This is a genomic window from Thermoanaerobacter ethanolicus JW 200 (genome assembly GCF_003722315.1).
Classification (GTDB): domain Bacteria; phylum Bacillota; class Thermoanaerobacteria; order Thermoanaerobacterales; family Thermoanaerobacteraceae; genus Thermoanaerobacter; species Thermoanaerobacter ethanolicus.
The window spans coordinates 1,244,729-2,007,500 of record NZ_CP033580.1 but is presented as its reverse complement, the minus strand read 5'-3'; the positions used below and the strand labels follow the sequence as shown (position 1 = coordinate 2,007,500).

Here is a 762,772-nt window from a genome sequence, read left to right as displayed (position 1 = left end):
ACTCCCAAGTGACCGATAGCGGATAGTACCGTGAGGGAAAGGTGAAAAGAACCCCGGGAGGGGAGTGAAAGAGAACCTGAAACCATATGCCTACAAGCAGTCAGAGTCCGGCACTCAACCTAGTGTTTACTGGGTGAATAGAGTAAGAGGGATAGAAAGAGGTAGAAGTAATTAAGAGAAGAGTAAGCACTAAGTTGAGTGCCGGATGATGGCGTACTTTTTGTAGAACGGGCCGGCGAGTTACGGTAGCAAGCGAGGTTAAGCGTAAAGCGGAGCCGAAGCGAAAGCGAGTCCGAAGAGGGCGGGAGTTTGCTGCCGTAGACCCGAAACCGTGCGACCTACCCATGGCCAGGGTGAAGCCGGAGTAAGATCTGGTGGAGGCCCGAACCACGTTGGCGTTGAAAAGCCATGGGATGAGCTGTGGGTAGAGGTGAAATGCCAATCGAGCACGGAGATAGCTGGTTCTCCCCGAAATAGCTTTAGGGCTAGCCTCAGGGTAGAACCTATGGAGGTAGAGCACTGAATGGGCTAGGGGCCAAGTAGGTTACCGAACCCTATCAAACTCCGAATGCCATAGGAAGGAACCTGGGAGTCAGACTACGAGTGATAAGATCCGTAGTCGAGAGGGGAACAGCCCAGACCTCCAGCTAAGGTCCCAAAGGGCATGTTAAGTGGTAAAGGAAGTGGGACTTCGAAGACAACCAGGATGTTGGCTTAGAAGCAGCCATACATTTAAAGAGTGCGTAACAGCTCACTGGTCGAGAGGTCCTGCGCCGAAAATGAACGGGGCTCAAACATGCCACCGAAGCTGGGGCTACCGCGGAAGCGGTGGGGTAGGGGAGCGTACTGTACGGGTAGAAGGCAAAGCGTAAGCTAAGCTGGACTGTACAGTAGAGAGAATGCCGGCATGAGTAACGAGAGTAAGGTGAGAAACCTTACCGCCGGAAGCCTGAGGTTTCCTGGGGAAGGGTAATCCACCCAGGGTAAGTCGGGGCCTAAGCCGAGGCGAAAGCGTAGGCGATGGGGAACCGGTAGAGAATCCGGTACCACCGAGGGCCGCAAAGAGAAGTGGGGACGCAGCGAGATAGGTGGAGCGTGCGGTTGGTAGGGCACGTCCAATCAGGCACCGAAGGGTACGTAGGCAAATCCGCGTACTGGCAGGGGCCTGAGAAGGGGAGCCGGAAGGCGAAGCCACCGAAGCAGCTGCCGAGAAAAGCCGCTATCGAGGTCCAAGGTGCCCGTACTGCAAACCGACACAGGTAGGCGAGGAGAGTATCCACAGGCGAGCGGGAGAACCCTCATTAAGGAACTCGGCAAAATGACTCCGTAACTTCGGGAGAAGGAGTGCCGAAAGGCCGCAGAGAAGAGGCCCAAGCGACTGTTTACCAAAAACACAGGTCTCTGCTAAGTCGGAAGACGAAGTATAGGGGCTGACGCCTGCCCGGTGCTGGAAGGTTAAGGGGAAGTGTGAGAGCACTGAACCGAAGCCCCAGTGAACGGCGGCCGTAACTATAACGGTCCTAAGGTAGCGAAATTCCTTGTCGGGTAAGTTCCGACCCGCACGAAAGGCGTAACGACTTGGGCGCTGTCTTGATGAGGGGCCCGGTGAAATTGTAGTACTCGTGAAGATGCGAGTTACCCGCGATTGGACAGAAAGACCCCGTGGAGCTTTACTGTAGCCTGTCACTGGATTTTGGTAATTCTTGTACAGGATAGGTGGGAGACGGAGAAGGTAGGGCGCCAGCCTTACTGGAGTCGGCGTTGGGATACCACCCTGGGATTACCGGAATTCTAACCTATAGCCGTGGAACCGGCGTAGGGACAATGGCAGGTGGGCAGTTTGACTGGGGCGGTCGCCTCCTAAAGGGTAACGGAGGCGCCCAAAGGTTACCTCAGCGCGGACGGGAATCGCGCGAGAGAGTGCAAAGGCAGAAGGTAGCCTGACTGCGAGAGAGACATCTCGAGCAGGGACGAAAGTCGGGCTTAGTGATCCGGCGGCAGTGAGTGGGAACGCCGTCGCTCAACGGATAAAAGCTACCCCGGGGATAACAGGCTGATCTCCCCCAAGAGTCCACATCGACGGGGAGGTTTGGCACCTCGATGTCGGCTCATCGCATCCTGGGGCTGAAGTAGGTCCCAAGGGTTGGGCTGTTCGCCCATTAAAGCGGTACGCGAGCTGGGTTCAGAACGTCGTGAGACAGTTCGGTCCCTATCCGTCGCGGGCGAAGGAAACTTGAGAGGCACTGCCCCTAGTACGAGAGGACCGGGGTGGACGAACCGATGGTGTACCAGTTGCACCGCCAGGTGCACAGCTGGGTAGCCAAGTTCGGAGGGGATAAACGCTGAAAGCATCTAAGCGTGAAGCCCGCCTCAAGATTAGGTTTCCCACCCGGCACTCAACTATACTTACTGGAGGAAGGCAAGATGTATTATGTGTATGTCCTGACAAATGAAAAAGGAAAGATATATATAGGCTATACGTCTAATATAAAGGAAAGGTATTTAGCGCATCAACGAAAAGAAGTAAAGAGTACAAGAGAAGGAAAATGGAGATTAGTATACTATGAAGCATATAGAGATAAAAAAGATGCGTTAATAAGGGAGAAACATTTAAAAAAGTCAGGACAAGGGCGTAGATGGCTAAAAGAGAGGATAAAGAATAGTCTTTCCACTAGTGAGTAGAGTTGAGTGCCGGGGTAAGACACCTCGAAGACCACGAGGTAGATAGGCCGGGGGTGTAAGAGTGGAAACACTCTTAGCTGACCGGTACTAATCAGTCGAGGACTTGACCGAGAAGGCTTTGTGCAGTTTTGAGGGTCTAGATTTCCGGTGGCGATAGCGGAGGGGAAACACCCGTTCCCATTCCGAACACGGAAGTTAAGCCCTCCAGCGCCGATGGTACTGCTTTCGCGGGAGAGTAGGTCGCTGCCGGTAAAATTTTATACATATTTAAAAGAGGTAGTCTGTTTTTAAAATGGACTACCTCTTTTCTAGTTTTTGTTTTCTATGTGGTGGAATTAGTAACTGCAATTAGTTTAACTAAAGGAGTTCAAGTAGCATTTCTTCTGCAGGGTCAATAATATGCATATTTAATTTTTCTGCAAGCTTTTCTTTCAAATAAGGTAAGTGGGTGCAACCTAGTACTATACCATCTGCATTAAAATTTTTAGGTACTAAATCAGCGAGACTAAATTTCTCGATGATAACTTCTGGAATTTCAAAATTTTCAATTGCCCTTATTATAGGAAGCATAGTTATTCCGATAATTTGAACTAACGGGTTATTTTCATAAAATATCTTTTCTATGGCCTCTAAGGATTGACTATTAGCAGCCCAAATTACCAGCCGATTGTACTTTGAAGCTACACTATGGTATACTTGAAGAGGTGTTACAATATTAGTATCTGGGTATTTTTGTTTTACGAGTTCAAGGTCTATTGCAGCTGAAAGAGAATTGCAGTAAATCATTATCTTCTTTATGTTTTCTTTTTTAAAATCCCCGATGATAGAGATTACTTTTTGTGTGAGGACATCAGGTTTTAAAAATTGGAGGATGTTTTGTTCATCCGGGGTTGAAGCCGTGGAAATTCCCAATGCTTCAATCCCGTTTTTTTTCACAAAATCAACTCCCATTTGAGTATCTACTGGAGTACCAGCGATAACCCCAATAATTTTATGAGATTGTGACAATAAGATCGCCTCCTGTTTAGAAAGCAGGTACTACGGCACCTTTATAATTGTCCTCGATAAATTTTTTAACTTCTGGAGAATTTAAGGCTTCGGCTAACTTCTTAAGTTCAGGCCTTGATTCATCACCTTTGCGAACTACCAGTACATTGACATAAGGGGAATTTGCTGATTCGATAAAGAGAGCATCCTTAGTGGGTACAAGTCCAGCTTCCAACGCATAGTTGGTATTTATTACTGCTGCATCTACATCTGATAATACTCTTGGCAGAGTAGCTGCTTCCAACTCGGAAATCTTAATTTTTTTAGGATTTTCGACAATGTCATTTACTGTTGCTTTAATACCTGCATCTGGTTTTAATTTTATTATTCCAGCTGATTGCAGCAGTAGCAAAGCTCTTCCGCCATTGGTAGCATCATTTGGTATGGCAATAGTAGCACCTTCTTTTAATTCACTGAGATTTTTAATTTTTTGTGAGTATATTCCCATAGGTTCGATATGAACTTTAGCAATGTATGTTAAATTGAGATTATGTTCCTTTGAAAAGTCTTCAAGATAAGGAATATGCTGAAAGTAATTAGCATCTAATTCTTTTTCAGCAAGTTTTAGATTAGGTTGCACATAATCTGTAAACTCTACAATTTCTAAATTAATTCCCTCTTTCGCAAGTATAGGTTTTACGACGTTTAAAATTTGGGCGTGGGGCACTGGAGTAGCTCCTACTTTGATGGTTATCTTTGATGTGTCCTGTGTTTGGGATTGGGATGTTTGTTTTGCTCCACATCCTGAGATAAAAAGTGTTATAAGACTAAATAGTAAAACTACGGTTAAAATTTTTTTCACTTTAATTTCCTCCTCGTATAATTAATTTTAAAGACAATAAATTTGTCTCACTTCTTAAAAATTTAATAAAGCGCATTCATAACTGGAAATCTTTAATATTCTCATCTTGTCTAAAATCTTATCTATTGCCATGAATCCGTAATATTGCGCAATATGCAGGATTCATGGCGCGGCCGTCTCATCTTTTTTCGGCCTTATTATTTACTTTTGAGATAACTTGTAGCATTATTATACTGTAAAGTTAATGTGGGACAGGCTTTCGTCCTCCATGCGGCTTGACCGCTCTTTAAAGTGTGGTCCCTACACCAGATTTGCCTTTTCTTACGCGAAATCTGCTTTGTCATATATAAGCCCCTGGCAGCAGAGGATTCAGGCTTATATATTAAGAGCTAATTGCGAGGTTGCTACATAATCTGGTTGCTAGGGTTATCTCAAATTAACTTTTACTTACTTTATCAATTTTGAAAGGAGGTGTAACAATCTTGAATAAGCTTTTTGTTGGTATGGATGTAAGCCTGAATGATGTCAAGGTTCATATTCTCGACCAGGAGGGTAATGATGCTTCCTCTCGTTTTTCTGTAGAAAATAACCCTCATGGTTGTGATGTTATAGTTTCCCGTATCTTGGAGTGTTGTAATAAATACAATATCCAAAAGGTCTTTATTGGTTTGGAATCTACTTCAGTCTATGGCTGGCACCTCCAGTATTATTTGGCTGATCATTCTGCTCTTAAGCCTTATCAACCTTCTATTACTACTTTTAATGCTAATATTATTAATGCTTTTAAAAAGTCTCTCGGCAATTTACCTAAAAATGACTGGATTGATGCCTTTGCTATTGCTGAAAAACTGAGATTCGGTAGACTCCCCAAATCTTGTTCTGTAGATTTTAGATATCTTGCTCTCCAGAGGCTTACTCGCCATCGCTTTCACATTGTTAATAGTATTGTTAGAGAAAAAAATTATTTCCTCAGCAATTTGTTCCTTAAGTTTAGCGGTTTGTGCCAAAATAAAGTCTTTAGTAATAATTTTGGAGCAACTGCTACTGAAATATTTAATGAGTTTTTCACCCTTGATGATATTGCGGCTCGACCGCTTGATGAGCTTGCCGGCTTTTTGGTTGACAAGAGTAAAGATCGCTTTGATGATCCAGAAGCTACAGCTAAATTGCTTCAAGAGGCTGTTCACAAGTCTTATAGAATTAATGCTACTGTAGATGATTCTTTAAACTTTGTTATCAAGTCTTGCTTTGATAATCTACAGTCCCTTGAAAAACAGAAGAAAGCTGTAGAAAAAGCCATTATTAATGAGGTAAAAGGATTTAACAATGAATTCCTTTGTCTTACATCAGTAAAAGGTATTGGCCCAACCATCGCAGCCGGCTTAATATCTGAGATAGGCGGAATTTCAAGGTTTGATAATGATAATGCCCTTGCAAAGTTTTCCGGCCTTTATTGGTCAGAGTACCAGTCTGCTGATTTTAAAGCGGAGGACACATATCTCAAGCGTACTGGTAATGAGTATCTCAGATATTATTTTATTCAAGCAGCTGACCAGCTCAGGAAGTATTTACCTGAGTTCTCACAATACTATGCCCGCAAATTTAAAGAAAGCAAAACTCACAAGCATAAACGTGCTCTTGTATTGACTGCACGTAAAACTGTAAGGTTAGTCTTCGCTCTGCTGCGCGAAGAAAAACTTTATAAATCCCCAATAATGAAAGGAGATGATTGTATAAGTTAACATATTATCCCATAACCATATTTTACATTAATTTCCATCAGCTTATTGCGTGATGGTTAGCTTTGCTATGCCCTTTTTTAGGTTATTTTATTAAATTTTTTTTTGAATTTTTTTTATCACCCTCTTGACATATTACCGAAATACTTTTTAAATATAATTTACCGGTTCCTTGACAGATGTTTTACTAATATATCTCCTAGAAATTGAATTAGTTGTACCATAGCTACCAAAATTGCTACGGTATAAAGCATAATGTCGAGCATAAATCGCTGATATCCATATCTTACTGCTAAATCTCCTAGCCCACCACCTCCTATAACACCTGCCATTGCAGAATATCCTACTAAATTTATAGTAGTTATAGTAACCCCTGCTGCTATGGAAGGTAGAGCCTCAGGGATTAACACCTTAGTTATAATTTGAAAAGGCGAAGCTCCCATAGACTGGGCTGCTTCAATGACACCGCGGTCTACCTCTCTCAATGCTGTTTCGGTAAGCCTTCCCATAAAAGGGATAGCTGCTACAGAAAGTGGAACAATAGCAGCAGTGGTTCCTATAGCTTTTCCTACAAGCAACCGGGTGAAAGGTATAAGTACAATTAAAAGTATTACAAAGGGTACAGAACGGAAAATATTTACAATAGTACCTAGTATTTTGTTTAAAGGTTCGTTATGCAGTATCTGATCTTTGTCAGTTACCATTAACAGCACACCAAGTGGTACACCAAAAATTGTTGCTATGAGCGTTGATACCACTACCATGTATATAGTTTGCCACGTTCCGACCAGCAATAAGTTTATAGTTTCAGACATTTTCAATCACCTCCACGTCGAGTCCCAAATCTTTTAGATATTTTAAAGCAGCGTCTGTTTCACCGTTTTTGCCTCTTAGCTCAACTATAAGAGTACCGTAGGGCATACCCTGGATGTGGTCAATGTTTCCATAGAGAATATTGGTGTCAACATCAAATTTTCTTATAATGCTTGATATGACAGGTTCTGTTGTAATTTCGCCGAAAAAGGCAATTTTAATAATTTTGCCTTCCAAGTGTTCGTGGGACAAGTTTTCAATCCTATCTTTTAATTCCTTAGGTATTTCTGATAAAGTTACAGATTTTAAAAAATTTCGTGCGGTTTCTGTTTGAGGTTTTTTAAATACTTCAATAAGAGGTCCCTGTTCTACCACACGACTTTTTTCAATAACTGCTACTTTATTGCAAATTTGTTTAATGACATTCATTTCATGAGTTATGAGAACTATGGTGATTCCCAGCTCCCTATTTATATCTTTTAAAAGATTTAAAATAGAAAGAGTTGTTTCTGGATCCAGCGCTGAAGTAGGTTCGTCACAAAGAAGAACTTTCGGATCATTAGCCAGGGCTCGTGCTATGCCTACCCGCTGTTTTTGACCGCCTGAAAGCTGAGAAGGATAGTTGTCGGCCTTGTCGGAAAGCCCCACGAGCTCTAAAAGATTTTCTACTTTTTTATCGATTGTCCTTTTGTCCAGCCCGGCAATCTCCAAAGGAAAAGCCACATTGCCTCTGACAGTTCTGGATGATAACAGATTAAAATGCTGGAATATCATGCCTATTTTTTTTCGCATTTCTTTTAATTCAGAGGGAGAAAGCCGAGTCATTTCAACACCATCTATCTCAATTGAACCGGAAGTTGGCTTTTCGAGCATATTTATGCAGCGCAGGAGAGTACTCTTTCCAGCACCGCTCAGACCTATAATTCCAAAAATATCGCCTTTTTCTATGTTGAGGTTGACGTCTTCCAAAGCCCTAACATTTCCTGAAGCTGAATGATAAACTTTTGTAAGATTTCTAATATAGATCAAAGAAAAGCCTCCTTTCCCAAAATAAAAATAAAAAATCCTCTTCTGACAGTACGAAGAGGTTTTTTAAATCCTCTTATCTGCCAGAACTCAACGTTCTGCAGGAATTAGCACCGTGCAGCCGCATGTTTAAAACTTTCGGCCACCGGTTGCCGGGTTTCATCGGGCCAGTCCCTCCACCTGCTCTCGATAAGAGTTTTTATTTTATTATTCACTTCAGCAATTTAATTAGATAATAACATCAACATAAACTTTTGTCAATAGGTTAAAAAGCAATTTGTCAATAGCCAGCGAAAATGTCATTGTTATCGCAATAATTAATCCAAAAGTGTCTACAATAATATACTAACACCAGTTATGCAAGCCTATGAAATGTTAAATAAACTTAGTGAAAAGCACACTGAACTTTTTAAAAAGGATCACTTTTCTTCTGATTTTTGTGCTATAATAAATTAAAAATTTCTTTGGAGGGTTTTGGTCATGTTAAAAAGTAATAGAATTGAACTTGTTCCATTTGAGAGCAAATATTTTGAAAAATTTGTAGAGTTTCGGAATAGTGATGATAGTAGAAATTTAACGATGCCGGGTATACCATATCCTGTTACAGTAGAAACTGTTGCAGAAAGGTGGAAAACAAAAAAAGATCCAAAAGAAAATGGAGAATTCGCTATAATACTTAGGAGCACAGGTGAATATATAGGAAATGTTTCATATAATAATGTCGACTGGAAAAATAGAAACTGTGAGATTGCAATAATGATTGGGGAAGAAAAACACAGAAATAAAGGCTATGGTACGGAAGCTTTAAATTTACTACTGGATTTTATTTTTAATGAATTAAATTTACATCGAGTAGAGTTAAGGGTTTATGATTTTAATGAAAGGGCAATAAAGAGTTATGAAAAATGTGGTTTTAAAAAAGAAGGGCTATTGAGAGAAGTAGTATATAAGCACGGTAAGTACATAAATGAATATGTAATGGGAATTTTAAAAGAGGAGTTTATTAATAGAAACAATTATTACCAGGAAAATAATAACAATAATAAGTGAACAAGGAGGATAATTATGAGAGCTTTTATTGGAATTGATATAGGCGAAAAAGCTATAGAGCAGATAGTGAGATTTCAGGAAACATTGAAAAATTATACTGTAAAAGGGAGATGGACTTATAAAGATAATTTCCACATCACATTAAAATTCTTAGGAGAAATAGAAGTAGAGGCTATTTCTAAAATAGAAGAAGCGGCAAAAGTTGCAGTAAAAGGCATCAGCCCTTTTTACATACGACTTTCAGAAGTAGGATTTTTTAAAGGTGATAAGGAGATGAGAGTTTTGTGGATAGGAACAGAAGAAAGTGAATTTCTAAATAAATTGCATCACAATATAGATAAAGAATTATATAAAATAGGATTTGCAAAAGATGAAAGAAAATTTACTTCCCACATTACTATTGCCAGAGACATACGTTTAAGCATTGACATAGAAGAAGTAAATAATCTTTTTGAAAAACAAGAGAAAGAGGCTATTTTAGTAGATACAATTTTTTTGTATGAGAGCGTTATACAAGAAAATAGAAGAAAATATATTCCTATATTTAGTGTGCCTTTAAAATAAGAAGTAAGATGCCTAAAAAGCATCTTACTCTGGATTTACATAAAGGGTCTTTTGGTTTGTATATATTACAAAACCTGGTTTTGCGCCAGAAGGTTTTTTTACGTATTTTTTTAAGGTATAATCAACAGGTACATTTGAAGAATTTTTCGCTTTGCTATATTTGGCGGCTAATTTTGCAGCTTCAATAAGAGTTGTTTCAGGCACAGATTTGTTATTTGTCTTTATTATGACGTGGGACCCTGGTATGTCTTTTGTGTGAAGCCATATATCGTTAGGATTTGCGAATTTTAACGTTAGATAATCGTTTTGAGTGTTGTTTTTCCCTATATATATGTCGAAACCGTCTGAAGATACTACATGCAATGGTTGAGAAAGAGTTTGCCGTGATATTTTTTTCTTTTGCTGCTTATGTATATACCCTTGTTCAGACAGTTCATTTTTTATTTCCTCTATTTCTGATGGTAATGTACAATTTTCCAAGTTCACTAGTTGACCTTCTAAATAAGTTATTTCCTCAAGAGTATCGGATATTTGTTTTTCTATTATTTTATTGGCATTTTTTAACTTGCTGTATTTTTTAAAGTATCTTTGGGCATTTTCTGAAGGGGAATATTTTTTGTCAATGGGTATTTCAATTTCTTCGCCAGTGTAATAGTTCATGGTTTTGAAGCTTTCCATTCCTTTTTTTAGAAGGTGCATATTTGCTGTTATAAGTTCGCCGTAAAGTCTAAAAGTGTCAGCATTTTTTGCTTCGTTTAATTCTTGTTGAAGTTTATCTAATTTGTTATAAAGTTTTTCTAAATTGTTGTTGATGATTTTTCTTAAATCCGAGGACCTTGCTTGCAAATTTACTATATTTGCTTTTTCACTGAAAAATTTACAAGCAGCTTGGTTCACTGTAGGGAAAAAAGTTTTTGTAATATATTGAGATAAATCAATACAAGAAAAGTCAATTACTTCATTTTCCTGAAAAGCAATGCAAGGTTTTAAATTTAAGCTTAAAACATCTTCATATATTTTTTTTATGTTTTGATATAGATTTTCAATTTGCTCATCTTCTATTGATTCTACAAATCTGTCAGATACATTACATCTAAAAGCAACTTCTCTTGCTAAAGTGGGGCTAAATCCTTGTAGAATATCTATTAAGGCTTTTTCAATTTTTTTTGATTTGTAGTTGTTAACAGCTTCTTTAAAAGAAGGTAACGAAAGATTATTTATATTTAACTTTTCTTGCAGTGGTGGGCAGACATATTGCCTCCCAGGTAGTACTTCTCTTACTTTACTCATATCGGAATATACTCTTTTTATGCTATCTATTATCGTTTGAGTAGCTTTGTCAATTAATATGATATTGCTGTGTTTTCCCATTATTTCAATAATTAGAGTTTTAATTGTTTGATTTTCTAATTCATCTTTTGTTTCTATATCGATTTTTACTATTCTGTCAAATTCTACTTGTTTTATATCTATTATCCTGCCGCTTTGAAGAAATTTTCTCAAAAGCATGCAAAACATTGGAGGCTCAGCAGGATTTTCTTTATTTTCTTCTGTAAGATATATTCTTGGATAATTTGCATTAGCAGACAATAGCAGTTTATAGTTTTTACCTTTATTTCGTATTATAAAGATTAATTCTTCTTTTACAGGTTGATATATTTTATCAATTCTTCCACCAATAATTTCTTCTTTTAATTCTTTTGTTATTGCATGTAAAGTTATACCGTCCAAAGCCATAGTTATAACCTCCAGATTTTATTGTATATAAAAAGTATACCATGAAATCGAAGGGTTTAATAGTGAAAAATTGATTGTGTTGATTTTAGTTGTAACATTTGTTACAATAAAACAAGATGTAAAAATAGGAATTAAAGTTTAATTGCCATAAGTAGAAAATTGAAAAGCAAGAGAAAGAAAGATAGAGGAGGTCAAAACAGTTGAAATTAATAGTAAAAAATGATGTAATTTCAATTAGGTGATGACAAATGTTATTAACTATAAAAAAGTTAAAGAGCTATATGATATAAGCAGAATTACATTAATAAACTGGGAAAAAGAAGGATTAATAACCCCAGTTAGAACACCAAAAGGAAGAAGAAGGTACAAAAAAGAAGATATAGAGAAGTTATTAGGCATGCTGGAAGAAAAACCAAAACCCAAAGTAGTTTTGTATGCAAGAGTGTCCACAAAGAAACAAGAAGAATATCTTAAGAATCAAATTAGAAGGCTTGAAGAGTATGCTAATTCTCAAGGATGGCAGTATGAAGTTATATCCGAAATAGCAAGTGGAGTAAATGAAAACAGGAGAGGATTGTTAAAGCTTTTGAACAAGATAAAAAGAGGAGAGGTTGAAAAAGTTGTAATAGAATATCCTGATAGACTTGCAAGATTTGGCTTTGAATATCTCAAATTTTTCATGGAAAGCTTTGGGGTAGAACTAACAATTTTAAATGATAAAGAAAATGAAGAATACGCAAATAAAGAGTTGGCAGAAGACTTAATAGCAATAGTCCTCATTTGCAGCAAGAATTTATGGACAAAGGAGCAAAGAGCATGATAGTAATACAGGCTAAACTCATTTTTTTAAATCAACAAGACAAACAAATAGTATTAGACTTAATGAGAAGATGGTCGTCCTGCATGAGATTTGCATACAAAAGGCTTCTAGAAGGTTATGATAGAAAAACATTAAAAAGGGACCTTCCGAAAACTTTCAATTTAAACTCAAGGTATGTAGATGATGCAATAATGAAAGCAAGAAGCACATTAGAATCTGCTAGAGAATTAGGCGAAAATCCAAAGAAAGTCATTTTTGGAGGAAGAGACTTGTTTGGAAAACTTCAAAAGCGCCATATAAATGGGGAAGAATATCAAAAGCTAAAAACAAAGTGGCAAGAAAGAAGAAAAGGGAATCTCTATTCAAGAGGAGATAAAAGCAAAAAAGGAAATCTCAACACAAGAATAGAAATAAAAGAAAATGGCACTTTCTTAAGGATAAATGTAGGGGAAAGAAAATACTTATACGCCAGAATAGAAGCAGGCTACAAAAAGAATAAGAGCAGAGGAGAACTTCTACAGGAAATTGCCCAATCAAACATACCCTACTCTGTAGAATTAAAACTTAAAAACGGCAGTATATACGCCTATTTTGCTATTGAAGAAGAATATCCAAAAATAAAAATAACAAAAGGAAAAGGAGTCATAGGAATAGATTTAAATGCATATCCAGACAACATATCATGGGCAGAGACAGATGAAAAAGGTAATCTAATAAGCTATGGCAGTATACCAATGCCAGAGCTTGCAAGTGGCAGTAAGGACAAAAGAGAATATTTCAGATGGCAATATGCTCATGAGATAGTAAAAATAGCAAAAGAGAAAGGAAAAGCAATAATAATTGAAGAATTAGAAATAAAAGAAAAAGGTAAAAGAGGAGATTTTTCAGGGAGAAAATCAAGAAGGATAAGACATAACTTTAGCTACAAATCACTTCTTTCAAAAATAAAAACACTAGCAAAAAGAGAAGGGATAGAAGTAATAGAGGTAGACCCTTCTTACACATCAATAATAGGAATGTTAAAATATGCACCGCAATACATGATAACGAAAGATATAGCAGCAGCCTATGTAATAGCAAGAAGAGGGTTGGGACTGCAAGAAAAGATACCAGATAATTATATAAAGTTTCTCAACGCATTGACTGTAGATGAATTAGAAGAATTAAAAGAGCATGTAAAGAAAACAGTTAGAAACAAGCATTTAAAGAAAAAACATTTAAGAGAAATAAACAAAGTAATAAAATTTATACAAAGCCTTGAGAGTGAGTCAGGAAAGGTACTAAAACCTCTGGATGGAACAAGTTTTAGTACCTATAATTTCTGGCAAGTTCTCAAGGTAGCGGTGGTAACGCCACTCTCCCCTGAGAAAGTGCCAAGAGACTTCTCTACCCTGAAGGAATTACTAATTCAGGGCAAGTGGAGAGACCCGTAAGGGCGCGAGTTCCTGCTTCTTGGGGCAGGGGCTATGGTTTTCCCAAATACCGCCTGCTGGGGCAGGGAAAGTCTGAAGGGCGGACTATAAATACCCCAGCTATCTGAACTGTCCAGTTTTGTACAGTTTGGGTAACCAGGTGGAAAGTTGAAGTGGTTACTTTTTGTGTATAAGGTCCCAAGTGATTCTTCTACAGCTAGAGTTACTATATGGAGAAGAATAAAAAAAATTGGCGCTTTGTATTTACAACAGTCTGTATGTATTGTGCCTTACATGGAAAGGCTTGTAAAAGAAATAGAAAAGTTAAAGGATGAAATTAAAGGCTTTGGAGGAGATTTTAAAGCCTTTGAAGTAGTGGCCCTTGATGAAGAAATAGAGAAGGATGTGATAGAACAATTTAATCATCAAAGGAGGGAAGAATATAGTGAAATAAAGGAACAATGTGAAGAGTTTTTTAAAGAGATTGAAAAAGAGATAGCAAGAAAAAATTTTACTTTTGCAGAATTAGAGGAAAATGAAGATGAGTTGAATAAGTTATATAAGTGGTTTGAAAAAGTAGCCCAAAGAGATGTGTTTGAGTGTGAAATGAAAAAAGAGGTTAAGGAATTATTAGAAAAAGCCAGTCGAGACTTTGAATATTTTGCTTCATTGGTTTATGAAAATAGGGATGTGCAAAATTAATTAAAATAATCATAATCAAAAACCAAAATATGTATTACATACAATATATAGTAATCAACACTGACAATCAAACATAAAGGAAGTGGTAAGGGAAAAGAAAAGACAAAAAGAGGAGCTAAAAAAGGGCATAAATATCCTGTAGAAGTCAAATGTTAAAAAATGGCATGAAATAGATTCAATAAAAATTAGGCCGATTGCATCAAAGCAACAAGAGATCTAAACTCATCATATTTGCCCAATTTAATAGCTACAATAGCGACAGTAAGCAAAGTAATATGGCCAAAAGTATTAAGGTTGCTCACAGAATTAATATTTCTAACATAAGCCTTTTCAAAATCCAGAGCTTTAAAGCGGGAATTATATCTTTCTGATTCAATTCTCAATTTGTAGACGGCCTTAAAATATAGGGAGTCTCTATTAATAGAGGACCTATAATCAGAAGATATAATAGCATACTTAGTACAGCCTCTATGCTTTTTGCCATTAAAATATTTAGGATGATTTATAGGGCAGGCAGAATCATCCTTAGAATTACAGAACTTGCAAACAAATTTTTGCTTAATAAAACCATCAAAATATTGCTTGCCATCTTTAAGCATTTTAATACCCGCTTCACAGACCATATAACCATCATCAGTCAGAGGGGGATTTTTAGAATTACGCTTGTTAAGAGGAATAAAGCAATGACCGTGGAGAATATTTCTAACATAATTATAAAGTTTCTTAACATCATAGCCTTTATCAGCAATAAAATTAACATACTTAAGGTTAAACCACTTATTAGTCTTCTCAAGCAAAGATAAAGCGGCTTCAAAATCAGGGGCATCAGCGGGGGTAGTAGTTTCAGCGATGGGTAAACCAGAGATAGCATCAACAATAATGTGATTTTTATAGCCCCAATAAAACTTATAGCGTTTATTAGAAGAATCGTTAGAAGCAGAATAAACGCCTAATTTACAATCCTTATCTGACTTAGGCTGATTATCTTTAGAGAATTTATTTTTAGAAAAAGACTTAGGGTTATTTAACTTAGTGTTAGCTTTAATAGGGGTAGAATCCATGGAAATAAACTCACCGGAGATAATACCCATATTTTTGAGGATATTGACCTGATTTTGAAAAATAGAGGTCAAATAATCATGAGAGAAGTCATTAATAAAACGGCGAAAAGTCCAATAAGAAGGAAGAGGTTTAGAAATGTCGAAGCCACAAAGATGAGCAATGATAAGATTATTGCGGAGATAATCTAAAAGGTCAGAAATTGTGCCGAATCTTTCAGCTTTCATGACAATAAAAGCTCTAAAAAGTGCATGGTGAGAATAACCCTTACGGCCAGGACTAGAGGAAGGGAATTCAGGTATTGAAGACAGGTCAAGATTTTCAAACATAGAAGAATAGAAATCAATTTTAGACTGAGAGGTAAAGAGTTCAGGTATATTTAAAAGCAATTGAAGCTGGTACATGTAGGATTTCCTCCTTCTTAAAAAATTTTTTATAGTGTATATATAATAATTCGACAAATGGGAGGGTAAATCCTACATAAAAGATAAAAAATTCAAGAGTGATAGGAAAAAAGTATGTCTGTAGAATGGCTTAAATTAAGGCTTCTGAATTTTGCACAAGTCTATTATGAAAATAATAAAGAGTGAAGGGAGGCATTTTAATTGTTAAATGTAATTATTTTGGGGTTGACAAGTCTTCTTACAGATATATCTACTGAAATGGTATATCCTTTGATTCCACTTTTTCTCACTTCTCGACTTGGGGCAAGCCCGGCAATAGTAGGGATTATTGAAGGGTTTGCGGAAAGTCTAGCTAGTATACTTAAGGTTTTTTCAGGGTACATATCTGATAAAGTAGGTAAAAGAAAACCTTTAGCTATAGCTGGATATTCTTTTTCTACTATAGGAAAAATGTTTTTGTATTTTGCTACTTCATGGGGATGGGTTTTTTGGGGTAGAACTGCTGACAGGTTTGGAAAAGGAATACGAACAGCTCCAAGAGATGCTTTGATTGCTGAAGCTGTAGATAAAGAAAACATTGGGAGAGCATATGGACTTCATAGAGCATTGGATACTTTAGGCGCAACGATTGGAATTGCTTTAGCGTATTATTTTTTGACTTCTTATAAAGGAGATTATAAAGCAGTTTTTATGTATTCTCTAATACCAGCTTTTTTAGGAGTTATTGTGCTGTTTTTTGCTAAGGAAAGCACAGTAAAACATGAACTTTCAAAAAAACTTTCATTTTCTTGGAAAAGTCTTGATAGACGTCTTCAAATGTTTTTAATAGTTATTTTAATTTTTGCCTTAGGTAATTCTTCTAATCAGTTTTTACTTTTGAGAGCAAAAAGTGTGGGCTTTAGTGATTCGGATGTTATACTTTTGTACTTGGTGTATAATATTGTTTACATGATATTTTCATATCCAATGGGAAGATTATCTGATAAGATAGGGAGAAAAAAGCTTCTCATTATGGGTTATTTCTTTTATGGAATAGTGTATTTAGGATTTGCTGTTTTTGGCTTTAAAAGTGCTATGTGGATATTATTTTCTGTTTATGGTTTGTACATCGCTTTGACTGAGGGTGTTGAAAAAGCTTTAGTAGCGGAAATTTCTCCACCTCATTTAAAAGGTACAGTTATAGGGCTTCATGCTACTTTTACAGGCATTGGCCTTTTACCGGCTTCTTTTATAGCAGGAGTACTTTGGGATACATTGGGAGTAACTGCACCTTTTTATTTTGGCGGAATTATGGGAGTTTTGGCTGCTATTGGCCTTATGATCGTTTTATGATTGTTTTCCTCACATTTTCTTAAAATATCTAACCAAATTAGCCTTTTTTGTGTTATAATATCCTTGAAGATTATAGGGATGTGCAAAATTAATTAAAATAATCATAATCAAAAACCAAAATATGTATTACATACAATATATAGTAATCAACACTGACAATCAAACATAAAGGAAGTGGTAAGGGAAAAGAAAAGACAAAAAGAGGAGCTAAAAAAGGGCATAAATATCCTGTAGAAGTCAAATGTTAAAAAATGGCATGAAATAGATTCAATAAAAATTAGGCCGATTGCATCAAAGCAACAAGAGATCTAAACTCATCATATTTGCCCAATTTAATAGCTACAATAGCGACAGTAAGCAAAGTAATATGGCCAAAAGTATTAAGGTTGCTGACAGAATTAATATTTCTAACATAAGCCTTTTCAAAATCCAGAGCTTTAAAGCGGGAATTATATCTTTCTGATTCAATTCTCAATTTGTAGACGGCCTTAAAATATAGGGAGTCTCTATTAATAGAGGACCTATAATCAGAAGATATAATAGCATACTTAGTACAGCCTCTATGCTTTTTGCCATTAAAATATTTAGGATGATTTATAGGGCAGGCAGAATCATCCTTAGAATTACAGAACTTGCAAACAAATTTTTGCTTAATAAAACCATCAAAATATTGCTTGCCATCTTTAAGCATTTTAATACCCGCTTCACAGACCATATAACCATCATCAGTCAGAGGGGGATTTTTAGAATTACGCTTGTTAAGAGGAATAAAGCAATGACCGTGGAGAATATTTCTAACATAATTATAAAGTTTCTTAACATCATAGCCTTTATCAGCAATAAAATTAACATACTTAAGGTTAAACCACTTATTAGTCTTCTCAAGCAAAGATAAAGCGGCTTCAAAATCAGGGGCATCAGCGGGGGTAGTAGTTTCAGCGATGGGTAAACCAGAGATAGCATCAACAATAATGTGATTTTTATAGCCCCAATAAAACTTATAGCGTTTATTAGAAGAATCGTTAGAAGCAGAATAAACGCCTAATTTACAATCCTTATCTGACTTAGGCTGATTATCTTTAGAGAATTTATTTTTAGAAAAAGACTTAGGGTTATTTAACTTAGTGTTAGCTTTAATAGGGGTAGAATCCATGGAAATAAACTCACCGGAGATAATACCCATATTTTTGAGGATATTGACCTGATTTTGAAAAATAGAGGTCAAATAATCATGAGAGAAGTCATTAATAAAACGGCGAAAAGTCCAATAAGAAGGAAGAGGTTTAGAAATGTCGAAGCCACAAAGATGAGCAATGATAAGATTATTGCGGAGATAATCTAAAAGGTCAGAAATTGTGCCGAATCTTTCAGCTTTCATGACAATAAAAGCTCTAAAAAGTGCATGGTGAGAATAACCCTTACGGCCAGGACTAGAGGAAGGGAATTCAGGTATTGAAGACAGGTCAAGATTTTCAAACATAGAAGAATAGAAATCAATTTTAGACTGAGAGGTAAAGAGTTCAGGTATATTTAAAAGCAATTGAAGCTGGTACATGTAGGATTTCCTCCTTCTTAAAAAATTTTTTATAGTGTATATATAATAATTCGACAAATGGGAGGGGAAATCCTACATAAAAGATAAAAAATTCAAGAGTGATAGGAAAAAAGTATGTCTGTAGAATGGCTTAAATTAAGGCTTCTGAATTTTGCACAAGTCTATGAAGATTAGAAAATGGAGTGATATAGGTGAAATTTACTAAAATGCATGGATTGGGAAATGACTTTATAGTAATTGAGGCTCTAGAAAATGTAGATTATAGTGAATTAGCTATTAAACTTTGTGATAGGCATTTTGGTATAGGGGCGGATGGTCTTTTAGTTGTTGAGCCTTCAGGAATTGCGGATATTAGGATGAGGATTTTTAATGCAGATGGTAGCGAAGCAGAAATGTGCGGTAATGGTTCTAGATGTTTTGCAAAATATGTTTATGAAAGAGGGATAGTAAAAAAAGAGAAAATGGCAGTGGAAACCTTAGCGGGAGTGATTATGCCAGAAGTTTTTGTAGAAAATGGGAAAGTAGAAAGTGTAAAGGTTTATATGGGCAATCCCATTTTTGAAGCTAGCAAAATACCTATAAAAAGTGACAAGCAAAAATTTATAAATGAGCCAGTAAAAATAGATGGGAAAGTTTATAAATTAACTTCTCTAAGGGTAGGAGTGCCTCATACTATTGTTTTTGTAGAATCCTTAGATGAAAATATGATTAAAGAATTAGGTCCTAAAATTGAAAAATCTTCCCTTTTCCCTCAAGGCACAAATGTAGATTTTGTAAAAGTAGAAGATAAAGAAAATATTTCTGTAAGGACTTGGGAAAGAGGTGTGGGGCTTACTCTTGCTTGTGGAAGTGGTGCCTGTGCGTCTGCAGTAGCTTCAGCAGTTTTAGGTAAGACGGAGCGAAATGTCAATGTCCATTTTAAAGCTGGAAAACTTTTAGTAGAATGGCTGGAGGACAATAGTATTTATTTATCAGGAAGTGTGGAAGAAGTCTTTAGAGGCGAGATAGAGCTTTAGTTTAATACAGAGAGAATTTGACTATAATAAGAAAAAGGTGATATGATGATAAAAAGCATGACCGGTTATGGAAGAGGTGAGATTAAGGAAAAAGGCTATTATATAACTGTGGAAATTAAATCTTTAAACCACAGATTTTTAGACATAAATTGCAGAATGAATAAGCTTTTAAGTGGACTTGAAGAAAAAGTAAGAGAATTTGTTTCGCAGCATGTTGTGAGAGGGAGAATAGAATTAAATATTGGCTTTGAAGTGTATGAAAGAAGTATTAATGTTATAGAAATTGATGAGAATCTTTTGTCAGAATATCTTAGAGTTTTTACTGATGTAAAGTCTAAATTTGAATTAGAAGGATTTATAAAGGTAAGTGATTTGGTGTATTTGCCGGAGGTTATCAAAGTAAAGAATGATGATCTGGATTTGGAAGAAATATGGGAGGTATTAAAACTGCCATTGAGTGAAGCTATTAATAACCTCATTGACATGAGAAACAAAGAAGGTATAAAATTATACGATGATGTAGTTAATAGGATAGACAAAATTTCAGATATAGTAAAAGAGATTGAAGATTTGAGTTTTGTAATGGTAGAAGATTATAGAAAAAGATTGGAACAGCGTATAAAAGAATTGGGGGTAGATATAGACCCTAATAGGATGGCAATGGAAATAGCAATTATTGCTGACAAGTCATGTATTGCTGAAGAAATAACAAGGCTTAAAAGCCATATTATTCAATTTAAAGATTCTTTAGAAGAAGAAGGGTCTGTAGGTAAAAAATTAGATTTTATAGTTCAGGAGATGAATCGTGAAGCTAATACGATTGCTTCAAAGTCAATAGACTATAGAATTTCTAGTAAAGTCATTGACTTGAAAAATGAGATTGAAAAAATTAGAGAACAAGTTCAAAATATTGAGTAGGGAGGAAAAAGTATGTCGATTAAATTAATAAATATTGGTTTTGGCAATATAATTTCGGCAAATAGATTGGTGGCAATAGTCAGTCCAGAATCAGCACCTATAAAAAGAATAATTCAAGAGGCAAAAAATAGAGGTATGCTTATTGATGCTACATATGGTAGAAGAACAAGAGCAGTTATAATAACTGATAGTGACCACATAATACTTTCTGCTGTTCAACCAGAGACCGTAGCTAATCGTCTCAATTCAAATAAAGAGATATTAGAGGACACTTTAGAAGAAGACGAAGAAGAAGAGGAAGAGTAGGGGGAATTTGTGTTGTCGAAAAAGAAAAAAGGGTTACTTATTGTGCTTTCTGGGCCTTCAGGGGCAGGAAAAGGAACAATATGCAAAGCCTTGATGGAAAAAGAGAAAAATTTAAAATTGAGTATATCTGCCACCACCCGTCAGCCAAGAAGCGGGGAAATAGAAGGGAAAAACTATTTTTTTAAATCGGAAGAGGAATTTGAGAAAATGATAGAAAATGATTCTTTTTTAGAATGGGCAAAGGTATATGGCCACTACTACGGTACACCAAAGGATTTCGTGTTAAAAAATTTAGAAGAAGGAAATGATGTAGTTTTAGAGATAGATATTCAAGGAGCTTTAAAAATAAAAGAGAAGTTTCCAGAAGGAGTGTTTATTTTCATATTGCCTCCTTCAATGGAAGAATTAAAAAATAGGATTAAAAAACGGGGGACAGAGACAGAAGAGGAGATAATAAAAAGATTTAAAAGTGCTTATGAGGAATTAAACTATGTTTCCAGGTACAATTATGTAGTTATAAATGATAGTGTAGAAGAAGCGGTTGAAAAAATTAGAGCTATAATTATTGCAGAGAAATGCAGAGTTGATAGAAATAAGGATTTGTACTTAGAAATCAAGGAGGAGTTGGTATGATTTTATATCCATCAATTGTAGATTTAATGGAAAAAGTGGATAGCAAATATACTTTGTGTTCTTTAATTGCAAAAAGAGCAAGACAGCTTATTGCTGGTGACACTAAATTAGTAGACATAGATTCTGATAAACCTGTAACAATTGCTACAGAAGAAGTAAATAAAGGACTTATTACTTATGAAAGACCGCAAAAATATGGAATAAAATAGAGGGTGTTGAAATGAATACAAGCAAAAAAAATGTAGTATTAGGGGTTACAGGAGGTATAGCAGCTTATAAAGCTGCAGACCTTACATCTCGACTAGTAAAAAAAGACATAAATGTGGATGTCATAATGACAAAGGAAGCTACAAATTTTATAAGCCCTCTCACTTTTGAGGCTTTAACTAACAATAAAGTAGTTGTTGACATGTTTACAGACAGGAAATATTGGGAAATTGAGCATATTTCTTTAGCAAAAAAAGCAGATGTATTTGCAATAGTTCCAGCAACTGCAAATATTATTGCTAAAATTGCTCATGGGATTGCAGACGATATGTTAACTACTACTATTCTTGCTACAAAGAGTCCTGTATTAATTGCTCCCGCCATGAATACAAACATGTATACCAATCCTGTAACTCAAAAGAATATTAAAATTTTAAAAGAATATGGCTTTTTATTTGTGGAGCCAGCTGCCGGAAGGCTTGCTTGTGGGACTTATGGCGCAGGAAGATTGGCTGATGTAGAGGAGATTGAAAAAGCTATTTTAGAGTTATTGGACAATGAGAAAAAAAGAGACTTTGAAGGGAAAAAGGTATTAGTAACAGCAGGGCCTACTCGAGAGCCTCTTGACCCTGTAAGATACATTACAAATCGCTCTTCGGGTAAAATGGGCTATGAGATTGCAAAAGCTTTAGTAGAAAGAGGGGCACAAGTGATTTTAGTTTCTGGTCCTACTTATATAGAGGTACCTAAAGACGTGACTTTTATTCCTGTAGAAACAGCGGTAGATATGTACAATGCTGTCATGATGCACCTTAATGAAGTAGACATTGTCATAGGGGCTGCAGCTGTTTCTGACTACAGACCTAAAGAGATGAAAAAAGAAAAGATAAAAAAAGATGATGAGAAATTAACTATTGAGTTGGTTAAAAATCCAGACATAATGTATGAAGTAGGACAGAAAAAAGGAAACAAGATTTTGATAGGCTTTGCTGCTGAAACTACTAATTTAGTAGAATATGCAAAAAGAAAGTTAAAGGAGAAAAATATGGATTTAATAGTTGCAAATGATGTATCTCAAGAAGGAGCAGGTTTTGAAGTAGACACTAATATAATAAAAGTCATAGACAGAGATTTAAACGTAAAGGAGTATCCTTTGATGACAAAGATAGAAGCTTCTCATGTGATATTAGATGAAATAGCTAAATTGTTGTAAGGCCTTTCGGCTTTTTTTATTTGGTAAATATTTAATAGGCGGAGGTTGCCATGTTTGCCGAGGTCGTTGTAGATATTAAATCTTCTAATACTGACAGGGTATATACTTATCGTATTCCTGAAGGAATGAATGTAAAAATTGGGATGAGGGTATCTGTTCCTTTTAATAATAGATTTATAGAGGGTTATGTAATAAGTATTACTGACAAGGCGTCTTATTCAGTGGATAAAATAAAGGATATCCATAGGATTTTAGACAGCTATAGCATATTTGATGAAAAAATGATTGAACTGGCTAAGTGGATGAAGGAATATTATAAATGTTATTTTTCTGAAGCTCTCCAGACTATAATGCCTGTAGGGATAAAGCAAGGGGAAAAGAAAGTAAAGGTTGTGAAAATAAATATTGATGAGATACCTTTTCAACTTTCTAAAAGAGCCCCTAAGCAATACGAAATATTACAATATTTAAAAAATAGAAGTCCTATTAGGCTTTCTGAGCTTGTCAAGGTGCTCAATATAGACTATGGAGTTATAAGAAGTTTACAAAAGAAAGGGTATATAGAAATTTATGAGGAAGAAGTATTGAGATTTAGTGTAAAAGATATTGAAAGAACCAAGCCTCTATTATTGACAGAAGAACAACAAAGAGCTGTAGAAGAGGTTAAAAGTTCTATCTTGACAGGCACTTTTGATAAATATTTGCTTTTTGGTGTAACAGGAAGTGGCAAAACTGAAGTTTATCTTCAATTAATAGATGAAGCTATAAAAATAGGCAAAAGCGCTATAGTTTTAGTACCAGAAATCTCATTGACGCCTCAGACTATTGAAAGGTTTGTGAGTCGATTTGGCAATAGAGTGGCTGTAATTCACAGTGGCCTTTCACCGGGAGAACGCTTTGATGAATGGCGAAAAGTAAAAAATGGTTTAGTGGACGTAGTAGTTGGTGTGAGAAATGCAGTTTTTGCCCCTTTTAATAATATTGGCCTTATTATAATTGACGAGGAACATGAGACTACCTACAAACAATCAGACTTAAGACCTAAATATAATGCTAAAGAAGTGGCAGAAAAGCGGTGTGAAATAGAAAAAGCAGTTCTGGTTATGGCCAGTGCTACTCCTTCTTTAGAGACATATTATAAAGCGAATAAAGGAGAATATAAACTTATAAGACTTACAAAAAGGATTAATGTTTCTATGCCGCAGATAGAAGTTGTCAATATGAGTGAGGAATTGGCAAGCGGAAATACTTCAATATTCAGTCGTAAATTATTTTCCTATATAAAAGAAAATCTTAAAAGGAAAGAGCAAACTATTCTTTTTTTAAACAGAAGAGGATACTCTTCATTTGTTTCCTGCAGAGATTGCGGTTATGTGCCTAAATGTCCTAATTGTGATATTTCTTTAACTTATCATTTTGAAGATAAAAAATTGGTTTGCCATTATTGTGGTTATGAGGAGACTATGAAAGAAACATGCCCTAAATGTGGAAGTAAAAGGATTAGGTATTTAGGCATAGGGACCGAAAGGGTAGAAAACGACATAAAAAAGTTTTTTCCTAATGCAAGAGTTTTGAGGATGGATGTAGATACCACAAGAAAAAAAGGGTCTCATGAGAAAATTTTTTATGACTTTAGAAATGGTAAGGCAGACATTCTAATCGGTACGCAAATGATATCTAAAGGCTTTGACATTCCAAATGTTACGTTGGTGGGAGTAATACTTGCGGATATAACTTTAAATCTTCCTGATTTTAGGTCCAGTGAGAGGACTTTTCAGCTGCTTACTCAGGTAGCTGGAAGGGCAGGAAGAGGTGAAAAGCCTGGAAGAGTAGTAATACAGACCTATGAAGATGACCACTACAGTATAGTTACCGCAAAACAGCAAAATTATGTGAAGTTTTACAACGAAGAGATAAAATACAGAGAAATTTTTAGATATCCTCCCTTTTCACATCTAATGAATATAGTGATATCAGGAGAAGAGGAAGAAGAAGTTAAAAACACTGCTGCAAACACTTATTTAACTTGTCAAAAGCTTATTAACAAACTTCAAAATAAGAGTTATAATAAAATACTAGGACCTGCTCCAGCTCCTATAAGTAAAATAAACAACCGATATAGATGGCAGGTCATTTTAAAAAGTGAAGATAGAAATATCTTGACAGAGATAGCAGAAGAAATTCAAAAGATGAAATATTCTAAAGATATAAGGATAGCTGTAGACATTGACCCTTTGAATATCATGTAAATTTAAGGAGGTATTTATTTTGGCAATAAGGTATATTAGAAAAAATGGAGATGAGGTCTTAAGGAAAAAAGCAAAACCTGTTACAGAGATAAATCCTCATATTCTCACTATATTAGAGGATATGGCACAAACTATGTATCTCAATGATGGAGTTGGATTAGCTGCTAATCAAATAGGAGTTTTGAGAAGGTTAGTTGTCATAGATGTGGGGGAAGGACTTTTAGAGCTTATAAACCCTGAGATTGTGTATGAAGAAGGAGAACAGGTAGGGGCCGAAGGCTGTTTAAGTATTCCTGGAGTAGTAGGAGAAGTTAAAAGGCCTAAAAAAGTAAAAGTAAAATATTTGGATAGAGAAGGTAAAGAGAGGGAAATTGAAGGAGAGGATTTACTGGCAAGAGCTTTATGCCATGAAATAGACCATTTAAACGGGGTTCTGTTTATAGATAAGGCTATAAGATTTTTAGATGAAGAAGAAAAAGAAAATGTCAAGGAGGTATGATTGTTGAAAATTGTCTTTATGGGGACGCCTGACTTTGCCGTCCCCTCTTTGCAAAAACTTTTTGAAGAAGGGTATGATGTAGCTGCAGTGGTTACGCAGCCAGATAAACAGAAAGGAAGAGGAATGAAACTTAGCTTTTCTCCTGTCAAAGAAGTGGCATTGCAAAAAGGAGTAGAAATTTTACAGCCGGAGAAAATAAAAAACAATCCAGAGTTTTTAAACAGATTAAAAGAGATAAATCCCGATGTCATAGTTGTTGCAGCTTATGGAAAGATTTTGCCTGAAGAGGTTTTGACACTGCCCAAATACGGCTGCATAAATGTCCATGCTTCTCTTTTGCCAAAATACAGAGGAGCTGCTCCGATTAATTGGGCTATAATCAATGGTGAAAAAGAAACGGGTATTACTACAATGCTTATGGATAAGGGATTGGATACAGGAGATATGCTTATCAAAAAATCTATTCCTATTTTAGATAAAGATGATGCGGAAACACTTCATGATAAGCTTTCTCGATTAGGAGCAGAGGTTTTGATAGAAACCTTAAAGGCGTTAGAACAAGGTACTTTGATTCCTGTGAAACAGCGGGAAGAGGAGGCTTCTTATTCACCAATACTTACTAAAGAAATGGGACATATAGATTGGAATAAAACGGCAGAAGAAATACGAAATTTGATAAGGGGAATGAAGCCTTGGCCTGGTTGTTATACTTTTTATGGAGATAAAATGCTAAAAATTTGGAAAGGCGAGATAGTTGAATACAATGGGAATGAAGAAAATGGAACAGTTTTAAAGTCAAAAGGGGACTTAATCGTGAAATGCGGTAAAGATGCCCTAAAGATAGTAGAAATTCAACAAGAAGGTTCTAAAAAAATGGGTATTAGGGAATATTTAATAGGTCACAATATACCTGAAGGGACAATCTTTAGATAATTTAAAAAGGAGAATTACTTTTGAAGGGGAAAAAAAGAGTTTTTTTGGGGATATTGGCAGTTACCTTTTTGGTTTTGACTTTAATTGTTTTGGGAATTTTATACGTAATAAATAGAGGTAGAATTGAACTTTATAAATATCTACTTATGACGTTAATGATTTTTGTTCTCTTTTTGATGGCTTTAATTGTAGCTGTTATTGGAGCAACTTTTTATGTGGTGGTCAGTAAAAAATCTAACAAATTTTTAAGCTCTTTCATAGCAAATTTTTTAGACCTTTTTTATCCCCTAGTGGTGTTTGTAGCAAGAGTTTTGGATTTAAAGATTGAAAAGGTAGAGCAGTCTTACATTGAAATAAAGAATTTTTTGTTTAATAAAAATATAAAGAGATATGCTCCACAAGACATATTGATATTGGCACCTCATTGCATACAATACAGCGGATGTAAATTTAAAGTGACTTATGATATAGATAATTGTAGACGATGTGGAAAGTGCCAAATCAATGATTTGGTAAACTTTAAAGAAAAATATGGTGTAAATGTGGCAGTTGCTACAGGAGGTACTCTTGCAAGAAAAGTAGTAAAGGACACAAAGCCAAAGGTAATAATAGCAATTGCTTGTGAAAGAGATTTGACAAGTGGCATGCAAGACGTGAAGCAAATCCCTGTTTATGGTATAATAAATGAGAGACCTAATGGTCCTTGCTTTAACACTCGGGTAGATGTGCAAAAAATTGAAGAGACTATAAAAAAATTGTTAAATGGAGGGTGAATAATATGTTTTGGGATACTACAATAATACTTTTAATACCTGCTTTAATATTTGCTATGTATGCACAAGCTAAGGTGCAGAGCACTTTTAGCAAGTATGCTCGCGTCAGAAATAGATATGGATATACCGCAGAGGAAGTAGCGAGAAAGATATTGGATAGTATGGGGCTTTATGATGTTAGAATTGAAAGGATACCGGGCAATTTGACTGACCATTATGATCCAAGAGCAAAAGTTTTAAGACTTTCTGAATCTGTTTATGGGAGTGAATCTATAGCTGCAATAGGAGTAGCTGCCCATGAAGCAGGGCATGCGATACAACACGCAAAAGGCTATGTGCCTTTGACTGTAAGAAACAGTCTTGTTCCTGTAGCTAATTTAGGGGCTAATTTAGCTTGGCCTTTAGTAATTTTGGGATTTTTCATGGGTGCTCCTGGATTACATTTGATAAATATAGGTATACTTCTTTTTAGTGCAGCAGTGCTTTTTCAGGTTATTACTTTGCCTGTAGAATTTGATGCAAGCAATAGAGCAATAGCGCTTCTTCAATCAAATGCGCTTTTTACAAGAGAATATATTGAACCCGCTCGGAAGGTTTTACAAGCTGCTGCTTTGACTTATGTAGCTGCAGCATTAGTTTCTATTATGCAGCTTTTAAGATTGATTATTATAAGAAATAGCAGAGAGTAAAGGAGAAAAATACAATAAATGAAACCAAGAGAAATAGCGTATAAAATACTTCAAGAAGTGTTGTCAAAAGAAGCTTATGCGAATATTTCCTTTAATAAGCATTTAAGAAGTCAAGAATTAAAAGAAATAGATAGAGGTTTTACTAAAGAGTTGGTATTTGGTGTTATTGAAAGAAAGTACACATTAGATTTTATACTTTCTTTTTTTGTAAAGAAGGCTCCGGATTTAAAAACCATGATTTTTCTTGAAATGGGATTATACCAGCTTTTGTACATGGACAAAGTTCCTTCTTATGCAGCTATAAATGAGACAGTTAATATAGCTAAAAAAGTATTAGGGATAAAGAGAGCAAATTTTATAAATGCAGTTTTAAGAAACTATGAGAGAGAAAAAGAAAAAGTAATTTTCCCTGATAAAGAGAGGGATTTAAAGCAATATTTGAAGGTAACATATTCTTATCCTGATTGGATTGTGGAAAGATTGCTAAATAATTATGATGAAGAGAAGGCAGAGGCGCTTTTAAAAAGTTTAAATGAAAGGCCTGAAATTTGCTACAGGGTTAATACTCTAAAGATTGATATTGAAGATTTGAAAAGGCTATTAGATTCTGACGGTATTGTTTATAAAAAAGGTTATTATCTAGAAGAAGCACTGTATATAGATATTAAAAACCCTGAAAGGCATCAATTGTACAAAGAAGGGCTTATTTACATTCAGGATGAGGCTTCTATGTTGGTTTCTAAAACTTTAAATCCTAAAGAAGGAGACACAGTATTAGATGTGTGTGCTGCTCCTGGTGGTAAAACGACTCATATAGCACAATTGATGAAAAATAGTGGTGAAGTTATCGCTTTTGATTTGCATCCTCATAGATTAGAGTTGATAAAAGAAAACTGTAAAAGATTAGGAATTACAAACGTAAAAACTGAAGTCTTTGACTCTACTTTTGTCAATGAAAAGTATTTGGAAAAGGCTGATAAAGTCTTAGCAGATGTTCCTTGTACAGGTATCGGTATAATCAGAAAAAAACCCGATATTAAGTTAAAGAATTATACGAGAAAAGAAATTTCAGAATTAATTGAAGCTCAATATAAAATATTAGACTCCAGTTCAAAATATGTAAAAAAAGGTGGATTTTTGGTGTATAGTACCTGCACTATAGGAAAGGAAGAAAATCAAAATGTAATAATGAAATTTTTAAAAGAACACCCTGATTTTAAATTGGTTGATATAAAAGCTGAGATGCCAAGTGGATTAAGCATTGAAACTGATTCTTTAGGATATGTACAAACTACACCTTTAGAACATGAAATTGATGGCTTTTTTATAAGTAAGTTGAAAAGAATAAAATAGTGGAGGTATTTTAAGTTGTACAATTTAAAGGATATGACCTTGGAAGAAATGGAAGAATTTTTTGTAAATATTGGAGAGAGTAGATATAGAGCTAAGCAGATTTACAAGTGGATTTACGACAAAAAAATTACAGATTTTGACGAAATGACAGATATCTCTAAGAATTTGCGCTCAAAATTAAAAGAAATTGCTTATATTTCACAACTGAAAATTGAAGCGAGAAGGGTTTCTGAAGTAGATGATACGGTGAAATACCTTTTTTTGCTGGAAGACAACAATATTATTGAAGGAGTTGCTATAAAATACAGGTTTGGAAATACTGCCTGTATTTCTACTCAAGTAGGGTGCAATATGAGATGTAGCTTTTGTGCTTCTGCTATTGGAGGTAAAGTTAGAGATTTGAAAGCTTCAGAGATGGTAGACCAAGTTATTGCTATAGACGGCGACTATGGCAAGATTTCTAATATTGTTTTGATGGGAAGTGGGGAACCTTTTGACAATTATGATGAAGTGATGAAATTTATAAAAATAGTGAATAACCCCCACGGTTTAGGAATAGGCAGCAGGCATATAACCATATCTACTTGTGGAATAGTTCCTAAAATTTATCAATTTGCAGATGAAAAACTACAGGTTAATTTATCTATTTCATTACATGCTCCTAATGATGAATTGAGAACTCAACTAATGCCAATAAATAAGGCTTATCCATTAGAGGAATTGATGAAAGCTTGTAAGTATTATGTAGAAAAAACAAGGCGCAGGATAACTTTTGAGTATTCTTTAATTGAAGGAGTAAATGATAAAAAAGAACATGCGTATCAATTGGTTGATTTATTAAAAGGGATGTTGTGCCATGTCAATTTGATACCTATTAATTATGTAAAAGAAATAGGCTTTAAAAAGGCAAACAATGAAAAAGTTATGATGTTTAAAAAAATTATTGAAGATGCAGGGATATCTTGTACGGTGAGAAGGGAATTGGGAAGCGATATTGAAGCTGCCTGTGGACAGCTGAGGAGAAAGTATTTAAAGGAAAGGTAGGGTTTTTATGATTGTAGCTGCCCTAACTGATATTGGCAATGTGAGAGAAAAAAATGAAGATTATTATTATGCCTCAGAGGAAAAAGATTTGCCACTGTTTATTGTAGCAGATGGAATGGGAGGCCATAATGGGGGTGAAGTTGCAAGTAAGTCTGCAGTTGAAGCCATTGTTGATTATTTTAAAAAGAATTATTTTAAACTACATGATAAAGAAATTTTCTCTATAGAAAGTTTTATAGAGAAATCAATTAAATATGCTAATAAAGTTGTTTATTCTCAAGCCTGTTCAGAATGTGAATTAACTGGGATGGGTACTACTCTTACTTTGTTATTTTTTGCAAAAAACCGTTTTTTTGTAGGACATATTGGAGACAGTAGGGCTTATTTAATAAGAGATAACCACATAAAACAAATTACAGAAGACCATTCATTTGTAGAAGAACTTGTAAAAATGGGTAAAATAACTCATGAAGAAGCCCGAGTTCATCCTCAAAAAAATATAATAACCAGGGCTTTGGGAGTTGATGAGGATGTAAAAGTAGATATATTTCATGACACTGTTATGCCAGAAGATATTTTGCTTTTATGCACAGATGGGCTTACTAATTTGGTGACAGACCAACAAATTTTAGATGAATTTACTAAGAATGAAGATATAAATACCTCTTGTGTTAATTTGGTAAATCTTGCAAAGGCTAACGGTGGATATGATAACATAACTCTTATTGCTGTTAAGGAGGTGACATCATGATTGGACGTATATTAGGTAACCGCTATGAAATATTAGAGAAAATTGGCGAAGGCGGAATGGCTAAAGTTTACAAAGCAAAGTGTCATCTCCTTAACAGAATAGTGGCAATCAAGATTTTGAGGCCTGAATTTGCAGCAGATGAGGATTTTGTAAAAAAATTTAGAAGAGAATCTCAGGCAGCAGCAAGTCTTTCTCACCCTAATATAGTGAGTATATACGATGTTGGGCAAGAAGGGGATATTTACTACATTGTGATGGAATATGTAAAGGGACGTACTTTAAAAAAGCTTATAAGTGAAAATGGTGGGCCATTAGAGGTAGGTAGAGCGATAGAAATAGCACGACAAGTTTGCAAGGCATTGGACCATGCCCATAGGAATCGCATTATTCACAGAGATATAAAACCTCAAAATATTCTTGTTACTGATGACGATGTGGTGAAAGTTACTGATTTTGGAATTGCACGAGCTGCTAATGGTTCTACTATAACTTACACTGGAGATGTAGTAGGGACTGCTTATTATTTTTCGCCTGAACAGGCAAGGGGTGGAATAGTAGATGAAAGGACGGATATTTACTCTTTAGGAATCGTCCTTTATGAAATGTTAACGGGAAAAGTGCCTTTTGAGGGCGATAGTCCTATTTCTGTTGCTTTAAAACACATTCAAGAAGATATAATCCCCCCTTCAAAGCTAAATGACAAAGTGCCGAAAGAATTAGATCAAATAGTTTTAAAAGCTACTCAAAAGGATGTAAATTTAAGGTATCAAACTGCAGCAGATTTTCTTAAGGACTTAGACACTTTTTTGCGAAACCCTAAAGAACTAAATTTCAAAGAAGAAGAAGAAATCACAAAAACACGAGTGATTCCTTCTAAAGATGTAGAGGAGTTAAAGAGAGCGGCACAAAGGAAGGAAAAAGAAAAGAAAAGGAGAAATGTCATAAAAAGAATAGCAACTGTTTTATTAATTCTCTTGCTACTGGCTTCTTTAGCTTATGGTACGATGTATGTCCTCAATAACTTTTTCAAAGTAAGCGATGTGGTAGTTCCAAATGTGGTGGGTTCGTCATTAAATCAGGCAAGTAAAATTTTGTCAGACCATAATTTAAAAATGGAGATAAGTGAAGAGCGGTATAGCGATAAACCTGAAAATACTATTTTATCTCAAGACCCTCCACAAGGGAGCGTAGTAAAAGCTGGAAGTACGGTCTACGTGGTGATTAGTAAAGGTAAGCAAGTTGTTGTGGTGCCTAATGTGATAAATAAAGATTATTTAGAGGCTAAAAATATTCTTGAGAATATGGGCCTCAAAGCAAATATTATAGAACAATATAATGACCAGTTTCCTAAAGAGTATGTTTTTGACCAAAATCCAAGACAGGGAGTACAGGTAGAATATAACACAGTGATTGATCTGTATGTTAGCAAAGGTCCACAGCCTGCAATAATGCCTAACGTAGTTAATATGACATTGGAGGAAGCGACAACTGCCTTAGAAAATGCTGGTTTAAAATTAGGTAAAGTCATTTATAAAGAGACAACTGATGTACCAGAAAACATTGTGTTAGAGCAAAGTGTTCCTCCAAATAGTGAGGTTCAAAAGGGAAGTCCGATAGATTTAATTGTTAGCAAGATGCCTCAAGATTCTTTACAACAACAAACTAAAAATGTTATTATTAAATTGCCTGACAAACCGGGTACTATGAAAGTGGATGTGTATGTAATACAAAACGGACAAAAGAATCTAGTATATTCTGCCGAGCACACTTATCAAGACAGTCCACTTACAGTGCCTGTTACGGCATATAAAGGTAAAGCTACGCTTGAGGTGGATATAGATGGACAGGTATATAGTACAGTGGAGGCGAGATTTTAATTGACAAGGATTGAAGGAAGAATTGTACGAGGGATAGCTGGATTTTATTACGTAGCTACAGAGCACGGCATTGTAGAATGCCGTGCTCGTGGAAAGTTTAGAAAAGATAATATTACTCCCTTAGTAGGTGACATTGTAGAAATTCAAATGATAAACGATAGTGAGGGGTATATTCTAAACATTTTACCACGAAAAAATGAACTTACAAGGCCTCCAGTAGCTAATGTAGACCAAGCGATAATAGTATTTGCTATTGTCAGGCCAGAGCTTAATCGAGTTTTGCTAGATAAAATGATTGTTTTAGCAGAGAGCAATGATATTGAACCTGTAATTTGTATCAATAAGGTGGATTTAAAAGAGGATAGAAAGACTTTTGATTTGGTGACTATTTATCAGAAAATAGGATATAAAGCAGTGGCTACTTCTACAGTTACAAAAGAAGGAATTGAGGAATTAAAATCTTATTTAAAGGACAAGGTTTCATTTTTTGCAGGCCCTTCTGGAGTTGGGAAATCCTCTTTGATTAATTCTATTCAGTCAAATATAAAATTAAAGACAGGGGAAGTCAGTGAAAAGCTTTTAAGAGGCAGACACACTACAAGAAGTGTAGAACTTTTATCTCTTGATTTTGGAGGGTATGTTTTAGATACGCCAGGTTTTACTGCTTTGACGTTGGATATTGCTAAGGAAGACTTACGGTATTATTTTAAAGAATTTTTAGAGCTTCAAAAGGGATGCAAGTTTTCTTCTTGTCTTCATGTAAATGAGCCAGATTGTAATGTTATAAAGGCTGTGGAAGAGGGATTAATAGATAAAAACAGATATTTGAGTTATCTTTCTCTGCTAAAAGAATTAAAGGAAAAAGAGAAGAGGAGGTACTAAAAATTGAAAATAGCTCCTTCAATATTATCTGCAAATTTTGCGAATTTATTAGAAGATGTAAAAAAAATAGAAAAAGATGCTGACCTTTTACATATTGATGTAATGGATGGCCATTTTGTTCCAAATATCACCATTGGACCAGTAGTTGTAAAGTCTCTTAGAAAATTTTTTTCTCTTCCTTTTGATGTCCATTTGATGATTGAAAATCCGGATTTGTACATAGAGGAGTTTGCAAATTCAGGAGCGGATATTATAACTGTCCACCAAGAGGCTTGTATACACTTACATAGGACAATACAAAAAATAAAAGGCTACGGCAAAAAAGCTGGGGTTTCTTTAAATCCAGCCACACCTTTAGAAACTTTAAAATATATATTACAGGATGTTGACATGATTTTGATTATGACAGTAAATCCTGGATTTGGAGGACAAAAGTTTATAGATTCAATGCTTAAAAAGATTGAAGAATTAAAGAAAATGAGAGAAGATTTAGGCTTAAACTTTGAAATTGAGGTAGACGGTGGAATTAACCTTTATAATGTAAAGGAAGTGGTTGAGGCAGGAGCTGATATAATTGTAGCTGGTTCTGCAATTTTTGATTCTTCAAATCCTGCCCAAACTATAAAAGAATTTAGAGAGGCAATAGAAAAATGAAAGTTTTAATTATTTCTAATGGAGATATAAAAGATTATAATTTTTATGAAAAGCTATTAAAGGATGTAGATATGGTAATATGTGCAGATGGTGGAGCGAATCATGCTTACCAAATGAAGATAAAACCAGACCTTATAATAGGAGATTTTGATTCAATAAAAGAAGAAATTTTAGAGTTTTATGAGAATGAAGGGGTAAGAATAGAAAAGTTTCCTCCTATGAAGGATGAGACAGATACGCAACTGGCAATGTTAAAAGCTATAGAATTGGGGGCAACAGACGTTACTTTTATAGGGGTGATTGGAGAAAGATTTGACCATTCTTATGCAAGTCTTTCACTTTTACTCTATCTACTAAATCGCAATATTAAGGGTAAAATTGTAAATGAAAAGAATGAAATATATTTGATAAATAAATTTATAGAGGTTGAAGGTAAAAAAGGAGAACTTTTATCTTTACTGCCTTATTCAAAGGAAGTAAAGGGAATATACACTAAAGGCTTGTTTTATGGTCTTTCAGGTCAAAGTATGGATTTAGAGATGCCTTACGGTATAAGCAATGTTTTTACAGAGGATAAAGCCACTATAGAAATAGAAGAAGGACTTTTATTAGTGATAAAGCCAAGAGAATAGTTTCAAAATCCCCTTCCAATGAATAGTATATAGTAACTAAAGAGGGAAGGGGTGTTTTTATGGATAAATTTTTTTATAAGCTGAAGCGATTAAATAGGCAATTGAATTATTCGCTGGGATATATATTGATGGCTTTGGGTGTATTGATATTTGTTATGTATATTCCTGCCTGGTTGTGGATGATTTTTCTAGGAATTTTTCTTGTAATAGCCGGTTATTATGTAAACATATATTTTAAGTGAAAAAATAAAATAAAAAAGCGTGCAAAAATGCACGTCTTTCTTTATAATGCTCTTTGTACTTTTCCTGCTTTTAAGCATTTTGTACATACATGGAGTCTAACAGGAGTACCATCTACTATAGCTCTTACTTTTTTTATGTTAGGTTTCCACTTTCTTATAGATTTTCTGTGGGAGTGGCTATATTGATAGCCTGCTAAAGGCCCTTTTCCACAAATATCGCACTTAAGCATAGTTGCACCTCCTTTGAAAGACAATAATATTTTATCAAAAAATAATTACCTACACAATAGAGAAATTAACACAACGATATTATTTTATCATCATCTTTTGTAAATGTAAATACCTTTACAATAAAGCAGGTGTAAAATTTTAATAGGTGAGTAATATAGCAGACATTTTGCTTAAGCTTCTCCGGTGACATCGCAGGCTAGTTGATGTTATTGAAATATTCAGGTAAAATATAAATTAAGATTGATTTGGAGGGATATTAATGATTCAAATAAAAAACAAATATGGAGTAATAAATATCTCAAATGATGCAATTGCTGCTATAACCAGTAGAGCAGTAGCGGAGTGTTATGGGATAGTAGGCTTGGGGAGGAGAGGAGCAAATGGATTAATAGAAATATTTAAAACAGAAAATTCAGGGAGAGGAGTCAAAGTTTTAGCTACAGAAGATGGTGTAACACTGGAAGTTTATATAGTTGTCCTATACGGTGTAAATATAAAAACTGTTTCAGCGAATGCTATTGAAAAAGTGAAATATGCTGTCGAGAAATTTGTAGGAGTAAAAGTGGAAAATGTAATAATAAATGTTCAGGGAATTAAAGTTGATAATTGAGGAGGAAGTTATGTTGAAGTACTTAGATGGAAAAACTTTAAAGAACATGATGACTGCAAGCTCTAATTATCTTTTTAACAATAAAGTAGAAGTTGATAAACTTAATGTTTTTCCTGTTCCAGATGGTGATACTGGCTCTAATATGGCGTATACAATGCAATACGCTGCCAAAGAGTTAGAAAAATCACAAGATACGATAAAAGACGTTTTAGATGCTATTTCTAAAGGCACCTTGATGGGGGCAAAAGGTAATTCTGGAGTTATTTTGTCCCAGATTTTTAGAGGCTTTTCTAAACGACTTAGAGATACAAAAAAGATAACTCCTTGCGATTTTGCAGAAGGCTTGAAAGCTGGTGTAGAGGTAGCTTATAAAGCAGTTATGAGACCTGTAGAAGGTACTATTCTCACAGTATGTAGGGAAACTGCAGAAGAGGCTGAAAAAATATGTAAACAAGTTGAAAATTTTGAAGAATTCTTCCCGAAGATTATTGAAGCTGCAGAAAAGTCCTTAGAAAACACCCCCAATCTCTTACCAGTTTTAAAAGAGGCTGGAGTAGTTGATTCTGGTGGAATGGGATTTGTGTATGTATTAAAAGGGATGTTTGAAGGGTTTAAAGGAAACAAAATTGAGCCGATAGAAGTTTTAGAAGGGATAGTAACAAATAAGCAAGTTGTGGAGGATTTAAGATTTTTATATTGTACAGAAATATTAGTCAAAACAAAAAAGACTTATGCAGAAGCTATTTTAAAAGAGAAATTTGGCAAATTTGGAGATAGTTTGGTGTTAGTTTCAGATGATGACATTTTAAAAGTCCATGTGCATACCAACAATCCTGGATTAGTATTAGAAGAAGGACTTAAAATAGGTGAACTTATAAAAGTAAAAATTGACAATATGAAAATACAACATGAAAGTTTGGTAAGTGAAGAGCGAAAGCCTGAAAAAAAATATGGGGTTTTGGTTGTAGTTAACGGAGAAGGAATTAAAAATCTTTTTTCAGAACTGGGTTGTGATGTTATTATAAATGGTGGACAAACGATGAATCCCAGTACAAATGACATTTTAGAGGGTATAAAAAAGATAAATGCGGAAAATATTTTAGTTTTTCCTAATAATAAAAATATAATAATGGCTTGCGAACAAGCAAAAGCCTTATCAAATAAGAAAGTAGAAATAATCCCAACAAATAATTTTAATGAAGCTATAACTGCCATTGTAAATATTGATACTGAAAAAAGTTTAGAGGAAAATGTAACTAGAATAAAAGAAATATTAAGTAATATAAAGACAATTGAAGTGACTTATTCAATAAGAGACACGCAAATAAACGGTTTTGAAATCAAAAAAGGAGATGTGTTAGGTTTTATAAATGACAGTCTGGAATCAGTAGGAAAAGATTATAATAAAGTAGCACAAGAATTGATTTATAAAGCTTTAGATGAGGATTCTTCATTAGTTAGCATATATTATGGGGAAGAAGTTACAAAAGAAAAAGCGGAGGAATTGAAAAATTCTCTTTCCGTAGAGGCAGATGTGGAAATTTATTTTGGAGGTCAGCCGCTTTACTATTATGTTATATCAATAGAGTAAAGGTGAAATGAAATGCCTTTAAATCTGGATATTCAGTACGTAAAAGGAGTTGGACCTAAAAGGGCAAAACTTCTTAAAAAATTGGGAATAAACACAGTAGAGGACTTATTATTCTATTTTCCCAAAGATTATGAGAATAGAAGCGATATTTTAAAGATTGAGGACCTAAAAGTTGGGGAAAAACAAACTTTTAGAGGTTATATTGCAGGTAGTCCCCGAGAAATAAAGACTTCAAAAGTTATCATAACTAAAGTGCCTGTAAAAGATGGAACAGGTGCAGTAGAATTAGTTTGGTATAATCAACCCTATATAAAGAATAATTTTAAAATTGGTGAAGAATATATAATAAACGGCAAATTGCAATTTAAATATGGGCAGTTAATAGTAGAAAATCCTGTTTTAGAAAAAAGTGAAGATTTTAAATTAAACACTGGAAGGATAGTTCCTATTTATGGGCTTACAGAAGGGTTGACGCAAAATGCTATCAGGAAGATAATGTTTAATGCGCTTCATGATTATGTACAGGAAGTGGAAGAGTTTTTTGATGAAGAATTTTTATCTGAAAAAGGATTAATGGATATAAAGAACGCACTAATTAATATAAATTTCCCCCAAAATGAGGCATATTTAGAACAAGCAAAATACAGATTTAAATATCAAGAACTTTTTTTGCTGCAAATGGCCTTATTTTTAATGAAAAGGTCTGTTAAAGGGAAAAAGGGGATAAAATTTGAAAGAGTAGAGTTAAAGCCTTTTCTCATGGGATTACCCTTTAAATTGACTTCGGCGCAGATAAAAGTTTTAAAAGAAATAATTGCAGATATGAATTCTCACAAAGTGATGAATCGCTTAGTGCAGGGAGATGTGGGCTCTGGTAAAACAGTTGTTGCAGCTTGCAGCATGTACATTGCTGTCAAGAATGGCTATCAAGTGGCAATGATGGCTCCAACGGAGATATTGGCAAAACAGCATTATCATACATTAAAAGAGCTTTTTAGAAATACTGATATAAAAATTGGGCTTTTATCTGGCAGCATTTCACCTTCTAATAAAAAAGAAGTACTAGAAAAAATTAAAAATGGAGATTATGATATTGTAGTAGGGACACATGCACTAATAGAGGATAATGTTATTTTTAACAATTTAGGACTTTGTATAACTGATGAGCAACACCGATTTGGTGTGAGACAAAGGGCGCTTTTGACACAAAAAGGTGAAAATCCCGATGTTTTGGTTATGACAGCTACACCAATTCCTCGTACATTAGCTCTCATTCTTTATGGAGATTTAGATATATCAATAATTGACCAATTACCTCCTGGAAGAAAAAAAGTTAAAACCTACGTTATTTCTTCTTCTGTGAGAAAAAAAGCCTACGAGTTTGCAATGAAGGAAGTAAAAAAGGGAAGGCAAGTTTATGTAGTTTGTCCACTAATTGAAGAATCGGATAAAATAAATGCGATGTCTGCCGAAATAGTATATAGAGAAATTTATGAAGATGCTTTTAAGGAAGCTAAAGTAGGACTTTTACACGGTAAAATGACTGACAGCGATAAAGAGAAGGTTATGGAAGAGTTTGTAAATGGCAAAATCGATATTTTAGTTTCTACTACAGTAATAGAGGTGGGAGTAAATGTACCTAATGCAACAGTGATGATTGTAGAAAATGCAGAAAGGTTTGGACTTGCACAGCTTCATCAACTTAGAGGTAGAGTTGGCAGGTCAGAATTTCAGTCTTATTGTATTTTGATTAGTTATTCTAATTCTGACATAGCTAAAAAAAGACTGGGAGTTTTAGCTCAAACTTCTGATGGATTTAAAATTGCAGAAAAAGATTTAGAAATAAGAGGACCAGGTGAATTTTTAGGATTAAGACAGCATGGTCTTCCTGAATTTAAAATTGCTAACATTTTTGAAGACATAGATATTTTAAAGACAGTGCAAAAAGATGTAGAAGAGTTACTGGAAAAAGATCCTAAACTTGAAAACCATCCAAAGCTAAAAAGTATTTTACTTAATCAATTTTATCAAAAATTAGAAGGAATAATATTAAATTAGAGAAGGAGAATAGTAGTATGGAAAAGATAGCGATTGTCACAGATAGCTTGTCTGACATACCTGAGGATTTAGTAAAAACTTATGGAATATTTGTAGTTCCTCTGACTATCAATATTGATGGTGTAAGTTATAAAGATGGTGTAGATATAACAAAAGAAGAATTTTATAGGCTTTTAAGAGAAGGGAAAATGCCTACAACTACTCAAGTTTCACCAGTAGAATTCATGGAGGTTTTTAAGGATTTATTAAAGAGCTATGACTACATCATTGCCATCATTTTGACTTCTAAATTTAGCGGCACTTATCAATCTGCTGTGATTGCCAAGGATATGGTAGACCCAAAACGGATTGAAGTTATTGATTCAAGACATTTTACATTAGGAAATGGTATGTTAGTTCTTCAAGCTGCTAAAATGGCAGTTGCAGGGGCTTCTAAGGAGGAAATTGTTGAAAAGGTGTATGATTTAATTCCTAAAATTAGGTATATAATGGCTTTTGATTCTTTAGACTATCTGTACAGAGGAGGACGTCTACCTAAATCACAGGCTTTTATAGGAAATATTTTAAATATAAAGCCTATTTTAATGAATGATGACGGGGAATTAAAAATAGTAGATAAGGTTAGAGGTCAAAAAAAGGTTATTCGCTGGATGATTGATTATATGAAAAATACAGGAGTAGATTTTACAGATAGAGAAGTGGGATTAATTCATACAGATAAAGAAGAATTTTTAAATGAAATAGAAGCCGCTTTAAGAAGTGAGTTAGGAATAACTAAGTTTTTAAGGTCAAGAGCTGGCTGCGGAATAGGTACCCATGCAGGGCCTGATGCGGCAGGAGTGTTTTTTGAGGAAAAATAAATTTTTATTATTTGCCATTTCAATCACTTTTATACATTTTTGAAAACAAATTTATAGTTTATAAAAAAGCAATTTGGTTAAATTAATAATACAAACACAAATGGAGGTGATTGAAATGGCAGCAGGATCAGAAACCAAAAATCCTCTTGTGGTAAAAGAGGCAAAACAGGTTATGAGCCAATGGAAATATGAAATAGCAAGAGAATTAGGAATAACTCCTCCAGCTGATGGCTACTGGGGCAACCTCACATCTCGCGATTGCGGTGCTGTAGGTGGCCACATGGTAAGGAAGATGATACAAATGGCAGAAAGCCAAATGGCTAGCAAAGGAACTTGGAAATAAATCATATTATTAATATAAAAAAAGGATATCCCTTTGGGATATCCTTTTTAATATCAAAAGGTATATATAGCAATTGTTTACAGGTATATAACCTAAATAGCGGGTTAAATTAATAATGGAACATGATTTAGGAGGTGATTAAAATGGCTGTAGGATCAGAAACTAAGAATCCTCTTGTGGTAAGAGAAGCAAAACAGGTTATGAGCCAATGGAAGTATGAGATAGCTAATGAATTAGGAATAACTCCTCCAGCTGATGGCTACTGGGGCAATCTCACATCAAGAGATTGCGGTGCTGTAGGTGGCCATATGGTAAGAAAAATGATACAAATGGCAGAAAGCCAGATGGCCAGCAAAGGAACTTGGAAATAAAATAATTTATAATAAAAAAGGGCAGTCCTTGCGATTGCCCTTTTAAAATTTTAATCCAGGTAGTTGCCTACCTGGACTGGGAGAGGAGAAATTGAAGGAAGAATTTTGGGGAAATTTCTGTTCCCATAAATATTATTTGCCATTTTGAAAAAATTTTATACATATTTTTTGCGATATTTTTAAAAAATATGCTAAAATAATTGTTGAAGTGGGGGTAATGTCTTTGAGAGTGATAGCAGGTAAGTTAAAGGGAAGAAAGGTAAAATCTTTAGAAGGCGATGAAGTGCGGCCAACTGCTGATAGAGTTAAAGAATCGCTGTTTAATATATTGATGAACAAAATAGAAGGAAGTATTTTTTTGGATTTATTTGCGGGTACAGGTAATATAGGCATCGAAGCATTAAGCAGAGGGGCCCAGTTTTGCTATTTTGTAGATAAAAGCTTAAAAAGCATAAAATGCATAAGGGAGAATGTAGCTGAATTAAATTTAATACCTTTTGCTAAAATACTTCACCGAGATGTGTTGAAAGTTATTGAAATATTAGACAAAAATAACACAAAGTTTGATATAATATTTTTAGATCCCCCTTATTATCAAAACCTTGCCGAAAAAACTCTTATAAAGCTTGGAGAGGCTAAAGTTTTAAAGGAAGACGGCATTATCATAGCAGAACACCATAAAAATGATAAAATAAGAGAAAGGTATGGAAATTTAGTAAAGATAAGAGAAAATAAATATGGGGAGACGATATTATCATTTTATAAGGAGGAAATATGAAAACTGCAATTTATCCAGGGAGTTTTGATCCAGTTACCTATGGACACATTGATATTATAAAAAGAGGAGCAAATCTGTTTGATAAGCTTATTGTAGCTGTGCTTTTAAATCCGTCGAAAAAGCCTTTATTTACAGTGGAAGAAAGGGTAGAGCTTTTAAAAGCGGTAACTTATGATATTCCTAATGTAGAGATTGATTATTTTGATGGTTTATTGGTAGATTATGCTAAAAAAGTCAATGCTAATGCTATAATAAAAGGCTTAAGAATGGTATCTGATTTTGAATATGAGTTCCAAATGGCGCTAATCAATAAAAAATTAAACCCTTCTGTTGAAACTATTTTTTTAATGACTAATGCAAAGTATGGATATTTAAGTTCCAGTGTAGTAAAAGAAATTGCACAATTTGGCGGTTGTCTTTCTGAGTTTGTGCCTGATATTGTGGCTCAAAAATTAATAGAAAAATTTTCAAGATAATTAAAGGGGGTTTTATTTTTGTCAAATTTTGATGGTTTAGAAGTTCTTAATCTTTTAGAAGAATTAGAAGACATTATAGAAAACAGTTCTTCTATTCCTCTTTCTAACAAAGTTTTGATAAACAAAGAAGAAGTTTTGGACTTAATAAGACAAATCCGAATAAAATTGCCAGATGAATTTAAAAGGGCGGAATGGATCAAACAAGAAAGGCAAAGAATTCTTTTAGAGGCACAACAGGAAGCAGAAATGATAATAAAAGAAGCCGAACAAAAGATTAAGGAAATGGTGAGTGAAAGTGAGATAGTTAAAAAGGCGGAAAAGACGGCAGCAGAAATAATCTCTACTGCCCAAGCTAATGCAAAGGAAATAAGGTTAGGAAGTAGAGAATATGCTGATGAATTGCTCGCTAAAATTGAGTCACAGGTGTCTGAAATATTAGAAACTATTAAGAGAAATAGAGAAGAATTAAAAGGCAACAAATAGTTAATGTTGTTGTAGATATTGTTTTATAGCTATTGCAAAAAGTAGGATAGTCAAAGTGACAATTATAAAAATTACTAAAGAAAATTGAAATAGGTCCCAGGAATTTTTGTAAGTATATAGGTTGAAAACGTGGGAAATTGCATTTTCTTCTTGAATTCTTATTACAGAGAGTAACCAATAGGAGTATAAAGCGGCAAGAAAAAATTGGATTGTTTTTGCAATGAAATAAGGAAGATATTTTATTTTTGTTTTTGCTATTACTCCTAACACTTGTCCATGTATCGATATTCCGCCCCATGCTATTATAGCGCTTACTAATACTACTTTTTGTTCTAAAGATGCAGAAACTTGGCTTATTAAGTTTGAACCTACTGTTATTTCTAAGAGGCCACTTAAGAAAGCAGGTATTAGACTTTTGTCAAAACCTAATAATATGAATATAGGAGATATGAAGTAAGAAAGAAAATCCAAAATTTTATACAGTTTTAAAAATTCTATTACCACTGAAAAAAGTATAACATAACCTCCTATCATGATAATAGTATTTGTTGATTTAAAGACAGCTTCTGACAGGATAGTACTTAAGCTTTTTTTGTTCTGCTCTCTTGTATAATACATTTTTTTGATGGCAGCATTTAAAAGGTTTTTTGTTGAAGTGGGCTTTTTATAAGAATTTTTCTTGTAGAGACGAAAGAGAAGTCCAGTGGTTATAGCTGCTAAGTAATTAGAAGCCATGATTATGTATCCGGCTTTTGGACTACCGAACATGCCAATTGCTACGGCCCCTAACATAAAAAGGGGGCCTGAATTATTGCAAAAGGACATGAGTCTTTCTGCTTCTTCTGTTGTGCATAAATTTTCTTCCCAAAGTCTTGATATCACTTGAGCCCCCACGGGATAACCGGAAGTGTATCCTATTGCCATTGCAAAAGAGCCACTTCCTGGCACGTTAAATAAAGGTCTCATTATAGGTTCTAAAAAAGTGCCTAAAAAATGCACTACTCCTAATTGTAAAAGAAGCTCTGAACCTATGAAAAAAGGAAGTAGAGAAGGAGTAATAGTAAAAAGCCAAAGGTTTATACCGCCTCTGGCGGCTTCTAATGCTTCTTTAGGGAAAAATATTAAAGATAGTACCATTAAAATTAAAAAAGAAATAAAAATATTTAAAAAAGTGTTTTTCAAGATTTATCCCCACCTTGTTTTGGTATCATTACTATATTATTTAGAAAGTCCTTTAAAAATGAATGGTGGGGAATTTAAAGTTTTATTAAAGGATGTATAAAGTCTAAACCGGCGATAGAGGAGTTTTTATAAGCCAAAGTATAGACATCAGTAGCAAATAAATCTTTTTCAAACATTTTAGTATTAGATAGTTTGATTTTATATTGTGATACTTTTGTGATTATAGGAAGGGGAGATTTTTTCTTTATTTCTCTTAGCATTTCTTTGCCCTTTTCATTAAAACCCAAAACCCTTATATAATTAGGGCCATCAAATTCTTTAAAAATTTGTTTATCTATATTAAGTAATCGATGAATGAGTATATGTCTTATTCTGCTTTCTGTGTATCGCTTTGATTTTATAAGTTTTATAAGTTCTTCAACATTATTAGTTTTATAAGAAGCTTTGTAAATTTTATTTTCTAAGCCTTCAGAGACATCAAATATGTGATTGAGAGGAATGTGATTTCTCAACAGATAAATTAAAATATTAGAAAATTCCTCTAAAGATATGGGACCTTGTTTTTTTTCAAAAGAACTTTGCAAAATTTCTTTTGTAAAGTCCGGTATATATTTTTCTAAACCTTCTAGTCCCTTTTCAAAAATATGCTTTCTTATAGAAGAGGCACTGGCAAATTCTCCTTTTAGTTCTAACGAAGTATACAAAGAGCCTCTTCGCTTTATAGTAAAAGGTGCAATAGAACTACCTATTTTCTTTAAAGATTTAAGGTATTCTATTGCCAATATGTTATTGGATGTTTGTAAAATCTTTTCTATTTCATTATTATTTATAACTTTTTGTAATGCTAATTCCCGTGCTTTTGCAAAGGTTATGCCGCTTTTTAAATATTCTTTTAATGCTTTTCTATAATAAATTGGCTCTTCTAAAAGTATTTCAGCAATTTTTGTGAGTTCGCTTAAATCGCCTTTTTCACTCCCAAAGGAAATACAATCTACTATTTTTAAAGAATCTAATAGTTTCACCGCTCCATAAGCGAAATTTTCAGCTGTAGAGGTAGCGTATACTACTGGTAACTCGATTACCAAATCTATACCGGCTTTTAATGCCATTTGAGTTCGTTTCCATTTGTCTACAATAGCTGGCTCTCCTCTTTGTACAAAATTTCCACTCATTACTGCTATAGTATAATCGCAATTAGTTAATTTTTTTGAAATTTGCAGATGATAAAGGTGGCCATTGTGAAAAGGATTATATTCGACAATAATTCCTAAAATTCCCATATAACTTCTTACCCTTTCAAAAAAATTTTTAAGATATACTTATTATTTTACATAAAATATGATAAAATGTAAAAGGGAGATCGTGTATACAATATTATAGTGATAAAATTAAAAAAGGAAGGGAGATTTTAAATGGCAGTAATGGATAGTATCATACAAAAGGCTAAAGCTAATAAAAAAAGGATTGTGCTTCCTGAGGGAAGTGAAGCGCGGACTTTAAAAGCTGCCGAAAGAGTTATTAAAGAAGGTATCGCTGATGTGGTTTTATTAGGGAAGGAAGAAGAGATAAAAGAAAAAGCAAAAGGATTGGATATCTCGAAAGCAGAAATTATAGACCCTGAAAAGTCGCCTCTTTTACAAAAATATGCTGAAGAATATTATAATTTGAGAAAAAACAAAGGAGTTACAGAAGAACAGGCATATCAAATTATGAAAGACCCTATGTACTATGGGTGCATGATGGTCAAATTAGACGATGTTGATGGTATGGTATCTGGGGCGATTCACGCTACTGCTGATGTTTTCAGACCGGCTTTTCAAATTGTAAAAACTGCTGCAGGTGTCAAAGTAGTATCCAGCGCCTTTATAATGGAAGTACCTAATTGTACTTATGGAAGCGATGGAGTATTTATTTTTGCTGATTGTGCAATAAATCCTAATCCTAATGAAGAGGAATTAGCAGCAATTGCTATTGCTTCTGCTCATACTGCAAAAGTCCTTGCTGGAATTGAGCCTAGAATCGCTATGCTATCATTTTCTACCAAAGGAAGTGCAAACCATGAATTAGTAGATAAGGTGAAAAATGCGACTAAAATCGCAAAAGAATTGGCGCCTGATTTGCTAATTGATGGTGAGCTTCAATTAGATGCAGCGATTGTCAAAGAAGTAGGAGAGTTAAAGGCTCCAGGAAGTCCTGTAGCAGGAAATGCAAATGTGCTTATTTTCCCAGATTTGCAAGCGGGAAACATTGGATATAAGCTAGTGCAAAGACTTGCTAAAGCTAATGCTATCGGACCAATTTCTCAAGGTCTTGCAAAACCTATCAATGACTTGTCAAGAGGTTGTAGTGTAGAAGATATTGTTAATGTTATAGCAATAACTTGTGTACAAGCTCAAGGGGTGCAAAAATAACTTTGAGGAGGCAGCTAGTATGAAGATTTTAGTCATGAACTGTGGAAGTTCGTCATTAAAGTATCAATTGTTAGATATGGATAATGGGAAAGTGCTAGCGAAAGGATTGGCGGAAAGAATAGGTATCAATGATTCTCTTTTAACTCATCAAGTAGAGGGCAAAGATAAAATAAAAATACAAAAAGATATGAAAAATCATAAAGAAGCTATACAAATTGTTTTAGAGGCTTTAGTAGATAAAGAAATCGGAATATTAAAAGATATGAAAGAAATAGATGCAGTAGGACATAGAGTTGTGCACGGGGGAGAGTTTTTTACTGATTCCGTATTGATTGACGATGAGGTAATCAAAAAATTAGAAGCATGTATTGACCTTGCGCCTTTGCACAATCCTGCTAATATTGAGGGGATAAAAGCTTGTCAGCAGATAATGCCAGGAGTGCCGATGGCAGCAGTTTTTGATACGGCTTTTCATCAAACAATGCCAGATTATGCGTATATTTATCCCATTCCTTATGAATACTACGAAAAATACAGAATAAGAAGATATGGATTCCATGGGACTTCTCATAGATATGTATCTTTAAGAGCTGCTGAAATATTAAATAGGCCTATTGAAGAGTTGAGAATCATTACTTGCCATTTAGGAAATGGTTCTAGTATTGCTGCGGTTAAAGGCGGTAAGTCGATAGATACAAGTATGGGATTTACACCATTAGAAGGGCTGGCTATGGGTACAAGGTCCGGAAATGTTGATCCTTCAATTATAACTTTCTTAATGGAAAAAGAAGGATTGACTGCAGAACAGGTTATAGATATACTCAATAAGAAATCAGGTGTATACGGAATTTCAGGAATAAGTAATGACTTTAGAGATATAGAAAATGCAGCTTTTAAAGAAGGGCATAAAAGGGCTATGTTGGCATTAAAAGTTTTCGCTTATAGGGTGAAAAAGACAATAGGTTCTTATGTAGCTGCTATGGGTGGTGTTGATGTAATTGTATTTACTGCTGGAGTTGGAGAGAATGGACCAGAAATGAGAGAGTTTATTTTAGAGGATCTAGAGTTTTTAGGCTTTAAACTGGACAAAGAGAAAAATAATGTGAGAGGAAAAGAGGAAATTATATCTACAGAAGATTCAAAAGTTAAAGTTATGGTTATTCCTACAAATGAAGAATATATGATAGCTAAAGATACTGAAAAATTGGTAAGGGGTTTAAAGTAGATAATCTTGACAACGGGTTGTGGGGTTAGTATAATAGGTGATGTCAATTATTTTAAGGTGTGTGAAGAAAAATGAAAATCGATCTATTAAAAATCAAAGGACAGCTTGGCCGCAGCATAAATATAGACTATGTAGAGGACATAGAGAGCATTGAATTTAAAGGGGAAGAATACAAAATTGTAACTCCTCTACATGTAAAAGGTACTATTACCGTGCAAAAAGAAGGGCTTTTGGCAGAACTTGATATTACAGGTAGTATAAATGCCGTCTGCGACAGATGTTTGGATGAGTTTATTTATAATTTAGACCTTAAATTACGGGAATATGTAGAGGAGTCAGTAGACGAAGAAGTAGATGATAGCTTTTATGAAAATTTTGATTTAACTACTTTTGTAGTTCATTTTGTGATATTGTCGTTGCCAATGAAATTTTTGTGCAAAGAAGATTGCAAAGGCTTGTGTCCTGTTTGCGGTACTAATTTAAACCACCAAACCTGTAGCTGCAAGCGGGAAGATATTGATCCGCGGCTTACCGTCCTTTCTAAACTACTGCAATAGATGTAGGAGGTGTTAAGATGCCAGTTCCAAAGAGGAGGACATCAAAGGCGAGAAGAGATACTAGAAGGAATAATAGTTATAAAATAGCTGCACCGGCTTACGTTTTGTGTCCAAGATGTCATGAGCCTAAACTACCTCATAGAGTATGTCCAAACTGCGGCTATTACAAAGATAGAGAGGTAATAAAAGTAGAAGAGTAAGACTAAAATAAGACTAAAAAAAGTAGTAATAGGAAAAGACCTATTACTACTTTTTTTAGTTGATTTTACAAAAAAAATAATTTATAATTTTGGGTAGGTCATAAAAACAACTAATATCTGGAGCTGGTAATATGGCTGTGCGAATGAGTAAAGTAGAAAGGCAAAGACTTTTAAAAGAAAAAATAAATACTAACCCCTTTTACACTGATGACGAGTTAGCAGAAATGTTTGGAGTAAGTGTACAAACTATAAGACTTGACAGGATGGAATTGGGAATCCCTGAAGTTAGAGAGCGTATAAAAAGTGTTGCAGAAGAAAATTATCAAAAAGTGAGAACTATTACAGGCACTGAAGTAGTTGGAGAATTAATAGACTTAGAATTAGGTAAAAGGGGTATTTCGATTTTTGAGCCTACAGAGGATATGGTTTTTGTCAAGACAAAAATTGTGAAAGGGCAATACATTTATTCTCAGGCTGAGTCTTTAGCTATGTCTGTTATTGATGCCTCTGCTGCTTTAATTGGAGTTGCAAACATAAAGTACAAGTTTCCTGTTAAAGTAGGAGATAGACTTGTCGCGAAAGCCGAAGTGATACGTCAAAGAGGAAACAAATATTTTGTTTGGGTTAAGATAAAAGTTAAGGATAAGGAAGTATTCAGAGGAAAGTTCATTTTAGTGGCCATTGATGAGGATTTTCTAAAAAAAAGGAGTGACACCGTTGAGGTTAGCAATTGATGCTATGGGTGGTGACCATGCTCCAGAGGAGATAATTAAAGGCAGCTTAGAGGCACTAAAGCATTTTCAAGATATAGAAATTGTCCTTATTGGGAAAGAAGAAGTTTTACGCGGCCTCCAAGGAAAGGAGAAAAGGCTTAAGCTTGTTTATGCTTCAGAAGTTATTGAAAATGATGAAGCACCTGTTACGGCTGTTAGAAAGAAAAAAGATTCTTCAATGATAGTAGGTTTAGAACTTCTTAAAAAGGAAGAAGTGGATGCTTTTTTGTCAGCTGGCAATACAGGAGCTCTCATGGCAGGAGCATTGCTTACTTTAGGGCGCATTAAGGGAATTGACAGACCAGCTTTGGCTCCAATACTTCCTACTTTAAATGGGGCTACCGTGTTATTAGATGCAGGTTCTAATACTAATTGTGATGCTCAAAATTTGGTGCAATTTGCTGTCATGGGACATGTCTATGCTCAAAAAATGTTTGAGATAGAAAGACCAAGAGTAGGGCTTTTTAATATAGGAGCAGAAGAGGAAAAAGGAAATGAAGTAGTAAAAAAGGCTTTTGAAGAACTTAAAAAATCAAAACTAAATTTTATTGGGAATGTGGAAGGAAGAGATATCCCTTACGGTGTCTGTGAAGTTGTAGTCTGCGATGGATTTGTGGGAAATGCGATACTAAAGTCTATGGAAGGAATTGCTTCTGTGATTTCTCAACTTTTAAAGGAAGAGTTGACCCGAAATATTTTTACTAAACTGGGTGCTCTTTTGATAATGGGTGGATTAAAAAGAATAACTAAAAAAATGGATTACACTGAATACGGAGGAGCCCCTCTTTTAGGAATTAAAAAGCCAGTCATAAAAGCCCATGGCAACTCAAAAGCAAAAGCTATTTTTAATGCGATAAAACAAGCTAAAAATTTTGTAGATAATGATGTCTTAAATCACATAAAAGAAGAAATTGAGTCAATGGGAGATGAGTTAAGTGTGTGAAAAGATTGCTGCAGGAATTTTAGGTACAGGAAGTTATGTTCCCGAAAAAGTTCTTACTAATTTTGATTTAGAAAAAATGGTGGATACTTCTGATGAATGGATTACTACAAGGACAGGAATTAAAGAAAGGCGCATTGCAGATCCTTCACAAGCTACTTCTGACTTGGCTACTGAAGCCGCAAAGAAGGCTTTGGAAGATGCTAAAGTTGACCCTTCAGAAATTGACATGATCATTGTCGCAACTGTTACACCTGATATGAATTTCCCATCTACTGCTTGCATAGTTCAAGCTAATTTAGGTGCAGCCAACGCTGCTGCTTTTGATATCTCCGTCGGATGTTCAGGCTTTATATATGGACTTGCTATCGCTCAGCAATTTGTAGAGACTGGTATGTATAACAAAATATTGGTTATTGGAGCAGAAACTTTGTCTAAAATAATAAACTGGAAGGATAGAAACACTTGTGTTCTCTTTGGAGATGGAGCAGGGGCAGTAGTTGTGGGAAGAGTTGAAAGCGGATATGGAATATTGAGTTCTTATTTAGGAGCTGATGGCACTGGCGGGAAACACTTGTACATGCCAGCAGGTGGTTCTAGAATGCCGGCCAGCGAAGAGACTGTAAAAAAGAATTTACATACTATTTTTATGGAAGGGCAAGAAGTATTTAAGTTTGCAGTAAAAGTAATGGATAGTGCTACTATTGAGGCTTTAAACAGATGTGGTTTAAAACCAGAAGACATAGATATGCTTATACCTCACCAAGCAAACACAAGAATAATTGAAGCGGCGAGGAAGAGGTTAAAACTTAGCAATGATAAAGTTTATATAAATCTTGATAAATACGGTAATACCTCTGCTGCCTCTGTTGCTATAGCCTTAGATGAAGCCTATAGAAAAGGACTGATAAAAAAAGGCGATGTCATACTAACTGTCGCTTTTGGTGCAGGTTTGACTTGGGCATCAAGTGTTATAAGATGGAGCAAGTAAGGGGTGAAAAATATGTTTAAAACTAAAATAGTAGAAATGCTCAATATAAAATATCCAATATTTCAGGGTGGAATGGCATGGGTCGCAACTGCAGAACTAGCTGCTGCCGTGTCAAATGCAGGAGGTTTAGGAATAATAGGAGCAGGTAATGCACCAGCTAGTTTTGTAAGGGAACAGATACGGAAGGCAAGAGAACTTACTGATAAACCTTTTGGCGTCAATGTAATGCTTTTGTCTCCTTTTGTTGATGAAGTTATGGAGGTTATTTTAGAAGAAAAAGTAGATGTCATAACCACTGGAGCAGGGAATCCAGGTAAGTACATACAAAGACTTAAAGAACGGGGTATTAAAGTTATTCCTGTTGTGCCTTCAGTAGCATTAGCAAAAAGAATGGAGGACATTGGTGTGGATGCTGTTATTGCTGAAGGAACAGAATCGGGAGGTCATATTGGAGAACTAACGACTTTGGCATTAGTACCTCAAGTAGTAGATGCTGTTAAAATTCCAGTCATCGCTGCAGGAGGAATTGCTGATGGACGTGGTTTTGCAGCTGCATTTTGCTTAGGAGCTTCAGGTATTCAAATGGGAACTCGGTTTGTATGCTCTACTGAATGTACTGCTCATCCTCGTTACAAAGAATATATTTTAAAGGCAAAAGACAGAGATGCCGTTGTTACAGGAAGAAGCACAGGTCATCCAGTCAGGTCATTAAAAAACAAACTGACAAGAGAATTTGAAAAGTTAGAGCAAATGGGTGCTCCTAAGGAACAATTAGAAAAATTAGGGGAAGGAAAATTAAGAGCAGCGGTAGTAGACGGTGATGTAGAATATGGTTCTGTGATGGCAGGTCAAATTGCAGGACTTATAAATGATATTAAACCTGTAAAAGAGATAATAGAGGACATAATGAAACAAGCGGAGGAAGTAATTGACAATTTGAATAAAATGAGGTGAAAAAATGAAAGTAGCTTTTATTTACCCCGGGCAAGGTGCCCAATATGCTGGAATGGGCAAAGAAATATACCAAAAATACCAAGAGGCAAGAGAAATTTTTGAAAGAGCAGATGAAGCTTTAGGGTTTAGCATATCTGAACTTTGTTTTGAGGGACCAGAAGAAGAACTTATGAAAACAGAAAATACCCAGCCGGCCATTTTAACGGTTTCTGTTGCTTTAACAAAGGTTTTGCAAAAGAGAGGAATAAATGCTGAGGTTACTGCAGGATTGAGCTTAGGAGAGTATTCCTCTTTAGTATTGGCTGAAGCTTTAGATTTTGAAGATGCGGTTCGTTTAGTGAAAAACAGAGGAAAGTATATGCAGGAAGTAGTACCCCAAGGAGTGGGTACTATGGCAGCAATACTGGGACTTGAAAATGAAGTAGTAGAAGAGATTTGCCGTACTGTATCACAAGTTGGAAAAGTAGAACCTGCTAATTACAACTGTCCTGGACAATTAGTCATATCTGGAGAAGTAAAAGCTGTGGAAAAAGCTGTCGAGCTAGCCAAAGAAAAAGGTGCAAAAAGAGCAGTAGTATTAGCAGTCAGCGCACCTTTCCACTGCAGCATGTTAAAAAAAGCAGGAGAACTCCTAGAGAGGGACTTAGAAAAAATAGAAATAAAAGATTTAAAAATTCCAGTAGTATCAAATGTAACAGCTGATTATGCGTCTAAAGACCAAGTGAAGGACCTGCTCATAAAACAGGTGAGTCATCCTGTGCTATGGGAACAATCTGTAAAAAGAATGATTGAAGATGGTGTAGATACTTTTGTTGAGATAGGACCAGGAAAGACTCTTACAGGTTTTGTTAAAAAGATTGACAAAACCAAAAATGCTTATAATTTTGAAGATGAGGAGTCCCTTTTAAAGACTCTCTCTGCTTTGGGGGTATAAGTATGGAAACTGAAAGAAAAACTGCTTTTATAACAGGTGGGTCAAGAGGAATAGGACGTGCTATTGCTTTACGCTTGGCAAAGGATGGATTTAATATTGTCGTCAACTATTCGAAAAGTGATAAAAGTGCTGAAGAGGTTGTAAAAGAAGCAAAAGAGTATGGAGTAGAGGCAATGGCTGTCAAATGTGACGTCTCTAAATACGATGAGGTTGAAAAAGCGATAGATAAAATTGTAGAAGAATTTGGTAGTATAGATGTTGTAGTAAATAATGCGGGAATTACAAAGGACAATTTAATTTTGAAGATGGATGAAAGCGAGTGGGACCAAGTAATAGATGTAAATTTAAAAGGTACATTTAATGTAATAAAATTTGCATCAAAGTATATGATAAAAAAGAGAAAAGGGAAAATAATAAATATTACATCAGTTGTGGGAATAATGGGAAATGCAGGTCAAGCTAACTATGCTGCTTCTAAAGCAGGAGTGATAGGACTTACTAAATCTGTTGCAAAAGAGTTAGCAAATCGGGGAATAACAGTAAATGCTGTAGCTCCCGGCTTCATTGAAACGGATATGACAAGTGTGTTAAAAGATGAAATAAAAGAAAATATGTTAAAGAGCATTCCTTTGAAAAGAGCTGGAAAACCGGAGGATGTAGCTGAATTAGTTGCTTTTTTGGCGAGTCCCGCTTCAGATTACATTACCGGGCAAGTAATAAATGTTGACGGAGGAATGGTTATGTAATATTATCATAATGTATAATTTTTGAGAGGAGGTGAAGAAGGTATGATTTTTGAAAAAGTAAGGGACATAATAGCCGAACAACTCGGCATTGATCCAGAGGAAATAACGATGGAGTCATCTTTTATAGATGATTTAGGAGCAGACTCTTTGGACATAGTAGAGCTCATAATGGCTCTGGAAGAAGAGTTTGATATTGAAATTCCTGATGAAGATGCTGAAAAGATTAAAACAGTAGGTGATGTAGTAGAATACTTAAGCAATCTTGAATAATTGAGGTCCCGCGTTGCGGGACTTTATGCAATATAAAATTTTACTCTATTTTGGAGGTTTTAACTCATGAACAGAGTAGTTGTAACAGGAGTAGGAGTCATTACACCTTTAGGTAATACTGTAGAAAAATTTTGGAATTCTTTAATAAATGGTGAGTCTGGAATAGACACTGTTACCAAATTTGACGTGTCGGAGTTTCCTACTAAGGTAGCAGCAGAAGTAAAAGATTTTGAACCCACTTTATACATAGATAAAAAAGAAGCAAGAAGAATGGATAGGTTCATCCAGTTTGCTGTTGCCAGCGCGAAGTTGGCGTTAGAGGATTCACAAATTGACCTTTCTAAAGTTGATTTAAACAGGTTTGGTGTTATTTACGGTACAGGCATAGGAGGAATTGAAACTTTTGAAAATCAGATGAAAATTATGTATGAAAAAGGTCCCGGAAAAGTAAGTCCCTTCTTCATACCTATGATGATAGCAAATATGGCAGCAGGTCAAATTGCAATAACTTTTGGGCTAAAAGGGATAAACGAGACTATAGTAAATGCCTGTGCTTCTAGTACTAATGCTATAGGAGAAGCTTTTAAAGCCATTCAGCGGGGAGATGCAGACCTTATAGTCACAGGTGGTACTGAAGCAGCTATAACTCCCATGTCTTTTGCAGGCTTTTGTGCAATGAAAGCTATGTCCACAAATGAGGACCCTAAAAAAGCCTCCCGTCCTTTTGATTTGAATAGAGATGGTTTTGTAATGGGAGAAGGGTCTGCAAGCTTAATTTTAGAATCTTTAGAACATGCGCAAAAAAGAGGAGCTAAAATTTATGCAGAGATAATAGGTTATGGTGCTACAGATGATGCTTACCACATAACTGCTCCTGCGCCAGAAGGAGAAGGAGCTGCTCGTGCAATGGAAGCAGCTTTAAAGGACGGAAAAGTAAGTTTTGACATGATAGATTATATCAATGCTCATGGAACTTCCACTGAATATAACGACAAATTTGAAACAATGGCTATAAAGAAAGTCTTTAAAGACCATGCGTATAAACTCTATGTAAGCTCTATCAAGTCTATGCTAGGCCATTTGTTAGGAGCAGCAGGGGCTGTTGAAGCTGTTGCTACTGTTTTGACTATAAAAAATGGCATTATACCTCCTACTATTAATTACGAAACTCCTGATCCAGAGTGCGATTTGAATTATGTGCCTAACGAGGCTATAGAAAAAGAAGTAAATTATGCGATTTCTAATTCCTTAGGCTTTGGAGGACATAATGGGACATTACTTTTTAAAAAATTTTAAAAGAGGTATGGAAGTGAAAAGAGAAAATTTGTCTGAATTAGAAAAGAGAATAAACTATAGTTTTAAAGATAAAAATTTGCTTATAGAGGCTTTAACTCACAGTTCATGGGCTCACGAAGGTAAAAATAGCAAGATTAGCAATGAAAGATTGGAGTTTTTAGGAGATTCTGTCCTAAGCCTTGTAATAAGCGAGTATTTGTACAAGAATAGAAAAGATTTAGAAGAAGGTTCTCTTTCTAAATATAGAGCTGAAATAGTTTGTGAGCCATCTCTTGCCAGATGTGCAAGAGAAATAGAATTAGGCAACTTTTTGCGCATTGGCAAAGGAGAAGAACTGACTGGAGGAAGAGAAAGAGATTCTATTCTTGCAGATGCTATGGAAGCGATACTGGCTGCTGTATATCTGGATGGAGGATTAGAAGTCGTTCGCAATGTAATTTTAGAATTGTTCAAAAATATCATTGAAGAAGTTTTGGAAGGGCTTATTTATCGCGACTATAAAACAAAACTGCAAGAAGTTGTTCAAAGCATGGAAATAGGGAAAATTATCTATGAGCTAATAGAGGAAATGGGTCCTGACCATAATAAAACTTTTGTAACTCAAGTGCGGATTGGTGATGTAATATTAGGAAAGGGTTATGGTAAAAGTAAAAAAGAAGCTGAGCAAGCTGCGGCTATGGAAGCATTGATTAAATTGGGGATATTAAAATGAAAAAAAAGATGTATATAATACCACTTTTTATACCCCATTTAGGTTGTCCTTTTAAGTGTGTTTTTTGCAATCAAAATTCAATAACAGGCCAACAGCAGGAGATAACAGAAGAATATGTAAGACAAACTATAGAAACCCATTTAAAAACTCTTCCAAGGGATGCAGAAATAGAGGTATCTTTTTTTGGTGGCAGTTTTACGGGAATACCACAGGATATGCAAAATCTCTACTTGGGAATTGCGAAAGAATATTTGGACAATGGCAAAATAGATGCTATTCGTTTGTCTACTCGTCCTGATTATATAGACACCGAGATTTTACAAAATCTTAAGAGATACAAAGTTTCAATAATAGAACTTGGAGTACAGTCAATGGATGAAGAAGTGCTTTTAAAAAGTAGAAGAGGTCATACAAGTGAGGATGTCGTAAAAGCTGTGAATCTAATTCGGCAATATGACTTTAAATTAGGATTGCAAATAATGATAGGACTACCTGGAGATAACTTAGAGAAATCTTTAAATACCGCTTATAAGATTGTGGAGTTGAAACCTGATTTTGTGAGGATTTATCCTACTTTGGTGATTAAAAATACTTATCTTGAAAGAATGTATAAAGAAGGAAGATTCTTTCCTCTAACCTTGCAAGAGGCTGTTGAAATTTCAAAGAAAATGTATATAATTTTTATTAAGAATAATATTGATGTCATTCGGATTGGACTTCAAACGACAGAAAATATTAATTACAATAAAGATGTAGTAGCAGGTCCTTTTCATCCTGCGATGGGACAATTAGTTGAGTCAAGTGTTATTCTTGACATTTTCATAAGGGTATTTGAGGATAAAAATATAAGGAACACAAAGGTTACGATTTTTTCTAATGAAAAGCGGATTTCCACAATTATAGGGCAAAAAAAATTCAACAAGTTGTTTTTAGAAAAAAAATACAACGTAAAGACGGAATTTAAAATATTAAACAGTCTGACTAATGACAAAATAGTTGTTTGTAGTGATAAAAAGATCATGCGTATTTCTATAACCGATTTTATAAAAAATAATTTTTAAAAAAATTTTATAAAAAAGAAGGAAATATTGGTTTTTTATCGAATATATAATATATATCAAATGTATTCATTTTCACAATAATGTATGAAGGAGGTTATTTTACAGTGGAGGTTCTAAAAGTATCAGCTAAATCTAAACCTAAGTCTGTAGCAGGTGCATTAGCAGCCGTTTTAAGAGAAAAATCTTCAGCAGAAATTCAGGCGGTTGGGGCAGGTGCAGTAAATCAAGCGGTTAAGGCTATTGCAATAGCAAGGGGGTTTGTGGCGCCAAATGGCATAGACTTAATTGCGATTCCTGCCTTTTCAGAGATTGAGATAGACGGCGAAATGAGGACAGCGATAAAATTTATTGTAGAACCAAGATAATCTAAACCTGCTTTTTTAGCAGGTTTTATTTTTATATAGAGGTGATTTTGATGGAAGGCTTCGTTAAAATTTTAGTGTTAGAAAATGAAATAGAAGCTAAACTGTTAGAAGGCATTTTAAAAGAAAAGGGGATACCACATTTTATAAGAAGTTATCATGATACGGCTTATGATGGATTGTTTCAAATGGTAACAGGATGGGGAGAAATATTAGCACCTTCTTCTTATAAGGAAGAAATAGAGGAGATTGTAGAAGAAATACGAAAAAATGAAGATGAAATTTAAATGTAGATGTGGTAAAATGGAAGGTGCATAAGGAGTGGTGGTATGTACCTTAAGAAACTTGAACTTCAAGGCTTTAAGTCTTTTGCAGACAAAGTAACTCTTAATTTTGAAAAAGGTGTAACAGCAATTGTAGGTCCAAATGGAAGTGGCAAAAGTAATATTTCTGACGCTATTAGATTAGTTCTGGGAGAACAAAGTATCAAAAGTTTAAGAGGTTCTAAGTTAGAGGATGTAATTTTTGCAGGTAGCGAGAATAGAAAACCTTTAGGTTTTTGTGAAATAAATCTCACCCTTGATAATTCCGATGGTTATCTTCCTTTTGATTATACAGAGGTAGTTATTACCAGAAAAATTTTTAGATCTGGCGAAAGTGAGTTTTTTATAAATAAAACTCCTTGCCGTCTTAAGGACATATACGAGCTTTTTTTAGATACAGGAGTAGGAAAAGAAGGCTATTCAATAATAGGACAAGGGAGAATAGACGAGATCCTATCTGCAAGACCAGAAGATAGAAGACAAATTTTTGAGGAAGCAATAGGTATTTCAAAGTACAGATATAAAAAAGAAGAAGCAGAAAGGAAACTCACAGCAGCTAATGATAATCTACTTCGTTTAAACGATATAGTTGTAGAATTAGAGAAGCAGCTTACTACTTTGGAAACGCAAAAAAGCAAGGCAGAAGAGTTTTTAAAACTCCACAAGGAAAAAAGGAAAGCAGATATAAGTTTATATATTCAATTAGCAAAGAGGTCTATGAATCAGTACGATGCTTTAAAAGGAAAATATGAGAACTTAAAAAATCAATTAGATGTAAAAAAAATACATAAAATCAATCAAGAGGAGAATTTGTTATATAAAGAAAAAGAAATTCATGACTTAAAACAGCAATTGGGCAGTAAAAAAGAGGAATATCACAATAAGTTAAGAGAGATAGAGATAGTCTCAGGAAAAAGGGAATTAATAATAGAGAAGCTTAGAAATTTGGAAGAAACCACAGAGCTTTACAGAGAGGAGTTAGAAAAAGCTGCAAAACGGGAAAGAGTTTTAAAGGAAGAACTTAAAAGGATAGAGTCTAATGTAGCCCTTTTACATGCAAACAAGGAAGAATTGGAAGAAAAGTTAAGACAATTTCAAGAAGAATATGTAAGTTTGCAAAAGAAACAAAAGAATGAGATAGAAGAAGTTGAAAAAGCTAAGGAAGATATAATTGAAATTTTAAATAGCATAGCAGATGTGAAAGGAAAATTGTCTTTGAACAATTCTCTAAAGGAAGAGGCAATAAGTAGGCAGCAAAATTTAAAAAAGCATATAGAGGAAATTCAAAATCGAATAGAAATTTTGGATAAAGAAAAAAATAAAATTGTTGAAGAATTACAAATTTTACAAAAAGAACTGGATAAAAAGAATCAGCAAAGGGTTACTAAACAGCAAGCTTTACAAAAAATTGATAGTGAGCTGATTTTGAGAGAAGATACTTTAAAAGTTATTAAAGAAGAAATTGAAAGAAAAAGGTCACGACTTTCTATTTTAGAGGAGATGGATAAAAATTACGAAGGCTATAGTGGAACTGTGCGGAACTTGTTAAAACTCTCTGAAAATATTCCTTCTTTTAAGGAAAATATAATAGGAGTAGTGGGGGAACTTTTAGAGGTTGAAAATACTTATAGCACAGCAATTGAGGTAGCATTGGGCTCAAGTATACAGAATATAGTTATAAAATCTTCTGAGGGAGTAGCGGAAATTATTGAAAGGTTAAAACAAAAAGATTTAGGAAGAGCTACTTTTTTGCCTCTTGATTTAATCCGTGGGAGGGGTCTTTCTCAACAGGAAAGCAATATTTTGACTGAGAAAGGCGTAATTGGAGTTGCTTCTAAGCTAATAAAGTATAACGATAATTTAGAAGAAATTTTTAATTTTTTGTTAGGTCGTGTTATTATAGTAGATACCATTGAAAATGCAGTGAGGTTATCTAAAAAATATAATCAAGCTTATAAAATTGTAACATTAGAAGGAGAAGTTATAAATCCAGGGGGTGCAATAACCGGTGGCAGTTTAAAACCTAAACTTCAAAGCATCTTTAAGAGAAAAGAAGAGATAACTAAACTGAAAAAAGAAATTGATAGTTTAAAAAATCAACAAGAAATATTGGTGGAAGAAATTGGGCAAAAAATAAATGATAAAATTCATGAAGAGGAGCAAATAGAATTATTCAACAAAGAAATTTCTGATATTAGCTACAATATAACTTCTAATGAGCAAAGGAGGATTTCATTAGAAAAAGAAATAGGAAATTTATTAAATCAACTAGAAAATTATACTTTAGAAATTGATGAATTAAAGGAAAATGTTAGAAATTATCAACAAGAAATTGACCGGTTTTTAAAAGAGTTAGAAAGCTTAGAAAAAGAAAAAGAACGATTGGATGCTTTGATCAATGGTTTTAAAGAAAAAAACAATAAAGGAGAGGAAAATTTAGCAATTTTAGACAAAGAAATCACTGCTTTGAAGATTGAAATCGCTAAAATCGAACAAAAGCTCCAGAATGAACTTCATAACTTAAAAGATAAACGACAAGAATTTGATAGAGAAAAAAACAATATAGTAGAGAAGGAAAAGAATATTAAAGAAATAGAAAGCTTAAAGGTCAATTTGAGTTTAGATAGGGAAAAGTTGCAAGGAGAAATATATAAATTACAACAAGAAGTAGAAAAAATTCAAAAAGATATTTCTTCTTTAGAAGATAATATTTTCCAAGAAGAAGAAGATTTACAAAAGCGTAAAGAAAAATTTTCGATTTTACAACAAGAATTTACTAATATTAATGAAGAATTTCATAAGGTAGAAATGGAAATGCAAAGATTCCAGATAGAGATTGACAATATCAAAAATAGGCTTTGGGAAGAATATGAATTGACCTTAGACAGAGCTTTTGAAGAAGCTGAAGAAGGCGAGATTTCAAAATTAAGACAAAGAGCAGATCATTTGGCAAAGGCTATAAAAGGATTAGGTAATGTGAATATAGATGCTATTGAAGAATATAAAGAGGTAAAGGAAAGGTATGATTTTTTAAAATCTCAGATGGAAGATATTATAAAGGCAAAGGAATCTTTAATTTCTGTAATCGAAGAAGCAAATAAAATTATCAAAACAAAATTTAAAGATGGTTTTGAAATCCTACAGATTCAATTTAAGGAGACGTTTAGGCGACTTTTTGGAGGGGGTAATGCAGAGTTAATACTTACTGATGAAGACAATCTTTTAGAAACAGGTATAGAAATTAAAGCACAGCCCCCAGGAAAGAAATTGCAAACCCTTTCTCTTCTTTCAGGAGGAGAAAAGGCATTAGTTGCTATTTCCCTTTTATTTGCAATGCTAATTATAAAACCTACTCCTTTTTGTATATTGGATGAGATAGATGCAGCATTAGATGATGCAAATGTGGAGAGATTTGCTGAGTTTCTGAAAGAATTGTCAAGAGATACTCAGTTTATAGTTGTAAGCCACAGAAAAGGGACAATGATGGTGGCAGATGCGATATACGGTGTAACAATGCAAGAAAAAGGAGTTTCCAAATTGTTATCCCTTAAACTAAATACTGACGACAAAATAGGAGGCTTGGTAAAACATGCTTAATTTTTTTGACAAATCTAAAAAAGAATCCGAAACTGCTGAAAAAAAAGGTTTTTTTCAAAAGATTAAAGAAGGACTTTTAAAAACAAGAGAAAATTTGACTTCTAAAATAGATAGTATTGTTACAATAGGTAGAAAAATTGACGAAGAACTTTTGGAAGAATTAGAAGAGATTTTAATTTTAGCTGATATAGGTATTAGTACTACTTCTAAGATTATAGAAGGAATACGTCAAAAGGCAAAAGAAAGAAAGATTTATGATGCGTCTCAAATAAAAGAACTTTTAGCTGAAGAAGTTTATGAAATTTTGCAAAAGGATGTAGAACCTTTTACCTTGACTTCTCCTATGGTGATATTGAACGTTGGGGTAAATGGAGTAGGAAAGACTACTACAATTGGAAAATTAGCTTATTTGTACAAAAAAGAAGGCAAAAAAGTTATGCTAGCAGCAGGTGATACTTTTAGAGCTGCAGCTATTGACCAGTTAGAAATATGGGCAGAGAGAGTTAACTGTCCAATTATCAAACACCAAGAAGGCTCAGATCCAGCTTCTGTTATTTTTGATGGCATTCAAGCCTCAAAAGCAAGGGAAATAGATATACTTATTTGTGATACTGCAGGTAGACTGCATAATAAAAAGAATCTGATGGAGGAATTGAGGAAAATACGCAAAGTTATAGATAGGGAATATCCTGAAGCGAGAGTAGAAACCTTTTTAGTTTTAGATGCTACAACTGGTCAAAATGCTCTTCAACAGGCGAAAATATTTAAAGAAGTTTCTGATATAACCGGTATTGTACTTACCAAATTAGATGGAACGGCAAAAGGTGGAATTGTGGTAGCTATAAAATCAGAATTAAATGTACCTATAAGATATATAGGAATTGGGGAAGGAATAGAGGATTTGCAAGCTTTTGATGCAAAATCTTTCGTTTCTGCTATTTTTCAGTAAATTAAATCGTAAAAAAATGAAAAAACACAGCTTGACAAAAAGCAGCCCTTCATATAAAATCTTAATGTAAAGGTTAGGACCTTAACGGGTGGGATTTTTGTGGATGATGATTTTTTATTTATGACTCTTTTGTATGATTTTTATGGTGCTTTGCTTACAGATAAGCAAAGAGAAATTTTTGAGATGTACTATTTAAATGATTATTCTCTTGGAGAAATTTCCGAACTTTTGGATATCTCGCGGCAAGGGGTTTATGATACCTTAAAAAGAGCAGAAAGCTCGTTAGAGTTTTTTGAGGAAAAATTAGGATTGGTAAAAAGACATCAAGAAATAATGAATAAACTGGATAAGATAGAAAAGGGCATTAAAATAATACGGCAAAGAGAAAGAGACCCAGAAATTTTAAAAATTATTGAGGAGATAGCTCGTGAAATAGAGGAGCTAAATCCGTAGGAGGTAAATTTTAATGGCTTTTGAAAGCCTATCTGAAAGGCTGCAGGAAATCTTTAAAAAGTTAAGAGGAAAAGGAAAACTCACAGAAAAAGATATAAAAGAAGCTATGAGGGAAGTAAAAGTTGCCCTCTTAGAAGCGGATGTCAACTTTAAGGTAGTAAAAGACTTTATAAACTCTGTTACAGAAAAAGCTTTAGGGCAAGAAGTGATGGAAAGCCTGACCCCGGGGCAACAGGTGATAAAGATAGTCAATGATGAGCTTATAGCCCTTATGGGGTCTACTCAAAGCCGGTTAAATATAGGGAATAAAGTTCCTGCAGTTATAATGATGGTTGGACTTCAAGGTTCTGGAAAGACCACTGCTTGTGGGAAATTGGCAAACTTGTTAAAGAAGCAGGGAAAAAATCCCCTACTAGTAGCCTGTGACGTCGTCAGACCGGCTGCCATAAAGCAGTTACAGGTTGTGGGAGCTAATGTAAATGTACCAGTTTTTACAATGGGGGACAAAGTAAATCCTGTTGATATTGCAAAAGCTTCTATTGATTATGCAAGGTCTCATAACTCTGACGTAATTATCATAGATACTGCGGGTAGGCTTCACATAGATGAAGAATTAATGGAGGAACTTGTAAATATAAAAAAAGCAGTACAACCAGATGAAATTTTGTTAGTAGTAGATGCGATGACAGGTCAAGACGCAGTGAATGTAGCGTCTTCCTTTAATGAAAGGCTAGATATAACAGGAGTTATATTGACAAAATTGGATGGAGATACGAGGGGTGGAGCAGCTCTTTCTATTAAGGCTGTTACACAAAAACCCATAAAATATGTGGGTACAGGCGAAAAGTTGACAGATTTAGAGCCTTTTTATCCTGATAGAATGGCCTCTCGTATTTTGGGAATGGGAGATGTTTTGACTTTAATTGAAAAGGCCCAAGCAGCAATTGATGAGAAAAAGGCACAAGAGTTAGGTCAAAAGCTTTTAACAAAACAGTTTACATTGGAAGATTTCTTGGAACAATTGCAGAGTCTTAAAAATATGGGGCCTTTAGACCAACTTCTCAGTATGATCCCTGGAATGAACAAAAACATGCTTAAAAATGTAGACATTTCTGAAAAAGACTTAAAGAGGATAGAAGCCATTATTCAATCTATGACTAAAGAAGAAAGGCAAAACCCTTCTATTATAAATGGCAGTAGAAAGAAAAGAATAGCCAAAGGCAGCGGTACCACCATCCAACAGGTAAATAGCCTCTTAAAACAGTTTGAAGAAACTAAAAAGATGATGAAGAAATTTGCTGATATTGACAAAGACCTAAAGAAAGGTAAAATGAGGCTGCCTTTCTTTAGATGATATCGGAAGGTGGGCAACTTTTGAAGGAGGTGAGAAAGTGGCAGTCAGAATAAGATTAAAAAGGTTTGGGGCTAAGAAAAGACCTTTTTACAGGATAGTAGTAGCAGATTCAAGGTCACCAAGAGATGGAAGGTTTATTGATGAGATAGGATATTACAATCCTATAGCCCAGCCTGCTGAAATAAAAATAGATGTTGAAAAGGCTAAAAAGTGGCTTAGTGTTGGTGCCCAACCTTCAGATACTGTAAAGTCACTGTTTAAAAAAGAAGGTATAATTGGCAATAGTGCATCTCAATAATCCTCTCTTGTGAGGAGGTGTAATAATGGGAGAATTGGTTAAAACTATAGCCAAAGCGTTAGTTGACAATCCTGATGCTGTAGAAGTCAATGAAATAGAAGGACAGCAATCTGTTATCATAGAGCTTAAAGTTGCTCCCGAAGATATGGGAAAGGTAATTGGGAAACAGGGAAGGATTGCTCAAGCAATTCGCACATTGGTTAAAGCTGCTGCCTTAAAAGAAAAGAAACGTGTGATTGTTGAGATAATCTAGGTGGTGGTATGGCTGATTATTATAATGTAGGAAAAGTTACTTCTGCCCATGGCATTAAGGGCGAAGTTAAAGTATATCCTCTTACCAATGTTCCCGAAAGGTTTTATGACCTTGAGTATGTATGGATTTTTGATGACCAACAAAGGCCCCACAAATATGACATTGAATATGTCAAGATTATATCTAAAGGAGTTTGTGTAAAATTAAAAGGAATTGATACTAGAGGCGATGCAGAAAAATTAAAAGGGGCCTTTTTAAAAGTTGACTCTCAAAATGCTTTGGAGTTAGAAGAAAATGAATATTTCATCAAAGATTTAGTCGGGATGAAGGTGTATACAGAAGAAGGAAGTTTTCTGGGTACATTGGTAGAGGTACTTAAGACAGGTGCAAATGATGTGTATGTAATAAAAACTGAGGAGAGGGAAATACTAATTCCTGCTATAAAAGAAGTGGTCAAAAAAGTTGATGTTGACAATAAAGTAATGGTGGTCCACCTTCTGGAGGGGCTATGATGATTTTTGACGTTTTAACCCTATTTCCTGAAATGTTTGATAGTGTTTTATCCTATAGTATATTGAAAAGGGCTATTGAAAAAGGAAAAATAAAAGTTAATTTGATAAATATAAGAGATTTTTCAAAGGATAAACACAAAAGAGTAGATGATTATCCTTATGGAGGCGGGCCAGGAATGGTGATGATGCCTCAGCCTCTCTTTGATGCAATTGAATTTGTAAAAAGTCAAGGAAATATCCCTGTATATTACCTTGGTCCTAAAGGTAAAATTTTTAATCAGGAAATGGCGGTTAAGATGTCTAAATTAGAAAGAATAGCCCTTTTGTGTGGACACTATGAAGGAATAGATGAAAGAGTCTATTCTGTTATTGATGAAGAAATTTCTTTAGGAGATTTTATATTGACAGGCGGAGAGATAGCCGCCATGGCTATCATTGACGCTGTAACAAGACTTATTGAAGGAGTACTTTCACACCCTCAAAGCGCTATAGAAGAATCCTTTGCTAATAATTTATTGGAATATCCACAGTATACAAGGCCAGAAGTTTTTAGAGGTATGAAGGTGCCAGAAATTTTACTAAGTGGTAATCATGCCGAAATAGCTAAATGGCGAAGGCAAAAGTCTTTAGAGATAACTCTTTTAAAACGGCCTGATTTGCTTAAAAAGGCTGTTTTGACTGAAGAAGATAAAAAGTTTTTAAGAGAAAAAGGATTTGACATTTAGAAGGTGGAAGGAGGGAAAAATAATGGACTTAATAAAAGCAGTTGAAAGTCAGCAGATGAGAAAAGACTTAACTCCTTTTAATGTAGGAGATACTATAAGGGTACATTATAAGGTTATTGAAGGAGATAGGGAAAGAATTCAGCCTTTTGAAGGGATAGTAATTAAAAAGAGTGGATCAGGTTTAAGAGAGACTTTCACTGTAAGACGTGTATCTTATGGCGTTGGAGTTGAAAGGACTTTTCCACTTCACTCTCCAAGAATTGAAAAGATAGAGGTTATAAGGAGAGGTAAAGTCAGAAGAGCAAAATTGTATTATTTGAGAAAGAGAGTAGGAAAAGCTGCTACAAAGATAAAGGAATTAATGTAAAAAGGGGTTAAAACCCCTTTTTTAAATATGTGGAGGAATTAGACATGATACAGTGGTATCCTGGACATATGGCAAAATCTAAAAAGGAGATAGTTTCTAACCTTAAGTTAGTAGATGTAGTATACGAAATAGTAGATGCGAGAATACCTAAAAGCAGTAGAAACCCAGATATTGATGATATTGTAAAAAATAAAAAAAGGATCATTCTTCTCAATAAAGCTGATTTGGCTGATGATGTAATTACGGATTTATGGATAGAATATTTTAAAGAAAAGGGAATAGAAGCGGTAAAAGTTAATTCAATTACAGGATTTGGCCTTAAAGAGATAAATGAAGCAACTCAGAGAGTTTGTCAAGATATTTTGGATAAAAAAAAGCAAAAAGGAATGATTCCAAGGCTGAGAGGAATGATTGTAGGTGTTCCAAATGTCGGTAAATCTACTTTTATTAATAAATTAATTGGCAGTAAAAGGGCAAAGACTGGCGATAAGCCGGGGGTTACAAGGGCTTTGCATTGGATAAAAACTCCTTATTTCGACCTTTTGGACACTCCTGGCATACTCTGGCCAAAATTTGACGATAAAAAAGTAGGAATTATGTTAGCAATTACTGGAGCTATAAAAGATGAAATATTGGACATAGAAGAAATAGCATTAAACTTAGTAGCAATCTTAAAAAAGTATTATCCCAATTATTTGATGTCCCGCTATAAAATTGATAAAATAGTAGATGAAGATTTTGAACTTTTAAAAGAAATAGGTAGAAAAAGAGGTTGTTTAATTGCAGGTGGAGAAGTAGATACATTAAAAACTTCTCATATTTTGCTGGAGGATTTTCGCAAGGGAAAACTGGGGAAGATTTCTCTGGAAAGACCATAAGGGGGATTTTTATGCTTTCTAAAGTAAAAAGTATGGCAGTCTTAGGGATAAATGCCTATGTGGTAGAGGTGGAGGTAGATTTATCTACAGGAATTCCTTCTTTTGATATTGTGGGCTTGGGCGATACAGAAGTTAAGGAAGCAAGAGACAGAGTAAGGTCTGCTATCAAAAACAGTGGCTTTGAATTTCCCCTCAAAAAAATTACTGTAAATTTAGCACCAGCGGATACTAAAAAAGAAGGTACTGCTTTTGATTTGCCTTTGGCAATAGGAATTTTAAAATGCACAGAGGAGATAAAAGAGGAAAAGGAAGATATAGCCTTTGTAGGTGAACTTTCTTTGGACGGAAGTCTAAGAGGCGTAAATGGTATACTGCCAATGGTAATCGGGGCAAAGGAAAAAGGTATATCCTCTATTGTTGTTCCTTATGAAAATGCTTATGAAGCGGCAGTTGTTGAGGGGATAAAAGTATATCCTATGAAAAATTTAAAAGAAGTGGTTGAATTTTTAAATGGAGATAGGGAAATAGAATCTTTTACTTTAGATATTAATAGTTTTTTTGATAATGTAGAATACGACGTAGATTTTGCTGAAGTAAAAGGACAAGAAAATGCAAAAAGGGTACTTGAGATTGCCGCTGCCGGAGGCCACAATGTGCTAATGATTGGCCCTCCTGGAGCGGGTAAAACTATGTTGGCAAGGCGTTTTCCTACTATTCTTCCTCAGTTAAGTTTTGAAGAGGCTTTAGAAGTTACCAAGATATACAGTATAGCAGGATTGCTTCCAAAAGGTACACCTCTTATCACTACTCGACCTTTTAGAGCTCCTCATCATACTATCTCTACAGTTGCTTTAGTTGGGGGAGGAAAATATCCTAAGCCTGGGGAAGTATCCCTTGCCCACTATGGAGTGTTATTTTTAGATGAGATTCCTGAATTTAAAAAAGATGCAATAGAAGTTTTAAGGCAGCCGTTAGAAGATGAAGTGGTTACAATTACTCGTGTAAATGGTAGCTTTAGTTATCCAAGTAAATTTATTTTAATTTTAGCTATGAATCCTTGTCCTTGTGGCTATTATGGCGATGATACTCACGAATGCCATTGTAGTGTAAATGAAATAAGAAGATACCAAAATAAAATTTCAGGACCTTTGTTAGATAGAATTGATTTACATGTGGAGGTAAAACCTCTTAAAAAAGATAAATATTTCGAAGAAGAAACGCCATCGGAAAGTTCCAAGGAAGTTCGCGAACGAGTTATAAAAGCACGAGAAATGCAACTTAAAAGGTATAAAGGTACTGGTATATACTTTAATTCTCAATTAAAAGGAAATATGTTAAAAAAATATTGCAAACTTGATGAAGATACTAAAAAATTTTTAAATGAGGCTTTCGAGAAGTTTTATTTAAGTGCAAGAGGATATAATAAAATTTTAAAAGTTGCTCGTACAATTGCTGATTTGGAAGGTGCAGAAAATATTAAGTTTGAGCATGTAGCAGAAGCATTACAGTATAGAATTGTTGATAGCAAATATTGGTATAAATAAAAATTACAATAAAAATTTTATGTAAAGTAATTAATTCTCAAATGTGATAAGAAGGTGTTAGCTTTGGAGATAACAAGTTTTTTTAATAGGGAAAGTATAAAAAATATTTTCTTTATTCTTATAGGGACTTTAATGTCTGCTATTGGTATTAACATGTTTATTGTTCATGCTAAACTTTTAAGTGGAGGAGTCTCTGGTATTGCACTTATTATACAGTATTTAACCAAGTTTCCTGCAGGATACACTATATTTTTGCTAAACATCCCACTTTTAATTTTGAGCTATAAAAAAGTAAATTTAAGGTTTACAATTTTTACTATTATAGGTACTGTATCACTTTCTTTGTTTTTGGTGCTTACTTATTCAATAAAAAATATATTACATATAAATGATCCATTACTTTTAAGTTTATACGGCGGAGTGTTAAATGGTTTAGGTATGGGAATAGTTTTTAGTAATCACGGGTCAACTGGCGGTTTAGATATAATTTCTGTAATTGTAAAAAAGAAATATGATAATTTTGAAATTGGGCATATTTCTTTTATTGTTAACTTTTTTATCGTAGCCATTGGAGCTATATTTTTTGGTTTGACCAGTGCTCTTTACACTCTTGTCTCAATGTACATTACTTCCTACATGGTGGATAAAACTATAAAAGGTTTTAATAGACAAAAAATGGTGCTGGTGGTTACTGATAAAGTAGAAGAAGTGAGCAAAGAAATAATGACTACATTAAAAAGAGGGGTTACTTTGCTTCATGGAGAGGGTGCTTATACCAAAGAGAACAAAAAGGTTTTATATTCCATTGTGTCTTTAACACAGCTTCCACAGCTTAAACTTATTGTACACCAAATAGATGAAAATGCTTTTATCTCTATATTAGATGTAGCCGAAGTTCATGGAAAAGGATTTATGAGGGAATTATTTTAAATTTCATTGCAAATTTTGAAATTTTCTCTTATAATTTTTTCTAAACGACATAAAATACTCAATTGAAAAGGAGTTGATAGCTTGAAAAGAGTTTTTTCAGGAGTACAACCAACGGGAGACATTCACATAGGTAATTATTTGGGAGCAATGAGGCAATTTGTTGCGCTACAAGATGATTATGAATGCTTTTTTTGTGCCGTTGATTTACATGCTTTAACAGTTCCTCAAGACCCTAAAGTTTTAAAGGAAAAAACTATTGAATTGGCAGCACTTTACCTTGCAATAGGTTTAGATCCTAAAAAAGTTACCATTTTTATTCAGTCTCACGTTCCTGCCCATGCAGAATTGGCATGGTTGCTACAATGTATAACCTATTTTGGTGAATTGAGCAGGATGACACAATTTAAGGATAAAAGCAAAGGAAAGGAATCTGTTTCAGTTGGACTTTTTACATATCCGGACTTGATGGCAGCAGATATACTTTTATACAATACCCATTATGTTCCTGTAGGAGAAGACCAAAAGCAGCACTTAGAACTGACAAGAGACATTGCGCAGCGTTTTAACAACAGATTTGGTGAAACTTTTGTAGTTCCTGAGCCTATGATTTTAAAACTTGGTGCGAGAATAATGAGTCTTACTGACCCTACTAAAAAGATGAGTAAAAGTGACAGTGATCCAAATAACAGAATCAATCTTTTGGATGAGCCTTCTGTAATCAAAAAGAAAATAATGAGAGCAGTGACTGATTCTGAGACTGAAATAAGGATTGATTGGGAAAACAAACCGGGTGTTAGCAATCTTTTGACTATTTATAGTTTATTTACAGGTATGGAAATAGAAGAAGTTGTAAATAAATTTAAAGGACAGGGTTATGGCACTTTAAAGAAAGAATTAGCAGAGGTTGTAATAGATAAATTGACTGTTATACAAAAAAATTATAAAGACCTCAGTAGAGATTATGTTTTGAAGGTTTTAAAGGAAGGGGCGGAAAGAGCTCAAGCTGTTGCAGAAAAAACTTTGAAAGAAGTAAAAGAAAAGATGGGATTGATATTAAAAGATTAAAAAGGCGTTTGGGAAATGACTTAGTTTTTCAAAGGCTAATGTATCAGGATTTAAATAAACCTCAATCACGTCAAAACGAGGCTGAAAATTTCGAAATTTTTCTGTTGAAGCCAAGTACAACTGGGCAATTTTCAATATTCTTTGTTGTTTATGAAAATTTACAGCTTCACTTCCAGTTCCAAAAGAGATAGAGGTTCTTGTTTTTACCTCTACAAAAACTATTTCTTTTTTGAATAGAGCTATTATATCTATTTCCCCAATTTTGCATTTAAAATTTTTCTCTAAAATTTTATAACCTGATTTTAATAGATATTGGGCAGCTATTTTTTCTCCTAAGCTGCCTATTGTTTTTTTGTTCAATGTTTTTCATCCTTTCAGAATTTTTTCAATAAAAGTCTTTCTGTGGATAGGACAGGGACCGTATTTTTTTAAAGCTTCAATATGTTCTTTTGTACCATAACCTTTGTTTTTTTCAAAATTATACTGAGGATAGATTTTGTGGTATTCTTTCATTATTTTATCTCTTTCAACCTTTGCCAGTATAGAGGCAGCAGCTATAGAAATACTTTTTGAATCTCCTTTTACTATCGCTTTTTGATTTATCTCTATTTGAGGAATGGTAATAGCATCTACTAAAAGGTAATCAATTTTTTGTTGTATTTTTGAAATAGCAATCTGCATGGCTTTGTAGGTAGCATTTAATATATTTATTTTATCAATTTCTTCGCAATCAACTATTCCAATGGCATACGAGATAGCTACTTTTTTTATTACCTCTGACAATACTTCTCTTTTTTCTTCAGATAATTTTTTGGAATCGTTTATTTCCGGGATAAAAACTTCTTTTGGCAATATCACACAAGCAGCAACAATTGGCCCTACTAAGGGTCCTCTTCCTGCTTCGTCTACTCCAGCAATGAAATTTAAATTTAATTGATATAATTGATTTTCATAGTATTTTAGATTATTTATTCTTTCTGTTTCTTTTTCAAGCCACTTTTTAGCCGCTTCATTTAAGCTGAGAGATTGAAAGTCACAAAAGGGATTTTGGTATAAATAGTTTTTGAGTTGGCGTAGGTTATATAAGTTTGACATTGTATCACCTTTCTTTTTTCTTTATTTTATCACAGGTTATGTATTATAATAAAGATAATTAGGGAAAACGATGTTAAAGGGGAGCAATTATGGAAAGGGAAAAGATTTTTAAAATATGGTTAAGTACTGTCAAAGGAATAGGGTATAAAAGTTTTGTTCAATTGATGGAATTTTTCAAAACTGCGGAAGGTGTCTATAAAGCAAAAGAAATTGATATTTTTAAAGCAATAGGAAATAGAAAATTAGTACAAAATATAATAGAAGCTCAGAAGTTGAACCCTTTTGATTATATAGAAAGATTGCAAAATTTAAAAATAAGTGTATATACATTAGAAGAGGAGGAATATCCGAAAGAATTAAAAAATATTTATGATCCACCTCCTGTTTTATATTTGAAGGGGAATATAAATTTAAAAGATAATTTGTGCATTGCCATGGTGGGCTCAAGAAATGCTACTTTTTATGGAAAACAAGTGGCACAAAAATTGGCATATGAGCTGTCAGAAAGAGGTATAACAGTTGTAAGTGGTATGGCAAGAGGAATTGATAGTTTTTCTCATATAGGAGCGTTGAAGGAAAGAGGAAAAACTATTGCTGTTTTGGGAAATGGCATAAACATAGTTTATCCAAGAGAAAATAAAAAGCTGATGGAGCAAATTAGTGAGGAGGGATTGCTGGTTTCAGAGTTTCCTCTTGATGCTCCTCCGCTGCCACAAAATTTTCCTCTGAGGAATAGAATCATAAGCGGGTTATCTCTTGGGGTAGTTGTGATAGAAGCAGGAATAAAAAGTGGATCTTTATTGACGGCTCAATTTGCCTTAGAACAAGGAAGAGAGGTTTTTGCAGTACCTGGGAATATAACGAGTGCTTATAGCAGAGGAACAAATGAGCTCATAAAACAAGGTGCGAAAATTGTAATTGGTGTTGAGGATATTTTAGAAGAATTTAATTTAAGAGAGGATGTACAACAAAAGATTGAGGAAAATCTTATGTCTTCTCTGACGGAGGAAGAGAAAGAAGTGTACGATTTTATTTGTGAAGCTCCAAGAGATATAGAAGAAATAGCAGGCTATGTGAAAATAAAAATCTCAAAAGTTAATGCAATTTTATCTTCTTTAATGTTAAAAGGTATGATTGAAAAACTTCCTGGCAATAAATATGAGAAAAAAATATTTTGATAATTGTCAAAAACTTTGATATAATTATAAATTGTTTTGGAGGTGTCGAAATGGCAAAATCTCTAGTTATTGTGGAATCTCCAGCTAAAGCTAAGACTATATCTAAATTTTTAGGCAAAAATTTTAAAGTAGCAGCCTCCATGGGACATGTTAGGGATTTGCCTAAAAGTCAATTAGGTATCGATATTGAAAACAATTTTGCTCCTAGGTACATAACTATTCGGGGAAAAGGGGCTATTATAGAGAATTTAAAAAAAGAAGCAAAGGATGCAGATAAAATTTTTTTGGCCACTGACCCTGACAGAGAAGGAGAAGCAATTTCCTGGCATATTGCCCAATTGTTAAATTTGAATATTGAGGAGCCTTGTCGCATAGAATTTCACGAGATCACAAAAAATGCAGTGCAAACTGCTCTTAAAAGCCCTCGCTCTATAGATTTAAATTTGGTAGATGCGCAACAAGCCAGGAGAATTCTTGATAGATTAGTAGGATATAAAATAAGTCCCCTTCTTTGGAAAAAAATAAAGAGGGGATTAAGTGCAGGCAGAGTTCAATCAGTAGCAGCTAGGCTTATCTGCGACAGAGAAAGAGAAATAGAAGCCTTTGTGCCAGAAGAATATTGGAGTATTACCGTGATTCTCTCTGATAAGAAAAACTCTGGCAAGTTTGAAGCAAAATTCTACGGTACCAAAGAGGATAAAGTTGAGTTAAAGACAAAAGAAGATGTAGACAAAATATTAGCAGCATTGTCTGAAGAATACATTATAGATAAAGTAAAAACAGGTGTCAAAAAGAGAAATCCTTCTCCACCTTTTATCACTAGTACTTTACAACAAGAAGCTTCGAGAAAATTGGGATTTACTGCAAAAAAAACTATGTTAATTGCACAACAATTATATGAGGGGGTAGAAATCAAAGGAGAAGGCAGTGTAGGTCTTATTACTTATATAAGGACTGATTCTACAAGGGTCGCAAATGAAGCTAAGGCAGAGGTATATAAATATATAGTTGAAAAGTTTGGAAAAGAGTATGCCAATCCTGAAGCAAATTATGCTTCTAAAAGAGCCAATGTGCAGGATGCTCACGAGGCTATAAGACCTACTTCTATTTATAGGGATCCGGAAAGTATAAAAGATTCCCTAACACCAGACCAATATAAATTGTACAAACTAGTTTGGAGTAGATTCATAGCAAGTCAAATGGCACCTGCAATTTACGATACTGTTTCTATGGACATAGTAAATAATGGATATGTTTTTAAAGCCTCAGGGTCTAGCATTAAATTTTTAGGTTTTATGACAGTGTATGTAGAAGGAACAGATATGCAAGAAGAGGAAGAAAAAACTGTACCTGTACTTCAAAAAGGGACCAAATTGTTTTTAGAGGAATTAAAGCCAATGCAACATTTTACCCAGCCTCCGCCTCGATATACAGAAGCTTCTTTGATTAAAGAATTGGAGGAAAAAGGAATAGGTCGTCCCAGCACTTATGCTCCTACTATCTCTACTTTGTTAGAAAGAGGATATGTGGTAAAAGATAAAAAGAATTTAAAACCTACAGAATTAGGTTTTATTGTAACAGACGCATTAAAGGAGTTCTTTTCAAAAATTGTAGATGTAAAATTTACTGCTGAGATGGAAGAGCAGCTAGATAAGATTGAAGAAGGTCAAGTGAAATGGTATGAAGTAGTGGAAGAGTTTTATAAAGACTTTTACAAAACTTTGAAGATTGCAGAAGAACAAATGGAAGAGATAGAGGTAAAGGAAGAAGTAGAAGTAACAGACATTAAATGTGAACTTTGTGGAAGAAATATGGTTGTAAAGAAAGGCAGGTATGGAAAATTTCTTGCTTGTTCTGGTTTTCCTGAATGCAAAAATACAAAACCTTTATACGAAAAGGTTGGTGTTAAATGCCCTAAATGTGGTGGAGAAATTGTAAAGAAAAAGAGCAAAAAAGGCCGAACTTATTACGCTTGCGAAAATGCACCTGATTGCGATTTTATATTGTGGGACAAACCTGTTGAGGAAAAATGTCCTGTTTGTGGTAGCATGTTAATAGAAAAAAATACAAAAAATGTACATATACTAAAATGTTCTAATCCAGGATGTGATTATCAAAAAGAAGTTAAATGAATTTAACAAAAATTTTGAATTAATTCTTGAAGCATTGTGAAAAATGTGTTAATATTAAACTATCTAAAGGGGTGTAAACATGTTTAAGGGTACTACCATAATTGCTGTGAGAAAAGGCGATAAAGTATCAGTGGCTGGTGATGGACAGATTACCTTTGGAGAAAATACAATTTTAAAACATGGAGCGAAAAAAATTAGAAGATTGTATAATGGAGAAGTAATAGTAGGATTTGCTGGTTCGGTAGCTGATGCTTTGACTCTTTCGCAAAAATTTGAAGAAAAACTTGAGCAGTATGGAGGTAATTTAAAAAGAGCAGCAGTAGAATTGGCACAGGAATGGAGAAAAGACAAGATTTTAAGAAAGTTAGAAGCTCTTTTGATTGCGGTAGATAAAAAGGATACTTTACTTATTTCTGGCACTGGTGAAGTTATTGAGCCAGATGAGGATGTGATTGGGATAGGATCTGGAGGAAATTATGCTATGGCTGCAGCCTTGGCGCTACGGTATAATACTGATTTAGATACAGAAGATATAGCAAAAAAAGCTTTAGAGATAGCTTCAAAGATTTGTGTTTACACTAATAACAACATAACAGTTGAGACTTTATAGGGGGTGCTCTAAGTGAAGAATTATACTCCCAAGGAGATTGTAGAGGAATTAGATAAGTATATTGTAGGACAAAAGGAAGCTAAAAAGTCAGTAGCAGTGGCTTTAAGAAATAGATATAGGAGAAATCTTTTACCTGACGATTTTAAAGAAGAAGTGACCCCCAAAAATATAATTATGGTAGGCCCTACTGGAGTAGGAAAGACAGAAATTGCTCGAAGAATTGCGAAATTAGTAGAAGCTCCTTTTGTAAAAGTGGAGGCTACTAAGTTTACTGAGGTAGGATACGTAGGACGAGATGTAGATTCCATGGTGAGAGACCTTGTAGAGGCTGCTGTAAGAATGGTAAAAGAGGAAAAATTAAAAAAAGTTACTGAAAAAGCGAAGAAAATTGCAGAAGATAGGCTAATTGATTACATAATTGGAAAAAGAAAAAAACAAACTAAAAATCCTTTTGAAGTATTGTTTAATTATCCTTCTGCCGAGAAAAGTGAAGAGACAGAAGAAGAAAGTATGCAATACAAAAGAGAAGAAATAAGGCAAAAGTTAAGAAATGGCGAGCTAGATAATTATGTAGTGGAAATAGAAGTAACAGATACATCTACACCAATGCTTGAGATGTATACTAATTTAGGGTCCGAAGAAATGAACATAAATTTGCAAGATATATTTGCTGACATTTTACCTAAAAAGAAAAAAATTAAAAAAGTTCCTGTGTATGAAGCAAAAAGAATTCTAGAGTCTGAAGAAGCTCAAAACCTTATAGATATGGATGAAGTAATTGAAGAGGCTATTAAAAGAGCAGAAAACGATGGAATAATTTTCATAGATGAAATTGACAAAATTGCCAGCAGCGGTTATACAGCAGGACCAGATGTATCAAGGGAAGGAGTTCAAAGGGATATTCTTCCTATAATTGAAGGTTGTACAGTAATGACAAAATACGGTCCTGTTAAGACAGACCATATATTGTTTATAGCAGCTGGTGCTTTTAACGTTGCAAAAGTGTCTGATTTAATCCCTGAGCTACAAGGAAGATTTCCTGTAAGAGTTAATTTAAAACCTCTCACAAAAGAGGACTTTATAAGAATATTAAAGGAGCCTAAAAATGCTCTTACAAAACAGTATCAAGAGCTTTTAAGAACAGAAGGAATAGAAGTTAAATACACTGATGAAGCAATTGAGGCTATTGCAGAAGTAGCATATCTTATAAATCAACAATCGGAGGACATTGGCGCAAGAAGATTGCACACTGTCATGGAGAAGTTGTTTGAAGAATTATCTTTTAATGCGCCAGAATTGGGGGGGCAGCAAATAGTGATAACTGAAGAGTATGTAAAAGAGCAATTAAAAGATAGTCTAAATAAATACGAAGTTAGTAAATACATTTTATGATAATAAAAAATAAAAACATAGGAGGATTAGAAATATGAGCACACTATTAGAAAAAACTAGAAAAGTAAATCGAATTTTGCAAAAAACAGGAATTCAACCAGTTGATTTTAATGAAATGGCCAATATTTTAAAAGATGTCATTGAGGCCAACGTATATATTTTGAGTAGAAAGGGTAAAGTATTGGGTTATAGTATATTAAAAGATTATGGAAATGACATTTTTGCTCAAAGTAAAATAATACCTGAAGAATATAATGACAAACTTTTGCGAGTGACGGAGACGCTGGCTAATGATAAAGGTAATCTTTTTAAAGAGGATAAAGTTTTATCAGATTTAATTTTGACTATAGTACCTGTCAATGGCGGTGGAGACAGGTTAGGAACTTTAGCCTTATCAAGAGGGGTAAAAGAATTTACTGACGATGACTTGATATTAGCAGAATACGGTGCTACAGTAGTTGGCCTTGAAATTTTAAGGTCAAAAAATGAAGAAATAGAGGATGAAGCGAGAAAAAGAGCAGTTGTTCAAATGGCACTAGGAACACTTTCTTACTCCGAATTAGAAGCTATAAAAAATATTTTTGAAGAGCTAAATGGAAAAGAAGGATTATTAGTTGCAAGTAAAATAGCAGATAAAGTAGGTATTACAAGGTCTGTAATTGTAAATGCCCTTAGAAAGTTTGAAAGTGCTGGCATAATTGAGTCAAGGTCTTTAGGAATGAAAGGTACCCATATAAGGGTACTAAACGATAAATTATTAGAAGAGTTAGAGAAAATGAAAAGATAAATTTAAACCCTTATTGAAAAATATAAGTCTCCGCTTTTATGCATGGGGTTGTACTTTAGCATGAAAGCAGGAGACTTAATTTTATGTAAAAGAGTCTATAAAAATAGGACTTTTTTCTTATGGTGTAAACTATTACGGCATGATATAATATTATTCGATAAAAATTGATATTATTTTACAAAAAAGGCAGTGTTAGAACAAAGTTAAATATTTATTTTTTGGCTTATTTTAGCAGGATTTTTGGTTTGTTTGTCGAATTAAGTATAGTGTGGTCGAATAAGAGGAGGCGAGAAAATGCTGGATTTAGGAATTGAAAATATAGATTTATTACAAAAGGGATTGTACGCAGCCACTGTAAGAAACAATGTGATTGCCAATAACATCGCTAATGTGGATACTCCTAATTTCAAAAGGTCTGAAGTCAAATTTGAGGATATTTTAAAAGATGCTATAAATGGTACAAAGTTAAGAGGTTATGTTACAAACCCTAAGCACATTCCTATTGGCCCACCTGCTATTGATTCCATACAACCGGAAATTATTCAAGTAAATGACACTTCCATGAGGTTAGATGGAAATAATGTAGACATAGATGCCGAAATGGCAAATTTAGCTAAGAATCAGTTGTATTACTATGCCCTTGTGCAAAGGGTAAGTGGAGAGCTTAATTCTATCATGACTGCTGTAAAAGATGGGAGGTAATTTACAATGAACTTATTTAGTTCTATGGATATAAGTGCTTCGGGTTTGACGGCGGAAAGACTTAGAATGGACATAATTGCCCAAAATATAGCTAATGTAAATACTACAAGAACAGTTCAAGGAGGGCCTTATAGGAGAAAATTAGTGGTTTTAAAAGAAATACAACCTGACAGTTTCGAAAGCATTCTAGATAAAGTTAAAGGTAAATACAGTGGCAAAGGAGTAGAAGTTGTACAAATAGCTGAGGATGACCAAACTCCTCTTAGAGAAGTTTATGACCCTGGACATCCTGATGCTGACCAAAATGGATATGTAGAGTACCCAAATGTAAACATTGTTTCTGAAATGGTAGATATGATTTCTGCTACTCGTGCTTATGAAGCCAATGTAACAGCCTTTAATGCTTCAAAAGCTATGTTTCAAAAGTCTTTAGAAATCGGTAGGGGGTAGACATAAATGGTTAATCAAATAACACCGGTTAATCCAGTAACTTTGGATAGCACTTTAGAAGCAACACAGAATGGCAGTAAAATAGATACTTTTAGCGACTTTTTAAAAGAAGCCTTTAACAAGGTAAATGATTTACAGTTAACGGCAATGAAAAATGACCAAAAACTTGTAACTGGTGAAATTGACGATATAAATCAAGTGATGATAGATGCTGCGAAGGCTGACATTGCACTGCAGCTTACAATTCAAATAAAAAATAAAGTGCTGGAGGCCTATCAGGAAATAATGAGAATGCCATTGTAATGTCTTTAATTGAAATGAGGTGAATTAATGCCAGACTTCATTGCCAATTTTAGAGAACAACTGACAAACTTTTGGAATAAGTTTGATAAGAAACAAAAGATACAGTTAGGAATTATTGCTATTTTACTTTTTATAGGCATTTCTTTATTAGTTTACATAGTTAATAGGCCTAATTATGTAGTTTTATATTCAGATCTAAGTATAAAAGATGCAGGAGCGGTAGTTGAAAAATTAAAAACCGAATTCAAGATTCCATATAAAATATCGAACGATGGGACGACAATTTTAGTTCCTGCACAATACAAAGATGAGGTGAGGATGAAACTTGCTACAGAAGGAATCCCACAAGGGGGATTTAGCTTTCAAGACGCTATGAATAACTCCCTTGCTACAACAGACCAAGAGAGAAGACAAAAGTATTTGTATTTTCTACAAAATGAAATACAAAATTCTCTAAAAACTATAGATGGAGTGCAAGATGCTATTGTCAATATCGTAGTACCTGATCAAAATGCCTTTGTACTTTCAAATACTACTAATCAAGCTACAGCGGCTGTGATGCTAACTTTAAAGCCAGGTGTGACTTTATCCTCTTCGCAAGTCAAGGGAATCATAGATTTTGTATCTAAGAGCGTAGAAGGTTTAAAACCTGAAAATGTTACTGTAATTGATAATAATGGTAAAATTCTAACTGCAGAAAGTGATACTACTGCTGAAAATGCTAATACTCAATTTGCTCTTCAAAAAAAAGTTCAAGAAGACTTACAAAACAGCCTTCAAACATTGTTAGAACAAATGTTTGGACCAGGTAATGTAGTTGTAAGAGCAAATGTTACTTTAAATTTTGATAAAAAGACGCAGGATACTATAGAGTATTTGCCTGTTCAAGGGAATGACAATAAAGGAATTGTAAGGAGTATACAAGAGCTTAAAGAAAAAGCCACAGGTACACAAGGTGGAAGCTCACCAGGTACTGCGTCAAATAATCCTCCTGTAGCTTCAACGACTGGTAATGGTACTTCTGATTACAGTAGAACAGAAACTACTATAAATTATGAAATAAATCAAATTAAGACAAGTCTTGTTCAAGCTCAAGGGAAAATTGAAAGTATTTCTGTTGCGGTTGTTGTAAATCAAAATCTTAATAATTCTATGAAACAGCAAATTGCTGACTTGGTTACAAAAGCTGCAGGAGGGGATTCTCTTGTAAAAGTATCGGTTCAAGGAATACAATTTAACCAAGACCTGTTAAAGACAATGCAGCAGCAGGCAAAAGTTTCAAAGGGAGTACCAGTGTATGTATGGGCTATATTAGCAGCTTTAGTGTTAGGAGGCGGACTATTCCTTATTATGATGAGAAGGAAGAAAAAAGAAACCTCTTTAACTACAGCTGAACAGGAGGTCTTAGCTACTGTAGAACCTATAGAACCTATCGAAGAAATAGATTTCTCTGAGAAGGACGAAAAGAAAAAACAGATAGAAAGACTTATAAAAGAAAAGCCAGAACTTGTTGTGCAGGTAATTAGGACATGGCTTAATGAAGAGTAGGTGGTGGTATTGTGGCGAGAGGTGCACTTACAGGTAGGGAAAAAAGCGCAATGCTTTTGATTGCATTAGGCCCTGACCTTTCAGCTCAAATATATAAGCATTTAAGGGAAGATGAAATTGAACAATTAACTTTGGAAATAGCTAGTATACGAAATCTTACTCCTGAAGAGAAGCAAAAAGTTATAGATGAATTTTATAACATGTGCGTAGCGCAAGAGTACATAATAGAAGGTGGAATAGAATATGCAAAAGCAGTTTTAGAAAAAGCTTTAGGTGCTCAAGAAGCTTTTGAAGTTATCAATAAATTGACTTCTTCTTTAAAAGTAAGGCCTTTTGATTTTATAAGAAGAGCGGATCCATCTCAAGTTTTAAATTTTATACAAAACGAACATCCTCAGACTATTGCGATGATTTTGTCCTATTTAAAACCTCAACAAGCAGGAGCAATTTTATCATCACTACCTGAAAACTTACAGGCAGAAGTGGCTATGAGAATAGCGACAATGGAGAGCACTTCTCCTGAAGTAGTAAAAGAAGTTGAGAGGATTTTAGAAAGAAAACTATCTTCTTTGGTTACACAAGATTATACTTCTTCAGGCGGTATTCAGACAATTGTAGATATACTAAATTCTGTAGATAGGAGTACAGAGAAAAATATCTTGGATACTCTTGAGACTATAAATGTTGAGTTAGTAGAAGAAATTAAGAAGAGGATGTTTGTATTTGAAGATATTGTTACATTGGATTCCAGATCTATACAGAGAGTATTGAGAGAAGTAGACAATCACGATATTGCTCTTGCACTTAAAGGTTCCAGTGAGGAAGTTCAAAGAGTTATTTATAGTAATATGTCTAAGAGACTTGCTGATATGATAAAAGAAGACATACAATATATGGGACCTGTAAGATTAAAAGATGTAGAAGAAGCACAGCAAAGAATTGTAAATATCATAAGAAAATTAGAAGATGCAGGAGAGATTGTAATATCACGAGGAGGAGGGGACGAAATTATTGTATAGGATATATAAGCAACGGGAAATAAATCTTTCCTCTCCCGTGGTTTTAAGAATTGTGGAAAATGGCAATTACAAAGAAAAAGTGGAGAAAGTAATTGAATTGAGAGAACAAAGAGAGGATATAAAAAAAGAAAGTGCGGATTTAGCAAAGAAAATAATAGAAAGGGCGAGACAAGTTCAGCAAGAGATACTTAGGAAGACTAAGGAAGATGTAGAAAAAATCTTAATAGAAGTAGAGAAAAAAGCTAAGAAGATTGAAGAAGAGTATAAAGAAAAGGGCTATCAAGCTGGATATACTGCAGGATATCAAGAAGGATACAAAAAAGGAGAAGAAGAGGCTAAAGCTATAATAGAAGAAGCAAAGACTATTAAAGAAGAGATTATTAAAGAAAAACAACGAATGTATAAAGAAGCAGAAAATGATATTGTAAATGTAATTTTGCATGCGGTAGAAAAAATTGTAGGTAAATATGTGGAAGAGGACAAAGACATAATATTGAACCTCATCAAAAAAGGAATGGAAAACTACAATGCTTTTGACAAAGTCACGGTAAGGGTTAGTGAAGAGGATTATGAACACTGTATTAAAAACAAAGACAAAATTCTTAAAGACATAGAGTTTTTAGATGATGTAAATATCTTAAAAGATTTATCATTAAAAAAAGGAGATTGTGTAATTGAAACAAATTCTGGAGTGATAAACTCTGGTGTTAGTACACAACTTAAAGCTTTAAAAAACTTATTTGTGGGTGTGCTAAATGAGTAATATGTTAGATAAATATAAAAAAGTTCTTCAAGAAAAAAGGCTAATTCAATATTATGGAAAAGTTTCTCAAGTAATAGGATTAACAATCGAAAGTACAGGGCCTCTTTCCAACATAGGAGAAATATGTAATATCAAGACTATTAACGGAAATACAATTTTGGCAGAAGTTGTAGGTTTTAAAGAAGAAAAAGTGTATCTCATGCCTTTAGGGAATATGGAGGGAATAGGAGCAGGCAGCAAAGTGATAGCTACAGGTCAAACACTTAGAATTAACGTAGGAAATGAACTTCTTGGAAGGGTATTAGACGGTTTGGGCAATCCTATAGATGGCAAAGGACCGATAAAATTTGAAAAATCTATTCCTATTAATAATGTGCCGCCTGATCCTTTAGAAAGGAAGCGAATTAGAGAAGTCATTCCTCTTGGTATAAAAGCGATAGATGGACTACTTACTTGCGGCAAAGGGCAGAGAATTGGTATTTTTGCAGGAAGTGGTGTAGGAAAAAGTACGTTATTAGGTATGATGGCAAGAAATGCTAAAGCTGATTTAAATGTAATAGCTCTTATAGGAGAAAGAGGAAGAGAGGTAAATGAATTTTTAGAAAAAGATTTAGGGGAAGAAGGTTTAAAAAAATCTGTAGTTGTAGTAGCTACTTCTGATACTCCAGCTCTTATAAGAGTAAAAGGCGCTATGACTGCAACTGCTATAGCTGAATATTTTAGAGACCAGGGGTTAGATGTTCTTTTGATGATGGATTCAGTAACTCGTTTTGCCATGGCTCAAAGAGAAGTAGGGCTTTCTATAGGGGAAGCTCCTGTTTCACGAGGTTATACTCCTTCTGTCTTTTCAGTTTTACCTAAGCTTTTAGAGCGATCTGGATGTTCTAAAAAAGGCTCTATTACAGCTCTTTACACTGTGCTAGTAGATGGGGATGATTTGAATGAGCCAATTGCTGACGCAGTAAGGGGTATACTCGATGGGCACATAGTTTTGTCAAGGAAACTGGCTAATAAAAACCATTATCCTGCTATTGATGTATTAGCAAGTGTTAGCAGGGTGATAAATGACATAATTACAGAAGAACATAAAGAACTAATAGCGAGGTTTAAAGATATTTTGGCGACTTACACAGAAGCGGAGGATTTAATAAATATAGGAGCATATAATTTTGGCAGTAATCCTAAAATTGATGAAGCTATTGAGCTAAATGAAAAAATGAATAGTTTCTTAAGGCAGAGAATAGACGAATCTTATGACTTTGAAACTACAAAACAACTTTTATACGAATCTATTAAAAGGTGATAAACATGAAAAAATTTGAATTTAATTTGCAGCCGGTATTAAATTTAAAAGAACAGTCAGAGAAGATAGAAAAAGAGAGATTGTCTAAAATTATGGCAGAAATAAATTTACAAAAAGAAAAATTACATAATCTGACTAAGCATCTCAATGAGGTTTTAGAAGAGAGAAAAGATGAAATAAGTAAAGGGACTACAGCTCTTAAAATAGCCGAGTCTGATGCTTATGTAAGAAAAATACAACAGATGATTGAAGACAAGAGAAATCTTATAAAAAAATTAGAAAAAGATGCTGACTTAGTAAGAGAAAATCTTTTAAAGATTTCTAAAGAAAAAAAGGCATTGGAGAATTTAAGAGAAAAGCAATTCACTGAATATCAATATCTATTGAACTTAGAGCAAAATAAGGTGATAGATGAGCAGATAAGTTTTAGAGTAGCTAAATCCTATTAGGAGGATAACCATATGCAAAATGAAGAAACACAAGTGAAAAAGCGGCCAAAAACGAGGCTAATATTTTTAATACTTTTGCTGGTGATTATAGGGGGCATGGCTGCGATAATTTACTTTAATATAGGGGGAAGTCAAACCTATCTAACAAAACAGTTATCAAAAGTTCCGATTTTAAAAGGCTTGATTTCTCAGCCATCAGTCCAGGACAAAAATGCAGAAATAGCAAAACTTACTAATGAATTAAAAGCAAAGGAACAACAAATTGCTGACTATGAGGCTAAGTTAAAAGAAAAAGATGACCAGATTAATGCTTTAAAAGCAGAATTAGAGAAAATACAGAATGAAAGTAGTACTTTAAAACAACAGTTAGAAAATAAGCAAGCTAGTTTAAAAGATATAGCTACTTATTATCAAAACATGGACCCTCAAAATGCAGCTCAAATTCTTAACAACATGTCAGATGAAGATGTAATAAAAATATTAAGTTACATGAATAAAGACAGTGCATCAAAAATATTAGAGTCATTAAAAGCAGATAAAGCAGCTAAAATAACTAATATTCTTTTAAAAAATGCTACAATGATTCCTTAGAAAGGAGGTGAGAGGGATTGAGTGGAATACTACTTGATACTGAATTGTTGCCATTTGCAGTAGTGAATGTAAAACCTGATGGAATCAAAGCAGCTACAAATTCACAAAAAAACTTAGCTACCAAAGGAGATAGTCCTCCTAAATTTTCAAAAGTGTTAAATCAACAATTGCAGTTAGCTGTTAAAGAAAATGGTGAAACTCTGTCCTCCAAAATCGAGAAAGATAAAAACATCGAAGAAGGTCAAGATGCAAAATTTGCTGATATAGAAGATACGCTGATTAAAGATGTTTTTAATTGGCTGCAATACTTAATAAATACTTTAAACGTAACAGGACAAATGAGGGAGGGCGAACAACAGTCAGTTGGCTCTCAGGAATTGGTTAGAGTTTTTCAAAAAGAAGTGGGACAACTGCTGCAGAATTTTTTTCAAGGCAAAAATTTGGATATTGACAAAATCTCTCAAAAAATTAGCCAACTTTTAGAGAAAAACTTCGGCATCAAATTGCAATCAGATACAATAGCTAACGCTATTAAAACCGGCAATTTTGAAGAAATTTTAAGTCTCTATAAAAATAAAAATCCTGATGGGGAAATTGCGAAAGTACAAGAATCAGATATGTACGTTTCTCGTTTACAATCCTCTAATGCTAAAGAAGGAAAAAATAATTTGACACAAGTTAAAGAAGAAGATGAGAATTTGACTCAATTAAATTCACAGCGTCTTTTGAGTACAGTCAGTAAGGATAACAGTACAAAATCAAAAAATTTACCATCAAATTCAAATAACGAATTCTTTGCAATTAAGAAAGACGGAGATTTTGAGCAAAATCAGTCGTTTCAACAAAATGACTTTGCATTTTTAAAACACGACACAAAAATCTTTGATAATCAATTAATACAACAAAACTCTAAATTCCATCAAAAACCTGAAATTCAAATTTTTGACCAAATAATAAACAACGTAATTCTTTCAAAAAATGAAGTTTCTTCGACTATTAGTATACAATTAAAACCAGAATTTTTAGGGAAACTTCAAATTAACCTTAAATCTATAGATGGTAACATCATCGCTACCATAATAACAGACAGCGAGAAGTTAAAACATCAGATTGAATCTAATTTAGCAATTTTAAATAGTCAGTTAGATTTAAAAGGAATTAAAATAGATAGTTTTAATGTGACAGTAGACAAAAATATGCAATTTACTTCTCAATACAATGGCCAGCAAGGTTTTAACGATGCATCAAAGCAGCAAAATATGCAAAAAGGATATGTCAATTACTTAGTTTATGAACTTCCACAAACAGAAGAGATAGATCTGCCACAACAAAATTATCAGATTTCACAAGACCATATTGACGTAAAAGCGTAGAAAGGAGGGAATATTGTGGATATAAATACCAATTACAATATTACAACTGTTTACACTAACAGAGTAACAACATCAAAAGACCAATTGGGAAAGGATGATTTTTTAAAACTTTTAGTCACCCAGCTAAAAAATCAAGATCCTTTAAATCCAATGGATGATAGAGAATTTATTGCACAATTGGCACAGTTTTCAACGTTAGAACAAATGCAAAACATGAATAGTAGCTTTAATGCGGTAAGAGCTATAAATTTGATAGGCAAAAATATATATGCTACCATTACTGACAATAATGGGAATTCTCAAACTGTGACAGGAAAAGTAGATGTTGTTTATAAGCAAAATGGAGAATACTTTTTACAAGTGAACGGCATAGATGTGCCAGTGGATGCTGTGACAGCTGTTTCAGAATGAGGTGATAAAATGTCTGAGATAGTGAAAATCCCTCAAAACCTAAATGTCAATTACTTAGCCCAGAGAGTAGCAGGTAACAATGGGACTTCTACAGCCTTCAAAGAAGTTTTAAATGAAAAAATTGATGAACTAAAATTTTCAAAGCATTCACTTATGAGGATGGAAATGAGAAATGTTAAAATTACGCAGAAAGAATATCAAAAGCTTTTGGAGGCAGTAAACAAAGCTAACCAAAAAGGAATAAAGGATTCTCTAATCATAATAGATAACAAAGCCTTTGTAGTAAATTTAAAGTCTAAGACGGTTATAACGGCAATGGATGGAGAAATGTTAAAAGATAGTGTTTTTACAAATATAGACGGTGCTGTAATAATTTAAGCCGGACCTTAACGAGGGGGCTTATCGCTTTTGACTGACAGAGAAAGCGAGCAGCACCGAAAATAAAGGGAGGAGAAAAAATGTTAAGGTCAATGTATTCTGCAGTTTCAGGGTTGAAAGCTCATCAAGCAAGGATGGATGTAATAGGAAATAACATAGCAAATGTCAACACTGTTGGATATAAAGCCAGCAGAATGACTTTTAAAGAAATATTTAGTCAGACGATAAAAGGGGCTTCTGCGCCTCAAGGAAATGGCGGTGGAACTAATCCTCAACAGATTGGTCTGGGAGTAGCTATAGCTTCAATTGATACGTTGTTTACAAGAGGCGGTGCTCAAAGAACAGATAATCCTACAGACCTTTCAATTGATGGAAATGGATTTTTCATTGTCTCCAATGGAGGAGCAAATTTGTACACAAGGGCAGGAAACTTTAGCTTTGACTCTAATGGAGATTTAGTGACACCTGATGGATATAAAGTTTTGGGTTGGATGTCAACAGATGGGAAAACAGTAAACACTGATACAGGAAATTTAGTGCCAATAAGCCTTAAAAATTGGTCAAGCATAGACCCGGTAGCGACTACACAATTAGAAATAGGAGGAAATCTAAATGCTTCAACAGCAATAGATGCAGATATAAGCTATAATATCGTTGTATATGATTCTCAAGGAGGAAGTCATGTAGCTACAATTACTTTTACTAGAAAAGGGGCAAATTCATGGGATTGGAAAGTATCCTCTTCTGATCCAGCAATTTCATCTATCGATGGTACAGGTACTCTTACTTTTGATTCTGAGGGGAAAATTGCGCCAGATCAAAGTGGAAATAGAATTGCAACTGGTACCCTGACTTTTAATATGGATAGTAATATGACAAACGCAACTATTGGTCCTGTTTCACTTGACCTTTCAAAACTTACTATGTTCTCAAGTGAGACCGATTTGAGAGAACTTAGTAAAAATGGAAATGAAGCGGGTTCTTTGGAGAGCATTAACATAGACAAATATGGAGTTGTATCAGGTATATATTCCAATGGTCGCCGACAGATAATTGGGCAAATTGCTATTGCAGATTTTCAAAACCCCATGGGATTAGAGAAGATAGGAAATACCATGTTTATTAATACAGTAAACTCAGGAGAACCAATGATAGGAGCAGCTGGTACAGGTACAAGGGGCTCTATAAATCCTGGAACCTTAGAGATGTCTAATGTAGATTTGTCTAATGAATTTGCAGATATGATTGTAACTCAAAGAGGTTTTCAAGCTAATGCGAAAGTTATAACTGTCTCTGATGAAATATTGCAAGACCTTGTTAATATGAAGAGATAATTATAGTCTGCTGGGCTTTGTGCCCAGCAGATGTAATGGAGGAAAATTATGATTTATGTTACCCGTCTTAATAATGAAGAATTCATTGTCAACGCTGAGTTAATTGAATTCATAGAGAGAACACCAGATACGGTCATAAGCCTTACCACTGGTAAAAAAATAGTTGTAAAAGAAACGCCAGAGGAAATTATACAAAGAGTCATAGAATATAAGCAAAAAATTTTCACTAAAGAGGTGTTAGAATGAATACAAAGACGATTCTTATAGCAGTAGTTGCGGCAGTTTTATCGTTTGGTATTGCTTTCGTATATTTTAATAATTTTGCATTTACTAACAAACCTAAAGAAATCACCTATTATAATTACTCTCCTGGCGGAGAATTTATAACTAATTTAAAGGGAGACGGAAAATTTGTCAAGGCAACAATAGAGTTGCAAGTTGCAGATAAAAATATTTTAAAAACCTTAGAAGAGAGGAATCCCCAGATTAGAGATTTGATAATCCAAATTTTAAGAGGAAAAACAGAACAAGATGTGGAAGGGCCTGAAGGACAGGAGAAGTTAAAAAACGATATAAAAAATGAGATAAATAAAATAATAGGTGAAGGAAAAATTGTAAATGTATATTTTGATGAATTTATTGTTCAATAGGGAGGAGGGGGGCTTTTGGCTGAAATATTATCGCAGAGCGAGATAGATGAACTATTAAAAGCTTTTAGTTCAGGTGGGTTAGATGTCCAAGAAATTGAAAAAGCAGAAGAAACTAAAAGTAAAAAGATAAGAAATTATGATTTTAGAAGGCCTAATAAATTTTCAAAAGAACAACTGCGAACTCTTCAAATGATTTTTGAAAATTTGTCAAGGTCTCTAACTTCCTTTTTGTCAGGATATTTGAGAACAATAGTAAATGTTACAGTGGTCTCTGTTGACCAGCTGACTTATTATGAGTTTAGTAATTCTTTAAACAATCCAGTTTTCATTGCTATTATTGATGCAGCTCCTTTAGAAGGCCCTTTTCTCTTGGAATTTAATAATAATACTACTTATGCAATACTTGATAGAATTTTGGGGGGAATGGGAAAAGGCGAGCTTTTGGATAGGGATTACACTGAGATCGAGATTAGCCTTTTGACTAAAATTGTAAAACAAATACTTCCACTTTTCAAGGAACCGTGGAGTAATATATTAGATATTAATCCCTCTTTAATAAGAGTGGAAACTAATTCGCAGTTTGCTCAAATAATATCTCCTAATGAGACTGTAGCTTTGTGTACTTTATCTATAAAAATCAATGAAACAGAAGGAATAATGAATTTTTGTATGCCTCATTTGACATTAGAACCTATTGTACCCAAATTAACGACGAAATTTTGGTTTTCTAGCATGAAAAAAGAAGATAAGGTAAATCCGGAACTTATAAAGAGTAAAATAAGCAAAACTTATATACCCCTTACTGCTCAACTTGGTTCTACAACCATTACTGTAAAAGAATTTTTGGAGCTTGAAATAGGAGATATAATTATGTTAGATAAACATTTCAAAGAGCCCGTAGACATAATAATCGATAAAAAAGTCAAATTCAGAGGTATACCTGGCATCAAAAATAACAAATACAGTGTAAGAATAACAGAAGTTATTTACAAAGGAGATGAAGAAAGTGAATGACTTTTTATCACAAGAAGAAATAAATGCACTATTAAAGGGATTAACGGAGGAATCTACTGAAAACCAAGTTGCAAATTTAAAAGAATTAACAGAAGAAGAAAAAGATATATTAGGTGAAATTGGAAATATAAGTTTTGGCACTTCAGCCACTACTTTATATACTTTATTGAGAAATAAAGTTACTATTACTACTCCAAAAGTTTCAGTATTATCTTGGGAAGAGTTGAAAAAGGAATTTAATATTCCTTACGTGGGTGTTGAAGTAGAGTACACGGAAGGACTAAAAGGTCATAACCTTCTTATTTTAAAAAAAGAAGATGTACTTAAAATGACAGATTTGATGATGGGGGGAGAAGGAAAAGTAGAAGATGGAGAAATTACTGATCTGCATTTAAGTGCAATAGGAGAAGCCATGAACCAAATGATAGGTTCTGCTGCTACTTCCCTTTCTACCCTTCTCAATAAAACTATAAATATTTCACCGCCTAAAGCTTTTGTTGTTGATTTTACTGCCTCTTTGCCAACAGATATTTCATTTCCGGAAGGCGATGTAGTAAAAATTGCCTTTAAAATGGAAGTAGGAGAAATAATCGATAGTGAAATTATGCAGCTTTTGCCTCTTGATTTTGCTAAGGAACTAGTGCAAAGTGTTTTGTCGAAAAATGAAGAAAAACCATCAGAAGTGACTTTCCAAGAAGAGAGTTCTAATGTTATAATAGAAAATGATGAAAAGATTGTCGAAACAGCTAATAATATATCACCAGGGGGGAAAGTTACCAAGAAAGAACAGAAAGTCAATGTAAGTCCTGTAGTTTTTCAAAGCTTTGACGAAGATTCTTCTTCTAAAGGTAAAAAAGATAAAGAAAATTTAGATTTAATTTTAGATGTTCCTCTTACTATTACTGTCGAATTAGGCAAGACTAAAAAACTTATAAAAGATATTTTAGAATTAAGTGAAGGTTCTATTATTGAATTGGATAAATTGGCAGGTGAGCCAGTAGATATTTTGGCAAATGGAAAGTACATAGCTAAAGGGGAAGTAGTGGTAATTGATGAGAATTTTGGGGTTAGAATTATAGATATTGTTCATCAAAGCAAAAGAATTAGCAATATAGAATAAAGATGAGGAGGAATCATTTGTGAGCAAAATAATGATAGTTGACGATGCTGCTTTTATGAGGATGATGATTAAAGATATTATTTCAAAAAACAATTTAGGGAGTGTAGTAGAAGCCGAAAATGGTGCTGTAGCAGTAGAAAAATATTTTCAAGAAAATCCAGATCTGGTTATTATGGATATTACTATGCCGGAAATGGATGGAATACAAGCAGTAAAGGCAATCCGTGCAAAGGATCCCAATGCAAAAATAATAATGTGCTCTGCTATGGGGCAACAAGCTATGGTTATCGAGGCAATTCAAGCAGGAGCAAAAGATTTTATCGTAAAGCCTTTCCAACCTGATAGAGTAGTGGAAGCTATTAAAAAATTGTTGAAGTGAGGCGCTTAAAGTGTCTAATGGCACAGAATATGTTTTTCAATTGATATGGTATTTAATTGCTTTCCTTTTAGTAATTGGAGCGGCTTTCTATATAACCCGATTTATAGGACAAAGTACTTTAAGATATACTCGCTCTACTAATTTACAGGTGATAGACTATATTATTTTAGGTAGAGATAAAGGTTTATATATAGTGAAGGTAGGAGACAAATTTTTTCTTATAGGTGTGAGTAACAACAATATAACTTATCTTACAGAGATAAATAAAGAAAATATAAAAGTTCTAACTAATGATAAAGATTTTGTGACAAATTTGAATATTTCAATAGAGAGATTAAAACTGCTAAAAAACAGATATTTGTCTAAAAAAGATGGTGAGCAAAAATGAATTTAGGAGATTGGGTTTCATCGGTAACAGCTCCTTCAAATATAGCTACAAGCCTACAAATAGTTCTTCTGCTGACAGTTTTGACTTTGGCACCTTCTATTTTGATAATGATGACTTCATTTACTCGCATAGTAGTTGTGCTGTCTTTTTTGAGAAACGCGTTAGGACTTCAACAAATGCCTCCTAATCAAGTGCTAATTGGTTTGGCGCTGTTTCTCACTCTGTATATAATGGCTCCTGTGGGGCAAGATATCAACAATAATGCTATTAAACCTTATACTGAAGGAAAAATAACTCAAGAGGAAGCGTATCAAAATGCTATCAAACCATTGAAAAATTTTATGTTGAAGCAAACAAGGCAAAGTGATTTAAATCTTTTTGTAAGTTTAGCTAAAATTAAAGTAAATAATGCAGAAGACCTTCCCATGAGAGTGGTCATTCCTTCTTTTATCATCAGTGAATTAAAAACTGCTTTTGAAATTGGCTTTATAATTTACATTCCCTTTTTGATAATTGATATAGTAGTCGCCAGTGTTTTAATGTCAATGGGTATGTTTATGTTGCCACCTGTTTTGATATCTCTTCCTTTTAAAGTATTACTTTTTATTTTGGTGGATGGATGGAACCTGGTTGTAAAATCTTTGATTTTAGGTTTTAGATAGGAGATGAAACAAGTTGAATACGGGAATGGTTATAGATATAGGAAGAGAAGCTTTAACTATTGCCTTAACAGTTGCTACTCCTTTATTAGCAGTAGCATTAGGGGTAGGACTTTTAATTAGCATTTTTCAAGCTACTACACAAATTCAGGAACAAACTTTATCTTTTGTTCCTAAAATTGTCGCTATACTTATAAGTCTAATTCTATTTGGGCCATGGATGCTTACTACTTTGGTCAACTACACTCAAAGGTTGTTTTTAAATATTAATAATTTTATAAAGTGATGTAAAATGGATATAATTCAGTATTTACTTCAAAATGTTCAAGTTTTTATATTACTTTTCGTCAGAATGCTTGGCATTTTTATACTTACACCTTTTTTTGGTACAAAAAATGTTCCTACTACTTTTAAAATAGGTTTAGGTTTTTTTGCTGCAGTAATTGTTTTTGATACCATGGGACCAGTGGATTTGCAAATAAATAATGTTTTAGATTACTTTATTGTTGTCATATCTGAGTTCATTGTTGGACTCGTGATAGGGCTGGCATCTATGATATCCTTCAGTGCTATACATTTAGCCGGTCAGCTAATTGATTATCAGTTGGGTTTTGGACTAGTAAACATTTTAGACATTCATAGTGAAACCCAAGTTCCTTTAATGGGAAATTTCATATATATTTTGACAATCCTTATCTTCATGCTTATGAATGGCCATTATACCTTATTTACAATGTTGGCTAAAAGCGTTGATATAATTCCTGTTGGGAAAGTTGTCTTTAATTTACCTGATATGTCTCAAGTCTTAACAAAAATGGTCTCTGATATGTTTATATTAGGTTTTAGAATAAGTGCTCCTATAATTTTAACAACTCTTTTGACAGATTTAACTCTGGGAATAATCTCCCGTACTATACCTCAGCTTAACGTCTTTATGATAGGAATGCCAGCGAAGATTTTTGTTGGAATCTTTACTTTGCTTATTATGTTGCCGATGTACCTGACAATTATAGATTTTATGTTTAATGGAATGAATGCTGACATTTTTAGATTGATGAAATTTATGACAAGGTGATAGTTTTGAGTAAAATAAATTTACAATTGTTTGCTGAAGAAAAAACTGAACCAGCTACTCCTAAAAGGCGACAAGATGCAAGAAAAAAAGGGCAAGTCTTCCAAAGTAGGGAAATAACTTCTGCTTTAGTAATTGTAGCAGGTTTTTTGGCAGTAAATATACTTGCAATGCCTTCTTTAGGAAAAATGATGGCTTTAATAAAATATTTGCTTTATACTTATTCTGGAGCTAATGACGATGTTTTTAACGTAGTAGGTATACGAAATCTGTTTACATACGTCTTGCAGCAAGCAATATCAATAATTATGCCTATAATCTTATTGATTTTTGTCGTTTCTCTTGCATCAACTTATCTTCAAGTAGGCTTTGTATTTACAACCGAGCCCCTTGCCTTTAAATTCGAAAGATTAAATCCTGTGGAGGGCTTTAAGAGAATTTTTTCAAAAAGAGCATTAGTAGAATTAGCTAAATCTATTGCTAAAGTGGCAGTTCTTTTCTATATAATGTACTCTTTTTTAGCTTCTCAATATAAAGGTATACCAATGCTTCTTGATATGTCAGTTCAGGATATATTAAAATACGCTTTAAACATACTTTTGGGAATTACTATTAGAATAGGAATTGTACTTATTGTTCTTGGAGCGTTAGATTATTTCTTCCAGTGGAGAGAATATGAAACAAGTCTTAAAATGAGTAAAGAGGACATAAAGGAAGAGTTTAAAGAGACAGAAGGAAACCCACAGATAAAAGCAGAGATAAGAAGAAAGCAGCGACAAGTTTCTATGAAAAGAATGATGCAAGACTTAAAAAAGGCAGATGTCGTAATAACAAACCCAACTCATCTTGCTGTAGCTCTTATGTATGACAGCAATGTCAATGATGCACCTGTAGTGATAGCTAAAGGACAGGATATGATCGCCCTCAGAATAAAAGAAGAAGCTAAGAAGTTAAATATCCCTATAGTAGAGAATAAGCCATTGGCTCAAGCACTGTATAGGTCTACTGAAATAGGAGATATGATTCCACCAGAGCTTTATCAAGCTGTAGCTGAAGTTTTGGCTTATGTCTACAGCTTAAAGGGAGAATAGGAGGGATAATTTGAAAGCCTCTGAGTTTACTGTGGTTCTTTTTGTAGTAGGAATAGTCTTGCTCATAATAATTCCTGTACCACCTGTTATCATGGACTTTTTATTAATATTTAACATAACTTTGTCTATAATAATACTTTTAACTACTATGTATGTAAAAGATGCTTTAGATTTTTCTATATTTCCTTCTATATTATTAATAACTACTCTTCTGAGACTGGCTCTTAACATTTCGAGTACGAGACTTATTTTAAGCAATGCCTATGCAGGTGGCGTAATACAGGCCTTTGGAAGTTTTGTAATAGGTGGAAATCCAGTTGTCGGATTTATTATTTTCTTGATAATTGCAATTGTACAATTTATCGTCATAACCAGAGGAGCAGAGAGAGTATCTGAAGTGTCAGCAAGATTTACTTTGGATGCAATGCCGGGAAAGCAAATGGCAATAGATGCTGATTTAAACGCAGGTCTTATAACAGAAAAAGAAGCTCGTGAGAGGAGAAAAGAAATACAGCAAGAGGCAAAATTTTATGGGGCAATGGATGGTGCTAGTAAATTTGTCAAAGGCGATGCAATTGTTTCTATAATTGTTATAATTATAAATATTGTTGCAGGTCTCATTATTGGAATGGTAATGAAGGGGATGGATATAAATAGGGCTTTAAATACTTATACTGTTTTAACAGTAGGCGAGGGTTTGGTAAATCAAATACCAGCACTTTTAATATCAACTGCTACTGGAATGATTGTCACTCGTTCAGCTTCTGAATCAAATTTAGGAGGGGATGTAATAAAGCAGCTTTTCAATCAGCCTCGAATTCTGAAAATAGCAGCTGGGTTGCTCTTCGCATTGGTATTAGTACCTCTTTTACCTAAACTCCCACTTATCTTAATGGGTTCATTGTTTGCATATCTTGGATTTGCAGGGACTCAAAAAGTAACAGTAAAAGAAGAAGAACAAGAAGAAAACATAAAAGAGTTAGAGAATATAAGAGATCCTAAGAAAGTATATGAATTATTGCAAGTTGACCCTATTGAACTGGAATTTGGTTATGAATTGATTCCTCTTGCAAGTGGAGAATTGTTAGATAGAATTGTCATGATAAGAAGACAAATTGCTCTTGATTTGGGTATTGTGGTCCCAATGATTCGTTTAAGAGATAATATTCAATTAAAACCAAATGAATACGTCATAAAGATTAGAGGAAATGAAATTGCCAGAGGCAAGGTATACGTTGATAGGTATATGGCTATGACTGCCGGAGAAATAGATGAAGATATTTCTGGAATTCGAGAAAGAGAACCAGCTTTTGGATTGCCTGCAATTTGGGTAGATGAAAACGAAAGGTCAAAGGTTGAGGCAAGAGGATATACCGTAGTAGATGTTCCTTCTGTCATTGCTACTCACCTTACTCATATTATAAGACAGCATGCCCATGAACTTTTAGGAAGGCAAGAAGTGCAGAGTTTAATTGACAATGTAAAAACTACAAATCCTGCCTTAATAGAAGAATTAGTTCCTAAGCTTTTAACAATAGGTGAAATAGAGAAAGTACTTTCTAACCTTTTAAGAGAGGGGCTATCTATTAGAGATTTAGTCACCATATTAGAGACTTTAGCAGATTATGCCCCTATTATACGAGATACAGATGTTTTAACAGAGTATGTAAGACAGGCTTTAGCTCGTACTATTTCCAATAAATATGCTGCAGGTGGTAAAATTGAAGTTATAACGTTAGATCCGAGTGTTGAACAGTTAATATCCTCTAGTATAACTCAGACAGAACATGGTTCTTATTTAGCATTGGAGCCTTCTTCGGCACAAAGGATTTTAAAGAGTATCCATGAATTAGTAAAAAAGGTAACTTTAAAGGGTGGACAACCTGTAATTCTGACAGCGCCTGTAACTCGATTTTATCTCAGAAAGTTAGTAGAACAAATTTCTCCCGATATTGCTGTTTTGTCATATAATGAACTTTTACCAAATATTGAAGTTACATCGGTGGGGACGGTGAGGTTAAATGAAAGTTAAAAAATATATTGCTAACGATTATCAAGAAGCTTTAAGAATGATAAAAGCGGAAATGGGAAGTAACGCTGTAATACTTCATCAAAACAAAATTAAAGAAAGAGGGATTATAGGACTTTTTAAGAAGAGTAAAGTGGAAGTAGTAGCAGCGGTAGAAGATTACCCACCGGTAATACCTAAAGAAAGTATTACAAAAAATGATATAAATGAACTTAAAAATTTGATAAAAACTATAGCAGTCAATAAAAATGAAGCGGTTACAGAAACTAAGGAAAAAACTTTAGTTTCTAGATTAATGGATTATGGGATAGAAAGGGAAGTATCACACTTGTTAGGAGAGGGAATTGATGAACTTGATAATAAAGGAATAAAAATTTTAAAAGAACGAATAGAGGCTTTTATGGGACCTCCTCAAAAATTGAATACTGAAAAAAGCAAAAAAATTTTGTTCATTGGACCTACTGGAGTGGGGAAAACTACTACAATTGCAAAAATTGCTTCTAATTTGATATTGAATGAAGGTAAAAATATAATGCTCGTTACAGCAGACATTTTCAGAATAGCGGCGGTAGACCAGCTGAAAACTTATGGGGAAATTTTAGGAGTGCCAGTAAAAGTAGTAAATAATATTTTTGACCTTCATAAACTTCAGCCAGAGCTTGAAAAGTACGATGCTGTTTTGATAGATACAGCGGGAAGAAGCCATAAAGATGAAAAGCGAATAAATGAATTGAAAACCTTCATTAAATATGCAAACTGTGATGAAACTTATTTATGCTTGAGTGCTACGACTAAATCGGAAGATTTAAAGGAAGTGATAAAAAGATATGAATTTGCAGGAGATTATAAATTAATTTTTACAAAATTAGATGAAACCGATAATTATAGTTCCATTTTAAATGCTGTTTATTATTCAGGGCGGCCAATTTCTTATTTTACAAATGGACAAATAGTTCCTGATGATATAACTTTAGCAGGAAGTGAAATTATCGCCTCAAGTATAGTAAAGGGGAATTAGTATATGATGGACCAGGCTGAAAGTTTAAGAAAATTGGTTTCCCAAAAAAATAAAATAAAAAGAAGCAGGGTTATTACAATTACAGGCGGAAAAGGCGGCATTGGCAAAACATGTATCTCAGTAAATCTTTCTTTGGGGCTTAAAAAATTGGGCTATAATGTTACGATTATTGATGCAGATTTGGGATTTTCAAATGTCGAAATTGAATTAGGAGTTACTTCTAAGTATACTTTATTAGATGTTTTATACAACAACAAAATGATAACAGAAGTCATAAGCGAAGGACCTTTAGGCATAAAATACATATCTTCTGGTGGAGATTTCAACCTTATCAATGAAGGAGTAGATTTAAGCCTTTTTCTAAACAACATTAAAATTTTAGACTATTATTCCGATTTTATTATTATAGATACGGGTGCAGGGCTCAATAACGTAATTAGCAATTTTTTAAAAGCGGCCGATGAAGTTTTACTCATAGTAACTCCTGAACCCACGTCTATTATGGATGCATATACTCTTATTAAGTATTCACTGGTAGGTGAAGATAAAAAGATTAATGTGCTGATAAATAAGGTAAAAAATTTTAATGAATACAAAAAAATTTATGAGAGGTTTGAAGCAGTAGTTAAAAACTATTTGGGCGTTCCTTTGATTGATTTGGGTTATTTGGAAAATGACGAAAAGATGATGGAATGTATAATTGAGCAACATCCCATTGTCCTTAAATATGAAAATAGTAAAACCTCAAAAAGGATATTGCAAATTGCAGCTCAAATAGCTAATCAACCTCCTCCTATAGAAAACAAGGGGTTGTGGGGTATTTTTTCTAGACTTATAAATAGAGGAGGATTTAGATGAATCAGATAAATTTACAACCAGGGCAGAAATTAAGATTAGGGTTAAACAATGGTCAAAATATGTACTCATCTCAAGTACAGGATATTTCTAAAAATGGAACTATATTAATTGATACTCCAGTATACAGTGGACATTTAGTTCCTGTGAGAATAGGTTCAATAGTTCAAATAATTTATTTTACAAAACAAGGCTTATTTACCTTTTATGCCAAGGTTTTAAATAGATTTTCTGGAAAACTTGCTCTTTTAGAAATAATGCCTATAAGCAGTGTAGAAAGATTGCAAAGGAGACAGTATTTTAGATTAGAAAAAGTGATTCCCTTTACTTATACTATTAGTGGTGGAGAAGAAGATAAGGTTTATAAAGGCCTTATTCAAGATATAAGCGGTGGAGGATTAAGATGTAAGGTAGATAAAAAATTAGAGGTAGGGACTATCATAAATTGTGTTTTTACATTAGACCAAGAGATAACAGTAAGCGGAAAAGTAGTGAGATATGAAGAATTATTAGAAAAAGGATATGAAATTGGTCTCTGTTATGTGGACATTGATGAAAAAGTAAGAGAAAAAATTATAAGCTATATCTTTGAAGAACAGAGAAAAAGTAGACAAAAAGGGATTGAATGATTTATGAAAAATGATTGTCTTGTTATAATTGGGGCTTCTACTGGGGGGCCTAAAGCACTGCAATATATATTGACAAATTTACCAAAGGACCTTTTTGCTTCAGTAATTGTAGTACAACATATGCCAGAAAAGTTTACTAAAATGATGGCAGAAAGATTAGACCAAAGTTGTAATCTCAAAGTAAAAGAAGCAGTAGATGGAGAGGAAATTTTGAAAAATGTAGCTTATATCGCACCTGGCGATAAAAATTTATTATTAATTGAAGAGAATGATAAAGTAAAAATTAAACTTTCTACTGATTTTGAATCTGTTTATAAACCTTCCATTGATGCTACTTTCATAAGTGCTTCCCAAATAAATGCTTGCATAATAGCTGTTATTTTGACAGGTATGGGAAGTGATGGTTCGAAAGGACTTAAGTTTTTAAAAGAGAGAGGAAGTTTTATTATATGTCAGGATATCAATTCTTCTTTAGCGAAAGGAATGCCTTATAACGCTATAAAAACAGGATTTGTTGATAAAGTTCTTCCTTTGGATAAAATTCCAGTAGAAATAATTGAGAAGGTGAGGGAATTTTATGGAAAATAATCAATACATCGATATATTTATTGAAGAATCACAAGAGCATATAGAAAATTTAAATAGCAATTTATTGCTTTTGGAAAATGACCCTGAAAATAGGCAAGTAATCGATGAGATTTTTAGGTCTGCCCATACTTTAAAAGGCATGGCTGCTACTATGGGCTTTGAAAACATGAATAAATTAGCTCATAAAATGGAGGATGTATTACAAGAGGTAAAAAATGGTCAATTGCATATTTCTCATGCAATCATGGATATTCTTTTTAAGTGTGTAGATACTTTAAGTGAAATGCTGGATTCAATATCACAAACAGGAGAAGATAATGTACCTATTGATGAGTTGATATTTTTACTTTCAGGTGTTAGTTCTAAATCTGGAAACAAAGAAAATATTGTACAAAAGGAAAATGATGCTTCTGGGAGCGATACTCTACTAAATGTATACGAAGAAGATATAATAAGAGAGGCAGCAAAAGATAATTACAAAGCCTATAAAATAACAGTACATATTGACAAAGGGTGTGTTATGAAATCAGCTCGTGCTTTTATAATCTTTAATAGTTTAGATGAAATAGGAGACATAATAAATTCTTCTCCCTCTGTAGAAGACATTGAAGATGAAAAATTTGAGGATAGTTTCACTGTTCACATCATTACAAAAGAGGATAAAGAAAGTATTGAAAAAAGATTATTGTCTATTGCTGAGGTCAACAACGTGGAAGTGGAACTAATAAACATTGATTTAAATAAAGAAGGGGAAAGATTTGTCAAAGAGGTATCTTCTTCACAATCTCAAAGTTTTGAGAACATAAAAAAATCTCAAAGCAATAATAAAACTTCAAAAAGTGTAAGAGTAGATATAGACAGATTGGATAATTTAATGAATTTAGTAAGTGAGCTTATAATCATAAAAACCCGCCTTGAAGGGTTAGAGGCAGATAATAAAAACTCTGAAACTGTAAGTGCTATTGAATATTTAGAAAGAATAACTACTAATTTACATGACGCGGTTATGAAGGTAAGAATGGTACCGGTTGAAAGAGTATTCAATAGGTTCCCAAGAATGGTAAGGGATTTATCTTACGAGTTAGGCAAAAAAATTATTCTCAATATGTATGGACAAGATACAGAAGTAGATAGAACTGTTATAGATGAAATCGGTGACCCTTTAGTTCACCTCATAAGAAATTCTATTGATCATGGTATCGAAATGCCGCAAGAAAGGTGGCAAAAAGGGAAACCAGAACAAGGTACCATTAATTTGAGAGCTTATCATGAAGGTAATAATGTCATAATAGAAGTTAGTGATGATGGAAGAGGAATTGATATAGAAAAAGTCAAAGCAAAAGCAGTAGAGAAAGGCATTTACACTGCTGAGCAAGTAAATGACCTTTCTAAAGATAAAATTTTAGACCTTTTATTTAGGCCAGGTTTTAGCACTGCTGACAAAGTTACAGATATTTCTGGCAGAGGCGTAGGATTAGATGTAGTAAAAAATAAAATCGAATCCTTAAACGGCTCAATTGAAATATTATCAGAAATAAATAAGGGAACAAAATTTATAATTAAACTTCCTCTTACTTTAGCAATTATACAAGCTTTATTAGTAAAAGTAGGAGATGAAAAATTTGCAATTCCCCTTAATTCAATTTCAGAAATAGTTCATAAAAAAGAGGAAGAAATACACAATGTTCAAGGAAAGGAAGTAGTTCTTTTTAGAGGAAAGGTAATTCCAATAATAAGATTAAATGAAGTATTAGAAACCAAAAAGATTTCTAATAATGGAAATTTGGTGTGTGTAATTATCAAAAAAGGCGAAAATTTAGCATGCTGTACTGTAGATGAATTAATTGGTCAGCAAGAGATAGTCATAAAACCATTAGGGAAGTATCTTTCTAATGTCAAAGTTATTGCAGGAGCTACAATATTGGGAGATGGCCAAGTGGCCTTGATTGTCGATGCCAACAATTTGTTTTAACAGGGAGGGAGAATTTTGAGCCTATATGTTATCGCCAAAATTGATGAGGAAGAATATGCAATAAACATAGAAAAAGTGCAGACTATAGAAAAAGTAATGCCTATAACAAGAGTTCCTCAGACTGAAAGTCATGTAAAAGGCGTTATAAATTTAAGAGGAGAAATAATTCCTGTGATTTCTTTAAGAGTAAAATTGGGTTTAGTTGAAAAAGAGTATGATGAAGATACAAGAATTGTGGTTTTAAAGGCTTACGATATGTTAGTAGGCATGATTGTAGATAATGCTAATGAAGTGGTTGATATTGCAGAAGAAGATATTGATAACTTGGTTTTTAATGAGGCTTCTGACGAATTTGGAAAATTCGTCAGCAAAGTAGGAAAAATTAAAGATAAGGTATTTCTCATTTTAGATTTAAAAAAATTATTAGATGTCAGGGTGTGAGAAATGTGGATATTAACCGATTAAATGAAATGTACTTAGACATTTTAAAAGAATTAGGAAATATTGGAGCAGGAAATGCTATAACTGCTCTTTCAACAATGATTGGCAAAAAAGTGGACATGCAAGTGCCAAAGGTAAAAATTCTAGATTTTCAAGAAGTATCAGATATATTTGGCTCTGCTGATACGATCATTGTTGGTATTTATTTCGATCTAGATGGAGATGTAAAGGGTAATATTCTTTTTGCACTTGATATAAAAAGCGCTGCTTCTCTTATTTGGAGCCTCATGGGATTGGAAGTAAAAGAAGAATTTGATGAGTTAGAAAAATCCGCTTTAGAAGAAATAGGAAATATTATGGCGGGTAGCTATGTAGCCTCATTATCTACTCTTACTTCTTTAAATATGAAAATTTCACCTCCCGCAATAAGTATAGATATGGCAGGAGCAATTTTGAGTGTTCCGGCTATTAAATATGGAGAAATTTCTGATAAAATTTTGTTTATTGAGACCCAATTTATAGAGGGAGAAAAACTTATAAAAGGTGATTTCTTCTTAATACCAGATATTAACTCTTTTGATTTAATACTAAAAGCGCTTGGAGTTGAAGTGAATGGAAAATAAGATTTACAGGGTTGGAATGGCAGATGCAAAGGTCACACAAAGCCCAGGAATTCTTACAACTATTGGGCTGGGGTCTTGTGTCGGAATTGTTCTTTATGACCCAATTACAAAAATATCAGGTCTAGTACATATTATGTTACCTTATAGTAACAAAATATCTGATAATTCTAATAAACTTAAGTTTGCCGATACCGGTATCCAAGTTTTGATTGAAGAGATGGTAAAATTGGGTGCTAATCCCAAAAGGTTAATTAGCAAAATTGCTGGAGGAGCGCAAATGTTTTCTTCTAAGATAAATTCTGACATTATGAACATAGGAGAAAGAAACGCAGTTGCTACTAAAGAAGTACTAGGAAAACTTGGTATACCGATCGTTGCGGAAGATATAGGTGGAAATTATGGAAGAACTATTGAGTTTTATTCTGAGGATGGAAGACTATTAGTTAAAACTATTGGTTATGGAATAAAATATATTTAAAAATTGGGGGAATTTTGTATGTCATTAGCGGAGGAGGATATATGGAAAACTTATAATTCTAATAAAGACCCAAATTTACGAAATGAAATAATAATCAAGTATATGCCACTTGTCAAACATATTGTTAAAAAACTCATTATTTCTGATATTACTCAATCTGAATATGAAGACTTAATAAATCAAGGAGTAATTGGCCTTATCGATGCAATTGAAAAATATCAGCCTAGTAAAGGTGTAAAATTTGAAACTTACGCTACTTTAAGAATAAGAGGAGAAATAATAGACTATTTGCGAAGAAAAGATTGGATGCCTCGAAGCCTCAAAAAGAAGTACAAAAAAATAGAAGAAACCGTAGAAACACTTCAACAAAAATATAATAGAGAACCTACAGTTGAAGAAATAACAGAAGCTTGCGGCTTAAATGAAATAGACGTTTTAAAAACTTTAAGTTATATCAATGTTTCTAATGTTAATTCTTTAGAGGAAGCTATTGAAAATAATTTTAAATTACATGCTATTTCAAATGTAGAATTAAAAAATCCAGAAGAAGAAGTATTGTACAAAGAACTAAAAAGAAAGCTAGCAAGTGCTATTGAGAGTTTACCAGATAAGGAAAGATTAGTTATAACATTGTATTATTATGAAGATTTAAACTACAAAGACATAAGCAAAATTTTGAATTTAACAGAGTCTAGAATATCACAAATTCATACAAAAGCTATTAAAAGGATAAGGGAAATGTTAGGCGAATACTTTTAAAATGGGGGCTTTAAAATGGATGAAAAAAAGTATAAAGTACTTGTTGACGTATCAAGAGATAAACAACAAGCTTATTTGACTTTAATTGAAGACCCCAATGGCATTAGTATTAATAAAGAAGTTTTATTACAAGAAATAGCAAAACATAATATAGTATATGGAATAAAATTCGATGTTATAGATAATATTTGTAAAGATTTGAAAAAGGTAAAAGGTGTATTAATTGCAGAAGGTAAAAAGCCTATAAATGGAGAAGATGGAAAGATAATTTTTGAGATAGACGTAGAAAGTGCTGCAACCCCAAAAATTTTGGAGGACGGAAGTGTAGACTATAAAAATTTGGACTTGTTTAAAAACGTTAAAAAGGGCCAAATAATAGCTCGAAAAATAAATCCTACTGAAGGACAACCAGGAATTAATGTTTTTGGACAAAAAGTTGATGCTCTAGGCGGCAAAGATGTAAGACTTCCTCTTGGAAAAAATACTTATATTGATGAGGATAAGCTTGTAGCTGCTGTAGATGGCCATATTGTGGTTTTAAACAACAAAATAGAAGTACATACTCTTTTGGAAGTAAAAGAAGTCGACACTTCTGTAGGAAACATAAAAACGGTAGCAAGTGTAAAAATTACTGGAAATGTTAAATCAGGTTTTACTGTTGAAAGTGAAGGTAATATAGAAATTTTTGGAGTAGTGGAAGCAGCCACTATAATAGCAAAAGGGAATATCAGTATTCATAAAGGAGTACAGGGCGCTGGAAGGGCAAAAATTATCGCAGAAGGAAATATTACAGCAAAGTATTTACAAAACTGCAGTGTAGAAGCCGGAGAAGATATATACAGTGAAGCGATAATTTATTGCGATGTAAAAGCAGGAGGAAGTGTAAAACTTTTAGGAAATAAAAGCCAAATTATTGGCAGTAAAATTGTAGCTGCAAGAGAAATTTCAGCGGCAAATATTGGTTCAAAAATGGGAACGTATACAGAATTACAAGTAGGTATACTGCCTCAAAAGAGACTGAAAATAGCGGAATTAACTTGTCAAATAGAACAAAACAATGCCCAATTAGAAAAAATAGGAAAAATTCTTAAGTACATAGAAAAAATCGAAAACTTACCTCCTGATAAAGAAGAGATTTATCATAAAGCTAAAAAATCTTTCCAAGATTTAATTTCTCTAAATCATCGTCTAAGTGAGGAATTAAATTCTTTAAAGGAGGAAATAAAAAGTTCTAGTATTGGAATTATAAAAGTTTTTGATACAATATTTCCAGGAACTAAACTCGTCATTGATGACGTGACTTTAAAAATACAAGAACCTATTAAATATGCTATGTTTATAAAAAATGAGGAAGAAATAAAATTTTTTCCTCTAAAATAAGGAGATGAATTTTATGTCCTCCAATGTCCCTATTGATTTAAAATCTATTCTACCCCGTACTGTAGAGGTAGGAAATTTGAAACAAATTGACCTTCAAAAGCCTATCATTTATTCTCAGCAAATAACAACCCTTTCTAATAGAGAAAATGAAATAAAGAAGACAAAGCCTAATGAACTCGAGAAAACAGAAAAAACTCTTATAAAAGATCGTCGAAACTCTGAACAAAAAAATAAGCAGGAAAAAGATAAGGATAAAAAACGTAAAAAAAACATAGGCCATTTAGACATAAAAGTGTGATAATATATTGACATTTAGCAAAATATATAATATAGTATTCATTGTCAGTCAATAACACACGCCTAATGATTGCAAAAAGGGTGCCTGAAAAGGTCTTTTTGCAAGAGGATTTAGGCGGAGGAATAACCATAGGAGGTGTAATGTATGTCGGTAATTTCAATGAAGCAGTTATTAGAGGCAGGGGTACATTTTGGTCATCAAACAAGAAGATGGAACCCTAAAATGGCTCCTTATATTTTTACAGAAAGAAATGGAATTTACATCATTGATTTACAACAAACGGTAGAAAAACTGGAACAAGCTTATGAATTTGTCAAAAAGTTGGCCATGGAAGGAGGCACTATTCTTTTTGTTGGGACCAAGAAACAGGCTCAGGATTCTATTAAGGAAGAAGCAGAAAGATGTGGTATGTTTTATGTAAATCAAAGGTGGTTAGGTGGAACCCTAACTAATTTTAAAACAATTAGAGGAAGGATTCAACGATTAAAAGAACTTAAAAAAATGGAGGAAGATGGAACTTTTGATGTTCTTCCTAAAAAAGAGGTAATAAAACTTAGAAAAGAAAAGGAAAGATTGCAGAAATTTTTGGGCGGAATAGAGAATATGCAGTCTCTGCCTTCCGCTTTATTCATAGTTGACCCCAAAAAAGAAGCTATCGCTGTGGCAGAAGCTCGAAGCTTGGAAATACCAATTGTAGCTATTGTAGATACCAATTGCGATCCTGAGCTAATCGATTATCCTATTCCAGGAAATGATGATGCTATAAGAGCTGTCAAGCTTATTACTTCAAAGATTGCAGATGCAGTGATTGAAGGCAATCAAGGCGAACAATTTGCTGCTTCAGAAGAGTGAAAATTTTGGTCTAGTGGTAAGGAAAAAGGCAAAGCTCCTTACCACTATTGTATATCATTTATCATTATCTAAGGAGGTTTTTCTAATGATATCAGCACAAGCTGTTAAAGAATTAAGAGAACGAACTGGCGCTGGAATGATGGATTGTAAAAAAGCTTTAATGGAAGCAAATGGAGATATGGAAAAGGCCATAGATATTTTAAGAGAGAAGGGATTGGCTGCTGCTGCTAAAAAAGCAGGTAGAGTTGCTAATGAAGGCTTAGTTGATGCCTACATACACAGTGGTGGAAGAATAGGGGTTTTAGTAGAAGTAAATTGTGAGACAGATTTTGTTGCAAATACTGATGAATTTAAAAATTTTGTTAAAGAAATATGCATGCAAATTGCTGCCGCAAATCCAAAGTATATTTCTCGTGAAGATGTGCCACAAGCTGTTTTGGAAAAAGAAAGAGAAATTTTAAAAGCACAGGCGTTAAATGAAGGGAAACCCCAAAATGTCGTAGATAGAATAGTTGAAGGACGTATTGAAAAATTTTACAAAGAGAATTGCTTGTTAGAACAAGAATACATTAGAGACCCAGAAAAAACAGTGAAAGATTTGTTAAATGAGACGATTGCAAAATTAGGAGAAAACATTGTAATAAGAAGATTTGTCAGATTTGAAAGAGGAGAAGGTATTGAAACTTCCTCAAATGAGTAATAAAATTAAATAGGCAACCACATAGGGACACGGTTGTGTCCCATTTTTATAAATTACTTAAAAGATTAAGAAGGATTTTCAAAATTTTTATAGAACTTATAAGAATGGGGTGTTATTGTGTCGTCAGTTGTTTACAAGCGAGTAGTTCTGAAAATCTCAGGAGAAGCTTTGGCAGGAAATAAGGGATTTGGAATCGATTTTGACACCGTTAATCGAATAGCAGACGAGATAAAAGAAGTGAAAGAAATGGGAGTTCAAATTGGTCTTGTAGTTGGCGGAGGAAATATATGGCGGGGAAGAGAAGGTATTGGGATGGACAGAACTACTGCAGACCACATGGGAATGCTTGCGACTGTAATTAATGCTCTTGCACTGCAAGATGCTTTAGAGCAACGGGGAGTTCCCACAAGAGTTCAGACTGCTATTGAGATGAGAGCAATTGCAGAACCCTATATACGCAGAAGAGCAATAAGACACTTAGAAAAAGGACGAGTTGTTATATTTGCTGCTGGGACAGGGAATCCCTTCTTTTCAACTGATACTGCTGCTTCATTAAGAGCAGCAGAAATAGATGCGGAGGTCATACTATTAGCTAAAAAAGTAGATGGAGTCTATGACAAAGACCCAAATAAATACAAAGACGCTGTAAAATTTAAAGAATTATCTTATTTAGATGTTTTAAACAAAGGTTTAGGAGTAATGGATTCAACAGCAACTTCTTTATGCATGGACAATAAAATACCAATCATAGTTTTTGACCTTACTACCTACGGAAATATAAAGAAAGTAGTAACAGGAAAAGATATTGGTACAATAGTGAAGGAGGTTTAAGTATGAGTGATTATTTAAAAGCTAGCGAAGAAAAAATGCAAAAATCTTTGAGCGTTTTAAAAAACGAATTAGCTGCTATAAGAGCAGGTAGAGCAAATCCTGCACTACTTGACCGAATTATGGTAGATTATTATGGTACTCCAACTCCTCTTAACAGATTAGCCACCATTACAGCTCCGGAGCCAAGAGTACTAGTTGTACAACCGTGGGATGTTTCAAAAATAAGCGATATTGAAAAAGCAATACAGAAATCAGATTTAGGAATTAATCCAGTTTCTGACGGTAAAGTGTTAAGATTAGTTTTTCCTGAATTGACTGAAGAAAGAAGAAAAGAATTGGTAAAGTTAGTTCATAAAAAAGCAGAAGAGGCAAAAGTAGCAGTAAGGCAAATAAGAAGAGATGCTAATGATGCTGTAAAAAAGATGGAAAAAAACGGCGAAATTTCGGAAGATGAAAGAAAAAAGAGAGAAGAAGAAATTCAAAAATTAACTGACAAATATATTAAAGAGATAGACAAAGCGGTGGAAGCTAAAGAAAAGGAGATAATGGAAATTTGACAGATTATTATAATAATTTTATAGGAATGGATTTACATAAAATAATAGAAAAATTACCTAAGGACTTAAAATTTAACGTTGTAGAGACAAAATCTATTTTTAAATATGAGGGTTCTCGTTTAAAAGTTGCCAGGATAAAAGAACAAAATAACATTCTTGAAATTACTGTTATTAGAATTTAATCCCCCTCTGACGAGGGGGTGCCCTTATAAAATGAGGAGGAAAATAAATGGTGTTTTTTAGACAAAAAAATAGAGACTTGAGTGACAAGATTGATAAAAATAAATTGCCTATTCACATAGGTATTATCATGGATGGAAATGGAAGATGGGCTCAAAAAAGAGGGATGATGAGATTTTATGGCCATAAAGCTGGTGTTAATGCTGTAAGAGAGGTTGTAAAAGCCTCTAGAGAATTAGGGATAAAATATTTAACTTTATACGCTTTTTCAACTGAAAACTGGAAAAGACCTAAAGAAGAAGTAAATTTTTTAATGGATTTACTCGTTGAATATCTCTCTAAAGAAGTAGATGAATTGAATAAAAATAATGTATTGATTAACTTCATAGGGGATATTTCTGTTTTACCAGAGAAGTGTAAAATTGAAATAGATCGGGCGCAAAATGTAACAAAAAACAACTCTGGCCTTGTACTTAATATAGCGTTAAATTATGGCGGAAGAGATGAAATAGTAAAGGCTGTGAAAAAAATTTGCACAAAGATTTTAAATAAAGAATTGTCCATTGAGGAAATTACAGAACAAACTATAAGTGAAAATTTGTATACTAAAAACCAGCCAGATCCAGATCTTATAATAAGAACAAGTGGAGAAAAAAGATTGAGCAATTTCTTATTATGGCAATCTGCTTATTCTGAGCTTTGGTTTACAGAGGTACTGTGGCCGGATTTTGGCAAAGAACATCTTATTGAAGCAATATTGTATTACCAAACTCGCCAAAGAAGATTTGGGGGAGTATAGTAAGGAGTGGTAAATAAATATGCTAAAAACAAGAGTTATAAGTGCGATAGTAGGCTTGCCAATTTTATTTTTCATTTTAATAAAAGGGGGAAATATGCTTAAAATTGCATTAGTTTTAGTAAGCATATTAGGACTTAATGAATTTTATAATGCTACAAAAAATATTGGGGTACGGCCTGTAAAAATTTTTGGATACTTGTCAGCAATCCTTTTATATTTTTTAGAAAGTAAAATCGCAAAAGTAGATGTATTAGTTATAATCACAATGATGCTTTTTTTGCTGTTTTTGACTAATAAAAAATATAATCTCAAAGATTACGCTCTAACTTTAATGGGAATCATTTATATACCTCTTTTCTTTTTATACATACAAAAACTTAGAGAAATGCCTGAAGGAATGTACATAGTATGGTTTGTTTTTATAGTCTCTTGGATGACAGATACTTTTGCCTATTTTACCGGTAGATTTTTTGGAAAGCACAAACTTGCTCCTACAATCAGTCCCAAAAAGACGATAGAAGGAGCGATTGGAGGAATCATAGGCTCTACCATAAGCTGTGCTGTATTTGTTTGGTTATTTCCTCAATCGAATGTCAGTATATATCTTTCTGTAATTATAGGTTTATTTGGCAGTTTGATTGCTCAATGTGGAGATTTAATTGCTTCCTTTATAAAAAGAAATTGTTACATTAAAGATTTTGGAAATACAATTCCTGGCCATGGAGGAATTTTAGATAGATTTGATAGTATTTTATTTGTTTCTCCTTTCATATACTTTATTTTTCAGTACTTAATTTAGAAAGGGATGTACTTCATGAAAAAGGTAATAATTCTCGGCTCAACTGGTTCTATCGGTACGCAAACATTAGACGTAATAAAAAATTTTAGAGAAAATTTTGAAATAGTAGGACTTACAGCTTATAACAATGTAGAACTTTTATCGAAACAAATTAGAGAATTTAATCCTAAAGTTGTAGCAGTAAAAGATGAAGATAAAGCTAACCAATTAAGAGAGAATCTAAAGAAAAATGTCGAAATTCTAACTGGCAGCAAAGGGCTTCAAGAAATTGTGAAGTACGATGCCGATTTAGTGGTGGTAGCCGTAGAAGGGATTGCTGGCCTTATTCCAACAGTTACAGCTATCCAGAGGGGAAAAGATATCGCTTTAGCGAATAAAGAAGTACTTGTAACAGCTGGACAAATTGTGATGGGTTTGGTAAAAAAGAAGGATATAACTCTTTTACCTGTAGATAGTGAACACTCTGCTATACTCCAATGTTTAAGAGGAAATGACAAAAAAGAAGTATCTCGATTGATTTTAACAGCCTCTGGAGGTCCTTTTAGGGGGAAGAAAAAAGAAGATTTGAGAAAAGTAACTGTAAATGAGGCTCTAAATCATCCTAATTGGAAAATGGGGAAAAAAATCACGATAGATTCTGCCACTTTGATGAATAAAGGGTTTGAAGTAATAGAAGCAAAATGGCTCTTTGACATTTCTGAAGATAAAATTGATGTGATTGTGCATCCCCAGAGTATAATTCACTCAATGGTAGAATATATAGATGGTAGTGTAATTGCACAATTGGCTACTGCCGATATGAGGATACCTATTCAGTATGCATTAAATTATCCTACTCGCAATTACATAAATGGAATAAATTTTTTAGATTTTTCTCTTACAACTCAGCTAACTTTTGAAAAACCCGATTTAGAAACTTTTAGATGTTTGTCGTTGGCATATGAGGCTTTAAAAATTGGCGGCACGATGACTACAGTGTTAAATGCGGCTGATGAAATAGCTGTGTCACTGTTTTTAAATAAAAAAATAGAATTTTTGCAAATAGCTGAAATCATAGAGGAAAGCATGAAAGAACATAATAATATACAAAATCCAACTTTAGATGATATAATAAATGTGGATAAAGAGGTTAAGGAAAAAATAGCAAAAAAATATATGAGGTGATACATTTTGACAATATTGATAAGTATAATTGTTTTAAGCGTTTTAGTAATGTTTCACGAATTTGGACATTTTATCGTTGCAAAACTTTCTGGAGCTAGAGTAAATGAATTTTCTATTGGCTTTGGTCCACGACTTTTTAAAAAGAAATACGGAGAAACAGAGTATTCTTTTAGAGCATTGCTATTCGGTGGTTATGTTGCTTTAGAAGGTGAAGATGAAAAATCTAATGACCCGCGGGCTATAGTAAATAAGCCTTGGCCTGTAAGGTTAGCTGTCTTTGCTGCAGGTCCTTTAATGAATATATTATTAGCTTTTTTATTGCTTTTTATTGTATTTTTTAATATAGGAAGTCCGATACCACAGGTAAAATCCGTAATGGAAGGCTATCCCGCTGAAAAAGCAGGAATTTTGCCGGGGGACAAAATTGTAATGGTAAATAATACAAAGATAAATACATGGGAGGAGTTAGAGAAAGCCATAAGTTCTAATGGAGAGCGAGTATTGACAATTGAAATTCAAAGGGGAAATCAAATTTTACAAAAACAAGTAAAACCAATTTTTGATAAAAACGCTTCAAAGGTAATGATAGGAATTGTTCCAGACTATGAGCGTTCTATCTCTCTTGCCTTTAAAACTGCCATCAATCAGACAATATATTTTTCGAAACTTATTATTTTGTCTCTTGTAATGTTAGTAACCGGAAAAGTCTCTGTCAATGATATTATGGGACCTGTGGGAATTGTTCAAGCTGTTGGAACAGTCGCTAAAACAGGTGTTATAAATTTACTAGCTTTTTCCGCTCTTATAAGCGTAAATTTAGGCCTTTTTAATCTATTGCCACTACCGGCTTTAGACGGTGGAAGGATTTTGTTTGTGTTAGCAGAGGCAGTAAGAGGTAAACCATTGCCACCTGAAAAAGAAGGCTATATTCATTATTTAGGTTTTTTACTGTTGATTGCTTTGTTGATTTTTGCAACCTATAGGGATATTCTACGCATTTTTTAAAAGGTGATAAAAATGAGAAAAATTACTCGCGAAGTCAAAATAGGCAATAAAAAAATTGGAGGAAATAATCCAATTTTAGTTCAGTCTATGACTAACACGGATACCCACGATATTGAAAAAACAATAGAGCAGATAAAAAGACTAGAAGCTGAAGGCTGTGATATTATAAGAGTTGCTGTTCCAGATATGGAAGCAGCTGAAGCAATAAAAGAAATAAAGAAAAATATAAATATTCCTTTGGTAGCAGATATTCATTTTGATTATCGATTAGCTATAAAATCAATTGAAAATGGAGCAGACAAGATAAGAATTAATCCTGGAAACATAGGAAGAGAAGAAAATATCAAAAAAGTGGTAGAAATAGCAAAAGAAAAAGGTATTCCTATTAGAATAGGTGTAAATTCTGGTTCTTTAGAAAAAGAAATATTACATAAATACAAGGGAGTAACTGCCGAAGCAGTTGTGGAAAGCGCTTTAAAAAATGTTTTAATTTTAGAAAAGTTAGGCTTTTATGATATAGTTATTTCGCTTAAAACTACAAATGTACCTCTTACTATAGAGGCTTATAAGCTCGCTTCTTCAAAAGTAGACTATCCATTGCACGTAGGCATAACAGAGGCAGGTACCATTGAAGCTGGCACTATAAAATCTGCTATAGGAATAGGAACATTGCTTTATTTAGGAATAGGAGACACAATACGAGTTTCTCTAACAGGTGACCCAGTCCATGAGGTAAGAGTAGGAAAACAAATTTTACGCTCTTTAGGCTTTCTAAAAGAAGGAGTAGAAATTATTTCCTGCCCTACCTGCGGCAGAACAAAAATTGACTTGATAAGGTTAGCAGAAGAAGTAGAAAAAAGGACGAGGCATATTAAAAAGCCTTTAAAAGTTGCTGTTATGGGATGTGTTGTAAATGGACCAGGGGAAGCAAAAGAAGCGGATATAGGAATAGCAGGAGGAGATGGAGAAGGAGTTATTTTTAAAAAAGGAAAAGTTTATAAAAAAGTTAAGGAAGAAGAGTTAGTAGAAGAATTGATGAAAGAAATTGAAAAATTACTTGAGGAGGATTCTTAATGATTTCTGTTGTAATCCCAGCTTTTAATGAAGGAAAAAATATTGGGAGAGTTTTGTCAGTCTTAGAAACAATAGACCTGATTGATGAAATCATAGTTGTAAATGATGGTTCTACAGATGATACAAAAGAACAAGCTCTAAAATACAATGTAAAACTTGTTGATTTAGAAAAAAATCAAGGAAAAGGAAAAGCGTTAAAAGCAGGAATAGATAATTCTAAAGGTGATATTATTGTTATGTTAGATGCCGATTTGATTGGACTTACTGAAAAACATTTTGTAAATCTCGTATCTCCTGTATTAAAAAATGAAGCAGATATGACAATTGGAATTTTTTCTGGTGGAAGAAAATCTACAGATTTTGCACAAAAAATAGCACCCTTTTTGTCAGGCCAAAGGGCAATAAAAAGGCAGTTTTTAGAAAACATTGAAGAGATGGAAATCAGTAGATTCGGAGTAGAAATTGCTTTAAATAGACATGCTGAAAAGAATAAGTTAAGGGTGGTAAATGTGCCTCTTGAGAATATGAGTCATGTCATGAAAGAAGAAAAGCTGGGATTAGTTAAAGGCTTTTATGCGCGATTAAAAATGTATTTTGATATTTTAAAAATGTGGATTTAGAAAGAGGGATTTGATGATTCCAGCATCTTTTCCGCAGGAATTTGAAATAAAAAAAGTAAAATTGTTAAAAAAAGAGAGAAAATTAATTGTAAGCGTATCTTCCAATAATAACATAAATTCTCAAATAAGAAAATTCCAGGATTTTTTGCTTAATAAATTTCCTTTAATTAAAGAAGTAGAAGTCGTAGTAGAACAGGAGAAAAAATTTAATAGTCTTCAGGACATATTAGACAATTTTGAGGAAATAATTTTAAAAATAAGCGAAGAATACCCTGCTTCTCTTAGTTTTTTAAAAACCTGTGATGTAGTAACAGAGAATCAAAAGATAATAATTAAAGCTCCCAACGAAGTAGTCTATCAATTTATAAAAAGCAATAAAATTGATTTTGTTCTTAAGAAATTTCTAAAGGATAAATATGGGTTTAAAACAGAAATAGATGTAGTCCTTTTAGAAGAGTTTGAAGATACAATGGAAAGAATGATAATGGAGGAAGATATAAAAGTTATTGAAGAAATCACTAAAAGCGGGCAGAAGCAAGAAACCGGCAAAACAACAGAAAAAATGGAGGATAAAGAAGATTCCCAAGTACTTTTAGGAAAAGAAATAAAGGCTGAAGCGATATCTATCAAAGATATTACTGCAGAAACAGAAGAAGCGGTAATTGAAGGTGAAATCTTTTCTCTCGAGTTTAAGGAATTAAAGTCCAAAATTTTAATGACTTTTGATATAACTGATTATACTTCATCGATACTTGTAAAAGCCTTTTTAACTGAGGAAAAGTATAATTATTTAAAAGAGAATATCCAAGGAGGCAGTTTTGTAAAATTAAGAGGGAAAGTTTTCTACGACAAATATGAAGGAGACTTAGTAATAAGTCTAAAAGACCTGCAGTTGATATCTCCGAAAGAAAGAAAAGATTTAAGTGAGGAAAAAAGAGTGGAACTTCACTTACACACTCAAATGAGCAGTATGGATGCAGTAGCCTCTGCAACAGAAGTGATTAAAAGAGCAGCAAAATGGGGACATAAAGCCATTGCTATAACAGACCATGCAGTTGTACAGGCATTTCCTGAAGCGATGGAAGCATCTTCTAAATACGGTGTAAAAGTCATATACGGTGTAGAAGGTTATTTAGTGGATGATGGTGTACCTATTGTAACAGGAGATACAGAAGCCACTTTAGAAGATGAATTTACTGTTTTTGATATAGAGACGACGGGTCTTTCCAATATAAATGATGAAATAATTGAAATTGGTGCAGTAAAAATAAAAGAAGGCAAAATAATAGATACTTTTGAAACCTTTGTTAATCCCAAAATTCCTATTTCTTCTTTTATAACAAAACTTACTGGAATTGACGAATCTATGGTTAAAGATGCTCCTTCTATAGAAGAAATATTACCTAAATTCTTGGAGTTTGCTTCTAACAGTGTTTTAGTAGCTCATAATGCAAATTTTGATGTGTCTTTTATAAAATCTAAAGCTAAAAAATTTAATTTAAATGTAAACAATGCAGTTTTAGATACCTTAGAACTAAGTAGACATTTATATAAGGACTTGAAAAATTACAAGCTAGACACACTGGCTGACCATTTGCAAGTAAAATTGGAACACCACCACAGAGCAGTAGACGATGCTATGGCTACAGCTGAAATATTTATAAAAACTATTGATAGGTTAAAAGAATTAGGAGTAGAAAAGGTAAAAGATATAAATGCTATATTAAAAGAAAGTGAAGTTGACATACGGAAACTTCCTGTCTATCATGTCACGATTTTGGTAAAAGACCAAAAAGGATTGAGAAATTTATACGAAATAATCTCTAAATCCAATTTGGAATATTTTCATAGAACACCTCGTATTCCCAAAAGTTTACTTATTAGTATGAGAGAAGGTCTTATCATTGGTTCTGCTTGCGAACAAGGGGAAGTTTTTAGGGCGATTGTATCTAACTTAGAAGAAAAGAAACTAGAGAATATTATTTCTTTTTACGATTACTTAGAAGTACAACCTGTTGGTAATAATGAGTTTTTAATTGAAAAAGGAGAAGTAAAAAGCGTAGAAGAATTAAGAGAAATTAATCAAAAAATTTATCTTTTGGGTAAAAAATACAACAAATTAGTAGTGGCAACAGGAGATGTGCACTTTTTAGATCCATGGGATGATATATACAGAAAAATTTTAATGGCAGGAAAAGGATATAAGGATGCAGATAGGCAGCCGCCTCTTTATTTTAAAACAACTGATGAGATGCTAAAAGAATTCGAATATTTAGGAGAAGAAGTAGCGAAAGAGATTGTAATTGATAATCCTAATAAAATTGCTGACCTTGTAGAAGAAGTAAAACCTATACCAGATGGAACATTCCCTCCTGTGATAGAGGGAGCTGAAGAAGAATTAAGAAGGCTTACTTTAGATAAAGCCCATGAAATATACGGTGACCCTTTGCCGGAAATAGTACAAAATCGCTTAGATAGAGAATTAAATTCTATAATTAACAATGGATATGCAGTTATGTATATTATAGCTCAAAAATTAGTGTCTAAGTCTTTAAAAGATGGGTATTTGGTTGGTTCTAGAGGTTCTGTAGGCTCTTCTTTAGTAGCCACTATGAGCGGAATAACAGAAGTTAACCCGCTGCCGCCTCATTATGTTTGTCCAAATTGTAAGTATTCCGAGTTTATAACTGATGGAAGCTATGGTTGTGGTGTGGACATGCCGGATAAGACTTGTCCTCACTGTGGAACTTTGATGAGGAAAGATGGTTTTGATATACCCTTTGAAGTGTTTTTAGGTTTTGAAGGGGATAAAGAACCAGATATAGACCTTAATTTTTCTGGGGAATACCAACCTATTGCTCATAAGTATACAGAAGAACTTTTCGGAAAAGGCCATGTTTTTAGAGCAGGTACTATTGGAACTTTAGCAGATAAAACTGCTTATGGATATGTCAAAAAATATTTTGAAGAACGCAATTTAATAGTTCATAAATCAGAAATCAAAAGACTTACTGTTGGTTGTACAGGAGTGAAAAGAACCACAGGGCAACATCCAGGTGGAATAATGGTAGTGCCAAAGGACAAGAGTATTTATGACTTTACTCCAATACAGCATCCTGCTGATGCAGAAGACACCGATGTTATAACAACTCATTTTGACTACCATTCAATAAGCGGAAGGCTTTTAAAACTGGATATTTTAGGGCATGATGACCCTACAGTTATAAGAATGCTGGAGGATTTAACCGGCATTAATGCAAGAGAAATTCCTTTAGATGATAAAAAAACTATGAGTTTATTTACCAGTGTAGAAGCATTGGGAATAGACCCTGAAGAGCTAAATACTCCTGTGGGTACTTTAGGATTACCTGAGTTTGGTACGAAGTTTGTAAGACAAATGCTTATTGACACTCGTCCTACTACTTTTGCAGAACTAGTACGCATAAGTGGACTTTCTCACGGCACTGATGTATGGCTTAACAATGCTCAGGATATAATAAGAGAAGGAATAGCTACATTAAAAGAAGTAATATCTACAAGAGATGACATAATGCTTTATTTGATAAGCAAAGGTATGGACAAAAAATTGTCTTTTAAAATAATGGAAAATGTGAGGAAAGGCAAAGGTGTAACACAAGAAGAAATAGAAGAAATGAGAAAACACGGTGTTCCAAATTGGTTTATTGAGTCTTGCCAAAAAATAAAATATATGTTTCCTAAGGCCCATGCTGTGGCATACGTAATAATGGCATTTCGAATTGCTTATTTTAAAGTTCATTATCCAGAAGCCTTTTATGCTACTTACTTTACCGTTAGAGCAGATGACTTTAATTTGGATATTGTATTAAAAGGGAAAGACAGCATAAAAAATGCTATAAAAGAGATAGAAGCGAAAGGAAATAATGCTAGTCCTAAAGAAAAAAGCCTTTTAACAGTATTAGAAGTAGCTTTAGAGATGTACCTAAGAGGATTTAAGTTTATAAATGTAGACTTATATAAATCTGATGCAGTCAAATTTTTGATTACTGAAGAAGGATTGCTACCACCTCTTAATTCTTTAGAGGGAGTAGGAATACAAGCAGCCAAAACAATTGCACAAGAAAGAGAAAATGGCAAATTTCTATCTGTTGAAGATTTTAGAAACAGAACAAAGGTCAGTAAAACAGTTATAGAAATATTAAAACAGTATGGCTGTTTAACCGATTTGCCAGAATCTAATCAATTAAGTTTATTTTAGTGTTGCGTTGGTAAAAGGTGTATGCTATAATTGTTATGTCAACATAGATTTTTTGCACAAAGAGTGGGTTTTCCCACTCTTTAGTTTATATAATGAAAAATAAAAAGTTTTAGGAGGAGAAGGATATGTCCAAAATAGAACAGATTGCAAAGGATTTAGTAATGCCTGTTTTAGAAAAAAATAATTTTGAACTGGTAGATGTAGAATACAAAAAGGAAGGAAGCCACTGGTATTTGAGAGTCTATATAGATAAAGAAGGAGGTATTACTTTAGATGATTGTCAATTGGTTAGCGAGTATTTAAGCGATAGATTAGATGAAGTAGACCCAATAGAACACAGTTATATTTTAGAAGTATCTTCTCCCGGTCTCGATAGACCTCTTAAGAAGCCTCGAGATTTTGAAAGAAATATCGGAAAAGAAATAGAAATCTCCCTATATGCCCCTATTGATAAGAGAAAAAAGTTTGAAGGTGAACTTATAGAGTTTACTGGTGATAAAATAATTATTCTCTATAATGGAGAAAGAAAGGAATTTGATATGAAGAATGTAAGTCTTGTTAAACCAGTAATAAAGTTTTAAAATTAAGGAGGGAGAATAATAATGAACGCAGAATTCATAGAAGCTTTAAATTCTATCTGTGAGGAAAAAGGTATCCCAAAAGATACAATGTTTGAAGCAATAGAAGCTGCTTTAGTTTCTGCTTACAAGAAAAATTATGGAACTTCTCAAAATGTTAAAATTGTCATGGATAGAGAAACAGGAGATGTTAAAGTTTATGCACAAAAAACGGTAGTAGAAGAGGTCTACAATGACCTACTAGAAATAAGTTTAGAAGAAGCGAGAAAAATAAATAAAAAATACCAGATAGGAGATATAGTTGATATAGAAGTAACTCCTAAAAACTTTGGCAGAATTGCAGCACAAAACGCAAAACAAGTTGTGATTCAAAGGATTAGAGAAGCTGAAAGAAATGTAATTTATGAAGAGTTTTTAGCCAAAGAAACAGAAGTAGTAACAGGTATTGTAACTAGGGTTGACAAAAAAAATGTGTTAATTAATTTAGGAAGAGTAGAGGCTATATTAGGCCCATCAGAACAAATCCCGGGGGAAACTTTTGCACCGGGAGACAGAGTTAAGGTGTATATTGTGGAAGTAAAAAAGACTACTAAAGGACCTCAGATTTTAATTTCTCGTTCTCATCCAGGACTTGTAAAAAGATTGTTTGAATTGGAATCCCCAGAAATTCAACAAGGGATAGTGGAAATACGGAGCATTGCTCGAGAAGCTGGTTCACGGACAAAAATGGCGGTTTTTAGCAGGGATGAAAATGTGGACCCTGTAGGGGCTTGTGTTGGATATAAAGGTGCGAGGGTACAAGCTGTTGTCAATGAACTAAAAGGAGAAAAAATAGATATAGTCAAGTGGAGTTCAAAACCTCAAGAATTTATAATGAACGCTTTAAGTCCAGCAAAGGCTTTGAGTATAGAAATTTTAGATGAAAAAGAAAAAGTAGCAAGAGTAATTGTACCTGATTATCAATTGTCTTTAGCAATTGGAAAAGAAGGACAAAATGCGAGGCTGGCGGCAAAGCTCACCGGTTGGAAAATAGACATAAAAAGCGAATCAATGGTAAAAAGTTAAGTGAGGTGAAAAGATGAAGACCAAAAAGGTTCCAATGAGAATGTGCTTAGGCTGTCAGCAGATGAAACCAAAAAAGGAATTAATACGCATTGTAAGACGAGCGAAAGATTCAGTTGTACAGGTGGATTTAACAGGTAAAGTGCCGGGAAGAGGTTGTTATATTTGCAAAGATATAAATTGTCTTGAAAAAGCTTTTAAAAACAAAAGGTTAGAAAAAGCGTTAGAAGTACCGATCTCTGATGAAATTTACGAACAATTAAAGAGGGAGATAGAGGATGAAGAATGACAGATTTCATTCTATGCTCGGAATAAGTAAAAAAGCGGGTAAACTTGTCTCTGGTAATTATAGTGTGGATAAATACCTTAAACTTAAGAAAGTTTTTTTAGTTGTATTGGCTACCGACGTGTCAAAGAATACTTTTAAAAAGTTTGCTACAATGTGTGAACGAAATAAAGTCCCCTACATTGTATATTCCACAAAAGAGTTATTGGCAAAAGCTATAGGAAGAGAAATGGTCGGGGTAATTGGTATTACAGATGAAGGATTAGCAAATGTATTATTAGATGCTGCAAAGGAGGAAAATTATGGAGGTGAATAATATGTCTAAAACAAGAGTTTATGAATTAGCAAAAGAATTAAATTTATCTAGTAAGGACCTTATATCCAAATTAAACGATTTGGATATAAAAGTTAAAAATCATATGAGCACATTGGAAGATGAAGAAGTAGAGCTGATACTGGATTTATTAAGAGACAAACCACAACAAATAGAAGAAGTCAATCAAAAAGAGGAAGAAGATATATTTGAGGACAATTTAGAGGACATAGGAGAAGAAAGAGTTTATAAAAAGAGCTTTAAAAAAGGTAGCAAAAAAAATAAGAAGAATAACAAAAAAGCGGTTTTAACAGAAGAAAAAGAAGAGGACGAAATTAAAATAATCACTATTCCTGAGTTTTTGACTGTAAAAGAATTAGCAGAAAAAATGAAAGTTAATCCTACAGAGATAATTAAAAAGTTAATTGCAAAAGGAATAATGGTTACAGTAAATCAACAAATTGACTTTGAAAATGCAGCTAAAATTGCTGAAGAATATGGATTTTTAGTAGATAAAGAGGAAGTAAAAGATGAATTAGAAATGTTATTAGAAGAAACGCCCGATGATGAAAAAGATTTGCAACCTCGTCCTCCTATTGTCACTGTAATGGGACATGTGGACCACGGTAAAACTTCTTTATTGGATGCCATCAGAAATACAAATGTCACTATGAAGGAAATGGGAGGAATTACACAGCACATAGGAGCTTCTGTAGTTGAGATAAATGATAAAAAAATTGTCTTTTTAGATACACCCGGCCACGAAGCTTTTACTGCTATGAGAGCAAGGGGAGCCAGCATCACAGATATTGTCGTGCTAGTAGTAGCCGCAGATGACGGTGTTATGCCTCAAACAGTAGAAGCAATAAACCACGTGAAAGCCGCCAATGTACCTATGATTGTAGCCATAAACAAAATAGATTTGCCGACTGCAAATCCAGATAGGGTAAAGACAGAGCTAAGTGAGTTAGGTTTAGTGCCAGAAGAATGGGGAGGAAATACAATTTGTGTACCTGTTTCTGCTAAGAAAAATATAGGTATAGATAATCTTTTAGAAATGATTTTGCTGGTTGCTGAAATGGAAGATTTAAAAGCTAATCCAAATAAGCCAGCAAGAGGCACTATAATAGAAGCAAAGTTAGAAAAAGGAAAGGGTCCTGTTGCAACTGTCATTGTGCAAAATGGAACTTTGCAAATAGGAGATGCTATTTTAGCAGGTACTGTTTATGGAAAAGTAAGGGCAATGTTTGACGATAGAGGCAGAAGAATTAAAAAAGCAGGACCTTCTATGCCAGTGGAGGTTTTGGGCTTTTCTGAAGTACCAGAAGCCGGAGATAAGCTCATAGTAGTAGAGGACGAGAAAAAAGCAAGAGAATTAGCAGAAAGACGTAAAGAACTTCAAAAAGAAATGGAACTTAAACGCAAGCAAAAAGTTTCATTAGAGGACTTATTTAGTCAAATACAGGAAGGTAGTGTAAAAGAGTTAAATATTATCATAAAAGCGGATGTTCAAGGTTCAGTAGAAGCACTAAAAAAATCCATTGAAGACTTAAGCAACGAAGAAGTTAGAATAAAGGTAATACACGGAGCAGTAGGCGCAATAACTGAAACGGATGTTATGCTTGCATCAGCTTCTAATGCCATAATAATAGGTTTCAATGTAAGACCAGAGACTAACGCTAAAAATCTCGCAGAAAAAGAAAAGGTAGATATAAAGCTTTATCGAATTATATATGAGGCTATTGAAGATATCAAAGCTGCTATGAAAGGTCTGTTGGAGCCAAAATATAAAGAAGTAGAGCTAGGAAGAGCAGAAGTTAGAGCTGTTTTCAGAGTACCTGGTGTAGGAAATGTAGCTGGATGCTATGTGTTAAGTGGTAAGATTTTAAGGAATTCTGATATACGTGTAGTAAGGGATGGTATTGTAGTTTATGAAGGTAAAATTGCTTCTTTAAAGAGGTTTAAAGACGACGTAAGAGAAGTACAACAAGGATTTGAATGTGGTATAGGTATAGATAGGTTCAATGACATTAAAGAGGGGGATATAATAGAAGCTTACCAAATGGAAGAAATTCCTCGTTGAAAGGATGAGTATAATGCAGTCCAGGAATAGTCGACTTTCAGAAGAAATGAAAAGAGAAATAAGTAAAATGATTTTAGAAGAAATTAAAGACCCAAGAATTAAAGCAATGGTTAGTATAACTGACATAGAAGTTACTAAAGATTTGAGATATGCTAAAGTTTATGTAAGTATTTATGGAAGTGAAGAAGATAAACAAGAAACTTTTGAAGGGCTAAAAAGTGCAGCTGGCTACATCAGACACGAAATTGGAAGAAGAATAAAAATGAGATATACTCCTGAAATTATCTTTGAATTGGATCGATCAATAGAATACGGAGCTCACATTTCTGAAATATTAAAAGAACTAAACAAGCAAGAGGGTGATGGTAATTGATATTAATTGATGCAATAAATCACATAAAAGATGCTAAAAGTGTAATTGTAGTATCTCACATTGCACCCGATGGAGATGCTATAGGCACTGTTACAGGAATGTATAAAGTATTAAAAAAAATGGGAAAAGAAGTAGATGTATTCATAGATGACGAAATCCCTGAAATGTACTACTTTGTTCCTAATGTAGAGAAAATATCAAGACCATTTTATAAAGAGGCAGACGTGGTTTTGATTTTTGACTGTGCTGATGAAGAAAGATTGGGCAGTACCAAAGAACTTTTAAAAACTTCTGCTGTAACTATTAATATTGACCATCACATTTCAAATACTTTGTATGCCAAATTGAATTATGTAGATACTAACGCAGCAGCGACAGCAGAAATAGCCTATCAAATTGTTAAATTGTTAGGAGTAGAATTTGATGAAGAAATAGCTACAAGTTTCTATACAGCGATTTTGACAGATAGTGGTGGATTTATGTACGAATCAACTACTTCTATAACTCATCAAATAGCTGGAGACTTAATAAACAATGGCGCTAAATTTAAAGAAATAGGAGATAAAGTTTTTAATACTCTCAAATTCAACAAAGCAAAACTTTTAGGAAGAGCCTTAAATAGCCTTACATTATATAAAGATGGAAGAGTTGCTTATATGGAAATTTTAAAAAAAGACTTCCAAGAAACAAACACAAACCTTTCACATATAGAAAATATTATCACTTATGCTAGAAATATTGAAGGAGTAGAAGTAGCGGTACTTTTAGTTGAAAAAGAAGGAGAGATAAAAATTAGTTTAAGGTCAAAAGAAAAAATAGATGTAAATAAAATTGCAAATATTTTTGACGGTGGAGGCCATGTAAGAGCTGCTGGATGTAGCATCAAAGGAAATATTGGAGAAGCCAAAGAAAAAATTTTACAGGCAATATTCAAAGAATTAGAGGGATAAAAATTGGAGGGAATGCTCAATATTTTAAAACCCCCTGGTATGACTTCTCACGATGTTGTAGATTTTATTAGGAAAATCTATAATATACGAAAAGTAGGGCATACAGGAACTTTAGACCCAGATGCAGCAGGAATACTGCCTGTTTGTGTAGGGAATGCCACTAAATTTGTCTCTTATCTTCTTGAGCAGGATAAAAGATATAGATTTGAAATAACTTTTGGCTTTACTACAGACACTTTGGATAAAAGCGGCAAAATTGTAAAAGGCGGACCTGTAAGGATTCTGAGGGAAGAAGAATTAAGGCAAGTCTTAAATGAATTTAAAGGGAAAATAAAACAAATTCCTCCAATGTATTCTGCAAAGAAAATAAAAGGAAAAAAGTTATACGAATATGCAAGAGAAGGAAAGACAATTGATATTCCACCTATTGAGGTTACCATATATGATATTGAATTAGTTGAATATGAACCACCTTATCGGGTATTAATAGATGTGAAATGTTCTAAAGGCACCTATGTGAGAGCTTTAGTAAGAGATATATGCGAAAAATTAAACATGCCGGGATATATGTCTATGTTGATAAGAACAGAGGTTGGTGCTTTTAAAATAGAAGATGCTTATACTCTTGAAGAAATAAGGGAAAAGAAAGTATTATTGCAGCCAATAGATAAGTTTATTGAATTACCTTCTGTACAATTAAACAAAATGGAAGCTGAAAAAATTTTAAAAGGCCAATTTATTCAAAATAGATATCCTATTGAAACTTCACTTTTGAAGTTATATGATAATAATGGTAAATTTCTCGGCATTGGGATTTTAGAGCGAAATAAAATCCGTCCAAAAAGACTTCTTTGAGGGGGAAATGATAATTTGCAGATTGTTTATGAAAGCAATGCATCAAAATACAAAGAGGCCAAAGTAATAGCTTTAGGCAATTTTGATGGAGTTCATATAGGTCACCAGGAATTAATTAAGCAAGCAATAGCTCTTTCTAAAGAGAATAACTTAGCGAGCGCTGTTTTCACTTTTAAACAGCATACTTCAAAAATTTTAACCCCTGACAAGCAACCAGAGCTTATAACTACTTATCAAAAAAAGGTAGAAATTTTAAAGCAATTTAACCTTGATTACGGAATATTTTTTGACTTTACTGAAAGTTTTTCTAAATTAACTGCTGAAGAATTTATAAAAAAAATTTTAGTAGAGCTATTAAACATTAAAATAGCAGTGGTGGGACATAATTATAGATTTGGCTACAAAGCTTTAGGGAATGTAGATACATTAAAAAAATATTCCAAAGTATATTCATATAAAGTTTATGTTGTCCCACCAGTTATAAGGGAGGGTATTGTAGTAAGCAGCAGCTATATCAGGGAATTAATAAAATCAGGTAAAGTTGAAGAGGCAAATAGTTTATTAGGACGTTTTTTTCCCTTGCAAGGAAAAGTGATTCATGGACAAGAAATTGGGCGAAAATTAGGTTTTCCTACTGCTAATCTACAAATATCAGAAGATTTGGTTTTGCCAAAAGCAGGAGTATATGTGACGCGAGTAAAAATAGAAGACAAATTTTATATAGCTGTCACAAATGTTGGCTCGAAGCCTACTTTTGGTGGCAAAAGCATTTCTGTCGAATCTTACATTTTAGATTACAATGAAAATTTATATGATAAATATTTAGAAGTTGAATTTATAACAAGAATAAGAGATGAAATTAAATTTCAAAATTTAGAAGCCTTAAAAGAACAAGTTTTTAAAGATATTAATTATGCTAAAAACTTTAAAAATATTTTACAACAGAAACATTATGTGATAAAATAAAATAGCGATTTACCTTATGCTTTGATACCCGTATCTCCGGCGGTATTCTATGCATAAGGCGTATTCTAAAAGATGGAGGTGAAAAAAGTGCTGGACAAAGAAAAAAAGGCAGAAATAATCAATAAGTTCAAGCTCCACGATACTGACACAGGTTCTCCAGAAGTTCAAATTGCCCTTTTAACTGAGAGAATAAATAACTTAAATGCTCATTTGCAAGTTCATAAAAAAGACCATCATTCAAGAAGAGGTCTTCTTAAAATGGTTGGGCAAAGAAGGGCACTGTTAAATTATTTAATGAAAACAGATATGGAGAGGTATCGTGCCATTATCGAAAAATTAGATTTAAGAAAATAGAGCGAGATACCTCGCTCTATTTTCTATAAAATTTTACGAAAGGAGGATAACATGGAAGAACGAACTTTTGAAATGGAACTAGCCGGGAGAAAGTTGTTAGTCCAGATAGGAAAAGTAGCTCAACAAGCAAATGGAGCAGCTTGGGTAAAATACGGAGACACTGTCGTTCTAGTTACTGCCTGTGCTTCCAAAGAACCCCGAGAAGGAATTGACTTTTTTCCTTTAACTGTTGAGTACGAAGAAAGATTGTACTCTGTCGGTAAAATTCCTGGTGGTTTCATAAAAAGAGAAGGGAAACCTAGTGAAAAGGCAATTCTCTCTGCTCGGTTAATTGACAGACCAATTAGGCCTTTATTTCCCCATGGTTATAGAAATGATGTACAAGTTATAGCTACAGTTTTATCTGTTGACCCTGACGTACAACCAGAAATAGTCGCAATGATTGGTTCGTCTGTTGCTCTTTCAATTTCTGATATTCCTTTTAATGGTCCTACAGGAGCGGTAGCAGTAGGATTAGTCGATGGGCAATTTATAATTAATCCTAACCATGAGCAAAGAGAAAAAAGCTTAATGCATTTAGTGGTTTCAGGAACGAAAGATGCTATTGTAATGGTGGAAGCAGGGGCAAAAGAGATTCCTGAAGAAACTATGCTAGATGCTATAATGTATGCTCACGAATATATCAAACAGATTGTAGAGTTTATAGAAGGAATAGTTAAAGAAGTAGGTGTTCCGAAAAGCGAAGTAATTTTACATGAAATAGACAAAGACCTAGAAGAAAAAGTAAGAGCCTATGCAACAGAAAAAATATACAATGCGTTAAGAACAGCAGAAAAGAAAGAGAGAAACGACAACTTAGATAAAGTTGAACAAGAAGTTTTAGAGCACTTTAAAGAAGAATATCCTGATAATCTTGCTGATATAGATGAAGTACTTTACAATATAATGAAAGAACAAATGCGAAAAATGATAACAGAGGAAAGAATAAGAGTAGATGGCAGGGGCCTTGACGACATAAGACCAATATGGTGCGAAGTAGGAGTGCTACCCAGAACTCACGGTTCTGCGATTTTCACAAGAGGACAAACTCAAGTGCTTACAGTAGCAACATTAGGTGCATTAGGAGATATTCAGATTTTAGATGGCATAGGAGATGAAGAAGCAAAAAGATATATGCATCATTACAATTTTCCACCCTACAGTGTTGGAGAAGTAAGGCCTCTAAGAGGTCCTGGTAGAAGGGAAATTGGTCATGGAGCTTTAGCAGAAAGGGCTTTAGAACCGGTGATTCCTTCTGAAGAGGAATTTCCCTATACTATAAGATTAGTGTCAGAAGTTTTAAGTTCCAATGGTTCTACTTCTCAAGCTAGTGTTTGTGGCAGTACTTTAGCTTTAATGGATGCAGGAGTTCCAATAAAAGCTCCAGTTGCAGGAGTTGCTATGGGGCTTATCAAAGAAGGAGATGTAGTTTCTGTACTCACTGATATACAAGGAATTGAAGACTTTTTAGGGGATATGGACTTCAAAGTAGCAGGCACAGAAAAAGGAATCACAGCGATACAAATGGATATAAAAATTCCTGGAATTGACAAAGAAATTTTGAAAATGGCTTTAGAAAAGGCCCGAAGGGGCAGACTATACATTCTCAACAAAATGTTAGAAGTTATAAAAGAACCGAGAAAACAGTTATCAGTATACGCACCTCGTGTTATAAGGATGGTAGTTGACCCTGAAAAAATTAGAGAAATAATCGGACCTGGTGGCAAAACCATAAGTAAAATTATTGCAGAAACGGGAGTAAAAATTGATATTGAAGAAGATGGCAGGTTATACATTACTGCTTCTGATTTGAGATCTGGCGAAAGAGCTAAGCAAATGATTGAGGCTATAACAAAAGATATAGCAGTAGGAGAAATTTATTTAGGAAAAGTGCTTAGAATAACACCCTTTGGAGCTTTTGTAGAAATTGCTCCTGGTAAAGAAGGACTTGTCCACATCTCTAAGCTATCAAAAAAACGGGTACAAAAAGTAGAAGATGTAGTAAAAGTTGGCGATGACATATTGGTAAAAGTCACAGATATAGACAAACTCGGAAGAATAAGCCTTTCAAGAAAAGACGCATTGCCTGATGAAGAGGAAGAAGAAAGAAACTAAAGGCATAAACCGACCCACGGTTTATGTTTTTTATTTTTTAGTAATATATTCGCCGCCTGTTTGAATAAAATTAAAGTGAGAATATCAACGGGTGGTGTTATAATGAAAATATTTTATATAAAATATCCTAAAAAAAGCTTTTGGATTATTTTTTCCTTAGCAATATTACTGCTCATCTTTTTAATTTACATAATTACACGCAGCGTTTCTGTTTTTAACAGCAATGAACCTATTTATAAAGGAGATACAAAGGAAAAAAAGATTGCCTTTGCTTGCAACGTCGCATGGGGAGATGAGTACATACCAAAAATGTTAGATATTTTTAAAGATAACAATATCCATATTACATTTTTTTTTGAAGGAAAATGGGCAGAAAAAAATCCTGATGTTGTAAAAGATATTTATCAAAAAGGCCATGAAATCGGAAGTCATGGATACACACATGTAAAATATACAAATTTAAGTCGGCAACAATATGAAGAAGATATTAAAAAAAGCGGTGAAATTTTAGAAAAAATTACAGGAACAAAACCTACCCTTTTTGCACCACCGTATGGTGATTTCAATGATGAAGTAGTAAAAGTAGCAGAACAATTAGGATATAAAGTTATTCTATGGAGTTTGGACACCATAGATTGGAATAATCCAAGTCCTCAAACAATTGTAGATAGAGTTATGACTAAATATCACAACGGTGCTATTGTGTTAATGCACCCTACTCAAAATACTGTGGAAGCATTGCCACAGATAATAAAACAACTTAAAGAAAAAGGTTATAAAATAACTAAAGTATCGGAAGTAATTGTAGATAACAATTAAATTTGCTATAATAATAATTAAATTTGCAAAGGAGGATAAAATGTACGAACAAAAGATTATTGAAGGAGTAAAAGTTGTAACTTGTAAAATTCCTCACGCATATTCTGTATACATAGGGATATGGATTAAAGCAGGTTCTATGTACGAACATAAAGCTATAAACGGAATATCTCATTTTATAGAACACATGGTTTTTAAAGGTTCTAAGCTAAGAAGTGCAAAGCAAATTGCGGAAGAAATGGATAGTATTGGTGGACAGTTAAACGGCTTTACTGAAAAAGAAAGTACCTGTTTTTATATAAAAGTCTTAAATACTCACGTAAAACAAGGTCTTGATATACTTTTTGATATGGTATTTAACCCTGCCTTTAAAGAAGAAGACATAGAAAAGGAAAAGCAAGTCATCTTTGAAGAAATATTGACAGAATTAGATTCTCCTGAAGACGTAGCTTATAATCTTTTAGCAAAAACAATATGGAAAGGACATCCCTTGTCTTTCCCTGTACTTGGTACTTTTTCTACTATTAAAAAGCTAAACAAAGAACAAATTGTAAATTATTATAATGCCCATTATAACAAAGATAACATAGTCATTTCTATAGCAGGAAATTTTGGCGATGATATCTATGAAATACTGCAAAAATATTTATCAAAAATTCAAAAAACTAATGTTATTTCTCAATTAACTTCTCCAATTTGGCATAAAAACAAAGCTTTTTATGAAAAAGATTTTGAACAGGTAAATTTATGTATTGGTTTACCTGGGATAACTTATGACTTAAGGAAAGTATATGCATTAGCCGTCATTAATAATGCTTTTGGTGGAGGAATGAGTTCAAGACTATTTCAAAAAATAAGAGAAGATAAGGGATTGGTTTACTCGATTTATTCTTATCCTTCTACCTATCACCATGCTGGGGTTTTTTCTATTTTTGCTAGTATGAACGCTAATAATTTTAGAAAGGTATATGACTTAATTTTGCAAGAAATAGAAGAGGTGTATTCAAAAGGTTTAGCAAAAGAAGAGATTGATAAATTTAAAGAGCAACTTCGCATAAATGTATTAATGGATTTAGACAGTATAAGCAGTAGAATGAGCACAATAGGAAAATCCATGCTTTTATTTAATAAAGTGCATACTGTAGAGGAAATACTTCAAACAATAGATAACTTAACTTACGAGGAAATAAATGACTTAGCTAAAAAAATTATAAATCCTGATGACATGAGCATAGCCGTGGTTGGAAAACTAAACAAAAGAGATAAAGGGTGGTTAGAAAATGTCCATAATACTTAAGATTAAAAAAACTGATGATGCTAAAGACTTACCTTTGCCTGCTTATATGAGTGAAGGAGCCGCTGGCATGGATTTATATGCTAATGTTAAAGAGGAAGTCATATTACAACCTGGCGAAATAAAACTAATTCCAACAGGTATACAAATTGAACTTCCTCCAAATTTTGAGGCCCAAATAAGGCCAAGAAGCGGCCTAGCTTTAAACTACGGAATAACTCTTTTAAATACTCCTGGTACAATTGATTCCGATTACAGAGGAGAAATAAAATTGATAGTCATCAATTTAGGAAAAGAAGCAGTCAAAATCGCAAGGGGACAAAGAATTGCTCAAATGGTAATCAATCAAATAGTAAGACCAACAATAGTAGAGGCAGAAATCCTTTCAGAAACTAAAAGAGATGAAGGAGGATTTGGCCATACCGGTATATAAGGAGGGGTTCTATGCGGTTAAGCGAATTTGGAAATAAAGAAATTGTAAATTTAACGGATGGAAGAAGATGGGGATTAGTAGAAGATTCAGATTTAGTTATTGATGAAGAAACAGGAAGGATTCATTCAATAATAGTATATGAATCAAAAGGTTTATTTAGAGGAAAGACAAACTATATTGAAATAAGTTGGGACTCTATAAGAAAAATTGGTGACGATATGCTTATTGTGGAATTCGAAGAAAAGAAAAGACGGTTTTATTAAAAATATTACTTTTCTTTATCACTTTAATGAAGTATAATAATATAAAATGTCTCAACTTAGATACCTTCAAAAGGAAAGGATGAGAACGTGAAAATATTGGTACAAAAATTTGGTGGAACTTCTGTATCAACACCTGAGAGAAGAGAAATGGCTACATCAAAAGTAATTGAGGCAGTTAAAAACGGTTTTAGCGTGGTAGTAGTAGTTTCTGCAATGGGAAGAAATGGAGATCCTTATGCCACAGACACTCTAATAAACATGGTTAAATCAATAGATAGCAATATTTCAAAACGAGAATTAGATTTATTGATGAATTGTGGTGAAATAATCTCCAGTGTGACTTTTGCTGCAACCCTATCAAAGAAGGGTTATAAAGCAAAAGTATTTACCGGAGGACAAGCAGGCATTATAACAGATGATAATTTTGGCAATGCGGAAATTATAAAAGTAGAACCAACAAGACTTTTAGAAAGTTTAAAAGAGGGAATTATTCCTGTAGTAGCAGGTTTTCAAGGTATCACAGAAGAAGGAGATTTAACTACGTTAGGGCGAGGAGGCAGTGATACAACTGCTGCTCTTTTAGGTGAAGCTCTAAAAGCTTCCGCGGTAGAAATATATACAGATGTAGATGGAATAATGACAGCAGATCCTCGCATTGTTTCAAAAGCTCATATTTTGAAAAAAATAAGTTATAATGAAGTATTCCAATTTGCAGAACAAGGAGCAAAGGTAGTACATCCTAGAGCGGTAGAAATAGCAATGAGAGGTAATATACCCCTTGTTATAAAAAATACCATGTCAGACAGTCCAGGTACCATTATAACTCAATATAATGAGGCTTACGATAATATTTACGATATAGACAAATTAGTCACTGGAATTGCCAATATGGACCATAGAGTTCAAATCGTGCTAGAAAACAGTGAAAATACAGAAAGTATATTCGAAAAAATTGCAGAAGAAAAAATAAGCATTGACCTTATTAATATTTTTCCTGAAAAACAAGTTTTTACAATATCAGAGATGGATTTTAAAAAGTTACAAAAACTTCTTGAAGAAAACAATATAAAATATTCCTACAGAACTAATTGCTCAAAAGTCTCTATAATTGGTAATAGAATAAGAGGCGTTCCAGGAGTAATGGCAAGAGTAATAAAGGCATTATCAAGGCATAATATAGAAATTTATCAAACAGCTGACTCTCATAATACTATTTCTTGCCTTGTAAGTCAAGATAAAGCTGAAGAAGCAGTTAGAGTTCTACATGACGAATTTAATCTTTAAAAGGGGAGCGCATACTATTGCGCTTTTTTTTTATACTAATTATTAGGAGCGTGATAAAGATGAGCAATTTTTTAAAAAATGAAGAAACAGAACAACCTCAGACTTTACCACATGTTCAGGAGAATTTAAAAAATTTAGGCCAGACAAACGTACCTAATTTTGAAAGCAATATTCATTGTCTTACTATAATAGGGCAAATTGAAGGCCACATGATACTGCCTCCACAAAACAAAACCACAAAATATGAACACATAATACCACAATTGGTAGCAATAGAAGAAAACCCTAATATAAAAGGAGTTTTGATTTTATTAAATACTGTAGGAGGAGATGTGGAAGCAGGTCTTGCTATTGCAGAAATGATAGCAAGCCTTTCTAAGCCTACTGTATCTATAGTATTAGGTGGAGGTCACAGTATCGGGGTGCCTTTAGCAGTTTCAGCAAATTATTCTTACATAGTGCCAAGTGCTACCATGACAATACACCCTATCAGAATGACAGGATTAATAGTAGGAGTTCCCCAAACTTTTGATTATTTCAACAAAATGCAAGATAGAATAGTAGAGTTTATTGTGCGAAATTCAAAAATAAAAAGAGATACTTTTATGAAGCTTATGCTTAAAACTGGAGAATTAGCCAACGACATAGGAACAATCTTAGTTGGAAAAGAAGCAGTAGATTACGGTTTGATTGACGAAATAGGGGGTATCAAAGAAGCTTTAAAGAGGTTACACAATATGATAGAAGAAAGAGAAAAAAAGAAAGGTGAAGAATAATGTTATATACAATAATTCCCTATGAATTAATTTTTGAAAAAAGAGAAGATATACCCACCAATTATATAGAACTAAAGATGGGGAATAAACAGTTAGTAGTAGAAAAACTCTCAAATGGAAATTATATAATTCAAAGAATGTATTCTACTAATCCTTTTGATTACCTAGACGCAAAATATACTCCAGGAAGCATGATAAGTATTTATTAGAAAAATTTTTGTGTTATAATAGATGTGTTTAAAAAATTAGCACATCTATTTTTTTGTTGCTATTTTACATAATTAATACTAAAATTTTTATAGAAGAAATTATAAACAGGTGGTATATATGATTGATAAAAAACAAAAGTCTCTCAAAAACGAAATCATTGGAATTATATTTTTGGCTTTTACACTTATTTCTTTTTTAAGCCTTTATACAGATACAACTGGTGCTATAGGTAAAAACATAGGAATTTTTTTAAAGGGTTCTTTTGGGATAGGTTCTTATGTTGTATCTGCTTTACTTTTAGTATTTGCGTTGATGTTTCTTTTTAATAATCGAGATTTTATAAAATTACATAAAGCTGCAGCACTTTTTGGACTTTTTCTAACCCTCATAAGTTTAGATCATTTGTATTATTTCCCTTCTAATGAAGGATTAAAAAATTATATTTTAGCTGCTTACACTAATGGTATAAACAATATGGGTGGAGGAGTTGTTGCTGCCTTACTGGTATATTTTCTAGTAAAACTTTTGGGTATCACAGGAAGCTATATATTATTGTTTTCTTCTTTGGCAATTTTTATAGTGCTTATTACAAATGTATCTATCGTAAACCTGATGGAATCTTCCTATCAGAAGTTTAAACAACGTAAAAAAAAGATAAAAAAAACAGACCATGAGAAGGAAGTAATTTCTACCTCTACTTCTCAGGAGGATTTCACACCTTTAATTGAAGAAAATATAACAGAAAAAAATAGAACAATCGATATAATTGAACAAGTAGAAGAAGAAAGAAAAATCTATGAAAAAGGTACAAAAGATAAAGAAGAGGTTATAGAAAGCGAGTATCTTCCTCCTCCTATAACCCTTTTAAAAGAGGCAATTCCCCCACCAAAAATAAAAAATGAAGTGTTAATAGAGAAAGTAAAAAAAATAGAAGACACCCTTAAAAACTTCGGAGTTGATGCAAAAGTTATCCAAGTGACAAAGGGGCCTGCAATTACTCGTTTTGAATTGCAACCTAGTGCAGGAGTCAAAGTTAGCAGAATTGTGAGTCTAACAGATGACATTGCTTTAAGTCTAGCTGCGCCTTCTGTGAGAATAGAAGCGCCGATTCCTGGTAAATCTGCTATTGGAATAGAAGTCCCAAATGATAAAATAGCTCCAGTATATTTGAGAGAAGTAATAGATAGCAAAAAGTTTAGAAATTTTAAATCAGGCTTAGCAATTGGTTTAGGAAAGGATATCGCTGGTAATATTGTCATAGCAGATTTATCTAAAATGCCTCATTTGCTCATTGCAGGTGCGACAGGTTCTGGTAAAAGTGTTTGCATAAATTCTCTTATAGTGAGTTTGTTATACAAAGCCCCTCCACAACAGGTGAAAATGATATTGATAGATCCAAAAGTAGTAGAACTTAATATTTACAACGGCATTCCTCATCTCTTAACTCCGGTTGTCACAGACCCTAAAAAGGCAGCCGGTGTCTTAAATTGGGCAGTACAAGAAATGACTAAGCGTTATAATTTATTTGCCCAATATGGAGTTAGAGATATAGACAGCTATAACGAAAAATACAAAGAAAACAGCTTATATAAAATTGTAATCATAATTGATGAGCTTTCTGACTTAATGATGGTCTCTCCTGCAGAAGTAGAAGAATATATATTTAGGTTAGCTCAAATGGCAAGAGCTGCTGGCATTCATTTGGTCATTGCTACCCAAAGACCCTCTGTTGATGTAATAACGGGAGTTATTAAAGCCAACATCCCTTCAAGGATTTCTTTTGCTGTATCTTCTCAAATTGACTCAAGAACAATCTTGGATATGACAGGTGCAGAAAAACTTTTAGGAAAAGGCGATATGCTTTTTAACCCTATAGGAGCAGCAAAACCTATGCGAATTCAAGGAGCTTTTATCTCTGAAGAAGAAGTAGAAGCTGTAGTAAATTTCTTAAAAAATCATTCTAAGCCTCAGTACGAAGAAATAGAAATTGAGGAAAAGACAAATGGAAAAATTTTTGAACAACAAGAGGATGAGTTATTAGAAGATGCTATTTCTGTAATTTTAGAAACAGGGCAAGCTTCTATTTCAATGTTACAAAGAAGATTAAGAATTGGGTACGCGAGAGCTGCCCGAATTATAGATCAATTAGAGCAAAAAGGTATTATAAGCGGTTATGATGGTTCTAAGCCAAGGCAAATTCTTCTATCAAAAGAAGAAATAAAAAAAATATTAGAAGAATCTTAAAATAGAAAGGAAATGCAGATGAAAAATGTAGGAATTATATCCCTTGGATGTCCCAAAAACACAGTTGATTCGGAAAAAATGTTAGCAATTTTAAAAGAAAAAGGTTATAACATAGTAAATGATAAAAATAAAGCTGACATACTCATTATAAATACTTGTGGCTTTATAGAAGATGCAAAAAGAGAGTCGATAGAGTACATCATTGAGATGGGAAAACTCAAAAACCGCAGGCTAAAATACCTTATTGCAACTGGTTGCTTGTCTGAAAGATATAATAAAGAATTATTAAAAGAACTTCCCGAATTAGATGCAGTAATTGGCACTGGAGATTTCCCCAAAATTGCAGAAGTAATAGAAGAAATAGAAAAAGGAAAAACTGTTTTAGAATATGGACACGCTAATTTACTAAATGATGAAGGAATACAGCGCATTTTAACTACGCCAAATTATTACGCCTATTTAAAAATTGCAGAAGGTTGCAGCAATGCTTGTTCTTTTTGCATAATTCCAAAGATTAGAGGAAGATACAGAAGTCGCAAAATGGAGGACATACTTAGAGAAGCCGAGGAACTCGTCAAAAAAGGTGCAAAAGAACTTATACTCATTGCTCAAGACACTACAAAATATGGAGTAGACGTTTATAAAAAATTTATGCTGCCCCAACTTTTAAAAGAAATTTCTAAGATTGATGGTTTAAAGTGGATTAGGTTACTTTATGCATATCCTGATAGTGTAACAGAAGAACTTGTTGAAGAGATAAAAAACAATGAAAAAATAGTAAAATATATTGATATTCCGCTACAACATTCTCATGATGAAGTCCTAAAAAGAATGAATAGAAATACTAATAGACAAAAAATAGAAGAGGTTATAAGTAGATTGCGTAGCATTCCAAACATGGTAATACGCACTACTTTTATGGTAGGCTTCCCTGGAGAGACAGAAGAAGAATTTGAGGATTTAAAACAGTTCATAAAAGAAAAAAGATTTGAGAGAGTAGGAGTTTTCACATATTCTCGAGAAGAGGGAACTAAATCGTATTATATGAAGCCTCAAATTAAAAAGAGTGTCAAAATTAAAAGACAACAAGAGTTGATGGAGATACAAAAAGAAATTTCTTATCAGCATAATCTTTCAAAAGTGGGGAAGCAGTTAGAGGTACTAATTGAAGGCTTTGAAGATGGAATATATTATGGCAGAAGTTATATGGATGCCCCTGAGATTGATGGTGTTGTTTATGTAAAAAGCAACAAAAAACTCAAAGCTGGAGATTTTGTGGTAGCAACTATAACAGATGCCTATGAGTACGATTTGGTGGGGGAATATTAATGAATTTAGCAAACAAACTTACAATGTTAAGACTTTTTTTAATACCTATTTTTATGTTTTTTATGCTTGTCAGAGGTCCCTACAACGATTTTATAGCTGCAGGAATATTTTTACTTGCAGCATTGACCGACAAATTTGATGGATATGTGGCAAGAAAGTTTAATCAAATAACTAATTTTGGGAAATTTATGGACCCACTGGTAGACAAAATAATGGTTTCTTCTGCTCTAATAGCCTTAGTGCAAATGGGACGCATTCAAAGTTGGATTGTAGTAGTTATATTAGCAAGGGAATTTTTAATAACAGGTATTAGGACAGTTGCTGCTGATAAGGGAATTGTCATTGCTGCCAGCAATTACGGTAAATACAAAACTACTTTTCAAATGATAGCAGTAATTGCACTGATGCTTAATAATTACCCTTTTAGCCTTATAAATTTTCCTTTCGACACTATAATGGTGTATATAGCTTTAATTTTGACAATTTATTCGGGTGTAGATTATATTATAAAATCTAAAAATTTATTCAAAGATTAAAGAGGTGTTTTAATTGAGAGGAGAAATTATTTCTGTTGGCACAGAGCTTTTATTAGGACAAATTTTAAATACTAACGCCAAATATTTATCTGAAAAATTGGCTCTTTTAGGTATAGATATATATTTCCATACTAACGTTGGAGATAACGAAGAAAGATTAAAAGAATGTTTAAATATCGCTTTTAACCGCTCTGACCTTATAATAACAACAGGTGGATTAGGCCCTACTGTTGATGACATTACAAAAGAGACAGTGGCTTCTTTTTTAGGTCTTCCTCTTGTAGAAAACATAGAAGCAAAAGAAGAGATAATAAGATTTTTTGAAAAAATAGGACAAACACCTACCATGAACAACTTCAAACAAGCCTTTTTCCCAGAAGGTGCAAAAATCTTGCCAAATAAAAATGGAACAGCTCCTGGCTGTATAATAGAAAAAGATAACAAAATCATCATAATTTTGCCTGGTCCACCTTCTGAGCTAATTCCGATGTTTGAGGAATCTGTATATCCTTATCTTAAAAGCAAAACTAATGAAACTATAAAGTCTCGAGTAATCAAAATATTTGGCTTAGGTGAATCAAAAGTAGAGGAAATGGTAAAACCTCTTTTGTTTAATTCTAATCCTACTGTTGCTCCTTTAGTAGGTGATGGATACGTAACTTTGAGAATAACTGCAAAAGGACATGATGACAAAGAAATTTTAGAAATGATTGAGGATATGGAATCAAGGATTAGAGGTATCATAGGTGACTATATATACGCTGTAGATGAGGAAGAAATGGAAGAAGTCGTGATAAAATTACTACAGAAAAACAAATTAACTCTTGCTGTCTCTGAATCTTGTACAGGTGGTTTATTGGCAAAAAAGATAACAGATGTATCAGGGGCTTCAAAAGTCTTTAATTTAGGTGTTGTTTCTTACAGCAATGAAGCTAAAGAAAATATCTTAGGGGTTAGAAAATCTACTTTAGAGTCTTATGGAGCAGTAAGCCATGAGACAGCAAAAGAAATGGCAGAAAATATAAGAAAATTGGCCAATGCTGATTTTGGTTTGTCTACTACTGGAATTGCAGGACCTACAGGTGGAACACCTGAAAAGCCCGTAGGATTAGTGTATGTGGGTTTTGCTACCAATGAAAAAGTCTATGTAAAAAAACTAATGTTAAGTGGTGATAGAAGTAAAATAAGGACAAGGACAGTACTACATGCTTTAGACATTGTAAGAAGATATCTTCTGGGAATAAAAATTGACTAGTTATGTCCATTAATATATAATTAATTTAATACAATACCTTGTATTCTTGGGAGGTAAATAATAAATGATAGAAAAACAAAAGGCTTTAGAAATGGCTATAAGTCAGATAGAGAGGCAGTTTGGCAAGGGCTCTATCATGAGATTGGGAGATACTGCAAAATTGAATGTAGAAGTAATACCTACAGGTTCTCTTGAATTAGACATTGCTTTAGGTGTCGGAGGTGTCCCCAGAGGGAGGATCATAGAAATTTTTGGCCCTGAGTCTTCAGGAAAAACTACCTTAGCGCTACATATGATAGCAGAAGCACAAAAAATGGGAGGAACGGGTGCTTTTATAGATGCAGAACATGCTCTTGATCCTGTATATGCAAAAAATCTTGGGGTCAATATTGAGGATTTATTGGTGGCGCAGCCTGATACGGGCGAACAAGCCTTAGAAATTGCAGAAGCCCTTGTTAGAAGTGGTGCTGTTGACATAATTGTGATAGACTCTGTTGCTGCTTTAGTACCTAAGGCGGAGATTGATGGTGAAATGGGAGATAGCCATGTAGGGCTTCAAGCGAGACTGATGTCTCAAGCTTTGAGAAAATTAGCAGGGGTTACTAGTAAGTCTAAAACTATTGTGGTCTTTATAAACCAGCTTAGAGAAAAAGTAGGTGTTATGTTTGGAAATCCTGAAACAACCCCTGGAGGAAGAGCACTGAAATTTTATGCCACAATAAGACTAGATGTGAGAAAAGTAGATGCAATAAAGCAGGGAAATGAGATAATCGGCAATAGAACGCGTGTAAAAGTTGTAAAAAATAAAATTGCTCCGCCTTTTAAACAAGCAGAATTCGATATAATGTATGGAGAAGGTATTTCAAGAGAAGGAAGCATTTTGGATATTGGCACAAGTATAGACATAATTGAAAAAAGTGGTGCTTGGTATTCCTATGGAGATATACGATTAGGGCAAGGAAGAGAAAACGCTAAGCAATTTTTAAAAGAAAACAAAGAAATCGCAGATGAAATTGAAAGAAAAATTAGAGAAAATTTCAATCTAGCTTATAATAAAATAAAATCCTCCCCTGATGCAATAGTAGAATGACCCCTTATTGTGGGGTTATTTTATTACAAAAGGAGAAATAAGCATGATAATAACTACTATAGAAAAGCAGAAAAAAAATAAAAAATATAATGTTTACATAGATGGAGAATATGCCTTTAGTTGCAATTTAGAAGATTTGATCTATTTAGGCATAGAGGAAGGAAAAGAACTAGATAGTGAACAGTATAATTATTATGTAAACTATACTGCAACAAGACAAGCGAGTGACTACGCATTTAAACTTTTATCAAGAAAAATGTTAACAGAAAAAGAACTTTCTCAAAAGCTTGAAATAAAAGGTTTTGAAGAGAATATTATAAAAAGTGTTATTGAAAAGCTGAAAAGCTATAACTATATCAATGACGAAGTTTATACCAAATTATTTATAGAACAAAAAATAAACCAATTGTATAGCAGGCGAAAAATTTATTACGAACTTGTAAAAAAAGGAATTAATAAAGAATTGATCCAAGAAAGTTTAAACAATTTTTATCCTGAAGAAAAAGAAGTTGAAATAATAAAAAAAATAATTGAAAAAAAATTAAAATCCCAAGAAGAAACTAAAAAGTTAAAAAACTATCTTTACAACAATGGTTTTCAAATTGAAAACATTAGCGATGCCTTGAAAGAAAAGGATTTATAACTTGACATAATTTTGAAAAGGGTCTAAAATAAAATATGAATAACTACTAAGGAGGTGTAAGAGTATTAGCCATGTTGAATTGATAATCACAGCACTTATTGCAATAGCAGTCGGCTTTCTAATTGGTTATTTTGCAAGAAAGATTATTGCAGAATCTAAAATAAAAAGCGCAGAAAATTTAGCGCGTACCATATTAGAAAGTGCAAAAAGAGACGCTGAAAATAAAAAAAGAGAGCTCTTATTAGAAGCTAAAGAAGAGATTCACCGCATGCGAACTGATTTAGAAAAAGAGATAAGGGATCGCAGAGGTGAATTACAGCGTTTAGAAAAAAGACTCCTTCAAAAAGAAGAAACCCTGGATAAAAGAGCCGAAACTTTAGAACAAAAAGAAAATCTTCTAGAAGAAAAACAAAAAGAAATTCAACAATTGGAAGAACAAATTTCTTTACTCCATCAAAAAGAAATAGAAGAATTAGAAAGAATTTCGGGACTAAGCCGTGAAGAAGCAAAAGCCATTTTATTAGAAAGTGTTCAAAAAGATATACAACATGAAATGGCTGTAATGATTAAAGAAATGGAAAACAAAGCTAAAGAAGAAGCAGAAATGAAAGCAAGGGAAATAATTAGCAATGCCATTCAACGTTGTGCGGCTGACCATGCTGCAGAAACAACTGTGTCTGTTGTTACCCTTCCTAATGATGAAATGAAAGGTCGCATAATAGGTAGGGAAGGTAGAAATATAAGGACAATAGAGACATTGACGGGAATTGACCTTATAATAGATGATACTCCTGAGGCTGTTGTTATTTCAGGCTTTGACCCTATACGAAGAGAAGTTGCGCGGATTGCGCTGGAAAAATTAATTGAAGATGGGCGAATACATCCCGCAAGAATAGAGGAAATGGTAGAAAAGGCTAAAAAAGAAGTAGACAACATGATAATCAAAGCAGGAGAAGAAGCGGCTTTTGAAGTAGGAATTCACGGTTTGCATCCCGAGCTGATTAAGTTACTAGGAAGACTTAAATTTAGAACTAGCTACGGGCAAAATGTCTTAAAGCATTCAATCGAAGTAGCTCATTTGGCAGGACTTATGGCTTATGAATTAGGTGCAGATGCCCTAGTTGCCAAAAGAGCAGGACTTTTACACGATATAGGTAAGGCCGTAGACCATGAGGTGGAAGGCCCTCATGTAATGATAGGTGCAGAACTAGCTAAAAGATATCATGAGTCTGATGCTGTCATTCATGCCATAATGGCTCATCATAATGATGTAGAGCCTCAGACTGTTGAGGCAGTATTAGTACAAGCGGCAGATGCTATCTCTGCTGCAAGGCCAGGTGCAAGGCGGGAAGCTTTAGAAGCCTATATTAAGCGTTTAGATAAGTTAGAACAAATTGCTAATTCTTTTGAAGGTGTAGAAAAGTCTTATGCTATACAAGCAGGAAGAGAAATCAGAATAATGGTAAAACCTGAAATTGTCAATGATGATGATATTGTCATTTTGGCGCGAAATATAAGCAAAAAAATTGAGGAAGAAGTTGAATATCCAGGTCAAATCAAAGTGACTGTCATAAGAGAGACAGTAGCTGTAGATTATGCAAAATAAAGGATTGAAAAAAAGCGTGCGATGAGCACGCTTTAAAAGTTTCATCATAAATTTTTATTAGCTATTGTTTTAATAGCCAGGTTTGTGTAATAATAAGTTTAAGAAAATTATTTTTTGGAGGTTAAGAATGAAGATACTTATCATCGGCGATATAGTTGGAAGACCAGGTAGAAACATATTAAAAGAGCACTTACAAGAATTAATATCAGAATATAATATTGACATAGTTATAGCGAATGGAGAAAATGCTGCCGGAGGAAATGGACTGACTCGCAAAGTTGCTGATGAACTTTTTGAAATGGGAATTTCTGCATTAACAATGGGAAATCACGTGTGGGATCAAAAAGAAATATTAAAATTTATTGATGAAGAAATTCGAATTGTAAGACCTGCCAATTATTTAGAGGAAACACCTGGCAGAGGATCTATAGCACTTAATTTTAAAAATACAAAAATTGGTATTATAAATTTGCAGGGAACTACCTTTATGCCTTGCAATAGAAATCCTTTCTTTGTCGCCTTAGAAGAAATAGAAAAGTTAAAAAAAGAGACGAATATAATCCTCGTAGATTTTCATGCAGAAGCTACTTCTGAAAAAATAGCAATGGGATATTTTTTAGACGGAAAAGTAAGTTGTGTTTTTGGCACTCATACTCATGTACAAACGGCAGATGAGAAAATATTACAAAATGGGACAGCTTACATAACTGATGTTGGCATGACAGGTCCTAGTGATTCTATATTGGGAATAGATAAAGAATTAATAATTAAAAAATTTACATCTTCTGTACCTGTACGCTTTGAAGTTGCAAAAGGTCCTGCCCAAATAAATGCCATTGTAATTTCTGTTAATGAAATAACAGGAAAATGCTATAGCATAGAACGGATTAATAAAATTTATGCATAAAAAGGAGGATTTTTAAAACAAATGTAGAATATTAACAAAGAGAAAATCATTTGTTTTTAAGGGGGAAAAACAATGGAAGTGTTAAAAGTTTCAGCAAAATCTAATCCAAACGCTGTAGCAGGAGCGTTGGCAGGGGTGTTAAGGGAGCGTGGAGGTGCAGAAGTACAAGCAATAGGTGCAGGTGCAATAAATCAAGCTGTAAAAGCTGTTGCAATTGCGAGGGGTTTTGTAGCACCAAGCGGGATTGACTTAATTTGCATTCCTGCTTTTACAGACATTGAAATAGACGGTGAAGAAAGGACAGCAATAAAGTTAATTGTAGAGCCACGATAAAAAATAACCTGCATTTTGCAGGTTATTTTAAATTGTAAAGGTAAAATTTAGAAGAAAGGTTGGGATATAATGTTTGCAGACCTTCACATGCATTCAAAAGCTTCTGATGGAACTAATTCACCTTCTGAAGTAGTTCGATTGGCAAAAGAACACGGACTTAGTTGTATTTCTCTGACAGATCATGATACGATTGATGGATTAGAGGAAGCCATAGGAGCTTCTTCGAGATATGAAATAGAAGTTATCCCTGGAATTGAATTTAATTGTTATTATCAAGATCAAGAAATTCACATTTTAGGTTATTTTATAAATTATCACGATAAAAATTTTACTGAAAAATTAGAAGAGATGAAAAAGCTGAGAAATGGCAGAGCTAAAGCGATTTTAAAAAAATTAAATGAATTAGGAATTGATATTTCTATAGAAGACGTATTGGAATTCACAAGTGAAAAATTCATAGGAAGACCTCATATTGCAAGAGCCATGGTAAAAAAGAATTATGTAGAAAGTGTAAAAGAAGCCTTTGAAAAATACATAGGAGTGGGTGCTCCTGCTTATGTAGAAAGATACAGAATCACTCCTTTTGAAGCAATAAACCTTATTTTAGAAAATGGAGGTGTTCCTGTTTTAGCTCATCCCGGGTTACTTCAAGATGATAGTATTATTGAGGAATTAGCCCCAAAAGGTTTAATCGGAATAGAAGTTTACCATTCAAAACACACTACTGAAGATGTAGAAAAGTATTTAAACAAAGCTAAAAAATACAAGTTAATCATAACTGGAGGCTCAGATTTTCACGGTATAGAAGTAGATGGCAGAGACCTTTTAGGAACCATAAAGTTAGACTATGAATATGTAAAAATATTGAAAAGTAAAGCTAAAAATTTTGTAGAAATATCAAAATAATTAAGTTAAAATAATATTGTGATTCATATAGCAAAACCCTCTGGAGGTGTAAAAATTGGATTTATCCCAAAATGCCTTACAAATTACCCCTTCTATGACATTAGAAATAACTGCAAAGGCAAAACAGCTAAAAGCTCAAGGCATAGACGTTATAGACTTCGGAGTAGGAGAGCCAGATTTTGATACACCTGATTACATAAAAGAAGCTGCAATTGACGCTATAAAAAAAGGCTACACCAAATACACCCCTTCTTCAGGCATTTCTGAATTAAAAAAAGCAGTATGCGACAAGCTTTTAAAAGATAATGGCCTTAAATACCAACCAGACCAAATTGTCATATCAAATGGTGCTAAACACTCTATATATAACGCTCTTTGTGCAATTTTAAATCCTGGCGACGAAGTTATAATTCCTGTACCTTATTGGTTAAGCTATCCTGAGATGGTAAGGCTGGCTTATGGAAAGCCTGTCTTTGTAAAAACAAAAGCAGAAAATGACTTTAAAATTACATCCGAAGAATTAAAAAATGCTATTACCTCTAAGACAAAAGCTTTAATTTTAAATACCCCCAACAATCCAACTGGCTCAGTGTATACTAAAGAAGAGTTAGAAGAACTTGCAAAAATTATTGAAGAAGCAAATATTTTTGTCATTTCAGATGAAATATACGAAAAATTAATTTACGAAGGCAGTCACATCAGTATCGCCTCTTTAAATGAAAAAATTAAAGAACTGACAATTTTGGTAAACGGTATGTCTAAAGCTTATGCTATGACAGGATGGAGAATTGGATATACTGCTTCTTCTTTAGAAATTGCAAAGGTTATGTCAAACATTCAAAGTCACACCACCTCAAATCCCAATTCAATTGCTCAATATGCCAGTGTAGCCGCTTTATCAGGAGATGAAACTGTTATTAAAAGAATGGCAGAAGAATTCAATAAAAGAAGAATTTATATGGTGGAAAAGATAAATAAAATAAAGGGATTGAAATCAAATAAACCTCAAGGGGCTTTTTATGTAATGGTAAATATAGACGAATACATTGGGAAAGAAATAAAAGGAAAAATTATTAGAGGTTCCATAGATTTTGCAAATGCTTTAATTGAAGGAGCAAATGTAGCAGTTGTTCCTGCTTTGCCCTTCGGAATGGACAATTACATTAGGATTTCTTATGCTACTTCCATTGAAAATATTGAAAAAGGCTTAAATAGAATCGAAGAATTTTTAAATAAAGCATAATGAGGAGGTAAATATGCGAGATACTTATCAGAATCCGTTAATAACAAGATATGCTAGCAAAGAAATGGCCCAAATCTTCTCTGACGACGAAAAATTTAAAACTTGGCGAAGATTATGGGTAGCTTTGGCAAAAAGCGAAAAAGAATTAGGGCTCAATATTACAGATGAGCAGATTAAAGAAATGGAAGAAAATATAGACAACATAAACTATGAAGATGCGGAAAAATTCGAAAGAGAATTTCGACATGATGTTATGGCTCACATACATGCCTATGGTCTTTTGTGCCCCAAAGCAAAACCTATAATCCATTTAGGAGCTACCTCTGCTTTTGTAGATGACAATACAGACATTATTTTGATGGATAAGGCTTTTAAGCTAATTGAAAAGAAGCTTCTTAAAGTAATAAAAGTTCTATCCGAATTTGCTTTAAAATATAAAGATTTACCTACTTTAGGTTATACTCACTTTCAACCAGCTCAACTTACTACGGTTGGTAAAAGAGCATGCCTTTGGATACAAGATTTAATTCTCGATTTACAAGATTTAAAATATAGAAGAGAAAACATAATGTTAAGAGGAGTAAAAGGCACCACTGGTACACAAGCAAGTTTTATGGAACTTTTTGGTGGTGATGAAGAAAAAGTAAAAGAGCTAGACAGATTAGTAGTAGAAAAAATGGGATATAAAAAGTCCTTCCCTGTGACAGGACAAACTTATACGAGAAAATATGACTTTATGCTTTTGTCTGTTTTAAGCGGTATTGCTCAAAGTGCTCACAAATTCAGCAATGACCTAAGGCTTTTACAACATTTGAGAGAAATTGAAGAACCTTTTGAAGAAAAACAAATAGGTTCCTCTGCGATGGCTTATAAAAGAAATCCTATGAGAAGCGAGAGAATGGCAGCTTTAAGTAGGTATGTTATTGTCACACTTTTAAATGCATCTATTACTTCTTCTGCTCAATGGTTTGAAAGAACTTTAGATGATTCAGCTAACAGACGAATTGTAATACCCGAAATGTTCCTTGCCACAGATGCTATATTAAATCTTTATATAAACATTGCGTCTGGTTTAAAAGTAAACAAAAAAGTAATTGAAAAAAATGTGATGACGGAATTGCCTTTTATGGCTACAGAAAAGATTTTAATGGAAGCTGTACTTAAAGGTGGGGACAGACAAGAGTTACATGAAGCTATAAGAGTATACTCCTTAAAAGCGGCAGAAGAAGTTAAAAATGGAGAAGAAAATAGGTTGCTTGATTATATACAAAATGACCAAAGATTTAAACTTTCCCAAGAAGAAATTAAAGAATTAGTTGACCCTATAAAATTTACCGGAAGAGCTGTAAGCCAGACTGAAGAATACATTAAGGAAATTGTAAACCCTATTTTAGCAGATTTTAAAGAAGATGTAGAAGCAAAAGTAGAAGTGTAAAATTCGTTCACTTTCCACATCCCAATATCATAGAATAACAATAAAAATGGTATTGGGATGTGGTGGTAGATGGGAATATGGCCAGTTTTCTTTGAAGGATATAAATTTGAAGGATATAAAATAGAAAAAAAGTCAGAAGATAAACCTAAAGAAGTCACAACAACTGTAGATGATAAAAAATTACAAGAAGAAGCTTTAAAAGAGCTAAATTCTTTGATAGGCCTTAATAAAGTGAAAGAAATTATACAAGAAATTTACGCTTTCTCGCAACTGCAAATAAAGCGTAAAAAGGAAGGATTAGCCACTGAACCTATAGTATTACATATGATATTTAAAGGTAATCCAGGAACAGGCAAAACTACTGTAGCAAGGATATTAGGAAAACTTTTAAAAAGTATAGGAGTTTTAGAAAAAGGCCATGTAGTTGAAGTAGAGAGAGCTGATCTAGTAGGAGAATACATAGGACATACTGCTCACAGAGTCCGTGAAAATGTAAAAAAAGCTTTGGGAGGAATTTTGTTTGTAGATGAAGCTTATTCTTTGGCAAGGGGTGGAGAAAAAGACTTTGGCAAAGAAGCTATTGATACTCTTGTCAAAGAAATGGAAGACAATAGGAATAAATTTATACTTATATTAGCAGGTTACAAACACGAAATGGAATATTTTTTAAATACCAATCCCGGACTTCGCTCCAGGTTTCCAATCCAGATAGATTTTCCTGATTATACTATAGATGAACTTCTTCAGATTGCGGAAGTCATGGTAAAAAACAGGCAATATAAGCTTACAGAAAGTGCAAAGAGAAAATTAATGAAAATATTGATTCGTGACGACAATTCAAGAGAAATAGGAAACGCGCGCCTTGTAAGGAATATCATAGAAAGAGCAATTAGAAAACAGGCTGTAAGAGTTTTAAACAAAATAAATATAACCAAAGAAGATTTAATAACAATAGACAGTATAGACATTAGAGAGGACTGAGAAAATGGACACAAAAAAATTTTTGCAGAACAATTTCCATATAAACTCAAAAATAATCGAAGTTATAGAAAAAGCAGAAAAAGATTGTTATCCTGTATTTAGAAAGATTGATAAGACTGTAGAGTACAATCAGTATAAGGTCATATATCATTTCCAAAAGAACAAATTAAGCGATATCCATTTTAATGGCACAACTGGCTATGGATATGGTGACATCGGGCGAGAGACAATCGAAAAAATATATGCAGGAATATTTGCCGCAGAAGACGCTTTAGTAAGGCCTCAAATCGTATCTGGAACTCATGCTATAGCATTATGTCTATTTGGCAATTTAAAACCAAATGAAGAGCTAATTTCGGCTTGTGGGAGGCCTTATGATACGTTAGAAGAAGTAATAGGGATAAAAGGGGAGGGGAGGGGAAGTTTAAAAGAATACGGAGTTATATATAAAGAAATTCCCCTCCTTAATGATGGAAAAATAGATATAGAAAGTGTAAAAAAAGCAATAACCTCAAAAACTAAAATGGTGATGATTCAACGATCAAAAGGGTATGACTATAGAAAGTCTTTGAAGATAGAAGATATAGAAAAGGCAATTAGTGAAATTAAAAAGGTAAAAGAAGATGTAATTATATTTGTAGATAATTGCTATGGAGAATTTACTGAGATAAAAGAACCAACAGAAGTAGGAGCCGACATTATAGCAGGTTCTCTTATAAAAAACATAGGTGGGGGAATTGCCCCTACAGGTGGATATGTAGTAGGAAAAAAGGAATTAGTTGAAAATGCTTCTTATAGGCTATATGCCCCTGGCATAGGAAAAGAGGTAGGTCCTTCTTTAGATTTAAATAGATTGATTTTACAAGGGTTATTTTTTGCACCTCAAGTGGTAGGACAAGCTTTAAAAGGAGCTGCTCTTTTAGCGAAAATTATGTCAGACTTAGGCTATGAAGTTACTCCAAAATATGACGAAGAAAGAACTGACATAGTTCAAGCTATCAAATTTAAAACTGCTAAAGAGTTGATATCTTTCATCCAGGGAATACAAATGGGGTCCCCAGTAGACTCTCATGTAATTCCTGAGCCGTGGGACATGCCAGGATATCAGGATAAAGTCATAATGGCAGCAGGAGGATTTATACAAGGATCTTCTATAGAGTTAAGTGCAGATGCACCTATAAGAGAACCTTATATCGCATACGTGCAAGGTGGTCTTACTTATCCTCAAGTAAAATTGGCAATAGCTATTGCTTTAAATAATATTTACAAAGAAGAATAAGCTACGAAATAAAATTCAAGAGGAAAATCTTTCCTCTTGAATTTTATTTTCAATCTTCCTTTTGTGATAAAGGGTTTTTATTTACAGCTTCTTTTAATTGCGAATCATCTACATGGGTATAAATTTGCGTCGTAGACACGTTAGAATGCCCTAGGAGCTTTTGTAAAGTCCTTATATCTACATTACCATATCTGTACATCAAAGTCGCGGCTGTATGGCGCAATTTATGGGCAGAATATTTTTTTCCTTCTAAATTAGCATTTTTTAAATGTTTTTTTACGGTATATTGTACAGTTTTAACACTTATGCGTTTAAGCCTTTTGCTCAAAAACAAAGCCTTTTTATCTTTGACTCCTTCTTTTGGCCTTACTTCTAAATATGTATTTATTGCATCAATACACGCATCATTTAAATAAACTGTTCTTTGTTTATTTCCTTTTCCTATAACAGTTAGTTTATCATCTTTTATGTCGTCTAGATTTATATTCACCAGTTCAGAAACTCTGAGCCCACAGTTTAAAAACAAAGTGATAATAGCGTAATCTCTTTCTTTAAAAGGCCCATCTATAGAATTTAAAAGCTTCTTGCTTTCATCAAGGGTGAGGTAAATAGGCTGTCTTACAGAAAGTTTTGGCGACTCTAATTCTTGAGTAGGATTTTTGCTTAGCACTTTAGCTTTTTTGTAAAGATAATTATAAAAAGACCTTAAACTTGCTACTTTTCGAGCACGAGCAGGGGGAGTATTAGACCTTTCGTTAGCTACAAAGTTAAGGTAGGCGTATAAGTCGTTTAAATCAACAGATTCTATCAAATCAACATCTACATCAGAAATATCTATTTCATCAAATTCTACATTAGGACTAACTTTTCCGCGTCTTTGCTTTAAAAAGCGCAAAAACAAAACTAAATCATAAGCATAAGCTTTTACAGTATTATAAGAACGGGCTTTTACAGTTGAGAAGTAGTTTAAAAATTCTTCAAGCAGAGGGGGATATTTAATAGAACCATTATTGGAAGTATTATTAGAAATTTCATTAGACATTCTCAAAACTCCTTTCTACAATTCTAATTATACGAAATAGTTATTTCGTATAATTACTTGTATATATAATACCATACATATAATGCTTAAATCAAGCTACTTTAGAGACTGCGTTCAAAATTATTAAAAAGCTCAAGGAACCTTACTAAACTAAGATTCCTTGAGCTTAAAACTCTTATAACTTTTTAGTATTTCTTTTTATTTGCTCTGTAGCCAGTCTATCACATAAATTATTGTATTCACTATCTGCATGACCTTTTACTTTAATCCAATTGATTTGATGTCTTTTTGAAACCTTTAAAAGCTCCTTCCATAACTCTTGATTTTCTACTGGAGTTTTATCTGATTTTAGCCAATTGTTTTTCTGCCACTTTTCAAGCCAGCCTTCTTTAAAGGCATTTATTACATAACTACTGTCACTATATAAATTAACTTTACAAGGCCTTTTTAAGGCTTTCAAAGCTTCTATTACTGCTTTTAATTCCATTCTATTGTTTGTAGTATTTTCTTCAAATCCTGATATTTCTTTTTTTGTTCCTTTGTACAGTAAAACTGCTGCCCAGCCACCTGGACCAGGATTACCGCTACAAGCTCCATCTGTGTATATTTCAACAACATCGATATTATTTGACATTTTTACTTCAATCCCTTTGTTTTTTGATATGCTGCAGCCACTGCTTCAATCACTGCACTTCTCATTGCATTTTTTTCTAAAATCCTTATACCTTCAATAGTTGTACCACCTGGAGATGTTACCATGTCTTTTAATTGGCCAGGATGAAAACCTGTTTTTAATACCATGTTACCTGCACCAGCTACAGCCTTTGAAGCTAATTTATACGCAACATCTCTTGGTAATCCCAATAGTACACCACCATCTGCCAATGCTTCAATAAACATGTACACAAATGCTGGACTACAACTAGAGACAGCCATTGCAGCATCAATTAACTTTTCTTCTACTTCTACAATTTCCCCACAGGTTTTAAAAATCTTCTCCACAATCTCTTTATCCTCTCGCTGTATCTCTTGTGAATAACTTATAGCAGTAATACCTTCTCCTATTAAAGCAGGAGTATTAGGTATTGTTCTCACTATCTTTCCCGTTTTTAAAATATCTTTGACATGACTTATAGTTATACCCGGAGCTATAGTAATTATTATTTTTTTATCAGTTACTTTTACTTTTATTTCTTCTAATACAGCATCGTAAATATTAGGTTTTACTGCTAAAATGATAATATCTGACTTTTCAGTTAGGTCAATATTGTCTTTTGCAACAATAACACCAAATTCTTTTTCTAACCCCGCTGTTTTTTCTTTCACCGGATCATAAAGAATTAAATCCTCAGCGTCTATAAAATCCGACTTTAATATGCCCTTTATAAGAGCAAGTCCCATATTGCCGACTCCTATAAAACCAATCTTCATCTTGAAAAACTCCCCTACTTTGTTATTTCAAAAAAACAGTATTAGTTACCCTAATACTGTTTTTTTGTTTTTACTCTTCTTTCTTCTCATCCTTATCAGAAGCAGAGAAGATTACAGGCTTTTGGGGTGTAATTGTCGAAATAGCATGCTTGTAGATAAGAAGTTGCTGTTTGTTCTCTGACTCCAACACCACCGTAAAATTATCAAATCCTTTCACTAAACCCTTTAATTGGAATCCATTGATTAAGTAGACAGTTACTGGTACATGCTCTTTTCTCACTTGATTTAAAAAGATATCCTGTAAATTAATAGCTGCTTTTGAACTTGCCATCTTTATCCCCCTTCTTTAATATGTATCATTAGTTATATTCTATCAAAAATTTAATTTTCCTGCTAAATATTTAATAATATTTTTTTTGAGTTCTTCATAATTTTTATAGTCATCTACAAAAAACCATTTGATAAAGTTATAACCCTTAAACCAGGTGATCTGTCTTTTTGCATACCTCCTTGTCCCTTTTTTAATCTTTTCAACAGCTTCTTCTAAAGAACTCTCTCCTTTTAAATATTCGACAATTTCTTTATATCCTAAAGCCTGCATAGCAGTACTGTCTTTATTATACCCGATTTTTAGCAAGTTTACCACTTCTTCAACCAAATTATTTTTTATCATTTCATCTACTCTTTGATTAATTCTATCGTATAAAATTTGTCTGTCTCTGAAATTAAGCCCTATCATTATAGGCTGATACTTTAGATTTAAACGCATACCACTCATTTTTTGATAGTAAGAAATAGGTTTGCCTGTAAATTCATAAACTTCTAAAGCTCTGATGATTCTTCTAATATCATTTGAATGTATTTTTTTTGCTGCCTCTGGGTCCACACTTTTTAACTTCTCATAAAGATATTGACTGCCATAAGTATTTGCTAATTCTTTCATTTTCTCTCTAAATTCTTTGCTTCCTTCAAAATCAGAAAAGTGCATGATGTAAATTATTGAATTGATATATAAACCAGTTCCCCCTACAATTATAGGAAGTTTCCCTCTTTTGTAAATATCCTTTATAATCTCTTTCGCTCTTTTTTCATATTCTGCTACACTAAACTCTTGATTTGGCTCTACAATATCTATCAAATAATGAGGGATGCCTTGCATTTCTTCCTTTGTAATTTTTGCTGTACCAACATCCATGTACTTATAAACTTGCATAGAATCAGCAGAAATGATTTCTCCATTAAATTCTTTTGCCACGTCTACTGCTAATTTAGACTTGCCAGAGGCTGTGGGCCCAACAATAAGCACAATTTGTATAGCCATCCCATCACCCTTATATTACATAATTCTTTTAAACATCTTTTCTAACTGAGTTTTTGTTATAGCGATTATAACAGGTCTTCCGTGAGGACAGGTGTAAGGATTTTCTGTAATCTTCAAATCCTCAAAGAGTTTATAAATCTCTCTTTCAGATAAATTATCCATAGCTTTTACTGCAGCTTTACAAGCCATCATTATAATATTTTCTTCTTTTAAGGATATTTTATTGATAAGTTCCTTATCTTTAAGTTTTTCCACTATATCTATAAATAACTGCCTTGCTTCTGGCTGTCCTAAAATTACAGGCACTTCTCTTAATATTATAGAATTGTTCCCAAATTCCTCAAATGCATAACCTAATTTATTTAAAAGCTCTTTTTCTTGATTAACAAGTTCTAAATCTCCTGGTTGTAACTCTACTACAATAGGAAATGTTACCTGCCTTGTTTGAATTTTTTCATATTGGGAAGTAAATTTTTCATATAAAATCCTTTCATGGGCAGCATGTTGGTCAATTATATAGAATACATCTTCCTTTTCTACGATTATATAAGTAGAAAATAATGTGCCCACTATTCTTATATCACTTATTTTTTTAGCAAGGTCATTTTTATTTACTTCTTCTTTTTCATATTCATATTCATATTCCTCATAAACAGCCAAATGGTTATCTAAACTACTATTTTTACTATTTTCTTTTAATACATTATCTTTTAAAAAAACATTCTTACCTTTTAATTCATTGTCAAATTTCTTTTTTTCCTCTTCTAATTCTTTATCAGAAGAAGTCAAGTATAATTTTGTCTGCTCAGCTGAAATAGTTGGAGTTTCAATTTCAAAGATATTTTTCTTTTCTTCAATTTTTACTTCTGGTATCAAGTTGTATTTATGAAGGCTATCCTTTATAGTTTTATAAACAGCTTCAAAAATTCTTCTTTCATCTGAAAATTTTATCTCTAATTTTGAAGGATGTATATTCACATCAATCTGCCTTGGGTCTATTTCCATGTACAAAAAAACAGCAGGATATCGGTTTACAGGTATATAAGTCTTAAAAGCTTCATCGATAGCAGCTGTAAGGGTCTTATTTTTTACGTATCTTCCATTTACATAGAAAAATTGCATATTCCTATTTGAATAATTTAAAGAATTTTTACCTGCTAAAATCTTTAATTTCAAATCTTCACTTTCAAAAGAAGCTGACATAAGAGAAGAGTAGACTTCATTTCCAAAAAGCCTTAATATTACATCTTCTATATTTCCATTGCCTGATGTTATAAACTGTAGTTTCCTGTCTTTTACATATTTAAAAGAAACTTCAGGATGGGAAAGGCACAATTTAGTTACAACATCGGTTATATACATAGCTTCTGTTGAAGGACGTTTCAAAAACTTCCTTCGTGCCGGCGTATTAAAAAACACATCTCTTACTTCAATACTACATCCTTTTGCACAACCACAAGTAGTTTTTTCTATTACCTTCCCACCTTCCACAACAACTTTAGTACCAAATAAAGCTCCTTCTTCTTTAGTTTGTAAAGTTACATGGGAAACTGCCGCAATACTAGCTAAGGCCTCTCCTCTAAAACCTAATGTCCCTATACTATAAAGGTCATTGTCAGATTTTATCTTGCTGGTGGCGTGCCTTTCAAAAGCTAAAATAGCGTCTATTTCATTCATTCCACAACCGTCGTCAGATACCTTTATATAAGGAATGCCACCTTCTAAAATTTCCACTGTAATATTTTTGCTTCCAGCGTCAATAGAATTTTCAATTAATTCTTTCACTATAGAGGCAGGTCTTTCAACAACTTCTCCTGCAGAAATTTTATTTATTGTCTTTTCATCTAAAAGATGAATTTTATTCATAATACTCCGCTCCTCAAGGAGATTGCCTTCTCCTTTAATTCATATAAATAATTTAGAGCTTGAATAGGAGTCATGTTGTCCACATCGCAACTGGCTATATCATCAATTAGCGAATCCTTTGCCGTAGAAAAAATATCTATTTGAGTAAAGGCAAGTTGCTGTGATGCATTTTCTAATTCGGACTTTATGACCTTATCACTTTCCAAACTGTTCAATATCTCTTTTGCTCTTTCAACAATGCTATAAGGTAGTCCTGCTAATTTTGAAACTTGTATTCCATAGCTTTTATCAGCGCCACCAGGTACTATTTTTCGTAAAAATATTATGTCATCTTCTCTTTCTTCTACTGAAACATTATAATTCCTGACTCCCCTCATCTTGCCTTCAAGTTTTGTCAATTCATGATAGTGAGTAGCGAACAAAGTTTTAGCCTTTATCTTTTCATGAATATATTCAATAACTGCATGAGCTATACTCATACCATCATAAGTGCTTGTACCTCTTCCTACCTCATCTAGTATTATCAAACTTTTACTAGTGGCAGATTTTAATATATTTGCCACTTCAGACATTTCCACCATAAAAGTACTCTGTCCTGCAAAGATGTCATCGGATGCTCCTACTCTTGTAAAGATCTTATCTACAATTCCAATTTTAGCGTAAGAAGCAGGGACAAAGGAGCCTATCTGCGCCATCAGTACAATTAAAGCAACCTGTCTCATGTAAGTAGATTTACCAGCCATATTAGGTCCCGTTATTATCATGATAGGATTTTCAGGACCAATATCTATATCATTTGCTACAAAAGATTCATCAGAAATAGTCTCTATTACTGGATGTCTCCCTTCCTTGATGACTATTCTGTCACTATAATCTACTATCGGTTTTATATATCTATTTGTTTCCGCAACTTCTGCAAAGGAAATGAGTACATCTATTGTGGCTATATATTTTGCTGTGTTTTGTATTCTTACAATTTGTAGTTCTACTTTTTCTCTTATTTCGTTAAAAAGCTGATATTCAAGCTCAATTAATTTTTCTTCTGCTCCTAATATAGTCTCTTCTATTTCTTTAAGCTCAGGTGTCACATACCTTTCTGCATTTGCCAAAGTTTGTTTTCGTATGTATCTTTCAGGAACCTGTGGTATATTAGATTTTGTAACTTCAATATAATAGCCAAAAACTTTGTTGTAACCTATTCTCAAGTTCTTAATGCCTGTTTTTTCTCTTTCTTCAGCCTCAAGATTTGCGATCCAATTTTTACCTTCTGTTGAAGCCTTTCTTAGCTTATCTACTGTTTCATTATACCCGTCTTTTATGATATTTCCTTCTTTTAATTGAGTAGAAGGGTCATCTTTTATCGACTTATCTATTAATTCGTATATATCTTGTAAAGTATCAAATTTCTCGCATATCTCTTTTAAAAGCCTTGAATTGAACTTTTCTAATATTTCTTTGATGTAAGGCAAATTTTGCAGAGATAGCTTTATAGAAATAAAATCTTTTGGATTAATACTCTGGTAGACAATTTTGCTAGCCAATCTTTCTAAATCGTATATTTTGTTTAAAAATTGTTTTAAATCTTGGCGATTTTTATAATCATTAAAAAGTTCTTCAACTGCCTCCAGTCGAGCATCAATGTGCTCTTTGTTAAGCAAAGGCTCTTCCAGCCATTTTTTCAAAAGCCTTCCTCCCATAGGAGTTACAGTTTTATCTAAAACTCCTAATAAAGAGCCTTTTTTTGACTTGTTTCTATTAGACTCTAATATTTCTAAATTTTTTATTGCATTGCTGTCTAATCCCATATAGGAGTTATCTTCATATATAAGCAATTTGTTTATATGCTTTAAAGCAGTTTTTTGTAATTCTTGTAAATAGCTAAAAAGAGCCGCTAACGAATTAGCCATATAAGGCTTATCTTTTATACCTAATTCTTCGGATTTTTTATTAAATTGAGTTTCTATTAATTTAATTTTTTCTTCATAGTCAAGCTGCTTTTCATAGATATTTACAGCACAGTTATTATTCTTGAAAATTTTTATGTATTTATTATTTTTTAAAAAATCTTCATTAGCGATTATTTCTGAAGGAGCATACTTTGTTATTTCATCATAAACTCTTTTAATGTCTTTACAATTTTTAAGTTCTGTAGCGTATAAATCTCCCGTTGTTACATCAACAGCACAAATTCCATAATTGTCCCTTCCTTTAAAAACAGACACAAGGTAGTTATTTGTTTTTTCATCCATTGATTCAGGATTTATTATTGTCCCCGGAGTATATATTCTTACTACATCTCTTTTTACCAATCCTTTTGCTTTTGCAGGGTCTTCTAATTGCTCACAAATAGCAACTTTATATCCTTTCTTTATCAACTTGTCTATATAAAAGTCTGCTGCATGGTAAGGAACACCAGCCATTGGGGCTCTTTCTTCCGTTCCTGCGTCTCTCCCTGTCAAAGCTATTTCAAGCTCTTTAGCAGCAATTTCCGCATCTTCGTAAAACATCTCATAAAAATCTCCTAGGCGGAAAAAGAGTATTGCATCTTTATATTTTTCTTTTATTTTAAGGTATTGTTCCATCATTGGAGTGACGGCCATTTTTTTGCACCTCCGACTCCTCTTTATTATATCATAAAAATTAGCGCCCATATAGGCGCAGTTTTATCTTATAACTTCTACTAATTCTCCCTGCATTGTCCAAGCCTTTGTTTCAGTTATTTTAACATTAGCAAGTTTGCCGATAAGGCTTTCATCTCCCACAAAGTGGACTACTTTATTGGTTCGAGTTCGAGAGGTCAATTTATTACTGTCTCTTTTACTAATTCCTTCTATCAATACTTCCACAATTTTTCCTCTCAATTCTGCACTTTTTTCTAAGCTGATTTTGTTTTGCAACTCTATAAGTCTTTCTAAACGCTCATGTTTTACAGCATCATCTACTTGGTCTGGCATATTTGCCGCAACAGTGCCTGCTCTTTTAGAGTAAATAAAAGTATAAGCGGCATCAAATCGCACTCTTTCTACTAAATCCAACGTCTCCAAAAAATCTTCTTCTGTTTCACCTGGAAAACCTACGATTATATCTGTTGTTATCGCAATATCTGGAATGTTACTTCTTACTTTGTCAATAATTTCTAAATAGTGTTCTTTGGTGTATTTTCTATTCATCTTTTTTAAAATCTTGTTGCTACCAGCTTGTACAGGTAAATGCAAATGTTCACAAACTTTATCTAAATCCCTAATGGCATATATTAATTCATCGGAAATATCTTTAGGATGAGAGGTCATAAACCTTATTCTCTCAATTCCTTCAATATCATTTAGCTTGTAAAGTAGTTTTGCAAAAGTTATATCTTCATCAAGGTCTTTTCCGTAAGAATTTACATTTTGCCCTAATAAAGTGATTTCCTTATACCCTTTTTGGGCTAATTCTTTTACTTCTGCTATTATATCTTCTGGCTTTCTGCTCTTTTCTCTGCCTCTTGTATAGGGTACTATGCAATAGGTGCAAAAATTATTGCAACCATAAATAATATTAACCCATGCCTTTAAATTGCTGTCCCTTTTGACAGGTAACTCTTCAATTACATTTTTTGTATCTTCTATAATATCTATAACTATATCTTGAGAGTTCAAAGCCTCCCATAAAAGCTGTGGAAATTTATATATATTATGAGTGCCAAAAACAATGTCTATATAGGAATATTTTTCTTTAATAGCTTCTACTACATTTTTTTCTTGCATCATACAGCCAGATACACCAATAATTAAATTAGGATTTCTAGCCTTCAATTCTTTCATTTGTGATACTCTTCCCAATACTCTTATTTCAGCATGTTCTCTTACAGCACAAGTGTTAAAAAGTAAAACATCAGCTTGTTCCAGATTTTCAGTATATTTATATCCCATCTTTTCTAGCATACCTGCCAATTTCTCCGAATCATGGACATTCATTTGGCAGCCGTAAGTTTCAATGTGATAATAAAGGTTTTTACCCTTATTTTCTTCTGCAATTTCTTTCATTATTTTTTCTTGTTTTTTTAATTCTTCTTCAGTCACATAAATATTGGTAGGCATTATTATTAACACCTCTTTTATCCCTGTGGAATAATTTTTTTGTAGAAAAAAGTTTTAATTGGTTCAAAATTGTATCTACATGGCAATATTATCTGCTCTGTGCTACCCACAAAAAATATACCGTTATCATTTAAAGACTCATAAAATTTTTTATATATTTTATCTTTAGCTGTATCATTAAAATATATTAACACATTTCTACAAATTAATAAATCTATATTTTTAGGATATTCATCATTTAACAAGTCATGCTTTTCAAATTGTACGCTTTTTCTAATATCTTCACTTATCTGATAACTTTTGTCATCAATTTTTCTAAAGAATTTTTTTAAATATTCTTGAGGTACTTTTTTTACACTCTCAGCCGAATATATACCTTTTTTAGCTTTTTCCAATACTCTTCCATCTATGTCTGTAGCAATAATTGTCACATCTTTTAAATCTATAAACTTTGTTAAAAGCATGGCTACAGAATAAGGTTCTTCTCCAGTAGAACAAGCTGCACTCCAGACTCTAAAACTTTTTTTTATAATGTCAGGTAAAAGGTCTTTCTCTAAGATTTCCCACTGTGAAGGGTTCCTAAAAAATTCTGTCACATTAATAGTAATATAATTTAGAAACTCTTCATATAATGTCTTATTAACAGAGAGTTCATTAAAATATTCCTCATAAGAGCTAAATTTGTGACTAGTGATTAAAGATTCTAATCTTCTTTTCATCTGCTTTTCTTTGTATAAAGATAAATCTATTCCAGTCAATTTATGTATTTTTTTAACAAAGTCCTCATAACCTACCATAAATATGTTCACCCCTAATTATAGAAAAAAGTGGCTTTAAAAGCCACAAACAAACCAGATCCTTCATATTTTGAAGTTTAATCAGTAATTAACCACCTTCACTGGTTTTTCAAAGACTCCACGTTTGACCTCTGTTGCAGTCATGTTTTGTGCTCTTAACATTTTCGCTATATAGTTACAGGCATCCCACGGATTGACATCATCACCACAAGTAAATACGTCAACCGCGGCATAACCCAGTTCTGGCCAAGTATGGATAGTTATATGAGATTCTGATATGACCACTACTCCGCTTACGCCCTGGGGATTAAATTTATGGAAAGCAACTTCCCGTATCTCTGCACCTGTCACTATTGCAGACTGAACCATTATGTCTTCGATTAATTCCAAGTTGTCTAAAATATTGCTATCGCACCCATAAATTTCTGCCAAAATGTGGCGACCCAAAGCATTCATTTTGTATCGTGCCTCCTTTACTAAAATAATGTATACATTCAATGATTTTAATTTTAGCAGATTTTTTTCTTTTGTCAAGGTTTTTTACATGACAGTTTAAAAATTTTTATTAAATATTTCTCCCAAGGTGATTCTAAGCTCTTGATGCTCTATTTCTGGAATATCTCCTTCTTCAAGAGGCACTTCTTTAAGATTTATTTTTTTATCTTGTTGGTTTATATTCAATATTTCTACTTTTATAGTATCATTTATTTTGTATGTTTTGATACTATTTTCTAAATTATTTTTATGAATCAATCCTTCTATCCCTGGTTCTAGCTGTACAAATACTCCAAAAGGCGTAATATTAGTAACAGTTCCCTTTAGCACGTCTCCTTCGTGATATTTTGTTTCTGCATTCTCCCACGGATCTGGCAATACTTTTCTCAGGCTCAAAGTAATTTTTTCTTTTTTTTCATCCACATTTAATATATAAACCGAGACTTTATCTCCAATTCCCAATACTTCTCGCGGATTTTTAATTCTTTCCCAGCTAATTTCACTTAGAGGGATAAAACCATCAAAACCTCCTATGTCTACAAAAGCTCCCTTATCTATTATGTTTTTTACTTTTCCTTCTACTATGTCTCCTTCTTTCAAATTAGATAAAAGCGCTTTTTTAACTTTTTCTCTTTCTAGTTTCAGTACTTCTTTTTGAGATCCAACAATCTTCTTGCCGGGAATATACTCAATTATTCGAAGCCGCAAAGTTTTACCTAAATATTCATTTAATTTATCGACATAATGTAATTCCAGTTGAGAAGCAGGAATAAAAACCTTAGCTCCTAATGAGTAGGCAATCACTCCGCCTTTTACAACCTCAATAATTTCTCCTTCAATTATCTCTTTATTTTTATAGGCTTTTTCAATTTTTTCTCTGCTCAGCTTATCATCAGCCATAACTTTAGAGGCTAATACATTTCCTTCATCATTTTCCACACTTATTATATATAAATCTAACTCATCCTCAACATTGAAGGTCTTTTTTACATCAAAATTAGGATTTAAAGAAAGTTCATTTTTAGGCACAAAAGCATCTGATTTATAGCCAATATTTGCAATAATCCCCTCATCAGAAACTTTTATCACTTCTCCCTTGACAATGTCTCCAGGTCGCAACGTCTTAAAAGTATAACCTTCTAAAAAATCACTCATCCCCATCTTCCCCTTTTAAAAATCTAATTTTCTCTATCACGTCTTCTATCACATAATCGGGGGTTGAAGCTCCTGCTGTTACTCCTATAATCTCATGGTCTTTTACCATCTCAAGAGTCAATTCCTCTGCATCTTCTATATGAAAAGTGTTTTTACAATTTTTTTCACATATCTTTTTTAGTTTTTGAGTATTAGAACTATGTTTCCCCCCAATTACAAACATTACATCTACCTTTTTTGAAAGCTCATCAGCAGCATCTTGTCTTTTTTGTGTAGCATCGCATATAGTATTAAAAAAAATAAGGTCTTTAACTTTTAGCTTTATTACTTCTAAAATATCTTTCCAATGCTTTTCAATGAGAGTAGTTTGAGCAACTGCACATGCCTTTTCTAATTGAGGTAATTCATAAGCTTCTTCAATTGAATTTACCACATAAGCGGTGTCATCACACCATCCGTTTACTCCTATTACTTCTGGATGATTTCTATCTCCTACAATGATAATAGAGTAGCCCTTGTGGTAGTACTCATAAACTATATTTTGGATCTTTTTTACAAATGGGCAGGTAACATCTATGACTTCAACTCCTTTTTTAGCGAGAAAGTCGTATAATTTTTTAGACACCCCATGACTTCGGATAATTAATTTATCGCCCTCAGTCAATTTATCCAGCTCTTCTTCTTCAATAACATTAACCCCTTTTTTCGATAAGTCCGATATAACTTGTGGATTATGAATAATTTCACCTAAAGTATATATTTTCTTTCCATCACCTTTTTCAATTTCCTGATATGCAGTTTCAATAGCTCTTTTTACTCCAAAGCAAAAACCTGCATACTCAGCAATCAATATTTTCATTCTTTACCTCCTACAGCAATTTTGCAATTTCTTGCATTATTTCCTCTCCAATAGCAGAAAGTCTCTCAGAGGAAAGTTTAGAATTAGCATATTTTTCAAAAGTTATTGGTTTACCGATATTTATAATAATCTTAGAAAAAAGGCGATATTTCCCTTTAATTCCTATAGGTACTACAGGAGCATTCCCTTTAATTGCTAATAAGGCAACCCCTGGTTCAGCCTTTTGAAGTTTTCCGGTTTTACTTCTTGTACCTTCAGGGAAAATTCCAATTGCTCTTCCTTTTTTTAAGTAAGTTAAAGCAGTTTTAATAGCTGATAAATCAGCAGTACCTCTTTTAACGGGAAAAGCTCCTAAGCCTGTCCCTAAAAGAAGCTTTAAAAAAGGATTTTTAAAAAGCTCTTCTTTTGCCATAAAGTATATTCGCCTGTTTAAAAGTGCTCCTATGACAGGAGGATCTAGAAGACTTATATGGTTAGGGCATATGATTACTGGGCCTTTTTTAGGAATATTTTCAAGTCCTCTTACTTCTATTCTAAACATCATTTTTATAATTGCTAATACTATAACTTTGGCAATATAATAAAACATACTTAAATTTCCCCTTTTAATCCTTCCTTTATAATATTGTACAGTTTTTCTAAAACTTCCTCTTCTGAAAGATATGTAGTATCAATGACAATAGAATCTTCAGCAATTTTTAGAGGAGATGTATCTCTCTGTGAATCTATGGTGTCACGATTTTCTATTTCTTTTAACACCTCGTAATAACTTACATTTACATTTTTAGTTTTAAGTTCTCTATAACGCCGTTTTGCCCTTTCTTCTAAAGAAGCAGTTAAAAAAAATTTAAACTGTGCATCAGGCAGCACAACTGTTCCTATGTCTCTTCCATCCATTACTACATTTTTGCCTTCAGCAATTTTCCTTTGTTTTTGCACTAAAATTTCTCTCACTTTAGGTATTTTAGATACCAAAGATACTTTTTCAGAAACCTCCGGTTTTCTTATTTCTTCAGAAATGTCTTTTCCATCTAAAAAAATTTTTTCTTCTTCTAAGATGATATCAGCACTTTGCACAATATCAGCTATTTTGTTTTCTTCAATAAGATTTACCCCCTGTTGGATGGCCTTATATGTAATGGCTCTATACATAGCACCTGTATCGATATAGGTATAATTTAAAAGTTTAGCTAATTTTTTTGCAACAGTGCTCTTGCCAGCTCCAGCCGGCCCATCTATTGCTATTTTTACAGTCAATACTATCACCTCAAACTAAGTCTGGACGCAGTTTTTTTGCTTCTTTCAAATAAACGTGTTTAACCTCTTTATCTTCACTTAAATTTGTAAAAATTGCAACTCTTATGCAATGGCTGAGACTGCCTTTTACCTCCATTTCTTGTAGGCACATCATAGGTATTGAGGTCATACCCATATTCCTAACTGCTTCGGCAGGGTAAACCGCATCTAAATCTTTAGTAGCACTAAAAAAAATAGAAATTATGTTTTTCTCTTCTAATTCATTTGCTTTAATAATTTCTTCAATGAGAATAGTAGTATCCTTTAAAATATCTTCTTTTGTATTTTTGGAAGTTATAGCACCTCTTATGACTTTTATAGGGCATTCTCCTCTCCTATCATCTTTTGTCTTTTTTATATTATAGCATAATTACCCTTTACAAATAAATCATTTCAGCCTAATCATACATATTTTTTGTATATTCTTATCTACTTTAACTACAGTGGTATTTTGCGGCTCAATTACATTTTCACTAATTGCTACTACTTTAAAATGAAGAGGTTCCTTTTCTCTGGTGCCATCTATTTCCAAAATTTGATTGGGCCTTACTGTAATAGTAATAGACTTGGTAGAAAAATTTGCAACTGGCTCTCCGTCTAGCAATACAAAGGAATTTAATGCTTTATCCTTTTCTACAACCTCAATTGTCACTTTACCTTCTTGCGAAAGATTAGAATTTAAATTAATCCCCTCTAATCTTTGTGTAGAACTTAAAAAAACTTTTATATCGTCATTTGTCATCAAAAGTTGAGTTATAGCTATACTTAAAAGCCCTAACATTATCAATACTACAAGAATACTTTCACTGTCAATATATCTGTATTTTTTCCTTTTGACTCTTTTTCCCATATTTATCCTCCTTTTCTTATTATATCTTATGCAAAATAAATAAAAAAATGCGGTTTCCCGCATTTCGCATTCACGCATTGATTCCTGCCACATATCCCGTAGAAAAGGCGATTTGCAAGTTGAATCCACCGGTAAATCCATCCACATCTATAATTTCACCTGAAAAAAATAAGCCTTTTATTATTTTAGACTCCATTGTAGAGGGATTTATTTCTTTTATACTTACTCCACCACCTGTAACAATAGCTTCTCTTATAGGCCTTAGGCCTTTTACCTTAAAAGTAAGATTTTTTAAGCTATTGACCAATTTTTTTCTTTCATTTTTGGTTATTTCCCTAACTTTTTTATCAGGGTCTATATTCGCCCTTTTTATAACATATAGGATTAATGAATGAGGCAATAAATCTTCCAAGGCATTTTTCAGATTTTTATTTTGGTACTTATTAAAATCTCTTAATACTCTTTCCTCCAGCTTTTCAACATTAAGTCCCGGCTTTAAGTCAATTTTTATTACCACTTCTCCCTTACCTAAGTAGTCATGTAAAAACCTGCTTAAGGTGAGTATTGCAGGGCCTGACAACCCAAAATGGGTAAAAAGCATTTCTCCAAACTCTTCTCTTATTAATTTCTCTCCAAAAAAAGCAGAAACTTTGACATTTTTAAGAGTGAGTCCCATCAATTCTCTTACATTTTCATATGTAACAATCGGCACTAAGGAAGGAAATGGCTCTATAATTGTGTGCCCCAATTTCTTAGCAATTTCATACCCATCACCAGTAGAGCCAGTCGTAGGATATGACACTCCTCCTGTTGCTAATATTACACTATCGCAGTTTAAAACACTCTCATCAACACTTATGCCCTTTACGTGTTTATTTTCCACTATCACATCACTTACTCTGCAGTTATAATTTATCTTTACTCCATATTTTTTAAGGATATTCACAAAAAAATCTCTCACTTCTATTGATTTATCTGAAACCGGAAAAACCCTTAAGCCTCTTTCTACTTTAGTTTTAAGCCCATTTTTATTTAAAAACTCTATTAAATCCTTATTAGAAAACTTGCTAAAAGCGCTATATAAAAATTTACTATTGCCTGGAATATTCTCGAAAAATTCTTCTTTGTCAGCAAAATTCGTAATATTACACCTTCCATTACCTGTAACTAATAATTTTTTACCTAAAATGTTATTCCTCTCAAATATACTTACTTCTTTTCCCATCATAGCTGCTGATAAAGCTGCCATTGTCATTTCTCAAATTAATTTAGCCCAAAACCGATAAAATTTTTCAGATTAAATAATCTTGTGATAAAATTAATGCTAAAGGAATTTAAAAAAATTTTTTCAGATTCCTTTAGCATTAATTTTAATTGGAGAGGTTACTTATGCAAATAATTTTCCATGTTGATAACATTGAAGAATATTTACATAAAGGTAAAGATTACAATTTTCCTGACCCACCAGATAGATGTCCTTATCCCGATTGCAAGTGTAGAGTAAAACTAAAAAAGCACGGGTTTTATTACCGTTACTATTTAGATGGACCTAACTGTATAAAAATAGCCATAAGAAGATATATATGTCCTGTGTGCAAAAGAACTCTTTCCTACCTTCCTGATTTCTGTCTCCCCCATTTTCAGTATTCTTTCAATATGATTGTAAAGTCTTTAAAAGAGACACTTACAAGAGAAAAAACTCTCAGTTCTTTCATAAGTGACTTAAAAAGAAACTTTCCCACCATACTATTTTCAAGACAGCATATATATTTTTACACCAAAAGGATAATGAATAATTTAAGTTTTATCATATACGGATTAAGGCAAATAGACCCTTACATAAAGTTATCTGAGACTGACTCACAAAGAGAGAGGGCCAGAGAGATTTTGGACATAATAAGCATTGTACCACTCTTCTCCCAACGGTTTTATGCTCATTGCCAAAAATCATTTCTGGCCTCTCTCACATAATTTTAGCATTAAACCTGAAAAATTTAAATAAAAATTTTGATTTTTTCTTAGCAACATAACTTTTTCCTTTAATGTCCCCCAGGTATGAGCTAAAATTACGATTAAGAAATCAAAAAAGTGAAGGGGGAACATATAAATGCTTGATGAAAAAGCGAGAGAAGCTATAGCATTAAAGAGATTTTCACTGATAAGTCCGGTGCTAAACGGACAGGTAAAAAATCAGAAAGAATATTTTGATGCTCTTTCCGATAAACCTATTGAGATACCTTATCTTGGAATGAGAAGATATACTCCCAAGACACTTAGAGGGTGGCTATATCAGTATTTAAGAGGTGGTATAGAAGCGTTAAAGCCGGGTTATCGAAGCGACAGAGGCAAATACAGAAAGATAGACTTTGAACTTTCAGAGAAAATAAAGCAAAAGAAGCTTGAACATCCTGAAATGCCAAACAAACTTCTTTATGAGACATTGATAGGAGAAGGAATAATATCACCGGATAAAGTATCCCTTTCGACATTCTATAGGTTTTTAAAAAACATTCCTGTAAAATCTTTAGATAAAGAAAAAGAGGGTAAAACAAAGAGATTTTCCCATGAATTCATCAATGAACTGTGGCAGACTGATGTCATGTATGGGCCATATATTAAAGAAGGTAAAACAAAGAGACAAACGTACCTTATTGCATATATAGATGATGCTTCAAGGCTGTGTACCTATGCTCGCTTTTACTATACCCAGAATTTTTTAGCTTTAAGAGACTCATTTAAAGAAGCAGTGCTAAGAAGGGGAATACCCAAAATGCTCTACACTGACAATGGAAAGATATATAGAAGCACTCAATTTGAATATATATGTGCATCACTAGGTACATCTCTTATTCATGCTGAGCCCTTTTCACCTCATTCAAAAGGGAAAATAGAAAGATTCTTTCATACGGTGAGAATGAGATTTTTAAGCACAATAGATCCTACATCCATAAAGAGTATAGATGAGCTCAATATGATGTTTTTTAAATGGCTGGAGAATGATTACAACCGAAAAGAACATAGCAGTATTGGCATGAGTCCTTTAGATTTTTTCATGTCTCAAATATCAAGGGTAAATATGTGTGGTGACATAGATATGTTGAATGAATGTTTTCTCATAAGAGTAAATCGTAAAGTAAACAAAGATGCTACACTTAAAGTGGAAAATATACTTTATGAAACAGAAGAAAAGTTTAAAGGTATGCGCTTAGAAGTCAGATATGACCCGCAGTGGCTTAAGGATAATACACCCCTTCTACTTTTTCATGAAGGCAAAAAAGTGGGGGAAGCGTATAAGGTAAATTTTCATGAGAATGCTAAAATTCCTGTAGAATATATCGAAGACAGAAATGTTGTAAGCGAAAATGAAGATACTGTGGATTTTGCTGCAAAACCTAATCCCCCAGTAATATCCTTTAATGATATCATTGATTAAAAAAAGAGGTGTTTACAATGTTTACCCAATATTTTGGAATGAAATTTAATCCATTTTCTAAAGAGATAAGTGTAAACGACCTTTACATAAGTGAAGACATTGCTGAATTAAATGCCAGGCTAAAATATTTACAAGAAACAAGGGGTATAGGACTTATCGTTGGGGAGGCCGGTTCAGGCAAATCTACCGCATTAAGAAAATATGCTGAAAGCCTCAACCGTTCTACATTTAAACCATGTTACTTTGCCCTTTCTACACTCACAGTGAGAGAATTCTATCAAGCATTGGCTATGATTTTAGGCGAAACCCCCTCATACAAAAAAGTAACGCTCTTTCACCAGATACAAAGAGCGATAACAGAACTTTACTATAGCCAGAAGATAACTCCTGTCATAATATTAGATGAAATACAACTGGTTTCTAATGATGTTCTTGAAGACTTGAGAATAATATTTAACTTTAATATGGATTCTCAAAACCCGTATATATTGATACTTTCAGGACAACCACACATAAGAAACAAATTAGCTCTTAATGTAAACAGTGCACTAAGGCAAAGAATTTCTATAAAGTATGTAATGCAAGGGCTAAAAAAAGAAGAAATTCAAGATTATATAAAAACAAGAATGAAAATAGCCGGAATGGTAGATGACATATTTACACCATCAGCATATGAAGCAATATATTCTCTAACAAAAGGGCTCCCAAGGATAATAAATAACCTGGTAACAGCTTCTTTACTCTATGCGTATTCTAAAAGGCTAAGAGAAATAGATGAAGAAGTAATATACCAGGCACAAAATGAAATCAGTTTATGAGAGTAGTAGCTTTCGCTACTCTCATTTTTTATTATACTTCAATTAATTCAAATTGCCAATAACAGATATTAACATATTTTGGCGGTAATGCTCTTAAAAAGTGGAAAAAATTTTTAATCAGGCTGTAATAATTTGAGAAAAAATACTTTTATACACTTAAAAAATGCCATTATAATTTGAAAATCTTTGGAGATTTAATTTGAGAATTGACACTGCCATCATTCCTGCTGGACCGCCGCCTACTACAAATATTTTTTTCATATTATTTTTTCATCTCTCCTCAAATGACAAGTATCGTTAAATAGCACTAAAACAGTTTTTCCATCTTCTTTAACATCTATTATATTAAGAGAAGTATTATCAACTCTAAATCTAGGATAAAAACTTAAGTCAATTCCTAAAAGCCCTAAAATCAGTGCTTTTATAGAAGTCCCATGAGAAACAATCAATATATTTTTTCCTTTATTCTCTTCAACTATCTTCAAAGTATTTTTTACCATTCTCTTTTGAACTTCTTCTAAAGTTTCTCCTTTTTCTATATTAGCTTTAACAGGATTTGTTTTCCATAATGTATATATTTCTTTATACAATTCATTAATTTCTTCCGATGTAAGCCCTTCCCATATACCAAAGGACATTTCTCTAAACTCAGGAATTTTCTGAACTTCTAATCCCAACTCTTTTGCAATTATTTGTGCAGTTACATAAGCTCTTTTTAAATCACTTGAATATATACAATCTATTTTCTCATTTTTTAATCGACTCGCCAGTAGTTCAGCCTGTTTTAAACCTGTAGGTGTCAAATCAATATCCTGCACACCTTGCATTTTATTGTGTAAATTCCACTCTGATTGCCCGTGACGTGCTATATATAGTCGTGTAGTCATACAATTCCTCCTTAAGTTTTATGCGAAATTAAGGTAAAAGATTTGATCTGCGTAAGAAAGCTTTGACACCTCCCATTTTCTCTCTTTTAATGGAATTTTCTTAAAAGGCAAGCCTAACTCATTTATAAATTTTTCAAATCGCTCATCCAGCCAAGGAGGTGTCCAAATACCCGACCTACAAATGTGTATAACCCCTATCAAATTCTCTTTTGGTAATTCTTCTACAGATTTATAATACTGTATATTGTAAAGATTGTTAAAGTCCTCAAAATCTGAAGGCTTTTCAAAGGTGTAAGGGCTATATACAATGTTGGCTCTTTTTACTATACCTTCTTTTAAAAGTTTACCTAGCCAATTAGCACAATTTAATTCAAAATCCAGTGAAGGTAGTCCACCATATCCTAAATCAGAATGGGCATCAAAAGAAATTACTTCAGAACACTCAAAATTTTTTGCCAAATAATAGGCAACTTTATGGGATTCAGAGACAAAAATTTTAATATTTTTATCAAACTCAAACTGTGTCTTTATTTTATCCCAGAAGCCTTTTATGACTTTACCTACTTTTATAGTCTTTTCCAAATCTTCTCCCTCTAATTTCCCTTTTATATATCTCTTATACCACAGTTGAGTCAAATTTTTATCATTTTCTATATAAGAGAAAAACCACTCTTTTTTAGAAGGTATAAAATAATCCCAATCTACAGTTAGAAGACTCCTTACCATAAAGAAGCCTCCTCTGATAAGCTTTTTATAATATTTTACCATATAAAAAAAAGACCTTCAATTGAAGGCCTTTATAACCAACCTCTAATTTTCATAGCTTCATAGACTCGTTTAATCGATATCATGTAAGCTGCTGTCCTCATATCAACTTTGTACTGTTGTGCTAATTCATATATAGCGTTAAAAGCATTTACCATCATAATTTCCTGTCTTTCTTCTACTTCTTTTTCTGTCCAATAATAATTCATGAGATTTTGTACCCATTCAAAATATGAGACTATTACTCCTCCTGAATTAGCTAAAATATCTGGAACTACAAACACGCCTTTTTCTGCTAAAATTTTATCTGCTTCAGGGGTGGTAGGACCATTTGCTCCCTCGCAAATTATTTTCGCCTTTACATCTGGCGCATTTGCAGAAGTTATCTGGTTTTCTAAAGCTGCTAAAGCTAAAATATCTACATCCATTGTTAAAAGCTCTTCATTTGTTATACTGGTTGTTCCCTCAAAATTGCAAACTGTTCCTGTCTTATTTACATGCTCTACTAATTTTTCGACATCAATTCCATCTTTATTGTATATACCTCCATACACATCACTTACTGCCACAATTTTAGCTCCTAATCTATGAAGATTTAAAGCTGTGTAACTTCCAACATTTCCAAAGCCCTGTACAGCTGATGTACAATTTTTGGAATCCATCTGTAAACGTTTTACAGCCTCCCGTGCCATCAATGCAACTCCATATCCAGTTGCAGCAGTTCTTCCCTTAGAACCACCATATATCAAAGGTTTTCCTGTAATGACCGCAGGGCTATTGTAGCCTACAATTTTGTTATACTCATCTACCATCCAAGCCATAATTTGCATGTTAGTATTTACATCTGGAGCTGGTATATCTTTATTAGGACCAATTATACTGACTATTGCTCTTATATAGCCCCTGCTTAACCTCTGCAACTCATCGTTAGATAATTCTTTTGGATTTACCACTACTCCGCCTTTTGCTCCCCCGTATGGCAGCCCAACTACCCCACATTTAAATGTCATCCACATGGATAAGGCTTTTACTTCATCTAATGTAACATCAGGATGAAATCTTATTCCACCTTTTGTGGGCCCTAATGCGTCATTGTGTTGGGACCTATAACCTTTAAAGACTTTTACTGTACCATCATCCATCTGCACAGGAATGGAAACTTCTAATACTCGCATAGGTTCCTTTAAAAGTTCGTAAACAGATTCTTCTAACCCCAGCAAATCACAAGCATTTTTAATCTGTTTTTGCGCAATAATCAAAGGATTTAATGACTCTTTTGACATTTTATTATCCTCCTAATTTTAAAATTTTGAAGCAAATAAATCGATTTCTAAATTATATATTCTACAAATTTTTTAATAATCCTTCAAAAATTTTATTATTAATTTGGCTTTGAGAAATATACTCCATATTCATCCCAAATACTTTCCAATTTTTCAAAAGTATCCGTTATTTTCTCTTTTTCTTTGAGACCCACAGCTACAACAAGAGCATTGACAAGACTTAGCGGTGCCACTAATGAATCCACAAAAGAAGCCATGTTGCTTTTCGCAATTAATATCTCATCAGCAACAGAGGTAAGAGGAGAAATTAAACTGTCTGTTATTGTAACGATTTTTGCATTCTGAGATTTTGCATATTTCAGCACATCTAATGTTCTTTTTGAGTATCTCGGAAAACCAATTCCTATCACTAAATCATTTTCACTAACTCTGAGAATTTGCTCGAAAACATCTGATACGCCGGCTTTAACGACTGACACATTTTCCCGTATTAAATTTAAATAAAATCCCAAATATTCTGCAATGACAATAGAACTTCTGGAACCTATTATATAAATTTTTGTAGCATTGATGATATCTGAAACGACTCTTCTAAAGTCATCCTTATTTATTTCATTTATGGTCTCTTTTATGTTTTCTATGTCGGCTTTTAGTACATTATTCAATATAGCAATTTCATCTGTCTCTTCTGTCATTTCTAACCTTTGCACTGTTGTAAGTTTATTTTTTATAAGCTCTTGCAGTGCATTTTGAAGTTCTGGATATCCATTATAGCCTAAAGTATTAGCAAATCTTACAACAGTTGATTCACTTACATTTATGCTGGCTCCCAATTTTGCAGCTGTCATAAAAGCTGCCTTATCATAATGATTTATAATATACTCTGCTATTATCTTTTGGCTTTTGCTTAATTTTGTATAATTATCTTGTATCCTTTTTATCAAATCATCTGTTTTTGCCATATTTCACTACCCCTCATTTTTTCAAGATTATAGCCCTCTGTCAATGCTCTTTTGTTAATCTCTTCTGTGCCTGGAGGTACTCTATTTAAAACAGCTCTTTCCAAAGATTCTTTTGTTACTACATTAGTTAACTCTGCTATTACACCTAAAGATATTATATTCGCCACAAAAGCTCTTCCAATAACCTCTTGTGCAGTTTTTATTATGGGAAGTCGGATAACTTTTTGGGCATCTTCATCATTAGGAATTATTGATTCATCTATTATAATTATTCCATTTTCTTTCATGTCATTTTTATACCATAAATAGGCAGAAGGCGCAAGAGTAAGTAGTATGTCTGGCTTTAATACCTTAGGATACGTTATATATTCATCACTTATTATTATTTCTGCTTTGCTGGACCCCCCTCTTGCCTCAGGACCATAGGACTGACTTTGAACACTATTTTTACCATCCAATATTGCAGCTTCCGCCAAAATTATTCCTGCAAGGATTAAACCTTGCCCTCCTGAACCACTTAATCTTATCTCTATTGAACTCATTTGTAATTCACCTTCAAATTATTTAACATTTTTTGATATTCTTCTACAAATTCAGGCTCATCAATATTTAAAAGCTCTCCAATAATAAATTTGTCATGAAACTCTTCAGGGTCCATTTTACTACCTTGTTTTATGTCTACTGCATGGTCTTTTAACCACTTTAGCATATCTGCAGGTGTTCCTTTTTTATTTTTTCTTCCATAGTAAGTAGGACATATACTTAAAGCTTCAATGAAGGAAAAACCTTTATGAGAAATTCCTCTTTCAATTAGTTTTGTCAATTGATGAACATGGTAAGCAGTACCCCTAGCTACATAAGTAGCACCTGCTCCAATGGCCAATTTGCAAATATCAAAATACCTATCAATATTTCCGTAAGGTGCAGTAGTAGCTCTGTCAAATCGTGGAGTCGTTGGAGAATACTGTCCTCCTGTCATTCCATAAATATGGTTGTTGTACATTACTACAGTTAAGTCTATATTTCTTCTGCAAGCATGAATAAAGTGATTACCTCCAATAGCCGCATTATCTCCATCTCCAGTAATAACTATTACTGTAAGCTCAGGATTAGCAAATTTAATACCTGTTGCAAAAGCAATAGCTCTTCCATGGGTAGTATGCAAAGTATTAAAATCCAAGTATCCTGATGCCCTTGCAGAACAACCAATTCCAGATACAATACATACCTTGTTTTGATCAAGTCCTAAGTTGTCAATTGCTCTTACAATAGCTGCCGTTACTATTCCATTGCTGCAACCTGGACACCAAATATTTGGTAACGTTTCTTTTCTAAAATACCTTTCTACTAACTCAGAAGCCATTTTAAAAACTCTCCTTTATCTTCTCTACAATATCAAAAGGAGTAAGAAACTCTCCATTAAATTTGTTAATTTTTCCTACATAGGTATTCCCTTTGATAATTCTATCTACTTCATAGTAAAGTTGCCCTGTATTCATTTCAACTACAAACACTTTCTTAAATCTAGGATATATTTCCCTCAATTTTTCATCAGGGAAAGGCCATATGGTTATAGGTTTAAAAAGTCCAACTTTTATTCCTTCTTTTTTAAGTTCTTGCATCGCCGCTTCACAAGCTCTGGCAGAAGAACCAAAGGAGATAAGAAGTATATCTCCACCTTCAGTATCTTTTTCTTCAAACATTATTATGTCTTTTTTATTGTTTTCAATTTTTCCTATCAATCTTTTTATCAATTTTTCTGTTACTTTAGGGTCATTTGTAGGCAATCCTTTTTCATTGTGGGCAAGTCCTGTTACGTGAAATCTAAAACCTTTACCAAAGGGTGCTAAAGGTGCAACTCCATTTTCTATATACTGGTAAGGTAAGTAGTTCTCTTTGTCTTGGGGCATGGGTCGTTCAAAAATTTCTACATCTTTATATTCATCCAAATTAACTGCTTCTCGTAGATGACCTATAACTTCATCCATAAGTAAAATTACAGGTGTCCTGTATTTTTCAGAAAGATTAAAAGCTTGAATAGTAATATAGTAAGCTTCCTTTACAGAAGATGGTGATAAAACGATTATAGGATGGTCTCCATGAGTTCCCCATCTGGATTGCATTACATCTCCTTGTGCAGGGGAAGTAGGCATTCCTGTGCTCGGACCCATTCGTTGAACATCTACTATAACACATGGAATTTCTGCCATAGCGGCGAAGCCTATGTTTTCTTGTTTTAAAGAAAACCCAGGACCCGATGTAGCAGTCATTGCTTTTAATCCAGTAAGGGAGGCTCCTATAACTGCTGCCATGCTGGCGATTTCATCTTCCATTTGAATAAATTTCCCACCTACAAAAGGAAGTTTTTCGGCACAAAGTTCAGCAATCTCAGTAGAGGGAGTTATTGGATATCCTGCATAAAATTTTAGTCCAGCATCTATAGCTCCTTCCACTACCGCTTCATTTCCTTGCATCAATACCGTAGGCATCATTCTTTCACCTCTAAATATATGGCAAAATCAGGACACCGAAGCTCGCAAAGGCCGCATTTAGTGCATTTATCCGCATCTATTAGTCTAACTTTACCATTTTTTAGTTCCAATACTTTAACAGGACAAAATTCTACACAAATGCCGCAGCCTTTGCACCATTCTTCTATTATTACGAGCTCTTTATTTTTTACCAATTTATCACCCTCATTAAATTTTGTTTGCAATATATAATATTCTATACAAAAATAAAAAATCCTCCATAAAATGAATAATAAATTTCATGAATATTTTTGATACAATTCTTGCATCATATAGAATATTAGAAATATTTATTCTATTTTTATATCCCAGGAGTTTAAAATATTTATCATGTTGTACTCTGTTAAATCAAAATGAATTGGAGTAATAGAAATATAACCTTCTTTCACAGAAACAATGTCTGTCCTTTCATCCTTTTCTATTTCCGAAATTTTCCCTGCCATCCAATAGTACTCTTTCCCTCTTGGGTCATAATTTTTTTGAAAAGTCTCAATATAGATTCTCTTGCCGAGTATTGTAGCTTTTACGCCCTTTATTCCCTTCTTAAAATCGGGTATATTTACATTCAATAATGTGTTTTTAGGTAATCCTTTTTCTAAAACTTTTTCTATTAAATTCTCCAAAAATTTATATATACGCCTATCTTCAATATCAGCGGTTTCTGCAAGGGAAACTGCAATAGCAGGAATACCGTAAATTGCAGCTTCTATAGCCGCAGAAACAGTACCAGAATAAAGTATATCTGTCCCTAAATTTAGACCTTCATTAATGCCAGAAATTATAATATCAGGTTTTTCTTCCAGCACCACTTCAATTCCTAATTTGACACAATCGGAGGGCGTACCATTTACCGCATATATTTTCAAACCATCCTCTTCCTTCACTTTTTTAAGCCTTAAAGGTTTATGTAAAGTTATAGCATGGCTTATAGCACTTCTTTCTTTTTCAGGAGCTACTACCGTTACCTTATACTTATCTTTAAGATATTCTGCTAATTTTAACATCCCTAATCCTTGTACTCCATCGTCATTAGTAAGAAGTATTTTCATTTTCTACCTCCTCTAATTAATAACGTATAATTACTTTGATTTTATTACAAAATTTATATATAGGCAAGGAGTGATACAGTGATACAAATAGACGACGCGGGAAGTGGAAGTTTAGTAGGTGGAACGTGTATTGGGGCTATGAGAGTAGAAACCGGAGAATTTTTCTGTGATATAATTCCCATAGAATATTATAACGAAGAAAACTTTAAAAATAAATTGTATTTAAAAAAAGCCTGTGAAATCGGGAAAAAACTTTTAGAAAAGCTTAAAGTAAGCAAAACTGAAAAAATACAAGTTTGTAGAGGTTACATGTTTGATACTTTTAGAAAATGGTTAGAACAAGAAGAGTATAATTGGGAAAGTACCCAAATATTAAATCCTCTTCAGGATATAATAGAAAATTCTTTTGAAAATTACGCTTTATCTTTAGGATTGCCAGAAAAGTTTTTAAGATACACAAAATATCCTTTTCATTTTCATCGATTGCTAAGATGGGTATATGCCGATTATGAAAACAGAGCCAAATTGTGCAAAACTGGGTGGAATAGCTGGAAAGAATATGGAAAATTAGAGGTAGAAATAAGCTACACTTATTTGCAAGAAAACAAAAATTACCTATGCTTAAAATGTGGAAAAAATATTCAACCAGGGACTGTAAAAGTTATAAAATATACAAGCAATTATCCTAATACTATATATCTTCACATTAATTGTTAAGGCACCTTAAAAGGTGCCTTAACAATTAAATATTTAGGCAGAAGGTATACATATTTGTTGTCCTGGGTATATCAAATTGGGATCTGGTATTTGTGGATTTGCTCTTATCAATGCATCAAGACTTACGCCAAACATATTAGCTATAGACCACATACTGTCTCCCGGTTTTACTGTGTATATTGTCTTGCAGGCCTCTGGAGACACTGGTGGACAGTAGAAAGGTATGCAAATTTGTTGTCCTGGATATATCAAATTAGGATCCGATATCTGAGGATTAGCTCTTATTAAGCAGTCAAGACTTATTCCAAACATATTCGCTATAGACCACATACTGTCTCCCGGTTTTACTGTGTATATTGTTTTGCAGGTTTCTGGAGATACTGGTGGACAATAGAAAGGTATGCAAATTTGTTGCCCTGGATATATCAAATTAGGATCCGATATCTGAGGATTAGCTCTTATTAAGCAGTCAAGACTTATTCCAAACATATTCGCTATAGACCACATAGTATCTCCTGGCTGCACTGTATAAAAAGTCTTACAATGTCCCGGATGAGGATGATGTGGATAATAGGGATGATGGTAAGGATACTTAGGATAGTTGGGATTGTAATAAGATCCATCTATTGTCATCTTATTTCCCTCCTTTTAAACTTAAACTTTCTACTACATGTTATGAAGGATAAAAATATATGTTACAGGAGGGATTTTTAAATATAAAAAACAGGGAAGATTATTTCCCTGTCAGACTGGATATGTCATATATTCCATATTAAGAAGAGTTGCATCTATTTGATATTTTTTTGCTCTTCTGTATTCAAAAAATTTCTTTGCTACTTGTGGGAAAAGAGCATAAGATAAAACATCTTCTTCTTGTTCATAATACTCTTTAATCTCTTCTTTAATCGCTTCAAATTGCGGTTTTAAAAGATCTGCTGGTCTAACATCTATTACCTCTTCATCTCCTATTATTTTCTTCTTTATTTCTTCTGAAATTGGCGCTGGTGGTCTACCATACAGTCCTTTCACATAATCTTTTACTTCTTTTGGTACCATTTTATACCTTTCTCCAGTTATTACATTCAAGACGGCTTGAGTCCCTACCATCTGACTCATAGGAGTAACAAGAGGTGGGTATCCTAATTCTTCTCTAACTTTAGGAATTTCTTTTAAAACCTCCGGGTACTTATCTAAAGCATTTTGTTGTTTCAATTGGGAAATCAAATTTGATAGCATTCCTCCTGGAACTTGATAAATTAATACATCTGTATCTACACCCATAACCATAGATAAATCTATTTCTTTATTGTGATTTTGTTTTACTTCTTTAAAGTATGAAGCAATCTCTGATAATAACTCCATATCCAAACCAGTGTCATATTGAGTGCCTTTTAAAGCTGCCACCATTGTTTCTGTAGCAGGTTGAGAAGTTCCTAATGCCAAAGGTGAAATAGCAGTGTCTATTATATCTACTCCAGCCTCTATTGCTTTAAGATAAGTCATGGCCGCCATTCCACTCGTATAATGGCTGTGCAACTGTATAGGAACATTTACTGTATCTTTAAGGCTTTTTACTAACTCATAAGCAACATAAGGAGTTAATATTCCTGACATATCCTTTATGCATATGGAATCTACTCCTAATTCTGTCAGCTCTTTTGCTACTTTAATATAATGGTCAATGTTGTGAACAGGACTTATAGTATAAACAAGGGTACCTTGAGCGTGAGCTCCCGCCTTTTTAGTAGCTTTTATAGCAACTTCAAGATTTCGTACATCATTTAAAGCATCAAAAATTCTTATTATATCTATTCCATTGTAAACAGCCTTCTCAATAAATCTTTCTACTATATCATCAGGATAATGCCTATATCCTAATAGATTTTGTCCTCTCAAAAGCATTTGAAGAGGCGTATTTTTTATCCTTTTCTTTAATCTTCTTAATCTTTCCCAAGGGTCTTCGTCAAGAAATCTCATACAAGCATCAAAGGTAGCTCCTCCCCACGCTTCAATAGAATAATATCCTACTGCATCCAATTTTTCTGCAATTGGGAGCATTTCTTCCGTCGACATTCGAGTAGCCAAGAGTGACTGATGGGCATCTCTTAATACAGTTTCTGTAATTTTAATTTTATTGCTCATATTAATACCTCCTCATAATATATTATACTATTTTTTCAAAAGAAACAAAATAAAAAAAGAGCCAAAAGGCTCAAAATTTTAGAAGAAGGAAAGGATAGATTCCCTTATAAGTTTAGCTGCTAAAATAGAGGTTATACCAGCTATATCGTGAGAAGGCGAGACTTCCACCAAATCCATCCCAACGACATTTAAATCTTTTAAAATATGAATAGCCTCTAATGCCTCTTTTGTGGTTATTCCCCCTGGTTCTGGTGTACCAGTGCCTGGTGCAAAAGCAGGGTCTACAACATCTATATCCCAGCTAATATAAATTGGATAATCTTTTATATCATCAATTACACCTTTCAAAGGTTCAACTACTTCGTACAAAAACATATGGGTATTTTTTTCTGCAAACTCAAATTCTTCTTTTTCACCTGACCTTATCCCAAAATTATACATTTTAATACCCTTAGCAATATCCCATACTTTTCTCATCACTGTAGCGTGAGAATATGCTTCACCAAAAAATTCTTCTCTTAAATCAGTATGGGCATCAAAATGAAGGATTACAAGGTTATCCTCATATTTTTTTAAGTACTCTTTTAAAATTCCATAAGTCACTAAATGTTCTCCACCCAAGAACAATCCTTTTTTTCCACTTTTCAAAATGTCTTCTGTAGCTTTTGAGATTAAATCTAAACTCTTTTCCACATTCCCATAAGGAAGTACTAAATCTCCTAAATCATAAAATTTCTTATCTTCCAGCCTCCTATCTAAATACACACTATAATATTCTAAACCATAAGAGGCTTGCCTTATGGCAGCAGGTCCAAAGCGGCTTCCTGCTTTGAAACTCACTGTGTAATCCATAGGCAAACCTACTATAACTACCTCTGCCTTTTCATAATCTTCAGTAGCCCCTAAAAACTTTCCCGGATCAACAAAATATTTTCCTTCTATCATATTAACCCACATCCTTTCGCTTTGCTCAAGCACAAATTGTAATGAAAGTGTGTTATTGAGCGATATTTTTGATATAATTTCTTTAAAATATATAGATATACTACAAAGCACGGAGGAGGGAGTGGAATTATTTCTACCACTCATTGGACTCAAGTCCGCATATTAACATGTGTAGAATATCTTCTCAAGCACAAATAAGTGTGACTTTGATCACGTACACTAATCATTGTATAAGCAATTCCTTAGTGTTCATGTGCTGGATATTCAGTCAATGTCTATATATTTTAATTTTTATCTCTTTTGGAGGGTTGTTTATGTTAAAAATTGTTCACCCTATCTGCTGCGGCATAGATGTCCACAAAAAATTCCTAGTTGCTGCTATTGCTATTACTGATTCTAATAATGTTACTACTTACGTTAAAAGACGCTTTTCTACCTTTAACTCTGACCTTATTAAGTTAAGGGATTGGCTTCTTAGTTACAATTGTTTCGAAGTCTGCATGGAATCCACTGGTAAGTATTGGATTCCAATCTTTAATGTCCTTGAAAAATCCTGTCATGTTGTTATTGCTAATCCTAAGTATCTCCGTGCCATTAAAGGACAAAAAACCGATGATAAGGATGCTACCTGGATTGCCGATTTATTTAAATTCGATATCGTCCCTTCTAGTTTCGTCCCTCCTAAGGATATCCGCATGTTACGTGAACTTGTTCGCTATCGTTCTAAACTTATTGGACATCGTTCCAGTGAAAAAAACAGGCTTCAAAATGCCCCCACCGTATCCAACATCGCTTTAGCCTCCGTCGTGAGTGATTCTTTCGGTAAATCTGCTTCTTCTATCATTGAATATATTTTAACTTGCGATACTTTTGACCCTGAATACTGCAAGTCACTTTTACACAAAAGTCTTTATAAAAAGGCTGACGAAGTCATTCAGTCGATTATTGGATACGAATTGAGGGTTGATCAATCAGTCAAGATGAAGGTTTGCAGAAAACACTATGACTTTATCAATCTTTGTGTTTCTGAGTTGGATAAAGCCATTTCTCAATTGGCCAAACCTTATCAAGACTTGATTGATATCTCTGTTACCCTTCCTGGCATAACCGAAAAATCGGCAACTTATATCATCGCTGAAATTGGCACGGATATGACAGTTTTTAAATCTGACAAGCACCTTTGCTCTTGGGCTGGTCTTACTCCTCAAAACAACGAAAGTGCAGGTAAGAAAAAATCTGTCCATGTCTCAAGAGCAGGTGTTTATTTAAAACCTCTCTTAATACAGTGTGCCAATGCAGCAATTAGGGATAAAAAGAATCCTTATTTTAGGCTTAAATATGAACGTATTAAAAAGCGCCGCGGTCATAAACGGGCAATTGTTGCTATTGCTCGTATGATCCTCACTTGTCTCTATCATATGCTTTTGAAAAGGGAACCTTTTAATCCTTCTGACGCCGATTATACTAATATGCCAGAAAAACTTTATCAAAAGCATAAGCAACAATATATTAAGAAAGCTATTAAACTTTTAGAAAAAGAAGGTTGTACTATTATCCCTCCAAAAATTACTTAACATTATATATTACCATTATTTGGCTTTGGGCAGCTTTATTTGGTGCCCTTTTTGTCATGCCCAAATTTAACTATTTTACTTTCACACTACACCTCATCAAAAATATCCTTCACAAATTTAGGCAATACAAAGGCCGCTTTGTGAATTTCAGGTGTATAGTATTTAGTATCTATTCTTGGAATAGAATTTATGTCCACTTCTTCAGGGTCATATTTTTTTGAACCCATGGTAAAAGTCCACAAACTTCCTGGATAAGTCGGTATTGTTGCTATATATGCTTTTGTAATAGGATATATTTCTTTGAACATTTTGCTGAGTTTGTTTATCAATTTTCCATAAATAAAAGGTGATTCTGTCTGAGCCACAATAATACCATCTTCTTTCAAGCATTCATATACGGCTTTATAAAAATCAGAAGTAAAAAGCCCTACAGCTGGCCCAATTGGGTCAGTAGAATCCACTATTACCACATCAAATTCATTTTTGTGTTCATTAACATATTTAATTCCATCTCCAATCATTATTTCTACTCTTGGGTCATCTAATGCCTGGCTTATTGTAGGAAGATATTTTTTAGAATTTCTCACTACTGCCTCGTCAATTTCTGCCAAAACTACTCTTTCTACAGAAGGGTGCTTTAAGACCTCTCTTACTGAGCCTCCATCTCCGCCTCCAACAATTAACACGCTTTTTGGATTTTTATGAATAAAGAGGGGTACATGTACTATCATCTCATGATATACAAATTCATCTTTTTCAGTGGTTTGAAGTATACCATCTAAAGTTAATACTCTTCCAAATTGATATGTATCGAGTATTGCTAAATGTTGATAAGGAGTTTTTTCTACCACCAATGTTTCTTTAACTTTCAAAGAAAATCTCAAATTTTCATCCTGATTTTCTGTAAACCATAATTCCATTGAAAACACCTCCAAGATTTTTAATAATATATTTAAAAAAATATCTCACTCTCCAAAAAACTCTTTTAATTTAACTATCTGAAAATCGCCTTTTTCTTTAAAACCTAATTTACAAAAAAAATCTTTATAAAAAGGTATATTGACACAAGCATTTTCTAACCCCATATCTAGGGCATGATTAAGTACTACTCTTACCATTAAATTTTCAAACCCCTTATCCCTGTAGGAAGGCAAAATTGCCAAATTAGTTATTATAGCATTATTATTTTCTACTTTCATAGAAATAAAGCCAAAAGGCTTGTCTTCTCTTGCAATCATGAAAATCTCTTCTAAAAAATTTAAAGTTCCCTTCAAATTACACTCATTAGCAATTTTTTTAATAATTTCGAAATCCTCTGCTTTAGCAAAGTTAACTGAAAACATACTTCACCTCAAGCTTTTTAAATAATCTATTTCCTTTTGTGTCAAATACCTCCACTCTCCTGGTTTTAACCCTTCTAAAGATAACTCACCAATTTTAGTTCTTGTAAGAGAAATAACAGGATGTCCAATAGCCTCACACATTCTTCTAACTTGTCTATTTTTCCCTTCATGAATTTTTATTTCTACAACACTTGTCCCATTTTTAACTGCTAAAATCTCTATTTCTGCTTTCGAAGTCAAATAATCTCCTATCAAAAGTCCATTTCTAAACCTTTCCAACTCTTCTTGTGTTGGAATTCCTTTGATTTTTGCAATATACGTCTTCACAATTTCATGTCGAGGATGCATTAAGATATTGGCTATCTCCCCATCATTTGTGAGTAACAGAAGCCCTGATGTATCATAATCTAAGCGGCCAACAGGATATATTCTTTCCTTAACTTTAACTAAGTCCATCACTGTAGGCCTGCCAAACTGGTCTTTTACGGAAGTAATATATCCTGTTGGCTTATTTAACATAATATAAACTTTTTTCTTTTCTCTTCTCACAATTTTATCATCAAATTCAATTATGTCAACATCAGGATTGATTTTTACTCCCAACTCTTTTACTACTTTTCCATTTACTTTTACACGGCCTTGTAAAATATACTCTTCGCACTTTCTTCGTGAGGCTATTCCACATTCTGCTAAGTATTTTTGCAACCTTTCCATATGTGTTCACCCATTTTTTCGTTTATACAAGTTTTTCGTCATAAATTTTTAATAAATTATTTCTCATGATCCTTTCTTTTATCAAGTTGGTATCAGTAGTATAAAGGCCTAATTGTTTCATCCTCTCAAAATATTCTGCCCCTGCAAAAGTATACCTCTTTTTCAAGCCTTCTTTCGTCTTTATGCTTTCATTAGCATATGCTATCAAATCACCAGAAGCTAAATTCCTTGGTAACTCCAAAAGAGGCATGCCAAGAGCTAATCTTACGCTGTTATGTCCAGCAAGACATCCTGTCACCATTGCCTCAGTATGCCCAGTAAACAAGCCAGACTTCTCCCCTGCACATAATAAATTCTCTAAACCTATAACTTTCATTGTATTATCTCGCGGTGCCATTGACAAATATCTTACAGAATTAGCTTTTCCTCCAGAATAGGGGTCATCATAACGTGCTCTTTCTAAGCCAGGAATTTTTCTAAGTTTTTCTAATGGATAAAAAGGAGTCATGAGCTTTACATAACCAGTATCTAATAGTATAACATTTTCTGCGTATTCTGGCAATGCATATTGTTGACACACCTTCAAATTCAATTTTTCCATGTTAATATCTTCTTTAGGCACAGGCAATACTACTACTCCATCTCTTTCCAGCTTTTCTCTTATCTCTTTGCTTAAAGATTCTTTATTTAATTTACATGAACCACTAAAAGCACCATAAACTTCATCTGCCCTCATTCCTAAAAGGTCTTCTACCCCTGCCCTATAACTTATGCTAATTCGAGGACCAAAAGAAGGGCACCTTAAAATACACATAGCACATCCGTTTCCATATCTTAGGCAATTGCCCATAGGTCCTGTAGAACCAGTAGTTTCTATAAAAACATCTCCATACTCTATAGTATCATCTGCTAAAACTATTCCTTTTATTCTTTTTTTGCTTTCCATCACAACATCTGTAGCTCTTGTCATCAGCTTAATAGTAACCCCTTTTTCAAGTAACATTTTTCTAATCATTGGTTCTACCATTGTCACATCATACAGATTTGCATGAGCATGGCCAGGAAAGTTGATATTTACATGTCTTGCTGCCTTATCTGTTATTTCAATAAGTTCATTTCCACCCAAATATATAAGTTCTTCTGCAGCAGTATATCTCCCGTTATTTCTCATTATACCTCCTACAAGTCCGCATCCCAAAAGCATATCAGTCTTTTCTAAAAGCACTACTTCCGCCCCTGCTTTTCGAGCCGTTAAAGCAGCTGCACAACCAGCCCAACCTCCACCTATTACAACAACTTTAACCATGTAACATCTTCCTTTCCAAAGCTTTTCTAATATCCACTTGAACCTTACAGGTTCTTACTTTTTGGTATCCTATCTGAACTTCACAACTACCACATATCCCTTCACCACAGCATATAGTATTATTGTTTGAAACCGCTAAATAGGCTTCTTGATTATATAAGTCCAAATAATTTAAAATATTTACATGCTGTTCATCAGAGCCTCCACTATATACAACCGTTATTTTTTTATCTTTAATTAACTCCTTTAAAATTCTTTCTCCTTCTTCGCTTAAAAGGTCTGTTTCAATTATCATTATATTAAACTCTTTCAAATAGTCATTTATAAAATTTACTCCTACTTTTCCTTTGTCTACGATAGCAATAACTTTGTTTTTGTTGTTTATTAGTTTTGAAATAACAATTACCCCCGGAGCTTGTGCAATTCCTCTCAAAACAACTAAAGCCTTAGAATTGTGAATTCCTTTAATATACCTATGACCTAAAAGCCCATTCCAATAAGGCCCTCTTAAATAAACCTCTTCTCCTTCCTCAGCTTTTTGAATCAATTTTGTTTTTGGACCACTTACTTGTATAGCTATCTTGATTATTCCTTCAAGCTCGTCTGCATACATTACTGACATAGGAGTATCAAAAAAAGGTGGGCTTGAAATTCCTCTTAAAAAAACAAAAGAACCTGGTTCATTCAAATCTCGTGCCATCTTATTTGGTACTTTAAGAGTCAAAATTATAACTTCTTCGTTAATTTCTTCCCTTTTTAACACTTTAGAAAAAATTGTGCTGCGGGTAGCTTTAGCCTTGTATCCTGCCCAAACAAATTCCTGAAAGATACAAACTCCTCGCCAATTACAATCGCAAAAATTTTTCCCCTGAAGTTGTGAACATACTATGCACTCATTTAATTCAGCCAAATAGCAAGGACAATAATCAGTACCAGCGTCAATGCATTCTAATCTATTTGCCAATTTATCTCACCTCCAATTTCACACTAATAAAATATTCTTCAAACTTAAAAACTATTACAAAACAAATAACCCTCTTGAGTCATATTCAAGAGGGATTCAACACCTTTAACCAATTTTTTATTATCTTTTGAAAATTGTAACCAAAATCTTCTTGTTCTACTTTCTTTAAGGCTACACAACTGACATCACAAACTTTTTCTTCTCCTATCTTTACTGTCACATAACCTATTTTTTCGCCTTTTTCAACAGGAGCTTTGACACTTTTGGGAAGATAAAATTCTAAATTCACATTCTGCTTCTCCTCTTCTAATGCTGGAATAACACATGCTTTCTCACTTACAACTGATACAGTATTTTCTTTCCCACCTTCTACTTTTACCTTCTTAATTAACTCCCCTTTTTCTAAAACTTTATAGGGTTTGTACTTTGAAAAAGCATAATCTAATATTTTCATGGAATCTTCCCACATAGGAGGACTATTTAAAACAACTGCAATAAATCTCCTTCCCTCTCTTGTAGCAGAAGATACAAGACACCTACCTGCTTTATTAGTAAATCCAGTTTTTACTCCATCTGCTCCTTCGTATATCCATAAGAGCTTATTTTTATTCCTCAAATATCTATCCCATTCTTTCCCTTCCCAAGGAATTGTCTTTTCTTTTGTTGATACAATCTCTGCAAATTTAGGATATCTAAAAGCATACCTTGTTATTAAAGCTAAATCATAAGCAGTAGTATAATGGTCATCAATGCCAATGTCTAAACCAGAAGGTGTTACAAAATGGGTGTTATATGCCCCTATTTCTTTTGCTTTTTGGTTCATAATTTCGACAAAACTTTCTACACTACCACCTATATGTTCCGCAATAGCTGTGGCGGCATCGTTCCCTGAGTTTAACATAAGTCCAAAAAGTAAGCTTTCCATATCAATTTTTTCTCCTGGCGAAAGCCAAATAGATGAACCTCCAACGCTTGCAGCCCTTTTGCTGACAGTTACAATATCATTTAAATTACCTTTTTCTAAAGCCACCAACAAAGTCATTATTTTTGTAGTGCTTGCCATTGGCAGCTTTTCATGAGAATTTTTTTCATATAACACTCTCCCTGTCTCTTGGTCCATTACAATTGCTGCTTTAGCAGAGATAGAAGGATAGCTCTCAGCATACACTTTTACAGAAGACATAAAATACAACAAAATAAAAAGATAAAGTATAAATTTTTTCATTTTATGCCTCCTTTATATACAAAAAAGTGGGATTCCCCACTTTTTAAATATCAGCATTGTTATTTATTGTTGGATTTTGTACCTTTTTTGTCGACTTACCTTTATTGAACAAGTTTTGTATTTCTTCTATCAATTTAGGCGTCAAATCTATTATTCTCTCTAGCATAGCACTTTGAGTAACTGGCAAGAGTCTGATTTGCCCTTGGCCAACCACCATAAAGGCAACGGGTTGTACAGAAACCCCTGCGCCACTGCCACCGGCAAAGGGCATGTTTTGAGATGAATCTTGTTCTGTACCTTTTTTATCATTCTTTGGCAAGTTAATTTCACCGCCTCCAGCAGCAAAGCCAAAGGTCACACGAGAGATAGGGATTATTATCGTTCCATCAGGAGTTTCTACAGCATCTCCTACTATTGTATTGACATCTATCATGTCTTTTAAGCTTTCCATGGTCGTTTTCATCAAAGCATCGATTGGGTGGTCACTCATTTATTTTCACCTCCCATTTAAACTACCCAAAAACTTTATTCCATTAATAATAATATTACCACAGGTTATTTTAAATATGCAAATTAAATTTCCTTCTAACTTATTCTGACCATAGTAAGGTGTGATATAAACCTCCGGTGCATTAGTAAAAGTAGCATTATTATATATCGGCATAAGAGCTGTATATATTATTCCCCATAAAGAGCCGTTCAAGATAGCAGTCCAAGCTGCATCTTCTAAGCCAATTTTTAAATTTAAATAAAATTTATAAACAATAGTATCTTTTAGCACATCTTTTAAAAATTCTATAATCTTAAAAAAATCTTTATATCCTATATCTAAAGTCGAAAATTTTCTCTCTTTTTTAGTTCTTTCTAATTTTTTTGTTCCTGCACTTTTAAGTATCTGGATGCCAAAAATTTTAAAATACAATTCCTCTTTTTCAGGCTCTTTCTGTAATTTAAAGGTCAAAAAATTTACAAAAAATATATTAGCTGCTATTTCCAGGGAAATATTTTTCTCCTCTTTATTCGCTTTTACTTTAATTTTAAGAGGCAAAAAATACAGTAAAATCAAAAAAATAAGGATTATAAAAAAAACAGACAAATATTTCATCATTTCACCTCATATCACGCTGTTTATAAGCCTTTTCTAAGCAAGATTTAGGTCTTTATTATAGTTTTGGTAAAAAAATTGATAGTTATTAAAAAACTGCCTATATTGTATTTTTATCCATATAAAGGAAATATAGTATCTTGATATATGATAACCTCTTTTTGAAAAAATAGCAAGTACAATTGTAGAAAACTTCTATGTAAAATTGTACTTATAATAATATAAATATAGCAGGTTAACTCTTTATAAAAGAGCACCTGCTTTTTTACCTTCATTCTCCTTTTCATTTGCAAAGGCAAAAGTGGTTGAAAGAAATGTAAAAGCAAGCCCTATTAAAAGTAGAGACGCAATATTTCGTTTCATATATAATCCTCCCTTAAGGTGTGATTTCAATTTGCGGTAACTCTTTTAAAGATTTAATTCCAAAATACTTTAAAAAATCTTCTGTAGTAGTATACAGTATTGGCCTACCAGGAGATAAAGCCCTTCCGCTTTCTTTGATCAAATTATACTCCAGCAAAGTATTTATAGCTTTATCGCTTTTTACACCCCTTATTCTTTCAATTTCTGCCCTTGTAATAGGTTGATTATAAGCTATTATAGCCAAAACCTCTAATGCTGCTTGAGAAAGTCCTTGTTTTATTTCTAATCCCAAAGCTTGTCTAACTATTTCTCCATAATTATCATTTGTACACATTTGAACTTTATCTTCAAAAAATATAATATCTAAACCGCGATTTTCTCGGTCGTAATATTCTTTTAATTTGTTTGCAACATCTACTATTTCCTCTTGAGAAAGTCCTACTACTTCGGATAAGGTTTTTAATTTTACTGGTCCCCCTGCTGCGAACAATATAGCTTCTATTTTTCCTTCATTGCTCATTTTTTTCTCCTTTCCTAAAGGATTTAATAAGTATATCCCCATAAGTAGTCTTTTGTTCCGCTATAATTCTATTTAATCTCACTAACTCTAAAACAGCGATAAAAGAAACAATAATTTCTCCTTTTGCTCGACTTTTCTTAATAAGTTCACTAAACCAAAGGAAAGGCTTTTTTACTAATTTCACTAATAACTCTTTAATCTTATTCTCTACAGTATATTCATCTTTTTTTATTTCTATTTCATTTTCTCTGGCGTTATTTTTTGAAATAACTTTAAGATACGCTTTATATATATCTTCACTAGAGTAGTTTAAAGCAATTTTTTTATCTATATATTTTACTTCAGACTCTTCTCTAAAAAAACGAGAACCAATTTTGCACATTTCTTTAAAAGTCTGGGCAATAATTTTATATTTCTTGTACTCAATCAATTTAGTTACTAATTCTTCTCTTGGGTCTACTTCTTCCATTTCTAATTGTTGTCCCTCAAACTGCTGTTTGGGAAGCAACATTTTAGATTTAATTTCTAATAAAGTAGCTGCCATTACAATAAATTCTGATGCCACATTTAAATCCATTTCCTGCAAAGTTTTAATATATTCCATATATTGATCTAAAATAACTGAAATCGGGATATCCATCAAATCAATTTCATTTTTTTCTATAAGGTGAAAAAGCAAATCAAAAGGTCCTTCAAACACTTCTAATTTTACGTTGTACATCTTCACACCCCAAAAGGCTTTAAAATAAGAGTTATAAAAGAGTCCAAAGCATTCATAAGAGGCCCCATGATTTGTCCTATAACCCCAGTGAAAACAAGAAGGAGCAAAATAACCTGTCCATACATTTCATATTGAGAAATCATATAAGCTTCTCTTGGGGGTAACAAACTCCACAGTACTTTTGAACCATCCAAAGGCGGCACCGGTATTATATTGAAAACAGCAAAAATTAAATTGTAAATGTACAATAGATATAAAAGTGGATACAGTATTGGAACATCTTTAAATGCTATCATCAATATTCGAGAAACGATAGCCAACAAGACGTTGGAAAGAGGGCCTGCTAAGGATACAAGCAATACACCTTTTTTTCTATCTCTAAAATATAAAGGATTAATAGGAACAGGTTTCGCCCACCCAAACCTTAAAAGCCAAAGCATTAAAAGACCAAGGGGGTCAATATGAGCTAACGGATTTAATGTAAGCCTACCACTTTGCCTTGGAGTAGGGTCCCCCAATTTATCTGCCACATAACCATGGCTAAATTCGTGGAAACTCATCGCAATAAGAAGTGCAGGTATTCTATATAAAAAATCTATAAAATCTATCAAATTTATTCTCCTTTCTTTAATTTTTCTATCAGTTTTTTCAAAAATGCAATTTCTTCATCTCTTGTAGCAATAATTCCATTAATTTTCGCCTCAAACACATTATCCATTAATTCCCCATATAAAGAACCGGGAGGAAGTCCTAAATTTTCTATGTCTTTTCCCTTTACAGTCAATTTCCCCTTTATAATTTTTTCGGCTTTTTCTCCTTCCATTACTTCAATAGCTTTTAAAACTTCTTCTTTTGTTTCTTCTATAGTTTCTCTTATTTTTCTGATATTTTTATTTTGGCAATTGAGTTGCTCTCTCAAAAAAACCAAGTCTTTTAAAGCCTTGAGATAAATTTTATTTATTCGCAACCTCTTTTCAATTTCATTAATATCTTTTTCTTTTAGATAGTAAAAAAGCACTAAAAATCTGTATAATTCAATTTCTAAATTTACATATACTGTATCGAGATGTTGAGTATTAAGTGTAATTCCATCAAAAATAACTTTATCAATACTGTAATAAATAAGCTTATCAATCATCTCTTTGGCTTTACTTTCTTTTAAAATTAAAAAGATTTCATTCCTTATTCTATCAGCAGACAAAAGTCTGATATTTTCTATCGATTCCTTCATCAAATTATGCGTCTTTTCTTCGATCTCAAAAGAATATCTAGTAGCATATCTTATAGCTCTAAATATTCTGGTAGGGTCATCAATAAAACTTTTAGGATGAAGGACTCTAATTAAACCCTTTTTTAAGTCCTCTAATCCATTAAAATAATCCAAAATCTTCTCTTCTATTACATCATAAGCCAAAGTGTTTATAGTAAAATCTCTTCTTGCCATGTCATCGTATATATTTGAAAATTCGATTGTTGGCAGTGCAGCAGGACGTTCATAATACTCTTTACGAGCAGATATAACATCAATAGAAATACCGTCATAACTTAAGGTAGCAGTCCTAAAAGCTTCATACACTACAATATCACCTTTTAAATAAGAAAGCAATATATAAGCAAACTCAATACCGTCTCCTTCCACTACTACATCAATATCAAGGTTTTTAACCCCTAATAAAAAGTCTCTTACAACTCCACCTACAATATAAGATTTAATTTTTGTTTTTAAAGAAATTTCTTTCAGCAGTTTAATTAAATCTATTTCATTAACCTCTATACGCAAAAAATCACCCTTTTACCAACAAAATAATTCCTTGCTTTTTATATTATACCATAGGAAAAGATAAAAAAATAAGTATAAGTTAAAATTCATTAACCTATACTTATTTCTTAGTCTTTGAATTAAAAATTAAAGAAAAAATGTATCCAAAAAATACTGCAGCAGAAATTCCTCCGGCAGTGGCTGTCAATCCTCCTGTAAAAACTCCAATCAATCCATCTTTCTCAACAGCTTTTATTACACCTTGGGCAAGGGAATTTCCAAAGCCCAAAAGGGGTATTGTAGCTCCTGCACCACCTATATCTATCAATTTTTTATAAACTCCAAGGCCTCCAAGTATTGCTCCTAATGTCACATATGTTACTAATATTCTTGCAGGAGTCAATTTAGTCTTATCAATCAAAATTTGTGCAATAGCACAAATCAAACCTCCCATTAAAAACGCTTTTATATAATCCATATTGACCTCCTTATAATGTTGTCGATATTGTAATAGCATGGGCAATCCCAGGAATAGATTCCCCTTGCTGGCTGCTGGTAGGAGATAAAAGAGCTCCCGTCGCCATAAATAAAACTTTTTTATAGACTCCATTTTGTATTTGAGATAACAGCCATCCATTCAAAACCACTGCAGAACAAGCCGCACCGCTGCCACCAGAGTGAACGTCTTGTGATTCATCAAAAATTTCTATTCCACAATCTTTATACTTACTCTCTATATCATAGCCCTCTTTATATAATAACTCTAAAAGTATGTCTCTCCCTACTCTTCCCATGTCTCCCGTCATAATAAGGTCATAGTCTTCTATTGTAAAACCTGTATCTTTAAAATGAGTGATAATTGTATCTGCTGCAGCAGGTGCCATTGCCGCTCCCATGTTATTGGCATCCTTCATCCCCAAATCTACAACTTTGCCAGTAGTAGCATGGGTAATATAAGGGCCTTCTCCTGTGGAGGCTAAAATTGTAGCTCCTGCACCTGTCACCGTCCACTGTGAAGTAAAAGGCCTTTGAATGCCTTGTTCTAAAGGATATCTAAACTGTCTTTCTGCAGTAGAAAAATGGCTGGAAGTTGCCGCTATTATATAGTCAGCATAGCCTCCATCAATAAGCATAGCCCCTAAAGTCAATCCCTCTGTCATAGTAGAACAAGCACCATACAATCCGAAATGTGGCACATTCAGTTGTCGCGCAGCAAAATTTGCACTTATAATTTGATTTAACAAATCACCACCTAATAGGTAATCAATTTCTGAAATCTTGAGATTGGCCTTTTTTAATGCTAAATTTACAGCATCTTGAAACATTTTTGACTCTGCTTTTTCCCAACTTTTTTCTCCATAAGTATCGTCTACTAAAATCATATCAAAATAATCTCTTAAAGGTCCTTCTCCTTCTTTAGGTCCTACAATAGTGCCTCCAGCTATTATAGAAGGAGGATTTTTAAACTTAACAGTTTGTGTGCCTAATTTTTTTTTTGCCATATCTAACTTCCCCTTTTACTTTAAAAAATAATATATCAAACCTATAATAATTGAAGTACTGACCCCATATACAATAACAGGTCCTGCAATTGTAAACATCTTTGCTGCCGCCCCAAAAACAAAACCTTCCCTTTTAAACTCCATTGCCGGTGACACAATAGAATTTGCAAAACCTGTTATTGGCACTATAGAACCTGCCCCTGCAAACTTCCCTATATCGTCATAGACCCCAATTCCAGTTAAAAAAGCCCCAAGAAATACCATAGTAATTGATACAAGAGTATTGGCATCTTGCATAGAATAACCTCTTGATAGGTAAAAATTTAAAAAGAACTGCCCTATGTCGCTTATCAATCCTCCTACTACAAAAGCCATTACTACGTTTTTAAGCAAAGCAGGTTTAGGCTCATATTTCTGTGCTATGTTTTTATATTCTTGCTCTTTTTTTACATCTCTTTCCATTAATTTCACCCTTCCTTATGACAAGAGCACCATAGACGGTGCTCCTTTATTTTCAACCTAATTCTTTATCTGCTCTATAAGCTATTTGTATATTAGCTTTATATTCTACTATTTTACCGTTTTTTACATTTGCTGTTTGATTGACAACTTCAATTCCTGATATATTGTCAATAGACTTAGCTGCCTCTTCTACAGCTTTGTGTATTGCATCTTCCCAGCTCACTGTTGAATCCCCTACAACATTTAATACTTTCACAACTGCCATACAATTTCCTCCTCCCTTATATACCAAATCAGCACTGTCAGGTATTTTTTTATTGGTTTTATGCATATAAAAATAGCTAACAGCAAAAATTAGCAATATTGCCACGATTATAATTAACATCTTTTTCATTTTCATTTCACCAGCCATTATTAGTATGTGAAGATAAGCAAAATTAATTCAAAAAAAGTGTAGTATTTGTGTTAAAATACTACACTTCTTCCAATTCTTTTCTTAGTTTTTGTAAAACTTTTTTCTCAATTCTAGATACTTGCACTTGGGAAATTCCTAAAACACTTGCCACCTCCATCTGCGTCATATCCTTGAAATATCTCAAAAATATTATTTGTTTTTCTCGTGGTTTAAGTTTATTTATAACCATCTGTAAAGCTAATTTATCGTCTATATCAACTTCTTTTTCCTCTTCACTCACCATTTCAATTAAAAGCCTGTCATCTTCGTCATGAGTTGCGTTGTCATATAATGACTCAGCAGTAGCAGCCGATTCAAAAGCCATAGCAATTTCTTCAGGACTTACATTTAATCTTTCAGCAATTTCATTAATAGTTGGCTCTCTATTTAATTCATTGCTTAAAATCTCTTTAACATAAAAAGCTTTTGTAGAAAGCTCCTTTAAAGAACGACTCACTTTTATTAATCCATCATCTCTTAGAAATCTCTTAATTTCTCCCATTATTATAGGTACTGCATAGGTTGACAATTTTACATTGTAAGATTCATCAAATTTTTGAATTGCCTTTACAAAACCTATACAACCTATTTGATACAAATCCTCCAATTCATACCCTCTATTAGAAAACTTTTTAACAATACTCCAAATAAGGCCACTATTTTCTAAAATTAATTTTTCCAAGCTTTCTTTATCATTTTTTTGTGCCGCTCTTATCAATTCCAAATTCTCATCACTTTTTTCAAAATTCCCTTCTTTCATAAAGTCACCTCATTTATCAGACCTTATATACTTTGTCATTCGGACAAGAGTTCCCTTTCCTGGAGTTGATTCAACTTCTAATTCATCCATAAAGGTCTGCATGACAGTAAAACCCATTCCTGCTCGCTCTTCTTCTAAGCGAGTAGTAAAAAGAGGTTGCATAGCTTTCTCAATATCGTCAATCCCTTTTCCCTCATCTATGACTTCAATTGTTATTTTGTTACCTGAAATAAAAGCTTTAATAGTAATGATGCCGATTTTATTCTCATATCCGTGAATTATGCAGTTAGTAACTGCTTCTGAAACAGCAGTTTTTATATCTGCAATTTCCTCAATTGTCGGATCTAGTTGAGCAGCAAAAGCTGCAACAACAGTCCTTGCAAAAGACTCATTTTGCGACTTACTTAAAAATTTTAACTCCATCATGTTTGTGTATTCCATGATAATCCCCCTTCTATATTTCCTTTAAGGCTTCTTCAATGTCATTATAATATTTAATTATACGCAACAATCCAGAAACTTCAATAATTTTATGTAATTGCTTATTGGCATTTACTATAGCTACCTTACCATTATTCTCTTTGATTTTTTTATATCTTCCTATTATAACGCCAATTCCTGAACTATCCATAAAATTTACATTTTTAAAATCAAAAATTAAATTTTTACACGACTTTTTTTCATACTCGTCATCAATAACACTTTTTATGCTCTCCGCCACATGATGGTCTAACTCACCTTCAATTTTTACTATCAAGGTATCCTCTTTTTTTGCAAATTTTACTCTCATTTTATCAACCTCCCCCTATTATATTCGATGTAAATTTTAAAATTCCTCCTTTTTTGTGATATTTTTCTAAAAAATCGAGTAGGAGCTGAATAATTATTTTATTCAGCGTCCTCTCACACCACCGTACGTACCGTTCGGTATACGGCGGTTCATTAGGAATTGTGTACAATTAGATATCTTTGGGATAAACTCTTATAACCTATGCTTTCAAAGTATTTATTTGTAAGAGTCTTATTTAGGATTGGGCTATTGGATATTCTCCAGTAGCCTTTCCTTGTATTGGCGTATTCCCAGGCTTTTTGTTCTTCTACTCCTAGTTTTACTAAGTTATCATGCTTCGTTTTTATCTTCTTCCATTGTTTCCATATACATGCCCTTAGTCTTCGCCTTATCCATTCGTCAAGGGTTTTCATTATGCTTTTCGCGTCTGCTAATCCAAAATAGTTGACCCATCCTGTTGTTATTTGATTTAGTCTTTTTATTCTGTTTTCCATGCTTATTCCCTTGTTCCGATTGGTTATTTCTCTTACTTTTTCCTTAAACCTTTTGATGGATTTTTCATGGATTCTTATTCTTACTTCGTTTTCTTTTGTATAGAATGAAAATCCAAGAAATTTTCTTCTCCATGGTCTATCTACAGCACTTTTTGCTTCGTTGACTTTTAGTTTTAATTTGCTTTCTATGAACTTCTTTATGCTCTTCATTACTCTGTTTCCTGCAGACCTGCTTTTTACATATATGTTGCAGTCATCTGCATATCGGCAGAATTTATGCCCTCGTTTCTCAAGTTCTTTGTCTAGTTCGTCCAACATTATGTTTGCTAATAGGGGACTTAATGGCCCTCCTTGGGGTGTCCCTTCTTCTGTTGATACTTTGATTCCGTTTATCATTACTCCTGATTCTAGGTATCTTCGTATTAACTTTAGTACCCTTTTATCTCCTATCCGCTTTTCTAGTTTGGACATTATTATGTCGTGGTTTACTCTGTCAAAGAACTTTTCTAAGTCCATATCTACAACCCACGTGTATCCTTCATTTATGTATGCTTCTGCGGCTTTTATTGCGTCTTTTGCACTGCGTCCTGGTCTGAATCCATAACTGCTATCTGAAAATGTATGGTTGTAGACTTTATTTAGTATTTGGGCTATTGCTTGTTGTATTAGTCTGTCTAGTACTGTAGGTATTCCTAGTAGTCTTACTCCTCCATCTGGTTTGGGAATTTCTACTCTTCGCACTGGTTGTGGTTTGTATTTCCCCTCCAGCAGTTGTTGTTTTATGGTTGCCCAGTTTTCTTTGAGATACGGTAGAAGTTCATCTACTTCCATCCCATCGACTCCATGGCTTCCTTTATTTGCAACAACGCGCTTGTATGCTGCTTCCATGTTCCTTCGTTCTACTATCATTTCAAGCATCTTGCTGGTATATCTTTGTACTTCGTTTCTTCCATCTTCCGACGCCGATGATATACTATGCACTTCCGTTGTCTTTTGAAATTCCATTTCTCTATTCAACGGATAGCCTCTTTGTTGAGTTGTCTGCAGTCTCTGCATATCTTTCGAGTCCATAAGATTTCCAAAACCTCCTAACGTTCGGTCCTTCCTTATCTATTCATGTCTAGATAAGTACTATGACCTCTGCTGACTTCTCAAGGTTCAGCCATACATCACTGCATGGGTTGTCACTTCAGATTTTACTTCCATGACTTATCCTTGAGACCTCCCCGGGTAAGAACGATAACTTTCATCTCATATATCTGCCAGATTTACTGTATGGGATTCGGGTAGTGTTGGACTTCGTTTTGTTACGCAAACTCATCCACCCCAATTCAGCCTCTTATCTGGTTCTTGTTCATCAGACCGAGATTTTGCCTTAAGCTTCCTTCAGATTCCACCTCACGATGGACACCCTTGCTCTTGGCTAGTGGTTCCCACTACCAAGCCCACAGCGGACTTTCACCGCCTAGCTATCGCCCATGCCGGGCGCACATATAAAAAGCACTAAACAACTGTTTAGTGCTTAAGTAAACTACTGATATCTTAGCCATCCAATAAAAACTTTATTGAGATTTTCAAAAAAGTTCGCTTTTTCTACTACTTCCTGAGGATATATGTTAAATGTCTTTATAATCTTGCCATCCTGTGTTATTTTTACAGTGCCTATTGGGACCTCTTTGGCCAGAGGAGCTAATACAGCATTCTTTAGCTCCACCTCTGTTTTTATATTTTTACCTTCTCCTTTTTTAATCAGTATATACTCATCATCGCGGCACACAACACTAACAGCCTGCTTTTTTCCTTTAAAAACTTTGACATTGCCAAAACTTTGCCCCTTTGAAGCTACTTTTACACTTTCATAATTAGCAAATCCGTAATCTAATAACTTAGCCGCTTCACTAAACCTCGTCTCAGAATCAGGTGCTCCAAATACCACCGCTATTAGCCTTGTATCTCCCCTTTTAGCTGTTGCTGCCATACAATAAAGTGCTTCCGAAGTAGATCCTGTTTTAATACCATCTGCTCCTTTATAGCGCCATAATAATTTATTAGTATTTATGAGACTAAATTTCCCATTTCTTAAAGAATCTAATTTATTGGTTAGATATTTAAATATGCTCTCGTGCTTTACTAATTCCCTTGAAATCATTGCAATATCATATACGCTTGTCAAGTGCCCTTCCTCAGGTAGTCCAGTTGCATTTTTAAAAGTAGTATTTTTTGCTCCCAATTCCTTAGCCCTTTTATTCATCATTTCAACAAAATTTTCCTCTGTACCCGCAATATACTCAGCTAAAGCAACAGAAGCATCATTTGCCGAATTCATCGCTATAGCCTTCATTAAATCATCTACTGTCATTTCCTCTCCTACTTCTAAATATATTTGTGTACCTCCCATATCAAAGGCATGTTTACTTGTGACAACTTTATCTGTTATTTTAATTTTACCAGAATCTATTGCTTCAATCGCCAGTAAAAGAGTCATTACTTTGGTAACACTGGCAGGCGGCAAGGGCTTATGGCTATCTTTTTCATAAAGAATTTGTCCAGTATTAGCCTCTATCAAAATAGCAGATTTTGACTTTAAATTTAAAGTATCAGCATATACTGTGCCATTTAAGACAAAAGAAATAGCTAGTATCACACTCACTAATAATGTTAAAAGCCTTTTAAACATAAAATCACCCTCCTCATCACTATTTATTTTGCGCTGGAGGGTGAATATTATACTTTTTATATTTTTAAGCACGAGGGTGAAATTTATTATAAACTTCTTTTATTTTTGATTTTGAAATTAAAGAAAGTAAATTTGTATTTAAATCTGTTTGATAACCTAACATTTCTTGAACAGCTCGAATATCTGCACCATTTTGAAGCATATGCTGCGCAAAAGATTGTCTTAGCGTATTTGGAGTAACAGGAAAGCCAGGATTAATTTTATCAGTGTATTCTCTTATTATTTTCCAACATCCTTGTCTTGTAAGTTTTTGCCCTCGCAAATTTAAAAAAAGAGTATTTTCTCCATTTTTTGCTTTTCTTCCTTTTTCAATGTAATTTTTTAAGGCCTCAATTGCATGAGAGCCTATTGGAATAACTCTTTCTTTATTAGAGCGAATAACTACATAGCCATAAGAGAGATTCACATCTTCTAATTTTAAAGAAATAACTTCGGAGACTTTAAGTCCTGTAGCATAAAGTAATTCAATAAGAGCTTTATCTCTAAGTCCTTTTTCATCATCACCAAAATCTAGTGAAAGTAACATATCTACCTGTTCAACTGTTAAAGTAGTAGGCGGCTTTTTTTCTACTTTCGGGGTATTAATCATGTACGTTGGGTCTTCTTCTATTTTCTTTTTCATAAATAAATAATGATAAAAGGCTTTAAGAGAAGAAAGATTTCGAGAAACAGTTGCTTGTGATTTGCCTTTTTTCTTCAAATAGTAAAGATAATTTAATATTGTCGATTTTTTGACATTATAACAGTTTATTCCGATTTCTTCGAGATAATTTAAAAACTGGTTTATGTCTCTGTTATAAGATTCAAGAGTGTTTTTTGACAGTTTTTTGTTCTTTGTTAAAAAATCCAAAAACTCCCCAACCACATTATTTAACATATTCTTTACCCCTACAATTCTTGAATTTTTATAATAAATCCATTAATTATAAATATTCAACATAAATCGTCATTTTCCTTCTTTTATGGTGAAAAAATCGGTAAAAGTAATATATAAGGTGAAAGATAAGATTCTATCAAGCAGCCTATTAATATAACTAAAAACCCTGCATATACCATAAAAGTATAAGATACGAATTGTGATACTAATTCTTCTAAATAAAATTTGCGATTTTTCAAAAGATATAAAGAAAAATTAATAGCCGTTACAGATATAAACAAGATTCCTAATAAGATAAAAATATTTTGAGGCAAAATTCCCATCAATACGAGTAGTATCCCTTTTGTTTCAAATTCTTTTATCAAAACTCCAATAGAAAATCCTAAAATAAAACCTCTTATCCCCACAAGCAAAAATATAAAAGGAATCCCTATAATTGTAGCCCCTAAAATCCATAAAACAAAAACAGTGACAAAATTATTTAGAAGGGATTGTTTAAAAATTTGGGCAGAATTCAAGTCTACAGATTTTGCAATTTGATAAAATTTCGAAATATATCCTATTATTTGCTCCATCTGTATGTCAGTGAGGTTATTAACAGTAAAAGATCCTGCTGCTATTCCTATCATTAAAGACATTACAGCCAACACATACAATAAAAAATTATTTTTAATATGCAAATAAAGATTTCCTTTTAAAAACTTCAAGAATATTGCCCCCTATTTTTTATAAAGCTAATTTAAATTTATGATTCAAAAGGGGACAATATTCCTTTTAAGTTATAGTAACTTTGCCGTATATTCCTCCTCCTCCCGCTGAAACATCCAATTTCCCTTCTCTTCCTCTCAAAATATTTAATGCCTTTGAAGTTCCTATCACTTTCTCTAATTCTTCATAAGGTACATGATGCAAAGCATACAATTCACTTCCAAAGTAATTCACCAATTTTTCGATAGTCTTACCTCCAATATTAGGAATAAATTCTAAGGGAATTTGATAGACATATAAAGGTCTAAAAGGAGGATGTTTTGTATCATAATCTTTAATTTCCTCTATTCTGTCCTTTACACCTAAAACTATATTTGAACTTCCACATTTTAAGCATTTTTTTACAGGAGGTCCTTCCTTCGCAATATAGCCACAATCCAAGCAAAAAGTTCTGTGGTATTTCCCTAATTTAGGATTTAAGCCATAATTTTTTACAATTTCTCTTCCCTTTTCTCTTTTTATAGCCAACAAAATCTCCTCAAAATTTGCCTCTTTTATATCAAAAACATTAAACTCTCTGCCTATTTTTTCTAAAGAATGGGCATCTGAATTGGAAAGAAAAGTTTTATTTTGTAACTCCTCAATCTGATCAGCCATATCAGAGTCCGCGCTAAGGCCTAACTCTACTCCATAAATATATTGATAAAAATCTTTAAAGACATATTTAAGCCTATCAGTAGAACTGCCATAATAACTTTTAAAGGGAGTAAAAACATGGGCGGGAATCACAACCCCGCTGTATTTTTCTGCGATTTCAACAACTTGCACACTTGTAAGATTTACTCGTTGAGAGCTTAGATTTATATTTTTAATGTATTTAGAAATTTCTTGAGAAAACAAAGAAATACTCTCAATATCTCTAAAATAACAAGTTAAATGAGGAGAACCCTTTTCCTCTTTGCCAATTTCTATTTCACTGCCTAAAATCAAAGTAACTTTATTTTTATACCTAAGCCCTCCTTCTTCAAGGGAGAATAATATTCCTTCTTGTATATATTCTTTTAGCTCCTCCAAAATAAGCGGAGAAGCGCCATCTACAATGCCAACTATATCAATTCCCTTTAATATACTTTTTTCTAATATATTTAAAACAGTTAAATTTTTTGAGGCCGCAATTTTTACAGGAGCTCCTTTTATACTCCTTGCAACATGAACATGCAAATCTCCGTAAAATCTCATAAGCTACTCCTCATTTTTAAATAATATAAAATTCCAATTATCGTTTTAGAATCTTTTATTTGATTTTGTAAAATCATTTCCCACAATTCCTCTGGAGTATATTCATATAATTCTAAAAATTCGTCCTCATCAGGTTGAGCAGTGTATTTTTTTAAATCTTTTGCAAAATACAAATACATTTTTTCATTAGAAAAACCGGGAGTAGTATAAAAAGTAATCAAATGCTTTATAAAACTTGCTTCATAACCTGTCTCTTCTAATAACTCTCTTTTAGCACAAATCAAAGGGTCTTCACCCTTTTCTAATTTTCCTGCCGGTATTTCTAATAAAGACTCCTCTGCAGGTTTTCTATACTGTTTGACTAATAAAATCTTTCCTTCTTCATTAACTGCTACTATGGATACACCGCCAGGATGCTCAACTATTTCTCGCGTAGTAACTTTTCCATTAGGCAGTTTTACCTCATCTACTCTTAAATTTATTATTTTCCCTTCAAAAATCTTGTTGGTGTTAACTGTAACTTCTTTTTGTTCCAAAATTCATCTTCCTTTCTATGTATAATTTTAGCAATAAATACATACTATAGAAATGAGGTGAGAAATATGATTATAGTGGGAAACACTCTTTATTATGCTGGAAAATTTTCCACCCTATTATTTTTATTAAAGGAACTAAATAAAAAATACAAAACTTTAGGAGAAGTAATCAAATCAGTTTCGCACTAATTTAAAAGACACATAAAGGGCTGCAGCTCCACAAGCATTAAAAAAGTCTGGCTCACTTTCATAATTTCTTCCCATTGTTGTCAATTTAAGCCCAGATTCTTCTATATATCTTTTAGTAATGGAAGACTCCACAAATTCTATTGTAAATCGCGAAAATACTGGATTCGAAATTATTTGTTCTTTTATTATCTTCTCTTTTTCTCTTTCCATTGTAGGAAAAGTCAAAACACAGGAACTGTTACACAGCTCTAAAACAGTTATAGTATGGTGACTAATCCCTTGATGTCTCTGCCTTTTATCATTAAACCCTATTCTTGGGATAAGTACAGGCTTACCTCCTAATTTACTTGTAGCATCTATTATATGGGCTTGTTCTACCCCTGAAAACCCATATTTGGTTCCTGTGCCTACTATTCCCGGTCCCATCGTTACTATAACAACATCTGCTTTTAACACTTCCTTTGCACCTATCAAAGCAGTATAAATATTTACACATTCATAATCTCCTCCAAAAGCATGTCCAATTGTAACTGTTTTATCTATTATTCCCCTCTTTTTAAGCTCAAAAACTGTATTGCTGAAACTAATAGGCAGACATCCTCCATCTGTCATCACATATGTAATTTTAAGGTTAGGATTTGTACTTTTTAGCACTAAGGCTACAGGCGCTACCATACTGTGAAGTTCTCCAACTATTACAGGTAAATCTTCTAAACTTTCAAACTCTTCAAAAGCAGTATGATAAGGACTGTTTTGCTCCTCCATAGTCAACACATTTATCTGAAAAGGCGTATATCTCAATTTCATAATATGCCCATTTCCCACAGCATCGTATTCAGAGTATTTGAGATTTACAACTATAAAGTCATAGCCACCTGTCCCAAGATTTAAAAGGCGAGCAGTTCGGTTTACATAAACTTTATCTCCTACTTCTATTTTACCAGTTATATCGTCATAATTTAAAGCTAACGCCTTTTCTCCCTCTGACTCAACTTCCACAACAGTTATACCTTCTCTTTGTGCAACAATTTTACTTACTTTAGCTAAATAAACGCTAATCACATTATCTTTCTCCTTTTCTTCCTAACATATCGAGGTAATTTAAGACTTTATTTTTTTCGATTAAAGCAGTTAAAGAATATTTTTCTGTAAAAATATGTAATAAAATTAGCAACGCCAATATTATCAACCTGCCATATAAATCAAAAATAAGAATACTGCTTATTCCCAAAGACATTCCTAAAACATTTGATCCAGTGTCCCCCATCATCACATTTGCTTTTAAATCTTCTGGAAAATACACTAAAAGAATCATAGTCAGCAAGACTAAGAAATGGGGATGGGTTTTCCCGATTATTAGAAAAATTAAAGAAATAACCAAAAAAGTTTTTCCGCATCTTCCAGGTCGCAAGTCTACAAGGTTTAAAAAATTCGTAAAAAGTGCAATTATCAAGGTATTTATTATCAATTCCTCTATATTATTTTTTCCAACATTAAAACTCACATAAAAAGCAATTAAAATTCCTGATAAAGCCTTTAAACTGCCTGTAGTAGGCTTTCCTTTTAAAAGCATAGTTATATGACCCTTTAGCCCTCTTACACTTCTGTCTCCTAATACATCATCTATAAAACCGACAAAAGAAATCAGTGATAAGCTCAATAAAATTACCTCTTGATATTCTATTCTAACTCCAAATAAATTGAGAAGTACAATTGACACAAATAAAGCAGGAACAAATACAATACCACCACAAACAGGTATCATAACTTTTTTATAGTTTTCCTTCAAACACAAAGGCTTGTTAATAATGCTATAAAAAAGCTTTTTTGTTATAACTGTCATTATTAAAGGAATTAATATTTTAGTCCAAAACACTATCTCACCTGCTATTCTTTAATATTCTTTGAAAACAACTTATACACTAATACTTTTAGTATATCCCAAAACTGCTTACCTCTGTGCAGGAAGCCTTTCAAGTTTCTCCCTGTAACAGAGTGCGTCATATTCACTTCTACTTCTTTTATTTTATACCCTTTCTTTAATATATCTATTGTCATACCAACTTCTATTCCAAAACCTTTATAAAAAGTTTTTAAACTCTCTAAAACCTCTTTTTTAAAAGCCCTTTGACCTGACAAGACAGATTCAATTTCATATCCTGTAAAGTATTTTACTCCTTTTCTGGCTAAAGTTTTAACAAAGCCAAATCCAGCTTTTACATTTGTCTTTGGAAATTTAGCAATTGTAACATCTGCTTCTCCCTCAAGAACAGGCAATATAAGTTTTTTGACTTCTCGTGACGAAAGACCTACATCTGCATCTAAAAAAACTATCACATCATTTTTTGCATATTTCAAGCCTTCTTTTAAAGCTGTCCCTTTGCCAACATTTCTCTTCATATTGACTATTTTAGCTCCTGCTTTTCTTGCCTTTTCAGCAGTACTATCAGTTGAGCCATCATTTATTACGATGACTTCATCAACTTCTTCAACATCTTTTAATCCCTTTATGGTATCAATTATTCTTTCTTCTTCATTGTAAGCAGGTATCAATACACTAACTTTTTTATTCATCTATCTACCCTCACTTTTTAGAATTAGCAGAGGAATTATGTGTAGAATTGTCAGTATTCATAAAAGAATCTGGCATTAAGCTCATTGCACTTTGCTTAATTCCATAATTTCCTTCTTTACCCTCCATTACCATTATAAGCGACGTCTGCCCTATTATATCCTCCACATTATCTATTGTGGAAATATGCTGTTTTTTATACGCATCAATATAGGAATATTTAGTATCACTTTGTTCAACACCTACAATAGGAACATTAAGTAGCTTCACTTGTTTTATAATGGGAATATCTATAGAAGCTACATTATTATCTTTATTATTACTTCCTCCAGCTATAATTACAAAATCTGTATTACCTGGAATCCCTGTAAAATCTATATAACCATTTGTCTTTAAATAATTAATAAGGTCCACATCCTGACCTGTTACAATTGCATTAGCTAATTTTGAAACTACAAATTCATTCAAATGCTTTTCGTCTACTGTAACTCCATATTTATTAGAAAGGAAGTTTATTAAATTTTGCACTTCCAATTCATCGCCAGTATCAAAACTGTCTTTTATAACAGTAATCGACTCAATAGTAGCTCCTGCCTTTAAAAGAGCATTTCTCATGCCAGAATATATAAACTCATTTGTAGTTTCAATAATCGCTACTTTCACTCCCGTTAATCTATCAGCTACTAACTCAGGAAAAATAATTTGATGATATTGATTGTAATACCCTATCTGTTTATTTAACTCTTGAACAGTGTTTTTTAAATTATTATTTTCTGTTTGTAAATCCTTAAACTTTTGTTCTAACTCGTTTATAATTGCAGTTTGTTGCTCTGAAAAAACTTTTTGGCCATCTAACATAAAACCTATAAAAATTCCAATTCCTAAAGCAATAAAAATAGAAGCAATTGTCAAAACATAGTATTTAATATTTATATTCATAGAAAATCCTCCTCAAAATCCGATTAAAAGGCGAATTCTAAGTTGTAATAGCTTCAATAGCTGCTGCATAGGTGGTGAAAAATACGCTATTACTCCAAGAGGAATCAATGCTGCCAGTATAATGCTAAATATATAAGAAATTTTAAAAGTTTCTCTGTACAGCTTATTTACTCCTTTGGCATCGATTAATTTTTCTCCTACTTTTAATCGCACTAAAAAAGTGCTGGACATTCCTTTTCTCCCTTTTTCCAGAAAATCAATCATGCTGGAATGGGTCCCTACAGCCACAATTAAGTCAGCACCTTTTTCAAAAGCCAAAAGCATAGCTATATCTTCACTTGTACCTGGAGCCTTAAAAATTTCCGCTTTAAGGCCTAATGCCGTTACTCTTTCCAAGCCCGGCGCTCTTCCGTCGGGATAGGCATGAACAATAATTTCCTTAGCCTTTTTTAAAGCCTCATCGCTTACACTGTCCATATCTCCAATGACTATGTCAGGAACAAGGCCAAACTCTAAAAGAGCATCTGCCCCTCCATCTACCCCTATTAAAATCGGTTTTACATCGTTAATATACTGTTTTATTGTAAACAAATCTTCTTTGTAATCCTTTCCTCTAACAACCACAAGAGCATGTCTATTTTTAAAACGAGTTTTAGTATTAGGTAATTCAACACCACCCAAAATAAAATATTTTTCTTTTTTTGCATACTCCAATGTATTTTCAATAAACTTATCTAATTCAACACCTATGTTTTCGCGACTTTCCTGCAATTTATAGTTTATAACGTCCTTTGTAAGAAGTTTCCCGCTTTTTATAAACACACCATCTTTATATATTTCATTATCTATTATAGTGATTTTGTCATTTTCTTTCAACAAATCAAAAATATCCTTCCCAACATCGTCAATAATTGGAATTCCAGCCTCACATAAAATAGAAGGCCCCATGTTAGGATATCTGCCACTTATAGACTTATCAGCATTTATGACTGCCAAAACTTTTTTTTCAACTAAGGATTCAGCAGCCACTTCATCTATATCTCTATGGTCAATTATAGCTATTTCTCCAGAATTTAGTCTTTTTACTAAATTTTTAGTTCTTTTATCCATTTTAATTGTACCTGTTATTTGCATACAAGCTTCCTCCATAAAGTAACATCCCATTGTTTATTATTATAGCATAAAAAATTTTTACATGAAATAAAAAGTCAACATGTCAATCACATAAAATATGCCCTCTATTTGTTTTTTTAACAAACAGAGGACATAACTTATTTGTCGCCGTGAAAATTCAATATTTATCGCCCTATTTTATGTTTGTTGCCCTTTTGAAATGGGAGGTTAAAAAAGAGAAAGCAGGTATCTGCCCCTTTTACCCCGCTTTCATCCCCAACCTCAATTTATCAGCAATAAGCGCGATGAATTCTGAGTTTGTCGGCTTACCTTTTTCGTCATTTATAGTATATCCAAAAAGTTCATTTAAGACTTCTGTTTTGCCCCTGCTCCAAGCAACTTCTATTGCATGCCTTATAGCTCTTTCTACTCTGCTAGGAGTAGTATTGTACTTTTCAGCAATTTTAGGATATAACATTTTAGTTACAGAATTTAAATACTCCATATTGCTAATAACAAGAGAAATAGCATCTCTTAGATACATATAGCCTTTTATATGAGCTGGTACTCCTACCTCATGAATAATTTCTGTAATCATTGCTTCAAGGTCATAATTTTTCTTCGCTTTTACCACAGGAAATACAGTCTTTGATACTACATCTAATTCAGGCTCCATAAGCTCAGAAATCCTTTTTGACAACATAGCTAAATCAAAAGGTTTTAAAATATAATAATCTGCCCCTAATGCAATAGCCCGTTGAGTTATTTTTTCTTGGCCTACTGCAGATAAGACTAAAATTTTAGGCTTTTTTAATTGTTCTTCATTTATCTTTTCCAAAACACCAATGCCATCTAAATATGGCATTATAATATCTAAAATTAACAAATCTGGCGGTTGATTTTTAATGAGTTCAATCGCTTGGTTGCCGTCATTGGCAACACCAACCACTTCAATATTTTCTTGAGTAGATAAATACTCAGCTAAAATAGTAGCAAATTCTTTGTTATCATCTGCTATCCCTACTCTAATCTTCTTAACCAATTATTTAACCTCCCATTGCTAATATTAGTATATAATATTTATTCTACATAATAATTGAATTTCCTTCTTTTTCCCAAAAAATTTTAATTATTTGTAAAGACTTGTTTATTATTAAGTAGATTATTCATTTCATTAATCATCCATTCTGCATAAACAGCATATCCTTTTGTAGGGTCATTCACAAAAACGTGAGTAACTGCTCCTACCAGTTTTCCATCTTGTATAATAGGACTACCACTCATACCCTGTATTATGCCTCCAGTCTTTTTTAATAAATTCTTGTCAACAATTTTAATTATCATACTTTTAGGGCTAGGAGTTTCTTGATACGCTTTTTTGATAATTTCAATATCAAATTGCTGTATACCTGTATTATCAATGGTAGCCAATATTTTAGCTGGCCCTTCTTTTATTTGGCTTTGATATGCTATAGGAATCTCGCCATACAAATCGTTCTTAAAGTCTTCATACATATTCCCGTAAATTCCAAATTCAGTGTTTTTTAATATATTCCCTATTGTATCAACTTCTTCTAAAAAAATCCCTTTTAATTCCCCAGGTTTACTTCTTCTTCCTTGGTCAATAGAAGTAATTCGAGAATTCATAATCTCTCCATTTTCTACTGATAACATGTGACCAGTATCTATATCAGTTATAGCATGACCTAAAGCTCCATACATCTTGCTAGTAGGATAATAAAAGGTTAAAGTACCTATACCAGCAGTGTGGTCTCTCACCCAAAGACCTATTCTGTATTGTCTATCCTCTTTTGACTTTATAGGATAAATGGTAGTATAAAAAATATGATTTTTTCTATTTATTTTTAATTTTAAAGCTTTCCCACGTAATTCATTTGCAATGTTAGTAATATCTTCTGCTTGTTTTATTTCCCTGCCGTTGACTTCTAATATTATATCTCCTATCTGTATTTTCCCTTGCTTATAAGGACTATAAATTTTACCGTCCTCCCCCATTATATCTGAATAGCCTACTACTAATACTCCCTTTGTATTTAACTTGACCCCTATCGCTTGGCCGCCCGGTACTACTTTTATTGTCGGAACGATGTCAACACTGATATGCTTTATAGGAAATATTCCAAAGAGCTTAAAATCCAAATTTACTGTGCCAGTGTTTACCGCTTCTATAGTAATAGGTTCTTTCAAATTTAAAACATTTTTATCTTCTGTCTCATTAATTTTTAAAAAACCTTTTTTATCAGCTTGAAAACTTACTTTTATTGGTATATTAAAGTTATAATTAACTTTTTCACCTTGAAAAAATTTAAAACTTGAGGGAGTTTTCGCTATATCTTGTATAGGAGTAAAATAATTTGCAAATACTAAAAAAAAGCTTAAGGATATAAAAAGTAGCAATTTTACTGTATTTTTTGTCATTCTCTCACTTCCTTTTTTGCAGCTTATTTTAATCTAAAATTAACTTAACCTTTTTTAAAGCTTTATATACTGTCAATATATTATCCGATAGTAAAAGGAAGTGAGATTAAACTAAAATATTAAATTTTGCTTTTAAATTGAGATGCAATATCTAATAATTCTTTTGAATGTTCTAAAGTAGTCTGAGTAACATGTGATCCTCCCATAATACGAGCTAATTCATTTATTTTACCTTGATAGTCAAGTTTTTCCACATTTATATAAGTTCTTTCATTTTTTGTAATTTTGGAGATTCGATAATGTGTATCTGCCATAGAAGCGATTTGAGGTAAATGAGTCACACAAATCAATTGATGTTTTTTAGAAAGATACGCCATTTTTTCAGCTACTAATTGGGCAGTTTTCCCGCTTATTCCTGTATCAACTTCGTCGAAAATCAAAGTGGAAATTCCATCTGCGGAAGCGAGAATAGTTTTTAATGCCAGCATAATTCTCGAAAGCTCGCCACCAGAAGCAATTTTAGACAAAGGTTTTAAAGGCTCTCCTATATTTGTAGAAATTAAAAATTCAATTTTATCAAATCCTGTTTCAGTAGGTTCTTCCATTTTTTCTATATTCACTTTAAAATAAGCATTTGGCATATTAAGTTCAACTAAAATTTGATTTATATTTTTTTCTATGTTATCTGCTATTTGCTTCCTTTTGAGATGTAATGCTTCACCAACTTCTAAAATTTTTTTCCATAACTTTTGCTGCTTAAGCTTCAATTCTTCTTGCTTTTCTTCAAAATTTAATATATTCTCTAATTCTCTTTTTTTATTTTCTTTAAATTCTAAAATATGCTGTATTGTAGGTCCATATTTTCTTTTCAAGGAATTTATTTGATCTAATCGTATTTCTATTTCCTCTAAACTTTGCTGGTTAAAATCTAAGCCATTCAAGTAATCCCGTACCTGTAAAGCACAATCCTCTAATTCATAGAGAATATTCTCCAGCTTATCTTTTAAACCTTTAAGCTTTTCCTCTATAGAAAAGGCTGTTTCTAAATTTTTTATTACAACATGTAAATTATCTAAAACAGAAAAGCTCCCACTACCTTCGTACAAAATTTTGTAACTAGAATTCATAGCAGTAAATAATTTTTCGAAATTCATAAGCAAATTTCTTTTTTCTAACAACTGTGTTTCCTCTTCTACGCTCAAATTCGCCTTTTCAATCTCTTCAATTTGATACTTCAAAAGATCAATTGTTTCATTCTTTTCTTTTTCATCTTTAAAAAAACTTGAAATCTCATTTTGTATCTTTCTATCTTCTTCTAACAGCTCTTTAAATTTTTCTTTTAAACTTTTAAACTTTTGGTCACCAAAATTATCTAAAATAGAAAGATGTTTTGTATTGTCTAAAAGAAACTGATGCTCATGTTGACCTAAAATATCTACCAAGAAAGCACCTATTTTACTCAAAAAAGAAAGAGGCACTATTCTGCCATTTATCCTACAATAACTTCTTCCACTGCTTGTAATTTCTCTATTTATTATCAAAGTATCATCCTCTTCTAAGCTCAAACCTACTTCTTCTAAAATTTCTACAATTTTATCCTTGTTAGAATCCACAAAAAATATTCCTTCTACGATAGCTTTTTCTTCACCAGTACGTATTATATCTCTACTGGCTCGACTACCTAAAAGCAGCAAAACCGAGTCTATAACTATAGATTTCCCTGCTCCTGTTTCTCCAGTTAATACATTGAATCCTTCTTCAAATTGTATTTCTGCCTTGTCAATAAGTGCAACGTTTTGGATGCTAAGTGCTAAAAGCATAACAAAACCCCCAAAAATCACTTAACTAACTTTCTGAATTTCTCCAATAGCTCTTGAACAGCTTCTTCATTTCTCACTAAAACAAAAATGGTATTGTCACCTGCTAAAGTTCCAACTATATCTTTCCAATTTAATGTATCAATCGCCTCTGCTGCTGCGGGAGCTGTGCCTGATAACGTTTTTATAGCTATGATATTTCCAGCATAATCCACGCTCACTATAGACTCAGATAATAAAGTCATTAGTCTATCTGTAATATGGCTATCTACTTTTCCCATCGGGGCGTATTTATATCTTTTTCCATCCTCTGTTAAAACTTTTATCAGTCTCAATTCTTTTATATCTCTTGACACAGTCGCTTGAGTCACATCAATACCTTGTTTTTGAAGTTCAGCTGCTAACTCTTCCTGTGTTTCAATTTCTTTTTCAGAGATTATTTCAAGAATTTTTGCGTGTCGAGCTATTTTCATCATAGTAATCTTCACCTCTTTTACTTTTTATCTTTCTAGACTTGTGCAAAATTCAGAAGCCTTAATTTAAGCCATTCTACAGACATACTTTTTTCCTATCACTCTTGAATTTTTTATCTTTTATGTAGGATTTCCCCTCCCATTTGTCGAATTATTATATATACCGCATGAAAATATTTTTTAAGGAGGGGGAAATCCTACATGTACCAGCTTCAATTGCTTTTAAATATACCTGAACTCTTTACTTCTCTGTCTAAAATTGATTTCTATTCTTCTATGTTTAAAAATCTAGACTTGTCTTCAATACCTGAATTCCCTTCCTCTAGTCCTGGCCGTAAGGGTTATTCTCATCATGCAATGTTTAGAGCTTTTATTGTTATGAAAGCTGAAAGATTCGGTACAATTTCTGACCTTTTAGATTATCTCCGCAATAATCTTATCATTGCTCATCTTTGTGGCTTTAACATCCTTAAACCTCTTCCTTCTTATTGGACTTTCCGCCGTTTTATTAATGAGTTCTCTCATGATTATTTGACCTCTATCTTTCAAAATCAAGTCAATATCCTCAAAAATATGGGCATTATCTCTGGTGAGTTTATTTCCATGGACTCTACCCCTATTAAAGCTAACACTAAGTTAAATAACCCTAAGTCTTTTTCTAAAAATAAATTCTCTAAAGATAATCAGCCTAAGTCTGATAAGGATTGTAAATTAGGCGTTTATTCTGCTTCTAATGATTCTTCTAATAAACGTTATAAGTTTTATTGGGGCTATAAAAATCATATTATTGTTGATGCTATCTCTGGATTACCTATCGCTGAAACTACTACTCCCGCTGATGTCCCCGATTTTGAAGTTGCTTTGTCTTTACTTGAAAAGACTAATAAGTGGTTTAACCTTAAGTATGTTAATTTTATTGCCGATAAGGGGTATGATGTTAAGAGAGTTTATAATTTTGTTAGAGATACTCTCCATGGTCATTGTTTTATTCCTCTTAACAAGCGTAATTCTAAAAGTCCCCCACTGACTGATGATGGTTATATGGTTTGTGAAGCAGGTATTAAAATGCTCAAAGACGGCAAGCAGTATTTTGATGGTTTTATTAAGCAAAAATTTGTTTGCAAGTTCTGTAATTCTAAAGATGACTCTGCCTGCCCTATAAAGCATCCTAAATATTTTAATGGCAAAAAGCATAGAGGCTGTACTAAGTATGCTATTATATCTTCTGATTATAGGTCTTCTATTAATAGAGACTCCCTATATTTTAAGGCTGTCTATAGACTAAGAGTAGAATCAGAAAGATATAATTCTCGATTTAAAGCTCTAGATTTTGAAAAGGCTTATGTTAGAAATATTAATTCTGTCAGCAACCTTAATACTTTTGGCCATATTACTTTGCTTACTGTCGCTATTGTAGCTATTAAACTGGGTAAATTTGATGAGTTTAAGTCTCTTAGTGCTCTGATGCAATCGGCTTAACTTTTGCTGAATTTAGTTCATGCCATTTTTTAACATTTGACTTCTACAGGATATTTATGCCCTTTTTTAGCTCCTCTTTTTGCCTTTTCTTTTCCCTTACCACTTCCTTTATGTTTGATTGTCAGTGTTGATTACTATATATTGTATGTCATACATATTTTGGTTTTTGTTCGTGATTATTTTAATTAATTTTGCACATCCCTATTTTATCTTTCTGTAAGTTTGTCCCTCAATAAGTCAAAAAAATTGGTATTTTTTACTTTTATAAGATTGGTATATTCATTGCTTTTTTTAATGTAAATTATATCTCTATAATCAAGTTTATATCCCTGTTGTCCGTCGGTTGTTATCATTAAATCTTGATTCTCTTCGCTTATTTCCAACCTGAGGACATCCTCTCGTGAAACTATTATAGACCTTGAATATAAAGTATGGGGACATATAGGTGTTATTATTATAACTTCTACTGTAGGATATACAATAGGACCTCCTGCTGAAAGTGAATAAGCAGTTGAACCAGTAGGAGTTGCAATTATTACTCCATCTGCTAAATAAGTATCTACATAGTTATTATTGACATAGGTATTTATACGAGCCATTCTTGAAAAAGCTCCTCTTGTAATGACAATATCATTCAAAGCTCTAAAATTAATAATCTCCATATCATTTTTAACTACATTTGCCTCTAGCATCATCCTTTTTTCTACTGTATATTCTCCTTTATATATTTTATCTAAAGAAACAAACACCTCATTTACATCTACTTCCGTAAGAAATCCAAGATGACCTAAATTCACGGCAAAAATAGGCGTGTCAAAAGGCGCACAAAGCCTTGCAACATTTAAAATAGTACCATCTCCACCTAAAGCAATTATAAAATCGCATTTACTATATATATCTGTAGATTTTCTACCGTATTCATCATAACCCATTTTAGACGCAACTATTTCGTTAAGATATGGTTCAGAACCATGCTCCAATAGCCATTTTACTACAGATTTTGTCACTTCTAAGTCTTTATCTTTATTAATATTTGGAATTACACCGACTTTTTTCATTATAATATCACCACATTTATCATATTCTACAAAAAAACAAATTTTCCTGCTACAAATTTTTAAATGCCTCTTTTACAATTTTCGTAATGTCAAAATTGTGTTGCTTTTCAATTCCCTTTTTGCCGTAAATTAAATATTCTATATTGCCTTCTGCCCCTTTTATAGGAGAATAGGTAATATCTATTATACCGTAGTTAAACTTTTGAAACAAAGTCACAATTTTTTCAATCACTTCCCTATGAACAGCCGGGTCTCTCACGACGCCTTTTTTACCTACTTTTTCTCTCCCTGCTTCAAATTGAGGTTTTATTAAAGCTATCAAATCTCCCTCTGGTTTTAAAAATTTATCTGCAGAAGGTATAACAAGTTCAAGGGAGATAAAAGAAACGTCTATTGTGATCATGTCCACTATTTCAGGCAATGTCTCTAAAAATCTTATATTAGTCTTTTCCATGTTTATGACCCGAGGGTCATTTCTTAAACTCCAATCCAATTGCCCGTATCCTACATCTACAGCATATACTTTCAAAGCACCGTGTTTTAAAAGGCAGTCAGTAAAACCTCCTGTGGAAGCTCCAATGTCTAAGGCAATCTTGCCAGTCACATTAATATTAAACGTTTCTATCGCTTTTTGTAACTTTAGCCCACCTCTACTTACATAAGGTAAAGAATTAGTTTTTACTTCAATTGAAGAATCTATGTTGACAAACTCTCCAGCTTTTTCAATTCTCTTGCCATCAACATATACTTCTCCTGCCATAATAGAAGCTTTTGCTTTTTCTCTTGAGGAGAAAAAACCTTTTTGAACAAGCAAAACATCCAATCTTTCTTTTTTTGAAGCCATATTTACCTCATTTCCTTATATTTTTGTAGTATAGTATTTGCGATAGACTCGGCATCTAAATTGTATTTTTTAAACAAGTTTTCCACATCTCCGTGTTCAATAAATTTATCAGGAAACCCCAAACGCAAAACTGGCTTATATATTCCATTAGAATTTAAAAGCTCGAGTATAGCGCTTCCAACACCACCAGCTATGACATTGTCTTCCACTGTAACAATAAATTTAACTTTGTTTGAGATATCAAAAATCAGCTCTTCATCTACAGGTTTGACAAATCTCAAATTGACAATAAAGGGTTGCAAATCAGAAGCTTTTAAAATTTCTTTTGCTTCTAACACCTTTCCTACCATTCTTCCTAATGCAAAAATTGCTATTTCTGTTCCTTCAGAAATTAACTCTGCCTTTCCAAACTCTATACTGCATTCTCTTGTAATATCGAATTCTCCCGCTTTTCCCCTTGGATACCTTATGGCAACAGGGAAGTCAAGATTTCTTGATAATTTAACCATTTCAACTAATTCATTGGCATCTTTAGGAGACATAATCGCTATATTAGGTATAGGCCTCAAATATGATAGGTCAAAAACTCCTTGATGGGTTTCTCCATCCTCTCCTACAATTCCCGCTCTATCAATTGCAAAAACAACAGGTAATTTTTGTATACATACATCGTGTATAAGCTGGTCATAAGCTCTTTGTAAAAAGGTAGAATACACTGCAAAATAAGGTTTATATCCTTGCACTGCCATTCCTGCTGCAAAGGTAGTAGCATGCTGCTCTGCTATTCCTACATCAAAAAATCTTTCAGGAATCAATTTTGCAAAATGAATAAGCCCTGTTCCCTCTGGCATGGCAGCAGTTATTGCAATAATTTTGTCATCTTTTAATGCCATTTCCGTAAGAGTCTTCCCAAATACATCAGAATAAGTTGCCTGCCCCTCATTTACAAACTTACCTGTTTGTATGTCAAAAGGAGCTGCAGAATGAAATTTATCAGGAAATTTTTCTGCAAATTTATAGCCTTTGCCTTTTTTTGTGATAACATGTACTAAAATAGGTCCTTTTATTTTCTTTGCTCTTTCTAAAACCTCTATTAGGCTATCAACGTCATGTCCGTCAATAGGTCCTAAATATGTAAAGCCCATCTCTTCAAAAAACATTCCTGGCACTACTAACTGTTTTACAGAATCCTTAATTCTTTCAATGTATTTATGAAGGCTTTTTCCTATTGGAGGTACAATATTGAGTAAATTATCAACCTCTTGTTTTAATTTGTTGTAAGTAGGGTCAGTTCTAAGTTTACTTAAATACAAAGATAAACTACCTACGTTTTCCGAAATAGACATCTCATTGTGATTTAGCACGACAATCAAATCTGTTTTAGACCTTCCTGCATTATTTAATGCTTCAAAAGCCATGCCACCTGTCAAAGCTCCATCACCGATTACCGCTACAACAGAATATTTTTCACCCTTTAAATCTCTTGCCTTGGCAATACCCAATGCTGCAGATATAGAGGTGCTACTGTGACCTGCTCCAAATATATCATGCACACTTTCCGTTCTTTTAGTATAACCAGAAAGGCCATTGAATTTCCTTAAAGTATCAAACTGGTCTTTCCTACCTGTAATTATTTTATGTACATAACATTGATGCCCAACATCCCAAATTATTTTGTCAACAGGTGAATTAAAAACATAGTGAAGTGCAACTGTAAGTTCAACAATTCCAAGGTTTGAAGCTAAATGCCCACCTGTTTTAGACACCTTTTCTATTAAAAACTGGCGTATTTCTTCACAAAGCAGTGGAAAGTCCTTTTTGTCAATTTTTTTTAAATCATAAGGGCTGTTAATTTGTTCTAACATTTAAAACCCTCACTTTCTTTTTTTCCTTTTATTATTTTTATAATCGGGCAAAATCTTTATACCCGTGTTTTTTTCTATCCAAGCAAAAATTACAGCAACTGTATAAACAATAGACTGGCTTTTAGCTATACCTATATTTTTACCAATAGCTTTTCCTCCAATTGTAATGGCAGATAATAAACCTCCTAAAATCGCAGTATAAATAGAACCTTTGGGTCCCTCAAAAGCTAATTTTACAATTATTGCCATCAGAGCAGCACCAGAAACAATTCCAGAAATATCTCCTACTACGTCATTGCAAAAATTAGCCACAATATTAGCATTTCTAAGAAGTTTTATGGCTTCCTTTGCTCCAAATACTTTTTTAGCCGCCATTGTATGAAAAGGTTCTTCTCTGCCTGAAATTACTGCTGTACCTATTATATCAAAAATTATACCAATTAACACTATAAAACCAAGAATACAAAAGGCTACAAGGAGATTGCTCTCTTTTAATGCAACATCAGAAAAAAAATTTAATATAGTGGCAAGAAAAAAGGTTATAATAGTTATATGTAAAATCCACTTATAATTCGTATTTATGTTTTTATTTTTCATAATAAAAAAAAGACCTCCTACATGTATAAAGGCAAAGTGGTAGCATATTGGGTAAACTTTGCGGCTTAGGTCCAGTAGGATTTCCCAAGCGTGCACTGAACGTCGCCGTTCAGCGGTTCCCCTTTAAGCCCGCTTTTACCTTGTCGCCAAAGGTAAGACTGGACTACCACTTAGTCCGCACCGTAATCCCCAATATGCCGCCCGGCAAGGCGCAGCCTAGGAGTTTTCCTCAACAGAGGGACTAACCCCTATCCTCTTTTGCAATTCGGGTTTCATCAGCAATAGCCAGTAATTCAAGAGCTCTTTGAATTATGGCTTACAACTGATATCCACCCGAATCACTCAAGGCAGGCTACACTGTCCGCAGCTTTATGGCCGCGAGACAGGTTCATCCTACCCCGTAGCCTGTAAAAGCCACGCAAGTAGGTCTCCGCGGAGGAAGGGTCAACGCCCACATGCCATTGTGGATCGCCCCCCCTCCTTAACTCCCAGCACCAGCCCCCAACTGGGCGTTGAAAGCCAGCACCAGGAACTTCATCGATGTGCCCTTGACGGATTTTTAGGCCCGTCTTCGGGATTAGCGCCTCTGACTAGGATACTGCACCACTTTGCCTTTCTTTTCAAGGTATATTAATTATAACATAATAAAAATGACAATATCAAACCTCTACAAAGTCTGTAGAAGGTTGCTACAGTCATTTAACTGTCAAAAAACTCATTTCTTTCAAAAAGCATTGTCAATACTCCCTTAAGCTTTAGTTTACTCTTTCAATCAAATAATTGGAAAGCTCTTTTAAAAACTCTGCTTTTTCTCCAAACCTATCTAAAATCTTTATAGCATTCTGTGTAAGCTCTACAACCATCTCTTGAGATTTTTCTAATCCAAAAATATTAACAAAAGTAAACTTGCCTTTTTCTTTATCACTACCTACTTTTTTACCCAATTTTTCCTCTTCTCCTATTACATCCAATATATCATCTTTTATTTGAAAAGCAAAACCTATTAAGCGTGCATATTCCCTTAAGGCATGAATCTCTTCTTCTGTAGCACCAGCGATGTAAGCTCCTGCGCAAACAGAGGCTTCTATCAAAGCTCCTGTCTTGTGTTCATGCATAAATTTTAATTCTTCATAAGTAAGCTCCGTATTCTGAGATAGTATATCTACAACTTGCCCACCAATAATTCCTTTACATCCTGAGGCTGTCGCAATTTCATTGGTAGCTTTCAATATTCTTTCATAATCTTCAGGATGTTCTAAAGCATGTCTTACTAACACTTCATACCCTAAATTTAAAAGCCCATCGCCAGCTAAAATTGCTATAGCTTCCCCATAAACTTTGTGATTCGTGGGCTTTCCTCTTCTTAAATCATCATTATCCATGGCTGGAAGGTCATCGTGAATCAGAGAATAAGTATGAATAAGTTCAATCGCACAAGCTACAGGAAGAGCTTTTTTTATATCTCCTCCTAAAAGCTCACAAGAAGAAAGGCATAAAACTGGTCTTAACCTTTTCCCTCCCGCAAACACACTATATCTCATTGCTTCATAAATTATCTCTGGTTTTTCATCTATATCAAGTATTCTGTGTAGTTCTTTCTCAACAAGCTGTTGTTTTTCTCTTAACTTTTCTTTAAACATCCTTTTCCTCCTCTTTAAAATCAATTTCTTCATTTTCGTTGATGAGAAGGGTTATCTTTCCTTCAACCTCACTTAACCTTTTTTCTAATCTCTTAGAAATTTCAACACCTTCTTTAAACAAGTTAAAAGACTCTTCCAACCTTAAATTTCCTTTTTCTAGTGTATTTACAATTTCTTCTAATCTCATCATTTCTTCTTCAAAAGTCAATTCCTCATTCATTCTCTTTCACCTCTTGTACAATCGCTTTAGCTTTGCCATCTTTAAATAAAATTTTTATTTCATCATAAGGTTTTATATCTTTCACAGAAGAAATAACTTTTTCTTGCTTATCTAAAACAATTGTATAACCTCTTGTAAGTACTTTTAAAGGACTTAAAGAATTCAACTTTTCTGCTAAAATTAAAAAATCATTTCTTTTATGTTGGTATATAGAAAGCATTTCATTGTATAAAGAGGCTGTTAAATTTTCAACTTTATGCCTTAAAATTTCACTTTTCTTAGTGGGGCTATTAAGATACAAAGCCCTTTTAAGCCCTTCAAATTCTTTTTTCTTGCGATTTAATTCAGCAGTCATCAATGTTAATAATTTCGTTTTTAATAAAAACAATTCCCTTTGGTAAACTTTTATGTCTGGTACTACAATTTCAGCAGCTGCAGAAGGGGTAGGAGCTCTCAAATCTGCCACAAAATCAGAAATAGTAAAGTCTGTCTCATGGCCTACAGCAGAAACAACTGGTATGCGAGATGCATAAATACATCTTGCCACTTTTTCTTCATTGAAAGGCCAAATTTCTTCTAATGAACCTCCACCCCTTGCTAAAATAATTACATCAATGTCTTCCCTTTTGTTCAAAATTCGAAGAGCATTACATATTTCATCGGCGGCTGAGCTTCCTTGCACCAAAACAGGAACCACTAAAATGTCTACTGTTGGATTTCTCCTTCTCGAAATTGTTATTATATCTCGTATTACAGCCCCTGTTGGAGAAGTCACCACAGCAATTTTTTTAGGATGTTTAGGGATAGGTTCCTTTTTATCAGAATCAAAAAGTCCTTCTTTTTCCAGTTTCTCTTTAAGCTTATTAAAAGCAAGGTATAAAGCCCCAATACCCTCCGATTGAATAGACTGCACATAAAGCTGATAAGTACCGCTTTTTTCATAAACTGTTATTCTACCTGTAGCAATCACCGACATACCGTCCTGCAAAGTAAAATTTAAAAGTCTACTATATTCATTAAACATCACACACTTTAAAGAAGCTACTTCATCCTTTAAAGTAAAATATATTCCAGTGCTGTGATATTTTAAATTAGAGATTTCTCCTCTTACTCGGACATTTCTCAAAATTATATCATTGTCCATCATTCTCTTGATATAGTCCGTTATCTCACTGACGTTAAGTGCTTTTAATTGCATATTTAAAAGCCTCCAGGGTGTTTTTAAGTATCATAGCTGTCGTCACAGGCCCAACTCCTCCTGGAACTGGTGTTACATAAGAACACAAGTCTTTTACAGATTCAAAATCCGCGTCTCCATATATATTTCCATCGTAAACGTTTATACCTGCATCTATAAGAATTGTCCCTTCTTTAATCATATCTCCCTTTACCAAATTCATTTTTCCGGCTGCCAACACCAAAATGTCTGCTTGTTTAGTATAATAAGCCAAATCTTTTGTCTTTGAATGGCATACCGTAACTGTACAATTTTTATCCAATAAAAGCTTAGCTACAGGTTTTCCTAAAATATTGCTTCTGCCTATTACAACTGCGTGTTTTCCCTCAAATTGAGTATCAATACTTTCTAGAATATGTAAAATTGCTTTGGGAGTACAAGGAACAAAAAGAGGTTTTCCAGCAAAAAGCCTTCCCATATTATAATTAGATATGCAATCAACGTCTTTATAAGGATTTAGCGTATCGTATACCAATTCAGCATTAAAGTTTTTAGGAAGAGGCATTTCTATCATTATGCCGTGGGTATTTTTATCTTCATTTAAAAACTTTAAGGTGTCAAAAAACTTCGACTCTTCACTTTCTGAAAAATAATAGATTTCAGCTTCAATCCCCACATTTTCACAAGCTTTAACTTTAGAGTTTGCATAAACTTTTGAAGACTCATCATTTCCAGCCATCAAAATCGCTAATCTGGGCTTGTAACCAAACTCCCTTATCTCTCTTTTTACCTCTTCTCTTATCTTTTTAGAAATCTCCTTACCATCAATTATCATTTGATTTACCTTCCTCCAATCCTTTATCCCTTACAAACGCTCCCAACAAACCGTTTATAAACACATGAGAATCTTCTGTACTGTATTTTTTAGCTATTTCTACTGCTTCGTTTATAGAAATATTTACAGGAATATTCCCGTATTGCATCTCATAAATGCTGCACCTTAAAATAGCCAAATCTATTTTTGGCATGCGGTTAAGAGCCCAATTTTGAGAGTATCTTTCTATTTCCTTATCAATTTCCTCTAAATGTTCAATAGCCCCTATTACGGTATTTTCTATGTACTCTTTTTGCTCGCCTGGGTCGTTTTCCTTATAAAAATTCTCAAATATTTTGCTTATAGGTAGCCTTGAAACGTCGTATTGATAAAGCATTTTTACAATCCATTCCCTGGCTTCTGTTCTGTTCATTGTCCCAACTCCTTGAATTTTACTTCTTACATATATTGTACCATAACTCTACTTAAACTAACCCTCTGTCTAGCAGAGGGTTAGTTTAAGTAGATATTTTAATTTTCCTCCTCTTTAACTTGCTGTTGTTTTTTATTTTCCTTATCCATATTTACCCCTTGAACGTGAATATTGACTTCAACAACTTTTAATCCTGTCATATTTTCCACAGCATTTTTAACATTTTCTTGTACATTCCAAGCTACTTCAGGAATTCTAACACCATAATCTACAATTAAGTACAAATCTATTGATACTTCTTTTTCTCCCACCTCTACTTTTACACCTTTGCCTAGATTCTTTCTTCCTAACATTTCAGAAAGTCCGTTTACGACTCCCCCGCTCATTCCAGCCACTCCAGGTACTTCCGTTGCCGCCAAGCCTGCAATTACACTAACTACTTCTTCAGAGATTTTAATAGTTCCTAACTCTTGATTTTCATTTGCATTTACATTTTCTTCCATAAATTTCACCCCCTTAAAAAGCAAAAATTTTTAGAGAAAATAAATATTTGTCAAATAAATTATATCATAATTGTAGTTACAAAAACAATTAAGTTTTCTTATTCCAGTCTCGTCATAATTTTTATATTATCTAATGAGACTCCTGTCTGCCTTGAGACAATTTCTACAATTTGTGCCACTTCCTCTTCTGACAGTTTATCTGCCTGTACAATTACATTTACTATGCCATTATCTATCATCACAACTGCATCTTGAAACCCCTTAGCTTTTATCAAATTTTCTATTATCATCTCTTGATTTGTTATTTCTGTAAGTTTTATTATTTGCCTTTGAGCTTCGTCTCTTGTCGCTTCACTGGTATTTTTATTTTCTACTATTTCTTTTAAAGCATCAATACTTCTACTCCTATTTATTTCTCTTTCTTCTCTATAAGTAGTAAATATTCCAGTGAAAAGTTTATCTTTTTCTGTACTAGTTTCTTTTGCAGAAGAAGTACTTGTTTGAATAACTTGCGAATTCTGACTGTACTCATTTTTAGCAGCTTCTTCTTTTTTATTGGTATACCCATAGTTTAAAACAAAAGCAATAGCAATTAGCAAGACAAGGGATATAATCGCTATAAGCTTTTTTCTCATATAGACCATAAAAACTCCTCCCCACTCTTATTTTGAAGATATTACCTTTACTTTATAGGCAGGAATCCCTAAAGCAGTTTGAACTGCCGAAGAAAGTTCGTATCTTAATCTTGGATCTTTTGCTCCATCAGCAACTACAATCACTCCCCTTATTTCTGGCATTATTCTTTTTAATACAATAGGAGCATTTTGCCCAGAGGTATCTTGAGAGGTAACTACTCTGTTGTTTGATTCTGTTTGAATGGTTTCTCGTATTCCTCCACTACTATCTTTTTCATTTGTAGTAGTACTGGATTCTACTACATCCATTGCCGCTACTACCTCTTCATCTGAATTTAGTGTTATGAGGACCTCAACATTTCCCACCCCTTCAATTTTTGACAATATATTTTTTAAATCCTTTTCTAATTTTTGAGCATAATCTTCACTACTACTTTCTTTTTGAGCTAATACCAATTCTTTGTTATCGTTGTTATTTGAAGGGCGAGGTTTTGAAAGAGCACTCGCACCTATTAACAAAATTAAACCTATTAAAAAGATAACAGTCAAATTCTCAACCAACTTTTTATTATCTTTTAAAAGCTTATCTTTAAGTTTATCAAAATCCACTCAAGTACCTCCCTTCAATTTATTCCTCTTTTATAGTTATATTCTTTAATGGTACATTATAGAATGCACTTATTGTTTTTTTAATCTCTTCATAGTTAAATTTTTTATCTTCTGTCGGTTTTGCTATTTTTTCTGAATCTTGAGAAACCCTTCTAGCATTTCTAAAAGATAAAGTTATTTCTTTAATTTTTCCAAACTCTTTGTCATTTAGGTCTTCTATAAAAGAAACATCTACTCCCACTCCCTCAATTTCATACAGATTTAAAAGCTTTTCCTTAATCTGTTCAATCAGCCTTTTTTTATATTCTGCCACAATTAGATTATTCCTCTGTTTTTCCGCTTCTTTTGAGATTTGCTCAATATTTATGTTTTTTAAAAAATAATCATTTTTAAATACGTAGGCTTCTATATTTGCTCCTCCTTTTAAAAAATTTATCAAAGGATTTAAGATAGTAATCATGATTACAAACCCTATCGCAACTTTAGCATATTTTTTTAAACTGGAGGAAGGAACTAAAAGTTCTAAAACTATCAAAAGGATTGCAATATAAATTATCTGTGTTATCCAGTCTTTTAAAAACTCCATTGTTTCACCTACCTCAGCATAGTGGTAATATTAGCTGTTCCTATAATAGCTGTTATTGTAAAGAACATCATCACAGTAACAGAAGCCAATACCCCAAAAACATAAGTTAAAGAAGTTGCCACATCTGAAAGGCAATTTACTATCCTTTTATCGGAGATTGGTTCAATCACTGCTGCTGCAAAGCGATAAATGATTATGAGAGAAAAAAGCTTTATTAAAGGTACTGCAGAAATTATCACAATTGCTATAAGCCCATAAGTGCCTACTGCTCCTTTTATCAATAATGATGCCCCTATAACTGCATCGACACTATCAGATAAAAGCCCTCCTACTACTGGTAAAAAAGCACCAACTGTATACTTCGCCGTTCTCGATATGATACCATCTGCCATTGAAGAAGATAAACCTTGTATAGTTACTACTCCTAAAAAAATACTCAATAAAATTGAAATAGAAGCTGTAGACAAAGTCTTAAAAAAATCCCCCATTTTATTCAAGCTAAACTTTTCAGAAATATTTCCTACAATTTTTACAGCTGTCATGAGCAAAATAATAGGCAACACAAAATCCCTCATCAGATGGGCTATAAACTCAACTGTCACAATGACAACAGGGTGAAAAAACGCTGCAGAGGTAAAAGCACCTACTGAAACAAGTAAAGTTATAAGTACAGGTAGCATCGATTGCATAAAATCAACCATGCTGTCAATTGCTTCTTTGCCAATTCCTAAAGCTTCTGTGAAGCTTTTAACCGCTATTACAATAAAAACTATATAAACCGCTAAAAAAGCAATCTCACTTATATTTTCATTTTCAAAGGAACCGTGTAAATTCATTAATATGCCGCCAATTACAGCCAAAATTAAAAGTTGTGTTAAAAGTCTTACAGAAGAATATAATTCTTTGAAAAACAATTTTAATAAATTTTCAAAGAGTTCCTTTATATTAAAAGGTTGTTTTCCTGATATCACATCTTGTATATAAGTCTTTATATCAACATAGGGAAGTATATTGCCATTTTTTTGATTAGCTTCTTTTACAAAGCGGTCAATCTGATAAGTGTCAATACCTTTCAATTGGCTTTCTATATCTTGTTGTCCCGTATCCGCTCTGGCAGTTGTTAATAAAATCATAATCATTAAAATTACAAAAAGTACCTTTTTCAATCTTTTACACCTCACGGCATTATTGAAAGAATTGTTTCCATCAATGCAACAATTATAGGTATTGATAAAAAAATTATGATTATCTTTCCTGCTATCTCTATTTTAGAAGCCAAATTTTTCTCATTTGCGTCGAGACATAGCTGAACTCCAAATTCTGTTATATAAGCTATACCAATGATTTTTAAAGTTGTCATAAAATAAATATTGTCAAGTCCACTTTTTCTAGCAAGAGTATTCAATACTTCTACAATTGCGCTGAGTTTTGGAAGAATCATCATAAAGATGATGACTCCGGCTACCAAACTTAAAATTATTGCCATTTCAGGATTTGTTTCTCTTAGAACTGTCAAAATAATCAAAACCACTATTCCTAAAATAACAATTTGAAATATTTCCATTCTATCACCTAATAAAGTTGAAATATTGTTTTTACTGCATTAAACAAATTGTTTATCATATATATCACCATCATCAAAACCACTACTATTCCTGCCAGTGTCACCATCATTGCTTGTTCTTCTCGCCCTGAACGGATTAATACTTGATTTAATACTGTTACCAGAATGCCAATTGCCGCAATTTTAAAAATTATATCTATGTTCATTATAATCCTCCTCTATAAAAACAATATGATTATCGCCAGTCCTGCCAAAACTCCAATATTTTTGTACAGCTTTTCGTTCTTTTTACTCTCTTCTTCTGCGTTACTAAGTTGCCTTTTTAAAAGCTCAATGGCTAAATCAAAATTTTTTTCTTGATTGTATACGTCAGAATTGCCAAGTCCATACCCAAAAGACCTCAAAATTTCTACATCTTCTTTTTTAAGATAGCCATTGTCCCATTCATTTAAAGCTATCTCCCAAGCTTCTCCTGCAGTATAACCCTCATTTTGTGATAATATCATTCCTGTCTTAGAAAAAACAAATTTTATACTTTTATCTGAAGAGCGAGAAATTGCCATGAGTATTTCTCCTAAAGGAGCTTTTGAATATGTGATTTCTATTTTAAAAAGATTTAATGAAGATATCATGCTTTTAAGTATCCAACGCCTCATTTTATATTTCAAAGCAAACAAATACCCTAAACTACTGGTAGAAAAAATAACTAAAACTATTCCAAGTAATTTCATTTTTCAGTCCTTCCTCTCCTATAGGGCCCTTTAAACAAAGTATTAAAATTCTCATCTAATATTTTTTCTACTGTACCTGCCCCTAAACGATTGCTTAAAATTACATAACGTTCAAAATATCTTAAAGAAATAACGTCTTTTAAAACAGGTTTTTTCATAAGGTCTTCAATGTCATTTGCATGAACTGTAGTTATAATCTTAACACCAGTATTCAGCACTTCATGAATCGCTTCTATATCCTCTTTTTTACCTATCTCATCTGTCACTACTACTTCTGGAGACATAGACCTTATAAGCATTATCATGCCATAAGCCTTAGGACATCCATCTAACACATCAGTCCTAATTCCCACATCCATTTGAGGTATACCATTGTAACAGCCGGCAATTTCTGACCTCTCATCTACTGCGCCTACTTTTTTACCTTTAAATCCCAAAAAATCTATTCCATTACTTATCCATCTTGTAATATCTCTTAAGAGAGTTGTTTTGCCACATTGAGGAGGTGATATTATTAAAATGTTATATACGTCTTTAGAAGGAGTAATTAAATATTTTAATATTTCCTCTGCCACTCCTATTATCTCTTTTGATATTCGATAATTGTATCCAGAAATATTCTTTAAAGTCTTTATATAACCATTTTCTAACACACATTTTCCAACTATACCTACTCTGTAACCACCTTTTAAAGTAATATATCCATTTCTTATTTCTTCTTCAAAAGCATAAAGAGAAGATTTAGATATTAATTGAAGAGCTTTTTCACAATCTTCAGAAGTAACAATATAGGCCAAAGAAGGTGAAAAAGAAATAGTCCCTCCTTTTGACACAAACTTTTCTTCATTTTTTAAATAAACTGTGAGAGGTCTATTTACTCTAAGACGTATTTCTTCTACTTCTTGCAACAGGTCATCAGGAATTTTTGTAATTACCTCTCTTACTGACGGAGGAAGAGCATAAAGTACTTCCTCAAAATTTTTTCTTGTGTTCATATACCTGTCCCTCCCCTTGTAAAATTATATTTATAAGGCTAAATATTTATGAATAAAAAAATGCCCACTAACTTTTAGTTAGTGGGCATTTTTTTATTAATCTTCATCATCATCTACAATTTTCAAATTTTTTACTTTTAGGGTTTCATTGCAATGAGGACATACCAACTCAGCATCTTCATCTTCTAGAAGCTCTTCTTCCACACTCATCAACATATGGCAATTAGGACATTCTACCTCTACATACTCTTCATAATCCTCGTCTTCATCCTCATATTCCTCATCATCGTCATAATCATAGTCATAGTCGTCATCCTCATCCTCATAGTCCTCATCGCCATATATGTGGTTTTCAATTTCAGAAAGGTCTTCATCTATTTCTCCCACATAATCATCTAATTCGGAATGGGAAGCTTCCAGCTCATTTATAGCATCTGCGAAATCCTCTAAAGTATCTAAAATTGCCAAAATTATTTTACCTTCTTTTGTGCTGTCATCTATCCCTAAGCCGTCTGCTAACCCTCTTAAGTAGGAAACCCTTTCATTTAAGTATTCCATATTCCACATACCCTCCTTTACAAAATAGTATTTGACAAATTGCTGCGTTTATACCCTCTCTAAATATTCTCCGGTTCGAGTGTCAATTCTTATTTTGTCTCCAACGTTTATAAACAATGGGACTTGGATGACAGCACCAGTTTCTACAGTTGCCGACTTAGAACCCCCTGTTGCAGTATCTCCTCTAAATCCAGGCTCCGTTTCTACAACTTCCAGTTCAACAAAAGTAGGGGGCTCAACGGAAAAGGCTTCGCCTTTATAGAACTTTACTGTAACAATCATATTTTCTTTTATGTATTTAATTGCGTCCTCAACTTTATCATAATTTAAAGGAATTTGCTCATAAGTTTCTGTGTCCATAAAATAATAAAGTTCTCCATCATTGTACAAATACTGCATTTCTCTTCTTTCTATAACTGCTTCTTCAAACTTTTCTGTTGGGCTGAAAGTTTTCTCTATTACAGCTCCTGTCATGACATTTTTAAGTTTTGTCCTCACGAAAGCTGCACCTTTTCCTGGTTTAACATGCATAAAATCCACAACTGTAAAAACCTGTCCGTCAACCTCAATAGTTACTCCTTTTCTGAAATCACCCGCTGCTATCAAAAAAATCCCTCCATCGCTTTAGTTTAATTCAATTAAATATTTCGGTGATTTAGTTAAATTTATAACACCATCTTCTTTTAATAATACCATATCTTCGATTCTTACGCCACCAAAATCGGGAATATATATACCTGGTTCTACTGTAACAATTGCCCCTTCTTTTAAAATTTCTTCTTTTTTGAAAGACAAGCTCGGCGCCTCATGAACTTCAAGTCCTACTCCATGTCCTAAAGAGTGACTAAAATACTGTCCATAACCTTTTTCTTCAATAACAGACCTTGCTAACAAATCCGCCTCTTTAGAAGTGATACCTGCTCTTATATTATCTATCGCTTTTTGCTGGGCTTCTAAAACTATGTTATATATCTCTTTTTGCTTTTCACTGGCTTTCCCCATCACTATTGTTCTTGTCATATCAGAACAATAGCCACCTACTTTACATCCAAAATCTATTGTGACAAAATCACCTTTTTCTATCACTTTTTCAGAAGCTTTTCCATGAGGAAGAGAAGACCTTTTTCCAGAAGCTACAATCGTATCAAAAGATAGGTCTTCTGCTCCTTGTTTCTTCATAAAATACTCTAATTCTAATGCTACTTCTTTTTCTGTCATTCCTACTTTAATGAATTTTAACAGATGCTCAAAAGCCCTATCAGTAATATTTTGTGCTTTTTTTATGTTTTCTATTTCTTCCTCATCTTTTACCATTCTCAAAGTCTCTACCAAATTAGCCTGTGGTATTAGCTCAATCTCTAAGAGCTCTTTTAATTCCCTATACTGTCCATAAGAAATATTTTCTTCAAAGGCTAGTTTCTTTATCTCCAATGTTTTAATGTATTCTTTTAAAACTTCTTTTATGCCAGTTTTGTGCTCGATAACTTCAAAATCTTTAACTTCTTTTTGTGCTTGCTCAGTATATCTTCCATCTGTAATAAAAATAGCTTTATCGTGGGTCACAAGAGCTACGCTGTCATCTCCAGTAAAGCCAGTAATATATGTAACATTGACAAATTTATAAATAACAAACGCTTCTATGTCTTTTTCTTTCATCAATTCTCTCAAATTTTGTAACCTTTTATTCATGATTTTACCCCCCAATTGAATCCTCTAAAAACTTAACTGCATTGAGGGCAAGGACATAACTATAAGGTCCAAACCCCGTTATCACACCTTTACACTTAGATGCAGTAACAGAGGTCTTTCTGTAATCCTCCCTTCCAAAAATATTTGAAATATGAACTTCTATTACTGGAACTGACACAGCTGCAATAGCATCCATAATAGCTAAACTGTAATGAGTGTAAGCTGCCGGATTTATAATTATAGCATCGAAATTGTTTTCTGCAGAATGGATAAGGTTAATTATTTCTCCTTCACTATTAGATTGCTGAATCTTGACAGCTATATCTAATTTTGCAGCCTCTCTTTTTATCAGATTATTTATTTCTTCGTAATTTATATCTCCATATACCTCTTTTTCTCTTTTACCTGTCAGATTTACATTAGGGCCATGAATTATCAAAACTCTTTTCATAATCTCACCTCACTTTACTATAATACACCTTATTTCCTTATTTGTCCACTACCTAAAATTACATATTTGTAGGTGGTAAGTTCTTCAAGTCCCATTGGCCCTCTCGCATGCATTTTTTGTGTACTTATTCCTATCTCTGCCCCAAAACCAAATTCTCCTCCATCTGTAAAGCGAGTAGAAGCATTTACATATACAGCAGCCGAATCTACTGATTTTAAAAACATCATGGCATTTTCATAATTTTCTGTAATAATGCTTTCCGAATGGCCTGTCGAATACTTTGAAATATGATCTAAGGCTTCTTCTATGCTATCTACAACTTTTACAGCCAGTATAAGGTCTAAATATTCCGTTTCCCAATCCTTATCTGTAGCATCTTTAACTTGAGGACATATTTTTTTTGTAATTTGACACCCTCTTATTTCTACTCCCAAAGAAGTCAATTCTTCTACCATTAAAGGCAAAAATTCTTTTGCAATAGATTTGTGAACCAAAACTGTCTCTACTGCATTACATACCCCTGGCCTTTGTACTTTTGCATTCACAATGATGTCTTTTGCCATATTAAACTTGGCAGTCTCATCTACAAAAATATGGCAATTGCCTACTCCTGTCTCTATTACAGGCACTGTAGAATTTTCAATGACATTTTTTATAAGACTTGCTCCCCCTCGAGGAATAATGAGGTCAATTAGACCATTTAACTTCATCATACGGTTTACTTCTTCTCTATCGGTATTTTCTATAAGCTGTATTGCCCCTTCAGGAATACCAGCCTCATAGGCAGCTTCAGCAAGAATAGAAGAAATTGCTATATTGGAATTGATCGCATCACTTCCTCCCCTTAAAATCACCGCATTCCCCGACTTTAAACATAGGCCTGCCGCATCAGCTGTCACATTCGGGCGAGATTCATAAATTATACTTATTACTCCAATTGGCACTCTCATTTTGCCAATTTGAAGTCCATTTGGCCTCTTCCACATCTTTTCTATACTTCCTACAGGGTCAGGAAGAGCAGAAATCTCTCTTAATCCTTTTGCCATAGCTTCGACTCTTTTTTCATCAAGTTTTAGTCTATCTATGAGAGAAGCTTTTATATTCCTTTTTTCAGCCTCCACAACATCCTTTTTATTAGCCTCAAGTATTTTTCCAATATCTTTTATTAAAGCATCTGCCATGTGATTCAAAGCTAAATTCTTTGTATTTTCATCCAACACAGCCATTCTTCTTGCCGCAGCTTTTGCCTGTTTCGCCTTTACTTCAACTTCCATACTTCTCACCTCTTTCAAGTATTACAAGATTATCCCTATGAATCACTTCATCATAATACTTATAACCCAGTATTTTTTCTATATTATGAGTTTTACAACCTTTTATCTTTTCAACTTCTTCTGAAGAATAATTAATAAGTCCTCTGGCAATCTCTTTTTCTTGATGGTCAACCACTGCAACACAGTCTCCTACATCATAATCCCCTTCAGTTTTTACAACTCCACTTGGTAATAGACTTTTCCCATGCTTTATAATAGCTTTCGCTGCTCCTTCATCAATAAAAAGAAATCCGTTCACTTTCGCATTAAAAGCAATCCAAATTTTCCTGCTATTTATCGGGTTTTTCATAGGCAAAAATGTAGTGCCAATTTTTTCGCCATTTGCTATCCTATTTAATACATTGTCAATTTTCCCATTCGCTATAATCATCTTAACTCCTGAATTCCAGCATATCTTTGCTGCCTGAATCTTTGTATACATTCCCCCAGTTCCTCTTTTTGTCCCAGCACTACCCGCAATTTTAAACAATTCATCTGAAAACTCTTCTACGATTTCTATAATTTTTGCCTCTTTATAAATTCGAGGGTCTTTATCATAAAGTCCATCAATGTCAGTCAAAATTATCAAAAGGTCAGCCTCAACTAAACTAGCAAGCAGCGCCGCTAAAGTGTCATTGTCTCCAATTTTAATTTCATCAACAGTTACTGTATCATTCTCATTTATTATTGGCACAACGCCCCATTTGAGCAGATTTGACAAGGTATAACTGACATTTAAATACCTTCTTCTATCGCTAAAATCTTCCTTTGTCAAAAGAACTTGCGCAGTAATTTTGCCATATTCATTAAAAAACTTTTCATAAATCTCAATTAAAAGCCCTTGCCCTATAGCCGCTAGGGATTGCTTTTCTGGGATGGTTTTAGGTTTTTCCTTTAAATTTAATTTTCCCATTCCAGCTCCAATTGCTCCAGAGGTTACTAATACTACTTCTTCTCCTCTGTTTAATAAATTAGCAATTTGCCTTACTAACTTCTCCATTATTTCTAAGTTCAATTTACCATTTTCATATGTCAAAGTGCTTGTACCAACTTTTACCACAATTCTCATACTTTCGACATCCTTTTTGCAATATTTAGATATATCTCTTTTAGTTTTAAAGCATCTTCTGCCATAGTTCCCCTTGATTCACATATGACAATAGGCTCCATCTTTCTTTCATAGAAAAGCTGTGCCAAAGGCTCAAATTCTGGCCCGTATTGAGTGTCATTTAACGTCCAATGCCTTTTTTCTCCCTGCTCTGTGTATTCAATTCTGCTAAAATGGACGTGTATCTTTTTCGCCCTTTCTTTTCCCAAATACCTTTCAATAATATCCAAAACCTCTGCATAATCTTCTATAGACTTAAACCTTCCATTATCTCTTGCATGTAAATGGGCAAAGTCTATAGTGGGAATAATTCTCTTATCCACATTGCACAGCTCCAATACTTCTTCTAAAGTACCCAATTGGTTTTTCTTTCCCATTGTCTCTGGACATATGGTTACGTCAGTAAGTCCTTTGTCCTCCATCTCTTTTAAAATTTCATTTAAAACTTTTTTTGCTCTCTCTAAAGCCTCTTTTCTCGTCCCTTCAGTCGCAGAGCCGGGATGAAAAGTTACCCTTTTTGCCCCCATCCATTTTCCCGCAATTAAACTATCTATTAAGTATCTTTTAGAATTCTCCATTTTGGTTTTATCAGTAGTAGCTAAGTTTATGTAATAAGGAGCATGAACAGTAATAGTTATGTTGAATTTTTGTGCGTTTTCCTTAACCTCTTTCGCCATCTTTTCGCTAATTTTTATTCCCCTTGAAAAAGAATATTCATACGCATCAAGCCCCATGTTATAAAGCCATTCAGGCATCTCTAGAGAAGACTTATGCCCTTCTTTGTAAAAACTGTCGGAATTCCCAGAAGGTCCAAATTTTATCGTCAATCCCCTCATCCTTTCTTAAGTCTAATGTAAGCCTTTATAACTTCCTCTGCTACTTCATCTATTGTCATATCGGATACATCAATAGTGTAGTCAGCAAACCTATAAAAAGGCTCTCTTTCTCTTAGAAGCTGTCTTATTTTTTCTTCTGGATTATCCACCATAAGAAGAGGCCTGTCTTTATTCTTTCCTATATTCCTCAATATAATTTCTGGCCTCGCTGTAAAGCAAATTACAACTCCATTTTTTCTTAATTGTACAATATTTGAAGGATTTAATACAACACCCCCTCCTGTAGCAATCACAAAATTTTTTAATCGAGCTGCTTTTATAACCGCTGCTTTTTCCAATCTCCTAAAATAGTCTTCTCCATATTTTTCAAAAATATCTGAAACAGTCATATTTGCCATTTTTTCAATCATTTTATCCGTATCTATAAAACCGAAGGACATAGTGGTAGCTACTTTTTTGCCAACAGTAGTTTTCCCGGTAGCCATAAAACCCGTTAAAACGATGTTTTTCATGAATATTTCCTCCCTAAGGCAATGAAGGTATTTTCTCTTTTAAAACTTTTTCTATAGTATCAGTTATTACCTTATTCACATCTATGTTTTGAGGAGATTGAGAAGCAGAAGGCTGTTCTACATTATTTGATTGTTCACTTCTGGTATCATCATACAGAGACTTGAAAGGGTCACTTTTACCTTTTAAAAAATCTGTCGGTATTGAAGTACCACCACTGTCTTTCATTGAATAAATAAAGATCTGTAGAGTCAAAAGAAGGTTGTGCTGATTTTGGTCTTTTTCAATAGAGAAACTTTGAATGTTACAAAGTCTCTTAGAATTTTGTATTTCATTTAGAAAAGCTATAATCTCATCGTAATTACCTGAAACAGTAATATTTACGGGTATTGTCACAAAATCTTCTTTTTTCACATTACTAGTTTCTTTTTGACTTTGATCTTGGTTTTCAAAAGTTAAGCTTTTTGTCTTTACACCTGTATCATTGACCATTTGTTGTAAATTAAAAAGAAAAATTTCTATATCCCTTTCTTCTGGTAAAATCATGCTTAATTCCTTTAGTTGAGTTTGTTGCTTGTCTAAACCTTCTCTTAAATTTTTATTGTTTAAAGCAGTTACTTGTTCTAAAATTTGTCTTTTATTTTTTAATTCAATAGATAAATTTCGTATTTCTAAAATTTTGGGAGTTAAATAATATTGATAATAAAGTGCAAAAAATCCGAGTATGACAGCAAAGTAAATTAATACTCTTTCTCTTCTTGTAAGCTTCATCTATGATACCACCTTGATTTTTACTTGTAAAACATATTTTAGAAGGCCTTTATCTGTCAAATCCACCGATATCACTTTCACATCTTCTACATAACTTATACTTCTTAGGTTAAGCATAAAAGCTGCTATATCAGATTCTGAAAGTGCTTGTCCATCTATTTCCAAAATATTTTTCTCATATTTCAAAGAATCAATAGATACTTTTTCAGGTATATTTGAGGCTAAATTTTGCAATATACCTACTGCATCCACTTTTTGCTTTTTCAATTTTTCTATTAAGCTTTTCTTCTTTTCTATATAAGCGGATAAATCTTTTACATTTTGCTGCAACTGAGAAATGTCTTTAAATTTACCTAATTCATTATCTGCGTATTTTAAGTCTTGATACAATTTATTGATATATACCAGTGGAAAAGCTATTAAGGCAAAAATAACGGTGATTAAAACAAACACAAAAAAAAGACGGGATATTTGTTTTTTTCTTCGCATTTTTTGTTCCTTTAGTTCAGCTGGTATGAGGTTTATATCCTTCAACCTATTCCCCCCTTAAAAGGCATCCATAAACAGGTAAAAAGTATAAATAATCTTCTGTTTCTATCACAAAAGTAGGTATCCTAAAATAATCTTCCACGTATTCTCTCAATCCTAAAAGTTTAGAAGTACCACCTAACATGATAATTTTTTGTATATTTTTATGATATGTGGCATAATAAAAATCAAATATTCTGCTTAGCTGTTGAAACACTTCCGAAAAGGATAAAAGTATAGTATCTTCTATATCCTTATAGTTTTCTTCTCCAATAAATTTTTTTGCCCTTTTATATTCTTCTGCTGCTTGAAAATCTATATTAAAGGCATTCGCAATTATTTGTGTAATTTTATTTCCACCAAACTCTATGCTCCTACTAAAAATGTAATTTCCGTTATCAATCACCGTCACATTGGTAACAACTGCCCCTATATCTACAACTGACACTATTCCTTCAGCTAAATTCACCTTTTTACAAGCTTTATAAATTGAATTGCTATAAATATCAATGGCTTCTAATTTTAATTTTAACATCTCTGCTAATTTAACATATTTTTCTATTATATCCTTAGGAGAAGAGGCAATCAGTACTCTAATCATTTTATCTTTCTCCGCAATATTAGGTAAATATCTATAATCTATTACATAATTTTCATAATCAGGAATGTATTGCTCAATCTCATAGTATAAGGCCTTTTCGACTTCCTCTTCTTTCATTAGTGGCAATTCTAAATCCCTTATTATATTATTTGAGCTGGAAATAGTAAAACACACTTGTTTTTCTTTGATATTGTTCCTTTTCAAAGTCTCATTAATTACATCTGCCAATGAATTTATATCAATAATTTTACCATTAGTTATCACATTAGAAGGCGTATTTATCATTAACCTTTTACCAAAGAATTTATTCTTTTTTTCTCCAATTAATAATTTTGTATTAAAATTTCCTATTTCAATTCCAAGCATTTTTTACCTCCTAATGGCGCTTATTGTTATTCACTTTAATAGCAGCCATTGTTATAGCTTTTATTATGTCTACCTCAAATTGCCTGACTAACTCATTTGTCTTTACATATAGTTCTCCTTCTTCTGATACAACATATTTTGGAGGTAAATTGTTAAGTGCTAAAGCTTTTATGTCCATTCTACATCTGTCGCATTTACAAACGTCTAAATCTTTCAAAACCTTATCCATCATTTGGTCAACAGCGTCTTCCATGTAATTTTTAAGATGCATAAAAACCCTCTCCTTATTTTTATTGTGTTTGTGGAATTGAATCAATTGTCCATTTATCTACTATAGGTGGAGACTGTGATGTATTACCACTAAGAACCACCTTATAATTCGCACTCTTATCAGAACCCATCTTCGTAATATTTACATTAATATTAAATGTAATCTCCGCATAACCGTAACGTACGATTTTGTTCATCCTACCTTCCGTCCATGCACGTACTTTATAGTTTAAAACTTGAGTTCCTTCATTTTCAAAAGCTTTAATTGAAGGAGGAACCATTTCTATACTGTCAATTTTATACTCTTGTCCTGAATCACCCAGTGAAATCCACTCCCCTACTGGGATGTCAAGTCCAAATGACTCCTTTAATAAATTTTTGGCATCTTGTTTATACTGAATTTTAGTTGTATTTTTATTTTCAACTACATTTATCCAAAATTCACCTTTCCCTTTTCCTTTCCCTTTTCCTTGATAAGCATCTAACAAAGCTATGTTAAATTCATTTTTTACTCGTTCAAGGCCAGCTTCTGCTGCATAAGTAGCTGAGATAGAGTTTGCATAAGCATGAGAAATTTTGTAATTGGTAACAGTTACTTCTAAAATTGCTACAGCTAAAACTGTGAGAATCAAAATTACCATTAAAGTAAAAATTAAAGCAGAACCTCTCTCATTGAACATTTATACCACTCTTTCTTAAAAAAACGTCTGTAGAAAGAGAAAATCTGTTTGAGCCGTTATCATCACTTTGTCCAATTATTTCAATATTTATCATGTTGCCATTTTTTTGAATTATATTAAATCCGTAAATCTTTACAGCTAATTCGTGACCTACATTGTCATTAATATACAAAGCATGTTTTTTGTTGTCTAGCTTTATTGTAATCTCATCACGATTATTCACATCTTTCATCAATAAGCCATGGCCATTATCAATAATAATGACTTCAGAAGGGCCTTTTTCTAATAAAGATATGATATAATTCATAGCAAACCTGACATTTTGCTCTACATCTACACTGTTTTCAGTGCTTATGAAGGATTTAAAGCCCGAATAATATAAAGAAGAGTAAACTCCTATTACCACTCCGAGTATTGCCAATGTTACGATAAGTTCGATGAGGGTAAATCCTTCTTCTTTTCTCACCACCATTTTAACCACCATGGAACCTTAACGCCAGTAATTTCTGAAGCTTTTGTCCCTATTGCTTTTAAACTAGTAACTCCCTGTATTATCATGTTAACAATAGTGTCTGCTATAGTGAAAATTTTTGTTTTGGTAACCTCATTCCAGCCCAATGTGATTACCACAAAAACTAAAAATAAAGCAGTCCATGTAGCAATTATCACTATTGTTATCAGGTCCACTACATGCTTTATTACATCATTACTACTGCTGCTACCGCCTCCACTTGGGTCTTCCTCAGAAGGTATTTCTACAGGAACATAAGAAGTAATTTCCGTTGCAGGCGCCATAACATAAAGGGTATACATAGGAGTGTTTGAACCAATTTTTCCTACTTTTATTTGATACTGAGAAACTTCCCCTGTAGAGGTTTGCTGTTCTACATAGGCTATAAAGCCTTCTTTTTCAAAGTCAGTTACTACTTTGGCAAGGTCTGCCTTGTCTTTTACAATTCCCGCCTTTATGTTTTCTGCAATTGTCTGCGCAATTGTAGCTTCTTTTGTCTTTATCTTAGAGTTAGCAGAAGTTATAGCAGATTGACTAAAAATACCCAAAAGAGGTATTGCCACTATTGCAAATATAGCTATTGAGACAAGTACCTCTATTAAAGTCATGCCTTTATTATCCTTTAAAATCTTCATAAAATCACTCCTAATAATTCCCCTTTATCATAATACGCCCTGTAGCAGGAAGCACAGTTATATAAATTTCTTTTTTGTTATTTTTTAAAGTTATTGTACAACCTCCAGTAGATGGAACCCCCATCTGATTAAACCTTATTTCTTTTTGTATATTTTTCTCTATTATAATTCCTTTAGGCAAATCCTTTGTCTTAATATTTTTATCGTCCTCATATCTATTTATGTAATAACCAGTCTTATCGGGTTTGATTTCAAAATATAAATTTTCTCTTTCGAAAATACTTTTGTGCTGAATATATCTTAAATCCTTCACAACTTCATGAGCTATAAGAGTAAGTCTTACATTTGACCTTGTCGCATCAAAAAAGTCAGTCGAAGGAATAACTATAAGAACTATAACTGTGAAAATTGCCAAAACCGTTACAAGCTCTATTAAAGTTAATCCTTCCTCTCTTTTCATAAGCTTAACCTCTTATGAATTTTATATAATAGTTAAGAATCTCATACCCATACAAAATTGAAATAAACCATGCAATGGAAATGTAGGGTGCAAAAGGAATGTAATCTTTTCTCCCTTTAATTTTCAAAGCTACTAATATAGCTCCTCCCAATGCTCCAATGATTACAGAAAGGAAAAGCACTAAAATTGTAAGCTTCCATCCTATAAAAAATCCAATTAACGCCATAAGTTTTATGTCTCCTCCTCCCATCTCTCCTCCAGAAATTAAAGAGATGAGAAGGAGAATTCCTCCACCTAAAATTAAGCCCAATACATAATCCAAAAATCCATAATTGTACATTAACAATCGAAAGATTATAGCACCTACAAATCCTGCAATAATTATTTTATTTGGCACTATTTTGTGTTCCATATCAATAAAACTTATTGAAATCAATATAGAAGCTAAAAACATGTAAGAAAAAGCTTTAAAATCTAAACCAAATTTATAGTAAATTATCAAAAACACAATTCCAGTCAATACTTCAACAACAGGATACCTTGCTGAAATCTTTTCTCCACAATACCTACATCTTCCTTTAAGTAGAATATAACTCAATATAGGTATTAAATCAATAGTTTTTAATTCATGTCCACATTTAGGGCAATGAGAAGGAGGATAGACTATTGACTCTTTTCTTGGCACTCTGTGTATGACCACATTTAAAAAACTTCCTATAATTGTGCCGAATAAAAATATCAGTATGTAAAGTAGTATCTTCATAATGACCTCCTAAAAAAATATTAAGGAGGGCACAAAAATGTGCCCAAAATGTATTATTTAGCAAAAACTATTTTACTTCTGGATAAAGCTGTTTACCATTAGAATCTTTAACTATTGCTTTACCATCAGATGTCATTTCAAGAGTAAATGGATTTTTATATTGATCTTGTGGTTCTTTATTCAAATACCCTGCATCGACTAGATCTTGTATCTTATTGGTTGTCTTACCTGTTTCTATGTAGTATCTTTCAGCCGCTTGCCCAATAATTTGTGCATTTGCTATATCGGCATTAGTCTTAGCATTTGACAATGAAGTTGTCACTCTTGGCACTGCAATGGCTGCCAGTATCCCTAAAATTGCAATGACAACAATCAATTCAATTAGTGTAAAACCTCTCTCATCCTTGTTTAATGCTTTTACAAACCATTCCATCCTTTTTCACCCCCTTTCCTAATATCACTGACCTATGAAATTGTATAATTGGAACAGCGGCATGACAATTGAAATAACTATAAATCCTACCACTGTCGCCAGCATAACAATTATTAATGGCTCTAGAAGAGTTGTCATTTGTGACACGGCTGTATCCACTTCTCCGTCATAAAAATCCGCAGTTTTATTTAATATGCTGTCCAATGAACCTGAACTTTCACCAATACTTATCATCTGAATTACCATTGGCGGGAAAATGCCAATTCTTTTTAAAGGTTCTGAAAGGGGTAAGCCTTTTTTTATATCCTCTTGAGCTTTCCCAAGTCCCTCTGCTACTACTGTATTACCCACAACTTTTTCTACTACTTCCATTGCCTTCATAAGCGGTACACCAGCACTTATCAATGTTCCTAAAGTCCTTGTAAACCTGGAAATTAAAATCTTTTTGTTTAGAGGGCCAAAGATTGGCATGTTTAAAAGCATTCTGTCATAAATGCGCCTTCCTTCAGGTGTCTTCAAAAAACTCGAAATCGAATAAGAAATCACCAAAATTACTCCTGTGTAAAAGTACCAATATTGAGATATAGAACTGCTTATAGCAATAAGTATTCGAGTGGGAAGAGGCAACTGAACTCCAGCATTTTTAAACATACCTACAAAAATAGGTAAAACATTTGTCAAAAGAAAAATAACAACTAATACAGCTACAACAGATACAATAAGAGGATAAGTCAAAGCAGACTTTACTTTTTGATTTAATTCATTTTCCTTCTCATAGTGGTCCGCCATTTCATTCATTACTTTATCAAGAGTTCCACTCACTTCCCCTACTTCCACCATGTTATAAAGAAGCATAGGAAAAACATCTCCGTATTTTTTCATTGCATCAGACAAAGTCCTTCCCTTTTGAACTTCCTCATAAACTTCGCTTATAGCTCTTTTTAGCCTTTTATTCTCCACTTGCTCCTTAATAGTGGCCAAAGCCGTCACGATGGGTATACCTGCATTTATTAAAGTAGCAAATTGTCTACAAAAAACAGCAATATCTTTTATCTTTACCTTTTTAAAAGAGCCAAAATCTAATATGTCCTGTTTTACAACTTCTTCTTTGATGTCAATTATATAATAATTTTTTTGCTTTAAAACATCAATGCACTGAGCCTTTGAATCAACTTCCAAAGTCCCTGTAACGAGATTTCCTCCCATATCCCTTGCCCTATATGCATACAACGGCATATAATCACCTCTATATCATGCGAGAAAAATTCTCCTGGTCCACACAATAGGTCAATGCATCCTCCAAAGAAATAACTCCTCTTTTTAACAGATGTAAAATAGACATATCCATTGTCATCATTCCAAACTTGCTACCTGTTTGAACTGCCGACTGTATCTGGAAAGTCTTCCCTTCTCTTATGAGATTTCTTATAGCAGGAGTAGCAATCATCACTTCTGTCGCAACTACTCTGCCGCTGTTGTCCTTTTTAGGTATAAGCTGTTGAGAAATAATTCCCTCTAAAACATTTGAAAGCTGAATTTTTATCTGCTGCTGCTGATGGGGAGGAAAAACATCAATAATCCTATCGATCGTCTTAACGGCTCCTATTGTGTGAAGAGTGGACAAAACAAGATGGCCTGTCTCAGCAGCAGTTATAGCAATTTGGATGGTTTCTAAATCCCTCATCTCTCCCACTAATATAACATCCGGGTCCTCCCTTAAAGCAGCCCTTAAAGCTGAAGCGTAAGATGCCGCATCATGCCCAATCTCTCTTTGATTTACTATGCTTTTGTTGTGTTTATGTAAATATTCTATAGGGTCTTCCAATGTGAGAATATGACAAGTCCTTTTAGAGTTTATCCAATCCACCATCGCAGCCAGTGTAGTAGATTTACCACTGCCAGTAGGTCCTGTTACCAATATAAGCCCTCTTGCCTTTAAAGCTAAGTCTTTAAGCATTGGAGGAAGTCCCAATTCCTCTATTGTAGGTATTCTCAAAGCTACAGACCTTATTGCAAGGCTATAACTTCCCCTTTGTTTGTATACATTTATTCTAAACCTTCCTAATCCTGTAACTGAATAGGACAAATCAATATCTCCATTTTGTTCTAACTTTTTCAATTGCTCACTTGTCAATAAATCCTTAACTATTTCTTCAGTCTGCCCAGGGGTAAAAGGCTCCCCTTCTAATTTTTCTAAATAGCCATTAATTCTAAGAACTGGAGGTACTCCAACCGTTATATGCAAGTCTGAAGCTTTTCTTTCAACTACTAATTTTAAAAGTTCCTTTGTATCCATATCCCTCATTCCTCGTAAGTTAGTCTTATCATTTCATCAATTGTAGTTTTTCCTTGTAATACAAGTCTTTTAGCACTTTCTCGTAAAGTTTTCATGCCATTTTTTACAGCCTGAGCTCCAATAACATCAGAGGAAACCTTAGCATTTATAAGCTCTCTAATATCAGAAGTAACAGTCATTATCTCATATATAGGAATTCTTCCCCTATAGCCTGTTTTATTACAAACAGGGCACCCTCTCCCCTTGTATAAAGTAATGTCTTCATTTTCTGAAATTCCCAATAGCTCTTTTTCGCCTTTGGAAGCTTTATAAGAAATTCTACAGTTATCACATATTTTTCTCGCCAATCTCTGAGCAATAACCCCTACTACAGAAGAAGACACAAGATAAGGCTCTATACCCATATCTATAAGCCTAGTCACCGCTCCCGCCGCATCATTTGTATGCAAAGTGGAAAGGACTAAGTGCCCTGTTATGGCAGAGCGAATAGCTATCTCAGCAGTTTCAGTATCTCTAATTTCTCCAATCATAATTATATCAGGGTCTTGCCTCAAAATTGACCTAAGAGCAGTCGCAAAGGTAAGGCCTGCCTTTTCATTAACTTGTACCTGGTTTATTCCCTCAAGGGAATACTCAACAGGGTCCTCAACAGTTATTATATTAACATTGGGTTTGTTAAGCTCTCTCAGCATTGCATAAAGAGTGGTGGTTTTCCCACTACCTGTAGGACCAGTCAAAAGCACAATGCCATTAGGCCTTTTGATAAGTTTATCAAAGAGCACCAGATCCTCTTCTTCAAAACCTAATTGCTCCTTTGTCATTATAAAATTTTCCTTGTCTAAAAGCCTCAATACCAATTTCTCTCCAAAAACAGTGGGCAACGAAGAAACTCTTATGTCAATATTTTTACCACCTGTAGTAAAATCAAATCTGCCATCTTGAGGAAGTCTTCTTTCAGCGATGTTCATATTAGCCATAATTTTTACTCTTGTCACAACAGGGGCATGGGTACTTTTTATAGTCCTCATAGCTTCTGTTAATTGTCCATCTATCCTAAATCGAATTCTAAGGTCTTTTTCAGTAGGTTCAATGTGAATATCTGAAGCCTTATTTTTTATTGCCTGCTCAATTATAGAATTTACAAAGCGTACAGCAGGCGCGTTTTGTACTTCTTCAAGAATCTCATCTGGCAGCTCTTCTTGACTTTCACTTTGAAACTCCTTTTTAAAATCCTGTACTGCTTTTTCTGCCTGTTCTCTTCCGTAAATTCTATCTATGGCTTTTAAGATGCTTCCTTCAGAAGCAATTAAAGGCTTTACATTTTGTTTCGTAATGATTCTCACATCATCTAGTGCAAAAATATTCAGAGGGTCTGCCATTGCTACCAATATACCATCTTCATCTTTTTTTATAGGAATAATAGTATGTCTTTTAGCAACAGCTTCGGGAATTAATTTTGCCACATCTGGGTCAATATAGTATTTTTGCAAATCTACATGTGGAATACCTAATTGAAATTCTAAAGCCTCTAGTATTTGGCTTTCTGTAACATACCCCAATTTAATGAGAACTTTTCCTAACTTTTCTCCTGTTTTGCTCTGAACTTCTATTGCGTGCTTTAGTTGTTCTTCTGTTATAAGCCCTACCTCAACTAAAAGCTCTCCTAGCTTTTTTTTGGCCATAAAATATACCTCCAAAAATAATAAAGCCGACATAAGCCGGTTGCACTACTGTATCCGTGAGGCATAAAGTGCCCACATATAGCCTCACTTCATCTACTCTTTATAAAATATTCTACAAATTATGCGTAATTCCTTCTTTTAAATACATGTATACCAAATTTTTGTCGAAAAATTCCCCTGTCCACAACTTGAAAGAATAATTAGCTTGATTAAGTAGCATAAAAAGTCCATTAGAATACTTTATTCCATTCTTTTTCGCATGTTTTAAAAAAGTAGTTTCAAAAGGGTTGTAAATAAGGTCATATACAAATTTAGCTTTTGAAACCACTCTTTCGCTAACAGGTGAATCTTCCACATTTGGATACATTCCCATGCTTGTAGTATTAACAAGCATGGCTATTTCTGGTATTTCTTCTACTTCATTTATACTACAGTAATCGCACTGAACCTTAAATTCCCTTTTAATATATTCTGACAAATCTTTTGCTCTTTCAACACTTCTATTGGCAATTATTATCGAATCTATCCCTTTTAGAGCAAGAGCGACACAAACTGCCTTAGAAGCCCCACCAGCTCCTAAAACAACAGCTTTCCTCCCTTCAATTTTTTCTCCTACTTCTGTTAATGAGTCTATAAAGCCATAGACATCCGTATTATATCCTTTTAATATTCCTCCTTCATTGACTACAGTATTGACTGCGCCAATTTTTAATGCTTCTTCTGAGACCACATCTAGGTATTTAATTATTTTCTCTTTATGAGGTACAGTCACATTAAATCCTTTTATTCCTAAAGCTTTGGCTCCTTTTACTGCATCTTCAAGTTTTTCTGGCAAAACGTCAAAAGCAGTGTAGACACAATTTAAATTTAAAGACTTAAAAGCGTAGTTATGTATTAAAGGGGATAAACTATGTTCTACAGGATGACCTATAAGACCATACAATTTAGTACTTGAATTAATCTCCATATCTCTCAATCCTTTTAAGTACATGTCTTTCCGCCCTTCTCATAAGCTTAGTCCATCCTAATTCCTCTTTCGATAAAGGCTTTACTAAAATAGTATATAAGCCTGCTCTTTTTCCCCCAAAAATATCAGTAAATATTTGGTCTCCTATCAAAGCAGTCTCATTAGGCTTAGCATCTAAAATCTTTAAAGCCTTTTTAAAAGCTCCTTTTCTCGGTTTAATAGCCCAAGCTATTCCAGGTACACCAACTTTTTCTTTAAATTCATTCACTCGCCTTTTAGTGTTATTTGAAATAAGGCAAATTTTAAATCCTTCTTCTTTCATTTTTTCCAACCATTCGATAGTTTGTTTATCAGGAAATTTTGATTTTTGAGGTACCAATGTGTTGTCAATATCTAAGACAAGACTAGTAATTCCTTTTTCTTTTAAAAAATCCAAATCAATTTGATAAATATTTTCCACTATCATATCAGGAATCAACTTTTCATACATATGTTCACCTCATTTTGTTAAAATTATATAATAAAAAAAAATAAACTGTCAATACAAACAGTTTTACATGGAAAGCTCTTTAAAAAGCTTATTTAAAGCCTTCTTTTCAATCCTTGAGACATAGGAACGAGATATACCAAGCATCTTTGCTATTTCTCTTTGAGTCCTCACTTTCCCATTGTACAGACCATACCTCATTTCTATAATTAACCGTTCTCTATTTTTTAAAACGCTGTTCATTTTACTGTACAACTTTTTAATTTGAAGTTTTTTCTCCACTTGCTCTGATATTTCATCTTCCTCTGTGCCAAGTACATCCATCAAAGATATCTCATTGCCCTCTTTATCAACACCAATAGGATCCTGTAAAAAAATCTCTCCTTTCATCTTTTTTTCCGCTCGTATAGACATAAGTATTTCATTTTCTATACATCTAGCTGCATATGTGGCAAGATGTGTACCTTTAGAGGAATCAAAAGTAGAAATTGCTTTTATAAGCCCTATTGTTCCAATAGATATCAAGTCGTCTATATCTTTACCAGTTCCACTGTATTTTTTTACTACATGGGCTACCAATCTCAAGTTCCTCTCTATTAAAATATTCCTCGCTTCCTCATCACCGTTTCTATAAGCTTCTAAATATTTTTTTTCCTCTTCTGGAGTAAGTGGATTGGGAAAAGAGTTGGTGTTTGTCAAGTAACCAAGATTTAAGATTTCCTTTACAATTGATGCCAAAATTGCAACAACAACTTCCCACATTGCCGCCACCCCTTTTTTCAACATTACACATCTATTATATGAGGTTTATACAAAATGGTGCACGTACATCAATATTTCATTATTTCCTCCGCTATTTCTTTAAAAAGAGGGGCAGCTTTAGTTCCTCCAGTATCTCCATTTTTTACAAAAATCGAAATTGCATATTTAGGCTTATCAAAAGGAACAAAACCTGTAAACCAAGCATGATATATATTTAGCTCCTTGCTAACTTCAGCAGAACCTGTTTTACCAGCACTGCCATAGGTAGTCTCAGCCCTTTTTCCTGTCCCTTCTTGGTCAATAACCACTTCTCTCATCATTCCTTTTAAAATTTTGGCTGTTTTTTCGCTTATCACTCTGTAAGACTTTTTCTGAGACAATTTTTCAATTTCTTTCCCTTCTTCATCAACTATTGCAGTCACTAAACGTGGAACATTCCTAACACCGTTATTAGCTATTGTCGCTGCGATATCAGCTGCTTGAAGAGGCGTCATCAGCACATCTCCTTGCCCTATTGACAAATTCCCAATACCTGCTCCATAAGTATCAGACAATTTAGGCAATCTCCCTATTTGCTCAGGTATTGGCAGACCATCATCACTTTCTATTCCAAATTTTCTCGCCATCTCCAAAATATTTTTGGCCCCTGTTATTTGCCCAATCTTTATAAAAGTAGTATTGCAGGAAACTGCAAAACCTTTTACCATGTTTATTACTCCATGACTTTCTCCTTTGTAATCGTGAAATACTATTCCATTTATATCATAACTACCACTGCAATAAAAAGTATCCTGTAAATTCACTTTATTATATTCTAACGCTGCAGCAGCTATTACAATTTTAAAAATAGAGCCAGGTGGATACATTGAGACAGCTTTGTTTATAAATTCTTCGTTAGAGCTATTTAAATAAGCTTGAATATTATTTTGGTCAAAATTAGGCCTACTTGCCATTGCAAGTATATCACCTGTTTTTATATCTAATACCACTGCTGCTCCATCTACCATATTCTTGTCAAGAGCATCTTCTACTGACTTTTGTATGTGATAATCAAGAGTAGTTTTTACCCCCAAAACTTCTTTTCCAGAAGTTTTTAACCTTACTCCTAACCCTTTTATATAATCAGTATTATTCCCATCAGTAAACACTGCAATGCTATCTTCCCTTTTGCTATTTAAAATTTCATTAAAAGTATCTTCTAAACCCATCTTTTTCTCTCCTACATACCCTATTACATGTCTTGCTAAAGAATTTTGCGAATACCTTTGAGGCAAAGCTAACTTAAAAATGCCTATAGGTAATTTGTTGTTTGAGTTAAATTTAACTTCATATTCCACATAATCTTTTGCACTTTTTAAGGATTTTAACACATCCTCACAGTTTACTGCGGCAATTTCACTTATAACCTTAGCGGCTTTTTCTTTGTCAGTTAACATTTTAGGTATCGCAAATATATATTCTTTATATTCTCTATCAGTAAAAGGAATCATATTCCTGTCGTATATTTCTCCTCTTCTCTCCAAAATTTTAAAGCTTCTAATTTTTTGTTCCACTGCTTTTTGAGAATAAAAATCTCCTTTGATTACCTGAATGTAAAAAAGCCTAAAAATCAATGTTAACGTTAAAATTGACAAAACTACCCTCAAAAAAACAATCCTATAATTTCTATTTTCCATAAAACTTTGCTCCTTTCAGGAAAAAGTATTCCCAAAAGGAGCAAGTTTTAACCTAATTTTTAATTTCTCGACGCAGTATAAAAAATTCTTCTACAGGATACTTTACAGGAATTTTCACTATCATTTGAGGATGGGGAGCTACTTCAATCTCATTTCCTTCTTCATCCCACATTTTTTCAATTTGCTGCTCAAACTCTACTTTAGGACCCATAATCTCAATTTTATCTCCCACAAACATCCTATTTCTTTGCTCTACAACAGCAATTCCTGTATTTGGGTCATAATCTTTAACAATTCCTACAAAATCATGAGTCCGTATATATTTTGAAGACTCATAATTTTGAGCATCAGGACCTGGTTTGCCAAAATAAAACCCTGTGGTAAATCCTCTGTGACTTGCTTTAGAAACCTCTTCAAGAAGTTTTTTGTCAAAAACATAATCTTTTCCTTTTTCAAGGTAATCGTCAATCGCCTTTCTGTAAGCCCGTGTCACTACAGCAACATAGTAGGCACTTTTGTTTCTTCCCTCAATTTTAAAACTTGTAACTCCAGCCTCAACAAGTTCTGGAATGTACTCTATCATGCATAGGTCTTTAGAATTCATAATATATGTGCCCCTTTCATCTTCGAAAATGGGCATATACTCTCCTGGCCTTTTTTCTTCTACAAGATAATATTTCCACCGGCAAGGTTGTGCACATTCACCTTTATTAGAATCTCTTCCTGTAAGGTAATTGCTTAAAAGGCACCTTCCTGAGTAAGAAATGCACATAGCCCCGTGGACAAATGCCTCTAATTCTAAAGTTTTTGGTGTCTTCTCTCTTATCTCTTTTATCTCTTTTAAAGATAGTTCCCTTGCCAAAATTATTCTTTTTGCACCTAAATTATGCCAAAACAGAGCACTTTTATAATTCACATTATTTGCTTGCGTACTTATATGAACATCTACTTCAGGAGCTACTTCTTTTACAATAGAAAAAATCCCTGGGTCAGAAAGAATAATAGCATCTATGCCAAGGTCAACAACTGATTTAATGTATTCAGGCAATCCTTCCAAATCCTCATTGTGGGGAAAGATATTTATAGTAATATATGCTTTTTTTCCACTTTTCCTCACATATTTTATTGCTTCTTTTATCTCTTCAAGAGTCAAACCAACAGAAGCCCTTAAACTATAATGTTTCCCTCCAAAATATACCGCATCTGCTCCGTAATTTATAGCTATTTTTAATCTTTCCAAATCTCCAACTGGTGCCAAAAGCTCTAACATGATTATTCCTCCTTAAAGCTTACCGCTAATCCGTCTCCTAAAGGCAAAATTACCGTGTACAAAGTTTTATCTTGATATAATATTTCTATAAATTCTCGCATTCTGTACACAATAGTTCTTCTCTTATGTTTTACATTTTTCTCATTTACAACATATCCCTTATACAAAATATTGTCCCACAAGATTACGCCCTCTTTGCTTAAAAGTCTTTTCAGTTCTTTGTAAAATTCTATATATTGCCCTTTCGCCGCATCTACAAAAATCAAATCGTACATCTTAGTTAAATTTGGAAGAACTTGCTGTGCTTCTCCACAAATAAGCTCGATTCTATCTTCTACTTTTGCTTTCTTAAAATTTTCTTTAGCTATTTCAGCCAAATTTATATCCCTTTCAATAGTGACTACACTAACTTCTGAATAAGCTTTTGCCATTATTATAGTAGAATAGCCAATAGCAGTACCTATCTCTAATATATTGTTAGGCTTTTTTAGCTTCACAATAAAGCTTAAAAAATCAGCGACCTCCGGTTTTGCAATAGGGATATAATTTTCGTAGGCATATTTCTCCATCTCATCTAAAGGATATCCAAATTTATGAGCTATCCATCTTATAAATTTTATATCATTTGGAGTTATTTCCATAACTCAACCCTTTCATTTAGTATTATTATTTTCATTTGCTTCAATTTCTTTCTGAGCTTTTAAATGGTCTTCATAAGTTATACTGAAAATATGAGACCCATCTTTCTTTGCAACATAATAGTAAAAGTCATGCTTAGCTGGAAAAAGAGCTGCTTTAATAGATTTAAGTCCAGGATTACAAATGGGACCTATAGGAAGTCCATAGTGTTGGTAGGTATTGTAAGGGGAATCTACCTCCAAATCTTTGTACAAAAGCTTATCCTTGTGTTCCCCTAATGCGTATTGTACAGTAGCATCTATTTGTAGTTTCATATGTTTTTTCAAACGGTTGTATATAACACCTGCAATTAGAGGTCTGTCCTTATCTACCACAGCCTCTTTTTCTATCAGAGAAGCTATTATCACAATTTGATCAGGTGTCATTCCTACATATTTTGCATTATCCTTTATAGTACTATTATAAACTTGTTGAAACCTTTTAAGCATAATATTTATTATTTCTTTTTCGCCAGCCTCTATAGGTATTTGATAAGTATCGGGAAAAAGATACCCTTCTAATCTACTTGGTCTATCTTTAGGTATGTCTTTTAAAAAATCGTAGTTAAAAGTATCTTTTTGTGCAACTTCTAAAAATTTATCTTTATTTACTAAGCCTAATTGCGATAACTTATTGGCTATATCTTTAACAGAATAACCTTCCGGAATTGTCACTTTTATTGTATCCTTTTGTGCTTTACCTGCAAATATTTTTTCTATTATTTGATCAGTAGTCATGTTAGGGCTTAAAAGATATTTTCCTGCTTGTAATTTTCCATCAGCACCTAAAACTTTTGCTCTCCATATAAAAAACCACTCATTCTTAATTAAATTATTCTCCTTTAACACCTTAGCTATTTGCACGGTAGAATACCCTTTTGGAATATTTATAATCTTTTGAGGCGCATCACTTTTTGTAGTTACTGGTTGAAAAAAGCTTTGATAGTATACAAAAGCAGAGAAAAACAAAAAAATTATAGTCGTTATTACCACAGCAAATCTACTTTTTCTTTTGTATTCGACATTATTCATTACATTTCTCTCCCTTGGGTAGGTATACCTAAATTATATAATTAATTAAAAATAAAAACAAGTAAGCCTTCCGCTTACCTGTTTTTATAAAGAATACTTATCTTTTAATCTTTTGTATACTGCAATCACTACATACCCAAATACACCTGTCACAATAGCTTCACTTAAAGCGATATACAAAGCTACAAGATAATAGGGCATTTTCGTGAAATAACTTACCCATATTGAAACAATAAGAGCATTTAGTATTATAGGAGGCAATATGCCTTTGTAAAAAGTTTTAGTTTTTGATGTAAGGTACGCAGCAAGTAATGTCACTAAACTTCCACCTAAAATATCGAGAAGTCCAAAAGGACTTCCTATATTGGCTAATAAACATCCTATAAAAACCCCCCATATTGCTGCCGGCTCTACCATGGGTAATACAACTAAAGATTCAGATATTCTAAATTGAATAGGGCCATAAGAAACACTGCCCAAAAGAATAGTAACAACAAAGTAAATAGCTGCAATGGCTCCTGCTTTTACAATGTACTTAGTATCTATTCTTTTCATCTACTTCATCTCCATCGGTTCCATGATTATTTTTAGTATATCATCCATTATCTTGCCAAGAGTGTATTCTAAAGACAAGTACGAACTTAACTCTGGATTAAGATTTAATATCTCCCATAGCTTTTCTAACACTTCTTTTTCTTTAGGATCCACTTTTTCACCTGACAACTCTTTAGCTTGAATCTCTAATTGCTTTTTTCTAAAATCCTCTAACATTTTCTTATTTTGCTCATTTTCATTTATTTTTTGATACGCCTCTTTAAAAGCTTTGTATTCTGGCAACTGTCTTATGGCATTAGCCAGTTCATAAGCTTTGTCGTAGACGTTCATATTTAAGAGCCTCCTGGTTAAATTTCCATTATGATTGGCAATATCATAGGATTTCTCTTAGTTTTTTCATATAAGAAGCTGCTTAAATTGTCTTTTATCATTGATTTTATAGTAGCCCATTCGCTAACTTCCTCTTTCTCACACTTTGATAACACATCTCTGACAATATTTTTGGATTCCTCCATTAAATCCTCTGATTCTCTCACATATACAAATCCTCTGGAAATTATGTCGGGACCCGCTATAATTCCTCCAGTCTCTTTAGAAATAGTAACCACCACTACTAACAAGCCATCTTGAGCCAAATGTTTTCTATCTCTTAAAACGATATTCCCTACATCTCCAACTCCCAAGCCATCTACCAACACTTTCCCTGCTGTTACTGTTCCTGCAATCCTTCCAGAATTTTTTGTAAACTCTAATACTGTCCCATTATCTACTACAAAGATATTTGGGGGAGGCATTCCTAAAGTCTCTGCAAGCTTAGCATGCTGAACTAAATGTCTGTATTCTCCATGAACAGGAATAAAAAATTTAGGTTTTATTAATGTATGAAGTAGCTTAATCTCTTCTTGACAGGCGTGACCCGATACGTGAATATCTGCCAATGCTTCATAAATTACATTGGCACCTTTTTTAAATAATTGGTTGATGACGCGAGAAATAAGTTTTTCATTTCCCGGAATAGCAGAAGCAGAAATTATCACTGTATCTCCCGGTACAATCTCTACTTTTTTATGCTCAGAAGAAGCCATTCTGGTAAGAGCTGACATAGGTTCCCCTTGGCTGCCTGTCGTTATAATGACAACTTTATCATGAGGCAATTTATTGGCTTCATCAATATCAATCAAAAGGCCATCAGGAACAATTAAATAGCCTAATTCCATCGCTACATTAACTACATTTAACATGCTTCTGCCTGAAATAGCAACCTTTCTTCCATACTTGTGCGCAGAATCTATAATTTGTTGAACTCTGTGGATGTTAGAAGCAAAAGTTGCCACTATGATTCGTTGTTCTGCTTTTCTAAATATACTGTCAAAAGTCTCTCCCACTGTCCTTTCTGACATGGTATAACCCGGTCTTTCAATATTGGTACTATCACATAGCATTACTAGTACACCTTTTTCCCCTAACTGGGCAAAGCGGTGTAAGTCTGGTATTTCTCCCCCTATAGGGGTAAAGTCTACTTTGAAATCCCCCGAGTGGAAAACCGTCCCAACAGGAGTATGAATAGCTAAAGCCGCAGAATCTGCAATGCTATGAGAGGTTCTTATAAACTCCACTTTAAACTGACCAATTTCGACAATCTCTCTTGGCTTCACCGTTATCAATTTACTATCTTTTAAAATACCATGCTCTTTTAACTTATATTCTACTAAACCTATAGTCAGACGAGTCCCATATACAGGAACATTAAGTTGCTTTAAGACATATGGTAAAGCTCCAATATGGTCTTCATGACCATGTGTTAAAACAATTGCCTTAACCTTTTCCCTATTTTTCAATAAATAAGTAATGTCGGGAATGACCAAATCTATTCCCAACATTTCATCATCTGGAAAAGCGAGACCGCAATCCACAACTATAATGTCGTTTCCGAATTCAAAAACAGTCATGTTTTTGCCGATCTCATTTAACCCGCCCAAAGGAATGATTTTAAGTTTTGCCTTGTGTGCCAAATACTTATCTCCTTTCATTAGATATTTTTAGCTTTAATTTTATTTTCCCCCAAAAACCCAAAAAAACTTACCCGTACCTTACACCAGTTAATATTAATTATACTTTATTTGAAAAAATACTTCAACCCTATTAATGTAAATTATTTCTTAAACAAAATCCAAAATCTCACTATAAGTTTAATTATACCTGCTCCTACATTTGCTACAATAACCAAAAAATTTCACATTATGATCTATTATTTCAAAATCTTTAGTCTCTTCTATTGCCTCTTCTAAATTCTCCAAAAGGTCTCCTTCCATTTCTATAACTGCTCCGCATTTTAAACAAATCAAATGATGATGCTGATGGTTTTCATTATGATATAGCTCGTATCTATTTCGACCATCGTCAAAATTTAATTTATAGACAATACCTAATTCCTCAAATAACTGAAGGGTCCTATAAACTGTAGCAAGCCCTATTTCAGGATATTTTAGCCTTACAAGGTCATATATTTCCTCAGAGGAAAGATGTTTATCCCTATTTTCCATAATGACGTCCAATATCACACGCCTTTGAGTTGTCAACTTATATCCCTTATCTTTTAATTTTTCTTTAAATTTTTCAATTTCATTCATCTAAATCACCGCCAAATAATATCAACTAATATTAGTTTATGATATTCATTTTCAATTGTCAAATATTTTTTTCGATTTTTTAGTAAATATCAAATTTTATAGTGGACAGAGATATTTCAATTGAGAATCCAATTTCCCTTTTACATAGAAATTAAATTTTGTGGGTATATAAAATTAAGATATACCAAAACGGTATATCTTAATTAATTTCATTCTAATTTTAATTTACTCTTCATCGTCAAAATCTTCATCATCATAATATTCTTCATACTCTTCCATCAGCTCATTGTATGCTTCGACAGCATCATTGAACTCATCTTCGTCTTCAATCCCTACAAAAATATCATTGCCATTTTCATCTTGTTCCACTCTCAGGATGTAAGCATCTTCTCCATCACCATCGACAGGGACCACAACTGCATACCTGGTATCGTCAAGGTCAAATGATGCTACAAGTTCGAAGTCTACTTCATGGCCGTGCTCGTCGATTAGCTGAATGATTTCTGGTTCCATACTATTTCACCTCAATTCTACTTCAAGATAATGTAATTGTATAACATACCAAAAAGACTGTCAAGTTTTTAATAAAAATTTATTTATTTTTTTGTGAATCTAAGTAGTTCTGAAGTATAAGAACTGCAGCCAGCTTATCAATTACTTCTTTTCTCTTTGCCCTACTTATATCAGCTTTTTCTATTAAAACCCTCTCCGCTTCTACTGTAGTAAGCCTTTCATCCCACAATATTATTGGTATATTAATAGCTTCCTTCAAGTGTTCAACAAATCTCACAACTTTTTGTCCTTGTGGCCCCAAAGTGCCATTCATATTCTTAGGTAATCCTACAATTATCATTCCCACTTCATATTCATTTATTATTTGTTTTATTCTCTCAAAATCTTTTTTGTTACTACTTCTTTTAATAGTAGTAAGTCCCTGTGCAATTGTGCCTGATAAGTCACTGATAGCTACCCCGATTGTTTTATCACCCACATCTAAACCCATAATCCTCAAAGAAACCTCTCCATTCTAAAATTGCCTCACACAAAGTGAGGCAATTTCATTTTTCTTATTTTTGGGAAGACAAATACTCTCTCAAAAGTTCTTCTACTAATTCATCTCTTTCAATTTTTCTTATCAAATTTCTCGCATTTTTATGGCTGGTTATATAAGTAGGATCCCCAGACAATATATAACCTACTATTTGATTAATTGGATTATAACCTTTTTCAGAAAGTGCTTCATACACTGCTGTCAATATCTCTTTAACAGTTTTTCTATCAGTTGTAACGTGATACCTCAGAGTCTGTTCGTTTTTATCTACCATAATATATCACCTCTAGATACATTTAACTACCATCAACTTTATAATAACCTATATTTACTTGGCTAGTCAAGCTTTTCTCAATTTTTTAACTGTTCTTTTACAATATCTATCGCTTTGTTTAACGCTTCATCTACCTTAGATAGATTTTTGCCTGTTCCTTGAGCCATGTCTGGTCTTCCACCGCCATTTCCTTCAGATACTTTGCACACCTCTTTAATAATAGCTCCCATGTCTATCCCTTTTTGAACAACATCTTTAGTAGCCATACCGACAAATATAGCTTTTTCTGGGGTAGAAGATGCTAATACTACTGCAGCAATTTTTAATTTATCTTTTAAAATATCTCCTAATGCCTTCAAAGCCTCACTATCATAATCTTCAACCTTTGAAACCACTACTTTTATACCATCTAATGAAATAGCAGAATTGATTAAACTATCAGCCAAAATAGAAGCCATTTTTATTTTTAATTGTTCTATCTCTTTATCTTTTGTCTTTAAAACTTGCTGCAAACTCTCAATTTTTGAAATTATCTCTTTATCTTGGACTTTTAATAAATCAGAAGCCTCTTTTAATATTTCTTCTTTCTCTCCTAAATATTTTATTGCAGCAAGTCCTGTTAAAGCTTCAATTCTTCTTAAACCTGCACCAACTGCACTTTCAGATACAATCTTAAAAATCCCTATTTCGTTAGTATTTTTAACATGAGTTCCACCGCAAAGTTCCATGCTGTAATCATCAATTTTTACAACCCTTACTTTATCACCATACTTTTCTGTAAATAACGCAACAGCCCCTTCTTTCACTGCCTCATCATAAGTTTTTTCTTCAATATGAACATTTAAACTTTGGTATATCTTTTCATTAACCCTATTTTCTATTTGCTTTAGCTCTTCTTTAGTCACCGCTTGATAATGTGAAAAATCAAATCTTAATCGATCATCAGCCACAAGAGAACCAGCTTGATGAACATGGTCGCCTAAAATCTCCTTTAGGGCTTTATGAAGAAGATGAGTTGCAGTGTGGTTTCTTGCAGCATTCCTTCGACTTACCACATCAATTTGAGCTTTTACTTCATCTCCTACTGAAATTAAACCTCTTTCAATTGTTCCAGTGTGTATAAACTTATCTCCTATTTTTTTACAGTCATTTACTTTTATCAAAGCATTTTCATTCTCTAGAACTCCCTTGTCTCCTATCTGCCCACCACTTTCAGCATAGAAAGGAGTAACATCTAATATGATACTCACATCATCTCCAGCTTCTGCTTCCTCAACAAGCTCTTCATCTTTTACAATAGCTAAAACTTTTGAATCGCTTTCATAAGTATCATATCCCACAAATTTTGTTTTAATATCTCCTAAAGTAGAATATATGTCTTGTTCCCACAAACTATTATCTTCTTTTCTGCTGCTTCTCGCTCTTATCCTTTGTTTCTCCAACTCCTTTGTATATCCTTCTTCATCAACAGTAATGCCAGCTTCTTGCAAAATTTCTTTTGTTAAATCCAATGGGAACCCATAGGTATCGTATAGTTTAAAAGCTTTAGAACCTTCTAATACGGTTTTTCCTTGTACTTTTAGTTCGCTTATATAATCTTGTAAAATTGTAAGTCCTTGGTCTATTGTCTCCTTAAATCTTTCTTCTTCCAGTTTGATTATTCGCTTTATATAGTCCTTTCTCTCAATTATTTCAGGATATGCCTCTCCATAATTTTCTATGACTGAATCAACCACTTTATACAAGAAGGTATCGTTTATCCCCAGCAATTTACCGTGCCTTGCAGCCCTTCTTAAAAGCCTTCTCAAAACATAGCCTCTTCCTTCATTAGAAGGCAGAATTCCATCTGATATCATGAAAGTTATCCCTCTTATATGGTCAGTGATAACTCTCAAAGACACATCTTTTTCTGCATCTTTTCCATATTCTACTTCCGCAATCTTAGACACAAAATTAGTAATGCCTCTTATTACGTCTACATCAAATATGCTGTCGACTCCCTGCATTATTGTGGCTATCCTCTCAAGTCCCATGCCTGTATCAATATTTGGATTTGGCAACCTGTGATAATTTCCTCGTTCGTCTTTATTAAACTGGGTAAAAACTAAATTCCAGAATTCAATAAACCTATCGCAATCACAGCCAACTCCACAAGTAGGCTTCCCACAGCCTTTTTCTTCACCTCTGTCAAAATAAATCTCTGAAGAGGGGCCACAAGGTCCTGTGCCAATCTCCCAGAAATTATCTTCTTTCCCCATCCTCACAATTCTTTCAGGAGGTAACCCAACTATTTTATTCCAAATCTCAAATGCTTCATCGTCTTCCTCATAAATTGATACCCATAACCTGTCAACTGGCAACTTCAAAATTTCTGTTACAAATTCCCAGGCCCACGGAATAGCTTCTTTTTTGAAATAATCACCAAAAGAAAAGTTACCCAACATTTCAAAAAAAGTACCGTGACGTGCTGTTTTACCCACTCTTTCAATATCCGGTGTCCTTATACATCTTTGGCAAGTAGTTACTCGTTTGCTGGGGGGAGTTTCTTTTCCTGTAAAATAGGGTTTTAAAGGAGCCATTCCAGAATTAATTAATAATAAACTTTTATCATTTTTAGGAATTAGAGAAAAACTTGGTAGTCTCAGGTGCCCTTTGCTTTCAAAAAAGCTTAAAAATTTTTCTCTAATTTCGTTCATCCCGAGTTTTTCCATAAAAATCCTCCTTTTTGATACAATCGAGTAGGAGCTGAATAATTATTTTATTCAGCGTCCTCTCACACCACCGTACGTACCGTTCGGTATACGGCGGTTCATTAGGAATTGTGTACAATTAGATATCTTTGGGATAAACTCTTATAACCTATGCTTTCAAAGTATTTATTTGTAAGAGTCTTATTTAGGATTGGGCTATTGGATATTCTCCAGTAGCCTTTCCTTGTATTGGCGTATTCCCAGGCTTTTTGTTCTTCTACTCCTAGTTTTACTAAGTTATCATGCTTCGTTTTTATCTTCTTCCATTGTTTCCATATACATGCCCTTAGTCTTCGCCTTATCCATTCGTCAAGGGTTTTCATTATGCTTTTCGCGTCTGCTAATCCAAAATAGTTGACCCATCCTGTTGTTATTTGATTTAGTCTTTTTATTCTGTTTTCCATGCTTATTCCCTTGTTCCGATTGGTTATTTCTCTTACTTTTTCCTTAAACCTTTTGATGGATTTTTCATGGATTCTTATTCTTACTTCGTTTTCTTTTGTATAGAATGAAAATCCAAGAAATTTTCTTCTCCATGGTCTATCTACAGCACTTTTGCTTCGTTGACTTTTAGTTTTAATTTGCTTTCTATGAATTTCTTTATGCTCTTCATTACTCTGTTTCCTGCAGACCTGCTTTTTACATATATGTTGCAGTCATCTGCATATCGGCAGAATTTATGCCCTCGTTTCTCAAGTTCTTTGTCTAGTTCGTCCAACATTATGTTTGCTAATAGGGGACTTAATGGCCCTCCTTGGGGTGTCCCTTCTTCTGTTGATACTTTGATTCCGTTTATCATTACTCCTGATTCTAGGTATCTTCGTATTAACTTTAGTACCCTTTTATCTCCTATCCGCTTTTCTAGTTTGGACATTATTATGTCGTGGTTTACTCTGTCAAAGAACTTTTCTAAGTCCATATCTACAACCCATGTGTATCCTTCATTTATGTATGCTTCTGCGGCTTTTATTGCGTCTTTTGCACTGCGTCCTGGTCTGAATCCATAACTGCTATCTGAAAATGTATGGTTGTAGACTTTATTTAGTATTTGGGCTATTGCTTGTTGTATTAGTCTGTCTAGTACTGTAGGTATTCCTAGTAGTCTTACTCCTCCATCTGGTTTGGGAATTTCTACTCTTCGCACTGGTTGTGGTTTGTATTTCCCCTCCAGCAGTTGTTGTTTTATGGTTGCCCAGTTTTCTTTGAGATACGGTAGAAGTTCATCTACTTCCATCCCATCGACTCCATGGCTTCCTTTATTTGCAACAACGCGCTTGTATGCTGCTTCCATGTTCCTTCGTTCTACTATCATTTCAAGCATCTTGCTGGTATATCTTTGTACTTCGTTTCTTCCATCTTCCGACGCCGATGATATACTATGCACTTCCGTTGTCTTTTGAAATTCCATTTCTCTATTCAACGGATAGCCTCTTGGTTGAGTTGTCTGCAGTCTCTGCATATCTTTCGAGTCCATAAGATTTCCAAAACCTCCTAACGTTCGGTCCTTCCTTATCTATTCATGTCTAGATAAGTACTATGACCTCTGCTGACTTCTCAAGGTTCAGCCATACATCACTGCATGGGTTGTCACTTCAGATTTTACTTCCATGACTTATCCTTGAGACCTCCCCGGGTAAGAACGATAACTTTCATCTCATATATCTGCCAGATTTACTGTATGGGATTCGGGTAGTGTTGGACTTCGTTTTGTTACGCAAACTCATCCACCCCAATTCAGCCTCTTATCTGGTTCTTGTTCATCAGACCGAGATTTTGCCTTAAGCTTCCTTCAGATTCCACCTCACGATGGACACCCTTGCTCTTGGCTAGTGGTTCCCACTACCAAGCCCACAGCGGACTTTCACCGCCTAGTTATCGCCCATGCCGGGCGCACATAAAAACCGTCCCAAATTGGGGACGGGCTTTTACCCGCTCTTTTTTGAGTATATTATACAAGATTGAATATAACAAGTCAATAACTGGTTTATTTCTCAATAAAAATTTCTGTTACAATAACTTTCCCTATTGCTACAACAGGCACAGATAATAAAAGCCCCCAGACGCCAAAAAGTTCCTCTCCTGCAATCAATGAAAAAATCACTGTAATAGGATGAAGCCCTACACTGTCGCTAATTATTTTAGGTGTTATAAAGGCATTTTCTATCTGTTGCACTAAAAGACACACAAGTAAAGCCCAAAAGCCTTTAGATAAAGAATCAAGGAGCCCTATTAAAACAGCAGGAATAATTGATAAGATAGGCCCTATGTAGGGAATTATATTTAATATTCCTGCCAATATTCCTATTAAAAAAGCATATTTAACTTTAATTAGAGAAAGGCCTATACTTGTAAAAATAGCAACAAAGATAGAAAGATATATTTGTGCTCTTATGTATTTACTTAAAATTTTGTCTATTTTTTTTAAAAGAGCAAAAAAACTATCATGATATTTGGAGGGAATCATTCTTTCAATTTCTTTTTCAAATACATTTTTATCTTTTAAAAGATAAAAAGTAATAATCGGTACAATTATCACGTCTATAATATCTTTTAATATTGCAACAGTAGATTTAAAAACCAAATCGACACGAGAGGCAAAAAGATTATTTAGGGCATTCAAATTTTTATCTAAAACTTTTTCAAATTGAGGTGGCAAATAAGAAAAATAGTTAAATTTTAGTTGAATCAAAATTTTTTGTAGTTCTTTAGTATAGAAAGGTATCATTTTCACAAAAATAACTATTTCATTTATCAACAAAGGGAGAATGTAAAAAGAAAAAAATAGTATTACCAAAGCAACAATTAAAAACACTAGAAGAATAGACAAAAAAGTAGAAAAGCCCTTTGAATTAAAAAATTTTACCATTGGATTTAATAAATAGGCTATTAAAGCGGAAACAAAAAAAGGGGAAAGTATATTTTTAATACTCACCCAATTCTTTATAAAAAAATACAATAAGCCTATGGCACCAATGATTAAAAAAAGTAGATACACTTTTTTAACTTGCATTTTATCACCTGAAAAATCTATCTAATTTTTATTTTGTTCATTGTACGCCATATTTTTGTCATATTTTTTTCTATCATATCTTTATAACGTCTATATTTTCTCATATCTATTTTGGGAATTATATATGCAGCAGCTACTATTCCTGCCAAAAATCCCTTTATATATTTGTCTCTATTCATAAAAGCCCTCCTTTGAAATCTAAAAAAGTTTCTGCTTTTTATAGATTTCCCTCTTTAAAATAAAAAATGCACACTTTTTGTGTGCACTATCTCACCTTTTTTTCAATTATTCCTCCTCCTACTACTACATCTTTATCGTAAAAGACAACTGATTGTCCTGGAGTTATAGCTCTTTGAGGTTTTAAAAATTTTACTAATACTTTATCTTCTTCATATGGCTTTATTATAGCCTCTTCTTCTTTAGCTGTATAGCGTATTTTTGCAGTTACCTTCATTTCCCTTTTAAGTTTTTCAATGGAAATAAAATTGTTATTTGAGGATATTAGCTCCTCTCCCCAAACATCTTCTTGATGTCCAACAACAACCACATTGTTTTTCACATCTATATCCACGACGTATAAAGGTCTATCAGAAGATAAACCCAATCCTCTTCTCTGACCAATTGTATAGTGTATTATTCCTTTATGATACCCTAAAAATTTACCGTGAACATCTCTAAATTCTCCTGGCTTTATTTCATCTTTAACTTGCCTTTTTATAAATCCGCTGTAATCATTATCTGGGATAAAACAAATTTCTTGACTCTCTGGCTTTTTAGCAACAGGTAGCTTTAACTCCTCTGCCAAAGCTCTTATTTCTTCTTTTTTGTAATTTCCTAAAGGGAAAAGAGCATGTTCTAACTGCTTCTGTGTCAAACGATATAAGACATAGCTTTGATCCTTAGAAGAATCTATACCTTTTTTTAATAAATATCTTTTTGTTTTTTCATCATAGTCTTTTCTGACATAATGGCCTGTAGCAATGTAATAAGCTCCCAACTCAAATGCTTTCTCTAGAAGCTCTCCAAATTTTATTTGCCTATTACACAATACACAAGGATTAGGAGTCCTTCCTTTTAAATATTCATTGATAAAATAATTTACTATTTTATCATAAAAGACTTCACTAAAATCAACTGTGTAATGAGGTACTCCCAACATCTCTGCAACTTTTTTTGCATCTTGTGTAGCTCTTAAAGAACAACAGCTCTTATCGCTATCAAAAGCTTTAGCTTCATGGTCTACCCATACTTTCATTGTAAGGCCTATAACATCAAATCCTTCTTTTTTTAAAAGATATGCAGCTACAGAGCTATCTACTCCTCCACTCATTCCAATTGCTACTCTATTGTTTATCTCCATATTATATATAAAATCCTCCCTTAAAAGTCCTAAAATTATTATTTCCCTAAATGTAATACATAAAAGCACTTTTTTGATTTAATCGCCTGTAATCATCCACCATATCCTGTAAAGTAATAGAGTCTATCACTTTATTTATACTGTCTCTTATTCTTTCCATCACCAACTTCGTCGGACAACCTCCTGCTCTGCTGCACTCAAAAGGAGTATCTTCCAAAACGCAATCTGCAGGAGCCAGTGATCCTTCCAATGTTCTTATCACATCTCCAACGGTTATCTTATCAGGAGGAGCTGCTAGCATATATCCTCCCTGTGCTCCTCTGACACTTTTCACAAGGTCAGCTTTTCTAAGAATTGCTATAAGCTGTTCTAAATAATGCTCAGAAAGTCCCTCATTTTCTGCTATAGTTTTTAAAGAAATCGGGCCCTCCCCGTAGTAAAGAGCTAATTCAAACATAGCTTGTATCCCATATCGACCTTTTGTAGATAGTTTCACGATTATCCACCCCTGAATTCCTACTATTTTACCAGGATTTCAACAAAAAGAATACCACTTAAAAAAGTGGTTGTCAACACTTAATTTTCTATAATTCTTTTGCTTTATCTTGCAAAGAACCCGGCATTATTTGCATTAGTTCTATTCTATTTCCATCAGGGTCTTCTATCCAATATTGATAATTTCCATCTGCCCCCATCATAGGCTGCCCCTTTATTTCCAAGCCTCTCTTTCTTAGTTCTTCTAATGTAGCAAAAATATCATCTACATGTAGACACAAATGTTTAAACCCTATCCTTTCATCTTCATCTTTTCCCTTGTCTATCCCTCTGGGGAAAAGTTCAATGAATTGTCCTTCCACCACTTTTAAGTACACAAGCATTAATTCTCCATTTTCATGGTTAAGCCTAAAAGCTTCTTTTAGTCCCAATTTGCCACAGTAAAATTCTAAACTTTCATCAAGGTCTTTAACTTTGTAGGCTACATGTCCTAACCCTATTATCACACTAAAACCTCCCAAAAATATTATTCCTTTTTATTTTTATTATAACAGTAAATTAATGTTTTTCATAATACAAAAAGAGGCTTATTTTTTACGCCTCTTTAGACTGTAGACAAACTTTCGTAAAGGAGATATTTTGCATAAGGAGCGACTTGTTACAAAGCGGTAACAAAACTTAGCAAGACCGAGGGTGGAGGCAGGGCCGAAGCCAAGGAGGGCGGAGGCGGGCACCTTAAGGCATGGATGCCGATTGTGCCCGGTACCCTGCCGGAACCCGAAGGTCGAGCTTTAGTTTTGTCGTTTTGGAACATCGGAGCGACGATGCAAAATATCTCCTTTGAATATTTTTTAACTTTGTCAACAAACTGAAGAGGCGTATTTTTTACGCCTCTTCAATGACTTTTTCTACATATTCAGATGTAGAGCAGGATAAAATCCCTCCATATCTCAGCTTGAACTTTATTATATCTCCTACCTTATACGGATATTGGGAATTTGTAACATTAACAATTAAATGGTCACTGCTTGAACCTATTAATTCAATAGAACTGTCCATAGGAATTAGGTCATTCATATTGACATCCTGTTTTCCTACAGCCAAAATTGCCCTTTTCATTATCCCTCTATCCACATATACTTGTCTTTCTCCAAAAGCGTCCATTCCTAATATACCTCGTGGATAAGAAGGTTTTTCTTTTAATTCGACTATCTGTGCTTCTAAAGTAAATACATCGTCATAAGTATGGGGAATTCTGTCTCCAAAAGCCGTTTCCCTACCTAAGACAATAGCTTCTCCTATTCTAAGTTGCGTTATTCCTCTTGGTATGAGACCATTTTGAACTAAGTACAGACTGCTTGAGTTTCCTCCTGAGACTATATCTAAATTCAAGTTGAATTTTTTGTTGATAGAATTTTTTATTTCCACAAGCTCTTCTAATATATCTGGCGTAGGAATAACCGAACCATAACAAGTTAAATTAGTACCTATTCCCCTTAATCTTATACCTTCTAGTTTTACTATTTGTTCTACTATTGGAATAACATCCTCTTTCAATACGCCCTCTCTCAAATCCCCTAAGTCTACCATTAGGATTATTTCATGAATTTTCCTTTGTTTTTTTGCCTCTTCTGACAGACTTTTTATTGTATCTATTTCTGAGTTTAGGCTTATATCTGCATATTTTATAACTTCTTCCACTTCACTTTTCATGGGAATTCGAAGAAGCATTTTAGGTACCGGTATGTGTTGTAATTTTTTTAAATTTTTAATTCGAGAATCTCCTAAAATTTCTACTCCACCTTTTACCATCGTCTGTGCTACTTCTGGAATAGCACAAAAAACTTTTGTAACACCTACTACCTTTATATTTCTCTTTTCACACAAATTAACGATAGTTTGCGTATTTTCTCGAAGTTTTTCTAAGTTTATTCTCAACAAGGGATACACTTAATCTCCCCCATTTCTAAATGCCAAAGCTATTTTTGATTAATTTCAAAGCTTCGTCAGGATATTTCTTAGACAAAACACCACAAGCCGCCATGATATAATCTCTGTCAATTAAAACTTTTGCCGATGAAGGAGGATAAAGCTCTTTTCCACTTCCTCCATCATTTATATTTTCTAATAATTTTTCTCCTCCTTCAAGTCTTGAAAATATTCCACCGGTACCTATTATCCATTTAACATTTGTCAAATCTCTTCCTTCCGCATAAAAGGTTCTTCCTGTAAGTCCAAAATAACTGCTTAATTTACCTGCGTGACGCTTTACTGCCACTTCTAATGCCTTGCTTGCAAGATACAACACAAATTCTTTTTCTTCTTCTTTTTGGGGTATTGGCTTTATATTGTTTATTAGTTCATCTGCATTACTGAATTTTTTATATATATCCTCTCCGCACAAATCAAATAAATTTCTTGAATTAACAAAAACCCCTAAATCCCCCTCTACTGTGCGTTTAGCCAAAGGCTCTGGATTTACAGTTATTTTTTGTATTTCATCGCTTCCTTCAGTAACAGAATGAACATCTGTAGTAGCTCCACCTATATCGACTGCCATCAAATCACCTATGTCATTATAAAGAAGCATAGCACATTCCATGACAGCACCTGGCGTTGGGATTATATTTCCTGTCACCAATTCTTTTACTTTACTCATACCTGGCGCTGTTACAATATGCTTTTCAAAAACTTTCTGAATCATTTTTCTTGTCGGTTCTACATTTAAATTGTCAATTGATGGATAAACATTGTCTACAATGTATACTTCCTGACCGGCTTCTTGAAAAATGTAGGAAATTTCTTCTCTATTTTCTATGTTGCCTGCATAAATTACTGGCACATTCAACTTTAATTCCGCCAATTTTTCTCCATTATAAAGAGCAGTTTCTCTATCTCCGTAATCCACTCCACCTGCTAAAAGTATTATGTTTGGTTTTATTTGTTTTATTTTTTCTAAATCCGTTCTTCTCAGTTTTCCTGCTGTTATAAGTTTTATATTGGCTCCTGCCCCAAGGGCAGCCTCTTTAGCTGCCCTTACAGTCATGTCGTAGACTAAGCCATGTACAGTCATTTTGAGGCCACCAGCAGCACTGCTACAAGCAAGCATCTCACTATATACAAAATCTCCAATTTTATCTTTTAAATTCTCAATAGCCCCCACAAGACCAATATTCACATCCCCATCTAAGACTGTGGTAGGAGCCATCCCCTGACCTATAAAAACAGGATCACTGCCCAGAACAAAAGCATTTACAGTTGTCGTAGTACTTCCAATCTCGGCTACAAGTATGTCAATTGTTTTCCTCATTTTCCTTTTCCCTTCTTTTTTTAACTAAAAAACTTGCCACTTGATTTCCTTTTGTACCTCTTCCAAATCCTGCATCAAAGCCAACACTTTTAGCAAGGTCGTTTGTAATTTGCGTACCTCCACCTACTAAAATTACTTTATCCCTTATTCCCTTTTCTACACAGAGGTCGTGAATTTTTTTCATATTCTTTATATGGACATCATCATGGGTTATTATAGTGCTAACTAAAATAGCATCAGCATTTTCCTCTATAGCTGCATCAACTAACTTTTCTACAGGACAAGAAGTACCAAGGTAAGTAAATTTTATGCCGTATTTTTCAATTCCACCGTGTTTTATGTCCAAAATCTCTCTTAAGCCCACAGAATGTTCATCATTTCCTACAGTTGCAGCAACCACCTTCATAGGCTTTCTCTTAATATCTTCTTCTATTTCCTCATCTGAAAGTATTTCCTCTTCCGGCGGTATTTCTAATTCATTTTTGTCAATAGAAAATTGAACACGCCCTCTTACTTCCACGTACGTTCCCTCTGCAGGATGCATTGGAAGTTTACCTAAAACGACTACATCAGTAAGCCCCAGCTTTTCTGCGTATTTAATAGCCGCGTATTCAGCAGTCCTTTCATTTACAGGCAAAAATAGGTTCATGCTTATTATGCCGTCTCCTGCCCATTCAACTTCTGGCTTTATTTTATCTCCTTTTCTGTACTCAACAGTTTCTTTCAATCTATTTTCTACATTGTCATTCTCATCTAATTCGTCTATATAATGGATTTTCTCATGCTTGCAAAGAGTACATCCATCTATTAAATCGCAAGGTTTATTAAGCCCTTCTGGCAAATTGTTATATCCAAAGTGAGAGCATACTGGTGCAATATAGTCTTTATCTCTTTTGTAAACAGTACCGGCGCCAATACCGCCATTTATAGTTCTTACAATGCCATCTCCATTTCTCTCTGGATAATAGCCTGAATCCACAAAGAAGCCTTCTTCTACTGCCTTAAAGTATCCTCCAACTTCTAAAATTTCCTCCATAAAGAGAATAGCTCTCATTTTTAATTCTCTGACTTTTTTCCCTAACTCCCCATCAAAATTGAGTTTTACCATCTCTTTTAGACCGTCCATGCCGATAAGGGCTTGTTTAGCAGTGTTTATTGCGTTGATATTGTTGTAATGCCATGGGACATTTCTTCCCTCATCAGGAGTAATAGTACTTTGTATATCTGCTGAGGTCAATCGAGATATTAAAAGGTTAAGCACATGTGTTACAGTTGCTTCTCTCATATCGTGTTCGATATACTTTGTGTTCATTTGCGCTCTCATTTTATAATCTTTAAAAAGCTGCCTCAAAGCTACTGCATACGGCAAATCCAAACGTATGGAAGGAGTTGGTGGAGCATTTGGTGGCACTGTAGATAAGGCTATGTTTTCTGGTTTCATTCCTACTTTTCTCGAATAAAGTGTATTTATAGCGTGCTGAACTAAAAGTTCAGGCATAACTTTCCATCCATATTTTGCTGTTGCATTGGCATTGTGAGCACCATCAATTTGAAGTATATTAGCATCTGCCATTATTTTCTTAGCAACTGCTGCATCTACAAAAGACCTTACCATGTTTATATTTCTATAAAGGACATTGTACTGAGGGTCTTGATGGGCACCATTTACCCCTTCTTCAGCGAACATAACAGCTACTTCAGGACCGGCTATCCCACTTACATAAGAGTGAAAGTTTATAGGCCTACCGACCTCATCTTCAATTAAATCCAATGCTTTTCTCGTCGCTCTTATTTGTTTTCTCGAAATAGGAACTCCTCCTACACCTTCAGGTGTTCCTTCAATGAGTCCATCAAAATGGCTTTGTCCTAACGTTCTAATAACCATTATGTGGTCTGCTCCATGCCATGCTGCCATTCTCATGCGCCTTATATCATCTTCAAACCTTCCTGAAGCTATTTCTGTGGTTATCACACAATCTGGCTGAGGGTCAATGTTTCCAAAGTGTTTTGCAGCAGGTAAAGGAATACTGTTTTTAAGTGGTTTTGAAACCTGATAATACTCAAAATCGCCAATTTTGTGTTTACCTACATCCTCTCTCCAGTGCCATCCTCTTCTCCTAGGCACATATTTGTCCAAATCCTTTAAAATTTCTTCAATATCTATTTTTTTATCCTTTTCAAGCTTCATTTTTACTAGCCTCCCTTGCTATATCATCAAGCACCTCCAAGTACTCTCCATTAGCTATGGATTTTCCGGCAGTGAGGTAATCCTTTTTAACCCTTTCTGCAACTTTCAACACAATATTTCCTGCTCCTTTTGGCAAAAGCCCTCTTTCCTCAATTCTGTTTACAATCTCCTTTGCCTCAATACTAGAAAAACCCATTCGTAAAAGCACAGAACGCTCAATAGATGGAGATGTGTGATAATATGCCAACTCTATCAAAGGATCTACAATTTTTTCTGCCAATTTCCAGAAATATGCGTCTAATTCTTCATCTGTCATGTGCTTTAAGTGTTTGCTTCTTGTTTCAAAATCATCTTCTCGTCTCATACTAACCCTCCATTCTGTAATTCTGAAATTACTTCTTTCACAAATTCTTCACTGGACTTAGTATCTTCTGCTAAAAACTTGATGTCCTCCTCTTTAGGCATTATTCCAAAATGTTGGACACAGTTTTTAATATAGGATTTTTTCAAATTTGAAAGATTGACTTCTCTTGCCTTTATCATAGAAGGATGTTCAGGCAAAATTATATTTTGTCCTGGTATCTCATCATCAGGATTTCCTATTAGAATTTTTATGCCGTTTTGCATAGCAAAAGTAAGCTGAGCCGTTGGATTTTTACCTGCCCCTGTATATTCTGTCTCCTGCACCACTATTATCTGGTCATTTTCCATTTGCTGTGCCAAACTGAAAGCTGCCGCTAAAGAGGTATTTCCCGCTGGTCCTCTTTCTAAACCTTCTAATTGAGCTAAAAGCTCTGTCATGTAAAAGACTTCCCCTTGCTTGACAAGGTAATACCCATCCATGTACCTTAAAGGCCTTGCAGCATTTCGAGGCACATCTGCTCTATCCGGCCAAGTCGCAAAAGGAATTCCAAATCCTGTATGTCCCGTCGTAAAAGACTTTCTATTAAAATCTTTATCTGAGGCCATGTGAAGCCCTGTCAAATCAACACTTGCTCCGTACACCTTTGTATGAGTAGCTCCTGCTTTTATAAGTCCTCTCGCAGTACCTGTCAAATTGCCTCCACCGGCATGGGTGGCCACAACAACATCAGGAAATTTGCCAGTCCTCTCTTTTACTTGCTGAGCTATTTCATATCCCAATGTTTCAATACCAGCAACTCCAAAAGGAGTGTACAAAGAAGCATTAAAATATCCCGTCTCTTCTAATAGCATCAAGTTTACATAAAATAATTCCGGTCCAACAGTTAATTGTATCACTTCTGCACCAAATGTTTCACATTTTCTTCCTTTTTCCAATATTTCTGGCTGCCCTATGCCTCTGCTATCATAAGCTTCTTGGACGACAATGCATTTTAAACCTATCATGGCAGCTTGTGAAGCCACTGCTGCTCCGTAATTACCACTAGTAGCAGCTATGACTCCCTTATATCCCTTTTGTTTTGCGTGATATATAGAAACACTAGCCCGCCTTTCTTTAAAGCTTCCTGAAGGGTTACAAGCTTCATCTTTTATAAAAATTCTGGCAGCTTTTCCTGTTGGTGAAACTTTTCTCGCTAATTCTGTTAAATTTTTAAGCTCTATAAGTGGAGTATCCCCTACATTTGCTTCTCTTTGTATTTTAATAATCTCTTCTAATGTATAGCCTGTTTCCTTCATCATTCTTTCATAGTCAAAAGCAATTCCACCTGATTCAAATCTCTCATAATCTATTCCTAAAGATTTTTTCATTATTTCGTTTTTCCTTGCCATTACTTCCTTATACCTACTCATTCTCTTCACCGCCATACAATATCTCTCTTGCTTTTATACCTGCTTTTATAAGCTCAGGAATTGGATTGCCAAAATCGTGAATATACCGGGGATTTACGTCTATTAAAACTCCTTCCACTATTCGGCCTGTAAAAGTCTTAATTTTGACTGTGTCGCCAATCTCTCCATCTTGTAAAAGTAAACCTTTAACCCACATTGTCAAGGGAGTCTCTTTTGTATCTTGAGGTATATTTTCAGCTCTTTCCTCTGGTTCTAAAATTACCTGTTTAATTTTTACCCAATCGCCTTTTTGAGCCATTTTATCTCCTCCTGATCATATCTCTTGCATCACCCATAATAGCTCTAGGTACCGGCAAATCTAACATTGTAACAAGACCCGGCTCTGCGTTTATGACATGAGGTATCATATTGACACAAAGAGCAATAGTACCTAGACCTCCAGGTATCTCAGGCTTTATAGACAACTTTATATTTGGAGTTCCTTTAATCTCAATATAGTCTCCAGTCTCTACTCCTTCTTTTTGAGGTAATATCTGTTGCGGATGTTCCAATTCTATTTTTACCTCTCCATCTACCTTTCCATACCCTATTTGGCGACATCCAGCAACGTAACCCGGCTCAACTCTTGCATAAGGGGTCTCTCTATAAGTTTTAGAAACTATAGGCTCTCTTGTCTGCTCAATACCTGAAAGTTTCCACCCTAAAGCATCACAAATCATCGAAATAGACTCAGGAAATCCTATATGCCCTGCAACAGTCCCGTTTTTTACGCCTTCTTCAAATTCCTCAGGAGTGAGGCCCACCCCTTGTTCTTCCATAACAGCTTTTCCAAAAGGAGATAAGTCATTAATTCTTGCTGCTTTAATGGAATCAACATCTACGCAAACTCCCGTCAGTGCAATGATTAAATAGTCTAATACAAATCCCGGATTTATTCCTGTACCTAAGACAGATACGCCATTTTCTCTTGCAAGTCTGTCAATTTCTTTGGCTAATTCTAGATGTTGTGCAGAAGGATACGCCATCTCCTCAGCAGTTGTAATGACATTGATGCCATTTTCTACCGCCAATTTAATGAGTGGGAAAACCTTTTCTACATAGGAGGATGTAGCAATAACCGCTATATCAGCACTTCCTTTTTTTATAATATCTTGAGGTTCAGAAGTAATGTAAACAGGTTTAGAATTTGTCCCTAAAATTTCATTCAAATCCTTTCCTCTTTTATTTGGATCTGTATCAATTGCTCCAACTATTTCCATTCCTTTTTTAAAAAGTATCATCTTAGCAATACCACTTCCCATTGCACCAAGTCCCCATACAACCACTTTTATGTTTTCCATTCTATCACCTCTAAGAATTTTCTCTATATCTATATTGTATACATTTACTTAAGCTAAATAAAAGCTTTCCCATTCCTTAAAAACCGAAGAAAACCCAATATTAAATTGGGTTTTCTTCGGTTTGCGAGAGTATGCCTTAGTATGTTTCGATTTTCTTAATTTTTTGGAAAATTAAACAATTCTTTTCATATTTATTCAAGGAATAAAATTAAAAATCCTGCATAATGCAGGATTTTTAATTGTTTAAATGCTTTTCTATAAACTTTACAAAGTCTGCTTTAGGTCTTGCTCCTATTATTTTATCTACCATCTTGCCATTTTTGAAAAGTCCTATTGTAGGTATGCTCATTATTCTAAATTGCATTGCCAGCTCATTTTCTTCGTCTACATTAACTTTTCCTACTTTAATCTTTCCTTTATACTCTTTTGCTAGTTCATCTATTATGGGAGCAACTAATCTACAAGGTGCACACCATTCAGCCCAAAAGTCTATCAATACTGGTACATCAGAGTTTACAACTTCTTCTTCGAAATTATCGTATGTAATTTCTACCTCGTCAGATTCTTCTGATTGTGTAGCACCACCATTGAGATGTTTTTCTATAAACTTTACAAAGTCTGCTTTAGGTCTTGCTCCTATTATCTTATCTACCATTTTACCATTTTTGAAAAGCCCAATTGTTGGTATACTCATTATTCTAAATTTCATCGCCAATTCATTTTCTTCATCAACATTAATTTTACCTACTTTGATTTTTCCTTCATATTCTTTCGCCAATTCGTCAATTATTGGAGCCACCATTCTACAAGGCATACACCACTCAGCCCAAAAGTCTATTAAGACTGGTACATCTGAATTTACAACTTCTTGTTCAAAATTTTCAAGTGTAATAACTAATTCTGCCATAAAACCACTCCTATACTTTTATTTCAATTTTATTTTTATACAAAGCAATTGCTTTATACATTTATTATAAAACAAATTGCTCACAAAACCTAACTTTTAAAATCACTTCATAAATTTTATAAATGTCTCAACTAGTTCATCTATCATGTCATCTTGCTTTTCAGTACACATTGCTCCCTTTACACAGCTAGTAGTATAGCTTTTAAGAAGAATTTTGCCAACGCTGTTTATTGCAGACCTAACAGCAGCCACTTGTACCAGTACATCTACACAATAGGCGTCATTTTCAATCATTTTTTGTATGCCTTTTACTTGTCCTTCAATTTTTCTTAATCTTCTCAACAAATCCTCTTTGCTATCTTGGTACATATTATACCTCCCAACCCCATTGGGGTATCCAATGAATAGTATAAAAGTTTTTCACAGATATGTCAATAGCTTTTTGTTATTTTTTTAATAAATCCTTTACTACCTCTGCCGCTAAAATTAAGCCTGCTACAGAGGGAACAAAAGAAATACTGCCGGGTACCGATTTTGAATAAGTTACAGTTTCCTCGCTTTGATAGAAATTTTTTAAAGGCTCTTCTTTAGAGTATACCACTTTTAAAGATTTAATACCTCTTTTTTTAAGTTCTCTTCTAACTATTTTTGCCAGAGGGCATACACTTGTCTTATATATATCCGTTACTTCAAATTTTGTAGGGTCTAATTTATTTCCTGCCCCCATACTGCTTACTATAGGAATATTTAACGAAATGCATTTTTCTATCAAATCTATTTTAGAAGGTACTCTGTCAATTGCATCAATCACATAGTCATACTCTTTAGACAAAAGCCTATCGCTATTTTCGCTAGAGTAAAACTCTTTAAAAATAATAACCTGGGCTTGAGGATTTATTTCCAATATCCTATCTTTCATCACTTCTACCTTTGGCTTGCCTATTGTATGAGTAGTAGCATGTATCTGTCTATTTATATTTGTGACACACACGTTGTCCCCGTCTATCAAAACCAATTTACCAACTCCTGCTCTTACTAAACCTTCAACAGCAAAAGAGCCTACTCCTCCTATTCCAAAAACAGCAACAGTACTGTTTTTAAGTTTTAAAAGCCCTTCTTTCCCTATTAAAAGCTCTGTTCGTGAAAAAATGTCCACACTCTTCCCTCCATAAAAAAACCCCATAGTGCCGTGCTTCCCGGTAGTTTTTGAACCCGGACTCACAAAGTGGGTGCCCTCTTGGCAGCTTCATATTTCCGTTCGAAGACGGCCTATATTCCACTGCCAAAGCCCAGGCTCCCTTATTATTGGTGTTGGCTCAAACTTTCACCGGACCTCACGTACACCACAGGGCTTTTCAGCTTTATTCATCTTTCTATATAAATAATATCACAAAAGCCTCTATTTTTCAACTGGTAAACGTTTATAGGTCTACCTTTATGTGCAATTCCTTTAACTGCTCTTCTGAAACCTCAGAAGGAGCATCTGTCATCAAGCACACTGCATTTTGAGTCTTTGGAAATGCAATTACATCCCTTATGGTGTCGCTTCCCGTTATAATCATTGCAAGCCTATCCAACCCATAAGCTATACCTCCATGGGGAGGAGCACCGTATTTGAAAGCCTCCATCAAAAATCCAAATCTTTCCCACGCTTTTTCTTCGCTAAATCCCAAAACTTTAAACATTCTTTTTTGAAGCTCAGTATCGTGTATCCTTATACTTCCTCCACCAATCTCTGTACCATTTAAAACTATGTCATAAGCCTTTGCCCTGACTTTTAAAGGTTCCTTTTCCAGTAGCTCTATATCTTCATCTTTAGGAGCAGTAAAAGGATGGTGCTTTGCTACATACCTTTTTTCTCCTTCGTCGTACTCTAAAAGTGGAAAATCTACTATCCAAACAAACTCATATTTATTCTCATCAATTAAATTAAATCTCTTGCCAAGCTCTAGCCTCAAATGAGCTAAAGTATCAAAAACTATTTCATCTTTGTCTGCCACAATTAGTAGCAAATCTCCGGCTTCTGCCTCAAGTCTTTCGAGTATTTTCTTCATTTCTTCTTCACTTAAAAATTTAGTAGCAGGAGATTTCACTTCCTTTTCAAAAACTTGTATCCACAAAAGTCCTTTAGCGCCATAAGTTTTTGCAAACTCTACCAGTTCGTCCAACTGTCTTCTTGGCATAGAAGCAGCACCTTTTACATTTATACCTCTGACAGACCCGTTGTTTTTTAAAGCATTCTTAAACACATTAAATTCTGATTGTGCCACTATATCAGATAAATCCTTAAGTTCCATTCCAAACCTCAAGTCTGGTTTATCTGTCCCAAATCTTTCCATAGATTCTTGATAAGATAATCTTTTAAAAGGAATTGGTACATCAATGCCTAAAGTCTCTTTAAATATCTCTGCAATCATTTTTTCGTTAATTTTCAAAACATCTTCTACTTCTACAAAAGACATTTCTATATCTATTTGTGTAAACTCTGGTTGCCTATCTGCTCTTAAATCCTCATCTCTTAAACATTTGGCTATTTGGTAATACTTATCAAATCCAGAAATCATAAGAAGTTGTTTGAATATTTGAGGAGATTGAGGCAAAGCATAAAATTTTCCTGGATAAATTCTACTCGGTACAAGATAGTCCCTTGCCCCTTCTGGAGTACTTTTAATTAAAAGAGGAGTTTCTATTTCTATAAAACCATTTCTGTTTAAAAAATCGCGGACAACTTTAGTTATTTTAAACCGAGTCATCAAATTTTGTTGCATTGAAGGCCTTCTCAAATCTAAGTATCTGTATTTCAACCTTATAGCTTCTGATACATTGCTCCTATCCTCTATTGGAAAAGGCGGAGTCTCTGATTTGCTTAAAATTTTTAAAGTATTAGCATATATTTCAATTTCTCCTGTAGAAATTTTAGGATTTACATTTTCCGGAGCCCTTTTTACCACTTTTCCCTCTATTGCCAGTACATATTCACTTCTTACGCTTTGCACTTTTTCAAAGGCTTCAGAAGAAACCTCATTGCTAAAAACCACCTGCACAATGCCTGTTCTATCTCTTAAATCTATAAATACTAATCCTCCATGGTCTCTTCTCCTTTGCACCCATCCCATTACTACAACTGACTTATCTACGTCTTCAACTGTCAATTCTCCACACATGTGAGTTCTTTTAAGGCCATTTAATTGTTCTCCCATTTAACTCCCTCCGTTTATATATTTTTTATCCTTTGTTCTATCTCATCAATGGATATTTCTACTTCGCTTCCAACTCTCATATCCTTTAATTTAACTTTGTTTTCCTTCATCTCTTCTTCTCCTATTACAATAGCAAATTTCGCATTAAGCTTATTTGCGTACTTCATTTGTGCTTTTAAACTTCTATCCATGTTATCTCTTTCTACTTTTAATCCATTAAATCGCAGTTTATTAGCAAGGGCAAAAGTAAATAATTTTGCTTCTTCCCCAACATAAGCTATAAACAAGTCTACACCTTCAGGTTTAGGAATCTCAATGCCATTTTGCTCTAATGTAATAAGGAGCCTCTCTAACCCCATTCCAAAACCTACTCCCGGCATAGAAGGCCCTCCGCATTCTTCTATAAGGCCATCATACCTTCCTCCACCGCATACAGTCCCCTGAGCTCCGATGTCTTTTGAAATTATTTCAAAAGCAGTTTTGGTATAATAATCAAGTCCTCTCACAATTCTGGGGTCAATTATATAATCATAGCCCATTATATCTAAATACTTTTGTAGCTCTTCAAAATGACTTTTGCAATCATCACACAAATAATCTGTAATGAGAGGGGCATCTTTGGTTATCCTCTGACAACTTTCTACTTTGCAATCCAACACCCTCAAAGGATTTATCTCATATCTGACTTTACAGTCATCACACAAATACTCCAAATTGTCCCTTAAAAAATCCTTAAGTACTTTATTATAATTTTTTCTACAAACAGGACATCCTATACTGTTTATTCTAAGCTCCAAATTATTAAGCCCTAATTTTTTTAATAAAGTCATAGCAACACTTATAACTTCTGCATCTGCAGAAGCGCTTTTAGCACCAAAAATTTCTACTCCAAATTGGTGATGTTCTCTTAACCTTCCTGATTGAGGCCTTTCATATCTGTAAACAGGAGTTATATAGTACAATTTGGTAGGCTGTGTTTCTGCGTACAAATTGTGCTCTATAAAAGCTCTTACAGCTGGAGAAGTACCTTCAGCCTTTAAAGTAATGCTTCTCCCACCTTTATCAGTAAAAGTGTACATCTCTTTTCTCACAATGTCGGTTGATTCCCCTACTCCCCTTAAAAACAACTCAGTATGTTCAAAGCCAGGCGTTCTTATCTCTTTAAAACCGTAAACATCACATATCTCCCTTATGAGTCCTTCTATATATTGCCATTTATATGATTCTGAAGGGAGAATGTCCTTTGTCCCTCTTGGCGCTTTTGTAAGCATTTTACCAACTCCTTTTACATTTTGTAAAAACTTTATACATTTAAAAACCCCTCGTCTGCAACAATTTGCAGGGACGAGAGGTTAAATCCCGTGGTGCCACCCTGATTTGGACTCATTCCCTTAACGCAGGTTCACGGAGCCAGCCTACATTATCGACTGGTCTGCTCACAGGTGTCATTCACAATAGCATAAGTATAAAGATACTCTCAGTCGCGGTATCTTCTCCCTGTATACCTGCTATTGCTACTCTCCTGGTCATCGCATTTATCCCTCATTTTATTTGATATTATACATTATACTATTATTAGCTGTCAATCACAATTATCTTTTTATATTTTTATCGCTAATTGGGCATTGTTCTACAATGTCTTTTTTATACTTTTATAATATCTCACCCAGCTATTGACAAAAAAATTTTAGTGAGTTAATATTTTTATATACAAAATATTTTATATTGAAAATAGGGATGTGCAAAATTAATTAAAATAATCATAATCAAAAACCAAAATATGTATTACATACAATATATAGTAATCAACACTGACAATCAAACATAAAGGAAGTGGTAAGGGAAAAGAAAAGACAAAAAGAGGAGCTAAAAAAGGGCATAAATATCCTGTAGAAGTCAAATGTTAAAAAATGGCATGAAATAGATTCAATAAAAATTAGGCCGATTGCATCAAAGCAACAAGAGATCTAAACTCATCATATTTGCCCAATTTAATAGCTACAATAGCGACAGTAAGCAAAGTAATATGGCCAAAAGTATTAAGGTTGCTCACAGAATTAATATTTCTAACATAAGCCTTTTCAAAATCCAGAGCTTTAAAGCGGGAATTATATCTTTCTGATTCAATTCTCAATTTGTAGACGGCCTTAAAATATAGGGAGTCTCTATTAATAGAGGACCTATAATCAGAAGATATAATAGCATACTTAGTACAGCCTCTATGCTTTTTGCCATTAAAATATTTAGGATGATTTATAGGGCAGGCAGAATCATCCTTAGAATTACAGAACTTGCAAACAAATTTTTGCTTAATAAAACCATCAAAATATTGCTTGCCATCTTTAAGCATTTTAATACCCGCTTCACAGACCATATAACCATCATCAGTCAGAGGGGGATTTTTAGAATTACGCTTGTTAAGAGGAATAAAGCAATGACCGTGGAGAATATTTCTAACATAATTATAAAGTTTCTTAACATCATAGCCTTTATCAGCAATAAAATTAACATACTTAAGGTTAAACCACTTATTAGTCTTCTCAAGCAAAGATAAAGCGGCTTCAAAATCAGGGGCATCAGCGGGGGTAGTAGTTTCAGCGATGGGTAAACCAGAGATAGCATCAACAATAATGTGATTTTTATAGCCCCAATAAAACTTATAGCGTTTATTAGAAGAATCGTTAGAAGCAGAATAAACGCCTAATTTACAATCCTTATCTGACTTAGGCTGATTATCTTTAGAGAATTTATTTTTAGAAAAAGACTTAGGGTTATTTAACTTAGTGTTAGCTTTAATAGGGGTAGAATCCATGGAAATAAACTCACCGGAGATAATACCCATATTTTTGAGGATATTGACCTGATTTTGAAAAATAGAGGTCAAATAATCATGAGAGAAGTCATTAATAAAACGGCGAAAAGTCCAATAAGAAGGAAGAGGTTTAGAAATGTCGAAGCCACAAAGATGAGCAATGATAAGATTATTGCGGAGATAATCTAAAAGGTCAGAAATTGTGCCGAATCTTTCAGCTTTCATGACAATAAAAGCTCTAAAAAGTGCATGGTGAGAATAACCCTTACGGCCAGGACTAGAGGAAGGGAATTCAGGTATTGAAGACAGGTCAAGATTTTCAAACATAGAAGAATAGAAATCAATTTTAGACTGAGAGGTAAAGAGTTCAGGTATATTTAAAAGCAATTGAAGCTGGTACATGTAGAATTTCCTCCTTCTTAAAAAATTTTTTATAGTGTATATATAATAATTCGACAAATGGGAGGGGAAATCCTACATAAAAGATAAAAAATTCAAGAGTGATAGGAAAAAAGTATGTCTGTAGAATGGCTTAAATTAAGGCTTCTGAATTTTGCACAAGTCTATATATTGAAAATTTTTGGGGTGAAACTTTATGAACAAGGATTGCGATAGTAAGCTTTTATATGATTTGTTGCGTACAATTAGACAAAAACTCAACAACCAATTGAGAGCAAACAACCTCTCTGAATTTCAAAAAGACCTCACAATTGGAGAACAACAAGTAATAATGGTTTTAAGTGAGAATAAAAATACTCCAATATACATGAAAGATATTGCCTCAGAACTAGATATTTCTCCCAGTACCCTTACAAGTATAGTAGATAAACTTGTAGAAAAAGGTTTAGTTCAAAGGGACTTTGATTTAGAAGATAGAAGAAAAATACAAATTTCTTTAACAAAAAAAGGAGAAGATATATATAAACATTTAGTAGACTTTAGAATGAAAGTTTTACAGCCAATTTTTGAAAAACTCTCTCCCCAAGAAATAGAAACATTAAAAAGCATATTGCAAAAAATTAAAGAAGAACTATAATTTTGAAGGTGGTGCTTTATGAAAAACAGTGTAAAAACGTTTTTAATAGTCTTAGTCATATTAGCAATTGTGGCTTCTACCGTTTATGCAATCTCTATAAAAAACAAAAACTCTGCTTCCACTGTAGAGGTAAATGCTGCTAAAGTTGAAAAAGGTGATATAGTTTCTTTATTCTCTACCACAGGAGTAGTAGAATCAAAGTCCAAACAAGAATATTACATATTATCTCCCACTAAAGTTTTAAAAGTCTATGTATCCGTTGGAGATAATGTAAAAAAAGGAGATAAACTTCTAGAATTAGAAACACAAGATTTATCTATACAATATCAAATTGCACAAAAACAACTGGAAATGGCGCAAATGCAACTGGATGCATTAAAAAAATTAAAAGAAAAACAGTCACAACAATCCCAAGTCGCAGCTCAAATTCCAAATACCTCTTTGCCACAACAACTCCCTTCGGGAGAAAGTACAGTACAACAACCCTCCACTTCTCAGATACAAACTTCTTCTCTTAGCCTTGACGACCAAATAAAACTCCAACAAAAACAAGTAGAAATTGCAGAATTAAATCTCAAAAATATAAAGCAAAATATGTATAAACAGCAAAAATATGTTATTGCTGAATTTGATGGGACAGTAACCATAGTAAATGCCAAAGATAATAGCTATTTTACCTCCTCTCAATTTCCTGCAATTGCAGTAGAAGACTTAAACAACTTGCAAATTGCACTTGATGTAAACCCTTATGATGCGGTAAATTTAAAAGAAGGGCAAAAAGCCTACATACATTTTGCAGATAAAACTTTTGAAGGAGTAGTCAGCAAAGTGAGTCCTACTGCAACAAAAGTAATTACTCAAACAGGAGGAGATAATGTAGTAAAAGTCTATGTGGACCTTTTAAACAATGATGGCACAATAAAGCCCGGTTTTAACGTGGATGTTGATATAAAAATTGGCGAAAAGAAAGATACAATAAAAGTTCCATCAGAAGCAATCGTAAGCGATAAAAATGGCAATGAATTTGTGTATGTAGTAGAAAATGGCATAGCTAAACAAAAGAAAGTAAAAACCGGTCTCGCTTCTGATCTAGAGACAGAAATCATAAGTGGAGTAAATGTTGGTGAAAAAGTCATACTAAACCCCACCAGTTCTATCGAAGATGGCACAAAAGTTAGCGTAAAGGGCGGGAAGGACTGATGATTGAGCTAAGCAATGTAAAAAAGGTGTACAATCTTGGAAAGATACAAGTTGATGCATTAAAAGGCGTATCTTTAAAAATAGATAAAGGTGAATATGTAGCAATTGTCGGTCCTTCTGGCTCTGGCAAATCCACTTTAATGAACATTATAGGCCTTTTAGATAAACCTACATCTGGAAGTTATAAACTCAATGGAACTGAAGTATCAACCCTAAGCGATGACCAGTTAGCTTATTTGAGAAATCGTCAGATAGGATTTGTCTTTCAATCTTTTAACCTTTTGAGCAAATTGAACGCACTGGCAAATGTAGAACTGCCAATGTTGTACGCCAAAATACCATCAAAAGAACGAAGGCAAAGAGCCCTAAGAGCTTTAGAAATAGTGGGATTAAGTGAAAGAATACACCACAAACCTAATGAGCTATCAGGAGGGCAGCAGCAAAGAGTTGCTATTGCCCGTGCTATTGTGATGAATCCTTCTTTTTTGCTAGCAGACGAACCAACAGGAAATCTTGACACAGCTTCTAGCATTGAAATAATGAAAATCTTTTATCAACTCAATGAATCGGGTACTACAATAGTAATGGTTACACATGAGCAAGATATTGCAAATCATGCAAAAAGGATAGTCCGCTTAAGAGATGGAAATATTATAGAAGATACGCTTGTTCCAAACAGAATAACTTATTAGCAGGTGATAAATATGTATATTTGGGAAGCAGTAAAAGTGGCAATTGACAGCATATTGAGTAACAAATTGAGAGCTTTTTTAACGATGTTGGGAATTATAATAGGCATTGCTTCAGTTATAACAATTGTCTCTTTAGGAGCAGGTGGCCAAAAGGCTATATTAGGTGAATTTGAAAAAATCGGTGTAAATGTGTTTTCTATTAAAACAAGAAATGACGTAGAAATTAGAGATAGCGATAGATTAGCTATTAGAGATGTAGAAATGATTAGAAAAAGATTGTCTTCTGTAAAATACGCTGCGCCAATTGCAGAAAAAATGGGACTTGCCAAAACAGACAAAGTTACTAAAAGAGCCCTTTTTATAGCTACAGATTTTGATTATGGAAATGTTTCTAACTTAAAAGTAATCTATGGACGATTTTTAAATGAAAAAGATATTCTTTTAGGAAGAAACGTAATACTTATCGATAAAGACTCAGCAAAAGAACTTTTTGGCTATGAAGATTGCGTAGGAAAAAGCATCAAAATAGGCAGCTATTCCTCCTTTGACACAGCAAAGATAATTGGCGTCATTGACAGTGGAAATTTAAAAAGCTTAGGCGGGTCAATAGCTGATCAAATACCTGTAATAGCTGCAATTCCAATAACTTACGCACAAAAAATTTTTCCAGACGTTAATATCTCGCAAATTTACGTAATGACCTATAACCAAAACCAATTAGATGAAACATCCTCCCAAGCCGTGCGTTTGATAGAATCATTACATCACAACAAAAACAAATACAAGACAGAAAACTTCATAAGTTTTTTGGAAGAATTTAATAGAATATTAGGAATATTTACAGCTGTCATAGGTGCCATTGCGGGTATTTCTCTTTTAGTCGGTGGAATAGGGATTATGAATATAATGCTTGTATCTGTAACGGAGCGCACAAGAGAAATAGGAATAAGAAAAGCAATAGGAGCAAGACAAAAGGACATATTGACACAGTTTTTGATTGAAGCAGTTACAATTTCTCTTATAGGTGGAGCAATAGGTATTTTCTTAGGGTATATTTTAGCAAATATAGTCGGGCCCTTTATTGATATAACTCCAGTCTTTTCAATAAATACAATATTAATCGCTTTTCTCTTCTCAACAGCAGTAGGGATATTCTTTGGAATCTATCCCGCACAAAAAGCCGCCAAATTAGACCCAATTGTAGCATTACGATATGAATAAAGCAAGAGGAATAACCTCCTCTTGCTTTTTCACTCCATCAAATCCCTTAAAAACATATTAAGTCTCTTTTCCTTGCCAATAGTTGAAGAGTCCCCATGACCGGGGTATATTGTAACATCATTTCCTAAAACTAAAAGTTTATTTTTTATAGAGTCCATTAAAGTAGAAAAATCTCCTCCTGGAAAATCGTATCTTCCTATAGAGCCTTTAAATAGGATATCGCCGGTAAAACATACATTATTAATTTTAAAACACACTCCTCCTTTTGTGTGCCCTGGGGTGTATATAACTTCTACGCTGTATTTTCCAAAAGTTAAAGTATCACCGTCACTTAATAAAATATCTGCAGGATTGCATAGTATTTTTTTATAGACCATTTCAGATAAGTTTAAACTAGGGTCTAAAAGCATAGGAGCGTCTTCTTTTGAAATGGCAACTCTTGCTTGAGTTAGTTTTTTTAGCTCTTCTACTCCACCTATGTGATCAAAATGCCCATGTGTGAGTAAAATATATTTTACATTTAAATTGTTAGTAATAATATAATCTTGTATTTCAGATGAATATTCCCCTGGGTCTATTACAATTGCTTCCCTCTCTTCTTCGTCAGAAACAATATAGCAATTGGCTCCATAAAGTCCTACCATATACCTTTGTATTTTCATAAACTCACTCCTAAAATATTTTTTTAGAATCAATAAGTATAGTAACAGGCCCGTCATTTTCAATTAATACTTTCATCATGGCCTGAAATTTACCTGTTTTGACACTCACACCTCTTTTTTCAATCTCATTTACTAATAAATTAAAATACTTCAAAGCCTCTTCCGGCTTTTGAGCCATCATGAAATTAGGCCTTCTCCCTTTTCTCACATCCCCCAACAAAGTAAATTGAGAAACGAGGAGTATTTCCCCTCCTACATCCAAAAGAGATAAATTCATTTTTCCCTCTTCATCTTCAAAAACACGCAAATTTACTATTTTATCCGCCATATAGGCTACGTCTTCTTCTGTATCATCAACAGAAATACCTACTAAAACAACAAATCCTTTCCCTATTGAACCTATCACTTGGCCATCTACACTAACTTCTCCCCGAGTCACCCGTTGAACAACTGCTCTCAACAAAATCACCTCTATGCACTTAATCGGTAAACATCCATTACTCCCTCTAAAGCTTTTAATTTATTCATAACTTTTTCTAGTTGCTCTTTTGAAGTAATCTCTAAAGTTAAGTTTATAATTGCAATATTGTCTCTCGTTGTTCTCGCATTGACAGCTTTTACAGCAATTTTTACATCTGCAAGAACACTTGTAACTTCTGTTAAAAGCCCAAATCTATCATTGGCCATAATCTGTATATCAGCTTGATAAGCGATGTTCTTACCTTGATCCCACTCTACTTCTACAATCTTGTTCCTATCAAAAAGGTATTCTTTTATATTGGGACAATCTTTTCTGTGAATAGAAATACCCCTTCCTTTAGTCACATAACCTATTATTTCATCACCCGGAACAGGAGAACAACATTTTGCAAACCTCACCATTACATTGTCTACACCTTTTACAATGACCCCCGTTCCGCCTGTTTTCTCTTTTTTCTTTCCAGCCTTATCAATTGGAACGGACTTTAAACCTATTTCTTTCTGAGATTTTTTGATTTCTTCTTTAATTCTCGGTATTACCTGATTTAAAGTTAACCCTCCATAACCAATTGTTGCATATAAATCCTCTATTGTGTGAATGTTGAGTTTTTTAAGCACTTCCTCCCATATCTCACTTTTTATCATAGCAGGTTGTATTCCATGACGCCTGAGGTCTCTTTCTAACATTTCCTCGCCGCGAGCGATATTTTCTTCTCTTTTTTCTTTTTTAAACCACTGTCTGATTTTGTTTCTCGCTTGAGAACTTTTGACAATCTGGAGCCAGTCTCTACTTGGACCTCTGTCTTTATTTGGACTTACTAATATCTCAACAATATCACCGTTTTTTAATTGATAATTTATAGGGACTATTTTACCGTTTACTTTAGCACCATTTAATCGATGACCTATTTCAGTGTGTATGCTGTACGCAAAGTCAATAGGAGTAGACCCCGCTGGAAGATTTATGACATCCCCTTTAGGAGTAAAGACAAAAACCTCATCTGTAAAAAGATCAATTTTTAATGTTTCCATAAACTCTTTTGCATCTTTTAACTCTTTCTGCCATTCTAAAAGCTGCCTAAGCCAAGAAAGCTTTTGGTCAAATTCGTCCTCTGTAGTCTTACCCTCTTTATATTTCCAATGGGCTGCAATACCGTATTCTGCCGTTTTGTGCATCTCCCATGTTCTTATTTGTATTTCAAAAGGTTCTCCTTTAGGACCTATTACTGTAGTATGAAGGGATTGATACATATTAGGTTTTGGCATAGCGATATAATCTTTAAATCTTCCAGGAATTGGCTTCCATAAAGTATGCACAATTCCTAATACGCCGTAACAGTCTTTTACGGTGTTAACAATTATCCTCACTGCTAACAAATCGTAAATTTGCTCGAAAGTTTTATTTTGCGTTTTCATCTTTTTATAGATACTGTAAAAATGTTTAGGTCGCCCATCTACTTCTGCTTGTATTCCCATTTCTTTTAATTTCTCTTTAATTGTAGTTATGATATTTTGTATAAACTCTTCTCTTTCTTTTCTTTTGGCAGCAACCTTTTCTACGAGGTCATAATACTCCTCCGGATGCAAATATCTCAAACACAAGTCTTCTAATTCCCATTTTATCTTAGATATTCCTAAGCGATGAGCAATAGGGGCATAAATCTCTAAAGTCTCTTCCGCTTTTTCTTTTTGTTTGTCAAGAGGTAAATATTTGAGAGTTCTCATGTTGTGAAGCCTGTCAGCCAGTTTTATGAGTATCACTCTAATGTCTTTTGCCATTGCTATAAGCATTTTTCTCATATTTTCTGCCTGTTGCTCTACTTTGCTCTTGTATTCTATTTTACCAAGTTTTGTAACTCCATCAACCAAATCAGCAATTTCTTTTCCAAAATTTTCCATTAATTGGTCATAAGTTACATCTGTGTCTTCTATTACATCATGTAAAAGGCCTGCTGCAATAGTGGTAATATCTAATTCCAGGTCAGCCAAAATATATGCAACTTCTATGGGATGAACAATATATGGCTCTCCTGAGTTTCTCATTTGGCCCTCATGGGCATTTACAGCAAAGTCATAAGCTTTGTATATTAACTCTAAATTTGCATCATCACCCATGTATTTTTTTATCCTATTTATCACTTTGTCCAACATAGTTATCACACCTTATAATTAAAGTGGCTCAAAGCCACTTTTGATTAAAACTTTATTAATGAAATTATATCATATCCGTCAAGCTTTTTTCTACCATCTAAAAAAGTTAATTCAGTCAAGAAAATAATAGAATCTACAATTCCCCCTAAGCTTTCCACCAATTTTGCAGAAGCGTAAATTGTGCCTCCTGTCGCCAACAAATCGTCGACTATCACTACTCTTTGTCCCTCTAAAACAGCATCTTTGTGTATTTCAAGAGAATCTGTTCCATATTCCAGTTCATATTCATAGCTTAAAGTCTCTGCCGGCAATTTACCCGGTTTTCTTACAGGAACAAATCCTACTCCTAATCTGTAAGCCAGTGGCGCTCCAAACAAAAAGCCTCTTGCTTCCGGAGCAGCAATGAGATCAAATTTTCTCCCTTCCAATGCCTTAGCCAGCATTTCTATAGAATAATTAAAAGCTTTCGCATCTTTTAAAACAGGTGTAATATCTTTAAATTTTATTCCTTTTTTAGGAAAATCAGGTATTTCTCTAATCATCATTTTAATTTCTTCCAGCGTCATTACAAAAACCTCCTTAAATTTTCTGGCTGACAATGAACTTGGCAAATTCAATAAACTCTTTTTTAGCTGAAAATATCTGTTGCATTATTTGAGTTTGTTCAATATTAACCTTTTGTGACACAGAATTATTACTTAACATAAAAATATTATCACGTTCTTTTACATTTATCAATCCTATTTCTTTCATTGCTTTTATGCAAAATGAAAATTTTATTGGATTTAAATTCAGTTGTGGATGCAAATGATCTTTAAATAAAATGTTGTTTCCTTCTTCTATAAATTTGTAAAGTTTAATAAAGTCCTTTCTTTGAGGAAAAATTTCGTCAAAGGATTTTAAGTTATAATATATATCTGCTTCTTTAAAAACTAAATGAATCCTCTTTCCTTGTGAATGAGAAAGGATGCGGTAAAAGATTTCTTTTTTAAATGGTATATCGTAAATAATTATATCATCATAGTACTTCAATGGTTTTAAAGAATTTGGGAAAAATAGTATACCATTTTCCTTTTCACAATCTCCATTACATAATGAAAAATCCAAAAACTTTTCTTTTCTGAGATATCTAAGTAATGACTTAAGTTCTACAACTGTATTTACTATGACAACCGTTTTGCCTTCTCTTTTAAAAAGTTTTAGCACATATTCCCACTTGTTATTAATTCCTCTTTGGTCAATTATATAATCAACTTTTTTGTCTATCTCTTTTTTCTCGGGATGATACTCTACCATGATTTTGCTCAAGTTTTTATAATAGGAAAACAAAGGTAACTTAATTCTTAAATCTTTTACATTTATCATTACTGACTCTATACCATTCCAGCTGTTTATTTCAATGCTTCCCACAACATCTATTATATCTCCTATTTTTACATCGTTTCCCTGGTCTGATACATCAAATAACATAAGCTCATACCCAAACTTGTCTTTTTGTGCGATGATTTTTTTGTATTTTCCACCATTTAAGTCAAATACTTTTGTAACTGTCAAACCCTCAAATAAAAAATTAGGCCGAGGATTATTGCTGCCAAAAGGTTTAAACCTTTGAACTTGTTTAGCTATTTCTATATCTATCTTTTCATTTTTAACCTTTGCATCTATTCTTAAACTTGGAATTAAATCAAGATCACTAAGCACCGTAGCAGCGTATTCATTTATCTTAGTTTTAAAAATCTCCAAATTGTTTTTTTCAATATTTATTCCAGCAGCCATTTCATGACCGCCATATTTTATCAAATAATCTTTACAGTATTCTAATGCTTTATACAAATTAAAGCCTTCTATGCTTCGCCCTGAACCTTTTCCTTCCCCTTCTCCTAAACTTATAAGTATAGAAGGTCTATGAAACCTTTCTGTTATCCGGGATGCCACAATTCCAATAACACCTGGATGCCAATTTTTATCCCACAGTACAATTACTTTTTCCTTATTTAAATCAACCGTCTCTTTTATTTTTTTGATTGCTTCCTGAAGTATTTGATTTTCTATTTGTTGCCTATTTAAATTTTCTTGATTTAAATATTCTGCTATCTCTTTTACTTCTTTTTCATCTTGGCTTATCAATAACCTCACAGCCGCTTCTGCACTTCTTAATCGCCCTGCAGCATTGAGGCGAGGAGCTAATATAAATCCCACATGATATTCATCAATCTCAATATTTTGCAATCCAGAAGCTTTTATGAGGGCTTTTAAACCTATATTTCGTGTTTCATTTAGTCTTTTTAGTCCTTCTTTTACAATTATTCTATTTTCTCCTAATAAAGGGACAATATCTGCAATAGTTCCTATTGAAACAATATCCAAAAGTTCATAAGCTTCTTCTCCAATAAGAGCTTGTGACAGTTTAAAAGCAACCCCTACCCCTGCCAGGTCACAAAAAGGATATTCAATATCAGGCAAATGGGGATTTATCACCACATCTGCTTGTGGTATCTCCTTAGGGATACTGTGGTGGTCAGTTATTATCACGTCTATTCCTAAAAATTGGGCTTTTTCCACTTCCTTAACAGAGGTTATACCGCAATCTACACTAATTATAAGTTTTGTTCCTCTTTGTGCAATTTTATCTATTGCTTCTTCATTTATACCATATCCTTCAACTAATCTTTCCGGTATATAATAATCCACTTTTGCTCCTAATTTTTTTAAGGTTAAATATAAAACAGAGGTGGCAGTAATTCCATCTACATCGTAATCACCGTAAATGGTGATTAGATCCTTCAAGGCGATATGTTGTTGTATCAATTCTTTTGCCTCTTTTATACCCCTCAGGAGATAAGGAGAATACAAATCTTTTAAATCAGGATTTAAAAAATTCTTAACTTCTTGGGCATTTAATTTTGATGAAAGTATATCAGCAATTATTTTGTGTAACCCGTATTCTCTTTGTATTTCTTGAGTAAGTTGAAGATTTGGATTTTCCTTCAAAATCCACCTGTAAATTTTGGACATCAAATCACCCACAAATTCTCCTATTTTTTTCTCCTCTCAACTATAAAGATTCGGTAGAAGACCCACAAACATAGAAATAAAGCAACTACATAACCAAAAAGCCCCAATGCATTGTAGCCGAAAACTTTATATCCCCCTTGAAATGTCAAAACCAATGAAGAAGCTACAATCAATGCTGATGCTATGATACTTACAATAACTTTATTTACCATAATATTTAAATCGTAACGCAAGCTTTCACTTTCATCAATGTTTATTCTCACTTTTATATCGTCTTTTATAAGCTTTGTCATTATACTTTGGATTTTAGAAGGAAGTTTTCTCAATACTATTATTGCTTTATGTAAATCTTTGGAGTTTTCTTTTAATATTTTAGTTAAACTAATATTTCTCAAATATACCTGCTTTATAAAATCTTTTGCTACACTAGAAATGCTAAAATCGGGATCTAAGCTTCTGCCCACACCTTCTACTGTAGCTAAAGACTTGAGGAGTAAAGTAAACTCTGGAGGCAAGATCAGCTTGTGCTTATAAACAGTTGACATTATTTTCCTCATTGAATCGTTCACACTGATATTTTTTAGTGGAGTGTTGTAAAAATAATTTATTATATGGCTCAAATCAGACTTAAGAGTTCTAAGGTTAGTATCAGGCCTTATGGCCCCTACATCCGATAAAACTTCTATTACTTCCTCAATATCATTCTCAGCAAAAGCTTTAAAAAGGTCAATTATCATTTCCCTTGAGGATTTATCAAGGTAGCCTACAATTCCAAAATCAATATAAGAAATTTTGCCATCATTTGTGATTAATATATTGCCAGGATGAGGATCTCCATGGAAAAGGCCAAATTCATAAACTTGTAAAAATATAGCCCATGCTCCCTCTCTTGCAATTTTCTTTAAATCAAAGCCTTTTTTAACAAGTAAATCTCTATTTTTTACACTTATACCTTCTACGTACTCCATTGTAAGAACGCGCTTTGTAGTGTATTCCCAATATACTTTAGGTATGTAGATATAACTTTCCTTTTCAAAATTTTCTCTAAAGCGTTCGGCATTATTCCCTTCTTGTGTGTAATCCAATTCATTGAGAAGAGATTCGGCTAATTCATCAACAATTTCTACAAAATCCAAAGGAGCATCAACTATACGCTCATTCAAAATTTTAGCAATATTCTTTAGAATTATTATATCAGCATTTATCTTTTGGGATACTTCTGGACGCTGTACTTTAACAACGACATCTTTCCCTTCTTTAATTTTTGCCCTATAAACTTGTCCAATAGAAGCTGAAGCAATAGGAGTTTCATCAAAATAAATGAAAAAATCTGATATTTTGCCTTTTAATTCACTTTCTAAAATATTCTTTATAGCTACAAAGTCTTCTGGTTCTACATCATCTTGAAGTTTAGCAAGTTCCAACAAAATATTATGAGGAATAAGGTCTCCTCTTGTACTTAAAAGCTGTCCCATTTTTATAAAAGTAGGACCTAATTCCTCCAATGTTTTCCTAATCCTCTCTCCAACTTCCATGTAATCATGACTTTTCAGTATATGAAAAGGTATATGTCCACCTTTTAACAAAATATCAGAAATAAAACCAAAGCCATTTTTTGTTAAAACCTTCAATATTTCTCTATACCTTTTGGCAATTTTTTTGTTTCTAAAAATAAAAGGCAAATTCATCGTTTCACCTCAATAAAAATATAGTAGCATTATCTCTCAGAAAAGAGATATTATGCCACTATATTTTTTATATTACTTAAACTTAAGCTTTTGCAGGTTTATTAGAGGTTTTTCTTCTCTTTTCCCTATTTTTAATTAATACCCAAAGAGGAGTAGAGATAAATATCGAAGAATATGCTCCCCAAGTTATACCAATAAGTAAAGGCAATGCGAAATCTTTCAATGCCTTAGGTCCTAAGAAATACATTAAAACTAGCATAATTAATACTGTCAAAACTACGTTTATCGACCGTGTAAGAGTCTGGTTTATGCTCACATTCGCAATTTCTGCATAATCAGATCTTCTCATACTTTTTAAATTATCTCTTATTCTGTCAAAAATTACAATAGTATCGTGAAGAGAATAGCTAAATACTGTCAAAAGAGCCGCTATAAAAGGCGAGTCTACTGTTATTTTGAAAATAGCGTAAATTGAAATTAATATTATCACATTATGCAATAATCCAACAACTGCTGCCAAGCTCATTTCAAAATTAAATCTAAAGCCTAAATAGGTAAGCATCACTGCAGAAGCTACTAAAAGCGCTAGTATCATTCCAAATTTTATCTCAGCTCCTAAAGAAGGCCCAACTTGCTGTGACATTATTAAGTCATTTTCTGTTAAGTTGTATTTTTTTTCGATATCTTTTATTATTGAAAGCCGCGTTTCATTGGAAATAGGACTTGTCTTTATTGAAACATGATCACCTTTTGTCCCTATTTTTTGTATTTGATAGTCTTTAACTTTATATTCGTTTAAAATTTTAATTATATCCTTCGTATCAAAAGATTTGCCAATTTTAAACTCCATTATTGTTCCGCCAGTAAAATCTATTCCCCAATTAAATCCATTTACAAGCATAGCTATTACGCCAATTAAAATCATAATCCCTGATATCGCAAACCAAATTTTCGTTTTGCCAATGACATCTATATGAAATCTATGTTGGTTCACTCAATTCCCCTCCTATGCTCCATAAAGTTTTATATTCTTTGTCAAGTCCATATCAAGAAGCGCATGCAACAAAAATCTCGTTACAGTTATAGCTGTGAATAAGCTGGATGTCACACCTATTAGAAGTGTTAAAGCAAATCCTTTAACATTTCCTGAACCCAAGTAGAAAAGGATAATAGCTCCAATTATAGTGGTTATATTAGCATCAAATACTGCCCTAAAAGCTTTCGCGAAGCCGGCATCTAAAGCAGGTCTTATGCTTTTACCTGCCCACAATTCCTCTTTAAATCTTTCAAAAATTAAAATATTAGTATCGACAGCCATACCTATTGACAATAAGAAACCTGCAATACCTGGCAAATCTAATGTTATATTAAATAACGCATAAACGATGAAGTTTATTAATATATATATTAATAAGGCTAAGTCTGCTACAAAACCAGGTAATCTATAAAAAGCTATCATAAACAACATAACCAGTAAAGTACCGTATATACCAGCTTTTAAGCTAGCATTCAAAGCACTCGGACCTAACGTTGCACCTACAGAACTATAAGCTATGGGTTTTAATGTGACAGGCAAAGAACCAGCTCTTATAAGTGTAGCTAATTCAGATGCTTCTTGGAAGTCCTTCAAACCAGTAATCACCGCATTTCCATTTGTGATAACACTTTGCACTGTCGGAGCTGATATTACCTTATCATCTAAAACTATTGCAATAGGTTGATTTAAAAATTTTTGAGTGGCTTCTGCAAATTTTTTTGTTCCTTCAGCATCAAGTACTAACGTAACTTCTGGTTGCTGGATTCCTGTTTGAGTTTGAGCATATACTGCTTTTGAATCTTTTACATTAGCACCTGTTAAAATAACCTGACCATCTGGACCAACAAACTTCAATTGAGCAGTTTTACCTATTATCTCTATTGCCCTATCAGGGTCATTCATGCCAGGCAACTCTACACGAATTCTATTTGACCCCTGTTGACTTATTACAGGCTGTGTCACGCCAAGAGCATCTACCCTGTTCCTTATGACTGCAATAGCTTTATTTATCGCATCTTGTGTAACATTACCTTGTGCTTCTTCTAATACATAAACGCCTCCTCTTAAGTCTAGCCCCAATCTCATGTGATCCTGTACTGGGCTTATAGAATAATTGCCTGCCTTTATTCCAAAAAAGGCTATATATGCAACTATTGCTGCAACAATGATTACAGAAAAAAATTTGATAAAACCTCTACTTCTCATTCGAATCCTCCTTCGTAGTTTAACTATTTTCTATTATATTACTTTTATTGTAAACGGTCAATTGCCCAAAGTTAGAAAAATGCAATTTTGCTAATTCTACATAATGTTCATAGGAGCGATGAATATTTTCAATTTCCTCTTGAGTAAGTTTCCTTATAACTTTTGCAGGATTCCCAAAAGCAAGACTGCCCTCAGGAATCTTTTTACCTCCTGTCACTAGTGATCCTGCTCCTATTATACAATTATCTCCTATTTCTGCATCATCTAATATAATTGCTCCCATACCTATTAGCACACTATTTCCTATCTTGCAAGCATGGACTATCGCCCCATGTCCTATTGTGCAGTAATTTCCTATATAACAGGGATGTCCCTCTGTAACATGTACAACACAATTATCTTGTATATTAGTTCCTTCTCCAACAACTATTTTATCTATATCTCCTCTTAGCACAGCCCCATACCATATATTTGCATCTTTTTTTATTTCTACATCTCCAATAACCTCTGCTGTTTCCGCTATATACGCCTCATCATCTATTTTGGGTTTCATACCCTTATATTCCTTTATAATCATTTTCCTCACCCTTTAGCATTTGATATGCTTTTATGGCAATCGCATTTTCAAAACGCCTTTTTTGCATTTCACAAGCCAGCTCATAAGGTTTATTAATATCTCCATTTATGTTGTAGTTATTTGCAAAGCAACCTCCACTACAATAGAACCTTGCCCAACATTTTGTACATTCTTCTCTTTTGTAAATATCGCTTTCCATAAATTTTTGCTGTAATTTTTTATTAGTTATACCTTCTTCAAGATTTCCTAATTTAAATTCCTCAATACCCACAAATTGATGGCAAGGATAAATATCCCCATCGGGAGTCACCGCTATATACTCGAAGCCAGCACCACAGCCTTGAAGCCTTTTTTTAACGCAAGGCCCTCCTTCTAAATCTATTTTAAAATGATAAAAAGAAAAAGGCCTTCCTTCTTCGTATCTCTCTATATATTCTTCTGCTAATCTGTCATATTCATTTAAAATTCTCTCTAAATGCTCTTCCTTTAAGGTATATTCTTTATCTTCTTTTTCAACTACCGGCTCTACAGATATTTCATAAACTCCTAAATCAGCAATGTGCAACACATCATTGGCAAAATCCAAATTTTTTGCAGTAAAAGTCCCTCTAACATAGTATTCCTTTTTCCCTCTTGACTCAACAAACTTTTTTATTTTGGGAACTATTGTATCATAAGTTCCACTGCCGTCTACGCGTATTCTCATGTTGTCATTTACTTCTTTTCTTCCATCTAAACTAAGTACCACATTAGAAAAGTTTTCATTAAAATATTTTATTTTTTCGTCATCCAAGAGTACTGCGTTAGTTGTTATAGTAAATTTGATAGTCTTTTTGTTTTCTTTTGCCTTCTGTTTTCCATATTCTACTAATTGCTTGACTACTTCAAAATTTAAAAGGGGTTCACCGCCAAAAAAATCGACTTCAATGTTTTGCCTTTTCCCAGAACTTTTTATTAAAAAATCGATTGCTTTTTTGCCCGTCTCAAAATCCATCAACTTGCGACTACCTTTAAAATCCCCAGTAGAAGCAAAACAATATTTGCACCTTAAATTGCAATCGTGAGCAACATTTAAACACATCGCTTTTATAACAGAATCATTTCTCGACACTGCAATATCTTTATATATATCTTCTGAAAATAATAGCCCTTTTTCTTTTAATTCGTCAATTTCTGCAATAGCTTCCAGTATATCTTCTTTTTTATATTTATGTTGAAGTAAATTTACAATTTCTTCTTTTGAGTGATTTTCGTAAAAGTCCAAAATATCATAAATAATATCGTCTACCACATGGATAGAGCCACTTACCGGATCTACTACAATATTCATTCCCAGTCTTTTAAATTTATGCATTAACTCTGACATTTTTTAACCTCCATTGCAAGTTTAAATGGCAGTAACTATTTTACTGCCATTTTGAGTATTATGTATTAGTATTGACATTCTTGGTTTGCTACAGTGCAAGATGTTTTACAAGCTGATTGACAAGATGCCTGGCATTCGCCACAGCCTGGCTTTTTTAAGCTATTTTTTAACGTTGGCCTGTTAATTGTTATAACATGCTTCATTTTTCTTCCCTCCTCTTCCTGATTTATTATAACACATAAAGAGAAGGAATTGAAGCTATAAATTGATGCCTATCATACCACCTAAAGCTCCTAAAACAGCTCCCCAAGCGTATTTTACTGCCCAAGAAGAAGTAGGCCCTAATTCTTTTACAAAAAATGCTCCTAAAACTAACATAATGGTTACATATAAAATACCAGCAATTCCTCCATTTAGCCAACCCTTGTTGGTGGTATGCCTTGCAGATAAGGCACCTGATAAAACTATACCTATTATGGTTATTAATAAAGTAAGGGTAGGTAAAGTTAATTCAGATACAGCTGTAAAGGTCAAAAGCAAAGCGTAAATTATGAAAAAACTAAGAGTGATAATGTAAGCTATTAAAACTCCTGTAAAAATTCCAGTAATATTTATGCCAGTTCCCTTTTCCATGCCAAACCTTCCCTTCAAAGTCTCACCCCCACAGTTTTCTTACTAATATGTATGCTTTTTATTTTAAACATAGTACATAAAAAAAGACGCGGCAAACCGCATCTTATCACTTTTCTTCTTTTTCGTTTTTGTCACTGGCTGAGCTTATAACTCCTCCAACTGCCCATTTTGCAATCTTTAGTCTCACCTTATCTGCTCCCATTTCTAAAGTTATCACATCGTCTTTGATGTTTAAGATCTTACCATAAAAGCCGCTTTTTGTAATAATCTCATCGCCAGGTTTTAAAGAATCAAGCATTTCTCTCTCTTTCTTTTGGCGCCTTTGTTGGGGCAAAATCAACAAAAAGTAAAAGATTGCAATAAAAATAAGCATTTCAACAATTACATAAGTCGTTTGTGGATCCATCAATACTCCTCCTTATTCCTATAATATTTTTTAAAAAACTCTTTTTTAAATTCAAGCAGCCGGTCTTGCCTTATAGCTTCTCTTATTTTTCCCATCAACTTAATTAGAAAATAAAGATTATGTAAAGTAGCAAGCCTTGCTGCTAAAATTTCATTAGCCTTAAATAAATGTCTTATATAGGCTCTTGAATAATTTCTACAAGTATAACAATCACATTCTTCGTCTAAAGGAGAAAAGTCCTCCGCATAAGGAGCATCTCTTACTATTAATTTGCCCTTGCTGGTAAAAACTGTCCCATTTCTAGCAATTCTCGTCGGAAGCACGCAGTCAAACATATCAACTCCTCGTATTACTCCCTCTATAAGGTCATCAGGACTTCCCACCCCCATAAGATATCTCGGTTTGTCTTCAGGTAAATATTCTGTAGTTAAATCTACAATGTCGTACATTACATTCTTTGGTTCTCCTACGCTTAATCCACCTATAGAGTATCCAGGAAAATCCATATCTACTAATCTTTGAGCGCACTCTTTTCTTAAATCTTCATAGGTCCCTCCTTGGACAATTCCAAAAAGAGCTTGTTTTTCAGTATTTTTGTGGGCTCTTTTTCCCCTTTCAGCCCATTTAATAGTAAGTTCCATAGATTTTTTTACATAATCGTAATCTGCAGGATAAGGTGCACACTCGTCAAAAGACATCATTATATCCGAACCTAAAGCATTTTGTATTTCTATTACTTTTTCGGGAGTAAAAAAATGCCTAGAGCCATCTATATGAGACCTAAATTCTACACCGTCTTCTGTAATTTTTCTTAAAGAATTCAAGCTAAAAACTTGAAATCCTCCACTGTCTGTTAAAATTGCTCTATCCCAATTCATAAATTTATGAAGGCCACCAGCTTTTTCTATAATCTTATGCCCCGGCCTTAGATAAAGATGATAAGTGTTGCTTAAAATAATCGTCGCTCCAATTTCCTTTAATTCTTCAGGAGTCATAGATTTCACAGTTGCTTGTGTTCCTACTGGCATAAATACAGGCGTTTCTATAATTCCATGGGGAGTCTCTAATATTCCTAATCTCGCCTTAGTCTTACTGTCTTTTTTTATGAGATGATACTTAATTGCTGCCATTATATCCTCCTATTCTACCTTTTGATTCGTAATCAACTGCTCAAATTATAAGCATTGCATCTCCAAAGCTAAAAAATCTATATCTCTCTTCAATGGCTATTTTATAAGCCCTCATTATGTTTTCTTTACCTGCAAAAGCTGACACCATCATAATTAAAGTGGACTCAGGTAAGTGAAAATTTGTTATCATGCCGTCAATAGCTTTAAATTTATAACCGGGATATATAAAAATATCAGTCCAACCACTTTTTTCTCTTATATAGCCATTTTCATCAGCTACAGTTTCGAGAGTACGAGTAGAAGTAGTTCCAACAGCTATTACTCTACCACCTTTTTCTCTTGTAGCATTTATTTCTTCAGCTGCTTCTTTTGTAACAATGTAAAACTCTTCATGCATTTTATGATTTTCTATTATTTCTTCCTTTACTGGTCTGAAAGTACCCAACCCTACGTGAAGGGTAATAAAAACAGTTTTTACTCCCATTTGCCTTATTTTTTCTAATAACTCTTCTGTGAAATGAAGCCCTGCAGTAGGAGCAGCTGCAGAACCTTCATATTTTGCATAGACAGTTTGATATCTCTCTTTGTCTTTTAGTTTCTTTTTGATATAAGGTGGCACAGGCATTTCTCCTAATTTATCTAATACTTCTTCAAATAAACCTTCATAATAAAATCTTACTACTCTTCCTCCAACTTCTGTATTGTCCAAAATTTCCGCAACCAATTCTCCATTTCCAAAAACAACTCTTGTCCCTACTTTAGCTCTTCTGCCAGGCTTTACTAACGTTTCCCACTCATTTACTGATAATCTTTTCAAAAGAACAAATTCTATCTTTCCTCCTGAGTCTTGTCTTCGTCCTATAAGGCGCGCAGGAATAACTTTTGTATCATTTAAAACAAGACAATCTCCCGCTTTTAAATATTTTGTTATATTTTTAAAAATATCGTGTTGAACCTCACCAGTTTTTCTATTTAAAACCATTAAACGAGAACTAGACCTATCTTCTAAAGGTTCTTGTGCAATTAATTCTTCTGGTAATTCAAAGTAAAACTCGCTGCGTTTCATTTTTTTGCGCCATCCTTTTACAGAGTTTTATTGTTTATAGTATCGTATACCTCAATACCTTTGTAATAGTATTTTAAAATATAAATGTAATTATACCCATGGTCCGCCAGTCCTCTTGCCCCATACTGGCTTAACCCTACCCCATGTCCATAACCACTGCCTTTTATAGTATAAACTTCACTGGGCTTGTCTGTCTTTTTTAATTCTTTAATACCATTTGCTCCTACAACATAAAGGGTATCTTTAGAAACCCTCGTTATACCTTCATTATTTTGAATATTTATCTCATTTAAAGAAACTTTTTGCGAATCACTGTAAGAAGAAGTCACGTACACTTCAAATTCACTGCTGCCATCGCCCTTTATATCAATCATAGTGCTTTTTAGTCCAAAAAAAGATCGTATATCTCCTTTTTTCAATGCGAAAGTCCCTTTTGTACCATAAATAGTGACAGTAATCGCTCTTCCAGTCCAGCTTTTCTCAGTAACCTTTACATCTACTATATCTCCTATATCCTGTCCTTTACTTAACAGCAGGTTTTTTATCTGGTCTTTTGTGTAAGTGACTGTCCAACTGTCATTAGCACTGCTATAGCCAAAAACGTATTTATCTTCCACACCTTTTAAGTAAGGAACATCAGCAGAAAAATAATTATTATTGTCTTCGGTATATCCCCCACTGTGGGAATGATAAAGGGCATCTATAAGACTTCCTTGATATATAGCGACTACACCTTTTGTTTCATCTACCGCTTTGTTTGTAGAAGAAGATTCTCCATCATACCCTTTGTAAACTTGTGTTTTATCATCATCTGTCAAATCAAATCCATATTTTCCATATCTCCCTATATTTTTCGCTGCATAAGTTCGCGCTGCAACTGCCTGGGCTTTTAGAGCTTCTATATTCCACCATGCCGGCATCTCAGCCGGCACAACACCATATAAATATTCTTCCAATGGCACAACATTTATAGCAGTCATGTCACTGTCTTGTTGCCTTCTAAATTCAAACATGCCTCTGTAACGTTTTGATTCTATCGCAAGGGGCATGCCATCAGGATTAAGTTTACTTACATATAAATCATCCTTCATATTAAATAAAAACAGGTTTTTTGTCCCATTGCTTATTAAAATATTTTTATCCGGCAACACTTTGGATATATTGGTATAATTTTTGGAAAAAATTTCATAGGCAGATTGCAAATCCGGAAGCGCCAAATAAGGTCCTATGTATACATGATATTTGCCATCAAATCCTATAAAAGCATTCGGAATTTGGTTTGCTATTTTAGCGTAATCAGCATTCACCATGTCCAGATTATCATAGCTTCCCACCATTAAATAGAAATTATCATCTTTTGCAACTTGTATGTTTTGCATGCTGGTGCTAAAAATATTAATCAAATTTCCTGTATTGTCTTGATAAGCAAAATTAAAACCTCCGGGAGAAGAAAGCTGGTAAGAAGATTTCGCAGTTTGTCCATAAAAAAGCCCTACTTTTATAACCTTCGGAATGCTGATATCAGCATTCACGGTAGGATAAGGTGAGAGAGTTAAAATCATGACACTAATTATACTCCCTATTATAAATTTTTTCAACCTCACAAAATACAACCCCTTTTCATATGTTATCTTCTAAAAAGCCAAAAAATTAATGTTAAAAACAGGCTCAATAAAAGGCTTGTCATAATAGGAAAATAAAAAGTGAAATTTCCTTTTTGATAAACTATATCTCCCGGCAAACGTCCTAAACCAATTTTTGAACCTACAGAAAAAAGCACCCCTATTAAAATTAATATAGCTCCCATAAATATCAACATTTTACCAAAATTATCAAACACCTTCTATCCTCCCCTGTTCTATATAAGGATATTTAAGGTAATCATAAGCTAATTTTGTAACAACTCTTCCTCGCGGAGTCCTGTTTAAAAAACCTATTTGTAAAAGATAAGGTTCATAAACATCCTCTATTGTATCCCCATCTTCTCCTATTGATGCAGCAATAGCATCGATTCCTACAGGACCACCGCCAAACTTTTCTATAATAGAAACCAAAATCTTTCTATCAATGTATTCTAATCCCATCTCATCTACACCTAATACGTCCAGCGCTTCTTTGGAAGTTTTAAAATCAATGTATCCATTTCCTCTTACTTGTGCGAAATCTCTCACCCGTTTTAGAAGTCTATTGGCAATTCTCGGAGTCCCCCGTGACCTTTTAGCAATCTCCAAAGCTGCATCTTCATCAATTCCAATGTTTAAAATATTCGCTGACCTTTTAATTATTTCTTTTAATTCCTCCACTGAATAGTAATCCAAGCGGTTTATAACCCCAAATCTGTCTCTCAAAGGAGAAGTCATAAGAGCAGCCCTTGTCGTAGCCCCAATTAAAGTAAAGCGCGGAAGACTAAGCCTTATAGACCTGGCACTTGGGCCTTTTCCTATTACTATATCCAATTCAAAGTCTTCCATTGCAGGATATAGAATCTCTTCTACACTTCTATTAAGCCTGTGAATCTCATCTATAAAAAGTATGTCATTTTCCTGTAAATTAGTTAAGATGGCTGCCAAATCTCTCGACTTTTCTATAGCAGGACCTGAGGTTATTTTTATTCCTACTCCCATTTCATTAGAAATTACTGTGGCTAAAGTCGTTTTTCCAAGGCCAGGAGGACCATATAGTAGGACATGGTCAAGGGGCTCTTTTCTCATCTTAGCGGCTTCTATGTAAATTTTTAATTCCTCTTTTATCTTTTGCTGACCTATATACTCAGAAAGCCACCTAGGACGCAAACTGTATTCAGAGGCATCTTCCTGTGTAAAACTTTGAGTTAGTATTCTCTCCTCCATTCAATTCACCCTATTTCATTAATTTTTTCAAAGCTTGCTTTACAGCTTCTTCTACGCTATCACAGGTGATATCTGCCAAAGCATAAATAGCTTCACTTTTGGTATAACCCAAAGCTAATAAAGCTTCTAAAGCCTCATTTGAAAAATTATTATCACCTTCAAAAACTATTTCTTTTGGAAGCTTATCTTTTAATTCCAAAATAATTCTCTCAGCAGTCTTCTTGCCTATTCCCGGAGCTATCGTAAGAGCTTTATAATCGCCTACGTTAACTGCTTTTACAAAATTATCAATAGAAACCACGGACAAAATAGACAAAGCTCCTTTAGGCCCTACACCACTAACAGACAATAATTTCTCAAATAAATCTAACTCTTCTTTTGTTTTAAAGCCAAAAATTTGGAAACCATCTTCTCTCATATGTAAATATGTATAAAGCTTGGTTATATTTCCTTTAGAAGGTAAAACTTTCAAAGTAGAAAATGGGACAAAAACCTTTATACCTATACCCATAAAGTCAATCACTACATAATCTTGTCCAATATCTTCAATCATCCCTCTAATATACTCAATCATCTTGAATACCCCAGCTTTTCAATCATATTGTTACTGTGACAATGGCATATAGCAACTGCCAATGCATCAGCTACATCGTCAGGTTTAGGAATTTCCTCAAGATTTAATAAAACCTTCACCATTTGTTGGACTTGATATTTATCTGCTCTTCCGTACCCTACCACTGCTTGTTTAACTTGCAAAGGAGTATATTCAAAAACCTTTATTCCCGAATTGACAGCAGCTAAAATAGAAACTCCTCTGGACTCCCCAATAGTTATGACAGTCTTTGCGTTTTTATTATAAAAAAGCTCTTCTATAGCTACTACATCAGGACTGTAAGATTTTATAAGTGATATAATTCCATTATATATATCGTGTAGGCGCAAAGCCTTATCAATACCAGCTTTTGTAGTAACTGCACCGTAGTCTATAACAGTAAACTTATTGGATTTGTAATCTATTATACCATAGCCCATTATGGCAATTCCAGGATCTATCCCTAATACCCTCATTATATCTCCTCTCCTTTTATTTATTTTAACATCAATGGACTTTATAAACAAGAAAAAGTTCTCCTAAACGCATAGGAGAACTTAAGAGCTCAAATTTGCTAATATTTGGTATGCTTCATCTTTGTCTTTTGTAATTATATTTTTCATCACCCTTTCTCTGTCAAAAGGTGTTAAACTGTCCAAAGGTATGTCTGTTTTCTCTACAATTTCTTTATTGCCATTTCCGTCACTTTTTAATAAAACCACATATCCATTCATACTAGTAATTATATAATAATCTGGAGGTAATCCTTCTTTTTCCCTATAGAGAACTATTTCGTCTTCATCAAAACTTTTAACTTCCCAATCACTATATATCCTCGCAATTTCTTCCTTGCTTTTCCCATAAAGAGAAGGGGTTAAATTTTGAACTTCACGCACTATTTCTCCATTTTCAAGATATTTAGTTTCAAATATGAGTTTACTTCGGGAAATTAATTTTTTAGCAAGAGCTTCTTGTTGAGAAGAAATCCTCTGTTCATAAGTTATATTTTTTTCTGTTCTTTGCTTTTCATTGTCTTTAACATTAATTAAATATCCAATCATCACTCCTATAAATATAGCTAACAAATATATGGCAACCATTTTATAGGAAATTAGCTTTTTCATAACATCTCCTCCTGTTTTATGTAATTATAACCAATTTTAAAAAATTTATTCTCTTTGCAGGATTTTGTCAAAAAATATCGAATAATATCTATAAGGGAGGAGATGGTAAAGTGGCAAATCAAATTGTAGTTTTTAAATTAAACAATGAAGACTTTTGCGTAGACATTAATCAGGTAATAGAAATTATACGGCTTCAAACGATTATTAAAGTACCTGATGCCCCCTCTTTTGTAGAAGGCATAACTAACCTAAGAGGAACAGTTATTCCTATTGTAGATTTAAAAAAGCGCTTCAATTTGCCTTTATCAGAAAAAAATGACAATAATCGGATTATCGTAGTAAATGTCACTAACAGACCAGTAGGTTTTATCGTAGACTCAGTAACAGAAGTTTTACATGTAGACGATAGTTCCATACAAGAAGCTCCAGACATAATAAAAGGAATTGGGAAAGAGTACATAACATCTATTATCAATTTAAACGACAGATTAATCATCAACTTAGACTTACATAAAGTTTTAACAGAAAAAGAAAAGAAAGAGATAGAAGAAATTTAGCCTCTTCTATCTCTTTCTTTTATTCCTCATCTTCGTCTTCTATTTCCACATTGTGATAAACGTTTTGTACATCGTCATTTTCTTCTAATTTGTCAATTAACTTTTCAAATTTTTCGTAGTCTTCAGGACTTAGTTGTATAGTATTTTTAGGAAGCATAGTAACTTCTGCTTCAGAAATTTTATAGCCTGCTTTTTCAATCGCTTCTTTTACTTCTTGAAAATTTGAAGGTTCAGTAATTATTTCGAATTCTTCATCTTCTGCAGAAAAGTCTTGCGCACCTGCATCTATTGCAACCATCGCTAATTCGTCTTCATCAATAGAATCATTTTTTTCAACAATTATAATTCCGACTTTGTCAAACATCCATGTAACAGAACCAGCTGCTCCTAAACTACCACCATGCCTATCAAAAATATGCCTTATTTCACCAGCAGTTCTGTTTTTATTGTCAGTCAAAGCTTCAACAATTATGGCAGTACCCGCAGGACCGTATCCTTCATATATTACTTCTTCTAAATTAGCTCCTCCTAATTCACCGGTACCTTTTTTAATAGCCCTTTGTATATTTTCATTTGGCAAATTATTAGCTTTTGCCTTTTCTATAGCATCTCTTAATTTACTGTTAGTGTTAGGGTCTCCACCGCCTTCTTTAGCCGCTTTTATAATATCTTTGGTAAGCTTTGTAAAAATTCTTCCCTTTTTAGCGTCCATTTTCTCTTTTTTGTGTTTTATATTAGCCCATTTTGAATGCCCTGACATAAAAAAACCTCCTTTACTGTGTCTAAAATATTTTAACACAATAATTTATGGCTTGTAAATCTAATCTTCTCTAAAAAGTTGTGTACTTAAATACCTCTCTCCACTGTCAGGAGCTATTGCTAAAACCTTTTTACCTTTGCCTAACTTCTTAGCAACTTCAATTGCTGCCCATAAGGAAGCACCTGTAGAAATTCCTCCAAGTATGCCTTCTTTTTTTGCCAAAAGGCGAGTCACCTCAAAGGCATCTTCATCTTTTACAGCAATTACTTCATCTATGACATTTCTATCTAACACCTTAGGGATGAAGCCTGCGCCAATCCCTTGAATCTTATGAGGTCCAGGCTCTTTACCAGAAAGCACTGCTGCTGAATAAGGTTCTACCGCAATAATCTTTATATTAGAAAATTTATTTTTTAATATTTTTCCTACTCCTGTAATAGTTCCCCCCGTACCTACACCTGAAACAAAAGCATCAAGACCCTCGTTAAAATCTTCAATTATCTCTTTAGCAGTAGTCTCTTCATGGATTAAAGGATTTGCAAAATTTTCAAACTGTTGTGGCATAAAATAGTTTTTATTCTGCCTTACTAATTCTTCTGCTTTTTTTATAGCGCCTTCCATCCCCAATTTGCCACGGGTAAGAACTACTTCTGCCCCATACGCCGCTAAAAGCATTCTTCTTTCCATGCTCATAGTATCAGGCATAACTATTATTACTTTATACCCTTTTGCTGCCCCTACCATCGCCAACCCTATACCTGTATTTCCGCTGGTAGGTTCAATAATTACACTTCCTTTTTTTAATTTTCCTTCTTTTTCTGCCTTTTCTATCATGGAAAAAGCTACCCTATCTTTAACGCTGCCTCCAGGATTAAAAAATTCTAATTTTAAATAAATTTCCGCCCATTCTTTCTCCACAATTTTATTTAACTTAACTACTGGCGTTTTTCCAATCAGCTCAAAAACATTGTTGGCAATCATAAAATTTACCTCCATTTGTACATTACTATAAAAATTTTAAACTTTCTACGCTAGACATGTCAAATGGAAATTAGAATATCAAAAGATTTTAGAGAAAAAATAATAATATCAAGCTACAAAAGGTGATAAAAATGACTGATAAACTAAAACTTTTCTCTATAGGCTTTATAACTGGTATCGTAAACGGTCTTTTAGGGGCAGGAGGAGGCACTTTAATAGTTCCAGCATTGGTATTTTTACTTGGTATAGAAGACCATAAGGCTCATGCTACGGCAATTTCAATTATACTTCCTATCACTCTAGTCAGTAGTTTAGTGTATTTGCAAAATAAAATAATCGACATTCCTTTAACTATTAACATAGCTCTAGGAAGTACGATGGGAGGAATTATTGGTGCATATTTTCTTAATAAAATTTCCATTCCTTTATTACGAAAAATTTTTGGAATAATAATGCTTATAGCTTCCGTCAGGATGTGGATATCATGAAACTATTTCTAATAGGACTTTTTTCAGGAATTGTAGGAGGAATGGGAATTGGAGGAGGGACAATTCTCATCCCTGCCTTGACAATCTTTACTGGAACCGAGCAACACATTGCTCAAAGCGTTAATCTTTTTTCTTTTATTCCTACAGCAATTATTGCATTAATATACCATTTTAAAAGTAAAAACATAAAGTATAAAATCATATTGCTTATAATAATAGGTGGAATGATAGGAAGTTTTGTTGGAGCTATTATAGCAGCAATTACAAAAGCCTTTATATTAAAAAAAATATTCGCTGTTTTTTTATTCTGTATGGGAATATACGAATTTTCCTCAAAACCTCGCAAATAGTCAAATAAGAGGAGATGGCTCTCCTCTTATTTTCTCTTATCTGTTTCCAACATTACACAGGTATTATAAATAACTTTTAGCCCAAGGTTTTTAGCTTTTTCCACCAGCTCCTCACTTTCTGCCCCTGGCTGAAACCAAATAAATTCCACACCTAATTTTGCTGCTTCTTCTACGTACTGTTCACCTCTGTTAGGAGGAACTACCATATCTACAACTTCTGGTATTACAGGTAAGCTGGATAAAGAGTCATAGCAAGGATCTCCATCTACTTCTCGAAATTTTGGATTAACAGGATAAGCTGTATACCCGTTCAATTTAAGAGTTCGGTAAATTTGATAGCCATATTTACTCTCTCGAGGGAGTGCTCCTACTACAGCCCACACTTTTCTTTTCATAGCTTCTTCCACATAATCTATGTAGGAATAATCCCACTCCATTCTTTTTTACCTCCTAATTCAATAGGGGCTTAAATTAATGTACCCCTATTTACTTTTCTCTCACCATTTTATAAGAGATAAAGTTTATGTTCCATAATATTCATCGCCTTTTTTTAAAAGGTACACATCTTCTTCAATTTTTATATCACACTTTTTACCTGTCAAATCGTTTATAAAAGTTTGAAATTCTAATAGATGGTTTTCTTCAATATGTAATACTATAGAAACTTTATCTGAATATATAGTATCCTTAATGTAATAACCTTTTTTTAAAAGCTCATTTTGAATCTTTCCCAGGAAAGTATAATCAAAAGTGAGTATAACTCTTTTCGCAGGTATTTTTTCTATTATTCCAGCAGCATCAATACCAACTTTTGCCCCTTTTGTATAAGCTCTCACTAATCCTCCTGCTCCTAACAATATTCCGCCAAAATACCTTGTAATTACAACAGCAACGTTTTTTAATCCTTCTTTTTTTATTACATTTAATACAGGTATGCCTGCTGTACCAGAAGGCTCTCCATCATCACTAAAACGCTGAATTTCATCATTTTCTCCAATAACATAAGCATAAACGTTATGGGTTGCCATTCTGTGACTTGCCCTAATTTCCTCTATAAATTTTATCGCCTCTTCCTCTGAAGAAACTGGTTTAGCATGTCCGATAAATCTGGAACGCTTTATTTCGATTTCAGCAACTCCGTAAGAGTATAGTGTTTTATAACTTTTAGCCAAAATAGCACCCCTTTTGTCATTATACCAAATTATAATCAAAAAATAAAGCCGTTGCCGGCTTTATAAGGCTTTATTAAAGCTTTTTCGCTTTACGCCAGAGCCTTCGTCAACGTCTTATATTTAAAATAAGAAACGTTTACAAGTGATTTGTCTTGACTATAGGTAATCATCTCCAAAGCCTTGTCTATAGGATAAAATCCTCCATCAACAAAACCATCTTCTTTGCTAATATTAAATTCCTCATCGGCGGTAATCATGAGATACCAAGTGATTTTATTAAAGACAGGACGTTGACGGGTGACAGAATAGAATTCGTAGCTGGTTTCACCAGCAGTAGAAAGGACTTCAACAGATTTAAGACCTGTTTCAGCACAGACTCTCCTTATAGCCACATCAATAGGCAATTCATTATTTCTAATAACCCCTTTGGGTAACACCCACTCTCCCTTATCATTTTTGAGGATAAATACACTGTCTCCTTTGAATACAACTCCTCCAGCGCAATCTCTTATTAACATTTCCAAGCCCCCTAAAATTTTTATTTTTTCTCCTAATATAATATTCTTTAAAAACTCTTAAATTCCTTCTTAAATTTTTAATTTTATTTTTATTTTTTCGCACATCTCCACAATTATACATCAAAATTTAATTTTTCCACAAGAAAATTAATTTACCAGTATAAAAATCTTTAAATTATAAAAAATATCTAATGTACAAAGCAAGGAAGGAGAGTTTTAAATGCATATAATTTATCACTGTTATGGTGGGACCCATACTTCTGTAATAGCAGCTTATATACATACTGTAAAACTGCCAATGGACAGAATTCCTTCTAAAGAAGAATTAGAAAGTATACCTTTATTTGATAAACTAAATGGCCAAAATGACCCGGGACACATCGTTCCTATTGGCACTGATGAATATGGCAACAACGTGTATTCTATGGGAGTAAAAAATGCTAAAAAGTTAATTGAGCCAGCTCTTAAAGATTTATACTATCATATATTCAATACAAACGAAGGACTGCTTTTGATTGACACGACTGGTGCTACAAACTGGATTATGAAAATTGGAGGATTTACTTCTATTGCTTTAAAATTTCCTGTTATAGGAAGACCTTTAGTCATTTATGGTACGCAAAAAGCTTATAAAAAAATTGTTCAAATAGTTAAAAACGTAAAGGCTCAAGAAAAAGCAGAGTACAACGCTATTAAACGATGATAAAATCTTTAAGTCTTTCCTTTATTTCTTTTTGAACTTCGGCTTTTATCATTATCCCTTTCTCACTATAATTTTCTCCAATTATTTTTGTTTTTTCTTTTAAATAATTGTATTCTTTAGTCTTATCATAAGGCAATAGAAAATTCACTACTTCCACATCTTTAAAAATTTCTCTTTCTATTGCTTGCAATAACTTATCAAATCCAATTTTATTTTTTGCAGAAATATAAACTTCTCTTTCATTTCCTTTAGGTACAACTTCCAAAAGGTCAATTTTATTAAAAACATTTATCTTAGGGGTATTAATAGCCCCTAAATCTGAAAGAACCTTTTCTACAACCTTTATCTTTTCCTCCATATCTGGTGAAGTCACATCAATTACATGAAGCAATAAATCTGCATATTTAACCTCTTCTAGCGTAGATTTAAAAGCCTCTACGAGGTCGTGAGGCAACTTTCTAATAAAACCTACAGTATCAATCAAAATTACTTCTCTCCCTGAAGGCAAAACAAGTCTCCGCGCAGTAGGATCAAGTGTTGCAAATAATTTATTTTCAACGTATACTTCTGCATTAGTTAAAGCATTAAGCAGCGTGGATTTTCCTGCATTTGTATACCCTACTATAGCTATCACAGGAATACGGTTTTTCTTACGCCTTTCCCTTTGTAAACTTCTGTGCCTTTCTATTTCTTCTAACTTCTTTTCTATCGCTTTTATTCTATTCTTTATATGCCTTCTATCTGTCTCTAATTTTGTCTCACCAGGACCCCTTGTACCTATTCCTCCACCTAATCTTGAAAGTTGTCCACCAAGACCTGCAAGACGTGGCAGTCGATACTTCAATTGAGCTAATTCTACTTGTAACATTCCTTCTTTTGACTTTGCTCTTTTTGCAAATATATCAAGAATAAGATTTGTTCTATCAATAACTTTTACATTTAAAAAGTCTTCCATATTTTTAATTTGTGTACCAGTAAGTTCATCATTGACAATGACAAGGTCAACTTCTTGATTTTCAGCAAAGAATTTTAATTCTTCCAGCTTTCCTTTACCAATATAGTGAGCTTTGTCAATTGTATTGCGCTTTTGTGTCATTACTCCTACTACTTCAGCTCCAGCTGTTAAAGCAAGTTCTTTTAATTCTTCCATGCTTTCTTCATCTTCAGGTGTAGAAATAATTCCTACTAAAATAGCTCGTTCTATTTTCTTATTTCTGTTTAACTCTTCCATAACATCACCAACCTTGAAAAATGTGCTGTAAATATAAATATATCACAAATAAAGGAATTTATAAATAATGAAATAGGTAAATTAATAGCACTTTTTATAAAAAGGGTATTGAAATTTTCATTAACCTGTGATAATATATGAAATGTAGTAACTCGCCGAAGTGGTGGAATTGGCAGACGCGCTGGACTCAAAATCCAGTGGGGCTCACACCCCGTGTGGGTTCGACTCCCACCTTCGGCACCAGAAAAATCAAGAAATGTAGCCGTTAGCACTTTGCTAACGGCTTTTGGTTTTTTATATCACTTTGCAAACATTTTGCAAACATAAAAAATAGGCTCTTTGTCAATAGTTGGGGTGGATATTTTTCTGAATGCCCACCTATAAATCTTATCACATAATATGGTAATATTTGTAAATTATTAGTTATGATAAGAGATATAGCTAGAAGTATGGGTAGATATTTATATATGCCTTTTCATCAAAGCTCTATAATATCCTTGAATATCCTTTATCACTAAAAATAGTATTAAGTTAGAACATTAAGCATTACAATATAATATTCTCTTTCTAAATCGATGAAAATTTCTATAGCCATATGCAAGCCTTTTTAGCACCTTAATTTTATTATTGTAACCTTCTGTTGCAGAATTAGTATATGGTATATCAAAGGCATTTGTTATTTCTTCAAACCAACGGTTAAATACTTGCACACATCTTTTAAATTCATCAATTTTGCTTTCTTTAGCTAACTGTATCCATCTTTTTAATTCTATTTTTGCTTCCTTTGAATTTTTGCATTTTAATACTTTATCATTAAATTCTTCTTTTAAAAGGTATGCTATTCTTAAGTCATCACTGTACCAGAACATTACTTCCAATTCTTCTTTTTGTTCTGTTGTTAAAGTATCATATTTTGCAAGAAAAAGCTTACTGTCAATTCTCAAATTAAATCTCCAAAGATTTTCAAATTATAATGGCATTTTTTAAGTGCATAAAAGTATTTTTTCTCAAATTATCACAGCCTGATTAAAAATTTTTTTCACTTTTTAAGAGCATTACCGCTAAAATATGTTAATATCTGTTATTGGCAATTTGGGTTAATTGATGTATAATAAAAAATGAGAGTAGCGAAAGCTACTACTCTCACAAACTGATTTCATTTTGTGCCTGGTATATTACTTCTTCATCTATTTCTCTTAGCCTTTTAGAATACGCATAGAGAAGAGAAGCTGTTACCAGGTTATTTATTATCCTTGGGAGCCCTTTTGTTAGAGAATATATTGCTTCATATGCTGATGGTGTAAATATATCATTCACCACTCCGGCTATTTTTATTCTTGTTTTTATATAATCTTGAATTTCTTCTTTTTTTAGCCCTTGCATCACATACTTTATAGAAATTCTTTGCCTTAGTGCACTGTTTACATTCAAGGCTAGTTTGTTTCTTATGTGTGGTTGTCCTGAAAGTATCAATATATACGGGTTTTGAGAATCCATATTAAAGTTAAATATTATTCTCAAATCTTCAAGAACATCATTAGAAACCAGTCGTATTTCATCTAATATTATGACAGGAGTTATCTTCTGGCTATAGTAAAGTTCTGTTATCGCTCTTTGTATCTGGTGAAAGAGCGTTACTTTTTTGTATGAGGGTGTTTCGCCTAAAATCATAGCCAATGCTTGATAGAATTCTCTCACTGTGAGTGTAGAAAGGGCAAAGTAACATGGCTTAAATGTAGAACGGTTGAGGCTTTCAGCATATCTTTTTAATGCGGTAGATTTGCCTGAACCGGCCTCCCCAACGATAAGTCCTATACCCCTTGTTTCTTGTACATACAGGGCATATATATCTTCTTTTGGCTATTTTTACACAGTTAAGTCCAACTAAATAGTAACGGTAATAAAACCCGTGCTTTTTTAATTTTACTTTACACTTGCAATCGGGATGAGGACATCTATCTGGCGGGGCAGGGAAATTGTAATCTTTACCTTTATGTAAATATTCTTCAATGTTATCAACATGGAAAACTATTTGCATAAGTAACCTCTCCAATTAAAATTAATGCTAAAGGAATCTGAAAAAATTTATCAAATTCCTTTAGCATTAATTTTATCACAAGATTATTTAATCTGAAAAATTTTATCGGTTTTGGGCTAAATTAATTTGAGAAATGACAACATTTTTCTGGATTTGATTTGTACTCTCTATATCCTTCTCTATTGGTTGTAACATATGTTAATATTTCATTTTGTAGGCATATGTAACAGTCATAATATTCATCGTATACGTACTGCTGCTTTTTCATGAAACCATCTTTTGTCATTGGTCTTGTATACGGCACTGCTGGTATTATTTCTTTATCAAATATTGTCTTTAATATGTACGGATTTTTATAGCCTGCGTCTACTGCTATTGCTTTCGGTTTTCCTACTCTCTTTTCAACTTCTTCTAATACTTCTTGAAACATTACACTGTCGTGGACATTTGCAGCTGTTACTTTTACTCCTAATACAAATCCATTTTTATCGCAGGCTGTATGAAAAGAATATGCAAAACATTTTTCTTTTCCGTTTTTGTTTAACATTCCGCTATCTGGGTCTGTTTTGCTTACTTTCACTTCTTTCGTCTTTATTTTCTTGATTTTCTTTAATGGCTTTTTGCCATGAGCTTCTCTATCTTTGTTTATTTCTTCTTCTAGTTTTTCTTGATAAGTCCTGGCTTCTTGTTCTACTATTTCTTTGGTGTATTTCTTCTTGTTGGCACTTGCTTTTACATGGGTTGAATCTATGAATACTTCCTCCGCATTTACTAGCCCATGCCTTATTGCTTCTTCTAAAATCTTCGTAAATATTTTCTCAAATATGTCTGTCCCTTTGAATCTTCTTATGTAGTTCTGGCTAAATGTTGAAAAATGAGGTATTTCTTCTGTTAGCCCATACCCTAAAAACCACCTATATGCAACGTTTGTTTTTATCTCTGATATTGTCCTCCTTATTGAGGGTATGCCAAAAAGATACTGAATAAACAGGATTTTTACTAATACTACTGGATCTATGCTTGGTCTGCCGTGATCTTCGGAATATTTCTCTTTTACTAAATCATATATGAAACTGAAGTCTATGACTCTTTCTATCTTCCTTAAAAGGTGATCTTTTGGAACTAACTGATCTATGCTTACAAATTCTATTTGATGTCTGGCATCCTGTTTCTTTGATAACATCTTGTTTCTCCTTTCCTCTTTTGCTTCATACTACTAAAAAAACAAGGAACCCTTTTCATCATAACGGGTTCCCGATATTTTATCAACAGTCTGAGCAGGCTTTGAGCCTGCTAGCTTCTATAAAAATTTGAAAATTTTTGAGAAGTTATGAGATCTCTTTTTGACTACTCTATGTTATAACGTCGTCTTCAACTAATTTCTATGTAAGTAATTTTTTTAAAGTTTTATTTTTTAATGTAGAATTGTTTGGGGTATTGTTTGATGAATTTTGTTCATTATCTAGCGAAAAGCCTTTTTTTACTGTTCTCATTTCAGGAACATTTCCAGTTGTTAAAAGTTTAACCCAATTAGGTACAGTTAGTTCATTTTGTATGTTTTGATTAGTAGATTAATTTGTTTGATTATTAGTAAATTGATTTGTTTTTAAGCTATTTTTATTTTTTATGGACACTTAAATTCCTCCTTAATTAATTGCTAATTAGGTCTTTGCAGAATCCCAAAATCCTTATGGATTAAAGGATTCTGCTGTATATTTTCAAAGGAATTCCTCCACTTTCGTCGAATTTATATAGAGAACCAAATCCCAAAAAGAAATGGAGGAAATCCTATGAAAATCAAAGCTAAACAACTTTCTCTCTCAGATATTTACGATGATGTTCAATCCTTCTTTGAAGAAGATAAGCCCAAATTTATCAAACTCTTTGAATCTTTTGTTGATTTATCTGAACTTATTCCATCTTCTTTTTATGCCCACTATTATTCCCACTTTGGACGTCATAGAGATTTTTCTCTTGAGTCTATGCTCACTGCTTTGATTATCCAAAAAATTCTCTCTATCCCTACTGTTCAACTCCTTGTCCATGTTCTTAAGCTCTCTAAAGAATTAAGAGAGCTTTGTGGCTTTAAAAGAGTCCCTCATCCTTCTCAATTCTCTAGATTTAAATCCATTTTCCTCAAAGATTTGGAGAATTTCTTCAATAATCTTGTTAATTTAACTGAGCCTATTTGTCAGGCTATTAATCCTTCACTTTCTAATATCCTCATCGCTGATACTACTGGCTTTCAACCTTATGTCAGAGAAAATAATCCTAAGTTCTTTGATTCCCTTTATAGAAATATTAAAAAGTTCTCTAAATCTAATCCTGATTTTGATGCCCACTCTTATGCTTGTTCTAAAATGCCTAAGTTCGCTCACTCTAATCCTGATGCTAAATTCTCTTATATTAATGGCCATTATTGTTACTCTATCAAAGCTACCATCCTCACTAATGGCTTAGGCATTATTCAGCATATTAGTTTCTATGACGATGATTCTTTAAATGTCAATACTGCTAAATCTGCTGCCGAGTCTAAAGATTTGTACGATTCTAAAACTTTAATCCCTTCTCTTAAGGAATTCTTTAATTTACATCCTAATTTCTCTTATAGATACTTCTTAGGTGACGCTGGGTTTGATTCTTTTGATAATTACAAATACTTGTTCTCAGAGCATGGCATAATCCCTATTATCCCTATTAACCCTCGAAATTCTAAAAACTTACCTCAGCCTACTTTTAACTCTGATGGTATCCCTACCTGCCCCCGTGACCCTTCTCTTAAAATGTCCTATGATGGCATCGTCCGGGAAAAAGGTAGAACTACCAGAATTAAATGGCTTTGCCCTATGTCCAAAAAAGTTAGACTAAACGGTAAAACTACTTATATCCTTCAATGTGATAACCCCTGTACCTCTTCTAAATGCGGCAGAATATTCTATACTACCCTTGATATTGATTTTAGAAAAAACACTGTTGTCCCTCGTAACTCTAAAAAGTGGTCCAAACTTTATGAAAAACGCCCTATTATTGAAAAATCTATTTCTCTTTTAAAAAGTTCTATCGCTGTTGATAGCTTTAAACTCATAAATACCAGGTCAATCAAAGCTGATGTTTTTCTTGGGGCTATCACTCAACATATTGGTTTAATTATTACTGCAAAACTTGGTACTTTTGAACATCCTTTATCTTTGAAAAAACTTTTGGCTTGATGACTTGTTCTTATGTTTTGATTCGTTTGTCACCTTTTTACATTAAAAAGGTGTGTTAAGTATTGTCTTTTTTGAATTTGTATCTTTCTTCCATTTCTCTTTTTCCGTCTTGAGCATGACTTTAAAATGTAATTTCTTTATTTTGTTCCTGATAATGTAACTTTTTTACTTTAATATTTATCTCATTTTGCAATCACCTAAATTCATTTTTTGGTTTTTGTAGAACCCTTATTTTATAAATAAGGAATTCTATTACATATTTTTAAACGAATTCCCCTAATCCTGTAAAATTTATATCGTAGCCGAATTCAAAAAATAAAATAAAGGAATTCCCAGGAAAATCAAATCCTAATTATCACTTTATGCTTGCTTTTTCAATTGTACAAAAAATTCTCTATTCAACTATTTATTCGTATCCTTTAAGAGAACTTATAGCTTCTCAAGGATTTCCTATTTTTTTAATCTGTGAATCTTTTAATTTTTTAATTACTTGCTAAACTTTGGCATTAGATTTCACCATTTTTTCAATTTTAAAAGTACCGATTATACCTGTCCAATTTAACTCCGAATTTACGTGTATTCAAAGTACAATATTGTTATTTTGTTTATTTAAAAAGTTGTCCTACCTTAGGATAAACAAAATCCTCTTCTTCTACCAAAAAACTCCCCTAATTACGGTAAATTATTTCTAAATGTCTCCAATATCAATACTGACGAAGCTGCACCTGGATCAAGGTGCCCTATTGCCCTTTCTCCGAGTCTCATTGCTCTACCTTTTTTTGCTACCAATGGAATAGTAGAATCTGCACCCTTCTTAGCTGCTTCTACAAATATTTCAAACGCTTTTTTGGGCTCTATATTTTCTTCTATAGCCTTTGTAAAAGCATACAACCCAGGCCTTAAAGCGTCAACCATCGTTTTTTCTCCTATTACAGCTTTACCCCTCATTTCAACCGATTCTATTGCCACTTTAAACATATTGTAAAAAACTTCAAAATCAACTTCTTCTTTATTTTCCGCCGGTTCTCCAAATTTCATAAAAAAGCTCCCATACAATGGTCCTGCAGCACCACCAACTTTAGATAATAAAGCCATCCCTACTTTTTTAAAGAAAAATAGACTTGTGCAAAATTCAGAAGCCTTAATTTAAGCCATTCTACAGACATACTTTTTTCCTATCACTCTTGAATTTTTTATCTTTTATGTAGGATTTCCCCTCCCATTTGTCGAATTATTATATATACACTATAAAAAATTTTTTTAGGTGATTGCAAAATGAGATAAATATTAGAGTAAAAAAGTTACATTACAAGGAACAAAATAAAGAAATTACATTTTAAAGGCACGCTCAAGAGGGGAAAAGAGAAATGGAAGAAAGATACAAATTCAAAAAAGACAATACCTAACACACCTTTTTAATGTAAAAAGGTGACAAACGAATCAAACCATAAGAACAAGTTATCAAGCCAAAAGTTTTTTCAAAGATAAAGGATGTTCAAAAGTACCAAGTTTTGCAGTAATAATTAAACCAATATGTTGAGTGATAGCCCCAAGAAAAACATCAGCTTTGATTGACCTGGTATTTATGAGTTTAAAGCTATCAACAGCGATAGAACTTTTTAAAAGAGAAATAGATTTTTCAATAATAGGGCGTTTTTCATAAAGTTTGGACCACTTTTTAGAGTTACGAGGGACAACAGTGTTTTTTCTAAAATCAATATCAAGGGTAGTATAGAATATTCTGCCGCATTTAGAAGAGGTACAGGGGTTATCACATTGAAGGATATAAGTAGTTTTACCGTTTAGTCTAACTTTTTTGGACATAGGGCAAAGCCATTTAATTCTGGTAGTTCTACCTTTTTCCCGGACGATGCCATCATAGGACATTTTAAGAGAAGGGTCACGGGGGCAGGTAGGGATACCATCAGAGTTAAAAGTAGGCTGAGGTAAGTTTTTAGAATTTCGAGGGTTAATAGGGATAATAGGGATTATGCCATGCTCTGAGAACAAGTATTTGTAATTATCAAAAGAATCAAACCCAGCGTCACCTAAGAAGTATCTATAAGAGAAATTAGGATGTAAATTAAAGAATTCCTTAAGAGAAGGGATTAAAGTTTTAGAATCGTACAAATCTTTAGACTCGGCAGCAGATTTAGCAGTATTGACATTTAAAGAATCATCGTCATAGAAACTAATATGCTGAATAATGCCTAAGCCATTAGTGAGGATGGTAGCTTTGATAGAGTAACAATAATGGCCATTAATATAAGAGAATTTAGCATCAGGATTAGAGTGAGCGAACTTAGGCATTTTAGAACAAGCATAAGAGTGGGCATCAAAATCAGGATTAGATTTAGAGAACTTTTTAATATTTCTATAAAGGGAATCAAAGAACTTAGGATTATTTTCTCTGACATAAGGTTGAAAGCCAGTAGTATCAGCGATGAGGATATTAGAAAGTGAAGGATTAATAGCCTGACAAATAGGCTCAGTTAAATTAACAAGATTATTGAAGAAATTCTCCAAATCTTTGAGGAAAATGGATTTAAATCTAGAGAATTGAGAAGGATGAGGGACTCTTTTAAAGCCACAAAGCTCTCTTAATTCTTTAGAGAGCTTAAGAACATGGACAAGGAGTTGAACAGTAGGGATAGAGAGAATTTTTTGGATAATCAAAGAAGTGAGCATAGATTCAAGAGAAAAATCCCTATGACGCCCGAAGTGAGAATAATAATGGGCGTAAAAAGAAGGTGGAATAAGTTCAGATAAATCAATAAAGGAATCAAAGAGTTTAATAAACTTGGGTTTATCTTCTTCAAAGAAGGATTGAACATCATCGTAAATATCGGAGAGAGAAAGTTGTTTAGCTTTGATTTTCATAGGATTTCCTCCATTTCTTTTTGGGATTTGGTTCTCTATATAAATTCGACGAAAGTGGAGGAATTCCTTTGAAAATATATAGCAGAATCCCTTAATCCATAAGGATTTTGGGATTCTGCAAAGACCTAAAAAATTTTTTAAGAAGGAGGAAATTCTACATGTACCAGCTTCAATTGCTTTTAAATATACCTGAACTCTTTACCTCTCAGTCTAAAATTGATTTCTATTCTTCTATGTTTGAAAATCTTGACCTGTCTTCAATACCTGAATTCCCTTCCTCTAGTCCTGGCCGTAAGGGTTATTCTCACCATGCACTTTTTAGAGCTTTTATTGTCATGAAAGCTGAAAGATTCGGCACAATTTCTGACCTTTTAGATTATCTCCGCAATAATCTTATCATTGCTCATCTTTGTGGCTTCGACATTTCTAAACCTCTTCCTTCTTATTGGACTTTTCGCCGTTTTATTAATGACTTCTCTCATGATTATTTGACCTCTATTTTTCAAAATCAGGTCAATATCCTCAAAAATATGGGTATTATCTCCGGTGAGTTTATTTCCATGGATTCTACCCCTATTAAAGCTAACACTAAGTTAAATAACCCTAAGTCTTTTTCTAAAAATGATTCTAGTGTAGAAACTCAATTTTAGAATCTGCTTTTCTGTACTTTGACAAATTTATTTAGGTAAATTGTGGTAATTTGCACCTATGATAACAAAAATCCAGTTTAAAGTCCGCCAAGAAAAGCTTATATTTTACCTTTATAATACGTTATTACCATTTATTGGGCCAATATGGGCACACTTCCCCCTCGGACCTTTGGAATAGCTTTTTTAGCTCGCTCCAACATGTATCTTGCAAAACGCTTAAAGTTCTGGGCCAATACCTTTAAGCCTACGTTTACTCTACATTTTACAAGTCCCCTTACTCGAAGCTTCGAAAGACCATGACCCCTCTTCAAGGCTGAATTGGTACCTTCTATTGCAGCTCTTTTGCTCTTGTCTTCCTCACACCTACATTCTATCTTTTCCCGTTGTTTGGCTGCTTCTATCGATTTTAGATTTATCCTCACCACGTAATCTTTTTTCTGTTCTTTGCAGTAACATTGATTTTTCAATTCACACATTGCACAGGCTTCTTTTGGAAAATGGGCCACCGTCTGCCCCTTCTTAACACCGGCATGGATGGGTATTATTCCCCTTGGGCACTTCGTTATCACTTTCGTTTCTTCATCTATTTCATATTCGGTCACTGATATCCTAGAAATAGGCTTCCTGCCGCTTAAGTCGGTAAAGTGGAGTTCCACACCGTTTTCTTTTGCAATTTGCACTACTTCTTCGGAGTAATAACCACCGTCTACATAGACTTCTTGGCATTCAGTATTTTGTTTTACAATAGGTAGTCTTTCTTTTAAAAGTTCTACATCGCTTTTTATGTTCTTTTCTACCGTATAGTCTGTTATGAGCTGGAAGGGATTTTCTTTTGAACAGGTTTCGCTGAGGTTTAAAACGTATCCGCTTTCAGCTTTGTTCCCCTTCTTGCGATAAGTAGCATCCTCATCGTATGCTGACTGAAGGGAATCGCTGGGTATGCTTTTGCTGTCTTTGGCCTTGAGCCTCTTGGTTTTTTCGTCGTAGTACGCCTGTTCTGACAGGAATCTTGCGAGGATTTTATATGCATCGGATTTTTCAAGTCCGGGAATGTTTTCGATTGTTTCCTTTGCTTCTTGGCACAGATTCAAGAGTATTTCGAGCCTGCTTTCGCTTTCTGAAGGCTTGGTTTTATGTATCACTTCTGTCTTGAATTTAGGGTTGAGGACTTCTTTCAGGTTCTCTGAAAGTCTATCTTCAGGGATGGATTTTACTGCCCTGTAAAGTACATCAAAGGCAAGGGCGATTCTTCCTGCTTTTTTGATGTTTGACATGAACATGGTGGAGTCCATGCGCTGTTCTTTCATGGATATGCCTGCTTCTTTGGCAAAAATACTGGTAAGATTTAGAAATTGCCCGAATATCAAGTCCTCTTGTTCAGGATGTTTTATGAGGTATTGGTATATCCTTGATCTAAAGTCATACAAGGTTTTCTCTGAAAGGTTCATGCCTCCTAATGTCCTTATTCCTACAGCGTAATTTATCAGGTAATTGAAGTTAAAGTTTTCAATAAGTTCATCATCAGAGTAGTTTTTAAGGTGTTTTATGTATTCCAGGGAAAGGAGTATGTTAACCGGGAAGTTAGGCCTTCCTGTATCACTGTATAAGACTGAAAAGGGTTTTTCATCGATGTTGCAGAACACGTATTTATAGAATATGGGTGCCCATGATTTTTCTAGTTTAGCCTTTATCCTTGAATCCATGAAGTTAACACTTTCAAATAAAGATTGTTGAAAATGGTCGCTGTTTTCTCTAAACAAGTGCAACACCCCATTTGTTGTAATTTTTGCTTCTTTGATTCTAACATAATTCTATGAAAATTTGTACTACCTATATTTTTATGTTTATTTATTCAATCTATTTTATATTTATACTTCTTCATAAAGAAAAGAGGCTTTTTACACTAGAATCAAATTTTCGATAAAAAAATTTAAACAAATAGGCATATAATGCCATTTGCACTGCTATGTATATGTGATTTGTAAGCCCTAAAGGAAATCCAGAAGTAATTGCTGTAAGCATATGCCCTAAACTTATCACAAGGGCTCCATACCAACCTCCAAGGTATAATGCGGCAAAGTATCCTGGCATTGAATCGAAAGCAACTGTGTTAAAAACTTTTATGAGAGCACCTACTGCACTTAAGGCTATAAGCATAGCAACAAGAGTAAGAGTTTTAACATTTTTTAATGCATTTGCTTTTTCTTTCACATCAATCTCCTCCCTATATAAAACACCACAATACCTAAAAATGAAGTCATATACATTATTTTTATGCTGTCTTTTATGTGCTGTGGAGTAATTTTTTCTTTTCCATCCCCAAGAGTTGGCTTAAGCTCAGGCTTTCCAAAGTAATAATTGAGCCCTCCAAGTTGTATATTTAAAGCACCGGCAACTGCTGCTTCTCCGTGAGCACTGTTTGGACTTTGATGTTTCAACCTATCTCTTAAAAAAATCCTCCAACTATTTTTATAATCATAGCCTAAGAGAAAAGCAGCTATAACAATCAAAAAACCTGTTATGCGAGCAGGGATAAAATTTAATATGTCGTCAAGTTTTGCAGAAGCAAATCCTAAATCGAGGTACTTTTCATTTCTATAGCCTACCATAGAATCAAGAGTGCTTGCTGCCTTATAAAAGATAGCCAGCGGCGCACCTCCTATAAACGCGTAAAACATAGGGGCTATTATACCGTCTGATATATTCTCTGCAACTGTTTCTATCGCTCCTCTGGATATATTCTCAACATCAAGCCTATCTGTATCCCTACTGACTATATAAGATAATCTTCTTCTTGCTTCAACTATATCACCCTTTGCCAACGCTTCGTATACTCTTCCAGCAGCTTTACCAAGGTCTTTTGTAGCAAGGCAGGTATATATAATTAAAACATCTAAAGCATACTTTAAATATGGATGTATAAGTCCTGCAATATAAAGTAGTACATATGTTGCTGCAAATGCCAAAGTTACTGTAAGTCCACACAGTATAAAACCTGCTATTTTTAAAGCTCTGTCACTTTTAGCATATTTTCTAAGTATACTCTCTAAATGTGATACCACTCTCCCTATAATTCTTACAGGATGAGGATATCCTTCAGGGTCTCCTATCAACAAATCTAATAAGTAGGCTAATACCACTTCCATTAATCTTTATACCTCTCCATAATTTCATAGACTTCTTTCATGTCGATACTTTTTCTCACAATATCTGCAAGCTTATCATATTCTCTTTCTTTAAATTCTTTGTAATCAATAATTTCCTCTATAGGAGAAAGTCCTTTTGATTTTCTCACAATATTTATAAATTCCCTGACAAACTCTCTGTTTTCAAAAATTCCGTGTATGTAAGTTCCAAACACTTTTCCATCATCGCTTATACAACCGTCATAGACTTCGATTTTTTCTCCATTTCTATGAGTTATTACTGAAAAAGGCTGACAATCTCCCAAAATTCGACTTTGCCCCATGTGTATTTCATATCCCTCTACAGCAATATTTCTAAGAGGTGATAATATTGATGGTAAATTATTGCGAATAACCGCCTTAATTTGGGTTGTTGTCTTTTCATTTTCAATTACAGTCTCTATATCCAAAAGTCCCAGTCCCTCAATTTCTGAAGTTGTACTTTCAATTCTTCCCGGGTCTTTAATGACTTTTCCCAGCATTTGGTATCCTCCACAAATGCCGACTATAAATTTACCTTTTTTTCTCATTTCAAAAATTTCCTTATCAATCCTATATTCTTTTAATGCTTGCAAATCTCCAATTGTGTTTTTTGTTCCCGGAATTATAACAACATCACAATCTCCAATCCTTTCCCCTTTATTCACATAGCGAAGCTTTATTCCGGGAACTTTAGCAAGAGGTTCAAAATCCGTAAAATTCGATATGTGGGGAAGATTTATAACTGCAATCTCTATATCTCCTTCTGTATTCCTACGATAAAATCTCTCCGTCGCCCCATCCTCTTCATCAATGTGCACATCCATATAAGGGACAACACCTAAAACCTTTTTGTGTACAATGTTTTCTAACATCTCCAAACCCGGCTTTAATATTTCAATGTCTCCTCTAAACTTGTTTATAAGTACACCTTCAATGCGATTTCTCTCATTTTCTTTTAAAAGGAGCAAAGTGCCAGCTATTGAAGCAAATACACCGCCTTTATCAATATCTCCTACAAGAAGTACTGGTGCATTTACCATCTCTGCCATACCCATGTTTACGACATCTCTATCCCTTAAATTTATTTCTGCAGGACTTCCAGCTCCTTCTATTACAACAATGTCATTTTGACTTGCAAGAAAATCAAAGTCCTCTTTAATAAACTTTAAAAGCTGTGGCTTAAATTGGTGGTATTCGGCTGCAGACATGTTTTTATAAACTTTGCCTCTTAAAACAACTTGGCTTTTTTTATCAGAACTGGGCTTTAGAAGTATTGGATTCATGTGATAAGAAGGCTTAACTCCTGCCGCTTCCGCCTGCATAGCTTGTGCTCTTCCTATTTCTAGTCCTTCATCGGTTATATAGGAATTCAAAGCCATATTTTGAGACTTAAAAGGGGCTACTCTGTAACCATCCTGCTTGAAAATTCTGCAAAAAGCGGCAACCAACAAGCTTTTGCCAACAGACGATGCGGTCCCTTGTATCATCAATTTAAGTGCCATATTAATCCTCCTGAAAAGCATTTGAGTTTCGGTATTGAACACATTTGTCAACAAACCTCTTGACAGCCTCTTTATATGTGTATAAATTTATGTGAACATACGTCGCCAGGCAATTTTTATGCACAAATCCACATTCCCAAGCGTTTTCTTTTCCCGGTTTATGCACAACGTATGAGGCTTTCTGTGAAAAACCTTTTATTATTGAGTGGTGAAACTCATGCCCTTTTATTTTATCCCCTTTTCTAAAAAGGACGTCATCTTCAATAACTTCTGCCTCAACATAGCCAAATCTCTGAAGCCTTTTTGTCATGACAGTTTCAAAATCGTAAATTCCTGCCATTTCAAAAGTATTTCCTTGTAAATCTGTTATGCTTTTTGTGAGATACATAAAGCCGCCACACTCTGCATATGCAGGCATACCTGAATCTATTGCATCTTTAACCGATTTCAACATTTTTTTGTTTTTATTAAGCCTCTCCGCGAAAACCTCTGGAAATCCTCCCCCTATGTACAAACCCGATATTTCATCTGGTAATTTATAATCTTTAAGAGGACTAAAGGGTACAAGCTCTGCTCCCATTTCTTCAAAAAATTCCAAACTCTCTTTGTAATAAAAATTAAAAGCCTCATCAAACGCATACCCTATTTTTACCCTTTTTAAATCATGGCCCTCACCAATCGTGTTTCTAAATGTATTTGAACAGTCAATTACACTTACATTAAGAATTTTTTCTATATCAATGTATTTTTCAATATAATCATATAAGGTATCAAACTTGTGTTTAATTTCTGGCATCTCATATATCGGTACAAGGCCTAAGTGTCTTTCTGGCAAATCTAATTTTGGATCCTTTGGAAGATAGCCAAAAACCTCAATACCTAAATCTCTTGTTATGCATTCTTTCAAAAGGGCATAGTGTTTTTCACTTCCAACTTTATTTAATATCACCCCTTTAATTTTTACTTCCCTGTCATAGTGCATATAACCCATTATTAAAGCTGATACACTTGTCGCCATAGAAGAAGCATCTACAACTAAAATCACAGGAATATCTAAAATTTTCGCAATGTCAGCACTGCTCCCCTTTTTTGTAGTATCAATCCCATCGTACATTCCCATAACACCTTCAATTATAGAAATGTCAGCATTGCAGGCATTTTTGTAAAAAAGCGATTTAAGGTTTTGTTCCCCCAACATGTACAAGTCGAGATTGCAGGAAAAATTCCCTGTGACATATCGCTGATAAGCAGCATCTATATAATCTGGACCTACTTTAAAAGGCTGAACTTTATACCTTTTTGACAGCACTCCCATAAGCCCAAGGCTTACAGTAGTTTTACCGGCCCCTGAATGGGTGCCTGCAATCATTACAGCTTTACACAACTTTGAGTTGCTCCTTTCCATTTAGCGATGGAATGACGTAAGGAGTATGGGTGATGGGATTTTCAAACACTTCCACATCTATTGAAAAGGCTGATTTTATGTTGTTCAATGTTAAAACATTTCCGGGAGACCCAGATGCTATTATTTTGCCTTCTTTCATTATGAAAATCTCATCACAAAACTGTGAAGCGAGGTTAATATCGTGAAGCACAATAATTACAAGTATCCCTTTTAAGGATAAATCTTTTACAAGAGACAGTATTTCAACTTGGTATTTTATATCAAGGTGAGAAACTGGCTCATCCATGAGTAAAATTCGAGCTTTTTGTGCTAATGCCCTCGCTATATACACTCTTTGCCTTTCACCGCCGCTTAACTCTTTTATGCTTTTGTCTTTAAACTGCCATGTATTTGTAATTTCCATGCACTCTCTTACAATATCTCTGTCCTCTTTTTTCTCCGACTGAAACCTTTTAAGATAAGGAATTCTTCCCATCATTACTACGTCATAACAGCTAAATTCAAAGTCGTAAACTATATCTTGAGGCACATAACCTATATATTTTGCCTTTTCTTTTATAGTAAAGTCTTTGATATTTTTCCCTAACACAAAGACATTACCATAAGTTGACGTCAAATACCCTGATATATTTTTTAAAAGAGTAGTCTTGCCACTTCCATTTGCACCAATTATCCCTATCACCATATTTTTATTTATGGTGAAATCTATCCCTCTTAAAACTTCCCTTTCTCCATAAGAAAAATGTAATTTATCTACCTGTAAAATGGCCATATCATCACATTCCTTCACTTTTTTGTTTGCTCTTTATTAACAGATATAAAAAGAATGGTCCTCCAAATGCTGCTGTAATTATCCCAATTGGAATTTCCATTGGCTTTAAAATAATTCGTGCTAATAAGTCTGCAAAAGTTAAAAATATCGCTCCTGATATAGCACTAAAAGGTACAAGAATTCTATTGTCAGGTCCTACAATAAGCCTTGATATATGAGGCACAATAAGTCCCACAAAACCTATAATTCCACCAACTGACACAGCAGTTGCAGTCACCAAAGACCCTGTAATAAGAATTATTTTCTTGACTAGTTCTGTGTTGACACCTAAATGTTCGGCAACTTCTTCTCCTGTCAATATCGCATTTACATCCCTTGAAAATACATACATCACAAAAGAGCCAATTACTATTATAGGAGTAGTAAAGACCACACTATTCCAATTTATGAGGCTAAATCCTCCCATAGTCCAAAAAACAATTCGAGAAAACTCATCATGGTTTAAAAGCATCATGAGAGATATAATTGCAGACATAAAAGCACTTATAGCTATACCTGCCAATAACATTGTGGTCATGGATACTCTTGTGCCAGTTCTAGAGATAGTGTACACAAAAAACACAGTCATTAAAGAAGTAATAAATGCCATAAAACTCAGTCCAAATATTCCAAACCCTAATATTATCGCAATAGTAGCTCCAAAAGCCGCTCCTGATGATACACCCAATACATAAGGGTCTGCCATTGGATTTCTCAAAAGTCCTTGAAAAAATGTCCCAACAACAGAAAGTCCCATACCTACAATCGCAGATTCAATAGCTCTTGGAAGTCTTAAATTAAGGATTATTGTCCTAGAGGTTTCACTGCCACCGCCCAAAAAAACATTTAAAATCTCCTGCAGGGGTATTTTTACCGCCCCTGCAGAAATTGATAAAATCATGGTAAAGACAAGCAGTGAAAAGGCTGTACCAAAATATATCCCTTTTTTTACTCCCACTTTACTTAAATGCCTCCGGATGTAAGAATTTTGCGATTTCTTCAAGTCCTAAAACAATTCTATTAGAAGCTCTTGATATTATGTCGTCATTGCTTATCACAAATACTTTGTCATTTTTAACAGCGTTTGTATCTTTGTATCCTGCCATATTTTTGATGTCTTTTACATCCCCTGCATGAGGAGATGTTATTATCACATCAGGATTTTTCTTGACTAATTCTTCTACGCTGTACTGCGCCCAACCATTTACATCCTCTGCAACATTTTTGCCACCTGCAAGGTTTATGAGCTCATCAATAAAAGTCCCTTTTCCAGATGTCCAGTTTCCGTCAAGAGAGACAAGATAAAATACGCTGACTTTCGGAAGGTTTTTGACTTTGTCGTTTATTTCTTTTATTTTGTCCTGCATTTCTTTGATTATTTCTTCACCTTTTTTCTCAGTACCTGTTATTTGGCCTATTATTTTTATAGATTGGTATATCTGGTCAATGTCTTTAGCCTCTAGCATCACGACGGGTATACCCATTTTTTCTAAAGATTCCATTTGCTCTTTACCGGAAAGAGTGGAAGCAAATATTATATCAGGCTTTTGAGCAGTAATCGCTTCTACATTTGGCCCTTTAAACCCCCCCACTTTGGGTACATCCTTGACCTCAGGTGGATAATTGTCAAAGTCTGTAACACCCACTACTTTATTTCCTGCTCCTAAAGCATATATAAGCTCTGTTGTAGAAGGCGCAAGAGAAACTATCCTTTGGGGTTCTTTCTCTATAGTTACTTCTCTTCCTAAAAAGTCTGTAACTTTTAAAGGAAACTGTCTTTTTACAATTTCAGTTGCTGTTTGAGATGTATCTTGTGGCTTTGTAGCATTGTTTGTTGAACAAGCAGCCAGTGAAAACATTAAAGCAAAGACTACCAATAAAGCAAGTAAACCTTTAAATTTTCTCATAAGTACCCTCCTAATTTAAATTTTTCAAATCGAGTAGGAGCTGAATAATTATTTTATTCAGCGTCCTCTCACACCACCGTACGTACCGTTCGGTATACGGCGGTTCATTAGGAATTGTGTACAATTAGATATCTTTGGGATAAACTCTTATAACCTATGCTTTCAAAGTATTTATTTGTAAGAGTCTTATTTAGGATTGGGCTATTGGATATTCTCCAGTAGCCTTTCCTTGTATTGGCGTATTCCCAGGCTTTTTGTTCTTCTACTCCTAGTTTTACTAAGTTATCATGCTTCGTTTTTATCTTCTTCCATTGTTTCCATATACATGCCCTTAGTCTTCGCCTTATCCATTCGTCAAGGGTTTTCATTATGCTTTTCGCGTCTGCTAATCCAAAATAGTTGACCCATCCTGTTGTTATTTGATTTAGTCTTTTTATTCTGTTTTCCATGCTTATTCCCTTGTTCCGATTGGTTATTTCTCTTACTTTTCCCTTAAACCTTTTGATGGATTTTTCATGGATTCTTATTCTTACTTCGTTTTCTTTTGTATAGAATGAAAATCCAAGAAATTTTCTTCTCCATGGTCTATCTACAGCACTTTTGCTTCGTTGACTTTTAGTTTTAATTTGCTTTCTATGAATTTCTTTATGCTCTTCATTACTCTGTTTCCTGCAGACCTGCTTTTTACATATATGTTGCAGTCATCTGCATATCGGCAGAATTTATGCCCTCGTTTCTCAAGTTCTTTGTCTAGTTCGTCCAACATTATGTTTGCTAATAGGGGACTTAATGGCCCTCCTTGGGGTGTCCCTTCTTCTGTTGATACTTTGATTCCGTTTATCATTACTCCTGATTCTAGGTATCTTCGTATTAACTTTAGTACCCTTTTATCTCCTATCCGCTTTTCTAGTTTGGACATTATTATGTCGTGGTTTACTCTGTCAAAGAACTTTTCTAAGTCCATATCTACAACCCATGTGTATCCTTCATTTATGTATGCTTCTGCGGCTTTTATTGCGTCTTTTGCACTGCGTCCTGGTCTGAATCCATAACTGCTATCTGAAAATGTATGGTTGTAGACTTTATTTAGTATTTGGGCTATTGCTTGTTGTATTAGTCTGTCTAGTACTGTAGGTATTCCTAGTAGTCTTACTCCTCCATCTGGTTTGGGAATTTCTACTCTTCGCACTGGTTGTGGTTTGTATTTCCCCTCCAGCAGTTGTTGTTTTATGGTTGCCCAGTTTTCTTTGAGATACGGTAGAAGTTCATCTACTTCCATCCCATCGACTCCATGGCTTCCTTTATTTGCAACAACGCGCTTGTATGCTGCTTCCATGTTCCTTCGTTCTACTATCATTTCAAGCATCTTGCTGGTATATCTTTGTACTTCGTTTCTTCCATCTTCCGACGCCGATGATATACTATGCACTTCCGTTGTCTTTTGAAATTCCATTTCTCTATTCAACGGATAGCCTCTTGGTTGAGTTGTCTGCAGTCTCTGCATATCTTTCGAGTCCATAAGATTTCCAAAACCTCCTAACGTTCGGTCCTTCCTTATCTATTCATGTCTAGATAAGTACTATGACCTCTGCTGACTTCTCAAGGTTCAGCCATACATCACTGCATGGGTTGTCACTTCAGATTTTACTTCCATGACTTATCCTTGAGACCTCCCCGGGTAAGAACGATAACTTTCATCTCATATATCTGCCAGATTTACTGTATGGGATTCGGGTAGTGTTGGACTTCGTTTTGTTACGCAAACTCATCCACCCCAATTCAGCCTCTTATCTGGTTCTTGTTCATCAGACCGAGATTTTGCCTTAAGCTTCCTTCAGATTCCACCTCACGATGGACACCCTTGCTCTTGGCTAGTGGTTCCCACTACCAAGCCCACAGCGGACTTTCACCGCCTAGCTATCGCCCATGCCGGGCGCACGTATCAAAAAAAGGTCTACCCCACGGAGGTAGACCTTTTTTGCCAAAATTAAGCATAAAAATTCCATTCCACCTTCCCTCCGAAGGCGAACTTCCGAAATCTTATGGCAGGTCTCCTGGCTCGCGATTCATCTTCCACCCTGCCTTCCCACCCGGCACATCTCTTGAACGCCAAGCAGTGGCTTATTAGGGCTTCATCCTCGCTCACAGTAGCGGGGGCTGCGCGGGATTTTCACCGCTTTCCCTTTTAACTTCTCAAGACCATAAGATTTTTTGTATTCACTTGTACTCCTATATATTTAATTACTCATTATTTATAAATCTATTTATAACTCTATGCGTTGTGGCATTTAGAAGCAAGGTAAAATTTAATTAACTTATTCCCGCTAAAAATTTTATGCTAGTTTTTACATTGCAGACTTGAAAATATTAATAATATCTTCTAATGTTGCCTTTTTAGGATTTGTAAAACCACATACATCTTTTAATGCATTTTGCGATAACTCTTTAATGTCTTCTTCTTTTACCCCCAGTTCTTTTAACCTCGATGGTATACCAATCTCTTGAGAGAGCTGGTTTATGCTTTCAATAATTTTGCCTCCTATTTCTTTTGTTGTTAATTTATCTACATCTATACCCATCGCTTTCGCTATATATATAAGTTTATTTTGAACTGCCTCAAGATTATATTCCAAAACATGAGGTAATAATACGGCATTACATACACCATGAGGAAGATCGTAAAATCCTCCTAATTGATGAGCCATAGCATGGACATAACCTAAACCTGCGTTATTAAAAGCAATCCCCGCCAAGAACTCTGCATATGCCATCTTTTCTCTTGCTTCAATATCATTTCCATTTTCTACCGCTCTTTTAAGGTAGTTGAATATAATTTCAATAGCTTTCAAAGCAAGTGCATCTGTAAATGGATTTGCATCAATCGAAATGTAAGCTTCAATAGCGTGAGTTAGTGCATCCATGCCACTTGCAGCTGTTAGAGATTTTGGCATACCTATCATCAAGAGAGGATCATTTACTGCTATTAGAGGTGTAATGCGCCAATCCACAATTGGCATTTTAATACGTTTTTCTTCATCTGTAATTATAGCAAATTTAGTAACTTCACTACCTGTTCCAGCCGTGGTATTTATAGCAACTAGGGGCAGTAATAATGCACTATTCCAACCACTACACTTTACTTTGTCTAGACGCTCTACCTCATCAATGAAATTCTTCTCTTTAGCAATGAGGCCTATCCCTTTTGCGCAGTCATGAGCTGATCCTCCGCCGCACGAAATAATAAAATCACACTTATTCTCTATCAAAAGCTTAAGTCCATTTGTTACATTTTTAATTGTAGGGTTGGGTTTTGTTTCATCAAAGACAACATATTCTATTCCTTCTTCTTCTAAAACACTAATTACATTATTCACAAGCCCAGCTCTGACAAGTACTTTATCTGTAACAATAATTCCTTTTTTAAAACCTAATTTTTTGATCTCCCTTCCCACATCTTTTAAACATCCCACACCTATTAAATTTATAGGGGGCATATGGAATTTAAATATTTTCACATTTATCACCTCATATCAAAAACTTTTTTAAAGTTTATAGAAAATACAATCCTTCCTCAATCAATAAATAAGAATACTCTCCTAGTTTATAACTGTAATTTTTGTAAACAAGTCAGTCAACATACTTAGTTTAAAGATGACTATGTTCTCAAAAATGCTAATAAGCCGGTATGCAAAGTTTTTACTTTTGGTCTTTGACTTTTTGTATTTTTAATTTCTTGTGTTGTTTTTTTGGTTTTACAATCCACTAAATCCACTATAAATACAGGAAGAACAAAGATTATTTGTTATCAAAAAAGCTAATTACTTCCGCAGTTTCCTTAGCAATCATGAGTTCTTCATTTGTAGGAATTACAAGCACCTTAATTTTCGAATTTGGTTTTGTTATTTCTACAATTTGATCGCATTTTTTATGGCTATAATTCTTTTCTTTATCATATTCTATACCAATCCATTCTAACCCAATTATAGTTCTTTCTCTTACTTCTGGGCTATTTTCTCCAATTCCTCCCGTAAAGACAATAGCATTCACTCCATCTAGAGTTGTCATGTATCCACCAATATATTTTCTTACTCTATAGCAAAACATTTCTATAGCAATTTGAGCTCGTTGATTTCCGTTGTTTGCTGCCTTCAATATATCTTTTAGATCATTGCTTACCCCTGAAATCCCCAACAACCCAGACTTTTTATTTAAAATCTCATTCACCTTTTCAACACTCATATTTCCCTTTTGCATAAGATATATAATAATTGCAGGATCAATTGAGCCGCTCCGTGTTCCCATCATTAAACCTTCTAAAGGTGTAAAACCCATACTCGTATCTGAAGACTTCACTTTTTTTATAGCACAGATACTTGCTCCATTTCCTAAATGACAGGTTATCAAATTCAACTCTTCTACTCTTTTATTCATAGACTTGTGCAAAATTCAGAAGCCTTAATTTAAGCCATTCTACAGACATACTTTTTTCCTATCACTCTTGAATTTTTTATCTTTTATGTAGGATTTCCCCTCCCATTTGTCGAATTATTATATATACCGCATGAAAATATTTTTTAAGGAGGGGGAAATCCTACATGTACCAGCTTCAATTGCTTTTAAATATACCTGAACTCTTTACTTCTCTGTCTAAAATTGATTTCTATTCTTCTATGTTTAAAAATCTAGACTTGTCTTCAATACCTGAATTCCCTTCCTCTAGTCCTGGCCGTAAGGGTTATTCTCATCATGCAATGTTTAGAGCTTTTATTGTTATGAAAGCTGAAAGATTCGGTACAATTTCTGACCTTTTAGATTATCTCCGCAATAATCTTATCATTGCTCATCTTTGTGGCTTTAACATCCTTAAACCTCTTCCTTCTTATTGGACTTTCCGCCGTTTTATTAATGAGTTCTCTCATGATTATTTGACCTCTATCTTTCAAAATCAAGTCAATATCCTCAAAAATATGGGCATTATCTCTGGTGAGTTTATTTCCATGGACTCTACCCCTATTAAAGCTAACACTAAGTTAAATAACCCTAAGTCTTTTTCTAAAAATAAATTCTCTAAAGATAATCAGCCTAAGTCTGATAAGGATTGTAAATTAGGCGTTTATTCTGCTTCTAATGATTCTTCTAATAAACGTTATAAGTTTTATTGGGGCTATAAAAATCATATTATTGTTGATGCTATCTCTGGATTACCTATCGCTGAAACTACTACTCCCGCTGATGTCCCCGATTTTGAAGTTGCTTTGTCTTTACTTGAAAAGACTAATAAGTGGTTTAACCTTAAGTATGTTAATTTTATTGCCGATAAGGGGTATGATGTTAAGAGAGTTTATAATTTTGTTAGAGATACTCTCCATGGTCATTGTTTTATTCCTCTTAACAAGCGTAATTCTAAAAGTCCCCCACTGACTGATGATGGTTATATGGTTTGTGAAGCAGGTATTAAAATGCTCAAAGACGGCAAGCAGTATTTTGATGGTTTTATTAAGCAAAAATTTGTTTGCAAGTTCTGTAATTCTAAAGATGACTCTGCCTGCCCTATAAAGCATCCTAAATATTTTAATGGCAAAAAGCATAGAGGCTGTACTAAGTATGCTATTATATCTTCTGATTATAGGTCTTCTATTAATAGAGACTCCCTATATTTTAAGGCTGTCTATAGACTAAGAGTAGAATCAGAAAGATATAATTCTCGATTTAAAGCTCTAGATTTTGAAAAGGCTTATGTTAGAAATATTAATTCTGTCAGCAACCTTAATACTTTTGGCCATATTACTTTGCTTACTGTCGCTATTGTAGCTATTAAACTGGGTAAATTTGATGAGTTTAAGTCTCTTAGTGCTCTGATGCAATCGGCTTAACTTTTGCTGAATTTAGTTCATGCCATTTTTTAACATTTGACTTCTACAGGATATTTATGCCCTTTTTTAGCTCCTCTTTTTGCCTTTTCTTTTCCCTTACCACTTCCTTTATGTTTGATTGTCAGTGTTGATTACTATATATTGTATGTCATACATATTTTGGTTTTTGTTCGTGATTATTTTAATTAATTTTGCACATCCCTACTTTTATTCAAGTATTCTGCAGCTTTTAATGCTACATACTTATGCGAAGTTCCATGAAATCCATATCTTCTTATCTTGTGTTTTTCATACAGTTCATACGGTAAAGGGTATAAATATGCATATTCTGGGATAGTTTGATGAAATGCGGTATCAAAAACTCCTATATTGGGTTTGCCAGGTATCTTGTGTTCACAGGCTTCTATCCCCCTTATATTAGCAGGGTTATGCAATGGGGCTAAATCTATGCACTTTTTAAGTAATCTTTTCGATGTTTCATCAATAAGGGTGGGTTTTGTAAAGTATTCTCCTCCATGAGCAATGCGATGGCCAATAGCATCAATTTCATCCAAGCTGCCTAATACTCCTATTGATTGATCTGTAATAAGTTGCAAAACTTTTTGAATCGCTTCTTCATGATTTTGGATCTGCTCAGTAGTTGCACATTCTCCATTTAATGAACTATATTTTACCGTTGAGTCATTCAAACCTATTCTATCAATAATTCCTTTTGCTAATGCCAACTCATTATCTGTTTCAATTAGTTGGTATTTTACAGATGAACTTCCACAGTTAAGGACCAATATCTTCATCAAAGCTTCCTCCATTCATTCCTTCAATATTTTGTTAATTGTTTCTTCCAGTTTCTTCATCCCTTCACCCGTTATTGCTGAAACGAAAATAATATTTTCCATTTTAACTCCGCTTTCAAGTAATAGCTTTTTTCCCTTTAAAGGATTAGCTCCTTTTATATCTATTTTATTTACTACTCCAAAGATTTTTTTGCCTTCAAATGTACTGCAAAAACCAGGTGGTACTGCCATTTTACTGCTTGTCGCATCCTGAACAATAACCACTGCTTTGGCACTTAAGATTTCATTTATAACTGCATAATTGAATTTTCGTATCTCTATATATTCACCGGGAATATCTACAAATTCTCCCATATAAGTTATAGTTTGTGTCTTTAAAACATGATTTTCGCTTTTTCTAAGATTTGCTATCAATGTAGATTTGCCTGCACCTACTGGTCCTACAAATACTATTTTCTTACTCATTACTCTCTACCTTTAACTTTTTGTTATAGGGCACGGAGAAAAGTTCAAAACTCTCACAAGAGTATTCATTATTCGATGAATTGCTTCATCCACTGCTGAAATATTACCTATAATTACCAAAGAACCACTAAAACGGTCTAAAAAACCTATCTTTACTGTGGAAGTTTTCAGAGCAATATCGGCTGCAATTATTGCACCTTCCGCTGGAGTAATTGTCATAATTCCAATCGCTTCTTTTTTCTCTATTCCTAGTTTTTCGCACAACTCTATTTGAGGGCTTGCAATTATATGAGCAAGTGTAATCTGTTTGCCAGGAACATACTCCTGAATGATTCTCTGTTTTTCTTCCATCATTTATTTACACCCACATTTCTAATAACTTTTCGTTAATATTAGCAACAACAGTTGAGGAAACCAATTTTCCCTTTTGCACAGCACTTATTCCTGCATCTATTGCTACTTTAACTGCACTTATTTCACCACCTAAAACAACTATAGCTTTTCCTCCTAAAAATCTTGCTATTTTAATATCAATTATCTCAACGTTTGCTCCTTTTGCTGCCTTATCTGCAGCTTTTATAGCCGAAGAAACTGACAATGTTTCAATAATTCCTATTGAATTATAGTTCAACTTTTTTGATTGCTTTTTTCGTGGGAATACCGTACTTAAAGACGGATGAGGATTTGTTAAAACAACTTCTTCTATTACTCCTTCACTAAACACTTCTTTACCTCTAGATATTGCATTTTTTACCGCGCTTACCTCTCCCTCAATCAACACAATCAGCTTTCCAGGACATATATTATCAATTAATAGTAATTCTACAGGAGTAGCTTTTAGCATCACGTCAGCTGCGTATACTCCTCTCGTTATTTCTTTAAACTCTAACAATCCAATCGCCCGCATAAAAAATCCTCCTTTTAAAACGGTCTCATCTTCCATCAAATGTAAATTTGGGTTTTTTCTAATTTACACTTTCTTTTTCCGCTAATTCTTCTCTTTTCTTCGGCAGATTTGGAGCTATGCAGTAATCATAAATAATTGCTCCCAATACACCACCTACTAATGGTCCTATTATTGGAACAAGTAGCCAATAAGCTCCAGAAAATGCTGCCTTGTCTCCTATTAATGCTGCAAATACTCTTGGACCAAAATCACGGGCTGGATTAATCGCATAACCAGTTGGCCCACCTAAACATAATCCTATCATCAGTATTATAAAGCCTACTCCTACTGGCCAAAGGTTTGCTGCCATACCTATATTATACTGTACATCAGTTACTGCATATATTCCTAATACCAGGACTGCAGTAGCTATCATCTCGACTAAGAACGAATTAGCAAGTGTATAGCTGTCGTTAGCAGCTCCTGTATAGAATATATTCATATATCCATCTTTTATAAAATTGCCTCTATATATTACATATGCTAAACCAGCACCGCAGAATGCTCCTGCTACTTGAACTATCATATATGCTATCGCTTTTCCTAGCGGAAAGCCCCTCCTTACTACTGCTGCTAATGTTACTGCTGGATTAAGATGTGCACCAGTTACGCCTCCTGCTACGTATACTGCTATCGTCACTGCCATTGCCCACCCAAAAGCTATCACATTCCAATCGTAACCTGCACCTGTTTTGAAAATTCCAAAACCATTTAGCCGTGGTGCAAAAAGAACATTAGCCACAACTCCACAACCTAGCATAATCAACAACAAGGTTCCTAAAAATTCTGATAAAACCTCCCCTTTTAAATTTTCTCTTTTCATAAATTATTTCTCCCTCCCTACGATAATTTATTTTTTGTTGTTTTTAGAATTAAATAATCATTTTTACAATCTTATCTGCAAGTTTCTTAACCAGTTGGAAGATGAGACCGTTTTTCTCCCCCCTCTCAATTTTTCGCCTATACTTTAAACTATCCTAAAAGCATCAACTAACACACATCTTCTTTGTCTGGTAAATGTTCTTGCTGAAGTCAAACCCTCACCCGTAGGTCCTGCAATGGTAAATGTTGTATATCCTTCTCCTCCAAACCCTATCCCCGCATATGAAGGAGCATTTTTAACAAAGATGGTAGTTTGGATAGCTCTTGCAAATGCAGTCATGTTTTCTACATTCTTTGAATGCATCATTGCAGTATGTCTATTACCACCTTCTGCTTTTACAGCAAGATTTATAGCTTCTTCTACAGTAGGTACTGTTACAAAAGGGATTACTGGCATGAGCTGTTCGTGGTATACAAGGGGATGTGAAACATCAACTGGCATTACTACTAATCTTATGTCCTTACCTGTTTCGATACCTATCTGCGATAGGATAAAATGAGCATCTCTTCCTATTAAATCTTTATTTATAGCCCCTCCTTGGAATATTAGTTCTGTCATTCTGTCAATATCTTTACCGTGTAATACATATGCACCTTCTCTTTTCATTCTTTCAAGCAACGTATCAGCGATTCTCTCAACAGCGATTATCTCCTTTTCCGCAATACATGGTAAATTGTTGTCAAAGCTTGCACCACATGCAATATCATGTGCTGCCTTTACTATATCTGCAGTTTCATCAACTACTACTGGTGGATTACCTGCTCCCGCGCCAATCACCTTTTTACCACATCGCAAAGCTGTCTGAACGACTGCTTTTCCTCCTGTTACAACTACCATATTTACTTCAGGATGCTCCATTAATTTTTGTGCCGTCTGTATTGTGGGGTTATTTATACTGCAAACTAATCCGTTTGGTGCCCCTACTTTTAAAATTGCTTCATTTATTATTTCCACTGCCTTGTTTGAAGTCTTTTTAGCACTTGGATGAGGATTGAACACAACTGCATTCCCAGCTGCAAGCATACTAATTGTATTGTTAATAATGGTAGCTGTTGGATTAGTCACTGGAGTTATAGATGCTATAACTCCTACTGGCGCCATTTCAACTAAGGTTAGCCCTCTATCCCCCGTCCATGCTGTTGGTTTTAAGTCTTCTGTACCAGGCGTTTTCTTAGCAGCTAATATATTCTTCGCTACCTTATCTTCTACTCTACCTCTCCCAGTTTCACTACATGCTATCTCAGCTAATAGTCGGGCATTGTTTACACACGCTTCTCTTATTGCCGCTATTATTTCTTCCCTTTTTTCCAAGTCCATAAGTGCAAATTTCTTCTGTGCTTCTTTTGCACATTCTACTGCTTCGTTAACATCATTAAAAATCCCAAGATCCGGATTATCCTTTTCCTTTTTTTCTTCTGCTTCTTTTAAATTTATTTCATTTAATATTTTTTTTGTAATAGTAACTACCAAATTTTCATCAATCATTTTGCAAGACCTCCTCACTTATATAAAATTTCTAAAATGTGCTCCATTTCTTTTACACAAGAAGTTGCTACAGCAATATCTTCCTCCACACTTCCTCCACTAACTCCTATCCCGCCTATTAACCGTCCTCCCCACCTTAATGGTATCCCGCCACCAAATGTTACAAAATTTAAACTACTAGCATTATTTATCCCATATAATTCACCACTTGGTTGAGCTAATTCATGCAGCTCAGAAGTTTCCATCTTTAACAAAACTGCTGTTTTTGCCTTGTTAATAGCAAGTTCAATACTTCCTAGCAGGGCACCTTCCATACGCTCAAATGCTATTAAATAACCATATTCATCTACTACTGCAATACACATAGGTTTTCTTATTTCTTCTGCTTTTTCCTGAGCTTTCTGAATAATGTCTTTCACAATCTTAAATAGAATCTTTTCCTCTTTCATTTCATTGCTCACCTTTTCTTTTACACTTTTTGAAATTTCAGTTACTGCCTGTTTAATAATTTCTTCTGTTTCTTCAAATAAGGCACAACAGTATAGAAAATCAGATAATCTGTTGAGATACATTAAAATTTCTTCTCTTATATTTTGGCTCCTCTTAAGTTTTACAGCTTCCCTTTCTGCCCTTCTTACAACTGTTCTCGCAAGATGTAAAGACGAGGAAGACAAATAAGGTCCAGGTAAAATAAAATCCCTAGGCAATTTAATATTTTCAGTAATTTCATCTATTTTCTTTTCCACCCATTTAACTTCTTCTTGAGTAAGCCGTACTTCTAGTTTTTCAGGCTCTAATGTTGCCAGTTCACTGTTAAGAATAAACAAGTCTTCTTCTATTTTTTGCAAATAGCCCCTTACTTGTTCGCTTTTTACACACGACCTTGCCAGCGAGATTGCACTTATAGCCTCATCAACTGTCCCATAGGTTTCAACTCGTTGGTCACACTTTTCTACCTTCCTGCCTCCAATTAGAGATGTTTCTCCCTTATCCCCCACTCTGGTATATATCCTCATTTCAAGCTCGCCTCTTCTATTTCAATATTATCTACAATTCCCACTATAGCCGCATCTATAGGAACACTTTCATTCGCTGCAACTCTCGTTGCAGTACTTCCTCTTACAATCAAAACTGTCTCCCCAATTCCAGCACCTACTGTATCTACTGCTACTAATAGTTCACCATTTTTACTTTCTTCTTTTTCATCTGCTTTGTTAATAAACTTCATAGGCTGTACTATTAATAATTTTGTCCCTATTAAAAAGTCATTCTTTTTTGTTGCAACTACATTTCCTACTACCTTTGCTAATTGCACTTTACCCACACCGCCTTACTTTTTACTTACTTTTTAGATTATGTTTTTATAACTTTTAATTGGTTGTCACGGATAAAGTCCATTGCCAACGGTGTTATTATTGAGTCTTTTGCTATCTCAATTGTATCTATCTTCCCTTTTAACCCTATTATATCTTCTCGAGTTATTATTTTCTTTTCTAATCTGATATTTTTCGCTCCATTATAGTAAGAATTTTCCCTTTTGCTTTTTTCTTCTTTATTTATTTTTTCTGCAATTGAAAAGCTATTACTATTAAGATAACCTAGTACTTTTTTTGCCAGCTCAAATGAATTACAAAGTTCTATCCCATAGCTTTCAATGTCTTTGAAAATCTTGTCGTAAGAATTTTTTAAAGCAGGTGGGAAATTCGAAAAACCTAACTCTCTCCACGTCTCTACGTTTAGATCTGCAGCATCCCTTACTGCCACTATTGGAACGTCTGATAATACACAATTAATTGCAATTTGAGTTGGAAGGGTATCTAAAATAAGATGGGATATTTTTGAAGCAGTATTTCTTGTCAAGGTTGCAAAAATGACCATGTTATGTTTTTGAACACATTCTCTTGCGTTTATAGCTTCACCTTCTTCAATAACCTCCACACTCTCAAGCTGGTCAGAGATCATTTTTTTGTTAAAAATTTGCGACGCTGCCCTAGAAAATACAAGAGTATATTCTACCATACTGTTTTCTTTTATTTTTTTCAGCTCGTCTAGCGATATATCAAAATTTACTTTTCCACCAGTAAAAACTACAAGAATTTTTTTTGAAAGAAACTTTTTTACAACTTCCTCTACTATTCTTTTTATCATTTCAATTGAAATATCACTCATTTAAATTCACCCCTTTTCACAGGAAAGAGCTATGCCTAATGGAGTTATAAAAATAGGATACTGAGGGACTATCACTTTTTTCCTTGTCGTATTTTCTACTACTTCTTTCAAACCATGCAATGCACTTGCTCCTCCTACTAGATAAATAGTATCTATATTGTCAAAAGAAAAAGTATGCCTTTTTATAATTTCAGCTACTTTCTCCATGCATGGTTTTAAAATAGGAGTCAGCAATTTCTGCCTTTGGACATCTAGTTTTATTTTCTCTGCCTCTTCAAAACTGATGTTGAAATGTCCCGCAAGTACAAGTGTAAAATGCGTACCTCCCGTAGGCTCATCTGCAACATATACGACCTTCCCATCCTTCAATACAGAAATTCCTGTTGTGCCTCCTCCTATATCCACCACTATACCATCCATAATTTCTAGCAGTTTTGCAGCTGCGGTTGGTTCATCTACCACCTTTATTACTTCTAAACCAGCTTCTTCTACGACATATTTTGTTGCTTTTGACACTCCTTCCCCTGTCCCAGGAGGAATAGCACATGCCGCAACTCTAAGTTTCCCTTCTAACTCTTCATTCAGGAAATCTACCATTCTCTTCACTATCTCTTTTGCCCCCACAAAATCTACTACTACACCATCTTTTACAACCTGGGCACTCTTCATTGCCCCTGCAACTGGTTCATTATTCTCATTTAGCACTGCTACAACTACATTTGCTGTTCCTAAATCAACCCCTATCTTGTATTCTTTACCTTTTTTTTGAGGCTTTTTGTTTATAATATTTGCAAATTTCTCACATATCTTTTCAGATATTTTAGGTACAACTTTTGTATCCATCTCTTTAATGCTCCCTTTTAAATCAGTTTTCCTCCTTATAGTAAGATATACCCTTTTGCTTGGTTCTTAATTCCTGCTGCGTTTGCTTCATCAGTATCTACGTGCATTTCTAATACGAATTTTTCTGAAACTCGTGCAAGGACGTTTTCAAATATCAATTTCCTTTCCTCACCTACTTCTACCTTTAACAAGTTTTTATCTTTTATTCCTATCTTTTCTGCTAAATTTTTTGGCATATGAACATGTCTCATGGCAACAATTACACCTTCTTCAAGTTTAACCGCACCCATTGGCCCTACAATGATACATCCAGGAGTACCTTCATGATTCCCTGAATCTCGCACCTGAGCTTCTATTCCCAATGTATAACAATCTGTTTTGGAAACTTCAACCTGTGTTCTCTTCCGTGCTGGCCCTAAAATTCTCACGCTTGGCAAAATACCCTTAGGTCCTACTATTATAACCGTTTCTTTTGCAGCAAATTCACCAGGCTGCATTAAGTCTCTTATGGGAGTAAGAGTATAACCCTTGCCAAATAAAGCTTCCATGTGTTCTTCGCTTAAATGAACATGTCTTGCTGATACATTTATTGGTACTTCTATTTTCCTTCTACTTTTAACTCCTTCTTTTTCTTCATAATCCCTAATTTCTTTTATTATAATCCGGGTAAGTTCTTCAATATTGAGGCAGTCCATCATATCACCTCATTTTTAGCTCGTTGTAATGAATGCACAGTGTACGTGGTTCACCTTTTTTACGTGGACATGCAGGATCTTTGCAGAGATTGCACGTATATGCCATTCCTTCCTTATCATCTTCTTCCTCTACTTCTCCAGTTTCTTCTTTAGCCTCACTTTTATCCTCTTTCTCAAATTTCTGTTCTATTTCTCTTTTCTCTATTGTCTCTCCTTCTGTTACTTTTATCTTTGGCTCAGAATCGTTTTTCTCTTTTTCCTCTTTCTCGATAACTGGCATCAATAAAGTAAGGTTTTTTTCTTCTCCCACAATAAATCCTACCTGCTTATCAGGCCGAGGTATTATATGAACTGCATAAACTTTGCCTACCCTTAAAGCCGCTGCTTTGCCAGCTTCTACTGCTGCTTTCACAGCTCCGACATCTCCTTTTATCTTTACTGTTGTAAGACCACTACCTCTAGCTAATTCGTAACCTATTAGTTTTACATTGGCTGCTTTAACTGCTGCATCAGCGGCTTCAATTGCTGCAACAAGCCCTACTGTTTCTATTAATCCTATGGCTTCACTCATACCACCTCTCCACCTCACTTTCTTACGCAAAAACTAATGGTAAATTTTTGGCTAACCTAGCTGCATTTATACCAATATTTCTATACAAATTGGGATCGTACTTTTCTCCTCTCAGCGTCTGAATAGGCAAGTTGGGTGGTAAACGTCTCTGCAGCAATGCACAATCTCCATTTTTCAAAACCCCAATCCCAATTCCTAAGTTAGAATTTCTTGAAGCGTTTTGTGCTAAAACCTCTACAGAATCTTCAACCTTTTCTACTTGTTGGATTTGAAAGGGTACGCCTTCTTCTTCTAAACCTTCGCAAATTTTCTTTAAATATATGTTTGTTCCTTCTATTGTATCACAATATATAAGTACTACAGGTTTTTTTATTTCATCCTTACTCATTTCCTTTTACACCTCGACAAAACCAATCCTGTTGCTACCGCATTTCGTGGTCCTTCTACATTTCTTATATTACCCCTTCCCGCTACAATACCATAGCCTGCTAATGTATCAGAAATCATTTCTGGGATTTCAAAATCTAATGCTGATCCTCCCACCATTACCACAAAGTCTATTAGTCGAATATTACCTGCAGGAGCTACTTTTGAAAGAGCACGTAATGCGTTAGTAACAAAAACTTTTCTTTTTGCATTTCGTCGGACATTTATTACCTTTTCCATGTTCAACTCTGGTGGTAATGGTAAAAGCCCATCTTCTCTTAATAAGCACACTCTTGCAAATGTTCTTGGATCTAATGGTTCTTTGAAAAATCTTACTGTTCCATCTTCTAAACGAATGGAAAACAAGCTTTCTACTCTACATACCGGATATTTCTTTATATCTTCTACCAAATATTTATCTTCTATCCCTAGTTCTGTTTTTATTAACATATTAACCATTTCTCCTGCGCCTGCCATATGAACGCTTTTCACTTCCCCGTTTTTAGTCATTAAAGCCGCATCAGTAGAACCTCCTCCTAAATCAAGTATTGCTAATGGCAACTCTGTACCCGGTGTAGTAAGTGCACCTATGATGGCCATATTTGCTTCAATTCCTGCTATTTCAACAGCAATGCCAATTTCCTGTTCTATTTTTTGAGCAACCTTTTCCATTGGTAATTTTGAACTTTTTACCATTGCAGCAAGTGCCACTGCATTTTCAGATGAAAATTCCTCTGCAATTCCGCCTTTTACTTTTTGCCGCACTAAGGTATCTACTGCAAGCACATCTTGAATTTGAATATTAGAACTGTCTTGCCCTGTCACATCTGCCATGGTTTCTTTTATCCTTGCAATTAAGCCTCCAACGTTAGTACCCGGAGTCCCTTCCGCATCTACAAGTGGCCATGTGCTTTCTACTGCACTCATGATTGCCTCTGCACCTTCTTCAATGTCTACAGTAAAGGTTCTGTTGTTTCCCTTTATAATTAGGGTTCCTGCCGGTATTTTCCTTTCCTGAACTTCTCCTTTTGGAGTCCTTATAACTACTGCTGATCGGTTACCTATCAAAGCTCTTGCTACCGGTACAATATTTTTGGTTTCCTCTGCCGTCAAATTAAAAACCGATGCTATTCCATAGGGATTTGAAAGAGTTTTAATTGTGTATCCAGGTTCCGCCACTTCCACACATGCTAACATTCCTATTGGAACTTTCTCTATTTGTTTTACTTCATCAACAATTGGAATCCTTCTTTGAAGTCTAGTGGCAATTAAAACTCCGTCATCCTTTTGTGCAATTGCTCCTTTTACTTCTACTCCTTTGGAAAAAGCATTATTTATAATCTTTGCAGCATCTTCATAATCAACATTTTTAGGGATCACTACAATTACTTCTTCCCCGTGTTTACATTTTTCTAATTCAAAGATGGGGATAGTAATACCTATCCCCAGCCCCACCCCTCCCGGAGTTGTGGGATTGTGACCTATCATTGTAGATTCTGTGATTATTGTTTCAGTAATAGCTTCCATCGCAATATCTGAAATAACGGGTGTAGCTTCATTTATTCTCAGCAAATCTATATCTTTAATAGTTAAATTGGCCTTTCTTACAGCATCTTCTAAAGCATGTCGAACACCTTCAACATTTTGAGGCGTTCCTTTAATACCCGTCGTGTTTGAAATACCACTCGCTAAAAACCTTATTTCGTCCCCGTTCACTTTTGCTAACGCTACCTCAGTAGTGCTATTCCCTATGTCTACACCTGCAATGATCATATTTGTCTCCTCCACCCATGTTATTCCATACCTTTTAACCTACCACGTCTCTCATACACCTCCGCAGCTTCTCTTACAAAGGCTGCACACACCTTCGCCCCATATGCATTATCAAGTTCATCAGCTATCGCTAACAATTCTTCTTTAGTAGAACGATAAGGCCTCAGCGCATTGTAAATTTCAAGAATTCTTTTGTCAGGCACTTTTGTAAGCTCGGCTGCACGTCTAAAGTTATTTGCTAGTTGCTTTCTCCCTGCTGCTTCAGCTATTTCTGCTTGAGCTAACAAGGTTTCTGGTGAAATCTTAAGATCATCTGGTAATACTTTGCCTTCTCTTACAGCTTGAAGTGTTATTTCATTTATTGTCTTGCCTGTTATACTTTTCGCTAATTCAGGTTTATTTTTCGCAAGTGGATAATCTCTCTTAGGATCTAACTTTGGCAAAGAAGAGCTTGCCGTTTTTTGCTGATTTTGTGTTCCTTTATCACTTGTCAAGTTGGTTAATACTTCTCGTACTATTATTTCAAGGGTCTTTTCATCTATCACTCTTATTCCCCCCTTTTCTAGCAAAAGACACCTTTAACTCTACTGGTTTAGCACCAGTTTGCACATATTTGGTTTCAAAATTATGCATTACTGCAGCTATTGCCTGGTATTTAGGCCTTGCCATTTGATCGTTTTGTACAGGAACTGGTGTAGGAGATTCGCCTTTGGCATACAGTGCAGCATTTCTTCCAATTGCTCTATACGTTTCTAGAGTCAAAACTGGACATTGTGGGAAAAGTTCTAGGTTGTTCAAAGGTTGTAAGTCTTTCTGATGAATAACAACCGTACCTCGTGATTGAATACCAATTCCAATTCCCGACCCCGAAAGTTTTGCAGCTGTGTGGGCAATGAACCCAACATCAGCTGTGTGTTTCACTCTTACTATTCGTGCTTTTAATCCTTGTTCTGTAATTCCTGATATTATTTCGCGAAGGATATTACCCAGTGGTATACCAATGATATTTTTCTTAAATTTTATATAAAAGCCAGGAGAAACCCCTATTACAACCTCATCCACATTTACACCTTGTTTTGCTTCCCCTATCTCCTCAATTATCATTTCCCATTCTTGATTTGCATCATCTGATGATTGTGTCGCTGGAGCTGCAATTTCAACATTTTCCAACTTTTTCAAAACTTCCTTTACAATTTGCTCAACCAATGATTCTGTTTTAACCATTCTTACACTATCCCCCTTTATTTATCAAACTCTTCAGGCTAGATCTTCTGGCTTAAGCGCTTGTGGTACATTCTTGATTCGCTCCCATCTCTCTTTTGAAAGCCTGAAGCCTGTACCAGGGCCTTTATAGTCATTTGGATTATTTACAGCCGAATCTATGTTAAAGTCTTTATCCAAAACAGCTGACGTCTGCAAATAATCACCTGCTATCCTCTGTTTGAGCATGTTCAACACATTTTCTGCTACATCTGTAAATCCACTTTCCGCTAATGCCTTTACAACGTCAAGACCTGTTAGCCCTTTCTCCATGAGTTCTGTTGCAGCTTTGAGATCTGCATTGACATCTCTTGGAGGCATATCTTTTGAACCATGCGCATATGTTGCTGCTTCCACTTCTTCATCTGTAATAGGCGGCAGATTCAACTTCTTGAATACCGATTGTAAAGCTCTTGCTGCCTTGTTCCTTACAGCAATAACCTCATCTTCTGTCACAGGACTTACTCCACCTTCTACCATCAGATCTCTCTGCAACATGAGATAATCGTCAAAGTCCTCTGCATCAAAATTAGAACCTGCAAACATATTATCATAGTTTGGTACAGCACTATATCCTGAGAAGATAAGGTCGGTACCTGGCAACATTAGCAATAATGTTCTTGCCGTTCTTCTGATATCAGAATGAGAGAATGTCTGGTCATTACCAGATGCAACTTCTAAATCCTCCATCATTGTGATAAGGTTCTCAGCAGCAACAGCTCTAATGCCCCCTGGTACGGCACCTGGAACACCAATGCAACTTATAGAACCATTTTGTAATCCTTGAACTCCTGCACCTTTTGCTATCATCACACAGCGTGCTTCAAGGTAAAGCATTGATTTCCCTTCTGCGAATCCCATTTGACACTCAGAACCTGTTCCTGAAGTGAATCTCATCTTCAACCCTCTTGAAGCATATGCAGAAGCAAGAAATGCTTTTGACCATGGAGTATCATCGCCATCTACGAATACTTGCTCTGTGCCATACACAGAAATGGTTTCCGCATAGGAAGTAAAGCCTCTCATACCAATCGTTAACTCAAATGATTCCTCTAACGCATCTTGTGTAAGCACTCCACCACGTCCTGTTTGAGAACCAACTAGTAGTGCTAAGGCGTTGAAAGGTGCATATCTTGTTATTCCTACTGTCGTTTCTAGCTCATCAAATCCACGTAATGCTGCTTCTGCTGCATCTGCTGCAATAAGCACTGGATTATCGCGTAAATTTGTAACATGTGCCTGGTTACCTGGTCTCTTTCTTGCTCTCATCTTTTGTATAGCCATCATAATCTCAACAACATTCAAGTGGTTGACAACTTCCACTACTTTTGCAGGTGTTAAGCCTGATACAATCTTTACTATTTCTTCTCTTGGAACGTTTATATCTACCAACATCCTTGCAATTTCTAGGCTATCCATCCCCATAGCCTTTTCAGCCATTTCTATGTTGATTGCGTAATCTGCGATAAACTGCTCAATCATATCAAATTCTTCGCGTTTTTTACCATCCATTTCAACAATTTTACCATTTTCTATTTTAATGCTTGGTTTAGGATCATTAGGGCTGTTTACAGCAATCAAGCCTACTTCTGGCCATTCTGCTATAATACCGTCTTGATTCACAGGTCTTTTAGCTAATACTTCAAATCGCTTAGACCTCATTCTCACTCCCTCTTTTCTTTCAAATTTGTTTCGCTATCGTGCGAAGTTAGATATATGGATGAGTTAAATATAAGGTTCACCACTCAGAGATTTTGGTGCCTCTCCAAGTGTACTTAGAAGCTTCAATCCCACTTCTCTTGCAGCAATAATAGCTTGTCTCACTGCTCCAGAATCTCCTGAAATAAATAATATCGCCTCATTTGTCATACTGGTACCTTTTGCTGGACTAGCATAGCCAATAACTTCTACTTCTGCTGCCTTTACAGCAGTATCACAGCATAATACTCCAATTGCAGCTGGTGCTCCCACAATCAATCCAAATGCCTTTCCTAACGGAGCTCCAAATGCTTTTTGCAATGCATAGCTTGCTCTTGCAGTATACTGGAATTCTAAATGTCCAGCTTCGTTTACATATACATCGCCAAAGGTGCGTCTCAGCTCTTTCAATGCAACCTCTACTGCTCTTCTTGCATCCGAGACTTCTTCTGCACCGAAGATGATAAGGTTCCCATGTCCAGCGCCACCTTTCGTATCCCTTGGCAATTCAATAGCAACTACTTCTGTGTTTGTAGCTTTTACTGCTTCATCCGCAGCCATTATTTGTGGTCCTGCTCCTGTACGACCACCAATTATTCCTATAGAACGATACTTTGGGTCAATTCCCATTTTCTCATGCAAAGAAGCATCCACATTTGCAATTACCAATCCAATTGTGTCACCTAGTGCAGTACCTACAAATTCAGTCAAGCCTGGATTTGTAATTACTGGCTCTCCTCTATTTGCTTTATTTTCTTCTTTTTGCTCTATTCCTACTTTTTTCAATACATCTTCGACTACTTTTTTGATTACTTGTTCATCCATATTATCCTAGTACCTCCTTTCTTTCACATAAAATTTTTACTCTTCAGCTTTAGGAAGAATCTTCTCAACATCTGCGTGAGGTCTTGGAATTACATGGACAGATACAACCTCACCAACTTTTCTTGCTGCTGCTGCCCCTGCGTCAGTAGCAGCCTTAGTCGCCCCTACATCTCCTCTTACCATTACAGTTACTAATCCTGACCCTATTTTTTCATAACCAACTAGTTTTACGTTTGCTGCCTTTACCATCGCATCTGCAGCTTCAATTGCTGGTACTAATCCTCTTGTTTCTACCATTCCTAATGCTTCACCTGTCATTAAAAGACACCTCCATAATAGTTTGTTTTTTAATATTTTATTTTTCTTTATTTATAATTCGCTTTAATAACAAAATTACCTCTTAATAAAAATGACATATCCACTGTAATAAATAGATGAATTAATTTTATAGAAAAAATTACTAATTAAGTATTATAACTGTAATAGAATTTTTTTGACTTCTAGATGTTCTTTTTTGACATCCCACCAGAATGAGTTCTAATCTTTTGCATAGAAATTTAACATCGCGTTAACAGAAATTATACATAAAATTATATATTTATTAAAAACTAGAAACTTTATAACTGGTATCTAATAGATCTCTTTGACTATTAATTGGCGTCCTCGCATTATTTTAATGAAAAAATATATATATTAAATATCGAGTAGGAGCTGAATAATTATTTTATTCAGCGTCCTCTCACACCACCGTACGTACCGTTCGGTATACGGCGGTTCATTAGGAATTGTGTACAATTAGATATCTTTGGGATAAACTCTTATAACCTATGCTTTCAAAGTATTTATTTGTAAGAGTCTTATTTAGGATTGGGCTATTGGATATTCTCCAGTAGCCTTTCCTTGTATTGGCGTATTCCCAGGCTTTTTGTTCTTCTACTCCTAGTTTTACTAAGTTATCATGCTTCGTTTTTATCTTCTTCCATTGTTTCCATATACATGCCCTTAGTCTTCGCCTTATCCATTCGTCAAGGGTTTTCATTATGCTTTTCGCGTCTGCTAATCCAAAATAGTTGACCCATCCTGTTGTTATTTGATTTAGTCTTTTTATTCTGTTTTCCATGCTTATTCCCTTGTTCCGATTGGTTATTTCTCTTACTTTTTCCTTAAACCTTTTGATGGATTTTTCATGGATTCTTATTCTTACTTCGTTTTCTTTTGTATAGAATGAAAATCCAAGAAATTTTCTTCTCCATGGTCTATCTACAGCACTTTTTGCTTCGTTGACTTTTAGTTTTAATTTGCTTTCTATGAATTTCTTTATGCTCTTCATTACTCTGTTTCCTGCAGACCTGCTTTTTACATATATGTTGCAGTCATCTGCATATCGGCAGAATTTATGCCCTCGTTTCTCAAGTTCTTTGTCTAGTTCGTCCAACATTATGTTTGCTAATAGGGGACTTAATGGCCCTCCTTGGGGTGTCCCTTCTTCTGTTGATACTTTGATTCCGTTTATCATTACTCCTGATTCTAGGTATCTTCGTATTAACTTTAGTACCCTTTTATCTCCTATCCGCTTTTCTAGTTTGGACATTATTATGTCGTGGTTTACTCTGTCAAAGAACTTTTCTAAGTCCATATCTACAACCCATGTGTATCCTTCATTTATGTATGCTTCTGCGGCTTTTATTGCGTCTTTTGCACTGCGTCCTGGTCTGAATCCATAACTGCTATCTGAAAATGTATGGTTGTAGACTTTATTTAGTATTTGGGCTATTGCTTGTTGTATTAGTCTGTCTAGTACTGTAGGTATTCCTAGGAGTCTTACTCCTCCATCTGGTTTGGGAATTTCTACTCTTCGCACTGGTTGTGGTTTGTATTTCCCCTCCAGCAGTTGTTGTTTTATGGTTGGCCAGTTTTCTTTGAGATACGGTAGAAGTTCATCTACTTCCATCCCATCGACTCCATGGCTTCCTTTATTTGCAACAACGCGCTTGTATGCTGCTCTCATGTTCCCTCGTTCTACTATCATTTCAAGCATCTTGCCGGTATATCTTTGTACCTCGTTTCTTCCATCTTCCGACGCCGATGATATACTATGCACTTCCGTTGTCTTTTGAAATTCCATTTCTCTATTCAACGGATAGCCTCTTTGTTGAGTTGTCTGCAGTCTCTGCATATCTTTCGAGTCCATAAGATTTCCAAAACCTCCTAACGTTCGGTCCTTCCTTATCTATTCATGTCTAGATAAGTACTATGACCTCTGCTGACTTCTCAAGGTTCAGCCATACATCACTGCATGGGTTGTCACTTCAGATTTTACTTCCATGACTTATCCTTGAGACCTCCCCGGGTAAGAACGATAACTTTCATCTCATATATCTGCCAGATTTACTGTATGGGATTCGGGTAGTGTTGGACTTCGTTTTGTTACGCAAACTCATCCACCCCAATTCAGCCTCTTATCTGGTTCTTGTTCATCAGACCGAGATTTTGCCTTAAGCTTCCTTCAGATTCCACCTCACGATGGACACCCTTGCTCTTGGCTAGTGGTTCCCACTACCAAGCCCACAGCGGACTTTCACCGCCTAGCTATCGCCCATGCCGGGCGCACGTAAAAAAATCCCTTTGTAATAAGGGACATAAGAAAAAAGCACTAAAAAACATCTTATTTCATTTATTAAAAAATTATTAATATTAATGGAATAACGTTAATTTAATATGGTCAATTAAAACAAAGTACTAATTGCTATAAATAGTAAAATAATACCACTTATCAGTGTTCCAAACTGACTAAGTGTAAAAGAACCTATCCGTATTTCCGCAACTCTTTTTCCTAATTTTACACCTACCCAAACAGAAATAAAGCTTCCAATTGATGTAGTTAATGATATAGTAAAAGGAGAAAAGCTTAAAATGCCTGCACCCAAACCGTTGGTAAGAGCATTTGCTGAAAGGGCTATTCCTAAAAGAATTGCTTCAATCAAACTGATTTCTCCTGATTTATCCAAATCTACAATTTCGGGACTTTCTAAAATGTCTTTTATAGAATTATATTTTGACTGTCTTACCTTTTTGTTAACTGACTTGCGAGGTACGGCTAGTAAAATAATTCTAAGTCCGATTATAAACAGCAAAAAAGCCCCTACAAAAATAGAAAGTGACCCAGGCAGTACTGAATTTAACCATTTGCCAAAGATAATCCCAGATATACTGAACAAAAAAGCTATTATTGCGATAATAGCATTAGAGAAAAAACTTATTCGTATATTTCGTATGCCATAAGAAAGGCCTACACCAAAGTTGTCTATGCTTGCTGATATTGCAAAGCCTAAAATAATTAGCCATTTCATATTTTATACATTCCTTTCTATCGAATTAATTTAAAAAATGGCACTGTTGATTAACATTAAAAATGGTTATTTTTAAGATACTCCTGGTTTTTATCTTGATAAAATTATAAATTTTGGAAATAATTTATTTTAATATGAAATTTTTCATTTTCATCTTTTAAAAGCTTTCTATTTTTTCTCTGAAACTTTTAACAAAATTATATTCCACTTTTTGTACAAAAATATATTGACTTTTTCATTAAGAGAATTGCATATGGTTATAGAAACTTCCATCGATTCAGAAAAAGAATATTATATTGTAATGCTTGATATTCAAATTTAATGCTATTTTTAGTGATAAAAGGCATAAATATTTTTGTAAACAAAAGATATTTCAATCATTATGAAGCCTGAATGGAAAAGCATGGATAAATACCCACTCATACTTCTAACTCTCTCTCTCTTATTATAACTAATAACTAACAATCATTACCATATTATGTGATAAAATTTAAAGGTTGGCATTCAGAAAAAATACCCACCCCAACTATTGACAAAGAGCCAATTTTCTAAACTCACTAGGAGAAATTCCAACAACTTTTTTAAATACTTTACTGAAATAATTAGCATCTTGATAGCCAACCTTTCTTGCAATTTCAGAAATTGTTAACGAAGGATTAGCTAGATATTTTTTCGCTGCCTCAATTCTTATTCGTGTAAGATATTCAGCATAGGTGCATCCAACCTCTTTCTTAAAAAGTCTACTAAAATATTCAGGATTAAGATATATTGTTTGAGAAAGTTCTTTTAACCTTATTTCTTTTTCAAAATTCTCATTTATATACTTTACTACTCGTTCGACTATATTATTCTCATTCCTTTTGGCACCAGCAAAAAGATCGCTAATTTCTTCTAAAAATGATGTAGCCCACAAGGTAATACCTCTATAATTTTGAGTCCTCATAAGTTTTTGCAAATGACTAAAGCAAAATTGAAATACTCTGCCTTCTTCACCAGTTAGCATTCCTACTTCACTTATTGTTTTGACTATTCTCATCATTATCTCTATAAGATTTATTTGGCATTCCAATAAATTGTTTTTAGTTGTTGTTAGAATTTCCCCTACAACCTCCTTTAGAAGTTGGAGCGCTTTTTGACTATCCCCTAATTGTAAAAATTCTATCATTTCTTCTTGCTTCCTTTTGGTATTTAAAGAAACAAAGTGAGGCTTTAGAAATACTTCTATATCTTCCTTCTTTATTATATTTCCTTCTCCTAGAAAAAATTTTCCTAATTTCACCATTTCATCTGTTTCTTCAAATAACTTTTTTAAATTATTAAATTCTCCTATATCACTTATTCCAATTGTAGTAATAATTCCTGTCTTTGTTTCCACTTCTTCTTTCAATTTAATTGCTAGCTCATATCTATCGTATTTACTACCATTAAATCCAATAACTATTTTTTCTCCTAAAGCAAGTACAAAAATGTCTGAATGTTTTCTTGTAATTTTTTCAATTGTATGGTACACAGCATATTTATTGTGTATTATTTTTTTGCTTTGAGTTTCAATTTCTGGAACAATTATTAATACGGAGTTGGGGAGTGATTGTATTCCTAAATATTTCATTTCTATATCAGATACTTCTTCTTCAAAAAAGCACCCCAGAATTTTTGCCGCTAATATTCCTGTTTTTATAATTTTACTCATATCTTGTATAATCTTCCTTGTTTCTTCTTCTCTTTTTTCATTTAACCTTTCATTCTCAAAGATTTCTATTACTTTTCGGGCAACCGTCTCAACCTCTTCTGGAGTTACAGGTTTTAAAAGATATTCAATAACACCCAATTTTAAAGCTTCTTTGAGATATTCAAATTCATCATAAGCAGTTATTATTATTAACTTCACGTTGGGAAGAAAAGTTATTATCTCCTTTGCAGCAGTTATTCCGTCAATTCCTGGCATTTTAACATCCATAAAGATTATATCAGGTTGAAATTCTTTAGCTTTATTAATTGCATCATTTCCATTTTTGGCATCGCATATTACTTCAATTGGCAAACCTGTTTTATCAACAATCATAGAAAGTACTTCTCTTTCTAAAGGCTCATCATCACAAATCATTGCTTTGTATTTCATTATATTTTCCCACCTCTTTCTTAATTATCGGTATTTTTAAAACAACTAAAGTGCCATTTCCTTTTTCGCTCCTTATTTCTAACCCATATTCTTTTCCAAAGTACATTTTTATTCGTCTATCAACATTTTGTAGGCCTAGTGCCGTTGTATGTCCTTTACCTTTTTCGATATCATTCTTAATTACTTCAAGCATTTTCTTATCTATTCCCACTCCATTGTCCTTTACTTCAATGAATATTGTTTCATCCTTTTGATAAGCTTTTATATTAATTACTCCCCCTTCTTCTTTTTCTTCCAGACCGTGAATTATAGCATTTTCTACTATGGGTTGTAGACTCATGACCGGAAGAAGTACGTTTTCGATTTCAGTTGGAACATCAATTTGCGATTTTATATGGTCTTTATATCTTATTTCTTGGATATGAAGGTAGTGTTTTAAGTACGATATCTCTTCTTTTAAGGCAACAAGTTGGTCTAGATTTCGAAGTGAATACCTAAGAAGACTAGCAAGAGAATAGATAATTTCCGCTGTTCGTGGCGCATTTTCTAAATAGGCTAATCGAGCAGCCGTATTGAGGGTATTGAATAAAAAATGAGGATTTACTTGAGACTGAAGAGTTTTTAGCTCTAAAGTTTTAATAATATTTTCATATTCGGACCTCCGTTTAGTTTCCTCAAGAAGTTTTTCTTGCATAAGTTTATTAAGGCCAAGTTCTATTAAGTAACTAGCAATAATCTGGAGCATATTCCCAGCTGCTATAATGTAATCTTGGGGCACTACTTTTATCTTTAAAAATTTTTCAAGATATACTTCAGGAGCTATGCCGAAATTCTTTGCCCGATCTATTGCTCTTTTAACCATTTCTTCTGTAGGAGGAGATAAAAATACTTGTCCACATAATACATATCCCCAACATTTCCCATCTACCAGTAATGGAGCTGCCAAGTCAATTATCTCACAATGGCAAAGTGAAATAGCTACCCCCCCTTTTTGTAAAGAAAGCCTACCTAATTCTGCATCAGATCTAAAACATCCTTTTTTTCCATGCAAAGTATCTCTTACGAGTAAACAATGTTCTGTAAAATTACTAGGTTTTGTAATACTTTCTCCATCTGGTGTTGCGATAATGGCACCAAGTCCTGTAACATCCGAGAAATTTTGTAATATTTCTTCTACTTTTTTTACGTCAATTACATCTCTTAACTTAACTTCTCCCATTTTTCTCACCTTCTCGCCTCAAAATAGGTATTATCTAAATTGCAAACACCACAAAATTCATCAGTGTTCTCTTCCCTTCTGCTAAGATAAATAATTATACATTCTTATTTTACACCTATATTCCAAGAAAGAAAGGATACAGCTTTTTTGATGTAATGAAAACCAATTAAAATTTTTAGCTTTTGATAACTTTATTTAATGTCTAAATTTTAACAATCTTCCTCTGCAATAGCTACTGTTTTATACTTTTAAATTTTTAATTTCTACACATATTCTCAAATTCCTTCTCTATTTACATCAAAATCTTTATAAAAAACAAGGTTCTATTTAGTCAAGTCCAAATTTTTGTGTAAAATTCCTCTGGTTAGAATCTGATTTCTCTCTATCACCACCGTTCGGCTTATTATACCACCTCCAGCCCTTTTGGCATCAAGGATAAACTATCACCGGGCTTTTACCCGTTCTTGACACCAAGGGCCTTCGGCAGTCACTAAAAGTATTGCATGAGCTCAGCCCATGATAGTGGGAACCCCTTGGCGTTGAAACTCTTCAGCAATTTCATAAGCTCTTGGCGCATGAGGAGTTTCAGCAGTGAGCCCGACGAGGTTAACAGGATCATGGTAAGGTATATCTTCTATTTGATCATCAACAATCTTGACTTCTGCATCGGGGTAGGGACATAGCGCAGCAAGCGCGGCAGAGTAAGAGCAAAATTTAGTGTGGAAAATTGAAGTATTCTTCGCTTCATTTGCCGAAGTGCACACCCTGCTAGTAATGAGAAGTAGTCGCATATACTTTGCTTCTATTATTCTTCTTTCTCTTCTCATCTACACAGTCAGATCTTTTTAGTTTATAGTGCTTAATTCTCTATTAATAGGGAGATTCCTGCAAAAAATTTTAATTATGGTTTATAAATTATAAAAATAACGGTTCTATATAAATGTTGACGTGGCTAGGGATTACATCAACATTTATTATAGAACCAAATTAAAGAAGTCTTAAGTGCCATTGACTTAATAGTAATTGGAATAAGCACAATTATAGGTACAGGTATATTTGTAATTACTGGTGTTGCTACAACTGAAAAATTTTGTCTTGCAGTTGTGTTCTCATATATTCTGGCAAGATTAGCTTGTGCTTTTGCGGCAATTTCTATGCAGAATTGGCATACATATTTCCAATTATAGGTTCTACCTATAACTACACCTATATGCTAATGAAAAAACTTATTGCTTGGACAATAGGATAGGACTTAATACTTGATTACGTATTTGCTCTTCTGGCAATCTCTTTGGGCTGGTTTGGTTATTATTTCACTAACCTAAATATTAGTGCTGCTTTTAAAGCATTTGTACTTCTCTTTTTTGTCTTAGTCGATAAACCACATGTAAAACCAGCTAATTGGTAATATTTTTATCTTATGATATAATTTATCTTTTACGCATGTAAAAGGAAAGTTTACCTGGCCATTATAAGCAAAAGTTTTTTACTATTTTCCCCACCAAGTATATGGTTTTGCAGGAGGAGTCATGTAAGTCAACCGGCTATGCTTCAATCCCATGCGTATATAAGTTTTAACCATTCTTACCGCAGCAAAGGCCGGGTCTATTACTGGAACATCATAACCAGCTTCTTTTAACCTGTTCATTAGATTATTAGCCACTCCCATCATGCCAGTACAACCTAATACAATAACATGAACATTTTCTTTTTGAATTGCATCTAAGCTTTCCTTGAATAAGGCATCTTCTAATTTTTTCTTATCGCCCAAATCTAATACTGGAATGTTAACATATCGTAGTGCTTTTATTCGCTTTTCTATTCCCATCTTGGCAACTAAATCGTGTAACATTGGAATAACATTGGGCAAAACTGTAACAACACCAATGTTTTGACCAAGTCCTAAAGCAATTTGCATAGAAGGTTCAAAACCACCGCAAACGGGTATATCAACAAGTTCCCGTGCAGCATGTACCCCCGGATCCCCAAAACAATCAATAACTATACCCTCAAATCCTTCTTCTTGAGCTTTCTTTACCTTATTTAAGATATCTGGTACAGCCATAGCTTCATCATATTCGCATTCAATGGATGCTGGACCATAATCCAAATTTTCAACATCAACATAATCATCAGGATCTACATAGTGCTTGATTTCCCTTTTAACTTCTTCATTAAATGCCTCCGAGGTAATCGGTACAATAATTTTTAGTTTCATAAGTAACCCTCCTTGTTTTTTAAAATTAAATGAATTGCCTTCCATCTATATTAGGCAGTGGCTCCCTGCTTCATAGAATGCTATCGCATCCTCCACAGACACTAGTTCATGTCGTGCTCACCTACTACTCGTAAGGTAAATGCCTCCCCAGATTTGGTTTCCATTTATACTCTAATTCATCTCCATTTTATAGAAGATGGAAGTAAATTACTAAAGTCTGTTAAATTAAATTTCCTGCTGCTTTAACTCTAATTCTAACTGCATTTCCGGGAAGATAAGCTAAAGGTATATCTTCAACATAAACGACATCCACTGATTCAGGATTAGCCCCTGCTTTTATTGCTTCATTTATTGCCCGTTGCTTTGCATCGTTTAATGCTGCCTCTCTGCTCATATCACTCAAAGAATAAATGCGATCTATTTCACCACTAACCTGAGCTATAGCAGCACCTAAAGCATTGGCTACTCCAAAATTTTTCGGCCTTACTATTTCATTTACACCGTGTACTTCATCGGCAACAATAATACTTCCTCCGCCAACCAATACAAGAGGTTGTGGTTCTTTACTGGTTTTCATTTTGTCAATGGCTTCATTAATCATTTCTTGCATTTTGGCATGTGCTCGCTTAGCAAATTCTAAAGGTATATCTTTTACTTTTTCCTTAGAACCTACTTCTGCCAATCCTAAACGAACTGCAATGTCAGTAGCAGTTATGGTTTTCCCTCCAAATACCAAAGCCTCTTCGGTAATTCTATACCCTACACTTTCAGGACCTACTTTAATTTCGCCGTTCTCTTCACGAATAATTGTACCACCGCCAAGTGCGAGTGAAATTAAGTCAGGCATTCTAAAGTTTGTCCGCACCCCGCCAATTTCTACTGCAATGGAAGATTCTCTAGGAAATCCCTGAGAAATAACTCCAATGTCACTTGTAGTTCCACCAACGTCAAGCACTAATGCATTTTCTAGCTTACTAAGAAAAGCTGCTCCACGAATACTGTTTGTAGGACCACAAGCAATTGTTAAGATAGGATAACGCATCGCATAATCAATCGACATTAAAGTTCCATCGTTTTGACAAAGATATACGGTAGCCTCTGTAAGACCTTCTCGTTTCAAAGCATCTTTAAAACTATTAGCAGTTGTCCGAGCAACTTCAACTAAAGCGGCGTTTAAAACAGTAGCATTTTCCCTCTCAAGTAGGCCAAGGGAACCAATTTCATGAGATAGAGATATTGGTATTTCCCCAAGAACTTCTTGCAATATTTCTTTTGCTCTTAATTCATGTTTATTGCTAACCGGAGAAAATACAGATATTACCGCAACACTTTCTACTTTGCCTTTAATTTCCTTGGCGATTTTACGAAGCTCATCTTCATCTAGTGGACTTATTTCTCTGCCATCAAATTCATTTCCACCGGCAATTAGGTAATAATGATTCCCTATCGCCTCAACCAAATCCTTAGGCCAACCAACTAGCGGAGCAATTGCTTCGGTTGCGGGTTTACCAATTCGAATAATTGCAGTCTTACAAAGCCTTTTGCGCTCAGCAATGGCATTTGTAGCATGGGTTGTTCCTAACATTGCATATTTTATCTTTTTGCGATCTATGTTACTTTTATCTAATACCTTATTCAATGCTTCAAATATACCGCTTGAAACATCTTTAGTAGTCGGTACTTTAACACTCTCTATTAGTTCCATATTTTCATTTACTAAGACTGCGTCAGTATTGGTCCCACCAACATCAATTCCAATACGATATTCCATCTTTTTCTACCTCCTTTTAACCTCTATTGAGTTCTTCTAAAGGTATATAATCAACATCATATCCAAAGTAACGCGGACCAACAGTTTCAATGCCTTTTTCAGTTCTCCACTTCTTATCACACGGAATTCCTATAATAAATACTCTCTGTCCATAACGTAATCCTTCGGTGGTTATAGGTAAAGCTGTATGGGCGTCAACGGTACAAATCAAGTCAGGTACGGTAGCTACAACTTTTCCATTGCGGCGAGCTATTAAATTTTCATTTTGGAAATTAATAGTCATGGCTTCCCCTTTATATTGGTCAATTCCATCAATATGAGCTTCCCCGCGGACAAATCCACCAGTAGTACGCCTTTGCACATCAGAAATTTTGCCTTTGAAAAGCATGTATCCACCTGTCACTTCTAAAAGTGCCTCTATAGGATCTTCACCTTTCTTGTGGGCTTCGCGTATCGCTCTTCCAATTTGAGCCGAATAAGAAATAACATTTCTTATTCCTGCTCGTTTTAAATCTTTTCCAGTCATCGGATAAATTGCTATCATAACTGATCCACCCATAACTACCGTAGCATTTCTAGCAAGACTTTCCGTCCAGAAATTACTGATTGTGTGTAAAAGTATAGAATTACCTTTTTCATCTGCTAAAACCATAGGTGTTGCAGAAACTCCATAAAGGTGATATGTCACCATTTGCAGCTCCGGGAAAGCCCTTCCCATGCCATCTACGTCTACCAGTGGTAGTTTCTTCTCAGCTGCAACCATAATAGGTATCATTGAATTAACTCCACCAGCTTCAATAGGAAGAACCGCATATACTTCCTTCCCAAGGAAACTTTGGAGACTATCAAAAGCCTTGAAAATCTCTTTTCCTGAGGGTACTTTTTCTACTAATACTGTCGGCGCTCCCATCATTGCTACAGGAACAACTAATGCATCATCGGGGATATCGTCAACATCAATAAGTTCTACTGGACCATTTTTTTGTAGAGCTTGAATAGCCATGAGTTTGCCTACATAAGGGTCTCCTCCTCCCCCAGTTCCGAGAAGAGCAGCTCCAACCGCAATGTCTTCGACTACTTGCACATCGATTTTCTTAATTTTTTCTATATCCTTTTTCATTTTTTGTTGTACCTCCTTCTAAACATTTTTAATAGATTTTTTGTAAATTTTCCTAAAAAAGTTATATTTTACTACCATCCTTTTCATGCATTCTCACCTTTTACAAAACGAATCATTTTACAGCCTGTGGTTATAGCCCACATTTTCGATATTAACCAGTGTGCTAAACCAGCAGCCACTAAAGAATTTAATGCTGGAATACCCCACTGAACATAATAACCTATTAAAGCTCCAATTAACCAAGCTAATAATGCAATAGGATTGATATGCTCCACAATCTCCGGTAATTTGCCCTCTGCACGACTTTCCTCAAGTTCTTTTTTGAAACGCCTTAAGATAAAATAATCAACAACCATGATTCCTGCAATAGGTGGTATTGCAATTCCTAATATCATCAAAAAACTTGTAAATTTCTCTAATATTCCCATCATAGAAAGTGCTGTTCCTATTATTCCAATAATCAATGTAACTATTCCCCGGTTAACTTTTACATTAAAGGCAGCATCTAAAAAATTAGTAACACCCAATGAAGCAGCATAAAGATTTAAATCATTAATTTTTATAGTTGAAAAAATAACCAACAATGCAGCAAACCAACCACCTAGATTATACATTATCTTAACAACATCGCTTGTACTTGCTGCATGTGCCATCGTGGCTCCTATAAAGTTTAGTAATATTTCTCCTAAAAGTAGACTTAGTAAAGTCATCCAAAAAACATCTTTGGCGTTTCTGTTAAACCTACTCAGATCAGGCGTTATAACCGAACCTACCATAAAGCCACCCGCTATCATAGTTGCAGCAACACCAATAGTAAGATGCGGACCCGGAGGGGGAGATGAAAGAATTTCGCTCATATTGTAGTTACCTAACATTTTAAATGTAGCCCACAATACTCCGGCTATAAAAGCAGGAACAGCAATATTTGCTGTATAGCTAAGCATTTTATAACCATAAACTACAATTAATGTAATTGCAATACCACTTATAAGCATTAATAACTGAATATTAACCTTACCCCTAAAAGCACTATAAAGTCCCTCAGCAAAAACAGAATTTTGAATACCAAACCAACCCGTAGCCGTAATTGAAATTACAAGTCCAATAAGACTCGAACCTAGTTGACCAAAGCCTGCCCAGCGAGAAAGAAAACTAGTAGACATTCCTTCTAAAGCTCCAGCTACTCCAGTTAAAAAACTGACAATTTCCATAATTGTAACACCCAATAAAGTAGCAATAATTACATCTTTCATTGTCATGCCATAGCCTATAGTGGCACCAGTCATAAGTAAAGGCAAACAAACCACACTGCCAAAACGAATCATGAAAACCTCCCACATAGGACGTCGTGCATTTAATGGAACACGACTTAAAGAATAGTCATCAGCAGTCTTAAAAGCCATTTTGGCTCCTCCTCTTTAAAAAGTTAATTTTTTAAAGTTTAAAAAGTTAATTCTGTGAAGCAATAGTTTAGCAAAAATCATGCCAATTTCTTCGCCAAACTTTTATGATTTTAACTAAGGATGTGTAAAGTTATACGATGGGAAAGTTCTTGATAATAAGTAGAATTCCATTTTGAAAGGTAAAAAAAAAAAAAGTGAGATGTGTTAAAAAAATTTTCTTAATCTTAAAATGCCAATTGTAAGCAAAATTAAAACGTTTAAAAATTTTATAGCTAAGAAAAAACTATTGACGCAGAATTTCTTTTGAATTAAAATATAATAAAAATTAACTTATATTTTTTATATTTTATTTTATTTTCTCATTTATTCTCAAAATTTCTCATTTTTTATCATGTTTTCTCATGGCTATTAAAATTTCTCATTTTAAGTGGTGATAAAATTTATGAGAAAAGCTTTTATTGATTCTTTTATTGATTCTCTTAAAGAAACTTTTGGCGTTATGACCAATCTTCCGGAAAAATGTTTCTCATTTATTTCACTTCCGAAAACAGGCTATCGTGTTTGGGCACCACCCTGTACGCCCACTTGCCCGGAAGGCACTGCTTGCCCTTATGAGCTAATACTTTCCTTTAAACTAGAAGAAGATATTTTTGTGGTTGCATTGCCTAAAAACATTGATAGAGATTTAAAGCTAACACCCGCATTCCTTGTTAAATTTCTTTTGACTGTATTGGAAATGTTATATATTCCTGAACAAAAATCCGATAATTTGTTAATCGCGGAAGCATTGCAATTTTTGGCAAATCAATTTAATATAGAGTTTTTCCTTTTTGACAATAAAGGACAACTAATTTTAAGTCAAACTCATTCGCCTATCCAACTTTCTACCTTTACCCTTTGGGAAAAGGTAAGTCAGACAGGTGAGCCAGAAGGTTTTATAAAAACCAGATGGGGAAACTTTTATTATCGTATTTTTACAAAAGATGGAATAACAACGGGTTCGATAGTCTGGAAAACAGAACCAACCAAGCAGGAAGAAAACAAATTCCTTTTTCACGACGATTCTTTTTTTACTATTCCAGGTAAAAACCCTCGTTTTTTAGAAATAAAAGACCTTGTACGACAAATCGCAGTAACCGACAGCACAGTACTACTTCAAGGTGAAAGTGGCACTGGTAAAGAACTCTTTGCCCGCTATATTCACTACTTAAGTCCTCGGAAAAACCATCCTTTTATTGCAATAAACTGTGCTGCAATTCCCGATAACCTTCTTGAAAGCGAACTTTTCGGCTACGAAGACGGCTCATTTACAGGTGCTCGTCGTGGCGGCAAGCCTGGTAAATTTGAACTTGCTAATGGTGGAACAATTTTTCTTGATGAAATTGGTGACATGCCCATCCAATTACAAGCAAAACTTTTACGGGTTTTGGAGAACCGACAAGTAGAAAGAATTGGAGCTACTGTTTCCCGTCCAATTGATGTAAGAATTATTGCGGCAACTAATAAAGATTTAAAAGAATTAATTGATGCTAAACTCTTCAGAGAAGACCTATTCTTCCGCTTAAATGTTTTTCCAGTTTTCATACCACCACTACGTGAGCGTCGAGATGATATACCTCTGCTTTTGGATTTTTATTTAAAAAATGTTTGTCTTGAACAAGATAAGCCATTTAAAGTCTTTAGCCCCGAAGCTATTCAAATACTTCAGAATTATAATTGGCCAGGAAATATACGAGAATTAAAAAACGTAGTTACTTACGCCGTCTCTATTTGTAAAGGTGATAAAATTACTCCGCATTATCTACCAAAGTACTTACAAAACGGTTTTTCCTCTAGTAAATCCCAGTTTGGTGAAGTTAAAACCACCCATCCAATTATCCAGGTCGATCAATTAAAAGATCAGTTAGAAATTCTATTAGCTAAATACGGTAATTCTACCCAGTCCAAAAAGTTAATTGCTCAAGAGTTAGGCATTAGTCTGGCAACTCTCTATCGTTGGCTTAGAAAATACCATCTAAGGTAGGTGTAACTATGCAAGAAATTACCATTGATTGGATTGAACCACTTTGGTATGGCAGTATCTTCCTCGGTTCGGGTGGTGGCGGGAAAAGCTATCTTTTAGCATCTGAGCTTCATAAAGTTTTACAAAACCGTGCTATTCCATTACTAACCCTTGATGAATTGCCAGAAAACAATTTTTTTTGCGGCGTAGGTCTTCTAGGCTCACCGGAATTAAGTGAAGAAAGCCTACCTTCGGGAATGGAAGCACGTATTATTATTGAGGAGTTAGAAAAATATACTGGTGCTAAGTTTAAGGGGATCTCAATCGTTGAAGGAGCAGGGGTTAATATTTTTTACCCACTCTTAACTGCGCTTCAAACAGGCTTACCAGTTACTGATGGCGATGCTATGGGGCGAGCTTTTCCCGAATTGCAAATGACCACCTATCATCTTGAAAATTTAACTGCTACTCCTTTAGTGTTAATTGACAGCAACTATAATTTGCATTCGTTTCTTGATAAGCAAGATACCTTCCTTTTAGAATTGAATACTCGCCAGATTATTTCCCAGCAGGGAGGAGTAGGTTATTTTGCTGGTTTTCCTTATCCTGGTTCTGTGCTAAAAAGAGTTCTTCTTCCAGGCACGTTAACTTTTGCTCGAGAAATAGGTGAATGCTTTCTACAAGCTGATAATTATCGTGAATTGTTTAGCTTGCTTTTAGAAGTAACTTCTAACTCTTTCTACGGGCCAGTAGTGGAAATTTTCCAAGGTACCGTAACAAGCATCTCCACATATGAAATTACTAAATGGAAAGCTGCAACATTAATTTCGCCAAAAGGTGAAAAATTACAACTTCTTTTTCAATATGAAAACCTGCTCGCTTTTAAAAACGGTAATATGGTTGCTAGCGTGCCTGATTTAATTTCTGCAATTGATTTAAATAAACTTAAACCAGTAAACAACAACGAAATTTATGAAGGACAACAGCTGGCACTTCTGGGCCTTCCAGCACCGCTTCGACTCAGAATCAGCAAAGCTCTAGATGTCGTTGGCCCTCAATGTTTTGGCTACCGAACTACTTACGTGCCACTGGAAAAGCTATATTGGGACTACTACCATAAAAAGGAGGTATTTTCTTGAAACTTGCACTTGGAATTTTTTTGAATGGTCAATCTGGAACTCTTATCGCTGGCTCAGGTAAGTACCTTCTTTATGAAGGAAAATTTTCTTGGCAGACTTTTTTAGATGAATTAGAGCACTGCCTTTCCATACTAGGTTTATCTAGAAAAGATGTAATTAAAGTCTATTTTACTCCACCTCTTTCTTCTTCAGCAAAAAGTGATATTAAGCCAATCTTTCATCTTCGCCTAGTACCAGAGCAATTTAGTGCTTTTTTTACCAAATCCCAAAATTTACAAAAACTAGTAACAATCTTTCAAGTAACCCCAGAAAAACTTTTACAAAAATTAGAAGAAAATAAAGAGCGGATTAAAAAAGCCAATGTAATCTCCATCATTGCGCCTTTTGGTCTAGTCTACCCTGAAAAAGAAGACAAAGCTATTCGTATACTTAAAAAACTTACTTCGGCAACAATCTTAAAATCTCAGGATTATCCCCAGCTTGGCTTTTATGAACGAGAAAAAGCTTTGCTAATAGCTAATAATTTTATGGTTACAGTATATCCTTATATTAAGCAACTTAGAGATTTTTTTGCTCCTTACTCCCCAGGAATATATTGGGTTGAAAACGAAGCCGTCTGCTTAACCGAAGATTTTTTACCACAAACTTGCGGTAAAATTTACGAATTTGCTCCTTTGTTACAAATAGCCCGAGGTGCTGCCGTTTTATTTGGTTACCGTTATTCTTTAGCTCTTTTTAAAGTCGGTTCTACATTTAAACTTTTTCAAGTGAAAAATTCTTTAGAAGTCAGCGAATTATCTCCACCTTTTAGTTTCATTAGCGCCTCGTCAGTGCAACCTTTACTTGCCAGCCTTAAATACCACCTTCCTGAAAATGTGCATGGCATAATTCCTATTTTTAATTTTTCCAGTTACTATTTTTCTGATTCTTATCCATACCGATTTTATCAGCTTGCTTTTTCAAAATTACTCCGTTATATCGGTTTTCTTACAGCTCCAGCGGTTTTAACATCTCTTACCATCTGCAAACAAGAAGAACTATATGAAAACAAAAAAAATTTATTAAAAAATTTACACCTTATTAATAAAAAGCATAATTTTCTGGAAAAGCCTGTAGTTTTTTATCAAGAAACTCCTATTCGTTATTTAACTTTTAATCATACAATCTTAAAAGTGGGTCTAAAAGAGTCAAGTTCATTGCAATTATAATTATTACATTAGCGGCTTCTCTATGTTGTGACCTGGTTTTTCCCTATATTCCTAATGCCTTAAGGATATTCACCTTTTTGCCGCACTATTATGCTTTAATAAAGTAGTGTGGACGAAATTGAAATAAAGTAACTAAGGCAATACAAGTTTTAGAAGAGGGGTTTAAAGATGCGATAGCGGTCTTAGAACTTCCTGAACCTTATCGGAGAAGGCTTCGTACTACTAATATGTTAGAACGGTTAAATGAAGAAATTCGTTGATGTGAAAGAGTAATAAGGATATTTCCCAGTCGAGAATCTTCTATTTGCCTAATTGGAGCCTCATTAATGGAACAAGATGAAAAATGGGCCTCAGGAAGAGAGTATTTGGACACGACTGAGTATTTTGAGTAGCAAAAAAAGTTTCAACAAAATCGAAGGACAAGGTTATTCCAATAAAATGACCTTTATCACCACCAGCAGTTTTTAGTAACTGCTGTAGACCCTTGGTGTCAAGGATACGCTATCGCCAGGCTTTCGTCCGTCCTTGACACCAAGGGTCGGAGGGGGTACGATGAATTGAACGATGGTGATAAAGAAAAGAAGGAACAAATTCTAACTAGAGGGATTTTATACAAAAATTTGAACTTGACCTATTGCAATTTATATCTAATAACTTTTTAAAAATTTCCCTCACATTATTGATGTAAGTAGTTGCATTTTGTAGTATAATATCTTCAAACTTAATTTTTTTCACAAGAGACACCCCTTTCATGTTTTTTGGTTTTCCACAATCTATTTTATCACAGGGGTTGTCTCTTATTTTTTATCATCTAAAAATCCTACGATAATTTTGCACTATGATTAGTCTTAGGATAAAACAATTTGAGAAATTGCATTTATCTACTTTTTTGTTTTAGTTGTTATGCTATAAAAGTAAAGAACCCTTCTGCTGTAAAGGGTTCCTTAGATTTTATCAAAAGCAATATTTTCTCTCTGCGTTGCAATCCATCTTTCTGCTACTGGTGTTTTTTATTATCTTAACTTACTTACATTCTTTTATTAGCACTATATTCTGATTCCCATTTGGGCTGTGGTCCTCTTAGATAGGATATAAAAGCTGCAACCAAGCTTATTGCAAAAGATATCCCAAAAGTAGACCTTAAGCCCTTAATAAATTGAGCAACTGCTATCCCTTTTGCCCCAACTTGGGTTCCTACAAAAAGTGCTTGCATTGCTTGCGGATCTATGCTTGAAGAAATTATTCCCATAGCCAAAGCTATACTTATTACTGTTCCGGCATTGTTCATCATTGTCCTTACTCCTGCCGCTATTCCTCTTTTGTCGACCGGAACATTACTCATTATAGCATTGGTATTAGGAGATATAAATAGTCCGGAGCCAAAACCCATTATAGCCATCCACAGTATTAACTTTGTAATTGACGTTGTAGCATTTATTCCCATAAAACCTACAAGTCCTACTGCAGATATAAGTAGCCCTATACTACTTAACTCTCGTGACCCATACCTATCAGATAGCCAACCGCTAATTGGAGAAACTACCATCATTGCAAGAGCAAATGGTGTCAATAAAATACCTGCAGTCAATGGATCCATTGCTTTAATACCCTGCAAATAAAAAATCAAAAGAAAAGTAACGGCTCCTCTTGCTATTCCGTTTAGAAGATTACTCGTATAGGCAAAAGCTAATATTCTCGTTTTAAAAAGATTTAAATCAAGCATTGGCTGGTCTACGGTATTTTCAATATAAACGAATAAAACAAACAAGGCTATTGAGACAACAAAGAGAGTAATAATGTGTGGATTCCCCCATCCTGCAAATCCTCCAAAAGACAGGGCAATTAAAAGTATTATCATAGCAACGGTAAATACTAAAGTACCAGCATAATCAAATTTTTGATGCTCAGGAAGAGCCTCTACTTCCCTAAGTTGTAGTGCTGCCCACAGCGTGCCAATAATCCCAAATGGCACATTGATGTAGAAGATGCTTCTCCAGCCAAATTTAAGCAAAAATCCTCCTAAAATAGGTCCTATGACATTTGCAATGCTTATAACCATGCTGTTTATACCTAAAGCTTTCCCTAATTCGTTTTTAGGAAAAGCGTCTGTTACAATCACTGTACTATTAGCCATCATTAAGGCGCCACCAATAGATTGAATAATTCTAAACAAAAGCAATTGAATACCCGAATTTGACATTCCAGATAGTAAAGAACTGAGAGTAAATATCGCAAAACCTGTAACATATAATTTCTTTCTTCCAATCATATCTGCAATTCTCCCTATTGTCGGTACAAGTATTGTAATAGAAAGCATGTAACTCATGACAACCCACATGATTATAGTCATATCAGCATGTAAAGCTTTCATAATATCAGGCAAAGCAATTAAAAGCATACTTCCATTAAGAACAGAAAAAAGAGCACCTATTGTAGTGCATGAAAGTGCAATCCATTTGTATTCCAATTTTTTCACAGTATGCATCTCCTTTCATACAACGATTCTTGGATATAATAATGCGGCACACAATTGCAAAATAACAGTTATGAATATTATTATTAGCCAATCCAAGCCTGCATTTGGTATAGGACTATTTAATAAATATCCTCTTAAAAGTTCTACAATATAACTCAGAGGATTTATGTATTAATGCCTGGCCGATTTCCAGTTTCCTAACCATACCACCAGAGTACTCTTTGACAATCCTGTTTGCTGCTTCACTTAAATTTAATATGTCAAGAATATGATTAATCCTTTCTTCTCTCTCTTTTTTAGGTAAGCGCAATAATTTTGCAACAATTAGAAGATTTTCATACCCTGTTAAAGTTGAATCGGCTGATAAGGCTTGCGGTACATATCCTATTAAATTTCGAATATAACCTCCATTTTTTATAACATTTATTCCCTCTATTTTGATTTCGCCTGATGTCGGAGGCAAAAGCGTAGTTATCATACGAATTGTAGTTGTTTTTCCTGCTCCATTAGGTCCCAATAAACCAAAAACTTCTCCTTCGTTTATGGTAAAACTTATACCTGCAACTGCTTCATACTTTCCAAAAAGCTTCCTTAGATTTTTAACTTCAACAGAAAAAGGCATATAAACACCTGCTTCCAAATTAAAATTTAGCAAGTCTCACATTCTTTCAATTGATTCCAAATTAACCTCAAATCCCTGTTTAGACGTTCTACGTCAAGTCCATCAATTTTTTTCAAAATATTTGCGAGTATTGATGTACGATATTGTAAGATCTCTTTTAATAGTTTATCACCTGCTTGGGTTAATTTAAGATAAACAAGCCTTCTGTCAGTTTCATCTCGCCATCTTTCAACGAGCCCATCACTTACAAGATTGTCAACAAGCCCTGTCAGAGTGCCAGGAGCCAGCAGCAACCTTCTTTGCAATTCTTTCATGGTTATTGGGTTGTCAGCCGACAACTTATTCATAACCCAAAACCTCGCCATTGTTATATTTTTTTCGTTGAGATAGCTTCGAGTATATAAATTTAATATGTGGTTTATCTCTCGTAAAAACATTTCTAAATTGTCTATATACCCTAGTTTCATCAATTTGCCTCCCTAATATTTTGGTTTCCAAATTATATTATAACATTATTTTTACAAAGTCAATAGGGTGTAAACATTTTATTATAAAAATGATAGATAAAGACATAAATAAATGCGTGAACAATGAGATAAGTATCCTTAAAAATAATAGACAAGAAGAAAACAGTGTGGTAATCTATAAAAAGAAAGTAAAAATCAATTTGGAGGGCGTTAAATGAGTAAAATTTTTGATATTGATAGAAATGATGAATGCATTTGTGGAAGTGGAAAAAAATATAAAAAATGCTGTCTTCCTAACATAGAAAAAATTGAGAAAACCCTCTTAAAAGAAATAGAAAAAGATGACGTATTTTTACCTTATGATTATGAATTTATACGAATATTAAGTGTAATGTATGGAATTAAGCTGGATAGTAAAAATGAAGCTGTAAATGTGGAAAAATTAAAAGTATTACTAATAGAATCATTGAGAGAAAGAAAACAACAACTAGAAGAACTTAATGAAGAAAATGAAGATGAAATAACCGAAGAATTATTTAGAAAAATTGTAAATATATTCAGAAAAAATGAAGGGTTGAAAGACTTAAGGATCCCGGTTACTTTTATAATGAATGTAGATCTTGATAATGAGGAAGAAATGGAAAGAGTTTTAGATGAAATATCTAATACATCTTTTTTAGAAAACTATTTATTGAATTTAGCCTATTCTCTACGTACAGAAAAATTTACCGAAGAAGAAATGAAAAATATCTTTATCTGGCTTTCAATAGCAGTTATAGATAAAACTTATAAGATATTTACAACACCTATCTTAGAAGCAACGGAATTTGACCTTGTGGATGGAGAAGATGAATTAGAAAAAGTTATAAATGATGCAGAAAAATTACCTCATGACTTAGTGAAGGAGAAAGTGATGGAAATATTCTATAAATATCCTATATTTGCCGAATATTTAAGTGCCAATATGCTTATGGAAATGGAAGATGAATTAAATTATATTTTAGACCCTGAAATGGAAATTGAAATACCATTTTATGTATTTTATATATTTTATTTAAAGTTCCTTACAAAAGCTGCTGAATTCTTTAAAAAGAAAAACACAGAACAACAAGAACTTTTTGATTCTATATTTGATGAAGTGATAGATGAAATTTTTGATGAAGATATAGTTGCAGAAAAAGTGTATTTTTCTATATTAGACAAAATAGTAAAAATAGAAAAAACTACAAAAGATAATGACCTCAAAGAAAAGCTTCAAAACATATTAGAATTTTTAACTATACCAACAACATTCCAGATTAGTTTAATAAAGATAAGATTTGTTATATCCCTATCTAACTATGTTAATACTTTACCTCAAAGAATAGATGATAGCAATATGATTTTAGAAAATCTAGAACAGCTATTATCAAGAAAATTTTTTAATGAATATATAGCCTATTTAGAGTCAAAGGATTTTGAAGAAGTGCAATACTTAAAACAGCTTTACAATAAAATTGAAGAACAAAAAGCAATTATATATGATAATATGAATGCGATTGTAAATGCATTAAAAGGTTTTTGATTTTTGTTGTGTAGAAATGTTATGAATTTATAAATAAATCAAAAAGAATCAATATAAAGCTACTTTAAAGGCTTTTTAAAGTTTTAAGGTAGCTTATTTTTGTTAACATTTTAAATTTTATTATTCGATGAGATAATGGCTGACTGTGGCAAAACTTTTAAGCTTTTTCTTTTTAATTAAAAAGTTAACACGAAAATAGACTATCTAAAAGGAGAATTTTGAACATTGACAACTGCATAGGCTTAAACATCCAGCCAGAAAAAAGGTAATAAATATTAAACCAATGCTTTAAAAGCATCAGCTGGGAATTTTTGTAAAGTTATCTAATTATACTACTTAAATTTGGGACACTGTTACTTCTAAACCCAACTTGCGAGCTTCGTTAATAATCCGTTTAACGCGAATTATTTCCTGTTTCTTTCGCACTTCATCGAAAATTCTTTCATCATAGTCAGTGTTATTTTTAAGCATAGTATAAATGATAACTAATATTTTCCTGGCAAGTGCTACTACCGCTTTTTTTGTACCACGGCGCTGCTTTACTTTCCAATACCATGTGGCAAGATATGAATCCCTTATGCGGGTTATACTCCATGCTACTTCACACAGTATCCTCTTTATATAAGTGTTTCCTTTTGTTACTCGAGTGGACTTTTTTTTCCCGCACTTTCATTATTACCGGGACTTAATCCTGCCCATGAGCAAATGTGCTCTGCAGTCTTGAATTTATCCATATCTGTACCTATTTCAGCAATTATTGCAGCAGCTGCCGTTACATCTATGCCAGGTATTCCATCTAGCTGTTCAATCTGTCTCTTGTATTTTTCAATCTCAGCATTAATACTCTCTTCTATCTCATAAAGATGTTTATACGTTTCATCTAAATGATTGAGTAAAAGCTTTAAAAATTCTCTTTGATGCTTATTCATTCTACCATTAATTGATAGCTTTATGTCTTCTATTTTACTGCGTGCTCTCCCTCTTACATAATTTTCAACTTCTTTAGCTGTTATACTTCCATGCTCTGCTATATGGTCTATTATCGCTCTACCTGATACGCCAAATATATCTGTCAAAAAATTTGAAAGCTTAAATCCACAGCTTTGTAAATGCTTCTCTATACGATTTTTTTGAGAAGATATCTCTTCAATTATGCTTTTGCGATATCTCGTAAGGTTGCGTAATTCTCGAATTTCTTGCGGAGGAATAAAGCTTCCACTTAAAAGACCAGCTCTTAATAAAGTAGCAATCCATTCTGCATCTTTCATATCAGTTTTTTTACCGGGTACATTCTTCATATGTTTTGCATTAGCTACTATGATTGATATGTTACCATCAAAAGCACTTTCGAGTACGTTATATACGGGTTGCCAGTATATCCCTGTACTCTCCATGGCAACATGATGACAGTTTTCTGTTTCAAGCCATGTTTTTAATTCTTCAAGGTCTTTTAATAAAGTGGAAAATGTTCTTATCGTTTTTTCCGGCTTTTCATCATTGACAGAACCTTTAAGCAAACAAGCCACTATTGTTTCTTTGTGAACATCTAGTCCACAGCAAACTTCTAGTAAATCCTGCATTTTCTTCACTCCTGTTAAATTTATTACAGGGTTGATTACCTGAGAAAAATAAGAAACTTAACACCCGTGCTGTTCCCATATTGCCTTAATATGGGGCGACAATTGGTTGTGCTCAAAGGTAATCAAGTTAGGTTAATTCACGAGGTATTAATCCATCAGCATTAAATCAACCTTTGACCCTGTTAATTTTAGTTTACCAAAAAACTAGTTTCTTGCAACTTGAAAATTTATTTTCATCTATGGTTGTGCTTTGTTAAGCATGGAGGGTTAATTAAAAAAGAGCAATTAACCACTGCCCTGGCATTGCTCTTTCCAAGATAACACATTAATTTTTCTTATATTAAAATCTGTAAATACTTGATAATCACAAAAATCTAATCTTTCTCTAACACATTCCACAAAGATTGCTTTTTATTCTTCAAAACAATTTCATCATCTTTTAGTTGAAGGGGCATAACAGACACAACAATGTGCTTTTCTTTTAACAGCTCTTTTTCAATAAACAACCATGTATGATTGTGCAATAGCTTTTGCCACCACTTTGGTGCAGTAAATTTTGGTATAATTACAGTTATTATATCTCCCTTTTGATAGTTATACTCTTCTGACTTTATATATTCTAAAAGTGGTTCGATGATTTTTCTGTAAGGTGAGTATCTGATAACTAAAGGAATAGAACAATTTAACATTTTATATCTTTCTTGCAATTTCTTTGCTTGCTCCTCGCTTATAGAAACATTGAATGCAATTACATTATCAGATATAGTCCTTGCAAACCTTAATGCTCTTACACTTGCTTTGTTTAAACTTTCTATTGGAACAATTACTCTATTTCTATAGATATTGTGTTCAATATCTAACAATTCTTTATCAGCAGGTGTTATTCTGAGCTGGTCAGCAACAGCAATATAATGAAGTTTTACTTTTACCATTGCAAGAACAAGTACAGGTATTAAAAGAACAACAATCCAAGCGCCTTCTTTGAATTTGGTTATTGCAATTATAATGACAACAACAAAGGTAGTAAGAGCTCCAAACCCGTTTATAAAAGCTTTTATGTGCCAGCTATTACCTTTATGTTTGAGCCATCTTACAAACATGCCACTTTGAGACAATGTAAATGATATAAATACACCAATAGCATAAAGACCAATTAAGGCCGAAACATTGCCTTTAAAAATGACAATTAATAAAGCAGATATTAATGAAAGAATTATTATTCCATTTGAATAGCTCAATCTGTCTCCTTTCATACTTAGTTGTCTTGGAACAAATTCTTCCTTTGCCATGACAGCTACAAGCATTGGAAAACCTGCAAAAGCTGTATTTGCAGCAAATATAAGAATTATAAATGTTGTTGCAGCAACGAAATAATACATAAAAGTTTTGCCAAAAACTTCTTGAGCCATTAAAACAAGCATTGCACCTTTTTCAGGATTTACTCGATAGTAAGTCGCCAGTAAAGATGTCCCACCAAATAATATAAAAATTATCAAAGATAAAAGCATAAGAACCATTTTTGCATGTTTTGTAGCAGGCTCTTTAAAGTTGGGAACAGCATTAGCAACTGCCTCAACACCTGTTAAGGCAGTACATCCACTTCCAAATGCTTTCAAAAGCAAAATCATTGTAACAGGGTGTATTGGATAATTTATTTTTGGTTCAGGCGGTATATAACCAGTTTTGAGCTTGAAAAATCCCGCGATTATTAGTGAAACTATCGCCAACATAAAAGCATAAGCCGGAATACCAAATATACGTGAAGATTCTCTTATTCCCCTTAAGTTTCCTATCATCAATAATAAGACTAAAAGCAAGCATATCTCCAATTTATATGGTCTTAACACACTGATAGCAGTTACAATTTGATCAACACCAGATGATATAGAAACAGCAACAGTAAGTATATAATCAACTGATAAAGCAGCACCAGCAATGATTCCTGCTAAAACTCCAAGATTGTCCTTGGCAACAATAAAGGCTCCACCACCGTTTGGATAGTTATCGATGGTTTGACTGTATGAAATCATAAGAATAAAAAGTAATACAATTATAGCTAGTGAAAGAATAGGGATTTTTTCAAACGCTAAAATTCCTACAGCAGGAAGTAATGCATATAGCATTTCTTGCCCTGCATATCCAACGGATGATATAGCATCGCTTGACAAAATCGGCAAACCCCATAAAACACCGTATTTTTCTGATTTTTCAACTTCATTTGGCAATGGTTGTCCAATTAAAACCCTTTTAATTTTTTCGAGCAAGGAAATCCTCTCCTTTGCCGATAATTTGAAGTATTAAATGGTTTTACAGTCAACTATATTATTATATTACCTTATTGCAACAAATTCAATTACTAACGTAGTTCATCCGTGTCAAGATTTTGTAGTGTAAATTGCAATATTAAACGCAACATTTATTTACATTAAATGCTATTATTTCATAACCATGTATGATACTTATATGTACTTCCCCTATAGGGGAAGTACAGTTCCATAATTTTACATATTAACTAAATCTGCAATAACTTCTGTTTTAAATTTTTTGCTCCCATTTGTTATTCTAGTTAATAGCTTGAGCTATCTCTTGCAAAAAGAATTCTTCTGGTGTCTTATATCTTAAAATTCTTCTTAGAAGTCTATTACACCAATCTTGTACTCGCTCTACGGTCCTTCCAGTAAGTCAGCTATTATGCAACCTCTAGGTATAAATCTCCTCACTAATCCATTGTGACGTTCATTTGTGCCTCTCTCAAATGCAGAATATGGATGAGTAAAGTATGCTTTACTGCCATATTCTTTTAGCATCTCATCTAGCTCTGCAAATTCTGAGCCATTATCTGCCGTTATGCTCTTGAATATCTTTGGAAAGTTCTCTTTATATTGTTCTTTAAGTCTATCAAATACCTTTTAATTGATAAACAGTCCTTTTTATCTATCACAAACATATATTCATACCTTGTAAGGCGCTCCGTTATTGTTAATAAAACTTTATCATTTGTTCGTTTCCCCATTACAGTGTCTATCTTCCAATGCCTAAAAACTTCTCTTCTGTTTATTTCCTCTGGCCTCTGTGGTATACTTTCTCCCATTGCAAATAACCTACTACTGCATCTGGCGACCATTTGTCTTTTAATATTTTTTCCTCTATAAATCTTAGAAATTTTTCTACTTTGGCTATTTTGAACTTTGCTTCGCAATTTTTTTATTCTTCTTATATACTTCATACCCAATTTTTGGAAAATATTACAACCTTTTAATTTATTACAGGAGTGCTAAATTTTGATATGAACTTTAAAATCATTGCCCTTGTATAATTTACTAAATAACTGTAAATTTCTTTTTTATCCTTTATATTTACTTTTTCTAAAAATATGGGTTCCCCAATGCAAATTTTAACTTTTGCCCTTTTTGGAATCCATTTTCCTGGAGGAAGCACTCTTTCCGTCCCTATTATCGCTATAGGAAGGATAGGTGCATTTGTTTTAACCGAAAGGAAACCAAAACCAGGTTTAAATTCTTTAACATTTCCATTTACGCTCACCCCGCCTTCCGGAAAAACGCCGACTATATTGCCGTTTTTTAGCAAATCTATTGCTCGTTTTAATGTCCTTAAATCTTGCTTTTTTTCTTTTACAGGAAGCACACCCACAAGCTTTAAAATTATATTTAAAAAGGGTATTTTAAATAGGTATGAAGCAGCAAGAAAAGTTATATAATAAGGTAATATAACCATTAGTATTAATGGATCCAATATGCTTTTATGATTTGATGCGATTATAAGAGGCCCTTTTTCAGGAAGGTTTTTCTTTCCTTCAACTTCAATTTTGATAAATATTTTAAATAAAAAATAAAATATCCACTTTCCTAAAAAGTAAAAAAATTTTCCTATAATCTTCATAGATCTTCACCCGATAAACTTATGTGTTGTTATATAAGTCCATCTTTTGAATTTCACTTTATATTATAATACTTTTTAAATTTTCCCAATAAAAATGTTTTGTAAATAAAGGGGTAAATAAAATAGGTCAAGAAAAGCCTTGGCCCGCCTATCTTCAGAGTATTTAATTTAGCAGCTTTTTTTTACATTTCCTTTGCAATAGCAATTTTATTATTTTTTTGTCTAAAAATATAATACCAAAAAATTACTGTCTGTATAACTCCTATATTTCTTTTCTTTCTGCCGTCTCTTGTTTTAAATTCGATATTTCTTTCATTAAGCTTTCTTTTGCAAAATTAATTAGCTCCTCTTCATCTTTGCCGTTATCGGGATATGTACTTATACCAAAATACCATTTACCCGGCAGTTTACCTTTAACTTTTTTTATTACAACCACTGCGCCATTAGCTCCTGTAACAGGAAGAACTAAAGCCAAAGTATTTTTATCAATCTCAAATACTGTATCTATGTCTCGAAGTCTGTTCTTTACCTGTTTTGCTATTTTTGAAATTTCTACTCTGATTTTTCCTTCGCATTGTGCCAGAACTAAAGAAAGATTTACATTGCTTCTCTTGGCCCGGTTTATTTCTTTTTTTAGCAGCTCTTTAAGTTCCGGATAGTGATCTTCTTCTTTAATGTATCCTATTAGTTTTACTACACGTTTTACAAGCTCAGCTGCTTTAAAGGGCTTAATGAGATATTCTACTGCACCAACTTCTACTGCCTCTTTAATTGAAACTGGTGTAGCATCTCCACTTAATATCATCACCGGAATGTTTTTGTATTCCGCCTGCGATTTTAGTTTCTGTATAAATTCAAAACCATTCTGATTCGGCAGATTAATGTCTACAATTACTAAATCAAATAATTTCTCTCTATTTTTTACTTTAAATATTGCTTCTTCAGCAGTAGCTGCAGTTTCAACGTCATATCCTTCTGCCTCTAATATATTTTTAGCCATAAGCCGTATTAATACAGAATCATCTACTACTAGAATATTCTTTTTATTTTCCCTTTCCTCCATAGTTCTTTTAGTGAGGCTCTATTACAAGCCTCTCTTTTTATCCTCCTCCCACTTTATATTTTATTTCCATTTTTTTATTCGCTCTTTACACAATTTCTTCCTTCACCCTTTGCTTCATAAAGCATGTTGTCTACCCGAATAAGAACTGTGTCAATAGTATCGGTGTCACTGTATTCAGTTACTCCAAAGCTTGCTGTTATCTTGTCTATTCCTTCTAATTCCATCATACTTATCTGTTTTCTAAGCTCTTCAGCCAGAGCAACTGCATCGTCTAGAGAAGTTTCTGGCAGCAGGATTATAAATTCTTCTCCTCCCCAGCGCGCAAAATAATCTGTTTTTCGTATCCTTCCCTTTACTGTATCGGCAACACTTCTAAGAACAATATCTCCCGCTGCATGACCGAAACGGTCATTTATGTTTTTGAAGTGATCTAAGTCAAACATAACAAGTGAAAAGGGCTTTTTATTCCTTTTTGTTCGCTCTATTTCCTGCTCCAGCATCTGCATGAAAAAACGCCTGTTGTAGATATTTGTAAGAGGATCGGTAATGGACTGGCGGTAAAGGAGTTCCTCAAATCTCTTGCGCTCGCTTATGTCGCGAATTATGCCTATTGCATGCCATGCATCTTTAATTTTTACAGCAGAAAGTGAAAGTTCTACATCAATTTCATAGCCGTTTTTGTGCCTTGTCTTCATCTCAACAGTCTTGCCTACAACACTTCCTTTTCCGGTTGAACGGAATCTTTTAAATGCTTCTCTATATGCTTCGTACAGCCGCATATCTTGTATCATAAACATGTGCAAATCTTTACCTATTATTTCTTCTTCTGAATAACCAAGTATGCGTTCTGCTGCAGGATTCCAGAAGGTTACTTTCCCTTTGTCATCAAGCATAATAATAGCATCTCCTGCCGATTCCATTATGGTGCTTAAAATCTCATTCCTCTCCTTCAGTTCTTTTTCTATTTTTCTGCGCTCCGTTATATCAATCACAAGTGCTGTATACACTTTTTCTTTATCAAATTCCATAAGTTCTAAATGGATTTCTGCTGGATATAAAGAACCGTCTTTTCTGCGGTGCATTGTGTCAAAGATGAGCTGCTTCTGTTGACCTCTTAAAAGGGGCTCAAGAAGTTCTTTAAAGCTTTGCAGGGTAAAATCTGGTGTTAAATCAAGTAGTGTCTTTTCTTTGAGCTCCTCCTGACTATATCCCAAATTTTCCCTTGCTCCACGGTTTACTGCAATGAACTTCAGCGTCTGCGGATGGAATATGTAAATTTCATTAAGTGAGTCTTCAAAAAGATTTTTATAAAATTCAAGCTCTCTCTTTGCTTTCCATTGTTCAGTAATGTCAAAAATAATCAGATGCATCAATGTTATTCCTTGATAATCTATAGGGGATGAATATACTTCTACTAATCTCTCTTCTCCGTTAGCTAACCGCTGGAAGCAAAGGCAGGGATTACAACCCTTCTTTAAAGCTTCCGAACACTTTTGACCGGCTTGTGGATCAATAAGTATCATTGCTACGTCATGATTTTCAAACATATTGCGGAACAAAGCCTCATTTTGCGTTAATTTCATTTTAGCCTCATAGAGCTTAAAAGCCATTTCTATTTGAGATATGAGTACATACTCATCTACACCCTTAGGAACATACCCGTAAGCTGAAACTGACTTTATTTTTTCCATTATTTCTTTGCTGGCATTGGCAGTTAGAAATAAAATTGGGATATCTTTATGCTGCTGAATTATTCTTGCTGCATCTATCCCATCGATTGCTCCTTTAAGTTCTATGTCCATAAGAATTAAGTCCGGGCTTTTGATGTTATTTAGTGCTTTTTCAACAGCCTCTTCACCTGATGTGACTATCTCTGTTTCATATCCATGCCTGGTCAGAATATCCGCTGTTATCTGCGCATTGAGTCTGCTATCTTCTACAATGAGGACCTTCTTCAGGTAAAAAGCGTTCATCATCTGGTACCTCCAACCTTTTTGCAAGTACCTTTGAAAAATTATTTATGATTTTTATTTTCCAAAGTACTATTGTACTCTTATCACTTGAAAAGTGCAATAAAATTTTCCTGTCATAGTGTTTATTTTCTCCCGGTTAAAAAGTCTGCCACCTTTTTATATGTCCCACTTTCATCCTCGAATATCCGGTTTCTCCATTTTAAGTCTTTTTGGACTCTTCCACTTGCCAGCCCCAGCTAAACTTCCAAAAAGTCCTTTTGGAGCCGTCCACACTACAGTAAGGGCACCAAATGCAAAGAGAAACACAAAATACCAGGGAACCCAGAAAAGTGTTTTCCATAAGTTTCTGTCGTAGTCATAATTCAAAAAGGCAGCAACTGACATCTGCACCACCCCTGCAACGGAAAGAAGTGCCCCATACCAGGCTGGAATTGGACTAATTCCCAGAGGATAATGGAAAAATATACTGCTTATAGCCCACAAAAGTGTGCCAAAGACAAAACAAAATGCCCATAAGTATCCCAGTACAAAGTCAAAATAGACAGGATAAAGATAGCGCCAGTGCCAGCTTTTAAAAATATCTTTATGAGTTCGCAATAAATGCCAGCCTCCAAGTGCCCAACGCTTGCGCTGTTTCCAGTATTCCCTCAGTGTCGTTGGAGACTGTATTAATGCCACTGCTTGAGGCACAAGCCAAACTTCGTAAAAGTTCTTTTGAATCTTCCAGGTTATATCAATATCTTCAGTCGCAGTATATGGTGAAAAACCGCCAACTTCCTTCAAAACTTCTGTTCGAAATGCTACAACACATCCTGATACAGTTAACACCCTTCCCAGCACTCTCTGAGATCTTTTTATAAGTCCAATAATAGAGGAAAATTCAGCTGCCTGCAGCTTTTCAATAAGATTTTTCCTGTTGACAGATATAGGATTGCCAGTGACTGTTCCCAGTCTTGGCTGTTTTAAAAAGGGATAAACCAGGTACTTCAGTGTATCTGGTAAAAGAATTGTATCAGCATCTATTACCACGGTAATAGATGTTGTTACCGCAACCGACAGGGCAATATTTAAAGCACTGGCCTTTCCCTGATTTTCAGAAAGTCGCAGGAGATGAAAATTGGGATTTAAGTCAACAAATCTTCTAATAATATTCGCTGTGTTATCGCTGGATGCATCATCTATAAATACTACTCTGTAATCCGGGTAGTTTAAAAATTGTAAAGCCGTGCATGTTGCTGCAATACTTACCTCTTCATTATGGCAGGGCACAAGAACAGTGACTGACGGCCAATTTTCCGGCCATTGACTGGGTTTTCTTGAATAACTTTTCTCACTCCTCCACCAGAAATATATCCCTGCAGATGTCCAGATTATGCTCATTGCAAGAGGATAAGTAAATACATACCATCCTATGACTTTCCATACTGTCATTTGCTTTCCTCCTCTTTAGGTATGTATTCAGAAATTTCATGAATAAAGTCCCAGTACAGGCCTTCCTCTGCTATTCTTTTTATAACTTCTGGTGTAATTTCTTCACCTTCAGAAATAACAACATCTCCACTTGGAGTGCAAAAATTCTTTTTCATAATCAACGGAGGAAAGGAGGTTAAATAATCCTTTCCTTTTACAGAAGCAAAACTTCTAAACAGGCTTTCATTGGTCTCCCGATGTATGCACTTTTCTTCAATGATCTTTTCTATATCTGTAGATTCTAAAGAAAGTTCTTTCCATGCTAATATCGGCGCTTCAAAAACCGGCATTTTTAATTTTCTTTTGTTTTTCCTGTAATGCCTGTAATAATGATATTGTGCCCATACAAACATAATTGTCCAAATAATAACAGCCCACCCAAGAGACAAAACAAAAGCAAATGCTGTAGAATACACAGCCTGCGGTATAAAAAGATTTTTTCTCCAGACATATGCAATCAAAAACCAGCCGAATGCACCTAAAATCCAGATAAAAGCTCCTATAATCCACGACCATACACCTAAAGTGAAAATTATCAGTCCTATGCTTTTAAAAAAGCCTATCAAACCTTTAAAATTGCCTTTTGTTCTACTTTCAAAATTATTATTCCCCATAAACTCTTCTTCTTTCTTTCCAACACCGTCGGTTTGAGTATAGCATATCGTTTTTCAGAAATCAATAACTCCCACAAATAGATAATAATTATTCTTTGCTTACAAATAAGGATTTTCGTCAAGAGTTTGAATGGGTATTTTTTCGAACATATGCTTCATTTAGAATAAGTCAAGTCTTATTTGTCTAAAAAAGAGGTTAAAAGACTCCCCATCTTCTAGTTAAAATAAGAATAGAAGCAAGGCAGAGATCTAACTGGAGGAATGAGGAATTGTTCTAAAATTCCATCTAATTTATCTTCTTTTTTTGTATTTCATCATTTATTCTGTGTTCTGGGGTTCTTCAGGGCTTATCCACCATGCAACTAGATGTACTATAAGTCCTGTTCCCCAAAAAAGTGTTGCGAATGCCCAAATTAATCTTACCAATGTGGGCTATATTTTCCTATACCTCCACATACCCCACCAAACATTTTCCCTTTTTTCATTCAGTATAATTTTTTCTCCTTCTTTACTTTTTTGAAATCCGCTTCATCAGTTCTTATTTACCACCCCTCAGGTATCTGTAGTAGAAGTCCCTCGCCTTCCCATGAAGTCTCAAAAGGAACCATTTCTTCTATCATTATGATTTTTTCTGCACCACGTTTATTTAACTCTTCCAAAGCTTCCTCCATTGTTTTGTTCACAATTTCTATGGTTGTTGCTGGATTAAACCAAAAAACTGTGCTTGAAATATGCTTATCTCCTGCATAGACAACTGCTCCAATTGCATCTGGAACAGGTGCAGTGTATGGGAAGTGACTTAAAAAAGATAAACACGCTTTTATTTCTTCTTTCCCGGTAATTACACTGCTTGGGCCGGTTAATATTTGTTCTTCTATTAAGAAATCAGACATAGGCTCAAATATTGGAGCAGCAATTATCCATGAATCCAGCTGAAAAGGATCAAGATTTTCTTTCTTAAAAAATTCTTCTGCCTGATCAACATTGCCAAGTGTTAATTTAAAGGGAATGTTATTCTTCTTTAAAAAAAGCAGTGTCGTTTTTAAACCGCGCAAATACTTTGCGTATTCATCTACTTTTATATTTTTTCCAATTACAGCAAATTCCTGTGGACTCTCTGATATTTCTTCTAGTTCATCCCAGTATTTCTGCATTTCTGCTTGTATGTCTGGGCGCTTAAAATACTCTTTAAATGTGTAGAAAGGTACAGCTATTTCATTAAAAGGTAATAAATTAAAGGACTCTTTAAGCTTTTTTGCACTTTCCCATATTACTGGATCTGGCCACCAGCATATTAACCTGTCCGAATTTAGTACCTCTTTTTCTAAATTCTCCTGCTGCTTTGCTGTAAAGAACTTTTCTCCGTATTTTTCACTTAAGCAGGCTGCTATTATTAAATTCCCTTCTTCCCATAAGTTTACAACGGGAGGCAGCAGTTTTTTTCGTTCTTTTCTCGAATATATGTGCCATGTTAAATCCGCAAGATCTTTTGCTGCTTCTTCTTCATCGGCTGTTGTCTCTTCTTTATCGATGAATGCCTTCAGAGGATTCCATTCTCCTGAATCGCTCTCTTCAGCAACTAATACAACATCAATTTCGGTATCATTTATGTAAGGAAAAACCAGATTAAAACTGCGCTGTTTTCCGCCCTTGGATTGAGAATAGTTAATTATAATCTTGTCTTTTCTGTTTACTATTTTTCTCATTATTAGCTCCCTGCCTCTTTTGACTCTTTTTAATTACATTTTAAATTTTTTTGTGTACAGTATCAACCGTTTTAAGGTACATTAAGCAATAGCTTTCACTTATCAAATTTTTCAATCAAAAAAACATTGCTATTGTTCTTTGCAAAATTTATCACATCATCTGTAAAACCGCTTTTTGAAAATAATATATAATACTTATTTTGATAATTAAACAAAGCACTTTTTTCTATCAAACTGTTCAAAACACTTATATCCACTTTCTTGTTTTGCCATTTGCATTCCCCAAATATTATGTTATTTTTGTCAAGGGCCACTATGTCAATTTCTTCTTCACGCCTTTTATAAGGATTATTTCCCCACCACTTACCTATCTTTTCGAAAATGAAAGGTAATTTCTTCTTTTTGTTTAAAATCTTAAGATAGTCCATGCATATTTCCTCATAAACTTCCCCTATAAACTCATTTATGAAGGGTTTAATCTTGTTTTCCAGAACTTCGTCAATCAAACCTTGCTCAATTAAAGCTTTGTTAGTGAAGACAAATCTATACCAGAACCTGAAAAAATTATCTTTAATTTTATAAATACTTTTTCTGCTTTTATCTTTCAATTCAACAGGAGTAATTTTTTCAAGAATTTTTAAGTCTATTAGCGTAGAAATATACTTCGAGCATTTATCAGTATCAACTCCTACCTTTGTAGATATTTCGTTTAATTTACTGCTTCCACTTGCTATTGCTTCTATTATTGAGTTATATAATGAAGGTTCTCTTACCTCCTGTCTTAATAGTAATTTAGGCTCTTCGTAAAGATAAGATGCTTTGTCCAGTATCTTTGTTTTAATATTTTCGTATACGTCTTTTGTACTGTCAAAGTTATTTAAATATTGAGGAATCCCTCCTAAAACTCCATAGGCTATAACTTGGTTTTCAAAATCATAGTTAGGAAAAAACTTTCTGCTTTCAAAAAAATTGAAAGGTTCCACTATTAACTGAGCAGTTCTTCTCCCATATAAAGGGCTTTTATAACTTAAAATCTCTTTTTCAATAAAACTTACAGAAGAACCACAGATAATCAAAAAAAGTTTAGTGTCTTTTAAATGATGATCTATTAAATTTTGTAAAAGTGATGGAATACTTTTGTTTGAATTGACTATATATGGGAATTCATCAATTACAACAACTAATCGTTTATCTTTCGCCTGCTGTGCTAAAAAGAGAAACGCTTTTTCCCATGATTCAAACCTACTTACTAATCCACCCAGTCCAAAATATGATAGTATTTTATCTGAAAAAGACTCAAGAGCAATTTTATCATTGTATTCTTCGGCAACAAAAAATATTGACGGTTTATCTTTGCAAAATTCGGTCAATAATGTAGTCTTTCCCACACGTCTTCTCCAATACATTACTATAAAATGAAATTTGTCTTCATTATAAAGTTTGTTTAATGTTTCAAGTTCATACTCTCTACCAATGAACATTAAATTCACCTCATTAACTTAAAAGTTACTAACTCTAAAGTTACTAACTTTAGAGTTAGTAATATTATACCACAGTGCTGTATTTTCTTCCAGAGCATCGCTAAATCTGGTTGTTTATATCTCAATACTATTACACCGATAGAAGTGAGTATGAAAGCCAACATAGTTCCTATATTTACAAGTTCTGCAATTATGTTAATTGGTAAAAATCCTGCTACTAACATAGTTGCAATTCCTATAAAATATATAGCCAGAGAAGGTGTTCTAAATTTTGGATGAACTTTTGAGAAAACAGTGGAGTTGATTTGGTAGTTTCCGATCATCATAGCAATTAGGATTAATATGTATATAATTATCAAAGGCATTATAAAATAATGCAAATTCAAAAAAAAACCTATAAACTCCAATGCTCCCGCTAAGAACATAATTAAAATACTAATAAGCCCTAAAGAGTTAATCACAATAATACATGACCATAAATAACTCTTAATAAAAGTTAGATATTCTAACTGTAAGTTCCGAGGCATTGGAAGCGGTCAGTATGTAGTTGTATAATACCAGATATCTGCTGGACCGTCTTCTTCTGGGAAGTTCGGTGTCTTTGTACCACTGTTCGTTCAGTATTTTCCCGTTAGGCAGTATATTGATATAGTGCCCGTTTTTTATACCTATCCCCCGCAAACTCTATCAGGATTTTTAAACGGTAAAAACAGCGGAGTACAACTTGCCCCGCTGTTTTCCTTTGTTTTTAATTCTCGTATCCCATTTCTCTTCTGCACTCTCCACATAAACCTGTTTCATCAACATCATCTTTCCCTTCACAACAGTAATAACAGAACTTAAGTTTTGCTCCAATTTCTTCTAAAATTTCCCCAGCGTTTGTATCGTAGGTAAAATATGTGTAATTGCAAACCCATTTTAAAAAATCAACCGTCTTTTCTCTGCCAAGAAACTCAAACACGTTAAGTTCATCCAATTTCTTAAGAACATCATTTAACATATAGCTTCCGCTGTGATTTGACATATACCACACTCCTTTTGATAGACTGTTTATAAAAGTATTAAAAAGATTTTTAAACCCATATAGTGCTTTTAGACTCCGACAACAAAGAAATAATTGTATATAAAGAAGTAGACAATTTGTTAGTCTATGTAGTGTCTTTAAAACTTCAAACTTTTGATTAATCGTAGTGGTAGAAAAATCCCTATTTAAAATGTTTTCTTTTTCTTCTACTCTGTTGCTCGAACTGTAAGGTCTAAACAATTATAGACTTTATACCTAACTTATTCATTAGTCTTTGAACTCTTTTGAGACTTATATTATATCCTTTATTTACAAGCATTTTGTGAATTTTGGGAGCTCCATAACGCTTTTTGCTTCCTTCATATATCTTCATTATTTCTTCCTCATACATCCTGTTTTCTCTACTTCTCTTGCTTTCTGTTTTATGAAGATACTTATAATAGGAGCTCCTTGAAACCTTTAAAACCTCACACATTAATTTAACATTATGATATTTTTTATTTTCCTCAATAAAGTCAAATATAGAGCTTACTCCTTTGCGAATATGGCCATGGCTTTTTTTAATATTTCATTCTCCTCTTCAAGCCTTGCCATCTTCTTTAACATAGCCTGATATTCTGCTACTGTAATTGTTGTGTCTTTGTTGTCTATATTTATTGGTTTTGCTTTTTTTAACCAACCTGATATTGTGGATTTTGAAATGCCATATTCGCTTGAAAGTTCTGCTAGACTTTTACCATGGTTATACAACTCTACTATAGTACTCTTGAATTCATCATTATATTTTCTTTGTCCTCTTGGCATTTTGTAGACACTTCCTCTCTTTATATTTCTATTTTATCCTGTTCGAGTTAAAGTGTCTACAATAATATACTAACACCACATTTAATAATAGAACTAAATACGAGCATTCCTCTAATAAACTAAAATGGCATTTGAAAAAATAAGTACTTTAAAAAACAGGGGATATCTCTATGAAAGACTTTCTTTACACTGTTTGTCTGTATCAACCCATATAGTAATCTAAAAACTTAATCATCTCAAAAATTCTCTATATCCCTACTGTTGTATGTCAACCCATATAGTAGTCCAAAAAACAAAAAATATTTTGCATATTCCCATCACACAGTCTGGTATGTTAACCCATATGGTAATTTAAAAAAACTTATCATGCAATGTTTAAAGCCTTTATCATCATGCATATGTCAACCCATATAGTAAATTAAAGGCTCGTTGCAGTATACAAAAAACTCATCATTTTAAATTATGATTGTTTTTACTACCAATACTTTTAATAAAGCATTATCCTATATTCTACATGCCGTATAAGGCATTATTGCCTATGGCTTATCTCACATTTTTCGTAACAGGTATAGCTTATTACACTTACTTCATGGGACTTATGTATATGGATGCAGGAGTGGGGTCCATGATATTTCTTATAAAACCTGTACTAGCCAGTTTGCTCGCATGGATTCTTCTCTCAGAAAAAATATCCATGCAATTAGTTATTGGAACACTAGTAATCTTAGTAGGCATTGTGATTGTTCAACACGCAGATAAAAAACAATGCAACGTCATCACTGATGATATAAAAAACAGATAATCAAAGCAATTAAGCTTTAATAAGCTGCCATACCGTACATATGGTATAGAAAATTTCAATGTTATAAAAATATGGGAGTTAAAAAACTAAAGATATTAATTTACCTTTTTGGTGGTCTAAACCCTGCTGCTTGTGCTTCTGCTTCTTTTTAAACCATACTTCCGCTTTTGTTTTGTTGTACCATGGATCTCCAGGAATATGGTATATCTTTTCTCCTTTGCTGTTGATATTACCCTTAATTAATCCCCTACTGCTGCTGTGTACATACACTTTACTCGGTTCTCCATAATAGCCGTATGGTAGACTTTGAAAAGTCTTTGATAAAGGTGTACTTGATGTACTGCTGTTTCCACTACTGCCGGCTGTGTAATCTCCCGGTTTAACATTGAATGAAATTGTCTTGCTATCGCTTACTGCTACCACAGTACCGCATTCATCTGTTCTGTATACCGTTATTCCCAGCGATTTCAGCTTTTCCATTGTCTCTTTATGTGGATGGCCATAGTCATTGCCTTTACCACAGGATATTACTGCATACTTGGGATTTACCGCCTTTAAAAATGACAAAGTTGATGCTGAAGAGTTTCCGTGGTGTCCTACTTTTAAGACATCTGCTTTTAGGTTATATCCTTTATCAAGCATTTCCTGTTCCGATTATTTTTCTGCATCTCCTGTGAACAAAAAGCAGTGTTTCTATAAGTTATTTTTATAACCGCGCTGTAATTGTTTAAATTATCGTAATGACTGCTGTTTGGTGCCAGTATTTCAGCTTTTACTTCATTTCCTAAATCCAGTACAACCCCTGCTCTTGCGACGTTTATTGATAGTCCTTTTGATTTTACTGCTCTTAAGACATTTTCAAATGTTTTTGTGATTGTTGTTACTTTAGGCATATAAAATTTGCCTGTTTGAAAGTTTTTTATTACTGCCGGTATTTCTCCAATGTGGTCATTGTGAGGGTGAGTTGCGACAATTATGTCTATTTTGTTAATTCCACGGCTTTTTATGTAGTCCACTACTTTGCTTCCCATTTCGGGTATTCCTGCGTCTATCAGCATTGTTTTGCCCGAAGGTGCTTGAATGAATATGCTGTCTCCCTGCCCTACGTCTATGAAATTGACTATAAGTTTACTTAATGACGCATTTGTATTTTATTAGATTGTTGTTGATACGTCTTTATTTGTTGTGTTTGAACTCCTTTTGACTGGTGCTGTGAAAATACATTATAGTAATGATGAACGGAAAAAGAAATATGTCCTATTTGGGACCAAATCTATCGACTTGAACAGAAATATTCCAATGCATTGGAATTTTAGCCGGTAAGCGTTCAAAAACAGCAAACGTGAAAATCCATATCAATATGATAATCCCAATTAATCACCAATCTTTTTTCATTTCATGTTTCACATTGTAGTTCTCATCCATACTACATTAACACTCCCCTCACCTGTATGACAAATCTATTCCTCTGCAAACAAATCTATTGCAAGGTCTTCAATAGCTTTTCTGCGCTTTTCTGTTTTTTCTTTGTCTATTCTGATGTCAAACTTAAGTACATCTCCTTCTTTTGCTTCTTTAGGAAGGAGTTCCTTTGGAAAATTGAAGGTTTTGTCTCCATATTCTATCACTGCACATTCGCCTTCGAAGCGGTCTATGATGCAGAGCTCACACTTTTTGTTAGGCATTGTTTACATCCCCACCTTATTAATATTGAACAAATTAGACTTATTTTTCTATTTTTACAGATATGTTGGATGGGAAATAGGTAGATACGACTAATTTCTATTTTAATTGTTATAGATTTGGGTACATTAACTACAATGTACAGTTCTATAACTGTTACTATAACAGTTTTGTGAACTTATTTCAATAAAAATTTTATATATATATCCATATCAGAATTCTGCAGGTAAAAATTTTGGTTCTATAATAAATGTTGAGGTGGATAAAAATATTCAACAAAAAAATAGTGCATTTATTCTGACTGCTATAATAGAAAGTGGTTAAAACAATCTAACAAAAGAAAACCACACAATAAGTATGCTATTCTTTTAGAAATGTCTTTTATTTACACCAACATTTATTATAGAACCTAAAATTTAAAGGTAAGCATTCAGAAAAAATACCCATCCCAACTCCTTTATTTTATTCAGCATAAAATTTTACTAAGCCGTTAAATATAGCTTGTGCAACTTTATTTCTGTAATCTAAATCTCTCAAATGCGCATCATCAAGTCTTATATTTTCCATTGCAGGTACTACACCAATAGGTATTACATTCTCTTTATAATTATAGGACTTGGGGTAAATACCAAGATTGTCAAGTTGAAGTTTACGGGACATAGACTCGTTTATGTATTTTGCAAGTTTTAAAGATTTTTCATTTCTATCTGAATAATATACCTTAAATCCACTTTCTTTTTTTAAAGAAGTTTCTGTAAATATATCTATAAGTATTCCTTCTTCAAATTTTTCCAAATCTTTTTCTTGAGGGGATTTTTCCCATGAAAGTCTACTTAGTGCCCCACATGTGGTAAGCAAAAAATGGAACTTTTTTGCTATTGCCATCATTGGTATATGTTGAAGAAGCCCGGTGGGACTTGTAGTTTTTTCTTTAAATCCTGGATTAATCAATATTTTTTTATCTTTCAATATCTCTGATAGGGGTTTTCTACTTATATAGAGCTTAAATTTTGCTGGGATACCTTCAATAATTTCAATTTCGAAATCTGTTTGAAAGTCAAGTGATATTTCTGCAACTGTTTGTTGTTCTATGGCTTTTATTTCTACATGAGAGATTATTCCATCTAAAACATTATATTTCCCTTTTGGCATGTTTAAAGGGGTAGCTTCAAAAATGATTTGTAGTGAGGTGTTTTGCTGTTTTACATGATATGTTGGCACTTTTAGTGAAAATTCAAATACAATAAGACTTTTAAGATTTTTTATTGATTCATTGCTAGAAGTAGAATCAATTTTTAAATTTGTCAATTTGTTTAACATTTTTATCCTCCCAATTGTTAAAATTACATTAAAAAACATAAGTTGTGAAATAATTGTGATGAATTTGTGATATAATTGTGATGAAAGACAAATATATTTTACCACAACAAGAAAAAAATAAAAGATATTTACTAAAAATTTTATTATTACAATTTTTAGGATATTTGGAGGCAAAATTTATGCACGGAAAAATACCAATAAAAACCCATATTATAACTGAAAAGGATGATATAATAGAAGTTGTGTACTATTACACAAAAGATATAGCAGAGCCAGGAGATTTAATATCAATTGCAGAAAGCGTTGTAGCTATAACACAAGGTAGAGCATATCTTCCCGAAGATATAAAGCCAGGGATTCTTGCAAAGATACTGTGTAAGTTTACCGACAGGAATGGAAGTCTTACTTCTCCTCAAGCAATGCAATGTGCTATCAACGAAGTGGGACGTTTTAGGATTTTAATTGCTTCTATTATAGGAGGGCTAGGTAAGCTATTGGGTAGAAAAGGGTGGTTTTTTATTATAGCTGGGAGAAAAGTCGCTTTAATCGACGACATTGCAGGAACAATGCCACCTTATCATAGATACATAGTGTTGGGACCTAAAGACCCTGATGCAGTTTGCGAGAGGATAAAAGAAAAAACAGGAGTTGATGCAGTTATAATCGATGCAAATGATTTGCTGCGTGCTGATTGCATTGGTGCCTCCAAAGGGGTTGATAAAAAATTCATAGAAAGCTTGTTTATCGATAACCCATCAGGTAATGCTGAACAACAAACTCCTATTGTAGTTATAAAAAATTACAAGGAATTCAAATAATTGATGCATTTTTTATTTTTAGCCAATATGTGTTATAATAATTGTAAAAAATAGGGAATTTAAATATATAATAAGGCTTAAAGAAATAACAGAATGGTTTAATAAGTATTTAAAGTGAGAAATACCCTACTGTGAAAGTAGGGTATTTCAGTTTGTTGACAAAGCAAATTTGTCATATCTTTCGTAGCCAAGTTCTGTTGAAAGTTCTGCTTCAAGCATTTCTTGAATAGTATCTTTAAAAAGGTTTTTTAATGATGTATAAAGGTCTGGAATAGATTGAATGTTGTTTTCACTGATGAAATTTCTTAATTGTTCTTTTGTCAATAGTGACATTTTTAAAACCTCCTTCTTTGTTTTGTATATATTCTAATTCTTACCAAAGAAAAGGTTTTTAATCAGTTTACGCAAAATTTTTTTACAGTCTCTCTGAATCGATGAAAATTCCTATAACCATATGCAATTCTCTTAAGGACCTTGATCTTATTGTTGTAGCCTTATGTTACAGAATTCGTATATGGTATATCAAATGCATTAGTTATTTCTTCAAACCATCGATTGAATACTTTTACACACCTTCTAAATTCCTTGATTCCACTTTCTTTGGCCTGTTGTATCCATTTTTTAACTCTCTTTTTGCATTTGGATGAGCCACATTTCTATCAGGGTCCTTTTTTGCAATTTTTTCAATTGTCTTTTCTATAATTTTGCTCTGTTTTTGCTCTTGCCTTGCTCTTTTTTCTTCTGACCAGCCTTTTGTTTTCTCTGCAAAGTACCCATTATACTTAATGCCTTTTTGTGCAGCAAAATCTCTTACTGATTCATAATCGCCTAAAATAAATTCTTTTTTAAAATTTCCCAATTGTACCTCGCCACATCGCCTCACAACCTCAAATATGCATGAAAAAAGAGCCCTTCTGACCTCCAATTTGTAACTATGCTCGTTATAATATCTTTTCATTCTATGCACTTATTTTTTTACTTAACATATAATATTATTGTTCAAAAAAATTTATTATTGGAGGTTGAATTATATGGAATTATCAATCGAGGAAATTAAAAATTATTTTGATTTCAGTAATAAAAAAGATGAAGGTCAAACTCATAACCATGAGTTTTTAGGTAGTACCAAATTAGCTGCAGAAGACAAAAAACGAAAACAAGAAGAAAAAGAAGAACACAATCACCGTTTTGCAGGTGTCACCAGCCAAGTTATACCAGATGGTGATAGTCATGTTCATGCAATATTGGTCAGCACTGACTTCTATGAGGATCATCATCATGAGATAGGCGTAATAACTGGCCCCGCTATTGATGTTGGTGATAATAAGCATGTACACTTTGTCGAAGGAAAAACTACTGTTGATGAGGATCACTACCATGAATTCGTTTTTGCTACCTTAATTCAGGATCCTATTTCTGATTTTAAACACTATTAATTTCTATACCATATCTAAGATGAGTATACTAAAAGCCCGGTTCTCGTGCCGGGCTTAAAATATATTGTAAACTGTCTACTATTCTATTGTGTATTATAGCACATATTTCCCCTAAAAAAGTCACAGACTTTTAAGAAACTTTTTCTATGTCTATGAGCTGATACTTTTGTGCTAATAGTGCCATATATAAAACTATTTCATTTCTCCACCTGAAATATGTTGCCCTGTCTATATGTAACTTACTTTTGTGTTAGTATATTATTGTAGACATAACTCGAACAGGTTAAAATAAAAATATAAAGAGAGAAAGTGTCTACAAAATGCCAAGAGGTCAAAGAAAATATAGTGAAGAGTTCAAAAACACTATAGTAGAGTTGTATAATTCTGGTAAAAATCTGTCAGAACTTTCGAGTAAATATGGCATATCAAACTCCACAATATCAAGCTGGTTAAAAAAGGCAAAGCCAATAAATATAGACAACAAAGGAACAACGATTACAGTAGCTGAATATCAGGCTATGTTAAAGAAAATGGCAAGGCTAGAGTAGGAAAACAAAGTATTAAAAAAAAAACCATGGCCATATTCGCAAAGGAATAAGCTCTACATTTGAGTTTATTGAAGAAAACAAAAAAGATCATGATGCTAAATTAATGTGCAAAGTTTTAAAGGTCTCAAGGAGCTCTTATTACAAGTATCTCCATAAAACAGATAGTATGAGAAATAAAGTATTTTAGCGGATTAACCTCCTCAAACGAGTCCGGTGTTGCTGAGGAGGTTATTTTTATTTTACAGTAAAGCTTCGCAATCTATTTAATGCAGCAGCTATTTCCTGAAGCCTCGGCAAAGCTAAATTACCAGGATGCTTACCATAAAAAGGCGATACGATATCAAGTCCTTTCTTATTTATATCATTATATACTTTTTCTAATATTTCCCTTATAGTACTTTTTTCATCTACATATCTGTCAGCAATATATCGTATTATTTCCCCAATAGCATTTGTTTGACTTTTGTCTACTAATTGTTCTACATAATCCAATTCAATCTCTTGGTATCCAAATTTAATAGTATCCTCATCTTTTGACTTTATCTTTTTGCCTTTTACCTCAAGCCCTTTTTTAAGAGGAATTCTTGGTTTTATAACTATAGGTTTATCATCTCCTTCAACTTCCCTATTTGTTTTAAATTCTTTGACAATTTTCTTTGCCTCTTGCGTAACATCGTATGGTCTGTAGTTGTGCATTTTAATTACGCAATTTGCAACATCAAAATAATCTCCACTGCCACCCATAACTAAAATCGTAGAAATACCATTATCTTTATATAGCTGTTTTACTCTATCAATAAAAGGAATTATAGGTTCTTCTTTTTTTGCAATCAGTTTTTGCATCCTCGCATCCCTTATCATAAAATTAGTAGCTGAAGTATCTTCGTCCAAAAGCAGTAAGCTAGTGCCTATTTCTATCGCCTCAATAATATTTGCTGCTTGAGAAGTACTGCCACTGGCATTTTCGGTAGTAAACCTTGTGGTATCTACGTTATTTGGCAAATTATTTATAAAAGGACTTATGTCTACTTTTTCTATCCTTCTGCCATCCTCTGCTCTTATTTTTACTGCATCAGCTACAGTTATAACAAACTCTCTGCCATCACCTGGTATGTGATTGTATACCCCTTTTTGAATAGCTTGTAACAAGGTAGACTTGCCGTGATAACCGCCGCCCACAATAAGCGTAACTCCTTCGGGTATTCCCATCCCCGTTATCTCTCCTCGATTTGGAAGTTGAAACTTAATCCTCAAACTATCCGGCGACTCAAAAGGTACTACATTACCGCCTTTTAAAGGTCTATCACTTATGCCGCTTTCTCTAGGAAGAATCGCACCATCAGCCACAAAAGCCACAAGCCCTCTCTCTTTTAGTTGACTTCTAAGGTAATCTTGGTCTTCCACTGTCTCAACCCATAGCCATATATCTTGTACGTTGAGGCTCTTTTTTAAAAGACTTTTTTCTACAATTTGAGGTAAAAATTCAAGAAATATTCTTTGGGCACCACTGCCATTTATTCGTCTACCAAAAGCAGGAAGTCCTATGCTCAATCTTGCTTCTACATAATCTTTGTTAACTACCATTGCACTTCTTTTAATTATTTGTTGACCACCTTTGTCTATGTAAATATCCCCACTATGTCCTGTACCTTTTAAAGAAGGCAACCTTTTTATAACTTCAAAAACTGACCTTGTCAAAAAATCTTCTAAAGCAACTTGCCTTGAGGGATTGTTATACATGGAAAACTCAAAATCAGCTATATTTTGAGGCACTTTAACCCTTATCCTTGAAGGAGGTGCAAAAGGGTCTCCCTGAACATGGTCAATATACAGTATAAATTTTTCAAACTCATATTCTCCTTCAAGGTCTTTGTAAGCTTTATACCCCTTTCCATCTATTTTATCAAGCTTTTTCTTAAGGTCTTCTTTTGTCATCTACAAACACTCCTTTGTTATAATTTCCAATTTTTTATTCTAATTTCCACTTTTATTAAAAATACATTCCTTTTACAAATTCATTTTGAAAATCTTCATGAGTTGATAGTTCTATATAGCTTATTTTACTTTGTAGATGTATAGCTCTTTCCAATTCTTTATCAGAAAGCAATGCCATTATCGCACCAACTCCAGCACTATTGCCTACTTGAAGGATTTTGCCTTGAAGTTCCTTTGGTAAAAGCCCAATTGCTATTGCACTCGCAGGAAGAATATAATTTCCAAATCCTCCTGCCAAAAAAACTTTTTTTATTTTATTTACATCAATGCCCATTTCTTTTATCATGATGTTAATGCCAGCAAGTATGGCACTTTTTGCCAGTTGTATTTGCCTTATATCTTTTTGTGTCACATATATTCCATTTTCTATTAAAAATGCCGGTTCATCTTTGTAAAGAGTTATCCTTTCGGCAATATCAACAGGTACATTTTTAACTTCTTCTTTAGACAAAAATCTGCCAGTAATATCAACAATGCCGTACTTCAAAAGTTCAGAAATAATATCTACAATACCGGAGCCACATATTCCTTTAGCTTTTTTATTTCCTATTGTAGTATAAAAAGGTCTTTTACTAAAATCTACATGGTCTATAGCTCCTTCTGCGCCATTTAGTCCAAAAGTTATTCCTGCTCCTTCAAAAGCAGGGCCTGCTGCTGCCGAAGAAGCAATAAGGTTATCTTTATTCCCCAATACCATTTCGCCGTTGGTTCCTATGTCTACAAGCAAACATAGTTCCTGAGATTGGTCAATTTTGTTTGCCAAAACCGCTGCCACAGTATCTGCTCCTACATAAGAAGATATAAGCGGTAATGTTATTACGTATCCTTCCTTGTTTATGTTTATGCCAATTTCTTTTGCTTTTATTTCTATCTTTGACGTAAAAGTCGGCACATACGGAGATATTGCTATATTCTTGGAAGATACATTTAAAAGAAAATGTATCATTGTAGGATTACCTACTGCCACAATTTCATGTATATCGCTTTTGTCTATAGAATTTTTTACACAAAACTCTTCTACAATCTCATTTATTTTATTTATTAGAGCTGAATGCAACTGATATAATCCTTGAGAATTAGAAATACTATAAGTTATTCTCGTTATAACATCAGCTCCAAAAGTTCTCTGTGGATTTAAACATGAATACACATCTACTTCTTTACCTTCATCTAAGTCATACAAATAAGCAGCAATAGTAGTAGTTCCTATATCTAATGCTATACCATAGTTGTATTGTTTTGAAGCAGCTTTTTTAATAGAAATTATTTCATTTTTTCTAATAGTAATATTTACCTTATAATCATTTTCTTCTAAAACTTCAGGAAGATTACTTAAAAGCCCTAAAGGAATTTCTATTTCTCCACTCACAGCCTCTTTAATTCTAATTCTTTTAACATAGTCTCCTTGGTCGTTTAAAGTTGGTCTTCTAATATCTACTGTAGAAGTTTTTATGCGAGGGTGTGACTCAATACTTAACAAATTATTTTCTTTCGTCAATATTTTTGCTTTTTGCTCTTCAGAAAGTACTTTGACCTCTAAATCCCTATCTATCTCAACAAAACACGCAAGCCGAACATTGTTTTTTATTTCTTTATCTGTCAAAAAGTATTTTTCATCATCAGAGATATCAAGTTCCTCATTTAATATAACTTTACATTGACCACAAATCCGACTACCACCACAAAAATTGTTAAGTCTTATTCCATTTCTTACAAGAATGTGAAACAAATTTTCTCCTTCACTTGCTTCAATAACTTTTGTATTACTACTAAAACGTACAGTCACTTTATATTTAGATTCACCAGGAACATTTCTATAAATACAATCTTTGGCTTCACAATCGTCACAGACTGATTCTTTTACAGGTCTTTTGACATTTTCCCCTACTCCACATACAAAAGACACTGTTTTTTGGGGTGTTATGATAAAACTGTGATTAATATTTACACCGATTTTTGAACTGTCCACAAGTGTACAAATCACAGCCTGATTTTTTATGTCCCACTTATTTCCTGGGTAAAAAATATCTGTAACTTCTTTGCCATACTTTTGCGCGTTTTCTCTTACCTCTTCCCAAAAATTATTCGTCAATATTTCAAGGAACACGCCTGCAATAACATCTAAAATCATTCCTTTTGTGTAATTACTTTCTGAAAAATAATCATTTACCCTTTTATCTATTCTATCTCCCAGTGTAATGATTGCTAAAATTATATATTCCGCTTCTTTTAAATTTTTTACTATATAATCCCCAAACAAATAATCTCCAGTTTTAAAGATTATTTTATTTTCTCTCTCATCAATATGAAAATTATCACATACTTGGTGAATCATTTTGTAATCTATTAAACTCTGTACTTCGCCAGTTGCTTCCTCAATTAAATATTGATCCACATCAAAATTCATGTTTTTTAATTTTTCTAATGACAAGTCTTTTACTTTCTGCACAACATCTTTACTAAACATTTCCACACCTCATTAAATCCCATATTGTCATATCGTTTTGTTTATTATTATAAATTTCTATAGTAAAAATCGCAAATAAAAATTTATATCGAAAACCTCTACTCATCACAAAATGCATTTGACATTTCAGGGTTTTTCTCATACTATATAGTAGTGTAATTAAGAATAGATTAGCAGTTTAAAATTTCTCTAAAAAATTTTGGTTAGTTGTATAATTAAATGCAACAGATAAAAAAATAGAAACCATAGTGAAAATCGTGTATGATATAGGTGTCAACTAAACATCATACAAGGAGGATTTTCACTATGGTTCATAATAATGATACCACAAAAAAGCGTTCTTTTAAACACTTAAGTAGCTATGAACGAGGAGAGATCTATGCATTACTCAAAGAAGGAAGAAGTATTCGGTATATTGCTAAAAAACTTAATCGATCTCCAAGCACTATAAGCCGTGAAATTAAACGTGGAACTACTACACAACTTAGAAGTGATTTATCTTCTTATACAAGCTATTTTCCTGAAACCGGTCAAGCTATCTACGAAAAAAATCGTTCAAATTGCGGAGCTAAATTTAAAGTAGCTAGAGCAGAAGATTTCTTGAAATATGCTGAAAATAAAATATTAAATGAAAAATGGTCACCAGATGCAGTTGTAGGCTATTGTAAAAAAGACCCAAGCTGGAATAATAAAACCATTGTTTGTACTAAAACACTGTACAACTATATAGATAGAGGATTATTAAAAGTTAAAAACATTGATTTACCTTTAAAACTACGTTTAAAACCAAGGAAGAAACAAAATCGTAAAAATAAACGTATTATGGGCAAAAGTATTGATTTTAGGCCTAAAGAAGTTGAAAGCCGTGAAGTTTTTGGGCATTGGGAAATAGATACGTTAATTGGCAAGAAATCTAATGACAAGGTCCTTTTAACATTAATAGAGCGTAAGACTCGCCATGAAATAATATTCTTATTAGATGCAAAAGACAATAAATCTGTTAAAGATGCATTATCAAAATTAAAAGATATGTTTGGTGACAATTTAAACAAAGTATTTAAAACAATAACATCTGATAATGGTACAGAGTTTAGTGATTTAGAAAGTGCTCTTTTAGAATATGGCGTAGAAGTATATTATACACATCCATATTCATCTTGGGAAAGAGCTACAAATGAACGACATAACGGTCTTATACGACGTTTCATCCCTAAAGGTAAAAGTATTAAAGATTTATCTATAGATACGATAAAGAGAGTAGAAAACTGGCTTAATAACCTTCCACGAAAATTGTTAAATTACAAAACGCCTAAGGAATACTTTTATGAAGAGCTGGCAAAAATCTGTTAAGCCCATCCCTTATAAAGTTTAGAGCTCGTTCGTGATTTGTCAAGGGGCAGGCTTCGCCTGACTTTAACCCTTGACAAATCACGACCTTCGCTCAATTTGTTAACTAAGATGGGCTTAAGGTTATATATGATTTGTTCCAAATCCTATATCTACATGATTTTCATTAGGTGTTGCATTTAATATTGCAATTTATATCTAAAAAATTTTTTAAATTAAAGCAAACTTATTATTGAAATTTACAACAATATGTCTTATAATGAATTGAAATTATTTTTAATGAAAGCAAAGCTCTGCAAAGCCTATGCCTTTGAATTACCTATATCAAGGTTTTAGGCTTTTATTCTGAGCCAAAACTTATGAAAGAAGGTGTTATATGCGTTGAAAAAGTTAGATCAAACCCAAACTCCTTTATTTGATGCCTTAATGGAATATGTAAATAACAATACTATCCCTTTTCACGTGCCAGGCCATAAAAAAGGTGTGGGAATGGCAAAAAAATTCTTAGATTTTGTGGGCAAAAATGTATTATCAATGGATGTAACAGTGTTTCAGCAAGTAGATAGCTTGCACAAACCTACTGGGCCAATTAAGTATGCCCAAGAATTAGCAGCAGAAGCGTTTGGTGCTGACGCTACCTTTTTTTCTATTCACGGAACATCTGGTGCAATTCAAGCAATGATTTTAAGCGTAATGGGAGAAGACGAAAAAATTATCGTTCCTCGAAATATTCATAAATCTGTAACGTCAGGAATTATATTAAGTGGTGCTATACCTGTTTATATGCAACCAGAAATTGATAAAAATATCGGTGTTGCATTAAATGTCACCCCAGAAACAGTAGAAAGAGCGTTAAGAGAACATCCCGATGCAAAAGCTGTTTTAATAATAAACCCGACTTATTACGGAGTTTCTACGGATATAGTAAAAATTGCTGAAATTGTTCATGATTATGGCGCTATACTCATGGTGGATGAAGCTCACGGACCACACCTTAAATTTAACGAAAAATTGCCTATTTCAGCGATGGAAGCAGGAGCCGATATCTGTGCACAGAGCACCCATAAGATTATTGGCTCAATGACGCAGAGCTCGATGCTTCACGTTAAAGGCGATAGAATTGATATTAATAGAGTAAAACAAGTAATGAGTTTACTCCAGACAACAAGTCCTTCATATATATTGTTGGCTTCCTTAGATGTTGCAAGAATGCAAATGGCTACAGAAGGAAGAGAATTATTAGATAAAACAATAGAATTAGCAGAGTACGCTCGAAAAGAGATAAACAATATAAAAGGACTCTACTGTTTTGGTGAAGAAATTGTTGGCCGAGATGGTGCCTATGACTTTGACCCCACAAAAGTTACAATAACAGCTAAAGGCCTTGGAATAAGCGGCCATCAGTTAGAGAGAATATTGGCAGAAAGATATTATATACAACCTGAACTATCAGATATGTATAATGTTTTATGTGTATTCTCTATTGGTGATACAAAGGAAAAAGTCGATTATCTCTTAAGGGCTTTAAGAGAAATAAGCGATGAATTATACAATGAAAATATTGAAATAGCGAAACCTATAGATATACCAGAAATACCAGAACAAGTAGTATCACCAAGATATGCTTTTGGCTCCTCCACTGTTGCACTACCTCTAAGAGAAAGTGTAGGGCAAATAAGTGCCGAGTTTTTGATGGCTTATCCTCCAGGTATTCCAGTGCTTTGCCCGGGGGAAAGAATAACATTAGAAATTATAGAATATGTAGATAAAATGAAAGAAGCTAACTTAAGCATACAAGGCACCGAAGACCCGGAAGTAAATTATATAAAAGTAGTAAATGACCGGCAAGTTTTAAATGTGATAGCATAAATTAAAAAAGAGTATCTCCTTAAATTTTTAATGAGATACTCTTTTTTATTATTACCTATTTTAAATATTTTGACAGCTTTTCAACTAAATGCTCTTTAGGCATAAAACCTATAACTTTGTCTACCATTTTTCCATTTACAAAAACCCCCATTGTAGGTATGCTCATAATTCTATATTTAGAAGCAATTACAGGATTTTCATCCACATCCAGTTTTGCCACTTTTATCTTATCAGCGTATTCTTCCGCAAACTCCTCTAACACTGGTGCCATCATTAAACAGGGTCTACACCATTTAGCCCAAAAATCTACTAAAACAGGTTTATCAGAATTGTATACTTCCTCTGCAAAAGTCTCATCTGTGACATTTACTGGTTTCATTAGTGTATATCCTCCTTCTACTTGCTTTTGTACATTTTCATTTATTGAGAAATTGATTTATAATACTCTTCAATTTCGTCATATGTCATAGCCCCATTGCTAATCGCCCTTATGACCCCGTTTTTATCTATAAAATAAGACATAGGTATAAATTGAACCTGATAATCGTAAATAGTACTTAAGTCAGTATCCAGTAGCACAGTAAATTCATATCCTTTCCCTTCTAAATACTGCTTTACTTTTGATGGGCTTTCACCCAAGTCTATCGCAAGTAAAACCGTATCATCTTTATGGCCTTTTATAAACTGATTTAAAGCTGGCATTTCAATTTTGCAATAAGGACAAGTTGTTGCCCAAAAGTTTAGTATAACTTTTTTTCCTCTTAAGCTCGACAAGGTCACAGTATTGCCATCTAAATCTTTTAGCGTAAAATCTGGTGCTACATCTCCTACTTGATTCCCTATCTTAGGCTCACTTTGCTCAGTTTTATTTGCATTTGCATTTGAACTTGTATTTTGATCTTCATTATTGCTAGGAGTATTATTTTCTGCCACTTGAGAAGGGGAAGGTTGAGCACTTTTTGTGTAATTATTTAAGACGAAAATAAGTGCCCCTATAACTATCACAGCAATTATAGTAAAAATTAGACTTTTATTTTTCACACTAACCACCTCTTAATAAAAATATCCACTTATCTTGATTAGCATGTTAAAATATAAAAGAACTCCAAATATTATGAGAATAACCCCACTTATTACCTCAATATAAGGCAATATTTTGTTAATCCTTTTATACATACTTTTAAACTTGTCAATCAATAAGGCTGTAACTATAAAAGGTATGCCAAGCCCCATAGAATATGCAAAAAGCAATATCACGCCTACACTTAAAGTACTGACCGCCCCAGCATACAACAATATCGAAGCGAGAATTGGACCTACACAAGGTGTCCATCCTGCTGCAAAAGTTATACCCAATACTAATGACCCTATATAACCGGTCTGTACCTTTTCCATATTTATTAATTTGCCTTCTTTATTTAAAAATAGCGGTCTAAAAATCCCAGTCATTTGAAGTCCAAAAAGCACAATTATTATCCCACTTACTTTCCTAAAAATGTCTTTATAGGCTAAAAAAAGCTTTCCTAGTTGGCTTGCAGTCGCCCCCATTAAAACAAACACTATGCTAAATCCCAAAACAAAGAGAAACAAATTTATTAAATTATTCTTTTTATTTCCGAAAATATATGACACATAAGCGGGAATTAAAGGCAAAACACAGGGTGATAAAAAAGAAACAATTCCTGCTAAAAATGCTGTGTAAATTGGCACGTCTACACCTCCCTCCCCTATAGGGTGTGACTAATACTATATTACCACATTTTCTGATACAGTACAACTATGTTCAAACAAGAAAGAAAAGAGAATTCACTTTAAGAAAAATCAAAAACCCTTGATGGCTATTTTGCCATTGAGGATTTTATTTTTGACATTTTGTGACTAATGAGTCATAATAATCTTGAGGTGATGTTGATGCCAAAGGCTACCTTTTTGAATCTTGCACAGGAAAAAAAAGATCTTATCACAGATGCACTTATAAAACATTTTGCAACAAAACCCTATCATCTTGTGGATATATCGGACGTTGCCAAAGAATGCAGAGTTGCAAAGGGAAGCATGTATCAGTATTTTGAGAACAAAAAAGATATGTATTTTTACACAATTGAAGTTGCGTATGAAAGATTTTTGCAGCTTCTTACTAAGATGGACATGGTTCACGTGAACATATTGGACTACTACGAAAACTCCCTTGAGAGTGTATGGAATGCAATGAAAGATTTGAGGTATGAGTATATGTTGCTTGAGATGGCATTTTTTTCTCATGACTCACCTTTTAAGGATGAGATAAATGAAAAATTCCTAAAGCAGTCAAGAGATTTTTTGGTTGAGATAATCAAATACAACCAGAAGCAGGGCTTTATAAGAGACGACATAGACCCACTTTTAATAGGAATATTTTTGGAAGGTGCAAGTTTTTACATGAAAAAGTTTATCATCGAAAAGGCTTTGAATGAAAACAACACAACCACTTTTGAGCTTGACATTGACTATTTTAAAGATGCTATTTCACAGTTTATAAAGCTTTTGAAAGAAGGGATTGCAAAAAAATAAATTTTTAATATGACTTGACAGTCATATGACTAATGAGTCATAATATAATATATCATTAAAGAATGCAGGCTGAAGGAGAGGATATACTGTGTTTGTCAAAGCAGAAAAGCTTTCCAAAATCTACAGGATTGGCAAAAATGAAATCAGAGCGCTAAATGAGGTGAGCTTTGAGCTTGAAAGAGGTAAAATCTACACTGTGATTGGTCCATCTGGTTCTGGCAAAACTACTCTTTTTAACATTCTTGGTGGGCTTGACAGGGCAGAAGAGGGCAGAATCTTTGTTGATGGAAAAGAGATAACTGCAATGGACCAGAAAAAGCTTTCTGACTACAGACGCGACTATGTTGGGTTTGTTTTTCAATTTTACAACCTGATAAACGGTCTTACTGTGTACGAAAATGTGTTATCCAGCGCGGCTTTAAGCAAAAATCCTTTAGATGTTGACATGGTGCTTGAGATGATGGATGTGTATTCAGAAAAGAATAAATTTCCTTTTGAACTATCTGGCGGTCAGCAGCAGAGGGTTGCAATTGCAAGGGCAGTTGTCAAAAATCCTGCAATGATTCTGTGCGATGAGCCAACAGGTGCGCTTGACTATGAAAGCAGCAAGCTTGTTCTAAAGCTTTTGGAGGATGTAAACAAGAGGTTTGGCACAACCATTTTGATAATAACACACAACCTTGCCATCTCTAAAATGGCAGATGCGACCTTGAGGCTCAGGTCCGGAAGGCTTGTTGAATTTTCAGAGAATCCTCAAAAGATTTCAGCTCAGGAGGTAAGCTGGTAATGTTAATCAAAAAAATCCCTTTGAGGGTTATGAAAAGAGAATTTTTACAGTTCTTTTCTATCATAATGCTTGTTGCAATTGCTTCAATGACATATACCCTTTTTGCTGTGTCAATGGAAGACATAGACGTCAACTATAAGATGTTCATAAAAGACTATGTGCAAGAGGATGGGTATTTTATTACCTCTCAGAATATTGATGAAAAACTCTTGAAAGAAAAATTTGGTGTTGAGCTTGAGGAGAGGCTTTTTTATGAGGTTCAAGAGAATGGAATCACACTTAGAATATTTTCAATTTCAGATAGAATAAACAAGCCCTATATAGAAGCTGGAAAAAAGCCACAAGACGGTGAAGTTTTGCTTGACCCAAGTTTTTTCAAAGCTCACCAGTATCACACAAACGATAGTATAACAATTTTGAATAAAAAGTTTACAGTAAGTGGAATTGGCTATCTTCCTGATTACATTTACATTATAAAAAACGACCAGGACATTCTTCCAGACCCAAAACACTTTGGCGTTGTGCTGATGACAGAAAATGACATGAAAAAGCTGTTTCCTGCTCTTCCTGTTCACTACTACAGCTATAAAGGAAGACTCAACAATATCGAAGATTTCAAGAGTTTTATAAATTCTAACTGGCATCTTTTAAAATTCGTTGAGAAAAGTGAAAATCCAAGAATAATTTACACAGAGATGAAGCTTGAAAATGCAAAGAGGATGACATTGCCTCTTAGTCTTTTTATAATTCTTGTATCATCGTTTATACTCTTTATCGTCATGCGAAGGATAATAAACACCATGCACGCAGAAATTGGCACACTCTATTCCATGGGTTATACCCAGAAAGATGTGTTTAGAGTTTTCATGAGATTTCCACTTTATATTTGGTTGACAGGTTCAATTTTGGGTATTCTGCTTGGGTATTTTGAAGCGTATCCGCTTTCAGAATTTTACAGGTCATATTTTACCCTGCCAAAGCTGAAAAATGTTTTGCCATGGCAGCACATATTTGTTGCACTGGCGCTGCCAGCAGTATTTATATTCATCTCAGGGTACCTTGCGCTCAAAAACTTTTTCAAGCTCACGATTGTTCAGATGCTTCATGGTGTTGACGAGATAAAGTTTGGCAAACTTCCTGACATAAAGTTTTTCGACAGGTTTGAATTTCAGACAAAGATTATGTTAAAGTACGGCTACAGACATTTTGCAAGAGAGCTTGTTTTAGCAGTTGGTATAATCTTTTCCACAATACTTATGATGTACGGCATGACAGCAAAGGATTCAATTGTTGTTGCCATTGAAAGGACGTATGAAAAAAACTTCAAATATGAATATCTTTACCTCTTAAACTCAGTTTCCACACATCCTGAAATAAAGCTGACAAACCAAGCAGAGCCATACAATGTGATGTCTTTTGATATTGAAGGAAGAAAATTGAGTATTATGATATACGGTATTAAAAAAGATTCACAGATGATAAAGCTCTATGATAATAAAGGCAATGAAATACCAATTTCGAATAAGCTTGTTATATCAAGACCTTTGGCAAACAAGCTTGGTCTTAAAGAGGGAGATAAAATTCACATAAAGAGCAAGTTCACAGATAAAAAGTACACCTTAAAAGTTTACAAGATAGCTGATCTTCCAGTAGGCAACAGTGGATATATGGACCTTGAGAGTTTCAACAAGATATTTGGTTACAGCAGGGAAGAGTATATTGGCATATTTTCAAAAGAAAAACTAAGCCTTAGCAATAACTTGATTTTTGAAAGCTACTCAAAATCTGAGCTTGTAAATACAATAAAAGCTTCGGCTGGTGACCTTTCAAAGACAATTGAAGTTATGGCACTTGTTGCAGCAATCCTTGCCCTCTTGATCGTGTATGTTTTGTCTACCCTCACTGTCAATGAGAACAAGAAAAACATAGGGATATTAAAAATGCTGGGATATAGAGAAGGCAGTATCTTTAAAATGATGCTTGGCTTTAACAACTTTTCATTTTTAGCAGGATTTATAATAGGCGTTCCTCTCTCAAAGATAACAATGGATAGTCTGATGAATGCGGCAACAAAAGACATAGACTTTGCCATGATGCTTGATGTAAGTACAAAAAGCATCTTCTCAACATTTGCTGTGTTGTTTTTTGTCTTTGTAGTCTCAAGATTTCTGGTCAGAAGAAAGATGGCAAAGGTCATGCCGGTTGAGATTTTAAGAGAACAAGTAGACTAAAAAACAAAAGCTGCTTTCCTTTTTAAAATAGCCACCACCCCTCCATTTTTATTATAGAGCTAAAATTTTAAAAAAGGCAGCAAAGGATTAAAAGCTTTGCTGCCTAACTCTTCTTTACTTTTATTTAAATACTATAGATGAGAAAATTCACTAACATAAATTACCATAACAAACTTATATGAAAAAATTTAATAAAAATAGAGACAAATGCTCGCTTCTATGGTATTAATATGTTGTTACCCTATAACAATATTAATCATAGGAGTGGAGCAAATGTCTCATAATAAAAGAATAACAGAAAATTCATCAATAATCCAGTACTTAATGAAATTAAATTTTGCATTATATTTTACTAAACCTGTTATTCGTCATATTTTAGAATTTATAATTGCTGCCACTCAAAAAGGTTATAGTGGTACTGTTACAGATATAGTTAATTTAAGCCTTGCTAATTGCCATAGAACCACGTTTGGCAAATTCTTAAGCCAAGGTGTTTGGAATATAGAGTATGCATGGAGAGCTATAAGGCGAGAAGTTATTCGCATTATATTTGAATTATCCCAAACTAGCAACAAGCCGATATTTGTGATTTTTGATGATACTATTGCTGAGAAGACAAAGCCTTCGTTACAGGCTAAACATACTATCCAGGCAACAGGATTCCATCAATCACATTTAAAAGGGAAGCAAGTTTGGGGACATCAACTTCTTACCATGATGCTATCTTGCGGCAATGTGGTATTACCTTACTGCATTGAGCGCTATGAAAAAGGTGGCAAAAGCAAAATCGAAAGAATATGTGAAATGGTATCTATGCTTCCAATACCTAAAGGACCAGCATATGGACTATGTGATTCATGGTACATAAACAAAAAAGTAATAGAAGCACATTTCGAAAGAGGATACCATCTCATAGGAGCATTAAAAACTAACAGGATTATCTATCCACAAGGCATCAGAATTCAGATAAAAGATTTTGCCCAATATATCGAAAAGAACGAAGTTTGCCTCGTTACAGTAAACGGTTCTAATTACTGGGTATATCGCTATGAAGGAGCCTTAAATGGCATAGATAATGCTGTAGTAGTATTGTGCTGGCCTGAGAAAGCTTTTAAAAATGAAAATGCTCTACATGCATTTATCTGTACTGATACTGAATTAGATACCGAGACTATTCTAAATTACTACAGTCAAAGATGGCCTATAGAAATATTCTTTAGGCAGACAAAGAATAATCTTGGACTAAATACATATCAAGTACGATCAACAAAATCAATAGATAGATTATTATGGCTTATATCATTGACATACCTGTATTGTACGACTTCAGGCGACGAATATTGCAAATTTGGGCAAGGAATAAAAATGGTACGCAAAGAAGTACAAAAGCAGCGTGTTCAATGGCTGTATGAGCGAGCTAATAATAAAGTACCTATTGATGAAATTTTAGCAGAACTACAGTTAGCATAGGTGTAGTGCATCTATTTTATGGTAATATTTGTTATCAATTTTTCTCATCTATAGTTAAATAATAATTTTTCATTTTTATAATCAAAATCTTACTGGTAATTTCTTTATATTTATCGTTTAATTCTTTCACAAATTTGTCAACTGTACAAAAGTATAAATTTTCAGTAAAGCATTATAGTTTTTTGCACTTTCGTACAAAAATGAGTATCATTTTCTTAAAACTATACCAATCGCGCAATACTTTCATTCTTGTTTTATAGCATTTATGACCATTTTTACCTTTCCAGTTATCTTATCAATCTGAAGCGTGTCTGTAAAATGTACCTCGTATTTTACATTTCTAAGCTTCTTTTTACTCAAAAACTGGTCAAGTTGTCTCTTGATTTCTTCTTCAACATCTTCACCGGCATTAGGTAGTTTGACACAGTTCAATATAAGGCTTTCATCACTTGTCTGGACAAACTGGTATTCTTTTATTCCTTCAACATCAAGGTCATCAATAAAAAGAGGATGAAGAAAGTCCTTATCACCATTTTCGTTTTTAAACCACATTATCTCTTCTTCTCTTCCTATCACTCTTTTAATATAAGTATAATAGACTTGTGCAAAATTCAGAAGCCTTAATTTAAGCCATTCTACAGACATACTTTTTTCCTATCACTCTTGAATTTTTTATCTTTTATGTAGGATTTCCCCTCCCATTTGTCGAATTATTATATATACACTATAAAAAATTTTTTAAGAAGGAGGAAATTCTACATGTACCAGCTTCAATTGCTTTTAAATATACCTGAACTCTTTACCTCTCAGTCTAAAATTGATTTCTATTCTTCTATGTTTGAAAATCTTGACCTGTCTTCAATACCTGAATTCCCTTCCTCTAGTCCTGGCCGTAAGGGTTATTCTCACCATGCACTTTTTAGAGCTTTTATTGTCATGAAAGCTGAAAGATTCGGCACAATTTCTGACCTTTTAGATTATCTCCGCAATAATCTTATCATTGCTCATCTTTGTGGCTTCGACATTTCTAAACCTCTTCCTTCTTATTTGACTTTTCGCCGTTTTATTAATGACTTCTCTCATGATTATTTGACCTCTATTTTTCAAAATCAGGTCAATATCCTCAAAAATATGGGTATTATCTCCGGTGAGTTTATTTCCATGGATTCTACCCCTATTAAAGCTAACACTAAGTTAAATAACCCTAAGTCTTTTTCTAAAAATAAATTCTCTAAAGATAATCAGCCTAAGTCAGATAAGGATTGTAAATTAGGCGTTTATTCTGCTTCTAACGATTCTTCTAATAAACGCTATAAGTTTTATTGGGGCTATAAAAATCACATTATTGTTGATGCTATCTCTGGTTTACCCATCGCTGAAACTACTACCCCCGCTGATGCCCCTGATTTTGAAGCCGCTTTATCTTTGCTTGAGAAGACTAATAAGTGGTTTAACCTTAAGTATGTTAATTTTATTGCCGATAAGGGGTATGATGTTAAGAGAGTTTATAATTTTGTTAGAGATACTCTCCATGGTCATTGTTTTATTCCTCTTAACAAGCGTAATTCTAAAAATCCCCCACTGACTGATGATGGTTATATGGTTTGTGAAGCAGGTATTAAAATGCTCAAAGATGGCAAGCAATATTTTGATGGTTTTATTAAGCAAAAATTTGTTTGCAAGTTCTGTAATTCTAAAGATGACTCTGCCTGCCCTATTCAGCATCCTAAATATTTTAATGGCAAAAAGCATAGAGGCTGTACTAAGTATGCTATTATATCTTCTGATTATAGGTCCTCTATTAATAGAGACTCCCTATATTTTAAGGCTGTCTATAAATTGAGGATTGAATCAGAAAGATATAATTCCCGCTTTAAAGCTCTAGATTTTGAAAAAGCTTATGTTAGAAATATTAATTCTGTCAGCAACCTTAATACTTTTGGCCATATTACTTTGCTTACTGTCGCTATTGTAGCTATTAAACTGGGTAAATTTGATGAGTTTAGATCTCTTGTTGCTTTGATGCAATCGGCCTAATTTTTATTGAATCTATTTCATGCCATTTTTTAACATTTGACTTCTACAGGATATTTATGCCCTTTTTTAGCTCCTCTTTTTGTCTTTTCTTTTCCCTTACCACTTCCTTTATGTTTGATTGTCAGTGTTGATTACTATATATTGTATGTAATACATATTTTGGTTTTTGATTATGATTATTTTAATTAATTTTGCACATCCCTAATAAGTATAAGGTAAAGGACCTTTATATTCTCTATCAAATCCTTTTACCACATCATTCAGTCGATAACGGATAAGAGGAAAAATTTTGTTATACAATGGAGTTATGATTAACCTGCCAAACTCATCAACTTCCACATAATTCATATCATCCATGAGATACATACCTTCATACCAGCTAGTTCCCATACCTAAAAATATTGATTCTGTACAACCATAATAATCTATTACGTCAGCATCAAAAACAGAGCTTAAATAATTGGAAATTTCTTTACTTAAAGGCTCTCCTCCTGTAATTATTTTCTTAGGCTTTATATTTATTTCGCCTCTTTGTTGCATATCAGCCAATATTTTTATGCAGGAAGGATAACCAGCCAAATAATTAGGATTGAAATTTTTAATTTTATCTTTCCAAGTATCAATAGGGTCTGCAGCATTTAATACCATACTTTTAGCTCGATATTTTTTAATTCCATTCATAGCAAGTACAGTAGAAGCATAACCGCTGCCTACAGAAGCTACGTACAATACCTTTATAGGGAAATCACTCCATCCAATTTCCTTTTTCCCGCCTATGCTTATCCGAACCATATTGGCTTCTATCATATCCAAAGCATCTATATCATACAGAAAATTACAAGGCTTGCCTGTGCTGCCGGAAGTATGAACAAGGATATATTTTCCTATCCTCACCATTAATTCACTATTTTTCATTGCCATTTCTATCTCTTTGGAAGAGATAGAATCAGTAACTATATCAAAAAAATTATTTCTAATCATTTCTTTATCTATCACAGGCAATTCTTCAATAGGAACAGCGTCCAAATCTTTATATTCTATTCCTGCTCTTTTATAGAGAGTTTTATAAAAATTGCTGGAAGTATAGGCGTGTTTTATCATTTCTCTCATACGCTTACTGCTATATTCCATTATTTTTTCACGAGGCCATTTATTATGGTTATATAATTTAAATCCTTCCATCATCACCTTTATCATAGCTTATCTCTCCTTTAAAGTAGCACCTTTTGTAACCTATTTTTCCCTGACAATTATATTATATCTCAATTGCAAAATCTTGCTAAATCGAGTAGGAGCTGAATAATTATTTTATTCAGCGTCCTCTCACACCACCGTACGTACCGTTCGGTATACGGCGGTTCATTAGGAATTGTGTACAATTAGATATCTTTGGGATAAACTCTTATAACCTATGCTTTCAAAGTATTTATTTGTAAGAGTCTTATTTAGGATTGGGCTATTTGATATTCTCCAGTAGCCTTTCCTTGTATTGGCGTATTCCCAGGCTTTTTGTTCTTCTACTCCTAGTTTTACTAAGTTATCATGCTTCGTTTTTATCTTCTTCCATTGTTTCCATATACATGCCCTTAGTCTTCGCCTTATCCATTCGTCAAGGGTTTTCATTATGCTTTTCGCGTCTGCTAATCCAAAATAGTTGACCCATCCTGTTGTTATTTGATTTAGTCTTTTTATTCTGTTTTCCATGCTTATTCCCTTGTTCCGATTGGTTATTTCTCTTACTTTTTCCTTAAACCTTTTGATGGATTTTTCATGGATTCTTATTCTTACTTCGTTTTCTTTTGTATAGAATGAAAATCCAAGAAATTTTCTTCTCCATGGTCTATCTACAGCACTTTTTGCTTCGTTGACTTTTAGTTTTAATTTGCTTTCTATGAACTTCTTTATGCTCTTCATTACTCTGTTTCCTGCAGACCTGCTTTTTACATATATGTTGCAGTCATCTGCATATCGGCAGAATTTATGCCCTCGTTTCTCAAGTTCTTTGTCTAGTTCGTCCAACATTATGTTTGCTAATAGGGGACTTAATGGCCCTCCTTGGGGTGTCCCTTCTTCTGTTGATACTTTGATTCCGTTTATCATTACTCCTGATTCTAGGTATCTTCGTATTAACTTTAGTACCCTTTTATCTCCTATCCGCTTTTCTAGTTTGGACATTATTATGTCGTGGTTTACTCTGTCAAAGAACTTTTCTAAGTCCATATCTACAACCCACGTGTATCCTTCATTTATGTATGCTTCTGCGGCTTTTATTGCGTCTTTTGCACTGCGTCCTGGTCTGAATCCATAACTGCTATCTGAAAATGTATGGTTGTAGACTTTATTTAGTATTTGGGCTATTGCTTGTTGTATTAGTCTGTCTAGTACTGTAGGTATTCCTAGTAGTCTTACTCCTCCATCTGGTTTGGGAATTTCTACTCTTCGCACTGGTTGTGGTTTGTATTTCCCCTCCAGCAGTTGTTGTTTTATGGTTGCCCAGTTTTCTTTGAGATACGGTAGAAGTTCATCTACTTCCATCCCATCGACTCCATGGCTTCCTTTATTTGCAACAACGCGCTTGTATGCTGCTTCCATGTTCCTTCGTTCTACTATCATTTCAAGCATCTTGCTGGTATATCTTTGTACTTCGTTTCTTCCATCTTCCGACGCCGATGATATACTATGCACTTCCGTTGTCTTTTGAAATTCCATTTCTCTATTCAACGGATAGCCTCTTTGTTGAGTTGTCTGCAGTCTCTGCATATCTTTCGAGTCCATAAGATTTCCAAAACCTCCTAACGTTCGGTCCTTCCTTATCTATTCATGTCTAGATAAGTACTATGACCTCTGCTGACTTCTCAAGGTTCAGCCATACATCACTGCATGGGTTGTCACTTCAGATTTTACTTCCATGACTTATCCTTGAGACCTCCCCGGGTAAGAACGATAACTTTCATCTCATATATCTGCCAGATTTACTGTATGGGATTCGGGTAGTGTTGGACTTCGTTTTGTTACGCAAACTCATCCACCCCAATTCAGCCTCTTATCTGGTTCTTGTTCATCAGACCGAGATTTTGCCTTAAGCTTCCTTCAGATTCCACCTCACGATGGACACCCTTGCTCTTGGCTAGTGGTTCCCACTACCAAGCCCACAGCGGACTTTCACCGCCTAGCTATCGCCCATGCCGGGCGCACATAAAAAAATAGGCTTTCGCCTATTAAACAATTACTTCTATTTCTTTTAAATCTTCATCGGGTATAAGTGAAGCAGCCTCCTTATCAATTATTATAATTACATCGGGATGTAAAGCTAAAACAGTAGCAGGCACTTTAGTAGTCAATTGTCCTTTTATAGTTTCTTTTATTGCCTCTGCTTTATTTTTTCCAGAAGCCAAAAGGACAATTTTCTTTGCTTTCATGATACTTCCAAGTCCCATAGTAATCGCCTTTCTTGGTACTTCCTCTGCGCTTTTAAAAAATCTCTTATTAGCATTTATTGTATCTTCTGTCAAAGTAACTACATGAGTTTTAGTCTCTATGCTCTCCTCCGGCTCATTAAATCCTATATGTCCATTGACACCAATACCTAATATTTGCAAGTCAATCCCACCTGCTTTTTCAATTTCTTCTTCATATTTTCTACACTCTTCTTCTAAATCCTCGGCTATGCCATTTGGAATATGAACATTTTCTTTTTTAATGTTAATATGATTGAAAAAATTGTGGAACATAAAATAATGATAGCTTTGAGGATGGTCTGGAGATAAACCAATGTATTCGTCTAAATTAAAAGTAATGACATTAGAAAAATCTATTTCCCCTCTTTTATACATCTCAATTAAATGTTTATACATCCCCAGAGGCGTAGAACCTGTAGCAAGCCCTAAAACCGTATTATGTTTTTCTTTGATTTGCTTTTTCACAATTTCTGCTGCCTTTTTACTCATTTCGTCATAATTTACAGTTATAATTACTTTCATCTTATGGCCTCCTTATAGTAAAATTAAATTATTTGTATTTAAAAGCACATCGGCTACCGCCCCAATAGCAGAAGCATCTTCACCAAGTTGAGCTACTTTAATGTCAAAATCAAAAGGCACAATCCTTTTCACTTTCTCCTTTAACTCCTGGCGTATATCAATTTCATAGTTTAGGATGTCTCCTCCAATTATTATTGCTTCTGGGTTTAAAATACTTACAATATTGGCAATACCCATGCTTAAATTTTTAATAAATTGAGATACAGCTTGTACACAAGCAGGATTTTGTTTTTTATATTCTTTTACTACACCCTCAATAGTTTTTACATAAGACAAACTTTTAGAAACTGATTCAACTAAAGAAGACAAAGAAGCCTTTCTTTCAAAATAACCATAATCCTCGTAAGAATAAACTCTTTCAAAAGCATCCTCTCCTATGGCCATGTACCCTACTTCCCCTGCAGCGTAACTATTGCCTCGTAATAAAGTACCATTTACATATATTCCCGAGCCTATACCATTTCCTATGTTTATAAGCACAAAATTCTCTATTTCACAGCAACAACCAATCCATCTCTCTCCTAATGCGGCATAATTTACACTATTGTCTAGGTAGATATTATAATTAAAAATTTCACTCAACCTTTTCTTTAAATCAAAATTACTCCATTTCAATCCTGGTGCATCAACAATTCCTTTTTGTATATCTGTGATTCCTGGAAGACCAATACCAATTCCTATTATATTTTTATCTTCCTCAGCAAGTTCTTTTATCCCTTTCACAATTCCATTAAAAGCCTGTTCTTTAATGCCAGTTTCCCATTTTATCTTTTTTAAAATTTTCCCCTCTAAATTAGTCAGAATTCCTATCGAATTTGTAGATTCAACACTTATCCCTATAACAAATCTAGCATCAGGATTAAAAGAAAGCTGTATAGGCTTTCTCCCTACTGTACCTTTTTCTCCGTAACCATTTTCTATTACCAAACCTTCTTCAATCAACTCATCTACAATGGCAGAAATAGTAGATTTGCTCATTTTTAAAACTTTAGAAACCTCTATTCTCGATATGGGTTGCATCTTTTTAATAACATCTAAAACATTGGCTTTATTGATATTTTTAATTAACCCTGAAGTGCCTTTAGTATAGTCTTTCAATATCTCGCCTCCATTAGTTCATTATCTGAACTAATTATCTAAAAAAATTAGTTCGATATCCGAACATTTTCCTGTAATTATTATACCATAATAATTTGAAAAATGTAAATAATAAATTTTGAGACTACAAATATACAAGGAAGGTGTCTTATAATGAATAAAAAAATGAAATACATTGCAATAATTATTTTAATACTTTTTGTAGCCTTTGCTGGATTAGAATTAAAAACTTATAATTATGAAAGCAAAACTCCTGTTAAAAAACTTTATCCAACTCCTCAAATTTATCAAAGAGTATTAGTCTTTGCACCTCACCCTGACGATGAAACATTGGCTTCAGCTGGCCTTATTCAAGACACTATGAGATATGGTGGTGAGGTAAAAGTCGTAATAATAACTAATGGAGATTCCTTTAAAAGGGCAGTTATTGAAAATTATGACATTCCTTTTCCAACCCCTCATGATTTTTTGCGTCTTGGATACGATAGACAGAAAGAGACTCTTTCTGCTTTAAAATACTTAGGAGTAAAAGGGAAAAACATTATTTTTTTAGGATATCCTGATAAAGGTTTAGCTCCTCTTTGGTGGAAATATTGGAATGTACCTTATAAAAGCTTTGGTACTAAGACAGCAATAAGCCCCTATGATAATTCATACACTCTGAAAGTAGAATACAAAGGAGAAAACATAATAAAAGATTTAACAAAAATTATAAAAGAATATGACCCTACGCTTATTGTATATCCTCATCCAAATGAGCTTCATCCCGACCATTGGGCAACAAATAGTTTTGTAAAATATACCTTATATCTTCTTAAAAAAGAAAATCTCCCTCAATTTCTTTACATAGTTCATCGCACAGACTGGCCACTGCCTTTTGGAAAACACCCTCAATTAAATCTAAATCCTCCTCAAAATCTTTTGAAGACAGGAACAGAGTGGCATCTATACCCTCTTGCAAAAACCGATATTGACAAAAAGGGAGAAGCAATAATGATGTATAAAACTCAGATAAAAGTGATGAAAGACTTTTTATTGGCCTTTGACAGAAAAACAGAGCTGTATGGGTTTTATGAAGACGGTATATTGAAAAAATACAATAAAAACCGTAAATTTGATGATTATAAAGTGATAATAGATCCAGAATATGATAATTTTAGAGATTATGAAAATGGAAGTGTTGATATAACAGGAGTATATGCATACATGCAAAACAATAATTTACACGTAGCTATAAAGTGTAGACAACCTGCAAAGCCACTTTATGAATACAACTTATATGGTATACTATTTAAAGGTCATAAAGAAATTACAAGAATAAATGTAAAAGTTACAAATGGAAAATTAGTCAATAGAAAAGGAGATGTCAATATAAAAAATAGAATAGTTCATATCACTATTCCTATAAATATAGACTTTGATGCAATATATTTATCTGCTACCACTACTTCTAATAAATATCTTATTGACAAAACAGCGTGGAGACTTTTGAAAAAAGAAAAATAATCAATATCCTATTAACTTGTAGCCATTTACTAAAATTTTATTTGCAGAACTCATTTTGTAAATTACATCAATTTTTTCTTTTGAAATTGGTTTCACCAATAAAGCTACATTGCCTTCATTTAAAATATTTCCAGACTCCACCATCATATTGTCATTTATTTTTACATTCTCCAATATAGCGTTTATTCCAATGTAACAATTATCACCAATGTAAGAGTTAAATATTATAGTTTTTATATTGATATTACAGCAATTCCCAATATAGCATTCTCCCTTTATTATTGCTCCATTGGAAATAATAGCATTTTTCCCTATTTCAATTTTTGAAGCCCCTATTGTATTTATATTGACTCCATCATAAATACTTGCACCATCATTAATAACAATTTTACCCACTTTGTAATTTTCATCAACTTCATCTGCTCTAATAACAACATTAGGTCCTATGTAGACATTTTCTCCTACTACAATATTGCCAATTAAAATCGCTGTGTTATCTATGTAAGCTGTATGAGCAATTTGAGGAGAATTCCCAAATATATCTTCCCTAATCATAATTTCCACCTCATATAACCTAACATTTATATCAGGTTATAATACTTGTTTACATTATATCGCAAAAAAAGTAAATACACAACGAAAAAATGAAATTAAAAGTTTAGAAAATTTTATAAAATAAAAATGCCCTAAAAGCTTCATTTAAAAGCTTTTAAGGCTTGTTGTAAAAGATACAATCATGTCTTTTCCCCTTATTCCTCTACAAAATACCTTCCTTCACGGATATCCAAGATTATCTTTATAATCTTTTCTGTCAATAATTCAAAAATTTTTTCACCTTTTTCTTTTGTTGCAAGAGTAGCGTCTCCAGACATGGCATTTTCATAAAATACTTTTCCTCTGTCTTTAAAGTAAACCCTATAAAGAGGCTTTTTTAAATTTTTTGTCGCTTTATCCATTTGAACAAGTTTCTCGTTGTAATACAAAATAGCTGAGGTTTCATCTTCTCCTGCATGGCCTTGACCTTGTGTAATAGTAAGTATTTCCTTTGTAAAGTCCAGCCACCAATTTATTGTTAAAACTACCATTCCAAGCTGGACTAGCTTTTCACTGGCAAGATTGAGAGCATTTATGTTTCCCCCATGTCCGTTTAAAAAAATAAGTTTTTTAAGTCCATTTTCATATAAGCTTTTACCCACTGCATACACGTACTCCGCTAATACTTCTGAAGGCACATGAATTGTGCCAGGGTAGACAGATAAGTCGTAACTTTGCCCATATGGTATTTCAGGTGCAATCCACACATAATCGCCAATTTTTCTTTCAATCATCTCACAAAAAAGTCTAGGCGAAAAAATATCAGTTCCCAAAGGAAGGTGATGTCCATGAGCCTCAACAGAGCCTACAGGAATTATAACTATATCTGATTTTTGCAAGTTTTTTTGAAAGTCATCAGAAGCATAGTTTATTAAATACATGTAACTTCTCTCCCTATTTTGATTATTACAAATTAAGGATATCATAATTCAAATCAAATTTAAATATACCTACATACTACAATTATTTTTCTTCAAGTCGTTTTTTTCTTTCAAGATATTCCTCTTCGCTTATTTCCCCTCTTGCATATCTTTCTTTTAAAATTTCTATCGCATCCCTCTCTTTGTTTCTATTTTTTGTGCCTCGAAATAATGATATAATAAAGTATATTGCAGCAACTATTAAACCTATCTCTATTGCCATCCAGACAATGCTCCAAATAAATCCACCTATGCCATATCCCCAACCCCAGCCATACATCATTCTCATCATAATATTTTCCCTCCTTTCTTCCTTTCAAAAATAATTATACACCGCCATTATGAAAAACTTATGAACCAGTTTTTATAGGGGAATTTTAACAGTAAACTTACTCCCTTTATTTATCTCGCTTTCAACGTTTATTTTGCCTCCATGGGCTAGTACTATGGCTTTTGCAATCGAAAGCCCTATTCCACTTCCACCTGTTTCACGATTTCTTGATTTTTCTCCTCTGTAAAACCTTTCAAAAATAAAAGGAATATCATCTTTTGATATACCCATTCCATTATCTTCTACAATAAATACTGCATAATCGCCATCTTTATAAAAGTCTATTTTTATTTTGCCACCTACAAGAGTATATTTATTTGAATTTGATATTAGGTTAACGAAGACCTGTGCTATTCTGTCCTTATCACCAAACAACATAATGTTATCTTCTATGTTCTTTACAACTTCTTGTTCTTTTTCAGCAAAAGATGCTTCAAAATTTGTTAAAATGTTCTTTACTAATTCGCTTACGTCAAATTTGATTTTATTAAGCTTTAACATGTCAGATTCAAATTTATTCAATGTTTCAAGGTCTTTTACAATGTTTATAAGTCTTAAGACTTCTTCATTTAAACTTTTCAGTCTTTCATGCGTCGGCTCCCAAACCCCATCAAGCATTGCTTCAATATGACTCTGCAATGTTGTCAATGGTGTTCTAAGCTCATGTGCAATGTCAGAGGTCATTTGTTTTCTTAGTATTTCTTGATTTTTTAAAGATTCTCCAAGGTGGTTTATTGCCGCTGTGAGCTTAAATAGCTCTTCTTCTTTAGGTATATCATATACCTTTGCAGTAAAATCACCTTTTTCAAGCTTTTTAGCAACTTCCGTAATATTAACTAACGGTCTTGTAATATAATTTGACACATAAATACTTATAATCAATGCTATAAAAATAGCTATCACCGTTGCTATAACATTATATCTGCTAATGTCATATAAAAACTTAAAATCCAAGTCACTCATCATCATCGGCCCATAATAAATTATATCCACATATCCCACTGTTTTTTCATCCACAATGATGGGAAGAGTTTTTTTAGAAATATTTTTCTTATTCCATTTTCCCATCATATTCATCATATATGACATTGAAGAAAAATCCCATATAATCTTACCATCTTTATCTCTAAGTCTTAATCCATACCCTTCCATCATAGCTGCATGGCCAATTTCACGCCCTGTTGTACTTTTCCAACCTCCCTCAGATTTATACACTGCAGCAAGAGTGTTAGCTATATTGCTAAATTCTTTATCTGTTGACTTTGTAACATAATTTCCAAAGCTATTTATTATTAAGATGTTTGTTGTAATACTTACAATAACAATCGATATAAGAGCTATTGAAATAAATACAATAGCCGTCCTTGTTCTTAAATTATTTCTAAACATTTCCATCACCAAATTTATATCCAACACCATACACCGTTTTAATATACACTGGATTTTTCGTATCGTCTTCAATTTTTTGTCTTAAATTTTTAATATGTGCATCAATCGTCCTGTCATAGCCTTCATAGTCAAATCCCATAACTTTTTCAATTAATTCTTCTCTTGTAAAGACTCTGTTAGGATTGCGAATTAAAAACTTTAAAATTTTAAATTCGTTTGGAGTGAGATTTACAACTACTCCTTTTTTCTTCACCGTGTGTGCTTTAAAATCGACCACAAGGTCATCATTATTAAAAGACATTACTTCAGCAAGAGGTACATCATCACTTGTCCTCCTTAATATTGCCTTTACTCTCATAACCAATTCACGTGGGCTGAATGGTTTTGTAAGATAGTCATCAGCACCTATGGAAAATCCATTAATTTTATCACTTTCTTGAACTTTTGCTGTAAGCATCAATATCGGAACATTGGAAAACTGCCGTATTCTCTTGCACAGTTCCTCTCCTGAAATACCTGGCAACATAAGATCAAGTATAACAAGATCCGGTTTTTCTTTTTTTAATGTATTTAAAACGTTATTGCCATTGGTTTCGGTAATAACGCTAAATCCCTCATGCTCAAGATATGACTTTACAACTTCCAGTATTTTTATTTCGTCATCAACCACAAATATTTTCTTATTCATCTTCCATCCACCCTTTATTATTTTGCAGCAAAATTATGAATAACTTATGAAGATAGCTTGATAAACTTCTTTTAATATATTATACATCACAGTTTGCAAAAATCTAATCGCCTACTTTTGGAAATTATTTTAATTAAACTGTATTTATTTTCTCTTCATATTTTCTTCAAAAGTAAGTTTTAAAATAAAGGTGAAAGCAAGTTAACAATTTTTCGATAAATAGGGATGTGCAAAATTAATAAAAATAATCACGAACAAAAGCCAAAATATGTATGACATACAATATATAGTAATTAGGACTGACAATCGAACATAAAGAAAGTGGTAAAGGAAAAGAAAAGACAAAAAGAGGAGCTAAAAAAGGGCATAAATATCCTGTAGAAGTCAAATGTTAAAAAATGGCATGAACCAAATTCAGCAAAAGTTAAGCCGATTGCATCAGACCAACAAGGGACTTAAACTCATCAAATTTACCCAGTTTAATAGCTACAATAGCGACAGTAAGCAAAGTAATATGGCCAAAAGTATTAAGGTTGCTGACAGAATTAATATTTCTGACATAAGCTTTTTCAAAATCTAGAGCTTTAAAGCGGGAATTATATCTTTCTGATTCAATCCTCAATTTATAGACAGCCTTAAAATATAGGGAGTCTCTATTAATAGAGGACCTATAATCAGAAGATATAATAGCATACTTAGTACAGCCTCTATGCTTTTTGCCATTAAAATATTTAGGATGCTGAATAGGGCAAGCAGAGTCATCTTTAGAATTGCAGAACTTGCAAACAAATTTTTGCTTAATAAAACCATCAAAATATTGCTTGCCGTCTTTGAGCATTTTAATACCTGCTTCACAAACCATATAACCATCATCAGTCAGAGGGGGATTTTTAGAATTACGCTTGTTAAGAGGAATAAAACAATGACCATGGAGAGTATCTCTAACATAATTATAGAGTTTCTTAACGTCATAACCTTTATCAGCGATAAAATTAGTACCAGTCAGTTTAAACCAATTATTAGTATCAGCAAGTAAAGACAAAGCGACATCAAAATCAGGGACATCAGCAGGAGTAGTAGTTTCAGCGATGGGTAATCCAGAGATAGCATCAACAATAATATGATTTTTATAGCCCCAATAAAACTTATAACGTTTATTAGAAGAATCATTAGAAGCAGAATAAACGCCTAATTTACAATCCTTATCAGACTTAGGCTGATTATCTTTAGAGAATTTATTTTTAGAAAAAGACTTAGGGTTATTTAACTTAGTGTTAGCTTTAATAGGGGTAGAGTCCATGGAAATAAACTCACCAGAGATAATACCCATATTTTTGAGGATATTGACTTGATTTTGAAAGATAGAGGTCAAATAATCATGAGAGAACTCATTAATAAAACGGCGGAAAGTCCAATAAGAAGGAAGAGGTTTAAGGATGTTAAAGCCACAAAGATGAGCAATGATAAGATTATTGCGGAGATAATCTAAAAGGTCAGAAATTGTACCGAATCTTTCAGCTTTCATAACAATAAAAGCTCTAAACATTGCATGATGAGAGTAACCCTTACGGCCAGGACTAGAGGAAGGGAATTCAGGTATTGAAGACAGATCAAGATTTTTAAACATAGAAGAATAAAAGTCTATTTTAGACTGGGAAGTAAAGAGTTCAGGTATATTTAAAAGTAATTGAAGCTGGTACATGTAGGATTTCCTCCTCCTTAAGAAATATTTTCATGCTGTATATATAATAATTCGACAAATGGGAGGTGAAATCCTACATAAAAGATAAAAAATTCAAGAGTGATAGAAAAAAAGTATGTCTTCAGAATCGCTTAAATGAAGGCTTTTGAATTTTGCACAAGCCTATTCGATAAATAGAAAGGAGTTGAAAAGTATGGGTCTTATATTAATCTTGGCAATTGGCTTTTATTTGTACAAAACAGGTGACCTGCAAAGAATGATTAATAATTTACATGAAAACAAAAATTACCAAACAAACGAAGCAAAAAGAATACTTGATATACGCTTGGCTAAAGGTGAAATTACAGAAGAAGAGTATAACAAATTAAAAAGTATTTTGTAAAATTTAAATATTTAGAGAGGAGAAGAAAATAATGTTTGGAGGATATATGATGGGTGGTTTAGGTCGTTGGTTTGGAGGATATTATCCTTGTGGCTATGGAACTTGGTTCGGCGGTGGACTTACCAATATATTGTTCTTAATTTTAATAGGTGTAGTAATTTACTTGCTAGTAAAACAGATTAGAAATGTTAACTTTTTTAAAAAACACGATACAGATCCTAATAATGAAGCATTAGAAATTGCCAAGTTAAGATACGTTCGAGGTGAAATTACTTCAGACGAATATACAGAAATAGTTAAAATGTTAAAAAAATAAGCTAAATAATTTGACATTATTGTTGTTTACATTGCTCCTATTGACATTTTATGATAAATTTTTTACAATATATTGAGTAAAGGGGAGTAGTTCGCATAGCTTATATGTGGTAAAGTCAACATATCGGGAAACCCTGGCTTTACCTTAAAGAACGAGACCTTTACATAATATGTTTTACATATTATGTAAAGGTCCTAATTTATTTATAGAGCAAATATAATAGTTGGGGAGGCAATAAAATGGAGGCACTTGTCACATCATTTGTCCTTATCTTTACTTCTGAGATGGGAGATAAGTCACAGCTCATGTCAATGGCCTTTGCTACTCTTTTTAAAGTAAGGACTGTTCTTATAAGTATATTTATCGCAGCCTTAATAAACAATGGTATTGCTGTGATATTTGGTTCGTATATCACCGAATACATTCCCATTTTTTATATAAAATTTTCAGCTGCTTTATTATTTTTGTTTTTTGGAATTTCAACTTTAATAGAGGAAGAAACAAAACAGGAAAAAATAAAAAATTCAAAATACGGTCCTGTTGCAACTATTATAAGTACATATGTACTATCAGAATTTGGAGACAAAACGCAATTGGCTGCTATAGCTTTGACTGCATCATACAACAGTCCTCTGTACATATTAATAGGCACTACTCTTGGAATATTTTTAGCAGATGTATTAGGGATAATTGTAGGCATTTATTTTAATAAAAGAATCCCTTCAAAATATTTAAAATATCTATCTTCTTTCATATTCATCGCCTTTGGTCTTTCTACTTTGTATAAATTGTTTTTCTAAGTCAAAAACGGGTACTTAAATTGTACCCGTTTTTGACCCTCTCATCGGAAGTTTTACCTGCCGTAACAGAAAACCATATTACCTATTCTTGCCGCTATAGGAAGTGACCACAACCACGCATTAGTAGAACTTTGGTCAAAATAATACAAGGCTCCGTTTGTTGGGTCAACACCACTTAACGCATCTCTTGCTGCACTTATAGCGTCAGCTGAGGCAGGTCTATTTATCCACCCATTTAACACAGGAGTAAATTGGTAATTTCCGTATGCATCGACTTGATATATCACGTCTTTTATAGTATTAGGGAAAATACCACTTTTAACTCTGTTTATTACTACGGCCGCAACTGCTACTTTAGCCTGGTATGGTTCTCCATCTGCTTCCGCGGTAACAAGTCGCGCAAGGAGGTCAAATTCATCTTTTGTGTAGGGTATTACACCCCTTTCAATAGAACCTCTGCTGACATCCTGATATGTCCTATTAGAAGAAGTATCCCGGGGTATAATAAAGACTTGTCCAGGATATATTATGTCGCTTTTGTATCCGTTTGCAGATTTGAGCATATCAACAGTAATACCGTATTTTAAAGCAATTAAGTACAAGCTGTCACCTTTTTGGACAACATATGTGTTATCACTGCCCGGCACTTGTAAAACTTGCCCTGGATATATTATTGTATTTTGAAGGCCGTTTAAAGACATCAGCTTAGTATAGGTAGTCCCGTATTTTTGACTTATACCCCATAAGGTATCGCCGGGTTTAACTGTGTAAGTTGCGGCAAATACTGATTGGGAAATAAACAATCCGGCTATAACTGATGCGATGAGAGGTTTGACCTTGATGCGAATATTAAACATGTTGTTCCCCCTTTTGCCTCCGAGGTTAGTTGACGGGTTCGGGTTAGGGACACCCTACCACAAAAGTGGATTCACCCCAATTTAGTTCCCCCGTACCCCTTATCGGGGATTCGGCATATTTTTAACTAAATTATAGCCGGATATTTAACTTGTGTCCATATTAAACTGGTGGAAAGATAGGTACTTACTGGCACTCACTGTAACCACAGAAAGGACAGAAAACACAACCTCCCTCATGAACCAATTTAGCACCGCAATCCGGACATGTAAACACATTTACATTATTTTGATCAGCTTTATTTTCTTTTAGCTGTTTTTTATCCTCTGCCACTTGGTTTTTCATTTTAATCACCTCTATATATTGTTGTATTATTATAATACCACACAATATATAGAATTTCAAGAGCAAAGTTCGATAAAAAAATAACATCACCTTAAAGGCAATGTTATGGTAAATTCACTACCTTTCCCTACTTCACTTTTTACAGTGACACTTCCTTTGTGTTCCTCAATAATCCACTTAGCAATAGCTAATCCCAATCCTGCCCCACCTGTCTCCTTGGCTCTCGCTTTGTCTACTCTGTAAAACCTATCAAAAATATGTGGAATATCTTCTTGTGGTATACCTATGCCATCATCTTTAATTTTTATATAGGCTTTTGAATTATCTTTCCCCACATCAATTTCTATATTGCCATCTGAAGAAGTGTATTTTGCTGCATTGTCTAAAAATATCCTTATAAGCTCTTTAATGAGTTTTTTGTCAGCCGTTATATTTATGTCATTTTGCCCTTTTACAACTATATTTTTGCTTTCATTTAACATTTTTATTTCCTCTGCAACTTCTTTTATTACATCCTTTAAATTAAATTGTTCCTTATTTAACTTTATTGACTTATTATCTCCTTTTGCCAACAAAAGGAGTCTTTCAATGAGATGCTCCATGTCTAACGTTTCTCTTTTAATCGCCTCTATAGCCTCTTGCAATACGGCTTTGTCCTCTTTTCCCCATCTATCCAACATGTCAATATACCCTTTTATTACAGAAATTGGGGTTCTAAGTTCGTGAGAAGCATCAGAGACAAACATGTTCTGCCTTTTAAAAGAATCTTCCAACCTATCCAGCATGTCATTAAAGGTTTTTGCCAATCTTGTAAGTTCATCGTCTTCTCCATATATTTTAAGTCTTTTATTTAACCCATGGGCATCTATCTCTCTTACTTCTTTTGCCATATAATCCACAGGTCTTAAAGCCCTCTTTGTAACGAAATATCCTGCAATAAAGGACACAAAAATTCCTGCCGCATCCGCAAAAAACATCAAAATAAAAAGTAGCTTCAAAAACAAATATTCATTTTCCATGTCTTTTATCACTTGAATATAGAACACTTTATCATCGCTTTTAAAAATGGTATTGAGGTAAGTAAAATCCTTATCATATTTGTCAATTTTAACAGGAATATCTATGTTTACATCATGAGGAATATTAATTCTTTCTAATCTTTTAGAAGAATAGATGACATTCCCTTTTTCATCAAATATTTTTGTATAAATATTTTCATTTGGTATGCTTGAAAAAATCAAATCTTTTTCAGATAAATTGACGTCCTCTTTTATTTCCCCCAGTTTACTTTTTATAGCCTCTGCCTGGCTTGTTACTTGGTCCATTGCTTGGTATATTAAATAATATTTTAAGCCGTAAAGCACAGAAGCATTAAGCGCAACCAATATTACTGAAAAAACTACAGAATAAAGAAGAGCTATCCTTAAAGTTATGCGGCGGGGCCACAGTTTAATCTTCATCCTTATCCTCCTTCAAAGTGTACCCCACTCCTCTTATGGTGTGGATTAACTTCCGGTCAAAGGGGTCGTCAATCTTGCTCCTTAAATACCTTATATATACATCCACTATGTTAGTATCTCCATAATAATCATAACCCCACACACACTCAAGGATTTTTTCCCTTGTCAAAGCTATATTCGCATTTTTAATTAAAAACTCTAAAAGGTCAAATTCTTTTTTTGTAAGTTCAATTTTTATACCCGCTCTTCTTACTTCATGAGTTGTCAAATCCATAGTGATGTCGCTATATCTTAACACATCTTTTTTAAGATGCGGCTTTTTCTTTCTCAAAGCAGCCCTCACTCTTGCAAAAAGCTCTTCTATAGAAAAGGGTTTTGTCACATAGTCATCAGCTCCAATGTCAAGTCCTTCCACTTTGTCTTTTACTTCGTACTTGGCAGTAAGCATTATAACAGGTATGTCAGAATGTTCTCTTATTTTTTTTAAAACTTCAAATCCATCAATTCCCGGAAGCATTATGTCCAAAAGCACAAGGTCATAATCTCCTTCTAATGCCTCCTTTAAGCCAGAAAGTCCATCGTAAGTCACAGTGACAGTATATCCTTCATGTTCAAACTCCAATTGTAAAAAACGGGCTATGTGCTTTTCATCCTCTATGATAAGTATCTTTTCTTTCATCATTCATCACCAATGATATTATAGCATATCAAAGGTTTTATAAAAATCTGGATATGAAATATTTACACATTCAGCATTTTTTATCTTAGTTTCTCCTTCTGCTATAAGTCCAGCAACCCATAAAGACATGGCAATCCTGTGGTCGTTGTAACTTTCCACTGTATTTCCTCTTAAAAAACCCGTCCCTTCTATAATCATCCCATCTTCTGTTTCAAAAATTTTTGCTCCCATTTTCTTTAATTCTGAAGTGATTGTATTTATTCTATTGCTTTCTTTTACTTTTAACTCCTCGGCATCTTTTATCACTGTTTTCCCTTCTGCGAAGACTGCTGCAACTGCTATTACTGGAATTTCATCAATAAGCCTTGGAATAAGACTTCCTCCAATTTCAATTCCTTTTAGCCTTGAAGTCTTAACTGTTATATCCGCTACTTTTTCATTGTTTATAGTTCTTTCATTTGTTAAGACAATGTCTCCTCCCATCTCTTTTATCACATCGATAATACCAGTCCTTGTAAGATTTACATTTACATTTTTTATAGTAACCTCCGAATTTGGAACGAGAGTTGCAGCAACAATAAAATATGCTGCTGACGATATATCCCCTGGTACAATAACTCTCTGCCCTTGTAATTTGTAACCAGGGTAACAAGTTATTTTTGTGCCATTTACATCCACTTTAGCACCAAAAGAGCTAAACATGAGTTCCGTGTGATTTCTTGAAGGGTAAGGCTCTTCAACAGTCGTTTTATCATCAGCGTAAAGGCTTGCCAACATTATGCTGGACTTAACCTGTGCACTGGCAATTGGCATTTTGTAATATATGCCTTTAAGTTTGTTTCCAAAAACCGTAAGAGGTGCAAAATTTCCTTCTCTTGCTTCTATTTTCGCTCCCATCATACTAAGAGGAGTTATCACTCTTCCCATAGGGCGTCTCTTTATAGAATCATCACCTGTAAGCGTTGTCTCAAACTTTTGACCAGCGAGAATACCCATCAAAAGCCGAATGGTAGTACCTGAATTTCCTACATCAAGGATTTTTTCGCTTTTATTTAAATAAAGCCCTTTTCCATGAACTTTAACATTTGTCCCTTTTAATTCAATGTCAACTCCTAAATTCTTCATACAATTAATAGTAGATATACAATCTTCTCCTAAAAGAAAATTTTCAATTTCTGTAATCCCTTCTGCAATTGACCCAATCATTACAGCTCTATGGGATATTGACTTGTCTCCAGGGACTGAGATAATACCTTTTAAAAATCTTTTCTTTTTAACTTCAATATCCATAACAACACCTCAAGTTATAGTGTTTCGATATTTTCTTGCATCTTCAAGAAACTTTTGTATGGTGTCAATATCGTCATTTTCTAAATAACAAATAAAGTCACTTAGGACTTCCCTGTAATTTTTTAGTAACTCCAAAATAACTTCTTTGTTTGTACAAATTATGTCTTTCCATATTTCAGTCTGAGACAAGGCAATTCGCGTAGTATCTTTAAACCCACCAGCTGCGTATTTAAATGCTTCACTGCATTTATCATGAGCAAAATTCGTAAGGGTAGCAGAAAGAATATGAGGTACATGACTTATTATTCCGACAATGGCATCGTGTTTATTATAATCCATTATTACCGGTTTTGCACCTATTTTTATTATTACTTCATTTATAAATAAATCTAAAACATCTTCCTTTACATTATCAAAAGGTGTCAACAAATAATTAGAGTTGACAAATAAATCTGCATCAGCGTTATCATAACCTGCCTTCTCTGTGCCAGCCATAGGATGGCCCCCGATGAAAAAAATTTCATCGGGTAAAAATTTTTGCACTTCTTCCATTATAACTTTTTTTGTACTTCCAACGTCAGTTACAATACAACCTTTTTTTAAATAAGGAAGTATATTTTTAGCCTTTTCAGCAACTTTTCCAACAGGCGTGCATATAAAAACTACATCAGCATCTACTTGAAAATCAAGGTCTGTCACGCCGTAAGAAATTACTCCTTCTTCTAATGCTTTTTGTAAACTGTCTCTATTTATATCAACACCAATAATGTCTATATCTGTGTATTTTTTTAATGCTTTTGCCATTGATCCCCCTATAAGACCCAATCCTACAATAACCGCATTTTTTATCATACAAAATCACGCCCTACTGCTTTAGCGATAACCTTTATGTCCTCACACAAAGTCTCAAAATTTTCAGGAGTAAGGGATTGAGCCCCATCGGATAATGCATTTTTAGGGTCTGGATGTACCTCAATAATGAGGCCATCGGCTCCTGCTGCTATAGCAGCTTTAGCCATAGGAGCTACAAGGTGCCATTTCCCAGTCCCGTGACTGGGATCAACAACTATAGGCAAATGGCTCAACTTTTTTATGGCTGGGACTGCACTTAAATCCAAAGTATTTCGTGTATAAGTTTCAAACGTCCTTATTCCTCTTTCACATAGGATGACGTCTTTATTACCCTCGCTTAGGATATACTCCGCAGCACTTAACCACTCTTCTAATGTTGCCGCAAGTCCTCTCTTTAATAAAACAGGCTTGTTGATTCTACCTACTGCTTTAAGTAATGGAAAATTTTGCATATTTCTTGTACCTATTTGTATAACATCAGCGTATTCCGCCACTAGTTCAACTGAATGGACATCCATAACTTCTGTAACAATCTTAAGTCCAGTAAGTTCTTTAGCTTCTTTTAGCATCTTTAAGCCCTCTTCTTCAAGGCCTTGGAAGGAGTAAGGTGATGTTCTCGGTTTAAATGCTCCTCCTCTTAAAAATTGAGCTCCCGCTTTTTTAACAGCCATAGCACTTTCAAAGAGTTGTTCTCTGCTTTCTACCGCACAAGGGCCCGCCATTATAACTATGTTGCTTCCACCAATTTCGATGTCTTCTACTTTTACCACAGTTGGCTCTGGTTTAAATATCTTACTAGCAAGTTTGTAAGGCTCCACAATAGGAATGACTTTTTCTACTCCCTCCATCATTTCTACAGCCTTACCTTCTAATTTTTTCTTATCACCTATAACACCTATGACTATTTTTTCTTCACCTTTTGAAATGTGGTAACCTAAACCAAGAGATGTTAAAAGATTTGTAATATCAGAGATTTGCTTATCAGTGGCATCAATATTCATAACAATTACCATTTTCAATTCCTCCATTCTACCGTTCTACTTAAATTTAGGATATGAACCTAATACTTTTAAAAAATCCGTTCTACCTTTTAACTCCTCTAAGGCACTCTTTACTATTTCATCTTCTCTATGCCCCTCAATGTCCACCCAAAAAACATATTCCCCAAGTTTTTTCCTTGAAGGTCGAGATTCTATTTTTGTCATATTGATTTTTTTGTTGGCCAAAACCCCTAAAGCGTTATATAAACTGCCTGGAACATTTGGGACAGAAAAGACTATTGATGTCTTGTCTTTCCCTGTGACAACCCCGTCCTTTTGAGAAAGGACCAAAAACCTTGTATAATTTTCTTTTACATCTTGTATGTCCCTATCAATTATTCTCATACCGTAAATAACAGCTGCTCTTTCAGGACCTATCGCCACTACTCCAGGTTTAGATTTGACACCTAAGACTGCTTGGGCAGTACTGTCTGTAGCTTTTATTTCCGCATTGGGAAATTTTTTAGATATATATTCCCTGCACTGAGCAATTGCCTGCTGATGAGAAAGTATACAATGTACATCTTTAAATTCAACTGGAGCATCCGAAATCAAGCAATGGGAAATAGGTATTATCACTTCTCCTTTTATCATTATCCCATTTGCGTCGTTTATCAGCATATCTACGGCAATATTTACAGAACCTTCGATAGAGTTTTCAATAGGAATTACTGCCTCTTCGCATAAGCTATTGCTTATACAATTTATGACTTCCGGAATGGTGTTAAACTCTACAACTTCACAGTTTTCAACACCTTGTGTGTATTTTATAACAGCTTCTTCAGAAAATGTTCCTTTAGGCCCTAAATAACCAATTTTCATCCAACACCCCCTTGCAATTTATAATATTGGTGATATTTTAATACTTTGCATAAGTAAAGTCAAGTAAATTTTTCATAAAGTCTAAAAAAGATAAAGAAAAAAGCGGTTACCCGCTTATTTTAAAACTTTTAAGATTTCTTTCTCTTTAACAGTCGTAACTTCAGCTTTTCCTAAACCACGAAGAAGAACAAAATTTATTTTGGCTTCTCTACTCTTTTTATCAAGTTTTATAGCCTCTACGATGTCTTCTTTGTGCAAATCCTCATAATCTGTAGGTAATCCTGTCCTTTGTATTAAAGAAAAAATTCTTTCAAAATATTTTTCATCAATATACCCTAAATTTAATGCAAGTTTACAAGCGTATACCATACCTATAGCAACAGCTTCACCGTGAATATACCTCTCATAACCTGTTAAAGCTTCAATGGCATGTCCTATTGTATGGCCAAAATTTAATATTGAACGCAGGTTTTCTTCTTTTTCATCAAGAGATACGATTTTCCCTTTTATTTCGCAAGATTTTTTGATTATATACCTTAATTTATCTTCTTTTAAATCTAAAATTTCATAAATGTTGCTTTCAATATACTCAAATAAACTAAAATCCCATATAATACCATATTTGATTATTTCAGCTAATCCACCAAGTATTTCTCTTTTATCTAACGTGTTTAAAACGGCGGTGTCTATATATACCATTTTAGGTTGATGAAAAGCTCCTATTATGTTTTTGCCTTTTTTTAGATTGACTGCTACTTTGCCCCCTACACTGCTATCAACCTGCGCCAACAAAGTCGTAGGAATTTGCACAAAGTCTATTCCCCTCATGTAAGTTGCTGCGACAAATCCAGCTATGTCTCCTACAACGCCTCCTCCAAGAGCTATAACTGAACTGTCTCTTAAAAGTCCATAGTCATAAGCTTTTTCAAGAAGCCTTTGTGCCATTTCCATTGTTTTACTTGTTTCCCCTGCAGGAATAACTTCATATGACACATCAAAACGACTTTTTTTAAGACTTTCATTGAGTTTTTCAAAATACAAAGGATAAACATTAGAATCAGTTATTACAAATGTTTTACTGCTTCTCACATGTTTCTTTATCACTTCTCCTACTTTATCCAAATAATCATAGGCAAAATAAATAGGATAAGACCTTTCTTTTAAATCAACTGTTATAAAATCCAAAGTTCACACCTCACACTTTTTTATTTTAATATTATACATCACAGACAAAGGGGACAGTTCCTTTTATCTGAACTTTAAGTTGAAATCGGACGGAAGGAACCGTCCCCAGTGTTTGAACTTTTGTTTGGAAAAATTGTTTACTTTATTATTATACAACATTAAATAGATAAAAGTAAGCAGTTTTTAAACCTCCTCTGGCTCTTTATCAAAATAATAGAGGTACATGTCTTCAAATTCTGGTTCTACTGATTATTAAAAAACAAAAAAGGACAGTCTCTTTTACTGCCCTCTTGATTCATTATAGCATTTTTTCAAACTCATCAAGCAATTTTTCAAAAACATCCAAAGCTTCATTTACTGGTTTTGGAGTAGTTAAATCCACTCCTGCCTTCTTTAAAAGGTTTAAGGGATAATCAGAGCTCCCGCTCTTTAAAAACTCCTTATACCTTTCTACAGCTTTTTCCCCCTCATTTAATATCATCTGAGAAATAGCTATTGCCGCAGAAAATCCAGTAGCATATTTATAAACATAGAAATTTCTATAAAAATGTGGGATTCTCGCCCACTCATAGCTTATTCCTTCATCTACCACTATGTCATCTCCATAGTAGAGCTTATTTAATTCATAATATTTTTTGTTTAACACTTCCGCTGTAAGAGGTTCTCCTCTCTCTGCCATTTCGTGTATGAGTTTTTCAAACTCAGCAAACATAACTTGCCGATAGACTGTCCCTCTAAATTCCTCAAAGAAGTGGTTCAAAAGATAAAGTTTTTCTTTTTCATCTTTAGAATTTTTTAAAAGATAATTCATAAGTATAGCTTCATTGCAAGTAGAAGCTACTTCTGCCACAAAAATCTTATAACCTGCATACACATAGGGCTGGGTCGCATTTGAGTAATAGGTATGCAAAGAATGTCCCATTTCATGGGCAATTGTAAATACATCATTTAATTTGCCCTGATAGTTTAAAAGTACATAAGGGTGAGTGCCATAAGTTCCCCATGAATAAGCTCCAGAAGTTTTTCCTCGATTTTCATATACGTCCACCCAACGAGAATTAAATCCTTTCCTTAGTAAATTTATGTATTCATCTCCTAACGGTTGTAGTCCTTCTAGCACGAGGTTAATTGCTTCTTCATATGTAAATTTCTTATCATATTCCTGTATCAAGGGCACATACAAGTCATACATGTGAAGCTCATCTAAACCTAAAAGCTTCTTTTTAAGCCTCACATATCTATGTAATACATCAAGTCTACTATGTACTGTCTCTATAAGATTGTTGTAAACTTCTACACTAACATTGTCTTCAAAAAGTGAAGCTTCCAAAGAAGAATTGTATTTCCGTGTTTTAGCGTAGAAAATATCTTTCTTTACATTCCCCGCCATTGTAGAAGCAAAAGTATTTATAAATTTTTTGTATGTGTCATACATGGCGTTAAATGCGGCTTTTCTGACGTTTCTGTCTTTACTCTGCATGAAGCGTACAAAATTGCCATGAGTCACTTCTACTTCTTTGCCTTCTTCATCTTTAATAGTGGGGAATCTCATGTCAGCATTATTCAACATAGTATATACATTTGAAACAGATTCTGCCAATGTTTCTGCTTCTGCTAATATTTTTTCTTCTTCCGATGAAAGTACATGAGGTTTAAACCTGATTAAATCTTCAAGATATTGCTTATAAATCTTTAATTCTTCTAATTCTTCTATCATTTCCATTAATTTTTGTGTATCAATGGATAAAATCTCTGGAGCTATAAAAGAAGTAGCACTCATAACTTCAACATTGAGTCTCATGGCCTTGTCAGTCAAAGCTTGATATTTGGGATTAGTATTATCTTCGTCTCTTCTCATACGGGCATAGGCAAAAATTTTGCTGGCTGTCATCCCAATTTGGTCATTAAGTTTTAGTACCTCTAATAAATTTCTTGAAGTGTTAATTTTGCCTTTAAACTTTACAATCTCTTTTAAAAGCTCTTTAGTCTTGTTATAGTCTTCTTCCCACAAATTCTCATTTTCATATATATCTTCAAGTCGCCATTTATACTTATCTTCAATTTCGCTTCTATCTTTTAAAACCTCCACTTTAATCCCCCCGTTCAACTTTTTCAAATATCTCTTTCTTAAGCCTTATCCCTGTAGGAGTCTTTGCAAGTCCCCCTTCTGCAGTTTCCCTTAAAGCGTAAGGTATAGCTTTCCCTACTTTATACATAGCTTCTACCACTTCGTCAAAGGGTATGACACTGTCCATTCCTGCTATTGCAAAATCAGCGCATATCATAGCATTAAGCGCCCCAAGGGCATTTCTCTTTTCACAAGGGATTTCTACCAACCCTGCAACTGGGTCGCATACAAGCCCTAGCAAATTCATTATAGCAAAAGAAGCTGCCGTCAAACACTGTTCTGGTGTTCCCCCCATAAGTTCTACTAAAGCTGCTGCAGCCATCGCTGAAGCAGAACCTACTTCTGCTTGACATCCCCCCTCAGCTCCAGATAAAGTAGCATTTTTAGCTATTATAATACCTATGCCGGTAGCAGTGAAAAGAGCTCTTGTCATATCATCATCACTTTTGCCAAATTTTCTCGCCACTGTAATAAGAGCTCCCGGAATAACTCCACTGGAACCTGCAGTAGGAGCAGCAACAATTTTACCCATAGAAGCATTTACTTCTGTCACTGCAAGAGCAGAAGCAGCAGCTTTTGCCATTGTTTCACAAGAAAGAGTATTGCCAATGATTATTCTTTCATATAGTTTTTTTGCATCTCCACCTGATAAACCACTTACTGATTTTAAATCTTCATTTAAACCTTTATTAATAGCTTCTTTCATTACTTTGAGGTTATTTCTCATCTTTTGAAAAATTGTATCAAGGCCTTCTCCTGTCTTTTCTTGCTCCGCTAGCACCACAATTTGCGATATTGGTAAGTTAAATTTTTTTGTAAGTTCTAATAGTTCATAACCATGATTAAATTGATACATTTTATACCTCCATTACATAGGATTTATTATTATGGCATTTAAAATTCCATCAATGTTTTTTATGGTTTCTTTTGCAGCATCAGGTATTTTTTGGTCTGATTCTATGACCATAATAGCTTTGTCACCTTTTGAATGCCTGTACACTCTCATAAAAGCTATATTTATTTTGTAATCTGCAAAAATTTTAGTGACATTTGCCACTATCCCTGGTCTATCTATGTGATTTGTAATCAACGTTTCATATTCACCAGTAAACTCTACCTCTATGCCATTTATCTCTTTTAAAAGCACATTTCCTCCACCAATAGAACATCCTAAAATGCTGTTTTTCTGTCCACTTTTACCTGTTATTATCATTTTTACAGTATTGGGATGTGGTGATTCTTCGTCACTTTCAGTAAATTTAAACTTTATCCCTTGCTGTCTTGCTATTTCAAAAGAATGAGGCAGTTTCTCATCATCTGGGTCAAAACCTAATATCCCTGCCACAAGAGCCTTATCCGTACCATGTCCCCTATATGTACGGGCAAAAGATTCATACAATACAAATTCCACTTCTGATATATCCTCTTCCACAATTTCTCGAGCAATTTTCGCAAGCCTTGCGGCCCCTGCTGTATGAGAACTGCTGGGTCCAATCATCACAGGCCCCATAATATCAAATACACTGTATTCTCTCATACAAAATCCCCTTACGTAAAAGTTTTCTTAACTATATTGTACCTTTAGCCCTATAAAAATGCAATAGAACAACAAGCCAGTAAATCTGACTTATTGCTTTTTTATTTTCAATTTTTTTATATTTAAGGGTTTTAGCTTATTATGCTTGATTAGCACCTCTTTAAAAGCTACGTCAATAGTCGTACCTTTTTGATACTCTAAATATACTTCTTCAAAAAATTCTTTGCCGAATTTTTCAAATAAAAGCTCTATATATTCATCTGTATTTTCTTCATCATATGAGATTTTTCCAAAAACAAAATTTTTGCCCTTAGACCATTTTAACTTCATGATTTTTTACTCTTCCTTTATCAAAACGGCTCTTGTAGGGGAGGCTTCGGCACCTCTAATTTTTAAAGGCGCAGCATATAAAAAATATTCTCCTTCTTCTACATCTTTTAACCGTAGTCCCTCAAGAATAACTATACCTGCTCCTAAAAGAATCTTGTGAGTTTCATGCTCCGGCTGATTTCTCTCAATTCCTAATGCATCAATACCTACACCAATTACACCTTTTTCTTTTAAAAACTGGGCACCGCTTTTATCTAAATAGACAAATTCAAAATCGAAATCCTCTCTAAAAGAATTTCTTGTTTTAAATATTATAAAATCTCCTTTTTGAATGTCTTTACTTGCAAGGTCTTCCGATGTTATTTTATCAGATATATTTGTAAAGTCAAATACTTTACATTTAGTTATAACCTTATTGAGGTCTATATTTTCTACTGTATCTCCTCCCCTAATCATGTGTAGAGGAGCATCAATATGCGCTCCTGTATGCATGTCCATGCTAATGCGGGACTCTCTCACATCGCCACTATCAACAGTAATAGTATGTTTAGGCCTTTTCTCTTCTTTATTTTTGTAAACAGTCATATTTTCGTGAATTTCCATTGAAATATCGTATATTTTCATTTAATTTACCCCCTTCTTTTATACATTCCACCACATTCTATTGTCCCTTAGTAACAGCTCATTTGCTTCTTTAGGTCCCCAGGTCCCTGGCTGATAATTAGGAAAGTCAGGCGTTTTGTCTTTCCATGCTTCAGCAATAGCATCTACAAACTTCCAAGAATATTCTACCTCATCCCATCGCGTAAATAAAGTAGAATCTCCTCTCATGACATCGTAAAGAAGTCTTTCATAAGCTTCTGGAGAATTATTTGAAATCTGGCAATTTTGACAAAAATCCATATCTACAGGTTGTATGGTGATATCTCCTGCCCCAGGGACTTTTGCATTAAATTGAAGCTTTACACCTTCCTCAGGTTGAATTTTTATAACTAATAAATTTGGCAATAAATTTTTATATTCTTTAAAATACAAGATTCCTGGCAACGGTTTGAACTGTATTACAATTTGTGTAGACTTTTCCGGCATTCTTTTGCCTGTGCGAATGTAGAAAGGGACTCCTGCCCAGCGAAAATTTTCTACATGCACTTTCAAAGCTACAAATGTCTCTGTATTAGAAGTAGAGGAAACTTTGTCTTCTTGTCTATATCCTGCATACTGCCCTCTCACAACATTTTTCTCAACAGCCTCTGGAGTAAATATCTCCAAAGACTTCAGAACTTTTACCTTCTCGTCTCTTATAGATTCTGTATCGAGGTTTACAGGCGGTTCCATTGCCGTTAAAGTTAGAAGTTGAAGCATGTGATTTTGTACCATATCTCGTAACGCCCCGGCTTTTTCATAATATCCACCGCGATTTTCTATTCCGACTATTTCATTTGAAGAAATCTGAACATTATCAATATACCTTCTGTTCCACACAGGTTCAAAAAATACATTAGCAAATCTAATTATCATTATGTTCTGAAGCATCTCTTTTCCCAGATAATGGTCTATCCTGTAGGTATTCCTTTCCGTGAAAACATCAGTTATTATTTTATTTAATTTCCGTGCCGATTCCAAATCTTCTCCAAAAGGTTTTTCTATGACCACCCTTTGCCAGGAAGTCTCATTATTTACCATACCATGCCTATAGAGTTTTTCAACAATTATACCGAAATATTCTGGAGCTACTGCAAGATAGTATACCCTATTGCCCTTTGTATTGTATTTTTCATCAAGTTCTTTTAAAAAAGAACTTAATTCCATATAGCCATTATCATATACAAAGTCAAATCTCTTATAATATATCCTTTCACTTAAATCTTGCCAAACTTTTTCATCAATGTCAAATCTCGAATAATTTTTAACGGACTCTAATACTTCCTTCCTATATTGTTCCTCTGTTTTGTCTCTTCTTCCTATGGATACAACAGCAAAATTTTCAGGAAGAATTTTTTGGTATTTCAAATTGTACAAAGCAGGCATAAGTTTTCTGTGAGTCAAATCCCCTGTCCCGCCAAATATAACCATTATATTAGATATATTATTTTTAACCATAAAACCACCTCTATTAATTCTTTTCCACCGCATGTCCTCCAAACTCATTTCTCAAAGCAGCTACAACCTTTCCTGCAAATGTATCTTCTTGCTCTGAACGATATCTCATAAATAAAGACTGTGCAATTACAGGCACTGGCACTTTGAGGTTTAAAGCTTCTTCTACCGTCCAGAGTCCTTCTCCAGAAGAGTGCATTACTCCTTTTATCCCAGACAATTTAGGGTCTTTTTCAAAAGCTTTTTCCATAAGCTCCATAAGCCATCCGCGAATCACTGACCCATGACTCCAAACCCTGGCCACTTCTTTTAAATCAAAATCAAACTGACTTTTCTCTAAAACCTCAAACCCTTCTCCTATAGCTTGCATCATTCCGTATTCTATGCCGTTGTGAACCATTTTTGCAAAATGTCCTGAGCCGTTTTTGCCTGTATGTAAATAACCGTTTTCCGCACTTATATCCCTAATTAGAGGTTCAATATATTTAAAGACCTCATTTTCTGCTCCTATCATGGTGCAAGCCCCATGTCTTGCTCCTTCAATTCCTCCACTTGTGCCTACATCTACAAAATCAATTTCTTTTTCTTTAAGCATCTCATACCTTCTTAAAGTATCTTTATAGTAGGAATTGCCGCCGTCTATTATGATGTCATGTTCTTCAAGCAAGGGAACTAATTTTTCTATCATTTCGTCAACAGGGTCTCCTGCAGGTACCATAAGCCATATTATTCTTCTCCTTTCAAGTTTTTTTACTAAATCTTCAATTGTATAAGCTCCTTTTATTCCTTCCTTTTCAGCCTCCTTTATTTTCTCAGGTGACCTGTTATATGCCACTACCTCATGCCCATGGTCTCTCATATTTAAAGCAAGATTAAATCCCATTCGTCCTAATCCAATTAAACCTACCTTCATATAAATCCTCCTTAATAATAATTATTGTTGTATAATATTTTTTACTTGAGGGTGTTATATAATTATATCACACATTTTAAAAATTTAAATGACGAAAATCACATGCTTTCATTTAAAAAGCAAGGAAAAACCCTGCTTAATACCTTTACACTATTATTTTCCCTTGTTTTTATCTGCAATATAACAAATTTTAAAAAGGGACCTATTTTAGTCCCTTTTACCTTATTCTTAAATACACTTTTAAATAATTTATCATATTTTTAGCATTTTCTTCATAGGTGTCTATATAAATATTTTTTCCATCAATTGTATAACTAAAATCCGTAAAACCTTGATTCATAAGGTACTCTTTTACAGAGTTTTCCCCTAAATCTCCTTGTGCAATAAGGATTTTTTCTCCCACATATTTCCCATTTACATATATACTAAATGTATCTGTAGGTACTTTTAAATTTGCATTTCCATTGTCTGGTGTAACAATTATACCAGGCGCTATGGAATTTTGCCCGTATGGATAATTCAACATTAAACATCACCTCTACTTTATTTTACTCAAAAGAATTTAACATATTCTTAACAAAAAGCGGATTGTTTTATAATCTACAATCATTTATAATAATTTGTGAATAAACAAAAAGGGGGATGTTACGTGTCAAAAAATAAAAAAATTTTGTATTTTATATGTACTGGCAATTCCTGTAGAAGTCAAATGGCAGAAGGTTTTGGCAAATATTATGGAAAAGATGATTTTGAAGTATATAGTGGTGGTGTAGAAGCTCACGGTTTAAACCCAAAAGCTGTACAAGTTATGAAGGAAATAGGAATTGACATAAGCAATCAAACTTCCGATTTATTGGATGAAAATATCCTTTTTAAAGCAGATTATGTGATAACTTTATGTGGTGATGCAAGAGATAAATGTCCTGCTTTGCCTCCTTCAATAAAAAGCCTCCATTGGGACTTAGAAGACCCTGCAAGAGCAACAGGCACAGAAGAAGAAGTTTTAAATAAATTTCGTGAAATAAGAGATATAATCAAAGAAAATGTAAAAAATTTGATAGAAGACATAAAAAAGCACTCGCACTAATCACGAGTGCTTTTAAATTATAAAATTCCAGCCTCTTCATGTTTTTTCACTATTTCTTCGGCTAACTTATCAAGAGCCTTAAAGTCTTCTTCTTTTGGGAATCCTTTTATGAAAACTGGTGAAATAACCTCTACTTTTAAATTGGTAATCATTTGAGAAAGCTGATCTTGTGCCCTGCTACCCCAATTATAAGAGCCTATAATTGAAACAAACTTTGTCTTCGGCTTTAAAGCATTGGCCAAATAAGTAGCATAAACCACCATTGGATGAGCACCTGTAAGTACTGTTGGAGTACCTATAACTATTGTAGTAGCATCCACTAATGCCATAGCCAATTCACCTATATCTGTAACAGACAAATCAAAAGGCTTTACAATGACGCCCTTTGCCACAAGAGCAGTCTGTAGGTATTCCACCATTTTTTTCACACTGCCGTGCATGGTAGCATAAGGTATTACGACTATATTTTTAGGTTTTGCATAAACCCATTCATTGTAAGCATCTAAGATAAATTTAGGGTTATTGTACACAGGACCATGACTGGGAGCAATTATATCTATATCTAAATCTTTTATTTTTTCTAAGTCCTTTTCTATAAAGTTTCTAAAAGGCATCATTATTTCTGCATAGTATCTTTTTGCTGCCTCATACACTTTGCACTCATCTGTTGCATAAAGTTCAGAAGTTGCAAGGTGGGAACCTAAAAAGTCACACGTAAAAAGGATTTTATCTTCTACAAGGTAAGTAAACATTGTTTCTGGCCAATGTACCCACGGGGCATGTATGAATTTTAACGTCTTTCCTCCTAAATCTAAAGTTTCACCGTCTTCTACAGTAATAAATTTGTCTTCAGGTATTAAAAGTAAATCCATTAAAAAAGTTTTTGCTTTAGGAGTACATATCACCTTAGCCTCTTTATATTTCTCAAGGACTAAAGGAATACATCCCGAATGGTCTTGCTCTGCATGATGTGCTATTATATAATCAATTTTTTCTACATCCTTTAACTGTTCTATCAAAACATCCGAAGTCATCGGATCTACAGTATCTAAAAGGGCTATTTTATCCTTTCCTTCTACCAAATAAGCATTATAACTCGTACCATCTGGCAGGGGTATTAAAGAGTCGAATAATCTTCTCTCCCAATGTACTGCGCCAATTTTACTTACTCCTGGTTTTATAGTCATTGCTTTCATCGATGTCCCCTCCTATTTGTTAATTTCTCAACTATATTATAGCAAATAATCTTTTATAAAAAAAATAGTTTTTCTTGCAAGTTTTTATTATATGCATTGTTTTACCAAACTTTTATGTAAAAAAACAATAAAATTTGGCAAAAAATAATCAAGGGTATTCCTATCGTAAATAATTTATGTCTTGTCTTATGTCTAAAAAAATACATACCGAGCCATACGCCTATTGAACCGCCAAATAGTGCTAAAAAGAAAAAGGTCTTTTCACTTATTCTCCAAAGTTTATGTAACGCTTTATATTTATCAATACCCATTAAAACAAAAGAAAATACATTTAAAGTTAATAAAGCAATCATTGCAATCTTGTTCATTATAACACCTCATAACAATTATACCACTTTATAAAAGGTATAAAAACTCAAAATATAGCTATCATAAAACTATGAAAAATATTGAGAGGTGTTGAAATGGTTACCTTGACTGCATCCCACATAGCATATCTAATAATGATTTTAATTATATTGATTTTACTTTTAATGAGAAAAGATATAATTTTACCCATAATATTAGCAATATTTTTAATTGGATTTCTATCAACTGAAAATATCTTAAAAGCAGTTCAAATACTTTACACTGCAATTTTTGTGTCAGGAAAAAGGTTGTGGCAAATCATAGTAATAATATCTCTTATAATATCTATGTCAAAAGCTTTAGATGACATAGGCGCAGATATAATCATAACAAAACCTTTTATAAAATATTTAAAAACTCCTACTTTTTCTTTTTGGATAATAGGTTTTTTAACGATGTTTTTATCATTTTTTATATGGCCTGCCCCTGCAGTCGGCTTAATCGGTGCGGTTCTCATCAATCCCGCTTTAAAATCGGGTATTGACAAAGTAAGCCTTGCCTCTATTGTTTCAATTTTTGGCTTTGGATCAGCATTATCAGGAGACTTTTTCATACAAGGAGCTCCCTCTATAACAGCTAGGGCAACAGGTATACCAATTCACACATTAATATTGGCAAGTTTACCTATTTGGGCTACAGCTTCAGCTGTAAGCATTCTTATACTTTATTTTATTACATTGCAGCAAAGTAAAAAACAACAGCGAAACAATCATTTAGACATTAATAATGCTGACAAGCCTTCTCCTCCTCGTATAATTAATTTTAAAGACAATAAATTTGTCTCACTTCTTAAAAATTTAATAAAGCGCATTCATAACTGGAAATCTTTAATATTCTCATCTTGTCTAAAATCTTATCTATTGCCATGAATCCGTAATATTGCGCAATATGCAGGATTCATGGCGCGGCCGTCTCATCTTTTTTCGGCCTTATTATTTACTTTTGAGATAACTTGTAGCATTATTATACTGTAAAGTTAATGTGGGACAGGCTTTCGTCCTCCATGCGGCTTGACCGCTCTTTAAAGTGTGGTCCCTACACCAGATTTGCCTTTTCTTACGCGAAATCTGCTTTGTCATATATAAGCCCCTGGCAGCAGAGGATTCAGGCTTATATATTAAGAGCTAATTGCGAGGTTGCTACATAATCTGGTTGCTAGGGTTATCTCAAATTAACTTTTACTTACTTTATCAATTTTGAAAGGAGGTGTAACAATCTTGAATAAGCTTTTTGTTGGTATGGATGTAAGCCTGAATGATGTCAAGGTTCATATTCTCGACCAGGAGGGTAATGATGCTTCCTCTCGTTTTTCTGTAGAAAATAACCCTCATGGTTGTGATGTTATAGTTTCCCGTATCTTGGAGTGTTGTAATAAATACAATATCCAAAAGGTCTTTATTGGTTTGGAATCTACTTCAGTCTATGGCTGGCACCTCCAGTATTATTTGGCTGATCATTCTGCTCTTAAGCCTTATCAACCTTCTATTACTACTTTTAATGCTAATATTATTAATGCTTTTAAAAAGTCTCTCGGCAATTTACCTAAAAATGACTGGATTGATGCCTTTGCTATTGCTGAAAAACTGAGATTCGGTAGACTCCCCAAATCTTGTTCTGTAGATTTTAGATATCTTGCTCTCCAGAGGCTTACTCGCCATCGCTTTCACATTGTTAATAGTATTGTTAGAGAAAAAAATTATTTCCTCAGCAATTTGTTCCTTAAGTTTAGCGGTTTGTGCCAAAATAAAGTCTTTAGTAATAATTTTGGAGCAACTGCTACTGAAATATTTAATGAGTTTTTCACCCTTGATGATATTGCGGCTCGACCGCTTGATGAGCTTGCCGGCTTTTTGGTTGACAAGAGTAAAGATCGCTTTGATGATCCAGAAGCTACAGCTAAATTGCTTCAAGAGGCTGTTCACAAGTCTTATAGAATTAATGCTACTGTAGATGATTCTTTAAACTTTGTTATCAAGTCTTGCTTTGATAATCTACAGTCCCTTGAAAAACAGAAGAAAGCTGTAGAAAAAGCCATTATTAATGAGGTAAAAGGATTTAACAATGAATTCCTTTGTCTTACATCAGTAAAAGGTATTGGCCCAACCATCGCAGCCGGCTTAATATCTGAGATAGGCGGAATTTCAAGGTTTGATAATGATAATGCCCTTGCAAAGTTTTCCGGCCTTTATTGGTCAGAGTACCAGTCTGCTGATTTTAAAGCGGAGGACACATATCTCAAGCGTACTGGTAATGAGTATCTCAGATATTATTTTATTCAAGCAGCTGACCAGCTCAGGAAGTATTTACCTGAGTTCTCACAATACTATGCCCGCAAATTTAAAGAAAGCAAAACTCACAAGCATAAACGTGCTCTTGTATTGACTGCACGTAAAACTGTAAGGTTAGTCTTCGCTCTGCTGCGCGAAGAAAAACTTTATAAATCCCCAATAATGAAAGGAGATGATTGTATAAGTTAACATATTATCCCATAACCATATTTTACATTAATTTCCATCAGCTTATTGCGTGATGGTTAGCTTTGCTATGCCCTTTTTTAGGTTATTTTATTAAATTTTTTTTTGAATTTTTTTTATCACCCTCTTGACATATTACCGAAATACTTTTAGTAGTGTGGTGGTTTCAATAATCGCAGTAGGACTTTTTATTTTAGACATAATTTTGATGCTGTTATTTAGAATTCACTCTAACGCGGCCACTGCTTTGATAGGAGGAACATCTATAATAGTTTTAATTGCCTCTACTTTAGTACAAAAAAATTTTCTAGATAAAACCCGCGAATATTTAAGAGAAGGTTTCATAACTGGAATGAGAACCTTTGCCCCAATTATAGTCATCAGCGCCTTTTTTCTCCTTGGAGAAACAAGCATGGCAAAGGAAGTTATAAGTCCTCATGCAAAAGGATATCTTGTAGATTTAGGAATGTATTTATCTCAGCACATTCCATTAAATAAGTACACTGTTTCTTTATTAGAATTTTCATTAGGAGTTCTGACTGGTTTATCCGGCTCTGGATTTTCTGGACTTCCTTTAATAGGTGCTATTGCTAAAACTTTTTCTTCAACTTTAAATCTAAACCCAGCAATTTTAGCTTCTATAGGGCAGATAGCCGCAATATGGACAGGAGGTGGTACAATAATACCTTGGAGTACCGTAGCTGTTTCTACAGTAATAGACGTAGAAGCCGAAAAAATCGCTAAAAAAAACATGGTACCTGCAATAGCAGGTCTTATAGCAGCATATCTTGTTACAATATTTTTATTATAATTACAAAGCCGAGGACTAAACCTCGGCTTTTAAGATATTCCCCTCATTATCAAATTCATCATACTGTCTTTCTCCTCATTGCTCAACTTTTCCCACGTCGCCTCAAAAATCACCCCCAATCCTGGTATTGCATTTTCCTCTTTGCTGTCAACAACCTCCTGTATAAACCCTTTGATTTCCTCTTTTGTTCTTCCTTTTAAGTTGTCGAGCACAGCTTTTTTTATGTCCATAACATACCTCCAATTGTAAGATTCACTAATATAATTCCCAAAACAAAAAATAATAAACAAAAAAGTTCCTAAAAAGGAACCTATATGACATGGAATAAATATTTAAGAATCAGCAAAATTGCTATACCTGCTATTCCAAAAACTCCTGTAATAAATGAAGTAATTATATTGACAGGCAAGTAAATCCCAAATAGAACACCAAAAAAATTAAAAAACAAAAGCATCACAAAACCCACTAAGGCATTTAATACAAACTTTACCATCAACCTTAGAGATTTACCTAAAAGCCATAAAATAAAAACTAATATTAAAATAGCAACAATAAACGAAAAAGTCCCTTCCATCACCCTGTAATCACCTCTCATATCTTGAGTACATTATATCATATTTTGCAAATTAAAAATAAATTAAATTTACATTTTTTTGATTGATTAGTCCTTATTAATCATATAAAATAATAGAGGTTACAAAATTTAAGACAAAGGGGTATGGTAATGGAACTATTAATCAAAGCTTTTATAATGGGAATCGTGGAAGGGTTAACTGAATTTCTCCCCATCTCCTCTACAGGACATTTAATCATTGTAGGAAGCTTTATTAATTTTACCGGAAAATTTGCTACAATGTTTGAAATCGTCATTCAGTTGGGAGCTATTTTAGCAGTTGTATATTATTACAAGGGAAAAATATTTGCTTCTCTTAAAAATTTAAAACCTGGAGATTGGGGATTTAATTTGTGGTTCAAAATCTTTATAGCTTTTATACCAGCAGCAGTTATAGGATTATTTACTCACAAATACATTGAAGAGCATTTATTTTCGCCCTTCACTGTAGCAATTGCCCTCATTGTAGGTGCAATAATGATGATAGTCATAGAAGATACTTTCGGAAAAAGATATAAAATTGACAACATGGACAAAGTAGACACAAAAAAATCTTTCTGGATAGGTATAGCACAAGTTATGTCTCTTTTCCCTGGAATGTCACGGTCTGCTTCTACTATAATGGGAGGTATGCTTGTAGGTTTATCAGTTAAAGCAGCTGCAGAATTTTCTTTCTTTTTAGCTATACCTACAATGTTGGCAGCAACAGGCTTTGAACTTATCAAAAGTTTTACTGCCATGTCCTTATTGGAATGGGAAGCTCTTACAGTAGGATTCATAATGTCCTTCATAACCGCTTTATTTGTAGTAGATAAATTTTTGTCCTATCTCACAAAACATCCTTTAAAACCATTTGCTTATTATAGACTAATTGTAGGACTACTTATGTTACTTCTAATATCTGAAAAGATAGTTAAATAATAAAAACAAAAAAGGGTAGACCCATTTATGGCCTATCCTTTTTATTTATTTTATTTATTCCAATTCCTCATAAGCTTTTGAATATACTTCATAATCTTTATCACTGAAAAGTATAAATCTCACTTCTTTTATATTGCTACCTTCAAGATAATCAGATACTACTCTTAAAGCTATTTTTGCAGCTCTTTCTACAGGGAAACCATATGCTCCTGTGCTTATAGAGGGAAAAGCTATAGTTTTTACATTGTATTCATCCGCCAATTTAAGGCTTTCTATGTAAGCACTTGCTAATAAATTATCTTCATTATGATTGCCGCCTCTCCATATAGGCCCAACAGCGTGAATAACATATTTAGCCTTTAAATTACCTGCTCCAGTTATAACCGCATGACCTGTAGGGCATCCTCCTTGTTTTTCTCTTATAATTCTGCACTCCTCATCGATAGAAGGGCCACCCGCTCTATGAATAGCTCCGTCTACCCCACCACCTCCAGATAAAGAAGAATTTGCAGCATTTACAATAGCATCTACTTCTTGATCCACAATATTCCCCTTTATTAATTTTATTCTCTCTTTCATTTCATCACCCTAATTTTAATTTTTATTTACGCTTAAAATTATATCACAAAAAACTGATATTTTCACGACATTGTGTTTTCATATTTTTCACCAATTATCCATAGAAAAGCAAAAGATACAAATAAACATATAGACGCTGCTAAAAATAACTTGTTAAATCCTATAAAATCCATAATAGCTCCAAAAGAGGAAGGAGTAACTATTGCGGCCAGGGATGAAAAGAAATAATAAAGTCCTGTATATGTCCCTATTTTTTCAGCTGAAGTATAGCTCACTACAAGAGGATAAGAATTTATTGTAAATAAAGCATTAAACATTCCAGCAAAAGGCATCAAAATTTGGATTGTCCTAAAATCACGTACTATCATAAATATTAAAAATAAAATTCCTTGTCCAAAAGCTCCAATCATCATGGTTTTTCTTTTCCCTATTTTTGTAGCTATAAATCCAGCAGGTAAAGCAAAAACTAAAAATGCCAAAGCGTAAAAACCCATTGCAAAAGAAGAAACACTTTCGTCTATCCCTAAAGCTATTTTGCAATACCTTGTGAAAAAAGTTTCAACTGCAGCAAAACCCGCAATTGTCATAAAAATTGACAGGAGAGTATAAAAGGGTGCTTTATTTTGATCTTTTACCACAGTTGCAAGGGCCTTTAAAATACTCTGTTTTTCTTTTTTTTCCTCATTAACAACTATTTTAGGTTCTTTAATTGTTAAAAATAAAACTATAGGTATAATTAATGATAAAATCCCTGACAAAAAGAAGGGATATGCTTTGTTTATTTTATAAAGCTGAGATCCAATAAAAAATATTATTAATGAACCTAATCCTCCCATAAAATTTATGACTCCATTAGCTTTGCTTCTGTGCTCTTCTTCTACAATATCTGGCATTAAAGCTACCATAGGAGTCCTATACGTAGCTACAACAATGTTAAACAGCAAATCTATAACAAGAAGCGATAAAAGTTTTGTCTGAAGTGGAAGCAAAGCATATAAAACGCCAGCAAGAGGCATGCTTACAAGTATATATGGCATTCGCCTGCCTATTCTTGTTCGCGTATTATCGCTTAAAGCCCCAAAAAATGGAAGTATAAAAAGGTTAGCAATGTTGTCCCAACTCATTACAAACCCAATTAAAGTATTGCTTTTTGTAAAATTACCAAGAAAAATGGGCATATAGGCATTATATGCTGCCCAAATCATGGAAATTACCATAAAACCAAGGCCTAAATTAAATATCTTCAAATAATTCAATCGCGAGGACATATTATTCTCCCTTCTCTAAAAGATTTATCAAAGTTTGTGGGTCGTCAGTGATAATCGCATCCACACCTGCTTTTATCATCATTTCCATGTCTTCTTTCCTATCAACAGTCCAAGGAAATAATTTTATATTATTCTTTTTACATCCCTCTACTAATTCAGGTATTATATTAAAATAAAAAGGATGCAGAGAATACGCTTTCATTCGTATTGCCATGTGCCATGGTTCTACAAGCCCACATTGATAAAGAAGCCCAATTTTAAACTCCGGTGCCATTCTCTTTACATCCCTTAAGCTATAATGGTTAAAAGAAGAAATAACTACTCTATCCTCAAAGTCATAATCCTCTATCGCTTTGATAAGCTTTTCTTCAATTCCTGGATAAAGTACAACTCCACTTTTTATCTCTATATTTATAATAAAATTTTTATGTCCAATGAGTTCAAAAACCTCATAAAGAGTTGGTATTCTCTCCCCTGCAAACTTCTTGTCAAATTTTATGCCAGCATCTAGCCTCTTAAGCTCTTTTAAAGTAAAATCTTTAACAAAGCCAATTCCGTCTGTAGTCCTGTCTACCCTTTCATCGTGAATCACTACTAGTTGTCCATCTTTAGTAAGCTGCACGTCCAATTCAATACCGTCAGCTCCCATTTCTAAAGCCCTTTTAAAAGATGCTAATGTGTTTTCTGGAGCATTTCTTGAATCTCCTCTATGGGCGATTACTAAAGGTTTCATAAATATGCCTCCTCATTTTTCAATTACTATACAAATTTTATCACACTTACCTTTAAAAACAAATTCACAAAATTAATTTTGTATAATAAGTTTGTTCTTCTTCATGAAGGAAAATTATTATTAAATTTTCTTTTTTAAAATCTGCTGTCACATCGTGTTTAAAAAATTCATAAGTCACTCTCTTTGACAATTCAAGACTGGAAAGTCCAACAGCTTGTGGAAGATTTTTTTTCAACCAATTTTCATCTTTAAGATACCTTTTAAAAATCTCTTGACCTTTCTCATATTTTTCTTTTACACAATCAGGTAAATCTTTGGCAGCATTAAAATACAAAAAATCAAATTTTATAATGTCTTTTATTAAATCCTCATCGACATCGAGTGTTTCAATAGAAAATTTATATAAAATATCGTATAAGGCTTTTAATGAATGATTTTTATATAATAGCTCGTTTTCCTTCCAGTACTTATAAAATTCAAGATAAAAGTCAAATGGCCTTTCAAATTTATTCTCCAAATATTCAAGAGTTTTTTTAAATTTTCCAGAATTATAGTATTTGTTCAAAAGGAATGCTATACCTTTTAAAATGACTAACTCTTGATAACTAATATCCTTTGTATACAAGACCTCATAGGGGGGCTTACTATCATAAACTATTTTAAACTCTCCCACTTTTCTCATTAAAGGAGTACCTTTTAATACTTTTAAAAATCCCAACTGTATTTCATCAGGTTTTAAATTATACACATCATCAAAAGCTTTACTAAAAGTCCCAAAGCTATCTTCAGGAAGTCCCGCTATCAAATCTACATGCAGTTTTATTCCCGCTTCTCTAAGCAGTTTTATTCCTCTCAAGGCTTTTTCAACTGCAGTAATACGAGATATTTTTTTTAGGCTATTCTTATTTGTAGTCTGAACTCCTACTTCAAACTGTATTCTTTTTTCCAACCCTTTTAATTCTTCTATAAACTCTTCATCCACAAGCTCAGGGTTAACTTCGCAGTGAAATACAGTATCTCCACCTATTTTTTTCATAATATTTAAAATCTCTCTTGCTCTCTTTCTATTTGAATTAAAAGACCTATCAATAAGTTTTAATATTTTCACATTTTTATCTACAAACCACTTTAAATCCCTTTCAACTTTTTCAAGGCTTTCATATCTCAATTTATTGTCAATAGAAGAAAGACAATAAGCACATTTAAAAGGACAACCTCTTGAGGTCTCATAATACACAAGCTTATTGCTCAAATCTTCCTCTTCCTCATAAGATATGGGAACTTCATTTAAGTTGACATAATCTTTTTGTGGTTGAATTACTATTTGCCCATCAACCATATAGCTAATTCCTGCAACTTCTTTTATATCCCTTTTTCCTTCTAACGCTTCCAATAATTCTTTAAAAGCAATTTCCCCTTCCCCTAAAACTATGTAATCTACAAAGCCTTTTGACAAAAGATTATCTACATCATAAGAAGCCTCAGGTCCCCCCAAAACCAATATTACTTTCGGAAGTATCTTTTTTATATTTTCAACCAAATTTAATACTATTTCTATATTCCATATGTAACAAGATATACCTACTACGTCTGGTTCCTTTTCTACAACACTTTCTAGCATAAAATCTGTACTGTCATTTATAGTGGTTTCAAAAATCTCTATATCATAAGGATGACAAAACTTTCTTATATTTCTTATAGCAAGATTTGTGTGATAATATTTTGCATTGATTCCTACAAGAAGTGTTTTCATATATATCCCTCGCATTTTACTACATTTTACAAATATATAATATAAGTATTTACTATAGATGAGAAAATTCACTAACATAAATTACCATAACAAACTTATATGAAAAAATTTAATAAAAATAGAGACAAATGCTCGCTTCTATGGTATTAATATGTTGTTACCCTATAACAATATTAATCATAGGAGTGGAGCAAATGTCTCATAATAAAAGAATAACAGAAAATTCATCAATAATCCAGTACTTAATGAAATTAAATTTTGCATTATATTTTACTAAACCTGTTATTCGTCATATTTTAGAATTTATAATTGCTGCCACTCAAAAAGGTTATAGTGGTACTGTTACAGATATAGTTAATTTAAGCCTTGCTAATTGCCATAGAACCACGTTTGGCAAATTCTTAAGCCAAGGTGTTTGGAATATAGAGTATGCATGGAGAGCTATAAGGCGAGAAGTTATTCGCATTATATTTGAATTATCCCAAACTAGCAACAAGCCGATATTTGTGATTTTTGATGATACTATTGCTGAGAAGACAAAGCCTTCGTTACAGGCTAAACATACTATCCAGGCAACAGGATTCCATCAATCACATTTAAAAGGGAAGCAAGTTTGGGGACATCAACTTCTTACCATGATGCTATCTTGCGGCAATGTGGTATTACCTTACTGCATTGAGCGCTATGAAAAAGGTGGCAAAAGCAAAATCGAAAGAATATGTGAAATGGTATCTATGCTTCCAATACCTAAAGGACCAGCATATGGACTATGTGATTCATGGTACATAAACAAAAAAGTAATAGAAGCACATTTCGAAAGAGGATACCATCTCATAGGAGCATTAAAAACTAACAGGATTATCTATCCACAAGGCATCAGAATTCAGATAAAAGATTTTGCCCAATATATCGAAAAGAACGAAGTTTGCCTCGTTACAGTAAACGGTTCTAATTACTGGGTATATCGCTATGAAGGAGCCTTAAATGGCATAGATAATGCTGTAGTAGTATTGTGCTGGCCTGAGAAAGCTTTTAAAAATGAAAATGCTCTACATGCATTTATCTGTACTGATACTGAATTAGATACCGAGACTATTCTAAATTACTACAGTCAAAGATGGCCTATAGAAATATTCTTTAGGCAGACAAAGAATAATCTTGGACTAAATACATATCAAGTACGATCAACAAAATCAATAGATAGATTATTATGGCTTATATCATTGACATACCTGTATTGTACGACTTCAGGCGACGAATATTGCAAATTTGGGCAAGGAATAAAAATGGTACGCAAAGAAGTACAAAAGCAGCGTGTTCAATGGCTGTATGAGCGAGCTAATAATAAAGTACCTATTGATGAAATTTTAGCAGAACTACAGTTAGCATAGGTGTAGTGCATCTATTTTATGGTAATATTTGTTATCAATTTTTCTCATCTATAGTATTTATACAAAAAAGCAAATAATTTTATTTGCACCAGTTTGTTGACAAAGTAAAATTTTAGCCCCTGTTTTCTTAGTACCGAAAACAGGGGCTGTATATATCTGGATAAAATTTTCTTTAAAACTCCAAATAATGGATAAAGTTTTGAAATGTCAAAGGGCCCTTTGCCCTTCCTCCATAACCATAAGGCCATTTTCTTTAAATTCATGGCAGCAAAAACAAGCATCGCTTGCATGGACAATTTTTCTTTCCCTCTTAATGTTGTCCATCGCAAACCATGCTTCTCCTTTAAATCTGCAAACACTCTCTCTATTGTCTCTTTCCTTCTCTCATATACTTCTTTACAGTAAGGTGTATGCCTTAGGTGTTCTGCTTCTTCTACATATCCTTCCCATATGTGCCTGAATATCCTCTTTGTGTAGTCTTTACTTTGGGTACACTTTTCTCTTAAAGGACAGTTTTTACATTTTTCTGGGTTTGATTTGTATTCTCTATATCCTTCTCTATTGGTTGTAACATATGTTAGTATTTCATTCTGCGGGCATATGTAACAGTCATAATATTCATCATACACAAACTCATGTTTCTTCATAAAACCGTCTTTTGTTTTTGGTCTTGTGTATGGCACTGCTGGTATTATTTCTCTATCAAATATTGTCTTTAATATGTACGGATTTTTGTATCCTGCATCTACTGCTATTGCTTTCGGTTTTCCTACCCTATTTTCAACTTCTTTTAGTACTTCTTCAAACATTACGCTGTCGTGTACATTCGCTGCTTCAACTTTTACTCCTAATACAAATCCGTTTTTATCGCAGGCTGTGTGAAAGGAATATGCAAAACATTTTTCTTTTTCATTTTTGTTTAACATTCCACTATCTGGGTCTGTTTTGCTTACTTTTACTTCTTTCGTCTTTATCGTCTTGATTTTCTTTAATGGCTTTTTTCCATGAGCTTCTCTATCTTTGTTTATTTCTTCTTCTAGTTTTTCTTGGTAAGTCTTGGCTTCTTGTTCTATTATTTCTTTTGTATATTTTTTCTTATTGGCACTTGCTTTTACGTGAGTGGAATCTATGAATACTTCCTCTGCATTTACTAACCCATGCCTTATTGCTTCTTCTAAAATCTTCGTAAATATTTTCTCAAATATGTCTGTCCCTTTGAATCTTCTTATGTAGTTCTGGCTAAATGTTGAAAAATGAGGTATTTCTTCTGTTAGTCCATACCCTAAAAACCATCTATATGCAACGTTTGTTTTTATTTCTGCTATTGTTCTTCTTATCGACGGTATACCAAAAAGATATTGAATGAACAGTATTTTTATCAATACTACTGGATCTATACTTGGTCTGCCGTGATCTTCGGAATATTTGTCCTTTACTAAATCGTATATGAAGCTAAAGTCTATGACTTTTTCTATCTTTCTTAAAAGGTGGTCTTTTGGTACTAATTGATCTATGCTTACAAATTCTATTTGATGTCTTGCATCCTGTTTCTTTGTTAACATCTTCCTTCTCCTCTCCTCTTTTGCTTTATACCACTAAAATAACAAGGAACCCTTCTCATCATAACGGGTTCCCGATATTTTGTCAACAGTCTGAAGCAAATAATTTTATTTGCACAACTATTTTTTCCTCCAATGAGATATAATATTGTTAGGTAAAACTTTGTGAAAGGATTGAAGACTATGGCTTTTATAAAATTCAATAAATTGTGGCTGATACTTATATTAATTGCCACAATATTTTCTGTTTTATACCTTTATTATACATTATTTCCAGGAAATATACCTCATGAAGTCTACAAATATTTTTCCCCTGCAGAAATATCAAAAGCGCAAAAGTATCACAAAATAAATCGATTGATTTACATAACTTCTTTTTTGACAAAAGCAGCTTTTTTGTTATGGCTTGTATTTGGGAATAATGCTATCAAGCTTTCATACTATACCGAAAAATTAGCTTCAGGTAAATACTATGTGAATGTCTTTTTATATTTCATTGCCTTATGGGTAATTTTAAGGTTAATATCTCTACCCTTTAGCCTTTTAAGCCATTCTGTTCAAGTTGAATGGGGTTTTTCTGTACAGACAATGGCTTCTTGGTGGAGTGATTATTTTAAAAGTGCGGCTTTAGACTTTGTTTTTTCGTCAATGGAAGTATTGCTCTTATTTGTGGCTCTAAATAAATGGCCTAATAACTGGTGGGTAAATGCTGCAGTCTTTTTGACGATAATTATGTTTGTGCAAATTTACGTCTATCCTACTTTTATAGCACCTTTATTTAATAAATTCACCCCAATCAAAGACCAAAAAATAATAAACATGGTAAAGGAAATATCAAAAAATGCGGGAATAAAAATAGATAAGATTCAAGAAATGGATGCAAGTAAAAGGACTACTCTTGCCAATGCCTACTTTTATGGATTTGGAAAGACAAGTAGGATTGTATTGTATGATACATTATTAAAAAATTATCAAGAGGATGAAATAAAGGCAGTTATAGCTCATGAAGCAGGTCATTGGAAAGAAAATCACGTATTAAAAAGTATGTTAATAGGCATAGTAGGACTTGTAATAGGCCTTTATTTTCTTAATATTTTAATTCACTCAAGCCTATTTCTCCCTTATGGTAAAAGAATGACTCCTGCAGTTTTAGCGATGATATATTTGTTTATACTACTTATAAATTTTGACACAACTCCAATACAAAATTACATATCAAGGCAGATGGAAAAACAAGCAGATTTACTATCTGTAGAGTACCTTCACGACAAAAAACCTGTAATAAAACTTCAGATTGACCTTGCTAAAAAAAGTTTATTGGATGTAGCTCCGCCGCCTTTTATAGAATGGTTTTCTTATTCTCATCCTTCTACAATGCATAGGATTGAATTAGTAGAAAAGGCAAATGTAAAATAAGTCACTTAGGTGTGCATTATTTCAATTTGTTGACAAAGTTCTATTTCTGTTGGCATTTTGCATCGTTTGCTCCGGTGATATCGCAGACTAAACTAGCGCTCGTCCTCGGGCTCAAGCGGGGTTCCGGGCACATTCGTCATCCCTGACTTAGTGCCCGCCTCCGCCATCCTTGGCTTCGGCCCCGCTTTCGCCTCTCAGCCTCGCTAAGTTTCCCGGCACTCAACTGAACGGGCTGGTCTTTTCTCTTATTCTCCTTTTTTAACATTTTCGGTTGAGTGCCGGGCTATCAAGTCGCTACACTTATGCAAAATGCCAACATATCATAAAGAGTTTGTCTACAGTCTGAAATAAGGCACTTAAGTGTGCCTTATTTTTATGAAGCTTTTTCTTTTTCAACAAGCTCAATTGCTCCATGAGGACAATATCTCGTACAAACACCACACCCTGTGCACTTTTCTTCATCGATGCTTATGTTTATCCTAAATGACCCTCCAAACGTAACTTTAAAAGCCTTAAATCTGCAGCTCATTGCTGCTGGACAAAAAGGTGACCTGTCGCATATATTTTCATCGATTCTTGCTACTTTCATGATTCTACCTCCATTAAAAATACTCCCCCTATGTTTAGGGGTATCATGTATACATTATACACGAAATTTTATATTTGTCAACCTATTAAAGGCATAAAAAAACGGCCGTCTTAAAGACAGCCTTAATTTAAGCCCTTTATAAAATTTATCAACACCTCAGAGAATTTTTTGGCATCATCAAAATAGCAGGTGTGTCCTAAATTTTCAAACACAAACAAGGTACTGTTTTTAATATTATTTTTCAATATTTCCGCAAATTCATAGGGTGCAATTTCATCTTTCTTCCCCCATACAATCAATGTTTTTACATATATTTCATTTAATTTTTCTTTGTATTTATCTACATTTATGCTATCTACAATTGTCAAGCTTTTAAGCATATCGCCATATTTGAGAGCAAATTTTATAGATATCTCCCCACTAAAAGAGGGAGCTACAAGGTGAAAAGAAGATATATTTAATTTTTTTACAAATTCTAATAAAACCTCTTCCTTTTCTAAATCGCACTCTTCGGAAGAACCATATCCGGGAAACTCAAAGCATATCACCTTAAATCCTTGATTAGATAAATTTTCAGCTATCCCTGAATTTATCCAATCATAAGCATTGTATCTTTTGCCATGCAATAATATCACTGTATCTTTGCTACTCTCTTTATCTATTTCTAAATAATGAATTTTACTGCCTTTTATATTTACATACTCACCTTTTATAACCATTTAAATCACCTCTATATAATGAGTGAAAGCTCTGCTCCATCCCTTATCGCTTCTACTGCAGAAGCAACAGTTTTGCAGTCACCAATGAAATAATATCTGTTCTCATTTTTTAGTTCCTCAAATTCAGTATCAGGTAAATTTCCAACTGCTAAAACTACATCCTCCACTTTGACTACTTTATATGTGTCCTTGGAAGTATACATGAGTTTCCCCCCAGATATTTCTTTTATTAAAGCATTTGTGATTATATCAACTTTAAGTTCTTTTAATCTATTTAAAATCAGTTTTTTAACCATTGGGTATATCCCTTCGCCAACTTCTTCTTTCATTTCTAAAACTGTCACTTTTTTCCCTTTTTCAGCAAGGTATTCGGCTGTTTCAAGTCCAGTAAGGCCTCCACCAATTATTGCAATATCTCTTCCTTTTGGAATATTTCCTTCTAACACCTCAATAGCCGTATAAGGATTTATATCCGCATCCAAATTGATTTTAGCTGGCTTTGAGCCTGTAGCAATGACAATTTTATCATAAGGCATTTCTTTTATTTCCTGTAAACTTATTTTTTTATTTAAATGTACTTTGACATTGTATTTCTTTAAATCATTTTCCAGATATTCAATAACTTTTCCTATCTCTTGTTTATAAGGAGGCACTTTTGCTACATTTAGTTGTCCACCAAGTTTATTTTCTTTTTCAAACAAAGTAACGTTATGGCCTTTTTTTGCGAGATATTTGGCCGCAGACATGCCTGCTGGCCCGCCGCCAATTACAGCTATATTTAATGGTTTATCGGTCTTTACTTCAAATTCTTTTTCTCTTCCTACCTCTGGATTAATCATGCAAGAAACAGAAAGTCCTTTTTGAATGTATGCAATACACGCCTGATTGCAGTGAATGCAATACCTTATATCTTCTTCTTGTCCTTTTATCAACTTTTCTGCCAAATCCGGATCTCCTATGAGACCACGAGCTATCCCTATAAAATCAGCTATGCCATCCTCTAAAATTTTTTCCCAATCATAAACACTGCCGAGCTTATCAACCGCTATAACAGGTATAGTTATATTTTCCTTTATCCTCTTTGCAATTCCAATTAAAGGCTTATCTCCAATTCCCATAGGAGAGATATGGTATTCCGATGTGGAAGACACACCTCCCGATATATCTAAAGCATCAGCACCATGGTATTCTAACAGTTTTGCGAATCTTACACTCTCTTCGATTGAAAAGCCTCCATCTGTAAAATCACTGCCATTAATCCTGCAAATTACTGTCATATCCGGAAGAGCTTTTTTAACTCCTCGCAATATATCAAGTGCAAACTTTGTCCTTCCTTCAAAATTTCCTCCGTATTCGTCAGTCCTTTTGTTTGTATCAGGCGATAAAAATTGATTTACAAACCAACCATGGGCAAAGTGCAACTCCACAGCATCAAAACCAGCCTTTTTCGCCCTTATTGCTCCACTTACAAAATCTTGTACAAAGCCCTGTATCTGTTGTTTTGTAAAATCTGATGGCTTGTATTTTGGATTGTGCATTGCAAGCTGAATAGCAGCTTGTGCCCCATTTTGGTGAATTACCTCCGATAATTTTCTAAGTCCCTGTATTTTGTCGTCATCATCTATTCCTATTTGATTTACAAAGAATTTCCCCAGCTTATTTACATAGCTTGCACCCACAATGACCAATGAGACACCTTTTGATCTTCTTTTATAATATTCTACTTCTCTTTCGCTTACAAAACCCTCATTTGATAAATTTGTAACAGTAGGCAACATAATTATCCTATTTTTTAACTTAATATTCCCTATTTTCCCTTCTTTTAATAACACATTGACCACCTCTTTCATAGTTATATTTTAAAACTTGCATTGACATAAGTAAAATAATATAATTTTATACAACATATAAGTGAAAACTTATGAGGTGGTTAATATGAATTTAAGGCAACTGAAAATTTTTTTGACAGTTTGCGAAAGTGGCAGCATGTCAAAAGCAGCAAAAAAGCTTTATATGACACAGCCTTCAATAAGCCAAACAATCTCTGAATTAGAACAGGAACTAAATGTAAAATTATTTGAAAGAATGAGCAAAAAACTTTTGTTGACATATGCAGGAGAAGTTTTAAAAGAATACGCTAAAAGAATATCTTCTTTAGTTGAGGAAGCCCAAAGTACTCTTTTAGATATTTCAAACTTAAAAGCCGGAAAGCTTCGCATTGGGGCAAGTACAACAGTGGGAAACAAAGACAAATACCCCTTCCCTTTATTTAATGAATTCCTGTCTTACCTTAAAGAATTCCCTTCACAATTTTAATTTCTTGACATAAGTTGCCATAAATGTTACAATAATATTAACCATAAAAATCCTAAGAGGTGAATTCTTATGAAAAAAATTGCTATATTAATTGAGAATATGTATGAAGAACCAGAACTACTATATCCATACTATAGACTTAAAGAAGAAGGATATGAAGTACATTTAATAGGTCCAGAAAAAGACAAAGTATATACAGGAAAACATGGATATCCAATGAAAAGCACCCATGCTTCAAAAGATGTAAAAGCCAAAGATTATGATGCAGTAATAGTCCCTGGAGGTTATTCACCTGATTACATGAGGAGATGTAATGACACTATTAATTTTGTCAAAGAAATGGACAAACTGCAAAAGCCCATAGCGGCTATTTGCCACGGCCCCTGGATTATGGCTTCCGCTTGCAATTTAAAAGGAAAAAGAGTGACAAGCTTTTTCTCAATAAAAGATGACTTAATAAATGCAGGAGCCCAGTATGTAGATGAAGAAGTAGTTGTAGATGGAAATTTAATAACCTCCAGAACTCCAAATGATTTGGTAGCTTTTGTAAAAGCCATAATTGAAAAGGTTAAGTGAACTATATGTTTCACAAATTACTAACCCCGCCACTTAAGGCGGGGTTGCAGTTTGTTGACAAAGTTAAAAAATATTCAAAGGAGATATTTTGCATCGTCACTCCGATGTTCCAAAGCGACAAAACTAAACTCGATCTTCGGGTTCCGGCAGGGTACCGGGCACATTCGACATCCTTGTCTTAGTGCCCGCCTCCGCCATCCGTGGCTACGGCCCTGCCTCCACCCTTGGTCTCGCTAAGTTTTGTTGCCGCTTTGTCACAAGTCGTTCCTTATGCAAAATATCTCCTTTACGAAAGTTTGTCTACAGTCTGTAACCCCGCCACTTAAGGCGGGGTTGTTATTTATTATATCATGCTTAAATGTTATGAATCCGCATAATTTTCAAGGTAGCGAAGGTCTTTTATTATAATCTTTTTTCCATCTATCTCAATTAAACCTTCTTTTTTTAACTTATTTAGTCCTTTTGTAACCGTTACTCTATCACATCCTATTAAATTGGCAATATTCTCATGGGTTAAAGGAATATCTATTATATAACCTTTTTTTATCTTCTTGCCTTGTTGATAGAATAATCTAATTAGAAAATCGCACAGTCTTCCCATTGAATCTTTGAAAATCAAATCGCTCATCTGCATAGTAACAATTCTAAATTTTCTGCTCATGCTATGAGCAATATATTTATACATATCAGGATTTGTTTCCAGAATAGAACTTAATTTATCTTCAAAAATAATAGATATTTCACTATCTTTTATAGCTTGACCTTCAATTAAATCAAATCCTCCTCCTAAATAGGAAAATTCTCCAAATATTTCCCCTGGTTGCAGCAAATAAAGAACTTTTATCTTTCCATTTTTATTTGAAATAAATTGCTTTATCAACCCTTTTGTTATTATGGCAATATATGGTTTGTTATAATTAATTGTTATAGTTTCATTTTTCAAAAAACTCTTTTTATATCCCTGTATAGCTATATTAAGGAAAAATTTTCTCATATCTTTCTGTCGATTTATATCAAACATTTCATTATATACCGAACTTATAGTCATCCCCTTTCAGCTCCCCACTTCTCTCCTGTTTGAAACAATAAAAATTGCACCAACAATTTTACTATTTTTACAATATGTTTAATTAAAAAAGTCAACCTTAAAATTTATTATACTATTTTCAAAATTATATTTCTATATTTTGATCTTTTATATCAAAAAAGCATGGAGCATAAAATCCCCATGCCTAAAATAGTTTCATCTATTTAGTAAAAATACCCTCCAATCACCCGTTGCAATATAAATATGAGGCTCGTTTTTTATGTCCTTTTTATATACATAAATATCTACATCTTCTTTCTTGCCATCCTCATAAAACACTTCTCTTTTTTCTCTCAGATACATAATTTCATGATTATCTCCAAAATACGACTCTAATTCATCAATACTTGGCAAAACGCTGCCATCATCATAGAAAGTAATAATCTCTCCCCATATACAAATAATTTTTTTATTTCTTCTAAATAACTGCTATCTACTTTTTTTTGCAATTACTTTTATAGCAGTTTCTATAGCTTTAACCATATCCCCTAAAGACATGGAAGGAGTATAAGGCTTATTCAAAACTTGCACTGGCAAATAAGGTATGTGAATAAAGCCTGCTTTAATATTTAATCTGTTATTGTGAACATAATTGAGAATTCCATACATTAAATGATTGCACACAAACGTACCTGCTGTATTAGAAATTGATGCCGGTATATTTTCTTTTTTTATCTCTTCTACTATCTCTTTTATGGGAATAGTAGCAAAATAAGCTGGAGCACCTTCAGGGTCAATCGGGGTATCAATTGGTTGTTGCCCTATATTATCTGGAATTCTAGCATCATCAATATTAATCGCTATTCTTTCAACAGTTATATCATATCGTCCGCCAGCCTGTCCAATACTTAGAACTGCATCCGGCTTAACTTCCTTTATTTTTTCTATTGCTTTCTCAACAGAAAGATAAAAAACAGTAGGAACTTGAATCTTAATTATCTCCGCACCTTCTATATTATCTTTCAAGTTTTTTAATACTTCATAAGAAGGATTAATATTTTCCCCCCCAAAAGGATCAAAAGCTGTTACGAGTATTTTCATTATCATATCACCCTTTCATAAAAATATTAAAACGCCCAAAAATACATTAGTACTATGTGAATAATGAGCATGGCAATAGCTACAGGAACTTGATATTTTATAACTCCATATTTCTTATCTTCCATTTCCAATATTGCAGTCGGAACTATGTTAAAATTTGCTGCCATTGGTGTCATTAAAGTTCCACAATATCCTGCTGTCATACCTAAAGCCGCTACTATCACCGGATTCCCTCCTTGAGCTATTACAAAAGGAATTCCAATTCCTGCTGTAATAACCGCAAATGCTGCAAAAGCATTGCCCATTATCATTGTAAATAGAGCCATTCCTACACAATAAGCAATTACCCCTAAAAGTATATTACCCTGAGGAATAATTGTCTTTATCCCACTTGCTATTACTTCACCTACACCTGCAACTGTGAAAACGGCTCCTAAAGCAGCAAGAAGTTGCGGTAAAATGCTTATAGGTCCTACTACTTCAAGTAATCTTCTACCATCATCAGCCATTTCTTTAACTTTCCCTTTTGTAATCACCAATGCTAAAATTGCAGCTACTACAGTTGATATCCAAAATGCAACAAGAGAGCCAAGTTGTTTTGTCCATATTTGAGCAACAATAAATGTAACTATGCCAAGAGCCAAAGCTGGAACAAAAATTAGATTGCCAATTTTTTGTGACATTTGTTCTTTAAATTCTGAGGTTGATTCGTCAAATTTTCCAATTTTGACTAATCGAAATGCAGATAATAGAGTCAATACAATAACCATGTATCCTGTATATATATCAGGTATATAAATGTTTTTATTACCCCACAATAAGCCTATTCGACTAAATGTAAAAATTATTCCTAATAACCCCCAAAATAAAGCAGTAGGGATTTTTGAAGGATGATTTTTTTCTTTTAGTGTAGCATACGCTGAGTAAAAAGAAACTATGCCCATCATAATGTATAGGATTTCAGTTAAAGAATCCTTAAGCATTCAATACTCCTCCTTCCTAAGCATTTTACCTATTTTCTTTTTTGGACCTCGTTCTTATCCCATACTTTTGGTCAAATTTTCTGTCATAATAGAAAAACTGCAAAGTACCAACTACCATTATTATTAACGCGATAGGTATTGACGCTTTTGCGATATCTAAAGCTTCTACAGTATAGTTTAATTCTTTTAATACACCAACAATTAGCAAAACACCTCCTGCTGCAACAAAAGCATTCTGCCCAAAGAAATTACCATAGTTTTCTACTGCAGCTTCTAAGCCCTTAATCCTTTCATGGTCTTCGCTTTTTATTTCGCCATATCTATTCATTGCTGCCCCTTCTGCCATAGGTAATATCAAAGGTCGTATAAATTGTACATGTCCCCCAATCCTTAAGCCGAACATCGCTGCCAATGTCCTAAGTACTAAATATAAAGCAGTTACTTTTCCCACTGTAGCTGCTTTTATTTTTCCTATTACATATGCAGCCCTTTCACGGAGACCATACCTTTCAAGTATTCCAATTACAGGCAATGAGATAATAAATATAGACATGTATCTGTTGTCTACAAAAGCTTTTCCTAAAATTTCTACAATTTTAGGAAAAGGTACCCCTGCCACCAGGCCAGTCACAATACCAGCAATTAAAACCACTGCTAAAGTATCGAGCTTCAAGATAAATCCCACAATAATGATTAAAATACCAATTAACTTAATCATAAACTATCCCCCTTTAAAATGGATTTATTTTTTTGTAATTATATCACAATACATAAATAAAACTGTGGCCACGGCTACAATTTTATAAATTTTTAGTCATAATTATTTATAAATCCTGTAAATCCTATTTTTACTATGACACTTATGTATAAACTTTTATATCTTTTTAGGCCATTACAACAATTTTGTAGTAAAAAAGAAAAGCACTTAGGCAAATGAACCCTAAGTGCATCTATTTTTCAGTATTTTCTGGTGGAGCTGATGGGACTTGAACCCACGACTTCCACAATGCCATTGTGGCGCTCTCCCAACTGAGCTACAGCCCCATATTTATTTTTGGTGGAGGTGCGGGGAGTCGAACCCCGGTCCGAAGGCGTCACAGTAAAAGCTTCTCCGAGCGCAGTCGCTGTTTTAACTTTCCCTCAGCGGTTCTCCCAGCGACAGGATAACCGCCTCGGTAGCTTCATAAGTTCCGGTTTTGCCCCGAAGCCTGAGCAAAACCAGTTCCCCACTTTTTTGACGCCCAATCCTGAAACGTGGGCATTTCAGGTTGGACGGCTACCTTAAATTAGGCAGCGTAAGCTAATTCTCTGTCTGCGTTTATTTTTACTCCACCATTTTTACGAGCTGGCGGACAACTCGGCTCGCTACTTTTACCTCGACTGCCCCCGTCGAAACCAGTACACCCCCATGTTATATGCCTAATTGTTTTTCTTTAAAGTGCTTTTCTAATTCTCTTTTTGCATCTCTTCTCGCAATATCTTCTCTCTTATCGTAGAGTTTTTTACCTCTCGCTACAGCTAATTCGACTTTGACAAGGCCTCGCTTTAAATAAAGCTTTGTAGGAATTAAAGTGTAACCCTTCCGTGTCACATAACCAATTAGTTTATTAATCTCATGTCTATTGAGAAGTAATTTTCTAGTCCTTAAGGGGTCTTTATTAAATATATTGCCTTTTTCATAAGGACTTATATGCATATTATAAAGATAAACTTCGTTGTTTTCAACTCTTGCAAAGCTATCTTTTAAATTGACTTTCCCCATCCTAATAGATTTAACTTCAGTTCCACTAAGCACTATTCCTGCTTCATAAGTCTCTTCAATGAAGTAATCATGGTAAGCTTTTTTGTTTTGAGCGATTATTTTAATTTCTTCCTTCGCCAAATTTTAAACACCCTCTTTAGGAGAAAATTGCCCTACTTGTGTGTCACAAATAGGGCACCCTCATCGCTATTATATTATAACACATTTTTAAATAGTGTCAATATATGTTTCAGCTTTTATGCTCGGTTAAGCCAATCTCTAAATTATCTTTTTCTTCTTCTGCTAAAACAAAGTCTATTTCTCTCCTATCCACATCTACATGAACAACTTTTACATAAACCTCTTTACCTATAGAGTAAACTTTTTTGCTCTTTTCACCAATTAAAACATATCTTTCTGGATCAAAATGGTAATAGTCATCCTCCAATGAAGCAACATCTACTAACCCTTCCACAGTGTTGTCAAGTTCTACAAAAAATCCGTAATTTGTCACGTTGGAAATTATCCCTTTATAAACATTCCCTATTCTATCTGCCATGTACTCTACTTTCTTTAATTCTTCTATTTCTCTTTCTGCAGCTTCTGCTGCTCTTTCTCTCTCAGAAGATTTTAAAGCAATGTCATTTAAAATTCTGTTGTAATGGCGTTGCCTTTTTTTTGTTAATTTTCCATTTATGTATTCTTTGATTATCCTGTGAATTATAAGGTCAGGATATCGCCTTATGGGGGAAGTAAAGTGAGTATAATATTGGGTCGCCAAAGCATAATGGCCAATGTCTTCTGGACTGTATCTTGCTCTTTTTAAAGACCTTAAAAGCAAAGTTTCTACAACTCTTTGCTCACTCTTTCCTCTCACTTGTCTTATTAATTCTTGCAAAGACTTCGGATGTATTTGTCCTCCTTCAATTCCTTTTATATGATACCCCAAATTGTGAATAAACTTATTAAAAGCAATCAGCTTTTCTATATCCGGATGTTCATGAATTCTATAAACAAAAGGTACATTTAACCAATGCATGTGCTCCGCTACCGTTTCATTAGCTGCTAACATAAATTCTTCAATTATCCTGTGAGCTATATTTCTTTCAACTTTTACAATATCTATTGGCTTACCTTTCTCGTCTACTATTACTTTAGCTTCAGGAAAATCAAAATCTACACTGCCTCTTCTTTTCCTCTTCTCTAGCAAAACAAGAGCTAGCTCTTTCATTAGTTTAAAATCTTCCAATAGATACTGATACCTCTTTTTTAATTCTTCATCATTTTCTTCTAAGAGTTTGTAAACATTCGTATATGTCATTCTCTCTTTGCTCTTTATAATGCTTTCAAAAATTTCATGGTCTACAACTTCTCCTTGAGAGTTTATTTTCATTTTAACAGTGAGAGTCAGTCTTTCTTCCTGCGGATTTAAACTGCAAATACCATTAGATAACTTAGGAGGTAACATTGGTATTACTCTATCAATGAAATATACACTACATCCTCTCTTTAATGCTTCTTTATCTAAATGAGAACCTTCTTTTACGTAGTGGCTCACATCTGCAATACTCACATATAAAAGATAATTTTCCTCTGAAAGTTTTTGTACACATACTGCGTCGTCTAAATCTTTTGCATCTTCTCCATCAATTGTGACAAAGTTTAAGTTAGTCAAATCAATTCTTCTCTTTTTTTCTTCTTCAGGAATTTCTGTCGATATCTCTTCTGTTTCCTTTAAAACCTCTTTAGGAAAAATTTCAGGAATATCATATTCCCTTATAATGGACATTACATCTATACCAGGGTCTCCTTTATACCCTAATATTTCTATAATCTCCCCTTCAGGACTTCGCCTTCCTTCAGGCCATTTAGTAATTCTGGCTACAACTTTCATGCCTGTTTTGGCGCCTTTATCTTCTCCTTTAGGAATAAATATATCTTGATGGATCTTTTTGTTGTCTGGTACTACAAAGCCAAAATTTTTACTTTTTTCGTAAGTTCCAACAATAGTTGTATTTGCCCTTTTGAGAATTTTTACAACTTCTCCCTCTTCACTCTTTCCATCCACCCTTTTTGTAACTCTTACCAAAACAGTGTCATCATGCATTGCACCGTTCATGCCGCTTACAGGTATGAATATGTCCTTTATATTGCTATCTTCGGGAATTAAAAAGCCATAGCCTCTTGAATGAAATTCAATCTTACCTTTGACCAAATCTAATCTTTCAGGAAGAGCATATTTACCTCGTTTTGTTTTAAAAACAAGTCCTTCTTTTTCCATCTCTTTTAATATTTTTTCTAAAATGCTTTTTTGACTATAGTCTATCCCTAATATTTTCATTATTTCCTCTATTTTAGAAGGCTTATAATCTTCTTCATTCATTAATTCTAAAAGTTTTTCCTTCACATTCATTCCCATTCCTCACAATCCTATCTGTGGTGCGATTTTTTTCATTTCATTAAGGGCAATCTCTAAAAATTCGTCTAAAGAAATTCCAAATTCTTCACAAGTTTTGATTTGGTCGCGATTTGCTCCTTTAGCAAAAGTCTTATCTTTAAACTTTTTCTTTAATGATTTTACTTGCACCTCCTCCAATTTTTTAGAAGGCATCACATAAGCTGTTGCAGTAATTAAACCTGATAAAGGGTCAACGGCAAAAAGAGCTTTGTCAAGAAGAGTTATCCTCTCAATGCCATGAATTTCATTATGTGCCATAACTGCATGTACTATTTCCTCATCAAGACCATGCTCTCTTAAAATTTCTCCCCCCCTTATACTGTGCAGCTCTGGATTATCCTTAGTTTCTTGGTAGTCTATGTCATGTAATATCCCTGTAACTACCCATCTTTCAACATCTTGTCCTAATCTTTCAGCTAAACCTCCCATTATAGCACCTGTAGCTATCATGTGATTTATTAAAGTCTCATCTGACACATATTCTTTGACAAGCGCTAAGGCCGTGTTTCTATCCATTTAACTCTCCTCCTACTATTAAAGTTACCAATTTTACTTAATATTATAACATGAATGGTCAAAAAACAATAATCTTAAATATCGAGTAGGAGCTGAATAATTATTTTATTCAGCGTCCTCTCACACCACCGTACGTACCGTTCGGTATACGGCGGTTCATTAGGAATTGTGTACAATTAGATATCTTTGGGATAAACTCTTATAACCTATGCTTTCAAAGTATTTATTTGTAAGAGTCTTATTTAGGATTGGGCTATTGGATATTCTCCAGTAGCCTTTCCTTGTATTGGCGTATTCCCAGGCTTTTTGTTCTTCTACTCCTAGTTTTACTAAGTTATCATGCTTCGTTTTTATCTTCTTCCATTGTTTCCATATACATGCCCTTAGTCTTCGCCTTATCCATTCGTCAAGGGTTTTCATTATGCTTTTCGCGTCTGCTAATCCAAAATAGTTGACCCATCCTGTTGTTATTTGATTTAGTCTTTTTATTCTGTTTTCCATGCTTATTCCCTTGTTCCGATTGGTTATTTCTCTTACTTTTTCCTTAAACCTTTTGATGGATTTTTCATGGATTCTTATTCTTACTTCGTTTTCTTTTGTATAGAATGAAAATCCAAGAAATTTTCTTCTCCATGGTCTATCTACAGCACTTTTTGCTTCGTTGACTTTTAGTTTTAATTTGCTTTCTATGAATTTCTTTATGCTCTTCATTACTCTGTTTCCTGCAGACCTGCTTTTTACATATATGTTGCAGTCATCTGCATATCGGCAGAATTTATGCCCTCGTTTCTCAAGTTCTTTGTCTAGTTCGTCCAACATTATGTTTGCTAATAGGGGACTTAATGGCCCTCCTTGGGGTGTCCCTTCTTCTGTTGATATTTTGATTCCGTTTATCATTACTCCTGATTCTAAGTATCTTCGTATTAACCCTCCATGCTTAACAAAGCACAACCATAGATGAAAATAAATTTTCAAGTTGCAAGAAACTAGTTTTTTGGTAAACTAAAATTAACAGGGTCAAAGGTTGATTTAATGCTGATGGATTAATACCTCGTGAATTAACCTAACTTGATTACCTTTGAGCACAACCAATTGTCGCCCCATATTAAGGCAATATGGGAACAGCACGGGTGTTAAGTTTCTTATTTTTCTCAGGTAATCAACCCTGTAATAAATTTAACAGGAGTGAAGAAAATGCAGGATTTACTAGAAGTTTGCTGTGGACTAGATGTTCACAAAGAAACAATAGTGGCTTGTTTGCTTAAAGGTTCTGTCAATGATGAAAAGCCGGAAAAAACGATAAGAACATTTTCCACTTTATTAAAAGACCTTGAAGAATTAAAAACATGGCTTGAAACAGAAAACTGTCATCATGTTGCCATGGAGAGTACAGGGATATACTGGCAACCCGTATATAACGTACTCGAAAGTGCTTTTGATGGTAACATATCAATCATAGTAGCTAATGCAAAACATATGAAGAATGTACCCGGTAAAAAAACTGATATGAAAGATGCAGAATGGATTGCTACTTTATTAAGAGCTGGTCTTTTAAGTGGAAGCTTTATTCCTCCGCAAGAAATTCGAGAATTACGCAACCTTACGAGATATCGCAAAAGCATAATTGAAGAGATATCTTCTCAAAAAAATCGTATAGAGAAGCATTTACAAAGCTGTGGATTTAAGCTTTCAAATTTTTTGACAGATATATTTGGCGTATCAGGTAGAGCGATAATAGACCATATAGCAGAGCATGGAAGTATAACAGCTAAAGAAGTTGAAAATTATGTAAGAGGGAGAGCACGCAGTAAAATAGAAGACATAAAGCTATCAATTAATGGTAGAATGAATAAGCATCAAAGAGAATTTTTAAAGCTTTTACTCAATCATTTAGATGAAACGTATAAACATCTTTATGAGATAGAAGAGAGTATTAATGCTGAGATTGAAAAATACAAGAGACAGATTGAACAGCTAGATGGAATACCTGGCATAGATGTAACGGCAGCTGCTGCAATAATTGCTGAAATAGGTACAGATATGGATAAATTCAAGACTGCAGAGCACATTTGCTCATGGGCAGGATTAAGTCCCGGTAATAATGAAAGTGCGGGAAAAAAAAGTCCACTCGAGTAACAAAAGGAAACACTTATATAAAGAGGATACTGTGTGAAGTAGCATGGAGTATAACCCGCATAAGGGATTCATATCTTGCCACATGGTATTGGAAAGTAAAGCAGCGCCGTGGTACAAAAAAAGCGGTAGTAGCACTTGCCAGGAAAATATTAGTTATCATTTATACTATGCTTAAAAATAACACTGACTATGATGAAAGAATTTTCGATGAAGTGCGAAAGAAACAGGAAATAATTCGCGTTAAACGGATTATTAACGAAGCTCGCAAGTTGGGTTTAGAAGTAACAGTGTCCCAAATTTAAGTAGTATAATTAGATAACTTTACAAAAATTCCCAGCTGATGCTTTTAAAGCATTGGTTTAATATTTATTACCTTTTTTCTGGCTGGATGTTTAAGCCTATGCAGTTGTCAATGTTCAAAATTCTCCTTTTAGATAGTCTATTTTCGTGTTAACTTTAGTACTCTTTTGTCCCCTATCCGCTTTTCTAGTTTGGACATTATTACGTCGTGGTTTACTCTGTCAAAGAACTTTTCTAAGTCCATATCTACAACCCATGTGTATCCTTCATTTATGTATGCTTCTGCGGCTTTTATTGCGTCTTTTGCACTGCGTCCTGGTCTGAATCCATAACTGCTATCAGAAAATGTATGGTTGTAGACTTTATTTAGTATTTGGGCTATTGCTTGTTGTATTAGTCTGTCTAGTACTGTAGGTATTCCTAGTAGTCTTTTTCCTCCATCAGGTTTGGGAATTTCTACTCTTCGCACTGGTTGTGGTTTGTATTTCCCCTCCAGCAGTTGTTGTTTTATGGTTGCCCAGTTTTCTTTGAGATACGGTAGAAGTTCATCTACTCCCATCCCATCGACTCCATGGCTTCCTTTATTTGCAACAACGCGCTTGTATGCTGCTTCCATGTTCCCTCGTTCTACTATCATTTCAAGCATCTTGCCGGTATATCTTTGTACCTCGTTTCTTCCATCTTCCGACGCCGATGATATACTATGCACTTCCGTTGTCTTTTGAAATTCCATTTCTCTATTCAACGGATAGCCTCTTGGTTGAGTTGTCTGCAGTCTCTGCATATCTTTCGAGTCCATAAGATTTCCAAAACCTCCTAACGTTCGGTCCTTCCTTATCTATTATTGTCTAGATAAGTACTATGACCTCTGCTGACTTCTCAAGGTTCAGCCATACATCACTGCATGGGTTGTCACTTCAGATTTTACTTCCATGACTTATCCTTGAGACCTCCCCGGGTAAGAACGATAACTTTCATCTCATATATCTGCCAGATTTACTGTATGGGATTCGGGTAGTGTTGGACTTCGTTTTGTTACGCAAACTCATCCATCCCAATTCAGCCTCTTATCTGGTTCTTGTTCATCAGACCGAGATTTTGCCTTAAGCTTCCTTCAGATTCCACCTCACGATGGACACCCTTGCTCTTGGCTAGTGGTTCCCACTACCAAGCCCACAGCGGACTTTCACCGCCTAGTTATCGCCCATGCCGGGCGCACGTACAAAGGCAGCAAATTTGATTTGCTGCCTTTGAAATTAATTATTTATTATCGTATTTTATTGCCGCCTGAGCAGCAGCCAGTCTTGCAATAGGGACTCTGTATGGTGAGCAGGAGACATAATCAAGACCTACTTTGTGGCAGAACTCAATAGAAGATGGGTCTCCACCGTGTTCACCACATATACCTACTTCAAGGTCAGGTCTTGTCTGCCTTCCAAGCTTAGTACCCATTTCTACTAACTTGCCAACACCCTCTTGGTCAAGCTTAGCAAATGGATCAAATTCATATATCTTCTTTTCATAATAAGTTTCAAGGAATTTGCCAGCGTCATCCCTTGAGAAACCGAAAGTCATCTGAGTTAAGTCATTAGTACCAAAGGAGAAGAATTCTGCTTCCTTAGCAATTTGGTCAGCTGTAAGAGCTGCTCTTGGTACCTCTATCATTGTTCCTACAAGGTATTTTATTTCAACATTGTTTTGTTTTATAACTTCGTCAGCTACTTTTACTATTATGTCTTTGAGGTATTTAAGCTCTTTAAGTTCACCTACAAGTGGTATCATAATCTGCGGTTTTACGTCTTTGCCTGTTTTCTTCTTTACGTTTATAGCAGCCTCTATAATAGCTCTTGTCTGCATTTCAGCAATTTCTGGATAGGTTATAGCTAATCTACAGCCTCTATGACCTAACATTGGGTTAAACTCTTTTAAGCTTTCTACTGTTGCTTTTAGCTCTTCAAAAGTTATCCCCATGTTTTCTGCAAGTTCTTTAATTTCTTCATCTGTATGAGGTAAGAATTCATGCAATGGTGGATCTAAAAGGCGTATAGTAACAGGGAATTCACCCATAACTTCAAACAAACCTTCAAAGTCTGACCTTTGCATAGGCAATAGTTTTTCTAAAGCTTTTCTTCTTTGTTCTTCTGTCTTTGAGACAATCATTTCTCTCATAGCAGGAATTCTATCTTCATCAAAGAACATATGCTCTGTCCTGCAAAGGCCTATTCCTTCAGCACCAAACTGAACTGCAACTTTTGCATCTCTTGGTATATCTGCATTAGTTTTTACTTTTAATTTTCTATATTTGTCTGCCCAGCTCATGAGAGTTGCAAAATCTCCAGTTAGCTCAGGTGTAACAGTCTTTATTTCACCAATGTAAACATTGCCTGTGCTACCATCTATAGATATGTAGTCTCCCTCATGAACTTCTATATCGCCAATTCTCATTACTTTTGCTTGCTCGTCTATCTTTGCATCGCCACAACCTACTACGCAAGCTGTACCCATACCTCTTGCAACAACAGCTGCGTGAGATGTCATACCACCACGAGTTGTAAGTATTCCTTGTGCTACAGACATACCTTCAATGTCATCTGGAGATGTCTCTGTTCTTACAAGAATTACTCTCTCTCCTCTTGATTTCGCAGCTTCTATTGCTTCATCAGCAGTAAAATATACTTTTCCTGATGCAGCACCAGGAGAAGCAGGTAAACCTTTTGCAACAGGCTTAGCAGCTTTCAACGCATTTGGTTCAAAGGTTGGATGCAATAACTGATCTAATTGCTTTGGATCTACTCTTAAGACTGCTGTTTTTTCATCTATTAAACCTTCAGCCACTAAGTCTACAGCTACTTTCAAAGCTGCTTGAGCAGTTCTCTTTCCGTTTCTTGTCTGTAGCATGTAGAGTTTACCTTTTTCAATAGTAAACTCTATGTCCTGCATGTCTTTGTAGTGTTTCTCCAATTTCTCAGCAATTTCTGCAAATTGGTTATAAACTTCTGGCATAGTCTCTTTCAAAGTTGAAATTGGTTGAGGCGTTCTAATACCTGCAACAACGTCTTCACCTTGAGCATTCATCAAGAATTCGCCAAATAAAGCCTTTTCACCAGTCGCGGGATTCCTTGTGAAAGCAACACCTGTACCTGAATCATTACCCATGTTGCCAAATACCATTGATTGGACATTTACTGCTGTACCCCAATCACTTGGTATGTCGTTAAGTCTTCTGTACACTATAGCCCTTGGATTATCCCAAGACCTAAATACTGCTTTTACAGCTTCCAGAAGTTGTTCTTTTGGATCTTGTGGGAAGTCTACTCCCATTTCTTTTTTATAAAGTTCTTTAAATCTTTTTACTACCTCTTTGAGGTTTTCAGCTGTTAAATCTGTATCAAATTTTGCACCATTTTCCTCTTTTACTTCATCTAAAATAGCTTCAAATTTATTCTTGTCAATTCCCATTACAACATCTGAGAACATTTGAATAAATCTTCTATAGCTGTCATAGGCAAATCTTTCATTGTTTGTAGCTTTAGCAAGGCCTTCTACTGTTTCGTCATTTAAACCAAGGTTTAAAATAGTATCCATCATACCTGGCATTGAAACTCTCGCGCCAGACCTTACAGATACTAATAAAGGATTTGTTGGGTCTCCAAATTTTTTACCTGTAATTTCTTCTAATTTAGCCATATATTCATAGATTTGTTCAACAATTTCTGGAGCTATAGTCTTACCATCTTGATAGTACCTTGTACAAGCCTCAGTGGTGACTGTAAATCCTTGGGGAACAGGTAAACCCAACTTCGTCATTTCAGCAAGATTTGCGCCTTTTCCTCCTAAGAGGTCTCTCATTGAAGCATCGCCTTCACTAAATAAATACACATACTTTTTACTCATGAAATCTCTCCTCCTTTTAATACGTTTAATATAACATTAGCTGTTTCTTCTACAGCTTTATTTGTAACATCGATTACAGTACACCCTAATCTCTTCATCACCTCCTCAGCATATTTTATCTCTTTTTTAACTCTTTCTTCAGTAGCGTATATGGCATTAGCATCAAGGCCAAGAGATTTTAATCTCTCTTTCCTTATTTTTACCAAAACTTCAGGGTCTATAGTTAACCCAAATATTTTTTTAGGGTTGATTTCAAATAATTCTTGAGGTGGTTCAATTTCTGGCACTAAGGGTAAATTAGCAGCTTTTATGTATTTATGAGCAAGATACATGCATAAAGGAGTTTTGGATGTTCTAGAAACCCCTATAACAACTACATCGGCCAATAGTATACCCATTGCATCTTTACCATCATCATATTTTACGGCAAATTCTATTACTTCGATTTTTTTCAAATAATCTTCTTTATTATTTTTTGCTAAATTGGTATGGGGGGATATACCAGTACTATCTTCAATAGCATTTATCACTGGTCCCATTACATCTACTATTTTTATGCCAAATTTCTGTGCTTTTTTAAGAAGATAATCTTTTAATTCCGGGACCACCATAGTATGGATTATTATGCTATTTGCATCATTAGCTGCCTCCATGATAATCTCTTCTATTTGATTTTTATCTCCAACATAAGAATATTTTTTTATTTTTTCTATAAAAGTATCAAAGTGGGCAGCAGCAATACTCGCAATGTTTTCTGCTGTGTCTACATTAGAATCTGAAACCAAGTAAATTGATACTCCTTCTTCCATTAAAAATCCCCCTAACCTTCCCCAAGCTTTACAAACAATTTAGTAATGTTGGTCTTTGAAATCCTTCCTGTCACTTTGTATCCTTGTTTTCCATCACTTCCCACTACAGGCTCAACTACAGGAAGACTGTCTACTTCGTGCTCTATAATTTTAACAGCAGCATTATACACAGGCTCATCATCATAAGTTGTAACTATGTTAGGCATACGGGTCATAATTATTCCCACCGGGACCTTATAAATATCAGTGTTGCCTATTGCGATTTTTAAAAAGTCTTTTCTTGAAACAGCGCCGGTTAAAAATCCTCCATCCTGTACAAAAATTGTCCCGACATCTTTTAAAAAAAGTGTTACAATGGCATCATACACTGATGTACTTTCCTCTACCACTACAGGTAAAGACTTGATATCTTTTACTTTTATGCTCTTTATATAATCTTCTACTAAACTGAGGGGTGATTTTCCTGTATAAAAATATCCCACTTTTGGCCTCGCCTCTAAGATCCCAGACATAGTTAATATTGCCAAATCCGGTCTTAAAGTCGCTCTTGTGACATTTAATTTCTCAGCTATTTGTTCCCCTGTAATGGGTTGATGTTTCTTGACAATGTCAATAATTATATGCTGGCGGTTTGTCAGTTGAATCTTTATCACCCCTTTAAAGTTTTTGACAATTTATACTTTCCTCTGTCGTTTCATAAACGTTTTCTATCGGTTTATCACTTTAGTATAATTATATCACAACTTTATAAGATAACCAACTTTCTTTTTCGTTTCCTTCCTATTATATCACAAATTATTGCAACATAAAAAATCAAGGAAATCAGTTAAAAAGCCTGATTCCCTTAAAAATTTAACCTTTCTTCAAGATATTTCTCTACTTCTTCAATTTTTATTCTCACTTGTTGCATAGTATCTCTATCTCTTATGGTTACACAATGGTCATTTTCCGAATCAAAGTCATAAGTAATACAGAAAGGCGTGCCTATCTCATCCTGTCTTCTATACCTTTTACCTATGCTTCCTGTCTCATCGTAATCTACTACGAATTTATTTCTCAACTGGTCATAAAGCTTATAGGCATTTTCTGATAATTTCTTGGATAATGGAAGCACTGCTGCCTTAATGGGAGCAAGAGCAGGATGAAGCCTTAAAACCACTCTAGTTTCTCCATCTTCTAACTCTTCTTCTTCATAGGCATCTATTAAAAATGCCAACATTAACCTATCTACCCCAACAGAAGGCTCAATGCAATATGGTATGTACTTTTCTCCTGTTACAGGGTCCATATAAGACAGGTCAACTCCAGAATGTTCCATGTGTTGCCTTAAATCAAAATCTGTTCTATTAGCTATTCCCCACAACTCTCCCCATCCAAAGGGAAAATTATATTCTATGTCTGTGGTAGCAGTACTATAATGAGACAATTCTTCTTTTTTATGGTCTCTAAATCTTAAGTTTTCTTCTTTTAAGCCGAATTCTAAAAGCCAATCCATGCAATATTTTCTCCAGTAACTAAACCATTCCATATCTTCTCCCGGTTTACAGAAAAATTCTAATTCCATCTGTTCAAATTCTCTCGTTCTGAATATGAAATTACCAGGAGTAATTTCATTTCTAAAAGATTTACCAATTTGCCCTATTCCAAAAGGTATTTTCTTACGAGTTGTCCTTTGAACGTTTTTAAAGTTCACAAAAATTCCTTGTGCGGTTTCAGGTCGCAAATACACTTCTGATTTAGAATCTTCTGTAACACCTTGATAGGTTTTAAACATGAGATTAAACTTCCTAATATCGGTAAAATTATAGGCACCACATTTTGGACAGGGCACTTTATGCTCTTTTATAAATTCCATCAATTGTTCATTTGTCCAACCTTCAATAGAAATATTTAATTCCTTTTCTTTAATGTAGTCTTCAATCAATTGGTCAGCTCTAAATCTTGATTTGCACTCTTTACAGTCCATTAAAGGATCGCTAAAACTGCTAACATGACCTGATGCAACCCACACTTCTGGATTCATCAAAATTGCAGTATCAATTCCTACGTTATAAGGACTTTGTTGAATAAATCTTTTCCACCACATCCTCTTAATATTGTTTTTAAGTTCTACTCCCAGAGGTCCATAATCCCAAGTATTAGCAAGTCCTCCATATATTTCAGACCCCGGAAAAACAAACCCTCTGTTTTTTGCAAGGGCAACTATTTTATCCATTGTGACTGCTTGTGACATTTAATAACACTCCTTTTTCTCTCGCAATTATACAAAAACCCTTCATCCCTTTTGGGAAGAAAGGTTTTTGACGTTACTTATTTAAGAATACCAAAGAGACAAGTTTCTGTCAATCTTTTTTCTTTTCTTCTTTTAATACGGTTACGCTTTTATCATGTTTTTCAACTTCAATTGTGCAATTAGCTAAAAGCGCTACTGCCGCTCCCACTAACGTCAACTGAGGAATGATAACTGCAGAAATAGCACCTGCAGTTACAGGAATCTCCAAAAGAACTTTATCGTCTTTTTTTATTCTTATTTTTGTAACATTACCTTTTTTAATTAATTCTTTTATTTTTTCCATAACTTCTGAACCTGCGACTGTAAAGGTCTCAGTCCAACTTTTTCTATTCTCTTCTATATATATCAATGCGTCTACAACACTGCCACCTGACTTTTCTAATGCTTCTTTTGCTTCTTTATAACTTACTCCCATTCTCTCTACTATCATATCTATTTTTTCTAATTCTTCATCTAACACGTTAAACCCTCCTTTCACATATTTTGTAACTTGTCAATAAAATCTTTTGATTTAAACTCTATTTCAAGATGTTCTTTCATATAGGCTGTTATTATTTTATCCACTTCTTCTTTTATAACTCCTGAAACTTTAATATTTTGAAGCTTGTCATAATCTCCTTTAAGAAAATACTTTATAGCTTTTAATGTTACTTCATGTAATGGCTTGGCGTCAAAACATTTATTTTTGCAGTTTATACACACTGCACCCCCGCAGGAATTAGAAAAATATTTTAAATTCTCTCTTTTTCCACAGACAACACAATTATCAAGTTGAGGCATATATCCCAATAAAGAAACTAATTTTAAGTTATAAGAAGAAATAAAAATTAAAGGGTCTATTTGTAGCTCGTCAACTGCTTTTAAAGAATGTTTTAAAAACAGATACAGCCTCTCGCTTTTTTGATTTTCCTCTAAAATTTTGTTTATAGTTTCGGCAATATACGAAGCTACAGAAAATTTAGCTAAGTCTTTTTCTATATTTTTATGAGCTTCGATTAACTCCCATTGGTCAATATAGTAATAATTTTGCCCCTCAAAAATAACATAATTGGCAACAACAAAAGGCCTTATTGCATTCACAAATCGGCTCTTTGATCGCCTTGCCCCTTTTGCCACTGCCTGGAGTTTGCCATAGCTTTTAGTAAAAAGGGTGGCTATTTTGTCTGTTTCACCTATTAAATTGTTTTTTAATACTATTGCTTCTGTTTTTAACAAGCGCATTTTTTATCAACTCATTTTTAGTTTATTCCATTCCTCCACAATCTTAACGCCTGCACTTGCCCCAATGCGATTAGCTCCTGCTTCAATCATCGCCTTAGCATCTTCAGCAGTTCTTACACCGCCAGAGGCTTTAACACCAAAGTTTTCACCAACTGCCTGTCTCATTAATTTTACATCCTCTACCGTCGCTCCACCTGGCCCAAAACCAGTAGAAGTCTTAACAAAATCAGCACCTGCTTCTTTTGTGATCTGACATGCTTTTACCTTTTCTTCATCAGTGAGATAGCAGGTTTCTAAAATTACTTTTACAACTATATCTCCATAGGATTTTACCGCTTTCACAACTTCTTCAATTTCTTTTTTTACATAGTCGTAATCTCCACTCTTCAACATGCTTATATTTAATACCATGTCAACTTCTGTCGCACCTTTTTTAACCGCTTCAACTGCTTCAAATACTTTGGTTTCGATAGTATTTGCACCTAATGGAAAACCTATCACTGTGCAAACTTTAACATCTGTATCTTTTAACATACTATAGGCAAGGTCTACAAAGCAGGGGTTTATGCAGACAGAAGCAAATCCATACTCTTTTGCCTCATTACAAAGCTTTTCTATCTCGCTTTTTGTCGCATTTGGTTTTAATAAAGTGTGGTCAATCATTTTTGCTATGTTCATAATATAACCTCCTTTTGTTTTCACTAAATACTTTACTATTCGTAAGTTTTCTTGTCAATGGCATATCCTAATTTTTTAAGTAACGTTGTATTGTCTCTCCACCCCTTCCTCGTCTTTACCCATAGGTCAAGAAAAACCTGTTTTCCATAAAATTCTTCTAAATCAAGTCGCGCACTTTGACCTATCTTTTTTAGCATTTGCCCATTTTTGCCTATAATAATTCCTTTGTGGGACTCTTTCTCACAGTAAATATATGCTTCAATGTCTATTATATCTTTATCTTCCCTCTCTTTAATAGATTCTACTTCCACATAAACACCGTGAGGTACTTCTTCCTCTAAAAAGTGTAACATCTTCTCTCGAATTATTTCTGCCACTATTAATTTTTCGGGCTGATCTGTTATATAATCATCCAAATAATATTTGGGGCCTTCTGGCAAAAGTGATACAATTTTTTCTTTTAACAAATCTATATTTTTATTTTCAATAGCAGAAATAGCTACTACATCTTTAAACTCATATTGCTCTTTAAAAATTTTTATAGTCTCTTCTACTCTTTCCTCAGGCACCAAATCTATTTTGTTGACTACAAGTATGACAGGTGTATCTACTTCTTTTAAATGTTCGATTATGTATCTATCTCCAGGTCCTACTTCCGTATCTGGTTCTATCATATACAAAATAAGGTCAACTTCTTTCAATGTTCTTTTAGCTACCTCAATCATAAATTCGCTTAATTTAGATTTAGGTTTATGAATGCCAGGAGTGTCAACAAAAATAACCTGGTATTCATCTGTTGTCAAAATCCCATGAATGGTATTTCGAGTAGTTTGGGGTTTGGGAGAAGTAATAGCAATCTTCTCTTGTAAAATTGCATTTAAAAGAGTAGATTTACCTACATTAGTTCTACCAACTAATGCTACAAAACCAGCTTTATGGCCCATATCATCACTCCTTATTTGATTATTTGAAAAATCAACACTGTAATCAATATCCCAAATAAACCTCCAAAAAATACCTGAGAAAAAGAGTGGATTTTACCTTCTACTCTGCTTTCAGCCACCATAAGAGCAAGTAAAAAACCTAAAGTGGCAATAAAAGCATTTGCTGTCATAAAAGTTATAGCTGTCGCAGTAGCAAAAGCAATAGCACTATGAGCGCTGGGCATTCCTCCCCTCATAGGAGTTCCTTCTTTAAAATGCACCTTTAAAATTACAGTCAAAAACACTACAACTAAAAGACTTATAACTGTGATATGAATGGGTGACTCTCTAAGCTTTAATAAAATTATTTTTGTCCAAGGATTTACTCTATCAAAAAATATTAAATAAGCTACAAGAATGGCATTTATCGCGGATATAAGAACTGCTCCTGCAGCTACATTTTTCGCAACCTTAGCCAAAGGATTATAATTTTTAACCATCATGTCAATTGTGGTTTCAATAGCCGTATTTATCATTTCAGAAATTAAAACTAAAGAAATTGTAAATAAAATTACCACAAATTCTACCCTGGAAAGGTCCAAAAAAAGGCAAAAGAATAATACCAATATTGCTATGGCAAAGTGAATCTTCATGTTTCTTTGGGTTTTAAAAGCATGTAAAATGCCATCTATCGCATAATTAAAGCTGTCAATTAAATTTCTCGATTTCACAAAATCACCGCCCAATATTAAGCCTTGCCATAACTTCCTCTTCTTTTTCCCTCATAATTTTTCTTTCTTCTTCAGTTTCATGGTCATAACCCAAAAGATGCAACATGCTGTGAGCTGTTAAATAAGCTACTTCTCTTTCAAAGGAATGTCCATATTCTATTGACTGCTCTAATGCTTTTTCTAAAGAAATAACTATATCTCCTATTGGCTGTACCTCTTCTGAATCTTCCTCTATTTTCTCAACTTCCCCATAAGTCTCTTCAAACTCTGCTAAAGGAAATGACAAAACATCTGTCGGCTTATCTATGCCCCTATAATATTTATTTAATTTTCTAATTTCCTCATTATCCACAAAGGACACACTTACTTCAACATTATCAATAACCTCTTCTACCTCTAATACTGTTTTTATAACTTTTTCCACCAATTCTTCCAAATTTATTGCATCAACTTTATCTTGTCTGTTGTCTATCAAAATGTTCATTCTAACACCTCTTTATTTTGATTTGGTTCAATATCAGGATACTCAATTCTTTTATGAAACATACCAGTTAAAGCAGTCAAAAAAGAATTTTTTATAGTTTTAATATCTTTTAAAGTTAAATCGCTATCTTCCAACTGACCATCATTTAATCTATCTGCCATGATTTTTTCAATCATATTCTTTATATTTTCCTCAGTAGGTTCAGGAATAGACCTCACAGCTGCTTCTACAGAATCTGCCAACATCAAAATGGCAGACTCTTTGGTAGAAGGTTTTGGACCTGGATATCTAAAAGATTCTTCTTCGCAAGATTCCTCTTCATTTTGTAAAGCCTTAGTATAAAAGTATTTCACTAAGGAAGTACCATGGTGTTCTTTTATCAAATCAATGACTTGTTGAGGAAGTTTATACTTTTTAGCTAATTCCACCCCATCTTTTACATGGGAAATTATTACTAATGTACTTAAATCAGGAGAAATTTTGTCATGCAAATTTTCTCCTGAAAGCTGGTTCTCTTTGAAAAAATAAGGTCTTTTAATTTTACCTATATCATGGTAATAAGCCCCCACTCTAACTAACAAACTGTTCGCTCCAATAGCATCAGAAGCAGCTTCTGCGAGATTTGCTACTACCATGCTGTGGTGATAAGTCCCAGGAGCATCCATTATAAGTTTTTTAAGAAGCGGATTATTTGGATTTGACAGCTCTAAAAGTTTTAAAGGAGTTAAGATATCAAAAGCTGTTTCCCAAAAAGGCAAAGTACCAATAACCAAAATTATACTAAAAGTTCCACTGACAATTCCCCATAAACTGCTTTTTAATACAGAAATTATATCATTGCTATTTAAAAGCCCTATTCCTACAATACTTACAAGATTTACCCCACTGACGTAAAGACCCGCTTTTACAAAATCTAAACGTTGCTTAGAATGAGAAAGTTTTACTGCACCAATCAATCCCCCTAGCAATGACATAAAAATAAATTCTTGGTTAAAACCAACCATTAAGCCTACTAAAAGAGAATAAATTATGTCAATCATAATAGCAATATAAGGATCTATTAAAACAGAAATTAGCATAGGCAAAGTAGCAGCAGGAATTAAAAGCGGTTCAATCTCTTTAAAGGCAACAGCTAATAAAAGATAAAAAATACCTGTTAAGCACAACAATTCAATGTACATTTTTTTTGTAGTAATCTTTTTGTCCAATTTTATAATATAATACACTGATAAAAAAAGTGACAAGCCTAAAATCAAAAATAAGCCTATTATCATTCCATAGTCAATCTTACTGCTACCTTTTAAGAGACCTAAAGATTTCAAAACCTCAATTTGTTGTTGTGTCACCACTTCTCCACTGACTACGATATTTTGTCCTTTTTTATACATAACCGGCTGTACTCTTTCCTCTGCTTCTTTTTTAGCAAGGTTTGTCTCATAGGCATTATATATCATATTAGGAACAATAACAGAAGATAAAATCTTAACAGCTACTGGTTTTACTTCTTCAGAAATATCAGAACTTTCTACAACACTCTTGGCATCGTTTAAAACAGTAGGCAAAGCATCTTCTGTAATCTGCCTTGCCATAATTGCTTTTTCTGTCGATAATACCACCGATTCCATGTTTATAAGGGTATTATCATCTATTTTTAAAAGCAAAGCCACGTCATTATCTTCTAAACCTATGGGACTTACAGCTTTAAAGTCCTGCAATTTCTTTTCTTCTGTTTCTGAAGATTTGCGTACATCTCTCAATTTATTAAAAAAATCAACCAGCTTAAGATAAGATTCTTTGGCAATATTTTCATTATAATCATATTTGGGATTTACCGCATTTACTGCTTCCTCTATTTTCTTTTGAGTAGCAACTACATCTACTACATCTTTAGGAGCTTTTATGTCTTGAGTAGCTACGTCCCCAGCTTTTAAGTCAAATTTTGGAGGCGTTACACTAGTATAAACTAAGGCATAGGAAGAAACAAAATAAAAAATAACAAAAAAAATGATTATCAATTGCTCATTTTTAATTATATTTTTTATATGTTTGTCCAGTTTTTTCATGGATTATTCCCCTCGCTCTGGGATTTCTGATTTGTTTTCCTCCATGTTCTTCTCATAAATTTCATAAGCTTTTATGATTTTAGCTACAAGAGGATGCCTTATCACATCTTCTTCAGAAAGCATTACAAACTCTATACCTTCTATTCCTTTTAATATCTCCATAACCTCTTTTAGTCCGGATTTTTTACCTCTTGGCAAATCTATTTGAGTAACGTCACCAGTTATAACTGCTTTAGAACCAAAACCTATACGGGTTAAAAACATTTTCATCTGCTCAGGAGTGGTGTTTTGAGCTTCATCAAGTATTATAAAAGAATCGTCCAAAGTTCTACCTCTCATATAAGCTAGGGGTGCTACCTCAATTAAGCCTTTCTCCATGTATTTTTGGAAAACTTCTGCTCCTAAAATGTCGTAAAGCGCATCATATAAAGGTCTTAAATAAGGATCAACTTTTTCTTGCAAATCTCCTGGCAAAAAACCCAACTTTTCTCCTGCTTCAACAGCCGGCCTTGTTAAAATTATACGACCTACTTCTTTATTTTTCATTGCGGTAATAGCCATTGCCATAGCCAAATAGGTCTTGCCCGTACCGGCAGGTCCTATTCCAAATACAATCTGATTTTTTCTTATAGCTTCTACATACCTCATTTGCCCATAAGTTTTGCACCTTATCTGTTTGCCTCTAGCTGTTATACAAACAATATCAGACATTAAAGACTTTAGTTTTTCTTCTTCTCCTGCCTCAATCATATTCATAGTATACAAAACATTTTGAGTAGTAATCACATCTCCCTTTTCAATCATTCCCATCAATTTGTTAAAAAGTTTATTAGCAGATTCCACGTTTTTTTCTTCCCCCGTTATCTTAATAATTCCTCCTCTTAACACTATCTTGACATCTAATCCCTCTTCTATTAACTTAATATTTTCATCAAAGTTGCCAAACAAATTGGCAGCTTGCTCCATATCCTCAATATTAATAGCTAACTCCTTAATCAATGTTCCCCTCCTATATAAGAAATTTTTTCTTTCATTCCTATTTCCTCTAAAACCTCTGCAGTAATATTGGCTCTTAATATTTTATCTTGTATAATCACATAACTTTCTTTTTTATTTACTATCTTACTTTGAGGGCCTAAAACCTTCTCCAACTCCTTTAGTGCTTTTTCAAAAGCAATATTTTTTGCTTCCTCTTTAGATAAAACAATAGTTTTAGGTTTGGTTTCATAGTATACTTCTTTTATTATTCTAACTGGAAAATTTTTTGATATTATCTCTTTTTCCTCTTTTTCAAAATTCTTAAAGTCTACTTTTTTAGGCGATATAGTTATAGTATTATTGCCAAATATTATTTTTGTAACAGTTATTTTGTTGTTTGTCCTCTCAAAGACTTCTTTTTTGAGTTCGGCGTCAGCATAAACTTCATACCATGTCCTCCCAATAATTTGGCCATCAGCATGTACAAATCTTGTCTCTAGTCCTGGCTTTTCAATTATCCCTGTAACAATTATATCTCCCGCTTTTACTGTATCTCCAACTTTTTTTACCGCTTCCCCTTCTAAAACCGTCATCTTATAAATTATACCATCTTTTTTAGCTATTATATTGCATGGTTCATCTTTTGACAATACCTCTTGAGGTTTTGTTTTACCTACAACTTTTACAAAAGCATTAGTACCCTTTATATTTATTCCTATCCACGATATATCATTATTTTGTAATAAAAATTCTGTCTCTATTTTATTAACATCTATAGCAAATTTAGAAACTCCTGGCTTTAATCCTAAGTGTGAAAGCTTTTCTAAAACTACTTTTTCATTTACATTGTTGACGGTCTCTATATTAATTTCCCATATAAAAGTAGAAAATGCATAAATCAGTATAAGAGAAATTGCTGCCCCTAAAACCAATGATTTTCTTCTTTTTAATCGAGAAATTACAAAAGGCAACCCTCTTTTAGAAATCACTGAAACACGACAATTAGTTTTTTTCGCAAAAGACACTATTTCTTTAAAACCCTTTAAACTTACTTTTGCGACTATAGTAGTATAATTCTTACGCTCAATATCCCAAATATAGACATCATTTACCATTATGAGATTTAAAAATTTTTCAATTGACAAACCTTCAATCTTAATAATAACATATCCTTTTAAAAAATTCCATAATTTTATTGCAACCAAAAATACTCCTCCTATACCATTATTTCTATATTCATTATTTCGCCACTAATCGTTATAATCTCTGTCATTATAGAATTTACAATCATGTTTTTACCTAATATTCTAACAACTCCAATTGTCGTATTTACCCTAATCCTTTCAGGAATATACTCAATAATTCCCTTGTGGTTTTCAATAGTAACATGGGTTTTCCCTATCAAAGTTATTTTTGGGAGATTAAGCAGTACCTCTTTTGGAAAGTCTATTGCATTTACAAGTTCGTTTTTTATCCCATCTTTCATACTGTAACCTCCCTTCTCTTAAAATTTTATGAGGAAGAAATTAAAAAAATTCTCTTGCTTTTTTAGGCAATTAGACCTTTTGAGTAATTAGAAAATATGTATTATAATGAAGGTAACAAAATGAATATTCCTGTTGCTGTAAATTATTTTTTGGGGGGATTTGCCTTGGAGAAAATAGTAATAATTTTTACTGGTGGAACTATATCCATGAAAAATGACCCGAATTTAAATGCTGCTATACCCTCTTTATCAGGAAATGACATACTAAAAATGGTTCCCAACATAAAAGAAATTGCCCAAATTGAAATAATCCAATTTGGTAATTTTCCAAGTCCTTACTTTACTCCCGAGCTATTAATAAATTTGAGACGAGAAGTTGAAAACGTAATCATGAAACAACAAGTAAAAGGAGTCGTCATTACTCACGGTACAGACACCATAGAAGAAACAGCATACTTTTTAGACTTAACTATAAATTCCGAAAAACCAATAGTCTTGACTGGAGCCATGAAAAATTCTTCTGAAGTTGGATACGACGGTCCCAGCAACTTAATTGCTTCTGTAATTACTGCTTCCTCAGAAAAAGCCAAAAACAAAGGAGTGTTAGTAGTTTTCAATAACGAAATACATGCTGCACGAGATGTCACAAAAACTCATACTTCAAGTATTGACACCTTTAAAAGCCTTGAAACAGGTCCAATAGGTGTTGTAGATAATAACAGAGCGTATTTTTATAGGAACATTGAGGCAAGAGATTATATACCAGTAGACCATTTAGAGCCAAGAGTCAGTCTTTTAAAAGTTGCCTTTGGTATGGACGATAAAATTATCAGATTCCTTGTTGACAGTGGAGAAAAAGGAATAGTAATAGAAGGAACAGGAAGGGGAAATGTACCTCCAAAATTGGCTGAGGGTATAGAATATGCTATATCAAAGGGAGTAATTGTAGTGTTAGTTTCAAGATGTCCTATGGGAAGAGTTGATGCCTCTTACGGTTATAAAGGTGGCGGAAAGCATCTTGAGTCCTTAGGGGTAATCTTTGGAGGTAATCTCTCAGGGCAAAAAGCTCGTATAAAACTCATGGCAGCTCTTGCTTATTCTAATAATTACAATGAAATCAAAAAATTGTTTAAAGAAGAAAGGACTTGATACCTAATAGCATCAAGTCCTTTGTTTACTGTAGATACTTGTTTACCATGTCTTTAACAAGGTTGCCATCTGCTCTCCCTTTTACGATTGGCATTACCTTTCCCATCACTTTTCCTATATCGCTTTTAGTTTTAGCACCAGTTTCTTCGATAGCTTTTTTTACTATTTCCTCTATTTCCTCTTCGGATAGCTGCTTCGGTAAATAAGAAAGCATAATCTCAATTTCTTTTCTGGCTTTATCCACTAAGTCTTGCCTTCCACTTTTCTCGTAATCCGGCAACACTTCTTTTCTTTGCTTTATCTCCTTAGAAATTACATTGATGACCCCTTCATCGTCTAATTCTTTTTGAGTATCTTTTTCAACTTGGAGAATAGCTGCTCTTACCATACTTAAAATATTCTTTTTAAAATTATCTTTGTTTTTCATAGCTTCTACCATATCTTTGTATATTCGCTCTTTTAGGGTCATGGCAAGCACTTCCTTTATTTATTATATTTATATTTTCTTTTTCTTGCTGCTTCGGATTTTTTCTTACGTTTTACACTGGGACTTTCGTAATGTTCTCTTTTGCGAAGCTCTGATAAAACGCCTGCTTTGGAACATTGGCGCCTAAATCTTCTCAGAGCGTTGTCCAATGATTCATTTTCGCCGACTCTTACTTCAGACACTACTCTCCCTCCCTCCAGATAAACTGCTCAAACTAAGCTGCGTATTTTGCTGCGATGTCCTGCTGGAAACTCTCATTTTATTATACTCCTAAAACCATAATGTGTCAATGATTAACCTGGTGGCCAAGTCATAAATCTACCGCCTAAAAGATGAAAATGTATGTGATATACCGTTTGTCCCCCGTCATTTCCACAGTTTGATACAATTCTATAACCTTTTTCGTCAATGCCCTCTTTTTTTGCCAATTCTTTTGCCACCATATAAGCATGAGATACTAAATGTTTGTTATCCTCATTTAAATCTAACAATGTCGGTATATGTTCTTTGGGTACAATGAGGATATGTACAGGTGCCTGCGGGTTAATATCCCGAAATGCTACTACTAAATCATCTTCATAGACTATATTGGAAGGTATCTCTTTATTTATAATTTTACAAAAAATGCAATCTGCCATCTTTTCACCTCCTCTTTTTATATTCTACAAATCTCTTTAAATTCCTTCAATTTCTCCAATTAATAAATTATCTTTTATTTCTTTTATTTTCACTGGGAAAATCTCATTTCTAAGTAACTTTCTATCTCCTTTAACAGCTACACTTAAATAATTATCAGTCAAGCCTTCCACATAACCCTCCATATTCTTTACCGGTTGTTCAAAGAGGACTTCCAAAGTTTTCCCTATAAAACTCTCCATAAATTTATATTCACACCTATTAGACAATTCTATGAGCTTTTTACTCCTATCTTCTTTTATATGATTTGCAACTTGATTTGGAAAGTTGTATGCTCTTGTACCTTTTCTCCTTGAATATTTAAAAACATGCATTTTGCTAAAACAAATCTCTTCCACAAATTTGTAAGTCTTGAGAAACTCCTCTTCCGTTTCACCAGGAAATCCCACCATAACATCTGTAGTTATCGCCACATCCTTGATGTATTCTCTTAACCTATCAATTACACTTTTGTACTCCTTTGTAGTATATCTTCTTCCCATTCTTTTTAAGGTTTCATCACATCCACTTTGAAGGGATACATGATAATGCCTGCACATCTTAGGCAAGTTAGCTATTTCTTTCACAAACTCTTCAGTTAAAAAAGTAGGCTCAATAGAACTAAGTCTTATCCTTTTTATGCCATCTATTTCATGAATCATCTTTATAATGTCCAAAAGCCCAATATTTTTTAAATCTTTGCCATAGGAAGCTATGTGTATACCTGTGAGAACAATTTCTTTATACCCTGAATCAGCAAACCTTTTTACTTCATCTAGTACTTTTTTGGGGTCTCTACTTCTCACAGGTCCCCTGGCGTAAGGGATTATGCAGTAAGTACAGTATTGATTGCAGCCGTCTTGAATCTTTATATATGCCCTTGTCCTTTCTGTATAAGCTGTTACTCCAAATTCCTCATATTCCTTTTGAGTCATTATATTATTTACCACACTCAACTTTTGATTTTTTTGTGTAAATTCCTCTACTAATTCCACTATTTTGTCCTTATTTTTCGTACCAATCGCTATGTCCACTTCCGGAAGAGAAAAAGCTTCCTCTGGACTTACTTGCACATAGCAACCAGCAGCTACTACCAGCGCATCAGGATTTTTCTTTCTAGCTTTTCGTATCTCCTGCCTTGACTTCATATCACTTCTATTTGTTACAGTACAGGTATTTATTACGTAAACATCCGCTTTTTCATTAAAATCAACTACTTCATAACCAGCTTTTTTAAAAAGCTCAGCCATGACTTCTGTCTCATATTGATTTACCTTACACCCCAAAGTATAAAAAGCAACAGTTTTTTTATGACCATATCTTTCATAAAATTCCTCATTACTAAGAGTTAAATCTACTTTTGCCACTTTAAAAATGCTCCTCCTATTAAATCTCTTTTTTTTTCATATTATATCACATATTATAACATGCTATTGTACACAAAAAAACATGCCCCGAAGGCATTCAGTTTGTTGACAAAGTTAAAAAAATATTCAAAGGAGATATTTTGCATCGTCGCTCCGATGTTCCAAAGCGACAAAACATAAGCTTCCCCTTCAGGTTCCGGCAGGGTACCTACGTCAGGTGGCATCCATGCCTTAAGGTGCCCGCCTCCGCCCTCCTTGGCTTCGGCCCTGCCTCCACCCTCGGTCTTGCTAAGTTTCCCGGCACTCAAGTAAGTATACTTGTTTTTTTTATTTTTGCTTTATCAAACTCTCTTACTTGAGTGCCGGGTCGCTTTGTAACAAGTTGCTCCTTATGCAAAATATCTCCTTTACGAAAGTTTATCTACAATTTGACATGCCCTAAAGGGCATTAGAAAATATCTTTTTGTTCTTTGTTTATTAATAATTTAACCCATATCTCCTAATTCATACATTACTATTGAACAAACTGCGATGGCTGCTGTCTCAGTTCGCAAAATCCTGGGGCCTAAGCTTACAGGCTTAATACTTTTGTTTAAGGCTAATTCAATTTCCTCTTGAGAAAAACCTCCTTCAGGGCCTATAAAAATTCCAATTTTTTTTACGCCTTTTGCCTTTTCCAACACCTCTTTTAATTTTGAAGTTTGTTCCTTTTCATATGGAATTATGCATAGATCAAACTTATCAACCTGATTTATAGCCTCTTCAAAGGAAATAGGCATACAAATTTCGGGCACCCCAGTTCTGCCCGATTGTTTACAAGCTTCTTCACTAATTTTTCTCCACCTAGCAATTTTTTTATTTATATTGCTTTTAGTTATGTCTACAACCGTATAACGAGTCACAACTGGGATAAATTTTTTAACTCCAATTTCTGCACATTTTTGAATAATCAATTCCATTTTATCTGACTTAGGCAAGCCTTGAAATAATGAAATTTCTAAGGCACTCTCTGTATTTGATTCTAATTCTCTTTCTAAAAATAAAATAAGCTTGTCTTTTTTTATCTCTTCAATGCGAGCAGCATATTCTTTTAATCCATCCGATGCAACAATTTCATTTCCTCTTTTAAGCCTTAAGACATTTACCAGATGATGAAAGTCTTCTCCTTCTATATAGACAAATTCTCCTTTAATATTTTGCCTATCAATAAAAATTTTTCTCATAAGCTCTCACTTTTTCCTTGATAATATTGCACACCATTCTCCTTCTTCTCTAATTTGCAACACTTCAAAAAATTCTTCAACTTTTTGCAAAACTTCTTCTTTTCTACTTTTTATTATACCACTAGCTAAAAATAAGCCCTCTTCTTTTAAGTATTTAGGAGCCTCTGCCGACAACCTAATTATCACATCAGCAATTATATTTGCCACTATAATATCCGCTTTTCCTCTAAATTCGCCTAATAAATCACTTTTAAATACTTTTACATTTTGTAAGTTATTTAATTCTACATTTTGTCGGGCTACTTCCACGGAAACTTCGTCTATATCTGCCGCATAAACTTCCTTTGCTCCTAATTTGCTACTAGCAATGCTAAGTATGCCTGAACCACAACCTACATCAAAAACTATCCTTTCTGGTATCACAATCTCCTCTAAAAATTCCAGACACATCTTTGTAGTCTCATGGGTGCCTGTGCCAAAAGCCATTCCGGGGTCTAATTCGATAATTATCTCTTCTCCTTGAGATACATATTCTTCCCAAGAAGGCTTAATCACTATTTTCTTCCCTATTTTTAAAGGCTTATAGTACTGTTTCCAATTGCTTGCCCAGTCCGCTTCATCTACTTCTGAGACTTTTAAGTCAAAATTGCCTATATCAATTCCAAAAGATTTAAGTTCTACAATTCTATCTTTTAAAATATTTATTCTATCTATAGTATCTGAAGCAATAGGAAAATAGGCAAAAACCTTAATATTTCCCTCTTCTTCAAAAAGAGAAGGGTCAAAGTAATCCCAATTATCACTTTGCGCCAACAGTTTTACATCATTAGGGTTTTTTATAACTACACCGCCAGCCCCTAATTCGTGCATGATATTTGACACAGCATCTTCTGCCTCTTGTGAAGTTGTCACTTGTACTTCAATCCATTTCATTCTTTTCCACACCTTTACTCAAATTTATTATCCGCCAAAAGCGTCCTTCATCCTTTGAAAAAATGATTTTGATTCTGTCGTAGTATTTCCTTCTAATTTTTTTAATTCTCTTAGCAATTCTTTTTGCTTTTCTGTCAATTTTTTAGGCACATCAATATAAACCTCTACAATTTGGTCTCCGCGTCCTCTTCCATTTATGTGAGGAATCCCTTTTCCCCTTAACCTAAACTTAGTCCCTGTCTGGGTCCCTTCTGGTATTGTAAAGCTAACTGTTCCATCCAGCGTAGGAATTTTTATTTCTCCACCTAAAGCTGCATCAGCAAAACTTATGGGCATTTTCAAATGTACATTGTATCCTTCTCTTGTAAATAACTCGTGGGGTTTTACGTGAATTACAATATACAGGTCTCCCCTTGGACCTCCTCTTAAGCCTGGCTCTCCTTCTCCTCTTAAGGTAAGCATTTGTCCTTCGTCTATTCCCGCTGGTATAGTAACTTTAATTTTTCTCCTCCTCCTAATTTTACCTGTGCCACCGCATTTGTTGCAAGGGTCAGTAATAATTTTTCCTTCACCATGGCACTTAGGGCAAGTTCTTATATTTACAATTCTTCCAAAAGGAGTATTCTGTGCAGTTCTCACTTCACCAGTTCCATGACATACAGGACAAGTCTCTGGTTTACTACCCGGCTTGGCCCCTGTTCCTTTACACGTATCACACTCTTCAAATCGTTCAACCTCTATTTCTTTTTCTGCCCCAAAAGCAGCTTCTTCAAAAGTTAAAGTAAGGTCATATCTTATGTCATTACCCTTTTGAGGGCCTGTTTCTGCTCTTCTCCTGCCAGTACCAAAGAAATCATTAAAAATATCGCCAAATATATCGCCAAATCCTCCAAAGCCTCCAAAATCAAAACCGCCCTCTCCAAAACCTCCTTGACCAAATCCACCTTGGCCAAAACCGCCTTGCTCAAAGGCTGCGTCTCCAAATTGGTCATATTGGGCTCTTTTTTGAGGGTCGGAGAGAATTTCGTAAGCTTCGTTTATTTCTTTAAATTTTTGCTCTGCTTCTTTATCTCCTGGGTTCAAGTCAGGATGATATTTCTTAGCAAGCCGTCTATAAGCCTTTTTTATTTCCTCTTCTGTGGCATTTCTATCTACTCCTAATATTTCATATAAATCTTTTTTAGCCACTTTCTCACCTGCCTTTCATTACGTAAATTAGAACCAGGTAAAACCTGGTTCTATATTATTTATTATCATCCTCCACTTTGTAATTGGCTTCATAAACATTGTCCTGTGTTGTACCTTGTCCAGCACTACCACTATTTGTAGCTCCTCCCGTTTGTCCTCCCGCTTGTTGGTATATTCTTGTAGAAACTTTGTAGAAGGCTTGTGAAAGTTTCTCAGAAGCATTTTTAATCGCTTCTATATCGCTTCCTTCAAGAGCTTTTCTCACATTTTCTATTTCTCTATTTATTTCATCTTTTTCAGCTTGCGTCATCTTATCTCCAAGGTCTTTCATTGTTTTTTCAGCTTGATAAATGAGAGAATCTGCTTTATTCCTTATTTCGATTTCTTCTTTCTTCTTCCTATCTTGTTCTTCATACTGCTTAGCCTCATTAATCATTCTTTGTATCTCTTCTTCTGACAAATTAGTTGTAGAAGTAATAGTTATATCCTGAGATTTGCCAGTACCTAAGTCTTTTGCAGAAACATGTACAATTCCATTGGCATCTATGTCAAAAGTAACTTCAATTTGAGGTACTCCTCTTGGAGCTGGTGGAATCCCTGACAAAATAAACCTTCCAAGAGTTTTGTTGTCTTTTGCCATAGGCCTTTCGCCTTGTAACACGTGTATTTCAACAGAAGTCTGATTATCCGCCGCAGTAGTAAATATCTGGCTCTTTCTTGTAGGTATTGTAGTATTTCTCTCTATAATCTTAGTAAATACTCCACCTAATGTCTCTATACCCAAGGACAAAGGTGTTACGTCCAGTAAGAGAATATCTTTCACTTCTCCGGCCAATACTGCCGCCTGTATAGCTGCACCTATAGCCACTGCCTCATCTGGGTTAATTCCTTTGTGAGGTTCTTTACCCATTATTCTCTTTACTGTCTCCTGTACCAAAGGCACTCTTGTAGAACCACCAATGAGAATGACTTTATCAATATCAGAAGGTTTTAAACCTGCGTCGCTTAATGCTTGGTTAACAGGACCTACAGTTGATTCTACAAGGTCGGAGATTAGCTCTTCGAATTTTGCCCTTGTAAGATTTACATCTATATGTTTTGGACCTGTAGCATCAGCAGTAATAAATGGCAAGTTTATATTAGTAACCGTTGCAGAAGAAAGCTCTATTTTTGCTTTTTCTGCAGCATCTTTTAGTCTCTGCAATGCCATCCTGTCATTTCTTAAGTCAATTCCATATTCTTTTTTGAAGTTGTCAGCAAGCCAATCTATTATCCTTTGGTCGAAGTCATCCCCACCCAAATGGTTATTGCCACTTGTAGCCAAAACTTCAAATACTCCATCTCCTATTTCCAAAATAGAAACATCAAAAGTACCGCCACCTAAGTCATAAACCATTATCTTTTGATTTCCTTCTTTGTCAAGTCCATATGCCAAAGCAGCAGCTGTCGGCTCATTTATTATTCTCAAAACCTCAAGACCTGCAATCCTACCTGCGTCTTTTGTAGCCTGCCTTTGGCTGTCATTGAAATAAGCAGGAACAGTAATTACCGCCTGTGTAACTTTTTCGCCCAAGTAAGCTTCTGCATCAGCCTTAAGCTTTTGCAAAATCATTGCAGAAATCTCTTGAGGTGTATACTCTTTATCGTCAATTTTTACTTTGTAATCAGTTCCCATGTGTCTTTTTATGGACATTATAGTCCTGTCAGGATTTACAATTGCCTGCCTTTTTGCAACTTGCCCTACTAACCTTTCTCCTTCTTTAGTAAAAGCGACGACTGAAGGCGTAGTACGAGCTCCTTCTGCGTTAGGTATTACTACAGGTTGGCCTCCTTCCATAACAGCAACACAAGAAAAAGTAGTTCCTAAGTCAATTCCTATAACTTTCCCCATATTTTTCAACCTCCTTTTTATTTTGCTACTTTAACCAAACTTGGTCTTATTACTTTATCTTTTAGATAATACCCTTTTTGGAAAACTTCAATAATTTCATTTGGTTGCTTTCCTTCTACCTCTTCCTGCATTACAGCATGGTGCTTATAGGGGTCAAAAATCTGCCCCTCTGCTTCAATTTCTTTCACACCAAATTTATCCAATATTTTTTTAAACTGCCTGTAAATTAATTCTATCCCTTCTTTTAGAGAATTATAATCTCCACTGCTTGCCAAAGCTCTTTCAAAATTATCCATAATAGTCAAAAGTTCTAAAATCACTGTTTCTTGCCCGTAATCGATCATCTCAGCTTTTTCTTTTTCTATTCTTTTTCTGTAATTTTCAAATTCTGCTTTCAATCTTTGTGCAATATCTAAATATTCTTGAGCTTCAGCCTCTTTTTGCTGAAGTTTTTGCTTTAATTCCTCTATTTCATCAATCGTTTGTTGCTTATGCTCCTGCTGTGTTTGTTCTTCCTCTTCAGGAGGCCCTTCCATTTGTTCATTTGATTCTAAATTATTTACATCCTTTTCCTCCTCTTTGTTAATTTCTTTTTCCATCTCTTCCACTTATATCACCTCGTTATATTTCATCATTGTATATACTCGACAAAAGATTTGAAAGCTCTTTTGTCATCATATTGATTTCGTTAATCAACCTTCTATAATCCATTCTTGTAGGTCCTATAATTCCTATTGTACCCACCACACGACCGTTAATCTTATAAGTGGTTTTTATTACGCTTAAGTCTTTCATCTCTTCAAACTTGTTTTCACTTCCTATTCTCACATCTATAAAATCTACTTCAGGCTCTAAAACTTCGTTCAATAACGACTTGTTGTCCAAAAGATTGAAAAAATTTTTTGCTTTGCCTAAATCCTTGTATTCAGGAAAATCTAAAATATGGAAAGTTCCATCCGCATAAATGTCCGTTTCTTGTAACTGCTTCAAGCTCAAAAGTATAGTGTTTATCAATTCGTCGGCTATAAAAGCTACCTCTCCCAACATCTGCCTTAAATCTTTTTGTAAAAACTCAAAAATATCTTTTTCGCTTTTGCCAGCAATTTTGTCATTTAACAAATTGTTTAAAAACTCAAAGATAGTTCTATCTACATTTTGGCATAAATTTAGCAAGTAATTTTTTACAATTCCTGTGTCTGTCACTACTAAAAAGATCATTTTATTAGAAGCAACAGGTATAAGTTGGATTTTCCTTATTCTATCAGGGTTCAACTTTGGCATTTTAGCAACTGTAGTATGGTGAGTTATGTTAGCCAAAATTCTTGCATATTTCTTTACAATTTCATCAAACTCCGCTATTATTTCCTCGCGAGTATTATAGCTAATTGGAGGGTCATTGTTTATATAATTTCGAAGAATGCTGTCTACATAAAATCTATATCCTTTATCTGAAGGTATTCTTCCTGCGGAAGTATGAGGTTGCTCCAAATATCCCATTTCTTCTAAATCCGCCATTTCGTTTCTTATAGTAGCAGAACTTAATCCTATATTGTACTTCTTAGCTATTGTTCTCGACCCTATTGGCTCTGCCGTCATAATATAATCAGTAATAACCGCGTATAGTATTTTTTTCTTCCTATCATCTAACGGCATTTTCACCACCCCATGTATTATTAGCACTCTACTCGATTGAGTGCTAATTCATGTTTTTAAAATACCACTCTTATAATTTTTTGTCAATACTCATTTAGGGCAGAAATTCTTCAAAAATGACGTTAGAGACATCAATACCCCTCTCGGTAAGTTTTACACACTCATTATCAATCTCAATTAGACCTTCATTTAAGTATTTTTGTATTACTTTTTTGTAAAATTCAAACAAACTGATACCAAATCTTTTCTTAAAATCCTTGTCACACACTCCTTTTGTCATTCTCATTCCTAAAAACATAAACTCAGCCATTCTATCTTCTTTTGCCAACTTTATTTTTTCCTTAACTGCACTTTTTCTTTCTAAAATGCTCTTAATATAGTCTTTTATATTTTCAATATTACTATATCTCACACCCTCCATATAAGAATGGGCTCCTGCACCAAATCCCAAATAATTTTTGCATTCCCAGTATAAAATATTGTGGCGACATTCAAATGTGGGCAATGCAAAATTAGATATTTCGTAATGGTGATAACCTTTTTCTTTTAAAAACTCTATACCCCAATGATACATTTTAAGCTCTTCTTCCTCATCAACTATAGGCAACTGACCCTTTTCATAAAGTCTGTAAAAGGAGGTGTTAGGTTCTAAAATCAAGCTATAAGTAGAAACATGCGTCGGCTGTAATTTTACTACTTCTTTTAAAGTTTCTTGCCACTCTTTAAAGGTTTGAGTAGGAAGAGCATACATCAGGTCAATATTTATATTGTCAAAGAACTTTTTCACTAACTCATAATTTCCAAAAAAATCTTCTATTGTATGAATTCTACCTATATATTTTAAAAGCCTATTTTGAAAAGCTTGAAGTCCAATACTTACTCGGTTTATCCCGTTGTCTTTATAAATTTTTAGTTTTTCTTCAGTTATAAGGCCGGGATTCATTTCAATAGTAATTTCGCAACCATCAAGTATTTTATAATTTTTAAATACAGATTTCAATATCTTCTCTATATAAAAAGGAGGCAAAAGGTTAGGGGTCCCTCCTCCTATATAAACCGAAACCACATTATAATCTTTTGTAGAATTTGATTCTATTTCCATAAGTAGTGCCCGAATATAGTCGTCAAAAAGATAATCATAGCCTGCATAAGAATTAAAATCACAATAATAGCATTTTCTTTTACAAAAAGGAATGTGAATGTATAGTCCTATCTCCCTCATTTTTCATCATCTAGCTTCAATATTGACATAAAAGCCTCTTGAGGTATTTCAACACTTCCCACCTGTCTCATGCGCTTTTTACCTTCTTTTTGCTTCTCCAAAAGTTTTTTCTTACGAGTTACGTCTCCTCCATAACACTTGGCAAGAACGTTTTTTCTCAAAGCTTTTACAGTCTCTCTTGCAATAATCTTAGAGCCTATTGCAGCCTGGATTGGAATCTCAAAAAGATGCCTTGGAATATTTTCTTTTAACTTTTCTACAATTTTTCTCGCTTTTTCATAGGCTTTATCTTTATGAACTATCATGGATAAAGCATCTACCAATTCGCCATTTATTAAAATATCAAGCTTTACCAAATTAGATTCTTTATACCCTTTAAGCTCATAGTCGAAAGAGGCGTAACCCCTTGTTCGTGATTTTAAAGCATCAAAAAAGTCATATATTATCTCATTTAAAGGCATTTCATATTTTAAAAGTACGCGAGTTTGTTCTAAATATTCCATTCCTAAATATGCTCCCCGTCTATCCTGGCAAAGCTCCATAACTGCCCCTACATATTCAGTAGGCACCATAATAGTAGCTTCCACAATTGGCTCTTCAATATGATCTATTTGCGTAGGAGGCGGCATTTTTGTAGGATTGTCCAAATCCAATACCTCTCCATTAGTTTTGTAAACTTTGTAAATTACACTTGGTGCAGTAGTGACAAGATTTAAGTTGTACTCTCTTTCCAACCTTTCTTGAACTATTTCCATGTGCAAAAGTCCCAAAAAGCCACACCTAAATCCAAAACCTAAGGCAGCAGAGGTGTCAGGTTCAAATACAAGTGACGCATCATTTAGCTGAAGTTTTTCTAAAGCTTCTTTTAAATTTTCATAATCTTGTCCATCCGCAGGATAAATTCCACAAAAGACCATTGGCACTACTTCTTTATAGCCAGGAAGTGGAGAATCGGCTGGATTATCTGCATCTGTTATTGTATCTCCTACGCGAGTGTCTTTTACATTTTTTATGCTGGCAGCAATATATCCAACTTCACCTGCTTTAAGCTCTTCTACTGGATAAAGGTTAGGTCTAAACATACCCACTTCTGTAACTTCAAAAACTTTGCCAGTAGAAAACATTTTTATTCTCATTCCTGGTTTAACAATTCCATCTACTACCCTTACAAAGCTTATTGCACCTTTGTAGTTATCATAAAAAGAGTCAAAAATTAGCGCTTTTAAAGGCTTATTTTCATCTCCTTTTGGAGGGGGAATTCTATTTACAATGGCTTCTAAAACTTCTTCTATACCTATGCCTTCTTTAGCAGAGGTAAGCAAAGCATCTTCTGCGTCAATCCCAATCACGTCTTCAATTTCTTTTTTTACAAGTTCAGGATTTGCTGAAGGAAGGTCTATTTTATTTATCACAGGTACTATCTCTAAATCATGTTCTAAAGCCATATACACATTAGCAAGGGTTTGCGCCTCAATCCCTTGTGTAGCATCTACTACAAGGAGGGCCCCTTCACAAGCTGCAATACTTCGGGATACCTCGTAAGTAAAATCTACATGTCCAGGGGTATCAATGAGATTAAGCTCATATTCATTTCCATCTTTAGCTTTATAAATCATTCTTACAGGCTTTAACTTTATAGTAATTCCTCTCTCCCTTTCTAATTCTAAATTATCTAAAATTTGCTTATCTGTTTCCCTTTCAGAAAGAAAACCTGTTTTCTCAATAAGTCTATCTGCAAGAGTAGATTTACCATGGTCTATGTGAGCAATAATGCAAAAATTTCTAATATACTGCATCCTCTCTGACATTTTGTACCTCCTCAAAAATTAAAGACTTAGATCTCATTTCCAAAATCGCCCTTTAAAGTATTGGCTTAACCCTCCTATGTCAATAACTGACTCCTTACCAAAAATTTTAACGATCACCTTTTCGCTATTTGAATATACACCAAATATATTTACTTTCCTCACTCCAGTAGTAATTTCATTAAAGGAAGAATCAGCTATTACAAGTCCTACTACCATAATAACAATGTACAATAAAAGAGCAAAGATTACAAGTCTCTTTCTTTGAATCTGTTTCTTTCTCTCTCTTGTCCTTGTAAGCCTCATCTTTTATCTTCCCTTCAAGGTATCGTAAATCTTGTATATTTCTTCAATCATTTTATTGCAACTATATTTTCCCACACTTTCTTTTCCTCTTAAGCTTATATTTTTTCTCAATTCCTCATCTTTCAAAAATTTCTCTATAGCTTTTGCCAACTCTTCAGGACTTTCTTTTTCTACCAAAATTCCTTCAACGCCATCTTGTATAATTTCTGGAATGCCTCCTACTTTTGTAGCTACGACAGGGACTCCTTCACTTAAAGCTTCAATTACAGAAATTCCAAATCCTTCTTCATGTGAGGGAAGCACAAATACATTGAGATTTCTCAAGAAAGAAGGGATGTCATTTCTATACCCCAATAAAAAGAATCTGTCCTTTAAATTTAAACTATCAATCATTTTTTGTAATTCTTCTCTAAAAGGGCCATCTCCTGCTACAAAAAAGTAGGCATTTACATTTTTTAAAATTGAAGCCGCTTTTATTAAATCTTGAACACCTTTAGCAGGTATAAGCCTTGCTACACTTCCTACAATAAAAGAATCTTGTGGCAAATTGAATTCTTCTTTTAAATTAAGAGTTGTTTCCTCGTAGAAAGAGGTATCAATACAATTGTACACCACTTTTATTTTATTTTCTTTTACATTTTGATTTAGAACTAAATCATCTTTTAATGCTTGAGAGACAGCAATAAACTGATGGGTTTTTTTGTCTAGAATTTTTGTTAAACTCAATAAAAGTTTCTTTTTGTAAAAACTCATATTATTGTAATTTGCAAAGTTGTGGACTGTCACTACTGTTTTTACAGGCATAGCAAAACATGCGACTCTTCCTACCAATGAAGCTTTTGCCCCATGCATGTGAACAATATCTGGCTTAAACTCATTTACTACCTTTCGTATAAACTTAATTGTCCTGTAATCTTTTTTTAAACTAATTCCGTCCCCAATGTCAATGTCATATACTGCAATCCCTAATTTTTTGAGATATTCTTGAGTTTTTTTGTCAAAAGAGCACAAAACAGCAATTTCATACTTATCTTTGTCTAACAATCTAACCAATGATAATAAATGCTTTTTCATTCCTCCTTCTGATTTTCTTACAATTTGCAATACCTTCATTTTTCCCATAAAACCACCTTTTAAGACATTTCATCAATAACAAAATGTATTAACATAGGTCCTACAAACACCATCATTGTAGCTGCCGCTACAATTCCTGAATCGTTAAAAATTAGAGCAAGAATGCTTCCTATAATCGTCGCAACAAAGCATATTCGAATGTGGGTGTGTTTTTTGAAAATTTCACTCAACACTCCAACAGGTTTGAAGAAAAGAATTAGTAAAACAACTATAAGTGTCAACAATACTCTCGACCATATAGAATATTTTATGAGCTTATAATTCATTAAAAGCTTTCTTTCAAAAATTTGTAATAAAGATTTTATACCGTGACTTTTTACTAAAGCAAAAGTTTGTCCTATGTGAGTTTGTTGTGAAACTGGCCTTAAAGAATCCAAGTAAAACAAGCCCAAAAGCATTAAAACTATCCCGGCACCAATATATATTAAATTTTTTATGTTAATTTTTTTTCCAGACAAAAGCAGCAGCGAAACAGCAAAAGCTCCAAAGGCTGTTATCGATCCTCCAACATTTGTACCTATACTTGGAGCTGCAATAAAGTAGAATACCAGTGCGTATATTATTGTAGTTATAGCTAAAAGCAGCTTTTTATTCGAAAAAATTTCAAAAGCCATTGTAGTAAAACATAAGACGGCTCCAATCAATACCCCCATATACTCGTTTCCTATGCCATAAAAACGGGCACCTCCGATGACGTCATAGCTTAAAAAAGAATTTTTTAGCAAATATTGCCCTGTCACAAGGTCAATTAGCAAAACAAGGGAAGTAACTAAACCTATTATAGCATAGAAATAATAACCATAAGGGTTAATTTCATGAATCGCTATAATCGCCACTGCTGTCAAAAATAATATTCCCACGATGCTATTTGATAGGCTAGTATAATTAAACAAAGGTAATAGCAAAAAAGTCAAAGGAATAGTAGAAACAAAAAACAATAGAGGTTTTAAATAGACCGCATACTTTTTCAAAAGCAGCAAAACTAATAGGGCAAAAATTAAAATTATTATCTCTAAAACCACATAAGTTTTTAAGAAAATAGGCCTATAAGTGTAATTAAAAACTAGTTTATGACTCTCAGCTAATAATTTGTCTACATTTCCTTTGTAACCAGAATTATAAAGGGGATGTCCCGTCAAAAAAGTTGGTATAGGAATATCAAAATACTGTAAAATTGTTGGCATTAAATCTGTATTTGTGACAATCCCCTCTCTTTTTGTTGTGTCTGAAGTAACATAGCCTTTAGTAAAGCCTGGTCCAAAAAGTATTATGGGGGTTAAATAACTCTTTTGCCCCATATCTTTAGATGGAGGAAGTGGAGTTAAGACAATGTATAAGGTGTTGGGACTGCCTTCTCTTATGACTTTGCCAATAAATTCATCTGCTTCGTATAAAGCCCTTTTTTTATTTCTCTCATTAATTTTATCCATCGCATATTTATGGTAATCATTCGCTCTTATCGTATCTCCCAATTGAAAAATAGTTAAGTCAGGTTTTTCTTTCATCTCTGCATATTTTTGATAAAGCAAATTATAATCTGTCATAATGCCAAAAGGGCTTAAAGGGTCTCTTTTTAAAATATTATCACTCACATCGCCAAAATCTACAATTCCTTTTTCATCCATTACTATAAGAGGCGCATATCTTCTTTGTTCTACATCAGTATCTTCATTGCCAAACACAGCAACAGTTTTTCCATTTTGTTTTAAAAGAGCACCTAATAAGCCAGGTACTACAATGTGATTTCGAGTTAGGTTATTTCTCTCTATTTGCGCAAAATCTAAATTTACTATATTAAATACTTGTGGCTTAATACCTGTATTTCTTTTGAAAATTATAGAGGCTTGTTCTCCATTTACTATTTCAGAAGCGTTAAAATTAAGGGAAGCTTTTTCAGAACCTACAGCTCTTGTCCCACAACCAATTGTCATATACACGTTTTCAGGGGTCCTGCCTCCATCAGAATTTACCGTCATAAGTCCATATGTACCATTTTCCATGAGGTATTTTATATTAGGAAGGTCATTTGCAACATAGTCATTTAAATTAACCCTGTCTACAATAAAAATAACTATTTTTCTATCTTTTATATTATTTACTTGTCCATAAGAAACAGTGCTAAAGAGGATTAAAAACGCCAAGGCCAATCCCATTATCCTTGCTGCAAATTTCATAAAAAACCTCCTAAATCTTTGATAATTACAGTAATTTATTTTAACCTTTTTTTAAATTAATATCAACATTTATCGCTATAAAATAAAAAGCAGTCTTCACTGCCCAAAATCTTGTTGCTGCTTTATCACTTCACTAATGGCTTTAGCCAGATACTTTGTAGTTGCAATTGCCTCCTCTAAAGTATTATAGTTACTTCCTAATTCTATCAGTATCGACTTTTCAAGAAGATGCTGATTATATTCACTGTAGGGCTTTACCTGTACTCCTAAAGATAGGCCGGGATAAAGTTCATTTAATTTATCACTTATTCTTTTGGCAAATTCGTAATTTCTTCTCCAATCTTCTTTCATTTCCGGTGTCCTTCTTGAACCTATTATGAAAGAAACTTTTGCTACTTTTTCCCCGTTTATTTCCATCACATATTTTTTTCTAAAATCTTGGTTTGGCAAATTGCTCAAAGCAGGAATAGTTTCTACCCCTGGTTTCATAACAGCACCATAGCCATCTCTATGCAAGTCAATCGCTGCTTTAATAGAAGGATACTCTTTTAAAATTTTACTGACCGTTGCAAAAGAGTTTACATAGGATTTGTCATAGTTGTAATCATGGATAGTTTTATCGTGCAATACAGAAATTCCTTCTTTTTTAAAATATTCCGTAAGATAATCTGCTACTTTTGCAACAGTATAATTTAAATCATCTGTCCTATCATAGCCGTACCTTGCTATGTATTTGTTCTTTTCTGTAGCAGCATAAGCTTCCATAGTATGAGTGTGATATATCAAAAGATAGGGTTTACTATTATCTATATTTTTCGAAACTGGTTTTTCTTCCTCTCCTTGTGTCTGCGGTGTGTTTTTGTCACTTTGTGCATTAGTATCAGACAAATTCACATTGTTATTAGAAGGAGGATTTGTTTGTGCATCATTATTCTGTATATTATTAGCACTTACTTTTTCCAAATCTATCTGTGCTAAAATTGGAAGTTGAAATTTCAATATATTAATAGGGTCTTTAACTTTAGCATTTAACAAAGAGGAAAAGGTTAAATCCTTTCCTGTATACCCTTGAGAAGTAAATGCTACTTCTATTATCGGCAGGGTATAATTTATTGAAGTTACAAATAAACTGTCTAATTTATCATACTCCTCTGAAAAAGAATCACCAATTATTTGTCTATATTCACCCTTATAAGGTTGTGTCATCCAATTATAAAGAAAAACGTTTATCAATAACAAAATTAGAAACATTATTCTGCTTATCTTTGAAAAACTATAATACCTGTACAAAAAGAAGCACCTCTCTTTGGTTTTTATATTTTATAAATATTCCATCAAGAGGTGCTTTAGTACTTTATGTTTAATGAAGCAATTGATTCATTTCCTTTTCCGTAAGCCCAGGTTGTAGTGCAAGATTTATCCCTCTGGAAATAATTGAAGATATATTTTTTACCAATAAATCTATTTCTTTAGGAGTAACTACAAGATTATGTACATAAGGTGTTAAAACTTCTTGAATGAGACTGTATTTCTCTTGTTGACTCATATTCTTAAGTACTTCATAAAAAGGGCTTTCTTCTTTGGTCTGTTTTAGTAACTCTTCTGTTAAATATTCGATGGTGTCGTTAGCAATTGTGACCGCATCTACTACTGTAGGAACTCCTATGGCTATTACAGGTATCCCTAAGCTTTGCTCAGTAATGGAAAGCCTTCTATTACCTATTCCAGACCCTGGACTTATACCTGTATTTGAAATTTGAATAGTAGTAGACAACCTCTCTAATCTTCTCGAAGCCAAAGCGTCAATTGTAATTATTAAGTCAGGTTTTATTCTGTCAACTACACCTTTTAAAATTTCAGCTGTTTCTATCCCGGTTATGCCTAAAACTCCGGGAGAAATTGCGCTGACAGACCGAATTTCATCGCCAAACTGTTGAGGTGCATATTCCTTTAAATGCCTTGTCACCACAATGTTAGACACCACCCGTGGCCCTAAAGCATCAGGGGTGACATTCCAATTGCCTAACCCTACTACTAAAACTTGTGTATTTTCCGTCAAATTAGCTATTTCTTTAATTATATCTGCTAAAACTTTCGCAACTTCTTCCTCTAAATCCAAGTCCCTTTCAATGAGGCCGGGGGCTTCAATAGTTATATAGTCCCCCACTGGCTTCCCCATTGCTTTTTCTCCTTCTTCATTTAAAATTTTGACCTTTGTCACTTTTATACCCTCTAAGTGTTTTTCCTCCACACTCACCCCTGGAATCTCTCTTCCTTTGTATAATTCTCTCGCTTCTACTGCAAGGTCTGTCCTTATACTGTACATCTACATCACCTCAACTCTGTCGGTACAAAGGCGTCAACCAATCCTATCACAAAAGCAGCAATCAACGAACCAACTATTGTTGCGTGAATGGTAGGAACAATAAACTGAGAAACGTATATCACTACCGCCGCAACAATAAATCCTACAAAGCCACGGCTTCTTGGTGAAATATCTTTCCCTAATATTAATTCTACAATATAGCCTAACAAAGCTATTACCACCGCTGAAATAAGAGCTCCCCAAAATCCTGCGACGCTAAACCCTGGAACAAGATATCCTACCACTAACAGCACAATAGCTGACACAATAAAGCGAATAACTGTTTGTAACATTAAATCACCTCCTTTAATTATGATGAACAAATTGACAAATTTTATACCTCTGTGGTAAAGTAAAAAGTGTATTAATCCTTGAAAAACTATTTCTTTCGTGGTAAAATTAAATTCGATTGAGGAGGTGAAGCTTTTGGCAAACACAAAATCTGCAAAGAAGAGGATTTCTGTTATCGCAAAAAGGACTTTACGCAATAAAATGATAAAATCAAGAGTTAAAACATTTATTAAAAAGTTTAACGAAAGTTTAGCTACAGGAGATATAGAAACAATAAAAGAAAAATTAAGACTTGCTGTCAAAGAATTGGACAAAGCTGCCACAAAAGGAGTTCTCCACAAAAACACAGTGGCAAGAAAAAAGTCCAGACTTTATGCAAAATTTAACAATCTTTTAAAATCAGCAGCAAGTAATGAATAAAGCGTACCTTAAAAGTACGCTTTTTATCATTTGCACAATTTTTTTACAAGCCCCTCCAATGCCAAACTACTATCTGCTCCTGATTTCAATGCAATATCACATTTCAAACACTCTTTATAAGCTCTTTCCAACTCTTCTTTTTTAAAAAGTCTACTCTGTCTCATTAACTCTTCTACTGCAAAGTATGGTACTCCTAAAGAAGATGCAATAGTCTTTTTATCGCCAAATTTACCTTCAAAGCTTTTTATCTTAGTAATCAACCTCATTTGTCTTACAATCATCGACAATATAATAAGGGGTACTTCTCCTTTTTCTAAAAGGGTGTGTAAAACTTTATAAGCCTCTTTTTCTTTTTTCATTCCTATAGCATTGACAAGATTAAAAATGTTTTGTTGCAGGTTTATAGTAAGAACCTCTTTCATCTTTTCCATTTCTATTTCTTCACTGTCAGAATAGGAAACTAATTTATGTATTTCATTTACAATTGCGTATAAATCCGTTCCAACGCTCTTCACAATATATTCCACATCAGATTTTTTTACTTTTTTGCCACTCTTTTTTAAAAAATAGCCGGCGTAATTTACTGCCTCTTCAAAAGAAAGTCTTTGAAAATAAACTATTTTACCTATTTTTTCAATAAACTTATAAAGCTTTTTCCTTAAATCTATTTTTTCTCCTCCTATAATTACTAGTACAATGCTGCTTTGAGGAGAAGTAACTTTTTCTTCTAGATAGTTCGTAAGTCTTTTTAACTCTTTATCCCCTAGCTTAGAAAGCTGTTCCTCTTCATTTTTTACTACTACTAATTTGTAATCAGAAAATAAAGGTAATGTCTCACAATTTTCGATAATAGCTTCCATACATTCTTCTGGACTATCTTTTTCAATAACCACATAGTTCATATCCATAGTCTCAGGCATTAATATTTTTGCTTTTATCCTTTTTAAAGCATCTAACAATAAAAACCTCTCTTCTCCATAAAAAAGATATACATTGTCAATCTTATCTTTTTTTAAACTCTCCACTAACTCTTTATAATTCATTATTTCACTCCTTGAGAAAAGTAGTTATATAAGCCCTTTCTCCATTTGTTTTTACGATAATTGCTCCATTTTTATCCGTCCTATATACCTTCGCCTTCTCTTGAAGATATTTTAGCACTCTCTCATCAGGTAGTCCATAACTGTTTTTACCTACTTGGACAATACATACTTTCAGATTGGCTTTTTCAATGAATTCTTGTGTAGAAGAAGTATTTGACCCGTGGTGAGCCACCTTTAAAATATCAGTCTTTATGTCTAAATTTTTCAAAACCTCTTCTGCAGGCTTTTCTATATCACCTGTAAATAAAAATTCCATCTTCTTGTACTTCATCTTAAAAACAAGTGCATTGTTATTTATAGGATTTTCCTCTATTAAATTTTGAGGGTCAGGGTGTAAAACGTATATTTCAATATTATCTATTTCAACCTTATCTCCTTTTTTCAGAAAAATAACAGGGATGTTTTTCTCTTTTGCAACCTTAATCATCTTTTTAAAATTCTCATCAGTAACTTTTTGGACTCCAATAAAAACTTTATCTACCTTTATCTGCTGCAAAACAGTAATTATTCCACCGATATGGTCAATATCTGTATGAGATATAAATACTCCATCAAGCTTCATAACACCTTTGTAATACAAAAATGGAAGTACTAGATCTTCTCCAACATCAAAAGAAGAAGTCGCAAATAAAGGTTTGCCTCCTCCATCTATTAAAAAAGTTTTGCCGTGTGGTGTCCTGACAAACGTGCTGTCCCCTTGTCCTACATCCAGGAAAGTCACTTCTAAATCTTTAGGCAATAGATAATTATAAAAGAAAATTGCTATAACAAAAGTCAAGGCGATTGCAATAGAAATCTTTTTAGTTTTTTTATCAAAACTGCTAAGTAGGACTGTTAAAATTCCATAATACAAAACAATCACATACAAAGGCGGAACAATAGTATTTATACTGGCATAAGGAAAGCTATTGAACAATTTCGTTATGTACAAAATAGCTTCTACTACAGGTATATTTATATAATTTATAAAATAGGACAAGGGAGGAAAAATCAGCCCTATCATAGCCGATAAAAATCCCAAAACAACTGCTATATTCGCCAATGGCACTATTACAATGTTGGACAAAAGCGAAATTATGGATATATAATGATAATAATACATGGTAAAGGGGATTGTGCCAATTTGAGCAGAAAGAGTTAAAGCGACTAAATCTCGTATTTTGGGATTTAGCATTGATAATTTTTCTCGTATCGGCTTATAGAAATACAAAATGGCTAAAGTGGCAACAAATGAAAGTTGAAAACCTACATCCCACAGCATCAAAGGGTTAAATATTAATATCACAAAAGCCGCAAAAGACAAAGAATTTATAGAATTATGTTTTTTGCCATAAGTAGTGCCAATTAAAGCGATAGAAGCCATAAGAGCTGCCCTTATAACTGGCGGATTTGCTCCTGTTAAAATTGCATAGAAGGTCAATACAATTATAATGATAGGAACTTTGTACCTTCTAATGTTAAAAAGACTTAACATATAAAGTATAAAACCTGTTATAATTGCTACGTGCATTCCTGATACGGAAATAATATGTGAAATACCTGCTGTCCTAAATTGTCCCAAAGTCTCATCGTCAACAAGTTTATCTCCTAAAAAAATCGATATAACAAACTTAGCATCTCTTTCGGGCATTGAATTTATATAATTAACTTCTGTTTTTTGCTTTGCAGCATATATAACCTTCTCAATAAAATTTAAATTGCCTTTGCCCACAATGTCAACGGCATACCCCTGCACTCTCATAACTGCATAAATTCCTTTTTTCTTTAAAAAGAGCTTGTAGTCAAAGCCTCCTGGATTTGTAGCTTTTTGGGGAATTGAAATTATCCCTCTTATACTTACAATATCTCCCTCTGAAGGATATTTGCCCCCATATTGAGTAACCAATACTTTAGGTAATTTAGGCGGTTTAACTATGTATTTAGCATATCCCTCATATTCTTTTACCTCGTACACCTTGCCATTTATAGTTATAAATTTGTCTTCAAACTTTAGATAAGGATTGGGAGAATTAAAAGCATTGCCACTTAAAATTGCACCTACAAAAATAAAAGAAATTAAAAGAAGTAAACTGACATTTTTATTTTTCAAATACCGCCACAAAGAAATAGCCACTGAAATTGCTAATAAAAGCAAAAAAGCAAAAGGATGAAAAACATATCTTCCAATTATTATTCCTAAAGAAAGAGCTACAGTAAGATATAAAAATGGAAATTCCATTTTATATCACATAAACTTCAAAATCTCTTGCAATTTCTGTATTTCCAAAGACTTTAATTGCTTCATCATAATAATCCTTGATAGAAATAAGCGGTGACAAATGAGTCAAAACTAATCTTTTGCACTCGGCTTTCTTAGCAATTTCAGCAGCTTCCGCAGCAGTTAAGTGTGGTCCTTGCATTCCTGTCAAGAAATTTCCATCACATAGGAATAAATCAGCTTTATTTGCAAAAGATATTAAATCTTCATTATAGGTGGTATCACCACTATATACAAAGATTTTTTCTCCCTTTTTCATCTTCACAGCATAAGTCTCTACAGGATGCGTCATCTTTTTAAAAGAAATCTCTATTCCCTCTAAATTTAAAGTAGCCTCTTCATTTATAATGTGTAAATTAAAAACATCTTTAAACTTAAAATCTTCAAAAACATTTTCTGGTGTTTGTGGACAATATACATTCACAGGTTCAGTTATCATGCCTCTTGACTCCATAATATCAAGAGCATATCTTAAAACCATCATGTCTGCCACATGATCAGAGTGCAAATGAGACAAAATTATGTATTTTAATTTATTTAACTCGTAATACCTTTGGTATCTGCTTATTACTCCACTGCCACAGTCCAGTAAAATATGAGTATTTTCCTCTTCTACTAAATATCCGGAAGTAGCCCCATAAGGCCCAGGGAAAGGTCCATGACACCCTAACACTGTGACTTTCATAAATTTTTGCCTCCCTCCTTAAAGCTACAGACAAATTCATATAAATCTTTGTAACTACCCTTTTGTGTCGCTACTATATCTTTTGAATTTCTATTTATCATATAGTCCTCAATCAAAAAAGTCTTCATACCCAACTTAAAAGCTATCAAGTCCTCTTCCACATCATTTCCCACCATATAACAATTTTCCGGCTTTTTATTTATAACTTTTAATATCTCTTCATAGTATTGTATATGGGGCTTACAAAAATGCATATTTTCATAAGTAGTTATAAAATCAAAATAGCTTTCATTAAGGCCTGCCCATCTAAGCCTCTCTAAGATTGCAATTCTTGGAAATACAGGATTGGTTGCTAAAACAAGTGTATAGCCTTTTTCTTTCAAAATTTCTAAGGATTTCTTGACGTATTCATTGGCCTTAATATTTTTTCCTAACTCTTTGTAATCATTTAAATAAAAGTCTTCAAAAAGTACATCCAATTCCTCTTTTGGATAGTTGACTTTTTTTAAAAAAGAATCAAAAAATGCTTCTTCATTAGTTTTGTTTGGATCTAAATTATTTATCATGTCCATACTGGCACTATAAAGACTTTTAAATAAAAAATGGGGGTCAAATAGAGAAGAAAGCTTTTTTGTGAGACTTAAAAAATACTCATCCAACATCTTGTCCGTATCAACAGGAAGTAAGGTACCGTCCAAGTCAAATAGAAATGTATCAATCATTCTCATCACCTCAATTTCTCTTTCCTATATAATGATATATTTTTACATAAAAAAAAGCAAGGTTTAAAAAACCCTGCTACACTTTGTTAAATAGTTCCAATCGAGATATCAAACGTATCAAAATATACCCTATTATTATACTTGCAAAACCTTGCACTAAATTACTTGGCACATCAACTAAGGAAGCCTTAAAACCGTACATGATTCCTCCTGCTATATAGTATCCTAACACCATCCATAAAGCTCCTATTATAAGAGATACAACTTTTAAATATTCCTTAGTATATTTTTTATACATAAGTCCAACAATCAACCCTTCTATCCCTTTAATTATAAAGGTCCATGGAGACCAATATGCATAACCTGATAATAAGTCCGCAAGAGCAGAACCAATGCCTCCAGTTACAAATCCCATTGCAGGGCCAAATAAAGCAGAACTTAAGAATATAAAAGAATCGCCTACGTTTATATAGCCTTTTGTAGCCGGAGTGGGTATCTGAATTACCATAGTACCAATAGTAACCAATGCCATCATAAAAGCCCCATATACTATTTTTTTAACATTGTTTTGTTCCATATTTCCACCTCCAATAAATGTATGTAGGATAGTTATATTATAACATACAATTGTAATGGTGCAATCATAACAATATAATAACAAAAAAAGAAAAGCCCTTGTTTCTTAAAAGGCTTTAGATATAGTTTCCAACTGTGGAATACCTATCTTTTTTGTTGATTATATATGAAACAATCAAATCATCCAGTTTACGACTTATATCAAGCACTTTTTCATAGTCAATCTCTTCCTTAGTAACGAGGTTATCCAGTTCTTTCCTCAAAACACTTATCTGTCTTTCTAATGCTTCATTACTTTTCATTTTGTTTACCCCTTTTTTGAGAGTTCGTATATACAATTTTACCATCATAATACAAAAATTACAATAGGCTTTATTAAGAAACAACCCTTAATTTATCTACTATATTAACCAATTTCTTATAAATTTCTACAATTTCTCGTCCACACTCTACTTTCCAATCATTTTCTCCCTCATTTACCTGTCCAGCTTCATTAGTTAGTATCCTATTCAAGATATCGTCACTTTTTATTTTTTCCTTAATACCCTCCATGCTTCGTTTTAATTCTTCATCTACTTTTTTTACTACACCCATCTCCCTACTCTCCCCATTTTAAATATTTATTATAATATATTCTATATATGTTATAAATTTCCTGCTAAAATTTTAAAAATTTTTATCTTTTATTTATTTCGTCTATAACAATACTCAACGCCTTGTCCATTGCTAATTCTAATCTGTCTAGGGAGACTCCGCCTTGACACATATAAGCGTTTCCTCCACCTTTTCCGTCAAAAACCCTCAATACCTCTTTAAAAAATCCATTCACCACAATGTCTACATCGCCAGACCTTGAAACCACTAAATCTCCTGTTTCTCCTCTTTTATTCCCAAGTATAGCTATACATTTGTCATTAGAAACTATGTATTTAGCTAATATTTTTAGCTCTTCTGTCGTTCTATTTTCATAAAGCTTGTATACTATGTGTATACCTCCATGCAACTCTGAACTTTTTATCAGGTTTCTAGACTCTTCCAACAATATGTTTTCTTTCAAAATATTAACTTCTTTTTTAACCTCTTTATTCTCTTCAAGTAACTTTAACACATGTTCTAAAATATTCTCTTCTTGTTCGGAAAGAAGATGACAAAGAGCATTCACATAATTATTTTTTATGTGATAATCATAAAGTGCTCTAAATCCAGCTACAAATTCCAACCTTATGCCTTTATTCGTTTTCTCCCACTTCTTTATTTTTACAATTCCTATTTCTCCTGTAGTCATAACATGAGTGCCCCCACAAGGAGAATAATCTATCCCTTCTATTTCTACTATTCTTATATTTTCACTGACTTGTGGTTGCTTTCTAAGGGGCAGCTTTTTTAACATTTCTTCATCTGCAAAATAAGTTTTAACAGGTATATTTTTATAAACAAAGCTATTAACTTCTTTCTCCACTTCAAAAGCCTCTTCTTCGTTAAAAGTATCTTTTGTTATAGTTATGTGGGAAGATTTATCCCCAATAGAAAAACTTTGCGTATGAGCTCCATATTTTTTCTCCAAAACGGCTGATAAAAGATGTTGTCCGGTGTGCTGTTGCATATGGTCAAATCTTCTCTCCCAATCAACTTGGCAATGAACTTTTATACCCTTAGGGCATTTATCTGCAAGGTGGTATACTGTATCATTTTCCTCGTATATTTTGTAAACTTTAATACCATCAATTAGGCCCGTATCACTTGGTTGACCTCCACCTTCAGGATAAAAATAAGTTTTATCTAATACTAGTTCCCATTTGTTATTTATTTTTCTTTTATCTACGATATTAGCATCAAATTCAGTAATATAACTATCCTCATAAAAAAGCTTTTCAGTCATAAAAATCATCCCTTCTTTATAAGAATTGCATGGAAGTCATCCATGCAATTCTTATTCATAAACTTTTGTTCCTAAAACAGGAGTAAGTTTTCTAAACTCTTCTATTATCTTTTTCGTTATGGGACCAGGTTTTCCATCTCCTATTACCCTATGATCTACTTCTACCACTGGTATTGCTTCAGCAGCTGTACCTGTCAAGAAACATTCATCTGCAGTATACACGTTAAACAAGGAAAAATACCTTTCTTCAAAAGGGATTCCTAATTGCTTTGCTATATCAATTACAGTAGCCCTTGTAATTCCTCCTAATGCTCCTACTGTCGAAGGAGGAGAATACAAGGTGCCATTTGAAACTATAAAAATATTGTCACCAGTACATTCAGCTACATATCCTTCTTGGTTTAGTATAAGAGCTTCAGGATACCCTGCTTTTACTGCTTCAATTTTTGCAAGAATATTGTTTAAATAATTTAATGACTTTATCTGGGGATCTAAAGCCTGAATAGAATTTCTTCTATAAGTAGAAGTAATAATTTTTAAACCGTTTTGATACATAGATTCAGGATACAAAGTAATCTTATCAGCAATTATAACAACAGTAGGTTTAGGACATTTATATGGGTCAAGGCCTAAATCACCTTTTCCTCTTGATACTACAAGCCTTATATAGGCATCCCTTAAATTATTAACTCTTACCGTTTCAACAACTTTTTCTTTCATCTCCTCCATCGTCATAGGAATGTCGAGAAGAAGAGCTTTTGCCATACTATAAAGCCTTTTTAAGTGCTCATCAAGTTTGAATATAACTCCATCATAAGCCCTTATGCCCTCAAAAATACCATCCCCATAAAGATAGCCATGGTCAAAAACCGAGACTGAAGCTTTTTCACTGTCTACAAATTCTCCATTCACATATACTAACCCCATAACTTATGACTCCTCCTTTATCGCAAAATTAATTTAGTAAGATTTTATCACTTTAAATAGCTTTAGTCAATTGAAATGTAAAAAGCCCCACAAAGTGAGGCTTTCTTCAAATTTATTCAGCTTTTATAGCACCAGTTGGACACACAGCTTCACAAGCACCACAGTCAATGCAAGTATCAGGGTCAATCTCGTATTTTCCATCCCCTTCATGAATAGCATCTACCGGGCATTCTGCCGCACAAGCTCCGCAGCTTATACATTCATCAGTGATATAATGTGCCATCAATTTTCCCTCCCTGTATACAGTATGTAGCTCCACAAAAATTATAAATCATTTACACAGAATTGTAAATAATCAAATTAAATTTTAAGAATTAAACAAAATTTAAAAAAATGTGAGGGGTATTGTCAAATTATAAAACCTATGTTATAATTACTTTCGTCGAGGCGCTGCCGAATGGTGTAATGGTAGCACAGGTGACTCTGGATCATCTAGTCTAGGTTCGAGTCCTAGTTCGGCAGCCATTTTGGCCCCATCGTCTAGCGGCCTAGGACATCGCCCTCTCACGGCGAAGACAGGGGTTCGAGTCCCCTTGGGGCTACCAATATCAAATTGAGAAAAAGGCATCTGTGGATGCCTTTTATATTTTTAATATAGCTTTTATCAGTAAACCTCCAAAAATAGCTATAAGCATGCTACTCATTGTCCCTATTAAATAGTATTCTGCAAAATTTTTATCATCTAACTCTTTATATCTTGCGATGGAATTTAATCCCCTTTGCCAACAGTTTTCTTGAACCAATTATGTCGCCTGTTATCACTGTATACACGTGGTATCACCCTTTCATGGGTTAAAATAATAGTATCACCCTTATAAGGGTAATACTATTGTCTATAGTAGTAAAAATTATACACTATGGCAATATTTTTGTTATTTCCTCATCTTTTCAATAAAATCTATGGCTTTTTCAATTCTCTCTATAGTTCTTTCTTTTCCCAAAAGTTCCATTATGTCAAATAGTCCTGGTCCAAAAGTTCTACCCGAAATAGCTAATCTCGTAGGATGGAAAAGTTCACCACTGGATATTTGCAATTCCTCCACAAGTTTGCGATAGGCTTCCTCAGTTGTAAATTTATTAAAAGGCTCGATTTCTTTTAAAGTCACTACTGCTTTTTTTAGGATATCCACAACTTTTTCTTTAGTAAAATACTTTTTAACTCCTTTTTCCTCATATTCGTTAACTTCTGTAAAATAATAGCTCATGGCATCAGCTATATCCACAAGAGTTTTTTCCCTTTCTCTTACTGCACTTACTATTTTTTTGATATAATCATAATCGAAATCCTCCCTAATTAAGTTTTTAGCTTTCAGAAATGGGATAACTGCTTCAGTTAATTTATCTAGATCATAATTCCTTATGTAATGGCCGTTTATCCAAGTCAGCTTTTGTACATCGTAAACAGCTGGATTTTTTGATACCCTTTCTAAAGTAAATTCTTTTATGCTTTTTGACACATCAAAAATTTCTTCCCCATCTTTTGGCATCCATCCCAGCAAGGTTATATAATTTACAATTGCTTCAGGAAGATACCCCTGGTCTCTAAACTCCTGCACAGAAGTCGCTCCATGTCTTTTACTAAGTTTACTCCTATCAGGAGCTAAAACCATAGACACATGGGCAAATTGAGGAATTTCTACGCCTAAAGCCTCATAAATTAATATTTGCTTTGGAGTATTTGACAAATGTTCCTCTGCCCGTATAACATGAGTTATTCCCATTTGGTAATCATCCACCACAGTAGCAAAATTATAAGTAGGCATATTGTCTGATTTCATAATTATAAAGTCATCAAAGGTGGAATTATCAAACTCTACATCCCCTCTTATTACGTCGTGAACTACTGTCTTCCCTTGTTGAGGCACTTTTAACCTTATTACAGGTTTTCTCCCTTGCCTTAAATGCTCCTCTATTTGCTCTTTGGTCAAATTTCTACATTTTCCCGTATACATTGGAGGCCTACCTTCTTTTTCTGCCTGTTTTCTCATTTCCTCTAACTCTTCTTTTGTGCAAAAACAGTAGTAAGCCTTTCCTTCCTCTAATAATTTATTTGCAAATTTTCTATATTCTTCTATCCTTTGCGATTGGTAAATAGGTCCTTCATCCCAATCAATACCTAACCATCTAAGTCCTTCAAGTATTCCTTTCATAGATTCTTCTGTAGACCTTTGTAGGTCAGTATCGTCCACCCTTAAAATAAATTTTCCTCCATTGTGCCTTGCAAAAAGCCAATTAAAGAGAGCAGTTCTGGCACCGCCTATATGTAAACTCCCTGTAGGACTTGGAGCAAATCTTACTCTCACTTCACTCATCTTATCACCTCTTCATAAGTTTAAACTATAGACTTGTGCAAAATTCAGAAGCCTTAATTTAAGCCATTCTACAGACATACTTTTTTCCTATCACTCTTGAATTTTTTATCTTTTATGTAGGATTTCCCCTCCCATTTGTCGAATTATTATATATACACTATAAAAAATTTTTTAAGAAGGAGGAAATCCTACATGTACCAGCTTCAATTGCTTTTAAATATACCTGAACTCTTTACCTCTCAGTCTAAAATTGATTTCTATTCTTCTATGTTTGAAAATCTTGACCTGTCTTCAATACCTGAATTCCCTTCCTCTAGTCCTGGCCGTAAGGGTTATTCTCACCATGCACTTTTTAGAGCTTTTATTGTCATGAAAGCTGAAAGATTCGGCACAATTTCTGACCTTTTAGATTATCTCCGCAATAATCTTATCATTGCTCATCTTTGTGGCTTCGACATTTCTAAACCTCTTCCTTCTTATTGGACTTTTCGCCGTTTTATTAATGACTTCTCTCATGATTATTTGACCTCTATTTTTCAAAATCAGGTCAATATCCTCAAAAATATGGGTATTATCTCCGGTGAGTTTATTTCCATGGATTCTACCCCTATTAAAGCTAACACTAAGTTAAATAACCCTAAGTCTTTTTCTAAAAATAAATTCTCTAAAGATAATCAGCCTAAGTCAGATAAGGATTGTAAATTAGGCGTTTATTCTGCTTCTAACGATTCTTCTAATAAACGCTATAAGTTTTATTGGGGCTATAAAAATCACATTATTGTTGATGCTATCTCTGGTTTACCCATCGCTGAAACTACTACCCCCGCTGATGCCCCTGATTTTGAAGCCGCTTTATCTTTGCTTGAGAAGACTAATAAGTGGTTTAACCTTAAGTATGTTAATTTTATTGCTGATAAAGGCTATGATGTTAAGAAACTTTATAATTATGTTAGAAATATTCTCCACGGTCATTGCTTTATTCCTCTTAACAAGCGTAATTCTAAAAATCCCCCTCTGACTGATGATGGTTATATGGTCTGTGAAGCGGGTATTAAAATGCTTAAAGATGGCAAGCAATATTTTGATGGTTTTATTAAGCAAAAATTTGTTTGCAAGTTCTGTAATTCTAAGGATGATTCTGCCTGCCCTATAAATCATCCTAAATATTTTAATGGCAAAAAGCATAGAGGCTGTACTAAGTATGCTATTATATCTTCTGATTATAGGTCCTCTATTAATAGAGACTCCCTATATTTTAAGGCCGTCTACAAATTGAGAATTGAATCAGAAAGATATAATTCCCGCTTTAAAGCTCTGGATTTTGAAAAGGCTTATGTTAGAAATATTAATTCTGTGAGCAACCTTAATACTTTTGGCCATATTACTTTGCTTACTGTCGCTATTGTAGCTATTAAATTGGGCAAATATGATGAGTTTAGATCTCTTGTTGCTTTGATGCAATCGGCCTAATTTTTATTGAATCTATTTCATGCCATTTTTTAACATTTGACTTCTACAGGATATTTATGCCCTTTTTTAGCTCCTCTTTTTGTCTTTTCTTTTCCCTTACCACTTCCTTTATGTTTGATTGTCAGTGTTGATTACTATATATTGTATGTAATACATATTTTGGTTTTTGATTATGATTATTTTAATTAATTTTGCACATCCCTAGTTTAAACTATTTTGATTATACTTTAATTGAAGTGTTTTTTCAACAAAGAAGTATTTCATCAAAAATTTGTGATATAATCATACTATAAACTTAAAAAAGGAGCTGTTAAAATGAAAGATATTGCTATAAACCTTTTAGAAGAAAGAGGAGTTACTTTAGAAGATATGGCAGTATTAGTATTAGACTTACAAAAAAAGTATTATGATGATTTAACAATAGAGGAATGTATAGAAAATTTACATCATGTACTTGAGAAAAGGGAAGTTCAAAATGCAATCTTGACAGGAATCGCTTTAGACAAATTAGCAGAAAAAGACATGTTAGAAGAACCTCTTTTGTCCATTTTAAAAAAAGATGAACCCTTATACGGCATTGACGAAATTTTAGCCTTAAGCATTACAAATGTTTATGGTTCTATAGGTCTTACTAATTTTGGATATCTTGATAAAGTAAAACCCGGCATAATAGGAAAACTTAATGAAAATAAAGAAAAAAAGTGTAATACTTTTATTGATGACTTAGTAGCTGCAATAATCGCCGCGGCTTGTGCCAGAATTGCCCATTCTAAAAAAGAAGTTTTATAAAAAACTATTTTTCTAAAGTAAACTTTACATAGCCTTTTTCTGCCTCCACCTTTTTTAATTTAAATCCTTCAACAGGAATTTTAATGTTTATAGTCGTGTCATAGCCATAAAGAATTTTTTGAAGCAACTGGCCGCCAATTTTTATATCTCCTATATTTAGAGAATTTATTAACAATTTAATTTTGTTATCTTCTATCGCAAAATTGCCTTTTAAAGTGTATGAATCATCATCTTTTATTTCAAAACTTTCTCTACTAAAAGATACTGTTACATCTTTTAACTTGTCACTGTAAGAGCGTATCATCTTTGTTACATCAACATCAGTAAAAGAAGCTGATACGCTAAAAAAGGAAAAACTCAAATCCTTATACTCCAAAGTATCCCATGGAAATTGAGAAAGGTGGCTTAATAAATAATCTAAAGAAGGAAACATTTTGTCCAAATTATCAGCCATTGCAAATATTTTTTGATAATTGGCAATTTTCTTTTTTATCTCTTCTAACATTTGGCTTTTAGCTAACTTTAATTCGTCTATTTTTTTTAGCAATTCTATTTGTTCTTTTTGTTTTTCTATAAGCTGCGATCTTTGAGAGGTTAATCTATTTTCCTCTTCTCTTTTATAGTTTACAAGCTTATTTAAATTTTCTAGTTTATTGTAAAAATAATTGGTTACAATGTCTATGTAAATAAGCCTATGCAATAATTCGCTGGAATTTTGTGACATAAGCAGAAGTGATAATATAGCATTTGTTCCATCCATATACAAAAACCTAAACCAAGTCTTTATTATTTCTTTTTCCTTTTCTATGTCTTTATCTACCATTTGTATTTCTTTAGATTTTTCCTGAATAGCTACAGTTAAATTTTCAATCTCTATTGCTAAATCTTCTAAAGACTTTTGGGTTTTAAGCCTTTCTACCTCAAGATTTAATAGCTCTAATACAAGCTTTTGTTCCTCCTCCTTCGCCTTATCAAAATCCGAAGAAGTATCACTTTGCGCTGGTACTAGTATAAAATTAAATAAAAATATACTCCCAATTATAATAGCTATCAACTTTTTCATAAAACCCCTCATTTAATATAGCATTTTTTGTTCTACATGGAACTATTTAACATTAACTAGTCCACAGTAATCTTGTCTTTTATCTGTTCAAACATTTTAGGACCTATTCTCGGAACATTCATTATGTCTTCAATTTTTTTAAAAGAACCTTTATTTTCTCTAAATTCGATTATCCTTTCAGCCGTCACAGGTCCTATTCCTGGCAAAGTTTGCAATTCTTCTTTAGTCGCAGTATTTATATTTATTTTTTCATTTTTCTGTATTGTACTAGTAGGAGAAATATTATTTGTTTCACCCTTTTTTGGAACTATTATCATTTGTTCATCCTTAACTTTTTGCGCGAGATTTATATTTGTGAGGTCTGCTTCTTCCAAAGGTCCTCCTGCTTTATTTATAGCATCTATAATCCTTTCTCCTTCTTTCATAGTGTAGACTCCTGGATTTTTTACTAATCCTGTTACATATACTTTTATTTCCAAAGGCTTTTCTTTCTTCTCTTCACTCTCTACAATTCTTTCCACTGGCACACTCTCATTGCTTGCATTGACGACAAATTCATTTTTTAATTTATAATTTTTGTAAATTACATATCCTGAAAATGCCAATATAAAGCATAATATAACAACTATAGCATATTGCTGTTTTTTTGAAAAATAAGGCATACTAACACCTCTTTTTACAGCTTCCTTTATTTATTTCTACATGAATTAAAAAATTCCTTTTTATTTTTCACATTTTTTTGGTATACTTTAGGTATGAGCATAAATTGGAGGCATGGCAATGAAAAAGATAATAGCTTGTTTACTTACACTCTTTATTTTAGTAGCTCAAATAACTCCTATATACGCTAACGTACCGCCACCGCCCGAAATCGTAGGCCCAACTGCAGTTTTAATGGATTTTACAACAGGTCAAGTATTGTATGACAAAAATATGCACAAAAGAATGTACCCCGCAAGCACAACTAAAATTCTTACTGCAATTATTGCTATAGAAAAGGGAAACTTAAACGATATTGTAACTGCAAGCGATAATGTTACAAAAATAGATGGAAATTCCATATTTCTTTCTCCTGGTGAACAACTTACGTTAGAGCAATTACTTTATGCGCTTTTGTTAGAATCTGCCAATGATGCAGCAATAGCAATTGCTGAACACATTGGTGGGAGCATAGAAAACTTTGCTAAAATGATGAATGAAAAAGCTAAAGAAATTGGAGCTTATGATAGCCATTTTGTAAATCCAAATGGTCTTCCTGATGAAAATCATTATTCGACCCCTTATGATATGGCATTAATAGCAAGGTATGCAATGCAAAATCCTGAATTTAGAAAAATAGTAACTACAATACATTATCAAATTCCCCCTACTAATAAGTTTGATAAAGTAAGAGATCTATGGTTAAGCAACCGCTTAATTAAACCTTCAAGTTTTCACTATGAAGGCGCCGATGGAGTAAAAACAGGATACACGGTTGCAGCAGGTCAAGTTTTAGTAGCTTCTGCAACAAGAGACGGCCACAGACTTATATCCGTCATAATGGGAGACCAAGGAACAAATATCTGGACAGATACTATAAAACTTTTGGACTACGGATTTCAAAACTTTACTTTAGTGAAAAAAACAGAAAAAGGTGAGGTAGTAACTTATATCGACTTGGGAAAATCTCACTTTAAACTTCCTCTTATTGCAAAAGAAGACTTTTACTATGAAGTCCCTAAAGGGCAAGAAAATTCTATAGAAACTCAAATAATACTAAACAAAAACATAAACGCGCCAATAAATAAAGGAGATACATTAGGATACATTAAATACACTTTAAATGAAAAGGAAATAGGCACAAACCCTCTTATTGCAACCGAATCTGTTTATAAAAACTTTTGGGGAAATTATTATATGGATGTACAATCTTCTGGGGTAAAAAATACAATGTATACTAACCCTGTAAGATTCATTACTGGAACAACAATTTTAGGAATAGCTTTTATCCTTTGGAGAAGACGGAAAATTAGAAATAGAAAGAAATATATTTTCTCAAAATATTGATTTAAAAAAAAGGGCAGAATGCCCTCTTTTTATGCATATATTTGGTTGTCATTGAGACTTCTACTTCTTCCCATGTCCTTTATAAAAGAATCAACATTAAAAAATCTTTTTAAAATTTTAAAATAATACAACTCTTCTTTAGACTTTATTTCAAAACCGTTAGGTAGGAATCTATTTTTTATATACTCTGCATCACTAATTTCTGATTCGGCTATTTTATTTAATATTTCAGATGTACCAGTTCCTATTGCAAATTTTTCTTTTCTTCTCCATACAATTGATTCTGGCAAATAATTTTCTGCAAGTTTTCTAAGTATCCACTTTTCGGTTTTTTCTCGGCCGTTAATTTTAAATGACGGTGTTATTTTAAATGCGTACCGTAACACTTCTACATCTAAAAACGGTACACGTCCCTCAATGGAATGTGCCATTGTCATTCTGTCAACTCTTTGAAGATTTGTATTATGCAAATTTCGAGTTATATATTTTAATTCGGATTGTAATTTCCAAGGATTTGAATAATTTTTAAGGTAATGATATCCACTAAACAATTCATCAGCACCTTCTCCCGAAAGAACAACCTTTACGTAATTGCTTGCAAGTTTTGATACAAAATATGTTGCAACAGCACTTCTGACTAAGGCTGGATCACAGGATTCAAGATGATATATAACTTCAGGTAAAACTTTTTTTATGTCCTCCTCTGTATAAATAAATTCATGGTGAATCGTACCTACATAATCAGCAACAACTCTTGCATTCTTTAAGTCATTACTTCCTTCGACACCTACTGCAAATGAGTGAAGGGGATTTTTGTATTTTGCTGCTATTGCTGCTATAAGGCTGCTATCCAATCCGCCACTTAAAAATACTCCAACAGGCACATCAGCAATCAACCTTTTTCTTACTGAATCCTCTAATCTAAGCCTTAATCCATTAATAATATTATCAACATCTGCAAAATACATCGGATCCTGTGGAATTGAATAATATCTCTCAAATCCGTTTTCAGTTGTATAAATATATCCATTAGGAAATTCATTTATATCATCAGTTACTTCCTGAAGTGCTTTAATCTCCGAAGCAAAGGCAAAATAACCTTCTTTTGTTTTACCATAATACAATGGCTTTATTCCTAACGGATCGCGAGCAATAAATATGGTCTTTTTTTTAGAGTCATAAATAACTAAAGCAAACATTCCATCAATATAGTTAACACAATTTTTACCTAGTTCTTCATACAAATGAATTATTACTTCGCTATCAGTATCTGTGGAAAAAATATGGTTTTTTAACTCTTTATGCAATAATTGGTAATTGTAAATTTCTCCATTATAAATAAGCCAATACCTGCCATCTTCGTTTTTTATAGGTTGGCGTCCATGATAAAGGTCAATTATCGTCAACCTATTATGGCCTAATGTAATATTTTCATCTGCAAAAATACCTGACTCATCCGGGCCACGATGTCGTATTTTATCAAGCATCCTTTGTACTTTGCTCTTATCACCAGTTCCTATAATTCCTGCCAATCCACACATTTGATTATCATTCCTCCACTTCATATATATTTAAAGAAAATTGAATAAGGAACGTAAGAATAGATCTTACGTTCCTACAGTTTGTTGACAAAGTTGAAAAATATCAAAGGAGATATTTTGCATCGTCACTCCGGTGTTCCAAAGCGACAAAACTAAAGCTCGACCTTCGGGCTCCGGCAGGGTACCGGGCACAATCGGCATCCATGCCTTAAGGTGCCCGCCTCCGCCATCCATGGCTTCGGCCCTGCCTCCACCCTCGGCCTTGCTAAGTTTTGTTGCCGCTTTGTAACAAGTCGCTCCTTATGCAAAATATCTCCTTTACGAAAGTTTGTCTACAGTCTGAAGGAACGTAAGAATAGATCTTACGTTCCTAAATTTTATACTGTTATAACTAATCTTTCATATTCACGTAAAATCTTTTCTACCCTTTCTTCTTCAGGTATTATTCTATGCTTCTCATAGTCATAAGCATAACATGCACCATCTATTACTTTGGTCTGCAATTCTCCTTTTGCATACTTGTTACCCTTGAGATGTGGTGCATCTAATAGACCAATCTTTATCGCCAATGCTAATACGTCTGGATCAGAAAGTGGATCAGGACTGTGAGGCGCTAAACTCTTTATCGCTTCCAATAAAATCCTTGTCTCTTTCTTTAACTGTTCTTTTCTTTGAATTACTTCTTTATCCTGAGTCAAATCAGGCATTCCAAACATAGAGTTTTTTATCACGGCTTTTACTATTTTAACGCTTTCAATTATATCTTCTGGCGTTGCAGCATGATGAGCTTCACAGTAGCCTACCACATGATAGATATGAGGCTTTATAGCCATGGAGAGATAGGCACTGGAAGCCAATTGTCCTTTAGCTTCTAAAAGGTCGGAAGGGAAACTTGCAAGTCCAGCCCTTGCCTGCCTTATAACTCTGAAATTTTCATCTTGTAATTCTCCTATCAATTCTATCTTAGCTAACATCTTTGCCAAATCCATTTTTGGTGAAATAGAAGCAGGTACATTAAACATAAACTGAGCTACATAGTCTCTTACTCCCATCTTTTTGGCATTATATGCTGCAAGATAAGCCATTGTTACTCCAATTACGTCGTGAGCATCTCTCAAGCTCCAATGATGTGCTTCGTTTACTTCTACAGGTACTCCTTTTTCAGCGTGCCATTTCATAAGCTGCTGATTTTCTCTTATGGAAGTATTTACATCCCTTGGTCCTCTGCCGTCCAATACATTATACCAGCAAAGGGGAATCGCTGCCCAAGCGTTATGGATAGTCTCTAGAAGCATCTCTGCCATCTTGAAAACATCATTTGTACCACTGTAACATCTGAGAAGAGGATAGTTACCTCTTCTTGAAGCCTCATATATTCTTATTAAGTCTTCTTTCTTTCTTATAGGAACACCGCCTGCTCCGTCCAAAGATTTGTCATATTTCTTATCAAAGAAGTGCTCTTGAGCATTTTGGTCTGGTGCTATAGAAATTACATCTAAAACTTCTGCTTCTGCTATCTTCTTAACTCCTTCTATAGTGTCCTCCAATGAAGGAAGCCCAAAGTGATGCCTTATTATAGGATAAGGATATTTATCTTCTATTCTTCCAATTAATGTATCAGCAAAAACTCTTTGTCTATGGTTTGAACTTCCTCCTCTTAAGAAATTAATTGTAGCTTCATCGCCATTTTTACCATCAAAAACTGCTGCAAATATTCCTGATTTACGAGCTACTTCTGCAGTAGGCTCTGTCCCTCCAAATACCCATTTTATATGTTGCAAATTATTTACTTCTATTTCCCTCTTGAGTTCTTCTAAAAGTTTTTCAAGAGCTGAAGGAGTTAGTCTAAAGCTTACTCCTACAATCTCCGGCTTATGTTCTTTAACAGCTTCAATCAATTTTTTAATAGGAACTGCAGGACCTAAAAATACAGTCTCATAACCTTGCTGTTCTGCAAATCTCAAAAAGTTATACACACCTGCTACATGGACGCAATTACCTATCGCTGCCGCTACAATTAACTTTTTCATGCTATCGTTACCTCCTTTCTTTTCCCTTCAACCAATTCTATAATTTCTTCAACTGTCATACCTTGTATGCCAAGCTTTTCAGCCGTTCTTCCAACTTTCCAATAATCTTTTCCGTGCATAACTGAAGCAAGATGTATAACAGCATCAATAGTGGGGGTCTTAATGCCTATTTCTTTCCCTATAGAAGACATAGGCACTAAACTCATAGGAACATCTTCAAATATATAACGACAATCTAATGTTTGAGGAGCTAATAAACCAACATAAGCTTTTGTATTTTGAATTGCCTCATATAGATTTTCTCCTTCCGCATTATAACTTTCTTTTAGCCATCTTTTAGCGGAAATAGTATTTACGCCCAGAGCTTTTGCCACCATCATTCTCTCATTATCTATTTTTTCCAATATCTTTGCAACAGAAGGAGAAATGCCTTCCCGATAATATTCAAAATTCCCTTTAGTAGTTTCTATTCTCGCTGCATTCAAAAGAGTAGGGGTGGGATGAAAAACAGCTCCAAAATTGTTAAGACTCGTTTCAAGAACATTTTGCGCCGGAATAAACTGAGAAAATGCAGTATTAAGTGTTTCCACCACTATTTCTGTTTTTTCTTTAGGTATTGCAGCAACAGACACTACTTCTTTTATTTTGTATATTTTAGCTCTTCCCATGGAAGACCTGCAGGCGTATATAAAAGTATCTGTTTCTGCAATAACTACATCTAAATCTTCTCTTTTTCTTGTAACATTATGAAACTCTAAAGCACCACCAGTTCTCCCAGGGTTTAATACAATTATTTGACCATCCCTAAGATATGGCAGCATGTCTTCGGCAATTTTATAATGTGCAGAAGCAGGAACTACAACTAAAACTATATCAACATCTTTAATAGCTTTCTCCATGTCATCAGTTATCACATTTAACTTGCCAAACCCTTCTACTTCTCCTTCTAATTCAATTCCACCTTTTTCTATAATAGGAAGTAATTTTTGATAGGTTCTATTGTACAAATTAACTTTATAGCCTTTTAAAGCGAGATGCCCCGCTATCGCTTGACCCCCATTCCCAGCTCCAATTACTGCAAAAGAGAGTTGTTTCATTTTTACTACCCCCTTTTAAAGAAATGAAAAAGCTATAGAGGGAAATCTATAGCTTTAACCTTCGGTGTCTGTAAAAACCCAAAAAGACACCAATGCTATCATCCTCCTCTTTCAACGCTTACGAGGTTAGCTGACGGGTTCGGGTCGAAAGATAACCCTACCATCTTTTAAAAGATGGATTCACCCCAGAAAGTGGTTCCCCCGCTTCTTTACGAATTCAGCGTTTAGCATTTTATTTAATTTTCAATTTATTTTTATTATATCATAAAATCTAATATTTGTAAAGGAAAACAGACTAATATTTACCAAAATCCTCTCCTACCCTTATTTCATCCAAATAATTATATATAGTATATCTGGAAACACAGAGTATTTTTGCTACGTAATCCACAGCGCCCCTTATTAAGAAAGTCCCTTTTGCATCTAACATTTTCACTATCTGAACCTTTTCTTCTTTTGTCATAAAATTTACAGGTTTACCATAATTCTCTAATGTAGTATTCACAATGCTTTCCAAAACATCACTTACACTGCCCGTATAACTTTCTCTATTTTCTTCTGTAGTATCAGCTACTTCACAGAATTCTGATAAGGTATTTTTCACCATAATAAATTCTGAAATATCGATATTAATTGTAAGGCACCCAATGGGCTTGCCATTTTCATCTTTTATAAAAATCGCGGACGACTTCAAAATTTTTCCATCATTGCTCTTGTTTTTATAATTTATTAAATTCTCAATATTATCTGATTTCAATACTTTTAATATAGCCTCAGGCAATGGAGCCCCCACTTCTCTTCCCGTAACATGGGGATTTATGATCGCAATGATAGGATTTTGTGGGGAAGAAAAGTCATGTAATGCCACTTCGCAATTTTTGCCAAATGTATTAGCTATACCTTCTAGTACTGGGATCATGCTTTTTAAGATAGGATGTGTTCCCATTGGCTTTGAATCCCCCTAATCATACAATATTAAATATATGCGGTAGAGAGTAAAAAATGACACAAGAGATAACAGCATTAAAAATTTATTAACGTTATTATACATACCTTAAATGCGGTTGTCAAGCACTATTTCCTTTGCATCTGCCCACAATCTTTCTAAATTATAAAATTCCCTTTCGGGTTGTTGAAATATGTGAACTATTACATCTCCATAATCCATCAAAATCCACTTGCCCCAATTGTAACCCTCAATATGATCAACAAAAACGCCGTCTTCCATAAGTTTTTTTTCAATTTCGTCTGTCAATGCTTTGACGTGAGTATCCGAACTGCCAGTGGCAATAACAAAATAATCTGCGACAATCGTTAAATCTCCTATATACAAGATCTTTATATCATAAGCTTTTTTGTCTTCTAAAACTTTATAAATTTTAGACACCTTATCTTTTCCGTCTATCACTAAATCACCCTCCATTTTATATGTTTTTCCCTAAAATTATAGTTATATCAACATTACTGTCTCCATTCGTATCTTCCACTACAATAGCGTTTTTTAAAATTTTCTTCAGATCTTCTACTATTTTTTTATCATCAGTCCTATTGATTATCTGAGTAGTGTTGTAAGTGGTACCTATTACATTTCCTATCTTCACTACATCATACCCTTGTTGTTTTAACAAATCAGCAGTCTTTGTAGCAGCTCCTGGTATACCACCGCCATTTAAAACTTCTATTTTTATGTCTTTTTTATTAGCTGCGATAGCAGTATCATCTCTTTCATCATTTAAATTATCCATAAATTGTAATACTTCTTGTGGATCTGTGATATAATAAGCAACCCCATCAATGTACTGAGGAGTACCAGGCACAGTAGCTGTTTTTATATTGTCTTTGTCAAGTTTTAAAAGATAATCTGCATACTTTAACATAGTAGTAGGTGGTATGTTTGTTTCTACGTATTGATTTATGGTTTTTAATATACGATGAATTTTTAACAAAGTACTAGGGTCTTTAGCTTTTTGAAACATCGCTAATAAAAATTCCCTTTGGACTTTGACCCTTTCTAAATCCTGTTCTGCATACCCATGTCTAAATCTCACCAACTGTAAAGCCTTCTCTCCATCCAAAAGTTGAACACCTTTTTTTAAATGAATATGAAGATTCCCTGCATTGTCATCATAATTCATGTCCATCGGTACGTTCATCTCTACTCCGCCTAAATCGTCTACTAATTGTTTAAAACCTTCATATCCAATCTTTACATAATAATCAACGGGCTCTCCAATAAGCTGTGACACCATATCCATCGCCAGTTGAGGTCCACCTATGGGATAGGCAGCATTTATCTTTTGTGTCCCATATTTGTCAAGTTTAATCATTGTATCTCTGGGAATAGATAAAATATAAGCTTTGTTAGTTTTAGGATTATAAGATAATAATATCATAGTATCAGAACGCCTTGGATCTGTTGGCGATGTTTCATCAACTCCCAAAACCAATATATTTATTTTCTGAATTGCCTCTGAATTTTTGTTTTCACTATTTTTATTCATCAAAGAAACATCTAAGGGGTTCAAAGACTTTAAATAGATATATCCTCCTACTCCTACAGATAATAAACTCAGCAACAATAACATTGATACAATCTTTATAAATTTTTTCATTTACCTCCACTCCCAAGTTTCAAAAGAATATGATTTCGAGCTTTTACTGTTTTCTCATAAAGAAGTAGTCCCCTCTCTAAAGCATAACAAATTGTACTATCAAAAGACTTTAACAAAGCAAGGTCTAAATTTTCCTCAGCTAATCGCCTTAATTCCTCTACTCCTTTAAAATCTCTATTAGGCTCTATATAATCCGCAAGAAATACTACTTCATCCAAAAGGCTCATATTGACATCACCAGTAGTATGAAGAGCAATTGCCCTTTTTATTTCTTGATCTTTTATTCCAAAAATTTCTTCTACCAAATGTGCACCTATAGGACCGTGTAAAAGAAAAGGCGCATGAATTAAAATCTCATCTAGCTCAATTCTATATTTTTTAGCAAGTTTTAAAAGGTCATCATCAGAATAGCTTTTAGCGCAATCATGCAATAATCCTGCTACTTGTGCCTTTTCGACATCAGCTCCATATTTTATTGCAAGATGCATTGCGGTTTCCATTACTCCAATAGAGTGTTTAAATCTTTTTTCATCTAATAACTCTTTTAATCTCTTTTTAAAAAATTCTATGTCATACCCCATTTTCGTCATCCTCTTTGTATAAACCGTATTTTTGAATATATCTTTCAACAGACTCCGGCAACAAATACTTTATAGGTCGTCCCCCTGCTACTCTTTCCCTTATATCAGTTGAGGAGATAGCCAAAGAGGGAACAGTCACTTTGTAAATGACATTTCCATAAAGTTTTCTAATTTTTTTTAATTCTTCATCTATTTTACTACCTTCAACTCCTGGCCTAGTTGCAGCAACAAAATTACACATTTTCAGAAGCTCATCCGCGCTTTTCCAAGTCAAAATTTCTAAAACAGCATCTGCTCCTGTTATAAAATAAAGTTGCGTACTTTCCCCATAAATTTTTTTAAACTCTTTGATAGTATCAATAGTATAAGTATACCCTTCTCTGTCAATTTCAATCGTCGATACCTCAAAAAAAGGATTAGTTATTGTAGCAAGTATAGTCATTAAATAACGATGTTTTTTATCTGTCACCTTTCGCTTTACTTTATGAGGCGGGTTACCTGCTGGAACAAAAATCACTTTGTCCAATTTAAATTCAGACCTTACCGCTTCAGCAGTAACTAAATGGCCATAATGAATAGGGTCAAAAGTGCCTCCCATTATCCCAAGTCTAAGCTCCCTTTCCAAGTTACTATCCCCCAATTTATATTTCTTTTATATTATACATTATACATCAAAAGAGGTAAATTGCACAAGCTTACCATGAGCCCTCATTAAAGTAATCGAGTAGGAGCTGAATAATTATTTTATTCAGCGTCCTCTCACACCACCGTACGTACCGTTCGGTATACGGCGGTTCATTAGGAATTGTGTACAATTAGATATCTTTGGGATAAACTCTTATAACCTATGCTTTCAAAGTATTTATTTGTAAGAGTCTTATTTAGGATTGGGCTATTGGATATTCTCCAGTAGCCTTTCCTTGTATTGGCGTATTCCCAGGCTTTTTGTTCTTCTACTCCTAGTTTTACTAAGTTATCATGCTTCGTTTTTATCTTCTTCCATTGTTTCCATATACATGCCCTTAGTCTTCGCCTTATCCATTCGTCAAGGGTTTTCATTATGCTTTTCGCGTCTGCTAATCCAAAATAGTTGACCCATCCTGTTGTTATTTGATTTAGTCTTTTTATTCTGTTTTCCATGCTTATTCCCTTGTTCCGATTGGTTATTTCTCTTACTTTTTCCTTAAACCTTTTGATGGATTTTTCATGGATTCTTATTCTTACTTCGTTTTCTTTTGTATAGAATGAAAATCCAAGAAATTTTCTTCTCCATGGTCTATCTACAGCACTTTTTGCTTCGTTGACTTTTAGTTTTAATTTGCTTTCTATGAATTTCTTTATGCTCTTCATTACTCTGTTTCCTGCCGACCTGCTTTTTACATATATGTTGCAGTCATCTGCATATCGGCAGAATTTATGCCCTCGTTTCTCAAGTTCTTTGTCTAGTTCGTCCAACATTATGTTTGCTAATAGGGGACTTAATGGCCCTCCTTGGGGTGTCCCTTCTTCTGTTGATATTTTGTCATTTCTCAAATTAATTCAGCCCAAAACCGATAAAATTTTTCAGATTAAATAATCTTGTGATAAAATTAATGCTAAAGGAATTTGATAAATTTTTTTCAGATTCCTTTAGCATTAGTTTTAATTGGAGAGGTTACTTATGCAAATAGTTTTCCATGTTGATAACATTGAAGAATATTTACATAAAGGTAAAGATTACAATTTCCCTGCCCCACCAGATAGATGTCCTTATCCCGATTGCAAGTGTAGAGTAAAACTAAAAAAGCACGGGTTTTATTACCGCTATTATTTAGACGGACTTAACTGTGTAAAAATAGCCATAAGAAGATATATATGCCCTGTGTGCAAAAGGACTCTTTCCTACCTTCCTGATTTCTGTATTCCTCATTTTCAGTATTCTTTCAATATGATTGTAAAGTCTTTAAAAGAGACACTTCTCAGAGAAAAAACTCTCAGTTCTTTCATAAGTGACTTAAAAAGAAACTTCCCTACCATACTATTTTCAAGACAGCATATATATTTTTACACCAAAAGGATAATGAATAATTTAAGTTTTATCATATACGGATTAAGGCAAATAAACCCTTACATAAAGTTATCTAAGACTGACTCACAAAGAGAGAGGGCCAGAGAGATTTTGGACATAATAAGCATTGTACCACTCTTCTCCCAACGGTTTTATGCTCATTGCCAAAAATCATTTCTGGCCTCTCTCACATAATTTTAGCATTAAACCTGAAAGATTTAAATAAAAATTTTGATTTTTTCTTAGCAACATAACTTTTTCCTTTAATGTCCCCCAGGTATGAGCTAAAATTACGATTAAGAAATCAAAAAAGTGAAGGGGGAACATATAAATGCTTGATGAAAAAGCGAGAGAAGCTATAGCATTAAAGAGATTTTCACTGATAAGTCCGGTGTTAAACGGACAGGTAAAAAATCAGAAAGAATATTTTGATGCTCTTTCCGATAAACCTATTGAGATACCTTATCTTGGAATGAGAAGATATACTCCCAAGACACTTAGAGGGTGGCTATATCAGTATTTAAGAGGCGGTATAGAAGCGTTAAAGCCGGGTTATCGAAGTGACAGAGGCAAATACAGAAAGATAGACTTTGAACTTTCAGAGAGAATAAAGCAAAAGAAGCTTGAACATCCTGAAATGCCAAACAAACTTCTTTATGAGACATTGATAGGAGAAGGAATAATATCACCGGATAAAGTATCCCTTTCGACATTCTATAGGTTTTTGAAAAACATTCCTGTAAAATCTTTAGATAAAGAAAAAGAGGGTAAAACAAAGAGGTTTTCCCATGAATACATCAATGAACTGTGGTAAACTGATGTCATGTATGGGCCATATATTAAAGAAGGTAAAACAAAGAGACAAACGTACCTTATTGCATATATAGATGATGCTTCCAGGCTGTGTACCTATGCTCACTTTTACTATACCCAGAATTTTTTAGCTTTAAGAGACTCATTTAAAGAAGCAGTGCTAAGAAGGGGAATACCCAAAATGCTCTACACTGACAATGGAAAGATATATAGAAGCACTCAATTGGAGTATATCTGTGCTTCACTAGGTACATCTCTTATTCATGCTGAGCCCTTTTCACCTCATTCAAAAGGAAAAATAGAAAGATTCTTTCATACGGTGAGAATGAGATTTTTAAGCACAATAGATCCTACATCCATAAAGAGTATAGATGAGCTCAATATGATGTTTTTTAAATGGCTGGAGGATGATTACAACCGAAAAGAACACAGCAGTATTGGCATGAGTCCTTTAGATTTTTTCATGTCTCAAATATCAAGGGTAAATATGTGTAAAGACATAGATATGTTGAATGAATGTTTTCTCATAAGAGTAAATCGTAAAGTAAACAAAGATGCTACACTTAAAGTGGAAAATATACTTTATGAAACAGAAGAAAAGTTTAAAGGTATGCGCTTAGAAGTCAGATATGACCCGCAGTGGCTTAAGGATAATACACCTCTTCTACTTTTTCATGAAGGCAAAAAAGTGGGGGAAGCGTATAAGGTAAATTTTCATGATAATGCTAAAATTCCCATAGGATACACCCAAAACAAAAATGCTGTAAGTAGAAATGAAGAGTTAGTTGATTTTATTAAACACACAGTGATATCCTTTAACGATATCATTGATTAAAAAAGAGCATTCCTGTAATGAATAAAAAATAAGGAAGAATGAACTTTGAAAAAATAAGTACCTCCTGATAAAATACAGAGTGTAAGTTCTAGAACTTACCTCGAATTATCAAAATAAACAGGAGGTACCTAAAATGAAGTATACACAAAATGAAAAGATTTTGCAAGTAACAGAAGACACATTAATTGCGGGAGTAGACATAGCAAAAGAAAGCCATTATGCCAGAGCATTTGACTACAGAGGAGTAGAATATGGGAAATACCTAAGATTTGAAAACAATAGAGAAGGTATGACAAAATTTTTTAGATGGGCAAAAGAGTTGATGGAGAGACATAAGAAAAACAAACTAATAGTAGGGATAGAACCGACAGGGCAATATTGGCTATGTTTTGCCCAATACCTTAAAGACAATAACATAAAGGTAGTATTGGTTAATCCATTTCATGTAAAGAGGAGCAAAGAATTAGATGACAATTCTCCCACAAAAAGCGATAAAAAAGACCCAAAAACAATAGCAATGCTAGTAAAAGATGGGAGATATGTAGAGCCGACAATACCTGAAGGAGTATATGCAGAATTAAGGGTAGCGATGGACATAAAAGACAGGTTGAACAAACAAATAGGGATGACAAAAAATCAAATAACAAGATGGATGGACATATACTTTCCGGAGTTTAACACCGTATTTTCAGACTGGGAAGGGAAAGCAGCACTTATCACATTAAGAGAATTTCCAACGCCTGAGAAGATAGCAAAAAAGAGTGCTGAAGAAATAATATCGATATGGAAGAAAGAAGTACAAAGAGGGGTAGGAGAAAAAAGGGCTATAAAGCTGATAGAAACTGCTAAGGAGAGCATAGGGAAGAAGCAGGGCATAAAGATGGCGGAATACGAGATAAAGACTCTCATTGAACAATACGAATTTCTCAAAAAACAAATTGAAGAAATAGAGAAGAAGATAGAAGAATTAATAGTTGAGATACCAGGGGTTAAAGAACTACTAGAAATCAAAGGGATAGGAGTAAATACAGTAGCAGGTTTTATTGCAGAAGTAGGAGATATTGAGAAATATGAACATCCAAAACAGATACAAAAACTAGGAGGATTAAACCTAGTAGAGAATAGCTCTGGTAAACATAAAGGAGAAATGACAATAAGTAAAAGAGGGAGGAAGCGATTGAGGAGAGTACTATTTAATGCAGTAATGGCCTTGGTTGCAAAAAACGAAGAGTTTCGTGAACTACACAAATATTACACTACCAGAGCGCAAAACCCGCTAAAAAAGAAGCAATCACTAATAGTATTGTGTAACAAACTGATAAGGGTATTTTATGTCATATTAAAAAAGGAGTAAAATATGACCCAATCAAGATGATGAAGGACATAAAGAGGCCAGCCTTACAGGAAGCTGCATAAAAAGTGCTAACATACTATCAAATCAATTAAGGGTTAATCATCTTCTCTTCAGCTTTAAATTACTCACATCTAAAAAGCTGACCCTTAAGAAGAATTAATTTTTAGGGAAAAGGAAAGTGTGAACGACGTGACATAAAAGGTAAAGTAAGGAATAAAACAAAAACAACTAGTCAAGAGATGGGATATTGACAACAAGAGCGGGAATTGTCATACAAGAATAATCACCATACGGGCAAAGACCCTGCAATGGAGCAGAAATGACATCCACCTCATGGCAGGTAGAACGAAGGAATTAAGGACTAAGATCCAGTAAGACATGGGAGGGTAAACCCCATGAGATAAGTGGAGCTATCCCGCCATAATATGGAAATAGGATATGAGGTTTATTAAACTTACCTATTTAATGGTTAGATAAGTAAGAAATGATAATATAAGCCATGAGATGCTCTTGTTGTGATGAGAAAATTAAAGAAAAACTAAGATATTAAGAGAAAATAAAAGATAATAGAGGGAGGTGTTTACAATGTTTACCCAATATTTTGGAATGAAATTTAATCCATTTTCTAAAGAGATAAGTGTAAACGACCTTTACATAAGTGAAGACATTGCTGAATTAAATGCCAGGCTAAAATATTTACAAGAAACAAGGGGTATAGGACTTATCGTTGGGGAGGCCGGTTCAGGCAAATCTACCGCATTAAGAAGATATGCTGAAAGCCTCAACCGTTCTACATTTAAACCATGTTACTTTGCTCTATCTACACTCACAGTGAGAGAATTCTATCAAGCATTGGCTATGATTTTAGGCGAAACACCCTCATACAAAAAAGTAACGCTCTTTCACCAGATACAAAGAGCGATAACAGAACTTTACTATAGCCAGAAGATAACTCCTGTCATAATATTAGATGAAATACAACTGGTTTCTAATGATGTTCTTGAAGATTTGAGAATAATATTTAACTTTAATATGGATTCTCAAAACCCGTATATATTGATACTTTCAGGACAACCACACATAAGAAACAAACTAGCCTTGAATGTAAACAGTGCACTAAGGCAAAGAATTTCTATAAAGTATGTGATGCAAGGGCTAAAAAAAGAAGAAATTCAAGATTATATAAAAACAAGAATGAAAATAGCCGGAGTGGTGGATGATATATTTACACCATCAGCATATGAAGCAATATATTCTCTAACAAAAGGGCTCCCAAGGATAATAAATAACCTGGTAACAGCTTCTCTTCTCTATGCGTATTCTAAAAGGCTAAGAGAAATAGATGAAGAAGTAATATACCAGGCACAAAATGAAATCAGTTTGTGAGAGTAGTAGCTTTCGCTACTCTCATTTTTTATTATACATCAATTAATTCAAATTGCCAATAACAGATATTAACATATTTTGGCGGTAATGCTCTTAAAAAGTGAAAAAAATTTTTAATCAGGCTGTGATAATTTGAGAAAAAATACTTTTATGCACTTAAAAAATGCCATTATAATTTGAAAATCTTTGGAGATTTAATTTGAGAATTGACAATATTTTGATTCCGTTTATCATTACTCCTGATTCTAAGTATCTTCGTATTAACTTTAGTACTCTTTTGTCCCCTATCCGCTTTTCTAGTTTGGACATTATTACGTCGTGGTTTACTCTGTCAAAGAACTTTTCTAAGTCCATATCTACAACCCATGTGTATCCTTCATTTATGTATGCTTCTGCGGCTTTTATTGCGTCTTTTGCACTGCGTCCTGGTCTGAATCCATAACTGCTATCAGAAAATGTATGGTTGTAGACTTTATTTAGTATTTGGGCTATTGCTTGTTGTATTAGTCTGTCTAGTACTGTAGGTATTCCTAGTAGTCTTTTTCCTCCATCAGGTTTGGGAATTTCTACTCTTCGCACTGGTTGTGGTTTGTATTTCCCCTCCAGCAGTTGTTGTTTTATGGTTGCCCAGTTTTCTTTGAGATACGGTAGAAGTTCATCTACTCCCATCCCATCGACTCCATGGCTTCCTTTATTTGCAACAACGCGCTTGTATGCTGCTTCCATGTTCCCTCGTTCTACTATCATTTCAAGCATCTTGCCGGTATATCTTTGTACCTCGTTTCTTCCATCTTCCGACGCCGATGATATACTATGCACTTCCGTTGTCTTTTGAAATTCCATTTCTCTATTCAACGGATAGCCTCTTGGTTGAGTTGTCTGCAGTCTCTGCATATCTTTCGAGTCCATAAGATTTCCAAAACCTCCTAACGTTCGGTCCTTCCTTATCTATTATTGTCTAGATAAGTACTATGACCTCTGCTGACTTCTCAAGGTTCAGCCATACATCACTGCATGGGTTGTCACTTCAGATTTTACTTCCATGACTTATCCTTGAGACCTCCCCGGGTAAGAACGATAACTTTCATCTCATATATCTGCCAGATTTACTGTATGGGATTCGGGTAGTGTTGGACTTCGTTTTGTTACGCAAACTCATCCATCCCAATTCAGCCTCTTATCTGGTTCTTGTTCATCAGACCGAGATTTTGCCTTAAGCTTCCTTCAGATTCCACCTCACGATGGACACCCTTGCTCTTGGCTAGTGGTTCCCACTACCAAGCCCACAGCGGACTTTCACCGCCTAGTTATCGCCCATGCCGGGCGCACATAATAAAAGTGGAATCAAATTCCACTTTTATTCATAGTATTCAAATTCAAAATCTCTCACATTTATTGTATCGCCACTTTTAAATCCCTTTTCCTTAAGAGCATCTATTACCCCGCTCTTTCTAAGAAGCATTTCAAAGTACCTTAAAGAATGCTCATCTTGTAAATTTACTCTTTTTAAAAGTTTGTCAATTTTTGTACCGCTAAGATAATAGGTATTATCTTTTACTTCTATATTGAGAGTTTCTTCCTCTTCAGGAGGTGTATAAACAATAACTTCTGATACTTCCTTTATCTCCTCAACCGGAATAGAAGAAAGAATTTCTATAGTCTTGTCCAAAAGTTTGTCAATACCCTCTTTTGTCAAAGCAGATATAGGATATACATCATAACCTCTTTTTTTAATTTCTTTTTCAAAATCAGGGTAATTTTCTCTACCACTTTGTAAATCAATTTTATTTGCAGCAACAATTTGAGGCAAAGTAAGTAATCTTTCACTGTAGAGTTTAAGCTCTTCATTTATCTTCTCAAAATCTTCTATAGGGTCTCGTCCCTCATTTCCAGATACATCCACAACGTGTATCAACATTTTTGTCCTTTCAATGTGCCTCAAAAAGTCATGACCTAATCCTTCGCCTCTGTGAGCTCCTTCAATTAAACCTGGAATATCTGCCATTACAAAAGATTTCCCTTTATACTCTACAACTCCTAAATTGGGTGTCAGGGTAGTAAAAGGATAATTGGCAATTTTAGGCTTTGCTCTTGTGCAACTGGCTAAAAGAGTAGATTTACCTGCATTTGGGAATCCTATTAATCCCACATCAGCAAGAAGCTTCAACTCCAATCGTACCCACATTTCTTTGCCTTTTTCACCGCTTTCAGCAAAACGAGGAGTCTTCAAAGTAGAAGTAGCAAATTTAGTATTCCCTCTTCCTCCCTTACCTCCCCGTAAAACAATAGCCTTTTGATTAGGTTTTACAAGGTCAGCTATGATTTCTCCTGTTTCATCGTTAATTATCAAGGTTCCTACAGGAACTTTTATGTACAAATCTTCTCCGTTTTTGCCATATTGATTTTTACCTCTACCATTTTCTCCGTTTTGCGCAATGTACTTTTTTCTGTATTTAAAATCTAACAAAGTAGACAAATTAGGATCTGCTACAAATATTACATCTCCACCTTTTCCTCCGTCGCCACCGTCCGGCCCACCATAAGCAACGTATTTTTCCCTTCTAAAAGATATAATTCCATTTCCACCGTCTCCAGCTTTTATGTATATCCTTGCCGTGTCTATAAACATTCTTTCACCTGCCTTCCTTTATAGTATATACTTTTCAAAATTTTTTACCCCTCTAAGATATTTTTTATAATCTCTTCTGCATTCTCGGAATTAAAAATATCTCTTTCTCTATTAAGGTGGTCAATTGCAATGTGAAGAGATTCAATCACTTTATCTAATTTCCCCAGTTGAGCATACCCTAATACCACTTGTAAATCATTTAAAAGTTCATGTCTGCTTCGTTTGATGTAGTCTACCAATAACTCCACATCTGACACCATTTTTCCACCACTTTCTATTATTATTTTAGACTTGTGCAAAATTCAGAAGCCTTAATTTAAGCCATTCTACAGACATACTTTTTTTCTATCACTCTTGAATTTTTTATCTTTTATGTAGGATTTCACCTCCCATTTGTCGAATTATTATATATACAGCATGAAAATATTTCTTAAGGAGGAGGAAATCCTACATGTACCAGCTTCAATTACTTTTAAATATACCTGAACTCTTTACTTCCCAGTCTAAAATAGACTTTTATTCTTCTATGTTTAAAAATCTTGATCTGTCTTCAATACCTGAATTCCCTTCCTCTAGTCCTGGCCGTAAGGGTTACTCTCATCATGCAATGTTTAGAGCTTTTATTGTTATGAAAGCTGAAAGATTCGGTACAATTTCTGACCTTTTAGATTATCTCCGCAATAATCTTATCATTGCTCATCTTTGTGGCTTTAACATCCTTAAACCTCTTCCTTCTTATTGGACTTTCCGCCGTTTTATTAATGAGTTCTCTCATGATTATTTGACCTCTATCTTTCAAAATCAAGTCAATATCCTCAAAAATATGGGTATTATCTCCGGTGAGTTTATTTCCATGGATTCTACCCCTATTAAAGCTAACACTAAGTTAAATAACCCTAAGTCTTTTTCTAAAAATAAATTCTCTAAAGATAATCAGCCTAAGTCAGATAAGGATTGTAAATTAGGCGTTTATTCTGCTTCTAACGATTCTTCTAATAAACGCTATAAGTTTTATTGGGGCTATAAAAATCACATTATTGTTGATGCTATCTCTGGTTTACCCATCGCTGAAACTACTACCCCCGCTGATGCCCCTGATTTTGAAGCCGCTTTATCTTTGCTTGAGAAGACTAATAAGTGGTTTAACCTTAAGTATGTTAATTTTATTGCTGATAAAGGCTATGATGTTAAGAAACTTTATAATTATGTTAGAAATATTCTCCACGGTCATTGCTTTATTCCTCTTAACAAGCGTAATTCTAAAAATCCCCCTCTGACTGATGATGGTTATATGGTCTGTGAAGCGGGTATTAAAATGCTTAAAGATGGCAAGCAATATTTTGATGGTTTTATTAAGCAAAAATTTGTTTGCAAGTTCTGTAATTCTAAGGATGATTCTGCCTGCCCTATAAATCATCCTAAATATTTTAATGGCAAAAAGCATAGAGGCTGTACTAAGTATGCTATTATATCTTCTGATTATAGGTCCTCTATTAATAGAGACTCCCTATATTTTAAGGCCGTCTACAAATTGAGAATTGAATCAGAAAGATATAATTCCCGCTTTAAAGCTCTGGATTTTGAAAAGGCTTATGTTAGAAATATTAATTCTGTGAGCAACCTTAATACTTTTGGCCATATTACTTTGCTTACTGTCGCTATTGTAGCTATTAAATTGGGCAAATATGATGAGTTTAGATCTCTTGTTGCTTTGATGCAATCGGCCTAATTTTTATTGAATCTATTTCATGCCATTTTTTAACATTTGACTTCTACAGGATATTTATGCCCTTTTTTAGCTCCTCTTTTTGTCTTTTCTTTTCCCTTACCACTTCCTTTATGTTTGATTGTCAGTGTTGATTACTATATATTGTATGTAATACATATTTTGGTTTTTGATTATGATTATTTTAATTAATTTTGCACATCCCTATTATTATTTATGAAAAAATCCTGGTATAAACCAGGATTTAATTCTGCGCAACTTTCCTTTCTGGATAAACACTTACTTGTTTTTTGTCGCGGCCTTTTCTTTCAAAAGTAACATATCCATCAATTAATGCAAAAAGTGTATCGTCTTTTCCTTTTCCTACATTTACACCTGGATGTATTTTAGTTCCTCTTTGTCTTACAAGGATATTACCAGCTAATACAAATTGGCCATCTGCCCTTTTTACTCCCAAACGCTTAGATTCACTATCACGACCGTTTCTGGAACTTCCAACACCCTTTTTATGAGCAAAAAGTTGGAGTTTCATTTTTTGCACCTCCTATCCATAACCCTTACATATTCAGGATAATCCGCTTCAATATCTTTAAGGCCTAAAACCATAGTCTCCAGAATAGCTTTTAATCGTATATCATCTTCTGCCAAACCTTTATCAATAATGTCAATCTGCAAATCGCCACTTTCTATTTTTTTCTTTATTTTAACAGTTTTTAACGCCTCTATTCCCAGCACCGCTGTCTGAGATATAGCAGAAACAGCTGCACATATGATGTCCTTTCCGTACTCATCGAAACCTGCATGTCCTTTTATATTAAATTTATAAATATCCCCTTTTGGATCTCTCAATATTTCTACTCTAATCATGGCTTACTGAATTATTTTTTCAATCTGTACTTTTGTGTAAGGTTGTCGATGTCCTTGTCTTCTTCTATAATTTTTCTTTGGCTTATACTTAAAAACTCTTATTTTTGGTCCTTTCCCATGCTCTAAAACCTTGGCATTAACCTTAACATTTTCTAAATAGGGTTTGCCAAACTCTACATTACCGTCCTCTTTTGACACAGCCAAAACTTTGTCAAAAGAAATAACTTCTCCTTCTGGATAATTTAACTTTTCTACTGCAAGAACATCTCCTTCACGAACCATATACTGTTTTCCGCCAGTTTCGATTATTGCGTACATCTTTGCACCTCCTCCATCCAGTCTCGCCGGGAAACAAGGTAAAAATTTAAAAACCCGTCCCGAGCGGCCGCAAGTGATATTTTAACATAATAAAATATCACTTGTCAATTAAAAATCGACTAAAGAGTTTGTGTTCCTTTTTCTTCCTCCTCTTCCTTGCCATCGCTTTGTTCCTTCGTTTTTTCTTCCGCTAATTTATAGTTTTGCAATTCTATAACCTTTTGATTCAATTCTTCCTTTTCTTTTTCCAATTCTTTTATCCTATTGTTAAGTCCTCTTATCGTTACGCTATAGCGAATTTGTCCAAACAAACCTATTGTCCCCACAATTATAGCTCCAATAGCTGCTGACAATAAAATTACTAAAGCTTGAGAAATTGAATAATGCCAATACAAAAAACTTATATCCACAGGTCCAGCATTAGAAATAGCAAAAATCGCTACTATAATTGCGAATATCAAAGCTAATATTGTATAATATTGCCCCTTCACAAAATTCACCTCCCCCATCTTCAGTAACACTCATTAACCCCTTTCTATCTTTATGATAAATTATACAAATTATTATTGTCAATAAAAATTATAAATTTTTCGATAATGACAAAAACATCATTGTTTACTTTTATCATTTAATTGATAGAAAAAGTTTTTATGTTGAAACTACTCCAGTAGTTGTGTTAAAATTGATTATAGTGAGCAAAATGCTCACCTGGGTCGCAGTAACCCCAGTTAACAAAACAAAGGAGGTAATTTTGTGTCCAAAAAAAGAATAAAAGATCTAGCAGAAATTGCTCTGGTCGCGGCAATTTATTTTGTACTCACAGTTATATTTTCTTCTATTTCATTTTTACCCCTTCAGTTTCGCGTAGGGGAAATTACAAAATCCATTGTAGTATTCAATAAAAAATATGCCATTTCCATGATGATAGGAAATTTTTTTGCAAATTTGTTTAGCCCATTTGCTGGCACAATGGAGCTAATTTTTATGCCTCTTTCAAACTTAATCGGTTGTACAATTGGATACTACATTGGAAGAGCTACTCACAAATTGGTAGGTGCTGTATTCGTAGCTCTTTGGATTGCAGCATCTGTTGGAATCACTTTAAATATCTCTGCCAATATACCATTTATTCCAACTTTCTTAAGCGTAGGATTGGCTGAAACTGTACTTTTGGTAACGGGATATTTTTTGCTTTTTACAATTGAAAAGAAAGGAGTTGTGAAATTTGACAGATAAATATAAAGAGAGAAGATTTGACACTTACGGTTATGAGAAGATTGACAAAGAAGTTTTAGAATCGATTGAATATGAATACCCTGAAAAAAATACTATTGTGGAATATATCACTAATGAATTTTCTTCTGTTTGCCCTTGGACAGGATTACCTGACAATGCAAAACTTACTATAAGATATATACCCTCTAAAAAATTAGTAGAACTTAAATCTTTAAAGTATTATCTCACCTCCTATAGAAATGTAGGTATACTGCAAGAACATGCTATAAATAGAATTTTAGATGACTTAGTTGAACTTCTACAGCCAAAATTTATGGAAGTAATAGGTGAGTTTCAAGAAAGAGGTGGAATAGCCACGAGAATTGTGGCAAAATATGAAAAAGAAAAATAGATATCGAGTAGGAGCTGAATAATTATTTTATTCAGCGTCCTCTCACACCACCGTACGTACCGTTCGGTATACGGCGGTTCATTAGGAATTGTGTACAATTAGATATCTTTGGGATAAACTCTTATAACCTATGCTTTCAAAGTATTTATTTGTAAGAGTCTTATTTAGGATTGGGCTATTGGATATTCTCCAGTAGCCTTTCCTTGTATTGGCGTATTCCCAGGCTTTTTGTTCTTCTACTCCTAGTTTTACTAAGTTATCATGCTTCGTTTTTATCTTCTTCCATTGTTTCCATATACATGCCCTTAGTCTTCGCCTTATCCATTCGTCAAGGGTTTTCATTATGCTTTTCGCGTCTGCTAATCCAAAATAGTTGACCCATCCTGTTGTTATTTGATTTAGTCTTTTTATTCTGTTTTCCATGCTTATTCCCTTGTTCCGATTGGTTATTTCTCTTACTTTTTCCTTAAACCTTTTGATGGATTTTTCATGGATTCTTATTCTTACTTCGTTTTCTTTTGTATAGAATGAAAATCCAAGAAATTTTCTTCTCCATGGTCTATCTACAGCACTTTTGCTTCGTTGACTTTTAGTTTTAATTTGCTTTCTATGAATTTCTTTATGCTCTTCATTACTCTGTTTCCTGCAGACCTGCTTTTTACATATATGTTGCAGTCATCTGCATATCGGCAGAATTTATGCCCTCGTTTCTCAAGTTCTTTGTCTAGTTCGTCCAACATTATGTTTGCTAATAGGGGACTTAATGGCCCTCCTTGGGGTGTCCCTTCTTCTGTTGATATTTTGATTCCGTTTATCATTACTCCTGATTCTAAGTATCTTCGTATTAACTTTAGTACTCTTTTGTCCCCTATCCGCTTTTCTAGTTTGGACATTATTACGTCGTGGTTTACTCTGTCAAAGAACTTTTCTAAGTCCATATCTACAACCCATGTGTATCCTTCATTTATGTATGCTTCTGCGGCTTTTATTGCGTCTTTTGCACTGCGTCCTGGTCTGAATCCATAACTGCTATCAGAAAATGTATGGTTGTAGACTTTATTTAGTATTTGGGCTATTGCTTGTTGTATTAGTCTGTCTAGTACTGTAGGTATTCCTAGTAGTCTTTTTCCTCCATCAGGTTTGGGAATTTCTACTCTTCGCACTGGTTGTGGTTTGTATTTCCCCTCCAGCAGTTGTTGTTTTATGGTTGCCCAGTTTTCTTTGAGATACGGTAGAAGTTCATCTACTCCCATCCCATCGACTCCATGGCTTCCTTTATTTGCAACAACGCGCTTGTATGCTGCTTCCATGTTCCCTCGTTCTACTATCATTTCAAGCATCTTGCCGGTATATCTTTGTACCTCGTTTCTTCCATCTTCCGACGCCGATGATATACTATGCACTTCCGTTGTCTTTTGAAATTCCATTTCTCTATTCAACGGATAGCCTCTTTGTTGAGTTGTCTGCAGTCTCTGCATATCTTTCGAGTCCATAAGATTTCCAAAACCTCCTAACGTTCGGTCCTTCCTTATCTATTATTGTCTAGATAAGTACTATGACCTCTGCTGACTTCTCAAGGTTCAGCCATACATCACTGCATGGGTTGTCACTTCAGATTTTACTTCCATGACTTATCCTTGAGACCTCCCCGGGTAAGAACGATAACTTTCATCTCATATATCTGCCAGATTTACTGTATGGGATTCGGGTAGTGTTGGACTTCGTTTTGTTACGCAAACTCATCCATCCCAATTCAGCCTCTTATCTGGTTCTTGTTCATCAGACCGAGATTTTGCCTTAAGCTTCCTTCAGATTCCACCTCACGATGGACACCCTTGCTCTTGGCTAGTGGTTCCCACTACCAAGCCCACAGCGGACTTTCACCGCCTAGTTATCGCCCATGCCGGGCGCACATAAAGCTGCCCAAAAATTTCCTTGGGCAGCTTTTTCATATTGATTCTTTATTCAAATTCTATCTCAAAATGGCCATATTTTTTGTTATTGTCAACAACAACTTCGAGATCTACATTAAATTTCTCTTTGTAAAATTTTACAATTTCCTTTTCTGCCGCGATTTTAACAACTTTATCATTCCCTTTTATGTAGATTTTTCGCACTTTTATATGTCGCAACACTCTCTCTATATTATTCCTTAATCTTTTGTAGATGTACTCAGTTGAATAAACCATCCCTTCCCCTTCACATATAGGGCATTTTTCTTTAAGGTATGAGCCTACTTGCGACCTCACTCTTTTTCTTGTCATCTCAACAAGCCCTAATTGAGTATACCCTAATACACTGCATTTTGTCCTGTCTTTTTGGAGTTCTTTTTTGAAAAACTCCAGCAAATCCTTTCTAAAATTTTCATTTTTCATGTCTATAAAGTCAATAATAATTATTCCACCAATATCTCTTAACTTAAGCTGCAGGGCAATTTCTTCTGCTGCTTCAAGATTGGTCTTGTATATTGTCTCCTCTAAAGAAGATTTTCCTACGTACTTTCCTGTGTTTACATCAATTACAGTAAGAGCTTCTGTTTGGTCTATTATTACAAAACCTCCACTTTTTAACCATACCTTTTTTTCTAACAATTTCTCAACTTGAAAATCTGCTCCATAAATCCCCATTAAGTCTCCTTCTTCATAAGTAACTGAAATATTTTCCTTTCCTACATTTTTTAAATATCTTTTTATGTTCTCATACTCTTCTTTGTCGTTTACCACAATTTCATCTACCTCATCAGAAAGCAAATCCCTCAAATACTTAATTGCAAAATCCTCTTCTTTGTATATCAAAGAAGGAAGGGGAGCATTTTGAAAATCTTTTTGTATTTTCTCATACAAGCGAATTAATTCGTCTAAATCCTCCCGCATTTGCTGTTCTGTCGCCTCTAATGCAGCTGTTCTGACAATTATCCCCATACCATCAGGTTTTAATTCTTTCACAATTTCCTGAAGCCTTTTCCTTTCCCCTTCTTCCTCAATCCTATGGGAAATTCCGACGTAGTCGACATTAGGCATTAAAACGACATATTTCCCCGGCAAAGAAATATTAGCGGTCACTCTGGGATTTTTCATGCCTACTGCTTCTTTTGATACTTGAACCATTATTGGTTGGCCTGGTTTTAAAACTTGTGTAATGCTTTTGGGTAAATTTTCTTGTTGAAAAAGCACATCGTCAGAAAATAAAAAAGCGTTCTTACCAATTCCAATATCTACAAAGGCCGCCTGCATACCTTTTAAAACATTTTGAATCTTACCTTTATAAATATTTCCCAAAATATTTTTTCCATCTCTTTTCTCTGGATGGTACTCCTTTAGCTTCCCATTTTCTAATAAAGCAATTTGACTCAAATTTTCATCAATGTCCAATATAAGTCTTTTCAAAATTTTCACCCCGTACTTATTCTAAAATCATATTTTTTCTGTGAAGTTTATAAAAGTCCATATCAAACAAGTCTCCAATGTAATCATTCAAAGCTTTTAATAAATGCAATGGATTAGGAGCTCCCTCTCCTAATTTTAATTTTATATAAAATTTAAAATAATCTTCTGCCTCTTCAATTACCTTTAATTCCAAAACATAAGGTCTTATATTTACCATTTTTCTGCCACTTTTACTCTCTTTTTCTATCTCAATTATATCTCTTTTCATAAATTCTTCTATTTTATTTTGAATATCTTTAATACTTTTTTTAACATTGACTTGCAAAATATACTCTGCTCCTTTTATTTTTGTAGAAAGCGCATCATTTAATTCTACCTCATAACTTTCCACAATTTCAATACCAGGTGGTAACACTTTGTTCATCTTTTTTCTGAATTCTTCAGGAGAAATATCTTCTTCCACATCTATATCCATATAATCTCCTTCTGTCGTTGCTCCCACCACAAGTGCAGGCCCAAAAGAAATTTTGGGATGGGGATTAAATCCTTGTGAAAAAGCCACTTTTATATCGGCTCTTCTCAAAGCCCTTTGAAATACTCGCAAAAGGTCTAAATGGGAAATAAATTTGACTCTTTCATCTTTTGTATATTTATTTCTTAGACGCTTCAAAACATACTACCCCCTCATCAAAGTCCTTTACTCCACAACCTGTACAATAGAGCCTGCAGTCAGGTGTAATTCTTCCTTCTTGAGATTTTTTATATTCTCTAATCAAATATCTTTTATCCACCCCAACGTCTATTACATCCCATGGAAATACTTCTTCTAAACTTCTTTCTCTATTGGCATAAAAGTGAGGATTTACACCTACCTCCTTAAAAGCCTCTTCCCATTTGTCATAATTAAGATATTCTTCCCATCCGTCAAATTTGCATCCTTTTTCCCAGGCTTTTATTATAGCTTTTCCTACTTTTCTATCTCCTCTTGAAATAACAGCCTCTAAAAAACTCATATAAGGATTGTGCCAATTGTACTTTAACACTTTACTCTTAAGTTTCTTTTTTAGCAAGTCTTGCTTTTCCATTATATCTTTAATGCTGTCTTGAGCTGTCCACTGAAAAGGTGTAAAAGGTTTAGGCACAAAAGTAGAAGTGCTTATAGTGACTTTTAAATTCTTCACATTCCCTTTTACTTCTTTGTAATTATCCACTATTTTATAAGCCAAATCCACTATTCCCTCTACATCCTCCATCATCTCTGTAGGAAGACCAATCATAAAATAAAGTTTGACATTTGTCCATCCTGCAGAAAAAGCCTCTTTTGTCGCCTCTAAAATATCTTCCTCTGTAATCCCTTTATTAATTACGTCTCTAAGTCTTTGTGTACCAGCTTCTGGTGCTAAAGTAAGACCTGTTTTTCTAACTTTTTGTATTTCTTTTAACAAATTTATAGATACAGCGTCTACTCGTGTAGAGGGTATAGAAACTCCAACTCCTTTATCCTTATATTTATCAATCAGTTTTTTGACTAAGTCTTCAATTTGAGAATAATCACAAGTACTTAAAGAAGTTAAAGATATTTCCTCATACCCTGTAGATTTTATAAGCTTGTCCGCTAAATCTAAAATTTTTTCCTTTGATTTTTCCCTCACTGGCCTATATATCATGCCAGCTTGACAAAATCTACAACCACGAGTACATCCTCTAAAAATTTCTAACATTATTCTATCGTGAACTATGTCCATAAAAGGAACAATTTGCTCCTCAGGATGATACACATTTTCAAAATCTTTAACTATTCTTTTCTTTACCTTTTCGGGCACTCCTTTTTTAATAGTCCTTATCTCTTTTATTGTTCCATCTTGATTGTATACTTCCATATAGTACTTAGGAACATATACTCCTTTGATTTGAGAAACAATTTGTAAAAATTCTTCTCTTTCTCCTCCTCTTTTCTTCCAATCTATATAAGCGTCAATAATTTCATTTATGACCTCTTCTCCTTCTCCCATTACAAAAAAGTCAATAACGTCAGATAAAGGAGCAGGGTTATAAGCACAGGGTCCACCAGCAATGACAAAAGGTAACCCTTTCCTATCTCTTGATAGGATAGGAATACCCGCTAAGTTAAGCATATTTATTACATTTGTATAACTTAACTCATACTGGAGAGTAAAACCTATAAAGTCAAATTTATCTAATGGGGTTTTTGTCTCTAAACTAAAAAGAGGAATGTCATTTTCCCTCATGAGTTTTTCCATATCCAACCATGGCGCAAAAACCCTTTCACAATATACGTCTTCTCTTTTGTTTAAAAGATGGTATAAAATTCTAAGCCCCAAATGAGACATTCCCACTTCATATACATCCGGAAAAGCAAAAGCAAACCTTACTTTGACTTCCTCCGGATTTTTTATAGAAGAATTTAATTCTCCTCCTGTGTATCTTGTAGGTTTGCTTACTTTCATAAGCAAAGCATCTATTTTATCCTTTAAGTTATTCATCTTCCTTCCTCCATAGTCATTTTATAATCTCACCAATTGGTAAATACAATCCATGTTCTACCGCATATTCAAAAAGCTGAGTCTCGGTTATTCTATATTTTTCCCTAAATTTGTCGTCTAATATTATTATAACATGGTATTTAGCAGGTATAAAACTTTTTATAACATTTGCAATTGTCTCCTTTTCTAATACTGCTATATGATGTACCCCCATCAATCCTTTTTTGTAGAACTCTGCTTTTTTTCTAAAAAGATCTCTCATTTGCAAAAAAGCTGATGCCTTTTTCTCTTTATTTGCCGCGACTACTAATAACACCGATAAAAAAGCATAAACAACATTTAGCTTCCAATTGAATATGCCTTTTAGAAGAAGATATAACATAACGAGAGAAATAGCATAGGAAGAAAAAACAGCAGTCGCAATAGCACTTCTTAGGCTAATAAAATATGACAAAACACTTTTTAAAACCCGTCCTCCATCCAAAGGAAGCCCTGGCAGTAGATTAAAAAAAGCCATTGCAATACTAGCTTTTATAAAATAATCCATGTCTATTTGTAAAACTTGTGAAATGAATTCTCCAAAAAAAACAAAAAAAATATTGGACATAGGTCCTGCCAGTGCAACTAACACTTCTAAGTCTGGTCTTATAAACACTATGCTGTCCAAAAGAGCAATTCCTCCAAAAGGATAGATATTGACTTGTAGCACCTCTACTTTTAGTTTCTTGGCAATATAAATGTGTCCACATTCGTGAACGAAAACTGTAGCAAAAATAGCAATTAATTCTTTTATAAATCCCGTTGCAATTAAAAGTAATGCAAATGCAAAAGTAGAAAAATGTATTTTTACTTCAATCCCTCTAAATTTCATTTTGCGCCTTCACTGGCAGCATCCCCTATAACAACCTTTGTCAAGGGGTCTACTGGCTTGCCATTTTCCCAAACTTCAAAATGCAAGTGAGGAGCAGTGACTTTCCCAGTATCGCCTGTCTTCCCAATTATATCCCCTTGTTTTACTTGGTCTTTTTCTTTCACTAAAATTTCTGATAAATGAGCATAGACGGTCCTTACATCATTAGCATGCCTTAAAACTATGACTTTTCCAAAATCCTGGTTTTGCTCCTCCACTAACATTACTACCCCATCTAATGCTGCCTTCACTTCTGTTCCAATAGGAGCATCTATATCAATACCAGTATGATTTGTCAATTGGTTTGTAATAGGATCAACCCTCATTCCAAAGCCAGAGGTTACCTTTCCAGTAACAGGTGCAATCATTTTGATAGAAGCCTGAGAAACATCAGAAGAAGTTTTATTTTCTGAAGTTTTTTCTTCAGTGGGAGAAAAAACTTTTATCACACTTTCTTTAAGCCAAGGAATCTTACTTTGAACTAATTTTAACCCTTTCTTTGTGTTTTCGTAATTCATATCATAACTTAGCGCACTTTTAGTAGCATTTATAAAAGAGTTAGCTATAGGCACGTCAACTGCTTTAAAAAGCAAAATCATTCCTAATAAAACTAATGAAATAATTAATTGATTTTCAAATAGCTCTGCATACTTTTTGTAAGTGCTAAATTTTTTGGGAGAATAATAAGGAATTCGTTGGTATTTCATGATATATGCCTCCTTCTATGTTACATTTTATTTTGAAGGAGGCATTATTATGATAAATTATTTTATTTATCTGCTATTTCTCTCCACTCTAAAAGTCCTTGCTCCATTCCCTTCAATAAAACTTCTGCAGTAGCGATATTAGTCGCCAATGGAATAGAATGCACATCACAAACTCTAAGCAGAGCCAAAATATCTGGTTCATGGGGTTGAGCCGTAAGTGGGTCTCTTAAAAAAATCACCATATCAATCTTATTTTCAGCAATCATTGCACCAATCTGTTGGTCTCCACCAAGAGGGCCGGGTAAAAGGCAATTTACATTTAGACCTGTCGCCTCCTTGATAAGTTGTCCTGTATGGCCTGTTGCGTATATATTGCATTTTTCAAAGATATGCTTATAGGCAATTGCGAAATTCACCATAAGTTCTTTTTTTTGGTCATGGGCTATCAAAGCTATATTCATAGAAATTCCCCCTAAAAGTTTATCTTTTGCCTTCTCATGCTTATATTTTCTAAAAGTCCTATTGCCATCATGTCTGCTACCATTGCACTTCCCCCATAGCTCATAAAGGGAAGAGGAATACCTGTGATTGGCATTATCCCAATAGTCATCCCTATATTTTCAAAGATATGAAATGTAAACATAGCAATAATTCCTACGGCCACGAGCATTCCATATTTATCCTTAGCATTATAAGCAATCTTCCAAGCTTTATACAGCATAATGGCATAGAGAACTATCAGTATAGATGCCCCTATAAACCCTAATTCTTCCCCTACAACAGAAAAAATAAAGTCTGTCCATGCTTCGGGAAGATAATAGAGCTGAGTTTGGCTGCCGTGAAAAAGCCCCTTCCCCCAAAACATTCCTGAACCGATAGCAATTTTAGACTGAATCACATGATAACCTGTTCCCATTGGGTCCAGTTCCGGATTTAAAAAGGATAAAAGTCTATTTCTCTGGTAAGGTTTTAATAGTTTGTATCCAATAGGCAGCAGGGCAATTCCTAAGGCAAAAAGCTGTGTCAATACCCTTGTTCTTATCCCCGAGATATATACTATCGCTAAAAAAATTGCAATAAATACAAGCCCTGTCCCTAAATCCGGCTGCAACATCACCGCAACAAAAGGAATCCCTACATAAACCATTGGCCACAAAAGTTCTTTAAAGGTCTTTATTTCTTCCGCCTTGCTAAACATATTCGCCAAAGTTAGCACTAATGCCAACTTAGAAAATTCGGAAGGCTGAAGATCCACAGGCCCTAAACTTATCCAGCTTTGTGCACCGTTACTTACCTTTCCTGTTGCTAAAACTAGCACAAGACCAAAAAGGTTGAGAATATATATAAAAGTAGAAAACTTAGCAAGAATATTATAATCAAAAAGACATATTAGAGCGATAGAAATAAGTCCTATTAAAATTGCCGCAGACTGAACAATAACTTTTTTGTAGGAACCCGTCTGAATTGCATGAGAAGCACTTGTCACTACAATAACGCTATATATAGAGATTAAAAGCACAACAATCAAAAGTCCCCAGTCAAAGTTTTTTAAAAGTTTTTTATCAAACACTTTAATCCCCTCTTTTTCAGCAATCCAACTTGTATTATACCATATAAAAGAGATTTTCACTATATAAAAAAACTGGCCTACGGCCAGTTATCTTATCACCTGTTTCATTTTCTTTATAGGAATATTCGCATGAAGAGCAGGCATATAGGTATTATCACTTCTTTTTTCTTTTGTAATTTCTACATTTAGTCCTGCTTCATCAATATCCACGTAATTAGAAATAACGTTTAATATGTCTTCTTTTATCATTTCCAAAAATTTAGGAGAAACGTCCGCCCTATCATGGACCAATAAAAGTTGTAACCTTTCTTTTGCTATATCTTTACTGTTGTTTTTTCCTCCAAAAGATTTAAATAAATCCACAAATCACACCTCCTAAAAGCGCTAAGCCAGCTTAAAAAGCTTTTTGAGTCTATCCATAAATCCATTTCCTATATCAAGGTTAATTAAAGGCACATTATTCCCTAAAAGTCTTTCCACCAAATTTCTATAGGCTTGTCCTGCTAATGACCTCTCATCCATAACAATCGGTTCACCTTTATTGGAAGAAATAATTATATTTTCATCATCAGGAATGACACCTAAAAGGTCAATAGCTAAAATATCTATAATATCTTCAATATCCATCATATCTCCTCTTTTGACCATATCCATCTTAATCCTGTTTATAACTAACTTAGGATTGTGAAGTTCCGCAGCCTCTAAAAGTCCTATAATCCTATCAGCATCTCTAACCGCTGAAACTTCTGGAGTAGTTATGACAATTGCTCTATCAGCACCTGCAATTGCATTTCTAAATCCTTGTTCAATACCTGCAGGACAATCTACTAATATATAGTCAAATTCCTCTTTCAAATCTCCTATTAATTTTTGCATTTGCTCTGGAGTAACAGCAGATTTATCTCTTGTTTGAGCGGCAGGTAAAAGATATAGCCCATCAAACCTTTTGTCCTTTATCAAAGCTTGCTTTAATCTGCACTGCCCCTCTACTACATCAACAATATCATACACAATTCTATTTTCCAATCCCATCACTACATCAAGATTTCTTAAACCTATATCAGTATCGACTAAAGCAACTTTATAACCTTTCATAGCAAGGTATGTACCAATATTTGCAGTAGAAGTAGTTTTCCCAACTCCACCTTTTCCAGAAGTTATAACTATTGCTTCGCTCATCGTACCACTCCATTCCATTAATATTATTTTTTAGAATATTTTACCATAAATCATTGAGATGGTAAAGAGGTTTTACAATAATTTTACCTTTTTTAACAACTGCAATTTCGGGATAATCACTGGCATCATCTTTATCTGGAGCCCTGGAGATAACATTAGCTATTCTAAGCTGCATTGCTCTTAAGGAAGAAGCTACAATTACAGCCTCCTTATTGCCAGTAAATCCCGCATGAGCTATTCCCCTCAACGTCCCCATAACAACTATATTACCGGCAGCTTGTACTAATCCTCCAGGATTCACATCCCCAATTATTACAAGATTACCATGGTATTTCACAACCTGTCCTGACCTAACAGTACCTTTATGAAATTTTGTTATCCCCTCTTCTAACCCATTAAATATTTCGTCATCTGTCACATTTTTTATATGTTTTTCTTGAAAATTTTTTACCCGCACCTCAATGCCGTATTTATCAAAAATAAAGTCTTTTAATTCTTGTAATTTCTCTTCTTTGACGTTTAAACTTTTTACTCTCACAGTAAGAGTTGCACCCTCAAAAAATTTAAGAGATTTCTCAATTCTATTCACTATTTTCTCTTTTAGTATTTCAATATCTACATCCTCTTCTAATACAATTACCAGCCCTTCTTTTGTCCCTTGAATTTTTATTGCTTCTTTTATCATAATCTACCTCCGTAAAACACTCGTTATTATCTATATTCTCCACAAATCGTAATTTTCCTTCTTGTTAAAGAAAAAAAGAGGATAAAATATCCTCACCCACAAATCATCTTATAGGCAAATTTATCACATTGAAGGTTTCACCTGTATTATTCTTACTCAATCCAAAATAAGCATCAAAAATATCTCTCGCTACATAACCTGCGTAAGAACCATGTCCTCCTTGGTATATAACCGCAACTACAACTATTTGAGGATCATCATAAGGAGCAAAGCCAACAAACCAAGCATAATTAGCCCTTCCAACTACTTCTGCAGTACCTGTCTTGCCCCCTACAGGAATAGGAAAATTGCGAAAAGCACCGCTTGCAGTACCTCCTCTTTCAGTTACTCCTTTCATACCTAACTTTATAGCATCGAGGTATTTCTTGGGAATATGAATTCTATCTAAAACTTCTGGCTTTGTTTCCTCAACAATTTTTCCATCTGGGGACACAATTTTATCAACTAAATGAAGTTTATATCTAATTCCTCCATTTATTAATGTAGACACATAACTAGCAATTTCTAAAGGAGTAAACTGATTATCTCCTTGTCCTATTGCCGCACTACAAGTATCTGTCAAGCTCCAATGTTTTGCATAATACATCATTTCCCATAACTTTCTTTGAAGCTTTGTATCTTTTATACCCATCTTTTCTAATTGTAAAAAGGTATTATAGTCACTCAAATTCCCTTTATCAATGATTTCTACAATTTTTTGATACTGTTCTTCCGTTATAACTCCATCTGGATTTGTATCTGTTTTCACCATTGATTTTATCAACCCAAGATAATATTCTCTTTTATATTGTGGACTTGCAATAACACCTTTTGCTTCATACAGCTCTATTCCTGTTTTTTGGTCTAAACCAAATTTCTTGGCATATTCGACTATTTTATCTATTCCCATTCTTCTTCCCATTTCATAAAAATAGGTATCAGTAGAATATTTAATTGCATCAGAAACATTCACCCAACCTTGTGTCCGTGGCCATAGCCAGTTACGCTGTCCTGTATAAGGATATATTCCTGGGTCTAAATATTTTTCATCAACTGTTGTGACACCAGTGTCTAAAGCTGCGAATGCAACAGCCATCTTGAAGGTAGATCCTGGAGGTACTGCTCCTTGAGTTGCATAATTGAAAATAGGACTTGGATCAGCTGTAGCATCTCTTGATTTAAAAAGTTCATTTACTACATCTTTAGGGGGATTGCCAGTAGCAAAAATGTTTGGATCATAACCAGGGATACTGGCTAATGCTAAAACTTTTCCTGTGTTTACATCTACAACCACTGCTGCTCCAATATTAGCAGGAAAAGACTCGCCATATTTCCCCTCTCTTATATTTTGCATAGTTGTGATAAGAGATTGTTCTGCCGCCTCTTGAATATTTTTGTCAATGGTTAAAAATATAGTATCACCTGGTACAGGAGGTTCTGTCCCTAAATTCTTTATTAATCTTCCATAATTATCTACTACTACTTGTTGTCCACCATCTTTTCCTCTTAAATACTTTTCATACAATGCTTCAAGTCCAGAATGCCCAACCAAATCTGTAAGCTTGTATTTACTCATATCCAAGTTTTTTAAATCTTCTTGAGTAATTCGACCAATATATCCTAAAGTTTGGGATAATAGTGTTTCATAAGGATAATATCTAACAGGTTTTACATTTATCATAATTCCTGGCAATTCTAAATGTTTTTCCTCAATCTCGGCAACTGTTTTTTGATCGACATCCACAGCTATTTCTACTGGCTGATATTGATTATAGCCTTGTTCTTCCATTAATTGACGCACAACCATTATTTTTCTCGCTTCTATTGGATCCATATCCTTAGGTATTTTAAATTTTTTTATCAAAATATCCCATGCCTCTTTAGCAGTAGCATTTTCATTTATGTTATTAGCTTTTTTCCAGGCTTTTTCTCGAGTTTTTAAAGTTTCTTCTTTTACTGATACTTCATCTGAATTTTTAAAATTGAAATAAGGATTTCCATTTTCATCTAAATAGATAGGCAAATCATCTTTATATTTTACATTATTCTTCGTCAAAATATCCATTAATTTTAATATAGTCTCGTTAAGGTGACTATCAACTATTTCTCCTTTTATAATATCTACAGAAAAGCTTGGTCTATTTGTGGCTAACTTTACTCCATATCTATCAACAATTTCCCCACGAGGAGCATCAATAGGTATAAGTCTAATTGCTTGCCGCATTGATATTTCTCTATAATAGTCGCCTTTTATCAGTTGTAAATAAATTAAGCGGGAAACTAAAACGACAAGAAGGGCAAGGATAATAGCTCCAAAAGTATAAAACTTTTTTTTAAGGCTCTCATTCAAGGATATCACCTTCAAAATTTGCTTTTCCTAAAAAAATTTACTTTATTTTCATTAACATATCTGTTAAAGGAAACTAAATATCTATAGGCAAAAGCAGTAATTACAGAATTATAAACCGCCTGTATCATCGCAACATTCATAAAATCTGATAAGAAATTAAACTCATACTTCATCAAAACCATTGAAAACATCGTTATAAGGTTATAAAGAAGGGTTCCTAAAAAGACAAACACAAAAGCCACAAAAGAACTTTCTTTAAAAACACTTTTGCTTAAAAGCCCTGTAATGTAGCTGACAATGAGCAAAGAAAAAGTAGTAACCCCTAGAGCATTATTAAAAAGAATGTCTTGAATAAGCCCGGCAAAAAGACTTAAATAAATTGCTTCCCAAGAGCCATTTAAAAGTGAAAAACTTAGTACTACAATAAAAGCTGCATCTGGTTTGACGCCAAAGATATCTATAAATCTGAATAAAGTTGTTTGTAAAACAATTAACAAAACAATCAATAGATATTTGTATACTTTTCTCATAATACTCTACTTCCCTGTATTTGTTGTATTAGTAACTACAAAAACATACTCCAATCTTTCAAAATCAGCGGCTGGTTTTATGACGGCTTGTTTTAGCAAAGAACCTGGGTCTCGAGTAACTTTTGATACTTTTCCTATTATCAAACCTTTTGGGAATCTACTCATACCAGAAGTAGTTACTACATCACCTTCTATCAATTCGGCATCTAAGGGAAGATATATCATGATAAGTCCACCGTTTGAATCTCCTCTTACCACACCATTATCACGAGTTCGTACATCTACAGCGCTTACAGAACTATCTCTATCTATAATGGCTAATACCTTTGCCCAATTGTCTCCTACTTCAGTAATCTGTCCCACCATATTGCCTCTCTCGTCTAAAACTGCCATGCCAGGTTGTATACCCTCATTTTTGCCTTTATCAATAGTAAAAGTATTAAACCAATTTCCTGAATTCTTTCCTGTTATAGTAGCAAGTTTTAAATCTAGTTCAACATTTTCTGTTTTAAAATTTAAAGCTTCTTTAAGCCTTTTATTTTCGTTCATTAATTCCTGTAACTGAATATTTTCTTTTCTCAGTTTTTCTACTTCTTTTTGAAGTTTTTCATTTGTTGCCCTTAAAGTACCTATCTCACTAATTGAAGAAAACAAATTAGAAATTCCCTCTCCCATTTGATAGAAAACTTTTTGAATGGGAGTAAAAACAGTTCCAACTATAGATTCTACTTTAGTAACATACCTTTCGGTATCATAAGTATAAGCCATGGCGGCAATAAGCGCCACGGCTATCAAAAAAAACAAAATAAATTGCTTATTATTTCTAAAAAAGCGTGGCACGCCAATAACACCTCTCAAGCTCTACTTGCCGGACTTAAAACTCTCCTAAAGAGGGAACTTTCCTCTAAAATTTTCCCTGCTCCAAGTGCCACACAATCCGTTGGCTGATCAGCTATTTGTACAGGCATTCCTGTTTCCTCTCTTATGAGCTTGTCTATGCCGCTCAAAAGAGCACCACCGCCTGTTAACATAATTCCTCTGTCCATGATGTCTGCTGCAAGCTCTGGTGGAGTCTTTTCAAGAGTCATCTTTATAGCTTCAATTATACTAGATATTGGATCTTTTAAAGCTTCCAAAATCTCAGTTGAAGTAATCTTTAAAGTTTTTGGAAGCCCAGACACCAAATCCCTTCCCCTTATATCCATAGTTTCTTCTTTATCCTTTGGAAAAGCTGAACCAATTTGTATCTTTATCTCTTCTGCAGTCCTTTCTCCTATCATGAGGTTATATTCTCTCTTTATATAATTGATTATGGCTTCATCCATTTCATCTCCGCCAACTCTCAAAGACTTGCTGGTAACAATTCCTCCAAGAGAAATTACAGCCACATCTGTAGTACCACCGCCTATGTCTACAACCATACTGCCAGTTGGTTCTTCAACAGGAAGACCTGCACCAATTGCTGCAGCCATAGGCTCTTCTACTGTATGAGCTTCTTTCGCCCCTGCTTGTAAAGCTGCTTCAATAACTGCTCTTTTCTCTACTTCCGTAACCCCTGAAGGTATACCAACTATAACTCTAGGCCTAAATAATCCTTTTCTTGGATTAACTTTACTTATAAAGTGATCCAACATAGCCTTAGTTATATCAAAATCAGCTATTACACCATCTCTCATAGGCCTTATAGCGATTATGTTTCCAGGAGTTCTACCTACCATCTTTTTTGCTTCTTCTCCAACTGCAAGAATTGTCTTCGAATCTGTCCTCATCGCCACAACGGATGGCTCTCTTAAAACAATTCCCTTACCTTGTACATATACCAAAGTTGTGGCAGTACCTAAATCAATTCCAATATCTCTGGAAAATCCTCTCATCTGCGTATACTCCTTCCTATTTTATTCAAACTCATAATACCCCTTTTCTTTAAGACTTATACCTCTCCCATCCCCAATTATAACATGATCTAAAACTTTTATACCCAGTATATTTCCCCCTTCTACCAGCCTTTTTGTCACTTCTATATCTTCTCTGCTAGGAGTAGGGTCTCCACTGGGATGATTGTGAACAAGAATTATAGAGGAAGATGACCTTTCAATTGCAGCCTTAAATACTTCTCTTGGATGCACAATGGAAGTATTTAAACTACCTATAGATATAGTCTCTATTGCAATAACTTTATTCTTTACATTAAGCATTATCACTTTAAAATGCTCTTTCGTCAAATACCTCATTTCATCCATCATCAAATTTATGACATCTTCTGGCGATGTTATTGTGAAACTATCACTTCCCGTAGATAACATCATTCTGCGTCCTAATTCTACTGCAGCTTTTAGCTTTACTGCCTTAGCTACACCAATTCCTTTTATGCTGGCAAGCTTTTCTACGCTTGAATCTACAATGAATTTAAGCCCTCTATCTTCCATTATAAGCCTTTGCGCTAAAGTAATCGCACTTTCTCTTTTACTTCCTGTCCCTATTATTATAGCTATCAATTCGGCATTTGACAATACTTGAGCTCCATGTTTTATAAGTCTTTCTCTGGGTCTTTCCTCATAAGGCAAGTCTTTTATCATGATTTTCGCATCCTTGCCCAATACTTTCACCCTTTCAAAGTAACCTCACATCAAACTCTCTTTTTAAAATATCAAAAAGTTTTGAAATTGGAAGACCTACCACATTAAAATAATCTCCTACAATCTTTTCAACAATAAGAGCACCAAATCCTTGTATAGCATATGCTCCCGCTTTATCATAACATTCGCCAGTATCTATATAATTAAATATTTCCTCATCTTGTAATTTTTTAATCCAAACTTTTGTCTCTTCAAAATCACTTACATATTTAAAATCTTTAGTCCTAACAATAGTAATTCCTGTATATACTGTATGAACTCTTCCTTGTAAGCTTTTAAGCATAATATAGGCTTCATCTCTATCCTTTGGTTTTCCTAAAACTTTATCTTCAATTACTACAATAGTATCAGCACCAATTACTATAGCTTCTTCCTTTAATTTTTTAGCAACCAACATGGCTTTATTAAAAGATAAATCCATAACATATCTTGAAGGATGCTTTTCATTTGAAAACTCCTCCACATTACTTTCGATCACTTCAAAGTCGAGTCCTAAATTTGAAAGTAACTCTCTTCTTCTTGGCGATTTAGAAGCGAGGACAATTTTCATTTTATCACCTACATTTTGTAATAAGCGTATATTGCAAGAATTAATCCTACTACAGTCCCTATGTTTATCTTAACAGATAATAGAAAGGAAAATTTAATAAAATTCAGATCCAAAGTAAGAGGATTGCTCATACCTATTATTTGTTGATAAGCTAATTCTTTAAAAAAATGTGCCAATAGGTCCCCTAAAAAACCTCCTAAAATTAGTCCTACGACAATTAAAAATACCAATGTCCAAGGACTTTTGCCTCTTCTCAATTTCTTTCACTCCTTAAGTTGTATTGTCCTCATAAACTACCATTCTTTTTTATTATATCACAAATTATATACATTTCTATAACTAACTTTAAAATAAAAAAATGGTAAAGCTCCCAATAAAGTATTGGAAGCTTTACTATTAATTAAATTTATTTTACCAAAGGATACAATTCCTTCTTGGAATAATGAGTGTGGAGCAAGTGATGAGACTTTTCGCTTAAAGGACTGCCCAAAAATTCTTCATAAAGTTTTTGTATTGCAGGATTTTTGTGAGATTTTCTGATAGGCAAGTTTTTATCTGCTTCGTAAATAGCCTTCGCTCTTAATTCTTTTACTTTTTCCATTTCATTGGGATTGTGGATCGGCTGACCGCCTCCCATTATACATCCTCCTGGGCAGCCCATTACCTCTATGAAGTGATACTCTACCTCGCCAGCTTTTACTTTGTCAAGAAGTTTTTTCGCATTTCCTGTTCCATTTGCTATGGCAACTTTTACGTCCATACCATCTATTCTTATAGTAGCCTCTCTTACACCTTCTAAACCTCTAACTTCTTCATAATCAAATTTGTCTAAGTCTTTCCCTTCTACAATATCTGCAACTGTTCTTAAGGCTGCCTCCATAACTCCACCTGTAGCTCCGAATATCACTCCTGCACCAGTAGACATTCCAAGAGGTTCGTCGTATTCTTCATCTTTAAGATTTACAAAGTCAATGCCCATTTCTTTTATCATTCTCGCTAATTCTCTTGTCGTAAGAACAGCGTCCACGTCTTTTATGCCATTATGCTGCATTTCTGGTCTTTCAATCTCCAATTTTTTAGCTGTACATGGCATAATAGATACTACATATATATCCTCAGGATTAAGCCCTTTCTTTTCTGCATAATAACTCTTTACCAATGCCCCCATCATCATGTGAGGAGACTTGCAAGTTGAAAGATTGTCTATAAATTCTGGATAATATTTTTCACAAAAAGCTATCCAACCAGGGCTGCAGGAAGTTATCATAGGAAGTTTTCCGCCATTTTTAAGCCTTTCAAGAAGTTCCGAACCTTCCTCCATTATAGTCAAATCTGCTGCAAAATCCGTATCAAATACCGCATCAAAACCCATTCTTCTCAAAGCTGCTACCATTTTTCCTGTAACAATACTTCCTATAGGCATACCAAACTCTTCACCTAATGCTACTCTTACAGCTGGGGCTGTTTGAGCTACCACATATTTTTTCTCATCTGCTAAAGCCTCGTAAACTCTTCTTGTATGGTCTTTTTCATATATAGCTCCTACAGGACACACTTGGATACACTGGCCACAACTTATGCAAGGAGAATCTTTTAAACTTCTGCCAAAAGAAGGTGCTACCATTGTTTTAAATCCTCTATTTACCATTCCAATAGCAAATACGTTTTGAACTTGTGAGCATACTGCCACGCATCTTCTACAAAGTACACACTTATTTGGGTCCCTTACAACAGAAGGAGAAGCATCATCTATAGAATACTTTATATTTTCTCCTTCAAACCTTATTTCATCTACTCCTAATTTTTTAGACAATGATTGAAGCTCACAGTTAGTATTTCTAATACAAGTCAAACAACTTCTATCATGATTTGAAAGTATAAGCTCAAGATTTAATTTCCGTGCTTCTCTAACTTTAGGTGTATTTGTATACACTTTCATACCATCAAATACCGGATAAGTGCAGGAGGTTTGTAAATTTCTAACTCCTTCTATTTCAACTACACATATACGACAAGCGCCAATTTGGTTAATTTCCTTGAGGTAACACAGTGTAGGAATATCTATGCCTGCTTCTTTTGCTGCTTCCAATACCGTGTAATGGGAGGGGACTTCTACAGTGATGCCGTCTATCGTAACACGAACTTTGTCCATCTTTTACACTCCTTCCTCAATTATTTTTTGTATATTGCGCCAAATGGACATTTTTCAATACAGGTACCACACTTGATACATTTGTCTTGGTCAATTACATAAGGTACCTTTGGTTTTCCGGAAATCGCATTGACAGGACAATTCTTAGCGCAAATTCCACAAGCTTTACATTTATCTGGATCTATATAGAATCTCAACAATGCTTGACATACACCAGCTGGGCATCTTTTTTCCTTTATATGGGCCTCGTATTCATCCCTGAAATATCTAATTGTAGATAAAACTGGGTTTGGCGCTGTCTGTCCAAGTCCACATAAAGCTGTAGCTTTAATAGTTTTAGCAAGTTCTTCTAATTTTTCAATGTCTCCTTCCTCACCTTTACCAGAAGTTATCTTTTCTAAAATCTCCAGCATCCTTCTTGTACCAATCCTACAAGGCGCACATTTCCCGCAAGACTCATCAACTGTAAACTCAAGGAAGAATTTTGCAACATTAACCATACAGGTGTCTTCGTCCATTACAACAAGCCCACCTGAACCCATCATAGAACCTACATTTATTAAAGAATCATAATCGATTGGTGTATCTAAATGCTCTGCAGGAATACATCCGCCGGAAGGTCCTCCTGTTTGAGCAGCTTTAAATTTCTTCCCATTGGGTATTCCTCCACCTATTTCGTATATAATTTCTCTCAAAGTAGTTCCCATTGGAACTTCAATAAGACCTGTGTTGTTTACTTTACCAGTTAAGGCAAAAACTTTTGTTCCCTTCGATTTTTCTGTACCAATGCTTGAAAACCATTCAGCACCATTTAAGATAATCGGTGGAATATTAGCAAATGTCTCTACGTTATTTATAATCGTTGGTTTATCCCACACACCTTTTACAGCAGGGAATGGCGGTCTTGGTCTTGGTTCTCCTCTTCTTCCCATTACTGAATTTAAAAGTGCAGTCTCTTCTCCACAGACAAAAGCACCTGCTCCTAATCTTATCTCAATGTCAAAATCAAAACCTGTCCCAAATATGTTTTTTCCTAAAAGACCATATTCTCTAGCCTGCTCAATAGCAATTTTAAGCCTTTTTACTGCCAAAGGATATTCTGCCCTTACATAAATATATCCATGGTTTGCTCCAATTGCATATCCTGCTATTGCCATAGCCTCTAAAACACTATGAGGGTCTCCTTCCAATATGCTTCTATCCATAAAAGCACCAGGGTCGCCTTCATCGGCATTGCAGACTACATACTTAGGAGTTTCTTTTTGGTTGTAAGCAAATTCCCATTTTACACCTGTTGGGAATCCACCGCCACCTCTACCTCTTAATCCGGATTTTTTGACCTCTTCGATAACCTCTTTTGGAGTCATTTGAGTAAGAACCTTTGCTAAAGCCCTATATCCATCAAAAGCAATTGCTTCTCTTATATCTTCAGGGTTGATAATACCACAATTTCTAAGAGCAATTCTCTTTTGCTTTCTAAAGAAAGGAGTCTCTTCCAATGGCTTTATAGCTTTTTCCGTTACACTTTCTCCATAGAGATATTTCTTAACAGGTCTTCCTTTTAGCAAGTGCTCCTCTACAATTTCAGGAACATAGTCAGGTTTAACTCTGCTATAAAAAACTCCTTCAGGATACACTACAACAACTGGTCCCAATTCGCAAAGACCAAAGCATCCTGTCCTAACAACTAATACTTCTTTATCTAGACCAGCCTTTTTTATTTCCTCTGTAAAACGCTCTGCTACTTTATCAGAATCTGAAGATGTACATCCGGTACCACCACATACCATTACGTGTGACCTATAAAGCATGCTATTTCCCCTCCTCTATTCGTAATTTTCAATAGTCCATTCTCTGATTGGATGACCATTTATAACATGTTCAACAACTATTTGTCTTGCCTTTTTCTCATCAACCTTTACGTAGGTTACTTTTTCTTGTCCTGGAACATAAACATCTACAATAGGTTCTAGTTTACACATACCTATACAACCAGTCTCTGTGACAATTACATCAGTCACATTCCTTTTACTGAGCTCATCTAATATCGCCATCATGACAGGCCTTGCTCCTGCCGCAATACCACAAGTAGCCATTCCAACGGCAATCCTTATGCCTGACCTATCTTTTCTCAAATTGATTTTTTCCAATGTCTCTTTCCTGATTTTTTCTAATTCTTCTATAGATTTCATTATTACACCTCCATATCACCTTTCATATTCTCTTTTACATATTCCTTTATCCAATTTAATACCTTAATATCATTTAAACTGACTTCTTTTAGCACTTTTCTGAGTTCTTTAGTATCAAACAAAAACTCATAGCCATCTTTGCTGTATTTATACACAATGTCGACCTCTGGTGCAGATAATATCAAAGATACAATTGTTGAAGCCATATCTCCTATTGGAACAAGGTCTACACTGGAAAGTTTAAAAGTACCTATTATTTTTGTTCCTTTTCCTTCCTCAGAAAGAATTTCAAAGTTTCCTTCACACAGCTGGGCAAGCTCCTTAAAGAGGGGAATTCCAAGTCCTACTTTTCTTTCCTTTCTTGTGGTTATAAAAGGGTCTGTGACTTTTTTTAGAAATTTTTCATTCATTCCACATCCATCATCTTCTATAGATACTTTAAGCATATCTTTTGAAGTATCTATATTTATTTCAATATAAATATTTTTTGCTCCTGCTCTTATGCTATTTTGTGACAAATCTAATATATAAAGAGCTAATTCTTTCATAACAATCAAACTCTTACTCAAATTTACTTAATATTTCATCCACATCATCAGGAGTTAATCTTCCAAAAACTTCACCATTTATCATCATAACAGGAGCCAATCCGCAAGCTCCAAGACACCTAGTAGGTTCTAAAGAAAATTTCCCGTCTGGAGTTGTTTCGCCTACTTGAATTCCCAATTTCTCTTTTATTTTTCCCAATACCATTGCAGCTCCTCTTACATAACAAGCTGTTCCCATACACAAATTGATCTTGTATTTACCCGAAGGCTTTAAGGTAAACCTTGAATAAAAAGTAGCTATTCCGAATATTTCTGTCAAAGGCACATTCATTTCTTTTGAAATATAAAGTTGAACTTCAATAGGAAGATATCCAAAAATTTCTTGAGCCTCATTCATAATTGCAATCAAAGAGCCAGGGATATTTTTTAATTCCTCTAAAGCCTTTTTAAACCTCTCTACTTTCTCTTTACCGAATTTTTGGTATAAGGTCTCCATTTATTTCCCTCCTTGTGAATTAAAAATTTCATATCCCATATCTTTTGTAAACTTTTTGTTCACTATTCGTTAATATTATATCATAACTTTATTAAATTTTTAACAAGTTTTTATAAAAAAATTTTTATTTTCTGATAATCCCAACTAATTTAGTAGGATTACAAAAAATATTAGCCATAAAGCCAATCTACAATGCTTTTTAATCCAAACTCGCATGGTAGGAATTCTTCTCTTTCAGAAATATCTCCTAAATAATGAGCATCCGAAGACCTTATAATTTTATATTTTCCATATTCAGGATATGAGTGTAAAAAATTTTCTGTCACAATACCTTTTGATATCTCAATTGTTGTTAAATTTTTAATATTAGGAATAAATCCAAGATTTGATACAATGCTATAGGAAGGCCGATCTACATGGGCAGGGACTGCTACCCCCTTGCCCTCCATGTATTCAAAAATTTCATTAATGCTCAAATTTGACGAAATTAACAATGAGTAATCTATTTCTTCTATAACATTATCTTCTTCATCCATTACAAATTGATTCCCAAAGATTGTTTTTTCATTTTTAATTTTTATCAAATTTTCGTTAATAATTTCACTAAATTTTGCACATTCATCTACTGAATAAAAATAACAAAGTATGTGAACCTCTTCTCTTGTCTGTACCTCTATACCAGGCACTACTATCAAGCCTTTTTTTAATCCAAGATTATACACAGCTTTCACATTTTTTGCGCTGTTGTGGTCTGTTATAGCTATTACATCAAGTCCTTTTATAGAAGCCATATTGACAATATTGTTAGGAGTCATATCATCAGAAGCGCAAGGGGATAAAGCCGTATGAATGTGCAAATCATAATAAAGCATCATTTCATCATCTCGTACAAAGTTATTGCCGCTTCATAAGAAGTCCCTGTAAAACTTAATATAGGGATGCCTTCTTCATCAGCCTTTTTCTTAGCTTCTTCATCTAATTTCGCATCTTCAGGAATTATTATACAACTTATTTCGGCCAACAAAGCTACTGCTACGATATTTACATGAGTTTGAATTGTTATCCAGGCGCTCTTTGCTTTTGCATGGGCCATAACCCAACTTAAAAGGTCGCATATATACACCCCCTCAATTTCTTTGTCAATTCCGTTGCCCCCTGCAACTAATTTAAATCCTCTGTTGACAAGATCAGCTACTTTTATCCTCATAACATTTCACTCCTTTCCCTCACTTAATAGACTTGTGCAAAATTCAGAAGCCTTAATTTAAGCCATTCTACAGACATACTTTTTTCCTATCACTCTTGAATTTTTTATCTTTTATGTAGGATTTCCCCTCCCATTTGTCGAATTATTATATATACACTATAAAAAATTTTTTAAGAAGGAGGAAATTCTACATGTACCAGCTTCAATTGCTTTTAAATATACCTGAACTCTTTACCTCTCAGTCTAAAATTGATTTCTATTCTTCTATGTTTGAAAATCTTGACCTGTCTTCAATACCTGAATTCCCTTCCTCTAGTCCTGGCCGTAAGGGTTATTCTCACCATGCACTTTTTAGAGCTTTTATTGTCATGAAAGCTGAAAGATTCGGCACAATTTCTGACCTTTTAGATTATCTCCGCAATAATCTTATCATTGCTCATCTTTGTGGCTTCGACATTTCTAAACCTCTTCCTTCTTATTGGACTTTTCGCCGTTTTATTAATGACTTCTCTCATGATTATTTGACCTCTATTTTTCAAAATCAGGTCAATATCCTCAAAAATATGGGTATTATCTCCGGTGAGTTTATTTCCATGGATTCTACCCCTATTAAAGCTAACACTAAGTTAAATAACCCTAAGTCTTTTTCTAAAAATAAATTCTCTAAAGATAATCAGCCTAAGTCAGATAAGGATTGTAAATTAGGCGTTTATTCTGCTTCTAACGATTCTTCTAATAAACGCTATAAGTTTTATTGGGGCTATAAAAATCACATTATTGTTGATGCTATCTCTGGTTTACCCATCGCTGAAACTACTACCCCCGCTGATGCCCCTGATTTTGAAGCCGCTTTATCTTTGCTTGAGAAGACTAATAAGTGGTTTAACCTTAAGTATGTTAATTTTATTGCTGATAAAGGCTATGATGTTAAGAAACTTTATAATTATGTTAGAAATATTCTCCACGGTCATTGCTTTATTCCTCTTAACAAGCGTAATTCTAAAAATCCCCCTCTGACTGATGATGGTTATATGGTCTGTGAAGCGGGTATTAAAATGCTTAAAGATGGCAAGCAATATTTTGATGGTTTTATTAAGCAAAAATTTGTTTGCAAGTTCTGTAATTCTAAGGATGATTCTGCCTGCCCTATAAATCATCCTAAATATTTTAATGGCAAAAAGCATAGAGGCTGTACTAAGTATGCTATTATATCTTCTGATTATAGGTCCTCTATTAATAGAGACTCCCTATATTTTAAGGCCGTCTACAAATTGAGAATTGAATCAGAAAGATATAATTCCCGCTTTAAAGCTCTGGATTTTGAAAAGGCTTATGTTAGAAATATTAATTCTGTGAGCAACCTTAATACTTTTGGCCATATTACTTTGCTTACTGTCGCTATTGTAGCTATTAAATTGGGCAAATATGATGAGTTTAGATCTCTTGTTGCTTTGATGCAATCGGCCTAATTTTTATTGAATCTATTTCATGCCATTTTTTAACATTTGACTTCTACAGGATATTTATGCCCTTTTTTAGCTCCTCTTTTTGTCTTTTCTTTTCCCTTACCACTTCCTTTATGTTTGATTGTCAGTGTTGATTACTATATATTGTATGTAATACATATTTTGGTTTTTGATTATGATTATTTTAATTAATTTTGCACATCCCTATCACTTAAAACTGGAGGAATTTTACCTGCAAGTTCATTTAATTCTTGAGACAAATTTTTTATTTTGTCTTTTAATATAAAAATGCAATCATATTCCGTAGCATAACCTTTCACTATATCTTCTGCCAATGCCCTACAAGTAGGTGAACCACAAGAACCACAGTCAAGTCCTGGTAAGGCTTTGTATTGTGTGTCTATTTGTTTCATCATTTCGAGCGCCTTAGAAATGTCTTTGTCCAACTTCATAACTTCACTTTTTTCTATTTTCTTTTTCCATTTCACCTCTTCAAAATCAATATCTTTCTCATCAAACATAGGCTCTTCTCTTTTGGGAAGTTTTTCCGTCAGTTTTCTTATTCTGTTTTTGGCCACAAAATTATTTTCAACAGTCAAAGGTCCACCAATACACCCACCGATACATGCAAGCCCTTCAAAAAAGTCTAAATCGTTCAATTTTCCTAATTCAATCTCTTCTAGAACATCTACAACATTGTGTATCCCGTCTACATAAATACTATTTTCTGTAAAAGTACCAAATGCTTCTCCACCAGAGTTTGCCCATCCAACACCTATCATAGAAGCTTTGCTTAAATCTCTGACAACAGTAGTCTTAGCTTTTTCAATGATTAGGCCATATATTTCTTTCATAGAAAAAACCCCATCAATTTTGGATTTTTCTATACCAATAGGATTTTTCCCACTTGTCACTTTTGCAGCACAAGGGGAAATGAAAAAAACTCCTATTTCCTCTTCATTTAGTCCCGTCTTTTTAATTGCCTCCTTTTTCGCTAATATTGCCGCAGTATCCATAGGAGAACATATATCCAATAAATTATCAATCAAAGAAGGAAATTTGATTTGTACAAGTCGCACAACAGCAGGACAAGCAGAAGATATAACTGGCTTTTTTAAATTCCCTTTTGCCAATGCTTCCCGCGTAAACTTAGAAACAATTTCAGCAGCATATGCTACTTCAAAAACCTCATCAAATCCTATATCCAGTAAAGCACTCAATATTTGATTAATAGTTAAATCCCTAAATTGTCCATATAAAGAAGGAGCAGGAAGTGCAATCTTGTACTTAAAATTTTTCATCATATCCAAACTATCAGTTACCGCCAATTTAGCATGATATGGGCACACACGTATACATTCACCACAATCTATGCACCTTTCATTTATAATCCTTGCTTTCCCATCTCTTACCCTTATTGCCTCTGTAGGACATCTTTTTATGCAATTAGTACACCCTCTACATCTATCCTTATCTAATGTCACAGAGTGAAAATATGACATTTTATCACCTACTTAAATAAAATTTCCATCACCACAGTTGTTCCCTCTTTACTGCTTTTTATCTCCATGAAATCCGAATTTTCCTTCATATTAGGAAGCCCCATGCCGGCTCCAAATCCCATTTCCCTTATCTCTTCAGGAGCAGTAGAATATCCTTCTTTCATGGCAAGTTCAATGTCTTCTATTCCAGGACCTGTGTCTTCTGCAGTTATGCGTATTTTATCGCCAAAAATTTCTATTTTCATGTGACCTCCATAAGAATGAATTATTATATTCATCTCTGCTTCATAACAAGCTATGCAACTTCTCCTTACAACATCTGGATTTAAGGAAAGCTGTTTTAACACTGCTCTCAAATTGCTGGAAACCTCTCCTGCAGAATCAAAATCTCTCGCTTTAACATCAAAATCTAAACTATAAAGTACCATTTCATTCACCACTTCTACAAGTAAGGCCATTAGAATACAAAAGGCCACAGGCAATATAAAGAGGATGTCTTGTTTTCATTATCACAAGTCCTGCTTTTTTAGCAAGTTCCAATATGTCCTCTCCCGGAGTCTTACCTCTTACAAACACTATACATTTAATATCTCCCACTACTTCTGCAGTTCTTATAACCTGCACATTAGTAAGCCCTGTCAAAAGCACAGCCTTTTCGTCCTTTGAGGCCAAAACATCACTCATCAAGTCTGCTCCACAGGCAGTAAACACTTCTTCTTCTAATTTTTCTTCCCCTACCATAACTTCTGCATTTAAAATTTCTTTTACCTCTTTTAATTTCATACCTTAACACCTCATTATTGGTTCTGCGTAACAATTGTCTTTAAAAAGGTATTATATTCTTCACAAGATTGCCATAAACTTTCTTGCAATAAACTAAAGGTATTCCCATCTTCTAAAGCAGCTGATATTTCAATTTTTTTAATATCATTTGTTACTTTATCGACAATTTTTATCGTCTTTTGTATTAGTATTGTCACTTCTTCTTTTCCAAAATCCTCCTTACTATTTTTAAAACTATCTACTTTTCTCTTTAATTGCTCTAATTCTTGTTTTTCTAATTTGTCATTAAAAGCCTTATAAGAAAGAGCCGACATATAATCAAAAATTTGTTGAAAATCTTGTAATTTGTTCATAAAAACATCCATTTCTGATGTTAATTTCTTGTCATATGCAATTTTTATAGAAGGCCCTCTTTTTACATATACTTCACTGGAAATGCCTTGAGACTTTAAGGAAGAAGAAAATAAAGCAGCTTGTTCTCTATCTAAAAATATTCCACCTATTAACAAATATTTGTCAGAATCTTTACTAACAAAGGAATAAACTCCCTTCATCTTCATTAAATCATCCTGATACTTTGCAGTATCAAAATCTGAATAGCTGCCTAAAACAACTTCAAACAAGTCAATTCCTTTAACAACCATCTCTTTAAGATTATCACTGTCATTTGTTTTTGAAATGTTAGGCTCTACAATATCTTTTGAAATGAAATAACCTGCTAAAAGAGAAACTAGAGGAATTATTAATACAACAATTAAAACTTCCAGCATTCTTTCGTTTTTCATCTCTTTATCAACCCTTACCATAAACCTTTACTTATATTATACTATACTCCTTTAAAAAATCCTTTAAAAATTTTAATAGGACTTTTTTACTAATTTGCACTTTTAAAAGAGGTTTTAGAAGAATTTTGTCGAATTATATATTATAGGAGGGATTGAATTGACAAATATTGTAAATCAAATAATTGAAAATAAATTTCGCGAAATTCAAAGCAGACTCCCTGCTAATATAAAAATATTTAACACTGATAAACCTTTTGCTGAAGTTTTAAACAATGCTATAGAAAATCAACAATACAATTCAGGAAATGTGAGTAATAATGCGCCATCAAAAAATACAAATTTACAACAAATTGAAGATTTAATACAACGGGCCAGTCAAAAATATAATGTAGATGCAAATCTCATCAGAGCGGTCATCAAAGCAGAGTCTAATTTTAATCCATTCGCAGTTTCTTCTGCAGGAGCGATGGGACTTATGCAGCTTATGCCTTCAACTGCAAAGGAATTAAATGTATCCAATCCTTTTGACCCTTCTCAAAATATAGATGGAGGAGTAAGATACCTAAAAAATTTGTTGGATACTTACCATGACATAAGATTAGCATTAGCTGCATATAATGCTGGTCCTCAATCAGTAGAAAAATATCAAGGTATTCCCCCTTACCAAGAAACTATAAATTATATAAACAAAATTTTAAATGACTTATATAATCGAGTAGGAGCTGAATAATTATTTTATTCAGCGTCCTCTCACACCACCGTACGTACCGTTCGGTATACGGCGGTTCATTAGGAATTGTGTACAATTAGATATCTTTGGGATAAACTCTTATAACCTATGCTTTCAAAGTATTTATTTGTAAGAGTCTTATTTAGGATTGGGCTATTGGATATTCTCCAGTAGCCTTTCCTTGTATTGGCGTATTCCCAGGCTTTTTGTTCTTCTACTCCTAGTTTTACTAAGTTATCATGCTTCGTTTTTATCTTCTTCCATTGTTTCCATATACATGCCCTTAGTCTTCGCCTTATCCATTCGTCAAGGGTTTTCATTATGCTTTTCGCGTCTGCTAATCCAAAATAGTTGACCCATCCTGTTGTTATTTGATTTAGTCTTTTTATTCTGTTTTCCATGCTTATTCCCTTGTTCCGATTGGTTATTTCTCTTACTTTTTCCTTAAACCTTTTGATGGATTTTTCATGGATTCTTATTCTTACTTCGTTTTCTTTTGTATAGAATGAAAATCCAAGAAATTTTCTTCTCCATGGTCTATCTACAGCACTTTTTGCTTCGTTGACTTTTAGTTTTAATTTGCTTTCTATGAATTTCTTTATGCTCTTCATTACTCTGTTTCCTGCAGACCTGCTTTTTACATATATGTTGCAGTCATCTGCATATCGGCAGAATTTATGCCCTCGTTTCTCAAGTTCTTTGTCTAGTTCGTCCAACATTATGTTTGCTAATAGGGGACTTAATGGCCCTCCTTGGGGTGTCCCTTCTTCTGTTGATATTTTGATTCCGTTTATCATTACTCCTGATTCTAAGTATCTTCGTATTAACTTTAGTACTCTTTTGTCCCCTATCCGCTTTTCTAGTTTGGACATTATTACGTCGTGGTTTACTCTGTCAAAGAACTTTTCTAAGTCCATATCTACAACCCATGTGTATCCTTCATTTATGTATGCTTCTGCGGCTTTTATTGCGTCTTTTGCACTGCGTCCTGGTCTGAATCCATAACTGCTATCAGAAAATGTATGGTTGTAGACTTTATTTAGTATTTGGGCTATTGCTTGTTGTATTAGTCTGTCTAGTACTGTAGGTATTCCTAGTAGTCTTTTTCCTCCATCAGGTTTGGGAATTTCTACTCTTCGCACTGGTTGTGGTTTGTATTTCCCCTCCAGCAGTTGTTGTTTTATGGTTGCCCAGTTTTCTTTGAGATACGGTAGAAGTTCATCTACTCCCATCCCATCGACTCCATGGCTTCCTTTATTTGCAACAACGCGCTTGTATGCTGCTTCCATGTTCCCTCGTTCTACTATCATTTCAAGCATCTTGCCGGTATATCTTTGTACCTCGTTTCTTCCATCTTCCGACGCCGATGATATACTATGCACTTCCGTTGTCTTTTGAAATTCCATTTCTCTATTCAACGGATAGCCTCTTGGTTGAGTTGTCTGCAGTCTCTGCATATCTTTCGAGTCCATAAGATTTCCAAAACCTCCTAACGTTCGGTCCTTCCTTATCTATTATTGTCTAGATAAGTACTATGACCTCTGCTGACTTCTCAAGGTTCAGCCATACATCACTGCATGGGTTGTCACTTCAGATTTTACTTCCATGACTTATCCTTGAGACCTCCCCGGGTAAGAACGATAACTTTCATCTCATATATCTGCCAGATTTACTGTATGGGATTCGGGTAGTGTTGGACTTCGTTTTGTTACGCAAACTCATCCATCCCAATTCAGCCTCTTATCTGGTTCTTGTTCATCAGACCGAGATTTTGCCTTAAGCTTCCTTCAGATTCCACCTCACGATGGACACCCTTGCTCTTGGCTAGTGGTTCCCACTACCAAGCCCACAGCGGACTTTCACCGCCTAGTTATCGCCCATGCCGGGCGCACATAAATAATAAAGGAGCCAAAAAGGCTCCCTTATTTGTTATATTTTGCATTTTTATATCTTTGTTGTGAATCCAAAATCTTTTTTCGTATTCTAATGCTTTGAGGAGTAACTTCAACCAATTCATCATTATCTATAAATTCTAATGCTTCTTCTAAAGACATCTTTTTTACAGGAGATAGCCTCAAAGCTTCATCCGCCGTTGCAGACCTTAAATTTGTCACATGTTTTTTCTTACATACATTGACATCAATATCTCCACTTCTTGAATTAACTCCCACAACCATCCCTTCATACACTTTTGTACCTGGCTCTATAAAAAGTGTCCCTCTCTCTTGAGCATTGTAAAGGCCATAAGTTGTCGCAACCCCCGTCTCAAAAGCTACAAGAGCGCCTCTCGTACGAGAAGGAATGTCTCCTTTGTAAGGTGCATAATCATAAAAGACAGAGGTCATTATGCCATTTCCTTTTGTATCTGTTAAAAATTCAGACCGATACCCTATTAAGCCTCGTGTAGGTATTTTAAACTTAAGCCTTATAGTTCCTGGCTTTAATGTGTGCATATCCATCAATTCAGCTTTTCTCGGTCCTAATTTTTCCATCACAACTCCCATATATTCTTCAGGAATATCTATTGTCAAAAGTTCAATAGGTTCCATTTTTACTCCATTTATTTCTTTAAAAATCACTGTAGGCTTAGAAACCTGTAATTCATACCCTTCCCGTCTCATAGTCTCAATTAAAATAGAAAGATGCAGCTCTCCTCTTCCAGACACCTTAAAAGAATCAGTAGAATCTGTTTCTTCAACTCGCAATGCGACGTTTGTCTCTAGCTCTTTAAAAAGCCTTTCTCTTAAATGTCTTGAAGTAACGTATTTACCCTCAGTTCCAGCAAAAGGACTGGTATTTACACTAAAAGTCATAGAAACTGTTGGCTCTTCTATGCGAACAAAGTCTACCGCCTCGGGGTTATCTCTATCTGCAATGGTCTCTCCAATCTCAATATCGCTTATGCCAGAAACCGCCACAATATCTCCCAAGCTTGCTTCTTCTACTTGCACTCTTTTTAGTCCTTCAAACTGATATAGATTATTTATGTGAACTTTTTGTATTGACCCATCTCTTTTACATATAGCCGCTTCTTCCCCTGAAATTATTTTTCCTCTAACTACTTTTCCAATGGCAATTCTCCCAATGTAATCATCATAATCTAAAGTAGTCACTATAAGTTGTAATGGTGCTTCAATATCTCCTATTGGTGCAGGAATATAGTCTAAAATCGTATCAAAAAGAGGTCTCAAGTCATGAGACTCTTCTTCTAAACTTAATTTTGCTATACCTTCTTTTGCAGAGGTGTAGACAACAGGGAAATCAATTTGGTCATCATTTGCTCCTAATTCAATAAATAGATCTAAGACTTCGTCAATAACCTCCTGAGGCCTTGCATCAGGCCTATCAATTTTATTTATGACAACTATAGGTTTTAGATCCAGTTCCAATGCTTTACTTAATACAAAACGGGTCTGTGGCATAGGTCCTTCAAAAGAATCTACCAACAAAAGTACCCCATCTACCATTTTTAATACTCGCTCTACTTCACCGCTAAAATCTGCATGTCCTGGGGTATCCACTATATTTATTTTCACATCTTTATATCTAACAGCAGTATTTTTAGCAAGAATTGTTATACCTCTTTCTCTTTCTAAATCGTTAAAATCCAAGATCCTTTCCTCAACTTTTTCATTTGCCCTAAAAATACCGCTTTGTTTAAGCATAGCATCAACCAAAGTAGTTTTACCATGATCAACATGAGCAATAATGGCTATATTTCTTACATCTTCTCTTACAAATTTCATAAGGTATCTCCTTCCATAAAATAGGCTATATCGCGTATACAGTATTATATAATATCTCAAGGAATAAAAATAGTCAATATAAAAAAGAGCACTCTCTAGAGCACTCTTTTTATCATAGGTCATTTTATAATTCTTCTTGCTGTAACATAATGTTCTTTATAATACCCTTCGTTTAAAGGACTTATTATGACCTTCCCTCTACCTGAAGAGCTTTGTATAAACTCACCATTACCTATATATATTCCTGAATGATTTATCACACTGCTTCCTAAAGTTTTAAAAAATACCAAATCTCCTGGTTGAAGATTGTTATAACTTACATATTCTCCTGCAGTAGCTTGCTCATTTGCCGTTCTTGGTAAATTAATACCTACATTCTTGAAAACATATTGAACAAAGCCGGAACAATCAAATCCTTTTGGAGTTGAACCTCCATAGACATAAGGAGTCCCCACAAAAGACTTGGCAAAATCTATTAACTTATCTATCAAACTCCTATCTACTTCACCCCTTGAGATACTTGAAGAGCTCCTCACTGCTAAGTATTCTCCGTAAATCCATCCTTCTCTTCCGTCCGAAAGCTTTATTTTATACCACCCATTTTGTTTACCCAACACATTCACTGTAGTATTCTTGTTAAGCTGTGCTACAACGCTGCCAGATAAACCCGCTTCACTTCTCACATTAACGTAACTACCTGTCACTATACCAACACTTGCTGCTTTTTCCGAATCTCCTCTTGAGACATTAGAAGAATTTCTTACGGATAAATATTCACCAAAAACCCATCCTTCTCTTCCATCAGAAAGCTTTATCTTGTACCACCCGTTTTCCTTATCTAACACAGTCACTGTGTCATTCCAATTTAAGCGGGCAATGACACTTCCTGATAAGCTTCCTTGAGTCCGCACATTTACATAATTGCCTGTAATCTTTCCAACTCCCAATCCTTCCGCAAACGCTGGGTTCAAAAAAGAGCTACCAATCAGCGTCGCACCAAACACAGAAATTCCAAAAATCATCTTTCCTATTCGCTGATCCACTGCAAATCTCCTTCCTTTATTGCCTCCGGAGTTAGCTGTCGGGTGCGGGACAGAAGGTATCCCTACTGCAGCTTAAAGCTACAGATTAACCCCAAAAAGCGGTTCCTCCGTACCTTTCGGATTCGGCAAGATTGCATATTTTGTCCTTTTGTCTTATCTTATCATATCCTACAGTCAAAGTCAATGTTTACATTATAATTTCTTAAATTTTTTAATCTTGGTTAGTTGTATAATTAAATGCAACAGATAAAAAAATAGAAACCATAGTGAAAATCGTGTATGATATAGGTGTCAACTAAACATCATACAAGGAGGATTTTCACTATGGTTCATAATAATGATACCACAAAAAAGCGTTCTTTTAAACACTTAAGTAGCTATGAACGAGGAGAGATCTATGCATTACTCAAAGAAGGAAGAAGTATTCGGTATATTGCTAAAAAACTTAATCGATCTCCAAGCACTATAAGCCGTGAAATTAAACGTGGAACTACTACACAACTTAGAAGTGATTTATCTTCTTATACAAGCTATTTTCCTGAAACCGGTCAAGCTATCTACGAAAAAAATCGTTCAAATTGCGGAGCTAAATTTAAAGTAGCTAAAGCAGAAGATTTCTTGAAATATGCTGAAAATAAAATATTAAATGAAAAATGGTCACCAGATGCAGTTGTAGGCTATTGTAAAAAAGACCCAAGCTGGAATAATAAAACCATTGTTTGTACTAAAACACTGTACAACTATATAGATAGAGGATTATTAAAAGTTAAAAACATTGATTTACCTTTAAAACTACGTTTAAAACCAAGGAAGAAACAAAATCGTAAAAATAAACGTATTATGGGCAAAAGTATTGATTTTAGGCCTAAAGAAGTTGAAAGCCGTGAAGTTTTTGGGCATTGGGAAATAGATACGTTAATTGGCAAGAAATCTAATGACAAGGTCCTTTTAACATTAATAGAGCGTAAGACTCGCCATGAAATAATATTCTTATTAGATGCAAAAGACAATAAATCTGTTAAAGATGCATTATCAAAATTAAAAGATATGTTTGGTGACAATTTAAACAAAGTATTTAAAACAATAACATCTGATAATGGTACAGAGTTTAGTGATTTAGAAAGTGCTCTTTTAGAATATGGCGTAGAAGTATATTATACACATCCATATTCATCTTGGGAAAGAGCTACAAATGAACGACATAACGGTCTTATACGACGTTTCATCCCTAAAGGTAAAAGTATTAAAGATTTATCTATAGATACGATAAAGAGAGTAGAAAACTGGCTTAATAACCTTCCACGAAAATTGTTAAATTACAAAACGCCTAAGGAATACTTTTATGAAGAGCTGGCAAAAATCTGTTAAGCCCATCCCTTATAAAGTTTAGAGCTCGTTCGTGATTTGTCAAGGGGCAGGCTTCGCCTGACTTTAACCCTTGACAAATCACGACCTTCGCTCAATTTGTTAACTAAGATGGGCTTAAGGTTATATATGATTTGTTCCAAATCCTATATCTACATGATTTTCATTAGGTGTTGCATTTAATATTGCAATTTATATTTTTTAATCTTTTTTTAATATATTTTATAAAAAATTAATAATTTGTGTGACAAAAAAATAAAAGGCTTAACGCCTCTTTTCTCTTTTATTTATGGTGCGGGCGGTGGGACTTGAACCCACACGAGATCATCTCTCACATGCCCCTCAAACATGCCTGTCTGCCAATTCCAGCACGCCCGCCTGCGTTTTTATTATACTGCTCACTTAACTCGTTTGTCAAGGTGGCAAACCTATTAATCATTTCAATTAAAATATCCATCACTGAATAGTCATACACCCAAACGTACGCGTCTGCCAGTTCCGCCACCACCGCACGCTTTATTTAATTTCGTCACACTATGAATTATATAATCTTTTTAGGTCAGTGTCAATACCTATTTTTTGATATACCATTTTTCTATATTGTTAAAAACATTAAATCCAGTAGGGTCCACAACTTTTACATTGTCATATGCCATAACTGCTCCTTCAATATAGAAAAGGCCAATTATGGGTTGTTCCTCTAAAAAAACTTGTTCCAAAGCCTGATAATCTGTTTTTAAAGAATTCTCTTCTGAATCATAAAAAATTCTACTATATATTTCATCAACTTTAGAATTACTATAACCCATAAAATTGTCTTTGCCTTTTGTCATAAACATTGTAGACATATCTTGATTATAACTTAAATTCCACTCCATTAACACCAAATCAAATTTACCCGAATATACAGAACTTAGTAAATTGCCCCAATCTTTTGGTACAATGTTTATTTCAATTCCTACATCTTTTAAATTATTCTTTATAATTTGAGCAACTTTAATCAAATATGGATTATTTGCATTTACCAGCAAATCAAATTTGAGCTGATAAGTTCCATTGCTCCTTATCCCTTTAACTAAATTCCAACCACTTTCCTCTAATATTTTATTTGCCTCTTTTATATCGTAATTATGAGATACTATTTTATTGCTATAAAGCCACGAATCAGGGCGAACGGGAATACATGACTTTAACCCATGACTGAAATATACATCTCTCAAAATTTTGTCAACATCTATTCCATAACACATCGCTTTCCTGACATTTGAATCTTTCAAAGCTGGCTTTTGATAATTAGGGGCCATAAATACATAATCTTGCATAACGTATTTATAAATATTTACGTTTGAAATCTCTTTGTATTTATCCCAGTCTATGTCACTTAAAAAAGTAAAATCTGCTTCTTTGCTTTGAAAAGATGTTATCATAGCATTTTCATCAGGCACAATTTTAAACACTATACTATCTATATAAGGTTTGTCGCCTCTATAATAAGGATTTCTTTCAAAAATAATTTCTCTGCCAACGCTGTAAGAAGATATCTTATATGGCCCTGTACCAATAGGTACAATATCTTTATTTAAAATATCTTCCTTACCTTTATATTGGTGCTCAGCTAGAATAGGAAAAGTAAACAAAGCTATTGGATTTGCAACAGGTTTATTTAAAACAACTTCAAATTCATAATCACCATTTGTCTTATAAGAGGAGAGATAGTTAATGAGAATATCCCTATAAGGACTTTTTACATCCTTATTTTTAAAAGAATCAAAAGTAAATTTTACATCATTAGCTGTAAAACTTACTCCATCCTGCCATTTAACATTCTTTTTTAAATAAAATTTTATATTAAGTCCATTTATCTGCCAGTTTTCTGCTAATTGAGGAATAGGTTTTAAAGTTTTATCCAAGGTAACTAATCCTTCCAATGACAAATTTAACATTTGCCTTACTCTCTCATTGTCATTCAAAAAAGGATTTAATGTATCAAAAGAAGTAATATTTACTCTTAAAGTGCCACCCTCTACTGGCTTTTCTTCTTCAATCTTAGTTTTGTCCTCAGATGCTTGAGGTAAATTTACCATATTTTGCGGAGTAGTTTTGCATCCTGTAAAAATAAACATCAAAATGAAAGATAATATAATAAATTTTCTCATTAACTATCATCTCCGAAAACTATTTTATCTTTTTCAATTTTTTATTTTCGATAATTCCAGGAATTCTCCCTCTTTTAGCAATAGGTACTCCTTCCACTTCTTTTATATCCATTGTCATATCAATAGGTTGAGCATCAGATATGTAACTTCCTACTCCAAAAGCATCTGCTCCACTTTCAGAAAGTTCTGCTACCCGTTCTGGGTTTAAACCTCCAGAAACTATAATTTTTACATTTGTAAATCCTTTTTGATTTAATCTTTGCCTTAGTTCATACACTAAACTAGGTGTAACTCCACCTCTTTCTGATGGAGTATCAAGTCTTACTCCGTATAATCTATCCCCTAAAAATTCAGCAACCCTCAAAGCCTCTTCCACTTCGTCTTTAAAAGTATCAACTAAAATGGTTATCTTTTCATCAAGGGGAGTTATATCTCTGTAAGCTTTCGCCACTTCTAATGTATCTCCTGCAAGCAAAAAAGCAGCATGAGGTACTGTCCCTTTAGGGTCTTTCCCCATTAATTTTGCACCTAAAATACAGCTGGCATCATCTGCCCCTCCTACTAAAGCCGCCCTTTCCATCACAGGTGCCACAGCTGGATGTACATGCCTTGCACCAAAACATAATATTGGTTTGTCTTTGGCAACTTCTTTAAGCTCCCTTGCTGCTGTTGCCCAACCGGAAGAACTTGCAAGAATTCCTAATATTGCCGTCTCATAAATTCCAAACTCACTATAAGGCCCTTTTATCCTCATTACTGTATCTTTAGCTTCAAAAGTGTCCCCTTCTTCCAAAGACCATACTTCCACATTTTTGTCTTTAAGTAAACTCATTACTTCTGGTAACCCTGCAAAAACTCCTTTTTTTCTTGGAAATATCTCCGCTGTGACTATTTTATCTTGTACACCAAGATATGACAAAATATCCTGGGTTCTTAAAAAATACACATCTGTAGTCCATGCATTTTTTATTTCTTCATGAGTAGCTGAGAAAAACTCCCTATCCTTTTCAATTTTTACTTCATTTAAGTCTTTTAAATGCTTTAATAGTTTCATTTGTGTCCTCCCTTTTTATTTTCTTTTTTAACGATACTATTATACCAATTTTTCAGCTTTTTTTGTATATTCATATCAACTTTTAGTTTCATATATAAATTTATATATCTGATAAACTGCTAACACCTTTTTTATATATCTATTTGTCTCAGGATAAGGAACAGCATGTAGCTGTTTCCCATCTTTGGAAAATCTCTTGTCTTTAAGCCATGCATCTACATTTCCACTACCTCCGTTATAAGCTGCTACAGCTAACTGTATATTTCCATTAAAAGTTTTAAGAAGATAAGTCAAATACCATGTCCCCATCTGAATATTGTATTTAGGCTCAAAAAGCATATCATCGCTGTAGTTTTTTATCCCTACTTTATTGGCAATCCATCTTCCAGTATCTGGTAAAATTTGCATTAATCCTATAGCATTTTTGCTAGAAATTGCATCACTTTTAAAATTACTTTCTACTTTTATTACAGCAAAAATAAGATAGGGGTCTACGCCATACTCTTTTGCGTAATAAACTACATAATTGTGGTATTTAAGAGGATAAATTTTTTTTAAAAAATAATGAGTATTTAACTCGTAAGTAAACAAAAGACCTACTAATATCAAAAATATTACCGCAACTTTTTTCCTCAAAGTAACTCCTCCGATATTATGATTTATGTTGCAAATCTTCCCCAAAATAGTGTAACTTGTTTTTCCATAGCTTTAAAATCTTTGCTATTGTTTATTATAAAATCTGCGTACTTCATCTTTTCATCCAAAGGCATTTGACTTTTTATTCGGTTTATTGCATCTTTATAAGAAAGTTTATCCCTTTCCATAACCCTCTTTATTTGAGTTTTTGAATCTACTACTACTAGCCAAACCTCATCTACCATTTTATAAAGTTTCATTTCAATTAAAAGAGCTGCATCTAATACAATTGCATTTTGCTGATTTTTTTTTCTTTCTTCTTCTATTTTTTCTTTTATCCGCTCTATTATTATAGGATGAGTAATTTCGTTTAATTTTTTAAGCTTCCTTCTGTCAGCAAACACAATATTACCCAATTTTTTTCTGTCAATTTCTCCGTCTTCCTTTAAAATTTCTTTTCCAAAATATTCTACAATTTTATTATATGCTTCTGTTCCTTTTACCATTATTTCTCTCGATACAATATCTGCATCAATAATCACAGCACCCATCTTCTTTAAAAGCTTAGAAACAGTGCTTTTTCCTGATGCAATACCGCCAGTAAGTCCAATTACTTGCATTTTTGTACACCTCACTTGGCTAAAAACCAATTGGGCCCTATACCAATTTCAACAACAAGAGGAACTTTTAGTTTTATCACATTTTCCATATTTTCTTTCAATATTTTCTTTACAATATCTACTTCATCTTTATACGTATCTACTACAAGCTCATCGTGCACTTGCAATATAAGTTGAGACTTTAACTGCAATTTTTTAAAATCTTCATAAACTTTAACCATTGCCATTTTTATTATATCAGCCGCACTTCCCTGTATTGGAGCATTCATTGCTAACCTCTCAGCCTGCGACCTTTGAGTAAAATTTCTTGAGTTTATCTCAGGAATATATCTTCTTCTGTTCATTATTGTAGTCACATAGCCATTTTCTTTTGCAAATCGCACTATTTTTTCAATATATTCTTTTACTCCTTTGTATCTTTCAAAATAATTATTTATATACTCTTTTGCCTCTTTTCTTGATATTTTAAGGTCTCGAGAAAGCCCATAATCGCTAATGCCATATATTATACCAAAGTTTACGGCTTTTGCCGCTCTTCTCATTTCAGGTGTAACTTTTTCCATTGGGACTTTAAAAACTTCAGCAGCTGTTCTTAAATGTATATCTTCGTTATTCATAAAAGATTCTATTAGCTTCTCATCCCCCGAAACATGTGCTAAAACCCTTAGTTCAATCTGAGAATAATCAGCCGAGACAATATACCCATCTTTAGTCCGCGGAATAAAAGCTCTTCTAATTTGTCTGCCAAACTCTTCTCTTATAGGTATATTTTGTAGATTCGGCTCGGTACTGCTTATTCTGCCTGTAGCAGTGACCATTTGCTTAAAATTAGAATGTACTCTATTGTTTTCATCCATGAGAGGCAAAAATCCATCTATATAAGTAGATTTAAGTTTTGTAAGTTGCCTATACTCTATTATATCACTGACAACATCATTATAAGGAACTAATTGCTCTAAAACTTCAGAATCTGTAGAATATCCTGTTTTTGTTTTCTTTATTACTGGTAAATTTAACTTTTCAAACAAAAATTCACTTAATTGCTTAGGGGAATTTACATTAAATTGATACCCTGCCTCTTTATAAATTTTATCTAGTATTTCTGCTATTCTATCATCTATTTTTTGTGAAAGCTCTTTTAGGACTTCTTTATCTAATGTAAAACCACTTACTTCCATTAATTTTAAAACTTCTACAAGAGGCATTTCTATTTCTAATAAAAGTTTTTTCATGTCCATTTCTTCAATAAAATTCATCAACTTTTCTCTTAAATCGAATAGATGTACACATCTACTGCAAATGTAATCTGCAAGTATATCTTCTCCTATTTCTTCAAGCTTCTTTTTATCCCTACCTTTGCCAAATACCTCTTCATAAGATGGAACATCCACCTTTAAATATTTTTTCAGCACGCGGTCCAAATCATAGTTAGACTCAGAAGGATTTAAAAGATAAGCCATTACAGCAGTATCTATGTACTTGCTTTTACACTCTATTCCTTTATAAGAGAGTTTAACTAAAAAATCTTTTATTTCGTGGGTTGTAAATTCAAACTCTTCTTTTTCAAAAATCTCTTTTAAATCTTCTATTTGAAAAACATCAATATAAACAGTATCCTCTCCAAAAGAAAAAGCTATTTTCTTTATTTCCCCTTCATAAATTAGTGGATAAAAAGCAATATTTCTGCTGTCTTGCAATAAAGTTATTAATTTTCTTATATCTACTTTTGACCATTTTTGAACTTTATGATTATTTACAATCTCTACGTTATTTTTTTTCTTTATGTTATCAATCAAACTAAAGAATTCTAATTTATTAAAAAGCTCCAAAAGCTTCTCCTCATTAAAGTCTTTTACTCTATATTCCTCAAAATCTATCTCAATAGGAATGTCTCTTTTTATAGTTGCAAGTCTTTTACTCATTACAGCTAATTCTTTATTATTTTCTATATTTTCCTTTATCTTACCTTTGAGTTGAGAAAGATTTTGAAGCAAATTTTCAACACTGCCAAATTCTTTTAAAAGTTTAATCGCTGTTTTTTCTCCTATATTAGGTATCCCTGGGATATTATCAGATTTATCCCCCATTAACCCTTTTAAATCAATAAATTGCTGAGGAGTTATTTCATATCTTTCTAAAACAGCCTTTTCGTCAAATTCCTCCATCTGAGTTATACCCTTTTTAGAAATCTTAACTTTCACTTTATCTGAAACTAATTGAAGCGCGTCCCTATCTCCTGTAACTACAAGCACTTCCATTCCTTTTTCCTCTGCCAGCTTTGAAATAGTACCTATGATGTCATCGGCTTCGTAACCTTCTAATTCTAAAGTCTTTATATTAAAGCCATCTATAATTTCTTTTAAAAGGTCTACTTGTTCTGTGAGTTCCTCAGGCATTGCTTGTCTTGTAGCTTTGTAGTCTTGATACTCTTTGTGTCTAAAAGTAGGAGCTTTTTTGTCAAAAGCTATAGCTATATAATCAGGTTTTTCCTCTTCAATAAGTTTTATAAGCATCATAGTAAAGCCATATAAGGCATTTGTATGTAATCCTTCACTTGTAGTAAGCATTGGCAAGGCATAATAGGCTCTGTACATGAGGCTACTCCCGTCAATTACTAAAAATTTAGACATTAAATCACTCCCATTTTTATTTCTTTGTATTTTAATATACCGCAAAAAAAAGAAGATGTAAATTGTCATCTTCTTTTTTTGAAATAGATATACACTTTATACCCAATAAAAGCCAGTGCACCATAAGGTAAAACTATTGCCAATATTATTATCAGCTTCTTTATAAAAAATATTAAAAAATTTACATTATTTATAAAAGCTTGTTTTATATCTCTACCGATTCCCTTAAAAGAAACTAGAGTCGTAGGTTTCTCAACCTTGGAAACCTCTCTTATTAAAAGATTTATGGTTCCTAGCCTCGTAAGATTTTCCCATACTTTTAACTGTTCTTTCATTGATTCTATATCGCTTCTTATCCTGTTTATTTCGGATTCTACTTCAAGCATTTCCTTGACTGTAGAAGCCTTATTCATAATGTCTTGAAGTTTTTGTTCCTCTATTTCTAAGTTTTTTAGTCTTGCTTTTAAATCATAATACTGCTCTGTAACGTCTTTACTATCTATTCTTAAAGCTGTTACTTTACCAAATTCTTTAATCTGAGAAATCACACTTTCAAATTTATCTTCCCGCACCTTCAAAACAAGATTTATCCTTTTGGTATTATCGGTAAATACAGTTTCATCAGAACTTTCAATAAAGCCTTCTGCTTCTTTTACCAATTTAAACACTTTATCATAACATACATTGACATCTTCTACTTCTAAGGAGATGGTTGCATTTTTTGTAATTTTCCTTGAAGTTCCTGCTGGCAATCCTCTTTGACCAGTGATTGAAAACATATTAACTTCATTATTAATTCCTTCCTTTTTAGACAAATCAGCACTTTGAGTCATTTTGATATTGTTTGAAGGAGCACTCGATTCTATTCGTGAGGATTTATCAAATTTAAAAATATTTACTACAAATACTGTCATAAGTATGAAAGAAGCTGCAATAACTGCTACTGTTAACGTCTTTTTTAGCCTTTCTTTTTTCTTCTCTAAAATATTTTTCTGGTAAACCAATTTTTCGTGTATTTTTTTATTGAAATCTTCAGGTAGTTCTAAAGGAGGCATATTTTTTAAACTTTCTATTATATTTTTCTCCAGTTGATATTCTTTTCTGCAACTTTCACAGCTTTCTATGTGCTTTTCTAATTCTTCCTTTTGTGCTACATCCAATTCACCATCTATATATCGGGGTATAAGTTGAAGTGCCTTTTTGCAATCCATCATACTTGCCTCCTTTCGTCTAATGATAAAAATTCTGGCAAAGACTTTATTCTCTCTTTAAGCAGATTCCTTGCTCGCCACAAGCGAGACTTTACAGTGCCTAAATTCAAATTCATTATCTTGGATATTTCTTCATAGTTTAAACCTTCTATATCTCTTAAAATCAAAACCACTTTATAGTCTATAGGAAGTTTGTTTATTTCTTTCATTACAATTTCCGCAGTTAATTTTTTATCTACCACCTCTTCAGGAGTTTCAAAATCTTTTACTCCATTTTCAAATTCCTCTATCTCTCTAAAATTACTTCTTTCCACATTTCTTTTTCTTAAATAATCTATAGCACTGTTTACAGCAATTCTATAAAGCCATGTTCTGAAACTACTATTCCCTTTAAATTTTTTTATATTTAAATACGCTTTAAGCAACGTCTCCTGCGTAAGGTCTAATGCTTCTTCTCTGTCAAAAATAATCCTTAATATCACATTGTAGATGTATTTTTGATGCTCACTTGCGAGAATTTCAAAAGCCTCCACATCTCCAGCTTTTGCCCTCTCCAACAACTCCTCCTGTCCCACCTTCTAACCTCCCTTTCATTCAATTTAGACGTAAAAAAATAAAACTTGTTCCCAAATATTAAGATGCAATATATGGAAAATATGTGTTGCAGGAAAAAAGTTATTTCTGTAGAATAAATATAATTAAGATATATATTAATAATACGACATGCTGATTACTTTATCCTTCTAATTTAGAAAATTTTTGATAATGGAGTGAACAAATATGTATGAGCTTCTGATAATACTTGCAGAAAGGTTTAGCATAATAGCTCTTCTAGCTTTTGTGCTTTCTAAGGCAGAATTTTTCAAAAAAATAATCTATAACAGTCGCGTTACAAAAAAAGACCTTCTTTTGACCATGGTCATCTTTGGGGTAATAGGTATTGCAGGAACTTACGTCGGTGTACCTATAAAAGACGCTATTGCAAACTCAAGAGTGGTAGGTCCAATGGTAGCAGGCTTAATAGGAGGCCCTTTAGTAGGTTTAGGTGCAGGTTTAATAGCAGGAGTTCACAGATTTTTCTTAGGTGGTTTTACAGCAATGTCTTGTGGCGTATCTACTATTTTAGAAGGATTTTCTGGTGGACTTATAAGAAAATATTATAAAGGGGAACATGTCCCTTGGGAATTGGCATTTGTAGCAGGATTTATAGGTGAAGCTGTACAAATGTTAATCATTTTAACAACTGCCAAGCCTTTTTCCCAAGCTTTAGAATTGGTAGATATTATAGGATTACCTATGATGATAGTCAATGCAACAGGTATAGCTATATTTATGATAATAATTAAATCGGTCTTCGATGAAAAAGAACAAATCTCTGCCATGCAAGCAAAAATCGCCCTTGAAATTGCATCCAAAACTCTGCCATACTTAAGAAAAGGATTAAATGAAGAATCGGCACAAAAAACAGCAGAAATAATATATAATTCCACAAATGTATCGGCTGTTACATTAACTGACAAAAAGAAAATTTTAGCCCACGTAGGTATCGCTTCAGACCACCATAAACCTGGTACACCAGTACTCACAAAAGCGACAAAAGAAGTTTTAAAAACCAGAAAAATCCGCATAGCCAAATCAAAAGAAGAAATCGGATGTTCCCATGAGGATTGTCCTTTATCCTCTGCTGTAATTGTGCCTCTTTTTAAGTACGATAAAGTGGTAGGAACATTAAAACTCTACAAAGGAGGAAATAAATCGAGAAATAATGTCATCTCAAATACAGAAATTGAGCTTGCAAAAGGGTTAGGACATTTAATATCTTATCAATTAGAAATTGCTGATGCAGAATATCAGAGAAAATTAGCTACTGAAGCAAAACTTAACGCTTTACAAGCTCAAATTAATCCTCACTTTTTGTTTAATGCTTTAAATACTGTCATATCTTTTATAAGAACAAAACCTGATGAAGCGCGAGCACTTTTAATAAATTTAAGTGAATATTTTAGACACAATTTAAAAAATGTAGGAAAGTATGTCACTATTGAGCAAGAGTTAAATAATATCAATGCTTACTTATATATAGAAAAAGCTCGTTTTGGAGATAAACTAAACATAGAACAAGACATTGATGAAAGTGTACTGTCCTATTACATGCCTTCTTTTACCCTTCAGCCAATAGTTGAAAATGCCGTAAAACACGGTATCCTCCCGAAAGGTAATGGTGGAACTATCAAAATAAAAATAAAAGACAAAGTAGACTACATTAGCTTTTGTGTAGAAGACGATGGAATAGGAATAAAACAAGAAGACCAACAAAATCTTTTGAGAAAAGGTTTTGGCAATGGAGCAGGAATTGGTCTTTATAATGTAAATGAAAGGCTTACTACTATATTTTGTAAAGAATGTTCTCTAGTAGTTAAAAGCGAAGAAAAGATTGGTACAAAAGTTTCTTTTAAAATACCCAAAGCTTACTTAAAAAGGGATGATGTATATGAAGAAATTGAAAGCGTTAATTATTGACGACGAACCACCTGCAAGAGATGAACTCAAATATCTTCTTAGTGAGTATGAAGACATAGAAATTGTAGGAGAGGCTGACAACGGTCTTTCAGCGCTAAAATTGATAGAAGAGTTAAAGCCTGAAGTAGTATTTCTCGACATAAACATTCCAAAAATAAACGGTTCCGATGTAGCAAAACATATATCTTCTGTCGGGAAACTGCCTTATGTGGTTTTTGTAACCGCTTATGATATGCACGCAATAGAAGCTTTTGAAATAGGAGCCCTTGATTATCTTTTAAAACCAATAAGTCAGCATAGGCTATATAAGACATTAGAAAAAATAAGAACCTTTTATAAAGATATGGAATGGAAACAACAATATAATCCCCCCTTAGAATTTGAAAACAAAAAAATAGAAAAATTAGCTGTTGAAAAAAATGGAAGAATAAAACTTATCGATTTAGATGAAATAATTTTTGCAGAAGCCTATGAAGGAGACGTTATGGTAAAAACTAAAAGTGACAATTTTATATACAAAGGAACGATAAAAAGCCTTGAAGAAAAGCTTAAAGAAAATGCCTTTTTTAGGGTTCAAAAAAGTTACATTGTTAACTTAAATAAAATAATAGAAATATTGCCTTGGTTCAAAGGCACTTACTGGGTGGTAATGGATGACAACAAAAAAACCCAAATACCTGTAGGCAAATCTCAAATAAAAGAACTAAAACTTTTGCTGGGTCTTGACAGGGATAATTAACCCTGTCATTTCTTTTTATCTATATATATTTCTTTTCATAGTTTAATTTCTTCTTTTCATTTCAAATTGACTGAAATCGTTTAAAATCTGTGTTAAACTTATAATTGAAATTTATTACAGGAGGGGTTATATTCAATGAACGGTCTAGTTTTAGTTATCATAACAGCAAGTGTATACGCTTTAGCATACCGGTTCTATGGCGCCTTCATCGCTGCCAAAGTTCTGGCATTTGATGAAAACAGGACAACACCTGCTTATAGACTGGAAAATGGCTATGACTACGTTCCAACTAACAAATGGGTCCTTTTTGGACATCATTTTGCTGCAATAGCCGGTGCAGGACCTCTTGTAGGACCGGTACTTGCTGCACAATTTGGCTATCTGCCAGGAGCTTTGTGGATTTTAATTGGCGCAGTACTAGCAGGAGCAGTTCACGACATGGTAATACTTTTCGCTTCTGTAAGGCATGATGGATCTTCTATAATAGACATTACCAGAAAAGAAGTAGGTAAAGTATCAGGAGTAGCAACTGCTATAGCCGTCCTTTTAATAATTATAATTACACTGGCAGGTCTTTCACTTGTTGTAGTAAATGCCTTATACAACAGCCCATGGGGAACATTTACAGTTGCTGCCACAATTCCTATAGCAATCTTTATGGGAATATACATGAAATGGATTAGACCTGACGATGTAAAAGGAGCAACAATAATAGGTGTGACTTTTTTGATATTGTCCGTTGTGGCAGGACCTTACATTGAACACACGGCTTTAGCTCGTTATTTAACATTTAGCCAAAAAGAAATGACTGTAATATTGGCTAGTTATGGTTTCATTGCGGCAGTATTACCCGTGTGGCTTTTGTTAGTGCCCAGGGATTATTTGAGCACTTATATGAAATTAGGTGTAATGCTTCTTCTTGCAATAGGAGTTATAATCGTAAATCCTGAAATAAGAATGCCTGCTGTAACACAATTTGTCGCAGGAGGAGGTCCTATAATCCCTGGAAAAGTATGGCCTTATGTGTTTATAACAATAGCCTGTGGAGCCATATCTGGTTTTCATTCTCTTGTGTCATCTGGAACAACGCCTAAAATGATAAAAAACGAAAAAGATATACTGCCTATAGCTTATGGAGCAATGTTAGCAGAAGGTTTTGTTGCAATGATGGCGTTAATAGCTGCAACAAGTTTAATCCCTGCTGATTACTTTGCTATAAATGTATCTCCTGAAGTCTTCCAAAAGTTGGGCATGAAAGTCGTAGACTTACCAGTTTTATCTCAGTTAGTCGGTGAAAATGTAGCAGGAAGGCCAGGTGGTGCAGTAACTCTTGGTGTAGGTATGACCTTTATCTTCTCCAAAATTCCTTTTTTAGAGCATCTCAGTGCATATCTCTATCATTTTGTAATACTATTTGAAGCATTATTCATTCTAACTACAATAGACGCAGGCACTCGTATAGGAAGATATTTGTTACAAGAAGCAGGTGAAGCAATATACAAACCTTTAGGAGATAGAAATTGGTGGCCAGGGATAATTTTTACAAGCTTCTTAATATCTTTCGCATGGGGTTACCTAGTATATACTGGAAATATTTCAACAATATGGCCTCTATTTGGAACTTCCAACCAATTACTTGCAGCAATAGCTTTAGCCCTAGGAACAACTGTCATCATTAAAAAAGGAAAACCTCAATACATGTGGATAACATTGATTCCCTTTATATTTATGGCTACGACTACATTATACGCTGCATACTTAAATATAGTCACCAATTACCTTCCAAAGGGTAACATGTTACTTGTAGTGCTTTCAATTACAATAATACTGCTAGCAATCATCATTATAATAGATTCTGTAGTAAAATGGTATGGATGGCTCAAAAAAGGAAAACTCACAAAAGAGGCAATTAAAGCAAGTGTATTTAATTAAAGTAGATTTTGAAACGGGGTGTTTTATTTGAAAATCACTAAAGCTGCAAAAGTATATATACTCAAAAAAGGCGGCAATATATACATTAAATATCATGACATCCAAAATTGCTGTATAGAGCCTAACCTCACCCCAGAAATATTTATTGGTATTCCAAAAAATCAAGAAAAATACTATATTGTAGGAGTTGACAGAATTAACGTATACGTAGACAAAATAATATATGAAAGGGAATTAGAAAATCTAACAATTGAACTTAAAAGTATTTTAGGTATAAAATATCTTGCAATCAATGGATGGAAAGTAATTTAAAGCAGGGAAATTGCTTATTAAGGCATTTTCCCTGCTTTCTTATTTAACTCTTTAGACTTGTGCAAAATTCAGAAGCCTTAATTTAAGCCATTCTACAGACATACTTTTTTCCTATCACTCTTGAATTTTTTATCTTTTATGTAGGATTTCCCCTCCCATTTGTCGAATTATTATATATACACTATAAAAAATTTTTTAAGAAGGAGGAAATTCTACATGTACCAGCTTCAATTGCTTTTAAATATACCTGAACTCTTTACCTCTCAGTCTAAAATTGATTTCTATTCTTCTATGTTTGAAAATCTTGACCTGTCTTCAATACCTGAATTCCCTTCCTCTAGTCCTGGCCGTAAGGGTTATTCTCACCATGCACTTTTTAGAGCTTTTATTGTCATGAAAGCTGAAAGATTCGGCACAATTTCTGACCTTTTAGATTATCTCCGCAATAATCTTATCATTGCTCATCTTTGTGGCTTCGACATTTCTAAACCTCTTCCTTCTTATTGGACTTTTCGCCGTTTTATTAATGACTTCTCTCATGATTATTTGACCTCTATTTTTCAAAATCAGGTCAATATCCTCAAAAATATGGGTATTATCTCCGGTGAGTTTATTTCCATGGATTCTACCCCTATTAAAGCTAACACTAAGTTAAATAACCCTAAGTCTTTTTCTAAAAATAAATTCTCTAAAGATAATCAGCCTAAGTCAGATAAGGATTGTAAATTAGGCGTTTATTCTGCTTCTAACGATTCTTCTAATAAACGCTATAAGTTTTATTGGGGCTATAAAAATCACATTATTGTTGATGCTATCTCTGGTTTACCCATCGCTGAAACTACTACCCCCGCTGATGCCCCTGATTTTGAAGCCGCTTTATCTTTGCTTGAGAAGACTAATAAGTGGTTTAACCTTAAGTATGTTAATTTTATTGCCGATAAAGGCTATGATGTTAAGAAACTTTATAATTATGTTAGAAATATTCTCCACGGTCATTGCTTTATTCCTCTTAACAAGCGTAATTCTAAAAATCCCCCTCTGACTGATGATGGTTATATGGTCTGTGAAGCGGGTATTAAAATGCTTAAAGATGGCAAGCAATATTTTGATGGTTTTATTAAGCAAAAATTTGTTTGCAAGTTCTGTAATTCTAAGGATGATTCTGCCTGCCCTATAAATCATCCTAAATATTTTAATGGCAAAAAGCATAGAGGCTGTACTAAGTATGCTATTATATCTTCTGATTATAGGTCCTCTATTAATAGAGACTCCCTATATTTTAAGGCCGTCTACAAATTGAGAATTGAATCAGAAAGATATAATTCCCGCTTTAAAGCTCTGGATTTTGAAAAGGCTTATGTTAGAAATATTAATTCTGTGAGCAACCTTAATACTTTTGGCCATATTACTTTGCTTACTGTCGCTATTGTAGCTATTAAATTGGGCAAATATGATGAGTTTAGATCTCTTGTTGCTTTGATGCAATCGGCCTAATTTTTATTGAATCTATTTCATGCCATTTTTTAACATTTGACTTCTACAGGATATTTATGCCCTTTTTTAGCTCCTCTTTTTGTCTTTTCTTTTCCCTTACCACTTCCTTTATGTTTGATTGTCAGTGTTGATTACTATATATTGTATGTCATACATATTTTGGTTTTTGTTCGTGATTATTTTAATTAATTTTGCACATCCCTAATTTAACTCTTTTATAAATTCCTCTCTTTTATCCACAGAAAAAATAGCAGTATCTACCCATCTTTTGAAAAAGAATAAATAATATACTCGAACTTTCTTTTTTAATTCTATCTTAACAAGACTTCTTTTAGCAAAAGCCATATAACAAGTATTTTTCAAAATACGCATTCCCCCAAAAGGAATGTCTTTTTCGTTATACTCTGAAATCGCAGATATATCACTATATCTTATATGCATAAATCCTAAAATTCCAAATCTCAATATCAACCGGTCTTCATTTAACTCGTGAAAAGAATTAGCCAAAGATAGCAAAAATCCTGAAAATACCATCACTAAAAAAACATATAAAAACCACTCAAGCAAAGTATCAAATACATGAATCCTTTTTTCGTTTACATCAATAAAAGCATTAAAAAAGCTCACTAAAAGCACTGTATAAATCAATAATATCAAAAGATATAAGAGCACCCTTTCTTTTTTTGTAAAAGTTTTGTATTTCATGCAGCACCTCCTTCAATTTATAATATCGAATTTTACTATAGAATAGTTAAATTTGCAATAATAAGCTAACACTAATTTGCCAATAATAATACTAACAATTTGTGGAGGTGTAAATATGGAAAAAGGTGCACTATCTGTCAACGAATTAGTACTTATCGGCGTTGGAGGAATTTTGGGGGCAGGATTTTTCTTAGCCAGTGGCATTGCAATTCATACTGCCGGCCCTATTATTATACTTAATTACGTTGTATCAGCTTTTATCATGTCACAAGTTTTTTATGCACTGTCACAAATGATTACTTATAAACCGGTAGAAGGAACTTTTAGAGTATACGCAGAAGAAGCTTTGGGAGATATTGGAGGTTTTTTGAGCGGCTGGGTGTACTGTACAGCAGGAGTTTTCATCATGTCCAGTGAAGTAACTGCATCAGCTATATTTACAAAATATTGGTTTCCTAAAGTACCCTTATGGATTTTTTCTCTTATATATTCCGCTTTAGTTATAACTATCAATTTAACTGGAACGAAAAACTTTGGAGAAATTGAATCCTGGTTTTCTACTATAAAAATAGTGGCTTTATTTATTATAGTCATAGTAGGGATCCTTACACTAATGGGCTTTTTTGCAAAGACTCCTACTATGGGAATTAAAAATCTCTATGTTCATGGGGGATTTGCACCTCACGGTATAAAAGGATTTTTAGGTGCAATGCTCATGTCACTAATCCCCTTTGGCGGTGTAGAAGTTGTAGCAATGTCAGCAGTAAAAACGAAAAATCCTCAAAAATATACTCCAATAGCTCGTAAATATATAGTCTTATTTCTTACAATATTATACATTTCCTCAATAACCCTATTACTAATGATAATACCATGGGACACCATCTCCATTAACGAAAGCCCTTTTATAAAACTTTTGTCCTTTACCAAAATTCCCTTTATAGCTTCAATAATGAATTTTGTAATACTTACGGCAGCTTTAACTACAATGAATGGCGCAATGTATGCCGTAACACAAGTCCTCTACTCTTTAGGACAAAGCAGGTTTGCTCCTACTTTTCTAACAAAAAAAACAAAAAGAGATGTACCCATATATGCTCTTGCCTTAAGTAGTTTTGGGCTTTTCATAGCAGTTATTCTTTCTTACATACTATCAAAGGACGTCTACGAATATATAACAAGCGCTACAGGGTTTGTACAATTTTTCAACTGGATAATAATACTCTACACATTTATAAAATACAAACCTGTCATGGGAAATACATCATCTTCAAAAAAAGAATGGTTTACAATAATGCTGATAGGGATAGTATTGTCTTCCTCATTGTTAATACCAAAACAATCTGTTGGATTTGTCGGAGGAATTATAATACTCCTAATAATCTTCTTTTTATATTATATAACTAAAAAACTTAATCTTTTTGACGTATGGTAAAAGTACTAATAATTTGTCATATTTTTTGAAACTTTGTCATTCCTGCTACGTCTACATATATGGAAACCAAAAATAATTAAAAACTATAGATGAGAAAATTCACTAACATAAATTACCATAACAAACTTATATGAAAAAATTTAATAAAAATAGAGACAAATGCTCGCTTCTATGGTATTAATATGTTGTTACCCTATAACAATATTAATCATAGGAGTGGAGCAAATGTCTCATAATAAAAGAATAACAGAAAATTCATCAATAATCCAGTACTTAATGAAATTAAATTTTGCATTATATTTTACTAAACCTGTTATTCGTCATATTTTAGAATTTATAATTGCTGCCACTCAAAAAGGTTATAGTGGTACTGTTACAGATATAGTTAATTTAAGCCTTGCTAATTGCCATAGAACCACGTTTGGCAAATTCTTAAGCCAAGGTGTTTGGAATATAGAGTATGCATGGAGAGCTATAAGGCGAGAAGTTATTCGCATTATATTTGAATTATCCCAAACTAGCAACAAGCCGATATTTGTGATTTTTGATGATACTATTGCTGAGAAGACAAAGCCTTCGTTACAGGCTAAACATACTATCCAGGCAACAGGATTCCATCAATCACATTTAAAAGGGAAGCAAGTTTGGGGACATCAACTTCTTACCATGATGCTATCTTGCGGCAATGTGGTATTACCTTACTGCATTGAGCGCTATGAAAAAGGTGGCAAAAGCAAAATCGAAAGAATATGTGAAATGGTATCTATGCTTCCAATACCTAAAGGACCAGCATATGGACTATGTGATTCATGGTACATAAACAAAAAAGTAATAGAAGCACATTTCGAAAGAGGATACCATCTCATAGGAGCATTAAAAACTAACAGGATTATCTATCCACAAGGCATCAGAATTCAGATAAAAGATTTTGCCCAATATATCGAAAAGAACGAAGTTTGCCTCGTTACAGTAAACGGTTCTAATTACTGGGTATATCGCTATGAAGGAGCCTTAAATGGCATAGATAATGCTGTAGTAGTATTGTGCTGGCCTGAGAAAGCTTTTAAAAATGAAAATGCTCTACATGCATTTATCTGTACTGATACTGAATTAGATACCGAGACTATTCTAAATTACTACAGTCAAAGATGGCCTATAGAAATATTCTTTAGGCAGACAAAGAATAATCTTGGACTAAATACATATCAAGTACGATCAACAAAATCAATAGATAGATTATTATGGCTTATATCATTGACATACCTGTATTGTACGACTTCAGGCGACGAATATTGCAAATTTGGGCAAGGAATAAAAATGGTACGCAAAGAAGTACAAAAGCAGCGTGTTCAATGGCTGTATGAGCGAGCTAATAATAAAGTACCTATTGATGAAATTTTAGCAGAACTACAGTTAGCATAGGTGTAGTGCATCTATTTTATGGTAATATTTGTTATCAATTTTTCTCATCTATAGTTAAAAATAAACCTCAAGAGTTAATTCCTCTAAATATTACAAATTTGTAACATAAAATTAATTAATTATTAATAACTGCTAACAGTTTAAATAGTATAATTGAAGCAACGAGGAGATGATTATATGGCCCCAAGAAGACGCCGCAAAAAAAATAGAAGTATAATTTATACACTTATAATAGTGTTTTTACTGTCAGTCCTCATTGGTTCAGCAGCTTTTGCCTATAAATATATGTTTGAGGATAGATATGTACAAGTAAATTCTACCACAAAAATTTGGGACACACCATCTGACGAAGAAAAAAGTTCCTCCCCACTGCAACAACAACCTAATACTACCAAAAATCAGGAAAAAAATAATTCTAAACAAACTTCTTCAAACCAAAATTCTGTAAACCCTAATACTACAAAAGACACTAAAGTAAGTGATACTACAAATGTGTCACCTGAGGAAAATATTTCTCCTCAAATTGATAATTTAGATAAAGATTATGGCATAAGTACTTTCATATTCAAATTGCTCAATAAATCTGAGATAGAAAAACTCTTTGGACCTCCTATCCCTTTTAATAAAAGGGTTTTTGGTTACAACAAAAGTGCAGGTAAAGTAGTTGCTCTTACCTTTGATGACGGACCGATACCAGAATATACAGAGAAATATGTTGATATCTTAAAAAGCATGGAGGTAAAAGCTACATTTTTTGTCATTGGTAAAAATGCTCAAAAACATCCTGAACTTCTAAAATATATTTATGAAAATGGCAATGAAATTGGACTACATTCCTACAGCCACTTTAATATGTCGAAAATGAAACCAGAGCAAATGGTAGAGGAACTTTACAAAACGCAAAAAATCGTCGTTGAATCTACAGGAGTAAAACCTATACTTTTTAGACCTCCTTATGGAGCTTTTAACAAAACTCTTTTAGAAATATCAGATGCATTGGGACTTCACGTTGTTTTATGGAATGTAGACCCAGATGATTGGCGAAGCCCAGCAGTAGAAAATGTAGTCAATCGGGTGATAAGTCACACAAAAAACGGTTCAGTAATTCTCATGCATGAAGGAAAAACTAATACTTTAGCTGCACTTCCTCAGATAATAGAAAAACTAAAATCTGAAGGTTATAGTTTTGTAACTGTATCAGAGCTTTTAAATTATGAAAAAAATAATATAGCAAATAACAACCAAGAACAGCAAAAAGATTAGGGAGCACATGCTCCCTACAGACTGTTGACAAAATATCGGGAACCCGTTATGATGAGAAGGGTTCCTTGTTATTTTAGTGGTATAAAGCAAAAGAGGAGAGGAGAAGGAAGATGTTAACAAAGAAACAGGATGCAAGACATCAAATAGAATTTGTAAGCATAGATCAATTAGTACCAAAAGACCACCTTTTAAGAAAGATAGAAAAAGTCATAGACTTTAGCTTCATATACGATTTAGTAAAGGACAAATATTCCGAAGATCACGGCAGACCAAGTATAGATCCAGTAGTATTGATAAAAATACTGTTCATTCAATATCTTTTTGGTATACCGTCGATAAGAAGAACAATAGCAGAAATAAAAACAAACGTTGCATATAGATGGTTTTTAGGGTATGGACTAACAGAAGAAATACCTCATTTTTCAACATTTAGCCAGAACTACATAAGAAGATTCAAAGGGACAGACATATTTGAGAAAATATTTACGAAGATTTTAGAAGAAGCAATAAGGCATGGGTTAGTAAATGCAGAGGAAGTATTCATAGATTCCACTCACGTAAAAGCAAGTGCCAATAAGAAAAAATATACAAAAGAAATAATAGAACAAGAAGCCAAGACTTACCAAGAAAAACTAGAAGAAGAAATAAACAAAGATAGAGAAGCTCATGGAAAAAAGCCATTAAAGAAAATCAAGACGATAAAGACGAAAGAAGTAAAAGTAAGCAAAACAGACCCAGATAGTGGAATGTTAAACAAAAATGAAAAAGAAAAATGTTTTGCATATTCCTTTCACACAGCCTGCGATAAAAACGGATTTGTATTAGGAGTAAAAGTTGAAGCAGCGAATGTACACGACAGCGTAATGTTTGAAGAAGTACTAAAAGAAGTTGAAAATAGGGTAGGAAAACCGAAAGCAATAGCAGTAGATGCAGGATACAAAAATCCGTACATATTAAAGACAATATTTGATAGAGAAATAATACCAGCAGTGCCATACACAAGACCAAAAACAAAAGACGGTTTTATGAAGAAACATGAGTTTGTGTATGATGAATATTATGACTGTTACATATGCCCGCAGAATGAAATACTAACATATGTTACAACCAATAGAGAAGGATATAGAGAATACAAATCAAACCCAGAAAAATGTAAAAACTGTCCTTTAAGAGAAAAGTGTACCCAAAGTAAAGACTACACAAAGAGGATATTCAGGCACATATGGGAAGGATATGTAGAAGAAGCAGAACACCTAAGGCATACACCTTACTGTAAAGAAGTATATGAGAGAAGGAAAGAGACAATAGAGAGAGTGTTTGCAGATTTAAAGGAGAAGCATGGTTTGCGATGGACAACATTAAGAGGGAAAGAAAAATTGTCCATGCAAGCGATGCTTGTTTTTGCTGCCATGAATTTAAAGAAAATGGCCTTATGGTTATGGAGGAAGGGCAAAGGGCCCTTTGACATTTCAAAACTTTATCCATTATTTGGAGTTTTAAAGAAAATTTTATCCAGATATATACAGCCCCTGTTTTCGGTACTAAGAAAACAGGGGCTAAAATTTTACTTTGTCAACAAACTGTAGGGAGCACATGCTCCCTATGTTTTTTTAAATAAAATCCCTAAACCAATTATAATCAGCAAAACTGGCCAAATAATTTTAAAACTCAACCAAGGTAATAATCTATTTAATAAAAGCAATACTCCCAAAATCACTAAAACCCAACCTAAAACTTCATTTGCTTTGTTAGTTTTATCTTCTGTTTCTACTGCGTTATCTTGTTGCTCTCCGGTTTTAGGCTCTTCATCTATAATTTTTTCCTTTAATTGATAAGGATTTTCTGGTATTATTATCCACGCAATGATATATGGAATCAATCCAAAACCGCTAAATATAGCCAAAAGGCAAATAAGCCTTACTAAAGTCACGTCAACATCAAAGTACTCCGCTATTCCCCCGCAAACTCCTCCTAACATTTTTTGTTCCCTAGACCTGTACAATTTTCTATCCATATTTTGACCTCCAATCTAATTTATTATATATACTATCTCTACAGCTTTGCAGATAAATTTTTTCTTTCCTTACTACTTTACCTGTCAAAAATTGATGATACTTAAAGGATCTAAATAAAAAAGTTTGCTTGTAAAAATTAAAATCAAAATTGCCAATAATATGACCCCTAAATTAATGCTACTATTTTCTTCTCCATAGAGTTTATTGCTAAATATCAACTCTAAACCTAGCAAAATAAAAAAGGCAGGCCATACCATTTTATAAACAAAATAAGGCACATATACATTAAAGTTCGGTAAAAGTAACAAAATCCCCACAAATATAAGAGAAAGTGCACTAGCTAAAATTCCCGTTCTTTTTTTCATTTTTACCGTTGCCTCCTTTATTTCACTCTATAAAACATTATACATATTATGAAAGTATAAAGTCAAAATAAAAAAATTTTTATAAAAAATTAGGGATGTGCAAAATTAATTAAAATAATCATAATCAAAAACCAAAATATGTATTACATACAATATATAGTAATCAACACTGACAATCAAACATAAAGGAAGTGGTAAGGGAAAAGAAAAGACAAAAAGAGGAGCTAAAAAAGGGCATAAATATCCTGTAGAAGTCAAATGTTAAAAAATGGCATGAAATAGATTCAATAAAAATTAGGCCGATTGCATCAAAGCAACAAGAGATCTAAACTCATCATATTTGCCCAATTTAATAGCTACAATAGCGACAGTAAGCAAAGTAATATGGCCAAAAGTATTAAGGTTGCTCACAGAATTAATATTTCTAACATAAGCCTTTTCAAAATCCAGAGCTTTAAAGCGGGAATTATATCTTTCTGATTCAATTCTCAATTTGTAGACGGCCTTAAAATATAGGGAGTCTCTATTAATAGAGGACCTATAATCAGAAGATATAATAGCATACTTAGTACAGCCTCTATGCTTTTTGCCATTAAAATATTTAGGATGATTTATAGGGCAGGCAGAATCATCCTTAGAATTACAGAACTTGCAAACAAATTTTTGCTTAATAAAACCATCAAAATATTGCTTGCCATCTTTAAGCATTTTAATACCCGCTTCACAGACCATATAACCATCATCAGTCAGAGGGGGATTTTTAGAATTACGCTTGTTAAGAGGAATAAAGCAATGACCGTGGAGAATATTTCTAACATAATTATAAAGTTTCTTAACATCATAGCCTTTATCAGCAATAAAATTAACATACTTAAGGTTAAACCACTTATTAGTCTTCTCAAGCAAAGATAAAGCGGCTTCAAAATCAGGGGCATCAGCGGGGGTAGTAGTTTCAGCGATGGGTAAACCAGAGATAGCATCAACAATAATGTGATTTTTATAGCCCCAATAAAACTTATAGCGTTTATTAGAAGAATCGTTAGAAGCAGAATAAACGCCTAATTTACAATCCTTATCTGACTTAGGCTGATTATCTTTAGAGAATTTATTTTTAGAAAAAGACTTAGGGTTATTTAACTTAGTGTTAGCTTTAATAGGGGTAGAATCCATGGAAATAAACTCACCGGAGATAATACCCATATTTTTGAGGATATTGACCTGATTTTGAAAAATAGAGGTCAAATAATCATGAGAGAAGTCATTAATAAAACGGCGAAAAGTCCAATAAGAAGGAAGAGGTTTAGAAATGTCGAAGCCACAAAGATGAGCAATGATAAGATTATTGCGGAGATAATCTAAAAGGTCAGAAATTGTGCCGAATCTTTCAGCTTTCATGACAATAAAAGCTCTAAAAAGTGCATGGTGAGAATAACCCTTACGGCCAGGACTAGAGGAAGGGAATTCAGGTATTGAAGACAGGTCAAGATTTTCAAACATAGAAGAATAGAAATCAATTTTAGACTGAGAGGTAAAGAGTTCAGGTATATTTAAAAGCAATTGAAGCTGGTACATGTAGGATTTCCTCCTTCTTAAAAAATTTTTTATAGTGTATATATAATAATTCGACAAATGGGAGGGGAAATCCTACATAAAAGATAAAAAATTCAAGAGTGATAGGAAAAAAGTATGTCTGTAGAATGGCTTAAATTAAGGCTTCTGAATTTTGCACAAGTCTAAAAAAATAACTTTGGAGGTGTAATAATGGATAACAAATGGTATTTTGATATAGCTCCCGGTGCTATCGATGATTTGAAGGCCCATGCAAAGGATATAACAACCCTCATCCCTTTTTGGTATGGAGTAAAAGAAGATGGAACTCTCGCTGACATGTCTTCTACTGACGTCAAAAAAATTGCCTCCGACAACAATTTACCTATTTATGCCATAATCCACAACTATTCAGACCCTAAAAAGTCACAACTAATACACGATTTATTGTCGACTTCCTCTTTAAGAAACACTCTTATTGCAAGTATCAGAGATGTTGCAGTAATTAACAATTACCCTGGTATCAATATAGACTTTGAATTTGTACCGCCCGAAGACAGAGAAAATTTAAACATTTTTATAAGAGACTTATACACTTCTTTAAAAGCCATAGGAAAAATTGTCACAATTTCTGTCCCAGCAGAACTGGCTGACAATCCAAGGCATCCTTTTTCAGGCGCTTTTCAATATTCCTTTATCGCCCAATATGCCGACGAAGTATATATTTTAGCCTATGATGAACATTTTTCACAACCTGGTCCCATCGCCTCTATAGGTTTTGTAACAAATGTTTTAAATTACGCTACAACAGTTATACCTCCTCAAAAGATATGGCTAGGAATGGCCGTTTATGGATATGACTGGACACAGGGAGTAAATTATCCCAGAACTCCCACATATCAACAAGCGATAACTCTAGCTAAAAATTTAGGAATAAATATACTGTATGACGAAACAGCTCAAGAATCCACTTACACTTACGTATTAGATGGCAAAGTTCATACAGTCTGGTTTGAAGATTCAAAAAGCTTTTCTGCAAAATTATCTTTAGTAGACAGCTACAAACTATCCGGTATAGCAGTATGGAGATTGGACCAAGAAGACCCTAATATATGGAATATTTTAAGAGGAAGATAACTTTTTTATCTTTATGGGAACTTTTTTATCTTTTTTACGTCTAATAAAATGAAAAAACTAAAGGAGGAGGTTTCTTTTATGAAAAAATTTATTTCCATCGCAATTGCCCTTGCCTTCCTGTTTACACTTATGATACCATCAAACATGGCACAGGCACAAGCTGATACAAAGATAAGTTTAAAACAGGCCATTGAAATAGCAAAACAAAAACTCGGCATAAGTGATAGCGGCTACGACTTTAACTCTAACTACTATGAATACGGCAATAAAAAGTCATGGAATCTCAATTGGAATTCTTCTTCAAAAGGCAACATAAGCGTCACAATAGATGCCGATACAGGTGAAATTACAAACTATTACAGTTGGAGCCCCATTGCACAAGAACAGCCAAGAATCCCAAAATACACGCAGGATGAAGCAAAAAAAGTGGCAATTGAATTCTTACAAAAAGTAGCTCCTGAAAAATTCAAAGAAACAAAAGAACAAATTAACAATAATAACTATGGTTACAATGAATACTATTCTAATGACTATAACTTCACCTTTGAAAGAATAGTAAACGGTATACCTTTCCCGTATAACGCCTTATACGTCACAGTAAATAAAAATACTTTAAAAGTAACCTCTTACTCATTAAATTGGGAAGATTATTCCTTCCCCGACCCAAAAGCTGCAATATCTAAGGAAGAGGCAATAAAAATCTTTAAAGAAAAAATAGGTTTAAAACTTCAATACAACTTGGTCTACAACCAAGTATACGGCAATGAACCTCAAGCAATATTAGTCTATGGCATATACCAAAATGCGCCAATTGATGCTATTACAGGAGAAATAAAAACAAATGAATACTATTATGTGTCAATGTATGATGGCGGAGGTGGAGGCAGCGAAGTAGGAAGAGAATCTACACAAAAACTCTCTCCAGAAGAGCAAAAAGCAGTCGAAGCCTCAGAAAAATACATATCAAAAGACAAAGCTATTGAAGTAGTTAAAAACAGCCTTCCTTTTTCAATAAGCGATTACAAGCTAAGCAGCGTAAACTTATATAGCGGCTATGATTATCCTCCTGCAAAATCAAATCCTATATGGTATCTTGATTGGACTTTAACTAAAGACAATAAATACTACTATGTAACCGCTTCTGTCGATGCAGTTACAGGTGAACTAACTTCCTTTTCCAGAGGAGGTCCCGACATAGACAATGTGCAAGGAAAAGAACTTTCCTACACCAAAGAACAGATGAGAAAAATCGCTGAAGATTACCTTAAAAAAATAGTACCTGAAAAGTTCAGCAAAACAGCATATCAAGAAACAAATATTCCCGAAAGCTCCAAAATGATTGAAATGCCAGCATATCCATTCAGATATGTAGAAGTAACAAATGGAATTTTGTGTCCTTTCAACAATATAAACGTCAATGTAAGTCCATATACAGGGGAAATAGTCTCATATTCCATACATTGGACTTCTGTAAAATTGCCTTCTCCGGAAAATATAATAAGCCTTGAGGAAGCTTACAAGATAATGTTTGACAACTCTGAATTTACATTAACGTACATTCCAGACTATGACTATAAATCTCCAGATAAACCACCAACAATACGACTTGCGTATCAATCAAACTTCTACAACTATATAAATGCGAAAACTGGCCAAATTGTAGATTACAGTGGAAAACTTGTAGTTAAAAAATCAGAGGTTGTTTTTACAGACATAGAAGGCAACTGGGCAGAAAAGGATATAAAACTCTTAGTGCAATACGGAATAATTGATGTAAAAGAAGACAAATTCTATCCAGATAAAGACATACTCCAAAAAGATTTTGTAAAAATGCTCATTAGAGCAATACAGCCTCCCTATTATGACCCTGTGCCAAAATCTCCAGATGATTATGACACTTACTATGCCATAGCAATAAATAAAAACATCATAACAGAAAAAGAGAAAAGCCCTGATTCTATGGTCACAAGACAACAAGCAGCAAAGATGCTTGTAAAAAGTTTAGGTGTGGGTTATATAGCTGATATTTCAGATATATTTACAATAAACTTTAAAGACAAAGATAAAATACCTCAAGACATGATAGGATATATAGCTATAATATCAGGTCTTAAAATAATGAATGGTTCAGATGGATACTTTGACCCACAACAGCCTTTAACAAGAGCCCAGGCTGCTGCTGTAATAGTAAGATACCTTCAATTGAATAAATAACTTAAGGCACGGTCTTCCGTGCCCTTTTATAATTTTTTATATCTTGCCCTTTCTCCTCCTACCATCTTAGGCCTAGTCCTTGCAGCAACAATTGTAGCTTCCCCTATTTTATTTCGGCTTAATCTCACAGGAACAACCACAGGCCTTAAGTGCATTCCAATCAGTACAAGCCCTATATCAAGCCCTGCATGTCCCAACCCTTTCAAATTTTCCACCATTACAGGATTCTTAAACTGCTGATAAGCATAAGTCTGTATTGACCCTCCTGCATGTTCATGAGGAATGACATTTACCACTTCAAGCCCGTACTTCTCTTGTGCTTCTTCCTCCACCAAAAGCGCCCTGTTTATGTGCTCACAACCCTGTACTGCAAGGTATAACCCTCGCTTATGTAGAGCCTCTAAAATTGGGTCCACCACTGCTTTTGCCACATCAAGACTTCCTGCAGTTCCCACTTTCTTGCCCAATATTTCACTTGTACTTCCACCCAAGACAAAAAGACTCCCCGGCTTTAAATTTGCTATGTCAAGTAACTCCTCTATGACCTCCTCTGCCTGCTTTGAAATCTCTTTTAAATCCATTTCTATCCCTCCTGAACTACCCTTTACCACCATTATACCATATTCAAAATGAATCCTTTCACTGTCCTTAATAAAAAACACTAAATCTTGTGTTAAAATGTCCCATTGGCATATGTTTTTTATTCACTTTCTAACTTTTCGAATCCTTTGGTAAATAAATCATTCCCGTATTTTCTTCTTCTCTTCTCTGCTACTGAGTAACAATAATCATCTCTTGGAGAAACCGCTACTATATTCATGAGTTTTTTATCTCTAACGAGTGTATACACTACTCTTATTCCTATATCCTTGTACTTGATCTTAAAAAAGCCTGTCAAATTGTTTCCTTGTTTATTACCCAAAGGTTTTCCATAACCACCTTCACTTTGAGGGAGAGGATTAGACCTTACTTTTTCAATGCCCGCGTATACAATAGTTCTAATACTTTTATCCAGCTTATCCAAATCTTTTTTTGCTTCTGGTATAAATGCCACTTCCCACATATTATTCAATCTCCACAATATCGATGTACTTTTTTAATTCTTTTAATTCTTCTTTTGTCAATCCATCTTCTTTAAGAATCTCCTCAAAAGGTATAGTTTCTCCTTCTTTTAAATTTTTTGTCCTTTCGATTGCAAGCTGTAAAAGTTCAAGGTCTTCCTGTGCTTCTATAAGTTCATCATATTCTTCGATAGGTATAATTACTGCTTGAGGTTTGTTATTTTTAACAACTATATAATGTTCCTTTTTTTTAGCAACCTTCTCTATAATTTTTGATGCTTTCCCTCTCCCTAAATCACTCACGGAAATCATATACGAAGCCAAATCTTTAAGATTTAAAAACTTTCTTTTGCTCATAACTGCATCACCCACTTTTATCAATGTACATCCTTCCTTCCTATTTTATTCTTTGCTCAATTAAATTATACCAGTAGTATAACAAATTTTCAATTAAAAATTAATGAAAATTTTAATGAATTACTAACTTCATTTATCATCTGAAAAATTATGGCCCTGTATAGGGTAATTACCCTCTACAGGACCTTTATATCAAAACTTTGTAAGACATGGGGACTAAGACATGGGGACGGTTCCTCTGTCTGTGCGTGTCAAAAGTTAGTCGATAGCTTACAATGGCATTTTGCACAGACCCTCTGTGTAAATTTTTATATGCACTAATTATATATCTTTTCATATGCTAAAATTAGATATGCAAGAGGAGGAATAATATGGATAAGCTTGTAGCAAAAAAATATAATTTAGTTTTAAGAGGAATATCTCAAAGGACTCTTGAAGAACACTACAAGTTATACAATGGATATGTAGAAAAGACAAACGAAATACGTGAAAAATTAAAAACAGTCGATCGTTCAAAAGCAAATGCCAGTTATAGTGAATACAGAGAACTTAAATTAGAAGAGACTTACAATTTAGATGGAGTAAAACTTCACGAGTTATATTTTGAAAACTTAGGAGGACCAGGTGGCATCCCAGATGGCATAATAGCTTCAATGATTACACTTGACTTTGGCTCTTTTGAAAACTGGAGACAGGACTTCATAGCCTGTGGAATGGCTTCCCGCGGTTGGACTGTCCTTTGTTTTGACCCTATAGATTTAAAACTTCACAATTACCTTCAAGACCTTCACAATCAAGGAATAGTATTAAGGACAATTCCTCTTTTAGTTCTTGACACTTATGAACATGCCTATTTTATAGACTACGGAACTGATAAAAGAAGCTATATAGAGGCCTTTATGAACAATATAAAATGGGAGGAAGTAAATAAAAGGGTGACCTCTTGGATAGAAATGCATTCTTTTTAAATAAAACTTATATAGAGGGAGGTTTATGTCTGAGACAAAAACCTCCCTCTATTCATTTCGGAAATTATTAACTCATTCAAAAGTGTTAATATCCCTTTTTTTAATTTTTTTCGCCTTTAAAAGAGAAATAACGGCTATCAGACATAAAAAACTTAGCGACATTATCAGATATGTATAATATATGCCTGTTCTATCCATCAAATATCCCAGTAGAGGAGCAGCAACAGCCACAAATAAATCCATCAATAAATTGTAAAAAGATAATATTGAGGCACGCATTTCTGAAATTATACACTCATTCAAACGTCTGAAAATATAGGGAGAAGCTGTACCTCTAATTGCATGGAAAATAAAAAGTAATGGTAAAGCGAAATATAAAGATTTAATTTGACTCATCAATATTAAAAACAAGAATAATACTACATATATATAAACCTGTCCTTTATCTTTAAATAAATCAGTTATACGCTTGCTTTTTCTACTGCCATCAATTTGTTGAAACTTATCTGCAATATTATTTTCCTTTAAAAAGTCATACAAATAAGCGTTGTCCGTCCCCGATATAAAAGTAGCTCCAATCGAAAATATTACCGACCCGGCAATAAAAAATAGATAACTCTGTCCAATTATAAAAAATACGACGCCAATTGCTTGTAAAAATGCTCCAAAAAATAAACCATATTTTCTGCCAAACTTATCTGCTACAGCACCACCTGGAACTTCAAAAAAAGTTGTCGTTAAAAAAGAAAAAGTCCCAAGCAACATAATCTGGGTTACATTCAAACCGTGGGCAAATAAATACAGTGTAAAAATAGCATCCATGAATAACGCCTTCGTAAAAATATTATACAGCGTGAACTTCATTATATTTTTTTCTATTTTCATATAATGCCTCCTTGTGTAAACGAATACACAAAAAGAGAATATAAAATCTTCAAACCACCAGGCTAGTATATCATATTTCGAGCGAGGAGTCAATTTTTTCATTACTCCTTGGTCAATTATACACCGACGGTGATACTATTTCCTCTGCCGGAATTGTAAAAAGCTCACTTTTATCTATTTCAGGGTGCCTTTCAATAAAACTTTCTATAAGGCGCATTCCAATATAATATCCTGTGCGTGGAGGAATACTCTCATCATATCCACTAAAATATCTAAAATACTCTTCTTTACCTGGAGGTTTATCCCAAATATTTCTTAACCTACTCAAAAGTTCTTTTTCATTATTCACACACCAGTGGTAAACATCCTCTGTATATCCTAATACTTTATGCAAAGGCTCTTCAGGAAAAACCCATCTTGTAGTCATAACTGCCAAGCCTTCATCAATTAAAAATTCAAAAAGCGGAAGTTCCTCCACTGCTTTATCTAATTTCAGACCATTTTGGTAAAGCCATTTTGCCAAAGGATGTGAAGGATTTTTATAGTGAAGTGCATGGCCTATTTCATGAGAAAGCCATAAAGGTATATCTTCATAAGGCATAGGTATACCAAAAAAATCGTCCCATGAGCCTCTACTGCTAAACCTACAGCAGGTCGACCTTCAAGAAAATATTGAAAAGCATTGCTACTGTAAAGTCCTATAAGCACATACACATCTATATCTTCAGCTTCTGGAAAAACTTCTTTAATTTTATCTATCCCCTTAGATACATTAAAGCGTATTTTTTCTTCATTAAACTTAGAAAACAAATCTTCCCTATTTTTACTTTCTTCAAACCAATGCTTTTTATACTCTTCAATGCATCTTTCCCATGGCACCTCTTTTGTGAAAAAGAAATTATTGCAATATTCCTTTATAACTAATCGATTCTTTTCAAGATAATTATTTAAAAATGCCTCCCAATTTAACTCTTTAAGTGCATTTATACCATCAAGATAAATATAATGTATCATTTTTTGTAACCCCCCTCTTATATGCAATTTCCTATAAAAAATTCATTCTTCAATTTTTTCTATAAAATCAGTCACAATATCAATATATTTGTCAACTAACTCTATAAGATTTTTATAATTGTCAAAAATTATCTTGTGGTTTACATCTTCATATTGGTGAACAATTCTATTTCTCATGCCAGTAAAAGAAGCTAGCTCTCCTGCAACTTCTTTAGGCAAAATCTGATTATCACCAAGCATTATGAAGGATTCATAATAACTTTTAGGAGGTTTAAAGCCTTTATATTCTGCAATTAAGGAGTTTATATCCATACAAGTTTCTATTATGAGCTGTATAAGCCTTTCTCCAGTGTAATAGATAAAATAATTGCTTATATATTCCTCATAAGTATATTCCGTTATTGGTAAAAGTGTTTCACATAATTAGAAAGACTTATTAATTTGCGGCGGATGACATCTTTGTAATTCATTTTTTATCCCCTTTTTTAAATAATTTTCTTCTAACTTTTTTAATTTCCTCATATCATCATAGCTTTTTACAGAATATAAATAAAAATCCAAATAAGCTCCAGAATAAGCCTCATATAAAACCTTGCAATTGTTTATGATTTCAAAGCGCAAAAGAGGATCTGCATAATTTAAAATAACAACATCAATGTCATCTCTTTTAAAAATTTCTATAAGCTCTTTTAATATTGAATTATACAAATTCATATCTATCTTTTTAGTAAATTTTATTCCAATATCTAAGTCACTCAATTCATTTGCCTTTCCTCTTGCATAAGAACCAAATATCAAGATTAAAGATACATCGTATTCTTTCACAAACTCACTTAATTTTTCTTTGTCATAAAAGACACCATCTATTTCATAAAACATAAACTTTACCCTCACATAACAAACTCATCTTTACTTGTAATTTAAACTCCATTTATCAATAAACAAAAGCCTTAATATCTCAAGTCCCGTACCTTCTAAATTGCTCTTTGCCCCGCTTCCAAAAAGTATACTCAAAGGGTTTGGAGTTGTGTAATATTTTAACACAGGTTTGCCCTGTATGCCAGCCTCTTTGGCTGCAATGTCAACCGCATCGTAAAAATCCCCTAATTTATCTACAAGACCAACTTTAAGTGCCTGCCTTCCTGTGAATATCCTGCCATCTGCTAATTCTTTTACTTTGTCTATAGGCATCTTTCTCCCTTCAGATACAATCTCTACAAACTGCTCATAAGTATCATCTATGACTCCTTGTAATATTTTCTTTTCTTCCGGAGTTAAATCTCTGGTAGGAGAACCCATATCTTTATAAGGACCGCTCTTTATTGTTATCTCTTTTAATCCCAACTTATCGTAAAGCCCTTCATAATTTGTATACTGCATTATAACTCCAATACTTCCTGTTATTGTGGCAGGATTTGCCACTATTATGTCTCCGCCACAAGCTGCCATATATCCTCCTGACGCAGCCGCATCCCCCATTGAAATTATCACTTTTTTCCCTGTTTCTTTTAACCTTTTAAGCTCTGTGTATATTTCTACAGATTTTGCTGCAGAACCTCCTGGACTATTTATCTTGACAACAACTGCCTTTACAGTACTATCCTCTTGAGCTTTTCTTATCTGCTCGACTGGATCCCCTGTGACTTGTGGAATCCCCAATATGTTTGTCTCCCCTATAACTCCTTCAATTGTTATAACACCTATTGTGTTTGAAACCGATGGCACACTTTTATTCTCTTGGGGCATTGTAAGAAAAATGGAAGCAATAACAGTACTAATTATCAAGACTATAAAAATTAATCCTATTAACGCTTTTTTACTCATTTTTTTCTTCCTCCTTCATTCTCCTTTGTACAGCTTTTTTACAACACTTTTTGCCAATAAATAAACACCTAAGTTTAATAAAATGAGCAAAATCCCTATTATTAAAGTTATTATTATTTCAGAAACATATAATTTCTTTAGTAACAACACAATTCCAACAATGCACCCTATCAAAATAGTAGTCAGTATAAGACTCAAAAGCACATTTAAATTCCCCTTCATAGCCTTTTGAGGATTCTCCCATTCAAAGGAAGGCTTCATGGCGTCTATCAAAAGGCTTAGTATATTTACTGCGGAAATGCCTATAAGCATTAAAACAATCAGTATTACCATACTTAAAAGGTGTATTTTAAAAAGATACCAGCCCAATACATATGTAGGAAGTATAATCACTATTGTAATAATTATACCAAAAATCCATTTTGCTTTTAACTGTATTGCAGGGTCTGCAGGCATCAATTTTGATATGTAAAACATTTTTCCTTCCCTAGAGAAGGAAGTAGAGGAAAGGCTGTTACTTCCTGCTACAAAAAGAGAAAAGAAAAGCCCTATCATCGAAACCCAAAACCAGCCGTCAGGAGCTGAGGTGTATTTTATAGCCATTTCAAGCCCAATTTGTGGATTCCCCACAAAAGAAACAAGAAACACAAAGGGAATTATTATAGCCACAGGCAACACATTCATAGCATATACAGGAACTCTTATAAAAAGCTTCCATTCCCTTAACAGTAATGCCTTCAATAGGCTGGATCTCACTATTTCTTTTTTCAATGAAACTTCTTTTCTTTTTGCTTCAACCTCTTGCCCTGAAATTACAGCTTTTAAGTACATTTTTTGAGCAGAAACAGCCAAAACGGCTGTAAATATTATTGATACAGCGATAAACATCAAAAGATTTAAAACCCCTGACAAAGTATTATAATCCGTCATAGAAACTGCTCCCCATAAAGCAGGAGGGAAACTTCTAGATATCATCTTTGCAAGGTTAGCATTTTGCAAAATAAAATTTTCTATTGCCTGTTGTTCTCCATTTTGAGGAATCCGATTGATAAAAAATTGTATTGTAAAGAAGAAAATTAGCGCTAATATACTCACTATAACTGTATACAAGTCCTTTTTCCTTTTCAAATTTACAAATCTCATAATTAAAACAGAAGCAATTGCCGCAATAGAAAGAGGTATAATAGGTGTAAATATAAATACAATAAATGAAACGAGATAGTATAAAATTCCTGCCTGCGTGCCAATGCCATATATAAAGATTGCTGGTAGCATTAAAAATGCCAATGTAACATATTCATTCAATAAAATTATGCTATATTTTGACAAAACTATTTTATAAGGCTGTATAGGAAGAGGAAGCAAAATATTTATATCATCAGAAAAATAAAACACAGAAATAGTCCAAAAAAAGCCGAATACCAATGTCAAGAGCTGAGCTAAAAGAAGGACTGTCACAGACATAAGCTGAGGCTGGTTAATTAACATGCTTGCTGCATACATGCTGTTTAAATACATTATGTACATAAAAAGCAATGTTCCACCGCCAACAGCTATTCCAAATGTAGCAAGCACTATTTCCCATAAATCTTTCTTTCTTACAAAATATTTGTATTTCATTGCGGAAATGCCATAATAAACTTTCATTTGTGTTCTTAAAAACGATAAAAACTCCCTCATTTTTCTGTCAACTCCAAGAATATTTTTTCTAAAGATTCCCATTCATGTTGGCTCTTTATCTCTTCCATAGTACCATAAGCTATTATTTTGCCTTTGTTTATTATTGCTATTTTATCACAGAGCTTCTCAGCAACTTCCAATATATGAGTTGAGAAAAATACAGTAAAACCTGCTTTTGTATGCTTTGACATCAACTCTTTGAGTAAAAATGCTGATTTCGGGTCTAATCCTACCATTGGTTCATCCAAAATCCAAACAGAAGGATTGTGAATAAGTGCGGCTGTAAGGAGAATTTTTTGCTTCATTCCGTGGGAATAGGTCTGTATTAGGTCTCCAATAGCATTCTTTAGCTCAAAAGCTTCAACAAAATATTCAATCCTTTCTTTCCTTTCTTTTTCAGATACCCCGTATACGTCTGCAATAAAATTGAGATATTCTATGCCTGTCAGTTTGTCATAAATATCAGGGCTATCTGGAACATATCCTATGCGCTTTTTGACCTCTATAGGATTTTTGTCAATATCAATTCCGTCTACTTTAATTTCTCCTGTATCATGGGACAAAAGGCCTACTATCATTTTTATCGTGGTAGTTTTGCCAGCCCCATTAGGACCTAAAAATCCAAATATTTCACCAGGATTTACAACAAGGTCAATGTTGTCAACAGCTTTTATTTTAACTTTGTTATAAGATTTTGAAACACCTTTTAATTCTATCAAGTTTTACACCTCCATTTTCTCACTTTTCTATTATAACATAAAATTGTTTAAAATTTGCCAATAAAATTAATAAAAAGATAGTGTTAAAAAACTTTTAACCTTCATATTATTATTTTGAATTACATTGGCAGGGAGGAGAGCAATTGGACACCAAAAAATATTACAAACCAATTCTCCTTTTACTAGCACTCATTTTTTTAACTTACTTTTCTATTTCCTTTTTCAATAAAACCATAGAGACAGTTGCAAACAACAAAGAAGAGATAAAAACTGTACTGGATGAATTTTTTAAAAAAAGAGGAAGTGTGCTTTTAAGCGGTGACTTAAAAGAGATAGAAGGCTTTTATGACAAATCTTCCACTTATGGCAAATGGGCATTGGACCATGAAAGGAGGCGAGTTGAATACGTTAAAGGATGGTCAGAAAAAAGAAATCTTAAATTTACAGAAGCAGAATCTTTTTACAGGATAAAAAGTGTAAAAGCTGGCGAAAATTCCGTATGGGTTTACCTTGTGGAAACTATGAAAATGGGATACGCTTACAACATAAAAAGTGATGTAATAAATTACATGGGATTAGGTATACGACATTCTGTACAGCTTGTAAAAGTTGATGGAAAATGGCTTATAAGAAGAGATTGGTACTATGACCCTCTTGACGAAGATTCCGCCTATATAGATGCTGCTCCTGCTGAAGGCATAATGCCTGAAATTGCACCTACTACTTCAAAGCCAGAAACTGAAGAAGAAGCAAAGCCTAAAAAGAAGGGTAAATACGACAGAGAAGGAGCAGTAGCTTATGCTGACAAATACGCAGGAGCTGCTTGGGGAAGCGGCAATAACTACGAGTACAATCCAAAATATAGGGATTATAACGGGGTAGGAGGAGACTGCACCAATTTCGTCTCTCAAGTATTACATGAAGGAGGAGGCCTTCCAATGGACTATGTATGGAACTTCAACGGCAAAGACTCTTCCACCGCTTGGGCACAAGCACCCGCTCTTTTTAACTATCTCATTTATACAGGAAAAGGTAAATTAATTGCAAAAGGATACTATTTAGATATGGTAAAGCCTACTGAACAGCACCCAAAAGGTGCCATAAGAGAAATTGAAAAAGGAGACCTTATATGCTATGAAGAAAAGGGAGAAATAGTACACTTTGGCGTAGTTACAGGTTTTGATTCTATAGGGATACCCGTTGTAAATACTCATACTTCCGATAGATACCATGTCCCTTTTGACTTAGGATGGGATAAGAGAGTGATTTATAGATTTATACATATAAATGATTAAAGATAGAGAAAAATTCTATCTTTAATTTTTTTCATCTGCCTCTTGAAGTTTTATAACATCCTCATCCATAAGATTTTTGTCATGGTGCTGCCTTACAATGCCTACTATTCTCTCATTTAACCCAATTTCCTTACAAATTTCTGCACCATATTCTGCATGATTATAATAGACTTTAAAAAAATATATATGTTTTTCAAGAAACTTAGCCAAAAAAGGAATTTTCTTTAAAATCACCGTCATGGCTTTTCTTTCAGGAGTAATTTTCGCTTTTATCTTTCCAATATCATGAAAAAGAGCCGCTTTTAAAAGGTCTTGGTCTTCTATTCCGTATTTATTAATAAGATAATAGCACACATCTAATGAATGCCTTTTTTCATAAACAGGCAATTTATTAAAATATTCTAATTCCTTTTCATTTAGGAATCCAAGTAAAAATTGATAATCTTTTTCATAAATTTTAGCTCTTTTAGCTTTAAAATATTGTTTTATCCTATTCACAAAATCACCTTTATTCTAATATTATACCTTCTTTTTCAAGGACCTTCAATACTTTACCTGATTTTATAATATTAAAGCAGGCATTTATGTCAATATAAAGCTCCCTATCTTCTTCCAACGGCTTAACGTATTCTCTTACTAAATCATATATTATTTGAGAGCCCTTCCCTTTTTTAAAACCTTTCCTAAACTCCATTGCCTGCAAAGCTGCCATAAGTTCTATTGCTATAACCCTTGTAGCGTTTTCTATTATTTCCCTTGCCTTTCTCGCAGCAATAGTGCCCATACTCACATGGTCTTCTTGATTTGCAGAAGATGGTATAGAATCAACAGAAGCTGGATGCGCCAAAACCTTATTTTCTGACACTAAAGAAGCTGCTGTGTATTGAGCTATCATCATACCAGAATTTAGTCCCCCTTTTTCAGTCAAAAAAGGAGGAAGGTCGTTTAACTGATAATTTACAAGCCTTTCAATCCTTCTTTCAGAAATATTAGCAATTTCAGAAACTGCAATACCTAAAAAATCCATTGCTAATGCAATAGGCTCTCCGTGAAAATTGCCCCCAGATATCACCTCGCCATCTTCAGGGAAAATTAAAGGATTATCTGTTGCAGAATTTATCTCTCTTGTAAGAACTTCTTCCGCATATTCAATAGCATCTCTTATAGCTCCATGGACTTGTGGAATACACCTTAGGGTATAAGCATCCTGAACCCGTATTTCTCCCTGTCTCGTTATTAGAGTACTTCCTTCACACATTTTTCTTATATTTTTAGCAGTGATCATCTGACCTCTATGAGGCCTCACCATTTGGACTCTATCATCAAAAGCATCAATTATTCCTCTTAAAGCTTCTAAAGTAATAGAAGATACAGCATCAGCAGATTTTATAAGTCTTTTAGCATCATATACATTTAAGCATCCTATTGCTGACATAACTTGAGTGCCATTTATCAAAGCCAAACCTTCTTTTGAACTCAAAACAACTGGACTAATCCCTGCCTCTTTCATTGCTTTTTCTCCAGTCATTCTCTCACCTTTGTATAAAGCTTCACCTTTCCCTATCATCACAAGAACCATGTGAGCTAAAGGTGCAAGGTCTCCGCTTGCTCCTAAAGATCCTTTTTCAGGTATAACAGGAGTTACTCCTTTATTTAACATTTCAATCAACGTGTTTAAAGTTTCAAGCCTTACACCTGAAAAACCTTTCGCAAGGGCATTTGCCCTCAAAAGCATAATTGCTCTTACTACTTCTTCCGGTAATGGTTCTCCTACTCCACAAGAATGGCTCATAATCAAATTCTTTTGCAAAATTTCTGTGTCTTCTTTAGATATTACGACATCGCTAAATTTCCCAAAACCCGTCGTGATTCCATAAACTACTTTTTCATCATTTACATATTTTTCTACTATTTTTCTAGAATGAAGTACTCTCTCTTCAGCAATATTGCTAAGTTCTACTCTATACCCATCTCTTGCTACGTGCACTACATCTTCTATTGTAAGATTATTGCCATCTATTATGACCTTTCCCATAATCCCCCTCCTTTTTACGTTAATTCTTTATCGCAATAAAACAAAAAACGCGAGAGCTTTTCCTCTCGCGTTTTATTATTAAATTGTAAAATTTTCCCTCTCATTTCTATCCCACACTTAAATCCTTAAATTAGTCTTATAAGTATATTATATTCTACAAAGTTTAAAAAAATCCTTTTGACATTTCAAGATTTAAGTCTGATCAAGGCTTGATAAAACTTCATCAAAAACTCCTATTCTGCAAATTTTTCTATTCACATCCCAATGTTGACATATTTCGCAGCTTCTTTCTTGTAAAGACACAGACATACTCAAATTATTTCCATAGCGAGATGGATCTAACTCAAAATCCTCACAGCTTCTTCCTACAGCTTTCAATTGTTCAGTACTTACCACAAAATTCACCACCTGTAATTATAATCTTTTTATACTTTCTTCTACATCAAAAGGACTCATTCCCGTTGCATCTATCACCGGAACTTTTGTCGAAATATCATCTATGCCTAGCATATTTCTACTTTGCCCTGTTATAACTATGGCATCATAGGCATTTAAATTGTTTTTTTCTGAAAGAGTTTCTTTTAATTCTACAACTTCATATCCTTTTTGCTTTAAATACTCTTTAATATTGGAAAGCTGACTTTCTACCGCTACTCTTTTCCCCACACCAACACCTCCTGTAGCTCTTATTAAATAGTAGTATTTTCAAATAGTAGTATTCTCTATACCAATTATTTTATACCTCTAATTGCTTCTCCGACTAAGACAACTATGAAAGACAAAAACCACATTACTAACATGGCAATAATAAGATAGCTTCCCCATATTTTTATAAATTTTATCTCATCTCGCCGTTCTGGTAACTCTTCTTTATAATAAATTTTTTTGACAAGTCTTAAATCATTGATCCAATAAGAAATATACAATACGCCCCCTAATAATCCTATACCAACTCCTATTAAAAAAAGATAATTGCTATAATATACGAAAGAAGTAAAAAAACCATTTACTATAATGTTAAGCACTATTGCTATTATTCCCAACACAATTCCTAAAATAATTCCTTTTTTCATACTCCACCTCAATTTCTCCACTTCTATAAATTACATTTTGATTATATCACAAAAGCAAATTAAAATAATTTATCATAATATTATAAAAATTTAAAATTTGATTTTTTAGCAGGATTTTGACACCTTTATATAGAATAAGTATAGTTGTCCATTTTTTTAGGGTGGGGGTATAAATGAAAAAGAAAAAAGAAAAATACCTCAATATTATGATTATTCCTGATTCAAATCAACAAATCAAAAGCTTTAAAATTTCTATTCCCCTTATAAAAACCGTAGTAATAGTGGCTTTTTCAATAATTATGGCTGCTACAATTTCTTTAGTCTATTTTGGCAAAACAACTGCTTACCTATACACTGTAATAGCAGAAAAAGATAAAAAAATCGCGCAACTAACCTCCCTTAAAGAAGAACAAGACAAAAAAATAGCTACTTTAGACAAAAATGCTCAATTGGTCAATGAAAAAATTAAAAGCTTAGATGAATTAGAAGAAAAGGTAAGGCGTATGGTGGGATTATCCACTTCCACTCCAAGCCGTGGCAATGTATCAAGAGATATTAGAGGTGAAAGCAACATATCTTATGACAATGAAACAACCGCTGAACTTATTTCGGAAATAGATCAAAAAACACAAAATTTACAAGACCTTATTTCAAAAGTAGCAGCTCGACTTGATTATCTGAATTCAATACCCAGTGTTTATCCAGTATATGGTGCAACAACCTCCTCTTTTGGAACGAGAAAGTCTCCTTTTGGATATGGAAGTGAATTTCACCCTGGAATTGACATATCGGTACCTGTAGGAACTCCAGTAAAAGCCGCTGGAAAAGGTGTAGTTACATATGCAGGATGGTTATCAGGATATGGTAATGTGGTAATCATAGACCATGGTTATGGGATTCAGTCAGTATATGGACATAATTCTCAGATTCTTGTCAAAGTAGGTCAAAGTGTAAAAAGAGGCGATATAATAGCAAAATCAGGAAATACCGGAAGAAGCACTGGACCTCATGTTCACTTTGAGATTAGAGTAAATGGCAATCCTGTAGATCCAATGAAATATCTTGCAAAGGGGAATTGATATGTTTCAAAAAAGAGAACAGATTGTAGAAGTTAATCCAGACAAAATTGATACCGTCATAGGAAAAAATTCAACTTTTGAAGGCACAATTAAATCAGAAGGCACTCTAAGGATAGACGGTAATTTTACAGGTCAAATAGAAACAAAAGGAAATGTTGTAATAGGTGAGTCAGCAAAAATAGAAGCGAATATAACAACAGATAATATAATCGTTTCAGGTGAAGTAAAGGGAAATATATTTGCCAAAGGCCAGCTACAACTTACTTCTACTGGAAAACTTTATGGAGATATAGAAGTTCAAAATTTGATAATTGAAGAGGGAGCTATTTTTGAAGGAAAGTCTAAAATGACAAAGTCTTCTCCTTCAGATTTTAACAAAAAAGATGAACAAACAAAATAAAAAGGCCATCTTACGGCCTTTTTTATATTATAGGAAGATATATGCCGTTTTCATTAGATTCTCCTTCTAAAACCTCTTTCAGTATATTTATCCCTTTTTCTATCTCCTCCAGCTCACAAGAGGCAAAACTTAATCTTATAAAATTGTTTTCTTTTTTTATTGCAAAAAACATATCCCCTGGAACTATAAGTAAATTTCTCTCTAAACATTTAGAATACAAATTTTTAGCAGAAATATTGTTTTTAAGCCTTAACCAGTAGTAAAAACCCCCTTTAGGATATTCAAACTCTACATAATTTTTTAATGTTTGAAGCCCTTTACCCATCTTTTCAAATCTTTTTTTCATCACTTGTTTTATTTCCCCAATATGGCTTTTCCAAATATTTTCTCTAAGATATAAATCAAAGGCTCTTTGCATTAAACCTGAAGTAGATAAATCTGTCACATATTTTGCTTTTAAAAAACTACTTACTAACCTTTCAGGAGCAATTATAAACCCTAACCTCAAGCCAGGCATGTATATCTTTGAGAAACTTCTTATATAAATGACTCTGTCATATTTATCATAGGCCTTAAGTGGCAATATCTTTTCTTCTGTAAAACTTAAATCACTGGCAAAATCATCTTCTAATACATAAGTCTCGTATTTTTCCGCTAGCTCTATCAGTTTCTTTTTTTTATCCTCACTATAGACAATGCCGGTCGGATTGTGAAAATTAGGTATAGTATATATGAACTTAGGCTTAAACTTCTTTAACTTATCCTCTAATTCCTCTAAATTTATGCCATCTTTTTGCAAATCTACTTCTAAAATCTCTGCTCCTCTCGATTCAAAAGAGGCTAAAGCCCACGAATAGGTGGGTCTTTCAACAATTATGCTATCTTCAAAATTTATTAGCGCTTTCGATACTACATCTATACCTTGTTGTCCCCCAGAAATTACCTGTATATTTTCAACATAAGTAAATATTTCATCTTTCTTTACAAATTCTTTTATAGATTCTCTTAATGGTTTATATCCTCTTGTGTCTTGATACTCAAATGCATATCCTCCATCTCTTCTCAATACTCTATTGATTAAATCTCCAAAATCCTCCACTGGAAAAAGCTCTGGATTAAGAGATGAAGAAGCAAAATTTATAATTCCTTTCCTTAAGGGAATTTCTCCTTGGTCTGTTAATTTAAAGGTTTCATCAAGGTCCTCCTCTTTTTTTATATCTTCACATACATAAGTACCACTTCCTACCTTAGTATATACATATCCATTTTGTTCTAAAAGCTTATAAGCGTTTATCACTGTAATATTGTTTACTCCCAACTCCTTTGCAAGGCTTCTTATAGTGGGGAGTTTATAACCGCCTGGCAGGCTGCCATTCTCTATAAATCTTTTTATTTGGCTGTACAACTGAATATACAAAGGTACATTTTTACTTTTATCAATTGTTATTTTATTCATATCCATCCCTCGCAAAATTGTATCGCTACAATTATTATATCATTATCATGACAAAAATTCTTTTTAATTTTAAAATGTATTATAATGGATATGGGAGAAGAAATATTATAAAGAAACCAAATGAGGTGAGATCATGTTTTTACTTTTAAAAGGTGGAGAAGTTTACTCTCCTCAGCCTTTAGGTAGAAAAGATATTTTAATCTGCAATGGAAAAATAATAAGAATTGCTGATGAAATAAAACCTATGAAGGAATTTGGAAATGTAGAAATTGTAGATTTGCAAGGCTTTATCATAGTTCCCGGATTCATTGACCAACACGTCCACATCGCAGGAGGCGGTGGAGAAGGAGGACCAGTCACAAGGACACCTGAAATAACTCTATCTGATATCACAAAAGGTGGAATAACTACAGTTGTAGGCCTCTTGGGAGCAGATGGAATAACCAGAAGCATGGCTTCTCTTCTTGCAAAAGCGAGGGCTTTAGAGCAAGAAGGCATAACTACCTACATATATACCGGTGCTTATGAACTTCCCACCCGCACTTTAACAGGAAGTGTAAGGTCTGATTTAGTTTTAATCGACAAAGTAATAGGTACTGGAGAAATTGCCATTTCAGATCACAGGTCTGCACAACCAACTACTGAAGATTTAACAAAACTTGCTGCAGAAGCAAGAGTTGGAGGACTTTTGGGTGGTAAACCTGGAATAGTTCACTTACACGTTGGAGATGGAATAAGAGGATTGTCCCCGTTATTTGAAATAGTGGAAAATACTGAAATACCTATTACGCAATTTGTTCCTACTCATATAAACAGAATAGGACATTTATTTGAACAAGGATTGAAATTTATAGAAATGGGTGGCGTAATTGACCTTACTTCTGATATAAAGCCGGACGCCCACACAAAAACTGCTTTAACCCCTAAAGAAGCAATTAAAAAAATTATAGAAAATAAATTGCCAATAGAAAAGGTAACTATGAGTTCTGACAGTAACGGTAGCATTCCAGTATTTGATGAAAATAAGCGATTGGTAAAGGTTATGGTGGGAAGTGCACAAACTCTATACCGCGATTTAAGAGAAGTTATAGTGGAAGGGATACTGCCAATAGAACAAGCAATTAAAATAATAACAGAAAATGTAGCAAAAGTGTTGAATTTATATCCAAACAAGGGGTGTATCAAGGAAAAATCAGACGGGGATATAGTAGTATTAGATAGCAATTTAAATATTCATTCTGTTATTGCAAAAGGAGTATTCATGATAAAAGATAAAAAAATAGTAAAAAAAAGCATGTTTGAAGAATAAAAGAGGCGGTCTCACGCCTCTTATTCTTTATATTCTTGCAATATCATTTCAGCTATTATTTCCATTGGAATTGACAAATCCATGCTCATCTTTCTCATAATTTTATAAGCTTCCTCTTCACTCAATCCTTTAGCTTTCATAATATACCCTTTTGCTTTTTCAATCTTTTTTCTCGCTTCAAGTTCATGCTTTAATTTTTGAATTTCTTCTTTCATGCTCCTAAACTTTTTGTAATTTTCTATGACAAATTCAACTGTCGACAAAAGTACCCCTCTGTCTACTGGTTTTAATAAATAAGAAAATACAGAATATTTTCTTATTTCCTCAAGAAAATCTCTTTGAAGAGTAGAAGTCATCAAAATTACAGGTGCTATATCATCTTCATTTATAATGCGTCCAACTTCAAAACCATTTATATTGGCAAGATTCAAATCCGCTATAACTAAATCAGGAGCGAGAGCGCGACAAAGCCTTATAGCACTTCCGCCATCTCTCGCTTCATAAACCAAGTGTCCATTCGCTAATAACACATTCTTTATGAACTGCCGAGACAAATCGCTACTGTCTGCTAAAACAATTCGCCATTGGCTCATCGAGACACCTCTAATTTAACTTAGAATTTAGAAAGATATTGATCTAATTCCCACTGAGTAACGTATATTTTGTACTCATCCCATTCTGCTCTTTTAGCCTCCAAGAATTTTGTATACACATGATCGCCTAATGCTTCTTTTATAACTTCATCCTTTTCTAACTCGTTTAAAGCTTCTTCTAAAGAGCCTGGCAGTCTTTCAATTCCTAAGTTTTCTAATTCTTCTTTATTCATATGGTATATATTTGCATTTACAGGTGGTGGCGGTGTTATATTATTCTTTATACCATCTAATCCTGCTGCCAATGCAACAGCCAAAGCAAGATAAGGATTGCTGGTTGGATCAGGACTTCTAAGCTCTATTCTTGTAGATTCTCCTCTTTTGGCAGGAATTCGTATTAAAGGACTTCTGTTTCTTGCAGACCAAGCAATATTTACAGGAGCTTCATAGCCTGAAACTAGGCGTTTATAAGAATTAACAATAGGGTTAGTAATAGCTGTCATAGCTTTTGCATGTTTTATAATTCCTCCTATATAGTTATAACATACTTTACTTAGCCCTATAGGGTCAGAAGGGTCATAAAAAGCATTTTTACCATCTTTTGTAAGTGACATGTTCATATGCATTCCAGAACCTGCAATGCCAAAAACTGGTTTTGGCATAAAGGTGGCGTGTAACCCATGTTTTTGAGCAATTATTCTTACCACCATTTTAAAAGTCATCACATTGTCAGCAGTAGTTAATGCATCGTCATATTTGAAATCTATCTCATGTTGTCCTGGTCCTACTTCATGATGAGATGCTTCAATTTGAAACCCTAGTTGCTTAAGAGTGGATACCATTTCTTTTCTTGCGCTTTCTCCTAAGTCCACAGGTGCCATGTCAAAATAACTTGCATCGTCTTGAGTTATTGTTGTAAGATTACCCTTTTCATCCGTCAAAAAGAGATAAAACTCGCATTCAGGCCCTACATTAAATTGATAACCTAATTTCTTCGCCTCTTCTAAATTTCTTTTTAAAACATAGCGAGGGTCTCCTTCAAAGGGAGTTCCATCGTAATTGTAAATATCACATATGAGTCTTGCCTCTACACCAGAGTTTGTCCTCCATGGGAAGATCACAAACGTATCAGGATCCGGCCTTAAATACATGTCTGATTCTTCAATTCTCACAAATCCGTCAATTGAAGATCCGTCAAACATAATTTCATTGTTGAGAGCTTTATTTAGTTCTTCTACTGGGATAGAAACATTTTTCATGACTCCAAAGATGTCACTGAATTGAAGATGTACATATTCCACTCCATACTCATTTGCCAGTTTTAAAACATCCTCTTTGCTATATTTTTTACCCATAATCTTCCTCCTCTAATAAATTAAGGGCGCACTCAAATAGGGTGCCAATACCCATTTGAAGACGCCCTTGCCTTCCCTATAAATTATTATTAAATTTTAACTAAGAAATATTATATCACATTTTTTTCACAGTGCAATATAGTTTTAATAATTTTTTGCTATTTTTTCTCTACTAGTATGTCAATGCCATCAATCCAGCCAGAAACTACGTTGAAAAGCCATGCTCCAAAAGCACTAACTATAGAAAAAATTATGCCATAAACTATTCCGCCAATGAGGCCACCAATTATTCCTGCACCAAAAGCTCCAAAGCTGTTTGCAAAAAGTCCACCAAATAAACCACCAATGAGTCCCAGAATTAGGCCTATCACAATCCCGTAAATCAAAGTAAATTTAAAAACTGACAAAACAGATATTTTTTTGAGTTTATAATTCCACATTTTAACACCTCCTTCCTTTTTTGAAATTTTAAATGTTTACGTTATAATTATATTATATCCAAAAATAATTATGCCTGTCTGTAGTTTCAGGGGGGATTTTATGAAAAGTTTTACAATAGTTATTCCATTTATAAAAAAGCACAAGTGGGATTACATAATAGGTATAATTTTTTTATTAGCAGTAGACTTGCTTCAAATGATAGTTCCCCATTTACTAGGTTCAGTAACTGATTTATTTAAAAGTAAAGATTTAACTCCAAAAGTACTATTAACGTATTCGTTTTGGATAATAGGTATAGCTATTTTGGTATTTGCTTTTAGATTTATTTGGCGTATGAAAATAATGGGGATGTCAAGGCTTTTGGAAAAAGAACTAAGGGAACAACTTTTTGCTAAGTTTCTTGAACTTTCGCCACAATATTACAATGAACACAAAACAGGTGATTTAATGGCTCATGCCACCAATGACATAAACGCCGTCAGAATGGCAGTAGGACCTGGAATTGTAATGTCTGTAGATGCATTATTTTTAGGCATATCCATAATAATCATAATGATTTTTACTATCGATCCAAAATTGACTATATTAGCACTTCTGCCTTTACCTATTATCGCATTGGTAGTCACTCGCTTTGGCAAACTCATTCACTCAAGATTTTTAAAAGTTCAAGAAGCTTTTTCCTCTTTAACAGATAAAGTTCAAGAAAGCATATCCGGTATCAGAGTTATTAAAGCCTTTGTTCAAGAAAAAGAAGAAATAGAAAACTTCAGACAGGAAAATTTAAGAAATTTTAAAACAAATATGAACATGATTAAAATCTGGGGATTATTTGACCCTACTGTTCAATTTTTAGCAGCATTAAGTTTTACAATAGCTTTGCTTTACGGTGGAATACAAGTAATAAAAGGGCTAATCACTTTGGGTGATTTTGTAGCATTTACCAGTTACCTTGGAATGCTCATCTGGCCTATGATGGCTTTTGGCTGGGTGATAAATATTTTTCAAAGAGGTTCTGCTTCTATGGAAAGGCTTAATAAAATTTTCAGTGAAGTACCAGAAATAACCGATAACTATGCAGATCCAAATATTACACTAATTGAAGGAAATATAGAAATAAAAAATCTCTCATTTTCTTATAAAAAAGGCCTACCTCCTGTTTTAAAAAATATAAATATAAGTCTTCCAAAGGGAAAAACTCTGGCTATAATAGGTAAAACCGGCAGTGGTAAAAGCACTCTTGTAAATTTACTTGCAAGACTTTATAAAGTACCGCAAGATACCATATTTATTGATGGGCATGACATCAACGAAATACCTTTAAAAGTTCTAAGACAAAACATGGGTTTTGTACCTCAGGACAACTTTATATTTTCAGATACTATAGCCAATAATATAGCCTTTGTCAATGAAGAGCCTCTAGAAAAAATACAAGAATTTGCTTCAATGGCAGATGTACATAAAGATATAATGGACTTTCCACAGCAATATCAAACAATTGTAGGCGAAAGAGGAGTAACTCTCTCAGGCGGTCAAAAGCAAAGGATAGCTATCGCAAGGGCTTTAATAAAAGAACCAAAAATCCTTATTTTAGATGATAGTCTCTCTGCTGTAGATACAAACACAGAAGAAACCATACTAAACAATTTACGCGAATATATGAAAGATAGAACAACTATAATCGTCTCTCATAGAATCTCTACTATAAAAAACGCTGATGAAATCATAGTATTAGATAATGGAGAAATAGTTGAAAGGGGAACCCATGAAGAACTTATTAAGCTAAAAGGTCTTTATAACAGCATATATGAAAAACAGCAATTAGAAGATGCAATATTAAAAGAGGTTTAAGGCGGTGATAAAATGGAATACCAACAAGAAGAAGTAATGACCAAACCTTTTGACATTAAAATAATGAAAAGGCTTTTGACATACGCTAAGCCTTACTGGTTGTACATTTTTATAGCAGCTGTAGGTATACTTTTAGTAACAGCATCAAACCTTTTACGACCATACCTCGTCCAAAAAGCTATTGATAACTATATAAATAATCCTAACATTCCTAAAGTAGAAGCAATAAATGGCGTTACACATATAGGGATTTTGTATTTAATAATCATAACTGTAGCCTTTATCATAAATTATGGACAGATTTATTTGATTCAATACACAGGTCAAAAAATAATTTTTAACTTAAGGCAACAGATATTTGAACATCTACAGAGTTTATCATTATCATTTTTTGATAAAAACCCTGTAGGAAGGTTGGTGACCCGTGTTACAAACGACACTGACACTTTAAATGAATTGTACACAAGTGTTATAGCAAACCTTTTTAATGACATCTTTATAATATTAGGAATAATCATTGCCATGGTAAGTTATAATGTAAAACTTGCATTAATCAGCCTCTCTACTACTCCGTTAATTATTGGAGGAATGTACATATACAGAAAATTAGCTTCACAAGCCTATAGACTTGTAAGAGTTCGCCTTGCCAGAATAAATGCTTTTCTTTCAGAACATATAAGTGGGATGAAAATTGTACAACTTTTTGTAACAGAGCATAAAAAAAGCAAAGAATTTGAAAAAATAAATAAAGATTATTATGACGCTAACATGAGGCAGCTTACAATTTTTGCAATATTCCGTCCTTCTATGGATGTAATATATTCTTTAACTTTGGCTCTTTTAATCTGGTATGGTGGGAAAGACATAATATCTCACAAAATTGAATTTGGCGTACTTTACGCTTTTGTAAATTATCTGCAACAACTGTTTCAGCCAATTTTTGATATATCAGAAAAATATGACATACTTCAATCGGCAATGGCTTCAGCAGAAAGAATTTTTATACTTTTAGATACAAAAGAACAAATAAAGGACCCTGAAAAACCTATTCCTTTGGAAGACATCCAAGGAAAAATAGAATTTAAAAATGTTTGGTTTTCTTACAACGGAAAAGAGTGGGTATTAAAAGATGTAAGTTTTGTGGTCAATCCTGGCGAGACAGTAGCTTTTGTAGGGGCAACTGGTGCAGGAAAAAGCTCTATAATAAGCCTTTTAAGTCGATTTTATGACATACAAAAAGGAGAAATTTTAATTGACGGAATTGACATAAGAAAAGTAAGGCAACAAGATTTAAGAAAACATATAGGTGTTGTATTACAAGATGTCTTTCTTTTTACGGGAGATATTAAATCAAACATAAGACTAAACAACAAAAACATAACAGACAACGATATTTACATGGTAGCAAAATATGTAAATGCTCATCACTTTATAAAAAAACTTCCAGAAGGCTATGAGTCAAAAGTAACCGAAAGAGGCTCCACTTTGTCAGCCGGTCAGAGACAGCTTTTAGCCTTTGCAAGAGCTTTAGCTTTTAATCCAAAAATATTAGTATTAGATGAAGCAACAGCGAATATTGATACAGAAACAGAAAGGCTTATACAAGATGCATTAAAAAAACTAACAAAAGGCCGTACTACCCTTGTAATAGCCCATAGACTATCTACAATACAGCATGCAGATAAAATAATTGTACTTCACAAGGGACGCATAAGAGAAATGGGTACTCACAACGAGCTTTTGCAAAAGAAAGGTCTGTATTATAACTTATATATGTTGCAGTACAAAGACCAATTAATAGAAAAAGAAGCATAAGTAGCATACTAAGATTTATGATGGACATACTATTTTTGAGGTGATAGTATGAGAAAATACTCTAAAATAGTATGTGCCATCTTTATTTTCTTACTTTTATTCAACTTATCAGGCTGTAAAAATAAACAACAAAATAAACCTCAAAAAAAGCCTCAAACAAGTCAAAAAACAGAAGTACCAAAAGAACTATCTAAAATAGAAAAAAATATAGAAAAAATAATAAAAGAAGCACAGAAAATAAAGGAAAAACCACAAAGTGATCAGGAAAAACAAAGTGATAAAGAAAAAAAAGATAAAAAGGAAGAGGATAAAAAATCACCAAAGAAAACTCCTGAAAATAAATCTTGGGAAGAAATTAACAAAGCAATAAAAGATATTCATACAGATTGGAACTCATTAACTCCTTTAGTTACTAAAGAAGGAGCAAAATTAAATCTAATAAATAGTATGAGTGCCGCTATAAATGACCTTACTATTATAGCAAATAAAAAATCAAAAATTGATGTTTTGATATATGCAAATAATGTGTATAAATATATTCCTGATTTAGAAGACCTTTTTCAAACAGAGGCAACTACTGACATAAAACGATTAAAATTTTACGCTCAAGATATCGCTTTTAAAAGTGAAGTGCAAAAGTGGGAAGAAATTTCAAAAGATTTGATAGATATAAATTCTGTGTGGCAAACTTTTAAGCCAAAACTTCCTAAAGAAGCAAAAAATTCAGCTGACAAATTTGAGGCAGGAATTACTGAATTACAAAAAGCAATAAAATCTCAAAATAAAGTTTTAACTAAAATAAAGGCAGAAGTACTTTTACAAGATATAAAATCTCTTGAAAAAACTGCAAAAGCCTAAAAAGTAAAAAATTACTTTTTAGGCTTTTTGTTCATCTGTAATCCTTATTTTATTGACTTCATATAATAATAATGATATATTTTAAATTAAATAAACCTGCTTTAATGCAGTATAATTGAAATATTGTCATAATTTTAGAACTTTAGAGGAGGATAATAATGGGAGTTAATGTAGCAATTGTAGGAGCTACCGGAATGGTAGGTAGGACTTTTCTTAAAGTAATGGAAGATAGAAATTTCCCAGTTGACAAACTTTATTTATTTGCTTCGTCAAAATCTGCAGGTCAAAAAATCACATTTAGAGGTAATGAATACATTGTAGAAGAACTTACTGAAGAAAGTTTTAAAAGAGACATTCAAATCGCTCTTTTTTCTGCTGGTGCAACTATAAGCAAACAATTCGCTCCAATAGCTGCTTCTCATGGCGTAGTCGTAATTGACAATTCCAGCGCTTGGAGAATGGATGAAAATGTACCTTTGGTTGTCCCTGAAGTAAATCCTCAAGACATTTCATGGCACAAAGGAATAATAGCAAATCCCAATTGCTCTACCATTCAAATGGTAGTTCCTTTAAAGCCTCTTCACGACAAATATAAAATAAAAAGAATAGTGGTATCCACCTATCAAGCAGTGTCTGGAGCAGGTAAAAAAGGTGTAGATGACCTTGAAAGAAGTTTAAGAGGAGAACCATGCCAAGTATTCCCTCATCCTATTGCAAACAACTGTATTCCTCACATTGATTCTTTCGCACCAAACGGATACACAAAGGAAGAATTAAAGATGATAAACGAAACCAAGAAGATCATGGGAGATAGTTCAATAAAGGTATCTCCAACCACAGTAAGAGTACCTGTTGCAAACTCTCACAGCGAATCTGTCAATGTAGAATTTGCAAGGCCTTATGAAATGGAAGAACTAATAGAAGTCTTAAAACATGCCCCGGGAGTTGTTGTACAAGACGATCCTCAAAATAATATTTATCCTCTTGCAACTTATGCTACAGGAAAAGATGAAGTTTTTGTAGGTAGAATAAGAAGAGATGAGACAGTTTACAGCGGTCTTAACATGTGGATTGTAGCCGACAACATAAGAAAAGGAGCGGCAACAAATGCCGTTCAAATAGCAGAACTTTTAATTAAAAATATGTGAAAGGAGAATAATTATGCCTGTTTTTAAAGGGTCAGGTGTCGCTATTGTTACTCCATTTAACGAAGAGGGCGTAAATTTTGAAAAACTTGGCGAGCTTATTGAATGGCATATCAAAGAAGGAACTGATGCTATCATCATATGTGGTACCACTGGTGAAGCCTCTACAATGACACAAGAAGAGCAACAAGCGGCAATTAAATTTACAGTAGAGAAAGTCGCCGGAAGAATACCAGTAATTGCAGGAACCGGTTCTAACAACACTGCCCATGCTGTTGAAATGAGTGAATATGCTCAATCTGCAGGTGCTGATGCTCTTTTAGTTATAACACCCTATTACAACAAAACAACACAAAAGGGATTAGTGGCTCACTTTACTGAAATAGCAAGACACGTAGACATACCTATTATTATCTATAATGTCCCCAGCAGGACATCTCTCAACATGCTGCCAGAAACTTATCTTGAATTGAGTAAACATGTAGACAACGTAGTTGGAGTAAAAGAAGCCAGTGGTGACATCGTACAGGTAGCTGAAATTGCCCGCATTATGGGTAAATCTTTTGAAATATACTCAGGAAATGACGACCAAGTAATACCAATAATGTCTTTAGGCGGCTTAGGCGTAATATCCGTCACGGCAAATATAATCCCGGCAAAAATACATGAAATGACAACCGCTTATTTAAATGGAGATATTGAAAGGGCAAGAGACATGCAGTTAGAACTTAATCCTCTAAATAAAGCCCTTTTTATAGAAACAAATCCTATACCCGTAAAAACTGCTATGAACTTAATGGGATTTAATGTAGGACCTTTGCGCCTCCCACTTGTTGAAATGAGCGATAAAAACTTAGAATATCTGAAATCTGTTCTTACAAAATACGGTTTGCTGAAGGAGGCAAATTAATGATTAGAATCATAATTCACGGTTGCAATGGAAAAATGGGAAAAGTAATAACAAAATTGGCAGCAGAAAATCCTGATTTCAAAGTCGTAGCAGGAGTAGATAAAAATACTTCTCCTCTCGACTTTCCTGTTTACAGCGATTTAAAAGATGTAAAAGAAGAAGCAGATGTAGTAATTGACTTTTCATACCATGAAGCTGTACCTAATTTAGTGAAAGCCGCTCTACAAAAGAAGCTTCCTGTAGTCATTGCCACGACTGGACTTAGTGAAGAAGAATTAAAGGTCATAGAAGAAGCATCAAAAGAAATACCGATTTTTAAATCTGCCAATATGTCCCTTGGAGTAAACATACTTATAAACCTTGTAAAAGAAGCTGCAAAAATCTTACAGCAGGATTTTGACATAGAAATAATAGAAAAGCATCACAATATGAAAAAAGACGCTCCAAGTGGCACTGCGTTAATGATTGCAGATAGCATAAACCAAGTGCTAAATGACAAAAAGGAATACGTGTATGGACGCCATACTAAAACTGAACAGAGAAAGCCAAACGAGTTAGGAATACACGCAGTAAGGGGCGGCACAATTGTGGGTGAACATCAAGTAATTTTTGCAGGTCACGATGAAGTAATCACCATAAGTCACTCTGCCCAATCCCGTGAAATTTTTGGTTATGGTGCCCTACAAGCTGCAAAATTCATAATAAATCAAAAACCTGGCTTATATACAATGGAAGACCTTGTGAAGAAAGGATGATAATTTTGAGCACAAATGATAACTTGACAAACCCTTATGAAATTGCAAAATATATCAAAGAAGCGAAAAAAACCACACCTGTTAGAGCTTACATACAAGGGAATATAGAAATTGAAGAAACCGAAGAATTAGAAGTATATGGCTGTGACAACTTTAAAATCGTCTTTGGAGAACTAGATGTCGTTGAAAAATTGATTGAAGCAAATAAAGATAAAATAAAACATTATCGCTTAGAGTACGACCGCAGAAATTCTGCAATTCCTTTGCTGGATATTAAGCATCTTGACGCGAGAATAGAACCAGGTGCAATAATTAGAGATCGAGTAAAAATAGGCAAAAACGCTGTGATAATGATGGGGGCAGTAATAAACATAGGTGCAGAAATTGGTGAAAATTCTATGATAGATATGAACGCAGTAATAGGCGCCAGAGGAATTATAGGCAAAAACGTCCATGTAGGAGCTGGAGCTGTTATAGCCGGGGTATTAGAACCCCCCAGCAGTGTACCAGTTGTGCTTGAAGATAACGTACTTGTCGGGGCAAACGCAGTTATATTAGAAGGAGTAAGAGTAGGTCATGGAGCTGTTGTAGCAGCAGGATCAGTTGTGACAGAAGATGTACCACCTAACACAGTAGTTGCAGGAGTTCCAGCAAAGATTGTAAAAATAGTAGACGACAAAACCCGTGAAAAAACAAAACTCATGGAAGACTTGCGAGGTTAAATAAAACACCCGATTTTGTCGGGTGTTTTAATATTCTATTCCGTATCTCGCTGGTATTCCTTTTTCAAAAGGATGTTTAATCGCTTTCATCTCTGTAACCAAATCCGCTTTTTCAATTATCTCCTGAGGAGCACTCCTTCCTGTCAAAACCAATTCCATCTCCGTCGGTTTCATATCTATTAACTTTAACACATCTTCCACTGTGTACATTTTACTATGTATTGCCGCCATTATCTCATCTAAAATTAAAATATCGCACTTTTTGTTTTGGAGGACATCTACAACAAATTCATAGGCTTTCTTCATATCTTCAGCAAGAATCTTCTTTTCCTCTTCATTTAAACTCCAAAAAAACTTTTCTGTTGATTGAAACCTAAAAACCTTGAAATTTTCAATATTCTTAAGTGTATGCAACTCCCCTGTATCCGTGCCTTTCAGAAATTGTACCATATAAACTTTAAAGCCTCTTCCCACCGCTCTTATGCCAAGTCCAATAGAAGCCGTCGTCTTTCCTTTGCCATCTCCAGTATAAACTTGTATAAGTCCTCTCTCCAAAACTCATTCCCCCTTGTGTCCTCTGTTATTTCCATTCTAACTCTTTTGTAATTCTTTTTCAACCACTTCCATTCTCGTAATAGAAACCTCATAAGCGACCTTTGTAACCACTTCATCGCCCAGTTTTTTTTGGTATTCCCTACTCTGTACTCTTCCCCATAAACGTATACGATCTCCTATTTCTAACTTTTCAGAAAACCTTGCATTTCTTCCCCACGCTATGACAGGTATGTAATCAGATTTGTTATAAGGCCTATTTACCGCAATTAATAAATCAGTTATCTCTCTCCCAAAAGGAGTAGTTCTATAAACAGGTTTTTTACAAATAAAGCCGTCCAAAAAAATTTCATTTGGATTTTTTACTACTTCCTCCTCAGGTATCGTCATTATGTCCCGGGCAAATATGGTCAAAATTAATTTATTTTTCCCTTCTTCTGGAGATTTCCTATTATAAGACCTCAATTGCCCTTCAATCTTTACCCTTGTGCCTACCTGTAAATTCATACCTTCAAACAGGCGGTTAGAAATAGTAACCGGAAGATAATCCTTTGTTTCACTCAATCTTGGCACTTCCAAAATAAAATTAAAAAATTCTTCGCCATATAGTTCATGACTGTACTCTAAATCAGTAAAAATTTTTCCTACAACTACAACTACGTTGTTCTCCAAAAAGTTGCCTGCCATGTGTTCACTCTCCCCTTCCCCTTATGTGTCCTTCTAAAAATATATATTAAAATTGGAAAGCATTTATGACAGGTGGCAAAAGTAATCGTTAAAATTATCTTCAAAAAATTTATCACCGCCCACTATTCTCAAAGGTTTTAACCACATTTTGTATATCTTTAATTTCATATCCTAAAATTAATAATAAAGTTATTACAAATAATGAGTTATATATATTATACTGTCCAGGAACTTTTATTTCAACAGGTATTTCCATTGGCTCTATCAATTTGCCCTTTAAATTAAAAAAAGTCCTTTGTACGCAATAATTAAATTCATAACCTTCATCTTCATAAGATATTGAAGAAGCAGTAATGGAAGATTTTGGATTTAAACCGCATGTTATAAGGGTAGAATTTATTCCCTGTGCAAAGAGTTTATTTGATAGCTCATCATCTGCATTTGTTATTATAATACCGCTCGGAAAATTATAAATATAATTTTTTAACTTGTGAAAATCCTCATCACATAGAATATCAGAGATAATTAAAATATCTGCTCTCTCTTTATAATTCTTTAACTCTTCTATCACAATTTCTTTAGAATGTACACAGTAGGATAAAAATTTTATAATAGAACTTTTTTCTGAACTTCCTCCTACAAATATATGTACCATATAATCAGCTCCTATTTTTAATGCTATTCTTATTCTTTTACAAAAGTAAAATTTTATAATGTAAAATATATGCAATATAGGAAGGCTTCTGCCTTCCTATATTGCAAACCAGTGGTGTCCTATCACATTTGTAATTGTCCTTGTCCATATCCACCAAGAAGTTGAAGTAGCTGGATTGAAGAAGTATAGGGCTCCTCCTGTTGGGTCCCATCCGGCTAAAGCTGCATCTGCTGCTTTAAAAGCTGTAAGGTCAGGTTCGTGATTGAAAAATTCACCATTCGTTACAGACTCAAAAGCATCTGGCTGATATATAACTCCTGCTACAGTATTTGGGAAAATACCGCTTTTTACTCTATTCAAAATCACCGCACCTACAGCGACCTGACCCTCAAAGCTTTCTCCACGAGCTTCAGCATAAATCATTTTTGCGATTAAATATCTGTCAACAAGATAATTGTAATAAGCACTATTTTCATCTACTGGCACCACTAATTTTTCACCAGGATATATCAAATCGCTCCAATTCCCATTTGCCTGTTTTATGTTATTTACATCACTACCATACCATTTCGCTATTAAATACAATGATTCACCTTTTGAAACAACGTGGATTTTGTCGTAAGCGTATGCCGAAGTAATTCCTCCAAATAGCATTATAAATATCATTAAATATGCTACAGCAATTTTCAAAATTTTATTCTTCATCATGAGTTTCCTCCTTTCTATTGTTGCGCAATAGCAGGAGTTAATTCGATTACAATTATAAACTCTCGCATCAATATTGTCATCCTTTGTATTTCCCGATAATTCTCCGTTAATTAAAAATATCTCCAGAATGATATATTATAGTGGTATATTCTTAGATATACTAATCTATGGATGATTCCCATTTTTCCCAAAATTATCACCCAACATAATTTCAAATATTTCTACTATTCCTTTTTCTTTTAACTCATTATACTTCATAGCAATAAACTCATAAAAATCATATTTGTCTATTTCCCTTTCAATTTCAGAGGAAATGATTAAAAATTTATCAAAATTTATCGTTTTACTTTTCCCTACATTAAAATAAACGGAGGGCAACAGAGTAAGATCAATTTTTAAAAAATTTCTCTTCGTTTCGTAATTCATTAAAAAAGCTTTAGAACAAAGCAATTGAATGATAGATTTTAATTCTCCAATATTTCCCTCATACTGCAAAGACAAAAGTAAAGAAATTAACTCTGGATGTACAATAATATTTAAGTTTAGCCGTTTGGCTTCTTCTTTAAAAAGGTAAACAATTATCTCAATTTTCTCGTTTAGAGGCCTTCCCTCAAAAGATGGCAGTTGGATGATAACTGGTATTCGTCTCATAAAAGTTTTTAAAAGAAAAGAATCAGGTTTTTCTGTAGTAGCTGCTATAATCATTAAGTTAGCCGTTCTTTCAACAGTATCTCCTAATCTCCGATATACTCCTTTGTCAATAAGATAAAATAACATTTCTTGGCCTTCTGGAGGTAATCTGTGAACCTCGTCAAGGAATAATATCCCTTTATCAGCTTTTTCGACTAAACCTATCTTATCTACATCAGCTCCAGTATAGGCTCCTTTAACATGTCCAAACAAATGAGACATAAGAAGTTGAGGATTGTTATAGTAATCCGCACAGTTTAATACTTCAAGAGGTCCTACCCTACCATTTTGAAGACTGAATTTGTACATCATCTCTGCGAAAAAAGATTTACCAGAGCCAGGCGGTCCTATGATAAGAGTGTGGAGCCCATAAGGAGGATATAATACAGCTGCTTTGGCCTGTTCTATTTGTCCTTTGAGGCTGCCATCATGTCCTATTATATTTTCAAAAGCACATTCTTTTTCTTTCCTTAAGTTTAAAAAATCAATTAAGTCTTTTAGAAGCATTTCTTCCTTAACCTTATTCCCTAAAAAATAAGCTAATCTATTTTTTTCAATATAATACACAGGTTTTGAAATAATTTTAACTATTTTCCCTTCTCTTACAAGATGATTTAAAATAAAAGACACATTTGGTCGAGCCATTTTTAGCAATTGTGCTACTTCTTCTGTAGTGATTCCACCTTTTCTACTTATCAAAAAATTTTGAATATCAAATTCTTTACTTTTTTCTACAATAATATTATAAATTTTTTCCTTATTAGTCATATAAAACACCACCTTAATTAATAAACCTCCTACCAAAAGGCAGGAGGTTATATATAAATGTTGGTAGCCCGGCTATCATAGCAAAACTGTTGCATTAGACCCGTAGCTTTGCGTCCCCGCCTTTCGACGAGTTTGCCTTTTTCAACAAAAATTTATCTAATTTTCCTATATTACTATTTCGACATAAATATGAATTTTCCTTCTATTTTTAAAAAAGATTTTTTCTACATAATTCGTTAAATTTATACTAATTTCTAAATGTATGTGTTTTATGCATTCTTTTGTGTATCAAAAATGTGTATAAAAAATTATACACATTAAAAACTTTTATTAATTTTGTCTATATACAGTAAATTGGCATAAAAATTGCTTGAGTTTTATTATAGAAAATAAATCTTACAGAAAGGAGATGATGAATAGAAGAAAGAAACAGTTTCACTTAGCGACTAGAAGGGCTGACTTAAATTTTAAAAAATATTAAATTTTTAAGGAGGTAAGAAAAAATGAAGAACCGACAAACATTAAAAGCTTTACTGGCTTTTGTGTTAATTGTAGCTTTAATGTCGCTAAGTGGAGTATTAGTCCAAGCTCAGCCCAACTTAACAAACTTATCTGGCGACTCTCCAACAAAAAATTACTCGCCTCAAATTCAAAAAGTTTTGATGCAAGATTCTAACAAAAACAAAATCTTTGATAACTTGGAAGCAAAGCTTACTGATAAGCCTGACAGTGCGGAATTCCCTGTCATAATAACCTTCAACAAAAACATAGATGATAACGAACTATTAAATATTTCTAAATCCATTGGAAAGTTTAATATAAAGCATAAATACAAAATTATTCCAGGAGTTGCTGCTACTTTAACTAAAGGACAAATAAACGCTTTGTCAAAATTAGATATAGTAAAGCAAATTGAGTATGACGAGCCTGTATATGCGACATTAGACACTGCAACAAAATGGTTTGGCGTTACAAAAGCGAGAAGTGACTTTGGCGTAACTGGAGACAAAGATGGTAATCCTTCCTCTTACTCCAAGAATGATATAGTAATAGCAGTTATTGATACAGGTATTGATGGATCCCATGTTGACCTTGCTGGTGGCAAAATAATAGGATGGCAAGATTTTGTAAACGGTAAAACTACCCCTTACGATGATAATGGACATGGAACTCATGTAGCAAGCATTGCGGCAGGCACTGGGACAGGGAACAACCTTTATACAGGTGTTGCTCCTGGTGCAGCTTTGGTAGGAATAAAAGTACTCGATTCAAATGGAAGCGGAAGTATGAGCACTGTAACGGCAGGAATTGATTGGGCTGTTCAAAACAAAGATGTATACGGAATCAAAGTTATAAATTTAAGCCTCGGCACTTCTACAAGTTCTGATGGAACTGACTCTACCTCATTAGCAGTAAACAGCGCCGTAGATAGCGGAATTGTAGTAGTAGTTGCAGCTGGAAATTCAGGCCCTGCAAGGTACACCATAGGATCACCTGGTGCAGCAGAAAAAGCCATAACCGTTGCAGCAATGGCGGATGTAGGAGAACTTGGATTCAACCTTGCAAGCTTCTCCAGCCGTGGTCCCACAGCTGACGGAAGGATAAAACCTGACATTGCAGCACCCGGATACAATATAACTGCCGCAAAAGCAAACTCTATAAATGGTTATGTGACATACAGTGGCACAAGCATGGCAACACCTTTTGTAGCAGGTACAGTAGCCCTTATGCTCAATGCAAATATAAGCCTTGCACCACTTGATGTAAAAAATATAATAATGACTACTGCAAAAAGTTGGGGTCCTCCAAGCAAAAACATTGACTATGGTGTAGGAAGATTGGATGCATATGAAGCAATTAAAACAGCTGGAAATTTCACAGGAACTAATATATCTGTGCCAAACCATTATTATGCTAAAGATTCACTCCCTGGGTCTCGTTACAGTGACATTTGGACATTTAACGTGACAGACACATCATATCCTATTGCAATAACTTTCATAATACCTGATTGGGCAAACTATAACCCTGATTTCGATATATACCTCTATGACCCCACCGGTACTCTTGTTAAAAGTTCAACTGGAACACAAAGGCAGGAAACAATAACATATATTCCAACACAAACGGGAACCTATTATATCAAAGTATATTCATATAGAGGCAGTGGAAATTATTACTTTGATTTAAGTACGGGCGGCGGTTCACTCACCCTTTCAAATAACGATATATAAAAATTAAAGAAGTATGGTGCCGATTGGCTCCATACTTCTTTAATTTTTGCGACTTTCTACTTTATTTTCTCCTTTTTCAAGTAAAATTTTTTCGTCAAAGCAGTAGATTTCTATAGGCTCTCCTTCTAATAGTGCAAACACAACACTTTCTTTGGTTAATTTGACATTTATTTTTCTACCTTTGTATCTCACATTAAAAGAGAGCAAATTCCATTCTTTTGGCAATCTCGGCTCAAAATGCAGTTCATTTGTATAAACCCTCATTCCACCAAAACCATTCACAACTGCGCTCCATGTTCCCGCCATAGAAGCAGCATGAATTCCGTCCTTAGCATTGTCATTGTAGTCGTCCAAATCCATTCTTGCAGTCATCATAAAGTATTTATAAGCTTTGTCAGTATATCCTATTTCATTGGCTAGTATGCTAAATATAGCTGGCGACAAGGAGGAGTCGTGAGTGGTAATAGGTTCATAATAATCGTAATTCTTTTTAAGTTCATCTTTAGTAAATTTTTCTCTCTGTAAAAACATCAAAAGCAACACATCAGGCTGTTTACATATTTGATATCTATAAATATTTAGGTAATGCCAGTGCAACAAAAGTGGAAATTGATCTTGTGGTATTTCATCCCCTGTTATCCTTTCTTTATACAAAAAGCTGTCATCCTGTGGTATAATATCAAGTTCTTTTGAATAAGGAAGGTACATATTGTCAGCAGCTTTTTTCCACGCATTAATTTCTTGATCTTTTAGATTTAACTTAGAAGCAATTTTTTGGTATTTCTCAGGCACTTCTTTTTTCATTTTATTTGAAATATCATAAGCGTATTCCAAATTCATCTTTGCCATGTAATTAGTATAGGCGTTATTATCAACCAATGCAGTGTACTCATCTGGACCAGTTACACAGTTTATGCAAAATTTATTGTCTTTAAGAGGAATATACGCCCCTAAATCTTCCCAAAACCTTGCTGTCTCAAACACTATTTCACAGCCATAGTCATAAAGAAAATCCACGTCATTCGTCGCTTCTACATATCTTTTCAAAGCATAAACTATATCAGCATTTATGTGATACTGTGCCGTGCCAGCTGGAAAGTAAGCAGAACATTCAGGACCATCTATCGTTCTCCAAGGATACAAAGCTCCTTTGTGACCTAATTCCTTTGCCCTGGATCTTGCTGCATCCAAAAGATTATACCTGTACATTACCAAAGCTTTTGCAATTTCAGGCTTTGTATAAAGAAAGAAAGGCATTATATAGATATCAGAATCCCAAAAATAATGGCCTTCATAACCTTCTCCAGTCAGCCCTTTTGCTGCAATATTTGTCTTTCCATCTCTTCCGACAGATTGAAGTAGATGAAATTCATTAAAGCGTATGCCTTGCTGCAGAGCTTTATCTCCTTCTATGATTACATCAGCATCTTTCCAAAAAGAATTCAAAAATTCTTCCTGCTCTTTTTCTATCGTTTCAAAGCCGTCATTTTTGGCTTTTTCTATTTCTTCTAAAGCAAGAACAACTAATTTATTTTCATCAAAATCCTTTGAAGTGTAATAGGAAATAAATTTATTCAATGTGTATGAGGTGCCTTTTTCAGCCTCTAGATCTACAATTACTTTTACTCCATCTTCTTCTAAACTATTTGAGACTTCATATTTACTATCTCCCACTAATACATTGTCTATCGCGCAAACATAGGAGAAATTACTCTTTTGCGTCTTTTGAACAATCCACCCTTTTAAACCCTCTACACTTTTATCTATAGTCTTTAAAACCTTTCCTTTTAAATTTGACCCTACTCTTACATCTTCACTATCATTTATATTTGAAACATTTCCGTCAATAGCGGAAACAAATCTAATTTTTCCGGTAAAATTTACAGGTTCCACAGTAAAAGAAATCGCCGCTAAATGTTGTCTATTTAATGATACAATTCTCTTTATTTTTACCTCTAAAATTTTTCCTGTAGGAGATTCCCATTTTACTTTTCTTTCTACAAAACCTTTCTTCATGTCAAGTACTCTCTCATAAAAGAGGATTTTCCCTTGTAACAAATCAAACTTTTCCCCATCTACATATAATTTTATTATTTTACTATCAGCCACATTTAACATCGTCTGCCCTATTTTTGCAAAACCATATCCCCCTTCAGGGTAAACTATATCGTGTATTTCATAAAATCCATTGATATACGTCCCATTAAAAGAGGTATTTTTAGGCCCTGAATATCCTTCTTCAAAAGTTCCTCTCATTCCAATATATCCATTTGCTAAAGCAAAAATAGTTTCATTTCTGTAGTTAGTGTCTATACTAAACTGCGTCTCTCTTATAACCCAATCTTCAAAAGGGTAAATTGGTTTCTTCGTTTTGTTGGCCATATCCATCCTCCACTCTTACTTTATTCAAAATTTTAGTCGGAAACAAAGTCGTTTCCGACTAAAAACAATTTAAAACATTTACTTGCTTTCTGCAGCTTTCTTAGCTTCTTCTATCATGTTGTGATATTTATCAAGAGTTGTCTTGATATCTTTGCCTTCAAATATTATTTCTCTCAATGCTCCATTTATAGCTTTGTCCACATCAGCCCAGTATACAAGGTTTGGCCTTGGTTCTGCATGTTTTAATGCCTCATTTATAGCTTCAAAATATGGTTTCTGCCAATCTGCAACCTTACCATAAGCATCGCTTCTCATTGATGGCCATCCTAATTTAGTGACAAGCTTCTCTTGAACTTCTTTGCTCATAAGGTATTCCATAAACTTTATAGCCATCTCTTTATTAGGTGCACCAGTTGGTATTCCTATAACTTCTCCTCCTAAAACGTGGGACTCTTTAACCGGACCTGCCCAACCGTGATATGCCAAAATGTTCTTTTTGCCATACTGCTCTACAAGAACGTTTGCAGTGTAAGGCCAATTTTCAACCAAATATACACTATCTTTTGCGAGATATTCTACAGGTGTATTCCAGTCAGCTTTCTTTGAGTCAGGAGAGAGGTATGGCTGTAATTCTTTCAAGAGTGTAAATGCTTTTATTGAACCTTCATCATTCAATACTGTTGGGTCACCACCAGCAGACCTTATAAGGTCAAACATTTGAACTGTGCTGTCAGGCCCCAAATTTTCTTTAATTATAACTCTGCCTATGCCCTCTTTTTCTTTAAAAGTCTTTGCAACCTGCAAAAGCTCATCCCAATTTGTAGGAAGTTTTAAACCGTATTCGTTGAATTTATCTTCGTTGTAGAAAGCTATTTCTACATTTGGTCTATACGGCATAAAGTACAACTTTCCATCAAACTCTCCTACTGGCACAAGACTTGGTATTACTTCCTTTGGTATCATGTCTCTATACTGAGACAAATCTTCCACAAGCCCTTTTGCCACAAGCGGAGCAAGTTGCATGTTATCTTGAGTTATAATATCTATATCCATCGCATTTGCTTTGTGCATAGCATCTAACTTTTTAATAAGGTCTCCTGCTTCAATTTGAAGAGGCTCAATTTTTACACCATACTTTTGCTCAAATGGTGGGAAAATATCTTCCTTCATCACTTTCCATTCTGCTTCTCCAAGTCCCATTGAAACTTTCAAGACTTTTTTCCTAGCATCTGACACATTTTTACTCCCGCATCCTGCGATAAGGGTACCCAAAAGGGAGAGAATCACTAATACTGCTATTACCTTAGCATAAAACTTCCTCATAACTTCAGAAAACCTCCTTAAAATTTAATTTTTTTATATATACAGTATCCGAAAAATTCGGATACGTATATGCTAACCTTTAACAGCCCCTGCAAGATAACCACTCTTCATGTACTTTTGTAAGAAGAATGTCACAAGCATTACAGGGATTGTGAGTATTGCCGCATATGTGGCAGAATCAAAAATTCCTCCTCTTTGAACATAATAGTAAGTTTGAAGAGGCAAAGTCCTGTCTGAAATAGTCAAGTAAAGAGCATAAGTAAATTCATTCCAGGAATTCAGCCACACAAATATAGCAGTAACAGCTATACCAGGAAGTGCAATTGGCATTATAATCCTCATCAATGCCGTCAATTTACTTGTTCCATCAACCAATGCAGCTTCTTCTAAGTCCTTTGGTATTGTCTCAAAAGTTCCAACCAATATCCATGCTGCAAAAGGTAAATTTACAATAAGGTGTGCCATAACTAATCCTAAATAAGTGTCCATTAAATTTAATTTTATAAACTCAACTGCTATCGGAAGAGCAATACCTACATCAGGAAACATTCTTGTAAAAAACAGTGATAATACTACTGCGTATTTTATTTTCGATGGCATCCTCGCTATAACATAAGCCGCTGGAGCAGCTATTATAATTGCGATGATAGTAGTCATTGTTGCCACTACAAAACTTTTCTTAAAAGGAGGCCATATATTTCCTGAAAGAAATACGTCTTTCCAATGGTCCAAAGTAAAGCGAGTGATGAAAAAGTCTGGATGAGGCTTTAATATATCACTTGGCACTGCAAAAGAAGTTATAAAAAGTATATATACTGGTATAATCATCAATATTGCCGCTATTATAGCTATTGGAATATACGCTGTATTTGAAATCTTTTCACTAATATCTATTTTTCTCATCATTGTTCCTCCTTAGTACCAGCTATTTTTAAGTAGCTCACTATAAATACTGCTATTATTAGGAGCAATATTGTAGATGCTGCCGCAGATGTATAAGCATTTGCATAATTATTATACTCATCATACGCAAAAGTAGAAATAACAGGAGTAGCACGGCCTGCAAGAACAAGTACAAGTTCAAATATTCTAAAAGCATCTATCGCTCTTAATATCAAGGCCATCGTTATAGAGGGCTTTAAAAGTGGCAATGTCACATATTTAAAAGTTTGCCACGCAGTTGCCCCGTCAATATTGGAAGCTTCATAAACTTCATCTGGTATACTTTCAAGACCAGCCAAAAGCAATAGTATGACCAGTGGGGTAACTTTCCACATATCAGCTACAGAAACCATAAGCAATGTCTTAAAACCACCGCTCGCCCAATCTACAGGAAGCTTAATTAAGTGTAATTTTTCCAAAAGTTCATTAAAATAACCATTTAATCCGAAAATATATGTCATAGCGACACCTGATACAAGTGTAGGAACTCCCATAGGAACCAACATCAAAGACCTCAAAAGCCCTTTTCCTCTAAAATTCCTTTTTAAAATAAGCGCAATGACGAGGCCTGCAGTCATTTCCAAAGTGAGGCTTATAAATGTAAGAGCTATGGTATTGAAAAAAGCATTTTTAAATTCTGTTTTTCCTATAATCTCTTTATAATTTGCCAATGTGAATGCTTTAGTATACTGGTCTTGAAAACTTAAAGTAATAGTTTGAATAATAGGGTATACAGTAAAACCCAAAATATATAATAGTAATGGTAAAACCATGGCAATTTCAAGTTTGTATTTCTTTACGAAGTTTACATAAGCCATGCCATATTCTCCTTTCCTAAACTTAAAATCTTCACTGCGCTTTTCATGCTTTAAAATTGTAAGCGCTTACAATTTAAAAAATAAAACAAAATTTAATCTTTTGAAGATATACAAGAATTTCTTACCACAATTTTGTGTTTTAAAATTATTTGATAATCATCAATTTCTTCCCCATTTAACATTTTTATAAGCATTCTAGCTGCAACAGCCCCTATTTCATACATAGGCTGTGATACAGTAGTGAGAGAAGGCCTTGTTGCTTCTGACAAGTCAATATTATCAAAACCCATTACTGATACATTTTCAGGACAGGAAAGCCCGCTGTCAAACACCGCATTTATTGCTCCCATTGCCATAATATCACTTATCGCAAAAATAGCAGTGGGTCTCATCTCGCCTTTTAACATTTCCATCGCCGCATTATATCCGCCTTTATACTTAAAATTTGCTTCTTTAATAAATTCATCGTAAATTGGTAAGCCATTATCAATAAGAGCTTGCTTATACCCTTTTAGCCTGTCTACGCTATCTATTGTCTCTTTCATGTCATCAAGAGGGCCATGAATAATTCCAATCCTCTTGTGGCCTAATGATATCAAATAATTCACTGCATCATAAGCCGCTTTAAAATTATCAATCCCTACATAAGGCACATCAAACTTTGTTGTTCTTCCTGCAAGTACCACCTTTATATTGTCATTTTTAAAGACTTCATAATGCTCTTCAGAAAAATAGTCACAGTGAAATATTATTCCATCAACCCACCGATTTTTTAGCATTTCTATATATTGAAATTCTTTTTCTCTTTTATTGTCTGCATTGCACAAAGTAATATTGTATTTATAAATATTGCAGACATCTTCAATACCTCTTACTACTTCCGCATAGTAAGGGTTTGATATATCAGGCACAATCAGCCCTATAGTGTTTGTTTTCTTCATCGCCAGGCTTCTGGCTGGCATACTGGGTTTATATCCCAGCTCTTCTGCAGCTTTTAAAACTTTTTGCCTTGCTTTTTCACTTACTAAAGGGCTATTATTAAAAACTCTCGAAACAGTTGCAATAGAAACACCTGCTAATTTTGCCACATCGTCTATTGTCGCCATTTTGACACCCTTTTCTTAATTTACTGTAACCGCTTACAGTTACATTATATTACGATTCTTTTAAAAATGCAAGAGTTTTTTATAAAAAATATTCCCCAAAACACAGGGGAATATTTCCACACTACAGCAATTCTAATATTTTATCTGCTTCACTTAAATCCTTTAAAATTAAGTCTGCTTCTTTTACTGTTTCAGGATTGCCCACTCCTACTGCAAACATTCCTGCTTTTTTTATTGCAGTAATTCCCGCAGCCGAATCTTCTATTCCAATGCACTTCTCCGGAGGAATCCCAAGATGCTTCGCTGCATTTAAAAATATCTCAGGGTCAGGTTTTCCATGCTTAATTTCATTTGCATCCACTATATAGTCAAACTGATCTCTTATTTTTAAATTTTCAACAACAGTAAAAGCATTTTTGCTGACAGATGCAATTGCTATTTTAATACCTCGTTTTTTAAGCTCTTCAATGAATCTCTCCACTCCAGGCAATAAATCCTCAGGTGTAATTCTCTTTATCATCTCTTTATAGTACTCATTCTTTTTATTTGCATAATATTCTTTTTCTTCTTGAGAATATTTTTTATCACTTTTCTCTAAAATTATCTCTAAAGATTGTAGGCGGCTTACACCTTTTAACCTCTCATTAATAACTTCATCAAAATATATCCCTAACTCATCAGCAAGTTTTTTCCATGCTAAATAGTGATACCTTGCAGTATCTGTAATAACACCATCTAAATCAAAAATTACTCCACGATATCTTGCCATTTTATTCCTCCTTCGTAACGTTTATTTTAATCCCGTTGTAGATATTCCTTTTACAAAATATCTCTGGAATATTAAGAATATCAATATAGTAGGTAACGTCAAAAGTATAGCTCCTGCCATTACCTGATTCCAAAATTGATAGTATTGGCCGTAAAAGGAATTAAGTCCTACCGGCAGTGTATACATATCATCACTAGACGTCAAGAGGCTAGGCCACAAGAAACTATTCCAATTGCCAGTAAACATAAAAATGAATTGAGTTGCAAGAGCAGGTTTAGACAAAGGCAAAACTATTTTAAAGAAAATCCCAAATCGTGACAAACCGTCAATTGTAGCTGCTTCTTCTAACTCTTTGGGAAGAGATAAGAAAAATTGCCTCATTAAAAATATTCCAAAATTACTAGTCAAAAATGGAATTGTAAGGCCCATGTAAGTGTTCACCCAGCCTAATTTGCTGAGAAGGATATAAGTTGGCACCATCACTACCTGTCCTGGTACCATCATGAGAGCAAGCACAACCATAAACAATAAATTTCTTCCAGGAAAATTTATTCTTGCAAGTGCATACCCTGCCATAGAATTAAACAGGATATTGCCAAACGTCACTATAGCTGCAACTATAGCACTATTTATAAACCACCTTAAAAAAGGAAATTTTGTAATTATCATTTTATAGTTATCTAAAGTTAAATGTTTTATATTTACAGCAAAAGTATTTAATTCACTGGTGGGTTTTAGAGATGTTATTATAGACCATATAAAAGGACCAAGTGTAATTACTGCATATCCTACTACAACGATATAAAATAAAAGCCGCAACACCTTTTTCATCTATTGCCACCTCCTAATAGGTTTCTTCTTTGAAAAGCTTTCGCTGTATAAGAGTCAATATCAAGATTATTACAAATAATGCAAAAGCCATAGCTGAAGCGTAACCCATGTTAAAATCTCTAAAGCCTGTCCTATATATATCCAGCACGACTGTCATTGTAGCATCAAGAGGCCCACCAGTCCCTTGCGATACTACATAGGCTTGGTCAAAAACCTGAAAAGTACCAATTAATGACATTACTAGATTAAAAAACACTATTGGCCTCAACATTGGAAGGGTAATTTTGAAAAACCTTTGAAATTTATTAGCTCCATCTACTTCCGCCGCCTCGTACAATTCTGATGGTATATCCTGTAATCCAGCAAGAAAAATCACCATGTAATTACCTACAGAAGACCATATCGCCATCATCATGATAGAAGGAAGCGCAAACCTTACATCATTAAACCAAGCAGGTCCTTGTATGCCAAATTTAGCTAACAAAGCATTAACTAAACCATCTGCTTTAAATAGATATAAAAATATTACAGAAACTGCAACTGTGGATGTAACAGTTGGTATATAATAGGCAACTCTAAAAAATGTTTTACCTTTAATATTCGAATTTACAATTAATGCTAGTATTAAGGCAATAATTAGCTGTGTTGGCACTACTCCTAAAGAATAAAGTGTTGTATTTAAAAGAGCCCTTTTAAATGTCGGGTCGCTAAATAACTTTATATAATTTGCAAATCCAACCCATCGGCTTGCTTCAGGATTTAAAAAAGAAAATTCTTTAAAACTTATAATAAAAGCATAAATTAATGGTCCTATCAAAAAAATAGATATTGAAGCAATAAAAGGTAACACAAAAGCATACCCTGACAAAGCTTCGTATAAATACCTCTTTTTCATAGTCATTTTAGCTTCCATAAATACATCCTTCCCTTCAACCTTAAAAAATCATAATTGCAGCACCTTATTTTAGTAAGGTGCTGCTTGTTTAAATTATTGTCCAACTTCCTTTTGTGCATTGTCAAGAGCTTGTTGAGCACTACTTATTTGCTTCATTATTAATGCTTCACAGGCTTTATTAGCCGCATCTACTACCTTTGTGCCATACAAGCCAAACTGCCATGGTACTGCATAGGAAGCACCATCTACAAAGGCAGCTCTTTCAGGATATTTCTCCTTAAATCCTTCTTGCATAGACTTTCTCGATGGAAGTGCAAGACCTGAATCTACTACAAATTGCTGTCCTTCTTTACCGGTTAAAAATTCAATAAGCTTAAATGCTTCATCTTTATGTTGGCTGTTTTTATTCATCACATATGCAACAGTGAAAGCCATTGTAGATTTTTGCTTTCCTGCTGGAAGCTCTGCTATACCATAGTTTAAATCAGGAGCTTTTTCTTTGAGGAATGGTATCATCCAGCCACCTTCTATTGCCATTGCAGCTTTTTTAGCAGCAAAAGCATCTCCATTCCAGCCTTCTCCCATGTTTTGTGGTGTGTCAGCAACTTTGTCTTTTGTAATGAGGCCTACATAAAAATCAAGAGCTTGTGCATTCTCTGGCAGATTTAAAGTAACTTTTCCATCTTGATATACTGAACCGCCATTTTGATTTATAAAAGCATCAAATCTTGCAAGGTCTGCTGATAAAACCAAACCTTTGACACCGTCTTTTGTCAACTTTTTAGCTACATCTCTTAATTCCTCCCATGTTTTTGGAGGTTCATTTATTCCAGCGGCTTTAAACATGTCTTTGTTGTAAAACAAAGCTAGAGTATTGAAATCCTTTGGCAAACCATAAGTTTTTCCTTCCCACTGAAAAGCGGAAAGCAAAGCAGGTTCGAAATCATTTACATCCACATTGTATTTCTTAATATAATCATCTAATGGCTCTAAAACTCCTGAAGACATAAGCTGTGGTGCAGGCATGCTGTCAAGATAGAATATGTCTGGTGCTGTATTTGACGCCAGTTCTGTTTGTAATTTTTGCATGTAATCTCCCACAATTGTCTCAATTTGCACATCTATATTTGGATATTTTTCTTTAAACTTAGCTATTTGGTCATCCACTATCTTCTTTTCTGCTGGAGATGAAGACCACATACCTAATTTTATAGTAACTGGTTTCACCGTCTCTTGTTTTTGTGTATTTGTCTCATTGGCACTGGAGGTATTATTTTTACTGGATGAACAACCAGCTAAAACAGTAGCTAATACAAAGATCGTCAAAACAAAGATGCTTAAAAGTTTTTTACTCATTACCACTTTCCCCTTTCATAATTTTATAGTAAAATATCTGATTGAGGACTTAAAATTTTACTTCAACTTCACTTATCCCCCCTTAAAACTTAATCAATTTATTTTAAGGTATAGCAGGTTACCACCTGCCTGTACCTTTTTGACTATTGTAACGTAATCTCTTTCCCTTTTACCTTTACTTTTATATTTCCTTTTCCTTCTAATTTTTTTACTGACACGTCCTCTTTTGTAACAATTACCTCAATTAAATTGCCTTTCCAGAATACTTTATAGGAAAGTTTGTCCCATTTTTCTGGCAGCCACGGATTTATATTTAATATCTCTTCTTTGTCAATTTCCATTCCGCCAAATCCAAAAACAGCTACTTGCCATGTACCACCAGCAGATGCAGCATGCAAACCTTCTTTAGTGTTACCCTGATTGTCCACAAGGTCAACGTTGGCACTTCTCATAAAAGATTGGTACGCGTTTTTGTGGTCCCCAACTTTTAAACCCATAATGGCATACATACTTGGACCTAAAGAAGACTTGTGCATAGTCCGCTTTTCATAATATTCGTAATTGATTCTTTTCGTCTCTTCGTCAAATTCCTCGCCTAACAAAAGCATCAACATTACAACGTCAGCCTGTTTAATAAGTTGTGTATCACCCAATCTCGTTATATCAACACCTTCAGGCCATATAGGCATATTGTTTTCATCAAATTTATCAATAACATAATCTTTTTTGTCAAAATAACCTTCAAATTGTTCTATCAGCTTTTTGTCTTTGTCATAAGGTATATATATTTTTTCTTCAACTTCTTTCCACTTTTCCATTTCCTCATTTGTCAAACATATCTTGTTTGATATAGCATAATAATGTTCAGGGTATTTTTCTTTTAACATATTGATTAGTTCAAGTCCCTTTTTAATATTCCATTTTGCAAGGTAATTAGTATAAGCATTATTATCAACATGTTCATGAAATTCGTCAGGACCTATGACATTGTTTATTTCATACCTGTCTAATTCTTTTACATATTCACATCTAGATACCCAAAACCTTGCAGTCTCAAAAATGACTTCTGCACCATAATTCAACATAAACTCAATATCCTCTGTCGCTCTAAAATACTCCCACACTGCAAAAGCTATATCAGCAGTTATATGATGCTCTAAATCTCCTGTCCATATCCTTACAGGGTTTCCTTTGTAATCAAATCCCCATTTAGGTGTCTCTTCCTCTCCTGTGTCTGCAGATTCCCAAGGATATTGTGCTCCTTTATATCCATTTAAAGTCGCATTTTTTCTTGCTGCATCAAGCATATTGTACCTGTACATCAAAAGTGTTCTAGCTGCCTGCGGATACACATATATGAAAAAGGGAAGCATAAATATCTCAGTATCCCAAAATACATGGCCTTTGTATCCCTCACCATGAAGAGCTTTCGCAGCAATACTTACCAGGGGGTCATTTTCATTGACAGAACTCATGAGATGAAAAATATTAAAACGCAAAGCTTTATCTGCTTCTTCATCCCCTTCAATATTTATATCTGCAACAGACCATAGTTCTTCATATACCTCAATATGTCTCTGCAACTCTTTGTCAATACCTTCTCCAGCAAAAGCAAAGAGTTCTTTTTCCACCGTCGTCTTTAACAGGTCTTTTCTTACGTCTCTGGAGGTATAAGTTATTACAAATTTGTCAATTACTACTGTTTTGTTCTCTGTACCGTCAAACTCAAAGTACTCAATACTTCTCTCACCTAAAGGCAAAAACCTTTTAAATTTAGCTACGTTATTTTTTTCTTCATCTTCATGATGATATATCCTCACTGTACTACCTGTTGCTATGCGGGTATCATCGTCAACAGTTGCTGTTTCAAGATAAACTCCATTTTTACTTAGACTACTATTGTTAGCCACTTTCAAATGCTTTACTCTATACTTTGGGCTATCTGCTGAATTTAAAACAGTCCCATCAATAATGCTCTCTATACCTACAACACCACTGTAATTTACAGGTGTTACAAATAGCTTAATTGCAGAACGATGACGGTCACTGCGGCTTAAAAATCTGTATCCCTCAATTCGAGTAATTCTATCTTTGCTGTCTTTTATCAACATACTCCTAAATAGAATACCTTTTTTCATATCAAGAATTCTTTTAAATTCTATCAACTGGCATTTATCCAAACTTAATTCTTCACCTTCAACATACAACTTTATTCTCAACCAATTTTGAGCATTTACAATTTCTCTAACCTGCGCATCTGACTTGTCAAAAATTCCTGCAATAAAATTTCCCGACCTTTCTCCCTCGTTTCCTTCCTCAAAAGTACCTCTTACGCCCATGTAACCATTTGTAAGTGTAAAAAGGGTCTCATATCGAGGATTTACCTCTGTATTATACTCATTTTGGAAAATAAGCCATTTGTCATCACTTATTAAATTGTTTACATCCTCTAAAAACATGTGCTTTACCACTTATATACCTCCATCCTTACCAAAAATTCTATCCGAAACGTTTTGGATACTTTTTAAAAAAAATTATATCTTTCTAGCTGAATCTCTAATTACAAGTTTATGAGGTATTAATATATGCTGAGGCTTTTCCCCTTTTATAATAGATAAAAGATGTTTTGCTGCATTATATCCCATCTTAAAAGTATCTTGTCTTATAGTAGTAAGTCCAGGAGTAATAAGGGATGCAAGTTCAATATCGTCAAAACCTACAATAGAGATGTCATCAGGCACTTTCATTCCTAAGTCTTTTGCTGCTTTGAAAGACCCTATTGCCATCAAATCAGAAGCATGAAATACAGCAGTTATTTCCGGATGTTCAAAAACCAACGTCTTAAAAGAATTATATCCACCTTCTTGAGTAAAATCATCAAAAACTACATATTCCTCTTTGTAAGGTATATTATTTTTTTCAAGAGCTTTTTTATAACCTTCTAACCTTTCAAAACTTACAGCCGCATCATTATGCCCATTTATAAATCCAATATTTCTATGTCCCAACTTTATAAGATAACTTGTAGCCTCAAAAGCTGCCTGAACGTTATCCGAACTTACATATCCCACTTTATCAGTAAGTATTGGTATATCAATCAAAACAGTGGGAATTTGTGTTTTCTTTATTTCTTTAATGTAAGGATCACTCAATCTTAAGCCTTCTACAATAGCCCCTTCCACTTTTCTGTCATTGCAAAGCTTCTCATAGGAAGTGGCATCTTGGCTTTCCGGGTCTACAGTAAAAAGTATAAGGTCATATTTATCTTTTCTTAATCCTGCTTTTATTCCTGCAAGCACTTCGAGAAAGAAAGGATGATACGCCCCCGGCTTTATTAACTCAGAAACAACCAATCCAACCGTATGAGTCTTATTTGTGACAAGTCCTCTTGCAATAGAGTTTGGAGTATAATTAAGTTTTTCCGCTATTTTTTTAATTCTCTCGCGGGTTTCCTCACTTACATCCGGATATCCGTTTAAAGCTCTTGAAACCGTCGTAACAGATACACCCGCATATTTTGCTATATCTCTTATTGTAACTGCCATTTAATATCCACCTTTTCCAAAACGTTTTGGTTGTTTGGTTTCATTTTATCAAAAACCTTTTCACCTGTCAATAGATTTTTTCCTTCCATAAGGACACACTTCCATACAAATACCGCATACATATCCTCTTCCAATGTGTTTAAAATTTTTATTCATATATTCGCTACAGGCTCTTGCATCAACTATTTCTTCTCTCGGCATTCCCTCTTTCCATAGAGTACCATAAAGTGCCATAGCAGGACAGGCTTCTACACATAATTTGCAGCTGCCACATTTACTTTCAGTAACAGGAGCCCCTGTTTCAAAAGGCATGTTTGTGAGGACAGTCCCTAATCTTATCCGTGGACCATATTTATAAGTCACAAGAAGGCCATTTTTTCCTATCCAACCTATTCCTGCTCTTGTAGCAGCAGTTTTATGTGGAAAAAGTCCCCTGTATTCCCCCAAATCAGCAATCGATTGAGAAGCAGGAACAGCTAATGCTTTATAGCCCCATTCTTCAAGAATAAGAACTGTTCTTAAGGTTATCTGGTCAATTAGCGTATTTACAGAACGGTAATGGTGATAATAAGTGTGAGTCGGCTTATTCTCAATTTCATCCACTATTCTATCCGCTAATTTTATTACAACTGTAATGGCATACGGAATATCTGAAAGAGTATCGGGAAGGATACCTGTAAGATTTGAAAAACCCACTAAAGACGCTCCCCACTCTTTGATTTTTTGCTCTAAAATTTTTTGTTTTTCCATCTTTATCAACCCTTTTAGTAAAATTTATGCACATAAATATTTTAACACAACAAAATATATTTTTTTAAAATTTTTCAAGTATATTTTTTATCCACCTACACAAATTAAGTATGAGAAAGAGTAAGGAGGGATTTAAATGGCAAGAGGTAGTTGGAATGATCGTCCAAAAATGGTACCAGAGGCTCACAAAGCCCTTGATAATATGAAATACGAAATCGCATCAGAGCTTGGCCTTCCAGTTAAGCAAGGTTCTGAAGATTATTGGGGATATGTAAGTAGCCGAGATTGCGGCAAAGTAGGAGGACAAATGTTAAGACGAATGGTTCATTTTGCTGAATCTGCCATGGCAAGGGGCATCAGTATATATGGTTCTACTCCTGCACAGGGCGGTCCACAAGGTGCTGCAGGAAGTGAATCAGAATATATGCAAAGATAGAAAGAGAAAAAGAGAGTATTTCGTATACTCTCTCAGACTGTAGACAAACTTTCGTAAAGGAGATATTTTGCATAAGGAGCGACTTGTTACAAAGCGGCCCGGCACTCAAGTAAGAAAGTTTATAAAGCAAAAATAGAAAAAACAAGCATACTTACTTGAGTGCCGGGAAACTTAGCAAGACCGAGGGTGGAGGCAGGGCCGAAGCCATGGATGGCGAAGGCGGGCACCTGAGGCAAGGAGGCCGATTGTGCCCGGTACCCTGCCGGAGCCCGAAGGTCGAGCTTTAGTTTTGTCGCTTTGGAACATCGGAGCGACGATGCAAAATATCTCCTTTGAATATTTTTTAACTTTGTCAACAAACTGAGAGAGTATTTCGTATACTCTCTTTTATTATTGTATATTTTGTGATAGAATTAACTTAAACATACCACATATAGTAATAATGCGAGGTGGTAACTTGGCTTACGAAATACAAGAATTAGCAGAAAACAAGTTAATTATACTATACATCTTAAACAGAATAAATATGCCTATTACAGACGAGCAAATAAGCAAAATTATCTTAGATAACAAACTTATGAACTATTTCTATTTAAGACAGTACCTTGACGAATTAATAGAAACTGGCTTTATAAAATTAGAAGAAGAAAAATATTTTATTACTGAAGAAGGTATAAACATTTTAAAACTATTTTTCACAAGAATCCCCTTTGAAACACGGCAAAAAATAGACGAATACATCCTTTTAAACAAAGAAAAAATAAAACAGGAATCTCAATATATAGCCACTTATTACAAAAAAGACGAAAACCAATATATAGCTAATTGCAAAGTCGTAGAAAATGATATAGTTTTGATTGAGCTAAACATAAATGTAGTAAACAGCGAGCAGGCAAAACTTATCTGCGATAATTGGAAACAAAAATCTCAAGACGTATATGCATACATAATAAAAGTCCTCACAGGTCAATAACAAGGCCTTGGGGCTCTTTTCTTGTTTCAATAAACTTCACTACCCTCATTTCATCAATGTCAATTATATTCACTTTGTTTTCTTCTGCAGAAGAAACATAAGCATATTTATCTAAAATACATAAATACCCAGGTGCATATCCACAATAAACTTCTTTTTTCTGTTTTGTAAATAAATCTATTTTGCACAGCGTATTAGAGCAAGAATTAAGCACATACAAAAAGTTTTCCTTTTTCCGTACCATTGTAGGAACTTTTCCTACTCCTATTTCCCCAGTTACTTTCAAACTTTGCAGGTTTATCATGGAAATTTTTCCATTTATCCCCGTTTCAAAATAACTGTTTATTACATACAAACAGTCCCAATCTTCAGAGAAAGTCATTCCTATAGGCCTTGCCCCTGTCACAATAAAATCTACAATCCTATAACTATAAGGGTCGATTAATAAAATTTCATCAGAATTCATATTGCTCACAAAAATCAAATCATACTTTTCATTGTAAATTATGTCCTGGGGGAAACTTCCCACTTTAACTTGCCCTATCACTTTTTTCTCTTCAATATCAAAAATACTTATAGAGTCTGAGTCTCCATTAACCACTAATATATAATCTCCATGCATAATGCCATTATTAGGATAATTACCTACATACAGAGAAATTTCTGAAGTAAAATCGTCTAGGTTTATTATACTAATTGAATTATCATAAGCATTTAAAGAATACAGTTTCTGTCTCTGTTTATCTAAAATTAATCGATGAGGACCACATAAATATTTAGAATAGACATTTAAGGGCAGATGTTTATTGTTATATGAATTAATCTTTGCAAAATCTCTGTAATTTGTCTCCAAATTAACTCGCTCAATAATATCTTCTCCCATATTAGCAATGTAAATGTACAAAACACATCCCCCCACATATTAGCATAATTCCATAATATGCAGGAGGATATATTTGAGAAACCAATAACTCCATAAAAAATCGCTCACTTAAATTGTGAGCGTCTTTCAATATTTTTACAAATTTACCACCGAGGTGGCCCTGTATCATACCTGCAACCACTTGTTCTTTTAGCCTGTTGATAAGTCTTAAAACCCGCATGGCTGTAATAATGGTCGGGGCAACAGGATTTGAACCTGCGACCTCACGGTCCCGAACCGCGCGCGCTACCGCTGCGCCATGCCCCGACACATTATTCATTTTATCATACTCCTTTCCTTTTTTCAATAAACAAAATAAAGTTATAGCCCTACCCAAACTCAAAACTATTTAATTATTTTTTTCAAAAAACACTTATTAGTAGCAAACTTTCTGAGAAATTTGGCTCTAAAATGAATTTCTAAATTTTATAATTGCAATTGACAGATAAATGAATTAAGTGTATAATAAAACTATCAAATTGGAAAGGGCGATTGATATGACTTATTTGGAGTTAGAATTTATGCGCTCTTCAAAACCAGTAAATGCACCAATTAGAACGTTGAAGAAATGTAATGCAATTACATGTATCCATAATTGCAACAGTTTTTGTGTGACCTATAAAGATTTTAAGTGCGATTTTCAAGAAGAAATTAAAATACCTGAACAATAAATCAGGCGGTCGAAAGACCGCTTTTATCATACGTCTATTATTTTTTCCATCAATTCATTCATGTTATATTTGATTTTTTGTTCTTTAGCAATCCTTAAGAGTCTCAAATATTCTTGTCTTGCAAAATCGTACTTTAGCCTTGCTAACTTTATCTTAAGGTAGTTGTCATTTTCCAGCATTTCTAAATTTCTTTCTGCTTCTTTCATCGCCTTTAGTGCTTTATCTATCTCCCGTAACAACGCAGTCCCTGTCATTTCCATAACAACCACCTTCTCATTACGGCCTTTACACCTTACATTATATTAAAAATATGTCTTAATTATTACCTTTTTAAGCATAGGCCTCACATAACCAATCATGTACAATGAACCACAAAAAAGTACCATATCCTCTTCCTTAGCTATATCCAGGGCGTATTTTACCGCTTCTTCAATATTTTCAATCGCAATCACTTTTTCTTTTTCTATCCGCTCTGCAAGTTCACTTGCCTTATAAGCTCTTTCACTTATTGGGGTGGTTGTTATTATAATATCTGCCTCTGGCACAATTATATCCAACATCTTCTGTGTATCTTTGTCTTTAAGCATTCCAATTACTAAAATCAATTTATCATATTTAAATAATTTTAGAGACTCTTTCAAAACAGTCATTCCTTGAGGATTGTGAGCACCGTCTATTACTACGTAGGGTTTTTTTCTCATTACTTCCAATCTTCCAGGCCATTTTGCCCTGTAAAGCCCTTCCCTTATATCTTTTTCTGTGATTTCGTATCCATACATTTTCAATTTTTCTACGCTCTCAATCGCCAAAGCAGCATTGTAAATCTGATGTTCTCCCAATAAAGTAATTTTTAAGTCCTTGTATTTTTTGTAGTCAAAAATCTGAAAATCAGGGTTTTGTTCTTTTATAATTACGTTACTTTTTTCAAGTACAGTCAAATAAGCATTTCTTACCTCACATGCTTCTATGATGACTTTCAATGCTTCTGGCTGTTGATAAAAACTTACCACCACTCCATTTCGCTTGATAATGCCTGCCTTTTCATATGCAATCTCTCCTAAAGTATGTCCCAATCTGTCTGTATGGTCATAATCAATAGTGGTTATAACAGAAACTAATGAAAAATCAATAGCATTTGTTGCGTCAAATCTACCTCCAAGTCCTACCTCTAAAACTACAAAATCCACTTTTTCATCATAAAAATATTTAAAAGCAATTGCAGTTACCACTTCAAATTCCGTCGGATGATTGTATCCTTCCTCCACCATACGAGATATTATAGGCTTTATATATTCAACATAATAAATCAACTTTTCCTTGGAAATATTTTCTCCATTTATTCTCATTCTCTCTTCAAATTCTTCGAGGTAGGGAGAAGTATATAAAGCTACTTTATATCCAGCCTGCTGCAAAATGTTGCTTATAAAAGCTGATGTAGAGCCTTTTCCATTTGTACCAGCAACGTGGATAATTTTAAGGTTTTTTTGAGGATTCCCCATATAATTTAATAATCTTCTTATATTTTCTAATCCCAACTTTATGCCAAATTTGTATGTACCATGTATGTAGCTAATTGCTTCTTCATAGTTCATTTAAGCCCATCTCCCATATAAACGGATTTTACAAAAACAATCCCATCAAAACCTCATCTACGTATTCATCACCAATTTTAAACTGTTTTTTTCTTCTACCCTCTTCTTCAAAACCAAATTTCTTATAAAGGTGTATTGCTACTTCATTGGTACTAAAAACACTGAGGCAAAGTTTTTCATAGCCTTTGCTTTTTGCCCAATTAATAGCTTCCGTAAACAACTTTGTTCCGATTCCTATATTCCTAAATCGAGCGTCTATACTTATACCTATTTCTCCTACATGTTGTACTTTAGGAGACCTTCCTCCATAATAACGAAAGAGAGTAAGGCAGCCTACGATTTCACCACCGTAGTCTGCCACTAGGATCAAATCTTTGTTGCGGTCTAAATTTTTAATAAGCTGTTTTTCTTCCTCCTCAGACCAATTAAATGTCTCTGACACCATATACAATTTTTCTCTTCCAACACTGTTTAAAAGCTTTATTATCCCCCTCGCATCTTTTACCTTAGCCTCTCTTATAACCAGTTGAGACTCTTTTTTGGGCCTTTTAAACAAAGATAACATACAAATCCCCCTAGAGGTTAACTCTTTAATAACTTAAGTCTTTCCTCTATGTTTTTAAGCATCGTAGTATATTTTTCTAATTTCTCTCTTTCAGCACTGACTACTTTTTCTGGCGCTTTTTTAACGAAATTTTCATTATTTAAAAGCCCTTGTGCTCTTTCAATTTCGCTTATCACTTTTTGTCTTTCTTCATTAAGCCTCTTTATCTCTTCTTCTAAGTCTATTAAATCTTCAAGTGGAAGTACCACCAATCCTCCTTCTATTGCTCCACTCAAAGCTTTATGAGGAATTTTACTTTTATCTGTTTCAATTACAACTTCGCTAGCACCTGCAAGTTTCATTATATAATTTGTACCCACTTCAAACATCTTTACATAATTTTCATTTTCAACAGTCACAATAACTTTTGCTTTTTTAGAAGGGGAAACATTTGCTTCTGCTCTTAAATTTCTAATGGTCCTAATAGCTTCCATTATAATCTCAGCATTTTTCGCTTCTTCAGTGAAATCCAGTTCTTCTTTGTATTTCGGCCATTCAGCAATCATTATGCTCTCGCCCTCATGAGGTAAATTCTGCCATATTTCTTCAGTTATAAAAGGCATAAAGGGGTGCAAAAGCCTCAAAGTATTATCAAGCACATATCTTAAAACAGACTTTGTAACCTTTTTAGCTTCAAGGTTATCACTGTATAACACAGGTTTACTAAGTTCTATATACCAATCGCAAAATTCGCTCCACACAAAGTCATAAAGTTTTGTCGCAGCTATTCCTAACTCAAATTTTTCTAAATTCTCTGTCACTTCTTTTACTATATTGTTATACCTTGTCAAAATCCACTTATCAGCAATAGTTAACCCCTCTGTATAAAGATTAGTATCATTATCAGTTAAATTCAGCAACACATATCTTGAAGCGTTCCACAATTTATTTGCAAAGTTTCTGCTGAGTTCAACTTTATCTTGACTAAACCTCATATCGTTTCCTGGAGCATTTCCTATGACTAATGTAAACCTTAAAGTGTCTGCTCCATACTTTTCAATAACCTCTAACGGGTCTATTCCATTGCCAAGAGATTTGCTCATTTTTCTACCTTGAGCATCCCTGACTAAACCATGTATCAAAACATGCTTAAATGGTACTTCTTTCATAAATTCCAAACTCATAAAAATCATTCTTGCAACCCAGAAGAAAATTATGTCATATCCCGTAACAAGTACATCTGTCGGATAGAAATATCTTAAATCTTCTGTTTCTTCTGGCCAACCCATAGTAGAGAAAGGCCAAAGTGCAGAACTAAACCAAGTATCTAATACATCTTCGTCTTGATGTATGTTGGTACTTCCACAAGCTTCACATTTTTCCGGGTCTTTACGCGATACAGTTATATGACCACAGTCATCACAATACCAGGCAGGAATTCTGTGTCCCCACCATAATTGCCTTGAAATACACCAATCCTTTATGTTTTCTAACCAATTAATGTATATTTTTTCAAACCGTTCTGGCACAAACTTAATTTTTCCTTCTTTTACAACTTCTAAAGCAGGTTTCGCTAAAGGCTCCATCTTTACAAACCACTGCTTGGAAAGTAGAGGTTCAACTACCGTATCGCACCTGTAACAATGTCCCACATTGTGAACGTGGTCTTCAACTTTTAGAAGTAGTCCGAGATTTTTGAGGTCTTCTACTATCTTTTCTCTCGCCTCATACCTATCAAGACCTTTATATTTTCCTCCATTTTCATTGATTATCGCATTCTCATTCATTATGTTGATAAATGGAAGATTGTGTCTTGTCCCCATCTCAAAGTCATTTGGATCGTGAGCAGGCGTCACTTTAACAGCACCAGTTCCAAATGAAGGATCAACGTAGCTGTCAGCAATTACAGGTATCTCCCTTCCTACAAGTGGCAGTATCAAAGTCTTACCTACCACATCCTTATACCTTTCATCATCAGGATTTACAGCAACTGCTACATCCCCCAGCATCGTCTCTGGCCTTGTAGTAGCTATAACTACATATCCATCTTCACCTTTTATGGGGTATTTGATGTACCACAAATGCCCTTTTTGCTCTTTATGTTCCACTTCCGCATCAGATAAAGCAGTGTTGCAGTCTGGGCACCAATTTATTATCCTATCACCTCTGTATATGAGCCCTTTTTCATAGAGTGAAACAAAAACTTCTCTTACCGCCCTTGAACATACTTCATCCATAGTAAAGCGTGTCCTTGTCCAATCACAAGAAGAACCCAACTTTTTTAATTGGCTTAAAATACGGTTTTCGTATTTGTCCTTCCATGCCCATGCCCTTTTCAAAAACTCTTCTCTTCCTATTTCTTTCTTTGTAAGCCCCGTTTCTTCTCTTATCGTGTCTAAAACTTTTATCTCCGTCGCAATGCTGGCATGGTCTGAGCCAGGTATCCACAAAACTGCATAACCCTGCATTCTTTTCCATCTTATCAATATGTCCTGCAAAGTATTGTCAAGTGCATGTCCCATATGTAATTGCCCTGTTATGTTTGGAGGCGGTATAACAATGGTAAATGGCTGTTTTTCAGGGTCTATTTTAGGAGTAAAATATCCTTTTTCCATCCAAAAAGCATAAATTCTATCTTCAAATTCCTTTGGATTGTAGGTTTTAGCTATCTCTTTCATGCCTTACACTCCCTCCGTAAAATTTTAAAACCCTTTCACCCACAAAGGGCGAAAGGGCATTTCGCGGTACCACCTTTATTTATCACTCAAGCTATAACGGGCAGACCCGTTTAAACCTACTCAACTTCGGTTTACAGGCTCCAGAGCTACCTTCAGTGTACCCTTGGCGGGAATCCTTTCAGCCCATGGGATATCCCTCTCTTTAGCCAGTATACCCTTACTCCTCTCTTTCATAGCCTCATATTCTATTTGATATATAATATATATAAAATCTCACCAATTGTCAACAGCCAATTTCCATAAGTCTGTGTCAAGATTTTGTAGGTAAAAAATTTTTATAACTGACCTCACCGTTAAAAATCTAGGAGTTTAAAATTAGTAGTTTATATATATTGCTAATTATGTTAAATTATTACTTCAACAAATCATAAATATCCGCTTTCTTTTTTGCTTTTTTAATGTAAAATATATACTAGAATTGTTTACTCCTCAAATACCTACTGCTAATCCATTTGCTCGTGTTAATTCCTTTAAAACGTATTTTATCCATGGCTTGCTCGCAACTGGACCTTTCAGTATCGGTAATGAAACTCTTAACCATTCTTCTATGTCTTCTTCCGCGTATTTTCTTTTTTTCTCCTGCTTTGTCGGCTGCATTATCTTTTTTATTTCTTCTTGTTTTAAATGCCACTGCATTGTATAGTCTTCTAATCTGCCATTCGCTTTTTCTGATAATATCCTACTCATCCTGTCTCCACCTTCTTCTGTCCACCTAGCTCCAAGCCGTTTCATACGTCTTGCTATGTTATGCTGAACTTGGCCTTCTATGGCTCCTAATCTTTCCGCTCCTTCAGAACCTTTTTGTCATTTCTCAAATTAATTCAGCCCAAAACCGATAAAATTTTTCAGATTAAATAATCTTGTGATAAAATTAATGCTAAAGGAATTTGATAAATTTTTTTCAGATTCCTTTAGCATTAGTTTTAATTGGAGAGGTTACTTATGCAAATAGTTTTCCATGTTGATAACATTGAAGAATATTTACATAAAGGTAAAGATTACAATTTCCCTGCCCCACCAGATAGATGTCCTTATCCCGATTGCAAGTGTAGAGTAAAACTAAAAAAGCACGGGTTTTATTACCGCTATTATTTAGACGGACTTAACTGTGTAAAAATAGCCATAAGAAGATATATATGCCCTGTGTGCAAAAGGACTCTTTCCTACCTTCCTGATTTCTGTATTCCTCATTTTCAGTATTCTTTCAATATGATTGTAAAGTCTTTAAAAGAGACACTTCTCAGAGAAAAAACTCTCAGTTCTTTCATAAGTGACTTAAAAAGAAACTTCCCTACCATACTATTTTCAAGACAGCATATATATTTTTACACCAAAAGGATAATGAATAATTTAAGTTTTATCATATACGGATTAAGGCAAATAAACCCTTACATAAAGTTATCTAAGACTGACTCACAAAGAGAGAGGGCCAGAGAGATTTTGGACATAATAAGCATTGTACCACTCTTCTCCCAACGGTTTTATGCTCATTGCCAAAAATCATTTCTGGCCTCTCTCACATAATTTTAGCATTAAACCTGAAAGATTTAAATAAAAATTTTGATTTTTTCTTAGCAACATAACTTTTTCCTTTAATGTCCCCCAGGTATGAGCTAAAATTACGATTAAGAAATCAAAAAAGTGAAGGGGGAACATATAAATGCTTGATGAAAAAGCAAGAGAAGCTATAGCATTAAAGAGATTTTCACTGATAAGTCCGGTGCTAAACGGACAGGTAAAAAATCAGAAAGAATATTTTGATGCTCTTTCCGATAAACCTATTGAGATACCTTATCTTGGAATGAGAAGATATACTCCCAAGACACTTAGAGGGTGGCTATATCAGTATTTAAGAGGCGGTATAGAAGCGTTAAAGCCGGGTTATCGAAGCGACAGAGGCAAATACAGAAAGATAGACTTTGAACTTTCAGAGAGAATAAAGCAAAAGAAGCTTGAACATCCTGAAATGCCAAACAAACTTCTTTATGAGACATTGATAGGAGAAGGAATAATATCACCGGATAAAGTATCCCTTTCGACATTCTATAGGTTTTTGAAAAACATTCCTGTAAAATCTTTAGATAAAGAAAAAGAGGGTAAAACAAAGAGGTTTTCCCATGAATTCATCAATGAACTGTGGCAGACTGATGTCATGTATGGGCCATATATTAAAGAAGGTAAAACAAAGAGACAAACGTACCTTATTGCATATATAGATGATGCTTCCAGGCTGTGTACCTATGCTCACTTTTACTATACCCAGAATTTTTTAGCTTTAAGAGACTCATTTAAAGAAGCAGTGCTAAGAAGGGGAATACCCAAAATGCTCTACACTGACAATGGAAAGATATATAGAAGCACTCAATTGGAGTATATCTGTGCCTCACTAGGTACATCTCTTATTCATGCTGAGCCCTTTTCACCTCATTCAAAAGGAAAAATAGAAAGATTCTTTCATACGGTGAGAATGAGATTTTTAAGCACAATAGATCCTACATCCATAAAGAGTATAGATGAGCTCAATATGATGTTTTTTAAATGGCTGGAGGATGATTACAACCGAAAAGAACACAGCAGTATTGGCATGAGTCCTTTAGATTTTTTCATGTCTCAAATATCAAGGGTAAATATGTGTAAAGACATAGATATGTTGAATGAATGTTTTCTCATAAGAGTAAATCGTAAAGTAAACAAAGATGCTACACTTAAAGTGGAAAATATACTTTATGAAACAGAAGAAAAGTTTAAAGGTATGCGCTTAGAAGTCAGATATGACCCGCAGTGGCTTAAGGATAATACACCTCTTCTACTTTTTCATGAAGGCAAAAAAGTGGGGGAAGCGTATAAGGTAAATTTTCATGATAATGCTAAAATTCCCATAGGATACACCCAAAACAAAAATGCTGTAAGTAGAAATGAAGAGTTAGTTGATTTTATTAAACACACAGTGATATCCTTTAACGATATCATTGATTAAAAAAGAGCATTCCTGTAATGAATAAAAAATAAGGAAGAATGAACTTTGAAAAAATAAGTACCTCCTGATAAAATACAGAGTGTAAGTTCTAGAACTTACCTCGAATTATCAAAATAAACAGGAGGTACCTAAAATGAAGTATACACAAAATGAAAAGATTTTGCAAGTAACAGAAGACACATTAATTGCGGGAGTAGACATAGCAAAAGAAAGCCATTATGCCAGAGCATTTGACTACAGAGGAGTAGAATATGGGAAATACCTAAGATTTGAAAACAATAGAGAAGGTATGACAAAATTTTTTAGATGGGCAAAAGAGTTGATGGAGAGACATAAGAAAAACAAACTAATAGTAGGGATAGAACCGACAGGGCAATATTGGCTATGTTTTGCCCAATACCTTAAAGACAATAACATAAAGGTAGTATTGGTTAATCCATTTCATGTAAAGAGGAGCAAAGAATTAGATGACAATTCTCCCACAAAAAGCGATAAAAAAGACCCAAAAACAATAGCAATGCTAGTAAAAGATGGGAGATATGTAGAGCCGACAATACCTGAAGGAGTATATGCAGAATTAAGGGTAGCGATGGACATAAAAGACAGGTTGAACAAACAAATAGGGATGACAAAAAATCAAATAACAAGATGGATGGACATATACTTTCCGGAGTTTAACACCGTATTTTCAGACTGGGAAGGGAAAGCAGCACTTATCACATTAAGAGAATTTCCAACGCCTGAGAAGATAGCAAAAAAGAGTGCTGAAGAAATAATATCGATATGGAAGAAAGAAGTACAAAGAGGGGTAGGAGAAAAAAGGGCTATAAAGCTGATAGAAACTGCTAAGGAGAGCATAGGGAAGAAGCAGGGCATAAAGATGGCGGAATACGAGATAAAGACTCTCATTGAACAATACGAATTTCTCAAAAAACAAATTGAAGAAATAGAGAAGAAGATAGAAGAATTAATAGTTGAGATACCAGGGGTTAAAGAACTACTAGAAATCAAAGGGATAGGAGTAAATACAGTAGCAGGTTTTATTGCAGAAGTAGGAGATATTGAGAAATATGAACATCCAAAACAGATACAAAAACTAGGAGGATTAAACCTAGTAGAGAATAGCTCTGGTAAACATAAAGGAGAAACGACAATAAGTAAAAGAGGGAGGAAGCGATTGAGGAGAGTACTATTTAATGCAGTAATGGCCTTGGTTGCAAAAAACGAAGAGTTTCGTGAACTACACAAATATTACACTACCAGAGCGCAAAACCCGCTAAAAAAGAAGCAATCACTAATAGTATTGTGCAACAAACTGATAAGGGTATTTTATGTCATATTAAAAAAAGGAGTAAAATATGACCCAATCAAGATGATGAAGGACATAAAGAGGCCAGCCTTACAGGAAGCTGCATAAAAAGTGCTAACATACTATCAAATCAATTAAGGGTTAATCATCTTCTCTTCAGCTTTAAATTACTCACATCTAAAAAGCTGACCCTTAAGAAGAATTAATTTTTAGGGAAAACGAAAGTGTGAACGACGTGACATAAAAGGTAAAGTAAGGAATAAAACAAAAACAACTAGTCAAGATGGTATATTGACAACAAGAGCGGGAATTGTCATACAAGAATAATCACCATACGGGCAAAGACCCTGCAATGGAGCAGAAATGACATCCACCTCATGGCAGGTAGAACGAAGGAATTAAGGACTAAGATCCAGTAAGACATGGGAGGGTAAACCCCATGAGATAAGTGGAGCTATCCCGCCATAATATGGAAATAGGATATGAGGTTTATTAAACTTACCTATTTAATGGTTAGATAAGTAAGAAATGATAATATAAGCCATGAGATGCTCTTGTTGTGATGAGAAAATTAAAGAAAAACTAAGATATTAAGAGAAAATAAAAGATAATAGAGGGAGGTGTTTACAATGTTTACCCAATATTTTGGAATGAAATTTAATCCATTTTCTAAAGAGATAAGTGTAAACGACCTTTACATAAGTGAAGACATTGCTGAATTAAATGCCAGGCTAAAATATTTACAAGAAACAAGGGGTATAGGACTTATCGTTGGGGAGGCCGGTTCAGGCAAATCTACCGCATTAAGAAGATATGCTGAAAGCCTCAACCGTTCTACATTTAAACCATGTTACTTTGCTCTATCTACACTCACAGTGAGAGAATTCTATCAAGCATTGGCTATGATTTTAGGCGAAACACCCTCATACAAAAAAGTAACGCTCTTTCACCAGATACAAAGAGCGATAACAGAACTTTACTATAGCCAGAAGATAACTCCTGTCATAATATTAGATGAAATACAACTGGTTTCTAATGATGTTCTTGAAGATTTGAGAATAATATTTAACTTTAATATGGATTCTCAAAACCCGTATATATTGATACTTTCAGGACAACCACACATAAGAAACAAACTAGCCTTGAATGTAAACAGTGCACTAAGGCAAAGAATTTCTATAAAGTATGTGATGCAAGGGCTAAAAAAAGAAGAAATTCAAGATTATATAAAAACAAGAATGAAAATAGCCGGAGTGGTGGATGATATATTTACACCATCAGCATATGAAGCAATATATTCTCTAACAAAAGGGCTCCCAAGGATAATAAATAACCTGGTAACAGCTTCTCTTCTCTATGCGTATTCTAAAAGGCTAAGAGAAATAGATGAAGAAGTAATATACCAGGCACAAAATGAAATCAGTTTGTGAGAGTAGTAGCTTTCGCTACTCTCATTTTTTATTATACATCAATTAATTCAAATTGCCAATAACAGATATTAACATATTTTGGCGGTAATGCTCTTAAAAAGTGAAAAAAATTTTTAATCAGGCTGTGATAATTTGAGAAAAAATACTTTTATGCACTTAAAAAATGCCATTATAATTTGAAAATCTTTGGAGATTTAATTTGAGAATTGACATGAAGGCACTTTTGTTGATTTTATCATCAATATAGTTGAAGGTGTTTGAGCAGATACTTGTTTTCCAGTATTCAGCTATTCCGATTATCATTGTATTAATCTTCTCTATTTGTATGGCTTTATCTATATCTTCGGGTATTTCTTTTAATTTGTGGATTTCTTTACTGATTTCCTTGATTTGTTTCTTGACTTTTTCAGGATCTGGGTATGATTTTCCTATTAATTTATTTGGTTTCGGGTCATTGGGAGTTTTTCTTTTATAATCTGCTTTTATTAGAAAGCCTAGAAATTTAATAGGTTTCTGTGTTATATCTGTAATTACTGTTTTATCTTCAGATAATTCAAGTTTAAGTTTGTATCTGAAGTATTTTTTAAGGTATTTTAGTAGCCTCTGCGCTTCTTTTTCTGTTGTGGTCATTATCACCCAATCATCTGCATATCTTATTAGGTATTTGGGCTGTATTCCACTTCTTTTGAGTCTTTCTCTGTCTTTTTCTATTTTCTTACATTTTTGTTCTGGTTGTTGATACATTTTTCCAATCGTCCAGTCAAAGTTATTGAGGTAGATATTTGCAAGTATTGGCGATATTATAGCTCCTTGAGGAGTACCTAGCTCGGTTAAATGGTGTAGGTCATTTTCAATGTAGCCTGCTTTGAGCATTTGCTTGATTAGAGCCAGGATTCTTTTGTCGTGTATTCCTATTCTATAGCACTTTTGCAGTAGTATTCGGTGGTTTATGTTATCAAAACAGCCTCTGATGTCTCCTTCAATTACATATTTAGGGATATCATTTTTAGCTGAGTTTATATAATTTATTATTTGCACTATGGCATGTTTGGTTGCTCTGTAAGGGCGAAATCCGTAGCTGTGTGGATAAAATTTTGCTTCTACTATTGGTTCAATTATTATTCTTATACATTCTTGTGTTATTCTGTCAAGCATTGTGGGGATACCTAATGGTCTCATTTTACCGTTTGATTTTGGTATATAGATTCTTCTGACTGGTTTATGGTGATAGTTTTTTGCTGTTTTGATAACTAATTCGATCAGTTCTTCGTACGGCAGTTGTAGATAGTAGTCAATGTTTTGTTCGTCGATACCAGAAGTTTTTGCTCCTTTGTTACTTTTGATATTGTGTATTGCTGTAACAATCGTTACTGGGTTGAATGCTAATTCCCATAGTCCATGGAAACTTCTGCCTTCTTTACTTTTTGCATATATAAAATCTAGCTTTTCTTTGAGTTGCGTTTCATTTTCCACCTTGCCGTTTATATACATGAGACATCACTCCTTTCTCATGGTACGTTACCCATATTTCAGGGACTTACCAAGGTGGTTTGGGAATTATTACAGAGCTAATCGTCTGGTGTCCTTCGTTCTGTACTGTTTATGTTACAGTACGTCATTACTACTATGACACCTCCGACTTCCTGTATGTTTCATTATGCTGCTACATTCCACATACAGGCTCTCCCACGTTCCGACTCACCTATCCTTTATCGTCCTTTAGGAGGGCACTCTACTCCGGGGAATTTACACCGGCGTTTGAGCTATAGTTGTTCACCGGCTATCATGAGTCATTTCAGGCTCATGCAAATGCAGTAATCAATGAGTACTGCATTTGATTCCCATCGTCTCCGCTTTTCAGCGGCAAAAGCTAACGGAGCTTCAGGCGTGCCTTTCTTGCGTCTCCATGGGACTGGATGCCCGCCCCTATACTCATCCATGCCACACAATGGTTTAGGATTTTCAGGGTACGTCTTCACCTGGCTTCGTACATCAGCATATAGCAGTATGTTGATGCATGCAGGAGTATTAGCACTCGTGCCATCTCAGGCTTTGACATGCCTTCATTGATGTCAGCTCTGCACGGCTGGAGGGGTTTCGCCTCCAGAATTCGGTGAGTCAGTTATCATGCCATTATTGGCATGTCGGCTTTTCCTTCATCTTGTCAGGATAAAGTTATAGCCGAACGTGGCGCACCATTGAATGCTTTTACAGTTTCAATCCCGTTTAATGATTCTACAAGATAAGATGTTAGTTTTGCGTTATTTTCCATCATTGTTCTATTTATGCTTTTTAAAGAATTGTTAAATACCCAGACAATAATAGCATATAAAACAACAGGAATAAGAGTTATACCAAATAACATATGATTTTGACTGTATAATATAGCACCACCTACTATAACCATTAATGTATCTATCATTATGGTAAGCGTCGCTCCTGATATAGCCTCCCTTATTCTTGCCGCATCATTAAAACGAGATATTATTTCTCCTACTTTCCGCGTATCAAAGAAATTCATAGGCAATTCAATGACATGGTTGTAGTATCCAAGCATCAATGGTATATCAATGTTTTGGCTTAAATATAGAAGTAACTGCGTTCTAAAGGCGTTTAATAAAACTTTAAAAATATATAATACAATAATTCCTATTGAGAGCATATTAAGAGTTTTAACTAATCCATTTGGAAGTATAGAATCCATTAAGAATTTAAAATAAAATGAGCCTATAATTCCTAAGACAGTAAATATTAGGGATACAAAAAATATGTGTACTATCAGTCTTTTTTGAGGTTTTAATAATGCAAAGAATCTTGAAAATAGTCCTTGCGTCTCATCACCCTTTTTAAATTGAACCGTTGGCACCATAAGAATGAGTACGCCTGTCCATATTTTAAAAAATTCTTCAGGAGTATATCTTACGATTCCCTTTGCAGGGTCAGCAATAATTAATTCTTTTTTTGTTATCTTATGTATTACCACATAATGAAGTAATCTCCCGTCAATAATCACATGGGCTATTGCAGGAAGCGGAAATTCATTAAAAATATCTTCGGGTTTGTTTGCTCTAACTCCTTTAGCTGTAAAACCAAGTTTTTCTGCTGCTTTTATTAACCCATATGCACTTGTGCCCTGTTTATCTGTTCCTGCAGCTTCTCTTATTTTCGATATTGGTATTTTTAATCCATACTGTTTCGATATCGTCGCAAGACAAGCAGCACCACAATCTTTTATGTCATGTTGTTTAATGCATACATAGCGCTTAAATATGTTCATAATATCTCACCTTTTACTCTTCTATTTAGCTTAATTAGTAAACCTGTCTTGTTATTTTTTCTTTTTTTAGGAAACTTTATATAATTCATAATTTTTGATGTTGCAAATCCTAAATACTTGTTACTAATCATATCTACTATATACCTTTACCTTAACTTTTAAATAATGTGGTGAAAGTATATACTTTCACCACATTATTGCAGACTGTAGACAAACTTTCGTAAAGGAGATATTTTGCATAAGGAGCGACTTGTTACAAAGCGGCCCGGCACTCAAGTAAGTATGCTTGTCTTTTCTATTTTTGCTTTATAAACTTTCTTACTTGAGTGCCGGGAAACTTAGCAAGACCGAGGGTGGAGGCAGGGCCGAAGCCAAGGAGGGCGGAGGCGGGCACCTTAAGGCATGGATGCCACCTGACGTAGGTACCCTGCCGGAGCCCAAAGGTCGAGCTTTAGTTTTGTCGCTTTGGAACATCGGAGCGACGATGCAAAATATCTCCTTTGAATATTTTTTAACTTTGTCAACAAACTGAAATAATGTGGTGAAAGTATATACTTTCACCACATTATTGTGCTTTCCCAACTAACTGTGCTATTAAAACATCTAGTGTAGCATATAATATACAAATTTTCCTACTATTTCTCCTATTTTTATTCCGATTAATACTACAAGAGCAACTATTATAAATAACAAAGAAACCTTAATTACAGGAAAATTATTTAATTTTTCCATCAAAAAATTGACACCATCCATTTATTTTACCTCCATAATTTCTATTGGTTCTGTCAAGGGCCAGCGCTAGCTGGGACAAAGCCTTTACCCTTGACAGGTGCTACCTTTCTATTTTCTATCTGCTCTTTCTGCTTCTTTATATCCTACATAAGCTCCTATACCTAAGCCTATCACAAAAGCTCCCCCTACTATAATACCTGCTATAACTACAGGAGCTATTCCACCGTTAATATCATACAATTCATTTTCAGAAATTTCATTAAACCCAACAACATTCATTAATTCCATTTTTTATTATACCTCCTCTCACTTTTATTATAGCTTAAATCATGGATGTGTAGCATAATAAATAGCTTTTCCTACATATTCACCAATTTGAATTCCTAGATAAACTACTCCTCCTACTGCTGCTACTGCCCCAGCCACTGCAAGAATTGGCAAAGCACCTCCATTTATTTCTTGAAGTTCTTGCTCAGATGTTATATCTTGTAATCCTCTTTCAGAAAAATTACCTAAATCAAAATTTCTATTTTTGATTACAACTTCCATCTTTTCCCTTCCTTTCTTTTGTAATTCAAATCGGCCGATTTTCATCTATTTTAACCTGCCATCCATGGCAAATTTTTCATCACTTACGATATATGTAAGAAACTCGCTTTTCTTTCTTGATTTTTCCTAAACTTATATCCATTTCTATATCCTACCTTAAATTTAGCATAAAATTTTTTTCGTTGTCTACTACATTTTTATGTAGTTTTTACGTCCTTTAATCTAAACTAAAGAAAATGTAGGGTTATTGTTTATTTTCCTTCCAGACAATGTACTTACTATTCCTAACTATTATAGGAATTACTCTATTTTCCATATATTTTAATGCGAAAATAGATTTTCATCCATGGTTGTGCTTTGTTAAGCATGGTTAGTTAACATTAAATTTTATCAGGAAAAAGAGAAATCTCCATATATTCTTTGTAAAAAATTTTCGCTTAATTTAGCCCTCAAATGGCTCTATTTGGGTATTTTATAAATTCACTTGCCGAATTCAAGTTTTAATTATATAGACTTAACTTTTTTATTTTGACTTTTTTTGCCTCCAATAAAAATTGTATACAATTCTATACACAATACCTATACTTAACCCAACTAATATTGACACTATCAATCGTGAATAAAAATTCATATTTTCTGTTAACAAAGCTGAAACTAGCCCAACAATCATACCAAAAATAAAAGAATTTGTATAACTTAAATTTTTCATAGTATTTTATTCCCCTTTTTAACTTATTTTTTATTATCCCTTTAATAATATCAAAAATTAAAATTACAATAATAATTTAATGTATCTTAAACAAAATAAAAAATTTTCTCTCATAATCTTATTTATAAATATCCTAAACAAAACAAGAAAAAATTTAAGCAAGAATCTTTGAGTAAAAACTTACATATTTTTCAACTAACATTTTTAATTTATTTAATGATAACTCCATGTAGTGAGAATTTAACGTAATTACCCTCATACTTATTCTCACTACATGGAGTTTTTTAATATAATTAAAATAACATAGTTATGGATATATTTAGTTTTAACAAAATTTTATAAGCAAAGCTTCAATATATCATGAAAAAGTATGTTGGCCATGGGTTTTTAACATAATATTTAACTCCACCAGCAACTGCACCCCCTATTCCTGATACCAATGCTTTTTCTATATTACCAGTTGCTATAGCACCAGCTGCTCCACCTAGAAACCCACCAACTACCTCATTATATAAACCTTTCCAATCAACAGGATATGCAGCAAGCATTGGTCCACCGCCGTCAACAACCATCAAATCTTCTTCTGTCAATTCCATAAATTTATTCATTGGTATTACAGCCTCCATCTACTTTCCTCCTTTCTCTTGTAATTCAAATCGGCCGATTTTCATCTATTTTAACCTGCCATGCATGGCAAATTTTTTATCACTTACGATATATGTAAGAAACTCGCTTTTCTTTCTTGATTTTTCCTAAACTCACATCCATTTCTATATCCTGCCTTTAATTTAGCATAAAATTTTTTTCGTTGTCTACTACATTTTTCTGTAGTTTTCACGTTCTTTAATCAAAACTACAGAAAAATGCAACTAGAGCTGATTTCCTCAACAACACTGGCTAGCTTTCATTTTTATGCATTTATATCACCTTCTAAGTTTTTACTCTATAGACTTGTGCAAAATTCAGAAGCCTTAATTTAAGCCATTCTACAGACATACTTTTTTCCTATCACTCTTGAATTTTTTATCTTTTATGTAGGATTTCCCCTCCCATTTGTCGAATTATTATATATACACTATAAAAAATTTTTTAAGAAGGAGGAAATTCTACATGTACCAGCTTCAATTGCTTTTAAATATACCTGAACTCTTTACCTCTCAGTCTAAAATTGATTTCTATTCTTCTATGTTTGAAAATCTTGACCTGTCTTCAATACCTGAATTCCCTTCCTCTAGTCCTGGCCGTAAGGGTTATTCTCACCATGCACTTTTTAGAGCTTTTATTGTCATGAAAGCTGAAAGATTCGGCACAATTTCTGACCTTTTAGATTATCTCCGCAATAATCTTATCATTGCTCATCTTTGTGGCTTCGACATTTCTAAACCTCTTCCTTCTTATTGGACTTTTCGCCGTTTTATTAATGACTTCTCTCATGATTATTTGACCTCTATTTTTCAAAATCAGGTCAATATCCTCAAAAATATGGGTATTATCTCCGGTGAGTTTATTTCCATGGATTCTACCCCTATTAAAGCTAACACTAAGTTAAATAACCCTAAGTCTTTTTCTAAAAATAAATTCTCTAAAGATAATCAGCCTAAGTCAGATAAGGATTGTAAATTAGGCGTTTATTCTGCTTCTAACGATTCTTCTAATAAACGCTATAAGTTTTATTGGGGCTATAAAAATCACATTATTGTTGATGCTATCTCTGGTTTACCCATCGCTGAAACTACTACCCCCGCTGATGCCCCTGATTTTGAAGCCGCTTTATCTTTGCTTGAGAAGACTAATAAGTGGTTTAACCTTAAGTATGTTAATTTTATTGCTGATAAAGGCTATGATGTTAAGAAACTTTATAATTATGTTAGAAATATTCTCCACGGTCATTGCTTTATTCCTCTTAACAAGCGTAATTCTAAAAATCCCCCTCTGACTGATGATGGTTATATGGTCTGTGAAGCGGGTATTAAAATGCTTAAAGATGGCAAGCAATATTTTGATGGTTTTATTAAGCAAAAATTTGTTTGCAAGTTCTGTAATTCTAAGGATGATTCTGCCTGCCCTATAAATCATCCTAAATATTTTAATGGCAAAAAGCATAGAGGCTGTACTAAGTATGCTATTATATCTTCTGATTATAGGTCCTCTATTAATAGAGACTCCCTATATTTTAAGGCCGTCTACAAATTGAGAATTGAATCAGAAAGATATAATTCCCGCTTTAAAGCTCTGGATTTTGAAAAGGCTTATGTTAGAAATATTAATTCTGTGAGCAACCTTAATACTTTTGGCCATATTACTTTGCTTACTGTCGCTATTGTAGCTATTAAATTGGGCAAATATGATGAGTTTAGATCTCTTGTTGCTTTGATGCAATCGGCCTAATTTTTATTGAATCTATTTCATGCCATTTTTTAACATTTGACTTCTACAGGATATTTATGCCCTTTTTTAGCTCCTCTTTTTGTCTTTTCTTTTCCCTTACCACTTCCTTTATGTTTGATTGTCAGTGTTGATTACTATATATTGTATGTAATACATATTTTGGTTTTTGATTATGATTATTTTAATTAATTTTGCACATCCCTATATATTTACGCAAAACTTATGAGAAAGTTTTAGAATTTTCTCATAAGTTTTGCGTTGTATTTTTATCTTTCTTCCGTTAAAATAATTTGCTGTACAGACATAAATGTTGGCCATAAAGTCCCTGGAGGTAAAGTATATTGTACAAAACTAAGTCTTTATCAAGTAATGCTGTTATAGTTAAAAATCCTTCTCCTAACAAGACAACATCCGTCATTAACTCAAACTAAAGAAAATGTAATAAATACAATTTACTCTATTAAACCCATTCGAATTGCTTTAGCAATTGCCTCTCTTGTACTCCGAACATCCAATTTTTTGAAAATATTTCTTTTATGATAATTTACGGTATTTATGCTTATTCCAAGTTCTTTTGCAATTACGATATCTTTGTATCCTTTCGTAACTAATTTTAGAACTTTTAGCTGTTCTTCTTTAAGCTTAACTCTACTATTCTTTGCTTTATTTCCAAACATCCTTATATAGTCACTAACAATCTTATACGCCAATAATTCCACAATCACCACCATTTCATCAACCATACTATCTTTTATTGTTGATAAATCTAAATATCCTATTATCTCATCATCAATAATAAGAGGTATAGCAATGCAATACCACTCTTTAAAAATATTGCAATAATGTTGTTCAGGTTTTAAATAAACTAGTTGGTTCAGTCTCATCGCTAATGAAATAGCATTTGTACCACAGCTCTCTTCCTTAAAAGAAGTTCCTATTTTAAATCCTGATTTATCAAGATTATTATAGATTTTCTTTTCATATACCATTTCCAAAAGGTACCCATCAGTATCGGTCAATAAAAACACGTATCTCTCTTTGAGTTGCTTGAAAATACTATTAACGTTTTTTCTAAAAACATCTATGAGTTCGTTATTTTCTCTTATTTTTAACCGCAACTCCTCCTCTTCTAAAAATATCAAAGGAGTATCTAGAGACTGTTTAAGTCCCATTTCTAAACATCTTTTATGAGAATAAAGCACTTCATTAAATATTAACTTTTTCATATATCATCACCTCATTAATTATCACTCCCTGTATTTTTATGGATTTTACAAGTGCCTTAACAACTTTACCATTTTTGGGGCTTAAAGCAAAATTTAACATACTTTTCGCCCATTTTTTATATTATATCACTTAATTTATAAAATTTGTTGATTTTGGAACGAAAGTGTCGATTTTGGGAACGAAAATGCATTTTTCACCTAATATTTCCCAATTTATATCGAGTTCTCGGACTGTGTAAAAACAATCAGATTAAATTTGCATAAGTATGATATAATGATAATAAGAAGATGTTTTAAATCGAGGTGTAAAAAATGTTAAAATTTCATGTTAAGGCAATTACGATGGACGTAGAAGGAAATTTCTCTGTCCTATTGACAGATGAAGAGGAAAAGAAAGTTTTACCTATAGTTATAGGTCCACTGGAAGCTCAAAACATAGCTATCCCTCTTCAGGGAATTACACCGCCTCGCCCTTTAACCCCCGACCTTTTAAAATCTGTTATTGAAGAACTTGGAGGAAAACCTGAAAAAGTTGTAATTACTGATTTAAAAGATGACACTTATTATGCAGAGCTTTATATAAAACAAGGGGATAGAGTTATAAAATTAGACTCAAGACCCAGTGATGCGATAGCTTTGGCAATGCGAACTGATATACCAATTTTCATAAATATTCGTTTAGCGGAATTCACTTATGATATGGCAGATTTAAAATTTGATGATAGAGATAGTTAAAATTCTACTGGCCCTCTTAAAAATTTAAGAGGGTTACTTTTTTAAAGAATTGTTAACCATTATGTAAAAATAGTTGACAATTCTTTTTAAAAAAAATATAATAATTGTTGTAATAATACAATGAGGAGGAAAAATATGATAAAAACTAAAGACATGATTTTAGCTTCTCTTTTTGCTGCTATTACTTTTATAATGGGTTTTGTAAAAATCCCCTTACCTTTTTCTCCAGTACCTATCACAGGACAAACTTTTGCAGTAATGTTAGCTGGAGGTCTATTAAATCCTACATCAGCATTTTTGAGCCTTTTTATTTTTGACCTTTTAGGTGCAATTGGAATACCTGTCTTTTCTGGACTTACAGGAGGTTTAAATGTTTTAGTAGGACCTACAGGAGGATATATTTTAAGTTGGCCCTTTGCAGCTTTTTTAATTTCTTTGACTTTAAAAAATAAAAAAGCAAATTTTATTAATATTTTTATAAGCTATCTCTTATTTGCAATAATTTTTGTTTATATTTTAGGAGTAACTCAGCTCTCTTTTGTTACAGGAATACCATTTAAAAAAGCCATTTTAGCCGGGGCACTTCCTTTTATACCTGGCGACTTAATCAAAGCATTTATCGCTTCCTATCTCACTTTAAAATTAAAACCTGTTATAAAATCTAATGAAAAAAGGCAAGGTTGAACTTAACTAAACTATGATAATAGATAGGCTACACAGTATTTTGTGTATGCTCTATCTATTATTTTTATACATAAGTAAATATTAATATATATTGAATAATTGTAGTATATTTAGTATACTTGGTATATTAATATTTTTGCATAGGAGGTGTTCCCTTGAGAGTGGAGGAAATAGTTATACTAGGAGGACAGAAGCGATACTTGCTTGTTGATGATGACGGTGAGCCAGTAGAGTCAGTGTATAGGTTTTTAAAATTTAAAGATAATGCTGGAAAAGCAAGGAACACTCTTCGTGCATACTGTTATCATTTGAAGGAGTTTTTTGAGTTTCTTCAACAAAAAGACAGAGATTATCGTGATATAAGCATAGACGATATGGCAGAGTTCATGAGATGGCTACAAACACCACATAGGAATGTAAAAGTATCATCAATAAAGCCTTCGCAAGATGTTTTACAAGCAAATACTGTTAATGCCTACATATCAAGTGTTATTGAGTTTTATGACTATCTAATGAAGATTGATGATTATTCTATACAATTATCTCAAAGGCTTAAAAAGCAGATACCAGGTTCTCGGAGAGAATTTAAGGATTTCTTATATCATATTAACAAGAACAGGGATTACAATACGAAAATTTTAAAGGTTAAAGTCCCAAAAAAACGCCCAAAAACCATTTCAAAAGAGAAAATCGCTATATTGATAGATGCTTGTTCTAATTTGAGGGACAAGTTCCTTATACAACTGCTCTGGGAAAGTGGATTCCGTATAGGTGAGTGTTTATCCTTATGGCTTGAGGATTTCATCATTGATGCAAGGAAGATTGACCTTAAAGACAGGGGTGAATTGCCTAACCTTGCTGATATTAAAACAGTTTGCAGTCCAAGAAGGATAGATGTATCTGCTGACCTAATGAACCTGTATATGGACTATGTTGCAGAGTATCACACTGATGAAGTAGATACAAACCATGTCTTTATTAAACTTTCAGGAAAAAACAAGTATCAACCTATGGAATATCCTGATGTGGCTTCACTATTTAAAAGGTTACGTGAAAAAACGGGCATATATGTAACTCCCCATATGTTTCGTCACAGTCATTTTGATACACTTCGGAAGCAAGGTTGGGGATTTGAAAAGATTAAGCAACGTGGCGGATGGTCGAATGTTCAAACACCTATGCAGATATATTCACATCCAGACGAAGAAGAAATGCGTAAAGACTGGGAACAGGCTGAAAAACGTATGAAGTTAAAAAATAAAACCAAGGAGAATGATAAAAAGTGAGTGTTGCATATCAAGTTAAACCAACAGTAGAAAAAAAGCAAGAAATTAGGAAGTTATTGAGTGGTTATTGGGGTAATGATGTTTGGGATATTAGAGATTCCTTTTTTGATGACTTACGCCCTGCAAAGTGGAGTTTATCCAATAAAACTATTGACTTTTCATCCTTTAGCTCTTCAATCAAAAATGAAGTTAAGTATATGTATGCTTACCGATTGCAGGAAAAGGAAATTAGGCTCATTACCGTTGTTGCATATGGTATTGCATTAAACCGTTTTGCTGAATTTCTTAATGAATATTATCCTCACATAGCCAGTATTGTAGATATTACATATGACAAGGCTCTGTTACAATGGCGTTCTTTTCTTGTTGACAAGGGTATGAGTATAAATGATGACGGAGAAATTTCAAATAAGCAATACGAGACGGTTTTTAACCAATTATATTCTTTCTTTACCAATCTTTATGATACTCGTGATGAATATGAAAAGGATATTTGGGATTGCCGAAAGATACCTGGAGCAAAGATAACAGAAAATAAATCTAATTATTACCTCAATTTTTCAGATATACCAGTAGAATTTCGAGAATTAGTTAAAAAATTTATAAAATTTAGAACAACCAACAATTCACAGGGACAATGCGAAGCAGACATTATGGCTCTACGCCTATTTACAAAATACATTCATGCTCAAGAGCCTACATGGAAAAACTTAACTATGCTGACACGAAAACATATGGAGAACTATTTATCCTGGTATAGAGAATATACAATTGGTTGGAAAAAAAGGCACATTGAATATCTAATTTCCTTACGAATCTTCCTTGATTATATTCAACGTGCTATGTATCCAGAAGCACCTGAATTACCATCTGTATGTTTATTATTCAAAGAGGATATTCCAAGAAAACCTCAAAAGCCCGAAAATGATATTAAATATATTCCTGAAAGAGTTCTTCAACAGTTGGAAGATAATCTGGAGCATTTAACACCTTCTGAATACATCCCAATTGTTTTTCTATTAAGAGCCAGTGGCTGGCGAATATCGGATATTCTTAATTTGCGTTATGATACTTGTTTAGACCGTACTTCCCAAGGTTGGTATCTTTGTGGAGATATTCTAAAAACACAGATTTTAAACCATCGTATACCAATTACCGATGAAGTCTATGCAGTTGTACAAGCAGTAGTTGATGAAGTCAAAGAAAAAAGTACAGATGACAACAATCCCAATCATCTATTGTTTGTCAGGTTTGATGGAAAAAGAAAAGGCCGTTGCCCTCAAGGATATTTAATACAACAGGCACTTAATCGTCTTTCTAAAAATCAAAATATTACTGATGACCAAGGTAATGTATTTCACTTTGGCAACCATGCTTTTCGCCATACCAAAGGAGTTGAATTAATCAATAACGGAATGAACATCTTGCATGTTCAGAAGTGGATGGCTCATGCTTCCCCTGAAATGACACTCTGTTATGCTAAAATTCTTGATACAACCATGCGCAAATCATGGGAAGAAGCAACAAAACAGGGGCTATTCAAGATTGACGAATCAGGTAAAATCAAAAAAATTAATATTTCTGACATACAGAATGAGGATGTAATTGAATGGGAGTACATCCGACACAATCTTGATGCTGTGAGAATGCCTCTTGGGTATTGCATGAAGCCTAAAAAGCAGGAATGTCATACACAATTAAATCCTTGCCTTACCTGTAGAAACCTTTGTACCACTCCAGATTTTATACCACAGTATGAACTTGAAATACAGGAGACAAAGGCCCTTATTGAACGTGGTAAAGCACAAGGACGTACTGTATGGGTTGAGAAGAATATGAGCCTTTTAAAGCGTTATGAAGAGATTTTAAAGGTACTAAAGGAAGGAAAGATACACCATAAAGCAGGTAAAAAAGGTCGTGAGTATATCGGGGAGGAAAGAAACAATGACAAGTGACCATAAGCGAAATACTGAAGGTCTTGCTAAAGCCAGAGAAAAGAAGTCGGAAGAATGTCAGGAAAGAGTTGATAAAGCCATACAGCAACTTTTGAAGGAAAAAGAGAAGATTAACTTTAATAGTGTTGCTGAAAGAGCCAATGTTTCAAAAAAATACCTTTATGATAACCATTATGACCGTATTGATACACTCCGAAAACAGCAAGAAGGACTACCTTCTCTAAAGCAAGTAAAACGGGAGATGACGGATGCAAGCAAAGATGTCCTTATCGCTGCAAAAAACAAGCGTATAAAAGAGTTAGAGAAAGAAGTCCAACGCTTAAAAGGCATTTTGGCACGTAGATATGGCGAAGATTACGATAAAGGTATTTAAGGTTCATTCGTATAATGCATCATGCACCCTATCTATTATTACAGTTTAGTTTTACATTGTTTACATATATACAATGAGGCAGGCCTTTGTTTATAAGACCTGCCTCATTTGGAGTTCAGATAACGCAAACCTTGCCTTTTTTCATTACTGCTGAACAGTTGGTCCAAAGTTTCCTCTATAGCCTGCTCCTTTATGCGCTCCTTTAGCACCAAAACCTGCTCCCAAGCCTACACCTGTATTGCCATTGCTATTTTTTCCAAGTCCAAGACCTAAACCTACACCTGAACCTTTACCATATTGACAGGTTCCATCCCATGAATTTATCTTGTCTTCAATGGTTTTTTTGATTGTGTCAGCCCTATCCTGAGTTATTTTACCATCTTTAACTAATTGGTCTATAAACCCTTCTTTTTGCTCAATTAAAGCTTTTTTCAGATTGTCAAGTGTTATGCCATTTTCTTCTGCAATCTGAACTATTGTTTTCCCTGATTGAAGTTCACTTAAAATTTCATCTGCTGTCTTACCAGTCAGTTTTGCAAGAAAATCTGCATTTCTACTCATTCCGTATCTTGGTGCTGTCGTAGAATATTGAGGTGGCGTTGAAGAACTAGCTGTATTGCCAGTTGTGGCTGCATAAGCAGCTATTCCACTTAAAAGCATACCTCCTGTAAGTACTACTGCTACTACCTTTTTGAAATTCATTTAAAACCACACTCCTTTTTTGATTTTTGTTTTTTGTTTTTTATTTGTTACACTTATATAATAACCTTTTAGTTTGAGGTAACCATATTGAATTTGTGAAGGATGTGTGAAAATTCGTTTAAATTAATATGAGTATTGGCAATCTATAAAGTTTTGACAATATAAAAAAGAGATGGCTTCCCACCACCTCTTCTAACAATCAAATATTAAATTCATCAAATCGAATTATTGGAGCTTTGTGGAACACTATTCTGTTGATTATTTTCATTTTGCCATTTACCTTTAAAATCTCTTCTTTTTCCTTCAAAATGTTTGAAAAATCCTTGAGGCAATCCGTTTTGTTCCATATTTTTTACCATTGTATCAATTCTATTTTTAATCGTATTTCCTTGGTCCTGAGTAATAACTCCAAAGCTTACAAATTTATCAACTAATTGTTTTTGCAATTGTGCCATTTGTTTGTAATAATTGATTAACTCATTCTTTTGCTGGTCTGTCAATTTAGATGGATCAACACCTCTCAAAATAAACCCTAATCCATCGTTGCCACCAAACATAGCATAGCCTTTTTTATCAGCATTAGCTATTGCATTATCTATCGCACTTGTGATTTTGTTTGCTTGGTCTTGAGTCAATAATCCTTCAGATACCAATTTGTTTACTATATCCTTCTGAAGTGACGCCATTTGTTTGTATATTTCTGTCAAAGCTGCTTTTTGTTGTTCTGTAAGCTTTGAAGTATCAATTGGGCCTATTCCAAAATATCCTTTGTCAAATCCTCTTCCGCCACCAATGAAGAAGGGAACATTGTCTTGATTTGCTTTAGAAACTTTGCTATCAATGTTTTTAATTATATTATCTGCTTGTTGTTGAGTTATAAGCCCTTCTGATAAGAGTTTGTTTATAAACTCTTTTTCAAGGTCGGCTATTTTTTTGTTGTAATCTGTAATTATTTGCTTTTGCTCTGGTGTAAGCTTTGATGTGTCAATTCCAAAAAAGCCTTTTATGCTGTTTGTCAGTGGTGAATCAGTATTTGCTGCAAAAACTGTCAAAGGAATTGCTAAAGCCAATACAACTGCTAAAACTATTAACCATTTGTTTCTCTTCATATATGGATACCTCCTTTTAAATTTTTCCTTTTCATTCTTTATGATACCCAAATAGTTTGACGTAATTTTATATAATTTGTGAGGAAAGTGTGAAGTTTAATTTTAAATGTTGTAAACTGAGTAAAAAATAATTAAACTAAAGATGGGAGGTGTTTTTTATGCAAAAAGTTTTAGTAATTGAAGACGAAGAAGGAATGAGAGATATTTTAAAAACTTATTTAGAAAATAATGGATATGAAGTATTGGTAGCTGAAAATGGCAAAATAGGGCTTGAATATTTTAATAATAATAAAGATATAAGCATAATCCTTTTAGATATAATGCTTCCAGATATAAGTGGTTGGAGCCTTTTAAAAACAATTAGAGAAAAGTCAAAAGTGCCTGTAATGATGATAACAGCAAGAGGAGAAGAGTATGATAAACTTTTAGGGTTTGAATTAGGAGCAGATGATTACGTTGTAAAACCTTTTAGCCCTAAAGAAGTAATCGCTCGCGTTAAAGCAATTTTGTCAAGAACTTATGGAGCTTCAGAAGAAGATGGGAAAACAGAATATGAAGGAATTTCTATAAATGTAAGTTCTAGAGAAGTCACGGTTGATGGAGAAAAAATTGACCTTACGCCAAAAGAATTTGACCTTTTAAAACTCTTAATAGATAATAAAGGAAAAGTTGTATCCCGCGAAAAGTGCCTTAATGAAGTATGGGGATATGATTTTTATGGAGATTTAAGAACCGTAGACACCCATATAAAACAGTTGAGAGAAAAATTAGGAGAAAAGCGCAAACTCATAAAAACAGTTTGGGGAATAGGTTACAAATTGGATGGTGAATAAATTTGAAAGGAATAAGAAAAAAGCTTTTTATCTCTTACCTTATCATAGGCCTTATAATTTTATCTATGTTTTGGCTTACTCAAGTAGTTTTTATTAATAAGATATACTCTTATTACAAAATAAATCAACTTAAAAATTACAGTGAAAAAATTGTAGAAGCAATAAATAACAACGATGAAATACTTATAAGTAAACTTATCGACAAATCTAGTGCCAGAGTTGTGGCAATAACAGAAAATAACATAATAATCGCGGGAGATAACAGAGGATACGGTAGGGGATTGGGAATCCCTGAAATATTTCTTCGTCCTACAAACACTGTAAAAGTTGTAAAATATGAGCATCCTTTTTTGCATATAGAATATCTTTCTATTGTAAGACCTTTTTTATATAACGGAAAACCCGCTACTTTAATAATGAGCATTCCTATCGCCGCTATAAACGATTCTGTCAATCTTTTTAAGCAAGTTTTTTGGTGGATTTTTGTCATCACACTAATTGCCATATTATCTATATCCGTCTATATGTCAAAAAAATTTACTCGACCCATACAAATACTAAAAAACGCTGCTCACCAAATCGCTTCTGGAAATTTAGATGTCAAAATAAATTACAAAGAAGAAGATGAATTAGGAGACCTTGCAAAATCTATGAACACAATGGTAAAGCAGCTGTCTATTACAGATAAATTTAGAAAAGATCTGATTGCAAATATAAGCCATGATTTAAAAACACCTCTTGGCCTTATACGTGGATATTCTGAAATGCTTTTAGACTACTATGGAGACGATAAAGAAAAAAGAGAAAAATATTTAAATACAGTGATTAAAGAAACAGAGAGAATGTCTAAATTAGTAGACGACGTGTTACAGCTTTCTAAGCTCCAATCAGGAATGGTAGAAATAAAAGAGGAACCTATAGATTTAGAAAAACTTATATTTGAAACTTTAGACATATTTGAAATTCAAATTTTAGAAAAAAATATAGAAGTAAAGCTTAATAATCTTAAGCTTAAGGTAATAGCGGATAGGGAAATGATAAAACGGGTAATTATAAATATAATAAGCAATGCTATGGCGAGTATGGAAAATGGCGGAATTCTTACTATAACTGCAGAGCCTCAAGATAAAGAAATTTTAATTAAAGTATCAGATACGGGATGCGGCATCCCTCAAAAAGATTTAGAGCACATCTTTGACAGATATTATAAAGGAAACAAATCAGGCACAGGGCTTGGACTTGCAATAGTAAAAGAAATATTGACATTGCACGGCAGTAAATATGGAATAGAAAGCAAAGAAAAAATAGGTACTACTTTTTATTTCACACTAAAAGCGGGTTAACCCCGCTCAGTTTGTTGACAAAGTTAAAAAATATTCAAAAGGAGATATTTTGCATCGTCGCTCCGATGTTCCAAAGCGACAAAACTAAAGCTCGACCTTCGGGCTCCGGCAGGGTACCGGGCACAATCGGCATCCATGCCTTAAGGTGCCCGCCTCCGCCATCCATGGCTTCGGCCCTGCCTCCCCCCTCGGTCTTGCTAAGTTTTGTTACCGCTTTGTAACAAGTCGCTCCTTATGCAAAATATCTCCTTTACGAAAGTTTGTCTACAGTCTGAGCGGGTTAACCCCGCTTTCAATCTTTAAAAAAATAGCAAATCAATGTGTCTTATCACATTCCGGTAAATATCGCTAATTGAATTCCCAGTCTTTTCAGCAATGGCTTTAACATCTTCATACTCAGGATACGCTTTAATAAGTTTTCCATTTAAATAGCCCTTTTTAACCCTTACTTTTCCGTAAGGAGTTTCCACAATTGAAAAATCCCTATCCAGTTTATGCCTTAAAACTTCATAATACCTTATGCCAAAAGTAGAAGTTTCTTTAAAAATTATCTCCTTTAATTTATCAGCATTTTCTTTCTCACAAATTACAGTAATGAGCGTACCCGGCCTTTGCTTTTTCATGATAATAGGAATCAAAAACACATCCAATGCCCCGTTTTCAAAAAGTTTTTCAAATAGATACTGATAAAACTCTGGATTCATATCATCTATATTAGTCTCTAAAATCATCAATGACTCAGGTTTTTTTTTACCTCTTCCTCTCCCACATATGTCCTCAAAACATTTGGTATTTCCAAATCTTTGGTACCAGCTCCATATCCTATAGAATTTATAGTCATATCCGGTATACCACCAAATTCATTTACTAAAGTTTTTACAATAGAAGCACCAGTTGGCGTCACAATTTCGCCTTCTATATCGCTTTTATACACAGGTATCCCTTTTAAAAGTTCAGCTGTTGCTGGTGCAGGCACAGGTATAAGACCGTGTTGAGTATCTACAAAGCCTGAACTTACTGGCAATGGAGAAGAAACAATCTTATCTGGCTTTATCATGTCTATAAGTATCGCCGTACCTATTATATCTACTATAGAATCTACTGCCCCCACTTCATGAAAATGCACTTCTTCGGGAGATTTGCCATGCACTTTTGCCTCTGCTTCTGCTAATTTCTCAAACATCTCAATACTCATTTTCTTGACTTCTTTTCCCAAATCACTCTTCTCGATGATTTCTCTCACATCTTTCATATGCCTATGATGGTGATGATGCTTTTCTTCATACAATACCTTAAAAGTCTTAGCACTTATACTGTTCTTTTGCGTTTCACCTATCTCTATATCAAAATTGTCCAAAGCTATCTTCTTTACCTTCTTTTTAAACTCTTCTACATCTACATGAGATAATAATGAAGCAATAGTCATATCTCCAGAAATTCCAGCAAAACAGTCAAAATATAAGACTTTCATTATGATTTCTCCCCTATCCTATTTATTAAACTGGCAGAATAAGCCGCACCAAAACCGTTATCAATATTTACAACACTTACGCCACTGGCACAGGAATTAAGCATAGTCAAAAGAGCGGACAAACCGTGAAAGTTAGCACCATATCCTACGCTTGTAGGTACTGCAATTATAGGAGAGCTAACCAATCCTCCTAAAACAGTAGGAAGTGCTCCTTCCATACCAGCAACTGCAATCAATACACGGCATTGTCTGATTTCATCTAATTTATCTAAAAGCCTATGTAATCCTGCAACTCCAACATCATAAAATCTCTTCACAGTGTTTCCCATAAGTTCTGCAGTAATAGCCGCTTCTTCAGCAACAGGCAAATCAGAAGTTCCAGCAGCCACTACTCCAATTATGCCTTTTGTCTTATTTATTGGCGTATTTCTTATAGAAATTATACGAGCTTCCTCATAATAGACTGCTTTTTCTACTACCTCTTTCACTGCTTCAAAATGTTGTTGTGAGGCTCTTGTCCCTAAAACATCACTCCCATTTTTATACATATTAAAAGCAATTTCTCTAACCTGCTGGGGAGTCTTTCCTTGACAAAAAATCACTTCAGGAAATCCCTTTCTTATCTCTCTGTGATAATCAATTTTAGCAAATCCCAAATCTTCATAAGGAAGTTTCTTTAAAGCTTCTAGCGCTTCATCTATTGATAACTTGTTTTGTTTGAACTCCATTAAAATTTGCAATATTTTCTCATTATACATTTTTTACCACCTTCACATGAGGTTCATTTAAGCTGCCAGTTCTGTATCCTTCTAAATCCAGTGCTACATACTTAAATCCAGCATCTTTAATCCTTTTTACAACTTCCTCCCTTATACCTTCTTCAAAAATTGTCTCCATCTGCTCCTTTGGAAGTTCAATCCTTGCAACATCTCCATGGTATCTCACTCTAAATCCTGAAAAACCTAAGTCTTTCAAATCCTCTTCTGCCTTTTCTACCATAGAAAGCTTATCATAAGTTATCTTTTCTCCGTAAGGAATCCTTGAAGCAAGACATGCATAAGAAGGTTTCCACCATGTAGGAAGCCCCATCTCTTTAGATAAAATTCTTATCTCTTCTTTTTTTATACCACATTCTAACAAAGGGCTTAAAATTCCTAATTCTTTTAAAGCCCTTCTTCCTGGTCTAAAATCAGACACATCATCTGCATTTGTGCCTTCTAGGATATATTTGAAGCCCTTTTCTTCTGCAATAGCTTTAAACCTTGAAAATAAATTGGATTTACATATATAGCACCTATTTAAAGGATTTTTTTTAAATTCTTCTATTTCAAGAATATCATTAAACTCCACAACCAAGTGGGGGAGTCCTATTTTTTTAGCAAGCTCTACAGCTTCTTTTAATTCACTTTTAGGATGCATCGGAGAAGTGGCAGTAACAGCTAATACTCTATTCCCTAAAACATCGTAACTTACTTTTGCCAAAAAAGTGCTATCTACACCTCCAGAAAAAGCAATTAATGCGTTATCTAACCTTGACAAATATTCTTGCAATTTCCTTAGCTTCTCTTTAATTTCTATATTAACACCCCCCTATGGTATACCCATCTATACTGTGTATAACTATTTTATCACATATATTAAAATAAACAAAATGTCAAAGCGCTTAAAAGTAAAGGCCTTTAAGCGCTTTTTAATCTATCTAAATTTTAAAAATCTTCACAGCCTCATCTAATTTCACTGCTACCTCTTCTAAATTCTTAGCTGAATCTGTTAGGTTTTCTACAGCTGAAAGCTGCTCTTCTGTAGAAGCACTTACTTCTTCAGTAGAAGCCGCTGTCTCTTCTGAAATTGCAGAAATACTTTCCATCGATATGACAATTTCATTTTTCTTTTCTTCCATGGCATTCATCAAGGAATTTATATTGTCTATCATTTTTGTAATTCCACTTATAAAAGCTTCAAACTCCATAAAAGCATTTTGCGTATCTTTTACAGCTTGATTTTGTTTTTCAATGCTTTTGTCCGCCGACTGCATAGCATTTGTAGCCATATCAATTGCTTGTTGCATCTTTTCTATTATGTCTTTTATTTGATTGGTAGATTCTGCAGATTGCTGAGCCAATTTTTTTACTTCTTCGGCTACAACAGCAAAACCACGTCCAGCTTCTCCGGCACGGGCTGCTTCAATTGCAGCGTTTAATGATAAAAGGTTTGTCTTATCCGCAATTTCTTCTATCACTGCTGTTATAGCACTTATCTTATGAGAATTTTCCTTGATTTTGTTAATAGTTTCAAAAACATAAAATGTTGCCTTATTTGTCTCCTCTGAACTTTGTTTTAAAGCCTCTAACTTTTTCAAACCATCAGCTTTGACATCTTCTGCTTTATCTGAATATCTCTTCATTTCTTCGGTAGTTTTCAAAATTTCATCTATATCATTTCCAAATTCCGATATCTTTTGTACGCTTACCGATATTTCTTGTGCTTGATCATTAGCCCCTTTTGCTATATCATCTACGGCATTTGCAATATCTTGAACTGATTGTGCTGTTTCGTCGCTTATCTCTCTAAAACGAGTTGATGCTTCTATTAAAGAAACACTCGACTCTTTAACTTTTGTTGCAATAGCCCTTAATTTTTGTACTGTATCATTATATTCCCTTTCTAACACTCCAAATTCGTCTTTTCTTCTTGCATCAATAAAGGAAGTTAAATCTCCTTCTTTTAATTTATTCATGGCTGTTAACATTTTGTAGACTGGTCTTGTAAAGTTTCTAGCAAATAGATAAGCGATAACTAGCGAAATGAGTGAAAATATGATTATAATTGCTATAAAAATATTATTAATTTTTGACACTCCAGAAAGATAATCAGATTTATTTACAATTCCTACGACTTTCCATCCTGTAGTCGGATTAGTATCAAAAATTACAACACTGTCTTCATTGTTGAAGCGTGTTTGTATTTCTCCTTTTTGTTCTTTGAAAACATAATTTGCAAAAGATTGTTTATAGAAATTACTTCCTATCATTTTTTTAGTAGAATCCAAAAAAACTATTCCATTTTTATCGACTAAAAGGACCATGCCATTCTGTCCTATTTTGACATCCTTTAGGAGATTTTCTATACCATATAAATTTAAGTCCATTCCTACAACGCCAACCACTTCATTAGTAAGAGGATTCAACACGGACTGAGATACTGAAATTACATAATTTCCAGTTGCTTCATCTTTATAAGCATCTGTCCAAAAAGGATTTCCATTAGCCTTCACAGCCCCTGTATACCACGGTCTAGTAGTAGGGTCAAAATCAGAACTTAAATCAACATGTGGAAAAGTATAAATTTTTTTATCAGATGTCCCATAATAAATCAAAGAGGCATTAGGAGTCATATTTTTTAAATTTATAAGGACACTGTTTATTTTATCTGTAGTCTCTTCCTCTGTATTTCCTTTAATTAACAAATTAGAATCGCTCTTTGCAAAATAGCTGAGTTTACTTGCAGTATTATCCAAATAAAGATTTAATTCTTGATTAACTGAGCTAACACTATTGCTCATATTAGATAATGTCGAATTAGTAATTTCTTGCGCAGAAAACCTATAAGATATGTACCCGCTTAAAGCCAAAGAAGAAATTACAATGCCAATAATCATTAAACTTAATTTTGTTTGTATTCTCGAAAGTTTTACCTGCTTTTTAAGATTCAATACTTCATTGATATTCCTCATTTTTTTTAAATTTATAGCTTTTTTCAATATATCTCCCCCCAGAGTGATATACTATTTCTTATATCGTCCTGTCCTTGTAAAAAGTTTAATTTCTCCTTGCTCTTTTATAAAATTCAAAAGCATAAATAAAAAATGCTAAAATTGCTAAAGCTAAAGCTATGATCATCAATGTAAAACTATAAGGCCATTCAAAAATTGAAAAAATTATAGCTATATAAAAGAAAAAAGTAGCAGTTTTGCCGTAATTGTTTGCGGGTATAGCAATTTTTTGTTTTTTGTAAAGTATTGCGGCTCCTATTATCATTGAAAATTCTTTTATCATTAAAATAGCAATAATAAAAAAAGGAATTAAATCTTTTATCCATAAACTGGTCAAAACGGTAAGTATCATCAACTTGTCCGCAAGAGGATCAAGTAAAGTACCCATTTTTGTCACTTGGTTATAGTGCCTCGCTATATAACCATCCAAAATATCCGTAATACCTGATAATATAAAAATCAGTGCAGCATAAATGTTTCCTTCAGGCACATAAAAAAAAGTATAAACAAAAAGAGGTATAAGCAAAAACCTAATAAAAGTGAGAAGGTTTGGTATATTCATGTAAACACTCCCTGCCTGTCAAGTTTAATAAAATTATAATACAAAAAAATCAAAAGTAAAAGGCCCTTATCGGGCCATATTTGCTGGGAACTTCATCTCATCCAAAGCTATTCGGAAACTATATCCATCTTCTTCTTTTTTAAAGTCTTCTATGTTGGTAAAACATTTAGCAAAAACGTCATTTTTTGTGTGGACTTCAATATCTCTTAAATTATACTTTAAAGCCGTCCTTCTCAGCAACGAATTAATTATTTCTTGAGCAGTTTCTAATTCTACATTTTCCTTCTTCTCAATATAAATATACATGCTGCTCCTTTTTTGTTGCCAGTCAATATCGTATAACACACAAAAGCCTAATTTCACGCCTTCTTTTGTTTCCAACACAAACATTTTCCTATTCTTCCCAAAAGGTATATTTAAAACATTATCTTTCTCTCGAGATATTTTAAACAAATCAATTAAAAATTTGACCACATTAATGTCTTGCAACCATAAGGAAAATATTTTTTTGTCTTTTTTCTCTAAATCTTTAATTAAAACTTTTCCATTTTCTCCCATTCTCAACACCACCTATCTATAAATATATATTCTTTACAAATTTCAAAAATCCTGCTTAAAAACAGAAAATAATTTTCGACAAATAAACAATATAGAAATAAAAAAGAGGAGAAAGCCTCCTCTTTTACAAAGTCTTTAACTTTATTCTCTATTGCATAGGAACATTTTTTAAAACCTCTGAAAATATGCTTATAAAGGTTGCACCTACAAAAATTATCATTATTATAAATAAAACGACCAAAACTATGTAAGGAAGAAAATATACAAGCACTGCATTCCCCGTACTCATTTTATAATTTTCCTTTATAGCTATAATTTCTAAAACAATTACCCATACCGTAAATATCGCTAAAAATAAATACGTAAGTATTAAGCCAGCTCTTGAATTTAACAAACGTACAAATAAGTTTACAACAACCATAAAAATCATGGGAAGTTTTGCAAACCCTATTGCAGAATACAATCCCTTTGCTGTACCTATTACTACCTCTTCTTTCTCACCGCTTGCCTTTTGTTCAATTTCAGCATTATTCTCTTCAATTTGATCAAAAAATACATTATCTTCCACTTTAGCATACATTTTACCTTCTAAAATTTCCGCTAAAAAGTGATACACTGCTGCATAAACAAAGTAAGTCAAAGGAGCTATAAATATACTCCCAAATACAGCCATCGGAACAAATAAAGCTCTTAGCCTCCCAACATCAGGCATACCTGAGCTGGAAGTAAAAAAATCTGTACCAACCATTGTAAACCTATAATTGCTTGTCACAGTCAATAGTCCTGTAACTATAATGACAACAGCAGCTTGCCAAATCGGTTTTTCCATTACAATCTCTTTTATAGTTTCTACCGGCTGAAAAAATATCCCATATAATCTCTCTAAAAAATTCACTTCTATAACCTCCCAATTTTTTAAATTCAAAATTATGCTTATATAAATTTTACCACACTTTTTATTTTTTTCTTTAAATTTTTGTTAAATTTTTTAACCATGAAGGAAAATAAATTTTTTTGGTGAATTATATATATCGAGGTGATAAAATGCAAGCAGAAATATTAAAAGCTATTCAAACAATTTCAAATCCTTTTTTAGATTATTTTTTTATAGCTGTAACCATGTTGGGAAGCTCAGGTTTTTATTTTATCTTGGATTCGGCAAGTGAATTTACGAAATGCCCAAATAGAGCTATTTGAGGGCTAAATTAAGTGAAAAATTTTTTGCAAAAAATATATGGAGATTCCCCTTTTTCTGATAAAATTTAAGTGACAAACAAAAACACTAACAGAAAGGAGAATCTCCATAATATGAGTTTAACACTTAATCTTACAAAAGAAAAGGGGTTTTCAAAATATATTTTGCCAGCAACTTTTGACAATTTTACAGTATCAAACAATGTAACTTTCACCTATATCCAAGCATTTAAAGAAAAAATCGGCTTTAATAAAATTCTTTCAAGCATATTATCCTTTAAAAAAGCACCAAATGCTGTTTTTCAACCAGCCGAGGTTATTGACTTTATGATTGATTCTGTAATTCAAGGGAATACTCGCTTTCTTCACATGGACCAACTAAGATATGATAATGCATACACAGAAATTAAAGGACATAAAGTTCCCAGCGAAAAAGTATGCAGAGACTTAATTAAAGCCATGCCTGAAAGTTCTCTTGAAGAATTAAGACTTATTAACAAGACTTTGCTTTCCTTGCAATCTAAAGGAACGAAACGTGAAGTCATTATGAATTTTGATGATACAGTTTGTACTATATTTGGAGAGCAGGAAGGTGCTTCAGTAGGTTATAATCCAAGGTACCATGGTCGACCATCTTTCAAAGAGAAAATCGGCATTATTGCTAATACTGATGAACTTGTTAATGTTACTCTTGAAGAAGGTAAACATCACACAAATCATGGTTTCTTAGATTTTGTAAAATCTTGCGAAGAACAGCTTCCTGAAAATTGGATAATTAAGCGAGTACGCGTTGACCGTGGAGCATTTGATTACGATAATATACTGTATTTTGAATCTAAAGGTTATGAATATGTAATGAAAGCTAAAAATCAGGCATGGATCAGATGCTTTATAGACTATGTCAATCAAAGAGAACACCTTTATCCTTGGACTGAAATAGATAAGACCTTTAGTGTAAATGAAATATATGCAAAAATGCCTAAATGGGATAAAGTACGCAGAATTGTGATTATACGCAAAAAACTGCCACAGCCCAAAACAGGGCAGATTTGTATGGATATAGACGAATTCAAATATGAATATCAAGCTATAGTAACAAATATTGAGTACATGACACCTGAAGAGATATTTCATGAATACAACCAACGCTGCGACATTGAAAACAAAATAGATGAACTAAAAGAAGGATTTGCTTTTGATCAAAACAGTCAAAGAAACAAATTTTGCAACGAAATATTTTTGCTTATCAAAATGATCGCTTACAATCTCCATAATTGGTTCAAAAGGACTATCTTGCCAGAGTTTATGAGGCATCATGAGATAACCACAATAAGGCGGATATTATATAATGTACCTGGTAATCTTGTTGGGAAAGGACGTTATAGGCATATACGTTACCCTAATAATCCGTTTCTTAAGACTGTGATAACGTATATACGAAAAGCGCTAATGGTATTTTGCTTAACATAGTAAACACATAGAATATACCAAAAAATATACCAAATGATAGAAACCGCCATATCAAGTAGACGGTTAGCTTTGCTGTACCTTAAAAGAGTAAATTAACCGTAAAAAACGATATAGCTTTTATTTTTTCAATGTAAATATTCAGTTATCAAAGTGCAAAACTTATAACAAAACACCGTTTTTTACATTCATGGAAATTGAATTTTTAATTTGCTTGCTACTTGCCGAATTCAAGTTTATTTTTATTCCAATCTTTTATTGGTGTGTAGATAAAAGATTTGGTTTAAAGCTGGGACTCATCTTGATAAGCTCTATCTATGTAAATACTGTTTTGAAAGAGACAACAAAAATAGCCAGGCCCATAGGATATCCAGGAATAAGGTCTATTTTTACACAATCGGCAGGAGGATATTCTTTCCCAAGTGGCCATGCACAAGGTTCTACAACTCTTTGGGGAACTTTAATGGTACACTATCAAAAAAAATGGCTGTGGTATGTAGGAATCGCCATCGTATTACTCGTATCATTTTCGCGAATGTATTTAGGTGTCCACTGGCCGATAGATATTATTGGCGGAATATTGATAGCTGTTTTAATAATAATTTTAAGTGAACTTATTGATAGCATCGTGAAAGAAAGCAATTTTAACATAAGTTTATCTTTTAAAATTATTTTGTCAATTTTAATCTCTGCGCTTTTTATATTAATTTTCCCTCAGAAGGATATTTATGAATACATGGGTTTAATTTCTGGTACTTTAATAGGTTATTTTATAGACAAAGAAAAATTTGATTTTACTGTCCATGCTCCTCTTCAAAAGCAAATTTTGAAGTTACTAATTGGCATAATTGTATTTTTTGTACTTAAAGAGGGATTAAAATTTGTGTTGCCTTCTGGAAATATTTTTAACGCTATAAGGTATGCAATTTGCGGACTGTGGCTTTCTCTTGGTGCACCTTATGTATTTAACATTTTTAAACTAAATGAAAAATCGATTAAGGCATAGAATTCATCTATGCCTTTTTTATATAGTTTCAATTATATCTTTTGCTCCAAATCCTTTATTTAAAATACTTGAAAAGTCTTGCTTTGATTCAATAGCATTTTTTAACTTTGTACTTTTCCCAATATCTCCAATCAATATTGCACCAACAATAATACCGTCTTTAAAGTAAAGTTTGTAACTATAGATGAGAAAATTCACTAACATAAATTACCATAACAAACTTATATGAAAAAATTTAATAAAAATAGAGACAAATGCTCGCTTCTATGGTATTAATATGTTGTTACCCTATAACAATATTAATCATAGGAGTGGAGCAAATGTCTCATAATAAAAGAATAACAGAAAATTCATCAATAATCCAGTACTTAATGAAATTAAATTTTGCATTATATTTTACTAAACCTGTTATTCGTCATATTTTAGAATTTATAATTGCTGCCACTCAAAAAGGTTATAGTGGTACTGTTACAGATATAGTTAATTTAAGCCTTGCTAATTGCCATAGAACCACGTTTGGCAAATTCTTAAGCCAAGGTGTTTGGAATATAGAGTATGCATGGAGAGCTATAAGGCGAGAAGTTATTCGCATTATATTTGAATTATCCCAAACTAGCAACAAGCCGATATTTGTGATTTTTGATGATACTATTGCTGAGAAGACAAAGCCTTCGTTACAGGCTAAACATACTATCCAGGCAACAGGATTCCATCAATCACATTTAAAAGGGAAGCAAGTTTGGGGACATCAACTTCTTACCATGATGCTATCTTGCGGCAATGTGGTATTACCTTACTGCATTGAGCGCTATGAAAAAGGTGGCAAAAGCAAAATCGAAAGAATATGTGAAATGGTATCTATGCTTCCAATACCTAAAGGACCAGCATATGGACTATGTGATTCATGGTACATAAACAAAAAAGTAATAGAAGCACATTTCGAAAGAGGATACCATCTCATAGGAGCATTAAAAACTAACAGGATTATCTATCCACAAGGCATCAGAATTCAGATAAAAGATTTTGCCCAATATATCGAAAAGAACGAAGTTTGCCTCGTTACAGTAAACGGTTCTAATTACTGGGTATATCGCTATGAAGGAGCCTTAAATGGCATAGATAATGCTGTAGTAGTATTGTGCTGGCCTGAGAAAGCTTTTAAAAATGAAAATGCTCTACATGCATTTATCTGTACTGATACTGAATTAGATACCGAGACTATTCTAAATTACTACAGTCAAAGATGGCCTATAGAAATATTCTTTAGGCAGACAAAGAATAATCTTGGACTAAATACATATCAAGTACGATCAACAAAATCAATAGATAGATTATTATGGCTTATATCATTGACATACCTGTATTGTACGACTTCAGGCGACGAATATTGCAAATTTGGGCAAGGAATAAAAATGGTACGCAAAGAAGTACAAAAGCAGCGTGTTCAATGGCTGTATGAGCGAGCTAATAATAAAGTACCTATTGATGAAATTTTAGCAGAACTACAGTTAGCATAGGTGTAGTGCATCTATTTTATGGTAATATTTGTTATCAATTTTTCTCATCTATAGTTTGTAATATACATTATTTCCCCTATATCCTTTTGATATATTTCCTTCGCCCGATATATCACCTGCTGAAAACACGTCAATACCTGCTATTTTAAGTGTACTTGAAGGTGTAACTTCCTTATAGGGAGTTTTATTGCCAGAAACATTTAAACCTGCATTCTTGCCTTGAGCCATTGCCACTGTCCATAAACCATATATTTTGCCATTAAACTCAGCAACATCTCCTGCTGCATAAACATCTTCTATATTTGTTCTCATGTACTCATCTACGATTATCCCTTTATTTACCTTAATTTCAGTTTCTTTTACTATATCAATGTTTGGCTTTACACCAGAAGAAAAAATTACAAAATCCGCATCCATTTTTGTTCCATCTTTTAATATTATTCCATTTACAGTTTGCCCTGCAATTTCTGTTACTTCAGCTCCAAGAAGGAGATTTATCCCATTTGACTCTATAATATCTTTCAAAATTATTGATCCTTCTTCATCTGCTTGTCTTGGCAAAAGTCTTGGGAAAAATTCTACCACTGTAATTTCATAGCCATTTTGTCTTAATGTCCAGGCAGCTTCCAGTCCTAGAAGTCCTCCACCAATTACAACGCCTTTTTTCTTATCTTTGATAAACTCGTTTAAGTCTTTTACATCCTCAAGACTTCTTATTGCAAAAACTCCTTTTTTCTCTCTCCCCAAGACATTAGGAATAAAACTTGAACTTCCTGTCGCAATTATGAGCCTGTCATAGCTTATTATTTCATCATTTGAGAGTATCAATTTTTTATTTTTTGTGTCAACTTTTTTAACACTTGTGTTCAGCATAAGTTCTATATCATTATCTGTGTACCAATTTTCTTCCTTGACCAACAAAGACTTAAAATTCAAATCCTTACCTAAAAGTTGTGATAATTTCAATCTGTAATAAGTTGGATAAGGTTCTTTTGATATAATGGTTATTTTACCTCCTCTGTCATTTTTCCGTATATTTTCACAAGCACTAAGAGCAGCAATACCATTGCCTATCAAAACGTATTTCATAAGCTCATCTCCCATAAATATTTTAACAATAATTATTTTCTAAAAACATTATATTCTTTTTAAAAATATTATTCAATAATATTTTTAAATAAAGGTTCTATAATAAATGTTGGGGTGGGGAAAAAGAAATCTATAAAAAAGAGAGCACTTATTCTGAATGCCTGCTATAATAGAAGTGGTTAAAACAATCTAACAAAAGGAGGCATCAGAATAAGTGCAAGGTAATTATATCACAAATTTCTTAAAATCTGAAGATACAATTTGGGAAGGTGTTGTAGAAAATGACAACAGAATAGAGCTTCATATTAAGATGAAACAGAAACCACATATTTGTCCAAGGTGCTGGGAAATAACATCTAAGATTCATGATTATAGAGTACAAAGAATAAAAGATGTACCGCTATTTGGAAAACCAACAGTGATAGTACTAAAAAAGAGGAGATACGTTTGTAAACACTGTGGCAAAAAATTCTATGAACATATAGACTATTTACCACGTTACCATAGAATGACCAACAGATTATCTATTTACATACTACAACAACTAAAAAAACAGCAAAGCATGAAAGAGATATCTGAAGTTACAGGAGTATCAATTACGACTGTGATGAGACTTTTAGACACAATAGGAGTAGAACCTGATTATAAAACATTACCGGAAGTTATCAGTATAGACGAATTCAAAGGGAACTCTGGAGGCAGGAAATATCATTGCATTATTGTAGACCCAAAAGAAAGAAAAATATTAGATATTTTAAAAGATTTAAAGACAGGAATGAAGTAAAGTGGGTTATTATAGACATGTGGAGGCCTTTTTCAGATACAGTAAAAGCATATTTCAAAGGAGCAAAAATAGCAATAGACAAATTTCATTTTACAAGGTACATATATTGGGCGATAGAAAATGTAAGAAAGAGAATACAAAAAGAGCTACCAGACAATAAAAGAAAATATTTCAAAAGAAGCCGTAAGCTACTTCTTGCAAAATATGATACTTTAACAACAGAACAAAAAGAAGAATTGGAAGTAATGTTCTGGTACAGTGACGACTTAAGAATAGCATACCTTTTAAAAGAAGAATTTAATGATAAAGTATTAAAATGCAAAAATTCAAAGGAGGCAAAAATAGAATTAAAAAGATGGATACAGTTAGCTAAAGAAAGCAAAATTGATGAATTTAAAAGATGTGTGCAAGTATTTAACCGTTGGTTTGAAGAAATAACAAATGCCTTTGATATACCTTACACTAATTCTGTAACAGAAGGTTATAACAATAAAATTAAAGTACTAAAAAGGCTTGCATATGGCTACAGAAATTTTTATCGATTCAGGAAAAGGATATTATATTGCAATGCTTGATGTAATACTATTTTTAGTGATGAAGGATATTCAAGGATATTATAGAACTTTGATAAAAAGGCATAGATAAATACCCACCCATACTTCTAGCTATATCTCTTATTGTAACTAATAATTACAAATATTACCATATAACGTGATAAGATTTATAGGTGGGCATTCAGAAAAAATACCCACCCCAACTATTGACAAAGAGCCTAAATAAAAAAAGACCTCTTCTTTTTAAGAGGTCTTATCCAATATTAGCCATGCTTTTAGTGTGCTTATCTGCTACTTTGCTAGCCCCATAAGATGCAGGCTTAACTTGTGCTTCAAATCCACATCCTAACACCATGTTAACCACTTCTTTTATAATATCTCTCGTTTTACCATTTTCCCCTACATCTAAATGAATCTGTATATTTATATCTTTTTTATCAGTCTGATTGATCTTTTCAAAAAGCTGATTCGCTATTTCAATGCTGTAAGTAGCCTCCATAAAAATCCGTTGTCTTAAAGACAACACCTTTTTATTATAAAATTTCCTATAATAGTACCTGGCACCTTTTCCTTCTCGGTATATGATTACAGCAGTAACAAAACATACGGATTTACCTGGTTGAGAGTCTGTGCCCACCATTAATTTGTAATTAGATTGCCGGTCTCCCTCAACAAATTCCATGATGTCTTCGAACATTTTATCAATATCCATTTTTCCCTTCGTTGGGCTAATGAAATACAATGGCCCCATCTCCTTTAACTGCAAATTGCTTAGCGCAATTAAATCTTATTTTAATTTTTATTATACACCATTTTCTTAAAAAGTGTATTAAAATTTTTTTATTTTATAAATTGCAATATTAAATGCAACACCTAATGAAAATCATGTAGATATAGGATTTGGAACAAATCATATATAACCTTAAGCCCATCTTAGTTAACAAATTGAGCGAAGGTCGTGATTTGTCAAGGGTTAAAGTCAGGCGAAGCCTGCCCCTTGACAAATCACGAACGAGCTCTAAACTTTATAAGGGATGGGCTTAACAGATTTTTGCCAGCTCTTCATAAAAGTATTCCTTAGGCGTTTTGTAATTTAACAATTTTCGTGGAAGGTTATTAAGCCAGTTTTCTACTCTCTTTATCGTATCTATAGATAAATCTTTAATACTTTTACCTTTAGGGATGAAACGTCGTATAAGACCGTTATGTCGTTCATTTGTAGCTCTTTCCCAAGATGAATATGGATGTGTATAATATACTTCTACGCCATATTCTAAAAGAGCACTTTCTAAATCACTAAACTCTGTACCATTATCAGATGTTATTGTTTTAAATACTTTGTTTAAATTGTCACCAAACATATCTTTTAATTTTGATAATGCATCTTTAACAGATTTATTGTCTTTTGCATCTAATAAGAATATTATTTCATGGCGAGTCTTACGCTCTATTAATGTTAAAAGGACCTTGTCATTAGATTTCTTGCCAATTAACGTATCTATTTCCCAATGCCCAAAAACTTCACGGCTTTCAACTTCTTTAGGCCTAAAATCAATACTTTTACCCATAATACGTTTATTTTTACGATTTTGTTTCTTCCTTGGTTTTAAACGTAGTTTTAAAGGTAAATCAATGTTTTTAACTTTTAATAATCCTCTATCTATATAGTTGTACAGTGTTTTAGTACAAACAATGGTTTTATTATTCCAGCTTGGGTCTTTTTTACAATAGCCTACAACTGCATCTGGTGACCATTTTTCATTTAATATTTTATTTTCAGCATATTTCAAGAAATCTTCTGCTCTAGCTACTTTAAATTTAGCTCCGCAATTTGAACGATTTTTTTCGTAGATAGCTTGACCGGTTTCAGGAAAATAGCTTGTATAAGAAGATAAATCACTTCTAAGTTGTGTAGTAGTTCCACGTTTAATTTCACGGCTTATAGTGCTTGGAGATCGATTAAGTTTTTTAGCAATATACCGAATACTTCTTCCTTCTTTGAGTAATGCATAGATCTCTCCTCGTTCATAGCTACTTAAGTGTTTAAAAGAACGATTTTTTGTGGTATCATTATTATGAACCATAGTGAAAATCCTCCTTGTATGATGTTTAGTTGACACCTATATCATACACGATTTTCACTATGGTTTCTATTTTTTTATCTGTTGCATTTAATTATACAACTAACCAAATTTTTTTATTTTTTTGTTAAACTATCAATTTTGTAACAAACAGTATCAAATCTGCAGCTGGTATAAATATAAGCTGAGCCAGCAACGTACCCAAAATTTTCCCAAACACAAGAAGCACTACCATACTGTCCACATCATGTTGGGTCCTTTTACCGCTTAAGGCCTGGTCAGTTATAAGAGCCGCCACAGGGTCAACTACAACGGTAAACAATACAGTCGCAAATCCATTTACAATACCCGAAAGCTGACTGGCTGTAATTCTATACTCAGGAATAATAGCTCCGGCGTAAAGTGAAGATATAACACCTGTGGTGTAGATAGAAGTAATAATAACGTTATATATCAAAAAAGTTTTTGGTATGTTAGCCTTCCAGACACCTTTTAACATAGACAGCCTTGGCAGAACAATCTTTTTCTTTATCTTTTTTAAATTACTCCATCTAAACCCCTTAAGAATAAGCTTAGGGACTGTTCCAGCTCCTTCCATTCCATTTATGGCAACAGTAAAAATCGATACAAAAGTGGGCATCAGGGGTGCTCCTATCAATGCCCCTAATGTAGCTGAAAAAAGTACAATTCTCATATCATTTTGAAGGAGATGAACCTTGTCCATTTTTATCGCCATATCTACAATACTGCCAAGAAAAGGTGCTTGAATCATATTTGATAGTCTTGATATCACAGCCATAATGTTAAAAAGCGAAAGAGCAACAGCAAGCTTTCGAGTTCTTACACCAGAAGGTCTTATGGAATAAGAAAGTGTATCAATCAAATTTATAACCATCGTAAAGAAAGCTACAATTATGAGTCTTTTTGCATCTATCATTTGTTCACATCCGTTTCTTTATTTAAATTCCTTTATAATTATATTGTACAATGCTTTTTTTTTCAACATTTATCTTTTTCCAAAGTTTGTGGTATAATCTATGATATCGGAGGGATATAAATGACACAAAAACATTACAGCAAATGGGTAATTCTTTCTGCAGTCGTCATAGGCAGTATTATGGGACCAATTGATGGAAGTGTTGTCAACATAGCGATGCCAGAATTCACAAAAATTTTTCACACTAACATAACAACAGTAAGCTGGGTCTCCATGACATATCTCTTAGTTGTAAGTAGCTTAATGATGACTTTTGGAAGACTTGGTGACATGTTAGGCTACAAAAAATTGTATCAGTACGGCCTTTTGACTTTTTCAATTTCTTCTGCGATTTTAAGTCTTTCTGTAAACATATATATGTTGATAATTATGAGAGCTTTTCAAGCAGTAGGAGCCGCCATGCTTATGTCAATGTCTTCCGCCATAATTACATCTGTGTTTCCTCCAAACGAAAGAGGTAGAGCTCTTGGCATCAACGCTATGTCTATATCAATCGGTCTCGCGATAGGTCCTACATTAGGTGGACTTCTTTTGAAATACTTAGGCTGGCGTTCTATATTTTACATAAACGTACCTATCGGTATAATAGGTTACATATGGGCTCATATTGTGGTCCCTGACAACAAAGGAGTAGCTGAAAAATTCGATCCTTATGGCTCTATTTCTTTCTTTGCTTTTCTTGCAAGCCTTTTGCTTTTTATTTCAGAAGGGGGAACATGGGGTTGGTCGTCTCTTACAAGCATAGTCGCATTAGTTACATCAATAGCATCTTTGATAATTTTTATCAACGTAGAAAACAAAGTAGAGTTTCCTATGTTTGACTTTTCCCTTTTGAAAATAAGGTCTTTCACTTTTGGAAACATAAGCACCCTGCTAAACTTTATGGCTCAGTATACGATGACTTTTTTAACCCCTTTCCTCCTTCAGCATCTAGGATTTACTACTGAAAAAGCAGGTATAATCATGACTTCTTTCCCTCTCGTCATGTTCGTCGTAGCACCTTTAAGCGGTATTTTAGCTGATAGATACGGCGCTCAAATTTTATCAACTATTGGTGCACTAATTTCTGCAACAGCCCTTTTTCTCATGGCAACTTTAACGGAAAAATCTACTATGTTTGCCATTATGGCTCGCCTTGCTCTTTTTGGAATAGGAAATGCTATCTTCCAAACGCCAAATAACAGTGCAGTAATGGGAAGTGCACCAAAAAACAGATTAGGGGTAGCCTCCGCCTTCCTTGCAACAATGAGAAATGTAGGAATGGTAATGGGCATCGCAGTAGGAAGTGCGATATTTACCAACAGGTTAAAAGTTTATCAAGCTCTAAAATTTTCTTCTAATGCAGCCTTTATGATTGCGATTAAAGAAGCTTATATAACTGCAGGGATTTTCTCATTGATATGCGCTTTTACTTCTCTGGTGAGAAATAATGTTAAATTAATACAAGGAAAGGATTGATTTAAATGGAAACCACTCTTGCTATAGTAAAACCCGACGGTGTCAAGAGAGGGCTTATAGGAGAAATATTAAAAAGATATGAAAACAAAGGTTTAAGGCTTAAAGCGGCAAAAGTAATAACTCCAACAATTGAGCTTTTAGAAAAGCACTACGAGGAACACAAAGGCAAGCCTTACTACAAACCTTTAATACAGTACATGTCCTCAGGTCCTGTCTTTGCAATGGTACTAGAAGGAGAAAACGCCGTAAAAATAGTTAGATTATTAAACGGTGCTACTAAAGTGGAAGAGGCCCTCCCTGGAACGATAAGAGGTGATTTTGCTTCTAGTACTACTTTTAACATTATTCACGGTTCAGATAGTATTGAATCTGCAAAAAGAGAAATAGCACTGTGGTTTCCTGAATTAGCATGAATATTTTTGTGGACAGGGCATAAACTCTAATAGAGAAAACTATTGGAGGTATACCTTATGCCCAAAATAACAGTAGAAAGTAAAAATAACCAGTATGGAATCATCTACGGAAGAATTGATGACTATAACTGGTACGCATTGGTACAAAAAGAAAAAGTAAGTTACGGAATAAATCCTGTTACTTTAGAAAAAGGAGATGGGAAAGTTTCAAGATTGTTTGTTTACAAAAAATTTTCTTCCAAGATTCCCAATGACTTTATAAAATCAGTAGTGGCTGATTACAGACATAAATGGAATTGGTTAGAAAAAGACAAAAAAGAGCTAATAGCAAGATTAGTAAATTATTTAGAACTTCGATATTCTCTAAAAGTATTACAAACTAAGGCGAAGTGACTTCACTTCGCCTTAGTTAATGGTACTATATAAGCAGTATAAAGATTGTTAAATACAAATTCTATTGAAGAGAAAAACACCACGACCAGCCAATCATAGCCAGTAAGCACTGTTGTCTTAAACACAACACTTAAAGGTGGAATATATATTGTAGCTAAGAAAAGCAAAAATGATGTCAAAACTGCTAACACCAAGTAAGGATTAGTAAAAATCCCTATCTCAAAAATTAAATTTCTTTCTGACCTACATTCAAAGGCGTGTATCAGCTCTACCATCACTAATGTAGCAAAAGCTATAGTTCTAGCTTTTTCTAATGTCCCATAACTTAATGCAAATACATATGCTCCAAGAGTACTCAATGCCATTAAAAATCCCACTATAATGATTCTTATACCCAACCCTCTTGAAAATACACTTTCTTTAGCATTTCTCGGTCTCATCATCATTATTTCTTTTTCAGGAGGATCCATCCCCAGAGCTAAAGCCGGCAACCCATCAGTAACAAGATTGACCGTTAATATTTGAATTGGAGCAAGAGGCAATTTTAAGGCCATTAAAGCTGCAAAAAACATAGTCAAAACTTCTCCAAGATTACAAGAAAGCAAAAATCGTATAAACTTTCGTATATTGTCATAAATTATTCTTCCTTCTTCAACAGCTGCCACAATAGTAGCAAAATTATCATCTAATAAAATCATAGAGGAAGCCTCTTTTGCAACTTCTGTTCCTCCTTTTCCCATAGCAATACCTATATCTGCCTCTTTCAAAGCAGGGGCATCATTTACCCCATCCCCTGTCATTGCTACTGTAAAACCTTTGTTTTTAAGGACTCTGACAATTCTGAGCTTATGTTTTGGGGTTACCCTTGCATAAACACTAATATTTGTACAAACTTTCTCAAGGTCCTTATCTTCCATGTTATCTAAATCCTGCCCTGTAATCACTTTATCATTTTCCCCTAATATTTTTAATTCTTTTGCTATAGCAGTTGCAGTAATCTTGTGGTCACCTGTTATCATAACCGGTTTTATTCCTGCCATCTTACATTTTAAAACTGCACCATATACTTCCCCTCGAGGAGGGTCTATCATCCCTTCCAATCCTACAAAAACCAAATCTTTTTCTATAAATTCTGCAACCATTGGAAATTTAGGAGGAAGCTTTTTGTAAGCAAAGGCCAATACTCTCAAAGCTTCCCTGCCAAAACTTTCATTGATATCTAATATTCTTTTTTTATCAAAAACAGTAAGGGGCACTTCTCTGCCTTCTGTATATTTATATGTACAAAGGTCCAATATTACATCTGGAGCACCTTTTACATACGCATATTTTTCACCATTTATCTCCACAATAACAGACATCCTTTTTCTATCTGAATCAAAAGGAATTTCCTCCATTCTTTTAATATTTTCTACCAATTCAAGAGAAAGTCCTGATTTCATTGAAAAAGAAAGTATAGCAGCTTCAGTAGGGTCTCCTATGTATTTTTCTTCTTCTAAAGTTTCTTTGCCAATTTTTATCTTCTCCCTCTTAATCTTTGCGTTATTGCACAATGCCCCTATCTCCACCATCTTTCTAAAAGCGCTTCTCTCTTTATTTCTCATTGTAGTAAATTTTTTACTTTTATCACCTTTTATTTCAAAAACTTCTTCATCGCAAAACACTTTTGTCACAGTCATTTTGTTCTCTGTCAAAGTACCTGTCTTATCCGTACATATTACATTAGTGCATCCCAAAGTTTCAACAGCAGGTAATTTTCTTATTAATGCATTTCTTTTAAGCATCCTTTGTACCCCAATAGCCAGAGAAACTGTAACAACAGCAGGAAGTCCCTCAGGAATAGCAGCAACTGCAAGGCTTACACCTGATAAAAACATATAATACAAAGACTCTCCTCTTATTATTCCTAATACTATTACAATACCGCATATAGCAAGAGCTCCTGCTACTAATACTTTTCCAAGTTTATTGAGTCTTTTTTGTAATGGCGTTTCATCTCCTTCAATATCTTTAATCATTCCTGCAATTTTCCCCATTTCTGTTTGCATACCTGTAGCAGTTACAATAGCTTTCCCTCTTCCTTTCGTAACAATAGTACCCATATAAACTACATTACTATCAGTTACTACCGCTCTTTTTACATTGTTTACAGCTTCCTTGTGGACAGGGACTGACTCACCAGTTAAAATCGATTCATCCACTTCTAAATTATGACTTTCTATCAAAACAGCATCTGCTGGAACTTTATCTCCCGCCTCCAAAATAATAATATCATCTATTACAATCTGAGAAGCCTCTATCTCTTTTTGTTCTCCATCCCTCAAAACTTTTGCAATAGGCGCTGCAAGTTTTTTTAAAGCTTCCAAAGACTGCTCTGTTCTATATTCTTGGATAAATCCTAATACAGCATTTAAAATGACGATTATCGTTATTGTCAAAGCATCCGCTAATTCTCCCATCATAGCAGAAATTAAAGTTGCTGCCAATAAAACCATCACCATAAAATCTTGAAACTGATTTAAAAATATTTGCAAAGGACTAACTTTGTGCCCTTCCTCCAATATATTCGGCCCATATTTCAATAACCTTTTTTGCGCTTCTTGACTATTTAAGCCGGTAAAGTCAGTTTTATCAAAGTAGTAAATTGTTTGTTGCATTTGCTTCTTACCGTAAGACATCCCAATCCCCTTTCTTAAACTTTTTGCTCTCTAAATAAAATATGAGGGCATTCTAAAAAACATGCCCTCATTCTTTTAAACTTTGCCATCCATCTCTTGCAAGATTGACTATTAAATTATATCGAGACCTATCAGGATGATTTATCACTTTATTATACCATTTTAATGCCTCTTCCCTGTTGCCTAACATTCTATTAAGTTCTGCTATCATATATATGAGTAGTACTTCTTCTTCATATATATCCGAACCACTATAGGCTTTTATATAAGAATCCAATGCATATTTCAAATATTTTTCTTCATTTACCTTATCATTTAAAATCCTATATATCCAAGCAATTCTAAGACAAGTCTTCGCAAAAACTATAGGCTTATCTTCTTTTATCTGGGAACAATATAAAGCCAATAAATAGGCTTCTAACGCTTTTTGAGGTGTTCTTTCACCAGAAAATTCTCTTTTAACCCACTTAGCCGTTACCAGTGATAAGATTTTTTCCTTTTTGTCATTAGTTATTCTGTCAAATTCAGATTCCAAAGCAGCATATCCACAATTTGGGCATACAATAACTTCATAAAAGAAAGGATTAATGCCATCTTTATATTTAGTATAAAAATCTCTTTCTCTTTCTTCCACCTTCAATTGCGAAGATCTTACTTTGGTATATGTAAACTCTTTTTTACATACTGGGCATACAGTTTTTTTATCGTACAAATATTTGTTCCCCAATATTACACCTCCGTCCAACATTAGTCCTATTAAATATTTTAACATACTCATCTACATTTTTCGACATTCTATAGATAAAAAATTAGCTATACCTCAAAAATTGAAATTATTTGTGATTTATTATTCTATATGTAAGGCCAATAAGCATAATAATGCCTCCATAACCAGCGATAGGATATAAATAATGAACAAGTTTTGCAAAACCAAACCTACTAGCTACAAGGGCCATTCCCCCCGAGGCAACAGTAAAAATCTTATATTTCACTGACCCAACTTCTGTAAACCTTGCCGCAAACCCATATAGATTTCCAACAGCCGTAGTATATATTTCTGCAATCAAAATAAAACTGTATACAAATTTCAAAACCAGTGAAATTTTACCAGCAACATAAAGCATGGGTATCTCATATAAAGAAGCAGTAGGCATATTTATAAGAATTGTAAAAAATATCAAAAATGCTCCTAATCCTAATCCCATTCCTCCTAATATAGCTCCCCATCTTAGTTTTGACCTGTCGTAGGTTTTCTGTCCAAGAGGAGCAAGAATGGCAACTGCCATCAAAAGATTATAGGAAGCATAAAGTATTCCCGACAATGCAAAATTTTTTACTGCAGCTTTAAAAGGAAAGTCAGCAGTTGTTATAACCGTAATGTCTGGTACATAAAAAAGGGAAAAAATACTCACAATAATTACGGCAAGCAAGAGCAAAGGTACGACAAAAGAAATGGCAGAAATAACTCCTCCAATTCCTGTTAATACTGTTACAACCGATAATACTGCCATTACTGCACCACCAAAAGCAGAAGAAAGCCCAAATTGCTCTTCAAAAATTGCCCCACAACCTGCTATCATTGCAGATAGTGCTCCAAACAAAAAAAATGTAACTACTAAATCTATCACCCTTCCAAATAAAGGTCCCCCAGCCTTCATGATGACCTTTTTATAGGAGGAGGCATTAAGCCTGTTACCTAATCGCAAAATTACATACCCATAAAACACAAACATAAAAATAGCAATTAAAAGCCCTATAATTCCGTTAATTCCATGGTATACAAAAAATTGCAATATTTCTTGTCCCGAAGCAAATCCCGCTCCTACTACTGTTCCTATATAAGTTGCAGCAACTTTAAAAGCCGAAATCTCTTTTCTAATCAAAAAAATCCCGCCTTTCTTTCTATTTTAAATATATTTTTGGCGGGAGAAAAAATATTATTCTTTTTTCACAATTCTACTTTTGTGGAATATTAACAGTTTTTTTAGGATCACTATTCTTCCAATATTCTATAAAGAATATTATAAAAATACTGACCATAAGACCTAATATAAATGTTATAATTATATTCAATGACTTTTTAGGTGCTATTGGTTTATCTGGGACTAAAGCTTTGCTAGTTATAAGAATGCTTTGTTTTCCAAGATCTGATTCTTTAACTAATTCCAGTATATTATATTTTTCTAACATTATATCTCGTGTGCTTTTTAGTAAATCCAACTGTTTTTGTTTCTGCTCAATTAAAAGCTTGTCTTGAGAATTTGTTTGAACTTTATTAAGTTCCGCTGTTGCCTCTTTTATTTTATCATTTTGGAGAGTTATAAGTTTGTTCAAAGTTTCGATTAATTTATCTGTCTGCCTGTTATTCCTCTCAATGATATAAGTCCGAAAATTTTGGGCTATTGTATCTGCAATTTTTGCCGCAAGCTTTGGATCATTTTCCTTTACAGTTACTGTTATAAGATTTGTATTATTAACGACAGAAACTGAAATTTGCTTTTTTAAATTTTCTACTGTGTACTTTTGAGGATCTAATCCTAATTGTTTTACAGTATTCATAAGAACAATAGGATTAGTAACCTCTTCTTTAAATGCCTCCACTGACATATCAGGATATTTCAAAAGTGAAGACAGCAACAAAGATAAATCTTTTTCTATGCTGTCACTTTGTACTGCCGGCAGATCTGAATCTTTTCCCGGAAGAATAACCGTGGTATTCGAACCAAAAAAACCTGTTTCAGGTGTTACATCAGTAACAGACAAAGTTGTAGTAGCTTCATAGGTGGGTTTTATTATGAAAAAACTAAGCACTGCTGCTACTAAAGTTGCAGCAAGAGTTACAATAATGATTGTTTTTTTATATTTTAAAATTACCTCAATAAGTTCTCTTAATGAAATTTCTTCCTCCAATTTTATTCTCCTTTCGCTTTAAACTTATTGTGTAATTGTAACTGCAGCTTCATCCATCACAGGATCTAAGCTTCTCGTAACGTCTAATAAATACCTCTTAAAAGGTTCCCTTAAGTCCTCTCTTTTCAGAGCATACTCAACAGTTGCCATAAGGTAACCTAATTTATCTCCTACATCATATCTCTTGCCAATAAAATTATAGGCGTAAATTGCTTCATAATTTAAAAGAGTTTTTAAAGCATCTGTAAGCTGTATCTCCCCACCTGTTCCTGGTGGCGTGTTTTCTAATATTTCAAATATTCTTGGCGTTATTATATATCTTCCCAGAATAGCTATATTTGATGGAGCTTCTTCTTTTTTAGGCTTTTCTACGAGATTATTCACCTTATACAATCTGTCCTCAATAGGTGTAGAATCAACAATACCATATTTATCTACATCCTCATACGGCACTTCTTGTACCCCAATAATAGAACAGTTGTACCTTTCGTATTGTTCTATCATCTGCTTTAAAACAGGGACTTCCGCATCTACTATGTCATCCCCTAAAAGAACAGCAAAGGGTTCATTGCCCACAAATGCTCTCGCACAGTATATAGCATGTCCTAAACCTTTTGGTTCCTTTTGCCTTATATAGTGAATATTTACCATATTGCTAATATCTTCTACAAGGTGTAAAAGGCTTTCCTTCTTTTTCTTTTTTAACTCCAGCTCCAACTCCACAGATTTATCAAAATGGTCTTCTATTGCTCTTTTATTTCTGCCAGTTATTATAAGAATGTCCTCTATCCCCGACTGTATCGCTTCTTCAACTATGTACTGAATAGTGGGCTTGTCCACAATTGGAAGCATTTCTTTAGGCTGGGCCTTGGTAGCAGGTAAAAACCTTGTACCAAGTCCTGCAGCCGGAATTATCGCCTTTTTTATCTTCACCATTTTTTCCTCCTCTATATAACATTCCTTTTATACCAGAATGATAATCTATTATTAATGGATTCTTCACAGACCCTTCGCTACGCTTCGGCTCAGAGTGACACTACGCCAAATTTAGCTAAAGCTTCTGAAAGCTCTTTTTTAATCTCTTCTAGTTTTTCTTTTGTCTTTGCCTCACATCTCACAATAAGCTCTGGTCCTGTGTTAGAAGCTCTAACCAGTCCCCATCCTTCGTCAAACAACACTCTTGCGCCATCAACATCTATAATGTCGTATCCTTTTTCTTTAAAGTACTCAGTTACACCTTTTACCACATCAAATTTTTTCTCATCGTCACATTCTAGCCTTATTTCAGGTGTTGCAGGATATTTAGGAACATCAGCTAAAAGCTCAGACAAAGATTTATCTGTATTAGAAAGTATTCGTAAAAGCCTTGCAGCAGCATATGCCGCATCATCAAATCCATAGTACTCATCTGCAAAAAACATATGACCAGACATTTCTCCTGTAAATACAGCACCTAATTCTTTCATTTTTGCTTTTATAAGGGAATGGCCTGTTTTGAAAAAGATAGGTTTGCCTCCCAATCTCTCAATTTCTTCTACTAATGCCTGAGAACATTTCACTTCTACAATGGCATCGGCACCGGGATGTTTTTTCATTATTTCTCTCCAATAAAGAATCATCAACATATCTCCCCAAATTATATTCCCCTTATCATCCACAACGCCAATTCTATCACCGTCACCATCAAAAGCTATACCCAAATCAGCCTTCACTCTTTTTACTTCTTCAATTAAATCTTTTAAATTTTCTTCTTTTACTGGATCTGGGAAATGGTTTGGAAATGTAGGATCAGATTCACAATAGAGAGGATATACTTCACAACCTAAGTTATATATAACATCAGGATAAAAATATGAACCTGTGCCATTCCCACAATCTACAACAACTTTAAGCTTTCTGTCGCCTAATTTAACCTTTTCTTTTATCATGTTAATATACGAATTAATAGGATAAGCATACTTCACATTCCCTGTACCTTTTTCAAATTCGCCTTTTTCTGCTATATAGTATAGTTTTTTAAGTTCATCGCCATAAATAGTAGAAGGTCCTACCATAACTTTGAAACCATTAAATTGTGGCGGATTGTGGCTTGCAGTAATCATCATCCCTGCTTGATAATTGTACAGGACATTAGAATAGTAAAAAGCTGGAGTCGTCAAAACCCCTACATCTAATACATCACAGCCTGTAGAAGTAAGTCCTTTAATCAAAGCATCTCGTATAGGCCTTGATGATAATCTATTATCTCTGCCTACCAGCACATCCTTAATTCCTTTTTGTCTCACATATGTACCAAAAGCCTTTCCTATTATTTCTGCGGTCTCAGCAGTTAAATCTTCACCCCACACCCCTCTAATATCATACATCCTAAACATGTTTTCATTCAACTTCATTTGTCTCAACCTCCTTTTTATGTCATACAATTTAATTATATAGATAATACTGAAAATCCTCAATACACAATCTTCACAAAATTGTTTCTTGACTTTCCGCAAATATATCAACAAGCGTAAACCAGACTCCTGTGCTGCTCAGATACATTTTCAATTACTTCAATAGCTAAATCTACACTTTTCAGTTCCCCCGCTATACTAAGCATAACTTTTGCTCTCTTTTTCCTTTTGTCTATTTTCTTAATAAGCCCCTCATACCCTTTCAATGGTCCTTCAATTATCTTTACTCTTTCTCCTTCCATTATACCTTTTGACAAATCTATTAAATCAGAATTTTTAGTAAGAGACAAAATTATTTTCATCTCTTCTTCTTTTACAAAAGCAGGCCTTTTCCCTTCTTTCAGAAAAATACCTCTTTTCAAAACATCAGACATTTTATAATATAAATCATCGCTCATCTCGGCATTTACAAAAACATATCCAGGAAACAAAAGTCTAATTCTTTCCACTGGTTGTCCTTTTTCTCTCTCTATAATTTTTCTTTTCGGAATAAGCAATTTCACTTCCTCTTGTTTAAAGCAACTCTCAATAATATCTCTAACTTTGTTTTCATATCCACTTCGAGTAAAAATAACATACCATTTTTTCATTTTTCTACACCCCATTTTATAATTTTAGCAATTATTTTTACAAAATTCAACATATAATTTCCAAATCTTATATAAATGAGTATACGTATGGAAACTTGAAAAACTCAGCTATTGTGCTATATTATAATTATTCGAAACAAATTAACGTTTAAAGGGGAACTTTTTATGCAAATTTTTATTGTTGACGCTTTTACAAGTAAAGAATTTAGTGGCAATCCTGCAGGAGTAGTAAATCCATCAAGGTGAAAGCATAAGTTTAAGTTATATTGGAAAGGCATAATGTCTGCTGCAGCTATTATATTCTTTGCATATATAGGGTTTGATGCCGTATCTACCGCAGCGGAAGAAACAAAAGATCCAACTCGAAATGTACCGTTAGGACTTGTAATGGCAATGATTGTAATATTAGCACTTTATATTTCAGTTGCCGTCGTTTTAGTAGGTATGGTACCTTATAAACAGATTATTCCGGATAATGCTCTCCCAGGTGCATTAATGAGCATTGGAATTAACTGGGGTTCTGCATTAGTAGCTACTGGTGCTGCCGTAGGTATGATATCCACACTCCTTGTAACTCTTTACGGTCAAATAAGAATATTTATGGTTATGGCAAGAGATGGACTTTTACCAGAAGTTTTCTCCCATGTTCATCCCAAATATAGAACACCTCATATCAACACTATAATTACAAGTGTAGTAGCAGCTATTATTGCTGGATTTTTGCCACTTGATATAATTATTGAGCTTTGCAATATAGGTACTCTGTCTGTATTTGTAATTGTATCAATAGGAATATTAGTCTTAAGAGTTAAAATGCCTAATGTTGAAAGGAAATTCAGAGTTCCTTTTGTTTGGGTAGTAGCACCTCTTACAATGGCTTTCAGCTTATACCTTATGGCAAGTCTACCTTGGGTTACATGGGCAAGGTTTGGAATATGGATGTTAGTAGGCTTGATAATATATTTTGCTTATGGCAGATACCATAGCATGCTAAATACACAAAAATAAGGGAGGCTGCAAAAAACAGCCTCCTACTTTTGTATATCTCTTAAACCTTTTATTCCTCTTTTGACCATTTCAGTTACTATAAACGTCGCCACATCATCAGCATATTTACCTGGTCCAAAACCTGCATCATACCCCAATTCCTTTGCAAGTTCATGAGTTATTCTAGGGCCGCCACATATTAATAACACCTTATCTCTTATTCCCTCTGCTTCAAGAAGCTCTACAAGATGAGTCAAATTTTTTATGTGAATGTCCTTTTGTGTAACTGTTTGAGAAATCAAAAGCGCATCTGCTTTGAGTTCTATCGCCTTTTTAACAAATTCCTCGTTGGGAACTTGGCTCCCAAGATTATGGGCTTCTATCATCTCATACCTCTCAAGCCCATAATGACCTGCATATCCCTTCATATTCATAATGGCATCCAGTCCGACGGTGTGGGCATCTGTTCCTGTTGTGGCACCAACTACCACAATTTTCCTCTTTATGTGCTCTTTGATGTGTTCATTGACTTCTTCAATTGTCATAGTTTTGATATCTATAGTCTCTACATGTATAGAAGTATAGTCTACAGTGTGAATAAGGCTTCCGTATATTATGAAGAAGGTAAAATCTTTGTCCAAAGGTGTATGATATACCACCATTGGATTTTCCAGTCCCATCTTCTTTGCTAGTTGCTTAGCCGCCTCCACTGCTTTTTCTCCATCTGGTACAGGTAAAGTAAAGCTTAATTGAACTTTTCCATCATTCATCGTATCTCCATAGGGTTTAACTTTGGTCAAATCAAGGGTTTTATCGTAATCTTTCCGCTCTGTAGAGTAAAGCCCACTGCTCATTGTCTATCACCTCTTAGCATAAGGTCTATGAAAGGATTAAAATAGTTTGGGTCTTTCTCTACAACTCCCTCTAAACCTCTTCCTCCATTCATTGACCTTTTAATTCCTGCAAACTTACCTTGCTCTAATGTTCTAAAGAGTCCTTCCTTTTCAATTTCCCTCAATAGCTCATAAGCCTTAATAAGAACTTCATTAGCCCTCTGTTGGATTATTCCACCTTCTTTAAAGTATATCTCATCTGCTATATCTGCCATATTGTTGAATATATACTTTGCACTCTCAATAGACAAAGCCCTATCAGACATAAAAGGCGTGTGTATAGCTTCTGTAAGCATACCCAAAAGGTGAATCTTTTGCTTTGTCATTATAGTCACAATATTAAATAAAGCGTCTTGCACATGCCCTTTAAAAATATTCCCTGTCATGTACTTTGTAGGTGGCATGTATTTTAAAGGAGCTTTAGGGAATATCTCTCTTGCCATTTGCGCTTGCGCAAGTTCGTATAAAAATCCATTTTTAAGGTCAGGATTCATTTCAAAAGCGTGCCCCAATCCTATCTGCTCTTCAGGAATTCCTGCTAAAAGAGCAAATTGTTCATTTATAAGCTGGGAAGCTAAAACTGTGTGAGCCTCTTCATAAGCATCAGAAGTTGTCAAATAATTGTCTTCTCCAGTGTTTATAATAATTCCTGCAAAACCATTTATAATTCTTGAAAAATATTGGTCTACAAGAGTTCTCTTCATATTTATATCTCTAAAAAGAATCCCATACAATGCATCGTTTAGCATAACATCTAATCTCTCTAAAGCCCCCATAGCCGCAATTTCAGGCATACAAAGGCCAGAACAATAATTGCAAAGCCTTATATACCTCCCTACCTCTTCAGAAACCTCATCAAGCGCTTTTCTCATAAGGCGGAAATTCTCTTGTGTAGCGTAAGTACCTCCAAATCCTTCAGTAGTTGCTCCATAAGGTACATAATCTAAAAGGCTTTGTCCTGTAGTCCTAATTACCGCAATTACGTCTGCTCCCTGCCTTGCAGCAGCCTGTGCCTGCACAATATCTTCATAGATATTACCCGTTGCCACAATCAAATAGAGAAGTGGACCTTCTTTCTTACCGTATTTTTTCAAAAGTTCTTCTCTTTTCCTTCTATTTTCTTTTATCTTTTCAACAGTTTTTACCGCAACCTCTTGAACAGCTAATTTTATATCAAACAAATCTGCCATCGGCATTTTAGTAAGGTCAAGCTCATTTCTACCCACTTTTTCAGCTATCTGTTGAGGAGTAAGTCCTGTATAAAGCATAGCATTACCTATATAGAAAGCTGCTCCAAGTGAAAGTCCCCCTCCATTTTTTATGTTGTCAACCACAACATTAGGAAGAGGAACTCCCATCTCATCTACTCCATCTATTCCTAAAAGCCTACATACTGTTCTTTCAATTGCAACAGTAGTATGGGCATCAATAAATTTTTGTGTATCTTCTGCAATATTTCTTGCGCACTCTCTCGCCTTATTGACTATATCCCAATTTAAATTGAGCTTGCTTTTCATATATCACTCCTCCTTCTCATAGTACTTTTCTGCAAGTTTTATAACTTCTTCTTCTAAGCCCAATATTCTACAAATGTTCAAAGCATCTTTTGGAACTTCATAGAAAGAATCTACCCTTTCCAAATTGTAATCCATATATTCTTGAAGAATTTCTATCGAATTGCTTCTATTCATGCTAATTTTTTGTTTTAGCATTTCAAAGTCAACATTTTTCAGCCCCACTACTTGATAATGAATCATATTTTCCTCTACTACACCGTCATAATGGGTGGCTAATAGGGTTATAGAAGGAAAACTATTCAAATACTTTGAAATAGCTTTTACAATGTACAATCCCTCTTCTGGATTTGTTCCCCTCGCTATCTCATCCAATGCAATAAACCCACTCCCTTTTTTTACATCCTCTATTATTTCTTTTAATTTAATAACTTCCGCTCCAAAACTACTTAATCCTCTTGATACAGACTGTAAATCCTCAGAAACAAAATGTATAAAATCTACAATAGGAAAGGAAGCTTCCTCAGCAAATACAAAAAACCCCATTATGCCTAATAAAAGATTAAGAGTGATAGTTTTTAATGCTACAGTTTTTCCTCCCATGTTGGCACCTGTTATAACAGTAGTTCCATTTTTTATCTTTAAACTTATTGGAGTAAATTTTTTGCCTTGAGCCTTTAAAATGTCTGAAACCTGAGGATTTATTACATTCGTAAAGTTAATCTCTAAGTCTTCATTTATCTTGGGTTTTATTCCTCCATATTCCATTGACAATTTAGTTTTTGCCATCAAAAAGTCAAAACGACCTATAGCTTTTATATTAGCTTCTAATATACTGATGTAGCTAAACAACTCTTTAGAAATCCTCTTTTTAACTTCTAACTCTTCCTGTTGCTCTAAAACCACTATCTCTAATCTTTTTTCCTTTAACTTTTCGATTTTTTCCTTTTCTGTCTCTAAAAATATTTGTCTTTCAATTTCCCTTTTTTTCTCTCTTATTTCTTTAAGCCTTTGTGAATATTCATCATAAATGTGAAAAGTAGCAATCCTCTTTTTTTGAGGGTCAAGTAAATCTAAAATAGGTTTTACTGATTTTAGCTTTATATCTTCTATGTCAACCTTTAATCTTTCTATAAAAGTGCGCAGTTCTTCACTCAAAAGGCAAAATATTTTTATTTCGTATAGCTCCACTTCATCTAAAATTTCGCCAGTTTTACACTTTTTTACACTATTTCTTATATCTTTTATCTTAAAAAGTATTTTTAAAATTTTATAAAACAACTCTTTGTCCTTTTCTAAACTCCCTCTCATTAATTCAATATAGTCATACTCTTTTATAACTTTTTCTTTTTCCTCTCTTTTAAAAGGTTTTACATTTTTCATCTCTTCTTTCCCATAAGGAGTTATAACCTGCAATCTAGCCATTATATAGTTAAAGCCTATTTGCTCTCTTTCTTTTTCTGTCAAAAATTTAATATTAATCACCACCCATTACATCAAATACAGGGATAGAGATTTCTCTTTTTAATCTCTCTAAAAACTCCTTTTTGTCATACTGATAATTTAAAGAGGAGACAGGATTTATAGTAACGCAAACTAAATTTACTGGTTTTAGTACTTTTAAAATGCCACCACCCTTTTGAAACTTTAAAAATGTTTCTTCTTGTAAAAAAAGCTTTGTAGAGTCTTCTGCAAGAAACGCTACTCCTTTATACTTATCTGTACCTCTCATCACATCTTCAATTAATTTATCAGAGACCACTCCCTTTATAACTACATGAGTGGCCCCTTCTAAATTTTCAACAATCTCTTTAGAAGAATCTATAGCTGTAGGTAGTTCTATCGTTTTATAACGCTTGTCTTTGTATATAAAACCCAAACGAGAGTTATCTAAAATATTTTGCGCCAATTTTAAAATTTCTTTATCTTTTTCTGCCTCTATAGACAAAAGTTTCACAGTAAAAGCTGTTTTTCTAATCGTCTCCTCCATATCATAGGACAAAGCTGCTCCTGTAGCCAGTATTGTAGCTTCAGATACAGAAGGAGAAGCCTGAGTTTTTCTACTTAAGGCTCCATCTATAATAGCTTTATCACAACCCAATTTCAAAAGAAGGTTACATACTTTTGCCATTTCACTATTTATAGATGGTCCTGCTAAATCTACATAACCATCGCTTAATGCTTTAGCAATTACTATTTCTCCCATTGGAGTATCAAATCCTGTAGTTGCAACTATTTCTTTAGTAATATCGCTGTTTAGCAAAGCCTCTTTCGCTGTCGCTATATAGCTACCTTTAGCTATGTAAATTCGAGGTTTGGGGAAAAAAGCTACTTGGTCATACTCTTCTCCATCTCTTCCTATTGAGGTAAGACCAAGGGTATATTTACCCCTGGCCTTACTCAAAATATAATTTAGCACAGTGGTTTTCCCTACATTTTTCGCCATACCTATTATAGAAATAGTACGATAGTCCTTCAGCAATTCAAGTATTTTACTCATCTAATCTCCTTCTCTTTTTCCTTTCTAATTCTTGAGGCTCTATTGTAGCAATTTTGTCTTGCTGGAGAAGACCCGCAACACCGGTTATTTCTTCTGGTCTTTCCTCATCGCATACACAAGGACCTGGCATATAATTTTGTGGCTCTATATATGTGGTGATAACTCCTTCATAATTTCTAAGAACTACTTTGTCATGGCTTTGAGATATTACATAATTGGGGCCTACTGGAATTTTCCCTCCTCCGCCTGGTGCATCTACCACAAAGGTAGGAACGCAAAATCCTGATGTATGACCTCTCAAAGCCTCAATAATTTCAATTCCCTTTGAAACAGGAGTCCTAAAGTGGGAAAGCCCTAATGACAAATCACATTGGTAAATATAATAGGGCCTTACCCTTATTTTCACCAATTCATGAACAAGTTTTTTCATGACATGTACGCAATCATTTACTCCCCTTAGAAGAACCGTCTGGTTTCCAAGAGGAATTCCCGCATCTGCCAGCATTTCGCAGGCCCTCCTAGAATCCTCTGTTATTTCGTGAGGATGATTAAAATGAGTATTTAACCATATTGGATGATATTTTTTGAGCATATTAACAAGTTCGGGCGTTATTCTTTGTGGAAGCACAACAGGAGTTGAGGAACCTATTCTTATTATCTCTACATGAGGTATCTCTCTTAGCCTTTTTATAATCCTCTCTAACCTATCATCTGAAAGAGTAAGTGGATCTCCCCCCGAAATAAGTACATCTCGTATTTGCGGAGTTTTAGCAATGTACTCGATGGCCCTCTCTATTTTATCCATTGGAAGTGGCGCATCAGTTTGTCCTGCAAATCTTCTCCTCGTGCAATGTCTGCAATACATAGAGCATTGGTCTGTTATAAGAAGCAGCACCCTATCAGGATATCTGTGAGTAAGCCCCGGCACTGGTGAATCTACATCTTCACTAAGTGGATCTACCAAATCTTCGGAAGCCCTGTAAAGTTCATTTATAGTAGGAACCGCTCTCTTTCTTATAGGGTCATTTGGATCGTTTGGATCTATTAAAGAAAGGTAATATGGCGTTATAGCCATTCTCAAAGTCTGCAAAGTCTTAGAAATCGCTTCTTCTTCCTCTTGTGTCAAAGGCAAATACTTTTTAAGCTCTTCCACTGTCTCTATTCGGTTTCTAATTTGCCACTTCCAATCGTTCCACTCTTCGTCCGACACATGGCCGAAAAGCTCATATCTCCTATTAACTCTCATTTTTAAAAATCCCCCCATTTAATTTACCTCTGCCTCACTTAGCATACATTTCTTCAAAAACTTTCCTCAGCTTTTCATTCTCTCTCAATTCTTGCAGAGTGATTTCTGCATGATCTTTTGTATAGCCATTTCCTATTATCATCGTGATATCTTTTCCTACGCCTTCTGCACCTAAAGCTGCTTTTGTGAAATTTGTCGCCATTGAGAAGAAATAGGCAATTCCTTCATCTCTTACAGGCAAAATAGTGGACATCTCTGTGTTTGGGATATTTACACAGTTTATAGCAATATCTACTTCTTTTCCTCCGTTTGCTTCTAGAGTTTTATTTAGAACCTCCACTGGTTTTTGCGCATCAGCGATTATAATCTCATGGCAAATGTCTAATTCCTCTAATTTTTTCTTTGCTTCTTCTCTTCTCACAACTCCTATAACTTTGCCAGTCGGTCCTACTCTTTTTTTAGCCTCATAACAGCAAAGCATTCCTGACTTCCCATTAGCTCCAAGCACTAAAACACTCTGACCTGGTTTTACAAGTTTTGCAGTTTGAGCAGGCGCTCCTGCTACATCTAAAGCAGCCAAAGCTAATGTTTCTTCCATGTCATCAGGAAGTTTAGCATAAATTCCGCTTTCAAAAAGTATTGCTTTGCCCTTTATTTCAACTCTGTCTATATCGAGTTTGACGGATAAAATCTCATCTATTCTAAGAGGAGTAAGTGTAAGAGAAACTAATGTCGCTATCTTATCCCCTATTTTTAAGTCCCTCTTGCCGAGTAGTGCATCTCCTATTTTTTCAACACGGCCTATAAGCATTCCCCCAGAGCCTGTAACGGGGTTTTGCATTTTTCCCCTTTCATTTACAATTTGAAAAATTTTTGCCTTGATTTTTTCCACATCTCCGCCAGCTTCTTCTTTAAGCTGTGTAAAACTTGCAGAATCTATATTCAACGCCATCACATCTATTAAAATTTCATTATCATAAATTGTATCCATATCGTTGGAAATCTTGTATGCCGCTTGTGGCAAAACCCCTTTTGGTTCAATTACGCGATGTGTTCCATATTTACATCCCATCATATATAACTCCTCCTACCTTCCTTTAAAATTAAACCTCCATGTATTTTACCCCTAATCCCAATATCTTTCTTGCCTCATCAGGGGTTGCAATTTCCTTTCCTAATTCTCTTGCAATCCTTACAACTTTTTCTACTAATTCTCCATTGGATTTAGCAAGGACTCCTTTAGAAATGTATACGTTATCTTCAAAACCAACTCTTACATGCCCACCAGTCAGTATAGCCATTGTGGCAACTGGAAATTCATATCTTCCTATCCCAGTTGCAGTAAAAGTGCTGCCTTCTGGAATACTTTCTTTTAAAAACAGGAAGTCTCTCATTTCGCCCGATATTCCACCGTTTACTCCCATCACAAAATTGAAATGCATAGGCGCTTTTATGTATCCTTTTTTGTGAAGCCTTATTGCTGTATCAATCATACCTTTGTCAAATACCTCAAGTTCAGGCTTTATTGACAACTCATTCATTTTAAGTGTAAACTCAATTATCATATTTTCAGTATTTACAAATATTTCATCTCCACCAAAATTTAAAGTACCACAATCTAAAGATGCCATTTCTGGCTGTAAATAAATAGGTTGAAGCCTTTCTTCACTGGTCATACCAACAGCTCCACCAGTTGAGGGCTGAATTATCACATCTGGACATCTCGCCTTTATGGCTTCGATACACTCTCTAAATCTCTCTTTGTCTTGTGTAGGTGTTCCATCATCATAACGGACGTGCAAATGAATAATGCTTGCCCCTGCGTTGTACGCTGATTCCGCTTCTCTTGCAATTTCTTCTACTGTATATGGTACATTTGGATTGTGTTTTTTTGTGACTTCTGCTCCACATATGGCAGCAGTTATTATCAATTTTTCCACTGCCTATCCCCCCATCTTTATTTCTTATACCTTTGCTTATCCTTTGGAACTACGCATGTACCACTGGCTCTACATACAACGATTGGTTTATCTAAAACTTCTGCCGCCGAATCGCTAATGTCAGGCCTTGCTGCTATCACCTTTTTGGCTTCAAACACCATTTTCCTCGAAGTATTGCCCACTTCTACTATTTCACCTGTAGCTTCTATAAAATCTCCTGCATACACTGGTGCGAGAAATTCAACATTGTCATAGGCTCTAAAAAGTCCTTCATCTCCATCATGCCGTATCAAAAGTTCTGTTGCAACATCCCCAAAAAGGTTTAAAATTCTTGCCCCATCAACAAGATTTCCACCATAGTGGGCATCGTGCATACTCATCCGCACTCTTATTATTGCCTTCAAACCAATCCCCCCTTTACTTTTTCTTTGTAAAAATAAAAGCACTGAAAGATTTTCAGTGCCTAAATAGCCTTTTTGACAAAGAAAAGCGCTATTTATGCAATGAAAATCTTTTCACTGCATAAATAGCGCTCCATGGGCCATCACCCATGACAGTGATGAGTTTTGTTCTCACCCCCAAGGATATACTCAAGAACAAGTATACCCTTTCGGCAGACAAACCTTCGCCACAAGTATTGGAGGTTCTTCTCCTTAACACCCTGTAGGTACCTGCTTGCCCGCTCCTCTATTTATGCTATTAAAAGCTATTAAGTTTTCAAAATTAATGTAAAGCTTATCATCTATAATATATTATATCACACCCAAAAAATTTTTGACAATACAATATCAAAAATTTTTATCGAGTAGGAGCTGAATAATTATTTTATTCAGCGTCCTCTCACACCACCGTACGTACCGTTCGGTATACGGCGGTTCATTAGGAATTGTGTACAATTAGATATCTTTGGGATAAACTCTTATAACCTATGCTTTCAAAGTATTTATTTGTAAGAGTCTTATTTAGGATTGGGCTATTGGATATTCTCCAGTAGCCTTTCCTTGTATTGGCGTATTCCCAGGCTTTTTGTTCTTCTACTCCTAGTTTTACTAAGTTATCATGCTTCGTTTTTATCTTCTTCCATTGTTTCCATATACATGCCCTTAGTCTTCGCCTTATCCATTCGTCAAGGGTTTTCATTATGCTTTTCGCGTCTGCTAATCCAAAATAGTTGACCCATCCTGTTGTTATTTGATTTAGTCTTTTTATTCTGTTTTCCATGCTTATTCCCTTGTTCCGATTGGTTATTTCTCTTACTTTTTCCTTAAACCTTTTGATGGATTTTTCATGGATTCTTATTCTTACTTCGTTTTCTTTTGTATAGAATGAAAATCCAAGAAATTTTCTTCTCCATGGTCTATCTACAGCACTTTTTGCTTCGTTGACTTTTAGTTTTAATTTGCTTTCTATGAACTTCTTTATGCTCTTCATTACTCTGTTTCCTGCAGACCTGCTTTTTACATATATGTTGCAGTCATCTGCATATCGGCAGAATTTATGCCCTCGTTTCTCAAGTTCTTTGTCTAGTTCGTCCAACATTATGTTTGCTAATAGGGGACTTAATGGTCCTCCTTGGGGTGTCCCTTCTTCTGTTGATACTTTGATTCCGTTTATCATTACTCCTGATTCTAGGTATCTTCGTATTAACTTTAGTACCCTTTTATCTCCTATCCGCTTTTCTAGTTTGGACATTATTATGTCGTGGTTTACTCTGTCAAAGAACTTTTCTAAGTCCATATCTACAACCCATGTGTATCCTTCATTTATGTATGCTTCTGCGGCTTTTATTGCGTCTTTTGCACTGCGTCCTGGTCTGAATCCATAACTGCTATCAGAAAATGTATGGTTGTAGACTTTATTCAGTATTTGGGCTATTGCTTGTTGTATTAGTCTGTCTAGTACTGTAGGTATTCCTAGTAGTCTTACTCCTCCATCTGGTTTGGGAATTTCTACTCTTCGCACTGGTTGTGGTTTGTATTTCCCCTCCAGCAGTTGTTGTTTTATGGTTGCCCAGTTTTCTTTGAGATACGGTAGAAGTTCATCTACTTCCATCCCATCGACTCCATGGCTTCCTTTATTTGCAACAACGCGCTTGTATGCTGCTCTCATGTTCCCTCGTTCTACTATCATTTCAAGCATCTTGCCGGTATATCTTTGTACCTCGTTTCTTCCATCTTCCGACGCCGATGATATACTATGCACTTCCGTTGTCTTTTGAAATTCCATTTCTCTATTCAACGGATAGCCTCTTTGTTGAGTTGTCTGCAGTCTCTGCATATCTTTCGAGTCCATAAGATTTCCAAAACCTCCTAACGTTCGGTCCTTCCTTATCTATTCATGTCTAGATAAGTACTATGACCTCTGCTGACTTCTCAAGGTTCAGCCATACATCACTGCATGGGTTGTCACTTCAGATTTTACTTCCATGACTTATCCTTGAGACCTCCCCGGGTAAGAACGATAACTTTCATCTCATCTATCTGCCAGATTTACTGTATGGGATTCGGGTAGTGTTGGACTTCGTTTTGTTACGCAAACTCATCCATCCCAATTCAGCCTCTTATCTGGTTCTTGTTCATCAGACCGAGATTTTGCCTTAAGCTTCCTTCAGATTCCACCTCACGATGGACACCCTTGCTCTTGGCTAGTGGTTCCCACTACCAAGCCCACAGCGGACTTTCACCGCCTAGTTATCGCCCATGCCGGGCGCACATCGAGTAGGAGCTGAATAATTATTTTATTCAGCGTCCTCTCACACCACCGTACGTACCGTTCGGTATACGGCGGTTCATTAGGAATTGTGTACAATTAGATATCTTTGGGATAAACTCTTATAACCTATGCTTTCAAAGTATTTATTTGTAAGAGTCTTATTTAGGATTGGGCTATTGGATATTCTCCAGTAGCCTTTCCTTGTATTGGCGTATTCCCAGGCTTTTTGTTCTTCTACTCCTAGTTTTACTAAGTTATCATGCTTCGTTTTTATCTTCTTCCATTGTTTCCATATACATGCCCTTAGTCTTCGCCTTATCCATTCGTCAAGGGTTTTCATTATGCTTTTCGCGTCTGCTAATCCAAAATAGTTGACCCATCCTGTTGTTATTTGATTTAGTCTTTTTATTCTGTTTTCCATGCTTATTCCCTTGTTCCGATTGGTTATTTCTCTTACTTTTTCCTTAAACCTTTTGATGGATTTTTCATGGATTCTTATTCTTACTTCGTTTTCTTTTGTATAGAATGAAAATCCAAGAAATTTTCTTCTCCATGGTCTATCTACAGCACTTTTGCTTCGTTGACTTTTAGTTTTAATTTGCTTTCTATGAATTTCTTTATGCTCTTCATTACTCTGTTTCCTGCAGACCTGCTTTTTACATATATGTTGCAGTCATCTGCATATCGGCAGAATTTATGCCCTCGTTTCTCAAGTTCTTTGTCTAGTTCGTCCAACATTATGTTTGCTAATAGGGGACTTAATGGCCCTCCTTGGGGTGTCCCTTCTTCTGTTGATACTTTGATTCCGTTTATCATTACTCCTGATTCTAGGTATCTTCGTATTAACTTTAGTACCCTTTTATCTCCTATCCGCTTTTCTAGTTTGGACATTATTATGTCGTGGTTTACTCTGTCAAAGAACTTTTCTAAGTCCATATCTACAACCCATGTGTATCCTTCATTTATGTATGCTTCTGCGGCTTTTATTGCGTCTTTTGCACTGCGTCCTGGTCTGAATCCATAACTGCTATCTGAAAATGTATGGTTGTAGACTTTATTTAGTATTTGGGCTATTGCTTGTTGTATTAGTCTGTCTAGTACTGTAGGTATTCCTAGTAGTCTTACTCCTCCATCTGGTTTGGGAATTTCTACTCTTCGCACTGGTTGTGGTTTGTATTTCCCCTCCAGCAGTTGTTGTTTTATGGTTGCCCAGTTTTCTTTGAGATACGGTAGAAGTTCATCTACTTCCATCCCATCGACTCCATGGCTTCCTTTATTTGCAACAACGCGCTTGTATGCTGCTTCCATGTTCCTTCGTTCTACTATCATTTCAAGCATCTTGCTGGTATATCTTTGTACTTCGTTTCTTCCATCTTCCGACGCCGATGATATACTATGCACTTCCGTTGTCTTTTGAAATTCCATTTCTCTATTCAACGGATAGCCTCTTGGTTGAGTTGTCTGCAGTCTCTGCATATCTTTCGAGTCCATAAGATTTCCAAAACCTCCTAACGTTCGGTCCTTCCTTATCTATTCATGTCTAGATAAGTACTATGACCTCTGCTGACTTCTCAAGGTTCAGCCATACATCACTGCATGGGTTGTCACTTCAGATTTTACTTCCATGACTTATCCTTGAGACCTCCCCGGGTAAGAACGATAACTTTCATCTCATATATCTGCCAGATTTACTGTATGGGATTCGGGTAGTGTTGGACTTCGTTTTGTTACGCAAACTCATCCACCCCAATTCAGCCTCTTATCTGGTTCTTGTTCATCAGACCGAGATTTTGCCTTAAGCTTCCTTCAGATTCCACCTCACGATGGACACCCTTGCTCTTGGCTAGTGGTTCCCACTACCAAGCCCACAGCGGACTTTCACCGCCTAGCTATCGCCCATGCCGGGCGCACGTAAAAAAGGGCTTTAACAAGTTAAAGCCCTAAAAAGTATTTGTAAAAGCTCAAATCATCTGTAAGTTCTGGATGAAATGCTGTAGCAAGTAAATTGTCCTGCTGTGCCGCAACAATTCTACCTTCATATTTTGCAAGTATCCTAACACCATCCCCTACACTCTCTATATACGGCGCTCTTATAAACACCGCTTCTATCTCATTTTCAGATACCGCTGGTATCATAAGCCGCGTCTTGAAACTGTCAATCTGACTTCCGTAAGCATTTCGTCTAACAGTAATATCCATTATTCCAAGGTGTATCCTCTCATCATTAACTATATGTTTAGCCATAAGTATCATGCCTGCACAAGTACCCCATATAGGAACTTTCCTCTCGTTTAACTTTAAAATGGCATCTTTAAGCCCAAAATCTACAAGTATTTTTCCTATTGCAGTGCTTTCGCCACCTGGAATAATGAGGGCATCGAGAGTTAAGATAGTGTCCCTGTCCTTTGCCTCTACCGCTTCAATTCCTTTTATAAGCTTTAATTTATCCATATGTTCCTTAACAGAGCCTTGAACTCCCAAAACTCCTACGCGCAAATTACCATCCCCTTGTTGCATATAAATCTTTTTCTTCCAGTTGCCTTATATCTATGCTGGCCATCGCTTCTCCTAGCCCTTCTGAAACTTCCGCAATTATTTCCGGCCTATCAAAATATGTTGTGGCTTTTACTATAGCAGCTGCCATTTTCTCAGGGTTTTGCGATTTAAATATTCCTGAACCCACAAAAATTCCATCTGCACCCAGTTGCATCATAAGTGCCGCGTCTGCCGGTGTAGCAATACCTCCCGCTGCGAAATTCACAACTGGAAGTCTTCCGTGTTGTGCAACATATTTTACAAGGTCATAGGGCGCCTGAAGTTCTTTTGCAGCAGCCATAAGTTCGTCTTCCCTTAAAGTTGTAAGCCTTTTTATTTCGGCATTTATCGTCCTCATATGCCTTACAGCCTCTACTACATTTCCAGTCCCTGCCTCTCCTTTTGTCCTTATCATTGAAGCTCCTTCTCCTATGCGCCTTAAAGCCTCTCCGAGGTTTCTCGCACCGCATACAAACGGCACTTTAAAATCCCATTTGTTTATATGGTACATCTCATCTGCAGGGGTTAAAACTTCGCTTTCATCAATAAAATCTATCCCGAGTGCCTCTAAAATCTGTGCTTCCACAAAATGCCCAATTCTAACTTTTGCCATAACAGGGATTGATACTGCTGCCTTTATCTCCTTTATTATTTTAGGGTCTGACATTCTTGCAACTCCGCCTCTTGCCCTAATATCAGCTGGAACCCTTTCAAGTGCCATGACAGCAACAGCACCTGCTTTTTCCGCAATAATTGCCTGTTCTGGTGTTGTCACATCCATGATGACACCACCTTTTAGCATTTGGGCTAAATTTTTATTTAGTTCATACTTTTCATTCATTGTTCTACTCCTCCTTACAATTGTATCGGTATTTTATATATCTTAATATCAATTGTATCTATTAAATCGAAACAAATCAATCATAACATTATAGATACAAAAAAGAATGCATAACGCATTCTTCAGTTTGTTGACAAAATTATCTTCTCTTAAGGAGGCATTTTGCATTGTTCGCTCCAGAGTTACAAAGCGACTAAACATAAGCTCGACCTCGGACTCCGGCAGGGTTTCGGGCACAATCGGCGTCCATGCCTCAGGTGCCCGCCTCCGCCGTCCTTGGCTTCGGCCCTGCCTCCGTTCCTTGGTCTTGCTAAGTTTAGTTGCCGCTTTGTAACAAGTCGCTTCACCTATGCAAAATGTCTCCTCTATATGAAAAAAAGAGGTTTGTCTACGGTCTAAAGAATGCATAATGCATTCTAATCTAAAAGTTCTCTATACAATTTCATTAAACTTTCATTTATATTGTTTAACTCACTTACAATAGGACTTAAATCTTTTGTTATATCTTTACTGTTTATTAACTCTTGAAGTTTATTCAATGCTTTGTCACTTCTTAATTTCATTTCTTCGATCTTGTTAGTAAGTTCAACGCTCAGCTTAACTTTATCTTCAGCTTCTGCAGTAAAAAGTTTATCTTCTTCAAAATTATATGTATCATATCGCGAGGGTATCAAAGTCTCTATGCCAAGTTGATTTTCAATCTTATCTGCTAGTTCTTCCTGTGCTTCATCTTCCCCGTGTACAATGAATATTTTCCTTGGCTTATCCGTAAATTGAGAAAGCCAATCTAATATACCCTTTTGGTCTGCATGCCCAGAAAAACTTTCAATATATTCTATTTCAGCTTTTACGCTAATATCCTCACCAAATATTTTGACATTTTTTTCTCCTTCCAAAAGTTTACGTCCTAAGGTCCCTTTTGCCTGATACCCCACAAACAAAACCGTGCATTCTGGTCTCCACAAATTGTGTTTTAAATGGTGTTTAATTCGCCCAGCTTCACACATCCCACTGGCTGATATGATTATGACAGGTGTTTTAATTTCATTTAGTGCTTTTGATTCTTCTACACTGTGGGTAAAGTGCAAATTAGGAAAGTCGAGGGGTAAATCTCCTCTTTTAATGTATTCTTGAGCTTCACTGTCCAAATATTCAGGATGTTTAGTAAAAACATCTGTTATAGAAGTTGCAAGTGGACTATCTACATAAACAGGTACGTTGTTTAAAAACTCTATTTCGTCTTTGTACAATTCTCTGTTTTTATGTAATTCATATAAAAGTTCTTGAGTCCTTCCGACAGCAAAAGAAGGTATTATGACATTTCCGCCTCTCTTTACGGTTTTTATGATAATCTCCATGAGTTTTTTTGCCCTATCTCCAATATCTTCATGAAGCCTATTGCCATATGTGGACTCACACAAAACATAATCCGCACTCTTAATCGGTGTAACTTCTTTTAAAAGAGGAATTTTTTTATTCCCCAAATCCCCTGAAAATACAATTTTAGTTTCTTTGCCTTTTTCATTTACCCAAACTTCGATTATAGATGAACCAAGCATATGTCCTGCATCATTAAATCGCACTTTTACATCTTGCGCTGGTTCAATTATTTCTCCATAATCTATTCCATAGAAAATGCTTAAAGAATCTTTCGCCTCATCAGCAGTATAAAGAGGTTCCCTCAAAGGCTTATCTGCCCTTTTCCTTTTTCTGTTTTTCCATTCACTTTCCATCTCTTGTATATGCCCACTGTCTGGAAGCATATACCTGCATAAATCCACGGTGGCTTTTGTAGCGTAAATCCTTTTTCTGTATCCCCTCTTGTACAAAAGAGGAATTCTTCCACTGTGGTCTATGTGAGCATGAGTTAAAAGCACAAAATCGATATCACCTACATCAAAAATAAATTCTTGATAGTTTAGCTCGTCTTCAACTTCTCCCCCTTGAAACATTCCGCAGTCAACAAGAAACTTAGTCTTTTCCGTCTCAACTAAATAGCATGAGCCTGTAACCTCTTTAGCAGCTCCCAAAAAACTTATTTTCACAATAACGTCTCCTTTCATATTAGGAATAATAATTTTCTTCGATCCATTTATTTATATAATGTATATATTTAACAAAATCATCCAAATGGTTCTTTAATATGTCAACAATCACCTTCTCATCAATTTTCATATAATCATGTACAAGTATATTTCTAAAAGAAACCATGTTAGAAATATTTTTGGCAAAATTTTCCGGCAAAATGTTTGATTTACCTAATAATAAAACCGTTTCTCTATAGGTATCGGGTTTTTCTAAACCAAGAGAAGAAATAATTATATTGGCTATATCAATAACACATTCTATAGATATTTGAATTCCTCTTTCTATTCCCCAATATTTGAGCATATCCTCTTTTATATTTTCTTTATTTACTTCTTGCGATACTTTTTTTAACAATATTAAATTTTTTTGTAACTCTTTTATTTTAGAATTTATTGTTTCTATTATACTTTTAGTCACTATTATCACCTACAACACTTTTTACCCATTCTTTAATAACATCCATCTGCACTTTTCTAAAATATTCCATGTCCATATATTCTCTTAGAGTTTTAACCTCAAATTCCACCTTTACATCTTCATTTTCTTCAAAAATAAGTTTGCCGTGCTTTATTACTTGATGCCTTAACACTGGATTTGCAGAATTTAATACTACCAAATCTATATCATCTCGTTTAAATATTGAAACCAAATCGCCAATTAAAGCAAGTTTGTCCATAGGATCATATCCATTCCCTAAAAGTACCGCAATATCAAGATCACTATTTTTTGTATTAGTGCCTTTACTATATGAGCCAAAAACATATATCAACTTTATGTCATATTTACCCTTTAAATATTGCAAATTTCTCTTAAATATTTCTTCCACTTCTTTTAAATCTCTCTGAACCACTACAGACACCTCTTTAAGAAGGCATACTTATTACCTTAATTTTACCACTCCCCCTTACCTTCTTCAATCAATTTTATATCATTTATAATATCATCTATTATAAGCTCCTGATACCCTGCTTTTTTTATTATTTTCATCTCTTTTGCCACATCAAAGAGTAAAGGTGATTCAATCTTATTTAGCTTACTAAGCCTTACATCATTTATGACTTCATTTGAAAGAGATTTTAAATAATCTTCTAGGCCGTACCTTAAAAAGTGAAACTTGTCTTTATACCTTCTGTACAATCTATCTGCTATCATAAGCCCCTCTGGGTCAAAATCTCCTGAGTAATATATCTCTGTCCCTTCTTTATAAAGCATGTCCAAGAGCAGGAGAGAAGAAAGTTTTGGCTGGCCATATGTGCATACAAGAGGAAATACTTTATTTGTAGCATCTATTAAAGATGTAAAAACTGAAGGATTCTCTACAACATACACTTTCTTAGAAGGGCTTATGACCCTCTCAATTTTACTCAAATTTAAAAGAGGAACTTGCAAGACTTGATTGCTTTCATAAGCAGCCTTAAATACTTGATTTTCCGTATCGCCCTCATATGCCAAAAGTCCTAAGAGTGTGACATAATTGGATATTTCATCTATCAAAATGCCAACGTTGTAATAAAGTTCTGATATTTCTTCACTTCCTTTTACTTCATTCAGCCCCATTAAAGTGCATAAAGCGTTTATAAACATACTTCCAGCTTCTGTATTTGAATCAAAATAGTGAGGATTACGTGCAATCTGGGAAGAAAACACCGGCAGTCTTTTCTTTTCCCCTTTATAAACAGGCAAATTGTTTATGGCATCGCATACGTATATTATATCTTTTTTTAATCCGGCCTTATCATTTAAATACCTCTGATTTACTGTCCTTACCCCTACAGCGGTTCCCTCATACAAACTTTTTAGCCAATCAATGCACTTACATTCCTGGTATTTAGAGAAGAGCTCTTTAAAGAACTCTTCTCTTTCTTTTGCAAATATTTCCATATCCTCTTTTTTGCTGGTGAGTTTTTCGCCAAAATAGTATTCCAGTATGTCTTTTAGCGTATACTCCTCAAATCGCGTATTTTTTAGCGACTCTTCAAACTTTGCCACATCAATGGATGCAGATTTTTTCGTCCTATAGTCTTTTTTAAAATGGTTTGTAAGTACTTCTTTTTCATCTTCCGTAAGATTATCAAGCTTTACAACGCCTCCAAGACGTCCTAAACTTCTGTACTTTTCCCGTATACCTTCAAAAATCCTCTTGTATCCCTTTTTTTCTTTAAAATATTTAAGTTCTTCTTTATTCATTTATAGCACCCACTTCTGTAGCGGCAACCTCCTCTTTTTCAGGAAGTATAAGATGCTTTACTTTTCCATCCCACAAATACTTCATGACCAATACAGCCTTTGCATTTTTTGGCCTTACAAGTTCATAAATTGAAAGCTTGGGAACAGTGTCATAATCTCCCCACAAAACCTGCGAATTCATTATATAATTAAATCTTAAATCCTCAATCAGTTTAAACATATCCCTTATGTTTGTGTCATCAACTCCTGCAAATGCTTCATCTAGAGATATTATGCGAGGTGCAGTCGGCGATGCTCCCTCATATCTTGAGTAAACCGCGGAAAATAAAGGTATATACATGGCCATCGCTTTTTCTCCGCCACTCAACTTATTAAAAGCATTATCAGTAAGCTCCTTGCGGCTTTCCCCTTCTTTTCTGTAGTAAAGCTTAAACTCAAACCAATCTCTGTAATCTAATATTTCTTTCATAATCTTGTGAAAAGTTTCTGTATTGTTTTTTTCCTCCATTGCCCTCCTGGCTCTTTCTACTTTTGACCTAAAATGATTTACGACTTTATCGAAGACTTCCTTTTTCAGCATATCAGCATCGGATTTTAAAATATCCACAAGCTCTTTTGTATCAAGTTCTTCTTCATTAGAAGCAGGAATGCTTCTCCACTCAATAGAGAACTTAAGTCCGCTGGAAGTATCCCTTTCAGACATAAGTTTGTTCATTTTCTTTACCCATTCTTCTGCTTTAAAAATCTTTGCTCTTATCTTAATTCCCACATTGTGCATTATAATCTCTTCAAAAAGAATCTTATCAGTCTCTCTTAAAAGGCTTTCATTCGCCATTATATCCTCTTCAATATTAGAATAAAGTGTATATAATGAAACGACTTTACCATTTATATTTGCCGTAATATTAAGTCTTCTCTGCTTACTCCTTACATCTTTTATTCTTTCATTGTCTCCCTCATAAACTTCATCAAAGATATTGCCAATTGAAAGCCCATATTCTAAAAGTTCGTTGCGAGTTTCAAAATACACATTTTGAAGTCTCTCTGTAAACTTTTCTCTGTCAAAGCCCGCCTTGTCAAAAAAGCCTTTGTATTCAGAAAGAATGCTTTTACTTAATTTTAACATATCCTCCATTTCAACGTCTTGCTTGACAAAGCCAAGTGCTAATTCCCTTTTTAAACCCTCTTCAACAATATTGTAAATTTTCTCTTTAAGATGAATCTCTTCTTCAATGTTTAAAAGGTCTTTTAAGCTTCTCTGTAGCCGCTCCTCAAGTTTTGCTTTTTCGGCTGATTTATTTGTAATCTCTTTAGGTATTTCCTCCAGCCTTTTTAGGCAAATCTCCAGTTCTTTTTCAATTTCTTCAAGTCCAAGTTCTTTTAATGTCTCTTTTAGCATCTCAATTTTCTTAACAGAACTCTGTATTTTGTTTTCCAGTACGTCTATTTCGTACTTTAAGTTATCAATATCGTATTCTAAATCTTGTTTTTGCTGCAATAACATTTCTTCGTTTGAAATGTGTAAAACATATTTGTTGTATAGTATTTCTACTTCATTAAGCCCTGAAGCGTATTCTTCCGCATATTCATACGCAGAAGAATAGGTATCAATATCTGGATGTATGTTTATGCCAGATGTCAATTCTCTTACAACAGCTTTCTTTTTCTGAAGGTCCTCAAAACAGTTTTTAACTGTGAAAAGCTGTTCATCCAGTTTATGAGAGGTGTATTCGTAATCAGCCTTTGCCGTTTTTAAATATCTATATGCTTCTTCAATATCTTCTTTCCCGGGAAATGCCGAATATTCGTAATCCAGCCTCTGTATCCTTAATTTTTTTGCATTTATTTCCTCATCGATTGCAGATATTTCAGCTTTTATAGCCTGTATTTCTTCTTGTATAGATTTAATAAGCTCTTCTCTGTAGCGCTTTCTAGACTCACTCCCGATGTACTTTGATTTAACTCCATCCCGTGCTTTCCCTTTTATTACTCCTATTCCATATGCGCCATTTGAATCGATATAGGTTGTCCCGCCTTCTTCTGATACAAATATATTGCTTAAAGCATCTGAAATATCTTCTGGTGAAACTCCTTCTTCATTGTCAACTACTCTAAAATATTGAGATACATTTAACATCATATTAAAGCTTCCAGGCATAACATATTTATCCGCCATATTGCTGTCCATTTGAAGAGCTTTTTCAAAATATTCTTTTGGCACGATAAGAGCATCCAAAAGCCCCATGTCTTCTATCGCAGCTTCTATATTGCCTCTTGTCTCTTCATCCACATCCTCTTTAAAATCAATCGCCATGTAAAGAGGAATGTAAGGAATTCCAGCTTCTTTAAGCCTTTTTCTGTTGTTTATGACTTGTTCATCTCTTTCAGGCTCAGGATCTTTTTTGTTTTTCCATTCCTCCAATAACTTTTCTTTCTCATGAAGCTGATTTTCTTTTGCCTCTCTTTGATTTTCTAATCTTAAAATTTCTTGCTGAATTCCATTTAGTATTTCCTCATAGGGTTTTCTCACAAAAGCCAAAATATCGTCAAATCCTTTATCCTCTCCATACGCCAGTATGACACGGCTTAAGCCTTCCAGTTGGCTACTTAAAAGCTTAAGTTCTGCATTGCCCTGCGACCAACTATAAACTCTTTCAACGTATTCTCTTTTTTGTTCGTCAAAAAGCCTTTCTGCCTCTTCCAACTTTTTAGCCCTGTCTTCTCTTTCTTTTTTAAGCCTTTCCTGCTCTTTAAGTGCGGCATCATACCTTTTATTTGCTTCTATTTCTTCTCTCAATGCATTGATGGCACGCTTTATTTTATCTTTATGCTTTTTTAATTCATTTTTCCAATAAGTAAAATCAAATTCTTTTCCATACACTTTTTTAAGTTCACTTACAGAAAACTCATGTTCCATGAAATCTATATCCTGTGCAATTGAAGATATATCCTCTAATTTATCCTGTAGTTCTTTATCAAGTTTGTATTTTTGTTCCTCCGTGTTTTTTATCTTTCTTTCTAAGCCATAATATTTATCTTGTTTATTCCGGAGTTCTTCTTCCTTTTTAGACTTATCCTCCAAGTACTGTTTATACCTATTCTCTTCTTCTAATAACTCCCTTTGGGTTCTTTTAGCATCACCACTTGAAAGCTGTTCTTCCTTTTTCTTTAAAGCTTCTCTTTCACTTTCAAGAGAAATGATGTCATTTCCTAAGTTTGCTATTGTACTTCTGTAATTTTCAATATCTTTAGTTAAATTATCGTATTCTTTTTTTGATGCGTATAAATCGCTGTATGCCTTTACTAAATCCCCAGCCTTTTCATAAAGAATGTATTTGTTATAGTTGTCGTACTCATTTTTAAGCTTTTTTACTGCAGCCATATTCCTGTAAAGAACATCAAGGTGCATCTTAATCTGGTCCATGTTTTCTATGGTTTCTGAAAGAGGCCTCAAATCATCATCTGTGAGAGAAGGCAGTGAAGCTTTCATAATTTCATATATCACAGTAGGCCTGAAGTCTTTGGAAAGCTTTGGACTTCTAAGCTGTACCAGCAGTTTTATGAGCTCGTCGTATTCCTCGATAGAACTAAAGCCAAAAATGTATTTATTGACCATTTCCATGTACTCTTTTTGGCTTTCAACTACTTCTCCGCCTTCACCTATTCTATTCTTAAGTTCTTTTTTGGTAAGTGGGACTTTTACTCTTTTGCCGTCATCGCCTATTTCCATTTTGTATAAAAAGAAGTCGATACCTATACGCCTGCCGTCAAGTATTACAAAGCCCCAAAAGTCCATATTTTGATGCCTTTTCGCCTTTAGTCCCATGCCTATTGTAATGTAGCTGTCTTTTTTCTCTTTTTTAAATTCCATGAAAAGATAGCCAGTTCTTTCATCAAGCCCACTTACCTCTTCTTCCCCAAGAAGATAGTCCTCAAGCTTTCTCGCCTTTGAGCCAAAGGGATCAAGTCTTTCAGGACTTTTGTTGCCATCTAATACTAAAGGTATGAAACTCTGCATTGTCACTGACTTTCCAGAACCATTAGCACCTCTTAAAAGAAGCCTTCCATCTGCAAACTCAAATATTTCATCATCATAATACCAAAAATTAAGAAGCCCAATCCTGTTAATCATCCATCTTTCGGCTAATTTTTCACTCATCTGCACCTTCTCCTTTTTCAAAATCTGGAGGATATTCCCCAATTAGCTTTGCCGCCATAGGCAGTATTTTAATAGAATGCAATTCCTCAACTCTTTTTATCATCTTAAAGCTTTCCATGTTTTCAATGACCTCTTCTATAAGCTGCTTTTCACTCATCTCCCTGTAAGACTTATACCAACCATCACTAAATCTTTCCTTTACTTTCAAAATAATATTTATAAATTCTGCTTCAGTTATATCTATAGTATCGTCAGGATTATAGGCGAGTTTTCCATCTTCAATCATTTGTCTTATAATTTTACTTGCCTGCAGCATTATATCAGATATGTTTTTGTTTTTGTCGGGAAAATAAGACCTTAAATATTTGTTGTCATTAAAGAGGACAAAAGCAGAAGTTTTGTGGAGGTGAAGTTTTGCATCAAGATACTCCTCTAAATCTTTCGCTATAGTATTTCTGTAATTTTTTATATACATGAAGTCTTGGTCATCAGGTCCTTCACTATACACAGAAGGTGAAAGAATAAGTTTTCGGTACGCCCTGTGCCTTCTCTGTATAACCGCATCTTTGGAGTTTGAAAGATTTAAGTCCTCCTGCAAAAAATCCTCGATCTTCATGTCTTCTGTAATTTCTCTGTTAAAAGACCTCAAAAAATACCTTGAAATACCTGTGTTTTCGTAAAGAACCTCAGTATCTTCACTTTCTGAAAACCTCTCATGGTCACCATCATCTATTTTAATTATGCCAATATCTACAGCAAAATTGAGCACCCGCACAAGTGACTTTCTGTGCTGAAAAAGCGTCCAATCTACTTTATCAGGTCCATCATACTGCGCCTCTATGTATTCCGTTATATTAGACAACACAAACTGGTCTTCTGGTCCTTTATCCTCCAAAAAAGCTAAGAGCAAACACAAAAATGCATAATCCATAGGCATTTGAAATGCATCTATCCCCATCCACTCTTCAACATCTGACGGCACTTTTTCTAACTTAATAATATATGGGTTTATAATCAATCTATATCCTAATTTTTCTTCAACAAAAGGTTTTATTTTATTCTCCGCATCCCGTATTTTGTTAAAATTTTCCCTGTCATCTCTCAATATCCAAAAATTTTCAAGAAGCATCTGAAGTTCTTCCATATTTTCACCTTCAATCCACAAACTCAATTACAATATCAGGCATATCAAGATTACCATCCGTGCATTTTAGTATTGCTCTCTCGCCATTCTTTGGCATATGAAGCCTGTATGTTCTTCCATCTTCTGTTTTTCCTGTAAAGCCATTTCTTGCTATCGCTTTTCCTATCCATTTAAGTATCGTTGCCCTCACAAAAGGTTTTACAACAGGTAAATCCTTTATCCTTATTCTATTGCCAACAATGCAACTTGCTATTATTTCATCTTCTATATTTTTCTGATTGAGATAGTCCATCAGCATCTCAGTCTTGTCAGCACTTTTATCAATAATCGCATTTGTCTTAACAGAATTACTGTAGCTCCTTGTTTTTGGCTTTATAATTACTTTAAAGGGCGGTTCTTCCCATACGCTCTGGTTTACACTTTCTGTCTTTCTTTCAAAATCACCTTTTATGTGCCTTGTGTAAAAGCAACCGAAAACCGCCGCAGATAAAAGGTGTGCTTCTTTTATACTACCTGCTTTTGCAAACATTTTAGAAAGTGCAATATATTCATTCTTTCTGCTGGCAGCTTTCATCCTGTTTTCTGCTATTCTCGCCGCATACATTGTTATTTTTCTGATTATTTCATTTGATATATTAAGAAGCCTTACTGCCTCGCTGTCTTCAAAATTATGACCTGTAAACCAAAAAGATATGTTATTCCACTTATCCATCAAATCCTCTTTTACTTCCTCTTCATTTAAAACTCTGTCGATTCTTGGAATACTCATTTCATATTGGCATAACTTATCTACAATGGAATTGACAACCTCCGGACTCACCTTTTTCAAAAAGCTCTCTATGGCAACAGAAAACCTCTGAAGGTCTTTTATAAAATCTCTTAAATATTCTATAAGTTTGTCTTTGTAAATTATAAACTGCTCTGACTTCATAAGTTCATCAGCGTTAGAGCTTTGAAGACTTGCAATGTAATCTGTCGCATTGTGATATATATTTTCAAAGTCGGTATTGAGGTCTTCCCACCATCTGTTTATTTCCTGTAAATCCTCTTTTTTCGCCATTTCATTTATCTTTATTAAATTGCGGTAAATCCTTTCAAATAAAGCCGGCTGTAGTGACCCACCATAACCGACGATGCTTTCCAGCCTTATGCTCATTCTTTCTATCTCAATAGAATATGGACTCAGCTGATACCTGAATTTTTTGTTTTTAAATTCGTCAATCGTAGAAGCTTTACTGGTATCTTGTGTCGCAATAAGGTTTTTCCATTCAGTAAGTGCTTTTAAGTCCTGCTCACATTTTTCCATTGTATAGTCAGCAAACATATCAAATTGACTTACATATTCATATATATCCTCTTTGTACAGCCAATATTTAAATTTCTGGTACTGCTCATAAAAATACCTCATGATAAGGCGATATCGCGAAGCATTTTCCGCAGACAAATACTTTACCTCTTCAATCGGTTTTATCACATTCAAATCAAGTTTATCTTCCATAACACTTCACCTTGCATTTATATTTCATATATATTGTAAACTTAATACTCCCTCATTTCAATTTATTTTTTGACCTTTTGAAACAAAAATCCTTATCACTTCCCAAATTTTATGGAAATAATAAGGATTTAAAAAATCTTCTCATCATTTTCACTTTTAAGCATTCCATTTTTAAAAAGTGCTCCCATTATAACCCCAATTCTGTCCCTCTATTTCTTGGATAACTATATAAATACTGTCTTTTCCATAGCCCAAAACCTTATTTAAAACATCACAAATCCTTTTTGATATTTCTTCCTTTTGTCCCCTTTGAAGTTTGCCAACAAGCTTTATCTCAACAATGCCACCCTCTTCAAGAGGTTGACCTTGGAAAAATATATCCTCTTCTTCAGTAAATCTCACCATAAGCCAATTTTCACTTTTTCCTGCAACTTCATACATCACATCGGCAAGTTCTTTCTTTAAAATTTCTTTCTTTTCTGATGCAATCTTTTCTTTTGTAATTAAATTTGCAATTGGCATAAATCTCACTCCTTTCCAATAATAGACCATTATAAATGTTTTTTAAATTCCTTCAATGATATTCCTGCCTGTTCGAGAATACTCTTTAACGTTCCTTTAGCTATCTCATAATGTAACGGTACAATAACTACTTTACCATCTGGGTTCTTAAGCTTTATATGACTACCTTTTTGAGAAACCTTCTCAAATCCAAATTCTTTTAGTGCTCTCAAAATTTTGTCTGGCGGCAGAACTGGATATTTCGATCCCATTATATTGTTACCTCCACTGCTGTTATAAATAGCGGTTTCTCTTCCAGGTCAAGCTCTCCATTTTCATAATACAACTCTAATGCTTCTTTTAGATTATCTAATGCCTCCTCTATAGTTTTCCCCTGAGATGCAACATTGTTTTCAATACACTTTGCTACATACCAATTTTCTTCTTTTTGAATAACCACAGTAAACTTAACTTTCATACTATCACCCCACCAAAATTCTTATTTTAACACAATTAGTATTATTTACCTTACCCACATCCACTACCCTATTTCCCTCCCCTCTTTCTCTATTTCCTTTAACAAAGCCTCCGTAGCATCCCGTTGTGTAACTATACTCACTTTATAAGGCCTTGCAATATTCTCTATCTCAACAAACATTGTCCAGTAGTTAAACTTATCATCATCCCAATCATCTACAAAAATATCAATATCTGAAAATTCCCAAAAATCAAATCCCCTTGCCAGTGATCCATACAAGACAACTTTACTCACATTATATTTTTCTTTCAAAAATTTAGCAATCTTATACGCTTTATCTAATGCATCCTTTTTTCGTATTTCTAGCATTTCTTTCTCTTTTTTACTCTTTAACCGCCAATTTTCACGTATTTTCTTTTTCTCTTCATCAGTGATACTCATCTTCCTCACCACACAAAATTCTTTACATATATTCTACCATTTTATAGCATTTATATCAATCATCCAACAAAACTTTGCAAAGCACTAGTATACCTCAATTTTTTAATAAAAAAATCAAGGGTATCTCACCGGTCCCCTCTCATAATTTATCATCATTTTCTTATTTTCTTAAATAAATATCTCTACTTTACAAATCATACATTTCTTTTAAGAAACTTCTTAGCTCAACAATCTTTATCCATCTATAAGGATTTAATACAAGCAAATCATCATCACCAGTTATTATATAGTCCGCATTTCCATATACAGCTTCTTCAAGAATCATATTGTCTTTTTCATCTCTACAATCTGTGATTTTTTGATATATAACAGGCTCAACTATTTTCAAAGAAAGCAATTCAATAAGTGCATCAATTTCTGACTTAGAAACATACTTTTTAAACTTAGGTCGATTCAATACTTCTTTTATTTCTAGCAATTGTTCAGCTGACATTATGAGTATATATTCGTCGTTAAAAATTTCTTTCATTAAAAATTTTGCATTTTTACTTCCTAGAAAAGCACTAATAAAAATATTTGTATCAATAACTACTTTAATTTTTTTCATATCTTTTCCCTCTAATATACTCTACTTCTTCAGTTATTTCTTCTAATGATATGGGGTATTTTTCGGCTCTTTCATTAGTTTTTTCTAATATATCAAGCAATTTGCTGTTTATCTCGTTTTGCATTTTTTTATAAATGATTTTTTTCTCTGCAAATGATAAATTATCTATCAGATTGAGTATTTCATTCAAATTTGATTTCATTATCACTCACCTCAGCTTTCACTTCAATTAAACTTTCTTAAACAAAATATTTATATCTTTACATTTTAATTTTAACATTTAATTAAAAAAGTATCAATCACCCAACAAAGCTCATAAGAAGCATCACATTTAAAACCGTCACTATAATTCCTATAGTCCACAACAATACTTTATAAAGCAATGTATTTGCAAACTTACCCATGATCTTCTTTGAAGAAGTCAAATAAATGAGCAAAAAAATTGTAATTGGAAGCTGTACACTTAAAAACATCTGCGAATAAACCAGTCCTTGAAAGGGGCTTTTTACAAAGAATATTATTAGCACTGCAAAAATATATGTAATTCCTACGCCAACTTTTGTATGTGCATCGTGTATATCATAAGGTTCTCCATATATCCCCGCAAAAATACTTCCACCTGCCATACCTGCTGTTATAGATGAAGAAATTCCTGCAAAAAGAAGAGCCAAAGCAAAAACCACTGCTGATGCATTTCCCAAAAGAGGTTTTAACATCTGCTGTGCCTGATTAAGCTCCGTTACAGTTACATTATTGGTAAAAAAAGCCGATGCTGCAACAATAATCATAGCACTGTTTATTCCCCAACCTATTATCATAGAAAAGATAGTATCAAAATACTCATAATTAAGCTGTTTCACTATGACTTTCTCATCTTCTAAATTCCACTGCCTGCTTTGTATTATCTCCGAGTGCAAAAACAAATTGTGGGGCATAACAACAGCACCAAGCACACTCATAATTATAGGCATAGAACCTGCTGGAAATTCTGGTTTCACCCAGCTTGAAGCTACCTCTGTCCATTTCACATCAACTAGCGAAAGCTCAAATATAAAAGAAATGCCAATAAGAGATACAAAACCTATAATCCATTTTTCCAACTTTTTATAGGAATTTGTATAAAGCATCCATGAAACAAAAACAAGAGTAATCAAACTCCCTATCTTTATAGGTATCCTAAAAAGCATTTGAAGAGCTATCGCGGCACCTAAAATTTCTGCCATCGCCGTCAAAATCGCCGCAAAGACAGCTGAAATAAGAACTAACCTCGAAGTAAAAGGCTTTAAAAACTTAGTTGCAGCTTCAGACATGCAATAACCTGTAACTATACCCAGATGTGCAGCATTATGTTGAAGTATAATGAGCATGATAGTAGATAAAGTCACCATCCATAAAAGCTTATAACCGTAAGACGACCCTGCATCAACATTAGAAGCCCAATTTCCCGGGTCAATAAAGCCAACAGTAACCAGTAACCCAGGACCTATGTATTTGATAAAATCTAAAGCCATAAGTTTAGGGCGATGTTTGCCTTTAAATAAATTTTTGACTTTTGTAATCATTTGTTCACCTCATTTTAAAATTTTAATCTGCGCCTTTTACAACTGCAAGAGGCACAAATCGAGCAGCAGGTATAGTAATTTCTCTTTTCTCAAGAACAGACACAACCTCTTCTACGTCTTTGTAAGCAAGTGGCGACTCATCAGCGATATCTTTATAAGACCGAACATTGTATATTACATCCCCCATAGCCTTTTCAAATTCCTCTTTACTGATTTTTTTAGCCTTATTTCGTGAAAGCCTTCGTCCTGCTCCGTGATTCACAGAATAAAAGGTCTCTGCCGCTTTTTCTGTGCCAACCACCACATAAGAACCTGTACCCATACTGCCGGGAATAAGAGCAGGATGTCCTGATTCTTTGTAAAAAGAAGGATTTTGAGGATGCCCTGATGGTAAAGCCCTTGTGGCTCCTTTTCTGTGAACAAGAAGTTTCTTACCGCCATGTACTTCCCACTTAGCAATATTGTGAGCAACGTCATACACAAGTTGGAACCCCATAGACTCCTCAGACTTTTTCAAAACATCCTCAAAAGCCCTTATCACATCAAACATGATTATCTGCCTGTTTGAAAAAGCAAAGTTCACTGCAGCTGCCATCGCTTTATAATACGCTTTGCCCTCTTTTGAATCAATAGGAGCCGCTGCAAGCCCTTTTTCAGGTACCTCAATTCCATATTTCTTTGCCGCTACCCATAAAATCTTTGTATAATCTGTAGCAATCTGGTGCCCAAACCCTCTGCTTCCCGTGTGAATCATAATGACAATTTGCCCTTTAAAAAGCCCAAATTGTCTTGCCAATTTTTCATCCAAAATAGAATCAACTCGCTGAATCTCTATGAAATGATTGCCTCCTCCTAAAGTGCCAAGTTGTTCTTCGCCTCTTTCCTGTGCTTCCTTTGATACCGCAGAAAGATCAGCTCCTTCAAGCTTTCCTCCCTCTTCAATATACTCCAAATCAGATTTTTTGCCAAAACCCGCTTTAATCACGGCTTCTACCCCACTGTGCACTACATCATCAAAAATTACCCGTGTAATACCCTTGTGTTTTCCCTTTTTCCCTATGCCTGTTGGAACATAATACTCAATCCGTTCTATAAGTTTACTTAAAAGCTCTTTATTAAAATACGTTGCTTCAAGGTTAGTTCTTAAAAGCCTTACACCACAATTAATATCATACCCTACCGCTCCAGCTGAAATGACCCCTTTTTCCTCTATTGCCATAACTCCTCCTATGGGAAGCCCAAAGCCCTCGTGAATATCTGGCATACCTATAACAGGTTCCTCAACTCCGGGAAGACTAGCAGCATTGACAAGCTGCCTTAAAGACTGGTCTTCATGCAAAAATTCTTTTAACGCATCATTCACATAAATAACAGCATCCACTTTCATTTTCCCAAACTTAGGAATTCGCCATCGATTAATCCCATCTTTTAGAACTGTATACCCCTGTATAACTTCTACCCCATAGGGAGTCACTCCCTTCTTCTCATTATTCCCCTACAATTAACGAATAGTAACATATTATCATCTATATTACAATCTTTCTCAATTGTCCTGCCATTTCCTTCTTAATTTCATTATATCACACTTTACTTCACTTTTAAGTATTCACAATAATCTAGGATACACGAAGAGAAGCAAAAAATCCTCTAAAACACTCTAACCAAATTCATTATAAAAAAAGGTACTAATTCGCTTAGTACCTTTTTGTAAACTTTATTTTCTTTATCACAAAAATAATACTTGCCTTTATGGTAATTTGTTCCCTGCAGCTCTATATAACTCATACCATTCTTCTCTTGTAAGTTCAATCTCTGATGCTTTGCATATATCTTTCAATCGAGCAGAATTTGTCGTACCAACAATAGCTTGTATCTTTGCTGGATGTCTTAAAATCCATGCAATAGGTATAGCAATACTCGGCACACCCTTTTTAGCAGCAATTTCGTCAATTTTGTCATTAAGTTCTTTAAATTTTTCGTTACCTAAAAAAGTGCCTTCAAAAAATCCATATTGGAAGGGCGACCATGCTTGTATCGTAATATTCTTTAACCTGCAATACTCCAAAACACTGCCATCTCTATCTATAGACTGATCTACTTTCATATTCACATTAAAACCAGAATCTATCATACCTGTATGCATAATACTAAACTGCAATTGGTTTATGATAAGCTTTTGGTTTAAATAATTACTAAGCAGTTCTATCTGCATCGGATTAAAATTACTTACGCCGAAGTTTCTAACCTTGCCACTGCTGTGAAGTATTGAAAAAGCCTCTGCAACCTCTTCTGGTTCCATCAAAGTATCAGGACGGTGTAATAACAGAACATCTATGTAGTCAGTTTTGAGTCTTTTTAAGCTTCCATCGACAGATTTCAAAATATGCTCCTTTGAAAAATCATAATATCCATGTCTTATGCCACATTTAGTTTGAATAATTATCTTTTCTCTGATATCAGCCTTCTTGCTTATTGCCTCAGCAAATACCTCTTCAGATTTTCCACCGCCATATATATCAGCATGGTCAAAAAAATTTATGCCTTCCTCCAGAGCCGTATTTATAAGTTCCGCCACTTCTTTTACAGGCTTATCAGCAATCCTCATACAACCCAACGCAATTGCCGAGGCCTTTATCTCCCCATTACCAATATTGATATACCTCATTTAAAGCACCTCTTAACTTTTTGTTTTTATTATAACATACAGCAAAAATTTTTCTAACCGTTTTATCACTAAATCCTATCTTATCTCTGGTTACAATATAATCAATTTTTTTCGTATTACGTCATTCTCAAACTTCCGATTAATTATAAGGTAATAAATGTAATTACATTGAAATCATTATATCACTTACATATCATTCCAAAAACAAAATATCTTTTCTGCTTTCCAAATCAATTATATGAACACTTCCACTTTCAACTTCAATAAATCCTACCGAATTAATCTTATCTTCCCGTTTGCTGAGAGATGTAGAACCAGGATTAATCACCACACAATTTTCAATCTTTTTTATTAAAGGAATATGCGTGTGCCCAATTATAAAATAATCTAATTTATACTTCTTAACCAACTTATGTATATCTTCATCAGAAATATTATGGCCATGTTGAATCATAAATCTTTTCCCCTCAATGAAAGCAAAGACATACGGTGTTTGTATAGGTACATCAAGCATCATTTGGTCAACATAAGCATCACAATTCCCTTCTGCAATCAAAATTGGAACGGGAGAGGCATTTACAGCATCAGCAAGTTTTTTCGGGTCATATCCTTCAGGAATTTGATTACGGGGTCCATGATATAAAACATCCCCTGCATGTAAAATAATATCCGAATCCTTTAAAAAATCCCACGCCTTTTCCCATGATTTATAATCTCCATGAGTATCACTTATAACACCAATTTTCATATAATATCACCCTACCTTTCTACACCTTAATTTTAATTTTATCATTTTATAACGCAAAATCCAACACAAATATTAAGAAAATTTCGACATACCTGACAAAAATAATCTAACCCCATAAGCACCTGATACCAAAGTTATATTCTGTTGCATGTATAATAGATATATAATATAATGAAACTAAGAAAGATTTAAGAAAACACAGAATATAAAAGCTATCAAAATGTCAAACTTAGTGTAAGAAAATTAAAGGAGCAAATATGGTAGGCCAGAAATTTACAATGAATATGAAGGAGGAAATCAAATGATATGGATAATTTTAGGTATCGTAGCAGTTATAGTTTTGTGGTTTATTGTGACTTACAATAGTTTTATTAATTTGAAAAACAGAGTAGAAAATGCTTGGGCGCAAATAGATGTACAGTTAAAGAGAAGATATGACCTTATACCTAACCTTGTGAATACAGTAAAAGGATATGCTGCTCATGAAAAAGAGATTTTTGAAAATTTAGGAGAATTAAGGGCTAAGGCAATGGGAGCTCAATCAGTAAAAGAAGTAGGAGATACTAATAATCAGATTACACAAGCTCTTAAGACAATTTTTGCTGTTGCAGAAAATTATCCAGAATTAAAGGCAAATGAGAATTTTTTAAAACTCCAAGAAGAATTAACTAATACAGAAAATAAAATTGCTTTTGCAAGACAGTTTTATAATGATATAGTCATGCAGTACAATGCAGCACAACAGAGAATCCCTGCTTCTATTGTTGCAAATATGATGAGATTAACACCCAAGGAATATTATCCTGTTGATGAAGGTGAAAGAGGACCTATTAATGTTCAGTTTTGATTAACGAGGGTGTGAGTGTAATGTCTAGAAAAACTCTATATGAACTTCAAGCAGAAAATGTAAGGAAAACTTATCTATTTATAGTTACATTTTCTCTTATACTTTTTGCTATAGGTTATTTTTTTGTATGGTATTTCAACTGGGGACTTACAGGAATAGTTCTTTTAGCAATTTTTATTGTGCTGTATAATTGGATAGCGTATGAGCAGTCAGATAAAATAGCTCTCGCGTCGGTGGGAGCCATTCCGGCAAATCCAGAGGAGTATTATGTTCTTCATAATATTGTGGAAGAAGTCGCTCTCGCAGCAGGTATACCAAAGCCCAATGTTTATATAATGGAAGAATCCCAACCTAATGCTTTTGCTACGGGCAAAGACCCAAAGCATGCTTCTGTTTGTGTCACAACCGGTCTACTTCAAATGATGAATAGAGAAGAGCTCCAAGGAGTAATAGCTCATGAAATATCTCACATCAGAAATAGAGATATACTTTTGATGACGGTTGTTGCAGTTGTTGCAGGACTTATAATTTTACTCAGGGATGTAATGCTAAGAAGTATGTGGTGGGGAATGGGAGAAAGCAGAAGAAGAGATAAAAATGACAATGGAGCTATAATTCTCCTCATTATTGGGCTTATTTTTTCTATTATTGCTCCTCTTATTGTATTAATTATAAGGTCTGCAATTTCAAGACAAAGAGAATATTTGGCAGATGCAACTGGTGCATATATTGTAAGAGATCCCTATGGTCTTGCATCAGCTCTTGAAAAAATAGGTAGTTATACTAGACCTATGAGAGTTACCTCTGACGCAACAGCTCATTTGTTTATATCAAATCCTTTTGGAAGAGCGGAAAAGTTATTTGCAACTCATCCACCGATTGAAGAGAGAATTAAGAGGTTGAAGAGCCTTACAATGTAAAAGACATAAGAAAATTTTATAAGGAAGGGTGTAAATAGTAATGAAAGAAAAAGCGACATTAGAAGAGTGGAAAGAATTGTATGAGGTAACTGTTAAAATAAAGGAATTAAATCCTTGGAAATATTTTTGGGATGTAGATATAATAACATTAATTTTGCCAGAAAATGAAGAACCAGTATATTGTAGTGTAATGGGAAGAGGAGGAGAATTTTACGGTATAGGTTTTTATTTTGGGTTTGATGCTTTGGATAATTTTTACAAAATTATTGAGACTACTGATATGCCACCACAGCAAATTCAGCGATTTCAAGAAGATAATGTAATTATATGCTATTTTGGGGATAGAGAAGAGTTGTTTAAAGAAGAATTGCAAATTGTAAAAGACCTGGGATTGAAGTTTAGAGGTAGGAATAACTGGATCTATTTTAGATCTTTCAAGAAAGGATATGCTCCTTATATTTTGAATAAAGAAGAAGTATTAAAACAGACAGCAATAATGAGACATTTATTACAAACACTAAAAAATTACATTGAAGAAGATATTGTAGTTAACTTCGAAGAGGGAGAAACTTTAGTTCATAAATACGATGAGCAAAAAAATCAATGGGTTACTTTAGCAGCTCCCCTTTTGTTACCCCAAAGAAAATATTTAATCCCTATATTAAAAGATGAGCTTCTTTTATCAAGAATGGCAAAGCAAACAACTACTTCTGCCGAAATAGAAGTTGATATAGCGTACTTGAATACCATAATTAGAGATAAAGAATATGATAGACCAATTGCAGGGAGAATTTGTATTCTTGCTGATTCTAAATCAGGGATGATAATAGATCAACATATTCTTTCTCCAGAAGATAATGAAGTACAATATGTTTTTGATATGGTAATTCCATATATTTTAAATATGGGTAAACCAAAGAAAATATTTGTAAGAGATGAGTATTTATTTCATTTATTAGTTGATTTGTGTGAAAGGACTAAAATTGGTTTGTATATAAAGAGCCGATTAAATGCGATTGATTATTTCATAGAAGAATTTGTAAACTTTAGATAGGGAGCAGGATTTTATCTGCTCTTACTTATTTTCAAGGTAATATATGATATTGCTGAAATTGTATTTAGCAAGGTGGTACGGCGGGGTGATGGGTATATATGGATATATCTTAATACAGTTATAAGATAGGCCAAACGTCCCCCTATCTTTTTCCTGTGCAAATATTAAGAAAATTCGACACGTCCTGACAAAAATAATGTAAGCCCATTTTGGAACGCCGGATACCAAAACTATATTCTGTTGCATGTATAGTATATGTATAATATAATGAAATCAAGAAGGAATTTCTCTATGAAAGTACAGAATATAAAAGCTATTAAAATGTCAAACTTAGTATGGGAAAAATTATGAGGAGTGCCAATTATGTCTTTGCCAAAAAGAAAAGAAGTTTATACTTATGAAGATTTTAGCCGTTTGTCCTCCGCCTGTTGAGCCAAAAAGAGAAACGCTTTTTCCCGTGATTCATATTGATGGTTTATCTTTACAAAACTCGGTCAGTAATGTAGTTTTTCCTACACGTCTTCAAGTTTGTTTAATGTTTCAAGTTCATATTCTCTTACCAATAAACATTAAATTCACCTCATTAACTTATAAATTTAGACTTGTGCAAAATTCAGAAGCCTTCATTTAAGCCATTCTACAGACATACTTTTTTCCTATCACTCTTGAATTTTTTATCTTTTATGTAGGATTTCCCCTCCCATTTGTCGAATTATTATATATACCGTATAAAAATATTTTAGGTGATTGCAAAATGAGATAAATATTAGAGTAAAAAAGTTACATTACAAGGAACAAAATAAAGAAATTACATTTTAAAGGCACGCTCAAGAGGGGAAAAGAGAAATGGAAGAAAGATACAAATTCAAAAAAGACAATACCTAACACACCTTTTTAATGTAAAAAGGTGACAAACGAATCAAACCATAAGAACAAGTTATCAAGCCAAAAGTTTTTTCAAAGATAAAGGATGTTCAAAAGTACCAAGTTTTGCAGTAATAATTAAACCAATATGTTGAGTGATAGCCCCAAGAAAAACATCAGCTTTGATTGACCTGGTATTTATGAGTTTAAAGCTATCAACAGCGATAGAACTTTTTAAAAGAGAAATAGATTTTTCAATAATAGGGCGTTTTTCATAAAGTTTGGACCACTTTTTAGAGTTACGAGGGACAACAGTGTTTTTTCTAAAATCAATATCAAGGGTAGTATAGAATATTCTGCCGCATTTAGAAGAGGTACAGGGGTTATCACATTGAAGGATATAAGTAGTTTTACCGTTTAGTCTAACTTTTTTGGACATAGGGCAAAGCCATTTAATTCTGGTAGTTCTACCTTTTTCCCGGACGATGCCATCATAGGACATTTTAAGAGAAGGGTCACGGGGGCAGGTAGGGATACCATCAGAGTTAAAAGTAGGCTGAGGTAAGTTTTTAGAATTTCGAGGGTTAATAGGGATAATAGGGATTATGCCATGCTCTGAGAACAAGTATTTGTAATTATCAAAAGAATCAAACCCAGCGTCACCTAAGAAGTATCTATAAGAGAAATTAGGATGTAAATTAAAGAATTCCTTAAGAGAAGGGATTAAAGTTTTAGAATCGTACAAATCTTTAGACTCGGCAGCAGATTTAGCAGTATTGACATTTAAAGAATCATCGTCATAGAAACTAATATGCTGAATAATGCCTAAGCCATTAGTGAGGATGGTAGCTTTGATAGAGTAACAATAATGGCCATTAATATAAGAGAATTTAGCATCAGGATTAGAGTGAGCGAACTTAGGCATTTTAGAACAAGCATAAGAGTGGGCATCAAAATCAGGATTAGATTTAGAGAACTTTTTAATATTTCTATAAAGGGAATCAAAGAACTTAGGATTATTTTCTCTGACATAAGGTTGAAAGCCAGTAGTATCAGCGATGAGGATATTAGAAAGTGAAGGATTAATAGCCTGACAAATAGGCTCAGTTAAATTAACAAGATTATTGAAGAAATTCTCCAAATCTTTGAGGAAAATGGATTTAAATCTAGAGAATTGAGAAGGATGAGGGACTCTTTTAAAGCCACAAAGCTCTCTTAATTCTTTAGAGAGCTTAAGAACATGGACAAGGAGTTGAACAGTAGGGATAGAGAGAATTTTTTGGATAATCAAAGAAGTGAGCATAGATTCAAGAGAAAAATCCCTATGACGCCCGAAGTGAGAATAATAATGGGCGTAAAAAGAAGGTGGAATAAGTTCAGATAAATCAATAAAGGAATCAAAGAGTTTAATAAACTTGGGTTTATCTTCTTCAAAGAAGGATTGAACATCATCGTAAATATCGGAGAGAGAAAGTTGTTTAGCTTTGATTTTCATAGGATTTCCTCCATTTCTTTTTGGGATTTGGTTCTCTATATAAATTCGACGAAAGTGGAGGAATTCCTTTGAAAATATATAGCAGAATCCCTTAATCCATAAGGATTTTGGGATTCTGCAAAGACCTATATAAAAATATTTTTTAAGGAGGGGGAAATCCTACATGTACCAGCTTCAATTACTTTTAAATATACCTGAACTCTTTACTTCTCTGTCTAAAATTGATTTCTATTCTTCTATGTTTAAAAATCTAGACTTGTCTTCAATACCTGAATTCCCTTCCTCTAGTCCTGGCCGTAAGGGTTATTCTCATCATGCAATGTTTAGAGCTTTTATTGTTATGAAAGCTGAAAGATTCGGTACAATTTCTGACCTTTTAGATTATCTCCGCAATAATCTTATCATTGCTCATCTTTGTGGCTTTAACATCCTTAAACCTCTTCCTTCTTATTGGACTTTCCGCCGTTTTATTAATGAGTTCTCTCATGATTATTTGACCTCTATCTTTCAAAATCAAGTCAATATCCTCAAAAATATGGGCATTATCTCTGGTGAGTTTATTTCCATGGACTCTACCCCTATTAAAGCTAACACTAAGTTAAATAACCCTAAGTCTTTTTCTAAAAATAAATTCTCTAAAGATAATCAGCCTAAGTCTGATAAGGATTGTAAATTAGGCGTTTATTCTGCTTCTAATGATTCTTCTAATAAACGCTATAAGTTTTATTGGGGCTATAAAAATCACATTATTGTTGATGCTATCTCTGGTTTACCCATCGCTGAAACTACTACCCCCGCTGATGCCCCTGATTTTGAAGTCGCTTTATCTTTGCTTGAGAAGACTAATAAGTGGTTTAACCTTAAGTATGTTAATTTTATTGCCGATAAGGGGTATGATGTTAAGAGAGTTTATAATTTTGTTAGAGATACTCTCCATGGTCATTGTTTTATTCCTCTTAACAAGCGTAATTCTAAAAATCCCCCACTGACTGATGATGGTTATATGGTTTGTGAAGCAGGTATTAAAATGCTCAAAGACGGCAAGCAATATTTTGATGGTTTTATTAAGCAAAAATTTGTTTGCAAGTTCTGTAATTCTAAAGATGACTCTGCCTGCCCTATTCAGCATCCTAAATATTTTAATGGCAAAAAGCATAGAGGCTGTACTAAGTATGCTATTATATCTTCTGATTATAGGTCCTCTATTAATAGAGACTCCCTATATTTTAAGGCTGTCTATAAATTGAGGATTGAATCAGAAAGATATAATTCCCGCTTTAAAGCTCTAGATTTTGAAAAAGCTTATGTTAGAAATATTAATTCTGTCAGCAACCTTAATACTTTTGGCCATATTACTTTGCTTACTGTCGCTATTGTAGCTATTAAACTGGGTAAATTTGATGAGTTTAAGTCCCTTATTGGTCTGATGCAATCGGCTTAACTTTTACTGAATTTAGTTCATGCCATTTTTTAACATTTGACTTCTACAGGATATTTATGCCCTTTTTTAGCTCCTCTTTTTGTCTTTTCTTTTCCCTTACCACTTTCTTTATGTTTTATTGTCAGTTTTGATTACTATATATTGTATATCATACATATTCTGGTTTTTGATCGTGATTATTTTTATTAATTTTGCACATCCCTATATAAATTACTAACTCTAAAGTTACTAACTTTAGAGTTAGTAATATTATAGCAACAGATTTGTTTTTTCATGTCTACCAAATTGTCTATTATTATTCTGCAAGATATCATGTATTTATCCATTCATCAGCTAATTCATCCATAAGCTTCCACGCATCTCCTAACTTCCATTTATTACTTGTACTATCAACCTGCTCTTTTCTATGCCAAGTGTTACAATAAGCGTACGTATAAACTCTTCTTGGCAAAAAAGATTTAACAGTTACTGTTGCAAAGCTTACCACCATTAACTCTTCCTTCAAATTCTAATATAGATCTGTTACCAAAAAAAATAAAGACACTACTTTTCATAGTACCTTTATTTCAAGAACTTACCTAAATCCTCTATTTTATCTATCTCAAATATATTATCAACAATAGCCATCAATGTTTCTCTGTTTGCACCATCTATTTTCTTTACATATTCTTCCGGAACATTTCCAAATTTCTTCTCTAATAACTTAATAACAGTTACTCCTATTCCCCTCTCCATGCCTTTTTCTATTCCTTTTTCTATTCCTTTTTCTATTCCTTTTTCTATTCCTTTTTTTATCCCTTTTTTTATCCCTTTTTCAATACCCCTTTTCTCACGCTCTTTCATCTCTTGCAATATGGTTTTTTCAAGATTTGATATCATTATATTCACCTCCTTGTTTTCATCTATTATCCTCTCTATATTTTCTCGCTCTTCTTCCGGCAATCTAGCTAGTAATATCTTTTTAAACCATGCTTTAAATAATAATATTTCATCTTTATCCAAGTTATTTAATATCTCTGATAATTCCTTAAGCCTTTTCATTATTTCTTCAAATTCTACTTTTTGTTCCAATAAAAATACAGAAGCTATTAAGTTTTCTAACTTTAATAATTCTTCTTTTGTATACCTATTTACATCTATTAGTATATATTTGAAATCTACTGCATATTCTCCAAAGGTTTCATAGGAATTTAGTGTTTCTTTGTAGCTTGTTTTTGCTGTCCACTTACGGACTCCGTTGTACAATACTATCGGTACTATAACTGGTAATTTAAAATCTTTCCTTCTTGATTCTTTTTTTGGTATGTCTTTTAGTATGCTTCTCCATATCTCTACCATATATAAAAGTAATCTGTAGGGCATTTGATAGTCAACTGTAGATTGTAATTCCATCAATATATAAAATATAACTTCTTTTTCTTTTAATTTTACTCTGTAAACTAAGTCTGCTTCTTTATCTGCAAAGTCTTGTAATACAAATGACTTATCTACTTTAACTACATTTGCCTCGTCTATATCATTTACCCATTCCTGTTTTACAAAACTTCTTAATAACTCTATAAACACTCGCTTACTGGATAACAAAAATTTATACCCTTTGTCATGCTGATTGTGAATAGCTTCCTTTACATTTTTATCATTCATGACATTTTGCTCCTTCTTAATATTATTATATCTCATAAATGATAAGTTTTGAATAACAATTTATAATTGCTGTTACTAAGTCTCTAAATAATTTTCATTCTGTATTCATTTTACCATTTTATTTCCTAAAGACCAATACAAATATTAAAAATATTTCGACATATATCGACAAAAATGAAAATGTGTAACACAGCAAAGCCCTGAGGATAATATTAATAACTTAGCTTCACCTAACATCTTTACTATTTTTCAAGCTTTAACAATAATAAAAAAACCACACGTTTTTATCTTTTTTATCCTGCCTTATTTCGCTTATTGTATAATTTTGGTTTTTATACTCCTCTGCAACTTTTTGGGCATCTTCCTTTGTTCCCAAAATCCTTACATACATTTTACCACTTGAAGTTTTCCCTGTTGTAACTTGGTATCTTTTTTCATCCTCTTCTTTCCTTTTACTATGCTTTCTCTTCCATTCTTCATGATCTAACGGTTTAGCATTTTTTACAGCTTCAATAATTAAATTAATATCCTCTTCAGATATATTTCCCCCTTTTACTTTTCTAATCTCTCCAACAGCTTCCATTCCGCCAATAACAACAGGCATGCTGCAATCTTTAGCTTTCACCCATTTAGCCCGTTTAAATATTACAATTGGATATATATGATCTTTAACTCTCTCATGTAAATCAGGCAAATTTTCTTCTAACCATTTTTTAAACAATTTAACATGCCTTTCATTTTGCTTAGTAGGGCTTTGAACTTCAACCCATTTATTACCTTGTTTCATACGCCACTTATCTTTTGCCCCTAAAAAAGCCCCATCCCATGATTTTGTCTCTAATACAAAAATTCCGTTCGTATTTAATACAAGATGGTCAATTTGTATAAATTCGTCAGGTTCTACTTCTAAAACAAGATCATTTATAACAACTGCATTACTTGGAAGCCACAAATGCAATGCCCATCCTACCGAATTTTCACCACTACTTCCTTGTTCTTTTTCGGAAATACGCCTCCATGTGTAAGCAACATCCGCAATAGGCTCTAAAAGCCATCCAAAAAAACCTTCACTAATTTTGTCTAGATGTTTTTGTTTTTCTCTTTCTTCTTTTTCTTTGATTTTCTGATAAAAAAGCTTTTTTATTTCTTTATCCTGCTCTACAAAACGGGCTAACATTTTTCTCCCCCTTACATTCTTCCTTTTGGCAATGTTGCACTATTGAAAAAATTTGGTACTCTCATGCGGATATTTTTAACAAATTTCCTTTCAAATCCTTACTTTCTGTGAAAATATAAATTGCTTTTTTTTGATACTTGAAGTTTATCATTTTCGAGCATTATATTAAAAGTATCACAAGTAAAATAAACATCAACTAGGGGTTTAAGGTCTAAAAAATCAAGACTACACACAATACCATTTAAGCTCATTATTCACTATGGCAATATCAAACTCTCTGTATCCTCTAGCTGCTGCTATTATTCTGACCATGAAGTTCTGGGAAGCCTTTACATTCTCCACAGCCTTAAGAAAGTTTTCATAAGCAGTTTCTCCATCTATATCCTCAGGAGGGGCATCCCCTTCGCCGTCAAGACAGACGGGATGATTTAGTTCATAATTTTCTGTAACATCTTCTACATCAATATATATTTGCCAGTTAGCTCCAAAATCGTATATATATTTTAATTTCCTGTAATAGGGTATATATTCTGACAACACTATATCCCTTTCAAGTTTTGTCTCTATCTCTGTAGGAACATCAAAAGCTTCTTCATTGCCTACTAATCGCACAACTGGCTTATAATCTCTATTCTTATAAACCTCATCACTATAAATATAGAATTCGTGGAGATGATAATCTCTCCATCCAAAAACTATTTGTAAAGCTTTATGAAATTCACGAAATGTCATATTAAGTGGGATTATCAACTCTCTCCATACATTATGTCGTTCTAACTCAAGCTTTGCTTTCACTTTCACAGCTTTACTGCCAAAAATAGGTTTGCCCCAAAATTCCTGCAAATCTTTAAACATCTCCTCACTAGGTCTTATATATCCGCCTCTACCATCCCCTATAAAATATCTATTTGTTTTTCGACTTACAATAGTTTGAAAAATAGATCTGTCCTTCAATAAGTCCTCACCGTAACCTACAACCTCACAAGACTTATTCATTCTTGCTACGGAAAACTTATCCTTTGTTTTAGCGTATATAATACCATTAGCCTTTCTCATATACTCTTCTACAACTTCTTCTTTTATGTGTTCAGCTAAAAAGGTTTTACGTATACCTTCTTGTATAATTTCATCCAGCTTTTTAAAATCTTTTGCTTTAAGATTATATAAAACTACAACATATCTGTTTTTGTCATTTACAAGAGCCACACTCTTTCTTCGATTCAAAGTTATTAAGTTGGCATGCCAGCAAAATAACGGGTCTTCATCAGAGTAAGGTAAAGGATCTATCTTTAACTCATTTAATAATTTTCTGGTACACTGTATTAACATCAACCTCTCCTCCCATACTCTTCTCCCATAAATTAAAGCTAATATAATTTTATCATTCTGTCTTCTAAAAGCCAATATGAATATCAAAAATATTCCGACATATGTTATTAAAAATAAAAATTCTCTCTTTCAATTTCTTCAATACAAAGTAAAACTCGTATTTTATCAAGCGTAATGTTTTACCTATTTTTATCCAGAGAAATTTTTACGCAAAAATTTGGACTTGACATATGTGAAACACATATATATTGAGGCATAATATGTATATAGGGGGATATCTATAATGTGTTTTGGTAAATTAGCAAACATCATAAAAGGTATTTGGAAAAATAAAAATGAGGGCAGTGATAAAATAACACTGAGCCTTTATGGTCTTAATATAAGTGTCGAGAGAAAAACAAATATCAATATTCCACATGAAGTAACAGTAGTAGTCCCAAGAGTTGAGCTTAGAAAAAAGATAAAAGATAATGAGGAAGAGATAGAGATAATAATGAATAGTATAACTGTTGTACACTCTCCACCTCATGAATTAGCAGGTCTCCCCTCTTCTCCGGTAATTCCTAAGCAGTATTCCCATAAATGCAACAAAAATTAACATTAAAAATAATTGTGGTTAGTTGTATAATTAAATGCAACAGATAAAAAAATAGAAACCATAGTGAAAATCGTGTATGATATAGGTGTCAACTAAACATCATACAAGGAGGATTTTCACTATGGTTCATAATAATGATACCACAAAAAATCGTTCTTTTAAACACTTAAGTAGCTATGAACGAGGAGAGATCTATGCATTACTCAAAGAAGGAAGAAGTATTCGGTATATTGCTAAAAAACTTAATCGATCTCCAAGCACTATAAGCCGTGAAATTAAACGTGGAACTACTACACAACTTAGAAGTGATTTATCTTCTTATACAAGCTATTTTCCTGAAACCGGTCAAGCTATCTACGAAAAAAATCGTTCAAATTGCGGAGCTAAATTTAAAGTAGCTAAAGCAGAAGATTTCTTGAAATATGCTGAAAATAAAATATTAAATGAAAAATGGTCACCAGATGCAGTTGTAGGCTATTGTAAAAAAGACCCAAGCTGGAATAATAAAACCATTGTTTGTACTAAAACACTGTACAACTATATAGATAGAGGATTATTAAAAGTTAAAAACATTGATTTACCTTTAAAACTACGTTTAAAACCAAGGAAGAAACAAAATCGTAAAAATAAACGTATTATGGGTAAAAGTATTGATTTTAGGCCTAAAGAAGTTGAAAGCCGTGAAGTTTTTGGGCATTGGGAAATAGATACGTTAATTGGCAAGAAATCTAATGACAAGGTCCTTTTAACATTAATAGAGCGTAAGACTCGCCATGAAATAATATTCTTATTAGATGCAAAAGACAATAAATCTGTTAAAGATGCATTATCAAAATTAAAAGATATGTTTGGTGACAATTTAAACAAAGTATTTAAAACAATAACATCTGATAATGGTACAGAGTTTAGTGATTTAGAAAGTGCTCTTTTAGAATATGGCGTAGAAGTATATTATACACATCCATATTCATCTTGGGAAAGAGCTACAAATGAACGACATAACGGTCTTATACGACGTTTCATCCCTAAAGGTAAAAGTATTAAAGATTTATCTATAGATACGATAAAGAGAGTAGAAAACTGGCTTAATAACCTTCCACGAAAATTGTTAAATTACAAAACGCCTAAGGAATACTTTTATGAAGAGCTGGCAAAAATCTGTTAAGCCCATCCCTTATAAAGTTTAGAGCTCGTTCGTGATTTGTCAAGGGGCAGGCTTCGCCTGACTTTAACCCTTGACAAATCACGACCTTCGCTCAATTTGTTAACTAAGATGGGCTTAAGGTTATATATGATTTGTTCAAAATCCTATATCTACATGATTTTCATTAGGTGTTGCATTTAATATTGCAATTTATATTCTTCTTTAAGTTGGCTTATTTGCTTATTAAGACTATCTATTTCCTTTTTCAATTGCATTACTTCTTTATTATCAGAGCTGGAACATCCGGTTAATGCTGTTAAAATAATTATTAGAACAATTATACTTATACCAGTTAACATACTCTTTGACTTTATCATTATTATTAACCCTCCACTTGAACTTATTTATAATTATATTTTCTCATTTTTTTCCTTTTGACTATCTTATAATTTATAATTTATTTTTATATTATTGCTACAAAAACATCTCAGTAAAAAGTAACTTTAAAGCATATAATAAATCTATCCAGTTCTATTTTACCATTCCCTTTTCTGAAAACCAATACAAACATTAAAAATATTTCGACATATCTCGACAAAAATAAAAACAGGAATAATCCTGTTCCTCCAAATACTCACTCTTTTTCTCCTTCAATTCCCTCAATATCTCTTTCACATTATGCGCTTTATCTTTTGAGCAAATTAGAAGTGCACCCTCTGTAACATCTTCTATACCCAATGTCACAATAAACCTTTCGTTAGCTGTTATTATGCATTTCTTTGTACATACACTTACGACATCACCTTTTATGACATTGCAATTATCATTTTTTCATAAAGCCTATCTATAGATGTCCAATTTCCTACATCGTCCCAACCAAAATCTCCTCGTATCACATCTATAATTTTTTTTGATTTTTTCGTCGTAATCAATTAAGACATTTTGAAGTTTTAAGTATTTATCGTAGTAATACTTTTCCTGTATTGCATTTAATAATCATTTAAAGTAGAAGCTACTTCATTATATGCTTGTCTTTTCTCCTGAGAAAAATATAGAGCATAACATCTATTGCTTATTTCTTTAATTGCTTCAATTTCTAATTTTTCAAAATGTCCTTTTTCATTTTTTGTAAGGGGTTTTGCATATTCTTTATCATTTTTATATGGATGATTTGATGGAAGTCTATTTCTTCTATCATTAATTTTACTGAAATTTTTATATGCAACGGGAAAAGTGTTTTCAAAATAATTATCTTGCTTTAAAGAATTACTATATTCCTTTTTATTTTTAACTTGAATTCGGCAAGTAGCAAGCAAATTAAAAATTCAATTTCCATGAATGTAAAAAACGGTGTTTTGTTATAAGTTTTGCACTTTGATAACTGAATATTTACATTGAAAAAATAAAAGCTATATCGTTTTTTACAGTTAATTTACTCTTTTAAGGTATAGCAAAGCTAACCGTCTACTTGATATGGCGGTTTCTATCATTTGGTATATTTTTTGGTATATTCTATGTGTTTACTATGTTAAGCAAAATACCATTAGCGCTTTTCGTATATACGTTATCACAGTCTTAAGAAACGGATTATTAGGGTAACGTATATGCCTATAACGTCCTTTCCCAACAAGATTACCAGGTACATTATATAATATCCGCCTTATTGTGGTTATCTCATGATGCCTCATAAACTCTGGCAAGATAGTCCTTTTGAACCAATTATGGAGATTGTAAGCGATCATTTTGATAAGCAAAAATATTTCGTTGCAAAATTTGTTTCTTTGACTGTTTTTTGAAAAAGCAAATCCTTCTTTTAGTTCATCTATTTTGTTTTCAATGTCGCAGCGTTGGTTGTATTCATGAAATATCTCTTCAGGTGTCATGTACTCAATATTTGTTACTATAGCTTGATATTCATATTTGAATTCGTCTATATCCATACAAATCTGCCCTGTTTTGGGCTGTGGCAGTTTTTTGCGTATAATCACAATTCTGCGTACTTTATCCCATTTAGGCATTTTTGCATATATTTCATTTACACTAAAGGTCTTATCTATTTCAGTCCAAGGATAAAGGTGTTCTCTTTGATTGACGTAGTCTATAAAGCATCTGATCCATGCCTGATTTTTAGCTTTCATTACATATTCATAACCTTTAGATTCAAAATACAGTATATTACCGTAATCAAATGCTCCACGGTCAACGCGTACTCGCTTAATTATCCAATTTTCAGGAAGCTGTTCTTCGCAAGATTTTACAAAATCTAAGAAACCATGATTTGTGTGATGTTTACCTTCTTCAAGAGTAACATTAACAAGTTCATCAGTATTAGCAATAATGCCGATTTTCTCTTTGAAAGATGGTCGACCATGGTACCTTGGATTATAACCTACTGAAGCACCTTCCTGCTCTCCAAATATAGTACAAACTGTATCGTCAAAATTCATAATGACTTCACGTTTCGTTCCTTTAGATTGCAAGGAAAGCAAAGTCTTGTTAATAAGTCTTAATTCTTCAAGAGAACTTTCAGGCATGGCTTTAATTAAGTCTCTGCATACTTTTTCGCTGGGAACTTTATGTCCTTTAATTTCTGTGTATGCATTATCATATCTTAGTTGGTCCATGTGAAGAAAGCGAGTATTCCCTTGAATTACAGAATCAATCATAAAGTCAATAACCTCGGCTGGTTGAAAAACAGCATTTGGTGCTTTTTTAAAGGATAATATGCTTGAAAGAATTTTATTAAAGCCGATTTTTTCTTTAAATGCTTGGATATAGGTGAAAGTTACATTGTTTGATACTGTAAAATTGTCAAAAGTTGCTGGCAAAATATATTTTGAAAACCCCTTTTCTTTTGTAAGATTAAGTGTTAAACTCATACTATGGAGATTCTCCTTTCTGTTAATGTTTTTGTTTAACACTTAAATTTTATCAGAAAAAGGGGAATCTCCATATATTTTTTGTAAAAAATTTTTCACTTAATTTAGTCCTCAAATAGCTCTATTTGGGCATTTCGTAAATTCACTTGCCGAATCCAAGTTTAACATTAATATTCCCTTTTTCTAGTAAAGATATAACCAAGTTATGATTAAAACTATTTATGTACGAAAGCCAAGTAGAATAATCAATATCTTCTATTTTATTTGCATTAAACAATAGTC

The 762,772-nt window shown here is 33.9% G+C and carries 757 protein-coding genes, 6 tRNA genes, 2 rRNA genes, 2 other RNA genes, 28 pseudogenes, 8 riboswitches and 1 other annotated feature (2 of these 804 cut by a window edge); of the genes and pseudogenes, 270 read left to right on the top strand and 525 right to left on the bottom strand.

The genetic code is table 11. From position 1 onward, the window contains the following. Positions 1–2,793, top strand: a 23S ribosomal RNA gene (locus tag EB239_RS10120); it begins 471 nt to the left of the window's first position. Between the two features lie 32 nt (positions 2,794–2,825). Beyond that, a 5S ribosomal RNA gene (gene rrf, locus EB239_RS10115) occupies positions 2,826–2,934 on the top strand. Positions 2,935–3,039: 105 nt separating this feature from the next. Here the strand turns inward: rrf and EB239_RS10110 are convergent. Continuing rightward, positions 3,040–3,690 carry an aspartate/glutamate racemase family protein gene (locus EB239_RS10110; protein WP_003869565.1) on the bottom strand — a complete coding sequence of 217 codons (651 nt, stop codon included), beginning with the start codon at positions 3,688–3,690 and terminating at the stop codon, positions 3,040–3,042. Between the two features lie 16 nt (positions 3,691–3,706). Continuing rightward, complete coding sequence (locus tag EB239_RS10105) at positions 3,707–4,531, bottom strand: MetQ/NlpA family ABC transporter substrate-binding protein (RefSeq protein WP_003869564.1); 825 nt, start codon at positions 4,529–4,531, stop codon at positions 3,707–3,709. 503 nt (positions 4,532–5,034) lie between these two features. Between EB239_RS10105 and EB239_RS10095 the strand changes: the two genes are divergently transcribed. Continuing rightward, positions 5,035–6,273, top strand: a complete 1,239-nt coding sequence (locus tag EB239_RS10095; RefSeq protein WP_201035670.1) for an IS110 family RNA-guided transposase — start codon at positions 5,035–5,037, stop codon at positions 6,271–6,273. 158 nt (positions 6,274–6,431) lie between these two features. Here the strand turns inward: EB239_RS10095 and EB239_RS10090 are convergent, their stop codons facing one another. Both EB239_RS10090 and EB239_RS10085 read right to left on the bottom strand, forming a co-directional pair. Further along, a complete protein-coding gene (locus tag EB239_RS10090) occupies positions 6,432–7,085 on the bottom strand; it encodes a methionine ABC transporter permease (RefSeq protein ID WP_003869563.1) in 654 nt (217 codons plus the stop codon). Then, complete coding sequence (locus tag EB239_RS10085) at positions 7,078–8,112, bottom strand: methionine ABC transporter ATP-binding protein (protein WP_003869562.1); 1,035 nt, start codon at positions 8,110–8,112, stop codon at positions 7,078–7,080. The genes EB239_RS10090 and EB239_RS10085 overlap by 8 nt, the downstream gene beginning before the upstream one ends. 70 nt (positions 8,113–8,182) lie before the next feature. Further along, positions 8,183–8,305: riboswitch (SAM riboswitch) on the bottom strand. 284 nt (positions 8,306–8,589) lie between these two features. On the opposite strand from EB239_RS10085, the gene EB239_RS10080 reads away from it, so the two are divergent. Beyond that, entirely contained in the window at positions 8,590–9,159 is a 570-nt protein-coding gene (locus EB239_RS10080) for a GNAT family N-acetyltransferase (RefSeq protein WP_003869561.1), read from the top strand. 15 nt (positions 9,160–9,174) lie between these two features. Further along, entirely contained in the window at positions 9,175–9,723 is a 549-nt protein-coding gene (thpR, locus tag EB239_RS10075) for an RNA 2',3'-cyclic phosphodiesterase (protein ID WP_003869560.1), read from the top strand. A gap of 24 nt (positions 9,724–9,747) precedes the next feature. On the opposite strand, the gene EB239_RS10070 is transcribed toward thpR, so the two are convergent. Continuing rightward, on the bottom strand, positions 9,748–11,460 hold the full coding sequence (locus EB239_RS10070) for an Rqc2 family fibronectin-binding protein (RefSeq protein ID WP_003869559.1): 1,713 nt from the start codon (positions 11,458–11,460) through the stop codon (positions 9,748–9,750). 241 nt (positions 11,461–11,701) lie between these two features. On the opposite strand from EB239_RS10070, the pseudogene EB239_RS10065 reads away from it, so the two are divergent. The 3 genes and pseudogenes from EB239_RS10065 (at position 11,702) to EB239_RS10055 (ending at position 14,394) form a co-directional block, all read left to right on the top strand. Beyond that, a pseudogene (locus EB239_RS10065) lies at positions 11,702–12,296 on the top strand (IS607 family transposase). Next, on the top strand, positions 12,277–13,713 hold the full coding sequence (locus EB239_RS10060; protein ID WP_003869557.1) for an IS200/IS605 family accessory protein TnpB-related protein: 1,437 nt from the start codon (positions 12,277–12,279) through the stop codon (positions 13,711–13,713). Before EB239_RS10065 ends, EB239_RS10060 begins: the two are co-directional and overlap by 20 nt. Positions 13,714–13,860: 147 nt before the next feature. Next, complete coding sequence (locus EB239_RS10055) at positions 13,861–14,394, top strand: Chromate resistance protein ChrB (protein WP_003869556.1); 534 nt, start codon at positions 13,861–13,863, stop codon at positions 14,392–14,394. A 185-nt stretch (positions 14,395–14,579) separates the two neighbouring features. Here the strand turns inward: EB239_RS10055 and EB239_RS10050 are convergent, their stop codons facing one another. After that, complete coding sequence (locus EB239_RS10050; RefSeq protein ID WP_003869069.1) at positions 14,580–15,857, bottom strand: transposase; 1,278 nt, start codon at positions 15,855–15,857, stop codon at positions 14,580–14,582. A gap of 201 nt (positions 15,858–16,058) precedes the next feature. On the opposite strand from EB239_RS10050, the gene EB239_RS10045 reads away from it, so the two are divergent. After that, a complete protein-coding gene (locus EB239_RS10045) occupies positions 16,059–17,189 on the top strand; it encodes an MFS transporter (protein WP_003871558.1) in 1,131 nt (376 codons plus the stop codon). A gap of 277 nt (positions 17,190–17,466) precedes the next feature. On the opposite strand, the gene EB239_RS10040 is transcribed toward EB239_RS10045, so the two are convergent. Further along, the gene (locus EB239_RS10040) at positions 17,467–18,744 is read right to left on the bottom strand and encodes a transposase (protein ID WP_003869069.1); all 1,278 of its coding nucleotides are present in this window, start codon (positions 18,742–18,744) and stop codon (positions 17,467–17,469) included. A gap of 191 nt (positions 18,745–18,935) precedes the next feature. Here EB239_RS10040 and dapF point away from each other — a divergent pair, with 191 nt between their 5' ends. Genes dapF through EB239_RS09945 form a run of 19 tightly spaced genes read left to right on the top strand, consistent with a single transcriptional unit; the run spans position 18,936 to position 35,615 of the window. After that, positions 18,936–19,760 carry a diaminopimelate epimerase gene (dapF, locus tag EB239_RS10035; RefSeq protein ID WP_003869232.1) on the top strand — a complete coding sequence of 275 codons (825 nt, stop codon included), beginning with the start codon at positions 18,936–18,938 and terminating at the stop codon, positions 19,758–19,760. 45 nt (positions 19,761–19,805) lie between these two features. Then, positions 19,806–20,678, top strand: coding sequence for a YicC/YloC family endoribonuclease (locus tag EB239_RS10030; RefSeq protein ID WP_003869231.1), 873 nt, complete (start codon positions 19,806–19,808; stop codon positions 20,676–20,678). 12 nt (positions 20,679–20,690) lie between these two features. Further along, complete coding sequence (gene remA, locus EB239_RS10025; RefSeq protein ID WP_003869230.1) at positions 20,691–20,984, top strand: extracellular matrix/biofilm regulator RemA; 294 nt, start codon at positions 20,691–20,693, stop codon at positions 20,982–20,984. Positions 20,985–20,993: 9 nt separating this feature from the next. Then, positions 20,994–21,617 (top strand): guanylate kinase, encoded by a 624-nt coding sequence (gmk, locus tag EB239_RS10020; protein ID WP_003869229.1) that lies wholly within the window; start codon positions 20,994–20,996, stop codon positions 21,615–21,617. After that, positions 21,614–21,826, top strand: coding sequence for a DNA-directed RNA polymerase subunit omega (gene rpoZ / locus EB239_RS10015; RefSeq protein WP_003869228.1), 213 nt, complete (start codon positions 21,614–21,616; stop codon positions 21,824–21,826). The genes gmk and rpoZ overlap by 4 nt, the downstream gene beginning before the upstream one ends. 11 nt (positions 21,827–21,837) lie before the next feature. After that, positions 21,838–23,037, top strand: a complete 1,200-nt coding sequence (coaBC, locus tag EB239_RS10010; RefSeq protein ID WP_003869227.1) for a bifunctional phosphopantothenoylcysteine decarboxylase/phosphopantothenate--cysteine ligase CoaBC — start codon at positions 21,838–21,840, stop codon at positions 23,035–23,037. A gap of 50 nt (positions 23,038–23,087) precedes the next feature. Beyond that, complete coding sequence (gene priA, locus EB239_RS10005) at positions 23,088–25,286, top strand: primosomal protein N' (protein ID WP_003869226.1); 2,199 nt, start codon at positions 23,088–23,090, stop codon at positions 25,284–25,286. A gap of 19 nt (positions 25,287–25,305) precedes the next feature. Beyond that, positions 25,306–25,785: a peptide deformylase gene (gene def / locus EB239_RS10000; protein WP_003869225.1), complete on the top strand. Its 480-nt coding sequence runs from the start codon at positions 25,306–25,308 to the stop codon at positions 25,783–25,785. Between the two features lie 3 nt (positions 25,786–25,788). Next, positions 25,789–26,718: a methionyl-tRNA formyltransferase gene (fmt, locus tag EB239_RS09995; protein ID WP_042835398.1), complete on the top strand. Its 930-nt coding sequence runs from the start codon at positions 25,789–25,791 to the stop codon at positions 26,716–26,718. 20 nt (positions 26,719–26,738) lie between these two features. Continuing rightward, positions 26,739–27,491: a DUF116 domain-containing protein gene (locus EB239_RS09990; protein ID WP_003869223.1), complete on the top strand. Its 753-nt coding sequence runs from the start codon at positions 26,739–26,741 to the stop codon at positions 27,489–27,491. Between the two features lie 5 nt (positions 27,492–27,496). Then, complete coding sequence (locus EB239_RS09985; RefSeq protein ID WP_003869222.1) at positions 27,497–28,180, top strand: zinc metallopeptidase; 684 nt, start codon at positions 27,497–27,499, stop codon at positions 28,178–28,180. A gap of 18 nt (positions 28,181–28,198) precedes the next feature. Continuing rightward, on the top strand, positions 28,199–29,533 hold the full coding sequence (gene rsmB / locus EB239_RS09980) for a 16S rRNA (cytosine(967)-C(5))-methyltransferase RsmB (RefSeq protein WP_003869221.1): 1,335 nt from the start codon (positions 28,199–28,201) through the stop codon (positions 29,531–29,533). 15 nt (positions 29,534–29,548) lie between these two features. Next, positions 29,549–30,577: a 23S rRNA (adenine(2503)-C(2))-methyltransferase RlmN gene (gene rlmN / locus EB239_RS09975; protein WP_003869220.1), complete on the top strand. Its 1,029-nt coding sequence runs from the start codon at positions 29,549–29,551 to the stop codon at positions 30,575–30,577. Positions 30,578–30,584: 7 nt separating this feature from the next. Then, entirely contained in the window at positions 30,585–31,328 is a 744-nt protein-coding gene (locus EB239_RS09970; RefSeq protein WP_003869219.1) for a Stp1/IreP family PP2C-type Ser/Thr phosphatase, read from the top strand. Then, positions 31,325–33,205, top strand: coding sequence for a Stk1 family PASTA domain-containing Ser/Thr kinase (gene pknB, locus EB239_RS09965; RefSeq protein ID WP_003869218.1), 1,881 nt, complete (start codon positions 31,325–31,327; stop codon positions 33,203–33,205). The genes EB239_RS09970 and pknB overlap by 4 nt, the downstream gene beginning before the upstream one ends. Continuing rightward, positions 33,206–34,087, top strand: coding sequence for a ribosome small subunit-dependent GTPase A (gene rsgA / locus EB239_RS09960; protein WP_003869217.1), 882 nt, complete (start codon positions 33,206–33,208; stop codon positions 34,085–34,087). Positions 34,088–34,090: 3 nt separating this feature from the next. Further along, a complete protein-coding gene (rpe, locus tag EB239_RS09955; protein ID WP_003869216.1) occupies positions 34,091–34,741 on the top strand; it encodes a ribulose-phosphate 3-epimerase in 651 nt (216 codons plus the stop codon). Continuing rightward, positions 34,738–35,373: a thiamine diphosphokinase gene (locus tag EB239_RS09950; RefSeq protein ID WP_003869215.1), complete on the top strand. Its 636-nt coding sequence runs from the start codon at positions 34,738–34,740 to the stop codon at positions 35,371–35,373. The genes rpe and EB239_RS09950 overlap by 4 nt, the downstream gene beginning before the upstream one ends. Before the next feature lie 59 nt (positions 35,374–35,432). Then, on the top strand, positions 35,433–35,615 hold the full coding sequence (locus tag EB239_RS09945; RefSeq protein ID WP_003869214.1) for a hypothetical protein: 183 nt from the start codon (positions 35,433–35,435) through the stop codon (positions 35,613–35,615). 41 nt (positions 35,616–35,656) lie between these two features. On the opposite strand, the gene rpmB is transcribed toward EB239_RS09945, so the two are convergent. Continuing rightward, the gene (gene rpmB, locus EB239_RS09940) at positions 35,657–35,845 is read right to left on the bottom strand and encodes a 50S ribosomal protein L28 (RefSeq protein WP_003868220.1); all 189 of its coding nucleotides are present in this window, start codon (positions 35,843–35,845) and stop codon (positions 35,657–35,659) included. A gap of 260 nt (positions 35,846–36,105) precedes the next feature. Here rpmB and EB239_RS09935 point away from each other — a divergent pair, with 260 nt between their 5' ends. The 9 genes from EB239_RS09935 to EB239_RS09895 all read left to right on the top strand — a co-directional run bounded on the left by EB239_RS09935 (position 36,106) and on the right by EB239_RS09895 (position 43,416). Then, positions 36,106–36,456 (top strand): Asp23/Gls24 family envelope stress response protein, encoded by a 351-nt coding sequence (locus EB239_RS09935; protein ID WP_003868221.1) that lies wholly within the window; start codon positions 36,106–36,108, stop codon positions 36,454–36,456. Between the two features lie 10 nt (positions 36,457–36,466). Further along, positions 36,467–38,047, top strand: a complete 1,581-nt coding sequence (locus EB239_RS09930) for a DAK2 domain-containing protein (RefSeq protein ID WP_003869213.1) — start codon at positions 36,467–36,469, stop codon at positions 38,045–38,047. A gap of 12 nt (positions 38,048–38,059) precedes the next feature. After that, positions 38,060–40,105: an ATP-dependent DNA helicase RecG gene (gene recG / locus EB239_RS09925; protein ID WP_003869212.1), complete on the top strand. Its 2,046-nt coding sequence runs from the start codon at positions 38,060–38,062 to the stop codon at positions 40,103–40,105. Between the two features lie 17 nt (positions 40,106–40,122). After that, a complete protein-coding gene (locus EB239_RS09920; RefSeq protein WP_003869211.1) occupies positions 40,123–40,965 on the top strand; it encodes a DegV family protein in 843 nt (280 codons plus the stop codon). Between the two features lie 115 nt (positions 40,966–41,080). After that, complete coding sequence (locus EB239_RS09915; RefSeq protein ID WP_003869210.1) at positions 41,081–41,308, top strand: alpha/beta-type small acid-soluble spore protein; 228 nt, start codon at positions 41,081–41,083, stop codon at positions 41,306–41,308. Between the two features lie 143 nt (positions 41,309–41,451). After that, complete coding sequence (locus tag EB239_RS09910; protein WP_003869209.1) at positions 41,452–41,679, top strand: alpha/beta-type small acid-soluble spore protein; 228 nt, start codon at positions 41,452–41,454, stop codon at positions 41,677–41,679. Between the two features lie 217 nt (positions 41,680–41,896). Next, a complete protein-coding gene (rsmD, locus tag EB239_RS09905; RefSeq protein ID WP_404815194.1) occupies positions 41,897–42,457 on the top strand; it encodes a 16S rRNA (guanine(966)-N(2))-methyltransferase RsmD in 561 nt (186 codons plus the stop codon). After that, entirely contained in the window at positions 42,454–42,933 is a 480-nt protein-coding gene (gene coaD / locus EB239_RS09900; protein ID WP_003869207.1) for a pantetheine-phosphate adenylyltransferase, read from the top strand. Before rsmD ends, coaD begins: the two co-directional genes overlap by 4 nt. A gap of 18 nt (positions 42,934–42,951) precedes the next feature. After that, the gene (locus EB239_RS09895) at positions 42,952–43,416 is read left to right on the top strand and encodes an ATPase (protein WP_003868230.1); all 465 of its coding nucleotides are present in this window, start codon (positions 42,952–42,954) and stop codon (positions 43,414–43,416) included. Here EB239_RS09895 and ylbJ read toward each other — a convergent pair whose 3' ends face one another. Beyond that, positions 43,417–44,598, bottom strand: a complete 1,182-nt coding sequence (gene ylbJ / locus EB239_RS09890; protein ID WP_003869206.1) for a sporulation integral membrane protein YlbJ — start codon at positions 44,596–44,598, stop codon at positions 43,417–43,419. A 74-nt stretch (positions 44,599–44,672) separates the two neighbouring features. Beyond that, positions 44,673–45,878: a nucleotidyltransferase gene (locus EB239_RS09885; protein WP_003869205.1), complete on the bottom strand. Its 1,206-nt coding sequence runs from the start codon at positions 45,876–45,878 to the stop codon at positions 44,673–44,675. A gap of 132 nt (positions 45,879–46,010) precedes the next feature. Between EB239_RS09885 and pta the strand changes: the two genes are divergently transcribed. The 29 genes from pta to trpS all read left to right on the top strand — a co-directional run bounded on the left by pta (position 46,011) and on the right by trpS (position 71,278). Continuing rightward, a complete protein-coding gene (gene pta, locus EB239_RS09880; protein ID WP_003869204.1) occupies positions 46,011–47,009 on the top strand; it encodes a phosphate acetyltransferase in 999 nt (332 codons plus the stop codon). A gap of 19 nt (positions 47,010–47,028) precedes the next feature. Then, positions 47,029–48,234: an acetate kinase gene (locus EB239_RS09875; protein WP_003869203.1), complete on the top strand. Its 1,206-nt coding sequence runs from the start codon at positions 47,029–47,031 to the stop codon at positions 48,232–48,234. A gap of 71 nt (positions 48,235–48,305) precedes the next feature. Further along, positions 48,306–48,791, top strand: a complete 486-nt coding sequence (locus tag EB239_RS09870) for a YceD family protein (RefSeq protein WP_003869202.1) — start codon at positions 48,306–48,308, stop codon at positions 48,789–48,791. Positions 48,792–48,808: 17 nt separating this feature from the next. After that, positions 48,809–48,991: a 50S ribosomal protein L32 gene (gene rpmF, locus EB239_RS09865; protein ID WP_003868236.1), complete on the top strand. Its 183-nt coding sequence runs from the start codon at positions 48,809–48,811 to the stop codon at positions 48,989–48,991. 131 nt (positions 48,992–49,122) lie between these two features. Continuing rightward, positions 49,123–49,725 carry a transcription factor FapR gene (gene fapR / locus EB239_RS09860; protein ID WP_003869201.1) on the top strand — a complete coding sequence of 201 codons (603 nt, stop codon included), beginning with the start codon at positions 49,123–49,125 and terminating at the stop codon, positions 49,723–49,725. Beyond that, positions 49,709–50,707 carry a phosphate acyltransferase PlsX gene (gene plsX / locus EB239_RS09855; RefSeq protein ID WP_003869200.1) on the top strand — a complete coding sequence of 333 codons (999 nt, stop codon included), beginning with the start codon at positions 49,709–49,711 and terminating at the stop codon, positions 50,705–50,707. The genes fapR and plsX overlap by 17 nt, the downstream gene beginning before the upstream one ends. Further along, positions 50,700–51,695, top strand: coding sequence for a beta-ketoacyl-ACP synthase III (locus EB239_RS09850; protein ID WP_003869199.1), 996 nt, complete (start codon positions 50,700–50,702; stop codon positions 51,693–51,695). Before plsX ends, EB239_RS09850 begins: the two co-directional genes overlap by 8 nt. A gap of 12 nt (positions 51,696–51,707) precedes the next feature. After that, positions 51,708–52,649 (top strand): enoyl-[acyl-carrier-protein] reductase FabK, encoded by a 942-nt coding sequence (gene fabK / locus EB239_RS09845; protein WP_019907703.1) that lies wholly within the window; start codon positions 51,708–51,710, stop codon positions 52,647–52,649. A 4-nt stretch (positions 52,650–52,653) separates the two neighbouring features. Continuing rightward, entirely contained in the window at positions 52,654–53,583 is a 930-nt protein-coding gene (gene fabD / locus EB239_RS09840; protein ID WP_003869197.1) for an ACP S-malonyltransferase, read from the top strand. Positions 53,584–53,585: 2 nt separating this feature from the next. Continuing rightward, a complete protein-coding gene (fabG, locus tag EB239_RS09835) occupies positions 53,586–54,329 on the top strand; it encodes a 3-oxoacyl-[acyl-carrier-protein] reductase (RefSeq protein ID WP_003869196.1) in 744 nt (247 codons plus the stop codon). 42 nt (positions 54,330–54,371) lie between these two features. Further along, on the top strand, positions 54,372–54,599 hold the full coding sequence (gene acpP, locus EB239_RS09830) for an acyl carrier protein (RefSeq protein WP_003866668.1): 228 nt from the start codon (positions 54,372–54,374) through the stop codon (positions 54,597–54,599). Between the two features lie 66 nt (positions 54,600–54,665). Further along, a complete protein-coding gene (gene fabF, locus EB239_RS09825; protein ID WP_003869195.1) occupies positions 54,666–55,895 on the top strand; it encodes a beta-ketoacyl-ACP synthase II in 1,230 nt (409 codons plus the stop codon). Beyond that, a complete protein-coding gene (gene rnc, locus EB239_RS09820) occupies positions 55,867–56,607 on the top strand; it encodes a ribonuclease III (protein WP_003869194.1) in 741 nt (246 codons plus the stop codon). The genes fabF and rnc overlap by 29 nt, the downstream gene beginning before the upstream one ends. Then, positions 56,604–57,668, top strand: coding sequence for an elongator complex protein 3 (locus EB239_RS09815; protein ID WP_003869193.1), 1,065 nt, complete (start codon positions 56,604–56,606; stop codon positions 57,666–57,668). Before rnc ends, EB239_RS09815 begins: the two co-directional genes overlap by 4 nt. 104 nt (positions 57,669–57,772) lie before the next feature. Continuing rightward, positions 57,773–58,033, top strand: a complete 261-nt coding sequence (locus EB239_RS09810; RefSeq protein WP_003869192.1) for a stage V sporulation protein S — start codon at positions 57,773–57,775, stop codon at positions 58,031–58,033. A 50-nt stretch (positions 58,034–58,083) separates the two neighbouring features. Beyond that, entirely contained in the window at positions 58,084–58,317 is a 234-nt protein-coding gene (locus tag EB239_RS09805; protein ID WP_003869191.1) for a DUF2007 domain-containing protein, read from the top strand. Between the two features lie 42 nt (positions 58,318–58,359). After that, positions 58,360–61,950 (top strand): chromosome segregation protein SMC, encoded by a 3,591-nt coding sequence (gene smc, locus EB239_RS09800; RefSeq protein ID WP_003869190.1) that lies wholly within the window; start codon positions 58,360–58,362, stop codon positions 61,948–61,950. Continuing rightward, a complete protein-coding gene (gene ftsY / locus EB239_RS09795) occupies positions 61,943–62,899 on the top strand; it encodes a signal recognition particle-docking protein FtsY (protein ID WP_003869189.1) in 957 nt (318 codons plus the stop codon). The genes smc and ftsY overlap by 8 nt, the downstream gene beginning before the upstream one ends. A 99-nt stretch (positions 62,900–62,998) precedes the next feature. Then, positions 62,999–63,352, top strand: a complete 354-nt coding sequence (locus EB239_RS09790; protein ID WP_003869188.1) for a putative DNA-binding protein — start codon at positions 62,999–63,001, stop codon at positions 63,350–63,352. 13 nt (positions 63,353–63,365) lie between these two features. Next, positions 63,366–64,706 carry a signal recognition particle protein gene (gene ffh, locus EB239_RS09785; RefSeq protein WP_003869187.1) on the top strand — a complete coding sequence of 447 codons (1,341 nt, stop codon included), beginning with the start codon at positions 63,366–63,368 and terminating at the stop codon, positions 64,704–64,706. A 37-nt stretch (positions 64,707–64,743) separates the two neighbouring features. Next, positions 64,744–65,004, top strand: coding sequence for a 30S ribosomal protein S16 (gene rpsP / locus EB239_RS09780; RefSeq protein WP_003866679.1), 261 nt, complete (start codon positions 64,744–64,746; stop codon positions 65,002–65,004). A 25-nt stretch (positions 65,005–65,029) separates the two neighbouring features. After that, positions 65,030–65,257, top strand: coding sequence for a KH domain-containing protein (locus EB239_RS09775; RefSeq protein WP_003866680.1), 228 nt, complete (start codon positions 65,030–65,032; stop codon positions 65,255–65,257). A gap of 8 nt (positions 65,258–65,265) precedes the next feature. Further along, entirely contained in the window at positions 65,266–65,769 is a 504-nt protein-coding gene (gene rimM / locus EB239_RS09770; protein ID WP_003866681.1) for a ribosome maturation factor RimM, read from the top strand. Next, positions 65,769–66,494: a tRNA (guanosine(37)-N1)-methyltransferase TrmD gene (trmD, locus tag EB239_RS09765; protein ID WP_003869186.1), complete on the top strand. Its 726-nt coding sequence runs from the start codon at positions 65,769–65,771 to the stop codon at positions 66,492–66,494. Before rimM ends, trmD begins: the two co-directional genes overlap by 1 nt. Before the next feature lie 22 nt (positions 66,495–66,516). After that, positions 66,517–66,861, top strand: a complete 345-nt coding sequence (gene rplS / locus EB239_RS09760; protein WP_003866683.1) for a 50S ribosomal protein L19 — start codon at positions 66,517–66,519, stop codon at positions 66,859–66,861. Between the two features lie 44 nt (positions 66,862–66,905). Further along, positions 66,906–67,739, top strand: a complete 834-nt coding sequence (gene ylqF, locus EB239_RS09755; protein WP_003869185.1) for a ribosome biogenesis GTPase YlqF — start codon at positions 66,906–66,908, stop codon at positions 67,737–67,739. Between the two features lie 11 nt (positions 67,740–67,750). Further along, a complete protein-coding gene (locus tag EB239_RS09750; protein ID WP_003869184.1) occupies positions 67,751–69,283 on the top strand; it encodes a YifB family Mg chelatase-like AAA ATPase in 1,533 nt (510 codons plus the stop codon). Positions 69,284–69,346: 63 nt separating this feature from the next. Further along, positions 69,347–70,213: a YitT family protein gene (locus tag EB239_RS09745; protein ID WP_003869183.1), complete on the top strand. Its 867-nt coding sequence runs from the start codon at positions 69,347–69,349 to the stop codon at positions 70,211–70,213. A gap of 81 nt (positions 70,214–70,294) precedes the next feature. Beyond that, positions 70,295–71,278 (top strand): tryptophan--tRNA ligase, encoded by a 984-nt coding sequence (gene trpS, locus EB239_RS09740; protein ID WP_003869182.1) that lies wholly within the window; start codon positions 70,295–70,297, stop codon positions 71,276–71,278. On the opposite strand, the gene EB239_RS09735 is transcribed toward trpS, so the two are convergent. After that, positions 71,267–71,638, bottom strand: coding sequence for a YraN family protein (locus EB239_RS09735; protein WP_003869181.1), 372 nt, complete (start codon positions 71,636–71,638; stop codon positions 71,267–71,269). The genes trpS and EB239_RS09735 overlap by 12 nt on opposite strands. A 6-nt stretch (positions 71,639–71,644) precedes the next feature. Next, positions 71,645–72,373, bottom strand: coding sequence for a ribonuclease HII (locus EB239_RS09730; protein WP_003869180.1), 729 nt, complete (start codon positions 72,371–72,373; stop codon positions 71,645–71,647). Positions 72,374–72,462: 89 nt separating this feature from the next. On the opposite strand from EB239_RS09730, the gene dprA reads away from it, so the two are divergent. The 84 genes from dprA to EB239_RS09310 all read left to right on the top strand — a co-directional run bounded on the left by dprA (position 72,463) and on the right by EB239_RS09310 (position 150,197). Then, entirely contained in the window at positions 72,463–73,551 is a 1,089-nt protein-coding gene (dprA, locus tag EB239_RS09725) for a DNA-processing protein DprA (protein ID WP_003869179.1), read from the top strand. 50 nt (positions 73,552–73,601) lie between these two features. Further along, complete coding sequence (gene topA, locus EB239_RS09720) at positions 73,602–75,683, top strand: type I DNA topoisomerase (protein ID WP_003869178.1); 2,082 nt, start codon at positions 73,602–73,604, stop codon at positions 75,681–75,683. Positions 75,684–75,762: 79 nt separating this feature from the next. Next, positions 75,763–76,293, top strand: coding sequence for an ATP-dependent protease subunit HslV (gene hslV, locus EB239_RS09715; RefSeq protein WP_003869177.1), 531 nt, complete (start codon positions 75,763–75,765; stop codon positions 76,291–76,293). Positions 76,294–76,305: 12 nt separating this feature from the next. Further along, on the top strand, positions 76,306–77,685 hold the full coding sequence (gene hslU / locus EB239_RS09710) for an ATP-dependent protease ATPase subunit HslU (RefSeq protein ID WP_003869176.1): 1,380 nt from the start codon (positions 76,306–76,308) through the stop codon (positions 77,683–77,685). A gap of 34 nt (positions 77,686–77,719) precedes the next feature. Further along, positions 77,720–78,472: a GTP-sensing pleiotropic transcriptional regulator CodY gene (gene codY / locus EB239_RS09705; RefSeq protein ID WP_003869175.1), complete on the top strand. Its 753-nt coding sequence runs from the start codon at positions 77,720–77,722 to the stop codon at positions 78,470–78,472. Between the two features lie 294 nt (positions 78,473–78,766). Beyond that, on the top strand, positions 78,767–79,174 hold the full coding sequence (gene flgB, locus EB239_RS09700; protein ID WP_003866698.1) for a flagellar basal body rod protein FlgB: 408 nt from the start codon (positions 78,767–78,769) through the stop codon (positions 79,172–79,174). Positions 79,175–79,180: 6 nt separating this feature from the next. Next, a complete protein-coding gene (flgC, locus tag EB239_RS09695; protein WP_003866699.1) occupies positions 79,181–79,624 on the top strand; it encodes a flagellar basal body rod protein FlgC in 444 nt (147 codons plus the stop codon). 6 nt (positions 79,625–79,630) lie between these two features. Beyond that, a complete protein-coding gene (fliE, locus tag EB239_RS09690) occupies positions 79,631–79,927 on the top strand; it encodes a flagellar hook-basal body complex protein FliE (RefSeq protein ID WP_003866700.1) in 297 nt (98 codons plus the stop codon). Positions 79,928–79,954: 27 nt separating this feature from the next. Beyond that, a complete protein-coding gene (gene fliF / locus EB239_RS09685; RefSeq protein WP_003869174.1) occupies positions 79,955–81,475 on the top strand; it encodes a flagellar basal-body MS-ring/collar protein FliF in 1,521 nt (506 codons plus the stop codon). A gap of 11 nt (positions 81,476–81,486) precedes the next feature. Next, positions 81,487–82,494: a flagellar motor switch protein FliG gene (gene fliG / locus EB239_RS09680; RefSeq protein ID WP_003869173.1), complete on the top strand. Its 1,008-nt coding sequence runs from the start codon at positions 81,487–81,489 to the stop codon at positions 82,492–82,494. Next, positions 82,487–83,257, top strand: a complete 771-nt coding sequence (locus EB239_RS09675) for a FliH/SctL family protein (protein ID WP_003869172.1) — start codon at positions 82,487–82,489, stop codon at positions 83,255–83,257. Before fliG ends, EB239_RS09675 begins: the two co-directional genes overlap by 8 nt. Further along, on the top strand, positions 83,250–84,560 hold the full coding sequence (gene fliI / locus EB239_RS09670; protein ID WP_003869171.1) for a flagellar protein export ATPase FliI: 1,311 nt from the start codon (positions 83,250–83,252) through the stop codon (positions 84,558–84,560). The genes EB239_RS09675 and fliI overlap by 8 nt, the downstream gene beginning before the upstream one ends. A 5-nt stretch (positions 84,561–84,565) precedes the next feature. Further along, a complete protein-coding gene (fliJ, locus tag EB239_RS09665) occupies positions 84,566–85,009 on the top strand; it encodes a flagellar export protein FliJ (RefSeq protein WP_003866705.1) in 444 nt (147 codons plus the stop codon). Between the two features lie 12 nt (positions 85,010–85,021). Next, a complete protein-coding gene (locus tag EB239_RS09660) occupies positions 85,022–85,600 on the top strand; it encodes a MotE family protein (RefSeq protein WP_003869170.1) in 579 nt (192 codons plus the stop codon). A 17-nt stretch (positions 85,601–85,617) separates the two neighbouring features. After that, positions 85,618–86,973 carry a flagellar hook-length control protein FliK gene (locus tag EB239_RS09655; RefSeq protein WP_003869169.1) on the top strand — a complete coding sequence of 452 codons (1,356 nt, stop codon included), beginning with the start codon at positions 85,618–85,620 and terminating at the stop codon, positions 86,971–86,973. A gap of 15 nt (positions 86,974–86,988) precedes the next feature. Next, the gene (flgD, locus tag EB239_RS09650) at positions 86,989–87,384 is read left to right on the top strand and encodes a flagellar hook assembly protein FlgD (protein ID WP_003869168.1); all 396 of its coding nucleotides are present in this window, start codon (positions 86,989–86,991) and stop codon (positions 87,382–87,384) included. Between the two features lie 9 nt (positions 87,385–87,393). Then, on the top strand, positions 87,394–87,762 hold the full coding sequence (locus tag EB239_RS09645) for a TIGR02530 family flagellar biosynthesis protein (RefSeq protein ID WP_003869167.1): 369 nt from the start codon (positions 87,394–87,396) through the stop codon (positions 87,760–87,762). 80 nt (positions 87,763–87,842) lie between these two features. Beyond that, the gene (gene flgF, locus EB239_RS09640) at positions 87,843–89,096 is read left to right on the top strand and encodes a flagellar basal-body rod protein FlgF (RefSeq protein WP_003869166.1); all 1,254 of its coding nucleotides are present in this window, start codon (positions 87,843–87,845) and stop codon (positions 89,094–89,096) included. A gap of 48 nt (positions 89,097–89,144) precedes the next feature. Further along, positions 89,145–89,342, top strand: coding sequence for a flagellar FlbD family protein (locus tag EB239_RS09635; RefSeq protein WP_003869165.1), 198 nt, complete (start codon positions 89,145–89,147; stop codon positions 89,340–89,342). Then, positions 89,339–89,746: a flagellar basal body-associated FliL family protein gene (locus EB239_RS09630; protein ID WP_003869164.1), complete on the top strand. Its 408-nt coding sequence runs from the start codon at positions 89,339–89,341 to the stop codon at positions 89,744–89,746. Before EB239_RS09635 ends, EB239_RS09630 begins: the two co-directional genes overlap by 4 nt. 15 nt (positions 89,747–89,761) lie before the next feature. Then, the gene (fliM, locus tag EB239_RS09625) at positions 89,762–90,760 is read left to right on the top strand and encodes a flagellar motor switch protein FliM (RefSeq protein WP_003869163.1); all 999 of its coding nucleotides are present in this window, start codon (positions 89,762–89,764) and stop codon (positions 90,758–90,760) included. Then, the gene (gene fliY, locus EB239_RS09620) at positions 90,753–91,880 is read left to right on the top strand and encodes a flagellar motor switch phosphatase FliY (protein WP_003869162.1); all 1,128 of its coding nucleotides are present in this window, start codon (positions 90,753–90,755) and stop codon (positions 91,878–91,880) included. Before fliM ends, fliY begins: the two co-directional genes overlap by 8 nt. 19 nt (positions 91,881–91,899) lie before the next feature. After that, positions 91,900–92,259, top strand: coding sequence for a response regulator (locus EB239_RS09615; RefSeq protein WP_003866715.1), 360 nt, complete (start codon positions 91,900–91,902; stop codon positions 92,257–92,259). A 10-nt stretch (positions 92,260–92,269) separates the two neighbouring features. Continuing rightward, positions 92,270–92,647: a flagellar biosynthetic protein FliO gene (gene fliO / locus EB239_RS09610; RefSeq protein WP_003869161.1), complete on the top strand. Its 378-nt coding sequence runs from the start codon at positions 92,270–92,272 to the stop codon at positions 92,645–92,647. Next, the gene (gene fliP / locus EB239_RS09605) at positions 92,644–93,309 is read left to right on the top strand and encodes a flagellar type III secretion system pore protein FliP (protein ID WP_003869160.1); all 666 of its coding nucleotides are present in this window, start codon (positions 92,644–92,646) and stop codon (positions 93,307–93,309) included. Before fliO ends, fliP begins: the two co-directional genes overlap by 4 nt. A gap of 13 nt (positions 93,310–93,322) precedes the next feature. Then, complete coding sequence (gene fliQ, locus EB239_RS09600) at positions 93,323–93,592, top strand: flagellar biosynthesis protein FliQ (protein ID WP_003869159.1); 270 nt, start codon at positions 93,323–93,325, stop codon at positions 93,590–93,592. 6 nt (positions 93,593–93,598) lie between these two features. Continuing rightward, positions 93,599–94,381: a flagellar biosynthetic protein FliR gene (gene fliR / locus EB239_RS09595; RefSeq protein WP_003869158.1), complete on the top strand. Its 783-nt coding sequence runs from the start codon at positions 93,599–93,601 to the stop codon at positions 94,379–94,381. Continuing rightward, complete coding sequence (gene flhB, locus EB239_RS09590) at positions 94,378–95,469, top strand: flagellar biosynthesis protein FlhB (RefSeq protein WP_003869157.1); 1,092 nt, start codon at positions 94,378–94,380, stop codon at positions 95,467–95,469. Before fliR ends, flhB begins: the two co-directional genes overlap by 4 nt. Before the next feature lie 10 nt (positions 95,470–95,479). Continuing rightward, positions 95,480–97,501 carry a flagellar biosynthesis protein FlhA gene (flhA, locus tag EB239_RS09585; protein ID WP_003869156.1) on the top strand — a complete coding sequence of 674 codons (2,022 nt, stop codon included), beginning with the start codon at positions 95,480–95,482 and terminating at the stop codon, positions 97,499–97,501. Further along, positions 97,491–98,516 (top strand): flagellar biosynthesis protein FlhF, encoded by a 1,026-nt coding sequence (locus tag EB239_RS09580; RefSeq protein ID WP_003869155.1) that lies wholly within the window; start codon positions 97,491–97,493, stop codon positions 98,514–98,516. Before flhA ends, EB239_RS09580 begins: the two co-directional genes overlap by 11 nt. Positions 98,517–98,519: 3 nt before the next feature. Next, the gene (locus EB239_RS09575) at positions 98,520–99,374 is read left to right on the top strand and encodes a MinD/ParA family ATP-binding protein (protein WP_003869154.1); all 855 of its coding nucleotides are present in this window, start codon (positions 98,520–98,522) and stop codon (positions 99,372–99,374) included. Continuing rightward, a complete protein-coding gene (locus tag EB239_RS09570) occupies positions 99,371–100,000 on the top strand; it encodes a flagellar brake protein (RefSeq protein WP_003869153.1) in 630 nt (209 codons plus the stop codon). Before EB239_RS09575 ends, EB239_RS09570 begins: the two co-directional genes overlap by 4 nt. Before the next feature lie 3 nt (positions 100,001–100,003). After that, complete coding sequence (locus EB239_RS09565) at positions 100,004–100,588, top strand: CheB methylesterase domain-containing protein (RefSeq protein WP_003866725.1); 585 nt, start codon at positions 100,004–100,006, stop codon at positions 100,586–100,588. Then, a complete protein-coding gene (locus tag EB239_RS09560; RefSeq protein WP_003869152.1) occupies positions 100,578–102,560 on the top strand; it encodes a chemotaxis protein CheA in 1,983 nt (660 codons plus the stop codon). Before EB239_RS09565 ends, EB239_RS09560 begins: the two co-directional genes overlap by 11 nt. A 15-nt stretch (positions 102,561–102,575) precedes the next feature. Further along, on the top strand, positions 102,576–103,001 hold the full coding sequence (locus EB239_RS09555) for a chemotaxis protein CheW (protein ID WP_003869151.1): 426 nt from the start codon (positions 102,576–102,578) through the stop codon (positions 102,999–103,001). 5 nt (positions 103,002–103,006) lie between these two features. After that, positions 103,007–103,624, top strand: coding sequence for a chemotaxis protein CheC (locus EB239_RS09550; protein WP_039929373.1), 618 nt, complete (start codon positions 103,007–103,009; stop codon positions 103,622–103,624). Continuing rightward, positions 103,614–104,102 (top strand): chemotaxis protein CheD, encoded by a 489-nt coding sequence (locus EB239_RS09545; RefSeq protein ID WP_003869149.1) that lies wholly within the window; start codon positions 103,614–103,616, stop codon positions 104,100–104,102. Before EB239_RS09550 ends, EB239_RS09545 begins: the two co-directional genes overlap by 11 nt. 18 nt (positions 104,103–104,120) lie before the next feature. Continuing rightward, complete coding sequence (locus EB239_RS09540) at positions 104,121–104,861, top strand: FliA/WhiG family RNA polymerase sigma factor (protein WP_003869148.1); 741 nt, start codon at positions 104,121–104,123, stop codon at positions 104,859–104,861. Between the two features lie 15 nt (positions 104,862–104,876). After that, positions 104,877–106,241, top strand: coding sequence for a DUF342 domain-containing protein (locus tag EB239_RS09535; protein ID WP_003869147.1), 1,365 nt, complete (start codon positions 104,877–104,879; stop codon positions 106,239–106,241). Between the two features lie 13 nt (positions 106,242–106,254). After that, on the top strand, positions 106,255–106,539 hold the full coding sequence (locus EB239_RS09530; protein WP_003869146.1) for a hypothetical protein: 285 nt from the start codon (positions 106,255–106,257) through the stop codon (positions 106,537–106,539). Positions 106,540–106,683: 144 nt separating this feature from the next. Next, positions 106,684–107,391, top strand: coding sequence for a 30S ribosomal protein S2 (rpsB, locus tag EB239_RS09525; protein WP_003869145.1), 708 nt, complete (start codon positions 106,684–106,686; stop codon positions 107,389–107,391). A gap of 85 nt (positions 107,392–107,476) precedes the next feature. Beyond that, on the top strand, positions 107,477–108,091 hold the full coding sequence (gene tsf, locus EB239_RS09520; protein WP_003866734.1) for a translation elongation factor Ts: 615 nt from the start codon (positions 107,477–107,479) through the stop codon (positions 108,089–108,091). Between the two features lie 117 nt (positions 108,092–108,208). Continuing rightward, entirely contained in the window at positions 108,209–108,922 is a 714-nt protein-coding gene (pyrH, locus tag EB239_RS09515) for a UMP kinase (RefSeq protein ID WP_004396202.1), read from the top strand. 2 nt (positions 108,923–108,924) lie between these two features. Further along, entirely contained in the window at positions 108,925–109,479 is a 555-nt protein-coding gene (frr, locus tag EB239_RS09510) for a ribosome recycling factor (RefSeq protein ID WP_003869144.1), read from the top strand. Beyond that, positions 109,476–109,661 carry a hypothetical protein gene (locus EB239_RS09505; RefSeq protein ID WP_003866737.1) on the top strand — a complete coding sequence of 62 codons (186 nt, stop codon included), beginning with the start codon at positions 109,476–109,478 and terminating at the stop codon, positions 109,659–109,661. The genes frr and EB239_RS09505 overlap by 4 nt, the downstream gene beginning before the upstream one ends. A gap of 47 nt (positions 109,662–109,708) precedes the next feature. After that, positions 109,709–110,458 carry an isoprenyl transferase gene (locus EB239_RS09500; protein ID WP_003869143.1) on the top strand — a complete coding sequence of 250 codons (750 nt, stop codon included), beginning with the start codon at positions 109,709–109,711 and terminating at the stop codon, positions 110,456–110,458. A 19-nt stretch (positions 110,459–110,477) separates the two neighbouring features. Beyond that, positions 110,478–111,257 (top strand): phosphatidate cytidylyltransferase, encoded by a 780-nt coding sequence (locus EB239_RS09495; RefSeq protein WP_003869142.1) that lies wholly within the window; start codon positions 110,478–110,480, stop codon positions 111,255–111,257. 15 nt (positions 111,258–111,272) lie between these two features. Beyond that, complete coding sequence (locus tag EB239_RS09490) at positions 111,273–112,421, top strand: 1-deoxy-D-xylulose-5-phosphate reductoisomerase (protein ID WP_003869141.1); 1,149 nt, start codon at positions 111,273–111,275, stop codon at positions 112,419–112,421. A gap of 6 nt (positions 112,422–112,427) precedes the next feature. Further along, a complete protein-coding gene (rseP, locus tag EB239_RS09485; protein ID WP_003869140.1) occupies positions 112,428–113,426 on the top strand; it encodes an RIP metalloprotease RseP in 999 nt (332 codons plus the stop codon). A gap of 12 nt (positions 113,427–113,438) precedes the next feature. Next, complete coding sequence (gene ispG / locus EB239_RS09480) at positions 113,439–114,500, top strand: flavodoxin-dependent (E)-4-hydroxy-3-methylbut-2-enyl-diphosphate synthase (protein WP_003869139.1); 1,062 nt, start codon at positions 113,439–113,441, stop codon at positions 114,498–114,500. Next, positions 114,500–115,120, top strand: coding sequence for a glycosyltransferase family 2 protein (locus tag EB239_RS09475; RefSeq protein WP_003869138.1), 621 nt, complete (start codon positions 114,500–114,502; stop codon positions 115,118–115,120). The genes ispG and EB239_RS09475 overlap by 1 nt, the downstream gene beginning before the upstream one ends. A 13-nt stretch (positions 115,121–115,133) precedes the next feature. After that, entirely contained in the window at positions 115,134–119,357 is a 4,224-nt protein-coding gene (locus tag EB239_RS09470; RefSeq protein ID WP_003869137.1) for a PolC-type DNA polymerase III, read from the top strand. A 125-nt stretch (positions 119,358–119,482) separates the two neighbouring features. Next, complete coding sequence (gene rimP / locus EB239_RS09465; protein WP_003869136.1) at positions 119,483–119,938, top strand: ribosome maturation factor RimP; 456 nt, start codon at positions 119,483–119,485, stop codon at positions 119,936–119,938. 21 nt (positions 119,939–119,959) lie between these two features. Further along, entirely contained in the window at positions 119,960–121,000 is a 1,041-nt protein-coding gene (nusA, locus tag EB239_RS09460; protein ID WP_003869135.1) for a transcription termination factor NusA, read from the top strand. A 13-nt stretch (positions 121,001–121,013) separates the two neighbouring features. Next, entirely contained in the window at positions 121,014–121,286 is a 273-nt protein-coding gene (gene rnpM / locus EB239_RS09455) for an RNase P modulator RnpM (protein ID WP_003866750.1), read from the top strand. Beyond that, positions 121,276–121,599, top strand: a complete 324-nt coding sequence (locus EB239_RS09450) for a L7Ae/L30e/S12e/Gadd45 family ribosomal protein (protein WP_003866751.1) — start codon at positions 121,276–121,278, stop codon at positions 121,597–121,599. Before rnpM ends, EB239_RS09450 begins: the two co-directional genes overlap by 11 nt. Beyond that, a complete protein-coding gene (gene infB / locus EB239_RS09445; RefSeq protein ID WP_003869134.1) occupies positions 121,586–123,679 on the top strand; it encodes a translation initiation factor IF-2 in 2,094 nt (697 codons plus the stop codon). The genes EB239_RS09450 and infB overlap by 14 nt, the downstream gene beginning before the upstream one ends. 13 nt (positions 123,680–123,692) lie before the next feature. Next, the gene (rbfA, locus tag EB239_RS09440) at positions 123,693–124,052 is read left to right on the top strand and encodes a 30S ribosome-binding factor RbfA (RefSeq protein WP_003869133.1); all 360 of its coding nucleotides are present in this window, start codon (positions 123,693–123,695) and stop codon (positions 124,050–124,052) included. After that, complete coding sequence (locus EB239_RS09435; RefSeq protein ID WP_003869132.1) at positions 124,049–125,002, top strand: DHH family phosphoesterase; 954 nt, start codon at positions 124,049–124,051, stop codon at positions 125,000–125,002. The genes rbfA and EB239_RS09435 overlap by 4 nt, the downstream gene beginning before the upstream one ends. Before the next feature lie 12 nt (positions 125,003–125,014). Then, positions 125,015–125,857, top strand: a complete 843-nt coding sequence (gene truB, locus EB239_RS09430; protein ID WP_208638252.1) for a tRNA pseudouridine(55) synthase TruB — start codon at positions 125,015–125,017, stop codon at positions 125,855–125,857. A 15-nt stretch (positions 125,858–125,872) separates the two neighbouring features. Then, positions 125,873–126,823: a bifunctional riboflavin kinase/FAD synthetase gene (locus EB239_RS09425; RefSeq protein ID WP_003869130.1), complete on the top strand. Its 951-nt coding sequence runs from the start codon at positions 125,873–125,875 to the stop codon at positions 126,821–126,823. Positions 126,824–126,910: 87 nt separating this feature from the next. Beyond that, positions 126,911–127,177 carry a 30S ribosomal protein S15 gene (rpsO, locus tag EB239_RS09420; protein ID WP_003866758.1) on the top strand — a complete coding sequence of 89 codons (267 nt, stop codon included), beginning with the start codon at positions 126,911–126,913 and terminating at the stop codon, positions 127,175–127,177. A gap of 51 nt (positions 127,178–127,228) precedes the next feature. Beyond that, entirely contained in the window at positions 127,229–129,331 is a 2,103-nt protein-coding gene (locus tag EB239_RS09415; protein WP_003869129.1) for a polyribonucleotide nucleotidyltransferase, read from the top strand. Positions 129,332–129,433: 102 nt separating this feature from the next. Continuing rightward, complete coding sequence (locus EB239_RS09410) at positions 129,434–130,150, top strand: polysaccharide deacetylase family protein (RefSeq protein WP_003869128.1); 717 nt, start codon at positions 129,434–129,436, stop codon at positions 130,148–130,150. Between the two features lie 40 nt (positions 130,151–130,190). Beyond that, entirely contained in the window at positions 130,191–131,447 is a 1,257-nt protein-coding gene (locus tag EB239_RS09405; RefSeq protein ID WP_003869127.1) for a M16 family metallopeptidase, read from the top strand. Continuing rightward, complete coding sequence (gene dut / locus EB239_RS09400; protein WP_003869126.1) at positions 131,431–131,877, top strand: dUTP diphosphatase; 447 nt, start codon at positions 131,431–131,433, stop codon at positions 131,875–131,877. Before EB239_RS09405 ends, dut begins: the two co-directional genes overlap by 17 nt. Positions 131,878–131,888: 11 nt before the next feature. Further along, complete coding sequence (locus tag EB239_RS09395; RefSeq protein WP_003869125.1) at positions 131,889–132,140, top strand: YlmC/YmxH family sporulation protein; 252 nt, start codon at positions 131,889–131,891, stop codon at positions 132,138–132,140. A gap of 87 nt (positions 132,141–132,227) precedes the next feature. Beyond that, a complete protein-coding gene (dapG, locus tag EB239_RS09390; RefSeq protein ID WP_003869124.1) occupies positions 132,228–133,424 on the top strand; it encodes an aspartate kinase in 1,197 nt (398 codons plus the stop codon). Positions 133,425–133,483: 59 nt separating this feature from the next. Then, positions 133,484–134,200 (top strand): ClpP family protease, encoded by a 717-nt coding sequence (locus EB239_RS09385; RefSeq protein WP_003869123.1) that lies wholly within the window; start codon positions 133,484–133,486, stop codon positions 134,198–134,200. After that, complete coding sequence (locus EB239_RS09380) at positions 134,200–134,409, top strand: YlzJ-like family protein (protein ID WP_003869122.1); 210 nt, start codon at positions 134,200–134,202, stop codon at positions 134,407–134,409. Before EB239_RS09385 ends, EB239_RS09380 begins: the two co-directional genes overlap by 1 nt. A 118-nt stretch (positions 134,410–134,527) precedes the next feature. Further along, positions 134,528–136,654, top strand: a complete 2,127-nt coding sequence (locus tag EB239_RS09375; RefSeq protein ID WP_003869121.1) for an FtsK/SpoIIIE family DNA translocase — start codon at positions 134,528–134,530, stop codon at positions 136,652–136,654. A gap of 18 nt (positions 136,655–136,672) precedes the next feature. Further along, the gene (gene rimO / locus EB239_RS09370) at positions 136,673–137,983 is read left to right on the top strand and encodes a 30S ribosomal protein S12 methylthiotransferase RimO (protein WP_003869120.1); all 1,311 of its coding nucleotides are present in this window, start codon (positions 136,673–136,675) and stop codon (positions 137,981–137,983) included. Then, complete coding sequence (gene pgsA / locus EB239_RS09365; RefSeq protein WP_003869119.1) at positions 137,983–138,519, top strand: CDP-diacylglycerol--glycerol-3-phosphate 3-phosphatidyltransferase; 537 nt, start codon at positions 137,983–137,985, stop codon at positions 138,517–138,519. Before rimO ends, pgsA (EB239_RS09365) begins: the two co-directional genes overlap by 1 nt. Before the next feature lie 13 nt (positions 138,520–138,532). Beyond that, a complete protein-coding gene (locus EB239_RS09360; protein WP_003869118.1) occupies positions 138,533–139,774 on the top strand; it encodes a competence/damage-inducible protein A in 1,242 nt (413 codons plus the stop codon). Between the two features lie 64 nt (positions 139,775–139,838). Further along, positions 139,839–140,864, top strand: a complete 1,026-nt coding sequence (gene recA, locus EB239_RS09355) for a recombinase RecA (protein ID WP_003869117.1) — start codon at positions 139,839–139,841, stop codon at positions 140,862–140,864. A gap of 43 nt (positions 140,865–140,907) precedes the next feature. Continuing rightward, positions 140,908–141,507, top strand: coding sequence for a regulatory protein RecX (locus EB239_RS09350; protein ID WP_003869116.1), 600 nt, complete (start codon positions 140,908–140,910; stop codon positions 141,505–141,507). A gap of 79 nt (positions 141,508–141,586) precedes the next feature. Next, the gene (gene rny / locus EB239_RS09345; RefSeq protein ID WP_003869115.1) at positions 141,587–143,113 is read left to right on the top strand and encodes a ribonuclease Y; all 1,527 of its coding nucleotides are present in this window, start codon (positions 141,587–141,589) and stop codon (positions 143,111–143,113) included. Between the two features lie 127 nt (positions 143,114–143,240). Further along, positions 143,241–144,020 carry a TIGR00282 family metallophosphoesterase gene (locus EB239_RS09340; RefSeq protein WP_003869114.1) on the top strand — a complete coding sequence of 260 codons (780 nt, stop codon included), beginning with the start codon at positions 143,241–143,243 and terminating at the stop codon, positions 144,018–144,020. A 72-nt stretch (positions 144,021–144,092) separates the two neighbouring features. After that, the gene (locus tag EB239_RS09335) at positions 144,093–144,353 is read left to right on the top strand and encodes a stage V sporulation protein S (RefSeq protein WP_003866776.1); all 261 of its coding nucleotides are present in this window, start codon (positions 144,093–144,095) and stop codon (positions 144,351–144,353) included. Between the two features lie 69 nt (positions 144,354–144,422). Next, on the top strand, positions 144,423–145,259 hold the full coding sequence (locus EB239_RS09330; RefSeq protein WP_003869113.1) for a PHP domain-containing protein: 837 nt from the start codon (positions 144,423–144,425) through the stop codon (positions 145,257–145,259). Positions 145,260–145,314: 55 nt separating this feature from the next. After that, on the top strand, positions 145,315–146,502 hold the full coding sequence (locus tag EB239_RS09325) for a pyridoxal phosphate-dependent aminotransferase (RefSeq protein ID WP_003869112.1): 1,188 nt from the start codon (positions 145,315–145,317) through the stop codon (positions 146,500–146,502). A gap of 13 nt (positions 146,503–146,515) precedes the next feature. Beyond that, positions 146,516–147,937 (top strand): adenylosuccinate lyase, encoded by a 1,422-nt coding sequence (purB, locus tag EB239_RS09320; protein WP_003869111.1) that lies wholly within the window; start codon positions 146,516–146,518, stop codon positions 147,935–147,937. Positions 147,938–148,006: 69 nt separating this feature from the next. Then, the gene (gene spoVK, locus EB239_RS09315) at positions 148,007–148,918 is read left to right on the top strand and encodes a stage V sporulation protein K (RefSeq protein WP_003869110.1); all 912 of its coding nucleotides are present in this window, start codon (positions 148,007–148,009) and stop codon (positions 148,916–148,918) included. A 4-nt stretch (positions 148,919–148,922) separates the two neighbouring features. Next, positions 148,923–150,197 (top strand): methionine gamma-lyase family protein, encoded by a 1,275-nt coding sequence (locus tag EB239_RS09310; RefSeq protein WP_003869109.1) that lies wholly within the window; start codon positions 148,923–148,925, stop codon positions 150,195–150,197. Between the two features lie 49 nt (positions 150,198–150,246). Here the strand turns inward: EB239_RS09310 and EB239_RS09305 are convergent, their stop codons facing one another. From EB239_RS09305 to EB239_RS09225, 17 genes are all read right to left on the bottom strand, one after another. Continuing rightward, a complete protein-coding gene (locus EB239_RS09305; protein ID WP_003869108.1) occupies positions 150,247–151,239 on the bottom strand; it encodes a tyrosine recombinase XerC in 993 nt (330 codons plus the stop codon). 175 nt (positions 151,240–151,414) lie between these two features. Continuing rightward, the gene (rnhA, locus tag EB239_RS09300) at positions 151,415–151,873 is read right to left on the bottom strand and encodes a ribonuclease HI (protein WP_003869107.1); all 459 of its coding nucleotides are present in this window, start codon (positions 151,871–151,873) and stop codon (positions 151,415–151,417) included. A 2-nt stretch (positions 151,874–151,875) separates the two neighbouring features. Then, on the bottom strand, positions 151,876–152,670 hold the full coding sequence (gene proC, locus EB239_RS09295) for a pyrroline-5-carboxylate reductase (protein ID WP_003869106.1): 795 nt from the start codon (positions 152,668–152,670) through the stop codon (positions 151,876–151,878). A 70-nt stretch (positions 152,671–152,740) separates the two neighbouring features. Further along, on the bottom strand, positions 152,741–153,001 hold the full coding sequence (gene hfq / locus EB239_RS09290; protein WP_003869105.1) for an RNA chaperone Hfq: 261 nt from the start codon (positions 152,999–153,001) through the stop codon (positions 152,741–152,743). Positions 153,002–153,043: 42 nt separating this feature from the next. Continuing rightward, positions 153,044–153,991, bottom strand: coding sequence for a tRNA (adenosine(37)-N6)-dimethylallyltransferase MiaA (gene miaA, locus EB239_RS09285; RefSeq protein ID WP_003869104.1), 948 nt, complete (start codon positions 153,989–153,991; stop codon positions 153,044–153,046). A gap of 15 nt (positions 153,992–154,006) precedes the next feature. Next, positions 154,007–155,857, bottom strand: a complete 1,851-nt coding sequence (mutL, locus tag EB239_RS09280; protein ID WP_003869103.1) for a DNA mismatch repair endonuclease MutL — start codon at positions 155,855–155,857, stop codon at positions 154,007–154,009. After that, on the bottom strand, positions 155,854–158,457 hold the full coding sequence (gene mutS / locus EB239_RS09275; protein WP_003869102.1) for a DNA mismatch repair protein MutS: 2,604 nt from the start codon (positions 158,455–158,457) through the stop codon (positions 155,854–155,856). Before mutS ends, mutL begins: the two co-directional genes overlap by 4 nt. 63 nt (positions 158,458–158,520) lie before the next feature. Then, on the bottom strand, positions 158,521–159,936 hold the full coding sequence (miaB, locus tag EB239_RS09270; RefSeq protein WP_003869101.1) for a tRNA (N6-isopentenyl adenosine(37)-C2)-methylthiotransferase MiaB: 1,416 nt from the start codon (positions 159,934–159,936) through the stop codon (positions 158,521–158,523). Positions 159,937–159,953: 17 nt separating this feature from the next. Further along, positions 159,954–160,733, bottom strand: a complete 780-nt coding sequence (locus EB239_RS09265) for a CheR family methyltransferase (RefSeq protein WP_003869100.1) — start codon at positions 160,731–160,733, stop codon at positions 159,954–159,956. Positions 160,734–160,814: 81 nt separating this feature from the next. Further along, positions 160,815–161,189, bottom strand: coding sequence for an adenosylmethionine decarboxylase (gene speD, locus EB239_RS09260; protein WP_003866794.1), 375 nt, complete (start codon positions 161,187–161,189; stop codon positions 160,815–160,817). Positions 161,190–161,285: 96 nt separating this feature from the next. Next, positions 161,286–162,389, bottom strand: a complete 1,104-nt coding sequence (locus EB239_RS09255; protein ID WP_003870674.1) for a 30S ribosomal protein S1 — start codon at positions 162,387–162,389, stop codon at positions 161,286–161,288. After that, a complete protein-coding gene (locus EB239_RS09250) occupies positions 162,376–163,242 on the bottom strand; it encodes a 4-hydroxy-3-methylbut-2-enyl diphosphate reductase (RefSeq protein ID WP_003870673.1) in 867 nt (288 codons plus the stop codon). The genes EB239_RS09255 and EB239_RS09250 overlap by 14 nt, the downstream gene beginning before the upstream one ends. A gap of 10 nt (positions 163,243–163,252) precedes the next feature. Then, entirely contained in the window at positions 163,253–163,831 is a 579-nt protein-coding gene (locus tag EB239_RS09245; RefSeq protein WP_003870672.1) for a lysophospholipid acyltransferase family protein, read from the bottom strand. 2 nt (positions 163,832–163,833) lie between these two features. Then, on the bottom strand, positions 163,834–164,499 hold the full coding sequence (cmk, locus tag EB239_RS09240) for a (d)CMP kinase (protein ID WP_003870671.1): 666 nt from the start codon (positions 164,497–164,499) through the stop codon (positions 163,834–163,836). 10 nt (positions 164,500–164,509) lie between these two features. Next, positions 164,510–164,809, bottom strand: a complete 300-nt coding sequence (gene aroH / locus EB239_RS09235) for a chorismate mutase (protein WP_231368342.1) — start codon at positions 164,807–164,809, stop codon at positions 164,510–164,512. 117 nt (positions 164,810–164,926) lie between these two features. Continuing rightward, positions 164,927–165,388, bottom strand: coding sequence for a hypothetical protein (locus EB239_RS09230; protein WP_003870670.1), 462 nt, complete (start codon positions 165,386–165,388; stop codon positions 164,927–164,929). A gap of 70 nt (positions 165,389–165,458) precedes the next feature. After that, entirely contained in the window at positions 165,459–166,643 is a 1,185-nt protein-coding gene (locus tag EB239_RS09225) for a BaiN/RdsA family NAD(P)/FAD-dependent oxidoreductase (protein ID WP_050984247.1), read from the bottom strand. 134 nt (positions 166,644–166,777) lie between these two features. Here EB239_RS09225 and EB239_RS09220 point away from each other — a divergent pair, with 134 nt between their 5' ends. From EB239_RS09220 to EB239_RS09210, 3 genes are all read left to right on the top strand, one after another. Continuing rightward, positions 166,778–167,359 carry a DUF6431 domain-containing protein gene (locus EB239_RS09220; RefSeq protein ID WP_003870792.1) on the top strand — a complete coding sequence of 194 codons (582 nt, stop codon included), beginning with the start codon at positions 166,778–166,780 and terminating at the stop codon, positions 167,357–167,359. 136 nt (positions 167,360–167,495) lie between these two features. After that, positions 167,496–168,821, top strand: a complete 1,326-nt coding sequence (locus EB239_RS09215) for a DDE-type integrase/transposase/recombinase (protein ID WP_129545137.1) — start codon at positions 167,496–167,498, stop codon at positions 168,819–168,821. Positions 168,822–168,838: 17 nt separating this feature from the next. Beyond that, on the top strand, positions 168,839–169,639 hold the full coding sequence (locus EB239_RS09210) for an ExeA family protein (protein ID WP_129545136.1): 801 nt from the start codon (positions 168,839–168,841) through the stop codon (positions 169,637–169,639). A 257-nt stretch (positions 169,640–169,896) separates the two neighbouring features. Here EB239_RS09210 and EB239_RS09205 read toward each other — a convergent pair whose 3' ends face one another. The 9 genes from EB239_RS09205 to surE all read right to left on the bottom strand — a co-directional run bounded on the left by EB239_RS09205 (position 169,897) and on the right by surE (position 177,116). Continuing rightward, the gene (locus EB239_RS09205) at positions 169,897–170,526 is read right to left on the bottom strand and encodes a histidine phosphatase family protein (protein ID WP_003870664.1); all 630 of its coding nucleotides are present in this window, start codon (positions 170,524–170,526) and stop codon (positions 169,897–169,899) included. A gap of 18 nt (positions 170,527–170,544) precedes the next feature. Continuing rightward, the gene (locus tag EB239_RS09200; RefSeq protein WP_003870663.1) at positions 170,545–171,252 is read right to left on the bottom strand and encodes a hypothetical protein; all 708 of its coding nucleotides are present in this window, start codon (positions 171,250–171,252) and stop codon (positions 170,545–170,547) included. Between the two features lie 71 nt (positions 171,253–171,323). Beyond that, positions 171,324–172,574 (bottom strand): Glu/Leu/Phe/Val family dehydrogenase, encoded by a 1,251-nt coding sequence (locus tag EB239_RS09195; RefSeq protein WP_003870662.1) that lies wholly within the window; start codon positions 172,572–172,574, stop codon positions 171,324–171,326. Positions 172,575–172,672: 98 nt separating this feature from the next. Continuing rightward, entirely contained in the window at positions 172,673–173,536 is an 864-nt protein-coding gene (locus tag EB239_RS09190; RefSeq protein ID WP_003870661.1) for a MurR/RpiR family transcriptional regulator, read from the bottom strand. Next, a complete protein-coding gene (locus tag EB239_RS09185) occupies positions 173,515–174,078 on the bottom strand; it encodes a 2-oxoacid:acceptor oxidoreductase family protein (protein WP_003870660.1) in 564 nt (187 codons plus the stop codon). Before EB239_RS09185 ends, EB239_RS09190 begins: the two co-directional genes overlap by 22 nt. Then, positions 174,075–174,899, bottom strand: coding sequence for a 2-oxoacid:ferredoxin oxidoreductase subunit beta (locus tag EB239_RS09180; protein WP_003870659.1), 825 nt, complete (start codon positions 174,897–174,899; stop codon positions 174,075–174,077). The genes EB239_RS09185 and EB239_RS09180 overlap by 4 nt, the downstream gene beginning before the upstream one ends. A gap of 1 nt (position 174,900) precedes the next feature. Continuing rightward, complete coding sequence (locus EB239_RS09175) at positions 174,901–176,028, bottom strand: 2-oxoacid:acceptor oxidoreductase subunit alpha (protein WP_003870658.1); 1,128 nt, start codon at positions 176,026–176,028, stop codon at positions 174,901–174,903. Continuing rightward, positions 176,025–176,222, bottom strand: a complete 198-nt coding sequence (locus tag EB239_RS09170; RefSeq protein WP_003870657.1) for an ATP-binding protein — start codon at positions 176,220–176,222, stop codon at positions 176,025–176,027. The genes EB239_RS09175 and EB239_RS09170 overlap by 4 nt, the downstream gene beginning before the upstream one ends. A 135-nt stretch (positions 176,223–176,357) precedes the next feature. Then, complete coding sequence (gene surE / locus EB239_RS09165; protein WP_003870656.1) at positions 176,358–177,116, bottom strand: 5'/3'-nucleotidase SurE; 759 nt, start codon at positions 177,114–177,116, stop codon at positions 176,358–176,360. A 78-nt stretch (positions 177,117–177,194) separates the two neighbouring features. Here surE and EB239_RS09160 point away from each other — a divergent pair, with 78 nt between their 5' ends. Next, positions 177,195–177,833 (top strand): hypothetical protein, encoded by a 639-nt coding sequence (locus EB239_RS09160; protein ID WP_003870655.1) that lies wholly within the window; start codon positions 177,195–177,197, stop codon positions 177,831–177,833. Positions 177,834–177,866: 33 nt separating this feature from the next. Here EB239_RS09160 and safA read toward each other — a convergent pair whose 3' ends face one another. From safA to speB, 3 genes are all read right to left on the bottom strand, one after another. Beyond that, positions 177,867–178,466: a SafA/ExsA family spore coat assembly protein gene (gene safA / locus EB239_RS09155; protein ID WP_003870654.1), complete on the bottom strand. Its 600-nt coding sequence runs from the start codon at positions 178,464–178,466 to the stop codon at positions 177,867–177,869. A gap of 111 nt (positions 178,467–178,577) precedes the next feature. Next, positions 178,578–179,975: an oxaloacetate decarboxylase subunit alpha gene (locus EB239_RS09150; RefSeq protein WP_003870653.1), complete on the bottom strand. Its 1,398-nt coding sequence runs from the start codon at positions 179,973–179,975 to the stop codon at positions 178,578–178,580. 78 nt (positions 179,976–180,053) lie between these two features. Next, complete coding sequence (gene speB / locus EB239_RS09145; RefSeq protein WP_019907664.1) at positions 180,054–180,920, bottom strand: agmatinase; 867 nt, start codon at positions 180,918–180,920, stop codon at positions 180,054–180,056. 314 nt (positions 180,921–181,234) lie between these two features. Here speB and EB239_RS09140 point away from each other — a divergent pair, with 314 nt between their 5' ends. Next, the gene (locus EB239_RS09140) at positions 181,235–182,494 is read left to right on the top strand and encodes an IS110 family RNA-guided transposase (protein ID WP_129545135.1); all 1,260 of its coding nucleotides are present in this window, start codon (positions 181,235–181,237) and stop codon (positions 182,492–182,494) included. A gap of 86 nt (positions 182,495–182,580) precedes the next feature. Here the strand turns inward: EB239_RS09140 and speE are convergent, their stop codons facing one another. From speE to EB239_RS08965, 34 genes are all read right to left on the bottom strand, one after another. Further along, complete coding sequence (gene speE / locus EB239_RS09135) at positions 182,581–183,414, bottom strand: polyamine aminopropyltransferase (protein ID WP_003870650.1); 834 nt, start codon at positions 183,412–183,414, stop codon at positions 182,581–182,583. 45 nt (positions 183,415–183,459) lie between these two features. Continuing rightward, positions 183,460–183,837, bottom strand: a complete 378-nt coding sequence (locus tag EB239_RS09130) for a GNAT family N-acetyltransferase (RefSeq protein ID WP_003870649.1) — start codon at positions 183,835–183,837, stop codon at positions 183,460–183,462. A gap of 3 nt (positions 183,838–183,840) precedes the next feature. Then, a complete protein-coding gene (locus tag EB239_RS09125) occupies positions 183,841–184,551 on the bottom strand; it encodes a pseudouridine synthase (RefSeq protein ID WP_003870648.1) in 711 nt (236 codons plus the stop codon). Between the two features lie 22 nt (positions 184,552–184,573). After that, complete coding sequence (locus tag EB239_RS09120; RefSeq protein ID WP_003870647.1) at positions 184,574–185,857, bottom strand: FAD-dependent oxidoreductase; 1,284 nt, start codon at positions 185,855–185,857, stop codon at positions 184,574–184,576. Next, positions 185,850–186,821: a sulfide/dihydroorotate dehydrogenase-like FAD/NAD-binding protein gene (locus tag EB239_RS09115; protein WP_003870646.1), complete on the bottom strand. Its 972-nt coding sequence runs from the start codon at positions 186,819–186,821 to the stop codon at positions 185,850–185,852. The genes EB239_RS09120 and EB239_RS09115 overlap by 8 nt, the downstream gene beginning before the upstream one ends. 85 nt (positions 186,822–186,906) lie before the next feature. Continuing rightward, positions 186,907–188,046 carry a D-alanyl-D-alanine carboxypeptidase family protein gene (locus EB239_RS09110; RefSeq protein WP_003870645.1) on the bottom strand — a complete coding sequence of 380 codons (1,140 nt, stop codon included), beginning with the start codon at positions 188,044–188,046 and terminating at the stop codon, positions 186,907–186,909. A 43-nt stretch (positions 188,047–188,089) separates the two neighbouring features. Next, a complete protein-coding gene (gene ytfJ, locus EB239_RS09105) occupies positions 188,090–188,536 on the bottom strand; it encodes a GerW family sporulation protein (protein ID WP_003870644.1) in 447 nt (148 codons plus the stop codon). 6 nt (positions 188,537–188,542) lie between these two features. Then, positions 188,543–189,151, bottom strand: coding sequence for a DUF2953 domain-containing protein (locus EB239_RS09100; protein WP_003870643.1), 609 nt, complete (start codon positions 189,149–189,151; stop codon positions 188,543–188,545). Between the two features lie 376 nt (positions 189,152–189,527). Next, a complete protein-coding gene (gene scpB, locus EB239_RS09095) occupies positions 189,528–190,034 on the bottom strand; it encodes an SMC-Scp complex subunit ScpB (protein WP_003870641.1) in 507 nt (168 codons plus the stop codon). Continuing rightward, entirely contained in the window at positions 190,024–190,755 is a 732-nt protein-coding gene (locus EB239_RS09090) for a segregation and condensation protein A (protein ID WP_042835540.1), read from the bottom strand. The genes scpB and EB239_RS09090 overlap by 11 nt, the downstream gene beginning before the upstream one ends. Positions 190,756–190,757: 2 nt before the next feature. Next, positions 190,758–191,366 (bottom strand): site-2 protease family protein, encoded by a 609-nt coding sequence (locus EB239_RS09085; RefSeq protein WP_003867995.1) that lies wholly within the window; start codon positions 191,364–191,366, stop codon positions 190,758–190,760. 2 nt (positions 191,367–191,368) lie between these two features. Continuing rightward, positions 191,369–192,535: a CCA tRNA nucleotidyltransferase gene (locus tag EB239_RS09080; protein WP_003870639.1), complete on the bottom strand. Its 1,167-nt coding sequence runs from the start codon at positions 192,533–192,535 to the stop codon at positions 191,369–191,371. A gap of 100 nt (positions 192,536–192,635) precedes the next feature. Beyond that, complete coding sequence (spoVAE, locus tag EB239_RS09075; RefSeq protein ID WP_003867997.1) at positions 192,636–192,992, bottom strand: stage V sporulation protein AE; 357 nt, start codon at positions 192,990–192,992, stop codon at positions 192,636–192,638. A 10-nt stretch (positions 192,993–193,002) separates the two neighbouring features. Continuing rightward, entirely contained in the window at positions 193,003–194,016 is a 1,014-nt protein-coding gene (gene spoVAD / locus EB239_RS09070; protein WP_003870638.1) for a stage V sporulation protein AD, read from the bottom strand. Positions 194,017–194,031: 15 nt separating this feature from the next. Further along, a complete protein-coding gene (gene spoVAC, locus EB239_RS09065) occupies positions 194,032–194,478 on the bottom strand; it encodes a stage V sporulation protein AC (protein WP_003867999.1) in 447 nt (148 codons plus the stop codon). A 52-nt stretch (positions 194,479–194,530) separates the two neighbouring features. Then, positions 194,531–194,890, bottom strand: coding sequence for a dodecin family protein (locus EB239_RS14710; protein ID WP_003870637.1), 360 nt, complete (start codon positions 194,888–194,890; stop codon positions 194,531–194,533). Between the two features lie 61 nt (positions 194,891–194,951). Then, on the bottom strand, positions 194,952–195,692 hold the full coding sequence (gene sigF, locus EB239_RS09055) for an RNA polymerase sporulation sigma factor SigF (RefSeq protein WP_003870636.1): 741 nt from the start codon (positions 195,690–195,692) through the stop codon (positions 194,952–194,954). 9 nt (positions 195,693–195,701) lie between these two features. Beyond that, a complete protein-coding gene (gene spoIIAB, locus EB239_RS09050; protein ID WP_003870635.1) occupies positions 195,702–196,133 on the bottom strand; it encodes an anti-sigma F factor in 432 nt (143 codons plus the stop codon). 13 nt (positions 196,134–196,146) lie between these two features. Further along, entirely contained in the window at positions 196,147–196,482 is a 336-nt protein-coding gene (gene spoIIAA, locus EB239_RS09045; protein WP_003870634.1) for an anti-sigma F factor antagonist, read from the bottom strand. A 152-nt stretch (positions 196,483–196,634) separates the two neighbouring features. After that, positions 196,635–198,047: a group II intron reverse transcriptase/maturase gene (gene ltrA / locus EB239_RS09040; protein ID WP_129545087.1), complete on the bottom strand. Its 1,413-nt coding sequence runs from the start codon at positions 198,045–198,047 to the stop codon at positions 196,635–196,637. 460 nt (positions 198,048–198,507) lie between these two features. Beyond that, on the bottom strand, positions 198,508–199,653 hold the full coding sequence (locus tag EB239_RS09030; RefSeq protein ID WP_003871248.1) for a D-alanyl-D-alanine carboxypeptidase family protein: 1,146 nt from the start codon (positions 199,651–199,653) through the stop codon (positions 198,508–198,510). 64 nt (positions 199,654–199,717) lie between these two features. Then, complete coding sequence (locus EB239_RS09025) at positions 199,718–200,590, bottom strand: site-specific tyrosine recombinase (RefSeq protein ID WP_003871247.1); 873 nt, start codon at positions 200,588–200,590, stop codon at positions 199,718–199,720. A gap of 83 nt (positions 200,591–200,673) precedes the next feature. Next, entirely contained in the window at positions 200,674–201,297 is a 624-nt protein-coding gene (spoIIM, locus tag EB239_RS09020; protein ID WP_003871246.1) for a stage II sporulation protein M, read from the bottom strand. A gap of 67 nt (positions 201,298–201,364) precedes the next feature. Then, entirely contained in the window at positions 201,365–202,537 is a 1,173-nt protein-coding gene (locus tag EB239_RS09015; protein WP_003871245.1) for an endonuclease Q family protein, read from the bottom strand. Continuing rightward, positions 202,534–203,073, bottom strand: a complete 540-nt coding sequence (locus tag EB239_RS09010) for an NUDIX hydrolase (protein ID WP_003871244.1) — start codon at positions 203,071–203,073, stop codon at positions 202,534–202,536. Before EB239_RS09010 ends, EB239_RS09015 begins: the two co-directional genes overlap by 4 nt. 174 nt (positions 203,074–203,247) lie before the next feature. Continuing rightward, complete coding sequence (locus tag EB239_RS09005) at positions 203,248–204,324, bottom strand: DUF3866 family protein (RefSeq protein WP_003871242.1); 1,077 nt, start codon at positions 204,322–204,324, stop codon at positions 203,248–203,250. A 1-nt stretch (position 204,325) separates the two neighbouring features. Continuing rightward, positions 204,326–205,138: an MraY family glycosyltransferase gene (locus EB239_RS09000; RefSeq protein ID WP_003871241.1), complete on the bottom strand. Its 813-nt coding sequence runs from the start codon at positions 205,136–205,138 to the stop codon at positions 204,326–204,328. Positions 205,139–205,149: 11 nt separating this feature from the next. Beyond that, positions 205,150–205,836 carry a glycosyltransferase family 2 protein gene (locus tag EB239_RS08995; RefSeq protein ID WP_003871240.1) on the bottom strand — a complete coding sequence of 229 codons (687 nt, stop codon included), beginning with the start codon at positions 205,834–205,836 and terminating at the stop codon, positions 205,150–205,152. A 10-nt stretch (positions 205,837–205,846) separates the two neighbouring features. After that, positions 205,847–206,773 (bottom strand): copper transporter, encoded by a 927-nt coding sequence (locus tag EB239_RS08990; protein ID WP_003871239.1) that lies wholly within the window; start codon positions 206,771–206,773, stop codon positions 205,847–205,849. A gap of 12 nt (positions 206,774–206,785) precedes the next feature. Further along, positions 206,786–207,907 carry a putative cytokinetic ring protein SteA gene (gene steA, locus EB239_RS08985; RefSeq protein ID WP_003871238.1) on the bottom strand — a complete coding sequence of 374 codons (1,122 nt, stop codon included), beginning with the start codon at positions 207,905–207,907 and terminating at the stop codon, positions 206,786–206,788. Positions 207,908–208,145: 238 nt separating this feature from the next. Continuing rightward, a complete protein-coding gene (spo0A, locus tag EB239_RS08980; RefSeq protein ID WP_003871237.1) occupies positions 208,146–208,928 on the bottom strand; it encodes a sporulation transcription factor Spo0A in 783 nt (260 codons plus the stop codon). 83 nt (positions 208,929–209,011) lie between these two features. Then, the gene (gene spoIVB, locus EB239_RS08975) at positions 209,012–210,325 is read right to left on the bottom strand and encodes a SpoIVB peptidase (protein WP_003871236.1); all 1,314 of its coding nucleotides are present in this window, start codon (positions 210,323–210,325) and stop codon (positions 209,012–209,014) included. 119 nt (positions 210,326–210,444) lie between these two features. Further along, entirely contained in the window at positions 210,445–212,145 is a 1,701-nt protein-coding gene (recN, locus tag EB239_RS08970; RefSeq protein ID WP_003871235.1) for a DNA repair protein RecN, read from the bottom strand. 17 nt (positions 212,146–212,162) lie between these two features. Further along, the gene (locus EB239_RS08965) at positions 212,163–212,618 is read right to left on the bottom strand and encodes an arginine repressor (protein WP_003871234.1); all 456 of its coding nucleotides are present in this window, start codon (positions 212,616–212,618) and stop codon (positions 212,163–212,165) included. A 198-nt stretch (positions 212,619–212,816) separates the two neighbouring features. Here EB239_RS08965 and EB239_RS08960 point away from each other — a divergent pair, with 198 nt between their 5' ends. Continuing rightward, positions 212,817–214,094 (top strand): transposase, encoded by a 1,278-nt coding sequence (locus tag EB239_RS08960; protein WP_129545131.1) that lies wholly within the window; start codon positions 212,817–212,819, stop codon positions 214,092–214,094. Positions 214,095–214,300: 206 nt separating this feature from the next. Here the strand turns inward: EB239_RS08960 and EB239_RS08955 are convergent, their stop codons facing one another. From EB239_RS08955 to EB239_RS08595, 75 genes and pseudogenes are all read right to left on the bottom strand, one after another. Beyond that, positions 214,301–215,152: an NAD(+)/NADH kinase gene (locus EB239_RS08955; RefSeq protein WP_003869847.1), complete on the bottom strand. Its 852-nt coding sequence runs from the start codon at positions 215,150–215,152 to the stop codon at positions 214,301–214,303. Positions 215,153–215,201: 49 nt separating this feature from the next. Further along, positions 215,202–215,996, bottom strand: coding sequence for a TlyA family RNA methyltransferase (locus EB239_RS08950; protein WP_003869846.1), 795 nt, complete (start codon positions 215,994–215,996; stop codon positions 215,202–215,204). Between the two features lie 2 nt (positions 215,997–215,998). Then, the gene (gene dxs, locus EB239_RS08945) at positions 215,999–217,861 is read right to left on the bottom strand and encodes a 1-deoxy-D-xylulose-5-phosphate synthase (protein ID WP_003869845.1); all 1,863 of its coding nucleotides are present in this window, start codon (positions 217,859–217,861) and stop codon (positions 215,999–216,001) included. A gap of 9 nt (positions 217,862–217,870) precedes the next feature. Then, a complete protein-coding gene (locus tag EB239_RS08940) occupies positions 217,871–218,458 on the bottom strand; it encodes a hypothetical protein (RefSeq protein ID WP_003869844.1) in 588 nt (195 codons plus the stop codon). 755 nt (positions 218,459–219,213) lie between these two features. Further along, positions 219,214–220,098, bottom strand: a complete 885-nt coding sequence (locus EB239_RS08935) for a polyprenyl synthetase family protein (protein WP_003869843.1) — start codon at positions 220,096–220,098, stop codon at positions 219,214–219,216. Then, positions 220,091–220,318 carry an exodeoxyribonuclease VII small subunit gene (gene xseB / locus EB239_RS08930; RefSeq protein ID WP_003869842.1) on the bottom strand — a complete coding sequence of 76 codons (228 nt, stop codon included), beginning with the start codon at positions 220,316–220,318 and terminating at the stop codon, positions 220,091–220,093. Before xseB ends, EB239_RS08935 begins: the two co-directional genes overlap by 8 nt. Then, a complete protein-coding gene (gene xseA / locus EB239_RS08925; protein ID WP_003869841.1) occupies positions 220,311–221,516 on the bottom strand; it encodes an exodeoxyribonuclease VII large subunit in 1,206 nt (401 codons plus the stop codon). Before xseA ends, xseB begins: the two co-directional genes overlap by 8 nt. Further along, positions 221,497–222,330, bottom strand: a complete 834-nt coding sequence (locus EB239_RS08920) for a bifunctional 5,10-methylenetetrahydrofolate dehydrogenase/5,10-methenyltetrahydrofolate cyclohydrolase (RefSeq protein ID WP_003869840.1) — start codon at positions 222,328–222,330, stop codon at positions 221,497–221,499. The genes xseA and EB239_RS08920 overlap by 20 nt, the downstream gene beginning before the upstream one ends. After that, a complete protein-coding gene (nusB, locus tag EB239_RS08915) occupies positions 222,320–222,742 on the bottom strand; it encodes a transcription antitermination factor NusB (protein ID WP_003869839.1) in 423 nt (140 codons plus the stop codon). Before nusB ends, EB239_RS08920 begins: the two co-directional genes overlap by 11 nt. Before the next feature lie 98 nt (positions 222,743–222,840). After that, entirely contained in the window at positions 222,841–223,245 is a 405-nt protein-coding gene (locus EB239_RS08910; RefSeq protein ID WP_003869838.1) for an Asp23/Gls24 family envelope stress response protein, read from the bottom strand. A gap of 98 nt (positions 223,246–223,343) precedes the next feature. Further along, positions 223,344–223,889, bottom strand: coding sequence for a SpoIIIAH-like family protein (locus EB239_RS08905; protein WP_003869837.1), 546 nt, complete (start codon positions 223,887–223,889; stop codon positions 223,344–223,346). A gap of 18 nt (positions 223,890–223,907) precedes the next feature. Continuing rightward, positions 223,908–224,489 (bottom strand): stage III sporulation protein AG, encoded by a 582-nt coding sequence (gene spoIIIAG / locus EB239_RS08900; RefSeq protein ID WP_003869836.1) that lies wholly within the window; start codon positions 224,487–224,489, stop codon positions 223,908–223,910. Positions 224,490–224,508: 19 nt separating this feature from the next. Further along, positions 224,509–225,075 (bottom strand): stage III sporulation protein AF, encoded by a 567-nt coding sequence (gene spoIIIAF, locus EB239_RS08895; protein WP_003869835.1) that lies wholly within the window; start codon positions 225,073–225,075, stop codon positions 224,509–224,511. Positions 225,076–225,083: 8 nt separating this feature from the next. Further along, positions 225,084–226,241, bottom strand: a complete 1,158-nt coding sequence (gene spoIIIAE / locus EB239_RS08890; RefSeq protein ID WP_003869834.1) for a stage III sporulation protein AE — start codon at positions 226,239–226,241, stop codon at positions 225,084–225,086. Between the two features lie 11 nt (positions 226,242–226,252). Then, positions 226,253–226,639: a stage III sporulation protein AD gene (spoIIIAD, locus tag EB239_RS08885; protein ID WP_003869833.1), complete on the bottom strand. Its 387-nt coding sequence runs from the start codon at positions 226,637–226,639 to the stop codon at positions 226,253–226,255. 8 nt (positions 226,640–226,647) lie between these two features. Then, positions 226,648–226,845 (bottom strand): stage III sporulation protein AC, encoded by a 198-nt coding sequence (spoIIIAC, locus tag EB239_RS08880; protein WP_003869832.1) that lies wholly within the window; start codon positions 226,843–226,845, stop codon positions 226,648–226,650. 12 nt (positions 226,846–226,857) lie between these two features. Next, entirely contained in the window at positions 226,858–227,370 is a 513-nt protein-coding gene (gene spoIIIAB, locus EB239_RS08875; RefSeq protein WP_003869831.1) for a stage III sporulation protein SpoIIIAB, read from the bottom strand. After that, positions 227,367–228,365 (bottom strand): stage III sporulation protein AA, encoded by a 999-nt coding sequence (gene spoIIIAA, locus EB239_RS08870; protein ID WP_003869830.1) that lies wholly within the window; start codon positions 228,363–228,365, stop codon positions 227,367–227,369. The genes spoIIIAB and spoIIIAA overlap by 4 nt, the downstream gene beginning before the upstream one ends. Before the next feature lie 96 nt (positions 228,366–228,461). After that, positions 228,462–228,923, bottom strand: coding sequence for a CD1247 N-terminal domain-containing protein (locus EB239_RS08865; protein ID WP_003868440.1), 462 nt, complete (start codon positions 228,921–228,923; stop codon positions 228,462–228,464). 48 nt (positions 228,924–228,971) lie between these two features. Then, complete coding sequence (efp, locus tag EB239_RS08860; protein ID WP_003869829.1) at positions 228,972–229,529, bottom strand: elongation factor P; 558 nt, start codon at positions 229,527–229,529, stop codon at positions 228,972–228,974. 18 nt (positions 229,530–229,547) lie between these two features. Further along, positions 229,548–230,612, bottom strand: a complete 1,065-nt coding sequence (locus EB239_RS08855) for a M24 family metallopeptidase (protein WP_003869828.1) — start codon at positions 230,610–230,612, stop codon at positions 229,548–229,550. A gap of 4 nt (positions 230,613–230,616) precedes the next feature. After that, entirely contained in the window at positions 230,617–231,063 is a 447-nt protein-coding gene (aroQ, locus tag EB239_RS08850) for a type II 3-dehydroquinate dehydratase (protein WP_003869827.1), read from the bottom strand. 29 nt (positions 231,064–231,092) lie between these two features. Next, positions 231,093–232,337: a glutamate-5-semialdehyde dehydrogenase gene (locus EB239_RS08845; protein WP_003869826.1), complete on the bottom strand. Its 1,245-nt coding sequence runs from the start codon at positions 232,335–232,337 to the stop codon at positions 231,093–231,095. Further along, positions 232,327–233,445 (bottom strand): glutamate 5-kinase, encoded by a 1,119-nt coding sequence (gene proB / locus EB239_RS08840; protein WP_003869825.1) that lies wholly within the window; start codon positions 233,443–233,445, stop codon positions 232,327–232,329. Before proB ends, EB239_RS08845 begins: the two co-directional genes overlap by 11 nt. Beyond that, on the bottom strand, positions 233,442–234,320 hold the full coding sequence (locus EB239_RS08835; protein ID WP_003869824.1) for a TIM barrel protein: 879 nt from the start codon (positions 234,318–234,320) through the stop codon (positions 233,442–233,444). Before EB239_RS08835 ends, proB begins: the two co-directional genes overlap by 4 nt. After that, positions 234,317–234,832 carry a shikimate kinase gene (locus EB239_RS08830; protein WP_003869823.1) on the bottom strand — a complete coding sequence of 172 codons (516 nt, stop codon included), beginning with the start codon at positions 234,830–234,832 and terminating at the stop codon, positions 234,317–234,319. The genes EB239_RS08835 and EB239_RS08830 overlap by 4 nt, the downstream gene beginning before the upstream one ends. Before the next feature lie 13 nt (positions 234,833–234,845). Then, positions 234,846–235,601, bottom strand: a complete 756-nt coding sequence (gene pilO / locus EB239_RS08825; protein ID WP_003869822.1) for a type IV pilus inner membrane component PilO — start codon at positions 235,599–235,601, stop codon at positions 234,846–234,848. Next, complete coding sequence (locus EB239_RS08820) at positions 235,602–236,135, bottom strand: PilN domain-containing protein (RefSeq protein WP_003869821.1); 534 nt, start codon at positions 236,133–236,135, stop codon at positions 235,602–235,604. Between the two features lies 1 nt (position 236,136). Then, positions 236,137–237,096 (bottom strand): type IV pilus assembly protein PilM, encoded by a 960-nt coding sequence (gene pilM / locus EB239_RS08815; RefSeq protein WP_003869820.1) that lies wholly within the window; start codon positions 237,094–237,096, stop codon positions 236,137–236,139. A gap of 10 nt (positions 237,097–237,106) precedes the next feature. After that, positions 237,107–237,367, bottom strand: a complete 261-nt coding sequence (locus EB239_RS08810) for a late competence development ComFB family protein (RefSeq protein WP_003869819.1) — start codon at positions 237,365–237,367, stop codon at positions 237,107–237,109. Between the two features lie 19 nt (positions 237,368–237,386). Further along, on the bottom strand, positions 237,387–238,046 hold the full coding sequence (locus tag EB239_RS08805; RefSeq protein WP_003869818.1) for a pilus assembly PilX N-terminal domain-containing protein: 660 nt from the start codon (positions 238,044–238,046) through the stop codon (positions 237,387–237,389). Continuing rightward, the gene (locus EB239_RS08800; RefSeq protein WP_003869817.1) at positions 238,036–238,518 is read right to left on the bottom strand and encodes a PilW family protein; all 483 of its coding nucleotides are present in this window, start codon (positions 238,516–238,518) and stop codon (positions 238,036–238,038) included. Before EB239_RS08800 ends, EB239_RS08805 begins: the two co-directional genes overlap by 11 nt. Beyond that, complete coding sequence (locus EB239_RS08795; protein ID WP_003869816.1) at positions 238,509–239,192, bottom strand: type IV pilus modification PilV family protein; 684 nt, start codon at positions 239,190–239,192, stop codon at positions 238,509–238,511. Before EB239_RS08795 ends, EB239_RS08800 begins: the two co-directional genes overlap by 10 nt. Positions 239,193–239,202: 10 nt before the next feature. Continuing rightward, positions 239,203–239,652 carry a prepilin-type N-terminal cleavage/methylation domain-containing protein gene (locus tag EB239_RS08790; RefSeq protein WP_003869815.1) on the bottom strand — a complete coding sequence of 150 codons (450 nt, stop codon included), beginning with the start codon at positions 239,650–239,652 and terminating at the stop codon, positions 239,203–239,205. A 4-nt stretch (positions 239,653–239,656) separates the two neighbouring features. Beyond that, positions 239,657–240,415 carry a prepilin peptidase gene (locus EB239_RS08785; protein ID WP_003869814.1) on the bottom strand — a complete coding sequence of 253 codons (759 nt, stop codon included), beginning with the start codon at positions 240,413–240,415 and terminating at the stop codon, positions 239,657–239,659. A 67-nt stretch (positions 240,416–240,482) separates the two neighbouring features. Continuing rightward, on the bottom strand, positions 240,483–240,848 hold the full coding sequence (locus EB239_RS08780; RefSeq protein WP_003869813.1) for a competence type IV pilus major pilin ComGC: 366 nt from the start codon (positions 240,846–240,848) through the stop codon (positions 240,483–240,485). Positions 240,849–240,872: 24 nt separating this feature from the next. After that, the gene (locus tag EB239_RS08775) at positions 240,873–242,084 is read right to left on the bottom strand and encodes a type II secretion system F family protein (protein WP_003869812.1); all 1,212 of its coding nucleotides are present in this window, start codon (positions 242,082–242,084) and stop codon (positions 240,873–240,875) included. A gap of 10 nt (positions 242,085–242,094) precedes the next feature. Beyond that, on the bottom strand, positions 242,095–243,144 hold the full coding sequence (locus EB239_RS08770; protein WP_003869811.1) for a type IV pilus twitching motility protein PilT: 1,050 nt from the start codon (positions 243,142–243,144) through the stop codon (positions 242,095–242,097). 5 nt (positions 243,145–243,149) lie between these two features. After that, entirely contained in the window at positions 243,150–244,826 is a 1,677-nt protein-coding gene (gene gspE, locus EB239_RS08765; protein WP_003869810.1) for a type II secretion system ATPase GspE, read from the bottom strand. Between the two features lie 26 nt (positions 244,827–244,852). Further along, positions 244,853–244,935, bottom strand: a riboswitch (cyclic di-GMP riboswitch). A 3-nt stretch (positions 244,936–244,938) separates the two neighbouring features. Further along, positions 244,939–245,793 (bottom strand): shikimate dehydrogenase, encoded by an 855-nt coding sequence (gene aroE, locus EB239_RS08760; protein ID WP_042835449.1) that lies wholly within the window; start codon positions 245,791–245,793, stop codon positions 244,939–244,941. Beyond that, complete coding sequence (locus EB239_RS08755; RefSeq protein WP_003869808.1) at positions 245,783–246,283, bottom strand: YqeG family HAD IIIA-type phosphatase; 501 nt, start codon at positions 246,281–246,283, stop codon at positions 245,783–245,785. The genes aroE and EB239_RS08755 overlap by 11 nt, the downstream gene beginning before the upstream one ends. Positions 246,284–246,346: 63 nt before the next feature. Then, complete coding sequence (sigK, locus tag EB239_RS08750) at positions 246,347–247,042, bottom strand: RNA polymerase sporulation sigma factor SigK (protein WP_003869807.1); 696 nt, start codon at positions 247,040–247,042, stop codon at positions 246,347–246,349. 68 nt (positions 247,043–247,110) lie between these two features. Continuing rightward, the gene (locus EB239_RS08745; RefSeq protein WP_003869806.1) at positions 247,111–248,718 is read right to left on the bottom strand and encodes a peptidoglycan D,D-transpeptidase FtsI family protein; all 1,608 of its coding nucleotides are present in this window, start codon (positions 248,716–248,718) and stop codon (positions 247,111–247,113) included. 52 nt (positions 248,719–248,770) lie between these two features. Beyond that, positions 248,771–249,988, bottom strand: coding sequence for a peptidase U32 family protein (locus EB239_RS08740; protein ID WP_003869805.1), 1,218 nt, complete (start codon positions 249,986–249,988; stop codon positions 248,771–248,773). 2 nt (positions 249,989–249,990) lie between these two features. Then, positions 249,991–250,629: an O-methyltransferase gene (locus tag EB239_RS08735; RefSeq protein ID WP_003869804.1), complete on the bottom strand. Its 639-nt coding sequence runs from the start codon at positions 250,627–250,629 to the stop codon at positions 249,991–249,993. A 12-nt stretch (positions 250,630–250,641) separates the two neighbouring features. Continuing rightward, positions 250,642–251,697: an endolytic transglycosylase MltG gene (mltG, locus tag EB239_RS08730; protein WP_003869803.1), complete on the bottom strand. Its 1,056-nt coding sequence runs from the start codon at positions 251,695–251,697 to the stop codon at positions 250,642–250,644. An 84-nt stretch (positions 251,698–251,781) separates the two neighbouring features. Then, positions 251,782–252,252 (bottom strand): QueT transporter family protein, encoded by a 471-nt coding sequence (locus EB239_RS08725; protein ID WP_003869802.1) that lies wholly within the window; start codon positions 252,250–252,252, stop codon positions 251,782–251,784. Beyond that, a complete protein-coding gene (locus EB239_RS08720) occupies positions 252,253–252,582 on the bottom strand; it encodes a YlbF family regulator (protein ID WP_003869801.1) in 330 nt (109 codons plus the stop codon). A 17-nt stretch (positions 252,583–252,599) separates the two neighbouring features. Next, positions 252,600–254,264, bottom strand: a complete 1,665-nt coding sequence (locus tag EB239_RS08715; RefSeq protein WP_003869800.1) for a ribonuclease J — start codon at positions 254,262–254,264, stop codon at positions 252,600–252,602. A gap of 177 nt (positions 254,265–254,441) precedes the next feature. Further along, complete coding sequence (locus EB239_RS08710) at positions 254,442–254,882, bottom strand: Fur family transcriptional regulator (RefSeq protein WP_003869799.1); 441 nt, start codon at positions 254,880–254,882, stop codon at positions 254,442–254,444. Positions 254,883–255,107: 225 nt separating this feature from the next. Beyond that, positions 255,108–255,395: a DUF1292 domain-containing protein gene (locus tag EB239_RS08705; RefSeq protein WP_003869798.1), complete on the bottom strand. Its 288-nt coding sequence runs from the start codon at positions 255,393–255,395 to the stop codon at positions 255,108–255,110. A gap of 79 nt (positions 255,396–255,474) precedes the next feature. Continuing rightward, the gene (gene ruvX / locus EB239_RS08700; RefSeq protein ID WP_003869797.1) at positions 255,475–255,894 is read right to left on the bottom strand and encodes a Holliday junction resolvase RuvX; all 420 of its coding nucleotides are present in this window, start codon (positions 255,892–255,894) and stop codon (positions 255,475–255,477) included. Between the two features lie 55 nt (positions 255,895–255,949). Next, the gene (locus EB239_RS08695) at positions 255,950–256,207 is read right to left on the bottom strand and encodes an IreB family regulatory phosphoprotein (RefSeq protein WP_003869796.1); all 258 of its coding nucleotides are present in this window, start codon (positions 256,205–256,207) and stop codon (positions 255,950–255,952) included. Positions 256,208–256,284: 77 nt separating this feature from the next. Further along, the gene (gene alaS / locus EB239_RS08690) at positions 256,285–258,918 is read right to left on the bottom strand and encodes an alanine--tRNA ligase (protein ID WP_003869795.1); all 2,634 of its coding nucleotides are present in this window, start codon (positions 258,916–258,918) and stop codon (positions 256,285–256,287) included. 101 nt (positions 258,919–259,019) lie between these two features. Beyond that, positions 259,020–260,431 (bottom strand): annotated as a pseudogene (ltrA, locus tag EB239_RS08685) (group II intron reverse transcriptase/maturase). Between the two features lie 510 nt (positions 260,432–260,941). After that, a complete protein-coding gene (locus EB239_RS08680) occupies positions 260,942–261,967 on the bottom strand; it encodes an AI-2E family transporter (protein ID WP_003869794.1) in 1,026 nt (341 codons plus the stop codon). Between the two features lie 17 nt (positions 261,968–261,984). Continuing rightward, entirely contained in the window at positions 261,985–262,146 is a 162-nt protein-coding gene (locus tag EB239_RS14640; RefSeq protein WP_003869793.1) for a hypothetical protein, read from the bottom strand. Positions 262,147–262,232: 86 nt separating this feature from the next. Beyond that, complete coding sequence (gene mnmA, locus EB239_RS08675; RefSeq protein ID WP_003869792.1) at positions 262,233–263,327, bottom strand: tRNA 2-thiouridine(34) synthase MnmA; 1,095 nt, start codon at positions 263,325–263,327, stop codon at positions 262,233–262,235. Between the two features lie 46 nt (positions 263,328–263,373). After that, positions 263,374–263,823 carry an RrF2 family transcriptional regulator gene (locus EB239_RS08670; protein WP_003868830.1) on the bottom strand — a complete coding sequence of 150 codons (450 nt, stop codon included), beginning with the start codon at positions 263,821–263,823 and terminating at the stop codon, positions 263,374–263,376. Positions 263,824–263,911: 88 nt separating this feature from the next. Then, entirely contained in the window at positions 263,912–264,328 is a 417-nt protein-coding gene (locus EB239_RS08665) for a VOC family protein (RefSeq protein ID WP_003869791.1), read from the bottom strand. A 379-nt stretch (positions 264,329–264,707) separates the two neighbouring features. Further along, a complete protein-coding gene (orr, locus tag EB239_RS08660; protein WP_003869790.1) occupies positions 264,708–265,772 on the bottom strand; it encodes an ornithine racemase Orr in 1,065 nt (354 codons plus the stop codon). Between the two features lie 16 nt (positions 265,773–265,788). Next, positions 265,789–267,132, bottom strand: a complete 1,344-nt coding sequence (locus tag EB239_RS08655) for a GlmL-related ornithine degradation protein (RefSeq protein WP_003869789.1) — start codon at positions 267,130–267,132, stop codon at positions 265,789–265,791. Then, positions 267,116–269,320, bottom strand: coding sequence for a D-ornithine 4,5-aminomutase subunit OraE (gene oraE / locus EB239_RS08650; RefSeq protein ID WP_003869788.1), 2,205 nt, complete (start codon positions 269,318–269,320; stop codon positions 267,116–267,118). The genes EB239_RS08655 and oraE overlap by 17 nt, the downstream gene beginning before the upstream one ends. After that, positions 269,310–269,684, bottom strand: a complete 375-nt coding sequence (locus EB239_RS08645; RefSeq protein ID WP_003869787.1) for an ornithine aminomutase subunit alpha — start codon at positions 269,682–269,684, stop codon at positions 269,310–269,312. The genes oraE and EB239_RS08645 overlap by 11 nt, the downstream gene beginning before the upstream one ends. Beyond that, positions 269,681–271,093: a 2-amino-4-oxopentanoate thiolase subunit OrtB gene (gene ortB, locus EB239_RS08640; RefSeq protein ID WP_003869786.1), complete on the bottom strand. Its 1,413-nt coding sequence runs from the start codon at positions 271,091–271,093 to the stop codon at positions 269,681–269,683. The genes EB239_RS08645 and ortB overlap by 4 nt, the downstream gene beginning before the upstream one ends. Next, a complete protein-coding gene (gene ortA / locus EB239_RS08635; RefSeq protein ID WP_003869785.1) occupies positions 271,086–271,391 on the bottom strand; it encodes a 2-amino-4-oxopentanoate thiolase subunit OrtA in 306 nt (101 codons plus the stop codon). The genes ortB and ortA overlap by 8 nt, the downstream gene beginning before the upstream one ends. A 1-nt stretch (position 271,392) precedes the next feature. Next, positions 271,393–272,433, bottom strand: coding sequence for a 2,4-diaminopentanoate dehydrogenase (ord, locus tag EB239_RS08630; RefSeq protein WP_003869784.1), 1,041 nt, complete (start codon positions 272,431–272,433; stop codon positions 271,393–271,395). 235 nt (positions 272,434–272,668) lie between these two features. Then, positions 272,669–273,037: a thioredoxin gene (gene trxA, locus EB239_RS14990; protein WP_049753480.1), complete on the bottom strand. Its 369-nt coding sequence runs from the start codon at positions 273,035–273,037 to the stop codon at positions 272,669–272,671. After that, a pseudogene (gene trxA / locus EB239_RS14985) lies at positions 273,038–273,340 on the bottom strand (thioredoxin); the annotation flags it as partial. Positions 273,341–273,442: 102 nt separating this feature from the next. Beyond that, positions 273,443–273,709: a metal-sensitive transcriptional regulator gene (locus EB239_RS08620; protein WP_003869782.1), complete on the bottom strand. Its 267-nt coding sequence runs from the start codon at positions 273,707–273,709 to the stop codon at positions 273,443–273,445. A 76-nt stretch (positions 273,710–273,785) separates the two neighbouring features. Then, positions 273,786–274,496, bottom strand: coding sequence for a tRNA threonylcarbamoyladenosine dehydratase (locus EB239_RS08615; RefSeq protein ID WP_042835447.1), 711 nt, complete (start codon positions 274,494–274,496; stop codon positions 273,786–273,788). 16 nt (positions 274,497–274,512) lie between these two features. Further along, positions 274,513–274,695, bottom strand: a non-coding RNA gene (ssrS, locus tag EB239_RS08610) — 6S RNA. Positions 274,696–274,761: 66 nt separating this feature from the next. After that, positions 274,762–276,540, bottom strand: a complete 1,779-nt coding sequence (aspS, locus tag EB239_RS08605; RefSeq protein WP_003869780.1) for an aspartate--tRNA ligase — start codon at positions 276,538–276,540, stop codon at positions 274,762–274,764. 14 nt (positions 276,541–276,554) lie between these two features. Further along, positions 276,555–277,811: a histidine--tRNA ligase gene (gene hisS / locus EB239_RS08600; RefSeq protein ID WP_003869779.1), complete on the bottom strand. Its 1,257-nt coding sequence runs from the start codon at positions 277,809–277,811 to the stop codon at positions 276,555–276,557. 665 nt (positions 277,812–278,476) lie between these two features. After that, complete coding sequence (locus tag EB239_RS08595; RefSeq protein ID WP_003869069.1) at positions 278,477–279,754, bottom strand: transposase; 1,278 nt, start codon at positions 279,752–279,754, stop codon at positions 278,477–278,479. 193 nt (positions 279,755–279,947) lie between these two features. Here EB239_RS08595 and EB239_RS08590 point away from each other — a divergent pair, with 193 nt between their 5' ends. The 4 genes from EB239_RS08590 to EB239_RS08575 are packed head-to-tail and all read left to right on the top strand — an operon-like array spanning position 279,948 to position 283,501. After that, the gene (locus tag EB239_RS08590) at positions 279,948–280,388 is read left to right on the top strand and encodes a MarR family winged helix-turn-helix transcriptional regulator (protein WP_003869777.1); all 441 of its coding nucleotides are present in this window, start codon (positions 279,948–279,950) and stop codon (positions 280,386–280,388) included. Between the two features lie 18 nt (positions 280,389–280,406). Beyond that, the gene (locus EB239_RS08585) at positions 280,407–281,588 is read left to right on the top strand and encodes an efflux RND transporter periplasmic adaptor subunit (protein ID WP_003869776.1); all 1,182 of its coding nucleotides are present in this window, start codon (positions 280,407–280,409) and stop codon (positions 281,586–281,588) included. Then, positions 281,588–282,280, top strand: a complete 693-nt coding sequence (locus EB239_RS08580; protein WP_003869775.1) for an ABC transporter ATP-binding protein — start codon at positions 281,588–281,590, stop codon at positions 282,278–282,280. Before EB239_RS08585 ends, EB239_RS08580 begins: the two co-directional genes overlap by 1 nt. A gap of 12 nt (positions 282,281–282,292) precedes the next feature. Continuing rightward, a complete protein-coding gene (locus EB239_RS08575) occupies positions 282,293–283,501 on the top strand; it encodes an ABC transporter permease (protein WP_003869774.1) in 1,209 nt (402 codons plus the stop codon). 29 nt (positions 283,502–283,530) lie between these two features. Here EB239_RS08575 and EB239_RS08570 read toward each other — a convergent pair whose 3' ends face one another. The 21 genes from EB239_RS08570 to EB239_RS08470 form a co-directional block, all read right to left on the bottom strand. Next, positions 283,531–284,163 carry an MBL fold metallo-hydrolase gene (locus EB239_RS08570; RefSeq protein WP_003869773.1) on the bottom strand — a complete coding sequence of 211 codons (633 nt, stop codon included), beginning with the start codon at positions 284,161–284,163 and terminating at the stop codon, positions 283,531–283,533. 10 nt (positions 284,164–284,173) lie between these two features. Then, positions 284,174–284,623 carry a D-aminoacyl-tRNA deacylase gene (dtd, locus tag EB239_RS08565; RefSeq protein ID WP_019907629.1) on the bottom strand — a complete coding sequence of 150 codons (450 nt, stop codon included), beginning with the start codon at positions 284,621–284,623 and terminating at the stop codon, positions 284,174–284,176. A gap of 11 nt (positions 284,624–284,634) precedes the next feature. Next, complete coding sequence (locus EB239_RS08560) at positions 284,635–286,794, bottom strand: RelA/SpoT family protein (protein WP_003869771.1); 2,160 nt, start codon at positions 286,792–286,794, stop codon at positions 284,635–284,637. A gap of 44 nt (positions 286,795–286,838) precedes the next feature. Then, positions 286,839–287,360 carry an adenine phosphoribosyltransferase gene (locus EB239_RS08555; protein ID WP_003869770.1) on the bottom strand — a complete coding sequence of 174 codons (522 nt, stop codon included), beginning with the start codon at positions 287,358–287,360 and terminating at the stop codon, positions 286,839–286,841. A gap of 13 nt (positions 287,361–287,373) precedes the next feature. Further along, entirely contained in the window at positions 287,374–289,821 is a 2,448-nt protein-coding gene (gene recJ, locus EB239_RS08550; RefSeq protein ID WP_003869769.1) for a single-stranded-DNA-specific exonuclease RecJ, read from the bottom strand. Between the two features lie 8 nt (positions 289,822–289,829). Next, a complete protein-coding gene (gene ubiB / locus EB239_RS08545; RefSeq protein WP_003869768.1) occupies positions 289,830–291,497 on the bottom strand; it encodes a 2-polyprenylphenol 6-hydroxylase in 1,668 nt (555 codons plus the stop codon). Positions 291,498–291,579: 82 nt separating this feature from the next. Beyond that, complete coding sequence (gene secF / locus EB239_RS08540) at positions 291,580–292,491, bottom strand: protein translocase subunit SecF (RefSeq protein WP_003869767.1); 912 nt, start codon at positions 292,489–292,491, stop codon at positions 291,580–291,582. A gap of 12 nt (positions 292,492–292,503) precedes the next feature. Beyond that, positions 292,504–293,739: a protein translocase subunit SecD gene (gene secD, locus EB239_RS08535; protein ID WP_003869766.1), complete on the bottom strand. Its 1,236-nt coding sequence runs from the start codon at positions 293,737–293,739 to the stop codon at positions 292,504–292,506. Positions 293,740–293,758: 19 nt separating this feature from the next. Further along, positions 293,759–294,316 carry a gamma carbonic anhydrase family protein gene (locus tag EB239_RS08530; protein ID WP_004401822.1) on the bottom strand — a complete coding sequence of 186 codons (558 nt, stop codon included), beginning with the start codon at positions 294,314–294,316 and terminating at the stop codon, positions 293,759–293,761. Then, on the bottom strand, positions 294,297–295,682 hold the full coding sequence (gene scfB, locus EB239_RS08525) for a thioether cross-link-forming SCIFF peptide maturase (RefSeq protein ID WP_003869764.1): 1,386 nt from the start codon (positions 295,680–295,682) through the stop codon (positions 294,297–294,299). The genes EB239_RS08530 and scfB overlap by 20 nt, the downstream gene beginning before the upstream one ends. 65 nt (positions 295,683–295,747) lie before the next feature. Then, the gene (gene scfA / locus EB239_RS08520) at positions 295,748–295,885 is read right to left on the bottom strand and encodes a six-cysteine ranthipeptide SCIFF (RefSeq protein ID WP_003869763.1); all 138 of its coding nucleotides are present in this window, start codon (positions 295,883–295,885) and stop codon (positions 295,748–295,750) included. Between the two features lie 55 nt (positions 295,886–295,940). Then, the gene (locus EB239_RS08515; protein ID WP_003869762.1) at positions 295,941–296,333 is read right to left on the bottom strand and encodes a TIGR04086 family membrane protein; all 393 of its coding nucleotides are present in this window, start codon (positions 296,331–296,333) and stop codon (positions 295,941–295,943) included. Positions 296,334–296,421: 88 nt separating this feature from the next. Then, complete coding sequence (gene yajC, locus EB239_RS08510) at positions 296,422–296,721, bottom strand: preprotein translocase subunit YajC (RefSeq protein WP_003869761.1); 300 nt, start codon at positions 296,719–296,721, stop codon at positions 296,422–296,424. Beyond that, positions 296,721–297,851: a tRNA guanosine(34) transglycosylase Tgt gene (gene tgt, locus EB239_RS08505; protein WP_003869760.1), complete on the bottom strand. Its 1,131-nt coding sequence runs from the start codon at positions 297,849–297,851 to the stop codon at positions 296,721–296,723. The genes yajC and tgt overlap by 1 nt, the downstream gene beginning before the upstream one ends. A 40-nt stretch (positions 297,852–297,891) precedes the next feature. After that, the gene (gene queA, locus EB239_RS08500; protein WP_003869759.1) at positions 297,892–298,917 is read right to left on the bottom strand and encodes a tRNA preQ1(34) S-adenosylmethionine ribosyltransferase-isomerase QueA; all 1,026 of its coding nucleotides are present in this window, start codon (positions 298,915–298,917) and stop codon (positions 297,892–297,894) included. A gap of 17 nt (positions 298,918–298,934) precedes the next feature. After that, positions 298,935–300,521 carry a SpoIID/LytB domain-containing protein gene (locus EB239_RS08495; protein ID WP_003869758.1) on the bottom strand — a complete coding sequence of 529 codons (1,587 nt, stop codon included), beginning with the start codon at positions 300,519–300,521 and terminating at the stop codon, positions 298,935–298,937. A gap of 23 nt (positions 300,522–300,544) precedes the next feature. Then, on the bottom strand, positions 300,545–300,757 hold the full coding sequence (locus EB239_RS08490) for a DUF2905 domain-containing protein (RefSeq protein WP_003869757.1): 213 nt from the start codon (positions 300,755–300,757) through the stop codon (positions 300,545–300,547). Further along, complete coding sequence (ruvB, locus tag EB239_RS08485; protein ID WP_003869756.1) at positions 300,750–301,766, bottom strand: Holliday junction branch migration DNA helicase RuvB; 1,017 nt, start codon at positions 301,764–301,766, stop codon at positions 300,750–300,752. Before ruvB ends, EB239_RS08490 begins: the two co-directional genes overlap by 8 nt. 10 nt (positions 301,767–301,776) lie before the next feature. Beyond that, complete coding sequence (ruvA, locus tag EB239_RS08480) at positions 301,777–302,340, bottom strand: Holliday junction branch migration protein RuvA (protein ID WP_003869755.1); 564 nt, start codon at positions 302,338–302,340, stop codon at positions 301,777–301,779. Next, a complete protein-coding gene (ruvC, locus tag EB239_RS08475; protein ID WP_003869754.1) occupies positions 302,337–302,834 on the bottom strand; it encodes a crossover junction endodeoxyribonuclease RuvC in 498 nt (165 codons plus the stop codon). Before ruvC ends, ruvA begins: the two co-directional genes overlap by 4 nt. Positions 302,835–302,915: 81 nt before the next feature. Then, positions 302,916–303,482, bottom strand: a complete 567-nt coding sequence (locus tag EB239_RS08470) for a hypothetical protein (protein ID WP_003869753.1) — start codon at positions 303,480–303,482, stop codon at positions 302,916–302,918. A gap of 110 nt (positions 303,483–303,592) precedes the next feature. Between EB239_RS08470 and EB239_RS08465 the strand changes: the two genes are divergently transcribed. Further along, complete coding sequence (locus EB239_RS08465; RefSeq protein WP_003869752.1) at positions 303,593–304,039, top strand: chemotaxis protein CheW; 447 nt, start codon at positions 303,593–303,595, stop codon at positions 304,037–304,039. Positions 304,040–304,058: 19 nt separating this feature from the next. On the opposite strand, the gene EB239_RS08460 is transcribed toward EB239_RS08465, so the two are convergent. Both EB239_RS08460 and cysK read right to left on the bottom strand, forming a co-directional pair. Further along, positions 304,059–304,799, bottom strand: a complete 741-nt coding sequence (locus EB239_RS08460) for a YebC/PmpR family DNA-binding transcriptional regulator (protein ID WP_003869751.1) — start codon at positions 304,797–304,799, stop codon at positions 304,059–304,061. A gap of 60 nt (positions 304,800–304,859) precedes the next feature. Further along, positions 304,860–305,780, bottom strand: a complete 921-nt coding sequence (gene cysK, locus EB239_RS08455; protein WP_003869750.1) for a cysteine synthase A — start codon at positions 305,778–305,780, stop codon at positions 304,860–304,862. A 131-nt stretch (positions 305,781–305,911) separates the two neighbouring features. Here cysK and EB239_RS08450 point away from each other — a divergent pair, with 131 nt between their 5' ends. Together EB239_RS08450 and EB239_RS08445 are read left to right on the top strand one after the other, a co-directional pair. After that, positions 305,912–306,268 (top strand): sulfite exporter TauE/SafE family protein, encoded by a 357-nt coding sequence (locus EB239_RS08450; protein ID WP_003869749.1) that lies wholly within the window; start codon positions 305,912–305,914, stop codon positions 306,266–306,268. Further along, on the top strand, positions 306,265–306,618 hold the full coding sequence (locus tag EB239_RS08445; RefSeq protein WP_003869748.1) for a sulfite exporter TauE/SafE family protein: 354 nt from the start codon (positions 306,265–306,267) through the stop codon (positions 306,616–306,618). Before EB239_RS08450 ends, EB239_RS08445 begins: the two co-directional genes overlap by 4 nt. A 26-nt stretch (positions 306,619–306,644) precedes the next feature. On the opposite strand, the gene EB239_RS08440 is transcribed toward EB239_RS08445, so the two are convergent. From EB239_RS08440 to EB239_RS08430, 3 genes are all read right to left on the bottom strand, one after another. Then, on the bottom strand, positions 306,645–307,055 hold the full coding sequence (locus EB239_RS08440) for a CoA-binding protein (RefSeq protein WP_003869747.1): 411 nt from the start codon (positions 307,053–307,055) through the stop codon (positions 306,645–306,647). An 84-nt stretch (positions 307,056–307,139) separates the two neighbouring features. Beyond that, positions 307,140–307,790, bottom strand: a complete 651-nt coding sequence (locus tag EB239_RS08435; protein ID WP_003869746.1) for a YigZ family protein — start codon at positions 307,788–307,790, stop codon at positions 307,140–307,142. 89 nt (positions 307,791–307,879) lie between these two features. Beyond that, positions 307,880–308,308: an NUDIX hydrolase gene (locus EB239_RS08430; protein WP_003869745.1), complete on the bottom strand. Its 429-nt coding sequence runs from the start codon at positions 308,306–308,308 to the stop codon at positions 307,880–307,882. 220 nt (positions 308,309–308,528) lie between these two features. On the opposite strand from EB239_RS08430, the gene EB239_RS08425 reads away from it, so the two are divergent. Next, on the top strand, positions 308,529–309,011 hold the full coding sequence (locus tag EB239_RS08425) for a DUF3189 family protein (protein ID WP_003869744.1): 483 nt from the start codon (positions 308,529–308,531) through the stop codon (positions 309,009–309,011). Here EB239_RS08425 and hflX read toward each other — a convergent pair. Then, positions 309,001–310,242: a GTPase HflX gene (gene hflX / locus EB239_RS08420; protein WP_003869743.1), complete on the bottom strand. Its 1,242-nt coding sequence runs from the start codon at positions 310,240–310,242 to the stop codon at positions 309,001–309,003. The genes EB239_RS08425 and hflX overlap by 11 nt on opposite strands. Positions 310,243–310,396: 154 nt before the next feature. On the opposite strand from hflX, the gene EB239_RS08415 reads away from it, so the two are divergent. Beyond that, positions 310,397–310,485 (top strand) — tRNA-Leu (locus tag EB239_RS08415). A gap of 296 nt (positions 310,486–310,781) precedes the next feature. Here EB239_RS08415 and EB239_RS08410 read toward each other — a convergent pair. The 4 genes and pseudogenes from EB239_RS08410 to EB239_RS08395 form a co-directional block, all read right to left on the bottom strand. Continuing rightward, the gene (locus tag EB239_RS08410; RefSeq protein WP_003869742.1) at positions 310,782–311,186 is read right to left on the bottom strand and encodes a transposase; all 405 of its coding nucleotides are present in this window, start codon (positions 311,184–311,186) and stop codon (positions 310,782–310,784) included. A 199-nt stretch (positions 311,187–311,385) separates the two neighbouring features. Further along, a pseudogene (locus EB239_RS08405) lies at positions 311,386–312,078 on the bottom strand (ExeA family protein); the annotation flags it as partial. Beyond that, a pseudogene (locus EB239_RS08400) lies at positions 312,056–312,280 on the bottom strand (hypothetical protein); the annotation flags it as partial. The pseudogenes EB239_RS08405 and EB239_RS08400, both read right to left, overlap by 23 nt. A gap of 139 nt (positions 312,281–312,419) precedes the next feature. Continuing rightward, positions 312,420–313,463 (bottom strand): annotated as a pseudogene (locus EB239_RS08395) (IS1182 family transposase); the annotation flags it as partial. A gap of 607 nt (positions 313,464–314,070) precedes the next feature. Between EB239_RS08395 and EB239_RS08390 the strand changes: the two are divergent. Beyond that, entirely contained in the window at positions 314,071–315,489 is a 1,419-nt protein-coding gene (locus EB239_RS08390; protein ID WP_129545072.1) for a transposase, read from the top strand. A 672-nt stretch (positions 315,490–316,161) separates the two neighbouring features. On the opposite strand, the gene dhaL is transcribed toward EB239_RS08390, so the two are convergent. Both dhaL and EB239_RS08380 read right to left on the bottom strand, forming a co-directional pair. Further along, positions 316,162–316,635, bottom strand: a complete 474-nt coding sequence (dhaL, locus tag EB239_RS08385) for a dihydroxyacetone kinase subunit DhaL (RefSeq protein ID WP_451919117.1) — start codon at positions 316,633–316,635, stop codon at positions 316,162–316,164. 315 nt (positions 316,636–316,950) lie between these two features. Next, complete coding sequence (locus EB239_RS08380) at positions 316,951–318,369, bottom strand: transposase (RefSeq protein ID WP_003871455.1); 1,419 nt, start codon at positions 318,367–318,369, stop codon at positions 316,951–316,953. Positions 318,370–318,527: 158 nt separating this feature from the next. Here EB239_RS08380 and EB239_RS08375 point away from each other — a divergent pair. Continuing rightward, positions 318,528–319,013 (top strand): annotated as a pseudogene (locus EB239_RS08375) (transposase); the annotation flags it as partial. A 137-nt stretch (positions 319,014–319,150) separates the two neighbouring features. Here EB239_RS08375 and EB239_RS08370 read toward each other — a convergent pair. The 11 genes and pseudogenes from EB239_RS08370 to EB239_RS08315 form a co-directional block, all read right to left on the bottom strand. Next, positions 319,151–320,788 carry a transposase gene (locus EB239_RS08370; protein ID WP_003869710.1) on the bottom strand — a complete coding sequence of 546 codons (1,638 nt, stop codon included), beginning with the start codon at positions 320,786–320,788 and terminating at the stop codon, positions 319,151–319,153. 139 nt (positions 320,789–320,927) lie between these two features. Further along, positions 320,928–321,230, bottom strand: a pseudogene (locus EB239_RS08365) (ECF transporter S component); the annotation flags it as partial. Beyond that, positions 321,227–322,165 (bottom strand): adenosylcobinamide-phosphate synthase CbiB, encoded by a 939-nt coding sequence (gene cbiB / locus EB239_RS08360; RefSeq protein ID WP_003871598.1) that lies wholly within the window; start codon positions 322,163–322,165, stop codon positions 321,227–321,229. The pseudogene EB239_RS08365 and the gene cbiB, both read right to left, overlap by 4 nt. Then, on the bottom strand, positions 322,165–323,688 hold the full coding sequence (locus EB239_RS08355) for a cobyric acid synthase (RefSeq protein ID WP_006569215.1): 1,524 nt from the start codon (positions 323,686–323,688) through the stop codon (positions 322,165–322,167). Before EB239_RS08355 ends, cbiB begins: the two co-directional genes overlap by 1 nt. Position 323,689: 1 nt before the next feature. Beyond that, complete coding sequence (locus EB239_RS08350) at positions 323,690–325,072, bottom strand: cobyrinate a,c-diamide synthase (RefSeq protein WP_129545132.1); 1,383 nt, start codon at positions 325,070–325,072, stop codon at positions 323,690–323,692. Further along, positions 325,065–325,865 (bottom strand): ABC transporter ATP-binding protein, encoded by an 801-nt coding sequence (locus tag EB239_RS08345; protein ID WP_003871448.1) that lies wholly within the window; start codon positions 325,863–325,865, stop codon positions 325,065–325,067. Before EB239_RS08345 ends, EB239_RS08350 begins: the two co-directional genes overlap by 8 nt. Before the next feature lie 4 nt (positions 325,866–325,869). Next, positions 325,870–326,862: a FecCD family ABC transporter permease gene (locus EB239_RS08340; protein ID WP_003871449.1), complete on the bottom strand. Its 993-nt coding sequence runs from the start codon at positions 326,860–326,862 to the stop codon at positions 325,870–325,872. 1 nt (position 326,863) lies between these two features. Beyond that, entirely contained in the window at positions 326,864–327,811 is a 948-nt protein-coding gene (locus EB239_RS08335; RefSeq protein WP_003871450.1) for an ABC transporter substrate-binding protein, read from the bottom strand. 107 nt (positions 327,812–327,918) lie between these two features. Continuing rightward, positions 327,919–329,330 (bottom strand): annotated as a pseudogene (gene ltrA, locus EB239_RS08330) (group II intron reverse transcriptase/maturase). A gap of 508 nt (positions 329,331–329,838) precedes the next feature. After that, a riboswitch (cobalamin riboswitch) is annotated at positions 329,839–330,030 on the bottom strand. Between the two features lie 126 nt (positions 330,031–330,156). Continuing rightward, positions 330,157–331,326, bottom strand: a complete 1,170-nt coding sequence (locus tag EB239_RS08320) for an iron-containing alcohol dehydrogenase (RefSeq protein WP_003871583.1) — start codon at positions 331,324–331,326, stop codon at positions 330,157–330,159. Positions 331,327–331,606: 280 nt separating this feature from the next. Next, positions 331,607–332,242: an acetate/propionate family kinase gene (locus tag EB239_RS08315; protein WP_318261360.1), complete on the bottom strand. Its 636-nt coding sequence runs from the start codon at positions 332,240–332,242 to the stop codon at positions 331,607–331,609. Between the two features lie 164 nt (positions 332,243–332,406). On the opposite strand from EB239_RS08315, the gene EB239_RS08310 reads away from it, so the two are divergent. Next, positions 332,407–333,684, top strand: coding sequence for a transposase (locus tag EB239_RS08310; protein WP_129545131.1), 1,278 nt, complete (start codon positions 332,407–332,409; stop codon positions 333,682–333,684). Positions 333,685–333,869: 185 nt separating this feature from the next. Here EB239_RS08310 and EB239_RS08305 read toward each other — a convergent pair whose 3' ends face one another. The 28 genes from EB239_RS08305 to EB239_RS08160 all read right to left on the bottom strand — a co-directional run bounded on the left by EB239_RS08305 (position 333,870) and on the right by EB239_RS08160 (position 361,717). Beyond that, complete coding sequence (locus tag EB239_RS08305) at positions 333,870–334,478, bottom strand: acetate and sugar kinases/Hsc70/actin family protein (protein WP_003870153.1); 609 nt, start codon at positions 334,476–334,478, stop codon at positions 333,870–333,872. Between the two features lie 15 nt (positions 334,479–334,493). Further along, positions 334,494–334,943 (bottom strand): EutP/PduV family microcompartment system protein, encoded by a 450-nt coding sequence (locus EB239_RS08300; protein ID WP_003870152.1) that lies wholly within the window; start codon positions 334,941–334,943, stop codon positions 334,494–334,496. Between the two features lie 12 nt (positions 334,944–334,955). Beyond that, a complete protein-coding gene (gene eutS, locus EB239_RS08295) occupies positions 334,956–335,297 on the bottom strand; it encodes an ethanolamine utilization microcompartment protein EutS (RefSeq protein ID WP_003870151.1) in 342 nt (113 codons plus the stop codon). A 4-nt stretch (positions 335,298–335,301) separates the two neighbouring features. Continuing rightward, complete coding sequence (locus EB239_RS08290) at positions 335,302–335,850, bottom strand: BMC domain-containing protein (protein ID WP_003870150.1); 549 nt, start codon at positions 335,848–335,850, stop codon at positions 335,302–335,304. A gap of 58 nt (positions 335,851–335,908) precedes the next feature. Then, positions 335,909–336,712 carry an MIP/aquaporin family protein gene (locus tag EB239_RS08285; protein WP_003870149.1) on the bottom strand — a complete coding sequence of 268 codons (804 nt, stop codon included), beginning with the start codon at positions 336,710–336,712 and terminating at the stop codon, positions 335,909–335,911. 144 nt (positions 336,713–336,856) lie between these two features. Then, complete coding sequence (locus EB239_RS08280) at positions 336,857–338,257, bottom strand: aldehyde dehydrogenase family protein (RefSeq protein ID WP_003870148.1); 1,401 nt, start codon at positions 338,255–338,257, stop codon at positions 336,857–336,859. 14 nt (positions 338,258–338,271) lie between these two features. Then, complete coding sequence (locus EB239_RS08275) at positions 338,272–339,273, bottom strand: cob(I)yrinic acid a,c-diamide adenosyltransferase (RefSeq protein ID WP_003870147.1); 1,002 nt, start codon at positions 339,271–339,273, stop codon at positions 338,272–338,274. After that, positions 339,270–339,572: a EutN/CcmL family microcompartment protein gene (locus EB239_RS08270; RefSeq protein ID WP_003870146.1), complete on the bottom strand. Its 303-nt coding sequence runs from the start codon at positions 339,570–339,572 to the stop codon at positions 339,270–339,272. The genes EB239_RS08275 and EB239_RS08270 overlap by 4 nt, the downstream gene beginning before the upstream one ends. A 38-nt stretch (positions 339,573–339,610) precedes the next feature. Continuing rightward, positions 339,611–340,426 carry a flavoprotein gene (locus tag EB239_RS08265; protein WP_003870145.1) on the bottom strand — a complete coding sequence of 272 codons (816 nt, stop codon included), beginning with the start codon at positions 340,424–340,426 and terminating at the stop codon, positions 339,611–339,613. Positions 340,427–340,432: 6 nt separating this feature from the next. After that, on the bottom strand, positions 340,433–341,269 hold the full coding sequence (gene eutJ / locus EB239_RS08260; protein WP_003870144.1) for an ethanolamine utilization protein EutJ: 837 nt from the start codon (positions 341,267–341,269) through the stop codon (positions 340,433–340,435). 35 nt (positions 341,270–341,304) lie between these two features. Beyond that, positions 341,305–341,964 carry a phosphate propanoyltransferase gene (locus EB239_RS08255; protein WP_003870143.1) on the bottom strand — a complete coding sequence of 220 codons (660 nt, stop codon included), beginning with the start codon at positions 341,962–341,964 and terminating at the stop codon, positions 341,305–341,307. A gap of 4 nt (positions 341,965–341,968) precedes the next feature. Beyond that, the gene (locus tag EB239_RS15260) at positions 341,969–342,535 is read right to left on the bottom strand and encodes a BMC domain-containing protein (protein ID WP_003870142.1); all 567 of its coding nucleotides are present in this window, start codon (positions 342,533–342,535) and stop codon (positions 341,969–341,971) included. 22 nt (positions 342,536–342,557) lie between these two features. Next, entirely contained in the window at positions 342,558–342,923 is a 366-nt protein-coding gene (locus EB239_RS08245) for a glycerol dehydratase reactivase beta/small subunit family protein (protein WP_003870141.1), read from the bottom strand. Then, positions 342,920–344,734, bottom strand: coding sequence for a diol dehydratase reactivase subunit alpha (locus EB239_RS08240; protein ID WP_003870140.1), 1,815 nt, complete (start codon positions 344,732–344,734; stop codon positions 342,920–342,922). Before EB239_RS08240 ends, EB239_RS08245 begins: the two co-directional genes overlap by 4 nt. A 20-nt stretch (positions 344,735–344,754) precedes the next feature. Further along, positions 344,755–345,279: a diol dehydratase small subunit gene (locus EB239_RS08235; protein ID WP_003870139.1), complete on the bottom strand. Its 525-nt coding sequence runs from the start codon at positions 345,277–345,279 to the stop codon at positions 344,755–344,757. After that, on the bottom strand, positions 345,269–345,958 hold the full coding sequence (locus EB239_RS08230) for a propanediol/glycerol family dehydratase medium subunit (protein ID WP_003870138.1): 690 nt from the start codon (positions 345,956–345,958) through the stop codon (positions 345,269–345,271). The genes EB239_RS08235 and EB239_RS08230 overlap by 11 nt, the downstream gene beginning before the upstream one ends. 33 nt (positions 345,959–345,991) lie before the next feature. Continuing rightward, on the bottom strand, positions 345,992–347,656 hold the full coding sequence (locus EB239_RS08225; protein ID WP_003870137.1) for a propanediol/glycerol family dehydratase large subunit: 1,665 nt from the start codon (positions 347,654–347,656) through the stop codon (positions 345,992–345,994). Between the two features lie 63 nt (positions 347,657–347,719). After that, a complete protein-coding gene (gene pduB, locus EB239_RS08220) occupies positions 347,720–348,517 on the bottom strand; it encodes a propanediol utilization microcompartment protein PduB (protein WP_003870136.1) in 798 nt (265 codons plus the stop codon). Between the two features lie 36 nt (positions 348,518–348,553). Then, on the bottom strand, positions 348,554–348,835 hold the full coding sequence (gene eutM / locus EB239_RS08215) for an ethanolamine utilization microcompartment protein EutM (RefSeq protein ID WP_003870135.1): 282 nt from the start codon (positions 348,833–348,835) through the stop codon (positions 348,554–348,556). A gap of 460 nt (positions 348,836–349,295) precedes the next feature. Further along, positions 349,296–350,708: a group II intron reverse transcriptase/maturase gene (gene ltrA / locus EB239_RS08210; RefSeq protein ID WP_129545130.1), complete on the bottom strand. Its 1,413-nt coding sequence runs from the start codon at positions 350,706–350,708 to the stop codon at positions 349,296–349,298. A 535-nt stretch (positions 350,709–351,243) separates the two neighbouring features. Further along, positions 351,244–351,867, bottom strand: a complete 624-nt coding sequence (ytaF, locus tag EB239_RS08200; protein ID WP_003870132.1) for a sporulation membrane protein YtaF — start codon at positions 351,865–351,867, stop codon at positions 351,244–351,246. A gap of 526 nt (positions 351,868–352,393) precedes the next feature. Beyond that, entirely contained in the window at positions 352,394–353,986 is a 1,593-nt protein-coding gene (locus tag EB239_RS08195; RefSeq protein ID WP_003870131.1) for a response regulator transcription factor, read from the bottom strand. After that, entirely contained in the window at positions 353,961–355,205 is a 1,245-nt protein-coding gene (locus EB239_RS08190) for a sensor histidine kinase (RefSeq protein ID WP_003870130.1), read from the bottom strand. Before EB239_RS08190 ends, EB239_RS08195 begins: the two co-directional genes overlap by 26 nt. Positions 355,206–355,714: 509 nt before the next feature. Beyond that, a complete protein-coding gene (locus tag EB239_RS08185) occupies positions 355,715–356,032 on the bottom strand; it encodes a hypothetical protein (RefSeq protein WP_003870129.1) in 318 nt (105 codons plus the stop codon). A gap of 662 nt (positions 356,033–356,694) precedes the next feature. Continuing rightward, a complete protein-coding gene (locus EB239_RS08175; RefSeq protein WP_003870128.1) occupies positions 356,695–357,423 on the bottom strand; it encodes an aspartate/glutamate racemase family protein in 729 nt (242 codons plus the stop codon). 220 nt (positions 357,424–357,643) lie between these two features. Next, on the bottom strand, positions 357,644–359,194 hold the full coding sequence (locus EB239_RS08170; RefSeq protein WP_003870127.1) for a hydantoinase/oxoprolinase N-terminal domain-containing protein: 1,551 nt from the start codon (positions 359,192–359,194) through the stop codon (positions 357,644–357,646). A gap of 16 nt (positions 359,195–359,210) precedes the next feature. Continuing rightward, positions 359,211–360,314 carry a DUF917 domain-containing protein gene (locus EB239_RS08165; RefSeq protein ID WP_003870126.1) on the bottom strand — a complete coding sequence of 368 codons (1,104 nt, stop codon included), beginning with the start codon at positions 360,312–360,314 and terminating at the stop codon, positions 359,211–359,213. 83 nt (positions 360,315–360,397) lie between these two features. Next, entirely contained in the window at positions 360,398–361,717 is a 1,320-nt protein-coding gene (locus EB239_RS08160; protein WP_003870125.1) for a purine-cytosine permease family protein, read from the bottom strand. A 442-nt stretch (positions 361,718–362,159) separates the two neighbouring features. On the opposite strand from EB239_RS08160, the gene EB239_RS08155 reads away from it, so the two are divergent. The 4 genes and pseudogenes from EB239_RS08155 to EB239_RS08140 all read left to right on the top strand — a co-directional run. Beyond that, positions 362,160–363,740, top strand: a complete 1,581-nt coding sequence (locus EB239_RS08155) for a sigma-54 interaction domain-containing protein (protein ID WP_003870124.1) — start codon at positions 362,160–362,162, stop codon at positions 363,738–363,740. An 8-nt stretch (positions 363,741–363,748) separates the two neighbouring features. Then, positions 363,749–364,858, top strand: a complete 1,110-nt coding sequence (locus tag EB239_RS08150) for a DUF917 domain-containing protein (protein ID WP_003870123.1) — start codon at positions 363,749–363,751, stop codon at positions 364,856–364,858. Continuing rightward, entirely contained in the window at positions 364,855–366,066 is a 1,212-nt protein-coding gene (locus EB239_RS08145; protein ID WP_003870122.1) for a hypothetical protein, read from the top strand. Before EB239_RS08150 ends, EB239_RS08145 begins: the two co-directional genes overlap by 4 nt. 137 nt (positions 366,067–366,203) lie before the next feature. Beyond that, positions 366,204–366,458 (top strand): annotated as a pseudogene (locus EB239_RS08140) (transposase); the annotation flags it as partial. 635 nt (positions 366,459–367,093) lie between these two features. Here EB239_RS08140 and EB239_RS08135 read toward each other — a convergent pair. The 3 genes from EB239_RS08135 to EB239_RS08120 all read right to left on the bottom strand — a co-directional run bounded on the left by EB239_RS08135 (position 367,094) and on the right by EB239_RS08120 (position 369,631). Further along, entirely contained in the window at positions 367,094–368,542 is a 1,449-nt protein-coding gene (locus EB239_RS08135) for an MFS transporter (protein WP_129545129.1), read from the bottom strand. Positions 368,543–368,657: 115 nt separating this feature from the next. Continuing rightward, on the bottom strand, positions 368,658–369,164 hold the full coding sequence (locus EB239_RS08125) for an ABC transporter ATP-binding protein (RefSeq protein ID WP_003870120.1): 507 nt from the start codon (positions 369,162–369,164) through the stop codon (positions 368,658–368,660). A gap of 26 nt (positions 369,165–369,190) precedes the next feature. Further along, entirely contained in the window at positions 369,191–369,631 is a 441-nt protein-coding gene (locus tag EB239_RS08120) for a MarR family winged helix-turn-helix transcriptional regulator (protein ID WP_003867965.1), read from the bottom strand. Between the two features lie 214 nt (positions 369,632–369,845). Between EB239_RS08120 and EB239_RS08115 the strand changes: the two genes are divergently transcribed. Further along, a complete protein-coding gene (locus tag EB239_RS08115; protein ID WP_003870119.1) occupies positions 369,846–371,195 on the top strand; it encodes an SEC-C domain-containing protein in 1,350 nt (449 codons plus the stop codon). 336 nt (positions 371,196–371,531) lie between these two features. On the opposite strand, the pseudogene EB239_RS08110 reads toward EB239_RS08115, so the two are convergent. From EB239_RS08110 to EB239_RS08035, 16 genes and pseudogenes are all read right to left on the bottom strand, one after another. Beyond that, a pseudogene (locus tag EB239_RS08110) lies at positions 371,532–372,775 on the bottom strand (IS110 family transposase). Between the two features lie 374 nt (positions 372,776–373,149). Beyond that, on the bottom strand, positions 373,150–375,039 hold the full coding sequence (locus tag EB239_RS08105) for an APC family permease (protein ID WP_003870118.1): 1,890 nt from the start codon (positions 375,037–375,039) through the stop codon (positions 373,150–373,152). 399 nt (positions 375,040–375,438) lie between these two features. Then, entirely contained in the window at positions 375,439–375,624 is a 186-nt protein-coding gene (locus tag EB239_RS15255; protein ID WP_404815213.1) for a hypothetical protein, read from the bottom strand. Beyond that, a complete protein-coding gene (locus tag EB239_RS08095) occupies positions 375,621–376,001 on the bottom strand; it encodes a hypothetical protein (protein ID WP_050984244.1) in 381 nt (126 codons plus the stop codon). Before EB239_RS08095 ends, EB239_RS15255 begins: the two co-directional genes overlap by 4 nt. 29 nt (positions 376,002–376,030) lie before the next feature. Then, positions 376,031–376,675 (bottom strand): lysophospholipid acyltransferase family protein, encoded by a 645-nt coding sequence (locus tag EB239_RS08090; protein ID WP_003870115.1) that lies wholly within the window; start codon positions 376,673–376,675, stop codon positions 376,031–376,033. Between the two features lie 262 nt (positions 376,676–376,937). Beyond that, complete coding sequence (locus EB239_RS08085; RefSeq protein WP_003870114.1) at positions 376,938–377,738, bottom strand: response regulator; 801 nt, start codon at positions 377,736–377,738, stop codon at positions 376,938–376,940. Between the two features lie 74 nt (positions 377,739–377,812). Then, positions 377,813–379,711, bottom strand: a complete 1,899-nt coding sequence (locus EB239_RS08080; RefSeq protein ID WP_042835472.1) for a GGDEF domain-containing response regulator — start codon at positions 379,709–379,711, stop codon at positions 377,813–377,815. A gap of 171 nt (positions 379,712–379,882) precedes the next feature. Then, the gene (locus tag EB239_RS08075; RefSeq protein ID WP_003870112.1) at positions 379,883–381,142 is read right to left on the bottom strand and encodes a glycosyltransferase; all 1,260 of its coding nucleotides are present in this window, start codon (positions 381,140–381,142) and stop codon (positions 379,883–379,885) included. Beyond that, positions 381,139–381,795 carry a hypothetical protein gene (locus EB239_RS08070; protein ID WP_003870111.1) on the bottom strand — a complete coding sequence of 219 codons (657 nt, stop codon included), beginning with the start codon at positions 381,793–381,795 and terminating at the stop codon, positions 381,139–381,141. The genes EB239_RS08075 and EB239_RS08070 overlap by 4 nt, the downstream gene beginning before the upstream one ends. A 318-nt stretch (positions 381,796–382,113) precedes the next feature. Next, the gene (locus tag EB239_RS15250) at positions 382,114–382,221 is read right to left on the bottom strand and encodes a PspC domain-containing protein (protein WP_404815192.1); all 108 of its coding nucleotides are present in this window, start codon (positions 382,219–382,221) and stop codon (positions 382,114–382,116) included. A 116-nt stretch (positions 382,222–382,337) separates the two neighbouring features. Then, positions 382,338–383,501, bottom strand: a complete 1,164-nt coding sequence (locus EB239_RS08060) for a hypothetical protein (protein ID WP_003870110.1) — start codon at positions 383,499–383,501, stop codon at positions 382,338–382,340. Positions 383,502–383,596: 95 nt separating this feature from the next. Continuing rightward, positions 383,597–384,982 carry an AAA family ATPase gene (locus tag EB239_RS08055; protein WP_003870109.1) on the bottom strand — a complete coding sequence of 462 codons (1,386 nt, stop codon included), beginning with the start codon at positions 384,980–384,982 and terminating at the stop codon, positions 383,597–383,599. 5 nt (positions 384,983–384,987) lie between these two features. Next, positions 384,988–385,308, bottom strand: coding sequence for an amino acid permease (locus tag EB239_RS15355; protein WP_318261359.1), 321 nt, complete (start codon positions 385,306–385,308; stop codon positions 384,988–384,990). 422 nt (positions 385,309–385,730) lie between these two features. Continuing rightward, positions 385,731–386,006 (bottom strand): hypothetical protein, encoded by a 276-nt coding sequence (locus tag EB239_RS08045; RefSeq protein ID WP_003870107.1) that lies wholly within the window; start codon positions 386,004–386,006, stop codon positions 385,731–385,733. Positions 386,007–386,238: 232 nt separating this feature from the next. Next, positions 386,239–386,481, bottom strand: coding sequence for an IS3 family transposase (locus EB239_RS08040; protein ID WP_129545128.1), 243 nt, complete (start codon positions 386,479–386,481; stop codon positions 386,239–386,241). A gap of 53 nt (positions 386,482–386,534) precedes the next feature. Further along, positions 386,535–386,810: an IS3 family transposase gene (locus EB239_RS08035; RefSeq protein WP_003870105.1), complete on the bottom strand. Its 276-nt coding sequence runs from the start codon at positions 386,808–386,810 to the stop codon at positions 386,535–386,537. A gap of 466 nt (positions 386,811–387,276) precedes the next feature. Between EB239_RS08035 and EB239_RS08030 the strand changes: the two genes are divergently transcribed. Beyond that, positions 387,277–387,612, top strand: a complete 336-nt coding sequence (locus tag EB239_RS08030) for an EamA family transporter (protein ID WP_129545127.1) — start codon at positions 387,277–387,279, stop codon at positions 387,610–387,612. Between the two features lie 78 nt (positions 387,613–387,690). Here EB239_RS08030 and EB239_RS15350 read toward each other — a convergent pair whose 3' ends face one another. The 5 genes and pseudogenes from EB239_RS15350 to EB239_RS08010 all read right to left on the bottom strand — a co-directional run bounded on the left by EB239_RS15350 (position 387,691) and on the right by EB239_RS08010 (position 390,615). Continuing rightward, positions 387,691–387,882, bottom strand: coding sequence for a sunset domain-containing protein (locus EB239_RS15350; RefSeq protein ID WP_451919116.1), 192 nt, complete (start codon positions 387,880–387,882; stop codon positions 387,691–387,693). An 84-nt stretch (positions 387,883–387,966) separates the two neighbouring features. Beyond that, positions 387,967–388,873: pseudogene (locus EB239_RS08025) on the bottom strand (ComEC/Rec2 family competence protein); the annotation flags it as partial. After that, positions 388,873–388,986, bottom strand: a pseudogene (locus EB239_RS08020) (DUF1648 domain-containing protein); the annotation flags it as partial. The pseudogenes EB239_RS08025 and EB239_RS08020, both read right to left, overlap by 1 nt. 86 nt (positions 388,987–389,072) lie before the next feature. Continuing rightward, a complete protein-coding gene (locus EB239_RS08015) occupies positions 389,073–389,297 on the bottom strand; it encodes a DUF3006 domain-containing protein (protein ID WP_003870101.1) in 225 nt (74 codons plus the stop codon). Positions 389,298–389,757: 460 nt separating this feature from the next. Next, entirely contained in the window at positions 389,758–390,615 is an 858-nt protein-coding gene (locus tag EB239_RS08010; protein ID WP_003870100.1) for an N-acetylmuramoyl-L-alanine amidase, read from the bottom strand. Positions 390,616–390,794: 179 nt separating this feature from the next. Between EB239_RS08010 and EB239_RS08005 the strand changes: the two genes are divergently transcribed. After that, positions 390,795–391,433 carry a coenzyme F420-0:L-glutamate ligase gene (locus EB239_RS08005; RefSeq protein ID WP_003870099.1) on the top strand — a complete coding sequence of 213 codons (639 nt, stop codon included), beginning with the start codon at positions 390,795–390,797 and terminating at the stop codon, positions 391,431–391,433. Between the two features lie 168 nt (positions 391,434–391,601). On the opposite strand, the pseudogene EB239_RS08000 reads toward EB239_RS08005, so the two are convergent. The 3 genes and pseudogenes from EB239_RS08000 to EB239_RS07990 form a co-directional block, all read right to left on the bottom strand. Continuing rightward, a pseudogene (locus tag EB239_RS08000) lies at positions 391,602–391,766 on the bottom strand (IS256 family transposase); the annotation flags it as partial. Positions 391,767–391,828: 62 nt separating this feature from the next. Continuing rightward, positions 391,829–392,023 (bottom strand): annotated as a pseudogene (locus EB239_RS07995) (transposase). Next, positions 391,999–392,391 (bottom strand): hypothetical protein, encoded by a 393-nt coding sequence (locus EB239_RS07990; protein WP_318261355.1) that lies wholly within the window; start codon positions 392,389–392,391, stop codon positions 391,999–392,001. Before EB239_RS07990 ends, EB239_RS07995 begins: the two are co-directional and overlap by 25 nt. 73 nt (positions 392,392–392,464) lie before the next feature. Here EB239_RS07990 and EB239_RS07985 point away from each other — a divergent pair, with 73 nt between their 5' ends. Further along, positions 392,465–392,869, top strand: coding sequence for a YmaF family protein (locus tag EB239_RS07985; protein WP_003870096.1), 405 nt, complete (start codon positions 392,465–392,467; stop codon positions 392,867–392,869). Positions 392,870–393,189: 320 nt separating this feature from the next. After that, entirely contained in the window at positions 393,190–393,417 is a 228-nt protein-coding gene (locus EB239_RS07975; protein ID WP_003870095.1) for a transposase, read from the top strand. 234 nt (positions 393,418–393,651) lie between these two features. Here EB239_RS07975 and EB239_RS07970 read toward each other — a convergent pair whose 3' ends face one another. After that, entirely contained in the window at positions 393,652–395,352 is a 1,701-nt protein-coding gene (locus EB239_RS07970; RefSeq protein ID WP_003870094.1) for an ABC-ATPase domain-containing protein, read from the bottom strand. 55 nt (positions 395,353–395,407) lie between these two features. Next, the gene (locus tag EB239_RS07965) at positions 395,408–397,879 is read right to left on the bottom strand and encodes an ASKHA domain-containing protein (RefSeq protein WP_003870093.1); all 2,472 of its coding nucleotides are present in this window, start codon (positions 397,877–397,879) and stop codon (positions 395,408–395,410) included. Positions 397,880–398,185: 306 nt separating this feature from the next. Between EB239_RS07965 and EB239_RS07960 the strand changes: the two genes are divergently transcribed. Beyond that, positions 398,186–399,229 (top strand): IS30 family transposase, encoded by a 1,044-nt coding sequence (locus EB239_RS07960; protein ID WP_003870092.1) that lies wholly within the window; start codon positions 398,186–398,188, stop codon positions 399,227–399,229. Between the two features lie 378 nt (positions 399,230–399,607). Then, positions 399,608–401,095, top strand: a complete 1,488-nt coding sequence (locus tag EB239_RS07955; RefSeq protein ID WP_003870091.1) for an aminotransferase class I/II-fold pyridoxal phosphate-dependent enzyme — start codon at positions 399,608–399,610, stop codon at positions 401,093–401,095. A gap of 55 nt (positions 401,096–401,150) precedes the next feature. On the opposite strand, the gene trxA (EB239_RS07950) is transcribed toward EB239_RS07955, so the two are convergent. Genes trxA (EB239_RS07950) through EB239_RS07940 form a run of 3 tightly spaced genes read right to left on the bottom strand, consistent with a single transcriptional unit; the run spans position 401,151 to position 402,805 of the window. Further along, entirely contained in the window at positions 401,151–401,474 is a 324-nt protein-coding gene (trxA, locus tag EB239_RS07950; protein WP_003870090.1) for a thioredoxin, read from the bottom strand. 41 nt (positions 401,475–401,515) lie between these two features. Beyond that, positions 401,516–402,136: a peroxiredoxin family protein gene (locus tag EB239_RS07945; RefSeq protein WP_003870089.1), complete on the bottom strand. Its 621-nt coding sequence runs from the start codon at positions 402,134–402,136 to the stop codon at positions 401,516–401,518. 12 nt (positions 402,137–402,148) lie between these two features. After that, positions 402,149–402,805 (bottom strand): cytochrome c biogenesis CcdA family protein, encoded by a 657-nt coding sequence (locus tag EB239_RS07940; RefSeq protein WP_003870088.1) that lies wholly within the window; start codon positions 402,803–402,805, stop codon positions 402,149–402,151. A gap of 171 nt (positions 402,806–402,976) precedes the next feature. Between EB239_RS07940 and EB239_RS07935 the strand changes: the two genes are divergently transcribed. From EB239_RS07935 to EB239_RS07920, 4 genes are all read left to right on the top strand, one after another. Further along, positions 402,977–403,645 carry a TetR/AcrR family transcriptional regulator gene (locus EB239_RS07935; protein WP_318261353.1) on the top strand — a complete coding sequence of 223 codons (669 nt, stop codon included), beginning with the start codon at positions 402,977–402,979 and terminating at the stop codon, positions 403,643–403,645. 88 nt (positions 403,646–403,733) lie between these two features. Next, positions 403,734–404,432, top strand: a complete 699-nt coding sequence (locus EB239_RS07930; protein WP_003870086.1) for an ABC transporter ATP-binding protein — start codon at positions 403,734–403,736, stop codon at positions 404,430–404,432. A gap of 113 nt (positions 404,433–404,545) precedes the next feature. After that, positions 404,546–406,663 (top strand): ABC transporter permease, encoded by a 2,118-nt coding sequence (locus EB239_RS07925; protein WP_318261465.1) that lies wholly within the window; start codon positions 404,546–404,548, stop codon positions 406,661–406,663. A gap of 273 nt (positions 406,664–406,936) precedes the next feature. Further along, positions 406,937–408,133: an IS701 family transposase gene (locus EB239_RS07920; protein ID WP_003869480.1), complete on the top strand. Its 1,197-nt coding sequence runs from the start codon at positions 406,937–406,939 to the stop codon at positions 408,131–408,133. Between the two features lie 243 nt (positions 408,134–408,376). Here the strand turns inward: EB239_RS07920 and EB239_RS07915 are convergent, their stop codons facing one another. Next, on the bottom strand, positions 408,377–408,778 hold the full coding sequence (locus EB239_RS07915) for a hypothetical protein (RefSeq protein ID WP_003871704.1): 402 nt from the start codon (positions 408,776–408,778) through the stop codon (positions 408,377–408,379). Between the two features lie 114 nt (positions 408,779–408,892). Here EB239_RS07915 and EB239_RS07910 point away from each other — a divergent pair, with 114 nt between their 5' ends. Further along, entirely contained in the window at positions 408,893–410,170 is a 1,278-nt protein-coding gene (locus EB239_RS07910; protein ID WP_129545126.1) for a transposase, read from the top strand. A gap of 201 nt (positions 410,171–410,371) precedes the next feature. On the opposite strand, the gene EB239_RS07905 is transcribed toward EB239_RS07910, so the two are convergent. From EB239_RS07905 to EB239_RS07885, 4 genes are all read right to left on the bottom strand, one after another. After that, positions 410,372–411,367 (bottom strand): phenylacetate--CoA ligase family protein, encoded by a 996-nt coding sequence (locus EB239_RS07905; RefSeq protein WP_003871543.1) that lies wholly within the window; start codon positions 411,365–411,367, stop codon positions 410,372–410,374. Between the two features lie 165 nt (positions 411,368–411,532). Further along, entirely contained in the window at positions 411,533–412,945 is a 1,413-nt protein-coding gene (ltrA, locus tag EB239_RS07900) for a group II intron reverse transcriptase/maturase (RefSeq protein WP_129545087.1), read from the bottom strand. Positions 412,946–413,388: 443 nt separating this feature from the next. Beyond that, positions 413,389–414,150, bottom strand: coding sequence for a glucosamine-6-phosphate deaminase (gene nagB / locus EB239_RS07890; protein ID WP_003870958.1), 762 nt, complete (start codon positions 414,148–414,150; stop codon positions 413,389–413,391). Between the two features lie 12 nt (positions 414,151–414,162). Next, positions 414,163–415,308, bottom strand: coding sequence for an ROK family transcriptional regulator (locus EB239_RS07885; protein WP_003870957.1), 1,146 nt, complete (start codon positions 415,306–415,308; stop codon positions 414,163–414,165). Positions 415,309–415,461: 153 nt separating this feature from the next. On the opposite strand from EB239_RS07885, the gene EB239_RS07880 reads away from it, so the two are divergent. After that, complete coding sequence (locus EB239_RS07880; protein ID WP_003870956.1) at positions 415,462–416,814, top strand: PIG-L deacetylase family protein; 1,353 nt, start codon at positions 415,462–415,464, stop codon at positions 416,812–416,814. Here the strand turns inward: EB239_RS07880 and EB239_RS07875 are convergent, their stop codons facing one another. The 6 genes from EB239_RS07875 to EB239_RS07850 all read right to left on the bottom strand — a co-directional run bounded on the left by EB239_RS07875 (position 416,815) and on the right by EB239_RS07850 (position 422,438). Further along, a complete protein-coding gene (locus EB239_RS07875) occupies positions 416,815–417,369 on the bottom strand; it encodes an LbetaH domain-containing protein (RefSeq protein WP_003870955.1) in 555 nt (184 codons plus the stop codon). It lies immediately after the preceding gene. Positions 417,370–417,563: 194 nt separating this feature from the next. Beyond that, entirely contained in the window at positions 417,564–418,289 is a 726-nt protein-coding gene (locus tag EB239_RS07870) for a creatininase family protein (RefSeq protein WP_003870954.1), read from the bottom strand. Between the two features lie 82 nt (positions 418,290–418,371). Continuing rightward, the gene (locus EB239_RS07865) at positions 418,372–418,620 is read right to left on the bottom strand and encodes an SHOCT domain-containing protein (protein WP_003870953.1); all 249 of its coding nucleotides are present in this window, start codon (positions 418,618–418,620) and stop codon (positions 418,372–418,374) included. A gap of 72 nt (positions 418,621–418,692) precedes the next feature. Next, positions 418,693–420,078 carry a sensor histidine kinase gene (locus EB239_RS07860; protein ID WP_003870952.1) on the bottom strand — a complete coding sequence of 462 codons (1,386 nt, stop codon included), beginning with the start codon at positions 420,076–420,078 and terminating at the stop codon, positions 418,693–418,695. Further along, a complete protein-coding gene (locus EB239_RS07855) occupies positions 420,041–420,736 on the bottom strand; it encodes a response regulator transcription factor (protein WP_003870951.1) in 696 nt (231 codons plus the stop codon). Before EB239_RS07855 ends, EB239_RS07860 begins: the two co-directional genes overlap by 38 nt. 424 nt (positions 420,737–421,160) lie before the next feature. After that, positions 421,161–422,438, bottom strand: coding sequence for a transposase (locus EB239_RS07850; protein WP_129545125.1), 1,278 nt, complete (start codon positions 422,436–422,438; stop codon positions 421,161–421,163). Between the two features lie 193 nt (positions 422,439–422,631). Between EB239_RS07850 and EB239_RS07845 the strand changes: the two genes are divergently transcribed. The 3 genes from EB239_RS07845 (at position 422,632) to EB239_RS07835 (ending at position 423,936) form a co-directional block, all read left to right on the top strand. Then, positions 422,632–422,820 (top strand): SHOCT domain-containing protein, encoded by a 189-nt coding sequence (locus EB239_RS07845; RefSeq protein WP_003869450.1) that lies wholly within the window; start codon positions 422,632–422,634, stop codon positions 422,818–422,820. A gap of 31 nt (positions 422,821–422,851) precedes the next feature. After that, complete coding sequence (locus EB239_RS07840; protein ID WP_003869451.1) at positions 422,852–423,136, top strand: SHOCT domain-containing protein; 285 nt, start codon at positions 422,852–422,854, stop codon at positions 423,134–423,136. Between the two features lie 239 nt (positions 423,137–423,375). Next, a complete protein-coding gene (locus EB239_RS07835; protein WP_003869452.1) occupies positions 423,376–423,936 on the top strand; it encodes a TMEM165/GDT1 family protein in 561 nt (186 codons plus the stop codon). Between the two features lie 53 nt (positions 423,937–423,989). On the opposite strand, the gene EB239_RS07830 is transcribed toward EB239_RS07835, so the two are convergent. The 17 genes from EB239_RS07830 to EB239_RS07755 form a co-directional block, all read right to left on the bottom strand. After that, a complete protein-coding gene (locus tag EB239_RS07830; protein ID WP_003869453.1) occupies positions 423,990–424,793 on the bottom strand; it encodes a cell wall hydrolase in 804 nt (267 codons plus the stop codon). Next, a riboswitch (cyclic di-AMP (ydaO/yuaA leader) is annotated at positions 424,793–424,919 on the bottom strand. (Overlaps the previous gene by 1 nt.) Before the next feature lie 58 nt (positions 424,920–424,977). Next, complete coding sequence (locus tag EB239_RS14975; RefSeq protein WP_019907605.1) at positions 424,978–425,136, bottom strand: hypothetical protein; 159 nt, start codon at positions 425,134–425,136, stop codon at positions 424,978–424,980. An 86-nt stretch (positions 425,137–425,222) separates the two neighbouring features. After that, complete coding sequence (locus EB239_RS07825) at positions 425,223–426,596, bottom strand: sensor histidine kinase (protein WP_003869455.1); 1,374 nt, start codon at positions 426,594–426,596, stop codon at positions 425,223–425,225. Continuing rightward, positions 426,586–427,275, bottom strand: coding sequence for a response regulator transcription factor (locus tag EB239_RS07820; RefSeq protein WP_042835410.1), 690 nt, complete (start codon positions 427,273–427,275; stop codon positions 426,586–426,588). Before EB239_RS07820 ends, EB239_RS07825 begins: the two co-directional genes overlap by 11 nt. A gap of 18 nt (positions 427,276–427,293) precedes the next feature. After that, the gene (gene aroA / locus EB239_RS07815; RefSeq protein WP_003869457.1) at positions 427,294–428,565 is read right to left on the bottom strand and encodes a 3-phosphoshikimate 1-carboxyvinyltransferase; all 1,272 of its coding nucleotides are present in this window, start codon (positions 428,563–428,565) and stop codon (positions 427,294–427,296) included. Between the two features lie 9 nt (positions 428,566–428,574). Next, the gene (locus EB239_RS07810; RefSeq protein WP_003869458.1) at positions 428,575–429,417 is read right to left on the bottom strand and encodes a prephenate dehydrogenase; all 843 of its coding nucleotides are present in this window, start codon (positions 429,415–429,417) and stop codon (positions 428,575–428,577) included. After that, positions 429,414–430,430: a 3-deoxy-7-phosphoheptulonate synthase gene (gene aroF, locus EB239_RS07805; RefSeq protein WP_003869459.1), complete on the bottom strand. Its 1,017-nt coding sequence runs from the start codon at positions 430,428–430,430 to the stop codon at positions 429,414–429,416. Before aroF ends, EB239_RS07810 begins: the two co-directional genes overlap by 4 nt. A gap of 24 nt (positions 430,431–430,454) precedes the next feature. Next, a complete protein-coding gene (gene pheA, locus EB239_RS07800) occupies positions 430,455–431,279 on the bottom strand; it encodes a prephenate dehydratase (RefSeq protein ID WP_003869460.1) in 825 nt (274 codons plus the stop codon). Between the two features lie 114 nt (positions 431,280–431,393). Beyond that, a complete protein-coding gene (gene aroB / locus EB239_RS07795; protein ID WP_003869461.1) occupies positions 431,394–432,464 on the bottom strand; it encodes a 3-dehydroquinate synthase in 1,071 nt (356 codons plus the stop codon). A gap of 298 nt (positions 432,465–432,762) precedes the next feature. Beyond that, the gene (gene pepF, locus EB239_RS07790; protein ID WP_003869462.1) at positions 432,763–434,553 is read right to left on the bottom strand and encodes an oligoendopeptidase F; all 1,791 of its coding nucleotides are present in this window, start codon (positions 434,551–434,553) and stop codon (positions 432,763–432,765) included. A 1-nt stretch (position 434,554) separates the two neighbouring features. Then, the gene (gene sdaAA / locus EB239_RS07785) at positions 434,555–435,448 is read right to left on the bottom strand and encodes an L-serine ammonia-lyase, iron-sulfur-dependent, subunit alpha (protein ID WP_003869463.1); all 894 of its coding nucleotides are present in this window, start codon (positions 435,446–435,448) and stop codon (positions 434,555–434,557) included. Between the two features lie 12 nt (positions 435,449–435,460). Continuing rightward, the gene (gene sdaAB / locus EB239_RS07780) at positions 435,461–436,129 is read right to left on the bottom strand and encodes an L-serine ammonia-lyase, iron-sulfur-dependent subunit beta (RefSeq protein ID WP_003869464.1); all 669 of its coding nucleotides are present in this window, start codon (positions 436,127–436,129) and stop codon (positions 435,461–435,463) included. A 90-nt stretch (positions 436,130–436,219) separates the two neighbouring features. Then, the gene (locus EB239_RS07775; RefSeq protein ID WP_003868625.1) at positions 436,220–436,459 is read right to left on the bottom strand and encodes a hypothetical protein; all 240 of its coding nucleotides are present in this window, start codon (positions 436,457–436,459) and stop codon (positions 436,220–436,222) included. Positions 436,460–436,465: 6 nt separating this feature from the next. After that, complete coding sequence (locus EB239_RS07770) at positions 436,466–437,083, bottom strand: cyclase family protein (RefSeq protein ID WP_003869465.1); 618 nt, start codon at positions 437,081–437,083, stop codon at positions 436,466–436,468. Between the two features lie 18 nt (positions 437,084–437,101). Beyond that, on the bottom strand, positions 437,102–438,559 hold the full coding sequence (zwf, locus tag EB239_RS07765) for a glucose-6-phosphate dehydrogenase (protein WP_003869466.1): 1,458 nt from the start codon (positions 438,557–438,559) through the stop codon (positions 437,102–437,104). A gap of 13 nt (positions 438,560–438,572) precedes the next feature. Then, positions 438,573–439,469: a phosphogluconate dehydrogenase (NAD(+)-dependent, decarboxylating) gene (gene gnd / locus EB239_RS07760; RefSeq protein WP_003869467.1), complete on the bottom strand. Its 897-nt coding sequence runs from the start codon at positions 439,467–439,469 to the stop codon at positions 438,573–438,575. A gap of 217 nt (positions 439,470–439,686) precedes the next feature. Beyond that, positions 439,687–439,995: a hypothetical protein gene (locus EB239_RS07755; RefSeq protein ID WP_003869468.1), complete on the bottom strand. Its 309-nt coding sequence runs from the start codon at positions 439,993–439,995 to the stop codon at positions 439,687–439,689. 123 nt (positions 439,996–440,118) lie between these two features. Here EB239_RS07755 and arsC point away from each other — a divergent pair, with 123 nt between their 5' ends. Next, positions 440,119–440,556 carry an arsenate reductase (thioredoxin) gene (gene arsC / locus EB239_RS07750; protein WP_003868630.1) on the top strand — a complete coding sequence of 146 codons (438 nt, stop codon included), beginning with the start codon at positions 440,119–440,121 and terminating at the stop codon, positions 440,554–440,556. A 17-nt stretch (positions 440,557–440,573) separates the two neighbouring features. Here arsC and EB239_RS07745 read toward each other — a convergent pair whose 3' ends face one another. Together EB239_RS07745 and EB239_RS07740 are read right to left on the bottom strand one after the other, a co-directional pair. Beyond that, a complete protein-coding gene (locus EB239_RS07745; RefSeq protein ID WP_003869469.1) occupies positions 440,574–441,752 on the bottom strand; it encodes an FprA family A-type flavoprotein in 1,179 nt (392 codons plus the stop codon). 101 nt (positions 441,753–441,853) lie between these two features. Beyond that, positions 441,854–442,120: a DUF1294 domain-containing protein gene (locus tag EB239_RS07740; protein WP_003869470.1), complete on the bottom strand. Its 267-nt coding sequence runs from the start codon at positions 442,118–442,120 to the stop codon at positions 441,854–441,856. 96 nt (positions 442,121–442,216) lie between these two features. Between EB239_RS07740 and EB239_RS07735 the strand changes: the two are divergent. From EB239_RS07735 to EB239_RS07725, 3 genes and pseudogenes are all read left to right on the top strand, one after another. Continuing rightward, positions 442,217–442,909 (top strand): annotated as a pseudogene (locus EB239_RS07735) (hypothetical protein); the annotation flags it as partial. A 489-nt stretch (positions 442,910–443,398) separates the two neighbouring features. Then, the gene (locus tag EB239_RS07730; protein WP_201035670.1) at positions 443,399–444,637 is read left to right on the top strand and encodes an IS110 family RNA-guided transposase; all 1,239 of its coding nucleotides are present in this window, start codon (positions 443,399–443,401) and stop codon (positions 444,635–444,637) included. A 145-nt stretch (positions 444,638–444,782) separates the two neighbouring features. Continuing rightward, positions 444,783–445,445: pseudogene (locus EB239_RS07725) on the top strand (hypothetical protein); the annotation flags it as partial. 29 nt (positions 445,446–445,474) lie between these two features. Here the strand turns inward: EB239_RS07725 and sspI are convergent. Continuing rightward, positions 445,475–445,675, bottom strand: coding sequence for a small acid-soluble spore protein SspI (sspI, locus tag EB239_RS07720; protein ID WP_003868635.1), 201 nt, complete (start codon positions 445,673–445,675; stop codon positions 445,475–445,477). 80 nt (positions 445,676–445,755) lie between these two features. Beyond that, a complete protein-coding gene (locus tag EB239_RS07715; protein ID WP_231368304.1) occupies positions 445,756–446,019 on the bottom strand; it encodes a pro-sigmaK processing inhibitor BofA family protein in 264 nt (87 codons plus the stop codon). Between the two features lie 150 nt (positions 446,020–446,169). Between EB239_RS07715 and EB239_RS07710 the strand changes: the two genes are divergently transcribed. After that, positions 446,170–446,979, top strand: coding sequence for an undecaprenyl-diphosphate phosphatase (locus tag EB239_RS07710; RefSeq protein ID WP_003869475.1), 810 nt, complete (start codon positions 446,170–446,172; stop codon positions 446,977–446,979). A 54-nt stretch (positions 446,980–447,033) separates the two neighbouring features. Here the strand turns inward: EB239_RS07710 and EB239_RS07705 are convergent, their stop codons facing one another. From EB239_RS07705 to EB239_RS07690, 4 genes are all read right to left on the bottom strand, one after another. After that, a complete protein-coding gene (locus EB239_RS07705; protein WP_003869476.1) occupies positions 447,034–447,558 on the bottom strand; it encodes an O-acetyl-ADP-ribose deacetylase in 525 nt (174 codons plus the stop codon). Between the two features lie 62 nt (positions 447,559–447,620). Further along, positions 447,621–448,826 (bottom strand): MFS transporter, encoded by a 1,206-nt coding sequence (locus EB239_RS07700; RefSeq protein ID WP_003869477.1) that lies wholly within the window; start codon positions 448,824–448,826, stop codon positions 447,621–447,623. A 1-nt stretch (position 448,827) separates the two neighbouring features. Beyond that, positions 448,828–449,559: a glycerophosphodiester phosphodiesterase gene (locus EB239_RS07695; protein WP_003869478.1), complete on the bottom strand. Its 732-nt coding sequence runs from the start codon at positions 449,557–449,559 to the stop codon at positions 448,828–448,830. Positions 449,560–449,623: 64 nt separating this feature from the next. After that, positions 449,624–451,312, bottom strand: a complete 1,689-nt coding sequence (locus EB239_RS07690; protein WP_003869479.1) for a B12-binding domain-containing radical SAM protein — start codon at positions 451,310–451,312, stop codon at positions 449,624–449,626. Positions 451,313–451,506: 194 nt separating this feature from the next. Between EB239_RS07690 and EB239_RS07685 the strand changes: the two genes are divergently transcribed. Next, complete coding sequence (locus EB239_RS07685) at positions 451,507–452,703, top strand: IS701 family transposase (protein ID WP_003869480.1); 1,197 nt, start codon at positions 451,507–451,509, stop codon at positions 452,701–452,703. Between the two features lie 44 nt (positions 452,704–452,747). Here the strand turns inward: EB239_RS07685 and EB239_RS07680 are convergent, their stop codons facing one another. Further along, positions 452,748–454,265, bottom strand: a complete 1,518-nt coding sequence (locus EB239_RS07680; RefSeq protein WP_003869481.1) for an IS1182 family transposase — start codon at positions 454,263–454,265, stop codon at positions 452,748–452,750. Positions 454,266–454,445: 180 nt separating this feature from the next. Here EB239_RS07680 and EB239_RS07675 point away from each other — a divergent pair, with 180 nt between their 5' ends. Continuing rightward, on the top strand, positions 454,446–455,678 hold the full coding sequence (locus EB239_RS07675; protein WP_003869482.1) for a M48 family metallopeptidase: 1,233 nt from the start codon (positions 454,446–454,448) through the stop codon (positions 455,676–455,678). 373 nt (positions 455,679–456,051) lie between these two features. Here EB239_RS07675 and EB239_RS07670 read toward each other — a convergent pair whose 3' ends face one another. The 3 genes from EB239_RS07670 to EB239_RS07660 form a co-directional block, all read right to left on the bottom strand. Further along, on the bottom strand, positions 456,052–456,267 hold the full coding sequence (locus EB239_RS07670; RefSeq protein WP_003869483.1) for an ATP-binding protein: 216 nt from the start codon (positions 456,265–456,267) through the stop codon (positions 456,052–456,054). A 122-nt stretch (positions 456,268–456,389) separates the two neighbouring features. After that, positions 456,390–456,986 carry an alpha/beta fold hydrolase gene (locus tag EB239_RS07665; RefSeq protein WP_003869484.1) on the bottom strand — a complete coding sequence of 199 codons (597 nt, stop codon included), beginning with the start codon at positions 456,984–456,986 and terminating at the stop codon, positions 456,390–456,392. 11 nt (positions 456,987–456,997) lie between these two features. Continuing rightward, on the bottom strand, positions 456,998–458,818 hold the full coding sequence (locus tag EB239_RS07660; protein ID WP_003869485.1) for an NAD(P)/FAD-dependent oxidoreductase: 1,821 nt from the start codon (positions 458,816–458,818) through the stop codon (positions 456,998–457,000). Between the two features lie 103 nt (positions 458,819–458,921). Between EB239_RS07660 and EB239_RS07655 the strand changes: the two genes are divergently transcribed. Continuing rightward, positions 458,922–459,302, top strand: a complete 381-nt coding sequence (locus EB239_RS07655; protein ID WP_003869486.1) for a LysR family transcriptional regulator — start codon at positions 458,922–458,924, stop codon at positions 459,300–459,302. Between the two features lie 69 nt (positions 459,303–459,371). Beyond that, positions 459,372–459,878: a type 1 glutamine amidotransferase domain-containing protein gene (locus EB239_RS07650; protein WP_003869487.1), complete on the top strand. Its 507-nt coding sequence runs from the start codon at positions 459,372–459,374 to the stop codon at positions 459,876–459,878. A 361-nt stretch (positions 459,879–460,239) separates the two neighbouring features. On the opposite strand, the gene EB239_RS07645 is transcribed toward EB239_RS07650, so the two are convergent. The 11 genes and pseudogenes from EB239_RS07645 to EB239_RS07595 all read right to left on the bottom strand — a co-directional run. Continuing rightward, positions 460,240–460,926: a Crp/Fnr family transcriptional regulator gene (locus tag EB239_RS07645; RefSeq protein ID WP_003869488.1), complete on the bottom strand. Its 687-nt coding sequence runs from the start codon at positions 460,924–460,926 to the stop codon at positions 460,240–460,242. A gap of 195 nt (positions 460,927–461,121) precedes the next feature. After that, positions 461,122–461,361 (bottom strand): gamma-glutamylcyclotransferase family protein, encoded by a 240-nt coding sequence (locus EB239_RS07640; protein ID WP_082413705.1) that lies wholly within the window; start codon positions 461,359–461,361, stop codon positions 461,122–461,124. Between the two features lie 33 nt (positions 461,362–461,394). Beyond that, positions 461,395–462,006, bottom strand: coding sequence for a pyroglutamyl-peptidase I (pcp, locus tag EB239_RS07635; RefSeq protein ID WP_019907597.1), 612 nt, complete (start codon positions 462,004–462,006; stop codon positions 461,395–461,397). A 26-nt stretch (positions 462,007–462,032) separates the two neighbouring features. After that, complete coding sequence (locus EB239_RS07630) at positions 462,033–462,989, bottom strand: DUF979 domain-containing protein (protein ID WP_003869490.1); 957 nt, start codon at positions 462,987–462,989, stop codon at positions 462,033–462,035. 25 nt (positions 462,990–463,014) lie between these two features. Continuing rightward, on the bottom strand, positions 463,015–463,707 hold the full coding sequence (locus EB239_RS07625) for a DUF969 domain-containing protein (protein WP_003869491.1): 693 nt from the start codon (positions 463,705–463,707) through the stop codon (positions 463,015–463,017). Positions 463,708–463,957: 250 nt separating this feature from the next. Then, positions 463,958–464,033, bottom strand: a tRNA-Ala gene (locus tag EB239_RS07620). Between the two features lie 11 nt (positions 464,034–464,044). After that, positions 464,045–464,397: a transfer-messenger RNA gene (gene ssrA / locus EB239_RS07615) on the bottom strand. A 3-nt stretch (positions 464,398–464,400) separates the two neighbouring features. Next, a complete protein-coding gene (gene smpB / locus EB239_RS07610; RefSeq protein ID WP_003867905.1) occupies positions 464,401–464,871 on the bottom strand; it encodes an SsrA-binding protein SmpB in 471 nt (156 codons plus the stop codon). Between the two features lie 109 nt (positions 464,872–464,980). Beyond that, entirely contained in the window at positions 464,981–467,143 is a 2,163-nt protein-coding gene (gene rnr, locus EB239_RS07605; protein ID WP_003869492.1) for a ribonuclease R, read from the bottom strand. Between the two features lie 9 nt (positions 467,144–467,152). Further along, entirely contained in the window at positions 467,153–467,704 is a 552-nt protein-coding gene (locus EB239_RS07600) for an HD domain-containing protein (protein ID WP_003869493.1), read from the bottom strand. A 159-nt stretch (positions 467,705–467,863) separates the two neighbouring features. Further along, positions 467,864–468,631 (bottom strand): annotated as a pseudogene (locus EB239_RS07595) (group II intron maturase-specific domain-containing protein); the annotation flags it as partial. A 267-nt stretch (positions 468,632–468,898) separates the two neighbouring features. Between EB239_RS07595 and EB239_RS07590 the strand changes: the two are divergent. After that, positions 468,899–470,142: pseudogene (locus EB239_RS07590) on the top strand (IS110 family transposase). A 140-nt stretch (positions 470,143–470,282) separates the two neighbouring features. Here the strand turns inward: EB239_RS07590 and EB239_RS07585 are convergent. The 15 genes and pseudogenes from EB239_RS07585 to yqfC form a co-directional block, all read right to left on the bottom strand. Continuing rightward, a pseudogene (locus tag EB239_RS07585) lies at positions 470,283–470,939 on the bottom strand (reverse transcriptase domain-containing protein); the annotation flags it as partial. Positions 470,940–471,400: 461 nt separating this feature from the next. Beyond that, positions 471,401–474,034, bottom strand: a complete 2,634-nt coding sequence (gene ppdK / locus EB239_RS07575; protein ID WP_003869497.1) for a pyruvate, phosphate dikinase — start codon at positions 474,032–474,034, stop codon at positions 471,401–471,403. Further along, positions 474,031–474,843 (bottom strand): pyruvate, water dikinase regulatory protein, encoded by an 813-nt coding sequence (locus EB239_RS07570; RefSeq protein WP_003869498.1) that lies wholly within the window; start codon positions 474,841–474,843, stop codon positions 474,031–474,033. Before EB239_RS07570 ends, ppdK begins: the two co-directional genes overlap by 4 nt. A gap of 11 nt (positions 474,844–474,854) precedes the next feature. Continuing rightward, positions 474,855–475,496, bottom strand: coding sequence for a helix-turn-helix transcriptional regulator (locus EB239_RS07565; protein WP_003867910.1), 642 nt, complete (start codon positions 475,494–475,496; stop codon positions 474,855–474,857). 191 nt (positions 475,497–475,687) lie between these two features. After that, positions 475,688–477,076 (bottom strand): glycine--tRNA ligase, encoded by a 1,389-nt coding sequence (locus EB239_RS07560; protein ID WP_003869499.1) that lies wholly within the window; start codon positions 477,074–477,076, stop codon positions 475,688–475,690. A gap of 109 nt (positions 477,077–477,185) precedes the next feature. Next, positions 477,186–477,596: a DUF4342 domain-containing protein gene (locus EB239_RS07555; RefSeq protein ID WP_003869500.1), complete on the bottom strand. Its 411-nt coding sequence runs from the start codon at positions 477,594–477,596 to the stop codon at positions 477,186–477,188. Positions 477,597–477,610: 14 nt separating this feature from the next. Beyond that, positions 477,611–478,357, bottom strand: coding sequence for a DNA repair protein RecO (gene recO, locus EB239_RS07550; RefSeq protein ID WP_003869501.1), 747 nt, complete (start codon positions 478,355–478,357; stop codon positions 477,611–477,613). A 6-nt stretch (positions 478,358–478,363) separates the two neighbouring features. After that, complete coding sequence (gene deoC, locus EB239_RS07545) at positions 478,364–479,035, bottom strand: deoxyribose-phosphate aldolase (protein ID WP_003869502.1); 672 nt, start codon at positions 479,033–479,035, stop codon at positions 478,364–478,366. A gap of 35 nt (positions 479,036–479,070) precedes the next feature. After that, positions 479,071–479,979, bottom strand: coding sequence for a GTPase Era (gene era / locus EB239_RS07540; RefSeq protein ID WP_003869503.1), 909 nt, complete (start codon positions 479,977–479,979; stop codon positions 479,071–479,073). 11 nt (positions 479,980–479,990) lie between these two features. Further along, a complete protein-coding gene (locus EB239_RS07535) occupies positions 479,991–480,689 on the bottom strand; it encodes a diacylglycerol kinase (protein WP_003869504.1) in 699 nt (232 codons plus the stop codon). 4 nt (positions 480,690–480,693) lie between these two features. After that, positions 480,694–481,173 carry an rRNA maturation RNase YbeY gene (gene ybeY / locus EB239_RS07530; protein ID WP_003869505.1) on the bottom strand — a complete coding sequence of 160 codons (480 nt, stop codon included), beginning with the start codon at positions 481,171–481,173 and terminating at the stop codon, positions 480,694–480,696. Beyond that, positions 481,170–483,236, bottom strand: a complete 2,067-nt coding sequence (locus EB239_RS07525; protein WP_003869506.1) for an HD family phosphohydrolase — start codon at positions 483,234–483,236, stop codon at positions 481,170–481,172. Before EB239_RS07525 ends, ybeY begins: the two co-directional genes overlap by 4 nt. Before the next feature lie 3 nt (positions 483,237–483,239). Beyond that, on the bottom strand, positions 483,240–484,235 hold the full coding sequence (locus EB239_RS07520) for a PhoH family protein (protein ID WP_003869507.1): 996 nt from the start codon (positions 484,233–484,235) through the stop codon (positions 483,240–483,242). Continuing rightward, the gene (gene yqfD / locus EB239_RS07515) at positions 484,232–485,419 is read right to left on the bottom strand and encodes a sporulation protein YqfD (RefSeq protein WP_003869508.1); all 1,188 of its coding nucleotides are present in this window, start codon (positions 485,417–485,419) and stop codon (positions 484,232–484,234) included. The genes EB239_RS07520 and yqfD overlap by 4 nt, the downstream gene beginning before the upstream one ends. A gap of 11 nt (positions 485,420–485,430) precedes the next feature. Further along, a complete protein-coding gene (gene yqfC, locus EB239_RS07510) occupies positions 485,431–485,700 on the bottom strand; it encodes a sporulation protein YqfC (protein WP_003869509.1) in 270 nt (89 codons plus the stop codon). Positions 485,701–485,796: 96 nt separating this feature from the next. On the opposite strand from yqfC, the gene EB239_RS07505 reads away from it, so the two are divergent. Further along, positions 485,797–486,849 (top strand): asparaginase, encoded by a 1,053-nt coding sequence (locus tag EB239_RS07505; RefSeq protein ID WP_003869510.1) that lies wholly within the window; start codon positions 485,797–485,799, stop codon positions 486,847–486,849. A gap of 25 nt (positions 486,850–486,874) precedes the next feature. Here the strand turns inward: EB239_RS07505 and EB239_RS07500 are convergent, their stop codons facing one another. The 18 genes from EB239_RS07500 to EB239_RS07410 form a co-directional block, all read right to left on the bottom strand. After that, positions 486,875–487,318 carry a GatB/YqeY domain-containing protein gene (locus EB239_RS07500; protein WP_003869511.1) on the bottom strand — a complete coding sequence of 148 codons (444 nt, stop codon included), beginning with the start codon at positions 487,316–487,318 and terminating at the stop codon, positions 486,875–486,877. Positions 487,319–487,332: 14 nt separating this feature from the next. Continuing rightward, positions 487,333–487,518 (bottom strand): 30S ribosomal protein S21, encoded by a 186-nt coding sequence (rpsU, locus tag EB239_RS07495; RefSeq protein ID WP_003869512.1) that lies wholly within the window; start codon positions 487,516–487,518, stop codon positions 487,333–487,335. A 111-nt stretch (positions 487,519–487,629) separates the two neighbouring features. Continuing rightward, entirely contained in the window at positions 487,630–487,974 is a 345-nt protein-coding gene (locus EB239_RS07490; RefSeq protein ID WP_003869513.1) for a histidine triad nucleotide-binding protein, read from the bottom strand. A 36-nt stretch (positions 487,975–488,010) separates the two neighbouring features. Next, positions 488,011–489,378, bottom strand: a complete 1,368-nt coding sequence (mtaB, locus tag EB239_RS07485; RefSeq protein WP_003869514.1) for a tRNA (N(6)-L-threonylcarbamoyladenosine(37)-C(2))-methylthiotransferase MtaB — start codon at positions 489,376–489,378, stop codon at positions 488,011–488,013. Positions 489,379–489,863: 485 nt separating this feature from the next. Beyond that, a complete protein-coding gene (locus EB239_RS07475) occupies positions 489,864–490,601 on the bottom strand; it encodes a 16S rRNA (uracil(1498)-N(3))-methyltransferase (RefSeq protein WP_003869515.1) in 738 nt (245 codons plus the stop codon). A gap of 6 nt (positions 490,602–490,607) precedes the next feature. Further along, complete coding sequence (prmA, locus tag EB239_RS07470) at positions 490,608–491,534, bottom strand: 50S ribosomal protein L11 methyltransferase (protein WP_003869516.1); 927 nt, start codon at positions 491,532–491,534, stop codon at positions 490,608–490,610. Positions 491,535–491,561: 27 nt separating this feature from the next. Then, a complete protein-coding gene (gene dnaJ / locus EB239_RS07465; protein ID WP_003869517.1) occupies positions 491,562–492,722 on the bottom strand; it encodes a molecular chaperone DnaJ in 1,161 nt (386 codons plus the stop codon). Positions 492,723–492,777: 55 nt separating this feature from the next. Continuing rightward, positions 492,778–494,613: a molecular chaperone DnaK gene (gene dnaK, locus EB239_RS07460; protein ID WP_003869518.1), complete on the bottom strand. Its 1,836-nt coding sequence runs from the start codon at positions 494,611–494,613 to the stop codon at positions 492,778–492,780. A gap of 17 nt (positions 494,614–494,630) precedes the next feature. After that, the gene (grpE, locus tag EB239_RS07455; protein ID WP_074592154.1) at positions 494,631–495,212 is read right to left on the bottom strand and encodes a nucleotide exchange factor GrpE; all 582 of its coding nucleotides are present in this window, start codon (positions 495,210–495,212) and stop codon (positions 494,631–494,633) included. Positions 495,213–495,234: 22 nt separating this feature from the next. Further along, positions 495,235–496,266 carry a heat-inducible transcriptional repressor HrcA gene (gene hrcA, locus EB239_RS07450; protein WP_003869520.1) on the bottom strand — a complete coding sequence of 344 codons (1,032 nt, stop codon included), beginning with the start codon at positions 496,264–496,266 and terminating at the stop codon, positions 495,235–495,237. Between the two features lie 94 nt (positions 496,267–496,360). Continuing rightward, the gene (gene hemW, locus EB239_RS07445) at positions 496,361–497,488 is read right to left on the bottom strand and encodes a radical SAM family heme chaperone HemW (protein WP_003869521.1); all 1,128 of its coding nucleotides are present in this window, start codon (positions 497,486–497,488) and stop codon (positions 496,361–496,363) included. Then, positions 497,485–499,296 carry a translation elongation factor 4 gene (gene lepA, locus EB239_RS07440; RefSeq protein WP_003869522.1) on the bottom strand — a complete coding sequence of 604 codons (1,812 nt, stop codon included), beginning with the start codon at positions 499,294–499,296 and terminating at the stop codon, positions 497,485–497,487. The genes hemW and lepA overlap by 4 nt, the downstream gene beginning before the upstream one ends. A 33-nt stretch (positions 499,297–499,329) precedes the next feature. After that, entirely contained in the window at positions 499,330–499,599 is a 270-nt protein-coding gene (locus EB239_RS07435; protein WP_003868082.1) for a hypothetical protein, read from the bottom strand. 3 nt (positions 499,600–499,602) lie between these two features. After that, positions 499,603–500,721: a glycosyltransferase family 4 protein gene (locus tag EB239_RS07430; RefSeq protein WP_003869523.1), complete on the bottom strand. Its 1,119-nt coding sequence runs from the start codon at positions 500,719–500,721 to the stop codon at positions 499,603–499,605. An 11-nt stretch (positions 500,722–500,732) separates the two neighbouring features. Next, positions 500,733–502,907 carry an alkaline phosphatase family protein gene (locus EB239_RS07425; RefSeq protein ID WP_003869524.1) on the bottom strand — a complete coding sequence of 725 codons (2,175 nt, stop codon included), beginning with the start codon at positions 502,905–502,907 and terminating at the stop codon, positions 500,733–500,735. 96 nt (positions 502,908–503,003) lie between these two features. Then, the gene (spoIIP, locus tag EB239_RS07420) at positions 503,004–504,197 is read right to left on the bottom strand and encodes a stage II sporulation protein P (protein WP_003869525.1); all 1,194 of its coding nucleotides are present in this window, start codon (positions 504,195–504,197) and stop codon (positions 503,004–503,006) included. Between the two features lie 70 nt (positions 504,198–504,267). Beyond that, entirely contained in the window at positions 504,268–505,233 is a 966-nt protein-coding gene (gpr, locus tag EB239_RS07415; protein WP_003869526.1) for a GPR endopeptidase, read from the bottom strand. 5 nt (positions 505,234–505,238) lie between these two features. Then, a complete protein-coding gene (locus EB239_RS07410; protein ID WP_003869527.1) occupies positions 505,239–505,565 on the bottom strand; it encodes a phage holin family protein in 327 nt (108 codons plus the stop codon). 133 nt (positions 505,566–505,698) lie between these two features. Here EB239_RS07410 and rpsT point away from each other — a divergent pair, with 133 nt between their 5' ends. After that, positions 505,699–505,983, top strand: a complete 285-nt coding sequence (rpsT, locus tag EB239_RS07405) for a 30S ribosomal protein S20 (RefSeq protein WP_003869528.1) — start codon at positions 505,699–505,701, stop codon at positions 505,981–505,983. 26 nt (positions 505,984–506,009) lie between these two features. Here the strand turns inward: rpsT and holA are convergent, their stop codons facing one another. From holA to EB239_RS07355, 10 genes are all read right to left on the bottom strand, one after another. After that, positions 506,010–507,026, bottom strand: coding sequence for a DNA polymerase III subunit delta (gene holA, locus EB239_RS07400; RefSeq protein ID WP_003869529.1), 1,017 nt, complete (start codon positions 507,024–507,026; stop codon positions 506,010–506,012). Between the two features lie 4 nt (positions 507,027–507,030). Then, positions 507,031–509,304, bottom strand: coding sequence for a DNA internalization-related competence protein ComEC/Rec2 (locus tag EB239_RS07395; protein ID WP_003869530.1), 2,274 nt, complete (start codon positions 509,302–509,304; stop codon positions 507,031–507,033). A 1-nt stretch (position 509,305) separates the two neighbouring features. Next, positions 509,306–510,028, bottom strand: coding sequence for an MBL fold metallo-hydrolase (locus EB239_RS07390; RefSeq protein WP_003869531.1), 723 nt, complete (start codon positions 510,026–510,028; stop codon positions 509,306–509,308). Beyond that, positions 510,025–510,750, bottom strand: a complete 726-nt coding sequence (locus EB239_RS07385) for an HAD family hydrolase (protein WP_003869532.1) — start codon at positions 510,748–510,750, stop codon at positions 510,025–510,027. Before EB239_RS07385 ends, EB239_RS07390 begins: the two co-directional genes overlap by 4 nt. Positions 510,751–510,826: 76 nt before the next feature. Beyond that, positions 510,827–511,327, bottom strand: a complete 501-nt coding sequence (locus tag EB239_RS07380) for an ECF transporter S component (protein ID WP_003869533.1) — start codon at positions 511,325–511,327, stop codon at positions 510,827–510,829. Positions 511,328–511,442: 115 nt separating this feature from the next. After that, positions 511,443–511,628, bottom strand: coding sequence for an aspartyl-phosphate phosphatase Spo0E family protein (locus EB239_RS07375; RefSeq protein WP_003868094.1), 186 nt, complete (start codon positions 511,626–511,628; stop codon positions 511,443–511,445). Positions 511,629–511,701: 73 nt separating this feature from the next. Beyond that, positions 511,702–511,920: a hypothetical protein gene (locus EB239_RS07370; protein ID WP_003869535.1), complete on the bottom strand. Its 219-nt coding sequence runs from the start codon at positions 511,918–511,920 to the stop codon at positions 511,702–511,704. An 82-nt stretch (positions 511,921–512,002) separates the two neighbouring features. Beyond that, positions 512,003–513,205 (bottom strand): alanyl-tRNA editing protein, encoded by a 1,203-nt coding sequence (locus tag EB239_RS07365; protein ID WP_003869536.1) that lies wholly within the window; start codon positions 513,203–513,205, stop codon positions 512,003–512,005. A 51-nt stretch (positions 513,206–513,256) separates the two neighbouring features. Further along, positions 513,257–514,132 carry a branched-chain-amino-acid transaminase gene (gene ilvE / locus EB239_RS07360; RefSeq protein WP_003869537.1) on the bottom strand — a complete coding sequence of 292 codons (876 nt, stop codon included), beginning with the start codon at positions 514,130–514,132 and terminating at the stop codon, positions 513,257–513,259. A 112-nt stretch (positions 514,133–514,244) separates the two neighbouring features. Continuing rightward, entirely contained in the window at positions 514,245–514,415 is a 171-nt protein-coding gene (locus EB239_RS07355; protein WP_003869538.1) for a DUF362 domain-containing protein, read from the bottom strand. Positions 514,416–514,583: 168 nt separating this feature from the next. Here EB239_RS07355 and EB239_RS07350 point away from each other — a divergent pair. Together EB239_RS07350 and EB239_RS07345 are read left to right on the top strand one after the other, a co-directional pair. Beyond that, positions 514,584–514,657 (top strand) — tRNA-Gln (locus tag EB239_RS07350). A 4-nt stretch (positions 514,658–514,661) separates the two neighbouring features. Further along, positions 514,662–514,737, top strand: a tRNA-Glu gene (locus tag EB239_RS07345). A 36-nt stretch (positions 514,738–514,773) separates the two neighbouring features. Here the strand turns inward: EB239_RS07345 and EB239_RS14630 are convergent. Both EB239_RS14630 and gltX read right to left on the bottom strand, forming a co-directional pair. Further along, positions 514,774–514,935, bottom strand: a complete 162-nt coding sequence (locus EB239_RS14630) for a hypothetical protein (protein WP_164995797.1) — start codon at positions 514,933–514,935, stop codon at positions 514,774–514,776. 129 nt (positions 514,936–515,064) lie between these two features. Further along, positions 515,065–516,504: a glutamate--tRNA ligase gene (gene gltX / locus EB239_RS07340; RefSeq protein ID WP_003869539.1), complete on the bottom strand. Its 1,440-nt coding sequence runs from the start codon at positions 516,502–516,504 to the stop codon at positions 515,065–515,067. A 192-nt stretch (positions 516,505–516,696) separates the two neighbouring features. Here gltX and EB239_RS07335 point away from each other — a divergent pair, with 192 nt between their 5' ends. Further along, complete coding sequence (locus tag EB239_RS07335) at positions 516,697–517,974, top strand: transposase (RefSeq protein ID WP_003869069.1); 1,278 nt, start codon at positions 516,697–516,699, stop codon at positions 517,972–517,974. Positions 517,975–518,289: 315 nt separating this feature from the next. Further along, positions 518,290–518,763, top strand: a complete 474-nt coding sequence (locus EB239_RS07330; protein WP_003869540.1) for a phosphatidylglycerophosphatase A family protein — start codon at positions 518,290–518,292, stop codon at positions 518,761–518,763. A 4-nt stretch (positions 518,764–518,767) separates the two neighbouring features. Here the strand turns inward: EB239_RS07330 and EB239_RS07325 are convergent, their stop codons facing one another. Both EB239_RS07325 and EB239_RS07320 read right to left on the bottom strand, forming a co-directional pair. Next, on the bottom strand, positions 518,768–519,826 hold the full coding sequence (locus EB239_RS07325; RefSeq protein ID WP_003869541.1) for a coiled-coil domain-containing protein: 1,059 nt from the start codon (positions 519,824–519,826) through the stop codon (positions 518,768–518,770). A gap of 56 nt (positions 519,827–519,882) precedes the next feature. Next, positions 519,883–520,488 carry a helix-hairpin-helix domain-containing protein gene (locus EB239_RS07320; RefSeq protein WP_003869542.1) on the bottom strand — a complete coding sequence of 202 codons (606 nt, stop codon included), beginning with the start codon at positions 520,486–520,488 and terminating at the stop codon, positions 519,883–519,885. Positions 520,489–520,606: 118 nt separating this feature from the next. Between EB239_RS07320 and EB239_RS07315 the strand changes: the two genes are divergently transcribed. Beyond that, complete coding sequence (locus tag EB239_RS07315) at positions 520,607–521,872, top strand: D-alanyl-D-alanine carboxypeptidase family protein (RefSeq protein ID WP_003869543.1); 1,266 nt, start codon at positions 520,607–520,609, stop codon at positions 521,870–521,872. 29 nt (positions 521,873–521,901) lie between these two features. On the opposite strand, the gene asnB is transcribed toward EB239_RS07315, so the two are convergent. The 9 genes and pseudogenes from asnB to EB239_RS07270 form a co-directional block, all read right to left on the bottom strand. Beyond that, complete coding sequence (gene asnB / locus EB239_RS07310; RefSeq protein WP_003869544.1) at positions 521,902–523,413, bottom strand: asparagine synthase B; 1,512 nt, start codon at positions 523,411–523,413, stop codon at positions 521,902–521,904. 377 nt (positions 523,414–523,790) lie between these two features. Continuing rightward, positions 523,791–525,443 carry a cobalamin-dependent protein gene (locus EB239_RS07305; protein ID WP_003869545.1) on the bottom strand — a complete coding sequence of 551 codons (1,653 nt, stop codon included), beginning with the start codon at positions 525,441–525,443 and terminating at the stop codon, positions 523,791–523,793. Continuing rightward, positions 525,440–526,540 (bottom strand): NAD/NADP-dependent octopine/nopaline dehydrogenase family protein, encoded by a 1,101-nt coding sequence (locus tag EB239_RS07300; protein ID WP_003869546.1) that lies wholly within the window; start codon positions 526,538–526,540, stop codon positions 525,440–525,442. Before EB239_RS07300 ends, EB239_RS07305 begins: the two co-directional genes overlap by 4 nt. Before the next feature lie 101 nt (positions 526,541–526,641). Next, a riboswitch (cyclic di-AMP (ydaO/yuaA leader) is annotated at positions 526,642–526,773 on the bottom strand. 62 nt (positions 526,774–526,835) lie between these two features. Next, positions 526,836–527,486: a helix-turn-helix transcriptional regulator gene (locus tag EB239_RS07295; protein WP_003869547.1), complete on the bottom strand. Its 651-nt coding sequence runs from the start codon at positions 527,484–527,486 to the stop codon at positions 526,836–526,838. Positions 527,487–527,594: 108 nt separating this feature from the next. Continuing rightward, positions 527,595–527,948, bottom strand: a complete 354-nt coding sequence (gene rsfS / locus EB239_RS07290) for a ribosome silencing factor (RefSeq protein ID WP_003869548.1) — start codon at positions 527,946–527,948, stop codon at positions 527,595–527,597. 16 nt (positions 527,949–527,964) lie between these two features. Further along, positions 527,965–529,152, bottom strand: a complete 1,188-nt coding sequence (locus tag EB239_RS07285; RefSeq protein ID WP_003869549.1) for an LCP family protein — start codon at positions 529,150–529,152, stop codon at positions 527,965–527,967. Further along, positions 529,149–529,733 carry a bis(5'-nucleosyl)-tetraphosphatase (symmetrical) YqeK gene (gene yqeK, locus EB239_RS07280; protein ID WP_003869550.1) on the bottom strand — a complete coding sequence of 195 codons (585 nt, stop codon included), beginning with the start codon at positions 529,731–529,733 and terminating at the stop codon, positions 529,149–529,151. The genes EB239_RS07285 and yqeK overlap by 4 nt, the downstream gene beginning before the upstream one ends. Beyond that, positions 529,723–530,358, bottom strand: a complete 636-nt coding sequence (nadD, locus tag EB239_RS07275; RefSeq protein WP_003869551.1) for a nicotinate-nucleotide adenylyltransferase — start codon at positions 530,356–530,358, stop codon at positions 529,723–529,725. Before nadD ends, yqeK begins: the two co-directional genes overlap by 11 nt. A gap of 173 nt (positions 530,359–530,531) precedes the next feature. Then, positions 530,532–531,254, bottom strand: a pseudogene (locus EB239_RS07270) (group II intron maturase-specific domain-containing protein); the annotation flags it as partial. A gap of 139 nt (positions 531,255–531,393) precedes the next feature. On the opposite strand from EB239_RS07270, the gene EB239_RS07265 reads away from it, so the two are divergent. The 4 genes and pseudogenes from EB239_RS07265 (at position 531,394) to EB239_RS07250 (ending at position 536,168) form a co-directional block, all read left to right on the top strand. Next, positions 531,394–531,975, top strand: coding sequence for a DUF6431 domain-containing protein (locus tag EB239_RS07265; protein ID WP_003871690.1), 582 nt, complete (start codon positions 531,394–531,396; stop codon positions 531,973–531,975). Positions 531,976–532,111: 136 nt separating this feature from the next. After that, positions 532,112–533,428, top strand: a pseudogene (locus tag EB239_RS07260) (DDE-type integrase/transposase/recombinase). 133 nt (positions 533,429–533,561) lie between these two features. Then, positions 533,562–534,844 (top strand): annotated as a pseudogene (locus EB239_RS07255) (IS110 family transposase). Between the two features lie 523 nt (positions 534,845–535,367). Next, the gene (locus tag EB239_RS07250) at positions 535,368–536,168 is read left to right on the top strand and encodes an ExeA family protein (protein ID WP_129545116.1); all 801 of its coding nucleotides are present in this window, start codon (positions 535,368–535,370) and stop codon (positions 536,166–536,168) included. 213 nt (positions 536,169–536,381) lie between these two features. Here the strand turns inward: EB239_RS07250 and EB239_RS07245 are convergent. The 3 genes and pseudogenes from EB239_RS07245 to EB239_RS07230 form a co-directional block, all read right to left on the bottom strand. Continuing rightward, positions 536,382–537,077, bottom strand: a pseudogene (locus EB239_RS07245) (reverse transcriptase domain-containing protein); the annotation flags it as partial. A gap of 448 nt (positions 537,078–537,525) precedes the next feature. Continuing rightward, complete coding sequence (obgE, locus tag EB239_RS07235) at positions 537,526–538,797, bottom strand: GTPase ObgE (RefSeq protein ID WP_003871562.1); 1,272 nt, start codon at positions 538,795–538,797, stop codon at positions 537,526–537,528. A 44-nt stretch (positions 538,798–538,841) separates the two neighbouring features. Continuing rightward, positions 538,842–539,057 carry a Spo0B domain-containing protein gene (locus EB239_RS07230; protein WP_028986104.1) on the bottom strand — a complete coding sequence of 72 codons (216 nt, stop codon included), beginning with the start codon at positions 539,055–539,057 and terminating at the stop codon, positions 538,842–538,844. A gap of 191 nt (positions 539,058–539,248) precedes the next feature. Between EB239_RS07230 and EB239_RS07225 the strand changes: the two genes are divergently transcribed. Continuing rightward, on the top strand, positions 539,249–540,526 hold the full coding sequence (locus EB239_RS07225; RefSeq protein ID WP_129545123.1) for a transposase: 1,278 nt from the start codon (positions 539,249–539,251) through the stop codon (positions 540,524–540,526). Positions 540,527–540,767: 241 nt separating this feature from the next. Here the strand turns inward: EB239_RS07225 and rpmA are convergent, their stop codons facing one another. The 4 genes from rpmA to EB239_RS07205 form a co-directional block, all read right to left on the bottom strand. Then, a complete protein-coding gene (rpmA, locus tag EB239_RS07220; RefSeq protein WP_003868116.1) occupies positions 540,768–541,055 on the bottom strand; it encodes a 50S ribosomal protein L27 in 288 nt (95 codons plus the stop codon). Next, the gene (locus tag EB239_RS07215; RefSeq protein ID WP_003871518.1) at positions 541,052–541,390 is read right to left on the bottom strand and encodes a ribosomal-processing cysteine protease Prp; all 339 of its coding nucleotides are present in this window, start codon (positions 541,388–541,390) and stop codon (positions 541,052–541,054) included. Before EB239_RS07215 ends, rpmA begins: the two co-directional genes overlap by 4 nt. A gap of 3 nt (positions 541,391–541,393) precedes the next feature. Beyond that, positions 541,394–541,708 carry a 50S ribosomal protein L21 gene (gene rplU, locus EB239_RS07210; RefSeq protein WP_003871517.1) on the bottom strand — a complete coding sequence of 105 codons (315 nt, stop codon included), beginning with the start codon at positions 541,706–541,708 and terminating at the stop codon, positions 541,394–541,396. Between the two features lie 119 nt (positions 541,709–541,827). Continuing rightward, positions 541,828–542,199, bottom strand: a complete 372-nt coding sequence (locus EB239_RS07205) for a LapA family protein (RefSeq protein WP_003871516.1) — start codon at positions 542,197–542,199, stop codon at positions 541,828–541,830. Positions 542,200–542,461: 262 nt separating this feature from the next. On the opposite strand from EB239_RS07205, the gene EB239_RS07200 reads away from it, so the two are divergent. Together EB239_RS07200 and queF are read left to right on the top strand one after the other, a co-directional pair. Next, positions 542,462–542,944 (top strand): QueT transporter family protein, encoded by a 483-nt coding sequence (locus EB239_RS07200; protein WP_003871515.1) that lies wholly within the window; start codon positions 542,462–542,464, stop codon positions 542,942–542,944. Then, positions 542,934–543,335, top strand: a complete 402-nt coding sequence (gene queF, locus EB239_RS07195; protein WP_003871514.1) for a preQ(1) synthase — start codon at positions 542,934–542,936, stop codon at positions 543,333–543,335. The genes EB239_RS07200 and queF overlap by 11 nt, the downstream gene beginning before the upstream one ends. A gap of 81 nt (positions 543,336–543,416) precedes the next feature. On the opposite strand, the pseudogene ltrA (EB239_RS07190) reads toward queF, so the two are convergent. The 25 genes and pseudogenes from ltrA (EB239_RS07190) to EB239_RS07065 all read right to left on the bottom strand — a co-directional run bounded on the left by ltrA (EB239_RS07190) (position 543,417) and on the right by EB239_RS07065 (position 566,976). Beyond that, a pseudogene (ltrA, locus tag EB239_RS07190) lies at positions 543,417–544,828 on the bottom strand (group II intron reverse transcriptase/maturase). 468 nt (positions 544,829–545,296) lie between these two features. Then, the gene (locus EB239_RS07180; protein ID WP_003870962.1) at positions 545,297–546,730 is read right to left on the bottom strand and encodes an Rne/Rng family ribonuclease; all 1,434 of its coding nucleotides are present in this window, start codon (positions 546,728–546,730) and stop codon (positions 545,297–545,299) included. Between the two features lie 7 nt (positions 546,731–546,737). Beyond that, positions 546,738–547,391: a TIGR03936 family radical SAM-associated protein gene (locus EB239_RS07175; protein ID WP_003870963.1), complete on the bottom strand. Its 654-nt coding sequence runs from the start codon at positions 547,389–547,391 to the stop codon at positions 546,738–546,740. Beyond that, complete coding sequence (locus tag EB239_RS07170) at positions 547,372–549,225, bottom strand: TIGR03960 family B12-binding radical SAM protein (protein WP_003870964.1); 1,854 nt, start codon at positions 549,223–549,225, stop codon at positions 547,372–547,374. Before EB239_RS07170 ends, EB239_RS07175 begins: the two co-directional genes overlap by 20 nt. 16 nt (positions 549,226–549,241) lie before the next feature. Continuing rightward, entirely contained in the window at positions 549,242–550,096 is an 855-nt protein-coding gene (locus tag EB239_RS07165) for a M50 family metallopeptidase (RefSeq protein WP_003870965.1), read from the bottom strand. Beyond that, positions 550,093–550,842, bottom strand: a complete 750-nt coding sequence (locus EB239_RS07160) for a M23 family metallopeptidase (protein WP_003870966.1) — start codon at positions 550,840–550,842, stop codon at positions 550,093–550,095. The genes EB239_RS07165 and EB239_RS07160 overlap by 4 nt, the downstream gene beginning before the upstream one ends. Positions 550,843–550,904: 62 nt before the next feature. Further along, positions 550,905–551,303: a methylglyoxal synthase gene (mgsA, locus tag EB239_RS07155; RefSeq protein ID WP_003870967.1), complete on the bottom strand. Its 399-nt coding sequence runs from the start codon at positions 551,301–551,303 to the stop codon at positions 550,905–550,907. An 11-nt stretch (positions 551,304–551,314) separates the two neighbouring features. Then, positions 551,315–552,412, bottom strand: a complete 1,098-nt coding sequence (rodA, locus tag EB239_RS07150; RefSeq protein WP_003870968.1) for a rod shape-determining protein RodA — start codon at positions 552,410–552,412, stop codon at positions 551,315–551,317. A gap of 87 nt (positions 552,413–552,499) precedes the next feature. Beyond that, positions 552,500–552,775, bottom strand: coding sequence for a cell division topological specificity factor MinE (gene minE / locus EB239_RS07145; RefSeq protein ID WP_003870969.1), 276 nt, complete (start codon positions 552,773–552,775; stop codon positions 552,500–552,502). A gap of 21 nt (positions 552,776–552,796) precedes the next feature. After that, positions 552,797–553,591, bottom strand: a complete 795-nt coding sequence (gene minD / locus EB239_RS07140; RefSeq protein WP_003870970.1) for a septum site-determining protein MinD — start codon at positions 553,589–553,591, stop codon at positions 552,797–552,799. Positions 553,592–553,631: 40 nt separating this feature from the next. Then, complete coding sequence (gene minC, locus EB239_RS07135) at positions 553,632–554,276, bottom strand: septum site-determining protein MinC (RefSeq protein ID WP_003870971.1); 645 nt, start codon at positions 554,274–554,276, stop codon at positions 553,632–553,634. A 103-nt stretch (positions 554,277–554,379) separates the two neighbouring features. Then, positions 554,380–556,680 (bottom strand): penicillin-binding protein 2, encoded by a 2,301-nt coding sequence (locus EB239_RS07130; protein WP_003870972.1) that lies wholly within the window; start codon positions 556,678–556,680, stop codon positions 554,380–554,382. After that, a complete protein-coding gene (gene mreD, locus EB239_RS07125) occupies positions 556,677–557,195 on the bottom strand; it encodes a rod shape-determining protein MreD (protein WP_003870973.1) in 519 nt (172 codons plus the stop codon). Before mreD ends, EB239_RS07130 begins: the two co-directional genes overlap by 4 nt. A gap of 6 nt (positions 557,196–557,201) precedes the next feature. Next, a complete protein-coding gene (gene mreC / locus EB239_RS07120; protein WP_003870974.1) occupies positions 557,202–558,035 on the bottom strand; it encodes a rod shape-determining protein MreC in 834 nt (277 codons plus the stop codon). Positions 558,036–558,049: 14 nt separating this feature from the next. After that, positions 558,050–559,069 (bottom strand): rod shape-determining protein, encoded by a 1,020-nt coding sequence (locus EB239_RS07115; protein WP_003870975.1) that lies wholly within the window; start codon positions 559,067–559,069, stop codon positions 558,050–558,052. Positions 559,070–559,090: 21 nt separating this feature from the next. Next, the gene (radC, locus tag EB239_RS07110; RefSeq protein WP_003870976.1) at positions 559,091–559,771 is read right to left on the bottom strand and encodes a RadC family protein; all 681 of its coding nucleotides are present in this window, start codon (positions 559,769–559,771) and stop codon (positions 559,091–559,093) included. A gap of 34 nt (positions 559,772–559,805) precedes the next feature. Beyond that, positions 559,806–560,381 (bottom strand): nucleoside triphosphate pyrophosphatase, encoded by a 576-nt coding sequence (locus EB239_RS07105; protein WP_003870977.1) that lies wholly within the window; start codon positions 560,379–560,381, stop codon positions 559,806–559,808. A gap of 8 nt (positions 560,382–560,389) precedes the next feature. Continuing rightward, on the bottom strand, positions 560,390–560,638 hold the full coding sequence (locus EB239_RS07100) for a DUF4321 domain-containing protein (RefSeq protein WP_003870978.1): 249 nt from the start codon (positions 560,636–560,638) through the stop codon (positions 560,390–560,392). 149 nt (positions 560,639–560,787) lie between these two features. Continuing rightward, positions 560,788–562,533: an NADH-dependent [FeFe] hydrogenase, group A6 gene (locus EB239_RS07095; RefSeq protein ID WP_003870979.1), complete on the bottom strand. Its 1,746-nt coding sequence runs from the start codon at positions 562,531–562,533 to the stop codon at positions 560,788–560,790. Positions 562,534–562,553: 20 nt separating this feature from the next. Then, positions 562,554–564,344: an NADH-quinone oxidoreductase subunit NuoF gene (nuoF, locus tag EB239_RS07090; protein WP_003870980.1), complete on the bottom strand. Its 1,791-nt coding sequence runs from the start codon at positions 564,342–564,344 to the stop codon at positions 562,554–562,556. A 15-nt stretch (positions 564,345–564,359) separates the two neighbouring features. After that, a complete protein-coding gene (locus tag EB239_RS07085) occupies positions 564,360–564,725 on the bottom strand; it encodes a (2Fe-2S) ferredoxin domain-containing protein (protein ID WP_003870981.1) in 366 nt (121 codons plus the stop codon). 2 nt (positions 564,726–564,727) lie between these two features. Further along, the gene (locus EB239_RS07080; protein WP_003870982.1) at positions 564,728–565,273 is read right to left on the bottom strand and encodes an ATP-binding protein; all 546 of its coding nucleotides are present in this window, start codon (positions 565,271–565,273) and stop codon (positions 564,728–564,730) included. Between the two features lie 13 nt (positions 565,274–565,286). Further along, entirely contained in the window at positions 565,287–565,769 is a 483-nt protein-coding gene (locus tag EB239_RS07075) for an NADH-quinone oxidoreductase subunit NuoE family protein (RefSeq protein ID WP_003870983.1), read from the bottom strand. 170 nt (positions 565,770–565,939) lie between these two features. Then, entirely contained in the window at positions 565,940–566,644 is a 705-nt protein-coding gene (locus EB239_RS07070; protein WP_003870984.1) for a PHP domain-containing protein, read from the bottom strand. Next, positions 566,641–566,976, bottom strand: coding sequence for a DRTGG domain-containing protein (locus tag EB239_RS07065; RefSeq protein ID WP_003870985.1), 336 nt, complete (start codon positions 566,974–566,976; stop codon positions 566,641–566,643). The genes EB239_RS07070 and EB239_RS07065 overlap by 4 nt, the downstream gene beginning before the upstream one ends. A 191-nt stretch (positions 566,977–567,167) precedes the next feature. On the opposite strand from EB239_RS07065, the gene EB239_RS07060 reads away from it, so the two are divergent. Next, positions 567,168–568,445: a transposase gene (locus tag EB239_RS07060; protein WP_003869069.1), complete on the top strand. Its 1,278-nt coding sequence runs from the start codon at positions 567,168–567,170 to the stop codon at positions 568,443–568,445. A gap of 185 nt (positions 568,446–568,630) precedes the next feature. On the opposite strand, the gene EB239_RS07055 is transcribed toward EB239_RS07060, so the two are convergent. The 4 genes from EB239_RS07055 to EB239_RS07040 are packed head-to-tail and all read right to left on the bottom strand — an operon-like array spanning position 568,631 to position 571,533. After that, a complete protein-coding gene (locus EB239_RS07055) occupies positions 568,631–569,944 on the bottom strand; it encodes a [Fe-Fe] hydrogenase large subunit C-terminal domain-containing protein (RefSeq protein WP_003871510.1) in 1,314 nt (437 codons plus the stop codon). A gap of 8 nt (positions 569,945–569,952) precedes the next feature. Beyond that, a complete protein-coding gene (locus EB239_RS07050; RefSeq protein WP_003871509.1) occupies positions 569,953–570,402 on the bottom strand; it encodes an ATP-binding protein in 450 nt (149 codons plus the stop codon). After that, entirely contained in the window at positions 570,374–570,727 is a 354-nt protein-coding gene (locus EB239_RS07045; RefSeq protein WP_003871508.1) for a DRTGG domain-containing protein, read from the bottom strand. The genes EB239_RS07050 and EB239_RS07045 overlap by 29 nt, the downstream gene beginning before the upstream one ends. Before the next feature lie 14 nt (positions 570,728–570,741). Next, positions 570,742–571,533 (bottom strand): hypothetical protein, encoded by a 792-nt coding sequence (locus EB239_RS07040; RefSeq protein ID WP_003871507.1) that lies wholly within the window; start codon positions 571,531–571,533, stop codon positions 570,742–570,744. Between the two features lie 136 nt (positions 571,534–571,669). On the opposite strand from EB239_RS07040, the gene EB239_RS07035 reads away from it, so the two are divergent. Further along, the gene (locus EB239_RS07035) at positions 571,670–572,242 is read left to right on the top strand and encodes a lytic transglycosylase domain-containing protein (protein WP_003871506.1); all 573 of its coding nucleotides are present in this window, start codon (positions 571,670–571,672) and stop codon (positions 572,240–572,242) included. A 59-nt stretch (positions 572,243–572,301) separates the two neighbouring features. Here the strand turns inward: EB239_RS07035 and ltrA (EB239_RS07030) are convergent, their stop codons facing one another. The 3 genes from ltrA (EB239_RS07030) to EB239_RS07015 form a co-directional block, all read right to left on the bottom strand. Then, entirely contained in the window at positions 572,302–573,714 is a 1,413-nt protein-coding gene (gene ltrA / locus EB239_RS07030) for a group II intron reverse transcriptase/maturase (protein WP_129545121.1), read from the bottom strand. Between the two features lie 450 nt (positions 573,715–574,164). Beyond that, on the bottom strand, positions 574,165–575,988 hold the full coding sequence (gene typA / locus EB239_RS07020; protein ID WP_003871527.1) for a translational GTPase TypA: 1,824 nt from the start codon (positions 575,986–575,988) through the stop codon (positions 574,165–574,167). A gap of 119 nt (positions 575,989–576,107) precedes the next feature. Further along, positions 576,108–577,031, bottom strand: coding sequence for a C40 family peptidase (locus EB239_RS07015; protein WP_003871526.1), 924 nt, complete (start codon positions 577,029–577,031; stop codon positions 576,108–576,110). 5 nt (positions 577,032–577,036) lie between these two features. Continuing rightward, a riboswitch (cyclic di-AMP (ydaO/yuaA leader) is annotated at positions 577,037–577,169 on the bottom strand. Positions 577,170–577,355: 186 nt separating this feature from the next. Here EB239_RS07015 and EB239_RS07010 point away from each other — a divergent pair. Next, entirely contained in the window at positions 577,356–578,399 is a 1,044-nt protein-coding gene (locus tag EB239_RS07010; RefSeq protein WP_129545120.1) for an IS30 family transposase, read from the top strand. Positions 578,400–578,686: 287 nt separating this feature from the next. On the opposite strand, the gene EB239_RS07005 is transcribed toward EB239_RS07010, so the two are convergent. From EB239_RS07005 to EB239_RS06970, 8 genes are all read right to left on the bottom strand, one after another. Continuing rightward, a tRNA-Leu gene (locus tag EB239_RS07005) sits at positions 578,687–578,774 on the bottom strand. A gap of 194 nt (positions 578,775–578,968) precedes the next feature. After that, the gene (locus tag EB239_RS07000; protein WP_003871275.1) at positions 578,969–580,552 is read right to left on the bottom strand and encodes an ABC transporter substrate-binding protein; all 1,584 of its coding nucleotides are present in this window, start codon (positions 580,550–580,552) and stop codon (positions 578,969–578,971) included. Between the two features lie 19 nt (positions 580,553–580,571). Then, positions 580,572–581,606 (bottom strand): nicotinate phosphoribosyltransferase, encoded by a 1,035-nt coding sequence (locus EB239_RS06995; RefSeq protein ID WP_003871276.1) that lies wholly within the window; start codon positions 581,604–581,606, stop codon positions 580,572–580,574. 75 nt (positions 581,607–581,681) lie between these two features. Then, complete coding sequence (locus EB239_RS06990) at positions 581,682–582,242, bottom strand: lytic transglycosylase domain-containing protein (protein ID WP_003871277.1); 561 nt, start codon at positions 582,240–582,242, stop codon at positions 581,682–581,684. A 23-nt stretch (positions 582,243–582,265) separates the two neighbouring features. Further along, on the bottom strand, positions 582,266–582,862 hold the full coding sequence (gene coaE, locus EB239_RS06985; RefSeq protein ID WP_003871278.1) for a dephospho-CoA kinase: 597 nt from the start codon (positions 582,860–582,862) through the stop codon (positions 582,266–582,268). Positions 582,863–582,873: 11 nt separating this feature from the next. Continuing rightward, positions 582,874–585,492, bottom strand: coding sequence for a DNA polymerase I (gene polA / locus EB239_RS06980; protein ID WP_003871279.1), 2,619 nt, complete (start codon positions 585,490–585,492; stop codon positions 582,874–582,876). Between the two features lie 65 nt (positions 585,493–585,557). Then, positions 585,558–586,706: a DUF4349 domain-containing protein gene (locus EB239_RS06975; RefSeq protein ID WP_003871280.1), complete on the bottom strand. Its 1,149-nt coding sequence runs from the start codon at positions 586,704–586,706 to the stop codon at positions 585,558–585,560. After that, entirely contained in the window at positions 586,703–587,278 is a 576-nt protein-coding gene (locus EB239_RS06970; protein ID WP_003871281.1) for a sigma-70 family RNA polymerase sigma factor, read from the bottom strand. The genes EB239_RS06975 and EB239_RS06970 overlap by 4 nt, the downstream gene beginning before the upstream one ends. A gap of 205 nt (positions 587,279–587,483) precedes the next feature. On the opposite strand from EB239_RS06970, the gene EB239_RS06965 reads away from it, so the two are divergent. The 5 genes from EB239_RS06965 (at position 587,484) to EB239_RS06945 (ending at position 593,700) form a co-directional block, all read left to right on the top strand. Continuing rightward, positions 587,484–589,223: a sensor histidine kinase gene (locus EB239_RS06965; protein ID WP_003871282.1), complete on the top strand. Its 1,740-nt coding sequence runs from the start codon at positions 587,484–587,486 to the stop codon at positions 589,221–589,223. After that, entirely contained in the window at positions 589,195–589,962 is a 768-nt protein-coding gene (locus EB239_RS06960; protein WP_003871283.1) for a LytR/AlgR family response regulator transcription factor, read from the top strand. The genes EB239_RS06965 and EB239_RS06960 overlap by 29 nt, the downstream gene beginning before the upstream one ends. A gap of 135 nt (positions 589,963–590,097) precedes the next feature. Next, on the top strand, positions 590,098–591,894 hold the full coding sequence (locus tag EB239_RS06955; RefSeq protein ID WP_003871284.1) for a carbon starvation CstA family protein: 1,797 nt from the start codon (positions 590,098–590,100) through the stop codon (positions 591,892–591,894). A gap of 18 nt (positions 591,895–591,912) precedes the next feature. Then, positions 591,913–592,206, top strand: a complete 294-nt coding sequence (locus EB239_RS06950) for a CC/Se motif family (seleno)protein (RefSeq protein WP_003871285.1) — start codon at positions 591,913–591,915, stop codon at positions 592,204–592,206. 216 nt (positions 592,207–592,422) lie between these two features. Further along, positions 592,423–593,700 carry a transposase gene (locus EB239_RS06945; RefSeq protein WP_003869069.1) on the top strand — a complete coding sequence of 426 codons (1,278 nt, stop codon included), beginning with the start codon at positions 592,423–592,425 and terminating at the stop codon, positions 593,698–593,700. Between the two features lie 201 nt (positions 593,701–593,901). On the opposite strand, the gene EB239_RS06940 is transcribed toward EB239_RS06945, so the two are convergent. Next, positions 593,902–594,405, bottom strand: a complete 504-nt coding sequence (locus EB239_RS06940) for a hypothetical protein (RefSeq protein WP_003871608.1) — start codon at positions 594,403–594,405, stop codon at positions 593,902–593,904. 115 nt (positions 594,406–594,520) lie between these two features. Between EB239_RS06940 and EB239_RS06935 the strand changes: the two genes are divergently transcribed. The 4 genes from EB239_RS06935 to EB239_RS06920 all read left to right on the top strand — a co-directional run bounded on the left by EB239_RS06935 (position 594,521) and on the right by EB239_RS06920 (position 600,111). Then, the gene (locus EB239_RS06935) at positions 594,521–595,840 is read left to right on the top strand and encodes an amino acid permease (protein WP_003871609.1); all 1,320 of its coding nucleotides are present in this window, start codon (positions 594,521–594,523) and stop codon (positions 595,838–595,840) included. 225 nt (positions 595,841–596,065) lie between these two features. Further along, the gene (locus EB239_RS06930) at positions 596,066–597,262 is read left to right on the top strand and encodes an IS701 family transposase (protein WP_003869480.1); all 1,197 of its coding nucleotides are present in this window, start codon (positions 596,066–596,068) and stop codon (positions 597,260–597,262) included. Positions 597,263–597,439: 177 nt separating this feature from the next. Beyond that, a complete protein-coding gene (locus tag EB239_RS06925) occupies positions 597,440–598,525 on the top strand; it encodes a polysaccharide deacetylase family protein (RefSeq protein ID WP_003871654.1) in 1,086 nt (361 codons plus the stop codon). 110 nt (positions 598,526–598,635) lie between these two features. Further along, the gene (locus EB239_RS06920; protein WP_129545119.1) at positions 598,636–600,111 is read left to right on the top strand and encodes an IS1182 family transposase; all 1,476 of its coding nucleotides are present in this window, start codon (positions 598,636–598,638) and stop codon (positions 600,109–600,111) included. 14 nt (positions 600,112–600,125) lie between these two features. Here EB239_RS06920 and EB239_RS06915 read toward each other — a convergent pair whose 3' ends face one another. The 3 genes from EB239_RS06915 to EB239_RS06905 all read right to left on the bottom strand — a co-directional run bounded on the left by EB239_RS06915 (position 600,126) and on the right by EB239_RS06905 (position 602,477). After that, complete coding sequence (locus EB239_RS06915) at positions 600,126–600,539, bottom strand: PspC domain-containing protein (protein ID WP_003871714.1); 414 nt, start codon at positions 600,537–600,539, stop codon at positions 600,126–600,128. Between the two features lie 84 nt (positions 600,540–600,623). Continuing rightward, positions 600,624–600,905, bottom strand: coding sequence for a LiaF transmembrane domain-containing protein (locus EB239_RS06910; RefSeq protein WP_003871713.1), 282 nt, complete (start codon positions 600,903–600,905; stop codon positions 600,624–600,626). Between the two features lie 294 nt (positions 600,906–601,199). Then, positions 601,200–602,477: a transposase gene (locus tag EB239_RS06905; RefSeq protein ID WP_003869069.1), complete on the bottom strand. Its 1,278-nt coding sequence runs from the start codon at positions 602,475–602,477 to the stop codon at positions 601,200–601,202. Positions 602,478–602,666: 189 nt separating this feature from the next. Between EB239_RS06905 and EB239_RS06900 the strand changes: the two genes are divergently transcribed. Both EB239_RS06900 and EB239_RS06895 read left to right on the top strand, forming a co-directional pair. Continuing rightward, positions 602,667–603,590, top strand: coding sequence for a glycosyl hydrolase family 18 protein (locus tag EB239_RS06900; protein ID WP_003870278.1), 924 nt, complete (start codon positions 602,667–602,669; stop codon positions 603,588–603,590). A 78-nt stretch (positions 603,591–603,668) separates the two neighbouring features. Then, positions 603,669–605,804 carry an S-layer homology domain-containing protein gene (locus tag EB239_RS06895; protein WP_003870279.1) on the top strand — a complete coding sequence of 712 codons (2,136 nt, stop codon included), beginning with the start codon at positions 603,669–603,671 and terminating at the stop codon, positions 605,802–605,804. Positions 605,805–605,830: 26 nt separating this feature from the next. Here the strand turns inward: EB239_RS06895 and EB239_RS06890 are convergent, their stop codons facing one another. The 3 genes from EB239_RS06890 to EB239_RS06880 form a co-directional block, all read right to left on the bottom strand. After that, positions 605,831–606,385 carry a TIGR01440 family protein gene (locus EB239_RS06890; protein ID WP_003870280.1) on the bottom strand — a complete coding sequence of 185 codons (555 nt, stop codon included), beginning with the start codon at positions 606,383–606,385 and terminating at the stop codon, positions 605,831–605,833. A 119-nt stretch (positions 606,386–606,504) separates the two neighbouring features. Beyond that, the gene (locus EB239_RS06885; RefSeq protein WP_003870281.1) at positions 606,505–606,867 is read right to left on the bottom strand and encodes a type II toxin-antitoxin system RelE family toxin; all 363 of its coding nucleotides are present in this window, start codon (positions 606,865–606,867) and stop codon (positions 606,505–606,507) included. Position 606,868: 1 nt separating this feature from the next. Beyond that, positions 606,869–607,246 (bottom strand): type II toxin-antitoxin system Phd/YefM family antitoxin, encoded by a 378-nt coding sequence (locus EB239_RS06880; RefSeq protein WP_003870282.1) that lies wholly within the window; start codon positions 607,244–607,246, stop codon positions 606,869–606,871. 347 nt (positions 607,247–607,593) lie between these two features. Between EB239_RS06880 and EB239_RS06875 the strand changes: the two genes are divergently transcribed. Beyond that, the gene (locus EB239_RS06875) at positions 607,594–608,190 is read left to right on the top strand and encodes a superoxide dismutase (protein ID WP_003870283.1); all 597 of its coding nucleotides are present in this window, start codon (positions 607,594–607,596) and stop codon (positions 608,188–608,190) included. Positions 608,191–608,262: 72 nt separating this feature from the next. Here the strand turns inward: EB239_RS06875 and EB239_RS06870 are convergent, their stop codons facing one another. The 8 genes from EB239_RS06870 to EB239_RS06840 form a co-directional block, all read right to left on the bottom strand. Beyond that, a complete protein-coding gene (locus EB239_RS06870) occupies positions 608,263–609,075 on the bottom strand; it encodes an MFS transporter (RefSeq protein ID WP_003870284.1) in 813 nt (270 codons plus the stop codon). A 112-nt stretch (positions 609,076–609,187) separates the two neighbouring features. Next, positions 609,188–609,676, bottom strand: coding sequence for a gliding motility protein GldB-related protein (locus tag EB239_RS14970; protein ID WP_003870285.1), 489 nt, complete (start codon positions 609,674–609,676; stop codon positions 609,188–609,190). Beyond that, positions 609,634–610,089, bottom strand: coding sequence for a hypothetical protein (locus EB239_RS14965; protein ID WP_003870286.1), 456 nt, complete (start codon positions 610,087–610,089; stop codon positions 609,634–609,636). The genes EB239_RS14970 and EB239_RS14965 overlap by 43 nt, the downstream gene beginning before the upstream one ends. 42 nt (positions 610,090–610,131) lie before the next feature. Continuing rightward, a complete protein-coding gene (hepT, locus tag EB239_RS06860; protein ID WP_318261463.1) occupies positions 610,132–610,449 on the bottom strand; it encodes a type VII toxin-antitoxin system HepT family RNase toxin in 318 nt (105 codons plus the stop codon). 63 nt (positions 610,450–610,512) lie between these two features. Then, positions 610,513–610,968, bottom strand: a complete 456-nt coding sequence (gene mntA / locus EB239_RS06855) for a type VII toxin-antitoxin system MntA family adenylyltransferase antitoxin (protein ID WP_003870288.1) — start codon at positions 610,966–610,968, stop codon at positions 610,513–610,515. Positions 610,969–610,998: 30 nt separating this feature from the next. Beyond that, positions 610,999–611,913: a signal peptide peptidase SppA gene (gene sppA / locus EB239_RS06850; protein WP_003870289.1), complete on the bottom strand. Its 915-nt coding sequence runs from the start codon at positions 611,911–611,913 to the stop codon at positions 610,999–611,001. Between the two features lie 15 nt (positions 611,914–611,928). Next, the gene (locus EB239_RS06845) at positions 611,929–613,593 is read right to left on the bottom strand and encodes a putative ABC transporter permease subunit (protein WP_451919114.1); all 1,665 of its coding nucleotides are present in this window, start codon (positions 613,591–613,593) and stop codon (positions 611,929–611,931) included. Further along, on the bottom strand, positions 613,590–614,312 hold the full coding sequence (locus EB239_RS06840; RefSeq protein WP_003870291.1) for an ABC transporter ATP-binding protein: 723 nt from the start codon (positions 614,310–614,312) through the stop codon (positions 613,590–613,592). The genes EB239_RS06845 and EB239_RS06840 overlap by 4 nt, the downstream gene beginning before the upstream one ends. Before the next feature lie 143 nt (positions 614,313–614,455). Here EB239_RS06840 and EB239_RS06835 point away from each other — a divergent pair, with 143 nt between their 5' ends. After that, positions 614,456–615,607, top strand: coding sequence for an amidase domain-containing protein (locus tag EB239_RS06835; protein WP_003870292.1), 1,152 nt, complete (start codon positions 614,456–614,458; stop codon positions 615,605–615,607). A gap of 21 nt (positions 615,608–615,628) precedes the next feature. Here the strand turns inward: EB239_RS06835 and EB239_RS06830 are convergent, their stop codons facing one another. The 5 genes from EB239_RS06830 to EB239_RS06810 form a co-directional block, all read right to left on the bottom strand. After that, positions 615,629–616,105, bottom strand: coding sequence for an HDIG domain-containing metalloprotein (locus EB239_RS06830; RefSeq protein ID WP_003870293.1), 477 nt, complete (start codon positions 616,103–616,105; stop codon positions 615,629–615,631). 10 nt (positions 616,106–616,115) lie between these two features. Next, the gene (gene hutH, locus EB239_RS06825) at positions 616,116–617,642 is read right to left on the bottom strand and encodes a histidine ammonia-lyase (protein ID WP_003870294.1); all 1,527 of its coding nucleotides are present in this window, start codon (positions 617,640–617,642) and stop codon (positions 616,116–616,118) included. A gap of 192 nt (positions 617,643–617,834) precedes the next feature. Next, positions 617,835–618,038, bottom strand: a complete 204-nt coding sequence (locus EB239_RS06820; protein WP_003870295.1) for a hypothetical protein — start codon at positions 618,036–618,038, stop codon at positions 617,835–617,837. An 18-nt stretch (positions 618,039–618,056) separates the two neighbouring features. Next, on the bottom strand, positions 618,057–618,308 hold the full coding sequence (locus EB239_RS06815; protein WP_003870296.1) for a YkuS family protein: 252 nt from the start codon (positions 618,306–618,308) through the stop codon (positions 618,057–618,059). A gap of 65 nt (positions 618,309–618,373) precedes the next feature. Then, on the bottom strand, positions 618,374–618,715 hold the full coding sequence (locus EB239_RS06810) for a hypothetical protein (protein ID WP_003870297.1): 342 nt from the start codon (positions 618,713–618,715) through the stop codon (positions 618,374–618,376). A 173-nt stretch (positions 618,716–618,888) separates the two neighbouring features. On the opposite strand from EB239_RS06810, the gene EB239_RS06805 reads away from it, so the two are divergent. Together EB239_RS06805 and EB239_RS06800 are read left to right on the top strand one after the other, a co-directional pair. Further along, a complete protein-coding gene (locus EB239_RS06805) occupies positions 618,889–619,794 on the top strand; it encodes a M23 family metallopeptidase (RefSeq protein ID WP_003870298.1) in 906 nt (301 codons plus the stop codon). Position 619,795: 1 nt separating this feature from the next. Beyond that, positions 619,796–620,194 carry a bactofilin family protein gene (locus tag EB239_RS06800; protein ID WP_003870299.1) on the top strand — a complete coding sequence of 133 codons (399 nt, stop codon included), beginning with the start codon at positions 619,796–619,798 and terminating at the stop codon, positions 620,192–620,194. A gap of 22 nt (positions 620,195–620,216) precedes the next feature. On the opposite strand, the gene pdxR is transcribed toward EB239_RS06800, so the two are convergent. Then, positions 620,217–621,650 carry a MocR-like pyridoxine biosynthesis transcription factor PdxR gene (gene pdxR / locus EB239_RS06795; protein WP_003870300.1) on the bottom strand — a complete coding sequence of 478 codons (1,434 nt, stop codon included), beginning with the start codon at positions 621,648–621,650 and terminating at the stop codon, positions 620,217–620,219. Between the two features lie 133 nt (positions 621,651–621,783). Here pdxR and iadA point away from each other — a divergent pair, with 133 nt between their 5' ends. Then, positions 621,784–622,959, top strand: coding sequence for a beta-aspartyl-peptidase (iadA, locus tag EB239_RS06790; protein WP_003870301.1), 1,176 nt, complete (start codon positions 621,784–621,786; stop codon positions 622,957–622,959). A 20-nt stretch (positions 622,960–622,979) separates the two neighbouring features. On the opposite strand, the gene EB239_RS06785 is transcribed toward iadA, so the two are convergent. The 3 genes from EB239_RS06785 to EB239_RS06775 all read right to left on the bottom strand — a co-directional run bounded on the left by EB239_RS06785 (position 622,980) and on the right by EB239_RS06775 (position 625,347). Beyond that, positions 622,980–623,552 carry an ANTAR domain-containing response regulator gene (locus tag EB239_RS06785; protein ID WP_003870302.1) on the bottom strand — a complete coding sequence of 191 codons (573 nt, stop codon included), beginning with the start codon at positions 623,550–623,552 and terminating at the stop codon, positions 622,980–622,982. A 20-nt stretch (positions 623,553–623,572) separates the two neighbouring features. Beyond that, positions 623,573–624,907 (bottom strand): type I glutamate--ammonia ligase, encoded by a 1,335-nt coding sequence (glnA, locus tag EB239_RS06780; protein WP_003870303.1) that lies wholly within the window; start codon positions 624,905–624,907, stop codon positions 623,573–623,575. A 158-nt stretch (positions 624,908–625,065) separates the two neighbouring features. Further along, positions 625,066–625,347 carry a hypothetical protein gene (locus tag EB239_RS06775; RefSeq protein WP_003870304.1) on the bottom strand — a complete coding sequence of 94 codons (282 nt, stop codon included), beginning with the start codon at positions 625,345–625,347 and terminating at the stop codon, positions 625,066–625,068. A gap of 100 nt (positions 625,348–625,447) precedes the next feature. Here EB239_RS06775 and EB239_RS06770 point away from each other — a divergent pair, with 100 nt between their 5' ends. The 7 genes from EB239_RS06770 (at position 625,448) to dapD (ending at position 633,401) form a co-directional block, all read left to right on the top strand. Next, positions 625,448–627,196 carry an ABC transporter ATP-binding protein gene (locus EB239_RS06770; protein ID WP_003870305.1) on the top strand — a complete coding sequence of 583 codons (1,749 nt, stop codon included), beginning with the start codon at positions 625,448–625,450 and terminating at the stop codon, positions 627,194–627,196. Positions 627,197–627,208: 12 nt separating this feature from the next. Next, on the top strand, positions 627,209–629,011 hold the full coding sequence (locus EB239_RS06765) for an ABC transporter ATP-binding protein (RefSeq protein WP_003870306.1): 1,803 nt from the start codon (positions 627,209–627,211) through the stop codon (positions 629,009–629,011). Between the two features lie 48 nt (positions 629,012–629,059). Continuing rightward, a complete protein-coding gene (locus EB239_RS06760) occupies positions 629,060–629,869 on the top strand; it encodes a hypothetical protein (RefSeq protein ID WP_003870307.1) in 810 nt (269 codons plus the stop codon). A gap of 158 nt (positions 629,870–630,027) precedes the next feature. Continuing rightward, positions 630,028–631,017: an aspartate-semialdehyde dehydrogenase gene (locus tag EB239_RS06755; RefSeq protein WP_003870308.1), complete on the top strand. Its 990-nt coding sequence runs from the start codon at positions 630,028–630,030 to the stop codon at positions 631,015–631,017. A 13-nt stretch (positions 631,018–631,030) separates the two neighbouring features. Next, positions 631,031–631,924: a 4-hydroxy-tetrahydrodipicolinate synthase gene (gene dapA, locus EB239_RS06750; RefSeq protein WP_003870309.1), complete on the top strand. Its 894-nt coding sequence runs from the start codon at positions 631,031–631,033 to the stop codon at positions 631,922–631,924. Beyond that, the gene (gene dapB / locus EB239_RS06745; protein ID WP_003870310.1) at positions 631,924–632,679 is read left to right on the top strand and encodes a 4-hydroxy-tetrahydrodipicolinate reductase; all 756 of its coding nucleotides are present in this window, start codon (positions 631,924–631,926) and stop codon (positions 632,677–632,679) included. The genes dapA and dapB overlap by 1 nt, the downstream gene beginning before the upstream one ends. Beyond that, the gene (gene dapD / locus EB239_RS06740) at positions 632,676–633,401 is read left to right on the top strand and encodes a 2,3,4,5-tetrahydropyridine-2,6-dicarboxylate N-acetyltransferase (RefSeq protein WP_003870311.1); all 726 of its coding nucleotides are present in this window, start codon (positions 632,676–632,678) and stop codon (positions 633,399–633,401) included. Before dapB ends, dapD begins: the two co-directional genes overlap by 4 nt. A gap of 27 nt (positions 633,402–633,428) precedes the next feature. Here the strand turns inward: dapD and EB239_RS06735 are convergent, their stop codons facing one another. The 5 genes from EB239_RS06735 to EB239_RS06715 all read right to left on the bottom strand — a co-directional run bounded on the left by EB239_RS06735 (position 633,429) and on the right by EB239_RS06715 (position 637,461). Beyond that, positions 633,429–633,956 (bottom strand): cob(I)yrinic acid a,c-diamide adenosyltransferase, encoded by a 528-nt coding sequence (locus tag EB239_RS06735; RefSeq protein WP_003870312.1) that lies wholly within the window; start codon positions 633,954–633,956, stop codon positions 633,429–633,431. Positions 633,957–633,992: 36 nt separating this feature from the next. Beyond that, entirely contained in the window at positions 633,993–634,640 is a 648-nt protein-coding gene (locus tag EB239_RS06730; protein WP_003870313.1) for a single-stranded DNA-binding protein, read from the bottom strand. A gap of 112 nt (positions 634,641–634,752) precedes the next feature. Beyond that, entirely contained in the window at positions 634,753–635,295 is a 543-nt protein-coding gene (locus EB239_RS06725) for a Mur ligase family protein (RefSeq protein ID WP_003870314.1), read from the bottom strand. 96 nt (positions 635,296–635,391) lie between these two features. Beyond that, the gene (locus tag EB239_RS06720; RefSeq protein ID WP_003870315.1) at positions 635,392–636,000 is read right to left on the bottom strand and encodes a cell wall hydrolase; all 609 of its coding nucleotides are present in this window, start codon (positions 635,998–636,000) and stop codon (positions 635,392–635,394) included. Positions 636,001–636,168: 168 nt separating this feature from the next. Then, a complete protein-coding gene (locus EB239_RS06715; RefSeq protein ID WP_003870316.1) occupies positions 636,169–637,461 on the bottom strand; it encodes a sigma 54-interacting transcriptional regulator in 1,293 nt (430 codons plus the stop codon). Positions 637,462–637,520: 59 nt separating this feature from the next. Further along, a riboswitch (cyclic di-GMP riboswitch) is annotated at positions 637,521–637,608 on the bottom strand. 356 nt (positions 637,609–637,964) lie between these two features. Between EB239_RS06715 and EB239_RS06710 the strand changes: the two genes are divergently transcribed. Further along, positions 637,965–639,695 (top strand): S8 family serine peptidase, encoded by a 1,731-nt coding sequence (locus tag EB239_RS06710; protein WP_003870317.1) that lies wholly within the window; start codon positions 637,965–637,967, stop codon positions 639,693–639,695. 39 nt (positions 639,696–639,734) lie between these two features. Here EB239_RS06710 and EB239_RS06705 read toward each other — a convergent pair whose 3' ends face one another. The 12 genes from EB239_RS06705 to EB239_RS06650 all read right to left on the bottom strand — a co-directional run bounded on the left by EB239_RS06705 (position 639,735) and on the right by EB239_RS06650 (position 654,412). Continuing rightward, positions 639,735–642,077 (bottom strand): glycoside hydrolase family 65 protein, encoded by a 2,343-nt coding sequence (locus EB239_RS06705; RefSeq protein ID WP_003870318.1) that lies wholly within the window; start codon positions 642,075–642,077, stop codon positions 639,735–639,737. Positions 642,078–642,155: 78 nt separating this feature from the next. Beyond that, positions 642,156–643,400, bottom strand: a complete 1,245-nt coding sequence (locus tag EB239_RS06700; RefSeq protein WP_003870319.1) for a sugar ABC transporter substrate-binding protein — start codon at positions 643,398–643,400, stop codon at positions 642,156–642,158. A gap of 72 nt (positions 643,401–643,472) precedes the next feature. Beyond that, complete coding sequence (locus EB239_RS06695) at positions 643,473–644,303, bottom strand: carbohydrate ABC transporter permease (protein WP_003870320.1); 831 nt, start codon at positions 644,301–644,303, stop codon at positions 643,473–643,475. Next, positions 644,303–645,160 carry a carbohydrate ABC transporter permease gene (locus EB239_RS06690; RefSeq protein WP_003870321.1) on the bottom strand — a complete coding sequence of 286 codons (858 nt, stop codon included), beginning with the start codon at positions 645,158–645,160 and terminating at the stop codon, positions 644,303–644,305. The genes EB239_RS06695 and EB239_RS06690 overlap by 1 nt, the downstream gene beginning before the upstream one ends. Positions 645,161–645,252: 92 nt before the next feature. Further along, positions 645,253–646,266 carry a LacI family DNA-binding transcriptional regulator gene (locus EB239_RS06685; protein ID WP_003870322.1) on the bottom strand — a complete coding sequence of 338 codons (1,014 nt, stop codon included), beginning with the start codon at positions 646,264–646,266 and terminating at the stop codon, positions 645,253–645,255. Positions 646,267–646,387: 121 nt separating this feature from the next. Further along, complete coding sequence (pgmB, locus tag EB239_RS06680; RefSeq protein WP_003870323.1) at positions 646,388–647,035, bottom strand: beta-phosphoglucomutase; 648 nt, start codon at positions 647,033–647,035, stop codon at positions 646,388–646,390. A 21-nt stretch (positions 647,036–647,056) separates the two neighbouring features. Then, positions 647,057–647,866 (bottom strand): carbohydrate ABC transporter permease, encoded by an 810-nt coding sequence (locus EB239_RS06675; RefSeq protein WP_003870324.1) that lies wholly within the window; start codon positions 647,864–647,866, stop codon positions 647,057–647,059. A gap of 13 nt (positions 647,867–647,879) precedes the next feature. Then, complete coding sequence (locus tag EB239_RS06670; protein WP_003870325.1) at positions 647,880–648,779, bottom strand: carbohydrate ABC transporter permease; 900 nt, start codon at positions 648,777–648,779, stop codon at positions 647,880–647,882. 75 nt (positions 648,780–648,854) lie between these two features. Then, complete coding sequence (locus EB239_RS06665; protein WP_003870326.1) at positions 648,855–650,117, bottom strand: ABC transporter substrate-binding protein; 1,263 nt, start codon at positions 650,115–650,117, stop codon at positions 648,855–648,857. Between the two features lie 143 nt (positions 650,118–650,260). After that, positions 650,261–652,588, bottom strand: a complete 2,328-nt coding sequence (locus EB239_RS06660; RefSeq protein WP_003870327.1) for a glycoside hydrolase family 65 protein — start codon at positions 652,586–652,588, stop codon at positions 650,261–650,263. 63 nt (positions 652,589–652,651) lie between these two features. Further along, complete coding sequence (locus EB239_RS06655; RefSeq protein ID WP_003870328.1) at positions 652,652–653,662, bottom strand: LacI family DNA-binding transcriptional regulator; 1,011 nt, start codon at positions 653,660–653,662, stop codon at positions 652,652–652,654. Positions 653,663–653,722: 60 nt separating this feature from the next. After that, positions 653,723–654,412, bottom strand: a complete 690-nt coding sequence (locus tag EB239_RS06650) for a 4Fe-4S double cluster binding domain-containing protein (protein ID WP_003870330.1) — start codon at positions 654,410–654,412, stop codon at positions 653,723–653,725. A gap of 136 nt (positions 654,413–654,548) precedes the next feature. Here EB239_RS06650 and EB239_RS06645 point away from each other — a divergent pair, with 136 nt between their 5' ends. Both EB239_RS06645 and EB239_RS06640 read left to right on the top strand, forming a co-directional pair. Next, positions 654,549–654,848: an alpha/beta-type small acid-soluble spore protein gene (locus EB239_RS06645; protein ID WP_003870331.1), complete on the top strand. Its 300-nt coding sequence runs from the start codon at positions 654,549–654,551 to the stop codon at positions 654,846–654,848. 457 nt (positions 654,849–655,305) lie between these two features. Then, on the top strand, positions 655,306–655,821 hold the full coding sequence (locus EB239_RS06640; RefSeq protein WP_003867000.1) for a DUF4364 family protein: 516 nt from the start codon (positions 655,306–655,308) through the stop codon (positions 655,819–655,821). Here EB239_RS06640 and EB239_RS06635 read toward each other — a convergent pair. Both EB239_RS06635 and EB239_RS06625 read right to left on the bottom strand, forming a co-directional pair. After that, a complete protein-coding gene (locus EB239_RS06635; protein WP_003870332.1) occupies positions 655,808–656,725 on the bottom strand; it encodes a YncE family protein in 918 nt (305 codons plus the stop codon). The two genes, EB239_RS06640 and EB239_RS06635, sit on opposite strands and share 14 nt — an antisense overlap. A gap of 210 nt (positions 656,726–656,935) precedes the next feature. After that, positions 656,936–657,010, bottom strand: a tRNA-Pro gene (locus EB239_RS06625). A gap of 212 nt (positions 657,011–657,222) precedes the next feature. On the opposite strand from EB239_RS06625, the gene EB239_RS14625 reads away from it, so the two are divergent. Next, on the top strand, positions 657,223–657,414 hold the full coding sequence (locus EB239_RS14625) for a hypothetical protein (RefSeq protein ID WP_208638269.1): 192 nt from the start codon (positions 657,223–657,225) through the stop codon (positions 657,412–657,414). Between the two features lie 26 nt (positions 657,415–657,440). Here EB239_RS14625 and EB239_RS06620 read toward each other — a convergent pair whose 3' ends face one another. The 5 genes and pseudogenes from EB239_RS06620 to EB239_RS06600 all read right to left on the bottom strand — a co-directional run. Then, positions 657,441–657,674, bottom strand: a complete 234-nt coding sequence (locus tag EB239_RS06620; RefSeq protein WP_003870333.1) for a hypothetical protein — start codon at positions 657,672–657,674, stop codon at positions 657,441–657,443. Between the two features lie 42 nt (positions 657,675–657,716). Continuing rightward, on the bottom strand, positions 657,717–659,006 hold the full coding sequence (locus EB239_RS06615; RefSeq protein ID WP_003870334.1) for a bifunctional folylpolyglutamate synthase/dihydrofolate synthase: 1,290 nt from the start codon (positions 659,004–659,006) through the stop codon (positions 657,717–657,719). 28 nt (positions 659,007–659,034) lie between these two features. Then, entirely contained in the window at positions 659,035–659,571 is a 537-nt protein-coding gene (locus tag EB239_RS06610; RefSeq protein ID WP_003870335.1) for a GNAT family N-acetyltransferase, read from the bottom strand. A gap of 17 nt (positions 659,572–659,588) precedes the next feature. Further along, positions 659,589–662,228, bottom strand: a complete 2,640-nt coding sequence (locus tag EB239_RS06605) for a valine--tRNA ligase (RefSeq protein ID WP_003870336.1) — start codon at positions 662,226–662,228, stop codon at positions 659,589–659,591. Positions 662,229–662,269: 41 nt separating this feature from the next. Continuing rightward, positions 662,270–662,471, bottom strand: a binding site (T-box leader). Positions 662,472–662,717: 246 nt separating this feature from the next. Then, positions 662,718–663,083 (bottom strand): annotated as a pseudogene (locus EB239_RS06600) (ISLre2 family transposase); the annotation flags it as partial. 147 nt (positions 663,084–663,230) lie between these two features. On the opposite strand from EB239_RS06600, the gene EB239_RS06595 reads away from it, so the two are divergent. The 4 genes from EB239_RS06595 to EB239_RS06580 all read left to right on the top strand — a co-directional run bounded on the left by EB239_RS06595 (position 663,231) and on the right by EB239_RS06580 (position 668,004). Next, the gene (locus tag EB239_RS06595; protein WP_003871690.1) at positions 663,231–663,812 is read left to right on the top strand and encodes a DUF6431 domain-containing protein; all 582 of its coding nucleotides are present in this window, start codon (positions 663,231–663,233) and stop codon (positions 663,810–663,812) included. A gap of 136 nt (positions 663,813–663,948) precedes the next feature. Then, positions 663,949–665,265 carry a DDE-type integrase/transposase/recombinase gene (locus EB239_RS06590; RefSeq protein ID WP_129545117.1) on the top strand — a complete coding sequence of 439 codons (1,317 nt, stop codon included), beginning with the start codon at positions 663,949–663,951 and terminating at the stop codon, positions 665,263–665,265. Between the two features lie 133 nt (positions 665,266–665,398). After that, complete coding sequence (locus tag EB239_RS06585) at positions 665,399–666,682, top strand: IS110 family RNA-guided transposase (RefSeq protein WP_003869362.1); 1,284 nt, start codon at positions 665,399–665,401, stop codon at positions 666,680–666,682. Between the two features lie 521 nt (positions 666,683–667,203). Further along, positions 667,204–668,004 carry an ExeA family protein gene (locus tag EB239_RS06580; RefSeq protein ID WP_129545116.1) on the top strand — a complete coding sequence of 267 codons (801 nt, stop codon included), beginning with the start codon at positions 667,204–667,206 and terminating at the stop codon, positions 668,002–668,004. Positions 668,005–668,160: 156 nt separating this feature from the next. On the opposite strand, the gene ltrA (EB239_RS06575) is transcribed toward EB239_RS06580, so the two are convergent. The 6 genes from ltrA (EB239_RS06575) to EB239_RS06545 all read right to left on the bottom strand — a co-directional run bounded on the left by ltrA (EB239_RS06575) (position 668,161) and on the right by EB239_RS06545 (position 673,897). Then, complete coding sequence (gene ltrA / locus EB239_RS06575) at positions 668,161–669,495, bottom strand: group II intron reverse transcriptase/maturase (protein ID WP_003870876.1); 1,335 nt, start codon at positions 669,493–669,495, stop codon at positions 668,161–668,163. Positions 669,496–670,168: 673 nt separating this feature from the next. Next, on the bottom strand, positions 670,169–671,281 hold the full coding sequence (locus EB239_RS06570) for a peptidase domain-containing ABC transporter (RefSeq protein WP_003870877.1): 1,113 nt from the start codon (positions 671,279–671,281) through the stop codon (positions 670,169–670,171). 603 nt (positions 671,282–671,884) lie between these two features. Then, positions 671,885–672,034, bottom strand: a complete 150-nt coding sequence (locus EB239_RS14620; RefSeq protein WP_003870879.1) for a hypothetical protein — start codon at positions 672,032–672,034, stop codon at positions 671,885–671,887. Between the two features lie 87 nt (positions 672,035–672,121). Beyond that, positions 672,122–672,301 (bottom strand): class IIb bacteriocin, lactobin A/cerein 7B family, encoded by a 180-nt coding sequence (locus tag EB239_RS06560; protein WP_003870880.1) that lies wholly within the window; start codon positions 672,299–672,301, stop codon positions 672,122–672,124. A gap of 39 nt (positions 672,302–672,340) precedes the next feature. Next, entirely contained in the window at positions 672,341–672,562 is a 222-nt protein-coding gene (locus EB239_RS06555) for a class IIb bacteriocin, lactobin A/cerein 7B family (protein ID WP_208638268.1), read from the bottom strand. 1,059 nt (positions 672,563–673,621) lie between these two features. Continuing rightward, on the bottom strand, positions 673,622–673,897 hold the full coding sequence (locus EB239_RS06545) for a Blp family class II bacteriocin (protein WP_003870883.1): 276 nt from the start codon (positions 673,895–673,897) through the stop codon (positions 673,622–673,624). Between the two features lie 484 nt (positions 673,898–674,381). Here EB239_RS06545 and EB239_RS06540 point away from each other — a divergent pair, with 484 nt between their 5' ends. Then, entirely contained in the window at positions 674,382–675,659 is a 1,278-nt protein-coding gene (locus EB239_RS06540; protein WP_003869069.1) for a transposase, read from the top strand. A gap of 452 nt (positions 675,660–676,111) precedes the next feature. On the opposite strand, the gene EB239_RS06535 is transcribed toward EB239_RS06540, so the two are convergent. Beyond that, the gene (locus tag EB239_RS06535) at positions 676,112–676,885 is read right to left on the bottom strand and encodes a LuxR C-terminal-related transcriptional regulator (RefSeq protein ID WP_003870884.1); all 774 of its coding nucleotides are present in this window, start codon (positions 676,883–676,885) and stop codon (positions 676,112–676,114) included. A gap of 312 nt (positions 676,886–677,197) precedes the next feature. Here EB239_RS06535 and EB239_RS06530 point away from each other — a divergent pair, with 312 nt between their 5' ends. The 5 genes from EB239_RS06530 to EB239_RS14960 all read left to right on the top strand — a co-directional run bounded on the left by EB239_RS06530 (position 677,198) and on the right by EB239_RS14960 (position 681,918). Further along, entirely contained in the window at positions 677,198–677,620 is a 423-nt protein-coding gene (locus EB239_RS06530) for a bifunctional nuclease family protein (RefSeq protein WP_003870885.1), read from the top strand. A gap of 135 nt (positions 677,621–677,755) precedes the next feature. Then, on the top strand, positions 677,756–678,304 hold the full coding sequence (locus tag EB239_RS06525; protein WP_003870886.1) for a biotin transporter BioY: 549 nt from the start codon (positions 677,756–677,758) through the stop codon (positions 678,302–678,304). Positions 678,305–678,465: 161 nt separating this feature from the next. Next, positions 678,466–679,590, top strand: a complete 1,125-nt coding sequence (locus EB239_RS06520) for a tyrosine-type recombinase/integrase (RefSeq protein WP_318261371.1) — start codon at positions 678,466–678,468, stop codon at positions 679,588–679,590. Continuing rightward, a complete protein-coding gene (locus EB239_RS06515) occupies positions 679,587–681,545 on the top strand; it encodes a tyrosine-type recombinase/integrase (RefSeq protein WP_003870888.1) in 1,959 nt (652 codons plus the stop codon). Before EB239_RS06520 ends, EB239_RS06515 begins: the two co-directional genes overlap by 4 nt. Next, entirely contained in the window at positions 681,535–681,918 is a 384-nt protein-coding gene (locus EB239_RS14960) for a DUF6262 family protein (protein ID WP_003870889.1), read from the top strand. The genes EB239_RS06515 and EB239_RS14960 overlap by 11 nt, the downstream gene beginning before the upstream one ends. 144 nt (positions 681,919–682,062) lie before the next feature. Here the strand turns inward: EB239_RS14960 and EB239_RS06505 are convergent, their stop codons facing one another. After that, positions 682,063–682,620, bottom strand: coding sequence for a DUF2680 domain-containing protein (locus tag EB239_RS06505; RefSeq protein WP_003870890.1), 558 nt, complete (start codon positions 682,618–682,620; stop codon positions 682,063–682,065). Positions 682,621–682,835: 215 nt separating this feature from the next. Further along, positions 682,836–683,729: a YckD family protein gene (locus EB239_RS06500; RefSeq protein WP_003870891.1), complete on the bottom strand. Its 894-nt coding sequence runs from the start codon at positions 683,727–683,729 to the stop codon at positions 682,836–682,838. Positions 683,730–683,887: 158 nt separating this feature from the next. Here EB239_RS06500 and EB239_RS06495 point away from each other — a divergent pair, with 158 nt between their 5' ends. Both EB239_RS06495 and EB239_RS06490 read left to right on the top strand, forming a co-directional pair. After that, on the top strand, positions 683,888–684,562 hold the full coding sequence (locus tag EB239_RS06495) for a response regulator transcription factor (RefSeq protein ID WP_003867722.1): 675 nt from the start codon (positions 683,888–683,890) through the stop codon (positions 684,560–684,562). A 2-nt stretch (positions 684,563–684,564) separates the two neighbouring features. Continuing rightward, positions 684,565–685,905, top strand: coding sequence for a sensor histidine kinase (locus EB239_RS06490; RefSeq protein WP_003870892.1), 1,341 nt, complete (start codon positions 684,565–684,567; stop codon positions 685,903–685,905). A 299-nt stretch (positions 685,906–686,204) separates the two neighbouring features. Here the strand turns inward: EB239_RS06490 and larC (EB239_RS15240) are convergent, their stop codons facing one another. The 8 genes from larC (EB239_RS15240) to EB239_RS06450 form a co-directional block, all read right to left on the bottom strand. Continuing rightward, positions 686,205–686,636, bottom strand: a complete 432-nt coding sequence (gene larC, locus EB239_RS15240) for a LarC family nickel insertion protein (RefSeq protein WP_003870893.1) — start codon at positions 686,634–686,636, stop codon at positions 686,205–686,207. Further along, positions 686,636–687,376 (bottom strand): nickel pincer cofactor biosynthesis protein LarC, encoded by a 741-nt coding sequence (larC, locus tag EB239_RS15235; RefSeq protein WP_003870894.1) that lies wholly within the window; start codon positions 687,374–687,376, stop codon positions 686,636–686,638. Before larC (EB239_RS15235) ends, larC (EB239_RS15240) begins: the two co-directional genes overlap by 1 nt. Next, entirely contained in the window at positions 687,376–688,134 is a 759-nt protein-coding gene (larB, locus tag EB239_RS06475; RefSeq protein ID WP_003870895.1) for a nickel pincer cofactor biosynthesis protein LarB, read from the bottom strand. Before larB ends, larC (EB239_RS15235) begins: the two co-directional genes overlap by 1 nt. Further along, the gene (larE, locus tag EB239_RS06470) at positions 688,127–688,927 is read right to left on the bottom strand and encodes an ATP-dependent sacrificial sulfur transferase LarE (RefSeq protein ID WP_003870896.1); all 801 of its coding nucleotides are present in this window, start codon (positions 688,925–688,927) and stop codon (positions 688,127–688,129) included. Before larE ends, larB begins: the two co-directional genes overlap by 8 nt. A gap of 148 nt (positions 688,928–689,075) precedes the next feature. Further along, positions 689,076–691,136: a methyl-accepting chemotaxis protein gene (locus EB239_RS06465; RefSeq protein ID WP_003870897.1), complete on the bottom strand. Its 2,061-nt coding sequence runs from the start codon at positions 691,134–691,136 to the stop codon at positions 689,076–689,078. Positions 691,137–691,194: 58 nt separating this feature from the next. Next, a complete protein-coding gene (gene pgsA / locus EB239_RS06460; protein WP_003870898.1) occupies positions 691,195–691,710 on the bottom strand; it encodes a CDP-diacylglycerol--glycerol-3-phosphate 3-phosphatidyltransferase in 516 nt (171 codons plus the stop codon). 66 nt (positions 691,711–691,776) lie between these two features. Next, positions 691,777–692,268 carry a hypothetical protein gene (locus EB239_RS06455; protein WP_003870899.1) on the bottom strand — a complete coding sequence of 164 codons (492 nt, stop codon included), beginning with the start codon at positions 692,266–692,268 and terminating at the stop codon, positions 691,777–691,779. 148 nt (positions 692,269–692,416) lie between these two features. Further along, positions 692,417–693,163 carry a Yip1 family protein gene (locus EB239_RS06450; protein WP_003870900.1) on the bottom strand — a complete coding sequence of 249 codons (747 nt, stop codon included), beginning with the start codon at positions 693,161–693,163 and terminating at the stop codon, positions 692,417–692,419. Between the two features lie 149 nt (positions 693,164–693,312). Here EB239_RS06450 and EB239_RS06445 point away from each other — a divergent pair. The 3 genes and pseudogenes from EB239_RS06445 to EB239_RS06435 all read left to right on the top strand — a co-directional run. Further along, positions 693,313–693,417: pseudogene (locus tag EB239_RS06445) on the top strand (phosphatase PAP2 family protein); the annotation flags it as partial. Between the two features lie 159 nt (positions 693,418–693,576). Beyond that, entirely contained in the window at positions 693,577–694,932 is a 1,356-nt protein-coding gene (locus tag EB239_RS06440) for an IS1380-like element ISTps2 family transposase (protein ID WP_129545114.1), read from the top strand. A 187-nt stretch (positions 694,933–695,119) separates the two neighbouring features. Further along, positions 695,120–695,935: a phosphatase PAP2 family protein gene (locus tag EB239_RS06435; protein WP_050984257.1), complete on the top strand. Its 816-nt coding sequence runs from the start codon at positions 695,120–695,122 to the stop codon at positions 695,933–695,935. An 18-nt stretch (positions 695,936–695,953) separates the two neighbouring features. Here EB239_RS06435 and EB239_RS06430 read toward each other — a convergent pair whose 3' ends face one another. Beyond that, positions 695,954–696,139 carry a hypothetical protein gene (locus EB239_RS06430; protein ID WP_003871480.1) on the bottom strand — a complete coding sequence of 62 codons (186 nt, stop codon included), beginning with the start codon at positions 696,137–696,139 and terminating at the stop codon, positions 695,954–695,956. A gap of 116 nt (positions 696,140–696,255) precedes the next feature. On the opposite strand from EB239_RS06430, the gene EB239_RS06425 reads away from it, so the two are divergent. After that, a complete protein-coding gene (locus EB239_RS06425; protein ID WP_003869480.1) occupies positions 696,256–697,452 on the top strand; it encodes an IS701 family transposase in 1,197 nt (398 codons plus the stop codon). A gap of 48 nt (positions 697,453–697,500) precedes the next feature. On the opposite strand, the gene EB239_RS06420 is transcribed toward EB239_RS06425, so the two are convergent. Next, on the bottom strand, positions 697,501–698,541 hold the full coding sequence (locus tag EB239_RS06420) for an NAD(P)/FAD-dependent oxidoreductase (RefSeq protein WP_003870677.1): 1,041 nt from the start codon (positions 698,539–698,541) through the stop codon (positions 697,501–697,503). Positions 698,542–698,755: 214 nt separating this feature from the next. Between EB239_RS06420 and EB239_RS14950 the strand changes: the two genes are divergently transcribed. Both EB239_RS14950 and EB239_RS14945 read left to right on the top strand, forming a co-directional pair. Further along, complete coding sequence (locus EB239_RS14950) at positions 698,756–699,325, top strand: ISL3 family transposase (protein WP_003870676.1); 570 nt, start codon at positions 698,756–698,758, stop codon at positions 699,323–699,325. After that, positions 699,253–699,900 (top strand): ISL3 family transposase, encoded by a 648-nt coding sequence (locus EB239_RS14945; protein ID WP_318261455.1) that lies wholly within the window; start codon positions 699,253–699,255, stop codon positions 699,898–699,900. Before EB239_RS14950 ends, EB239_RS14945 begins: the two co-directional genes overlap by 73 nt. Positions 699,901–700,132: 232 nt before the next feature. Here EB239_RS14945 and EB239_RS06410 read toward each other — a convergent pair whose 3' ends face one another. The 3 genes from EB239_RS06410 to EB239_RS06400 all read right to left on the bottom strand — a co-directional run bounded on the left by EB239_RS06410 (position 700,133) and on the right by EB239_RS06400 (position 702,897). Next, positions 700,133–700,621, bottom strand: a complete 489-nt coding sequence (locus EB239_RS06410; protein WP_003869099.1) for a ribonuclease H-like YkuK family protein — start codon at positions 700,619–700,621, stop codon at positions 700,133–700,135. A 298-nt stretch (positions 700,622–700,919) separates the two neighbouring features. After that, entirely contained in the window at positions 700,920–701,963 is a 1,044-nt protein-coding gene (locus EB239_RS06405; RefSeq protein WP_129545113.1) for an IS30 family transposase, read from the bottom strand. Positions 701,964–702,087: 124 nt separating this feature from the next. Then, positions 702,088–702,897: a lipid II flippase Amj family protein gene (locus EB239_RS06400; RefSeq protein WP_003871055.1), complete on the bottom strand. Its 810-nt coding sequence runs from the start codon at positions 702,895–702,897 to the stop codon at positions 702,088–702,090. 120 nt (positions 702,898–703,017) lie between these two features. Here EB239_RS06400 and EB239_RS06395 point away from each other — a divergent pair, with 120 nt between their 5' ends. Genes EB239_RS06395 through EB239_RS06385 form a run of 3 tightly spaced genes read left to right on the top strand, consistent with a single transcriptional unit; the run spans position 703,018 to position 705,221 of the window. Then, positions 703,018–704,415: an MFS transporter gene (locus tag EB239_RS06395; RefSeq protein ID WP_003871054.1), complete on the top strand. Its 1,398-nt coding sequence runs from the start codon at positions 703,018–703,020 to the stop codon at positions 704,413–704,415. A gap of 5 nt (positions 704,416–704,420) precedes the next feature. Next, the gene (ndk, locus tag EB239_RS06390; RefSeq protein ID WP_003871053.1) at positions 704,421–704,828 is read left to right on the top strand and encodes a nucleoside-diphosphate kinase; all 408 of its coding nucleotides are present in this window, start codon (positions 704,421–704,423) and stop codon (positions 704,826–704,828) included. A gap of 57 nt (positions 704,829–704,885) precedes the next feature. After that, positions 704,886–705,221, top strand: a complete 336-nt coding sequence (locus EB239_RS06385) for a hypothetical protein (protein ID WP_003871052.1) — start codon at positions 704,886–704,888, stop codon at positions 705,219–705,221. Between the two features lie 2 nt (positions 705,222–705,223). On the opposite strand, the gene EB239_RS06380 is transcribed toward EB239_RS06385, so the two are convergent. The 7 genes from EB239_RS06380 to loaP form a co-directional block, all read right to left on the bottom strand. Next, entirely contained in the window at positions 705,224–707,899 is a 2,676-nt protein-coding gene (locus EB239_RS06380) for a calcium-translocating P-type ATPase, SERCA-type (RefSeq protein ID WP_003871051.1), read from the bottom strand. Positions 707,900–707,966: 67 nt separating this feature from the next. Continuing rightward, on the bottom strand, positions 707,967–708,677 hold the full coding sequence (locus tag EB239_RS06375) for a DUF2225 domain-containing protein (protein ID WP_003871050.1): 711 nt from the start codon (positions 708,675–708,677) through the stop codon (positions 707,967–707,969). Positions 708,678–708,732: 55 nt separating this feature from the next. Continuing rightward, entirely contained in the window at positions 708,733–709,782 is a 1,050-nt protein-coding gene (locus EB239_RS06370; RefSeq protein ID WP_003871049.1) for a YkvI family membrane protein, read from the bottom strand. A gap of 73 nt (positions 709,783–709,855) precedes the next feature. After that, entirely contained in the window at positions 709,856–710,809 is a 954-nt protein-coding gene (locus tag EB239_RS06365) for a YveK family protein (RefSeq protein ID WP_003871048.1), read from the bottom strand. A 24-nt stretch (positions 710,810–710,833) separates the two neighbouring features. Continuing rightward, positions 710,834–711,742 (bottom strand): UTP--glucose-1-phosphate uridylyltransferase GalU, encoded by a 909-nt coding sequence (gene galU, locus EB239_RS06360; RefSeq protein ID WP_042835594.1) that lies wholly within the window; start codon positions 711,740–711,742, stop codon positions 710,834–710,836. 92 nt (positions 711,743–711,834) lie between these two features. Next, positions 711,835–713,202, bottom strand: coding sequence for a phosphoglucosamine mutase (gene glmM / locus EB239_RS06355; protein WP_003871046.1), 1,368 nt, complete (start codon positions 713,200–713,202; stop codon positions 711,835–711,837). Between the two features lie 107 nt (positions 713,203–713,309). Beyond that, a complete protein-coding gene (loaP, locus tag EB239_RS06350; RefSeq protein ID WP_003871045.1) occupies positions 713,310–713,852 on the bottom strand; it encodes an antiterminator LoaP in 543 nt (180 codons plus the stop codon). Between the two features lie 279 nt (positions 713,853–714,131). Between loaP and EB239_RS06345 the strand changes: the two genes are divergently transcribed. Then, entirely contained in the window at positions 714,132–714,860 is a 729-nt protein-coding gene (locus EB239_RS06345; protein WP_003871044.1) for an amino acid permease, read from the top strand. Positions 714,861–714,883: 23 nt separating this feature from the next. Here the strand turns inward: EB239_RS06345 and kamE are convergent, their stop codons facing one another. The 29 genes and pseudogenes from kamE to yfcE form a co-directional block, all read right to left on the bottom strand. Beyond that, positions 714,884–715,693 (bottom strand): lysine 5,6-aminomutase subunit beta, encoded by an 810-nt coding sequence (kamE, locus tag EB239_RS06340; RefSeq protein WP_003871043.1) that lies wholly within the window; start codon positions 715,691–715,693, stop codon positions 714,884–714,886. After that, positions 715,690–717,249: a lysine 5,6-aminomutase subunit alpha gene (kamD, locus tag EB239_RS06335; protein ID WP_003871042.1), complete on the bottom strand. Its 1,560-nt coding sequence runs from the start codon at positions 717,247–717,249 to the stop codon at positions 715,690–715,692. Before kamD ends, kamE begins: the two co-directional genes overlap by 4 nt. Before the next feature lie 3 nt (positions 717,250–717,252). Continuing rightward, complete coding sequence (gene kamC, locus EB239_RS06330; protein ID WP_003871041.1) at positions 717,253–718,734, bottom strand: lysine 5,6-aminomutase reactivase ATPase KamC; 1,482 nt, start codon at positions 718,732–718,734, stop codon at positions 717,253–717,255. Further along, positions 718,724–719,746: a lysine 5,6-aminomutase reactivase subunit KamB gene (gene kamB, locus EB239_RS06325; protein ID WP_003871040.1), complete on the bottom strand. Its 1,023-nt coding sequence runs from the start codon at positions 719,744–719,746 to the stop codon at positions 718,724–718,726. Before kamB ends, kamC begins: the two co-directional genes overlap by 11 nt. Continuing rightward, positions 719,739–720,992 carry a lysine 2,3-aminomutase gene (gene kamA, locus EB239_RS06320; RefSeq protein WP_318261454.1) on the bottom strand — a complete coding sequence of 418 codons (1,254 nt, stop codon included), beginning with the start codon at positions 720,990–720,992 and terminating at the stop codon, positions 719,739–719,741. Before kamA ends, kamB begins: the two co-directional genes overlap by 8 nt. Before the next feature lie 34 nt (positions 720,993–721,026). Continuing rightward, positions 721,027–722,067 (bottom strand): L-erythro-3,5-diaminohexanoate dehydrogenase, encoded by a 1,041-nt coding sequence (kdd, locus tag EB239_RS06315; RefSeq protein WP_003871038.1) that lies wholly within the window; start codon positions 722,065–722,067, stop codon positions 721,027–721,029. Positions 722,068–722,095: 28 nt separating this feature from the next. Then, entirely contained in the window at positions 722,096–722,932 is an 837-nt protein-coding gene (gene kce, locus EB239_RS06310) for a 3-keto-5-aminohexanoate cleavage enzyme (RefSeq protein ID WP_003871037.1), read from the bottom strand. A 17-nt stretch (positions 722,933–722,949) separates the two neighbouring features. Next, the gene (gene kal / locus EB239_RS06305; RefSeq protein ID WP_003871036.1) at positions 722,950–723,336 is read right to left on the bottom strand and encodes a 3-aminobutyryl-CoA ammonia lyase; all 387 of its coding nucleotides are present in this window, start codon (positions 723,334–723,336) and stop codon (positions 722,950–722,952) included. Between the two features lie 115 nt (positions 723,337–723,451). Then, a riboswitch (Lysine riboswitch) is annotated at positions 723,452–723,630 on the bottom strand. A 181-nt stretch (positions 723,631–723,811) separates the two neighbouring features. Next, the gene (gene ltrA / locus EB239_RS06300; protein ID WP_129545112.1) at positions 723,812–725,224 is read right to left on the bottom strand and encodes a group II intron reverse transcriptase/maturase; all 1,413 of its coding nucleotides are present in this window, start codon (positions 725,222–725,224) and stop codon (positions 723,812–723,814) included. Positions 725,225–725,723: 499 nt separating this feature from the next. After that, positions 725,724–727,135: pseudogene (gene ltrA, locus EB239_RS06290) on the bottom strand (group II intron reverse transcriptase/maturase). Positions 727,136–727,576: 441 nt separating this feature from the next. Then, positions 727,577–728,140, bottom strand: a complete 564-nt coding sequence (pdxT, locus tag EB239_RS06280; RefSeq protein WP_208638273.1) for a pyridoxal 5'-phosphate synthase glutaminase subunit PdxT — start codon at positions 728,138–728,140, stop codon at positions 727,577–727,579. Between the two features lies 1 nt (position 728,141). Next, positions 728,142–729,020: a pyridoxal 5'-phosphate synthase lyase subunit PdxS gene (pdxS, locus tag EB239_RS06275; RefSeq protein ID WP_003871032.1), complete on the bottom strand. Its 879-nt coding sequence runs from the start codon at positions 729,018–729,020 to the stop codon at positions 728,142–728,144. A 416-nt stretch (positions 729,021–729,436) separates the two neighbouring features. Then, positions 729,437–731,065 (bottom strand): MBL fold metallo-hydrolase RNA specificity domain-containing protein, encoded by a 1,629-nt coding sequence (locus EB239_RS06270; protein ID WP_003871031.1) that lies wholly within the window; start codon positions 731,063–731,065, stop codon positions 729,437–729,439. Between the two features lie 19 nt (positions 731,066–731,084). Next, positions 731,085–731,534 (bottom strand): type VII toxin-antitoxin system HepT family RNase toxin, encoded by a 450-nt coding sequence (hepT, locus tag EB239_RS06265; protein ID WP_318261453.1) that lies wholly within the window; start codon positions 731,532–731,534, stop codon positions 731,085–731,087. Further along, the gene (mntA, locus tag EB239_RS06260; RefSeq protein WP_003871029.1) at positions 731,518–731,958 is read right to left on the bottom strand and encodes a type VII toxin-antitoxin system MntA family adenylyltransferase antitoxin; all 441 of its coding nucleotides are present in this window, start codon (positions 731,956–731,958) and stop codon (positions 731,518–731,520) included. Before mntA (EB239_RS06260) ends, hepT (EB239_RS06265) begins: the two co-directional genes overlap by 17 nt. 41 nt (positions 731,959–731,999) lie before the next feature. After that, positions 732,000–733,295, bottom strand: a complete 1,296-nt coding sequence (locus tag EB239_RS06255; RefSeq protein WP_003871028.1) for a TIGR02679 family protein — start codon at positions 733,293–733,295, stop codon at positions 732,000–732,002. After that, positions 733,288–737,454 carry a TIGR02680 family protein gene (locus EB239_RS06250; protein ID WP_003871027.1) on the bottom strand — a complete coding sequence of 1,389 codons (4,167 nt, stop codon included), beginning with the start codon at positions 737,452–737,454 and terminating at the stop codon, positions 733,288–733,290. Before EB239_RS06250 ends, EB239_RS06255 begins: the two co-directional genes overlap by 8 nt. Further along, complete coding sequence (locus EB239_RS06245) at positions 737,447–738,598, bottom strand: TIGR02678 family protein (RefSeq protein ID WP_003871026.1); 1,152 nt, start codon at positions 738,596–738,598, stop codon at positions 737,447–737,449. The genes EB239_RS06250 and EB239_RS06245 overlap by 8 nt, the downstream gene beginning before the upstream one ends. A gap of 10 nt (positions 738,599–738,608) precedes the next feature. Further along, positions 738,609–740,096 (bottom strand): TIGR02677 family protein, encoded by a 1,488-nt coding sequence (locus tag EB239_RS06240; RefSeq protein WP_003871025.1) that lies wholly within the window; start codon positions 740,094–740,096, stop codon positions 738,609–738,611. Positions 740,097–740,267: 171 nt separating this feature from the next. After that, the gene (locus EB239_RS06235; protein WP_003871024.1) at positions 740,268–740,618 is read right to left on the bottom strand and encodes a phenylpyruvate tautomerase MIF-related protein; all 351 of its coding nucleotides are present in this window, start codon (positions 740,616–740,618) and stop codon (positions 740,268–740,270) included. 29 nt (positions 740,619–740,647) lie between these two features. Continuing rightward, the gene (locus EB239_RS06230; RefSeq protein WP_003871023.1) at positions 740,648–740,869 is read right to left on the bottom strand and encodes a type II toxin-antitoxin system HicA family toxin; all 222 of its coding nucleotides are present in this window, start codon (positions 740,867–740,869) and stop codon (positions 740,648–740,650) included. After that, entirely contained in the window at positions 740,869–741,075 is a 207-nt protein-coding gene (locus EB239_RS06225) for a type II toxin-antitoxin system HicB family antitoxin (protein WP_003871022.1), read from the bottom strand. Before EB239_RS06225 ends, EB239_RS06230 begins: the two co-directional genes overlap by 1 nt. Before the next feature lie 63 nt (positions 741,076–741,138). Continuing rightward, positions 741,139–741,516, bottom strand: a complete 378-nt coding sequence (locus EB239_RS06220; protein WP_003871021.1) for a nucleotidyltransferase family protein — start codon at positions 741,514–741,516, stop codon at positions 741,139–741,141. Positions 741,517–741,703: 187 nt separating this feature from the next. Further along, positions 741,704–742,123, bottom strand: coding sequence for a putative toxin-antitoxin system toxin component, PIN family (locus EB239_RS06215; RefSeq protein WP_003871020.1), 420 nt, complete (start codon positions 742,121–742,123; stop codon positions 741,704–741,706). Then, positions 742,110–742,325, bottom strand: a complete 216-nt coding sequence (locus EB239_RS06210; protein WP_003871019.1) for a hypothetical protein — start codon at positions 742,323–742,325, stop codon at positions 742,110–742,112. The genes EB239_RS06215 and EB239_RS06210 overlap by 14 nt, the downstream gene beginning before the upstream one ends. A gap of 97 nt (positions 742,326–742,422) precedes the next feature. Continuing rightward, positions 742,423–743,685 carry an Nramp family divalent metal transporter gene (locus tag EB239_RS06205; protein WP_003871018.1) on the bottom strand — a complete coding sequence of 421 codons (1,263 nt, stop codon included), beginning with the start codon at positions 743,683–743,685 and terminating at the stop codon, positions 742,423–742,425. 22 nt (positions 743,686–743,707) lie between these two features. After that, entirely contained in the window at positions 743,708–745,159 is a 1,452-nt protein-coding gene (locus tag EB239_RS06200) for an RtcB family protein (RefSeq protein WP_003871017.1), read from the bottom strand. 273 nt (positions 745,160–745,432) lie between these two features. After that, positions 745,433–746,350 carry an aldo/keto reductase gene (locus tag EB239_RS06195; RefSeq protein WP_003871015.1) on the bottom strand — a complete coding sequence of 306 codons (918 nt, stop codon included), beginning with the start codon at positions 746,348–746,350 and terminating at the stop codon, positions 745,433–745,435. Between the two features lie 193 nt (positions 746,351–746,543). Further along, the gene (yfcE, locus tag EB239_RS06190; protein WP_003871014.1) at positions 746,544–747,098 is read right to left on the bottom strand and encodes a phosphodiesterase; all 555 of its coding nucleotides are present in this window, start codon (positions 747,096–747,098) and stop codon (positions 746,544–746,546) included. Positions 747,099–747,399: 301 nt separating this feature from the next. Here yfcE and EB239_RS06185 point away from each other — a divergent pair, with 301 nt between their 5' ends. The 3 genes from EB239_RS06185 to EB239_RS06175 are packed head-to-tail and all read left to right on the top strand — an operon-like array spanning position 747,400 to position 749,919. Continuing rightward, a complete protein-coding gene (locus EB239_RS06185; RefSeq protein ID WP_003871013.1) occupies positions 747,400–747,945 on the top strand; it encodes a LemA family protein in 546 nt (181 codons plus the stop codon). Between the two features lie 20 nt (positions 747,946–747,965). Then, positions 747,966–748,865 carry a zinc metalloprotease HtpX gene (gene htpX, locus EB239_RS06180; protein ID WP_019907485.1) on the top strand — a complete coding sequence of 300 codons (900 nt, stop codon included), beginning with the start codon at positions 747,966–747,968 and terminating at the stop codon, positions 748,863–748,865. A gap of 40 nt (positions 748,866–748,905) precedes the next feature. Then, positions 748,906–749,919: a DUF7309 domain-containing protein gene (locus EB239_RS06175; protein ID WP_003871011.1), complete on the top strand. Its 1,014-nt coding sequence runs from the start codon at positions 748,906–748,908 to the stop codon at positions 749,917–749,919. A 940-nt stretch (positions 749,920–750,859) separates the two neighbouring features. Here the strand turns inward: EB239_RS06175 and EB239_RS06170 are convergent. Beyond that, a complete protein-coding gene (locus EB239_RS06170; protein ID WP_003871455.1) occupies positions 750,860–752,278 on the bottom strand; it encodes a transposase in 1,419 nt (472 codons plus the stop codon). 163 nt (positions 752,279–752,441) lie between these two features. Between EB239_RS06170 and EB239_RS06165 the strand changes: the two genes are divergently transcribed. Continuing rightward, a complete protein-coding gene (locus EB239_RS06165) occupies positions 752,442–753,719 on the top strand; it encodes a transposase (RefSeq protein ID WP_129545111.1) in 1,278 nt (425 codons plus the stop codon). Between the two features lie 310 nt (positions 753,720–754,029). Here EB239_RS06165 and EB239_RS06160 read toward each other — a convergent pair whose 3' ends face one another. The 4 genes from EB239_RS06160 to EB239_RS06145 form a co-directional block, all read right to left on the bottom strand. Then, positions 754,030–754,224: a hypothetical protein gene (locus tag EB239_RS06160; RefSeq protein ID WP_318261452.1), complete on the bottom strand. Its 195-nt coding sequence runs from the start codon at positions 754,222–754,224 to the stop codon at positions 754,030–754,032. Between the two features lie 56 nt (positions 754,225–754,280). Beyond that, complete coding sequence (locus EB239_RS06155) at positions 754,281–755,363, bottom strand: Rpn family recombination-promoting nuclease/putative transposase (protein WP_003871502.1); 1,083 nt, start codon at positions 755,361–755,363, stop codon at positions 754,281–754,283. A gap of 256 nt (positions 755,364–755,619) precedes the next feature. After that, entirely contained in the window at positions 755,620–756,540 is a 921-nt protein-coding gene (locus EB239_RS06150) for a nuclease-related domain-containing protein (protein WP_003871503.1), read from the bottom strand. A 225-nt stretch (positions 756,541–756,765) separates the two neighbouring features. Further along, complete coding sequence (locus EB239_RS06145) at positions 756,766–757,944, bottom strand: plasmid pRiA4b ORF-3 family protein (RefSeq protein ID WP_318261451.1); 1,179 nt, start codon at positions 757,942–757,944, stop codon at positions 756,766–756,768. Between the two features lie 208 nt (positions 757,945–758,152). Between EB239_RS06145 and EB239_RS06140 the strand changes: the two genes are divergently transcribed. Both EB239_RS06140 and EB239_RS06135 read left to right on the top strand, forming a co-directional pair. After that, complete coding sequence (locus tag EB239_RS06140; RefSeq protein WP_003871505.1) at positions 758,153–758,467, top strand: hypothetical protein; 315 nt, start codon at positions 758,153–758,155, stop codon at positions 758,465–758,467. Positions 758,468–758,588: 121 nt separating this feature from the next. Continuing rightward, positions 758,589–759,632 carry an IS30 family transposase gene (locus EB239_RS06135; protein WP_003869295.1) on the top strand — a complete coding sequence of 348 codons (1,044 nt, stop codon included), beginning with the start codon at positions 758,589–758,591 and terminating at the stop codon, positions 759,630–759,632. A 176-nt stretch (positions 759,633–759,808) separates the two neighbouring features. Here the strand turns inward: EB239_RS06135 and EB239_RS14615 are convergent, their stop codons facing one another. From EB239_RS14615 to EB239_RS06115, 6 genes are all read right to left on the bottom strand, one after another. Next, positions 759,809–759,988, bottom strand: a complete 180-nt coding sequence (locus tag EB239_RS14615) for a hypothetical protein (protein WP_003871536.1) — start codon at positions 759,986–759,988, stop codon at positions 759,809–759,811. 193 nt (positions 759,989–760,181) lie between these two features. Then, positions 760,182–760,421, bottom strand: coding sequence for a cupin domain-containing protein (locus tag EB239_RS15225; RefSeq protein ID WP_404815212.1), 240 nt, complete (start codon positions 760,419–760,421; stop codon positions 760,182–760,184). Then, positions 760,418–760,543 (bottom strand): hypothetical protein, encoded by a 126-nt coding sequence (locus tag EB239_RS14940; RefSeq protein WP_318261450.1) that lies wholly within the window; start codon positions 760,541–760,543, stop codon positions 760,418–760,420. The genes EB239_RS15225 and EB239_RS14940 overlap by 4 nt, the downstream gene beginning before the upstream one ends. Before the next feature lie 57 nt (positions 760,544–760,600). Next, on the bottom strand, positions 760,601–760,927 hold the full coding sequence (locus tag EB239_RS06125; RefSeq protein ID WP_003871535.1) for a hypothetical protein: 327 nt from the start codon (positions 760,925–760,927) through the stop codon (positions 760,601–760,603). A gap of 207 nt (positions 760,928–761,134) precedes the next feature. Then, positions 761,135–762,490 carry an IS1380-like element ISTps2 family transposase gene (locus EB239_RS06120; RefSeq protein ID WP_003870496.1) on the bottom strand — a complete coding sequence of 452 codons (1,356 nt, stop codon included), beginning with the start codon at positions 762,488–762,490 and terminating at the stop codon, positions 761,135–761,137. 142 nt (positions 762,491–762,632) lie between these two features. Beyond that, on the bottom strand, positions 762,633–762,772 hold the 3' end of the coding sequence (locus EB239_RS06115; protein WP_164995796.1) for a hypothetical protein. Its footprint extends 628 nt past the window's final position; the window shows 140 of its 768 coding nt (coding positions 629–768); the start codon falls outside the window, past its right edge; its stop codon occupies positions 762,633–762,635.

Bases quoted from the DNA above. Each gene is read 5' to 3' on its own strand.
- EB239_RS10095 (WP_201035670.1), top strand. From the start codon at position 5,035: ATGGATGTAAGCCTGAATGATGTCAAGGTTCATATTCTCGACCAGGAG.
- EB239_RS10090 (WP_003869563.1), bottom strand. From the start codon at position 7,085: ATGTCTGAAACTATAAACTTATTGCTGGTCGGAACGTGGCAAACTATA.
- EB239_RS10080 (WP_003869561.1), top strand. From the start codon at position 8,590: ATGTTAAAAAGTAATAGAATTGAACTTGTTCCATTTGAGAGCAAATAT.
- thpR (WP_003869560.1), top strand. From the start codon at position 9,175: ATGAGAGCTTTTATTGGAATTGATATAGGCGAAAAAGCTATAGAGCAG.
- EB239_RS10070 (WP_003869559.1), bottom strand. From the start codon at position 11,460: ATGGCTTTGGACGGTATAACTTTACATGCAATAACAAAAGAATTAAAA.
- EB239_RS10060 (WP_003869557.1), top strand. From the start codon at position 12,277: ATGATAGTAATACAGGCTAAACTCATTTTTTTAAATCAACAAGACAAA.
- EB239_RS10050 (WP_003869069.1), bottom strand. From the start codon at position 15,857: ATGTACCAGCTTCAATTGCTTTTAAATATACCTGAACTCTTTACCTCT.
- EB239_RS10040 (WP_003869069.1), bottom strand. From the start codon at position 18,744: ATGTACCAGCTTCAATTGCTTTTAAATATACCTGAACTCTTTACCTCT.
- EB239_RS10030 (WP_003869231.1), top strand. From the start codon at position 19,806: ATGATAAAAAGCATGACCGGTTATGGAAGAGGTGAGATTAAGGAAAAA.
- remA (WP_003869230.1), top strand. From the start codon at position 20,691: ATGTCGATTAAATTAATAAATATTGGTTTTGGCAATATAATTTCGGCA.
- rpoZ (WP_003869228.1), top strand. From the start codon at position 21,614: ATGATTTTATATCCATCAATTGTAGATTTAATGGAAAAAGTGGATAGC.
- coaBC (WP_003869227.1), top strand. From the start codon at position 21,838: ATGAATACAAGCAAAAAAAATGTAGTATTAGGGGTTACAGGAGGTATA.
- priA (WP_003869226.1), top strand. From the start codon at position 23,088: ATGTTTGCCGAGGTCGTTGTAGATATTAAATCTTCTAATACTGACAGG.
- EB239_RS09985 (WP_003869222.1), top strand. From the start codon at position 27,497: ATGTTTTGGGATACTACAATAATACTTTTAATACCTGCTTTAATATTT.
- rsmB (WP_003869221.1), top strand. From the start codon at position 28,199: ATGAAACCAAGAGAAATAGCGTATAAAATACTTCAAGAAGTGTTGTCA.
- EB239_RS09970 (WP_003869219.1), top strand. From the start codon at position 30,585: ATGATTGTAGCTGCCCTAACTGATATTGGCAATGTGAGAGAAAAAAAT.
- pknB (WP_003869218.1), top strand. From the start codon at position 31,325: ATGATTGGACGTATATTAGGTAACCGCTATGAAATATTAGAGAAAATT.
- EB239_RS09950 (WP_003869215.1), top strand. From the start codon at position 34,738: ATGAAAGTTTTAATTATTTCTAATGGAGATATAAAAGATTATAATTTT.
- EB239_RS09945 (WP_003869214.1), top strand. From the start codon at position 35,433: ATGGATAAATTTTTTTATAAGCTGAAGCGATTAAATAGGCAATTGAAT.
- rpmB (WP_003868220.1), bottom strand. From the start codon at position 35,845: ATGCTTAAGTGCGATATTTGTGGAAAAGGGCCTTTAGCAGGCTATCAA.
- EB239_RS09935 (WP_003868221.1), top strand. From the start codon at position 36,106: ATGATTCAAATAAAAAACAAATATGGAGTAATAAATATCTCAAATGAT.
- EB239_RS09930 (WP_003869213.1), top strand. From the start codon at position 36,467: ATGTTGAAGTACTTAGATGGAAAAACTTTAAAGAACATGATGACTGCA.
- recG (WP_003869212.1), top strand. From the start codon at position 38,060: ATGCCTTTAAATCTGGATATTCAGTACGTAAAAGGAGTTGGACCTAAA.
- EB239_RS09920 (WP_003869211.1), top strand. From the start codon at position 40,123: ATGGAAAAGATAGCGATTGTCACAGATAGCTTGTCTGACATACCTGAG.
- EB239_RS09915 (WP_003869210.1), top strand. From the start codon at position 41,081: ATGGCAGCAGGATCAGAAACCAAAAATCCTCTTGTGGTAAAAGAGGCA.
- EB239_RS09910 (WP_003869209.1), top strand. From the start codon at position 41,452: ATGGCTGTAGGATCAGAAACTAAGAATCCTCTTGTGGTAAGAGAAGCA.
- rsmD (WP_404815194.1), top strand. From the start codon at position 41,897: ATGTCTTTGAGAGTGATAGCAGGTAAGTTAAAGGGAAGAAAGGTAAAA.
- coaD (WP_003869207.1), top strand. From the start codon at position 42,454: ATGAAAACTGCAATTTATCCAGGGAGTTTTGATCCAGTTACCTATGGA.
- EB239_RS09885 (WP_003869205.1), bottom strand. From the start codon at position 45,878: ATGGGAATTTTAGGAATTATTGTCGAATATAATCCTTTTCACAATGGC.
- pta (WP_003869204.1), top strand. From the start codon at position 46,011: ATGGCAGTAATGGATAGTATCATACAAAAGGCTAAAGCTAATAAAAAA.
- EB239_RS09875 (WP_003869203.1), top strand. From the start codon at position 47,029: ATGAAGATTTTAGTCATGAACTGTGGAAGTTCGTCATTAAAGTATCAA.
- EB239_RS09870 (WP_003869202.1), top strand. From the start codon at position 48,306: ATGAAAATCGATCTATTAAAAATCAAAGGACAGCTTGGCCGCAGCATA.
- rpmF (WP_003868236.1), top strand. From the start codon at position 48,809: ATGCCAGTTCCAAAGAGGAGGACATCAAAGGCGAGAAGAGATACTAGA.
- fapR (WP_003869201.1), top strand. From the start codon at position 49,123: ATGGCTGTGCGAATGAGTAAAGTAGAAAGGCAAAGACTTTTAAAAGAA.
- fabK (WP_019907703.1), top strand. From the start codon at position 51,708: ATGTTTAAAACTAAAATAGTAGAAATGCTCAATATAAAATATCCAATA.
- fabD (WP_003869197.1), top strand. From the start codon at position 52,654: ATGAAAGTAGCTTTTATTTACCCCGGGCAAGGTGCCCAATATGCTGGA.
- fabG (WP_003869196.1), top strand. From the start codon at position 53,586: ATGGAAACTGAAAGAAAAACTGCTTTTATAACAGGTGGGTCAAGAGGA.
- acpP (WP_003866668.1), top strand. From the start codon at position 54,372: ATGATTTTTGAAAAAGTAAGGGACATAATAGCCGAACAACTCGGCATT.
- fabF (WP_003869195.1), top strand. From the start codon at position 54,666: ATGAACAGAGTAGTTGTAACAGGAGTAGGAGTCATTACACCTTTAGGT.
- rnc (WP_003869194.1), top strand. From the start codon at position 55,867: ATGGGACATTACTTTTTAAAAAATTTTAAAAGAGGTATGGAAGTGAAA.
- EB239_RS09815 (WP_003869193.1), top strand. From the start codon at position 56,604: ATGAAAAAAAAGATGTATATAATACCACTTTTTATACCCCATTTAGGT.
- EB239_RS09805 (WP_003869191.1), top strand. From the start codon at position 58,084: ATGGAAGGCTTCGTTAAAATTTTAGTGTTAGAAAATGAAATAGAAGCT.
- smc (WP_003869190.1), top strand. From the start codon at position 58,360: ATGTACCTTAAGAAACTTGAACTTCAAGGCTTTAAGTCTTTTGCAGAC.
- ftsY (WP_003869189.1), top strand. From the start codon at position 61,943: ATGCTTAATTTTTTTGACAAATCTAAAAAAGAATCCGAAACTGCTGAA.
- ffh (WP_003869187.1), top strand. From the start codon at position 63,366: ATGGCTTTTGAAAGCCTATCTGAAAGGCTGCAGGAAATCTTTAAAAAG.
- EB239_RS09775 (WP_003866680.1), top strand. From the start codon at position 65,030: ATGGGAGAATTGGTTAAAACTATAGCCAAAGCGTTAGTTGACAATCCT.
- rimM (WP_003866681.1), top strand. From the start codon at position 65,266: ATGGCTGATTATTATAATGTAGGAAAAGTTACTTCTGCCCATGGCATT.
- trmD (WP_003869186.1), top strand. From the start codon at position 65,769: ATGATTTTTGACGTTTTAACCCTATTTCCTGAAATGTTTGATAGTGTT.
- rplS (WP_003866683.1), top strand. From the start codon at position 66,517: ATGGACTTAATAAAAGCAGTTGAAAGTCAGCAGATGAGAAAAGACTTA.
- ylqF (WP_003869185.1), top strand. From the start codon at position 66,906: ATGATACAGTGGTATCCTGGACATATGGCAAAATCTAAAAAGGAGATA.
- EB239_RS09750 (WP_003869184.1), top strand. From the start codon at position 67,751: ATGCTTTCTAAAGTAAAAAGTATGGCAGTCTTAGGGATAAATGCCTAT.
- EB239_RS09730 (WP_003869180.1), bottom strand. From the start codon at position 72,373: ATGTCAAACTTATATAACCTACGCCAACTCAAAAACTATTTATACCAA.
- dprA (WP_003869179.1), top strand. From the start codon at position 72,463: ATGGAAAGGGAAAAGATTTTTAAAATATGGTTAAGTACTGTCAAAGGA.
- topA (WP_003869178.1), top strand. From the start codon at position 73,602: ATGGCAAAATCTCTAGTTATTGTGGAATCTCCAGCTAAAGCTAAGACT.
- hslV (WP_003869177.1), top strand. From the start codon at position 75,763: ATGTTTAAGGGTACTACCATAATTGCTGTGAGAAAAGGCGATAAAGTA.
- codY (WP_003869175.1), top strand. From the start codon at position 77,720: ATGAGCACACTATTAGAAAAAACTAGAAAAGTAAATCGAATTTTGCAA.
- flgB (WP_003866698.1), top strand. From the start codon at position 78,767: ATGCTGGATTTAGGAATTGAAAATATAGATTTATTACAAAAGGGATTG.
- flgC (WP_003866699.1), top strand. From the start codon at position 79,181: ATGAACTTATTTAGTTCTATGGATATAAGTGCTTCGGGTTTGACGGCG.
- fliE (WP_003866700.1), top strand. From the start codon at position 79,631: ATGGTTAATCAAATAACACCGGTTAATCCAGTAACTTTGGATAGCACT.
- fliF (WP_003869174.1), top strand. From the start codon at position 79,955: ATGCCAGACTTCATTGCCAATTTTAGAGAACAACTGACAAACTTTTGG.
- fliI (WP_003869171.1), top strand. From the start codon at position 83,250: ATGAGTAATATGTTAGATAAATATAAAAAAGTTCTTCAAGAAAAAAGG.
- fliJ (WP_003866705.1), top strand. From the start codon at position 84,566: ATGAAAAAATTTGAATTTAATTTGCAGCCGGTATTAAATTTAAAAGAA.
- EB239_RS09660 (WP_003869170.1), top strand. From the start codon at position 85,022: ATGCAAAATGAAGAAACACAAGTGAAAAAGCGGCCAAAAACGAGGCTA.
- EB239_RS09645 (WP_003869167.1), top strand. From the start codon at position 87,394: ATGTCTGAGATAGTGAAAATCCCTCAAAACCTAAATGTCAATTACTTA.
- flgF (WP_003869166.1), top strand. From the start codon at position 87,843: ATGTTAAGGTCAATGTATTCTGCAGTTTCAGGGTTGAAAGCTCATCAA.
- EB239_RS09635 (WP_003869165.1), top strand. From the start codon at position 89,145: ATGATTTATGTTACCCGTCTTAATAATGAAGAATTCATTGTCAACGCT.
- EB239_RS09630 (WP_003869164.1), top strand. From the start codon at position 89,339: ATGAATACAAAGACGATTCTTATAGCAGTAGTTGCGGCAGTTTTATCG.
- fliP (WP_003869160.1), top strand. From the start codon at position 92,644: ATGAATTTAGGAGATTGGGTTTCATCGGTAACAGCTCCTTCAAATATA.
- fliR (WP_003869158.1), top strand. From the start codon at position 93,599: ATGGATATAATTCAGTATTTACTTCAAAATGTTCAAGTTTTTATATTA.
- EB239_RS09580 (WP_003869155.1), top strand. From the start codon at position 97,491: ATGAAAGTTAAAAAATATATTGCTAACGATTATCAAGAAGCTTTAAGA.
- EB239_RS09575 (WP_003869154.1), top strand. From the start codon at position 98,520: ATGATGGACCAGGCTGAAAGTTTAAGAAAATTGGTTTCCCAAAAAAAT.
- EB239_RS09570 (WP_003869153.1), top strand. From the start codon at position 99,371: ATGAATCAGATAAATTTACAACCAGGGCAGAAATTAAGATTAGGGTTA.
- EB239_RS09565 (WP_003866725.1), top strand. From the start codon at position 100,004: ATGAAAAATGATTGTCTTGTTATAATTGGGGCTTCTACTGGGGGGCCT.
- EB239_RS09560 (WP_003869152.1), top strand. From the start codon at position 100,578: ATGGAAAATAATCAATACATCGATATATTTATTGAAGAATCACAAGAG.
- EB239_RS09545 (WP_003869149.1), top strand. From the start codon at position 103,614: ATGGAAAATAAGATTTACAGGGTTGGAATGGCAGATGCAAAGGTCACA.
- EB239_RS09540 (WP_003869148.1), top strand. From the start codon at position 104,121: ATGTCATTAGCGGAGGAGGATATATGGAAAACTTATAATTCTAATAAA.
- EB239_RS09535 (WP_003869147.1), top strand. From the start codon at position 104,877: ATGGATGAAAAAAAGTATAAAGTACTTGTTGACGTATCAAGAGATAAA.
- EB239_RS09530 (WP_003869146.1), top strand. From the start codon at position 106,255: ATGTCCTCCAATGTCCCTATTGATTTAAAATCTATTCTACCCCGTACT.
- rpsB (WP_003869145.1), top strand. From the start codon at position 106,684: ATGTCGGTAATTTCAATGAAGCAGTTATTAGAGGCAGGGGTACATTTT.
- tsf (WP_003866734.1), top strand. From the start codon at position 107,477: ATGATATCAGCACAAGCTGTTAAAGAATTAAGAGAACGAACTGGCGCT.
- frr (WP_003869144.1), top strand. From the start codon at position 108,925: ATGAGTGATTATTTAAAAGCTAGCGAAGAAAAAATGCAAAAATCTTTG.
- EB239_RS09500 (WP_003869143.1), top strand. From the start codon at position 109,709: ATGGTGTTTTTTAGACAAAAAAATAGAGACTTGAGTGACAAGATTGAT.
- EB239_RS09495 (WP_003869142.1), top strand. From the start codon at position 110,478: ATGCTAAAAACAAGAGTTATAAGTGCGATAGTAGGCTTGCCAATTTTA.
- EB239_RS09490 (WP_003869141.1), top strand. From the start codon at position 111,273: ATGAAAAAGGTAATAATTCTCGGCTCAACTGGTTCTATCGGTACGCAA.
- ispG (WP_003869139.1), top strand. From the start codon at position 113,439: ATGAGAAAAATTACTCGCGAAGTCAAAATAGGCAATAAAAAAATTGGA.
- EB239_RS09475 (WP_003869138.1), top strand. From the start codon at position 114,500: ATGATTTCTGTTGTAATCCCAGCTTTTAATGAAGGAAAAAATATTGGG.
- EB239_RS09470 (WP_003869137.1), top strand. From the start codon at position 115,134: ATGATTCCAGCATCTTTTCCGCAGGAATTTGAAATAAAAAAAGTAAAA.
- rimP (WP_003869136.1), top strand. From the start codon at position 119,483: ATGTCCAAAATAGAACAGATTGCAAAGGATTTAGTAATGCCTGTTTTA.
- nusA (WP_003869135.1), top strand. From the start codon at position 119,960: ATGAACGCAGAATTCATAGAAGCTTTAAATTCTATCTGTGAGGAAAAA.
- rnpM (WP_003866750.1), top strand. From the start codon at position 121,014: ATGAAGACCAAAAAGGTTCCAATGAGAATGTGCTTAGGCTGTCAGCAG.
- EB239_RS09450 (WP_003866751.1), top strand. From the start codon at position 121,276: ATGAAGAATGACAGATTTCATTCTATGCTCGGAATAAGTAAAAAAGCG.
- infB (WP_003869134.1), top strand. From the start codon at position 121,586: ATGGAGGTGAATAATATGTCTAAAACAAGAGTTTATGAATTAGCAAAA.
- rbfA (WP_003869133.1), top strand. From the start codon at position 123,693: ATGCAGTCCAGGAATAGTCGACTTTCAGAAGAAATGAAAAGAGAAATA.
- truB (WP_208638252.1), top strand. From the start codon at position 125,015: ATGCTCAATATTTTAAAACCCCCTGGTATGACTTCTCACGATGTTGTA.
- EB239_RS09415 (WP_003869129.1), top strand. From the start codon at position 127,229: ATGGAAGAACGAACTTTTGAAATGGAACTAGCCGGGAGAAAGTTGTTA.
- EB239_RS09410 (WP_003869128.1), top strand. From the start codon at position 129,434: ATGAAAATATTTTATATAAAATATCCTAAAAAAAGCTTTTGGATTATT.
- EB239_RS09405 (WP_003869127.1), top strand. From the start codon at position 130,191: ATGTACGAACAAAAGATTATTGAAGGAGTAAAAGTTGTAACTTGTAAA.
- dut (WP_003869126.1), top strand. From the start codon at position 131,431: ATGTCCATAATACTTAAGATTAAAAAAACTGATGATGCTAAAGACTTA.
- EB239_RS09395 (WP_003869125.1), top strand. From the start codon at position 131,889: ATGCGGTTAAGCGAATTTGGAAATAAAGAAATTGTAAATTTAACGGAT.
- EB239_RS09385 (WP_003869123.1), top strand. From the start codon at position 133,484: ATGAGCAATTTTTTAAAAAATGAAGAAACAGAACAACCTCAGACTTTA.
- EB239_RS09380 (WP_003869122.1), top strand. From the start codon at position 134,200: ATGTTATATACAATAATTCCCTATGAATTAATTTTTGAAAAAAGAGAA.
- EB239_RS09375 (WP_003869121.1), top strand. From the start codon at position 134,528: ATGATTGATAAAAAACAAAAGTCTCTCAAAAACGAAATCATTGGAATT.
- rimO (WP_003869120.1), top strand. From the start codon at position 136,673: ATGAAAAATGTAGGAATTATATCCCTTGGATGTCCCAAAAACACAGTT.
- pgsA (WP_003869119.1), top strand. From the start codon at position 137,983: ATGAATTTAGCAAACAAACTTACAATGTTAAGACTTTTTTTAATACCT.
- recA (WP_003869117.1), top strand. From the start codon at position 139,839: ATGATAGAAAAACAAAAGGCTTTAGAAATGGCTATAAGTCAGATAGAG.
- EB239_RS09350 (WP_003869116.1), top strand. From the start codon at position 140,908: ATGATAATAACTACTATAGAAAAGCAGAAAAAAAATAAAAAATATAAT.
- EB239_RS09340 (WP_003869114.1), top strand. From the start codon at position 143,241: ATGAAGATACTTATCATCGGCGATATAGTTGGAAGACCAGGTAGAAAC.
- EB239_RS09335 (WP_003866776.1), top strand. From the start codon at position 144,093: ATGGAAGTGTTAAAAGTTTCAGCAAAATCTAATCCAAACGCTGTAGCA.
- EB239_RS09330 (WP_003869113.1), top strand. From the start codon at position 144,423: ATGTTTGCAGACCTTCACATGCATTCAAAAGCTTCTGATGGAACTAAT.
- purB (WP_003869111.1), top strand. From the start codon at position 146,516: ATGCGAGATACTTATCAGAATCCGTTAATAACAAGATATGCTAGCAAA.
- spoVK (WP_003869110.1), top strand. From the start codon at position 148,007: ATGGGAATATGGCCAGTTTTCTTTGAAGGATATAAATTTGAAGGATAT.
- EB239_RS09310 (WP_003869109.1), top strand. From the start codon at position 148,923: ATGGACACAAAAAAATTTTTGCAGAACAATTTCCATATAAACTCAAAA.
- EB239_RS09305 (WP_003869108.1), bottom strand. From the start codon at position 151,239: ATGTCTAATGAAATTTCTAATAATACTTCCAATAATGGTTCTATTAAA.
- rnhA (WP_003869107.1), bottom strand. From the start codon at position 151,873: ATGTCAAATAATATCGATGTTGTTGAAATATACACAGATGGAGCTTGT.
- proC (WP_003869106.1), bottom strand. From the start codon at position 152,670: ATGAAGATTGGTTTTATAGGAGTCGGCAATATGGGACTTGCTCTTATA.
- hfq (WP_003869105.1), bottom strand. From the start codon at position 153,001: ATGGCAAGTTCAAAAGCAGCTATTAATTTACAGGATATCTTTTTAAAT.
- miaA (WP_003869104.1), bottom strand. From the start codon at position 153,991: ATGGCTATACAAATTGTGCTTATTGTTGGGCCCACAGCCTCTGGCAAG.
- mutL (WP_003869103.1), bottom strand. From the start codon at position 155,857: ATGAATAAAATTCATCTTTTAGATGAAAAGACAATAAATAAAATTTCT.
- mutS (WP_003869102.1), bottom strand. From the start codon at position 158,457: ATGGCCGTCACTCCAATGATGGAACAATACCTTAAAATAAAAGAAAAA.
- miaB (WP_003869101.1), bottom strand. From the start codon at position 159,936: ATGCCTACCAATATTTATGTGACTGAAGAAGAATTAAAAAAACAAGAA.
- EB239_RS09265 (WP_003869100.1), bottom strand. From the start codon at position 160,733: ATGGTAGGTTATGAGGACTTTGTTAAAAAAATACATAAATTGACTGGA.
- speD (WP_003866794.1), bottom strand. From the start codon at position 161,189: ATGAATGCTTTGGGTCGCCACATTTTGGCAGAAATTTATGGGTGCGAT.
- EB239_RS09255 (WP_003870674.1), bottom strand. From the start codon at position 162,389: ATGGGGATGAGTGATTTTTTAGAAGGTTATACTTTTAAGACGTTGCGA.
- EB239_RS09250 (WP_003870673.1), bottom strand. From the start codon at position 163,242: ATGAAAATATTGATTGCTGAGTATGCAGGTTTTTGCTTTGGAGTAAAA.
- EB239_RS09245 (WP_003870672.1), bottom strand. From the start codon at position 163,831: ATGTTTTATTATATTGCCAAAGTTATAGTATTAGCAATTATAAAAATG.
- EB239_RS09230 (WP_003870670.1), bottom strand. From the start codon at position 165,388: ATGGGAAAAAGAGTCAAAAGGAAAAAATACAGATATATTGACAGTGAA.
- EB239_RS09225 (WP_050984247.1), bottom strand. From the start codon at position 166,643: ATGACAATGGCAGCTTTATCAGCAGCTATGATGGGAAAAGAAGTAAGT.
- EB239_RS09220 (WP_003870792.1), top strand. From the start codon at position 166,778: ATGCAAATAATTTTCCATGTTGATAACATTGAAGAATATTTACATAAA.
- EB239_RS09215 (WP_129545137.1), top strand. From the start codon at position 167,496: ATGCTTGATGAAAAAGCGAGAGAAGCTATAGCATTAAAGAGATTTTCA.
- EB239_RS09210 (WP_129545136.1), top strand. From the start codon at position 168,839: ATGTTTACCCAATATTTTGGAATGAAATTTAATCCATTTTCTAAAGAG.
- EB239_RS09205 (WP_003870664.1), bottom strand. From the start codon at position 170,526: ATGACTACACGACTATATATAGCACGTCACGGGCAATCAGAGTGGAAT.
- EB239_RS09200 (WP_003870663.1), bottom strand. From the start codon at position 171,252: ATGGTAAGGAGTCTTCTAACTGTAGATTGGGATTATTTTATACCTTCT.
- EB239_RS09195 (WP_003870662.1), bottom strand. From the start codon at position 172,574: ATGTCAAAAGAGTCATTAAATCCTTTGATTATTGCGCAAAAACAGATT.
- EB239_RS09190 (WP_003870661.1), bottom strand. From the start codon at position 173,536: ATGGCAAAAACAGATGATTTGATAAAAAGGATACAAGATAATTATACA.
- EB239_RS09185 (WP_003870660.1), bottom strand. From the start codon at position 174,078: ATGAGTTCAATAGAGATAAGATTAAGTGGTTCAGGAGGGCAAGGTTTA.
- EB239_RS09180 (WP_003870659.1), bottom strand. From the start codon at position 174,899: ATGGCTTCTGAGTTAGTAGAAAGGTATTTTAGAAAAGAAACGTTACCA.
- EB239_RS09175 (WP_003870658.1), bottom strand. From the start codon at position 176,028: ATGATGCCTACGGTATTGATGCAAGGAAATGAAGCGGTAGTGGAAGGA.
- surE (WP_003870656.1), bottom strand. From the start codon at position 177,116: ATGAAAATACTTCTTACTAATGACGATGGAGTACAAGGATTAGGGATG.
- safA (WP_003870654.1), bottom strand. From the start codon at position 178,466: ATGACAATAGATGGATCTTATTACAATCCCAACTATCCTAAGTATCCT.
- EB239_RS09150 (WP_003870653.1), bottom strand. From the start codon at position 179,975: ATGAGCAATAAAATTAAAATTACAGAAACTGTATTAAGAGATGCCCAT.
- speB (WP_019907664.1), bottom strand. From the start codon at position 180,920: ATGATAGAAGGAAAATATTTTGTTGATCCGGGAAAGTTTTTAGGGGCT.
- EB239_RS09140 (WP_129545135.1), top strand. From the start codon at position 181,235: ATGTTAAAAATTGTTCACCCTATCTGCTGCGGCATAGATGTCCACAAA.
- speE (WP_003870650.1), bottom strand. From the start codon at position 183,414: ATGGAATTATGGTTTACAGAAAATCAGGATGAAAATTTGAGATTTTCT.
- EB239_RS09130 (WP_003870649.1), bottom strand. From the start codon at position 183,837: ATGTTTTCAGTTAACTTTGCTAAAGCAGAGGATTTCGAAATTATTAAA.
- EB239_RS09125 (WP_003870648.1), bottom strand. From the start codon at position 184,551: ATGGAAAGGTTGCAAAAATACTTAGCAGAATGTGGAATAGCCTCACGA.
- EB239_RS09120 (WP_003870647.1), bottom strand. From the start codon at position 185,857: ATGGTTAAAGTTGTTGTAATAGGTGGAGGTTGGGCTGGTTGTGCAGCT.
- EB239_RS09110 (WP_003870645.1), bottom strand. From the start codon at position 188,046: ATGAAAAAATTTATACTTTATCTTTTTATTTTGTTGTATTTTATGTCT.
- ytfJ (WP_003870644.1), bottom strand. From the start codon at position 188,536: ATGAGTGACCACCCAATCGATGCTTTGATGAAAACGACCATGGAAAGC.
- EB239_RS09100 (WP_003870643.1), bottom strand. From the start codon at position 189,151: ATGAAATATTTGTCTGTTTTTTTTATAATCCTTATTTTTTTGATTTTA.
- scpB (WP_003870641.1), bottom strand. From the start codon at position 190,034: ATGAGCAATGAAGGAAAAATAGAAGCTATATTGTTCGCAGCAGGGGGA.
- EB239_RS09090 (WP_042835540.1), bottom strand. From the start codon at position 190,755: ATGTACAACGTAAAATTAGAAGTGTTTGAAGGACCTTTTGATTTGCTT.
- spoVAE (WP_003867997.1), bottom strand. From the start codon at position 192,992: ATGGATTATATAAAAGCGTTTTTAATGGGAGGTTTGATTTGTGCTATT.
- spoVAD (WP_003870638.1), bottom strand. From the start codon at position 194,016: ATGGCAAAAAAAAAATTAGGCACACAAACTGTTAAGTTTAAAAATCCT.
- spoVAC (WP_003867999.1), bottom strand. From the start codon at position 194,478: ATGGAAAGAGATGTAAAAAAAGAGCAAGAATATAAAAACATAGCACAG.
- EB239_RS14710 (WP_003870637.1), bottom strand. From the start codon at position 194,890: ATGGCTGGTGAAATGAAAATGAAAAAGATGTTAATTATAATCGTGGCA.
- sigF (WP_003870636.1), bottom strand. From the start codon at position 195,692: ATGAAAGAAGGGAATTTTGAAAAAAGTGATGAGAATTTGGAATTGATA.
- spoIIAB (WP_003870635.1), bottom strand. From the start codon at position 196,133: ATGGAATACACAAACATGATGGAGTTAAAATTTTTAAGTAAGTCGCAA.
- spoIIAA (WP_003870634.1), bottom strand. From the start codon at position 196,482: ATGAGAGTAAAATTTGCAAAAAAAGAGGATACCTTGATAGTAAAAATT.
- ltrA (WP_129545087.1), bottom strand. From the start codon at position 198,047: ATGGACTCGAAAGATATGCAGAGACTGCAGACAACTCAACAAAGAGGC.
- EB239_RS09030 (WP_003871248.1), bottom strand. From the start codon at position 199,653: ATGTTTAAAAGGCTTTTAACATTATTAGTGAGTGTGATACTAGCTATT.
- EB239_RS09025 (WP_003871247.1), bottom strand. From the start codon at position 200,590: ATGTTAAATAATGTGGTTGGGGAGTTTTTGGATTTTTTAACAAAGAAC.
- EB239_RS09015 (WP_003871245.1), bottom strand. From the start codon at position 202,537: ATGAGATTTTACGGAGATTTGCATGTTCATGTTGCAAGGAGTATAAAA.
- EB239_RS08995 (WP_003871240.1), bottom strand. From the start codon at position 205,836: ATGAATAAAAAAGTTAGTGTATTGATACCTGCTTACAATGAAGAAGAA.
- EB239_RS08990 (WP_003871239.1), bottom strand. From the start codon at position 206,773: ATGAATATAAATATTAAATACTATGTTTTGACAATTGCTTCTATTTTT.
- steA (WP_003871238.1), bottom strand. From the start codon at position 207,907: ATGCAAATAACAGGTACAATTAAAATGGATAAAAGAACTAAAAATTTA.
- spoIVB (WP_003871236.1), bottom strand. From the start codon at position 210,325: ATGACAAAAAATACAGTAAAATTGCTACTTTTTATATCCTTAAGCTTT.
- recN (WP_003871235.1), bottom strand. From the start codon at position 212,145: ATGCTTTTAGCACTTAGCATCCAAAACGTTGCACTTATTGACAAGGCA.
- EB239_RS08965 (WP_003871234.1), bottom strand. From the start codon at position 212,618: ATGATGAAAATAGCTCGACACGCAAAAATTCTTGAAATAATCTCTGAA.
- EB239_RS08960 (WP_129545131.1), top strand. From the start codon at position 212,817: ATGTACCAGCTTCAATTGCTTTTAAATATACCTGAACTCTTTACTTCT.
- EB239_RS08955 (WP_003869847.1), bottom strand. From the start codon at position 215,152: ATGAAAAAAGTCGGTGTAATTCCAAATATTAATAAAGATAAAGACTTA.
- EB239_RS08950 (WP_003869846.1), bottom strand. From the start codon at position 215,996: ATGGCTTCAAAAAAAGAAAGATTGGATGTTTTGCTTGTTCAAAAAGGT.
- dxs (WP_003869845.1), bottom strand. From the start codon at position 217,861: ATGTTAGAACAAATTAACAGCCCTTATGATTTAAAAAAAATTGACAAA.
- EB239_RS08940 (WP_003869844.1), bottom strand. From the start codon at position 218,458: ATGAAAAATAAAAACATAAATACGAATTATAAGTGGATTTTACATATA.
- EB239_RS08935 (WP_003869843.1), bottom strand. From the start codon at position 220,098: ATGTTTAAAGAAAAGTTAAGAGAAAAACAACAGCTTGTTGAGAAAGAA.
- xseB (WP_003869842.1), bottom strand. From the start codon at position 220,318: ATGAATGAGGAATTGACTTTTGAAGAAGAAATGATGAGATTAGAAGAA.
- xseA (WP_003869841.1), bottom strand. From the start codon at position 221,516: ATGCAATTAAAAGCACTTAACGTCAGTGAGATAACGGACTATATCAAG.
- EB239_RS08920 (WP_003869840.1), bottom strand. From the start codon at position 222,330: ATGATAATTGATGGTAAGGAGATTTCTAAAAAGATAAGAGAAGAGGTA.
- nusB (WP_003869839.1), bottom strand. From the start codon at position 222,742: ATGAACAGAACAGAAGCCAGGGAATGGATTGTAAAAATGCTTTATCAA.
- EB239_RS08910 (WP_003869838.1), bottom strand. From the start codon at position 223,245: ATGGAAGAAAATGTAAATGCAAATGAAAATCAAGAGTTAGGAACTATT.
- EB239_RS08905 (WP_003869837.1), bottom strand. From the start codon at position 223,889: ATGGTCTATATGAGAAAAAAGCTTATAGCGATTATATCCCTTGTCTTG.
- spoIIIAF (WP_003869835.1), bottom strand. From the start codon at position 225,075: ATGGAGTTTTTAAAAGACTGGATAACACAGATAATTTATATTGCAATC.
- spoIIIAD (WP_003869833.1), bottom strand. From the start codon at position 226,639: ATGGAAATATTTCAAATTGTTATTTTAGGAATAGTGGTTTTGATTATT.
- spoIIIAC (WP_003869832.1), bottom strand. From the start codon at position 226,845: ATGAACATAGATATAATTTTTAAAATTGCGGCAATTGGCATTCTGGTA.
- spoIIIAB (WP_003869831.1), bottom strand. From the start codon at position 227,370: ATGAAATTACTTGGAATAGTTTTAGTTATTTTTTCTACCAGTAGTTTA.
- spoIIIAA (WP_003869830.1), bottom strand. From the start codon at position 228,365: ATGAACACAAGAAAAAATTTTGAGGAAGTACTTTATGCTCTTCCTCCG.
- EB239_RS08865 (WP_003868440.1), bottom strand. From the start codon at position 228,923: ATGGAATACTTAAATGAAAGGGTTTCCTACTTAAGAGGGTTAGCAGAC.
- EB239_RS08855 (WP_003869828.1), bottom strand. From the start codon at position 230,612: ATGAATAAAAGGTTACAAAATTTGAGAGAATTGATGAAAGAAAAAGAC.
- aroQ (WP_003869827.1), bottom strand. From the start codon at position 231,063: ATGAAAAGAGTTTTGATAATTCATGGCCCTAATGTAAATCTGACAGGT.
- EB239_RS08845 (WP_003869826.1), bottom strand. From the start codon at position 232,337: ATGGAAGTTGAAGTAAAGGCGAAACAGGCAAAAGCTGCGGCAAGAAGA.
- proB (WP_003869825.1), bottom strand. From the start codon at position 233,445: ATGAGAATTGTGGTAAAAGTTGGTACAAGCACTTTGACATATGAAAAT.
- EB239_RS08835 (WP_003869824.1), bottom strand. From the start codon at position 234,320: ATGAGGGGATTGACGATAAAATTTGGACCTTCTGGGAATTCCGACAGT.
- EB239_RS08830 (WP_003869823.1), bottom strand. From the start codon at position 234,832: ATGAAAAACATCGTTTTAACGGGTTTTATGGCTACCGGGAAAACTACT.
- pilO (WP_003869822.1), bottom strand. From the start codon at position 235,601: ATGAAGCTTACAAGAAGAGAAAGAGTATTAATTTACTTTGCTGTCATA.
- pilM (WP_003869820.1), bottom strand. From the start codon at position 237,096: ATGCTTGGAATTGAAATAGGAAATTTTAATACAAAATTATTAATTGGA.
- EB239_RS08810 (WP_003869819.1), bottom strand. From the start codon at position 237,367: ATGCATCTTAAAAATTACATGGAAGACGCTGTTGACCAAATGATGGAT.
- EB239_RS08805 (WP_003869818.1), bottom strand. From the start codon at position 238,046: ATGTTCAATGAGAGAGGTTCTGCTTTAATTTTTACTTTAATGGTAATT.
- EB239_RS08800 (WP_003869817.1), bottom strand. From the start codon at position 238,518: ATGGTGGTGAGAAAAGAAGAAGGATTTACCCTCATCGAACTTATCGTA.
- EB239_RS08795 (WP_003869816.1), bottom strand. From the start codon at position 239,192: ATGAAGATTTTAAAGGATAATAAAGGCATGACTTTAATAGAGGTACTT.
- EB239_RS08790 (WP_003869815.1), bottom strand. From the start codon at position 239,652: ATGAAAAGAGAGGAAGGATTAACTTTAATAGAGCTTGTAACGGTTTTG.
- EB239_RS08785 (WP_003869814.1), bottom strand. From the start codon at position 240,415: ATGAAGATACTACTTTACATACTGATATTTTTATTCGGCACAATTATA.
- EB239_RS08780 (WP_003869813.1), bottom strand. From the start codon at position 240,848: ATGGAATGGTTTGTAAAAGCATTAAACAAGGATGAGAGAGGTTTTACA.
- EB239_RS08775 (WP_003869812.1), bottom strand. From the start codon at position 242,084: ATGCCGTTGTATGCATATAGGGCAAGGGATATGGGAGGAAATCTCGTT.
- EB239_RS08770 (WP_003869811.1), bottom strand. From the start codon at position 243,144: ATGGATACAAAGGAACTTTTAAAATTAGTAGTTGAAAGAAAAGCTTCA.
- gspE (WP_003869810.1), bottom strand. From the start codon at position 244,826: ATGGCCAAAAAAAAGCTAGGAGAGCTTTTAGTTGAGGTAGGGCTTATA.
- aroE (WP_042835449.1), bottom strand. From the start codon at position 245,793: ATGGAGATTAATTCAAGTACTAAATTGTATGGTCTTATAGGTCATCCT.
- EB239_RS08755 (WP_003869808.1), bottom strand. From the start codon at position 246,283: ATGTATGAAAAGTTGATTCCTGATATGATAGTGGAAAATATTTATCAA.
- sigK (WP_003869807.1), bottom strand. From the start codon at position 247,042: ATGTGGGAAGTTGTTGTTGCAATTTTGGCATCAATTGTAAAGGAAATC.
- EB239_RS08745 (WP_003869806.1), bottom strand. From the start codon at position 248,718: ATGGAAAATAGAAATTATAGGATTGTTTTTTTGAGGGTAGTTTTGTCA.
- EB239_RS08740 (WP_003869805.1), bottom strand. From the start codon at position 249,988: ATGTTAGAGCTTTTGGCACCAGTTGGAGATTTGGAAAGATTAAAAATA.
- EB239_RS08735 (WP_003869804.1), bottom strand. From the start codon at position 250,629: ATGGAAATAACTCCAAATGATATAAAATTTATAAGATGGATAGCTCAT.
- mltG (WP_003869803.1), bottom strand. From the start codon at position 251,697: ATGAATAATGTCGAATACAAAAGAAAAAGTAGATTTGCTGTGGTAATA.
- EB239_RS08725 (WP_003869802.1), bottom strand. From the start codon at position 252,252: ATGAAAAGAATAGATACTAAGTACATTGTAAAAGCAGGAGCCATTGCA.
- EB239_RS08720 (WP_003869801.1), bottom strand. From the start codon at position 252,582: ATGAACGTCTACGACAAAGCTTATGAACTGGCTAATGCCATAAGACAG.
- EB239_RS08710 (WP_003869799.1), bottom strand. From the start codon at position 254,882: ATGAATGAAATTGAAAAATTTAAAGAAAAATTAAAAGATAAGGGATAT.
- EB239_RS08705 (WP_003869798.1), bottom strand. From the start codon at position 255,395: ATGGAACCAGAAATCATTCAGCTAATCGACGAGCACGGCCATGAAGTA.
- EB239_RS08695 (WP_003869796.1), bottom strand. From the start codon at position 256,207: ATGGTAGATAAAAACGAACAGACTCTGAGGTATCACGTTACAACTGAT.
- alaS (WP_003869795.1), bottom strand. From the start codon at position 258,918: ATGGAAAAACTCGGGATGAACGAAATTAGAGAAAAATTTTTAAGCTTT.
- EB239_RS08680 (WP_003869794.1), bottom strand. From the start codon at position 261,967: ATGCAAGTTAAAAAAGTGTATCTACTTTTTTTAATCATTGGTGCCATA.
- EB239_RS14640 (WP_003869793.1), bottom strand. From the start codon at position 262,146: ATGAATAGAGACAAATATATAAAGGGATTTTTGGCAGGAATAGTAGCT.
- mnmA (WP_003869792.1), bottom strand. From the start codon at position 263,327: ATGGAGATAAACAATAGAGTAGCAATTGGAATGAGTGGAGGAGTAGAT.
- EB239_RS08655 (WP_003869789.1), bottom strand. From the start codon at position 267,132: ATGAGGAAAACAATTGACATACTTGTAGCCGAGATTGGAAGTACTACG.
- oraE (WP_003869788.1), bottom strand. From the start codon at position 269,320: ATGAAGCTTGAAAAGGATAAAAAAATAGATATTGAAGAAATTTTAAAG.
- EB239_RS08645 (WP_003869787.1), bottom strand. From the start codon at position 269,684: ATGAGACGAGAAGATGATTTTGAAACAAGAAGCAAACACTTAAAGCAC.
- ortB (WP_003869786.1), bottom strand. From the start codon at position 271,093: ATGAGTAGGTATAAGGAAGTAATGGCAAGGAAAAACGAAATAATGAAA.
- ortA (WP_003869785.1), bottom strand. From the start codon at position 271,391: ATGGCTCAAAAAGGCGATTGGGTAAAAATTAAACAGGTAATTTTAGAA.
- ord (WP_003869784.1), bottom strand. From the start codon at position 272,433: ATGGAAAACATAAAAGTGGTTGTATGGGGACTTGGTGCAATGGGAAGT.
- EB239_RS08620 (WP_003869782.1), bottom strand. From the start codon at position 273,709: ATGTACCAAGATAGCAAAGAGGATTTGTTGAGAAGATTAAGAAAAATT.
- aspS (WP_003869780.1), bottom strand. From the start codon at position 276,540: ATGGGAGAACAATTAAATGGCCTTAAAAGAACTCACATGTGTGGAGAA.
- hisS (WP_003869779.1), bottom strand. From the start codon at position 277,811: ATGCTTACAAAAGCGCCAAGAGGGACAAAGGACATTCTCCCTTCAGAA.
- EB239_RS08595 (WP_003869069.1), bottom strand. From the start codon at position 279,754: ATGTACCAGCTTCAATTGCTTTTAAATATACCTGAACTCTTTACCTCT.
- EB239_RS08590 (WP_003869777.1), top strand. From the start codon at position 279,948: ATGAACAAGGATTGCGATAGTAAGCTTTTATATGATTTGTTGCGTACA.
- EB239_RS08585 (WP_003869776.1), top strand. From the start codon at position 280,407: ATGAAAAACAGTGTAAAAACGTTTTTAATAGTCTTAGTCATATTAGCA.
- EB239_RS08580 (WP_003869775.1), top strand. From the start codon at position 281,588: ATGATTGAGCTAAGCAATGTAAAAAAGGTGTACAATCTTGGAAAGATA.
- EB239_RS08575 (WP_003869774.1), top strand. From the start codon at position 282,293: ATGTATATTTGGGAAGCAGTAAAAGTGGCAATTGACAGCATATTGAGT.
- EB239_RS08570 (WP_003869773.1), bottom strand. From the start codon at position 284,163: ATGAAAATACAAAGGTATATGGTAGGACTTTATGGAGCCAATTGCTAT.
- EB239_RS08560 (WP_003869771.1), bottom strand. From the start codon at position 286,794: ATGTTGGACAAAGTGATAAATAGGATAAAAAAATACATGGGTGATGAT.
- EB239_RS08555 (WP_003869770.1), bottom strand. From the start codon at position 287,360: ATGACGCTGGAAGAAATTAAAATGATGATTAGAGAAATACCTGATTTT.
- ubiB (WP_003869768.1), bottom strand. From the start codon at position 291,497: ATGAATTTGCCTTTTATTTTTAGAAACAAAAAAATTGCCAAAAGGTAT.
- secD (WP_003869766.1), bottom strand. From the start codon at position 293,739: ATGAGAAGTAGAGGTTTTATCAAATTTTTTTCTGTAATCATTGTTGCA.
- EB239_RS08530 (WP_004401822.1), bottom strand. From the start codon at position 294,316: ATGATTATAAAGGAATATAAGGGTATGAAACCCAAAATAGATGATGAG.
- scfB (WP_003869764.1), bottom strand. From the start codon at position 295,682: ATGTCAGAGTTAATGCATAAATTTAAAAGACTGGGAATGAATATTGTA.
- scfA (WP_003869763.1), bottom strand. From the start codon at position 295,885: ATGAAGCATGTTATAACAATTAACAGGCCAACGTTAAAAAATAGCTTA.
- yajC (WP_003869761.1), bottom strand. From the start codon at position 296,721: ATGGATCCACAAACGACTTATGTAATTGTTGAAATGCTTATTTTTATT.
- tgt (WP_003869760.1), bottom strand. From the start codon at position 297,851: ATGGCAGCAATTAAGTATCATCTCATAAAAAAAGACAGTAAGACTAAG.
- queA (WP_003869759.1), bottom strand. From the start codon at position 298,917: ATGAAACGCAGCGAGTTTTACTTTGAATTACCAGAAGAATTAATTGCA.
- ruvB (WP_003869756.1), bottom strand. From the start codon at position 301,766: ATGGAGGAGAGAATACTAACTCAAAGTTTTACACAGGAAGATGCCTCT.
- ruvA (WP_003869755.1), bottom strand. From the start codon at position 302,340: ATGATTGAGTATATTAGAGGGATGATTGAAGATATTGGACAAGATTAT.
- ruvC (WP_003869754.1), bottom strand. From the start codon at position 302,834: ATGAGGGTATTAGGGATAGATCCTGGAATTGCCATAATGGGCTATGGT.
- EB239_RS08470 (WP_003869753.1), bottom strand. From the start codon at position 303,482: ATGAAAAAGCTAATTTCCTATAAAATGGTTGCCATATATTTGTTAGCT.
- EB239_RS08460 (WP_003869751.1), bottom strand. From the start codon at position 304,799: ATGTCAGGGCATTCAAAATGGGCTAATATAAAACACAAAAAAGAGAAA.
- cysK (WP_003869750.1), bottom strand. From the start codon at position 305,780: ATGATTGCCAACAATGTTTTTGAGCTGATTGGAAAAACGCCAGTAGTT.
- EB239_RS08450 (WP_003869749.1), top strand. From the start codon at position 305,912: ATGACTGATAAACTAAAACTTTTCTCTATAGGCTTTATAACTGGTATC.
- EB239_RS08445 (WP_003869748.1), top strand. From the start codon at position 306,265: ATGAAACTATTTCTAATAGGACTTTTTTCAGGAATTGTAGGAGGAATG.
- EB239_RS08440 (WP_003869747.1), bottom strand. From the start codon at position 307,055: ATGGAGTGGGATTATTCCTACATAGATTATGTGGAAGAAGCTATGAAA.
- EB239_RS08430 (WP_003869745.1), bottom strand. From the start codon at position 308,308: ATGTTAATAAGAGATTGCGCTGGAGGAGTTGTATTCAAAGGAGACAGT.
- EB239_RS08425 (WP_003869744.1), top strand. From the start codon at position 308,529: ATGCATATAATTTATCACTGTTATGGTGGGACCCATACTTCTGTAATA.
- hflX (WP_003869743.1), bottom strand. From the start codon at position 310,242: ATGGAAGAGTTAAACAGAAATAAGAAAATAGAACGAGCTATTTTAGTA.
- EB239_RS08390 (WP_129545072.1), top strand. From the start codon at position 314,071: ATGAAAATCAAAGCTAAACAACTTTCTCTCTCAGATATTTACGATGAT.
- EB239_RS08380 (WP_003871455.1), bottom strand. From the start codon at position 318,369: ATGAAAATCAAAGCTAAACAACTTTCTCTCTCCGATATTTACGATGAT.
- cbiB (WP_003871598.1), bottom strand. From the start codon at position 322,165: ATGGAAGTGGTATTAGCCTACTTATTAGATTTGTTGATAGGAGACCCT.
- EB239_RS08355 (WP_006569215.1), bottom strand. From the start codon at position 323,688: ATGGCACTTAAATTGATGATACAAGGGACCGCATCGTCTGTTGGCAAA.
- EB239_RS08345 (WP_003871448.1), bottom strand. From the start codon at position 325,865: ATGGCCATTTTACAGGTAGATAAATTACATTTTTCTTATGGAGAAAGG.
- EB239_RS08335 (WP_003871450.1), bottom strand. From the start codon at position 327,811: ATGAGAAAATTTAAAGGTTTACTTGCTTTATTGGTAGTCTTTGCTTTA.
- EB239_RS08315 (WP_318261360.1), bottom strand. From the start codon at position 332,242: ATGAATAAAAGAGTAGAAGAGTTGAATTTGATAACCTGTCATTTAGGA.
- EB239_RS08310 (WP_129545131.1), top strand. From the start codon at position 332,407: ATGTACCAGCTTCAATTGCTTTTAAATATACCTGAACTCTTTACTTCT.
- EB239_RS08305 (WP_003870153.1), bottom strand. From the start codon at position 334,478: ATGAAGATATTGGTCCTTAACTGTGGAAGTTCATCTGTAAAATACCAA.
- EB239_RS08300 (WP_003870152.1), bottom strand. From the start codon at position 334,943: ATGAGTAAGAAAATAGTATTTGTAGGACCAGTAGGTGCAGGCAAATCT.
- eutS (WP_003870151.1), bottom strand. From the start codon at position 335,297: ATGATGGAAGAAAAACAGAGAATCATTCAGGAGTATGTTCCTGGCAAA.
- EB239_RS08290 (WP_003870150.1), bottom strand. From the start codon at position 335,850: ATGCGGGCGATTGGATTGTTAGAGTTTAAAGAAATAACGAGAGGAGTA.
- EB239_RS08285 (WP_003870149.1), bottom strand. From the start codon at position 336,712: ATGAAAAGAGAAAATTTAAAAGGGGAGGTTTTATCAGAATTTTTAGGA.
- EB239_RS08280 (WP_003870148.1), bottom strand. From the start codon at position 338,257: ATGATTGATGAAAATTTGGTAGTTACTATTACAAAAAAAATATTAAAT.
- EB239_RS08275 (WP_003870147.1), bottom strand. From the start codon at position 339,273: ATGAGGATATATACCAGAGTGGGGGATAAGGGAGAAACATCTCTAATT.
- EB239_RS08265 (WP_003870145.1), bottom strand. From the start codon at position 340,426: ATGAGTGATATTTCAATTGAAATGATAAAAAGAATAGTAGAGGAAGTT.
- eutJ (WP_003870144.1), bottom strand. From the start codon at position 341,269: ATGGATACAAAAGTTGTACCTAAAATATCTGAAAAGATATGTGAGAAA.
- EB239_RS08255 (WP_003870143.1), bottom strand. From the start codon at position 341,964: ATGGACTGCCTCAATATTGAAGAACTTACCCGGATTATAATAAAAGAA.
- EB239_RS15260 (WP_003870142.1), bottom strand. From the start codon at position 342,535: ATGAGTGAAGCCATAGGATTAATAGAAACAGTAGGGCTTGTTGCAGCA.
- EB239_RS08245 (WP_003870141.1), bottom strand. From the start codon at position 342,923: ATGAGTAAGGATGAAATAAAAAAACCTGTAGTACTTATATATTGTGAT.
- EB239_RS08240 (WP_003870140.1), bottom strand. From the start codon at position 344,734: ATGATCATTGCAGGTGTAGACATAGGGAATAGCACTACTGAGGTAGCG.
- EB239_RS08230 (WP_003870138.1), bottom strand. From the start codon at position 345,958: ATGGTTAAAACAGAATCATTGGTTGAGCAAATTGTAAAGGAAGTTTTG.
- EB239_RS08225 (WP_003870137.1), bottom strand. From the start codon at position 347,656: ATGAGGTCTAAGCGATTTGAAGTATTAGCTAAAAGACCTGTGAATCAA.
- pduB (WP_003870136.1), bottom strand. From the start codon at position 348,517: ATGGATGAACAAGTAATCAAAAAAGTAGTCGAAGATGTATTGAAAAAA.
- eutM (WP_003870135.1), bottom strand. From the start codon at position 348,835: ATGACAGGTGAAGCATTAGGAATGGTAGAAACAAGAGGATTAGTACCA.
- ltrA (WP_129545130.1), bottom strand. From the start codon at position 350,708: ATGGACTCGAAAGATATGCAGAGACTGCAGACAACTCAACAAAGAGGC.
- ytaF (WP_003870132.1), bottom strand. From the start codon at position 351,867: ATGAAATGGCTAATTATTTTAGGCTTTGCAATATCAGCAAGCATAGAC.
- EB239_RS08195 (WP_003870131.1), bottom strand. From the start codon at position 353,986: ATGAAATACAAAGCAATGATTTGTGATGATGAGCCTTTAGAAAGAGAA.
- EB239_RS08190 (WP_003870130.1), bottom strand. From the start codon at position 355,205: ATGGGAGAAGTTAAGTTAAGAGATGTAATTGACGTAAAAAAAGTAGAA.
- EB239_RS08185 (WP_003870129.1), bottom strand. From the start codon at position 356,032: ATGAGAAGAGAAAGAAGAATAATAGAAGCAAAGTATATGCGACTACTT.
- EB239_RS08175 (WP_003870128.1), bottom strand. From the start codon at position 357,423: ATGAAACTAAAAATTATTGTACCGATTACCTCGGAGGCATTTAATGAA.
- EB239_RS08170 (WP_003870127.1), bottom strand. From the start codon at position 359,194: ATGGAATATCGTATTGGAATTGATGTTGGTGGGACCAATACTGACGCA.
- EB239_RS08165 (WP_003870126.1), bottom strand. From the start codon at position 360,314: ATGAAAAAGGATATAGAAAAAATTAAGAAAATCGATGTGCAAGTAGTC.
- EB239_RS08160 (WP_003870125.1), bottom strand. From the start codon at position 361,717: ATGGCTTTTAAGACTGCTGATGACTATTCTTTAAGTCGTGTTCCATTA.
- EB239_RS08155 (WP_003870124.1), top strand. From the start codon at position 362,160: ATGAGAAAAGCTTTTATTGATTCTTTTATTGATTCTCTTAAAGAAACT.
- EB239_RS08150 (WP_003870123.1), top strand. From the start codon at position 363,749: ATGCAAGAAATTACCATTGATTGGATTGAACCACTTTGGTATGGCAGT.
- EB239_RS08125 (WP_003870120.1), bottom strand. From the start codon at position 369,164: ATGCCTTTTTCTGTTGAAGTTAAAAATCTAAGGAAGCTTTTTGGAAAG.
- EB239_RS08120 (WP_003867965.1), bottom strand. From the start codon at position 369,631: ATGAAACTAGGGTATATAGACAATTTAGAAATGTTTTTACGAGAGATA.
- EB239_RS08115 (WP_003870119.1), top strand. From the start codon at position 369,846: ATGAGTAAAATTTTTGATATTGATAGAAATGATGAATGCATTTGTGGA.
- EB239_RS08095 (WP_050984244.1), bottom strand. From the start codon at position 376,001: ATGAAGTATATAAGAAGAATAAAAAAATTGCGAAGCAAAGTTCAAAAT.
- EB239_RS08090 (WP_003870115.1), bottom strand. From the start codon at position 376,675: ATGAAGATTATAGGAAAATTTTTTTACTTTTTAGGAAAGTGGATATTT.
- EB239_RS08085 (WP_003870114.1), bottom strand. From the start codon at position 377,738: ATGGAGGAAAGGGAAAATAAAAAGAATATTCTAGTAGTAGATGATTCT.
- EB239_RS08080 (WP_042835472.1), bottom strand. From the start codon at position 379,711: ATGAACGCTTTTTACCTGAAGAAGGTCCTCATTGTAGAAGATAGCAGA.
- EB239_RS08075 (WP_003870112.1), bottom strand. From the start codon at position 381,142: ATGACAGTATGGAAAGTCATAGGATGGTATGTATTTACTTATCCTCTT.
- EB239_RS08070 (WP_003870111.1), bottom strand. From the start codon at position 381,795: ATGGGGAATAATAATTTTGAAAGTAGAACAAAAGGCAATTTTAAAGGT.
- EB239_RS08060 (WP_003870110.1), bottom strand. From the start codon at position 383,501: ATGAGAAAAATAGTAAACAGAAAAGACAAGATTATAATTAACTATTCT.
- EB239_RS08055 (WP_003870109.1), bottom strand. From the start codon at position 384,982: ATGTTCATTGGTAGAGAGTATGAACTTGAAACATTAAACAAACTTTAT.
- EB239_RS15355 (WP_318261359.1), bottom strand. From the start codon at position 385,308: ATGATGATCGGAAACTACCAAATCAACTCCACTGTTTTCTCAAAAGTT.
- EB239_RS08045 (WP_003870107.1), bottom strand. From the start codon at position 386,006: ATGTCAAATCACAGCGGAAGCTATATGTTAAATGATGTTCTTAAGAAA.
- EB239_RS08040 (WP_129545128.1), bottom strand. From the start codon at position 386,481: ATGTGTGAGGTTTTAAAGGTTTCAAGGAGCTCCTATTATAAGTATCTT.
- EB239_RS08035 (WP_003870105.1), bottom strand. From the start codon at position 386,810: ATGCCAAGAGGACAAAGAAAATATAATGATGAATTCAAGAGTACTATA.
- EB239_RS08015 (WP_003870101.1), bottom strand. From the start codon at position 389,297: ATGCCTAACAAAAAGTGTGAGCTCTGCATCATAGACCGCTTCGAAGGC.
- EB239_RS08010 (WP_003870100.1), bottom strand. From the start codon at position 390,615: ATGTTAAACAAATTGACAAATTTAAAAATTGATTCTACTTCTAGCAAT.
- EB239_RS08005 (WP_003870099.1), top strand. From the start codon at position 390,795: ATGCACGGAAAAATACCAATAAAAACCCATATTATAACTGAAAAGGAT.
- EB239_RS07990 (WP_318261355.1), bottom strand. From the start codon at position 392,391: ATGAAAAGATATTATAACGAGCATAGTTACAAATTGGAGGTCAGAAGG.
- EB239_RS07985 (WP_003870096.1), top strand. From the start codon at position 392,465: ATGGAATTATCAATCGAGGAAATTAAAAATTATTTTGATTTCAGTAAT.
- EB239_RS07975 (WP_003870095.1), top strand. From the start codon at position 393,190: ATGCCAAGAGGTCAAAGAAAATATAGTGAAGAGTTCAAAAACACTATA.
- EB239_RS07970 (WP_003870094.1), bottom strand. From the start codon at position 395,352: ATGACAAAAGAAGACCTTAAGAAAAAGCTTGATAAAATAGATGGAAAG.
- EB239_RS07965 (WP_003870093.1), bottom strand. From the start codon at position 397,879: ATGTTTAGTAAAGATGTTGTGCAGAAAGTAAAAGACTTGTCATTAGAA.
- EB239_RS07960 (WP_003870092.1), top strand. From the start codon at position 398,186: ATGGTTCATAATAATGATACCACAAAAAAGCGTTCTTTTAAACACTTA.
- trxA (WP_003870090.1), bottom strand. From the start codon at position 401,474: ATGAAACCAGTAAATGTCACAGATGAGACTTTTGCAGAGGAAGTATAC.
- EB239_RS07935 (WP_318261353.1), top strand. From the start codon at position 402,977: ATGAGTCATAATAATCTTGAGGTGATGTTGATGCCAAAGGCTACCTTT.
- EB239_RS07925 (WP_318261465.1), top strand. From the start codon at position 404,546: ATGGAAGACATAGACGTCAACTATAAGATGTTCATAAAAGACTATGTG.
- EB239_RS07920 (WP_003869480.1), top strand. From the start codon at position 406,937: ATGTCTCATAATAAAAGAATAACAGAAAATTCATCAATAATCCAGTAC.
- EB239_RS07915 (WP_003871704.1), bottom strand. From the start codon at position 408,778: ATGTCTGTAGAATGGCTTAAATTAAGGCTTCTGAATTTTGCACAAGTC.
- EB239_RS07910 (WP_129545126.1), top strand. From the start codon at position 408,893: ATGTACCAGCTTCAATTGCTTTTAAATATACCTGAACTCTTTACCTCT.
- EB239_RS07905 (WP_003871543.1), bottom strand. From the start codon at position 411,367: ATGATAAAGGTGATGATGGAAGGATTTAAATTATATAACCATAATAAA.
- ltrA (WP_129545087.1), bottom strand. From the start codon at position 412,945: ATGGACTCGAAAGATATGCAGAGACTGCAGACAACTCAACAAAGAGGC.
- nagB (WP_003870958.1), bottom strand. From the start codon at position 414,150: ATGAAAGTAATTATAACTGTAAATTATGACGAAATGAGTAAAAAGGCA.
- EB239_RS07880 (WP_003870956.1), top strand. From the start codon at position 415,462: ATGAATAAAAAAATGAAATACATTGCAATAATTATTTTAATACTTTTT.
- EB239_RS07875 (WP_003870955.1), bottom strand. From the start codon at position 417,369: ATGATTAGGGAAGATATATTTGGGAATTCTCCTCAAATTGCTCATACA.
- EB239_RS07870 (WP_003870954.1), bottom strand. From the start codon at position 418,289: ATGTATTTAATAAACTATGCTTCTGATGACTTTCAAAAAAACTTGCAA.
- EB239_RS07865 (WP_003870953.1), bottom strand. From the start codon at position 418,620: ATGATGAGAATGATGTATGGCTGGGGTTGGGGATATGGCATAGGTGGA.
- EB239_RS07860 (WP_003870952.1), bottom strand. From the start codon at position 420,078: ATGGTGTTGGATATAAATTTGGTGATGGAAATGTTTAGAAATAATTTA.
- EB239_RS07855 (WP_003870951.1), bottom strand. From the start codon at position 420,736: ATGAATAAGAAAATATTTGTGGTTGATGACGAAATAAAAATACTGGAA.
- EB239_RS07850 (WP_129545125.1), bottom strand. From the start codon at position 422,438: ATGTACCAGCTTCAATTACTTTTAAATATACCTGAACTCTTTACTTCC.
- EB239_RS07845 (WP_003869450.1), top strand. From the start codon at position 422,632: ATGGGTCTTATATTAATCTTGGCAATTGGCTTTTATTTGTACAAAACA.
- EB239_RS07840 (WP_003869451.1), top strand. From the start codon at position 422,852: ATGTTTGGAGGATATATGATGGGTGGTTTAGGTCGTTGGTTTGGAGGA.
- EB239_RS07835 (WP_003869452.1), top strand. From the start codon at position 423,376: ATGGAGGCACTTGTCACATCATTTGTCCTTATCTTTACTTCTGAGATG.
- EB239_RS07830 (WP_003869453.1), bottom strand. From the start codon at position 424,793: ATGTTTAATATTCGCATCAAGGTCAAACCTCTCATCGCATCAGTTATA.
- EB239_RS14975 (WP_019907605.1), bottom strand. From the start codon at position 425,136: ATGAAAAACCAAGTGGCAGAGGATAAAAAACAGCTAAAAGAAAATAAA.
- EB239_RS07825 (WP_003869455.1), bottom strand. From the start codon at position 426,596: ATGAAGATTAAACTGTGGCCCCGCCGCATAACTTTAAGGATAGCTCTT.
- EB239_RS07820 (WP_042835410.1), bottom strand. From the start codon at position 427,275: ATGAAAGAAAAGATACTTATCATAGAGGATGAAAAGCACATAGCCCGT.
- aroA (WP_003869457.1), bottom strand. From the start codon at position 428,565: ATGGATATTGAAGTTAAAAAGAAAAGATTTTTAAAAGGTATTATCTCA.
- EB239_RS07810 (WP_003869458.1), bottom strand. From the start codon at position 429,417: ATGATAAAAAATGCGGTTATTGTAGGATTGGGTCTTATAGGGGGATCA.
- aroF (WP_003869459.1), bottom strand. From the start codon at position 430,430: ATGGTAATTGTTATGAATATTGATGCCACTGATAAGCAAATCTCTGAT.
- pheA (WP_003869460.1), bottom strand. From the start codon at position 431,279: ATGAAAATTGGTTATTTAGGGCCTAAAGGAACATTTTCTGAAGAAGCT.
- sdaAA (WP_003869463.1), bottom strand. From the start codon at position 435,448: ATGTATCAATTTAATCATGGTTATGAACTATTAGAACTTACAAAAAAA.
- sdaAB (WP_003869464.1), bottom strand. From the start codon at position 436,129: ATGAGAGAATACAGTGTATTTGATATTATGGGGCCTGTGATGATTGGA.
- EB239_RS07775 (WP_003868625.1), bottom strand. From the start codon at position 436,459: ATGAAGTTAAAATGGTCTAAGGGCAAAAATTTTGTTTTTGGAAAAATC.
- EB239_RS07770 (WP_003869465.1), bottom strand. From the start codon at position 437,083: ATGAAAATATACGATATTTCAATGGAAATTCACGAAAATATGACTGTT.
- zwf (WP_003869466.1), bottom strand. From the start codon at position 438,559: ATGGTTAAAAATAATATATCTAATATAATGGTTATATTTGGCGGGACA.
- gnd (WP_003869467.1), bottom strand. From the start codon at position 439,469: ATGAAGGTAGGTTTAATTGGATTAGGACGAATGGGATTTAATCTTGCT.
- EB239_RS07755 (WP_003869468.1), bottom strand. From the start codon at position 439,995: ATGTTGAATTATCCATACGGGCAAAATTCCATAGCGCCTGGTATAATT.
- EB239_RS07745 (WP_003869469.1), bottom strand. From the start codon at position 441,752: ATGAAAGCAATGACTATAAAACCAGGAGTAAGTAAAATTGGCGCAGTA.
- EB239_RS07740 (WP_003869470.1), bottom strand. From the start codon at position 442,120: ATGAACAAGATTGCAATGATTGCTTTATTAACTTTAAATGTATTTTCT.
- EB239_RS07730 (WP_201035670.1), top strand. From the start codon at position 443,399: ATGGATGTAAGCCTGAATGATGTCAAGGTTCATATTCTCGACCAGGAG.
- sspI (WP_003868635.1), bottom strand. From the start codon at position 445,675: ATGGACATAAAAAAAGCTGTGCTCGACAACTTAAAAGGAAGAACAAAA.
- EB239_RS07715 (WP_231368304.1), bottom strand. From the start codon at position 446,019: ATGGAAGGGACTTTTTCGTTTATTGTTGCTATTTTAATATTAGTTTTT.
- EB239_RS07710 (WP_003869475.1), top strand. From the start codon at position 446,170: ATGGAACTATTAATCAAAGCTTTTATAATGGGAATCGTGGAAGGGTTA.
- EB239_RS07705 (WP_003869476.1), bottom strand. From the start codon at position 447,558: ATGAAAGAGAGAATAAAATTAATAAAGGGGAATATTGTGGATCAAGAA.
- EB239_RS07700 (WP_003869477.1), bottom strand. From the start codon at position 448,826: ATGTCCTCGCGATTGAATTATTTGAAGATATTTAATTTAGGCCTTGGT.
- EB239_RS07695 (WP_003869478.1), bottom strand. From the start codon at position 449,559: ATGAAACCTTTAGTAATCGCCCATAGAGGAGATTCAAGAAATGCTCCA.
- EB239_RS07690 (WP_003869479.1), bottom strand. From the start codon at position 451,312: ATGAAAACACTTCTTGTAGGAATCAATGCAAAATATTATCACACAAAT.
- EB239_RS07685 (WP_003869480.1), top strand. From the start codon at position 451,507: ATGTCTCATAATAAAAGAATAACAGAAAATTCATCAATAATCCAGTAC.
- EB239_RS07680 (WP_003869481.1), bottom strand. From the start codon at position 454,265: ATGTTAACAAAGAAACAGGATGCAAGACATCAAATAGAATTTGTAAGC.
- EB239_RS07675 (WP_003869482.1), top strand. From the start codon at position 454,446: ATGGCTTTTATAAAATTCAATAAATTGTGGCTGATACTTATATTAATT.
- EB239_RS07670 (WP_003869483.1), bottom strand. From the start codon at position 456,267: ATGAAAGTAGCAAGAATCGATGAAAATATATGCGACAGGTCACCTTTT.
- EB239_RS07665 (WP_003869484.1), bottom strand. From the start codon at position 456,986: ATGGTTATAAAAGGTGAGTATGTAAATATAAAAGGCAGTAAAATTCAT.
- EB239_RS07655 (WP_003869486.1), top strand. From the start codon at position 458,922: ATGAATTTAAGGCAACTGAAAATTTTTTTGACAGTTTGCGAAAGTGGC.
- EB239_RS07650 (WP_003869487.1), top strand. From the start codon at position 459,372: ATGAAAAAAATTGCTATATTAATTGAGAATATGTATGAAGAACCAGAA.
- EB239_RS07645 (WP_003869488.1), bottom strand. From the start codon at position 460,926: ATGACTATAAGTTCGGTATATAATGAAATGTTTGATATAAATCGACAG.
- pcp (WP_019907597.1), bottom strand. From the start codon at position 462,006: ATGAAAATACTCGTAACAGCTTTTGATCCTTTTGGGGGGGAAAATATT.
- EB239_RS07630 (WP_003869490.1), bottom strand. From the start codon at position 462,989: ATGCTTAAGGATTCTTTAACTGAAATCCTATACATTATGATGGGCATA.
- EB239_RS07625 (WP_003869491.1), bottom strand. From the start codon at position 463,707: ATGATTAAGTTAATTGGTATTTTAATCATTATTGTGGGATTTATCTTG.
- rnr (WP_003869492.1), bottom strand. From the start codon at position 467,143: ATGAATGTGAAGGAAAAACTTTTAGAATTAATGAATGAAGAAGATTAT.
- EB239_RS07600 (WP_003869493.1), bottom strand. From the start codon at position 467,704: ATGGATAGAAACACGGCCTTAGCGCTTGTCAAAGAATATGTGTCAGAT.
- ppdK (WP_003869497.1), bottom strand. From the start codon at position 474,034: ATGAGTAAAAAGTATGTGTATTTATTTAGTGAAGGCGATGCTTCAATG.
- EB239_RS07570 (WP_003869498.1), bottom strand. From the start codon at position 474,843: ATGGAAGAAGGAGTATCAATTTACTTGGTTTCAGATTCTAATGTAGAC.
- EB239_RS07560 (WP_003869499.1), bottom strand. From the start codon at position 477,076: ATGTCACAAGCAGTCACAATGGATAAAATAGTTGCCCTTGCAAAAAAC.
- recO (WP_003869501.1), bottom strand. From the start codon at position 478,357: ATGCGCTTGTTAAAAACAGAAGCAATAGTATTAAAAAACAATTTAATA.
- deoC (WP_003869502.1), bottom strand. From the start codon at position 479,035: ATGAACATAGCAAAAATGATTGACCACACTTTATTAAAACCAAATGCG.
- era (WP_003869503.1), bottom strand. From the start codon at position 479,979: ATGGGCCATAAAGCTGGTTTTGTAGCATTAGTTGGTAGAACTAATGTA.
- ybeY (WP_003869505.1), bottom strand. From the start codon at position 481,173: ATGAACATTTTGATAGACAACAGACAAGATAAAGTTGATGCAATAAAT.
- EB239_RS07525 (WP_003869506.1), bottom strand. From the start codon at position 483,236: ATGAAAAAACTGGACAAACATATAAAAAATATAATTAAAAATGAGCAA.
- yqfC (WP_003869509.1), bottom strand. From the start codon at position 485,700: ATGAAAGATGGGATAAAAAACGAACTTGTAAATGCAATAGACTTTCCA.
- EB239_RS07505 (WP_003869510.1), top strand. From the start codon at position 485,797: ATGTATTATAATGAAGGTAACAAAATGAATATTCCTGTTGCTGTAAAT.
- EB239_RS07500 (WP_003869511.1), bottom strand. From the start codon at position 487,318: ATGACCCTAAAAGAGCGAATATACAAAGATATGGTAGAAGCTATGAAA.
- EB239_RS07490 (WP_003869513.1), bottom strand. From the start codon at position 487,974: ATGGCAGATTGCATTTTTTGTAAAATTATAAATAAAGAGATACCTTCC.
- EB239_RS07475 (WP_003869515.1), bottom strand. From the start codon at position 490,601: ATGAGAAAAATTTTTATTGATAGGCAAAATATTAAAGGAGAATTTGTC.
- prmA (WP_003869516.1), bottom strand. From the start codon at position 491,534: ATGAAATGGATTGAAGTACAAGTGACAACTTCACAAGAGGCAGAAGAT.
- dnaK (WP_003869518.1), bottom strand. From the start codon at position 494,613: ATGGGGAAAGTTATAGGAATTGACTTAGGAACTACTTTTTCTTGTGTT.
- grpE (WP_074592154.1), bottom strand. From the start codon at position 495,212: ATGGAAAAAGAAATTAACAAAGAGGAGGAAAAGGATGTAAATAATTTA.
- hrcA (WP_003869520.1), bottom strand. From the start codon at position 496,266: ATGCCGTTAGATGATAGGAAGAAAAAAATACTATACGCGGTTATTACT.
- hemW (WP_003869521.1), bottom strand. From the start codon at position 497,488: ATGAGGGAGATAGGACTATACATTCACATTCCTTTTTGTAAAAGAAAA.
- lepA (WP_003869522.1), bottom strand. From the start codon at position 499,296: ATGTCAGAGAGGATGCAGTATATTAGAAATTTTTGCATTATTGCTCAC.
- EB239_RS07435 (WP_003868082.1), bottom strand. From the start codon at position 499,599: ATGAGGCTTACAAGGACAAGAGAGAGAAAGAAACAGATTCAAAGAAAG.
- EB239_RS07430 (WP_003869523.1), bottom strand. From the start codon at position 500,721: ATGGGAAAAATGAAGGTATTGCAAATTGTAAGAAAATCAGAAGGAGGA.
- EB239_RS07425 (WP_003869524.1), bottom strand. From the start codon at position 502,907: ATGAAATTTGCAGCAAGGATAATGGGATTGGCCTTGGCGTTTTTAATC.
- gpr (WP_003869526.1), bottom strand. From the start codon at position 505,233: ATGTACAGTATAAGGACAGACCTTGCAGTAGAAGCGAGAGAATTATAC.
- EB239_RS07410 (WP_003869527.1), bottom strand. From the start codon at position 505,565: ATGTTACAAACAGTTATTCGCTTTATTGTGTCAGCTATTGTGCTGTTA.
- holA (WP_003869529.1), bottom strand. From the start codon at position 507,026: ATGAATTATAAAGAGTTAGTGGAGAGTTTAAAAAAAGATAAGATTGAC.
- EB239_RS07395 (WP_003869530.1), bottom strand. From the start codon at position 509,304: ATGGAATTTCCATTTTTATATCTTACTGTAGCTCTTTCTTTAGGAATA.
- EB239_RS07390 (WP_003869531.1), bottom strand. From the start codon at position 510,028: ATGAAAGTCACAGTGTTAGGGTGTCATGGACCTTTCCCTGGGCCTTAT.
- EB239_RS07385 (WP_003869532.1), bottom strand. From the start codon at position 510,750: ATGATTGATACATTTCTATTTGACTTGGACGGTACCTTACTTCCTGTT.
- EB239_RS07380 (WP_003869533.1), bottom strand. From the start codon at position 511,327: ATGGAACAAAACAATGTTAAAAAAATAGTATATGGGGCTTTTATGATG.
- EB239_RS07375 (WP_003868094.1), bottom strand. From the start codon at position 511,628: ATGAAAAGTAATGAAGCATTAGAAAGACAGATAAGTGTTTTGAGGAAA.
- EB239_RS07370 (WP_003869535.1), bottom strand. From the start codon at position 511,920: ATGGGTGTAGTAAAAAAAGTAGATGAAGAATTAAAACGAAGCATGGAG.
- EB239_RS07365 (WP_003869536.1), bottom strand. From the start codon at position 513,205: ATGACTGAAAAGCTTTTTTATGAGGATAGTTATATTACTGAATTTGAT.
- ilvE (WP_003869537.1), bottom strand. From the start codon at position 514,132: ATGGGGTTAGTATATGTGAATGGAGAATTTGTAGACAGTGAAAAAGCT.
- EB239_RS07355 (WP_003869538.1), bottom strand. From the start codon at position 514,415: ATGGCACATTATATCACTGATGAATGTATAAGCTGCGGAGCTTGTGCG.
- gltX (WP_003869539.1), bottom strand. From the start codon at position 516,504: ATGAGTGAAGTGAGAGTAAGATTTGCTCCAAGTCCTACAGGGAGTTTA.
- EB239_RS07335 (WP_003869069.1), top strand. From the start codon at position 516,697: ATGTACCAGCTTCAATTGCTTTTAAATATACCTGAACTCTTTACCTCT.
- EB239_RS07330 (WP_003869540.1), top strand. From the start codon at position 518,290: ATGAAAGATATTGCTATAAACCTTTTAGAAGAAAGAGGAGTTACTTTA.
- EB239_RS07325 (WP_003869541.1), bottom strand. From the start codon at position 519,826: ATGAAAAAGTTGATAGCTATTATAATTGGGAGTATATTTTTATTTAAT.
- EB239_RS07320 (WP_003869542.1), bottom strand. From the start codon at position 520,488: ATGCCTTATTTTTCAAAAAAACAGCAATATGCTATAGTTGTTATATTA.
- EB239_RS07315 (WP_003869543.1), top strand. From the start codon at position 520,607: ATGAAAAAGATAATAGCTTGTTTACTTACACTCTTTATTTTAGTAGCT.
- asnB (WP_003869544.1), bottom strand. From the start codon at position 523,413: ATGTGTGGATTGGCAGGAATTATAGGAACTGGTGATAAGAGCAAAGTA.
- EB239_RS07305 (WP_003869545.1), bottom strand. From the start codon at position 525,443: ATGAAAAAGTTAATTGTAGCGGCAGCGATAGGTAATTGCGTCCATGTA.
- EB239_RS07300 (WP_003869546.1), bottom strand. From the start codon at position 526,540: ATGAAACAACTCTCTTTTGCAGTAATTGGAGCTGGGAATGGGGGTCAA.
- EB239_RS07295 (WP_003869547.1), bottom strand. From the start codon at position 527,486: ATGGGAACACATCCTATCTTAAAAAGCATGATCCCAGTACTAGAAGGT.
- EB239_RS07285 (WP_003869549.1), bottom strand. From the start codon at position 529,152: ATGAAAAAATTTATAAAGATTGTATCAATGTTATTGTTGCTGAGTTTA.
- yqeK (WP_003869550.1), bottom strand. From the start codon at position 529,733: ATGGGGTATGACATAGAATTTTTTAAAAAGAGATTAAAAGAGTTATTA.
- EB239_RS07265 (WP_003871690.1), top strand. From the start codon at position 531,394: ATGCAAATAGTTTTCCATGTTGATAACATTGAAGAATATTTACATAAA.
- EB239_RS07250 (WP_129545116.1), top strand. From the start codon at position 535,368: ATGTTTACCCAATATTTTGGAATGAAATTTAATCCATTTTCTAAAGAG.
- obgE (WP_003871562.1), bottom strand. From the start codon at position 538,797: ATGTTTATAGACACGGCAAGGATATACATAAAAGCTGGAGACGGTGGA.
- EB239_RS07230 (WP_028986104.1), bottom strand. From the start codon at position 539,057: ATGGTGTCAGATGTGGAGTTATTGGTAGACTACATCAAACGAAGCAGA.
- EB239_RS07225 (WP_129545123.1), top strand. From the start codon at position 539,249: ATGTACCAGCTTCAATTACTTTTAAATATACCTGAACTCTTTACTTCC.
- rpmA (WP_003868116.1), bottom strand. From the start codon at position 541,055: ATGAAACTCCAACTTTTTGCTCATAAAAAGGGTGTTGGAAGTTCCAGA.
- EB239_RS07215 (WP_003871518.1), bottom strand. From the start codon at position 541,390: ATGATTAGAGTAGAAATATTGAGAGATCCAAAAGGGGATATTTATAAA.
- rplU (WP_003871517.1), bottom strand. From the start codon at position 541,708: ATGTACGCAATAATCGAAACTGGCGGAAAACAGTATATGGTTCGTGAA.
- EB239_RS07170 (WP_003870964.1), bottom strand. From the start codon at position 549,225: ATGAATAACTTAAAGGATAAAATAGATGCTTTGCTTATGAAAGTAAGC.
- EB239_RS07165 (WP_003870965.1), bottom strand. From the start codon at position 550,096: ATGAAATTTAGAGGGATTGAAGTAAAAATACATTTTTCTACTTTTGCA.
- EB239_RS07160 (WP_003870966.1), bottom strand. From the start codon at position 550,842: ATGAAATACCAACGAATTCCTTATTATTCTCCCAAAAAATTTAGCACT.
- mgsA (WP_003870967.1), bottom strand. From the start codon at position 551,303: ATGAATATAGCTTTGATAGCCCATGACCAAAAAAAAGAACTTATGGTG.
- minD (WP_003870970.1), bottom strand. From the start codon at position 553,591: ATGAGCGAAGCAATAGTTATAACTTCTGGAAAAGGTGGAGTTGGGAAA.
- minC (WP_003870971.1), bottom strand. From the start codon at position 554,276: ATGATAAAAGAAGCAATAAAAATTCAAGGGACAAAAGAAGGGCTGGTA.
- mreD (WP_003870973.1), bottom strand. From the start codon at position 557,195: ATGAGAAAAGTATACAAATATCTATTGATTGTTTTGTTAATTGTTTTA.
- EB239_RS07115 (WP_003870975.1), bottom strand. From the start codon at position 559,069: ATGAGAGGATTTTCCAGAGATATTGGAATTGATTTAGGTACTGCCACA.
- radC (WP_003870976.1), bottom strand. From the start codon at position 559,771: ATGATAAAAGACTTGCCTTATGAGGAAAGACCCAGAGAAAGACTTATA.
- EB239_RS07105 (WP_003870977.1), bottom strand. From the start codon at position 560,381: ATGAAAATTGTCCTCGCTTCTAAATCGCCAAGAAGAAGAGAGTTACTT.
- EB239_RS07095 (WP_003870979.1), bottom strand. From the start codon at position 562,533: ATGGACAAAGTTCGTGTTACGATAGACGGCATCACTGTAGAAGTCCCC.
- nuoF (WP_003870980.1), bottom strand. From the start codon at position 564,344: ATGCTTTATAGGTCACACGTAATGGTATGTGGTGGTACCGGATGTACA.
- EB239_RS07085 (WP_003870981.1), bottom strand. From the start codon at position 564,725: ATGAAATCTATAGAAGAATTAGAAAAAATCAGGAAAGAGACATTGGAA.
- EB239_RS07080 (WP_003870982.1), bottom strand. From the start codon at position 565,273: ATGAAAGAATTAGCTCTTTATATATTAGATTTGTCACAAAATAGCATA.
- EB239_RS07075 (WP_003870983.1), bottom strand. From the start codon at position 565,769: ATGGAGACCTTATACCAAAAATTCGGTAAAGAGAAAGTAGAGAGGTTT.
- EB239_RS07070 (WP_003870984.1), bottom strand. From the start codon at position 566,644: ATGATGCTTTATTATGATTTGCACATTCATACGGCTTTATCCCCTTGC.
- EB239_RS07065 (WP_003870985.1), bottom strand. From the start codon at position 566,976: ATGAGGATAAAAGTAGCTGATCTTGTCAACAGAGGATTTAAATTAGTT.
- EB239_RS07060 (WP_003869069.1), top strand. From the start codon at position 567,168: ATGTACCAGCTTCAATTGCTTTTAAATATACCTGAACTCTTTACCTCT.
- EB239_RS07055 (WP_003871510.1), bottom strand. From the start codon at position 569,944: ATGTCATATTTTCACTCTGTGACATTAGATAAGGATAGATGTAGAGGG.
- EB239_RS07050 (WP_003871509.1), bottom strand. From the start codon at position 570,402: ATGGCCTTACTTGTAGAAGTGGTGAATGAAATGGTACTTTATAGTTTA.
- EB239_RS07045 (WP_003871508.1), bottom strand. From the start codon at position 570,727: ATGAAATTAAAAGAGGTAAAAGAAATTTTAAATGCAGAAGTTATGGTA.
- EB239_RS07040 (WP_003871507.1), bottom strand. From the start codon at position 571,533: ATGGTAAGGGTTGATAAAGAGATGAAAAACGAAAGAATGCTGGAAGTT.
- ltrA (WP_129545121.1), bottom strand. From the start codon at position 573,714: ATGGACTCGAAAGATATGCAGAGACTGCAGACAACTCAACCAAGAGGC.
- typA (WP_003871527.1), bottom strand. From the start codon at position 575,988: ATGAAATTTGTAAGAGAAGATGTAAGAAATATAGCCATTATTGCTCAT.
- EB239_RS07010 (WP_129545120.1), top strand. From the start codon at position 577,356: ATGGTTCATAATAATGATACCACAAAAAAGCGTTCTTTTAAACACTTA.
- EB239_RS07000 (WP_003871275.1), bottom strand. From the start codon at position 580,552: ATGAGAAAATTTATTATATTATCTTTCATTTTGATGTTTATTTTTACA.
- EB239_RS06995 (WP_003871276.1), bottom strand. From the start codon at position 581,606: ATGAAACTATTAAAGCATTTAAAAGACTTAAATGAAGTAAAAATTGAA.
- coaE (WP_003871278.1), bottom strand. From the start codon at position 582,862: ATGCAAGTAATTGGACTTACTGGCGGTATTGCATCAGGAAAAAGCACT.
- polA (WP_003871279.1), bottom strand. From the start codon at position 585,492: ATGTCTAAATTTTTAGTAATTGACGGGAGTAGCCTCATGTACAGAGCC.
- EB239_RS06975 (WP_003871280.1), bottom strand. From the start codon at position 586,706: ATGATGGATTGCAAAAAGGCACTTCAACTTATACCCCGATATATAGAT.
- EB239_RS06965 (WP_003871282.1), top strand. From the start codon at position 587,484: ATGTATGAGCTTCTGATAATACTTGCAGAAAGGTTTAGCATAATAGCT.
- EB239_RS06960 (WP_003871283.1), top strand. From the start codon at position 589,195: ATGAAGAAATTGAAAGCGTTAATTATTGACGACGAACCACCTGCAAGA.
- EB239_RS06955 (WP_003871284.1), top strand. From the start codon at position 590,098: ATGAACGGTCTAGTTTTAGTTATCATAACAGCAAGTGTATACGCTTTA.
- EB239_RS06945 (WP_003869069.1), top strand. From the start codon at position 592,423: ATGTACCAGCTTCAATTGCTTTTAAATATACCTGAACTCTTTACCTCT.
- EB239_RS06940 (WP_003871608.1), bottom strand. From the start codon at position 594,405: ATGAAATACAAAACTTTTACAAAAAAAGAAAGGGTGCTCTTATATCTT.
- EB239_RS06935 (WP_003871609.1), top strand. From the start codon at position 594,521: ATGGAAAAAGGTGCACTATCTGTCAACGAATTAGTACTTATCGGCGTT.
- EB239_RS06930 (WP_003869480.1), top strand. From the start codon at position 596,066: ATGTCTCATAATAAAAGAATAACAGAAAATTCATCAATAATCCAGTAC.
- EB239_RS06925 (WP_003871654.1), top strand. From the start codon at position 597,440: ATGGCCCCAAGAAGACGCCGCAAAAAAAATAGAAGTATAATTTATACA.
- EB239_RS06920 (WP_129545119.1), top strand. From the start codon at position 598,636: ATGTTAACAAAGAAACAGGATGCAAGACATCAAATAGAATTTGTAAGC.
- EB239_RS06915 (WP_003871714.1), bottom strand. From the start codon at position 600,539: ATGGATAGAAAATTGTACAGGTCTAGGGAACAAAAAATGTTAGGAGGA.
- EB239_RS06910 (WP_003871713.1), bottom strand. From the start codon at position 600,905: ATGAAAAAAAGAACGGGAATTTTAGCTAGTGCACTTTCTCTTATATTT.
- EB239_RS06905 (WP_003869069.1), bottom strand. From the start codon at position 602,477: ATGTACCAGCTTCAATTGCTTTTAAATATACCTGAACTCTTTACCTCT.
- EB239_RS06900 (WP_003870278.1), top strand. From the start codon at position 602,667: ATGGATAACAAATGGTATTTTGATATAGCTCCCGGTGCTATCGATGAT.
- EB239_RS06895 (WP_003870279.1), top strand. From the start codon at position 603,669: ATGAAAAAATTTATTTCCATCGCAATTGCCCTTGCCTTCCTGTTTACA.
- EB239_RS06890 (WP_003870280.1), bottom strand. From the start codon at position 606,385: ATGGATTTAAAAGAGATTTCAAAGCAGGCAGAGGAGGTCATAGAGGAG.
- EB239_RS06885 (WP_003870281.1), bottom strand. From the start codon at position 606,867: ATGTGGGAAGTGGCATTTATACCAGAAGCAAAAAAAGATTTGGATAAG.
- EB239_RS06875 (WP_003870283.1), top strand. From the start codon at position 607,594: ATGGATAAGCTTGTAGCAAAAAAATATAATTTAGTTTTAAGAGGAATA.
- EB239_RS06870 (WP_003870284.1), bottom strand. From the start codon at position 609,075: ATGAAAATAGAAAAAAATATAATGAAGTTCACGCTGTATAATATTTTT.
- EB239_RS14970 (WP_003870285.1), bottom strand. From the start codon at position 609,676: ATGCCTTATGAAGATATACCTTTATGGCTTTCTCATGAAATAGGCCAT.
- EB239_RS14965 (WP_003870286.1), bottom strand. From the start codon at position 610,089: ATGATACATTATATTTATCTTGATGGTATAAATGCACTTAAAGAGTTA.
- mntA (WP_003870288.1), bottom strand. From the start codon at position 610,968: ATGTTTTATGAAATAGATGGTGTCTTTTATGACAAAGAAAAATTAAGT.
- sppA (WP_003870289.1), bottom strand. From the start codon at position 611,913: ATGAGTAAAAAAGCGTTAATAGGATTAATTTTTATAGTCTTGATAATT.
- EB239_RS06845 (WP_451919114.1), bottom strand. From the start codon at position 613,593: ATGAGGGAGTTTTTATCGTTTTTAAGAACACAAATGAAAGTTTATTAT.
- hutH (WP_003870294.1), bottom strand. From the start codon at position 617,642: ATGGGAAAGGTCATAATAGATGGCAATAATCTTACAATAGAAGATGTA.
- EB239_RS06810 (WP_003870297.1), bottom strand. From the start codon at position 618,715: ATGAAAAAAGGAATTATTTTAGGAATTGTGTTGGGAATAATAGCAATA.
- EB239_RS06805 (WP_003870298.1), top strand. From the start codon at position 618,889: ATGAAAAAGAAAAAAGAAAAATACCTCAATATTATGATTATTCCTGAT.
- EB239_RS06800 (WP_003870299.1), top strand. From the start codon at position 619,796: ATGTTTCAAAAAAGAGAACAGATTGTAGAAGTTAATCCAGACAAAATT.
- pdxR (WP_003870300.1), bottom strand. From the start codon at position 621,650: ATGAATAAAATAACAATTGATAAAAGTAAAAATGTACCTTTGTATATT.
- iadA (WP_003870301.1), top strand. From the start codon at position 621,784: ATGTTTTTACTTTTAAAAGGTGGAGAAGTTTACTCTCCTCAGCCTTTA.
- EB239_RS06785 (WP_003870302.1), bottom strand. From the start codon at position 623,552: ATGAGCCAATGGCGAATTGTTTTAGCAGACAGTAGCGATTTGTCTCGG.
- glnA (WP_003870303.1), bottom strand. From the start codon at position 624,907: ATGGGTAAAAAATATAGCAAAGAGGATGTTTTAAAACTGGCAAATGAG.
- EB239_RS06775 (WP_003870304.1), bottom strand. From the start codon at position 625,347: ATGTGGAATTATAAACTCAAAAAAATATCTGTTTTGTCAGTTTTTAAA.
- EB239_RS06770 (WP_003870305.1), top strand. From the start codon at position 625,448: ATGAAAAGTTTTACAATAGTTATTCCATTTATAAAAAAGCACAAGTGG.
- EB239_RS06765 (WP_003870306.1), top strand. From the start codon at position 627,209: ATGGAATACCAACAAGAAGAAGTAATGACCAAACCTTTTGACATTAAA.
- EB239_RS06760 (WP_003870307.1), top strand. From the start codon at position 629,060: ATGAGAAAATACTCTAAAATAGTATGTGCCATCTTTATTTTCTTACTT.
- EB239_RS06755 (WP_003870308.1), top strand. From the start codon at position 630,028: ATGGGAGTTAATGTAGCAATTGTAGGAGCTACCGGAATGGTAGGTAGG.
- dapA (WP_003870309.1), top strand. From the start codon at position 631,031: ATGCCTGTTTTTAAAGGGTCAGGTGTCGCTATTGTTACTCCATTTAAC.
- dapB (WP_003870310.1), top strand. From the start codon at position 631,924: ATGATTAGAATCATAATTCACGGTTGCAATGGAAAAATGGGAAAAGTA.
- dapD (WP_003870311.1), top strand. From the start codon at position 632,676: ATGATAATTTTGAGCACAAATGATAACTTGACAAACCCTTATGAAATT.
- EB239_RS06730 (WP_003870313.1), bottom strand. From the start codon at position 634,640: ATGGCAGGCAACTTTTTGGAGAACAACGTAGTTGTAGTTGTAGGAAAA.
- EB239_RS06725 (WP_003870314.1), bottom strand. From the start codon at position 635,295: ATGGTACATATATTTGTAGGAGGAAGTTCAGAAAAAAGTTCTATTATA.
- EB239_RS06720 (WP_003870315.1), bottom strand. From the start codon at position 636,000: ATGAAGAATAAAATTTTGAAAATTGCTGTAGCATATTTAATGATATTT.
- EB239_RS06715 (WP_003870316.1), bottom strand. From the start codon at position 637,461: ATGACTAATAAGGAAAAAATTTATAATATTATTGTAGAAAAAAGTAAA.
- EB239_RS06710 (WP_003870317.1), top strand. From the start codon at position 637,965: ATGAAGAACCGACAAACATTAAAAGCTTTACTGGCTTTTGTGTTAATT.
- EB239_RS06705 (WP_003870318.1), bottom strand. From the start codon at position 642,077: ATGGCCAACAAAACGAAGAAACCAATTTACCCTTTTGAAGATTGGGTT.
- EB239_RS06700 (WP_003870319.1), bottom strand. From the start codon at position 643,400: ATGAGGAAGTTTTATGCTAAGGTAATAGCAGTATTAGTGATTCTCTCC.
- EB239_RS06695 (WP_003870320.1), bottom strand. From the start codon at position 644,303: ATGAGAAAAATAGATATTAGTGAAAAGATTTCAAATACAGCGTATATT.
- EB239_RS06690 (WP_003870321.1), bottom strand. From the start codon at position 645,160: ATGGCTTATGTAAACTTCGTAAAGAAATACAAACTTGAAATTGCCATG.
- EB239_RS06685 (WP_003870322.1), bottom strand. From the start codon at position 646,266: ATGGCGACAATAGACGATGTGGCAAAATTAGCAGGTGTTTCTATTGCA.
- pgmB (WP_003870323.1), bottom strand. From the start codon at position 647,035: ATGGCAAGATATCGTGGAGTAATTTTTGATTTAGATGGTGTTATTACA.
- EB239_RS06675 (WP_003870324.1), bottom strand. From the start codon at position 647,866: ATGAAAAAGGTGTTGCGGCTTTTATTTTATATCGTTGTAGTAGGATAT.
- EB239_RS06670 (WP_003870325.1), bottom strand. From the start codon at position 648,779: ATGGAAGCTAAAATGACTATGAAAAAGAGGTATTTATACGAAGCTTTG.
- EB239_RS06665 (WP_003870326.1), bottom strand. From the start codon at position 650,117: ATGAGTAAAAAACTTTTAAGCATCTTTGTTTTGACGATCTTTGTATTA.
- EB239_RS06655 (WP_003870328.1), bottom strand. From the start codon at position 653,662: ATGGCAGTTACAATAAGAGATATAGCAAAATATGCGGGTGTATCTGTT.
- EB239_RS06650 (WP_003870330.1), bottom strand. From the start codon at position 654,412: ATGGAAAAACAAAAAATTTTAGAGCAAAAAATCAAAGAGTGGGGAGCG.
- EB239_RS06645 (WP_003870331.1), top strand. From the start codon at position 654,549: ATGGCAAGAGGTAGTTGGAATGATCGTCCAAAAATGGTACCAGAGGCT.
- EB239_RS06620 (WP_003870333.1), bottom strand. From the start codon at position 657,674: ATGGAAATGACAGGGACTGCGTTGTTACGGGAGATAGATAAAGCACTA.
- EB239_RS06615 (WP_003870334.1), bottom strand. From the start codon at position 659,006: ATGAACTATGAAGAAGCAATTAGCTACATACATGGTACATACAAATTT.
- EB239_RS06610 (WP_003870335.1), bottom strand. From the start codon at position 659,571: ATGTTATCTTTGTTTAAAAGGCCCAAAAAAGAGTCTCAACTGGTTATA.
- EB239_RS06605 (WP_003870336.1), bottom strand. From the start codon at position 662,228: ATGAAAGAGATAGCTAAAACCTACAATCCAAAGGAATTTGAAGATAGA.
- EB239_RS06595 (WP_003871690.1), top strand. From the start codon at position 663,231: ATGCAAATAGTTTTCCATGTTGATAACATTGAAGAATATTTACATAAA.
- EB239_RS06590 (WP_129545117.1), top strand. From the start codon at position 663,949: ATGCTTGATGAAAAAGCAAGAGAAGCTATAGCATTAAAGAGATTTTCA.
- EB239_RS06585 (WP_003869362.1), top strand. From the start codon at position 665,399: ATGAAGTATACACAAAATGAAAAGATTTTGCAAGTAACAGAAGACACA.
- EB239_RS06580 (WP_129545116.1), top strand. From the start codon at position 667,204: ATGTTTACCCAATATTTTGGAATGAAATTTAATCCATTTTCTAAAGAG.
- ltrA (WP_003870876.1), bottom strand. From the start codon at position 669,495: ATGTATATAAACGGCAAGGTGGAAAATGAAACGCAACTCAAAGAAAAG.
- EB239_RS06570 (WP_003870877.1), bottom strand. From the start codon at position 671,281: ATGAACATATTTAAGCGCTATGTATGCATTAAACAACATGACATAAAA.
- EB239_RS14620 (WP_003870879.1), bottom strand. From the start codon at position 672,034: ATGGATGGTGTCAATTTTTTGATGGAAAAATTAAATAATTTTCCTGTA.
- EB239_RS06560 (WP_003870880.1), bottom strand. From the start codon at position 672,301: ATGGAATTAATGAATGTTGTTGGGTTTAATGAAATTTCTGAAAATGAA.
- EB239_RS06555 (WP_208638268.1), bottom strand. From the start codon at position 672,562: ATGGAAGTTGTAATCAAAAATAGAAATTTTGATTTAGGTAATTTTTCT.
- EB239_RS06545 (WP_003870883.1), bottom strand. From the start codon at position 673,897: ATGGAGGCTGTAATACCAATGAATAAATTTATGGAATTGACAGAAGAA.
- EB239_RS06540 (WP_003869069.1), top strand. From the start codon at position 674,382: ATGTACCAGCTTCAATTGCTTTTAAATATACCTGAACTCTTTACCTCT.
- EB239_RS06535 (WP_003870884.1), bottom strand. From the start codon at position 676,885: ATGAAAAAGTTAATATTTAATGAAGTGCTTTATTCTCATAAAAGATGT.
- EB239_RS06530 (WP_003870885.1), top strand. From the start codon at position 677,198: ATGTTAAAATTTCATGTTAAGGCAATTACGATGGACGTAGAAGGAAAT.
- EB239_RS06525 (WP_003870886.1), top strand. From the start codon at position 677,756: ATGATAAAAACTAAAGACATGATTTTAGCTTCTCTTTTTGCTGCTATT.
- EB239_RS14960 (WP_003870889.1), top strand. From the start codon at position 681,535: ATGACAAGTGACCATAAGCGAAATACTGAAGGTCTTGCTAAAGCCAGA.
- EB239_RS06505 (WP_003870890.1), bottom strand. From the start codon at position 682,620: ATGAATTTCAAAAAGGTAGTAGCAGTAGTACTTACAGGAGGTATGCTT.
- EB239_RS06500 (WP_003870891.1), bottom strand. From the start codon at position 683,729: ATGAAGAGAAACAAATGGTTAATAGTTTTAGCAGTTGTATTGGCTTTA.
- EB239_RS06495 (WP_003867722.1), top strand. From the start codon at position 683,888: ATGCAAAAAGTTTTAGTAATTGAAGACGAAGAAGGAATGAGAGATATT.
- larC (WP_003870893.1), bottom strand. From the start codon at position 686,636: ATGATTTTAGAGACTAATATAGATGATATGAATCCAGAGTTTTATCAG.
- larC (WP_003870894.1), bottom strand. From the start codon at position 687,376: ATGAAAGTCTTATATTTTGACTGTTTTGCTGGAATTTCTGGAGATATG.
- larB (WP_003870895.1), bottom strand. From the start codon at position 688,134: ATGTATAATGAGAAAATATTGCAAATTTTAATGGAGTTCAAACAAAAC.
- pgsA (WP_003870898.1), bottom strand. From the start codon at position 691,710: ATGAATATACCAAACCTTCTCACTTTTATTAGGTTTTTGCTTATACCT.
- EB239_RS06455 (WP_003870899.1), bottom strand. From the start codon at position 692,268: ATGGGAGAAAATGGAAAAGTTTTAATTAAAGATTTAGAGAAAAAAGAC.
- EB239_RS06440 (WP_129545114.1), top strand. From the start codon at position 693,577: ATGAGTTTAACACTTAATCTTACAAAAGAAAAGGGGTTTTCAAAATAT.
- EB239_RS06435 (WP_050984257.1), top strand. From the start codon at position 695,120: ATGGAAATTGAATTTTTAATTTGCTTGCTACTTGCCGAATTCAAGTTT.
- EB239_RS06430 (WP_003871480.1), bottom strand. From the start codon at position 696,139: ATGTTAGTGAATTTTCTCATCTATAGTTACAAACTTTACTTTAAAGAC.
- EB239_RS06425 (WP_003869480.1), top strand. From the start codon at position 696,256: ATGTCTCATAATAAAAGAATAACAGAAAATTCATCAATAATCCAGTAC.
- EB239_RS06420 (WP_003870677.1), bottom strand. From the start codon at position 698,541: ATGAAATACGTTTTGATAGGCAATGGTATTGCTGCTCTTAGTGCTTGT.
- EB239_RS06405 (WP_129545113.1), bottom strand. From the start codon at position 701,963: ATGGTTCATAATAATGATACCACAAAAAATCGTTCTTTTAAACACTTA.
- EB239_RS06400 (WP_003871055.1), bottom strand. From the start codon at position 702,897: ATGATAGATGCAAAAAGACTCATAATTGTAGCTTTCTTTACGATGGTT.
- EB239_RS06395 (WP_003871054.1), top strand. From the start codon at position 703,018: ATGACACAAAAACATTACAGCAAATGGGTAATTCTTTCTGCAGTCGTC.
- ndk (WP_003871053.1), top strand. From the start codon at position 704,421: ATGGAAACCACTCTTGCTATAGTAAAACCCGACGGTGTCAAGAGAGGG.
- EB239_RS06385 (WP_003871052.1), top strand. From the start codon at position 704,886: ATGCCCAAAATAACAGTAGAAAGTAAAAATAACCAGTATGGAATCATC.
- EB239_RS06380 (WP_003871051.1), bottom strand. From the start codon at position 707,899: ATGTCTTACGGTAAGAAGCAAATGCAACAAACAATTTACTACTTTGAT.
- EB239_RS06375 (WP_003871050.1), bottom strand. From the start codon at position 708,677: ATGAGTATGTTAAAATATTTAATAGGACTAATGTTGGACGGAGGTGTA.
- glmM (WP_003871046.1), bottom strand. From the start codon at position 713,202: ATGAAGTTGAATGAAAACATGTTTAGGATGTATGATATTAGAGGGGTG.
- loaP (WP_003871045.1), bottom strand. From the start codon at position 713,852: ATGAAAAAATGGTATGTTATTTTTACTCGAAGTGGATATGAAAACAAA.
- EB239_RS06345 (WP_003871044.1), top strand. From the start codon at position 714,132: ATGTCTGCTGCAGCTATTATATTCTTTGCATATATAGGGTTTGATGCC.
- kamE (WP_003871043.1), bottom strand. From the start codon at position 715,693: ATGAGCAGTGGGCTTTACTCTACAGAGCGGAAAGATTACGATAAAACC.
- kamD (WP_003871042.1), bottom strand. From the start codon at position 717,249: ATGAAAAGCAAGCTCAATTTAAATTGGGATATAGTCAATAAGGCGAGA.
- kamB (WP_003871040.1), bottom strand. From the start codon at position 719,746: ATGAGTAAAATACTTGAATTGCTGAAGGACTATCGTACTATTTCTATA.
- kamA (WP_318261454.1), bottom strand. From the start codon at position 720,992: ATGAGAGTTAATAGGAGATATGAGCTTTTCGGCCATGTGTCGGACGAA.
- kdd (WP_003871038.1), bottom strand. From the start codon at position 722,067: ATGATGGGATGTAAATATGGAACACATCGCGTAATTGAACCAAAAGGG.
- ltrA (WP_129545112.1), bottom strand. From the start codon at position 725,224: ATGGACTCGAAAGATATGCAGAGACTGCAGACAACTCAACAAAGAGGC.
- pdxS (WP_003871032.1), bottom strand. From the start codon at position 729,020: ATGAATGAAAAGTATGAACTAAATAAAAATTTAGCCCAAATGCTAAAA.
- EB239_RS06255 (WP_003871028.1), bottom strand. From the start codon at position 733,295: ATGAATAAAGAAGAACTTAAATATTTTAAAGAAAAAAAGGGATACAAG.
- EB239_RS06250 (WP_003871027.1), bottom strand. From the start codon at position 737,454: ATGAGTGAAAAATTAGCCGAAAGATGGATGATTAACAGGATTGGGCTT.
- EB239_RS06245 (WP_003871026.1), bottom strand. From the start codon at position 738,598: ATGGAAGAACTTCAGATGCTTCTTGAAAATTTTTGGATATTGAGAGAT.
- EB239_RS06240 (WP_003871025.1), bottom strand. From the start codon at position 740,096: ATGGAAGATAAACTTGATTTGAATGTGATAAAACCGATTGAAGAGGTA.
- EB239_RS06235 (WP_003871024.1), bottom strand. From the start codon at position 740,618: ATGCCAATTGCAAATTTAATTACAAAAGAAAAGATTGCATCAGAAAAG.
- EB239_RS06230 (WP_003871023.1), bottom strand. From the start codon at position 740,869: ATGGGATCGAAATATCCAGTTCTGCCGCCAGACAAAATTTTGAGAGCA.
- EB239_RS06225 (WP_003871022.1), bottom strand. From the start codon at position 741,075: ATGAAAGTTAAGTTTACTGTGGTTATTCAAAAAGAAGAAAATTGGTAT.
- EB239_RS06220 (WP_003871021.1), bottom strand. From the start codon at position 741,516: ATGAGTATCACTGATGAAGAGAAAAAGAAAATACGTGAAAATTGGCGG.
- EB239_RS06215 (WP_003871020.1), bottom strand. From the start codon at position 742,123: ATGAAAAAAATTAAAGTAGTTATTGATACAAATATTTTTATTAGTGCT.
- EB239_RS06210 (WP_003871019.1), bottom strand. From the start codon at position 742,325: ATGAAATCAAATTTGAATGAAATACTCAATCTGATAGATAATTTATCA.
- EB239_RS06205 (WP_003871018.1), bottom strand. From the start codon at position 743,685: ATGATTACAAAAGTCAAAAATTTATTTAAAGGCAAACATCGCCCTAAA.
- EB239_RS06195 (WP_003871015.1), bottom strand. From the start codon at position 746,350: ATGAGGTATATCAATATTGGTAATGGGGAGATAAAGGCCTCGGCAATT.
- yfcE (WP_003871014.1), bottom strand. From the start codon at position 747,098: ATGAAAATTGGTGTTATAAGTGATACTCATGGAGATTATAAATCATGG.
- EB239_RS06185 (WP_003871013.1), top strand. From the start codon at position 747,400: ATGATATGGATAATTTTAGGTATCGTAGCAGTTATAGTTTTGTGGTTT.
- htpX (WP_019907485.1), top strand. From the start codon at position 747,966: ATGTCTAGAAAAACTCTATATGAACTTCAAGCAGAAAATGTAAGGAAA.
- EB239_RS06175 (WP_003871011.1), top strand. From the start codon at position 748,906: ATGAAAGAAAAAGCGACATTAGAAGAGTGGAAAGAATTGTATGAGGTA.
- EB239_RS06170 (WP_003871455.1), bottom strand. From the start codon at position 752,278: ATGAAAATCAAAGCTAAACAACTTTCTCTCTCCGATATTTACGATGAT.
- EB239_RS06165 (WP_129545111.1), top strand. From the start codon at position 752,442: ATGTACCAGCTTCAATTACTTTTAAATATACCTGAACTCTTTACTTCT.
- EB239_RS06155 (WP_003871502.1), bottom strand. From the start codon at position 755,363: ATGAATGATAAAAATGTAAAGGAAGCTATTCACAATCAGCATGACAAA.
- EB239_RS06150 (WP_003871503.1), bottom strand. From the start codon at position 756,540: ATGTTAGCCCGTTTTGTAGAGCAGGATAAAGAAATAAAAAAGCTTTTT.
- EB239_RS06140 (WP_003871505.1), top strand. From the start codon at position 758,153: ATGTGTTTTGGTAAATTAGCAAACATCATAAAAGGTATTTGGAAAAAT.
- EB239_RS06135 (WP_003869295.1), top strand. From the start codon at position 758,589: ATGGTTCATAATAATGATACCACAAAAAATCGTTCTTTTAAACACTTA.
- EB239_RS14615 (WP_003871536.1), bottom strand. From the start codon at position 759,988: ATGATAAAGTCAAAGAGTATGTTAACTGGTATAAGTATAATTGTTCTA.
- EB239_RS06120 (WP_003870496.1), bottom strand. From the start codon at position 762,490: ATGAGTTTAACACTTAATCTTACAAAAGAAAAGGGGTTTTCAAAATAT.